Genomic DNA, 911,836 nt, shown 5'->3' with positions numbered 1-911,836 from the left:
CGTGTAGAACTCGTCGTTCTTCGCCGCCTTCGCTGCGTTGAGACTGGACGTGCGGTTCGCAACGGTCGACATGCTCTCCCCTGTTGACCCGGGTGCACCGCCGGGTTGGGGGCACTTCATCCGTAGGGTCATGGTAAACGCGGGGACCGACATCCCTTGGGAGACGGGGCCGAGGGACCTGGTTTGTCCGAGCGACTGACCCAACGAACGCCCGGCCCCCAAGTTGGCTGCTGCCCGGTCAGGGGCGCAGCGACCACATCACTGCGTGATTCCCTAGGCACCACCCGGATGCTGGAACCCAGTTTGGACCACGGCATGGGTCACGCTGCTGAGCGCATGAGGCTGGCTGGACCCACACCACCAAACGCCGGCGGTGTGGGCCGAATCGCCTCGTAATCAGCTACTACCAGCCGCGCTCGGCGAGCCGGTGCGGCTGCGGGATGTCGTCGACGTTGATGCCGACCATGGCCTCGCCCAGGCCGCGCGAGACCTCCGCGATGGTGTCCGGGTCGTCGTGGAAGGTCGTGGCCTTGACGATCGCGGCGGCGCGCTGCTCGGGGTTGCCCGACTTGAAGATGCCGGAGCCGACGAAGACGCCCTCGGCACCGAGCTGCATCATCATCGCCGCGTCGGCCGGGGTGGCGATGCCGCCAGCGGTGAAGAGCACGACCGGGAGCTTGCCGGAGCCGGCGACCTCCTTGACGAGCTCGTAGGGGGCCTGCAGCTCCTTGGCCGCGACGTAGAGCTCGTCCTGCGCCAGCGAGGTGAGCCGGTTGATCTCGCCGCGGATCGCGCGCATGTGGGTGGTGGCGTTGGAGACGTCGCCGGTGCCGGCCTCGCCCTTGGAACGGATCATCGCCGCGCCCTCGGTGATCCGGCGCAGCGCCTCACCGAGGTTGGTCGCGCCGCAGACGAAGGGCACGGTGAAGGCCCACTTGTCGATGTGGTTGGCGTAGTCGGCCGGGGTCAGCACCTCGGACTCGTCGATGTAGTCGACGCCGAGGCTCTGCAGCACCTGCGCCTCGACGAAGTGGCCGATGCGGGCCTTGGCCATGACGGGGATCGAGACGGCCTCGATGATGCTGTCGATCATGTCCGGGTCGCTCATCCGCGAGACGCCGCCCTGGGCCCGGATGTCCGCGGGGACCCGCTCGAGCGCCATGACGGCGACGGCGCCCGCGTCCTCGGCGATCTTGGCCTGCTCGGCGGTGACGACGTCCATGATGACGCCGCCCTTGAGCATGTCGGCCATGCCGCGCTTGACGCGGGTGGTGCCGGTGGTGGGCTGGGTGGGCTCGGACATGCCAGGGGGGCCTCTCGTGCGGTGCGGATGTGCCGTGGGGCGAGGCTGCGCGTGCCTCACCGGCGAGGGCTCCCAGTCTACGGCCGTACGGGGGTGCTCCCGGACCGCGCGGGGGCGTGCACGGGCCTACCTCTCAGCGGGGCCAGTGCTCGGCGAGCTGGGCCCGGACGTCCGCCAGCAGCTGCGGCAGGGCCTTGGTCTGCCCGACGATCGGCAGGAAGTTGGCGTCGCCCATCCAGCGGGGCACGACGTGCTGGTGCAGGTGCGCCGCGACCCCCGCCCCCGCGACCTCGCCCTGGTTCATCCCGAGGTTGAAGCCGGCCGGGTTGCTCGCCGCCTGGATCGCCCGGACCGCGGCCTTGGTCAGCGCGCTGAACTCGCTCGTCTCCTCCTCGGTGAGGTCGACGTAGAGCGGGACGTGGCGGTAGGGGCAGACGAGGAGGTGGCCCGGGTTGTAGGGGAAGAGGTTGAGGATGACGTAGCAGTGCACGCCCCGGTGCACGATGAGGCTCTCCTCGTCGTCCCGCTCGGGGGCGACGCAGAACGGGCAGCCGTCACCGGCGTCGGCGCTGGGCCGCTCACCCCGGACGTAGGCCATCCGGTGTGGGGTCCACAGCCGCTCGAAGCCGTCGCGCGAGCCGGCGAAGGTGTCGGCGGCCTCGGGGCTCGGGTGCTCCGTCATGGTCGGCAGTCTAGGGGCGCTCTCATCGGCGCCTCACCTGCGTCGGTGATGCTGGGTCGACCGTCGTCGAGGAGGACGCATGGCCCGCATCCCCGGGGCGCCCGAGCGCCCGCTCGCGCTCTTCGTGCTCGGCAAGGCGCCGTCCTCTTCGAGCATCTTCCCCGAGGTGTTCGGCCTGCTGGGGCGTCACGGCGTGGACGTGGAGGTATGCCGGCCGCACGACGGTGACGAGCCGCCCGACGCCTCGCGGGTCGCCTTGGTGGTGCACCGCGGCCTCCGCTATGAGGCCCTGCCGGTCGTCGACACCCTCGTCCACGCCGGGGCCGACTGCCTCAACCCGCTGCCGGGGGTGCGGCTGCTGCGGCGCCACCAACGACTCGAGCAGCGCCTGGCCGCCGCAGGGCTCCCGGTGCCGCCCTCGACCCCGGTCGTCGACTGGTCCGGGTGCTGGCTCAGGCCGCCGGTGCGATGCGGGTGGTCAAGCGACGTCACCGCGGTCGGGGCCGGGGTGCCGAGGTCCTCGCCGGTCGTGCCGACGACCTCCCGGCGGCTCCTCCCTTCCCCGGGCCCTACGTCACCCAGCCCTTCGTGCCCAACGACGGGCTGGACCGCAAGCTCTACGTCATCGGGTCGACGGTCGTCGGGCTGCTCAAGCCGTCGCCGCTCCTGGGCGCCCATGCCACGACCGGTGAGCCGTTCGAGGTGTCCGCGGAGCTGCACCGTCTCGCGCTGACGGCGGCCCGCGCCTGTCGACTCGACCTCGCCGGTGTCGACGTCGTCCTCGGGCCGGACGGGCCGGTGCTCGTCGACGTCAATGCCTTCCCCGGCTACCGCGGTGTCCCCGGGGCCGCGGCCGCGATCGCCGGTCTCGTGGCCGCCCGGGCCCACCGGGAACAGTCGAGGGTCGATCCGAGTTGCCCCAGCATGGACGACAACCAGCCCCAGCACGACCTGCGCGACGCCGCGATCGGTGACCCCACGGCATACCTGCCGGAGAAGAGCGAGTGGGTGGAGAAGCAGCTGCGCGACATCGACGCCGCCGGCACCACGGACGCCGCCACGATCCAGGACCGCCCCGTCATGGTCGTGACGATGCGCGGGGCGCGCAGCGGGATGCTGCGCCGGGTCCCGCTCATGCGGGTCGAGCACGACGGGGCCTACCTCGCGGTGGCCAGCAAGGGCGGCGCACCCGAGCACCCGGCGTGGTACCACAACATCGTCAAGAACCGCGACGTGCTCGTGCAGGACGGCACCAGCCAGCAGGCCCTGCGTGCGCGGGAGCTCGCCGACGGCCCGGAGCGCGACGCGTGGTGGCAGCGCGCCGTGGCGGCCTTCCCCAGCTACGCCGACTACCAGGAGAAGACCGACCGGCTCATCCCGGTCTTCGTGCTCGAGCCGCTGGGTCGCTAGGGGCGGGTCGGCACCGTGACCGCGCGGGCCTGCTGCACGCCCGCGCGCACGGCGTCGAGGACGACCGGCGGCAGGTCCACTCGCTCGCCGAGCGTGACCGAGGTGTGCCCTGCCTCCCGCGCCCACGCGACGACCGCGCGGGCCAGGGCGAGGCATACCCCCTCGTCACCGGCTCCCTCGCCCACCGGAGTGAGGACGAGCAGCTGGGGCACCCGGTCGAGGTCCGGCAGCACCGGTCGGCGCACGAGCGCCACCCCGACGTGCTGGCCGCCGCGCTCGGCGACGAAGGCGGGGTAGTCGGCATACCGGCGGTGCCAGGCCTGGGCGAAGAGCCGCACATGGGTGCGGTCGTCCGCACCCTCCCCGACGAGCAGCCGCGCCTGCTGGTGCAGGGCGCCGAGCAGCAGCGCCTCGTCGTCGTTGATCTCGCGCACGCGGACGGCTCGGGCGGACTCCCCCGGTGTCGTCATGGCGCGCTCCTGATCCCTCGGCTGGCCCGATCCTAGGACACGGGTATGCCGCCGCGCCGGTCTCCCGGGCGACCTCGCGCGCGCTGGGTCAGATCTGCACCCGGTCGCGGACCGCGGTGACGATCCGCTCGACGGCCTCGTCCACCGGCACGGAGTTCTCCTGGCTCCCGTCGCGGAAGCGGAAGGACACCGCGGCGGCGTCGCGGTCCTCGCCGCCGGCGATGAGGATGAACGGCGCCTTGGACCTGCTCGCGTTGCGGATCTTCTTGGGGAAGCGGTCATCACCCTTGTCGACCTCGACGCGGATGCCGTGGGCCAGGAGCCGCGCCGCGACCTCGTCGAGGTAGTCGTAGAAGTCCTCGGCGACGGGCACCCCGACGACCTGGACCGGCGCCAGCCACGGAGGGAACTGCCCGGCGTAGTGCTCGACCAGGACACCGATGAAGCGCTCGATCGAGCCGAACTTGGCCGAGTGGATCATCACCGGGCGCTGACGGGAGCCGTCGGCCGCCTGGTACTCCAGCTCGAAGCGCTCGGGCTGGTTGAAGTCGTACTGGATGGTCGACATCTGCCAGGTGCGGCCGATCGCGTCGCGGGCCTGGACCGAGATCTTCGGGCCGTAGAACGCCGCGCCACCGGGGTCGGCGACGAGCTCCAGCCCGGACTCGTCGGCGACCTCCTGCAGGATCGCGGTCGCCTCCGCCCAGTCCTCGTCGGACCCGATGAACTTGTCCTCGTTGCCGTCGTCGCGGGTCGAGAGCTCGAGGTAGTAGTCGGTCAGCCCGAAGTCGTCCAGCAGCGAGAGGACGAACCTCAGCAGGTGGCGGATCTCGGCCGGCGCGTCCTCCTTGGTGACGTAGGAGTGGCTGTCGTCCTGGGTGATCATCCGCACCCGGGTGAGACCCGAGAGCACTCCCGACTTCTCGTCGCGGTAGACGGTGCCGAACTCGAAGAAGCGCAGCGGCAGGTCGCGGTACGACCGGCCGCGCGAGCGGTAGATGAGGTTGTGGATCGGGCAGTTCATCGCCTTGAGGCGATAGTTCTGCCCGTCGACGTCCATCGGGGGAAACATGCCCTGGCTGTAGTACGGCAGGTGGCCGGAGGTGTAGAAGAGCTCCTCACGGGAGATGTGCGGGCTGCCGACGTAGGAGAAGCCCTCCTCGATGTGCCGGGCCCGGACGTAGTCCTCCATCTCGCGCTTGATGACGCCGCCGCGGGGGTGGAAGACGGGCAGGCCCGCGCCCAGCACCTCGGGGAAGGAGTAGAGGTCCATCTCGGCGCCGAGCTTGCGGTGGTCGCGCTTCTCGGCCTCGGCCAGCCGGTCGAGGTAGGCCTTGAGGTCCTCCTTGGAGGGCCACGCGGTGCCGTAGATGCGCTGGAGCTGCGGGTTCTTCTCGCTGCCGCGCCAGTAGGCCGCGGCGCTGCGCATCAGCTTGAAGGCGTTGCCGATGATCTTGGTGCTCGGCAGGTGAGGGCCGCGGCACAGGTCGCCCCAGACGACCTGACCGGTACGATCGACATTGTCGTAGATGGTCAGCTGAGCGCCGCCCACCTCGACGTTCGCCCCTTCGGCTACCTCGCCGGCCGCGCCGCCTTTCAAGCCGATGAGCTCCAGCTTGTAGGGCTCCCCCGCCAGCTCGGCGCGAGCGGCGTCGTCGTCGATCTCGCGGCGGGCGAAGGTCTGGCCGGTGTTGATGATCTTCTGCATCGCCTTCTCGAGGCGCTTGAGGTCATCGGGGGTGAACGGTTCCTCGACGTCGAAGTCGTAGTAGAAACCGTCGCGCACGGGCGGGCCGATGCCGAGCCTGGCGTCCGGGAAGGTCTCCTGCACGGCCTGGGCGAGGACGTGCGCGCAGGAGTGGCGCAGGACGTCGAGGCCGTCGGGCTCGTCGACCAGCACGGGCTCGATGACGTCGCCGTCGAGCAGGACGTGGTGGAGGTCGCGCAGCTCGCCGCCGATGCGCGCGACGACCACCTGCTTGTCGTCGGCGAAGAGGTCAGCCGCGGTCGTGCCCTGATCGACCGCTCGCTCGCTGCCTGCGACGTTCACGGTGATCTGGCTGGACACGGTGGTGCTCCTCGGGGTCTGGGGTATGCCGCGCGCGTCACGCGGGCGGCGGTCGTCCAACCCTACCGGTCACCGGGGCCGCTCCGGCACCAGAATTGCGCTGCAGGCCCGCCGGTCGGGGGGCTCGCGCTCAGCACCTAGGGTGCTGGCCATGGGCGCAGTCGAGGACCGGGAGCCGCCGGACGGGATCAGCAAGCACTTCACCGTCGCGGTCTTCGTGGTGCACGAGGGGCACGTGCTGCTGCACCCTCACCCCAAGGTGGGCCTCTGGCTGCCGCCGGGTGGGCACATCGAGCCGCACGAGCTGCCCGACGATGCGGCGCGCCGCGAGACCCAGGAGGAGACGGGCCTGGCCGTGGACCTCGTCGGCTCCCCCGGCATACCTCACGACGCACCTGGCTCGCCCCGGCAGCTCGTGCGGCCGGAGGGCATCCAGGTCGAGGACATCACCCCGGGGCACCAGCACATCGACCTCATCTACTTCGCCGTGCCGGCCGGTGGGTGGCGGGCGGGGGCCGACGGCCTGCCCGAGGTGGACCGGCGGGAGGGGATGGTGTGGCTCGACCGTGCCGGAGTGTGTGCCGCACCGGTCACCGCCGAGGTGCTGGCGTGGGTGGACCTCGCCCTCGCCGAGGTGCCGAGACGCTCGGGCGGGGCATACCGGAGCTGAGCGGACCTGGCGTTGCCGCTGCTGGGCGTGCCAGCACGCAGCCGCGCGGCACCGCCCGCGACGCCCCGCTGACCACACTGGTCACCAGGTGCCAGGACACCGGTGTGTGCGCGGGTTCCTGCCCCGCGCACAGGCGCATCTCCTGGCAGGTTGGGACGCACGTGACCCGAGTGACCAGCCAGGGCACGACGTACACGCCTGGACGATCACGGTGACCCCGCGACACCGTCAAGCGGAACGGAACTCGGGCTGCGGGGCCGTCGGTGTCATGCCTCACCTGCTGACGGGACGGTGAACGGGCAAGATGAGAATCATGGGACGTGCTCGGGGCAACGATGAGCGGCTGCGGATACTGACGTACTGGTGGATGTTGGAGTTGTTCAGCCCGCAGCAGGTGCCGGCGCTGACACGTCGGGCGACTCGCCCATCGGACCGTCAGGTGATCGCGTGGCGGAGGGGAGATCCTCTCCCCTGGGAGACATTGGCTTCGCCCGAGCCGTTCAATGGGGCCCGGAGGGTCTGGCGGCACACCGTGTATCTGGGTGTCTACAAGCTGGAGGCCACCTACGAGGCGTTGGGGCGGGTGTTCGGCGAGGATCCTGATGCCTATGACAAGCGGCCCGAAGGCGAGAGTGCGTGTGCCGGGCTCCTGGTCGATCACGACGGTCGCCTGGTCACCGCCTCGGCGGTTCTGTCATCAGCGCTGTGGGCTGCAGGTCGGACACGAGACCCAGGACCGAGCAACCCGGGCTGGATGGTCGGGTTCGACGAGGCCGCGGAAGAGTTCGTCGACTCGATCGACGCCTGTGAAGGCGCCCGCCGTGATGTCGATGGCCGCGAGCAGCCTCCGCCTCAGGACTCGGACTCCTTGACCGAGTTGCTGAAGCTGTCCCATCTCGCTGCCGGAGTCGTTGGCTTCGACGACCTCGCGAACGATCGCGTCGTCATCGACAGCATGGCGGTATCGGCACGACGAGCCGGGGACGGCACGGACACCGACTTCTTGAACAGCTTTTACCTCGACGACCTCGCGGCCGTGCGCGACCATGTGGCACGCGGAGATCTCGGCGCTGGTCTCACCACATACCTCACCGGCGACCAGTCACTCCCCGTGTCCGACCGGATCGATGTCGTCACACACCCGGGCACGGTCGACGCGGGCACCACGATCGAGCGCCTGCCTCAGGGTCGGTGGCCGGCTGACCCAGCCCACTCCCTGGCTCTGAGCCAGCAGTTCGCCGTCAACCGAGCGCTGAACGACCTCGGGCGCAGCACTGGTCTGATGGGCGTGAACGGCCCGCCGGGCACGGGCAAGACGACCATGCTGCGCGACATCCTCGCCGGCAACGTCGTCGAGCGAGCCCGACGACTCGCGGCGCTGTCTCGGCCATCGCATGCGTTCACCACGCTCACCCACACCTGGTCCGACGGCGAAGGCCACGATCGCATCGTTCGCCAGCTCAAGCCCGAACTAACGGGATTCGAGATGGTCGTCGCGTCGGCTAACAACGCGGCCGTCGAGAACGTCACCATCGAGATTCCCGACGAGAACGCCATCGATGCGCCGTGGCGCGGCCAGATCGACTACTTCGGTGACATCGCGACCGAGATCCTGCGTGACGTGGCCGCCAGCAACGCGAAGCCACCCACAGCCTGGGGGCTCGTCGCCGCCCGACTCGGCAAAAAGAAGAATCGTTCGGCCTTCCACTCAGCGTTCTGGTTCGACGAGACTGACCCGAAGACCACCAAGCCTGTCGAGAACGGCGTCCCAAGGATGCAGACCCGGCTGAGGCAGTGGCGCGACGGCACGGTTCCCTACACGCCCTGGGCACAAGCACGCGAAGCCTTCCACTCTGCCGAACAGCGCGTCGACGCACTCATGCGACACCGTGCGCAGGCCGAGGACCGGCTCCGGGAACTCCCCAGACTGGCTGAGCGCGAACGTCGTCTGGAAGAGGCGATGGAACAGGAACGTCAACGCCTCCACCAGAGCCAACACGACCTGTCCCAGCATCAGCCCGTTCAGCAGCAGGCCGACTCAGCCCGCGCACAAGCTGCTGACAGCCACGATCGACACCTTGCTGCGCAGCCCGGCGTACTGGAGACGCTCCTCTCCTTCGGACGAGCCGTACGAGAGTGGACAGCACGCCTGAACGACCTGGCGCGGACGTTGGACGACGTCCAGCAACACCACCAAGAAGTGCACGATCGTGGGCAGCGGCTCCGCGACGCCGTGCAGCAAGCCCAGGCACGGCTGTCCTCGTGCCACCATGACGTGAATCGCCTTCGAAATCAACGGGCCCGACTCCAGGCCCAGTGCGCACAGGACGAGGAACGCTTCGGTCTGGCCTATCCCGGCTCGGCATGGCAGGGCGACCAGCGAGAACTACACGCCCCGTGGCTCGACGAGGAGCTTGACACCGCCCGCTCTGAGCTGTTCGTCGCGGCACTGCAACTACACCAAGCCTTCCTCGCCAACGCCGCACGCGACATGCTGAATGGGCTGCGCGCCGCCGGTGAGGTCGTCGCCGGGAACTACCCACGCGACCTGGAACCCGAGAAGATCCGGGCCGCCTGGCAACTGTTCTTCCTCGTCGTCCCGTTGATCTCCACGACCTTCGCCTCGGCCAGCCGAATGTTCAGCGGCGTCGGCTCCGAGACGATCGGCTGGCTCCTCATCGACGAAGCCGGACAAGCCTCACCCCAGTACGCCGCCGGCGCGATCTGGCGCGCGCAACGCATCGTCGCCGTGGGCGACCCGCTCCAGCTCGAGCCCGTTGTCACACTCCCCGAGAAGGCACGACGCAACATCGCCAGCAACTACGGCCTCAGCTCGACATGGATCCCGCCCCGCGCCTCCGTCCAGACCCTGGCCGACCGCGTCACCCAGTTCGGCACCCTGCTCGATCAGGGCGAGGACAAAGTATGGGTCAGCGCGCCGCTGCGGGTACACCGACGTTGCGACGACCCGATGTTCACCCTGTGCAACCAGATCGCCTACAACAACCTCATGGTCAACGGTGTCCAGCGCGATCTGGACGACCCCGAAGAGCGCTTCGGCAGCCCGACCGCCCCACTCATCGCCCCCAGCTACTGGGCCGATGAGCCAGCCAGAAGCCCGGGCAGCCATCTTCAACCGAGCCAGATCGAGCGGCTGGAGAAGGCCCTCGCCTACTTGGCGAACCAGGGCGTTCCTCCGTCGAAGGTCATCGCGATCTCCCCGTTCCGGACCGTCGCCGATCGACTCCGCAGCCTGGTCCCGAAATACGAGGGCCTCCAAGCGGGCACCATACACACAGCGCAAGGACGCGAAGCCGACGTCGTGATCCTCGTCCTGGGTGGTGACCCCAGCAAGCCGGGAGCACCCGCCAACTGGGCACGCACCCCGAACCTCGTCAATGTCGCCGCCAGCCGCGCGAAACGCCGTCTCTATGTCATCGGCGATCGCTCATTCTGGGCAGGGCACAACTACTTCACAGACCTCTCCAACGCACTCCGCCACTCGGCGTCGTTCGCCAGTTCCGACCCGGATCGCGCAGTTGGATCGCCCCGGGTCTGAGATCCGGTTGTCGTGCCCGTGTCCAGACGGGTCACCTGGCACGTCGGGGCTGCTGTGACGAGGGTGAGCTCACCACTCGCGCTACCCCGGTCCTGGCTCGTCCCGGGAGAAGCCGGTGCGGCGTGCCCAGTCCGCCGGTGGCTCGTAGTCCTCGTCCCAGGGCATCGGCGCATAGGCGCGGCAGGTGGGTTGGCGCGGCCCCGGCCACGCCTTCCGGCCCGAACGAGCGGCGGCACGGGCATACCTGTGGGGTGTTCGGGTTGGCGAGGACGCGGAAGCGTGGCGGCTTGCTCTGTGGGGTGTAGTCGAGACGGGCCCCCCGGAGGAGGTCGAGGGCGTCGTCGTCCACGTGCAGCCAGGCCCCTGCACAGCCGAACCGGGTCACCCCCGGGGCGCGCTCATCCGCGACCTGCGTGAACACGTAGGTGGTCCCGCAACACCTACCGGCGGCCAGCGAGAGCCGGACCGCCCCCAGGGCGGTGATCTGGTCGACCGCCGCCGTCGTGACCTCGAACGGCGGCCTGGTCGTCGAGGTTCCGAAGGTGTCCATGGACTCTTACTAGCGCACCCCGCCGACACCCCTCCTGGAGTCGCCGGTGGGGGGACAGGTGGAGACCACCACGCACGGGGCCGTGCGCGACGTCTGCGAGAGGCGGGAGAAGCAGATCACGACCTGCCCCAGGTGTCTGCACTGGTCAGGTCGTGATCGGTGGTGTGGACGTGAAGGGACTCGAACCCCTGACCTCTCGCGTGTGAAGCGAACGCTCTAACCAACTGAGCTACACGTCCGGACGTGCCCTCGGGCACGAGGAGGAAGTCTAGCCTCCTCGTGCCCGAGCGACGAAATCACCTCAGCTGTTGGCGGCGGTGGTGTAGACCTGCCGCTCGACGTCACCGAAGTAGGGGCCGTACATGACGTCCTTCTCACCGCGGTAGCCGAAGGAGTTCACTGAGTTGAGGGTGCCACCGGTGATCCAGCCGCCACCGCTGGAGCCGCCCGTCATCGAGCAGGGCAGACGGTGGTCGTTGGTGCCACGGGTGTCGCGACCGGCGACCCCCGAGCAACGCCACAGCTCCTGACCGTCGTAGGGCGTCGCGGCCGGGTAGCCGTAGGCGTTGAAGGTCAGCCCGTAGCCCAGGTTGAAGCCGATCGGGTAGTCACCGGTGACGTCGGTGAGGCTCTGACCGTTCTGCTCGGCCATCACGGCGAAGCCCACGTCGTGGTTGAAGTCACCGCTGTTGACCCAGGAGGTCGGGGCGTAGAGCGACTCGGCGACCCACGTGCCGTAGGGGCGCGCACCGTTGTCGTAGGCCGGCACGAAGGCGAAGTTGGTGGCGTAGGCGCCGGGACCCTCGTTGAGGCAGTGGCCGGCGGTCGTCACGACATCGCCGTTGACGCTGTCCGTCGCGGTGCCCGAGCAGACGTAGTTGGCGCCCCCGAGTGTGAAGAACACCTTGCCGAACTCCGCCTGCGGCGGCACCTGAACCGCCTTGGCGGAGGCGCCGCCGGCGCCGGGCTTGCCCTTGACGCCGTCGGGGCGGGCCTTCTCGCGCGGGATCGCCGAGGCCATCCGCTCGGGGTCAGTAGGCGCGGACCGAGGCCTGGTCCGCCTTCGTCGTCGCCGCGGCGTGCTTGGCCACCGCCTGGTCCTGACCCTTGCCCTCCCCGTTGCCGGGGGCCGCGCCGGCGCCGCTCGCGCCGACCATGGACAGCGCCATGACTCCAGATCCGACCAGGGCCAGGGCTCGCATTCCAGCAGGAGGCATACGTCACTCTCCTTCGAAGCGGGACAGGCGCCGACGGTGGCGCCCCGCTCGAAGATACCCACCGGTAGCACCAGAGGTAAGGGCGTACAGGTATGGGTTTGGCAAAGGATGGTCCGGTATGCGGACGGTTCCGGTCGTGCTGCTCGGTCGCGACCTCAGGGGTCCTGGCGCCCGCGGGAGCGCGCGGCGAACACCTCGCGGGCCCGACGGGCGACCGGCCCCGGCCCCTCCCCCAGGTCCCGGTCGGAGATCCCCTGCACCTCCACCTGCCGGCCGTTGGTGAGTCCGACCGGGCCCATGACGTCCAGCCTGTGCAGCGCCGTGATATCCCTGATGCTGCTCGTGAGCCAGATCTCGTCGGCCTCGGCGAGCACCGTGAGCGGCAGCGGCTCCTCGACGACCTCGAGGCCGTCCTCGCGCAACCACTCGATGACGAGCCCGCGCGTCACCCCGGCCAGCGGCCCGGACGCGAGGCCGGGGGTGCGGACCACCCCGTCGGTGACGACGAAGACGTTGGTGCCCGTGCCCTCGCACAGCTGACCGGCGGTGTTGGCCAGGATGGCCTCCGAGTGCCCGGCGGACTTCGCGGCGGCCAGCGCCACGACGTTCTCGGCGTAGGACGTGGACTTCACCCCGGTGAGCGCGCCCCGCTCGTTGCGGGTCCAGGGCACGACCAGCGCCGAGGTCGTGGGACCCAGCGGCTCCTGGTCGACGGCCGTGACGACATACGTCGCCGCCCCCTCGACCCGGTCGCTGCCCAGCGGACCCAGCCCGGCGGTGACGGTGTAGCGCAGCCGGCCAAACGGCATACTTCCCTCGGCGAGCACGGCCCGGATGCCCTCCCCGATCCGGTCGCGGTCCAGCGGCTCGAGGCCCAGCGCCGCGAGCGAGCGGTCCATGCGGTCATGGTGACGGGTGAGCGCGAAGACCTCGCCGTCGACGACCTTGCAGGTCTCGAAGACCCCGTCGCCGACGGTGATGCCGTGGTCCAGCGCCCGCACCGTGCCACCGGGCCCGACGAGCGCGCCGTCCACCCACACCCGCACCGCGGAGAGTCCACCTGCTGCCGTCAGAGAGCTCGACGTGTCCATGGACGCAGCGTAAGGCGTGGATAGAGTGGAGCGTGACCACCTCGCTGTATGTCGCGTCCGCCGAGCCACGCTCGGGCAAGTCGGCCGTCTCGGTCGGGCTCCTGGCCCAGCTGTGCGCCCTCGGCGGCCGGGTCGGTGTCTTCCGCCCCGTCGTCCAGGACCGCGATCACGACGCCCTGCTCGCCCTGCTGCACCCGCTGTCGACGTCCGCCTCGGACGCCCAGGACGCGGTCGGGGTGACCTACGACGACCTCCACCACCGACCGGACGCCGCGATCGGGGAGATCGTCGAGCGCTTCCACCGGTATGCCGCGCAGCACGAGCGGGTGCTCGTGGTGGGCTCGGACTACACGGGGGTGACGGCGCCCACCGAGTTCTCCACGAACGCCAGCATCGCCGCCCACCTCGGCGCGCCCATGCTGCTCATCATCCCGGGCGCCGGGCGCAGCGCGCAGGACACGGCGACCTCCGCCGCGGTCGCCGTCCAAGAGGCCCGCAGCCGGCACGCCCGGGTGGCGGGAGTGCTCGCCAACCGGGTCGACGGGGACGTCGAGGAGGTGCGCGCCGCGGTGGCGGCGGAGGTCGGGGACGACGAGGCAGCGCCGGCGGTCTTCGGCATGGCGGGCGACCCGCTGCTCGCCGCCCCGACGGTGAGCGACCTCATGGTCGCGACCGAGGGCACGCTGCGCGCCGGCGACGAGGCGCTGCTGGAGCGGGAGGTCAGCGGGCTCCTCGTGGCCGGCATGACCATGCCCAACGTGCTCGACCGCCTGCGCGAGGGCAACGTGCTCATCTGCCCCGGTGACCGCGAGGACGTCCTGCTCGGCGCGATCCTCGCCCACCGTTCCTCGACCTTCCCCCAGCTCGCCGCGATCGTGCTCAACGGCGGCCTGCGCCCCAGCGAGCAGGTGTCACGGCTGGTCCAGGGTCTGGCGGTGGAGCTGCCGATCATCGGGTGCGAGGGCGGCACCATGCGGACCGCCATGACGATGCACGACGTCGTCGGCCGGATCACGCCACGCTCCCTGCGCAAGATCGAGCAGGCCCGCGCCCTCGTGCAGGAGCACCTGGACCTCGGGCTCCTGCTGCCGGTGGGTGAGCAGGACGCCGGTGGGTCGAGCGTGGTGACCCCGCTGATGTTCGAGCACCAGATCATGGCCCGGGCGCGGGAGTCCGGCGCGCACGTCGTGCTCCCCGAGGGCGGCGAGGACCGCATCCTGCGCGCCGCCGACACCGTCCTCTCCCGCGGCGTCGCCCGGCTCACCCTGCTCGGCGACGAGACGCAGGTCCGCGAGCGGGCGGCCGCGCTCGGGCTGCGGCTGGACGCCGCCGACGTGGTCGACCCCCTGACCAGCGCGTGGCGCGAGGACTTCGCCGCGACGTATGCCGAGCTGCGCGCGCACAAGGGCGTCACCCTGGAGCAGGCGCACGACATCGTCACGGACCCGGCATACTTCGGCACCCTCATGGTCAAGACGGGGCGCGCCGACGGGATGGTGTCCGGGTCGATCACGACGACCGCCCACACCATCCGCCCGGCGCTGGAGGTCATCCGCACCTCCCCCGGGGTCTCGGTCGTCAGCTCGGTCTTCTTCATGTGCCTGGCCGACAAGGTGCTCGTCTACGGCGACTGCGCGATCAACCCCGACCCCGATGCCGCGCAGCTCGCCGACATCGCGATCTCCTCGGCCGCGACGGCCGCGCAGTTCGGGGTCGAGCCGCGGGTGGCGATGCTGTCCTACAGCACCGGTGGCTCAGGGACCGGCGCCGACGTCGACAAGGTGCGGACGGCCACCGGGATCGTGCGCGAGCGGGAGCCGTCACTGCTTGTCGAGGGGCCGATCCAGTACGACGCTGCCGTCGACCCGGCCGTCGCGGCCACCAAGCTCGAGGGCTCCCCCGTCGCCGGGCGGGCCACCGTCCTCGTCTTCCCCGACCTCAACACCGGCAACAACACCTACAAGGCGGTGCAGCGCAGCGCCTCGGCGGTCGCCGTCGGGCCGGTGCTGCAGGGGCTCAACGCCCCGGTCAACGACCTGTCGCGGGGCGCGACCGTCCGCGACATCATCAACACCGTCGCCATCACGGCGATCCAGGCCGGGGGGAAGCGATGAGCAGCGGGGTCGGGGAGCCGGGCGGCGGGGTCGTGCTCGTCGTCAACGCCGGGTCCTCGTCGGTGAAGTACGAGCTGCTCGACCCCGTCCCCGGCGTGTCGCACGCCAAGGGCCTCATCGAGCGGATCGGGCTGGCCGACGGCGCCGTCCACCACACCGTCGACGGGGTGACCCACGACGAGGTGCTGGACGTGCCCGACCACGAGACGGCGCTGCGGCTCGCGACCCGGGCCTTCGAGCAGCACGGGCCGTCGCTGGACACCGTGAACCTGCTGGCCGTCGGTCACCGGGTGGTCCACGGCGGTGCCGACTTCGCCGACCCGACGCTCATCACCCCCGAGGTCGTCGCGGCGGTCGAGCGGTTGGTGCCGCTGGCCCCGCTGCACAACCCCGGCAACCTCGCCGGCATCGCCGCGACGCAGGCCGCCTTCCCGGACGTCCCGCAGGTCGCCGTCTTCGACACCGCCTTCCACCAGGGCATGCCCGAGGCGGCGGCGACCTACGCCGTGCCCCGCTCGTGGCGACAGGAGCACCTCGTGCGGCGCTACGGCTTCCACGGCACCTCTCACGCCTACGTCTCCCGCCGGGCCGCCGACCTGCTGGGTCGGCCGCTGGAGGAGGTGCGCAGCATCGTGCTGCACCTCGGCAACGGCGCCAGCGCGACCGCGGTCGACGGTGGGCGCAGCATCGACACCTCCATGGGGATGACCCCGCTCGAAGGCCTCGTCATGGGCACCCGGCCCGGCGACCTTGACCCGGGCGTCGCCGGGCACCTGGCCCGCGTGGCCGGGCTGTCGATGACGGACCTGGAGCTGGCGCTGTCCAAGGAGTCCGGGCTCCTGGGGCTGACCGGCTCGGCCGACTTCCGGCAGGTCATGCAGCGGCGGGCGGAGGGCGATGAGGCGGCGAGGCTGGCCTTCGACGTCGTCGTGCACCGGCTGCTGCACTACGTCGGGGCGTATGCCGCCGTGCTCGGTCGCCTCGACGCGCTCGTCTTCACCGCAGGGGTCGGGGAGAACAACGCCGACCTCCGCGCGAGCGTGCTGGACCGACTGGCCGGGTTCGGCGTCCGCCTCGACGCATCAGCCAACGACGCCGCGAACGGCGAGACCCTCATCACCACCGCGGAGAGCGCCGTCGCGGGTTACGTCATACCCACGGCGGAGGAGCTCGAGATCGCGCGCCAGGCGGCCGCCCTCGTCACCCGCCCCTGACCCACCGAGCGTCGCAGATGGTTCACGGACGTGGGCCGATGCGACCATCTACGACGCTCGGTCAGGTTAGAGGGAACCATCTCCGACGCTCGGTGAGGCCAGGAACAACCATCTGCGACGCCCGGTGGGTCTGAAGCCCGGCGGGTATGACGTCAGGAGACGCGGTGGGCGGGGGCGCTGGGGGTGGCGTGCAGGAAGTGGGGTGCCTCCAGGCCCGCATCGACGAAGGCCGCGTGCACGGCCTGAGCGACCTCGTCGACCGCGTCCCGCGCCACCAGAGCGATCGCCGAGCCTCCGAAGCCACCGCCGGTCATCCGGGCACCCGTGGCGCCCGCGGCGAGCGCCGCGTCCACCGCCAGATCGAGCTCGCGGCAGGAGACCTCGTAGTCGTCGCGCAGGGAGACGTGCGAGGCGACCATGAGTCGGCCGACCTCGTCGGCCTCCCGCTCGGCCAGCGCGCCGACGAGGTCCAGGACCCGGGTGTTCTCGGTGAGCACGTGACGCACGCGGCGCACCGCCTCGCCGTCACCCGAGAGGGCTGCCAGGACGTCCTCCACCTCGCGCCCGTGCACCTCGCGCAGGCTCCCGACCCCGAGCGTCCGGCAGGCCCGCTCGCACGCGCTGCGGCGAGCGGCATACTGCCCGTCGGCGAGGCTGTGGTGGGCCCTCGTGTCGATGACGAGCACCTCGTGCTCGGGCAGGGTCCAGGCCACGGGGGTGAGGGAGAAGTCGCGGCAGTCGATGAGCAGGGCGTGCTCGTCGACGGCGCGCAGCGAGACGCTCTGGTCCATGCCACCCGTGGCGGCTCCGGCATAGTCGTTCTCCGCCCGCACGCACGCCTCGGCGAGTGCGGCCCGGTCCACCCCGGCGAGCTCCGGCACGAGGTCGTGCAGCGCCAGCGCGCTGGAGCAGGACAGCGCGGCCGAGGAGGAGAGCCCGGCACCGAGCGGGACGTGCCCGTCGACGAGGATGTCGGCACCGAGGGCCTCGGGTCCGACCCGTTCGCCCAGCACCGCAGCGACCCCGGCGACGTAGGCTACCCAGCCCCCCGGCGCCCCGGCCGTGATCTCCCCCACCTCCCCCTCCCAGGTATGCCCGGGCGCCTGGCGCGAGGCGACGCGCAGGCGCCCGTCCTCCCGGGGTCGGGCGGCGCAGTAGGTGCGGTGGGCGAGCGCGAAGGGCAGGCACCACCCGCCGTTGTAGTCCGTGTGCTCGCCGATGAGGTTGACCCGGCCGGGCGCGGCCCATACCCCGTCGGGCTCCCCGCCGAACTCCTGGGCGAAGGCCGTCGTGAGCGCCGACCCGACCTCGGCGTCGGTCGCCGCGGGCGACCACGTGAGCTCGCCCGTCACAGCCCGACCCGGTCGAGGAAGTCGTTGCGCAGCGCGCCACGGGGGTCCAGCCGGGAGCTCAGGTCGCGCATCCGGTCGCGGAGCGGGTAGAGCGTGTCGACCCGCTCCGCGAGCGCGGCCTCGTCGAAGACCTTGCCCCAGTGCGGTCGGGCGCCGAGCGGGTTCAGGCCCTCCTCGATCCGAGGGACGAGCGCCTCGACCGCCTCCGGCTGCTGGTGCCAGGTGAAGTGGAAGGCGACGCAGTCCTCCTGCGCGAGGTTGAGCCACTGCTGGCCTCCGGAGACGGTGCGCATCTCGCTGGCCTGGGTCAGCGGCGCCAGCTCGTCGGCCATCCCCCTCAGCCAGTCGAGGGCTGCCGGGGCATCCTGCCGCGGCAGCAGCCACTCGGACTGCAGCTCGGCGCCGTTGGACGGGGTGAACTCCATCCGGAAGTGCGGCAACCGGTGCAGCCACGGGCCCGGCACCCCACCCTGCTCGGTGCAGTGCTCGGCGGGCCCACCCCGCATCATGTGCCGTGGGCCGTCCGCCGGACGCAACCCGAGGGCGGCCGGGTCGCCGGGGTCGGTGTTGTCGACCCGGTCCTTGACCCAGACCTGCGTCGGACGGTCCGGGTCGCGCCAGTCCGTGAAGACCGAGACGCTCGTGCCCAGCCCCGTGACGGCGTCGAGGTCGGCCGCGACCTGGTCCCACCGCAGCCCCTCGTAGACCGTCTGGGCGACGTCGTAGCCCACCTCGACGTCCATCTCGAGGGTGAGGACCGCCCCGAGCATCCCCAGCGACACGACGGCGCCACCGAAGTCGCGCTCGCCCCGCTCCAGCCGCACGTGCTCGCCCTCGGTCGTCACGAGCTCCACGGCGCTCACCCCGTCGGCCAGGGAGCCGATGCCGTCGCCGGAGCCGTGGGTGTCGGTGGAGATCGCCCCGCCGACGGTGATGTGCGGCAGCGAGGCCATGGTGTGCAGCGCCCAGCCCTGGTCCTGGACCCGCGCGCCGAGCTCGCCGTAGGTCAGCCCGGCGCTGGCTCGGACGGTATGGCGGTCGCTGTCGACCTCCACCTCGGCCGGGAGCCTGCCCAGGTTGACCAGGGTGCCGGTGGTGTCGGCGATGCGGTTGAAGGAGTGCCGCGACCCGAGCAGGCGCACCAGCTCGGACCGAGCCATGACCTCCGACACCTCCTCGATGCTGCGCGGCTCGACGAGCTCTGCTGCCGAATACGTGAAGGTCCCCGCCCAGGTGCGTCCCGGTGTTCGTGCCATCGGCCCAGCCTACGCCTGCACGACCCGCCAGATCTGGCTGTGCTCGGGATTCATCGGCTGCATCGGCAGCCCCGCCTCGGCCAGCGCCCGGCCGGTCAACGTGATGCCGTCCACCGCCCACGGCACGACCCCCCGACCGTGGGTCAGCGGCTGCGCGCCGGGCTGCTCGAGGGTGACGCGGTAGCGACGGTCGGGGTCTAACCCCGGCAGCCGGACCCGGTGCGGACCGGTGGTCGCCGACCGGGTCAGCGCCGCGATCTGGAAGAGCGCCTCGGAGGAGTCCTGCGCCACCGTGCCGTGGACCCAGGTGGCGTCGTCGTGGTGGTCGGCGTTGACCCTCCGACCGGTATGCAGCAGCTCCCGGTGCGCGGTATGGAAGGCCACCCAGGCCGCGAGCTCGGTGAGCTCCTCCTCGGTGCAGGTGGCGAGGTCCCACTCGATGCCGAGGTGCCCCCAGAGCGCGGTGCCTGCACGGAAGCCCAGGCCGTGCCGTCGCCCGGTGGTGTGCGACTCCCCCGAGGCGATGTGCGTGCCGACCAGCTCCGGCGGCACGAGCAGCAGGGTGCCCCGCTGGATCTGCTGGCGCTCCAGCGGGTCGATGCAGTCCGAGGCCCAGACCCGCACGGTGCGCTCGAGCACGCCGAGGTCGACCCGGCCTCCCCCGGCCGAGCACGACTCGATCTCCAACCCCGGATGGGCGGCGAGCAGCTCGTCCATGAGCCGGTAGACCGCCAGCGTGTGCGCCCGCACCCCCGGCTCGCCGCCCGGGGTGTGCCCGGCGTCGTTGAGGTAACGGTTGTGGTCCCACTTGAGGTAGGCGATGTCGTAGCGGTCCAGGAGCGCCATCAGCTGGTCACGGACGTGCGCGTAGGCGCCGTCGTGACCGAGGTCGAGCACGTGCTGCTGGCGCGACTCGAGCCCGCGGCGTCCCCCGGCGGAGAAGATCCACTCCGGATGGGCGCGCGCGAGATCGGAGTCCAGGCTGACCATCTCCGGCTCGACCCACAGCCCGAACTCCATCCCGGCGGCGTGGACGTGCTCGATGAGCGGCTCCAGACCGTCCGGCCACACCTCGTCAGAGACGACCCAGTCGCCCAGGCTCGTGGTGTCGTCGCGCCGCCCGCCGAACCACCCGTCGTCCAGCACGAACCGCTCGGCCCCGACGCGGGCGCCCCGGTCGACGAGGTCGGTCAGCCGCCCGAGGTCGTGGTCGAAGTAGGTCGCCTCCCAGTTGTTGATCGTCACCGGGCGCGGTCGCTTCGGATGGTGCGGCCGGCTGCGCAGCCAGGCGTGGAAGCGTGCGGCCACCTCGTCGAGCCCGGTGCCGTGCGCGGCATACAGCCACGGGGTGGTGACCTCCTCCCCCGCACCGAGGCGGACCTCCCCGGCCTCGAGACGCTCACCCGCGCCGAGCACCCGCGAGCCGTTGAAGAGCCGCTCGGCATAGGTGCTCTGGTTGCCGCTCCAGCCCAGGTGCACCGCCCACACCTGCCCGTGGCCGAAGCCGAAGCCTGGCTCGCCGGCGCACAGCAGGTGCACCGCGTCCAGCCCGGTGCGGCCCGTGCGCACCTCGCGGCTGTGCACGCCGATGTCGAACGGCTGGCGCTGCGGCACCCGCTCCATCGTGTGCCGCCCGGCGAAGTCGAGCAGCTCGGTGGCCCGCTCTGGCACCGGCAGGGTGGTCCGGAGCGCGGCGAGCTCGTAGGTCTCCTCGCCGGTGTTGGTGAGGGTGGTCCGGGTCCGCAGCAGCCCGCCCGGGTGCAGCTCCAGCTCCAGGACGACCGCGAGGTATGCCGTCGCGTCCGTCGCGCGGACGAGCACCCGTCGGGTTCCGTCGGGGTCGGTGGTCGCCTCGGCGGGGGTCTCGGTCCGGAAGGCCGGGGACCAGTCCCTGCCCTGGCGCGAGCCCTCGACGCCGGGACGACCCAGCCAGGCGCCCGCGTGCTCGGGAAGGATGCTCACCTGGTCGGCGATGTCGAAGGGGCTGTCTCCGCGCGCGACGCGACCGGCGCACACGAGGGCCTCCAGGTCGGCGTCGTCCAGCTCGCCCAGGTCGGCGCCCCAGTGGCGGACCACCGGCAGCAGATCGTCGGAGAGGTCGAGCAGGAGGGAGGTGCCCGCGGCGCGCAGGTGCAGGAGTGAGCTCACGGGGTCCACCCCACTGCACCGGCGGCGCCCGTGTCCAGTCAGCCGGTCGGTCCAGAGTTCACGTGACGTCCACCCGCCCGCCACGTGACCTCGTTAGCGTCGCTCCGGTGGCCAAGGAGCTGGACTTCATCAAGGGCGTCGACAAGCTGCACGCGTTCTACACCGAGCACGTGCGGATGCTCGCCCACGCCTACGACCTGAGCGACGAGGACGCCGCACGCATCCTCGACCGCTTCGATTTCAAGAATGTCTCCCGCTCGATCCTCGCCCCCTCCCGGGTCGACCTGTTCGAGGCGCCTCCGGAGCTCTAGCCGAGCAGCAGCTCGATCCTGGCCGCGCCCGGCACGGCGACGACGACGCGGGCCGACGCGCCTTCTCCGTGGGCGGCGACGACATACTCCCCTTCCTGCGGCACGTCGAGCCAGAAGGTGCCGTCATCGCCCGTGAGCAGCGCGACGTCGGGCAGCGGGACGGGCCCCGCCTCCAGCGCCACGCGGGCGCCGGGGACGGGGCCACCTGCGGCATCGAGCACGATGCCGCTGATGCGTCCGGTCATGGGTGCTGATCAGCCCTTCCAGAGCTTGAGGTTGCCGAACACCGGGGTGTTGATCCGGGTGCCGCTGTTGCTGCCGGACCCACCGTAGGCGTGGATCGCGACGGCATACCTGCTGCCGTCCTGGATGACGTAGACCCCGCTGCCGCTCTGGCCACCTGCGGTGTCCAGCGTGTAGTAGACCTTGCGGGGGCTGAGGGCCGCCGCTGCGCTCCAGTGGTACCACTGGGTGCCGCTCGGCTTGTCGCCCGGGTAGCCGGACAGGTTGAGGGTCCTGCCCTGCAACGTCGCGTCGGGCCAGGCGGCGAAACCGAGCCAACCGGTCTGGTCGCCCTTGGGCTCGGTGAGCAGCATCGCGCCGTAGTCGAACTCGTGGTTCGGGCTGCTCGTCCATCCGTGCACGCTGCGCAGCTGGGCGCGGGGCACGACGAAGGAGCCGAAGGGCAGGCTCGCACCGTTGCGCCCGGGCATGACCTGGATGCTGCGGACCCAGCCGTGGCGCGGGGTGTCCGGCGCGTGGATGAAGACGCAGTGCCCGGCGGTGATGATGCTCCTCGGCCCGTTGAACCAGCCGGTGCCGATCCACCTCGTGCCGTCGTTGGCGGTGATGATCAGCGAGCAGTGGACCCGCCAGGGGTAGCTGCCCGTCGTGGTGATCTGGACCCGGTTGTCCGGGCCCTGGACCGTCTCGGTCTCGACGGGCGGGCCGTAGGTCGCCTCCCCGATCGGGCGGAGCCCGGTGGTGTCGGGAGCCTGCTCGCCGGCGCCGAAGGCCTCGGCCATGGCCGTCGCGACGGGCTCCATGTCGAGTCCGTCGGCGACGCGCTCCTCGGTGCCCTCGCCCGACGCGGGCCCCTCCGACAGCTCGTCGGTGCCCACCTCGTCGGCGGGCTCGGTCTCCGGGGCGACCGGCTCGTGCGGGTTGATGGTGTCGTGAGACATGGGTTCTTCTCCTCGTGATGCGCACCGGCCCCTGCGCCGGTGCGTCGGTGGAGAAGAGGGGCAGGGCGGTCCTCAGATACGTCGGCTGCGCTCCTCGCGGACCAGCTCCCAGGTGCGCACGATCCGGGGCGCGGTCATGATGACCAGGCCGCCGACCATGTTGAGCAGCGTGACCCACCAGAACCACCCCAGCCACTGGCCGACCGAGATCTCGGCACCGGCCTGCATGGCGCCGAAGATGAGCACCGACGCCAGCGCCCCGTGGTGCATCTGCAGACCGACCACGAGCAGCCCGCCGATGAGGGAGATGATCGCGGTCATCACGTCCGAGCTGGCGCCCTGGTTCATCCGGGTCATGAGGGTGATGGTGCTGCCCGCCAGGAGCGCCAGGGCGACCGTCTCCAGGGTGAACCCGGCGCTGACGTAGCCGACGGCGGCGGTGGTCAGGTCATCGTGGAACTGCGGGAAGGCATACACCACCAGCAACATGAACAACCAGCCGCCGGCCAGGTTCATCACCAGGGTGACCGACCACAGCCGGAACAGCTGGGCCACCGTGCCATGGCCCGCCAGGACCGCATTCACCGGGATCATGAAATCCTCGGTGAATAGCTCGGAGTGCGCCAGCCGGAGGGCGAGCAGCCCGATGCCGAAGGCGAGACCGGAGAGCAGCGTGCTGCCGGTGGCGTGCATCACCGCGAGCATCGCCATGATGCCGAGCCCGACGTCGATCCCGCCGAAGAGGCCGGTGACGACGAGACCGCGGCGGGTCCGTTTCAGCCGTTCCTCCCCCTCGGAGACGGTCGCGTTGAACTCCTCGTGCAGCTCTTCCTCCAGACGCCGCTCGACCCCGTCGACCTCGACGGTCTCGGCCTGGTCGTCCTGACCGCCCGCCTCGGGCTCGGTGGCCTGCTCGGGGTCACCGTCCTGGACGCTCATCGGGTGCGGAGGGGGGTTGGAGAGACGGTCACCCCACCATCATCCACGTTCGGCGCTCACTCGGACCCACCCCGCAGACGTGGCAGGCCGGGGCGACAACCTCGGGGTCGTGCGATTCCATGGAGGTATGACGCACGAGAGCACCCGCAGCCCCGCCGTCCAGCAGAAGGCCGAGTCCCTGGTCAACGACCAGGGCGGTTTCCCGGCCCAGGAGCAGCAGCCTCCCGGCCTCACCGCGACGATGGACCCGCTGCCCGACCACGGCGAGGAGAGCTACGTCGGCCACGACCGGCTGGAGGGCATGCGCGCCCTCATCACCGGAGGTGACTCCGGCATCGGGCGTGCCGTCGCCATCGCCTACGCGCGGGAGGGGGCGGACATCGCCCTCAGCTTCCTCCCCGAGGAGGCCGACGACGCCGAGGAGACCGCCGAGTGGGTCCGCAAGGCTGGCCGCACGGTCGTCCTGCTGCCCGGTGACCTGCGCGAGCAGAGCACCTGCCAGCAGGTCGCCGAGGACGCCGTCGCCGGTCTCGGTGGCCTGGACATCCTGGTCAACAACGCCGGTTTCCAGATGGCTCGCACCGAGAAGCTGGAGGACATGCGGGCCGAGGACATGGACCGGGTCTTCAAGACCAACCTGTATGCCCTCTTCTGGCTGACCCAGGCCGTCGTGCCGCACCTGGGCAAGGGGTCGAGCGTCATCAACGTCAGCTCGATCCAGGCCTACGAGCCGTCGCAGACGCTCCTGGACTACGCCTCCACCAAGGCGGCCATCAACAACGTCACCGTCAACCTCGCCGCCCAGCTCGGCGAGCGCGGCATCCGCGTCAACGCCGTCGCGCCGGGCCCGATCTGGACGCCGTTGCAGCCCGCGACGCAGGACGGGGAACGCCTGGAGACCTTCGGCGGGGACACCCCGCTGGGCCGGGCCGGACAGCCCGCCGAGTGTGCCGGCGCGTTCGTCTTCCTGGCCTCCCCGAGCGACGCGAGCTACGTCTCCGCGACCGTCCTCGGCGTCACTGGCGGGAAGCCGGTCTTCTGAGCGAGAGCCATACCCCCGCGTCCGGAGACGTAGGGTGCGCGAGCATGGACACTGCCCGGCGGATCGTGGAGCGGGCCCGCGCCGTCCTCGTCGACTTCGACGGGCCGCTGGCCCGGCTGTTCCCCGGGGGTGGGTGGCTCGAGGTCACCGACCGGGTGAAGGCCGAGGCCGTCGCGGCCGGGGGACCTGCCCTGGGCGAGCTGCTCGCCGCCGAGCGTGACCATGTGCAGTGCCTTCGCATCGTCGGTGAGCACGCCCCGGAGCTGCTGGACCGGCTCGAGGCCTTCACCAGCCACCTGGAGCGGGACTCGGCCACAGAGGTGTCGCCCCGACCCGGGGCGCTGGACCTGGTGGACCGCACCCTGGAGCGGGGCGCCGTCCTCGCGGTGGTGACGAACAACACCCCGGAGATCGTGGCCACCGTGCTGGACCGTGCCCGGCCCGGCGCAAGCGATCGCCTGCAGGTGGTCGGGCGCTCCCGCGGGCGCGTGGACGACCTCAAACCACAGCCCGACCTGCTCGGTCGAGCGCTGGGCCTCCTGGGGGCCCGCGCGGAGGAGGCCGTCTTCCTCGGCGACTCGGTGACCGACGTCCAGGCCGGTGCCGCAGCGGGTATGCCGGTCGTGGGGGTGGCCGAGGATTCCGCCCGCCGACGTGAGCTGCGGTCCGCCGGGGCAGCCGCCGTCGTCGAGGGTGTCGCGGACCTTCTCCCCCCTCCCCAGGAGAAAACCGCTGGCGACAGCCATACTGTGGAGGATGGCTGAGCAGGCGAGGACTACACCGCACCGGGTCGAGCGCGTGGCCGACACGCGTCTGCCGACCGATCACGGCACCTTCCGGATGACGGCATACCGTGACGACACCGGGATGGACCATGTGGTCCTCAGCCTGGGGGTGAACGACGACGACCGCGACGACCTCGACCCGCCGCTCGTGCGGGTGCACTCGGAGTGCCTCACCGGGGACGCCCTGGGCTCGCACCGGTGCGACTGCGGCGAGCAGCTCCAGCACGCGCTGGCCCTGGTGGCCCGCACCGGGCGAGGTGCGGTGGTCTACGCGCGGGGGCACGAGGGGCGCGCGATCGGCCTGGGCGAGAAGCTGCGGGCCTACGCCCCTGCAGGACCAGGGGGCGGACACGGTCGACGCCAACCTCGCCCTGGGCCATCCTGCGGACGCCCGGACCTACGACCACTGCGCGGCGATGCTGCTCGACCTCGGCGTCGACCAGCTGCGGCTGCTCTCCTCCAACCCGGCGAAGGAGGCGGGCCCTGCGCGATCTCGGGATCAGCATCGTGGAGCGGGTGCCGCTCGTCATGCCCGACCGCGAGGAGAACGCCTTCTACCTCGCGACCAAGCGCCGGCGTATGGGTCACGACCAGTCGGCCCCGGACGACTGGTCACAGCTGCTCGCCGGACGGGTGCCGACCTCGGGCGTGCTGGCCCAGCGCTACGGGGACCTGGCCCGCGACACCGGCCCGCTCGTCGTCGCCCAGCTCGGTCAGAGCCTGGACGGCTTCATCGCCACGCGGACCGGGGACGCCAACTTCGTCACCGGCGAGCTGGACCGTGAGCACCTGCACCGACTCCGCGCGCTCGTCGACGCCGTCGTCGTCGGCGCGGCCACCGTCGCCTGCGACGACTCGCGCCTCACCGTGCGGGCCGTGCCCGGGCCCCATCCCACGCGCGTCGTGCTGGACCCTCGTGGGGTGCTCCCTGCACAGGCCAGCGTGCTCACCGATGGCGCGGCACGGACCCTCTGGGTCGTGGGTCCCGAGGTCGACACCCCGGCGGTCCGTGACCACGTCGAGGTGGTCCGCTGGCCGTCGGCCGGCGCCATGGAGCCCCGCGAGGTGCTCGACCTGCTCGCCTCCCGTGGCCTCCACCGCGTGCTCGTCGAGGGAGGTGGCCGGTTGGTCTCGGCCTTCGTCCGCGCGGGTGCCGTGGACCGGCTCTTCCTCACCACGGCGCCGGTGCTCATCGGGGACGGGGTGCCCGGCCTGCGGGTCGAGGGTCAGGACCGCCTGACCGATGCCTTGCGTCCGCCGGTGCGACGCTACGTCCTCGGGGAGGATGTCGTGACCGAGCTGGAGCTGAGTCGCAGGGACACCGCCTCCGGGGGGTTGCCCGCCGATGTCCCGGACGCGAGCTGATGTCGGCGCAGGTGCCCACGGCCCGGCTCCGCGGTGCCGGAGTCCTCGAGTGGGCCGTGGTCCTGCTCCCCCTGGCCCTCTGCGTGGGGCTGGTCACCCGGGTCTCCCCGGGCGTCGGCGTCGGCGTGCTCGCCGTGGCCGCCGGGCTGGTGGTGCCGGTCGTGGCCACCGCGGCCCTGCTGCGACGTCGTCCCGCGGCCGTGAGCCCACCGGACGTGGTCACCCTCGCCCGGGTCGCGCTGACGGGTGTCGTCGCCACCGCGGCGGTCCTCGTCCTCGCCGGGCAGCTGCCCGCTCGCACCTGGCCCGTGGCCGTGGTGGTCGGCGCCGCGTTGCTGCTGGACGCGGTCGACGGGTGGCTGGCCCGCGCGACCGGGACCGCCAGCCCCGCCGGGGCGAGGTTGGACATGGAGTCCGACGCCGCCCTCCTCCTCGTGCTGTCGGTCCTGGTGAGCGTCACGCTGGGCTGGTGGGTCGTCGCGATCGGTGCCATGCGGTACGTCTTCGTGGCTGCCTCCTGGGTGCGCCCGGCCCTGCGTGGCGAGTTGACGCCGAGCCTGGCACGCCGGACGGTCGCGGCGCTCCAGGGGATCGCGCTGCTGCTCGCCCTGGTGCCGGCCATACCTCCCCCGTGGGCTGCGGTCGGCGTCGTCCTCGCCCTCCTGGCGCTCCTCGCCTCGTTCGTGCGCGACGTGGTCGACCTGGAGGTGCGCGGGTGAGCGCCGCAGACGGAACGGCCCAGGCCTACTGGGCCACCGCGCCGGGCCAGGGTGAGCTGCGCCGGGAGCCGCTGCCGGAGCCCGGACCGGGCGAGGCCCTCGTGAGCGCGTCGTTCAGCGGCATCAGCCGGGGCACCGAGATGCTGGTGCGCCGGGGCGGAGTGCCGGACTCGCAGGTCGATCGGATGCGCGCTCCCTTCCAGAAGGGCGGCTTCCCCTTCCCGGTGAAGTACGGCTACCTGTCCGTCGGGGTGGTCCAGCGCGGCCCGCAAGAGTGGGTCGGGTCGCGGGTGTTCTGCCTGCACCCGCACCAGGACCGGTATGTCGTACCCGTGGGCTCCCTCTCCCGCGTCCCCGGCGAGGTGCCCTCCCCCCGTGCTGTGCTGGCCGGTCCGACCGAGACGGCGCTCAACGCGCTCTGGGACGCCCCGCCGTGCGCGGGCGACCGGGTCGCGGTGGTGGGCGGCGGACTCATCGGCGGGGCGCTCGCCCTGCTCCTGCGCCGTTTCCCGCTGGAGCGTCTGCAGGTGCTGGAGACCGATCCCGTCCGGCGTCGACGGCTGCGCGACGTGGGCCTGGGCGCGGTGCCGCCCGACGAGGCGCTGCCTGACTGCGACCTCGTCTTCCACGCCTCGACCAGCGAGCCGGGGCTCGCGCTGGCGCTCTCACTGGCCGGGGACGACGCCGACGTCGTCGAGCTCTCATGGTTCGGCTCGCCGGCCCCGCAGGTACCGCTCGGCGAGGACTTCCACTCTCGCCGGCTGCGGCTGGTGGCCAGCCAGGTCTCCCGGGTCGGGGCGGCCCGCCGCCACCGACGGGACCCGGCAGCCCGTCTCGGGTCGGCCCTCGAGCTGCTGTCCGACCCCGCGTTCGACGTCCTCCTGGGTGGGGTCCGCGCCTTCGGGGACATCACCACCGCGTTCGATGAGCTCGAGCACCACGGGGACGCCGGCGGGTGCGTCGTGCTGTCCTACCCCGACGCGGACGACGCCGAGCCCGACGCCACCGCCCGACACCCCTGACCCACGAGGAGCACGATGTTCGGACTCACTGTCACCGACCACGTCATGATCGCCCACAGCCTGCCCGACCCGTTCTTCGGGCCGGCCCAGGGCCTCCACGGCGCCACCCTGGTCGTCGAGGCCACCTGGCGCCGCCGCGAGCTGGACGAGCACGGGGGTGGTGGTGGACATCGGCGAGGCGGGAGGCCACCTCGCCGCGGTGCTCGACCCGTTGCGATACCAGAACCTCGACGAGCACCCCGACTTCGCCGGCCGGCTCAGCACGACCGAGTCCGTGGCCGCCCACGTCGCGCACGCGCTGGCCGACCACGCCGACCCCGCCGTCGACGGCATCGGCGTCGTCGTGCGCGAGCATCCGCAGGCCTGGGTGACGTATGACCTCGACCTCCGCGCGTGAGGGCGGCCCGTCGCGCGCAATGATCGTGCCCGGCGACCTCGCGGGACCCAGCGGAGGCAACCACTACAACGCCCGGCTCGCCTCCGAGCTCGTCGCGGGCGGCGTCGCGGTGACCGTCGAGCCCGTCCCCGGGCCGTGGCCACGGCCGACCCGGCACGACCGGTCGGCGCTGCGCTCGGCCCTGCGACGTCATACCGACGTGGTTGTCGACGGCATCGTCGGGTCGGCGGCACCCGACGAGCTCGCGTGGGCTCGAGAGCAGGGCGTGCGGATCGGGGTGCTGGTACATCTCCCCCTGCCTGCGGAGCGTGGCATGACAGCGCGAGAGCGAGAGCGGCTGGAGGGCTCGGAGAGGGCCGCGCTGCAGGCCGCGGACACGGTGGTCGCGACCAGCGCCTGGGCCCGGGAGGACCTGTTCCGCCGCTACGGCCTCGCCGAGGTGCGACCCGTGCCCCCCGGCGCAGACGTGGCGCTGCCGGCGGTCGGGAGCAGTCCCCCGCACCTGCTCTTCCTCGGCTCGATCAGTCCGCGGAAGAACCCGCTCGTCCTCCTCGATGCACTTCGGACCGTTCTCGACCGCCCCTGGACCGCGTCCCTCGTCGGGCCCACCGGCCCGGATGAGGACTACGCCGAGGCGGTGCGCGTCCGCGCGGACGCCCTCGACGGACGCGTCCAGATGCTCGGGTCGTGCCGCGGCGAGGTCCTCGAGGCGGTCTGGCACGCCACCGACCTCCTCGTCCTGCCATCCTCCGCCGAGACCTACGGGATGGTGGTGACCGAGGCTCTGGCCCACGGCATACCGGCCCTGGTCCCGGCGCGGACGGGGGCCGTGGAGGCACTGCAGGGATCCGGCGAGCGGGACGGTATGCCCTGCGCAGGCGCCGTCGTCGACGTCGCCGACCCGCATGCCTGGTCCGAGGCTCTGGCCCGGTGGCTGGACGATGGCGACCTCAGGCGCGCGTGGCGGGCGGCCGCCCTGGCACACCGGGATAGACTCCGCGGGTGGGCCACGACCGCGACGGACTTCACCCAGGCTCTTCGGTGGTAGCCCGTCCCGTTCCAGCCGACTGGCTGGCGCTGCGACGACGCGCCGACCACCGTGCCCGCGAGGACGCCCGCGACCTGCTGCGGCTGCTGACCGACCACCTGAGGGCCCCGGCCCGCCGGCGACCTCGTGGTGGTCGACGTGGGGGCCGACGTGGGGGCCGGCACCGGCTCCAACCAGGCCTGGCTCGCGCCGCGTTTGCCCGGACGCCAGCGCTGGGTCCTCGTCGACCATGACGCCGACCTCCTCGGCTCGGAGGGGGCCGCGGGTGCCGACGACCGGGTCACGACGCACCGCGAGGTCGCGACCGTGGACGACTTGCCCTCCCTCGTCCCGCAGCATGGTGAGGTTGTGCTCACGTGCGCGGCCCTGCTGGACCTGCTGTCGACGGAGGAGCTCGAGACGCTCGCCGACGTGGTCGCGCCAACCGATCGGCCCGGCATCGCGGCCTTGTTCAGCCTCAGCGTCACGGGGATGGTCACGCTCACACCCGCCCATCCCGCCGACGCGGCCGTCACGGCCGCTTTCGACGCGCATCAGCGGCGCGAGGGACGGCCCGGTCCGGACGGAGCCGCGGCCATGACCCGTGCCCTGCGCCGTCGTGGCGCCCAGGTGGAGACCCGGGCGACGGACTGGGATCTGGGCGCCGAGGACGGCCCGCTCCTGGGCCGCTACCTCGACGACCGTGCCTCGGTGGCCGTCGAGCACGATCCCGACCTGGCGGATCTGGTGCGGGAGTGGCGGGACGAGCGCGAGCACCAGCTCCGAGCCGGCACGTTGAGCGCGCGCGTCGGCCACCTCGACCTGCTCAGCCTGCCGTCCACGAGCCTCGACGAGGGTGTCGGCGCGGCGCCAGGGCACCGGTGAGCGACAGCCTGATCGCCAGCCGGCCACGGTCCCACCACGGGCGCCTCGTGGTCGTCGCGACGCTGCAGGTATGCCTGACTCTGGGCCTGCTCGGCCTCGTCGTCGCGCGGTGGGGGCTGAGCCCTTTCACCAGCGCAGCCGGTGCCCTGCCCTGGTGGGCGGTCGCTGTCGGCCTCGGCCTCGGAGCAGCAGGAGTGGTGCTCCAGGCGCTGCGCTGGCGCCTGGTCGCGCGGCACCACCACATCTTTCTCCCCGTGGGCCCGGCCATCGCCCGCTGCTGGCAGGCCGCCTTCCTCAACAGCATCCTGCCCGGAGGGATCGCCGGCGACGCACTGCGCGCGGCGGACGACAGCAGCGATGCCCAGGCGCCGGACGGTCGGCGCGCGCTCGCGAGCGGCTTCGCGGCCGTGGCCGCAGAGCGTCTGGCCGGGACCACGGTGGTGCTCATCGCCACGGCGGTGGTTCTGCTGGCCCCGGCCCCGCTGGCCGGGGTCGCGTGCCTGGCCGGAGCAGTGGTCACCGCAACCATTGCCTGGCGCTGGCTCCGCGTCCTCCCGGTCCGGGACCTGGTCACGGTCGTGCTCCTGTCGGTCGCCGGCTGGGCGGCCTTCGTCACCATGTTCGTCCTGGCCGTGGTCGTCGTGGCACCCGAGGTGGACGTGTCTCTCGCACCGGGGCTCGCCACGGTCTCCGTCGGCGCGATGTCCCTGCCCGTCACGGTGGGCGGGTGGGGGACGCGCGAGGCCGCCGCCGGATGGATCTTCATGCTGCGTGGGCTCGACGCGGGTACCGGGGTCACCGTCTCGATCGGCTACGGCATCCTCGCGCTGCTGTCCACGCTCCCCGGCGCCGCGGTCCTGGCAGTGCGCACCGCACCGCGGTTGCGAGAGGTCGGTCGGGCCCGCACCAGCCGCCGGTCACGGTGAGGTCCTCCGCGTCGACGTCCCGCTCGCTCGAGAATCGAAGCCGATGACTCACCCTCATGAGCAACCTCAGGGCGAATCCACGACAATGTCCCCATTGTTCTTTGCGGGCACCGTTTTTCGGGCGCCCAGCGATCATGAAACTGCGCAACGCAGGTATCGATCGCAAAACGACTTCCTCCCGTCCCGCATTGCGGATGCGCCAGAGCAGTTCCCGTGATGTGATGACTGCGCCATGGAAGCGATGGTGCATGTCGGGGTTCCTCCGGCGTGCACAGGTCCGCCACACGCGTCACAGATCACCACAGCACGTACGGCGGCGTCGACATGGATGAGTCTCACTGTCCCCGTGAGACCGAAACCGTCCCACGGTTCGCCTTCTTGTACGACGGCTCCCCCCGGCCCGGCGAGCCCGGCCCGGCCGTCGTCCTCGGCCACGTCAGCGGCGCCGCCGGTCCCTCCGTCTTCTTCGACCTCGCCCTCCTGCAGGTCGGTGACACCGTCGAGGTCGACCGTGCCGACGGCACCACCGCGACCTTCGAGATCTACGACCTCCAGCAGTTCCCCAAGGACACCTTCCCCACCCTGGCCGTCTACGGCAACACCCCCGGCCCCGAGCTGCGCCTCATCACCTGCGCCGGCACCTTCGACGACGACACCGGCCACAACGACGACAACATCATCGTCTACGCCCGCGAGGCCTGAGCCCGGCGGAGCTCACCGGACCGCTTCGACCAGCGGCTGCTCGACGTGCTGCACGGCACCGTTGGTCGTTCAATGGACGCCGTGCGTAGCACCGCGATCCTCCTGTCGGCCGTCGGGTTGTCCCTCTGCGGCTGCGGCCTGTCGATCCCCTCGGACCCGGACGGCACCCTCCAACGGGTCACGGGCGGCGAGCTGAGGGTCGGGGTCTCCCCCAACCCGCCGTGGACCGTCCTTCCCCCGAGCGAGGGGGAGCCGCCGACGGGCCGCGAGGTCGACCTGGTGCACCAGGTGGCGGAAGAGCTCGACGCGCAGGTGCGGTGGACCGTGGGCGGAGAAGAGGCCCTCATGGGCAGCCTCGAGCAGGACGAGCTGGATCTGGTGATCGGCGGTCTGACGGAGAAGTCGCCCTGGACCACTCACGCCGCCCTGACCGTGCCGCACTCGACGAGCATGGGACCCGAGGGCGACCCCGTCGGCCGGGTCCTTGCCGTCCCCATGGGGGAGAACGCCTTCATGGTGACCGTCGAGAAGGTGCTGGTGGAACGCGGTGGGCGTGGTGGGTGAGGCACCCAGCTTCGGGCATACCGAGCTTCCCGCCGAGCAGCAGGACGCCTTGCGCCGCGCGGTGCGGGTGGCGTGGCTGACCATCGCGTTCCTGACGACCGCGGTCGTCCTCATGTATGTCGTCATGGGCAGTTCCCAGGCGATGAAGGCCGCGTGGGCAGAGGACCTGCTCTCCTTCATCCCGCCCGTCTCCTTCCTCATCGCCGCCCGCGTGGCACGGCGCGCACCCACGGCCCGGCACCCCTACGGCTACCACCGCTCGGTCGGCATCGGTCACCTGGTGGCGGCGACCACGCTCCTGACGATGGGGGTCTTCCTCGTGGTCGACTCCGGGAGCGGCCTGGTCAGTCGGGAGCACCCACCCGTGGGCGTCATGGTCGTGGCCGGGCACCCGGTGTGGTCCGGCTGGTTGATGTGCGCGGCGCTGGCCTACACCGCGGTCCCGCCGGTGCTCCTCGGCACGGCCAAGATGCCCCTGGCGCGGACACTGCACGACCGGGTGCTGCATGCCGACGCCAAGATGAACAAGGCCGACTGGATGACGGCGGTGGCCGGGATCGTCGGGGTGGTTGGCATCGGCGTCGGGGTGTGGTGGGCCGACGCCGTGGCCGCCCTCGTCATCGCCGTGAGCATCCTGCGAGACGGGTGGTCCAACCTGTTGGTCGCGGTCGACGCGCTCGCCGATGCCCGGGCGGCGACGGTGGACGGGCACGACCCGGATCCTCTGGTCGCTCGCGTCGACGGCGTCCTGGCCGACCTGCCCTGGGCCGCCACCGCCGGCAGCCGGATCCGGGACCAGGGCCACGTCTTCCACGTCGAGGGCTTCGTGGTCCCCCACGACGCCACGGTCGTCGGCCTCGACGACCTCGAGCGGGCCCGCGTCGCGATCGGGCAGCTGGACTGGCGTCTGCAGGACGTCGTCATCACCCTGGTGCGCGAGCTGCCCGACGAGTTCCACCCCCAGCACCAAGGGAGCGACGACGCGGGGCAGGTCGGAGAGTCCGGCAAGCGGTCCTGAGGCCAGCGCAGCGCCGTTCCCGCTCGCGCGGCCGCGCCCCGGTGCCTACCGTCGAGGCATGGACACCCCCCACCGCCCCGTCGCGCTCGTCGCCGGCGCCTCCCGCGGGCTCGGCCTGCTCATCGCCACCGAGCTCGCCGCCCGCGGACATGACGTCGCGATCTGCGCGCGCGACCTCGAGGAGACCCAGCAGGGCGCCGAGCTGGCCCGAGAGCGGGCCCACGCCAGCTCCGGGGACCGGGCCGGCACCGTGCTGGCGTTCCGTTGCGATGTCGCCGACCGGGACGCTGTCGCGGACATGGTCGCGACGGTCGAGCGGGACCTGGGCCCGATCGAGGTGATGCTGCACGTCGCCGGCATCATCCAGGTCGGACCCGCCGAGGCCATGACGTTCGACCACTTCGACGAGGCCGTCGGCACCATGCTCACCGGCGCGGTCAACACGGTCTGGTCGGTGCTGCCGGGCATGCGCGCGCGTGACCGTGGCCGGATCGGCGTCGTCACCAGCATCGGTGGGGTCGTCGCGCCGCCGCACCTGCTCCCCTACGCCACGGCGAAGTTCGGCGCCGTCGGCTTCACCCAAGGTCTGGCCGCCGAGCTCGCCGGCACCGGGGTGAGCGCCACCTGCATCGTTCCCGGCCTCATGCGCACCGGCTCCCACGAGAACGCCCTCTTCACCGGCGACCGCGCTGCGGAGTATGCGTGGTTCGCGTCGGCCGCGTCCCTGCCGCTGCTGTCCATGGACGCCCGGCGCGCGGCCAGGCGGATGGTCGACGGCGTCCTGGCGGGCCGGCCGATGGTCACCCTCACCCCCTTGGCCGCCGTCGGCTCACGGGTGCACGGACTCATGCCGGCGACCACGATCCGGGTGATGGGCCTCACCTCGCGGCTGCTGCCCAGCGCGCCTGCCACCGGAGACACCACCACCCCCGTGCGGGGCAGTGCCGCAGCCGCCCGGCTCGGCTCCACGGCCTCCGCCGTCGTCGACCGGCTCACCGTGCTGGGAAGCCGGGCCGCCGCCCGGCTCAACCAGCGCGACCCCGGCGCGACGCTCTTCTGAGCACCGGCCGAGGCCACGAGAGGGACGTGCTCGTCCTCAGGGAGTCAAGACCACCTTGAGGCAGCCGTCGGCCTTATCGTTGAAGGTCTGGTACATCTCCGGTGCCTCCTCAAGCGACACCCGGTGGGTGGCCAGGCCCTCGAGGTCCAGCACGTCGGCCTCCTGGGAGACGAGGGCGTTGAGCTCGTCGGTCCAGCGGCGCACGTGACACTGGCCCATCCGCAGCTGGATGCCCTTGTCGAAGAGCTCCATCATCGGCATCGGATCGGCCATCCCGCCGTAGACACCGCTGATCGAGACGGTGCCACCACGGCGCACCGCGTCGATCGAGCCGTGCAGGGCCGCGAGCCGGTCGACGCCGGCGGTCTCGATGGCCTTGCGGGCGATCGGGCCGGGCAGCCGCTTCGCGACGGAGACCGCGGCCCCCAGCACCGGGCTGCCGTGGGCCTCCATACCGACCGCGTCCAGCACGCCGTCCGCGCCACGGCCCTCGGTGAGGTCTCGCACGGCCTGCCCGACCTCCTCGACCTCGGTGAGGTCGACGATCTCGGCACCGTGGTTGCGGGCTGCCTCGAGCCGCTCCGGCACCAGGTCGACCCCGATGACGCGTAGACCCTTGAGCTTCGCCGCCCGCACCGCGAGCTGACCGACCGGGCCCAGACCCATCACGGCGAGCGTCCCGCCCTCGGGCACGTCGGCATACTCCACGCCCTGCCAGGCGGTGGGCAGGATGTCGGAGAGGTAGAGCACCCGCTCGTCGGCGAGGCCGTGGTCCACCTTGACCGGGCCGAAGTCGGCGTGCGGGACGCGCACCATCTCGGCCTGGCCGCCGGGGACGGCGCCGTAGAGGCTGCTGAACCCGAACAGGCTCGCCCCCGTGCCCTGGTCCACGTTCTGGGTGGTCTCGCACTGGGCGAAGAGGCCGCGGCTGCACATCCAGCAGTGCCCGCAGCTGATGTTGAAGGGGACGACGACCCGGTCGCCGACGGCGAGGTTCTGCACGCCGCTGCCGACCTGCTCGACGATGCCCATGAACTCGTGGCCGAGGACGTCGCCCTGGGTCATGTACGCCCCGAGGACGTTGTAGAGGTGGAGGTCGGAGCCGCAGATGGCGGTCGAGGTGACCCGCACGATCGCGTCGGTGGGGTCCTGCAGGACGGGGTCGGGGACCTCTGTCACACGGACGTCGGTCAGGCCTTGCCAGGTGAGTGCACGCATCCCTCCATTCTAAGGAGCACGCATGCAGTCTGCAGGGTGAGTCGTCGCCCGGTCCCCGCATCGGCCTCAGCCGCCGGGGCGCTCCCCGCCGAGAAGATCGCTCTGCTGGAGGACCATGAGGCACTCGCGGATCGTCACGGCCAGGGCGCCGAAGAGGACGTGGTCGAGACCCGCGTCCCCGGGCGTGGAGCGCACTTGCTCCAGCAAGTGATCGATCTCCCTGACCGAGCGGTCCATGCTGTCGTGGTGCTGGCCGGGTCGGAGCGCGCCCTCGAACGTCTCGGCCGCCTGCTCGAGCACCGCTGCCGCCTGCCGCCGCAGGCGCGCGCCTGACTGTCCACGCGCAGCAGCTGACTCGGCCACGACGACCGAGACCGCTTCGAGCGCCGCAGCGCACCGGCTCACCGCCCCTGCGCGGGCCAGCGAACGCGCACCCGGGTGAGGAGGAAGCCGCGTCCGCAGATTGCCGCGCCGTGCCCGCCGCGCCTGCTCCACCGCGAGGCGCAGCCGGCCCCGGGACTCCGCGAGGGCCGGTGAGGGCCCGGTGCTGGAGGGCAGCAGCGCCTCCCCCTCCGAGGCTGCGACCAGTCGCCCGGCCTCGCGCCGCATCTCCTCGGGCAGGATCGTCAGGACGTGGTTGGTCGCGCGGTCCAGCTCATGGAGGCCCAACGGGGCCAGGAGCAGGATGTTGACCAGGATCCCGACGCCGGCTCCCAGTGGCACCTGCACGACATAGGCCAGCGCCATCGGTTCGGGCTGGGGTCCTCCGGCGGCGAGGACGAACAGCGCCGCCACGGGAGCCCACGTCCGTTGTCGGCCCAGGAGGGGCAGAGCGCTCAGGAGGATGCAGACGAGGACCGTCAGGCCGACGCTCCACGCACTGGACCAGGATGCGGCCTGCACCGCTACCGCGACGCTGACGCCGATCGCCACCGACCCGAGCACCTGGAGCGACTCTGTCGCAGACTGGACGACGAAGAGCCCGACGACGGTGAACGCGCCGAGGGCGGCGTAGTAGCTGTAGTCGCCCAGCGGGAGCGGGAGGAGCGAGCCGAGGAAGTAGGCCAACCCCGTGGCTACCCCAGCTTTGATCGCCGGGACCACGATGTCCTGCAGCCGCGTCAACAGACGACCGTGGCCCACCACGTCACTCCGTCCGCCCCTGAGTCAACCGCGCGACCTCATCCGTCTCGAGCTTCCGCGTCCACCGTAGCGGACCCGACCTGTCCGCCCTGGCGCCAGAAGGAAGCGCTGCTGCCCCCGGACCTCCCGCCCGAGGGCACGGCAGCCAGACACGAGGCGACCTCATCATCGCGGCCGGCGTGTCGAGGTTGGGGTGCCCGCTGCGGAAGCATCGGCAGTCACCGAGCCGACCGGCTCACCATAGACTCGAACCGCCTTTGCAGCTCCACGCTGCACGTCCGGCCCTCGGTGGGTGGGTTCGCCTCAGCGGTGGTGACAGACCGGATCCGCCGATGAGCGCGCACCTAGCCCGGAACAGTTGTCGCGACACGCACGCGGTTGCCATCGGGGTCACTAATTTCGCAGTCCCGCGCCCATGGCATGTCCTCGACGGCTGCGCCGAACTCGGCTGCAACTGCGTCGACATCGCTGACCCACAGATAGATCAGGCCTGGCCCCGACGCATCACCTTGGTGCTCCGAGAGGTAGATCTGGCACCCGTCCCGCTCGATCCCGACGAATCGGGGGAAGTCAGTCTCAAACTGGTGCCGGAAGCTCTCGACGAACCCCAGGCGCCGCCACCACGACAAAGCGTTGTCCGCGTCAGCTACAGGCAATATCGGTACGACGGTGGTCATGAGAGCAACGCTATCGAGCGACCCGTCTCCTGGCACTCATTTCGCCGCCCTGACGGCAAGGCGCGCAAGACCGCTCATGCCGCAAGGCGGGTGACCGCGCGGGAGCCGGAAGTGTTCCGCGCGCTCACTCCGGCGCACATCGTTACGTCGCCGCCTGGTCGTTGCCTGCGGGAGCGGCCCTCAGGCACGAGTGGCGAGCAGTTGCGCGCCTTCCCCCGTGAGCTCGTCAGAACCGGTCGGTCGACCGGACACGGCCAGTAGCAACACGATCGCGTGGCCACACACCTCGGGGCCTTCACCGATGGCTCGGCCGTGGGGTAGCGGGGTGAGTCGGATGCCGCGGACACGCTCCTTGCCTCCGCCGAACCCAGCACCGGTACGCACCATGTACTCCAGTGCCGTCATCACGTGTTCGCTCGGATAGTCGCTGTGGATGCCCAGCGGACGACGAATGTCCTCACCGTGCACATACGCCTCCACCAGACGGGTCGCCAACGGTCCAGGCGGGGTGTCCGTACGGTCTGTCACCGCACGGAACGCGTTCAACGTCTCGTAGGGGTCGATGGCCTTGTGCTTCTCCACACCATGGTCGTTCGCGCGGTCGAAGTCGAAGCGAGCGGTGACCATCTGGCGCACGAATCCGAGTCGGGTCGTGACCGCTGAGTCGATGAGATGGGCTACGACGTCGTGCACCGACCATCCGGGGCACAACGACGGTGTCTGCCACTGCTCCAGAGTCAGGCCCTCCAGATCTGAGACCAGTCGGCGTCGCTCCTCATGCACGGCCTGCCAGATAGCGGATCGATCACTCACGCAACTCTCCTTCACCAATATGCGACGGCTGTCCGTCACGACTTCCAGAATGAAGACTGCACGAGCGGTCGCGTCTCATCGCGGCCAGACCACGCACCGATGGAGGAGCAGACTCGCAGAACGCGCGCTCCTGCCGCCGTGGCGATGGTCATTGTGCAGGCGCCCGACTGATGTCACGCTGCCGATCATAAATCGAAAGAAACTCGGATGCTGGGTGCGACTCGGACACTCCTGGAGAGTTCTGGACCACGCCGACGCTGACCGACTTCTCGAGTGCCGCCGATGCGTGGATCTGAAGACGCCGACTCTCCCTGGCCCGCCGTCGGCTCGGACAGACGAGCGCGCCTAAAGGAGCCCCGCACCAGTAGATTGTCCTGTACGCCTGCTACACAGTTGCTGCCGCGGTGGGGGATCGAGCAATGATCAGAACCTGTGGATGGCTCTCGGCGGGGTGACGTGAAAGTGGCGTACCTCCCGAGCAAGATCTGAAGCCCATACAAGTTCTGATCAGGGTCGGCGTTGGAGCGCCGGCTCGGGAAGGTACGCCCATGCTCAAGGTAGTCCAGGAGAACACCGAGTCCAACGTCGACGCGACCGTGCACGGTGGGTCGTTGCTCGATGAGATCGTGCGTGACGGCGCCCGGCAGATGCTCGCGGCCGCGCTGCAGGCCGAGGTCGCGGCTTACGTCGAGCGGTTCGCCGGGGAGGTCGACGAGCACGGTCACCGGCTGGTGGTCCGCAACGGGTACCACGCACCCCGAGAGGTGACCACGGCCGCCGGCGCGGTCCCGGTGCGCCAACCGCGGGTCGACGACCGCCGGATCGATGAGGCCACCGGTGAGCGGAAGCGGTTCGGCTCGGCGATCCTGCCGGCGTGGGCCGTAAGTCACGCAGATGGCCGAGGTGCTGCCGCTGCTCTACCTGCACGGTCTGTCCTCCAGCGACTTCGGACCGGCGCTGACCCAGTTCCTCGGCACCTCGGCCGGACTGTCGGCCAAGACGATCACCCGGCTCACCGAGCAGTGGCAGGCCGAGGCCCTCGCCTTCAACCAGCGCTCCCTGGCCGGGACCGACTACGTCTACGTGTGGGTCGACGGGATCCACCTCAAGGTCCGCCTCACCCAGGACAAGGTCTGCCTGCTCGTCATGGTCGGGGTCCGCGCCGACGGCACCAAGGAACTGATCGCCCTGGACGACGGGCACCGGGAGTCCACCGAGTCCTGGGCCGACCTGCTGCGCTCGTGCAAGCGCCGGGGCATGGCCGCTCCGGTCCTGGCCGTCGGCGACGGCGCCCTAGGGTTCTGGGCCGCGCTGCGCGAAGTCTTCCCCACCACCCGCGAGCAACGGTGCTGGTTCCACCGGATCGCAAACGTGCTCAACGCCCTGCCCAAGTCCGCCCAGCCCGGCGCCAAGGCCGCGCTGGCCGAGATCTGGAACGCCGAGGACCGCGAGCACGCCGAGGCCGCCGCCAGGGCGTTCGCCGCCGACTACGGCACGAAGTGGCCCAAGGCGGCCGCGAAGATCACCGACGACCTGGACGTGCTGCTGGAGTTCTACGACTACCCGGCCGAGCACTGGGTGCATCTGCGTACGACCAACCCGATCGAGTCGACCTTCGCCACTGTCCGCCTCCGTCAGCGCGTCACCAAGGGTCCTGGCTCGCGCGCCGCGGGCATCGCGATGGCGTTCAAGCTCATCGAGTCCGCGCAACGACGCTGGCGCGCGGTCAACGCCCCGCACCTCGTGGCCCTCGTCCGCGCCGGCGCCACCTTCGAGCGCGGCAAGCTCGTCGAACGACCCGAGGAATCAGGACGCCAGCAAAACGTCGCATGACACGCCGATCCACAGGTCTTGACAATTACTCTGGGGGATCTGGCAAGGCCGACTAGCTAGTAGGGCTCTTCACGATCCAGGGTTCATTCGGATCTGGGATCCCCAGGTCTTGATGAGTGCTCGGGTGAGGTTGGGGACGCCGCGGGTCGCGCTGCGGGTGCTCGAACCGTCTTCTTTGGCTCCGATGGGCCCCACCTGCCGAGGTGTGGGCTCGACCCTAGGAGCATCGAGGCGCTCAATGAGATCCACACGAACGCACGCATCTGCTTGTTATGCACGTGATCTTCCGGGAGATTTCGACCAGCCGGTGTGGCTGATGGTCGAGGGACCGGGAGGTCGTGACATGTCGGGTCTGGATCCGTGTCTGGTCAGGTCGCGAGGGCCCTCGGGTGAGGTGCTGCTGCGGGTCGGGGTCGCCTGCGCGGACGACTACCTGGACTTCCTGTCCGGGCGGTGCCGGCCGAACACGGTCCTGGCCGCGGCGTACGACCTGAGGATCTTCCTGGGCGTGCTCGGCAAGGACCCGACCGAGGCGGTCCCGGCCGACGTGCTCGCCTTCATCACCGCCCAGCGCACCGGCCGGCCCGCCGGCGTCGTCCAGGGCCTGCCCCGGCACGGTGGTGGCGGGGTCGGGCCGGCCACGATCGCCCGGCGGGTCTCCACGATCTCCGGGTTCTACGCCTTCTTGCAGGTCCGCGGGGACGTGGTCACCAACCCGGTTCCCCGGGGGCTGCCGACCCGCCGGGAGAGATCCCGGCCCTCCCAGGGCGTGCCGTTGACCAGGCGGGTCCGGTCCCTGCCGCAGATCCTGGCCCCAGCCGAGGTCGACGCCCTCACCGGCGCCCTGCGCACCCACCGGGACCGGGCCATGGTCGCGGCGATGGTGCTCGGCGGGCTGCGCCGCTGCGAGGTCCTGGGCCTGCGCCTGGAAGACCTGCGCCTCGCCGAACGGCGGGTGTTCATCGCCGAGGGCAAGGGCGGACGGCAACGCATCGTGCCCGTCTCGGCCAGGTTCTTCACCGCGGTCGCCGACTACCTGACCACCGAACGTCCCGCCGACGCCGCGACCGACCGGTTGTTCGTCGTGCTCAAGGGTCCCACCCGCGGGCAACCGCTGACCGTGCGCGGCATCGACCAGGTCCTGACCGGTGCCCGGGCCCGCGCGGGCCTGTCCCACGGCACCTGCCACGAGCTGCGGCACACCTGCCTGACCCGGCTGCGGGAGGCCGGGATGGCCCTGGAGGCCGTCCAGGCACAGGCCGGGCACGCCTCGATCGAGTCCACCCGGATCTACCTGCACCTGGCCGACGACTGGTTGGCCTCCCAGTACCGCAGGGCCGCCGAGGTCATCGACGCCCAGGTCTTCGCCGGCACCCCCGGCGCCCTCCCGACCCTCACACCGCCCGCCGGTGAGCGACCGGCGCTGCCGGGGTTCCGGAGGCTGCGATGAGCACCACCGCTCTGCCGGTCCGGTTCGACCCCGGGCAGGACCAGCGCGGCGGCGCCGCACCGGTCGCGACCTGGGACCAGATCGCCGCCGAGCTGCCCATGGTCGCGGCCACCATGCAGGCCTACCTGACCCAGATCGCCTGCGTGCTGCGCCCGGGCAGCGTCAACGGCGCCGACCAGTCGCTGCGCTGCTTCGCCACCTACCTGCTCACCCACACCCCGGCCCTGGCCTGCGTGGCCGACATCGACCGGTCCACCATCGAGGCCTACAAGCCGTGGCTGGCCGCACGCCCCGGCCGCGGCGGCGCCCCGCTGGGCCTGGCCACCATCGCCGGCCGGCTCGGCACGCTGCGGATGTTCTTCATCCGGATCGCCGAGTGGGACTGGGACGACGCCCCGGCCCGGGTGCCGATGTTCTCCGGGGACCTGCCCCGCCAGGACCGGCCCCTGCCCAAAGCACTGGACGACCCGAGCGCCGCCCGGCTGCTGCGCGCCGCCCAGGCCCAGCCCCGGATGCTGCTGCGCGTGACCGTGGAGGTGCTGCTGCGCACCGGTCTGCGGGTCAGCGAGTACACCGCGCTGCCCGCCGACGCGCTCGTGCACATCGGCGCCGGACCCTGGCTGCACGTCCCGGTCGGCAAGCTGCACCAGGACCGCTACCTGCCCCTGCACCCGCACGTGGTGACTCTGATCCAGGACTACCGGGCCACCCACGTCGACCCCACCCACCCGCTGCTGCTGCCCAGGGAGAACGGCCGGGCGCTGGACCGGCACACCGTCACCCGGATGATCAACAAGGCCGGCGCCGCCGCCGGGCTGGGCCACATCCACCCCCACCAGCTGCGCCACACCCTGGCCACCCAGGCCATCAACCGCGGCATGTCCCTGGAAGCCATCGCCGCGATGCTAGGCCACTCCTCGATGGACATGACCCTGCGCTACGCCCGCATCGCCAACCGCACCGTCGCGGAGGAGTACTTCGCCGTCACCGACAAGGTCGACGCCCTCTACAACGACCCCGCCCAGCTGCCCGCCGACGCCCTCGGACCCAACATGGCCCGCCTCCGTCGCGAGCACTCCCGAATGCTCGGCAACGGCTACTGCACCAGGCCCCCCGAGCTCGACTGCGCCTTCGAGTCGATCTGCGAGACCTGCACCTTCTTCCAGACCACCATCGCCTTTCGCCCCACTCTCCAGGCCCAGCAGGACGACGCCCACGCCAAGGGCCAGACCCACCGAGCCCAGCTCTTCACCCAGCTCCTGAACAACCTCGAGAACGGCGAAGCATCATGAACCACCCCCACCCCCATCACGTGCATAATGCCGCTCTTCGTGTGGTCAGTCTCGGCCGAAGCGCTGGTAAGCGGCCTGGCGGTGGTGTCGAGCGCGGCGCCGATCATGGTCCAGGAGTCACCCGCCTCGCGTGCGTCCTTGACCGCGTCTCGCAACTCCTGCTCCGCATCCGCCATGGACTTGCGGGCAGCAAGGATCCGGCGGAAGTGCACCGCGTCGCGAGCCGGGTGCGTGTCAACCTCAACCTGGCCCAGCCCGGTCGAGTCATCGTGCTTCGTGACAGTCATCGCTTCTCCTCACCTCAGGTAGTCATAGAACTTCGGTCTCAGCCGATCTGCGTGGATGATCCGGGTCGGCTCACCTGCGGGCACTGCCACGAGCTCAAGCAGGTGGCCATGCTGGTCTGCTCCGATCACCAGCAGCCGGTCCTCACCGGCGTACTCGTATTCGACCACTCTCATCGCGTTCAGCCACGCGTGCTCGATCTCCTCGTCCACGATCCCGCGCTTACGCGCCGAATCTCGGATCTCCACGCGTCCGAGTTCAGCTGATGGGCGTCTCGCGTGTGGCGTTGACCCACTCGATGACTCTTGCGGCGGACTCCGCCGGCGATACGCCAACCGTGTCCAGAACTAAGTGTGGGTGCTGAGCGAGGAGCTCGCTGGCCACGCCGTGACCATCGACAGAGGTCATCTGCCAGTCGGTCTCCATCTGCCTCACGTTGTCGTCCGACCATTCGACATCTCTTTTCGATGCCTTGTGCAGGAGTCGCTCGTCCGTACAGTTACGCCGCAACCGCGTGTTCAGATCTGCCCGCAGCTCTACGAAGGCAACGTTCTCGAAGATGCTGATGTACGAGGCGATCTCCGCTAGATCGTCCTGGGAGTCGGGCGCCCAGACGATGGAGAAGATCAGATCGATGTCATGCTGGGCGGCTTCCTCTAACACGCGGCGTCGGAACTCGGTATTGAGAATGTTGAAGGGCGGGGTCCCGTAGCCGAAGGTCTCGAGGAGCGGTTCGATCGTCATGTGGTTGTGGAACAAGCGGAACTAACTGTTCGCAGCGACTGAACGGCCTACCGTCATCTTTCCGACAGCGGGAGGCCCGAACAGCAGCACAAGCATCGCCCCAGTATGACACCCGCCCAGCAGACCGCCTGGGGGGTGGGCCTCGCTCGCATAGTCCGGCTCTCGGCAGCCCCATGCCACCTCCACCGAGGATAAACGCGCCATCTGCCGCTGCGAGTGTGGCCCATCAGTCCGGCGAGGGGTCGAAGGTTTCATCCCGGACCCGTCGAGACTCCTCCCTGCTCAGCCATACGACGTGGTACTCGACGCCTACGTACTGGAAACATCCGCTGAGCCAGTCATCGGCGAACAACATGTAGCCTTGAACTCAGCGATGTCCTGCTCTAGTTCAGGCCGAAGAACGTCTCCGCCTCCAGGTAGACACGTGCGTACTCCACTCCGCCATCTTCGAGCACGAGCCCTGCGCGATCACGGAACGGGTCAAGACGCGCATCACATGCCTCTGCGGGCGGTGGCTTCCAAGGCATGCTCGATTCTTTCAGACCGCCCCCCGGAAATCGAGTGACGGCTGAACTTGTTCCGCGTACGTTGCGCCCATGAGGACCATCACCACCGCCCGGCTGATCCTGCGACCGTGGGAGCCCGATGATGTCGACTTCCTGCTCAACCTCGAAGGGCGTTGGGACGTCGTGCGTTACCTGGGGGCTGACCCGTCCACGCTCGACTCACGAGACGACGCGCTGGCATCTATCGGTCGCCGACGACGCATCAGCGATCACCCGATCCACGGCATCTGGATCATCACTGACACACTTGCCCGGGGGCAGCGCCGCATCATCGCCGTCACTCACCCCGACAATGCCGCCTCACGGGCCGTTTGCCGCCGGGTCGGCATGCGCCACCTCGGCCAGACCACGAGATACATGGACACCGACTGCGAGCTCTTCGAGATCAAACCGGCAACAATCTGACATGCCGCGCAGCGTGTCGAGGGCGCCCCAGATCGAGACCTGGAGGGCCATAGCGGTGTCGACTATAGTCGACACATGGTCGACGTCTTCACTACCCGACGACTTCGACCGGTGGTTGCGCAAGCTGAAGGACAGACAGGGACGCCTGCGGATCCTGACCAGGATCGACCGCCTCGCCCACGGCAGCGGCGGCGACGTCAAGACGGTCGGTCAGGGCGTCCTGGAACTTCGGCTGACCTAGGGACCCGGTTCCAGGGTCTACTACGCACAACGCGGCAACCGTGTGCTGCTCCTGCTCTGCGGAGGCGACAAGTCGACGCAGCAGAGCGACATCACCAAGGCGCACCAGCTCGCTGCCGAGTGGCACGCGACGGAGGACGATCATGACCACTGAGAAATACACCCGCTTCGAGCCCGCCGACTACCTCGCCGACATCGACGACGTCGCGGCCTACCTGCAGATCGCTCTGGAAGATTCGGCTGAGGACCCCAGTGCAGTGCCCCGCGCCCTCGGAGTCATCGCCCGCTCGGGCAACATGAGCGAACTGGCCCGCCGAGTCGGGATGAGCCGCGACGGGCTCTACAAGGCCCTGTCTGACCAGGGCAATCCCACCTGGTCCACCGTGCTGAGGGTCTCAGAGGCACTAGGCCTCAAGCTCACCTTCCACGCCGTCGCATAAGCCTCGGGCCACTCACCGCAGGCCGCTCCTTTGACGAACACTTACCCGGCCGCGGACATCCGCAGATGGCTCACTTCGATCGACTGGCTCGCAACGCCCTCACCATGGGCGGTACGCGCGGATTCGGACGAAAGTTCCGCCGAGGAGCTCGCTTCTGCCGCTGTGCCAGAATGCGGCATGGCGCGGGTGGTGCGGTTCATGTTCGACTACGGGCACGCGTGGCCGCTGTGGGAGAACGGAACCGACAAGTACGCCATGGAACCCAGCGACTACGAGTTGTCGCCAGACCTCACGGAGCGACTGCAGTCCTGTTACGAGTACTGGGAGGCTCACTGCGACCTCGAGGGTCAATGGGACGCGCCGGACAGTCGTGACCGCTGGCTCGCGAATACCGACCAGGCCATCGCCATCCTGCGGTGGGAGGTCTCGAGCTTCGCAGACGTCAGAGACGAACGGGACTGAGGCGTTCGCCCACGACAAAGCCCCTGACCGGCATATGTGCTGGTCAGGGGCTTGTTGTACTGGTGGACGATACTGGGATCGAACCAGTGACCTCTTCCGTGTCAAGGAAGCGCGCTACCGCTGCGCCAATCGTCCCTACGCGGTGGGGACCGCGTGTGCGAGGTGGAGACGGGATTCGAACCCGTGTATACGGCTTTGCAGGCCGCTGCCTCGCCACTCGGCCACTCCACCGTGAGGCATATGGTGGTGCTGCCTCAGAGCGGATGACCGGGCTCGAACCGGCGACCTCAACCTTGGCAAGGTTGCGCTCTACCAACTGAGCTACATCCGCCTGCTCCGCTGTCACCAGCGGCGCGAGAAGAAACATTAGCCGACGTCTCGCGCGGTTCCAAATCTCCCCCGCCGTCCGTGTCATCGCGGGCCCGGGATGCCGTCCATGGCCGCGATCCGACGCTCCTCCTCCTCATCCGTCGGGGCGTCAGCCGCGAGCTCCGCCCGCCGCGAGGCCCGTCGGGCGTCCCGCGTCGCCCGCCGCTCCTCCCACCACTCGTTGACCCGCGCCTTGGGCCCGCGGTACTCCGGCGGCGGCCAGAGGCGGCGGATCGCCGCGTTGAGCGAGGCGCCGACGAGCACCGCGAAGGAGAGGAAGTAGAGGTAGACCATGAGGATGATCGGGGCGGTGAGCGGCCCGAAGACGGAGAAGCCGCCGGCCGCCATCTCGGCCCACCGCCGGATGAGGATCGAGCTGATGACCCAGAAGACGATCGTCAGCAGCGCTCCGGGCAGGTCACGCCAGAACGGCGAGCGCACCGGGGTCGAGACGTGGAAGAGCCCCGTGAGGCTGACGATGCCGAGCACGCCCACGAGGGGCCAGTAGAGCTCGACGAGCAGGTCGAGCTCGGTCGGCAGCCAGCGCAGCAGGTAGCCCGGTCCGATGAGCAGCAGCGGCAGCGTGAGGCCCATGACCACGATCGAGGCGAGGTATGCCGTGAGCGAGAGCACGCGGGCCCCCACCGGTCCGCGGGCGCCCCCTTGTCCATACATGATCGAGATCGCGTCGAGGAAGATGTGCAGCGCCCGGGACCCCGACCACAGGGCGATGAGGAAGCCGACGGAGAGGTAGTCACCGCGGCGCGCAGTGAGAGTCTGCTCGAAGGTCGGCATGATGACCTGCTCGACCGCCTCGGGAGTGAGGAAGGTCAGCGACCACTGCTCCAGGGCGCTGCTCATCCGCAGCAGCGTCTGCGGGCCGAGCCACTCCGAGGCGAAGCCGGCGCCCGCCACGAGAGCCACGAGCAGCGGTGGGAGCGACAGGAGGGTGAAGAAGGCCGCCTCGGCGGCGAGCCCGGTGGCGCGGTAACGGAAGGCGACGACCGCGGTCTCCGCCGAGAGCCGCACGAAGGGCACCGCGCCGGGGACGGGGGCGATCACCCGGCGCAGACGCCGCCGGAACGTCGCGTCCACCACAGTCACAGCGATCACGCTAGCCCCAGGCTGCGCAGAACTCCGGGAGGCGTGCCGGGCCGGCCTCCCCGCCGGGACGGGGCCGAGCCCTACACTGGAGTGCTGGTGACAACGCGGTCAGCCCTCCCCCGTGACACCTGCAACAGAAAGGCCCGACCACCCGATGGAACTCTGGCCCGGCTCGGCATACCCGCTGGGCGCGACCTTCGACGGCCGCGGCACCAACTTCGCCCTCTTCTCCGAGCACGCGACCGGCGTCGACCTCTGCCTCGTCAACGACCGCGCGATCGAGACCACGATCCCCCTGACCGAGGTCGACGCGCACGTCTGGCACGGCTACGTCCCCAACTGCCAGCCCGGGCAGCGCTACGGCTACCGCGTGCACGGCCCCTACGAGCCCTCTGCGGGTCACCGGTTCAACCCGCACAAGCTGCTGCTCGACCCCTACGCCAAGGCGATCGCGGGGCAGATCCGCGGCCACCAGGGCCTGTTCGCCTACGACTTCGGCGACCCCTCCTCCTACAACACCGACGACTCGGCGCTGCACACGATGACCTCGGTCGTCATCAACCCGTTCTTCGACTGGGGTCATGACCGACCGCCCAAGCACGCCTACCACGACAGCGTCATCTACGAGGCGCACGTCAAGGGCCTGACGATGAACCACCCCGAGGTGCCGGAGGAGATCCGCGGCACCTACGCCGGCGTGGCACACCCGGCCGTCATCGAGCACCTCACCAGCCTCGGCGTGACCGCGCTGGAGCTGCTGCCCGTGCACCAGTTCGTCAACGACCCGCACCTGCAGGACAAGGGCCTGAGCAACTACTGGGGCTACAACACCATCGGCTTCCTCGCCCCGCACAACGCCTACTCCGCCTACGGCCACCGCGGCCAGCAGGTCACCGAGTTCAAGTCGATGGTCAAGACGCTGCACGAGGCGGGCATCGAGGTCATCCTCGACGTCGTCTACAACCACACCGCCGAGGGCAACCACCTCGGCCCCACGCTGTCCTTCCGCGGCATCGACAACGCCAGCTACTACCGGCTCGTCGACTTCGACAAGGCGCACTACTACGACACCACGGGCACCGGCAACAGCCTGCTCATGCGCTCGCCGCACGTGCTGCAGCTCATCATGGACAGCCTGCGCTACTGGGTGACCGAGATGCACGTCGACGGCTTCCGCTTCGACCTGGCCGCCACCCTGGCCCGGCAGTTCCACGAGGTCGACAAGCTGTCCGCGTTCTTCGACATCGTGCAGCAGGACCCGGTGATCTCCCAGGTCAAGCTCATCGCCGAGCCGTGGGACCTCGGCGACGGCGGCTACCAGGTCGGCAACTTCCCCCCGCTGTGGACCGAGTGGAACGGCCAGTACCGCGACACGGTCCGCGACTACTGGCGCGGCGCGCCGGCCACGATGGGCGAGTTCGCCTCCCGGATCACCGGCTCCAGCGACCTCTACGAGCACAGCGGACGACGCCCGTATGCCTCGATCAACTTCGTCGTCGCGCACGACGGGTTCACCCTCGCCGATCTCGTGTCCTACAACGACAAGCACAACGACGCCAACGGCGAGGGTGGCGCCGACGGCGAGAGCCACAACCGGTCGTGGAACTGCGGCGTCGAGGGCCCGACCGACGACCCGCAGGTGCGCGCGCTGCGGCTGCGGCAGCAGAAGAACTTCCTGGCCACCCTCATGCTCAGCCAGGGCGTCCCCATGCTGGCCCACGGCGATGAGATGGGCCGCACCCAGCACGGCAACAACAACGTCTACGCCCAGGACAACGAGCTGGCCTGGATGGACTGGGAGCTCGACCCCGACCAGACCGAGCTGCTCGACTTCACCTCCCGGCTCATCGAGCTGCGCCGCGAGCACCCGGCCTTCCGGCGGCGCCGCTTCTACCTCGGCGACGCCGAGCACGGCGGGCAGAGCGACCTCGGCGACATCCAGTGGTACTCCCCCGCCGGCGCGGTGATGACCGAGGAGCGCTGGCACAGCCACGAGCAGGCCGTCATGGTCTTCCTCAACGGCGAGGCCATCAGCGAGCGCGACGACCGTGGCCGCCCGGTCACCGACGACCACTTCCTGCTGCTCTTCAACGGCCACCACGAGGCCGTCGACTTCACCGTGCCCGACGGGATGAACACCCCGACCTGGCAGGTGGTCGTCGACACCAGTGGTGACGACCTCGACGACGACATCCCCTGGGAGACCGGCGGCACCCACGAGGTCCCGGCCCGCGCGGTCGTCGTGCTCCAGGCGACGCCGCAGCCCGAGCTCAACGCCGACTGAGGCTCACACCTCGGAGGCGGCGAGCCTCTCGGTCTGCTCGGCGACGTCGAAGTCGGCCTCCGGCCACGCGAGGTCCAGCCCGCGCAGGTGCTCCAGGAGCAGCTGCTGGACGGCGAGCCGGGCATACCACTTGCGGTCGGCGGGCACGACGAACCACGGGGCGTGCTCGGTGCTGCACCGTTCGAGCAGCGCCTGGTATGCCTCCTGGTAGTCGGGCCAGAACTCGCGCTCGTCGAGGTCACCGGGGTTGAACTTCCAGTGCTTGTCGGGCCGCTCCAGCCGCTCGGCGAGGCGCGCCTTCTGCTCCTGCGGGCTGATGTGCAGCATGACCTTGATGATCGTCACGCCGTCGGCCGCGAGCTTCTCCTCGAAGGCGTTGATCGTGGCGTAGCGACGCCGCCACTGGCCGGGCGGCACGAGGTCGTGGACCCGCACGATGAGGACGTCCTCGTAGTGGGAGCGGTCGAAGACCCCGATCATCCCCGGGCCCGGCAGCGCCTGCCGGATCCGCCAGAGGAAGGGATGCTTCTTCTCCTGCGCGGTCGGTGCCTTGAAGGCCGTGAGCTCCACCCCCTGCGGGTCGACGGCACCGACGACGTGGCGCATGATGCCGCCCTTGCCGGAGGTGTCCATCCCCTGGACGACGAGCAGCACCCGCTTGCGGCCACCGGCCCTGGACTCGGCGTAGAGCTGCTCCTGGAGGGTGTCGAGCTCGGCGTCGGCGGCGGCCAACGCCTCCTTGCCCGCCTGCTTGTCGCCGTCGAAGGCGGGAGTGGAGCGCGGGTCGAGGTCCGCCAGGACGACCCCATCCCCCACCCGCAGCGCCTCGGTGTATGACGTCCCGCCTGCCGGCGCGGCCTTCGCTGCCACCTCGTTCTTCGGCGTCGCGTTCTTCGGCGTCGCGTTCTTCGACTCCGTGCTCTTCGACGCCTTCCCCTGGGCCTTGCCACTGCCCTTGCCCTTCGGCGCCTTGCCCGTGACGGGGGCGGGCGCCTCGACGGTGCCCTTGACGCCCTTCGACGTGGTCTTCGCCTTCGACTTCTTCGACTTCTTGGCCATCAGCGCAGTCTGGCAGAAGCCAGGGCGCCCGTCAGCGCAGACGCGTCCTCAGCAGCAGGTCGCCATCCCACTCGAGCAGGTGCGTCAGCTCACCGGCTGGAGCCTCCAACGAGGTGCTGGGCGGGGTCAGCAGCGGCCCGTCACCACCTGCCAGGACGGGGCGCACCGTCACGCACAGCTCGTCGACCGCGCCGTCGGTCACCCACGCACCGAAGAGCTCAGGACCGCCCTCCAGCACGACCCGGCTCCAGCCGTGCTCGAGGCAGACCTCCCGCACCCGGTCGGGGGTGACATGCTGGCCCTCGCCCGAGAGGACGAGGACCTCCGGGTGATCGGAGAGCGACTCGGGCACGTCACCACCGCGGGTCACCACGAGAAGGGTGGGGCCCTCGAGGGGGCCGTAGCCCTCCGTGCGCGCGGTCCCGGCCCCGACCACCACGACCTGCGCCCAGCGCCGCAGCGTCCCGAAGGCCGCATGGTCGCCCTCCGACCCCTCGTTGAGGCTGCCGCTGCTGCCGTCGGGACCGGTCGCCCGGCCGTCGAGGGTCGTGATGAAGCCGCCGCGCACCCACACGTCGCCCTCGCGCATGGGTGGCACGGCATACCACTCGTCGAGCTGCTCCTCGCTCAGCGGCCCGCGGCCCGAGCGCACCTGCGCGCCGCTCATCCGCAGCCTCCCCGCCCGGCCGTCATCGCACGAAGGAGGCCACGAGGTCCTCCCACAACGAGGGGTTGGTGTTCCACTCCTGGCAGTGCCGCGCCTGCGGCCAGACGAAGGTCTGCACGAGGCCGGGACGACGACGAGCGAGGTCCTGCGACGGGCCGAAGGGCACCGTCTCATCGGTCGCCGAGTGGATGATGAACATCCGGTGCGTGACCTCCTCGGCCCGGTCGACCCAGTTGGTGGCCGCCACGTCCACCGGCTCAGCCACGCGCAGCAGGTGCCGGGAGGCCTTGCTGCGCAGCAGACCTCGGGCCAGCTGCTCGACCGGCCGCGGGATGAAGTGCAGGTCGGCCTGGTGCGCCAGCACCGATCCCCAGTCGATGACCGGGCCGTTGAGCAGCACCCGCTGCACGCGGTGGGCCACGTCGGAGCGGTTGAGCGCCTGGAGCACGATCGCGCCGCCCATCGACCAGCCGATGAGGACGATCCGTCGGGCGCCGTGGGCGAGGGCATACCTCATCGCCGCGTCGATGTCGCGCCACTCCGAGAGGCCGAGGCTGTAGCGACCGTCAGAGGACGGCGGGGCCCCGATGTCGTTGCGGTACATCGGGATCAGACAGGTGTAGCCCAGCCGGTGCAGCACCGGCACGGCCCGCAGGGTCTCCCCGCGCTGGGCGCTGCGCCCGTGGACGAGGATCGCCCAGTCGTCCTGGTGCACCCCGGCCGTCCGGGCCCCCGGCACCCTCCACGTCGGCAGGTCCCCGACGTCGGAGGTGACGACGACGTCCTCGTGCTCCAGCCCGAGGGCCGAGCCGGGGTCGCCGCAGTAGAAGTACTTGTTCCACCGGGCCGGGCCGGGGGCAGGCTCCCCGAGGTCGACCCCCAGCAGCTCGCGGGTGACCACGGTGTGGCGACGGCCCGACCTGCCGCCCTCCTCCTCGTGGGCGGGCTCGAGGACCTCCCCGATCCGGGCGTGCCCGACCCCGCCGTCCAGCCAGAGACCGTAGCGGCCCTGCGAGGTGGTCTGGGGGTCGGCACGCAGGGTGATGGTCCCGGCCTGCCGGTCGGTCGAGACGACGGTGACGTCGTCCTTCTTCTCGTGCTCGGGGGTGATGACGCGGTGGGCGAAGTAGGTCGCCGTGCCCATCGAGACCGCACCTCCGAGCGCGGCCCCGCCGGCCACCGCGGTGCCGACCGCGGCGGCCCGACCGGCGGTCGTCGTCATCCGCCCCGTCACCGCGGCCCCTCGCCCAGGTCGGCAGCTGCGGTCACCGGCGCACCGAGCACGTCGGTCAGCGGGAAGTCGACCGGCTGGTCGAGCTGGTCGTAGGTGCAGCTCTCGGGCTCGCGGTCCTCGCGCCAGCGCAGGAAGTGCGCGGTGTGCCGGAACCGGTCACCCTCGAGGTAGTCGTACTTCACCTCCACCACCCGCTCCGGGCGCAGCGGGGTGAAGGAGAGGTCCTTGCCCGCGGCCCAGCGCGACCCCTCGCTCTTGCGGGGGGTGTCGGCCTGCGCGTGCGCGGCCCAGTCCCACGGGTGGCCCTCGAACCCGGTGACCAGGGGCTGCAGCTCGGTGAAGAGCTCGCGGCGGCGCGCCATCGTGAACGAGGACGACACCCCGACGTGGGCCAGCCGCCCCTGCGGGGTGAAGATGCCGAGCAGCAGCGAGCCGATCGCCTCCTCACTGGACTTGTGGGTGCGGTAGCCGGCGACCACGCAGTCGGCCGTCCGGGTGTGCTTGAGCTTGGTGAGGACGCGCTTGTTGGGCTGGTAGGTCTCCTCGGGGTCCTTGCCGATGATGCCGTCGAGCCCGGCCCCCTCGAAGTCGACGAACCACCGCATCGCGAGGTCGAGGTCGTCGGTGAGCGGCGACAGGTGCACCGAGCCCGCGCTGACCGCGGGCAGGATCGACTCGAGCCGGGCGCGGCGCTCGCGGAACGGCATACCGGTGAGGTCCTCCTCGCCCAGGGCGAGCAGGTCGAAGGCCACGAAGGCCGCCGGCGTCGCCTCGCTGAGCATCCGCACGCGCGAGTCGGCCGGGTGGATGCGCTGACCGAGGGCCTCGAAGTCGAGGCGGTCCCCGCCGGGTGAGGACACGACGATCTCCCCGTCGAGGACGCACCGCTGCGGCACTTCGGCCCGGATCGCCTCGACGAGCTCGGGGAAGTAGCGGGTCATGGGCTTCTCGTTGCGCGACCCCAGCTCGACCTCCTCACCGTCGCGGAAGACGATCGAGCGGAAGCCGTCCCACTTCGGGTCGTAGAGCCAGCCCTGCGGCAGCGCCGCCGCGGGCTTGGCGAGCATCGGCTTGACCGGGGGCATGACGGGCAGGTCCACGGGGCCAGTGTGCCCGATGGTGCCGACAGACGTCGGGTATGCCGTCGTCCCCGCGCACGGTGTCGGTGCGCCTCAGTAGGGTGGAGCGATGAGCAGCACGGTCCGGATCGACGGCGCCGTCATGGACTACGCCTGGGGGCGGACGGGCGGGATCACCACGGCCCGCGGGCAGGTCCCCGGCACCGGCCCCGAGGCGGAGCTGTGGTTGGGCGCACACCCCTCCTCCCCCAGCGCGGTGACCTCGGCGGACATGCCGTGGGCGGACCTGTCTGCCTGGGAGACCGCCACCGGCACCTCGCTGCCCTTCCTCATGAAGCTCCTCGCCGCCGGGGCCCCGCTGTCGCTGCAGGCGCACCCCGACCCCGAGCAGGCCAGGGCCGGGTTCGCCCGCGAGGAGGCGGACGGCGTGGCCCGGGACGCGCCCGAGCGGAACTATCGCGACCCGCACGCCAAGCCGGAGGTCCTGCTGGCGGTCGAGGACGGCTTCAACGCGCTGTGCGGCTTCCGCCCCCTCCAGGAGACCGTCGACCTCCTTGATCGGCTCGACGCAGGGCGGCCCTCCGCCGGGCTGGCCCACTGGCGCTCGCTCCTGGTCGGCGCCCCGGACCCCGCGGCCGCGTGCCGGGACGCCCTCGCGTGGCTGCTCTCGGGCGAGGAGCTCGTCGATGAGCTGGTGGCGGAGGTCACGGCCGCCGCGCCGACGGGCATGGGGACGGCCGAGGGCGAGCTGGTGCAGCTGCTCGCGACCCACCACCCGGGAGACCCCGGGATCCTCGTGGCGCTCATGCTCAACCGCGTCACGTTGGCGGGTGGTGAGGCCGTGTGGCTGGCCGCAGGCACGATCCACGCCTACCTCTCCGGCCTCGGGGTCGAGGTCATGGGCCCCAGCGACAACGTGCTCCGGGGCGGGCTCACCGGCAAGCACGTCGACACCGTCGAGCTGCTGGGCATCCTCGACACCACCCCGGGCCCTACCCCGCGCCTGGCCCCTACGCCGGTCGGACCGGGCGTCACGGCATACCGTCCGCCGCACCGACCCGGCGGCGACGACGTCGCCTTCCAGGTGCTGCGGGCCGCGGCCCCCGCCACCGTGAGCACCGCCGGCCCCTCCGTCGGGCTCGCCCTAGACGCTGAGGTACGGCTGCGGAGCGAGGGCCTCGACCTGACCCTGCTCCGCGGCGAGGCCTGCTTCACCGACGGCGCGCGCACGCTCACCGTGGAGGGCGACGGCGTGCTCTACCTCGCGACGACCTCCGCCTAGCGGCCGTCCCCGCGGCTGGGTGTGACCGTGGGTCAGCCCTCGATGCGGTTGCCGTGCTCGTCCCAGTGCCCGGCCACCTTCTTGGATGGCTGCACCCGCGGCGGCTCGCCGGGCATCTTGGGGTGGTCGGGTGGGAAGTTCAGCTCCCCGAGCCCCCGCTCGAGGTCGGCCTCCCACAGGGCGTAGGCCCCGTCGATCGTCCCGGGCTCCTCGTGCATCCCCGCCCAGGCGTCTCCGTGCTCGGCGAGGAAGTCGGGGACCGTGTGCAGCGTGAGGGCGGTCGGGTCCACCTCCCCCAGCTGCTCCCAGGTGACCGGCACGGAGACCGGTGCGCCGGGCAGGATCCGGGTGCTCCACGCGGCGGCGAGGGTGCGGTCACGGGTCGCCTGGTTGAAGTCGACGAAGATCCGGCTGCCCCGCTCCTCCTTCCACCACGCCGTCGTGACCAGGTCGGGGCTGCGCCGCTCGAGCTCACGGGCCAGCCCGATGACCGCGTGCCTTACCTCGAGGAACTCCAGCCGCGGCTCGATCGCCGCGAAGACGTGCACCCCCCGGTTGCCCGTCGTCTTGACGAACGGCGTGAGGCCCGCCTGGGTCATCACCTCACGCAGACCGCGGGCCGCCTCGACGACGTCGCCGAACGCCCGGCCGGGTTGGGGGTCGAGGTCGATGCGCAGCTCGTCCGGGTGGTCGTTGTCACCGGAGCGCACCGGCCACGGGTGCCAGGTCACGGTGCCCATCTGGGCCGTCCAGAGCAGGGTCGCGAGGTCGCCGTCGTCGATGACCAGCTGCGGGTGGCTGCGCCCGGAGGGGTAGGTGCAGATCGTCGTCCGCGACCACTCGGGGACCCCCTTGGGCGGGTTCTTGGAGTAGAACTCCTCCCCCTCGATCCCGCCACGCACCCGCTGCAGCGTCACCGGACGATCGCCCAGCGCGCGCAGCATCGGCTCGGCGACGGCCTCCAGGTATGCCGCGAGGTCGGCCTTGGTGATCGCCGCACCGTGGTCGGTGGCCGGCCAGACCACCTTGTCGGGGCTGGAGAGCCGGACCTCCCGCTCCTTCCCGTCCGGGCCGGGGGCGGTCACCATCGTCGCTGCGGCAGGCATACCGTGCAATCTAGCGCCCGCCCCGCCCCGACCTGGCGTTCTGGACAGACGTTCGTGGGCGAGGGTCGAGAAACCTCCGTCTCGGACGGAAGCAATCCGGCGACTCGTTCGTTGACGCAGACATGGCCCATCACCACAGCACCCCCGCGACCGACGCGACCCAGAACGACGCCAAGTCCTACCAGGCGGCGAAGTCCGAGCAGGAGTGGCGCGAGCAGCTCAGCCCGGCGGAGTATGCCGTGCTTCGCGAGGCGGGCACCGAGCGCCCGTTCGTCGGGGAGTACACCAACACCACCACCGAGGGCGTCTACGCCTGTCGCGCCTGCGGGGTCGAGCTCTTCCGCAGCGAGACGAAGTTCGAGAGCCACTGCGGCTGGCCCAGCTTCTACGCCCCGCTGGCCGAGGACCGTGTGGAGTACCTCCAGGACGACTCGCTCGGCCGGACCCGGACCGAGGTCCGCTGCGCCTCCTGCGGCTCCCACCTCGGTCACGTCTTCGAGGGCGAGGGCTACGACACCCCGACCGACCAGCGTTTCTGCATGAACAGCATCGCGATGACGCTGGAGCCCAAGCAGGGCTGAGCCTGCCCGCCGCTCACGGCGAGCCGTTGCCGCCCGCCTCGGCCCACCGGCCGGAGGTCTGGCGCCGGAAGACCTCGTCGAGGGCGGCGCGGGTCTGCCCCGGCACCGCTGACTGGCGCAGGAGGGTGGCGAGCTGGTCGTTGCCGCCTCCCACCGGCGCGTGCTCGCGCACCAGCTCGGCGAAGTCGGGCGCCGACGCCTCGCCCAGCGGCCCCAGGGCCGCCGAGATGTTCTGCGCGACAAGGGTTCTGGCACCGTCCGACGGCAGGCCGTGGTCGACGAGGAAGGCCTCGATCGTCGCGAGGTAGTCGAAGAGCGGCGCGATGGTGCCCAGCCCGGTGTAGATGGCGTCGAACTGCTTGTCGGTCTCGACCGGAAGTACTCCTCCCGTGCGCTCGAAGACGGCCGCCGCACCGGGCAGCGCGGGCCGCAGCGGCGTCGCCCACGTCCGCGTCGCGACCGCCATGATCGGGACCGCACGGGCCACCTGCGCCGCGGGCGCGACCACCCGGGCCAGCTCCTCGTGCCCCAGCCCCGCGACGGCGCTGACCACCGTCTGCTCCGCGCGCCAGGTCAGCCCGTCCAGCACCCCCAGGTCACCCTGGCGCAGGCACAGCAGCACCGTCCCGCTCTCGTCCACGACCTCCTGGTTGTCGGCGGCCACCCGCACCTGGGCGAACTCCGCCGCGAGCCGGGCGCTCGTGCTCGCCCCGCGGGGCGAGAGGACGATCTCCGGCGGGTCGGTGACGTCGCGGGAGAGTCCGGTGACGATCGCCGCCGCCAGTGAACCGGTGCCGAGGATGCCGATACGCGCAGACGTCATACCCTCACCCTCGCACGCCGCGCAGCGGGCACCCCGGGGACAGGTCAGGGCAGGGAGGCCACGAGGTCGGCCACCTCGACGCGGGGGCCGGTGAAGAAGGGGATCTCCTCACGCACGTGCAGCCGCGCCTCGGTGTTGCGCAGCTCGCGCATGAGGTCGACGATCCGGTGCAGCTCGTCGGCCTCGAAGGCGAGCAGGAACTCGTAGTCGCCGAGGGCGAAGCTCGCGAGGGTGTTGGCCAGGACGTCCTTGTAGTCCCGGGCGGCCTCCCCGTGCTCGCGCAGCATGCGGGAGCGGTCCGCGGCATCCATGACGTACCAGTCGTAGGACCGGACGAAGGGGTAGACGCAGAGGTAGCCCTTGGGGCCGGACCCGGAGAGGAAGGCCGGGACGTGGCCGCGGTTGAACTCGGCGGGCCGGTGGATGGCGACATTGCTCCAGACCGGGTCGAGGTGCTGGCCGAGGCGGGTCTGCCGCAGCCGCTGGTAGGCGCGCTGCACGGTCTCCACCCGCTCCGCGTGCCACCAGATCAGCAGGTCGGCGTCGGCGCGCAGGGCGGAGACGTCGTAGACGCCGCGCACGATGAGCCCTTCCGTCTCCAGCGCGGCGAAGAGGTCCTCGACCTCGGTCGCCAGCGCGGCCCGCTCCTCGCCGCGGGGCAGCGGCGTGGTGGCGCGGAAGACGGAGTAGGCGGCGTAGCGGATCGAGGCGTTGATCTCCTCGGCCTGCTCGGAACTCGGGTGGGAGTAGTCGGCCATGCCCTCATTGTCCCTGGCGGACCTGGGCGACGGCACGGCGGGCCGAGGCGATGCACGCCGGGATGCCCACCCCGTCGTAGGCCGCCCCGCAGACGGCGAGACCAGGCACGCCCTCGACCTGGGCGCGCACGGCGTCGACGAGGTCGAGGTGGCCGACGGCATACTGCGGCAACGCCCCTCCCCAGCGCTGGACGTGGGCGTCCACGGGCTCTGGCAGCGGCCGACCGAGAGCCTCGCCGAGGTCGGCGGCGGCCGCGGCGAGTAGCTCCTGATCCGGCCGCTGCAGCGTCGATTCCTCGCGGTGCCGCCCGATCGAGGCACGCAGCAGGGTGAGGTCCCGTCCGTCCGGCCCCGCACCCCGGCCCAGCTCGCGCACCCACTCCCACTTGGTGGCGCTGAAGGTCGCGGCCTTGATGGTGCGCCCGTCGGCGGGCGGCACGAGGATCCCGGACCCGCTCAGCTCGCCCAGCGCGGCCGTGTCGAACGCCCAGGTGAGCACGGCCATCGACGCCGTCTCGACCTGCGCGAGCAGGCGTGCCGCGCCGGGCGCGAGGGTGCCGAACAGGCGCGCGGTCGGCGCCGGCGGCAGCGCGAGCACGACCCGGTCGGCGAGGTATGCCGTGGGGCTCGGCCGCGGCCCTGTCACCACCTCGAAGCCTCCCCCGGGGAGCGCACGCAGCTCACGCGCGACCACCCCTGTCTCGATGCGGACCCCGGCCAACAGGAGGGTCTGCGCCAGCGCCTCGGGCAGTCGGTGCAGACCGCCGCTGACCCCGGCGAAGACGGGGGACGCACCAGCCGACTGCGTGCCGTCGGTGGGGGCAGGGAGCAGGCGCCCCGCGGCGTCCTGCAGACGCTCGCCGTCCGCCGCCGCCCGCAGCAGCGCGGGGAGCGCAGCGCGCGCCGACAGCAAGCCGGCGTGCCCGGCATAGACCCCACCGAGAAGCGGCTCCACGAGTCGCTCGACCACGGCCGGTCCGAGCCGGTCACCCACCAGGTCACCGACGGAGACGTCCTCGCCGTCCAGCGGCACCGGGACCTCCGCGAGGGCGCGCGCGACCTCACCGTCGGTGAGGAGCCCACCCAGCGCCGAGGGGTCCGCGGGCACGCCCATGAGGGTGCGGGGCGGGAGCAGGTGTACCGCGCCACGGCTCCACACCTGGGCCCGGGCCGCCGTGGGGTGGGCGAGGTCGTCCGCGAGCCCGGCGCGTCCGACGAGATCGATGCCCTCGGGCCGGCGGGCGAGCATGGCCTCGGCCCCGACGTCGACCCGGAGGCCGGCGATCTCTTCCCCGCGCAGCTTGCCCCCGACGCGGTCGCTCCCTTCCAGGAGCACGACCTCCTCGCCCGCCGCCCGTCCCCCGCCCGCGTCGAACAGCGCGAGCGCCGCTGCGAGACCGCTGATCCCGCCGCCGATGACCAGGGTGGACGTCATACGTCCAGCGTCTCACCCCCGTCGGACGAGGACCCAGGGGGATCGTGACCCGATCGTGACCGCGACAGCGGGAACGACCTCGGTCGGCAGCTCCGTCACACCCGTATCGACCGGCAGGCGCTCGGCCTGCGGCGACACGAGAGGGAGAGGTCTCATGACGCGGATCATCGCGGTGGCCCTGGCGGTTCTGCTCCTGCTGGCCGGGTGCTCGTCGGCCGACACCAGCACCAGCGGCGAGGATGCCGGGAGCGAGGCTGCTGCGGACTACGCCCAGGACGACTCCGCCGGTGGCGGCGAGGACGCGGCCCCCGAGGAGGCCGGAGGCAGCGAGGCGGCCGATGCGGCCGCGGCGATCGACGAGGGGTCGGTCTCGGCGGACGGCGAGGCGCCGCTCATGGTGCACCGGGTGGAGCTGGACGTGCTCGTGGAGGACGTCCCCGCCGCGGTGACCCGGGCCCGGGCGGTCGCCACCGGCGCCGGGGGCTACCTCTCCTCCGAGGACGTCCGACCCGGTACGCCGGAGCAGGCGGGCTACGGCTCCCTGGTCATCCGGGTCCCGGCCGCCGAGCTGGACCCGGTCATGACCAGCCTCGGCGAGCTCGGCCAGGTGCAGGGCAGCCGGAGCAGCGCCGATGACGTGACCACGGAGTACCGCGACGTCGAGGCGCGCATCGCCACCCTCGAGGCCGGCGCAGACCGTCTCCGGGACCTCATCGAGGAGGCGCCGGACGTCGCCTCGATCGCCAGCCTGGAGCGCGAGCTGTCCACCCGCGAGTCCGAGCTGGACGCGCTGAAGGCCCGGATGCAGGTGCTCTCCGACGACGTGGCCCGCTCGACCATCACGCTGCACCTCGCCGAGGAGTCCGACGCGCTGGCCGACACCGGCCCACAGACCGGCTTCGTCGCGGGGCTCCAGCAGGGCTGGGACGCCTTCACCTCCTCGGTGACGGTGGTGCTCACGCTCGCCGGCGCACTGCTGCCCTTCCTCCTCCTCGCGGCCGCGCTCGCCGTCCCCGCCCTGTGGTGGGCCCGTCGCCGCCGGCGCCGGGTGAGCGCGCCGCAGCGTGACACACTTGAGGAGTGACCTCCCCCGCCTCCCCGACGCTCGACCACGCCGCCGACCTCGCCGCGAGCCCCCTCCTGCGCGCCGCGCGCCAGCAGGAGGTGCCGCATACCCCGGTGTGGTTCATGCGGCAGGCCGGTCGCTCGCTGCCGGAGTACCGCGAGGTGCGCAAGGACGTGCCGATGCTCCAGTCGTGCCGGACCCCTGAGCTCGTCACCGAGATCACCCTGCAGCCGGTCCGCCGCCACGGCGTGGACGCCGCGATCTTCTTCAGCGACATCGTCGTGCCGCTCCAGGCGGTCGGCGTCGACGTGGACATCGTGGCGGGCACCGGGCCGGTCATCGCCGAGCCCATCCGTACCCGCGCCGACCTCGACCGCCTGCCCGCCCTCACCCCCGAGCACGTGCCCGACATCACCGAGTCCGTCCGGCTGCTCGTCGCCGAGCTCGGGGCCACCCCGCTCATCGGCTTCGCGGGCGCGCCGTTCACCCTCGCGTCATACCTCGTCGAGGGCGGGCCGAGCAAGAACCACGAGCGCACCAAGGCGCTCATGCACGGCGACCCGCAGCTGTGGAGCGACCTGTGCGCGCGTCTGGCGCAGATCTCCGGCGCCTTCCTGCGGGTCCAGGCCGAGGCCGGCGCCAGCGCGGTGCAGCTCTTCGACTCCTGGGCGGGGCACCTGTCGCGGGCGGACTACCTGCGCCACGTCGAGCCGCACAGCCGCCGGGTCCTCGAGGGTGTCGCCGACCTCGGGGTGCCGCGCATCCACTTCGGCGTCGGCACCGGGGAGCTGCTGCCCGCCATGGCGGAGGCCGGCGCCGACGTCATCGGCGTCGACTACCGCGTCAGCCTCACCGACGCGATCGAGCGCACCGGCGGACGGTATGCCGTGCAGGGCAACCTCGACCCCGCCCTCCTCTTCGCCCAGTGGGAGGCGTTGGAGGCCAGGGTGCGCGAGATCGTCGAGGAGGGGCGGCAGGCGCCGGGCCACGTCTTCAACCTCGGTCACGGGGTCCTTCCGGACACCGACCCCACCGTGCTCACCCGCGTCGTCGAGCTGGTGCACGAGATCTCGGCCCGCTGAGAGCGACCATCTGCGGCGCCCGGTCAGGGTGAGAGCAACCATCTGCGACGCTCGGTGAGGGCCAGAGCGACCATCTGCGACGCCCGGTGAGCGTGAGCGCGACCATCTGCGACGCCCGGTGAAGGTGAGAGCGACCATCTGCGGCGCTCGGTGGGGTGTCAGGAGGGTTGGGTCGTCAGGGCGTGCACGAGGATCGGCACGACCAGCTCGCGCTGCCAGGGGCGGGCACCGAGCTCGGCGACCCGCTCGTCGACCGCCTGAGCGGTCCGCTCCTCCGGCGGCGTCCACAGCACCCGGCGGACGACGTCGGGGGTCATGAGGTTCTCCACCGGGATCTCGAGCCGCTCGGACAGCTCGGCCAGGGCCGCGCGCACGAGGGTCAGGCGCTCCGCCGCCTCGGGGTCGCGCTCGGCCCACGCCCGCGGCGGGGGTGGGGTGTCGCCGCGTCGGGAGGGCTCGGGCAGCTCCTCCTCGTCCAGCTCCGCCGCCGTCCGGATGGCGGTGAGCCAGGCCCGCTGGTGGCGCAGGAGACCCTGCTCGGCCCGTCGCTGACGGGTCCGGGAGCTCTCCTTGCGCTCCGAGCCCAGCGCGGCCGCCTGCCGGGGCATGCGCTGGGCGAGGTCCAGCAGGGTGCCGTCGGGCAGCACCCGGCCGGGCGGGACGTCCCGCTCCTGGGCGATCGTGTCGCGGGTCTGCCACAGCTCGCGCAGCGCTGCGAGCGAGCGACGCTTGCGGAGCCGGTGCACGCCGGTGGTCCGGCGCCACGCCTCGGGCTCCTCGCTCCCGGCCGGGCCGGTGAACTCGCACAGCGCCGCGAACTCCTGCTCGGCCCAGTCGAGCTTGCCCTGCTCGCGCAGGTCGCGCTCCATGCGGTCGCGCAGCTCCACGAGCAGCTCCACGTCGAGGGCGGCGTAGCGCAGCCACGGCTCGGGCAGCGGCCGGGTCGACCAGTCCACGGCCGAGTGCTCCTTGGCCAGCGTCACGCCCAGGTAGTACTCCAGCACCGCGGAGAGTCCGACCCGGGGCAGACCGGCGAGCCGGGCCCCGAGCTCGGTGTCGAAGAGCGCGCGGGGCCGCAGGCCGAGCTCGGCCAGGCAGGGGATGTCCTGCGTGGCCGCGTGCAGCACCCACGAGGTGCTCGCCAGGGCCTCGTCGAGGGCACGGAGGTCCTCGAAGGGCACGGGGTCGATGAGCCAGGTGCCCGCGCCCTCGCGCCGCAGCTGCACGAGGTAGGCCTTCTGGCCGTAGCGGTAGCCGGAGGCCCGCTCGGCATCCACGGCGACCGGCCCCACGCCACCGGCCAGGGCGGCGAGCGCCTCCTCCAGCCCGGAGGGGGTGTCGACGACGGCGGGAACCCCCTCGGGCGGCGCCTCCAGCCGCTCGAAGTCGGCCCCGGGATCCTCGTCGGTGTGCTCGGTGCTCATCTCAGCGACGGACCCCGGACAGAGCGACCACACCCTCGGGCAGCGGTGGCAGGCCCGCCAGCGTGCAGAGCAGGTCGGCCCAGGCCCCGAGGTGGGCGGCCATCTCGCTGGCCTCCTCGCCCTCGCTGAGGACCGGGGTCCACGAGGCGCGGATCTCCAGCTCGACGGAGGGCTCGCGGTCGGAGAGGGCCCCGAAGCTCTCCGAGGTCACGCAGGTGACGGTGCCGGCGGCCGCGGTCCAGCCGAGCTCGGCCTGGTCGAGCGCATCCGTGAGCCAGGACCAGCCGGCCTGTCCGGCCAGGGGGTCGTGGCCCACCTCGGGCTCCATCTGGGCCTTGGCGTAGGTCACGGCCCGCCACGTGCCCTCCCAGGGCTCCGGGCCCTCGGGGTCGTGCAGGACGACGAACCGGCCCGTCGCGATGGGGTCGTCCTCGTCCTCCAACCGGGAGGGGATGACCTCGCCGGAGAGGGCGACGGCGTGCGGGGCCAGGCGCGTGGGGGCGGGGACCTCCTCGAGCACCATCTCCGGTCGCAGCTGGGCACCCCTGATACCGTCGAGCGCCCGCTGGAAGACCCCGGCGTCCGGCGCAGCGGAGTCAGCCGCGGCGCGACGCCGCGGCCGCTGGTCGGAGATCCGGCTCACCACCCCTCCAGCCTAGGGTGCGGGTCCGCTCCGCCGCCGGAGCGCAACGCCGGGGATGCCCGCCACCCCGACGCCGCGGGTGTCGTCCTCCCAGGCATATCTCATATATGTGATCTACACTCGTGGGATGACCGAGAGCTACCTGTCCCGCATCGGCGGACTCATCCGCGATGCCCGCCGCCACAAGGACCTCACCCAGGCCGAGCTGGCCGAGCTGCTCAGCACCAGCCAGAGCGCCGTGGCCCGCATCGAGCAGGGCAAGCAGAACCTCTCCCTGGAGATGATCGCCCGCATCGGCGAGAAGCTCGACTCCGAGATCGTCCAGGTCTCCTCCGGGATCCCGCAGAACCTGCGCATCGAGGGCGGCGTCAAGCTGTCCGGCGACATCGACGTGCGCACCTCCAAGAACGCCGCCGTCGCGCTGCTGTGCGCCTCGCTGCTCAACAAGGGCCGCACGACGCTGCGCAACCTCGCCCGCATCGAGGAGGTCAACCGGATCACCGAGGTGCTCACGAGCATCGGCTTCAAGATCCGCTGGCTCCCCGACTCCTCCGACCTGGAGATCGTCCCCCCGGAGACGATCGACCTGGGCTCCATGGACGAGGCGGCCGCCCGCCGCACCCGGACCATCATCATGTTCCTCGGCCCGCTCATGCACGAGTTCGACACCTTCGAGCTGCCGTATGCCGGCGGCTGCGACCTCGGCACGCGCACCGTGGAGCCGCACCTCATCGCGCTGCGCCACTTCGGCCTCGACGTCACCGCCACCACCGGCAGCTACCACGCGACGGTGGACCGCGCGACCTCCCCGAGCAAGCCGATCGTGCTCACCGAGCGCGGAGACACCGTCACCGAGAACGTCCTGCTCGCCGCCGCCCGCCACACCGGCACGACGGTCATCCGCAACGCCAGCTCCAACTACATGGTGCAGGACCTCTGCGTCTTCCTGCAGCAGCTGGGCGTCCAGATCGAGGGCTTGGGCACCACCACGCTCACCGTGACCGGCGTCGGCCAGATCGACACCGACATCGAGTACGCCCCCTCCGAGGACCCCATCGAGGCGATGAGCCTGCTCGCCGCCGCGGTCGTCACCGGCAGCGAGATCACCATCCGGCGCGTGCCGATCGAGTTCATGGAGATCGAGCTCGCCGTCCTGGGGACCATGGGCTTCGAGTGCAGCCTGTCGGAGGAGTACCCCAGCGCCAACGGGCATACCCGGCTCGTCGACCTCACCACCGTGCCGGGCCCGCTCAAGGCGCCGCTGGACAAGATCCACCCGCTGCCCTTCCCCGGGCTCAACATCGACAACCTGCCGTTCTTCGCGATCATCGCGGCCTGCGCGGAGGGCTCGACGCTCATCCACGACTGGGTCTACGAGAACCGCGCGATCTACCTCACCGAGCTCACGACGCTCGGCGCCAAGGTGCACCTCATGGACCCGCACCGGGTGATGATCGAGGGCCCGACCAAGTGGCGGGCCGGGGAGATCATGTGCCCGCCGGCCCTGCGCCCGGGCGTGGTGATCCTGCTGGCCATGCTCGCCGCGCCTGGCACCTCGGTGCTGCGCAACGTCTACGTCATCAACCGCGGCTACGAGGACCTCGCCACCCGGCTCAACGCCCTCGGCGCGCGGATCCAGACCTTCCGCGACATCTGAGGTGGAGGTCGTCAGGGACGAGCGCGGCGGCGCGACCGTCGTCCTCGACGGCCACCCCCAGTCCTACGTCGACACCGACGACCCGCTGCTCCTCGTCTTCGAGTACGTCCAGCACCTGGCCCTGGTGCTCGAGGCGCTGCGCCCCGACCCCGCTCCCCTGCGCGTGACGCACGTGGGCGGGGCGGGGATGACGCTGGCTCGCTGGATCCATCGGGTGCACCCGGGTTCACCTCAGATCGTCCTCGAGCCGGACACCGCCCTCACCGAGCTCGTCCGCCGCGAGCTGCCGCTCCCCCGGGGCCACCGCATCCGGGTGCGGCCGCAGACGGGTGAGGACGGCATCGCCGCCCTGCGGGACGCGTCTGCGGACGTCGTCGTCGTCGACGCCTTCGACCGCGGTCGGGTCCCCGGCACCCTCGCCGGGCAGCGGTGGGCGCGGGAGGTCGCCCGGGTGCTGGCACCGGGCGGGCTGCTGCTCGTCAACACGGCCGACCGGCCGGGCCTGCACTGGGTCGCACGGCTCGGCGCGACCCTGCAGACGCACCTGCCGTACGTCGGTCAGCTGGTCCTGCGCGAGGTCGACAAGGGCAAGCGCTTCGGCAACGTCGTGCTGGTCTGCTCCTCGGCGCCCCTGGACGACGTCACCCTCACCCGGTCCGCGGCCCGCGCGGCCTTCCCGACCCGCTGGCGCCCCGCCGCCGAGGTCGCCGCCGCCACCCGGCGGGCCGGCGTGCAGCCCTTCGGCGAGGTGGGCGAGCCCTCCCCCGCTCCCCCGGAGGTCGGCCGGCTCGGGCTCCGCTGACGGCTGCTCCGGTATGCCGGACACCGGCCGGTCATCTCGGCGCAACGTGGGGCAACAGAGCAGCACTACGCTGGGTGTGTGCGTACCCGCGAGGACATCGAGTGCTGGCTGACCGACATGGACGGCGTGCTCGTCCATGAGAACCACCCGCTCCCGGGGGCACGGGAGCTCATCGACCACTGGAACGAGACGCATACCCCCTATCTCGTGCTGACGAACAACTCGATGTTCACGGCGCGCGACCTCGCCGCCCGACTGCAGGCCTCCGGGCTGCCGGTGCCCGAGCACCGGATCTGGACCAGTGCCCTGGCGACCGCCGACTTCCTGGCCGACCAGAAGCCGGGCGGCTCGGCCTACGTCGTCGGTCAGGCCGGGATCATCACCGCCCTGCACGAGGCGGGCTTCACGATGACCGAGCACGACCCGGACTTCGTCGTCCTCGGCGAGACCCGGCAGTACTCCTTCGAGGCCATCACCACGGCGGTCCGGCTGGTCCGTGACGGGGCCCGCTTCATCGCCACCAACCCGGACGCGACCGGGCCCAGCGCCGACGGTGTCCTGCCGGCCACCGGGGCCATCAGCGCCCTGGTCACCAAGGCCACCGGCCGCGAGCCCTACGTCGTCGGCAAACCGAACCCGATGATGTTCCGCTCCGCGCTCAACAAGATCGGCGCGCACAGCGAGACCACCGGGATGATCGGTGACCGGATGGACACCGACATCGTCGCCGGGATGGAGGCCGGCCTGCACACGGTGCTGGTCATGACCGGCATCAGCGACCCGGCCAGCCTGGCGACCTACCCGTTCCGCCCGGACGAGATCCTCGAGGGGGTCCACGCCCTCGTGCCCCAGGACCCCGCCACGTCGGTCGGCGAGCCGCCGACGACCGAGGTCTAGCGGTCCCGAGCCAGTACGCTCGGATCGTGCGCACGCCATACCTGGACCACCCTGGTCCGATCGCCATGGCTCACCGGGGGTTCGACCCGACCGGGGCGGGGCTGGAGAACTCCATGCCCGCCTTCGCTGCCGCCGTCGAGCTGGGCTACCGCTACGTCGAGACCGATGTGCACGCCACGCGGGACGGGGTGGTCGTCGCCTTCCACGACGAGACCCTCGACCGCGTCACCGACCGCCGCGGAGCCATCCCCGAGCTGTCCTGGAGGGAGGTCTCGCGGGCCCTCATCGCCGGGCAGGAGCCGGTGCCGCAGCTGGAGGAGCTCCTCGGGGCTTTCCCGGACGTGCGCGTCAACATCGACATCAAGACGCCGGGGGCGATCGTGCCGCTCGTGCAGGTCATCGAGCGCACCAAGGCCCACGGCCGGGTCTGCGTCACCAGCTTCTCCGACCAGCGCCGCGACGCCGCCGTCATGAGGCTGACCCGCCCCGTCGCGACCTCGGCCGGGCAGCGCAGCACCGCGTCCTTCCGCGCCGCGGCCGAGCTCCCGCACCTCATCCGGGCCTCCGTCGCCGCGCGGGCGCTGCGCTCGGTCGATGCGCTGCAGGTGCCACCCCAGCACCACGGCCTCGAGGTGGTCACGCCGACGACGCTCGCCGCGGCACACGAGATCGGCAAGCTCGTCCACGTCTGGACCATCAACGACCCGGTGGAGATGCACCGCCTGCTCGACCTCGGGGTCGACGGGATCATGACCGACCGCGCCGACCTGCTCAAGGACGTCCTGACCGAGCGCGGCCAGTGGGTGGGCTGACCTAGTAGACGTCCTTCTGGTAGCGGCGGGCGTCGCGGAGCCCGGCGAGGTAGTCCTCGGCGCCCTCCTGGTCCACCCGGCGGTGCTCGGCGACGATGTCGACGAGGGCGGCGTGCACGTCCTTGGCCATCCGGTTGGCGTCACCGCAGACGTAGACGTGCGCGCCGCGCTCGAGCCAGTCGTAGACCTCGGCACCGCCCTGGCGCAGCCGGTCCTGGACGTAGATCTTCTCGGCCTGGTCGCGGCTGAAGGCGACGTCCATCCGGGTCAGGAGACCCGACTTGAGGTAGCCCTGCATCTCGACCTGGTAGAGGAAGTCCTGGGTGAAGTGGGGGTTGCCGAAGATCAGCCAGTTGTCGCCGTCCGCGCCGTGGGCCTCCCGCTCCTGCAGGAAGGCGCGGAAGGGGGCGATCCCGGTGCCCGGGCCGACCATGATGACCGGCACCGAGGGGTCCTGCGGCAGCCGGAAGTGCTCGCCCTCCTCGACGTAGACCTTGACCTGGTCACCCTCGAGCGAACGCCGCACGTGCCCCGAGCAGCCGCCGAGGTGCTCCCGGCCGAAGCCCTCCCACTCGACGACGCCGACCGTGAGGTGCACCTCGTCCTCCACCTCCTGCTGGCTGGAGGCGATGGAGTAGAGCCGCGGCTGCATCTTGCGCAGGGCGTCGACGAGCTGCTGGGCCTCGATCGGCGCCGGGTGCTCGTGCACGATGTCGTAGATCTGGCGATCCTCCAGGAAGGTGCGCAGCGCCGCCTTGTCCTGCGCCAGCTCGGCCAGCGTCGCGAGGCCGGCCGCCTCGGCATACTTCTGCACGAAGCCGGGGTAGGACTGGGTGAGCTCGAGGTCCTCTAGGAGGGCCTCGCGCAGCGGCCTGGTGGTCTCGCCGAGGGTGATCTCCTGCGCACCGTCCAGCTCCAGGACCGCGAGCATCGCCTCGACAGCCTCGGGGTCGTTGCGGAAGAAGACGCCGAGGGAGTCGCCGGGCTGGTAGGTCAGCCCCGAGCCCTCGAGCGAGATCTCGACGTGCCGGACGTCCTTGGTGCTGGTCCGGCCAGTGATCTTCTGGACCTCGGTGATCTCGGCGAGGAAGGGGCTGCGCCGCGAGTATGCCGCCGGCGACGCGGCCGCGAGACCCGGCATCTGCACGACGGTGCCCCCGGCGGGGGCGACGGCGTTGAGCTCGGGCTCGAAGACGTCGAGGGTGCTCTCCACCCAGCCGGCGATCTGGTCCTCGTAGTCGACGTCGAGCAGGAGACGCTCGGCGACGACACCGGCCCCAAGGGCGCGCAGGCGGTCCTCGAAGTCGACGGCGGCCTGGCAGTAGAACTCATAGCTGGAGTCGCCCAGCCCGAGCACGGTGACCTGGGCGCCGCTGAGGTCCGGCGCCTTCTTGGAGGCGAGGAAGGCGTGCAGCTTCTCCGCGCTCTCCGGCGGGTCGCCCTCGCCGTGGGTGGACACGACGACGGTGAGGAACTTCTCGTGCTTGAGCTGGGTCGGCTTGTAGTCGGCCATGTCGGTGAGCGACACGGTGAGGCCGCGGGCCCGGGCGGCTTCGGCGAGGTCACCGGCGACGTGCTTGGCGTTGCCGGTCTGCGAGCCGTAGAGCACCGTGAGGGTGGCCTGCTCGGCCGAGGCCGCGGCGGCAGGACCGGTCACCTGGGCGCCCTCGGTGCTCCCGGCGAGGTAGCCGCTGAGCCAGACCTTCTGCAGGGGCGTCAGCGTGGAGGCCAGCTCGACGAAGCGCTGGTGCTGCTCGGGCGAGAGCGGGCTGGCGGTCTCGAGCAGCTGGGAGGTGGTCGTCATCCTCAGGCCCCCTCCTGCTCCACGTGCAGACCGCACTCGCGGACGAGGCCGAAGAAGCGCGAGCCCTCGGCGTCCAGGTCCTCGCCCGCACGCTGGGTCGTGTGGGTGTCGCCGATGCTGAGGTAGCCGTCGTGGAAGAGCGGGTGGTAGGGCAGGTCGTGCTCGGTGAGGTAGCGGTGCACGTCGCGGTTGCTCCAGTCGACGATGGGGTGCACCTTGACGCGGCCGTTCTGCTTCTCGACCGGCTGCCGGTCCGCACGACCGGAGGACTGCTCGCGACGCAGCCCGCTGAACCACGTGCTGATGCCGAGCTCGTTCATCGCGCGCTGCATCGGCTCGACCTTGTTGATCCGGTTGTACTCCGTGATGCCCTCGGCGCCCTGCTCCCAGAGCCGGCCGAAGCGCGCCTCCTGCCAGGCCGGGGAGAGCTCGGAGCGGTAGACGTGCAGGTTGAGGTCGAGCCGCTCGGTGAGCTCGTCGATGAAACGGTAGGTCTCCGGGAAGAGGTAGCCGGTGTCGAAGAGCAGGACCGGCAGGTCCGGCACGGAGCGCGTCATGAGGTGGAGCATGACGGCCGACTGGACGCCGAAGCTCGACGTCACGGCATACCCTCCGGGCAGGTGCTGCAGGGCCCAGTCGATGCGGTCCTGGGCACTGCTGTCCTCCAGCCTGGTCGCGGCCTGCTCGAGGTCGTGCGGCAGGAGCGGGAGGGTGGTGCAGACGCCGTCGGTGCGAGCGAGAGCGCTCATGGTGTGTCCTCTCGGCTGGTCATGCGTAGAAGTCGGTGCGGGAGACGGTGACCTCGGCCACGACCCCGGTGCGGATGAGGAAGTCCCCGAAGCCTTCGGCCTCCTCGCGCCCGGCGACCCAGGCGCCGATGAGGTGGTCCAGCTCCTCGAGGATCACCTCGGGACTGACGTTCTCCCGGTAGAGCTTCGGCACGCGGGTGCCGATGCGGTCACCACCGAGGTGGAGGTTGTACTTGCCCGGGCCCTTGCCCACGAGACCCACCTCGGCGAGCATCGCGCGGGAGCAGCCGTTGGGGCAGCCGGAGACCCGGAGCACGACGTGGTCGTCCGGGATGCCGTGCTTGACGAGCAGCTGCTCGACCTGGGTGACGAAGCCGGGCAGGAAGCGCTCGGACTCGGCCATCGCCAGCGGGCAGGTGGGGAAGGACACGCAGGCCATGGAGTTGCGCAGCTGCGGGGTCGTGGTGTCGTCGATGAGGCCGTGCTCGCGGGCGATCTTCTCGATCGTGCGCTTCTTTGCGGCCGGGACGTCGGCGACGATGAGGTTCTGGTTGGCGGTGAGCCGGAAGTGGCCCTGGTGGACCTCGGCGATCTTGCGCAGGCCGGTCTTGATCGGGCTGCCCTCCTCGTCGCGGACGCGGCCGTTGAGGATGAAGAGCGTGAGGTGCCAGGCGCCGTCGTGGCCCTTGACCCAGCCGAACCGGTCGCCGCGGGAGGTGAAGGTATTGGGCCGCGAGGGCTCGAAGGTCACGCCCGCCCGGCGCTCGACCTCGGCCTTGAAGACGTCGGGGCCGACCCGGTCGAGGGGTGTACTTCGTCTTGGCGTTCTTGCGGTTGACCCGGTTGCCCCAGTCGCGCTGCACGGTGACGACGTGCTCGGCGACGGCCAGCGTGTGCTCCAGCGGGATGAAGCCGAAGTCGTCCGCGGTGCGGGGGTAGGTGGACGTGTCGCCGTGGGTCATCGCCAGGCCGCCGCCGACGAGGACGTTCCAGCCGACCAGCTCGCCGTCCTCGACGATCCCCACGAAGTTGAGGTCGTTGGCGTTGACGTCGACCTCGTTGTCCGGCGGCAGGGACACGGTGGTCTTGAACTTGCGGGGCAGGTAGGTCTCCCCCAGCACCGGCTCCTCGGTGGTCCGGGCCAGCTCGTGGTCGAGGAAGATCTCGACGTAGGCCTTGGTGCGGGGCAGCAGGTGCTCGGAGATCCGCGTGGACCCAGTCGTAGACCTCGGCGTGCAGCTGAGACTCCATCGGGTTGGTGGAGCAGAGCACGTTGCGGTTGACGTCGCCGGCCGTGGCGATCGAGTCGATCCCGACGGCGTTGATCGCCTGGTGGGTGTCCTTGATCTCCGGCTTGAAGACCCCGTGGAACTGGAAGGTCTGGCGGGTGGTCAGGCGGACCGAGCCGTACATCGTGTGCTTCTCGGCCCAGTCCTCGACGGCCAGCCACTGCTCGGGCGTGATGACGCCGCCGGGGACGCGCGCCCGGACCATGACGTTGATGAGCGGCTCGAGCTTCTGCTGGGCGCGCTCGGCCCGGATGTCGCGGTCGTCCTGCTGGTACATCCCGTGGAAGCGGATCAGCTGGAAGTTGTCCGGGCTGAAGCCACCGGTGATCTGGTCCTGCAGGTCCTCGGCGATCGTCCCGCGCAGGAAGTTGCTCTCCCGCTTGAGGCGCTCGTTGTCGGACAGCGGGCCCTCGACGATCAACGGGAGGTCCGTCTGCTCGTGTGTCGTCATCTGGTGAAGCGTTCCGTCCAGTCACAGTGCGAGCAGGCACCCATGTCGGTGTGCCTGCTCATCGGTAAGCAAGAATTATGCCTAACCTTATTCCACGGCATGGACGATGCGTCAAACGAGAGCCCCCGACCGGCGCGGCTGCGGGCATCCTGCCCGCCGACCGCACGGTATGCGGACAGGACCGATGGCGGTGAGGGATCCTCGGGCGCGGCACTCAGGCGCGGGGGACGTGCTCCTCCAGCTCGGCGAGCCACACCCGGGCGTTGGCGTCCGAGGGCGCGCGCCAGTCGCCGCGCGGCGACAGCGCCCCGGCCGAGGACACCTTGGGCCCGTTGGGCAGCGCCGAGCGCTTGAACTGGCTGAAGGCGAAGAAGCGCTCGACGAAGAGCATGAGCCAGCGCCGGATCGTCGCCAGGTCGTAGGCGTTGCGGCCCTCCTCGGGGAACCCCGGAGGCCACGGCCCCTCCCCGGCGTCCCGCCACGCGTGCCAGGCGAGGAAGGCCACCCGGCTGGGCGGCATACCGAAGCGGATGACGTGGTGGAGGGTGAAGTCCTGGAGCTCGTAGGGGCCGATCGTGTCCTGGGTGGACTGGACCTTGCCGTCCTCGCCCGCCGGCACGAGCTCGGGGGTGATCTCGGTGTCGAGGATGGAGGTGAGCACCTCGCCGGTGCGCGCGTCGAACATCCCCTCGCCGACCACCCAGCGGATGACGTGCTGGATGAGGGTCTTGGCCAGACCGGAGTTGACGGTGTAGTGCGACATCTGGTCACCCACGCCGTAGGTGCACCAGCCGAGCGCGAGCTCGGAGAGGTCGCCGGTGCCCAGGACGATGCCGCCGCGCTGGTTGGCGGCGCGGAAGAGGAAGTCCGTGCGCAGCCCGGCCTGGACGTTCTCGAAGGTGACGTCGTAGACCGGCTCACCACCGGCGAAGGGGTGGCCGAGGTCCTCGAGCATCTGCCGGGCCATCGGCCGGATGTCGATCTCCTCGAAGGTCACGCCGAGGGAGGTCGCGAGCTCGGTCGCGTTGTCCTTGGTGTGCTCGCTCGTGGCGAAGCCGGGCATGGTGAAGGCGAGGATGTCGCTGCGCGGGCGGCCGGCGCGGTCCATCGCCCGGGCGGCGACGATGAGCGCCTGGGTCGAGTCGAGGCCGCCCGAGACACCGATGACGACCTTGGGGTCGCCGATCGCGGCGAGCCGCTGCGCGAGGCCGCTGACCTGGATGCTGAACGTCTCGTAGCAGTCCTGGGCGAGCAGCGCTGGGTCGTCGGGCACGAACGGGAAGCGGTCGACGACCCGGCGGAGCCCGATGTCGCTCCGGGGCGGGTCGAGCACGAGGTCGATGGTGCGGAAGCGGGAGAGGCGCTCGCCGAGGGCGAGGGCGTTGTCGTCGAAGCTGCCCTGGCGGGCCCGGTCGGCGCGGATGCGGACGAGGTCGACATCGGCGACGCTGCGGTGGGCACCGGCGGCGAAGCGCTCGGACTCGGCCAGCAGCTCGCCGAGCTCGTGGATCATCGTCTGGCCGTCCCAGGACAGGTCGGTGGTGGACTCACCCTCCCCCGCGGCGGCGTAGGCGTAGGCGCAGAGCATCCGCGAGCTCGCCTCGGCGGTGAGGTTGTGCCGCTGGGCGGACTTGCCGACGGTGATCGGGCTGCCGGAGAGGTTGGCGACGACGGTCGCTCCCGCGAGGGTCGCCTCGGCCGAGGGCGGCACGGGCACCCAGACGTCCTCGCAGACCTCGACGTGCAGCACCAGCCCCGGCACGTCGACGGCGCGGAAGAGCAGGTCGGGCCCGAACGGCACCTCCACCTCCCCCACCGAGCGTCGCAGATGGTCGCCCTCAGCCCCACCGGGCGTCGCAGATGGTTGCCCCTGGACCGACCGGGCGTCGCGGATGGTCGTCTCCGGCCGCGCGAGCCGGATGGTCTGTCCGTCGGTGCCGGCGCCGGCGGCGAAGTGGCGCTTCTCGTAGAACTCGCGGTAGTTCGGCAGGTAGGACTTCGGGGCCACGCCGAGGATCTCGCCGCGGTGCAGGACGACGGCGCAGTTGTAGAGCCGGTTGCGGTGCCGCAGCGGTGCGCCGACGACGACCACCGGCAGCAGGTCGCGCGTCTGCTCGGCGAGCGACCACAGCGCGCCGACGCACGCCTCGAGCACCGGCTCCTGCAGCAGCAGGTCCTCGAGGGCATACCCGGACAGCCCGAGCTCGGGGAAGATCGCGACCGCGACCCCCTCGTCGTGGCACTCGCGGACCACCTCGGCGGTGCGCGTCGCGTTGGTCGCGGGGTCGGCGATCGAGACCGGCAGCGTGCAGGCAGCGATGCGGGCGAAGCCCTGGTCGTAGGCGCTGTAGAAGTCCACGGGGCCAGTCTGTCAGGACGCAACCATCCGCGACGCCCGGTCGGGGTGAGAGCGACCATCTGCGGCGCTCGGTCGGGGTGAGAGCAACCATCTGCGGCGCTCGGTCGGGGTGAGAGCAACCATCTGCGGCGCTCGGTCGGGGTGAGAACGACCATCTGCGACGCCCGGTCGGGGTGAGAGCAACCATCTGCGGCGCTGGGTCGGGGTCAGGGTCGGGATACAAGATGTGGGGTTACATCGGTGTGATTCTTCTGTATATAGTGGCGCACGCAGCTGGTTCGGCTGCGGTCCTCGGAGCTCCCGGTGACCGTGGTCGTCGCAAGAGGGAACCCGGTGGAAACCCGGGACTGCCCCGCAGCGGTGAACGGGAACGACCGTCGCAACGACAGCACTGCGCCCCTTGCCGGGTGTGGGAAGCCGCGACCAGTAGGCCCGGGTGTCTCCTCGAGACAGCCGGTCGCCCGTGAGTCCGAAGACCTGCCAGTGCACGGGCGCCCCGACGGTGCCCGTGGCTCGTGACCGCGAGGGACGGTCTGGGGCTGGCTCCGACGACCGCGCAGGCGGTGGCCGCGGCATACCCCTCCCCCTCCCGCCGGTCCGGGCGCGTCCCGCAGCAGGACCGAGTTCACGAGGGGTAACCCATGGCCACCATCACCGTCATCAAGCGCGACGGCAGCGCAGTGCCCTACGACGGGCACGAGATCGCGCGATCCATCGAGGCAGCGGCCGCGGGGCTGGAGGATGCGGTGCTCCGCAGCACCCAGCTCCAGGCCGAGCTGGCGATCACGCTCTTCGACGGGATCACCAGCGAGCAGCTCGACCAGGCCGTCATCGGCGTCGCGCTGCAGAACGTCAAGGACGACCCGGCCTACGACACCATCGCCTCCCGGCTGCTGGTCAAGACGATGTACAAGGCCGTCTTCGGCGACACCCGCGACCTGCTCGGCGAGGACGACCCGGACGTCATCCGGGCCAAGCACCGGCAGTACTTCCCCGGCGCCGTCGCCCAGGGCGTGCGGCGCGGGCTCCTCGACCCGCGGCTCACCGAGCTCTTCGACCTCGAGCGCCTCGCCGGGGCCCTCGACCCGGGCCGGGACGACCTGCTGCGCTACGTCGGCGCCCAGACCCTGCGCACGAGGTATGCCCTCACCGACGCCGACCCCGCGAGGACCGTCCTGGAGACCCCGCAGTTCTTCTGGATGCGGGTCGCGATGGGCCTGGCGCTCACCGAGGACGACCCGACCCACGCCGCGCTCGAGTTCTACGACGCGATGTCCCGGCTGGAGTACCTCGCCGCCGGCTCGACCCTGGTCAACGCCGGCACGGCATACAGCCAGCTGTCGAACTGCTTCGTCATGCAGATGGAGGATGACATCGAGCACATCGCCAAGAGCGTGCGCGACGTCATGTGGCTGACCAAGGGTACCGGCGGCATCGGGATGTCGGTGTCCAAGCTGCGCTGCGAGGGAAGCCCCATCCGGTCCAACAACACCTCCTCCACCGGGCCCATCCCCTTCATGCACACCATCGACTCGACGCTGCGCGCCGTGAGCCGGGGCGGCAAGAAGTTCGGGGCGCTGTGCTTCTACCTCGAGAACTGGCACCTCGACTTCCCAGGCTTCCTCGACCTGCGGCAGAACTCCGGCGACCCCTACCGCCGCACCCGGACCGCCAACACCGCGGTCTGGCTCAGCGACGAGTTCATGAAGCGGGTGGCCGCCGACGACGAGTGGTTCCTCTTCGACCCGCTCGACACCCCCGACCTCGTCGAGGCGACCGGCGCCGACTTCTCCCGCCGGTATGCCGCCCACGTCGCCCGGGCGCGGGCCGGGGGGCTGCGCCACAAGAAGCTGCGCGCCCGCGAGCAGTGGAAGGCCATCCTCGTCTCGCTCCAGACGACGAGCCACCCCTGGCTGACGTGGAAGGACTCGATCAACACCCGTGCCCTCAACGACAACACCGGGACGATCCACTCCTCCAACCTCTGCACCGAGATCACGCTGCCTCAGGACCGCGACAACGTCTCGGTCTGCAACCTCGCCTCGGTCAACCTCTCCCGGCACGTCCACGGCCGGCACAGCCAGGGTGAGGTGAGCATCGACTGGGACCGGCTCGCGCGCTCCACCCGCCTCGCGGTGCGCCAGCTCGACAACCTCATCGACATCACCATCAGCTCGGTGCCCGAGTCGGAGCACTCCAACGAGCAGAACCGCGCCCTGGGCCTGGGCGTCATGGGGTTCACCGACGTCGTCGAGCGGATGGGCCTGTCCTACGAGTCGACCGAGGCCTGCGACCTCATCGACAGGCTCGTGGAGTTCGTCTCCTGGCACGCGATCGACGCCAGCGCCGACCTGGCCCGTGAGCGGGGCGCATACCCGACCTTCGAGGGGTCGCGCTGGAGCCAGGGGCTGGTGCCGATCGACACGATCGCGCTGCTGGAGGCAGACCGGGGGCTGACCGTCGAGGTCGACCGCGGCTCCCGCATGGACTGGGACGCCCTGCGGGAGAAGGTGCGTGAAGGCCTGCGCAACTCCACGCTCATGGCGATCGCACCGACGGCCTCCATCGGGCTGGTCGCGGGCACCACGCCGGGGCTGGACCCGCAGTTCAGCCAGATCTTCAGCCGGGCCACCAGCGCCGGGAAGTTCCTCGAGGTCAACCGCAACCTCGTCGCGGACCTCCGAGAGCTCGGCCTGTGGGAGCAGGTCAGGGAGGACCTCCTGCGTCACCAGGGCGACCTGTCGAAGGTCGAGGGGGTGCCGGCCGCGCTGCAGGAGATCTATCGCACGAGCTTCCAGCTCTCCCCCTACGCCTTCTTGCACGTCGCGGCCCGGGCGCAGAAGTGGATCGACCAGGCCATCAGCCGCAACATCTACCTCGCGAGCCGCGATGTCGGCTCGATGGCCGAGCTCTACTCCGCGGCGTGGCGGATGGGGGTCAAGACGACCTACTACCTGCACATGATGCCGCGGCACACCGCCGAGCAGTCGACGGTCAAGGTCAACAAGGCGACCCAGTCGACCCCGACCGGGGGCGGCGCCCCGCGACGCGGATTCGGAGCCACGTCCGCGAGGACGACCTCGGCAGCCCCGACGACCGCGATGGCTGCGTCGACCCCCATGCCGCTGTCGGTCGTCGAGGAGGTCGACGGCGAGCAGTGCCCGATCGACCCCATGGAGCGCCTGCAGTGCGACTCCTGCCAGTGACCTCCCGGCCAGTGACCATCCTGTCGGCGACCCCCGACTCAGCGACCCGCATACCCGACCTCCCGAAGGAGACGACCCCATGACCGACACCCTCGACACCCGCACCAGCATCCTCGGCACCGGCATCCAGGAAGGCCTGCTGCTCAAGCCGGTGACCTACCCCTGGGCGATGGAGCTCTACGACCAGGCCGTGGCCAACACGTGGTTCCCCCACGAGGTGCAGCTCGGCGAGGACCTCGGCGACTTCGAGCGGATGAGCGAGGACGAGCGGCACGCGCTGACCTTCCTCATGTCCTACTTCAACCCCAACGAGCTGCTCGTCAACAAGGCGCTCGCGTTCGGCGTCTACCCCTATGTCAACGCCGCCGAGTGCCACCTCTACCTCGCCAAACAGATGTGGGAAGAGGCCAACCACTGCATGGCCTTTGAGTATGTCCTGGAGACCTTCCCCATCGACCGCGAGTCCGCCTACAACTCGCACGTCGAGGTGCCCTCGATGGCCGCGAAGGAGGAGTTCGAGGTCCGCTTCATCCGGCGGATGACCGAGCAGACGCTCGACATCGGCACGACGGAGGGCAAGCAGGACTTCGTGCGCAACCTCGTGGCCTACAACGTCATCCTCGAAGGCATCTGGTTCTACTCCGGCTTCATGGTCGCGCTGAGCTTCCGGCAGCGCAACCTGCTGCGCAACTTCGGCTCGCTCATCGACTGGATCGTGCGCGACGAGAGCCTGCACCTGAAGTTCGGGATCAACCTCATCCTCACGGTGCTGGACGAGAATCCCGACGTCGCGACCCCGGAGTTCGCGGAGGAGATCCGCGGCATGGTGCTCCACGCCGTCGAGCTGGAGGAGGCATACAACCGCGAGATGCTGCCGACCGGCATCCTCGGGCTCAACGCCGACTACATCAACACCTACGTGAAGTACCTCGCCGACCGGCGGCTCGAGGAGCTCGGGTTCGAGCCGGAGTATGGCGTCGCGAACCCGGCCAAGTGGATGGCGACCGCCAACGACACCCTCCAGCTCGTCAACTTCTTCGAGTCGATCAACACCTCCTACGAGGTGAACGCCCGCGCCGACTCCTGAGGGCGACCATCTGCGGCGCTCGGTGGGCGTGAGGGCGACCATTTGCGGCGCTCGGTGGGGGTGTGTACGACCATCTACGGCGCTCGGTGGGCGTGAGAGCGACCATCTGCGGCGCTCGGTCGGGGTGGTCCGCTCGGTGGGTCAGGCGCAGCCGGTGAACTCCCACAGGGAGGCGTGGCCGCCCTCGTCGAGGAGCGTCCACGCAGCTTCCGACGCCTCGGACGCCTCGATCTCCTCGGCCTCCTCGGTGGCCTCGGTGCCGGCACGGCCCAAGAGGTCGGCGCCGCTGCCGTGGCCACCGTCGGGGTCGAGGTTGCGCAGGCCGGGGGAGGTCTCCTCCCACTTGGCGTTGGCGGGGTCCTCGAAGGTGAGGGAGTCGGCATACACGTGCGTGACCCCGAGCTCGCGCACCGCCTCGCACACCTCCGGGTCGCTCGCCCACCCATCGAAGCGGTCGAGCACGACATCGCGTGCCGGGCTGCCCGGGATCGGGCTGAGCTGGGGGAAGACGACGTCGATACCGGCTCGGTGGAGCAGGTAGGGCGAGCCCGCGACCGGCTCGCCCAGCACCACGGCGTCCTCGGGCAACGTCTGCGCCGCCCGGTCGATCATGGCGATCTCCTCGGGCTCCAGGATCGTCCCCCAGGCGATGGGAGAGGTGGTGTAGGTCGAGGCCATGACCTGCACCTGGCTCGTCCACCGCAGCCCCGAGGTCAGGACGACGAGGGCGACGACGAGCCCGGCGGCGACCCACTCCACCCGCAGCCGCAGGGAGCGCGAGAGCCGCCCGACGAGCCACCCCCCGGCACCGGCGGCGAGCAGGATGGCCGGGATGAGCAGGAGCTGGTTGATCCGGGAGGCCTGGGTGTACCAGAACCCGGCGAGCACCCGCAGCGGCTGGTCCGGCGGGCCGGCCGCGAGCAGCGTGAGAACCACGGCGGCCAGCAGCGACACCACGAGCCAGCGCGCGTGCCGCCACCGGATCGCGAGGACGACCCCGAGCCAGACGAGCAGGGTGGTGACGAGGTTGACCGAGGTGATCTTGTAGACGTAGATGAGCGGGTGGTCGATGGCCAGCGAGCCCATCCCCGGGAGGTAGGAGTCCTGCCCGCCGCGCCGGTAGTCCATGATCGCCAGCACCGGGGGGAAGGTGAGCAGGAAGGCGGTGGCGCCGGCGACGAGGACCACCCAGAGCACCCCGGCGCCCACGGCGCTCGCCCGACGACCGAGGCGGAACTGCCGACGCAGCTGGCGGGCGAGCAGCACGGTGAGCAGCGGGAGCGCGAGCAGGGCGAGGCTGAACAGGCCCGAGGCGTGCGCGAGGACCACCCCGGCGACGGCCCAGGCCAGGCCGATCCCGAGCGCGAGGTGCATCCGCCAGGACAGCACGCCGCGGACGGCCGCGATGAGCAGCGCGATGGTGCCCGGCACACAGGCGGTGGAGAGGGCGAAGGGCCAGACCGCCAGCATCGACACCGCGATCGCCGGGAAGGTGACGTAGGTCGCCGCGAGGACCGGCACGAGGATCGTCGGCAGGGCCCGGGCCGGCCACACGACGCGCGCGAGCGCGACCAGCCCGGCGATCCAGATGACCGAGCCGAGGACGAGCGAGGAGGCGTTGGCCGCCTCGGTGACGCCGGAGAAACCCGGGGCGATCGCCACGAGCGAGTGCCAGACCGCGGGGTAGAACGGCTCGGCGTTACCGGCGTACATCGGGGCCAGGCCGCCCAACGAGCTGGCGTCGCCCGTCTCCCGCACGAACCACAGCGCGTTGAGGTGGAAGACGGCGTCCCACGCCTGCGGCGGCTGGTCGGCCCGCCCCATCCCCGTCATCATCGCGGCCGCGAGGACACCACCGCCGAGCAGCCAGGTGAGGGACAACCACCCGCGTTCGGTATGCCGCAGCGCCCGCTCCCCCGCGACGGTCACCCCGGACGGGTGCCGGGTGGTGCCGAGCACGGCCCCGATCAGCGCGCCCACCACCACGGCGAGGAGCGCCCCCAGACCGAAGGTCAGCAGGCTCCACGGCACCCCCACGAGGGCGTAGGCGATGGCCAGCACCCCGGCCAGCCCGGTGGTGACCGCCGGACCCGCGCCGAGCGCGAGGAGACCCCGCGCACCCAGGCCGCGGAGCACGGCATACCCCGGCAGCACCCAGAGGATCGCCAGCCCGAGGATCCCGGGCACGACCGAGCCCCAGCCCACGCCGTCGGTCATGAGGCCGGCTGCTCGCCCCCGCCGATGGTGAGGCGGGGCACCCCCGTGAAGCGGGTGGCGTCGGTGACGCGCCGCCCGTCGAGCAGGACGCGCAGGCCGGGCAGGTCGCTCGCGGCGAGCTGGGCGTACTCGGGGTGGTCGGCCTGGACGATCGCGACATCGACGGGGTCGCCCGGCTCCCCGGCGGCCCAGGCGTAGGGCTCCCAGCCGAAGGCGGCGAGCTCGGTGGCGGAGTACATCGGGTCGTGGACGAGCACGTGCGCGCCGCGGGCGCGCAGCGCCTCGACGGTCGCGAAGATCCCGGAGAAGGCGGTCTCCTTGACCTTGCCGCGATAGGACGCGCCGAGCACCACGACCCGCAGCCCCTCCAGCGAGCCGAGCAGCGCCTCCGCGCGGGCGACGGCATACTCCGGCATCGCGGCGTTGGCCTCCCGGGCGGTGCGCACGACCGTCGCGTCGGCGTCGGTCGAGAGGTAGAGGCGGGGGTAGACCGGGATGCAGTGGCCACCGACGGCGATGCCGGGCTGGTGGATGTGGCTGTAGGGCTGGGAGTTGCAGGCCTCGATGACCTTGTGGACGTCGATGCCGACGGTGTCGGCGAAGCGCGCGAACTGGTTGGCCAGGCCGATGTTGACATCGCGGTAGGTCGTCTCGGCGAGCTTGGCCATCTCGGCGGCCTCGGCGCTGCCGAGGTCCCAGACGCCGTTGGGGCGCGGCAGGTCCTCGCGCTCGTCGAAGGTGAGGACCGACTCGTAGAACGCCACGGCGCGGGCGGTGCCCGCCTCGCTCAACCCCCCGACGAGCTTGGGGTAGCGGCGCAGGTCGGCGAAGACCCGCCCGGTGAGCACCCGCTCCGGGGAGAAGACCAGATGGAAACCGCCCTCGGCCGACTCGCGCAGGCCGGAGAGCTCCTCGATCATCGGCTTCCACCGCTCTCGGGTGGTCCCGACCGGCAGCGTCGTCTCGTAGGACACGAGGGTGCCCGGGGTGAGGTGTGGCGCCAGGCTGGCCGTCGCGGCGTCCATCCAGCCGAAGTCGGGGGCACCGGTGGCCTCGTCGACGAAGAGCGGCACGACGACGACGACCGCGTCCGCGCCGGGGATCGCGTCGGCGTAGTCGGTGGTGGCGCGCAGCCGCCCCGCCGGGACGAGCGCGGCGAGCTTGTCGGCCAGGTGCGCCTCCCCGGAGAAGGGCTCACGGCCGGCGTTGATGGCCTCGACCGTCGCGGCGTCGACGTCGACCCCCACGACCTCGTGAGCGGGGTCGGCATCCGCGAACTGCACCGCCAGCGGCAGCCCGATCTTGCCCATCGCGACGACCGCGATCTTCATCCGTGCCTCTTCCGTCCGGGGTGGGAGACGTGCGGGATCAGGATACGTGGGGCGCCGTCGTGGGACCGGCGGCCGACTCCCCCGTGCGCCGCCCAGGGTCATGGGTGATCATCGGTGCATGGCCGACTCGACCTTCACCCTGACCACTCCGGACGGCACCGCGGTCCACGTCAGCCGATGGATGCCGACGGGCGAGCCCCGCGCGGTCGTCCTCGTCGCGCACGGCATGGTCGAGCACGCCGCGCGCTACGACCACCTCGCCCGCCTCCTCACCAGCCACGGGTATGCCGTGTACGCACCCGACCACCGGGGGCACGGGCATACCGTGACGAGCGGGAGCGGGATGCTCGGCCACCTCGGCGACGAGGGCGGATTCGCAGCGGTCGTCGACGACCTGCTGGCCCTGAGCGAGCAGATCCGGGCCGAGCTGCCCGGCGTCCCGCTGGTGCTCCTCGGCCACAGCATGGGGTCGTTCCTGGCGCGGGCCTATGCCGCCCGCTACGGCGACCGCCTCGCCGCCCTGGTGCTCTCCGGCACCGCGGGCCGCCCTGGCCCGCTCGCGTGGCTGGGGCTGCAGGTGGCCTCGCTGGAGGCGCGGGTGCGGGGGCCGCAGGCGCCGAGCCGGCTCATGACGGCCCTGACGATGGGGCCCTACAACGCGAAGTTCCGGCCCAACCGCACCCGCTCCGACTGGCTGTCGCGGGACCCGGAGCAGGTCGACGCCTACGAGGCGGACGAGCTCTCCGGGGCGGTCGCCTCGGCCGGCTTCTACCGCGATCTGTTCACCGGGCTGCGGTGGGTCAGCGAGCCGGCTGTCGCCGCGCAGATGCCCAAGGACCTGCCGGTGCACCTCGTCGCGGGTGAGGTGGACCCGGTCGGCGGGGCGGTCGGCACTGACGACGTCGCGGCGATGTTCCGCGACGTCGGGATGCAGGACGTCAGCGTGCGGATCTGGCCCGGTGCGCGGCACGAGGTCTTCAACGAGACCAACCGCGAGGAGGTCGAGACCGAGTTCGTCGCCTGGCTCGACGCCCGGTTCCCGCGCTGAGCAGCGCCACCGTGGTGGGCAGGTGTCGCCCCAGCAGCAGGGGGCCACCACGGTGGGGAGGCGTCAGCGCCGCAAGGAGGCCCAGAGCGAGGCGGGCATGAACCGCAGCGGGGCCTCGGGGTCCAGCGCGTGCCGCCAGGAGCCGGGGAGCAGCGTGCGGGGCGCGCCGTGGCGCCGACGGGCCCGGGCCAGGCGCAGCAGCTCCTGCGCCGGCGAGGTCGGGTCCAGCGCCGCGCGCAGCAGGTCGTGGTCGGCGAGGCTCAGAGGCGCCTCGCACCCGGGCGCCTCTGCCAGCACCCGGCGGGTCACTCGCGCCAGCTCCGCCCGCTCAGCGGTCGTCCACCAGGCGGGCTCGGGGCGGGTGAGGACCGCACCAAAGACCTGGATCCGCAACACCTTGGTGGCGACGGCCCGCCACTGCGCGTCGGTGAGCCGCGACATCCACGGGAGGTCCCAGAGCACGTCGGCGGTGAGGAGCTGCTCGCGGATCGGCCGCGGGTCGGCGGTGATGCGGTCGGGGGCGTCGTCGTGGACGAGGTATGCCGGGGCTCCCGTGGCGAGGAGCACCTCGGCCCCGGCGTAGAGCGCGGTCATCATCGGCAGGTCCTCCCCCACCCGCGCGCCGGGGTGCAGCCGGGCGCCGGGCAGACCCAGCGCGCCGCGGGAGATGAGCCCCAGCGGCGCCGACCGGTAGCTCAGCCGGTCGCGCATGAGATCGGTGGCGCCGCGCCGACGCGCCGGTCTGGACGGCGGGGTGGGCACGGGGCGCCCGGCCAGGCGCACCGGCGGCAGCACGACGACGGGGTCGCGGGGGTCGCGGTCCTGCGCGGCGGCCAGCCACCCGGCGAGCGCACCGGGGGCGAGGGTGTCGTCGGAGCCCATGATCGCCACCCACGGCGCGCTGCTCGCCTCGAGGCCGGCGTTGAAGGGGCCGCTCGGGCTCGGTATGCCGTCGCTCACCTCGAGCACCCGCACCCGCCGGTCCTCGCGCAGGTCGGCCGGCAGCAGGTCGCGCACCGCGTCGTGGGGCAGGTTGTGCGCGACCACGCTGACCCGCACGGGCACCTCACCCGACCCGTCGAGCACCGAGCGCACCGCGCGCGCGACCTGGCGACGCGTCGAGTGCACGGCGATGACGACATCGACGAGCGGCCGGGTCCCACTCCTCTGCGGCTGGCCTCCGGGCGACGCCCCCTCCCCCTCGGACACCTCGCTCGATGATCGCCCGACACCTGTGGCTCTGGTCGATGCGCCCGCCCGGGCCTCGGCGTAGACCGCCTCGATGCGGTCGGCATACGCGCGCTCCCCGAACCCCTCGACCATCGGCGCCGCGATCTGCTGCGCGCCCAGCCCCGCGCTGTCGGCCCAGACCGTCTCCACGGCGTCGGCCCAGGCGGCGGCGGGGGCGCCGGGATGCACCAGGGCACCGCTGGGGGCACGGACGAACTCGCGGGGTCCGGCGACGTCGCTTACGACGACCGGCCGCCCGGCGGCGAGCGCTTCGGCGGCCGCGAGGCAGAAGGTCTCGGCCCGCGTCGGCAGGAGGAACACGTCGGCCGTGCCCACGACCTCCTGCACCTGCTCGGGCGGCAGCGAGCCGAGCAGCTCCAGGGGCACGCCGTGCGCGAGGGCCTCACGCTCGACCTCCTCACGCAGCACCCCCTCGCCCACCCAGGTCAGCCGCGCGTCGATGCCACGGGAACGCAGCTCGGCGGCCGCCCGCACGGCGCTGACCGGATCCTTGCGCGGGATGAGTCCGCCGACCCCGACCAGCCGCAGCGGACCGCGGTCCCGCAGACCGACCCCCGGCTCGTGACGTGGCCTCACCGGGTGGGGAGCGGTGACGATGTTGGGCACGACCCGCACCGGGCCACGGCGCAGCCCGCGCACCTCCCGCGCCAGGTCGGGGCCGACGACAGCCACCACGTCGGGGCGCGAGAGCAGCGGTCGCACCGCCTGCCTGGCCAGACGCAGCGGTGCGGTCAGGGTCTCGGGCGCCCCCAGGCCCGACCAGTGCTCGGTGTGCACCCAGGGCCGGACGGGTCGCCGGGACGCGAGCGGCAGGAGCGCCGAGATCGCCATGGTGTGGACGAGGTCGGCGCCGCGCTCCAGCTGCACCACGCGACGCGCAGCACGGGCCAGGTGGTCGGGACGACGCACGTCCATGACCAGCTGCTGGACGGGTATGCCGTGCAGCACTCCCGGAGCCTGCCGCACGTCTGCGTCGGCGTCGGCGTCGGCGTCAGCCGGGTCGGCGTCGGCCAGGTGCGGGGCCACGAGGTGGAGGACGACGACCTCGTGGCGGGCGGCGATCGCGGCGATGTCCCGCGCCACGAAGGCACCCGTGGAGGCAGACACCGCGGTCGGGAGCCAGGTGGTCACGACCAGGACGCGCATACCCGCACGCTACCCCGCCCCGAGCGACCCACCGCGCCGCCGGGCATACCCCGCGTCTGTCCGGGACGGGCGAGCGGCTGGCTAGAGTCGGCCGGGTGAAGATCCTCTCCGTCGTCGGGGCCCGCCCGCAGTTCGTCAAGCTCGCCCCGATCGCGCACGAGTGCGCCGCCCGCGGGGTCGAGCACGTCATCGTGCACACGGGCCAGCACTACGACCCGATGCTCTCCGACGTCTTCTTCACCGACCTCGGGATCCCCGACCCGGACGTGCACCTCGGCGTCGGCTCGGGCACCCACGGCGTGCAGACCGGGTCGATCCTCGGGGCGATGGACGACGTGCTCGCCGAGCACCGGCCGGACTGGGTTCTGGTCTACGGCGACACCAACTCGACGCTGGCTGGTGCCCTGTCCGCGGTGAAGCTGCACGTGCCCGTCGCGCACCTGGAGGCCGGCCTGCGCTCCTTCAACCGGCGGATGCCCGAGGAGCACAACCGGGTCCTCACCGACCACGCGGCCGACCTGCTCCTCGCCCCCACCGAGGTGGCGCGCGACCACCTGGCCTCCGAGGGGCTGGGGGCGCGGACGGTCGTCGTCGGAGACGTGATGATCGACGTGCTCTACCGTGTCCGCGACGAGATGGTCGATGCCGACGCGGTCCTGGAGGAGCTGGGTATGCCGCCGGGCGGCTACTCCGTCGCCACGATCCACCGTGCGGAGAACACCGACGACCCGGCCCGGCTGGGCGCCATCATCACCGCGCTGCAGGAGGTCGACCACCCGGTGGTCCTGCTCGCCCACCCGCGTCTGCGGGCCAAGGCCGCCGAGCACGGGCTGGACCTGCAGGGCGGTTCGCTCACCACCCGCGACCCGCTGGCCTACCCGCGCCTCGTCGGGGCGGTGAGTCGGGCCCGCGGCGTGATCACCGACTCCGGCGGCCTCCAGAAGGAGGCCTTCGCGCTGCGCACCCCGTGCACCACCGTGCGCACCGAGACCGAGTGGGTCGAGACCGTGGAGCTGGGCTGGAACGTCCTGGTCGAGCCGGGCCCCGCGGTCCGTGAGGCTGCCTCCCGCCCGGCCCCCGAGCCGACCGACGCCGCGCCCTACGGCGACGGCCACGCCGCATCGGCCGTGCTGGACGCCCTGCTCGCCCCGCGCTGAGCACCAGACATACGGGGCATCCTCAGCCGCCCACCCGCGCGGCGAGGGTGTCGACCGCCCGCTCCCAGCCCCGCACCTGCTGCTCGGCGGACAGCTCGACCGCAGCCGCGTCGGAGGCCGCCTTGAAGCCCGCCACCTGCTCGGCGGTGAAGGCGTCGAGGGTGTCCGCGAGCCCCTGCGCGGTGAAGTCAGGGCTCACCAGCCCCAGGCCGTGCCGCCGCACCAGGGCGGCCATCTCCGGGCTCGGCCCGACGACCAGCGCGAGCCGCCCCTGCACGAAGTCGAAGATCTTGTTGGGCAGCGCCCAGAGGTGGTTGAACGACACCGGCGGCAGCACGTAGACGCCCACGTCGTGGGCGTTGAGCGTCGCGGGCAGCTCGTGCGGGGCGACCGGTGGGTGGATCCGCACCTGCTCGGAGCCGGCATACCGCTCCGTGAGCTGCGCGAGGTAGGCCTCGTCGTTGGGCATGAGGTAGAGGTCGAGGGTCATCGGCCCGGTGGTGAGGTCCATCGCCTCGAGGATGACGTCGAGCCGGTGCCGCTGCGCGTTGCCCGAGTGCACGAGCCGCAGCGGGGCACCCGGCTCGACAGGGCGAGGCGCGAGGTCGACATGCTGCGGGGCGTTGACGACGACTCCGGCGCGCAGCCCGAAGCGCAGACGGTACTCTCGCGCGATGCCCTCGCCGACGGTGGTCACCGAGTCCGCCAGCGGGCCGTAGCGGCGGACGAGGAAGCGGTAGTACGGCGCGACGAAGGTTCGCCACCGCCACGACTCCTCGCTCTGGCGTGGGTGGTACTCGTGCAGGTCGGCGTGCACCCCTCCGGTCGGCGCGAGGTCCAGCGCCAGCGGCAGGGTGTCGATGTCGTTGGCGATGACGACGACAAAGCGAGGCTGCCCGGCGAGCAGCTCGGTCGCCGCGTGGGTCACCGGAGCGTCACGGTATGCCGCCTCGAACCGCCGCTGGATGAGCAGCCGGCGGTCCTTGTGCCAGTGCACGACGCCGTCGGGCAGGCGCAGGTGCTCCACGACGCCGTCCGGGGCCTCGCCGTAACCCAGCGTCGTCACGGCGTAGCGCCCGGAGAAGAGCCGGATCTGGCGCAGCACGCGGGCGTCCGAGCGCAACGTGCTCCAGGCCATGATGAGCAGCCGGGGGCGCGGGTCGGTCCCCGCGGATCGCGCGTCAACCACGGCGCTCACCCTCCTGATGCTGGGCGACGACCGCCCGGACCGCCTCGACCCAGCGCGTCGACTGCCGCGCGTCGGACAGCTCCCGCGCCGCACGGTCCGACGCGTCCTTGAAGCCCTCCACCGCCCGGGCGTCCAGTCCGGCCACCGCCGCCGCGACCGACCCGGCGTCGAAGCCGTCCGCCACCACCCCGAGGCCGTGCTCACGCACCAGCCGCGCCATCTCCGGGCTCGGCCCCACGAGCAGCCCGAGCCGAGCCTGGACGTAGTCGAAGACCTTGTTGGGCAGGGCGTTGGTGTTGTTGAAGGACGTCGGTGGCAGCACGTGCATCCCCACGTCGTGCCCGGCCAGCACCTCTCCCAGCTCGGCGTAGGGCACCGCGTCGTGGACCCGCACCGCTCCACCGCCGGCGAGCGCCCGCTCTCGCAGCGCGGCGAGGTAGCCGGGGTCGTTGGAGGTGAGGTAGAGGTCGAGGGTCACCGGGGGGCCGCCCGCTGCCGCCGCCTCGACGGCCTCGGTCATGACGTGCAGCTGCCGGTTGCGCAGGCACGCCCCCGAGTGGACGAGCCGCAGCGGCGAGCCGACGGGCCGCGGCGAGCGGGCGGCATACGGGCTGGCGTTGGTGACGACGCCGACCTCCACCCCGTAGCGCGCGGCATACTCCTGCGCGATCCGTTCGCTCACCGTCGTCACCGAGGCGCAGCGCGGCAGGAAGGTGCGCGCCAACCAGTCCTGGTAGGGCGAGATCCGTCGCATCCACGCCGCGTCCTCCTCGTGCAGCAGCGGGAAGAACTCGTGCAGGTCCGCGTGCACCCCGGCGCGCGGCGCCAGCCGGAGCGCGAGCGGCACCGCGTCGAGGTCGTTGGCGACGACGACGTCCGCGCTCCCCCGGGCGACGTGGCCCAGCACCCACCGGACCCCCGCCTGGGCGAGGTATGCCGCACGGTAGGCGCGCAGCGTGATCGGCCGCCCGTCGAGCGCGTTCTGCGCCGCGTCGGGCACCTGCACGTGCGCGCTCACGCCCTCCGGCGCGGGGCCGTAGCCGCAGGTGACGATGTCGAACTCGGCGGCCAGGTGACGCACCTGCTTGAGCACCCGGGCATCGCGGGCGATCGGGCTGAAGGAGAGCACGAGCACGCGGGGGCGCCCGCCGTGCAGTCCCGGCCCCGCAGCCTGCCGACCGGGCGCACCAGCACGCTCCCGCAGCCTGGTCTGCACGCGCTCCAGCGTGGCGCCGGCCGCGGCCCCGGCGTGGGTGCGCAGCGTGGCCTCCGGGTCGAGGTTGGCCGCGAGCCCGGGCGCGAGCAGGATGTCCCAGCGGGACGCAGCGGCCCGCCGGGCCGAGGCGGCGGCGAGGGCGTCGGTGTCGGCGGCGGTGAGCACAGCCTCGAGCAGGTCGGTGTCGGCGCGGTGCAGCCCGCGCGCCGCGTCCGGGGCCATCGCCAGCAGGTCACGGGTGAGCTGACGGACGAAGGCCGCCTCGCCCGGCGCCCAGTCCCACGGCTCGGGCCGTCGCCGGACCGCCGCGAGCACGTGGATGCGCAACGTCTTGACGACGATCGCCTGCCGCGCGGGCTCCGGCAACGCCCGCACCCACCGCAGGTCGAGGAGCCGGGCGTGCGCCGCGAGCTCGTCGGCGACCGGACGGCGCACGGCGGTCGTGCGGTCCTCGCCGCGGGTGCCGATGAGGTATGCCGGGGCCTCCCTGGCGTGGTCGATGCGTTCGCCGGAGGTCACCAGCCGCAGCGAGAGCTCGACGTCCTCCCCCGTCGCCAGCCCGGGCGTGAGCGGGCCGTCACCCTCGAGCAGGCCCAGGTCGGCCAGGGTCTGCCGCCGCAGCAGGCCGAGGGGCGCGGTGCGGTAGGCGAGCCGGTCGGCGACGAGGTCAAGGTCGCGGCTGCGCCCGGGCCGGGTGCGTGGCGTCGGGATGTGCTGACCGTCCTCGGTCTCCAGCCGGGCCATGAGCCACGCCGACCCGAGCTCGTCGGCGAGCCGCACCCACGCGTCGAGCGCGCCGGGGGCATACCGGTCGTCGGAGCCGATGATCGAGACGTAGCGGCCGTCCGCGGCGAGGAGGCCGGCGTTGAACGGGCCCGCCGGGCTGGCCACCCCGTCGTCGTGCTCGAGGTAGCGCACGTGCGCCGCGAGCTCCTCGGTCTCGTCGCCGCCGTCGGCCAGTGCCGCCTCGACGCGTCGGCGCACGGCCGCCGCGGGGAGGCCGTGGCACACCACGCTGACCCGCACCCGATGACCGCCCGGCAGCACCCCGCGCAGGTCGACCCCCTCCAGCGCCGAGCGGACCACCCGGTGCACCGGGCGCGCCAGGTCGTGCACGGCGACGACGACGTCGACGTCCACGCCCGGCAGCCCGCCGGTGACGGCGCTCACGCCAGCCCCGAGAGCCGGGCCTGGGTCGCGAACTCCGGGTGCGCGGCCACGACCTGCTCGAAGCTGCCCCGGGCCACGATGGTGCCGTCCTTCATGAAGCACACCTGGTCGCTGTGGCGGACGGTCGAGAGCCGGTGCGCCACCGCCACCACGGTCACCTGCCCGTGCAGGTCGCGGATGGCCCGGGCGACGGCGTCCTCGGTGGCGGTGTCGAGCGCCGAGGTCGCCTCGTCGAGCACGAGGACGAGCGGGTCGGCATACAACGCACGGGCGATGCCCAGGCGCTGCCGCTGCCCGCCGGAGAGCGCGAGCCCCCGCTCGGCCACCCGGGTGTCGAGCCCCCCGCGCTCGAGGACGACCTCGAGGAGCTGGGCCCGCTCCAGCGCCCGCTCCACGGCCGCGTGGTCGATGTCGTCACCCCAGGTCAGGGCGACGTTCTGGGCGATCGTGCCGTCGAAGAGGTTGACCTCCTGCGGCACGTAGCCGACCCGGGCCCGCCAGGCGCCCAGGACGTCCGGCAGCGGCTGGTCATCGATCCGGATCTCCCCCGCCGACGGCGTGAGCAGCCCGAGGAGCACGTCGACCAGGGTCGACTTGCCCGCCCCGGAGGCGCCGACGAGCGCCACCGAGGAGCCCAACGGGAGGTCGAGGTCGACGTCGCGGAGCGCGGGCGTCGCGGAGCCGGGGTAGGAGAAGGACACCTCACGCAGCGCGAGCAGGCGCGGGTCGTCCGGCAACGGGTCGTGCCCGAGGTTCTCCGCCGCGTCGACGTAGCCCTGCGCGTCCTGGATGTCGGTGATGACCGCCTCCGCGTGCGGCAACGTCGAGGCGGTCTGGGTGATGATCGACTGGAAGCGGTTGACGCTCGGGATCATCCGCATCCCCGCCACCGCGAAGAGGGCGATCGCCTCGAAGGCCTGCTGGGCCCCGCCGAGGAGGTAGGCCACCCCGCCGACGATGGCGAAGCCGAGGACCAGCCCGGTGTCGGTGACGAACTTCGGCACCGTGTTGAGGAACATCAGGTGCGAGCGGGCCCGGGTGGCGTGCACCCGGTGCGCGTGGACCTCGTCGGCGACCTCCTGGGCCTTGCCCCGGAGCGTCACCTCCTTGAGCGCGCCCATCATCTCGGTCATGAGCCCGGCGACCTTGAAGGAGTAGTCGCGTCCCACCCGACCGGCCACGACCGCGCGGGGCGAGATGACGACATACATGAGGACGGCGAGGCCGCCGAGGTAGGCGAAGGTCACCAGCGCGGTGACCGGCTGCGCCACGAGCAGCACGACGAGGACCGCGGCGAAGGTCGCCACCTCGGCCGGCAGGGAGGCAGCCGGCAGCAGCAGCCCCGTCGTCGTGTTGGCGATGCCGACGTCGGCGAGCCGCACGAGCTGGGAGGTGTTGCGCTTGAGCCGCTCGGTCCACGGCGCCCGGATGTAGGCGCCGAAGAGCCGGTCGCCGATGACGAGGTCGTAGGCCGCGAGCCGGGTGGCGACCGCCCACTGCAGGGCGACCGTCGCGAGCCCTTTGGCGACGACGAGGGCGCAGATGGACCCCAGGAGCCAGGCATACCGCTCCGGCTCGACCGCGCCGAGGACCGGCAGCTGCACGGGGTTGCCCTGGATCATCGGGGCGAGCGTGAAGGCCAGCAGCGACAGCGCGAGGATGTCGATGACGGCGAGGATGCTGGTGGCCACGGCATACCCGATGAGGAACCACCGGGTGCTCGGCGGCAGCAGGGGAAGGAGGCGACGCAGCGCCCGCATCAGGCGGATCACGCGGGCGACCTCGACATGCGCCCATCGTAGGCTGCGGGCGTGGGCTCACCCGTCAACCACCTGCGACGCCTCGCCTGGCGCGGGCTCGCCGCGCTGCCCGCGCCGGTGCGCGAGCTGGCGAACCTCCCCGTGCGCCGCCGCGCGGACGCCGAGCTGCGCTCGCTCTCCTCGATGCCTCCCGCCGGGCGTCGCGTCTACCTCGGACCGTGGAACACCGCCGGCCAGGCGTATGCCTGGGCGCGCGCGGCCGAGCGCCACCTGCCGGACGTCGCGGCGCAGAACCTCCACGCGCACCGGTCGGGCACCCCCTCGCCCTTCCGTTACCCCGCCGACCACCAGCTGTCCGTGCTCGCCCAGCGCGGCCACGTCCGCGAGATCCACGGCGAGCGCGTCCTGCGCGAGGCCACCCACGTGCTCTTCGAGTCCGGCCGACCGGTCCTCGCCGACCTGCACGCGGGGTCGATGCTCGACGACGTGCCGGCGCTGGAGGAGGCCCGCATCGGGCACGCGGTGCTCTACCACGGCAGCGAGATCCGCGACCTGCGCGCGCACGCCGAGGCCTACCCGCACAGCCCCTTCCGCGCACGGTGGGACGACTACCTCACCACCCTGCAGCGGGTGGTCGAGCGCAACGCGGCCGAGCTCCGGCGCTACGCCGGCCCGGTGCTCGTCTCGACCCCGGACCTGCTCGACGTCCTGCCGGAGGCGACGTGGCTGCCGCTCGTCGTCGACGTGGACGCCTTCGCCGGAGCAGCCGCGGGGCCCGCGCTCGACCGGCCGCGGCCGGTCGTGCTGCACGCGCCGTCCAACCCGCGGCTCAAGGGCACCGAGGCGGTCGAGCGGGTGCTGGAGGGTATGCAGTCCGCCGGGCTGGTGGAGTACCGCCGGCTGAGCGGGGTTCCGCACGAGCAGATGGCGGCCTTCGTCGCCGACGCGGACGTCGTCGTCGACCAGGTCGTGCTCGGCAACCCCGGTGTGCTGCTGGCCGAGACCCTGGCCGCGGGGCGGCTCGCGGTGGCCCACCTGGCTCCCGGGGTGCGCGACCGGATGGCGGCCGCCGACGTCGGGCTCGGTGGGGACGGCGTCGTGCCGGTGGTCGAGGCGGACCCGGACACCCTGGAGGAGGCCCTCCTCGCCGTGGTCACCGACCGGGCCGGGCACGCCGAGCTCGCCGCCCGTGGCCCTTCCTGGGCCCGACGCCACCACGACGGCGTCCGCGCGGCGCAGGTGCTGGAGCGGGTGCTGCTCTCAGGAGGCTGACCGCGCGTGGGGCAGGGTCGTCACCCGGCCGGCCACCACTGCCAGAAGTGGTGCACCGGGCCGGGACCGTGCCCGATGCCGAGGTCACGCCCCTGCTCCAGGGCCCCGCCCAGCCAGCGCTTGGCGTCCGCGACCGCGGGCAGCCACCCGTCGCGCTGCGGCCGGAGCGCGGCGATCGCCGACGACAGCGAGCACCCGGTGCCGTGCGTGTGGACGGTGTCGACCCGGGGAGCGCAGAGCGTGGTGATGCCGTCCTCGTCGGCCCAGAAGTCCACGGCGTCACCGGCGCTGGCCCGCTCCGGCTCATCGGCCGGCTCGAGCGGGTCGAGGTGGCCGCCCTTGAGCAGCACCCGCCGCGCCCCCAGATCCTGCAGCCGCAGGGCGTGCTCTCGCATGGTGGCGGTGTCGCGTGCCTGCTCATCGACCTCCAGCCCGAGCAGGACGGCGGCCTCCGGCAGGTTGGGGGTGACGACAGCCACGTGCGGCAGCATCGACCGGACCTCGTCCACGGCCCGGGCGTCGAGCAGACGGGAGCCGGCGGTGGACACCATGACCGGGTCCAGCACCACCTGCGGCAGCGCGCCTTCTCGGCACAGTGCCGACACCTCGCGGGCGACCTCCGCCGTGCCGAGCATCCCGACCTTGGTCGCGTGGACGTCGACGTCCTCCACGAGCGTCTCCACCTGCTCCCGCACGAAGGCCGCGGGCACCGGGTGCACGCCGCTCACGCCGCGGGTGCTCTGGGCGGTGAGGGCCGTGAGGACGGCGCAGCCGTAGGCACCCAGCGCGCTGAACGTCTTGAGGTCCGCCTGGATGCCGGCGCCCCCGGAGGGGTCGGACCCGGCGATCGACGCGACGACGACGGTCACGCCGACACCGCCGCCCGCAGCTCGGCGGCAGCGGCCCGGGGGTCCTCGGCGCCGCAGATGGCACTGACGACCGCGACACCGTGGGGGCCGGGGGTGCCGAACTCAACCACGCGGTCGGCGGTGATCCCGCCGATGGCGACGGTCGGCATACCTGCCGCCACCTCGACCAGCTCGCGCACCCCGTCGACCCCGACCGGGGGCGCGTGGTCGGGCTTGCTGGCCGTGGCCCAGACCGGGCCCAGACCGAGGTAGTCGAGGGTGCCGCCGGGAAGCGCGGCGGCGGCGCGGACGTGCTCGGCGGTGTGGCAGGACAGACCGAGGTATGCCTCGTGCCCCAGGACCGACCTCGCCTCGACCGGAGGCAGGTCGCCCTGACCCACGTGCGCCCCGTCGGCCCCGATGCGCTCGACGAGGTGCACCCGGTCGTTGACCAGCAGCGGCACGCCGGTGTCGCGCAGGGCGTGGCGCAGCAGGAGGCCCAGGGCGACGAACTCCTCGTCGGAGGCGTCCGGGTCCCGCAGCTGGACGGCCGTGACACCTCCGTCGACGGCGGAGCGGACGGTCGCGCCGAGCCCGTGCCGCGCCGTCCGCGCGGTGTCCGTCACGAGGTAGAGGCGCAGGTCGATCGGCGCCCGGGTCATCGCAGCTCCACCCGTGCCGCGAGGGCTTCCGGGGTGAGCGAAGCCAGCGCGTCGAGCAGGTGCGTCGCGAAGCTGCCGGGCCCAGCAGCCTCCTCGGCGGCGTCCTCGCCGCAGAGGGTGAGGGCCACGGTCGCCGTCGTCGCGGCCACCATCGCGTCCTCGCTCGCGGCGAGGCAGGCCGCCATGAGCGCGCCGAGGGAGCAGCCGACCCCCGTGACCTGGGTCATCCAGGGGTGGCCGTGCGGCACCCGCACCACGCGCGCTGCGTCGACGAGGTGATCCACGGGTCCGCTCACGGCGACGACGCAGCCGTGCTGTCGCGCGAGGGCTGACGCCGCGCTCAGGGCCGCCTCCGGCCCCGCCGTGCTGTCCACGCCACGGCCACCGGCCCCGCCGGCCAGGCCCAGGATCTCCGAGGGGTTGCCGCGGATCGCTGCGGGGGGAGACATCGCGAGCAGGTCGTGGGCGACCCTCGTCCGCCAGCCCAGGGCACCGGCGGCGACGGGGTCCAGCACCCAGGGCGTCCCCCCGCCGGCCGCACCCCGGACGGCGGCCTGCATACCGGCGAGGGTGGAGTCGGTCAGGGTGCCGAGGTTGACCAGGGTGGCCCCGGCCACCGCCGCGAAGTCCCCGGCCTCGTGCGGGTTGTCGACCATGGCGGGCGAGGCGCCGGCCGCCAGCAGCACGTTGGCCGTCAGCGGTGCGGCGACCACGTTGGTGAGGCACTGGACCAGGGGTGCGTCGGTGCGCACCCGCTCCCAGCAGGTGGCGAGATGGGTGGGTTCGAGCGACGTCGACGACAAAGGACGTTCCCTTCGCTAGTACGAGCTAGATCAGGTTCGACGGGTGTGATCTCAGCCGCACAGCGGCACCCCGCGTCGTCGATCAGGCTAGCGCAGCAGCTCGGGGGCTCGAGGCATACCCCTCCTGCGAGCACTCTCGTGCGCCTGCGTGTGACAGATCGGTGCCCAGAGGCACGCGTCCGTCGCGAGGTCGCGCACGAGCAGAGGCACGAGTGCGGGCTGGTCAGGCCCCGCCGCGCGAGGCGCGCCAGGCGGCCACCATCTCCTCGACGTCGAGCCGTCCGACGACCGGGGGCGACGTCGGGCCGACGTGCGGGCGGCGGCGGTCGGCGAGGATGCGCTCGTTGAGGTCCTCCACCTGGGCGCGGACGGCCGCCTCGTCGGGCAGCGCGAAGAGCGCCTGCGGATAGGTCGCCTTCTCCCGGCGCAGCTGCATGACGCCCGGCATGGCACCGGAGAGGTCGAGCTGCTCGCGCTGGATGAGGTTCTTGACCCACCAGTCGGGGTCGGCCCGCGTGTCGACGTCGCGCAGTGGCTTGCCAGCACCGGGCAAGTTGTCGAAGGCGCCCTGGCGCTGCGCCTGGTCGATGGCCTGGTCCACCCAGCTCTGGACGGCCCGGGCCGTCGTCGAGGCCGAGGGCCGGCGCCGCGGACGTTCCGCTCCGGCACCCCGTGCACCGGCCAGACCCCGCGCTCCGCCCGGACCCTCCGCGCGGCGGCGACCGGCCTCCTCGATCTGGTCCTGGAGCTCGTCCTCGGCACGTGGTGCCCCCGGGCGCTCCCCGGGCCTTCCCCAGCGATTCATGGCGATGCCTCCTCGGACGTCCTCGGACCTCTAGCCTGGCACACGCAGGACGACCGCCGCGGCGCCGTCCCCGGTCGCGGCCAGGCTGCGGTGCTCCCGCACCCAGGCCACCCGGCGAGCCTGCTCGTCGTCGTCGCGCTCGGCGCGCAGCACCTCCACCATGGCCGCGGCCACGGCCTCTGGGTCGTGGTCGACGGCAGCGCCCAGGCGGTGCTCGCCCACGTCGGCGGCGGCCGGGCCGGGCCCGGCGAAGACCACCGGGGTCCCGCAGGCCAGCGCCGCGACGACCTTGGTGGGATAGGCGAAGTCGTAGCCGACGCCCGGTCGCACGCTCACCAGGGCACCCGCCGCACCGCGCAGCCAGGCAGCCGCCTCCTCCGCAGGGACGAGCGGTCGCAGCTGGACCGCTCCGTCCGGGAGGTCGGCCGCGATCTGCTCCAGCCGCGGCCAGGACGAGCCCTGCCCGAGGAAGACCAGGCGCGCGCCCGGCACCTGCGCGAGGACCTGGGCCATCGCCTCGGCGAAGACCTCGGCGCCCTGCCACTCCGAGGCGGTCCCGGCATACACGAGGTAGGGCGTGATCGGCGCCTGCGGGTGTCGCTCCCCGACGGGGGTGAAGACGTCGGTGTCGATGCCGTTGGGCACAACGGTCACGGGCACGTCGGCGGCGAGCGCGCGGACCCGCTGCGCCACGCCGTCGCTCACGGCGATCACGTCGCGGGAGCCCCGCAGCGCGAACCGCTCCACAGAACGCATGAGGGAGACCACCGCCCGTGGGGCTCCCATCGAGGCGGTGGCGTCGGACCAGATGTCCGCGGCGTAGTAGACGTAGGGGATCGGCGCCCGCCCCAGCGAGCGCACCGCCAGGGCGACCCGGGTCACGGCGCCGGTGGTCGGCGGTGGCTCGACGACGACGACGTCGGGGCGCGGGCCGGTCAGCAGCCGCAGCGCGAGCGGCAGGTCGAACGACAGGTAGGGCAGGTAGCCGCGGACATACCCCGTGGCGTCCCGCAGCACCGGCCAGCGACTCACCCCGACCCGATGGTCCGGCGATCCCGACTCGACCGAGACCCCCTCCCCGACCGAGCGACCTTCCCGATCGCGCTCCCCCTCCCCGACCGAGCGCCGCAGATGGTCGCCCTCAGACCCACCGAGCGTCGCAGATGGTTGTCGGAGTGCGGGCGGAGGCGTCGTCGTGAGCACGCGCACGGACGCCCGGCGGCTCAGGGAACGCACGAGGGCACCCAGACGGAAGGTCGCGGCCGCCGCCTCGGGGGCGTAGATCCGGGTCGCGAGAACCACGAGCGACGCCCGGTCAGTCATACCGCGGCCATCTGCGGCGCTCGGTGCGTCGTGGCGCGACCATCTGCGACGCCCGGTGGGTCGTGGCGCAACCATCTGCGACGCTCGGTGGGTCGTGGGGCAGGGAGCGTCGGGTCACAGCGTCTGGGACTGGCCCGTCGCGGCGGACTCGAGGATGGCCTCGACGACCTCGAGGGTATGCACGCCCTCGGCCATGGAGACGACGTCGGCCTCGCGGCCCCAGAGGGCGTCGCGGAAGTTCTCCTGCTCGACCCGCAGCGGCTCGCGGCGGGCGATGGCATACCGGATCGAGTCGCCCTCGGAGACCCCGCGGAAGGTCGCCGCGCGGTCCCACTCGCTGCGCACGTCGCCGTTGGCCACGAAGGTGAGGTCACCGTGGAGGGTGTCGGCGACGAGGGCGCCCTTCTCCCCCGTCGCGACCGTCTCCCGCACCTTCAACGGGCTCAGCCAGTTGACCGTGTGCGACACGATGATGCCGTTGGCGAGGCGACCGGTCGCGACGACCATGTCCTCGTGCTCGCGGCCCGAGCGGTGGGTGACCTGACCGGCGACGCTGGCATACGGCGAGCGGGCGATCCAGGCCGTGAGGTCGATGTCGTGCGTGGCGAGGTCCTTCACCACGCCGACGTCCGCGATCCGCGCCGGGAACGGCCCCTGGCGCGAGGTGGTGATCTGGAAGACCTCCCCCAGCTCCCCGGCCGCGATCCGCCGCCGCATCTCCAGCAGCGCCGGGTTGCACCGCTCGACGTATCCCACCGCGCCGACCAGCCCGGCCGCGTCGAAGGCCTGGGCGACCCGGCGCCCCGACTCGACCGTCGCGGCGATGGGCTTCTCGACCATCGTGTGGACCCCGGCCTCGGCCAGGGCCAGCGCGACCTCCTCGTGCAGATAGGTCGGCACCGCCACCATCGCCGCGTCGATCCCCTCCGCGACCAGGCCCGCCACGTCCGCCAGGACGGGCAACGAGCCCGCCACCCCGTGCTTGTCACCCGAGGGGTCGGCCACCGCGACCAGCTCCATCCCCTCCACCTCCCGGATCACCCGCGCGTGGTGGCGGCCCATCGAGCCCAGCCCGATGAGACCCATCCTGATCGGGCCCTCGGGCAGCACCGAGCGCGCCGCCGTCCGCTCCGCGCCCCCGGTCACGCCCCTGCCCCCACGACCGACTCCACCGCGGTGGCGATCCGCTCCAGGTCACCGTGCGTCAACGACGGGTGCACCGGCAGGCTGATGACCTCGGCCGCGGCCCGCGCCGTCTCCGGCAGCTCCCAGGCCGGGGCGAAGCGCGACAGCGAGACCAGCTCGTGGTTGGGGGTGGGGTAGTAGACCCCGCACCCGACCCGGTGCTCCTCGCGCAGCGCCGTCACCACCTCGTCCCGCTGCTCGCTGCTGGCCCCGGCGATCCGGACGGTGTACTGGTGGTAGACGTGCGTGCAGCCCTCCCGCACCGTCGGGACCACCACCCCGGCCACCCCCGACAGGTGCTCGTCCAGCCACGCCGCGTTGGCCTGCCGCGCCTGCGTCCACGCCCCGACCTTGGTCAGCTGCACGCGCCCGATCGCGGCGTGGATGTCCGTCATCCGGTTGTTCAGCCCGATGACCTCGTTGGCGTACTGCTTCTCCATCCCCTGGTTGCGCAGCAGCCGTATGCCCCGCGCGATCTCCTCGTCGGCGCAGGACACCATGCCGCCCTCGCCGGAGGTCATGTTCTTCGTCGGGTACAGGCTGAACATCGCGAACGACCCGAAGCTGCCCACGGGCGACCCGCGGTAGGTCGCCCCGTGAGCCTGCGCGGCGTCCTCGAACAGCTGCACCCCCGCCTCCGCGGTCACCGCCCGCAACCCCTCGACATCCGCAGGGTGACCGTAGAGATGGACCGGCATCACCGCCGCCGTCCGGTCGCTCAACGCCCCCCGCACCGACTCCGGGTCGAGGTTGAAGGTGTCCGGGCTGATGTCGGCGAACACCGGCGTCGCCCCCGTCAGGGCGACCGCGTTGGCCGTCGCGGCGAAGGTGAAGCTCGGCACGATCACCTCATCGCCCGCACCGATCCCGCACGCGAGCAGCCCCAGGTGCAGACCCGAGGTCCCCGAGTTGACCGCCACGCACGTGCGCCCAGCCACTAGCTGCCCCGCGAACTCCCCCTCGAAGGCCGCCACCTCCGGGCCCTGCGCCACCATCCCCGAGCGCAGCACCCGGTCCACGGCCGCCCGCTCGTCCTCCCCGATCAGCGGCTTGGCCGCGGGGATCATCGGCTGCTCGGTCATGACTGTCCTCCGGCGGGGTCGGTGCGACGCAGTCCGCCGTCGCTCTCGCGGTAGATCTCCTGGGTCTGGGGGCAGCGCCACTCCCCCGGTGTGCCGGTCGGCTCCAGGGGCCGGCCGGCGTGCCCGACCCAGCCCACCTGCCGGGCGGGCACCCCCACCACGAGGGCGTGGTCGGGCACGTCCTTGGCGACGACGGCCCCGGCCGCCACGGTGGCCCAGGCGCCGACGCGCACCGGCGCGATGCAGACCGCGCGCGCACCGATGGACGCTCCGTCGCCGACGGTGACGCCCACGGCGTCCCAGTCGTCGGCGGCCTTGAGCGAGCCGTCCGGGTTGACCGCCCGGGGGAAGGTGTCGTTGGTGAGGACGGCGGCGGGGCCGACGAAGACGCCGTGGCCGAGCCGGGCCGGCTCGTAGACGAGGGCGTAGTTCTGGACCTTGCAGTGGTCGCCCATGCGGACACCGGTGCCGACATAGGCTCCGCGCCCGATGACGCAGCCAGCGCCGAGCACGGCGTCCTCGCGCACCTGGGCCAGGTGCCACACGGAGCTGCCCTCGCCGATGCTGGCGCTCTCGGCGACGTCGGCACTGTCGACGATGCGTGTCGTCACGGGACTCCCATCAGGGGTGGTGAGGGACAATGCACCCATGACTCTAACGCGCGCGCAGGAGGACGCCTGGCTGGTGATCCCCCTCTTCGACGAGGCGCGGGTCATCGAGACGGTGCTGCACGAGGCGCGGGAGCACTTCCCGCACGTCGTGTGCGTCGACGACGCCAGCAGCGACGACTCGGCGGAGCGCGCCAGGGCGGCCGGTGCGGTCGTCGTGCAGCACCCCTTCAACCTCGGCCAGGGGGCCGCGCTGCAGACGGGTATGCGCTACGTGCTCGAGGCGACGGACGCGGCATACCTCGTCACCTTCGACGCCGACGGGCAGCACCGGCCCCAGGACGCCGCGGAGATGGTGCGCCGGGCCCGGGAGGAGCAGCTGGCCATCGTTTTCGGCTCCCGCTTTCTCGATGACCGCACCCGTCCGGGCCGGCTCAAGAAGCTCGTGCTCAAGGCCGCCGTGTGGCTGACCAACCAGCAGACCGGGATGAAGCTCACCGACGCCCACAACGGGCTGCGCGTCATCCGGCGCGACGCGGCGACCCGTCTGGACCTGCGTCAGAACCGTATGGCGCACGCGACCGAGATCGTGCTGCAGCTCGGCCGCACCCGGTTGCCCTGGGCCGAGCACCCCGTGCACGTGCTCTACACCGACTACAGCCGGGCCAAGGGCCAGTCGCTCATGAACTCGGTCAACATCCTCATCGACACGATCCTCAAGTGAGTGCCATGCCCGCGACCCTGCTTCTGACGACCCCACCCCGACGGAGGCGCTGACGTGCTCGACCAACCCGTCATCAAGCTCGTCCTGCTCGTGAGTGTCGTCGTCGTCACCGCCATGCTCACCCGCTCGACGGCGGGTGTCCGACACCAGGCGGTCCGCCGCCTGCTGCTCGTCGGCTTCGTCGTGCTCGCGGCGATCGCCATCCTCTTCCCCCGGGTCATGACGCAGGTCGCCCAGCTCCTCGGCGTCGGTCGGGGCGCCGACCTGCTGCTCTACGGCCTCACCGTCGTCTTCCTCGGCTACGTCGCGGCGTCCTACCGCCGTATGCGCCAGCTCGAGCAGCAGGTCACGACCCTCGCCCGGGAGCTCGCGCTGCGCGCGGCCGTGCACGACACGACCGAGCACGACAGCAGCGGGCACGTCGGCAGCGGGCACGAGACCGGGTATGACGAGTCCGCCCACGAGGACCCGGCCCCCGACGGCGGTCAGACCTCGCGGCGCAGCCAGTCGTAGACGTCGGCTCCGCCGGTCGCGAGGATGCCCCGCGGATCGTCGCGCGGGGCGTAGACCTGCCCGTCGACCGACCCCACGACTCCCTCGACCTCGCTCACGAGAAGGCTGCCGGGCACGTGGTCCCAGGGCCGGGTGCCGTGGTAGACCAGCGCGTCGCAGGCGCCCTCGGCGAGCTTCGGGTAGTCGATGCCGCAGCTCACCCAGCTGAGCTCCAGCGGCGGGAGGGGGCCCAGCCGCTCCCCGATGCGTCGTCGGGCCGACGTGCGCACCCGCCAGTGCGCCGGGTCCGAGTCAGGAGTGAGGTCGGGCAGGCGCAAACCGTTGCGGGTGGCGCCGGAGCCCAGCTCGGCGACGTAGGCCAGCTCGTGCTGCGGCTGCCAGATCCAGGACCGCACCGTGCGTCCTGCGCGGGTCTCCGCGACCATGACGGCGTGGTCGGGCGAGCCGTGCACGAAGTTGCGGGTGCCGTCGACCGGGTCGACGGTGAAGGCGTGCTCGGCCTCGCGGAAGGCGACGAGGCTGGTGGGGTCGTCGGCGAACGCCTCCTCACCCAGCACCACAGCCCCGGGGTATGCCGCGCGCAGCTGCCGGGTGATGAGCACCTCGGCCTCGCGGTCGGCGACGGTGACGAGGTCACCCGGGTGCGTCTTGGAGGAGATCTCGTGCTCGGCCAGCGCCCGAAAGCGTGGGGTGATGACCTCCTCGGCCACCTCCTGCAGCAGCCGCAGGACGTCGTCGGTGCCGAGATGCTCGGAAACAGCCACGACCCCACCCTGTCACGACGGGCGCGCCCCCTGACAGGCGGACCCCGCTGCCCTACGCTGGGGCGATCCAGGCGCTGCCCGAGGAGGACCCGCAATGACCGAGTCGACGCCGATCCTGACGATCCTTCCGCCACTCGTGGCGATCGTGCTGGTGATCTGGACCAAGAAGGTGCTGCTCAGCCTCGGCGCGGGTGTGCTCGCGAGCGCGCTGCTCGTGGCCGACCTCGCCCCGCTGGAGACGCTGCGCCTCATCGGCACCTCCGTCGCCGGCATCTTCTGGGCGGACGGCGCGGTCAACACGACCTACGTCTACATCCTCGTCTTCACCCTCACCCTCGGCGTCATCGCGGCGCTCATCATGATGTCCGGCGGCAGCCAGGCCTTCTCGGACTGGGCGATCCAACGCATACGGACGCGCCGTGGGGCCCAGGTGCTCGCCGCCGCGCTGGGCATCATCATCTTCATCGACGACTACTTCAACGCCCTCGCCGTCGGCCAGGTCGCGCGACCGGTCACCGACCGGCACCACGTGGCCCGGGCCAAGCTCGCCTACCTCATCGACTCCACCTCGGCCCCGGTCGCCGTGCTCGCGCCCTTCTCCAGCTGGGGCGCCAGCATCATCGGGATCATGGCTCCGATCCTCGCCACCTCCACCCTGGCGGTGAGCGACGTCGAGGCCTTCCTCGGCGCCGCGGGCATGAACTATTACGCCATCTCGGCGATCCTGCTGGTCTGGGTCGTCGTCCTCCTCCAGCTGGACATCGGCCCGATGCGCAAGGAGGAGCGCCGGGCCATCGCCGAGGGCCAGACCTTCGACGCCTCCGAGGAGATCCCCGGCGAGCTCGCCCAGGACCTGCCGACGCACGAGCCGGGCGCCAAGCGGGCCCTCATCGTGCCCTTCCTCCTGCTGGTCGTGGGCGTCCTGGGCGGGATCGTGTGGACGGGGTATGCCGCCGGCGGCAGCTGGGACGTCATCGACCTGCTCGCCAACACCTCGGTGACCGATGCCCTGCTCTACGGCGGGGTGCTCGGACTGGCCGCAGCGCTCTACTACTACTTCCGCTACACCGCGCAGAACCCGAAGTTCTCGGGCGCGACCCTCGGCCAGGGGGTGTGGGAGGGGATCAAGTCGATGCTGCCCGCGGTCTACATCCTGCTCCTGGCCTGGGTGCTCGGCGCCCTCATCGGCGAGCTCGGGACGGGCGAGTACCTCGGCGGCCTCGTCGAGAGCGCCAACATGGCGCCCCAGTGGCTCGTGCCGGTCATGTTCGTCCTCGCCGGCGCGATGGCCTTCTCCACCGGGACCTCGTGGGGCTCCTTCGGGATCCTGCTGCCCATCGCGGGCGACATCATGGTCAACGTCTCCGGGGGCTCGGAGCTGCTGCTCGCGGCCTTCGGCGCGGTGCTCGCCGGCGCCGTCTGGGGCGACCACTGCTCACCGATCAGCGACACGACGATCCTGTCCAGCACCGGTGCCGCGTGCAACGTCATTACGCACGTGACCACGCAGCTGCCCTACGCGATCGTCGGAGCGGTCGTCTCCCTCATCGGGTATGCCGTCTTCGCCGCCACGGGCAGCGGCTGGGTGGGCTTCGCGGCGGTCCTCGCCGGCATCGCCGCCTTCGCCGTCATCGGCAAGATGGTCCTGCAGCGGCTCGAGGACGAGATCCCCGAGGATGAGCAGGCGCAGCGCTCGCTCACCTGATCAGAGATTCCAGATCACTCGTCGATCTGCAGCTCCCCCATCGCGTCCCAGCCCTCGCCTTCGATCTGGCGGGAGATGATCTTCGGGGTGCCGGTGAGGTGCGGGCGCATCGCCTCGATCCCCTCGCTGAAGTGCGGGCTCTCGACGTGGGCGGCGGCACCGTCGTCGGTGAAACCCTCGACGAGCACGAACTCGTGGGGGTCCTCGATGCTGCGGGACCACTCGAAGAAGAGGTTGCCCTCCTCCCCGCGCACGCTGGCCGTGTAGTCGGAGACGATCTGCGGCCACTGGGCGGCCGACTCGGGCTTGACGGGGAACCTGACGACGATGAAGTACATCCCCCCAGGCTCACTGCCCGGACTGCGCCGGTCAACTCGGCATGCACCCGGCGCTGCCGGGGGTGCGGGAAAACCCGTTGCCCGGCGATCCGCGGATGCGGGACGCTGACGGTGCACCAGCGAGCGCGCACCCGGCGTGCTCCGCGCGAGGAAGGGGTCGAGCGATGAACCACACCGCCCCTGAGGCGTCCCCCGACGCCCTCCCCTTCATCTTCGCGCAGGAGCATCCGTGCCATCTCAGCACCCGACGGGCGACATCGACCCGTTCTTCGTCATCGACTACACCCCGCTGGAGGCGGTCGAGGACCTCCCCTCCGGCCAACGGCTGACGACCTACTGGCAGGTCGTCGCCGGTCACCGCGGGCCCGGACCCGTGCCCACCTGGGTCGTCCAGGACGCCGGGGCGGTGGACACCGAGCTGGGTGTCCTCAAGACCGGCAAGGAGGCCGACGTCTTCCTCCTCGAGCGCGCCGCCACCACCCCCGGTGCGGACGCGGCGTGCCTGCTCGCCGCCAAGCGCTACCGTGACGCCGACCACCGGTCCTTCCACCGCAGCACGGTGTATGCCGAGGGCCGCGGTGTCCGCCGCTCCCGCGACCAGCGCGCCCTCGCCAAGGGCACCACCTACGGCCAGCAGGTCGCCGCGGGACGGTGGGCGTACGCCGAGTGGGAGGCGCTGTGCCGGGCCTGGTCGTCCGGGATCCCGGTGCCCTACCCGGTGTCCCTGGACGGCACGGAGCTCGTCATGGAGTTCATCGGGGACCCCGGGGGTAGGGCCGCCCCTCGCCTCGCCCAGGCGCGCCCGGACACAGGGGAGGCGGCACACCTGTGGCAGCAGACGCAGACCGTCGTGCTGCAGCTCGCCGAGCTCGGGTGGGCCCACGGGGACCTCTCTGCCTACAACCTCCTCGTGCACGACGGGACGCTCGTCGTCATCGACCTTCCGCAGGTGGTCGATGTGGTGGCGAACCCCCGCGGCGCGGACCTGCTGCACCGCGACTGCGTCAACGTCGCCACGTGGTTCCGTGCCCGCGGCGTGGACGCGGACGGCGACGCGCTCTTCGCCGAGGCCATCGGGCTGGCTCTCTGAGCGCGGGCAGGTGACCTGTGCCACATATACGGGCATATGGAGCATTCGTAACAGAACTAAGGAGTCCTGGTCTTCCTCCTCGCCGACCGCCTCACCGTCGCCGGGCTGGGGAAGGACGTCGCCACCAACGTCGGCCTCGACTACGGCCGGATCATCCTGCTCGGCGTGGCCCTGGTCGCGGTGGCCACCGGGGTGGTCACCGTCGTCATCGGGGCGTTGCCCTTCCTGGGTCTCATCGTGCCCAACCTCGTCTCCCTCGTGCGGGGCGGCGACCTGCGCAGCAGCCTGCCCTGGGTCTGCCTGCTCGGCGTGTGGGCGGTGACCCTCTGCGACATCCTCGGACGGACTGTCATCAGCCCGTTCGAGATCCCCGTCTCGCTCATCCTCGGGGTCGCGGGGGCCGCCTTCTTCATCGCCCTGCTCCTCATCCGGCAGCGCCGTGCCTGAGGCCATGACGGGGCAGGCGCTGCGCACCCCCGCGCGCACCCGGGCCGACCGCCACACGGGTCCGTTCCTGCCGGGGGGCGCCGGCGGTACACCCTCCTCACCGTCCTGCTCGTCGTGCTGGCCGTCGGCTTCTCCGCGGGCATCCTCGCCTACGACAACCCCATGCCGCTCGGCACCGATGGGTTCTGGCGGATCGCGGCGATGCGAGCCGCGAGCATCGCCGTCATCCTCGTCGTCGCGTTCTGCCACGCCATCGCGACGGTGAGCTTCCAGACGGCGACGGGGAACCGGATCCTCACGCCGTCGATCATGGGCTTCGAGGCGCTCTACCTCCTCATCCAGACGAGCTCGGTCTTCCTCTTCGGCGTGGCCGGGCTCTCCCTGACGACCGGCACGACGGCCTTCCTGCTGCAGACCGCACTCATGGTGCTCCTCGCGACCCTGCTCTACGGATCGCTGCTCGCCGGCCGGCTCGGCGACCTGCACACCATGCTGCTCGTGGGTGTCATCCTCGGGGGCTGGCTGGCGTCCCTGTCGACCTTCATGCAGCGCCTCCTCACCCCCAGCGAGTTCGACATCCTCACCGCCCGGCTCTTCGGCAACATCGGCAACGCCGACGCCTCGATCCTGCCCCACGTCATCCCCCTCGCCGCGATGGCGGGCGGGGCGCTGTGGTGGCGTTCCGGACGGCTGGACGTGCTCGCCCTCGGCCGCGACACGTCGACCAACCTCGGGCTGCACCACACGCGCGAGGTCGTCATCGTGCTCTTCCTCGTCTCGGTCCTCATGGCGATGACCACCTCGCTCGTCGGCCCGATGACCTTCCTCGGCTTCCTCGTGGCGATGCTCGCCTATCAGCTCGCCGACACCTCCAGCCACCGTCTGCTGCTGCCGATGGCGTTCCTGCTCGGGTATGTCGTGCTGTCCGGCGCATACTTCGTGCTCCGGCACGTCTTCTACGCCCAGGGCATGGTCACGATCATCATCGAGCTCGTCGGCGGCCTCACCTTCCTCATCTACCTCCTGCGAAAGGGCCGCCTGTGATCGAGCTGACCGAGGTCACCAAGACCTACGCCACCGAGGCCCGCATCGGCCCGGTGAGCCTGCAGATCCCGGCGGGCGGAATCACGGCGCTCATCGGCCCCAACGGTGCCGGCAAGTCGACCGTCCTCACCATGATCGGCCGGCTCCTCGGGCTGGACCAGGGAACGATCACGGTCGCCGGCCACGATGTCGTGCACACGCCGTCGGCCGTCGTGGCCACGATCCTGTCGGTGCTGCGGCAGGAGAACCACTTCATCACCCGCCTCACCGTGCGCCAGCTCGTCAGGTTCGGCCGCTTCCCGCACTCCCGTGGTCGGCTGACCCCCGAGTGCGAGCGGCACATCTCCGAGGCCATCGACTTCCTCGACCTCACCGGGCTCGAGCACCGCTACCTCGACGAGCTCTCCGGCGGCCAGCGCCAGCGGGCCTACGTCGCCATGGTCCTGGCCCAGGACACGGAGTACGTCCTGCTCGACGAGCCGCTCAACAACCTGGACATGCAGCACTCGGTCCAGATGATGCGCCAGCTGCGGCGGGCGGCCGACGAGCTGGGCCGCACGGTCGTCATCGTCCTGCACGACATCAACTTCGCGGCGCGCTACGCCGACCACATCGTGGCGATGAACGACGGCCGGGTCAGCGAGGTCGGGAGTCCCGCGCAGGTGCTCGACGACGAGACGCTCACCCGGGTCTTCCGCACCCCGGTCCGCGTCATACAGGGGCCGGACGGCCCCCTGGCGGTGTACTACTGAGTGAGTTCCTCCGCGCGCCGTCGTCACGTGGTCGTGACGGCCCGCCGTCCGGGGAGGCACGGCGTGTGCACCCACCCTGCGTTGGTCACCGATACCGACCGCTGCGCACCCATGGCTGACCAGGTCTGCCCGGCACACCGACGATGCGCCCCCCACTCCTCACCGCTCACCCCTCACCGCTCGTGGCGCCGGGAGAACGTCGTATCCGGATGGGGCCGCGCACCGTCGACGGGTCCACCACCCGGCCGCCCTGGAGGATCTCGACCGCACCGCGGGCCACCAGCCGCCGCGCGGCACGCCTCGCGGGCTCCATGAGGTCGCGCCACTCCTGACCGGTGGACGCACCGACCTCACGTGCCGCCTCGGAGGGGCAGATCGTCGACGTGCGGGCGCGGCGTGAGAGCAGTTCGAGGATGGCCGCCTCCAGCTCGCGGTCCACCTCACCCACACCTCGGCGCCGGCACGCCGACGAGCAGTAGCGCACCTGGTCCCAGTCGCGTTCCCACTTCTTGCGCCACGTGAACGTTCGACCGCACGCCAGGCAGGTCTTCTCCGCTCGCGCACGGTCCGGGCTCATCGCAGGCCGCTGCGGGAGAAGCCCTGGACGAACCAGCGTTGCGCCAGCAGGAAGACGAGCACCATCGGCGCGACGGTGATGAGGGCGAAGGCCATGGTCGCGCCGTAGTCCGGACCGAACTGGCCCTGGAGGAAGAGCAGCCCCACCGGCAGGGTGTAGAGCGCGTTGTCCCGCAGCGCGATGAGCGGCCAGGCGAAGTCGTTCCACGTCTGCAGCATGCTCATGAAGAAGAGCACCGCGATGAGAGGGCGCGACAATGGCAGCACGATGCGCAAGAAGATCTGCAGGTGCGTCGCGCCGTCGATGCGGGCCGCCTCCATGAGCTCGCGCGGGATGGTGAGGATGAACTGGCGGGCCAGGAAGACTCCGAAGGCGGAGGCTGCCGTCGGCAGGATCACCGCCCAGTAGCTGCCGTAGAGCCCGAGCTCGGTGACGAGCCGGAACAGGCCGACCATGATGACCTGCACCGGCAGCATGAGCGTCGACAGCGCCACGAGCAGCAGCGCACCCGAGCCCGGGAAGCGCAGGTGCGCGAAGGCATACCCGGCGAGCAGGTTGACCAGCACGATGATGACCGAGGTCACCAGGGCGATCGCCAGGGAGTTGCCGAACCACGTCAGGACGGGGAAGGCCTCGAAGACCCGGCGGAAGTTGTCCAGGGTGGCCTGCTCCGGCCACAGCCGCAGCCCGCCGCCGGAGAGCGAGGACCGGGTGGAGAAGGCGACGACGACCATCCAGTAGAGCGGGAAGAGGATGACCACGGCGGCGAGCAGCGCGCCGAGCAGGCGTGCCCACGCCGCGGACCGTCGACGGGCGAGGTGGCTGCTCACTCGCTCTCCTCACGTCGGCGCTCGGCACGCCACCGCAGACCGGTGACCACCAGCGTGACGGCGAGCAGCACGACGCCGATCGCGGCGGCATACCCCTGGTCCCGGGTGACGAACCCGGTGTCGTAGGCGTAGGTGACCAGCACGGTGGTGGCCCGCTCCGGGCCTCCACCGGTCATGACGAAGACGATGTCGAAGACCTGGAAGGAGTAGATGATGTTGAGGATGACCAGGAAGAACGACTGCGGGCTCAGCTGCGGGACGGTGACGTGGCGCAGCCGTTGCCAGGCGTTGGCGCCGTCCAGCCGCGCCGCCTCGTAGAGCTCGGGCGCCACCCCCTGCAGCCCGGCGAGGTAGATCAGCATGTTGAAGCCCACCCGCCACCACAGGGTCATGATGACGACGGAGGCGAAGGCGGCGGGGCCGTGGGTCTGCCAGTCGACCTGGGGCAGCCCCATGGCCAGCGACACCTGCGCGAGGAAGCCGCTGTTCTCGTCGAAGATGAGCACACCCATGAGTGCGGTCGCGACCCCGGAGATCGCCATGGGGAGGATGAGCACCGACCGGAGCACGCCACGGGCCGGCAGCGCGGAGTCGAGCAGCAGCGCCAGGCCCAGACCGATCGCCATCGCGGCTGGCGTCACCAGCACAGTGTAGAGCGCGGTGTTGAGGCTGGCCCGCCAGAAGACCGGGTCCTGGACGAGCTGTCGGTAGTTGTCAAGGCCGACGAAGGTCCCCGCACCGAAGCCGTTGGTCTCCTGCAGGCTGATGACGGCCGCCCCACCCAGCGGCAGCAGCACGAAGACCCCGAGCAGCACCAGCGTGGGCGCGGCGAAGGCGTAGCCCGCCCAGGCCTCACGGGCGCGCGCCGTCACTGCGTCGCAGCCTCGATGCCGTCGGAGAGGGTCGCGAGGGTGGTCTCCACGTCGGCGTCACCGAGGAAGCTGGCCTCCAGTCCGTCCTGGAGCACCGTGATGATCGAGGACATGTCCGGCGAGGCGACCTGACCCGAGTCCTGCGCACGCACCGCGCTGGACTGCTGCAGGAAGACCTGCGAGAGCTCGGGGCGCACGTCGAACTCGATCCCCTGCTCCACCAGGTCGGCACGGGTGGGCAGCAGCGAGGACCCGGCGCAGAACTCCTGCATCTGCTCGGCCTCGGTCACGAACTCCAGGAACTGCGCGACCAGGTCGGGCTGCTCGGTCTGGGCCGTCGCCACCAGGGCGTTGCCGCCGAAGTCGCCGGCCGAGCGCTCGCGGCGCGGCGGGAAGGTGGCCGCCCACTCCCGCTCGTAGGTCGCCTCGGCGTCCGGGATGAGGAACGCCCCGGCGAAGACCATCGGGACGGTGCCGGCGAACCAGCTGTCGGCGGCATACGTCGAGGAGCTGATCGAGTTGTTGCGCGGCACCAGGTTGTCCCGGAAGAAGCTGGTGGTGAACTCCACCGCGGCGGCACCGGCGTCGGAGTTGATCGCCGGCGTCACGAGGTCCTCCTCGAGGAAGCGTCCGTCGGCCTCGAAGAGCCAGCTGAGCCACCGGGTGACCCCGTTGCCCTGCCAGTTGTAGGCGAAGGGAGAACGGTCCGACGACAGCGACTCCTGCAGCTGGCGGGCGACCTCGGCGAACTCCTCCCAGGTCCACGCCTCCTCCAGCGTCTGCGGGACCCGGTCGATGCCGGCGTCGGCGAGCGCCTGCACGTCGTAGAGGATCGCCGAGGTGTCGGTGTGGTGCGGCACGCCGTAGGGAGCGCCCTCGCTCTGGACGGCCGCCCAGGCCTGCGGGGTGAAACGGTGCTGGACGTCGCCGCTCAGGTGGGGCGTCAGGTCCAGCAGCTGGCCGCGCCCAGCATAGCTGCCGAAGGTGTAGTAGGGCACCCGGAAGATGTCCGGCGGGTTGCCCGCCTGCAGCTGAGCGTCGATGTTGGTGAACATCTGCTCGTAGGGCACGGCGTTGAGCTCCACCCGTGCGCCGTCGTTGGCCTCCTGGAAGGCCGCGATCGCCGAGCGGAAGCCGGCGAGCTCGGCGTCGGTCCCCCAGGTGGTGAAGGTCAGCGACCCCTCGCCGCTGCTGCTGCCGCCACCGGTCGAGAACCCTCCGCACCCACCGAGGACCGTCGGGGTCGCCACGGCGCCGAGGGCAGCGAGGAACGAACGTCTACTGACATGCATGGCATCTCCGTCGGTGAAAGGCCAGGGACTGCCGCGAGCAGCGGCTTGTCAATCGTAGCCTCGCGCTTCTGGGCCGTCCTGTTTGACCGTCCTCCGGCCCGGGGTGTGGTCGGGGTGTGCGTCACGGTCGGGAATTCTCGGCGAGGGCACGTCGCTGGACGGAGTATGACTGTTCCGACACTGACGCTCCACGACGGCACGACCATCCCGCAGCTCGGCTTCGGGGTCTTCCAGATCCCGCCCGCGCAGACCAAGGCGGCGGTGCTGCAGGCGTTCGAGTTCGGCTACCGCCACATCGACACCGCGCAGATGTACCAGAACGAGGCTGGTGTCGGAGAGGCGATCGCCGAGTCCGGCCTCTCCCGGGACGAGATCTACGTCACCACCAAGCTCGACAACGGGTTCCACCGTCCCGAGGACGCCCGTCGCTCCCTGGACGAGTCCCTGGACCGCCTCGGCCTGGACCAGGTCGACCTGTTCCTCATCCACTGGCCGCTGCCCACCCGCTACGACGGTGACTACGTCTCCACCTGGGAGACCCTGCTCGAGCTGCAGCGGGCCGGGAAGACCCGGTCGGCCGGTGTCTCCAACTTCGAGCCCGATCACCTCGAGCGCATCGTCGAGGCCACCGGCAGCGCCCCAGTGGTGAACCAGATCGAGGTCCACCCCTACTTCGCCAACGAGGCCGCGCGGAAGGCGACGCAGCAGCACGGCGGTCTGGTCGAGGCCTGGTCGCCGATCGCCCAGGGCGCCATCCTGGACGACCCCGTCCTCCTCGGGATCGCCGAGACCCACGGCCGCACCCCGGCCCAGGTCGCGCTCCGCTGGCACGTCCAGCGCGGCGACATCGTCTTCCCCAAGTCGGTGACCCCGGGCCGGATGCAGCAGAACTTCGCGCTCTTCGACTTCGAGCTGACCGAGGAGCAGATGGCCGCCGTCGACGGGCTCGACCGTGGCGAGAACGGCCGCCGGGGCCCGCACCCCGACGCGATGGACGTCATCCCGGAGTGACTCCCGCGGGGACCGGGCACCGCTCCCGTGCGCTCCCCGCCTGACCGACGCCCCGTCAGCCCGCCGACGGGGCGTCGGTCGCGTCCAGCGTCGCCAGGTCCGCCTCGAGCAGGGACGCCATCCGCGCCGCACGCTCCCCCTCCAGACCCACGGCCTCGAGCTCGACGCGCACCGCGTCGGCGACGGCATATCCCTGCTCCGGGCGCAGCAGCCCGAGCCGGACGCCGTGCGCCGCCGCCCCGACGTAGGTGTCGAACACGTGGACTCCCTGCTCGGCCCAGGTGGCGCGCTCCTGTGGGCTCAGACCCGTGACGTCGTGCAGGAAGGTCCCGATCACGTGGTCGTGCGGTCGCGCCCACATCTGTGCGCCGACCTGGCCGTCCGCCTGCCCGCTGTCGCCGATGAAGATCATCCGGGACTCGGGGAAGAGCAGGTGGTCGCGCTCCATGTTCTGCAGCTTGCGCTCGGCGATGGCGTTCTTGGTGTGGAGGTTGAGCAGCGACCCGCCCAGGACCGAGTGCGGGGGCAGACCCAGCTCGGCGAGGTTGTCGCGGGTGTACTGCTCCACCAGTCCCCACGGCCCACCGGGCCGTGCGGTGACGAAGGTGAGGTCGCCGACCCGTCCGTCGTCGCCGGAGGCTCCCCGGTCCAGCTCGGTCAGCAGCGCGACGACCCCGGGGTAGACCGTGCCGCGGGGGTAGCGGTCGTCGTGGATGGCGCACTTGACGGTGTCGTCGATGTCGCACAGGACCCGGAGGTCAGTGGTGAACTCCCCCTGCGCCTGGGCGGCGATGTGCTCGATCAGGACCTCCTGGAGGTCCTCGTCGAGGTCGTCGAAGACCAGGTGCTCCAGGTCGTGGTGGTCGCCCGAGGCGTTGAGGCGGTACTTCAGGTCGTGGAAGTCGCGCCCCTCCAGCGCGGTCATCGTGCTCACGATGGCCTGCTGGTCGGCGCGCGAGACCCGGCCCCGGTGCAGCCGCGCGATCATCCTGGCCAGCAGGTCCGTCGACACCTGCACCGTCAGCGCCGCCCGGAGCTCCCCCTCGCCCCCGCCACCCGCACGGCCGCCGGCCGGAGTTCGATCCATAGCCGCAGGATATCCGGCACCACGTCGCCGTCGACCTGGACGGGTCCGGGCCCGGGCAGCTCGACGCGCAGGTGACGGCCGACCCTGCGCACCAGCGCCGGGTGCGGCCGCCGGGCGCCGAAGCCGCCGGCGGCGATGGCTCCCCAGTCGGACACGCGGCGGGGCTGGACCAGCACGACGTGCAACCGGCCGTCGTCGAGTCTCGCCCCCGGCGCGACCTGGGCCCCGAGAGGGAGGCGGGCGGCGTTGACCGCGAGCACGCTCCAGGCGCGGAGTTCCTCGGGGTCGCCGTCGTCGAGCGTGATCTGCAGGTCGGACCCGGCGTGCCCGAGACGACGCAGACCCGGCGTGACGTAGGCCGGCCACCCCCACCGGGCCTTGGCCGTCGGGCTGAGGCCGGCGAGGATCTGCGCGTCGTGCCCGGCGCCGACCACGACGAGGAAGGGCAGCGTCGAGGTCGGTCCGTCGAGGGGCTCCAGGGTGAGCGATCCGACATCGATCGGGTGACCCTCGGCCCGGACCGCCAGCCGGGCAGCGGCGTCGGCTCGGCCCGTCGGCAGACCCAGCGTGCGGGCAGCGAGGTTGGCGGTGCCGCACGGGACCACCCCGACGACGACCTCCTGGCCGGCCACCGCAGCCACCTCCCCCACGACCTGGCGCACCGTGCCGTCACCCCCGGCGACGACCACCCGCCGGCACCCCCGGGCGAGCGCCTCCCGCGCCTGGGCGCCGCCCGGCTCGGCGATCGTCGTCGGCAGGACCGACGGCATACCGAGACCCGCCTGCGTGCACGCGGCCTCCACCGCACGTCGCGCCGCCGCGGCTCCCCTCGCCACCGGGTTGAGGACCAGCGCCACCGACGGCACGGGAGCGCCCTCGCTCAGGCGAGCCTGGCGGACAGCGAGGTCGCCACGGCGTCCGGCGTCAGCCCGATCCGCTCCAGCACCTGGGCGCGCGAGCCGTGGTCCAGGAACTCCTGGGGTATGCCGTAGCCGTGCACCGGTGTGTCGACCCCCGCGTCGTCGAACGCCCGGGACACCGCGCTGGCGATGCCGCCGCCGACGATGTTGTCCTCGATGACGGCCACCCGGCCCGCGCCGCGGGCGAGGTCGACGAGGTCCGCGCTCACCGGCAGCAGCCAGCGCGGGTCGACGACCATGACCCGCCGACCCTCGGCGTGCAGCTTGTCGGCGACCTGGAGCGCGGTGTCGGCCATCGAGCCCACGCCCACGAGGAGCACCTCGACCGGCTCCGTGCCGTCGGCGCCGGGCTCGACGTCACGCAGCACGTCGAGGGTGCCGACCTGGCGCACCGCCTCGATCGGCGCACCGACGCTGCCCTTGGGGAAGCGCACCACGGACGGCCCGTCGTCGATGTCGACCGACTCGCGCAGCGCGCGGGCCACCTGCTGGCCGTCCCGGGGCGCCGCGATCCGGATCCCGGGGACGATCCCGGCGAGGGTGAGGTCCCACATACCGTTGTGGCTCGCGCCGTCGGAGCCGGTGATCCCGGCCCGGTCGAGCACGAAGGTGACGCCCTGGCCGTGCAGCGCGCAGTCCATGAGGAGCTGGTCGAAGGCCCGGTTGAGGAAGGTCGCGTAGATCGAGACCACCGGGTGCAGACCGGCGAAGGACAGCCCGGAGGCCATCGCCACGGCGTGCTGCTCGGCGATGCCGACGTCGAAGACCCGCTCGGGGAAGCGCTCGGCGAAGGGCTGGAGCCCGACGGGGATGAGCATCGCGGCGGTGAGCGCGACGATGTCGTCGCGCTCCTTGCCGAGCCGCACGAGCTCGTCGCTGAACTCATCGGTCCACGACCGGCCCGAGACCTCCAGCGGCAGACCCGTCTCGGGGTTGATCTGGCCGACGGCATGGAAGCGGTCGGCCTCGTCGGCGGTGGCCGGGTCGTAGCCGTGGCCCTTCTCGGTGATCGCGTGCACCAGCACCACGCCACCGAAGTCGTGCGCCCGGCGCAGGGCGGTCTCCATCGCCTCCACGTCGTGGCCGTCCACCGGGCCGAGGTACTTCAGCCCCAGGTCCTCGAACATCCCCTGCGGGCTGACGATGTCCTTGAGGCCCTTCTTCATCCCGTGCAGGGTGCCGTAGACCTGACGGCCCACCACCGGCGTGCGGGACAGCTGCCGCTTGCCCCAGGAGAGCATGTGCTCGTACTCCTTGGTGGCGCGCAGGGACGCGAGGTAGTCGGCCATCCCGCCGCGGGTGGGCGCGTAGGACCGCTCGTTGTCGTTGATGACGATGATGAGCGGCAGGTCGGGCTGGTCGGCGATGTTGTTGAGCGCCTCCCACACCATGCCGCCGGTGAGGGCACCGTCGCCGATGACCGCGACGGTGTGCCGGTCGCCCTCCCCCCGCAGCTTGCGTCCGCTGGCGATGCCGATCGCCCAGGACAGCGAGGAGCTGGCGTGGGAGTTCTCCACGACGTCGTGGTCGGACTCGGCCCGGCTGGGGTAGCCGGACAGCCCGCCCTGCTTGCGCAGGGTCGAGAGGTCGTGGCGGCCGGTGAGCAGCTTGTGGACGTAGGAGATGTGCCCGGTGTCGAAGAGCAGGGTGTCGCGCGGGGAGTCGAAGACGCGGTGCAGGGCCAGGGTGAGTTCCACGACACCGAGGTTGGGGCCGAGGTGGCCGCCGGTCTGGGAGACCGAGGAGATGAGGTATGCCCGGATCTCCTCCGCGAGCGTCCGCACCTGCGAGGGTGTGAGGGCCTTGAGGTCGGCCGGTCCGGAGATGGTGCGCATCAGGGCCACGGGGCTAGTCCTCCGGATTCGGCGGCGTCGTCGTCTGGGTCCGGACAAGTCTAGGCCTCTCTCCCTGGGAGAACGCCGGTGGCCGGGTTCGCCCCACGGTCGGAGCCTCAGAGCTCGACGGTGCCGGTGATGGCCGGCACGACCCGGCCGCCGATCCAGAGCGTGTCGCCCTCGCGCTCGACCTCGATCCGGCCGTGACGACCGATGACGGTGCCCTGGGTCGCGGCATACCGTGTCCAGCCCGGGTCGCGCTCGGCGAGGATCATCGCGACCGCCGCGTTGAGGCTGCCCGTCACCGGGTCCTCCCGGCGCCCGGTGGCGTCGGGGAAGAAGGCGCGCACCTCATATCCCTCCGCGTCGGCGCCGAAGACCCCGAGGTCGAGCTGGTCACCGGGCGGGAACTGCGGCACGAGCGACCGCACCGCGTCACCGGAGGGCAGCTCGGCCACGACCCAGCCGGGCCCGTTGTCGCCCCAGGCCAGCGACACCGGCTCCTGGCCGAGGACGCCGGCGACGTGCGCGGCCAGCGCGGGGTCGACCGGCCCCGAGCGCAGCAGCGGCGGGGCGGCGAAGGCCAGGATGTCGCCGGTGCGGCGCAGCTCGACCAGACCGAGGCCGCACTCCTGCACGATGCGGTCGGCGCCCCGGGGTGTGCCGCCGGCCTCGAGCCAGGCCGTGCAGCTGCCCAGCGTGGGATGCCCGGCGAAGGGCAGCTCGGTCGCCGGGGTGAAGATCCGGACCCGGTAGTCGGCGCCGGGGTCGGTCGGCTCGAGGAGGAAGGTCGTCTCCGACAGGTCGGTCCAGGCCGCGAAGCGCTGCATCGCCTCCGGGTCGAGGTCATCGGCACCCAGCACCACCGCGAGGGGGTTGCCGTCGCCCAACCGGGAGGAGAAGACGTCGAGCTGGCTGAACCGGTGCGTCATCCGGTGATGCTCACGACTCGGCTCACGCGATGGGGGCCCGCAGCCGCAGCGCCTCGAGCAGCAGCCCCGCGGCCCGGTGGTTGGCCCGCAGCCGCAGCCCCTCCCGGGCCAGCGACTCCAGCACGTCGCCGAGGCTGCCGGGTGGCAGCGACGGACCGAGCTCGGGTCGCACGTCGCGCCACGCGCCGCGCATCGCCTGCAGCTGGGCCTCCAGGTGGCGGGTGGCGACCCAGGCGAGCGCCGCGGGGTGCCGGCGCCACGCGGCATACGCCCGGTAGTCGGCCGGGCACTGGTCGAGCAGCCAGGACACCGCCGCCTGCTCCCACCCCGGCACCCCGGCCGGGGGCACCCGGTCGGGCCAGCCTGGGGGTCCGCTCTGCATACGAACAAGTGTACGACTCGGGGACCTCTGGCGGGACCGCGCCGTCCGACCCTTCCCCTACCGAGCGTCGTACTGGCACGATGACCCCATGGCCACATCCACGGGTGGGAAGAAGAGCACGACCTCGGCGTCCTCCGGCGGCCGGGTGCCGCGCCTGGACAAGAAGATCTACGAGGCCGAGCTGCTGAGACTGCAGGAGCAGCTGGTCGAGCTGCAGACCTGGATCAAGGAGACCGGGCACCGCCTCGTCGTGGTCTTCGAGGGCCGGGACGCCGCCGGCAAGGGCGGCGCGATCAAGCGGGTCACCGAGTACCTCTCCCCCCGGCAGGCGCAGATCGTCGCGCTGCCGACGCCGACCGAGCGGCAGAAGACGCAGTGGTACTTCCAGCGGTATGTCGAGCACCTCCCGGCGGCCGGCGAGATCCGCCTCTTCGACCGGTCCTGGTACAACCGCGGCGGGGTCGAGCGGGTCATGGGCTACTGCACCCCCGAGGAGCACCGACGGTGGCTGCAGCAGACCCCGATCTTCGAGCGGATGCTCATGGACGACGGGATCCTGCTGCGCAAGTACTGGTTCTCGGTCTCCGACGACGAGCAGGAGCGCCGCTTCCGGTCCCGGATGGAGGACCCCATGCGCCGCTGGAAGCTCTCCCCCACCGACCTCGAGTCACTCACCCGCTGGGAGGACTACAGCCGGGCCAAGGACGAGATGTTCGTCCACACTGACACCCCCGAGGCGAGGTGGAATGTCGTGGCCTCCGACGACAAGCGCTCCGCGCGGATCAACATGATCGCCCACCTGCTGTCCTCGATCCCCTATGCCGCCGTCGAGCAGACCGAGCTGACGATGCCCCGCCGCCCGTCCTCGACGGGCTACCAGCGCACCGACCGGCGCCTCCAGCTGCCGGTGCCCGACCACGCCGCAGCCGTCGCCGCGGCCGCGGGCAAGCCGGTCGAGCGTCCTCGTCCGAAGGGTGTCAGCTAGCCGCACCCTCGGCGACGACCCGGATGGTGTTGGCCCACGGGTCCTCGAAGGTGACGCTGCGCCCGTCGTCGGCGCCGCGCACCCCGAAGTGACGCATCCGCTCCCCCAGCTCACCCACGTCGTCGCTGCTCGGCAGCACGATGTCGACCTGCCCGAGGCCGAGGGTCGGGAACCGTCGGCCGGCGCCGCGACTGCGCCAGACGTTCATCGCCATGTGGTGGTGGTAGCCACCGGCGGAGACGAAGAGCGCCTGGCCGTTCCACTCGCTCGTGGTGTCGAAGCCGAGCCGCTCGACGTAGAACTCCTTGGCGCTGGCCACGTCCCCCACCGACAGGTGCACGTGCCCCACGGCGGCCTCGCCGTCCTGCGGTCGCTCCTGCGCCTGCGGGTCGAGGTGCTCGCGCAGGAACGCCCCGGCGTCGAGGAACCGGTTGTCCATCTCCACCCGGCCGTGCACCCAGCTCCACTGCGTGCGGTCGCGGTCCCAGTAGAGCTCGATCCCGTTGCCCTCGGGGTCCTCGAAGTAGAACGCCTGGCTGACCAGGTGGTCGGCGCTGCCGACGTAGGGGGCGCGCGCCGCGCCCATGGCGGCCACCGCCACCGCCAGCTCGGTCTGGGTCGGGAAGAGGATGGCGGTGTGGAACAGCCCGGCCGAGCCCGGCGACGCATGCCGCAGCTCGGGCCGGTGACGCAGGATCACGATCGGGGTGGTCCCGCGCCCGAGCGTCACGACCGGCCCGTCCTCGCTCAGCACCGCCAACGTCACCGCGTCACGGTAGAAGTCGCGCAGCCCATCCAGGTCCGCGACCTCGAGCGTCACCGGACCCATCGCGGTGTCGGCGGCGAGGCGGTCGGGCTGGGTGGTGGTCATGCGGGCTCCTCAACTGTATGACGCGTCACCTAGCATACTCCTCCCTCCACCCGTGTGCACGCACGACGACGGCGCCCGCCGGACCGAGGTGGTCCGGCGGGCGCCGTGCGGGTGCTGCCGTGCTGGCTGCGTGGCTCAGGCGTCCACGAGCGAGCGCAGGACGTACTGGAGGATCCCGTCGTTGCGGTAGTAGTCCGCCTCGCCGGGGGTGTCGATCCGCACGACCGCCTCGAAGGTCACAGGGTCGCCGCCTCCGTCGCCCTTGGTCGCGGTGACCGTGACCGTCTTGGGGGTGGTGCCCTCGTTGAGCGCGGTCACCCCGCTGATGTCGAAGGTCTCGGTGCCGTCCAGCCCCAGGCTCTGGGCGTTCTGACCCTCGGGGTACTGCAGCGGCAGGACGCCCATACCGATGAGGTTGGAGCGGTGGATGCGCTCGTAGGACTCGGCGATGACCGCCTTGACCCCGAGGAGCCGGGTGCCCTTGGCGGCCCAGTCGCGCGAGGAGCCCGACCCGTACTCCTTGCCCGCCAGGACCACGAGCGGGGTGCCGGCCTCGGCATACGACTGCGCGGCGTCGTAGATCGAGGTCTGCTCGCCGCCCTGGGTGAAGTCGCGGGTGAAGCCGCCCTCGACACCGTCCAGCAGCTGGTTCTTGAGCCGGATGTTGGCGAAGGTGCCGCGGATCATCACCTCGTGGTTGCCGCGGCGCGAGCCGTAGGAGTTGAAGTCCTTGCGCTCGATGCCGTGCTCGGAGAGGTACTTCCCGGCGGGGCTGTCGGCCTTGATCGACCCGGCCGGGCTGATGTGGTCGGTCGTGACCGAGTCACCCAGCAGGGCCAGGACCCGGGCACCGGAGATGTCCTTCACCGGGGCGGGCTGCGCCTGCATGCCCTCGAAGTACGGAGGCTTGCGGACGTAGGTGGACTCGCCGGCCCAGTCGAAGGTGTCGCCGTCCGGGGTGGACAGGCTCTGCCACCGCTCGTCGCCGGCGAAGACGTCGGCGTAGTCCTCGGTGAACATGTCCCGGCTGATCGAGGTGGCGATGGTCCGCTCGACGTCCTCCGGGGCGGGCCAGATGTCCTTGAGGAAGACGTCGGCGCCGGTGCTGTCGACACCGAGCGGCTCGCTGTCGAAGTCGAAGTCCATCGTGCCGGCCAGCGCGTAGGCGATGACCAGCGGCGGGGAGGCCAGGTAGTTCATCTTGACGTCCGGGTTGATCCGACCCTCGAAGTTGCGGTTGCCCGAGAGCACCGAGGTCACGGCGAGGTCGTTGTCGTTGATCGCCTGGCTGATCTCCTCGACCAACGGGCCGGAGTTGCCGATGCACGTCGTGCAGCCGTAGCCGACGAGGTGGAAGCCGAGCGCCTCGAGGTAGGGCCACATGCCGGCCTTCTCGAAGTAGCCGGTGACGACCTTGGACCCCGGCGCCATCGACGTCTTGACCCACGGGGCCACGGTGAGGCCCTTGTCCACGGCGTTCTTGGCGAGCATCGCGGCCGCCATCATCACCGAGGGGTTGGAGGTGTTGGTGCACGAGGTGATCGAGGCGATCGCCACGATGCCGTGGTCGATCTCGAAGGTCTCGCCGTCCATCGACACCTCGACCGGCTTGGAGGCCCGCCGGGTGGAGCCGTCCTTGGCGCGACCTGAGTGCATCGGCCGGTCCGCCTGCTGCGCCTCGTCACTGGCGTCGTGCGAGGGGGCGTCCGAGGCCGGGAAGGTGTCCTCCAGCTCGTGGTCGACCGCGCTCATCGAGGCGTCGTTGTCGGCGTACTTGTCGAGGTCGGCGCAGAACTGCTCCTTGGCGCGGGAGACCTCGATGCGGTCCTGCGGGCGCTTCGGGCCGGCGATGGAGGGCACGACGGTCGACAGGTCGAGCTCGAGGTACTCGCTGTAGCGGGCCTCCTTGGTGGGGTCGGCCCACAGGCCCTGCTCCTTGGCGTAGGCCTCCACCAGGGCGACCTGGTCGTCCGGGCGGCCGGTGAGGCGCAGGTAGTCCAGGGTCACGTCGTCGATCGGGAAGATCGCGCAGGTCGAGCCGAACTCAGGGCTCATGTTGCCGATCGTCGCGCGGTTGGCCAGCGGCACCTGGGTGACGCCGTCGCCGTAGAACTCGACGAACTTGCCGACCACCCCGTGCTCGCGCAGCTGCTCGGTGATGGTGAGGACGACGTCGGTGGCGGTCGCGCCGGCCGGGACGGCGCCGGTGAGCTTGAAGCCCACGACCCGCGGGATGAGCATGGAGACCGGCTGGCCGAGCATGGCCGCCTCGGCCTCGATGCCGCCCACGCCCCAGCCCAGGACGCCCAGGCCGTTGACCATCGTGGTGTGGCTGTCGGTGCCGACGCAGGTGTCGGGGTAGGCCTGCAGCGCGCCGTCCGCACCGCTGTCGCGGGTCATGACCGTGCGGGCCAGGTGCTCGATGTTGACCTGGTGGACGATGCCCGTGCCGGGGGGGACGACCTTGAAGTCCTCGAAGGCCGTCTGCCCCCAGCGCAGGAACTGGTAGCGCTCCTCGTTGCGCTCGTACTCGATCGCCACGTTGCGCTCGAAGGCGTCCGGGCGACCGAAGACGTCGATGATGACCGAGTGGTCGATGACCAGCTCGGCCGGGGCCAGGGGGTTGATCTTGGTGGGGTCGCCGCCGAGGTCGCCCATGGCCTCACGCATGGTGGCCAGGTCGACGATGCAGGGCACCCCGGTGAAGTCCTGCATGATGACGCGCGCCGGGGTGAACTGGATCTCGGTGTCCGGCTGGGCGTTCGCGTCCCACCCGGCGAGGGCGGTGATGTGGTCGGCGGTGATGTTGGCGCCGTCCTCGGTGCGCAGGAGGTTCTCCAGCAGCACCTTGAGGGAGTAGGGCAGGGAGTCGGCGCCCTCCAGCCCACCGATCCGGAAGATCTCGTAGCTGGCCTCGCCCACCTCCAGCGTGCCCTGGGCCTCGAAGCTGTTCGGATTGGTGCTCAACGTGGTCGCTCCTTCGCTGGCTGGCTATTTATCTTGACATCAAGATATCTCACCGTCGGTGCCGGACGCAACGGGACGCGCCGCACCCGGGGTCCCCATCCTGCCGCACCGCCCGCCGCCACGTCAGGTGGGGGCGGCGGCCGAGCGTGCCGCGGTGGCCGCTCTCAGGAGAGCCCGTGGCGGCTCAACGGCCCGATGAGCTCCCGCTCCTCGTAGGCCAGATGGGACAGGAGGGTGTCGGTGAGCAGGTCGAGGGACTCCTGCACGCCGTCGAGCACCGCCTCTCCCCTGCGCCCGGTGCCGTCCTCGGTCACCAGCCGCACCAGGGCCCGGTCGAACTCCTCGAGCACGTCGTGGATCACCTGGTGCTCCTCCTCCAGCCGGTCCAGCACCGGCTCCAGCCCCGGCTCGGAGTGACGCAGGTGGGGGAAGACGCTGCGGTCCTCGAGGGTGTGGTGCCCGGTCACGATGCGGCAGTAGGACTCGCAGTAGGCGCCGAGGGTCCAGTTGTTCTGCCGCATCGTCATGGTGTTGATGACCGACCGGGCCGCGCCGACGCTCACGTGGCCGCGGCGCACCTGCTCCAGCACGTCGCGCACCTGCTGCAGCTCGTCGCGCAGCCCGTCGTGGATGTCCTTGAGGTGCTGGGCCTGCTCCGGGTGCGGCCCGGCCTCGCCGTCGGGGCCGACCGGCCGGCTTGGCTCGTCCCAGGGCATGGTCGGCGAGAGGCGGGTGCCGTCGTCCGGCGTCGGCTCGACGGTATGCCGTGCCCCCGCCGACCCGCGGACGCTCACCGATCCCCCGGCGTCGGGCTCGGGGGCGGTCGGGGCGGCGTCGGCCGTCCCCTCGTGCGGCGCCGTCGCACGCCGGGCCCGCTCGGCCTGGACCAGCTCCCGCGTCGCGGGGGCGACCTCGGCGGCATACCGCCGCACGACGCCCGGGTCGTCGGTGCCGAGGATGTAGGTGGTCATCCCGACGCTAAGGCTGAGCTCGGCGAGCTGCTCGGCCCACTGGGCGGGACTGCCCTGGAGGAAGCCGCTGCCGCCGCCGAAGCGGCCGTTGATGTTGTAGATGCGCCGCACCGCCGCGGGCGGGCGCCCCGCCGCGAGCGCCGCCTCGTCCACGACGGCCGCGAGCGCGGCGAGATCGGGCGGGTCGGCATACCCCATGCTCGGGACCCAGGCGTCGGCGAGGCGGCCGGTGAGCCGCAGCATCCGTGGCTTGTACGCCCCCAGCCAGATCGGGATGTTGTGCGCCGGCACCGGGCCGGCGTGCAGGCCGTGCGCCTGGTAGTGCTCGCCGCGGAAGCGCAGCGTCCCCCCGGCCCAGAAGGCCTTGATGAGCTCCACCGCCTCGGTCAGCGCGTCGACCGCCTCACCGGGGGTCCGCCGCGGGCCACCGGCCGCGACGATGGCGTCCCAGAAGGCCCCCGCCCCCAGGCCGAGCTCCACCCGGCCGTCGGTGAGCAGGTCGAGCGAGGCGGCCGCCTTGGCCAGCACCACCGGCGGGCGCAGCGGGAGGCTGGCGACGTTGGGCGCGAGTCGGATGGTCGTGGTGCGCGCCCCGAGCACCGACAGCAGGGTCCAGGTGTCGAGGAAGCCGTCCTGGTAGGGGTGGTCCTGCACCGACACCAGGTCCAGGCCCTCGACCTCGGCGACCTGCACCACCCCGAGCAGCTCGGGGATGCGGGCGGCGGACGGGCTCGGGAAGATCCCGAACTCCAGCTGCTGGTCCAGGTCGGGCACGGTGGACTCCCTCAGGTCGTGGCGATGGGCAAGGACGTCGGGGCGTCGGTCGGGCGCAGGAGCGCCAGGCACTCGACGTGGTGGGTCATGGGGAAGGCGTCGAGCACGCGCAAGGAGTCGAGGCGCACGCCTTCCTGCCTCGCGGTCGCGAGGTCGCGGGCCAGGGCTGCCGGGTCGCATGCGACGTAGACCACGGCCCGGGGGCCGAGCGCGGCCAGCGACCGGATGACCTCAGCCCCGGCACCGCTGCGCGGCGGGTCGAGGACGACGAGGTCGGCGGCCCTCCCGACCTCGACGAGCCCGGCGAGCGCGTCCTCCGTACGCTGGGCCGTGGCCTGCGCCCACGGGTACGGAGCCAGGTGACGGGTCGCCGCCTCGGCCGCCACGGGGTCCGCCTCGACGGCGAGCACCCTCCCAGCCTCTCCCACGGCCTCGGCGAGCGGCACCGCGAAGAGCCCGACACCGGCATACAGGTCCAGGACGGTGTCGCCGGGCTGCGGGTCGAGCCACTGCTGCACCTGCGCGGTGAACTCCTGCGCGGCGCCGGGGTGGACCTGCCAGAAGCCACGGGCCGAGACGGCGAAGTCGTGGCCGTCGACCCGCTCGACGACCTGCGGCACGGGGCCGAGCGGCCGGGGTGTGCTCCGCGTGCCACGGCGCGGGGCCCGTCGGCGCCCGCGACCCGTGCCGGGGTGGTCGGCGCCGGCCGTCTCGAGCGGCACGACGACGGGCTCCCCCACTCCGGGGGCGACCACGTCGAGGGCGCTCACCCGCGGCGCGCGTCGGCCCTCTCGGGTCCGGGACTGCGCCTCGTCGACCCACCGCTGCGGGTCGGCGAAGACCCCGGTGCCGACCACACCGGGTGCGGCGATGAGGCAGTCGTTAACGGGGACGACGCGGTGCGAGCGGTGGGCGCGCAGCCCGGCGGCCTGACCCTGCCCGTGCGGGTCGGGGGCGAGCGCCACCTCCACCCGGGTACGCCAGCGCAGCCCGTCCTCGTCGCCCGGCAGGGCCTCGCACACCACGCCGTCCGGCCCGGTGGCCCGCTCGATCTCCTCCGGTGAGCACCCACCGACCCGCAGCAGCTGCTCCAGGACGACGTCGGCCTTGAGCCGGCGCTGGGTCGAGAGGTCGGCATGCTGCCAGTCGCAGCCGCCGCACCGTCCCGGCCCCGCGAACGGGCACGGGGCCTCCACGCGCCCGGCGGCGGCCCGGTGGACCTCGACCGCGTCGGCCCGCAGGAAGCGTCCACCTCCCCCGGTGCCGGTGACGACCACGCTCACGCGCTCGCCGGGCAGCGCGTGCCGGACGAAGACGACCTGACCCGCAGGCTCGTCGCCGACGCGCGCCACGCAGTGACCCCCGTGCGCGACCGGACCGACGTCGAGGTCGAGCCGGTCACCGGGCCGGGGCGGGGTCGGGGACGTGGTCACCGGTCGACGGCGGCGTTCTCGCTGGGGGTCCGGCCGGTGGCCAGCATCGCCCCCATGATGAGCACCGCCACCAGGTAGGCCGGCCAGCTCAGCGCGATCTTCGTCACGCCGAGCCAGGCCACCTCCCCCGCGAGGTAGAGCGGGAGCATGACGGCGACCCGCAGCGCGAAGAGCCCGACGAGGACCCAGGTCAGCCGTGAGCACACGGCCACCAGGCCAGCGTCACGTCGCCACGCGGTGGGCCGCTCGGCGAAGTCCGGGTCGCCGACGGCGACGATGAAGCCGACCAGCGGCCACCGGGCGAGGATGCTCACGAGGGCTGCCACGCCATACGCCCCGCTCACGACGATCCCCGGGAGGAAGGCGTCCTGCGCCTCGCCCGAGCGCAGCGCGAAGAAGGCGGCGATCGCCGTGGCGAAGACCGCGGAGCCGATGAACCGCCACGACCCGCCGACGAAGCCGCGCACCACGGTCAGGACCACGAGCAGGCCCGCCGCCGCGATGACCGCCGGGCGCACCGCATCGGTGATGAGCCACGTCGCGACGAAGGCCACGGTCGGCAGCGCCGTCTCCAGGGAGCCGTACCACCCGCCCAGCGCGTCGCTGATCCGTCGACGGATGACCTGCTCGACCGTCTCCTGCGCGGAGGCGACGAGGTGGCCCTCGGGCGCTGCGGAGCCCTCAGACCCCGTGGGGGTGCCGGGCGCGGTCATCAGGTGAAGTCGGGATTGCGGGGCGCCTTGGGGGCGTCCGTCGGCGAGGGCTCGGGGGCGCGGTGCCGCACCGAGCCGTCGCTGCCCTGGGGCGCGCCGATGTCGACCCCCGCGACCGAGGTCGCGTCGGTCGAACCGGCCGCCGAGGGAGCCCGGCGCACGGCGTCGGCGGCCGCGGCGCGGCGCTTCTGCTCCTGCTGCTCGCGACGGGCCTCGGCCTCTTTGGCGACCGCCTCGGCGAACCCCTTGGGCGGCGTCAGGGTGAGCACCTCGCGTGGGGGCCTGGGCTCGTCGCCCCGGTCGACGACGACCCGCCGGACATAGGCCAGGATGCCCCGCGCCTGGTTGTCGTCGGTCGCGGCCGGACCGCCGATGACGACGCGCAGGAACCACCGGGGGCCGTCGATCCCGAGGAAGCGGGCCGGCTGGTAGGCGACCCGCCCGTCCGGGGCGCGACCGGGCATCCGGGCCCGCAGCTCCTTGCCCATGCGGCCCTCGACCGTCTCGGCGGCGCCGCCGGAGTCGACCAGACCCCGAGCGATCTCGGCGCGCAGCTCATCCCAGATGCCCTCGGTCCGCGGCGCCGCGAAGACCTGGATCTGGGCCTGGGAGGCACCGAAGCCGAGGGTGGTGCCGATGACGCGGCCCGAGTTCTGCTCGATGTCGAGCCGCATCTGCATACCCTTGACCGACGGGATGCGCATCGCCCCCAGGTCGATCCGGCCGTCCAGCTCGCGCCACTCGGTGATGTCGTAGGGGCCGTCCTCGTCGCGGACCCAGTCGCGGTCCACGCCCGGCTCGCCCTCGGCAGGCTCCGGCCGCACGACGACCTCGTCCCGGTCCTCGAGATCGAGCAGCTCCTCGTCGCTGAGGCGGTTGGTCTTGCGTCGGCCAAAGAGTGCCACTGGTGGCTCAGTCCTTCAGGGTCGGCCCGGCTGCGGCCGGGAGGGTGGTGGAGGTGCCGGTATGCCCGTGGCCGCCGGCCCCGCGCTCGGACTCCCCGAGGTCGTCGACCACGGTGAAGACGGGGCGGGCGACCTGCTGGAGCACGAGCTGGGCGATGCGGTCGCCCCGGCGCAGCTGCACCGGCTCGCGCGGGTCGGTGTTGAGCAGATTGACCAGGATCTCCCCGCGGTAACCCGAATCCACGGTGCCGGGGGCGTTGACGATGGTCAGGCCGTGCCGTGCCGCGAGCCCGGAACGGGGGTGCACGAACGCGGCATACCCCTCGGGGACGGCGAGCGCGATGCCCGTGCCGACCATGGTGCGCTCGCCCGGCCCGATCCGGACGTCCTCGCGCAGGTGCAGGTCGACCCCGGCGTCACCCGGCCGCGCCTGGACCGGGACCGGGAGGTCGGGGTCCAGTCGTCGCAGGGGGACGTCCAGGGTCTGGGGCTCGGGCGGCATCGTCACCGAGGGTAGCCCCCGGTGACGATGCGCACCGACCTCACGGGTCTCATGCTGCTCAGGCGGCGCACTCGGTGCAGACCGGCATGCCGCTGACCTCCTTGGCCAGCTGGCTGCGGTGGTGCACGAGGAAGCAGCGGGAGCAGGTGAACTCGTCCTGCTGCCGGGGCAGCACGTGCACCGACAGCTCCTCGTTGGACAGGTCGGCCCCCGGCAGCTCGAAGCCCTCGGCCTGCTCGGTCTCATCGACATCGACGCTGCCCGAGGACTTGTCGTTGCGTCGTGCCTTCAGCTCCTCGATCGAGTCCTCGTTGAGCTCGTCGTCGTTCTTTCGTGGTGCGTCGTAGTCGGTCGCCATCTCGCCTCTTTCACCTCTGCGTGGTCTCTCGTCGTGCGTGAACGCTGCGGCCTGCGAATTTGTGCCCGCTGCCCCGGGGGTCGTCACGCTCGCCGCGCGGGATTCTGCCCTATCGACCCGGGTGGATGCGAGCGGGTATGCCCAGGGCGTCAGTCGGCGCTGGTCAGACGCGCGATCTCGGCCCGCAGGACCGGCTGGAGCGCGGGACCGGCCGCGACGAGGAGATCGTGGGACACGGGCTCTCCCGCGGCCGCGCCGGAGGCGACCCCGCCGGCCTCACCGAGGATGAGCAGGCCGGCCGCGATGTCCCAGGGGTTCAGGGCCTTCTCCCAGTAGCCGTCCACCCGGCCGACGGCCACGTGGCACAGGTCGAGCGCGGCAGCACCCATCCGGCGGATGTCGCGCACCCTGGGCAGGAGGTCCGCCACGACGGCCGCCTGCCCCCGCCGGACGCCCCGGTCGTAGGAGAAACCGGTGGCCAGCAGCGCACCGTCGAGCGTCTCCTGGCTCCCGACCCGCACCGGGCGCGTGACGCCCCGGGACGTGAGGCGGGCCCCGCCACCGAGGTGGGCGTGGAAGACCTCGTCCGTCCGGGGGTTGACCACCGCACCGGCGAGGGGAGCCCAGGCGCCCGGGGTGGTGGGGTCACCGACGACGATGGCGACGGACACGGCATACGCCGGCAGGTCGTAGAGGTAGTTGACGGTGCCGTCGATGGGGTCGACCACCCAGCTCAGCCCCGACGTGCCCTCGGTGAGGCCGTCCTCCTCGCCCAGGATGCCGTCCTCGGGGCGGGCGTCGCGGAGGCGGGCGCGGATGAGGGTCTCGGCCCGGGTGTCCATCTCGGTGACGACGTCGAGGTCGGTGCTCTTGGTGCGCGCGACCCCGAGGCCGTCGGGGCGCTCGTCGCGGATCATGGCCCCGGCCTCCGTGGCGACGGACACCGCGAGCTCCTCGAGCGAAGCCCGCTGGGCCGCCCCGCCAGTGCCGGCGTCAGGCCCGGCCGCTCCCGCGGCCGCCGCCATCAGTCGCTCCCGCAGGCGGCGGGCTTGGCGACCCGCAGGTTGGGGCAGCAGCCCGGGCGGCAGATCGCCGGTCGCACCTCGCCGCCGGGCCAGGTCGGCGTGGCCACCTCCTCGCCACGGGCCTGCGCGGCGCGCTCCAGGGCGAGGTCGACCAGCCCCATGACGAACTCGGTGTCGGTGCCCACAGTGGGTACCCGCAGCAGGTCCAGGCCCAGCTCCTGCGCCGTCTCGGCAGCCTCGGTGTCGAGGTCGAAGACGACCTCCATGTGGTCGGAGACGAAGCCGATCGGGGCCAGGACGACGCTCCGGACGCCGCGCTCGGCCAGGGCGCGCAGGTGGTCGTTGACGTCCGGCTCCAGCCACGGCTGGGTCGGCGGGCCGGACCGGGAGCAGTAGGTGAGGTCGTGCTCGACCTCGGTACCGAGCGTCGCCGCGGTCTCGGCGGCGATCGCCGCAGCGAGCTCCAGGTGCTGCCGGGAGTAGAGGTTGCCCTCGTCGTCGCCCGGTCCGGAGGTGTCGTCCATGGCGATCGGCAGCGAGTGGGTGACGAAGACGAGGTGCGGCACCACCCCCGAGCTCTCGTAGCGCTGCCGGGCGGCCTCCCCCACGATCCGGGCGTTGGCACCGGAGAAGCCGGGGTGGTTCCAGTACTGCCGCACCTTGTCGACGTGGATCTCCTTGCCCTCCTCGCGCAGCTCGAGCTGGCCGGCCGCGATGTCCTCGCGGTACTGCCGGCAGGAGGAGTAGCAGGAGTAGGCGCTCGTCGTCACCGAGAGCAACCGCGTCATGCCCTCGGCGTGGGCCTCCCGGAAGGCGTCGGCGAGGAAGGGCGCTGAGTTGCGGTTGCCGAAGAGCACCGGGATCGGGATCTCGCGGCGGTCCAGCTCGGCGCGGATGGCCTCGATGAGGGCGCGGTTCTGGTCGTTGATGGGGCTCTTGCCGCCGAAGTGGAGGTAGTGCTCGGCGACCTCCTCGAGGCGCTCGTCGGGGATCCCGCGGCCGCCGGTGACCCGGCGGAGGAAAGGCATGACCTCCTCCGGGCCCTCGGGTCCGCCGAAGGAGGTCAGCACGATGGCCTGATAGGGGAACAGGTCATGCTCCTCCGTCTCCTCCAGTGACTCCTCCAGCTCGGCGACCACCTCGTCCTGGGCGTCCGCGTCGACCTCCGCGGCGGCGTCGGTCGCGTTGTCGACGGCAGGGTCGCGCGGGTCGGCAGGCTCGGCCAAAGGATGGCTCATGGGGTCTCTCCTCGGGAGGGGATCGGGGTGGGGGCGTGCAGGTCGAAGACGATCGCGGCGACCCGGATGCCCAGCACCATCAGCAGCGTGCCCCAGATGACGAGGTAGGACAAGCCGCCGAGCTCGGCCGCCACGACGACGATCGTCGCACCCAGCAGGGCGGGCACCGCATACAGCTCACGGCGCAGGACCTCGGGCACCTGGCCGACGAGGACGTCGCGGATCATGCCACCACCGACGGCGGTGATGCCGCCGACGAAGACCGCGGCGAGCGGGGGTGCGCCGAGCATGACGGCCTTGAGGGCACCGGCGACGGCGAAGGTGGCCAGGCCGACCGCGTCGAGGTACTTCACCGCCTGGGCGATGCGCTGGAGGCGCAGCTTGGGGCGGTGCCGGGACAGGTCGACGAAGACGCCGTGGAGGGCGAAGACGACGAGACCGGCCAGGAGGACGGTGACGACGTACCAGGGGTTGCTGATGCCGTCGGGGGGCACGTCGCCGAGGAAGACGTCACGGATGATGCCCCCGCCCAGGCCGCTCACCCAGGCCAGCACGGCGACCCCGAAGAGGTCGAGCCGGGCCCGCACCGCCACGAGGCCACCGGAGAGCGCGAAGACGAAGATGCCGACGAGGTCGAGGGCGAGACGCACATCGGCGGAGGCAACGATCATGGCCCCGTCAGCGTATCTCGCGCGGCGTGCCCTCCCGCGTGGCGTCCGGGCGGGGTGGCAGAGTGGTGGACCATGCAGCAGCTCCAGTTCGTCGAGCTCGACGAGGGTGGTCGCCTGGTCCTGACCGGTGACGACGGCACTCAGTATGCCGTGGTCGTCGACGACCGTCTGCGAGCCGCTCTGCGCCCGCGGCCGCGCCAGTCCGACGGTGAGCGCCCCGCGGGACGCTCGGCCAGCCCGCGCGACGTGCAGGCCATGATCCGGGCCGGGCAGCCGGCCGAGGACGTCGCCGCCTCCACGGGGTGGGAGCTGGACCGCGTGCGCCGGTTCGAGGGCCCGGTGCTCGCCGAGCGCGAGCACGTGGTCGGGCTGGCCCAGCGGGCGCCGGTGCGCGCCAGCGGTCGCACCGACGGCTCGCACACCCTCGACCGACGGGTGCGGGAGCGGCTGCAGAGCCGCGGGGTCGACCTGACAGCCGTCACCTGGGACGCCGCCCGTGGCGAGGCCCACGAGCCGTGGACGGTCATCGTCGCCTTCGGCGCCGGCGGACGCGAGCGACGTGCGGCATGGCACTACGACGTGCGCTCGCGCTCGGTCGAGGCGCTGGACGACGAGGCCCGCTGGCTCAGCGAGGACGAGCAGTCCCTGCCCGGTGGCCTGGCGGGCCACCCCTTGCTCGGGGGGCACCACGGCGAGGACGAGGCCGCCGCCGACCTCATGGCGACGATGCGGGAGCGCCGTCAGCGGCGAGGCCGCGGACGCCGCACCCCCACCAAGCAGACCCAGGAAGACCCGAGCCACGTGCCCGGGAGCCAGGAGATGCCCGACGAGGTGCTGCCCCTGGAGGACCTCCACTACGACCCCGACACGATGGGCGACCCGCCGGCCGCCCACCCGCGGGGCTCGGCGCCCGAGGCTGCGGTGCCCGTCGGGCCGGAGGAGGACGACGAGCAGGCGCCGGACGATCGCGACTCCGCCGATCGCCCCGCGGGGGACGCCACCGGCGAGGCGGACGTGCGCACTGCTGCTGCACCGGCGTCACCTCGCCCCGAGCCCGAGCCCGAGCCGATGTCGCCGGAGCCGATGTCGCCGGAGGAGGCGCAGCGCGCCGTCGGCCGCTCCCCCGGCCGCAAGCGACGCCGGCTGCGGCTGCCCTCGCTGGGAGGCGAGCACCCCGCGGACCCGCAGGAGCCCGAGGGCACCTTCGCCCGGACCCGTCACGACCCCCAGGAGGTCACCTTCGAGGAGTTCTTCGGCGTCGGCGACGACGAGGATTCCTTCGAGGAGACGCTCGAGCACGAGGAGGCCCTGGACTCCGGCGCCGGGCCGAGCGACGACCACGGCGCCCCCGGACCCGACGTGCGGGACGAGGCGGCGGACGAGGATCTCCTGTCGCAGGACGACCTGTCGGACGACGCCGCGAGCGCACCGGTGGACGAGGAACGCGACACGGACGACGACGAGCTCGACGCAGAGGATGAGGACGAGGCTCCGGACGCCGGGCGGCCGCGGCTCACCGCCGTCGCGGAGCCCGCAGAGGTCATCGACCGGGACGAGCGTGTCGGCGACGACGAGGGTGACGACGAGGACGACGACGCGGACGAGGATGAGGATCCCGAGGACGCCGACGACGACCTCGAGGCCGCCTCATCAGAGCCGGCCGGCGACGACGAGGACGAAGCCACCGAGAAGCCCGCGACCAAGCCGGCCGGGCGCAAGGGCCGCACGAGCGTGCCCAGCTGGGACGACATCATGTTCGGCTCGCGCCCACCGCGCAGCTGACAGCTGACAGCTGAGGCGACACCGGGTCGCCGAGGGCTCAGCCCCGGGTGGTCGATGCCGCTGCGTCGTCCTCCGGGAGGGCCGTCAGGTCCGGCGCGGGCAGCGGGCACAGGTCGAGGTCGAAGGGCAGCAGCTCGGGCGAGAGCGAGGCTGAGCGCGCCGCGGCGGAGTTCATCCGGCGCATGTAGTGCCGTCGGCACAGCACCTCGTACTCGACAACGCTGGCCGCCAGGGCGTCCTCCTCACCACCGCCGACATCCCCGACGACGACCTGCTCGCCCTCGACCACCATGTGGCCGTCGACGACGCGCGCGTTGACGGTCGCGGGCTTGCCGCACCAGCACAGCGCACGGACCTGGAGCTGCTCGGTGCGGTCGGCGAGCTCGATGAGCCGACGCGAGCCGGGGAAGAGCTCGGTGCGGAAGTCGGCGGTGATGCCGAAGGCATATACGTCGATGCCCATCTCGTCGACGAGCCGGGCGAGCTGCTCGATCTGCTCGGGGCGGTAGAACTGGGCCTCGTCGCAAATGAGGTAGTCGATGCGGCGTCCGTTGGTGCGCTGCTCGACGACGAGCTCCCAGAAGTCCAGGTCGTCGTTGACCTCGAGGGCGCCCTTGGTCAGCCCGAGGCGCGAGGAGAGCACGGCCGACCCGGAACGGTCGTGCTGGGTGAAGAGCAGACCGCCGCGCCCGCGCTGGTGGTGGGTGTGGTCCATCTGGAGGGCCAGGGTCGACTTGCCGCAGTCCATGGTTCCGGTGAAGAAGACGAGCTCGGGCACCCGCGAAGTCTACGGAACCTCCAGGAGGCGCCCGTGGTCGCCTCACGGCCTCCTCGCCCGGTCGCGCGGGCCGTGGCGCTCAGGTGGTCGTGACCAGCAGCGGTATGGCGGTCTCGGCGTCGGTGATCGACCCGTGGTGGCCCTTCAACCGCAGCACCTCGGGCCGCAGCAGCCGCGAGTCCAGCAGCGTGGCCTGCCCGAGCATCGCGACCACGACCTCGCCGATGCGGGTGTCGTAGCCGGACCGGACCGGACCGAACCACCCCGCCTCGATCGCCTCCTCACGGGTGAGCACGAGGCCCTGCTCGCCCAGCTGCTCGCGCCACGCGGCGACGACGTCGTCCACGGCACCCGGCAGGCACCACGCCTGCGGCGCCCGCGGCTCGCCCGCGAGCAGCGCGACGCCCTGCTCGAGCTCGGGCTCCAGGGCGAGGTCGCGGCGCTGGGCGTGCGGCGCCTCGATCATGCCGTGGTCCGCGGTGACGAGCACAGTGGTGCCTCCCGGTAGACGCTCGAGCAGCCCCGCGACCCAGGTGTCGAAGGTCTCCACCGCCTCGCCCCACTCGAGCGAGTCCGGGCCGTGGACGTGGCCGGCCTTGTCGATCTCGTCCCAGTAGGCATACACCAGCGCGCGTCCGCGTCGTCCGGCCTGCATCAGCGCGCGCAGCACCCCGGAGGTGCGCTCGTCGTGCGTGCCGGCCCCGGTGTAGGCGCCGCCGCGCAGCACCGCCCGGGTCAGCCCGGAGCCGGAGTAGGCCGGCAGGGACACGGTGCTCATCAGCACGTCGCGACGCCCGGCGTGCTGGAGCAGGGTGGGCAGCGGCTGGTGGGTGTACGGGTCAGGGCCGTCCTTCCACGACAGGTGGTTGAAGAGGCGTCCCCGGTAGCTGGTCTGCCACCCGACGATGCCGTGGCCCCCGGCCGGGCGGCCGGTGCCCAGCGAGCTGAGGCTGGTGGCGGTCGTCGAGGGGAAGCCGCAGGCGGAGGCTCCCGCGCCGAGGTCCTCGGCGGCGGAGAGGTCACGCAGGGTGCGGGCGTGCCCGCTGCGGCGCTGCAGCTGACGCGCCCCGAGCCCGTCGGCGAGCACGACCACGACGCGGCGGGTCTCCGGCAGCTCCCAGCTGGCCGGGACCACCCCCTCCGGCAGGTCGTCCACCCCGAGGGCGCGCAGGGCCGCCGGGAGGACGGAGGCCAGTCCGCTGCCCGGCGCGGGCGGCTGGTAGGCCTCGGTGGCGCGGGCCACGACAGGATTCGCTGAGGTCGGGACTGCCGCAGGGTCGGTCGCGGTCTGGTCGACCACGGCACCCACCGTGGCGTCGGGCTCCTCGCCGGGCCTCATCGACCCAGGCGGGACGACAGCTCGCTGGCGAAGGCCAGGGCCTGCTCAAGCCGCTCGACGCCGTGCGTCTCGGCGGCGATCCGCAGCGAGATGTCGTCGCTGGAGACGGTGCCCTCGTAGCCGTGGTCACCCTCGCACTGCGGGTCCTCGCACACCGCGGGGAGCAGGTCGACCCGGGCCACCGCACCCCAGCCGAGCGTCAGGGTGATCCCCCGCCCCGAGAGGCTGCCGTCGTAGCGCTCGGGGTCGGGCACGGTGTGGGTGAGCATCACGCCGCGCACCGAGCGCAGGGGCACCGTCTCGCTGGTGGCGGTCGCCATCCGCTGGCCCTCGGGCCCCTCGTGGTCGTCGGCGTGGGCGATGACGAGCCGCCGGTCGGTGAGCACGAGGACGGAGAGGTGGTTGCGGACCGCCATCTCGTCGAAGGTTGTCTCGTCGTGCACGAGGTGGGCGACGACGTGGTCCTTGCCGACGGCGGTCACCACCACGTCGTGGACGACCGCGGGGAGGTATCCCGCGGCATCGATGTCGGCGACGAGCGACTCGGGCAACGGTGACCTCACACGACGGACCATGCGCCCATCGTCTCAGACGTCGGCGAGCAGGGTCCGCCGCTCCGCGTCGGCGCGGGTGGGCGCGGGGGCCACCCGGATGCTGGCCCCGAGCACCTCGATGCCCTCGGGGTGGGCCATGACCGGGTTGAGCCGCACGTGGGCGAGCTCGGGGTGGTCGTCGGCGAGCACGCTGACCCGCGCGATGAGGTCGTGCAGCGCGGCGTGGTCGACCGGCATCGCGCCGCGGTAGCCGTCGAGCATGGGTGCCGCCTTGATCGAGGACACCATCTCGGCGATGTCGACGTCGGTCAGCGGCGGGAAGCGCAGCGCCTCGTCACCGAGCAGGTCGATGGGCAGGCCGGCGATGCCGAACCCGACGACCGGGCCGAAGAGCGGGTCCTCCGCCGAGTTGACCTCGACGGTGACCCCGGAGGGACCCATCTGCTGCAGGGCGATCCCCTCGGCCCCCACCGGGTCGAGCAGGGCGGCGAGGTCGCGGTAGGCGGCGCCGACGGCCTTGGGATGACGCAGCCCGGTCCGGATCCATCCCTGGCCGGGCTGGTGGCTGAGCATCGGCGAGGTGGCCTTCAGCACGACCGTGCCCCCGAGCTTGCGGTAGGCCGCGACCGCCTCCGTGTCCGACCCGACGGGCACCACGGGCCATACGGAGATGCCGTAGGCCGCGAGGACGGAGCCGGTCTCCTCGGTGGTGAGCTCGACGCCTCGCGGCTGCCGGGAGAGTGCCTCCTCGATGATCCGTGCAGCGACCGGCCGGTCGACACCCTCGGGGCGCACCCGCTCGCCGTGGTCGCGGCGCCGCCACTGGGCATACCGCACGGCGGCGGTGAGCGCGCGCACGGCGTCCTCGGGCATGGGGTAGGTGGGCACGCCCGCGCCGGGGGTGACACCGCGCATCCCGAGAAAGGTTGCGACGCAAGGCTTGTCGTGACCGGCGACGGCCGTGGCGACCGCGTCGACCACATCGGGGTCGATGTCGGCGATGGGCGGGATGAAGCAGGCGATGAGGGCGTCGACCTCCTCGTCGGCGAGGGCCTGCTCGACGACGTCACGGAACTGCTCGGTGAGCGCCTCGGCCGACACCGTCACCGGTCCGTGGGTGACGCGCAACCGGCGTGAGGAGGCGGCATCGGCGGCCAGCGACCCCAGCGCGTCGTTGTTGGAGACGACCGCGACCCGGTCACCGCACGGCAGCGGCTGGGAGAGCAGGAGCTGGGCGACGTCGAAGAGCTGGTGGGCGTTGTCGACCCGGACGACGCCGGACTGGCGCAGCATCTGCCCGAAGGTCTCCGGGCGCTCCTGGGTGGCGCGTACCCGGTGGCCCTGGGGGATGGCGTGCTGGCCCGCCCCGGACTTCACGACGATGACCGGTTTGGTCATCGCCAGTTTGCGCGCGATCCGGGTGAACTTGCGCGGGTTGCCCATCGACTCGAGGTAGAGCCCGACCACCGTGGTGTTCTCGTCATCGGTCCAGTACTGCATGAGGTCGTTGCCGGAGATGTCGATCCGGTTGCCCGCCGAGGCGAAGGTCGACAACCCCAGCCCGCGCCGCCGGGCCGAGGCGAGCAGTGCGATGCCCAGCCCGCCGGACTGGCTGAAGAGTCCCAGCCGGCCGAAGTCGGGCAGGTGCTCGGCCGCGGCGATGGAGGCGTTGAGCCGGGTCTGAGGGTCGTTGTTGATGAGCCCGAAGCTCGTGGGCCCGAGCACCCGCATGCCGTAATGGCGGGCCCGGATCAGCAGCTGGCGCTGCAGCGCGCGGCCCTCCGGGCCGGTCTCGGCGAAGCCCTCGGACGCCACGACCAGCGCCTTGACCCCGGCGTCGGCGCACTCCTCGACGATGCCGAGGACCTCCTCGGCCACGACCGCCACGACCGCGAGGTCGACCCCACCCTCGATGTCGCGGACGGAGGCGACGCTGGGGTGGCCGTTGATGAGGGTCCCGGGCTCGGCCGCGTTGTTGACCGGGTAGACCCGGCCGGTGAACCCCCCGGCGACGATGTCGTCGAAGAAGGCGCGGCCGATCGTCGCCGGTCTCCGGCTCACCCCGACGACGGCGACCGTCTCCGGGTGGAGCACCGCGCGCATCGACCGCACCTCGGAGCGGTGCTCGCGCGACATGCGCACCGCTCGTGAGGCCTCGGTCGGTTCGATGTCGAAGGAGACGGCGATGACGCCGTCGTCGAACTCATGGGAGACCTCGAAGCCGGCGTCGCGGAAGACCCCGATCATCCGACGGTTCTGCGGCAGGACGTCGGCGACGAAGCGGGTCACCCCGCCCTCGCGACCGATGTCGGCGAGGTGCTCCAGGAGCACCGAGCCGATCCCCCGGCCCTGATGGTGGTCGGAGACGTTGAAGGCGACCTCCGCGACCGACCCGCCGGGGGTGATCCGGTCGAAGCGGCCGATGCCCACGAGGTCGTCGCGGACATACATCACCAGCGCCACCCGGTCGGAGTAGTCGACGTGGGTGAAGCGGTGGACGTCCTTGTCGGACAACCGCTTGATGGGGGCGAAGAAGCGCAGGTAGATCGACTGCTCGGACTGCGCCTCGTGGAAGGCGTGGATGGCGTCGGTGTCGTCGGGGCGGATCGGCCTGACGTGGGCGACCCGCCCGTCGGACAGGACGACGTCGGCCTCCCACTCGCGGGGGTATCCGGGGGGCAGCTCCTCGGCCTCGCTCATGCCCCCACTATCCCACCGTGGGCCTCCTTGGTCAGGGGCGTGTCGGAGCCGCGTGCCACGATCCGGGTATGGAGTTCGGCGAGGTGGTGCGACGGCGGCGGATGGTGCGGGCGTACGACCCCGACCGCCCGGTCCCGGAGGAGGTCGTGACCCGGGCGCTTGAGCACGCGACACGGTCCCCGAGCGCGGGCTTCTCCCAGGGATGGGACTTCGTCGTGCTCACCACCGAGCAGGAGCGTGAGCGCTTCTGGTCGGCGGCGACGAGCGCGGAGGCGCGTGAGCGCATGGACCCGTGGCTGAGGGGGGTGCGGTCCGCCCCGTGCCTGGTCGTGTGCCTCTCCGACAAGGAGGCCTACCTCGAGCGCTACGCCGAGCCCGACAAGGGGCGCGCTGATCGCGACGAGGCGCACTGGCCGGTGCCCTACTGGGACGTCGACACGGGGATGGCCGCCCTGCTCATGCTGCTGACCGCTGTCGACGAGGGGCTCGGTGGGCTGTTCTTCGGGGTGCCGGTCGAGCACGGGGCCCAGACCGTCGCGGCGCTCGGGGCACCGGCGGGCCGCCGGATCGTCGGGGTCGTGGCGATGGGGTATGCCGCCTCAGACCGCGACCGCCGCTCCCCCTCGTTGCGTCGGGGCCGCCGTCCGGTCTCGGAGGTGGCGCACCGCGGCGCCTACGGCCGGCCGTGGGTCGGCGGTGAGGTGAGAAGGGAGGTGGAGCAGGGCTGAGCGGTCGGCGCGCAGCAGGCTGAGCGGTCAGCGGGTGCGCAGGAGGCTGATCGCGGCCAGGACGGCGAGCAGGATGCCGACGGCGAGGAGCACGACGGAGGCTCCGGCCACGGCAACGCTCGTCGGGGCGAAGGCTCGGGCGACGGGCCCGGCCAGCACGACGAGCAGCGCGGCGAGCGCCAGCTGGATCTCTGGAGCGTGCCGGGTGGGGTCGAGCGCTCGGGCGACGGTGTCGCCGCGCTGGGCGCGACGTGCAGTGGGGATGAGCGTGCGGTGCTGGTGCGATGCGGTCATGTCCGAACCCCTGTCTGTGGTGGTCAGAGGACTCTGTGGGTGGCAGAGGGCGGCGCCCCCTGCGCGCCGGCCTCACCCCCTAGATGCCCAGCCTGCCCCCTCCCGTTGCGCTGTGGGGTGGATCGTGACCTGATCGTGATCTGCGTCGCGTGCTGTCCTGCTCAGGAGCAACCCTGGCACCGACCGTCCCACCGTGCTCGTCGCGGACCGGGTGTCGCCGCGGGACACGCCGACCACGGCCGGGCGTCGGCCGCGCGACAGCCCACTGACCTCAGGCGCGGCCCGTCAGGAAGGCGTCGACCTCGCTCGCCGTCGGTGCGGTCGCCGGGCCGCGGCGCGTCACCTTGATCGCCCCTGCCGCGTTGGCCCGGCGTGCTGCCTCGGGCCAGTCACGGCCGCCCGCGACCTCAGCGCACAGGACTCCGGTATGCGTGTCGCCGGCCCCGTTGGTGTCCACCGCGGTCTGCGGGAAGCCCGGGACCTGCGTGGCCCGTCCGTCGGCCCGGACGACGCAGCCGCGCGGGCCGTCCCGGACCACGACCACCGCGTCCGGAGCCAGCCGGCCCGCGACCTGCTCGCACAGGGCACCCAGGTCGACCTCTCCGTCCTGCGTGTCCGGTGACCCGGTGAGCTCGCGGGCCTCGGCGGCGTTGGAGGTCCACACCGTCGTCCGGGCCAGCACCCGCTCGACGACGTCCGGCTCGAAGGTCGCGAAGGGGGCGCCAGGGTCGAGGACGACGGCGACCCCCTCGGGCAGGTCGTGCAGCCAGCCGAGCAGCGGGTCACGGGTCGGCGGGAGCAGGGTGTAGCCGGACACGCAGACGAGGTCACCCGGCCGCGGGTCGCTCGTCGCCAGGGAGTCCGCCGTGATCCGGCGTTCAGCGGCACGCGTGGTGACGAAGGTGCGTTCCGCGCTGGGCTCGACGAGCACGACGCAGACCCCGGTGTCGAGATCCTCGACCGCCGGCGCGCTCACCTCGACGCCCTCCGTCGCCAGCACCTCGCGCACGAGGTCGCCGTTCGGTCCCGTCCCGACCGCTCCCGCGAGCACCGCCGGAGCCCCGGTCCGCGCGGCCGCCACGACGATGGTCACGGCACCACCGGCATACCTGGTGGCGGAGTCGGCCATGACGTTGCCGCCGCGCGCGGGCAGCCGGCCCACCTCGAGCACGAGGTCGACCATGGCCTGACCGGTGTGGATGACCCTGCGGGAGGACGCCGTCATGGGACGTACCCTGCCACGCCGGCCGAGCGCATACCCTCACCGCATGAGCACTGCCACCGCCGCCGTCCTGGAGCCGCTGCCGACGATCCGCCCGTGGGTGGAGGAGGTCTACCGGCACCTGCACGCCCACCCCGAGCTGTCGATGGCCGAGCACGAGACCGCGGCCCGGGTGGTGCAGGAGGTCTCGGGTATGCCGGGTGCCGTCGACCTCGAGGTCCACACCGGGATCGGTGGCACCGGGGTGGCGGTGGTCCTCCGCAACGGTGAGGGCCCGACCGTGCTGCTGCGCGCCGACATGGACGCGCTGCCGGTCGCGGAGGACACCGGGCTCGACTACGCCTCCACGGTGCGGGTCACCAACGACGCGGGCGAGCAGGTGCCGGTCATGCACGCCTGCGGGCACGACACCCACGTCGCGACCCTGCTCGGCTCGCTGCGCCTGATGCTCGAGGGACGTGAGCACTGGGCCGGGACCGTCGTGGCGGTCTTCCAGCCGGCCGAGGAGCAGTTCAACGGGGCCGAGGCGATGGTGGCCGACGGTCTCGTCGACCTCCTCCCCCGCCCCGATGTGGCTCTCGGGCAGCACGTGCTGCCCGGCCCGGCCGGGTCGGTGCAGGTCGCGCCGGGACCGATCATGGCCAGCTGCGACGACTTCCGGATCACGCTGCACGGCAAGGGCGGTCACGGGTCGGCGCCGCACACCGCGATCGACCCCGTCGTCATGGCCGCGTCGCTGGTCATGCGCCTCCAGACCGTGGTCTCGCGGCAGGTGTCGCCGCAGGCGACCGCGGTCGTGAGCATCGGGCGGATCGCGGCGGGCACGAAGACCAACATCATCCCCGCGCACGCCGTGCTCGAGGGCACGGTGCGGACCTACGACGGCGCGGTGGCGGCGCACTGCCTGGAGGTCATCGAGCGGACCGCCCGGGCCGAGGCGCTCGCCTGGGGTGCGCCCGAGCCCGGCTTCGAGACCTTCGACCACCTGCCGGTGACCGACAACGACCCGGACGCCACGCAGCGGGTCCGCGCCGCGCTGGCCGCCGAGCTCGGCGAGGAGCAGGTCCGCGACTTCACCCCGGAGATGGGGTCGGAGGACTTCGGCGAGCTGCCCGCTGCCTGGGGTGCACCAGGCTGCTACTGGGGGTTCGGCGCCTTCGACGCGGCCTCCTGGCAGGAGGCGGAGACGCGCGGCACCGAGCGCTCCGACTTCCCCGACAACCACTCCCCGCACTTCGCCCCGGTGCTGCAGCCCATGCTCGACACGGGGGTGCGGGCCATGGTCGCCGCGGCGATGGCGTGGCTCGCCCGCTGAGTTATCCACAGGGAGGGTCGGACGCCCGGTAGGAGAGGGGCGAAACGGCATACCGTCGAGGGCATGAGGGGAACTCACGCCATCGCCGGGCGCACCGCCGCCCTGGTCTGCCTGTCGCTCGTCCTGACCTCCTGCACCGATCCCGGGAAGGGCGACCCCGGCGATGTCCTCGCACAGGACACGACCGGAGCCACGTCGACACCGTCGACCACGGCCGCCCCCGACGCGGACGCCGCGTCCGAGGTCGACGGCGAGGCCAAGACCGCGACCGAGGTCGACGAGCGCCCGGCCGCCGAGCCACCCCCGCCCCCCGGACCCGAGCCGGCGTGGACCCTCGAGGGGACGATCCTGTCGACGCCGGTCGAGCACGAGGGCGACCTGCTCCTGCACGTCGACCCACCGGGGGCGCAGACCATGACGCTCGTCTCGCTGGACGCCGCGACGGGCGAGGAGAACTGGCGACGAGACGCCGGCATCACGGGGCTGTTCAGCGCCGGTCCGCCGACCCTGCGCGACGGACTCGTCTACACCTTCGAGGACACCGGGCAGGACGACCAGGCCGAGGCCGTCGCCCTCGAGGCCGGCTCGGGCGAGGAGGTGGCGCGCTCGACCCAGGTGTTGCGGGCCTATGCGCAGCCACGTCCGTGCGGCCAGAACGAGGTCTGCCTGAGTTACCGGCTACCCGGGGCTGAGTCGGTGAGCCTGGGGCACCTGCGCCGCGACGGCGCGGTGCTGGAGGTGCTCGACGGGAGCCCCTACGACCCCGACGCGGGCGCCGAGGAGTCGGATGATGCGCAGGGACCGGCCGAGGAGGACTCCGTGGGGATCCAGGTCAGCGAGGACTGGGACTTCGAGACCGGAGAGATCCGGATCGAGGCCCGTGAGGCGGAAGAGGTCGTGTGGAGCTCGTCGGTGGACGATCACGAGCTGCGGACCGACCCCTCGCACACCGCAGTGCTCGGGGCCACGATGACCATGAGCGAGGTCTACCTCCACGACGTGTTCTACGGCGAGGACACCTATGGCGCGCGCCCGAACGTCTTCGCGCTGGAGGAGCACGTGCTGCTCGCACTGGACCTCGGGGACGGATCGCCGCTGTGGCGTGCCACCGGGGTCAGCCTCTGCACGCCGGGTGGGGTCGAGGTCAGCACGGTGATCACCTGCTCCGGTGACGGAGAGGTGATCAACGACGGCTATGCCGGCCCCACCACCGTCGACGCCGATGACGTGTTGCTCAGCGGCAGGGACGTCGCCACCGGCGAGGTGACGTGGACCCAGGCGATCAGCGACGAGGACTGGACGGCCCTCCTCGGCGAGCTGCCCCTCTCGCCTGACCCCGCGCAGACCCTCGTCGTGGTCGACGGGGAACGGGTGATGGTCGACGTCCTCAGCGGCGACCTGACGCCGGCAGCCCAGGCCAGGCTGTCCGACGGGTTCGTGTGCGAGTGGTCCGTCCCGTGGGAGGCCCCGGACAATCCCGAGGACGGGTCGCGACGTATGACGGACCGCTTCCAGTTCCCGTGCGACTCCACCGGTCAGCAGGTCGCGGTGCCCACCGAGAAGGCGCTCAGCTTCGTGGCGCAGGAGGCAGGGGGCATGCGACTCGTGACCGGGCCCGATGCCCTGGTGGCGTTCGCGGACTGAGCGACGGTGCAGCGCCTCGGTCACCAGAAATTCATGGGGGTCTGTCGGTGCCCCGTCGTAGCATCACGGCGTGGCCATCATCGAGGCGCATGACCTGCGCAAGACCTATCACTCACGCTCCGGCGACGTGCACGCGCTGGCGGGGCTGTCGCTGAGCGTCCCGGAGGGCACCATCAAGGGGCTGCTGGGACCCAACGGAGCCGGCAAGACGACGACCGTCAAGGTCCTCAACACCCTGCTGCAGCCCGACACGGGAAGCGCGACCGTCGCCGGGATCGACGTGCTCAGCGACCCCGAGGGGGTGCGCCGGGTCATCGGTGCGAGCGGCCAGTACGCCGCCGTCGACGAGCACCTCACCGGCCGGGAGAACCTCGAGATGGTGGGGCGGCTCTACCACCTGGGCGGCTCCCGGGCGAAGGCCCGGGCCGCGGAGCTGCTCGAGCAGTTCGACCTGACCGAGGCGGGCGACCGGCCGGTCAAGGGCTTCTCCGGCGGTATGCGGCGCCGCATCGACCTCGCCTGCGCCCTGGTCAACAGCCCGCAGATCCTCTTCCTCGACGAGCCGACCACCGGTCTCGACCCGCGCAGCCGACTCGGGATGTGGGAGGTCATCAAGGACCTCGTCGGGCACGGCACGACCGTGCTGCTGACGACGCAGTACCTCGAGGAGGCCGACTACCTCGCCGACGACATCAGCGTCATCGACCACGGCCAGGTCATCGCCGAGGGGACGGCCGACGAGCTCAAGGCCCAGGTCGGTGGCCACCGGGTCGTGGTGACCCTCGTCGAGGCCTCCGAGGCCGCGGCGGCACGGGAGGTTCTCGCCCGCCACGGCGCCGGTGAGGTCCAGCAGGCCACCGGCGGCCGGACCCTCTCCGTCCCCGTCGCCGGTGGGCCGGGCGCCCTCCAGCAGGTCCTGGCCGACCTCGACGCCGCCGGAGTCCGCCTGCACGACGCCGGTATGCGGCGACCCACCCTGGACGACGTCTTCCTCGCCCTCACCGGGCGGGAGCAGGCCGACGACACGGCACACGACCTCGAGGAGAGCGCATGAGCACGCAGTCCGCACCGGCGCGCGGCGCCACGACCGTCGACCGGCCCGGTGGGTCGGGTGCGACCCTCGCCACCTGGGCCAGCGACGTCCGCACCGTGACCTGGCGCAACCTCATCAAGTTCCGGCGCAACCCCGAGATCATGCTCTTCGCGGTGCTGCAGCCCATCATGTTCGTGCTGCTCTTCTCCCAGGTCTACGGCGGGTCGATCGAGATCGAGGGCGGTGACTACACCGACTACCTCATGGCCGGCATCTTCGGCCAGACGGTGCTCTTCGGGTCCACCTTCTCCGGCTACCAGATGGCGCAGGACCTCAAGGAAGGGATGATCGACCGCTTCCGGACGCTGCCCATGCACGACTCCGCCGTGCTCTTCGGACGCACCAACGCCGACCTCGTGCTCAACGGCGTGTCCATGGTCATCATGATGCTCAGCGGCGCGGCCGTGGGCTGGCGCTTCCACGAGGGGTGGCTCAACTTCCTCGGCGGAGTCGCGATCCTGCTGCTCTTCAGCTATGCCTTCAGCTGGGTGATGGCGTTGCTGGGCATCGTGGTCCGCACCCCGGAGGTCATCAACAACGCCTCGTTCATGGTGCTCTTCCCGCTGACCTTCATCTCCAACGCCTTCGTGCAGACGGCCACCATGCCGCGTGTCCTGGAGGTCTTCGCCAACTGGAACCCCATCTCGGCGCTGGTCCAGGCCGCACGGGAGCTCTTCGGCAACACCGGCGGCGCACCGACCCCGGACACCTTCCCGATGCAGAACCCGATCCTCACCACCGTCGTCGGGTCGGTCCTCATGCTCGCGATCTTCGTGCCGCTCGCGGTCAACAGGTTCCGCCAGGCATCCTCGCGCTGAGGTCGGAGTGCTGGGCCGGCCACCTCGACCCGGTCGGCTCAGGCGGTGGTGCGGAGGTCGGGCCTCAGCTGGTGCGGTCGAGGATGAGCCGCGCGGCCTCGTCCGGCGCATCCCACTGCGGGAAGTGCCCGCACCCCTCGAACCAGTGGAGCTCCGCGTCCGGGAACGCCGAGACGGCGCGGTGCGCCTGCCGGGGCAGGGTCACCAGGTCGCGGCGACCCCAGCCGATGGTGGCCCGACCGGGCAGCGTGCCTGCGGGTGCACCCGCTTGCTTGGGCCCCTTCGTCAGCGCGTCCATGGCGGCGCCGGTCGAGGGCGCGGTCGCGAGACCGCGCAGGTCCGGCAGCACGGTCTCGGCCGAGAGCGCCCAGGGCCGGGCCGAGAACTGCGCCAGCAGAGCCGAGCGGGAGACAGGGTTGCCCAGCAACGTGGGGAGCGCTGCGCGGAGCGTCTTGACGAGCCGGATGGACGGGCGCAGCGTGCCGCTGAAGACCGCGACCTCGCGGTCGGTCCAGAAGCCGCCTGGGTCGAGGGCGACCGTGTCACCGCCGACCCCGCGCCGGGCGAGCTCGAGCACGATCCGTGCACCCATGGACTGCCCCGCCGTGGATACCGTGCCGAGGCCCTGCTCCTGGATGAACCCGGCGACCGCGTCGGCCAGGGTCGCGATCGAGACCTCGCCGGCCAGCGGTGGGGACTGACCGAAGCCGGGGAGGTCGATGGCGATGACCTCGCGCTCGGCGGCCAGGGTGTCGAGGATCGGGCCCCAGGACTGCGAGCCTGCGCCGAGACCGTGGACCAGCAGCAGGGGGGCGCCGCTGCCGCGTCGGACGTGATGGAGAGTCATCACTCGATGGTAGGGCGAGGGATCCCACCGGGCGTGGGGCCGGGGTCCCTCCCGGCTCCGACCGCGTCGCTCGCGGTCTCAGGTCGATGGGCGGGAACGCAGGACCAGGGCTGCCGCAGCGAGGTCCTCGGCGGCCGTGCCGACCGACACGAAGGCGGTGATCTGCTCTGACGCCGTGCGCCCTGCTGCCCGCCCGGCGACGACGTCGGCCAGGGAGGTCGTGACGTCGCTCTCGGTCAACGTCCCTCGGGCCAGTGGACCGGCCAGCTCCCCGGCGGTATGCCGCGCCTCGGGTGCATCGACCACAATGCGGGCGGCGGTCATGAGCTCCTCGTCGGCCTCCACCATGTCGGGCAGGAAGGAGCCGACGAGGTCGACGTGCGTGCCGGGCCGGACGTCTCGTCCGAGGACGAGCGGGCTCGTCGCGGAGGTCGCGGTGGTGATGACGTCCGCGGCCCGGACGGCCGCGCGCAGGTCGGGGGCGACGTCGGCGGCATACCCCTCGGTGCGGAGCCGTTCCACGAGCGCGGCGGCGCGACCGGCGTCCCGGGCCCAGACGCGGGTGCGCCGGATGTCGCGGACCGCGGCGTAGCAGGCCGGGATCGACGCGGCCACGTTGCCAGCGCCGACGAGCAGGTGCTCCCCGACGTCCTCCCGCGCCAGGTGGTCGGCGGCCAGCGCGCTCGCCGCGGCGGTGCGCCAGCGCGTCAGCTCGGTGCCGTCGAGCACGGCCACAGGGGCGCCGGTCGCCTCGTCGAGCAGGAGGTAGGTGGCGTGGATGCTGGGCAGGCCGAGGCTGCCGTTGGCGGGGTGGTGCGTCGCGACCTTGACGCCGAGGAGGCCGTGCAGGCCCCAGGCGGGCTTGAGCAGGAGCGTGGCCGAGGAGTCCGACCCGATCGACTGGAGGGTGCGCTCCGGCACGGTGACCTCGTCACCGGCGAAGACCTCCCGCAGCGCCGCGACCAGCTCGACGGGGTCGAGCCCGGCGCGGACGGCGGCGGCGTCGAGGACCTCCATCAGACCGGTGCCCGCTCCCCCGCCAACCAGACCGACGACACCCGCTCACCCAGCCCCGAGAGGTCGTCATACGCTCCGTCGAAGACCACGACGTCCCCGACCTTGCCCGGCTCGAGGGTTCCGTAGTCGGCCTCGACGCCCAACAGCTCGGAGGCGACCTGGGTGGTCGCGTGCCACGCCTGGAGCTCGCTCATCCCGAGATCGCGCATGATGGCCAGCTCGTCCAGGTTGGTGCCGTGCACCCCGACCCCGGAGTCGGTGCCCATCGCGACCTTGACGCCCGCGGCGATGGCGCGGCGCACGGAGTCGTCGTGGGCCTCGGAGACCATGCGCGCCTTGGCCACGACCGCGTCGGGCAACGGCATACCGGCGTCCGCCTGGGCCAGCACTGCGCGCGGGGCGAGCAGGGTCGGCACCAGCCAGGTCCCGTGCTCGAGCATCATCTCGATCGCCTCGTCGTCGAGGTAGATGCCGTGCTCGATGGAGCGGATGCCGCCGCGGATCGCGGTCTTGATGCCGTCGGTGGCCTGGGCGTGCGCCATGACGTGGAGCCCGGCGGCGCCGGCCTCGGTCACCAGGGCCGCGATCTCGTCGTCGCGCAGGTGACCGTGCAGCGGGTTGCTCCGCGGGGAGAGGACACCACCGCTCGTGGCCACCTTGATGACGTCGGCGCCGCCGCGGACCAGCTCACGGACCTTGCGCCGCATCTCGATCGGTCCGTCGACGACACCGGAGGGGCACCCGGGGTGCTCGGGCATGAGGTCGACGTGCGCGCCGCACAGCTGCCAGCCGTCGCCGTGCCCGCCGGTCTGGCTGATCATCGTCAAGGCGATCTGCATCCGCGGGCCCGGCGTCAGCCCGCGGCGCACCGCCTCGGCGACCCCGAGGTCGGACCCGCCGGCGTCCCGGACCCAGGTGATGCCGGTGCCGAGGGTGGTGCGCATGCGCTCGGCCGCCTGGAAGAACGGCAGGCTGAACGGCGTCTGGAGCTGGCGCACGATGCTGGGCTGCTCGAACATGAAGTGCACGTGGCAGTCGAACAGGCCGGGCGTGACCGTCTGCCCGGTGCAGTCCACAACGGTGTCGGCCTCGACCCCGAGGTCGGGCCCGAGGGCGGCGACCCGCCCGTCCACGACGTGGACGTCGGCGAGGCGGGGTGCGGACAGCGTGCCGTCGACGACGGTGCCGCCGCTGAAGAGTGTGCTGGTCATGGCCACGAGGCTAGCCCGGGTCGGTCTGCGATGATCGGCCGCATGCTCGCCATCCTGGGTGCCATCGAGACCGAGGTCGCCGACACCAGGGCGTTGCTGGTGGATCCGGTCGAGCTGCGGGCCGGGCACCTGGTCGTCCAGCGCGGGCGGCTGCACGGGCAGGAGGTGCTGCTCGCGCGGTGCGGCGTGGGCAAGGTCAACGCCGCGCTGGCCACTGCGGCCCTGCACACCCTTGGGGCCAGCTCCCTACTCTTCACGGGGGTCGCGGGCGGGATCGCCCCGGGCCAACGGATCGGCGACCTCGTCGTCGCCACCGACCTGGTCCAGCACGACGTCGACGTCACCGCTCTCGGTCGACCCCCGGGTCAGCTGCTCGGCGAGCCTGGCTCCTGGGCGGCCGACCCTGATCTCACGGCCCGCCTGCAGGTCGCCGTCGACGCCTGCGCGTCGCAGGACGGGCGTGGGGTGCACCTCGGCCGCATCGCCTCCGGCGACCAGTTCGTCGCCTCGGCGGAGCGGGCGGCGGCGATCCACCGCGGCTTCGGCGCCCTCTGCGTCGAGATGGAGGGAGCGGCGGTGGCCCAGGCCGCCACGTCGTTGGGTATGCCCTTCGCCGTGGTCCGCGCGCTGTCCGACACCGCGGACCACGGGGCGGCGAGCGACTTCCCCACCTTCCTGCGAGGCTCCGCCCGGCTCATGGCCGACGTGGTCGAGCACTACCTGCGGGCGCCGACCCCGCGCCGCTGATCCGCGGGGTCGCCCTCGCGCCTCCGACCCGCCCGCGGTGCGACGGCATACATTGGACCGACCCTGCTGCCCCGTGCCCACGGCGGGGCGCCCTGACCACCCGAGCGACACACCCGACACATCCAGGAGCAGCACCAGCACATGGCCCGTCGCAAGCGACCGCAGAGCGAGGACCTCTTCGACGTCGAGGAGAAGATCCTCGAGGTCGACGTTCAGGAGGAGATGGAAGGCGCCTTCCTGGAGTACGCCTACTCGGTGATCTACTCCCGGGCCCTCCCGGACGCGCGGGACGGGCTCAAGCCCGTGCAGCGGCGCATCCTCTTCGCGATGAACGAGCTCGGGCTGCGGCCGGACAAGGCGCACGTCAAGTGCTCCCGCGTCGTCGGTGAGGTCATGGGTAAGTACCACCCGCACGGTGACACCGCCATCTACGACGCGATGGTGCGGATGGCGCAGCCGTTCACCATGCGCCTCCCCCTCGTCGACGGGCACGGCAACTTCGGCTCCCTCGACGACGGACCGGCGGCCAGCCGCTACACCGAGGCGCGGATGGCCCCGGCGGCGCTGCTCATGACCCGCAGCCTGGACGAGGACACCGTCGACGAGGTGCCCAACTACGACGACCAGCTCATGCAGCCGGAGGTGCTGCCCGCGGCCTTCCCCAACCTCCTGGTCAACGGCGCCTCCGGCATCGCGGTCGGCATGGCGACCAACATGCCGCCGCACAACCTCGGCGAGGTCATCGGTGCCGCGCGACACCTCATCGCCCACCCCGAGGCCGACCTCGAAGCGCTCATGCGCTTCGTGCCCGGCCCGGACCTGCCGCTCGGTGGCCGGATCGTCGGGCTGGACGGCATCCGGGAGGCCTACGAGACCGGACGCGGATCGTTCAAGACGCGGGCGACCGCGCGGATCGAGAATGTCACGCCGCGCAAGAAGGGCATCGTCGTCACCGACCTGCCCTACCTCGTGGGCCCCGAGAAGGTCATCGAGAAGGTCAAGCAGCTCGTGCAGTCCAAGAAGCTGCAGGGCATCTCCGACATCATCGACCTCACCGACCGCACCAAGGGCCTGCACCTGGTCATCGAGATCAAGACCGGCTTCAACCCGGACGCCGTGCTGGAGCAGCTCTACAAGCTCACGCCGATGGAGGAGTCCTTCGGGATCAACAACGTCGCGCTCGTCGAGGGGCAGCCGCGCACCCTAGGGCTGCGTGAGCTGCTCTCGGTGTATGTCGACTTCCGCACCGACGTGGTGCGACGCCGGACCGAGCACCGGCTGGGAAAAAAGAAGGCCAGGCTGCACCTGGTCGAGGGTCTGCTCATCGCGATCCTCGACATCGACGAGGTCATCCAGCTCATCCGCGCCGCCGAGGACGTCGGCACCGCGCGCGAGCGGCTCATGCAGGTCTTCGACCTGACCGAGATCCAGGCCAACCACATCCTCGACCTGCAGCTGCGCCAACTGACGAAGTTCTCCCGCATCGAGCTGGAGACCGAGCGGGACGAGCTGCTGCGCGCCATCGAGGCGCTCGAGGCGATCCTGGCCGACCGTCAGCTGCTCCTCAAGGTGGTCAGCGACGAGCTCGCCGCGGTCGCGGCCGAGCACGGCACTCCCCGACGGACCGTCCTGCTGGAGAGCGACGGCACCGGTGCGACGTCCGCGGCCGGCGGGCCGGCCACCGGCGGCAAGGCATCCGGCCTTGACCTCGAGGTCGCCGACGACCCGTGCTGGGTCCTGCTCTCCTCGACCGGGCTGCTCGCCCGCACGGCCAGCTCCGAGGACGAGCCGCTCGGCGGCGGTGGCCGCCGAGCCAAGCACGACGTCATCCGCTCCCAGGTGCGCGCGACTGCGCGCGGGACGGTGGGCCTGCTCACCAGCGCGGGTCGGGTGGTCTCGCTGTCGGTCGTCGAGCTGCCCTCCCTCCCACCCGCGGCGGAGGCACCCAACCTCTCCGGCGGGGCGCCGCTGTCGGCCTTCATCGACCTGCCGCCCGGGGAGCAGGTGCTGGGTCTGTGCTCGCTCACCGGCGACGGGCCCGGCCTGGCACTCGGCACCGCGCAGGGCGTGGTCAAGCGGGTCAACCCCGACTACCCCGGACACCGCGACTCCTTCGAGGTGATCTCGCTCAAGGACGGTGACCGCGTCGTGGGCGCGGTGGAGCTCGCGAGCGGCGAGGAGGAGCTGGTCTTCATCACCTCCGACGCCCAGCTGCTCCGCTTCGGCTCCTCGCTGGTGCGTCCGCAGGGCCGCTCGGGCGGCGGGATCGCCGGCATCAAGCTCAGCGCCGACGCCACCGTCGTCGGCTTCACCGCCGTCGACACCGCCGCGGAGAACGTCGTGGTCACCGTCGCCGGGCCCGCCGGGGCCCTCCCCGGCACCCAGACCGGCTCGGTCAAGGTCACGGACCTGTGGGCCTACCCCACCAAGGGCCGCGCCACCGGGGGTGTCCGCTGCCACCGACTCCTGCGCGGCGAGGACGCGCTCGTCATCGGCTGGGCCGGGGCCGCGCCACCACGAGCCGCGTCGGCCAATGGCGTGGCCGTCGACCTGCCGGAGACGAACGACAAGCGTGACGGGTCCGGCGTGCCTGCCACGGCACCGATCGCGGCCGTCGGCTGAGTCGGGTGACGTGCGTGACAGACAGTCAGTGTTCCCCCATCCGGCGACACGTGGGGCAGGTCTTCATCCCTGTGCGCGACATCGCGAGGTCCGCACGGTGGTATGCCGAGGTGCTGGGTTTCGAGCCCGGCACCCCTCGCACGGCGACACGATCCTCGACATCCCGACCGACGACGGGCCCGGCATCGCCCTGGACGCCCATCGCGACATCGGCAGCGTCTTCTTCGTCCAGTTCGAGGACCCGGACGGCAACGCCTTGATGGTCTGCCAGCGCGCCCTTCACTAACTCCTGGGAGACTCGAGCGGTGTTGTCGCCGTCGGACCAGACCGGGCAGACGGTCCTTGCCGCGGTGCTCGCCGACCCCGTCTGCGCTGAGATCCTGGACCGCTTCCCTTCGCTAGGACTCCCGGAGTGGTGGCTCACGGCCGGTGCCGTCTTCCAGAACGTCTGGAACCGTATCGAGGGGCGACCACCCGGGTATGGCATCCAGGACTACGACGTCTTCTACTACGACCGCACGGACCTGTCATGGGAGGCCGAGGACGACGTCATTCGTGCTGCGACAGATCTCTTCCCCGAGGCCCCCAGACCGGTTCAGGTCCGCAATCAGGCCCGTGTGCACCTGTGGTACGAAGCGAAGTTCGGCGTGACCTGCCCTCCCTTCGTCAGCGCGACGGATGCCATCGATGCTTTCGCTTCGACGACCTGCTGCGTCGGCATCACCCAGGACCATGGTGGCTTGCGGTTCCACGCCCCCTTCGGGCTCGGCGATGTCCTCGCCATGCATCTGCGCCCGCATCGCCGACTGGCGCCTCGGAAGGTCTACGAGGAGAAGGTCAGCCAGTACACCGCGCGTTGGCCGAGTCTCACGAGTGACCCATGGTGAGCGGCGCCGCATACGCAGCCCTCCCACGGTGATGCCTGCCCTGGCGTCACTGCGCAGAGCTGCTTCCGCGGACTGATCGAACGCAGTTGACCCAAAGATGGGCAAACGCTTACTCCGCGTTGACCCAAGCTGCTGCGGCCGGATGCGCCGCATCCTGCTGCTCCCGCGAGCGGTGGGGTTCCGAGCCGTGTCGCACGCTCTGGCGCACCATCGCACTCGTGCGCCCCATCAACCACACCATGACCGGGACGAAGAACGCAGCCCACAGCAGGGCGGACAGGACAGACTTCCACCACGGGTCGCCCATGGCCATCTGCAGCGCGGCATACACCAGGGCGCAGAAGACGAAGAATCCGCTGATGACGGGCCAGTTGAACCTCTTCCGGCGCCTTTGCCTTCTCACGTGGCCTGGTCGGGGTGACATCGGCCGGTCACGCGTGTGAAGCCTCGTGGCCGAGCCGGGGTCACGAGGTCCAGGAGAACACGATCCCGGGTCTCGCCGTCAGGGGGTATGCCGTCCACTACTGTTCCGACCCATGAGGGCGATCTCGGCTGGCCGACCTGCGGCGTCCGGCGGCAGCGTGACCCGGCGGGGCTGGCTCTGGGTCGTCGCCGCGGCCACGGGGCTGGCCCTGGTGTCGCTCATCAGCAACCTCACCAGTGAGGCTCAGCTCTCAGGGCAGGCCGACATCCTCCAGGCCACCCGTCTCACGGTCAGCAAGGTGGTCAACAGCGGCACGGCGTGGGCGGGGCTGGGCATCGTGGCCGGATGGCTGGTGCGGCGCGTGCCCCAGGCCGTCCTCGCGGGTCTCATGGCCGGGACTCTCGCGCTGCTGGTCCACTATGGGCTCGGCCGTCTCCTCGGGGTCTTCCCGCCCGAGGTGTGGGCCAGCAACTCCTCGTGGTTCCTCGCGGCGGCCATCACCGGAGGGCCGCTCGGCCTCATCGGCGCTGCCGCCCGGCGCCCAGGCCTCCTCGGTGTGCTGGCTCGGCTGGTCGTCCCGGTGGCAGCCCTCGCGGAGCCCGTCGTCGTGGGGATGTTCACCCAGCCGCAGATCCTCCCCTGGCCCGATCGTGCGTCCAGTGCGGTCGCTGGTGGGATCCTGCTCGCGGGGGGCCTCATCGGACTGCTCCGGGTCCTTCTCCCCACCAGGGCGTCGACTTTCTCGGCCGAGCCGCCTCGCCCGTGCCCCCAGGGTGCGGAAGGTCGGACCTGATCCCAGCCCTCAGCGGACCGCCGGGGGCCACCGGTGCTCTCGCCAGGCGTCCCAGGTGGGGAAGTCCTCCGGCGGAGGGTCGACCGGCTCGCTCCCGTCGCGCTCCCCCGGTGTCGGGACCTCGATCGTCGCGGCCCAGAGGGCGAGTTCGTCGTCAGACATCGGCCAGCTGCTGTGGGGCTCGTCGGCCTGTCGCCGGTCGATCCGTCGGCGCTGCTCCACCGGATCGAGCTCGAGATAGACCATGACCACGTCGGCGCCCCGATCGGCCGCGGCCTGGCGCAAGGCGCTGCGCTCGTCGCGGCCCCACAGTCCGAAGTCGATGACCACGTCGATGCCGAGCTCCAGGGCGCGTAGACCGATCTCAACCAGTCGGCCCTCGATGACGTCCGACGCCGCCGACGGGTTCCCCGCGCCATAGAGCGCCCTCATCCAGGCATCCTTCGTCAGCCGCAGCGCCTCGTGCTCCCGCTCGATCACCCGGGCCGCCGTCGTCTTGCCGGTCCCGGGGAGCCCGACCATGAGGAAGAGCGTCGGTCTCACCACTGCCACCCTGCCCCTTCGTCGGTGAACCACGGTGCGTCAGTCCTCGATGACGGCATCCCCCCGCCGCCGCAGCTCAGCCAGCCCGTCGCGCATCGCCTGCACCTGCTCCGGTGGGTGCCCGGCCCAGTCTGCCACCTCGCCGACGACCCGTAGCGGCGAGCGGGATCGGTAGGACCTGGTCGGGTTGCCGGGGAAGCGCTTGTCGGTGACGTTCGGATCATCGTCGAACTCACCGGTCGGCTCGACGAGGTAGATCCGGCCCCGCCCCTCCCTCACAGCCAGCTCGGCACCCCACGTCGCCGCGTCGAGGGTCTCGGTGAAGTAGACGTAGTTCATCACTCGCCCCAACTCGACGTTCGACTCGCGGCCGGCATCGAGCAGATCCCCGGGGTGCAGGTCTGCCTTCGTGCCGTGCAGGTATGCCCCGGGCTGGTAGACCTCGAAGGGCACCGGTGCGGAGTGCTCGCTCATGCCCTCTCCCCCGACCTGGACACGTGCACGTCCTGGGTCGCGCCGTCGTGGTCCAGCAGCGTGCCGACGAGGTGGCGGGACGTCCGTTCCGCCGCCACCGCGCCATCCACCTGCGCCGCCACCAGCGTCCCGTCGTAGATCAGGGCCAACGCGGCGGCGAGGAGGTCGGCGTCCGGCCGGTCGCTCACCTGCTCGTGCAGGAGCGCCACGAAGGCGCGCCGGTGCGCGGCCACCTCCCGCCGCACCGGGTGGTCGGGGTCGGCATACTCGGCGGTCGCGTTGATGAAGGGGCAGCCGCGGAAGGTGTCCTCGTGCAGCCAGGCCCAGAGGTCCTCCATGATGACGAGCACGCGATCCCGCGCCGCACCGGCCGGCAGCCCCCCGAGGGTCTCGCGCAGCCGCTCTCCGGAACGCTGCGAGCGTCGACGCAGGTAGGCCGCCACGAGGTCGCTCTTGGTCGAGAAGTGCCCGTAGAGGCTGGCCTTGGCGACACCGGCCTCGGCGATGATCCGGTCGATTCCGACGGCGTGGACCCCCTCGGCGTAGAACAACCGGTCCGCCGTCTCCAGGATCCGCTCGTGCACCTCATCGGGCGTGGACCGGACGCGTCCCGCGGTCGTCGACGTGCTCACCCGGACAGCATACGGAGCGGGCCGTGGAATGGAAAGACAGACCTGTCTGTTCTTTCCCACGTCGCGGCAATCGCAGGCGACGCCGCACCGACGAGAGGACCATCCCATGACCCATCACGCAGCCATCGTCATCCTCACCGACATCGCCCAGGACATGGCAGCGGTCTACCGCGGGCTCGACACCGCGCGCGAGTTCGTGGAGGCCGGCGACGACGTGACCATCGTCTTCGACGGCTCGGGCACCGAGAGCCTGGCCGCCCTGACGGCCGGGGACCACCAGCTGCACGGCCTGCTGGAGAAGCTGCGCCCGGTCGTGCGCGGCGCCTGCGGCTACTGCGCCAAGGCACACAAGGTCGCCGACGAGGTCACCGGCGCGGGCTTCGAGCTGCTCACCGAGAACCGCGGTCACGCCAGCCTGCGCAACCTCGTCGTCGAGGGCCGCACCGTCCTGACCTTCTGAGACTCCCTCGGGCCTGACCCCCGCACACACCCGGGCGACCTCCCGGACCACGACCCTGGCGAGCGTTAACCTTCGGGCCAGAACCCCCGCCGCCGTCCAGGATCCGAGGTCCGTCCCCATGAGCACGTCCCCCAGCCGCACCGGTGTCCAGCGAGCCATGGGCCCGCTGAACTCCGTCGTCGAGCGCTTCATCCCCTCGGCCCTGGTCTTCGCGATCGTCCTGACCGTCGTGGTCATGGTGGCGGCCCTCGGCCTCACCGACGCCGGCCCCGTGGACGTCGTCCGCGCCTGGGGCGACGGCCTGTCCGGGCTGCTGGCCTTCATGACGCAGATGGCGCTGATCCTCCTGCTGGGCTACATCCTGGCCAACACCGGGCCGGTGCGCGCCGGACTCCGGCGACTCGCCGCCGTGCCGAGCGGACGGGTGATGCCCTACGTCTTCGTCGCCCTCGTGACCTGCGTGGCCGGACTGTTCACCTGGGGCCTCGGCCTGGTCGTCGGGGCGCTGCTCGCCAAGGAGGTGGCTGCCGAGGGACGACGCCGCGGCGAACCGCGCCACTTCCCGCTGCTGGTCGCCGCCGGATACACCGGCATGGTCGTCTGGCACATGGGCTACTCCGGCTCGGCCCCGCTCGTCGCCGCCACCCCGGACAGTTTCGTGAGCGAGCAGCTCGGCCAGACGTTGCCCATCACCGAGACGACCTTCTCGACGTGGAACATGGTGACCGCCGTCCTGGCCGTCATCGTCGTCGCGGGCACGATCGCGCTCATGGCGCCGCGCGGCACGAGCGAGATCCTCGAGATGCCTGAGCACCGGATGAGCGACGACGAGATCCGGTATGACGTGACCACCCCCGCGGACCGGCTCGACGCGTCCCGGGTGCTGACGCTCATCCCGGGGCTCCTGCTGCTCGCCTACCTCGTCATCCACTTCAGCGGCGGCGGCACGGTCACCCTCGACATCGTCAACTGGACCTTCCTCACCCTGTGCCTGCTGCTCGTGCGCAACCCCTTCGAGATCATCGAGCTCACGCAGCGGGCGGCGGCCAACGTCGGCGAGATCCTCCTGCAGTTCCCGTTGTATGCCGGGATCATGGGCATCATGGCCGGCACCGGTCTCATCACGGTGCTGTCCGAGGCGATGGTCTCGATCTCGACGCCGGCGACCTTCGGCACCCTCGCCTTCCTCTCCGCCGGCATCGTCAACTTCTTCGTGCCCTCCGGCGGCGGGCAGATCGCGGTGCAGGGGCCGGTGCTGCTCGAGGCAGCCCAGAGCCTGGGCGTCGACCCCGAGGTGGCGGTGATGGCCATCGCCTACGGCGACCAGTGGACCAACATGATCCAGCCCTTCTGGGCGCTGCCCCTGCTGGCCATCGCCGGCCTGAAGATCCGCGACATCCTCGGCTACACCACGGTCATCCTCATCACCACCGGGGTGCTCTTCGCCGCCGCGCTGCTCGTCCTCGGGGCCGGCTGAAGGGTCACAGCCCCTGCCAGTCCGGCTTGTTGGCCCAGGCCTCGCGGTAGTAGCCCGCGAGCTCCAGCCGACTGGCCGCGGCCTCGTCGATGAGCACGCTGACGTGCGGGTGCCACTGCAGCACCGTCGCCGGCCACCGCGCCGACACCGCGCCCTCGACGAGCTCCGCCACCGCCCGCGCCTTGCCCTCGCCCATGGCGAGCAGCACGACGTGCCGGGCCTGCAGGATCGTCGCCAGGCCCTGCGTCAGGCAGTGGGTCGGCACGGCGTCGGCATCGCCGTCGAAGAAGCGCGCGTTGTCCTCGCGGGTGCGCCGGGTGAGCGTCTTGATGCGGGTGCGGCTCGCGAGCGAGCTCCCCGGCTCGTTGAAGGCGATGTGCCCATCGCTGCCCAGCCCCAGCAGCTGCACGTCGACGCCGCCGGACTGCGCGATGAGCGACTCGTAGGCGGCCGCCGCGGCCGGCAGGTCCTCGGCGTCTCCGTGCGGGGAGTGCACCTGAGCGGGCGGGATGCCCGCCAGGTCGGTGAGTTCCCGCCTGATCTCGGCTCGGTAGCTGCTCGGGTGACCCTCGGGCAGCCCGACGTACTCGTCCAGGGAGAAGGTGCTCACGCCCGACAGGTCCAGGCTGCCGGCCCGCACCCGGGCGACGAGGTCGGCATACACGGGGCGGGGGCTGGAACCCGTCGCGACCCCGAGCACGGCGCGGGGCCGCTCACCCACCAGCCGGGCGACCACCTCGCCCGCGAGCCGACCCAGGTCGGCGTGGTCGGGACGGATCACCACCTCCATCAGCGCACCACCTCCAGGCGGGTCGGGCGGGACGCAGCGGGCTCGGGCAGTCGCAGCGGGTCGAGGCCGGGGGTGAGGCGACCGGCGAGACAAGCGTGCCGCGCCCCGGTGACCCCGGCGACCGTGCCCGGCACCCCGTGCCAGGTGAGGAAGCCGAGGAGGGCGAAAAGGCACGCCTCCTTGGCGTCGACGGGTATGCCGTGCGCGTCGCTGGTCACGACGTCCACGCCGGGGAGCGCGCGCCGCAGGCCCTGCATCATCGTGCGGTTGCGGGCTCCTCCCCCGCTCACGACGACCTCCGCGGCGCCGACCGGACGCAGGGCGTCGGCCACGGTACGGACGGTGAGCGCGGTGAGGGTGGCGAGCAGATCATCGCCCTCGACCGTGCGCCCCAGGCGCATGAGCGCGTCGTCGACGTGGCCGAGGTGGAAGTGCTCCTTGCCGGTCGTCTTGGGCGGGGTGAGCGCGTAGTATCCGTCGGCCATGAGGACCTGCAGCAGGTCGGCGTCGACGCGGCCCGCCGCGGCGCCCGCACCGTCCGCGTCGAAGGTCGAGCGGCCGCCGGTCTGGCGGGCCACCACGGCATCGACCAGCGCGTTGGCCGGCCCGGTGTCGAAGGCCCGCACCCCATCGCCGACCGAGGACTCCGGCGGCACGATGGTGACGTTGGCGATGCCGCCGAGGTTGAGCGCGGCGCAGGTGTGCCCCCGGCCACCGAGCCACAGCGCGTCCCAGGTGCTCGCCAACGGGGCTCCGTGACCCCCGGCCGCGACGTCGGCGACGCGCAGGTCGGAGACGACGGGCGCGCCGGTGCGCTCGGCGATCCAGGCCGGCTGCCCCAGCTGGAGCGTCCCGGCGACCTCGCCGTCGACGACGTCGTGGAAGAACGTCTGCCCGTGGGAGGAGACCAGGTCGGGCGCTCCCCCGGCGAGCTCGACCCCGAGGGTCGCCACCGCCTCCGCCAGCGCTTGACCCAGGCGCGTGTCGAGGCGGCACACCTCCTGCATCCCGGCCTGCCCCGGCGGGAAGGCTGCGAGGACCTCCTCGCGCAGAGTCGTGTCGAAGGGCATCGTGTCGCAGCCCAGCAGGCGGGCTCGCACCACCTCGTGGTCGAGCTCGAGGTCGAGCGCGGCGACGTCGATCCCGTCGACGCTCGTGCCGGAGCCGACACCGACGACGATCATCGCGTGCCACCGTCCTGGGCTAGCGCGTCCTGGACCGGCGCGTCCCGCACGGAGCCGTCACCTCGAGCGAGGGCATCCCGCACGGAGCCGTCACCTCGAGCGAGCGCCTCTCGGGCCTGGTCGGTCGGCATACCCCCGAGCAGCTGCACGACCGCGACCTTGGTGCTCCAGCCCGCCGACTCCAGAGCGGCGGTGGCCTCCGCCGCCCCGCAGCCGGAGACCCGCTGCACCATGCGCACGGCACGGTCGCGCAGCTTGACGTTGGAGGCCTGCATGTCGACCATGAACGGCCCGTGGGTCTTGCCCAGGCGCACCATCACGGCCGTCGACAGCGCTACGAGCAGCATCTTCTGCGCCGTGCCCGCCTTGAGCCGGGTCGAGCCGCTGATGACCTCCGGCCCCGTCGGGACCTCGATGGCGTGGTCCACCCCGGTGGAGGCGCGGGCCCCCTCGTTGTTGGACACCGCCACCGTGAGCGCGCCCACCTCGGCCGCGGCCCGGAGCCCGTGGAGGACGTAGGGCGTCCGCCCCGAGGCACTGATGCCGACGACGACGTCCTGCGGGCCGACACCGGCCTCACGGACCATGCCAGCCCCTGCCGGGCCGTCGTCCTCCGCACCCTCGCGGGCGCGCACCATCGCCTCGACCCCACCGGCCGGCAGCGCCCGCACCAGCTCTGCGGGGGTGCCGTAGGTCGGCGGCAGCTCGGAGGCATCGACGAAAGCAAGGCGGCCGGGGGTGCCCGCGCCGAGGTAGAACATGCGCCCACCGCCGCGCAGTCGCTGCGCGATGTCGTCCACCGCGGCCGCGACAGTCGGGACCACGCCGAGCAGGGCCGGGGCCACGGTCGCCTCCGCCTCCCAGAGCGCCCGCAGGACGTCCTCGGTATGCCGCTCGTCGAGATCGAGCAGGTCCTCCCGCACGCCCTCGGTGGCCAGGGCGCCGATCACCTCCGGCGACCCGCTCTCCCTCGCCGCAGCGTCAGGAATCGCGGGCGGGGCATCATCGGGCGAGGCGGACTCGGGTGGCGTCCAGTCGGTCGGCGCGGACCCGGCCGGAGCGTCCTGCCCCGCGTCAGCGTGGGCAGTCGCGCGCTCCCGTCGCGCGAGGGTGACCAGCCCGGCCAGGGCCGGGTCGACCCGACCCGCCCAGGCCTCGTGGGCCAGCTGCTCGGCGCCGTCGAGCGCGGTGCCGGACGGCGCCACGACGGTCTCCCCGACGACCTCGGCGAAGGGCTCGCTGAGGAGCGCCTCGGCAGCGGTGAGCCCCCCGGCCAGACAGATCGGCAGGTCGGACCCCAGCTGGTTGCGGCAGGCCACGGCCGTGTGCGCCAGCGCCTCGCCCGCGGCGCGCCAGATCCGCACGGCGACCTCATGGCCCTCCCGCGCCGCGGCGGCGACGTCGGGCGCGAAGGAGGCGACGAGGCGCGCCGGGTGCTCCGCGGACTGGATCGTCGAGGGCAGTCCCGCCAGGTCACCGAACCGGGCCCGGGCAGCCCGCTCCAGCGCGCACGACCCGCCGCGCCCGTCGCGGTACTCCAGGGCGGCGCGGAGACCGGCGCGACCGATGGCATACCCGCTGCCGTCGTCGCCGAGCAGGTAGCCCCACCCGTCGTGGACGACGCTGCGCCCGGTGCCGTCCAGCCCCAGGGCGACCGCGCCGGTCCCGGCGGCGACGACCACCCCGGGCCGGGTGCCGAGCGCGCCGACGTAGGTCGTGGTGAGGTCGCCGGTGAGCAGCACGACGTCGGCGACCTCCTCGACCAGGGCCCCGGCGAGCGGGCCGACGAGCGGCGCGGCGGCGCGGTAGCCGACGAGCCCGACGGCGAGGACGTCCGGCCGGTCCGTCCCCTGGCCGAGCGCACGACGCGCGGTCCGCAGGGCCTCGACCACCTGCGCCACCCCGTCGCGGCCGGAGAGACCGACCGCCCCCGCGACCTCGACCTCCTCCGCCTGCTCCCCGCGGCGCCAGCGGACCCGCGCTCCCGTCTTGCCCAGGTCCATCGCCAGCATCGTCGGCGCCACGCCGCGTCCTCCGGTCATCGTTGACATCACGTGAGGCAGTATGCCAATCTCTGGACCATTGGTCTAGCACCGTTGGTCTAGATGTCTCTGACAAGGACGTGAGAGCAGATGCCCGCACCGCACCGCCTACCCCGCACCGCCCTGGCGAGCGCCGTCATCCCCCTCGGCGCCGCCCTCGCCCTCGGGAGCGCCGCCACCTCGCAGGCCGCCCCGACGACGACCGCAGCTCCCTGGACCTCCTGCAGCCCGGCGCCCGAGGCGCCCCTGCACGAGATGCGCGGCGTCTGGATCGCCAGCGTCGCCAACATCGACTGGCCCTCGCGACCCGGCCTCTCCCCCGAGCAGGCGCAGGCCGAGCTCGTCGCGTGGTACGACGAGGCCAAGGCCAACGGCCTCAACAGCGTGGTCGTCCAGATCCGCCCGACCGCCGACACCTTCTGGCCCTCCGAGCTCGAGCCGAGCAGCGCCTGGCTCACCGGCGAGCAGGGTGCCGACTTCGGCGGCTGGGACCCGACCGCCTTCGCGGTCGAGCAGGCCCACGCCCGCGGGCTGGACTTCCACGCCTGGTTCAACCCCTACCGCGTGACCCTCACCGGCACCGACCCCACGGTGCTCGCCGAGGACCACCCCGCGCGGGTCAACCCCGACTGGACGGTGGAGTACGGCGGCAAGCTCTACTACGACCCGGGCGTGCCCGCGGTCCGCGAGCACACCACCGCCGTCATCATGGAGGCCGTCGAGCGCTACGACATCGACGGCGTCCACTTCGACGACTACTTCTACCCCTACCCGGTGGCCGGCCAGGAGTTCCCCGACGACGCCAGCTACGCGGAATTCGGCGGCGACTTCGAGGACCGCGACGACTGGCGGCGCGACAACATCAACCAGCTCATCGAGGGCCTCTCCGAGCAGATCTCTGCGGCCAAGCCGCACGTCGCCTTCGGGGTCAGCCCGTTCGCCGTCTGGCGCAACGCCGGCACCGACCCGGCGGGCTCGGACACCACTGCCGGGGCCCAGACCTACGACGACCTGTATGCCGACACCCGCCTCTGGGTGCAGGAGGAGTGGCTGGACTACGTCCTGCCCCAGGTCTACTGGTCCATCGGCTTCGCCCCGGCGGCCTACGACGTGCTCGTGCCCTGGTGGAGCGAGCAGGTCGAGGGCACCGACGTGGCGCTGTGGATCGGGCAGGCGACCTACAAGGTCGGCACCTCCACCCAGTCGCCCGAGTGGTCGAACCCCGAGGAGATGGTGCGCCACCTCGACTTCAACGAGCAGTACCCCCAGGTCACCGGGGACGTCTACTTCTCGGCCAAGGACGTCCGCGCCAACCGGCTCGACCACTGGGACCTGCTGCAGGAGCAGCACTACGCCAACCCGGCCCTGCCCCCGGCCCTCAACCCCGGCACCACGGACGAGGTCGCCGCACCCACCGCGGTGCGCACCGACCGCACCGCCGAGGGCACCCAGGTGTCGTGGAGCCACGAGGGCGAGGACGCCGGCTTCGCGGTCTACCGCATCGACGACCGGCGCGCGCCGGGCCTCGTCGACTGCGCGGACCTCGACGCCGACAGCCTCGTCGCCGTGCTCGGCACGGGCGACACCGACTGGGTCGACCCCGAGGGCGAGCGCCACGACGTCTACGTCGTCACCGCGCTCGCCGTCGACAACACCCAGTCCACGGCGTCGCGGCCGGTGCGCGGACGATGAGCGCCGAGCCCACCGGAGCCCCCGCCACCCCGGCTCCGGCGGGGTCGGCGGGTGGCTCCCGGGTGGGCAAGGCCGAGCTGGTCCGCCGCGAGCTGGAGGACCTCATCGCGCCGATGCGCCCCGGCGAGCCGTTGCCCGCCGAGCGTGACCTCGCCGCCCACCTCGGGGTCGCCCGGATGACGCTGCGGCGCGCGGTGGAGTCGCTCGTGGCCGACCACCGCCTGCTGCGCCGCCCCGGCGCCGGGACCTTCGTGGCCCCGGCCCGGGTCGACCAGCAGCTGTCGGCCACGTCCTTCTCCACCGACATGCGCTCGCGCGGCATGACCCCCGGCGCCCACACGGTGTGGGCCCGGCAGCAGCCGGCCGGGATAATGCTCGCCTCGGTGCTCGGCATCGAGGCGCACTCGCCGGTCGTGCACGTGCGCCGGGTGCGGACCGCCGACGGTGAGCCGATGGCGCTGGAGGATCTGCACGTGCCGACCGAGCTCGTGCCCGGTCTCACCGGCACCGACCTGGAGGACGCCTCCTACTACCAGCTGCTCGAGTCGCGCTACGGGCTGACGATCAGCGCCGGCACCCAGACCATCGAGCCGCACCTCGTCACCGCCGAGGAGGCCGAGCAGCTGGGCACCGACGAGGGCTCGCCCGCCTTCCTCTTCGAGCGCACCTCCCGGGTCGCGGATGGGCGGGCGGCCGAGTTCGTCCGCTCCGTCTACCGCGGCGACCGCTACCGCATCCTCGTCGACATCTTCCCGACCGCCGCCCCGGCGCGGCAGCCGGGGCACGGCATACCTCACGACCACTCGAACACCCCTGAAAGGACACCATCATGACGCGCACCTCACGCGCCACCCGCCTGCTGACGCTCGCGGCGATCACCTCCCTCACCCTCTCCGCCTGCGGCGGGGGCGAGGACACCGGCTCCGGCGGCGACGCCGGATCCGATGAATCCATGGACGCCTCCGGCGAGACCCTCAGCGTCTGGATCATGGAGGGCACCAACCCGGACGCCACGCCCTTCTTCGAGGAGGTGAGCACGGCCTTCGAGGAGGAGACCGGCGCCACCCTGGACATCCAGTTCATCCCGTGGGCCTCGGCGCACGACCAGTTCGTCAACTCGATCGCCGGCGGCACCGGCCCGGACGTCGCGGAGGTCGGCACCACCTGGACCCCCGAGTTCGGGGACGCCGGCGCGCTCATGGACCTCGGCCCGCAGATCGAGGAGTCCGGCCTGGGCGACGCCTACGTCGACAGCGTGCTGGAGTCCGGCACCTACGACGGCGCCGTCTACGGCGCCCCGTGGTACGCCGGCGTCCGCTCGATCATCTACCGCGCCGACCTCTTCGAGGAGAACGGCATCGAGCCGCCCACCACCTGGGATGAGCTGGCGGAGGCCGGTGAAGCCCTCAAGGAGGCCGACCCGGACCTCATCCCCTTCCCGATCCCCAACTCGACGCACACCACCACCCCGTTCATCTGGGGTGCCGGCGGTGAGATCGCCGTGCAGGAGGGCGACACCTGGGCCTCCGGCCTGGACTCCCCCGAGGCGGTCGAGGGCCTGGCCTACCTGGAGTCCCTGGTCGAGGAGCACGAGCTGTCCACCCCGGCCGCGAGCACGTGGAACGAGGCCGACACCCGCGACGCCTTCGCGCGTGGCGAGGCCGGCATGATCATCAGCGGCTCCTGGACCCCGAAGTCCATCGTCGAGGCCAACGCCGACATGGAGGGCAAGCTGGGCGTCGTGCCGATCCCCGGCCCGGACGGCGGCATGTCGCCCTCCTTCGCGGGCGGCTCGCACCTGTCCGTCTTCGAGACGGCCGAGAACCAGGAGCTCGCCTGGACCTTCGTCGAGATGATGACGACCGGCGAGTATGCCGAGATGTGGGGCGAGCAGACCGGCTTCTTCCCCGCGACGGACGACCTGCTGACCCAGCTCGAGGAGGCCGAGGACCCGCTGGTGGCGCCGTTCGCCCTGCAGATGAAGGACGGCAGCGCCACGCTCCCGGTCACCCCGCTGTGGGGCCAGGTCGAGGGCGCGCAGACCATCCCCGCGATGATGGAGTCCATCCTCGGGGGCGGGGCCGACGCGGAGGAGGCCGCCACCACCGCCGCAGACGAGATGAACGAGATCTTCGGCTCGTGAGCTCGCCCGCCCTGGGGTCGGCGCGGCGGCCGTGGCTGCTGCTCGCGCCGACCCTGGCCGTCATCGGCATCCTGCTGCTGTGGCCGATGGTGCGGGTCGTCATCCTGTCCTTCCAGGACTTCGGCCTGCGCGAGCTGGTCCGAGGCGGGGCCGAGATCGTCGGCCTGCAGAACTACCGCGACATCCTCACCGACGAGCGGCTGTGGCGGGTCGCCCTGCCCAACACGGTCGTCTTCGCCGTGGTCTGCGTGGTGCTGACCGTCGCGGTCGGCACCCTCGTGGCCCTGCTCCTGCACCGGCTGTCCCCCGGCTGGCGGACCCTGGTGACCATGTCGGTCATGGCCGCCTGGGCGGTGCCGGCGGTGACGGGGACCTACGTCTGGGTCTATCTCTTCGACGCCCGGGCGGGCTTCCTCACCGGGATCCTCGGCCAGCTCGGCCTCATCGACGTCGCCACGACGAACCTCTTCACCGAGCGGGGCTGGTTCTACGCCATCGCCACCCTCAACGTCGTGCACCACGGCTTCCCCTTCGTCGCCGTGACGGTGCTCGCCGGGCTCGTGACCATCCCCTCCGAGCTGCCCGAGGCGGCGATGATCGACGGCGCCAACGCCTGGCAGCGGTTCCGCCACGTCACGCTGCCGATGCTCAAGCCGGTCTTCGCGATCGTCACCATCCTGTCGACGATCTGGGACTTCAAGGTGTTCACCCAGATCTACCTCATGCCGGGCGGGGACGGGTCCAACCGTGAGGTCCTCAACCTGGGCACCTGGTCCTACATCACCGCCATGTCCCAGAACCAGTTCGGGCTCGGTGCCGCGATCGCGGTGCTGCTGACCCTGCTGCTGCTGGGCATCACCGCGCTGTACCTGCGCACCCTCTTCAAGGAGGAGGAGCTGTGAGCCGTCTGATGAGCAGGTCCGGGCTCGTGGTCGCCTCGCTGGCCGTCGTCGTCTTCAGTCTGTTCCCGGTGTTCGTCATGCTCTCCACCGCCGTGGACGAGGACGCGAACGCTGGCGGTCGTGGCATCATCCCCGGCGGGCTGACGTTCGAGCACTTCAGCCGGGTGCTCACCGAGACCCGCTTCCCCGACTACCTGCTCAACTCGCTCGTCGTCGCCGTCGTCACGGTCCTCGCCAGCGGGCTCCTGGCCCTCTTCGCCGCGGTCGCCGTCGCCCGCTTCCGGTTCTCGGGGCGCACGAAGATCCTCATGATGATCCTCATCGTGCAGATGGTGCCGATGGAGGCTCTGGTCATCCCGCTCTTCCTCCAGGCCAAGACGCTCGGGCTCCTCAACAGCCTGCTCGGGCTGTCGGTCATCTACATCGCCTTCAGCCTCTCCTTCGCCATCTGGACGTTGCGCGGCTTCGTCGCGGCGGTCCCGATGGAGCTGGAGGAGGCGGCCTACCTCGACGGGTGCTCGTGGTGGCAGATGTTCTGGAAGGTGCTCTTCCCGCTCGTGGCCCCCGGCCTGGTCGCGGTGAGCGTCTTCAGCTTCATCCTGGCGTGGAACGAGTTCATTTTCGCCCTCACCTTCATGGCCGACGACGACATGTACACCGCCGCCGTCGGCCTGCGGGCCTTCTTCACCCGCAGCGGCACCGACTGGGGTGCCGTCATGGCAGCCAGCTCGATCATCACCCTCCCGGTCATGATCTTCTTCGTCGCCGTCCAGTCGCGGCTCTCCAGCGGACTCATGTCAGGAGCGACCAAGGGATGACCTCGACCGACGCACCGCACGGGCAGGACCGGGTGCGCCAGGCGGCGCTGGGGGTGCTCGTCCCCGGCTTCACCGGCACGACGATGCCGCCCTGGCTCGGGGACCTGCTCGACGAGGGCCTGGCCGGAGTCTGGCTGTTCGGCCACAACGTCGAGGACGACGAGCAGGTCAGCGCACTGGCGGAGGAGGTCCACGCCCGCCGCGAGGCGGCGCTGGTCTGCGCCGACGAGGAAGGTGGCACGGTCACCCGGCTGCACCACCGGGAGGGATCCCCCTGGCCTGGCGCGCTCGCGCTCGGGGTCGTCGACGACGTCGACCTCACCCGGCGGGTCATGCGCGGGCTGGGCGGTCAGCTGCGGGCCGTCGGCATCGACCTGACCGCCGCCCCGGACGCCGACGTCAACACCGAGCCGGACAACCCGGTGATCGGCGTGCGCTCCTTCGGCTCCGACCCGTCCTTGGTCGCGCGCCACGTCGTGGCGGCCGTGGAGGGCCTGGCCGAGGCCGGTGTGGTGGCCTGCGCCAAGCACTACCCCGGGCACGGGTCCACCCGCGTCGACTCCCACCTGGACCTGCCGGTGCTCGAGGTCGACGGGCCGACCCTGCGGGAGCGGGAGCTGGTGCCCTTCGCCGCGGCCGTGCGCGCGGGGGTGCCGATGATCATGACCGGCCACCTCGTCGTGCCGGAGCACGGCGATCTCCCCGCCACGCTCAACCCTGCCGTGCTCGGGCTGCTGCGCGAGGAGCTGGGCTTCGAGGGCGTCATCTGCACCGACGCGCTCGACATGGCCGCGGTGGCGCAGGGCTACGGCAGGGAGCGGGCCGCGGTCATGGCGCTCGCGGCCGGAGCCGACCTGCTCTGCATCGGCAACCCCGTCTACCCCGGCGACTACGACGCCCAGGCCGACACCCTGGGCCTCGCGGACGCCATCGTCGGGGCGGTGCGGGCTGGGGAGCTCGCCGAGGAGCGGCTCCTCGACGCCGCGCGCCGCGTCGAGAGCCTCGCCACCCGGCACGCCGCCGATCGGGCAGGACTCGGCGGCGCCGGTGAGCACCCGTCCCCGGACCCGGTGGCGGCAGCCCAGGAGGGGTGGGCTGTCGCCACCCGGGCAGTCCGCGTCACCGGCGCCATCCCTGCCTTGGAGGGACCCGTCGTGGTGGCGCTGAGCGGGCGCGCCAACATCGCCAGCGGAGCGCGCCAGGAGGTGCTCATCCGGGTCCTGGCCGAGGGGCTCGGCGGCACGACGGCCGAGCCGGATGCCGCCCTGGAGGACACCGGCCGTGGTCCACTGGTCCTCGTGAGCGATGACCAGACACCTCTGGACCACGACCTGACGCGGGCCCTGCTGGCGCAGGCGACCGTGCTCGTGCACGCCGGCCTGCGGGACCTCCCCGAGGGCAGCACCCCCGCCTGCGTGGTACGCACCTACGGCGGCGGTGCCGCCAGCGCTGCCGCAGCGGCAGCCACCCTGCGGGGCACGCGGGGACGCCGCGCATGATCCTCTCCGCGGACGAGATCCTCTGGGCGGACGGCACCCTCTCCGACGGCTGGGTCGGGGTCGAGGAGGGACGCATCGCCCAGCTCGGTCGCGGTGCCCCCGGGAACCCCTCCGACCGGCACACGAGATTCCTCACCCCGGGCTTCGTCGACATCCACTGCCACGGTGGGGGCGGGCATACCTTCGCCACGACCGACCCCGACGAGGTCCGCGCGGCTGCCGCCGCGCACCATGCGGCCGGGACGAGCACCGTCGTCGCCTCCCTGGTCTCCGCCGACGCCGAGACGCTCCTGGCGCAGGTGCGGGCTCTGGCCCCGCTCGTCCGTGGTCGGATGATCGCCGGGATCCACCTGGAGGGACCGTGGCTCAGCCCCACGCACCGCGGGGCCCACGACCCGTCCGTGCTGCGACACCCCGACCCCGCCGAGATCGACGCGTTGCTGACGGCCGGGGCCGGGACCATCTGCATGGTCACCCTCGCCCCGGAGCTGCCCGGTGGCCTGGAGGCGATCCAGCAGCTGGTCGCGGCCGGCGTCGTCGTCGCAGTCGGGCACACCGACGCCGACGGCGACCAGCTGCGCGCCGCCGTCGACGCCGGGGCGACCGTCGTCACCCACCTCTACAACGCGATGCGACCGATCCGGCACCGCGACCCCGGACCCGTCGTCGCCGCCCTGGGGGACGAACGGCTGACGGTCGAGCTCATCGTCGACGGAGTGCACGTCCACCCCGACATCGTCGAGCTCACCGCCCGCAGCACGATGTCGCGGATGATCCTGGTCAGTGATGCCATGGCCGCGGCCGGTGGTGCCGACGGCAGCTACCGGCTCGGCTCGATGGACGTCGAGGTGGTGGACGGGGTCGCCCGCACGGTCGCCACCGGCAGCATCGCCGGCAGCACCCTCACTCTCGACCGGGCGGTGCGCACCGCGGTCGGTGCCGGGGTCGCCCGGTGCGCGGCGCTGCAGGCGGTCACCCGCTTCCCGGCGCGCACGCTCGGCCTGGACGCCGGCGAGCTCCAGATCGGCAGCCGGGCCGACCTCGTCGGGCTGGACGACGATCTCGAGGTACGCGTGGTGCTGCGCGGGGGTGAGTTCCTCAGGGACGACTGAGCCGACCGGCAGTCGAGCTGACCGGTCGGCTCAGCCGTCGGATCCGTGGGCTCACTCGTCCGGGTAGTACCACTCCTGCGTCGGCAGGGTGTCCCAGAACGACGTGTCCGCCGCCTCGATGGATCCGTCGGCGATCGCCCGGGCCGTGGCCTCGAGGGTGATCACCGTCTGGCGCACCAGATAACCGCTGCTCCGGGCGCCGAGTGCGTAGGGCTCGTAGTCGTGGTCGGCCATGCCGCGCATCTCGAAGAGGAGCGTGGCGATGCCGTACTCCACGGCGAGTCCGTTGCGGCTGATGGTCTCGGCCGACCCACCGCTGTACCTGCCCAGCAGACCCCAGCCGGTCGAGTCGACGGCGTCGTAGACGACGGCGCCGAGCTGCTGAGAACGCTGCACCACCTCGGGGTCGGCGTTGGGGGTCGTGGGGTAGAGGATCGAGCCGGACACCCACTCCTCGCCGATCGCGCTGTAGGCACCCTGGTGGTGCAGGTCGATCATGTAGTCGATGTCGTAGGCGCTGAGCACGTTGTCGTGCAGGGCCTGGGTCTCGGGCTCGAGCCGGTCGACGTGGTCGCGGTTGAGGTCGACCTCATGGGCGTTGTAGCGGGTCAGGTGCCGGTCGCCGTGGGCGACGTAGTCCTCGAGCGAGAAGTCCACGTCACCCATCGCCCCGTCGGGGTTGAGCATCGGGACGACGAGGATGTTGACGCCGTCGAGCACGCCGCTTCCCCGGCCGGTGCCGAGGTGCTTGATGAACTCCATCGCGCCCTCGGTCGTCAGCTGCTCGTTGCCGTGCTGCTGGGTGAGGAAGAGGATGGTCGGGTTGTCCGGGTCGGAGACCCAGGAGGCGAGGTAGAGGTCGCGCCCCTTGACCGACTGCCCGATGACGTCGAGGTCCATGGCCTGCTGACGGGCGTCCTGCTTCTGCAGGAACTGCGCAAGGTCCTCGTAGGTCGACAGGTGCGCGGTGGTGATGTTGCCCTTGCCGTCGTACTCCGGCCCGTTGCCGACGCTCACGGCGGCGACGGGGCTGAGCGTCAGGGGCGCGGCGAGCAGGGCGGCGATGAGCGGTCGGCGGCGTCGGCGATGACTCATGCCCCGGACGCTATGCCCACCGCGCCACGCCTGGAAGGGATTCCCGCGAACCTTTGCCGAAGCCATACCTTGCGTCTCGGGCAGCCGCGTCCTCAGCACTCGATGACGTTGACCGCGAGGCCTCCGCGGGAGGTCTCCTTGTACTTCCGCTTCATGTCGCGGCCCGTCTGCCGCATGGTCCTGACCGCCTGGTCGAGGGAGACGGTATGCGTGCCGTCGCCGTTGCGGGCCAGCCGCGCGGCGTGCACGGCCTTGACGGCGCCGACCGCGTTGCGCTCGATGCACGGGATCTGCACCAGCCCGCCGACGGGGTCGCAGGTCAGACCGAGGTGGTGCTCGACCCCGATCTCTGCGGCGCTCTCGACCTGCTCCGGGCTGCCGCCCAGCACCTGGGTCAGACCGGCCGCGGCCATCGCCGAGGCCGAGCCCACCTCGCCCTGGCAGCCGACCTCGGCACCGGAGATCGAGGCGTTCTCCTTGATGATGATGCCGATCGCCGCGGCGGCGAGCAGGAAGTCGACCACCCCGTCGTCGTCAGCCCCTGGGACGAGGTGACGGTAGTAGTGCAGGACGGCCGGGATGATCCCCGCCGCCCCGTTGGTCGGGGCGGTGACGACCCGGCCGCCGGAGGCGTTCTCCTCGTTGACCGCCATGGCCCACAGGTCGATCGAGTCCATCGCGTGCCACGGCTCGTCCCGGGAGCCCTCCTGCTGGAGCCTGGTGTGCAGGGCGGGTGCCCGCCGACGCACCCGCAGACCGCCCGGGAGGACGCCCTCGTGAGCGATCCCTGCGGCGACGCACCCCTGCATCACCGACCAGATGTGGAGCAGCTGTGCCCGGGTCTGGGCCCAGGGGCGGAAGGCCTCCTCGTTGCGGCGCATGAGCTCGGCGACCCCCACTCCCTGGTCGCGGCAGTGGGCGAGAAGATCACGGCCGCTCGTGAAGGGATGGGGTAGGACGGTGTCGTCCACCACCACCCGGTCGACGCCGAGCGCCTCCTCGTCCACGACGAAGCCGCCACCCACGCTGTAGTAGGTGCGGGTGAGCAGTCGGGCGCCGCTCGCGTCGAAGGCCTCGAAGGTCATGCCGTTCGGGTGCCCGGGCAGGGCCTTGCGCCGGTGCATGACCAGGTCGCCCTCGGCGAGCCCGACGTCGTGCCGGCCCAGGAGGTGCAGCCGCTCGCTGCCGCGCACCCGCTCGACCCGCTCCAGGACGCTGGCGGTGTCGACGGTCTCCGGGTCCTCACCCTCCAGGCCGAGGATGACGGCGCGGTCCGAGCCGTGGCCGTGGCCCGTCGCTCCCAGGGATCCGTAGAGCTCGACGCGCACGCGCGTCACGACGGTGAGCAGACCGTCCGCGGCCAGTCCCTCCGCGAAGATCCGGGCGGCGCGCATCGGCCCCACCGTGTGGGACGAGGACGGACCGATGCCGACGGTGAAGAGGTCGAGGACGCTCAGCGCCATCGGGAACCGGCAGGAGGCGGAAGGCTGGCGCGGGATCGCACCACTTCAGCGTAACGCGGGAGTCAGCCTCCCGGACCGGTCAGCGTGGAGCAGCGTCGCCGTAGGTGGGCCCGCTCGGCCTCGTTGCCGCACGCGGCGAGGGCCACATCGAACTGCTCGAGCGCGGCGGCCACGTCGCCCTCACGTGCGAGCAGCTCGGCACGGACCGCGGCCAACCGGTGGTTCCCTGGCATCTCCACCCCCTCGAGCGCCTCGAGCCCCGCCTGCGGGCCGGACGTCTCCGCGACAGCCACCGCCCGCGCCAGCCGGGCCGCCGGCGAGGGGGCGAGGACCAGCAGCTGGTCGTAGAGGTCGACGACGCGGTCCCATCTCGTCTGCGCGCTGTCCGGGGCGACGTGCTCGGCGGCCACCAGCGCCTGAAGCACGTAGGTCGCCGCCAGTTCCGGCAGCGGGGTCCCCACGAGCCCGGGGGCGGCCAGCAGTCGCCGGGCCTCCTCGATCTCGCCGTAATGCCACCGACCGCGGTCCTGGTCGGCCAGCACGACCAGCCGGCCCTGGTCGTCCACGCGGGCGTCGCGGCGCGAGTGCTGCAGCAGCATCAGCGCCAGCAGGGCCGTCAGCGTCGGGTCGTCCGGACGCAGCACGTGGACCGTGCGGACCAACCGCACGGCCTCCCCCGCAAGGTCGGGACGCACCAGGCGCGTGCCGCTGGCCGGGGCGTACCCGGCGGTGAAGGCGAGGTATGCCGTCTGCGCCACCGTCTCCAGGCGCCCCGGTAGTGCGGCGAGACCGGGGACGGCGAAGGGGATGCCGGCCGTGACGATCTTCTTCTTCGCCCGGGTGATGCGGGCGGCCATGGTGGGCTCGGGCACGAGGAAGAGGGCGGCGATGTCGTGGGTGCTGACGCCGAGGACGAGCCGCAGCGCGAGCGCGCTCGCCGACTCCGGTGCCAGGGCCGGGTGGGTGCACATGAGCACGAGGCGCAGCAGATCGTCCTCGACGAGGTCTCCGGGGTCGGCCATCACCCTCGGGGGTCGGCGGTCGAGGTCGGCCGCGAGCAGCGCGTGACGCCGGCCGGCCATCGCCTCGGAGCGGAGCCGGTCGACGACGCGGCGCCGGGCCACGGTCTGCAGCCAGCCGGCCGGGTTGGCCGGGGCGCCGTCGCGCGCCCACTGCCGGGCAGCGGCCTCCACCGCGTCACCGAGGGCGTCCTCGACCAGGTCCAGACGCCGGAAGCGTCCGAGGAGCACGGCGACCATGCGGCCCCACTCCTCGCGCACGACCTCGTCGAGCTCGGTGGGCATCACGGTCAGGGAGTGTCGACCACCGGGCTGACCTGGATGTCGTAGGGCGGCAGGACGGTGAGCAGCTCCAGGACCACGTCGAGATCGGGGGCCTCCACCAGGTAGAAGCCGCCGAGCTGCTCGACCGCCTCCGCGAAGGGTCCGTCGGTGACGGTGCGCTCGCCACCACGGGTGCGGACGACCGTCGCCGTCTCGGCATCACCCAGCGCCTCGCCGGCGAGGATCTCCACCCCCTCCCTGTCCCGGCAGGCGGTGTCGAAGGCCCCGAACTGCCCCATGATCGTCTGCTGGTCCGCCTCGCTCATCGTGGACCAGGCGGGCACCTCCCCGTCAGCCATGAGCAGGATGAGGTACTTCATCGCTGCCACCTCCCCCGACCCGAGCACCCCGGGGTACTGGTGCTATTGACGGTGCGTCGCCTCATACGTCTCTCCTCATCGTCTCCGCGGGCCGCCGGGCGCGACCTCACCAGCATGTCGGACGGGGAGCAGGCAGATCGACAACTCAGGCGAAACTTTTTCGGGGGCGGGCCCGGCATGCTCTACATTGCGGGGCGTGAGTGCTCAGGCCCCCTCCTCCGTGATCCTCATCCGCGCCGAGAACTTCGTGCCCAACCCGGCGACCGCGACCGACAACGCCTTCCAGCACGACGTGCCGGAAGGCCAGTCCGTCGCCGACACCTCCGCGCGCGCCCTGGCCGAGATGGACGCCGTCGCCCAGGCGCTGCGCGACGCCGGGGTGCGGGTGCACGTCTTCGGCGACCCCGACCACACCAGGCCGGACAGCGTCTTCCCCAACAACTGGCTCTCGACCCACCCCGGCGGGTATGTCGCGGTCTACCCGATGTATGCCTCCAACCGTCGCCACGAGCGTCGCGGCGACATCCTCGAGATGCTCAAGGCGGACTACCGGCTGCAGACCATCGTCGACTACTCCGGGCTCGAGCCGGACGGCATCTTCCTCGAGGGGACCGGGGCGATGGTGCTCGACCACGTCTCGCGCGTCGCCTACACCGCGGTCAGCCACCGCGCCGACACCCATGTGCTGGAGCGCTTCTGCAGCGACTTCAACTACGAGCCGATGCCGTTCGAGGCGGTCGACGCCGACGGGGTGCCGGTCTACCACACCAACGTCATCGCCTGCATCGGCACCGACGTCGCCCTCATCGCGCTCGACATGATCCGCGACGAGCAGCGCCGCCGCGAGGTCCGCGAGCGGTTGGAGGTCACCGGCCGGGAGATCGTCGAGCTGAGCGAGGAGCAGGTGAGGGAGTTCGCCGGCAACGCGGTCGAGCTGAGCGGCCGCACCCCCGAGGGCCGCAAGCGGCACATCATGGCCATGTCCGGGCGCGCCCGCCGCAGCCTGACCGGCCCGCAGATCACCATGATCGAGCGCTCCTGCGAGATCATCTCGGTCGACATCCCCACCATCGAGCTGGCCGGCGGGTCGGTGCGCTGCATGATCGCCGGCGTGCACCTCGACCCGCGCCCCACGGGTGCGCCGGAGCCCACCGCCACCGCGGAGGCCATCGACGAGGCGCCGGTCAGCGCGGACGGCCAGGTGGACGAGCGGCACCAGGCCTGACGGGCGAGCGCCCCCCGGCCGGACAGACGAGCGCCCCCGGCACCCAGCCTGACGCAGGCGCGCCGGGCGGCCTGAGGAAGTCGCGTGGCGCCGCACGATCGCGGACCTCTGCGCTCGCCGAGGCGCGGCCGGTACACGACGATGGGTGCATGACGCCCGCCCCGCGACCTCGCCCTCGTCCGCTCGTGCTGTACGACGCGGACTGCGGTTTCTGCACCCGCGCAGCCGGGTGGATCCCCCGTCTCGGGGCAGAGGTGGACGTCTCGTCTCTGCAGTCGCAGGACCTCGACGCGCTCGGGGTGGACCGGCACCGCAGTGAGCTGGAGATGCCCGTGGTGCTGCCGGACGGCCGGATCGCCTGGGGTCACCAGGCGTGGGCGCAGGTCCTGAGGTCGTGTCCCCAGCCGTGGCGCACCCTCGGCGCGGCGTTGGGTTCCCCGGTGATGGAACGTCCGGGCGCCGCGGTGTACCGATGGGTGGCCTCGCACCGGCACCGTCTCCCCGGTGGCACGGCACAGTGCGCGATGCCCGGGCCCAGCTCACCGACTCGCCCCGAGGTGATGACGCAGCAGCGCGACCCGAGCACCGGGCTCGGCTGAGGCAGATGGAGGTCTCGACCTCGGCGACCGGACCGCTCCCGGTGGATGAGGCCTGGGAGAGGTATGCCGATCCCACACGATGGCCGACCTGGGCACCCCACCTGCGCCGGGTGGACCTCGACCCCGGCCCTTCACGTCTGCGCGCGGGTCTGCATGGGACGGTGCGTGGGGCCCTCGGACTTGCGGCCGACTTCCAGGTGACCGCTGTCGATGAGTCGGATCGCTCCTGGTCGTGGACCGTGCGACCGGTGCTCGCCGTGGCGCTGCCGTTCCGGATCGACTTGCACCACACGCTGGAGGCGACCGATGCGGGGACCGTCGCGGGGCTTCGCCTGCGCGGACCGGCGCCCGTCGTGCTGACGTACCGCCCCCTGGCTCAGTGGGCCCTCCAGCGGCTCGTGCGCTCACGCGGACGCCTCGCCGCTGCCTGATCGGGACAAAGGGGTCGGTGCATCTCACGAGTTGGTCCGGGTTCCTCTGCGCCACAAGCCAACTCGGTGTTCTGGCCGCCAGGGCAGGTCACGACTCCCGGCCGTCCGGGCCGGGAGCGGGGCAAGGTCATCGCAGCCGCCAGCGCACACCGGTCGCGTCGACCTGGGCGGTCGAGTCGTGCTGGTGGACCCACGTGTGGTGCCTGGGGCACAGCAAGGCGTAGTTGGCGATGTCCGACCTCCCGCCCCGCGCCCAGTGGACGACATGATGTGCATCGCACCAGGTCGCGGGCACACTGCACCCCGGGAAGGTGCACCCGTCGTCGCGGTGGGCCAGCACCCGTCGCTGACCAGGTGTCACGAGGCGTCTGGCTCGCCCGAGGTCGAGGATCTCGCCCCTCTCGCCGAGCACCGCAGGGATGATGTCGGCGTCGCAGGCGATCCTGCGGACCTGCTCGGTGGACAACGCCCCGCCGTGCACCGTGCGACCCGCGTCAGCGCCACTCCCGCCGCTCATCACGCCAGCCCCGCCGAGGTCGACCCCGCCAACTCCACGAGTGTCTGCCGCGCTTCGTCGAGGCTGTCCCCAGCCACCTCCACGCGAGATCGCCTCCTGCAGCTCCGCCAGGGCGACCGTGACCATGACCTGCGCCTTCGGCGTCGTCGGCTGCCCCTCGGTGCCAGCGACCCCACGACGCAGCACCGTCATGAAGGCGTCGTAGCGGCGTTGCCCGACGGTCCGGACATCCAGCTCACCGGTCGCCTCGCGCTCCTCGCTGGACGCCGGCGCCGCGAGCGGGGACCGGAGGATCGCCTGCACCGTCTCGTGGTCCGCGGCGTCGCCGACCGTGAGCACGAAACGCCGCGCCGAGCCGTCCCCCAGCGACGACTCGTGCAGATCGCGCAGCTCGTGCTGCGCCCGCTCCCGCGCCGCCTGGTCACGCTGCGAGGTGCACGCGGCCACCAGCCACCGGCATACCCGCTCGATGTCCTTGTCGGTGAACCCCTCCCCGGCGGCCGTCTGTGCGAGCAGGTCCACCGCAGCGGCGTAGTCGTCCGGCGGGACCCCGCTCCGCACCCGGTCGAGGGCCCGGACGATCCGTGCGGCCCTGCCGACCGGGACCTCCCCGGACTCGACCGCCTTGAGGAGGGGACGGTGAACCGCCTCCTGCCCCGCACGCGCGAGCGCCGCGTTCTCCGCGGCGTCGCGGATCGAGAGCCCCGGGCAGAGCAGGCGCACCCAGTCAGGGACCGAGAACCCGGCCTCGACGTGGAGCCCCCTCGCCACGCCCTCCCGCACGAGGCGCACCAGGGCTGCTCGGGCGCCGACGATCTGAGCCCCTGCCGCCTCGACGGCCCCGATCGGCTCCTCCTGCTGCAGCCGCGCCGGATCGCGTCCGGGCGCTCCCCCGGACGGATCGCTCGAGCCCCCGAAGGCCCCCATCCTCCCCTTCATGCGAACAACTGTACGACCACCCTCTGGCAGACCCTGCGCGAACCGCTGACCTGCACGGATGCCGGAGGTTCAGCTGACCGAGGACTCAGCCGCCTGGCGCCACCCTGCTGGACCCGCCACTCGACCCACCCCTCGAACACGGAGAAGCGCCGCCTCGACGGACCTCAGCCGAGCAGCTCCGCCAGGTGGTCGATCCCCCGCGCCGAGAGGTCAGGCCTGGCCATGTGCGCCGGATAGGTCCCACCATCACGGTCGATCCACGCCGTCCTCATCCCGGCGGACGCGGCGCCGTGCAGGTCCCACGGATGGACCGCGACGAGCATCGCCTCCTTCGCGGAGACCTCGCAGATCTCCAGGGCGTAGGCGTAGGCCTCCGGCGCCGGCTTCCAGCGCGGCGCGTCCTCGACCGAGAGCAGCCGCTCGAAGCAGTCCAGCAGCCCGGCGCGCTCGAACAACCCCCGAGCCACCGCCGTGGACCCGTTGCTCAGCGTCACCAACCGGACGCCCTGCGCCTGCAGCACGCGCACCCCCGCGACGACGTCCGGGTGCAGCTCCAGGCCGCCGAAGCCCGCCATCACCTGCTCGACCGCCTCGTCGAGCCGGGACTCCTCGACGTGCTCCGCCAGCTGCGGCCGGAGCACACCGCGTCCGACATCGGCGAACGCGGGGTTCTCCCCCGCCACGGTCAGGGCGAAGCCGTCACGCAGCAGCGCCGCGAACCACGCCGCGGCCACCGACGACGGCGCCCCGACCTCGGTGAAGCGCGCCTGCATACCTGCCATGTCGGACAGGGTCTCGTTGACGTCGAAGACGATGAGGCTCGGTGCGATCATGGCCCCATCATCGCCGGTGCGTCGACCTCGGGGAAGAGCCTGGCCCGCTCGGCCGCGACGACCCGGCGGGCGAGATCGGCCTCGCTGACGTCATAGGCCTCGGGAGCGCTCTGCGCGGTCTCGCTCACCCGCGCGTAGGTCTCGAAGGCGACCGTCTTGTCGCCGAGCAGCTCGACCAGCCGCTCGTCCACGCTGTCCTCACCCAGCAACCGGTGCACCTGCACGCTCTGGAGCTGCCCCATACGCCGGGCCCGGGCGATCGCCTGCCACTCCGTGGTCGGCTTGAGCTGCGGCTCGCACAGGACGACGACCGACGCCGCCTGGATGTTGAGCCCGACCCCGACGGCCTGGATCTGCGCCACGAGCGCCGCGCCGCCCTCCGCGCGGGAGAACTCATCGACCACCCGCTGCCGCTCCGCCGGCGGCACCGACCCGGTGAGCGGGCCGAAGACCCGGCCGGGCAGGTGCGCCGCGACCTGGTCGAGGACGTCGCGGAAGGAGGAGAAGACCAGCACCCGCCGGCCGTTCTCCTCCGCCTCCTCGACGATCTCGACGAGGTGCGCGAGCTTGGCCGACCGCGCACCGGAGACGAAGGCGGCGCGGCGCATCGCCATGAAGTTGCCCGAGACGACCGCGTCGCGGTAGGCGCCCTGGTCGGCCGGTGAGAGCTCCAGCCACTCCTGCACCTCCACCAGCTCGGGGAGCTCGACGAGGACGTCCTCGGTGTTGCGGCGAAGGTAGACCGGTGCGACGCGACGGCGGAAGTCCAGCGGCGACCCGCCGAGACCCTCGAGCAGCTCGGGTCGCAGGTACCCGACGAGCGCGGCGAACTCGCCCACCCTGTTCTCCAGCGGGGTGCCGGTGAGCAGCATGACGTGCTGGGTGCGCGCGATCAGCCGGGCGACCCGGCGGGACCGCTGGGCGGCGGGGTTCTTGACGTAGTGCGCCTCGTCGACGACGAGCGCGTCCACCTCGAAGCCGTCGAGGTCCTCCCAGAGCGATCCCAGCGTGGTGTAGGTCGTGACCGCCACTCCCCCGTCGGAACGCCACCGCGCGAGCTCGTCCTGACGACCCGCCCCGTGCAGCCGCCGCGGCTCCAGACCGGTCTTGGCATCGACCTCGCGCACCCAGTTGCTCATGACCGCCGCCGGGCAGACGACGAGGAACCAGCGCGCCCCCTCGCTCGCGCGATGCGCCAGCACGGCCAGGGCCTCGATCGTCTTGCCGAGGCCCATCTCGTCGCCGATGACGACCTTCTCCTGGACGAGCGCGAAGCGGGCGGCGAAGCTCTGATATCCGCGCAGCGACACCTCGAGGTAGGTCGGGTCCAGCTCCTGGGCCCGGACGGCCTCGACGACCTCCTCCGGCAGGTCGCCGTGCGTCCCGGTCTCCTCCAGGAGGCCGAGCTCGGAGAGCAGCGCGAAGTAGAGCGCCGGTCGAGCGGTGAAGTCCTCCCACGGGTCGGCGCGACCGACCCGGTCGAGCGCGTCGCGGAGCGCGGCGGCCTGCTCACGGACCGGGGTGAGTACGTCGAGCAGGTCGGAGGCGGGGCTGGCGCCGAGGACCGCGAGGTGGGTGGTCCGCGCGTCGACCCTCTCGGCGAGGGGGAGCAGCTGCTGCGCGAGGGCGACGACGTCGGTCGCCTTCGCCGCCTGCCGCAGCACCTCCCAGGTATGCAGGGACACCAGCAGGCGCGCCGCCTCCGGTGTGCGGTCCTGCGGGTCGAGGCGCACGGGCGCGTCGTCGTGGGCGAGCGTCCGGAGGGTCTGGGCGGCACCGCGCATTCGCTGCGCAGTGACCGGGCCGACACCGGGGACGTCGTCCAGCCGGCTGCCGCGCTCGATCACCTGCTCGACCGTGGTGATCCCGGCGTCGGTGAGCGCCGTGACGCGCAGCCGCTCTGCCGTCGCCTCCCGCAGCCGGTCCACCGGCATACCCGCGAGCAGCCGCCGGACGGCGAGGTCGCGGACGCCCTCACCCGCCGCGAGCGCACCGTGTCGGGCCTCCTCGGCGCGGCTGATGGCACCGGCCAGGACCGGCAGGTCGACGCCGAGACCATGCAGTCCGTCGGCCGCCACCACCTCCTCGTGAGGTGCGGCACCACCGAGCAGCCCGATCAGCCCCACCTCGGGGTGGAGCGCCGCCGGCGGGGCCAGAGGCAGGGCCGGCTCCCGTCCCTCGGCGTCGAGCGCCGCCAACCACCTCTCGGGTTCGGCACCCCAGCTGTGCCGGCTCTCCAGGAGCCACCGCGCCGACTGCCGGGCCTGCTCACGGCGGGCACCGAAGGTCACGAGCCGCCGCATACCCAGCAGCGACCGCGCGGACGCAGCCGCCCCGGCGACCTCGTGGGCCAGGTCGTCGAGGGTCTGCTCCTGCGCGTCCGTCAGGGTGGTGAGAGAGCCTCCCGCCGAGAGACGACCGAGCAGCACCTCGTCACCGGCACCCAGGGCGAGCACCCTCCACCCGGAGGTGCCCGTGGGCCGCAGGTGCGTCAGCCGACCGGCCAGGGCAGCGCCGGCCGCGTCTGCCGCGGCCCCCACCCCATCCCGGTGCCCCGCGACGCGAGCGGCGACCTGAGCCAGGCGCTCCCCCTGTTCGACCGCCTCCTCCAGGCGCGCCCGCTCGTCCTTGTCCATCGAGGTGAGCGTAGGCGATCTTCCGCGGGGCACCGCTGAGGGCTGTTCGCCCGGTGCCCGGCCCGCGCCGCCGATAGGGTGGCTCTTCCGGCGGAAGGTGGCATCCATGGCACGACACGACGTGGTCGTCGTCGGTGCGGGCAACGCCGGCATCTCGCTGGCCGCGCGGCTCCGGCGGATCGGCGCGAAGGATGTCGCCGTGGTGGCGCCCGACCGCCCGCACCTGTTCCGACCGCTGCTCAACTACGTGGCCGGCGGGCAGGCCACGATGCGCGAGCTGACCCGCAGCGCCGCCGCGGTGCTCCCCGAGGGCTGCACGTGGATCCGCGGGCGGGCCGTCGCGGTGCATACCGACGCACGCGAGGTCGAGCTGGACGGCGGGGGTCGCCTGGGCTACCGCGACCTGGTGCTGGCGCCCGGCCTGGAGGAGGACCTCGACGCCGTGCCCGGGCTGGAGGCCGCCATGTCGGCCGGGTGGGCGGCGACGGCGCACCTGCACACCCAGGCCGAGGGTATGTGGGCATCGATCAGCGGTATGACGCGAGGGCGGGTGGTCTTCACGATCCCGACCGAGCCCTCTCCCTGCGGAGGAACGGCCCTCAAGCCGCTGTTCCTCGCGTGCGACCTGTGGCACCGGCGGGGCGTGCTGGGCGACATCGACGTCCACCTGGTCACGCCCTACTCGGGCGTCCTGGACGTGCCCTTCGTCGACCACCGGCTCCTGACCCACCTGCACGCGCGGGGCGTCACGATCCACCACGCCACGCAGGTCGCCGCGGTGGACCACGAGGCCTCGAGCGTGACCCTCAGCGGCGCCGTGGAGGGCCCAGGGGTCCCCTTGCAAGTGTTCGAGGAGGTCGAGCGGGCGTTCGTCGTCCCGCCCTACCGAGGCCCTGCGTGGCTGAGACCCCTCGCCGGGGAGCACCCGCAGGGTCTGGTCGACGTGGACCCGGAGACGCTGGCCCACCGCGCCGCCGAGGGTGTGTGGAGCCTGGGAGACGTGGCGGCGCTGGGCACCCGGCCGTCGGGCGGTGCCCTGCGCCGTCAGGTGGAGGTGCTCGCCGACAACATCGCCCGTAGCCGTCTCGGCCAGCCGCTCCGACGTTACGACGGCTACACGATCATCCCCGTCACCGTGGACCGGCGCCGGCTCCTGCTCGCCGAGTTCGACCGGTCGGGTCGCCAGGCACCGACCACGAGCCTGGTGGACCTCACGGTTCCTCGTCGGGCATTGTGGTGGTTCGACCGCTACGTCGAGCCGGTGATCTACTTCCGCGCGCTCCTCAAGGGGCGCCTCGTCCCCTGACCCAGGCGATCCGCGACGCAGCCGTCAGGACTGTCGATCCGGGCTCCCGCCGAGCACCTGGGCCTTGGCCGCGGCGAACTCCGCGTCACTGAGCGCGCCGCGCTGGTGCAGGTCGGCGAGCCCCCGCAGCTGCGCCACGAGAGGGTGGTCCTGGTCCAGGGGATCGTCCCGCACCTCGGGCCCGACGCGATCGGCGCCCGGGACCGGGATGAGCGGCAGACCGTGCCCGACGTCGCGTGCGAGGACCTCGTCGAAGAAGTGGAAGGTGTCAGGCGAGTAGTCGAGCGTGCCGAGGCTCACCGGGCCGTCGTGGGTCCGGGCGGTCACGGCGCCTGTGCCGAAGACCTTCTCCCGCTCCACGTGGACCTCGACCACGTCGTCGCGGCGCACGTCATCGACGATCGGCAGGCCCACGTGGGCCTCTCCCAGGGTGATGAGGCGCTGGTTGGTGATGATCAACGTCGTGACGCTGCGCCGCAGGCGAAAGACCGCGAACATGCCCTGGACGCGCTCTGCCGAGACGTGGCGGGGCCAGAGGGAGCGCCGGATCCCGGTGAGGGCGCGGCGGCGCACCTTGAGGTCGCGGTATGCCGTGTCCTCCCCCGGCAGCGCCCGGGTCGCTCAGCCTGCCCCTGCGCTCGTCCATGGGCTCATGCTGCCACGGGGCGATGCGCGTGCGTCGTCCACGACGGGTCGGCCAAGCCGCGGTCACGGCTTCCGGTCGACCCTGCGCCGCCCCGCAGAGCACCGCCCGGTATGCCGCGCGTCGCTCGATCGGGAGTGCGGCGGTGCCGGGTGCGGGAGGCGGCATACCTGAAGGAGCCGCGACCACCCGCCCGGATACGTCAGACCCGGGTGTCGAGCAGCTCGGTGAGGTGACCGTCCAGCTCGGCGAGGTAGGACTCCTCGAAGCCGAAGAGCCCGAAGTGCCCGGCGATGGAGTGCAGGACCCGCAGCTCGCTGCCGGGCACGAGCTCCTGCTCGCGGGCGCAGTCGCGCGGCGGGAAGAACATGTCCTCGTCGATGGGCAGGACGAAGGTCTTGGCGGTGATGCGCCCGAGGGCGGCGGCGAGGTCGCCTCCGGTGTGGCGGGCGACGTCGCCGCGCTGCCACTTCCACGCCATGCTCAGCAGCGCGTTGGGGTCCATGGCGCCGAACGTCGGGCGCAGGAACCGGTCGCGGAACTCCTCGAAGGTGTCCCACGTGAGGTCCGGCACCTCGATCTGGCGCCAGAACTCGGAGCGCCAGAACTCGGTGGACAGCCCCATGATGGCCCAGATGTCGGCGTGCCGATGCAGTCCGGCCGACACCTCCGCCGCGGAGGAGTAGTCGCCGCCGTTCCATCCGGGGTCGGAGGTGATGGCGTCGATGAGCGTCTGGGTGAAGAGGTAGTCGTGCGGGGTGTTCTGCGCCGTGCCGGCGATCATCGCCGCCCGCTGCACCCTGTCGGGGAAGCGGACCGCCCACTCCCAGGTCTGCTGGGCACCCATCGACCCGCCGACGACCAGGGCGAGCCGCTCGATGCCGAAGACCTCACGGAGCAGCTGCTCCTGGGCGCGGACGTCGTCGCCGATGCGCACGTGCGGGAAGCCCGCCATGGCGATCTCGCCGTCGGTGTTGTGCGGCGAGGTGGAGAGGCCGTTGCCGATCTGGTTGACGACGACGATGAAGTAGCGCGAGGGGTCGAGCGCCCGGCCCTCACCGATGTAGGTCAGCTCCCACGTCTGGTGGGTGCCGGAGAACCAGGTCGGGATGAGGATCGCGTTGTCCTGGGCCTCGTTGAGCTCGCCATAGGTCGCGACCGCGAGCTGGAGGTCGGGAATGACCCCGCCCTCCTCGAGCTCGAACCGGCCCAGGCTGTGGAGCTCGTAGGCCCCCTGCACCTCGGGTGTGTAGAAGGGGTTGTCGATCGGCATGGCGAACTCCTCGTCGAGTGCGGTTACGGTGGTCACGAGCCTAGCCGGGGCGGGAGGTCAGGAGCGCAGCACCTTGGCCATCGGTCGGCCCTTGGCCAGCTCGTCGACGAGCTTGTCGAGGTAGCGGATCTGCTGCATGAGCGGGTCCTCGACCTCCTGGACCTTGACGCCGCACACCGACCCGGTGATCTGGTCGACGTTGGGGTTGAGCTCGGCGGCGGCGAAGAAGTCCTCGAAGGTCGTCTCCTGCGCCAGGTGCTGCTCGAGGGCGGCGTCGTCGAAACCGGTCAGCCAGGTGATGACCTCGCGGACCTCGGCCTCGGTGCGGCCCTTGCGCTCGACCTTGGTGACGTAGTGCGGGTAGACCGACGCGACGCTGGTGGTGAAGATCCTGCTCATGGCGTGCCGGTGCTCAGCGGTCGGCCGACGTGTCGGCGCGGGCGGCATCGCCGTCAGGGTCCTCCCGGTCGCGAGCGACGGTGTCGCGCTCCTCGGCCGACGCGTCGTCACCGCCGGTGTCGTTGGTGTCAGGGGTCTCGGGGACCGCGTCTGCGCCGCCCTGGGCGGTCTCCTGGTTGAGGGCGCCGGAGCCGCCCTCGGAGACGGTCCCGCCCTGCTCGGTGTCGCGCTGCTCGGTCTCGTGCTGCTCGGTGTCGTGGCTCATGACGCTCAATGTATGCCCCGCCACCGACACCCCCTCCGCCAGCCAGCGCACGGCATACCCCTCGAGCACGACGTCGTCGTGCCACAGCTCACCGGTGAGCAGGTCGCGGGTCGCACCCCCGAACGGGACGGTGAGGGTCTCGTCGGTCACGTTGGTCAGGCTCACGACGGCCGAGCCGTCGGCCGACACCCGTCGCACGGCGAAGACCCGTGGGTCCAGGTCCAGCACCTCCTGAGGGGACCAGGGCGAGAAGGCGCCGACCGCACGCCGTCGCGAGAGCAGCCCGGTGATCCCCTCGAGCACCTGTCGACGCCGTCCGTCGGAGGCGAGCTCCATGTCGAGCCGGTCCGCGTCGAGCACGGCCCGGTTGATGCGCCGAGGGATACCGCTGCCCTCGGCGGCGGCCACATCGGAGCGGCTGCCGACCAGCGAGTGGAGGTAGATCGCCGGCACCCCGACGACCGAGAGCAGGATGTTGTGCGCCGCGACCGCCTTGCGGGCGAAGGTCCGGTCGTCCTGCGCCTCCTCCGGGGTGCACAGGGCGTCGAGGTAGCTGATGTTGAGCTCGTAGATCGTGCTCGTCCCGTCCGGCTGGTGCGCCAGGGAGACACCTCCCCCGTGGTCCCGGACGCGCTCGGCTGAACACCGGATCGGGGCGAGGTCGATCAGCGGCTGCGCCGCGGCGAAGCCCGGTCCGGAGCCTCCACGCTCCGGCGCAGGCCGGGACGCCGAGGTGTCCAGGCGTCAGGCGTCGATGACGCCGTCCTCGGCCAGTGCGGACGCCAGCAGCGCGACGTCGTGGCCGAACGCGGTGGGCAGGAGCGCATCACCCTCCCTGCGCCATACCCTCAGGTCCTCCATCTCGTGCAGCGCACGGTGCAGCGAACTGTCGCTCCGCCTGCGCGTCGACTCGTCCCGATGACCCAGGAGGGCAAGCACGTTTCGGGGGCTCTGCCACCACCAGTCCTCGAGCTCCGCCAGCGGCATGGACTCCCGTGCCGGGTCGAGCAGGTGCAGCAGCGCACCCATCAGCGGCGAGACGTGGATGTCGTCGGCGTGGATCAGCACAGCCGTGGCGAGGACGACACCGAGGTGGCGCCACTCCTCGTCCGAGGAGGGCTCGTCCCAGTCGGCGTAGGCCCGGGTACGGCTCAGCTCCACCAGTTCCGCTTCCAGGCAGGCCGTCCACAGCCGATCCAACGGTCGGCAGTCCGCCGCGCTGCGGAAGGAGTTCCGCGCCGCGGCCACCAAGAGCTCCTGCGACTCCAGCGGCAGCTCGGGCACCAGATCGCCGTAGGCCAGCCGGTCCGCCTCGTGCTCCCACTCGCCCAGACCGAGCACGTCGTATGCCTCGCGGGCGGGGGCAAGCCGCAACACCTCCGTGTAGGTGATCTCCCTGCCCCGGTCCCCCACCCACTCGACCAGGCGCCGGCACAGCTGCACGAACGGCGCGGCCCGCACGTCGGCGGCGACCTCCGCTATGTCGGCGAAGGGGATGTTGCCCTCCTCGTCCCCGAGCCCGAAGACGTCCTCGAGATCGTCGTCGTCCTCCAGCAGGGAGGCCATCAGGTCGGTCGCCGCCATCCCGCGCACGCTGCCCTGGTGCGCCGACGAGGGCGACATGGCTATCCGCTGGTCGCCGGGCAGCCCGTTCCACGCCTCGACGATCTGCTGCATCCGCTCGTTGAGCTCCTCCATCGACCCGGCCCCGTCCAGCGACATCCCCATGCTCTCGCCGAACTCCGTCAGCGACTTGGCCGCCCCGTGCCGCGTCGGGTCGGCGCAGGCGTCGGGCATGCGCGGCGCCGCACGCCGCGCCTCCTTCGCCAGCTCCCGCGGGTCGGCCGAGGAGGTCGCCATCCGGCCGGTGCCCCGCAGGAACCGCCAGAAGCTGTCCAGCGTCTCGACCAGCCGGCCGACGTCGGGCACACCGGAGGGACCGTGCGAGGGCCAGCGGACGAGCATCAGGTGCTCGGCGCTGCCCGTCGGCCACTCCTGCGGCGCGGTCGCGTCGTGGACGTCGCGCAGCTGCAGGACCGTCCCGAGCAGGTCCGGGTCCAGCGGCTGCTTGCGCTTGTCGGCCCAGGCGACAGCATGGCGGATGAGGAGTTCGTGTGGATCCACCGGGCCATCATCACCCACGGGGCCGATGAGGCACGAGGCTGCACGAGCGGACGACGAACAGCGTCATCCCCCTCGGTCGCGGTTCAGCACCGACCCGATCCGCTTCGTCATGCTACGGTCATGACATGAGCATGCTTCAGGTCAAGAACCTCCCCGACGAGCTCCATCGCGCGCTCTCCGAGCGCGCGCGGGCCCAGAGCGTGAGCATGTCGGAGTATGTCGTCCGGCTGCTGCGCCGCGATCTCTCCCGCCCGACCGTCGAGGAGTGGGTGGCCGCGCAGCGGGCTGACCCCACCCCGCGTCGCCACCTCGACGTCGTCAGCACCCTCGACGAGGTGCGGGTGGACTACGACCCGGATGAGCGAAGCCACATGGACGCGCCCGGCACCGCCTCGACGCGTCCGTGAGGCTGGTCCTCGACGCCAGCGCCGCGGTCAACGCCGTCGTCCCGGGTCACCTGCGCGCGGCGACGCTTCGTGAGCTGGAAGGTCGCGAGCTCTTCGCACCGGATCTGGTCGACACCGAGGTGCTCTCCGCCCTGGCCAGGCTCGAGCGCGCAGACCTCATCACTCCCGAGGAGGGCGACGACGCCCTCGTCGCCTGGCAGCGACTGCCCTGCGCTCGAGCCTCCGTCGAGCAACTGCTCCCCGACATCTGGGCGCTGCGGCGGTCGCTGCGCGTCAGCGACGCGCGCTACGTGGTGCTGTGCCGGGCCCTGAGGGCCACGCTGCTGACCGCCGACCAGCGACTGGTCCGGGCTGCGCCCTCCGGAGTGTCGATCCTGACGGTGTCGTGACCAACCCTGTCGACGACACCGCGCCGAGGAAGGCCGCCTACTTCGCCCAGAGCGCCGCTCGGGCGAGCGCGACCGCCCGGTGGTCGCCTGGGTGGTGCTCCACGTCCCGGTCTCGGAAGGTGCGCCCGGTGACGCCCTCCAGGGTCACCCACACCGGCTGCACCCAGTAGGCCACGGCACGCTCCTCGACACCGGCGGGACCTGCCCGCAGCCCGCAGGCCGTCATCAGGTCAGCGATGGTCACCATGTGGTCATGGCTGGCGCGCCCGGAGCTGCGGTGAGCAGCGCGAACAACGCCTTGGCGGCCCGCTCGTACTCGTTCTTGTCCCGCAGCAGGCGGGAGGCGAGCGCCTCGACATACCCCTCGTCGGTCGTCAGCGAGCGGGCCAGCCTGGTCTGCAGCAACCTCCCCTTGTGCTTGCGCAGCAGGCCGGCCTGCTGGCACATCTCGCGCAGCTGGAGGACGGGCAGGGTCTGGTCCTCCCGGTTGCCCCGGCCGATCCAGTCCTCGTCCAGACCCAGGTCCCCATAGACGCGCTGCACGTAGGCGGGTTTCATCCAGCCCGCGGCCGTCAGCGGTATGCCGTCCTCCCCCGCCAGCTCGACCAGGTAGCGGTAGGGACGCGCGATCTCGGCGAGGTCCTCGGCGCTCAGCTCGGCCTGCTGCGCGGTGGTGGCACGGACGCACAGCTGCGCGAACTCGAGTTCGACGGCGCGCGGAGCAAGGTCGAGCAGCGGCTGCAGCGCCTCCGGGAAGCCGGGTCCAGAGCCTCCACGCTCCGGTGCCAGCGCCGCCAGCAGGTCCTCGGCGTCCTTGCCGACCAGGGAGAGCCGTCCCGTGACCTCGTCGAGGTCGAGGTGGGTGGGGTCCCATCCGGCCGGAAGCCAGTCACGGTGGTCGTCGTCCAGGCCGGGCATCGTGACGGGGTCCGCCAGGAAGGCGGCGACCAGCTCGTTGTGCCCCCACGCGCCGCCGCAGTCCTCCAGCGGCCCGGCCATCCGCCCGCCGGTGCACACCGCGCGCGGTGCGTCGGGAGCCATCGGGGCGACCGACTCCAGCCGCACCGTGTGGTGCCAGTCGTCGCCGAAGTCGTAGGTGTAGGTCAGGCGGTCCCCCGCCGACCGCAGCACCTGGTCGAGCCGCACATCGGACTCCAGGATGCCCTCCTCACCCTCGTCCAGGTCGAACGGCGTCAGGAAGGACGGGCCGCGCCATCCCCGGCGCTGGGGCCGGGCGAGAAACGGTGGAGGTGGTAGTCCTCCCAGTCGAAGGCGGCCTGCAGGACGGAGTGGACCTCGTCCAGCCGCAGCTCGCCGCGCAGCTCCAGCCGCCGCCACACCGGTGGTTTCGCCTGGTCGACGTCGACGCGCACCGTGAGCAGGACCGGCGCCTCGGGGGGCTCGTGCACCGTGGGCAGCTCAGGGGTATGCGGTTCCGGCTCGGGCGCGAACCTGGCCAGGCCGCCACCCAGGAAGCCGTCCAGCACCCCCTGTAGCTGCTCCGGCGACAGGTCCGCCACCTTCCTGCGCATCTCGGACATCGGGTCGTCGGTCACGGGACCCACGGTAGCCATCTCCGCAGGCGCCCGCCAAGGCTCCGGATAGGGTGCTGACGTGCGCCGGATCCTCGAGCTTCTGTCCGCGCTGAACGACGCAGGTGTCGACTACGCGAGCACCTGCTCACGATGAAGCGGCTGTCCGGGCGCGCCCAGGACTTGGCGGACATCGACGCGTTGTCCCAGTTGGTAGAGGGCCCTAGGGTTAGCGGCGATGAGCAGTCCGATGGATGAGGACCTCTGGCGCGGCACCTCCGACACGCGCTCCGTTCTGCGTGCTCGCGCCGCGACGACGCCGGCCCAACGGCTGGAATGGCTCGAGGAGACCCTGCTGCTCGCGGAGGCGTCGGGACCCTGGCGCGGGACCGGGCCCGGCGCCAGCAATTGGCGGACCGGTGGGCGGCGCAGGCTCTGTATGTCGTCCCTACCCGGAGGTGAGCAGCGTCCACCCGAGGGTCCGGGAGGCGCGCCGGTCGAAGGTCACGGTCTCGGGCACCCCGAAGAGTTCCATGGCACCCTGGATGAGGGCATCGGGGAAGTCCGCTCCCTCCTCTGCCAAGGTGAGCGCCCGGACGACTCCCTCGCCGTCGTCGAACTCCAGCGACGGCGTGGCCACGAGGCGGCTGATCGCCATGAGGCATGTCTCCCGGGGGTAGCCGTAGGCTCGAGCGAGCACCCAGTAGAGCTCGACCAGGGTCACCTGCGTGATGAATCCTGACGCCTGCGTGGTCAGTCCCTCCAGGACCCGGGCAGCAAGGGCATGCTCGGCATCGTCGTCGTGTACGAGATAGCGGACCAGGACACTCGTATCCAGCCCGGTCACTCCGGCGATCCCGCGTCGAGTCGGGATGCAGCAGCTCCCCCCGCGATGGCCTCCTCCATCTCGTCGAGCTCCACCTTCTGCTGCCCCGGGCGCCGCAACAGCCCGTCCAGGTCGGCCATCGACCCCGTGCGGGCGAGCAACCGGTACTGCCCCTCCGCGACCTTGACGAACATCACCGTGGACCCAGCTGTCAGGCCGAGGTCCTCCCGGACCTCCTTGGGCACCGTGATCTGGCCCTTCGTGGTCATTCTCGCGTTCGCCACTCGTACCTCCCCAACCTGCGCAACCTTACTGAAGCACCTAACGTAAGGAACCCCACCGAAGAGTCTAGGCCTTCTGCAACGCACCGGGATGAGGCACGGACCTCTTCAACCTCGTGACGTGCTTCCCTGCGCCTGCCGTGGCAGCCACGAGCACCCACCCGGCTATCGACCTCGAGCTGTCCCTGCCCGTCGCCAGCCGCGCCCTGACGGCCCCCTCGCTGATGAACAACTCGGCCATGACCTCCCGCTGGTCAGCCGCCGGGACCGCCTCGGCGACCTCGTGCTCACCGGCGCTGAGTTCAGGCCGCGATGAAGAAGCTTGCAATACACACCGGCGACACCCCGGCGACCGCGACGCCGAACGTGCTGAGTACGGGCGACCGGCCGACCTCGAAGGCGCTACCGCAAGAACACCTCGTCCATATGCCAGGTCACAGCCTCGACGCTCGGCCGTTCGTCGCGGCGTGCAGGGACGGAGATGGACTCTCCCAGCTTCGCGTAGAACTCCATGCCATTGCCGAAGTCCGCGCGCAACCGCCGACTGACGTGCAAACGGTGCTTCTCATCCAAGCCCAGGTAGCCGTCGTCGAAGAGCGTATGCACATCCGACCGCAGCAACAGCCCGTTATCGGCGCTGTGCCTGCCGTCTTTGGCGATCGGCCGGATGTGAGCCGCCTGCAGTGTCGGCGCAATGTGGCTGCCGGTGATCGCGCAGCGGCGCTCGTACGCTGTCAGCACCTTGCTGGCGAACCACCGCTGACCCCGACGTACCCAGTGCGCCCCGTCGACACGTTCACGGGTGGCGCCCGGAAGATAGGCAGCGGCGTCGGAGTCTGGTCGCAGGGCGGCCACCCCGGCTCGCCAGAGCACGTCGGCGAAGGTCTGCTCAACCACCGACCACTCCGAATGTTCCGGCCCGTAGCCCCGCCCACGCGGCGACGACATCGGGAACCCGGGCGGCACGGGCAGTTCCCCTCCCGACGGCGTGAACGATACGTCGGTCAACAAGATACAACCGATCTGCGGGTCGGGATCGAACGTGGAACCGTTCTTCTTCCTATATCCCTCGATGCTCGTATGAAGTGCCTCGAACGACTCCGCACCGTTGAACTCTCCGTAGAGACGCCACGCCTCGCTTACCCGCAACCGCAAGTAGTCGGCATACAGCGCGCCGCCAAAGATCTGACCACCGGCGCCCTTCTTGTGGCGGAAGAGGAAACGATCACCGGGCGAGAGTGCTTTGAATCCCACCGGGCTTGGCAGCCAGAAGTTCGCCTCGGTCTGAGTTGGGTCGCGCTGTTGCAGATCGATGAGGTAGCGCGCCCACGCCGTGTCCGTGGGGAAGATGTACGCCCTCATGGACGGAACGTACCAACCGCGCGGCCTCGCGCCTACCGCGACGCACGATCTGGTAGGCGAGCGAGCGGAGAAGGCACCGATGATCTTGCTGTCTTCCGGTGCGGGCCACCATTCAGAAGAGCGACGGGCTCGGCCATGTCCGCAAAGGTGGCTGGCAGGACCAGGACCGAGGTGGGTGTGCGGGCCGACCCCATACTCTTCACCTCGACCGGCACGACCTCCCCGCTGGTAAAGCTCACCCTGAGGTCGTCGTCCGACCCCTCCTGACTCACGACGACGCTCACGCCCGGGTAGACCTCGAGGCTCACGCTGGTCGCTCTGACCTCCCCAACCCTGGCCAGCAGAACAGTCTCCACGTCCACCGCCGCCAGTGCATGCTCCGCCTCGCGGACCCCCTCCAGGTGGAGGACGTTGGTGTCCGGGTCGAGCAGGCCCTCGACCTGCATCTTGTGCCGGAACATGTGGTCGACTCCCACGCCAGGGACCAACCGGTCCGGGTAGGTGACGGCCGGCCAGACCCCGCCGACGTCGACCAGCGCCCGACCCGCGACCGTCCCGCGGACAGCACCTGTGACCCGTCGACGTGCGCGTTGCGTCGTCGACCGCTGCCCCAGCCCAGCAGCGTGCGCCGCGGTCATCGCATCCTCGATGAGGAGGTTGAGGACCCTTTCGTCGGCGTCGGGCGAGAAGGCGAAGCGCAGCGGTGACCGGTACTGGTCCTGCACCCAGGCGTTGTCGACGGCGTACACGCGAGACGCGCCGCCGTAGACTTCACGGCCCGCGGGGAGGAGCGTCGGAGAATGTGTAGGTCAGCTTCCGGTCTTGATCACATAGACCTCGCAGTCGTCTCCGACCGCCTTGGTCAGCTCAGCGACGTCGATGAACGGTTCGTCTGCGGTGACGCTCACACTGACCACGACGGCGGGCTTCGTCCGGTCCCGCCGCAGCAAGGACTGCGCTAGGGAGGCAGCCTCCGTGGGAGACTCGATGTGCGTGATCACGGGCCAGAGCATCCGAAGATCGTCATGGGTGAAACCGTAGCGGCGCGATGTGAGATCCTCCCGCCGCCTCCTTCCACGACAGCCACACCGCCGGTCAGCCGTCACGGCACGGGGCTGGCGAGGCGTCAGGAGGAGCAGTCGGCGGCGACGCCGAGCGCGGCGCACACCCGCCGCATCGCTGCGTCGCTCAGGCGCCCGAGCCGGCGGGTCAGCACCGAGATCGGCAGATCCGTCAGGGCGTCGAGCTGTGCTGCGCAGGGACGATGGACCGGTTCCTCACCCGGCTCCAGCCGCACCTCGCTCGGCAGCCCCCGGACGACCGTGCTGCAGGGCGCCACGAGGGCGCGCCGACGGCCGGCGATCGCGGCGTCCCGGCCGACGACCACCACGGGCCTGGCGCCGGCGTCGTCGAGGTCCGCCCACCACAGCTCACCCCTGGTCGGGAGCTCCATGGTCAGCGCCTCGCGGCCGCGTCGAGGAAGGTCGTCAGGTCCCCCCACTCGTCGGGCGCCTCCACCGGGCTCTCGCGGTAGGCCCGGGCGTAGGCCTCGTCGACCTCGGCCGCCCGGTGGTTCCGCAGCAGCGCCTCCAGCGCCTCCTCCACCAGGGACGCATCCGTCCTGCCCGCATGCGCCTTCCGCGCGCACGCCAGCAACTCTGCATCCACCGTCGTACTCACTCTCACCCTGGCCATGCCACTAATATGCCATGAAAGTGGCACGCGGGCGAGAAGGCAGTCTCGCGGTGAGGCCGCCCCAGGTCCGCCCTCGGGTATGCCGCGTATCCTCGTGCCCGGCTCCCCGCCCACACGCCATCGAGGAGACAGACATGGCTGGTCCGCCGCGCGCCTTCGTGGCACCGGACTGGATCCATGACCTGCACCGGGACGACCTCAGCAGGGTCTTCGGCACCACCACGGTGAAACGGGCGGTCACCTACCAGCGACAGGGCGCCGTCCAGCACCTGCGTCAGGACCTCGACGGGGTGCTCACGGCCACGGTCTACGGCAACCGCCCCTACTCCACGAGCGTCTGGACACCGGACGCACCACGCCACCAGACCCAGCGCGGCCCCGTCGGTCTGGAAACAGACTGCTCCTGCCCCGTCGGGACGCTGTGCAAGCACGCGGCGGCGCTGATCCTGCACGCCCAGCGCACGAGCGATGCCACCCGCCCGGCCTCCCCCACGCGCCCCGCCCCGACGCCCGCTCCACATCCCACGTGGGAGAGCCTGCTCGCGCCGGTGCTGGCCGAGCTCGACCCCGCCGTCGAGGACCGGGGTGGCACACCGCTCGCCCTGCAGGTCGAGCTGGCGCAGGCCACGACGGCGCACCCCACCCGGCTCCGGCTCAAGCCGCTGACCAGGGGTGCGTCCGGCGCCTGGATCCAGACCGGCATCTCCTGGTCCGACCTGCACCGCGGCTACGGTGGCCAGCGCGGCCACGCCGAGCACAGGGCCGCGCTGGGCGCGATCGTCCAAGCGCACGCGGCCCGTGCGCCGCACTGGTACCACCCCGGCGAGTGGGTCGAGTCCGCCGCCCTGGGACCGGCGATCTGGCCGCTGCTGCGCGAGGCTGCCCGCTGCGGCGTCGCCCTGGTGACCGGCCGCGGCCGCCGGCCCGTCCAACTGGCCGACCCGGTGGACCTCTCGCTCGATCTGACGCGGGGGCCCGACGGGATCATCACCCTGGACACCGTCGTGGACCTCCCCGGCGCGACCGCCGCACCGCAGCTGCTCGGCTACCCCGGTCACGGGCTCGCGGCCGGGGACGAGCACGGCATGGTTCTCGCGCCCCTGAGCCGCCCGCTCAGCAAGGCGGTCACGACACTGCTGGGCAGAGCCGGGCAGCTGCGGGTACCGCCGGCGGACACCGAGCGGTTCCTCACGACGTACTCCCCCGCGCTGCGTCGCCACACCACCCTGATCTCCAGCGACAGCAGCGTCCTCGTCCCCGAGGTCCGACCTCCGCGGCTGGGGTTGACAGTCACCTTCGAGCCCGAGCACGTCACCCGGCTCCGGTGGACGTTCCGGTATGCCGTCGGCCAGGTCGCGCACGAGGTTCCCCTGCGCCCGGCGCCAGGGATCGGGCACGGACCGGCGCGCGCCGGCCAGGCCCGATCCGCCGGGGACGGCCCGGGAGCTGCTGCGACTCCCGTGGTCCGCGACCTCGACCGTGAGGAGGCGCTCCTGGCCAGCCTCGACGTGCTCGACGCCGCTCCGGGGCTGCGCATACCCCTGCCCGGGAAGACCCGTCTCGGCGTGGTGCTGGAGCCTGAGCTCACCGGCTGGGCCACCGTGCAGTTCGTCCGCGACGTGCTCCCGGCGCTGCATGGCCGGGGCGACATCGACGTCACCGTCGTCGGTGAGCCGCTGGCCTATGCCGAGGTCGAGGACGGCCCGGTCGTGCAGGTGTCCACCCGAGACCTCGGCCACCCGGAGAGCGATGGGAACCACGACGCGGAGGGGGTCGAGATCGTCGCCGACCGCGACTGGTTCGGTCTCGGCGTCACCATCCGGGCGGGCGACCAGGAGGTGCCGCTGCGCGACCTGGTGACCGCCCTGACCCACGACGAGGAGCACCTGCTGCTGCCGGACGGGTCGTGGTTCCGACTGGACACCGACGAACTCCGCTCCCTGCACCGCGTGATCCAGGAGGCGCGCACCCTGGACGACGGTGGCGACGGCGACGACCTGCGGATCAACCGCTACCAGGCCGGGCTGTGGGAGGAGCTCGTCTCCCTCGGGGTGGTCACCGAGCAGAGCGAGCGGTGGCAGCGCACCGTGGGTGCCCTGCTGGCTCTGGAGGAGCTGCCGCACCCCGACCCGCCGGCCACCGTCGAGGCGACGCTGCGCGACTACCAGCTCGACGGCTACCGATGGCTGTCCTTCCTCCTGGACCACGAGCTCGGCGGGATCCTCGCCGACGACATGGGACTGGGCAAGACCCTCCAGGTCCTCACCGCGGCTGAACGCTCCCGGGTCGAGGGGCGGTTGACCCCCCAGGAACCGTTGCTCGTCGTCGCGCCGACGAGCGTCGTCGCCACGTGGGAGCGCGAGGCCGCGAGGTTCACCCCGGGCCTGCGGGTGGCTGCGCTCACCCAGACCCTGCGCCGCGCCGGGCAGACCCTGAACGACCTGGTCGCCGGTCACCACGTGGTCGTGACGTCATACACCCTGCTGCGGATCGACGAGGCGGACCTGCTGCAGCGCACCTGGGGGGCGGTCGTCCTCGACGAGGCGCAGGCGGTGAAGAACCACCGCTCGCGCACCTACCAGGTCGCCCGCAGGCTGCGGGCTCCGGTGAAGATCGCCGTGACCGGCACGCCGCTCGAGAACTCGCTCATGGACCTGTGGGCGCTGCTGTCGATCGTCGCGCCGGGACTCTTCAGCTCTCCGGAACGCTTCGGGACGGTCTTCCGCAAACCGATCGAGTCCGGGGCAGCCCCGGAGCAGCTGGAGACGCTGCGTCGGCGCATCCGACCGCTCGTGCTGCGCCGCACGAAGGAAGCGGTGGCCGCAGACCTGCCCGCGAAGGTCGAGCAGGTGATCTCGGTGCCCTTGAACCCCGCGCACCGACGCATCTACGACACGCACCTGCAGCGCGAGCGGCAGCGCATCCTCGGTCTGCTCGACGACGTCGACCGGCACCGGATCGCCATCCTCGCCGCGCTCACCAAGCTGCGCCAGCTCAGTCTCGACGTCCACCTCGTGGTGCCCGACGCCCCGGCCACCGCCCGTCCCAGCAAGGTCGACGCCCTGCTCGAGCACGTGGTCGAGGTCGCCGCCGAGGGACACCGGTGCCTGGTCTTCAGCCAGTTCACGCGATTTCTCCGCGTCGTGCGCGAACGTCTGGAGGCCGAGGGCATCGAGCACGTGTACCTCGACGGGCGGACACGGGATCGGCCACGGCGGATCGCTCAGTTCACCGACGGGGACGCACCGGTCTTCCTCATCAGCCTCAAGGCCGGCGGATCCGGCCTCACGCTCACCGAGGCGGACTATGTCTTCGTGCTCGACCCGTGGTGGAACCCCGCTGTGGAGGCCCAGGCCGTCGACCGCACCCACCGCATCGGTCAGGACAAGACCGTGATGGTCTACCGGCTGGTCGCCGAGGGCACCATCGAGGAGAAGGTCGTCGAGCTGCAGGAGCACAAGCGAGAGCTCTTCGACAAGGTCGTCGACGCCGGCGGCGCCCTGGGTGCGCCGCTGAGCGCCGAGGACATCCGCGGACTGCTGGGCCCGACGACCGACGCCCCGCGCTCGTGACCGTCGGAGCTGAGCCGGACACCTTCCCCAGCGCCCACGACCTCGAGGCCGCTACGCCACCCGGTCCCAGCTCCAGCGGGCGTCGGGCACGCCGGTGCCCAGAGCCTGCAGGGCCCCCACGAGCAGATCGGCGCTCGCGCCCGGGTCCTCGACGCGTCCCCAGTGGACGTGGTTCTCCGAGGAGACCCCACGCGGGGGCCTGGCCGGGTCGGACCAGCCCTGCGCCAGCAGCGCGGCGGTCTGCTCCGGCGTGAGGTCGGCATACGCGGCGGAGACGCACTCGCAGAGCAGGTCCGGGCCCAGGCGCGAGACCTGCACGTAGCGCCCGGCCTCCGCAGCGGGCCTCTGCCCCACGCCGAACCAGCGGCGGCGAGCAGGCTCCCGCACCGGGGCGGGCTCGGACAGCACGAACGACTCACCCTCGTCGAGCCTGGCCAGCTCGTCGACCAGGCGGCGGCGGGCTTCGTCCCAGCGGGCGGAGGCACTCATGTCGCCAGCGTGCCATGGGTTGGGATCGGTCGCCGAAGCCACTATCCTCGCCGACGTTCATCGTGGGAGGGAAGAGGTGAGAGACCATGGGCGGCTTCGTCGGTGGTGAGGCGCCCGACGACTGGCAGGTGGAGGGCACCGGGCGCGACGAGGTGCTCGTCGTCGAGCCCGCGCCGACCGAGGGCGGTGTCCGGGCCAACTCGTGCTCACCGCGCTCGACACCGGCGGTCGCTCCTTCCGGGACTGGCAGTACGTCACCGAGGCACAGCTGCCGAGCGAGCTCGCGGACTACCTGGTACTGGACCTGCACGCCTTCGAGGTCGACGGCCGGCCCGCGGGCAGCCGACTGGCCCACCACGTGGACGCGCAGGGGCGCGCCCTGGTGATGGAGCAGGTCTTCACCGAGGTCGACGGCCTCGGGCTGACCCTGACGGCGACCGTCGACACGCTGCGCTACCCGGTGGTGGCCGAGGAGATGACGGCCTGCTGCGCCAGCCTGCGCGGGCCCTCGGGGGTCGCGCGATGACGCTGCGGCGGGAGGCGATGCGCTCGTGGTCGACACAGGCACCTGGGCCGGACTGGCGGGGGCCGAGCACGTCGATCCGCAGCTGGCGCAGGTCGCTGCTGCGGTGCCCGGTGGCGAGCAGGCGCTGGAGGCCGCTCGGGACCCCCGGGTCGTCGTGCAGGTCCAGACAGCGACCCCCGGCGGGGTCTTCGCCCACGAGGCGTGGGTGAGCGAGGAGGCGGTGGCCGTGCTGCTCGACCTCGGGCGCGGCGACGACCGTCGGTTGCTGGTGCTACCTCCGGACCACCTGGCCGCGTCGCTGGCCCGCATCGTCGGCCTGGCGCCGCGGGCGCACGCACCCGCCGACCGGGAGGCGCGGCCGGTGCAGGAGGCGGAGCTGGACGCCTGGTTCGACACCGGGTCTGCTGCCGCCACCGCGACGACCGGGCGGGCCGGCGCCGCGCTCGGTGCGGACCGGGCCTGGCGCCTGGTCGCCGCCGCAGTCGGCTCGGACGCCGCCCCCTTGATGCTGGCAGCCGTAGACGGCCGCGACAGCGGCCTGTGGGTGGTGGACGTGGAGGAGGCCGGGGACGGTGACGCTGCGCCGGGCTCCGCCGACAGCGCTACCGGCGGTCTGCGGCTGGTGCCCACCACCCCCACCCAGGTATGGCGTGAGCTCGCCGGGGTGCTGCCCGCCCTGGTCCCGCCGGACTGAAGACGGCGCCCGCCCCCACAGCGGGGACGGGCGCCGATGTGCCGGTGCGCGGCACCGGTGCGAGAGCTCAGTCGCGGGGGACGTCGCCCTCCCAGCCGCCGGTCGGCATACCGCGCGACTCGATGAACTCCTTGAAGCGACGGGCGTCGCCCTTGACCCGGCGGTCGTCCACGCCGAGCAGCGCGCCGGCCTTCTCGGCGAGGCCCTCCGGCGCCCAGTCCATCTGGATCGTGACGCGGGTCGTGGTGTCGCTGAGCTTGTGGAAGGTGACCACGCCGGCCTGCTTGAGGTCGCCGCCGACGGTCGTCCACGCCACCCGCTCCTCAGGGTGCTGCTCGCTGATCTCGGTGTCGAACTCACGCGTGACGCCGCCGACCTCGACCTTCCAGTGGCTGCGGGTGTCGCTGACCTGGGTCACCGACTCCACGCCCTCCATGAACTCGGGGAAGGACTCGAACTGCGTCCACTGGTCGTAGGCCACCTTGATCGGGACGTCGACGTCGACGGACTCGGTCACCTGGCTCATGCCAAACCTCCTGCGGTTGTTGGGGTCAGCGTCCACGCAACACCAGATCCGGGGCGTCTGCACGGTCAAGCGACGCGCCTCTGGAGCCCAGCACCTCCCGCGCCCGGAGCGACGGCGAGCCCGCCGACCTGGCCAGGCGCGTCCTGCACGAACGACACCCGACCCGGGCGGGCACGGCATACCCTCAGAAGCGCAGCCAGGTGCCGGCCAGGCCCTGCTGCTCCACGCCGGGAACCGTGTAGTCGCAGACGTCCTCGGCGAAGACCTCGCCCAGGCGCGTCCACTGCGCGTCGCTCATCTGCGGGTAGTCCTCGCGCCGCGGCGCGGTGGTCTGGCAGTCGATCACGTCGGCGCGCACCGACTCCCCTGCGACCTCCCGCGGGAAGCTGGCCGAGGGGTAGAGCTGCTCACAGGTGCCGTCGGGGTTCCTGTCGAGCGTCTCGGCGACGAAGGTCGGGTCCTCCTCCCGCGTCTGGCAGCCCTCGACGAGCGCCTCCGGCCGGGCGGCGCCGATCTCCTCCAGCGTGGGCCGCTCGCCCTCGAGGTCGAGCCCGCTGAGCCAGGCGTCCATCTGGGTGAAGCCGTGCTGCAGGAGCGGGCTGCCGGTGCTGAACAGGCCATAGCGCCTGTCCTCGAGCAGGCTGACGTGGTTGACCACCGAGCCGTTGGCCTCGCGCAGCCGCTCCCGCATCGAGTTCGTGTGGTAGCGGACGTAGATGTCACCGTTCGGCGCGTCGTCGAAGTAGGCGCGGTAGTCCACGATCGGGGTGCTCGCGAGGCCACCGCCGCCGTTGGTCAACCGCCCCGTCCGGTATGCCGCCGCGACCGCCGGCAGGTCCGCCTCGGTCCGTGCCTCCTGGAAGCCGCCGTCCTGGTCGAAGCCCCCGACGCCGTCGTTGAGGTCGAGGAACTGGTCGACGGTGATGGTGCCGTCCTGCAGGGCCTTCAGGCCGTACTGGATGCCGCCGTTGTCCAGCGGCCGCAACGCGAAACCCGTCTCCGGGTCGGTGCCGTAGACATTGACCGTGTGGTCGTAGACGTCGCACCGGGCACCGCCTGGGTTGGTCTCCGGGTCGTAGCGCAGCTCCTCCGGCAGCACGGACGGGCAGAACACCCGCGGGTCGATCCGCTGCGCGCCACCAGCGACGTTGCTCATCGTGGCCAGCGTCTGGAAGCCGGTGACCTTGCGCTGCTGCTCCTCGGTCCACCCCGTCGCGCCGGAGAAGTAGTGGTCGAGCAGCCGGGCGTCGGTGATGAAGTTCACCGTGCCGAAGCCGACCTCCGGGAAGGAGCAGCCGACGACGATGCCGTCGAAGATCCCTGGGTAGTTGTCCGCGGCCTGGTGCGCCTGGTAGCTCCCGCCGGAGCAGCCGAACCCGATGGTGAACTCGTCGCGGCCATAACGCTGGAGGAACTCCTCCTTGGTCATCTGCGCGGTCTCCGAGGTCAGCAGGTCCGAGCAGTTCTGCCCGAACACGTTGAGGCTGGAGGAGGCGAGCGCATACCCCTGGCCGAGCATCCACGCGTCGGTGACGCCGCCGGTGCTGCTGCCCTGGCGGAACCACCCGCCGGCGCACCCGCCGCCCAGGGTGTAGACGAGCTTGCCGTTCCACCCCGCGCCGCGCTCGACCGGCGACGGCTCGGGCTCGGTCAGCGGGTCGTGCAGCGTGGTGTGCTGGAAGATGCCGCGGTTGGCGGTGCCGGTCTCCATCCGCACGATGAACGGCACCTCGACCCCCTCGGTGGTGGTGGTCGTCGCGAGGTCCTCCGGGTATGCCGTCGCGCCCGTCGGCCATGTCTCGTAGGTGTCGGCGGTGGTCCGGTAGAAGTAGTCGACCCGGTCCTGGACCGAGCAGTCCTCATCCAGCGGGTCGCCCAGGGTGCCGCCCACGACCGGCAGCGTGAAGCGATCCGTCTCGCAGATGAAGGGCTCCTCGTGCGGCCCGGAGAACAGCGGTCCCTCGTCCGGGTGGTTGACGACGGTGAGCGAGTCACCTGCCCGCCCGGCGCCCGGGGGCCGGGCGGTGATGACGTTGTCCCCCATCTCCATCCCCTCGACCACCCCGACGAGGACGCGCCGCTGCGCGTCCCACTGGAAGACGTCGGTCACGTCCCTGCCGTCGAGGTCGACCCGCACCCGCTGGTGAGGAACGGTGCGGGGCACCGACACCTCCACGAGCGCGTCGCCCGCCGTGACGAGGTCTGGGGCACTGGACACCGTGCTCACCTCCAGTCCGGAGGGCTTCGGGGCGGAGGGCGCGGCTGCTGCCTGGGCCCCTGTGACGAGAAGTGCAGCCAAGGCGGCCGCTCCGATTGCCAGCTTCATTGCTGTGTCCTTTCGAAAGCGCTTACAGCCTGCACACTAACAGCGGCTCCCCGACCGCGCAGGTGGTCCGAGCGCCTCAGGACTCGCTGAGGAGCTTCTGCTTGGCGGCGGCGAACTCTTCGTCGCTGAGTGCGCCCCGCTCGTGCAGGTCCGCCAGGACGCTGAGCTGGGCGACCAGGGGGTGCTGCGGCGGCCCCCCTGCCGGAGGGGCGGACGGCAGGTGGTCATGGGGCCCGTCCTGCACCGGCTCCACGCTCGGTCCCTGCGCCGACGGGGTGGGGATGAGCGGCATACCGGACGCCCCGCCCTGACCGAGGACCTCCTCGAGCCTGTTGAAGGTCTCCTTGCCGTAGTCCAGCGTCCCGAGACCGACCTCCCCCTGGGTGGTGACGGCGACGACCGCACCGGTGGAGAAGACCTTGTGCCGCTCGATGGTGACCTCGGTGACCTGGCGGCGATCGAGGTCGTCGACCACGGGCATACCGACCGAGGCGTCGCCCAGGGTGAGCAGCCGCCGGTCGGTGACGACCAGGGCCGAGACGCTGCGGCGGATCCGGTAGACGACGAACAGCCCCTGGACCCTCTCCCCCGGCAGCAGCGCACGGGGCAGCGCCAGCCGGATGTCCTTGAGCATGCCCTTGCGGACCTTCGGGTCCCGGTAGGCCGTCCCCTCCCCCGGCAGGCCGACGATCTCCTTCATGCGTTCCTCCCTGGATGTCCAACCGGGTTCACGGTACCCGGCCCACTAGGGTCGAGGGCATGAGCCCATTGTCCGCCAGCGCGCACTCACGCCTGGCTGCGGTGGCTGTCCACGTCTACACCGCCCTGGGCGCCGTGCTCGCGCTGCTCATGGTCCACTTCTCCTACGCCGGCGAGGTCGAGCTGGTCCTCTGGCTCTTCCTCGCCGCGATGGTCGTGGACGGCACCGACGGCTTCCTGGCCCGGCACTTCCGCGTCAAGGAGCTGGTGCCCGGCTTCGACGGGGCGCTGCTGGACAACATCATCGACTACATCACGTATGCCTTCGCCCCGATGGTGCTGCTGTGGAGCTCGGGCTTCCTGCCCGAGGGCTGGCTCGGTGGGGTCGTCGCGTCGATCCCGCTGCTGGCCTCGTGCTTCCAGTTCTGCCGCAGCGACGCCAAGACCGAGGACCACTTCTTCCTCGGCTTCCCCAGCTACTGGAACATCGCGGCCTTCTACCTCGTGGTGCTCGGCGCGGGCGTCGCGGTCACCACCACCGTGCTGCTGGCCCTCACGGTGCTCGTCTTCGTCCCCATCAAGTACGTCTACCCCTCCCGGACCGAGACCGCGTGGTGGCCGACGATGACGCTGACGACGCTGTGGCTCGTCCAGTATGCCGTGATCCTGGCGCAGTACCCGTCGCCGAGCGTGTGGCTGATCGTCCTCTCCGGCGGGTATGTCGCCTACTACGCCGCCCTGAGCCTGCACCTGACGCTCGCACGCCGGGGTGGCGCGGGGTCGCTCACCTGAGATGGGACCGTCCGGGCATGCCGCTGACTGTCGCCGATGCCCTCATGCAGAACCGTCACCGATGGCCCGCGCGATGACGGTCGGGAGCGGAGGGTCTGTCAGGGGGTGATCGTACACTTGTTCGCATGAGGGGGCGTGGGGAGAGCGGGGCGACCGGCGGTCGGGCCGGCGGCGCGGTCGCCGTCGTGGCCGAGCTCGCAGATGCCCTGGGGCGCTCTGTGACGGCGCTCGCCTCACCCGCCCTCCTGCAGGAGCAGGAGCTGGATGAGGTGCTGGGGGCGCTCGACCAGGTGGCCGCCCGGACGCAGGCGTTGCTCGTGGCGGTGGTGCGGGAGGGTCTGGGGCGCGGGCTGCACCAGGAGAGCGGCTTCTCCGACGTCGACTGGGTCCGACGGGTATGCCCCGGGCTCGCCTCGCGGACCGCGATCGAGATCGCGATGATCGCCCGCGCCGCCCAGCAGCGTGTGCACGCTCCGTTGGCCGACGCCGTCCAGGACGGGACCGTGCCGGTGCACCGGGCGGCGCAGGTGCTGCGGGCACTCATGAGGATCCGGCCGGCGCTGGGCGAGAGCGAGTATGCCGAGGCCACCGAGCTGCTGACCGTCGCCGCGGCACGGGAGGAGTTCGACGAGCGGGACCTGTCCAGGATCACCGCCAAGCTGGTGGCGACCTGCCTGTCCGAGAAGGAGCAGGTGGCGCGCGCGGCGGCCAGGCACGAGCTGCGCGACGTGCACGAGTCGTCGCTCGCCGACGGGTCGCTGCGCCGGTTCGTGCTGACGGTGGGCAGCGACGCCGACTACGAGGCGATCAAGGCCGTGCTCATGTCGCCGCTGGCCGCGCCGGCGCCGCGAGATGACGGCCCCGAGGGTGGGCCCGGACAGAGCGGGGCACAGGGCGGTGCCGGAGAGCAGAGCCCGGGGCGGCGCCGGACAGGGCGAGGGCTCTGATGGCGGCGCCTGGAGGGAGGGCACCCGGGACGGCGGTCCGTCTGTCGCCGAGCTGGACCTGCGCACGGCAGGCCAGCGGCGCTACGACGCGTTCATGACGGTCTTCCGGCGCGGTGTGGCAGGCACGGAGGGGCAGCCCACGACCCCGAAGGCGCAGGTCATGGTGACCATCGGGCTCGAAGAGCTGCGCGGCGCCCTGGGCGGTGCCGGGCACACGGTCCACGAGGGCACGCTTCCGGCTCATGAGGTGCGCAAACTGGCCTGCGAGGCCGACATCATCCCCGCCGTGCTGGGTGAGAAGGGCGAGATCCTTGATCTCGGCCGCGCCAGGCGGCTCGTCACCCCGGGCCAGCGACGAGCGCTGGCCCATCGTGACGGTGGATGCACCTTCCCGGGCTGTCACGTGCCCGCGACCTGGTGCGACGCGCACCACGTCGTGCACTGGGCCCGCGGCGGCCGCTCGGACCTCGGCAACTATGCGCTGGTCTGCCCACGCCACCACACGTGGGTCCACCAGCACGACGTCGATGCCCAGGTCGACGCGACCGGAGTGCGATGGAGACTCCGATGACCCCGTCCCAGACCCGGCCCGCGACGGCCGGGCTGTCGGCCTGCGCACCGGCCGAGACGTCAGACGCCGACGAGGCCGTACCTGAGCCGTGCCACGAGCCGCACCATGACGGGTGGCCGGCCGAGCCCGACCTCGTGGCCGCTGTCGAGGCGGTGACGGTGCCTCGTCCGCGAGGTCGCGCACCACCGCTCCCGCGCCTATCCGCCGGTGACCCGCGCGATCTCGGCTGGCGCCAGGGCGCTGTGCGGGAGGACGAGGCCCACTCCCCACCGCACCGGCGGCAGGGCTGAGACGAAGCGCAGCTCCGTGGGCTCGCTGCCGAACAGCGCCCGCTTGACGCCGTTGACCGTGGGCCCGAGGTGCGCCGTCCGGCACCCGAGGTCGCGGGCGAGGGTCATCGACTCCAGGAGGACGTTCTCGTAGGCGTGGACGGTGCCACCCGCGGGCCGGGTGAACGCCCCGGACAACAACGAGAGGGTATGCCCGCTGTGCCACCACGAGTGGTAGCCGACGGGCACGCCGTCCATCTCGGCGACGACGTGCCAGGCGTCCGGGGAGTCGAGGGTGCTGTGGGCGCGGACCATCTGCGGGTAGAGCTCGACGAACGGAGGGTTGAGGGGCCGCGGCACGGCATACGCCGTCAGCAGCACCTCGCGGAGATCCTCGGGCAGCGACCCCTGGATGTGGCGCAGGGTCCCACCACGGTGGTGGAACCTGCGCACCTTGCGCGAGAGGTTGCGGTGCTGCTCCAGCAGCGTCACCTCACCAGCCCCGTCGAGGGACACCGTGCTGACCCCGAGCCCGCGCGTGCTACGGGAGGAGCTCGGTCGCCGTTCGGCCCGCGGCTCGACCACGACGCCCAGCAGCCGGTGGCGGCGCGCCCACCGCAGGGCCTGGTCGCGGAACTCGCCCCGATCCACGCCCTGGACCACCAGCCCGGGGCTGGCGTGACCGTCGGTGCCGATCGACGTGCGCTCCCCGTACCAGATCCAGGGCAGCCGACGGACGGCCGAACGAGCCGGGCCGGGCAGACCGAAGCTCGGCCCGGCGTCGCGGCAGAGGAAGACGACCGCAGCCCCACGAAGGTCACCGTCGGGGCCGAACCCACGCAGGACCATAGGTCGGGTCCATCGGCTGCTCACCCCCACCGTCGCCGACAGTACGTCGAGCAGCGACGGGCCGGACCCGCACCGCACGAGGTCCTCGGCCAACAGACCCCGCTCCAGCTCGCTGAAGGGCGTCGGGGTCACCGTGAACTGCCACGTCCCTGTCGTTCTCGTCACGGTGCCGACGCCCCCGGTCCCGCCGTCGGCTCCGCCACGTCGAAGCGCAACCGCCGCGCCGGGGGCGCGGTCAGCGGGCGGCGTCGCCGCTCCACCCAGAGCACCGGGTCGCCCCGCGTGGTCCGGGCCAGCTGCCAGCGCCGCACGAGCTCCAGCCCCGTCGGCGGGACCGCCGCGGGCACGATGCGGTGCACCTCCCCGGTCGGCCCGGTGAGCACCGCCGCCTGCGCCAGCGGCAACAGCGTCGGCGGTGACGTCGAGTAGTCCGCGAGCCGCCGCTGCACGAAGGACACCCCGCCGGGTTCGTCCTCGATCGTGTAGGGGATCCAGTGCGGCTGCGCACCCTCCCCCGGCACGTAGACGTAGGCCTGCGGCCGGGTCGAGTCCCCCAGGGGCGCCGGGATCAACGACTCCCCCGGCTCAGCGTCCCCGGCCCCGTCCCCGTCTCCACCACCGTCTCCACCCGCGCCACCACCGGCGCCACCCGCTGCGTCGAGGGCACCGACGTCCCGCCCCCGGAGCCGCCGCTCCACCGCCCACACGACGTTGCTGGCGTCGTCCACCCCGACCTGGACGTGCTCGAGGAGCTCACCGGCCAGCGGCCGGGTCGCCACCTGCCACAGCAGCAGGTCCGCCACGTCCATCCCGCTCACCCGGAACAGCGTCCACTCCGGCTCGGCCGGCGGACGCAGCCCCGGCCACCCATCGGCCTCACCCTGCTCACTCCCGTCGCTGCTGTAGCGCAGCCCGAACGAGTCGGTCACCACGACCCGCTCGATCCGCACCACCGCCCCAGCGGTCGCCGGCACCGGCACGTCGAACCACTCGTCCCGCTGGGAGAAGAACAGCGCCGTCATCAGCGAGGTCGCCGTGTGCGCGGCGTCAGGCGGCACCGCCCCGATGTCGGCCCCGGCATCCTCGATCTCCCACAGCCCCCAGCGGGGCATACCTGGCATCTCCAGGCGGGTCGGCAGCCGCAGGTGCTCCCACCGCGTCGCCGGCGTCGGCTCCGGGACCAGCGCCGACCCCGCCTCCACCGTCCACCAGTCCACCGGCCCGCCACGGTGACGTGACACGTCCAGCGAGACCTCGCCCGCCCGGAAGGCGTCCCGCCGGTCGTAGACGAGAGCGCGGTCGTCCCAGCTCGGCTCGACGTCCTCGGGCACCTCGCCGAACGCACCGAGCGGTATGCCCAGCTCGCTCCGGCGCGACCACAGCGCCAGCCCGTCCCACGCCCCGTCGAGCGCCTCGTAGGGCGGCGGCAGATGGCTCAGGCGGAGCCCGGCCTCGTCGGGGAGGTCGACCGCTGCCGCCACCCTCGCGCCGATCCGGACCCGCCGCCCCGTGGTCCATCCGTCATCGGCCTCCGACTCGACCAACGCCTCCGCCGGGTGGTCCCCCGGGTCGTGCCCGGTGCCGACATGCCGCAGCGCTGTGCTCGTGCCCTCCAGGTGCACCTGGACCGGGGTGGAGGCGTCCTCCCCCTTGAACTCGCCCATCTGCCACTGCCGCGCGACGAACCACAGCGGGTCGTGGACCCGGCCGCGGACGGCGTCACCGAGGTCGCGCACCGGGCGGGGCTCGAGGCGGACGCTGCGTCGTGGGGGAAGGGGCATGGGTCTCTCCGTCCGTCAGCCGTACGCGCCGCGGGCCAGGACGGAGACATTGTTGCCCTCGTCGTCCGGCAGCCAGGTGGTGCGCAGCACCCGGTCCAGGATCCCCAGGTCCGGCACCTGGGCGGTGCGGGCGACCATGAGCGCACGGGTCTCCCGCAGGATCTCGCCGAGCAGCTCCTCGTCCAGCGGCATCCCGGTCCGCGGGGGCACCGCGAGCAGGACGAGGTGCGGCGCCCGGGCGCCGGGCACGGCGAAGCCGAAGGCCGCGTGCGTGTCCCGCGCCCGGTCCGGGACGACCTCGCCGAAGGCGTCGACGAGACCCACGGCGACCAGATCCTCGCCATCCCCGTCCACCGCCCCGGCGTGGCTGAGGGCCACCGTCAGCCGCGGCACCTCCCGCTCGTGCCCGGCACGCCGTTCCTCGCCGGGGTCGACGGCACCGGCACGCACCCGGGAGTTCCTCGCGACCGCCTCCCGCTGCCACGGGTCCCCCGGGCTGCTGGACCACGCGACGAACGGCGCACCGCCTCCGGCGTCCGGTCGCAGACCCGCCAGCTGCAGCGCCTCCACCCGGGCCAGGGGACGCCGCACGGGCGCCACCTGGGTCAGCCACTCCTCCTCCAGCGTGGCGTCCGCCCCGACGATCCGGGCCCGGTCCACCAGGTCGCCCCGTCGCCACCGTGCCAGCACCGGCAGGCCGCCCTGCGGGCTGACCAGCCGGGAGATCGCCTGCGCGAGGGTATGCCCCCCGCCGGGCAGGTCGGAGCGGTGGCGTTCGGCGAGGGCCTCCTCGGTGAGGGGGGCGTCGATCCGGCGCAGCCGGGCAGGTCGTGGGGCGGCGTCCTGCCGCGTCCGCAGCTCCTGGGCGACAGCGCGCGTCAGGGTCCGCAGCGGGGTGGCGCCGGCGGGAGGGTCGACACCGAGCAGTGCGGCGCGCAGGGCCGCGGCGTCCTGGGGCGTCCGGTCCGGCAGCACGCCCCAGCTCGCGGCGCGGCGCACCGCCGCCCGCCGGGAGGCGGTGTCGCCCTGGGCCCCTGCGGCCGCGACCGCCTGCTTCCTGGCCTCCACCAGGTCCTGGTGCACGATGCCGTAGCGCACCCGCAGCTCCTCCGCCGCGGCAGACCCCTCCAGCGCGTCGCGTCCCTCGGCCAGGTCGCGCTCCAGGGCCGGGGCGCCCAGCACCTGGCAGAGGTCCTCCAGCCGGGCCAGCTCCGGCGGGTCCTCGACCCGGCACCCCGGAGCACCCACCGCGACCCGCACGGCGCTGTCCTGGTCACGCCGCTGCGCCGCGGCCCCCTCGGGGACATCGCCCTCCGTCACCCCCAGCACGGTGCCCAGCTCGTCCCGGACGACCCACAGCGTCGGCACCGGAGCGGGGACGGGTGTGACGGCATACCGGCCAGGGGCGCCCCCGGTGCGCCGCCAGGCGGCCCGGATGAGCGCCGCGACCTGGTCGGGGTCACGGCCCTCGAGGTCGGTGGCGGTCAGCCCCAGCGAGGCCGAGGTCGGTGTCGCGACCACCGCGCCGTCACGGTCCGAGAGCTCCCAGGCGAGGTTGGTCTCGGTCTGCACGTCCGCGGCGACGGTCCCGCCGCCGACGTCCGGCTGCGCACGCCCGGTCGCTCCCATCGCGACGGCGGCCAGGGCGCGCAGCTGGTCCGGGGACCAGGCGAGCGCCTCGACCGGCTCCAGACCGAGCCCGGCCAGGGTCACCGTCGCGGTGCGGCCGTCCTCGAAGGTGCCGGTCCACGTCCACCCGGTGCCCAGCACCGCAGACAGGTAGGCAGCGACCGCGGGCTCGGCGAGCGCCGCCGCGCCCGGCGCGACCCCGTCCACCGCCGGCGCGACCGGCAGCACCGAGAGCACGACCGTGGCGACCTCCAGGCCCGAGGCCGGAGTGACCGGGAACCGCAGCTCCGGGAAGGGCCCCGCTCCGGCGGCGGCGTCCATCGCCGCGGCGGTGCGCCCCGTGCTGCGGGTCGTCGTGGCGTGCACCCCCTCGAGCTGCACGAGGTCGGCCAGCGTCTCCAGCGCCGCCCGCAGCTCCTCCAGCCGCTCCCGCTGCTCCGGGCCCAGGACGATCGCGGGCGGCGCAGCCGGACCGAGCAGCCCGGCGAGCGCCTGCTCCCCCTGGCAGACCACCTGCGGGTCCGGGTCGTCGGGGTGCGAGGGCCAGGTGGTGCGCAGGGTGGTGAGCAGGTCGTACCACGAGGGCGCGGCGCCGTGCGCCACACCGTCCAGCACGACCTGCTCCACCCGTAGCCCCAGGGCCTGCTCCAGGAACAACCCGTCCCGTAGGTCGTCGGCCAGCTCGAGGGCCAGCCGGACGCGACGGCTGGTGACCGCTATGTCCCAGGGCACGGTGCCGCGCTCGTTGACGTGGCCGCGCGCGGCGGCCACCCGGAACCCGTCGCGGGCGACGGTCGCGGTCAGCGACTGGTCCAGCGACGGGGTGTGCAGCAGCCCGGCGGTCGTCGGCCCGTGCGTCCCGAGGAAGGGCCCGCACACCCAGCCGTAGGCACCCAGCCGGCGCCGCGCCGCGCCGCCGTCGACGACCGTGCGCAGCCGGCGCCAGGCGAACGCCGTCACCCACGGGTCCACCCGGGTCGAGGTCGTGTCCAGGGTCGCGGCGAGCGCCCGCTCCACCCGCTCGGCGACGCCGGGGTCGGGTTCGAACGGCGCCGGGTATGCGCTGGTGCCGGGTGGCACGCCCGCACCCGGGTCGGGGGGCTCGAGGGGCGTCGAGCGGCCACGGTCGAGCAGCCGGGCCAGCTGCACGGCCGCTGCCACCTGCGGGTCGTCCTGGCCGGGGTCGCCCTCCACGACGGGCCGCACCAGCGGGTCCAGCTCGCCGTCGCGGCGCCACCGGTTCGCGGTGAGGCAGGACTGCAGCAGCAGGCGGGCCAGCAGCGAGTCGGGCGCGCGCAGGAGCCGCGGGTACTCCGAGGGGTTGCCGCCGTCCTCGTCCCACAGCTCGACCCGGCCGTGGGTGGGGAGCTCGAAGAGCTCACGCAGGCTCGTGGGCCGGCGCCCGCCACCGAGCTCCAGCCGGCCCAGCTCCACCCGGCCCAGGGCCAGGTCGACCAGCCACGGCAGGGGCACGCCGCGTGCCTGCTGGTCGCGGTTCCACGCGTAGGCCGCGTGCGGGTGGCGGACCAGGGGAAGGCCGAGGCTCGTGTCCCAGAAGCGCACCGAGACGTCGGGACGGCCGGTGCCGTCGTGCGGGGCCGCCAGCCCCAGCCGACCCAGGGCCTGAACGGTGTCCTCGGCCAGCTCCTGGGTGCCGGCCACGTAGGTGTACTGCGGGTAGCGGCCCATCCCGACCTGCCGGTAGGAGGTGGAGACGCCGCCGCGGGCGAGCAGCTCGGCATACCGGGCCGGGTCCGCGCCCCGCACCGTGCCGTCCGGTCGCAGGTGGGCGTGCAGGTCCGCCACCGCCCAGGTGAGCACCGAGCGGAGCCGCTCCAGCCCCTCGACGAGCTCCGCCGGGTCCTCCGGCTCGGGCGCCCACCCGCCCAGCCAGGTCACCGGGAGGAGGCCGTAGGGATCCTCACCGATCCGCAGGGAGGGCAGCGGGCCCTCGGGTGCGACGTGCTCCAGCGCCCACCCGGCGAGCGCCCCCGCGACGCGGGCGTCGACCTGCCACTCGTCGACCAGGGTGCCGCCCCACAGCGCCGGCCACAGGGCCGCGGTGAGCAGGCGGGACAGCCCGGTCCCGGGGAGCGGGTCGCCCGGCAGCGCCTCGGCCGCCTCACGGTCCCCCAGCCCGACCGGCCCGTCCGGCGTGGCGGCCACCGGCCCGGACACGGAGGGCAGCTCGGCACCGGCGACGTACCGATTCAGGGTGTGGTCCAGACCGGGCACCGTGCCGGGCGTGCCGAGCACACGGGAGCGGACCGTCGCCCACCAGGCCTGGACGTCGGGGGCGCCCGCACCCGGCGTCGTCGCGGTGGGTTCGCCACCCACGCTGTTCGTGGCTGCCCCCAGCGGCAGCGGCCCGAGCCCACCGGTGAGGGCGTGCGCGGCGAAGAGCTCGCCCGGGTCCAGCTCCCCGAGGCCCCAGACGACGATCCCGCCGAGGGTGTCCGGGGTCAACCCGTCGGGCAGCTCGTAGATCCCGAGCAGACCCAGAGACCGCGCCGTGCCGGCATCGGTGAGCCAGCTGGCGGCGAGGTCCTCCGGCCGGGACGGGACGGGCAGCTCGAGCGGGTCGGGGATCGTCCCGTCAGGCTGCGCGTCGTCCGGCAGCGACCCGATCCGCTGCACGACCTCGCCACCATCGCCGCCGTACGTCCAGACCGCCACCGCCAGGCGGGGCGGCATACCCCGCACCACCGACACCTCGGGCACATCCCCCTCCGGGGGGTCGAGAGGCAGGGCGTGCCACCCACCGTCACGGCGCACCCCACGCGTGGCCGTGACCAACCAGGCGGCGCGGGCCGGTCCGGTCGCCCGGACCAGGGTGCCGAAGGCGTCCTGCACCCTGGGGTCGTCGAGGTCGCCGGCCCGCAGGCGCCCGGCATGCCGGACGACCCGCCAGAAGATGCCCGCCGCCTCCAGCTCACCGGGCCGCACCTGCGGGTCGTGCTCGTCGACCGCGACCGGCTGGGGGATGACCCGCACGCGCACCCGCCACCGTCCCCCGTCGTGCGCCGGAGGGTCGAAGAGCGTCTCCAGCTGCAGCGGGAGCAGGACGCCGACGTCGTCGCTCACGGTGTCCCCCCGCCCCTGAAGCGCAGATGGGTGCCGCTGATCGCGACCCGGGTATGCCGGTCGAGGGCGGCGCCGGCCACCTGCGCACCGGTGTCCAGCGCCAGCAGCGTGGTCAGCGTCACCGGCGGCATCTCGCCGGGCTTCTGGCCGAACTGGGTCTCGCTGGGTGGCTCGTCGAGGACCACGAGGTAGTCGTCCAGCGTGGTGGGTGCCACGTCGAAGACGAAGAAGACGATCTCCGGCCCGAGGCTGCCGGTGAACGCCGGTGGGATCGAGGCGCGCTCCGCATGCCACAGGGCCAGCAGCTCACGGTCGTCGATGTCGGGGGCGTCGAACTCGGGCGACTCGGCCAGCCGGTCCTCGGCGAACACCGCCTGCAGGTAGACCGAGGTCCTCGGGTAGCGGCGGAACAGCGCAGTGCGGAAGAGCACGACCAGCTGCTCCGTCGGGGGCTCCACGGGGAGGTCCGGCGGGAAGAGGTGGGTGCGGGTGCCGAGCGGCTCGTGCGGGTCCCAGGTCTGGATCGGCAGCACGTCGGGGGTGCGCGTGCCGCTCACCGCATCGACCGGCGCGAAGAACATGCGCAGCGGGGTCCCGCGCCGACCGACCGGCAGACCCCGCCACCGGGCCTCGGCGAGGAACTGGGTGTTGAGACCCACGAGGTACGCGCAGAAGAACGCTGGGTTGGTCCGCAGCGCCAGGACGCTGTCCGGTTCCAGGGTCTGGGCTCCGGGCAGGAACCAGTCGGGCTCATGCTGACGCAGCAGGCTCCACGTGGGCAGGTCCAGCCCGAGCGGGAAGCGGGGCGGACCCAGGTCGTCCACGGGAAGCCCGCTGACCCGTCTCCCCAGGGATACCCGGGCCGGCGCACCCTCCCTCCGGGGGTCCAGGGCCTCCTGCAGCACACGGGACAGACCTCCGGGGTCGACCCTCTGGGGGATCTGCGGTGCCGTCAGCCGGACGGGGACCCGCGTCTCCCGCACGAGACACGCGACGAGCAGCTCCTGCAGGATGCCGAAGACCAGCTCCTCCTCGCCCCCTCCCGCGACCCCGCGGGCGAAGAACTGCACCCCGGCCGGGTCCGGGAACCGTCCGGTGACGTGCTGCTCCAGCTCCGGGTCCAGCGGCGCGAGGGCGTCCGCCCTGGTCGCGGCCTCGCGCAGCACCCTGTCCCACCCGCACCGTTCCTGGACCATCGGCAGGTGGGTGGACACGAGATCCTGGGCACGCTCGGCCAGCGCCATGGCCGACTCGACGAGCCACCACAGGTCGTCCGGGCGGGCGCCGCGCCCCCGCCGGTAGTCGCGGCCCACCCGGAGCGCCTCCTCGAGCAGCTCGACGAGGAAGGCCGTGAGCCGGTCGTGCAGCTCGGGGTCGCCGCTGGCCTGCTCCCACGCGCGGAACGGGTCGAGGTGGGCCCGCACCGCGTCCTCCTCGGACCCCGCTCGGGGCGCCCCGACCTGCGCCGGTGCCGCCGCCGCCCGCCAGAGCGCCGCAGGATCCTCGGCCCGCTCGAGCAACCGTTGCGCGGCGCCGGTGAAGAGCTCCGGGACCAGCGGGCTGCCGTCTCCGCTGACGGTCTCGGCGAGCACCTGCCCAGCGCCGTCGCGCAGCCGTGCCGCCTGCGGGGCGAGCACGGCGAGCCGGGCGACGGGGTCGGCCGGCAGCGACCGGTGCCACAGGTCACCGGAGAGGGTGAGGCCGGTCGCGGTCCGGGCGATGAGCGCGGTCGCCTCGTGCAGGGCACCGGCCTGCTCCACCGCGGCCCGCATGAGGTCCTCCTGCGCCTCCACCCCGACCGAGGCACCGGTGCCCGCATGGATCCGGTCGCGGGGATCCTCGTGCAGCTGTCGCACCCACCCGGCGGGGGCCTCCTCAGCGGGGTCCACCCACGGGGGTCCGTACTCCGGCAGCCCCAGCAGCCTCGGCTCCCCCGGCGGCACGGGCAGGTCGTGCAGGCTGCGCAGGTGCTCGGTCACCGACCGGACCTCGTCGTCCGGTGGTGGGGTGACGTCACCCAGGGCGGACAGCGCACCCCGCACCTCGAGGACGACCCGGGTCGGCGGTCCGTCGGCGTCGATCCCCGGATGCACAGCGGTCAGCGCCGCACGGCCGATGCCCTTCGGGTCGCGCAGCCGCAGGGCGCGGCACAGGCTCTCGAAGTCACCGGCCTCACCGGTGGCGAACCCCCAGGTGTCCAGCACCGGGACGGGACCGCCGACGACCACGCCGTCGCCGTCCCACCGGTCGACACCGCCGGGACCGACGGTCGGCACGAGCACCGCGACGTATGCCGTCTGCGCGTCCAGCCGACGCAGCGACAGCACCCTCGAGAAGCGGTGCGGCGCCGGCCGGCCGAGCTCGGAGGTGTCGAAGCTCTCCGCGTCCGGGACCTGGACGTGGGCCCACAGGCGCGACGTCGCGAGCGGGTAGTCCTTCAGCACAGAGGCGGACAGGGTGACGGACCGGCCCGAGACCTGGATCTCCTCGGGCGTGCCGACGAGCAACGCCAACCACGGCCGGAGCTGACCGTCGACCGTCGGGCCCACCGAGTAGCGCCACGGCAGGTCGGGCGCGTGCAGGTCGACGTGGGGGAACTTCGTGTCCTCCGCGTCGGTCACCCCCGGCGCCGGCGCCCGGTGCCGCACGGCGGTCGGTGCCAGCCCGATGACGTCCGCGCCGGAGCGCAGGGTGAAGCCGACCCCGCCGGTGGCCTGCTCGCCGGGGCCGGTGCGGGTGGAGTCGGTGAGGGTGAGGTCCAGCCGTCCCGCGCGCCGTCCACCGGCGGTCCCGGTGGCCGCGGCCACGATGCCCGGCTGGCGCCAGCTGGTGAAGACGAGCTCGTCAGCCATCGAAGACCCCTGTGAGCGAGACGACGGGGCTGGACACCGGGGCGGCCACCAGGCCCGCGTGCCGGGCGGTGCTCGACGCCGAGGCGGCGGTGAACGGCATACCGAAGTCGTCGGTGACCCGCTCCCCCACCGTCCACGGCTCCGCGGCGACCTCCACCCGGGGCTCCTGCGCGACGAGCAGGGCACCCTGCTCACGCTCGACAAGGGTGGCCAGCCGGTCCACCGACAGGTATGCCGCCCGCCCGGTGAAGGAGAGGCGCTCGGGAAGGCGGATCACGTCGGTGGCGAGGGAGGCGGTGACCTTGTCCGCGGCGGTGGCGAAGTCCTCGCCCGCGCTCAGCCGGAACCCGGACACCGCCTCGACGAAGGTGGGGGTGGCGAGCTGGTGCGCGTCCGAGAGCTCGGCGAAGGTGCCGTGCGAGAAGAGATCTCGCTCGGGGGACGTCGTCCAGGCCGCCACCGCGACGTGCAGCGTCCGGGCCGGGGCGAGCGGTTGGCCCTCGGCGCGCTCGAGGAGCTGCTGCAGCGGCACCCGCTTCTGCTCCCAGACGAGCGCCCCCACCGGCACGGCGAGGGTGGGGTCGTCGGCACCCGGGGCGAGCTGGATCTCGGGGTCGGTGCCCTCGGCCCGGAGGTTCTCCTGGCGGGACAGCTCCCCGGCGAGGTGGTGGGCCAGGTTGGTGATGGTCTCGAGGTGCTCCGGCGGCGAGCTGTCCAGGGTGATGGTGACGCTCTTGCTGATCTTGACGAGCACGCGGACGCTGCCACGTGCGTGCAGCACCAGTGGTCCGGGACCGGACAGCTCCCCCAGCACACGGATGCTGGCGAACTCCGTGCCGGCGAACTCCGCGGCCATGCCGGCGTCGATCCGGGCGGTGAAGAAGAACGGCTTGAGCTGGATGAGGGCGTCGAACTGCACCCAGCCGTGCACCTTGATCGGGCCGATCTTGATGCCTGCCTCGGTCCGGGTGCCGAACTGGTAGGAGGTCGAGGTCACCGCGAGGTACATCTCCTGACGGAGCCAGACGATGCCCAGGGAGAGGGACGCGCCGGCCCGCGGCAGCGCCGGGACACCGAGCCCTCGGGCGTCGAACCGCGGGTGGAACCCGCCGACCGAGTAGACGAAGAAGGGGCTGGCCCCGACCCCGAGCCGGAAGGCGATGCCGCCGGTGATCCGGATGATGCCGAGCACCGTCGAGTCCACCAGGTAGCCGTCGAGGAAGAGCAGCCCCTGGGTCGGGTCGACGCCGCCGATGACGTCGAGACGCAGCCGGACCAGCGCGAAGTCCTCGGTGCCGACGACGTAGCGCCCAACGCCGGCCACGAAGACCTTCCCGGAGGGGATCTCGAGGAACAGCCCGACGTCCAGACGCAGGAGGTACAGCCAGTTGAGCTGGAGGGTCGGTCCGACGACGTGGCTGCCCCGGGCCGGGGGGAACAGCGCGCGCAGCTCCCCCAGCAGCCGGGGCGCGTGCCGGACGGGGTCGTCGGTGAAGAGCACGTCGCCGGAGGTGCCGTTGCCGAGCCTCTCCCTGAGCCGGTCCAGGTCGGCGCGGCGGTGTGCGCCCACGAGCCCGCCGAAGCCGGAGACGGCGAAGCCGAAGCCGACCTGGATGCCCGGCACCGGCAGACGGATGCCGATGAGCAGCACCACCGAGGTGGTCCCGTCGGGCAGCTCCTCGAGGACGCCCCAGGCGAACGCACCGATCCCCAGGATCCGCAGGGACAGGGCCCCACCGAAGACCCGAGGACCCAGCCGGGCGAGGAAGCCGCCCCCGGAGACCGGGCCGGCCTCGAGGGCGATCCCCATCCCGGTGGGTGGGAGCAGACCCGTGGTGCCCGTGCTCCACCTCCCGACCCAGGCCCCGGCGTCCGTCACGGTCACCGAGACCGGCCCCAGCTCAGCCCGTGCCGACAGGCGCAGCACGGCGCGCAGGTGGAGGGTGTCGCTCCCGACGTCCAGCTCGAGGCGGACGAGGACCGTGGGGACGCGCAGGCCGGCGCCCGGGCCGCCGACCACGAGATCGAGCGCGTGCGTGATCTCCACCCCCAGACCGGCCCCGCCGCCCTGGGAGGACAGCCCGCTCCCCTGGGCGAAGGCGGTGCGGACGTCGGCGGAGAAGACGATCGCCGGTGGCAGGGGCAGACCTCCGGCGACCGGGCCGAGGACGTCGACCCCGACGCCGAGGCGGACCGGCGCGAGGGTGAGCAGGAGAGTGAACAGCGGGGTCTGCGGCTCGCTGCGAAGGGTGACCCCGAGCCGGACCTGCCCGACCGCGACGTGCGTGCCGGCCGGGTCGCCGACCAGGAGGGCGTCCTGGCCCAGCGGGCTCTGCGGCGTGACGTGGACACCGACCGGTCCGGACGAGCGCACGCTCGGGTCGAGCCGGTCACCTGTGGCCGCGAGGACGATGCTGGTCGGCCCGCCGCCCGGGGCCTCGACGACGAGCTGCCATCCCGGGGCCAGGGACACCGGGCCGGTGGGCAGCAGGCCGGCGGGGAGCACCGCAGCGACGGCGAGATCACCCAGGTCCCCGGGCCCGAGCGGCAGGTCGGTGCTGGTCGCGACCAGGTGCACGCCGGTGGCCGGTGGCGTCCTGCTGAGGCCTCCGGCAGGGAGCGGGAGGTAGACCGGTGAGTTGACGAGGGCCACGAGGTCCCCCAGGCCGGCCCCGTCCCCGGTCGGCAGCGCGGCGAACCCCTTCCGGGCATACTCCAGCCGGAGCAGGGCGAGGGGGTCTCCGACCAGGAGCAGGAGCAGCACCTGCAGCGACTGCACGTCCCCCAGCCCGTCGACCCGGCCCACGAGGGTGCTCATGGCCACCTCCCCGGGGTCCTGGGTGAGCTGACGCAGGCGGTCCCAGCGGATCCGCAGGTGGCGTACCTGGACGACCCCGCCGGACTCCTCCCAGGTCACCTGGACCACCCCGAGGAGGGTGAGCGCCTCAGCAACACGCGGCAGCTCCACCTGCAGCGCCCGGACCGCCAACGTCTCCCGGACGGCCACGTCGGTGACCCGGGAGCGCAGCAGCGCCAGCCAGCGGTCGATGCCCGGACCGCGGGGATCGGTGCCGACGGCCAGGTCGTCCAGGGCCATCGGCGCCAGCGCCGCGAGGCCGGTCGGGAGCGGGGGCAGGCCCGAGGCCGGTGGCTGCCGCAGGCAGTCCCGGAGGGCAGTGCCGAGGGTGGCGAGCAGATCGGCCATACGTTCACACCAGGAGAGGGACCGAGAGGTGCGCCGATCCACGGGATCGAGCGCCAGCCCCGACGGTCAGGGTCCGTCGGGAGACGATGCGTGAGGGGGACGCTAGTCCTGTCCGCTCGGCGGTGTAAAGGGGTCTTCGGCGAGCCGCCGGGTCCAGTCGGCTCGCTCCAGGTCGTCCGGCGTCAGGTATGCCGCGAGCGCCACCGTCTCGGTCGGCGTGAGGTGCAGCGGGTTCGCTGCCCGGCCGAGCCGGATCAGCTCGCACCCGGACAGGTCCGGGTCGTCCTTCAGCACCTGCCGGGCGACCGGCTGCCGCAGGGGTACCGCGGCGTAGTGCACCACCGGCTTGTCGGCACCGGCCGGTGGCGCGACCGGGTGGGTGACCCGACCCAGCTCGACGACGGCCGGCGTCTTCTGGCCACCCAGGTAGCGGACGATCAGGTCACCGGGCTCGATCAGACCGGTGCGGTAGGTACGCGCCAGGCACCACTCCTGCGGGTGCGCCTCGGAGAACACGGACGACGACGCCGGTGACCCGGCGGTGCCCCGGACGACCCAGCACCCGACGTCCTGGCGTGCGATCGGCATACACCCTCCTGCGTTCCTGGACCGGCTGTCCGGGCAGGGTATCCGGACCGGCCGAGGTCGCCCTTCCGTTCCGTACACCCGTGTGGCGGTCTTTCCGACGTGCCGTCGACGTCGGACCGGTCCACCATGGGGCGATGAGCCCCATGCACCGCCCACCCGCCCCCGTCCGCTGGACCCTGCGTCTGGAGGACACCACCAGCCTCGACGGCCCGGTCGCCGCGATCGAGCCCAAGGTCACCGCGCTCTTCGGCACCGGGTTGCGCGGCTCCGTGCTCCGCGGCGAGTGGCTCGGCCACGCGCTGCACCCGCTGCTCACCGATCTCACCATGGGGTCCTGGACCTCCGCCACGGTGCTCGACCTCGTCGGCGGCCCGGAGTCGGCGAAGGCCGCGCAGCGCCTCGTCGCCACCGGCCTGCTCACCGCAGGTCCGACCGCGTGGAGCGGCTGGGCCGAGTGGTCCTCCACCGCTCCTCGGGAGAAGCGGGTCGGGCTGGTGCACGCCGCCAGCAACGGGCTCGCGGTCGGCGCCTACGCCGCGTCCTGGATCGCGCGGCGCCAGGGTCACCATCGCCTCGGAGCGGTGCTCGCTCTCGGCGGCGCCGGTGCCTCCGGTGCTGCGGCATACCTCGGCGGTCACCTGGCCACCGCCCGCGATGTAGGCAGCCACCACCCGGCCTTCGACGACGCCGCGTGAGCGAGCGGGCGCGAACCGACCAGGGCGGCGACCTGACCGAGATCCTCGGTGTCTACAACGCCGACGGTGGACTGCGCGGCGAGGCGACCTATGTCGTCGGGAAGGTGCTCGGCCGGGTCCACTGCGGCCTCTGCGACGTCACCCCGCACCTGCCCTCAGGGGGCGGGCGCCTCGTTCCTGACGGTCCTCAGCTGCTCCACCGACGTCACCCGCACCGGGTCGGGCCCGTCCGCGCCGATGACGATCTCCAGGCGCGGGTCGGCGTGGGGCCGGTCGTTCCAGGTGTCCAGCCACACCTGCAGCCCGGCAGCGTCCACCTCCGCCACGGCGCGCCGCACCTCCGCCCGGCGCCCCCCGTCCTCGATCGCGCAGGCCAGCACCTCCCCCGTCACGTCGCACCGCACATCGCCGCCCTCGACGACCTCGTCCACCTCGGCAGCCACGGCATACCACCAGTCCACGAGGCCGGGGTGGAGCCCGCCGTGGCCCTGGAGCTGCACGCCGTCATCACTCTCGACCGTCACCGTGACCTGTCCAGGCGTCGGCGCCTCGCCGAGCCGCTCGGCGAGCGCGGAACGCTCGTCCGCGGCCAGCCCGTCGGCGACACGCACCGACACCCGGTGGTCGAAGCTCTTCCCCAGGTCGCTGACCACCACCGACGCGCTCTCCACCCCCGGGACCTCGCGCAGGGCCGCCTCCGACCTCGCCCGGGTGGTCTCCGCCTCCTCGCGTGCCTCCCCGAGGCTGGTGAAGAGGGTGACGAAGGTCCCCACGACACCGGCCACGACCACGATGACGACGATCGCCAGGCCGACGAGGAGGACCCGCAGGACGGTGGCTCCTCGCGGCTGCGCGCGGGGAGGTGGCCGTGTCCCCGCCCTTGGCCGCCGACCCTTCCCCATGACCCGAGCCTAGGCGAACGACCCGAGCTCTCGCGGGGGCCAGGACCCCCGCCAGGCTGACGGCATACCGATCGCCGAGCGTCCCTTCGTCGCATCAGCCCTATCGGTAGCCACGCGGGCCCGCTCACTGATAGGCATAGTTCGTGAGTCACCTCTTCATCGACGGCACCTGGCGCGACGCCTCCGACGGCGGCACCCGGACGATCCTCTGCCCCGCCGACCAGAGCGAGGTGGGAACCGTCTCCGAGGCCACCGCGCAGGACGCCGAGGCGGCCGTCCTCGCCGCCCGCCGCGCCTTCGACGAGGGCGGGTGGCCGCAGACCCCCGCCCCCGAGCGCGCCGCTCTCCTGCGCCGGGTCGCCGACCGGCTCGCCGCCGAGCGCGACGAGGTCGCCCGGCTGGAGAGCCTGGACACCGGCAAGCGCTTCGTGGAGTCCCAGATCGACGTCGACGACATCGAGGCCGTCTTCCGCCACTTCGCCGACCTGGCGGCCAGCGAGGGCGGACGCGTCGTCGACACCGGCCAGCCGCAGGTCGCCAGCAAGGTCGTCCACGAGCCGGTCGGCGTCTGCAGCCTCATCACGCCGTGGAACTACCCCTTGCTCCAGACGAGCTGGAAGGTCGCGCCCGCCCTGGCCGCAGGCAACACCTTCGTCCTCAAGCCCAGCGAGCTCACGCCGCACACCTCGATCTGGCTCATGCACGCGCTCACCGACGCCGGGCTCCCGGCGGGCGTCGCCAACCTCGTCCTGGGCGCGGGGGCCACGGTCGGTCCGCCGCTCACCTCGCACGAGGCCGTCGACCTCGTCTCCTTCACCGGTGGGGTGGAGACGGGCCGCACGATCATGGCGGCGGCGGCGCCGACGGTGAAGCGGGTCGCCCTCGAGCTGGGCGGCAAGAACCCCAACGTCATCTTCGCCGACGCCGACCTGCCGGCCGCGATCGACAACGCGCTCACCGCGGTCTTCCTCGACTCCGGGCAGGTATGCAGTGCCGGCGCCCGGCTCGTCGTGGAGGAGTCGGTGCACGACGAGGTGGTGGACACCCTGGTCGAGCGAGCACGGCAGCTCCGGCTCGGCGGACCCTTCGAGGAGGCGGCAGAGGCCGGGCCGCTCATCAGCGAGGGGCACCGCGCCAAGGTCGCCGCCTACGTCGAGGCCGCCCTCGAGGACGGCGCCGTGCTGCGCTGCGGCGGTGGCGCACCGGAGGACCTCGACCTCGCCGACGGCTGGTTCTACTCCCCCACCATCCTGGACGGGTGCACGCGGGACATGCGCTGCGTGCACGACGAGTCCTTCGGCCCCGTCCTCACCGTCGAGACCTTCTCCGGCGCCGACGCGGACGCCGCGGAGGACGCCGCGGTGGCGATCGCCAACGACACGATCTACGGCCTCGCCGGTGCCGTGTGGACCCAGAACGCCGGTCGCGCCGAGCGCGTCGCCGGACGGCTGCGCCACGGCACGATCTGGATCAACGACTACCACCCCTACGTCCCCGGTGCGGAATGGGGCGGCTTCAAGCAGTCCGGGATCGGCCGCGAGCTCGGTCGCGCAGGGCTGGAGGAGTACCGCGAGACCAAGCACATCTGGCACAACACCCGTCCCGCCCCCGCCGGGTGGTTCGCCGACCGGCGCGAGAGTGCAGCAGACACCACCACCCCGCAGGAGACCCGGTGAGCGACCACTACGACTACGTCATCGTCGGTGGCGGCTCGGCCGGATCCGCCCTCGGCAACCGGCTGAGCAGCGACCCCTCCACGAAGGTGCTCGTCCTCGAGGCCGGCCGCAGCGACTTCCGCATCGACCCCTTCATCCACATGCCGGCGGCGCTGCCCTACCCGATCGGCAGCCGCTTCTACGACTGGAAGTACGAGAGCGACCCCGAGCCCGCGATGGGCGGGCGCCGCGTCTACCACGCCCGGGGCAAGGTCCTCGGCGGCTCCTCCTCCATCAACGGCATGATCTTCCAGCGCGGCAACCCGCTGGACTACCAGCGCTGGGCGGCCGAGCCGGGGATGGACCACTGGGACTACGCCCACTGCCTGCCCTACTTCAAGCGGATGGAGACCGTCCTCCTGGAGGACGGCCGCACCGGCGCCGACGACTGGCGCGGAGGGTCGGGTCCGCTGGTCCTCGAGCGCGGCCCCGCCAGCTCGCCCCTCTTCGGCGCCTTCTTCGAGGCTGCCCAGCAGGCCGGCTACCCCCTCACCGACGACGTCAACGGCTACCGCCAGGAGGGCTTCGCCAAGTTCGACCGCAACGTCCACCGCGGCCGTCGCCTCTCGGCCGCGAGGGCATACCTCCACCCCGTCGAGCACCGGCGCAACCTGCGCATCGAGACCCTCGCCACCGTCACCGGGCTGACGATGGAGGGCACCCGCTGCACCGGTGTCGACTACGTGCGCGGCGGTCGGCTCAAGCGCAGCGTCCGGGCCGGCGAGGTCATCCTCTGCGGCGGCGCCTTCGCCTCCCCCCAGCTGCTCCAGCTGGCCGGCATCGGCGACCCCGAGGTGCTGCGCGCGGCCGGCGTCCAGACCCGGGTGGCGCTGCCCGGCGTGGGTGCCAACCTGCAGGACCACCTCGAGGTCTACCTCCAGCACTCCTCGACCCAGCCGGTGTCCATCGCGCCGTGGCTCGCCCACCACCACAAGCCGCGCATCGGTGCCGAGTGGCTCTTCGGCCGTCGCGGGGTCGGCGCGAGCAACCACTTTGAGGCCGGCGGCTTCATCCGGTCCAACGACCAGGTCGAGTGGCCCAACCTCATGTTCCACTTCCTGCCGATCGCCATCCGCTACGACGGCAGCAAGCCCGCCGAGACCGAGCACGGCCTCCACGGCTACCAGGTGCACATCGGCCCGATGTATGCCGACACCCGCGGCCACGTGCACATCCGCTCGGCCGACCCGAGCCAGCGGCCCTCGATCCTGTTCAACTACCTGTCGACCGACACCGACCGCCGCGAGTGGGTCGAGGTGGTGCGCGCCGCCCGCGACATCCTCGGCCAGCCGGCCTTCGCGCCGTTCAGCGGCGGCGAGATCTCCCCCGGGCCGCAGGTCGAGACCGACGAGCAGATCCTCGACTGGGTGCGCGCCGACGCCGAGACCGCGCTGCACCCCTCGTGCACGACGAAGATGGGCAGCGCCGACGACGAGTATGCCGTCGTGGACCCCTCCTCGATGCGCGTCCACGGCACGCAGGGCCTGTCGGTGGTCGACGCCTCGGTCTTCCCCTTCGTCACCAACGGCAACATCTACGCGCCGGTGATGATGGTGGCCGAGAAGGCCGCCGACCTCATCGCGGGTCATACCCCGCTGCCTGCCGCCGACGTGCCGTGGTACCGCCACGGCGCCGGGCAGCCCCTCTACCCGCCGGGCGATCCGCGCAACGCCGCGTGGAACGCGATCACGGACCCGCCATCGGCCGAGCGGCTCCGACGGGCGGCCGGGTCCACCAGCGAGAGGAACCCGTGATGAGCGCCACCACCGAGAAGGCCACCCCCACCCCGACCCCACCCGCCAAACCGACCGGCTCCCCACCGGTGCGGATGCCCGTCTTCGTCGCCTCCCTAGTCGGCGTCGTGCTCTTCGCGATCTGGGCCATCGCCATGCCGGAGCAGGCCTACAACACGATCTACTCCTGGACCGAGTGGGTCGGCGGCGCCTTCGGCTGGTTCTACATCGCGCTGGGCACGGTGATCCTCGTCTTCGTGCTCTACCTCGGCATCTCCCGCTACGGCACCCTCCGGCTCGGCCCGGCGCACTCCCGGCCGGAGTTCTCCACCTTCGCCTGGGCCTCGATGCTCTTCGCCGCCGGCATCGGCACCGACGTGATGTTCTTCTCCGTCGTCGAGCCGGTGACGCAGTACATCGCGCCCCCGGTCATCGAGGGCGAGACGGTGCAGGCCGCCCGGGAGGCGACCGTCTGGACGCTCTTCCACTACGGCATCACCGGATGGGGCATGTATGCCCTCATGGGCATGGCGCTCGGATTCTTCGCCTACCGCCTCAACTACCCGCTGGCGGTCCGCTCCGCGCTCGCCCCGATCTTCGGGCGGCGCATCGACGGCGCGCTCGGGCATACCGTCGACACTGCCGCGATCCTCGGGACGATCTTCGGCGTCGCCACCAGCCTGGGCATCGGTGTGGTGTTCCTCAACTTCGGTCTCGGCGAGCTCTTCGGCGTCCAGCAGGGGCTGGCCGCCCAGATCGGCCTGGTCGTCCTCGCCGTCACCATCGCCGCGATCTCGGCGACCACCGGCGTCGACAAGGGCATCCGCTTCCTGTCCCAGCTCAACGTCATACTCGCCCTGGGCCTGGCGGCCTGGGTGCTCATCACCGGCAGGACCCAGCTGCTCCTCGAGGGCGTCGTGATGAACGTCGGCGACTTCGTCGGGCGCTTCCCCACGATGACGATGGACACCATGGCCTACGACGGGGCCAACGAGTGGATGAACCTCTGGACCCTCTTCTTCTGGGCCTGGTGGGTCGCCTGGGCCTCCTTCGTCGGTCTCTTCCTCGCCCGCATCTCCCGGGGGCGGACGATCCGGCAGTTCGTCGCCGGCACGATGGTCATCCCCTTCGCCTACATCGTCATGTGGGTCTCGATCTTCGGCAACGCCGCGCTGGACCGGGTGCGCGGAGGTGATGCCGACTTCGCCGCCGCCGCGCAGGAGTACGACGGGCGCGGCTTCTTCATGCTGCTCCAGGACTACCCCGCCGCGGGGCTGCTCGTGCTGGTCGCCACCACGGTCGGGCTGCTCTTCTACGTCACCTCCGCGGACTCCGGCGCTCTGGTCATGGGCAACCTGTGCTCCGAGCTGCGCTCGGTCCAGGAGGACTGCGCGCCGTGGCTGCGGATCGTCTGGGCGGCGGCTACCGGCCTGCTGACGATCGCCGTCCTCGCCGTCGGCGGGATCTACGCCCTGCAGTACGCCACGGTCATCATGGGGCTGCCCTTCGCGATCGTCCTCGTCCTCGTCATGTGGGGCCTGCTCAAGGCGTTGCGCACCGAGATGCGCCGCGTCGAGTCGGGCAGCGGCACGCACGCGGTCCCGTATGCCGTGGGCGAGGGCCGCGGCGACAAGGAGACGTGGAAGGCGCGCGTCGCCCGGGCCACCAACTTCGTCGACACCGACGACGCCGAGGCCTACCTCGCCTCCGTGGTCGAGCCGGCGCTCACCGATGTGGCCGCCGAGCTGCGGACGCGCGGGGTCGACGCCGAGACGACGCGCGGCATCGCGCCGCCGGACGACGAGGACCCCGAGGGCGGGGAGTTCGTCGAGCTGCGGACCGTCGAGGCCGAGCACCCCTTCGTCTACCGCGTCCGTGTCGGCCTGCACCCCGTCCCGACCTACGGCGGTCGGATGATCGGCAACCGCGACCGCTACGCCCGGCTCGAGGTGCACCTGGCCGAGGGCGGGCAGGACTACGACGTCATGGGCTACACCCGGGCCCAGGTCATCCACGACTGCCTGGACGCCTACGAGCGTCACCTGGAGTTCCTGCGCACCGTCTGAGCCCAGCCCTCCACCACCCACCGAGCGCCGCGAATGGTCGCCCTCACCACCACCGAGCGCCGCGAATGGTTGCCGGGGTCGGGCCGGCGCAACCCTGTGCGACGCCCGGTGGGTCGCGAGACAACCATGTGCGACGCCCGGTGGGTCGCGAGTGCCGGGAGGCCACGGCATACCTCGTCACCCTCGAACGCGCGGGCGTCCCGCAGCAGCTCGGTCGCCCCCGGACCGATCGCCACGCCGCTCACGGAGACCGTCAGCTACGACTTCAGCCAGCAGGTGCTGCCCCGGATGGGACGTCCCGAGGAGATCGGTGCGGCGGTCGCCTACCTGGCCTCCCCCGGTGCCGGCTACGTAACCGGCCAGGTGCTGCGGGTCTGCGGCGGCGCCGCGCTAGGCTGACCAGCGTGCCGCGGACGACCCTGGAGATCCCCTGGAGCCGACTCGAGAGCTCCCTTGCCTCGGAGCTGGGGGCGGGCACCGTCAGCCGGCGCCCGCTGGACCTGCACGCGCTGTCGCACGACGCCTCGCACTACCTGCTGACACCGGAGCTGCTGGTCCGCCCCACCTCGACCGCCCAGGTGGCCGCGGTGATGGCCGCCTGTGACCGGGTCGGTGCGCCGATCACCTTCCGCTCCGGGGGCACCAGCCTGTCCGGGCAGGCGATCACGGACGCGGTGCTGGTCGACACCCGCCGCCACTTCACCGACGTCCAGGTCCTGGACGGCGGGGCGCGGGTCCTGGTCCAGCCGGGGGTGACGGTCCGTGCGGTGAACGCCCGGCTCGCGCCCTACCACCGCAAGCTCGGGCCGGACCCGGCGAGCGAGGGCGCCTGCACGCTCGGCGGCGTCATCGCCAACAACTCCAGCGGTATGCACTGCGGCACCGAGCTCAACACCTACGCCACCCTGGAGTCGATGACCTTCGTGCTGCCCTCGGGCACCGTCATCGACTCGGGCGCCCCGGACGCCGAGGCCGAGCTGGCGGCCCGGGAGCCGGAGCTGGTGGCCGGGCTGCTGGCGCTGCGCCGCCGGGTGCTCGCCGACCCGACGTCGGTGGCCACCATCGAGCGGTTGTTCTCGATGAAGAACACCATGGGCTACGGGATCAACGCGCTCCTCGACTTCGAGAGCCCGCTCGACATGCTGGTACACCTCATGATCGGCAGCGAGGGCACCCTCGGGTTCGTCGCGTCCGCCGTGCTGGCGACCGTCCCGGTGCACCCGGAGGTCGCCACCGGGCTGCTCGTCTTCGACACCATCGGCGAGGCCACCGGCTCCGTGCCCGCGCTGGCCGGCACCGACGTGGCGACCGCCGAACTGCTCGACGCGGCCTCGCTGCGGGTGGCCCAGCAGGACCCCCGGTGCCCACCGCAGATCGCCGCGCTGGGCGTGGACGAGCACGCCGCGCTGCTGGTCGAGTGGCAGGGCGGCACCGGCGACGAGCTGGACGCCGCGCTGGCCGCGGCCGCCCCCACCCTGGACCTGCTGCCGCTGACCGCCCCGGCCCGGCTCACCCGAGACACCGGTCAGCGGGCCGGACTGTGGAAGGTCCGCAAGGGACTCTTCTCGGCGGTGGCCGGTGCCCGCCCGGCGGGGACCAACGCCCTGCTGGAGGACGTGGTCGTGGGCGTCGACGTGCTCGGCGAGACGTGCGTGGCGCTCACCGAGCTGTTCGCCGCGCACGACTATCAGGAGTCGGTGATCTTCGGGCACGCCCGCGACGGCAACGTGCACTTCATGCTCAACGAGCGCTTCGACGACCCGGCCTCGATGCGCCGCTACGAGGCCTTCACCGAGGACATGGTCGACCTGGTTCTCGGCCGGGGCGGCTCGCTCAAGGCCGAGCACGGCACCGGCCGGATCATGGCCCCCTTCGTGCGCCGCCAGTACGGGGACGAGCTCTACGCCGTCATGTGGGAGCTCAAGCGGCTCATCGACCCACGCGGCCTGCTCAACCCGGCGGCCGTGCTCTCGGACGAGCCGACGTCATACCTGCAGGACCTCAAACCCTCCCCCCGGGTCGAGGAGGAGGTCGACCGCTGCGTGGAGTGCGGCTACTGCGAGCCGGTCTGCCCGTCGAAGGACCTGACCCTCACCCCGCGGCAGCGGATCGTGGTGCGCCGCGACATCCAGACCGCGCGGGAGGCCGGCGACCACGCCCTCGCCGACTCCCTGGAACGCGACTACGACTACGACGGCAACCAGACCTGCGCCGTGGACGGGATGTGCCAGAGCGCGTGCCCGGTCCTCATCGACACCGGTGACCTGACCCGCCGGCTGCGCCGCGAGTCCGCGGGGCGGGTCGTGGACGCCGCCTGGGCCGGGGCGGCCCGGGCCTGGGGCACCGTCGGCCCGCTCGGCGGGCTGGCGCTGAGCACCGCGAAACTGCTGCCCTCGGGGCTCCCGGTGGCCGCCACCCGGGTGGTGCGGGCGGTGGCCGGCACCGACACCGTGCCGCTCTACGACGGCCGGCTGCCCGGGGGCGGCACCCGGCGCCAGGAGCTGGACCCGGACTCTCCCGCGGCGGTGCTCTTCAGCACCTGCATCGGCGAGATGTTCGGCACCGAGCCCGGCGGGCACACCGGTGACCTCGGCTCCGGGGCGGCCGGAGCACTGGTCGACCTGTGTGTGCGCGCCGACATCCCGCTGCGAACCCCCGAAGGGCTCGGGGGCCTCTGCTGCGGGACCCCATGGAAGTCGAAGGGCATGACTTCCGGGTATGCCGTAATGACCGATCGGGTGGTCACCGCGCTGCGGCGGGCGACCGAGCAAGGGCGCCTGCCGATCGTCGTTGAGGCGTCTTCGTGCGTTGAGGGCCTCATGGTGATGCTGGCCGAGCACGCACCGGATCTCCGCGTGGTGGACGCCCTCGACTTCGTGCACCAGACGGTCCTGCCCCGACTGCGGGTGCGGCGTGGTGATCGGACGGTGGTGGTCCACCCGACCTGCTCCTCCGAGCGGGCCGGCAGTACCCCGGCGCTCATCGCGCTGGCACGTGCGGTCGCCACGGACGTCGTGGTGCCGACGGACTGGGGTTGTTGCGCCTTCGCTGGCGACCGAGGGCTGCTCCACCCCGAGCTCACGGCTTCGGCCACCGCTGCAGAGGCGGCTGAGGTTGCGGCGATCACCGCGGGAGCACTGGCAGGCCGAGGCTCCGAGAACCACCCGCATCGCAACGCCGCCGCGACACCGCTGAGCCAGCCAGCCTTCGTCTCCTCCAACCGGACCTGCGAGATCGGGATGAGCCGAGCCACAGGACACCCCTACCGGCACGTGCTCGAGCTGCTCGCGGAGGCCAGCCAGGCCTGACCTCTTCGGGCATTCCAGATCTCGTATGCCAACGGCCCGTGACCTCTTGGCCCCGAGCGTGGTGAATGGTTGCGGGGCCGTTTCAGGGACGACCATCCGCGACGCCCGGTCGGCCCACACACGACCATCTGCGACGCCCGGTGGGAGAGAGAGCCCAGGGATCTGATCGCGCGGCCCCAGGAGAGGGCAAAGTTTGCCCCAAGATTTGGTCAAGTCGGCCGTCTGACGCGGGGTCACCTGCCTAGGGTCGAGGGCATCCCCTCACGACTGGAGGTGGCTGTCATGGCAGACACCACGAACCGGGCAGGCCGTCTGCTGCGCACCGCAGCGACGGCCGCCCTCGCGACCACCCTGAGCGTCGCGTACCTGCCGGGAGCCGTCCAGGCCGACCCGGACGACATCGACATCAGCGACAACATGACGCTGCTGAGCAACACCCCCAAGCAGGCGCCGCTGGAGGCCTTCAACTCCGACATCTCCTTCTGGGGTGACTACGCCTTCCAAGGCAACTACGACGGGTTCCGCATCTGGGACATCTCCAAGCCCAAGGACCCCGAGCTCGTCAGCCAGGTGCTGTGCCCCGGTGGTCAGGGTGACGTGTCGGTCTCCGAGGACGGCTCGCTGCTCTTCATGTCGGTCGACTACGCCCGCACCGACGACACCTGCTCCAGCTCGCCGACGAGCACAGCGAACCCCGACGGCTGGGAGGGGATGCGGATCTTCGACATCTCCGACCTGGAGAGCCCGGACTACGCGGGCGCCGTGCGCACCGACTGCGGCTCGCACACCCACACGCTCGTCCCGGGTGAGGACTCCGGCACCAACTACCTCTACGTCTCCTCCTACGGGCCGAACGCGCTCTTCCCCCACTGCCAGCCGCCGCACGACGGGATCTCGGTCATCGAGGTGCCCACGGACGACCCGGCGTCGGCCGCGGTCGTCTCCGAGCCGGTCCTCTTCCCCGAGGGCGGCGGGCCGCGCACGAGCGGGTGCCACGACATCACGGCATACCCCGAGCGTGACCTGGCCGCCGGCGCCTGCATGGGTGACGGCATCCTCATGGACATCTCCGACCCGGTGAACCCGGTCGTCACCGAGCAGGTCCAGGACTCCAACTTCGCCTTCTGGCACTCGGCGACCTTCAACAACGACGGGTCGAAGGTGATCTTCACCGACGAGCTCGGCGGCGGCGGCGCGGCCACGTGCAACGAGGCGGTCGGCCCCAACCGTGGCGCCAACGCGATCTTCGACGTGGACTACACCGGCGCCCCGGCGCTGGACTTCCGCAGCTACTACAAGATCCCGCGACACCAGCAGGACACCGAGAACTGCGTGGCCCACAACGGCTCGATCGTGCCGGTCGTCGACGGTGACGTCATGGTCCAGGCGTGGTACCAGGGCGGGGTGTCGGTCTTCGACTTCACCGACTCCGACGCCGCCGAGGATCGCCTACTTCGACCGTGGCCCGATCGACGACGACAGCCTCGTCGTCGGCGGCTCCTGGTCGGCGTACTACTACAACGGCCACATCTACTCCAGCGACATCACCCAGGGGCTGGACGTCCTCAAGGTGCGCGGCACCAAGGGTGACAACCGGGCGAAGATGGACTTCCTCAACGCCCAGACGCAGTACGCGTTCACCCCGGGCCGCTCCGGCAGCCGCGCCGGCGACGCCCCCGGGCTCGACGGCAAGGACACGACGTCGGCGATCGTGCCGGCCGCTCCGGGTGAGCGCGCCGAGGTCGTCTCCGCAGCGCAGGCCGAGCGGATGACGGCTCAGAGCCGCCAGGAGGCCACGGCGCTGTCCGCCGAGGCCGACGCGATGTTCATGTCGATGATGATCCCGCACCACTACCAGGCGATCCTCATGTCCCAGCTCGCCGAGGACCGGATGGCCGACCCGCAGCTCGCGGCGCTCGCCGACCGGATGCTCCTGGAGCAGCAGCTCGAGATCGGCGTCATGCAGGGCTGGCAGGGCGCCAACGGCCACCCGGTGACCGACGAGGTCACGGCATACCAGGAGATGCTCGGTCACCCGCAGCACCTCGAGGAGATGGGTATGGCGTCGGCCGAGGAGATGGCGCAGCTCGAGGCGGCGCAGGGCGCGGAGTTCGACGCCCTCTTCGTCGAGCTCATGGTGCCGCACCACGAGGGCGCGATCGACATGGCCGTGGACGAGATCGTCAACGGCTCGGACGTCACCGTCCAGCAGCTGGCGACCGACATGCTCGTCACCCAGGGCGTGCAGATCGACCAGATGGAGCGGCTCGTCTCCGCACAGTGAGCCCACCGTGAAGGGCCCGGCGCCACCCGGCACCGGGCCCTTCACGCTGCCCGACCCCAGCGGGGAGGCCTATGCTTCCTCTTCGACCCCGAGGTGGGGGACCTCGAGCATCGGGCGACTCGTCGCTGCGGTGTGCCGACAGGTCAGCCCCCCGACCGCAGCCGACCAGGAGTGACATGCCCCTCAACGACCTGCCCGATGAGGCCCGCGCCGTCGCGTCACTGCACGTGACCGCCGAGGAGCCGGCCGACGAGCCGGGTCACCGCCCACCCACCGTCCCGGGAGCCCGGCACCGCCCCGGTGGGGCACCCGCCCCCACGACCAACGTGGGCACCGACCGGATGAAGGTCGTCGGCGAGGGCTTCATGTGGCTCACCGCGTGGTCGCTGCGCCTCATCGTCGTGGCCGCCGCGCTGTGGCTGCTGTGGTGGGTCCTCCAGATGGTGTGGTTCGGGGTGTTGCCGATCCTGCTGGCGCTCATCGTCGCGACGATGCTGGCGCCGGTCGTCGCCCTGGGTCGCCGCCTCGGGCTCCCCGCGGCGTTGTCGACGATCCTGACCCTTCTCCTGTCCTTCGGCCTCGTCGTCGGTGTCTTCGCCGGCCTGGTGCCCTCCATCTCCAGCCAGTCGCGGGAGATCTTCGACCAGGCCACGGAGGGTGTCGGTCAGGTCCGCCAGTGGATCAGCGGGCCACCGCTCAACCTCGACAACGCCCAGGTCGACGAATACCTCAACACCGCTATCAGCTGGCTCCAGGGACGCAGCGGTGAGGCCGCCGGTGCCCTTGCCTCCGGTCTCGGTGCGGTCGGCTCGGCGCTGGTCACGCTCGGCCTCATGGTCGTGCTGCTCTTCTTCTTCCTCAAGGACGGGCCGAAGTTCCTCCCCTGGCTGCGGCGCACCACGGGTCGCACCGTCGGCCGGCACCTCACCGAGGCGCTGACCCGTATGTGGACCACGCTCGGCGGCTTCATCCGCACCCAGGCCATCGTCAGCGCCGTCGACGCCGTCCTCATCGGCATCGGCCTGCTCGTCCTCCAGGTGCCGCTGGCGCTCACCCTCGCCGTCCTCACCTTCATCGGCGGCTTCATCCCCATCGTCGGCGCGGTCATCGCCGGTGGCATCGCCGTGCTCGTCGCCCTCGTCACCCAGGGCCTCACGGCCGCCCTGTGGGTCCTGGGCATCGTGCTGGCCGTCCAGCAGATCGAGGGCAACGTCCTGCAGCCGATGCTCCAGGGCCGCAGCATGCAGATGCACCCGGGCATCGTCCTGCTCGCGGTGGCGGGTGGCAGCACGCTCTTCGGCATCATCGGCGCCTTCCTCGCGGTGCCCTTCGCCGCGACCTTCGTCGTCGCGCTGCGCTACCTCAGCGAGCAGGTGGACCTGCGCAGCGGGGACGTCGGCGTCGACGACATCCCCTTCACCACACCGGAGGGATACGTCGCCGGCGCCCAGGCGCAGTATGCCGCCGCCCTCGCCCGCGAGGAGGCTCAGGCTCCGGCGTCGGTCCAGGACGCCGTGCCCCAGCAGCAGCGACCCTCGCTGCTCGCCTGGCTCGTCGGGCGGCACTGACCGGCGCAGAGGCGGCCTCCCCCTCGGAGGCCTACTCGGCCCTCAGCTCCTTCGCCATCCCTCAGCCCCTTCGCCATCCCTCAGCCCCCTCGTCATCCCTCAGCCTCGATGTCATGTGTCAGCCTCCTCGAGGGGGCTGACACATGACATGGCGGACGAGAGTGGGCCCGCGGCACGGCACCGGGGACGAGAGTGGGCCCGCGGCACGGCACCTCGTCGAGACGCTGCGCCCGGACGGTCCGTCAATGCGGCGGGTCGCCGGCCTCGTCCAGCGCGTCGAGGTCTCGCAGGGCCGCCTCCCAGCGATGACGGCGCTGCGTCTCGTCCTGCTCCCACCACGGCTCGCCCCGCTCTCCGAGCCCGTGCTTGGCCAGGTCGACCCGGCGGCGGGCGGGTGCCGGGTCCTCGCCGCGACGCGTCAGGGCGCCCACCGTGGAGCGGCCACGGCCGAGGTGGGACAGCAGCCGTGCGGCGACCTCCTCGGGCAGGGACGGATCCTGCCTGCGCCACCGGCGGCCCTTGACGACCAGCCAGCGCTCGTCGTCCACCGCCTCCGAGCCCTCACCCGCCTCACCGCTTACGTCGTCACCGGCCTGGTCGGGTGCCCCCTCTGTCCCGGTCACCCCCGACCGGCCCCGGTCGCAGCGCCCGGGGCAGCGTCGGCGGCGTCCCTGCGCTCCACCGCGAGGGTGAAGCCCTGGGCGCGCAGCGCCTCGACGAGGTCGTCACCGAGGGCCATGGCGGGCGTGAGCACGCCTCCCTCCCGGCCCGGCCTCCCCCGGGTGGCGAGCAGGACGAGCGCCGCCTGGCCCAGCTCGACGGAGGTCGCGGCATAGCCGGGGTCACCTCGACCGGCGATGGTCGCGGCATATCTGCTGCCGTCCTCGGTCGTGGTGAGGGTCTCGGTGCGGAACGACCCGGCCTCGCGGCGTGCGCGGTCCGGTCCCTCCCCCGGTGACGGCAGTGCCCGGTCCACCAGGGAGCGCAGCCCCGGCGTCGCCATGGCCCCGAGGAGGGCGCCCATTCCCGCGACCAGGGCGCGGGCCCGCAGCCCTCCACGCAGGCCGCGGCCGGTGCTCACGAGCTCGCGGTAGCGGAAGCGCGGACCGGAGGCGCCGTCGAGCAGGGCGTCCGAGCGGCGCACCAGGCGGGTGTTGTAGGGCGCCATGAAGAACGGCACAGCCCAGCGGCCGCTCCCCTCCTCGACGAAGGGTCGCCAGTGCTCACGCTGGCCCGAGGCACCCTGGCGGCCACCGGTGAGGGCGAAGGGGTCACCCACCACCCGCCGCAGGGCAGGCTCGTCACGCATCCGTTCCAGCTGGACCCGCATCGAGTCGATCGTGCCCCCGCTGATCCCTCCTCGCGCCTCCCGCACCCACATCGTGGTGTCGGTCAGACCGCCGGCTCCGTCCGCCTCCGCCGCCCGGCGCAGCAGGTGGACCCCGAGGTCGGAGGGCACCGAGTCGAAGCCGCAGGAGACGACGATCCGGGCCCCGCTGGCCCGGGCCTGCTCGTGGCAGCGCTCGATCGCCTCGCGCACGAAGAGCACCTCACCGGTGAGGTCGCAGTAGTCCGTCCCCTCCTGCGCGCACGCCTCGACGAGGGGTATGCCGTGCCGCTGGTAGGGCCCGACCGTGCTGATGACGACGCGCGAGCGGGCCGCGAGGGAGCGCAGCGAGGCGGCGTCGGTGGAGTCGGCCACCATGAGCGGCCAGCCCGACGCCGCCGGGCCGAGCTCGTCCCGGACCGTGGCGAGGCGCTCCCGCGACCGGCCGGCGAGGGCGACCACCACCCCCTCCGGGGCGGCCTGCACCAGGTGCTCGGCCACCAGCCGTCCGACGAATCCGGTCGCTCCGAAGAGGGTGATGTCGAGGTCGCGTGTCACGCCCCCATCGTCACCCGGGACGCCACCGACGTCATGTCGACCAGGCGGCCACTCCCCCGGCGAAGGACGCCGCGCCGGGGATGTCGGCGACCAGGGCGGCCTGGTAGGCGTGGTAGGCGTCCGGCCGCCCCGGCCAGGTGCGGGCGCTGGGGGCGTTGTCCTGATCCAGCTCGTGCCGCCAGGAGAGGCCGTCGGGGTCGATGAGGTGGCGGTCGGCATACGCCCACCAGCGCTCCACGTCGTCGGCGTGCCTAGCCCCACCGGTGACCTGGTGCAGCACGGTCGAGGTGGCGATCGCCTCGGTGAGGACCCAGTGCATGCGCTCGCGCACGACCGGCCGGCCCTCCCAGTCGGTGGTGTAGACGAAGCCGTCCTGGCCGTCCGCCGTCCAGCCGTCTCTGATCGCCCGCTCCGCGAGCCGGGTGCCGGCCTCCACCAGGCGGGCCGGCGTCGCGAGCCCCGCCGGAGGTGCGGAGCCGTCGCCGGTGGTCGCCAGGGTCAGCAGCAGTCGGGCCCACTCCAGCCCGTGCCCCACCGTCGCGCCGTAGGGCCGGAAGGGGTCGGCCGGCCGGTCGGCGTTGTGCTCCGGCAGCGGTCGCCAGTCGGCGTCGAAGTGCTCGGGGATGCGCCAGGAGTTCTCCCCCGCCCAGCCGATGACCCGCGTGGCGATCCGCAGCGCGCGCTCCCGCCACTGCGCACCCGCCCCGGCGTCCCAGGCGGCGAGATAGTCCTCGACCGTGTGCATCGCCGAGTTGAGGCCGCGGTAGGGGTCGAGGTCGGTGAAGCTCGCGTCCCACTCCTCGACGACCATGCCCGCCTCCTCGTCCCAGAAGTGCGCCTCCTGGACAGCGAGCGCCTCCTCCAGCAGTTCCTCGGCACGCGGGATCCCGGCGGTGCGGGCGGTGCTGGCGGCGAGCACGACGAAGGCATGGGCATACGCCTGCTTGGTCGCGACGTCGACGGCACCCTCCCGCACGGAGGCGAACCACCCGCCGTGCTCGGTGTCGCTCAGCGGACCGTCGAGCAGCGCCGTCACCCCGTGGGTGGCCAACTCGGTCAGCTCCCGCCCCCCCCCCGGCCCGCCGGGCGCCGGCGGGTCGCCGACCAGCAGCCCGAGGCCGAAGACGTGGGTCATCCGACAGGTGACGTAGAGCTCGACCGGATGGCTGGGGTCCACCGTCCCGCCGTCGTCGAGGTAGCCGAAGCCGTCGGCGACCCGCGAGGCCTGCGCGAAACGCAGCAGCTCGACCCGGCGCGCCCGGCGGTACGCCTGACCGCCGGGGTATGCCGTCCGCTCACCGCTCATCGCCCGCTCCCCCCGGCGCTGTCGTCGCCGCGGGTGGTCAGGCGGAGCCGCAGGTCGGCCCGGTGGGCGTCGGCCAGCACCAGCCCGGCGTTGACCTGGTTGACGTCGTGGACCCACGCCCGAGCCTGCTCGAGCGCCTCGCCGTCCTGCGTGCGCCGCCCGAGCAGTCGCCGGACCCGCTCCTGCTCAGGCACCTCGAGGAACCACACCTGGTCGAGCAGCGGGCGGACCTGCTCCCAGCCGCCGGCGTCGTGGAGCAGGTAGTTGCCCTCGGTGAGCACGAGGGAGGCCTCCGCGGGCACCGGGATCGCCGCGGCGACGGCCGTCTCGAGGGACCGGTCTAAGGCCGGGGCGTAGACCACGGCGTCCGCGGCGGGCAGGTCGCGCACCCGCTGCAGGAGCGCGACATACCCCTCGACGTCGAAGGTGTCCCAGGCGCCCTTGCGTCCGCGCCGCCCCAGACCTTCCAGCACCCCGTTGTCGAGGTGGAAGCCGTCCATGGGGACCCACGCCGCGCGCGGGCCGAGCTCGGCGAGGATCGCCTCGACGACCGTCGACTTGCCCGCCCCCGGCGCCCCGCTGATGCCGAGCAGGGTGCGGGTTCCGGACACGGCCAGCGCGCTCGCTTGGGCCACGACCTCCGAGAGGGTGACCCGGTGTGCAGGCCCGGGAGCACCGGTGAGCGCCACCGCGAGTTGTCGAGCCACCCGCGCAAGCCTAGTCAGTCACCCCGCTCGTAGGCGGCCTCGGCACCGAAGATCGCGCGGATCCGGGCCGGGTCGAACTTCTCGCTCCGGTCGGAGCCGTAGATCCCGTTCTTCTCCTGGAAGACATCGGTGAGCTGGGTGTAGCAGTAGCCGAACATCAGCGGGTCCTGGTCGAGCACCCGGGTGAGGCCCTCGGCCCGGGCGTAGAACTCCTCCTCGTCGCGCACCCGGTCGCCGTAGCCCCAGGACTCACCGGAGTCGTTGACCGAGTCGGCCCCGGAGCGGGCCGACTCCGGCACCCACCAGATCCCGCCGTACTCGCTGCAGAAGTACGGCTGTCCGGCAGGGGTCGGGCCGGTGCCGACGGTCGCGACATACAGCTCACGACCCTGCTCACTCAGCGCCTCCGCCGTGCCGACCTGCGACAGGGTGCGGACGGTCACGGGGTAGCGGCTGCCGCTCGCCAGGCGCTCCAGCTGGGTGATCATGTCGCCGTAGGAGCGGATCGCCGCCAGCGGCGTCTCCTTGCCGGGGTTGGGGAACTGCGCGTCGGCCTGCGCGGCGCCGGCGCCGGTCACGGACGCGCCGATGGCGGCCAGGCTCCCCCAACCGAGCAGGGAACGGCGGGACAACTGGGTATGCGGCATGATGCCTCCTCGTCGAGAGCATGGGACCTGCTCACGCTACGTGCCGTTTGCTCTAGGGAAGGTGAAGACTTCCGGGTAACCCGACCTAGAGTGCCCGCATGGCCTCCCCACCGACCGACGGCACCGTGCGCGTCGTCGAGGGCGAGCGGGGCACCACCGTGGTGCTGGACCGCCCGGCCCGCCGCAACGCCCTCACCCTGCCGATGTGGCGCCAGCTCGCCGAGGTCGTGGCCGATCAGGGCGGGCCGCAGGACCCCGTCGGTGGGGAGCGTCCGGACGCGCTGGTCATCACCGGTGCCGGCGGCTACTTCTGTTCCGGCGCCGACCTCGACACCTTGGCCTGGGCCCGCGAGGACCCCGCGCACGCGGCGGAGTTCGTCGACGCGGTCGTCACGGCCCTGCTGACGATCCACGTCTCGTCCCGGCCTGTCGTGGCTCTGGTCGAGGGCGGCGCTGCCGGCGGTGGGGTCGAGATCATGGCAGCCTGCGACTCCAGGGTGGCGCTCGGCGCGCCCACCCTCGTCTTCCCCTTCGGCCGCCACGGGATGACGCTCGACGACTTCACCCGGTGGCGGCTCGACCTGCTCGTCGGCTCCTCGACGGCGCAGCGGCTGGTCGACGGCCACCACGTGGTCGGCGCCGAGGAGGCCCGCGAGCTGGGGCTGTTCGATGGCTCCCCGCCCGACGCGGCCCTGCCCACCTCCTCCGGGCCCGCCGTCGGCCTCGCCCTCGACCGATCGCACCCCGGCGACGGGAGGGGCGACGCGACGGGCCGTGGAACGGACGACGCGACGGGCCGTGGAACGGACGACGCGACGGGAGCACCGGCATACCTCCGGCCCGGCGAGACCCTGGCCGGTGCGGCGCGACGCGCGGGCGCCCCTATGCTCGCCGCGCTTCAGACCGGCCCGCCCTGACCCGCGCCGCTGACGCTCTACGTGGTGGCTCCAGGTCGCCCTGACGACCCACACCCACCACGGTGGAGGGCGTGAACGGGCCCGCGCCTCGTCCGCGTGGTGGCTACGGGTCGCCCTGACGACCCACACCCACCACGGTGAAGGCGTGGACGGGTGGACGTGGCCCATGGGCGCATCGGCCCGGCCCTCGCTCCCAGCCCACACCGGGCGCGACGATCGGCGGCGTGGCAGGCTGACCTCTGCGTCGATCTGACCCTGATCTGACTCCGACCCGCACCCAGGAGGCCCCCGTGGAGGCACCGAACTACGCAGGCCTGCGAGCCCTGCTCGTCAACTGCTCACTCACGCCCGACGCCGAGACGTCGCACACCGGCCGGCTGCTGGACGTCGTCGACCACCTCATGAGCGGCGCCGGGGTCGAGGTCGACCGGCTGCACCTCGTCGAGCACCAGATCGCCCCGGGTGTCCAGCCCGACATGCGCGAGCACGGCTGGGACCATGACGACTGGCCGGACCTGTGGCCCCGCGTCGAGGCGGCTGACATCCTCGTCATCGGCACGCCGCTGTGGCTCGGCGAGGAGTCCTCGGTCTGCCGGGTCCTCATCGAACGCCTCTACGCCATGTCGGCGATGCTCAACGAGCGCGGCCAGTCGATCTACTACGGCAAGGTCGGCGGTGCCGTCATCACCGGCAACGAGGACGGCGTCAAGCACACCTCGATGTCCCTGCTCTTCGCGATGCAGCACCTCGGCCTGGTCATCCCGCCGCAGGCCGACTGCGGATGGCTCGGCGAGATCGGTCCGGGGCCCTCCTACGGCGACCCGCGCGAGGGCAAGCCCCCGGTGGGCTTCGACAACGACTTCACCCGCCGCAACGCCACGATCATGAGCTGGAACCTCATGCACACCGCGCACCTGCTCAAGGAGGCCGGCGGCCTGCCGACCTACGGCAACGACCGCAACGCGCTCGCCGATGGAGAGCTCTTCGGGTATGCCGAGCCCCGGGCGGTCCCAGGCACCTGAGGCAGCGGCGGTCGCGGGTGCCTTCGAGGTTCAGCCCTGTCGGTCGGCCGAGCCCTCGTGGACCCGCAGCGTCCACCCCTGGTCCAGGAGCCGCCACGAGCGGCGCATCACCCGCTCGTCCTCGACCTCGCCGTCGGTGTTGACCCGGAAGGCGTCCTGCTCGCGGTCGGCGCGCACCACGACCTCCCGGCCCGAGGTGAGGGTGACGTCCTCGCGCTCCACGTGCCGCCCCTTGCGCAGGTCCAGCGCGAAACGGACCCGGGCAGCGGACCCACGCCGTGCGCGACGACCACCTCGACCTGGCCGTCGTCCGCCCGCGCGTGCGGGGCGACCGGGGTTCCACCGCCGACCGAGCTGCCCAGCGCGAGGGTGACCATGAGCGCGGGCCGGTCGTCGTCGGCGATCCCCTCGCCGTCCACGCTGACCCGCAGGTGCCAGCCCTTGGAGGTCAGCCCCGCCCGCAGGGCACCCCAGGCGTAGGCCGCCTTGCCGAGCACACCCTTGACCTCGCCCGCGTGCGCCGTCGCCTCGGCCGCGACCCCGGCGTGCACGACGTTGACGACGACCGAGCCGGTGTCGTCCACCATGAGGCCGCGCTCGGTCGTGGCGCCGGCGACCGCGACCCGCGCGGCCTCCTGGGGGTCGAGCGGGATCCCGGCCCCGCGCACCAGGTCGTTGCCGGTGCCCAGCGGCACGACGCCGACCGTCCCGATGCGCCCCAGCAGTCCCTGGTCCTGCACGACCTGCAGGAAACGGTGGATGGACCCGTCGCCGCCCATGACTACGACGTCGCGGCCACCGCGGAGGCGACGGCCGCGGCATACTCCTCGTCGTCCTCGGGGGTGAGGATCTCCAGACCTGCGGTGGAGCAGGAGTCGAGCTCACGGCATACCTGCTCGACCACGTCGTCCTCGGAGGACCCGGCGTCGGAGTTGGACAGCATGAGGACGCGCCGGTCGACGCCGCCCGACGCCTCGTCGCCCTCGGCGGGGACGGGATGGCCTGCGTCGTCACGGCCCCTGGCGTCCCCGGCACCACTCGCACGCTCGGTATGCCCCGGGCTCTCGGCGCGCTCAGGACTCTCGGTCGGCTCCTCGGTGGGCACAACGTCTCCTCGCATCGGTCAGAACACGCCCAAGCTACGCCCCCGGTCAGCCGACCCCGCCGGGGCGCAGGCGGGAGGTGAGGACGGCGTAGGCGGCGGAGACCCCGATGCCCAGCGTGGGCTCGAGCTGCGGGCCGAAGTGCGGCGAGTGGTTGGTCACCGTCGGCTCCTCCCCCTCGACCTCCTCGCGGGTGAGGCCGCCGAAGAACCAGTAGACGCCCGGCACCCCGATCGCGTCCGGCAGCGCGCCGAAGTCCTCGCTGCCCATGACCGCCGGGATCTCGTTGACCTGCTCCTCGCCGATCGCGCCGCGCAACACCTCGATGACCCGCGCGGTCTCCTCCTCGTCATTGACGAGCAGGGGGAAGGTGTAGATCTCCTCGATGACCGGCTCGGGGGCGTCGGAGGCCATGGCCTCGGCGAGGATGACCCGGCGCAGCGCACCCAGCAGGTGCTCGCGCACGTCGGCGTCCAGGTTGCGCATGTTGACGGTGAACTCGGCCGTCGCCGGGATGATGTTCTCCTTGAGGCCGGCATGGATCGTCGCGATCGTGATGACGGCGGCCTTCTGCGCCGGCACCTCGCGGCTCTTGAGGCTCTGGATGCGCACGATCATGTGCGCGGCCAGCACGACCGGGTCGATGGTCGACTCCGGCTGCGACCCGTGGCCACCACGCCCCCGGACGGTCACCCGCCAGGCGTCGGAGAAGGTCATCGCCGGCCCGGGCGTGACGTCGATGGTTCCCGTGATGCCCGGCCAGACGTGCTGCCCGTAGATCACCTCGGGGCGCTCGGCGCGCTCCCACAGCCCGTCGTCGAGCATCGAGACCGCCCCCTGCGCGGTCTCCTCCCCCGGCTGGAAGAGGAAGACGACCGTGCCCGACCACGCCTCCCGGTCCCCCGCGAGCAGCGTGGCAGCCCCGATCGCCGCCGTGACGTGCATGTCGTGGCCGCACGCGTGCATGACGGGCACGTCCGTGCCGTCGGGCATGGTGCCGCGGGCGGTCGAGGCATACTCCAGGCCGGTGTCCTCCTCCACGGGCAGCGCGTCGGTGTCCGCGCGGAACCCCACGACCGGGCCCTCGCCGTTGCGCAGCGTGGCCACGACGCCGGTGCCGCCGCAGCGGAAGACGTCGTAGCCCAGCCCGCCCATCCGCTCCTCGATGAGGGCGGCGGTGGCCTCCTCCTGCATCGACAGCTCGGGGTGGGCATGGAGGTGGCGGTAGAGCTCGTGCAGCGACTCGCGCAGGTCGGCGTGCTCTGCTGACTCCAGGATGCTCGTGGTCTGCGACATACGGTGAGGGTATGCCGACCACTCACGCGAGCGCCGTCCGGACCGTCGTCGAGGAGCACCTGGAGGAGGTGCTCGGCGACCTGGAGCTGCTCGTCGGCCTGGAGACGCCGAGCCGACGCCGCGACCTGCTGGAGGTCGCGCTGCCCCGGATCGAGGCATACCTCGTGCAGCGACTGGGTGAGCCGAGCCGTCGCGTCCAGCACGACGGCGGCGAGTTCGGCGACGTGCTCGACCTGACGTGGCCGGGGGTGGGCGCTCGGGGCGAGGTGCTGTTCCTCGCGCACTACGACACCGTTTGGCCGGAAGGGACCCTGGACGGGTGGCCGCTGACGCGCGACGGGGACGTGCTCACCGGCCCGGGCGTGCTCGACATGAAGGTCGGCATCGTCCAGACGGTCTGGATGCTCCTGGCCCTACGCAGGCTCGGCGTGCCGCACCCGGACGTGCGGCTCCTGCTCACCCCTGACGAGGAGATCGGCTCCCGCGCCGGGCGGGCGCACCTGGAGGCCGCGGCGTCGGACGCGCTCGCCACCCTCATCACCGAGCCGAGCGCGGCCGGGGCGGTGAAGACCCGGCGCAAGGGCATGGTGTTCGCGGACGTCACCGTGCACGGGGTCGAGTCGCACGCGGGGCTCGACCCGGAGGCTGGCGCGAGCGCGGTGCACGAGCTGGCCGGGCTGGTGCCGCAGCTCGTGGCGCTCGCGGACCGAGAGCGGGAGACGACCGTCAACGTCGGCACGATCACCGGTGGGTCCGGGCGCAACGTCGTGGCCGGACGGGCGACCTGCGAGGTCGACGTGCGGATCCAGGAACCCGCCGAGGAGGACCGCGTCGTCGGGGCGCTGGAAGCCCTGCACGTGTCGGACGAACGGTGTCGCCTCGAGGTCGACATCGACCGCAACCGGCCTCCGATGAACCCCACGCCGCACACCGCCCGGCTCCTGGAGCTCGTGCGCACGGTCGGCGACGACCTCGGGGTGGACGTCGGCGACGAGGCGGTGGGCGGCGCGAGCGACGGCAACTTCATCGCCGCTCTCGGCCTGCCGGTGCTCGACGGCCTCGGCGGCATCGGCGCCGGCCCGCACGCCCGGCACGAGCACATCCTCGTCAGCGGGATCCCTCGGCAGACCGCCCTCATGGCGGGGCTCGTGGAACTCCTGGGCCGCGGCTGACCGACAGGCCGGCACCCGATCTCCCGGTCATCGGCGCCTCGGCAACGGACCCACCTGGCCACCGGCCCCACCGGCAGGCTGGCACACGACCGACCGGTCCCACCGGCCCACGACCCCGCAACGGCCGACCGTCACCCATGTCCTGACACGTCATGCGTCACCGTCAGTCCTGACGGAGATCACCGCCATCGGTGTCCTGACGCATCACCGACGTTCGCGACCCAACCCTTGCCTCTTTCGAACGTATGTGCTACTATCGTCGTAGAAGGGGGGATGGACATGCTGGACAGACCGCACGTCGGCTCAGTGCTCGAGTATCGGCTGGCCGAGCTCTGCGCACACCGCGCGCTGGAGCTCGCACACGGGGTTCACTGCGTCGACCTGCGCCCCTTCGGTCTCACCCTGACCGTGCCCGGACTCCAACCGGACGTGAGCGCGCCACCCTTTCCCGTCGACGACGCACGTCCTCCCGACGACGAGGCACGTCCTCCCGACGACGAGGCGCGGCCCTCGACGAGCGCCGATCCGACGCCGAGGCAGCCTCCCTGCGACGCCGTGCAGCGGGTGCGCTCCATCGCCCATCAGCGCTCCGCGATGGAGGCACGGCTCCTGGGAGCAGCTCAGGACCTCACGGCGGAGATCGGTGCAGCCTTACTGGCGGACAAGGGGTATGCCGACGTCGACGAGCTGACGCCCGCACGCCGCCGGAAGTGGGCCGAGACCAAGAGACTGGCGTGTGCAGAGCTGCAGGTCGCGCTCGGGCTCGGGGTCCGTGAGGCACGACAGCTCGTCGGCGTGGCCTGCGCTCCCGCACCCGTGCGCACCGTGGTGGCTGAGGCGCTGGAGACCGGGCTCGCGTCGTGGGGGCACGTCCGTGCCTTCTGGGAGCGGTGCGGGACGCTTCCGGCCGACGAGGCGCCCCTGGTCTCTGAGTCACTCTTCGGTGCGGATCCTGACCTCGCCGTGCCGGAGCGCCTGGCGCCCGACGGGACGCTCCTCGACCGGCCCTGGCACCAGGCGGAGTTCTGGGCAGCCCTGGAGCGCGAGGCGGTCCGGGTCGAGGGACAGGACGTGCTCGCAGAGCGGGAGCGCCGCCATCGGGCACGTGCCGAGCGTCGTGTCTGGATGCGGGTGGACGACGACTCGACGGCCACCCTGGCGGTCACCGGTCCACTGACGAGCGTGTGCGCCATCTCGCAGCGGATCGATGCCTGCGCCAAGGCCCTGCGCAAGAGCGGTGACGAGCGCACCCTCGCCCAGCTGCGCTCGGACGTGGCCCAGACGCTGCTCCTGCACGGCCGCCTCGACCTGCCCGGTCGCGCAGAGGGCACCCTGACGACCCCGCCGACCGGGCGCACCCTGCCCACCGGGCCCACCGGGGACCCGCTGCTCACCCCGGCGGAGAGCGAGGCGGTCGCGCAGATCGTCACGGCCCAGCCCTCCATCACCCTGGAGGTCGTGGTCCCCTTCGACGCGCTCACCGGGCAGCCCGCCTGCACCTGATGCGCCTCCCGCCCCGAGGAGCCGCAGGAGCAGCCCGATGACCGCGCCGCCGACGACCCGCCACGCAGCGCGCCCCCGCCGGCGCCCGTCGCCGGCGGCACAGGGCAACCGGCTCTCCTGGGACCAAACGCCGTGCCACCGACGGGCGCCGAGCCGCCTCTCCCGCCGCCCACTCCACGTCCAAAGAATCACTTACAACCCGTGGCGCTACCCACCACACACCCGGAGACTTCGTCAGCGGCCGCGCCCCCACGCACCACCCACGGACAGGACCCAGCACCTCCCCGCCGGGACGGGGTGCAGTCGGGGAAGTCCTCGGACGACACCCTGCCTTCCTCACCCCAGGACACCTGCGTGAGCTGGCGCTCGCCCCCGGCACGACCCTGTCCCGGCTGCTGGTCGATCCTGCCGACGGCCGGTTGATCGAGCGCAGCATCGCGGCTTACCGCCCCGACGCCGCCATGCGCCGGCAGATCGTGGCAGCCGACGTCTACTCCCGGGCTCCTGGCAGCAGAGCACCCGCTGTCGCGTGCGAGATCGACCACGAGCAGCCCTTCGGGTCCGGCGGTCCCACCCGTGAGAGCAACCTCGCCCTCAAGGACGTCCGCAGCCACCAGTTCAAGACCGAGGGATGGTGGAGCAGCGCCCTGGCTCCGCGACGCGACCTCACCTGGGAGACGATCCTCGGTCAGATCGAGCAGACCCGCGGCCACGACTACCGCCAGTACCTCCCGTCGGCGCGCACCACGGGCGTCACCACGACCGTCACCACGTCGGACCCGCGCGACGGGACGCATCCCGACGCCGCGGTCACCGACCCGGCCGCGCCTTCCGCTCTTGACGCCGTTGACGAGCCCGGGCGTCCGACCCCGGAGGACGACCTGGACCTCGCCTGCCGCGCCCTCTACTCCGCGCTCGCCCACCGCGGCGTGGGTGCTCTCCTCGCCGATCCCGACGACGCCGACGGAGCGACTGACCACGACCCGAGACTGACCGGCTGGATCACGCTGACGCACCGCGGACAGGACGGGCAGCGACGGGGAGGCGCGCCGGAGGATCTGGCGACGGTGGCCAGCCTGTTGGGCTTCAGCTCGCCGACGGTCGCCGACGCCTCCGACGCCTCCGACGCGTCAGCCGACAGGCGCGACATGAAGCGGGGCCACGACACCGCGGAGTCGACCCCGCCCTGGCGTGAGCCACGGGACGAACCACCGCCGTTCTGAGGCTCAGCTCCGACCGGTCCCGCCGATCCTGAGCGGTGGGGCCCGTCGACACCTCCGGCCCCGCCCGCGTCGCCTGCATGATCGTCGCCGTCGATAGCATCGCCTTCGACGCCGCCGCTGGGGCCTACCCCTCACCAGCCAGACAGGTTGACCCCGCACTTCGCCACCCGCGCCACCTCCGATGGCACAGTGGTGACATGCCACGCACCATCGCGACCACGACCGATGTCGAGCTCGAGCAGCTCCTGGACTTCGCCAGGACCCGGCACAACCTCGTCCTCATCACGCAACGGCAGGACGGGAACCCGCAGGCCTCTCCCGTCACCGGCGGTGTGGACGACGAGGGGCGGCTCGTCATCTCGACCTACCCCGAGCGCGCCAAGACCGCCAATGCGCGACGTCACCCCGAGGTCAGCGTGCTCGTCCTGTCCGACGACTTCGGCGACGCGTGGGTGCAGGTCGACGGCTCCTGCGAGGTGCTCGACGGGGAGGACGCGGTCGAGCCGCTCGTCGACTACTTCCGGTGCATCTCCGGTGAGCACCCCGACTGGGACGAGTACCGCCAGGCCATGCGCGACCAGGGCAAGTCCCTCATCCGCGTCACCCCGACGCGGTGGTCGCCCATCGCGACCGGCGGCTTCCCCGCGCGCCTCTCCGAGGCGGGCCAGCACCCCGACTCGTGACGCCTTCGCCAGAGGCCTACGCACCGACTCGTGACGCACCCCTGAGGCGAAGGCATCGACACGCCAGGAAGTAGCACGACGCCAGCAACCCGGCTCGTGACCGTGCACACCCCAACGACGAGCTGAATCGCGGGGCCGAGGCAGGGTTACCTGCCCAACCAGGGTGCTGCCGCGTCGCGGTGGGCCCGCTGCTTGTCCGACGCCATCCCGTCCCAGCTGCGCACCGCGAAGCCCGAGCGGCTGTTGGCCTCGAAGACCTCCCGATGGTCCTCGACGAAGGTCCAGTAGAGCCCGTCCCAGGCCTGCCGCCACTCCCCTGGCGGCAGGTCGGACATCTTCCGCAGGTAGTTGCTGCCGGACACGTAGGGCTTGGTCGTGATCGCCTCCCCGGCGGCGAACTGGCTCATGGCATACACATTCGGCACCATCACCCAGTCGTAGGCGTCGACAAACATCGCCATGAACCACCGGTACACCTCATCCGGGTGCACCCGGAGCAGGCACAGCGCGTTGCCGAGCACCATGAGCCGCTCGATGTGGTGCGCATACCCCCGCTCGAGCACCCTGCGGATGACCAGGTCGACCGGCTCGAGGCCCGTGTCGCCGGTCCACCACGACGCGGGCATCGACCGGCCGTGCTCGAGCACGTTGCTCGTGCGCATGCGGCGCCCCCAGAGCCGATAGGTCGCCCGCATGTACTCGCGCCAGCCGATGAGCTGCCGCACGAAGCCCTCGAGACTGGGCAGGTCGACGTCATGGTCGTCGGCGGCCACCAGCGCCCGCTCCAGCACCTGCTCGGGCTCGATGAGGCCGCAGTTGAGCGCCGGGGTCAGCGCGGCGTGGAAGAGCACGGGGTGCTCGGTGCTGATGGCGTCCTCGTAGGGTCCGAACTGGCTGAACCGCTCATCGAGGAACCGTCTCAGGGCGGCGTCCGCCTCCCCCGGCGACGTCGCCCAGCAGAACGTCTCGGGGTCTCCCGGGGCGTCGGGGAACTGCTCGGCCACCCACGCGATCGCCTCGGTGACGTGGGTATGCCGTCGCACCGGCCCGAGCGCGGGTTCCGGGACCGGGTGGCCGGCAGGCAGCTTCTTGCGGTTCTCGGTGTCGAACGACCACCGGCCGCCGACCGGCTGGTCACCCTCCATGAGCACGTCCAGCCGGCGGCGCTGCCAGGCGTAGAAGTGCTGCATCCGCGCCCCACCGGCGGAGAAGTGATCCTTGATCTGCCGCCGGGTCGTGAGGAAGGCCGGGGTGTCCAGCACGTCCTCGGGCCGCAGCTCGTAGCCACCCTCTCGCAGCTGGTCGCGGCAGTCCCTGCCCAGCCAGTCGTCCGCGACGTCCAGGACGCTGACCCGGCTCGGTCGCAGCCGGTGCACGAGCTCGACGAGGCCCGAGCCACTCGTCCGCTCGGGCGACGACTCGACGACCTCCACGTCGAAGGACCTCTCCTGCGCCCGGTCGACGAATCGCCGCACGGCGGCGCGGTGGAGCACGAGCTTGTGGGCGTGGAAGGGAAGCTGCCGGTAGAGCAGGTCGTCCTCGACGACGACGAGGACGGTGCCGTCCGGGACCTCGAGCTGCGCGCTGTGCAGCTGGTGCGGGTAGACCAGCCGGACCTCGGTCGTCCGACTCACGCCGCAGCCCCGACCACCGCGGAGACGGACTGCACCTGCGGGTCCCACCACCGCAGGCCCCGCACGGTGAGCGTGCGGCCTCCCTCGACGGCCGGGCTGGCCCACCGGTCGTCGGCGAGCGCCGACAGCGCCGCTCCGGCGTCGTCCACCGTCAGCCGCGCCGCCAGGCTGACGTGCGGCACCCAGGGTCGCTGGTCGGCGCCCTCCCACTGCTGCGCGAGCACGGCCTGGGCACGCCGGGCCGACAAAGGCGCCGCCACGAGCTCGGCGATGGTCAGCCGGCGCCCTCCGAGCAGGACGAGCCCGGACACCTCAAGGGGCAGGGGGAGCAACGGCGCCCACAGCTCGAGCGCGGCGGCGAGCACCTGCTCGCCCGGAGCGTGCGGCGAGGAGGCGACGGTGAGGTGCGGGCGGTGCGTCGACCCACGGTGCCGGGCGAGCGAGGCCACCCCCGCGGCCTCGAGCGCGCCCCAGCGTGAGCGCACCTGCGCGTCGTCCGCCGGGGTGAGGACGAGCTCGAGGGCGTGGGAGGGGCTCACGCGGCCTCGGTCTCGGCCCGCTCGACACCGGCCATGGCCCAGCGCACCGTCGAGGTGCTGACCCGCCCGAGCGGTGAGAGCACCACGCGGGAGAGCACCGGTGAGGCCGGCAGCCCCAGCTCGGAACGCGACCACGGCGGGAGCAGGGCGACCCCACCCGCCGCGATCGCCCAGTAGCCGGGCCGGGAGACCACCGGCAGCGGAGGGTCCGCGAGGAGGAAGCGGGCGGCCTCCCGGGCCGCGTCGGTCGCCTCCAGCTCCGGCCGGTATGCCTCGAGCACGTCCCGCAGCTCACGCACCGAGGAGGGCGGGTCGGGCACGCCGAGGTGGCCGGCCGAGACCCCGGCCTGGGCGACGTAGCGGTCGGCCTCCTCCTCGGTCAGGGGCGAACCGGAGAAGGCCTGGTAGGCGTCGAGGAAGGACACCGCCTCCGCGACGTGCACCCAGGTGAGCAGGTGGGGGTCGGAGGCGCGGTAGGGGCGCCCGAAGGCGTCCTTGCCACGGACCCGTTCGTGGATCGAGCGGACGTGGCCGATGGTGTCCAGGGCGTGCTCGATCGTGCCGAAGGTCGTCGCGGCGAGGTAGGTGCTCGTGCGCTGCAGCCGCCCCCACGGGTCCCCCTTGTAGCCCGAGTGACCCGCCACGCCGGCCATGGCCATCGGGTGCAGCATCTGCAGCAGCAGGGCCGCGACGCCGCCCGGGAACATCGAGGCGTCGGCGTGCACCCGCCATACCGGGTCCTCCGGGGTGAACCAGCGTGCCCCCGGGGTGTCCCAGATGAGCGCGGCGCGCTCCCGGGCGTCGTCCCCGGCGACTCGGGAGCGCAGCGCCGAGCCCAGGGCGGTCTGCACCCGACCGATCACCGGCTCACCTCACATACCTACGACAGACAGTGAACAAAGACTTGACATCAGCACTATCCCACGAGCGTCGACAGCGCGCCACGTCGACGACCTGCGCCCTCGCCATGACCCCTCCCCGACCGCCGCGGAGCCCGCCCGACTTGTAGGGTCGGAGACCATGCAGACCCCCACCTTCCCCGGCACCGACCGCCCCTTCGCGCCGATCAACCTCGGCGGCAACCCCTTCGGCTGGACCTCCTCTCGGGAGTCCAGCGAGGCCGTCCTCGATGCCTTCCTCGCCGCAGGTGGGTCCTTCGTCGACACCGCCGACGCCTACTCCGCCTGGGCGGAGGGCCACGAGGGCGGGGAGTCCGAGCCAATCCTCGGGCAGTGGATGGCCGACCGCGGCAACCGCGACCAGGTCCTGGTTGCCACCAAGGTCGGGAAGAAGCCGGGCCGGGAGGGCCTGGCGCACGACTCCGTCCTCGCGGCGCTGGAGGAGTCGCTCGAGCGGCTGCAGACCGACTACCTCGACCTCTACTACGCGCACGCCGACGACGAGCAGGTGGCCATCGAGGACCAGGTCGCGACCTTCGACGAGGTGGCCCGCAGCGGCCGGGTGCGCGCCATCGGCCTGTCGAACTACTCCCCCGATCGCCTGCGAGCCTTCATGGAGACCGCCGCGGCGCAGGGCGCGGTCCTCCCGACCGCGATCCAGCCGCGCTACAGCCTGGTCTCCCGGTCCGCCTACGAGACCGACCTCGCCCCGCTCGTCGCCGAGTTCGGCCTGGCGGTCTTCTCCTACCCCGCCCTGGCCTCCGGCTTCCTCACCGGGAAGTACCGCACGGAGGCGGACTTCGCCGGCAACGCGCGCGGCGGCGCGGCCCGGAGGTATGCCGAGGCCGGCGGGTTCGCGGTCGTCGACGCCCTCGTGACGGTCGCCGGGCGGCACGGCGTGGATCCCGCCTCGGTGGCGCTGGCCTGGCTCCTCGATCGCGGTGTCACCGCCCCCATCGCCTCGGCCTCACGCCCCGAGCAGCTGGAGCCGCTCATGGCGGCCACCCGGCTCGAGCTGGACGACCAGGACCGCGCCGAGCTGGACGCCGCGTCCTCGACCTTCTGAGGCGTGCGGGCGGTCCAGCCCTGGCGACCGCGCGTCGTGCTGACTATGCTGGCGACGGACCGAGAGGCGAGCAGAGCGAAGGGGGCTCCTGATGGTCGGCGGACGTCCAGACGACCTGATCCGATACGGACATGACCTGGTCGGCATCTCCCGAGCGGTCGACGAGGGGCGGCGCCGCCTCGTGGCCGGGGCACAACTGAGCCCGAGAGACCTCGGCACGATGACGGCGGACACCCGCATCGTGGGGGTCCTCGACCGGGTGCTCGCCGCCGTCGACGCGGCGGCCGGGAATGTCGCGCAGACCGCGAGGCACGACGGTCGCCACCTGCAGCAAGCGGCCTCCGACCTGCAGGCCGCGCCCCAGCCGGGCACCATCGAGCCGGTCGAGCGCGGTCGAGTCGTCGGGCCGGTGCTCGGCCGGGCCGAGCCTCACCGTCGCGGGCCGTCCATCGACCTGCAGCCCAGCGCCCCGGTCATGGGGCACGCCGATCCCTACCACCGCGGCCCTACCATCACCGACGAACCCTCCACCCCCGTCATGGGGCACGCCGACCCCTACCACCGCGGCCCTACCATCACCGACGAACCCTCCACCCCCGTCATGGGGCACGCCGACCCCTACCACCGCGGCCCCACCATCACCGACGAACCCTCCACCCCCGTCATGGGGCACGCCGACCCCTACCACCGCGGCCCCACCATCACCGACGAGACGCCCGGGACGGAGGACTCATGAGCACCCTGAGCCTGGACGACGTGTGGCACCTCGAGGCCGAGAGCGGCTGCGTCCAGGACGCCATCCGTGCCTGGGGCGGGATCCGGGACGCCACGGGCAACGCCGGCGCCGACGCATCCGACCTGGTCACCCAGGTGTCCCAGGCGTGGGAGGGTGCCCGCGCCGACTCCTACCTCGCCTACGCCCCGACCCTGGTGCGCGCCCTGGAGATGGTGCACGGCATGTCGCAGGCCGTCATCACCCAGCTCCACGCGCTGCACGACCTCACCGCCTCGACCCAGCGCGACCTCGACGCGTCCTTCGCGCGGGTCGGCGCGCTCGCGCTGAGCGTCCGTCGGCGCGAGGGCCAGGTCCACCTCGAGCTTCCGGACGACGACGTGGCCGAGGAGGTGCGCCGCGAGCACGCGCGCGCGAGAGAGGTGCAGGAGGACGCGCGGCTCGAGGTCGGCAGCCGGACCCACGCCCTCGAGGCGGTGGCGGCCGACGCCGAGGCACTGGCCGCCGAGTGGGCCGGTCCGGCATCGGGCGAGGCGCGCTGGGACGTCCCCCGCGTCCCCGGTCTGGAGCCCGTGCTCCCGGACGGCAGCCTGGTCACCCGCGCGGACGACACCGGGGTGACCGGCCCGGACGGCGGGCCGACGCACCTCCGCGACGGCCGCTGACCGCCACCCTGCGCACCGCCCGGCGAAGATGCTTGTCCCACAAGGCCATCGGGCCTGTCGCGAGATCGCTGCGCCGCGAGGGCCGCTGACCGCCACCCTGCGCACCGCCCGTCGAAAGTGCCTGTCCCACAAGGCCATCAGGCCTGGAGCGAGAGCGCCGCGCCGCGAGGGCCACTGACCCGGCCGCTCGCCGCGACCCCCATCGGCCAGCCGGGCCGAGGTCAGACCTCGACGTCGTCCACCGCGTTCAGGTCGGGCAGGTCGTCGAAGATCGCAGGCGGCTCGCGCCACGGGTCCTGCTCCCCGCCCACCCCCTCCTGGATCGCCCGGAACACCCGCTCCGGGGTGCACGGTAGGTCGACGTGACGCACCCCCAGGTGAGCGACCGCATCGACGACGGCGTTCTGCACCGCCGGCGTCGACCCCACGGTCGCGGCCTCGCCGATGCCCTTGGCCCCGAGCGGGTTGCGGTCGGTCGGGGTGGTGGTCAGGCTCGTCTCGAGCTGCACCACGTCGACCGCCGTGGGCAGGGTGTAGTCGGCGAAGGTCCCGGTGATCGGGTTGCCCCACTCGTCGTAGCGGAACTCCTCGAAGAGCGCCTGCGCAATGCCCTGCACGCAGCCACCGTGCTGCTGGCCGCGGACCAGCAGCGGGTTGACCACAGTGCCGCAGTCGTCGACCGCGATGTGCCGCAGCAACCGGACCGCACCGGTCTCGACGTCGACCTCCACGACGCTCACGTGGGTGCCGAAGGGGAACGTCGAGCCGTCCTGCGTGAAGTCGTGGTCGACGACGAGGCCCTCACCCTGGTCGTGGGCGTGCGCCGCGACCTCCTCCCAGGTAAGCGACGCACCGGGGACCCCGCGCACACCGAAGCTGCCCTCCACCAGCTCCACGTCGGCGTCGGCGACCTCGAGGAGCTCGGCGGCCAGACGGGTCGCCTGCTCGCGCAGCTCGACCGCCGCGCCCAGCACCGCGCTACCGCCCAGCTGCAGCGAGCGCGCACCCCCCGTGCCGCCGCCGGAGCGCACCAGGGCGGTGTCCGACTGGACGTACCTCACCCGCTCCAGCGGCACCCCGAGCTGGTCGGCGACGAGCATGGAGAAGGCCGTGGCGTGCCCCTGCCCGTGGGCCGACGTGCCGGCCATGACGGTCAGGGAGCCGTCCCGGTCCACCCGGATCCCGGCATACTCCGAGCCGCCGAAGCCGGTGATCTCGACATAGCTGGCGATGCCGATGCCGAGCTGCCAGGCACTCCCCTCCTGCCGACGCCGAGCCTGCTCCGCGCGCAGCTCCTCGACGCCGGCCGCCTCGAGCGCCGCGTCGAGGGCCTTGGCGTAGTCCCCCGTGTCGTAGCGCGCGCCGAACTTCGTGGTGCGGGGGAAGGCGTCCGCGGCGACGAAGTTGCGCCGGCGGAACTCCTCCGGGGTCAGTCCGCTCACCCGCGCGGCGTGGTCCATCGCGCGCTCCACCATGGCCGCCGCCTCCGGTCGCCCGGCCCCGCGGAAGGCGCCGGTGGGCGCGGTGTTGGTCATGACCGACACCGCCTCGTAGCGCAGCGCCGGGATGACGTAGGACCCCTCCGACATCGTCCGGGTCGACCCGCTGGCGAAGGATCCACCGAAGCCGGCGTAGGCGCCGCAGTCCCCCACCAGGCGGGCCCGCATCCCGGTGATCGTGCCGTCCTCGTCCAGCCCGACCTCGACGTACTGCACCTGGCCGCGGCTGGTCATCGACAGCATCGTCTCGCTGCGGGTCTCCACCCAGCGGACCGGACGCCCCAGCTGACAGCTGGCGCGCACCACGGCCGCGTGCTCGGGGATGATCCCGGCCTTGCCGCCGAAGGCGCCCCCGACGTGCGGGGCGCGCACCCGCACCGCCTCGCGGGAGAGCCCGGTCCACCGGACGAGCAGCCGGTGCGCCAGGTGCGGGTGCTGCGTCGCGAGGGCGACGTCGAGACCGGTCACCTCTGCGTCGGCGTCGTCCGCCGCGCCGCCGCTGGCGGTCGGCCGGCCGAGGATGCCGTGGCCCTCGATCGGGCTCGTCGCCATCCGGTTGTTCTCCATCCGCAGCCGCGCCACCCGGTGCGCCCCGGCGAGCACGTCCGGCTCGCCGTCGGGGTCCTTGACCGCGAGCACGACATTGGTCCCGAGCTCGGGGAACTGCTGCACGGCGTCCTGGTCGAGCGCGTCCTCGAGATCGACCACGACCTCGAGCTCGTCGTAGTCCACGTCCACCAGGTCGGCCGCGTCCACGGCCGCCGCCCGGGACCGCGCCACGACGAGAGCGACCGGGTCGCCGACGAAGCGCACCCGGTCCACCGCGAGCGCGGTGCGCGCCACCCGGTCATGAATCTGGGCGAAGGGCGGCACCGGGTCCGAGCCCAGGTCGTCGGCGGTGAAGACGCCGACGACACCGTCGGCCGCGACGGCCTCCGCGGCGTCGATCCCGGCGATCCGGGCGTGCGCCACGGGGCTGCGGACGAACACGGCGTGCAGCACGTCGGGGTCGTCCAGGTCGAGGTCCCCGACGAAGGTGCCGCGGCCGCGGAGCAGGTCCGGGTCCTCCACCCGGCGCACCTCGGTGCCGAGGATGGAGGTCCCGCGCAGGAGTTCGCTCATGCCCCCATCCTGCCTCCCGCGCGAGCTGTCGGCGACCGGCATGATGGGGGTATGCCTGCTGCCCCCTCCCTGGACCTGCTCGACCTGGACTCGCTGCTCGACGACGACGAGCGCGCCGTGCGCGACTCGGTCCGCGCCGCCTGCGCGGAGCTCGTCCTCCCGCACGTCGCCGGGTGGTACGAGGCCGGTGACCTGGCCCCGGAGCAGGTTCGCGAGCTGGCCCTGGAGTTCGGCCGCCTCGGGGTGCTCGGGATGCACCTCGAGGGCTACGGCTGCGCCGGGATGAGCGCGGTCGACTACGGCGTCGCGTGCACCGAGCTGGAGGCCGCCGACTCCGGTATCCGCTCCCTCGTCTCGGTGCAGGGCTCCCTGGCGATGCACGCGATCCACGCCTACGGCAGCGAGGACCAGAAGCAGTCATGGCTGCCCCCGATGGCTCGCGGCGAGGCGATCGGCTGCTTCGGCCTGACCGAGCCAGACCATGGGTCGGACCCGGGCTCGATGACCACCCGCGCCCGTCGCGACGGCACCGACTGGGTCCTCGACGGCGCCAAGACCTGGATCACCAACGCCCCACTCGCCGAGGTCGCCGTGGTCTGGGCACGCACGGACGACGGCATCCGCGGCTTCGTCGTCCCGACCTCGACCCCGGGGGTGAGCACGCCGACCATCCACCGCAAGATGTCGCTGCGGGCCTCGGTCACCGGGGAGATCGTGCTGGAGCGGGTCCGGCTGCCGCAGGACGCCGTCCTGCCGGGCGTGCGGGGGCTCAAGGGTCCGCTGTCCTGCCTGTCCGAGGCGCGCTACGGCATCGTCTGGGGCGCGATGGGCGCCGCCCGCTCGGCCCTGCTCACCGCGCTGGAGTATGCCGGCACCCGCGAGCAGTTCGACCGCCCGATCAGCGCCTTCCAGCTCACCCAGGCCAAGCTGGCGCAGATGCACCAGTCGTGGGCCACCGGGATGCTGCTCGCGCTGCACCTCGGGCGGCTCAAGGACCGCGCCGGGCTGCGGCCGGAGCAGGTCAGCGTCGGCAAGCTCAACAATGTCGGGGCGGCGCTGGAGATCTGCCGGACGGCGCGCACGATCCTCGGGGCCAACGGCATCTCCGGCGACTACCCGATCATGCGGCACGCGGCCAACCTGGAGTCGGTCCTCACCTACGAGGGCACGGCCGAGATGCACACCCTCGTCGTGGGGCAGGCGCTCACCGGCGAGCAGACCTACCGCTAGAACGCCGGGCCGCCCACGACGACGCGAGACCCCTCAGGCGGCCTCGACCCCCAGCTCGGCGAAGGCCGCCTCGAGCCGGTCCGCGAGCACGTCGGTCAGGGAGCGGGCATAGGTGTCCGTGATGTGGCTCCCCTGGCGGTAGACCAGCACACCACCGACGACCGGTGGGCACCGGTCCTGACCCGGGCACACCCAGTCGTTCATCGTGACGAAGCTCGATGTGGGGACCGCCTCGACGGCCCGCAGGAGGGGGCCGGTGCCGCTGCCCCGGTTGTAGTCGATGGCGCACCGGCCGAGGTCGTCGCGGTGGTCGGCCACGCAGGCGTAGACCTGCATCCTCGGCTGGGGGGTGTCCGCCAGGGCGACGACGGGTATGCCGGCGCTCCCGATCTCCTGCCAGCGCTGCGCCATACCGTCGGCCAGCGCCCGCCCCGACAGCTCGCCGTCGGCGCCGACGCCGCGGGACTTGACGGAGGAGGTCAGAACGACGTCGGGCGGTTCCTCCAGCAGCCGTTGCCCCACCTCGGCGCCCCACCGTCGGCACGCCTGCGCGGCCTCCTCGTCCGCGACCTGCACGAGGGTGGCCGACCACGGGCAGGCCGAGCGGTAGTAGACGTCAACCCGCCAGCCGCGCTCCTGGCCCGCGAGGTCCAGCGCGCTGGCCCACTGGGCGATCTTGGAGTCACCGACGACGGCGACGTGCAGGTCGCCGTCGCGGTCGCCGTAGTCGCAGCGCACCACTTCCTCGTCCGTGGCGTCGCAGCCCTCGTCGTAGAGGGAGGGCAGGTCGCGGGTAGCCTCCAGCGGGTCCGGGGTGATCGCCTCCGGTGAGAGGTCCAGCCCACCGAGGTCCGGTGAGGGGGCACCGGCCGTGCCGCCGGGCACTTGGCGCTCCTCGGGCTCCTCCTGCGTCCCGTCCCCAGCCTCGTCGCCGCCACCGTCGGTCTGCTCGTCCAGTCCTCCGACCTGCTCGCCCGCGCGGCTGCCGCTGCGCGCGCCGGCCGGGGTGCTCGGCGAGGGCGCGCGCTCACCGGTCAGCGCCCCGGCCCCGTCCGCCTCGCCCGCGACGGCCTCGTTGGCGCGGACCTGCCGGTCGATCTCGCGCACGAGAAGGCCGCCGGAGCCGGCCGCGAGCAGCGTGCACACGAGGCCGATCGCGAGACCGGTGCGGGGCAGGGCCCACCGACCCCAGGCGTGGCGCACGGGTTGCTCCACCAGCAGGTAGCCCAGCGTGGCCGGGACCGCGCTGAGGACCACCACCCCGAGGCCGGCCCAGACCGACAGCTCTCCCCAGCGCGCCTCCGCCAGGACGATCAGCGGCCAGTGCCAGAGGTAGAGCGAGTAGGACAGGGCGCCGATCCACTGCAGCACGGGCCAGGCGTAGAGCCGGGCCGGGCCCAGGGCGGCGGAGGCCCGGACACCACCGACGAGCATCGCCGCGACGCCGAGGGTCGGGACGAGGGTCGCCCACCCGGGCCACGGGGTCTGCGCGTCGACCAGCACGCCGGCGGCGAACACCGCGACCGGTCCGGCCCAGGCGAGCCCGGTGGCCAGCGGCACCGGGACCCTGGCCCACCACGCACCCCCGAGGGCGACCAGCGCCCCCGCACCGAGCTGCCACAGCCGGGTGGGGGTGACGAAGTAGGCCTCGTCCGGGCTCACGGCGGTGAGGTGCAGCGCCCAGCCGAAGGAGGGGAGCACGACCGCCACGGCGAGCACGAGGGCGGTCACCGCCACGACGTCGCGCCCGAGCCTGCGCGCCAGCCACGCGGCCGCCAGGAGCAGCACCGGCCAGAGGAGGTAGAACTGCTCCTCGACCGCCAGCGACCAGTAGTGCTGGACCGGTGAGGCCACCGAGTCCTCGGCCAGGTAGTCCACGGACCGGTCGGCCAGGCGCCAGTTGATGACGTAGAGGCCGGAGGCCACGACGTCCCAGCCGATCTCGCGCCACCTGACCTGGGGCACCCACGCCAGCGTCAGCAGCACCGTCGTCGCCAGCACGAGGGCGGAGGCGGGGAGCAGGCGCCGGGCCCGGCGGGCCCAGAAGCGGGGGAGGTCGACCGATCCGGTCCGGCGCACCTCGCCCACGAGCAAAGCGGTGATGACATAGCCGGAGACGACGAAGAAGACGTCGACCCCGGAGAAGCCACCGGGCAGCCAGGGCACCCCGGCGTGGTACAGCAGGACGAGCAGGACCGCGATGGCGCGCATCGCCTCGATGTCAGGTCGGAAACCGGGCCGAGGACGGCGACCGACGACCCTGCTCACCCCGCGGAGTCTAGTGACCTGCTGCCCTCCCTGGCCACGCTGGACCGGGAGACGAGCCGTGGCGGCACGAGGAGGTCCTCCGACTCCGCCCCTCCCTCCAGCAGGGCCACGAGCCGCTCCACGGCCGCCGCTCCGACTGCGTCGAACTGCTGCTCGACGGTGCTGAGCGCCGGGAAGAACCAGCCGCTCTCCGGGGTGTTGTCATAGCCCATGACGCTGACCCGCTGCGGCACCTCCACCCTCCTCTGGTGCAGCGCGGCCATGAGCCCGAGCGCCATCGAGTCGTTCGCCGCGAAGACCGCGGTCACCTCCGGCCAGCGCGGGTGCGCCAGCAGCTCCTGCCCGGCCCGGTAGCCCGAGCCGGGGCCCCAGTCCCCGGCCCACCGGGGGCCGGGCTCGGCCCCGGCCTCGTCCAACCGCCGGGCCCACCCGGCGCTGCGCTGGCGCGCCTCGCCCCAGTCCTCCGGGCCGCTCACGTGGGCGATGACCCGGTGCCCGTGCTCGAGCAGGTGGTCGGCGACCATCCGGCCGCCCGCCTCGTTGTCGCTGGACACGAAGGGGACCTCGTCGGCCAGGCGCCCCTCGACCGCCACCACCGGGAGCTGCCCGACCAGCCCGGCGACCATCTCGGCCTGCCCGTCGGTGGGCGCGATGACCGCCAGCCCTTCCACGTCGCGGCGCTGCAGAACGCGGGCATGGGCCCGACCGTCGAGGAGGGGCTGCCCATCGTGTCCGGCCAGGACGCCGAGATCGCCTCGGTCAAGCTCATCAACGACGACGTGCAGTACGCCACGATCTTCAAGGACACCCGCAAGCTGGCCGAGCAGGCGATCGTCAGCGTCGAGGCCTACCTCGACGGCAGCGAGCCGGAGGCCAGCGACACCGAGAGCTACGACAACGGCGTCAAGGTCGTCCCGTCGTTCCTCCTCGAGTCCGACGTCGTCTACCAGGACGGCATCACCGAGATGCTCATCGACTCCGGCTACTGGACCCAGGAGGAGGTCGACGCCGGCGTCGCCGAGTGAGCCCCGCCCCGCCGCAGCCGCCCGCGCCCGACCGGCGCGGGCGGCCGCGGCGGGCAGGCACGGCATACCCGGTCCGACCCGACGTGGAGGCAACGATGAGCGACACCATCCTGGAGATGCAGGGGATCACCAAGACCTTCCCGGGCGTCAAGGCCCTGGAGGACGTCACCCTGGAAGTTCGGCGCGGCGAGATCCACGCCATCTGCGGCGAGAACGGCGCCGGCAAGTCGACCCTGATGAAGGTGCTGTCCGGGGTCTACCCGCACGGCTCCTACGACGGGCAGATCCGCTTCGACGGCGAGGAGGTGCGCTTCTCCTCGATCAACGACAGCGAGGCCCAGGGCATCGTCATCATCCACCAGGAGCTGGCGCTGGTGCCGCGCCTGTCGATCGCCGAGAACATGTTCCTCGGCAACGAGCGGCTCGGCCCGGGGCGGCTCATCGACTGGCACCGGACCAACCGGGACGCCGCCGAGCTCATGGAGCGGGTGGGCCTCAAGGAGCTGCCCGTCACCCAGGTCAACCACATCGGGGTGGGCCAGCAGCAGCTCGTCGAGATCGCCAAGGCGCTGTCGAAGGACGTGCGGCTGCTCATCCTCGACGAGCCGACGGCCGCGCTCAACGACAACGACTCCGGGCACCTGCTCAGCCTGCTGCGACAGCTCCAGGAGCAGGGCGTCACCTGCATCATGATCTCGCACAAGCTCGGCGAGATCGCCGACCGCACGACGATCATCCGGGACGGCAGGACGATCGAGACCATCGACATGAGCGAGCCGGAGTCGACCCAGGACCGGATCATCCGCGGCATGGTCGGACGCGACCTGGAGCACCGCTTCCCCGAGCGCGAGTCGACCATCGGCGAGGAGATGCTGCGGGTGGAGGACTGGACGGTCTACCACCCCACCCAGGCCGAGCGGCTCATCATCGACAAGGCCGATTTCACGGTGCACGCCGGTGAGGTCAACGGGATCGCCGGACTCATGGGCGCCGGGCGCACCGAGCTGGCGATGAGCCTCTTCGGACGCAGCTACGGGTGCAACATCAGCGGCCGGGTCTTCAAGCAGGGCAAGCAGATCACGATGCGCAGCGTCGACGAGGCCATCGCCCACGACGTCGCCTACGCCACCGAGGACCGCAAGGCCTACGGGCTCAACCTCATCGACGACGTGCGGCACAACACCTCGGCGGCCGGACTCTTCAAGCTCTCCCGGCTGGGGTGGGTCAACGGGCTCGAGGAGCTCAAGATCGCCCAGGACTACCGCACGAGCCTCAACACCAAGACCCCCAGCGTGCTGTCCACGGTCGGCAAGCTCTCCGGCGGCAACCAGCAGAAGGTCGTCCTGGCCAAGTGGCTCTATACCGACCCTGACGTCCTCATCCTCGACGAGCCCACCCGGGGCATCGACGTCGGGGCGAAGTACGAGATCTACACGATCATCAACCGGATGGTCGCGGCCGGGAAGGCCGTCATCGTCATCTCCTCCGAGCTGCCCGAGCTGCTCGGCATCAGCGACCGCATCTACACCCTCGCGTTCGGGCGCATCACCGGCGAGGTGCCGGTCGCCGACGCCACCCAGGAGCGCCTCATGGCACTCATGACCACCGTCAAGGAAGGGGCCTCCCGATGACCGGGACCATGAACCTCAAGGAGCTGCTCACCAGCAACCTGCGCCAGAGCGGCATCTTCGTCGCCTTCGTGGCCATCGTGGCGCTCTTCTCGGTGCTGCACCCGAACTTCCTCTCCCGGGCAACCTCACCAACATCGTCCTGCAGTACTCCTACATCCTCATCCTGGCCATCGGCATGATCATCGTCATCATCGGTGGGCACATCGACCTCTCGGTCGGCTCCCTCGTGGCGCTGACCGGCGCCACCGCCGCGGTCGTCTCGATCCGGTCGGGTCAGCCGTGGTGGGTCGGTGCGCTCGCCGCGCTGGCCGTCGGGCTGCTCGCGGGGTGCTGGCAGGGCTTCTGGGTCGCCTACGTCGGGATCCCGGCCTTCATCGTGACGCTGGCCGGCATGCTCATCCTCCGCGGGCTGACCTTCCAGGTGCTGGACAACATCTCGCTCTCCCCCTTCGGCGGGACCTACTACGAGATCGCCAACGGCTTCCAGAACGGCCTGCTCGGCGGCTATGGCGTGGACGTCTTCACCCTGGTGATCTTCGGCATCGCCGTCGTGGGGTATGCCGTGAACGCCTGGCGGCAGCGTCAGGCCGCCGTCGCCGACAAGCAAGAGGTCGAGGCGATGCCGCTCTTCGCCCTCAAGGTGCTGGCGGTCGCCGGTGTCGTGATGTGGTTCGGCTACCAGCTGGCCCAGAGCCGCGGGCTGCCCAACGTCCTGGTGCTGCTGGCGGTGCTCATCCTCATCTACGCCCTCATCACCCAGAAGACGGTCTTCGGCCGCAACGTCTACGCCATCGGTGGCAACCTCACCGCGGCCCGGCTCTCGGGCGTCAAGGTGCGCAAGGTCAACTTCCTCATCTTCGTCAACATGGGCCTGCTGTCCGCGATCGCCGGCATCGTCTTCTCCTCACGGATGAACGACGCCCAGCCGGGCGCGGGAAACATGTTCGAGCTGGACGCCATCGCGGCCTGCTTCATCGGCGGCGCCGCCGTGACCGGCAGCGTGGGCCGGGTGACGGGAGCGATGATCGGCGGCCTCATCATGGCCGTCATGAGCAACGGCATGCAGCTCATGGGTGTCGACCAGTCCATCCAGCAGGTCGTCAAGGGCCTGGTGCTCCTGCTCGCCGTCGCCTTCGACGTCTACAACAAGCGGCGCGCCGGCAACTGAGCGAGCCGGCTCACGGCATACCCGAGCCAGAAGAGCGCGACCGTGGCCAGCACCGAGACCAGGAGGTACCACGGCTGCTCGAGCCACGGCAGCAGCGGTCGCTCGCGCTGGTAGAAGTAGTTGCCGCCGAAGGCGCGGTTGGCCATGACCGCCACGCCGAGGTAGACGCCGAACCAGCCGAGCGCCCGCCACAGGGCTCGGATGCTGGGTCGCCAGTCGGTGGTGATCCAGGCGAGGGCGGGCAGGAGCAGCGTGATCGCGTGGTTGACGAAGAAGCTCACGCCCAGCAGGGTCGTCGGCGGCTGGATCTGCTGGGGGTAGGCGAAGCTCGCCCACGCCCAGAGACCGAAGTAGAACAGCACGTCCATGACCCGCCTGCTGCCGGTGAGGAGGTAGCCGAGGCCGAGCAGTGCCGAGACCCGAGAGATGTGCAGGGGCAGCGTCTCGGCCGGGTCCCAGCCGGTCGCGAGGTAGAGACCGTAGAGAGCGACCTGCTGGGCGACCACGACCACCGCGAGGGCCGCCCGGACCCCGACCGCGTGCTCCCGGACGACCCGACGGCCGCAGACGAGGGCGAGCGCCAGCACGACGAGCCCGAGGACGTAGACGAGGTGCTCGCGTCCCCCGATGGTGATCCAGCCCGGTTCGGGGTCGAGGAAGTCACCCACGCGAGGCGCCCGTGGTCAGAGGACGATGACGCGGTGGCCCTTGGCGAGCAGGCCCTGCGACCAGAACATCTCCATCGCGGGCACCGAGATGCGCGCGCACCCGTGCGACGCGGGGACCGGCGGGATGGACTCCGAGCCGTGGATGGCGTAGTTGCCGGAGTAGTACATCGGGCGGTACATCTCCCCCAGCTCGCCGTCCTGCCAGCCCTTGCTGTGGGTCAGCCAGACGGTGTAGTCGCCCGTCGGGGTCTTGGCGTCGTAGTCCTTGTCCTTGAAGGTGTAGGACTCACCGTTGCCGGTGGAGGTGTTGAGCGTCATGAGCGTGGCCCCGCCGCGCACGACGAGCAGCAGCTGGGAGGCCAGGTGGACCTCGACGTGGTCGCCGCCGTAGGCCGGCGCCGGCCGGTAGCCGGTGGCCAGGGCCGCCCGGGTGCCGGGACCGACGACGCCGTCGCGCCACAGGCCGTGCGCCTTCTGCACGGCCCACACGGCCTGCTGGGTGAGGTGGCCGAACCCTCCGTCGGGGGGCCCGCACCAGTAGCCCGCGGCGTTGAGCTCCTCCTGGAGCAGCCAGACGGCCTCTCCCCCGCTGCCCCGCTCCAGCACCGGCGGCGGGGGCGGCTCGACGGGCTCGGGCTCCGGCTCCGGCTCGGGCTCGACAGGTTCCGGCTCCGGCTCCGGCTCGACGGGCTCCGGCTCTGGCTCGGGCTCCGGCGGCACCAGGAAGAGACCCCCGTCGTCCTGCAGTCCACCGACGACAGCCCCGGCCATCAGCCCCGCACCGCCCTTGACCAGGGCGCGCCGAGGCAATGGTGCTCCCCGGAGCCGCCCGGTCATGACGGCATACCTCTGCCTGCTCATCGTGCTCCCCTTCGTCGGATTCCTCACCAGTAGACGCGACCGGCCTGCGCCGACGTTGCCCGCCCCTCCCGATGTTGCCGAATCGTGACCTCACCCGTCACGGTGATCCCGGCGGCCGCGTCGCGGAATATGCTGACACTCACGTCAGGTTGCCACCGCACCCGCACCAGGAGGACCACGATGGCCCGCCCCCACCGCCCGATGCCACCCCTGTCCCGTCGCCGCCTGCTCACGCTCGGCGGCGTGGGCGCGCTCGGCGCCACCCTCGCGGCGTGCGGCGACAACACCGGCCGCGGCGGCACCCCGACCCCGGACGGTGGCAGCGCGAGCGGCGCAGGCCGCCCGAGCATCGCCCAGTGGTACCACCAGTACGGCGAGGCCGGCACCCAGGAGGCCGTCGAGCGGTATGCCGCGGAGTACGACGCCGCCGACGTCACCGTCTCGTGGAAGCCCGGCGACTACGACCAGTCCACCGCGGCCTCGCTGCTCACCGACTCCGGACCGGATGTCTTCGAGTACGGCAACGGCCCGACGATCGACATGATCCGCGGCGAGCAGGTCGCCGACCTCACCGACCTCTTCGGGGACACCCTGGACGACTTCACCCCCTCGCTCATCGAACGGATGAGCTACGACGGCCGGATCTGGGCCGTCCCCCAGGTCCTCGACATGCAGGTGCTGGTCTACCGCAAGAGCCTGCTCGAGGAGGCCGGCGTGCAGCCCCCGCAGCAGATCCCCGAGCTACTGGCGGCGGCGCAGGAGCTGACCCGCGGCGACGTCAAGGGGCTCTTCCTCGGCAACGACGGCGGGGCCGGCCTGCTCGGTGGCCCGATGCTCTGGGCGGCCGGGCTGGACTACCTCGACGGCGACCGGGTGGGCTTCCAGGACGCCGGCGCCGCGGAGGCCCTGTCGACGCTGCGGACCCTGTGGACCGACGAGACGCTGCTGCTCGGCGAGGCCAAGGACTGGTTCGACGCGGAGGCCTTCATCTCCGGCCGGGCGGCGATGCAGTGGACCGGGCTGTGGACCTTCCCGGCCATCAGCGAGGCGCTCGGCGACGACTTCGGCGCGATCCCCTGGCCCGTCCTGGAGGGCGGCGCACCCTCGGTCCCGGTCGGGGCCTACGGCGCCTGCGTGTCGACCCGCGCGGCGGACGTGGAGGCGGCCAAGGCGTTCGTGCGGTGGCTGTGGATCGAGCAGACCGACAAGCAGCTCGACTTCGCCACCGCCTACGGCTTCCACGTGCCCTCCCGGGTGAGCCTCATCCCCGAGGCCGACGTGCTGTCCTCCGGGCCCGCTGCGGACGCGGCGTCCTACGTCAAGGAGTTCGGCCACGCCCAGACCCCGCTGCTGTGGACCCCCCGGAGCGCGACCGCGTGGAGCGACATGATGAGCCGCATCGTGCGTGACGGTGCCGACCCGCAGTCCGAGCTGGACGCGCTGGTGCCGATCGTCGAGGACGAGCTGGAGCGGGTCACCGGCTGATGCTCGCGCGGCTCCGTGGTCGCCAGGACGTCAACCTGTGGTTCTGGGTCTTCGTCGGCCCGTTCTTCGCCGGCCTGGTGCTCTTCATCTATGTGCCCATCGGCTGGAGCATCTACCTCTCCTTCTTCGAGGCCTACAACACGGTGACGCCGACCGAGTTCGTCGGGATGGCGAACTACCGCGACATGCTCACCGACCGGGCCTTCCGCGACTCGCTGCTCACCTTCGTCGTCTTCGCGGCCTTCATCGTCCCCACGACCTTCGCCCTGTCGTTGCTCACCGCCGTGCTCGTCGCGCGGACCCGGGTGATGCAGGCGTTCTTCCGGTCCGTGTTCTTCCTGCCCGTGGCGTGCTCCTACGTCGTCGCGGCACTGATCTGGAAGATGTCGATCTTCTCGGGGATGCGCTCCGGCGTCGCGAACGCCCTCCTCGGCCTCGTCGGCGCGAGCCCGATCCCGTGGCTGTCCCTCACCGACCCGCCGTGGTACTGGCTCGTCATCGTCTCGGCCCGGCTCTGGCTGCAGGTGGGCTTCTACATGATCCTCTTCCTCGCCGCCCTCCAGCGGGTCCCGACGAACCTCTACGAGGCGGCCGCGATCGACGGCGCCGAGGGCTGGCAGGTCTTCCGCCACATCACCTGGCCGCAGCTCGTCCCGGCGTCGACGGCCGTGCTGCTCCTGCTGCTCATCAATGCCTTCCAGGCCTTCGACGAGTTCTACAACATCCTGTCCGGCTTCGGCGGCTACCCGCCCTACGCCCGTCCCCCGCTCGTCTACCTCTACTACACGGCGCTCGGGACGGGGCAGAACTTCGGTGACGGCAGCGCGGGCGCGGTGATCCTCACCGTGCTCATCGCGGCGCTGGCGCTGGCCCAGACCCGGTTGCTGCGACTCGGCGGGAGGGACTGAGGATGCTGCACGAACGTCGTCGGTATGCCGTGCTCCGCCGGGTCCTGCTTGGGCTCGGGACGCTGCTCTTCCTCGTGCCCTTCTACCTGCTCGTGCGCGGGGCGTTCAGCACCGAGGCCGACCTCACGTCGGCCACGTGGCACTGGCTGCCGCCCACGTGGGAGTGGGGCAACCTGCGGGCGGTCTTCGACAACCCGACCGTCCCGATGGGCCGGGCCTTGCTCAACAGCACGCTCATCGCCGTGAGCCAGACCGTCGGGGTGCTCGTGCTGTCGGGCATGGCCGGCTACGGGCTGGCGCGGATCCCCTACCGCTGGTCCAACGCGGTGTTCTGGCTCATCACGGTGACCCTGCTCATCCCGGCGGCCGTGACCTTCGTGCCCAGCTTCGTCCTGGTGTCGACCCTGGGCTGGATCTCGACCCTGCGGGGCCTCATCGTGCCCGGGCTCTTCCAGGCGCTGGCCACCTTCCTCTTCCGGCAGTTCTTCCTCTCCTTCCCCAAGGAGATCGAGGAGGCGGCCGCGCTCGACGGGCTCTCGTGGTGGGGCACCTTCTGGCGGGTGGTCGTCCCCAACTCCGGCGGCTTCGCCGCGGCGATCGGCACCATCACCTTCATCGGGTCGTGGAACGCCTTCCTGTGGCCCCTGGTCATCGGGCGCACCCCCGACTCGTGGACCGTCCAGATCGCCCTGTCGACCTACCTCACCGCGCAGACCTCCCAGGTCAGCCTGCTCTTCGCCGCCGCCCTCGTCGCCATCCTGCCCCTGCTGCTGATGTTCCTGCTGCTCCAGCGCTGGATCGTGCAGGGCGTCGAGCGCACCGGCATCAGCGAGTAGCCCCCGTCCCCCCTCCGACCGAGCGTCGCCGATGGTCGCCCTGAACCCCACCGAGCGTCGCAGATGGTTGCCCTGGACCCCACCGGGCGTCGCCAATGGTTGCCATCAACGCTACGGTGCGTCGAACGCCCGCGACCCGGGGGGATCCGTACCCGCTGCGGATGGGGGCGGACGAGACGGCCATGATCGTGACAGACCGGATCCGCCGAGAGTCGGATGGTCCACCGAACGCGCGGTGTGCTCGCCGAGACAGTCCTCGCGTCGAGGGTCGTGACATCACCCTCACGCCGATGAGCGCGCACCTAGCCCGGAACAGTTGTCGCGACACGCACGCGGTTGCCATCGGGGTCACTAATTTCGCAGTCCCGCGCCCATGGCATGTCCTCGACGGCTGCGCCGAACTCGGCTGCAACTGCGTCGACATCGCTGACCCACAGATAGATCAGGCCTGGCCCCGACGCATCACCTTGGTGCTCCGAGAGGTAGATCTGGCACCCGTCCCGCTCGATCCCGACGAATCGGGGGAAGTCAGTCTCAAACTGGTGCCGGAAGCTCTCGACGAACCCCAGGCGCCGCCACCACGACAAAGCGTTGTCCGCGTCAGCTACAGGCAATATCGGTACGACGGTGGTCATGAGAGCAACGCTATCGAGCGACCCGTCTCCTGGCACTCATTTCGCCGCCCTGACGGCAAGGCGCGCAAGACCGCTCATGCCGCGCTGAGGACGGCTACGCTCGTCCGATCATGCCGCGTGGAGGACGGCTACGCTCGTCCGACATACATGATGGCAAGTGCTCCGGTGGTCGTGACTCGTCGTCTGACTGGCGCCCTGCTGGGTTGCCCTTGCAAAGATCGGTCCGGCCGCCGGAGCGCCTCACCTGGGCACCGCCCGGGCGGGTCATGACCTAATACGAGCCTGGCCGATGCAGGGCCTGGTGTATGTCCTGTCTGTCCCGGTCCGGACGGTGCCTACCCATCGGATCGAAGGGCAGCACCCATCATGACAAACCCCACCCCGCACGCAGGACTGGTCGGTGGCATCGACTCGCACACCGACACCATCCACGTCGCGCTCATCGACGGCCTGGGCCGCGACGTCGCCGACCACGAGTTCGCCACCACCGGCACCGGGTACCGGGCCGCGGTGGCCTGGCTGACCGGCCACGGACCGGTGGCCGTGGTCGGGGTGGAGGGCACCAGCAGCTACGGCCGCGGCGTGACCACCGCCCTGGCCGGTGCCGGCATCCTGGTCGTGGAGGTCAACCGCACCCGCCCGGCCGAGCGCCGACGGGCCGGCAAGAGCGACCGCCTCGACGCCTACCGGGCCGCCCGCTCGGTCCTCTCCGGCGAGGCGACCACCCCTACGAAGGACGGCTCGATCGAGTCGCTGCGCGCGTTGATGGTGGCCCGCCGCTCCGCGCTGAAGGCGCAGCAGGCCGCGTGGCGGCAGATCGGCGCCCTGCTCATCAACGCCCCCGCCAGGATCCGCGACACCCACCGGGACCTGCCACCGGCCCGGCTGCTGGCCACCCTCGCCGGCTGCCGGCCGGCGCAGGTGGCCGACGCCGACCACGCCGACGTCCTCTACTCCCTGCGCACCCTGGCCCGCCGCCACCGTCACCTGACCACCGAGATCGCCGACCTCACCGCACGGATCGGCGCCCGCGCGGCCGCGGCGAACCCGGCACTGCTCGCGATCAAAGGCGTCGGCCCCGTGATCGGCGCCCAGCTGCTGCTGTCCGCCGGAAACAACCCCGAGCGGCTGCGCTCCGGGCCCTCCTTCGCCGCCCTCTGCGGGACCGCGCCCGTCCCGGTCAGCTCCGGACGCACCGACCGCCACCGCCTCTCCCGCGGCGGGGACCGCGCCGCCAACAGCGCCCTGCACCTGATCGTGAACAACCGCATGTCCAACGACGCCCGCACCCGGGCCTACCGCGACACCCACCTGGCCCGGAACTGGACGAAGAAGGACGTCTACCGCTCCCTCAAGCGCGCCGTCGCCCGCGAGATCTACCAGGCCCTGATCGGCCGGAGCACCGTCCCCGACTACAGCGACCTACGCCCCGCCCGGCACGCCAAGAACCTCACCCTGGCCGCCGCCGCCACCGACCTGCACGTCTGGCCCACCGCCATCTCCCAGATCGAACGCGGCAAACGACGCGACGACCAGCTCGCCCAGGCCTACCGCGAATGGCTCAACGCCGCTTGACACCAATAGGAGCATCTTTGCCGCGCTCAGGACGTCTGCGTCGTCCGTTCGGCAATACTCATGTCCATGTCTGGCCTCGAAGAAGCCCTGGTCGATCTCGCGCGAAGCAACTACAGCGGGGCGGTCTTCCTCCTCGCGTACGGCACGACCTGGCTGGCTTGCGCCGCACTGTGGCGCGCCACCGAGCCCAAGCGGGCGGTAACGGCCACCTTGTTTCAGGGGATGGTCGCCCTACCCGTCGCACTCGGCATCTCGGCCTGGCTAGGGATGTTCGAGACAAGACCGGGTGGCGAGCTCATCACCCAGCTAGGGATCCTGATTTCTGTTTCTCAACTACTCGTCCTGCCGCTGCTGATCGTGCTGACGGTGCGAGGCCGCTACACCTTGGTTCCGCTCCTCTTCTCCCTCGCCGGAGCAGTGCACTTCGTACCGTACGCGTGGCTTTACCAGAGCCTTCTCTACATACTGCTCCCCATCGTTCTCGCGCTCGGCCTCGCCGTCATCTACGGCACCGACCGCCCCACGGCAGACGGGGACGACATGAGCACTACTGGCGCGGGCAGGGTATGCGCACTCACCGGGGTGGCGTTGCTCCTAACCGGGGGGCTCGCGATCGCTGCCCCGATCTAGCGTCCATCGATGACGCACGCCTCTGCCGCTGGGCAGTCGATGCATCACCTGTCCGAACGGAATCGACCGGCCCCACGCGGATCACTGCTCCCACACCGCCGAAGCACTTCAACCGATCCGTCACTGCAGCATCATCGAGAAGCCGTCCTCGACACCGGCAGGTCCCGGGCCCGCTGGCTGTGATGTCTTCGCGCTGGCGGCGTCGGCGGGGAGAGGATTTCGCAGTGAGCAGCACCGTTCTTTCCGGGATCGAGGCGACCACCGAATCCGGCCCGCGGTGCTGCACGAAACCTTGGGGGCTCCATCGAGCCAGTGGCAATCCGACCCGTGGTTGCCTCACCATGGAGGGGTGACTGCTGAGCGTTGCCGATCCACCGCCGATCCTGCCGAACCCCTTTCCGATGCCGAGCTGCTCATCGGCCTGGTGGTCTCACCATCCCTGACTGCGATGCTCGGCCCCGATGTCACCACCTCGGTGCGCAAGATTTTGGTGCAGCGGTATCCGGGAGTGCGCTGGCAACTGAAGATGGCCGAAGACCGGCTGGTCGATCCACCCACCGAGACCTTGGACCTGCTGGAGGCGGCCCGAAACCGCGTGCTGGAGGAGAACTGGGATTTGGCCGTGGTGCTCACCGAGATCCCCCTGAAGACCGGCCGACGTCCGGTGCTCACCCAGCTCAGCCCCGTGCACGGGGTAGGACTGGTCTCCGTCCCAACCCTGGGACCCGTGCACGTGCGGCAGAAGGTGCAAGAGACCACCGTGCACGTGGTCGGGCAGCTCCTGGGCTACGACGCCGAAGACCGCAACGCCCAGCGGGATCTTGCTCGAAGAGCCCACCAGCTGTCCACCGATCTCGACGAACGCCCGGACGACAACGTCGTGCAGTTCACGGCCCGAGTGCTGAGCGGCAACGTGCGGTTGCTGCTGGGCATGATCCGCGCCAACCAGCCTTGGGCCTTCGTGGCCCGGCTCTCCCGGGCGCTGGTCGTGGCAGCGGCCACCGGCATGCTGACATTGGTGGCCTCGGACCTATGGGTACTGGCCATGGCCTACGGGCCGGTGCGCTTGGTCCTGCTGGCGGTGATGGCGATCGGGGCGGTGAGTGCCACCCTGATCCTGGGAGCCGACTTGTGGGAGCGCCCACGGCGGCGAGCCCAACGTGAGCAGGTGATCCTGTTCAATTTGGCCACCACCGCGACCGTGGCCATCGGGGTTGTGGTGTTCTACCTCGGCTTATTCATCCTGTCCTGGGGCGGCGCGCTGCTGCTCATCGACGAGCAGGTACTGGCCGGTGTCGCCGGTCACCCAGTGAACGCTTTGGACTACGCGAAGATCAGCTGGCTCACCGCCAGCCTGGCCACCGTGGGCGGAGCTCTAGGAGCTGGACTGGAGGACGACGATGTGGTGCGCGCCGCTGCCTACACCCGGTCCAGCACCTGACACAGCTCCAGCACAGAAGAAACTGAAACATCTACGCGTTGATGCCACGTCTATGCAGGTGTCATTGCCGGTCGCGATGACTTGGTGGGCTCAGCGCAGTGCGCTGCCTCGTACTCGGCGGGTGGGGCGTTGCCGAGGCGGGTGTGCGGGCGGGGAGCTTGTCACGATGTTTGTGTAAGTGATGTGGGTCACATTGGGTTTACAGGTAGGCGTTTACGCGGTCGGGGTAGACGAGGGCGAGCTCGCCAAGGGCGGCTTTCCAACCGGTGACGGCGGCGCCTTCGATCAGGCGGGGCACCGACTTTCGGTCTTTGCCCTTGCTGGCCTGCTTGGCTCGTTCTCGGGCTCGTTTGTCCTCGATGTTCATGATTGCCAGCCAGAGCAGCTTGATCACGGCCTCGTCGCTGGGGAAGTGGCCGCGGTTCTTGATGATCTTGCGCAGCTGGTAGTTCAGGCTCTCGATGCTGTTGGTCGTGTAGATGACCTTGCGCAGCGCGGGCCCGAACGCCAGGAAGGGGATGAACCGGTCCCAGGCGTTCTCCCAGGTGGCGACCGCAGCGGGGTACTTCTTGCCCAGGTTGGAGTCGGCGAAGGCGGCCAGCGCCATGAGCGCTGCGTCCTCGTCAGCGGCGGTGTAGATCGGGCGCAGCATCGCGGCGACGGCCTTGCGGTCGGCGTAGGAGACGAACCGCATCGAGGCCCGGATCAGGTGCACCACGCAGGTCTGCACCATCGCGTGCGGCCAGGTCGCCTCGATCGCCTCGGCCAGGCCGGTCAGCCCGTCGCAGCAGACGATGAGCACGTCCTTGACGCCGCGGTTGGCCAGCTGGGCGCACACGCCGGCCCAGAACTTGGCGCCCTCGGTGGCCTGGACCCAAATGCCCAGGACGTGCTTGACGCCGTCCATGTCGACGCCGACGGCCACGTGCGCCGAGCGGTTGGTCACGTGCGACCCGTCGCGGACCTTGACCACCAGGGCGTCGAGGTAGATCACCGGGTAGAACGCCTCCAGCGGGCGGGACTGCCAGGCCTTGACCTCCTCGAGCACGGCGTCGGTGACGTTGCTGATCGTCTCGTGGCTCAGCTCGGTGCCCAGCGTCGCGCCCAGATGATGCTGGATGTCGCGAACGGTCATCCCGCCGGCGTACAGGGAGATGATCATGTCCTCCAGCCCGCCGAGGCGGCGGGCGCCCTTGGGCACCAGCGCCGAGGAGAACGTGGAGTTGCGGTCCCTCGGCTGGTCCAGGGCGATGTCACCGACCTCGGTGCCCACCGTCTTGGGGGTCGTGCCGTTGCGGGAGTTCCCCGAACCTCGGCCGGCCGCGTCGCCCTTGGCGTACCCGAGGTGGTCGGTCAGCTCGGCTCCCATGCCGCGCTCCAGGACGGTCTTGATCATCTCGGGCAGGAAGCCACCGGCCCCGGTCAAGGACACCCCGCGCTCACCGGTCGCCGCGAGCAACTTGTCGACCAGCTCGTCGTCGAAGAACTCCTCACGCAGCCGCGCAGCCGCGGCCCGATGCTCCACCTCGACCTGGTCCAGATCCTCGGCCCTCATCTCGTCGTGCGTCATGCTCACAGTCAATCTCCTTCTCGGTCGGAGACCCGGCACTTACACAGACCATCTGACACCCCCCGGGCGGGCGCTGTTGTACCTGTCGAACGGGATCCGCACCGCCCTGCCGGACGCGCGGATCGCAGTCGACAAGTGGCATCTCGTCGCCCTCGCCAACCTCATGGTCACCCAGGTCCGTCAACGAATCACCCGGCAACTGCACGGCCGCCGCGGCACCGCCACCGACAAAGTCTGGGCCAGCCGGCAACTGCTGCTCACCGGCTACGAGCACCTCACCGTCAAGCAAAAGGCCCGGTTCAACCCCGCCCTCGCCCCCGAGGATCCGACCAACGAGATCGCCGCCGCGCATGCCGTCAAGGAACGCCTGCGCCTGCTGCTGGCCGAACACCAGCCGCACCAGATCCGGCGCAGGCTGTACGACTTCTACGACGCCGCCGCCCGCGCCGACATGGAGGAAACCAGCCGCCTGGCGACCACGATCGACACCTGGTGGCCAGCGGTGCTCGTCGCGCTCACCGAGGACGTGACCAACGCCCGCACCGAGGGCTTCAACCGGATCATCAAGCAAACCAAGCGTGTCGGATGCGGCTTCACCAACATGGACAACTACCGAAGGCGCATCATGGTCCACATCGCCCTCACCCGAGGGCAGAGACCAGCAGCATGAAATCAGCACACGCCCCGCTCAAATGCGGAGAGCCCGTTAACGGCGACAAGGGTGTGCAGGCGCTGGTCAGGCATGCCCGAGTCTGGCACGGCGGGCCTTCATCCAGTGCGCGCTACTGCCGCATGCCGCGGGGTGCTCCTCGACGGACTTAAGCGCCTGTCGACCTGAGGCGGTCAGCAGACCCAGTTGTAGGTGCGCTTCTCCCGGGTTAGCCAAGTCGTCAGGTCCCCGCTGTCGGACTCGAAGCGAGCGAGGCCGTCGCCGAAGACAGTCACGTCACCAATGTCGTCACCTCTCCCGGGCGCAACGACAGCCGGAACATGGATGCCGAGGGACGGCGTCCGCTGCGGTCCTGGCAACGGAGGCGCGGAGCTACGGACGATCATGAACGCCTCCGGCAAAGCGGGACCCATCGAGTCCGCATCGTCAGGGTCCTCGCGCAATGCCCGCTGCTCTTCTGGAAGGAGCTGGTACCACTTGGTCCCATTCAAGTTGAGCACCTCGTTGCCGCAAGCCGGGTAGAACGCCACGTCCTTGTGAACCTGAACGACCGTGCCAGGTGGGGCCGACACACCTGGGGTTCCCTCCCGCGAGACGTCACCGCAGCCCCCAACCAACAGCACCGTGACCGACATCGTTGCGGCTACGCGAACACGGGTCCTGATCATGGTAATCGGACGCATGACGAACTCACCCTGTTCCCCGGGGCAGGCGAGAAACGTCCGGATCTGCTTGTTATGCACGTGATCTTCCGGGAGATTTCGACCAGCCGGTGTGGCTGATGGTCGAGGGACCGGGAGGTCGTGACATGTCGGGTCTGGATCCGTGTCTGGTCAGGTCGCGAGGGCCCTCGGGTGAGGTGCTGCTGCGGGTCGGGGTCGCCTGCGCGGACGACTACCTGGACTTCCTGTCCGGGCGGTGCCGGCCGAACACGGTCCTGGCCGCGGCGTACGACCTGAGGATCTTCCTGGGCGTGCTCGGCAAGGACCCGACCGAGGCGGTCCCGGCCGACGTGCTCGCCTTCATCACCGCCCAGCGCACCGGCCGGCCCGCCGGCGTCGTCCAGGGCCTGCCCCGGCACGGTGGTGGCGGGGTCGGGCCGGCCACGATCGCCCGGCGGGTCTCCACGATCTCCGGGTTCTACGCCTTCTTGCAGGTCCGCGGGGACGTGGTCACCAACCCGGTTCCCCGGGGGCTGCCGACCCGCCGGGAGAGATCCCGGCCCTCCCAGGGCGTGCCGTTGACCAGGCGGGTCCGGTCCCTGCCGCAGATCCTGGCCCCAGCCGAGGTCGACGCCCTCACCGGCGCCCTGCGCACCCACCGGGACCGGGCCATGGTCGCGGCGATGGTGCTCGGCGGGCTGCGCCGCTGCGAGGTCCTGGGCCTGCGCCTGGAAGACCTGCGCCTCGCCGAACGGCGGGTGTTCATCGCCGAGGGCAAGGGCGGACGGCAACGCATCGTGCCCGTCTCGGCCAGGTTCTTCACCGCGGTCGCCGACTACCTGACCACCGAACGTCCCGCCGACGCCGCGACCGACCGGTTGTTCGTCGTGCTCAAGGGTCCCACCCGCGGGCAACCGCTGACCGTGCGCGGCATCGACCAGGTCCTGACCGGTGCCCGGGCCCGCGCGGGCCTGTCCCACGGCACCTGCCACGAGCTGCGGCACACCTGCCTGACCCGGCTGCGGGAGGCCGGGATGGCCCTGGAGGCCGTCCAGGCACAGGCCGGGCACGCCTCGATCGAGTCCACCCGGATCTACCTGCACCTGGCCGACGACTGGTTGGCCTCCCAGTACCGCAGGGCCGCCGAGGTCATCGACGCCCAGGTCTTCGCCGGCACCCCCGGCGCCCTCCCGACCCTCACACCGCCCGCCGGTGAGCGACCGGCGCTGCCGGGGTTCCGGAGGCTGCGATGAGCACCACCGCTCTGCCGGTCCGGTTCGACCCCGGGCAGGACCAGCGCGGCGGCGCCGCACCGGTCGCGACCTGGGACCAGATCGCCGCCGAGCTGCCCATGGTCGCGGCCACCATGCAGGCCTACCTGACCCAGATCGCCTGCGTGCTGCGCCCGGGCAGCGTCAACGGCGCCGACCAGTCGCTGCGCTGCTTCGCCACCTACCTGCTCACCCACACCCCGGCCCTGGCCTGCGTGGCCGACATCGACCGGTCCACCATCGAGGCCTACAAGCCGTGGCTGGCCGCACGCCCCGGCCGCGGCGGCGCCCCGCTGGGCCTGGCCACCATCGCCGGCCGGCTCGGCACGCTGCGGATGTTCTTCATCCGGATCGCCGAGTGGGACTGGGACGACGCCCCGGCCCGGGTGCCGATGTTCTCCGGGGACCTGCCCCGCCAGGACCGGCCCCTGCCCAAAGCACTGGACGACCCGAGCGCCGCCCGGCTGCTGCGCGCCGCCCAGGCCCAGCCCCGGATGCTGCTGCGCGTGACCGTGGAGGTGCTGCTGCGCACCGGTCTGCGGGTCAGCGAGTACACCGCGCTGCCCGCCGACGCGCTCGTGCACATCGGCGCCGGACCCTGGCTGCACGTCCCGGTCGGCAAGCTGCACCAGGACCGCTACCTGCCCCTGCACCCGCACGTGGTGACTCTGATCCAGGACTACCGGGCCACCCACGTCGACCCCACCCACCCGCTGCTGCTGCCCAGGGAGAACGGCCGGGCGCTGGACCGGCACACCGTCACCCGGATGATCAACAAGGCCGGCGCCGCCGCCGGGCTGGGCCACATCCACCCCCACCAGCTGCGCCACACCCTGGCCACCCAGGCCATCAACCGCGGCATGTCCCTGGAAGCCATCGCCGCGATGCTAGGCCACTCCTCGATGGACATGACCCTGCGCTACGCCCGCATCGCCAACCGCACCGTCGCGGAGGAGTACTTCGCCGTCACCGACAAGGTCGACGCCCTCTACAACGACCCCGCCCAGCTGCCCGCCGACGCCCTCGGACCCAACATGGCCCGCCTCCGTCGCGAGCACTCCCGAATGCTCGGCAACGGCTACTGCACCAGGCCCCCCGAGCTCGACTGCGCCTTCGAGTCGATCTGCGAGACCTGCACCTTCTTCCAGACCACCATCGCCTTTCGCCCCACTCTCCAGGCCCAGCAGGACGACGCCCACGCCAAGGGCCAGACCCACCGAGCCCAGCTCTTCACCCAGCTCCTGAACAACCTCGAGAACGGCGAAGCATCATGAACCACCCCCACCCCCATCACGTGCATAATGCCGCTCTTCGTGTGGTCAGTCTCGGCCGAAGCGCTGGTAAGCGGCCTGGCGGGTGGTGTCGAGCGCGGCGCCGATCATGGTCCAGGAGTCACCCGCCTCGCGTGCGCCTTGACCGCGTCTCGCAACTCCTGCTCCGCATCCGCCATGGACTTGCGGGCAGCAAGGATCCGGCGGAAGTGCACCGCGTCGCGAGCCGGGTGCGTGTCAACCTCAACCTGGCCCAGCCCGGTCGAGTCATCGTGCTTCGTGACAGTCATCGCTTCTCCTCACCTCAGGTAGTCATAGAACTTCGGTCTCAGCCGATCTGCGTGGATGATCCGGGTCGGCTCACCTGCGGGCACTGCCACGAGCTCAAGCAGGTGGCCATGCTGGTCTGCTCCGATCACCAGCAGCCGGTCCTCACCGGCGTACTCGTATTCGACCACTCTCATCGCGTTCAGCCACGCGTGCTCGATCTCCTCGTCCACGATCCCGCGCTTGCGCGCCGAATCTCGGATCTCCACGCGTCAAGGTTACCTTGACGCACGCTCAGGCCGCACGGTCGTGACTGCTGGCCTCTCCCCGTCGTCAAGTTTTCGTTATACGATATTGCCATGGCACGCGACGATCAGGTGACCGACGAGCAGATCCAGAAGTGGGCTGACGAGGCCGAGGCTGGCTATGACGTCGAGACGCTGAAGCGCCGCGGACGGGGTCGTCCCGGGCGCGGGGCCGAACCGACCCAGGTGATCGCCGTGCGGCTCACGGCCGAAGAGATCGCAGCGCTAAACGCGTATGCCGCCCGGGAGCACCTGTCTCGCTCCAAGGCAATCCGGTGGGCGCTTGCCGGCTACGCCGTGTGAAGGTCCACTGCAGCGCGCTCAAGCACGGAGTGCTTCAGGCGAGGTTGCTGGAGACGGTCGTGCTCATCTCCCTCAGCGGCGAAGAGATGGTCATGCACGCGATGCCGGCCCGTCGGCAGTTCTGGGACCTTCTGCCCTGAGTCGCGCACTGCCGCGGGGCGCTCGGGGCCGCTGGCCACCGCGACGAACCATTTCGGCTAGGGCCAGAACCTCGACAACGCGGGTGGAGATGGCGGAGGGACGGCCCGGTGGCTCACCCTCCCTGCGCCCGATGCGGGGAATATCACGCAGAGCATCCACCTTGGCCCCGGGGTGAGATCAGTCCCCCTCGCAGCACCTCCCGCATCCTCCCGGCCCCGCACCGAACCCTCCCCGCTGGGTCGGCTGCTGCTGTTCGGGGCGCTCGTCGCGATCGGTCCGCTGACGATCGACATGTACCTCGCCGCCTTCCCGGCCGTCGTGGAGGACCTGTCCACGACCGAGGCCACGGTGCAGCTGACGCTGACTGCGACCCTCGTCGGTCTCGCCACCGGCCAGCTCCTCATCGGGGCGTTGTCGGACTCCTTCGGCCGACGCCGACCATTGATCGCGTCGCTGACCCTGTATGTCGTGGTGTCGGCGGCGATCGCCGTGTCGTCCTCGATCGAGGTGCTACTGCTGCTGCGCTTCGTGCAGGGCCTGACCGGCGCGGCCGGGATGGTGCTGTCCCAGGCCATGGTCCGCGACCTCTACAGCGGCTCCCGGATGGCGAGCTTCATCTCCCGCCTCTTCCTGGTGGTCGGTGTGGCCCCGATCCTGGCGCCGACGCTGGGCGCCCAGTTCCTCATCTTCGGCAGCTGGCGGACCATCTTCTGGGCGCTGGGAGCCTTCGGTGTGCTGCTGGCGGTGTTGGCGCTGGTCCTGGTCAAGGAGACTCTGCCCCCGGAGCGACGGCGCCACTTCGGCCCGCGCACCCTGTGGGCCAGCTACCGGGTGCTGCTCGCGGACCGACGCTACGTCGGCGTGGGCCATCGTCGGCGGCATCGTCCTGCTGATGGGCTCGGTGGGCTTCGTCATGCCGAACAGCCCGAGCATCGCGCTGGCCGACCACGGGGAACGCGCCGGAGCGGCTGCTGCCCTGCTCGGGGCGACGAACTTCGTCTTCGGCGCGCTCATCTCCCCGGTGAGCGGACTGTTCGAGGTCGACTCGGCGGTGCCCATGGCGGCCATCATGGTCGTCTGCGCCTCGGCATCGTGGTTCTTCTACACCGTGCTGGCCAGCCCGCAGGACATCCTGCGGGACATGCCCTGGGAGTGACCCAGCGTTGCGCCGACGACGAGGGGCCCGGAGATCACCCGTCCGCAGGCCCCTGCCCGGGCTCGCGGAGGAGCCGCAGGTGGTGCTTCAGCACAGGACGGGCCTCATCGAGCACCGCGTCCAGCCCGCGCACCGCAGGGTCGGGGTAGAACCCGGAGGCGTCGGTGGTGCGGTAGTAGAGGCCGGCTGGTCGGGAAACACCGTCGACGACGTGTGGCCACGGGAGGTAGATGACGGTGACCGGCTCACCCTCGAGGTCGACCTCGCTGCTGCGGGGGGCCTCGTGCCCTGTCGGGAAGCTCAGGATGGTGGCACCCTCGTCCCCAGCCCCCGGGCCCTGCGTCGTCATGTGCATCACCGTACCGCTCCGGTCCAGATCTTGCCGGTTGCTGCCGGCCCCCCCGCCACCGACGCGCAGGTCGCCACTTCCTCGATGGAGCAATCGCTGTCCACGAGCGGTGTTGCGGAAGACCGGGGCACGGAGGTCAGCGACGACTAGGTGCACGAGGTCCTGCTCGCGATGGACGACGCGCTGCAGGCGGGGGCTGTCGAGGCATACCTCGCGCACGTGGCCCCGGAGCTGCAGGACCGGCAACGCGCGTGGTTCGACGGCGTGAGCGCCGCGCCCCTGGAGATGCGCCAGCTCCGCCTGGACGGCGTGGTCTCCCGCACCCCGACCGAGGGCACCGTGGCGCACGTGGGCCTACGCCACCAGTTCTCCGGCGCGGACCCGGTGCCGGTGCTGCAGCAGTACCGATGGGTGTTCGCCGCGACCGAGCAAGGGCCGCCCCTGCTCGTGGACAGCCGCGGGCGCAACGGGGAGTTCTTCGGCCATCCGCAGCTGTGGGACCTGGGTGAAGAGCTGGCCGTCCTGACCGGTCACCGCGTCGACGTGCTCGTCCAGCGGTCCCGCATGGCGGACGCCGAGACCATCCTCGACACTCTCGACCGGGCCGCGGAAACCAGTCTGACCGAGCTGTCGTGGCTGGCCCAGGGACGTGACCGGCTGGTCGTCCAGCTCGTCCCCGCCGAGGTGCTGGAGGAGCACGGATGGCCGGAGAGCAGCGGGTCCTCCCTTCCGCTCAAGGTGTAGCCCGAGGAGATCCCCCGTGACGCCGGTCGGCTCACCGGCATGCGCTCCCCCGTCCAGGCACATCTCTTCCTCGACCTCGACCTCGCGCTGCTCGACCTGGAGGAGTACGGCCCGAGCCCGGGCGGGCAGACCGAGCTGCGCTACATGGCCGCCTCCTCCGCGACTGCGGGTGAGGACGTCGAGGCCTGGCCGGAGGACTGGATCCTGGAGGGGCCGCCCTCCTGGTGGAGCTCGGTGGAAGACCCTGCGTATGCCGAGCACCTGCTGCTCAGCGCCGGAGACCACTTCGCGAGGCAAGGCCCCCCGACGGCACTCCCCACCGTGCCGATGGACCCCGAGGACCTGATCGCCGCCGACGCCTACACGCTGGAGTCGATCGCGCTGACGTACTACCTCGAGGAGACCTACGGCCCGGACCGGCTCATCGACCTCGTGGGGCGGTTGATCGTCCTGGACCAACGCCACGACGCGGACCAGATCGAGCAGGCCTACCGCGAGGCCTTGGGCAGTGACCGCGACGAGCTGCTGGACGGCTTCGCCCGGTGGACGCAGACTCTCTCCTCCGCCGACGAGGCGTCCGAGACGTCGCTGCCCGGTCGATGACGTCGACCGTCGGCCGGGATCCTCAGGCGGGGAACACGCCGCTGGAGAGATAGCGGTCGCCGCGGTCGCAGACCACGAAGACGATCGTCGCCCCCTCGACCTCTTCGGCCACCTGCAGCGCGCTCCAGCAGGCGCCGCCTGCGGAGATCCCGCCCAAGATGCCCTCCGCGCGAGCCAGCCGGCGGGCCGTCTCCTCGGCGTCGCCCTGGGCGACCTCGACGGTCCGGTCCACCGCTGACGGATCGAAGATCCTCGGGACGTACTCCGGCGGCCACGCGCGGATCCCGGGGATCCTCGAGCCCTCCGCCGGCTGTGCCCCGACGATCTGGACGCGAGGTTCGCGCGACTTGAGGAACCGCGAGACCCCGGTGATCGTGCCGGTGGTGCCCATGGCGGACACGAAGTGGGTGATCCGTCCGTCGGTCTGAGCCCACAGCTCCGGGCCCGTGCCATTCTCGTGGGCACGGGGGTTGTCAGGGTTGCCGAACTGGTCCAGGACCCGGCCCCTGCCCTCCCGCTCCATCCGCGTCACGACGTCGCGCGCCTCTTCCATCCCGCCCGCCGCCGGGGTGAGCACCAGGTCGGCCCCGTAGGCCTTCATCGTCTGGATCCGCTCGGTGGAGGCGTCCTCGGGCATGACGATGACCAGTGGGTAGCCGCTGATCGCCGCCGCCATCGCCAGGCCGATCCCGGTGTTGCCGGACGTGGCTTCGAGCAGGGTGTCGCCCGGGGAGATCTCCCCACGCTCCTCGGCGCCCCGGATCATGCTGATCGCTGGCCGATCCTTGACGGACCCGGCCGGGTTGTTGCCCTCGAGCTTGGCGAGCAGCACGTTGCCGCGGCGCTCGTTCTCCGGCCCCGGGAGGCGCTGCAGACGCACCAGTGGGGTGCCGCCGATGACGTCCTCCATCGTGGGGTAGGGACCAGGGCTGCTCACCCGCCGGAGTCTACGGCCCGTCGGTCGACGCCTTCTTGGCCCCGTCGGGCCGTCCTCCCCCTGCCCTGGCCGTCGCCGCTCACCCTTCCAGCAGCCCGCGGATGTCCTCGGCGCTCACGGACCCGGACTGGAACTCCCCCGAGTCGACCACGCTGGTGAAGAGTCGCCGCTTGCGCTCCTGCAGCGCGACGACCTTCTCCTCGATCGTGCCGGTGGACACCATGCGGTAGACGTTGACGGTCCGGTGCTGCCCGATCCGGTGGGTCCGGTCCACCGCCTGCGCCTCGGCGGCCGGGTTCCACCACGGGTCGAGGACGAAGACGTAGTCCGCCTCCGTGAGGGTCAGCCCCACCCCGCCGGCCTTGAGACTGATGAGGAAGGCCGGGTCGTCGCCGTCGCGGAAGGCCTGGATGCGGGCCGCCCGGTCGCGGGTCCGGCCATCGAGATAGGTATGCCCGATCCCGGCTGCATCGAGGGCCTCCCGGACCAGGGCGAGATAGCTGGTGAAGCTGGAGAAGACCAGGGCCCGGTGCCCCTCGGCAGCGATGGCGCTCAGCCGCTCCACGAGCGCCGTGACCTTGGCCGAGGTCCCGAGCCCGGCGTGGCCCTCGTCGACCAGGGCTGGGTCGAGCGAGAGCTGGCGCAGCGTCGTCAGCGCGCTGAAGATCTTGAAACGGTTCTTGTCGAGGTCGGCCAGCAGCCCCAGCACCCGCTGGCGCTCCCGCTGCAGGTGCTGGTCGTAGATCCGCCGGTGGGCGGGGTGCAGGTCGATGGACAACGTCTGCTCGATCTTGTCGGGCAGCTCCCCGGCCACCTGCGCCTTGGTGCGGCGCAGCATGAACGGGCGGATCCTGCGGCGCAGCCGCTCCAGCTGCTCGAGGGAGCCACCCTCCCCCGCCTCGATCGGCCGACGGTAGCGCTGGGTGAAGGTCTCCGGCCGCGGGAAGAGCCCCGGCGCGGCGAGCGAGGTCATCGACCAGAGGTCCATGAGGGTGTTCTCCAGCGGCGTGCCCGTCATGGCGATGGTCCGGGCGGCCCCGAGGCTGCGCACCGCGTGGTAGGTCGCCGACCGGCGGTTCTTGACGACCTGCGCCTCGTCGAGGATCGCGGCGCTCCACGGCAGCGCGTGGTAGTCGTCGGCCTCGAGCCGCAGCAGGGTGTATGACGTGATGACCAGGTCGGCGGACCCGATGGCGGTCGCGAGGTCCGTGCCTCGGCGCTTCCTCGTCGCGGTGACCGCGGCGGTGCGCAGGTGCGGGGCGAACCGCTCCGCCTGCTCGGCCCAGGCGGTGACCACGCTCGTCGGGGCGACCACCAGCACCGGCCCCTCCGCCAGGTCGCCCCGATGCTCGGCCCGCACCACCATGGCCAGCGCCTGAAGCGTCTTGCCCAGGCCCATGTCGTCGGCGAGGATGCCCCCGAGCCCGGCGTCCCAGAGCCCGACCAGCCAGCGGTACCCTTCCAGCTGGTAGGGGCGCAAGGTCGCCTCCAGACCCGGCGGCGCCAGCACCAACCCGCGATCTCCCTCGCCCAGGGCGAGCAGCGCCTCGACCCGTTCCTGCCAGCGGCCCTGCTGGTCGTGGACCACCCCGAGCTCGACCAGCTCCTCCCACAACCCCGCCTGGTAGGGCGACAGGCGCAGCTGCCCGGCCTCGGCGTCGTCATCGTCGTCGTCGTCGACCAGCTCGCGCGCCTCCTCGATGAGCCGGCGCAGGGTGAGCAGCTCGGGCTGGTCGAGACGCAGCCAGAGCCCGGAGTCGAGCAGCAGGACGTCCTGGCCCGTCGCGAGCGCCGCGAAGAGCTGCTCGAAGGGGATCACCTGGCCCTCGACCGTCACGCTCACGTGCAGGTCGAACCAGTCGCCCTCCCCCGCCTCGCTGGTCGTGAGATGGACGACCGGCTCCTCCCCCGCCTCCTCGTAGGACGCGAGGTCGCCGTGGACGAGCACGTCGAGGTCCGGGCTCGCCTCCAGCGCCGGCAGCACCTCCGCGGCGAAGCGGGCGGTGGCGAGACCGGTCAGGGTGGAGTGGGCACGCAGGGGGCAGCTCGACCGACCCGCCGCGAGCAGCCCCGGCCAGCCCTCGAGCAGCGGCAGCACCGCCGTCATCGACGCGAGCTCGGCCTCCTCGTCGCGGGCGACCTCCTCCGGGCCGGCGTCGAGCCCGACGACGACGGTGTCCGGCTCGGCGCCGACCGTCGGCACGGCATACGCGACACTCCAGCGCAGGTGCAGCACGTGGCCGGGCTGGGGCGTCACCTCCAGCCGGAGCCGGGGCGGGTGGTCCGCGGGGGTGACGACGCTGCCGTCGCTGGAGGTGAGCTCCACCTGGCGGGCCAGCGCGGGGTAGTAGGTGGTGAGGAAGCGCGCGACCTGGTCCGGCGGGATCTCCAGCTCCCGGCCCGACTCGAGCAGACCGATGATGGCGTCGGGCACCTGAGCGCGCAGCGGCCACAGCGTGAGGCGGTCGCGCTCGGTCTCCAGCCAGCCCAGCCCGTGGGCCGGTCGGCCGAGGAGGAAGGGTGTGCCGGGCAGCGGGAGGTCGCCGGAGACGTCGACCGTGCCCGACACCGTCAGCCCGCCGTCGTCGCGGCGGACGATGTCGAGGGCGGCCGAGGCGCTGCCCTCCCCCAGGCCGACGTCCTCGAGCCCCGGCCCGGCGACGAGGGGGACACCTGCCTGCACGACCTGCGCGAGCACGGGCCAGGCGACCGCGCCGATCTCCCCGAGCGGCAGCTCCTTGGCCGAGGAGTAGAAGTAGCCGAAGCCCGAGCTCTTGCCCAGCGCCGCGAGCTGGCCCAGCAAGGCGCGGTGCGCCGGGTCGACATCGGTCGTCGACCAGCGGTTGGTGAGGTCGTCCCACCCGACGCCCTGACCGACCCAGGGCTTGGACTTGCCGGGTCGCACCGGGGTCAGGGACACCCGGACGCGCTCGTCGCGGCCGCCGGGCCCGCGGGTCAGGGACACCTGGAGGCCGAGCCGGTGCCGGGTGGCCGAGGCGGTCACGGTGCGCACGAGCGGCGCCAGCGCGGTCTCCCAACCCGGGGCCTCGGGTGCCGCGGAGCGCAGCCGCGAGCGGGCGGCGATGAGCACCGCGACGGCGTGCTTGCAGTCCTGACCCACCGGGCAGCTGCACTGGCCGCTCCAGACGACGAGGTCACGGTCGTGGACGCGCACGACGGTCTGGTAGACGCGGCCACCGCTGCCGACTACCGTGCCGACGAGCGCCGCCCCGTCAGGGCCGGTGACCAGGGTGCGGACGTGGCCGCCCTCGGCATACCCCTGCCCCCGCGCCAGGGTCAGCTCGCCGACCTCGGCCCGCAGGTGGGCGTCGGCGACGCGCAGCACCCACGAGGCGGCGGACAGGCTGGGCGACATGGACCGAGGGTACGCGTCGGCGCCGACAGTCCTCGGGCGTCATCCACAGGCGGCGCCACGGGTCGCGGGCGCCGACGTCGAACGCCGAGGTCAGGCGGGTGGAGACGGGTCTGCGCCGACCTGCCGCAGGATCTCCCCGGCGAGGTCGTCGGGGCGGCGCTCGGGCAGCCAGTGGTCGGCGTCCAGCTCGACGAAGCGGTAGGGGCCGCGCACCTGCTGCTCGGTCCGCTCCGCGGCGGCACGCCCCAGGAACGGGTCGCGCGCGCCCCAGACGAAGGTCGTCGGCACCTCCACCTTTCCCACACCCCGGCCACCGGGCCGCAACGCTGCGCGGTACCAGTTCACCGGCCCGCGCATCGCCGACCGCGTCCCGAGGCGGCCGGCATACCGGCGGGCGTCCTCGGCGGGGAGCCCGGTGCGCACGAGGCCACCCCGGCGCAGCGCCCGGGCCATGACGAGCTCGGGCAGGACCGGCGCCTGGAACCCGGCGATGTACCAGCTGCGCCGGCCCTGGTCGGCATGTCGCACGGCCCAGGCGAGCGCCCGCGGGTGCGGCGTCGAGGCCACCGTCAGGCTCGCCACCCGATCCGGGGCCCAGGCGGCGAGCGCCCACGCGACCGCACCTCCCCAGTCGTGGCCGACGACGTGGGCCCGCCGCACGCCGACCTCGTCCAGCAGTCCCAGTGCGTCTTCGACCAGGCGCTCCATCCGGTATGCCGCGACGCGCCCGGGGCGCGCACCGACGGCATACCCCCGCTGGTGCGGAGCGAGGGTCCGCAGGCCGGCCTCGTGCAGCCGCGGGACCACGCGGTCCCAGGCGGTGGCGTCCTGCGGGAATCCGTGCAGCAGCAGGGCGACCGGGCTCCCGGGATCGGCGCCCCCACCGGTCAGCGTCTCGTGCGTCAGACCGTCGCGGACGTGGCGCAGAAGATCGCTCATGGGTCCATGATGCCGCTGAGCAGGCAGGACTGCGATAGACTGGTTGTAGCAGCCCGGCCCGTCTCGCCTCGGGCTGCCTGATCTCGTGGCCCATCGGCCGCCGTGTTCGCGCCGCCTCCGGGCCTGGCGCCGGGTGGGACATCACATATCGTCCCGAAAGCTCTCCGTGACCTCTTCCTTCGCCGACCTCGGCGTGCCCTCCTCCCTCGCTGCCCTCCTCGCGGAGCGCGGCATCACCACCCCGACCCCGATCCAGGCCGCCACCCTGCCGGACTCGCTGGCCGGACGCGACGTGCTCGGCCGTGGCCGCACCGGCTCGGGCAAGACCTACGCCTTCCTGCTCCCCCTCGTCACCCGGCTCATGAGTGACGCCGGTGCCTCCCGTCGCCGCGGCCGCGCACCCCGAGCCCTCGTGCTCGCCCCGACGCGCGAGCTGGCCGGGCAGATCGCCGCCTCCCTCGAGCCGCTGGCGGCCGCCGCGGGGCTGACCCATCTCACCGTCTTCGGCGGGGTCGGCCAGAACCCGCAGGTGCGCGCCCTGCAGGCAGGCATCGACGTGCTCGTCGCCTGCCCGGGACGCCTCGAGGACCTCCTCGGCCAGGGCCACGCGGACCTGTCCCAGGTCGAGGTGACCGTGCTCGACGAGGCGGACCACATGGCCGACCTGGGCTTCCTGCCCGTCGTCAAGCGCCTGCTGGACCGCACGCCGCGCCAGGGGCAGAAGATGCTCTTCTCCGCCACCCTCGACGCCGGCGTCGACGTCATCGCCAAGCGCTACCTCAGCAGCCCGGTCACCCATCACGCCGACTCGGCGCAGTCGCCGGTGGAGGCGATGGATCACCACGTCCTGCACATCGACGCGGCTCAGCGTCTGGCCGTGCTCACCGACCTCGGCTCCGCCCCGGGCCGCAAGGTCGTCTTCACCCGCACCAAGCACGGGGCCAAGAAGCTGGCCAAGCAGCTCAACGGCGCCGGCGTGCCGGCCGTCGAGCTCCACGGCAACCTCGCCCAGAACGCCCGGACCCGCAACATGGAGGCCTTCCACTCCGGGCGCGCCAGCACCCTCGTGGCGACCGACATCGCGGCCCGCGGCATCCACGTCGACGACGTCTCCCTCGTCGTTCACGCCGACCCGCCGGTCGAGCACAAGGCCTACCTCCACCGCTCGGGCCGGACCGCCCGGGCCGGCGCGGCCGGCACCGTCGTGACGCTCATGACCGACGACCAGGTGCGCGACGTGCGCTCCCTGACCCGTGCGGCCGGCATCAAGCCGACGACGACCAAGGCGCACTCGAACCACCCGATCCTGCGCGAGCTCGCGCCGGGTGAGCGGGTGCTGACCCCCGGCGGGCTTGTCCTGGAGACGCCCGGCCAGAACGGTCAGGGCGGCGGCCAGAACGGCCAGGGCGGTCGACGCCAGGGCGGCGGCCAGGGTGGTCGTGGCACCAGCACTCGCCAGGGCGGCGGCCGCGGGCGCTCCGGCAGGGCGGACAGGGTCGTTCCGGCGACCAGGGCGGTCAGGGTCGCTCCGGCGGCCAGGGTGGGCGTGGAGAGGGCGGTCAGGGCGGACGTCGCAACGGCGCCGGCGGTCAGGGTCGCTCCGGCGGCCAGGGCGGCCGAGGTGCGGGCGGTCAGGGCGGCGGCTCGGGTCGTCGCTCCGGTGGTGGCCGCTCCGGCGGCTCGGTCGTGGCCTTCTCGACGTCGAGCGGCAGCCGCCGCGGCTGACCTCTCGGCCCGACCGGGCCGGACGAAGACCTCGCCTCAGACGTTGCGGCGGTACTGCCCGCCCACCTCGAAGAACGCCTCGGTGATCTGACCGAGCGTGCAGACGCGGGCGGCGTCCATGAGCACGGCGAAGACGTTGTCACCGGCCATCGCGGCCTCCTTGAGCCTGCTCAGGGCGGCCTCGGCCTCCTGCGCGTGGGTCTCCTGGTAGGTCTGCACCCGCTCCAGCTGGGACTGCTTCTCCTGTTCGGTGGCGCGAGCCAGCTCGACCTGAACCTCCTCGCGCTCCGAGGGGGGGCGCCGGAAGGTGTTGACGCCGATGATCGGCAGCGACCCGTCGTGCTTGCGGTGCTCGTAGAGCAGTGACTCGTCCTGGATCTTGCCGCGCTGGTAGCCGGTCTCCATGGCGCCGAGCACGCCGCCGCGCTCGCTGATCCGGTCGAACTCGGTGAGCACGGCCTCCTCGACGAGGTCGGTGAGCTGGTCGATGATGAACGACCCCTGGTTGGGGTTCTCGTTCATCGCCAGGCCCCACTCCTTGTTGATGATGAGCTGGATCGCCAGGGCACGACGCACCGACTCACCGCTGGGCGTGGTGACGGCCTCGTCATACGCATTGGTATGCAGTGAGTTGGCGTTGTCGTAGATCGCGATGAGCGCCTGCAGCGTGGTGCGGATGTCGTTGAAGTCCATCTCCTGCGCGTGCAGCGAGCGCCCCGAGGTCTGGACGTGGTACTTCAGCTTCTGGCTGCGCTCGTTGGCGCCGTACTTCTCCCGCATCGCCACCGCCCAGATGCGCCGCGCGACGCGGCCGATGACGGAGTACTCGATGTCCATCCCGTTGGAGAAGAAGAAGGACAGGTTGGGCGCGAAGGCGTTGATGTCCATCCCGCGGGCGAGGTAGGACTCGACGTAGGTGAAGCCGTTGGCCAGCGTGAAGGCCAGCTGGCTGATGGGGTTCGCTCCCGCCTCGGCGATGTGGTAGCCGGAGATCGAGACCGAGTAGAAGTTGCGCACGCCCTGGTCGATGAACCACTGCTGGATGTCGCCCATCATCCGCAGCGAGAACTCGGTCGTGAACAGGCAGGTGTTCTGCCCCTGGTCCTCCTTGAGGATGTCCGCCTGCACGGTGCCGCGGACGTTGGCCAGGGCATACCCGCGCAGTTCCTCAGCCTCGGCGCCCGAGGGCTCACGGCCCTCGCGCTCGCGGAAGGCCTCGACCTGCTGGTCGATCGCGGTGTTGAGGAAGAACGCCAGCACCGTCGGCGCCGGCCCGTTGATCGTCATCGACACCGACGTCGTCGGGTCGATGAGGTCGAAGCCGTCGTAGAGCGCCTTCATGTCGTCCAGGGTCGCGATGGACACGCCCGAGGTGCCGACCTTGCCGTAGATGTCGGGCCGCTCCGCCGGGTCGTGGCCGTAGAGCGTGACCGAGTCGAAGGCGGTGGAGAGCCGGGTGGCCGGCTGGCCCTCGGAGAGCAGCTTGAAGCGGCGGTTGGTCCGGAACGGGTCGCCCTCGCCGGCGAACATGCGGGCCGGGTCCTCGTTGTCCCGCTTGAACGCGAAGACACCGGCCGTGTAGGGGAAGAAACCGGGGAGGTTCTCGCGGCGCCAGTAGCGCACGAGCGCGCCCGCCTCGTCGTAGGGCGGCAGCGCGACCCGGGGTATGCGGTTGCCGCTCAGCGACTCCTTGGTGAGTCGGGTATGCAGCTCGCGGTCGCGGACCGTGACGACCTGCTCGTCGCCGGAGTAGGCCTCGACCCGGGCCGGCCAGCCCTCGAGCATCTCCTGGATCTCGGTGGGCACGTCGCGACGGGCGGCGGCGAGGAGGTCGTCCACCCCGTGGTCGGTCGTGCCCTGGGCGGCCAGCTCGTCGTCCACCGCGGAGAGGCGCTCGACGCGGCGGGCGGCGAGGGCATACCGCTCGGTGTCCTCGTGGTAGCCGCGCAGCGTGTCCGCGATCTCGGCGAGGTAGCGCACCCGCTTGGGCGGCACCACCTGGCGGATCATCGAGGAGTGCCGCACCTCCACCGGGGGCAGCAGACCGTCCACGACCGGGAGGCCGTCCTCGGCGAGGAGGTCGCGCAGGACCTGGTAGAGCGCCGTGACGCCGTCGTCGTTGAAGGTCGCCGCGGAGGTGCCGAAGACCGGCATGTCCTCCGGCCGCTTGCCGAAGGCCTCGCGGTTGCGGACCAGCTGGCGGCCGACGTCGCGCAGCGCGTCCATGGCACCGCGACGCTCGAACTTGTTGATCGCCACGACGTCGGCGAAGTCGAGCATGTCGATCTTCTCCAGCTGGCTGGCGGCTCCGAACTCAGGGGTCATGACGTAGAGCGAGGTGTCGACGAAGGGCACGATGCCCGCGTCGCCCTGGCCGATGCCCGGGGTCTCGACGACGACGAGGTCGAAGCCGGCGGCCTTGAGGATGTCGATCGCCACCGGCAGCGCCTCGGGCACCTCGGACTCCCCCCGGGTGGCCATGGAGCGGAACATCGCCTTCGCGCGGGTCTCGGCGTCCGAGGCCTCCCCCGCCACCGCGCCGGTCTCCGAGCCCAGGGCGTTCATCCGGATCCGGTCGCCCAGCAGCGCCCCGCCGCCCTTGCGCCGGGTCGGGTCGATCGCGATGATCCCGATGCGGAGCCGGTCGCCCTGGTCGATGCGGAAGCGCCGCACCAGCTCGTCGGTGAGCGAGCTCTTGCCCGACCCGCCCGTGCCGGTGATCCCGAGGACCGGGGCGGTGCTCTCGCGGGCCGCGGCGGCATACCTCTCGCGGTCCTGCGCCGGCAGCGAGCCCAGCTCGGCCCCGGTGATGGCCCGCGCCACGGCGGTGCGCTCCCCGGCGAGCACGGCGTCCACGTCGGCGGGACCGACCTGCCACATGTCGTGGTCGGAGTCGGTGATGACCTGGTTGATCATCCCCGGCAGCCCGAGCCTCTGCCCGTCCTCCGGGGAGAAGATCGTCACCCCGGCCTCCCGCAGCCGCTCGATCTCCTCGGCGACGATGACGCCGCCACCACCGCCGACGACCTTGACGTGGTCGGCGCCCGCGGCGCGCAGCTGCTCGACGAGGTACTCGAAGTACTCGACGTGGCCACCCTGGTAGGAGGAGACCGCGACGGCGTTGGCGTCCTCGTCGAGCACGGCCTGGACGACCTCGGCCACCGAGCGGTTGTGCCCGAGGTGGACGACCTCGGCACCCTGGCTCTGCATGATGCGCCGCATGATGTTGATCGAGGCGTCGTGGCCGTCGAAGAGGCTGGCGGCGGTGACGATGCGGACCGGGTGCTCCGGGGTCCGCAGGGCCGGCCTGCCGCTGGTCGCGTCCGCGGCGCTCTGCGCGCCCTGGTCGTTCTTCACCGTGCGTCTCCTCATCGAGTGTGGCCCGTTCCCTTCGATGGTAGTGGACGCAGGGCGCCTGGTTGACGCGCCCGTCAAGAACCCCCTCCGAGGGCGGAGCGCCCGTGGGGCGCCGTGCGCCCGACCGTAGGCTGGGGCGGTGAAGAGTCTCCTGACCGCCGCCCTGGCGACCGCCGCCGGCCTCCTGCTCGCGCTCGCCGCCTCCGACGGTGGTCAGGCGCTCACGCCGGGTCTGCCGCTCATGATCGCCCTGGCCCTGCTGGCCTACGTCCTCAACTGGGTCGTCTACGTGCCCTCCTTCCGGGCCCAGACGGAGCGCTTCTTCGACCTCACCGGGTCCGTGACCTTCCAGCTGGTGACGATCCTGGCCCTCGTGCTCGTGCAGGACCGCGACGCCCGCACCTGGATCCTCGGCGCCATGGTGCTCCTCTGGGCCCTCCGGCTCGGGTTCTTCCTCTTCCGCCGGGTGAGCAAGGCCGGCAAGGACGGCCGCTTCGACGAGCTCAAGAAGAGCTGGTCGAGGTTCCTGCTCGTCTGGACGATGCAGGGCCTGTGGGTGGTCTTCACGGCGGGAGCGGCGCTGGCCGCCATCACCTCCGGCGATCGCGCCCCGCTGGGTCTGCTCGGGTATGCCGGCATCCTCGTCTGGGTGGTCGGCTTCGCGATCGAGGCGGTCGCGGATGCGCAGAAGTCGGCCTTCAAGGCCGACCCCTCCCACGAGGGCGAGTTCATCCGCTCCGGCCTGTGGTCGATCTCGCGGCACCCCAACTACGTCGGGGAGATCCTGCTGTGGACCGGGGTGGCGATGGTCGCGGCCGGTGCCCTGAACGGGTGGCAGCACGTCACCCTTATCTCCCCCGTGCTCATCTACCTCCTGCTGCGCTTCGCCAGCGGGGTGCCCGCGCTGGAGCGTCGCGCCGACGAGAAGTGGGGTGGGCAAGCCGACTACGAGGACTACAAGCGCGCCACCCCGGTCCTCTTCCCGGTCGGGGGCGGCTCGGCCAGGTGAGCACGGTGGGCCGTGGAAGCCCCCTGTCGGTGTCTCTCGGTAGGTTGGCCCCATGAGCGCATCGGGACGTCAGCAGGCCCTTGACCGTATGCAGCAGGCCGGCGTGAGTCGGCCCGCTCGCGACACCTTCGCGCGGCACTACGACCACCTCGCGGCGGGGGCGACCGGCCTCATCGCGGAGGCCGACGTGGAGCCGGCCCTGCCCACCGCCCACCTCGAGGACGTCGACGTCACCGAGGAGGAGGCGCGCGAGGCGCTGGCGGCGACGGCGGTCATCACCCTCAACGGCGGCCTCGGCACCTCGATGGGCCTCGCCGCGCCCAAGTCCCTGCTCCCCGTCCGCGAGGGCCTGACCTTCCTCGACATCACCGTGCGCCAGGTGCTGGCGCTGCGCGAGCGCTTCGGGGTGAGGCTCCCCCTGGTGTTCATGGACAGCTTCTCCACCCGCGAGGCGACCCTGGAGGTCCTGGACCGTTACCCCGAGCTCGCGACCGACGGCATACCGCTGGACTTCGTGCAGTCCCAGGAGCCCAAGCTGCGCGCCGACGACCTCACCCCGGTGACCTGGGAGGCCGACCCGCGCCTGGAGTGGTGCCCACCGGGCCACGGCGACCTCTACCCCTCGCTGCTCGCCAGCGGGCTGCTCGACCAGCTCCTCGAGGGCGGCTTCCGGTATGCCTTCGTCTCCAACGTCGACAACCTCGGCGCGGTCGCCGACGGTCGTGTGGCGGCGTGGTTCGCGGCCAGCGGCGCCGGCTTCGCCGCCGAGGTCTGCCGTCGGACCGAGATGGACAAGAAGGGCGGTCACCTCGTGCGGCGCCGCGCCGACGGACGGCTCGTGCTGCGCGACACGGCGCAGACCGCCGAGGAAGAGATGGTCCACTTCATGGACGGCGAGAAGCATCCCTTCGTCAACACCAACAACCTGTGGTTCGACCTGGCGCGCCTGCGCGACATGCTCACCGAGCGCGGCGGCGTCATGGAGCTGCCCCTCATCCGCAACGCCAAGACCGTCGACCCCACCGACAAGGCGTCCACCCCGGTCATCCAGATCGAGTCGGCGATGGGCAGCGCCGTCGAGCTCTTCGCCGACGCCGCCTCGATCGCGGTGAGCCGGGAGCGCTTCGTGCCGGTCAAGACCACCAACGAGCTCGCGCTGCTGCGCTCGGACGTGTATGCCGTGGACGACACGTCCTACCGCCTCCACCGGACGGTCGACCCGGCGCCGGTCGTGGACCTGACGAAGGCGCACTACGGCATGATCGACGACTTCGACGAGCGCTTCCCGGCCGGGGTGCCCTCCCTGGTCGAGGCCACCCGGCTCGAGGTCGAGGGGGACTGGCGCTTCGGCTCCGGGGTGCGGGTGCGCGGCGTCGCCCACCTCGGGCCGGAGGGCGGCTCGGTCGACGACGGGGCCACCCTGGGCGGGGCATGAGGCACCTGCGCGACGACCTGGGCGGCGCGGTCGCGCTGCCCGACGGGCCGGTGACCCGGGTGGTCTCCCTCGTGCCCTCGCTCACCGAGGCGCTGGCGGACACCCGGCGCGAGGCGCTGGTCGCCGCCACGCAGTGGTGCACCCACCCCGCCGACCTCGACGTGGCCCGGGTCCGCGGCACGAAGAACCCGGACCGCGCCGCCATCCAGGAGCTCTCCCCCGAGCTCGTCGTCTGCGTGCAGGAGGAGAACCGCGAGCTCGACGTGCGCCGGTTGCGCGAGGCGGGCGTGCCCGTCTGGGTCGGCGTCATCGAGTCCGTCGACGACGCCCTCCGGGTGCTGCGCACGCTGCTCGTGGACGTGCTGGGCTGGGGTGAGCCGCCCTGGCTGCTGGACGTGGAGGCCCGGTGGTCGGTGGTCGCCGACGCCTCGGCACCCGGCAGCGAGGCGTCCTCCCCCGGCGCGACCGCACCCGCCGGACCGTCCGTGGTCGTGCCGATCTGGCGGGATCCCTGGATGGTCGTGGGTTCGCGCACCTACACCACCGACCTGCTCCACCGGGGCGGGGTGCGCAACCTCTTCGCCGACCACGACGAGCGCTACCCCGGCGTCGAGCTGGCCGATCTCGACACCGCCGGTGCCGACGTGGCCCTGCTGCCCGACGAGCCCTACACCTTCGGCCCGACGGACGGGCCCGAGGCCTTCCGCCAGACCCCGACCCGGCTCGTGAGCGGTCGGCTGCTCACGTGGTACGGCCCCGCGATGCTGGACGCCTGGGACCTGCTGGCCGATGTCCGGTCGGCGCCCGGCGCAGGGTCGTCGGCCCCTTCGACGCCGTCGCCGGCCCCGGAGGACGGCCCGGCCCGTTAGGTCAGTCGCACGTTGATCTGCTGGATCTGGGTGAAGCCCTCGAGCATGCCCTCGAGCGAGAACTCCCGGCCGTGGCCGCTGGCCTTCATGCCGCCGTAGGACTGCCCGACCTGCTGCCCACCGCCCTGGTTGACCTGCACCCACCCCGACTCGATCCGCTGGGCCGTGCGCAACGCCATACCGATGTCGCGGGCGAAGACGAAGGCGGCCAGTCCGTAGTGGCTGTCGTTGGCCATCGCCACGACCTCGTCCTCCTGGCGCCACCGGATGACCGAGAGCACCGGCCCGAAGATCTCCTCCCGGGCGATCCGCCAGTCGTTGTCGACCTGGCTGAGGATCATCGGGGCGTGGTAGAACCCCGGCTCCCCCACCGTGAGGCTCTCCCGCCCGTCGTAGGCGACCTCGATGCCCTCGGTCGCCAACGCCTCGTCGAGGTAGCCCTGCACACGGTCCCACTGGCGCTGGTTGATGATGCAGCCGATGTCGCTGGTCTCCTCGCGCGGATCGCCGACCCGGAGCCGGGACACCCTCGCCACCAGCCGCTCGAGGAAGCTGTCGTGCACGGACTCGTGGAGGAACAACCGGGAGCCGGACGTGCAGCTCTGCCCCTGCCGGGCGAAGCGAGTCGCCAGCAGGACCTGCTCGACCACGTCGTCGGTGTCGGAGTCGGGGAAGACGATGCACGGGCTCTTGCCGCCGAGCTCGAGGCTGACGTGGGCCAGCCGCTCGCCGGCCCGGGCGGCCACGCCGGACCCGGTGGCGGTGGACCCGGTGAAGGAGACCTTGTCGACGCCGGGGTGCTCCACCAACGCCTGCCCCACCTCGGCGCCGTAGCCGGTGAGGACGCCGAGCACGCCGGGCGGCAGGTGGCGCTCGCACACCCGCGCCAGCTCGAGGATGGTCGTCGGCGCGTCCTCGGCCGCCTTGAGGATCATCGCGTTGCCGCTGGCGAGGGCGGCGGGCAGCTTGAAGGCGGCGATCATCAGCGGGCTGTTCCACGGCAGGATTCCGGCCACCACCCCGATCGGCACGCGCCGGGTCAGCGAGAGCGCGTCGGTGCCGGTCGGCAGGGTGACGCCCTTGAGCTCGCCGGCGAGACCGGCGAAGTAGCGGAAGGCGGAGGCCAGCAGCAGGGCCTCCGGGCGTGCCTGGGTGCGCAGGGCGTTGCCGGTGTCGAGCGCCGTGAGCGTCGCGAGATCCTCCGCGGCGTCGGTGAGGTCGTCGGCGATCCGCAGCAGCGCCTGCTGCCGCTCGGTGAAACTCAGCGCCGCCCAGCGCGGCTGGGCGGTCCTGGCCGCGCGGACCGCCCGGTCGACGTCCTCGGCCCCGGCCCGCGGCGTCGTGGCGATGACCCGGTCGCGGTCGATGGGGGTGATGACCTCCAGGCGCGCGCCGTCCGCGGCCTCGACCCATTCCCCGCCGATGAGCATGCGGTATGCCGTCGGCGTGCTCGCCTCGAAGGTCGGGTAGGTCTCGGTGCTCATCGTCTCTCCTCGGGGTGGTCCTGGGGTGGTGGCTCGGGTGGTGGGTGCACGGCTCGGGTGGGTCAGACGTGGATCGCCGCAGGGAGGCCGTCGCTGAAGACCTCGGGGGCGTCGGGGAAGGTCAGCGCCTCACCGCCGGAGACGCGGTATGCACTCCAGGCGGCGGCGCAGGCGTCGAGGAGGTCGTCGGTCGCGGCGCCCCTGGGCGCCTCCCGCGGCGCCTCGATGCCGACCGCGGCGAGCACGGCCCGCCGGTGCTCGGCGCCCTCGGCGGTGCGCTTGCGGGTGGTGAGGGCAGCTCCGCTCATCGCCGCGAAGCTCGCCTCCGGGTGCACCTCCAGCACCGGGCACGGGACTCCGCGGCGGACCCACGCGTCGACCTCGAGAATGCTGCGCCGCAGACCGTGGGCCTGCTTCGACAGTCCGATGCCGACCAGTGCGCGGTTGCGCAGGTTCGCGGTGGCGTAGTCCGCCTCCTCCACCGCAGCGCGGGTCGGCGTGGTGAAGACCGAGGAGGCCTTGGCCCGGCCGAGGAAGCTTCTGGTCAGCACGTCCGCCGCGCGCCGGCTCGCGTCGGGGAGCCCGATGGGGATGTCGACCCCTACTACCCCCACCTCCCCGGCGGCGTCGAGCACCTGGGCGACGGTGGCGGCGACCACGACCCGCACCCGTCCGCGGCCCGACGCGTCGAGGACCGCACCGACCCACCCACCGCGGCAGGCGTCGACCCCCAGCACCGGCGACGCGGCACGCGCGCGCACCGGACCTCCCGTCGGGGGAACCGGGCGCCGCGGCTCGGACACGCTCATCCCCGCCACCCTAGTCATCGTGCGCCCCGGCACCTGCGCGGTGTGAGAGCGTAGGCCCCATGGCACGGCGCGTCGTCGTCCTCAACGGACCCAACCTCAACCTCCTCGGCACCCGCGAGCCGCACATCTACGGCACGGCCACGCTGGCCGACGTCGAGACCTGGTGCGCCGAGCGGGCCGCCGCCCACGGGCTGGAGGTCAGCTGCGTGCAGAGCAACCACGAGGGCGCCCTCGTCGACGCGCTGCAGGAGGCCGGGGCCGACGCGGACGTCGTCGGGGTGGTGCTCAATGCCGCCGCCTACACGCATACCTCGGTCGCCCTGCACGACGCCGTCAAGGCCATCTCGGTGCCGGTCATCGAGGTGCACCTGTCGAACCCGCACGCGCGCGAGGCCTTCCGCCACACCTCATACCTGTCCCCCGTCGTCGACGCCGTCATCGCCGGCGCCGGGATCCACGGCTACGGCTATGCGGTCGACCACCTCGCGGCGCTGGTGGGCACGACGGCGGGCGCGACCACCACCACACCGGAGGGATAGGGCATGGCTGAGACCACCACCGAGCGCGAGACCTGGAGCAGCTCGACGGGCTTCATCCTCGCCGCCGTCGGCTCCGCCGTCGGCCTGGGCAACATCTGGCGCTTCCCCGGGGTTGCCTACGAGAGCGGTGGGGGCGCCTTCCTCATCCCCTACCTCATCGCGCTGCTGACGGCCGGTATCCCGATCCTCTTCCTGGACTACGCCATCGGCCACCGCTACCGCGCGGCGGCGCCGCTGGCCTACCGGCGGATGGCCAAGCCGGCCGAGGCGCTGGGCTGGTTCCAGATCGCGCTGAGCTTCGTCATCGCGGTCTACTACGCGGCCGTCATCGCCTGGTCGCTCAGCTACTTCGTCTTCGCCTTCGACCTGCGCTGGGGTGATGACCCGGCCGGCTTCTTCGTCGGGGAGTACCTCCGGACCGGCGACCCCGAGGTCTCCACGACCATCGTGTCGGCCGTCGCGATCCCGCTGGTCCTGGTCTGGGTCGCGGTGCTGGCGATCATCGCCCTGGGGGTCACCAAGGGCGTTCAGCGGGTCAACGTCATCTTCATCCCGCTGCTCGTGGTCGCCTTCGCCGGTCTGGTGATCCGGGCGGTGACGCTGCCCGGCGCGATGGACGGGCTCAATGCGCTGTTCACGCCCGACTGGGGTGCGCTCACCGATCCCGGGGTCTGGATCGCGGCCTACAGCCAGATCTTCTTCAGCCTCTCCATCGCCTTCGGCATCATGGTGACCTACGCCTCCTACCAACGGCGCAAGGCCAACATGACGAGTTCGGGCCTCGTGGTGGCGTTCGCCAACTCCAGCTTCGAGATCCTGGCCGGCATCGGCGTCTTCGCGACCCTCGGGTTCTTCGCCCACCAGCAGGCCACGACCGTCGACGAGCTCGAGGGCCTCACCGGGCCGATCCTGTCCTTCGTCACCTTCCCGGCGGTCATCAGCGAGATGCCGGGCGGCACCATCTTCGGCGCCGTCTTCTTCGCGGCCCTGGTGCTCGCGGGCTTCACCTCGATCATCTCGATCCTGCTCGGGGTGGCGGCGTCGGTGCAGGAGAAGTTCGGGCTGGGGCAGAAGGCCTCCGCGATCGCCGTGTGCGTGGTCTGCGCGATCATCTCGATCGCGCTCTTCTCCACCACCTCGGGACTCATCGCCCTCGACACCGTCGACCAGTGGGCCAACAACGTCGGCATCGTGCTCTCGGCCATCGTCATGACGGTGCTCGTGGTGTGGGTCTTCCGCAAGGTGCCCGTGCTGCGCGCCCACCTCAACCGGGTCTCCACCTTCAAGGTCGGCCGCTCCTGGTGGGTCCTCATCGGTGTCCTCGCCCCGCTGCTGCTCACCTACATGCTCTTCGAGCGGGTCCAGACGTTGGTGACCGAGGGCTACGAGGGGTACCCGGGCTGGTACCTCAACCTCTTCGGCTGGGGCACCATCGCTTTCGTCGTGGTCGCAGCCGCAATCCTCACCGCGATCCCGTGGCGAGGTCGTGACAGCGAGGACTTCCACCCCTGGCCCGAGCTCGAGGAGGAGCAGCGATGACCACCCAGGCCGTGCTCATGATGATCGTGGCGATCCTCGTCGTCTGGGGAGGCCTGGTCGCGAGCATCCTCTTCCTGCGGGCCCACCCCGAGGTGGAGGACTCCGAGCTGGAGGACCCCGGACCGGGTAACACCCTGCCCTAGCGGTGGTCCCGCTGAGACCCTGTCAGCCCCGGGGCTCCCAGTCCGGGTCGCGGCCGAGGCGGGCCAGCAACCGGTCCGTCGTGCTCGCGTCGGAAGGGACGTCGACGGCCGGGGCGCAGATGCCCTCCATGTGCAGCGCCGCACCCCACCCGTCGGCGGTGGCGTGCAACGCAGCCGCCTCCTCGTCGGTGACGGTCCACGACTGTCCCGTCGCCCGGGAGACGTCCGACCCGTGGATGACCAGGTCCCAGCCGTAGAAGTCGGCGAGGGTCTGACCGATCGTGGTGCGTCCGAAGAAGCCGTCGTACTCGCGCGCGGCCACCCCCTCGGCCGCTACGGCGTCGGACACCGCTGCGACGTGCGCACGCCAGCCCGCGGCGAGGTCATCGCCCAGGTCCGGGGCCGCAGGGAGGTCCAGCTCCTGGCCCGCCAGGAAGTCGCGCTGGGTGGCGACGACGTGGGCCACGACGTCCTGCACGGTCCACCCCTCGCACGGGGTCGGGGCGTCGGCGCGGGCGGCGGCCCGCTCGAGGATGTCGCCGAAGTCGGCGGCGCGCTGGTCGAAGCGGGTGATGGGGTCAGCCTGAGAGATCGTCATGGTGTCCACGCTCGCACCCCGTGAGCGCGAGATCTTGTGATAATCCGACACATGCCCGATCGACGCGACCCAGGCCGGAGCGACCCCGTCGACCGGGCCCACCTGACCGGCGCCAGCCGCCCCTCTCCGCCGATCTACCGCTACCCGCCGTCCACGGACCTGTCAGACCTCGTGGAGCGCTACTGGGTCCCGGTGTGGTCCCTCACCGCGCCCTCCCAGCAGACCACGCTGCAGCATCCCGTGTGCCTGGTCGTCGTGAGCCACACCTACGCCCGCTTCTACGGTGTCGCGCGTGGCCGCTCCACCGTCACCCTCGAGGGACATGGCTGGGCGGTCGGGGCGATGCTGCGTCCGGCCGCCGGCGCCCTGATCCTGGGCCGGTCGGTGGCCGAGCTGACCGACACCTACCTCGACCTCGAGCAGGTGACGGTGATGGGTGCCACGGAGCTCATCGGCACGATCCGCGAGGCGATGGCTCCAGACGCCCACGCTCCCCCGGCGCACCGCGCCGCCATCGCCGCGATGGAGCGCTGGCTGCGCCGCTTCGGACCCCTCGACCGGGCCGGCGGGCAGATCAACGACCTCGTCGACTGGCTGGCGGACCACCCCGACGTCACCCGGGTCGGCGAGCTCGCGTCATACGCCGGCTTAGGTGAGCGCACCCTGCAACGACTGGTGCTCGAGCGCACCGGACTGTCGCCCAAGTGGTTGATCCAGCGACGGCGGCTGCACGACGCGGTCCTGGCGCTCAAGGACCGCAGGGAGTCCCTGTCCGCGATGGCGGCCCGCCTGGGCTATGCCGACCAGGCGCACTTCACCCACGACTTCCGCACCGTCACCGGCATGACGCCCGGCGAATTCCTCCGTGACCAGGATCCACCGGCGGACGCCGACGCGCTCAGCTCTCGAGCAGGGCCCGGGCGGCGTGGTAGCCGCCCAGCCCGCTGACCCCGCCGCCGCGCTGCGAGCCCGCGCCAGCGAGCAGGACGCCGGGGTATGCCGTGTCCACCCCCCACCGTCGGGCCGGCGTGTCCAGGGGCGCGTCGTCGTCGGCCCACGGCCAGGTCAGCGGCGCGTGGAAGATGTTGCCGCCGGGCATCGCCAGGCTCTGCTGCAGGTCCCGGGTGGTCCGCGTCTCGACGCAGGGCTGCCCGTCAGGGCCGGTGAGCACGACGCCCTCGATGGGCTCGGCGAGCACCGAGGACAACGAGTTGAGCACCCGACGCTCCAGGTCGGCGCGGGCGTCCTCGCCCCTACCGTCGAGCAGCCGGTCCGGCGTCTGGAGGGTGAAGACCGTCATCGTCTGCGCCTGGGGGTGCTCGGCCCGCAGGGCCGGGGTGAGGATGCTGGGGTCGGTCAGCGTGTGGCAGTAGATCTCGGCCGGCATCGGGTCGGGGATCCTGCCGTCCTCGGCGTCCGCATGGGCCTGCCGCAGCTGGGTGTAGCTCTCGTTGATGTGGAAGGTGCCGCCGAAGGCCGCCTCGGGTGCCACCGCGGTCTCGCGCAGCCGGGGCAGGCGCGACAGCAGGAGGTTGACCTTGACCTGGGCCCCCTCGACCCGCTCCCCCACGACGCCTCCGGCGACCTCGTCGAGCACGGCGGGGGCCGCCGCCCAGAGCACGTGCCGCGCGGTCGCGCGGTGCGGCATACCCTCGGCGTCCTCCCAGCTCACCGCGCCCTCCTCGACACCGGTGACCTGCGCCCCCGTCACCAGGTCGGCGCCCGCCTCCCGGGCCACGCGCTCGAGCTGGCCGGACACCTCCCCCATCCCGCCGATCGGCACGTCCCAGTCACCGGTGCCGCCACCGATGACGTGGTAGAGGAAGCACACGTTGTGCCGCAGGTGGGCCGAGTGCGGGTCCGCGAAGGTGCTGATGAGGCCGTCGGTGAGGACGACCCCACGGACGAGGTCGTCGGCGAGGCTCTTCTCGACCACCTCGCCGAGGGGGCGCTCCAGGAAGTCCCGCACCAGACCCGGGTCGCCGATGCGGTGCGCCATCTCGCGCCGCCGGAGCAGCGGCTCGGTGACGGTGGGCCACACCACCTCCGCGAGGTGCCCGACACGGTCGTAGAAGCGCTCCCACCGGGGCGCATCCGCCGCCGCACCGACGGCGGCGAAGGAGGCCGCGGTCGCGGCGGCGTCACCGTGGTCGATGAGCAGTCCCGCCTCCGACCCGGGCAGCGGGGTGTAGGAGGAGTAGCGCCGCCGGGCCAGCCGCAGCGACAGCGACAGGTCGTCGGCGATCTGCCGCGGCAGCAGGCTGACGAGATAGGAGTAGCGCGAGAGCCGCGCCCCCATACCGGGGAAGGCCTCGGCGGAGACCGTCGCCCCGCCCAGGGCGGTCGAGCGCTCCAGCAGCAGGACCGAGCGGCCCGCGCGGGCCAGGTAGGCGGCTGCGGTGAGGCCGTTGTGCCCTCCACCGACCACCACGACGTCGTGGGTCGAGGTCATGGCCCGATGGTAGGCGCTCGGCCTCAGCCGCGCGGGCTCCAGTCCCGACGACGCTCACCACGGGGTCCGCCGTCGCGACCGGGGCCACCCTCGCGGCCGGAGCCTCGACGGTCTCCGCCGCGGCTGTAGCCGCCGTCGCGGCCGGGGCGCTGCCCACGCCGGTCGCCGCCACCACGACGGTCCCCACCTGGGCCACCACGAGGGCCGCCGCGACGCGGTCCGGCGGAGCGCTTGGGTCGCATGACCTCATCCAACCGGCTCTGCGGGATCGGCTCGGACTCGGGAGTGGAGCCACCCGCGGTCTCGATGACCGCGTGGTCCTCGGGGGCCACCGTCTGCGGGTCGGTCTCGACCCCGGCGGCGTCGAGCATCCGCGAGACCTGGCGCTTCTGGTGCGGCAGCGCCAGGGTCACGACCACCCCGTCCTCACCGGCCCGGGCGGTCCGCCCGGAGCGGTGGAGGTAGTCCTTGTGGTCGGCCGGCGGGTCGACCTGCAGGACGAGCGAGACGTCGTCGACGTGGATACCGCGGGCGGCGACGTCGGTGGCGACGAGGACCGGCAGCGTCCCGGACTTGAAGGCGTCGAGCACGCGGGTCCGCTGAGCCTGGTTGAGCCCGCCGTGCAGCGCGGCGGCGAAGACACCGGACTCACGCAGCTGCATCGCGACCCGGTCGGCCCCGAGCTTGGTGCGGCAGAAGACGACGGTGCGGCCGGGCCGGTTGGCGATGGCGGCCGTGATCGGCTTCTTGTGGTGCGGGTGCACGAGGAAGACGTGGTGCGCCATGGTCGTCACGCTGGCCCGGGCGTCATCGGTGGAGTGCGTCACCGGGTCCTTGAGGTAGGCCTTGGCGACCTGGTCCACGCCGTGGTCGAGGGTGGCCGAGAAGAGCAGCCGCTGGCCGTCCGTCGGCGTGAGGTCGAGCACCTGTCGGATGGCCTCGACGAAGCCCATCTCGGCCATGTGGTCAGCCTCGTCCAGGACCATGACCTCGACCTCGGACAGGTCGGCCGCGCTGCGGTCGATGAGGTCGATGAGCCGACCCGGCGTGGCGACGAGCACGTCGACGCCCTTCTCCAGCGCCTTGAGCTGCGGGGTGTAGGACATGCCGCCGGCGACGAGCACGAACCTGCGGTCGACGGCGCGCATCAGGGGCGCCAGGGCGTCGACGATCTGCATCGCCAGCTCGCGGGTGGGGGTGAGGATGATCGCGCGCGGACGGTGCGGCACGGCGCGGGGGCGACGCGCCAGGCGGTCGAGCAGCGGCAGGCCGAAGGCCATGGTCTTGCCCGAGCCGGTCTGGCCCCGACCCAGCAGGTCGCGGCCGGCCATGGCGTCCGGGATGGTGGCGGCCTGGATCGGGAAGGGCGTGGTGATGCCGATGCGCGCGAGCGTGGCGACGAGCGCCTCGTGCAGCCCGAGGGGGGCGAAGCCGTTGTCCTCCTGGACGGCCGCCGAGGTGTCCTCGGTCATGGTCGCCGACAGACGCTCCTGGTATGCCGCGTCCGCGGCGTCCCGCTCGGCCTCCGCCTCGACGAAGGCGTCGTCGGCACCGCGCGGGCGCTCCCACGAGCGGCCACCGCGCGAGGAGTCCTGGCGGTCCTCCCAGCGATCACGCCGCGGGCCACGGTCGTCGCGAGCGCCGCGGTCGTCCCGGCGACGGCTCTCGTCCCAGCTGCGGCCCTCGTGGTGCCCACGGGCCGGCCGGCCCTCGCGCTCCTCGCGGTGCGAGCGCCAGGTGCGCTCCTGGTAGCCGCGCGTCTCGCGGGGGCCGTCGTCCCGACGGTCGAAGGAGCGGCCGCCTCGGCGGTCGGCGCCACGGTCCTCCCAGTCACGACGCGGACGGTCAGCACCCCCACGGGCACCCTGGTCGCGACGCTCGTAGCCACCGCCACCACGGCGGTCCTCCCAGTCACGACGCGGACGGTCACCACCGGGACGACGGTCGCCGCGGTCCTCCCAGTCACGACGCGGACGCTCGGCGCCACCACGGGCACCCTGGTCGCGACGCTCGTAGCCACTGCCGCCGCGACGGTCCTCCCAGTCACGGCGCGGACGCTCACCACCGGGGCGACGGTCGGCACCACCACGCGCACCCTGGTCGCGCCGCTCGTAGCCACCGCCACCGCGACGGTCCTCCCAGTCACGACGCGGACGCTCACCACCGGGGCGACGGTCGGTGCCACGGTCCTCGCCGTCGCGACGCCGGTCGGCCCGGTCGCCACGACCACGCGGGTCCCGGTCGTCGCGGTCGCGCCAGCGCTGCTTGTCGGCACCGTCGTCGGAGAAGGGGCGCCCGGCGCCTCGGCGGTCGCCGCGCCCGCCCTTGAGCTGGGCTCGGGCCTGCTTCTCTCGCGCCTGGCGCGCGGCCTTCTTCTGAGCTGGGCTGTGGCGGGGCTTCTTGCCGGACGAACCGGCACCGGTGGTCTTGGCCATGGATGGCTCACCTCTTCGCAGGGGGTCGAGGTGGGTTCTCGCCTCGACGCCCTTCGGCGTGACCGGACCTACCTCCAGGCGCTCGACACGGCGCCCGACGTCCCCCAGGAACGGATCGTCCTGAGGGGTCACCCGGGCACAGGGAGAGCCACGGGGAAACAACTAGTCTACCGCCTCCGGACGGTTCCCCTCGCCACCCTCACGAGCCGTGCGGCCGGGCGCCGCCCTGCTCAGGCGTCGATGCGCTCGCGGTCGAGGTCGTGGGCGGACTCGACGATGAAGTCCTTGCGCGGGGCGACCGAGGACCCCATGAGCAGGTCGAAGACCCCGTCGGCGACGGCCGCGTCGGCCAGGGTGATGCGCCGCAGAGTGCGGTGGCGGGGGTCCATCGTCGTCTCCGCCAGCTGGTCGGCGTCCATCTCCCCCAGGCCTTTGTAGCGCTGCATGGGCTGCTTGACGACGCGCCCCTTCTTCTCCAGGCCGGTGACCGTGCGGCGCATCTCGGCCTCGGTGTAGGTGTAGAGGTACTCCCGCTCGCGCCCCTTGCCTCGCCCCCCGCTCACCTCGATCCGGTGCAGCGGAGGCATCGCGGCATACACCCGCCCGGCCTCGACGAGCGGCCGCATGTAGCGGAAGAAGAGGGTGAGCAGGAGGGTACGGATGTGGGCGCCGTCGACATCCGCGTCGGTCATGATGATGACCTTGCCGTAGCGCACCATGTCGAGGTCGAAGGAGCGGCCGGAGCCGGCCCCGATGACCTGGATGATGGCCGCGCACTCGGCGTTGGACAGCATGTCCTGCACCGAGGCCTTCTGGACGTTGAGGATCTTGCCGCGGATCGGCAGGAGCGCCTGGTAGTCGCTGCTGCGCGCCAGCTTGGCGGTGCCGAGGGCGCTGTCGCCCTCGACGATGAACAGCTCGGAGCGCTCGGTGTCGTTGCTGCGGCAGTCGGCGAGCTTGGACGGCAGGGAGCTGGACTCCAGGGCGTTCTTGCGACGCTGGGTCTCCTTGTGCAGGCGGGCGGAGATGCGCGACTTCATCTCCGAGACGACCTTGTCCAGGAGCAGCGCCGCCTGGGCCTTGTCGCCCCGGTGCTTGCTCGTGAGCCGCTCGGTGAGGGCGGCCTCGACGGTGCGGGAGACGATGGAGCGCACCGCGCTCGTGCCCAGCACCTCCTTGGTCTGCCCCTCGAACTGCGGCTCGGGGAGGCGCACCGTGACGACGGCGGTGAGGCCGGCCAGGATGTCGTCCTTCTCGACCTTGTCGCCGCCGACCTTGAGCTTGCGGGCGTTGAGCTCCAGCTGCTTGCGGAAGACCTTCATGAGCGCCTGCTCGAAACCCGCGACGTGGGTGCCGCCCTTGGGGGTGGTGATGATGTTGACGAAGCTGCGGACCGTGGTGTCGTAGCCGGTCCCCCAGCGCAGCGCGACGTCGACCTCGCACTCGCGCTCGGTCTCCTTGGAGACCATGTGGCCCAGCTCGTCCAGCATCGGGACCGTCTCGGTGAAGGTGCCCGACCCCTGGAGGCGCCACACGTCGGTGACCGCGGGGTCGGTGGCGAGGTACTCGGCATACTCGGCGATCCCGCCGGAGTAGGCGAAGGTGTCCTCGGTGGGGCCCTCCGCCCCGGGCGTGCCGGGCAGCCGCCGCTCGTCGCGGATGACCAGGGTGAGCCCCGGGACGAGGAACGCGGTCTGCCGGGCGCGCGCGACGAGCTCGTCGTAGGCGAACTCGGCCTTCTTGAGGAAGATCTGCGGGTCGGCCCAGTAGCGCACCCGGGTGCCGGTCACACCACGCCTGGCCTTGCCGACCACCGCGAGCTCGCTCTGCCGCTCGAAGGGGCTGAAGCTCGCCTCCGGGTCGGGCTCGGCGCGGCCGTCGTCGAAGGACCCCGGCTCCCCGCGGCGGAAGCTCATGCCGTAGGTCTTGCCCGCCCGGTCGACCTCGACGTCCAGTCGCGCGGACAGGGCGTTGACCACGGAGGCCCCGACGCCGTGCAGGCCGCCGGAGGCGGCGTAGGACCCGCCACCGAACTTGCCCCCCGCGTGCAGCTTGGTGAAGACCACCTCGACCCCGGTCAGGCCGGTGCGCGGCTCGATGTCGACGGGGATGCCCCGGGCGCGGTCCCGCACCTCCACCGAACCGTCCCGGTGAAGGATGACCTCGATCCGGTCCCCGTGACCACCCAGCGCCTCGTCGACGGCGTTGTCGATGATCTCCCACAGGCAGTGCATGAGGCCGCGGGAGTCGGTGGAGCCGACATACATCCCCGGGCGCTTGCGGACCGCCTCCAGGCCTTCGAGAACCTGCAGGTGCCGGGCGGAGTAGTCCTGAGTGGTCACGTCCGCAGGCTAGCGCGCAGGACCGACGGTCCCCGGGAGGCAGGGCGCGTCACGGCCCCGGTGCGGGGCTCGCGGACGGCGGACTTACGCGCAGAGCGAAACGCCGCACCTCACGGGCACAAAGACGCGGTCCGGCGACGTTGACGTGCTTGACTGGGTCGACCAACCGCTGGTTGGCCCCTGGAGAGGAGACCCGCCGTGAACGCCACTCTGACCCCCGAACTCACCGCTGCCGACCGCTGCGACCGCTGTGGGGCGCAGGCCTACATCCGAGCCAGCCTCGGTGACGGGCTGCACCTGCACTTCTGCGCCCACCACGGGCGTGAGCACCTCGACAAGCTGCGTGCCCAGAACGACGTGGACATCCTCGACGAGACCCACCGGCTCGAGCAGCAGGAGACGCCCGCGGTCTGACCCCGGACCGAGCCGCCCACGCGGCAGCACGACGCCCGCCCCGGCACCGTCCGGGGCGGGCGTCGTGCTGCATCGGGCACAATCTGCCTCATGTCGCCCGTAGAGATCCTCATCCTGGTGCTCATGCTCATCGGGGTGGTCGGGATCGTCATCCCCGTGCTGCCCGGGCTGGTCATCGTGCTCGCGGGCTCGTTGGCGTGGGCCCTCAAGGAGCAGACGACCCTGGCCTGGGTCGTCTTCGGGCTCTCCGCTCTCGTCTACCTGCTCGGGGTGGCCCTGCAGTGGGCGATCCCCGGCCAGCGGATGAAACGGGCCGGCGTGCGGACCTCGACCCTGGTCATCGGGGTTCTCTGCGCCCTCGTGCTCGGGGTGCTCATCCCCGTCGTCGGGCTGTTCATCGGCTTCCCCCTGGGGATCTTCCTCATCTCCCTCGTCCGCACGCGGGACCGGCGGGAGGCCGTGCGGGCCACGAAGCACGCCCTGCGCGCCGTCGGCCTCAACATCCTCATCGAGCTGGCGACCGCGTTCGCGCTCATCGCGATGTTCGTCGTCAGCGCGCTGGTGCTCACCCCCGCCTGACGTCGCGGTCCTCCGGTGCCGGTCTCCCTGCGGATGGCACCGGAGAACCGGCCGTGGTCGGTGGGCTCAGCCCTCGACCATGCGGGCATACACCACGGTGTTGTCCTCGTGGCTCTGCTCCTGCTCGTCGAACTCTCCGCCGCAGGTGATCAGCCGCAGCTCCGGTCCGTCCGTCGGTCCGTAGACGTCCACCGTCGGGAACTCGTCCTTGGCGAACTGGTCGACCCGGTAGATCTCGTAGGTCACCGTCTTCCCGTCCTCCCGCTCGACCTCGGCGGTGTCCCCGGGGGTCAGAGCCCCGAGCTCGAAGAAGATCGAGGGGACTCCACCAGCTGCCGTGACATGGCCCTCGATGACCGTCGGGCCGATCTCGCCGGGGGTCGGTGAGCCGTCGTACCACGCGGCCTCGTCATACCGGTCCCCGCTCGGCACCATGAGGGTTCCGTCATCGGCCAGGCCCAACGGGTGGAGCGGGCTGGTGACCTCGATCGAGGGTATGCGCACCTCGACGGGTTCGGAGGGGTCCAGCGCCGCGACCGGCTCGGGCTCCTCCTCCGCCGGAGCAGCGTCTCCCTCGGCGGAGGGGACGGCGTCCTGCGTCTGGGCCGCGGAGTCCGATCCTGCCGGACCGGGCGGTCCGGGCTCGGTCGCCGCGTCCTCATCAGGTGTCGCGTCCTCGGAGCCCGCGGACTCCTCGGACGACTGCGCCGAGGACGGTGCCGGTGAGGGCGGGTCCGGGGGCTGCCGGAGGCCGAGGACCAGCAGGACGACGCCGACCACCACCGCCAGTGCGGCCAGGACGGTCGAGATCTTCATGGGCCTCTCCTTCGCAGGGTGACGTCGCAGCGGTCGTGCTGCACCGATCGGGGGATCACGAAGAGTTCGTGGCCGAGCACCCGTCAGTTTGCCGATGTGATGGACATCACGCCGGCGGAGCCGTCAGGCGAGCGGGACGACGACGAAGGGTTCCGTCGTAGGCTGGGTCGAGCCACCTGCGGGCTCGACCGTGAGACCGACCGCCACCGCACCGTCCGGTGAGCCCTCGAGGAGACTCCGGCCCTCGGCCACCGTCTCCGCGGTGAGCAGACCGGCCGATCGCGCCGCGCCGTCGGGACCGACGAACCACGCCTGGTAGACCCTGCCCCGACTGCGGGGCGGCGAAGTTGCCGGGCAGCTGGACGACGGCCTGACCGGCGGCGTCGGAGACGACCACCGCGACCGGCCCGTCCTCGGTGTCTGCGGTGTGCTCGGCGGCGTCGGCGGCCTGCAGCACCTGGCTGGTGGGGTCGGGGTCGAGCGTCCGGGACACTCCCCAGACTCCTCCGGCGAGGACGACCGCGGCCGCCGCGGCGGCGAGCCACCGCACCGGGCGGTGCTCCCGACGCCGGGTCTCGCTGCTCGCCCGGCCGTCGCGGCGCGGCGCGAGAGGGGTCACGGTCGACGCCTCGGCGGCCACGCGGTCCAGGACCACGGAGCGCAGGTGCGGTGGGGGCTCCACGGCGAGATCCTCGCTGAGGCCGGCCACGGCGTCCTGCGTCTGCACGACGTCACGCTGGCACGCGGGACACTCGGCGAGGTGCGCCTCGAACGTCTGACGGTCGTCGTCGTCGAGGGCATGGATCGCGTAGGCGAACGCCATCTCGTGCATCTCCTCCTCGTTCATCGCTGCGCACCTCCATCCATCTGTCCGCGCAACTTCTTCAGTCCGTCCCTGATCCTCGTCTTGGCCGTGCCCAGCGGGATGTCCAGCCGCTGGGCGACCTCGCTCTGGGTCAGCCCGGAGAAGTAGGCCAGGGCCACCGTCGTCCGGTGCGGCTCACCGATCCGGTCCAACGCTGCGTGGACCCGTTCTGCTTCCGAGCGTTCGGCCACCTCTTCTGCCGTGACGTCGTAGGGCGTCGTCGTCTGCTGGGATTCGTAGCGGTGCAGCCGATCGGATTGCGCCTGTTCTGAACGCACCCGGTCGACGGCCCGGCGGTGGGTGAGGGTCATGGCCCAGCCGATGGCCGAGCCGCGCGCGGGGTCGACCTCGCCGGCCTGTCTCCAGATCTGCATGAAGACGTCCTGCGTGACCTCCTCGGCCAGGCCGCGGTCGCGCACGATGCGCAGGGCGAGCCCGAAGACGCGTGGCGAGAGCAGGTCGTAGACCTCGGCGAAAGCCTGCTGGTCACCGTCAGCGACCGCACGGAGCAGCGGGAGCAGCTCCGGACGGCCGGGAGGGGAAATGTCAGCGACCCGGGCCCGGCCCGGGTCGCGATCAGCGGCGTCTGAACTCAGGGACCCTGCTCCCGTCGGCGATCCCACTGCTGTTCCATGCGCTGCATGAAGCCACCGGACCGGGAGCCCTTGCGGGCGCCGGAGCTCGGCTTGCGCACCGTGCCGTCCTTGCCGACGACGCCCAACGTGCCCTGTCGGGCCGAGCCGGATCGTCCGGAGCCCGAGCGGGCCGGCGAGGCGGCCCACGCCCCGCCCATGACCATGGCCAGGAAGCCGAGGGCTCCGACCCAGATCATGGAGGACATGACGCCGACGACGACGAGCGCCAGCCCCGCCAGGGCCACCAGGACGCCCAGGGCGAGCCGTCGACGGTCCAGGCCTGCCGCCGCACCGGTGCTGGCGGACCGCTGGAGCTGGCTGGCCAGACGGGGGTCCTCGGCATAGAGGGCCTGCTCCATCTGCTCAAGCACACGCTGCTCGTGGTCTGAGAGCGGCACGTTCACCTCCGGTGGTGCGTCTGGTGGGTCGGCGACAGAACACGAGCCGACACCACGTTGCTGACATCCAGGATAAGACGTCAACGGGCGGAGCACTACCTGGAGTTCCCGGCCGACGTGCGCGCTCGCTCAAGGGGTGCTGCGTCACCGGTCGCGGGTCAGCAGACTGGCTGGTCGCACCGCCTGGAGACCGAACCTCGCGACGGCGAGGTCGGCCGCGCGTTCTGCCTCGCGCCAGCCGTTCTCCGGCTCGTCGAGCCGACCTTGCACGAGGGTCTGGTCCGCCTCGGTGATGCCCTCCACCCGCACACCCAGCATCCGGATGCGGGCACGCTGCAACCCGAGTGCGGCATACAGCGAGCAGGCGACCGCGTGCACCTCCCGGGTGACGTCGGTCGGGCTCGCCACGGTGCGCGAGCGGGTGATCGTGGTGAAGTCGGAGAAGCGCACGGTGAGGACCACGGTGCGCCCGAGCACCCCGGCGTGCCGCATCCGGCTCGCCGTGCGGTCGGCGAGGTGCAGCAGCTGGCGACGGATGGCCTGGGGGTCATCGACGTCGTGGGTGAACGTCTCGGAGGACCCGACGCTGCGCTCCCGGCGCTGGGCCACGACCGGGTCGTCGTCGATCCCCCAGGCCAGGGCGTGCAGCCTGGCCGCGGACTGCTCACCCAGGGCACGGCGCAACGTGACCAGCGGCACGTGCGCCAGCTCGGCGACCGTGTGCAGTCCCAGGCGGTGCAGCTCGGCCTCGGTGGACTCCCCCACCCCCCACAGGGCACCCACCGGCATCGGGTGCAGGAAGGGGACGACCTCGTCGCGGGTGACCAGCCGCATGCCGTCGGGCTTGGCCGCCCGGGAGGCCATCTTGGCGACAGCCTTGGAGGGAGCCCCGCCGACCGAGCAGGTGATCCCCTGCTCGTCGGCCACGGTGTCCCGGATCCAGCTCCCGATCCGCTCCGGGCCACCCCAGCGGCGGCCGGTGGTGGCGATGTCGAGGAAGGCCTCCTCCATGGAGACCGGCTCGACCTGCGGCGTGACCTCGGCGAAGATCGCCATCACCGCCTCGGAGACCCTGGCGTAACGCTCCGGCTCGGGCCGGACCACCACGAGCGGGGGGCACAGCCTGCGCGCCGTGGCCATCGGCATACCGGAGCGCACGCCGTAGGCCCGGGCCTCATAGCTCGCCGACAGGACGACGCTGCGCCAGCCGCCGCCCACCGCCACCGGCTGCCCGCACAGGTCAGGCTGGTCCAGCAGGGAGACCGCGACGTAGAAGGCGTCCATGTCGACGTGGAGCACCCACCCCTGGCCGGCGCCGGAGGCCGGAGCGGCGTGCCGCCCGGAAGCCGGAGCGTGCTCTCCGGGCAGGGCCGCAGCGTGCCGTCCAGGGGGTGAGGGAGCGCGCCCCTGGCGGTGAGCGGGCTCGTGCTCCCTCACGGGGGCGGGGGCGGGGGCGGGGGCGGGGGCGGCCGTGACGGTCACCATCCGGAGCTGCCCGGACTGGAGTGCCACAGCTTGCCGCCCGGCTGCCTGGTCGTCTCCCCGGCCGGGGCGATGTCGGCGTAGGGCGACTGGGCGAAGCCCGAGGCGTGCACGAGCACCCGGCGCCCGGCCGGTGCGCCGGTCGCCGAGGCCGCCGCACGGGAGGCGGCCTCGGCCTCCAGGGCGAGCACCCTCGCCTGCTGCACGGACTGCTCCATGGCCGCCTGCGCGGCGGCCGGACCTCCGTGCTCCCAGGCCTGCGCGACCGCCCCCAGCTCCCAGGCGGCGGTGGCCCGGATCGAGACCCCTCTGGGTCCGGTGCGACGGACGACACCGCGCACCAGCAGCAGCCAGGAGTGGAAGACGGTGGAGGCGAACGGGCCCTGGACGTCCTCGAAGAAGGTCGCGTCGGCCGGTCCGCTGCTGTCGTCCAGCGTGAGGAAGACGACCCGTCGCCCGGACCGCACCGGCGGGGTCTGGGTGGCGACCTTCGCCCCGGCCACGAGCACCTCGGCACCGCTGCGGTAGGAGAGCAGATCGCGGGCCCGGGTCACCCCCAGCTCGCTCAACATCGGAGCAAAGCCCTCCACCACATGGCTGCTGACATCCATGCCGAGCACCTCCAGCTCGGCCCGTAGCTGCTCGGACCGGCTCATCTCGGGCAACCCGCTCCCGACGAGGGGCGCCGGGTCGTCCCCCAGCTCCAGGGTCAGCTGGGTCGGTGCGGTGACACCGCTGGTCCGCCACGAACGGCGTCCCACCGCCTGGTCCTCCGCCCGGGCCGCGACCTCTCCCGCCTCGATGACCGGCGCCGGGCGACGGCGTCCGGCGCGGGAGAGCCCCTGCGCCCCGCCCGCGTGCCGTGACCAGCGCTCCAGGTCACGCACGTGCAGCATGAGGTCACGACGGGTCAGGTCCGTCCGCCCGCCCCCGCCGGCACCTCCACCGACGCGGCGTCCGCCCGGGGTGTCGCGGGCGCGGGGGCTGCACCGGCCGACCCGGTGCAGCTCGTCCAGACCCCCGGCCAGCACGAGCCGCTCCGCCGTGGGTCGGCTGGGTCGGGCGCGGTGCCACAGGTCGGACAAGGAGTCGTAGGGCTGTCCGGCGACGATCCGGCCGATCTCGTCCTCGGTGATGCCCTTGACGTCGGCCAGGGACAACCGGATGCCGTAGCCCGCGGCCCGTCGCTCGATGGAGGCCATGGTGGCGTCCACCCGGTCCGGCTGGCGCCGCAGCGTGCCCCGGGCCCCACCGGCCGGGGCGCCGTGCGACGGCGCGGCGTCCCACGCGGACTCCCCCTCCAGGGTCATCGCGTCGACGCGCTCGACCAGGTAGGTCGCGCCGGAGGTGTTGACGTCGAGACCGAGCACGTGGACCCCCATGGTCCTGGCCTCGTCCAGGATCAGCCGCTTGGGATACATCCCGGGATCGTGGGTCAGGACACCGGCGAGGAAGGCTGCGGTGTGATGGGTCTTCAGCCAGGCCGACTGGTAGGTCGGGAGCGCGAAGGCGGCCGCGTGGGCCTTGCAGAAACCGAACGAGGCGAAGGCGGCCAGCACCTCCCAGATCCGGCCCACCTCCTCCGGGCGGTAACCGCGTGCGGCAGCTGCGGCACGCCACCACACCTCGACCTTCTCCTGCCCGGCCGGGCTGCCCATCGCCCGGCGCACCTCATCGGCCTGGGCCAGGGACACCCCTGTGGTCTCGGCGACGATCTGCAGCACCTGCTCGTGGAAGACCACCACCCCGCAGGTCTGCTCGAGGTAGGGGATGAGGCGGGGATGGAGGTACTCCGGCTCACCCCAGCCCTGGCGGGCGTGCAGGAACGGCCTGATCATGTCGGACTTCACCGGCCCGGGCCGGAACAGGGAGATGTCGATGATGATGTCGGTGAAGGTCTCCGGCGCGAACTTCCCCACCAGCTCGCGCTGACCCGGGGACTCGATCTGGAAGCACCCGAGGGTGCGGGTGGACTGCACCAGGGCGAAGGTGTCGGGGTCGTCCAGGGGCACCTGCGCCCGGTCGTCCAGGTCGATCCGGGTGCCGTCGACGCGTTCGACCTCCTCGACGGCGTGCGCCATCGCCGACTGCATCCGGATCCCCAGGACGTCGAGCTTGAGCAACCCCAGCTCCTCGACGTCGTCCTTGTCGAACTGGCTCATCGGGAAGCCCAACCAGCTCGCCTCGACCGGGGTCCGGTCGAGGAGGCCGGTGTCGGACAGGACCACTCCGCACGGGTGCATCGCGATGTGGCGGGGCAGCCCGTCGAGGGCCTCCACCAGCTCCATGAGGAGACGCATCCGCGGGGCGTCCAGCCCCTGGCGTCGTAGCTCGGGCAGGTCGCGGATCGCGGCCCGGGCATCGCGCGCCCGGATGTGGGGGAAGGCCTTGGCGATCACGTCGATCTCGCCGGGCGGAAGCCCCAGCGTCGCCGCGACGTCACGCACGGCGTGCCGCACGCGGTAGGTCTCGGTCATCGACACACAGGTCACCCGCTCAGAGCCGAAACGTTCGAGGATGTGCTCGTAGATCTCGGTGCGCCGGGCCGACTCGACGTCGATGTCGATATCCGGCAGCTGGGCCCGCAGCGGGGAGCAGAACCGCTCCATGAGCAGCCCGTGCTCCATCGGGTCGACGCCGCTGATGCCGAGGAGGTAGGTCACCAGACTCCCCGCCCCCGACCCGCGGGCAGCCACCCGGACGCCGTGGTCCCGGATCAGGTCGCAGACCTGGGCGACGGTGAGGAAGTAGGTGGGGTAGCCCAGTCCGGCGATCACCCCGAGCTCCTGCTCGAGCCGGTCGCGGACCTCGCGCTCGACCGCCCTCGCGACCCCGGGGTAGCGACTGCCGACGGCCTGGGTGCACCGCTCGGTCAGGACCTGGTGGGCCTGCCCCACCCCGCGCACCCCGAGCACCTCCGGCTCGGGCAGGTGGACCGCGCCGATCCCGAGGTCGGAGCGGGCGTCCTGATGACAGTCGGCGGCCAGCTGCAGGGTGTCGCGCACGAGCTCCTCGGCCCGGGCGCCAGGCCCCCCGGCGCGCTCCAGCTGCCGGGCCAGCCCGTGCATGACAGCGGTCTGCGCGAGGTGGCCGGCGCTGCTCACCCGGTCGAGGTGCCGCTCGTCGAGCGCGACCCGGCGGCGGGCGGCGTCGAGCACGTCCACGACCCGCGCCTGCTCGGGGTGCGCGTGCCGCACCGCCGCCGTGAGCACGGCGGGGACGCCGACCTCGCGGGCCAGCGCCCACGACGCCGTGGCATGGGCCAGGCTCCCCGGCGTGCCCTCGGGCCCACCGTGGCAGACCACCTCGATCCGCACCGCCCCCGCGGGGAGCAGCCTCGCCCACCCCAGGAGGAGGTGGCGGGCCAGGTCGCGACGGCGGGCCAGCAGCGCCCGGCCGACGTCGGAGTCCGGCCCCAGCAGCAGGACGACCGGGGAGGCCCCGGCAGCGCCGGCGGCAGCCCGGGCGATGAGCTCGGGGGTGACCCGTGGCACCGAGCGTTCGCCCGCCAGGTGGGTGTGCGTGACCAGTCGGCACAACCTCGCCCACCCGGAGCCCGCCTCGGCCCCACCGCGCTGGCCCCGGGCCAGCAGCACCACCCGCGGCTGCTGGTCGTCGACGAGGGCGCCCCCCTTGACCGGGGTGCGCGGACCGCGCCGGTCCGGCCGGACGTCCAGCCCCTCTCCCCACCCGCGGCCGGGAGACATCCGGGACCGCTCGGGAGGTGTCTCCCGCAGCCCCGTCACGAACGGCGTGGAGGCCGACGCCCCGGACCGCCCGCCCGACCCTCCTGCGGGCGGCGAGCCCGCCAGCGCGAGATCCACCCCCAGCACCGGGGCGATCCCGGCCTCCGTGCAGGCACGGACGAAACGCACCGCGCCGTAGAGCCCGTCACGGTCGGTCAGCGCCAGCGCGGACTGGCCCAGCTCGGCCGCCCGCCGGACGAGGTCGACCGGGTGGGAGGCGCCATACCGCATGGACGCGCTGGAGGCGACGTGCAGGTGCACGAAGTCGTCGCCTCCAGCCGCCACCGGACTCACCCGTGCCCCAGGGGGGTCAGCTCGGAGTGCAGCGAGGTCTCGCACGGCAGGTGGAGCGCCGCGCGCACCAGGTCGAGGAAGTGCTCCGCCGCCCGCACCAGGTCATCGGCCTCGCGCGTCGTCACGGCCGCGCTGGCTCCTCCTCGCTCGAGCGCCACCCGCCGGCGGCCGGACGCGGCGAAGAACGCGGCCCACTCGGTCAGCTCGGGAGCGACCGTCGGAAGCATCTCCCAGACGCTGCGCGGCCGGCTGCGGCGGGTGGCGGTGGGCGTGGCGCGCGCCGCCAGCAAGGCCGCCCCGGCACGCAGGGCGGACAGGTGGGCCTGGGTGTAGCGCTCCGCCGCGGTCCCGCTGTGGCAGGCCTGCAGCAGCACGCCTCGCGAGCGCTCCAGCAGATCCAGCACCGCTCCTGCGGTGACTCCGGTCTCGGTGATCGTCATCCCGTCGTTCCCTTCCGTGATCCTCATCGCTGCTCCTGCGCGCGTCGGCAGCTGCCGCGCACGATGCTCCCGACCTCAGTCGGCGACCCGCTCCAACCACCACTGCTCGCCCTGGACGAGGTCGTAGACGCCGGTACCTGCGGCGCGCCCAGCACCCGCCTCGACCCGCCAGACGGTCCGCTCCAGATCTCCTCCCGCCCGGTCGGCGACATCGGGCGCGATGTCCTCGGCCGCGGCCGACCCGGGGTCGGCCTGCTCCTCGGAGCGCCACCACGGCACCCGCAGACTCCACTGCCCCAGCACCGCACGCACGAGGTGCACCCGGCCCCGCCAGAGGAAGACGGCCGGGACCTGCGGGTCGTCGTGGTCGGCGACCGTTCGACCACCAGCCCTCCCGTCACCTCCGCCGATCCCGGCCGGCAGCGCCGCCTCGACCCGGACACCGTGCTCCTGCGCCCGGCCCAGCCTGACCTCGACCGGCTCGTGGTAGCTCCTGCTCATGGATCCGCCTCCTTGGCACTGCGACCGTGCGGGCGACGGTCTTCACCTCGTGATCGAACTTGTGTTCGACATCAGCGATGGCACAAATGTACGACCGGACACCGACAGACTCAACCCCCTCCCTCCCTCTGTGGACAACTTCTGCGCGGCTCGAGCCCCTCCGGCGACCATGGTGAGCACGGCCCGGGTCGCAGGAGGGGGTGACCCGGGCCGCACGCCGCAACGGCTAGGCTCGGGTCCGGGCGACACCACCGGGACACACCGCCCTTCCGGCCACCCACCGGGGGCCGCCGAGGCACAGGAGGATCCGTGATGCAGGCCCTGGACGGCGTGGACCTGCGCCCCCGCGTACAACACGTCCTCGACGAGCACCTCGCCCAGCAGCGCGTCGTGCTCGACGAGCTCGGGCCGCCGATGGCCCCGTTGGTCGACGCGGTCGCCGACCTGCTCGCCGGCGGGAAGCGCCTGCGGGCCACCTTCCTCTACTGGGGCTGGCGCGCCCTCGGCGGCGCGGACGACCCGGCCGCCGTCCGCGCCGCGAGCGCCATGGAGATCTTCCAGGCGGCCGCCCTGCTGCACGACGACGTCATGGACCACAGCGACCTGCGGCGCGGGCAGCCCACCGCCCACCGGACCTTCGCGAGGCACCACCGGGAGCAGGGCTGGTCCGGCGACGCGGACTCCTTCGGCCACGCCGCGGCGATCCTGGCCGGCGACCTCTGCCTCAACTGGACCGACGAGGTCTTCACCAGCAGCGGGCTGACCCCCGACGCCCTCCAGCGGGCGCGCCCCGAGTTCGACCGGATGCGCACCCAGCTCATGGGAGGCCAGTTCCTCGACATGCTCGAGGGCGCACGCGGGTGGGGCGACCTCGACCTCGACCAGCGCCTGGAGCGGTGCCTCACCGTCATCCGCTACAAGAGCGCGCGCTACTCGGTCCAGCAGCCGCTGCTCATCGGCGCGGACGCGGCCGGGGTGCAGGAGCAGACCCGGGAGGGACTCCACAGCTACGGCGCCACCCTGGGCGAGGCCTTCCAGCTGCGCGACGACGTGCTCGGCGTCTTCGGCGACCCGGCGCAGACCGGCAAGCCGGCCGGCGACGACCTGCGCGAGGGCAAGCACACCGTGCTCATCGCCCAGACCCTGGCCCATGCCGACGCCGACGGCCGCGCCCTGGTCGAGCGCACACTCGGGGACCCGGATCTGTCCGAGGGGTCCGTCGACCGGGTGCGGGAGGTCATGGTCGACTCGGGCGCCCTGGGGCGCACCGAGCAGATGATCGGGACCGGCGCCGAGCAGGCCGCCCGGACGATCGAGGGCACGCCCGGGCTCACCGACGAGGGTCGGCAGGCCCTGACCGAGCTCGTCGCGGTCTGTACCGACCGCTCCACCTGAGGGAACGGCCGGCCGGACGGTCCTAGAAGGCCTGCTCCTGGGCCCGGCGCCGCACCTCGGTCTTGGCTCCGGCGTGGAGGGAGGCGATCGCGCTGCCCCCGGTCATCGAGTCGTCCGGCGCGTGCAGCCAGTCGATGATCTCCTCATCGCTCTGGCCACCGTCGGCGAGCACCGTGATGGTGCCGCGCAGCGCCGGGAGCGGACCCTCGTCGTCGATGAACCCTGCGGGCACCATCATCACCCGGTCGGGACCCCGGCGCCGTCCGACGACATCGCGCTCCTGCAGCCAGCGCCGGACCTCCTGCACGCTCGCTCCGGTGCGCTCCATGACGTCCGGCACCGTCAACCATTCCTGAACTACATCGTTGTCACTTACCACATCTACTAGTCAATCACATGTCACGACACGCCCAAAAGGTGGCGGTCGTTCCGTCCGCACGGTACTGTCCCTCATGCCTCACGGGTCACCTTGTCCCCCTATGCCCCGTGGGTGTCATCCCTACCTCGCACCACAGACGTCACTGGAGGAAAGACGTGAGCCCCCTCTTCGCCGCCCTGCCCCCGGGCGACCTCCCATCCCAGGCCTACGTCGCACCGACCGGTGTGCACGCGACCGCACCGCTGGACACCATGGTCCGGACCCAGAAGGAGACGACGCACAGGGTCGTCTCCGGAGACACGGTCTACGACCTCGCTGCCCGGTATGACGTGAGCGCCGGCGCCATCGTCCGCGCGAACGACCTGCGCGACGGCGGCCGGTGGATCATGCCCGGCGCCACGCTGCGCATCCCCGGCGGGAGCGCCGGGAAGAGCACGTCCACCGGCGCCTCGGCGCCTGCGCCGACGCGCGACGCGACGACCTCGGGCGGCCGCGGCACCATCACCGTCCGGGCCGGCGACACGCTCTCCCACCTCGCGGTGCGGCACGGCGTGAGCATCAAGGACCTCGTCTCGGTCAACTCGATCAGCAACAGCCGCCTCATCTACCCGGGTCAGGTGCTGCGCCTGCCCGGAGCGGCCGGCGAGGCACGACCCGCCAGCAGCCCGAGCACCTCCGCGTCCCCGCGCGCGACCTCGGCGAGCGCGGCGAGCACCGTCACGGTCCGCGCGGGCGACACCCTCACGGACATCGCGGCACGGCACGGCGTGAGCGTCGCCGACATCGCGAGGGCCAACGGCCTCGCGGACACCCGACTCATCTACCCCGGCCAGAAGCTGCGCCTCACCGGGTCCGCCCCGGCGTCCCGGGCCGCGGCACCGAAGGCGCTCGACCGCCCCTACGACGAGAGCACCATCGGCGACCACCGGGCCGGGGAGAAGGTGCCGGACACCTTCCTGCACTACCGCTACAGCGACGGGATCGCCCGGTCCGCGGCCGCGAACCGCGACTACCTGGCCGAGACCGACGTGCCCAGCAGGTCGGCCATGCGGGACCTCATCGTCCGGACCAGCGAGCGCCACGGCGTCGACCCGACCCTCATGCTCGCCCTGTCCTACCAGGAGTCGGGCTGGAACCACCGCGCCGTCTCCCCCGCGAACGCCATCGGCGCCATGCAGGTCATCCCCAGCTCGGGCCAGTGGGCCTCCGGCCTCGTGGGCCGCGAGCTCAACCTGCTCGACCCGCAGGACAACGTCACGGCCGGCGTGGTCATCATGCGCACCCTGCTGCGCTCGGCCGGCAGCACGGACGAGGCGATCGGCGGCTACTACCAGGGCCTGGCCAGCGTCCGCCAACACGGGCTCTTCCCCGACACCCGGCAGTACGTCCGCAACATCAAGCACTTCCAGAAGACGCTCTGAGGCCGGCCGCGCGGCATACCATGGCCGCCCACGTCCCACCCTCCGGCGCCCGCGCTTCGTAGACTCGGGGCGTGACCGCCCCGACCTCCACCCTCTTCGACCGTGTCATCGACGGTCGTTACCAGGTGGTGGGCGAGCTCGCCCGGGGCGGGATGGCCACGGTCTACCGCGCGCGGGACCTCCGGCTGGACCGCCCGGTCGCGCTCAAGGTCATGCGGCCGGACCTGGCCGACGACGACGCCTTCGTGCGGCGCTTCGTCGCCGAGGCCCGCGCTGCGGCGCGGTTGTCCCACCCGCACGTCGTCGGTGTCTACGACCAGGGTGAGGACGAGGAGATCGTCTTCCTGGCGATGGAGCTCATCGAGGGCCCGACGCTGCGCGACGTCATCGCCGAGCACGCCCCGATGTCCACCCGTCGGGCCATGGCCCTGCTGCTGCCCGTCACCGAGGCCCTCGCCGAGGCGCACCGGCGCGGGCTGGTGCACCGCGACATCAAGCCGGAGAACGTCCTGCTCGCCGACGGGCGCGAGAGCGGGGTCAAGGTCGCCGACTTCGGGCTGGCCCGGGCCGTCTCCGTGTCGGGTCGCCACGCCAGCTCTGAGCTGCTGTGGGGCACTGCCGCCTATCTCGCCCCCGAGCAGGTCGAGCACGACGCGATCGACGCACGCACCGACGTGTACGCCCTCGGCCTGCTCCTCTTCGAGCTGCTCACCGGCAGCAAGGCCTTTCCCGGCGGCGACCCGCTGCGGGTGGCCTACGAGCACGTCCACGGCAGCGTGCCCTCCCCGAGCGAGCTCACCCCGAGCGTCCCGGGGCCGGTGGACGAGCTCGTGCGACGGGCCTCCGCGACCGACCGCGCCGACCGACCGGTCGACGCCGCAGAGCTGCTGACCCAGCTGCGCGCGTGCCTGCGCGAGCTGACCGACGAGGAGCTGGACGCCGCCCCCCGCGCCGCGCGCGAGCGCGCCCGACACGAGCTCGGGCAGCGACCTCACCCAGGTGGTGGGCGGGGCGAGCGACTCCACTCGGCACCTGCCGGTGGGGCGGCCGGCCCGGGCCGAGGGGCACTACGCCCGCACCACCGGCAACCGCCCGGCCCGCGCCCAGACCTCCAGCCGGCCCGCCGCACGCTCCCCCCGCCCGGCCCGGCGCCGTGGTGGGCTCGTCCTGGGCCTGCTGCTCGTGCTCCTGCTCGCCGGCGGCGGGTATGCCGCGTGGTGGCTGCTCGAGGGACCAGGGGTCCATTCCCCCATGCCGCAGGTCGTGGACCTGCCCGAGGACCAGGCCCGCGCCGCCCTCGACGCCGAGCAGCTCGACCCCGTCATCACCTACGCCTACTCCGAGGACATCGAGACCGGGATCGTCATCTCCGCCGAGCGTCAGGCGGGGGTGCAGCTGCGACACGGCACCGATGTGCCGGTCGTCGTGTCCCAGGGTCCGGAGCGCTATGCCGTCCCGCCGCTGACCGGCCTGTCCGTCGACTCCGCGCGCGAGGCCCTCGGCGAGGTCAACCTCGCCCTCGGCCAGCAGACCCGGGAGTACCACGAGAGCGAGCCGGGGGGGGCAGATCCTGCGCACCTCGCCCGGTGCCGGTGAGCAGCTGCCGCCAGGCGGCGCGGTCGCGGTGGTCATCAGCAACGGACCGGCACCGGTCGCGGTCCCGCGCACCAACGGGCTCACCGAGCAGGAGGCGAGCGCGCGGCTCGTGGACGCGGGGCTCACCGTGACGGTGGACCCCGAGCGCGTCTTCGACGACAACGTCGCCGAGGGGTCCGTGGTGAGCCAGTCACCCACCTCGGGCCTCGTCGAGCGCGGCAGCACGGTGACGCTGGTCATCTCGCAGGGACCGGAGCTGGTCACGGTCCCGCAGGTCGTCGGGCGGCAGTTCGGCGCCGCGGAGGAGGAGCTCACCGGCCTCGGTCTCGTCGTGGAGCGCGAGGACGTCCGGGGCGGGTTCTTCGGCACCGTGCGTGAGCAGTCGGTGGAGCCCGGGGAGCAGGTGCCGGTGGGCACGCAGATCGTCCTCGCCGTCGTCTGAGCCGACCTCAGCCCTGGTGGGCCCACCGCTCCTCGTGGGCCACCCGGGCCCGGGGGTGGTAGCCGTGCGACTCCCACCACCCCTGCTGCGGGTGCCGGTGGTAGGTGAGCTCGACGATCCACTTCGGACCCTTGAAGCCGTAGAGGTGCGGCCGCACGGCACGGGCCGGCCAGCCGTGCTCGGCCGTCAGCGGATCACCCTCGACGCTGTGGGCCAGCAGGGCCTGGGGGTGCCGCAGGTCCTCGACGAGCACCGCGGCCGCATACCCCCGTGCCGCCGCCAGCAGCGCGTGCCGGGCGTCCGGGTGCGGCGGCGCGAGCGCGAGCACCTCCCGCAGGAGAACCCCGCCCCACCGCAGGTCGGGGACGCTGTGCCGGTCGACGCAGTGCAGGCTCGCGACGAGCTCCGTCTGGGGGAGGCGCGTCAGGTCGTCCCAGGTGAGCACGGTCACCCCGCCGTCGAGGGTGTCGCCGGCGATCCGCAGCGTCCAGTCCTCGGCATCCAGGCGCGGCACCCGGCCGTAGTGCGAGGCTCGCCAGGTGTGGGTCAGGCGCTGCCCCGGAGGCAGCGTCCCTGGCTCACCCGCGTCGTTCACGACGAGGCGCCGCCACGGCCCGGCGCGAGGAGGTCCAGCAGCACGTCCAGGGCGTGCTCGGTCATGGCGTCGTCGATGTCGAGGTGCCAGGCGAAGCGGGCGTGCCGCGCGTCGGTGGGGTAGCCCAGCACACCGCGTTCGCCGGCCGCGCCGATGAAGTCCCCCGCGCCCCACCCCGCCGCCGCGACGTCGAGCACGAGGATGTTGGTCTGGACGTCGTCCGGGTCGAGCACGTCCGGGGCCGCCTCCCCGACGGCCCGGGCGACCCTCGCCGTGCGCCGGTGGTCCTCGGCGAGCCGCTCCAGCTGGTGCTCCAGGGCATACCGTCCGGCCGCAGCCAGCAACCCGACCTGCCGCATGCCGCCGCCCATCCGCTTGCGCAGGATCCGCGCCTGGCCGATCTGCTCCGCGGAGGCGGCGAGCACCGACCCGACCGGTGCGCCCAGCCCCTTGGACAGACAGACCGAGACCGTGTCGGCGCAGGCACCGTAGTCCGCGAGAGGGGTGCCGGTCGCCACATGGGCGTTCCACAGCCGGGCGCCGTCGAGGTGGACGCCCACCCCGACCTGCGCGGTGCCCTCCCGCAGGAGCCGCATCTGCTCGACCGGCTGGATCGTGCCGCCGCCGAAGTTGTGGGTGTTCTCGACGACCACGCACGCCGTGCTGACCTGGTATGCCCCGCCGTCGGGCACCATGACGGCCAGCGCGGTGTCGACGTCGAGCCGGCCACGGTCGGCCACCCAGCTGCGGGTGGTGATGCCGGAGTAGGCCGCAGCCGCACCGAGCTCGGCGCGCAGGACGTGGGCGAGGTGGTCGCTGATGATCTCCTGACCGGGGCCGGCGTGCAGACGCAGCCCGATCTGGTTGGCCATCGACCCGGTGGGCATGAAGAGCGCGGCCTCGTGGCCGAGCAGGTCCGCGACCCGCTCCTCCAGCGCCGCGACGGTGGGGTCCTCGGCGTAGACGTCGTCACCGACCTCCGCGTCGAGCATCGCCTCGCGCATGGCCGGGGTCGGCCGGGTCAGCGTGTCCGACCGCAGGTCGGAGACACGCCCGTGCTCGGCCTCGCGCACAGGACCCACCTCAGCGTCCGCCCCGCTCCAGCATCTCGGCGACGAGGAAGGCCAGCTCCAGGCTCTGCTGGTGGTTGAGCCGGGGATCGCACACCGTCTCGTAGCGCAGGCCCAGGTCGTCGAGGTCGACGGGGGTGGCGCCGCCGACGCACTCGGTCACGTCGTTGCCGGTGAGCTCGACGTGGATGCCGCCCGGGTGGGTCCCCGCCTCGGCGTGCGCCTCGAAGAAGCCGCGCACCTCATCGACGACGTCCTCGAAGCGGCGGGTCTTGAAGCCGCTGGGCGAGGTGAAGGTGTTGCCGTGCATCGGGTCGCACACCCACGCGACGCGCCGGGCGTCCTCCCCGAGGGAGGTCAGCAGCGAGGGCAGGACGTCGCGGATGGTGCCGGCGCCCATCCGGGTGATGAAGGTGAGGCGCCCCGGGACGCGGTCGGGGTCGATCCGGTCCATGAGGGCGAGCACCGTGTCGCGGTCAGCGCCGGGGCCGAGCTTGACCGCCACCGGGTTCTGGATCCGGGAGACGAAGTCGATGTGCGCGCCGTCGAGGTCCCGGGTGCGCTCGCCCACCCACACGAGGTGGCTGGAGGTGTCGTAGAGCAGACCGGTGCGGTGGTCGCGGCGGACCATCGGACGCTCGTAGTCCAGGACCAGCGCCTCGTGGGCGGAGTAGAACTCCACCCGGCGCATCTCCTCGGCGTCGGCGACGCCGGAGGCCTCGAGGAAGCGGACCGCCCGGTCGATCTGGCTGGCCATCACCTCGTAGCGCGCCTGCGCCGGGCCCCGAAGGAAGCCCTTGTTCCAGGCGTGGACGCTGCGCAGGTCGGCGAAGCCGCCGCTGGTGAAGCCCCGCACGAGGTTGAGGGTCGCCGAGCTCGCGTGGTAGCAGCGCAGCAGTCGGTCGGGGTCCGGCTGCCGGGACTCCGGCGTGAACTCGAAGCCGTTGACCATGTCGCCGCGGTAGGCCGGCAGGGTGGTGCCGTCGCGGGTCTCGGTGTCCGAGCTGCGCGGCTTGGCGAACTGCCCGGCCATGCGCCCGACCTTGACGATGGGCAGGCCCGCGCCGTAGGTCAGGACGACGGCCATCTGCAGGATCGTCTTGATCCGGTCGCGGATGTTGGGGCCGGTCACGTCGGCCAGCGTCTCCGCGCAGTCGCCGCCCTGCAGCGTGAAGGCGCGTCCGGCGGCCACGTCGGCCATCCGCGAGCGCAGCTGGTCGCACTCGCCGGCGAAGACGAGCGGCGGATAGGTCCCGAGCACCGAGAGGGTCTGCGCGAGCGCGGCGGGGTCGGCCCACGTGGGCTGCTGCTGCGCGGGAAGGTCGGGCCAGTCGATGTCGTGGCCCCCGGAGGTGGCCAGGCCGGTCAGGTCGGTGCTCACCGAACCATCGTAGGAGACGGCGAGGGGTGGATCTGACGCGGCGTCACGCCTCGGGGGCGTCCTCGTGCTCGGTATGCCGTCGCGCCCGCCGCTCGGCGAGGCTCTCCTTGGCCTTCTCGGTGGCCTCGGCGAGGTCGTCACGGGCGTGGCCCAGCCCTTCCCGGGCCTTCTCCCCCGCCTGCTCCAGCCCCTCCTTGGCCTTCTCGGTCGCCTGCTCGAGACCGACCCGTGCCTGCGCCACCCCGGCCCGGGCCCGGGCGGCCAGCCGCTCCTTGACCGTCGCGGCGTACTCATCGACGTAGGGCTGTCCCGAGAGGCGCTGCAGCTCGGCCATGACCTCGTCGGTGATCTGGCGCAGCACCACGTGGTCCTCGGTGCGCCCGGCATACTCCGGGTGGTGGATGGGGCGGCCGATGCGCACCCCGACCTGGACGACGTTGGGGATCCGCTGACCGGTCGGCTGGGCCTTGTCGGTGTCGATCATCGCGCAGGGGATGATCGGCACGTCGGCCTCCAGGGCGAGGCGCGCCATCCCCGTCTTGCCGCGGTAGAGCCGCCCGTCAGGACTGCGGGTGCCCTCGGGGTAGATCCCGAAGAGCTCGCCGCGGCGCAGCACCTGCAGCCCCTGCTCCAGCGCCGCCATGGACGCGGACCCGCCCGAGCGGTCGATGGGGATCTGCCCGGTCGAGGTGAAGAACATCTTGGTCAGCCAGCCCTTGACCCCGGTACCGGTGAAGTACTCCATCTTGGCGGGGAAGGTGATCCGCCGGTCCACCATGAGCGGCAGGAAGATCGAGTCGGAGAAGGACAGGTGGTTGCTCGCCAGGATGGCCGCGCCCTCCGCGGGGATGTGCTGCCGACCCTCGATCCAGGGCCGGAACACGGCACGCACGGGCGGACCGACCACGAGGTGCTTGAGGATCCAGTAGATCACCGAGGTTCCTCCTTGGGCCATGTCGTCCCGCCGCGCTGCGGGCGCCGGTGTGCGCGCCGACTCTACCCCCGAGACTGCCTCGCCGGGTGAGGATCGACACCGCGTCGTGCGAGACTGGACAGGTGAGCCCCCGCAGCCCCGAGGACGGCCCCGCCGATCCTGACGTGGACCGGGCCTTCCGCGAGATCGTGGCCGGCCTGCGCGGTGAGGACTCCCCTCCCTCGGGCCGCGTGGTCAACCCGCCGTGGCCACCCGCGGAGCAGCAGCGCCCGCAGCACCTCGGCACCGGCACCCCTGAGGGGATGGCGACCGACCACCGCTCCTACGAGCCGCCCGAGGACCAGGACGAGGACCACTTCGTCCCCCCACCCCCGGAGCCCCTGCCCGCCGGTGACCTGCACTTCTGGGGGATCGTCATCGGCCTCGTCGTCGGGCCGCTGCTCGTGGTCTGCTCGGCGATCGTGCCCCTGCTGCCCCCGGGCTTCGCCGCTCTGGGTCTGGTGCTCGCGGTCGCCGGCTTCGTGCTGCTCATCCTGCGCCAGCCCCGCCGGCGCCGCCCCTTCGACAACGACGACGGCGCCCGGGTCTGAGGGCGCGGCCGGGGGTCGGGCACCGCGCCCGGTGCGGCGCTCAGATCTCCAGGTCGACCCAGACCGGCAGGTGGTCGCTCGCCTCGCGCACCGGCATACCCTCCAGCAGCGCCGGGTCTCCCGGCGTCACCGCACGGTGCCCCCGGGCGAAGATCGCATCGATGTGACGGTGCGGCTGGTGCGCGGGGAAGGTCGGGTGCTCGGCACTCACCTCGACCAGGGCCTCGGTGAACCTCCCCCAGGCCGCCCCGTCGGGCCCCTCGTTGAGGTCACCGCCGACGACCAGCGGCACGTCGTCCGGGAAGGCCGGGTCGGCGGCGAGCTCGGACAGGACCGTCCCGGCGTGCTCCACCCGCTGCTGCGCGCGCAGCGACAGGTGGACCGAGACGACATGGGCCCGCTGCCCCCCCGGCAGCCGCACCTGGGTGAGGGTGTAGCTGCGCGGGTTCTCCCGCAGCCCGACGCGCAACCGCCGGTCCTGCGAGTCGGTGGCGGTGACCCGGAGCGCGGTCATGAGGCCGGTGCCGCTGACCAGGCGGGTGCGACCTGACCACAGCAGGTCGCAGTCCCGGGCGAAGGCGCTGACGGCATACTCCGACCCGGGGTATCGGGGCAGCTCCTGCAGCAGGAGGACGTCGGGGCGCATCGCGCGGACCACCGCCGCGGCGGCCTCCGCGCTGTCCTTGAGTCCACGCAGGTTGTAGCTGGCGACGCGCAGGGAGGGCATGGGCTCATCCTCCCCCACGTCGCCCGAGGACGAGGTATGCGGGGTCACTCGGTGCGTGCGCGCGTCAGGCCGAGGGCCCGGCCGCCGCGTGCCGCGCGAGGTCGGCGGCGCCGACCATCCCGGCCACCTCCCCCAGCTGCGCCGCGCGCACCGGCGGGACCGGGCGGTGGCCGCGCCCGACCAGGGTCCGGGCCAGGGTCTCCCGCGCCGGGTCCAGCAGGAGGTCGCCGGCCAGGCTCACCCCGCCCCCGATGACGACGGTGCCGGGGTCGAGGGAGGCCGCGACGCCGGCGAGGCCGACCCCGAGGTGTCGACCGACCTCGGCCAGGATCTCCCGGCTCGCCCGGTCACCCTCGCGCGCGGCTCGCGTCACGTGCTCCCCGGTGAGTGCCCCGGGCTCTCCCCCGTCGAGCGTGCGGACGAGCGCCGAGGCGTGGTCACCACCGGCGGCCACCACTTCCCGGGCCAACCGGGCGATCGCCCGACCGGAGGCGTACTGCTCCCAGCAGCCACGGTTGCCGCACTCGCAGCGCAGCCCGTCGGGGACGAGCTGCTGGTGCCCGAACTCACCGGCCAGTCCGTGCCGGCCGCGCTGCAGCCGGCCCTCGGTGAGGATCGCGCCCCCGATGCCGGTGCCGAGCGTGAGCATGACGAGATGACTCTCCCCGACCCCGGCGCCGTAGCGGTGCTCGGCCCACGCCGCGGCGTGCGCGTCGTTGTCGACGAGGACCGGGCGCCCGAGCCGCCTCGCGAGGTTCTCCCGCAACGGCTCGTCGCGCCAGGACAGGTGCGGGGCGAAGACCACCCGCCCCTGGGCCGCGTCGACGAAGCCGGCGGCACCCACCCCGACAGGGATGGCGCCGCGCTCGGCCACCGCGACCTGCCCCAGCAGGTCCAGCACGACCTCGGCGATGAGCTCTTCCACCTCGGCCGCCGCGACGGTCCGCCCCGGGGTGAGCCGGTGGACCCTCGCGACCACCTCACCGGTGGCCTCGACCAACCCTGCCTTGACCCGCGTCCCGCCGACGTCGACCCCGACCGCCGGTGGCGCCGAGGTCGCGGGACGCAGGCTCACACCCGTCGCGAGGCGAGGTCCGCCGCGCCGATCATCCCCGCCTCGTTGCCCAGCTCCGCGAGCACGACCGGGATGATCTCCCGGTGCCCACGCCCCGTGAGATTGCGTGCGAAGGTCCGTTTCGCGGGCTGCAGGACGAGGTCCCCCGCCGCCGAGACACCGCCGCCGATGACGAGCAGGCCGGGGTCGAGGATCGCCGCGAGCGAGGCCAGTCCCTCACCGGCCCAGCGGCCGACGTCCTCGAGCAGCTCCTGCGCGGCAGGGTCCCCCGCCTGCGCCACCTCGGTCACCATCACGCCGCTCAGCGCGGAGGGGTCACCCCCGCAGGCGTCGGCGAGCGCGCCCGCGTGCGGGCTGCCGCCGGCCACCAGGTCGCGCGCCTCGCGCACGAGGGCGCTGCCGGAGGCATACACCTCCCAGCAGCCCTTGTTGCCGCACCCGCAGCGGTGGCCGTCCGGCACCATCCGCATGTGCCCCACCTCGGCCGCCATGCCGTGCGTGCCCCGCACGAGCTCCCCGTCGACGACGATGCCCCCGCCCACCCCGGTGCCGAGGGTGATGAGGACCATCTCCTCGACGTCGCGGGCGGCGCCGAAGCGGAACTCTCCCCAGGCCGCCGCGTTGGCGTCATTCTCCAGCACCACCGGCAGGCCGGTCGCCTCCTCGAGGCGCTCCCGCAGCGGCTCGTCGCGCCAGGCGAGGTTGGGCGCGAAGACCACCATGTCGCCGCTACGGTCGATGAAGCCGGCGCACGCGACGCCGACCGCGTCCACCGGGCGCTCCGGCCCGAGTCGCTCGGTGAGCTCGCGCAGGACGTCGGCCACGGCGGTGACGATGTCGTCGGGTGCCTGCGCGGGTGTCTCCCGCAACGCCTGTTCCAGGATGCTGCCGTCCTGCACCGCGCTCGCCGCGATCTTGGTGCCCCCGATGTCCACGCCGACGCAGATGCTCACCCGATCACCCTATCCCCCGAGGGTAGGGTGAGCACCCCTTGAACGAACCCGAACCACCCACGGGAGGTGCTGTCGTGCGCGAGGTGTCCGTACCCCTTCTGGTGTCCGAGGACGCCCCGGGAGGGATCGCCGACTACCTGCGCCGGTGGACGCTGCGGGAGCCGGGACGGGTCCTGGTCTCGGTGCCGCACGACGGGGGCTGGGAGGACGTCACCGCAGCCGAGCTCTCCAGGCGGGTCGACCGGCTCGCCAAGGGCTTCATGGCCGCGGGCGTCCAGCCCGGGGACAGGGTGGCCATCATGAGCCGGACCCGGCTGGAGTGGACCCTCGCCGACCTCGCGCTGTGGACCGCAGGCGCCGTCCCGGTGCCGATCTATGAGACCAGTGCCCCGGAGCAGGTGCGCTGGATCTGTGCGGACTCCGGTGCGGTGGCCGTCATCGTGGAGGACGCGGCGATGATGGCGACCCTGGCCGGCTGCCGTGACGGCCTGGACCAGCTGCGCGACGTGTGGCAGATCGAGTCCGGGTCGCTGGACGAGCTCGCCTGCGCCGGCGTCGAGATCAGCGACGAGGAGCTGGAGGAGCGTCGCAGCACGGTCTCCCGGGCGGATCTCGCGACGATCATCTACACCTCCGGCACGACGGGGCGCCCCAAGGGCTGCGAGCTGACGCACGACAACTTCATGTCGTTGGCGGACAACGCCTGCGAACGGTTGTCCGTCATCGTCGACGCCCCGGGCGCCGCCAACCTCATCTTCCTGCCGCTGGCCCACGTCTTCGCGCGCTTCATCCAGGTCGTCTGTCTGCGGGCCGGAGTGCGGATGGGGCACTGCCCGGACCCGCGCAGGATCCTCGACGACCTCGCGGGCTTCGGGCCGACCTTCCTGCTGTCGGTCCCACGGGTGTTCGAGAAGATCTACAACGCGGCCGAGCAGAAGGCCGAGGCGGCGGGACGCGGGCGGCTCTTCCGTTGGGCCGCCCGCGTCGCCGAGGCCTACAGCCGCGCCCTCGACACCGGGTCGGTGCGGGTGAGCCTGCGCGCCCAGCACGCGCTGGCCGACCGGCTGGTCTACTCGCGACTGCGCGCCTCGCTCGGCGGTCGGGTGACGCACGCGATCTCGGGGGGTGCAGCCCTCGGCGAGCGCCTCGGGCACTTCTTCCGCGGCGCCGGACTGGTCGTGCTCGAGGGGTACGGGCTGACCGAGACCACGGCACCGGCCACCGTGAACACCCCTGACCTCCTGCGCATCGGCACGGTGGGGCGTCCGTTGCCGGGGGTCGCGATCCGGGTGGAGCCGGACGGGGAGATCCTCGTCAAGGGCGTCGGGGTGCTGCGGGGCTACCGCGGCGACCCGTCGGCCACCGAGGCGGTGCTCTCGGACGGGTGGCTACGCACCGGAGACCTGGGCGAGCTGGACGCCGATGGATTCCTGCGGGTGACCGGGCGCAGGAAAGAGATCATCGTCACGGCCGGGGGCAAGAACGTCTCCCCTGGGCCGCTCGAGGACCGCCTGCGGGCGCACCCGCTGATCTCGCAGTGCATCGTCGTCGGCGAGGGTCGGCCCTTCGTCGCGGCCCTCGTGACGCTGGACGCGGACGTCCTGCCCGGGTGGCTGGGCCAGCACGATCTCGCAGACGTCTCCGCAGAGCAGGCCGCGTCCCACCCGCTCGTGCGCCAGGAGATCCAGGCCGCCGTGGACCAGGCCAACTCCTCGGTGAGCCGGGCGGAGTCGATCCGGGCGTTCACCGTGCTGACCGAGGACTTCACGATCGAGTCGGGGATGCTCACCCCCTCGCTCAAGCTGCGGCGCACCGCGGTGACCGAGGCCTACGCGGCGCAGATCGAGACGGTCTACCAACGCCGTTGAGCGCGGGAGGCACGTCGTCAGTGCGTGCGGCTCACGGCTCGCGTTCACCCCACGCCCGTCACACGGACCACAGACTGCCGGGACATCGGGATCTGCCGAGGTCGTCATCCCGCGCAGATACCGTCATCCCCCCCACCCTGGGACCCCAGGGGGCGGTGTGACCTCAGGCGTAGGCCGCCCCCGGGCTGAGCTTCAGCCCGCGGCGACCCTGCGGGTGGGCTCGACGTGGGCGCGGGCGGCGCGCGCTTCCTGGGGCGCGACCAGGCCGGCCCGGACGAAGGCGCTCACCGCGGCCAGCTCGTCGCTGTCCAGACCTGCGGACGACGCGTCGTCCGGATCGACCGGGACGCCGGGTCCAGGTTCGCCCGGCGCGGCCTGCCCGGCTCGCTCCGCTCGGTCCGCTCCGGGCCGGGGTGAGGGTTCGGCCGCCCGGGTGGGCGTCTCCAGCCAGATGCGGCCCAGGACGGGCACGAAGCAGTCACCGCAGTGCCGCCCCCGGACGGGGCAGGTCTCGCAGTCGATCACCGCGACGGACTGGCCTCGCGGGGTGGGTGGTGTGGGGTGTGGGTACATGGGTCCACCTCCTTCATGACGACGACGCTAGGGCTGCCCACCGACAGACCCCGCTCCCCGCGCGCCGTCAGGGGTCTGTCGGTGGGCCGCCCTAGCCTCACCGGTATGCAGATGCGGCACACGAGCCTCGCGGGCCCCACCCGGCACCGCACCGCGGGGGGCACCCGGTGACCGGGACCACGGAGCGGGTGGTGACCTACACCCAGGAGACCTTCGGCGATCTCGGCACCCCACTGTCCGAGACGACTTTCGTCGTCGTCGACCTCGAGACCACCGGCGGGTCCCCCGCCGGGTCGCAGATCACCGAGTTCGGTGCGGTCAAGGTGCGCGGGGGCCAGGTCCTGGGTGAGTTCCAGACTCTCGTCCGGCCCGCCACCCCCATCCCGGCCTTCATCACGGTCCTGACCGGCATCACCAACGCCATGGTGGTGCAGGCCCCGGCCATCTCCACCGTGCTGCCGCAGTTCCTCGAGTTCGCCCGGGGCAGCGTGCTCGTCGCCCACAACGCCGGCTTCGACGTGTCCTTCCTCAAGGCGGCGGCCCGCGAGACGGGGCACCCCTGGCCGGGTTTCCCGGTCCTCGACACCGTCCGGCTGGCCCGTCAGCTGGTGCGCAAGGACGAGGCCCCCAACCACAAGCTGGCCAGCCTCGCGCGGCTGTTCGGGGCGACCACCACCCCCGACCACCGTGCCCTGCACGACGCGCGGGCGACGGTCGACGTCCTGTACGGCCTCATGGAGCGGGTCGGCAACCTCGGGGTGCACACGCTGGAGGAGCTGCAGTCCTACAGCTCGAGGGTCAGCCCGTCACAGCGCCGCAAACGGGTCCTGGCCGAGGCGATGCCGTCGGCCCCCGGGGTCTACGTCTTCCGCGACGGCACAGGAACCCCGCTCTACGTCGGCACCGCGACGGATCTGCGGCGGCGGACCCTCACCTACTTCACCGCCTCCGAGACCCGGCGGCGGATGACGGAGATGGTCGGCCTCGCCGAGTCCTTGACCCCCATCGTCTGCGCCACCCCCCTGGAGGCCTCGGTCCGCGAGCTGCGCCTCATCGCCGAGCACAAGCCGCGCTACAACCGCCGCTCACGTCACCCGGAGAAGGCCGTGTGGGTGCGCTTGACCGACGAGGCCTTCCCCCGGTTGTCCGTCGTGCGCTCGGTCAAGGACGACAAGGCGCAGTATGCCGGCCCGTTCGGCTCCCGGCGCTCCGCGGAGGCCGCCGTCACGGCCCTGCACGAGGTCGTCCCGCTACGCCAGTGCACCCGGCGCCTGTCGGCGCGCTCCCCCGGCACCAGTGCCTGCGTCCTGCTCGAGATCGGCCGCTGCGGGGGTCCGTGCGTGGGAGCCCAGAGCCGGGAGGACTACGCCGAGGTGGTCGCTCGGGCGGGTCAGGCCCTCGCCGGGAGCACCACCGAGGTCGTGACGGCGCTGCGGTCCCGCCTCGACGACCTCGCCGAGCAGGAACGCTTCGAGGAGGCGCGCACGATGCGTGACCGGATGATGGCGCTCGTGCGGGCCGCCGCCCGGAGCCAGCGGCTGCGGCCGGTCGCCCGCGCACCCGAGATCATCGCCGCCCGGCGCGGCGAGCAGGGCGGGTGGGAGCTCATCTGCGTCCGCCACGGCCGGCTGAGCGGCACGAGCGTGAGCCCCCGAGGGGCTGACCCGATGCCCTACGTCGCGGCGCTCCGCGAGACCGCCGAGGTCGTCAGCGCTCCAGACGCATCGGCCGCACCTGCGGCGCTGCCGGAGGAGACCGAGCTCATCCTGCGCTGGCTGGAGTCCCCCGGGGTCCGACTGGTCGACCTGTCGGGCGAGTGGACGTGCCCCGTCGACGGAGCCGGCGCGAGCCGCGCTCTCCTGGAGCCGGTGGCGGCGACATGGTCGGGCGCCGAGCCCGGAGTCGCCGGGCAACCCCGGCCCCTGGACCGGCCGGTGGGTGCACTCCCGGCCTGATCAGCTCAGTGGTCGAGGCCGAGGGAGAAACCCGCCTCGAGGTCTGAGGAGGAGTAGGCCCGGAAGGAGATGTGCGTCGTCGTCTCCAGGACGCCGCCCACCTTGTTGAGCCGGTCGGCGATGACGTCGGCGAAGTCCTCGTGCCGCTGGACCCGCGCGATGGCGATGAGGTCGACGTCTCCGGTGACGGAGTAGACCTCCCGGATGCCGTCGATCTCGGCGATCTCCTGGGCGGCCTCGGGGATGCGGCCGACCTCGGCCTTGATCATGACGATGGCAGAAATCACCCGCTCACTGTAGCGGCCGGTGACTCAGCCCCATCCCAGCTCGTGCAGCCGGTCGTCGTCGATCCCGAAGTGGTGGGCGATCTCGTGCACTACCGTCACGGCGATCTCGTCGAGCAGCTCGTCCCGGTCCTCGCACATGCGCAGCAGCGGACCCCGGTAGATGAAGATGCGGTCCGGCAGCTGCATGCCCCAGTCCCGTTCGGTGAGCGGCACCCCGTCGTAGAGACCGAGCAGGTCCGGCTCCTCCGGCGGCGGCTCGTCCTCGACGAGGAAGACGACATTGTCCAACCGGGCCATGAGACCGTCCGGCACCAGGTCGAGGGAGTCGCCGACGGCGTCCTCGAACTCCTCCCGGGACATCGACATCGCTTCCGCCGGACCGGTGTCGGCAGGAGTCGACGACGCCCCACCACCGGTCTCGGTGGCGGGGCGCTCGTCGTCGGGCTGGTGCTCAGTGATGGCGCGGAGGTGCCTGCACCGACGAGCCGTGGTGGTCGGTGAAGTCGTCGTCACCGATGCTGTCGTTCACCGGCACCCCGAGCTGCGGCGCGGAGGCCTGCTCCAGCGCGTCGTGCTCGCCGTGGTGGTGCGCCGCGGCGAGCTCGGAGGGAGTCACGGGGGTGACCGAGTCCTTGTAGAAGAAGGACGACGCCGCCGCCTGCAGCCCGGCCAGCGGTCCCCGACGGCGCGCGACGCCGCGGCTGTCGACATCCGGGCCCTGGGTGAGGCCCAGCGGGGTCGGCGGGTCGTAGTCGACGAGGGCCCACCGCTCGTACTCGTCCAGCGGCTCGTGGGCCTCGAAGAAGCGACCCTCCGGCGTCCGGACGATCCGGCCGGTCTCGTTGCCGTGCAGGACCCGCTCGCGGTCGTGGCGCTGCAGCGACAGGCAGAGCCGCTTGGTCACGACGAACACGAGGACCGGGAGGACGAAGAACAACGTCCGGAAGAGGATCGTGAGGTCGTTGATGGACAGCCCGAGCTTGATCGCGAGGATGTCGTTGATGCAGGCGAGCGCCAGCACGAGATACATCGAGATCGCCGCCATACCGATCGCGGTCCGGGTCGGGGCGTTGCGCGGGCGCTGGAGGATGTGGTGCTCGCTCTTGTCACCGGTGATCCATGCCTCGATGAAGGGATAGGCGCCCATGATCGCCCAGACCAGGGGCAGCAGCACCAGCGAGCCGAGGAAGATGTTGAAGCTCCACACGGTGCCGAACAGCGTGAACTCCAACCAACCCGGGAGCAGACGCAGTGCGCCGTCGGAGAACCACATGTAGAAGTCGGGCTGGCTGCCCGCGGTCACCTGGGTCGGGTCGTACGGTCCGTAGACCCACACGCCGTTGATCTGCACCAGGGCCGAGACCAGGGCGGTGATGCCGAAGACCACGAAGAAGAAGCCACCGGCCTTCGCGGCATACACCGGCATGATCGGGAACCCGACGACATTGTCGTTGGTGCGACCCGGGCCGGGGTACTGCGTGTGCTTGTGGACGACGACGAGGGCCAGGTGCAGCACGAAGAGGCCGACGATGATCGCCGGGAGCAGCAGCACGTGGGCGATGTAGAGCCGGGGAATGATCGCCTCGCCCGGGAACTCCCCGCCGAAGACGAAGAACGTCATCCAGGTGCCGATCACCGGCGCCGACATCATGAAGCCGTTCATGGCCCGGATGCCAGTACCCGACAGCAGGTCGTCCGGGAGGGAGTAGCCGGCGAAGCCCTCGATGGCGGCGAGGAGGGAGAGGACGACCCCGATGACCCAGTTGATCTCCCGCGGCTTGCGGAACGCGCCGGTGAAGAAGACCCGGGCTGCGTGCAGGGCGATGCCGACGATGAAGAAGAGGGCCGACCAGTGGTGCAGCTGCCGGATGAGCAGACCGCCCTTGACCTCGAAGCTGATGTCGAGGGTGGAGGCGTAGGCCTCGGACATCCCGACACCCTTGAGCGGGACGTAGTCGCCGTCGTAGGTCACGTGGCCCATGCTCGGGACGAACCACAGGGTGAGGAAGGTGCCGGTGATGAGCGCGATGATCATGGAGTACATCGCGATCTCGCCGAGCAGGAAGCTCCAGTGGTCGGGGAAGACCTTCTTGAGGGCGAAGCGCAACCCCTTGGCGGCGCCGACGCGTTCGTCGGCCCAGACCAGGGCGCCCGGGAACTTCGCGTCCGGGGAGGACTGGTCGGTCTGGCTCTGCGGCCGCTGCGGCTCGGTGGTGTCGGTGCGGAGGTGGTCGGCACCCTGGGGCACGTGCGTCGTCATGACTCGTCATCTCCCAACAGACCTGGGCGCTCGCGCTCCCAGAAGCTTGGTCCGATCGGCTCGCGGAAGGAGTCCGCGGCCACGATGTAGCCCTCGGCGTCCACCGTGATCGGCAGCTGGGGCAGCGGCCTCTTGGCCGGCCCGAAGATCACCGTGCAGTCGTCGGTCATGTCGAAGGTCGACTGGTGGCAGGGACACAGCAGATGGTGGGTCTGCTGCTCGTAGAGCGCCACGGGGCACCCGACGTGGGTGCACACCTTGGAGTAGGCGACGATGCCGTCGTAGCCCCACTCCCGTTGCTTCTCGCTGGTGATGAGCGAGGGGTCGAGCTTGACCAGGATGACCTGGTCCGTGGCCTTGGCGGCCATGACCTCCTCGGCACCGTGCTCCTCGAAGGCCTGGGGCCCGGCCCAGCCCTCGGGCATGATGTGGAAGACCGACCCCTGGGTGACGTCGGCGGCCCTGACCGGCGCCCCGGAGTGATCGACCACCAGCGGAACACCCTCTTCCCAGTGCGTCTCGAACAGGGCTTCGCGGCTCGGTCGGGGACCCAGACCGGCGACGACCGGGAGGACCAGCGGCAGGGCGAAGAGGCCCAGCGCCCCACCGGCCGAGCCGAGGATGGCCGAGCGCCGGTTGAGCTGGGAGCTGCGCCAGCCGTGGGACAGGGTCTGACCGACGACGAGCCGGTCCTCCTCGCCGGACGCCTGCGGGTGGCGCTCCTCGATGACCTCCTCGTCGGGCATGAGGGTCTTCGCCCAGTGGATCGCACCGAGTCCGATCCCGAGCAGGGAGAGCCCCATGGTCACGCCGAGCGCGAGGTGGTAGAGGTTCATCTCCCCGATGCCGAGGAGATAGCCCTTGAGGTCCGGGTCGATCGCGAAGTAGGCGACGACGAAGGCGATCGAGGCGAGGGCCGACATCGTGAACATCGCCACGACCTGGACCTCGGCGCGCTTGGCGGCCTTGGGGTCGACGTCGGCGCGCCGCGGCACGTGCGGCGGCAGACCGGGGTTCTCGAACCGGTCGGTCCGGGCCGGCGACGCGTGCGAGTCACGCACGGCGGGGGTGGTGTCGTCGTGGTGGGGGGTCGTCATGTCTCAGGCCGCCTTTCGTCCGAGCCACACGGCAGCGCCGATGAACGCGAGGATCCCGATGGTCCAGGCGAAGAGCGCGTCCCCGGCCGGGCCGAGGCTCCCGAGCGTGTGACCGCCCTGGTCGTTGGCGCCGTCCTCCACGCTCTTGAGGAAGGCGATGACGTCGCGCTTCTCCTCGGGCGTGATGTTCTGGTCGTTGAAGACCGGCATCGACTGCGGGCCGGTGAGCATGGCTTCGTAGATGTGCTGCTCGTCCACGCCCATGAGGGTGGGGGCGTACTTGCCACGGGTGAGGGCACCTCCGGTGCCCGAGGAGTTGTGGCACATCGCGCAGTTGGTGCGGTAGACGGCACCGCCGTTGGCGGGGTCGCCCTGCGAGGGGTCCAGCCACCGCGCCTCCGGCACGTCCGGGCCCGGTGCCAGGGAGTCGATGTAGACCGCGAGGGCCTCGATCTGCTCGGCGCTGAACTGGACCTGAGAGATGTTGCGCTCGGCCTGGACCCCCGGCGCCGGGAGCGGCATACGACCCGTGGCGACCTGGAAGTCGACCGCGGCAGCGCCCACGCCGTGCAGCGAGGGACCGTCGCTGCCGTTGCCCCCGGCGTTGGTGCCGTGGCACGAGGCACAGTTGGCAAGGAAGAGCTGGCGTCCTTCCTCGAGCTGCTCGGGCGAGGCCTCCTCCGCGGACGTGCCCGGGGCGGCGCCCGTCTGCAGCGCGGCATACGCGGTGCCGGTGAAGGCGAGGCCGAGGAACAGCAGCACCAGCAGCGCGAGTGGGCTACGGCGACGGGCGGCGAGGAAACTCACTCGACGGTCCTTCCGGGGTGCAGGAGTGGCTGGGCGGGGTCCGTGCGGCATACGGCTCACCGCACGAGGTAGATCACCGCGAAGAGGGCGATCCAGACGACATCGACGAAGTGCCAGTAGTAGGACGTGACCACGGCACCGGTCGCCTGCGCGTGGGTGTAGCGCTTGGCGGTGAAACTGCGGCCGATGATGAGCAGGAAGGCGATGAGCCCGCCGGTCACGTGCAGCCCGTGGAAGCCTGTGGTGATGAAGAACACCGAGCCGTAGGGGTCGGCGGTCGGAGTCAGGCCCTCCATGGTCAGGGTGGCGTACTCCCACACCTGACCGGCGATGAAGGTGGCTCCGAAGAGGTAGGTGAGGGTGTACCACTCGCGCATGCCCCAGCCGGTCTCCCCCAGCGGGTTGCCGATGTGGAAGATGCTGCCGGTGCGGTGCGGGATGCCCCGCTCTGCCTTCCACACCCCGAACTGGCACCACACCGAGGAGACGACCAGGATCATGGTGTTGATGGAGGCGAAGGTCACGTCGAGGTACTCGGTGCGCTCGGCCCACAGGTCGGCCGCGACCGAACGGATCGTGAAGTACATCGCGAACAGCCCCGCGAAGAACATGATCTCGCTGCCCAGCCACACCATGGTGCCGACCGCCACCATGTTGGGGCGCGTCGCCGGTCCGTGCGCGGTCGCGTGGAACCGGTCCGCGTCGCTCAGGGTTGCTGCAGGAGTTGTCGCCACATGCTCATCTTACGCATCGAGTGACTGCCCGCGCGACCACCCCACCGCGGCCGCTCCCATGCTTTCTCCGGCCGCAGAGGCTCGGTAGGATCGCCTGCATGAGCACTCCTGCGGTTCCCTCCGCCTCCACCGGCGCCACCACCACCTCCGTCTCGGTCCTGCTCTACAGCAACGACCGCAGCGTGCGGGACGCCGTCCGGGTGGGGGTCGGCGATCGGCCGGCCGACGACGTGGTCATCACCCGGTGGATGGAGTGCGCCACCCCCGAGGTCACGCTCCTGGAGGCCCAGAGCGGTGCCTACGACCTGTTGATCCTGGACGGCGAGTCCCAGCCCTACGGCGGGATGGGCGTCTGCCGGCAGCTCAAGAACGAGCTCTTCGACTGCCCGCCCGTCCTCGTGCTCACCGGGCGCCCCGGCGACGGCTGGCTCGCGACCTGGTCGCAGGCCGACGCCGTGCTCTCCCGGCCGCTGGACGAGGCACGCCTCACCGCGGCCGTCGCGGACCTGGCTCGCCGGTGACCCCGGGCGCCGGCCCGACGGATCCGGAGGTCGCTGGGCAGTCCGACCACAGCTGGCCGGATGTCCTCACGGCGCTGACCCGGGGCGAGGACCTCTCCAGCCGCACGACGTCATGGGTCATGGACCAGGTGATGACCGGTTCGGCCAGCGATGCGCAGCTGGGCGGCTTCCTCGTCGCGCTGCGCACCAAGGGTGAGACCGCTCAGGAGATGTCCGGCCTCTCGGCGACCATGCTGGAGCACGCCCTGCGGTTCTCCGTGGACGGACCGACCGTCGACATCGTCGGCACCGGTGGCGACCGGGCCATGACGGTCAACATCTCGACCATGTCGGCCGTGGTCATGGCCGCGGCTGGCGCGCGGGTGGTCAAGCACGGCAACCGCGCGGCGTCCAGCCGGTCGGGGTCCGCCGACATGCTCGAGGCGCTCGGCGTGCGCCTCGACCTCTCCCCCGAGCGGGTGAAGGAGGTCGCGCTGCAGGCCGGGATCACCTTCTGCTTCGCCCTGACCTTCCACCCCTCGATGCGGTATGCCGGAGCGGTCCGTCGCGAGCTGGGGATCGGCACCGCCTTCAACTTCCTCGGCCCGTTGACCAACCCCGCGCAGCCCCGCTACGCCGCGGTGGGCTGCGCGGACGCCCGGATGGCTCCCCTGATGGCCGAGGTCTTCGCGGCCCGGGGCACCGAGGCGGTCGTCTTCCGCGGTGATGACGGGCTCGATGAGATCACGACGGCGACGACCAGCCGGCTGTGGTGGGCCGACGCCGAAGGGCACGTCCAGGAGCACGTGCTGGACCCCCGCCGGCTGGACCTCCCCCTGCACCCGCTGGAGTCCCTGCGGGGGCAGGACGCCGAGCACAACGCCGAGGTCGCGCGACGACTCTTCGCCGGTGAGCGCGGCGCCGTGCGGGACGCCGTGCTGCTCAACGCCGGGACGGCGCTCGCGCTCGTGGAGGCGGGCGAGACCTCCGCGCACCCGCGCACCGGGGATCAGCTGCACGACACGATCCGCAGCGGTATGCAGCGGGCTGCCTCAGCCCTGGACGACGGCGCCGCCACGCGCGTCCTCGAGCGGTGGGTCGCCGCGACCGGTGGAGCCGCCCCGCGATAACGTCGCCCGCATGCGTGCGATCATCGTCGACCAGCCCGGAGGGCCGCAGGCCCTCACCCTCGTGAACCGTCCCACCCCCGAGCCCGGGCCGGGCGAGGTGCTCGTGGACGTGGCGACAGGCGGGGTGAACTTCATCGACGTCTACCACCGCACCGGGGCCTACCCCATGCCCACCCCCTTCGTGGTCGGCAGCGAGGGTGCGGGGACGGTGCGCGCTCTCGGCGAGGACGTCTCCGAGGTCTCTGTCGGCGACCGGGTCGCCTGGGCGATGTGTCCCGGCACGGGGTATACCGACGAGACCGTGGTCCCGGCCGACCGCCTGGTCCTCGTCCCGGCCGAGGTCGACCTCGAGACGGCGGCCGCGGTCATGCTGCAGGGGCTGACCGCCCACTACCTCGCCCGGACGACCTTCCCGGCCGCACCAGGGCACACCGCCCTCGTGACCGCGGCCGCCGGCGGCGTGGGGCTTCTGCTCACCCAGCTCCTGGCGCAGGCGGGCGTGCACGTCATCGGCACGGTCGGCTCGTCGGAGAAGGCCGCGCTCGCCCGGGAGGCCGGGGCCGCCGACGTGGTGCTGTACCGCGAGGAGGACCTGGTCGACCGGGTCCGGGAGATCACCGACGGCGGCGGGGTCGAGGTCGTCTACGACGGCGTCGGCAAGGACACCTTCGAGGCCGGGATCGAGGTGCTGGCCCGTCGGGGGATGATGGTGCTCTTCGGGGCGGCCAGCGGCCCGGTGCCGCCGGTCGACCCACAGCTGCTCAACCGCTCGGGCTCACTCTTCCTGACCCGACCCACGTTGGCCGACTACGTCGCCGACCGGGCCGAGCTGACGGCCCGTGCCGACGACCTGCTGCACCTCGTCGCGCGCGGTGATCTCGACGTCCGGATCTCCCGGCGCTACCCGCTGGCGCAGGCCGAGCAGGCGCACCGTGACCTCGAGGCGGGCGGCACGACGGGCAAGCTGCTCCTGGTGACCTGAGGCGGCAGACGCACGCGTGGCGTCGGGCCGCTGACGAACGCGACGAGTCCCGTCCCCGCCGTGGTCGACCGGTGCCTCAGATCGCCTTGGACCCTCGGAAGAACTCGAAGGTCCAGCCCAGGATCGCCACGAGCAGGAAGGGCACGGCGCAGATCAGCAGCCACCAGCCCACGGCCAGCCCGAGGGCCACCGCGGAGATGGACAGCCCCAGCCACAGCGGCCACCAGGAGTAGGGCGCGAAGTGGCCGTAGTCACCGGAGAGATCGGCGATCTCGCCCTGCAGGTCGTCCTCCGGGCGGGCGTCGGTCTTGCGGCCGGTCACCCAGAGGTAGAAGGCGATGAACGCCGTGAAGAGCATCGTCAGGAGCAGGCCGATGATGCCGACCCATTCCTTGGGGTCGGTGAAGTAGGCGTACAGCGCCGTCGCCAGTGCGAAGAAGGGCACCAGATAGGCGAAGACCTTGACCTCTGCCTTCATCAGTCACGCTCCTGTCCGGTGTAGCCGCCGGTGTCGGTACCGGTGCGGCCGTCGGGGTCGGTGTCCGGGCCACCGAGCAGCTGCTCGGCGACCCCCTTGTCGGGCTCCGCGGACTCCAGCGTGCCGATCTCCGGGTGGTGGAGGTCGAAGGCGGCCCGCTCGGACCGGATCCGCGGCAGGGAGTCGAAGTTGTGCCGCGGCGGCGGGCAGGAGGTGGCCCACTCCAGCGACATGCCCCAGCCCCACGGGTCGTCGACCTCGACCTTCGGCGTCTTGAAGCTCTTCCACACGTTGTAGAAGAACGGCAGCATCGAGGCCGCGAGAAGGAAGGAGGACACGGTGGACAGCTGGTTCATCCAGGTGAAGCCGTCCTCGGGCATGTAGTCGGCATAGCGCCGGGGCATCCCCTCCACACCCAGCAAGTGCTGGATGAGGAAGGTGCCGTGGAAGCCGAGGAAGAGCATCCAGAACTGGATCTTGCCCAGCCGCTCGTCGAGCATGTGCCCGGTCAGCTTGGGCCACCAGAAGAAGTAGCCGGCGAACATCGCGAAGACGACCGTGCCGAAGACGACGTAGTGGAAGTGGGCCACGACGAAGTAGGTGTCCGTGACGGCGAAGTCCAGCGCCGGGCTCGCGAGGATGACGCCGGTCAGGCCACCGAAGAGGAAGGTCACGAGGAAGCCCACCGCCCAGAGCATCGGGGTGTCCATCTTGATGGACCCCTTCCACATGGTGCCGATCCAGTTGAAGAACTTCACCCCGGTCGGCACGGCGATGAGCATCGTCATGATGGTGAAGAACTCCAGCAGGACGGCGCCCGTGGCATACATGTGGTGCGCCCACACCGACACCGAGAGCGCGGCGATCGCCATCGTCGCCAGCACCAGCGTCTTGTAGCCGAAGAGCGGCTTGCGGGAGAAGACCGGGATGACCTCGGAGATAATGCCGAAGAACGGCAGCGCGATGATGTAGACCTCGGGGTGGCCGAAGAACCAGAACAGGTGCTGCCAGAGCAAGGCCCCGCCGTACTCGGGGTCGAAGATGTGCCAGCCGAACATCCGGTCGGCCGCCATCCCGAAGAGGGCCGCGGCGAGCACGGGGAAGACGACGAGCACGAGGATCGAGGTGACGAGCACCGTCCAGGTGAAGATCGGCATCCGGAACATCGTCATGCCGGGCGCCCGCATGCAGACGATGGTCGTGATGAAGTTGACCGCACCGAAGATCGAGGCGAAACCGGTCACCGCCAGGCCGATGACCCACAGGTCGCCGCCCAGCCCGGGGCTGTGCGTGGGGCCGGCCAGCGGCTGGTAGGCGAACCAGCCGAAGCTCGCGGCGCCGCTGGGGGTCAGGAAGCCGCCGACGGCGATGAGGCTGCCGAAGAAGAACATCCAGAAGGCCAGCATGTTGAGCCGCGGGAAGGCGACGTCGGGCGAGCCGACCTGGAGCGGCACCAGCGCGTTGGCGAAGCCGGCGAACAGGGGGGTGGCGAACATCAGCAGCATCACCGTGCCGTGCATGGTGAAGAGCTGGTTGAAGACCTCGGGGTTGTCCACGACCTGGAGCCCGGGGACGAAGAGCTCAGCCCGGATGAACAGCGCCATGATGCCGCCGATGACGAACCAGCCCATGGTCGCGACAAAGTAGAGGTTGCCGATGACCTTGTGGTCGGTCGTCGTGAGCACCCGGACGGCGTTGCGCACGAAGGAGCTGCGCTCGGGCATGGGCGGCACCGCGGTGCGGGTGCCGACATCGGGGCGATCGGTGGTGATGGCCATCAGTTGTCCACTCCCTCGGGCAGCTTGCCCTGCTGGTCGGGCTGCAGCTCGTAGTAGTCGAGGTCCGGACCCAGCTGGCCGGTGTTGCCCGACTCCTCGAGGTCGGCGATGAAGGCGGAGTACTCCTCCTGCGAGACGACCTCGACGTTGAAGAGCATCTGTGAGTGGTAGGCACCGCACAGCTCGGCGCACTTGCCGGCGAAGGTGCCCTCCTCGGTGGTGGTCACCTGGAAGATGTTGACCCGCCCCGGGACCATGTCCATCTTCTGGAGGAAGTTGACGACCCAGAAGGAGTGGATGACATCGCGCGAGGTCAGGACGAACTCGACGCGGCTGTCCACCGGCAGGACCAGGGTCGGGAGCGTCTCGGGGAGGCCCTCCTCACCCTCGGTGAGCGCCTCGGCCTGCTCCCCCGTGACGAAGACCTGCTCGTTGACGTAGTTGAAGTCCCAGCTCCACTTCTTGCCGGCGACGTTGACGACGACGTCGGGCTCGGGCTCGGTGTCGAGCATGGCGTTCTGCAGGGGGACGGTCTGCCCGAACATCGCGGCGACCATGAGGATCGGCACCACGGTGTAGAGGATCTCGAAGGGCACGTGGTAGCGGAACTGCACGGGCACGTCGTCCTCGCGCCGACGCCGGTAGGCGAAGACGGACCACAGGATGAGGATCCAGACCAGGACCCCGACGGCCAGCGCCGCGATCCAGGTGGCGTTCCAGAAACTGATGATGTCCGGACCGACCTCGGTCGCGGGCTCCGGGAGGAATCCGCGCGACACGGCCTCACCGCATCCGGAGAGCAGGGCAGCGGTCGCACCGATGGCGACGACTCCCCCGATCTTGCGGCTCCGGGACCGGCTCAGGACCGGTGCTTCCTCACGCCGTGGCACGGATCCACTTCTTGATGCTGGGACGGTCGGCTTCACGCCGCTCACTCTACCCTCACACCAGGGCGCACGTGCGTGGCCCCAGGGGGTATGCCGCGCCATCGGCCGGGCAGGTCCTCGTGGACCCGCGCCGCCACCAGAGCGAGGTAGGTGGCCCGGTCCACAGCGCGCACCCCCAACGAGCGCAGGTGCGGGGTCTGCCACTGCACGTCCAGCAGCCACGGCTCGCCGTCCTCGGACAGCACGTCGACGAGTCCGGCCAGCGCCTTCTTGGAGGCGTCGGGGGCCCGGTGGAACATCGACTCCCCCGCGAACAACCGGCCGATCGCCAGGCCGTAGACCCCGCCCACCAGCTCGGCACCACGCCATACCTCGACCGAGTGGGCCCAGCCGAGCGCGTGCAGCTCGCGGTAGGCGGAGAAGATCTGCGGGGTGATCCATCCGCCGTCCCGGGCGGGGTCGGCGCACCCCTGCACGACCTCCTCGAAGGCCTCGTCGACGCTGACCCTCAGGTCACGGGTCGCCCGCCGGGCCGTGCGGCTGAGGTGCAGGTCACCGGGCAGCAGGACTCCGCGGGGGTCGGGCGACCACCAGCCGATGGGCGGGGTACCGCCCTCCCCCAGGCCCATGGGGAAGAGGCCGGAGCGGTAGGCGGCGAGGATCGTGCCCGGCTCCAGGTCCGCGCCGATGCCGACGAGATCCTCCCCAGCAGCGGCGCCGGCCGTCGTGAGCTCCCACGCGGTGGGCTCAGGCTCCGCCGGACCACCGGCTACGTCTCCGGCGACTGGGCCGCCCCCGGCCACGCCGCCCCCGGCTGCGCCGGGGACGACTCCAGCGGCTACGCCGCCCCCGGCTACGCCGGGGACGACTCCGAGCTCGCTCCGCTCGCCCATTCTTCTCTGTTCCGCGGAACAGGCTCGCTGGCGCTCGCGTTCCGCGGGGTCAGCTGAAGCTGTCCCCGCAGGCGCAGGAGCTGCCGGCGTTGGGGTTGTCGATGGTGAAGCCCTGCTTCTCGATCGTGTCGGCGAGGTCGATGGAGGCCCCGTCGAGGTAGGGGGCGCTCATCCGGTCCACCACGACCTCGACGCCGTCGAAGTCGGCGACGAGGTCGCCGTCGAGGGTGCGCTCGTCGAAGTAGAGCTGGTAGATCAGGCCCGAGCAGCCGCCCGGCTGGACGCCGATGCGCAGCCGGAGGTCGTCGCGGCCCTCCTGCTCGAGCAGGCTCTTGACCTTGCCCGCCGCGACATCGCTGAGGGTGACGCCGTGGGTCTTGGTGGTCTGGGTCTCGGTCATGCGCGGAGGGTCCTCTCCTGAGGGGAAGTCGTGAACGGTCAACGTCGCCGTGAGGCTTCGGTGTTCCCGTCCGTCCCAGCGTACGTCACCCGCGTGGGGCCGGGGTCCAGGTGCGGGCGACCCGGCCGGCGAGCCCGTCGAGGTCCTCCCCGGGGCGTAGTCCGTAGGAGCCGCTGACGCCGAGCGACATGCCCTCGCGGCGCCCCACCGCGACCTCGCGGGCCAGGACGACGGTGGGAGCGGCGAGCTCGGACGCCGCCCTCGCGGTGTCGGCCACCACGCCCTCGTGCACCGTCGTGGAGTCGTAGGCGTCGGTGACGAGGACGACCAGGGCCCCGGCCAGCCGCTCCCCCACCCCGAACTCCTCCAGCAGCAGGCGCGCGCCGGTGTCGGTGCGCGCCCCGAGGAGCTGGAGGGCATAACCGATCCCCCCGGCGACGCCGGCACCCGACGCGCGCTCAGGGCGGCGGGGCAGCCCGGTGAGCAGGTCACGGGGCGGCGGCAGCACGGCGTTGACCCGGTCGCTCAGCCGACCCATCTCGGTCTCGAGCCGCTGGGTGATCTCCGGCGCCACCCCGAGCTCGCCCAGGGACGCGCTGGCCCCGTGGAAGCCGAGCAGGGAGGCCTCCGTCGTCGTCGCGAGCACGAGGGAGACCTCGGCCCACTCCTCGCGGACCCGCGCCAGCCCCTCCAGGTCGGGACCTGCGCCGAGCACCTCGAGCAGGCCGCTCCCGCCGTCGTGCGAGGCGGCCGGACCGGCCCCCACGACGAGGCGCCGCACCCCCAGGCCCCGCGCCTGGCGTAGCAGCTCCCCGGCCCCGGCACTGCTCAGCCCGTCGGGGTCGGCCAGACGGGCGGGGTCGAGGAGGTGGCGGCCGACGACCTGCGCGAGGTCGAGGTATGCCGTCTCCCCCGCCGGCCCGGAGACGAGCGTGATCGCGGCCGGCACCTCGCGGCCGGTCGGGTCGGGGACGAGCACCGGGTGGGTCGCGACGTGCCAGCCGGTGGACGTGGCGCGCTCGGCGACGACCCCGGCGAAGCCGGCGCCGCCGTCGTGCAGGGCGTGCGCCTCGACCCGGGCGTGCGGGGCGGCCTGCGCCCACCCCTGCGCCACCGCCTCCGCGGTGCCGGCGGGCAGCCGGTCGCCGGAGCGGTCGGCGACGACGACGACGCGTGGTCCCTGCACCTCGGTCTCCACGTCCCCGCGGATCAGGCGTAGACCATCTGCATGGCCTCGCGGACCTCGTCGAGGGTGGCCTCGGCCACCTCGTTGGCGTGCGCGTTGCCCTCGGCGAGCACCCGCCGCAGCTCGGCCGGGTCGGCCTCGAGCTCGGCGCGGCGGGCCCGGACCGGGGCCAGGTGCTCGTTGACCGCCTCGGTGACGACCCGCTTGAGGGTGCCGGAGCCGCCGTCCCCGATCTCCTCGGCGATCGCCTCGGGATCGCGGCCGGTGGTCAGGGAGGCCAGCAGCACGAGGTTGGACACCTCGGGGCGGCCGGTGGGGTCGTAGGTGATGTGCCGGTCGGCGTCGGTCACGGCCTTCTTGATCGCCCGCGCCGTCTCGTCCGCGCTCATCCGTAGCTCGATGACGTTGCCGCGCGACTTGCTCATCTTCTGACCGTCGGTGCCCAGGAGGTTCGGGACCTCCGACAGGAGGGCGTCCGGGGCGGGGAAGACCGGGGTGGTGCCCTCACCGGCCCGGCCGTAGCGCTCGTCGAAACGGCGCGCGACGACGCGGGTCTGCTCGAGGTGCGGCAGCTGGTCCTTGCCGACCGGGACGACGTTGGCCTTGCAGAAGAGGATGTCCGCCGCCTGGTGGACCGGGTAGGTCAGCATGAGCCCGGTCATCGGCCGCCCGCCCGTCGCCTCCTGCTCGGCCTTGACCGTGGGGTTGCGGCGCAGCTCGGAGTCGGTGACGAGGGAGAGGAAGGGCAGCACCAGCTGGTTGAGGGACGGCACCTGGGAGTGGGCGAAGATCGTGGTGCGGGCCGGGTCGATACCGACGGCGAGGTAGTCGGTGAGCAGGGAGAAGACCCGCTCCTGGATGGAGTCGACGGTGTCCCGGTCGGTGATGACCTGGTAGTCGGCGATGAGCACCCAGGTGTCCACCCCCTGGTCCTGCAGCGCGACCCTGTTGCGCAGGCTGCCGAAGTAGTGCCCGAGGTGCAGGTGGCCGGTCGGTCGGTCGCCGGTGAGCATGCGGTAGCGGTCCGGGTGCTCCGCGAGGTCGTCCCAGATCTGCTCGCTGCGCTCCACGCTGCGGCGCAGCGAGGCCTCGGAGGTGGAGTCGGAGAGCGCGTCGATGGCGTCGCGCTCGCGGGTGTCGGTCTGCAGGGGCTCAGAGGTCACGAGATCTGATGGTAGCCAGAGCCGGGCGCGGCAGCCGCGCCCGGCCAGGCCAGGTCCTCAGGCCAGCGACTCGCGGCCGTGCGGGGTGCTCCACCCACTGACGTCGGGCCCCTGGGGCACGACCCCGGTCGGGTTGATGTCGCGGTGCGTGGCGTAGTAGTGCGCCTTGACCTGCTCGAGGTCGGTGGTCGACCCGAAGTCCCAGGTCTGCCACAGGTCGCGGGCGTAGGCCCACAGCACCGGCATCTCGGTGAGCTTCTGGCGGTTGCACTTGAAGTGCCCGTGGTAGGCGGCGTCGAAGCGGACCAGGGTCGGCCAGAGCCGGACGTCGGCGAGGGTGAGCTGGTCGCCGACGAGGTAGCGCTGGCCCGCGAGCCGCTCGGACAGCCAGTCCAGCCGGGAGAAGAGCTGGTCGAAGGCCTCGTCGTAGGCCTGCTGGCTGCCGGCGAAACCGCACCGGTAGACCCCGTTGTTGACATCGGCGTAGACGAGGTCGGAGATCTCCTCGATCTCGTCCCGGAGGTGCTCGGGCCACAGGTCGGGCGCGTCGGGCCGCTGGTGGTCGGTCCACTCCGTCACGAGGTCCTTGACCATCTGGTGGAAGTCGTTGGTGACGACCTGACCGGTCGTGGTGTCCACGAAGGCGGGGACCGTGATCCCGGACTCCGGGTAGCCGCCGGGACGGGCGTCATACGCGTCCTTGAGCCGGGGTATGCCCAGCACCGGGTCCACGCCGCCGGGGTCGAGGTCGAAGGTCCACGAGTCGGCGTCGTGCACCGGGCCCGCGACCGCCATCCCGATCGCGTCCTCCAGGCCCAGGAGGTGCCGGGTGAGGATCATCCGGTGCGCCCACGGGCACGCCCGGGAGACCGCGAGGCGGTAGCGACCCGCCTCCACCGGGAACCCGTCGCGACCGTCGCGGGTGATGCGGTCGGGGATGTAGCGCGCCTTGCGCTCGAAGCTGCCCTCGGCGCTCACGTAGCCCGAGGCGCCCTCCCCCTGGGTAGTTGAATCTTCACTCATCATGGGTGCCATGATGCCCGGTGCGGGCCAGCCGGTCCAGCAGAAGCGCCTCGGCGACGCAGACCCGCTCGAACTCGCCGAGGTGGAGGCTCTCGTTGGCGGCGTGCGCCCGGGTGTCCGGATCCTCCACACCGGTGACGAGGATGGCCGCCTGCGGAAAGCGCTCGGCGAAGGCCGCAACGAAGGGGATCGAGCCGCCCACCCCGATGTCCACGGCCTCTACGCCGTCCCAGGCGTCGCGGAAGGCCGAACGCGCCGCGTCGTAGACGGGTCCCTGCGCGTCGGCCGCGAAGCCCCGCCCGTCGTCGACGATCGTGACGTCCACCTGGCAACCCCACGGCGCGTGCTCCTGAAGGTGCCGGGTGAGGGCCCGGGCGGCGACCGCGGGGTCCTCCTCGGGGTGGATCCGCATCGAGAGCTTGGCGCGGCCGAGGGGGGTGAGCAGGTTGGCGGCGGTGTCGACCGAGGGTGCGTCGATCCCGATGACGGTCATCGAGGGACGCGTCCACATCCGCGACAGCAGCGAGCCGGTGCCGATGGGCGTGACACCCTCCGGAAGGCCGGCGTCGGCACGCAGGTCCTCCTCGGTGAAGTCGAGGTCGGAGGCCTCGGACGTGCGCAGGCCGGGCACCGCGACGTCGCCCGCCTCGTCGTGGAGCGTGGCGAGCAGTCGACAGAGCGCCGTCAACCCGTCGGGGACGACCCCGCCGTAGAGCCCGCTGTGCAGGCCGTGCTCGAGCGCCCGCACCTCGACGACCACGCGGACCATGCCGCGCAGCGTGGTGGTGAGCGCCGGTATGCCGATCTTCCAGTTGTGCGAATCGGCCAGGACGATGGCGTCGCACTCGAGCGCGTCGCCGTGCGCGTCGAGGATCCTCGGCAGCGAGTCCGAGCCGACCTCCTCCTCGCCCTCGACGAAGACGGTGACGCCCACCGGTGGACGTCCCCCGTGGGCCCGCAGGGCGGCCACGTGGGCCATGACGCCCGCCTTGTCGTCCGCGACGCCACGGGCATACAGCCGCTCTCCCACCTGGGTGGGCGAGAAGACCGGGGTGTCCCAGTCGGCGTCGTCGCCCGGGGGCTGCACGTCGTGGTGGGCGTAGAGCAGCACGGTCGGCGCCCCCGGAGGCGCCGGGAGGTGCCCGATGACGGCGGGTCGTCCACCCTCGCGCACGATGCGCACGTCGAGCCCCTCGGCCCGCAGCAGATCGGCCGTGGCGGCCGCGCTGTCGTCGACGTGGCGCTGGTCGAAGGAGTCGAGGGAGACCGAGGGGATCCGGGTCAGGGCCTCGAGGTCCGACCTCACCCCCGGCATGAGGTCCCGGACCCGCGCGGCGAGCTGGGCGGCCCGCTCCTGCGTCCCGGTCGTCGTCGAACGGTCGTCGGCTGAGGAAGTCACGCGGCCCAGGGTACCGAGCGGGCGGTGGCCCTCCCCCGGACCAGTAGACTGCGGCCGTGCTGTTCGGGAAGAGGTCGACCGAGGTGACGCCGGAGCCGGTGACCACCACCACGCCGATGGACCCTGCGCGCCCCTCGGGCAAGGGCCGGCCCACCCCCAAGCGGCGGGACGCCGAGCGGGCCAACCGCCGGCCCCTCGTGGTGGACCGCAAGTCGATGACGGCCGACCAGAAGGCCAAGGCGCGGGCGGAGCGGACGCGGGTCCGGGAGGCCATGCTCAGCGGCGAGGAGAAGTACCTCCCCGCCCGCGACAGGGGGCCCGAGCGGCGCTACCTGCGCGACGCGGTCGACACCCGCTGGAACATCGGCGAGATCCTGCTGCCAGCCATGATCCTCGTGCTGGCGGTCTCGTTGCTGCCCTTCGAGTGGGCCCGCGGCGGCACCTTCCTCATCGCCTACGCCCTCATGCTCGCCGGCATCCTCGACTGCTGGCTGCTGTGGCGCCGCACCAAGAAGCGGTTCACCGCCGCCTTCGGCGAGGAGCCCGGTCGCGGGTCGGCCTGGTATGTCGTCCTGCGCGCCTTCCAGATGCGCGGCAGCCGCATCCCCCGACCCCAGGTCGGGCGCGGCGACACCCTGAGCCGTCGCTGACCCTGCCACGCGTCGTGCCCTAGGGTCGAGGGACGCACCGGCTCCACCGGGGAGCCGGGCCACAGGAGGGCTGCAGCGATGCTCGACCAACTCATGAGGGCCATCCCCACGGACCAGATCGCCGAGACGATCCAGGAGGACCCGCAGGCGACCCGGCAGGCCGTCAAGGCCTCACTCCCGGCGCTGCTCGGCGGGCTCAGCGCCAACGCCGAACGTCCGGAGGGCGCGCAGTCGCTCCTGTCGGCCCTCGGCCAGCACCAGGATGGCCTCGCCGACGGAGCCTCGGTCGACCAGATCGACGTCCAGGACGGCGAGAAGATCCTCGGACACGTCTTCGGGGGCAACACCGATGGTGTCGTCAACCAGCTCGGAGGGATGAGCGGCCCCCAGACCTCCTCGATCGTCCGCAAGCTGCTGCCGATCCTCGCGCCCATCGTGCTGTCGTGGCTGGCCAAGCAGGTCGGCGGGGCGGCGGGCGGCGGCGCGGTCGCGCCCCGCGGCGGAGCCGACGGCCAGCCCGACGGCCCGCTGGGGCAGGGACGCCCGGAGGCCGCGCCGTCCGACGGCGGCGACCTCACCTCGGTCCTGCAGGACGTCCTCGGCTCGGCCCTCGGGAGCGCTACCGGGGCGAGCCCGTCGGGGTCCTCCGGGGGCATCCTCTCCGACGTGCTCGGGAGCATCCTCGGCGGCCGCCGCTAGCCCGTTCCTGGCGCGTGGGCCGAGCCTCCGGGGGACGGCCCACGCGCTTGTATGCTGACGCCCACGTGTCCCTGGCCTGCACGACCGCGAGGAGTCCCTGTCGACATGACGACCACCCTTGTCCTGGGCAACGCCAGCAGCGGGAGCACCGCGCACGCCGAGTCCCTGCTCCGCCACCACGAGCGGGTGACCTGCCTAACCACGGCGCAGCGTCCGTCGACGACGCAGACGGCCGAGGCCCGGGCGCGCCTGGGCCGCAGCGCCGCTCCCCGACCGGCCGCGTGGACGACCCTGCCGACGACCAGCCTGAGCATGGCGCTCCTGGCGGCCCGGCACGCCGTCCTCGTGGCGAGCGTGCCGGACTGGGTGTGGTCGGTGGTGGACGCGGAGCAGGCCTGGGATGACCCGCGTCGCGCGGCCGACCTGCTCCGCGCGGCCCTCGACGAGGCCGCGGTCGCGCTGCGCGCCCTCCCGCAGGACGTGGTCCTGGTCAGCGAGGAGCCCCCCTGCCACCTGCCGGGAGCCTCAGAGGACCTGCTCCTCGCCGAGCTGCTGACGGTGGCCAACCAGCGCCTCGCCGCCGCCTGCACGCACGTGCACGTCGTCCTGGCCGGTCGGGTGCTCGACCTGTCGTCGGCCCCCACCGTCACGACCCGGTAGACCTACCCGCGGCCGGGCGGCGTCCTCGCCGGGGCGAGCAGTCGGCCCACGCTACGCGGCAGCGCCGCGGCCGGGCGTCGCTCAGTCCGCGGCGCCCCCGGTGACGAAGGGCGGCTTGGAGATCTCGACCGGCACCTCGCGGCCGCGCACGTCCACGACGAGCGGGGCCGAGGCATCCAGGCCCCGGTCGAGCAGCGCCAGCGCGACGCCCTGCTTGCGGGTCGGGCTGAAGGTGCCCGAGGTCACCACGCCGACCTCCTGACCGTGGGCGTCCAGGACCCGGCACCCGGCACGCGGGATGCCCCGGCCGGTGACGACCAGACCTCCCGACAGACGCGACTCCTTGGCCTCCTTCTGGGCGGCCAGTGCCTCCCTGCCCCAGAACTCCGGCTTGGACCAGCCGACCGCCCAGCCGGTCCGTCCCATGACCGGGGTGATCTCGAGGGAGAGCTCGTTGCCGTGCAGGGCATACCCCATCTCCGTGCGCAGCGTGTCGCGGGCGCCGAGCCCGCAGGGCAGCCCACCCAGCGGCTCCATCGCGGTGACGATCGCGTCCCACAGCGCCGGGGCGTCGCCGCTCGCACAGACGAGCTCGTAGCCGCGCTCGCCGGTGTAGCCGGTGCGGCAGACGGTCAGCGCCACCTCACCCCACCGGGCCTCGACGAAGCTCATGTAGTCGTGCCCGGTCGGCAGCCCCAGCGCCCCCATGACCTCATCGACCCTGGGGCCCTGGAGGGCGAGGATGGCGTAGTCCTCGTGCTGGTTCTCCACCGTGACCTCCGCCGGTCGACCGGGCGCGTCCTGCAGCAGCTGGACGACGGTGGCGGTGTTGGCGGCGTTGGGGATGAGGAAGACCTCGTCGTCGGAGCGCAGGTAGGCGATCATGTCGTCGACGACCCCGCCGTCCTCGGCGCAGCACATGGTGTACTGCGCCTTGCCGGGCTCGATGCGGCCCAGGTCGTTGGTGAGGCAGCGGTCGAGGAAGTCCTTCGCCCCCGGCCCGGACACCAGCGCGTTGCCGAGGTGGGAGACGTCGAAGAGACCGACCCGCTCGCGCACCGCCGTGTGCTCCGCGACGACGCCGCCGCCGGGATACTCGATGGGCATCGACCACCCCCCGAAGTCGGCCATCTTCGCGCCCAGCGCGACGTGCTTCTCGTGCAGGGGTGACGTCTTCGTCGGGGAGTCGCTCATGACCGACCACCCTAGTCGCTGCCGGGGTGTCCTAGTCTCGGGTCCGGACGATCTTCACCCCACCGACGACCACAAGGATCCTTCATGGCTGTCCGCACGCCTGTGACCTTCACCGACGACGACCCGACCACGGCCCGGGTGGACGCCCTCGTGGTGGGGGCGGCCAAGCAGAGCGGCACGGTGGCCCTGCTGCCCGGCTCGGGGCTGAGCGAGGAGGCCGCCGCCGCCGTCACGGACGCCCTGGGCGCCCTCGGCGCCGAGGGCGGCACCGAGGAGATCACCCGCCTCACCGGTGTCGCCGGGATCAGTGCCCCGGTCGTCGTGGTCGTGGGGGTCACCGGTCGCGGTCCCGCACCGCGCACCGAGCAGCTGCGCCGCGCCGCCGGTGCGGCCGCCCGCGCGCTGGCCGGTCGGGACACCGCGGTCTTCGCCCTCGGTCAGCAGGGGCGGGACCAGGCGGTCGCGGTCGCCGAGGGCGTCGCCCTCGGCGCCTACACCTACGCCGACCAGCACGGCATCGGCAAGACCGGCAGCAGCAAGGCGGGCCTCGCGAAGGCCGTGGTCGCCGGGCTGGGCGGCGAGGAGGCCGCGAGCGCCCAGGCCGAGGTGGAGGCCCTCGTCGAGGGTGTCTGCTACGCCCGGGACCTCGTCAACACACCCCCCAACCAGCTCTACCCCGAGAGCTTCGCCGACGACGTCGTGCGCCGCGCCGAGGAGGCCGGCGTCGAGGTCGAGGTGTGGGACCCGCAGCGGCTCGCCGAGGAGGGCTGCGGCGGCATCATCGGTGTCGGCCAGGGGTCGGGCCGCGGCCCGCGCCTCGTCACCCTCCGGTATGCCCCCGAGGGCGCGGCCAAGCACCTCGCGCTCGTGGGCAAGGGCATCACCTTCGACTCCGGCGGGCTCTGCCTCAAGCCCGGGGCCTCCATGGTCACCATGAAGATGGACATGGGCGGCGCGGCGGCCTGCGCGGCGGCCACCCTCGCCATCGCCGAGCTGGGCCTGCCGGTCCAGGTCACGGCATACCTCTGCCTCGCGGAGAACATGACCGGCGACCTGGCGCAGCGGCCCGGCGACGTCGTGACGATGCGCGGCGGACGGACCGTGGAGATCATCAACACCGACGCCGAGGGGCGCCTGGTCATGGCCGACGGCCTCGCGCTGGCCACCGAGCAGGGGCCGGACGCCATCGTCGACGTCGCCACCCTCACGGGGGCCTGCATCGTGGCGCTCGGAGAGCGGACGATGGGCATCATGGGCAACGACGACGAGCTGCGCGACACCCTGGTGCGGCTGGGCACCGAGTCGGGCGACACCGCCTGGGCGCTCCCGATGCCGGAGGAGCTGCGGCCCAGCCTGGACAGCCCGGTCGCCGACCTCAAGCACACCGGCGAGCGGTCGGCGGGCGCGATGGTGGCCGCGACCTTCCTCCAGGAGTTCGTCGGCACCCGCGGGGAGGGCGAGGACGCCGCCCCGATCCCGTGGGCCCACCTGGACATCGCCGGTCCTGCGTTCAACGAGAAGGCGGCCTGGGGCTACCACCCCAAGGGTGGCACCGGCGCCGGGGTGCGGCCGCTGGTGGCGCTGGCCCGGTCCCTGGCCGACTGAGCCAGCCCCTCCCCCGCAGCATGCACGAGGGGCACCACCGCAGGATGCGGTGGTGCCCCTCGCGTCCGTCTGACGGGTCGGACGTCAGCCGCTCTTGCGGCGGAACATCTGCTGGGCACCCGAGGTCTTGGCGTCGCGCTCGTGCGCGACCTTGCCGTGCTCCGAGTGGTCCGAGACGTCGGTCCCGCTGTGCGCCTGCTTCTTGGCCAGGGCCTCGCGGAACTTGGCCTTGACGTCCTCCGTGACCGGATCGTTGCTCATCGGGCCACCTCCTCACTCTCGCCGGACATGACCACCTCACCCTGACACGCCCAGCGGTCCCCCGCCACCGCTTTTCCCGCAGGTGGCAGGATGGTTCACGGACGGGTCCGCGCCGAGTGGCACCACGCCTGACCCGGCGGCAGCATCACCCGTAGACTGCAGTCCCCGCACGAGGAGAGAGTCAACAGACATGTCGGAACGTGTAACGATGCCCGCCCTCGGTGAGTCCGTCACCGAGGGGACCGTCACCCGCTGGCTGAAGAGCGTCGGCGACTCCGTCGAGGTCGACGAGCCGCTGCTCGAGGTCTCGACCGACAAGGTCGACACCGAGATCCCCTCGCCGGTGGCCGGCGTGCTGCAGGAGATCCTCGCCGAGGAGGACGAGACCGTCGAGGTCGGGGCCGACCTCGCCGTCGTGGGTGACGGCGAGGGTGGTGGCGACTCCGGCTCAGGCTCCGACGAGGCCGATTCCGACGCCGCCTCCGCCGACGAGTCCGAGAGCGAGGAGGCTGCTGCCGACGAGGGCGAGCAGGCCGAGCCGCAGGAGAGCACCGACGAGGGCTCGCAGAGCTCGCAGGGGTCCGACCAGTCGTCCAGCTCGGGCGGTGGAGCCTCGGGTGGGGACTCCGGGGGCGAGACCGTGACGATGCCCGCGCTCGGCGAGTCGGTGACCGAGGGCACAGTCACCCGCTGGCTGAAGTCCGAGGGTGACACCGTCGAGGTCGACGAGCCGCTGCTCGAGGTCTCCACCGACAAGGTCGACACCGAGATCCCCTCTCCCGTCGCCGGTGTCCTGACGTCGATCCTCGCCGCTGAGGACGAGACCGTCGAGGTCGGCGGCAAGCTCGCCGTCATCGGCGGTGAGTCCTCCGGCGGATCGGGCGACGCGGGAGGGTCCGGCGAAGCGCAGGAGCAGTCCGACGAGGCCGAGAAGAGCGAGGACTCCGGACAGACCTCGTCCGACTCGGACTCCGACGGCGCGGACGACGCCGCGCAGGAGTCCGGCGAAGAGGCGGAGGGCGGCTCCTCCGGGGGCGGCGACCTTGCCGAGGAGCAGGACATCCAGGAGAAGGCGGCGCAGGAGTCGGCCGAGAAGTCCGGCACCTCGGAGTCCGACGACTCCGGGGTCGCGGTGGGCGTCGGCACCGGGTCCACCGACAACGGCACCACGTCCCACAAGGACGCCGACGGCGACGGCACCCCTGACGCCCAGCAGCAGGAGTCCTCCTCCGCCCCGGCGCAGCAAGATGTCAGCGCCTACGTCACCCCCCTGGTGCGCAAGCTGGCCGCGCAGCACGGCGTCGACCTCGCGTCGTTGACCGGGACCGGCGTCGGTGGCCGCGTCCGCAAGCAGGACGTCCTGGACGCCGCGCAGGCCAAGCAGCAGCCGGAGGAGGCTGCGGCACCCGCCGAGCAGGCTCCGGCCGCGAGCGGGTCGGGAGCGCCGTCCTCGGGCGGCGCCGCACCCAGCCCGGAGAGCGAGGCCAAGCGGGGCACCACCGAGAAGATGTCGCGCCTGCGCAAGGTGATCGCCACGCGCATGGTCGAGTCGCTGCAGACCAGCGCCCAGCTCACCACGGTCATCGAGGTGGACGTCACCAAGGTCTCCCGGCTGCGCAAGCGGGCCAAGGACGAGTTCCTCAAGCGGGAGGGCACCAAGCTGTCCTTCATGCCGTTCTTCGCGATGGCGGCGATCGAGGCACTCAAGGAGCACCCGATCGTCAACGCCAGCGTCGAGGACGACTCGATCGTCTACCACGCCTCCGAGCACCTCGGGGTCGCGGTCGACACCCCGCGCGGTCTGCTCGTGCCGGTCATCAAGGACGCCGGCGACCTCAACATCGCCGGCCTGGCCCGCAAGATCGCCGACCTCGCCGAGCGCACCCGCGACAACAAGGTGACGCCCGACGAGCTGTCCGGGGGCACCTTCACCCTCACCAACACCGGGTCGCGCGGCGCGCTCTTCGACACGCCGATCATCAACCAGCCCAACGTCGGCATCCTCGGCACGGGCGCGGTCGTCAAGCGGCCCGTCGTCATCGTCGACGAGGACGGGATGGAGACCATCGCCATCCGCGACATGGTCTACCTCGCGATCAGCTACGACCACCGGGTCGTGGACGGCGCCGACGCGGCTCGCTTCCTCACGACGATGAAGGACCGTCTCGAGGACGGAAAGTTCGAGGTCTGAGCCGACCATGAACTCCTCGGCCGGACCGACCGGAGCTCGCCTGGTGGCGATCACCGGCGCGAGCGGGCTCATCGGGTCCCGGTTGAGCCAGGTGCTGCGCGATCGCGGCGACCGGGTGCTGCACCTGGTCCGCCGCGACGCGGCACCGGCGGACCGGCTGCCGGTCGGCGTCCGGGAGCTGACCTGGTCACCGGGAGACCGCCTAGACCCCGCGGGTCTGGAGGACGTCGACGGCGTCGTCCACCTCGCGGGGGCCGGGATCGGGGACCAGCGCTGGACGGCCGAGCGCAAGCGCGTCCTGGTGTCCTCCCGGATCGAGGGCACGACGACCCTCGCGCGGGCCCTCGCCGAGGTCGTCGCAGCGGGTGGGCAGGCACCACGTCTCGTCTCCGGCTCTGCGGTTGGCTACTACGGCGACCGCGGCGAGGAGGTGCTCAGCGAGGCCAGCAGCCCGGGCACCGGCTTCCTCGCCCAGCTGTGCCAGGACTGGGAGGCCGCGACGCGGCCCGCCGAGCACGCGGGCGTCTCCGTGGCGCACGTGCGCACCGGAATCGTGCTCTCCCCCGACGGCGGCGCGCTCGGCCGGATGCTGCCGCTGGTGCGCCTCGGGCTGGGCGGACCGCTGGCCGGGGGCGATGCGTGGTGGCCGTGGATCACCCTCGAGGACCATGTCCGGGCCCTGGTCTTCCTCCTGGACCGGCCCGATCTCGACGGCGCGGTCAACCTCGTCGGTCCCGCGCCGGCCACCCAGCAGCAGGTGACCCGCGCCCTGGCCCGGCAGCTCCACCGCCCGGCCGTCGTACCGGCCCCCGGGTGGGCCCTGCGCATCGTGCTGGGCGAGATGTCGCAGGAGATCCTGGCCTCGACGCGGGCCCTGCCCGGTGTCCTGGACGAGGCCGGCTTCTCCTTCACGCACCCGGACCTGGAGCAGGCGGCCCGCTGGGTCGTGAGCCAGCGGCCGGGCTGAGCGGCACCCACTGCTCGACCCGCCACCCCTGGCCGTGGGCGACGAGGACGACCCGCACCTGGTCCGTGGTCTCGGGGCTGGAGTGCACGACCTCCTCGCCGCGCCGGACCTCCAGGGCCAGACGTCGCACCGCGACGTCGACCACCATCCGCTCCTCATCCTGCTCCTTCACCCCGGCTCCGGTCACCTCGAACGTCACGGACGGATAGCGCAGCTCCTGCGCCGATGCCTCGCCGATGAGGGAGCGCTCCTGCGCGTCGGCCTCCGAGCCGGGCGCCGTCACCGCTGCGAGGCCCGCGACGTCCGCCTGCTCCCAGGCCGTGGCCCGCCGGTCCAGCAGCTCCTGCACGACCCGCCCCGCTGCGGCGTCGCGGGCCTGCGCAGGGTCCGTGCCGCCCTGCGGCGAGGGCTCCCGGTGGCCGGTGACGCGGGCTCCCGGGTGGCCGTCGGCGCGACCGGCTGACCCAGGTCGTCGCCGGCGTCCGGCGTGGGCGCGGGTCCCGCGTCGCTGACGGGGCCTGACGACGTGCCCGCGGGCGCCCACGTGTCCCGCCATCCGGGCCAGAGCAGCGCCACGCACAGGCCGAGGAGCACCACGACCAGGACGGCACCGACCCAGGGCCGGGGTGCGCCCGCCCGACCAGCCTCCGGTGCCGCACCGGCACGGTGCGCGCCGCGCCCACGGCGATCCCGCTCCGGCCCGGCCGGGCCGACCCCTCGGGCTGCGGCGGCATCGCGGGCGTCGCGCCGCCGCGGCCGGGGCCACCAACGCCGGCCGCGGTCGGACGGCTCGTCGTGGGCGTCGGCCAGCGCCACCTGGCGCAGACGCTGGGTCAGGCCGAAGGCGGCGTCGGCCTCGGGCGCGACCTCCACCGGCTCCGGCTCGGCCAGGTCGAGCAGGACGGGACCCAGGTCGTCCGCGGCCGGCCGGTCCTCGGGCTGCGGCGACATGCAGGCCGCGACGAGACCGACCAGGGCCACCGGCAGCTCCGGCGCCACCTCGGCCAACGGGGGTCGGTCGAAGCCCGGCCCCGGCGGCTCACCCACGAGGCACCACCACGCCACCGCGCCGAGCTGGTAGACGTCGGACTCCGCGGTGGCGGCGAACCCCTCGAGCACCTCGGGGGAGACCATGCCGTCCTGGCCACCCGTCCCCCACCCCCGCAGCCCCTGCTCCCCCGCCACCCGGGCGGTGCCGAGGTCGCCGAGCAACGGCATACCGTCGCTGCGGAAGAGGATGTTGCCGGGCGAGAGGTCACCGTGCACCACCCCCGAGCGGTGCAGGTCGCCGAGCGCTGAGGAGATCGGGTGCAGCACGGTGACCAGCTCACCGGGTGAGAGGAGACGGCGCCGGTGCAGGACCTGGGCGAGCGATCCGCCCGCTGCCAGCTGGGTGACGATCGCCACCGTCGGATCCTGCGGGTCACCGAGCGGGAGCACGTCGTAGAGGTGCAGGACGTGCTCGTGGCGCAGGCCGGCGAGCAGCCCGGCCTCCGCCAGGACCGCGGTGAGGGCCGCGGAGTCACCCGCGCCCGGGCGCACCAGCTTGACCGCGACCGGCAGCCCGTCGGTGCGCCGACGTGCCCGCCAGACCTGCCCGCTCCCCCCGGCACCCAGAGGGTTGAGGAGGTCGTATCCCGGAATGGTCGGGGTGCTCATACCGCCCAGCCTGCCCGTTGGGCGGTGACGCCCGCAGGAGTTGTCCACAGGCCCGCTCCGGCCACGGACTACAGTGCCGGTATGCGTTTCGAGCACCTCGGCCTGGCCCCTGACCTCGTGGACTACGAGCAGGCGTGGGCGCACCAGCGGGAGGTCCACGCCCGGGTCGTCGGCGGCGAGCTCCCCGACACGGTGCTGCTCCTGGAGCACGCCGCGGTCTACACGGCGGGCAAACGCACCGAGGCGCACGAGCGGCCGCTGGACGGCACCCCCGTCGTCGACGTCGACCGCGGCGGCAAGATCACCTGGCACGGTCCGGGACAGCTGGTCGGCTACCCCATCGTGCGCCTGCCCTCCCCCGTCGACGTCGTGGCCCACGTGCGTCGGCTCGAGGACATGATGATCGGGGTCTGCGCCGATCTCGGCGTCGAGGCGACCCGGGTCGAGGGCCGGTCCGGGGTGTGGCTCCCGGCGGGCGAGGTGGCTCCCGAGCGCAAGATCGGGGCAATCGGCATCCGGGTGAGCCAGGACGTGACGATGCACGGCTTCGCCCTCAACTGCGACTGCGACCTGGGCTGGGCGGACACGATCATCCCCTGCGGGATCGCCGACGCCGGGGTCACCTCGCTGAGCGCCGAGCTGGGCCGGCGGGTGGGCGTGGCGGAGGTCCTCCCGCTCGCCGAGCGCCACCTGGACCGCGTCCTGGCCCCGCTCGCCGGGACCGGCGCCACCGCCGCGGGCACCTCCTCCTCCTGATCGACCTCCCGCGACTTCGGGACACGCTGCAACACTCGCGGCTTTCGCGACACAGCCACGGTTAACTGGCCCCTGAGGGCACGGCCGGGGCGCTGCTGCCCATCCGACGGAGGAGAGCACGTGAGCGTGGCGCACCTGGCCGACGAGGGGCCGGCCCTGACCATCCGGGGACTCCGGAAGACCTACCGCACCATGCGCGGGAGGCGGGTCGCCGTGCACGGTCTGGACATGGACGTCCCGACCGGCGGGGTCCACGGGTTCCTCGGCCCCAACGGCTCGGGCAAGACGACGACGATCCGGATGCTGCTCGGCCTGGTCCGCCCGGACTCCGGCGACATGCGCATCTTCGGCACCTCGGTGCCCCAGCACCTGCCACAGGTCGTGGACCGGGTCGGGGCCATCGTGGAGTCCCCGAAGTTCTTCCCAGGCTTCTCCGGCACCCGCAACCTCACCCTGCTGGCCCAGGCCATCGGCACGCCGGTCACGCGGGTGGGCGAGGTGCTGGAGGAGGTCGGACTCGGGCTGCGCGGGGACGACACCTTCAAGTCCTACTCGCTCGGGATGAAGCAGCGGCTGGCGATCGCCGCCACGCTGCTGAAGTCGCCGGACCTGCTCATCTTCGACGAGCCCACCAACGGGCTGGACCCGGCCGGCATCCACGAGATCCGCACGACGATGCGCCGGCTGGCCGACGAGGGCCGGACCGTGCTCGTGAGCAGCCACATCCTCTCCGAGGTCGAGCAGATCGCCGACACGGTCTCCATCATCGGCCGCGGTCGGGTCCTGGCCCAGGGGTCGGTCGCCGGGCTCATCGGGGCCGGGGGTGAGACGGTCGAGGTCGGGGTCAGGCACCCCGGGGCCGCCGTGCGGGTGCTGCGGGAGGCCGGCTTCTCCGCCGACTGGCTCGCCCGGCCCCGCGGCCAGGACGCCGCCGACGGGCTCCGCTCCCCCGACGACGAGGAGGTCGCCGGCCTGCTGACGGTCACCGGGGCCCACCCCGCCGAGATCACCCGCCTCCTGGCGGGCCAGGGGCTGTGGGTCGAACGGCTCGTGCCGAGCCGCCGGGGGCTGGAGCAGATCTTCCTCGAGCTCACCGGTGAGGACCGACACACCCCCTCCGCGCCGGCGGAGGACGTCGCATGATCCGGCTCGTCGCCGTCGAGCTCCAGCGGCTGCGCTCGCGTCGCATCCTGGTGCTGGCGATGCTGGCCAGCACGCTCATCGCCGGGATCGCGCTCTTCACCGTCGACCAGCAGGCGGCGCGGATCCAGCGCGCGATGAGCGGCGCCGACGAGATGCTCCAGCAGCAGATCGACTACTGGGAGGAGAACGGTGAGCGGGACCGCGCGGACTGCGAGCAGCAGCAGGAGGCCGAGCGGCGCGCCAGCGGGGACGGCTCCATCGACTTCGCGTGTGACCAGATGGGCCCCCCGACGGCGGAACAGATGTACGGCTCCATGCCGTCGCTGGCCGGACAGTACGACGAGCTCCTGCTCGTCATGGCCTTCCCGCTGCTCCTGCTCGCGCTCGCGGTCGGCTCCACCCTGGTCGCCGCCGAGTTCACCCACCGGACCATGGGCTCGTGGCTGACCTTCGTGCCGCGGCGAGGGATGGTCTTCACCTCCAAGGTCCTCGCGGCCGCCCTCGCGGCGCTGCCGATCGTCGCCATCGGGCTCGCGCTCGTGCTGCTCGGCGTCCCCGCGATCTTCCGCTGGCGCGGGGTGGACGGCGGTGGGACCCAGGCCGAGTGGGTGGCCCTGGCCTGGACCTGCGTGCGCATCCTCGGGCTCGCCACGGCGGCGGGCGTCTTCGGCGCGGCGGCCGGCTTCCTCGTCCGTCACAGCGCGGTGGTCGTGGGCGTCATGCTGGGCTACCTCGTCGCCGTCGAGGGCATCGTCGGCGGCCTTCTCCCGTGGCTGTCGCGCTACCTCATCGGGCGCAACGTCTCCGCCGTCGTGGAGTACGGCACGTCGTGGACGACCTACACGAACTGCGAACAGATGAACGGGTGCCGCGAGCTGATCCAGACCCTGAGCTTCACCCAGGCCAGCATCACCCTGACCGTCATCGTGCTCCTGGTGACGGCGCTCGGGCTGGTGCGCTTCCTGCGCTCGGACATCGACTGAGCCGGCCGTAGACGTGGCGGAGACGCTCGGCCGCCGCTGCGCTGTCGAAGCGACCGGCGATCCGAGCTGATCGCTCCTGCCAGGCCGTGAGGGCCGACGGGTCATCCCGCAGCAGGACGAGGGCGCCGCCGAAGCTGTCGTCCTCGCAGCGCAGCACGTCATCGCCGAAGGTGTCGTCAAACTCCGGCAGATCCCGGGTCAGCACCGGCAACCCGACCCCGGCGGCTTCGAGCACGCACATGGGGTGGTTCTCCTGGTCCGCCGGCAGGCAGAACACATCGGCGGCCTGGAGGTAGCGCCGGACGTGGGGGTGCGGCACCACACCCGGCAGGAGCAGGTTGTCCGGGGCGCTCTCCAGGAGGCGGCGCATGGCCCCGTGCTCGGCCGCCAGGTGGGTGAACGGCATACCTCCCACCCAGATGAACATCATGTCCGGGTGCGCACGCGCCAGCCGCACGAAGACGTCGATCCTCTTGCGTGGTTGCACCTGGCCCACCCCCACCACCACGAAGGCGTCGTCGTCGAGGCACAGGGCCCGCCGCGCCGACGTGCGCGCCTGCTGGTCCGTGGCGTAGGCCGCCATGTCGATGGTGTTGTGCAGGACCTCGATCCGGTCCCGGGGCACCCCGAGCTCGTCGTGCACCACCTGGGCCACCGTCGCCGAGACCGCCAGGACCGCATCGGCACGGGTGTAGAACCACCGCAGGTAGCTCCTCGCGAGGGGCCGCCAGAGCCTCGCGAGTCGGATCGAGCCGATGAGCGAGTCGGGGATCACGTGGGCGGAGACGACCGTCCGTGCCCGGCGGTCCAGCAGCTTGGGCCACACCCCGGGGCCCACGGTATGCAGGTGGTAGACATCGCAGTCCACCCTGCGGTGGTAGCACCCGCGCACCACCTGCACGTCGGGACGCCGCTCCAGCGCGGTGGCCAGCTCGACGTAGGCGGTGTGCACGCCGTGCCCTTGGACCGAGATGTCGCTCTCGCTGGCCATGTTGACGACCAGCGGCCGCGTCATCGGCTCCCCGCTCATGACGCCAGCCAGGGGATGAGGCGCTCCAGCACGCTGAGCACGCCGAAGCTGTAGACGATCAGCGCCCAGGGTTTCAGCAGCAGGATGATGAGGATGAAGGTCCGCAGCCGCATGCGGGACAGCCCGGCGAGGGAGCAGAGCAGGTCGTCCGGGGCGACCGGCAACGCGATGGCGATGGCGAACCACCGGGTGGCGTGCCGGTGATCGAGCCACCGCAGGGAGCGCTCGACCGGCTCCGGGCGGAAGCGTGCGGCGAGCAGACCGGGGCCGAGGTGTCGGGACAGCACGAACACCGCGGTCGAGCCGAGACAGGTCGCGGCGTAGGCCGCCAGGGTCCCGACCACCGGCCCGAAGAGCAGCGGCCCAGCCAGGATGGTGGCCGACCCCGGGACCACCGGGAAGAGCGGCTCGGCGGCCCCGAGGGCGAGATAAGCCAGCAGGGCCCACGGTCCCAGGCCGGCCAGGACGTCCTGCAGGTGCCCCACCGAGATCAGGACGCCCGACTGCACGCCCCACAGGGCGAGCGCGGCCACCGCGACCCAGCTCGCGAGGACGATGCGGCGCACCCGGTCCAGCACAGGACCTCCCGTCGGTTCCGGCGTGGGGTCGGTCCGGGTCGGGGCGTGCCCGGTGAGGGTCGGCGACAGGCTCATGCCGCGCATCTCCCGCTCGCGCGGCTGCCGCTGGCCCGGTCGTAGCTGGCGCAGACAGCCTCCACGAAGGCAGCCCGTCCGTAGCCGGCAGCGGTGCGGGTAGCCCCCTGGGACCACTGCCGCCGCAGCGACGGGTCGCTCAACAACGACGACAACGTACGGGTGAACTCCTCGGGCTCGCGGTAGCGGCGCCCGTTGTGGCCGTCCTGCACCACGCCGTCGAGCGACGCGTCGTCCCGGCCCAGCACCGGGACGCCGCTCGCCAGCGCCTCCAGGAAGGTCAGCCCCTGGGTCTCGCTGCGCGAGGCCGAGACGAAGACATCGGCCAGCCGGTAGTAGTCAGGCACCTGAGCCGGGTCGACGGCGCCGGCGAAGCGGACCCGATCCGTCAGCCCGAGGACTGCGGCCCGCCGCCGCAGGGCGCCCGCCTCCGGGCCGTCCCCGGCCACCACCAGCTGCCAGGACTGTCCTCGCATGAGGGCGAGCAGGTCGAGGGTCTCCGTGATGTTCTTCTCCGCAGCCAGCCGCCCGAGGCTGAGGACCACCGGGACACCGGGGGTCAGGCGCAGCCGTGCCCGCAGCGCCTCCGACGGTGGGCCCGGGGTGAAGCGGGTCAGGTCGACGCCGGTCGGGACGACCTCGATGGGGGTGCGGACGCCATACCCCTGGAGCAGCCGTTCGATCTTGGTGCTGGGTGCGATCACCGTGCTCGTCCGGTTGAGCGTCTTGCGGGTGAAGCCGTGGCACAGCGATCGGGCGATGCCCTCGTGCGGGAAGAAGTAGTGGCTGTAGTCGGCGTAGAGCGTGTGGTAGGTGTGCACGTGCGGCACCCGGAGCTGATGGGCCAGCCGCCGGGCCCACCAGAAGGCCACGAACTCGGTGTGCGAGTGGAGCACGTCCGGCCTCCAGGCGAGGAGTCCGGCGAAGGTCGGTCCGTCCACGGGCCGGCCGAGCCTCGCATGCGGGTAGATGTGGCCGGCGTCCAACGACGGGAGACGGTAGACGGTCCCGTCGAAGGTGGTTCGCCGGTCCGGGCCGACGGTGAGGACGCGGACGTCGTGGCCGGCCTCGACCAGGCCATGACGCAGCTCGTCGATCGAGGTGACGACGCCGTTGACGGTCGGCCGGTAGCAGTCGCTGAGCAGCAGCACCCGTCGGGGCCTGCCGGGCGGAGCACACGCGCCCGTGACACCTCTGTCGACGTCCATGTCCGCAGCATGGCCGCGAGCGAGCGCTACTGTCGTCATCCGGGGGGCTACGGCGGCTACGACCGAGGACGGAGAGACCTCGTCGGCGCCTCCGTCGGCGGTAGGGGTCGGGGCTGCGGCGAGCGGCATGTGTCCAGTGTCGAGCCGTGGCCGCGGCACCGACAGGGTGCGAACAGCCCGGAGCGCGGGGGGATAGCCCCCGGACACCGCCGACCGAAGGGTCCGGGCATACCCTGAAGGGGTGCACGCGTTGTCATCCCTGACAGCGAACCGATCAAGAGGGAGCACCCGTGACCGTCGCACCGGAGGGCCGCCGACTGCTGCGTGTCGAGGCACGCAACGCCGAGACGCCGATCGAGCGCAAGCCCTCCTGGATCCGGACCACCGCCAAGATGGGGCCGGAGTACCAGGAGCTGCACTCGATGGTCAAGAGCGGTGGCCTGCACACCGTCTGTCAGGAGGCGGGCTGTCCCAACATCTTCGAGTGCTGGGAGGACCGCGAGGCGACCTTCCTCATCGGCGGTGACATCTGCACCCGCCGCTGCGACTTCTGCGACATCGCCACCGGGCGACCCAACCCGCTGGACCTCGAGGAGCCACGCAAGGTCGCCGAGTCGATCCGCACCATGGAGCTGCGGTACGCCACCATCACCGGTGTCGCACGCGATGACCAGAAGGACGGCGCGGCCTGGTTGTATGCCGAGGTCATCCGCAAGGTGCACGAGCTCAACCCCCACACCGGCGTCGAGATCCTGCCCCCCGACTTCGGCGCCGTCCCCGAGCTCGTCCAGCAGGTCTTCGACGCGCGCCCGGAGGTCTTCGCGCACAACCTCGAGACCGTGCCGCGGATCTTCAAGAAGATCCGGCCGGCGTTCACCTACGACAAGTCGCTGCGCGTGCTGTCGATGGCGCGCGACAACGAGCTGGTGACCAAGTCCAACCTCATCCTCGGCATGGGCGAGACCGAGGAGGAGATCGACCAGGCGATGCAGGACCTGCACGACGCCGGCTGCGACATCCTCACCATCACGCAGTACCTCCGCCCCTCCAAGCTGCACCACCCGATCGAGCGGTGGGTCAAGCCGCAGGAGTTCGTGCACTGGTCGGACCGGGCCGAGGAGATCGGCTTCAAGGGGGTCATGGCCGGGCCGCTCGTCCGCAGCTCCTACCGCGCCGGCAAGCTCTACGCCCAGGCCATGCGCCGCTGGGGCCGGGACGTGCCCGAGCACCTGTCGCACCTGGCCCAGCAGGCCGAGGCGGACGTCCCCGCCCGCCAGGAAGCCGCCTCGCTCGTGGCCGCAGAGGAGCGTCGGGAACTCTCCCGCGCCCACGTATCCTGATCCCTATGTCCACCACGACCGAGCCCGAGCCGAAGAAGCGACGTTTCGGGCGGAAGCGCAAGCCCAAGGACCCCAACAACCCGGGCCGGATCGCCCAGGTGCGCCAGGTGTTCGCGATGACCCGCAAGGCGGACCCGTCGGCGATCTGGTGGATGCTGCTGGCCGGGCTGGCCGTCCTGGTCGTGTCGCTGCTGGTGGGCCTGTGGCTCGACCAGGTGGTCTACCTCATGATCCTCGGCGTGCCGCTGGCGATCCTGGCCGCGGTGATCGTGCTCGGCCGCAAGGCGGAGCGGGCGGCGTTCACCCAGATCGAGGGGCAGCCGGGGGCGTCCGCCGCGATCCTGCAGCAGCTGCGTCGCGGCTGGTTCTACGACCAGGAGCCGGTCGCCGCCGAGGCGGGTGGGCAGGTGCGAGGTATGCGCGACCTGCACAACGCGGCGATGGTCTTCCGCGCGGTCGGTCGCCCAGGGGTGGTGCTCATCTCCGAGGGTCCGCGTGGGTCCGCCCAGCGCCTGGCCAAGGCCGAGGAGCGCAAGGTCTCCCGCGTCGTGGGCGGCGAGGTGCCGGTGCACACGATCAACGTGGGCACAGGTGAGGGGCAGACGCCGCTGCGTGAGGTCGTCAAGACCATCAAGAAGCTGCCCAAGCAGCTGAGCAACGACGAGGCTCTCGTGGTGCAGCAGCGGATGAAGGCGCTCGGGAGCCGCAACAAGCCGGCGATCCCTGCGGGCATGGACCCGACACGGCCGCCGCGGGCCAGCCGCCGCGCCCTGCGCGGCCGCTGACGCACGAGCGCACGGGCCCCACCGGCACGCAGTGCCGCCCGCACCGGGCGCGAGCAGGAAGCGGCCAGGAAAGAACGGCCGCTGACGTCACCGGCATACCGCGGGTGCGTAACACGGGCGTAACACCCGAGTGACCCAGCGGAAACCACCTGCACGTAGGTTAGGCATACCGGACCCGAAACCCCGAGTCAGCGCCTGGTCCGCGACAGGAGGAACTCCATGTTCAACAATGCCGATGAGGTTCTCGCCTATATCAAGGACGAGGACGTCAAGTTCATCGACATCAGGTTCTGCGACCTGCCTGGTGTCATGCAGCACTTCAACGTGCCTGCCCAGACCTTCGACGAGGACGCGTTCAACACCGGCCAGATGTTCGACGGCTCCTCGATCCGTGGCTTCAAGTCGATCCACGAGTCGGACATGAAGCTCATCCCGGACCCGCAGACGGCCTACCTCGACCCCTTCCGGGTCGAGAAGACGCTCATCATGAACTTCTCGATCGTCGACCCGTTCACCGACGAGCCGTACGAGCGTGACCCGCGCCAGATCGCGCGCAAGGCCGAGGAGTACCTCCGCTCGACCGGGATCGCGGACACCGCATACTTCGGGGCCGAGGCCGAGTTCTACGTCTTCGACGACGTGCGCTTCTCGACCGGGCCCAGCGGCGGTTACTACCACATCGACTCCGTCGAGGCCGCGTGGAACTCCGGTCGCGCCGAGGAGGGTGGCAACCGCGGCTACAAGACGCGCTTCAAGGGTGGCTACTTCCCGGTGCCGCCGGTCGACCACTTCGCCGACATCCGCGACCGGATGGTCCTGGACCTCGCGACCGTGGGCCTCGACGTCGAGCGTGCGCACCACGAGGTCGGCACCGCTGGCCAGCAGGAGATCAACTACAAGTTCAACACCCTGCTGCACTCCGGCGACGACATGATGAAGTTCAAGTACGTCATCAAGAACGCCGCCTGGGCCGCCGGCAAGACCGCGACCTTCATGCCGAAGCCGCTCTTCGGTGACAATGGCTCGGGGATGCACACGCACCAGAGCCTGTGGAAGAACGGCGAGCCGCTGTTCTACGACGAGAACGGCTACGGCGGCCTGTCCGACATCGCCCGCTGGTACATCGGTGGTCTGCTGTCGCACGGCCCGGCCCTGCTGGCCTTCACCAACCCCTCGCTGAACTCTTACCACCGTCTGGTGCCGGGCTTCGAGGCCCCGATCAACCTGGTCTACTCGGCGCGCAACCGCTCCGCGTGCGTCCGCATCCCGATCACCGGCAGCTCGGCGAAGGCGAAGCGCGTGGAGTACCGCGTACCCGACCCCTCGGCCAACCCCTACCTCGCCTTCTCGGCCCAGCTCATGGCCGGCCTGGACGGGATCAAGAACCGCATCGAGCCGCCGGAGCCGGTGGACAAGGACCTCTACGAGCTGCCGCCGGAGGAGCTGGCCGACATCGCCCAGCTGCCGACCTCGCTCCCGGAGGTGCTCGACGCGCTCGAGGACGACCACGCCTTCCTCACCGAGGGCGACGTCTTCACCGAGGACCTGCTCGGCGCCTGGGTCGACTACAAGCGGGCCAACGAGATCACGCCGATGCGGCTGCGCCCGCACCCGCACGAGTTCGAGCTCTACTTCGACATCTGAGTCGACGCGCATCGACGGAGGGCAGGCAGCGATCAGGCTGCCTGCCCTCCGTCGTGCGTCCGCAGGCAGGGAGGGGCGGTCGCGCTCGTCGGCCCGCCCGTCACACGAGCACCGTGGTGCCAGCTTGTCGGGATGTGCCTCATCTATGACACCGCGCACAGCCTGATGTCCTGGCAGTCAGGGGCGCTTGGGACGTCTGTGATCGCGAGGCAGACGCGGGGCCTGGAGTCGGGGGATGCTCGCGGCCGTAGCGGGGCGCAGCGGGATCATCGGCCCGGCCGCCAGCCTGCAGAGGGCCGCTCGGTGCTCAGACGAAGAGCAGCCAGGCTGCTGCCTGCAGGAGCAGGACGGCGATCATCGCCACCACGGACGGGCCCGGCGGCCCGTGGCCGAGCCGTCTGACGCCGAGCGCCGACAGGGGCGCGGCGAGCAGGCCCGCCAGCGCGACCGGCCACGGGTGGACGACGAGGCTCAGGGCGTATGCCGTGACCACGGTCAGCAGCCCGAGCCGCCGGATCGCCGTGGGCGACAGTCGTGAGGCCAAGGTGTGCTTGCCCACGGCGCGGTCTGCCTCACGGTCCGCCCACTGGGTCTCGAGCAGGTTGACGAACGTCAGCAGGGTGAAGGGCAGGAAGGCCAGCGCAGCAGGCACGAACCCCGCCCCGGCGGCCACGGCACCGGTGGCCGGCAGGAGCAGGCCTCCGAGCAGCGCGTTGGCCACCTCTCCCCAGCCGTGCCGCGACCAGGGCCAGGGACCCACCGAGTAGGTCCAGCCACCGATCAGACCCACCGCAACCATCAGCGTCACCACGCCGCTGACGGCGCCGCTCACCAGGCCGAGGATCATGAGGGCAGCGGCCACCAGGCCCGCCGCGACGGCGACGCGCAGCGCGAAGGACGCGGGCAGCCCGTGCGCCAGCAGCGCGCCGCTCCCGCCGGAGAAGCGCGTGCGCTGCGTGCGGGCATCGGTCTCGACGTCGGCATACTCGTTGACGGCGTGCACGCTGGCCGCGACCGCAGCGATGGCCAGCACGGTGAGGACCACGCCGGTCGGTGGCAGCGGACCGCCGCTGTTGACGGTGTCCACCCTCCCCATGACCCAGCCGACGGCGAGGACGACGAGGATGAGCAGCACGTGGTCGGGTCGGGTCAGCCGGGCGGCTGCCCCCGCGCGCGACGGTCCGACAGAGGGGACCGGGCGGCCTATCGCCACGTGCCGACGCAGACCCGGACGTGACCGCCGCGCCTGCTCCAGGAGCGGACCCCGCCCAGCTCTGGCTCGACGACAGTCCAGGGGTGGGCGTCGATGTCGGAACCGCCGAGCCAGCAGGCCAGCCTCGCCAGCGGCGAGGCCCAGGCCGCGCGCCCTGACGGCCGCGCCATATCGACCACGGCGACGCGGGCGCCCGGGCGGAGCACGGTCGTGATCGAGCGCCACGCCTGATGCGGATCAGGAGTGAGCGACAGCGTGTAGGTGAGGATCACCGCGTCGAACAGGTGCCCGTCGGCGGCGTCCTGCACGGCCGCACGATCGGCCATGTCGCCCTGACGAGGCGCAGCTGCCCGGACCGCGGCGAGGGGGTTCGCCTGCGGGCGGCCTGCTCCAGCATGGCGGGGCTGAGGTCCAGGCCCACGACCTGGCCCGTGCCCCGACGCCTCGCAGGAGGGTGGGAAGATTGAGCCCCGTCCCGCAGCCGGCGTCGAGCACCCGCTGCCCGTGCCGTAGCTGCAGGGCCGGGATGGCCAGGCGTCGACCCACGGCGTAGACAGGCTCACCGGAGAGCAGGTCGTAGGTGCGGGCGGTGAGGCTGCCGTAGCGGTCCACCCTCACGTCCGCCGGCCGACAGGGCGGGAACCACCGACGGGAGCACGCTCGCGGTCGGCGACGGGCCCTTCGCCACCGCGGCCGTCCTGGCCGCCGCGGTCGCCGTGGCCGTCATGGGCGCCGTGGTCACCGCGGCCGTCATGGGCGCCGTGGCCGCCGTGGTCGCCACGGACCGCGTCCGCGTCGCGAGGGTCGCCGCGGTCGTCGTGGTCGTCGCGGGGGTCACCGGCCTCGCAGAGGCTGATGAACGCACCAAGCTGCAGGACACCCTCCGGGCTCGACGGCAGATGGGCGGTAAGGGCCGCGGAACGGATGAGGATCGCCTTCCACTGGGCACGCGAGAGCGCGACGTTGAGGCGGTTGCGGCTGAGCAGGAAGCGCATGCCGCGGGGGACGTCCGCCGCCGACGACGCGGTCATCGACAGGATCGCGACCACCGCCTCCTGACCCTGGAAGGCATCGACGGTCCCGACCCGCACACCGGGCAGACCCGCAGCGGCGAGGTGGGCTCGGATCATCGCGACCTGGGCGTTGTAGGGCGCCACCACGAGCACGTCGGTCTGTCCCAGCGGCCGCGGCCCGGCCGAGTCGTCGGGGTCGGTCCAGGTCGCGCCGAGGTGCGCCCGCACCTGCCGCACCACCTCCTGGGCCTCCTCCTCCGACTCCGTTCGGTGGCCGTGGTGCTCCAGCTGCACGACCTTCAGCCCGGGCTCGACCCCGTCGAGCACCCGCCGCCCGGGAGGGTCTGCGGACCCGAGCTGACCGGCATACGCCAGCGCCGACACCGGTGCAGTCACCGCAGGGTGCATGCGATAGCTGTGCTCCAGGAAGTAGCCCCGCTCCGGCGGCAGGGTCGGCTCCTGCCCCATGAGCCAGCCGAGCGCGGACTCGTCCACGGGCTCGGCGTGCGTGCCCTGGCTCACCTGCGGGAGCTGCTGCGGGTCGCCCAGCAGCAGCAGCCGGCGCGCCGACCTGGACGCGCCGATGGTCGGCGCCAGCGCGAACTGACCGGCCTCGTCGATGACGAGCAGGTCGAGACCGCCGGACTCGGCCAGGTCGCGGTGGGAGAAGGTCCAGGCCGTCCCGCCCAGCACGCACCCGCTCCCCCGGTGCTCCTCGAGGTATGCCGTGCGATGGCCGGGGTCCTTGCCGAGCGGGGTCCAGGAGGGATCGGCCGTGCGGGTCGAGGACTTGCCGACCAGGGAGGGGTCGAGACCGGCGCCCACGACAGCGCCGAGCATGTTCTCGACCACCGCGTGCGACTGTGCCACCACGCCGACCCGCCAGCCGTGGTCCTCGACCAACCTGCGGATGACGCGGGACCCGGTGTAGGTCTTGCCCGTCCCCGGTGGCCCCTGGATCGCGACGTAGGAGTCGTCCATCTCCAGCAGGGCGGCGACAACATCCTCCATCGGGCCCGCGCCGCTCCCGTGCGGGAGCAGACCGCCATCGCGCAGCCGTGGCAGCCGCCGCGCCAGCAGGTCGGTGGCCGCGCCGTGCGACAGCTCCCGGTGCTGCAGGGCCTGCGACGCGACGGCCGCGATCGCCTCCGGGATGGGCTCCGCACGAGGGGGTTCCTTGGGAGCGAGAGCCACCGGCAAGTCGGCGAACACCAGGTCGGGGTGGCAGCTCTCGGTGAGCAGCACGACACGGGGGTCGTCACGGTCCTTCTCGACCCGCTCCACCGGGCCGGCGGCGTAGGGGGCTCCCTCCGGGCCCGCGCTCCTGCCTGGCCCAGGAGCGGGGTAGACGACCTGTGCGTCCTTCGCGGTGCTGCCGGGAGCCCAGTCGCCCACCAGCCGCAGGATGCGCCGATGGTTGCGCCCCTTGCCCACCGGTGGGGACCAGTCCGCCACCACCTCGGCGGACTCGACCGCGAAGACGTCGCGCGTGCGCGCCCAGCTCTCCAGCGGGTGCTGGAGGCGGTCGAAGTGGCCCCACCAGAACTGCTTGGCCTCGCGTCGGTGGTAGCCGATCGCCGTGGCGAGCATCGCCCACGCCTGCTCCTGCTCCGACCGCTGCGCAGGCGGCCCGTCACCAGCACGCGCCAGGAGGGCAGCCTCGAGCTCGCTCTCGTCGGCGGCACTCTCGCGTGACTGCAGGACCAGCGCCCGCGCCACGATGCGGTCACGGACCCCTGCCTCCTCCGCCCGCTCCACCAGCCAGTCGCGCAGCCGCAGCGTCGACAGGCAGTCGTAGCGGTTGTAGTCGGCGAGCTCGTCGAGCCGCCGCGTCGCGAGCCCCGGGTCGACCTCCTCCAGCAGGCGGAACTCGTGGTAGGCCAGGATCGAGGCGTCGCCGCTGCTCACGCCGTCCTCGGAGCGCAGCTCGGAGCCCATGTAGAGCGGCTCGAGCTTCTTGATGCTGTAGGACGACGCCGACACCTGGACCGACCCGCGCACCACGGCGTAGAGGTCGACGAAGACCTCGGCCCGCAGCAGGTCGTCGAGCTCCTCCTCCCGCACCTGGTAGCGCATCGCCATCGCCTTGAGCGCGCTCGTCTCGTATGCGGCGTAGTGGTAGACGTGGAGGTCGGGCCAGCGCTCGCGCCGCGCCGTCAGGTCGTCCACGAAACGCGCGAAGGCCGCCCGCTCGGCAGCGAAGGAGTGGGCCCAGGTCGGCACGTAGGCCCCGGCGGCGTCCATGACGCCCCAGAGGTACTGCAGGCCGGACCGGGCGCGGTCCCCCTCGTCGTAGTGGGGGTCGCCCTCGAAGTCGAAGAACAGATCGCCCTCGCTCGGCGCCGGGAGCAGGGCCAGGGTCTGCCCAGCGGTCTGCGTCAGCCGGTGCGCCAGCCTGCCTCCCGATGCCTGCACCTGGAGCCTGGCCTGCTCGCGCACCCGCTCGAAGGTCGCGACCACCATGCCCTCTGGTGCCTCGTCGGCCCTCGCCAGGTCGGTGACGGTGCTGATCCCCGCGGCCCGGAGCTGGGTACGACGACGGGTGTCCACCCCGGCCACCAGCAGGACGTCCTGCGTCACCTCTGCGGCGGTGAGGCACTCCTCGCAGCGGCCGCAGCGGGCACGGGCGTCATCGGCCCAGCGCGCCTCGCGCCCGTCCTGGAGATGGGACTGAAGGCCCTGCTCGAAGCGGCCGCGGACCTCCCGGAAGACGGAGACGAGGTCGCTCGTCGGCAGGTCGCGGCGCTCCCCGGACCCGAGCAACAGGCTCGCGGTCGACGACACCTGCACGCCCGCCCCGAGGAGCTGGTCGGCGTAGGCGCCGAGCTGGACGAGGGCGAGGGCGGTCTCGGAGCGGGCCAGCTTGGCGTCGCACACCCGCCAACCGTCGTCCGCGCGCTCGAGGATGTCGGCATACCCGAGCATCCGACCGTCGAAGAGGCACGCCTGCGAGATCGCCGTGGGCCCCTCCGCCATCGCCGCGAGGGTGCGCTCCGCGGCGTTCTGCAACGACTCGACCGAGGCCGGCCCCGGCGGCCGGGTCAGCTCCACCAGGCCGCCGCGGTCGCGACAGGCCGTCAGCAGCTCGGCCTCGTGCCGGTCCCCCAACCGGCCGAGCAGGTCACGCATCGGGTCCGGCGTGGGCTCGGGCAGATCCACGCGCCCGAGCAGCCCGTCGACCCTCCGGAGGAAGGCATACTCGCACTCCAGCGACGCGCGCACGTCGGACGGGCTCCAGACCACCCGCTGCGGCCCCATGACGATCATCCGCTCCACCTCTCCGTCGCGCGCCCAGCGTCGCACACGGCACCGACAACCCCGCCGCCCCGGCGCCGGCGGTGGGCCGCCTGCCATCATGTCGGCCATGAACCGCCTGGAACGTTGGGAGTCGCGCACCCAGACCCCGCTGATGGTCGCCGCCCTGGTCTTCCTCATCGCCTTCGCGATCCCGATCGTCGACCCCGGCCTCCCCGTCGGCCTGCGGCGCGCCGCCCTGACCGTCCAGGACGTCGTCTGGGGCGTCTTCGTCGTCGACTACGTCTACCGTCTCGTCGTCGCGCCGAGGAGGTGGGAGTTCATCCGCAGGCATCCCCTCGACCTCGCCGCCGTCGCCCTCCCCGCGCTGCGGCCTCTCCGCCTCGTCGCCGCCCTCACGCTCGTCCACCAGGTCGCCGGGGAGAAGCTGCGCGGGCACGTCGCGATGTATGTCGCGTTCGCGACCCTCCTCGTCGTCACGATCTCCTCCCTCGCCGTGCTCAACGCCGAGCGCGGTCACCCCGAGGCGACGATCGAGACGTGGCAGGAGGCGCTCTGGTGGTCCTTCGTGACGATCACCACGGTCGGCTACGGCGACTACTTCCCGGTGACCGCCGAGGGGCGGCTCTTCGCGGTGGGCCTCATGCTTTGCGGCATCGCGCTGCTCGGCATCGTGACGGCCAGCCTGGCGTCCTGGCTCATCGAGCGGATCGCCGACCCCGACCCCACCCGCCAACCTGCGACCGCGGCCGACGTCGCCGAGCTCACCACCCAGGTGCGCGAGCTGCGGGCCGAGATCGCCGACCTGCGAGCAAGCGGGTCGCGACGGCGTTAGGCTGGGACGGCTGACGGGTCGACTCAGGTGACGGGGAGCTTCGATGGGACTGCTCGACGCTGTCGTGCTCACGCTGCTGCTCCTCGGCCCGCTCGCCTGGCTTCGCGGTCGCACCCCCCTCCCCTCGGGGTGGCACCCGCTGCTGGTGCTCTGCTGCGCGTCGCTGATCGTCCTCGTGAGCGGTCTTCTCGGCGCGTTGTGGCCGGGTGTCCTGGCGGTGTGCGTGCTCAGCCTCGGTATGGCGGTGCTCACCGGGGTCCGCGAGCGCACCGCCCTGCTGGCTCCTCTGCGGGACCCGGTCGTGCTCACGTGGCTCCTCGGCGTCACGGTGCTCGCTGTCCTGCTGCACGGGCAGACTCTGACCCACTACGACAACTTCTCGCACTGGGGCCTGGTCATCGCGGTGATGCTGCAGGACGGCAGGCTCCCGAACGGCGCGGACGCGGTCATCGGCTTCCCCACGTACCCCCTCGGAGCGGCGAGTCTGGGCTACCTCTCCCATCGCGTCCTCGGCGTGGCGGAGAGCTCGTCCATGCTGGCGCAGGCGGTCTTCATCACCAGTTCGGCGCTCCCGGTGGCCTCGGCAGCGGGTCGTCGCCGCGCCGCAGGAGTCGCGCTCCATCTCGTCGCCGCCAGCGCTCTGCTGACGACCATCTCGGGTCCGACCAATCTCCTCGTGGACAGTCTCGTCGCCGCCCTGGCCGGTGCTCTGCTCGCTCTGATCCTGCTCGTCCCCGACGCCGTGCCCCGACACCCGTGGGCCTTCGCCCTGGTCTCCGGTGCCCTGATCATGACCAAGAGCAGCGGCACCTTCTTCGTCGGCGCCGCGACCTTGGTGGCCATCGTCCTGCTCCTGCGGCGTCGTGAGCAGGTCCGTCCTTCGCTGTGGGTCGGCTGGCTCGGCGCCCTGGCTCTGCCATGGCTGCTCTGGTGGTGGTGGGGTCGTCACGTCGAGGACGCCTTCGTCGGGGCCGACGCCAGCAAGCACAGCGGCTCCGCCCAGCAACTGTCGACCACCTACGCCGAGAAGACGCCCCAGGACAGGCAGGAGATCCTCGGCGACCTGCTCACTGCTGCCCTGAGCGACGCCCGGCTCTGGACCATGGTCCTCGTGCTGCTCCTCACCGGCGCAGTCGCCGTCCGCTCAGGGGTTCTCGGGCCGAGGGCCTACCGGCTGCTGCTCACCACCTGCCTGCTCCTCGTGGTGCTCTGGGAGGTGGCCCTGGGTCTGATGTACCTCTGGTCGATGCCCCTGGCGGAGGCCGACAACCTGGCCGGCTTCCAGCGATACCAGGCCACCCTGCATCTGGTCCTGCTCCTGCTGCTGCTCACCCTGGTCGCTACGGTCGTGGCAGGGTTGTCCCGACCGTTCTTCCCCACGGTGCTCGTGGCAGTTCCGGCCGTCGTTGTGGCCCTCACGTTGGCGCAGGTCTCCTCCTTCAGCCCTGCCGCCGGACCCAGCGCCGCAGCCCGCGTCGAGCTCGAGGACACCCTGGCCGGCACGTCGGTGTCCGAGGGCGACGAGGTCTGCCTCCTGCTGTCCGCCCCGGACAACGGCTTCCGGACGTGGATCACCCGCTACCTCCTCCTGCACGACAACGTGCGCAGCGACGTGCTGGAGGACGCCGCAACCGGACTGCCCGGTCGACTCGACGGGTGCGACCTGCTCGTGCTGCTCGACCAGAGGCCCAGCACGGCAGAAGCCATTCGCTCCGACGGCCTGTCCTTCCCGGATGGGGCGCAGGCTCCTGCCATGATCGAACCATGAGCCCGGTGCCCGTGACGGTGGTCATCCCCGCCTACGAGCCGGCACCCGTGCTCGTCGACCTCGTCCGCCGGCTGCTGGAGGCGGGGCTGGCCTCCGTCGTCGTCGTCGATGACGGCTCACCTGCGGAGCACGACCCCACCTTCCGCGCCGTGGCTGGGCTCGGGGGCGTGACGCTCGTGCGTCACCAGCACAACCAGGGCAAGGGACAGGCGCTGCGCACCGGCCTCGCGGAGGTGCTGCGCCGCAGTCCCGACGGTGCCGGCGCGGTCACGGCGGACGCCGACGGACAGCACACCGTGGACGACGTCCTCTCGGTGGCTCGAGCCCTCACCGAGGCGGCGGCCGGTGACCCCAGGGTGCTGGTGCTGGGCGAGCGCGACTTCGACCTGCCGCACATCCCGTGGCGAAGCCGTCTGGGCAACAAGGTGACGACGACCGTGGTGCGCGGGCTCTCCGGGCAGCGCCTCGCCGACACCCAGACCGGTCTGCGTGGTCTCTCCCAGGCGCTGCTGTCCGAGATGCTCGAGGTGCCCGGTGACCGCTTCGACTACGAGATGCGTTCCCTCATGCACCTCGTCACGAGCGACGCACACCTCGTGCACGTGCCGATCACCACCGTCTACGAGGACGGTGAGAACGCCACGACGCACTTCCGGCCGGTGCGCGACTCGATCATCATCTACGCTGCCATCCTCCGTCAGCTGGGCCGCTTCCTCCTCACCTCGGGTAGTGGTTTCCTCGTCGACATCGCTGTGTTCGCCGCCATCATGCACCTTGCCTTCGGAGGAGAGGCGACGACGGGGACGGTGGGGGTCGCTGCGGTCACGGCCCGTGTCTGCTCAGCCCTGGTCAACTACGGTCTCAACCGCATGCTCGTCTTCGCCGACGACTCGCAGGTCCGTCGCTCTCTGGGGCGCTACGCGGCCCTCGCCGCGGGCATCGTCTCCGCCTCCTGGCTGCTCACGGTGACTCTCACACCTGTGCTCGGTCGGCACGTCGTGGCGGTCAAGATCGCGGTGGATCTGGGGCTCTTCGTCCTCAGCTACCTCGCGCAGCGGCGCTGGGTGTTCGCGGGTCCAGCACAGCACGAAGACGGGTCGCGCACTCCTCCGCCTCCCCCTCGGCATACCGGACCCGGGGCCAGAAGAAGCCCCGCAGACCGTCCCCCTTCGTCCGCGGCACCACGTGCACGTGCAGGTGCGGGACCGACTGGCTGACGACGTTGTTCATCGCGACGAAGCTGCCCTGCGCCCCCAGCGCCGTCCGCACCGCGCCCGCCACCTCGCGGGCGGCACCGAACACCGGCACGACGAGGTCGTCGGGCAGGTCGGTGAGCGTGTCGACGTGACGACGGGAGACCAGGAGCACGTGCCCCGGGAAGACCGGGCGGACGTCGAGGAAACCGACGACGTCCTCCCGCTCGAGCACGACGTGGGCGGGCTCCTCACCGGCGACAATGCGGCAGAAGAGGCACGACATGCCGCTCACGCTAGCCGCCCGTGGACCCCAGCACCTCTCGTATGCCCGTCGCCACGCGGACGGCGATGGTGTCCACCTGCTCGTCGGTGACGAGGAGCGGCGGACCCAGCAGCAGCAGGTCCCCGCGGGTGCCGTCGGCGCAGCCGGTGCTGGGGTAGACGAGCACCCCGTGGTCGCGGCACGCCTCGGTGACCCGTTCGGTGACCCGCTCACCGCGCCCGAAGGGCTCGCCGGTGGCCGGGTCGGCCACCAGCTCGACCGCCTGGAGCAGCCCGCGACCCCGAACGTCGCCGATGCCGGCGACGTCGGCCAGCTCACCGCGGAGGGCGTCGTGCAGCCGCTGCCCCTGCCGGGCCGAGGCGTCGACCAGCCCGTCGCGCTGGAGGACGCGGAGCACCGCCAGCCCGGTCGCCGCGCCGACGACGTGGTGGGAGTAGGTGAAACCGTGGACGAAACCCGCACCGGTGAGCACCTCGTGCACCGGGCCGCTGGCGACGGCGAGGCCGAGCGGCCAGTATCCCGAGGCCGTCCCCTTACCCGCGACGAGCAGGTCCGGGCGCAGCCCGAAGTGCTCGCTGCCGAACCACGTGCCGGTGCGACCGAAGCCGGTCATCACCTCGTCCGCGACGACGAGGATGCCGTGGCGACGGCATACCTGCATGATGGCGGGCCAGTAGTCCTCCGGCGGGACGCACGCGCCCAGCCCGGCGCCGGAGATCGGCTCGGCGACGAAGGCCGCGACGCGCGCCGGACCGACCCGCTGGATCGTCTCCTCCAGCACCTGCGCGTGGCGGGCCCCGCAGCCCTCGGGGTGGGTGTCGGGGAAGGCGCAGCGGTACTCGTAGGGCGTGCTCGTGTGCTCGGCACCGGTCAGCCACGGCAGGTAGGGGGCGCGGAGCCCGGTGCGTCCGGACACGCTCAGGGCACCGCGGGAGTTGCCGTGGTAGGACCCCTGCCGGCCGATGACGACGTCACGGTCCTCGCCGCGGGCCAGGTGGTAGGCCCGCACCATCTTCAGCGCGGACTCGACGGCCTCGCTGCCCCCCGAGACGGGGTAGATCCTGGGGTCCAGGACCGGCAGCAGCGGGGCCAGCGCGTCGGCATACTCCTCCAGCACCTCGCTGGAGAAGGCCGACCCGTGGACGTAGGCGACCCGGGAGGCCTGCTCGGCCGCCGCCTGCACGACCTCGGTGACGCCGTGGCCGACCCCGACGACGATCGCGCCACCAGCGGCGTCGAGATAGCGCCGGCCCTCGGCGTCGACGAGCTCGGCTCCCGCACCGTGGTCGATCCGGACCCGGTCGGCCCCGCCGCGGGAGAAGACGTGGCGCGAGCCCATCGACTCAGGCGCCGTGGGACGCCGCGGCCGCCGCGACGGCCTCGCCGAAGATCCGCACGCCGATCCGGGCCTCCTCCTGGGTGACCACCAGCGGCGGGGACATACGCACGACGGTCTCCCCCGCCTCGAGGACGAGCAGGCCGCGCTCGAAGGCCGCCTGCTGGACCGCGCCGGAGAGGGCGGAGTCGGCGAACTCGACACCGATCATCAGCCCGACCCCGCGCACGTCGCGGATCGCCTCGGGGTGCTGCGCCTGGATCTCGCGCAGCCCGGCGATGATCTCCTCGCCGACCGCCTTGGCGTGCTCGAGCAGGCCCTCGTCCTCGATGACCCGCAGGGTGGCGAGCCCGGCCGCGCACGGCACCGGGCTGCCGCCGTAGGTGGAGCCGTGCGTCCCGACGCCCCACTGCTCCATGATCGAGGCCTTGGCGATGAAGGCGCCGAGGGGCAGGCCGGAGGCGATGCCCTTGGCCGAGAGCAGCATGTCGGGCTCGACGCCAGTCTGCTCGATCGCCCACATGGTGCCGGTGCGCCCCATGCCGCACTGCACCTCGTCGGCGATGAGCAGGATGCCGTGCTCGTCGCAGAGCTCGCGCAGCCGCCGCATCCAGCCCTCGCCGGGCACGATGTAGCCGCCCTCGCCCTGGATCGGCTCGACGAAGATCGCGGCGACCTCGCTGGGGGCCACGTCGTGCCGGAAGATCGTCTCCAGCGCGTCGAAGGTCGCGGTGTCCTGTGCGTCCTGCCCGGCGGCGACCTTGGTCGGGTCGGCGTAGGGCACGTGCAGCACACCGGGCAGCAGCGGGCCGAAACCCTTGTGGTACTTCGGCTTGGAGCTGGTCAGCGAGACAGCGCCCATGGTGCGGCCGTGGAAGGCGCCGAAGAAGCTGATGACGTAGGGCCGCCCGGTGGCGTAGCGGGCGAGCTTGAGCGCCCCCTCGACCGCCTCGGCACCGGAGTTGGTGAGGAAGACCCGCACCGGCTCGGACATCGGTGCGGTCTGCGCCAACGCCTGGCACATCTGGGAGTAGACCGGCAGGAAGAAGTCGCTGGCCGAGTAGTGCAGCAGGTCGGCCGCCTGCTCCTGCACGGCGCGGACGACCTCGGGGTGCGCGTGGCCGGTGGAGTTCACCGCGATGCCGGCGTTGAAGTCGAGGAAGAGGTTGCCGTCGACGTCCTCGATCCGGCACCCACGGGCACGGCGCGGGGCGAAGGGGTAGGCGCGGGGCAGGGATGGGCTGGTGATCGCCTGGTCGCCGGCCACGATCTCCTGCGTGCGCGGGCCGGGGAGCTCGGTGCGCAGGTCGGGTAGCGGGCGGGAGGCGTCGGCCCAGTCCGTGGTCGGCTCGGCCAGGGTGGTGTCGGTCATGGGTGCTCTCTTCGGGTCGTCGGTGATGAGGTATGCCGTCCCGCCGGCCCCGTCGCCGAGTGCCGGGACGGGCGCTCGACCGGAGCCGGCGGACGGTGGGGGTCGGAGGGTGTCGGCCGTCGGGACCGGCTCAGCCGGTGACGATGGTCTGGGACTGCTCGCGCAGGAAGAGCTGGACGTAGTGCAGGCCGCCACCGGCCTTGCCCGAGCTGCCCGAGCCCTTCCAGCCGCCGAACGGCTGGACACCCGGCCAGGCGCCGGTCGTGGCCCCGGCGGGACGGTTGACGTAGACGACACCCGCCTCGATCCGGGACAGGAAGGTGTCGATCTCCTCCTGCTCGCCGGCGAACAGGCCGGCGGTCAGCCCGAAGACGGTGTCGTTGGCGCGCTCCAGCGCCTCGTCGAGCCCCTCCACCGGGGCGACGACGGCCAGCGGCACGAAGAGCTCGGTGCTGAAGAGCTCGTCATCGGCGGGCAGACCGGAGATGAGGGTGGGCTGGACGAAGTAGCCGGGGTGGCCGTCTGTGCCCTGGAGCACCTCACCTCCGGCCACGACCGTGCCACCGGCCTCGCGGGCGTGGTCGACCGCGGCGCGGAAGCGCTCGACGGCGTCGGCGTCGATGACCGGGCCGCAGAAGGTCTCCCGCTCGAGCGGGTCGCCGACGACGACCTCGCCGACGGCCTTGCCCAGGGTCTGGACGAGCTCGTCGTGGACCGCGGCGTCGACATACACCCGGGAGCAGGCGGAGCACTTCTGCCCCGACGCGCCGGCGATCGAGCGGGTGATGCCCTTGGCGGCCGCGTCGAGGTCGGCGCTGGCGGTGACGATCGTGGGGTTCTTGCCGCCCATCTCGGTGATGATCGGGCGTGGGTAGTCGCCGCGGAAGGCCTCAATGACGGCCATCCCGCCGGCGTAGGACCCGGTGAAGGTCAGGCCGTCGATCCCGCGGTGGGCGACGACCGCCTTGCCGACGTCGTCACCGCCCGGGAGGATCTGCATGAGGCCCTCGGGCAGCCCCGCCTCGAGCATCGTCTCGTAGAGCTTCCACGCGACGTGGGTGCCCTGGACCGACGGCTTGAGGACGACCGCGTTGCCGGCGACGAGCGCGGCGGCGGCCGGGCCGGCGGCCAGCGCCATGGGGAAGTTGAACGGGCTGATGACGCCCCAGACACCGTGCGGGCGCAGCACCGAGCGTGTCGTCTCGGTGTCCGAGAGCTGCTCCATCGAGGCCTCGAAGCCGCCGTTCTTCTCCACCTGGTCGCAGTAGTAGCGGAAGAAGACGGCCGACTCCTCGACGTCGCCGAGCGCTTCGAGGCGGTTCTTGCCGACCTCCATGGTCATGAGCGCCGCGAGCTCGTTGGCGCGCTCGCTGATGAGGTCGGCCACGTCGCGCAGGACGGGAAGCCGCTCCTGCCACGGCGTCGCCGCCCAGGGACGACCGGCCTCGCGGGCGGCGGCGATGGCGGTGTCGACGGCCCCCGGGGAGGCGGCGCGCACCCGGGCGATGAGCACCGAGGGGTCGGCCGGGCTCATGACGTCCACGGGCTTGCCGGGATCGGGGTCTCCGGGTGCGGAGATCTCCGCACCGAGCCACCCGCGGGCGACCTCCACACCGGCCTCGTAGGCCGTGTGCAGGTCCTCGTTGTCAGCGGTCAGGGTCGCGTAGGTCACCTTGTAGGGCTCGGACACCGTCGTCTCCTCACATCTCGCAGATTGCCGAGTTCATCCGCCATAATGCCAGATCGGCAGGACGATTGACGGCCATACCCGCGATTCGCCGGAAAATCTCCGCTAGGCGGTCGACGACTCCGGCTCGCTCAGCGCTCCCGCGTCGAGCTGGTCGACCATGAAGGCGATCTCGAAGGCGGTCTCCCGCCAGGCGTCGTAGCGCCCGGTCTTGCCGCCGTGACCGGCGACCATCTCGGTCTTGAGCAGGATCGGGCGCTCCTGCGGGTCGCTGGTCACCGTCTCGCGCAGCCGGGCCACCCACTTGGCCGGCTCGACGTAGTAGACCCGCGTGTCGTTGAGCCCGGTCGTGGCCAGGATGGCGGGGTAGTCCACCGGGCGGATGTTCTCGTAGGGGGTGTAGGACCGCATGAGCTGGTAGATCTCGGCGGAGTCGACCGGGTTGCCCCACTCCTCCCACTCGCTGACGGTGAGCGGCAGCGCCGGGTTGAGGATCGTCGTCAGCGCGTCGACGAAGGCCACGCCGGCGTGGACCACCCGGAAGCGCTCGGGGGCGAGGTTGAGGATCGCCCCCATGAGCAGTCCGCCGGCGGAGCGGCCCTCGGCGGCCAGCCGGTCCGGAGCCACCCAGCCGGCCTCCACCAGGTGGTCGGCGCACGCGACGAAGTCGGTGAAGGTGTTGGTCTTGTGCTCCATGCGGCCGTCCTCGTACCACCCGCGCCCCATCTCACCGCCGCCGCGGACGTGGGCGACGGCATACACGACGCCGCGGTCGAGGTAGGACAGCCGGGAGACGGAGAAGTGCGGGTCCGCGGAGATCTCGTAGGAGCCGTAGCCGTAGAGCAGACCGGGGTGGGTGCCGTCCGGGCCCACACCCCGCCGGGCGACGAGGGAGATGGGGATCTGCGTGCCGTCCTGAGCCGTCGCCCAGAGACGGTGCTGCTGGTAGTCCTGCGGGTCGTAGCCGCCGAGGACCGGCTGGCGCTTGACGAGGGTGAGCCCACCGGTGCCGAGGTCGAGGTCGTAGACGCTGCGCGGGGTCACCATCGACTCGATGAGGACCTGCAGGGTGTCGGTCTCGTAGGTCGGGTTGGCGCCCGACTCGATGGTGTAGACCGCCTCCTCGACCGGGACCTGGTAGCCCTTGCCCACGGGCCGCCCCTCGCCGGACAGCGGCAGCACCTGCAGCTGGGTCAGACCCTCTCGGCGCAGGGACAGCACGAGGTGCCCTGCGAAGGCCTCCACGCCGGCCAGCCGCACGCCGTTCTCCCCCGGGACGACCGTGGACCACTGGTCGGCGGAGGTGGCGTCGGCCGGGGCGACGGCCAGCTCGAAGTCGCGGTGGCCGCGGTTGTGCACGATCCACAGGCGCTCCCCGGCCGGCTCCACGTCATACTCAACGCCCTCCTCGCGGGGCGCCACGACGCGCACCGGCCCGGTAGGCTCCTCGGCGTCGATGAGCCGGACCTCCGAGGTGTTCTTGCTGCCGAGCCAGATGATGACGTGACGGTCGTCGCGGGAGGTGCCGACCCCCATCCAGAAGCGCTCGTCGTCCTCCTCGTGGACCAGCACGTCCGCCTCGGCGTCGGCACCGACCTCGTGGCGCCAGATCTGATGGGGTCGCCAGGCGTCGTCGACCCGGGTGTAGAAGAGGTGCTGGCCGTCCGCGCTCCACGCCGTGCCGTAGCCGATGCCCCGCACCGCGTCATCGACGACCTCGCCGGTCGCGAGGTCCTTGACGCGCAGGTCGAAGCGCTCGTCACCCGTCGTGTCGACGGCGTAGGCGAGCCGATCACCGGCCGGGGTGACGTCGAAGGCGCCGAGGCTGAAGAACTCCTCGCCCCGCGCCTCCGCGTTGCCGTCCAGCAGGACCTCCTCACCCTCCGGCGCCGCGCCGGGGTCCAGCTCGGGACGCTCCGGCGACTCCCCCACCGCGACCCGGCCGTGCACGGCATACTGCTCGCCCTCGATGGTGCGCGTGTAGTACCACCAGTCGCGGTGGCGGACCGGCACCGACAGGTCGGTCTGCTGCACCCGGTCCTTGATCTCGGTGAAGATCCGCTCGCGCAGCTCGTCCAGGTGGCCGGTGCGGGCCTCGGTGTAGGCGTTCTCGGCCTCGAGGTGGGCGATGACCTGCGGATCGGTCTTGTCGCGCAGCCACTCGTAGGGGTCGGTGACGTCCTCGCCGTGGTGGGAGCGGACGACGTCGACGTGGGCGGCGCGGGGCGGGGTGGGCTGATCGGTCACCCGCCCCACGCTACCCCGGTGGCGACGCGGCCGACGGTGGGTGTGACGCCCCGTCGACACCCCGGCGCCTACGATCGTCACACCATGATCCCCCGTCCCGTCCGTCACCGCCGGGCCAGCTGGGTGGTCCGCGGCGCCGGCCGCAGGAGCCACCCCGCGCTGCGCGCGTCACGGTATGCCGAGCTGCGCCTGCGGGAGGCCGAGGGGCTCCTGCTCGGACCGGGTGAGGTGAGCGAGGTCTACGGGCGGGCTCCGCACGACCACCCCCTCACCGGGCTGCTCGACACCACCGGCGAGTGGGTGGGGCTGCTGGCGGACGACCCCGAACGCACCTGGGTCGCGATGAGCGACTTCCACGGCTTCGGGCACCTCTTCTGGTCGGTGCAGCCCGCGCCGGACGGGCAGGACGTCTACCTCGGGACCACCCTGGACGCCGTGGTCGACCGGCTTCGCGCCGACGGGGTCCCGCTGCAGGTGGACTGGGGTGTGGCCCACACCACCCTGGCGTCCAACCACGTGCTGCTGCGCAACCAGTGGTCGCGGCGCACGCTCGTCGCGGGCGTGCAGTGCCTGCGCCCCGACGAGCTGCTCGTCATCGGCGACCAGGGCGTCGGCACCGTGCCACGACCGATGACCACCGACCCGTCCGGGCGCGGCTACGAGGAGCTCTTGGAGGCGGGCATCGAGCGCGCGAGCGGGCTCCTCAACCGGGTCGCCGACGCCGTGCCCGACGTGCGGGTCTTCGCCTCGGGCGGCAAGGACAGCCGGGTGGTCCTGGCCCTCATGGACCACGCGGGGGTGCTCGATCGCAGCAGCTTCGTCGCCGCCGACCCGAGCCGATGGGCGGACGCGGCCGGCCGCAAGGAGCTCTGGCGAGACCTCGTCGTCTCCGACGAGCTGCGCCGCGCCGCCGGGCGGCCGTGGTACGTCGAGCCCGACTACGAGGACCGCATGCTCTCCTTCGCCGAGAGCATCGCCCACCACCAGAGCTTCTCCGCCGGCAGCCAGTGGGCGGCCTCCGCGGAGCGCCAGCTGCGGTGGCCCACCGTGCCCTACGTCGCGGTGCGCGGGGGCGCCGGTGAGCTGATGCGGACGGCCTTCCGGGCGATCCGCACCGGCACGCCGTTCGGGGTGATGGAGCAGACCGTCCCCGCCCTGGCCGCCGACCTGCGACGGCTTCACCCGCTCGTGCTCCACCGCGGCGTCGAGCTGCCACCGGGGGCGCGCGAGGCGGGCGAGGCGGCCGTCGCCGAGGCCTTCGCGATCCTGCCGGACGCCCCGATCGGCGAGCAGGTCGACGCGCACTACCGCCTGCACCGCAACCGCTCGCACTTCGGTCACGTCCTGCACTCGTTGCACCGGCGCAGCCTGGCGCTGCACCCGCTGGCGACGCCGGAGTTCCTGCGCGCCGCGCACCTCCTGCCCTTCGCCGAGCGCGACCTCGGCCTCGCGGCCTTCGACGTCGTCGAGCGGCTGCGCCCCGACCTCAACCGGCACCGGCTGGCCTCCGGGTCGTGGCCCGCTGCGGTGTGGCAGCAGCGGGGCGGGGCGCCCACCCCGCTCCCGGCCGCGCCGACCGGACCCTTCGGGCGGGAGCGGGTGCCCGGCTACTTCGACGCCGAGGACCACAACCACTTCCGTCGCGGCTGGACCAGCGGGCCGCTGCGCTTCGACATCCGGACCGCCGCACAGACCCGCGCCGTCACCGACCTGTGGCGGCTCCACGAGCTAGCACCGCAGGAGGCGCCGAGCAGCTTCGTCGCCTCGGTCGCCGACCTGGTGACCACCTCGGCGCTCAACCCGGCCACCACCGTGGTCCGGCTGGCCTCGATCCTGCGTGCACTCGACGCGCCGGGCACCGACCCACCTGCCTCGCTCGAGGTGCGGGTCCGGACCGGACGACGGCTGCCCTGGAGACGCAGGGAGCGGGTCGAGGTGGCGCCGGTCCGCTCCGGCCCGACCGGCTCGGTCCGGAGCCTGCAGGGGTATGCCGCGAACGCCCCGTCCGCGGGGCTGGAGACCTTCGAGGTGGACCCTCGGACCGAGCCCGGCGTCTTCTGCCACCTCGCCATCGAGGACGGCACCTTCGTGGCGCGCCGCATCGGTGCCGAGCGCGCAGGGTGGCCGCTGCGGCATACCTTCACGCTGGTGCGCGGTGGCGAGGAGGCCGCCGAGGTCACGACCGAGGCGGCCCGCGCCGTCCTCGCGACGCCGGTGACGCCGGGGCGCTGGCGGGTGCACCTGGCCGCCCGACGCCTGGACCGACCGGAGATCGTGCTGCGGGCGAGCTCGCCGCCGGTGGTCGTCCCGGAGACAAACTGAGCCGACGAGAAGCGGCCCCGTGGCAGCACCGGACGTGACGCGCGTCACACCATGCGAATGGTCAAGTTTTCCCCATGAAAGAGTAGAGAAGGAGTAAAGCTCCTCATCGGTAACCACGAGATGAGGTGCAGATCATGACCGTCCAGAGCACGTCGACCACCGGGACGATCACCGGGACCTACCGCGTGACCCGGCAGAGCCAGGGCGCCGGCATCGACTACTACTTCCGCGTGAGCGGCCCCGACGGCCGCGCGAGCGAGCACAAGGTCTACTGGTACCCCTCCATGACACCGTTGCAGGTGGCCGAGGCCGTAGTCGCCGCTCGCCTGGAGGTAGACGTCGCCACGCAGGTCACCACCACGACGGCCCGGCAGGACCTCAACGAGGGCGGGTTCGTCGTCACGCTCACCTGAGGTCGGCGGAAGGCCTCTCAGCCTCCGACGCTGGCCGGGCCCAGCAGGGCCTTGAGGTCGCCGAAGAGCTCGGGCGTGGCCGTGACCCGCAGGCTCTCGTCCAGCTTGAGCAGGACGGTGCGGCCGGGCTGGGTGAGCTTGACGTGGACGTCGGTCGCGCCGGGGTGGTCGGCGAGGACCCCCTTGAGCTTGTGCGCGAGGCCGTCGGTGACACGGGTCAGCGGCAGGTTGAGCACCACCGGGCCGCGGGGGCCGGACTTGATGTCCGGCAGCGTCATCTCGTTGGCCATGAGCTCGGTGGAGTCGTCCTTCTTGAGCCGGCCCTTGACCACGACCACGGTGTCCTCGGCGAGCATCGTCGAGATCGTCATGTAGGTCTTGGGCCAGAAGACGACGTCGAGCGAGCCGGCCATGTCCTCGACGGTGGCCCGGGCATACGGGTCGCCGTTCTTGGTCCGCTTGAGCTGCAGGTTGGTGATGAGCCCGGCGACCGTGACGAAGTCGCCGTCCTTGGCGCCGTCCTCACCGACCAGTTGCAGGATCGAGGCGCTGGCGTGCTGGGACAGGATGTGCTCGATGCCGTTGAGCGGGTGGTCGGAGACGTAGAGCCCGAGCATCTCGCGCTCGAAGGCCAGGCGCGCGGTCTTGTCCCACTCGATCGCGGGGATGGCCGGGAGGGTGACGATCTGCACCGGCTCGCCCTCCTCGTCATCGCCGCCGCCGCCGCCGAAGGACAGCCCGGAGAAGAGGCTGTCCTGGCCGATCGCCTCCTGCTTCTTCTCGTCCGCCAGCGCCTCGACATACCTCTCGTGCACGGTGACCAGCCCTTGGCGGGTGTGGCCGAGACCGTCGAAGGCTCCGGCCTTGCACAGCGACTCGATGGTGCGCTTGTTGCAGACCACAGCCGGGCACTTGCGCAGGAAGTCCTCGAAGGAGGTGAAGGCGCCCTTCTCCTCCCGGGTGGCCGCGATCGCCTGGACGACGTTGGAGCCGACGTTGCGGATCGCCTGCATCCCGAAGCGGATGTCGTCGCCGACGGCGGCGAAGGTGCCGATCGACTCGTTGACGTCGGGCGGCAGCACGGGGATGCGCAGCCGCCGGCACTCGGCGAGGTAGAGCGCGGTCTTGTCCTTGTCGTCGCCGACGCTGGTGAGCAGGGCGGCCATGTACTCGGCCGGGTAGTTGGCCTTGAGGAAGCCGGTCCAGTAGGAGATGACGCCGTAGGCCGCGGTGTGCGCCTTGTTGAAGGCGTAGTCCGAGAACGGCACCAGGACGCCCCACAGGGCGGCGACCGAGGCCTCGTTGTAGCCGTTCTTCTTCATCCCGTCCGAGAACGGGATGTACTCGGCGTCGAGGACCTCCTTCTTCTTCTTGCCCATCGCGCGGCGCAGGAGGTCGGCGTTGCCCAGCGTGTAGCCCGCCAGCTTCTGGGCGATCTCCATCACCTGCTCCTGGTAGATGCAGTTCGACAGCACCAGGCCACGGGAGATGAAGTTGTGAACGTCGTCGACGGTGATGTCGTAGACCGGCTCCGGTGGACCGACTGAGATGTCCTCGATGCCGGTCCAGTCCAGCTGCTCGTAGGGTCCTTCTAAGGTCTGCACCCGGCGAACAGGTGGAGGAGCAGCAGGCGCGCCGACCGCTCCGACGAGGACCGGCTCGCCCCGACCAGCCACGACACGCTCGTCGTGGGAGAAACCGATGCAGTCCTGTCCGACGACGAGTTCGCCCGCCTCGACCCATCCACGAGGGGTCAGGACCGGGTGGTCCGCCGAGAGCCGGACCGAACCACCGGCACCTGTACTGATGGTCAGGATCGGCTTGTCCGGCATCTGCCACCAGTGCGTGACCTGACGCCGCACCACCGCGCCCCGCTCGTCGACGCCGAAAGTGAAGAACCCCTGCTTGACTCGGCTCTCGAGCTCATCGATGCGGATCTGCTCGCCGGTGTCAGCATCGACGATAGGTGTCTCACCGGCGACGCACAGACCGTAGGTGTTCTCCAGGATGGGCTGCAGGGCTGCCTCCATCTCCGGCTGCAGCTTGCCCTTGAGCTCGGGGTCCAGCGGGGTGTTCTCCTGCTTGCCGTTCTTGCGGAGCGCGAAGTTGGTGTGCGCGTTGACGCCCATGGGGCCGGGGCGGTAGAGCGCGAGCGCCGCGGAGATGTCCTCGAAGGTGTCGGGCTGCATGAGGCGCAGCAGCTGGCGCATGCCGTTGCCGTCGAGCTGGAAGACCCCGAGCGTGTCGCCCCGGCTCAGCAGGTCGTAGGTCGCCCGGTCGGTCATGTCCTTGGACAGCGCGTCGAGGTCGATCTCCTCGCCACGGTTCTCGCGGATGTTGTTGATGGCGTCGTCCAGGACGGTGAGGTTGCGCAACCCCAGGAAGTCCATCTTGACCAGCCCGAGCGACTCGCACGTCGGGTAGTCGAACTGGGTGATGATCTGGCCGTCCTGGTCGCGGCGCATGATCGGGATGACGTCGAGCAGCGGCTCGCTGGACATGATGACGCCGGCGGCGTGGACGCCCCACTGGCGCTTCAGCCCCTCCAGCCCGGTGGCGGTGTCGAAGACCTCCACCGCGTGCTCGTCGTCGGCGAGCAGCTCACGGAACTCGCCGGCCTCGGCATACCTCTTGTCCTGGGGATCCTGGATCCCGGCCAGCGAGATGTCCTTGCCCATGACGCTGGGCGGCATCGCTTTGGTGAGTTTCTCCCCCATCGCGAAGGGGAAACCCATGACCCGGGAGGCGTCCTTGAGCGCCTGCTTGGCCTTGATCGTGCCGTAGGTGACGATCATCGCGACCCGCTCGTCGCCGTACTTCTGGGTGACGTAGCGGATGACCTCGGAGCGTCGCCGGTCATCGAAGTCGACGTCGAAGTCGGGCATCGACTTGCGCTCGGGGTTGAGGAAGCGCTCGAAGATCAGGCCGTGCTGGATCGGGTCGAGGTCGGTGATCCCCATCGCGTAGGCGCACATGGAGCCGGCACCCGAGCCACGGCCGGGCCCGACCTTGATGCCGTTGTCCTTGGCCCAGTTGATGAAGTCGGCGACGACGAGGAAGTAGCCCGGGTAACCCTTGTCCATGATGACGCCCGACTCGTACTCCGCCTGCTTGCGGGCGTAGTCCGGCACCCCCTCGGGATAGCGCCGGTGCAGACCGGTCTCGACCTCCTTGATGAACCAGCTCCGCTCGTCCTCGCCCTCGGGCACCGGGAAGCGGGGCATGTAGCGGCCCTCGCCCTCGGTGAAGGAGATGTCGCAGCGGTCGGCCACCAGCAGGGTGTTGTCGCACGCCTCGGGCAGCTCGCGCCAGATGTCGCGCATCTCGGCGGCGGTCTTGAGGTAGTAGCCGTCGCCGTTGAACTGGAAGCGGTTGGGGTCCTGCATCGTGGACCCGGACTGCACGCACAGCAGCGCCGAGTGCGCCTTGGCGTCCTCCTGGTGGGTGTAGTGCAGGTCGTTGGTCGCCAGCAGCGGCAGCGAGAGCTCCTTGGCCAGCCGGAGGAGGTCCTGCCGGACGACGCGCTCGATCTGGATGCCGTGGTCCATGAGCTCGAGGAAGTAGTTGTCCGCGCCGAAGATGTCCTTCATGTCCGAGGCGTACTCGACGGCCTTGTCCCACTGCCCGAGCCGCAGCCGGGTCTGGATCTCCCCCGACGGGCACCCCGTGGTGGCGATGAGGCCCTGGCCGTAGGTCTCCAGCAGCTCGCGGTCCATGCGCGGCTTGAAGTAGTAGCCCTCCATCGAGGCCAGCGAGGCCATCCGGAAGAGGTTGTTCATGCCGTTGTTGTTGCGGGCCAGCAGCGTCATGTGGGTGTAGGCGCCGCCACCGGAGACGTCGTCGCGCCCGCCGTCGCCGTACTTCACCCGCGTCTTGTCGGTGCGGTGGGTGCCGGGTGTGACGTAGGCCTCGAGCCCGATGATGGGCTTGACGTCGTAGCGCTGCGCGGTCTTCCAGAACTCGTAGGCACCGAAGATGAAGCCGTGGTCGGTCGTCGCGATGGCCGGCATCCCGAGCTCGGCGGCCCTCTCGAACATGTCGGTGATCCGCGCCGCACCGTCGAGCATGGAGTACTCGGTGTGGTTGTGCAGGTGGACGAAGTTCTGCTCGCGCGGGACGCTGCTGCTGGTTGGTGCTGACATCAGGACGAGATCCTAGTTCGCCGCGCTGACACTCCTGCCGCCCTGCCCCGGATCACCCGCGGATGCGCTCCAGCGCCTGCTCGAGGTCCTGCGGGTATGCCGAGACGAAGGTCACCCGCTCACCGCTCCCGGGGTGGTCGAAGGCGAGCTCGGTGGCGTGCAACCACTGGCGGTCCAGCCCCAGGTCACGCGCCAGGGTCGGGTCCGCGCCGTACGTCAGGTCGCCGCAGCAGGGGTGTCGCAGGGCGGAGAAGTGGACGCGGATCTGGTGGGTGCGGCCGGTCTCGAGGTGGATCTGCAGCAGGCTCGCCCGACGGTGCGCCTCGAGGAGCTCGTAGTGGGTGATGCTCGGCCGTCCGCCGGTCATCACCGCGAACCGGTAGTCGTGCCCGGGATGGCGGCCGATCGGGGCGTCGATGGTGCCCTCGTGCGGGTCCGGGAGGCCCTGGACGAGGGCGTGGTAGGTCTTGTCGACGACGCGGTCGCGGAAGGCCTGCTTGAGCACGGTGTAGGCGCGCTCGGACTTCGCGACGACCATGAGCCCGCTGGTGCCCACGTCGAGACGCTGCACGATGCCCTGCCGCTCCGGCGCCCCCGAGGTCGAGATGCGGTAGCCGGCCGCCGCGAGACCGCCGACGACCGTGGGGCCGTTCCAGCCGACGCTGGGGTGGGCCGCCACGAAGGACGGCTTGTCGACGACGACGATCTCCGGGTCGTCGTGGACGATCCGCATCCCCTCGACCGGCTCAGCCACGACGGCGAGCTCCGGCGGGGGCCCGGCCGGCGGCATACGCACCTCGAGGGAGGCGCCGGCGATCAGCCGGTCGGACTTGCCGACCGCCCGCCCGTCGACGAGCACGTGCCCGTCGGCGGCGAGCGTCGCCGCCTTGGACCGGGAGAGCCCGAGCAGTCGGGGCAGCGCCACGTCGACCCGCTCCCCCTCCAGCCCGTCGGGGACGGTGAACATCCGGAAGTCGCTCACCGGGCCTCCTCGAGGTCCTCGTGGCTCTCCTGGCCCTCGCGTGTGCCGTCCGGGTGGTAGCCGCGCAGCGAGAGCAGGATGATGAGCCCGGCGGCCGTCGTCACGCCGATGTCGGCGATGTTGAAGACGGGGAAGTTGGGCAGCGCCAGGAAGTCCACGACGTGCCCCAGCCCGACCGAGGGTGGGCGGAAGTAGCGGTCGATGAGATTGCCGACCGCACCCCCCAGGAGCAGACCGAGCGTGAGGCCCCAGGCCAGGCTGCGGGTGCGGAAGGACTGCCAGACGATGGCGAGTGAGACCAGGGTGGCGATCGTCGTGACGACGCCCGTCCAGCTCGTGCCCAGCGAGAAGGCCGCCCCGGAGTTGTAGACGAGGTGCAGCTGCAGCAGCTCACCGACCAGGGGGACGGACTCACCCCGCGTGAGGGCGGCCTCGGCCCAGGCCTTGGTCGCCTGGTCCAGCCCTGCCCAGAGCAGCGCGACGAGCAGCACCACGGTGGTGCGCCTGGGAGGGCGAGTGGTCAGCGGCGTTCCTGCTTCTGCTTGCATGTCAGGCATAGCGTCGCACGCGGGAAGGCCTGCAGCCGCATCTTGCCGATCGGCGTCCCGCACGACTCGCAGTCGCCGTAGGTGCCCGCGTCGATGCGATCGAGGGCATGGGTGTTCTGCTCGATGAGGTCCCGCGCGTTGTTGGTCACCGAGAGCTCGTGCTCACGCTCCCAGGTCGCGGCTCCGGCGTCGGCCTGGTCGTCACCGGCGCCGTCGCCGAAGGAGCGACCGCGGTCGTGCAGCTCACGTTCGGCCTCCTCGACCTCCTCACGCAGGCGGTCGATCTCGCCCTCCAGCTCGCTGCGCACCTCCTCGAGCTCGGCAGCGGTCCAGGGGCTCTCGCCCTCGCGCACGCTCAGCGCCTGGTGCTGCCCCTGCCCCTTGCTCCCCCGGCCTGCGCGCGTCGTGCTGCGCGAGGCCTCCTTCTTGGCGGTCGTGGCCACGGTCGTCCTTCGTTCGTGGGCTGCGCTCCCCCTGCCAGGCGAGCGATCGTGCTGGGAGGATAGATCACGTCCCTGCCGATGACAACGGCAGGCGGCACCACCCGGAGACCGGAACGCAGGCGGCGCCCCGTCCGCAGGTGCGGACGGGGCGCCGAGGTGGGGCGGGAGGAGGCGATCAGCCGGACGGACGGGTGCCGTCCAGCCGCTCCATCTGGTCGGTGAGGAAGGCCCGCAGGCGCTCGCGCAGGTCTCGCTCCTGCCTCTGCAGGCCACTGATGGTGGACGACAGGGCGCTCTCCCGTGTGTTCAGGTCCTCGAGCACGGTGGCACGCTGCTGCTCGGCGTCGCTGATCATCTGGTCGTGGTCGGCCTGACCCTCGCCGACCAGGCGGTCGCGGGTCTGCTCACCGGCGCTCACGAGCTCGTCGTGCCGGCTCTGCCCGGTCTGGACGAGCTCGTCGTGGGTGGCCTGGCCCTCGCTCACGAGTCGGTCGTGCGTCTCCTGGCCGGTGCTCACGAGCTCGTCGTGCCGGCTCTGCCCGGTCTGGACGAGCTCGTCGTGGGTGGCCTGGCCCTCGCCCACGAGGCGGTCGTGCGTCTCCTGGCCCGTGCGGAGCAGCTCGGCGCTGCGCTCGTCGGCCTCGGCCACGGTCGCGGCCTTGTAGCCGTCGCCCTCCTCGATGAGCCGGGCCCTGGTGCTCTCGCCCTCGGCGACGTGCTGGTCGTGGAGGCGCTGCGCCAGCGAGATGATCGAGCTCGGGTCCTCGCCGTCGCCCTGCACCGCCTGACCGCCAGCGGGGGCGGCCACGGCAGCCATCGACGCGCGGGCGTCCTCGCGGTCGCTCTCGGCGGCGGCCGCACGCTCCTCGGCCTCCTGGGCACGCTGCTCGGCAGCCGCACGGGCCTCCTGGCACTCGCCCAGCTGGCGACGCAGGTCCTCCAGCTCGGCACCGGAGTCGCTGCCCTGGGCAGCATCAGTGGAGACGGTCGCCGCGTCGCTCGGCTCGGTGGTCCGGGCGGTGTCGCCGGCACCGATGCCACGGCTGGCGCGGCAGTCCTCGAGGTCGGTGCGGAGGCCGTCGTTCTCGGCCACCAGCCGACGCAGCTCCACCACGACCTCGTCCAGGAAGTCATCGACCTGGGTCTCGTCGTAGCCGCGGCGCAGGTGCGTCGCGTTGAAGCTCTTCTTGATGACGTCCTCGGGGGACAGAGCCATGTTTCACCTCATGATCCAAGGGGGTCACCACCACGTCGGGAACCCGCGACGTGCGGGTGTGGCGATGACGTGCGGGTATGCACGGTGTCCAGCGAGCACTCTAACGCACCGGCGGCGCTCGGTCACCGAGTCGGCCGGGCCGCGTCGAGCACCCTCACGAGAGGCTCGGCGGCCTCAGAACGGCAGCGACAGGGCCAGCGAGCGGCCGATCCCCACGGCGATGATGAGCACGAGGAAGCCGAGGTCGAGCGCCACCCCGCCCAGGCGCAACGGGGGGATCACCCGGCGCAACGCGCGCAGCGGCGGGTCGGTCGCGGCATACACCCCGTTGGCGAGCACGAGCACCGGGCCCTTGGGGCGCCACTCCCTCGCGAAGACCTGCACCCAGTCGAAGACGAGGCGGGCGATGAGCACGAAGAAGTACAGGTTGAGCAGGAGCGCGAGGATCTGGCCGATCATGCGGGCAGCCTACGCGGGCACCCTGAGCACCGACTGCGACCGGGCCGGTGCACAGGGCCGTCGTCAGCTCTGGTTGAACGGGCCCTGCGCCCCACGCGTCTGCTCCGCGGTGGTGGTGCCACCGTCGACCTCGACGAAGGAGGGGCTGAGCAGGAAGACCTTGCTCGTGACCCGCTCGATGGAGCCGTGCAGGCCGAAGGCCAGGCCGGCGGCGAAGTCGACGAGCCGCTTGGCGTCGGAGTCGTCCATGTCGGAGAGGTTCATGATGACCGGCACGCCGCCGCGGAAGGCCTCACCGATGGTCTTGGCCTCGTTGTAGGTGCGGGGGTGGATCGTGGTGATGCGGTTCAACTCGCCGACCTCCGGCTCGCGGACGACCTGGGAGACGGGGGTGCGCGAGGGCATGGTCGCGACGGCGGTGGCGGCGCGCTGGTCGCCGGTCCCGTCGTCCTCACGCAGCTGGCGCACGGTGGCTCCCGAAAAACGCTGGTCGGGCGTCTCGTCGGCGTAGGTGTCGTAGTCGTCGAAGCGCTCGTCGGACTCGGCGAGTCCGAGGTACTCCATGGTCTTGCGCAGTGCCCCGGCCATGTGTGCGAGCTCCTAGGTGCGAGACGGGCGTGAGCCCTGGTGGATCGGTCGTCCCCGACGCTACCGCTGCGGCGGTCGCGAACCGAGGATTGCGCTCCCGACACGCAGGTGTGTCGCCCCGGCGGCCACGGCGGCCTCGAGATCACCGCTCATCCCGGCCGACACCCAGGTCGCGTCGGGGTGGGTATGCCGCAGCCGCTCCCCCAGGGTGGCGAGGCGGTCGAAGGCGCGGCGGGTGTCGTCATCGGTGAGGTCGCGCGGGGCGATCGCCATGACACCGCGCAGCCGCAGGTGGCCGGCGTCCGCGACGGCCTCGGCGAGCGCGGCCAGGTCCGCGGGCGCGGAGCCACCGCGCCCCGCCTGCTCGCCCTCCCCCAGGTCCACCTGGAGCAGGACGTCCAGCGGGTCAGTCACCTCCCCCTCCTCGAGGGCCGCCTCGCGGCCGGTGTCCAGGCCGCGGACGAGGCGTGCCCGGTCGACCGACTGGACGACGTCGGCATACCTCGCGACCCTCCGGGCCTTGTTGGTCTGGAGCTGACCGACGAAGTGGACCCGCAACCCCTCGCGGATCGCGCCCGCCAGCTCCGACACCTTGTCCCCGGCCTCCTGGTCGCGGCTCTCGCCGATGTCGCGCACCCCCATCCCGGCCAGCAGCTCGACATCGGTGGCGGGGAAGAACTTCGTCACCGCGACCAGGATGAGGTCCTCGGGCCGGCGCCCCTCCACCGCGCAGGCCGCGTCGATGCGCTCCCGGACGGCCGACAGCCGCGCGGTCAGCTCCTCCCGCCGGTCCACGCTCACGCCACCTGCTCCGGAGGGAGCAACCGGACGACCCCGGCGAAGCGGCCCGTGGTGCCGTCGCGGCGGTAGGAGTAGAGGTCCTCCCGCTCGCGGGTGCAGCCCGGCAACCACCGCACCGCGATGTCGAGGTCGCTGTCGGCGAGCTGCTGGACCACCCCGGCCGCGACGTCGATCGCGGGGGTGCCGGTCCAGGACACGCTCGCCGCGGCGGGGACGAGGGCGGCGGCCTCGTCGCGCAGGTCGGCGGGAACCTCGTAGCAGCGCGGGCACACCGACGGGCCGACCACCGCCTCGAGGCGGCGGGCGCCGAGCCCGGCGAGGGCCTCCAGGGCGGCCGGCACGACACCCGCGAGCAGGCCGGGGCGCCCGGCGTGGACGGCCGCCGCGAGACCCTCCGTGCGGTCGAGAAGCAGCAGCGGCACGCAGTCGGCGACGAGCACGACGAGCGCCTCGTCGGTCTGGTCGGTGACGAGCGCGTCGACCGGCGGAGGGGGCGAGAGCGACGGCTGACCAGCTGTGGCAAGGCCCGCGGTGGCCGCAGGGGCGCTCGCCGTCGTGGTCGCGGCGGCCGTGGCGGCCGTGAGGGCCACCGAGCACCCGTGCCGCTGGTCCATGAGGCGCAGGTCGGCGCCGCGCAGGCCGAGCTCGTGGGCGAGCCGGTGCCGGTTGGTGTCGACGGCCTCGGGGAGGTCACCGACGTGACCGCCGAGGTTGAACGCCGCATAGGGCTCCTGGCTGGCGCCGCCGTGGCGGTCGGTGACGGCCCACTCCACCCCGTAGCTGTCGCCGGTGGCCTCGAGCCGCTCTCGCCAGGTGAACACGGGCACGACAGTAGCGGCCCGGGTCGGTCGCCTCATGACACTGCCCCCGCCGTAGGACGGCGAGGCAGTGGTGGAGGCCGGGAGATGGGGCGGTCAGGTCACTTGAGGAAGTCGGGAACGTCCAGGTCGTCGGAGTCGTCGAAGGTCACCTGGCGAGGCGGCTGCGGCGACGCTCGGTGGGCTTGGGCCGGCTGAGCCTGCGCATCCTGCTCCTCGTCCGGCTGACGCCCCTGCCCAGCGCCCTCCGGCTGGCCCTGACCGCTCTGCCGCAGGCCATCGGGCGCGGGCGTGGCGCCAGCGGGCATCGAGCCAGACCCGTGACCGGTACCTCGCTGGTCCGGGACGGGCCGCTGCTGCGGCGGCTGCTGCTGGCCACCGGCGGGCCGCTGCTGGCCCTGAGCAGGCTGCTGACGGTTGGTGCCACCCGCCTGCACCTGCCCAAGCGCACGGTCGTTGCCCTCGCCGCGGGCCTGCGGCGCGCCGCCGTCGAAGCCGGCCGCGATGACCGTGACGCGCACCTCGTCGCCGAGGGAGTCGTCGATGACCGCACCGAAGATGATATTGGCCTCCGGGTGCGCGGCCTCCTGGACCAGGCGGGCCGCCTCGTTGATCTCGAAGAGCCCGAGGTCGGAGCCACCCTGCACGGAGAGCAGCACGCCGTGGGCGCCCTCGATGCTGGCCTCGAGCAGCGGCGAGGAGATCGCCAGCTCGGCGGCCTGCACCGCGCGATCCTCTCCCCTGGCCGAGCCGATGCCCATGAGCGCCGAGCCGGCCCCTTGCATGACCGACTTCACGTCGGCGAAGTCGAGGTTGATCAGGCCCGGCGTGGTGATGAGGTCGGTGATGCCCTGGACACCGGAGAGCAGCACCTGGTCGGCGCTGCGGAAGGCGTCGAGCATCGACACGGTGCGGTCGGAGATCGACAGCAGCCGGTCGTTGGGGATGACGATGAGGGTGTCGACCTCCTCGCGCAGCGTCGCGATGCCCGACTCGGCCTGGTTGGCCCGGCGCCGACCCTCGAAGGTGAACGGCCGGGTCACGACACCGATGGTGAGCGCACCCAGGCTCTTGGCGATCTTGGCGACCACCGGCGCACCACCGGTGCCCGTGCCGCCACCCTCACCGGCGGTGACGAAGACCATGTCGGCGCCGCGCAGCGCCTCCTCGATCTCCTCGGTGTGGTCCTCCGCCGCACGGCGGCCGACCTCCGGGTCGGCGCCCGCACCGAGACCCCGGGTCAGCTCGCGGCCGACGTCGAGCTTGACGTCAGCGTCACTCATGAGCAGGGCCTGGGCGTCGGTGTTGATGGCGATGAACTCGACACCCTTGAGGCCGACCTCGATCATCCGGTTGATGGCGTTGACGCCACCTCCGCCGATGCCGACGACCTTGATGACGGCCAGGTAGTTCTGCGCTGCGGACACGATGGACCTTTCGGAACGGGTGCGGGTGCGATGCATCGAATGCGGTGCGTGCCGCGAGCATACGCGTCACGTGCGAGGGCGGCCCTCAGCATGAACCTCGACCTCAGGTCGAAGGTCGAGGTGGTTCAGCCGGTGGCCTCGGGAAGCCCCGTGACCACGGGCGTGCCGGGGATGCGCACGTCGATCGTCATCGCGAGGGCACCCTGCGGGTCGATGGTCTCCTGCCCCACGAGGGCGGTGACCACACCCCACTTCTTCTCGTTGTCGGTGGGCTCGCCCCACAGCAGGGTGAGCTGCCCGAGGTCCATCTCGATGGCCCCGTCGCGGGTCACCGACGGGGGGCTGAGCTCGCCCTCGAGGGTGTCGGGATCAGGGCGGGTGCGCCACAACTCGGCCAGCCCGGTGACGGTCTCACGGTCCAGCTCGGTCGGGTCGGTGCGCAGCGCGATGAGCGGCAGCTTCTTGCTCGGGCGGTCGACCTGCTCGTAGATCACCCCGGAGGCGTCGGCCAGCCAGGTGGACCCGGCCCCACGCAGCGCCAGCGCAGGGTCACGCTCGGTGACGACGAGGGTCACCGACGAGGGCCAGTCGCGCTCCACCTCGACCGAGGCGATGCGCGGGTCGGCCAGCACCCGCTCGCTGACCCGGCCCTCGGAGACGCGGGCCAGCGGCCGACCCTGGGGGATCTGCGCCTTCTCCAAGGCGCTCTGGGCCACCTCGTCGCGACCACCCGTCGCCTGGACGTCCTTGACGACGAAGGCCGCCGAGAAGAAGAAGAGGAAGACCATGCCCAGCGCGGCCGCCAGCATCCCGCCCGACCACAGCAGGAGGGTGCGCCGACCCACGCCCGTCAGTCGACGCCGCGCGACCTTGCCTCGACCACCTCGGCGTGTCGCCCCACGCTTCCACGGCCACCGGGGACTCATGATGCTCCTTCGTCATCGACCGAGGGCTGCGGGTCGGCACCGGGAGGCTCCGGGTCGCGCAGGAGTGCCAGGAGCTCGCCGCCGACCCTCGTGACGTCCCCGGCACCCACGGTGACGACCAACGACTCGACCCCGTCGGAGAGCACCTCGCCCAGCGCCGGTGCCGCCGCCGCGACCGAGTCGACCTCGATCACCGTCGGGCCCACGGCGGGCCCGCCGAGCCCCTCCGCCAGCAGGCCCGAGGTGATGGTGGGGTAGTCCTCCTGACGCTCCCGCGCCGGGTAGACGGGGAGCAGGACCACGACGTCGGCGGCCGCGAGACCGGCGCAGAAGCCGTCGGCGAAGTCGCGGGTGCGGGAGAAGAGGTGGGGCTGGAAGGCGACCACGAGGCGCCGCCCGGCGGCGGCGCTGCGCGCGGCCCGCACCACGGCGGTGACCTTGGCGGCGTTGTGGGCGTAGTCGTCGACGATCTCGACCTCGTCCACGCCACCGACCCGCTCGAAGCGCCGGTGCACCCCGGCGAAGCGCTCCAGCCCGTCGACCGCCGCACCGAGCGGCAGACCGAACCCGGAGGTCGCCACGAGCAGCGCGGCCAGCGCGTTGTGCACGGTGTGCTCCCCCGGCGCGGGCAACCGCAGGGTCACGGTCGTGCCCTCCCGCAGGTGGGGCACGTCCGGGCCGACGACGAGGGTGCCGGAGGCGGTCATCCCCTCCGAGCGCACGTCACGCAGGATGACGTCAGCCCCCTCGCTCCCCCAGGTCAGCACGCGCGCACCGGCCCGCCGGGCGTGGTCGGCGAGCCGGGCGGCTCCCGGGTCGTCGGTCGAGGTGATGAGCAGCCCGCCCTCGGTGAGGGTGGCGACGAAGTCGCGGTAGGCCTGCTCGACCGCGGCGACGTCGCCGTAGTGGTCGAGATGGTCGGCCTGCACATTGGTGACCACCGCGACCTGCGGTCGGTAGGTGAGGAAGCTGCCGTCGCTCTCGTCCGCCTCGACGACCATCGGGGCGTCCTCGACCCCTGGTGCCGCGCTCACCCCGCTGCTCGCCAGGGGTGCACCCACGACATACCCCGGGGTGGCGCCGGCCGCCTCCAGCGCCCCGGCGGTCATCGCGCTGGTCGTCGTCTTGCCGTTGGCCCCCGCGACAGCGACCGCAGGGCGCCCGTGCAGGAGGGCGGCGATCCCCTGTGCCCGGTGCAGCACGGTGAGCCCGGCCCCCCGCGCAGCGCGCAGCTCGGGGTTGTCCTCGCGGATGGCGCTGGAGACGACGACCGTGCGCGCCTCCCCGAGGTGGGCGGCGTCGTGCCCGATGTGGACCCGCGCACCCGCCTGCTCCAGGGAGCGCACGGTCGGACTGTCGGCCTGGTCCGAGCCGGACACCTCGATGCCCCGGGCGAGGAACATCCGGGCCACCCCGGACACACCGGAGCCGCCGATGGCGATGAAGTGCACCGGCCCGAGCTCCTCGGCGGGCGGGACATCGGCGGTGAAGTCGAAGCGGGCGCCGCTCATCGGGCCCCTCCCGCCGCCTCCAGGATGAGGTCGACCATACGGTCTGCGGCGTCCCGGTCGCCGTGCTCGGCCGCCGCGACGGCCATCGCCTCGAGCCGGGACGGGTCGTGCAGCAGGGGGAGCACGACGCCGCGCACCCACGCCGGGCCGACCTGGGCGTCCTCGACGAGGAGGCCACCCCCCGCCTCGACCACCTCGCGCGCGTTGAGCCGCTGCTCACCGTTGCCGATCGGCAGCGGGACGTAGACCGCGGGTAGCCCGACCGCCGCCAGCTCGCAGACGGTGCCGGCACCGGCGCGGCACACGGCCAGGTCGGCGACGGAGTACGCCAGGTCCATCCGGTCGGTGTAGTCGCGCGCGACGTAGCGCGCGCCGGTGCGCGGGTCGGCGTCGGGCACCTCGACGTCCTTGCCGGCGCCGGTGAGGTGCAGCACCTGGATCCCGGCCGCCAGGAGGTCCGCGCCCGCCGCGGCGAAGGCGTCGTTGAGGCGCTGCGCCCCGAGCGACCCGCCGAAGACGAGCAGCGTGGGGCGGCCCTCGTCGAGCCCGAACTCGGCCCGGGCCTCGGCGCTGCGGGCATCGCGGTCGAGGGTCCGGATCTCCTCGCGCAGCGGCAGCCCCACCTGCGTGGCGTGCGGCAGCTCGGTGGAGGCGAAGGTCGTCGCCACCCGCTCGGTGAAGCGGGCACCCAGCCGGTTGGCCAGGCCCGGTCGGGCGTTCTGCTCGTGGATGACGATGGGCACCCCTGCCCTGCGGGCCGCGAGGTATGCCGGTGTGGCGACGTAGCCGCCGAAGCCCACGACGACCTGGGCGTCCGACTCGCGGATCGCCCCGGCCGCGGTCGCGACGGCCCGGCGCAGCGCGCCGGGGAAGCGCAGGGCGCGGGTGTCCGGGCGACGGGGGAAGGGCACCTTGGGCACCACGGTGAGCGGGTAGCCCCGCTCGGGGACGAGCCGCGCCTCGAGGCCCTCGGCCGTGCCGAGCACGCGGATGTCGGCGTCCGGGACCCGGCGGCGCACGGCGTTGGCGGTCGCGAGCAGCGGGTTGACGTGGCCGGCGGACCCGCCGCCGGCCAGCACGACGCGCAGGCCGCCGCGGCTCCCGGGGCTCACCGCCGCCCGCCCGGCGCGCGGCCGCGCGCGGTGGGGCGGGCCGAGCTCTGGCGGGACACACTCGGGCGGGACGTGCTCTGCCGGGTGGACGTCCGGGCCGGGGTCGACCGCCCGGTCGAGGGCCGACGCACCGTGGTGCCGCGCGCGGCACCCGCCGACCGGCGGGAACCCGCGCCGCTGGGGACAGCGGCCAGGGTGCGGCGCAGGGTGCCCGGCCGACCTCGCATGGCCTCCTCGCAGCCCGGCAGCGAGCGAGCCAGGGCCAGCAGCAGGCCGATGCCGATGAGGGCCGCGATGAGTGCCGACCCGCCGCTGGAGACCAGCGGCAACGGCACCCCGATGATCGGGAGCATCCCGATGACCGACCCGATGTTGAGCAGGGCCTGACCGAGGAACCACACCATGATCCCGGCCGCGGCGAGGCGGGTGAACCCGTCGTCGGCCTGGGAGACGACCCGGAAGCAGGAGTAGGCCAGCACGGCGAAGAGCACCAGCACGGCCAGGCTCCCCGGCAGCCCCAGTTCCTCCCCGATGATGGCCAGGATGAAGTCGTTGTGCGGCTCGGGCAGGATGCCCCACTTCTCGCGGGACTCCCCCAGGCCCAGACCCCACCACCCGCCGTCGGCGAGGGCATACTCCGCGTGGACCTTCTGGTAGCAGCCCTCGACGTGCGGGCTGTCGCAGATGCCGCCGATCCAGGTCTGGATGCGCTGCATGCGGTTGGCGCTGCCGGCCGCGAGGACGGCGACCCCGATCGAGGCGACCGCGCCGAGCCCGACGAACCACCGGGCCGGCAGCCCGGCCGCCCACAGCAGACCGGCGATGATCGCCAGCATGATCATGCCGGTGCCGAGGTCGCGCCCCTGCAGGACGAGGCCCACGATGAGCATGCCGAAGGGGAAGATCAGCGGGATCGCCGCGTGGAAGGGCTTGTGCATGACCCGGCGCTTGGTGGCGAGCACCGCGGCGCCGAAGACGACGAGGGCGATCTTGCCGAACTCCGAGGGCTGCAGGGAGAAGCCCGCGATCGACAGCCAGTTGCGGTTGCCCTGGAAGTCGGTGCCCAACGGCGTGAAGACCGCCACCTGGAGCGCCAACGCGAGGAAGATCCCGGGCCAGGCGAGCTTCTTCCACATCCGCACCGGGAGCCGGGACCCCAGGACGGCCAGGGCGATGCCGGCCGAGCCGAAGATCAGCTGGTCGAGGAAGACGGTGTAGGAGTTGCCGTTGTCGCGGTAGGACCCGACGCTGGAGGCCGAGAGCACCATGACGAGGCCCAGCCCGGTGAGGATCGAGGCCGACACGAGGGCGAGGTAGTAGGGCGCCACCGGCGAGCGGAGCCACTCCCCCACCGACTGCACGCTCCATCCGGCCTGGCTGCCGTCGGTGCCGCCGGAGGACGCGACCCCGCGGGGGCGGTCGAGGATCGTCGTCACGCGGGAGCCTCCCCGAGGTGTCGGCGCACGGCGGCGGCGAAGACGTCACCGCGGCTGCCGTAGCTGGGGAACATGTCGAGCGACGCGGCCGCAGGGGAGAGCAGGACCACGTCGCCGGGCTGGGCGAGCGAGGCGCACCGCGCCACGACGTCGTCCATCACCCGGTCCAGCGCAGCCATGTCCCCATGGTCGGTGACGCCGGCGTCGTGGACCGGGACATCAGGCGCGTGTCGGCGCACGGCCTGCGCGATCCGCTCCCGGTCGGCCCCCAGCAGCACGACGGCGCGCAACCGCGGGGCGACCTCGGCGGCGAGGTCGTCCACCTCGGCGCCCTTGAGCTGGCCGCCGGCGACCCAGACGATGTCGGGATAGGCCCGCAGCGCGGCGAGCGCGGCGTGCGGGTTGGTCGCCTTGGAGTCATCGACCCAGGTGAGCCCGTCCCGCTCGGCGACCACGCTCATCCGGTGGGCGTCGGAGCGGAAGGCGCGCATCCCCTCCCGGACGGCGGCCGGGGTGATGCCCGCGGCGCGCGCCAGGGCGGCAGCCGCGAGCGCGTTGGCGACGAGGTGCGGGGCGGGGGCGGCCGTGCCGTCGCCACCGGAGGCCCGCGCCAGGTCCTCGAGGGTGCCCAGCTCGGCGGCCGAGGTGCGGCGTTCCTCGACGAAGGCGCGGTCGGCGAGGACGTCGTCGACGAGGCCCACCATGGACAGGCCCGGGGTGCCGAGGGTGAACCCGATGGCGCGGCAGCCCTCGACCACCTCGGCCTCCTCGACCATCGCCTCGGTCTGCGGGTCCTGCACGTTGTAGACGCACGCCACCTGGGTGCGGGCGTAGATCCGGGCCTTGTCCGCGGCATACGCCTCGAGCGATCCGTGCCAGTCGACGTGGTCGGGCGCGAGGTTGAGCACGCACGAGGCCAGCGGGCTCATGGTGTGGGTGAAGTGCAGCTGGAAGCTGGACAGCTCGACCGCCACGACGTCGTAGGGGTCGGGGTGCTGCACGGCGTCGAGCACCGGGGTGCCGACGTTGCCCGTGGCGATGGCCCGGAGACCGGCCGCCTGCAGCATCGAGGTGAGCAGCTGCACGGTCGAGGTCTTGCCGTTGGTGCCGGTCACGACGAGCCAGGGCGCGGCGCCGACCCGGGGCCGCAGCCGCCAGGCCAGCTCGATCTCGCTCCACACGGGTATGCCCCGCTCCAGCGCGCTCGCGAGCACCGGGTGGTCGGGGCGCCAGCCGGGGGAGGTCACGACGACGTCGACCTCCAGCGGGGCGCCGTCGTGCTGCGGCCACGCGTCGACGTGCTCGGGGCCACGGCGGACGTCCGCCCCGAGGATGCCGAGGATCCCGGCCTGCGTCTCCTGCGTCTCGCTGGCGTTGCCGACGTCGAGCACGGTGACCTGCGCCTCGTGCTGCATGAGGGCGTCGGCCGCGGCGAAGCCGGTGACGCCGAGGCCGGTGACCAGGGCGCGCAGACCGGCCCAGTCGGCGTCCCGGTGGGTGAGCTCGGACAGGGGGGCGCTCACAGGTTGGCCACCCACTCGCCGTAGAAGAGGCCGAGCCCGACGGCCACGCAGATCCCGGCGATGATCCAGAACCGGATGACGATGGTGACCTCGGCCCAGCCGAGCAGCTCGAAGTGGTGCTGCAGGGGCGCCATCCGGAAGACCCGCTTGCGGGTGAGCTTGAAGCTGGCGACCTGGATGATCACCGACAGCGTGATCATGACGAAGAGCCCGCCGAGCACCGCCAGGAGCAGCTCGGTCCGGGTGGTGATGGCCAGGCCGGCGAGCCCGCCGCCGAGCGCGAGCGAGCCGGTGTCGCCCATGAAGATCTTGGCCGGCGAGGCGTTCCACCACAGGAAGCCGAAGCAGGCACCGGCGACCGAGCACGCGACGACGGCGAGGTCCAGGGCGTCGCGGACGTCGTAGCAGTTGGCGCCCGGGGCCAGCTGGCAGTTCTGGTTGTACTGCCAGATGCCGATGACGGAGTAGGCGGCGAAGACCATGACCGAGGCGCCGGTGGCGAGCCCGTCGAGGCCGTCGGTGAGGTTGACGCCGTTGGAGGCGCCCGCGATGAGGATGTTGGCCCAGATGATGAAGAGGATGACGCCCAGCACCGGCCCCGCGAAGGCCAGGTCGAAAGAGGTGTCGCGGACGAAGGAGATCGCGGTCGAGGCCGGGGCCCGGGTGCTGTCGCCCTGCAGGAGCAGCGCGGCGAGGGCGAAGAGGATGGCGATGATCGTCTGGCCGGTGAGCTTCTCCGCCGACGTGAGGCCGAGGCTGCGCTGCTTGGAGATCTTGGTGTAGTCGTCGAGGAAGCCGATGAAGCCCAGCCCGGTGATGAGGAAGAGCACGAGGATCGCGCTGAGGCTGAAGCGGGAGTGGGTGACCTCGAGGATGCCGGTGACGTCCAGCAGGATGAGCAGCACGTGGGACAGGACGTAGCCGGCCACGGTCGCGCCGATGATGACCGCCCCGCCCATCGTCGGCGTGCCGCGCTTGGTGTGGTGCGAGGTGGGACCGTCGTCGCGGATGAACTGACCGTAGCCGCGGCGCACGAGGAAGCGGATGAACAGCGGGGTGCCGAAGAGGGAGAAGACCATGGCGACCGCGCCGGCGAGCAGGACGTTGACCATCAGGTGTCCACCCCGACGAGCTCGTCGCCGAGCAGGCGCAGCCCGGAGTCGCGGCTGCTCTTGAGCAGGACGACGTCACCGGGGCGCAGCGTCTCCTCCAGGTGGGTGCGGGCCTCGTGCCGGTCGGTGACCGTGGTGGCCCGCGCACCTCCCGCCGCGAGGTATGCCGTCGCGGCCGGCCGCGCGACCAGCCCCACGACGACGAGCTCGTCGACGCCCAGCTCGGCCGCGGTGGCGCCCACGCCCTCGTGCTCGGCGTCGCTGTCGGCACCCAGCTCGAGCATCCCGCCGAGGGCGGCCACGGTGCGGCCACCCTCACGCCGCATGGCGGCCAGCGCCCGCAGCGCGGCCCGCATCGACTCCGGGTTGGCGTTGTAGGCGTCGTTGACGACGACCACCCCGTCGGCGCGCTCGGAGACCTCCATCCGCCACCGGGAGCGGGGCGTCGCAGCGGTGAGGGCGGCCGCGACCTCGGCCCACGGCATACCCCACTCCGCGGCGACCGCGGCGACGGCGAGGGCGTTGCCGACCTGGTGCTCCCCCGCGAGCTGGAGCGAGACCGGCTCGGCGACCCCACCGGGCGCCGTGAGCAGGAACGATGCTCGACCTCGGTCGTCCAGGCGCACGTCCTGCGCCCGGATCTCGGCGTCCGGGGCGAGACCGACGAGGACCGTGCGGGCACCGACCCGCTCGGCGACCGGGGCCATGGCGCTGACCAGGGCGTCGTCGGCGTTGAGGACGGCCAGGCCACCCTCGCCCAGCGCTGCCACGATCTCCGCCTTGGCCTGCGCGATGGCCTCCCGCGAGCCGAACTCGCCGAGGTGGGCGCTGCCGACGTTGAGCACGACCGAGACGTCGGGAGGCGCCGCCTGGGTGAGGTGGGCGATGTGCCCGATCCCGGAGGCCCCCATCTCCGCCACGAGGTATGCCGTGTCCTCGGTGAGGCGGCACACGGTCAGCGGCAGCCCGACCTCGGAGTTGTAGGACGCCTCGGGCGCGAGCGTCGGCCCGAGGCCGGCCAGCACCTGCGCCATGAGGTCCTTGGTGGAGGTCTTGCCGGAGGAGCCGGTGATGGCGACCGTGCGCAGCCCGTCGTGGGCGACGCAGCGGTCGTGCACCTCGCGCGCCAGCGCGGCGAAGGCGCGGGTGACGGCGTCGTAGGGCGGCCGGTCCGGCCGGGGGGACAGGCGTGCCGGGTCCTCCTCGACGACGACGCAGGGCAGGTCGTCGACGGGTCGGTTGGTCAATGCAGCGGCGGCGCCGAGACCGGCGGCACCGGCGACGAAGTCGTGCCCGTCGGCGCTCTCACCGCGCCGCGCGACGTAGAGCCCTCCGGGCCCGGCCTCGCGGGAGTCGGTGACGACAGGGCCGGTGATGAGCGTCGCTGCGGTGTCAGGGGAACCCGGGTGCACACGACCGCCGGTCACGCGGGCGATCTCACCGAGGGTCAGGGGGATCACCCATCGGTCCTTTCGTCCTTGATGGCAAGGTCCCCCAGTGTGACACCCTCCTGGCCCGGGACGGGCTCCTCCGGGTCGTACTCGATGTCGATCTGCGTCGGCGGGGTGGTGGCCGGCGCGATGCCCTCCTGCTGGAGGGCGTAACGCATGAGGTCGGAGAAGACCGGACCGGCGATGACGCCACCGAACTCGCTGATCCGGGTCGGCCGCTGGATGACGACGGCCACGACGTACTTCGGGTCGTCCGCCGGGGCGAAGCCCATGAACGAGGAGGTCACCTCGCCCTGGTACCGACCCGTCTCGGGGTCGACCCGGCTGGCGGTGCTCGTCTTGCCGGCCACGTGGTAGCCGGGGACCGCGGCCAGGGGCGCGGTGCCGCCGGTCGACGGCACCGACTGCATCATGTCGGTGAGGCTCTGGGCGGTCTCCTCGGAGATGACCCGGCGACCGCCCTTCTGCTCCTCCTCGGTGTAGCGCCCGTCCTCGTCGACCATGCCGGCGATGATGCTGGGCGACACGAGCACCCCGTCGTTGGCGACCGTCTGGAAGACGCCCATCTGCTGCAGCATCGTGCCCGAGAGGCCCTGGCCGAACATGAAGGTGAACCGGGTGGTGGCGCTCCACGTGGAGGGCTCGGGCACCAGACCGGCCGATTCTCCGGGAAGCCCGAGACCGGTCCGGTCACCGATGCCGAACTTGCGGATCCAGTCGTAGATCTGCTGATCGCTGAGCTTCTCGCCGTAGAGGATCGTGCCCATGTTGGAGGACTTCGCGAGCACGCCGCCGAAGGTGAGGTACTCGATGGGGTGGGGCTCGGCGTCCTTGAAACGTGACCCGGCGCGGGTCATGGTGACCGGCACCTCGATGGGGGTGTCCGGCTCGACGATGCCCTCCTCCAGGGCGGCCGCGGCCGTGATGAGCTTGGAGGTGGAGCCGGGCTCGTAGACGTCCTCGATCGCCGCGTTGCGCATGTCCTCGGCGTTCTGCGTGGAGTCCGAGGGGTCGAAGCCCGGGTAGCTCGCCAGGGCCCGCAGCTCACCGGTCTCCACGTCCATGACCGCGGCGTAGCCGGAGAGCGCACCCGCCTCCTTGACCCGGGTGCGGACGGCGTCGTAGGCACGCCACTGGAGGTCCGCGTCGAGGGTGAGCCGGAGGTCCTGGCCGGGCTCGGCCGGGTCCTCCTCGTAGACGCCGGTGCTGATCCGCTGGCCGTCCCGGCCGATCTCGTAGAGCGCCTCCCCGGGCTCGCCCGTGAGCTCCTCGTGCTTGACCAGCTCGAGCCCGCCGGCGGGCATCTCGCCCGATCCGATCCACCCGATCAGCGGCGCCGCCGCCTCCCCGAGCGGGTACTCCCGCTGCATGAACTCGTCGCTGGTCACGCCCCGGATGTTCTGGGCCTTGATCTCCTGCCACTCCTGCGGCGAGGCGTTGGGGACGAGGATGGCGTACTGCTCCCCCAGCGGCTCGACGAGCCGCTGCAGGACGTCGGACTCGTCGGCGCCGGTGATCCCGGCGACCACCTCCGCGGCGGCGGCATACCCCGTGCCGACGACCTGCGAGGTGCCGTCGGGACCCTTCTCGCGGCGCTCGTAGTCGACGACCAGGGTGGGGTCGGCGATGATCTGGCGCCGCTCGACGCTGACCGCGAGGTTCTCGCCGTCCACGTCGGTGATGCTCCCCCGGGCCGCGGGGATGGTCCTGGACTGCAGCCGCTCGCCCAGCGCCGCGGCGGACACGCTGGCGGCGTCGAGGCCCTGCAACCGCACGAGCTGTGCGGCGAAGAGGCTGAGGACGATGAGGACGCCGAGCATGAGGGCGCGGGCGCGGCGGGCCGGGTGGGCGACGCCGGCCGCGACGGCGCGAGAGGACGGGGAGCGACGACCGGTGCGTGGTGCCACGGTTCTCACCCCTGTCAGTCGTCCTTCGCCGGTGCCGTGCCCGTCGAGGGCAGATCAACGGTAAGCGTGCGCGAACCGTCGACCTTGGACGCCACGCCGGTGATCGAGCCGTCGGAGAGACGGAGGGTCGCGGTGGACGTCGAAGGGACCATCTTGAGCTTCTTCGCCGCCTTGGCCAGGCTCTCCGAGGAGCCCTTGCTCTCGAGCTGGTCGGCCAGGGTGACCTTCTCGTCGTGGAGCGCCGTCGCCTCGACCTCCAGGCTGCTCAGCACGTAGGACCCCTCGGCGCGGACCGTGTTGAGCACGAGCACGGCGGTGAAGGTCAGGGCGACGACGAAGGCGCACAGGAGCCGGAACCCGCCATGACCGGAGGTCGGGGCGGCGTCGACGGCGCGGGCACCGACGCGGGTGGCGGGTGCGGCGATGCGGCCGATCCTGCTGGAGATGGTCATCTGGCTCATCGGGGCTGGGTCTCCTCACGAGTGGGGCGGGTCGGTTGGTCGGGGGTCGCGCGCAGGCGTTCGGCCGCGCGCAGCCGGACCGAGGCCGAGCGGGGGTTGCTCTCCTGCTCCTGCGGCCCGGCGCGCTCCGCGCCCCGCGTCAGCAGGCGCAGCCACGGCTGGTGCTCGGGCAGCTCGACCGGGAGGTCCGGCGGGGCCGAGCTCGTGGAGCCGGCGACCAGCCCCTGCTTGGTGATGCGGTCCTCGAGCGAGTGGTAGGACAGGACGGCGATGCGGCCCCCGGTCGCGAGGGACCGCAGGGCCTCCCCCAGCCCCGTGCGCCAGGTCGACAGCTCGGCGTTGACCTCGATGCGCAGCGCCTGGAAGGTGCGCTTGGCGGGGTGGCCACCGCTGCGCTGCGAGGCCGCCGGGACGACGTCGTGCAGGAGCTCCACGAGCGGCCCGGAGGTGGTGAACGGCTCCTGCTCGCGACGTCGCACGATGGCGCGGGCGATGGGGCGGGCGAACCGCTCCTCGCCGTAGTCGCGCAGGATCCGCACGAGGTCGCGGGCGTCGTAGGTGTTGAGCACGTCGGCGGCGGTGCCGGGGACCGACTGGTCCATGCGCATGTCCAACGGGGCGTCGGCGCGGTAGGCGAAGCCTCGGTCCAGCTCGTCCAGCTGGAGGGAGGAGACGCCGAGGTCGAAGAGCACGGCATCGGCCAGCGGGCCGCCCGGTCCCACCTCCGCCAGCGTGGCCGGGAGGTCGTCACTCACGTCGTGGACCGGGATGAAGCGATCGCCGAAGGGGGCCAACCGCTCGCTCGCCAGGGCCAGGGCCTGCGGGTCACGGTCGATGCCGACGGCCCGCGCCTGCGGGCAGGCCCGCAGCACCGCCTCGGTATGACCGCCCATCCCCAGCGTGCCGTCGACGAAGACCGCCCCCTCGTGCTGGAGGGCGGGGGCGAGCAGCTCCACGCAGCGCTCGAGCAGGACCGGCACGTGCCGGTCCTGCGTCGCTCGCTGCGTCTGCGCTGCCATCGGTGCGGTCGGTCCCTGGTCGCTCGTGACTCCGTCGGTGGCCGGGCCCTGGTCCCCCACCGTCCGCCGGCCCCGGCCCGGGGGAAGTCGGGTCGGGATCCAGGTGGCGTCCCGGCTCCGGGGAAGAGGAGTCGGGGCGTCCGCGGACGGGGGGAGGCCGGGGTGCGGCCGCCCGTGGTCACATGAGTCCGGGGACCACCTCCTCGGACAGGTCGGCGAAGGAGTCCTCGTGGGCCTCGGTGTAGGCGGCCCAGGCCTCGGTGTCCCAGACCTCCAGCCGGTTGCCGGCCCCGATGACGGTGCAGTCACCGGTGAGGCCGGCATACGAGCGCAGCAGCGGGGGCACGGTGACGCGGCCCTGCTTGTCGGGGATCTCGTCGGAGGCACCGGAGAGGAAGAAGCGCTGGTAGTCGCGGACCGTCTTGGAGGAGGTCGGGCTGTCCTGCCACTGCTGGACGAGGCGCTCGAAGTCGGCCTGCGGGAAGACGTAGAGGCAGTGCTCCTGGCCGCGGGTCACGACGAGCCCACCGGCGAGCCGCTCCCGGAACTTCGCCGGCAGGATCATCCGGCCCTTGTCGTCCAGGCGGGGCGTGTAGGTGCCGAGGAAGAGCACGTCACCACCCCTTCGCTTGATCGGTCGGCGTCTCCAAGTGGCCCCACTCTACTCCACTTCGCCCCACTCTGACCAGCAAATCTGCGTCATCGTGCCACAGATGTCGCTATCGCCGCAGGTCACAGGCGGTGGTATGCAGTGGAGGGGATTCCGCAGGCGCACGCCGGTCAGCCGGAGCGTGGGCACCTCCCCCACCTGGCCCCTCATCGCATCACCCCAGGTCACAGCCTTGCGGCCCGCACCCCGGACGACAGGGGTGCAACCGTCAGGCACGTGTGGGGACCCGGGTGGGGGAAAGTGGGGGCCGCGCCGGAGGGGGTCCTCGACCACGTGATCGGGAGGGCGGGGCGCGAGGCGTCGGGGAGTTTGGCAGTATCGGGGTATGTCAGCCATCTCCCCCGCGCCCGACACCGTCGACCTGGACGCCGTGAGGTCCGTCGCCGGGGCGGTGCACCGGGCCGTCGCGACCGTCATCGAGGGCAAGGACGAGGCGGTCTCGACCGCGGTGACCGCGTTGCTGGCCGAGGGCCACCTCCTGGTCGAGGACGTGCCCGGCGTGGGCAAGACGATGCTGGCCAAGGCGTTGGCCAAGGCCATCGACTGCCGGGTGAGCCGGGTGCAGTTCACCCCCGACCTGCTGCCCAGCGACATCACCGGGGTCAGCGTCTTCAACCAGGACTCGCGCGAGTTCGAGTTCCGACGTGGGGCGATCTTCGCCAACGTCGTGGTCGGCGACGAGATCAACCGCGCCTCCCCCAAGACGCAGTCCGCCCTCCTGGAGTCCATGGAGGAGCGCCAGGTCACGGTCGACGGCACGACCTACGAGCTGCCGCGTCCCTTCCTCGTCATGGCGACCCAGAACCCCATCGAGATGGAGGGGACCTATCCGCTGCCCGAGGCGCAGCGCGACCGCTTCATGGCGCGGATCTCGATGGGCTACCCCTCGGCGAGCTCGGAGATGACGATGCTCGAGACGCACGGCTCGGTCAGCCCGCTGGACGCGCTCACCGCCGTCACCACGGCCGCCGACGTCGAGCAGCAGATCGACAATGTCCGCGGCCTGCACATCGCGCCCGCCCTGCGCCAGTACGTCGTCGAGATCATGTCGGCCTCGCGCTCCCACCGCATGCTGCGGCTGGGCGCCTCTCCCCGGGCCGGCCTGCAGCTGCTGCGCGCCGCGCGTGCCCACGCCGCGCTGGCCGGACGGGACCACGTCCTGCCCGAGGACGTGCAGGCGATGGCGGTCCCGGTGCTCGCGCACCGCGTGCTCCCCACCGGCGAGGCCTCGCTCGCCCACCGGGGCACGGCCGACATCGTGCGCGACCTCATCGAGCGCACCACCGTCCCCTCGGGTCACTGAGACGGACACGACACCGATGACGGAGGCGAACCGCCCGTGGCGCGTGCTGACGACGCGGGGCAAGGTCTTCCTCGCCGTCGGCGCGCTCCTGGTGGTCGCCGGGACCTTCCTCGGCTACGAGGACGTCACCCGGGTGGGGCTGGCGCTCGTCGCCCTGCCCGTGCTGGTCCTGCTCCTCATGCCCAGGCGCCCACCCCGGATGACCGTCTCCCGGGAGGTCGACCCGGCCCGGCTCGTCCCGGACGAGCGGGGCGAGGTCGAGGTACGCTTCCGCAACGTCGGGCCCCGCTCGGCGGTCTACCTGGCCGAGGAGCACCTCGACTACCAGCTCGGCGACCGGCCCCGCTACGTCCTGCCGCGGATGGGCACCGGGGAGGAGCGCCGGCTGCGCTACACCGTCCGTTCCCGGCACCGCGGTGCCTACGCGCTCGGGCCCATCGTGCTCCGGCAGCGGGACCCTTTCGGGCTGACCTTCCGCACCCTCCAGCTCTCCTCGCGCACCGAGCTGCTCGTGCTGCCCCGGGTCCTGGGCCTGGGCGACGACCGCCTCCGCGGCAGCTCGCGCGGCAGCGAGGGGGAGATGCCGCAGATGGTGGCCCTGCACGGTGAGGACGACGTCAGCATCCGGTCCTACCGCGACGGCGACGAGCTGCGCCGGGTCCACTGGCCGGCCACCGCCCACCGGGGCGAGCTCATGGTGCGCCAGGAGGACCGCCCGGCGCGGCGTCGCGCCGTGCTGCTGCTCGACTCGCGCGCGGAGGCGCACCCCGGCTCGGGGCTGCGACCGTCCTACGAGTGGGCGGTCAGCGCCATCGCCTCGGTGGCGCGCCACCTCGTGGCTGACGGCTTCGTGGTCCACCTGCTCACCGATGCCGCCCTGCGCGACGGCAGTGCCGAGCACCCGATCGAGCTCGGCACGGCGATGGATGCGCTGGCGCGCGTCGAGACCGAGACCGAGACGCGGCTCGACCAGCTCTCGGCGGCCGCCTCGGCCTTCAGCTCCGGCGGAGTCCTGCTCATCGCCGCCGTCGTCGCCCACGACGAGGGCGAGCTGCGGACGCTGGGCGCCATCCGCCAGCCGGGCTCCCGAGCCCTGGCCTTCGTCATCGACCCCACCCGCTTCGATCCGCGCCCCCGTGGTGAGCCCCCGACCGGGGTGCTCGCCGAGGCCGGGTGGCGCACCGTGACCGTGGGGCCGCAGACCGAGATCCCGGAGGCCTGGACCTCCTTGCGCGCCACCGCGGTCGGGCGGTCGGCATGAGGACCAGCGACCGGGACTGGATCGCCCGCGGGATGTGGGCCGAGGGTCTCGTCGCGGCCCTGGCGACGCTGTCCGTCGCCTGGCCGCTCACCGACCTCCTGCGCGAGGAGACCTGGCTCGCGCCGGCCGTGACGATGGTGCTCCTCATCGCGCTGGGCGGGGCCGTCCTGCGCTCCCTCGACACCCCGCCGACCCTGGTGGCCCTCGGCCAGCTCGCGCTCGGGCTGTCCGGACTCATCGTCCTCTACCTGCGCGACACCCTGTGGCGGGGGGTGCTGCCGACCCGGGAGACGCTCGAGCTCGTCGGGGCGCTCCTGGCCCAGGCGGGCACGGTGCTGCAGACGTATGCCGCACCCGCACCCACCACGCAGGGCGTCTCCTTCCTCGTCGTCGCCGTCCTCACCCTCACCGCGGTCTCGGTCGACTCGATGGGGGTGACCGGCCGCGCTCCGGCGAGCGCCGGCATACCTCTCGTCGCGGGGTTCCTCGTCTCGGTCTCCAACACCGGGCAGGCCATGGAGCCGTGGTACTTCGCCGCCGTGCTCGTCGCCTGGCTGCTCATGCTCGCCCAGCAGGGACAGCGCCTCACGCTCTCCTGGCCCTCCGCCGACCGGCGGGAGTCCCGAGGTGGCGGCGATGTGTCGGAAGGTCCGCGGGGCTATCGCGGCCTGGCCCAGGCCGTCGGTGCTCTCGCCCTTATCACCGCCGTGCTCGGCGCTGCCTTCCTCCCGCACCTGCCGCCGACCTTCTTCGGCGACGGACTGGCGCGCAACCCCGACGCCCGCGACGTCGACGCGGAGGCCGGAGAGGTCTCCTTCACCGAGACGATGGATCCCGGGCAGGACCTGCGCAACCAATCGCAGGCCCCGGTCCTCACCTACCGCGCCAGCGGCGTCACCACCCACCCGCTGCGGGTCACGGCGACCGAGCGCTACGAGGGCGGCGAGTGGGTCGCCCCCGAGCGACTGAGCTCGGCGCTGCTGCCGCAGGGCGCCTCCCTGCCCGCTCCGCCCGGGCTGGGTGAGGGGGTCCCGGTCGGTGAGTCGCAGTTCGAGGTGCTCACCAACGAGCTCGAGCCACCGCACCTGGCGGCCCCCAGCCTGCTCACCTCGCTGCAGGTGCAGGGCGCCAGCTACCGCTACGACCCGGAGGACGCGACGGTCGTGCTCCAGGGGCAGGCCTCGCGCTACGTGGCGTCCTTCCTCAGCCTGGACGCCGGCGGTGAGCTGCCCGCCGGGGTGGGCGAGCAGCCGGCGACGGCCGCGGACTTCGACGAGGACCTCCTGGCCGTCGACGAGGTCTCGCAGGAGCAGGTGGCCGCGCTCGCCGACGAGGTCGTCGGCGGGGAGGACAACGCCCTGCGGACCGCGATCCTCATCCAGGAGCACCTGCGCAGCGACGGCGACTACGAGTACTCCCTCGAGCTCGCCCCGGCCGCCGAGGCGGGCACCGACGATCCGATCGGCGGGTTCCTGGAGACGCGGCAGGGTTACTGCGTCCAGTTCGCGACCGCGATGGTCATGATGGCGCGGCACGAGGGCATCCCGGCGCGGATGGCCGTGGGCTTCCTGCCGGGCAGCCCCCAGCAGGACGGCACCCGCCAGGTCATCGCCTCCGACGCCCACACCTGGCCCGAGCTGTGGATCGAGGGGCTGGGGTGGACCCGCTTCGAGCCGACGCCGGGGGTCCGCGCCGGCACCCCGCCGGCCTACGCGCGCTCGACCGAGGAGGGCGACGCCGGCCCGAGCACGCAGACCATCCCGCAGGAGCTCACGCCGACCGCCGAGCCGACGGCCGCCCCCGCGCCGGCCGACCCCACGCTGCTGGACCGGCTCGGCGACCTGCTGCCGACGGTGCTCCGCGCACTGGTGGCGCTGCTGGTCCTCGCGCTCCTCGCGACGATCCTGCCGCTGGCCGGTCGACGGCACCGGCAGTCCGGGGTCCGCTCGGCCACGACCGCCGCCGAGCGCATCGAGGGCGAGTGGCAGCTGCTCACCCGGTCGCTGGGCGATCTCGGCATCGACACGCCGCCGGAGCGCAGCCCCCGCGTCATGCACCGCCACTACCTGCGCGGCACGACCATGGAGCACAGCGGCGACGAGGCGCTCGGTCGGGCGACCGCGACCCTGGAGCGCTCGAGGTATGCCGCACCCGGCACGCTGACCGAGGAGCAGGCGACCCGGATGGGCGAGGACGTCCGCACCGTGGTGGACGAGGTGCGGCATACCTCTCCCTGGAACCAACGCGTCAACGCCGTCCTCATCCCCCGCAGCGGGGTGGAGGGGGTGCGCGAGCGCGTGGGGCGGCTGCTGCGCCGCTGAGCGAGGCCCGTCGCCTCTCCCGTCTCACGGCAGGTGGCGCTCGGGCGCCCGAGCAGCCAGAGTGGTGCCCTATGACAGCACCCATGACCGTCGTCCTCTTCGGTGCGACCGGCGACCTGGCCCGCCGCAAGCTCATCCCGGGCCTGCTCCACCTCTTCCTCTCCGGGCTCGTCGACGACCTGCGCGTCGTCGGCACGTCGCTGGACGACCTGTCGGTCGAGGAGTTCCGCGACCTGGCCATCGACGCGGTGGCGGAGTTCAGCACCCGGGACTGCGAGGACTCCTCGCTGCGGGACTTCGCCCAGCACCTCGACTACGTGCCGGGCTCGGCAGGACCAGAAGCTCTCCGGGCTGCCGTGGACCGCTCGGAGGAGGAACTCGGTGGGGGCGAGCCGCTGCGCCTGCACTACCTCTCGGTGCCGCCCCGGGCCGCGCTCAAGGCGGTGGGCACCATCGCCGAGGCGGGCTTGGTGGAGCGCAGCCGGATCATCATGGAGAAGCCGTTCGGCACCGACTACGCCTCGGCGGTCGAGCTCAACCGGCAGCTGCACGAGGTCTTCGACGAGGAGCAGCTCTTCCGGATCGACCACTTCCTGGGCAAGGAGCCGGCGCAGAACATCCTCGCCTTCCGCTTCGCCAACGGGCTGTTCGAGCCGATCTGGCACCGCAACCACATCGACCACATCCAGATCGACGTGCCGGAGACGCTGGGGCTTTCTCAGCGGGGCGACTTCTACGAGCAGACCGGTGCCTACCGGGACATGGTCGTCACCCACCTCTTCCAGATCCTGGCGTTCACGGCGATGGAGCCGCCCACCTCCCTCGAGCCGTTGGCGATCAGCCGGGAGAAGAACAAGGTGTTCCGCTCGATGCTGCCGCTGGAGCCCGGCGACGTCGTCCGCGGGCAGTACGTCGGCTACCGCGAGGAGCCGGGCGTCAAGGAGGACAGCCAGACCGAGACCTTCGTCGCGCTCAAGTGCTTCGTGGACAACTGGCGCTGGGCGGGGGTGCCGTTCTACCTGCGCACCGGCAAGCAGCTGGCCGAGGGGGCCCGGATCATCTCCATCGCCTTCCGCGAGCCGCCCCAGTCGATGTTCCCGCCCGGCTCGGGCGTCGGCGACCACGGCCCCGACCACCTGACCTTCGACCTCGCGGACCGGGCCCGGATGTCGCTGAGCTTCTACGGCAAGCGCCCCGGCCCGGGCATGAAGCTGGACAAGCTGTCGATGCAGTTCTCGATGCAGGACACCGACTGGGCGGGCAACGTGCTGGAGGCCTACGAGCGGCTCATCTACGACGCCGCCCGCGGCGACCGCACGCTCTTCGTCTCCGCCTCGGGCATCGAGCGGCTGTGGGAGATCAGCCAGCCGCTGCTCGACAACCCGCCGGTGGTGCGGCCCTACCAGAAGGGCTCGTGGGGCCCCAACCAGATCCACCAGCTCATCACGCCCTTCACCTGGCGGCTGCCCTTCGAGCGGCAGTGGCGGGAGTCGGGGAGCTCGCGCTGACCTCTCGATAGTGGGGGCTGTGCATCAGCCCGAGCAGGTTGCCGAACGGGTCGACGACGGACGCGGTGCTGAACCCGCTCCCGCGGTCGACCACGGGGTCGTACTCCGTGGCCTTCGCCTCCACGAGGGCGCGGAGAACCGCGGCGACGTCCTCGACGTGCCAGTAGACGAGCACTCCGGCTCCCCGGTCGCCAGATCGGAGCGGTCCGGCGTACCTCCGGTCCATGATGGCCAGCTCGTCCTGCGCGTCGCCGACACGGAACTCCACGTACCCGGGCGGGCCGGTCTCGGGGCGGACGAAGTACGGCTCCACCCCGAGCACGCGCGCATACCACTGGGCCGCCGCGGCCACGTCGTCCGCGATGTAGTTGACGTTGGTCAGTCCTGTGAACATGCACGCTATGCTCCAGGACAAAGTGCTCATCTACTGACTACTTCCCCGGACGGATCCTCGGATGCGCGCAGACAGACTGGTGGCCACAGTCCTGCTGCTCCAGACCCGAGGACGCATGACGGCGGCCGACCTCGCCCACGAGCTGGAGGTCTCGGTGGCCACGTCCCGCCGGGACCTGGTGGCGTTGTCGTCGGCAGGTGTCCCGGTCTACCCCCAGCGAGGCCGTGGAGGTGGCTGGTCGCTGGTCGGCGGAGGACGAACCGACCTCAGCGGGCTCACCTCGACGGAGGCCAACGCCCTCTTCCTGGCCCTCGGACCGGTGGCCGACGCTGCGGTGGTCTCCGCGGCGCGCAAGCTGCTCCGCGCGCTGCCGACCACTTTCCGCGAGGATGCCGAGCGCGCCGGAGAAGCCGTGCTGGTCGACCCGGTGCCGTGGAGCGGGACGGCAGCGGCGATCCCGGACCTCCACCGCCCGCTGCAGGAGGCGGTCGTCGCCCGCCTCCGCATCCAGCTGAGCTACGTCGACCGGACCGGGCAGGGAACGCGTCGCAGCGTGGACCCTTATGGCCTGGTCGACAAGGACGGGCTGTGGTACCTCCTCGCCGGCACGCGAACCGGCATCCGGACCTTCCGCCTCGACCGCATCACCGATGTCGTGATCACCGACACCCACTTCGAGCTACCGGAGGACGTCACCGTGGCCGAAGCCTGGGCACGGGTGGTGGCGGACGTGGAGCGGCAGCGGTCCTCCACCACCGCCCTCATCGAGCTGCCGACGCGCCATCTCTGGGTGCTGCGACGTCAGTTCGGTCGCCACTGCCTGGTGGAGGCCACCGACGGGGATCACGTCCGCCTGCGCGTCGCCGCGTCGACCGCGCAGGAGATCGCTCAGCAGCTGGCCGGGTGGGGCGACACGGTCACGGTCATCGAACCTGAGGACGTGCGGGCACGGCTGGCCCGCATCGGCGCTGAGCTCGTCCGCGCCTATCACCGGCCCGCAGCCGACCGAGGTATGCCGAGAGTCGCGGGTCAGTCCAGGTAGTCGCGCAGCACCTGGGAGCGCGACGGGTGGCGCAGCTTGCTCATCGTCTTGGACTCGATCTGGCGGATCCTCTCGCGGGTGACGCCGTAGACCTTGCCGATCTCGTCCAACGTCTTGGGCTGGCCGTCGGAGAGACCGAAGCGCATCGACACCACGCCGGCCTCGCGCTCGGAGAGCGTGTCGAGGACAGAGTGCAGCTGCTCCTGGAGCAGCGTGAAGGAGACGGCGTCCGCGGGCACCACGGCTTCGGAGTCCTCGATGAGGTCACCGAACTCGCTGTCGCCGTCCTCGCCGAGCGGGGTGTGCAGGGAGATCGGCTCGCGGCCGTACTTCTGGACCTCGACGACCTTCTCCGGGGTCATGTCCAGCTCGGCGGCCAGCTCCTCCGGGGTGGGCTCGCGCCCGAGGTCCTGGAGCATCTGACGCTGCACACGGGCCAGCTTGTTGATGACCTCGACCATGTGCACCGGGATGCGGATGGTGCGGGCCTGGTCGGCCATGGCGCGAGTGATGGCCTGCCGGATCCACCACGTGGCGTAGGTCGAGAACTTGTAGCCCTTGGTGTAGTCGAACTTCTCGACCGCGCGGATCAAACCGAGGTTGCCCTCCTGGATGAGGTCCAGGAAGAGCATGCCGCGGCCGGTGTAGCGCTTGGCCAGGGACACGACGAGGCGCAGGTTGGCCTCGAGCAGGTGGTTCTTGGCGTTCTTGCCGTCGTTGGAGATCCACCAGAGCTCACGCTTGAGCTTGGCCTCGATCTTCTCCCCCGAGTTGAGCTTCTCCTCGGCGAAGAGGCCGGCCTCGATGCGCTTGGCGAGCTCGACCTCCTGCTCGGCGTTGAGGAGGGCGACCTTGCCGATCTGCTTGAGGTAGTCCTTGACCGGGTCGGCCGTGGCGCCGGCGGTGACGACCTGCTGCGCCGGGGCGTCGTCGTCATCCGCGGTCGAGAGGGTGAAGCTGTCCTCATCACCCTTGGTGGCGGGCGTCTTGGTCTTGGCGGCCTCGGGGGTCTCCTCGACCTCCTCCGCCTCCTCGACCTCGGCCTCCTCCGGGGTGTCGGCCCCGACGATCTCCTCGACGACGTCCTTCTTCTTGCGGCCGCGGCCCTTGGCGGGCGCGGCGGGCGTCGTCGTGGACGACGAGCCGGCAGCCGCGGTGGACGCGGCGCGGGTGGTCCCCGAGGTCTTGGCTGCGGTGGTCTTGGCGGCCGTGGTCTTGGTCGCCGCGGTCTTGGGGGCCGCCTTGGGCGTCGCGCTCTTGGCGGCTGCGGACGTCTTGGCCGTCGAGGTGGTGGACGCGCTCTTGGTCGTCGAGCTCGCGCTGCTCTTGGTCGACGTGGTGGCTCCGGACTTGGCCGCGGTCTTGGGAGCGGCCTTGCGCGTGGTGCGCTTGCGGGCGGGGGCAGGCTCGGTGGCACGCACCTCGATCGCCTGGTCGCTGAAGACGCGCAGCACCTTCTTCTGCGTCGCGGCAGCCGTGACGTCAGCCGCCTCGAGGGCAGTCTTCACCTGCTCGGCCTCGACATACCCCTGCTCGGTCCCGGTGACCAGGAGGGCGCGCAGGGCCTCGTGCTCGAAGGCGGGGGGCAGTTCGGGAGTGCTCGTGCGGGTGGTCCTGGCTGTCACGGGGTGAACCAACTCTTTCTGACGCTGCAGGTGTGTCGCAGCCGGGGCATGAGGGAGCCCGACGCGGGTGAAGAAGTGGTGAGTGGTGCCGGATGCGGCACTCGGCTCCCACCATTATAAAACCTGAACGCCCTCACGCACATTCCCCGGGTCCCCCCGGGCCCGTCAAGGACGGGCCCGGCACCCGAGCGACGGTCCACGGACGGACCGTGGATCAGTCGCTCTCGCCGGCCTTGACGGCAAGCACCGGGCACTGCGCCTCCAGCAGGATCCGCTGGGCGTTGGACCCCAGGATGAGCTTGCCGATGGGCGTGCGTCGGCGCAGGCCGATGATGATGAGGTCGGCCTCGCTCTCCGTGGCGACCTCGATGAGGTCCTCGGCGGGCTCGTTGCCGCGGGCGAGGGCGCGCACCTCGTGCTCGATGCCGGCGCTGTCGAGATCGGCCCCCACGCTGGCCAGCTCCTCCTCGAAACGTCGCGCCTCCCCCGCGTCGAAGTCACGCCCGCCCCGGTGGGAGTTGACGACGATGAGTTTCACCTTGCGCAGCAACGCCTCCGTGCGGGCCGCGACCAGGGCCGCACGGCCCTCGCGGGTCGGGATGTAGCCAACGATGATCGACACGAGAGCGCGACCTCCTCCGGGTGATGGACGTTTCCGCGAGGTTACACCTCACGCCGCAGGTCGCCCTCCCGAGCGGCGCGCGGCGCGTCCCGCGGTCCTGCCGCGAGGGGGCCGCAGCCCGACGTCGAGCGCCTGCCGCAGGAGACCGGCGAGCCGCGAGTCGGGGTCGATCTCCAGCGCGAGGTCGCAGGCCTCGTTGGCGAGCGTCCCGTCGCCGCGCGTCCACGCCACCATCGCGGCGATGGTGAGCAGCGGACCGCCGAGCGGGTACGGCACCCGGGAGACCAGCACCAGCAGGCGGTCCAGACCCTCCCGGTATGCCGTCGCCGGCCACGCCCGCAGGTCTGCCACCACCGCCACGAGGTCCTCCGGCGTCCGGGCCACGTCGACCCAGTCGAGCTCGGGCAGCCAGCGGGCGAGCACGGCGTCGCGCACCTCACGGTCGTGCAGCATGAGCGCGATCGCCGCGCGGTCCCGCGCGCTCGGCTCCTCGCCGCAGGCCACCCACTCGCCGAGAGCGGACAGGGTGTGGCCGAGGTCGATCCGCTCGGGAGCGAGGTCCAGCACCGCCAGGGCCACGGCGCTCGCCCGGGCTGCCGCCTCGTCGCGACGGCGCACGGAGGCCGCCAGCGCGGACCTCGAGGGCAGGGCCGAACGTCCGCGCAGGACGAGGTCTGCCGCGACGGGGACGTCCTGCGGTTGCGGGGCCGCCTCCCAGCGGCGCAGCGGCGCTTCCACATGATCACCGGAGTCGATCACCCGGCAGAGCTCGCGCGAGCCGTCGCGGACGAGCATGAGCTCGTGCACGTGGGTGCCGGTCTCCTCGGCGAGGCGCTGCGCGGCGGACAGCAGCCCCTCGGTCGCCTGCGCCTGCACCTCCCCGCTCTCGTCCTGGGGCAGGTCGATGCCGTAGACCGCGAGGAGGGTGACCCCCGGCCACGCGTCCGCCGCCTGCTGCACCGCGAAGCGCAAGCGTTGGAGGGCCTCGTCGAGATGCTCGGTCTCCGGCAGGTCGACCCGGCCGGTGAAGGTCATCTCGGCCATCGACGTGACCGGGTCCAGGCCCGTCACGACGACGACGATGCTCCGCTCGAGGCGGTAGCCGAGCAGCTGCGGCAGCACGGCCAGGAGCTGGGCGGCACCGCTGAGACGGAGCGGCGCGGGTGAGGTGGTGGTGTGGTGTGCGGGGATGGCGGGGTCCGACGAGCGCCCCCCGGGCTCGTGTGTGGTCATACCCCCAGCGTGCCGCGAGCGGGCCCGCCGTGGCGGACCCGCTCGCAATCTGTGGATAACTCTCAGCCGGGCTGGGTGCCCGCCGCCGTGCGCGGCGTGAACTCCTGGCGCGCGTGGTCGGCGATGCGCTTCATGAGGTAGCCGTCCAGGCCGGCCCCGATGACGCCGCCCGCGACGGGCACGAAGCGGATGACCCGGCCGAGCGCCTTGCCGCCGACCGTGGTGAGCAGCCGGAAGCCGACCGCCTTGTTGACCATCATCGCGGCCGCCTTGGGCAGCCGCGACGTCGCCAGCCGGGCGAGCCGTCCGGAGCCGGTGAGACCGGCAGCCGTGGAGACGCCCGCCTTGCGCATGAGCTCGTCGGCGTCCGCGCCGACCAGGGAGAGCAGCACGGCGGCCCGCGCGGCCTTGTCGGTCACGTCATACCCCCGCTCCTCGGCGATCGCCGCGACCATGCGGGTGGCGAGGGTGTAGAACTCCAGCACGTTGACCGGGATCGCCACCGGCATCGTGAAGATGCCACCGACACCGGTGAGGAAGCCACCGACCGCGGCCTTCTTGATGTGCTCGGAGACGATCTCGTCGATGACCTTGTCGCTGTTGCCGCCGTGCTCCTTGCGGACCCGGGCAAGCGCCTCGCTGGAGGACTGCAGCGGCCCGATGCCGTCCACCCCGAAGTCGAGCAGCTTGCCGACGAAGGCGTTCGCCACCGAGTCCAGCGGGCCGTCCTTCTCGGCCTCCGCGTTGTTCGTGGTCACTACCTCGGACTCGCGTCCAGCCACGTCATCTCCTCACGTCTTGGGGTCATTGCGTTGCGCCTCATCCTGACACGCGGTGCGTTAGGTTGCGCGGTATGACGTCACGACAGCGGGTGCCGGGCGTCCGCCTGCTCTGGCCGATGGCCGCGCTCCTCAGCCTCGCCGGGGTGGTGCTGCTCGCCCTCGGAGCGGTCGGCACGTCGGGGCGCGCGTCCAGCGACCTCGTCGGGGTGGTGCGGGGCCAGGAGGTCGCGGTGCCGGAGGAGGGGATGTCGGTCTGGTCGCGCTCGCCGCAGACCCGCGCCGAGGCGGTCTGCACGGTCGACGACACGGTCCTGCTGCGCCCGGTGGAGGACTTCACGGTGCGGGTCTCCGGCGAGGACTTCCACGAGGTCGCCCGCACGGGACCCGAGCTCGGCGGCTCCACGGGGCCGCTCGTCTGCGACACCGAGGACGCGGTCTTCGCCGGTCCCTACGCCCCCGCGACCGCCCCCACCGGGCTGCGCGGCGGCACCGGGCTCACCCTGGGTCTGGTGCTCCTGCCCCTGGGTCTGGTCTGCGCGGCCCTGGCGCTGCTGGTGCGGCGCGGCCCGGCCACCGCCGAGGCGGGACCGGATCCTTCGACCTACACGCTGGACCCGCGCTCGGCCCCACCGCGGACGCCCGCGAAGGACGCGCCGAGCGGACCGCGCTACGACCTGCCTCCGCCGTCCTGATCCTCGGTCGGGGCAGCCGGGCCGTCCTCGTCCTCCACAGACTCCGGGTCGCGCAGGAAGGCCTCGAGCTGGGCACCGATCTCCTCGGCGCTGGGCAGGTTGGCCACCTCGGCCGCGAGCAGGCTCTTGCGTCGCTGGCCCTCGATGAAGTGGTCGTACCTCTTCTCCAGCCCCTCGACGACCTCGCGGGCCTCGTCATTGCTGGCCAGCTCCTCCTCGATGCGGCCGCGGGTCACCCCGGCCATGGCGACGAGGTCGGCCGTCGGCAGCACGAGCCCGCTGAGGTCCATCACGGCGTCCGCCGCGGCGACCACCGCGTCGCCGAACTGCGTCTCGGCGAGGTAGTGCGGCACGTGCACGGCCACGCCCATGGTGAGCAGGCCGGACTCGGCCAGCCGCAGGTGCAGCAGCGAGTCGACGCTGGAGGGGATGCGCACCTGCCCGAAGATCGGCGTGTAGTCGCCGAGCACGGACCGGTCGCTGGCGAAGCGGGTCGTGCCGACCGGGCGCGTGTGCGGCACCGCCATGGGGATGCCGTGGGCGCTGACCATGCGACGCACCCCGAAGGCGAGCCCGAGCTGGCGCACGGCCTCGATGAAGGCCTCCCAGCGGTAGTCCGGCTCCACACCGTGCAGCAGCAGGAACGGCTCGCCCGCGGCGTCGACCATCCGGTAGAGCACGAGCGAGGGGTCGTCGTAGTCGGTGTAGTGGTCGGAGTCGAAGGTCATGAGCGGTCGGCGCGAGCGGTAGTCGACAAGCTCGTCGACCTCGAAGGTCGCGACCACCTCGTGCTCGAGGGTGTCGAGCAGGTGGTCGGCCAGGCTGGACCGCACCTGGCCGGCGTCGAGGAAGCCCTCCAGCGACATCAGCAGCAGGGGGGCGGGCTGGGGCTGGCGTGCGGCGTCGGCCTCCAGCCGGAACAGTGGCGAGTGCGTCGTCACGGTGTCTCCTCTCGGGTCTGGTGTCGTCAACGCGCGGGGGCGGTGCAGGATTCCACGACTGGTCAGGGGTGTGCGAGGACGCGCGCCGCAGATGATAGGAACGGGGTATGACGTCACCGGAGACCTCGTTCCACGACCTGTCCCATTATGTCGCGCTCCCCCGGGTCTCGGGTCTGGCCCTGAGCGCCGACGGCTCCCGGCTGGTGACCTCGGTCGCCACCCTCAACCGGGCCGGCACCGGCTACGTATCGGCCCTGTGGGAGGTCGACCCCGCGGGCGAGCGGGCGGCATACCGGATCACGCGCAGCGCCAAGGGTGAGGCGGGCGCGGCGTTCAGCGCCACCGGGGACCTCTACTTCACCTCCGCCCGGCCCGACCCGGACGCCGAGGAGGACAAGCCGCGGTCCGCGCTGTGGCAGATCCCCGCCCACGGCGGTGAGGCGCGCATCGTGCTCAGCCGCCCCGGTGGCGTGTCGGGTGTCGTGTGCGCGCGCGAGGCGGACCGCACCCTCGTGGTCGCGGGCCTGCTCCCCGGAGCCACGACCGAGGCGCAGCACGCGAGCCTGCACGAGGGCCGGACGACCGCCAAGGTCGACGCCATCCTGCACTCGACCTACCCGATCCGGTTCTGGGACCACGACCTCGGCCCGGACGTCCCGCAGGTCTTCGCCCTCGAGGACGGCCCCACCCCCGGGCCGGACGCGCAGAGCTCCGCCGACGAGGGCGGCGCCGAGGAGGCCGAGGCGCTGGCCCCGCTGCCCGGGACGAGCGACCGGGCGGGCGAGGTGCACCTGCGGCTGCTCACTGGTGGCCAGCACGCTCCCCTGCACGAGCCGCACCCGGTGCTCTCCCCCGACGGCGGCTTCGCGCTCGTCGGTGTGACGGTGCCGATGGGCCGGGCGGACCTGCGCGAGGCCATCGGGCGGATCGACATCGAGACCGGCGAGCTCCGCACCCTGCTCGACCTCGACGACGGCGAGGGTCACGCCGGCCCGGTGAGCCCGGACGGCACCCGCGCCGTGGTCGTCCTCGGCGAGATCACCGCCCCCGACCGCCCGCCGCACCCGCGCCTGCACCTCATGGACACCCGGACCGGTGAGACCACCCCGCTCGCCCACGACTGGGACCGCTGGGCCACGCCGGTCGCGTGGACCCCCGACGGCGCTGCGGTGCTCGCCCTGGCCGACAGCGACGGACGCCGCCCGGTCTTCCGGATCGACGTGGAGAGCGGCGCGGTCGAGCAGCTCACCCACGACGACGCCGCCTGGAGCGACCTCGTGCTCTCCCCCGACGGCGCGACCGCCTACGGCGTGCGTTCCTCCTACCTCTTCCCGCCCGAGGTGGTGCGCCTCGATCTCGCCTCCGGTGAGGTGACGCCGCTGCCCGGCCCGGTGGAGCGGCCGACGATCCCCGGGCGTCTGGAGGAGGTCGAGACGACCGCCGAGGACGGCTCCCGGGTGCGCGCCTGGCTCGCGCTGCCCGAGGGAGAGCCCGAGCAGGAGTCGGGCCACCCGCTGCTGTTGTGGATCCACGGCGGCCCGCTCGGGTCGTGGAACGCCTGGACGTGGCGGTGGAACCCGTGGCTCATGACCGCCCAGGGGTATGCCGTGCTCCTCCCGGACCCGGCGCTGTCGACCGGCTACGGGCAGGAGTTCGTGCGACGCGGGTGGGGCGCGTGGGGCCAGGCGCCGTATACCGACCTCATGGCGATCACCGACGCCACCGTGGAGCGGGCCGACATCGACGCCGACCGGACGGCGGCGATGGGCGGGTCGTTCGGCGGCTACATGGCCAACTGGGTGGCCGGGCATACCGACCGCTTCCGCGCGATCGTCACGCACGCCTCGCTGTGGGCGCTGGACGGCTTCGGGCCGACGACGGACGCCGCGTTCTACTGGCAGCGCGAGATGACGGCGCGGATGAGCGAGGAGAACAGCCCGCACCGCTTCGTCGAGCAGATCGTCACGCCGATGCTCGTCATCCACGGCGACAAGGACTACCGCGTGCCGATCGGGGAGGGTCTGCGGCTGTGGTACGAGCTGCTCTCGCGCTCCGGGCTCCCGCAGGCGGAGGACGGGACCACGCCGCACCGGTTCCTCTACTTCCCGCAGGAGAACCACTGGATCGCGAGCCCCCAGCACGCCCGGGTGTGGTACTCCGTCGTGAGTGCCTTCCTCGCCGAGCACGTGCTCGGGCAGGAGGCTCCCCCGGCCGCCGAGCACCTGGGCCTCACCGCGCCGACCGAGGACTGACCGGCTCGCCCGACCTCCGGGTCGGGCGCTGGCCCTGGCCTAGCCGTTCTCCCGGCCGTGCAGGCGCAGCCGCACCGGCAGGGCGGGGTCGGCGGACGCGATCACGCGCCCGGTGGGGCCGGCGGCGTGCGTGTCGCGCCCGACGTCGGTGACGTTTTCGTCGGCCTGCACGAGCAGCCCTCGCCGAGCCAGCCGCTGCCGGACGCGGGGGTCGTCGAGCAGGTGGAGGTCGCTCATGATCCCGGCGAGGTCGAGGGGGTCGCTCGTCGGGGCGGTGGAGTTCGGTGCGACGGGCTCCCCCACCCCGGCCTCGACGCGGGCGAGCAGCCTCGCCAGCACCGGGTCGGACACCTGGGTGGTGGGACTCACCGGGCCCGGGTGGCTGGGCCGCCCTGCCTGGAGGTTGTCGCGGAAGGGCAGCAGCCGGTGCGACCACAGCTCACCCACCCTCCCGTGCAGGTCCTGCGGCGAGGTCGAGTTGTCGAGCAGCACGTCGGCCGCCTCCGCCCGCTCGGCGTCACCGGCCTGGGCCCGGATCCGGGCGCGCGCCGCAGCCTCGTCCATGCCGCGCAGCTCCACGAGACGGCGCAGCCGCTCGGTCTCGGGGACGTCGACGATCACGGTCAGCGCGTAGTCGGCTGCGAGGCCGAGCTCGACGAGCAGGGGTATGTCGTGGACCACCACCGCGTCCTGCGGCGCGGCGGCGATGAGCTCGGCCGACCGACGCCGGATGCGCGGGTGCGTGATGCCCTCGAGGTCGCGGCGCGCGCCCTCGTCACCGAAAACTTCCTGCGCGAGGGCGGGGCGGTCGAGCGAGCCGTCCTCGGCGATGACGCCCGGCCCGAACCTCTCCCTGATCTGCGCCAGCGCAGGGGTGCCCGGCGCGACCACCTCACGCGCCACGGCGTCGGCGTCGACGACGACGGCACCGAGCGAGGCGAGCTGCGCCGACACCGTCGACTTGCCCGAGCCGATGCCGCCGGAGAGTCCGACGAGCAACGTCATACCCCGGGCTCGCCGCTGTCGTCCCGCCCCTGCCAGGTGCAGACGCAGACCTCGTTGCCCTCGACGTCGGCCAGGACCCACCAGGAGGGCGCGAACTCGTCGGTGACCAGACGCCCACCGGCCGCGAGGGCGGCGTCGACCCGCTGACGGGCGATGTCGTGCGGGACGTTGATGTCGAGGTGGAAGCGGCCGCGCCCGGGGCGGGGCTCGCCCATCTGCTGGAACCACATCGTCGCGTGCCGGGCGGCGCCGTCGGCGAGCTGGTGCTCACCGTCCTGCTCATAGCCCAGGACCGCCGCCCAGAAGGGTTCCACCGCGGGCGCGTCGAGGACGTCCAGGGCGATCTCGAGGGCGCTCACCTCGTGCGGTGCGGCCTCGACCCCTTCCTCGCGGGCGATCCGGCTGATCGCCAGCGCGAGGTCGCGGTCACGGCTCGTGAGTCGACCGACGTCATGGCTGACCGTGCTGATCGTGAGGTGCGGGTAGCGCAGGTCGAGGTCGGGGTGGTGGCCGAGCTCGTCGGCGACCTGCGCGATGCGGCCGGCGATCCGGGCGCCCGATGCGAAGTCCCCGGTGAGCAGCCGGGTCTGCAGCGTGCCGAGGACGACCCGCCAGTCGCCGAGCTCGGGGTCGGTCGACAGGTCGTGATGGGTCGGGTCGGTGGAAGACATACTCCGACTGTGCCAGACCAGCCAGCGGAGGTGCACGGCAACCATCTGCGACGCTCGGTCGGGTCAGGGGCAACCATCTGCGGCGCCCGGTCGGGCCAGGGGCAACCATCTGCGACGCTCGGTCGGGTCAGGGGCGACCATCTGCGACGCTCGGTGGGGGTGGAAGGTGTGAGGGGGTGGAGGGGTGGGAGTGGTGTGGGTGAGAGCTCAGGGGGCGGACTCGGCGCGGTCCATGGCGGCGTAGATCCGTTTCGCCGAGACCGGCGCCGGGGTGCCGAGGCGCTGGGCGAAGAGCGAGACGCGCAGCTCCTGCACCGACCAGACGATCTCGCGGACGTCCGGGTCGTGGCGCCGGTGCGGCGGGAGGGCGTCGAGGAAGTCGGCGAGCTCGCGCTCCACGACGGCCACCTCCTCCATCCGTGCGCGATCGCGCGGCAGGTCCTGGACGCCCTTGTCGAGGCGCTCGGTCATGGCGCGCAGCCACACCACCATGCGCGGCAGCCGGGCATACCCCACCTCGGTGACGAAGCCCGGGCGCACGAGCGCGTCGAGCTGGCGCCGGAGGTCGGTGGCCAGGTCGGCCGCCGCCGGGGCGTCGAGGCGTTGCAGGCGCAGCGACACCTCCCGCGCGGTGTCGAGGATCGGCACGAGCGACTCCACGATCTCCAGCACCCGGGGCACGCTCTGCTGCCGCACCCCGGTCAGCGCCACCTCGAACTGCGCCGGGGTCCGCACCCCGGCACCGGGCTGCTCGGCGACGACCGAGTCGACCGCCGCGGCGAGCGCGTCCTCGAGGAGAGCGGGCACCGAGCCGTGGGGGTTGTGGCCGAGGGAGAGCTTCTGGGCGTTGGTGAGCAGCGCGAGCAGCCGTTTCCACGGCGGGGTGGTGCCGAGCAGCAGGAGCCGGCGCACCCCGCGCAGCGTCTCGCGGTCCGCCTCCGACCGGGTCGCCAGGACGCGCACGTCCACGGCCTCACCGGTGTCCACCAGCGCGGGGTAGCCCTGCACCTCCCGCGGACCCACCTGCCGGCTGAAGGTCTCGGGCAGCGGGTCCAGATCGGCGGGCCAGGACGTGAGCCCGGTGCGCTCGACCCCCGAGGCGGCCGCGGCCATGGTGGTCCGGACCGCCCCGGCCAGCTGCTCCTGCAGCACCGCGAGGTCCTTGCCCTCGCCCAGCACCTCGACCCGACCGCGGCCCCGACGGCCCTTCCCGGACCGGGGGCCCCGGGAGCCCGGTCCCGAGCCCTCCCCCTGGCCCGAGCCCTGGCCGTCGGCACGACCCTGACGTCCTGCCCGGTCCTCCCCCGCGTGCACGGCCCGCTCGACCCGGAAGGTCATCCGCAGGTGGTCGGGCACCCGCGCCCAGTCCATGTCCTTGGGCGACACCCGGACCAGCCCACGCCGGGTGAGCTCCTCGGCGAGCGCCTCGCGCACGGGGACGACACCGACCGACCCGGCCTCCCGCATACCCCGCAGCGCCGCGCGCGCGTGGTCCGGCGCGGGCACGAAGTTGCGCCGGATGTCCTTGGGCAGCGCCTTGACGAGTGCCGTGACCAGCTCCTCGTGCATCCCGGGGACGAGCCAGTCGAAGCCCTCGGCGGTCACCTGGTTGAGCACCTCGACCGGCAGGTGCACCGTCACGCCGTCGGCGTCGGCGCCGGGCTCGAACTGGTAGGTGAGGCCGAACGTCAGCTCGTCCTGGCGCCACCCGGTCGGGAAGTCCTGGGCGCTGACGGTCTCCCCGGCGTCCCCGACGAGCAGGTCCTCGGTGAAGGTGAGCAGACCGGGGTCGCTCGCGCGGGCGGTCTTCCACCAGGTGTCGAAGTGGGTGCCGGAGATCACCTCGGCAGGGATGCGCTCGTCGTAGAACTCCACCAGCGTCTCGTCGTCGACGAGGATGTCGCGCCGCCGGGCCCGCGCCTCGAGCTGCCCGAGCTCCTTGACGAGGCGACGGTTGGCGTGGAAGAACTCGTGCCGGGTGTCCCAGTCCTCCTCCACCAGCCCCTGGCGGATGAAGAGGTCGCGCGCGGTCTCCGGGTCGATCCGGCCGAGGGGCACGGTGCGCCCGGCAACGAGGGGTATGCCGTAGAGCGTCACCCGCTCGTCGGCGACGGCCGAGCCCGCCGAGCGTGACCAGCGCGGCTCGCTGTAGGACCGCTTGACGAGGTGCGTGGCGGCGCGCTCGACCCAGGCCGGGTCGATGACGGCGTTGGTGCGCGCCCAGAGCCGGGTCGTCTCCACCAGCTCGGCGCTCATGACCCAGTCCGGGTTGGTGCGGTGCAGCACCGAGCCGGGCTGCAGCACGAAGCGGGCGTTGCGGGCGCCGAGGTAGGCCCGGGCCTCCCGCTCCCACATCCCGACGTTGGACAGCAGCCCGGTGAGCAGGGAGGAGTGCACCTGGTCGGGGTTGGCCGGGTGCTGGTTGACCTCGAGGCCGAGCTGCTTGGCCGCGCGCTTGAGCTGGGTGTGGAGGTCCTGCCACTCACGGACCCGCAGGTAGTGCAGGAACTCGGCCTTGCACATCCGGCGGAAGGCGCTGCCGGAGAGGTCCTTCTGCTGCCGCTGGAGGTAGCGCCAGAGGTTGAGAATGACGAGGAAGTCGCTGTCGACGACGTCCTTGGCGGACCCGCCGCCCTCCTGCTGGCGCCCAGGCGGGCCGGTCGCGCCGCCCACCCGACGGAAGCGCGCGTGCGCCTGGTCGGCCTGCTGCTGGTGGTCGGCCGGTCGCTCGCGGACGTCCTGCATGGACAGCGCCGCGACGACGACGAGGACCTCCTTGAGCGCGCCCTGGCGCTCGGCCTCGAGGAGCATCCGGGCCAGCCGCGGGTCGACCGGGAGGCGGACGATCGCCCGCCCGTAGGCGGTGAGCCGTTTGCGGGGCAGGTGCGCCGGGGCCGTGGGGTCGATGGCCTGCAGCTCGGTGAGCAGGCGGACGCCATCGGCGACCTGGCGGGAGTCGGGGGGCTCGAGGAAGCCGAACTTCTCGATGTCACCCAGCCCGAGGCTGGTCATCTGCAGGATGACGCTGGCGAGGTTGGTGCGCAGGATCTCGGGGTCGGTGAACTCCGGCCGGGCCGCGAAGTCCTCCTCGGCGTAGAGCCGGATCGCGATGCCGTCGGCGAGGCGGCCGCACCGCCCGGCGCGCTGGTTGGCCGAGGCCTGGCTGATCGGCTCGATGGGGAGCCGTTGCACCTTGAGCCGCTGGCTGTAGCGGCTGATGCGCGCGGTGCCGGTGTCCACGACATACCGGATCCCGGGCACGGTGAGCGAGGTCTCGGCGACATTGGTGGAGACGACGATGCGGCGTCCGGCGTGCCGCGAGAAGACACGGTGCTGCTCGGCGGCCGAGAGGCGACCGTAGAGCGGCAGCACCTCGGTGCCGGGCAGGTCCAGGCCGGTGAGCGCATCGCAGACGTCGCGGATCTCGCGCTCGCCGGAGCAGAAGACGAGGACGTCCTCGCCCGCGCCGTCGCGGCCCGACGCCTCGGTCCACAGCTCCTCCACCGCGTCGACGACCCCGGTGACCTGGTCGACCTCGACCTGCGTGGCGGAGCCGTCCTTGGCCGGCGCACCCTCGCGGACGAGCGGGCGGTAGCGCACCTCGACGGGGAAGGTCCGACCGGAGACCTCGATGACCGGGGCCGGCTCCCCCTGCGCGTCGGCGAAGAAGGCGGCGAACCGCTCGACATCGATGGTGGCCGAGGTGATGACGACCTTGAGGTCGGGTCGGCGGGGCAGCAGCTGGCGGAGGTAGCCGAGGATGAAGTCGATGTTGAGGCTGCGCTCGTGGGCCTCGTCGATGATGATCGTGTCGTAGCGGCGCAGGTCGCGGTCGCGCTGCAGCTCCGAGAGCAGGATGCCGTCGGTCATGACCTTGACGAGGGTGTCGTCGCTGGAGACGTCGGTGAAGCGCACCTGGTAGCCGACGACCGTGCCGAGGTCGACGCCCAGCTCCTCGCTCACCCGCTCGGCGACCGACCGCGCGGCGATCCGGCGTGGCTGGGTGTGGCCGATCATCCCCTCGACGCCGCGGCCGAGCTCGAGGCAGATCTTGGGCAGCTGGGTCGTCTTGCCGGAGCCGGTCTCGCCGGCGACGATGACGACCTGGTGGTCACGGACGGCCGCGAGGAGGTCGGCGCGGCGCTCGCTGACGGGCAGCTCGGGCGGGTAGTGCAGGGCCTCCGGCGCCGGTCGGGCGGCTCGACGGGCCTCGACCGCCCGGGTGTGGGCCTCGGTCGATCGGGTATGCCGGGCGTCGCCACCGCGGCCGGGGCGCCGTCCGCGCTGGTCACCTCCGCGCTGGCCGCCCCCGCGACGGCCGCCCCGGCGACCCTCCCCGTCCGTGCGCGGGCGGTTGCCGCGCTCGCCCTCCGCGTGGCGGCGGGCCGGTCTGCGCTCACGGTCACCGCGGCCCGGGTCGGGACGTCGGTCGGGCTCGGGCACGCCTCCCACTGTAACCAGCGGGCGCCACGGGTTTTCGTCGTCGTGCGCCGCTCAGGCCGCGCCGGTGCGCGGCACGAGGCCAGCGGCCACCGGTAGCAGGCTCACCCCGGCGTGCGTCGCGAGGTAGGTGCCCCAGAGGGTCAGGCCCGCACCCTCGCAGGCCTCGAGCGCGCGTTGGTGCACCCGGCGGTCGGCGTCGTCGACGAGCCCGCGGCGGCGGGCGATCGCCAGCACGAAGCCGGGGGTGTCGGGCAGGTCGGCGATGATCTCGACCATCCGGGTCACGACGTCGACCGGGTCCTCGCGGTCCAGGTCGCCCACCATGACCGGCTGGGCGAGCGTGCCGCCCGGGCGGCACAGGAGGAAGCCGAGCGCGCCGGCGCTGCGGTCGGCGTCACTGACGACGAGGTCGACGACGTCGGCGGTGAGCACCGGGTCGTCCAGCACGCGGGCTGGCCAGTCCGAGGGAAGGTCTTCGAAGCTCATGCTCCTGAGCCTGCCCCGGTCCGGCTCGCGCGCGCAGAAGTTGTCCACAACCCCCTGGTGCGGGACTGCTGGCCCCCGTGGACCCGGTCAGTGTCGAGACGCCTCCGGGCACGGGCCACGGTGCTCGGTGGCGCCTCGTGGTCGGATTAGGCTGGTGGCGCGGTGCGGGTGAGGCTCGACCCTCGCCGACCCACCGTGAGCCGTGCCGACGGCATACCTGCCAGGAGGACCCGTGGAGACCACCGTGAACCGCATGGACGACGCCTCCCGGCGCGCCGGGCTGCGTCAGATGCGGATGGTCGCGACCGGGCTGCTGCTGCTCATGGCGGTCATCTACATCCTCACCCACGGGCGCGACGGGGTCTGGGGCTACGTCAACGCCGGTGCCGAGGCCGGGATGGTGGGGGCGATCGCCGACTGGTTCGCGGTCACCGCGCTCTTCCGGCACCCGCTCGGGCTGCCCATCCCGCACACCGCCCTCGTGCCGCGCCGCAAGGACGACCTGGGTGCGAGCCTGGAGCAGTTCGTCACCGACAACTTCCTCACCCCGCAGGTGCTGAGGGAGAAGATCCTCGACGCGCAGGTCGTGCGGCGCCTCGGTGACTGGCTGCGCGAGCCCGAGCACGCCGAGCGCGTGGTGTCCGAGGCGGTGCCCTTCCTCGTGCGCGCCGTCGAGCGGGTCGACGAGGAGGAGATCCGGGTCTTCGTCGACGACGTCATCCTGCCGCGGGTGCGCCGGGAGCCGCTGTCGCCGGTCGCCGGGCACCTGCTCGAGCGGGTCGTCGAGGACGGCTCCCACCACGGGCTGGTCGATCTCGGCGCCCGGGAGCTGCATGCCTGGCTGGCCCTGCACCAGGACCAGGTCGAGGCGATCGTGCGCTCGCGCGCACCCTCCTGGGCACCGACCTGGGTCAACGACCAGGTCACCCGGAGGGTCTACACCGAGGTGGTGCGCTGGGCCAAGGACGTCAAGGACGACCCACAGCACAACGTGCGGCACGCCCTCGACGCCTACCTCACCGAGCTCGGCCGGGACCTCCAGCACGACCCCCGCACCCAGCAGCGCTTCGAGTCGCTCAAGGAGCGCGTCCTCGAGCACCCCCAGGTCAGCGCCACCGGCGTGGCCCTCGGCGAGACGCTACGGACCTCCGTGCTCGACGCGCTCGAGGACCCGCACGGGGCGTTGCGGGGGCGGATGTGCAGCGCCCTGGTGGCGCTCGGTCGCCAGCTCGGGGAGGACGAGCGGCTGCAGGCGCGGCTGGACGCCTGGACCGCCGACACGGTCGTCAGCCTCGTCCAGCGCTACGGCCCCGAGATCACCTCGGTCATCTCCGGCACCATCAAGCGGTGGGACGCGCGCGAGGCCGCCGACAAGATCGAGCTCCACGTTGGCCGCGACCTGCAGTTCATCCGGCTCAACGGCACCATCGTCGGCGCGCTCGTCGGCCTGACCATCCACGCCCTCTCCCAGCTGCTCTGAGGCGCCCGCCCCTGTGCGGGGAGGATCCGTGCACGCGCAGGCATCCTCACCGGTATGCCGCCGCTGAGCGGGGAGGATCCGTGCACGCGCAGGCATCCTCACCGGTATACCGGCCCTGCGCGGGGAGGATCCGTGCACGCGCAGGCATCCTCACCGGCACGGGGCTCGGGCGGGCCCCTGCTGACCTGCGCGGATCATGCTGCGTGATGAGCCGATCGCCCCGACCCTCGTTGTGCCGGTCGGGGCGATCGGCCACGCTGGGGCGCCATGACCACGACCCAGGCGCCCACGGCGGCGAGCCAGGCCCCCCACCCCGGTGACCACCCGCTCCTGCGGCGCATCCGGGAGTCGGTCATCGGCGAGGACCACGTCATGACCACCCCCTACGGCCGGCGGCGGGTAACCTACGCCGACTACACCGCCTCCGGGCGCGCCCTGAGCTTCATCGAGGACGCCATCCGTGACGTCGTGCTGCCCAGCTATGCCAACACGCATACCGAGTCCAGCGGCACCGGCCTGCAGACCACCCGGCTGCGCGAGGACGCGCGGGCCGCGATCCACGAGGCGGTCGGCGGCGACGAGGACAGCGTGGTCATCTTCGCCGGGTCGGGGTGCACCGGCGCCATCGCGAAGATCGTCGGGGTCCTCGGGCTGCGCATCCCCTCGTCGCTCGAGGACACCCACCACCTGTCCGCCCACATCCCGCCCGAGCAGCGCCCGGTCGTGCTCATCGGACCGTTCGAGCACCACAGCAACGAGATCCCGTGGCGCGAGAGCATCGCCGACGTGGTCCAGGTCGCCATGGACGCCGACGGGCACGTCTGCCTCGACGACCTGCGTGCGCAGCTGGAGGAGTATGCCGACCGTCCCCTGGTCATCGGCTCCTTCTCCGCGGCCTCCAACGTCACCGGGATCATCACCGACACCCACACCGTGACCGAGATCCTGCACGAGCACGGCGCCCTCGCGTTCTGGGACTTCGCGGCCGCCGCCCCTTACGTCGACATCGAGATGAGCGCACCCGCCGGTCGGCCCGGGGCCGCCAAGGACGCGATCTTCCTCTCGCCGCACAAGTTCATCGGGGGCCCCTCGACCCCGGGGGTGCTCGTCGCGCGCCGCGAGCTCTTCGCCAACCGGGTCCCCGACGTGCCCGGCGGTGGGACCGTCGCCTACGTCAACCCGGCCGAGCACTCCTACCTCTCCGACCCCGCGCACCGCGAGGAGGGCGGCACCCCCGCCATCGTCGAGGCGATCCGGGCCGGGCTGGTCTTCCGGCTCAAGGACGCCGTGGGCGTCGAGGTCATCCGGGCCCGCGAGGACGAGTTCCTCGCCCGGGCCGTCCGCGCGTGGCAGCAGGAGCCCGCGCTGCAGCTGCTGGGCAACCTCGACGCGCAACGGCTCTCGATCCTCTCCTTCGTCGTCCGCGGCCAGGGGCGCCCCTACCTGTACCACAACTACGTGGTCGCCCTGCTCAACGACCTCTTCGGCATCCAGGCCCGCGGCGGCTGCTCCTGCGCCGGGCCCTACGGGCATACCCTGCTCGGGATCGACCTGGAGCGCTCGCACGCCTTCGAGGCGCGGATCACCAGCGGCTGCGAGGGCATCAAGCCGGGCTGGGTGCGGGTCAACTTCAACTACTTCATCTCCGACACCGCCGCGGACTACGTCATCGAGGCGGTGCGGCTGGTCGCTCGCGACGGGTGGCGGCTGCTCGCCGACTACCGCTTCGACGTGGCGACCGGGCTGTGGCGGCACCGAGAAGGTGTCGTGGAGCCCCCGGTGCGCCTGCGGGACGTCGTCTTCGGGGCCGACGGCGAGGTGCGCCTCCCCCAGCCCGGTCCGACCGGTGGTGAGGAACTGCTCGCCGAGCAGCTCGACCAGGCACGGGAGATCCTCGCCGCCGCACCCTCGAGCCCCCTGCCCGAGGCCACCGACGAGCAGGCGGGCGGGGCCGCGGAGCTGCGGTGGTTCGACCTGCCGGAGGTATGCCTGCGCTGACTCGCCCGCCCCCGTCTCGCGGACGAGCGCTGTCCTCGGCGGGGGCTAGCGTGGCGCCCATGAGCGAGGCTTGGGACCTGAAGTTCACCGGCGAGGTGGTCGAGTGGCGCGGGCCGGCCCCCTTCCACTTCCTCATCACCCCACCGGAGGAGAGCGAGTGGCTCACCGAGGTCATGCGTGAGGTGACCTACGGGTGGGGCATGGTCCCGGTCACCGGTCGGCTCGGCGGCACGAGGTTCACCACGTCCCTGTGGCCTCGCCAGGGGGCGTTCTACGTGCCGCTCAAGGACGCGGTGCGGCGGGCCGAAGGGGTCGAGCTCGGCGACACGGTCACCGTGGGGCTGACCATCCGCACCTGAGGGTGGCACCCCCCGTGTGAAAAGGTGGAACTCGGGACACAATGGGCACGTCGCAGCGACGGCGCCGCGTCCTCGGACGGGGGCGGGCGCCCCCGCACCAGGCACCCTGAGGAGAGACATGACCGACCAGCCGCAGCCGCTCGCCGCGCCGGAGCCCGCCGAGCCCCTCGTGCTGACCGCCCCCTCCCCGACCGAACCGGTCGCCCAGACCGCGGCCCCGCGCATGGCGCCGCAGGTCGACCCCGAGGCGATGCCGGCCCTCGACGCCAAGGTCGAGGCCTACCTCACCGGCCTCACCCAGACCGAGACCCGCTCGCCGGAGTTCTCCCAGCGCGCCGCCGACGTGCGCACGATGGGCGATGCCGACATCCGGGCCGCCGCCGAGACCTCCAACCGGCTGCTCAAGTCGCCCGTGCGCGCGATCCAGCAGGGTGGGGTCTCCAAGGAGTCGAAGGTCGCGCAGACGCTCACCGAGCTGCGGCATACCGTGGAGGACCTCGACCCCGCCCAGGCCAAGGGGGTCAAGAAGTGGTTCGAGCGGCTGCCCTTCTCGGACCGTCTGACCGCCTACTTCCAGAAGTACGAGTCGGCCGAGAAGCACCTCGACGCGATCCTGCACGCGCTGCGCAGCGGCCAGGACGAGCTCGCCAAGGACAACGCGGCGCTCAACCTGGAGAAGCAGCAGTTGTGGGAGTCGATGGGGCGGCTCAACCAGTACGTCTACATCGCCGAGCAGCTCGACGCCAAGGTCGCCGCGGCGATCGCCGAGCTGGACACCAGCGACCCGGACCGCGCCAAGGCGCTGCGCGAGGACGTCCTGTTCTACGTGCGGCAGAAGCACCAGGACCTCCTGACCCAGCTCGCGGTGTCGATCCAGAACTACCTGGCCATCGACATCGTCATGAAGAACAACATCGAGCTCATCAAGGGCGTCGACCGGGCCTCGACCACGACGGTCTCCGCGCTGCGCACGGCGGTGCTGGTCGCCCAGGCGCTCAACAACCAGAAGCTCGTCCTGGACCAGATCACCGCGCTCAACCAGACCACCTCGCAGATGATCCAGAGCACGAGCGAGCTGCTGCGGGACAACTCGGTCGCGATCCAGGAGCAGGCGGCCTCGGCCACCCTCGGTCTGGACCAGCTGCAGGCGGCCTTCTCCAACATCTACGCGACGATGGATGCGATCGACGAGTTCCGCGTTCAGGCGCTGGACGGTATGTCGCAGACGATCGGGGTGCTCGAGGGCGAGGTCGAGAAGTCCCGCACCTACCTCGACCGGGCCCGCCGGACGGACACCCGCCTGGCCGGCGGCCAGCTGGACCTCGACGGGGGCACGCCCGGCGGGTCGGTGTCCTCGGGGTCGCGCTGAGGTGGGCTTCTCCGACCTGCTGGACCGCATGCTCGGCCGGTCCGCCCCCGCGGACGACCGGCTGACGCTGCCCGCGCCGCCGACCGCCCAGGACGTGCAGGACGCGCTGGCCTCGACCGAGGAGCTGCTGGCCTCGACCGCACTCCCCTCGGTCGTCGTCGCCCGGGGCACCCGGGTCATCGACACCGCCCGCGACACCCTCCCCCGGCTGGAGAAGCTCAGCGGCAGCGACCTCGGCTACACCCTCGTCGCGACGGCCACCGACTACCTCCCCGAGGCGATCGGCGCCTACCAGCGCCTCCCCCGGAGGTATGCCGACACCCGCCCGGTCGACGGCGCCAAGACCTCGCTCATGGTGCTCGTGGACCAGCTCGACCTCCTCGGGCTGACGATGGACCGGGTCTTCGACGCGGTCTACCGCCAGGACGCCCGCGAGCTCGTCGCGCAGGGCCGCTTCATCGCCGAGAAGTTCGGCTCCTCCGGGAGCGGCGGCTCGCTGCGGGTCACCGACGCCGAGCACGCGCCGGTGCCGTCCGCGCCGTCGCAGACCCCCACGGCGGCCGACGGCGACGACGCCCCGCAGTCCGGTGCCGTCACCCCGCTGGCACCCCCGACCGGAGGGGCACGATGAGCCAGGTGACCGAGGCCGTCGACCTGCTCGCCCGGGTCGGCCGCGAGGCCGGCCTCGACGAGCGCGCCGCACGGACCGAGGGCCAGGTCATCGCAGCCTCCGTCCTCGAGCAGCCGGGACCGAGCAGCGCGCACACCGTGTGGGCCGACGCCTTCGACCTGCCGGCCAGCGACTTCTTCGGCGCGGTGCCCAAGGGTCGGCGCTACGCCTCGATCCCCACGCCGCTGCTCTCGGTGCTCGTCGCCGAGCGCAGCCCCCGTGCGGCGGGCTACGCCCAGGCCCTCGCCGACGTCGCCACCGCGACCTGCTCCCTGCCCCAGGCCGGGCAGCTCAGCGTCGGCAAGGCCACGTCGGTGGCTCGGCGCAGCTGGCCGCCGCCGGCGTCGCGGCCTCGCACGGACCCGGCACCGCCACGGCCGGACTCACCCCGCCCGCCGCCGGACCCGGCTCTGCGGGCAGCGGCGCGGGGGCGCCGGACCCGGGCGCACTGCATACCTGGTCCAGCGAGCTGTTGCGCCGCGCGCAGGAGCAGTCCACGCGCCTCGGCGAGCTCCTGGGGCAACCATCTGCGACGCCCGGTGGGGTCCCAGGGCAACCATCTGCGACGCCCGGTGGGGTCCCAGAGCAACCATCTGCGACGCCCGGTGGGGAGTCGGCCGGGCAGGACCCGAAGATCGCCGTGCAACCCCCGCCCGCGAGCGAGGAGACCACCGAGGAGCCGGAGGAGAGCGAGCCGGAGCGGTCGGTCGAGGAGCTGCTCGCCGAGCTCGACCAGCTCATCGGCCTGGAGCGGGTCAAGGCCGAGATCCACCGCCAGGTCGCGGTGCTCAAGATGGACGCCCGTCGGCAGGAGGCCGGGCTCAAGGTCGCCACCCTCACCCGGCACCTCGTCTTCGTCGGCAACCCGGGCACCGGCAAGACGACCGTGGCCCGACTGGTCGGCGGGATCTACCGCGCGCTCGGGCTGCTGAGCAAGGGCCAGCTCGTCGAGGTGGACCGCAGCGAGCTCGTCGCGGGCTACCTCGGCCAGACCGCCGCCAAGACCGCTGAGGTCGTGGGCAGCGCGCACGGCGGGGTGATCTTCATCGACGAGGCCTACAGCCTGGGCGGCGATCAGTACGGCAAGGAGGCCATCGACACCCTCGTCAAGGAGATGGAGGACCACCGGGAGGACCTCGTCGTCATCGTCGCCGGCTACCCGGACCCCATGGACGACTTCATCGCGACCAACCCGGGCCTCGAGAGCCGGTTCCGCACCATCATCGACTTCGCCGACTACACCGACGACGAGCTCACCGCGATCCTGCGCCACCTGGCCGCGCAGATGGACTACGACCTCAGCGAGCCGGCGCTCGAACGCTTCGCCGAGATCCTCGCCGCCACCCCGCGCGGCAGCAGCTTCGGCAACGGCCGCTTCGCCCGCAACCTGCTGGAGGCGGCGATCGGTCGGCACGCCTGGCGGCTGCGGGACGTCGACGGCGCCACCGTCGAGGACCTTCGCACCCTGCAGCGCGAGGACTTCGAGGACCGTGACGCCGTCGACCTGTCCACCGCCGACGAGACCGCCGACGGCCCTGCGGCGTCCGATGAAACCCAGGACCCAGGCGCCTCCGGCGCCCCGAGCGAGCACGACCTCGCCGACCCGGGGCACGACCAGGGCTGCGACGCCGACCCGCGTCCGCGGCCGGAGGACGAGGCGTGAGCACCCCGGCCGGCGACGGCACCGCAGCCCGAGCGACCGCGTCGACACCGTCGACCCAGGCCGCCGCCTCGCCGTCGACCACGCCCGACGGGCAGACACCAGGGCAGCCGACCACCCAGAGCACGCCTCCCGCCCCGGCACCGCAGCAGCGCGCCTCGGTGCGCCGCCCGGCGCCCTCGAGCACTCCGCGGCTGCTGCGGCTCGCCCGTGCCGGGGCGGCCGCCGCGGCGCTGCTCACCGGGATCGTCGCGACCGGCACCTTCTCCACCGACGGCCTCAACGCGACCCCCAACGTCATCGCCGGGGAGTGGGCCGCCGCCGAGCAGGCGCGGGTCGACATCCCCCGCGCCGACCTCCTCGCCGCCGAACGCCTCACCGGAGGTCCCGACGGCACGGACCTGGAGGCCTACGACGAGGTCGTCAGGGCCGTGACCGTCGGTCTGAGCCGCATGGGCGACGGCGCTGGGGTGGCAGCCGGCGATTGGAGCACGTTCGTCACCGGTGTCGAGCGCTCTGCGGCCGAGTCGTCGACCTCGGGGTATGCCGAGGCCTCCGCCGCGGCGGTGTCGGCGACCGAGCAGGTGGCCGCCGTGGCCGACGAGCACGCCGCCGACCTCCTCACCGGGTCCAGGTCGACCCTCACCACGGTCGTGGGCACGCTCGGCGTCCTCGTCCTCGTCGGCATCATGGTCTGGCTCGCGCTGCGGACGCGCCGCATCGTCAACATCCCGCTGGTTGTCGCGACGCTCATCACCGGTGGCCTGACCTGGATCTCGGTGAACCCGGGTGCCCTGCCGCTGGACTACGACCAGTACGTCCAGGACACCCGTGCCTCGACGCGGGCGCTGCAGGAGGTCTACCAGGCCCGCACCGCCCAGGTGTCGGCGCAGGCCGGCCTGAGCGTCGACGATCAGGGTGAGGTCGAGGAGGCCACCGACGCGATCGCCCGCCTCGACCTGGCCGAGGTGGACCAGGCGTGGGGAGAGGCGACCGACGGTGAGGGAGCAGACGACCAGCGTGACGCGGCCTACGACCGTGTGGAGACCGCGCTGGCTGCCGAGGTCCGCGAGGACCTGGGCCAGGTGCGCCCGGGCGTGAGCTCGCCGGCCGTCCTCACCGCGGCCGGGGCCCTGCTCCTGGGCCTCGTCGCCGCCGGGCTGGCCTGGGCCGGCGTCACTCAACGGCTGCGGGACTACCGATGAGCCGCCGCGAGCGTCGGGAGCCCGACCTGCCCCCGATGCCGGTCATCGGCGAGGACCGACCGGACGTCGAGGACACCACGGTCGAGGAGCTGCGTCGCCAGCAGGAGGAGTCCCGCGCCCAGCTCGCCCGGAGGCAGGCAGATCTGGACCGGATCGAGCGCCGACTCGTGCAGCGCCACGGACGCTCCACGGTGGAACGCGAGCTGGACCTGCAGCAGGAGCAGCGGGCCCGACGCTCGCGAGGCGGGCTGCGGGGCTCGGTGGCAGGCTTCTGGGCTGCGCTGGCGGCGATCGGCCTGCTCGTGGCCGGCACGATCACCGCTGGGACCGACCAGGATGCGCCGGGGTGGGCCGAGATCGGGCGCACCGACGCGGCGCGGGTCGCCTGGCTCGGGTGGCCGTGGCCGCCGACCAGGCGTGGGCGCTCACGGAGGCAGGTGACACGGCGACGCCCCGCGACGGCGGGCCGGCCGACCCGGTCGCGCAGGCCCAGGAGGCCGGTGCCCTCGCCGGGGACTACGCCGATCAGCAGCAGGTCTTCTCCGCGACGGCCGACGGCCTGGGCGCAGCGCCCGGCTCCGCGCGGGCTGCGAGCGCCTGGAGCACCGTCCACGCCACCGCTCTCGGCGTGGTCGACCCGGGGCAGGTCAGCGACGAGTTCCACGAGCACGTGCGACAGGGCAGCGTCCCCATGGTGCTCGTGACGCTCGGGGCCCTCGCCGTGCTCGCCGTGCTCGTCCTGGCGCTGCGTCTGCGGGCCTGGTGGCAGGCCGGTGCCCTCGCCCTCGCCCTGGCCCTGGCCGGGCTCACCGTCATCCGTGTCGACGGTGAGGCACCGGGCGCCTACTGGGAGGACGCGCGCGAGCACCGGGCGGCCCAGCAGGAGATCACCGCGATCGTCGACGAGCTGCACACCGATCTCTCCCAGCACCTCGACAGCGACCCCGGGGCCGATGGCGCCGCTGCGCAGGACCGTGCCGAGGAGGGGGTCCGGCTGGCGGAGGAGGGGCGCTCGCGCTTCGATGCCACCGCCGCGCACGTGCAGGAGGAGCGCGAGCTCATGCTCGAGCGTCTCGAGACCTCGGTGGGCCCTTCGGCCGGCACCGCCGCCACCGGGCTCCTGGGCGCAGCGCTCGTCGGTGCCGCGCTGGCCCTCCCCGCGAGAGGAAAGACGTCATGAGCGATTCTCGTCGGCGCTCCGACCCGGACGACCCCCCACCCATGCTCGTGCTCGGTGAGGACCGCCCGGACCTCGAGGACACCACCGCCGAGCAGCTGCGGGAGCAGCAGGCCGAGCTGGAGCGGCAGCGCGCCGAGCTGGCCGAGCAGGCGGCCCGCGAGAGGGACCGCGCCCAGGAGCAGCTCGCCTCCGAGCGCCGACGCGCCCAACGGGAGCTGGCCACGCGCCAGCGGGAGATCGACGACGCGGAGAGACGACTGGTCCGCACCGAGCGGCGCCTGCGCAGGGAGGCCGCGCGCACCGGCCACGGCGACGTGCCCGAGGTCTCGAGCCGGCTGAGCCGGTCGCGGCGCACCGACAACGCCCTGCTCAAGGGGGCCCGCCACGAGGGCGCCGGACGCGGTCGTGGCCGCGTGGCCACCACCCTCGCCGTGCTGGCCGCCCTCACCCTGGGGCTGGGCACCCTGCTCTCGAGCGACCGGGCCGACACGGAGCAGGTGCAGGAGCTCGCCGTCCTCGACACCGCCCGGGCCGACCTGCGTGAGGCGATCACGGTGCTCGACACCGAGCTGGTCCGGCACGCCACCGGCGACCCGGTGCCCCTGGACGCCGACGGCGACCTGCCGAGCGTGAGCCTCGCCGAGGACGCGATGGACCGGGCGGGGGTGCGCACCACCAGCTCCGACACCGAGGCCTTCAGCTCCCTCAACGCCGCGCTCTCCAGCGACGAGGGCAGCCCGGTGCGCGCGGCGACGACCTGGCAGGAGGACCGCCGCGAGTTCGCCTACGTCGTCGCCAGCTGGGACGTCGAGGACCAGATCGAGGCGCTGTCGCCCGGCTCGGGGTGGGGCACGACCTTGCTGTGGGTGGGCGCGGCACTGCTGGTGCTCACCGCCGTCGTCCTCCTGCGCGGCGGATCACGACTGGCGGCGGGCTTCGTGGCCCTCGCCGCCCTGTCCTCCGCCCTCCTCATCACGCAGGACCCGCGCCTGCACGGGTGGGCGGACAGCGTGGTGGCCCACGACGAGGCCACCGAGCGACCCGAGGACCTGCAGGACGTCGTCGAGCAGGACCTGTCGGTGCTGGTCGGCCTGCGCTCCCTGGACGCCTACGAGCTCGAGGACGACGAGTACGGCTACTGGAACCGTGACTACTATCTCGACGAGGTCTCCGACCCCGACGGCACCGTGGCCGACGCCCGCCTCACCCTGGGCCGGACGCTCGCCGACGACGGCGCCGGAGAGGAGGAGGTGCGTGCCGCCGCCCTGGAGCTCGTCTCGGCCGCCGACGCGGCCCGGCTCCCCCTGGAGGACGCCGCGGTCGCGGCGCGCGACGACGTGGTGGCGCGGGCGACGGCCGACCCACCCCGCGGTCAGATCGCCCTGGGCCTGGGGCTCGTCCTGCTCCTGCCCGTCGCGGGCCTGGCCCTCGACGCCAGGACCCGGGCGCGGGAGGAGAAGGAGTGAGCAGCACGTCCACGATGGCGCCCACGGCTCCGGGCAGCCTGGGCTCCGACGTCCCCGACACCGAGCTGCTGGCCTACCTCGACGCCATGCTCCGGTGGAAGGACCGGCGCCGCACCGAGCTGGCGTCCTTGGACGAGGCTGCCCTGGCCGTCGACGACGCCGACGACCGGGCCGCGATCACCCCGGACGTCACGCTGTCGATGACCCTGTGGCAGGCGGTGTCCGACCGGTTGGCGCTCATCCAGGCGACGTGGGACAGCGGCCGGGTCGGGGAGCAGGAGCGGCGCCGGATCACCACCCTGGTCTGGGGCAGCCTGGAGCAGCCCGGGACCCGCGGCGGCCAGTCGCTGGCCGTGTCGCTGCCGGAGGCGTGCCGGCTGTCGGACTCCCTCGCCTCCTCCTTGCGCTCCCGCCTGCGCCTCGACGGCGCCGACCCCGACCTGGCGGGACGTCTGCGCTCCCTGCGCCAGCAGGTCGAGCGGATCGCCGACCAGGTGGCGCTCATCCCCGGCTCCCGGTCCGGGTCCGCCGCCACGGCCCACCGCGCCCTCGACGAACGGCTCAGCGACGTCACCGAGCGGGCAGCGCGGGGGGCCGACGTCGGCGGGCTCCTCGGTCCGCTGGAGTCGCAGGCCGCGACCATCGAGCGGGACCTCATCGTCGCGGCCTCGGCGCGGGCTCACGCCAAGGCCGACCACGCCCAGGCCAGCCGCGAGGTCGCCGAGCTCGCCGCCCGCGGCGAGGCGGTCCGCGCCCTCGCCCTCCGGGCCCGCGCCAGCGTCTCCCCCGCACCACGCCTCGGGATCCCCGACGTCGCCGCCCTCGGCCCGGTGCCCGGCGACCCGGCGGGACTCACGGCATACCGTGAACGGCTGGAGCGGGTCGAGCGGGCCCTGACGATCGCCCAGGGCGAGTATGCCGCCGCCCTCACCCGCCTCGAGGACCTCACCGAGCGTGCCGCGCGCGTCCGGCGCTCGCTCACCGAGGGCGGGGCGGGCGACCCGGAGCCAGCCATCCTCGCGCTGGCCGACCAGACCGACGGCCTGCTGGCCGCCCGACCGACCGATCTCACCCGGCTGGAGGCCCTCGTGCAGGCCCAGGAGAGTTTTGCCACGGCGATGGGAGGACGCTCATGACCGCCTGTCAGGAGCCGGGGTGCACCGGCAGCTACGAGGACGGCTGGTGCAACGTCTGCGGCGCGCCCGAGCCGCGGCAGGCGCCGATCGAGGCGACGCCGGTGCGTCCGCAGCCCGCGGCCGACCCCGGGCGTGGCACGGGTGACGCGGCGGCGTCAGGGCGAGGCGCCACCACGGGGGCCGATGGCGCCGACCCGGCGCAGGGATCCGTCCAGGTCGTGGCCACCCCGGCCCCCGGGCAGACCCAGCAGGCGGTCAGCGCGGCCCGCGTGCGTCGTCGACGGGCCGGGGCGGCCGGTCGACGTTCCCGCCTGGGCCTCGGGCTGACCGACGTGCCCGACGTGCCGGTCACCGACCCGACCGAGAAGCTCATGGTCGACCCGCGGGTCCCCGAGGACCGGCGCACGTGCCCGGTCTGCGGTGCCGACGTCGGTCGCGGCGCCGGGCAGGAGGAGGGCCGCCAGCAGGGTTTCTGCCCGCAGTGCCGCGCGCCCTACTCCTTCACCCCCAAGCTGCAGCCGGGCGAGCTCGTCGCGGGGCAGTACGAGAACGTCGGGGCGCTCGCGCACGGCGGGATGGGCTGGATCTACCTCGGGCGCGACAAGAACGTCTCGGACCGTTTCGTCGTGCTCAAGGGCCTGCTCAACACCGGCGACGAGGACGCCCTGGACGCCGCGGTCGCCGAGCAGCAGTTCCTCGCCCAGGTCAAGCACCCGCTCATCGTCGAGATCTACAACACCGTCCAGCACGACGAGGACGCCTACACCGTCATGGAGCACGTCGGCGGCCGCTCGCTCAAGCAGCTGCTGCAGGACCGGATGGCGCAGGCCGGGCGCTACACCCCCTTCCCCGTCGACCAGGCCCTCGCCTACGTCATCGAGGCGCTGCCGGCCTTCACCCACCTGCACGACCTCGGTCTGCTCTACTGCGACTTCAAGCCGGACAACCTCATCCACGAGGGCGACGGCATCAAGCTCATCGACCTCGGCGGGGTGCGCCGCCAGGACGACCTGGACTCCCCCATCTACGGCACCGTCGGCTACCAGGCTCCCGAGGTCGCCGAGGTCGGACCGTCGGTCGCCTCCGACATCTACACGATCGGGCGCACCCTGTGCGTCCTGACCTTCGAGTTCCGCGGCTACCAGAGCGAGTACGTCCACTCCCTGCCGCCGATGTCGAGGGTCCCCGCCTTCACCGAGCACGACGCGTTCTACCGCGTCGTCGCACGCTGCTGCGCCCCGGACCCCAACGACCGCTTCCTCTCCGTGGAGGAGCTGCGCAGCCAGCTCATCGGGGTGCTGCGCCAGGTCGTCGCCGCCAGCGGCGCCGACCGACCCGCCACCCTCTCGGCGCACAGCCCCGCCTTCGAGCCACCAGTCACGACCGGGGAGACGTTGTCGTGGTGGGAGCTGCCCGAGCTCAAGCGGGACGACACCGACCCGATGCTCGACTGGATCGCGGGGCAGTCGAGCAACGACCCGCAGGCGACCTTCGGGGCGCTGCGCAAGGCCCCCGAGGAGACGCCCGAGGTCTTCCTCGCCCGGGCCCGCGCGGGGATCCGCATCGGCCAGGCCACGTGGGTCGAGGACGCCGTCCGCGGGCTGCTCGCGCTGGACCCGTGGGACTGGCGCGGGTCGTGGATGCGCGGCCTGTGGGCGCTGTCCCAGGCCGAGGGCGATGACGTGCGGGAGCGGGCCCAGGAGGCGGGCGGCTACTTCGCAGCGGTGCGTGATGCCCTCCCCGGCGAGATCGCCCCGCGGATGGCGCTCGCGCTCGCGACCGAGCTGGCCGGCTACGACCAGGCCGCCGAGCTCGACTACGAGCGGGCGTGGCGGACCGACGCCGCGTATGTCGCACCCGCCGCGTTCGGTCTGCACCGGGTGCGCCTCCAACGCGGCGACGTCGACGGGGCGATCACCGCCCTGGACTCGGTGCCCGCGAGCAGCCGGGCCCATCCCCGGGCGCGGTGGTTGCGGGCCGAGCTGCTGCGTCGTCGCGGCGGTCTGGCCGACCTGCGGGAGTCGATGAACTCGGTCCACCGGCTCACCCTCGACCCCCGCCAGCGGGCGCAGTTCAACGCCGTGGTCTTCGAGCAGGCCCTCGCCACGGTCACCGAGCACGGCCCGAAGCCGGACTGGCAGGTGGGCGAGGTCACCCTCACCCGCGACGCCCTGCAACGCGCCCTGGAGCAGGAGTACCGCGTCCTCGCCGACTACACCCCCGACCCGCAGGAGCGGGCCGGGCTCATCGACCGCGCCAACGCGGTCCGTCCCTGGAGCTGGACATGAGCGACCCGACCCCCGACACGATGCCGGACGAGCCGACGGCACGCATCCCTGCGCCGTCCCGCTCCGCGACGGAGCAGCCGCTCCAGCCGCCCGACGAGCCGCAGCCCCTCCAGCCGCCCGACGAGCCGCAGCCCCTCCAGCCACCGGACGAGCCGCAGCCGCTCCAGCCACCGGAGGAGCCGCAGCCCGAGTCGGCCCCCGTGGAGCCCGAGGAGGAGCCCGCGCCGTTCAGTGGTGGCCCACCGCCGCTGCCCGAGCCGATGCTCGTGCTGGACGGTGACCTTCCCCCCGCCGACGTGGCACCGCAGCAGGAGCAGGTCGACCACGGCACCTGCACCTCCTGCGGCGGCGCCTACGACGAGGAGGGCTGGTGCACGCAGTGCGGCGAGCGACGCGCGGACCCCCGTCATCACGTCACCGCGGCCCCCTCGTCGGCCGTGGCAGGGGTCTGCGACCGGGGGCGCCGGCACCGCGACAACGAGGACGCCATGGCGTTGTGGGCCGACGACGCCGAGCCCGACCGGGCCGTCCTCGTGGTCTGCGACGGCGTGTCCAGCGCGCCCCGGTCGGCGGAGGCGAGCCTGGCGGCCGCGCAGGCTGCACTGGAGGTGCTCGTCGGGGACGGCGACCCGCAGGAGCGGCACGAGCGCGCCGCGGAGGCTGCCGCCGACGCAGTGATCGAGGTCGCGGCCGCCCATCCCGGCGAGTCACCGTCGTGCACCTACGTCAGCGCGGTCGTCCACCAGGGTCGGGCGAGCGTGGCCTCGATCGGCGACAGCCGGGCCTACTGGCTGCCCGACGACAGCGAGCCGCTGCGGCTGACCAGTGACGACTCCATGGCCGAGGAGCAGGTCCAGGCGGGGATCTCCCGCGCCGAGGCCGAGGCCGGCCCGCTGGGCCACACCATCACCCGGTGGCTGGGCCCCGACGCCCCCGACCACCGGCCCGCGACCGTGGAGCACGACGTCTCCTCCCCCGGGTGGTTGATGCTGTGCAGCGACGGGCTGTGGAACTACGCCTCCGAGCCGACCGATCTCGCTGCGGTCGTGCGCGCCGTCGCTGGACGGACCGGCGACTCCCCCGGTGAGCTCGCCCAGGGCCTCGTGGACTGGGCCAACGAGCAGGGCGGGGCCGACAACATCACGGTCGCCCTCGCCCGCTGCGGCGCGGCGAGGCAGGATGGTCGGCATGGCTGAGTTCACCTCGACCGTCCACCAGAACGAGTTCCTCCCCGATGGCGGCACCGACGTGCACGCCATCGTCTCGCTCACCTGCTCGGGCGCCGGCGAGGTCGCGCCGTGGAGCGCGTCCGGCGGGGAGGCCGGCGAGGTCATCATCGTCGACGTCTCCGGCTCGATGGACGTGCAAGGGGTGCAGGCGGCGGCGTATGCCGCGTCCGCGGCCCTCGACCAGATCGTCGACGGCGTGTGGTTCGCGATCGTGGCGGGCAACCACGAGGCGGCCCTGTGCTACCCCACCGGCACGACGGCGACGATGGCCCGGATGTCGCCGCAGACCCGGCTGGAGGCCAAGCGGTCGCTGCAGCGGCTCGTGCCCGGCGGTGGCACGGCCATGGGGCGGTGGCTCCTCGCCGCCGGCCAGCTCTTCGCGACGGTCCCCTCGCTGACCAAGCGGCACGCCATCCTGCTCACCGACGGGGCCAACCAGCACGAGACACCGCAGGAGCTCAGCTGGGCGCTCGACCAGGTGCGCGGCCGTTTCCAGGCCGACTGCCGAGGGCTCGGTGCTGCCTGGCAGGTCGCGGAGGTGCGCCGGATCGCCGAGGCGCTGCTCGGCAGCGTCGACCTCATCCGCACCTGGGACGGCCTGAGCGAGGACTTCGCCGCGCTCATGGCCTCCTCCATGGGCAAGGGCGTCAGCGACGCCCAGCTGCGCGTGTGGGCGCCGCAGGGAGCCGAGGTGCTCTTCGTCAAGCAGGTCAGCCCGACGCTGGAGGACCTCTCCGGGCGACGCGTCGAGGTCAACGCCCTCACCGGCGGCTACGACACCGGTGCCTGGGGCGATGAGACCCGCGACTACCACGTGGCGGTGCGGCTCGCGCCCAAGGCGGTCGGCCAAGAGCAGCTCGCCTCGCGGGTGCAGCTCGTCGTGGGCGAGGAGGTGCGCGCCCAGGGTCTCGTCAAGGCCGCGTGGTCCTCCGACGACGTGCTCACCGCGCAGATCAGCCCCGAGGTGGCGCACTACACCGGGCAGACCGAGCTGGCCTCGGCGATCCAGGAGGGCCTGCGCGCCAAGGCGATGGGCGACGACATGACCGCGACGTCCCGCCTCGGCCGGGCGGTGCAGCTGGCCCGGGAGACCGGGGACGACGCGGCCACCTCGCGGCTGTCCCGCGTGGTCGACATCGACGACGCCGCGACCGGCCGGGTGCGGCTGCGCAGCAACGTCGACAAGCTGGACGAGATGGAGCTCGACACCGCCTCGACCAAGACGACCCGGGTCCGGCCCTCCTGATGGCGCGGTGCCCCGAGGGCCACGAGAGCGAGGCCACCGACTACTGCGACATTTGCGGCTCGCCGATCGGCGCTTCGTCGGCGGGTTCGGCCGGCCCGCACCCTGCGGCCGCCGCCTCCGGTGCCCCGGGCCCGGGCAGCGGATCGGTGCTCGAGCTCGATGAGCCGGTGAGGCCGACCCAGACGTGCCCGCACTGCAGCGGCGTCAACGTCGCGGACGCGCTCTTCTGCGAGGCGTGCGGATACGACTTCACCACCGGGGCCGCCCCGCTGGGCGACGAGCCGGCCTCCCCGCCCGTGCCTGAGCCGGCTGACGATGCTGCCGAGGTCGAGGAGGCTCCCCCACCCGAGGAGGCGCCGGCGGACGAGGGCTCGGAGGAGATTCCCGAGCCGACGCCCGAGCCCGAGGCCACGCCGCGTCCGGAGCCGGCCTCGGAGCCTGAGCCCACGCCGGCGCCTGCGCCTGCGCCGGAGTCGCCGCCTGAGCGGGAGCCGACGGCACCGGAGCCCGAGCCCGAGGTCGCGGCGGCCCCGGACACGCCCCAGCCGGAGGCGGTCGCGCACGCCCGGCCACGGCATACCCCTCCCTCCCGCGACCTCGCCGACACCTGGGTCGTGGAGATCTGGGTCGACCCCGACTGGTATGCCGTCCAGCAGACCGCGGAGGCGTGCCCCAGCGCCGGAGTGCCCGACATCGTGGTCGTGCGGCGCAGCGTCGTCACGGTCGGTCGCCCCTCCGGCAGCCTCGGCGTGCGGCCCGAGATCGACGCAGGTGCCGACAGCGCGGTGTCCCGTCGGCACGCCCAGCTCACCAGCGACGGCAGCCGCTGGTGGATCGAGGATCTCGACAGCAGCAACGGCACCTACGTCGGCGTCGTCGGGGAGCCGTTGCCGACGCAGGCCCTGACGCCGGGGCAACGGGTGGAGATCGATCGCGACGACCGCATCTACGTCGGTGCCTGGACGAGGCTGGTGCTGCGGCAGGCGACGGCGGCCGAGCAGGCGGGGCAGGGCTGAGGTGGGAGCGACGGCGCGCCGTACCCGGCGTCAGGTCCGTCGCTGCACCTAGAGTCGTCCCCATGCCCACCGACGACCCGGCCCCGACGACCCGCAGCAGCCGTGCCCGGCTGCGCCGCTCCGGCCGTCACCTGGTGCGCCTGGGTGGGCTCCTGGCCATCGTCTCGCTCGTCGTCACCCTCGTCGGCGGATGGGCGACGCGCTCCTTGCTCGACCACCTCCAGACCAACTCCGCCGAGCTGCTCGACGGCACCGCCACGGTGTCGCTGACCGAGGGGACGGAGCGCACGCTCTACGTCACGGGTGGGCTCATCGCCCCCGGCGAGATCGTGCCCACGCCGGTCGAGCAGATCAGCTGCACCATCACCGGGCCGGGGGGCGAGCTGCCCTTCAGCACGCTCGCGGACGAGGGCCGCCGGGTCGGGATCGACACCGCGCTGGCCCGCTTCCAGGTCGTCGGTCACTTCCAGGCCACGGACACCGGCGAGCACCAGATCGACTGCGACGGCCTCGGTGTCGTCGTGGCACCAGAGGTCGCTCCCGCGGGCGCCCTGCTGCGCCTCGGCGCGCTGGCGCTGGGCACCCTCGGCTCCTTCGTCGGGCTGTCGATGCTGCTCATCGGCGCGGTCCTGCTCCTGCTCATCCGTGCGCCCGAGGACGGCGAGGACCCCGACGAGATCGTCGACGACGCTCCCCCGCTCGAGGGCGCGGACGAGTGGTGGGAGGACGAGGCCGGCGAGCACGGCCACGCCGGTGAGCCCGGCAGACCCGGCACCGGGGCGAGCCCCGCCGGCGGCGCGGTGGCGACCGGGGTGGTCGCCGGCGAGCCCGGCGAGGACGACTTCGTCGAGCTCACCGACGAGGAGCTCGCAGCGCTCTCCGAGGAGGAGATCGCCGAGCTCGTGGCCTCGGGTCAGCTGGTCTTCGTGGACGACGACGAGGACGACTCGCCCAGGCCGTAGTCGCGCAGCACCCGCGCCAGCGCGGGGTGCTCCGGCTCCAGCAGGTCGGCCGCCGCAGCGATCTCCTGCTGCGCAGCCGCCTCGCCCAGGATCCTGCGCACCGCCTGCGCGTCGTCGGCCGAGGGCAGGTCGTGCCGTGTCCTCGTCCAGGACCCGGTCGACTCCCGCACCCGCTCCAACTGCTCAGGTATGCCCTCGGCCGGCACCTCACCCGCGCGCACCTGGTCGAGCAGCTCCAGGACCTCGGCGAGGCGGCGCTGCACGACGGGGTTGCCGATCTTGGCCCGCTTGCCCGAGCCGAGCTGGCTGAGCATCGGCGGTGACATCCCGAGGGTGCGCGCCAGCTGGGCCTGCGACAGGCCCAGCCCCGCAGTCAGCCGCGCGACGACGTCGGCCAGCGGCTCGCCATACAGCTCGACCTGCGCCGCGACCGTGCGCTCGACCTCCGACATGTGGCCATCCTCTCCTGCTCCGAGACCTCCCCACCTTAGGCTCGGGACGTGCCGATCGGGCTGCGGCCACGCCGGTTGACTTTGCAATCGTGAACGTTTACTTTTGCTAACGCACTCGTCCGCACCGACCAGGGGCGACATCGTGACCAGGATCCGCCGCACCTTCATCGCCGCCGCGACGGCGGTGCTGCTCACGCCCGGCGTGGCCACCGCGTCGACGACCGACACGGGCGAGGACGCCCAGCTCCTGCTGCTGCTCGACTCCTCGGGCTCGATGGAGGACCCGGACGCCGAGGGTGCCCCCAAGATCGACGCCGCGACGGCCGCCGTGTCGAGCCTCGTCGACGGCCTCAACCCCGATCAGCGGGTGGGCGTGCGCCTCTTCGGCGGCGCGGTCCCGCTGGACCAGCCGCGGGAGGACAAGTGCACCGACAGCGAGCTGGTGGTGCCGATCGGCTCGGACAACACCGACGCCCTGCGGGCCGCGGTGGAGGGCTACGAGCCGCTGGGTGAGACCCCCATCGCGTATGCCCTCCAGCAGGCTGCGGACGATCTGGGACCGGACGGCAACCGGACGATCCTGCTGGTCAGTGACGGGCTGGCGACCTGCGACCCGGACCCGTGCGAGGTCGCCGAGGAGCTCAGCGCCGACGGCTTCGACCTGGTCGTGCACACGGTCGGCCTGGGCGTGGACGAGGAGACGCGCAGCCAGCTGCGGTGCATGGCGGAGGCCGCCGGCGGCACCTACTACGACGCCGACGACACCGAGAGCCTGACCACCGCCCTCACCCGGATCTCCACGCGGGCCTTCCGTCCCTTCCAGCTGTCGGGCGAGCCGGTGCAGGGCACCGAGACCGCCATCGACGCCCCCGTCATCGCGCCTGGGCAGTACCTCGACGAGCTCTCCCGCGAGCAGGACACCTATCTCGTGGAGCGATCCAGCCCCGGGACGAGCCTGCACATCGGGGCGACGATGCGGCCGACGGAGGGTGCTGGGCTCTCCGCCTTCGACGTGACGTTGGAGACGCTGGACGGCGAGGCATGCGACTTCAGCACCGCCCGCGCGTGGGGTAACGCTGGTCGCAACAGCTTCGGCACCACCGACGTCACCGGCTTCGCGGATCACGACGACCCCGCCGACCCGTGCGGGACCGACCCGCAGCTCGTGCTGTCCATCCGCCAGCAGCAGCAGTCCACCCTCGAGGGCTTCCCGGTCGAGCTCTGGGTGAGCGAGGAGCCCGCGGCCTCCGGCACCGACGCACTACCGGACGACCAGCGATATGCGCAGTGGCAGGACACGAGGATCGGCCGGCCCACGGCCGAGGTGGTCGGCGGCACCTCACTCAACGACGCTCCCACGATCGAGCCCGGGACGACCTACACCGGTGAGATCGTGCCCGGCGAGGTGCTCACCTTCGCGGTGCCCGTCGACTGGGGCCAGCACATCGAGGCCGTGGTCGACTTCCCGGCACCCGAGGACGGGGTGCCCGAGCAGCTCGGCAGCCTGCCCGTCGCCGAGGTGGGGGTGGTCGGACCCGACCGGGGCGATGCCTCCAACATCCTCAGTCAACCTGACGGATACCCCACCAGCGTCAGAATGGCGCCCAACGACCCCACCACCGTCGCGACGATCTCCTACGAGGTCGAGTGGAACAACCGGGACTGGGGCAATCCGGCAGCGGCCGACCGGGCCGGCGACTACGTCGTCACGCTGAGCCTCACCTCCGACGAGGCCACTGCCGAGTCCCTGCCCTTCCCGTTCAGCCTCGTCGTCGAGACCCCGGGCGAGGTGACGGGGGCTCCCACCTACCTCGAGCCGGGCGAGGCGGCGCCCGTTGCCGACGGGGAGGCGGGTCAGGCGCCACCCACCGCGGCGGACGGGGAGGTGGCCACCCAGACCCCCGCCGATGCACCGTCCGCCTCGCCGGAAGCCGCCGCCGGGGAAGGGGAGGACACGTCCGGCGACGGCGGGCTGCTCACCCTCATCTGGGTGCTGGCCGGAGCCGGGCTCGTGGTCGCCCTGGTCGGAGCCTTCCTCATGGTGCGGGCGCGCCGCGCGAGCGTCTGACCGCAGAGCGCGCCCCGCGCTCACCGCGCGTGGCCGACCGCGCCGACCCTCAGCCGAGCAGGGCGAGGAGGGCCGCGACCAGCACGAGCAGCAGGCCGATCGCGAGGAGCACGGCACCCAGGCGGGAGCCGTGCGCCGGTCGAGCCACACCCAGACGAGAGCCAGACGTGGGCCGGGGCTCACCGGCGCCTGGGACGGGTGTCGGCGCGGATTCACCCGAGTGCCCGCTCGGCGTCGCCGGGAGCACGCTGAAGGGTCGGCTCGGCTCCGCCGGTCGAGCGTCCCGCGGGCCGTCGGGGCCCCATCCCTCAGGGAGCTCCTCGACCTGGTCGAAGACCTCCACCTCCCCTGCGTCCCACCCGGCCCCCTGCCCGACCAGCCCGGTGCGGGCGAGCGCCGCCCGCGCGGCGGTGGCGTCGGCATACCTCGCTTCGGGGTCGTGGGCGCACAGGTCACGGATCAGGGCCACGAGGTCACTGGGGGCGCCGGCCCGGGACAGCCGGGCGAGAAGCGTGGTGCCGGTGCCGTCGGTCGGCCGCTCGCCCAGCAGCATCTCGGCCGCGCTGAGCCCGGCGGCGTAGAGGTCCGCCCGGGGGTCCGGATCCCAGCCGGCGCGCAAGGACTCCGGCGCGGCATACCCCCGCGTACCCACGACGTGGTGGACGTGGGTGAGCCGCGGGTCGTCCACGCCTGTCACGATGCCGAAGTCGGCAAGCCGGAGCCTCGGAGGCGCGACGCCGGTCGCGTCGAGAAGGAGGTTGGCAGGCTTCACGTCACGGTGCACCAGGCCCTCGGCGTGGAGGCGTTCCAGCGCGGCGAGGGTCTGGTCGAGCAGGGTGGCGACCCACGCGGCCGGCAGCGGACCGTGGTCACCGACGAGCGTGGCCACCGACCCGCCGCGCACCAGCGGCATGGCGATGAGCACCCGGTCGTCGTCACCCGTCCAGCCCAAGGGGGTGAGCACGTGCGGGTGCTCGACGCGCACCGCCTGCTCCCGGACGAAGCGGAGCAGGGTCGCAGCGTCGCTCTGCCGCAGCACCTTGGCGGCGACATACCGGCGCTCCCGGTGGTCCCAGGCACGCCACACGACACCGGCGCCCCCCTCTCCCAGGGGGTCGACGAGCTCGTAGCGTCCACCCAGCACCTCTCCCACGCGCATACCTTAGGTGCGCGAGGTCGGGCGCGGGGCGGTTAGGGTCGGACCATGACCTATGCGAACCCGCCGGCGCGCCGGCGTAGCGGCCTGACCACGGCCGGCAAGTGGATGTTCATCATCGGGCTGATCCTGTCGGTCCTCGTGGGGGCGGTCATCGCCTGGGGGGCCGTCCAGGGCTCGCGGATGATCAGCGGCTTCGAGGACGGCGAGACGCAGATGGACGGGGGCCAGGCCACGGTCGCGATGGAGGAGGGCGATATGCGCTTCGTCTCCTCCACGACGACCGGTGAGACGCCGACGTGCACGGTGACCCTGCCCGACGGCAGCGAGACGCCGCTGCCCGGCGACACCATGATGGACACCGGCGACCCCCAGGTCGACGCCCAGATCGTGGGGTCCTACTCCGCGACGACCGCGGGCCAGCACACCTTCACCTGCGAGGGTGGGAGCACGACCCTCTCGCCCAGCATCAGCATGAGCGCGATCATCGGCTTCGGCATCGCCGGGGTCGGCATCCTGCTCCTCATCCCGCTCCTCATCCTCACCGTCGTCGGCCTCATCATGTGGCTCGTGGGTCGCGGCAAGGACAAGCGGGCCGAGCAGGAGCCGCCCGGAGGGTATGGCTACGGCACCGGGCACGCCTACCCGCAGCACGGCTACGGTCAGCCTCAGCAGGGCGCGGCCTACGGCCAGCCGCAGGACCAGGGCTACCCGCAGGCGCCGCAGCAGGGCTACGGCCAGCAGGGTGGTCAGCCCGGCTACGGCCAGGGCACGCCCCCTCCCCCGCCGAGCGGTGACGGCGGCACGCCCACCGACCCCTACCGGCGGGACTGACCAGCGGGTCTGCGCTGAGCTACTCGCAGCGCACGCGGTCACCGTCGCGGTCGAGATGTGCGGCATACCCCGGGTCGCCGATCCGGACCGGAGCTGCTCTGGCAGCGCGGGAGCCGGGGAGAACACGAGGCGCGGCAGAGGTCAGGGGCTGTCGGCGCCGCCGTTGACGTTGAGGGTCTCCCCGACGACGTAGCTGCTCTCTGGGGAGGCCAGGAAGACGTACGCCGGGGCGAGCTCGACGGGCTGGCCCGCGCGGCCGAGGGGCTGCCCGAGACCGAAGTCCGGGATCGCGTCCTTCGGCTGGCCCTCGACGACCTGCAGCGGCGTCCAGATCGGCCCGGGCGCCACGATGTTGACCCGGATGCCCTTGGGGGCGAGCTGCTTGGACAGGCCCTTGCCGAAGGTGTTCATCGCGCCCTTCGTCATGGCGTAGTCCAGCAGGTGCTCGCTGGGGCTGTAGGCCTGCACCGAGCTCGACAGGATGATCGCCGAGCCCGGCGCGAGGTGCTTGACGGCGGCACGGCACATCCAGAACATCGCGTAGACGTTGGTCTTGACCGTCAGGTCGAACTGCTCGTCGGTGATCTCCTCGATCAACGGCGTGCTCACCTGCTTGCCGGCGTTGACGACGAGCACGTCGAGGCCGCCGAGCCGCTCGGCGGCCTGGTCGACCAGCCGCTCGCACGTCTCCCGGTTGGTGACATCACCGGGCAGCTGGACGCAGGTCCGTCCTTCAGCCTCGACGAGCTCGCTGATGCGGTCGGCGTCCTCCTGCTCATCCGGCAGGTAGTTGATGGCGACGTCGGCGCCCTCACGGGCATAGGCGATGGCGACGGCCCCACCGATGCCGGAGTCGCCGCCGGTGATGAAGGCACGACGACCCTCCAGCCGACCCGTGCCGCGGTAGGACGTCTCACCCCGGTCCGCGGGCGGGTCCAGCTCGGCGTCGAGGCCAGGCATGGGCTGGTCCTGCTGCGGCGGGGAGATCCGCGGGTGGCGGGTGGTCGGGTCGTCGAAGGTCAGCTGGTCGGTCTTTTTCGCCATGCCCCGATCCTCCCGCCACGTCGGTCCCATGGCATCTCGGAGCGACAGCCGGTGCGAGCCAGGGCGGAGGCAGGAGGGCCGGCACCGACCTGTGGCTCAGGCCTTGAGGTCCTCCTCCCCCTCGCCGGGCTGCACCGTCCACTCCGGGGGGACGTCCGTGCCGGCGTCCTCGTCGGCCTCGGCCTGCTCGGCCGTGTCCTGGACGATGCCCTGGGCGTGGTGGGTCGGGGCATACACGGCATAGAGCCGCATCGGCTCCTCGCCGGTGTTGATGACGTCGTGCCAGGTGCCGGCGGGCACCTGGATCGCCCACCCGTCGCTGACGTCCTGGGTGAAGCTGAGGTCGTCCTCCGCGGGACCCATGACGCAGCGTCCCTGCCCGGAGTCGAGGCGCAGGAACTGGTCGGTCTCCGGGTGCGCCTCCAGCCCGATGGACTCCCCCGGCGGGATCGACATCAGGGTGACCTGGAGGTACTTCCCGGTCCAGGCGACCGTGCGATAGGTGCCGTTGGCGCGCGTCTCGGTCTCGATGTCGAAGGCGTTGGGCCGGGGGCCGTTGTCGGTGACCATGCGGGTTCCTGTCGTCGGGTGTATGCCGGTCACCAACCTACGACCCGCCACCGACACCGCGCAGGTCACCCCGACCGCGTGGCGGTCGCCTCGTAGCGCAGCGTGCTCGCGCGGCGCGACGGAACCCTGACGCCCCTGGCTGAGTCAGTAGGGTGTGACGAGCCGTCGGCGTCCGGCCGGTGGCGGGGAGGTTCAGGCATGTCGAACGGTCGCCGGGCGCTGGTGAGCGGCGCCGCGCTGGTGGGGGTGGTCGGCGTGGGCCTGGGTGGCTTCCTGCTCCAGGCCCCCGAGCACGAGGCGAGCAGTCTGGTCGTCGACGACCAGGCCGGCATCGTGCACGTCCCCACCCTGGAGGAGGCGCTGGAGGGCGTGCGCTTCCACGAGCCGACCGACGTCGCGGTCTTCACCCACGAGGGCGGGGAGGAGGCGCGCTACGACGACTACGCGCTCAACGACGCCGTCCTCGCGCACGCCCGGGCGGAGCGGCCGGAGTGGCTCTCCGACGACGAGCAGAAGTGGGCCGACGACCTCTACATCTACGCGGTCGACCCGGAGGGCCGCTTGGTCGGCACCTACTTCGGTGAGAACCGCGAGGTCTCCGAGGACCGCCAGCTCGACATCCAGGACGCCACCAAGGACGCGCTGCGCGCCGGCCAGTGGACCGAGGGCGCCGTGATCGGGGTGCAGGAGGCCGCTGACCGCATGAACGCGCCCTTCCTGCGCACGGTGCCCGGCGCGATCCTGGCGATCGTGGCGGGCCTGGTCGCCGCCGTCGGCGGCGGGGCCTGGGTCGGCACCGGCGTGTCACGGGCGAGGGCCAGCCGCGCGCTGCGGGCCGAGGGCGACCGTCGCATGGCCAGCGTCGTCGGCGACGCCGACGTCACCGAGCTGCACGCCCGGCTCATCCCCGAGGACTCCCGTTACGGCGGTCTGGTCCTGCGCCGCTTCGACGAGTACACCGCGGGCCTGCGGGCCCTCACCGAGCTCGGCAACGAGGTCCGCTCGATCCCGGAGTCGGACTACAACCGCCGGGCCTCCAAGGAGCGGTTGACGGCATACCGCGACCAGGCCCTGAAGCTGGACACCCTCGACGACGTCATCGCCGACACGGCAGCCTTCCTCGGGGGGGAGCGGCTCTGGCGCGAGGCGTGGGACCGGCAGGAGGCCCCGGTCCGGGCGGACCTGGAGGGCGTCGACGCGATGCTGCGCGACGACGTGCCGGCCGCGGGCCGGGGGCTGGTGGAGGCGCAGAGCGTGCGGGAGTACGCCACCGCCGGGCTGGCCCTGCTCGACCAACTGCGCACCCAGCTCGAGCAAAAGCAGATCTCACCGGACGACGCCCTGGACGAGTTGAAGCGCACCCGGGACGGGCTCAGCGGGCGGTTGGACGCGCTCGCCTCGGCGGTCGTGGACGAGATCGGCAAGAACGAGGCCGAGCGGGTGGCGATGAAGAAGGCCATGCGGGAGGAGCGCTCGCGGCGGCTGCCCGAGGTCACCATCCTCACGACGACCGACCCGGGGTGGAGCTGGTACCCCGTCGACTCCTTCCGCAGCGGCCTGACCGCGGGCGCGAGCGCGCTCCAGCAGAGCCGAGCAGGCTCCAGCGGCGGGTCCACGTCGGGCTACAGCAGCAGCAGTGGCGGCAGCTTCAGCGGCGCGGGCAGCTCCTCGCGGTTCTGAGCAGGTCGGACACCCCGCGGTCCACCGCCTGCCGGTCGCGGGAGGCAGCGCATACCCGGGTATGACGCAGGTCGAGCCCGCGGTGCGACGACGGACGCGGCCGTGGTCGCACAGGGTGGAGCCATGAACACCACGAAGACGACCACGAGCACCTCGACCGACACCCGCGGCTCGCAGCTGCTCGTCCTCGGGCTGGCCTGCGGCGTGGCTCTCGCACTGGCGCTGGACAACTGGCTCTATGCCGCCACCGGCATCGCCCTCGCCTTCGGCTGGCGCCCCGGCAGTTCCGCGGACTCCGGCCGCTGAACTCCTCCTCCTCGACCCCTCCTCCTCGACCCCTCCCTGAGACCAACGTCGGGACAGCAGGACCTCCATCGGGAAGTTCGCCGATGGAGGTCCAGCTATCCCGTGGTCGGTTGTCGGCAGCAGGGCTCATCTCGGGGAGATCGCCCCTGCGGCGGAGGGGTGTCCGCCGGATGGCCGATGTGTAGCGCACGCCGACGGGGCAAAGTGAGGCCATGACGATCACGAACCCCACCGAGCCCGCCCGGCACCGCGGACTGCCGAACGCCGGTCGGGCCGGTCTGGCCACGGTCGGTGTGCTCGCAGTCGCCGGGACCAGCCTGGGGCTGTTCCTCGCCCAGGCACCAGATGACGCAGCCACCGGCCTGACCGTGGACGACACGGCACAGATCATGGAGGTCGACCGGCTGGACGCGGCGGTCGAGGAGCTGGAGTTCCACGACCCCACCGAGCTTGCCGTCTTCACCTATCGCGGTGGCAGCGACGCCGATGACCAGTCGCTCAACCGCGCGGTGCTCGACCACGCACGCGGGAGCCGCCCGGAGTGGCTGAGCGAGGACGGGCAGCGTTGGGCCGACGGGCTGTTCGTGCTGGCGGTCGACCCCGAGGCCCGCCTGGTGGGCACCTACTTCGGCGACGACCGCGCCGTCGGCGACGAGGAGCAGCTGGACATCCAGGAGGCCACGAAGGACGACTTCCGCGCCGGTCGCTGGACCGACGGCGCCGTGGCCGGACTCACCGACGGAGCAGACCGCATCAACGCACCGTTCATGCGCAGCGCTGGCGGCCTCGTCGTCGGCATCTTCGGCTCGGCCGTCGCCCTCATCGCCGGCGCGACCTGGGTCGGCGTCGGCGTCGCGCGGTCCGCCGGGAGCCGACGGATGAAGGAGGACGCCGACCGGCGCGTCGCGGACGTCAAGCGCGACGCCGCCGACACCGAGCGTCACGCCAAGAGGATCCCCGATGACTCGCGCTACGGCTTCGAGGTGCTGCGTCGCTTCGACGACTACCGGCGTGGCGTCCGCGAGCTGACCGAGTTGGAGCAACGGGCCGCCCAGCTGGCGCCGTCGACCTTCAACCGCAAGCCGGTCGCGTCCGAGCTGACGGCATACCAGGAGAAGGCGGTCGAGCTCGACCACCTCGACGACGCCATCGCGGACACCGCGATCTTCCTCACCCAGGACGCCGACTGGCGAGAGGCCTGGGCGCGGCAGGTCGACCCCGTCCGGGAAGACTTGAAGCGGGTCACGCCGCTGCTGGAGGACGAGCTGCCGGAGGAGGCGCGCGACCTCCCCGAGGGAGAGACGCTGAGGGGTTTCGCGACAGCTGCACTGACCCGGTTGGACAAGGTCCAGCACGGTCTCGAGCGCGGTGAGGTGTCGCCGGACGACGCGCTGGACGCCCTGCGGGACACCCGCGACGGACTCAGCGAGCATCTCGACGAGCTCTCCGAGAGCGTGGTGCAGGCGGTGGGCAAGGACGAGACCCAGCGCGAGACGCTGCGCACCACGCTGGCCCGGCAACGCGACGAGGCCCGCCCCGGTCCTTCGATCATCGGGACCGCCTACCCGGCGTGGGCCTTCTTCCCGGTCGCGGCGATGAGCAGCGGGGTGTCCGAGGGCACGCAGCAGATCTCGGCGAGCAGCGGGAGCGCGGGGTCGTCCGGCTACTCCGGCGGGAGCTTCAGCGGGGCCGGGAGCTCCTCGAGCTTCTGAGGCGGCTGCTCACTCGATCCCTCGCCACCTGCGCGGGACCGACGTCGGGATAGCACAAGCCTCATCGGGAAGTACGCCGATGGGGGTCTGGCTACCCCGACGTCGGTCAGTGCCAGGGATGGTCAGGAAGACTCCGCCGGGCTCAGCCCGCGAGCGTCTCGGTGTCGATGACGGCGCGGTAGCGCACCTGGCCGTCGACGACCTTGTCGTAGTAGTCGTCGACCTGACCGGCGTCGATGACCTCGACCGTGGCGGTGATGCCGTGCTCGCCGCAGAAGTCGAGCATCTCCTGGGTCTGCGGCAGGCCGCCGATCATGCTGCCGCGGATGGCCCGCCGGTTGCCGATGAGCGAGAAGGCGCTGACCTGGAGGGAGTCCTCGGGCGCACCGACGTTGGCGAGCACGCCGCCGCGGTCGAGCAGCCCGAGATAGGAGTCGAGCGGGATGCCGGAGCCGACGGTGTTGAGGATGAGGTCGAATGAGGAGGCCAACTCCTCGAAGACGCTGCCGTCCTCGGTCGCGCGGTAGTCCTTCGCGCCGAAGGCGAGGCCGTCCTCCTTCTTGGCGTCGGTGCGGCTGAAGACGGTGACGTCGGCGCCCATGGCGCTGGCGATCTTGACGCCCACGTGCCCGAGGCCGCCGAGCCCGATGACGCCGACGCGGGTGCCCGGCCCGACACCGGCCTCCTTGAGCGGGTGGTATGTCGTGATGCCGGCGCACAGCAGCGGCGTCACACCCGCGTGGTCGGACTCGGCATACGTCTCGGGGATCCTGACGACGAAGTCGTCGCGGACGACGACCTCACCGCTGTAGCCACCCTTGGTGATCTCGCCGTGGTAGTCCTCCGCGCCGTAGGTCTGGACGGCGCCCTTGGCGCAGTACTGCTCCTCGCCGTCCTGGCAGGCGGCGCACTCGCCACACGAGTCGACCAGGCAGCCGACACCGACGACATCGCCGACCTGGTGGTCGCTGACGTCGGAGCCGACCTCGAGGACGGCGCCGAGGATCTCGTGGCCGGGGGTCAACGGGTAGAGCGCCTCGCCCCACTCACCACGCTTCATGTGGATGTCGCTGTGGCAGATGCCGGCCCAGCGGATGTCGATGCGCACGTCGTCGGGGCGCAGGTCGCGCCGGTCGATCTGGACGCGCTCGAAGCCGGCGTCGGCCGATGCTGCGGCGAGGGCGGGCGTGGTCGTGCTCACAGGGTGCCTCCTGGATTGGCTTGCGCTGACGTCGTGCCAACAGGGTGGTCGGGCCATGGCATTCCCTGCGTCACCGGTGACTGCGGGTGCGGCGCTAGCGTGGCCGCGTGACGATGATCCACCTGCGGGTGAGGCACCTGCCTCGAATCGGTTTCCTCGGTCGGCTCCGCCCGGTGCAGATCGAGGTCGACCCGTGGCCCCCGGACTGGGCCCGTTCCCCTGTCACGACCGAGCGCGCCTACACCCTGATCAAACCGCTCATCGGGTGGGACGAGGCCATGCTCGTGCTGCAGCGCGCGCGGCGGGAGTGGACGGGCGGGACCGGGCCATGGGTGAGCGCCTTCACGGGCGTCGTCAGCGAGGAGTGACTTCGCGCAACCCGACCACCTGGGCTCTGGCCGGAGGACGAGCGACGGACCACCATCATCATCAACCTAGCCAGACTTAGCCAAGCAGATATATCCTTGACTGCATGATCCAGGTCAACGTGCATGAGGCGAAGTCGCAGCTGTCCCGCCTCATCGAGGCCACGCTCGCCGGTGAAAAGGTGACCATCGCGCGTTCCGGTCGGCCCGTCGTTGACCTCGTCGTCCACTCCTCTCCGCCGGTCGTCATCGGCGTCCCAGGCTGGGCCGACGCTGAGGTAGACACGGATGCGCTGGACGCGCCTGATCAGCAGATTGACGCCTTGTTCGCCGGTGCGGACGAGTGAGCGGCCTCCTTCTCGACACCAACGCCTTGCTCTGGACCTTGACAGGTGACGCACGCCTGGGACGGAAAGCACGGAAGAGCATTACCGGGGCAGGCGTCGTGAAGTACTCGGCGGTCTCGGTCCTCGAGATCACCGTCAAGACGATGCTCGGCAAGCTCTCGCTCCCCGGTGACTTGCCGACGGCGCTCACCGCCAGCGGTCTCGGCGAGATCCCCTTGACATCCCGGCATGCCGGTGCCCTGACCGAGTTTGCCGAGCTGGCCCCCCACGACCCGTTCGATCGGATGCTCCTGGCCCAGGCACACGTGGAGCACCTGAGCCTGCTCACGTCGGATGGCACGCTCCTCGGACTGGGTCTGCCCTGGGTGACCGACGCTCACCAATAAGCCGGACCTCGTCATCGTCGACGACGGCGTCGACATCACCGCCCTCGGTGATCGGGGCGCCTACCTGCCCGACGTGGACGACCTCGTTCTCGTCAAGGTCCGCCACCGGCAACGGTGCGGTGAACATCTCGGGGTCGTGGCTGCAGCGGGGGAACAGGGCGCCGCCGGCAACCTTGGCACGAGCGGGTCAGCAGTGGCGAGGGCGTGTTGTGCCGATGCGGCAACGAGGGCTGTCTTGAACGCGATCGCCGCCGGGCCGGCACTGGCGGCGGTCGTTAGTCCTCGGTGGTGGCGGTGGGACTCGGCCGAGGTTTCGATCCTTCAGCCGGTAGAAATCGCCTCAGAGGTTGATGAACTCGGCGCGGTCGACGAGTCGGTCGACCTCAGGCCGGCTCGGCCGGTCCCGACGGGATGTCCGGCTCAGGGTGCTCGCCGAAGCGGTCCCAGTCGCCCCAGACGGGGCGCTCGCGCCAGTGACCCGACATGTCGAGATCACTGTACCGCGTGATTTTCACCTCTGACAGCCCCTTTATCGCTTCCCGGCAATCCGCAGTACCGTCCTGCCGGAAAACCCATCCTTTGTTGCCCACACTTTCGGAAAATCCTTGGGGCCCAACCCGACCCTCCGGATAAACCCAGGTCCCGTAGCCCGTGAGAAACAGTTGGGTCTCACCTTCAACTTCGGCCCAATCGAACTGCTCTGTCGTCGATCCATCAGCGTTGTAGAGGTATACCCGAACATGCCTTCCCGCGGGAGCCGTGACAACGGTATAGTCAGGCACGCTGGTCTCATCCTGTAGACGCGTCACGGAAACGTGCTCGTGATCGAACCGCTCCCTTGCTGTCTGCTCAGTGATCTCCTCCACTGGCTGCATCATTCGAACGTTCCATCGACGCCCAAAACGAAAGTACATGAACGACCCATTCCCTCCACCGTGGTGCACTAGGCAGTGTAAGCAAAGCCGTTGATGTCGACTATGCGAATTTCTCGGACCTTGGCATACTCGATCAGGTCCGCCGGGATACTTCCTCCTCGCTGTGGCGGCACCTGGAGAACAAAATCACCACGTAGCGGTTGGCCCGCCAGGCCGCTAGCGACATTGCCGGGTGAGTTCCGGATCATGGCCTCCTCAGGGTACTTCTGTGCCAGTTCGCGAATGTACGACCGCGCCGTTGACAGGTCCACATCGTTTAGTTGGGTCAACTTGCGCGAGACGATCTGCTCGCCCGGCATATAGCTGTCCAGGACGGCGTAGCCGCCTCGCCCACCAGAGTAATCGACCCTCACCTGGTTATGCGGATAGTTCGGCGCCATGTAGGAGTCGAACTTGCGACCCGAGATCCAGTTGCGTATCCAGGGACGGTTGGCGAAGAGCTTCTGCTGCCAGGGCGAGAGGAAGGCGTCCTGCGTGAAGTTCGCGGGGTCACGCATGTCGTCGAGATTGCGCAGGACCTGACCGCCGGGCAGCATCCGCTGCACGTCGAGGCCGTTGTCCACAGCCCGCTGGAGGGAGGCCATCTCCTCGGCGGTGAGGCACGCCGCACCCACTTGCCACCCACGGAGAACCAGCCGGCGAAGGGCAGCATGCCGGCGCCGGAGATCGCCGCGTCAGTCGTGTTGCCCTCCGCCAGGTACCAGGTGGCGTTGAGCCCGTTGGCAGGCTCCCCCAGCCCGGGCACCATGCCGATCAGGTCGAACAGGAAGTGGCCTGCAGCCGAGTACCAGGGCGGCTTGTTCTCCTCGCCGATCCGTACCTCACGCTCGATCGCGCCCACGATGGCGTCGAGGTCGGCAGCGACCTCCGGCTGCCATGCCGGCTCACCCTCGACCGGCGCAGAGGCCACTCCCGTCTGCAGGCCCAACACAAGCTGCTGGATGCCGACCTCGTCGGTGCCCCGATGCCGCAGCACGTGCCAGAGGTAGGCGTTGACCTCGACCTCGCCGTCATCGGTCGCGACCGTGGTGGTCTCACCCTCGGCGAAGAGTCGCCGCAGAGCCTCGGGGTTGCCACCCATCGCCTGGAACAGCGGCCCCATCGGGTCCTGGACCAGCTGGGTCTCGGGGCTCTTCGAGAGGTCGGGGTCATGCACCGCGAGACCGAAACCGACGCCCCACGCGCCCGCTCCCTCGTCACCCTCGTGCTCCTTGAGGACGTCGTGAGCGCCGATGAGCATCTCCGTGCTGAAGGTGCCGCGGCTCATGACGAGGGTCAGGCGCTGGACTGCCCCGTTGGGATACTCCGCGGCCTGGTCGAGATAGGTCGTCCACCGCTCGGTCAGACCGTCCACCCGCAGGTCGCCGGTCCCCTGCGAGGCCAGGCCGACAGCCATACCCAGCCCGTTCAGCACACTGTCGTAGCGCGTGTCGAACTCCTGGACCGCCTCCTCGTCGCTGAGGTTGGCAGGGTTGCGGAACTGGTTGACCGCGAGGAGGTAGTAGTCGAGCTGCTTGTGCGAGACCCGCTCGGCCAGCAGTTTGGCGAAGTAGGGGTCGTGCGCGTGCTCCTGCAGGATCTCGACCAGTCGCGGGTCGATGTCGGTGGAGTACTCCCCGTCACCGAGCGCCATCGCTTCCTGTACCTCACCCACGAGCGCAGAGAGCTCGGCGTCCGACAGGTCGCTGACGTAGTCCTCGTCGATCTCGACGACCCCGACAGCCGGCACACCCGGGCTGCTGCCCGCCACCAACCGCGCGAGTGCCAGCCGACGGTGCAGGTCTCGAAGGCGGTCCTCGACCACGTCCATACCGCTGCGGCAGGTCGGACCTGCTCCACGCTCTGCGTCGTGACGAAGACGTTGTCGAGCTGGGCCGAGATAGTCGACGCCGCCGAAGGCAACGTGTCCTTCGCCGCCGTCAGGTCCGCGATGAGCGACTCCATCGCCTCCAGATCGATGCTGACCAGTGCCACGTAGTACCCCCTAGCGCGGCGACAGCCGGTGCCAGTGCACCTGCCACGCGTCCTCAGGGACTCTGTCAGGCTGAGCTGCGATGGCGGTGTCCAGATCCGCAAGCGCCTCCGGCCCTGCGTCGTTGAGCGTCCGCCGACGGTCGCGCAGCTCCCCTGCGAAGTCCTCGCCCATCGGCCCCTCCCACGCACCGGCCTCGACCGCGCGGATGGCGGCTGCGAGAGCGTCCTCGAGGTCCCCGGCGGGGCCGACGACAGCAGACCGTGCGCGCTCCAGCGCAGACTTGTAACTGTTGTTCACCATGACGACCTCGTCGTCCCCACCGCTCATGCGACCCCTCCTTCGCTGCGCCGTCGCTCCAGCATGCCTGTGCGCTCACCGCGCCTGCAAGCCCAGGGGACTTGGCACGGCCAGGCATCCCCGTAGCTTCAGGACCACTACCCGACGTGAGAAGGCCATGCCTCAGGACCTGCCCGACGACGATCTGCTGCTCACCGCGCGCGTCGACATCGAGCGTGTCAAACCGCCGAGTCGCGCCCGGCCTGCCGCGCGCGGGCGACGGTCGCGGCTCAGCCCTGGTCGAAGGCGGCGTCGAAGGAGGCGGTCGAGGGCGGGAAGTCCAGCGCCTTGAGATAGTCCAGCGCCTCCTTCGCTCCGTGCAGCCGGTCCATGCCGGCGTCTTCCCACTCCACCGAGATGGGACCGTCGTAGCCGGCCCCCGCGAGCGCGCGGAAGCAGTCCTCCCACGGCACGTCGCCGCGGCCGGCGGAGACGAAGTCCCACCCGCGCCGCTGGTCGCCCCACGGCAGGTGACTGCTCATCCGCCCGTTGCGGCCGCCGCCGACGCGCATCCGGGTGTCCTTGCAGTCCACGTGGTAGATCCGATCGGCGAAGTCGGTGATGAAGGCGACCGGGTCGATGTCCTGCCACATCATGTGGCTCGGGTCCCAGTTGAGCCCGAAGGCCTCACGGTGGCCGATCACCTCCAGCGTGCGCACCGTGGTCCAGTAGTCGTAGGCGATCTCGCTGGGGTGCACCTCGTGCGCGAAGCGGACCCCGCACTCGTCGAAGACGTCGAGGATCGGGCCCCACCGGTCGGCGAAGTCCTGGTATCCCGCCTCGATCCGCTCGGCCGGCACCGGCGGGAACATCGCGAAGTACTGCCAAATCGAGGACCCGGTGAAGCCGACCACGGTGTCGACGCCCATCTTCCGGGCCAGACGTGCGGTGAGTTTCAGCTCCTCCGCGGCCCGCTGCCGCACCCCCTCGGGGTGACCGTCGCCCCAGACCTTCGCGCCGACGATGGATCGGTGCCGCTCGTCGATCGGGTCGTCGCAGACCGCCTGCCCCTTGAGGTGGTTGGAGATCGCCCACACGCCGAGCCCGTGGCGACGCAGGATCTCCAGCCGCCCCTCGACATACTCCTCGTCGTCCCACCGCCGGGCGTCGAGGTGCTCGCCGGAGACGGCGATCTCGAGCCCGTCGTAGCCCCACCCGGCGGCCAGCTCGGCCACCTCCTCCAGGGTGAGGTCGGCCCACTGGCCGGTGAAGAGGGTAAACCTGCGTGCCATGTGCGTCTCCTTCGTCGTCAGGTCAGCGTGTCAGGCGGGGATCTCGACGGGTATGCCGCCGCGCCCGCTGCTCGTCTCGATCGCCTCCAGCACCCGCTGGACCGCGAGGCCGTCGGCGAAGTCGGGGTGGATCGGGGCACCGGTGTCGATCGCGCGCAGGAAGTCGGCGGCCTGCGTGGTGAAGGTGCTGTCCCAGCCGAGCACGTGCCCGGGCGGCCACCAGCCGGCGAGGTAAGGATGGTCGGGCTCGGTGACGAGGATCGTCTCCGCTCCCCCGGTGGCGCCGGTCACGACCAGCTCGTTGAGCCGCTCGAGGTCGAAGCGGATCGAGCCGGTCGAGCCGTAGACCTCGATCTGCAGCGCGTTCTTGCGGCCGGTGGCCATGCGGCTCACCTCCAGGCTGGCCACCGCTCCCGACGAGGTATGCAGCGTGGCCCAGGCCGCGTCGTCGACCGTCACCTGCTCGCGTCGGTCACCGTCCCCGGTGGGTCGCTCGGGCACGAACGTCCGGAGCTGGCCGCTGGCCCTCGTCACCTGCTCACCCAGCAGGAAGTGCAGCTGGTCGACGGCGTGCGAACCGAGGTCGCCGAGGACCCCGGAGCCGGCGGTCTCCTGGCGCAGCCGCCAGCTCATCGGGGCCTCGGCGTCGGCGAGCCAGTCCTGCAGGTAGGCCAGCCGGACCTGCCGCACCTGCCCGATCCGACCCTGCTCGATGAGGTCGCGGGCGAGCGCGAGGGCGGGGACCCGGCGGTAGTTGTGCCCCAGCATCGAGCGCCCCGCCCCGGGCGCCCGCGCGGCCTCGACGAGCCGCTCGCAGTCGGCGACCGTGTTGGCCAGCGGCTTCTCGACGAGCACGTGCTTGCCGGCGGCCAGGGCGGCGAGCGCCACCTCGGCGTGCAGGTGGCCAGGGGTGCAGACGTCGACGATGTCGATGTCGTCGCGCTCGAGCACGTCCCGCCAGTCGGTCGCGGCGTCGGCCCACCCAAGGCGCGCGGCCGCACCGGAGACCTTGGCCGGGTCACGCCCGACGAGGGTCTGCATCCGCACGGTCGGCAGGCCGTCGTAGACGGCGTTGACGTTGCGCCAGGCGTTGGAGTGGGCCTGCCCCATGAAGGAGTAGCCGATGACCGCGACCCCCAGCGTGTGGGCCACCGAGGCGCTCACCGACTGCCGGTCGAGGCCCGGGGCAGGCGCCTCGGCGCTGGTGAGGTCAGACATCGTGCTCCCCCTGGGTGAGGCTGCGGAGGAAGGCCAGGCCGTCGGCGGCCAGGTCGTCCTGGGTCGGTGCCAGCGGCCGCCAGATCGAGGCGGCGGTGGCGATGGTGTCGTTGTCGGCGGTGAAGGACTCGATGACGAGCGGGCCGGCGTAGCCGACCTCGTCGAGAGCCCGCGTCACCCCGACCCAGTCGGTCTGGTCGCCGCCAGGAGCGCCTCGGTCGTTGCCGCAGACCTGCACGTGGACGAGGTGGTCGCCCACACGGCGGATCGCGTCGGCCGACGAGCGCTCCTCGATGCCCAGGTGGTAGGTGTCCAGCGCCAGCCCGAGGTGGGCCCCGAGCGGCCCGAGGAGCAGCTCACCGAGCCCGGTGAGCGCCTGGTCGACAGTGTTGACCAGTGACGTCTCGTAGCGGTTGAGCGGCTCGATGCCGATCTTCACGCCTGCCGAGGCGGCGTGCTCGAGCACCGGCACGAGGCCCTCCCGCCACTGCGCGTAGGCGTCGGACCGCTCGGTCGGCGACATGCGCCATACCCGACCGGTGGCGGCGTAGAACGGCCCGCAGACGGCCGCAGCGCCGATCCCGGCGGCGAGGTCGACGCAGGCGCGGAGGTAGTCCTGGGTGGACCGGACGGTGGCGGCGTCGGCCGCCACGAGGTCACGCCCGGGGGCCATCGCCCCCACGACGCACGGCGTCAACCCGCTGTCCCGCAACGCATCCCGGGTCGCGGCGACGCTCAGGTCGCCAGGCTGTTCGAGGGGCAGCTCGACCGCGTCGAACCCCATCCGTGCGACGCGGTCGAGCACCACCCGGGTCTGGGCGTCGCGCAGCGGCGACGCCCAGACCCAGGTGTTGACGCCGATCATCCTCACGGGATGATCCGCTCCTGCCAGACCTCGGGGTAGCCGGGCAGGTCCTCGCCACCGAACTTGGCGTAGTGCCCGTCGGGCATGCCGTCGTTGGCCGCGAGGAAGTCGGCGCGCTCGTCCTCGGTGATCGGGGTCTGCGGCAGCACCCACTCCGCGGGCACCTCCTCGCCGGCGAAGATCTTCTCCACCGCCAGCAGCGGGGTGCGCCACTGGAAGTTGGAGTAGACCGGGGCCAGTCCGGTGAGCCCGGTGTCCTCCCACTTGCGCAGGAAGCTCATCTCGTCCTCACCGGTCATCACCGGGTAGTCCTGGCCGGCGTCCTCGAAGGCCTCGATGGCCGCGACCGCGCCGTCACCGGCGTCCATCCAGACGCCCTGCACCTCACCGGTGGCCAGCTCGTCGGAGATGATCTTCTTGATCTCGGTCGGGTCGGCGCCGGTGAAGTAGTCGACCGCCTCGATGCCGTTCTCCTCGAAGATCTGCTCGGCCGCGGCCCACCGGTGCTCCAGCACGTCGACGCCGGGCAGGATCCGCAGCGCGACGACCTTGTCACCCTCCTCGAGGTTCTCGGAGAGGAACTCGGCGGTGTCGATGCCCCAGGCATACCCGCCGATGGGGTGGATGAAGGTGGTGGCGCAGTCGGTCTCGACGCCGCGGTCGAAGACGACGACCGGCATCCCGGTGTCGCAGGCGCGCTCGACCGCGGGGGTCAGCGCCGCGGTGGAGTTGGGCGAGATGACGAAGGCGTCGCAGTTGCCCTCGGCGATGAAGTAGTCGATGTCGGAGATCTGCGTGTTGTCGTCCGCCTGGGCGTCACGGGTCTCCATCTCGGAGATCACGCCGCTGTCCTGGAGCACCTCGAGCTGCTGGTTCATGGTGATCCAGCCGGTCTGGCGCCACGGGTTGTCGATGCTGGCGTTGGAGAAGCAGACCTTCTTGGCGCCCTCGGAGGCGAACTCCGCGGTGTCGGTCATCTCGCCGTCGATGTACTGCAGCCACGGCGTGCTCTCGTCGCCCTCGAAGGTGGCCGAGCGCTGCTCGAACTGCTCGTCGTAGTCGGCCTGGTCGAACCACTCCTCGGAGCCGGCCTCCTCGCCGCCCTCCTCGCCGTCCTCGCTCTCACCACCCTCCTCGGCGGACTCGGTCACGGCCGGGTCGTCGAGGGACTCGTCGGTGGAGCAGGCCGCCAGCATGGCGAGCGCGCTCAGGGCCACGACGCTGCGGCCGAGTGTTGTCCTGCGCATGGATCTCTCCCTTAGGTGGTGCCCGGGTCGGGCGTGGTGGTGGGTCGGTCTGAGGACTCGGTATGCGCCCGCTCGGGGGCCTGCGTGTGGTCGAGGGTGCGACCGGTCGGGGTGGTGCGTCGTCGGCCTCCCTGCCAGGCACGGGCCCCGATGGCGACGGCGACGATGATGATGACGCCCTGGACGGAGTCCCTCCAGGTGGAGGCGACGCCGACGAAGTTGAGCAGGGTGAAGAGCAGCTCGAGGGCGAAGGCACCTGCTGCGGCGGACAGCACCCAGCCGCGTCCGCCGCCGAGCACGACGCCGCCCACGACGACCGCCGTGATCGCGGTGAACTCGTAGCCGCGCCCGACGGAGGGGTGGACCCCGGCATACCCGACGAGGATGATGCCGGCGACGGTCGCGGCGAGCGAGGACAGGATGAACGCGCGGGTGGTGAGCCACCAGGTCGAGGAGCCGGACAGCTGCACCGCCTGCCGGTTGTCGCCGACCGCGACAAGGGTGCGGCCGAAGGGGCGGCGCATCAGCCAGAATGCTGCGGCAGCCAGCACGAGGAGGATGATCGCGGGGTAGGGGATGACCTCCAGGAGCGGGACGCCCTGGATGCCGCCGCGGCCGATCTGGCGGAAGGAGTCGACCGGGTTGCCGGTCGCGGCGCCGCCGGTGAGGTAGAGCACGAGGCCGGAGAGCGCGAGCATCGTGCCGAGGGTGACGATGAAGCTGGGGACCTTGAGGATCGTCGTGGCCAGGCCGTTGACGAGGCCGACGAGGGCGCCGAGGACGAACATCAGCAGCAGCACAGGCAGCACGCGGCTCTCGTCCTGCCCGATGAGGTTGCCGGCCAGCACCACCTGCATCGCGACGACCGAGCCCATCGAGAGGTCGAACTCGCCGGAGACGATGACGAAGTACTGCCCCATGGCGGCGATGGCGATGGGAGCGGTGCGACCGATGAAGCGGACGAGGGAGCCGGGCTCGCCGAAGCTGGGGTTGGCGGCGATGACGGCCAGGAGCAGCACGGCGACGAGCACGAAGACCGCGCCGCCCGGCGTGCGCAGTGCCCGCAGCAGGCGCCCCATCGTCCCGCCCTCGTGCACCGGCAGGGTGGTGCCGGAGCGGGTCGCCGCGGCGTCAGCGGTCATGAGGCACCTCCGGCGGTGGCCGCCTGGTCGGTATGCCGTGGGCCCGGTCTCGGCGTGGGTGTCGGGCGGGGCGTGGAGGAGCCGCCGGTGAAGCGCGCGGGCCGCAGGTCGGCGTTGCGGCGGGCGTAGACGGCGACCGCGACGACGATGACCAGGCCGCGGACGACGTCCTTGAGGAAGGCGTTGACCTCCAGCACCCCCATGACGTTGTCGAGGACGGCGAAGATGGCGACGCCCCCGAGGGTGCCGAGGATGTTGCCCTTGCCGCCGGCCAGGACGGTGCCGCCGAGGACCACGGCGGCGATGGACATGAGGTCGTAGCCGCCCTGGGTGCCGATGGTTCGGGCTGCCGACGGACAGGCGCGCCAGGAGCAGCAGCCCGGCCATGCCGGCGAGCACCGAGCACAGGACGTGGGCGAGGACGATCGGCGGCTGGGTGCGGACCCCGGAGAGGCGCGCGACGTCCTTGCTGCCGCCGACGGCATACAGGTGGTGGCCGATGCGGGTGCGGCCCAGCAGCAGGATCACCAGGCCCGCGCAGCCGAGCATGATGATCGTGGAGAGCGGGACGGGGCCGATGTTGAGGGCGCCGATGAGGCGGAAGTCGCGCGGAGCGGAGCCGGCCGAGCCCTGGTAGGTGGTGCCGAGGTAGCCGGCGAGGATGAGGCCCATCCCGAGGGTCGCGATGAACCCGTGGACGCCGGCGTAGGCGACGACCAGCCCGTTGACCAGGCCGATGAGGGCGGCGACGCCGAGGGCGACCGCGACGGCGAGCGGGATGTTGCCGGTCTGACCGGCCATCGTCACGCCGCCGAGGAGGCTGGCGAGGCTGGCGACGTAGGGCACCGAGAGGTCCAGGCTGCCGGCGAGGATGACGAGCGTCTGGCCGATGGCGATGAAGCCGAGGATGCTCGTGCCGGTGAGGATCGCCGAGATGTTGCCGGCGCTGAAGAAGTTGCGGCCGGCGGTGGCGGTGAGGACGGCGCCGACCACGAGGACCAGCACGAGGACGAGGTAGACGATGCCCGGTGCTGGTGAGGCTGCGGGGGCGCAGACGCGAGAGGCTGCTCATGCGACGTCCTCGGTATGCCGGGCCTCGCCCGCGCCGGTGGCCAGGGCCAGGACGTCCTCCTCGGTGGAGCCGCGCGAGAGCTCACCGGCGAGGCGACCGTCGCGCATGACGAGGATGCGGTCGGACATGCCGATGACCTCGGGCAGCTCGCTGGAGACCATGAGGATGCCGACGCCGTCGGCGGCGAGGCCGCGCATCAGCTCGTAGATCGCGTGCTTGGCGCCGACGTCGATGCCGCGGGTGGGCTCGTCCATGAGCATGACGCGCGGGTTGGTCGACAGCCAGCGGGCCAGGACGACCTTCTGCTGGTTGCCGCCGGAGAGGAACTGCACTTCCTGGTCCATCGCCCGGGCCGAGACGGCCATGGAGGACAGGACCCCCGGCATACCCGCGCGGGCCTCAGAGGTGCGGCCGGGGAAGACCGAGCGGACGACGCCGAGGGCGTTGTCGAGGATGGACTGCTGGAGAGCCAGGCCCTTGGCCTTCCGGTCCTCGGTGATGAGCGCGAGGCCCCGACGGATGGCCTGGCGGGGCGAGCCGATCGTCGTGCTCTCCCCGTGCAGCGTGAGGCTGCCGCGGGTCAGCGGGGTGACCCCGAAGATCGACTCGACCAGCTCGGTGCGGCCCGAGCCCTGCAGCCCGGCGAGGCCGACGATCTCCCCGGCGCGCAGGCGCAGGTCGATCGCGTCGACATACCCGTTGCCGGCGCCGGTCAGGGTGAGGAGCTCCTCCCCCACCTCGGTGCCGGGGGCGGGCTCGGGGAAGAAGGCCGACATCTCGCGGCCGACCATGAGACGCACGAGGGCGCCCTCGTCGAGCTCGGCAGCCGGGCGGGTGGTGACCTGCCGCCCGTCCTTGAGGACGGTGATGACGTGGCAGAGGTCGAAGATCTCCTTGAGCCGGTGGGAGACGTAGAGGATCGCGACGTCACGCTCGAGGAGGCGGGCGATGATGGCGTAGAGCAGCTCGACCTCGTGGTCGGCGAGGGCGGCCGTGGGCTCGTCCATCGAGATGATGCGCGAGTCGTAGCTCACCGCCTTGGCGATCTCGACGATCTGCTGCTCGGCCACCGAGAGGGAGCGGACGGTGCGGTCGGGGTCGAGGCTGGTCACGCCGAGGCCGTCGAGGAGGGCCGCGGTGTCGCGGCGCATGGCTGCGGTGTCGACGAGGGGGCCCTTGCGGGGCTCGCGGCCGAGGTAGATGTTCTCCGCCACGGTGCGGTCCGGGAGGAGGTTGAACTCCTGGAAGACCGTCGACAGGCCGACCTGCTGCGCCTGGACCGGGTGGGTGAACCGGCGCTGCTCCCCCGCGATCTCGACGGTGCCCTCGTCGGGCTGGTGGACTCCGGCGAGGACCTTCATGAGGGTGGACTTGCCGGCGCCGTTCTCACCCACGAGGCCGTGGACCTGGCCGGGGTGGAGCTCGAGGCTCACGTCCTCGAGCACGGCATGGGAGAAGAAGCGTTTGGTCAGCCCGGTGGCACGCAGGACCGGCTGCGTCGGGGTGCTGGCCGTCGGTGCGACGGCGTCGTTGGACGTCACAGTCGTGACTATGGCACGCCGTCGGCACTTTTGTCGAGAGTTCGGCAAAAGTTGCTGGTTGAGCGTGTCGAAGTGGCCGTGGTTCACTTCCGTGGTGCGCACCAGTGACGTCTTCGAGCTGCTGCGGGACGGCATACCCCGGACCCGGGCGCAGCTCGCCGAGGAGACGGGGATGGCCCGGTCGACCATCGCGGCGCGCGTCGACGTGCTCCTGCGGATGGGGCTGGTGGCGCCGGTCGGCGGCGCCCGGTCGACGGGAGGGCGGCCACCGTCGCTCATCGCGATGAACCCGGCGGCGCGGGTCGTGGCGGGGGTGGACGTCGGCGCGACGCACGCCGTGGCGGCGCTGACCGACCTCAGCGGCGCGGTGCTGGGCGAGCGGCGGGCCGCGCTGGACGTGGCGGACGGCCCGGATGTCGTGCTGGGGTGGGTGACCTCGGCCATCGCCGAGCTGCTCGAGGAGACCAAGCGGCCGGTCCGGGACCTGGCGGCGGTGGGGATCGGGCTGCCGGGGCCGGTGGAGCACTCGAGCGGGCGACCGATCAACCCGCCGATCATGCCGGGATGGGACCGGTATGACGTGCCCGGTCACCTGCAGCGGACGTATGCCGTGCCGGTGCTGGTCGACAACGACGTCAACATCATGGCGCTGGGTGAGCGCGGCGCCTACCTGCCCGAGGTCGAGGACCTCATCTTCGTCAAGGTCGCCACCGGCATCGGCGCGGGGATCATCTCCGGGTCACGCCTGCAGCGGGGCGCCCAGGGCACCGCGGGCGACCTCGGGCACGTGCGGGTGAGCGCCGGCGACGGCGTGCTGTGCCGGTGCGGCAACGAGGGATGCCTGGAGGCGATCGCGGCGGGGCCGGCCCTTGCTGCTGCCCTCGCGGCGGGTGGCCTTGAGGTGGACTCGACAGCGGGGGTGGTCGAGCTCGTGCGGGCCGGGAACGGCGCCGCGGTGCAGGAGGTGCGCCGGGCCGGCCGTGACATCGGTGAGGTCCTCGCGACCATGGTCAATCTCATGAACCCCTCCGCCGTCGTCATCGGCGGGCGCCTGGCCGACGCCGGCGAGCACCTCCTGGCGGGGATCCGGGAAGTGGTCTACCAGCGGTCCTTGCCCCTGGCGACGGAGCATCTGCGGATCGTGGCCTCCGCTGCAGGGGCGCAGGCAGGCGTGCTCGGGGCGGCCACCATGGCGGCCGAGCATGTCCTCTCGCCTGAGGCGATCGAGGCAGCTAGCGCGGGGGTCGCCTGAGTTGCGACGGGATGCTCCGCCACTATCGACACACTCTGCCGGCAGCTGAGGGATGGGGCGGATTCTTTACTTGCCGAACACGGCCCTATGTGAGATATGCGGCTCATCCCAATCGGGGGTGTAGAAGTTGGGGTCTGAAGCCGCCGGTCTCGAGCAGGCTTCGGGCGATGTAGTTGGTCAGATTGCGGAACCCGAGTGCGGAGCCGCGCAGGTGTTCGAGCCGTCCGTTGAGCGCCTCGGTCGGCCCGTTGCTGGTGCCGGGTCGTTCGAAGTAGGCGAGCACGTCAGCGGCTCGCTTCTTCAGGGTCCGGCCCAGGGTGGTGAGCTCGGTGAGCACCTTGGGGACGCCGGCGCTGAGGTCGGTGATCAGCTTCTCCATGAGCTCGCGGCCACGTTGCCGGTCCTCGTGGCGATAGGCGGCGATCATGCGCTGGTAGACACCCCAGGTCGCCTCGACCTCGACGTGAGCGTCTCCAACGAACAGCGCGCGTAGCCTGTCGCTCTGCTTGTCGGTGAGCAGGTCCGCGCCGGTGTGCAGCGTGCGCCGCGACTTGTAGAGCGGGTCGTCCCTGAACCCACGGTGCCCGTGGATCGCGAGTTGGACCCGGCGCCGGCACCTGTCGAGGGCGTCACCGGCCAAGCGCACGACGTGGAAGGGATCCATCACCGTGACCGCGTCCGGGATCTCCTCTGCAGCGGCGGTCTTGAACCCGGTGAAGCCGTCCATCGCGACCACCTCGACCGCGTCACGGAAGGCGTCGTCGCGGTCGGCGAGCCAGGTCTTGAACGCCGCCTTCGACCGGCCCTCGACCATGTCCAGCAGCCTTGCTGGGCCGGCGCCATCGCGGGACCGGGGTGAGGTCGATGATCACGGTGACGTACTTGTCGCCACGCCTGGTGTGGCGCCAGACGTGCTCATCGACGCCAATGACCTCACGCCCTCGAACCGCGTGGGGTCGTTGATCAGCAGCCGCTGGCCTTCGGCCAGGACCGCGTTGTTGGCGGTGTCCCACGCGACTCCGAGTCCCTCGGCGACACGGGCGACGGTGAGGTGTGCGACCACGATCCCTTCCAGCGCCCACCGCAGCCCGGTGCGCGAGAGCTTCGCGCGTGGCTCCGCCGCGGCGCTGGGGTCTTGGCGCCACACGTGTCCGCAGTCGGCACAGCGGTAGCAGCGCACTACAACTTCCAGCACGGTCGGTCGCCAGCCCAGCGGCTCGTGGGCCAACCGCCGGATCACGGTGTCACGAGCAGCGCCTTCGCTGCCGCACCGTCGGCACCACTGATCTGGTTCCACCATGCGGCACGCGAGGGCACGATCCGGTTCAAGTCGTTGTCCGGTCACGCTCAGACCGAGGCCGTCGAGTCGAGCGAAGGCGGTCAGGTCAGGGCGGCCGAGGCCGGCCGGCGGGGTAGCGTCGGTCACGTCGAGGTCTTTCGGATGGATGGCGTAGGAACCTCCGTCGTCGGGAGACCTCGACGTCTATCTGCGGACCGACGCGCCCGGCCAACCTACACCGTCATCTGGGAAGACCCCTGAAACGTCTTCGACGACGACGGGACCGGCTAGGAGGAGGGCGCGGTGAGCTAAAAGAATGGAGCTTGCTCGGCGTCGCCGCCGCAAGCTCCGGTGAAACGGTCGGTACTGGTCGGTCGTCGTCGGTCACCACCGGATGGCGGCGCCCCCACTCTCGGCGTTTGCGCAGGTCAGCGGCTCGTTCGCCCAGTGGGCGCATCAAGCGATAGACGCAAAGCCGACGTGATTAGGTCGTCGGTTCGATTCCGACAGGCGGCTCTGGCGAACAGCCCCTGACCTGCGGAAACGCAGGGCAGGGGCGGTTCGGTTTTGGTGGTCGCGCGATGCGCTGGCCTCACGGCTCTGCCCGACACCGACGTCGCTCTCCTCTACGACGGACCCCTCGCCGGCTGAGCGCTCGCGGCCGGCATCCTGTCCGTGTGCCGATAGGCCTCGCTCCGCTCGGCAACGCGGCGTGGCGTTGTGTCGCGACCTGTACGTGCGAGGTGTCAACGGTGCGTCGGCGCAACGATCGTTGTGTGCGCAGCGAAATGTTCCATGCCGCACGGGCGACGCGCACGAACGCAACGCCCCGGAACGCCAACGACCCGTCATCGCTGCGACGCGCAACGCGTCTCCCGTCACGGCAACGGATCGCAACCGAGACCCGCCCACGGCGCCTAGCGGGACGGAGGGCAAGTTGACACAGTTGCGCTGCCATAGAACCGCGCTGGCTCTCTCGATGACCACCGGTGAACCAGTGCCGCTCCAGGCTTGCGCCTGGTGTTGCCTGGCCCCCCTCGTGATCGGCCCATCGGGGATCGTCAACGTGGTGCGGGTGTCGAGGCGGTCGGGTCCGACGGCTCGGCGGGGCGCGATCGTCTCGTGCGTTGGCGGACTACGGGAGCTTGGACGCGAGGACGTCGGCCGCCAGGATCTCGGGTGCTGCGCCGAGGAGGTGCTGGTTGGCCATCAGGGCTGCGACGATGGCGCCGTTGGCGTGGGCGTCGCGAGCGGCCTCGTCGGGGAATGCATCGAAGATCCAGAAGGTGTCGGCGTGGGTCCTGACCGCGAACCAGACAATCGTTCCTACTTCTTCGTTGGCGAGCGCGACAGCGCCGGCGAGCAGATCGGCGAGCGCGTCGTGCTGTCCATCGGCCGCGACGATCTTGGCGACGAAGGCATACGGAAGTGATGCGGGTGTGGACATGAGGGGTTCTCCTAGGTGTCGAGGTTTCTTGGTGAAGCGAGTTCAGCGTATGACGAGCAAGGGCATGTGAGAAGTGGCGTATACGACAGTATTGCTATTGTTCGCGCCATGCGTATCGGACTGATCGCGATCGACGGCTGCTTCGGTTCGGCTGTCGCGTCGGTCATCGACATCGTGCGGGTGGCCGACGGAGCCCGCGGCGATGTCGACCCGCGGATCGACCCGATCGAACTCGCCATCCTCGGACCGAGACGGAGAGTGACCACGACGGCATCGATGACCCTGTCGGTTGACCACCCGCTGTCGGAGTCCGCAGAGTTCGACGTGGTCGTCGTCCCTGCGCTTGGAACCCTCACGGCCGCCGCTACCAACGACGCCCTCCAGAGCCGAGATGCTCGTTCGGTCATCGCCTCGCTCGGGCGCCTCGACGACGCGACCACCCGGATCGCCGCGGCGTGCACCGGCGTGTTCGCCGTCGCCGAGACCGGACGGATGCATCATCGGCGGGCGACGACCAGCTGGTTCCTGGGGCCGGAGTTCCTGAAGCGCTATCCGACCGTCGCCCTCGATCTCGACACCATGGTCGTGGTCGACGGGAACCTCGTCACCGCCGGCGCCGCGTTCGCCCACATCGACCTCGCGCTCTCACTCGTGCGATCGATCAGCCCCGACCTGGCCCAACATGTCGCCAAGCTCCTCATCATCGACGAGCGTCCGTCGCAGGCGGCCTTCGTCGCCTACGAACATCTCCGGCACGAGGACCCGATCGTCGTCGAGTTCGAACGCTTCGTGCGCGCCCGCCTGGACGAACCGTTCAACGTCGCCTTCGTCGCGCAGTCGCTCGGCACCAGCCGGCGCACCCTCGAACGACGAGTCCGTGCGGCGCTCAACCTCACTCCGCTCGGCTTCGTCCAACGGCTTCGCATCGAACGAGCTCGGCACCTCTCAGCAACCACGGACCTCACCTCCGCCGAGATCGCGCTACGGGTCGGCTACGCGAACGCCGAGACTCTGCGCTCCCTCCTGCGCAGGGAGCGACGCCGTTCCTGACCTATCGTCATGCCTGTAGCCGGTGTCCTAGCGCCCGGTTGGAACCACCTCTCAGCACGTCGCGTCGACGCTCCTGCGTCGCCCCTGGACGACCCACTCGACACGCCCGCAGCACAGGCCATGTGACGTGCCCCGGCTTCCCGGCCGGTCGGGGTTGGGTGGCTGTGATGTCGCTGCGTTCTCGTCGAGGGGGTCAGCAGACCCGATCAGGGTCGATGGGGATGAGACGCGAAGGCGGTCAGGTCAGGGCGGCCGAGGCCGGCCGGCGGGGTAGCGTCGGTCACGTCGAGGTCTTTCGGATGGATGGCGTAGGAACCTCCATCGTCGGGAGACCTCGACGTCTATCTGCGGACCGACGCGCCCGGCCGACCTACACCCTCATCTGGGAAGAGCCATCAAAGGCAAGACGCTCAAGGTCTCACACCTCGACGCGGACAGCCTGCTCGCCATGCGTCCGGTGCTCATCAGCGTCGCTCAAGATCGCACCACGATCACGTATGGCGACCTCAAGGCCAAGGCCGCCTTGCCTCACATGCCAACCGGAATGGAGCGCCTGCTCGACCTCACCAAGGTGGAGTGTGAGCGGCGAGGAGAACCCGACCTGGCTGCGCTCGTCGTCAATGCGCAGACGCGCGAAGTAGGCGACATGTACGGCACCGGGGTCGTGGGCGAGCGTGCCGAGGTCTATCGGCATTGGTCGCGGGCGTGACCTGACGGGCGCTCGGAAGGCTGCTACCCCGCAGCGACGGTCGCGGCTGCGAAGAGGTCAGCCGGCATCGGCCGGGCCAGCTTCCACGTCACCGCAATGGGTTTCTCACCTCGATGAGAGACGTAGGTCGCGGGGCCGAGGTAGAGGTACGGACTCGTCCCGAAGTCGTCTCTCTGCTCCTCTCGGACGAAGAGCAGGACTGTGCTCGTGCCGTCGATGTAGCGCTGGCCGGTCTTGGACCGTTCGGTCGTCGTCGACTGGCTCTCCCAGTGGAAGAGTTCCTGGCTGATGGGGTAGTCGCGATACATCGTGGTCGGTGAGAACCGCTCCTCCGTTTTGCGCAGGGTGATGAAGAACGCGTCGACGTTGAGCTCGGGGACGTAGAGGACACCTTCGCGGAACGAGTTGGGCTTGCGGTTCAGCGAGGCGTAGCCCAGCGCCGCGAGCACTTCCTCCCGCTGGTAGCGAGCGTGGACCTGGAGCGGCAGCTCCCCCAACGAGCCTGGGGTGGGCATCACGGGTCGCTCCGCCTCGTCGAAGGCCACTTCGATGACGTCACGCATCTCCTCGGCCAGATCGGGAGTCCGCGCTAGCTCCCTGAGTCCCGCGCGCACGGAATGATGCCCTCCCCCGTCCGGCCACAACGTGAAGAAGAGCATCTGCGCGAGGCGCTCCTCCATCGGCGTCAGAACTGTCCGATCAGGGTCAACGAGCAGGGCTTCATACCCTTGCCGCCGCACGGGGTCGTCCACGTGCGCCAGGGCTCGCACTCGCTTCGCCAGCGAAACCTCTGTTTCACTGGGCGCGCCCTCGAGGTGCCCAGCGGCGCGGCGCAGCTCGGTCCACGACTTCTGCCCCCGGCGCAGGATGTCGGACAGTGAGTAACCAGACTCGTCGATGAAGGTGCGCAGCGGGGTGCCCGGGCCACTGGCGCGAAGCTGGTTGACCAGGTGGGCCCACCGGGCACTGAGTTGAGCCTTCAGGCTGGTCAGAACGGTCTCCTGGGCACGCCGGTCCAAGACGATCTGGCACCCACTCGGGAGGTAGGGGAAACCGTCTTCGAGATCACGGGCCAGGCGCCGACGTGGGCGACCAGTGAGCGCGGCCAGCTTGGCGTCTAAACGGAACTCTTTGCGCTGGTTGCCGACAAAGTCCAGGACCGTGAGCACAGGCTTGTCCGGTCGCTGCCGGAGGCCACGCCCCAGCTGCTGGAGAAAGACCGTGTCGCTCTCGGTCGGGCGCAGGAAGAGGAGGGTGTCCACGTCGGGGAGGTCAAGGCCCTCATTGAAGAGGTCTGCAGCGAAGAGAATGTTGAGACGACCGGTCCGAAGATCGCTGAGTGCCGTATCCCGTTCGCCTCGCGACGTGGCTCCACTCACGGACTGTGCCGGGATACCTGCCTCGGTGAAGACCTTGGCCATGTATGCGGCGTGCTGCACCCCGACGCAAAAGCCGAGCGCCCGCATACCGTGCACATCGAGAACTTTGTCGCTGAGCTCGCGCAGGATGATGCGGGCCCGCGCCTCGTTACCGGTGTAGAGCTGACTCAGCTGCTCCTCGTCGTAGCGACCGCGAGCCCAACTGACGTCACTGAGGTCCGTGCCATCGGATGCCATGAAGTAGTGGAAGGGGCAGAGAATGCCGGCCTGCAGAGCCTCCCACAGGCGCAACTCTACGGCGGTGCGCCCGTCGAAGTAGGCACGCACGTCGAAGCCGTCGGTGCGCTCGGGTGTCGCGGTGAGCGCCAAGAGTTCCCGTGGCTGGATGTGCCTCAGGATGTCTTGGTAGCTCTTGGCTGCGGCGTGATGGAACTCATCGATGACGACGACATCGAAGTGACTGGGGTCGAGATGGGCGACTCCGTAGGAGTTCAGCGACTGAATGCTGGCGAAGACGTGCTGCCAGCGCTCGGGGCGTGCGCCGTCAACGTAGAGTTCCCCGAAGGACGCGTCCGCCAATACCTCCTGGTAAGCGCGTCGGGACTGCTCCAAGATCTCCCTGCGATGCGCGACGAACAGCAACGTGGGGTAGCGCTTGGTCACCGGGTCGGAGAGCCGGCGGTAGTCCAACGCAGCAATGATCGTCTTACCTGTGCCCGTCGCCGCGACGACGAGGTTTCGGTGCCGTCCGTGGAGCTCCCGCTCTGCCTCCAGGGCGTCGAGAATGTGCTGCTGGTAGGCGTAGGGCCGGACATCGAGACCAGACAGGGTCCACTCAGTGTCAGGGCGCACCTTGCCACCAGCGGCAGCGAGCGCATCGTCGAGTCGGTCGCGGTCAGCAACATTGGTCGGGTCATACGGGACGAAACTGGGGTCGTTCCAGTAGGTCTCGAACGTGCCCGAGAACTTCTCGATGAGGTGAGGCGTCGCCACACGCGAGAGCCGCACGTTCCACTCCAGTCCGTCGAGGAGGGCACTGCGCGAGAGGTTGGAGGAGCCCACGTATGCCGTGTCGTAGCCGGTCTTGCGGTGAAACATCCAGGCCTTCGCGTGCAGCCTCGTCTTGGCCTCGTCGAAGTGGATCCTGACGTCTGCCCCAAAGTCCTCGACGAGCCGATCAACGGCGCGGCGCTCGGTGGCTCCCATGTATGTGGTCGTGATGACGCGCAACTGGGCGCCACGGTCTCGAAGGTCCCGCAGGTCGTCCTCGATCACCCGCAGGCCATGCCACTTGACGAAGGCACAGAGCAGGTCGACCTGGTCGGCGGACCCCAGCTCTGCCCTGATCTCGGCGCCGAGGCTTGGCTCGCCCTTGACGTTGGTGAGCAGGGCCGCATTGCTCAAGGGTGTCGCTGGGCGAGGACGTTCGTGAATCTCACCGGACGGCCGCACACTCACGAGGTGGCGAACAGGCAGTTCGACGGCCTGCTCGCTCGCCAGTTGGTTCACTACTCGGTTGACCAGATCAACACGTGCGTCCTCGCGAACGCCACGAAGAGCATCACGAATGACATCAGCAAGGTGGCGGGCGAGAACGTCAGGCTGCTCTGCCTCCTCGATGGGGTGCAGGCGGACCGCAGCCGAAGCCTGGTCGAGTTGCTCTGCGAGGAGGCGGGTCACGAGACGCTCGTAGATTCCCTCCTGCATCTACTCAGCTTGCCAGACACTGCGGAGATCGGTCGCGAAGGTAGCCGCGTCACTCCGCCTCCCTTCTGTTGTCAAGGGGTCGGGATCGGCTCTCTCGAGTCTGCGTCGACGCTTGTCGCCGTCAAGGTCGTTCGTCCGGTGGGGCGCTGCACCTTGACGGTTCCGGCACGTCGGCGCGGGTGCTGGGGAGCCGGTCCTGGGTGGGGCTTTTCGGTGAGCCTGGTCAGCGGTAGCGTCGTGGGTGCGGGTCCGGGAAGTGGCTGATCCGAAGTGCCGGTGTGCGGGTGCGAGCCGGTCGCGCTGGATAGCAGAGACGCCCCGCAGTGCCCTCCCGGACCCGCCTCGAGGTGTTCGTCGAGCACGCGTTGGGCGTCGGTGACCAGCTGGCGATAGATGGCATCAGAGATCCGGCGCTTGAGGCAGCGCAGTGCTTCCATCGGCTTCTTGCCCTCGGATCTCTTGCGCCGGTAGTAGGCCCGGCCGTCGGTGTCCAGGCGCAGCTGGGTGACCGCGGCGATGTGGATCATGTGGTTCATCCGCCGGTTCCCGGCCCGGGAGAGCCGGTGCCGGTCCTGCTGCCCGGAGGAGGCGTCCAGGGGTGCGGTGCCGGTCCAGGACGCAAACCGGTTCCGGTCGGCGAACCGGGCGATGTCGCCGACGTCGGCCAGGATGCGCGCGGCGACCACGGGCCCGACACCGCGCAGCTCCATCAGGTGGGAGTCCCTGGCCAGGACCAGGGTCTTGAGCTCGGCGGTGGCCTTGCGGATCTTGGCGTCCACGACGACCAGCTCGGCCAGCTCCTCGGCCGCGATCCGCCGACGGGTCCTGCCAGCGACGTCACGTGGACGCACGCTGGCCAGCAGCTGCTTGGCCTGGCCTGTGGTGATGTCCTTCTTGGCCTGTCCGGGAAGCAGCTCGGCCAGCAGCGCCTGCAGCCGGTTCACCACGGCGACCCGTCGCCGGGTCAGCGCCTCGCGCCGGTCGGCCAGCATCCGCAACGCCTCGAGCTCACCGTCGACCTTCAGGACCCGCAGCCCTTGCGTGCGGACCGCGACGATCGCGATCGAGTGCGCGTCCAGGGCATCGGTCTTGCGGTTGTGCCCGGTGTCGAAGAGGCGGACCCGGGCAGCGAGCTTGGCCGGCACGTCCACGACGTGCTCACCGGCCTCAAGCAACCGCTGCGCCAGGGGACGGCCAGCACCGTTGGCGCCCTCCACCGCCCAGAGGCGCTCGGGCCACGACCTCGTGTACGTGCGCATCGCCGCGCAGCCGGCGCGGTCGGTGCTGAACCGCCCTGCGCCGAGCAGCTTCTCGTCCTGGTCGACGACCTCGATGGTGGCCGACAGTTTGTGGGGATCGACCCCGATGATGACCTGTCCCATGTTCTTCCCTACCTGACGCTCGTACCAACTGTGGTCGGCGAGGTGGGCAGTGCTACTACGAGCAGGGCAGTCCCTTCTTGAGCCACGCCTCGTCAGCGGTGCCCGACGGGCTGCAGACCGAAAGTGAGCCACACCCCCACCGGAACGGGGGGTGGGCAGCCCAAAAGAGAGCGTCCCGTCGAGCACCTGGATCGAGTCTGGCCAGACACCGACCCTCCGTCCAGTCTCTAGTAGCCCACTATGGGCTACCCGCGGACTTGGGCCGCTCCAGCTCGATCGACGCTTGATACATCACGACTCCGCCGAGAGTCTGACGTTGGAGCGGAGCCGTCCCCCGACGGGCGTGACCCCCCCAGATCTGCCCCAATCATGCGTGAACATCACGACATCTAGGGTGAGGAGGTCGTGCCGACGAGCGGTGAGCTGTCTGAGGGCTGTCAGTTCGTCGCCTGGGCGAAGAGTGGCCTGGCCGGGCAGGCAGGGAGCACCTGGGTGGCAATCAAGGCCGCGACGCGCAGTCCATGAAAGACTTGGTGAATGGAGTTTCAAGTAGCCTTGGCTGCCGTCATCGTAGCGGCGCTTAGTGGCTTGGGTGGAATTCTGGTGGCCGTGTGGACCACCCGACGGAACGAGCTGATGACTCGAGAGACACTCGCTAGCAACGAAAGAGTGACTCACGACAACAGAGTCGAAGACAAGCGCGCTGACGCCTATGTAGAACTCTTGCGCTTGATCGAGCGTGAGGCGATGGCCCTGGCTTCAACGATGGAGCAACTGGAGCACCGCACTGAGCCAGATTACGGACAACCCAGCCCTCGGCGGATAGACCGGCCCCCGCCATACGATCGCGCATCCTTGAGCGCTCTTGTCGCAGCCTTCGCCTCCCCCGCAGTGCGACAGCTCATCGGACAGTGGAGCGAGGTTGTGGCCAGTTTTGACAGAGAGCACGGGCGCTTACAGTTCGAGTGGGAACAGAGTGGAGACCCCCAAGAGCCGCTTGATTGGACGAGTCTCGAGGGCCTGCGAGATGTGATCCGGTCAGAGGCGGTCGCTCGTCAAGCGATCAGAGAACGAGTCGTTAGCGAGTTGGACTCACGACCATCGAAGCACTGAACGGAGGATCTGGGGCCGCACTGGCATCTAAATCCTGCGGACGTTGCCCAACATAAGCCGCTCGCTCTAGACCCCGGCGGCGTTAAGCATGCGATGATCTTCGCAGCATATTCGCAAGCAGGATGACCGCGTCAGCCGCAATTCCTGCATTCCTTCGGTCAGGAGTCCGGTGATTCACGGCCTGAGCCATTTCGATGGTCGCGCGGATTGACTTGCGCAACTCTACATTGGAAGGGCCAGTCAAGTCGACTTCCACCACGCGCTCCAGCCGCGCCTTAGTTTGCGCTATTGGTGGCTCGACCTCGCCGTCACGCAAGTGGCGATCCTTCGAGTACGCGGCTTCACTCAGGCGTTCCATGACAGCCACGCAATCATTTCCCACGTTGCGGTAATCTTGAGGCGACTGGGCTGCATGAAAATGTCGCCGAAGTTCGGCAACCTCTTCGTCCACGCGCGTCCAGCCAGTCCGCAAGTGTGTCGTTACCGGCTGCGCGAGTGTGGTGCTTGCAGAGCCGGCCTCGATGTCAGCTAAGACATCGTGAATAGGATTGAAGAGTTCGGCCAGGTAAGCACGCCGCTGACCCCAAGACCCTGCCCCGGTCATGCCTTCTCTGCGCCAGTACTTGTAGAACGTGGCAAAGTCACTGAATGGAGGTAAGAACGGGACGCCGAGCCTCCCCAACACGGACCGCAGTGCCGCTAGAGCTGCGCGGGAGTCGGGGACGCTAAGCCGAGGTGAGTCGCTGGTCGCCCGCTCCTGAAACTCGTCGTGCACGAGCCGAGCCAAGGCGACAGCGACTTCGACATCAGACCGATTCGTCATCGTCCCCGCGTGCGTCTGCCGGATGAGGTCTTCGTCGAAGATCCGCTGCTCCGTAGACCAGGGGTCCCCAGAGACGATGTCCTTGAAGAAGTCATCTGCACGCACACCGTGAAGCCTACAGACGGACGCCGTCACGTCCCGGTGGTCTAGCCCTCCTTCGGTCACCCCTCGGCGACGATGGGGCTCCGGAGCCGTTCTGGCCTGCTAGAAATCTTGGGGTCAATGAGCGCACTTACATCGGCCAAGGCCCAATAGGAAATCCGCTAGGTCGCCCCGAGGACGACCTGCCAAGCACTGCTGGCCCATTCTGGAATACATCAGCGACGGAGCTTATGTGTCACCATCGCCATCCACACTCGGAATCCGGAGGTTGAGCGAACTTGCAAACTCGTCTAGTTGCATTTTGTGAGGTGGCGATGGCGCGAGAAAACCCGGCTCAAGTTGACGAAACAACAGATCGTCATTGAGCAGCATTACCTTTCGGCGACCTCGGGCGAATTCGTCGGGTTCAAATAGACCCATAACGACTTCAATGGTCGGGTCTAACACTACAATTCGGACCGTCGCCCCGGGCAGGCTGCGTGCAAACTCATCGCTTAGGTCTTTTCGCACCTGAGCCGGCATGCCGTCGCCGTCAGTGACTACCACGAAACTACACGGTTGAGTAAGTGCGGGGTACAGGGATTGGGCAAGCTTGCCGAAGTTCGCTCTCCCCCCTGCGGGTATGACGGCAACGCGGTCGGGTTCAGTCCCAAATCGATCGATGAGAAGCCGCACGATTCGCTCGTCGAGCCGGCCCTCAACTAGAACTACCCTAGTTTTTTCGAGCTTACGTTGTGTTTGGGTGAACTCGGTGAGTGGTACGAAAGGAGTGCCAGACTCGGCTGCCGCACGGAGTTTCGTCTCTATGGCTAACTCGATGCCAATTCGACCATCCACAATGGCTCGGACGTCTTCACCGTCCATCAGCACTATGTTGATTTCTTTGCCGACGACAAGGGCGTTCACGGCATCTGCAGAGTACCCGCTCATGCTCACGAAAAGACCGACGGTTCCCGTAAGTTTGCCGCCAACTTTACCCGTGAATTGGTACAGCGTGGATGCGGGCTGGGGGGCCTTTTGCCATTTTAGTTCTAGCAGCATCGTCCTGCCATGCATGACGAATGATCCGCCAAGCTCTTCACCGCTAGGTTTATAGGAGAGTCGTGGCTGGAGACCCGCCTCGTCGAGCATGTCGTGAAAGATCTCTTCGAGCCTACGCCCGCGGGCCGCCTTTTCGGTCTTCGAAGCATCCTCAGCCAGCGCCTCCTGGGAGCGGAAGGCCTCTCGCCAGTCAGCCGTACCTGGATTCATACCTGAGGGTACCGAGGCACAAGGGCAGGGGGCCATAGGGGCCCTCGTTGCTCGGTCGCAGGGGGGGTCTTCCCGTGCCGTCTGCATGTCGCCGCGAGGATGACCCCGGCCGGGAAGGTTGGAGTCCCCGCTTTGTGTGCATCCATCCGACTATGCCGCGGGCCGGTCGCTTGGACTGGCTCGAAGTGTTCCACGGAACACTCCGCTGCCGTTCGCTCGCGCTGTCGCTGACACACTGAGGACATGCGGTCCCTGCGGGCAGAAGAGGTGGCTGTGGGGCAGAGTGTCCTCTACGCCGGCCCCGCTGACTTCCTCGGGATTGCTGATGCGGAACTGCTACGGCGTGGACACATCCTGATACCTCACCACCCCGGCGTCGTCCAGAAGTCCTACGGGCCCGGTGTCAATCACTGCATCGTTCAGTTCGTCGGACTCGAGGAGGAGCCGATCAGCTTCGCGGTGGGCTTCGACCACCTTGAGGACGGTACCTATCCAGGTCTCCTTGTGCCTACTGAGGGTGAATGGCAGCAAGCACTCTCCTCCGGGTGGTGGACATCGACGCCCGGACTCTGACGCCAGCGACGACCGCCTCAGTGCGCCGCGGCATGGCGCTGGCCGCACGCTACTGTCGCTGTGAACGCGTAGCGTCCGACCTGAGTTGTGACGTTCGCTTCGATTCGGCGGGTGTGACCTGCGCTGACCTGCGAGTTCGCGTCGCAGGGTGTGACTAATCGGCGGCCGCGGGGTGGGTAGCCTTGCTCGGTGGGCTCGTTCGTGCGCAAGGTGGAGACCGCCTCGGGCGCGACAGCGGTGCAGATCATGCACAAGCGGGGTCGACGGGTCCTGGCGATCGATCACATCGGCTCGGCACGGACAGATGCGGAGCTCGCGCTGCTGGAAGCGATCGCACACGAGCGGTTGCACGCCGGCCAGCAGCAGCTGCCCCTGGACTCGGCTGGGACCAGCGCTCCGGCTGCGGCCGCGGGGGTGGGCGCCACGGTCGCCGGTACGGCGTCGCTGGTGCTGTGGGAGGCCCTCGAGCGGGTGTACACCGACCTGGGCTTCGACGCCCTGGGCGATGAGGCGTTCAAGCAGTTGGTGCTCGCCCGGATTATCGAGCCGACGTCCAAGGCCGACACGGTGCGGGTGCTGGAAGAGCTCGGTGTCCCCACCCGTACGAGGGAGACGTTCATGCGGTGCCTGTCCCGGGTCGTGCAGCGCGGTTACCGGGAGCAGATCGCTGCCGCGTGCTACGCCCACGCTGCCCCGACCGGGCGCCTGTCTGCGGTGCTGTACGACCTGACGACGCTGCACTTCGAGACGCCGAAGGAGGACGGGCTGCGCAAGGTCGGGATGAGCAAGGAACGACGGGTCGACCCGCAAGTGACCGTCGGGCTGCTGTGCGACCCCGGAGGGTTCCCGCTGGCCGTGCACCTGTTCGAGGGCAACAAGGCCGAGACCAAAACGCTCATCCCGGTGCTGCAGGAGTTCCAGGACGCCCACGCCGTGAGGGACATGATCGTCGTGGCCGACGCCGGGATGTTGTCCGCGGCCAACCTGCTGGCCCTCGAGGACGCCAGCTTCTCCTTCATCGTCGGCTCCCGCGCGGCCAAGACCCCGTACGACCTGGCCGACCACTTCAGGACCAAGGGCAACGCCTTCGCCGACGGCCAGACCGTCGAGACGAGTCGGGAGATGGGCACCGGCAAGGACCGGCGCACCCGACGGGTGGTGTACCAGTACCGCTTCAAGCGCGGCAAGAACGATGACCGGGCGATCAACGCGATGGTCAAGAAGGCCGAAGACGTCGCCGCCGGCAAGCGACCGCTCAAGCGCGACCGGTTCGTGCGGATCGACGGCGCGAGCAAGGGCGTGGACTGGGACCTGGTCGAGCGGGCCCGGTCGATGACCGGGCTGAAGGGCTACGTGACCAACATCGGCCTCGAGCAGATGGACGGGCCCGCGGTCGTCGCCGCCTACCAGGACCTGTACCAGGTCGAGCGCTCCTTCAGGATGGTCAAGTCCGACCTGCGCGCCCGCCCGATCTTCCACCAGCTGCGCGACTCGATCGAGGCGCACCTGACCATCGTCTTCGCCGCCCTGGCAATCTCCCGCGAGGCCCAGCAGCGCACCGGCTCCTCGATCAAGAAGATCCTCAACACGCTCCGGCCGCTGCGCACCGCCACGATCGCCATCGGTGGCCACCAGATCACCGCCACCCCGCAGATCCCCGACGAGGCCCGCGAACTCCTGAACTACCTCAACCCCGGGGTGTAACTAAGCCTCGATCCACCGATGGGCAGGTGGATGGGCCGCTGTAGGACGGGGTCAGGTCTGTGACGGGGCGAGGGTCGTGAGGGCGCGCGTGGACTGCCGGTCTGCCCGGCTTTTCCACTGGGTTCCTGCTGGTAGGGACGGGGGCTGGGGTCAGGCGGGTGCTGCGGCCCGGCCGGGGCGGAGCGCGTCGTAGAGGACGGTCCAGGCGTGCTCCCAGGGCCAGTCGCGGGGTAGGTGCAGATGCAGGCGGCGGGCGGAGGAGGCGACCCGGGCTGGCAGGTTGACCAGCTTGCGGCGGAGCGTGGGCGTCGTCGCCCGCGCCAGCTGGGTGCTGCCGGTCAGGGTGGCCGCGGCGCGGGTGAGGTTGAACGCCATGACCGCGGCGATGAGCCAGGCGGCGTTGGCAGCGAACTTGCCCGAGGGCAGGTGCGCCAGGGCCGAGGCTTTCAGGTCGGCGTGGACGTTCTCGATGACCGCGTGGCCCCGGTGGACCTGGTCGGCGGCCACGGTGTCCCGCTCGGTGGCGGGCGTGGTGGTGAAGAACGCGTGGAAGCGCCAGGTGTCGAACATCGACTCCTGCCCGTCCTTGGCCCTGGGGTTCAGGTCCGGGACGCGGCGCACCACCAGCCGGCCAGTGACCTGCTCGGACTTCTTGGCCGAGGTGAACGCGGTGTAGTCGATCTCGGCGACCTCGGCCCGCGAGACCCACCTGCCGGTGGCCTGGTCGTAGATCGCGTCGGTGTACCTGATCGTGGTCCACGCGTCCTCGGCGATCGCGGCGATGGCGCGCTTGACCGCCGGGTCCAGCCGCACGGTGATCGAGACCTGTGCACCGGCCCTGTCGGCGGCGCCCACCAGGGCGGCGGAGTAGAACGCGGAATCGGCGCGCAGGAGCACCGGTCGCCCGGCCAGGTGGCTGCGCCGGACCAGCGCCAGGGCATCGGTGGCCAACCGGGCCGCGCCACGGGAGGAACCCACGGAACCCTTGCGCAGGCGTTGGGCGGCGATGACCGGGGCGGTCTGCTCGGTGGACACGGTCGCCAGCAGCGCGTTCAACCCTCGGACCCCGCTGTAGCCGAACCCGGCGCCCTGCTTGACGTAGCCGTGGACCTCCACGATGGTGTCGTCCAGGTCGAGCAGCACCGTCCCGGTGTCGCCGGCCCGGCCCAGCAGCCCGGTGCGCCCGGCCAGGGCGAGGGTGAAGCGGGAGGCGACCGCGTCGCCCTGGCGGACGTGGCCGAAGGTGAACGTGCGCAGGAACGAACCGAGCGTGGAGGGGGCATAGGGCCGTTCGAACAGCTTGCCCATCGCGCCATGGCGCAAGAGCCCCATGTCCTCGATGCTGTCCGCGCCGGCGGCCATACCCGCCACCAGGGCGGCCAGCTTGGCGCCGGCGTTGGCGCCCTTGTCGGTCGGCAGGCTCAGGTGCTCATCGCCCAGGGCGTGCAGGCCGGCGTCCTGAGCCAGCGACATCAGCGGCACGAGACCCGCGGTCGACACCAAGTTGGGGTCATCGAACGTCGCGGAGACCACGGGGAGGGTGTGAGAGAGTTGCATCTACGAGATGCCCTTCCGGTTTGGGTGATACGTGCTCTAGACAAGTCGTATCTTCCCAGGTCAGAAGGGCATTTCTCGCTTTCCCACGCCGCTACACCGGCTCACCCGATCGGTGGATCCAGGCTAAGGCGTCACAACTCAGGTCCGACCATGCCGCCAGGAGCACGCTAGCCTTCGGCGCGTCCGACATTGCCGCAGGTCGCTGGCAGGAGGTTGGCCTCAATTCACGAGGCACACCGAGCAGGGCCACACGTCCCCACCGACCGTTCCCAGAGCCCATCGTTCCAACTCGTCTCGGGAGCCGCAGAACTTCACGTAGGTCGCGGTCCAGTGCTTGCCGTTCGGGGGTATGCCTGCAAAGAGCCGACAGTCGGCGCGATGTAGACGGAGGTTGTCGGCTCTAGGCGATCGATGGGTGTTGAGGACGAACAAGCCCTGGTGCTGCGTGATCCATCGAAGGAACCCGTCGTCGTCGTCCACGAACTTCTCCATGGCCCGATCATGTCCCCATACGACGGGATGCACCAGCCTTGTGCGGGGCTTCAGCCTCTGCCACGAGGCGAACGTCGCGATCCCACCCGGGTGCGTCCTTCCGCCGCGTAAGCACGGATCAGGGTGTACCACCGGCCCATGGCGTCTGCACATGGGGTACATTGAGTCGATCCGTGTGGCGATACATCATGGTCATCACCACCCGTCGAGGTGGTCCATACGTTCTTGCGCCTCTGTCTCGTCGAGCTCCTTCTCCAGGCGTGCGCAGGCGGCCTCAGCGACCTCTCGTAGCTCCGGTCGCCTTTCTGCGAGGTCAGCAAAGAATCCGAGATCTGCTCTGATCGACTCGGCCACCGATCCAATGCCTTCGCGACCCCACAAGGTTCGGCCTGCGATGACCTCAGGATCTACTCCTGCGCCCACGAGAACGGGTGCCAGGTTCTCAATGGTGTGGTCCCGGTGCCCACTCAAGGACCGCAGCAGGAGGTCGACGTTGATCACTCCTTCGCTGAGGAGCTCGAAAGCGAGGACTTCGTCGCTCCCAAGTAGGTCGCTCGCGAGGCCACTTTGAACGAGCGTGTCTGCTGACAGTGAGGAACAGACACGGCGCTTCTGCGCCCGAGGCAACGCCCTTACGACCTCTGAGAGGAGCTCCAATTTGCGGTGGACGCGGTAGGACCAGTTGGACGTGTCGGCGTTGGCGATGAGCCAGTCTGCGCAGAGTTCGGGATCCACCTTGGTGGCGTGCTTGAGCATCTGTTCGAGGCGCCACGTCGCGTGCTGAGGCAGCTCTTGGGAGTTTGCTCCCAGCAATGCTGAACGCCATGGCGCTCGTAGATCCTCCGGAAGGATTGGGCCGTGTTTGAGCCCCTCGCCGAAGGAGACTGCCGCCACTGCCCTCACCTCCCTGAGAGGGTGAAGGAGCAGCGCACGGAGCATGGGGGTGACGGCGCCTAGTGTCCAGAGATCGTCCATATATGCGACATCTCCGGCGTGCAGGACGGCAAGGACTTGCTCGGCGAGCGGATCAAGGTCCGCGGTTTCACTGAGGACTGCACGGAGTACGACGCCACGCAACTCCTTCTGTTCGAGCGTCTCGCGCACCAGTTCGTCGACCGCGACGCTACTTGCTCGTGCCGTTGCGAGCATTGGTCCTATCATGCTCCGGGCGCCGTGGCCCACTGCTTCACGGAGCCAGTCTTGAGGATTCATGACGTGCTCTGCGACCCGCGTTGCCACGGACTCGCCACCATGGGGCTCGCCGAGCATCTGTGCGTCGGTCACGAGTCGCTGAAACTCGGTCACGCCGGCTTCTGCCCCGAGGGCGACAAGTTCAATCGCCAGCGAGTCCTCCTCGCGGGAACGCTGCGCCCTCCACTCGTGCCCGTCGTCACCTGGGTCCCGCGTACCGACGAATCGCGCGAGGCGGACGTCTTGGACCGGTAGCTCCGCAAGTCCGGTCGGACCCTTGTTCCAGAGCGTGACCAACGCCAGTTGGCGATTGACCCGGATCGGGATCGCAGGGAACCGCCCCGACAAGTACCCAAGCGTGTCGAGCATTCGCCGGGCTCCCTCGAGCGCGGCTGCACGGTGGTCGTCGGACGGCTTGTCTTCGCTGCTCGTTCCGCGTGCCACGAGTGCAGACCAGACGTCGAAGACATCACAAAGGTAGGCGACGGCGGCCCCCGATAGGTCAACTCCGCTGCTGCTTCTGACCCGCGAGTCCATCTCCTCCCAAAGGTCGATGAGCGTCGACATGGTGCGCGCCGTCGCAAGACCATGACTAATGGTTATGGTCCGGCGCTGTCCAGGGTCTGGCCAACTGCCCTCGACGTGTGGATCAAACACAAAGGAAGCCACTTCTGCAGCGACAAGCCACCTGGCTCTTCCGGCATTCTGATCCAACCACTCCAAAGACGATTCGAGTATTCGTTCGCGCAGCTCGGAGATCGGGCCCACATCAGGATCCAGGTACTGGCTTAGTTCTTGGATGACTCGAATTGGGTGATCCGGGTGGCTATTGCGGGGACGGTCGTCGTTGACAGCGAGGTCGAGCAGACCCTGCAGCGCCTCGCGAGAGCAGCTGTGGCGGAATGCCGACCCTAGAACCTTGATCGCTCCCTCGGTGATCGGATCATAGGTCGAACCGAAGATAGTCGTCTCGGGCTCACGGGGCGTGGCGAGTAGTTCGCGTGCCAGGGCTGCTGCTCGATCTGCTGTGTCTGGTGTCAGTAGGCCGTACGACTCAACGAGATCAAGCACCTCCGGATCGACCGGTTCCCCTTCCTGAACTCGGGCGAACCATTCATCTGCGAGGTCCAACGCTTCTCGGCCCGGGACGAGACCCGCAACTTGCAATAGGGTCTGATCGAGCCTCGTGTCGGCGTCGAAGAGGTTCGTGAGACTGCTCCAACGTCGGGTCTTGCGCGCGCCGAAGAACCAGGCCGCAGGCATCAACGGTTGTAGCGCCGCGAACACGGTCCAAGAGTCCCCCGTACGGGCAACCACCCCGCCCTGCGCTGTAGCCTCTAGCCAATTCACGAGGTCCCCGTAGCTGACATGCGTCAGACCTGCAACGATCTCGAGATCCTCCAACGATGCCTTGCCGAGTGCAGCTATGCACGCCAGGACATCGTTGAGTGCCGCGGTTCCCGCGATTGACAAGGCGAGACTATTCACTTGGTCCAGCAGGTATTGCCCGGAGGTCAGGCGCTCACCGCTGCCGTCTACGACGAGCTTGCTTAGAACGGAAGCCCACCCCGGGCGACCATCGGACTGGTCCAAGATCATCTGGCGGGCGCGAAATCCGTGAACTCCCAACTGTTGAATGAACTGGTCTATTTCCGGGCGCGGCAGCCGTTCTAACCAGACTTTTGTGGGCGTCGAAAGCAATGACTCGACCCGTGCTTCTTCTCCTGGCCACATGACCGCGATGATCCTGAACGTCAGCTGCTCTCTGCTTCGCACACGAACCAGATCCTCAAGAACATCGAGATGGAGGTGTGAGTCATCAAGCACGACGAGATCGGGGTCGAGCGAGTGGAGATCATCCGTCAGGTATTCTTTGGCGCGACACTCGATGAGATGGATCTCACCGCGAATTTCTGATATCAATCGACTCTTCCCCACGCCAGGCAGACCTACCAGCATCGTGTCCCCGGGGGCCTGTACAGCGGCCTGGAGCTCACGAATCTCCTTGGTCCTCCCGACCAACTTCGGCTCGTCCGGGGCTAACGGCAATGCCGCGCAGTTAGCCGTCGTGGTTGGTGTCAAGGACGGTGAGCAGGTGTGTCGTGATCGTGGTCTGGTAGTTGTTCCGGTCGACGGTCCCTTTGGCGCGGTGCTTTGAGATGGCGCGTTTGGTGACTCTGGGGCTTGAGCGTGATCGGCGGGCGGGCATGAGGCCGTCCAGGACCGCTGCCCCGATGCGCCCGGTCAGGTCGGTGCCGCTCTGGGTGAGGATGCTCGCCGCGTTGTGGATGCTGTCGCGGGCGGCGGTCAGGGCGATGGTGAGGCTGAGCCGGTCGGGCGCGACGCCGCCGGCGGTGCTCAGGGCGGTGTCGGCGATCGCGGTTCGTAGTGCCTGGTGGACGATCAGGACGGCGTAGACCTCCTGGGCGATGCCGGCGGGGGTGCGTGCGCGCAGGACCCGCCCATCCAGGATCCTCGCCTTGGCCTCTCGGTAGCTGGTCTCGATCTCCCACCGTTGGTGGTAGAGCTCCACGATCTCCATTGCCGGGTGCAGGAGGGGGTCGGTCAGGGTCGTGACCAGGCGGTACCGGCCGGTGCGCTGCTCACCGCCCGAACCCAGGTCCACGGTGATCCGGGCGTCGATGACACGCACCCGCAGCTGGCCGAGGGCCACGATCCGGGTGCCGTCGCCCAGGTGGGACAGGACCTGGAAGCGGCGGTCGTTCTTGCACCGGATGAGCAGGTCGGCGCCGGTGGCGGCGAACTGCTCCAGCAGTGCCGTGGCGGCGAAGTTGCGGTCACCGAGCAGGATCATGCCGGGTCGCAGGCAGCCGGCCAGGGGGGGGCGTAGGTGGTCTCACCGACCAGGTAGGACCCGAAGACAGCGTCCAGGACGGTGCGTGAGCCGCACGCGATGATGCTGACCAGCCTCAGCATCGGATACCCGGCCGGGGAGCCCGGACGGGCGGTCTGCCGGCCGAAGCCCGCCGCGTTGGCGGCGCTGTCCGGGACCGCCATCGTGGTCCCGTCGATCGCGCACACCAACAGGCCGTGCCAGCGCGGGGACCCGGCCGCCGGCCCACGAACCAGGTCGAACAGCTCGCGCAACGGGGCGACCCCGATGCGCCGAAAGGCCTGGGACAGCGCCGAGCTTCCCGGCGGCTTCACGCTCAGGCCCGCACCGCAGACCAAGCGTCGCAGCACCTGCTGGTAGCCGACGTCGGCGAACAGCACCGCGGCCAGCAGGAGGTAGACGACCACCCTCGTGGGCAGGCGCCGCACCCGTTTCTGGGCCGCCCCCGCGGTCTCGATCGCCGCGTCGACCAGATCGACGGAGACGATCCGGGTCAGCTCGCCCAGATGACCTGCGGCGAAGGGGTCCACCGGCGCGAGCACCCGCGCAGAGATGACAGACTGGGACGACAACGGAGCTCCATCGGTAGCGGGACGTCTTGCAGGACATCCCTTCACTACCGGGGGAGCTCCGTTGCTCTGCGCCCGACACGCCGACCAGCAGTCACACTTGCAACACCAGCCACACCACTAACTGCGCGGCATTGGGGCTAACGGCGTCCGCCGCGACACCGCGTCCAGGCGTCCCTCCACTCCGGTCAGCGCGATGCGCCACTCGGGGTCTTTACGCAACGCTTCGACGAGCCAGTCCCGGGTCCAGAACTGCGGGACGGGCAGGTCGTGCGTCTCGGCGTACCTTAAGACGTTCCGCCGTTTCGCGTCGGACAGCGGCGCGTGGGTCACCAGGACTAGTTGGTCGACACGGAAGATCTCGCCCGCGCCACGGATCTTCTCCCAGGTCGCGCGGCTTCTCTTCAGGTTGTCGAGAACGTCCCCGGTCGTGACAAGGATGCGGCCCCTCGAGTCTGGGTCGTTGGCGACCGGCCCGTATATGTCCGCGTCACGACCCCCATCGCTGCCGCCTTCCACCGGTTCAACGTTGTTGTACACGTTCGTCAGCAGCGCCACGGCGCATCGCTCGAAGACGTCGGGGTCCACCCCACGATCAAGGGCCGCTGTCACGCGTGCAAGCAGGTTCACGAGCCAAGCCTGTCATGAGCAGCCGACACATAAGGGACGGCGGCGCGTGAAGGAAAGGTCGGGGCACCGACGACCGCACTGATGTCACCGCCGTCCACTCCAGTGGAGCGATTCGAAATGTGTGCAGGGACTCGCCGCGAACGGACGACACTTCTAGGCTGCGCCTAGCCTACTCATACTGACAAAGCACACCTCAAACTCCGTTCCGCCAGTGCGTCATATCGCCGCGTTCCGCGCCGAGGAGGCTTCCCTTGCGACCACCTGGCTCGAGACGACCTGCATGCACGGCAGCCTCACACCTGAGTCGGTCATCCGCGAAAGCCACGGGGCGCCGGTAGAACTGTCGCTGACGTCCACCCGTGGGTCAGTCCTCGTCGTCGCCCTGGGCGAGCGCCTCATCGAGAGCGACCTCTGACAGCCCTTCACTCGAGGGCGTTGGCTCCGGTCCATGGGTCCTGAGCTTGTCTTGGATGCGGGTAACGAGGTTGGCACGACGCTGCTCGTAGAAGGCCATGAAGTCGTCAATGGAGTGTGGCAACGTCGATGGCAGCGCGTTGCGGGCAAGGAACGCGCTCCGATCGTCCGGCGACGGGTATTCCGCCGCCAGCCATTCGTCAGGCGCCTTGTGGGACTTCCCGATGTTCTCAAGTCCCGGTAGCAGTTGCAGGTTCGGCAAGGTGTCCCGAAGGGAGACCAGCTCGGCGATGTGTTCGGCCGAAAACTTTGGGGTGCCGTCGTCAGCTTTTTGTTTGGCCAGTGCTTTTTTGTCGAAGCGCGCTGCCGGGAACACGTGGTCGATGTGAAAGAGGTTTCGTGTGTCGACGTGCGGGAATAGCGTGGCGAGAACTGCGAAGGTGCGGGCCTTGCCGTATTCGAGGGTAAGGACATCTTCGATCAGAGCATCAGTGACCGCGAGGGACTTGCCGCGCAGGGCCATGGCCCTCTCAACGGCCGCAAGCGGGAACGACGACGAGCCCTGGCTCTTGATAACATCGCGTAAATCGCGGAGCAAGGTGTCCAGGCCTGAGCCCCAGATGCCTCGCACGATGAGCGATCTAAGCACCCAGGATCGGAGAGTTTCTCGATCTTCGCGCGTGTTGGGAGACTCGCGGTAGGAATGTCCGAGCTTCCCATGATGGACGTAGTACGCGACCGGAATGAGGACGCTGTCGGCAGTCAGTGCTCCGCCGGAGAGTCCAAAATCGCTGAGGAGGCCGACCGCAACGTGTAGAGAGGTGCTCATGGCGTCCCAGTCGAATTCCAGTCTGGCCATGTTCGCGGTTGTGAAGTTTTTGACCTTGAAGCCGATGTCACCCACGTCAGCGAGGACGAGGCCCGATTTCAGGATGGTGTCGCGGGAGAAGTTGAACCCCATGCCGGTCTGGTTTAGCGAGTCCACCAGGCCGTGCACTGCCGCCCTGGCATCGCCTTCCCACTGGGCGGTTGCGATGGACAGGAGTAGGTCACTGTAGGAGAGCACCGTGCCACCGGAGTTGACTCGGACGAAGATGTCGAGGACGCGTTCGATGTCCTGCACGTCCTCCTCGTAGAAGTGGAGGCTCGCGTTGTGGTGGATCTCTTGCCAAAGTTTCGCAATCAGGGCCACGGCGGTCTCGCTGTTGCCAACGCCGTACTTCGCCGGAATCTGCATCATGGCCGCAGGCTCGGCCGACTCGAAGATCTCGCAAACAGGGAACCACATTTTGGTGTCGTCCTCAGCGGTTGCTTCGAGGTCGAGTTTGGTCAGGAATTGAAAGTGATACTTGAGCCCGAGCTCGTTCTCGGGGGCCTCGCCGATGAGGTTGAGGTAAAGCCGTCGCTCTGGGTAGGACCATGCCTTGTTAGACCAGCCACCGTGGTTCTTATACGCGTACGTACCGCGGAGCCCAATGTTGAGCGAGGTCAGTCGTTGCTGCCCGTCGAGCACTGCGACGACCTCCCGGTCAGTGGGTATGTCGACGACCGGGTTGTGGCGGTTATTGAAGGCGCTGTAGTCCTTCATGAAGCCGTAAAACTTAAACTTGCTGATCGTCTCGGGCGCCACCCTCCACGAGAGAAAGCTCCCGACCGGATAGCCGCGCATGACCGAGTCGAAGACCCGCACTACCTGCGACGGCTTCCACACGTACTCACGCTGGATGGCAGGCAGGATCAGCTTGTGCTCTTGGATCTGTCGTAGGGCGGCGGCGATCGTCATCGGTTCCCTGTGTCCCACATGTGCACCCTAACCGAGGGCTCGGGCTCGGGTGGCTCATGACGTGCGAGGGCGTGGTGCCCCGCCATCGTCTGGAGGAATTACGGGCCGCAGGACGTGCGTCAATCCGCCGCTAATGACCGTATCTTCCGTTCACCAAGACCGCCCGCGGCCGGGAGACAACGGCTTGTCGCGGGCGGCCCCTCAGCCCCGACCTCTAGCGACGGCACAAGGGCTGCCCGGAAAACTCCGGACAGCCCTTGTGATCAATGCCTCGTGTCAGCTGCAGCCGCTGGTGCTGCCGCAGCCCTCGCAGACGTAGCAGGACCCAGCCGGGCGCATCTTCGTCCCGCAGGTCATGCAGATCGGGGCGTCGGCGACCTTGCCCTGGAACTGCTCGAGCAGCTCGGCCGACGAGTGGACGCCAGCCTCAGCCTTGCGGGCGTCAGCGGCACCCGCGCCGGACTGATCGGCCACCTTCTCGGCCTTCTCTGCCTTCTTGGCCGGCGTGGTCGCCGCGGACTGGCTGAGGTTCTCGAGCTCGTCCTCGTAGTCCTCGTCGTCGTTGGAGGACGTCACCGGGGCGTAGGAGCCGGTCTCGAGCTGGCGGGCGCGCTCCTCCGCGGTGTGGATCCCCATGAATGACCGGCTCTCGAAGTCCAGGTAGTCCAGCGCCAGGCGGCGGAAGACGTAGTCCATGATCGACTGCGCCATGCGCACGTCCGGGTCGTCCGTCATACCGGCCGGCTCGAAGCGCAGGTTGGTGAACTTCTCGACGAAGGTCTCCAGCGGCACGCCATACTGCAGGCCGATCGATACCGCGATCGAGAAGGCGTCCATGACACCGGCCAGGGTCGAGCCCTGCTTGCCGAACTTGAGGAACAGCTCGCCCAGGTCGCCACTCTCGTAGGTGCCGGCGGTGAGGTAGCCCTCGGCGCCACCCACCGCGAAGCTCGTGGTCTGGCTGCTCCGGCGCTTGGGGAGCCGCTTGCGGACCGGGCGGTACTCGACGACCTTCTCGACGGGAGCCTCGACCTCATCGGGCTTCTTGGTCTTGTCCTTTTTGCCGTCGGACAGCGGCTGGCCCACCTTGCAGTTGTCGCGGTAGACCGCGAGCGCCTTGAGGCCGAGCTTCCAGCCCTGGAGGTAGACCTCCTCGATCTCCTCGATCGTCGCCGACTCCGGCAGGTTGACCGTCTTGGAGATCGCGCCGGAGAGGAACGGCTGGGTGGCCGCCATCATCCGGACGTGACCCATCGGGGAGATCGCGCGAGCGCCCATGGCGCAGTCGAAGACCTCGTAGTGCTCGGTCTTGAGGCCCGGGGCGTCGATGACGTGACCGTTCTCGGCGATGTACTCGACGATCGCCTCGATCGTCTCGTCGGCATACCCCAGGCGGTTGAGCGCGCGCGGGATGGTCTGGTTGACGATCTGCATCGAGCCGCCACCGACGAGCTTCTTGAACTTCACGAGCGAGAAGTCAGGCTCGATGCCGGTGGTGTCGCAGTCCATCATGAAGCCGATGGTGCCGGTCGGCGCGAGCACGGAGGCCTGCGCGTTGCGGTAGCCGTGCTTCTCCCCCGTCTTGACGACGGCATCCCAGGCCTTGGTCGCAGCCTTGTGCACCGCGGCGTCCATCGAGTGCAGCGTGCGGATCTCGTCGTTGGCCGCCTGGTGCTTGCGCATGACGCGCTTGTGGGCGTCGGCGTTGCGGGCATACCCGTTGTAGGCGCCGACGACACCGGCGAGCTCGGCGGAGCGCTTGTAGGCCGCGCCGGTGAGCAGCGAGGTCAGCGAGGCGGCGAGCGCGCGGCCACCCTCGGAGTCGTAGCCGTGGCCGGTCGCCATGAGCAGCGCGCCGAGGTTGGCGTAGCCGATGCCGAGCTGGCGGTAGTTGCGGGTGGTCTCACCGATCGGGTCGGTCGGGAAGTCCGCGAAGCAGATCGAGATGTCCATCGCGGTCATGACCAGCTCGGCGACCTTCTGATAGGTCTCCACGTCGAAGGTGTCGTCGTCGCGCAGGAACTTCAGGAGGTTCAGCGAGGCGAGGTTGCAGCTGGAGTTGTCCAGCGACATGTATTCGGAGCAGGGGTTGGACGCGGTGATGCGCCCGGTCTCCGGGTTGGTGTGCCAGTCGTTGATGGTGCCGTCGTACTGGATGCCCGGGTCGGCGCACTCCCAGGCGGCCTGTGCCATCTTGGTGAACAGGGTGCGGGCGTCGACCGTGGAGATGACCGAGCCGTCCTTGCGGGAGGTCAGACCGAAGTCGGTGCCGTCCTCGACCGCGCGCATGAACTCGTCGGAGACGCGCACCGAGTTGTTGGCGTTCTGGTACTGCACCGACACGATGTCGGAACCGCCGAGGTCCATGTCGAAGCCGGCGTCACGCAGGGCGCGGATCTTGTCCTCCTCGCGCGCCTTGGTGTCGATGAACTCCTCGATGTCCGGGTGGTCGACGTCGAGGACGACCATCTTGGCCGCGCGACGGGTCGCGCCGCCAGACTTGATGGTGCCCGCGGAGGCGTCGGCACCACGCATGAAGGAGACCGGGCCGGAGGCGGTGCCGCCGGAGGAGAGTAGCTCCTTGGAGGAGCGGATGCGGGAGAGGTTGAGGCCGGCGCCGGAGCCGCCCTTGAAGATGAAGCCCTCTTCCTTGTACCAGTTGAGGATCGAGTCCATCGAGTCGTCGACGGACAGGATGAAGCAGGCGCTGACCTGCTGCGGGCTGGCCGTGCCGACGTTGAACCACACCGGGGAGTTGAACGAGAAGATCTGGTGCACGAGGGCATACGTCAGCTCGTGCTCGAAGATCTCGGCGTCCTCGTCGGTCGAGAAGTAGCCGTGCTCCTTGCCCGCCTTGACGTAGGTGAGGACCACGCGGTCGACGAGCTGCTTGAGGCCGGTCTCGCGGGCCTCGGTGCCGACGGCGCCGCGGAAGTACTTCGTGGTGACGATGGTGGAGGCGTTGGCCGACCAGAAGTCCGGGAACTCCACGCCGCGCTGCTCGAAGATCGTGTCCCCGGTCTTCCAGTTGGTCTGGACGACGTCCCGCTTCTCCCAGGTGACCTGGTCGTAGGGGTGGACACCAGGCGTGGTGAAGATGCGCTCGATCGTCAGGCCCTTGCCGTTGCGGCGCGTGCGCGTCTTCGACCCGGTCGTCTCGGTCATGACTAGCTCTCCTTGGTGTGGGACTTGCGTTCTGGTCCTGTATGCAGTGCAGCACCGTGCACTGACATACCTGCGTGGTTAGGTCGTCGGTGCAGGTGAGGCGGCCTTCACGTCGCGCTCGGAGCGCAGCAGCGTGATGGCCGACTCGAAGTCGTCGAGGTTGTCGAACGCCTGGTAGACGGACGCGAAGCGGAGGTAGGCGACCTCGTCAAGCGCCTTGAGCGGCTCGAGGATCGCCAGCCCCACCTCGTGGGCGTCCACCTCGGCCTGTCCGAGCGTGCGGATGGACTCCTCCACCTGCTGGGCGAGCAGCTGCAGCTGGTCGTCGGTGACCGGGCGGCCCTGGCAGGCCTTCCGGGCGCCCGAGATGACCTTGTCGCGACTGAACGGCTCGGTCGCGCCGGAGCGCTTGATGACCGAGAGGGTGGCGGTCTCCACGGTGCCGAAGCGGCGCCCGCACTCGGGGCACTGCCGGCGCCGGCGGATGACGGTGCCCTCCTCCTGGACGCGACTGTCGACGACCTTGGAGTCCGTGTGACGGCAGAATGGGCAGTGCATCACTCGCTCCTCTCGGTGTCGCGACAGCGCGCGGCGAACGCCCCTGGAAGAGGCGCCCTGTGGGTGGATCTGGGGACGGTCTGTGGATGACGTGTGGGAACACGCCCTCCGACTGTGCACAAGATGTGGACGAACCACAGGCTTGTAACTACTAGATATGGTGATCGTAGGTCAGTCGGCTACTAGATGCAAGGGGTGCGTGTCGCGGGCTGCGGCGTGGGCTCAGGAGGCCCGCAACGGCGCGGATCTCAGGGCCGTCAGCGGTGTGTCGCCGGGGTGGAGGGGTAGTCAGATCGGCGTGGATTCTCTACTGTGGACAACCGTTCCGGGGGACCGATCTGCGGCACACTGGGACGTGACCGAGGTCGCGGGGGCACTGCGGCCGTCAGATCCAGGAGGGGTATGTCGTGAGACGCACCGCCATCATCGCTGCCGCCGCCAGCCTTGCACTGCTCCCCGCCTGCACGGAGGAAACCGAGCCATCCCCCATGCCCACCTCGGAGGACTCCCTCACGACCGCCACCGAGGAGCCGGAGGACGAAGCCGCCACCTCCGAGCCCGAGGAGACCACCGAGGGGCCCACGACGGAAGAGCCTGACGCCGAGGGCCCCCCCGAGATGCCGGCCGAGGCGGAGGAGCAGACGGAAGGGGGAGCTGAAGCCTTTGCTGAGCACTACATCGCCGTTCTGAACTGGGCCTACATGACCGGCGAGACAGAGCTGGCAGAGAGCCTTAGCGACCCCGAGTGCACCTCCTGCGCTGGGCTGATTGAGGAAGCGGGCCAGTATCAGACATCAAGCGACTACCTCGTCACCGAGGAAACCCAAGCCTTGCTGTCAAGCGATGGCGCACGCGTCGAGGCTTCGATCGAACAATTGACGGGGCCAGGGGCAGGAAGCGCCGACATCGTCATTCGCCTGACGCCCAGCGAGTCGTCCTGGATCGTCGACGAGATCACCCTCGTGGAATAGCCATGAAGAGTGCGAGCAAGCGGGTCGCGGTCGTTGCCCTGACAATTTTTTACGGATCTCTTTCCTGCGTAGCTTTGGCTGCCGAGGCGCCGCCAGGGACCGAACCTCCGCCTGGAGGCTTCAAGAAGAAGATCCGAGAAGGCGGTGGCTCCGAGGTCAGCCTCACTGTTAATGAGACCCGCGCTAAAGCGAACTACTGGCCACCGGGGAGTAGCCCAGATTCGCCTACCTCATGGTACGAGTATGTTGCTGTCATCAATTGCATGCCTCCGAACTCCGTGGACGCTCCTCGGCTGGATATTTGCCAAGCAGCCATTGATGCATGCATTGGACAGCCGGAACCTTCCCTCGCCTTGTCGATCATATACCGTCGCGTTGTGACCGACGGCGGAACCAATGGTGCGTGGGAACGAGATGGACAAACCTGCTTTACGGACTCCGTTCCCCCGCGATCCGGGTCACAGGCTGATGAAGAACTCACCGAAGCGATGCTCATCGAGCAGTTCCACCGCACTCAGTTCGCCCTGCCGCAGGCCGTCATGGAACCCCCTGGCAACCGCACGCTGGTCAATCTCCCGGTCTACTTCGAACTGGCCTGGCCAGAGGGAGGGTTCGAGCCACAGGAGATCGACGTCACCACGCTCATCGGGCACGAGGTGCGCATCAGACCCACGCTGGTCGGGGCCACCTACTTCACCGGCGACGGTGAGCAGATAGGCCCGACCACGAGCCTGGGCGGCCCCTACCCAAACGGCGACATCACCCACCAGTACACCTCGGAAGCAGCCGTCAGTCCCTACATCTCCGTCGAGTACGGCGGGGAAGTCAGCGTCGACGGCGACGAGTGGACCACCATCCCGAGCACGGTGACCATCGAAGGTCCGGAGACGCCCTTGGAGATCGTCGAGTCACGCAACCGGCTCTACAGCAACAACCGCTGACGTCGCGGCCGCGTCACAACCAGCCACGCTCCTCGGCATACCTCGCCGCCTCCACCCGGGTGGCGGTGGCGGTCTTGCCGATCGCCGACGACAGATAGTTGCGCACCGTGCCCGGTGAGAGGAAGAGCCGTGTCGCGATCGACTGCACGGGTGAGCCGTCCAGGGCGGCGCGCAGGACCTGCCGCTCGCGCTCGGTCAGTGGGTTCGGGCCGCCGACCAGTGACTCCGTGGCGAGCGCCGGGTCGACGACGCGCACCCCGGCGTGCACCCGGCGCACCGCCTCCGCGAGCTCTTGTGCCGGTGTGTCCTTGACGACGAAGCCGCAGGCGCCGGCGTCCATGGCCCGGCGCAGGTAGCCCGGCCGACCGAAGGTCGTCACCATCAGGCACCTCGACGGCATACCGACGCCGCGGAGCTGCTCGAGCACCCCGATGCCGTCCAGTCCTGGCATCTCGATGTCGAGCAGACAGACGTCCGGGCTCGCGCGGCGCACCGCGTCCAGCACCTCATCCCCTCGGCCCACCTGCGCGACGACCTCGATGTCGCGCTCGAGGTCGAGCAGCGCAGCCACCGCGCCCCGCACGAGGGCTTGGTCGTCCGCGAGCAGCACCCGGATCACCACCGCACCTCCAGCTCCGTGCCGCGGCCACCCTCGCCGGGGCGCTCCATACCCGGCCGCAGCGTGAGCGTGCCGCCCGCCTGCTGGACCCGCTCTCGCACCCCCTTGAGACCGGTGCCCTCCGCCCGGCCATCGAGTCCCACGCCGTCATCGCTGACCCTGACCCAGCTCTCCCCGAGCTCGACCCGGCAGCGGGACGCGCGGCTGTGCCTGACGACGTTGGTGACGGCCTCGCGCACGACCCAGGCCAGGGTGATGCGGTGCCGTGGGTCGACCACCGAGAGGTCCGGTGGGAGCTCGGCCTCGATGCCGGCGCTGTCCAGCGCGACCCGCGCGGAGTCCACCTCCTCGGCGAGCCGGGCGACGCGCAGACCACCCACCGTGGCGCGGATCTCGGCGAGAGCCTGCCGCGCCAGGTCCTGCACCTGGGCCATCTCCTGCTTGGCGCGCTCGGGGTCGACGTCGATCAGGCGGGCCGCGAGCTCGGTCTTGACGGTGACCACGGTGAGCGAGTGCCCGAGGACGTCGTGGACGTCCCGGGCGACGCGTTCGCGCTCCTCGGTGAGCGACAGCTGGTTGGCCACCTCCTGCGCCGCCTCCTGGCTCTCCTCGAGATACCGGCTCATGACGCTCATCCCGAGCACCAGGACCGAGATGCCCCAGAGCATCGAGGCGGGCCAGAACCCCCAGGCGAGCAGGCTGCCGAGGATCCCGAGCCCGAAGATGGTCAGCGAGGTCGCCCACATCGCCCGCCAGGGCAGGAAGAAGACGGGCAGGCTGACGAGGAAGGGCAGCGTGGTCATGCTGTTGGAGCCGATCATCGCCGCCAGGGCGACGGCGAGGGCGATGAGCACGGTGAGGCCGAGGATGCCGCGGCGCTGGGCCCGGGCGAAGCTGCCCTGCACGACCTCGGCGACGGCGCCGCGCAGCGTCACGACGTAGACGAGGCAGAAGGCGCCGATGAGGCCGGTGGCGGCCAGCTGCGCAGGCAGGGTCCGGTCGGAGGTCCAGACCTCCACGAGCGGGAAGAGGAAGAAGAACAGCCAGATCCCGCCGTAGAGCCACCCCCAGCGGCCCCAGGGGTCGGTGCTGGAGGTCGTCGGGCTCATGGCACCACTCTGCCACTGCGGGGCGGTCGGGGGTATGACGTCTGTCACCGGCATCGGTGCAGGTCAGAGGTGTGTCGGTGGCCGGTGCTTGAGTGAGGTATGGAGTTCTCACCGGTGCAGGAGCGAGGCGGGGCGGGTGCCTGGGCGCCCGGTGCCCCGGTGCCGGTCGAGAGCGTCGACGAGTGGGCCGGTCCGCTGGATGAGGTGGACGCCCTGTCGCCCGCCGACTACCGGGCGTTGATGGACGAGGTCGCTGCCGCGCTGGGCGAGATGCACGGCTCGCGGGATCCTGGTCTGCCGACCGAGGAGCTGGCTGCCGGCCTCGAGGACGCCACGCGAGCGCTCGGGCGGGCCTGTCTGGAGCCGGAGGATCTGGTCTCGGTGCACGACGAGGGTCTCACCGAGGCGCTGGAGTCGGTCGGGAGGCTGCAGTCCCGGCTCGGGGCCGTCGGCTTCCGGTTGGCCCGTCAGGCGGCGGCCCGTGGGCTGCACCAGGAGAGCGGACTGTCGCTCATCGACTGGCTGCGCGTCCGCTGCCCGTGGCTGAGCACCGCAGACGCCGCGCAGGTCAAGGTCGTGGTGGAGGCGTCGGCGACACCCGCGGGCTCACCGATCGGTGACGCCGTCGCGAGCGGCGACGTGCCGTTGCACCGCGCCGCGATGGTGGCCCGGACCATGACGCGCCTGGAGGGGTCGCTGGAGGAGGACCAGCAGGAGTCCTACACGAAGATCGCGACGACGGCGGCCGCGCGCCCCGACCTGTCCGACAAGGACCTGTCGGCCGTCTGCCACCGACTCATCGAGGACCTCCTGCACGAGAGACAGCCGGGCGAGCGCGAGCAGGCGGCGATCCAGCTGCGCAGCGTGACGTCGCGCAGGATCGCGCCCGGCCTGACCCGTTTCACCATCGACGCCCCCGACGGTGCGGCTGCCACCCTCAGCGGCGTGCTCACCTCCCAGCTGTCGGCGCCGACGCCCGACGAGCAGGCCCAGGAGCCCGACCCCCGCTCCCCCGGGCAACGACGCTTCGACGCACTCATGGCCGTCGTCAACCGCGGCATCGGCCATCCGGGCGCTCTGCCGTCCACCGCGCGGGCCACCGTCATCCTCACGATCCCCTTCGACCCGGAGCGTGGTCTCCCGTCTGGGCCGGCGATGAGCTCCGGAGGTGGGTATGTCGCACCGCGACAGGCCTCCGAGCTGGCCTGCTCCGCCGAGATCGCCCCGGTGTGGATGGCCGCCGACGGCGAGCCGCTCGCCCTCGGGCGCACCGCACGGCTCGCCTCTCCCGCGCAGTGGAGGGCTCTCGTGGCCCGCGACGGAGGCTGCACCTATCCAGGGTGCAGCGCGCTCCCCCAGTGGTGCGACAGCCACCACCTGGACTGGTGGAGCCGCGGTGGGCACACCGACGTCGCCCGGATGGCGCTCCTCTGCGGCCGGCACCACACCGTGGTCCACCAGCACGAGCTCAGTGCCAGCGTCAACGGCGGCACGGTCACCTGGCACGTCTGAGGCCCCCGCCCCGCAGCCGACCCGACCACGGGTCGGCGTCGAGGCATGCCCGGCGACGGGCGCGCTCGGCCCGAGGCACGCGGACGTGGGGTGGATGCGGGCGGACGCCGGACCATACCGGGCGGATGCCAGGCGGATGCTCGACGTGGGGGCGGCGGCGATGCGTGAGTGACGGCATGCGTGAGTGACGGCATGCGTGAGTGACGGCATAGGTGAGTGACGGCATAGGTCGATGTCGGCATACCCGGGCGGCACGAGGCGTTGCCGAAGTATGCCCACCCCACGCATCCCCCTGTCCGTCCTCGACCTCGTGCCCCGCTCGCAGGGCATGACCCCCGCCACGGCCATCGAGGAGTCCGTCGCGCTGGCCCGGGAGGCCGACCGGCTGGGCTATCGCCGTCTGTGGATGGCTGAGCACCACGGGTCGGAGGCGTTCATGTCCTCAGCCACCTCCCTGCTCCTGGGGCATGTCGCCCACGCCACCGAGCGCATCCGCCTCGGCTCGGGAGGCGTCATGCTGCCCAATCACTCGCCGCTCATGGTGGCGGAGTACTACGGGACGCTCGCGACCATCCACGGCGACCGGTTCGACCTCGGCCTCGGCCGGGCGCCGGGGACGGACCCGATGACCGCGGCAGCCCTCTCGCGGTCCACGGGCCACCTGCCGGATTTCGCCTCTGAGGTGGCCGACCTGCAGGGCTACCTCGGTGAGCCGCGGGCCGGTGCGCGGGTCCGCGCCCTCCCGGGGGAAGGCACGAAGGTCCCGCTGTGGATGCTCGGCTCGTCCACCGGTGGTGCGCAGGTCGCCGCAGCACTGGGCCTGCCCTTCTCCTTCGCCTCGCACTTCGCGCCCGACCAGCTGCGCGAGGCGCTCTCCCTCTACCGTGACCGCTTCCGGTCCAACGTGGCCACCGCACAGGTGGACCGGCCCACGACGATGGCCGGCGTCAATGTCCTGGTCGCTCCGACGCAGGAGGAGGCCGACTACCTCTTCACGACCGCCCAGCTCATGGCGATCCGCATCCGCTCCGGCCAGCCCGCGCCGCTCGACCCGCCGGTGGAGAGCTTGGCCTCGGTCGTGCCGACCGAGCTGCTCCCCCTCGCGAACGCCCACCAGTCGGTGCGGATGGTCGGCACCGCGGAGACCGTGGTCGCGCAGCTCGAGAAATTCGCCGCGACCCACGAGCTGGACGAGCTGATCGTCACGACGTACACGTTCGACCCTGAACTCCGGCGCCGGAGCTACCGGATGCTCGCGGAGGCCTGGGGGCTCTCGGGCACGGGGTCTTCCGTGGACGTCCTCGCGGACACCGCCTGACCTAGGTCTGCCCCGGTGTGCCCCACGGGCCGTCGTTCGCTGACACCATCCGGAGGATGAGCAACGACGAGTACCTGACCGCCGCGCAGCTTGAGGCGCACCCTGGCCTCGACGACTGGCGCTGCCTGTCCCGAGGTGCGGCGGCGTGGTTCGCCACCGCCTCGCACACCGACGGGGCGCGGCTGGTCGGGCGTGTCCTCCAGGTCGCTGCAGGGCACGGGCACCCCATTCCTGACCTGGACCTACGTCAGCGCGGGGTGCAGGTCCGTCTGCCTCGCGGCCAGGACGGTTTCAGTCCCCGCGCCGTTGCCCTCGCGCGCGAGATCTCCTCGGAGGCGCGAGGGCTCGGACTCAACTCCGACACCGCCGTGGTCCAGGACGTCCAGCTGACGATGGACACCGCGGACCCCGGTCCGCTCATGGCGTTCTGGGAGGTCGCTCTCGGCTACCAGCAGGACGGCGAGGAGGACGTGGTCGACCCCGGGCGTCGACACCCGCCGATCTGGCTCCAGGGACTCGATGCGCCTCGCCCCCATCGCCACCGCATCCATCTTGACTCCGTGGCGACGCAGGAGGTCTCCGTCGCGACCCACGACGCCCTGGTGTCACAGGGTGCAGTCTCGGTCCACCACGGCTACTACGCGACGGTGGCCGACCCGGAGGGCAACGAGGTGGACGTCCTTCCCCTGCCGGAGAAAAGTGACCGATGGCAGCAGTCCGGGACCGAGGACTGGCGCCTCGTCTTCGCCGCCATGGCGTGCTACCCGGTGGGCTCGACCGCCCGGGCCGCCGACCTGGTCGCGGGGGTGGCGTCCCTCGCCGATGACGCCGATCTCCCGCTGAGCATCGACCTCCGCGCCGATCAGGCGTCCGGGTGCATCGTCGTCACCCTCGACACCGGCAAGGACCTCTGGGAGGTGGACGAGGGATACCTGGGGCTCGCCCGGGCCACCCAGCAGCAGGCGCGCGCGCTCGGTCTCAGCGCTGACACCGCTCGCCCGAGGTTCGTCCAGATCGGCCTCGACGCGGCAGACATCCCTCGCTGCAGGAAGTTCTGGTGCGCCGCCCTGGGCTATGTCGAGGACCCCCGTCCGGACGTCACGGACATCGTCGACCCCCGGCGGCTGGGCCCGGTGCTCTTCTTCCAGCCCCTCGACACCGCCGACGAGCAGCGGGTCGCCCAACGCAACCGCACCCACTTCGACGTCTTCCTGCCGCACGACCGCGCAGAGGAGCGGCTGAACGCCGTGCTCGCTGCGGGCGGGCGCGTCGTGCGCGACAGCGCGCCCTTCTGGTGGACGGTCGCGGATCCGGAGGGCAACGAGGTGGACATCTCGGTGACGGTCGGCCGCGAGGAGCGTTGGGGCTGAGTCCGAGCGCCACCCCACGGGCCGTCACAATGGACGCGTGCCCGACACTCCCGCGCCGACGCACCTGCGTTCCCTGCCCCCTGCCGCCGGAGTCTCCGTCTCGGCACTGCTGCTCTTCGGTCTCCACCTACCGATCGCCGGCTATCTGCTGCTCCTCGCCAGTCTCGCCGCTGCCTTCGTGCTCAACCGCGAGCTCTTCCGCGACCTGCTGCTCATCGCCGTGGGGATCGGGATCGTGTCGACGACCTCCGTCGAGGCCGACATCAGCTGGGACATGTTCTTCCTGCTGGGCGCCGTGCTCACCGCCGCGGTCGCCGCACCGGTCCTCGTCGACCGCTTCGTCTACCGCCGGCACGCCATCACCTTCCCGTGGATCACCAGGCGACGGTGGACGAGGTTGCAGTGGGCGTATGTCGTCGCCGTCCCCGTACTCGGCTACCTCATCCTTCCGGCCTACTTCATCCACTCGGGCAGCTACGAGAACTGGCCGCCCATCCAGACCGCCAGCGAGTTCGGCCGTTTCTTCGTCGGCGTCAACGCGGTCGGGCTGTGGGACGAGCTGTTCTTCATCTGCATCTGCTTCGCGCTGCTGCGCCGGCACTTCCCCCTCTGGACCGCCAACATCCTCCAGGCCACGATCTTCGTGTCCTTCCTGTGGGAGCTCGGCTACCGCTCCTGGGGACCGCTGCTGACGATCCCCTTCGCGCTCCTGCAGGGTTACATCTTCACTCGCACCAAGTCCTTGACGTATGTCGTGCTCATCCACCTCCTCTTCGACGCGGTGGTGTTCCTCGCGATCGTGCACGCCCACGACCGCAGCATCTTCCCCTTCTTCATCTACTGACCGGGCTCGGTCACCCGTCGATGGTGAGCGCCAGGGGCAGGACTGCCTCGGCGCCAGCCCGCCGCAACGCGCGCGCAGCGACGGTCATCGTCCACCGTGAGTCGACGACGTCGTCCACGAGCAGCACCGGTCCCCGAGCCTGCTCCAGAGCCTCCGCCAGCTCCGGGCCGACCACGATGCGGTCCCACACGTTGGCGAGCCGGAAGGCGCTGTTGCCCCCGGCCTCGCCGACCGGCCCACCGTAGGCCAGGTCGAGCGAACCCAGCAGCGGGAGGCGTCCGATCTGACTGATCTGCTGCGCGAGCGAGCCCACGACCGCGGGGCGCCGCCGGGAGGGCATGGCCACGACACCCACCGGCCTCGTGGCCCAACCCCACCCAGAGAGCACCTCCACCACCGCGCGGGTGACCTCCTCGGGGACGGGCTGTCCCGGCGTCGTCTCCTGCTCCGGGTCGTCGGGGTCGGCAGGCTGGGAGGTACCGGCCTCCAGCACGCTGCGCAGCCGCTGACCCCAACCGAGATCGGACAGCCTGGCCAGGGCACGCCCCTCCTGCGCCTGCTCCTCCGGCGCGATCTTGCCCTTGATGTCGACGCCGAGGCGGGGCATACCCGTGGGCCACTGTCCGCGCGGCTCGACCGGCACCCCGACCGCCCCCAGCCGCTCCCGTGCCGCGCCCATGGCCTCGTCCGGCACCTCGGTCGGGAACCACACGCCGGCACAGCGGTCGCAGCGGCCGCAGGGCTCCGCGCTCGGGTCGTCGAGGCACTCCTGGAGGAACTCCATCCGGCAGCGGTCACCCTGCTGGTAGGCGACCATGAGCTCGGCCTCCCGAACCCGCGCCTCGGCCACCCGGGTGTAGCGCTCCCGGTCGTAGACCCACGGCTGCCCCGTGGCCGTCCAGCCGCCCTGCACCTTCGCCACGGCGCCGTCGACGTCGAGCACCTTGAGCAGCAGCTCCAGGCGGGTCCGCCGCACGTCCACGATCGTCTCCAGGGCGGGTGTCGACAGGGGCCGTCCACTCTCTCCCAGCGCGGCCAGCACGGCGTCGGCCTGGTCCTGACGCGGCATCGAGACGGTGGCGAAGTAGTTCCAGATGTCGCGGTCCTCCGACCCGGGGAGGAGCAGCACGTCGGCCCGGTCGGTCGCACGACCTGCACGACCTACCTGCTGGTAGTAGGCGACCGGCGAGCTGGGGGCCCCCAGGTGCACCACGAAACCGAGGTCCGGCTTGTCGAACCCCATGCCGAGAGCACTCGTCGCGACCAGGGCCTTGACGCGGTTGTCCCGCAGGGCGCCCTCGAGCCGTTCGCGGTCCTCGGTGTCGGTGCGCCCGGTATACGCCGCCACCTCGTGACCTGCGGCCGACAGCGCCCCCGCGACGTCCTCGGCCGCAGACACGGTGAGGCAATAGATGATCCCGCTCCCCGGCAGCGCGTCGAGGTGGGCCATCAGCCACCCGAGCCGCTGCTCGGGCGTCAGCCGGGGCAGCACCCCGAGCCGCAGCGAGGCCCTCGCCAGCGGACCCCGGATCGTGCGCACCTCCCGACCACCGACCCCGAGCTGCTCGACGACATCACCGACCACCCGCTCGTTGGCGGTGGCCGTCGTCGCGAGAACGGGGGTGTCGGCGGCGAGGGCGTCCAGCAACGTCCGGATGCGACGGTAGTCGGGCCGGAAGTCGTGGCCCCAGTCGCTGATGCAGTGCGCCTCGTCGACCACGAGCAGCCCGCAGCGGTCGGCCAGGTCCGGCAGCTGCTCCTCCCGGAACCGCGGGTTGTTGAGGCGTTCGGGGCTCACCAGCAGCACATCGACCTCGTCGGCCGCGAGCGCGGCCCGCACGTCGTCCCACTCCGTCGCGTTGGCCGAGTTCATCGTCACCGCGCGCACGCCCGCCCGCGCGGCCGCAGCGATCTGGTCACGCATGAGCGCCAAGAGGGGCGACACGATGACGGTGGGCCCGGCGCCCTCCGCGCGGCGCAGCGCGGTGGCCACGAAGTAGACCGCCGACTTGCCCCAGCCGGTCCGCTGCACCACGAGGACCCGCGACCGCTCCCGCACCAACGCTTCGATGGCCTCCAGCTGACCATCCCGGAAGTCAGCGTCCTCGCGGCCCACCAGACGGCGCAAGGCCTTCTGCGCCGCCGTCGTCAGATCCTCATCGCTCACCTGCTGCATGGCGACGACCGTAGCCGTCCCCGCCGACACTCCCCTCCCTCGCCCGCCGTCCGCCCCCTGCACCTCCACTAGGGTGTGCTGCGTGAACTGGGACCCCGTGACCGCAGTCCTCTTCGACCTCGACGGGGTCCTGACCCCCACGGCCGACGTGCACATGCGGGCCTGGGAGGTGATGTTCACCCGGGTCCTGGACCAGCAGCCGACGCAGCAGCCCCCCTACACCGACCAGGACTACTTCGCCTACATCGACGGCAAACCGCGCTACGACGGGGTGCAGTCCTTCCTCGACGCCCGCGGCATCGACCTCCCGCAGGGCCAGCCGTCCGACCCCCCGGAGCTGGCGAGCGTGCACGGCCTGGGCAACCGCAAGAACGAGATCTTCAACGAGGTGCTCGCCGAGGAGGGCATCGCCGCCTACCCCGGCTCGCTCCGCCTCCTGGACGCTCTCGAGGAGCGCGGGATCGCGATGGCCGTCGTCTCCTCCTCCAAGAACGCCCCGTCGGTGCTCGCCCAGGCGGGCCTGGCCGATCGCTTCCCGGTCGTCGTGGACGGATCGGTCGCCGGGCGGGAGCAGCTGCCGGGCAAGCCGCGCCCCGACACCTTCCTCTACGCCGCCGCGGAGCTGGGCCACGAACCGGCCACCTGCGTGGTCGTCGAGGATGCCGTCTCAGGGGTGCGGGCGGGTGCTGCGGGCGGGTTCGCCCGAGTCATCGGCGTCGACCGGGGCGCGGGTCGTGCCGCATTGCTCGACGCCGGGGCCGACGAGGTCGTCACCGACCTCGCCGACCTGCTCTGACCCCACCCTCCCACCCCCAGAGAGGAGAGCCCGTGGCCGCCATGTCTCACCACCGTCCCCCGGCCCCCGTCGACCCCCTGGACCGCACCCGTTTCCCCGCTGATCCCTGGCGCCTGACCGAGACGGCCTACGAGGGCTCAGACCTCGGGGTCACCGAGACGCTGTTCGCGGTCTCCAACGGCTATCTCGGGCTGCGGGGCAACGTCGAGGAGGGGCGCGACACCCACGCGCACGGCACCTTCGTCAACGGCTTCCACGAGACCTGGCCCATCCGCCACGCCGAGGAGGCCTTCGGTCTGGCGCGGGTGGGGCAGACCATCGTCAACGTCCCGGACCCGAAGACCATCAAGTTGTACATCGACGACGAGCCCCTGCTCCTGTCGACGGCCGACCTGGACCACTACGAACGCACCCTGGACTTCCGTTCCGGGGTGCTGGGGCGGTCGGTGGTATGGCGCACCAGCGCCGGCAAGCGGGTCAAGATCACCACGTCCCGCATGACCAGCGTCGTCGAGCGCCACCTCGCCGTCATGACCTTCGAGGTGGAGATGCTCGACGGCCACGCCGCGCTCGACATCTCCAGCCAGATCCTCAACCGCCAGGACGGCTCGGACGAGTATCACGTGACGAGCGCAGCGATGGGTGAGGGAGTGGACCCCCGCAAGGCCGAGTCCTTCGAGCACCGTGTGCTGGACCCCGTGCTCGCCGAGGTCTGCGACCGCCGGCTGCTGCTGGGCTACCGCTGCCACAACTCGGGTATGACGCTCGCCACGATGGCGCAGCACTCCGTCGCCACCGACAACGCGTGGACCGAGCAGCTGAGCGTCACCGACGACCTCGCCAAGCACGTCATCCGGGTCGATGCCCGAGAGGGTGCGCCGGTGCGGATCGAGAAGCTGGTCGCCGTACACACCTCCCGTGGGGTGCCGCCCCGCGAGCTGGCCGACCGGTGCTCCCGCACCCTCGACCGGGCGCTCGACCACGGCGTCGCCGCCCTCCACGAGGAGCAGGCCCGGGTCTGGGAACGCTTCTGGGAGGAGTCCGACGTCGAGCTCCCCGAGCAGCCGGCGCTGCAGCAGGCCGTGCGCTGGAACCTCTTCCAGTTGGGGCAGGCCTCGATCCGGGCCGGATCGCACGGCATACCGGCCAAGGGACTGACCGGCTCGGGCTACGGCGGCCACTACTTCTGGGACACCGAGTGCTACGTCCTGCCCTTCCTCGTCTACACCCACCCGCAAGCCGCCCGCAACGCCCTGCGCTTCCGCCACGGGATGCTCGACGCGGCACGGCGTCGGGCGGCAGAGATGGCGCAGTACGGCGCGCTCTTCCCGTGGCGCACGATCAACGGTGAGGAGGCCTCCGCCTACTTCGCTGCGGGGACCGCGCAGTACCACATCAATGCCGACGTGGCCTATGCGCTCATGAAGTACGCCCGCGCCACCGGCGACCAGCAGTTCCTCCTCGACCAAGGCGTCGACATCCTCGTGGAGACCGCGCGGTTGTGGGCTGACCTGGGCTTCTGGCAGACCAACGGGAGCCGGCAGTTCCACATCCATGCAGTGACCGGGCCGGACGAGTACACCACCATCGTCAACGACAACCTCTTCACCAACGTCATGGCGCAGCTCAACCTCCGGGCCGCCGCCGAGGCGGTGCGTGAGCTCCAGGCGTCGGACCCCACGCAGTTCGCCCGGGCCGTGGCCCGGTTGGACCTCGGTGACCACGAGGTGGACTCCTGGCAGGAGGTCGCCGACGGCATGCACATCCCGTTCGACGAGGTGGCAGGGGTGCACCCGCAGGACAGCCACTTCCTCGAGCGCGAGGTCTGGGACCTCGATGCCACGCCCGCGGACAAGCGCCCCCTGCTGCTCAACTACCACCCGCTGGTCATCTACCGCTACCAGGTGCTCAAGCAGGCGGACGTCGTCCTGGCGCTCTACCTGGCCGGCGATGCGTTCACCGCCGAGCAGAAGCTGGCCGACTTCACCTACTACGACCCGATCACCACCGGCGACTCCACGCTGTCGGCCGTGGTGCAGTCGATCGTGGCGGCCGAGGTCGGCTACCACCAGCTCGCGCTGCGCTACTTCTACGCCGGCCTGTTCGTGGACCTCGACGACCGGCACGGCAACGCCGGCGACGGTGTCCACGTGGCCTCGACCGGCGGGGTGTGGAGCGCGCTCGTCGCCGGCTTCGGGGGCCTGCGCGACCACGGGGGTCAGCTGACCCTCGATCCTCGCCTCCCCGCCTCGTGGCCAGCCCTGACCTGGCGTATGCGTTGGCACGGATCGCGCCTGCGGGTGACGGTCGAGCAGCAGCAGGTGCGGCTGGTCGTCGAGGTCGGCGACCCGGTGTCCCTCGGCCTCCGCGGAGCGCAGGTCACGGTGGGTGAGGAGGAGGTGGTCGTGGGGCTGCACGACCACGGTCCGCGCCGCGCCGGCGCACCGACCTCCGAGGCGGCTGCGACCGGGAGCACCCCGACGGACCGCCGCTCGGGTATGCCGGGACGCCCCGGAGGGGTGGTCCCGCACAGCTGGCCCCAGGAGGAGTGGGAGTCCACCGGCCCCGTACCGGAGTCACCGGCGGTCCCGACAGCGTGAGCGGGATTGGCCCTCGTGCGCCCCATGTGGTCGACTGGAGGGTATGAGCGAGCCCACCGACATCCCCTTCCAGGACGACGACCGCCCGGCCGAGTCCATCTACGAAGGTGAGCGTCCGGCGGCCGAGGGCTCCACCTCGCCGGCCCCGGGCACCGGGTCGGACGGCGATCCTGCGTCTCCCGCAACCCAGGACGCCTCCGGCGACCACACCAGTGGGACGACGCGCCTCGGGCAGCTCGCTCAGCCGGAGCCGACGGAGACCGACACCCTCGCGGCGGGCGTGACCGGCGCAGAGGACCACGAGGGCATGACCCAGCTCTGGCGCGCCACCATGGACCTGCCGCACTGGTGGTTCATCGCGGTCGGCGAGCCCGGTGCGGAGTCCCCGGCTGCCGCGCAGATCGACGGCCAGATGATGCTGCTGACCTTCACCAGCTCGGAGCGGGCCCGCCACTTCGCGGTCCAGAACGAGATGGTGGCCCACGACGAGGACCTGCGCGCCATCGCCCTCACGCCGCAGGAGCTCGTGGACTCCGCACAGACCTACGCCGACGCCGGCATCGCCGGGCTGATGTTCGACCCCCACCTGTCCGGCTACTTCATCCCCACCGACCAGTTGCCCGTCGTCTGGGAGGCCGTGAGCGGCCTGCCCTCCCCTGGCACCGCTGCCGACGGCGCCCCTCGGACCGACAACCCCGCAGGCTGAACGCCGGGGCTTCACGGCCCCGTCGAACCTGCCTCAGCGACCCGGGATCACGAGCTCCTGACCGGCAGCGACCGAGGTGGTGCTGAGGCTGTTGGCCCGCTGAATCGCGGTGATCGCCTGACTCAGCGGGAGCTCCGGGAGCTGCTCACTCGCGATCTCGCTCAGGGTCGTCCCGCGCTCGACGGTGACCGAGCTCGTGGCGTCGGCGGGGCCGAGCAGGCCGACCATGGACCAGATCACCAGCGCCAGGACGAGGGTGGTGGTCGTCGTGATGGCCAGCCGACCCCGACGCGTCAGCCGCAGTTGGCAGGCGGCGGAGCGCCTCCGCGTGGCGCGGCTCGGGCGTCGCTCCTGATCTCCGACGAGCCGCAGGTGCGGCCGACGACCGCCGCGGCGGCTCGGGTCGGTCAGGGGGACCACGGGGGCCAGGATGTCGTGCGCGATGGCGGTGCTCATGGTGTTCACCTTCCTCGGGGCGGTGCGGTGCGGACACGTGTCCGATCGCACGTCTGTCTCATTGATAGCACACCCGTCGGATGATGTCGACACGCTGACCGAACACATGTTTGCCTTCGGCTCCCGGCGGGCGTACGCTGATCTCATGTCAGGAACTCAAGCACCCACCACTGACAGACCCTCTGACCAGCAATGATGCAGTCGGATGGCCACCGTGGCCATCCATGGTCGGACTGGGTGGGGCCCGCACGAGGGGATGGAGAGCATGGCCACGATTCACGAGATGCCGGACCGCGACGGCGGCGCCGACCTGACCAACCGCCAACGGCGGGTCCTCGACGTCATCCGCGACTCGGTGGACCACCGCGGCTACCCACCGAGCCTGCGCGAGATCGGGGACGCCGTCGGGCTCACCTCACCGAGCTCGGTCGCCCACCAGCTCAAGACGCTGGAGCGCAAGGGCTTCCTGCGCCGCGACCCCCACCGTCCGCGCGCCATCGAGGTCGTCCTCCCGGGCAGCGACGGCGCCGGCTACCGCCGGGGCGAGGGTGAGGGTTCCGCCACTCCCGTGTCCAGCGAGAGCCTCGACGAGACCGGGATCGGCGACGCCCGACCCCAGCCGTCCTACGTCCCGCTGGTCGGGCGCATCGCGGCGGGTGGCCCGATCCTCGCCGAGCAGGCGGTTGAGGACGTCTTCCCCCTCCCCCGGCAGATCGTCGGCGACGGCGAGCTCTTCCTGCTCAAGGTGGTCGGCGACTCGATGATCGACGCCGCCATCTGTGATGGCGACTGGGTCGTCGTGCGCCGCCAGCCCACCGCCGTCAACGGCGAGATCGTCGCCGCCATGCTCGACAACGAGGCCACCGTCAAGACCTACCGTCACCGCGACGGCAAGACGTGGCTGATCCCGCACAACCCGGCCTACGAGCCGATCGACGGCGACCACGCCGTGATCCTCGGCAAGGTGACGGCGGTCCTGCGCCGGGTCTGACCCAGACCCACCCTGACCGCGGCGCCGCCCCCGGCACCTCCATCCTCGTCGGGGGTGGCGCCGCACCCCTTTCATGCCGAGGGCGCAGGGCCCTCGTCGATGGAGTAGTAGTCGTAGAGCTGCTCCTCCTCGTCCTCGGTCAGGTGGCCGTCGCACGGGATGTCAGGAGCGTCCTTGATCATGTCGACCGGGTAGGGCACCTCGATCTGTCCGTCGCGGATGACGGCGTTCGACACGGGGCAGAAGATCTTGCGACCGCCGAACCATCCGGTGCGCACCGAGACCCACGCCGGTTCGCCGGTGCCGTTGTCCAGGTAGACCTGGTCGAGTCCACCGACCTTGTGGCCGTCCTGGTCGACGACCTCCGCGTCATACATCTCACCCAGCTGCTCGTAAGTGACCACTGGCGACCTCCTCGTCGCGGCCTCGTGCGGCCGACGCCCCCAGCCTAGCCACCCAGGTCCCGGACCAGGCGGGGGAGCACGTCACCGACGAGTCCGTCGAGACGCAGCGTCGCCTCGGCGTCACCGCGGGTGCTCCCCCGGGTGAGGATGGCGACCGGTATGCCGTCCCGCGCCGCGCGCCGGACGAACCGGTAGCCGCTCATCACCTGCAGGGAGGAGCCGAGCACGAGCAGGCAGCGCGCCTGCTCGACGAGGACGAAGGCCCGCTCGACGACCTCCTTGGCGACCGACCCACCGAAGAAGACGACGTCGGGCTTGAGGCGGTCCTGCCCGCAGACGAGGCAGCGCGGGGTCCGGAACGAGGTGACCAGAGCCTCCGGGAGCGCCACATCGCCGTCCGGTCGCACCTGGGAGGGCGCGTCGATCCGGTCGAGGAATCCGGGGTTGGCGTCGGTGAGCCACTCCTGCACCCGCTCCCGCGAGGTCTCCTCGCCGCAGTCCAGGCAGGTGACCGCGGTGAGGGTCCCGTGCAGCTCCAGCACCCGGCGACTCCCGGCGCGCTGGTGGAGGCCGTCGACGTTCTGGGTGATGACGTGGCGCACCAGACCGAGCCGCTCCAGGTCGGCGACGGCACGGTGGGCGGCGTTGGGCTCCGCTGCCGCGAACCGGCCCCAGCCCACGTAGGCCCGGGCCCAGTAGCGCTGGCGCCCCTCGGCAGAGCGGACGAACTCGCCGTGCTGCATCGGCTGGACCCGGCGGGTGCCGTCGGGCCCGCGGTAGTCGGGGATCCCGCTGCCGGTGGACATGCCCGCACCCGTGAGCGCGACGACACCGGCACCGGACAGGAGGTCGCGCAGCCGTTCTGCGGCCCGCGGGTCGACCGGGACCGCCGGAGGCATGGTCAGGGCCAGGTCAAGAGGCCCGACGGCGCTCACCGCGGCCCGGCCTGCGGCAGGGTGAGCAGGAACGTCGTGCCGCTCGGCGTCGGCTCCAGGGTGATCCTCCCGTCGTGCGCCTTGGCGACGGCCGCCACGATCGACAGGCCGAGGCCGGTGCTCCCCGCAGCGCGAGAGCGTGAGTCGTCCCCGCGGGCGAAGCGCTCGAAGACCGTGGGCGCCAGCTGGGGTGGCACGCCCGGGCCGTCGTCGCTCACCGTGAGCCGGACCTCCCGGCCGGTGGCGACCAGACCGGTCGTGACGCGCGTGCCGGGCGGGGTGTGGGCGCGGGCATTCGCGAGCAGGTTGGCCAGGGCCTGCCGGAGGCGCGCCTCGTCGCCCACCACCTCGACGGGCTCCTCGGGCAGGTCGAGCTGCCAGTGGTGGTCCGGTCCGGCCGCCCGCGCGTCACTGACCGCGTCCAGGCACACCAGGGTGAGGTCGACCGGGAGCCGCTCCAGGGGTCGCCCGGCGTCCAGCCTCGCCAGCAGCAGGAGGTCCTCGACGAGGCCCTGCATCCGCAGCGACTCCGACTCGACCCGGTCCAGGGCATACCTCACCCCCTCGGGCACCGGCTCGCTCTCCCTGCGCGACAGCTCGGCATAGCCCCGGATCGAGGACAACGGGGTCCGCAGCTCGTGCGAGGCGTCCGCCACGAACTGCCGCACCCGCTGCTCGCTCTCGTGCCGCACCGAGAGCGCCGCCTCCATGGTGTCGAGCAGGTCGTTGAGGGCGATCCCCACCTGCCCCACCTCGGTGTCCGGGTCGGCATCGGCCTCGGGCACCCGGTCCCCCACGGCGACCTCCCCACGTTCCAGACGCTGCTGGGAGACCCGCCGCGCCGTGGCGGCGACCCGGTCGAGGGGGGCGAGGTCGCGCCGGACGAGGTAGGCCGATCCGCCTCCGGCGGCGAGGAGCGAGAGCAGACCCACCGGGAGCAGGATCGCCATGGCCTGGCGGGTGGTGTCGGTGACCCCCGCCATCGGCAGCCCGATCGTCAGGGTCGTCCCGTCCGGCTGCTCATCCACCACCACCCGATAGTCCCCCACGTCCTCGCCGAGGTCGACCGAGAACGGCAGCGGGGTGCCCGACCCGACCCCACCCGCCTCCTGCGCCTCGGTGGCGATGGCCTCCTCGATCCGCCGGAGCTGGCCCGCGTCGAGCTCGGTGAGGTCGTTGGTGGTGGACACCACCGAGTTGACGAGCACGGCGCCCTGAGCATCCGTCACCAGCGTGAGGGATCGATCACCGCCACCGGGCGGGCGACCGATGTCCCTGCGGCCGGGGGCCTGAGGCCCGTCGTCCGCGCCCACCTGGTCGGGCGGCGCCGCGCCCGGGTCACGCACCTGCTCACCCACTCTCTCGGTCGAGAGCAGCAGGTCCTGGTCCAGCGCCCCGATGAGGGTATGCCGCAGCGCCAGCGTCGTGGCCAGCCCGGACAGCAGCAGCACGCACGCGAAGATCGCCACCACCGAGGTGACGATCGTGGCCCGCAGCGACCTGCGACGACGCGTCGGTCTCATCCGCCGGCGGCCGGCTTGAGCACGTAGCCGGCGCCCCGCATGGTGTGGATCATCGGCTCCCGTCCCTGGTCGATCTTCTTGCGCAGGTAGGAGATGTAGAGCTCGACGATGTTGGCCTGGCCGCCGAAGTCGTAGTGCCAGACGCGGTCGAGGATCTGCGCCTTGGAGAGCACCCGGCGGGGGTTGCGCATGAGGAAGCGCAGCAGCTCGAACTCGGTCGCGGTGAGTGAGACCTCCTCCCCGGCGCGGACCACCTCGTGGCTGTCCTCGTCCAGCGTGAGGTCACCGACCACGAGCACCGAGCCCGCCTCCTGGGCCACGACGGCGGTGCGCCGCATGAGGGCGCGCACCCGGGCCACGACCTCCTCCAGGCTGAACGGTTTGGTGACGTAGTCGTCGCCGCCGGCCGTGAGACCGGCGACCCGGTCCTCCACCGCGTCCTTGGCGGTGAGGAAGAGGACGGGCACGTCGGGCTGGTCGGCGCGCATCCGGCGCAGCACCTCCAGGCCGTCGATGTCCGGCAGCATCATGTCGAGGACGACGGCGTCCGGGGCGAACTCGCGGGCGGTGCGGACCGCGTCGTTCCCGGTCAGGGCGGTGCGCACCTGCCATCCCTCGTAGCGCAGTGCCATCGACAACAGCTCGGCCAGCTGGCTCTCGTCGTCCACGACGAGCACCCGCACGGGCGTGCCGTCGAGGCGGGTGAGGGAGGGTGCGGTGCCGGCTGCCATGGTCTGAGTCAATCCTGCCACCCCATGCGCCTCCTCTGCGCCTCCTGTGAGGCTGCTGTGCGAGACCGCAGATCGACAGGAGCGGATCAGGTATGCCGTCACCCACCCCGGCCGGCCGTGACCGGTGGATCGTCGCTAGCGACGACCGAGGGCGGTGACGCGGCTCGAGCCCCGCAACGCGCTGACCAGCTCGGAGGGGCCGGCCACCTGGGGGTGGGGCGGGCGCAGCGGAGCGTCCAGCCGCACCGCCTGCGGACTGTGCCTGCGCACCGAGGCGTCCGCGACGAGGTAGCCGTGTCGCTCCAGGACCATCTGCTCCCCCGGGCTGAAGGCGTCCAGGTCGGTGCGCACCTCGTGGATGGCCCCGAGCACCTCGGGGGCGTAGTGCTCGAGGACCGAGGCGTCGAGCTCCGGCCCGGGCAGCCGGGCGAGGTCACCGGGCGACTCCAACGACCAGGTGGCGCCTGCGAGGGTGCCGCGCGCGAAGCCGGCCCGGAGCCAGCGTAGGCGTGCGGTCTGCCCACCGCTGGAGGTGATGGACAACAACCTCCACAGCCGGGACAGCAGCGAGCCCGGTGGTCGGCCACGGAAGACGGCTCCCCCGTCGCTGACCAGGACGACCGCGTGGTCGGCCCAGACCGGTTCGAGCGCGAGGTTGTCGTAGACACCACCGTCGACGAGCTGGATCCGACGGCGGATCGCGGCCCTGACCTGCTCGGGCTCATCGAGGTCGGGTGCCCCGCCGACGAGGCCCAGTTGGTTGCCGTCGAGCTCCAACGGCGCGAAGAACGGTGGGTAGGCGCAGGAGGCCGCGACGGCGTCGACGATCCGCAACCCCGGCGGCGGGGCGCAGTGACCCAGGCGGTGGTCACCCATCCGACCGCGGGGACCGGCCGAGTGGGGGTCGGCGAAGACCCACGAGACGCCATACCCGATCTCGGTGGCGCCGGTGAGGACGACCGGTCCGCGCGTCCTGACGTGCTCGCGCAGGTCGCTCCCCCACCACGGGACCGCCCGCTCCAGGCCGTCGGCGAGCACCCCGACGCTGGCGTCGGGTCGACCCCATCCGCTCGGCAACATGCGGGAGAGCAGGGCGGGGGTACGCAGGTTGCGGCCGGTCAGCTCGCGCAGCGGGACGGCGACCAGCTCCTCGAATCCCCCGACGCGCCCCGCTCCGTCGTGGGGGTCCGGCCACTCCAGCGCGGGGTGCAGCAGCAGGTTGGCGAGCACGGCACCGCCCGACACCGCGCTGATGGTCCGCAGCGAGCCGAGGATGCCGAGCTCGTCGAGGCGTCGGACGGCGCCGAGGTGGAACAGCGCTGCCCGGAATCCCCCGCCGGAGAGGCACAGGGCTGTCCCGGCGCGCGGCCGGAGCGCCGAGGGCCCGTGGTGGGCGGTGGCCCGGGCGGCCTCGAGCTGGGCCAGCGTCGGGTCGCCGGGCGGGGGTGACACGGACACCTGGTGGTGTGGCGCAGGCACGTGCCCAGCACAACGCCTACGGGTGACCGGGGTGTGAACGCGGCCCATGGTGTCGGCGGCGCTCGGATGACGAGCGCCCGGCAGACTACGATGCGGGACATGTTCGACGCCGCAGGGCTGCGCGTGATGCGCGCCATCGCTGAGGAGGGTTCCTTCACGGCGGCCGCGACCTCCCTGGGCTACACCCAGCCCGCGGTCTCGCAGATGGTGCGCCGTCTGGAGCAGCGGGCCGGGACGGCACTGGTGGAGCGCATCGGCCGCACTGTGCGCCTCACGGAGGCCGGCCGTCTCCTCGCCCGCCGGGCCGTCGAGATCCTCGACCGGATCGACGAGGCGGAGGCGGAGGTCGTCGCGATCGCGGGGCTGCAGGCCGGTCGGGTCCGCCTCATGGCCTTCCCGTCCTCCTCGGCCACCTTGGTGCCGAGGGCGCTCGCGGCGCTGCGCCGCAGCCATCCCGCCGTCACTGTGCAGTTCAGCGAGGCCGAGCCGCCGGAATCGCTCGCCGCCGTACGCGCGGGAGCGGTGGACCTGGCCGTCGCCTTCGCCTACGAGGGCACCGACGCCGGTCGCGGCGAGGACGACCTGGCGGGGCTGGTCGTGATGGATGTGCTCGACGACCCGGTGATGCTCGTGCTGCCCCAGGACCACGAGCTGGCCGGGCAGGACGAGGTGGACCTGGCGGACCTGTCCGCGGACCGCTGGATCGCGGGCTGCCCGCGCTGCCGCGGCCACCTGCTCACGCTCGCCGACGGCGCTGGCTTCAGTCCGGACGTGACCTTCGAGACCGAGGATTACGTCGCCGTGCTCGGGCTGGTGGCGGCCGGGCTCGGGGTCGCGCTCGTGCCCCAGCTCATCCTCACCACCGTCTCCCACCCGGACGTCGTCATCCGGCCCGTCTCCCCGCCGTCGCGCCGGACCGTGCAGGTCGTCACCACCCCCGACCTGCAGCGGGTGCCCGCGGTGGCGGCCACCCTGGACGCCCTCTGCCAGAGTGCCCGGGAGCTCGGCGGCTCCCCGTGCGCTCACGTGGACGCCTCCGTCTGACGCATAGGGCCCCGCCTCATCCGTCGTGCCTCGCATGGGGCACGAGTCGTCCGCGCTCGTCCCGGACGACGGCGATGTCACCGTGCAGGTCGGTCCGGAGCACGATCGCACCCACCTCGGCGAGCAGACCCAGGGCGCTCGGCGCAGGGTGGCCGAAGTCGTTGTCGGCACCGACGCCGATGAGCGCGAACTCGGGGCGGGCCTCGCGCACCAGCCGCTCGTCCTGCGCGGCGGAGCCGTGGTGCGCCACCTTGAGCACGTCGTAGTCGCGACCCGCCGTGACCTCTCGGACGAGGCGCGCGCTCTCCGGCTCGAGGTCACCGGTGGACAACATCCGCACCCCCGCCGCCTCGACGTGCAGGACGATGCTGGCGTTGTTGGCTGCCGACGCGCCCACGGGTGGTCGCTGCGAGGGCCACAGCACCGACGCTGCGGTCGAGCCCCACTCCCAGCGGTCGCCCACCTGCGCCGCACGGACCGGTATGCCGCTCTCCCTCACCTGGTCCAGGACGGCCGTCGCCGTCTCGACCGGCTCCTGCACCGGCGTGACGAGCACCTCCTCGACCTGCGCGGACGACAGCACCCCGGAGAGTCCCCCGACGTGATCGGCATGGAAGTGCGTCAGCACCAGCAAATCGACGCGGCGGACGCCGAGGCCCCGCAGGCACTCGCTCATCGCCGCAGGGTCCGGGCCGGTGTCGATGACCAGCGCCCGCTCGGGGCCCGTGGCGACGACGAAGGCGTCGCCCTGACCTACGTCACAGCCCGCGACCACCCAGCCTCGGGGCGGCCACGGGGCCAGGCCGGGCACGGGCAGCAGCCAGACGAGGAGGGCGCAGCCCACTGCGGCGGTCCCCCACCGGTGGCGGCGCACCTGCAGGCCCCACCACCGCCAGGTGAGCAGGAGCCCGAGCGTCGCCGCGACCAGTGCCCAGGCCCCGGCCGCGCCGTCCCACCACTCGAGGGTGCCGTAAGGCAACCGCGAGCACACCCGGGCGATCCGGCCGATGACCCACGCGGGGACCGCCGACAGCCAGGCCACGGCCATCGCCAGGTGGAGCGAGACCGGCGCCAGGACCGCTGCCACCACGCCCAGGATGGTGGTGGGAGGGACCAGAGGTGCCGCGAGCAGGTTGGCCAGCACCGCCACCGTGGTGACGCTGCCCTGCAGCAGGACGATGACCGGCGCGCAGATGACCTGCGCCGCGAGCGGGACGGCTGCCGCGCGCGCCGGCAGGGAGGCCCAGCGCGGCACCACCCGCGCCATCGCCAACCCCCACGGGCGGGCCCAGAGCACCAGGCCGAGCGTGGCGAGGGTGGACAGGGCGAAGCCGTAGGAGCGGGCCAACCACGGGTCGAGGCACAGCAGCCCGATGACCGCCGCCCCGAGGGTCGGCAGGCTCGCCCGCCGACGTCCGCCCGTCAGGGCGATCAGCCCCACGGCCCCCATGACGCCGGCGCGGAGCACCGACGGCTCCGGTCGGCACAGCAGGATGAAGCTCAGGAGCGCGGCGAGCACGACCGGCAGCCGCCAGCGGCGCGGCAGCCCCGTGCGAGCCGCCAACAGCGCCACGCCACCGGCGACGATGGCGACATTGCTGCCACTCACGGCGCTCAAGTGGGTCATCCCGGTGTCACGCATGGCCTGCGTGAGGTCCTCCGGCGTGAGGGAGGTGTCACCGATGACGAGCCCCGGCACCAGTCCGCGGGCGTCGCGGGGCAGCGGGTCGACCGCCTCACGGAAGCGTCCTCGCACGTGGTCGATGCCCCGCAGCAGCGTAGGCGGGGCGTCACGGGTCCTCGGCGGACCGCGAGGCACGAGCACTGCGACCGCCCGCTCCCCCGGCTCGGCCGGAGCCCAGCGGCCCTGCACCTCGATCCGGCTCCGCCAGGCGACGTCTCCCCAGCCCTGCCCGCCGGGCGCGATGACGAGCACCGGGGTGCGTGGTCGGCTCGTCATCCCGCGAGCCGACGCCTCGAGCACCCGCGCCTCGAGGATGACGAGCGGCTCCCGCTCGTCGCCCCGGGCCAGCACCCTCGGCTCCGTGGTCACCAGCAGCTCGGCACGACCGACCGCCCGCTCCTGCGCCCAGCCCGGCACGGGTCCCGCCCGCGCGACGGCAAAGTGCAGCGCCGCGGCTCCGGCCACCAGGCCGACGGCCGCTGCGGAGAGGGCGAGCACATTGAGCATCCGCGACCGCGGCCGCGTCTCGTCTCGACGGCCGGTCGTCCGCAGGAGCCAGGCGGCCGAGGTCAGCGCGGCCGTCGCCACGGCACCGGGCAGCCAGCCTGGGCCCGGTAGGACCGCCACGAGCACGCCCCAGGCGACCAGCGCCGGCACCAGGAGCCGCGCGTCGTGCAGCCCGTCCCCAGGGTCGGGGGGCTCTCCCGGCCCCTCCTGGTGCAGTCGCTCCGCCGTGCCCCCGGGACCCACCTGAGCACGGTGAGTGGGACCAAGGTCGCCATCGTCGTCGGTGGGGTGGCGCTCCGCCGGGCCGCCCGCGTCACACGCTCCGAGAGCCTCCCGTCCGCTCACCTCCCCACCACGACCAGCGGCTCCAGCTGTTCCAGCGTCCGCTCACCGATCCCACTCACCTCGAGCAGCTCGGCCACGGCGGTGAATCCTCCGTGCTCCTCCCGCCAGGCGAGGATGCGACCTGCCGTGACCGGGCCGATCCCGGGCAGCTCCTCGAGGTCGGCCTGCGTGGCCCGGTTGAGGTCGACGGGCGCGAGGACGCCTGTGCCCGCCGAGCCACCAGCCTCGCTGCCGGAGCCGCTGCCGGTGTCGGTCCGGGCTCCGGAGACCCACCCCACCGGCGGATCCTCTCCAGGTGCACCCACCCAGACCTGCTCGCCGTCGACGACGGCCCGCGCCATGTTGACCGAGCCGGCGTCGGCCGCCTCGGTGAGCCCACCAGCGGCATCGATGGCATCCACGACCCTCGCGCCGGCCGGCAGCTCGACGACGCCCGGAGCCGCGACCTCGCCCACCACGTGGACGAGCACCGGCCCGGCGGCCAGCCCGGAGGCGTCACCGACCGCGGCGGAGGGTGCAGCGGGAGGGGTGCTCGATCCACCGTCCCCCGTCGTCCCCGGCGACCCGCCCTCCCCCGCCGCCCCTGGGGCGGGGCTCTCGCCTCCGCCGGCCTGACCACCCACGTCGCCCTCAGCGCCGCCACCGGCGGGGACGGAACCACCCTCCTGGTCGAGGCCAGCGGCGACCGGCAGCGCGGTGGCCTGCTGGTCGACCCACCACCAGCGTGCCCCGAGCACCACCAGGACCATGACGGCGACCAGCAGCAGGCCCCCGACCGTGCGGGCACCCACGCCGATCTCCGCGCCCCGTCCCGCCCCCGGCACGGCGACGAGGCGCAACGAGCTCACGACGTCGGCGCCGTCAGCGACCTCCGCGTCAGCCGCGACGTCCCCCTCGTCCTCGGACGCCACGTCCCTCTCCCGCACCTGCGCGCGAGGACGCGGCTCGACGAGACGCGGGTCGATGCCCTTGCTCCGTTCGGCGTCGTCGTCCGGCGCGAGCATCCGTCGTCTGCGGTGCCGGCCCTCGTGCAGCGCCTCCATGTCCCCCGAGTCCATGGTCGGCACGCTAGGAGCATCGCGAGAGTCCGGCGAGAGGCTGACGCAGATCTGTGGACGGAGAGCGGTGGCGGTCCGGTGATGTGGACGGACGGCGACGTCCGCGTCGACCGGTGGACTCAGCCCGCGTCGGCGATGACGACCCCGAGCGTCCCCGGGCCTGTGTGCACGCCCAGGCTCGGGTCGAGCGGGAGCACGACGGTCTCCACGTCCAGCCGTTCCCCCAGCCGCCCCGCCAGCGCCGCGGCCGCCTCCTCGGCGTCCAGCTCGTGCACACCGAGGCGCGGGCGGCCGCCGCCCGCGCGCACCTGTGCCACGGCGTCGGCCACGATCACCTCGAGGCGGGAGAGCGCCTTGCCCCGCGTGCGCACGCGCTCAGCCAGCACCACCTCTCCCCCGCTCAGCGTGAGCAGGGGCTTGATCGCGAGGGCCGACCCGAGCACGGCCTGTGAACGGGCCAGCCGCCCGCCGCGCCGCAGGTGCTCCAGGGTGTCGACGTAGAACCACGCCTGGCTGCCCTCCAACCGGCGGTGCACGAGCTCCTCGACCTCATCGGCGCTGCCGCCCGACGCCGCGAGAGTGGCCGCGTCCTGCGTCGCCCAGCCCAACGCCATACCGACCATCCGGGAGTCGACCACCCGCACCTGCACCTCGTCGGCCACCGCCTGCGCAGCCAGGCGCGCGGCCTCGACCGTCCCGCTGACCCCACCGGAGAGGTGGACCGAGACGATGTCACGACACCCGGTGCGGGCCACCAGCTCCCGGTAGCCCTCGGCGAACTCGCCGGGCGACACCCGGCTGGTCGACACGCGGACCCCGTGCGAGGACGAGCGCAGCACCTCGACCAGCTCGGCATGGCCCACCTCGCGGGAGTCCCCACGCCGCCCGGCCACGACGACGTGCAGCGGCAGGACGCTCAGGGCCGGAGCGCTGCCCGGCGGCAGGCAGCTGGCGCTGTCGGTGAGGAGGGCGACGTCCACGGCTCGCGCCTCAGGCTCAGACCACGATGTTGACGAGGCTGGGAGCCCGCACGATGACCTTGCGCACGCTGGCCCCGTCGAGGAAGCGCTGGACCTTCTCGCTGCCCATCGCGAGCGCCTCCAGATCGGCCTCGGAGATGTCCGCCGCCACCTCGAGCCGGTCGCGGACCTTGCCCTTGACCTGCACCACGGCCGTCACCGTGTCCTCCACGAGCTGGGTCGGGTCGGCCTGCGGGAAGGGGGCATAGGTCAGGTCGCCGTGCCCCAGGCGTTCCCAGAGCTCGGCGGCGACGTGCGGGGCGACCGGTGCCACCATCTGCACCAACGGCTCGACGACGGCCCGCGGCACGGCATCCAGCTTGGTGAGCAGGTTGTTGAGCTCGATCATCCGCGCGATGGCCGTGTTGGTCCGCAGGGCGGCGTAGTCCGCAGCCACCGCGTCGATGGTCCGGTGCAGGGCCTTGGTCAGCTCCGGCGACGGCGCGTCGTCGATGACCGTGACCTCACCGGTCTCCTCGTCGATGACGTTGCGCCACAGCCGCTGCAGGAAGCGCTGACTGCCGACGACCGCGCGGGTCTCCCACGGACGGTACTGCTCCAGCGGGCCCATGCTCATCTCGTAGACCCGGAAGGTGTCGGCGCCGAACTGGTCGACCATCTCGTCGGGGGTGACGACGTTCTTGAGGGACTTGCCCATCTTGCCGTACTCCTGGGTGACCGGCTGGCCCTCCCAGGTGAAGGTCGAGGGCCCGCCCCCGGAGGACGTGTGCTCCTCCACCTCGGCCGCCGGCACGGCGAAACCGCGCGCGTCGCGGTAGACGTAGGCCTCGATCATGCCCTGGTTGATGAGTCGCCGGAAGGGCTCCTCACTGCTGACGTAGCCCAGGTCGAAGAGCACCTTGTGCCAGAAGCGGGCGTAGAGCAGGTGCAGCACCGCGTGCTCGACGCCGCCGACGTAGAGGTCGACGCCACCGGGGTCGACGGAGCCCTCCGGCGCCCCGGCCACGGTCTGCTCGCGCGGACCGATCCAGTACTCCTCCACCGCCGGGTCGACCGGAGCGGCGTCGTTGGCGGGGTCCAGGTAGCGCAGGTAGTACCAGCACGACCCGGCCCAGTTGGGCATGGTGTTGGTCTCGCGGCGCACCGGGATCGGCCCACGTCCGTCGCCGAGGTCCATCGTGGTGTCGACCCAGTCCGTGGCCCGCGCCAGGGGTGCCTCCGGCTCGCTCTGAGCATCGTCGGGGGCGAAGGTGCGGGGCGAGTAGTCGGGCACGTCGGGCAGCGTGACCGGCAGCTGCTCGTCGGGCACGGGGTGGGCGACACCGTCCTCGTCCCACACGACGGGGAACGGCTCTCCCCAGTAGCGTTGGCGGCTGAACAGCCAGTCGCGCAGCCGGTAGGTCACCGTGGCCTCGCCCCTGCCCGTCTCCTCCAGCCAGACGAGCATCCGCTCCTTGGCCTCGGCGACCCCCAGGCCGTCCAGGCTGAGCTCGTCGTTGGCGGAGTTGATCGCCAGGCCCTCACCGGTGAACGCCTCGTCCTCCGGGTGGTCGGCGCCCGGCTGGACGGTGCGGATGATCGGCAGGTCGAAGACGGTGGCGAAGTCCCAGTCGCGCTGGTCCTGCCCGGGCACGGCCATGATCGCGCCGGTGCCGTAGCCCATGAGCACGTAGTCGGCGACGAAGACGGGGATGCGGGTCCCGGTCACCGGGTTGGTCGCGAAGGCACCGCTGAAGACGCCGCTCTTGGCCCTGCCCTCGGTCTGGCGCTCGAGGTCGCTCCGGGTCGAGGCCTGCCGCTGGTATGCCGTGACCGCCTCGAGCGGGGTCGCGGCACCGCCGGTCCAGGCGTCCTTGGTGCCGCTCGGCCAGGCCTCGGGCACGATCGCCTCGACGAGGGGGTGCTCGGGCGCCACGACCATGAAGGTCGCGCCGAAGAGGGTGTCGGGCCGGGTGGTGAAGACCTCGAGCTGCGCCGCCTCGCCCGCCGCGGTGGCCACCGGGAAGGCGACCTGCGCGCCCGCCGACCGGCCGATCCAGTGGCGTTGCATGAGGCGCACCCGCTCGGGCCAGTCCAGCCGCTCCAGGTCGTCGGTGAGACGGTCGGCATACGCCGTGATCCTCATCATCCACTGCGACAGGTTGCGCTTGAAGACCGGGAAGTCGCCGCGCTCGGACTTGCCGTCGGCGGTGACCTCCTCGTTGGCCAGGACGGTGCCCAGCCCGGGGCACCAGTTGACCGGCGCCTCGGAGACGTAGGCCAGCCGGTAGTCGTCCAGGACCCGTGCGCGCTCGGGCGGCGACAGCTGCTCCCAGGCCCGGCCGTCGGGCAGCTCCCGCTCGCCGGAGACGAACTGCGCGACCAGCTCGCTGATGGGCCGCGCGCGCCCCGGCGCCAGCTGGCCTGATCCCTCACGCGGGGCCGCCTGCGGGTCGTACCACGAGTCGTAGATCCGTTGGAAGATCCACTGCGTCCAGCGCACGTAGTCCGGGTCGATCGTCGCGAAGGTGCGCCGCGGCTCGTGCGAGAGGCCGATCATCCGCATCTGGCGCCGGTAGGTCGCCATGGCCTCCTCCGTGGTGGCCCGTGGATGCTGACCGGTCTGGACCGCGTAGTGCTCGGCGGGCAGGCCGAAGGCGTCGAAGCCCATGGCATACATGACGTTGGCGCCGGTGGTCCGCAGGAAGCGTGCGTGGACGTCGGTCGCGACGTACCCGAGGGGGTGACCGACGTGCATCCCGGCCCCCGAGGGGTAGGGGAACATGTCCATGACCACCCGGTGCTCACGCCCGTCGGCCAGCCGTGCGTCGTCCGGAGCGGCCCACGGACCGGCCGGGTTGGCGGAGGCGAAGGTGTCCTCGTCCGCCCACCGCTGCTGCCACCGGCGCTCGATCTCGCCGGCCACCTCGGCGGTGTAGCGGTGCTGGGGGATGCGCTCGCTCATCGTCTGCTCTCGTCTCGTTCTCGCTGCTGGTGGGTGCTCGCCTCGTGCATACGAAAGCCCCTCACGCAGGAGGGGCTGGCCGCGCTCGCAGGTCGGTGCTCTGCTCAGCGCGGCCCGGTAAGAAGAAGCTCGCAGCGGGTCGCCATGATCGGGCCATGGTAGCGCAGCAGGCGCCCACCCCGGGAGGGGTGGACGCCCGCTGGCTGCTCGGGGTGAGGGGTGCTCAGCCGCCGAGGGTGTTGAAGCGCTTGGCCATGGCCGACTTCTTGTTGGCGGCCTGGTTCTTGTGGATGACGCCCTTGGTGACCGCCTTGTCCAGCTTGCGCGACGCGGCGTGCAGGGCCTCGGCGGCCTTGCCGCTGTCACCACCGTCCGCGGCCTCGCGGAACTTGCGCAGGAAGGTGCGCAGCTCGGACTTGTGGGCGCGGTTGCGCTCGGTGCGCGCAGCGTTGGTCTTGACGCGCTTGATCTGGCTCTTGATGTTTGCCACTGAGAACTTCCTGGTCAGTCGTCTGGTCAGATGTCGTGAGGGCGACACCCGCGTGCGGACGAACTGGCGTGGGGATGCCTGGCGATGTCCGGTACGCGGGGTGGTGCGGTGGTCCTGCGAGCGCGCACGACCCAGCGCGCACGCAACGGTCAAGGCTAGCAGCGCAGCGGGCTCAGACCCAAGTCGCCGGTCAACCGTTGCGCTGACGGCACACGGCGAGGACCGCCTGCTCGACGGCATACTCCGGGCTGCGCACCGCCGCCTCGGTCCGGATCCCGCCCTTGACGTCCACGTCGGCCTGGGCGACGGCCTGGATCGCCGAGCCGAGCCGGGGGCCGTCCCAGCCCTGGCTGGTGCGGCGCGCGGCGTCCACCTGCCAGGGCGCCATCCCGAGGTCGCGGGCGAGCTGGGCGGACCCCCCGCGACCGGCAGAGGCGACCTTGCCGACCTGGCGCAGCTGCATCGCCAGCACCGCCACGATCGGCACCGGGTCGAGCCCGCCGAGCATGGCGTGCCGGAGCAACGCCATCGCCCTGGCCTCGTCACCGGCGAGCGCCGCCTCGGCGACCCGGAAACCGGTCGTCTCGACCTTCTCGCCGTAGTAGGTGGTGACGTCCTCGACCTCGACCAGGCCGTCCACGTCGCGCGTGAGCTGCTCGCAGGCGGAGGCCAGCTCGCGCAGGTCCTTCCCTACGGCCAGCACGAGGGCGCCGACCGCCTCGGGCGCGATCTTGCGCCGCGCGGCGCGGAACTCCCCGGTGACGAAGTCGTGCTTGTCGCGGTCGGTCTTGACCGCCTTGGCCTCGATGACCCGGGCGCCGCCCTTCTTGAGCGCGTCGAGGACGCGCTTGCCGCGGTTGCCGCTCTTGTGCCGGACGATGAGGGTGACGGCATCTGCGGGCTGGGCGAGATAGCTGCCGAGATCCTCGACGAGCGCGTCGTCGGCCTCGTCGAGGTCATGCACGACGATGACGTTCCACCCGCCGAAGAGGCTCGGGCTGGCGTGCACGAGCAGCTCCCCCGGCTGGTAGCTCATCGGATGGACCCGCACCACCTCGGTCTCCGGCTCGACGGCGCGCACGGCGGCCACGACGGAGTCGACACCGCGCTCGGCGAGGAGGTCCTCCGGGCCGGTGATGAGCGCGAGGGTCGGGGGCGCGCTCATCGCTGCCGCTCCATGGCCGTGTCCTCCCAGGGGCCGAGCTCGAGCCACCCCTTGTCGACCTTGGCTGCGCGGGTGCGTCGGACGGCGGACGTGGGCAGCGGGCCGTAGAGGTGCGGGAAGCGCTCGGAGCCGGGGTCGGCCGGGTCGGAGGGCTCCACCCGGACCTCCACCCCCTGCTCGGCGAGAACGGCCGGGTCGATCTCGAGGACGACGAGCTCCTCCTCGTGGTGCGAGTAGATCGCCCGTGCGACACCGGGGAGCTGCTCTGGGCGACTGGCGTGGACGAAGCCCACGTCACGCAGTGAGCCCCCTCGGGTCGACCGGTCGTCGCTCCCCACCCGGAGCGCGGCGTCCCAGTGGGCGCGCTCAGCCAGGTGCCACAGCGCCGCCCCGGGCTCCGGCTGGGTCTCGTCCGTGCTCATGGGGTCAGCCTGCCACGCGCCACGGACAGACCCGAGCCGTCACCGGGCTCAGGTCTGGACCGCGGGCAGCTGCGCGCGGGCCCAGGTCTGTCCGTCCGGCGTGAGGAGAAGGACCTCGGCGACGTCCTCGCGCAGGATCGCGGCATTCATCTCGCAGTCCAGTGCCTCGACGGTGCCGAGGAAGCTGCCCGAGCCCGTCCGTCCGCCAGCCCGGTCCACGAGGACCACGTCGTAGCTGACGCCGGGCTCGGTGCCGGCCACCTCGAGGACCGTCTCGGTGCCCCAGGTATGCGCGATGAGACCCATCCTCACCTCGGTCCCCGACGCCTGTTCCAGGCCCTGCACGCGCTCCAGGGCGCCGAGCGTGCCCGGGGCGCCCTCGCGTTCCTCGGGGCGCAGCCGGCGCACGAGGTCGCTGCCCACGGCCCCCGTGGCCACGAGCCCGGCGGCGGCGATCCCCAGGAGGGCCCGTCGCCGCGGCGCGGTCCCACCGTGCCCGTGGGCGTGACCGGCCGCCGCTCGACGGTCCCCCGACTCCGCGGCGATCTGCTCCTCCGCCCGGCGCAGCACCGTCACCGACGGCGCCTGCTCCCGCGCCTGCTCGTCCCACCCGTCGAGCTCCTGCAGCGACTGCAGCACCGCTCGGAGCTCGGCGACCTCCTCCTCCACCGTCGGGTCGCTCGCCCGGAGGCGGTCCAGCCGCTGCCGCTGGGCGTCGTCCAGCCTGCCCTCGGCGGCCGCCAGCACCAGGTCCTCCCGCTCGTGGTCAGGCATCGTCATGATCGGCCTCCTCGGAGACGGTGGCGCGCAGCGCGCGCAAGGCGTAGTACATCCGGCGGCGCAGGGTCCCCACGCCCACCCCGGTGCGTTGGGCGAGCTCGTCGTAGGAGAGCCCGCGCACCTGCACCTCCACGACCACCTGCCGATGCTCCGGGCTCAGCTGCGCGAGCCCGGCGACCAGGGTGAGCCGGTCGGCCACCCGCTCGTCAACGCCTGGCTCCGGCGGCGGTTCGGGCAGCGCGGCCCGCACGTCGACGGGCCGACGGGCCCGGGCCCGCACGGTGTCGATGATGACGTGGCGCGTGATCGCCACCAGCCACGTCCGCTCCGAGCCCCGGGAGGGGTTGAAGGACTCCCGCGCGCGCCAGGCGCGCACCAGCGTCTCCTGCACGCAGTCCTCGGCCGCGTGCCGGTCGCCGAGCGCGTTGGCCGCGATCCCGAGCAGGAGCGAGCCGTGCTCGGTGAAGGCGCGTGCGACGTCGAAGTCCCGTCCGCTCAGCAGTCTCGCCTTCCGTGGGGCAGTGAGGTCCAGCACAGCGTGGCCGACCGTGGTCATGGTCCGCTCCCTCCTGCTGGTGGTCGCAGGGGTATACGTCACTGGTCGGCCCAGCGTTCGACCAGTCTCGCAGACGGCCCCGAAGTCGGGATGAACGCGGGCGGCCGCGTGGACGTATCCCCCTGCACACCGGTCCTGACCGACGGGGCCGACCACGATGGGAGTCAGCATGCGCACGACGAACACCGCCCGTCCCACCCGCCGGGGCCTCACCGCCGCAGCCGGTGGCCTCGGGGCGCTCGCCCTGGTCGCCGCCGGCACTCTGCCCGCCAGCGCCGAGACCGAGGTGGAGATGCCCGACACCTTCACCTCCGCCTACTCGGTCACGGCCACGCCCGACGCCGTCGTCGACGCGGAGGGCAACCCCGCCCCCGGCGAGGAGGGCGCGACGGGGATGTTCACCTTCATGATCAACTCCGACGAGGAGATCATCTGCTACGACATCGAGCTCACCGGCGTCACCGGCGAGTACGAGAGCCCCGCCAAGACGGCCACCCACATCCACCAGGCCAACGCCGGTGAGGGCGGCCCGCCGCGTCTGTCCTTCCCCAACCCCACCGGTGACGGCGACGTCCGTACCAGCGCGGGGTGCCTGCAGGGACCGTTCACGACGGGCCTGGAGGGCGATGACGGCAACGACACCGGCGAGGGCTTCTCGCTGACAGAGATCGAGGCGAACCCGGCCGGCTTCTCCGCCGACACCCACACCGCCGAGTTCCTTCCCGGCACCGTGCGCGGCCAGCTGCAGGAGATCCCCGTCGGAGGCGCGGAGACCGGCGGCGAGGCCGCCGGCTCGAGCGACCCGCTGCTCATCGGCCTCGGTGCCGGTGTCATGGCACTGGGTCTCGGTGGGGTCCTGCTGGCGGGTCGCGGGCGCCAGCAGAACTGACCGCCGGCTAGCTCGACCCGGTCACCGACCCGGCCTGCTCCAGCTCGAGTCCGAGCTGGCTGAGCCGGGCGGTGACCAGGTCGGGCGCCAGGCCGAGATGCTCGGCCAGCTCGGTCAGCCCGACCGAGGACTCGACGCCGTCGCGTAGCTCCTCGTCCTGCTCCGCGGTCCATGCGTGCCCGCCGGTCACGGCAGTGCGGGGAGAGCGCGCCACCGGCACCGTTCCGCCGGCCTGCACCAGCGGGGCCCCTCCCAGCCCTCGGGCTCCGGGCTCGGCCACCGGCAGCGGCTCGGCCGCCGTCTCGTCGAGCCGGCGCAAGGCGCCCAGCACGAGGGCGGTGTCGGTGGTCGGCCAGAACGGCGGCAGGGACCGCTGGAGGAACCCGGCATACCTCGCGCTGATCATCCGTGAGTCGAGGAAGGCCACCACACCACGGTCGTCCGCCCGCCGGATGAGCCGGCCGGCACCCTGAGCGAGGCGCAGCGCCGCATGCGTGGCCGAGACGGCCATGAAGCCGTTGCCGCCCATCCGGCCGATCGCCTCGGTGCGGGCCGAGGTCAGCGGGTCGTCCGGGCGGGGGAAGGGGATCCGGTCGACGAGCACCAGCTGGCAGGCCGAGCCCGGCACGTCCACGCCCTGCCACAGCGACAACGTGCCGAAGAGGCAGGCGCTCGGTTCGGAGGCGAACTCGCGCACCAGGGTCGGGAGCTGGTCATCGCCCTGGCACCGGATGGAGATGTCGGTGTCGGACAACCTGCCCCGCATCTCCTCGGCCGCTGCCTCGGCTGCCCGCCGGGAGCTGAAGAGCCCGAGGGTCCGGCCACCCGCGGCACGGATCAGCTGCTCCATCTCGTCGAAGACGGCCGGCCCTGCGCCCTCGCGCCCCGGCGGCGGGAGGTGCGAGGCGACATACGCGATCGCCTGCGCGGGGTAGTCGAAGGGCGAACCGACATCGAGCCCCTCCCACGCCGGTGCCCCCGCGCCCCGCAGACCGATGGTCCCGGCGACGGCATCGAAGGTGCCGCCGAGCTCCAGCGTCGCGGAGGTGAGGACGACCGTGCGGTCCTCGAAGATCTTGTCCCGCACCATCATCGCCACACTCATGGGCGCCACCCGGAGCACCGGGCCGCGACGCTGGTCCTGGCTGATCCATACGACGTCGAGGTCGGCCTCGCCGAGCACACGCTCGCTGGTGTCGAAGACGTCCTGCACGGCGGCCTGTGCCATCTGCGTGGCCCCGTCGGCCTCGGCGCCCTTGTCCGGCTTGATCTCGCTGAGAGTCGCCCGGGCGGCGTCGCGGACCAGCTGCAGCGCGGTGACGAGCCGGTCGGGCAGGGCGGCGAGCTTGCCCTCGGGCAGGTCCGCCAGCGTCGACTCGAGCAGCTCGGTGGTCTCCGCCAACCGCTGCGCCGCCTCACCCTTCCCCGCCCGACGCGCCGCCACCGACACCGACGAGGAGGTCACCTCGTCGGTGATGGTCGAGGTGACCCGGTCGGTGAGCTCGTGCGCCTCGTCGATGACGAGCAGGTCGTGCTCGGGCAGCATGAAGCGGCCCTCGAAGGCGTCGATCGCCATGAAGCTGTGGTTGGTGACGATGACGTCGACCTCCGCGGCGGCCGCGCGGGAGAGCTCGACGAAGCAGTCGGCGGCGACCGGGCACTTGCTGCCCAGGCACTCGTGGGCGGTCACCGACACCTGCCGCCAGGCCCGGTTGCTCACACCCGGCACGAGCTCGTCCCGGTCCCCGGACTCGGTGAGCTCGGACCACTCCCGCAGGCGGGTGACCTCCTCGCCGAGCCGCGAACGCTCCCGGTCCACCTGGCCCATCCCCAGCAGGGTGTCCTCGTCGTCGTCGGGGAAGCCACCCACCAGCTTGTGCTGGCAGAGGTAGTTGGACCGTCCCTTGACCAGCGCGAACGTCGGGCGTCGGCCGAGCAGCGGGGCGAGGGCCTCGGCGATCCGGGGCAGGTCGCGGTCGACGATCTGGGCCTGCAGCGCCAAGGTCGCCGTGGCGACCACAGCGGGCTTGCCGGTGCGGACGGCGTGCGCGATCGCCGGGACGAGGTAGGCCAGCGACTTGCCGGTGCCGGTGCCGGCCTGGACGAGGAGGTGCTCCTCGCGCTCGACGGCCCGCTCGACCGCCTGGGCCATCTGCAGCTGGCCGGGCCGGTCACTGCCGCCGACCCCACCGACGGCGGCGGCGATGAGGTCCTCGAGGTCGGCGGTGGGTGGCATGACCTCAGGGTATGCCGTGCCACCGACCCCCTGCGCGCACCGTCCACAGGGCGGGGCTCACCCCTCGAGGCGCTCCCCGCGGGTGTAGACGTTGAGGCTCGCACCGCGGTTGAAGCCGATGAGCGTCAGGCCGACGTCCTCGGCGAGCTCGACGGCCAGCGAGGACGGCGCGGACACGGCGGAGAGCACGGGGATGCCGGCGAGGGCCGCCTTCTGCACCAGCTCGAAGGACGCCCTCCCGGACACCTGGAGGACCGCCCCGGCCAGCGGCATACCGTGCTCGCGCAAGGCCCAGCCCACGACCTTGTCGACCGCGTTGTGCCGACCGACGTCCTCGCTCAGCCGGGCGAGCCCGAGCCCGTCCGCGCCGGGCAGGAACAGCCCCGCGGCGTGCACGCCCCCGGTCCGGTCGAAGACCGCCTGGGCCTCGCGCATCCGGTCGGGCAGGGCGAGCAGATCGGCGAGCGCGAAGCGGGCCGGGTCGGCCCCCACGTCGTGGGCGCCGGTGCGACGGACCGACTCGATCGAGGCGGTGCCGCAGACCCCGCACGAGGAGGAGGTGTAGACGTGCCGCTCCAGCGACGGGTCCGGCGGCGGCACCCCGTCGGCGAGGCGGACGTCGACGATGTTGTAGTCGCGCAGGCCATCGGCCCCGATGCCGGAGCGGTAGTCGATCTGGGCGACGTCGGCCCAGCTGTGCACGATGCCCTCGCCGTGCAGGAAGCCGACGGCCAGGTCGAAGTCGTCGCCGGGTGTGCGCATCGTCACCGAGAAGGACCGCCCGTCCACGCGGACCTCGAGCGGTTCCTCGCCGGCGAGCACGTCGGCGCGCTCGCGGACGCCCCCGTCGGCGGTGAGTCGGCGCACTCGCCTGCGCTGGGTGGCCCTCGTCATACCCTCACGGTATCCCGTAGGTTCGCGAGGGTGGACGAGGCCAAAGACACCCTGCACCGCTACCTCCGGTCGGCGCGCGACGCGGTCATCTGGAAGGTCGAGGGATTGAGCGAGTATGACGCCCGCCGGCCCCTCACCCCGACCGGCACCAGCATGCTCGGGGTGGTGACGCACCTGGCCTGGGTCGACTGCGGCTACCTCGGTGCGTCGTTCGGGCGGCCGTTCCCCGAGCCCGAGCCGTGGGACTTCGACGATCCCGCCACCGACCCCAACGCCGACCTCGTGCCCGACCCGGGGCTGAGCCTGGAGCAGACGCTCGCGTTCTACCGACGCGCGACGGCATGGTCGGACGAGACGATCGCCGCGACCCCGCTCGAGGCGACGGGGACGGTGCCGTGGTGGCGCGAGGAGCGCCGCCACCCCACCCTGCACACGATGCTCGTCCACCTCGTCGCCCAGACGCACCGGCACGCCGGGCATCTCGACATCCTGCGCGAGAGGATCGACGACCGGATCGGGATGATCCCGGACGCCACCAACGTCGTGGACGGCTACGACTGGCCCGCGCACGTCGCGAGGGTGCAGGAGGCGGCCGACCGGTTCCGCTGACCCGGCACCCGGCACCTGGCACCCGGGAGGCTGTGGACAACTTCTGCGCCGCCGCGACCGCCTGTGGTCTGCTCAGGGGTATGGGGATTCGCACCGCACAGATCACCTCTCTCGCCCTGCTGCTCGCGATAGCGGGCTGCGATGCCGGCGAGGTGGGGCAGGAGACCGCTCCCTCGACCGCATCGACCGCATCGGCCGGGGACGATGCCGTGCAGACGTCGGCGTCGCCGCCGGACACTGCTGCCCGGACCACGGAGGCGCCGACCGCACCCTCGGCTCAGGTGGCGTGGCACGAGGACCTGACCCCGGTGTCCGGGCCGAGGCTGGTCGACGGCGTTCTCGTGCTGTATGCCGTGGAGAACGAGCAGCTCCTGCTCGTCGCGCTCGACCCGGAGTCCGGGACGGAGCTGTGGCGCAAGATGTCCTCGGCGTCCGACATCACACCGGCACGCCCGCTGCAGGTCGAGGTCGCTGACGGCCGAGTGGTCCACCTGCAGCCGGGTCTCGGCGCCGACGGTGAGTCCGAGGCGGCAGCCCTCGCTCTCGCCAGGGATCCTCGCAGTGGTGAGTCGGAGGGGCCCAAGGACTTCACCAACCGGGTCCACGCCCAGGCGCCCAGCCGGTGCCCGGGGAGCTCGTCGGACGTCTGCACCTCACCGCTGTCCCCCGACGGCCAGCTCGACTTCCCCCAGGTCCTCGAGAACGGGACGGGCGCGCACGACTGGGCACCCGGTGGCGACCCCCGTGCCATGACGTTCGTCGAGCGCATCGGTCCGATGGATCTGGCCCGCGGCGAGCATCCGCGCCTCGGGCGGTTGCGTGCGGGTGGGCTCCTCTGGAGCGCCTCCACCAACGACCTCGTCGGCCCCTCGGCATCGACGAACAGCGGCTGGGAGTTCGTCGGGTGGAAGAAGGAGCTGCTCATCGGGTCCGTCGGCCTGACGCACGACTTCGCGCAGGACGACATGGACCTCACCGGCTCGGCCGTCTTCGCGCTGGACGCGGAGACCGGGGAGCGACGGTGGATCTCCCGGAAGAGTGATCTGGCCTGCAACACGAGCCTCTACAGCGCCGGCGGCGCCTTGACGGCGTGCCGCTACGACGCCGGCACGACCAGCTTCACCGACGACGGCCGGGTGCTGCGAGACACCGAGGTGAGTGTCGTACGCCTCGACCCCGAGACGGGCAAGACCCGATGGAGCGTGCCCGTGATGGAGGGTGACCTCGACGGCCTCCTCGTCCCCGGGGTCGTCGACGAGCAGCACGTCGCGGTCGCCGGACAGGTCATCGACACCGCGGACGGCTCCTCCCGGGAGCAGACCGGGGACGACGTGGTGTGGTACCCCAGCCGGTCCCGTATCCCGCTGGACCGACCTGGGACCGACTACTCCTTCGTCACCGGGGCCGACACCTGGCGCGTGAGTGGAGACCGGGACGCGAGTGCAGAGGACCTCGCCTGGCCACTGCCTCCTGGCGTGGGCGTCGAGCTCGACGACGGGACTCGCGTCGTCGCTCACGACCACGGTCTCACCGCCTACAGCGCGCCGTGACCCTCACCGGTTCGGTATGCCGTCCGGCGCGCAGATGAAGTGCGCCACGAGGGCGGTCCAGCCCGTCTGGTGCGACGCACCGAGCCCGGCCCCGCTGTCGCCGTGGAAGTACTCGCTGAACGTCGGGTGGACGTCCCACAACGGACCGCCCGGGTGGTGGCGCGGCGTGCTGGGGCGGCGGCCGTCGCTCCCGGGGCGGAAGAGCGAGATCAGCCGCTCCTCGACCTCGTGGGCGACCTGCTCCATACCCATCTGCTGCCCGGACCCGGTGGGGTACTCCACCTCGACGCCGGCCCCGGCCCCGCGGCCGTAGATCCGCAACGCGTCGAGCAGCAACGCGTTGACCGGCAGCCAGACCGGCCCGCGCCAGTTGGAGTTGCCGCCGAACATCCCCGAGTCCGACTCGCCGGGCACGTAGCGCAGCGAGAGGTCGGCCCCGGCGACGTGGACGCTCACGCCGTCGCGGTGCGCCGCGGACAGCGACCGGATCCCGTGCGGGGAGAGGAACTCCCCCTCGTCGAGCAGCGGCCGCAGCAGCGCCGACCACTGCTCCTTCGACACCAGCGACAGGGTGCGCAGCGCATACCCGCGGTGGTTGGTGTGGATGAGTGCGTCGGCGAGCTCGGGGCGCCGCTCGGTCCATCCCTGGAAGAAGTCGGTGACGTCGGGCAGCTCGGTCGCGACCCAGTTGGGCACGATCGAGATGCCGGTGAGCGGCAGCAGGCCCACCATCGAGCGCACCGGCATCCGGTGCGCCGTGCCGTCGTCGTCGACGAGCACGTCGTGAAAGAACTCGTCCTCGGTGTCCCAGAGGGAGGTGTGGTGCGTGCCGAAGTCGTCCAGCGCCTCCGCGATCGACAGGAAGTGCACGAGGAACTTCGTCGACACCTCGTCCCACGCCTTGTCGTGCCGCGCCAGCTCGGCCGACATCCGCAGCATCTTGAGGCAGAACATCCCCATCCACGCGGTGGCGTCCGCCTGCTCCAGCCGTTGCCCGCCGGTCAGCGCCTCGCTCCGGTCGAAGAGTCCGACGTTGTCCATCCCGAGGAAGCCGCCCTCGAAGACGTTGGACCCCTCGGAGTCCTTGCGGTTCACCCACCACGGGAAGTTGAGCAGCATCTTGAGCACGACCCGCTCGAGGAAGTCGCGGTCGCGGCCGCCGTCGATGCTGAAGACCTGCCAGGCCGCCCACGGGTGCACCGGCGGGTTGACGTCGGAGAAGTTCCACTCGTAGGCCGCGAGCTGGCCGTTGGGGTTCATCACCCACTCCCGGCACATGAGCAGCAGCTGCCACTTGGCGAAGAAGGGGTCGACGTGGGCCAGCGCGACGCAGTGGAAGGCCAGGTCCCACGTCGCGAACCAGGGGTACTCCCACTCGTCCGGCATCGAGATGACCTCGGCCAGGTTGACGTGCCGCCACCGGGTGTTGCGCCCGGTCTGCCGGGTATGCCGCTCCGGCGGGGGCGGCGGCTGCCCCGGGTCACCCTCGATCCACCGCCGGATATCGTAGAGGTAGAGCTGCTTGCCCCACTGGAGCCCGGCGAAGGCGCGCCGCGCGATGAGCGCGTCCTGCTCGCTCGTTCCCGCAGGGATGACCTGGGCGTAGAACGCCTCGCACTCCTGCTCCCGCAACGCGAGGACCTCCTCGACCCCGGTGGCGGCGGCCGGTGCGCCCTCCAGCTCGGTGAGCCGCAGCCGGACGGTGACGCTCTCCCCCGGCGGGACGGCCTCGAAGCGCCACCAGAGCGCCGCTTTGGTCCCCGTCTGCGCCGGGTTGGCGGCATCCGCCTGGCCGTGCACCACCGCGCGGTTCACCGCGTCCTTGGGGTATGCCGTGTCGCCATCGCGCGCAGCGTCCTCACCCCAGAGGGCGGCGACGTTGGTCTCGTTGTCGCAGAAGAGAAGTGAGGGCTCGACCTGCTCGGCGCCGGGACCGGAGGACGCCTCGAGGCGCACCCGGCCGAGCTCGTGGTGCTCGCCGATGACGGCGGCGGCATACCCCTGTCGCGGTTCCCCCGCCCACAGCCGGGGCCGCCGCTCGTCCAGACCCCAGCTCCAGGTGTTGCGGAACCACAGCTGCGGCACGAGGTGCAGGGGGGCCGCGTCGGGTCCGTGGTTGGTCGCCGTGATCTCCACGCAGAGGTCGCTCGGGCTCGCCTTGGCGTGGCGGACCTGCACGTCGAAGAAGCGGTCGCCCTCGAACACCCCGGTGTCGGCGAGCTCGTACTCCTCCTCCTCGATCCCCCGCTCACCGTTGACCCGCACGAGCTCCTCGTAGGGGAAGGCCGCCTGCGGGTAGCGGTAGAGCCAGGAGGCGTAGCTGTGCGTGGGCGTGCCCTCCAGCGCCCACCAGTACTCCTTGACGTCCTCACCGTGGTTGCCCTGCGGGTTGGTCAGGCCGAAGAGCCGCTCCTTGAGCCGGTCGTCGCGACCGTTCCAGAGCGCCAGGCCGAGGTTGAGGTAGCCGTCGAGGTCGCTGATCCCGGCCAGGCCGTCCTCGCCCCAGCGGTAGGCCCGCAGGTGGCTGTGGTCGAAGGGGAGGTAGTTCCACGCGTCACCGTCCGCGGAGTAGTCCTCACGGACGGTCCCCCACTGGCGGGCCGAGACGTAGGGACCCCAACGGCGCCAGGCTGCGCGCGAGTCGTCGGAGTCGGCGAGGCGGTCGTGCTCTGCGGTGCTCACGGCCGCCAGGGTGCCACACGGTCGGGCCGACGCACTCGTCAGGACGCCAGGGCCTGCGTGGCCCTACCGTGGAGCCATGCCTGTCAGAGACCTCGCCGGACGTCGGATCGCCATCGTCGGGGCCAGCGGCGCCCTCGGCTCGCTGCTCGCGCGCCGGCTCGTCGACGAGGGTGCGCGCCTGCTCCTGGTGGGCCGCGACGAGCAGCGGCTCCGGGCGCTGGGGATCGACGCCCCGACCGTGGTCGCCGACCTCGGCGACGCCACCGCGGGTGACCGGGTGGCGGCCGCCGCGACCGAGCACCTCGGTGGCCTCGACGGTGTCGTCAACGCCGCCGGCATCGCCGCCTTCGGCTCGCTGGTCGACACCCCGGACGAGGTCATCGAGGAGGTCTTCACCACCAACGTCATCGGCCCGGCCTTCCTGCTGCGCCGGCTCCTGCCCCTCCTGCAGGAGTCGAAGGGGTTCGTCGTCAACCTCAGCGCGATCCTGGCCGAGCGCCCGATGGCCGGGATGGGGGTGTATGCCGCGAGCAAGGCGGCGATGACCTGTCTCGACCGGGCGCTCGCCAGCGAGCTGCGCCGGGCCTCGGTCTCGGTGCTGGACGTGCGTCCGCCGCATACCGAGACCGGTCTCGCCGACCGCCCGATCCACGGCACCGCACCGCGTCTGCCCCAGGGCCTGGAGCCTCAGGTCGTGGCCGACCGGATCGTGCAAGCCATCGCCGCGGGAGACACCGAGCTCGCCTCCGACGCCTTCACGTCCGGCGACTGAGGCCTCGCCGTGGGTCAGGAGCGAGCATGAGCGACCTGCAGTGCCCGGCCCGCATCGTCCTGCTGGACGCCGACGTGGCGCACACCTCGACCGAGGCCCTTCAGGCCGAGCGGGTGGCTCACGTCTACGCGGACAGGGGATGTGGGGCCCTGGACCCGGCCACCGCGCTCGCGGCGGCGTGGGAGGTCGTGGTCACCGGGCTGGATGCCAGCCCAGGCGGCTTGCGCACCGCCTTGGAGGACCTCGCCGACCTGCACCGCGGCGAGACCGTGGTGGTCGTGACTCACGGCGAGGTCATGACCGCCCTCCTGCCCACGCTGGGGTGGGCCGTCGAGGACCGTGCCCCGTGCGCCGGTCTGGTCCTGGAGCGTGACGGGGACGGCTGGCGCAACCGTGGTCGGGTGACCGCACGCCCGGATGGAGGCGCCGCTCAGACGGCGTAGTCGCTGAGGTGGCCGTGCAGGTCGGGGTCGACCTTGGCCTCCATCCGGGTGCCCTCGGCGGTGTGCTCCTCGGTGAGGACCTCGCCCTCGTCGTGCAGCCGGGCGACGAGGTCACCGCGGTCGTAGGGCAGGAGCACGTCGACGAGGATCTCCGGGCGCGGCAGCGCGGCCTCGACGGCGGCGATCAGCTCGGGCACACCGTCACCCGTCCGCGCCGACACGACCACCACGCGGGGGTAGGCCCTGCGCAGTCGGTCCAGCACCTCGGGGTCGGCCAGGTCGGCCTTGTTGACGGCCACGATCTCCGGGATCTTCAGGGCAGCGCCCTCCTCGATCTCCGCCAGCACCGCGTGCACGGCGTCCACCTGACCCTCCGGGTCGGGGTGCGAGCCGTCCACGACGTGCAGGAGCACATCGGCGTCGGCCGCCTCCTCCAGCGTGGACCGGAAGGCCTCGACGAGCTGGTGCGGCAGCCGCTTCACGAAGCCGACGGTGTCGGAGAGCGTGTAGCCGCGCCCCTCCTCGCTCTCGGTGCGCCGGACGGTGGGGTCCAGCGTGGCGAAGAGCTGGTTCTGGACGAGCACGCCCGCGCCGGTGAGCCGGTTGAGCAGCGAGGACTTGCCGGCGTTGGTGTAGCCGACGATCGCGACGCTGGGCACCCGGCCGGCCCTGCGGGAGGACCGCTTGGTGTCCCGCATCGTCTTCATCCCGCTGATCTCGCGGCGCAGCTTGGCGATCCGAGTGTTGATCCGGCGCCGGTCCAGCTCGATCTTGGTCTCACCGGGGCCACGGGAGCCGATGCCCTCACCGCCGGCGACGCGACCACCCGCCTGACGGGACATCGACTCGCCCCAGCCGCGCAGCCGCGGCAGGAGGTACTGCAGCTGGGCCAGCTCCACCTGGGCGCGACCCTCGCGGCTCTTGGCGTGCTGGGCGAAGATGTCGAGGATCAGCGCGGTCCGGTCGATGACCTTGACCTTGACGACGTCCTCCAGGGCGCGGCGCTGGGAGGGGCCGAGCTCGCCGTCGCAGACGACGGTGTCGGCGCCCTCGGCGGCCACGATCTCCTGCAGCTCCTTGGCCTTGCCGGAGCCGAGGTAGGTGGCGGGGTCCGGCTTCTGCCTGCGCTGGATGACGCCGTCGAGCACCGTCGAGCCGGCCGTCTCCGCGAGCGCGGCGAGCTCGCGCAGCGAGTTCTCGGCGTCCTCGAGCGTGGTCTGTCCGTTGTCCTCCCAGACGGAGGCGAGGACGACCCGCTCCAGCCGCAGCTGGCGGTACTCGACCTCGGTGACGTCCTCGAGCTCGGTGGACAGCCCACCGACACGACGCAGCGCGGCCCGCTCCTCGCGGTCCAGCTGGTCACCGTCGATGCTGCCACCCTCGCGAGCGCCGGCGCCCTCGGACTCCTCGCCCCACGAGCCCCAGTTGCCCTCCCGCAGATCGATCGAGTCGTCGTCGCTCAGCGCCTCGGCGCGGCGGTCCAGCACGCGGCCGCCGTCGGTGCCGGTCGGGTCGGTTCGTGGTGCGGTCATGGTCTCCTTCGGGTCCTGCAGACGGTATGCCTGCGGCTGGCTCCCCGCCAGCCTCTCACCGGTCAACGCCGCGGGCCACCGATTTGTTGCCTCAGGTCACGCACGAGGGAGGCACGGCCGGGCGGGGCATGGGAAAATGACGGCGATGAGCGAGCACTCCCCCGACCAGGCGACGGGCACCGACCACTACTTCTCCGCGCGGCCGGCCTCGGCCGACGCGTTGCGCCCGCTCACCGTCCAGCTGGCCGAGCGCGAGGTCGAGGTGCTCACCGCCGCGGGCATCTTCTCCCCCGACGGCATCGACAAGGGCACGAGGGTGCTGCTCGACCAGGTGCCGGAGCCCCCTGATCAAGGACGCCTCCTCGACCTCGGCTGCGGCTGGGGACCCCTGGCGCTGACCCTGGCGCTGCGCTCCCCCGAGGCGTGGGTGCACGCCGTCGACGTCAACGAGCGCGCCCTGGACCTCACCCGCCGCAACGCCGAGCTGCTCGGCTGCGACCGGGTGCAGGTCACCCGCCCCGAGGACGTCGACCTCTCGCTCGCCCCCGACGCGCCCTTCGACCTCATCTGGTCCAACCCGCCCATCCGGGTCGGCAAGCAGGCGCTGCACGACCTGCTCCTCACCTGGCTGCCGCGGCTCGCCGAGACCCAGGAGGCTGCGGCCTACCTCGTCGTGCAGAAGAACCTCGGCGCCGACTCGCTCCAGGCCTGGCTCGCGACCACGCTGCCCGGGGTCATGGGGCCGGTACGCGTGACCCGTGAGGGGAGCAGCAAGGGGTTCCGCGTCCTACGCGTCGGCCGCGGCTGAGGGCCGCGCCGCCCGCGGCCGGGCGAGGAAGGGGAAGATCCGCACCGTCAGGGCGCCGCAGGCCCGGTGCCCCGGCGATCGCGCCGACGTCGACATTCATGCCCGAGGTGACGAAGAAGACGGGGATGAAGAAGCCGTAGGCCGCGCCCTCGAGCCGCTCCTCCAGCGCATGCATGCCCTCGGGCCGTAGCGCGCGGAGGATGAATCCGGCCGCGAACGCCCCGAGGACGACATCGAGCTCGAAGACGGCGGCGGCGGCCATGAGGGTGAGCAGCAGCCAGAAGATGACCCGCATCGCGGTCTGCGACGTGGTGTCGACCCCTCACGCAGCGCTGCACCGATGCCGGGCACCCGCAGGACCAGCCGGTGCGGGAGCACCGCCACCAGGGCCGCGACGGCGAAGAAGGCGAGCAGCACGCCCGCCGAGGCCAGGGTGCTGCGGGTCGAGAGCAGCAGGGCCATGGCGACGATCGGCAGCAGCTCCCCGACGGCGCCGTGGGTGAGCACGGCCGTGCCGAGCGGCCCTCCGAGCTGGTCGCGGTCCTTGAGGATCGGCAGCAGGGTGCCCAGCGCGGTGGAGGTCACGGCCAGGGCGAGCACGACCGCCGCGGAGAAGGTCGCGTCCGGGATGAAGGCCCAGGACACGCCCAGGGCCAGCGCCAGGCACAGCAGCCAGGTCCAGATCGCCCCACGCCCCTGGCGCCCGCGCAGCGACGCGGGGTCGATCTCGGTCCCGGCGAGCAGGAAGAGCAGGCCGAGCCCGAGCTCGCGCACCAGCTCGACCCCGGACTCCACCTGGGCGAGGGCGAGGACGCTCGGCCCCAGGACGCAGCTCAGCACGAGCAGCACGACGACGTCCGGCACCAGCCCCCGCGTCGCGCGCACCACGACTGGGGAGACGACCAGGGCGCTCGCGATCCACAAGAGCGAGACGAGGGCGTCGTCGAGCGCGGCGGAGGAGGTCGCCAGGATCACCGAATGAAGGTCCACGTCACCCATTTCGTGCCGCGAGCCACCACCGCGCTGCGGCCGAGCGCTCAGGGCGTCCCGGCCACCCGGGCCAGCGCCTGCTCGAGAAGGTCCGGCGCGTCGTGATCCAGCCACACCACGCGTGGCTCAGGTCGCCACCACGACTCCTGGCGACGGGCCAACCGCCGCGTCGCCTGCGCCGTCTCGGCGATCGCCTCGTCCTCGCCGAGCTCGCCGTCCAGCTGGCGCAGCGCCTGGGCGTACCCGACGGCCCTGGAGGCCGTGCGCCCCTCCCGCAGCCCCTGCGGGAGCAGCCCACGCACCTCCTCCAGCAGACCCTCGCGCCACATCCGTGCGGCGCGTTCCTCGATCCGGGCCACGAGGACGTCCCGGTCGGCGCGCAGCCCGAGCAGCACAGTCGGTCGGACGAACTCCCGACGCGGCAGGCTGGCGCTGAACGGCGCCCCGGTCAGCTCGATCACCTCCAGGGCCCGGACGACGCGGCGACCGTTGCGGCGCTCGATGCCCCCGGCGGCCTGCGGGTCGCGCTCGGCCAGCAGGGCGTGCAGTGCCTCGGGCCCGCGCTCGCTCAGCTCGGCCTCCCACCGCGCGCGCACCTGCGCGTCGGTCGGCGGGATCTCGAAGTGGTCCAGCAGCGCCCGGACGTAGAGCCCGGAGCCACCCACCACGACTGGCACCCGGCCGCGCCCGACGATGGCCTCCAGGTTGGCGCGGGCGCTCTGCTGGTATGCCGCCACCGTCGCCTCCTCGCGCACGTCCAGGACGTCGAGCTGGTGGTGCGGGATCCCTTGGCGCGCAGCGAGATCGAGCTTGGCGGTGCCGATGTCCATGCCGCGGTAGAACTGGGAGGCGTCGGCCCCGACGACCTCCCCGCCCAGCTCCAGCGCCAGCCGCACCCCCAGGTCCGACTTGCCGGTCGCGGTGGGCCCGACCACCGCGACGACGGGTGGTCCGGGTGGCAGCTGCTCAGGCACTCGGGCAGTCTGGCACGCATGAGCGAGCAGACGAGCACCCCCAGCGGCGACGACCAGGAGGGGACCTTCGTGGGTGGCACCTTCGACACCCCTGAGGACCCTGCCAGCACGGCGCAGGAGATCGAGAGCGAGCAGGACGCCGACGCTCCCCTGGCCCACGCGGGCGAGGTGCCCGCCGCGGTCCAGGAGCAGGTGACCGAGCCGTCGGGCGCCTCCGAGGCCCTCGCCGCCGATGTCGAGGGGATCGCCACCGAGGAGGCGCCCGGGGACCGCAACGAGCCGGTCTGAGCCGGCGGAGGGCATACCCTCGCAACTATGTCGCGCCCACCGATCGAGCTGCACATCATCGCCGACTCCACCGGTGACACCGCCGCGCGGGTCGCCCGGGCGGCGGCCGCGCAGTACGCCGACTACGACGTCCGCATCCTGCGCCACCCGCGGCAGTCCTCCTTGGACGGCCTGCACGACTCCTTCGCCCGGATGCGGCCCGAGCAGGTGCGCACCGTCGTCTTCTCCACCGTCGTCGACGAGGCGCTGCGCCTGCGGGTCACCCAGCTCTGCGAGGAGCGCGGGCTGCCGCACGCGGACCTGCTCGACCCGGCCGTGACCGCCCTCTCGACGGTCACCGGCCAGGACCCCGAGCGCGTGGTCCGCCCGGTCGGGGTCGGTGAGGACTACTTCAAGCGGGTGGCCGCGATGGAGTTCGCGATCGCCAACGACGACGGCAACCTGTCCAACCACCTCCGCGAGGCCGACATCGTCCTCATCGGGGTCAGCCGGACCGGCAAGACGCCGTTGTCGATGTACCTCGGCTACCTCGGCTACCGCACCGCCAACATCCCGCTCGTGCCCGGGATCGCCCCTCCGGCGCAGCTGCACGAGGTCCAGCGGTGGAAGATCGTCGGCCTCACGATCGACCCCGAGCGGCTGCAGCAGATCCGAGGGCGCCGGGTCAAGGCCATGGGCAGCACCCAGAACCACCGGGACGGCTACACCGACCTCGTCCAGATCTTCGACGAGCTCGACGAGGTCGCCCAGCTGCAGCGCAGCCTCGGCTGCCCGGTGATCGAGACCACCGACCTGGCGCTGGAGGAGGCCGCCGGGCGGGTCATCGAGGTGGTGCAGCGGCGTCGCGAGGCTGCGTCCGGCGGCACCGACCGCGCCCGGTAGGCTCCGGGGCACCGAAGGTTCGGGGCAGCGGAGCCCCGTCGACACCGCGAGGAGCGCAGAGATGGCCGGGCGAGAAGAGACCTACCTCTACGACATGTCCGAGGGCAGCGCGCAGATGCGCAGCCTGCTCGGCGGCAAGGGTGCCAACCTCGCCGAGATGAAGCGCCTCGGCATACCCGTCCCGGACGGCTTCACCGTGAGCACCGCCGCCTGCATCGCGACGACGAAGGCCGGTGGCGAGTGGCCCGCCGGGCTGTGGGACGACGTGCTGGCCTCCCTGGCCCGCCTGGAGGACCGGACCGGCCGCACCCTCGGCGGCGCCCAGCCGCTCCTGCTCTCGGTCCGCTCCGGCGCCGTGGTCTCGATGCCCGGGATGATGGACACCATCCTCAACCTCGGCATCGGCGACGAGACGGTCGAGGCCCTGGGGGCCGAGTCGGACAATCCCCGCTTCGCCTGGGACTCCTACCGCCGGTTCGTCCAGATGTATGGCGAGGTCGTCGAGGGCGTCGCCCCGCACGCCTACGAGGACGAGCTCACGGCACTCAAGGCCCGCCGCGGGGTGGAGCAGGACACGGACCTGTCCACCGAGGACCTCCAGGAGCTGGTGAGCACCTTCAAGGACGTCTCCCGCCGCGAGCTCGGCCGCGACCTGCCGACCGACCCCCGCGAGCAGCTCCGGGGGGCGATCTCGGCCGTCTTCGACTCCTGGGACACCCCACGGGCGCGGGTCTACCGCCGCGCCAACGGCATACCGGACGACCTCGGCACGGCGGTCAACGTCATGCAGATGGTCTTCGGCAACCGCGGCGAGACCTCCGCCACCGGTGTCTGCTTCACCCGCAACCCCTCGACCGGGGCGAAGGAGCTCTACGGCGAGTTCCTGCTCAACGCGCAGGGCGAGGACGTCGTCGCCGGCATCCGCACCCCCAAGCCGCTGGGTGAGATGGAGCAGGTCCTGCCCGAGGCCTACTCCCAGCTCGTGCAGACGATGCACGACCTCGAGGCGCACTACAAGGACATGCAGGACATCGAGTTCACCGTCGAGGACGGCACGCTCTACCTCCTGCAGACCCGCAGCGGCAAGCGCACCGCGGCCGCCGCGCTGCGCGTCGCGCGCGACATGGTCGCCGAGGGTGTCCTCACCCAGGAGGAGGCGCTCGAGCGGGTCGAGCCCGGGCAGCTCGACCAGCTGCTCCACCCGGCGATCGACCCTGACCACGGGCGCACGCCGGTGACCAAGGGCCTTCCGGCCTCCCCCGGTGCGGCGGTCGGCGAGGTCGTCTTCGATGCCGACACCGCGGCGTCCCGCGGCGGCGCCGGCGACCCTGTCGTCCTCGTCCGCTACGAGACGACCCCCGACGACATCCACGGCGTCATCGTCGCCCAGGGGGTGCTCACCGCGCATGGAGGGATGACCTCGCACGCCGCCGTCGTCGCGCGCGGCATGGGCAAGCCGTGCGTGGCCGGCGCCAACGGCATCCGCATCAACACCTCCGACCGGACCCTCACCATCGGTGACCGCACCTTCGCCGAGGGTGACCTCATCACCCTGGACGGGTCGACCGGTGAGGTCTACGGCGAGGCGCTCGAGCTCGTCCCGCCGCAGATCAACGAGGACTTCGAGGCGATCGTCACCTGGGCCGACGAGGTGCGCCGGCTGGGGGTACGGGCCAACGCCGACACCGGCGAGGACGCCGCCAAGGCGCGTGAGCTCGGCGCCGAGGGCATCGGCCTGTGCCGCACCGAGCACATGTTCATGGCCGCAGACCGGCTCCCCGCGGTGCGCCGGATGATCCTCGCCGAGACCGAGGAGGACCGCGCCGCAGCGCTCGAGACCATCCTGCCGATGCAGCAGGAGGACTTCGAGGCGATCTTCACCGCCATGAAGGGGCTGCCGGTCACCGTCCGCCTCCTGGACCCGCCGCTGCACGAGTTCCTGCCCGACCTCGTCGAGCAGTCGCTGCTGGTCCAGCGCCTGGAGCTCACCGACGGCGACGCCGACGAGCTGTCGACTGCCAAGACCCTGCTCGGGCAGGTCAAGCGCCTGCACGAGCAGAACCCCATGCTGGGGACCCGCGGGTGCCGGTTGGCCATGCTCTACCCCGAGATCCCCGAGATGCAGACCCGGGCGATCATCCGCGCCGCGCTGGCCGTGCGCGAGCGGGAGGGCGAGACCGCAGGCGTGGAGATCATGATCCCGTTGGTGGCCTACGCCTCCGAGCTCAAGGCGCAGCGGGCGGTCGTGGAGCAGGCGGTCGCCGAGGAGCTGGAGAGCGCTGGCGCCGAGCTCGACGTCACCGTCGGCACGATGATCGAGCTGCCGCGCGCAGCGGTGGTGGCCGACCAGATCGCCGAGCACGCCGACTTCTTCTCCTTCGGCACCAACGACCTGACCCAGACCGGCATCGGCATCTCGCGCGACGACGCGGAGGGCGGCTTCCTGTCGGCCTACATCGCCGACGAGGTGATCCCGCACAACCCGTTCGAGTCGATCGACCGGGACGGCGTCGGCGGCCTCGTGCGTCTCGGCGCGGAGGGCGGTCGCCGCACCAAGGCCGACCTCAAGCTCGGGGTATGCGGTGAGCACGGCGGTGACCCCGCCTCGATCGCGCTCTTCGAGGAGCTCGGTCTCAGCTACGTCTCGTGCTCGCCCTACCGCGTGCCCATCGCCCGGTTCGCCGCGGCGCGCGCGGTCCTGAGCCAGCGCGAGGGCGCCGAGATCCGCACCGACGGATGAGCGGTGCGGTCGCGGCCGGGCCGCCGCCGGACCTGTGGGTGTCACTGCGTGAGCTGGGCGGTTTCTTCGAGCTGACCGAGCCGCGCGGCACCGACGCGGTGCCGTGGGCTGACACACTGGAGCCGCAGGCCCTCCGACCCCGCATCGAGGTGGTGCGCGGCGCCCTGGCGCAGGCCACGGGGCAGCAGGTGGACGAGGTGAACGCCAAGGTGGCGGTCTCGGCCTTGCAGGTGGGCCTCGCTTCCCGGGTGTGGTCGGTGGCGCTGGCCGGTGTCGTCCTGCACGGGTGGCTGCCCGACCTCTCCTCCCGCTCCTTGCGCGCGAGCCCGGTGCACCGCGGGAAGGTCCCCCTCGGCGTGGTCGACCCCACCGCAGGGCAGTCCGTCGACCCGACCGACCCGCACGGGGCTGCTCACGTCCTCAGCGGGGTGGTCGTGCAGGACGCTCTGGCCCAGCTCGACGACGCCTGCGTGGCGGTCGGCCGCGTCTCGGCGCAGGTGTTGCGGTCCAACACGGCCTCCAGTCTGGTCGGCGCGGCGCGGGTCCTCACCTCCAAGGTGCCCTCGGCCGGACCGACGGCCTGGGCGCTCGCCCGGGCCCTGCTCGCCGAGCCCGACCTCGCCACGGGGGGCACGGTGCGCGTGAGGGCGGATCTTCCCGCCGGCACCGGCGGTGCGATGGAGACCCAGGACGAGGCCTTCATGCGACGCGGGTGCTGCCTCTACGACCGGTTGCCCGAGCACGGCCTGTGTCCCGACTGCGTGCGGGCCGAACGCCGGCCGGATCTCGTCACGCCCGGCCACTGACGCAGAGGCCCCACGGTCCGTTCGGCGCTCCACGGGTTGGGAGTGCCGCCTCGCGCCGACAGCTCGCCCGTCAGCGGAGGAATCGTGGCAGGAGTGGTGGGGTGGTCGGAAGGTGTGGGGTGGGGGGTTCAGGTGGCGTGGTCGTTCGCGGTCGAGGTTGCAGCGGGTGCAGAGTCCTTGGCCGTTGTCGGGTGTGGTTGGGCCGCCGTCGGCGTGGCGGCGTCGGTGGTCGATGGTTCTGATGGGGGCTCCGCACCAGGGGGTGCGGCAGGTGCGGTCTCTGGCGATGAGTGCTGCTCTGAGTTGACCGGTGAAGAGGCGTCTGCGGGGGTCGCGTGCGGTGAGGACGCCGGCGGGGTCGGTGTAGAGGCGGCGCACCCACACCCTGGCCGCTGTCGCCAAGCCGCCGCCGGCGTCGGTGGGTGGCGTACCCGGCGGGGCGACCCGGGCGGTCCGCGACGCAGGGTCGGCGGTGCATGGTGCGTCAGAGGTCTGCGTTGTCGTGGAGCCGCCGGTGTCGGTGGGTGCGTTGGTGGTGGGCGTGGTGTGGGTGGGGCTGGCTGAGCGAGTGCGTGGCGCGATGCCGTGGGTCAGGGTGCACTCGAAGGTGGTGCACCGGATGCCGTCGGGGCAGGGCTCGGTCTGGCCCGTATCGTCGCTGGTTGGCTCGACTGGGCTCTGGTCGCGCCCCACCGGGAGGGACATCCCACCCTCGGGTGCCTCGTGGGGTGGGCGGAGGAGGTCGCGGGCGTTTTCGCTGGGGATGGGTCCGTAGCCGAGGAGGTCGGCGGGGTCGGAGGTTCCGGCGAGCAGGGCGGTGTCGGTCATCACGAGGCCGATCTCGATGTCGATGCCGTCGACGACGCTGCGGCCGGTGAGGCGGTCGTAGAGCTCGTCGGCCATGAGTTGTTGCAGGGTGCGGGGGTCGCCGCTGGTGCGGCGGGTGAGGGCGTCCTCGTGCAGGGCTTGGTGGCAGGCGACGGCCTGGGCTGCGGGGAGGCGGGCGGTGAGCAGGGCCATGACATCGGGTGCGGGTCGTAGGGACAAGCCCCGGTCGGCGGCGGCTGCGCGTGATCGTCGGACGAACCCGGCGGGGTCGATCTCGTAGACCAGCCCGCGTGCGGCGGCGCTGATCTCGGGGGTGGTTGAGCGGGCCAGGTGGGGTGCGAGGCGCTCATCGACCTCGGCCCGGTCTTGCGGTGTCAGGCAGGTCGTGGTCTCGGTGATCACGCGTGCTTGGAGGGGGTGTCAGATGGTCTGTGTAAGTGCCGGGTCTCCGACCGAGAAGGAGATTGACTGTGAGCATGACGCACGACGAGATGAGGGCCGAGGATCTGGACCAGGTCGAGGTGGAGCATCGGGCCGCGGCTGCGCGGCTGCGTGAGGAGTTCTTCGACGACGAGCTGGTCGACAAGTTGCTCGCGGCGACCGGTGAGCGCGGGGTGTCCTTGACCGGGGCCGGTGGCTTCCTGCCCGAGATGATCAAGACCGTCCTGGAGCGCGGCATGGGAGCCGAGCTGACCGACCACCTCGGGTACGCCAAGGGCGACGCGGCCGGCCGAGGTTCGGGGAACTCCCGCAACGGCACGACCCCCAAGACGGTGGGCACCGAGGTCGGTGACATCGCCCTGGACCAGCCGAGGGACCGCAACTCCACGTTCTCCTCGGCGCTGGTGCCCAAGGGCGCCCGCCGCCTCGGCGGGCTGGAGGACATGATCATCTCCCTGTACGCCGGCGGGATGACCGTTCGCGACATCCAGCATCATCTGGGCGCGACGCTGGGCACCGAGCTGAGCCACGAGACGATCAGCAACGTCACCGACGCCGTGCTCGAGGAGGTCAAGGCCTGGCAGTCCCGCCCGCTGGAGGCGTTCTACCCGGTGATCTACCTCGACGCCCTGGTGGTCAAGGTCCGCGACGGGTCGCACGTGACCAACCGCTCGGCGCACGTGGCCGTCGGCGTCGACATGGACGGCGTCAAGCACGTCCTGGGCATTTGGGTCCAGGCCACCGAGGGCGCCAAGTTCTGGGCCGGCGTGTGCGCCCAGCTGGCCAACCGCGGCGTCAAGGACGTGCTCATCGTCTGCTGCGACGGGCTGACCGGCCTGGCCGAGGCGATCGAGGCGACCTGGCCGCACGCGATGGTGCAGACCTGCGTGGTGCACCTGATCCGGGCCTCGATGCGGTTCGTCTCCTACGCCGACCGCAAGGCCGTCGCCGCGATGCTGCGCCCGATCTACACCGCCGCTGACGAGGACGCAGCGCTCATGGCGCTGGCCGCCTTCGCCGACTCCAACCTGGGCAAGAAGTACCCCGCTGCGGTCGCCACCTGGGAGAACGCCTGGGACCGGTTCATCCCCTTCCTGGCGTTCGGGCCCGCGCTGCGCAAGGTCATCTACACGACCAACAGCATCGAGAGCCTGAACTACCAGCTGCGCAAGATCATCAAGAACCGCGGCCACTTCCCCAGCGACGAGGCCGTGATCAAGCTGCTCTGGCTGGCAATCATGAACATCGAGGACAAACGAGCCCGAGAACGAGCCAAGCAGGCCAGCAAGGGCAAAGACCGAAAGTCGGTGCCCCGCCTGATCGAAGGCGCCGCCGTCACCGGTTGGAAAGCCGCCCTTGGCGAGCTCGCCCTCGTCTACCCCGACCGCGTAAACGCCTACCTGTAAACCCAATGTGACCCACATCACTTACACAAACATCGTGACAAGCTCTGCTTGGAACCCGCTGATCACCCCGTCCTGCAACGCGGCCAGCGTGTGCGGCATCTCACCGGTGAGGGCGCGGGCACTGGTCAACTCCCGTGAGGACATCGTGGGCGTGCTCATCCGCGCCAGCGCCAGGTCACCGGCCACTGCTGCCCCGGCCCGTGACGGTGCTACCCCGTCCTGGACCTGTCGGGCGATCTGACTGGTCCGGAAGTCGACCTGCACCCGGACCGAGAGCGCCGCCGCCCGCGTCAGCAACTCCAGATCATGCAGCACCTCGAGCCGGCCCTGGTCATCCAGCCCGCCCAGGACACCGGAGGCGATCGCCGACCGCAACAGCGCCAACGCCGCAGCCACCGGCCCAGGATCCGCAGCAGTTGAACTCGTCGCGCCCGCCGTGCCCGCCGTGCCCGTCGCACCCGCTGCTCCGTGCACGCCCGAAATGTCCGTCGCACCCGCAGTGTCGCTGTCCGCCGCGGGCTCGGACCCGCTCCCGGAAGGCCCGGCATACCCCTGGCTGTCGCGTCGCACCTGCCCTCACCCCCGTGGTGACCTCGATGGCCGATCCCCCGATCGACCTGGTCCCTCCAGGATACCGCGAATCCACCCGCAAATCAAACATATGTTCGAACGATCTGGAGTGTTGTCGCAAGGTCTGGTGAGGTGTCAGGACATCGGTGACAGTCCTCATGCAGAGCTGCCACCGATGTCCTGACACAGCACCCTGCGCGAGGTGGTGCGGGGTTCGCCTGCAGTGTCCTCAGCGGGGCAGGACCTGGCCCGAGCCGGCCTCCTCGTCGTAGGCGTAGACCTCCACGCCGTCGATCCAGGTCCGCAGCACCCGGGACTGCAGGTCCAACGGGTCACCGGACCACAGCGCGAGGTCGGCATCCTTGCCCGCGACGAGCGATCCGACGCGGTCCTCGACACCCAGGACCCGGGCCGGGTTGATGGTCACGGCGCGCAGCGCGGCGTCCCGCTCCATCCCCTCGCGCACCGCGAGCGCCACCTGGGTGATGAGGTAGTCGATCGGCACGACGGGGTGGTCGGTGATGATCGACACCTCCACGCCCGCCCGGTCGAGGATGCCCGGAGCCTTCGGGGTGCGGTGACGGACCTCCACCTTGGAGCGGCTGACGATCATCGGCCCGTAGAGCACCGGCACGTCGTGCTGCGCCACGAGGTCGGCGACGAGGTAGGCCTCCGTGCCGTGGTCGAGGACGAGCCGGTAGCCGAACTCCTCGGCCAGCCGGATCGCGGTGGCGATGTCGTCGGCGCGGTGGCAGTGCTGGCGCCACGGGATCTCGCGCTCGAGCACCAGCAGCAGCGCCTCGCTCACGAGATCGGTGTCCACCGGCGAGTCCGAGGCGGCCTTCCGCGCCTGGTAGGACCGGGCCGCGGAGAAGGCCTTGCGCAGGACCAGGGCGACGCCGAGGCGGGTCGACGGCGTCTTCTTCTGCTCGCCGTAGACGCGCTTGGGGTTCTCCCCCAGCGCGGCCTTGACGCCGGAGGGGTTGCGCAGCACCATCTCATCGACGTAGCGACCGTAGGTTTTGAGCGCGACGGCCTGGCCGCCGATGGGGTTGGCCGATCCGGGGTTGACGTTGACGGTGGTGACCCCGGCGGTGATGGCGTCGTCGAAGCCCTGCTCGCGGGGGTTGATGGCGTCGATGGCCCGAGCGGCGGCCATGACCGGGTCGGTGCTCTCGTTGCCGTCGATGCCGGCCCACCCCTCACCCTCCTCCCACACACCGAGGTGCACGTGGGCGTCGATGAGACCGGGCAGCACCCAGCGCCCGGCGGCGTCGACGACCTCGACGTCCTCCGGGACCTCGACCTCCGCACGCGGCCCGACGGCGCTGATCACGCCCTCGCGCACGAGCACGGTGCCCTCCTCGATCACCTCGCCCTCGACAGGGACGACTCGGGCGCCGACAATGGCCAGGGACGGACGGGGGGTGCTCACGAAATCTCCTCGCGACGGTGGGAAGCAGACCATCCACCCTATGCACGGTGGGCCCGGCGGCGGGCGCTCACCCCGGCATCCGGTCCGGACGCCGCCGCGCGAGTGTGACTGATCACTCACCCGTCAGGGGAGCATCGGAGGCGTGTGACTCTTGTGCTACGGCGTGTCGCGATGCGAGGATTGGGAACACTGTCCTTGGGCCTGGCGTTGGCACAAGCAGTGACGGCGGCGCCCGACCCTGACCTGGCACCGCCCGCAAAGACGGAACAACGAGGTGTCGTCGCCCGCCGTACATCTCTGGATTCCGGTCGTGGGCGAGGACAAGATGACGCCCCAGGAGGGGCGCAGACCAAGGAGCAGACACTGATGGACTGGCGCAACCGCGCGGCGTGCCTCGAGGAAGACCCCGAGCTCTTCTTCCCGATCGGCAACACCGGCCCGGCGCTGCAGCAGATCGAGGAGGCCAAGGCCGTCTGCCGCACCTGCCCGGTGATCGACACCTGCCTCAAGTGGGCCCTCGAGACCGGCCAGGACGCCGGCGTCTGGGGGGGCCTGTCCGAGGACGAGCGACGCGCCCTCAAGCGGCGCAAGGCTCGCGCTCGCCGGGCGAGCTGAGGCCGACCGCACCCGATTCCCTCCGTCACCGGAGGAGGCCGTGACCCTCAGCCGGTGGCGGAGCCACGAAGCCGCACGGTGAACCGCACGACGGTCCCGTGCGGCTTCGCCGTCTCCCAGCGGATCTGACCGCGCAGGTCGGTGATCAGCGCCTCGACGATCTGCGTGCCCAGACCCTGGCGGGTGGAGGTATCCGGGGCATACCCGCTGCCGTTGTCCGCGACCGAGACCTCCAGGACGTCCGTCCCGGCCTCGTCGTGCGCGCGCTGCGCGGTCACGACCACCCGCGACGCACCTCCGTGGCGCTCCCCCTCCTCGAAGCCGTGCTCGACGGCGTTGTGCACGAGCTCGGCCAGGACCATGGCCAGGTGGGTCGCGTCGTCCGGGGGGAGCAGACCGAAGGACCCTTCCAGCTCGGCGCCCACCACCGTCTGGGTGGAGGCGACCTCGACGGTGGCGCGCAGGATGCGGGTGGCGACGTCGTCGAAGTCGACGCGTTCGGTGAAGGCCTGGCTGAGCGTGTCGTGCACGAGCGCGACCGTCGCCAGGCGGCGACCTGCCTCGGCGAGGGCCTCCTGCGCCTTCGGGTCATCGAGCCTGCGGGACTGCAGCCGCAGGAGCGCGGCCACGGTCTGGAGGTTGTTCTTGACCCGGTGATGGATCTCCCGGATCGTCGCCTCCTTGCTGAGCAGCTCGCGCTCGCGCCGGCGGATCTCGCTGACGTCACGCATGAGCAGCAGCGCACCCACCCGGCGACCGCTGTGCGTGAGAGGGACCGAGCGCAGGGTGAGGTTAATCGTCGCGGTCTCGATCTCGGTCCCCCAGGGCGCCCGACCCGTGAGCACCAGCGGGACGGTCTCATCGACGGTGGCGCCGGGGGTCAGGCGGGTCGAGACGATCTGGGCGAGGTCGGCCCCGTTGACGTGGTCGGTATGCCCCAACCGGCGCAGCGCGGACACGGCGTTGGGGCTCGCGTAGTCGATGAGGCCTTCCGCGGTCAGCCGCAGGACGCCGTCGCCGACCCGGGGGGTGCCGCGACCGACGCCGGTCGCGACGTGGTCCATGGGGAAGGCTCCCTCGGCGATCATCGAGAAGAGCTGCTGGCTGATCTGGAGGTAGTTGACCTCCAGCCCTCCCTGCTGGCGCATGTTCTGCAGGTCGGTATGCCGCACCAGCACCGCGATCGGTCGGCCGGTGCGCACCACCGGGACGTACTGCTCGCGCACGTAGCCGACCTCGTCGGGCGTGAGCGGCCGACCGGTGTCCATGACCTGCGCGAGGAAGCGCTCACGGTCGGGTCCGGGGGTCTCCCCGATGACGTCGTCGTGGTAGAAGTTCGGTCCGGTCGAGGGGCGCGCGTGGGCCGCGAGGAACCACGGCGACACGTGCGGGTCGGCGTCGTCGTCGCGTTGGACCGGCAGCCACAGCGTGAGGTCGGCGAAGGCCAGGTCGGCCAGCATCTGCCAGTCGCCCACCAGACGGTGGAGCCAGTCGACGTCGGCTCCCGACATCGACGAGCGCGACAGGGTCTCCCGCAGAATGGCCACGAGGCGATTGTCGCAAAGCTCAGTCGGCCGAGCCCTGGCGGACCAGCCCGCGCAGGGTCCGCAGGGCGACCGACAGCGGGGCGAGATCAGGCTGGCTCATGCCGCTGACCGTGCGGAGCACCTGGCTGGTGCGCACCAGCGCCTCACGGTTCTCCGACATCCAGTCCCGCACCCGCTCCAGCGAGTCCTCCGAGCCCTCGGTGTCGGTCCGCTCCACCACGGTGCGCGTGAGCCCGCGCATGACGCCGTAGAGGTCGTCGCGCAGGGCGCCCCGGGCCAGCGAGGACCAGCGGTCCTCGCGGGGCAGGTGGGAGACGTGGGTGAGCAGGTCGTCGATCCGGAAGGCCTCCGAGACGCCGAAGTAGATCTCGGCGACCTCCTCGACGTCACGGTCGATCTCGCCGGCCAGCTCGGCGACGTCCAGCAGCGAGTAGCTGTCGAGCAGCGAGGCGTAGGCCTGCGCCAGCTCCTCGGGGATGCCGTTGTCCCGCGCCCACTGGGCCCGCGCCGACCACCGCTCCCGCTCCTGCCCCTGGAGCAGCACCTCGAGCTGGGGAAGGAGCGCCTGCACCGGCTCGGCGAAGCGGCGGATCTCCTCGTCCATGCCCGTGGACAGCGAGCGGTTGTTGAGGAACCACCGGGTGGCCCGGTCGAGCAGGCGGCGCACCTCGAGGTAGAGCTCGGTCTGCACATCGGTCGGCACCTCGTTGTCCAGCGCCTCGACCGCGGCGGTGAAGTCGCCGAGCGCGAAGACCGAGCGCACGACGTGGAAGGCGCGGGCGATCTGGGCGACCGTCGCACCGGTCTCCTCCTGGGCACGGAAGGAGAAGGACACGCCGCCACGGTTGACCATGGCGTTGGCGATCTCGTTGACGACGATCTGGCGGCGCAGCGGGTGGTCGAGGATCTGTGCCTCAGCCCTGGCCCGCAGCGGCTCCGGGAAGTAGTGCATGAGTGTGTCGACCAGGGCCGGGTCGTCCGCGAGCTCGGTCTCGATGAGCTCGGTCTTGAGCCCCAGCTTGGCGTAGGCCACCAGCACCGAGAACTCGGGGCTGGTCAGGCCGGTGCCGGCCCGCTCGCGTCGGGCCCACTCGGCCTCGTCGGGCAGGAACTCCAGCTCGGGGTCCAGCCCGGCGTGCTCGCCGAGGTGGCGGATGAGGCGCTGGTGCACGGTGGCCATGACCTCGCGCTGGTGACGCCCGTTGCCGATGAGGACGTTCTGGTCGTAGTTGTGCCGCAGGACCTTGCGGCCGACCTCCTCGGTCATCGAGGCGAGCAGCTCGTCGCGCTCCTCCAGGGACAGCTCCTCCCCCTGCACCAGGGGGGTCAGCGCGATCTTGATGTTGACCTCGTGGTCGGAGGTGTCGACCCCGGCGGAGTTGTCGATCGCATCGGTGTTGACGTGCACCCCGTGGGTGGCCGCCTCGATCCGGCCCCGCTGCGAGAGCCCCAGGTTGCCGCCCTCGCCGACGACCCGCGCGCGCAGGTCCAAGCCGTCGACCCGGATGGGGTCGTTGGCGCGGTCCCCGATCTGCGCGTCGGTCTCCGTGGAGGCCTTGACGTAGGTGCCGATGCCGCCGTTCCACAGCAGGTCCGCCGGGGCCTGCAGGATGCCGCGCAGCAGCTCGTGCGGCGTCAGCGAGGTCACCCCCTCCTGCAGCCCCAGCCGCTCGCGCACCTGGGCGCTGACCGGGATGGCCTTCTGCGTGCGGGGGTAGACGCCACCGCCCTCGCTGATGAGCGAGGTGTCGTAGTCCGCCCAGCTGGAGCGGGGAAGCTCGAAGAGGCGCGCACGCTCGGCGTAGGAGGCCGCGGCGTCCGGGTCGGGGTCGAGGAAGATGTGCCGGTGGTCGAAGGCCGCGACGAGGCGGATGTGCTCGGACAGGAGCATGCCGTTGCCGAAGACGTCACCGCTCATGTCACCGACGCCGACGACGGTGAACTCCTCGCTCTGGGTGTCCAGCCCGAGCTCGCGGAAGTGGCGCTTGACCGACTCCCACGCACCCCGGGCGGTGATCCCCATACCCTTGTGGTCGTAGCCGGCCGAGCCACCGGAGGCGAATGCGTCGTCGAGCCAGAAGCCGTAGTCGCGGGCCACCCCGTTGGCGATGTCGGAGAAGGTCGCCGTGCCCTTGTCCGCCGCCACGACGAGGTAGGGGTCGTCGCCGTCGTGCCGCACGACCCTGGTGGGGGGCTGGATGTCGGTGCCGACCCGGTTGTCGGTGACGTCGAGCATCCCGCTGATGAAGGTGCGGTATGCCGCCTTGCCCTCCTCGAGCCACGCCTCGCGGTCTGCGGCGGCGTCGGGCAGGTTCTTGGGGAAGAAGGCACCCTTGGACCCGGTCGGCACGATGACGGCGTTCTTGACCATCTGCGCCTTGACCAGGCCGAGCACCTCGGTGCGGAAGTCCTCGCGCCGGTCGCTCCAGCGCAACCCGCCCCGGGCCACCGGGCCGAACCGCAGGTGGCTGCCCTCGACCCGGGGTGCGTAGACCCAGATCTCGAAGGCGGGACGCGGCTCCGGAAGCAGGTCGAGCTCACGGGGCAGCAGCTTGAGGCTCACCCAGGCCTTGGGCTCGCCGTCCTCGCCGTGCTGGTAGAAGTTGGTCCGCAACGCGGCCTGGACGACCGCGGCGAGCCCGCGCAGGATGCGGTCCTGGTCGAGGCTCGCGACCTCGTCGAGCGCGCGGGCGATCTCCTCGCCGACCTCGCGGGTGCGGGTCTCGCGGTCCGCCCCCTCGGCGTCGGGGTCGAAGCGCGCCTCGAACAGCTCGATGAGCAGCCGCGCGATGGCGGGGTTGCCGACCAGCGCCTCCTCGAGGTAGTCGAGGCTGAAGGTGCCGACCTGGCGCAGGTAGCGCACGAGCGTGCGCAGGATGACGACCCGGCGCCAGTCCAACCCGGCCGTGAGCACGAGGGAGTTCAGGGTGTCGGACTCCGCGGCACCGCCCCAGACGGCCGTGAAGGCGTCCTCGAAGGCGGCGGCGACCTCCTCCTCCGTGCGGTGCTCCCCACCGGTCCACACCGACTCCGAGCCCGCCCGCAGACCGAAGTCGTAGATGTAGTCCGAGGAGCCGTCGTCGTCGCTGCCGTCCAGCTCGTAGGGCCGCTGGACGGTGACCTCCAGGCCCAGGTCGGCGAAGACCGGGAGGACGTGGGTGAGCGACATCTCCTCGGAGCGGTAGACCTTGAGCCGCCGCTCGGTCGCAGCCTCCCCCTCGGCGCGGTAGACGTGCGGCCGGGCCGAGGCGTCGCTGCCGTGGAGCTCTCCGAGACGTTGCAGGTCGAGGTAGGCCGCCTCGCCGTCGAAGTCCTCCTTGTAGGCCTCGGGGAAGGCGTCGGCATACCGCGCCACGAGGTCCCCGGTGACCCCTTCGTCCTCGACGTGGGCCGCGACGGCGTCGGACAGACCCTCCACCCACGTCCGGGTGACCGAGGCCAGGCGCTGCTGGAACTCCTGCTCGTCGACCTGGGGCAGGTCGACACCCCGGGGCACCGTGATGACGAAGTGCAGCTGCGCCAGCGGACCGTCGCCCACGCGGGTGGCGTAGTCGGCCAGCTCACCGCCGTAGGTCTCCTCCAGGAGCTTCTGGACCCGGAGCCGGTTGGCCGTGTTGTAGCGGTCGCGCGGGAGGTAGACGAGCGCGCTGACGAAGCGGCCGAACTCATCGGGGCGGACGTAGGCCTTGGCCGCCGGCCGCTCCAGGAGCCGGACGACGTCGCCGGCCGTGGCCGCCAGGTGCTCGACCGGCGCCTGGAACAGCTCGTCGCGCGGGTAGGCCTCCAGGACGCTGATGAGGTCCTTGCCGGAGTGGCTGTCCGGGGCGAACCCGGACTCGGCGAGCACCTGCTTGACCTTGGCCCCGACGATCGGCAGCCGCTGCGTCGACTCGGCGTAGGCGCTCTGCGTGAACAGCCCGAGGAAGCGGTGCTCCCCGATGACGGTGCCCCGGTCGTCGAAACGACGGATCCCGATGTAGTCCAGCGGTACCGCCCGGTGCACGGTGGCGCGGGTGTTGGCCTTGGTCACGGTGAGCAGCTGCGGGTCACGGGCGGTGCGGGCGGCCTCGGGGCGCAGGACGGTCGGTGCCGCAGCCTCCGGGCCCTCCCGCAGGATGCCGAGCCCGCTCCCCGGGACGGCCTGCAGCGCCAGCTCGTCGCCGGTGTCCACGAGGTCGTAGCTGCGGTAGCCGAGGTAGGTGAAGTGGTGGTCGTCGATCCAGGACAGGAAGTCGACCGTCGAGCTCACCTCGGCAGGGTCGACCGACCGCGGCGGGCCGATCTCGAGCTGGGCGACGATCGCCCGGGCCCGCTGACGCATGGTCCCCCAGTCCTGCCAGGCCCGTCGGACGTCCGCGAGCACCCGCTCCAGGCCGCGACGGAGCTCCTCGCGATCCTCCTCGTCGGGGACCCGGTCGACCTCGACGTAGATCCAGGACTCGACCCGCTGGCCCTCGACGGCGTCCTGCGGGTCGACGTCCACGACGTCACCGGTGGCCTCCTCGACGACGAGCTGGGGGTGCAGGAGCTGGTGGACGCCCAGGCGGTGCCGGGCGACCTCGCCCAGCACCGAGTCGACGAGGAAGGGCATGTCGTCGGTGACCACCTGGACCACGGTCTGGCGGATCGTCCACCCCCCGGCCTCGAGGGTGGGGTTGAGGATCCGGATCGCGGCGCGTCCCCCCTCGCGTCCGGCCGACAGCTCGGACATGGAGGCCGCCATCGCCGCCCGCTGCTCCTCCTCGCGGCCCGCCAGCTCGGCGGGAGCCAGGCGGTGGAAGAACCGGTCGTTGAGGGTGTCAGTCGACGTCATCGGGCGCGTGCACTCCTTGGATCGCATGGCGTATGGCGCACCACGGCGTGCACCCGCGGTCAGCCTACTCGCCTGGGGACAACGCCTGCACGCGACCTCGGGCGGGCCTAGGCTGGGCAGCATGACCGGGAGCATCCGGCCCTCCGGGCCCACCGAAGCCGGGCTGCGGACCGGCGAGGACACCGGCGCCGTGGCCCTGGTGCGCGCGGCTCAGGAGGTGGCCGGTCTGGCACCCGACCTGGGGTGGTCGGAGGCCAGCGGCCTGGTGGAGGCGCTGCTCGACGGCATCGCCCACGTGCTGGCCGATGCTGCTGACGGCCGCGCCGAGCCGCGCCCCCAGCCGGTCGTCGTCGGCGCGATCGGCGCACCTGACCGGCTGCCCGACCACGCCGGGTGCCGCGCGGCCGCGGGACGGCTGCGGTCCCTCGCCCGGTCGCTCGAGACCCACCCTGCGCGCTGGGCCGGCGACACCGCGAGCATCATGACCGACCTCGGCGACCTGTTGGACCGGGTCGCCGACCGGACCAGGAGCGGCGCCCTGAGCCGGGCCGACAAGGGCGTCGTGCTGCGCCGCCTGCACTCCCTGGGACGGCGGCTGCGCGAGGCGCTGCCGGCGCATCCCGGGCAGGACGTACGGTGAGCCCATGAGGATCACCGAGACGGTCCAGCACCCGGCGGACCCCCAGCGCACCTTCGAGATGCTGACCGACCACGCCTACCAGGTCCGGCGCTGCGAGCGCTCGGGCGCCCTGGACCAGACCGTCCAGGTCGAGTCCGACCCGGACGGCACGACGACGGTGACCACGCAGCGGCACCTGCCGAGCGACGGCATACCCGACATCGCCAAGAGCGTCGTCGGCCCGCAGCTGCTCGTGGTCGAGACGGTGCGGTGGGGCTCACCCGACGCCGACGGCGAGCGGGAGGGCGCGATGAGCCTGGAGCTCCCCGGGCTGCCGATCTCCTTCACCGGCGGGGTCCACCTGCGCCGCGGCGCCGAGGCCGGGGTCACCGACCACGTCGTGGACGGAGACCTCGAGGCGCGCGTGCCGCTGCTGGGTCGTCGCATCGAGGCCATGGTCGCCGAGCAGGTGCACGAGATCGTCCAGCTCGAAGAGGTCGTCGCCCGGGAGTGGCTCGCCGAGCACTGATCCCGCGCGTGGGCGACCTCAGCCCATGTGCGGGTAGCGGTAGTCCTTGGGGGGGACGAACGTCTCCTTGATCACCCTCGTGTTGACCCACCGCTGCAGGTTGGCCGCGGAGCCCGCCTTGTCGTTGGTCCCCGAGGCCCGGGCGCCACCGAAGGGCTGCTGCCCGACGACCGCCCCGGTCGGCTTGTCGTTGATGTAGAAGTTGCCCGCCGCGAAGCGCAGCCGCTCGGCGGCCTGGCCGACGGCGGCGCGGTCCTGGGAGATGACGGCGCCGGTGAGGGCGTAGGGCGCCACCGACTCCATCTGGTCGAGCATGGAGGACCACTGCCGGTCCGGGTAGACGTGCACGGTGAGGATGGGCCCGAAGTACTCCGTGGTGACCATCTCGTGCGTGGGGTCCTCGACCACCGCGACCGTCGGGCGGACGAACCAGCCGACCGAGTCGTCATACGTGCCGCCGGCGACGATCTCGACCCCGGAGTCGGCCCGGGCCCGGTCGATGACGCCCTTGTGCTTGGCGAAGGCCTTGGCGTCGATGACCGCGCCCATGAAGTTGCCGAAGTCACGCACGTCACCGACCGAGAGACCCTCGGTGGTCTGCGCCAGGTCATCGCGCAGGGTCTTCCACAGCGAGGCGGGGACGTGGGCGCGGGAGGCGGCCGAGCACTTCTGCCCCTGGAACTCGAAGGCACCACGCACGAGCGCGGTGCGGAGCACGTCGAGATCGGCGCTCGGGTGGGCCACGACGAAGTCCTTGCCGCCGGTCTCCCCCACGATCCGCGGGTAGGAGCGGTAGGTGGAGAGGTTGGAGCCCACCCCGTGCCAGAGCATGTTAAAGATGGCCGTCGAGCCGGTGAAGTGCACCCCGGCGAGGTCCCGGCTCTCCAGGACGACCTCGGAGATCGCCGGGCCCGTGCCGGTCACCATGTTGATGACGCCGTCGGGCAGGCCCGCCTCCATGAGCAGCTCCATGGTGAGGCTGGCGGCCCGCTGCTGGGTGGGGGCCGGCTTCCACACCACGACATTGCCCATGAGCGCCGGGGCCGTGGGCAGGTTGCCACCGATGGCGGTGAAGTTGAAGGGGGTGACGGCGTAGACGAAGCCCTCCAGCGGGCGCTGGTCGATACGGTTCCAGGTGCCCGGGGTGTTGCGGATCGGCTGCTCGGTGAGCAGCTGTCGGGCGTAGTGGACGTTGAAGCGCCAGAAGTCGGCCAGCTCGCAGGCCGAGTCGATCTCGGCCTGCACGGCCGTCTTGCTTTGGCCGAGCATGGTCGCGGCGTTCATCCGGGCGCGCCACGGGCCGGCCAGCAGGTCGGCGGCCTTGAGGAAGATCGAGGCGCGCTCCTCGAAGGACATCGCCCGCCAGGCCGAGGCGGCCTCGAGGGCGGCGTCGACCGCGGCGCGCGCGTCCTTCTTGGTGCCGTCCCGCATCGTGCCCAGGACCTCGGCGTGGGCGTGCGGCTGGACGACGTCGATCGCGGCACCCCCACCGGTCACCCGCTGACCGCCGATGAGGTGCGGCAGGTCGGTGGGGCTCGCCGCCATCTCGGCGAGCGCCACCTCGAGAGCTCCGCGCTCCACGCTGCCTGAGGCGTAGTCGAGCACGGGCTCGTTCAGCGGGCTGGGGACGTCGACGATGCCATCCATGGCGTGATCTCCTCTGGTGGGACCGGCGGGTCAGCCGGTGGTCTCGGTGCGCTCCAGGCGCTCGGTCAGCTCCAGCACGTGCTCGAGCTCGGTGGTGTCGAACCACGACAGCTCGACGCCCTGGTCCAGCGCGTCCGTGACCTGCGCGCGGTCGCCGGTGACGACGTCGTCACCGAGGTGCAGGGCGGCGACCCTGGGCAGGCCCACCGACGACACCTCGATCCAGGCTCCCGCGTCGGGAGCCGTCGTGATGCGCTCGGCATCGACGTCGACCGCGGCCAGCAGCACCGGCGCCCCGGACGCGGCGAGCCGGACGGCCGCCACCTGCGCGGCGGCATACTCCAGCTCGTCGGTGTCGGCTCCCGGCTCCTCGGCACGCAGCGCCTCGGTCACCGTGGTCGCGGGCAGCGGCCCGGTGATCGTGCGGTCGTCGCGCAGCGACACGAGCTGGGCAGCGTCCACCGGCACGTAGCAGCGCACGGTCGTCATCGCCGACCTCCTGGTCATCGGTCCGCCTGGTCGGCCGCGTGCTGCGGCCGCACGGCCATGGTGTCAGATCCGGCCTCCTTGGCGGTGGTCGGGGCACGGCGGGAGCCGGGTGTCAGGAGGCCCCCCGGCGCAGCCACCACCGGCGACGACGGGCCGGGTCGGCCGGTCCACGCTGACCGGTGACGAGGTGGGCGAGCGTCCGGATCGACTCGCGGGCCGGGCTGGAGGGCCGGGTCTCGGAGAGGGTATGCCCGTGCAGCAGCGCGGCGTCGAGCGCGTCGCGGTCCTCCGGCACGAGGTGGACCTGGTCGGTGCCCGCGAAACGCCGCAGGGTCTCGCTGATGCGACGCCCCGGCTCAGGGCCCACCGGGCCGGGGCGCACGCGGGTGACCACGACGTCCGCCCGTGCCGCGGTGAGGCCGGGGAGGGCGTCCAAGGACCGGACGAGCCGCTGGAGGCCGACGGGGTCGCCCGAGCCCACGACGAGGACGCGGTCGGCCTCCTCGAGCGCGCACAGGGTGGCACCGTTGCGCCGGGGCGCGCTGGTGTCGAAGGAGAGCTCCTCGTCCTGCTCCACGGTGGGGGCGACGTCGATGACCACCCAGCGCGCCACGGCCCGCGCGTGCTGGATGACGTCGGCCAGGGCGGTCTCGCGCAGCTCGGTCCACCGGTCGGCGCGGGGCAGGCCGGTGAGGACGAGCAACCCGGGACGTACCTGGGGGGCCAGGTGCAGCAGCGCCTCGGGATCGAGGGTGCCCTGGTCGGCGGCGCGGGCCGCGGCCGCCACCCCGGGAGACTCGTCGAGCACGGCCAGCGCCTGGGCGACGGTCGCCCCGTAGGTGTCGGCGTCGATGAGGATGACGCGCTGGGTCGGTGAGGCCAGCTCGCTGGCGAGGTTGACGGCGATCGTGGTGCGCCCGGTGCTGCCGTGCGGGCCCCACACGACGACGACCTGGCCCTCCTCGGACGGCTCGTCGCCCCCCGCCTCGTCGTCGGTCTCGTCCGGTGCCGCGTCACCGTCGGGCGCTGCCTGGCCCTGGGGGGCGTCGTCGAGGAGCAGCGGAGTCCGCCCGGCCGAGCGCTGTCGGGAGACGTCGCCCTCGACCCCGTGCGGATCCGTGGACCCGCTCACCCCGCGGTCGCCACCGTCGTCCAGATCGCCGTGCTCACCCCCCGGTCGCTCCCGCAGGGCGAGGAGGACGGCGTCGAGCTGGTCGGTCGTGCTGTCCAGCTCCAGCAGCGCCTCGATGCCCCAGCGCCGCAGCGTCCGGGCGGCGTCGTCGTCCTCGCGCGGGTGCAGCCCGACGACCTGGGCACCCGCGGCACCCAACGCCTGCACCGACTCGCGGTCCATGCCGCGCAGGTCGTGGGAGACGAGGGCCACCTCGGCGAGGCCGGCCCGGGTGACGCCGAGCAGCTCTGGCAGGTCGGCGCACCGGCGCACGAGACGCGCCTGCACCGACCCGCCCAGCAGGGCCGCGACCTGGCTCTCCCAGCGAGGGGCCACGGCGGTGACGAGCGGCCGGCTCACCCGCCCGGCTCCGCCTGGGTGCGTGGTGCGGGCACCAGGGTCAGCCGGGCGTCCTGGTCGACGGCGCCGATGACGTCACCCACCCGGTCGGCCGGCACGACGAGGGCGACGGAGGAGCGACCCAGGGAGGCCCCCAGCCCGCCGGGCTGATCGGCGACGTGGTCGATGAGAGCACCGGGCAGGAGCAGCTCAGGGTCGAGGTAGGCCTCACCGGTCGCCTCGGCGTCGCGGCGGCTCACCCAGACGTCGACCGCCGTCCCGGCCTGCAGGCCGGACACCGCGGAGCCGTCGACGGGGACGTTGACCGTCTTGTCGAGGGCCTCGCGCTGCGTGCCGACGGCTGCGGCGGGCACCAGCTCGCCGGCCGAGACTCCCCGCAGGAGGTAGGTGCCGGAGGAGACAGGGTCCGCGGCGTCGAGGTAGCCGGAGGTCGCCTCCCCCAGCTGCACCTGCACGGCGACGAGGTCGCCCTCCTCCACCGGCTGGCCGGGCAGGAGGTCCCGCGAGGCGGCATACACCGGGTGGGTGTCGTCGAGGCTCGAGACGAGGCGGGCGCCGCCGGCCACCGAGAGCACGACGAGCAGCAGCCCCACCACGAGGCGCAGGTCACGCCACCCCGGCGCCTGGAGCCGACGCACCGTCCGTCCCTGCTCGTCGCCTGCCGACCCTGTCGATCCCATGTCGAGGCCCCCTTCGGTCCTGTCAAACCCCTCCGCACGATAACGTCCCGGAGGCAGCCTGCCTGCATCTTGTCCACAGGCGGGTCACGGTAGACCAAAGAATCCGTAAAATCTTGGTCAGGACGACGAGAGGAGACCCGCGTGGCCGGGCCCAGATTCCTGACGCTCACCGACGTGGCGGACACCCTCAACGTCTCGCTCTCCCAGGTCAAGGCGCTCGTCCGGTCCGGCGACCTGCCCGGGGTCAAGCTCGGGGGGCGCGGGGTGTGGCGGGTCGAGGCCGATGAGCTCGAGGCCTACATCCAGCGGATGTATGCCCAGACCCGCGAGTCCCTGCACCTCGGCGACGGCCCGTGAGCGTCTAGGTCCGCGGCGTCTCAGAGCCGCTGGATCATGGCGATGCCGTCGTAGGGCAGCGCCACCACGCCACGCACGGCCCCGGCCCGTCTCGGCTCGTCGTCGGCGTGCCTGGCCAGGTCGAGATGGTCGGCCAGGACCCGGTCGATCGTCCCGCTCAGGTGCTCGCCCTCCTGGTCGTGGACCCGCACGCGAGAGCGGTCCCGGCTGATCGCCCGCAGCGCCTGACGCAGGCTCCGCCGGCGGGGGCGGTCGTCCACGCGTCCGGTCAGTCCCTCGACGGCGAGCAGCGCGTCCAGGACGACGAGACGCTCCTGGTGGTCCGGCTGATGCAGGTCGTGCAGCAGCAGCCAGTCGGGGCCCACGTCGACGAGCCGGCCCTGGAGCCGGCCGACACCCCGCAGACGCACCCGCACCCCACGCCCCACATCGGCCGCGAGCCGGTCCCCCAGGGTCACCCGGGCGCGCTCGGCCCTGGTGTGCTCGGCGGCCTCGGTCTCCCGCTCGCGGCGCTCCCACTCGGCCTGCTGGGCCTCGAGGTCCTCGAAGAGCTGGTCCCACCGCATACCTCTCATCCTGCCAGCCGCACGTCCCCGCACGCGGCTGCCGTCCACAGGCACCTTGACGGGCCCACCGGCTCGTCGTAGATTGCCGTCATCGAACGCAAACGAACTCAAACAGACACATCAGATGCCTCTGAGGCATCGGCAGGGGGACTCATGAGGACCAGCACAGCGCACAGGGCGGATGCGGGGCAGTCCGGCTGGCGCCCGAGCGCCTGGGGTGCGCTCGGCAGCCTGGGCGCGCTCGGCGGGGCGGCAGCAGTCGGACGCGAGGCGGCGCACGCGTGGGTCGGCGCCGGCGCCGAGGGTTTCGCCGCCGACCTCCTCGGAGCGCTGCTCGCGCTCGCGACCGCACTGCTCGTGTGGGTCGCCGCCGTCCTGATCGCGGCCGCGTGGCACGTGCGCCCCGACGCCCGCCCCGCGGCGGCGGCGCGCTCCCGCTCGGCGGCCGTCCGCGTCGCCGCCGCCGTGCTCGTGTCCCTGGGCGCGGGGGTGGCGGGGGGAGCTGGGGCGCACGCCGCGCCGGTGTCGGCCTCCACCCTGTCCGCGAGCGAGGGCACCCTGCCCGAGCACCCGGCCCCCGGCCCCGTGCAGGCGAGCGGTGACGGACCGTCATCAGCGCGTGGTGATGGATCGGAGTCGCTGGACGTGCCGCTCCCGGGGTGGACGCCCCGCACGCCGTCGTCGGAGAGTCGACCTCCGGGGCAGATCGGCCTGGTCAGCGGCGCGCCGGCCGACGACCTGCCCGAGAGTGTCGTCGTCCGCCGGGGGGACACCCTCTGGGACCTCGCGGCGCGGTCGCTGGGCCCGGGGGCCACCTCGGCCGACATCGCCGAGGAGTGGCCGCGGTGGTATGCCGCCAACCTCGCCACCATCGGTCCCGACCCCGACCTCCTCCTGCCCGGCCAGGAGCTCGTCGTGCCCGGGGCCTCGGAGGGACGACGATGACCGGCGCGGAGCGTGCCCCCGGGGTCCTGCACCTGCGGCTCGTGGGCACCGCGGAGCCTGCCGCCGAGGGCGTGGACTGGCAGGCAGCACCGCCGGAGATGCCGGCTCGCGACGACTACGTGCAGGGATCGCTGGCGGTCGACTTCCGGCAGGAGGCCTACGACACCTTCTTCGGCCCGCAGGCCACGGCTACCGACGACCTCCCCGAGGCCCGGGCCTGGGCCGACCGGATGATCCGCGCCCTGCTGGAGATCTATGCCGGGACGCGACCGGTCGACCAGCTCTCCCGGTGGATGGCACCCGAGGTCCGGGAGCGGGTGGCCCGGCGCGCCCAGCTGGCGCGTCGACGCGGCCCGCAGCGAGCCCAGCCACCGCGGGTGCGTGCCCTGCGGGAGTGCCACCCGGCCGACGGGGTGTGCGAGATCGCGGCCGTCGTCCACCTGGACGGGCGGGTCCGCGCCCTGGCGCTGCGGATGAGCGGCGTCGACGGGCGCTGGCTCATCACCGCCCTCGAGCTCGGCTGAGCGCAGCGACGGCGCTGTTCTTCGGTGCAGCGACTGTCAGCCGCGATGTCATCCATCAGCCTGCTCGAGGCGGCTGTCAGATGACGTGGAGGCCGTCAGTCGGCGCAGCGGCCGGTGAGAGTGGTTCAGCTGCCGCCGCGCTGGGCCGCCGCGCGACGCTGGGCGCGGTTGCCCTGCCCGCCGTCGGACGACCCGCCCTCCGGCGGATCGCTGTGGCTGCCGTCGGCCCGGACCGCGCTGGTCTGCGCCTGGCCGCCCTCGCCGGGAGCGAGGAAGGTCAGCCCCTGCTTCGGCTGACCCTGCTGGGTCGGCTGCGACGCCGGTGAGACCTCGGCCCGGAAGAGGAAGCGGACCGACTCCTCCTTGATGGCCTCCATCACGGCCTGGAAGAGCTGGTAACCCTCCCGCTGGTACTCCACGAGCGGCTCGCGCTGGGCCATCGCCCGCAGGCCGATGCCCTCCTTGAGGTAGTCCATCTCGTAGAGGTGCTCGCGCCACTTGCGGTCCAGCACCTGGAGGACGACCCGACGCTCCACGTCGCGCATGACCTCCTCGCCGAGCTCGGCCTCACGCTCGTCGTAGGCGTGCTGGGCATCGCTCGTGAACTCCTCGACCAGCAGGTCGGTGGTCACGCCCGCCCGGCTGCCGGCCCGCTGCACGACGTGCTCGATCGTCAGCCCGACCGGATAGACGTCGCGCAGGTCCGACCACAGGGTCTCGAGGTCGATGCCGTCGGCCAGACCGGCACCGCCGGCGCTGGTGACGTAGTCGGCGACGACGTCGTTGACGAAGTGGCGCACCTGCTCGTGGAGGTCCTCGCCCTCGAGCACCCGGCGGCGCTCGGCATAGATGACCTCGCGCTGGCGGTTGAGGACGTCGTCGTACTTGAGGACGTTCTTGCGGGTCTCGAAGTGCTGGGCCTCGACCTGGCTCTGGGCGCTGGCGATGGACCGGGAGACGATCTTGGACTCGATCGGCACGTCGTCCTGGATGCCCGAGGTGGACATGACCCGGTCGACCAGGGCGGCGTTGAACATCCGCATGAGGTCGTCCTGGAGGGAGAGGTAGAACCGCGACTCCCCCGGGTCACCCTGACGGCCCGCACGACCACGCAGCTGGTTGTCGATCCGGCGGGACTCGTGCCGCTCGGTCCCGAGGACGTAGAGCCCACCGAGCTCGGTGACCTCCTCGTGCTCGGCCTGCACCGAGGCCTCGGCCTGCGCCAGCGCGTCGTCCCAGGCCGCCTCATACTCCTCCGGGGTCTCGTGCGGGTCCAGACCCCGCGCCTGCAGCGCGGCGACGGCCCGGAACTCGGAGTTGCCGCCGAGCATGATGTCGGTGCCGCGGCCAGCCATGTTGGTCGACACCGTCACGGCGCCCTTGCGGCCCGCCTCGGCGACGATGGAGGCCTCCCGCTCGTGGTGCTTGGCGTTGAGGACCTCGTGCTTGACCCCGCGGCGGCGGAGCTGGTCGGAGAGGTACTCCGACTTGGCGACCGAGGTGGTGCCGACGAGGACGGGCTGCCCGGCGCGGTGGCGCTCGACGATGTCGTCGACGACCGCGGTGAACTTCGCCTCCTCGGTGCGGTAGACGAGGTCGGAGCGGTCCTGGCGGACCATCGGCTTGTTGGTGGGGATGGACAGCACGCCCACCTTGTAGATCTGGTGGAGCTCGGCAGCCTCGGTCTGGGCCGTGCCCGTCATCCCGGCGAGCTTGTCGTACATCCGGAAGTAGTTCTGCAGCGTCACCGTGGCCAGGGTCTGGTTCTCGTTCTTGATCTCCACCCCCTCCTTGGCCTCGATCGCCTGGTGCATGCCCTCGTTGTAGCGGCGCCCCGGCAGGATGCGCCCGGTGTGCTCGTCGACGATCATCACCTGGCCGTCCATGACGACGTAGTCCTTGTCGCGGGAGAACAGCTCGCGGGCCTTGATCGCGTTGTTGAGGTAGCCGATGAGTGGGGTGTTGGCCGACTCGTAGAGGTTGTCGATGCCGAGGTAGTCCTCGACCTTCTCGATGCCCCGCTCGAGCACCCCGACCGTCTTCTTCTTCTCGTCGACCTCGTAGTCGCCGGTGGACTCGATGCCGCGCAGCGGGTCGGCCGCCTCCCCCCGCTCCAGGCGGCGGACGACCTTGGAGAACTCCATGTACCACTTGGTCGCCTGGTCGGCGGGCCCGGAGATGATGAGCGGCGTGCGGGCCTCGTCGATGAGGATCGAGTCGACCTCGTCGACGATGGCGAACTGGTGCTCGCGCTGCACGAGGTCCTTGAGCGAGGTCGCCATGTTGTCGCGCAGGTAGTCGAACCCGAACTCGTTGTTGGTCCCGTAGGTGATGTCCATGGCGTACTGCTCGCGACGCTGCGCCGGCGTCATCGAGGACAGGATGCACCCGGTCTCCAGGCCCAGCGCGCGGTGCACGCGGCCCATGAGCTCGGACTGGTACTGCGCGAGGTAGTCGTTGGTCGTGATGACGTGCACGCCACGGCCGGTGAGGGCGTTGAGGTAGGACGGCAGCGTCGCGACGAGCGTCTTGCCCTCACCGGTGCGCATCTCGGCGACGTTGCCCTGGTGCATCGCCGCGCCACCCATGATCTGCACGTCGAAGTGACGCTTGCCGATGGTGCGCTTGCTGGCCTCGCGGACGGCGGCGAAGGCCTCCGGCAGCAGCTGGTCCAGGGACTGTCCGTCGGCCAGCCTAGCCTTGAACCGGTCGGTCTCCTCACGCAGCTCGGCGTCGGACAGGCCCTCGAAGTCCTCCTCGAGGGCGTTGACCTGCTTGGCGACGGTCTCCAGGCGGCGCAGCGCGGACTTCTCTCCGGCGCGCAGCATCTTCTCGAACAGGTTCGGCACCCGTCTAGGCTAACGGGCATGGCTGAGGATGCCGCATCGAGCGCGGGGCCGGTGCGCCGCAGCACGGGGCTGCGGATCGTCCCGCCGGGGCCGGAGCACGTGCCGATGCTGGTGCAGCTGGGCCGGGACGAGCAGACCCGGCGGTGGGGCGACGCGGTGCCCGTCCGCGACGAGAGCACGGCGCGTTCGGCGATCGCGGTGGCCCAGGAGGGCTGGGAGCGGACGCAGCCCTGGACCCCCCGCCGGTGGGTGGTCGAGGTCACCGAGCAGCACGGCGAGGACGGCGACGACGGCGAGGGCACGGTATGGCTCCCGGCCGGGACCGTGGAGTACCGCCCGGACGGCCACGGCGCGGCCGAGGTCGGGTATGCCGTCCACCCGGACCACCGTGGTCGAGGGGTCGCCACCCGGGCGCTCGGCCTGGCCCTCGACCACGCCTTCGACGAGGACGGCATCGTCCTGGCGCGCTGGCGGGCCGAGGTCGGCAACTGGGCCTCCCGCCGGGTCGCATGGCGGCTGGGCTTCTCGGTGCCGGTGCAGGTCAGAGGACTGCTGCCCGGGTGGGGCGAGGACACCGCGCCGCACGACGGGTGGCTCGCGACGCTGCACCGCGACGAGCCGCGCGAACCGGCATACCTGTGGCGGGAGATCCCGGTGCTCGGCGAGGAGGACGGCGACATCCGCCTGCGGCCCTGGCGCGCGGATGTCGACGACACCGCCGCCCTGGTGTCGGTGGACGACGTGGCCCGTGCGTTCGTCGGCCCGATCCTGCCAGGCGTCGGCGAGGAGGCCGTGAGCGCCTGGACGAGGTCACGGCACGAGTCGGCGCTGCTCGGGCATGGCCTCACCTGGTGCATCGCCGACGGCCGCTCGGACGCGGCGCTCGGCTCGATCTCGCTCTTCGACCTGCAGGACCCCTTCGCCCGCGGCTGCTGCGAGGTGGGCTACTGGTTGCTCCCGGCCGGGCGCGGTCGAGGCGCGATGACCCAGGCGTTGCGGCTCGTCACCCGGTATGCCGCGGCCGAGCTCGGCGTGCACCGGATCGCCGCGCAGACCGACGAGCGCAACACCGCCTCCCACCGCGCGCTCGTGCGGGCCGGCTTCCGGTGGACAGTCACCGAACCCGCGTCGTGCGTCTACGAGGCCGGGGGCCAGAGGTATGCCACCTCCCGCTTCGCCCTGCTCCTGGACGAGCAGGGGCAGCCGGAGGACCCGCCCCCCGCCCCATCGGCGCAGGAGCCGCTCGCCACCGCCGGTGAGGTGCTGCCCACGCTCCGGTCGGCCGGGCTGGTGCTGCGCCCCTGGCGCTCGGGTGACGCCGACCGGATCGTCGAGGCGGTCAACGATCCGCTCACCCAGCAGTACCTTCCCGAACTGCCTGCCCCTTACGGCCAGCCGGAGGCTGAGGCGTTCATGGAGACCTGCGCCACCGCCGTCGAGCGCGGCGTTCGCCGCACCTGGGCCGTGGCGGACGCCGCCGATGATCGGGTGCTGGGGGCGGTCAGCCTGAGCGCATCGACGGCCTCTGAGGCGCCCGGGGAGCTCGGCTACTGGGCTCACCCGGACGCGCGTGGCCGTGGGGTGAGCACGGCGGCGGTGCGCGCGGTCATCAGGTATGCCGTCGCCCCGGTCTCGGAGCAGGGCCTGGGCCTGCCGCGGGTCTGGCTGCGGGCAGCGGGCAGCAACCTCGCGAGCCAGCGCGTCGCACTCGCGGCCGGACTCCGCGAGGTGGGCCGGGACCGTCAGGCCGAGACCCTGCGCGACGGCAGCGTGGACGACCTGGTGCGCTTCGACCTGCTCACGCAGGAGATGCCCACCCGCGAGTGAGGGCGGCCCGGCAGGCGGGGCTGAGAGCGGCCCGTCGGCCCGCGAGTCGCTGCTGCGCCACCCGCAGACCTGCGGCCCGGCGCCCAGCGAGCCGTGGCAACGCCACCCGGCGGTTCGCGAGTCGTCGCCGCGCCACCCGGCGACCGGCGAGCTCCCGGTCGCCGACGCTCACCCCGCCGGGAGGTCCACCCTCCCCAGGCCGAGCCAGCCGGCCATCGTCTCCAGCTCGGTGACCAGCCGCGGAGCGGCGTGGGCCACGTCGGTGCCCGGCTCCCAGTGGACGGCCCGGGCCCGGAGCACGCCGACCTCGCGGTCCGCCTTGAGGTCGACCCGGCCCACGAGCCGCTCGTCGAGCAGGAAGGGCAGGACGTAGTAGCCGTGCACCCGTTGCGGGGCTGGGACGTAGATCTCCAGGCGGTAGCGGAAGCCCCAGAGCTGCTCGACGCGCTCGCGCTGCCAGATGAGGGAGTCGAAGGGGCTGAGCAGGGCGGCGCCCTCCACCCGTCGCGGCCGGCGCGCCTGCGGGTCCAGCCAGACCGGGCGGTCCCAGCCGCGCACCTGCACCCGCTCGGCCCTCCCCTGCGCCTCGAGGGTCTCCAGCCCCGCGAGCACCCTCGGCCCGCGCACCCGGAAGTAGTCGCCGAGGCAGCGGGCGCTGCCCAGGCCGTGCGCCCGCAAGGAGATCGCGAGCAGCTCGACCACGGACTCGTGCTGACCGGGCGCGTCCGGCTCACCGGGTGCGCGACGCAGGACCTCCGGCGGCAGCACCCGGTCGGTCGGGGCATACAGCCGCTCGAACTGGCTGGTGCGTCCGGCGCTGGTGACCTCACCGGTCTCGAAGAGGCACTCCAGGGAGGTCTTGACGGCCGACCAGTTCCACCCCCAGGGGTCGCTGCGGCGACCGGCGCCGTGCGGCAGGTGCACCTCCACCTCACGGGCGGTGAGCGGGCCGTGCTCGTCGACCACCTCGGCGACGGCGTCGAGGAGACCGGGGTGCTGCCCGCGCAGCTCCTCGCGCCAGGCCAGGGTGCGTGGGCGACGCATCCGGAAGCCGAGCAGCGGCCACGTCGCCAGCGGGACGAGAGAGGCCTCGTGCGCCCAGCACTCGACCATGCGGCGGCCCGCCCGCGCCCTGCCCCGGACGCCCGAGCCGTCGCGGAGCCGGTCGAGCAGGGTGCTGTCGTAGCGGCCCAGCCGGGAGAAGAACGGGAGGTAGTGGCTGCGGGTGAGCACGTTGACGCTGTCGATCTGGACGACCCCGAGCCGGTCGAGGACACCCACGAGCTGGCGGGTGCCCGGGTCGGCGGGCCGGGCGCGACCGAAGCCCTGGGCGGCGAGGGCGATGCGGGCGGCCTGGGCCTGGGTGAGGGTCAGCACGTGGCTCAGCCTGCCAGGTGCCCCCGACAGACCGGCCCCGGAGCCACCCTCAGCGGGTGTCTCCGGGGCCGGCCCGGTGAGGCGGAGAGGTCGCTTCAGGAGGCGACGGCCGCGGCAGGCGCTCCGGCCCGGTCGACCGGCTCCTCACCCTCGGTCTCGGCGCGATCGAGCCGCAGGACACCGTAGGACCAGCCTCGGCGGCGGTAGACCACGCTCGGCCGGTCGGCGTCGGCGTCGTGGAAGAGGAAGAACTCGTGACCCACCAGCTCCATCTGCGACAGGGCCTCACCCACGGTCATCGGCGGGGAGGCGTGGACCTTCTCGCGGATCTCGATCGGGCTGTTGCCACGCGTCTGCAGAGCCTCGTCGACCGCCTCCTCGGGGCTGCGCTCGGGCCGGTCGGCGCCGTCGTCGTCGGGGGCCAGCGGCTCGGTCGGCAGCCCGAAGGTCGCCTCGGCGACGGAGGGGAGCCGGTGCTTGCCGGTGTGGGAGACGCGTCGCTTGTCACCCAGCCGCCGCAGCCGCTCGGTGAGCTTGCCCATGGCGAGGTCGAGCGCGGCGTAGTCCTCGTCCGCGGCCGCCTCCGCCCGGACGACGGTGCGGTGCACGTAGCAGGTGATCTCGCACCGCTCGGCCTCCTTGGCCTGCCGGGGGTTGGCCTCGTGGGTCAGCACCACCTCGGTGCGGCGGACCCGTGGGGCCAGCTGTGGGATCTTGTCGAGCTTGTCCTCGATGTGGCGGCGGAAGCGCTCGGGCACGTCTCTCTTGCGACCGGTCACGGTGAGTTCCATCAAAGTCCTCCATGCACGACGGGGTTGTGTGGGGTATGGCGTCGATAGCGGCGCCTGCTCTCGTCCGGCCTCACCCCCTCACGTCTGCTCGCGAGGTGCTCCATGGACCCACACTAGTCCGCCTCACCCTCCGGCGATAGGGGACACCCTCGGGTCGGTCCGGTCGCGCCGTGCGGTCGCCGCGACGGTCGCCGCGACCACGCCCCCGGACCCTGCGGCACGCAGGGCCCGGGCGCACTCGACGAGGGTCGCCCCGGTCGTGACGACGTCGTCGACGACGACGCACGGGACCCCCTCGAGGGCGTCCCCGAGGCCGGGGCGGACCCGCACCGCGCCGCCGAGGTTGGCCGCCCTGGCCCCGGCGGACAGTCCCGCCTGGTCCTGGACGGCGCGGGCCAGGACCAGGGCACCGACCACCGCACGGGGCGATCCTGAGGCCCTGAGGGCGAGCTCGCGCACCGGCGAGCGCCCCCGCGAGCGGGTGCTCGCCCGCGCCGAGGGCGCCGGCACCACGGCCACCGGCCGACCGGAGCGGACCGCCTCCCGATGCTCCGGCGAGGCCTCGATCGCGGCCACGAGCGCTGCGCGCAGGACGACGGCCAGAGCCGGGCCGAGGTCCACCCGGTCCTGCTCCTTCCACGCCACCACGATCCCCCGCACCGCGCCGTCGTAGGCCGGGCCCGACCACGTCGGCGGGAACCCGGCCGGGCACGGCGTGGGACGCCAGAGGCGGGGGCTCCCGCCTCCCAGCTCCGCGGCGCACCACCGGCACAGGCGTGACCCCTCGCGTCCGCACCCGGGGCACTGCGCCGGGGCCACGAGCTCCACCAGCGCGCGCAGGTCCTCCCCCGGTCGCCACGGCATACCCCAGCCTCGCACCGTGCGGGCGTCACCGGCGGCTGTCCACAGGAGGGCTCAGTCCCCGGGGACGACCACCTGGTCACCGTTGCGGACCGGCTGCCACCCGCTCTGCCCCTCCGGCACGTAGACCCCGCCGTCCTCGGTGCGGGCGATGACCTGCACCCCGGTGGCGCGTGGGACCGGCACCGCGTCGACGAGCCCGGGGAGCGACCCCAGGTGCTGCAGCCACCCACCGAGCTCCAGCCGGAAGGGCTGGGGCTCGGTGTCGTCCTGCCGCTGTCCCACGATGACGAGCTCCCCCGCGGCGCTCCAGTGGGCCGCGACGACGTCACGCAGGTGCGGCACCAGGGGCAGGGGGGCCGTCAGCTCGCGCGGACGACCCGAGGCATCCCGCACGATCCCGCTGAGCAGCAGGCGGTGCGGCGGCGGTTCCTGGGCGTCCTGCCCGACGGTCTGCCGGACGACCATGACCACCCGGCTGCCGTCCGGGGAGATCGCCACCCGCTCGATCCGGTCCTCCGCCTCCAGCCAGTCGGCCTCCACCGGCCGCGCCACGGCGTCCAGCCGGGTCTCGTCGACCACCCAGACCCGAGGCGTCCGGCTGCTGCGATGGATGCCCCCGAGCCAGAAGGCACCCTGCGGGTCGACGCCCGGCGGGGTGAGATCGTCACCGATGCCCTCGTTGGTGTGGACCTGCTCGCCGCGCCACCGGCGGAAGGCGGCGCCGTCCACCGACACCGCCGCGAGGTCCTCGAGGTCCTCCGTCACGGCCAACCCGGTCCAGCGCAGCTCGACACCCGGCAGCTCGACGTCCTCCGCCGGCTCCAGGTCGCGCAGGGCGTACTGCGAGGGGTCGGCCACGGTGAGCTGCTCGCCGACCCGCAGCAGGACCTGCGCCACCTCGCGCTCCACCTCGGTGTAGGGCAGCTCCGTGGCGCCGGTGATCGGACCCTCGACGCCCTCCAGCGGCAGCGACCGACCCGCCACCTGCACGTCCACCCCCGCGACCGAGGACAGCCCCAGGAGGCTGTGGGCCAGCTGGCTGCTGAGGTCGTCGGCCCGGCTGTCGTCCTGGGCCAGGGTGGCCCCCTGGAGGTTGACGGTCGCGACGAGGGTCGAGGGGTCGACCGGCACGGCCGGGGTCGCGAGCCGCACCTCCTCGGTCGCCGCGGTGGTCAGGGCCCCCTCCAGGTGGGGCGGCAGGGGCGCGAGCTGGGCGCGCGTGATGGCGGTCGGCAACCCCTCGCTGTCGGCCAGCCACCGCAGCTCGGGGACGAAGACGTCGCGCTGGGCGTTGAGGTAGGACAGGACCGTCGGTCGGAAGGCGCGCTCGAAGGCGGTGTCGGAGAGCCACAGCCCGGCGTCGTCGGGGAAGGTGCTGATCCGGGTCGCGCCGTCCACCTCGGTGAGCCCGAAGGTCTGCGTGGACGTCTGCGGCACCTGCTCGGTGAGCCGCCCGTCGGCGTCGAGCCGGCCGATGACCTCGAGCTGGACGCTCACCTCGTCGTCGTCGGTGAGGCTGACCGTGGCGTCGCCGCCGTAGACCATGACCGCCGCGGTGGGCACCCAGCTGTTGGCGAGCTCGGAGGTGAGGTAGGTGCGGGAGACGTCGTCGTCGCTGGCGAAGCCTTCGTTGGCGCGCAGGAAGCCCTCGACGATCTCCACCGGCCCGGCGTCCTGCGGGGCGGGCGGCAGCAGCCGCTCGACCTCCCGCTCGGACTGCTGGGAGACCGGGAGGCCGGCCCGCGGCTCCGGGGTGGTCGGCAGCTGACCGGAGCAGGCGGTCACGACCAGGGTCACGGCGGCGAGCGCCGCGAGCAGGTGACGTCGCATCAGTCGTCCTCCCTCGTGGCCAGCGCCAGCACGACCGGGGGCACGACGCCGTCGGTGGCTCTGCCGTCGAGGTCGCGGTCGGCCGGCACCGGTGGTGGTTCCTCGGCGATGACATAGGTATGCGTGCGGGGCAGCACGAGGCGGAGGCACGCCCCACGACCCGGCTCGCTGCCGACCTGGAGCCAGCCGCCGTGGACGCGCGCGTCCTCCACGGCGATCGCGAGCCCCAGCCCCGTGCCCCCGGTGGTCCGGGTGCGGGCCGGGTCGGCGCGCCAGAACCGGTCGAAGACCTGGTGCCGCTGCTCCTCGGTCAGCCCGATCCCGTGGTCGCGGACGCTGACGGCGACCACCTGGGGGGTGCAGGCCACCGTGACGTCGACCGGTCGGCCCTCGCCGTGCTCGACGGCATTGGTGAGCAGGTTGCGCAGGATGCGGGAGATCCGGCGCCCGTCCATGCAGACCTCGACCCGCTCGTCCGGGAGGTGCAGCCGCAGGAGGGTGCCGACCTTGGCGGCGAGGGTCTCCACCCCCTGCACCGCGGCCCGGACCGTCGGCAGGATGTCCTCCTCGTGCCGCTCGACCGTCACCGCGCCGGAGTCGAACCGGCTGATCTCCAGGAGCTCGGCGAGGAGGTCCTCGAAACGGTCCATCTCCTGGTCGAGCAGCTCGGCGGAGCGTGCGACCGGGGCGGTGAAGTCCTCGCGCGAGGCGTGGAGCACGTCGCCGGCCATCCGCATCGTCGTGAGCGGGGTCCGCAGCTCGTGGGAGACGTCGGAGACGAAGCGCTGCTGCAGCTGGGACAGCGAGCGCAGCTCGCGGATCTGGTGCTGGATGGAGTCGGCCATGGTGTTGAAGGAGGTCGCGAGCTGGGCGATCTCGTCGTTGCCGACGACGGGCAGCCGCTCGTCCAGGTGCCCCTGCGCGACCTCCTGGGAGGCCTTCGCCACCTCCTCGACCGGACGGGTGACCATCCGGGTCGCCAGCAGCGCGAGGCCGACGACGAGCGCGACCAGGCCGAGGCCACCGAGCAGGAACAGCTGGCGGACGAGGTCGAGGGTCTCCTGCTCGCGCAGCAGCGGATAGACGAGCACCAGGTCGTAAGGACCGGCCCGCAGCAACGACACCCGCGAGCCCACGACCACCGCGGTCGCCCGGTCCTGCCCCTCGCCGAGCGACACCGGCGTCACGAGGACCTGCTGGTTGGCCGGGTCGGCGGCGATCGCCTCCTGCAGGGAGACGGGGATGTCCTCGGCGGCGACGCCGGTGGCCATCCGCTCCACCACCCCGCTGTCGTTGCCGAGCGCGGGGAGCAGGTGCACGCGCCGGCCGTCCTCGGCCGAGGGGCCGCTCATCGACTGGATCTGCTCCTCGGCCAGCCCGCGCAGCCCGCTGTCGTCACGACGGTCCGTGGAGTCGAAGGCCTGCTGGGCGTTGGCGACCTGCTGGGAGGCGTCCCGTTCGGCGCTGTCGATCGCCTGCTCCACCAGGCCGCGGGACACCTGCTGGTAGAGCAGGCTGCCGAGCAGGATGGCCAGCAACGAGCCGAGCAGCACCGTCGAGGTGATCACCCGCGCCCGCAGCGACCCTCGCCACCAGGTCAGCAGGTGCCGACCGGTGGCGACCGGGTCAGGGGTGCCCGGCCTTGTATCCGACGCCACGCACCGTCACCACGATCTGGGGGTTCTCGGGGTCCTTCTCGATCTTGCTGCGGAGCCGCTGGACGTGCACGTTGACCAGCCGCGTGTCGCCGGCGTGACGGTAGCCCCAGACCTGCTCCAGCAGGGACTCGCGGTCGAAGACCTGGGTGGGCTTGCTCGCCAGGGCCACGAGCAGGTCGAACTCCAGCGGGGTCAGGGGGATCTGCTCCCCGGCCCGGGTGACCTCGTGCCCGGCGACGTCGATCTGGACGTCACCCACCTGGAGCCGCGTGTCGTCGCCGGTGTCGGTGCGCCGCAACCGGGCCCGGATGCGCGCGAGGAGCTCCTGGGGCTTGAACGGCTTGACGACGTAGTCGTCGGCCCCGGCCTCCAGGCCGAGCACGACGTCCTTGGTGTCGGTGCGCGCGGTGAGCATCACCACGGGGACGCCGGACTCGCCGCGCAGCTCACGGCATACCTCGATGCCGTCCTTGGAGGGCAGCATGACGTCGAGCAGGACCAGGTCGGGACGGAACTCTCGGAACATCGGCATGGCGCGACCTCCGTCGGCGCAGGTGGCGACCTCGTAGCCCTCCTTGCGCAGCACGATGCCGAGCATCTCGGCCAAGGCCTGGTCGTCGTCGACCACGAGTACTCGAGCGCTCACGGGTTCCTCCTGCGTCTGTGCCCCTGCACCGGGATCAGTAGCGGTAGTGCTCGGGCTTGTAGGGGCCGGCCACGTCGACCCCGAGGTAGCTGGCCTGCTCCTTGGTCAGCTCGGTCAGGTGGGCCGCGACCGAGGCCAGGTGCAGCCGCGCGACCTCCTCGTCGAGCTCCTTGCGCAGGGTGTGCACCCCGAGCGGGTAGGCGTCCAGGCGGGTGTGCAGCTCGATCTGGGCGAGCACCTGGTTGGCGAAGCTCGCGGACATGACGAAGCTGGGGTGTCCGGTGGCGTTGCCGAGGTTGAGCAGACGTCCTTCGGACAGCACGATGATCGAGCGGCCCTCGGCGAAGCTCCACTCGTGGACCTGGGGCTTGATCTCGACCCGCTGCACGTCCGGCACCCGGGCGAGCCCGGCCATGTCGATCTCGTTGTCGAAGTGGCCGATGTTGCCCAGGACCGCCTTGTCCTTCATCGCCCTCATGTGCTCGACCGTGACGACGTCCTTGCACCCCGTCGCGGTGATGACGAAGTCGGCGGAGGACACGACGTCCTCGAGGCGGGCGACCTGGTAGCCGTCCATCGCGGCCTGGAGCGCACAGATGGGGTCGATCTCGGTGACGATGACGCGGGCGCCCTGGCCGCGCAGCGCCTCGGCGCAGCCCTTGCCGACGTCGCCGTAGCCGCAGACGACGGCGACCTTGCCGCCGATGAGCACGTCGGTCGCGCGGTTGATGCCGTCGATGAGGCTGTGCCGGCAGCCGTAGGTGTTGTCGAACTTGCTCTTGGTCACCGCGTCGTTGACGTTGATCGCGGGGAACAGCAGCTCACCGGCCTCGTGCAGCTGGTAGAGCCGGTGCACGCCCGTCGTGGTCTCCTCCGAGACCCCGCGGACGCCCTCGGCGACCCGGGTCCACCGCTGCGGGTCCTGCGTCAGGGATGCGCGGACCGTCTCGAGGATGACCCGCCACTCCTCCGGGTCCTCCTCCTGCGGGCTCGGCACCGCACCCTGCCGCTCCCACTCCCGGCCCTTGAGCACGAGCAGCGTCGCGTCACCGCCGTCGTCGAGGATGAGGTTGGGGCCCTCCCCGTCGGGCCACAGCATGATCTGGGTCGTGCACGCCCAGTAGTCCTCCAGCGTCTCGCCCTTCCAGGCGAAGACCGGGACGCCCTGCGGGTCCTCGGGGGTGCCCTGCGGGCCGACGACGACGGCGGCGGCCGCCTCGTCCTGCGTGGAGAAGATGTTGCAGGAGGCCCACCGCACCTGCGCCCCGAGGGCGACGAGGGTCTCGATGAGCACCGCGGTCTGCACGGTCATGTGCAGCGACCCGGCGATGCGGGCCCCCGCGAGCGGCTGCTCGGCGCCGAAGCGCTCGCGCAGCGCCATGAGGCCGGGCATCTCGTGCTCCGCCAGGCGGATCTGGTGCCGGCCCTGCTCGGCGAGTCCCAGGTCACGGACCCGGTGCTCGAGCGCGGCCGTGGTCATCGTCGTCGTGTCGGGCATGGGGTCATGCTACGTGGCGTCCCCGACGTCCTCGGGCACCCGCAGGCCCAGCAGGGCGTTCTCCAGCACCTCCGAGAGGGCCGGGTGGATCCAGTACTGCCCCCGCGCGAGCTCGTGCGCGGTGATCGCCGGGCCCAGGCTGAGCGCCTGGATGGCCGGCTGGATGAGGGTGCTGGCGTGCGGGCCCATCGCGTGGACACCGAGGAGCCGGCCGGTCGCCGCGTCACCGACCGCCTTGAGCAGGCCGGTGGTGTCCTCCATGGCCCAGCCGTAGGCCGTGTCGCCGAACCGCTGCACCTTGGTCGTCACGGCATACCCCTGCTCCTGCGCCTGCGCCTCGGTGAGTCCCACGGTCGCGATCTGGGGGTGGGTGAAGACGGCCGAGGGCACGAAGCGGTGGTCGACGGCCCGCAGGTCCTCGGGGTGCGCCAGGTTGTGCGCCACGACCCGGGCCTCGTGGTTGGCGACGTGCTTGAGCTGGTGCTCGGAGGACGCGTCGCCCAGCGACCACACCCCGTCCACGTCGGTGCGCCCGAAGCGGTCGACGGCCACCCGGCCGTCCTCGTGGGTGCGCACCCCGGTGTGCTCCAGCCCCAGGTCGTGGGTGTGAGGGACCCGCCCCGTCGCCACGAGCAGGACCTCCCCGCCGACCACCGCGCCGTCGGTCAGGCTGAGCTCGACCTCCTCCTGGCCCTGCGCGACCGACGCCACCTCGACGCCCGTGTGCACGTCCCACTGGTCGCGGGCGAGGGCGGTGTAGGCGCGGGAGACCTCCTCGTCCAGCGCCCGCAGCAGGCCGTCGCCGCGGGTGACGATCCGCACGGACACGCCGAGCGCGGAGAAGACGTGGGCGAACTCCGCCGCGATGTAGCCGCCGCCGAGGATGACCAGGCTGGTCGGCAGCTCGGGCAGCCGCATGATGGTGTCGGACGTGTGGAAGGGCACGTCGGAGTCGACGACGACCTCGGGCACGTGCGGCCGGGCCCCGGTCGCGATGACGATCTGGTCGGCGGTGAGACGGTGGACCGAGCCGAGCTCGTGGTGGCCGCCGGGCCGGGTGATCTCGACCTCAAGGTCGTGGTCGCCGGTGAAGCGGGCGTGACCGAGGAAGGCCTCGGTGTGCTCCCCCTCGACGCGGTAGTCGCGGCCGCCGTCGCTGATCGGGTCGATCCGGCCGAAGATGCGGTCCCGGATGTCGGCCCAGCGCACCTGGTCCAGCGTCGCGTCGATCCCGAACCTCGCGGCGTCCCGGATCGTCGAGGCGACCTCCGCGGCATACACGAACATCTTGGTGGGGATGCACCCGACATTGAGGCAGGTGCCGCCGAAGACACCGTCCTCCACGACGGCGATCCGCCGCCCCTCCAGCTCGGGGGTGACCAGCGAGTTGCCCGAGCCGGTGCCGATGATGACGAGGTCGTAGTGGGAGGTGTCGCTCACCCTGCCAGGGTAGATCGGGACCGGCCCGGGGGCGGGGGCGCCCCGCACCACGCCTCAGCCGGCGAGCTCCTCCCGGATCGCCTCGAGCCCCTGCCACACCTCCGTGAAGGTCGTCGACAGCGGCGACAGCCCGAGCCGCAGACCGTCCGGTGAGCGGAAGTCGGGGATGACCCCGCGCCGCCACAGCCGGGGGTAAGCGTCCTGGAACCCCGGGTGGCGCAGGGTGAGGTGACCGCCGCGCCGCTCGTGCTCGTGCGGGCTGGCCACGACCACCCCGAGGTCGCGCGGCCAGGAGTCCACGATCGACCAGGCGAGATCGGTGAGCAGCAGCGACTTGCGCCGGACCGCCTCGATGCCCGCCTCGGCGAGCAGCTGCGCGCCGAGACGGACGGGGATCATCCCGACGATGGGCGGGGTGCCGCTGACGAAGGATCGGATCCCCGCGGCGGGCTGGTAGCCCTGCTCCATGAGGAAGGGGTCCCGCCGGCCCATCCACCCCTGGACCGGCTGACGGAGGGTCGCCAGGTCGTGGTGGCGCCGCGCGAGGTAGACGTGCGCGGGCGCCCCCGGACCGCCGTTGAGGTACTTGTAGTCGCAGCCCACGGCGGCGTCCCAGCCCCACGCGTCGGCCAGCACCGGTACCGACCCGGCACTGTGGCAGGTGTCCCACAGGACCAGCGCACCCGCGTCGTGGACGACCCGGGTGATCCCGGGCGCGTCCGCCACGAAGCCGGAGCGGTAGGCGACGTGCGAGATGAGGACCACCCCGGTCCGCTCCCCGACGACGGCCTCCACCTGCTCCGGGGTGACGCCGGAGGCCGGGTCGGCGTCGATCCAGCGCAGCGTGAGCCCCCGCTCGGCCGCGATGCCCTCGGCGACGTAGCGATCGGTCGGGAAGTTGTCGGTGTCGAGCACGAGCTCGACCCGGGCGGGGTCGAGCGCCAGCTGATGGTCCACGAGGGCGCGCAGCGTCTTGTAGAGCAGCACCGTGGTCGAGTCCGCCACGACCGTCTGTCCGGGCGCCGCGCCGAGAGCGGCCTGCCCCACGAGGTCCCCGACCTGCTCGGGCCAGCTCATCCAGCCCTCGTCCCAGGCGCGGATGAGCCGCGTGCCCCACTCCTCGCGGACGAAGCGCTCCATCGCCCGGGCCGCCCCGGCCACCGGTCGGCCCAGCGAGTTGCCGTCGAAGTACGCCACGACCCCCTCGGCCCGCTCGAAGCGCGTGGCGAACGCGGCCAGGGGGTCCTGGGCGTCCAGCTGTCGGGCGTGCTGCAGCTCGGCCGGTTCAGCCACGGCCCTCACCTCCGTGGTAGCCCTGCGGGGCGAGGTCCTGGATCGCCGAGCGCACGTCGTAGAGCTCGGGGAAGAAGGTCAGCTCCAGCGCGCGGCGCAGGAACGGCACGCCGCTGGAGCCGCCGGTGCCCCGCTTGCTGCCGATGATGCGCTCGACCGTCTTGAGGTGCCGGAAGCGCCAGACCTGGAAGTTGTCCTCGAGGTCGACCAGCTCCTCGGCGGTCTCGTACTCCGCCCAGTGCTGCTCGGGGTCGGCGTAGATGCGGGAGAAGACGTCGACGACGCCGGGGTGCGCGGTGTAGGGCTGGGAGAGGTCGCGCCCCAGCACCTCCTCGGGGACCGCGTGGCCGCGCCGCGCCAGCCAGGCCAGCACCTCGTCATACAGGCTGGGCTCGTGCAGCAACCGGGACAGCTCGTCGTGCACCTGCGGATCGTGCGCGAAGACCGGCAGCATGGCGGCGTTCTTGTTGCCGAGCATGAACTCCACCGCGCGGTACTGCGAGCTCTGGAAGCCCGAGCCGGTCGCCAGGTAGGCGCGGAACCGGGCGTACTCGCTCGGGGTGAGGGTCGCCAGGACCGACCACTGCTCGGTCATCGAGGCCTGGATGTGCTTGACCCGGGCGATCCGCTTGAGCGCCTGCCGGTGGTCGTCGGCGGCGAGCAGGGCCCGGGCGCTGGTCAGCTCGTGGATGACGAGCTTGAGCCACAGCTCGGTGGTCTGGTGCTGGATGATGAACAGCAGCTCATCGTGCTGAGCGGGGGTCGAGCGCGGGTGCTGCGCCGAGAGCAGGGTGGGCAGGTCGAGGTAGGCGCCGTAGGAGAGGTTCTCGCCGAAGTCGCGCTCGATGTCGTCCTCGAGGTGGCGTCGGGAGCGGGTATGCCGCGCGACCGGGTCGGCCTCGGGAGCGGGGGCGTCGCTGTCACTGCTCACAGGAGCGAGTCAACCACCCAGGCGTGTGGACGTGCCCTGCGCCCCCGTCCGGAGGCTCAGCGCGTGCGGTCCCGCAGGTCGGCCACGTGCGGGGACACCGAGGGGTCCAGCCCGAGGCCGATCGCGAGGTAGGTCGCGGCGAAGTCGACGGCGACGAGGTGGTCGGCGAGCCGGACGATCGGCGGGCCGCTCTCGGCCTGGACCTCCATGACCCGCACGCCCGCCTCCCGTGCCGTGGTGAGCACGGCGTCGGTCAGCGCCTCGGCCTGGACCGAGGTCGGCGACGGCGGCTCCACGGGAGCGTCCCTGAGCATGAGCAGCCCCAACCGGGGCGGCGCCGGGCCGTCGAGGTAGGGGTCGGCGAAGATGTCGTCCTGGCGGGCTCCCCCGCCCGGCCCGGTGGGCCGCTCCATGAGCTCGCCCTCCGGCTCGGCGAAGTGGTGCGGCTCCCAGCGCGAGGTGTCGATGTCGCCGAGCCGGATCCGGGCGTCGTCGTAGGTCCCCGGCCGCCGCCCACCGATCGGGGTGTAGGGGCCGTCGAAGCAGGCCACGATGCCGCTCGCCGCGTCGGGCAGCTCGCCGAAGGTGGCGGGGATCCGTGCCGTCCGGGCCAGCATCGAGGCCGCCCTGCCCGCAGCGACCCCGCCGAGCGGACCGTCGCCGAGGACGACCGGGACCGTCTCCGCGAGCTGCACCGCCAGCACCTTGGCGGGGTTGACGAAGGCGTCGGAGGAGGGGCGGAACTGCCCGGCGCGGGTGTCCAACCGGTCGGCCACGCCGGCGATCATGTCGGTGGAGGCTTCGAGCAGACCGAGGCGGTCGGCCCCGATGAGGACCGGGGTCAGCAGGGTCCACAGCGCGGTGCGCGAGCTCGTCCGCCCGCCGGTCCCGACGCCGACGTGCACCCCTCGGGCGCGACGGCATACCTCGGCCAACGGCGAGTCGTCAGCCCCGACGGTGAGCAGCATGGCGCCGCGGCGCGCCGCCTCGGCGGCCACGGCGAGGGGGCCAGGCGCGCGGCCCGACAGGGACACGGCGACGACGAGGTCCAGAGGCCCCACCCACCCCGGGAGCGGAAGGTTGCGCCGGGCCTGGACCGGGACCGGTGAGCCGGGCTCGGCGAGCAGCTCGAGCACGTCGGCGACGATCGAGGTGCCGCCGATGGCGGCCACCAGGACCGACCGGGGGCGGTCGGTGCTGGCGAGCCGGTCGATCCCCGCCTCCTCGGCGAGGGTCATCGCCTCCCGGACCTGCGCGCCGGCGCTGGCCAGGGCGCGCAGGGTCTCGCGGGAGTCCTTGCGGGCGAGCTCGTCGGGATCGTCCAGCAGTGCTTCGTCGATGTAGGGCACGTGACCTCCGCGGTGTCAGTCGGCGACGGTGACGACATCGGCGTCGTCGACCAGGAGCACGGGTATGCCGTCGCGCCAGGGATATCGCCGACGCCGGCCCTCGCCCCCGCAGTCCTCGGCGCACTGCAGCGCCGGGCTGCCGGCCCCATCGATCACGTCGAGCAGCTCATGACCGCTGGCCGGGCAGCGCAGGATGCTGCGCACCCAGGGGTCGTACTCCGGTCGTGCCATCTCAGGCCTCCTGTCTCACGAGGTCCAGGACGGCGTCCCGGACCTGCGCCATCGTCTCACCGTCGCGGGCCTCGACATTGAGCCGCAGCAGCGGCTCGGTGTGGCTCGACCGCAGGGACACGCACCAGTAGGGGTCCTCGGCCAGGAGGACCAGGCCGTCGCCCTCGACCTCGCGCGCCTGCCGCTCCTGTCCCCAGCGGCGCACCCGCTCGACGGCGGCACCGGTGTCCCCCACCGAGCTGTTGATCTCCCCTGAGGCGGCGTAGCGGGCGAACGGCGCGAGCAGGTGCGACAGGGGGGCGTCCTGCCGACCGAGCTCGGCGAGGACGTGCATCGCCGCGAGCAGGCCGCTGTCGGCATACCAGAAGTCGCGGAAGTAGTAGTGCGCCGAGTGCTCGGCCCCGAAGACGGCACCGTGCTCGGCCATGGCCGCCTTGACGAAGGAGTGGCCGACCGGCGAGCGCACCAACCGGCCCCCCATCTCCTCCACCACCTCGAGCACGCTGCGCGAGACGATCGAGCCGTGGACGACCGTGGGTCGCGCGGACGACCTGCCCAGGGAGCGCTCGCGGGCGAGCTCCCGGGTGGCGATGAGCGCCGCCAGGGCGCTGGCCGGCACGACGGCGCCGCGCTCGTCGACGACGACGACCCGGTCGGCGTCACCGTCGAAGGCCAGGCCCAGGTCGGCACCCGCGGAGACGACGGCGCCCTGGAGGTCGCGGAGGTTGGCCGGGTCCGAGGGGTTGGCGTCGTGGTGCGGGAAGGTGCCGTCGAGCTCGGCGTAGAGCTGGTCGAGGCGCAGCGGCAGGTCGCCGGTCAGGACGGCGGGCACGGTGTGCCCGGCCATGCCGTTGCCGGAGTCCACGACGACGTGCAGGGGGCGGATCCCGCCGAGGTCGACGAGGGAGTGCAGGTGGGCGGCGTAGTCGTCGAGGAGGTCCACCTCGCGGACCTCCCCGGGCGTCGTGGCCGGGGAGGTATGCAGGGCGCCGCGGTCGAGGATCCACTGCGCCAGGTCGCGGATCTCGCCCAGGCCGGAGTCCCGACCGACCGGCCGCGCCCCGCTGCGGCACAGCTTGATGCCGTTGTCCCCGGCCGGGTTGTGGCTGGCGGTGACCATGGCGCCCGGCTCCGCCCGCGCGCCGCTGGCGTAGTAGAGCGCGTCGGTCGAGCACAGGCCGAGCAGGGTGACCCCGACCCCGTGGGACCTCACGCCCTCGACGAAGGCGTCCGCGAGTGCCGGGGACGTCGCGCGCATGTCCCGGCCGACGACCACGCCGCTGCCGCCCTCGGGGAGGACGACGACCTGGGCGAAGGCCGAGCCGAGCGCCCGGGCGACGTCCGGGCTCAGCGCGCCGGGTGATCGACCGCGGATGTCGTAGGCGGTGACGACATCGGCGACCCGCATGCTCACTGCTCGCTCCCCCGATCTGCGGTCAGCGGTCGCGCAGCACCCGGAGGTGACCTCGACGGGCGATCTCGGTGACCGTGGCGCCCTCACGCTCGGTGTCGGCGGCGTGATCGACGCGCACGATGGTGCCGCGGTGCTCGCGCACGGCGTCGGCCAGCGCGGCCAGGTCGTCGACCGGCGGGCGCGGCTCGCCCTCGGGCAGCTCCAGACGCACGACGTCCCAGCCCCGCGGTGCCGTCAGCCGGGTGGCGTGCACCTCGCACAGGTCGTAGCTGTGGGGCTCGGCATAGGTCGCCAACGGCCCCAGCACGGCGGTCTGCTCCGCGTAGACGTAGGTGAGCGTCGACGTGGCGGGGCGGACGCACGCCGTCTTCGAGCACTGGCGAGTGAGGGTCACGCCTGACACTCTAGGCGCCCCCACCCACGATCCTGCGGTGCCACCCCGGGCCGGCGTCCCGGGTGCTCTAGGGTCGCTGGGCATGAGCACACGCCGCGACCGTCGCGGGCACGGGCTGCGCGGGCCCCTGGCCCGCCCCCGCATCCCGGCGATGAGCACCCGTCGGGACCGCTTCGACGAGCTCGTCCTCGACGCCGCGGAGTCGCTGGAGCGGCGGCTGGACGCCGAGCTGGGGCTGGAGCTCGCGGTCGAGGACGTGCCGCCCTCGGACCCTGCTCCGTGGGAGCACGGGGTCGCGCTCGGCCGGTTGTTCCCCGCCGAGCGAGGGATGCCCGCCCGGCTGGTGGTCTACCGCCGCCCCGTGGAGCATCGGGCCCGCGACGAGGCCGAGCTCGCGGCGCTGGTCACCGAGGTCGTCGTCGAGCAGGTCGCCCGCATGCTCGGCCGCGACCCGGAGGACCTCCTCTGAGCCGGACGGGTCAGGGGATGACGCTGCTGACGTCGGCGACCGCCCTGGTCCACGGCACCGGCCGCAGCGTCGTCGCGGCGCGGTAGGGACCCAGCTCGTCCTGCCCGGTCACGTGCAGGGCTGCCGACACGGGGGGCAGGTCGACCTCCGCCGGTCGCACCCAGACCGCGGCCGTGCCCTGCGGCAGGTCGAGCACCGTGCTGGAGTCGTGGGCGAGCTCGACAGTCCGGGTGCTGACCCCGGCGTCCTCCGACAGCAGGAGCACCTGCGCGGTCGTCGCGTCGAGGACCGTCAGGGAGAGCTCCCAGCGCGCGTCGGGCACCTCGGCGGCGGGCACGGCGGCGCCGACGGGCTGCGCGCTCAGGGCGGTGGAGGGCAGCCAGGTGAGGTCACCGGCCGGTCGCACCACGGTGGTGCCGTCCTCCGACGGCGGCGCGGACGACGACGCCGCGTCGTCCGTGCTCGCGGCGGCGTCCGTGCTCGCGGCGGCGTCCGCCTCGATAGGATCGTCGCCGGAGGGCGCCACCCGCACCTGGAGGGAGGCGGTGACCGGGGCGTCCGAGCGCAGGCGCAGCCCCACGGGCCCTTCGGGCAGCCCCTCGAGCGGGACGTCGGTGGTGGACCCGGCCTCCACCCGCACCGCGGCGGCCTCAGGGGTCGCCGCGCCGGCCTCGGTCAGCGCGACCAGCTCGACCACGGCGGGCCCGTCGGGGGCGAGCACGCGCAGCACGAGGTCCTGCCGCTCCACGTCGCCCGGAACCGCCGGGACGACGAGGTCACGGGCCGGCGCGGCGGACGGTGAGGAGATGCTCAGCCCCAGGTCGGTCGTGCCGTCCCTGACGGTCTCGACGAGCTGTGCCGCCACCGGACCGCCCTCGGCGCTCACGCCCAGAGCGGGCGCCTCGACCCCCGCGGCGAGGGCGTCGACCGGCACCGCCAGCTGGTCGTCAGGAGGCACCACCAGCCCGGCGCCACCGGTGACCTCGGCCGGCCCGTCCTGCCCGCGGAGCTCGAGGTCGACCCGGACCGGGTCGGCCCTGGGGTTGGTGAGCACCAGGGTCTCCGTGCGTCCCGGGGCGGCTCCCCCGGCCAGCAGCCAGTGCTCCTCCCCCGGCTCGACACAGCCGGACAGCGCGAGGCCCCGGGCCGCGGGGGTCGGTGCCGCCTCCTGCTCGTCCCCCGTCGGGGACGCAGGGTCTGCGCCCCCTCCCGTGCCGACGAGGAGCTGCCCGGCGACCAGACCCGGCACCGCGCTGCCGGTCGCCGTGATCAGCGCCGACCCTCCTGCGTCGAGGGCCGCCGTGGCGGCCCCGGCGGACGGGAGGGACACCTGGTCGGCCACGGATCCCCCGGAGAGCACCCGCAGCCGGCCCTCGCCGTCGCCGGTCGCGGACACCAGCTCCTGCGGCGCCACGGCGGCGGACGCCTGCCCGGTCAGGCCCTCGACCCCGGCGCACGCGAGTGCTGCGTCCTCGACGAAGGCCGGGGCCTGCCCCTCTCCTGCGGAGGTCCCGGCCGGCCCGGACGCGTCCTCCTGGCCGCCGCTGCTCCCGGGGCCCCAGGCGCCGGGCAGGGTGGACGTCCAGACGAGGGCGGCCACGGCCGCGCCTCCCAGGGCCGTCGGGAGCCAGCGGCGGGTGGAACGACCGGGCTCTGACACGCTCATCGCTGCTCCTCCTGCGGCTCGTCCTCGGAGCGTCCGACCGGGAGGGCGAGGAAGCCGACGATCCCGGCGAGCGCCAGGGCGAGGACCTGCCACGGCAGCCCGGGGGTCGCCTGCGCCACCTCGACCGTATGCCGGCCCTCCGGCAGCGCGATGCGGCCGGGGTCCTCCACGGGGACCGGCGCACCGTCCACCTCGACCCGGGCGACCTCCGCCCACTCTGCTCCCTCCGCCACGGCGAGGGCTCCACCCTCGGGGACGTCGACGACCCCTGAGGCGGCTCCGTGCGGCCCGTCGGCCGGCAGCGTCATCACGCTCCTGCCCTCCGCGTCCACGACGCGGCTGCGCGCCGGGTCGCCGTCGACCATGCGCCACAGCACCGACCCCGGCGGGCTGGAGACCCGGGTGAGCCCCGAGACCCGGTCGAGGTCGCTCACAGCGGGATGACTCTCGTCGGCGTCGAGCAGGACGTAACCGACGCCGAGGTCGAGCAGCTCGCGCTGCGCCTGGTCCGCCGGGGCGCCCCCGACGAGCGACAGGACGGTGCGCTCCACGCGGGTCTGCTGGGGGGTCGGCCGGGCCGCCGCGAGCTCGATCGTGCGGTCACGCAGGATCCTCCTCGGCTCGGCCTCCGCCCCCCGGAGGTCGACGAGCAGCCCCTCCCCGCGCGGGCGGAGGACGAGGGTGCGCAGGGCTGCCGGTCCGTGAGCCTGCTCGACCGCTACCGCCGGGAGCGGCTCGGCCGCGACCTCCAGCGCCGTCCGGTCGGTGGTCCACGGCGCCGATCCGGCCAGGGCGAGGGGGGCGGCGAGGACCCCGAGGACGGCCACCCGCGAGAGCACCCGGCCGCGACCCGGGCGCGAGCGCCGCACGAGACCGTCCAGGCTCACGGCCGCGCCCAGCAGGAGCGCGGCGCCTGCGAGGGAGAGGAGTGGACCCGGCCACATCGTCACCAGCAGTCCCTCCTCCGGGTGCCCCTCCGGCAGGACGCCGAGGGAGGTGCGGGCGGCCACCTGTGCGGCGAGGAGGCAGACCAGCGCCACGAGGAGCAGGGTCGCGGCACGCCGGCCGGGTGCTCCACGTCGGAACACCCCCACGAGCGCCGCCACCCACCACGGGAGGACGAGCCACAACGGCACCGCCGCCAGACCAAGACCGTCCACCCCGGTCGGGTGCAGGAGCAGCAGCTGCCACAGCGGCGCGGCCGCGGGCAGCTCGACCACGGCGGAGGTGGCCCCGGCCCCCCCGAGCAGCCGGAGCGGCTGCGTGGCGATCGCACCCCACCACGGCACCATGAGCAGCCAGGGCAGCACGGCCACCGTGGCGCCCCGCCACCGCGCTGCGCCGCGGCCCAGCAGCACGACCAGCAGGCCGGCCACCGTGCCGAGCACGAGCAGGGAGGGCACCCACGGGGCGGCCACGGCGAGGCCGAGGACGCAGGCGAAGGCCGCAGCGGCCCGGCGCACCCCGCGGTCCCGGTGGGCGAGGACGACCAGCCCCGCGACGAGCAGGGGCGCGAGCACGTGCACCACGACCGGGCCGACCCGGCCCTGCCCGAGGGCCACCGTCAGGGGTGAGGCCACGCCCCATCCGAGGGCGAGTGCGGCACGCACCCACCGGCGTTCCGTGGCCCGCCGCAGCCCGAGATAGGCCGTGACGACGCTGAGGGTGGGGCCCAGCGCCAGCATCCAGGCCAGGGCGACACCGGCGGTGTCGCGCCCGGCACCCGGGAGGAGTCCGAGCGCACCGGCCCCGACGGCGAGCTGGACGAGCCAGGTCTGCGGGGCGTCGGCGTGCCCGAGTCCCCCTCCACGCCACCCCTCGACGGCAGAGGACCACAGGCCCGCGGCATCGCTCACCCCGACCCCGAGCTCGCCCCCGGACCATCCCGCTCCGGCCGGGTCCAGCCCCGCCCAGAGGCCGAGCGTCCACCATCCGGTGAGGCCGAGGGCCACGACGCAGGCGGCGACCAGGGGCCAGCTCCACCAGCGCCCGGCTCGTCGCTCTCCCCCGAGGTCGTCGAACTCCTCGGACACCGGTCCGCTCTCGGTGGCCCCGACCGCCGCGCCACGCCGTACCTGGGCACGGGACCGGCGGGCGCGGGGGTCCAGCGCGTCGCCGACCGTGTCGAGTGTGGCGCGCCACCCCGCCGCGCGGGGTTCGTGCAGCCCGGACAGGTCACGCGGCGCGACCGTCCGCGCCCGACGGAACCTCCGCCGGGCCGCCCAGCCCCGCGCGGGGCGCAGGACGGCGCGGACGTCGGCCCACTCCCCCGCGGCCTCCGCGGGACGCTTCACGAGCAGGAGCAGGGCCGCGGCGACCAGACTGGTGAGCAGCACGCCGAGCGCTCTCCCGGGAGCGGCCCACCACGGCCCGCGGGCCAGGGCGAGCTGACGGGTCCGCGCACGGGTGCGCAGGGTCTCCTCGACCCCGAGCCCGGCGTCGCCGAGGCGCACCACGGCGTCGGGGGCGACGACCACCCGGTGGCCGGCCAGGTGGCTGCGCCAGCCCAGGTCCAGCCCGTCCACCCCATCGGCCGCGAAGGCGGGGTCCAGCCCACCGATCCGGGTCAGCAGGGTGACGTCGACGAGCGATCCGCTGAGCGGCACGCCGAGCACGTCCTGCCGCAGGTCCAGCTGGCCCTGGTCGACGAGGGCCATGGTCGTCGGGTCCACGACGCGACCGGCGGGGGTGAGGTGGTGTCCCATCGAGCGCAGCAGACGGGGCTGGTCCAGGCGGACGAGCTTGGGCCCGACGACCCCGACCCTGCTGCTGCGGCGGGCAGCACCCACGAGCGCGGACAGCGCCCCCGGCTCCGGGACGGCGTCGGGGGTGAGGAACCAGACCCAGTGGCCCGGCGAGCCGGAGAGCGCGGCGAGCGCGGACGCCACCTGCGCTGCGCGGTCGGTGCCGTCGAGCGCGAGCAGGGTGAGGTCCAGACCGAGCTCGAGGGCGAGGCCGCTCAGCTCCCGCCCGTGCTCACCCCCCGGATCGGGGTGCAGGAGCAGCACCCGTCGTGCCGGCCGCCGTTGGCCCGCGACCGCCCGCAGGCACTGGACGTGCTCGTCCTCGCCGGCCCCGTCCTCGTCGAGGTCGGGGAGAGGGCCGGGGGACCACAGGAGGACGACCGTGACGTCGTCGACCGCGGCGCGTCCGGAACGGGGTGGATCGGCAGGGGGTGCAGGGCTCGTCGACATGGCAGGGGCCGGTGGACGCTGGTGGGACCCAGCGGTGGGCGAGCGCCGCGCGCTCAGACCGCGCGCTTCTTGAGCTTGCGCCGCTCGCGCTCGGACAGGCCGCCCCAGATCCCGAAGCGCTCGTCGTTGGACAGGGCATACTCCAGGCACTCCGAGCGGACCTCGCACCCGACGCAGACCTTCTTGGCCTCGCGGGTGGATCCGCCCTTCTCCGGGAAGAACGCCTCAGGATCGGTCTGCGCGCACAGCGCCCGCTCCTGCCAGGACATCTCCTCCGTCTCGTCGATCGCGTGCATCATCGACATTAGTTCCAGCTCGTGCATGGCTCCTCCTCGACCTCTCGCCTACACCTCGCGCCGGCCACGTCCTCGCCGCCGAAGGTGCTCCGGTGCAAGATCGCAACACCTGAATTACACGCGTGTCATCCGCTCTAGTCAACCCCGGATCTGCTAGGAGCTGTCGGGCCGCCCACAATGTCGGCATGCAGATCACCGTTCTGGCCGGCGGCGTCGGGGGTGCGCGGTTCACCCGCGGCCTCCTCGACGCGCTCACCGCCGACGGCTCCGCGGGGCCCCCTGCGGTCACCGTCGTGGGCAACACGGGCGACGACATCACCCTCGTCGGCCTGCGGGTATGCCCGGACCTCGACACCCTGCTCTACACCCTCGGCGGGTCGGTCGACGAGGCCCAGGGGTGGGGTCGCGCCGGGGAGTCCACCCGCGTCTCCGAGGAGCTGCGGACCCTCGGCGTCGGGCCGGACTGGTTCACGCTGGGCGACCAGGACCTGGCCACCCACCTGGCCCGGACGAGGTGGTTGGCGCAGGGTCGCACGCTGAGCGAGGTGACCGCGTCCCTCGCGCAGCGCTGGGGCCTGCCGGAGCGCGGGGTGCGCCTGCTCCCCGCGACCGACGCCCCCATCGAGACCCACGTCGTCGTCGACGACGGGGAGAGCGAGCGTGCCATCCACTTCCAGGAGTGGTGGGTGCGGCACCGGGCGGCGGTCCCGGCCCGTCGCTTCACCGTCGCCGGGCTCGCGCAGGCCAGCGCCGCCCCCGGGGTCCTCGACGCGATCCGCTCGGCCGACCTCGTGCTGCTGCCCCCGAGCAACCCGGTGGTCTCCATCGGGATCATCCTGGGGGTCCCCGGTGTCCGGGAGGCGCTGCGCGGAACCCGGGCCCCCGTGGTGGGGGTCAGCCCCCTGCTCGGCGGGCGACCCGTCCGCGGTCACGCCGACGCGTGCCTGCAGCCCCTCGGGGTGGAGGTGAGCGCGGCCGGGGTGGCGGGCCTCTATGCCGACTTCCTCGACGGATGGCTCGTCGACGACGCGGACGCCGACGCGGCCTACCCGACGAGCCTCGAGGTCCGCTCCCTCGACCTGCTCATGCGCGACCAGGCGGGTGCCGCGCGCCTGGCCGGCGCAGCGCTGGAGTTCGGCCGCGACCTCGCCGCCGCGCCGGCCGGGCAGCGGTGATGGCGCCCGGCGAGATCGACGAGGTCGGGGAGGTCGGGGAGGTCAAGCTGCTCCCGCTCACCGGCATGCCCGAGGTCACCGCAGGGCTGGACCTGGCGGACGCGCTCGTCACCGCCGCCTCCCGCTGGGGCGGGGTGCGGACGGGGGACGTCGTCGTGGTGTCGAGCAAGCTGGTGTCCAAGGCGCTCGGGCTGCGTCACGAACCCCCCGTCGACCGCGAGCAGGTGGTGCGTGAGCACACGGTGCGGGTCGTGGCCGAGCGCCTCACGCCCGCCGGTCTGACCCAGGTGGTCGAGTCGGCCGCCGGCCCGGTCCTGGCCGCTGCGGGGGTCGATGCCAGCAACACCGGCGCCACCGACGCGCTCCTCGTGCTGCCGCGCGACCCGGACGCCGCCGCGAAGACCCTGCACGAGGAACTGATGGCGCACCACGCCTCGCTCGACCCGGCCGCCCGTCCACGCTTCGGGCTGCTCCTCAGCGACACCGCCGGGCGGCCGTGGCGCGAGGGGCAGACCGACATCGCGCTCGGGGCCCACGGCCTCGACGTGCTGGAGGATCTGCGGGGCACGACCGATGTCGACGGGCGGCCGCTGGCCGTCACGAGCCGCGCGGTCGCCGACGAGCTCGCCGGCCGCCGACCTCGTCAAGGGCAAGGCGAGCGGGATCGGCGCGGCCCTGGTGCGGGGGCTCGCGCACGTCGTCACGCACGAGGACGGCGGCGGCGCCCGCTCGTTGGTGCGTACCGGCCCGGGCGACTGGTTCGCCCTCGGTCACCGCGAGGCGGTCCGCGCTGCTCTCGGCGCCCCACCGGGCAGCGAGGCGGCCCGGTCCGTGGGCCTGCCCTCCGTCGTCCCCGAGCCCGAGGAACGCCGCGTGCGGCGAGCCACGGACCTCGCGCTCCTGGGCCACCCCGGGGCACGGGTCGGTGGCTCCGTCGAGGAGGGCCTCACGGTGCACGCGGCCGACCCGGTGCTCGCCGGCCGCGTCGCGGCGCGGCTCGAGGTGGCGCTGAGCGCGGAGGACCTCCCGGCCCGCGTCCGCGTCGTCACCGACCGCGCGGGCGGCTGATCGGCAGGTGCGTCCGCGGGGCCATCCGCGGACCACGCCGCGGACGCATGGCCCCGGACAGCTCGAGCAGCCGCTGCACGCGGTAGCGCTGGCCTACGTAGGGCTCCAGCACCCCCACCAGGGCACGGTCGTCGACGGGACGCCCCGTGAGCGCCCACCCGATGTTGGCGGCGACGTGGTAGTCGCCGAAGGACACGGCGTCCGGGTCTCCGAGGGCCCGCTGCGCGGTCTCGGCGGCGGTCCACACCCCCACGCCGGGTATGGCGGTGAGCCGGGCGCGGGCGGCGGCGTGGGTCAGGCTCGTGCACTCCTCCATCCGGGCGGCGACCCGGACCACGCGGAGCACGGTGTCGGCCCGCTGCGGGCTGACCCCGGCGCGCAGCCACTCCCACGAGGGGACACCCACCAGCGTCTCGGCCGACGGGGGGACACGCAGCCCCAGCCCCGAGCCGGGGCCCGGGGCGGGCTCGCCGAAGCGCAGCACCATCCGACGCCACCCGGAGAACGCCTCCTGGCCGGTGACCTTCTGCTCGATGACGGCCGGCACCAGCGCCTCCAGGACCAGACCCGTCCGGGGCACCCGCCAGCCAGGGTGCAGGCGCAGGGCCCGCGCCACCGGTTCGTGCACCGGGGTGAAGCCCCGGGTGTCGTCCTCCTCCCCCAGCATCCGGGGCAGGCGCTCCAGCAGCCAGTCCGCACCGGCCCCCCAGGCCTGCGCCGCGACCGGTGCGTCCGGGGTGCGGCGGGGCAGCCGGAGGGTGGCCGGGCCCGCCGGGGTGCGCACGCCACGCCAGAGCGCTCCCCCGGCCACGGTCCACGCGGGGTCGCCCGCCCCACGACGCAGCGTGCCCCAGGTCGCCCCGATGTCGAGGGGGGTGACCGGGCGCCATACGCGGTGTCGGGCGGTGTCCACAACCCGCAACCCTGCCGTTCTGGTTGCCGCGGACGCAAGGGCACCCGTTAGCGTGGGTGCGTGCATGCGCCTCACGAGATCCTGGCGCGGGCCGTGGCCGCCGACGCCACCCGCCCGGCTCTCACCTACTACGACGACCGACCCGACGGCACCGGGGAGCGCATCGAGATCTCCCGCAAGGTCCTGCGCACCTGGGTCGCCAAGGCCTCCAACGCGCTCCAGGAGGGGCTGGACGTCCAGCCCGGCTCCGTGGTCCTCGTCGACCTCCCCGCGCCGCACTGGAGGCTCGCCTACTGGGCGCTGGCGGTGTGGTCCGTGGGTGCCACGCTCACCGTGGACGCCCACGAGGGGGCGGACGTCCTGGTCACCGCCGACCCGGACAGCCCGGTCGCGGAGGACTCCGACGAGGTCGTGGCGGTCACCCTGCCCGCACTGGCCCGTCGCTACTCCGGCGAGCTGCGCTCGGGCGTCATGGACGAGGCCGCCGAGCTGGCCAGCTACGCCGACGACTTCACCCCGTGGGACGAGGCCGAGGAGCAGGACACCGCCCTCGTCAGCGGCGGCGAGCGGGTGGCCTACGCCGAGCTGGTCGACGGGCTCCCGGACCTCCCGTCCGGGTCCCGGGCCCTGCTCGCCACCACCGACCCGGGCCGCTTCGTCCGCCAGGTCCTCCAGGTGCTGTTCCACGACGCCTCGGCGGTGCTGGTCCACGGCACCGTCCCCGACGCGCAGGATCCCCGGTGGGGCTCCGAGGGCGTGGACCACCTCCCGCAGGATCGGACCGCCTTCGGGGGCTGACCGGGCGCCGGGTAGCCTCGCCGCCATGGACAAGGTCGTCGCTTCCGCCGTGGAGGCGCTCGAGGGGCTCACCGACGGCATGACCGTCGCCGTGGGTGGTTTCGGGCTCTCCGGCATCCCCACCGTGCTCATCCACCAGGCGCTCGAGCAGGGCACGAAGGATCTCGAGGTCGCCTCCAACAACTGCGGCGTCGACGGCGCCGGGCTGGGGCTTCTCCTCGCGGAGGGTCGCATCCGCCGGGTCATCGCCTCCTACGTCGGGGAGAACAAGGAGTTCGCCCGGCAGTACCTCTCCGGCGAGCTGGAGGTCGAGCTCACCCCGCAGGGCACCCTCGCGGAGAAGCTGCGCGCGGGTGGCGCCGGGATCCCCGCCTTCTTCACCCCGACCGGGGTCGGCTCGCAGGTGTCCGAAGGGGGTATGCCGTGGCTGTACGACAGCGAGGGCAACGTCGTCAAGGAGTCGCCCGCCAAGGAGACCCGTGAGTTCGAGGTGCGCGGACACGCCCGCGACTACGTCCTCGAGCACGCCATCTTCGCCGACTTCGCCCTGGTCCGGGCCGCCAAGGGCGATCGGCACGGCAATCTCGTCTTCAACCAGTCCGCGCGCAACTTCAACCCGCTGTGCGCCATGTCGGCCCAGATCGCCGTCGCCGAGGTGGAGGAGCTCGTCGAGCCCGGCGAGATCGACCCGGACGACGTGCACCTCCCCGGCATCTACGTCCAGCGTGTCCTGGCGCTCACCCCCGAGCAGGCCACCGACAAGAAGATCGAGAAGCGCACCACCCGCCCGCGCCCCGGGCAGACCCCGACCCCCACCGACCAGACCCAGGAGGCCTGACCGATGGCGCTCACCCGCGAGGAGATGGCCGCACGCGCCGCCGCCGAGCTGCACGACGGCGACTACGTCAACCTCGGCATCGGTATGCCGACCCTGGTCCCCAACTACGTGCCCGACGACGTCGAGCTCGTCCTGCAGTCCGAGAACGGCATCCTCGGCGTCGGCCCCTACCCCTACGAGGGTGAGGAGGTGCCCGACCTCATCAACGCCGGCAAGGAGACCGTCACGGTCCGTCCCGGCGCGAGCTTCTTCGACTCGGCGACGAGCTTCGGGATGATCCGGGGCGGCAAGGTCGACGCCGCCATCCTCGGCGCCATGCAGGTCTCGGCCGCCGGCGACATCGCCAACTGGATGATCCCCGGCAAGATGGTCAAGGGCATGGGTGGGGCGATGGACCTCGTCCTCGGCGCCAAGAAGGTCGTCGTGCTCATGGACCACGTCGCCAAGGACGGCTCGGCCAAGATCGTCTCCGAGTGCGACCTGCCCCTCACCGGCCTCAAGGTCGTGCAGCGCATCATCACCGACCTCGCGGTCATCGACGTCACGCCCGAGGGGCTCGTGCTGCGCGAGCTCGCGCCGGGTGTCACCGTCGAGGAGGTCGTCGAGAAGACCGAGCCCGAGCTGCGGATCGCCCTGGACGAGCCCACCCCGGAGCCCACCCCCGCGGCCTGAGCTCAGCCCCGGCGACGGGGGCCGCGCAGGAAGCCGGCCCCCCACGTGAGGTGCATCGTCGCCAGGACCGCCGGCATGCGCGCCATGACGGCCCTCCCGTGGTGGCGGGAGATCCAGGCCCCGCCGAGGGTCACGGCGGCGGCATACCCCGCGGGCAGCAGCCACAGCGGACGCCACGCCAGCCCACCGACCGCGCCCGCGGCGACCAGGACGAGGGTCACCGGCGGCGCCAGGTAGCGCGCGTTGACCGAGTCGGGATGGTGCCGGACGACCTGTCGGCGCCACTGCCCGCTGCCGTAGAACTGACGCGCCAGGTCACCGAAGCTGGACCGGGGGCGGTAGGTGACGGTGAGCTCCGGGGTGAACCACACCGTGCCCCCCGCCTGGCGGATCCGGTGGTTCATCTCCCAGTCCTGCGCGCGGGTGAAGGTCGGGTCGTAGCCGCCCACGCGGTGCAGCCACTCGCGGCGGAAGACCCCGAGGAAGACGGTGTCGGCCGGCCCGGCCTCCCCACCGACATGGAAGCGCTCACTGCCCATCCCGAGCGGCGAGCGCATCGCCAGGGCGACCGTCTCCTGCAGGGTGCCGACCCCCTCGGCGAGCATGATGCCCCCGACGTTGGCCGCGCCGGTCTCCTCCAGGATCTCGACCGCGCGACGGATGTAGCCCTCGCTCAGCTCCCCGTGGCCGTCCATCCGCACGACGACCTCGTGGCTGGTCGCGGCAAGGGCGGCGTTGAGGCCGTCGGGGGTGCGGCCCGAGGGGTTGTCCACGACCCGGATCCGCGGATCCGCCGCCGCGAGCCCGTCGGCGACCTCCCGGGTCCGGTCGCGGCTCGGCCCGACGGCGACGACGACCTCCAGCACCCCCGGGTAGTCCTGGGCCAGCACCGAGCGCACGGCGTGCGGGAGGTGTTGCTCCTCCTCCAGGACGGTCATGATCACCGACACGGGGGGCAGGGACACGGGCCGCGACGCTGAACTCACCTCGCGAGGCTACCCCGCACCGGACGCGCGCGGCGGCGCGGCACTCCCAGCCCGGCGCAAGGTCGAGCACGTAGTCTTGCGTCCCGTGCCCGACCATCCGCAGGACGACTGGACCCGCCCGATGCCGCGAACCCCGCGCGAGGGCCACCGCCACGACCCCGACGCCACCGAGCGGATCCCGCTGCCGCCCCGCGGCCGACGCGACGAGGATTCCCAGCACCGGGCCTACGAGGACCACCGGCAGTACGACGAGGACCACCGGCAGTACGACGAGGACCACCGGCGGTACGACGAGGACCAGGACCGGTATGACGACCGCGGGGAACGGTATGCCGCACCCCCGCGTGACCGGGGTCGCGGGCGTCGACGCCCCCGCTACGGGGTCCGCCGGGTGATGGCGCTGCTGGCCCTCGCGCTCGTCGCCTACCTCGTGACGATGATCGTCGTGGTCTCCCTCGTGTGGGGCAGCGTCAACCGGCTCGACGCGACCCCCGACGTGGCGGACCGGCCCGCAGCGGCCCAGGGCGAGAACTACCTGCTCGTCGGCACCGACAGCCGGGAGCAGCTCTCGGAGGAGCAGCGCGGGGAGTTCGGCACCGGCTTCACCGAGGGGCACCGCGCCGACACCGTCATGCTCCTGCACGTGCCGACCTTCGGCGAGCCGACCCTGGTCAGCCTGCCGCGCGACAGCTACGTCGAGATCCGGGACGCCGGCTGGAACAAGCTGAACTCCGCCCATGCCAACGGCGGCCCCGAGCAGCTCGTCGACACCGTCGAGCGCGCCACCGGGCTGCCCGTGGACGGCTACATGGAGATCGGCTTCGGCGGCTTCGTCGATGTCGTCAACGGGGTCGGTGGCGTGGAGATGTGCCTGGAGGCGCCGATCGTGGACGACAAGGCCCACATCGACCTGCCCGCGGGCTGCCAGGAGCTCGCCGGGGAGCAGGCGCTGGGCTACGTCCGGATGCGTTACAGCGACCCGCGCGGCGACATCGGCCGGGTGGAGCGGCAGCGGGAGTTCCTCTCCGCGCTCGTGGACAAGACCCTCACCCCGTCGACCGCCCTGGTCCCGTGGCGGCTGCACGAGGTGGGCACGGCCACGGGTTCGGCCATCAGCCTCGGGGACGACACCTCGATGCTCGAGGCCGGCCGGATGGCCTGGGCGATGCGCCAGGTCGCCGGCGGTAACGGCAACTCGGTGACCGTCCCCGTCGCAAACCCCAACTACCCCACCGAGGTCGGGAGTGCCGTGCTCTGGGACGAGGAGCGCGCCGGCCAGCTCTTCACCGCGCTGCGGCAGGACCAGGCCATCACCGTCGAACCGTGAGCCCGTTCGGGCTACCCTTGCGCTGATCGGAGGTGACCATGGCGGACCCGCACGACGCAGAGCACGACGCCGAGACCACGGCCCCGGCGCCGGCCGACCAGGACCCCACCCTGGTCGCCGACCGCTACCGCATCGTCCGCACCCTCGGCCGGGGTGGCGGCGGACACGTCTGGCTGGCGACCGATGAGAACCTCGGCAGACAGGTCGCACTCAAGCGCGTCGGTGGCGAGACCGACACCGAGATCCTCCTGAGCCGCGGCTTCCGGGAGGCCCGCACCAGCGCCACCCTGGCCCACCAGCACGTCGTGCGCGTCTACGACGCCTTCGAGCACGAGGGCTCGCCCTGGATCGTCATGGAGTTCATCGAGGGCCCCTCGCTCGCCGAGCTCATCGCCGACGGTCGCCGACTCCCACCGACCCAGGTCGCCGCCATCGGTGCCCAGATGGCCACCGCGCTCGCCGCCGCCCACCGGGCCGGCATCCTGCACCGTGACGTCAAGCCGGCCAACGTGCTGCTCACCGGTGGCGAGGGGCACGACGCCAAGCTCACCGACTTCGGCATCGCCCGGGCCGACGAGGACCCCCAGCTCACCCGGACCGGCTTCGTCTCGGGCACGGCCGCCTACTTCTCCCCCGAGCTCGCCCGCGGAGAGGACCCGAGCACCGCCTCGGACGTCTGGGCGCTGGGCGCGACGCTCTACGCCGCGGTCGAGGGGCGTCGACCCTTCGACGAGCGGCCCAACGCCGTCGCCCAACTGCACACGATCGCGCGGGAGGACCCCCGTCCACCGCAGCACGCCGGCGAGCTGACCTCCGCCCTGCAGGGCATGCTCGATCCGGACCCCTCATCCCGCTGGAGCGCCGCGCGAGCCGCCGAGGAGCTCGGCGCTGTCGCCGCAGGCACGAGCCCGGCCGGGCGCAGCGCCACGGCAGCGGGTGCGGCAGGAGCAGCTGCCGGGGGGTGGGCCGCCGCCGGCGCTGCAGGCGACCACACCCAGGCCGTGCCCCAGGCCGACCCGACGAGGTCCTTCCCGCGCCAGGCCGAGCCCGGGCCACGGACCTCCGGGCTCGCCGCCGGCCCCCAGCGGGACGGGCGCGGCCAGGGCCAGCACGCCCCCGCCGCCCCGCACCGCACCGGCCCCCAGCAGGCGGCCCCGCGCCGCAGCATGTGGCTGGGCTGGCTGCTCGCCGTCCCGCTGGCGCTGCTGCTCGGCTGGCTGGTGTGGAGCATCGCCACCGGCCTGGACGGCGGCGGTTCCGGTGACGGACCCGCGAGCGACCCCGGTCCGACCTCAGAGGCGCCGGGAACCCCGGTGAGCGCCCAGGAGGCGCAGGACCTCGCCCAGGCCTTCTACACGACGCTGGACACCGAGGGCCTGGCCGCTGCGCAGGAGCTGACCACACCCACGGCCTTCATCGCCTCCGACATCGCGGACGGTCTCGACAGCATCTCCGTCGCGGACGTGGACGCGCAGGAGATGGAGGACGGCACCGCGCGGGTGAGCTCGGTGGTGACCTACACCTACGGCTCCATCGTCATCGTGCAGGACGAGACCCTGGGCATCGGCCGAGAGGACGGCACGGCGCGGATCTCGCTGCGCGACGCGGTGGAGCGGAGCAGGTCGGGCGGATCGACCGACAGCGGCGCCGATGACGCTCCCCAGGACAGCGCTCCGGAGGAGAGCAGCACCGACGACGACACCACCGACGAGGGAACCACCGACGACGACGGTGGTCAGGGCAACGGGAACGGCACCGAGGGCAACGGCACCGAGGGCAACAACGGCAACCGCAACAACGGCAACGGGAACGACGACGACGGTCGCTGACGTGAACGGCCCGGTGCTCAGCCCTTGAGCAGCTGCCGCGCCATGACGACGCGCTGGATCTGGTTGGTACCCTCGTAGATCTGGGTGATCTTGGCGTCGCGCATCATCCGCTCCACCGGGAAGTCCTTCGTGTAGCCGTATCCACCGAGCAGCTGCACGGCGTCGGTCGTCACCTCCATGGCCACGTCCGAGGCGAAGCACTTGGCCGCCGCCCCGAAGAACGGCAGGTCGGCGTCACCCCGCTCGGACTTGGCGGCGGCGACATACACCATCTGCCGGGCGGCCTCGAGCTTCATCCCCATGTCGGCGATCATGAACTGCACCCCCTGGAAGTCGGCGACGGCCTGGCCGAACTGACGCCGCTCCTTGACGTAGCCGAGCGCGAAGTCCAGGGCTCCCTGGGCGATGCCGACGGCCTGCGCGCCGATGGTGACCCGCGTGTGGTCGAGGGTGCGCAGCGCGATCTTGAGGCCCTCGCCCGGGCCACCGATCATCCGGTCGGCCGGGATCCGGCAGTTGTCGAAGTGCAGCTCGCGGGTGGGGCTGCCCTTGATGCCGAGCTTCTTCTCCGGGGCGCCGAAGGTGAACCCCTCGTCGTCCTTCTCGACGACGAAGGCGCTGACGTTGCGCCCGCGCGGGCCGTCGGGGTCGGTGACCGCCATGACGGTGTAGTACTCGCTGACGCCGGCGTTGGTGATCCACGACTTCTGGCCGTTGAGCACGAACTCGTCGCCGTGCGCGACCGCCTTGCAGGTCATGCCGGCGGTGTCCGACCCCGCCCCGGCCTCGGAGAGGCCGTAGGAGAACATCGCCGCCCCCGAGGCGACCGCGGGGAGGTAGCGGGACTTGAGGTCCTCGCTCGCGGCGAGGATGAGCGGCATCGTGCCGAGCTTGTTGACGGCCGGAATGAGCGAGCTGCTCGCGCAGGCGCGCGCGACCTCCTCGATGACGATGCAGGTGGCCAGCGCGTCGGCGCCCACGCCGTCGTAGTCCTCCGCGATGTGGGGGGCGTGGAAGTCGGTCGCGACGAGGGCCTTGAGGGCCTCGTCGGGGAACCTGCCCTCCTCATCGACGGATGCGGCGTGCGGCGCGATCTGCTCGTCCGCGACCTCGCGTACGGCCTCGCGCAGCGCCTCGTGATCCTCGTTGATCCGGAACAGGTCGAAGTCGCTCATGGGGGCAGCGTACCCGCCGACGTCGGGTGCCTGACGTGCACGTCAGCCCTGCAGCGCGGGGATGACCTCGCTCTCGAAGAGCTCGATGCCGCTGGTGTCGTAGGCCGCCTCGGCGAAGTAGGTGATGGCGTAGGTCATGCCCAGCGCCTCCATGCCCTGCAGCGTCTCGACGATCTGCTCGGGTGTCCCGACCGCAGGCTGGGTCCGCAGGCTGTCGGCCTGCTCCTGCGCCCGCTCCGGGGAAAGCCCCGCCTGGAGGTAGCGCTCCCGCACCGCGGCCAGCCGCTCCTCCACCTCGGCCTCGTCGCGGCCGATGACGACGTTGTAGTTGGCGCTGCGGACGATCTCGTCCAGGTCGCGCCCCACGTCGGCGCAGTGCTCGGCCAGGACGGCCGACTTGTGCGCGAAGCCCTCCGGCGTGCCGTCGAAGTTGGTGGCGTCGGCATACTCCGCCGCGATCCGCAGCGTCTTGCGCTCCCCGCCACCGGCGACCCACATGGGTATGCCGTTGCGCGGGCTGCCCCCGAACCCCTCGGTGCTTCCCTGCAACGGTCGGGGGTGGCACAGCGCGCCGTCCACCTGGTAGTGCTCGCCGACCAGCGTGGCCGACCCCGTCGTCCACATCTGCCGGAAGATCTCCACCCCCTCACGCAGCCGCGCCAGCCGCTCCCCCGCCCCGGGGAAGCCGTAGCCGTAGGCGCGCCACTCGTGCTCGTACCACCCGGCGCCGATCCCCATGTCGACCCGGCCGCCGGAGATGACGTCGACGGTCGCGGCGACCTTGGCGAGGTAGGTCGGCTCGCGGTAGCTCATGCAGGTGCACATCTGGCCGAGCCGGATGCGCCCGGTCGTCGCCGCCAGCGCGGCCATGAGCGTCCACGCCTCGTGGCACGCCTCGGTGCTGGGGTCAGGCACGGTGTGCATGTGGTCGTAGACCCACAGCGAGGACCAGCCCTCCTCGTCGTCCGCCCGTCGGGCGAGGTCGAGCATGATGCCCCACTGATGCTCGGGGGCGATGCCGACGAGGTCCATCCGCCAGCCCTGGGGCACGAAGAGTCCGAACTGCATGGCCACAACCTAACCCGGTGCGGCGACATCTGCGGAGCCCTTCGGCGACGAATAGCCGGCATGAGACAGATCACCCCCGCGCTCCTCGTGTGCGCCCTCCTGCTCGCCGGCTGCGCCGGCGGCGGGGAGAGGTGACCGTGGTCAACACCGACGCGGTCGCCCACACGGTGACCTCGGACGAGGAGGCGGTCTTCGACGTCTCGATCGAGGCCAACTCCGAGGCCACCTTCACCGTGCCCGACGAGCCGGGCGAGTACTCCTTCTTCTGCGAGCCGCACCCCAACATGGTCGACACCCTCGTCGTCGGCTGAGCCCCGTCAGTCCTGGGTGCGGCGCTGCCGCAGCGCCGCACCCTTGGCGTGCGCCTGGTCGCGCAGGTCGTCGGCGAAGGTGGCGAGCTGGTCGCGCCATCCCCGGGCCCGCTCCCCCTCGCCGGCCGCGAGCACCCGCACCGCGAGCAGGCCGGCGTTGCGGGCTCCCGCCACCGACACGGTGGCGACGGGGATGCCGGCGGGCATCTGCACGATGGAGAGCAGGGAGTCCATGCCGTCGAGGTGCTTCAGTGGCACCGGCACGCCGATGACGGGCAGCACGGTCACCGAGGCGAGCATGCCGGGCAGGTGCGCGGCGCCACCGGCCCCGGCGATGAGGACGCGCAGCCCGCGGTCCGCGGCGCCGCGGCCGTAGTCGATCATCTCGGTCGGCATCCGGTGCGCCGAGACCACATCGGCCTCGTAGGGCACGCCGAACTCCTCGAGCACCTGGGCCGCGGCCTCCATCACCGGCCAGTCGCTGTCGCTGCCCATGACGAGGCCTACGAGAGGCTGCGCGTGCTGCTCGTCGCGGCTCATTCGGTTACCACTCCTTGGAGGTAGTCGGCGGCGTGGCGGCTGCGCTCGCGCAGGTCCTCCAGCGACGCCAGGTCGCCGGAGGAGCCGCCGTAGACGGTGACGTGGCCGAGCTTGCGCCCCGGGCGCACACCCTTGCCGTAGAGGTGGACCTTGAGGCCGGGGTCGCGGGCCAGGAGGTGACGGTACGTCGCATACAGCTCGGGGTAGTCCCCGCCGAGGACGTTGGCCGAGGCCGTCCAGGGGGCCCGGGCCGCGGGCTCGCCCAGCGGCAGGTCGAGGACGGCGCGCAGGTGCTGCTCGAACTGGCTGGTGACCGATCCGTCGATGCTCCAGTGCCCGCTGTTGTGCGGGCGCATCGCGAGCTCGTTGACGAGGTATGCCGCCGCCCCGGTCCGCGGGTCGCTCACCTCGAACGCCTCGACCGCCATGACGCCGGTCACGCCGAGCTCGCCGGCGATGCGCAGCGCCCCTTCGGTGAGGGCGGCCGCCAGGTCCGGGTCGAGCGAGGGGGCGGGGGCGAGGACCTCGGTGTTGATGCCGCCCTCCTGGACGGTCTCGACGACCGGCCACGCCGCGGCCTGGCCCGACGGGCTGCGCCCGACCATGATCGAGAGCTCGCGGCGGAAGTCGACGGCCTCCTCGAGCAGGATGCCGTCGGCGAGTCCGCCCTCGCCCACGGCAGCGAGCCACGGGTCGAGGTCGCGGGGCCCACGGCAGACCAGGACCCCCTTGCCGTCGTAGCCGCCACGGGGCGCCTTGGCGACTAGCGGCCAGCCCACCCGTGCGCCGAACTCCTCGACGTCGGCGGCGGTGCGCGCGTGCGCCCAGCGCGGGCAGGGCAGCCCGAGCTCGGTCAGCCGGCGGCGCATGGCGAGCTTGTCCTGGGCGAAGACGAGGGCCTGCGGGCTGGGGTGCAGCTCGACCCCGTCGTCCTGCAGGGCGAGCAGCACCTCCTGAGGCACGTGCTCGTGGTCGAAGGTCACCACGTCGCAGCTGCGGGCGAAGGCGCGGACGGCCTCGAGGTCGGTGTGCTCACCGACCGGGCTGTGCGGCACGACGAGGGCGGCGCTCGCGGTCGGCCCCTCCGCGAGGACCGACAGGGTGATGGACAGGTTCGTCGCCGGGGGCTGGCACATGCGGGCGAGCTGGCCCCCGCCGACGATGCCCACCACCGGGAAGCCGCCCTCGGCACGGACGGGGTTGGGAGAGGTCACCGGACCAGCCTACCCAGCGGCGCCACCTAGACTGCCGCCCCGTGACCCCCTCACCGACCCCCGGGCTGCTGGCCCGCGCGCGCGCGACCTACCAGGTCCTCGTCGCCGAGCTGGCGAAGTTCGGCACGGTGGGTGCCCTGGCCTTCGTCCTGGACACCGCGCTCTACAACGTCCTCGTCTTCGGCGTGCCCGGGGTCACCGACGCACCGATGTCCGGCTCACCGCTGTGGGCCAAAGTCGTGGCCACGAGCGTGGCCACCGTCTTCTCCTGGGTCGGCAACCGGTGGTGGACCTTCCGGCACCGCCGCAGCGAGCCGGTCGCCCACGAGTTCGCCCTCTTCGTCGTCTTCAACGCCGTCGGGCTGCTCATCGCCGTCGCCTGCCTGGGCTTCTCCCGCTACGTCCTGGGCCTGGACAGCCAGCTCGCCGACAACATCTCCGGCAACGGCGTGGGCCTGGTCCTGGGCACGTTGTTCCGCTTCTGGGCCTACCGCACCTTCGTCTTCCGCGGAGAGCTGCAGACGCGGGAGCAGGATCAGGGCGTCGTCGCCAGGGGCAGGTAGCAGGCGAAGACGGGAGGGAAGGCGCGGACCAGCTCCACGCGCCCACCGATGGACTCCGCCGTCTCCCGCGCCACCGCGAGCCCCAGCCCGGTGCCCTGCCCGGTGGTGATGCCGCGGTCGAAGATCGTCCGGGCCAGCTCCCGCGGGATGCCCGGCCCTTGGTCGGACACGCTGAAGATCGCCGAGGGGCCGGAGCGCGCGACGTGCAGCCGGACATCGCCCCGACCGTGGATGAGGGCGTTCTCCACGAGCGTGTTGAGCACCTGGGAGAGGACCGACGCGCTGGCCTCGACGATGACCCCGCGCTCGCAGGTGAGCTCGATCGTGCGCCCCCGCTCCTCGAACGCCGGGGTCCACTCCTCGTCGAGCCCGGCGACCACGGCGTCGGCGGCGCTCACCGCACCGCCGCTGGCGTGCCCCGCCCGGGTCCGCTGCAGCAGCTCGTCGACGACACCGGTGAGCCGCTCGACCTGGCTGATCGCGATCTCGGCCTCCGCACGGGCCACCGACGCGTCGTCGGACTGCGCGATCTCCTCCAGCCGCAGCAGGAGGGCGGCCAACGGGGTGCGGAGCTGGTGGGAGGCGTCCGCGGCGAAGGAACGCTCGAAGACCAGGGCGCGGGCGAAGGTGTGGTGGTGGCGGTCCACCTCCCGGGCCAGGGCGTCGATCTCGGCAATGCCCGACCGGAAGGGCTCCTGCTCGACGAGCCGGCCGGGGCGGGCCTCCGGGTCGAGCGCGAAGCCGCCCGAGGCGAGCTCGTCGGTGCGGTGGGCCAGCTGGCGCAAGGGGCCGGCGGTGGACTCCGCACCCCGGTCGGCCAACGAGCGGGCCACCGGTATGCCGACCGCCAGCATGACGCCGCCGCTGACGACGAGTGCGGCCAGCAGCAGCCAGTCCGGCAGGGCACCGTCCCCGCTGAGCCACCGGGTGGTCTGCGCCTCGCGCAGCAGCCAGGCGTTGAGGGCACCGAAGAGCAGCGAGACACCGACCAGCGTCAGCACGATCCGCACCGCCAGCTCGCGCAGGACCTTGCGCACGGTGCTCAGTCCGCGACGTCGGCGTCGGCGCCGTCGGGGTCGTTCTGGAAGCGGAACCCCACCCCTCGCACCGTGACGATGTGCCGCGGGTCGTGGGCGTCGTCGCCGATCTTGCGACGCAGGACCGACACGTGCATGTCGAGCGTCTTCGTCGACCCGAACCACGTGTCCCAGACCTCGCGCATGAGCACCTCGCGGGAGACCACGCGGCCCTCCTCGCGCATGAGGACCCGCAGGAGGTCGAACTCCTTGGTGGTGAGGCGGACCTCGCGGTCGTGCAGGAAGACCCGGCGCGCCTCGATGTCCATCCGCAGCGCGGAGCCGCTCGGGGTCTGGGTCGAGCTCGGCCCGCGCCGCAGCAGTGCCCGCACCCGGGCGAGCAGCTCACCGAGCCGGAAGGGCTTGGTGACGTAGTCGTCCGCACCGGCGTCCAGGCCGACGACGGTGTCCACCTCCTCGCTGCGGGCGGTGAGCATGAGCACGGGCATCCGCACGCCCGAGTCGCGCAGCGACCGGCAGACCTCGACGCCGTCGAGCTGGGGCAGCCCGAGGTCGAGGACGAGCAGGTCGTGCCCGAGGTCACCGGTCGCCTCGGCCAGGGCGGCTCGCCCGTTGGCGGCGACCGTCACCTCATAGCCCTCGCGCCGCAGGGCGCGGGCGAGCGGCTCCGAGATCGTCGGGTCGTCCTCGGCCAGCAGCACTCTGGTCACGTCGTCTCCCTCCGCATAGATGGCTGACAGTATGCGCTTTCGGTCATCGTCCCGGCCACCGCGGCGTGCGCTTCTCGGCGAAGGCCGCGACCCCCTCGGCCCGGTCACCGCTGAACGCGGTGGCCCGCCAGGCGCCATCCTCGATGTCCAGGCCGGCGGCCAGGTCGGTGCCCATCCCCACGCGCATCGCCCGTTTGGCGTTGCGGACGGCGACCGGGGAGTTGGCCGCGATCGTGGCGGCCAGCGCCAGGGCCCGCTCCCGGGCGGAGCCCGCCCCCACGAGCTCGTCGACCACCCCGAGGTCTCGTCCCTCCTGCGCGGTGAGTCGGCGAGCGGTGAAGATCATCGACGCCGCACGCGACCACCCCACGCGGCGGGTGAGCAGCTGGGTGCCGCCCCCGCCCGGGATGACCCCGACGCCGACCTCGGGCAGGGCCAGCGTCGCGCCCTCCCCGGCGACGATGAGGTCGCAGGAGAGCGCGAGCTCCAGCCCGCCCCCCAGGGCATACCCCTCGACGGCGGCGATCGCGGGCACCGGTAGGTCGAGCACGCCGCGGTAGGCCTGCTTGGAGACCAGCCGGTGGTCCATCATCTGCGCGTCGGTGAAGCCGTTGCGCTCCTTGAGGTCCGCGCCGACGCAGAAGGCCCGGTCGTGGGCGCTGGTGAGGACGACGGCGCGCACGGAGGGGTCCGCCGCGAGCACTGCGGTCGTGGCGGTGATCTCCTGCGCGAAGGCCGTGGAGATGGCGTTCATGGCCTCCGGGCGGTCCAGGGTGAGCTCGACCACGAGGCCGTCGCCGGTCTCGGGGTGCGTGTGTCTGCTCACCTGCAGCATCGTCGGTGCGTCCATGCCTGTGAGGTTACTGGTCGCGCAGGTGCTCGACGTCCCCGGCGTGGTGCACACCGAGCTCGCCGCCCTCCCGGCGGACGATCAGCGCGCCGTCCTCGCCGATCCCGACGGCCTCACCCCGGCGGGCCGATCCGTCGGGGCCGTGCACCACGACGGAGCGTCCGAGGGTCGCGCTCCGGTCGAGGTATGCCGTGCGCACCGGCTCCGCCTCGCCCGCGGCGAGCGGGGCGTGCAGCTCGCGCAGCCGGTGGAGGTAGTCCTCGAGGAAGCCGTCGCGGGCTCCCGGCGGCAGCGGTGCCCCGCCGCGGGCGAGGCGCCAGGACGTGGCGGTGGGCACCGGGAGCTGGTCCTCCCGGTGGTCGATGTTGACCCCCACCCCCACGACCACCGCACCGCTGTCGGCGACCTGCACGAGCACGCCGCAGATCTTCCCCGGCGCCGGCCCACCGTCGACGAGCACGTCGTTGGGCCACTTGAGCCGGGCCCGCACCGGCCACCGGCCGGCGGCCAGCGCGTCGACCACCGCGACCCCCGCCGCCAGCGGCACCCACCCGGCCAGGGATCCGGGCACCGGCGGCAGGACGACGCTGACCGCCAGCCCGGTGCCGGGAGGGGAGGACCAGGCGCGGCCGCGCCGCCCCGCCCCCGCGCTCTGGTGCTCGGCGATGACCACGCGACCCGGGCGCGGGTCGGCGAGCGCCTCGACGTTGGTGGAGCCGATCGTCTCGTGCCGTTCCGGCGTGGCCCAGCGCAGTCGTTCCATGGGGGCAAGGCTAAGTTGGGACCATGACCGACACGCTCAGCGCCGACAGCCAGGGAGACGACGGGCCGGACCTGCGCACCACCGCGGGACGTCTCGCGGACTACCGCGCGCGCGTCGAGGACGCCGCCCACGCCGGGTCGGGCAAGGCCGTCGAGAAGCAGCACGCCAAGGGCAAGCTCACCGCCCGCGAGCGCATCGACGCCCTCCTCGACGAGGGCAGCTTCACCGAGCTCGACGCCCTGGCCCGCCACCGCTCGACCGCCTTCGGCCAGGAGAAGAACCGCCCCTACGGTGACGGCGTCGTCACCGGCTACGGCACCGTCGACGGCCGCCCCATCGCCGTCTTCGCCCAGGACTTCACCGTCTTCGGCGGCTCGCTGGGCGAGGTCTTCGGCGAGAAGATCGTCAAGGTCATGGATCTGGCCATGAAGATCGGGTGCCCGGTCGTCGGCATCAACGACTCCGGCGGCGCCCGCATCCAGGAGGGCGTCGTCGCCCTGGGCCTCTACGCCGAGATCTTCAAGCGCAACGTGCACGCCTCGGGCGTCATCCCCCAGATCTCCCTGGTCATGGGCCCGTGCGCGGGTGGCGCCGTCTACTCCCCCGCGATCACCGACTTCGTCGTCATGGTCGACCAGACCTCGCACATGTTCATCACCGGCCCGGACGTCATCAAGACCGTCACCGGCGAGGACGTCACCATGGAGGAGCTCGGCGGGGCCCGCACGCACAACTCCACGAGCGGGGTGGCGCACTACCTCGCCAGCGACGAGGACGACGCCTTCGAGTACGCCAAGGAGCTGCTCGGCTACCTGCCGCAGAACAACCTCGAGGACCCCCCGGCCTACGACGAGGAGCCGGACGAGGAGGTGGGCGAGGCCGACACGGCGCTGGACGTCCTCATCCCCGACTCCCCCGGCGTCCCCTACGACATCACCGAGGCCGTCCGGGCGGTCCTGGACGACGGCGACTTCCTGCAGGTGCAGGAGCTCTTCGCGCCCAACATCGTCGTCGGCTTCGGCCGGGTCGAGGGACGCTCGGTCGGGGTCGTCGCCAACCAGCCGATGCAGCTGGCCGGCACCCTCGACATCGACGCCTCGGAGAAGGCCGCGCGCTTCGTGCGGACCTGTGACGCCTTCAACATCCCGATCCTCACCTTCGTCGACGTGCCGGGCTTCCTGCCGGGCACCGACCAGGAGTTCGGCGGGATCATCCGCCGCGGCGCCAAGCTGCTGTACGCCTACGCCGAGGCGACCGTGCCGCTGGTCACCGTCATCACCCGCAAGGCCTACGGCGGTGCCTACGACGTCATGGGGTCCAAGCACCTCGGCGCCGACATCAACCTCGCGTGGCCGACCGCGCAGATCGCGGTGATGGGCGCCCAGGGCGCCGCCAACATCCTCTACCGCCGCGAGCTGGCGCAGGTGAGGTCCGAGGGCGGTGACGTCGAGGCCGAGCGGGAGCGCCGCATCCGGGAGTACGAAGACACCCTGGCCAACCCCTACGTCGCCGCCGAGCGCGGGTACGTCGACGCGGTCATCGAGCCCTCCCACACCCGGATCGAGGTGGCGCGGGCCCTGCGGCACCTGCGCTCCAAGCGGTCCAACCGGGCGCCGCGCAAGCACGGGAACATCCCGCTGTGAGCGAGGTCGTCGACGGGACGCCGGAGCAGCCGGCCCCACCCGTCATCCGCGTCCTGCGGGGCAACCCGACGCCGGTGCAGATCGCCGCGCTCACCGCGGTGCTCGCCGGAGCCGGCGGCGTCGAGCAGGCCCCGGACGGCCCGGGTCAGCGACGCACCCTGTGGACCGCGCGGTCCCGCTTCGCCCGGCCCCGTCCCTCGGTCGGCCCGGGCGGCTGGCGCGCCTCGGCGCTGCCCCGCTGAGCCGACCTCAGGTCGAGACGGCCTCCGCGCCCCCCTGACCCTGCTCCTGCAACTCCCGACGCTCGGCGTCCGCGCGCGGCCGGAAGACGAACCACCCGACCGCCAGCGCGGTGAGGAACAGCAGGAGCATCACCGAGAACAACGGCCAGATGCCGGTGAGGGCGATGACGGGCACCGCGAGCGCGGTCACCAGACCGCCCCCGAAGAACGGCTCGAAGACCAGCTGCTTGTAGCCGAAGGCCTCGAAGGCCGGGCTCTCGGCGTCCGGGTCGGTGATCCGCATGAGGATGAGCCCGGTGGCCGTGACCCCCATCGACTGGCCGAAGTCGCCGATCCCCCGCTCGAACCAGTAGCGACCGATGATCCGCGGGGCGAACCAGAGGAACAGCCCGACGTTAATCGCGATCCCGGCGAGCGCCAGCAGGATGAAGGACCAGATGTTGGCGCCGATCGCCTCCAGCGACAGCGTGCCGATCGCGGCGACGATGAGGAAGTCCAGCGCCCAGCCCTGGATGCGCAGCATGATCTGGTGGTCGATGAGGTGGTCGACGCCCAGGGCCGTGGCCAGGGCCTGGACCGCCACACCACCGAGGAGCGCGAGCGGGAAGAGCGGGACGAAGGCGAAGACCTCGAGCGGGGTGTCGCCGTTGATGAGGATGCTGGAGTAGGTCTGGCTCTCGACCCAGCGCAGCGCCTCGAGCACGCCCCAGCCGAGGAGGATGGCGACCGACACCAGGGCCATGTGCAGCGACAGCGGCTCCACCGAGGCGGGTCGGCTGGTCATCGTGCCGGCCGGGTAGTGCTCGTCCTTGCGGAACAGCCCCTTCTGCTCCTCGACCGAGGCCTGGACGTCACCCTTGAGGATCTCGGTGCGGCCGGTGCGGACCCCCCAGTTGATGAGCGCGATGCCGATGACGACGCCGGCCACGATGCCCACGGTGGCGATGCCGACGGCGAGGTCGGCGCCCTCGGCATACCCGAGGTCCTCGAGCACCGGTCGCATCCCGGCCGCTGTGCCGTGCCCGCCCTCGAAGCCCATCTCGATGAGCGCGCCGATCATTGGCTCGGCGGCGAAGAGCGGCACGAGCACCAGCGCCGCGAGCAGCAGCCCGACGACGTACTGGCCCGACCCCATGGCCACGCCCAGCGCCAGCTGGGGGCCGACGAGCCGCCCGGCCCGCTTCGGCGTCGGGAGGTCCTGGCCGAGGAACATCGTGGCGAAGACGACGCTGATGAGCAGCCCGGGCAGGGCGCTCCACACGTCGAGCATCGGTTGGGTGAACAGCCCGTTGTCGCCCACCGGTCCGCCGACCCGGCCGAGCACCTGCGGCCCCAGGAGGAGGATGAGGAAACCCCCGATGATCGAGCTGGGCAGGAAGAGCTTCTGCACCCAGCCGACCTTGACGCGGATGACCTTGCCCAGGAGCAGGAACAGCCCCAGGACGATGAGTGCGAAGCCGATCTGGTCAGCGGACATCGCTGCCCCTCCCTCAGTGTCGTGGTCGGGTCACCCTGACATACCGGCAGGCGCACCCGCCAGTCTCGCGCGGCCCGCTCACCCCGCGTCGTCGCGCCGGGTGGCCACCGCGAAGACGCGCCGGAAGGGCAGCACCACACCGGCGTCGGTGCGGGGGTAGGCCCGGCGCAGGGCGGCCCGGAACTCCTCGGTGAAGTCGGCGCGCAGGTCCTCCGGCAGGGCCTGCAGCGTCGGGCGGGCGCCGGTGGCGCTCACCCAGGTGAAGACCGGGTCCGGGTCCTGCCCCTCGGGGTCGAGGACGTGCAGGTAGGTCGTCTCCCAGGCATCGACGGCGGCTCCGGCCTCCGCCAGCACCCGGAGGTAGTCGGCCGGGTCGTGCGAGGCGGGCGAGGCGATGCCCGCGAGGTGAGCGGCATACGTCGGCTGCTCCGCGATCTGCCGACGCAGGGTATGGCTCGGCTCGCCGAAGTTGCCCGGCACCGTCATCGCGAGGACACCGCCGGGGCGCAGGCGCCCCACCAGGTCGGGCAGCAGGTCGAGGTGGCCCGGGACCCACTGCAGGGTCGCGGTCGTGACGAGCAGGTCGACCTCCCCCGCGTGTGCGCCGCCGCGCGCCCAGTCGACGAGATCGCCCACCTGCGCCCGGACCGTGCCGCCGCCGGCCACCTCCTGCGCGGCGGCCACCATCTCGGCGGAGGAGTCGAGGCCCAGCACGTCGGCGTCGGGCCACCGGTCGGCGAGCCAGCGCAGCCCGTGCCCGGGCCCGCACCCCAGGTCGACGATGCGCCGCGGCTCCAGCGGCGGCACCCGCGCCATGAGCTCGACGAAGGGCCGGTCGCGCTCGGCGGCATACCGGGTGTAGTGGCTCGGGTCCCAGCTATCGCTCATGGTGCTCCTGCTCGGGGTCGGTGCTCTCGCGCGCGCGCAGGGCGCGGTAGACCGCCCGCACCCCGACCGCGCGTTCCAGCTCCTGGGTGACGACGGAGAAGAACTGGTGGCGGTAGGTGTCGTCGGTGACCGCGCTGACGATGAAGTAGAGGCCGGAGAAGGAGGCGAGGAACAGCGAGACCTTGACCAGCTCGGCGGAGACGCTGCCGAGGTAGGGGACGTGGTGGGTGCGCTCCAGGCCCGTCCAGGCGAGCTGGGTGTCCTGCTGCATGATGATCGAGCCGAAGACGAGCAGGAAGACGAAGACGGCGACGATGAGCGCCACGACCTGCACGAGCTGGATGACGAGCAGCACGAGGATGAGGTTCCACCGCTCGAAGCCGGTGACCCGGGCGTAGGACGCGGCGTCGACGGCGGGATCGGCCGCCAGCCGGGCCTGCGTGGCCTCCATCGGCGTGCCCCGGCAGGTGCGCTCCAGGAAGGCCGCGTCCACGGCGTCGTCGGCCTTGTCGACCTCCTCCGGGAGCCGGATGAGCTGGAAGACGACCCCCACCCCGAGCAGGAGCAGGACGACCAGCCAGTGCGTGGCGAAGGGAAGGCTCGCGCTCATCTCCCACGCCTCGGCGTTGATGAAGAGGAAGGCGACGAAGAGCAGCAGCAGCGGCAGCGCCCGCATCGCGGTCCCCACGAGCAGCGGCACGCTGCGCACCGTGCGGCGCAGGGCGAAGGTGAGGATGGGGCGGGCGTGCAGGGCGGTCGAGGCATACCAGAGCACCGCCACGACGACGAGCGTCAGCCACACCGCCGGGGCAGCGCTGACCTGCTGCGACACCCATCCGAGTGCCCCACCGAGGGCGGCGGTCGCGACGAGCACGAGAGCCGCCAGCGGGACCAGGACACGGGGGCGCAGCGCGGCCCGGGCGGCGGCCCGCTCGGCGGGCACGAAGTAGGACAGGCCGTTGGCCAGGAACCAGCGCTCGGTCTCCCGGCGCGGGTCGGCGGTGCGAGTTCGGCGGGCCACGGGGACAGGGTATGCGGAGGTGGGGGTGTCGGCTGCGCGCGATAGGTTCGGGGGGTGACCATGCAGAGCCGCACCTTCACCGACATCGACCGCATCGCCGAGGAGCACCTGGACGCCATGGTGGCGCTCAGCCCCCTGGAGGCGACCTACCTGGGGGTCCCCGGGCGGGACGCCGAGATCGACGACCTGTCCGTCGAGGGGCTGCGGGCGCACCGCGAGCAGTCCGCCGCGACGCTGGCCGCGCTCGAGGGGGTGGCACCGGTCGACGACACCGACCGCGTCACCGCCGCCGCCCTGCGCGAGCGGCTGGGCCTGGAGGTCGAGCAGCTCGACCTCGTGCTCGGTGGCCAGGCACCGGTCGACCTCAACGTCATCGCCTCGGCGCCGCAGGCCGTGCGCGACATCTTCGACCTCATGGCCAAGGACACCGAGGCTCACTGGGAGCTGGTCGTCGCCCGCCTGCGGGCCGTCCCGCAGGCGCTGGAGGAGTATGCCTCCGCGCTGCGGTGGTCGGCCGAGCAGGGCCAGGTGGCCCCGCTGCGCCAGGTCCGGGCGGTCGCGGGGCAGTGCCGCGACCAGGCCGGCGAGGAGGCCAGCAGCTTCGATGCCCTCACGGCCGAGGCCGCGGGCCAGCCCGAGGCGATCCGCACCGACCTCGCCGCAGCGGTCGCCGAGGCGAAGGGCGCCTTCGGCGCGCTCGCGGCATACCTCGAGGAGGAGCTGGCGCCGCAGGCCCCGGAGTCCGACGCGTGCGGTCCGGAGCGCTACCGCCTGCACTCGCGCAGCTTCCTCGGTGCCGACATCGACCTGGAGGAGACCTACCGCTGGGGTCAGGAGGAGCTGGCCCGGATCACCGCGATGATGCAGGAGACCGCCGAGCAGATCCGGCCCGGCGCGAGCATCGAGGAGGCCGTGGCGATCCTCGACGAGGACCCGGAGTATGCCCTGGAGGGCACCGAGGCCCTGCGCGAGTGGATGCAGGTCAAGGCCGACGACGCGGTCTCCCAGCTCACCGACACGCAGTTCGACGTGCCCGAGCCGGTGCGGCGCATCGAGTGCATGATCGCGCCCAGCCAGACCGGCGGCATCTACTACACCGGGCCGAGCGAGGACTTCTCCCGTCCGGGCCGCATGTGGTGGTCGGTGCCCAAGGGCGTCACCCGCTTCTCCACGTGGCGCGAGCTGACCACGGTCTACCACGAGGGCGTGCCGGGCCACCACCTGCAGATCGGTCAGACGGTCTACCGCTCCGAGCTGCTCAACCGCTGGCGGCGGCTGGCGTCGTGGACCTCCGGCCACGGCGAGGGCTGGGCCCTCTACTCCGAGTGGCTCATGGCCGATCTCGGCCTCATGGACGACCCGGGCAACCGGATGGGACTGCTCGGGGGGCAGTCGCTGCGCGCGGCCCGGGTGGTCATCGACATCGGGGTGCACTGCGGCTTCGAGGCTCCCGACGAGGTCGGTGGCGGGGCGTGGACCTACGACAAGGCCTGGCAGTTCCTCACCACCTACGCCCACGAGAACGAGGAGTCGCTGCGCTTCGAGCTGGACCGCTACCTGGGCTGGCCCGGGCAGGCGCCGTCCTACAAGATCGGCGAGCGCCTCTGGCTGGAGCTGCGGGAGGAGTGCCGCCGCCGGGAGGGCGCGGACTTCGACCTCAAGGCCTTCCACCGCCGGGCGCTGGACATCGGCGGGGTCGGCCTGGACACGCTGCGCGCGGCGGTCCTCGACGAGCTGTCAGCCGCACCGGTGGGGCTCCCGTGCGGCTCACCGAGCGGCTGGTGCTCCGCGGGTTCGAGGACGCCGACCGGGAGCCGTTCGCCGCGCTCAACGCCGACCCCGAGGTGGTGCGCCACCTGCAGGGGCCGCTGAGCCGGCAGCGCTCGGACGCCTTCGTCGACCGCATCACCTCCTGCTGGTCCGAGCGCGGCTGGGGGCTCTGGGCGCTCGAGCGCCGCGACACCGGCGAGTTCGTCGGCTACACCGGACTGTGGCCGGCCGACTTCCTGCCCTCGGGACCAGGCGTCGAGGTGGGGTGGCGCCTGGCGCGCCCCGCGTGGGGCCACGGCTTCGCGACCGAGGCGGCGACGCAGGCACTGGAGCTCGGCTTCACCGAGGTCGGGCTGGAGGAGATCGTCTCCTTCACCCCGGCCGTCAACACCGCCTCGCTGCGGGTCATGGCCAGGATCGGGCTCGAGCGAGACCCCACCCGCGACTTCGACCACCCCAGGGTGGACGCGACGGCATACCCCTGGCTGGTCCGGCACCTCTTCCACGCCCGGACCGCGTCGTCGTGGCGGGCGGCCGGAGCCGCGAGGGTACGCTCTGACCCGTGATCCCCCTCGTCCTCGCCTCCGCCTCCCCGGCCCGCCTGACGACCCTGACCCGCGCCGGCGTCAGCCCGGAGGTCATCGTCTCCGGGGTCGACGAGGACGCCGCGATCGCCGCCGCCCGCGAGCGCCACGGGGAGCTCGACCCGGCCGACGTCGCCCTCACCCTGGCCCGGGCCAAGGCGGAGGAGGTCAGCCGGGAGCACGGCGTCGACGCCCTCGTCCTCGGCTGCGACTCGGTCCTGGAGCTCGACGGCGAGGTCTTCGGCAAGCCGCACTCCTCCCAGGTGGCGATCGAGCGCTGGCAGACCATGCGCGGCCGCTCGGGCACGCTGCACACGGGTCACTGGCTCATCGACGACCGCGACACCGACGGCTCCGAGGGCACGGGCGCGACCCTGGGAGCCACCGCCTCGACGGTCGTCCACTTCGCCGAGCTCAGCGACGCCGAGATCGTCCACTACGTCGCCACCGGGGAGCCGCTGCACGTCGCCGGGGGCTTCACCGTCGACGGCCTCGGCGGGCCCTACGTCACTGGGATCGAGGGCGACTACCACGCCGTCGTCGGCGTGAGCCTCCCGCTGCTGCGCGACCTGCTCGACCAGCTGGGCCTCGCCTGGCACGACCTGCTCGACCACTGAGCAGCCCGTGCCCACGTCGCCGACCGCACTGATCCTCGGCGGCACGGGCAGCCTGTGGGTGAGCGCCCTGCACCTGGCCCGCGCCGGGTGGTCGGTCATCGTCACCGGCCGCGAGCCGTCGCGCATGCCGGGCGCAGCCGCGGAGTTCGGCATCCGCTTCGTCGCCGCCGAGCGTGACGAGGAGCAGGCCACCGAGGCGCTCGTCGGCGACGGTGTGGACCTCCTCGTCGACGGCCAGGGGTATGCCCCGGGCCAGGCGCGCGCGCTCGCCGCGCTCTCCCGGCGGTGCGGTGGCACGGCATACCTCTCGGCGAAGGCGGTGTATGTCGACGCGTGCGGCCGCCACCTCAACTCCCCCGGCGGCGCCCACTTCGACGCACCCGTCACCGAGGCGGGCCCGACCATGGCGTGGCAGGCCCAGGAGGTGCGCAGCGCCGAGGGGTATGGCGCGGGCAAGGCGGAGTCGGAGCGCCTCCTCGCCGAGCACGGCGAACGGGTCAGCGTCCTGCGCCCGAGCAAGATCCACGGCCCGTGGGTGCGTCAGGTGCGCAGCGCGCCGGTGCTGGACCTCGTGGCACCGAGGGGCGGCGCCACGGGCGGGTCGCGCGGGCGTGACCCGGTGAGCGTGGCGGGCCCCGACGTCGTCGAGTCGACGACGTCCGCCGAGGTGCTCGCGCGCGCGGTGCTGGCGTGTGCCCGCGCACCACGGGCCCGCGTGCTCAACGTCGCCGACGCCGACCCGCGCCCGGCCGGCGAGCTCGCCCGCGAGGTCTGGCGGGCAGCCGGCTGCTCCCCGGTGCCCGAGGTCGTCCCCGCCGACCCGCGCGAGGCCCCGGACGCCGCCCGCCTCCCCTGGCGGGTGGCGATGGTGCTCGACACCTCCGCGCTGTCCGCGCTGGGGGTGAGCCTGCCGACCTTCGCCGAGACCGCCTGGATGGAGGTCGAGTGGGTCCTGCGGCAGCGGCGCTCTCAGGCGTCGTAGTCGATGGTGACCTGGTCGGTCACCGGGTGCGACTGGCACATGAGGCGGTAGCCGCGCTCGACCTCGTCGGGCTCCAGTGCGTAGTTGCGCTCCATCCGGACCTCGCCGTCCACGACCTTGGCCCGGCAGGTGCCGCAGACGCCACCGGTGCAGGAGAAGGGCGCGTCCGGGCGCTCGCGCAGCGTGGCCGCGAGGATGGTCTCGGCCGCGCTCGGCATGGGCACGGTCGTCGTCCGGCCGTCGAGGGTCACGGTGGCCACGGCCTCCGGGGGCGCACCCGGGTCGCGGGGCGCCGCCGCCTCGTCGGGGTCGGTGACGGGAGCCCCGTCGCCGTCGACGTGGAAGATCTCGTGGTGCACGTGCTCGGCGTCCGCCCCGCGCTCGGCGAGCACCTGCTGCACGGTCTCAACCATGCCGAAGGGCCCGCAGAGGTACCACTCGTCGACGTCGTCGACGGGGATGAAGGAGGCCATGAGCGCCTCGACCTTGGCGCGGTCGAGGCGCCCGGTGAGCAGCTCGGCCTCCTGCGGCTCGCGGGAGAGGACGTTGAGCAGGGTGAACCGGTGGGGGAAACGGTTCTTGAGGTCCATGAGCTCCTCGAGGAACATCACCGTGTCGGTCCGGCGGTTGCCGAAGACGAGGGTCACCCGCGACTGCGGCTCCTCCTCCAGCACGGTGGTGAGCAGCGAGAGCACCGGGGTGATCCCGGAGCCGGCCGCGATGCCGACGTGGTGCTTGGCGGCGGTGGGCTCGGTCGGGCAGGTGAAGGACCCCATCGGCGTCATCACCTGCAGGGTGTCGCCGGGCTGCACGTGCTCGCCCAGCCAGGTCGACATGAGGCCGCCGGGCACGGTCGCCGAGGCGACCCGCACCTCGCCGGTCTTCCGCGCACGTCCCCGGGAGATGCAGCAGGAGTAGGAGCGACGGGCGTCCTCACCCCCGATCGTGGCGCGCACGGTGAGGTGCTGGCCGGGCTCGAAGGCGAACTCCTCGCGCAGCTCCTCCGGCACGGCGAAGCTGATGGCCACCGCCTGGTCGGTGAGCCGGTCCACCCGGCTCACGGTGAGGTCGTGGAAGGTCGCGCGGCGGCGCGTCGGCTGCTGGATGAGGGTCATCGCTCTCTCCTACAAGGTCTTGAACTCATCGAAGGGCTCCCGGCAGGAGAGGCACCGGCGCAGGGCCTTGCACGCGGTGGACCCGAAGCGGGCCACCTCCTCGGTGTCGTTCGAGCCGCACTGCGGGCAGGTCACGACCCGCAGCTGCAACCCGACCGGCACCGGCCCGGGGCGGGCGGCGTGGGCCCGCTCCCCCGTCGGCGGCGCGATCCCGAAGCGGCGCAGCTTGGTGCGCCCCTCCTCGCTCATCCAGTCGGTCGTCCACGCGGGGGACAGCTGGGTGACGACCTCGACCGGTATGCCGTGCGCCCGGCCGGTGGCGGCGACCGCGTCGGCCATCGCGTGCATCGCCGGGCAACCGGAGTAGGTCGGCGTGATGGTGACCCGCAGGCCGGGCTGTCCGCCGACCTCGGTCGCCTCGACCTGCCGGAGGACCCCGAGGTCGTCGATGGTGATGACCGGGATCTCCGGGTCGGGCACGGAGCGCATCTCACGCTCCACCTGCGCGACGAGGTCGGCGTCGAGCACGGCGGCCCTCACCAGGTGGCGCCGGGGTGGCTGCGGTGGAGGTGCTGCATCTCGGCCAGGAGGAAGCCCATGACCTCGGAGTGCACGCCCTCGCGTCCCCCGCGCGCGTGCCAGCGCGGCGGGTCGGGCATGGTCAGGGTGGCCCGCTCGAGCACCTCGCCGACGTAGCCGTTGACGGCCTCGGTGAGGCTCGAGGGCAGCACCCCGATCCCCTGCTCGGCGGCCCACCGCGCGGCGTCGTGGTCCTCCCCCAGCTCAGCGACGAAGGGGTGCACCGCCGCGAGCGCGGCCTGCATCCGCTCATGGCTCTCCGGGGTCCCGTCGCCGAGGCGCACCACCCACTGGGTCGCGTGGTCGCGGTGGTAGTCGACCTCCTTGACCGCCTTGGCGGCGATCGCGGCCAGGGTCCCGTCGGCGGAGGTGAGCAGTGCGGCATACAGCTCGCACTGGTAGGCCGAGAACCACAGCATCCGCGCCATCTCGTGCGCGAAGTCGCCGCGCGGCTGCTCGACCAGCTGGACGTTGCGGAACTCCCGCTCGTCGCGCAGCATCGCGAGGTCGTCCTCGTCGCGGACGGGGTCGGCCCCCTCGACCTCCCCGGCCCGGGTCAGGAGCGACCGCGCCTGTCCGATGAGGTCCAGGCCGACATTGCCGAGGGCCATGTCCTCCTCGATCTGCGGGGCGTGGGTCAGCCACTCGCCGAGGCGCTGGGCGTAGACGAGGGCGTCGTCACCGAGCCCGAGCAGGTAATGGACGTGATGCTCGCTCACAGGTACTCCACGTCCTCCGGCACGTCGTAGAACGTCGGGTGCCGGTAGACCTTGTCGGCGGCCGGGTCGAAGAAGCTGTCGCGCTCGTCCGGGCTGGAGGCGGTGATGTCCTCGGAGGCGACGACCCAGATCGAGACGCCCTCCTGCCGACGGGTGTAGAGGTCGCGCGCGTTGCGCAGCGCCATCTCCCGGTCCGGCGCATGCAGCGATCCGGCGTGCACGTGCGACAGCCCGCGCCTGGCGCGGACGAAGACCTCCCAGAGGGGCCAGGTGGGCGAGGTCATGCGACCTCCACCTGACGCGCGGCCTGCTTGTCGGCATACGCCGCCGCGGCCTCGCGCACCCAGGCGCCGTCCTCGTGGGCGGCGACGCGGGTGCGGATCCGCTGCTCGTTGCACGGCCCGTCGCCCTTGAGCACCCGCCAGAACTCCTCCCAGTCGATCTCGCCGAAGTCCCAGTGGCCGCGCTCGGGGTTCCAGCGCAGGTCCGGGTCGGGCAGGGTGATCCCCAGCTTCTGGGCCTGCGGGACGGTCATGTCGATGAACTTCTGCCGCAGGTCGTCGTTGGAGAACCGCTTGATCCCCCACGCCATGCTCTGCGCGGTATGCCCCTGGCTGGCGTTCTCGCCGGAGTCCGGCGGGCCGAACATCTGCAGGGCGGGCCACCACCAGCGGTTGGCGGCGTCCTGGGCCATTGCCTTCTGCTCCTCGGTGCCGCGGGCGAGGACCCACAGGATCTCGAAGCCCTGCCGCTGGTGGAAGGACTCCTCCTTGCAGACCCGGATCATCGCCCGGGCGTAGGGGCCGTAGGAGCAGCGGCACAGGGGCACCTGGTTCATGATCGCGGCACCGTCGACCAGCCAGCCGATCGCGCCCACGTCGGCCCAGGTGAGCGTGGGGTAGTTGAAGATCGAGGAGTACTTCTGCCGGCCCGAGTGCAGCTTGTCCAGCAGCTCGGAGCGATCGACGCCGAGGGTCTCGGCCGCGCAGTACAGGTAGAGGCCGTGCCCCGCCTCGTCCTGGACCTTGGCCATGAGGATGGCCTTGCGGCGCAGCGAGGGCGCGCGGGAGATCCAGTTGCCCTCCGGCTGCATACCGATGATCTCCGAGTGCGCGTGCTGCGCCATCTGCCGGATGAGGGTCGTGCGGTAGGCCTCGGGCATGGCGTCGCGCGGCTCGACCCGCTGGTCGTCCTCGATCAGCCCCTCGAAGTAAACCTCGAGCGCGTCGGTGTAGTCCTGGGTCTCGGCGGCGTTGAGCGGTGACGGCGGTGCCGAGGCGTCATCGCTCGTGGGCTGGCCGAAGTCGTTGCCGTACATGCCCCCAGTGTGCCAGAGATCCACCCCCTTGTATAACGCGACGCACGTCAGATGACGGTGATGCTGTAACAACCGGCGATGGGAGACTGGGAGCGTGAGCCACCAGCACCAGCAGCCCCCTGCCGCCGAGGCCAGCGTGCGCACCGCACGCCCCAACGACGCGCCGGCCGTGGGCCTGGTGCAGGCCTTCGTCTGGCAGGAGGAGCTCGCCGACATCGTCGACCCGGAGGTCCTCGACGCCCTGACCGGCCCACGCTTCGCCTCCGCCTGGCGGGACTCGCTGGAGCACCCGCCCTCCCCGCGCCACCGGCTGCTCGTCGCATGCGCAGGCCCACAGGTCACCGGCTACGTCGCGGTCGGCCCGGCGCAGGACGAGCCGGGACTACCGGAGGGGACCTCCGCCCTGCTCCTCGACGGGGGCGTGCACCCGCAGGCGCGGGCGGCCGGGCACGGCTCGCGCCTGCTGAACGCCGCGATCGACACGTTGCGCGCGGCCCACGACGGGCTCGAGGCCGTGGCCACCTGGGTGCTCGCCGACGCCGAGCACACCCGCTCCTTCCTGCAGGACGCCGGCTTCGAACCGGACGGCGCCTGGCGGGACCGCGTCGTCGGCGACGACGGGCGGACCGTCCGCGAGGTGCGCCTCGTCGCCTGGACCTGAGGCGGCCATGACCGGACGCCTGGTGGGGGTCGACCTCGCGCGCACCCTGGCCCTGCTGGGGATGTTCGCCGCCCACCTGGTGACGCAGGAGGGAGACGGTCCCGGCGGGGTGAGCTCGCTCTTCCAGCTCGTCGCGGGGCGCTCCTCGGCCCTCTTCGCCGTCCTGGCGGGCGTGAGCATCGCGCTCGTCGCTCCGCTGCCCGCGGTCCGGGCGGATCCCGGCGGGCACCGTCGGCGACTCCTCCTGCGCGCGACCCTCATCGCCGGGCTCGGGCTGGTCCTCGGGCTGCTGGATTCGGGGCTGGCCGTCATCCTCACCCACTACGGCGTCCTCTTCTGCTGCGCCCTGCCGGTGCTGGCCTGGCGGGCACGGTCGCTGGCGTGGCTGGCCCTCGCCTGGGGTCTGCTCAGCCCGCTCGCCAGCCTGGCGCTGCGGACGGTCCTCCCGGAGCCCACGCTGGCCGTCCCGTCGGTGGCGGGACTCCTGCTCGCTCCGGTCGACCTCGTGACCGAGCTGCTCGTGACCGGCTACTACCCGGTGCTCACCTGGGCGACCTACCTCTTCACCGGACTCGCCATCGGCCGCCTCCTGCAGCGCACGGGGCCCCGCCCCCGGGTCACCCGCGCCCTCGTCCTGGGTGGTGGGTGGCTGGCCATCCTGGCCCTGGCGATCTCCAGGCTCATCACCCGCTCAGAGCAGCGGCGCGCGACCCTGCTCGAGAGCGCGGGCCTCGGCGGCACCGAGTGGTCGGCCCTGGACCAGGAGCTGCGGGGCGGCTTCTACGGCACCCACCCCGAGGGCAGCGCCTGGTGGCTGGGCGTCTGGGCACCCCACAGCGGCAGCATCGTGGACCTGGCGCACACGACCGGCAGCGCGCTGCTCATCCTGGGAGCCTGCCTCGTGCTCACCCGCTCGACCTCCTCTCTCCCCTGGGCGATCATGTCCGGCGCGGGGCGGGCGACCCTGACGCTGTATACCGCGCACGTCGTCCTGCTGGCCACCCCGCTGGGCGACGTCGGCCCCTGGGCGAGGGACACCCGGAGCGGCCTGCTCCTGCACGGCGCGGTGGCGCTGCTCGCCGGCGCCGCGCTCGTGGCCCTGCACCGCCGCGGACCACTCGAGGCCGCGGTGCGTGCCGCGGTGACCACGATCCCGGTCACGCCGCCCCCCGGCCGCGCCCCCGCCCCCTGAGAGGCGACACTCGCGTTCACCTTGTGTTCACTTTGGCGTCATCGTGCTGTACGCTAGGTGAACAGAAGATGAACGACGACCTCGGAGGAGGTGGACCCCATGGCGACAGTTCGCCCGCTGCGGACCACGCGGCCGACCAGGGCCCTCACGTGGGTCCCGGTGACCGATGTGACCGGCCGCACCCACATGGAGATGCGCTGGCACGTCGGTGCCCCGGCGCCGCAGATCCGGCGTCGCACGCCGGCTGCCTGAGTCGCAGCACCCACGACGCCGAAAGGGCGGGCCCATCAGGGCCCGCCCTTTCGTCATGTGACGTGCATCGTCACCACGGCATCAGTCCTCCGCGGACTCGCCGCCGTCACCGTTGTCGCCGTTGTCGGACCCGCCGTTGCCACCACGGCCGCGGCCACCCCGGCGACGCCGCTGGCGTCGGGGACGGTCACCCTCGGCAGAGTCACCCTCGGCGTCGGACTCGTCCTGCTGCCCCGAGACCTCGGGGGCCTCGGCGTCGTCGGCCCGGCTCGGCTGGCCGGCATCGCCCGCCGGAGCCTCGTCGGTTGGCTCGGACTGCGCGGCGGGCTGCGCCTGCTGCGACTCCGGCGCCGCCTCCGGGGCAGCGTCGCCACCAGCCACCACGGCGGCCAGCGAGAGCTTGCCGCGCGGGTCGATCTCCTTGAGCTCGACCTGGACCTTCTGGCCCACGCCGAGGACGTCCTCGACGGCGTCGATGCGCTTGCCGCCGACGAGCTTGCGGATCTCGGAGATGTGCAGCAGGCCGTCCTTGCCCGGGAGCAGGGAGATGAACGCGCCGAAGGTCGTGGTCTTCACCACCGTGCCCAGGAAGCGCTCACCGATCTCCGGCATCTGCGGGTTGGCGATGGCGTTGACCGCCGCGCGGGCGGCCTCGGCCGAGGGGCCGTCGGTCGCGCCGATGTAGACGGTCCCGTCGTCCTCGATCGAGATGTCGGCGCCGGTGTCCTCCTGGATCTGGTTGATCATCTTGCCCTTCGGGCCGATGACCTCACCGATCTTGTCCACGGGCACGCGCACCGAGATGACGCGCGGCGCGTAGGGGCTCATCTCGTCCGGGGCGTCGATCGCCTCGTTCATGACGTCCAGGATGTGCATCCGGGCGTCACGGGCCTGGGTGAGCGCCCCGCCCAGCACGTCGGCGGGGATGCCGTCCAGCTTGGTGTCGAGCTGGATCGCGGTGACGAACTCCCGGGTGCCGGCGACCTTGAAGTCCATGTCGCCGAAGGCGTCCTCCGCGCCGAGGATGTCGGTCAGCGCGGCATACCGCATCTGACCGTCGACCTCTGCGGAGACCAGGCCCATCGCGATGCCCGCGACCGGCGCGCGTAGCGGCACACCGGCGTTGAGCAGCGACATGGTGGACGCGCAGACCGAGCCCATCGAGGTCGAGCCGTTGGAGCTCAGCGCCTCGGAGACCTGGCGGATGGCGTAGGGGAACTCCTCGCGGGTCGGCAGCACGGGCATGAGCGCCCGCTCGGCGAGCGCGCCGTGCCCGATCTCGCGACGCTTCGGCGAGCCGACGCGGCCGGTCTCACCGGTGGAGTACGGCGGGAAGTTGTAGTTGTGCATGTAGCGCTTGCGGGAGACCGGCGAGAGGGTGTCCAGCTGCTGCTCCATCCGGAGCATGTTGAGCGTGGTGACACCCATGATCTGGGTCTCGCCGCGCTCGAAGATCGCCGAGCCGTGGGCGCGCGGGATGACCTCGACCTCGGCCGACAGGGCCCGGATGTCCTTGAGGCCACGGCCGTCGATGCGCACCTCGTCGCGCAGGATGCGCTCGCGGATGAGCTTCTTCTGGACCGCACGGTAGGCCGCGTCCAGCTCCTTGTCGCGGCCGTGGAACGGCGCGTCCTCGCGGTCGTCGGAGTCCCCGGCAGCGTCCCAGTGGAGGCCGAGGAGCTTCTCCTTCATCGCGATCTTGATCTCGTCGATGCGGCTCTCACGCTCGGCCTTGCCGGCGATCTGCAGCGCCTGGGCCAGGTCGGCGGAGGTGGCCTCCTCGACGGCGGTGTAGGCGTCGTCCTCGTGGTCGAGGAAGCGCGGGAACTCCTGCACGTCCTTGGCGGAGTTGGCGGCGAGCTCGGCCTGGGCCTCGCACAGCGCCTTGATGAACTTCTTGGACTCCTCCAGACCCTGGGCGACGATCTCCTCGGTCGGAGCCTGCTTGCCCTCGTTCTTCACGAGCTCCCAGGTCGCCTCGGTGGACTCGGCCTCGACCATCATGATCGCGACATCACCACCGTCCACGACCCGGCCGGCGACGACCATGTCGAAGGTCGAGCGCTCGGCGTCGGAGAAGTTGGGGAAGGCGACCCACTGGCCGTCGATGAGGGAGACGCGGACGCCACCGATCGGGCCGCTGAAGGGCAGGCCGGAGATTTGGGTGGACGCGGAGGCCGCGTTGATCGCGAGCACGTCGTACTGGTGCTCGGGGTTGAGGGACAGCACGCTGATGACGACCTGCACCTCGTTACGCAGCCCCTTGGCGAAGGTCGGGCGCAGCGGGCGGTCGATCAGCCGGCAGGTGAGGATGGCGTCCGTGGACGGGCGACCCTCACGGCGGAAGAAGCTGCCCGGGATCTTGCCCAGGGCATACATCCGCTCCTCGACATCCACCGTCAGCGGGAAGAAGTCGAAGTGGTCCTTGGGGTGCTTGCTGGCCGTCGTGGTCGACAGCAGCATCGTCTCGTCGTCGAGGTAGGCGGTGACGGAGCCGCCGGCCTGCTTGGCCAGGCGCCCGGTCTCGAACCGGACGGTGCGGGTGCCGAAGCTGCCGTTGTCGATCGTGGCTTCGGCGAAGGTGATCTCTGGACCCTCCATGGGTCCTCCTTTTCTCTTCTGCTCATCGCCCGGGGCATCGTCGTTGTGCCCGGCCGGTCCTGCACGCGCACCCGGGAAGGGCGCACGTCATACGCAGAAGAAGCGGCCCCCGAGGTCGGGAGCCGCTCCCCTGCGAAGTATCAGCGGCGCAGGCCGAGGCGCTTGATCAGCGAACGGTAGCGCTCGATGTCGATGTCCTCGAGGTAGCGCAGCAGCCGCTTGCGCTTGCCGACCAGCAGCAGCAGGCCGCGGCGGCTGTGGTGGTCGTGCTTGTGCTCACGGGCGTGCTCGGTGAGCTCGCGGATGCGGGCGGTCAGCAGCGCGACCTGCACCTCGGGCGAACCGGTGTCGCCCTCGGTCGTGGCGTATTCCTTGATGATGTCCTGCTTGGCGGCAGTGTCGATCGCCATCGGCGACTCCTTCGGTTGTTGCGCGGCGCCTCCCGGGCCTGTTCACCGGGGCACTCTCGATCCGCGGCCGTCATGACGGCACCATTCAGACTATCAGCGAGCGCGGGAGCGCCCTAATCTGTGCCCATGGCCCGACTGCGCACCGTGTCCACCTCGAGCCCCGGGTGGACGCGGCGGCGCTCCGGCCGTGGCTTCACCTATCTCGACGCCTCCGGAGCCCGGCTCGGGGAGCATGACGTCGACCGGGTCAAGGGCCTCGCGATCCCGCCGGCTTGGCGGGATGTCTGGATCTGCCCGCACCCCCGCGGCCACCTCCAGGCCGTCGGCACCGACGACGCCGGTCGTCGGCAGTACCTCTACCACCCCGACTGGCGGGTGCAGCGGGACAAGCAGAAGTTCGACCGCGTCCTCGCGGCCGCCGCGCAGCTGCCCACGGCGCGGCGGCGGATCACCCGGGACCTCGCGCTGGAGGGTATGCCGGTCGAGCGCGCCAAGGCGGTCGCGGTCCGGCTGCTCGACCTCGGCTACTTCCGGATCGGCAGCGACGTCTACACCGACGCCCACGGCAGCTTCGGGCTCACCACCCTGCAGCGGCGGCACGTGCGCTCGCGGGGCGAGGTCCTGGTCTTCTCCTTCGTCGGGAAGTCCGGCATCGAGCACACGATCGAGATCGACGACGCCGACGTCGTCGCCGCGCTGGACCGGATGCGGCGACGGCGGTCCGGCGAGCGGCTGCTGGCCTACCAGGACGGGCGACGCTGGATCGACCTCGACGCCGCGGCGGTCAACCTCTACCTCGACGAGCTGCTCGGCGGTGAGCTCACCGCCAAGGACTTCCGCACCTGGCACGCCACCGTCCTCGCGGCGACCTCCCTGGCGCTGACCGAGGAGGAGGGAGACACCAAGACCTCCCGGAAGCGAGCGGTGAGGGCCGCCGTCGAGGAGGTGTCGGCATACCTCGGCAACACCCCGACGATCGCCCGCAACTCCTACATCGACCCCCGGGTCATCGACCTCTACGAGTCGGGGACGACGATCGGGGAGGTGGCGAGGAAGCGGCACCGCTCCCCCGCGGCGAGGACGCGCGACCTGGAGCGTGCCGTGCTAGAGATGCTGTCATGAGCCTGCAGACCTTCCCGACCGACTGGCAGCGTGCCCTGTGCATCGTCGCCCACCCCGACGACCTCGAGTACGGCACGGCCGCGGCGGTCGCCCGCTGGACCGACGAGGGCAAGGACGTGACCTACCTCCTCGTGACCCGCGGCGAGGCCGGCATCGCGACGATGCCGCCGCAGGAGGCGGGGCCGGTGCGTGAGCGGGAGGAGCGGGACGGCGCCCGCGCGGTGGGCGTGGAGACCGTCCTCTTCCTCGACGGCTTCTCCGACGGCGTCGTCGAGGCCGACCTGCGGCTGCGGCGCGAGCTGGCCCGGGTCATCCGCGAGGTCCGGCCCGAGGTCGTCACGACCATCTCGCACGCCGAGACCTTCCCGAACGGCGGTCTCAACCAGGCCGACCACCGCGCCGTCGGGCTGAGCGTCATCGACGCCGTCGCGGCCGCGGGCAACCGGTGGATCTTCCCCGAGCTCATCAGCGAGGGGGCCGAGCCGTGGGACGGCGTGCGCTGGATCGCCTCGTCCTCCGGGCACTCGCCGACGCACGAGGTCGATGTGACGGACTCCTTCGAGCGGGGCGTCGCCTCACTGGAGGCCCACCGCGAGTACCTCGCCGCCCTCGACGACGACTACCCCTCCCCGCGTGACCTGCTCGGCATGATCCTCGGCGACCCCGAGGGCGCCGACGGCGACGGCGCCCCGAGGCGCTACCGGTGGGCAGCCCAGGTCTGGGAGCGCTGAGGCCCGCCCACGCCCGCCCCACCTGAGCAAGCGGGCGTTGCGGTTTTTCTACCTGGGCAAGCTGAGTCCGCACGCTGCACCATGGCACTGGTGCATCATGCGGACTCGGCTTGCTCATGTGGCCAGCGAGCCCAGATCGGCATCCCCCAGCGCGCTTCAGGTGGCCAGCGGGCCCGGATCGGGCCTCAGCTCGCCCGGCGTCGCAGGTCGCGGGCCAACGCCGCGCGGATCTTGGCCAGCACCCGCTGCGGGTGTGCCAGGTCCTCCCAGGTGAGCCGGACGACCTCGTAGCCGAGTTCGCGCAGCCGGTCCTCGCGTCGCTTCTCGGCGATGAGGTCGGCGCGATCCTCATACTTCAACCGGCCATCGAACTCCACGAGGACTCTCGTCCCCTCCAGGCCGAAGTCGGCGCGGGCCACGAACACGCCCGCGCGGTCCCGGATCACGACCTGGGGGATGGCGCGCGGCACGTCGAGGGTATGCAGCACCCACCCGGTGCGTGACTCCCCCGCGCTCTCCCGGCGCCCGTCGGCGAGCTCGGTGACCACGCGGGCTGCGGGCCGGCCGTTCTTGAGACAGGTCAGATCGATGCACGCCGACAGCTCCTCGCGCGTGCAGTGGCCGTCGCGCAGGGCCGAGTCGGCCGCCACGAGCCCTGGCTCCACGCCATACAGGGCCGCGACCTGCAGGGACGCGAGCGCCGGCGACGCGACGGGCACCCCGTCGACCCGCGAGACCTGGGCCCTCGGGACGGGCGCGTGCACCCACACGCCCTCGCTGCGACGGCCCCGTCCGTGCTCGACCCTCGACGCATGCACCAGGTCATCGGTGCCGTAGATGTCGATGCGGTAGAGCGCCAGGGCGCTGTGACAGCTCAGCACGATGTCACCCGGGTGCCAGCCCAGGTCCGGCAGGGCGATGGCGAAGGCCCGGGCCCGCAGGTCGTGCCGCGCCCAGGTCGGGGCCGCCTCCCACCGCCTGCGGTCGACCAGGACGTGGCGCCGCAACCGCAGCACGATCTCGGCCTTGCCCAGGGCGTGGATGTCGTTGTAGGTCAACCCCGCGCCCAGCAGCGCCTCCGAGGAGACCACCCCGCCGTGGGCATCGAGGAGCTGGGTGGCGATGAGGAGACGAGCAGGCGAGTCCATGCCGTCAGTGTGGGCCGATCGGCGACGCCGCCGACGACGTTATCCACAGGTCGCCCGATCCGAGGTATCAGCGATGGCACGCCCGGCCCTCGCCGCACCGGCTCGATCCCGGGCGGCCGCGCCCTCCCGTCGGCAACATGAGCAAGCTGAGTCCGCACGCTGCACCATGCCCATGGTGCATCGTGCGAACTCAGCTTGCTCAGGTCCGGAACGGGCAACGCAGGCTTGCTCAGGCGGGGCGGGCGGTCAGTCGGGGGCGGAGGCGGGGCGGTCAGGGCGCTCAGGTGCGGCGCTGGCAGCCGCCGCACCAGAAGAGGTTGCGGCCGGCGACGACCTTGTGCCGGATCGCCGCGCCGCAGCGCAGGCACGGCTGGCCGGTGCGCTTGTAGACGGCGAACTCGCGCGGCACGTCCGGGGTCTCCCCACGCTCCAGGCTGGCCCGGGTGTCCTCGGCCACGTCGTCGAGGGTGATGATCGTCCCGGTGCGGACCCCCAGCGGCATGAGGCTCACGAGGTCGTCCCAGATGAGCTGCCAGGAGGCCCGCTTGAGCGAGCGGCCCGGCTTGAGCGGGTGCAGCCGGTGGCGCCACAGCACCTCGCAGCGGTAGATGTTGCCGACGCCGGCCAGCACGGTCTGGTCCATGAGCAGCTCGGCGACGCTCTTGCCCGAGCGAGAGATCATCCGGTATGCCGCGTCCGGGTCGTTGAGCTCGCTCACCGGCTGCAGGGGGTCGGGGCCCTGCCGCGCGACGAGGCGGTCGACCTCGGCCTCGTCGACGAGGCGGCAGGCCATCGGCCCGCGCAGGTCCGCGACCCGGGTGTCGGAGAGCAGCCGCAGCCGCACCTGGCCGGTGGCTGGCGGCTCACCACCGGGGGGATCCACCGGCAGGACGAACCACTTGCCGATGAGGCCGAGGTGCACGTAGAGCGACTGGTCGCCGGCGAAGTCCACGAAGAGCAGCTTGCCGTGCGCCCACGCCCGCTCCACCTGCTGCCCGTCCAGCCGGGCCGCCTCGGACGCGAACCGCCCCTGCGGGCTGCTCACCTGCGGGACCGTCCCGGCGAAGGCGGCGTCCAAGGACCGGGCGAGGCGGTGCAGCGTGTGTCCCTCGGGCATGCAGAGATGCTCTCACCCCGGGGCGCGGCTCACCGCCCGGACCACCCTCCCGCGCCCCGACGGCGCACCTGGCCCCGGCAGCAGCCCGGTCAGCCGGTGTTGCGCAGACCGGCCGCCACCCCGTTGACCGTCACGAGCAGGGCGCGCTGCAGCTCGTCCACCTCGTCATCGGCGACGGCGTCGGCGCCGTCGTTCGCCCCTCGCTCCCTGAGCCGACGCAGCAGCTCGACCTGGAGGTAGGAGATCGGGTCGAGGTAGTTGTCGCGCACGGCCAGGGTGCGCTTGAGCACCGGCTGGTCGTCGAGGAGGTGCTCCTCCCCGGTGAGCGCCTTGAGCTCGGTCACGGTCAGCTCGAACTCGGCCCTGATGGTCTCGAAGATGTGCCGCAGCTCGGCGGGGACGAGCGTGTCGACGTAGTGCGCGGCGATCGACAGGTCGGTCTTGGCGACCGTCATCTCGACGTTGGAGATCACCGAGCGGAAGAAGTGCCAGTGGTCGAGCATCTCGGCGAGCTCCGCCTCGTGCCCCGCCTCCCGCGCCGCGCGCAACCCCGAGCCCACGCCGAACCAGCCGGGGATGATCTGTCGGGTCTGGGTCCAGCCGAAGACCCATGGGATCGCCCGCAGCCCGTCGAGCCCCTTGCCGGTGTCCGGGCGCTTGCTCGGCCGGGACCCGATGTTGAGCGCCCCCAGCTGGTCGACGGGGGTCGCCGCGACGAAGTAGGCCGGCAGGTCCTCGTCGTCGATGAGGGCACGGTATGCCGTGAACGCGGCGTCGCTGGCGAGGTCCATCACCGCGCCGTAACGGGTCCGCTCCTCGGCCGTCGTGCGCGGGTCGCGGTGCAGGGCGGAGGCCCGCAGCACGGCCGCCAGCGACAGCTCGAGGTTCTCCTGCGCCAGGGCGGGCAGCGAGTACTTGTCGGAGATGACCTCACCCTGCTCGGTGAACTTGATCTCCCCCTCGAGCACCCCGTTGGGCTGCGCCAGGATGGCGTCGTAGGTCGGACCGCCACCGCGCCCCACCGAGCCGCCCCGGCCGTGGAAGAGCCGCAGCCGCACCCCGTGCCGCGCCGCGACGTCGCGCAGCGCGCGCTGGGCCTGGTGGATGCCCCACTGGCTGGTGAGCACGCCGGCCTGCTTGTTGGAGTCGGAGTAGCCGAGCATGACCTCCTGCACGTCACCGCGCAGGCGCACCAGGTCGCGGTAGGCAGGGGTGGACAGCATCGCGTCCACGAGCTCGGCGGCGCCCCGCAGCTCGTCGATGGTCTCCAGCAGGGGGGCGAAGCCGATGCGCGCGAAGGCTCCCTCGCCACCGGGGTCGCCGTGCAGGTCGACCAAGCCCGCCTCGCGCGCCAGCACGGCCGCGGCGAGCACGTCGTCGGGGCCCTGAGTCATCGAGATGATGTAGGTCTCGACGACCTCCTCGCCGTAGGTCGCGACGGCCTCCCGGATCTCGTCGAAGACGGCCAGCGTCTGCTCCCGCGGCGCGGCCCGGGTGAGCAGTGGCCGCCGCGACGCCAGCTCCTCGCCGAGCAGGCGCAGGCGCGCGGGCCGGTCGAGCGAGGCATACCCCTGCTCACCCGCGACGCCGGCCGCGTCGAGCATCGGCGCCAGTGCCTCGTGGTGCTTCTCGGAGTGCTCGCGCACGTCCAGGGTCGCCAGGTGCAGCCCGGTGGAGGCGATCGTCTGGGTCGCGTGGGCCAGCCGGCCGTCGGCGACGAGGCCGCCGCCGTTGCGGCGCAGCGAGTCACCCACGACCTGCAGGTCGGCGAGGATCTCCCCCACCGAGGCGTAGTCGCGGCCCGGCTCGTGCGCCGTTCCGGCGTCGAAGCGCCGGCGGGTGTTGAGCAGCTTGGCCCGCACGCAGGTGAGCTTGAGCCGGTAGGGCTCCTGCGCGTTGAGCTCCAGCACCCGCTTGTCGAGGCCGGGCAGGTGCGCGAGGTCCTCGCGCAGCGACTCCATGAGCTCCTCCTCCACGTCGACGACGACGGTCGAGGAGGAGAGCTGGGAGATGAGGACGTCGACGAGGGTCAGCGCGACGCCGATGGCGTGGGTGCCCTGCAGCCGCAGCACCTCCCGCGTCACGGCGGGGGTGACGTAGGGGTTGCCGTCGCGGTCGCCGCCGATCCAGCTGCCGAAACGCACCGGGGTCCGCGTGGCGTCCACGCTCACCTCGTGCTCGGCCAGCAGGTCGGCCAGGTGCCCGAGCAGGGCGGGCATCGTCGTGGTGAGCACCTCGTCGAGGTAGTACATCGCGTTGCGCGCCTCGTCCAGCGGCGTCGGACGGTTCTGCCGCAGCTCATCGGTCTGCCAGATGAGGTCCACCAGCTCGCCGAGGTCGCGGTCCTGGCGCCGACGGGCGAGCGTGTCCGGCTCGGTCGGCCTAGCCAGCAGGTCCGACAGGTGACGGATCTTGGTGAGGACGCTGCGCCGGGACGCCTCGGTGGGGTGCGCGGTGAAGACCGGGCGCACGTCGAGCTCGGCGACGCTCCCGGCCAGCAGCTCGACCCCGCCGGCCTCGACGATGTCGCGCACGGCCGAGGTGAGCCAGCCCTCCTGCTCCGGGCGCGCCGCGTGGGTGCGCACCCGGTGGACCTGCTCGGCGGCATTGGCCAGGTGGAAGTATGCCGAGAAGGCACGCACGAGGTCCGTCGCCTGGTCCAGCGGTAGCTCGGCGAGGACCTGGCGCACCTGCGCGGCCCCGTCCTCGTCGCCCTCCTTGCTCGCCTTCGTGGCCAGCCGCACCTGCTCGACGGCCTCGAGCAGACCCGGCCCGTGGTGGCGGACGAGGGACTGCCCGAGAAGGGTGGAGACGCGGCGCACGTCGGCGCGCAGCTCGGGGCTGATCGGGTCGGTGGAGATCGGCTCGCTCACGTGCTCGACCCTACGGCAACCTGGGTGCCGCCTCCCAACCCACGCTAGGGCTCGCGGACGTCCTCGCGCAGGGCCATCTCCCACCAGTCGCACCCGTGCCAGCGCCCGAACTTGCGGCCCACCCGGGTGAAGGCGCCGACCTGGGTGAAGCCCACCGAGCGGTGCAGCGCCGCGCTGCCCGGGTTCGGCGGGGTCATCCCCGCCACGGCGGTGCCGTAGCCGAGGTCGCGCAGCCGATCGAGCAGGGCCGTGTAGAGCGCCCGCCCGACGCCCTGACCGGTGGCCAGCGGAGCGAGGTAGACGCTCGTCTCGGCGGTGCGGGAGTAGGCCCGGCGCCCGCGGAAGGACCCGGCGTAGGCATACCCCAGGAGCGCGCCGTCGCGCTCGGCGACGAGCCAGGCGTGCTCGCGCTGTGCAGCGGCGATGCGGGCCGCCAGCTCGGCGGCGTCCGGCGGCTCGGTCTCGAAGGTCACGGCGGTCTCGCGGACGTAGGGCGCGTAGATCGCCGCGCATGCCGCGGCGTCCTCGGGGGTGGCGTCCCTGATCACGGCTGCACCTCGCGCAGCGTCTCCCAGATCTGTCGCACGGCCGGTGCGGCGGTCTCCGACCCGATCCCGCCCTCCTCGACGACGACGAGGACGACGTAGGCCGGCTCCTCGACGGGGCCGTAGGAGGCGAACCACGACGTGGCCTGCCGACCGAAGGACTCCGCCGAGCCGGTCTTGCCGGCGATCGGGTAGTCCTGCGGCCACCCGGCGAAGGCCGCCGCGCCGGTGCCGTCGGTGATGACCCCCTCGAGCCCCTCCCGCACGATCTGCCAGGTCTCGTCCTCGAGGGAGATCCGCCCCTGGTCCGGCTCGGTCAGGTCCTCGACGACGGTGCCGTCGGACCGGACCAGCGCGTCCGCGATCTGGGGGGTGACCAGGCGACCACCGTTGGCGACGGCGGCATACACCACGGCCATCTGCAGCGGCGTCGTCGCGACGTCGCCCTGCCCGATGGAGAAGTTCACGGCGTCACCGGGACGCCAGCGCGCACCGTCGACGCAGTTCTCCTGGGCCAGCTGCTCGAGGAAGTCCCGCCGCTCCCGGTCCTCGACCTCCGGGTAGCCCTCCTCGGCGCGGCGGCAGACGTCCTCGCGGGTGCTCTCCCAGTAGTCCTGCTTCCACTCCCGCGAGGGCAGCGTGCCCGCCTCCTCGCCGGGGATGTCCACCCCGGTGCGCTGCCCGAGCCCGAAGCCCCGGGCGACCGCCAGGAAGCGGTCGCGCGCGTCGGCGTCCTCACCGGTCGACTCCAGGTCCCGCCAGTGGTCGTAGGCCCAGCGGTAGAAGGTCGTGTCGCAGGACACCTCGAGGATCCGGCGCAGGTCGATCTCGCCGTAGGCCTCGGACTCGTAGTTGGTGAACCGCTGGCCGGCGATGGAGACCGCGCCGGGGCAGGCGTACTCGCCCTCGGGGTCGATCCCCGTCTGGAGCGCGGCCGGCAGGGTGACCACCTTGAACGTCGAGGCGGGCGGGTAGGTCTCGCCCACCACCCGGTTGACCAGCGGCGCCCCGCGGTCCGGGTCCAGCAGCCGGGCATACTCCCCCGCGCTCACCCCTCGGGTCCAGAGGTCGGGGTCGTAGGTCGGGAAGCTCGCCGCCGCCAGCACCGCCCCGGTGTCCGGGCGAAGGACGACCGCCGCGCCGCTGGTCGCCGGCGACCCCGCCCGACGCGCGGCCCGGATCGCCTCCACGAGCGCCCGCTCGCTGGCGGCCTGCACGCGGACGTCCAGGTGGGTGCGCAGGTCGGCCCCCTGCACGGGGTCGGTGGTCTCGAGGGTGCCGGTGACCACGCCACGGGGGTCGACGCCGACCGTCGTGCGGCCCGGTATGCCGCGCAGCCCCGTGTCGTAGACCGCCTCCAGCCCCGCTCGCCCCAGCCAGGCCTGCGCGTCGAGCTCTCCGTCGGAGGCCTCGACCTCCTCCTGCGTCGGTCGTCCGAGGTAGCCCACCAGGTGGGCGGCGTTGACCCCCTCCGGCGCCGGGTAGGCCCGGACCGGCAGGCTCTGCACCTCGATCCCGGGGAAGTCCTCCGGACGTTCGACGAGGGCGAGCGCGTCCACCGGGTCGACGTCGTAGACCAGGGGGAGCGGGAGGTAGGGGGATCCGGAGAAGCAGAACGGCACCGGGGGCGCGTCCGGCGTCCCGCACAGCTGGGTCCGCCCCCAGAGGCGCTCCTGCGGCAGCCGGAGCGCGTCGGCGACCGAGGCGACGAGCGCGCGCCCCCCGTCGTCGGACTCCAGCAGCACCTGGGGGTCCACGGTCACCACCGAGCTCGAGGTGTTGGCGACGACGGGCGTGCCGTCGGCCGCGAGCACGCGACCCCGCAGCGCGGGCGTGACGATCTCGCGGGTGCTCGTGCCGGCCGCCTCGACGGCGAGCTCCTCGTGCTGCCCGAGCTGCATCTGCCCCAGCCGTCCGACGAGCAGCCCGCCGAGCACGAGGACGGCGACGACCACGGCCCAGAGCGCACCCGTCGCGCGCCGCCGGCGCACCCGGCGAGGGGTGAGCGAGGGCCGCGGGACGCGGGTCGCCGACCGCAGGCGGCCGGGGGCCGATCCGGACGTCATGCCCACCCCCGCCGGCTCATCCATCGCTCCAGGCCGGTGACGAGGGGCAGCACGAGCACGGCGACGAGCATCGTCACGACGAGCGTCCAGGCCAGCTCGCCCGGGAGCGCCCGGCCGGCGCCGGCGGCGGCGCTGATGCCGCGCACGCCGAGGACGAGGGCCGCCCCGACCGCCGTCGCGACCCACGGGAGCACCGGGAGAGCACGAGCGCCTGCCGGACGGCCCCCAGCCCCAGGCCCACCGCCGCGTAGGCCAGGGCGCCGCCCCCCAGCGGCGCGGCCCCGGGGGGCACGAGGTCGACGAACCAGCCACCGGCCAGACCGACGAGCAGGCCGACCTGCGGGGGGTGCAGGAGGGCCACGCCCGCCACGACGAGCAGCACGAGATCGGGTCGGGCGAGGCCGGCGGGCCAGGCGCTCGGCAGGAGGGCGGCGGCCAGGAGGAGCAGGATCCGCACGAGCGGACCGAGCAGGCGGATCACCGGTCGTCCCTCAGCACGACGGCGACGAGGTCGAGGGTGTCGGTGTCGACGAAGGGCTCGACGACAGCGGTCCGGCCCAGCTGACCGCGGTCGGGGTCGACCGCGACGACCTCACCGAGGGGTAGGCCGGCGGCGTAGGGGATGTCGTCCGGGCTGCCCAGGGTGCGCACCTGCGCACCCACCTCGATCTCGCTGTCGCCCAGCGCCGTGAGGGTGAGCTGGCCGTGACCGCGGGCGGGCACCCCGGGAGCGGGGTCGGCCTGCACGTCCCCGAGCGCGCCGTCCTCGCCGAAGCGGACGCCGACCACCACCTGCGGATCGCCGAGGAGGAGGACGTCGGCGCTGCTCGGCGCCACCCGCAGCACCCGACCGACCAGCCCGTCGACGGCCACGACGGTCTGGTCGGGCAGCACACCGTCCTCGCTGCCCACGTCGATCGTCACGGTGCGCCCACCGACCGGTGAGCTGCCCGGGGCGAAGGCCACGACCCGGGCCGGCAGCAGGGTCCGGTCCACCGCGGCCGTGGTGCTCGACCGGGCCAGGGCACCCAGCTCGGCGGCATCGGTCTCCCGTGCCCGCAGCCGGTCGACCTCGGCGGCCAGCGCGTTGCGCTCGGCACTGAGCTCGGCGACCTCGCCGTCGTCCCAGCCCGCGAGGACCTCCTGCACCGGCGCCAGGGTCGCGGCGACAGCCGCCCGGACCGGGTCGGCGGCCCCGGGTCGCGCGAGGTCGAGGACGAGCGCCGCGGCGGTCAGGCCCACGAGGGCCAGGGCGGTCAGGGTCGTGCGTCGAGGCATACCGCTCACCCCTGGAGCGAGCGCTGACGGGTGAGGACCTGCCGCAGCGCACCCATGTCCTCCACGCAGCTGCCCGCTCCCCGGATGACGGCGTGCTGCGGGTCCTCGGCCAGCCGCACGGGGACACCGAGCTCGTGGCGCAGACGTTCGCTCCAGCCGCGCAGCAGGGCACCGCCGCCGGTGAGGGTGACGCCGGTGTCGAGCAGGTCGCCGGACAGCTCGGGCGGGCAGATGTCGAGCACGGCGCGGACCACCTCCACGACCTGGGCCGTCACCGGCTCGATCATCCGCCGCACCTCCTCGCTGCCCAGCTCGATGGTGCGGGGCAGCCCGGACCCCAGGTCACGGCCCCGCACCCGGGTGGTGAGCTCCTGCGCGAGCGGCCACACCGCGCCCACCTGGTGCTTGATCTGCTCGGCCGAGCGCTCCCCCAGCAGCAGGTCGTGGGCCTGACGCACCCCCTCGGCGACGGCCTCGTCGACCTCGTCGCCACCGACCCGCAGGCTGCGCGCGTTGACCACCCCACCGAGGCTGATGACGGCGACATCCGTGGTGCCACCGCCCAGGTCGACCACCATGCTCGCGGCGGCGCTCTCGACCGGCAGGCCCGCGCCGACGGCGGCGGCCATGGCCTCCTCGATGACGTAGACCCGGCGCGCCCCGCACCGCATCGTGGCGTCCTCGAGGGCACGGCGTTCGACCGCCGTGATCCCGCTGGGCACGCAGACCACCGTGCGCGGGCGCACGAGGCGCGTCGGTCGCACGCGCTCGATGAAGTGCCGCAGCAGCTGCTCGGTCACCTCCGCGTCGGTGATGACCCCGTCGGAGAGGGGCCGCATCGTCAGCACCCGCTCCGGGGTCCGCCCGAGCATCTCGTGCGCGCTCGCCCCGGCCGCCACCAGCCGCCCGGTCACCGTGTCGACGGCGACGAGGGTCGGCTCGTCCAGCACGACCCCGCGTCCCTGCACGTGGACCTGCGTGGTGGCCGTGCCCAGGTCGATGGCGAGGTCGCGTCCGAGCAGGGTTGACCCTCGGGGGACGCGCGCGGTGCTCACCCCGGCATCGTACGCAGCGTCACCGGCGGGTCGGGGTGGCGCACCACGGTGCCCCCCACGCCACGAAGGCGCCTGCGAGCGGGTGCGCCTGCGCCGCGGCCTCGCTGAGCGCCTCGTCGACGGGCACCCCCCGCGCCAGCAGCGCGTGGTAGCGCGGCATGTGGTCTGCGGCCACCTCGTCGGGTATGCGGCACGGTGCGGCGACGACGCTCGTCACCCCGAGCCAGAGGAGCCCGGCCGCCAGGCCCAGCGCGGCCGACCCACCCCGGTGCCGGGAGCGCCCGGAGTCGCAGGCGGACAGGACAACATGGCTCGCGCGGGTGCTCTGCCGCTCCAGGTCGGCCAGGAAGTAGGGCCCGTCGTCGAGCCACAGCGAGGAGAAGAGCGGGCTGTCGTCGCGGTGGCGCCCGTGGGCGGCGACGTGCACGACGTCGCTGTCGGCCAAGGCCTCGGCCAGGTCGGTGGCGGTGGTGGCGTGGCGAGCTCGACCCTGCCGCCATACCTCGGCCACGCGCTCGACCTCCTGGTGCGCCTGGCCGAGCCCGGGGCCGGCCAGGGCCGTGACCGCAGGCGAGGCGACGGCGGTGTCCGTCCCGGCCCAGGCGCTCACGCTGGGGGCCACCGGCGTCGGCTGCCCACGGCGGCTCGGCAGCAGTCCCCAGGGCACCGAGGCCAGGCTGGGGGTAGGCACGACGAGCACCCGACCCTCGAGCTGCACCGGGCGCAGGACCAGGTCGTCGAAGGCCCGCGCGGAGCGCTGCAGCGAGCGCTGGAGGGTCTGCTCCATCGGTCCCCCGCACGCGCGTGCCCCGGTCTCCAGGTCGGCGGCGAGGACCCGGGACTGCTCCACCACCGGAGCGACCGGACCCAGGTCGACGGTCCGGAGGCGGCGTGCCGGACCGACCACCGCGAGCAGTCGGTCACCCGCCTCGACGAGGTACAGCAGCGAGGTGTCTCGGGCCGCCAGCTCGCCCATCGATCGGATGAGGTCGGCACGGGTCACCATGCCCCGCCGACCACCATGCCCGGGCGCGGACCACGACAGCGCCGCCACGGACCGCTCGAGCTCTCGCACCCGACCCCGGAGCCGGTGGGCGCGGTCGAGATCCTCGCGGACCTGCTGCCGCAGGTGGCGCAGCACGGTGGTGCGCCGTGCCAGCTCGGGATCCTGCGGAGGGCGGACGGCCGGTGACCGGCTGGCGGCCTCGCGCCAGCGCTCGACGGCCAGCAGCGTCTCCCGTGGCGTCTCCGGGGCGACCGCGAGGTCGAGCTGGGCGAGGTCCTGGGCGTAGACGTGGGTGGCCGCCCGCAGCTCCAGGCTCGAGCTGCCCCCGAGGGTCTCGGTGAGGTCGACCAGAGCCGCCCGCAGGTGGCGCCGGGCCGTCGGGGCGTCGTCGGCGGCACGGGCCGCGGACGCCAGCACGCCCCGGGCCCGCAACCGGGTGCTGAGCGAGCCCACATGGGTGAGGTCGGCGGTGGCCCGCAGCAGTCGCACGGCCTCGACCGTCCGACCGCGGTCGACCTCGGTCTCGGCGACGACGAGCCGGGCGAGGTCCGCGGCGACGCGGTCGCCGTCGGCGTCGAAGGCCTCGACGAGAGCTCGTCCGCGATCCACCACCTCCGCGCGCCGACCTCCCTGCCGGCGACGGGCGTCGAGCAGCACCAGCTCCGCGCGGCGGCGCAACCCGGGGGCCCGACGTTGCAGGGAGCGGCGGGCCTTCATCGCCGTGCGCGCCGCGGCGGCATGGTGCCCCTCGACGAGCTCGGCCATGGCGAGGTCACCCTGGACCTCGCCGGCGATCAACCGCTGACCGGTGCGCTCGGCCTCCTCTGCCGCCCGCAGGAGCATCTCGCGGGCCTCGTCGACGAGGCCGGCGTCGAGCAGGACCTTGGACCGGCCGTGGAGCGCCACGGCCACCGAGGCGCCACCGCCCAGCCGCTCGATGTCCCGGAACAACCGTAGGGCGCGGGGGAGGTCGCCGGACACCGCGACGGTCTGCGCCAGGTTGTGCCGGGCCATGAACTCCTGGACGGCGAGGTGGTGGTCGTGCGCGATCCGCGCCGCCTCGGCGAAGTCGACCTCGGCCTGCGCGGGGTCCGGGCCGTCGGTCCGGACCGCTCCCCGGGACAGCAGCAGGTTGAAGCGGTCCACCGGGTCGAGCTGGTCGAAGGAGACCATCGCCTCGTCCAGGTGCGCGAGCGCGGTGTCGGCGTGACCGGTGCGTCCGTGGATCATCGCCAGCTGGAGCCGGCACTTGGCCAGCAGGTCGGCGCGCACCTCGGGCCGCAACCCGTCGCTGGCCGCCAGCCCGAGGGCCTGGTCGGCCGTCTCGAGCGCCCGGGCCACGCCGTGCCGCTGCACCAGCGAGGTGCTCAGCGAGAGCAGGAGGCGCACCTCCGCCTCGGTGGCCGACGCCTCCCCGTCGGCCACGGAGTCGAACCCGGGGACCCGGTCAGGGCGCTCCGCCCGGACGGTGCGCAGGGCACGCCGCAGCAGCCGCTCAGCCTCTGCCGGACGACCTTCGACGTTGGCCGAGCGTCCGGCTGCGAACAGGCTCCCGACCGTGGTGGAGGCGTCCGTTCCCTGGGGCATGGGCCACTCAGATGCTGAAGGTCGGGGTGATGACGGTCCGCTCGCCCCTCGGGTGCACGACGAGGTAGGCCGGACCGCAGGCGATCGACCCGAAGACGAAGCGACCGTCCTGGACCTCCACCCGCTCGGAGCCGCCATCCGGCCTGCCGAGCTCGACCTCGTCCGCCTCGCAGGTGATCCACCCGTCCACCCGCGCGGTGCCGTCGCGACCGGCCGTCACCGTCACCATGATGCTCACGCTGTCGGTGCTGAAGGTCACCGTCGTCGCCTGGTCGGGCTCGTCATCGCCGTCGCCGCGCGTGAGCGCCCCCGGATGACGGGTCAGCTCGGCCACCTCGGCCTGAAGCGCCCGGACCGTCAGGGCGAAGCCGATGCGCTCGGTCAGACCGGCCGGGCAGGGGTCCAGCCGGGTCACGGTCTCCCTCAGCTCGGCGAGGACCGACAGGTCACCCTCGTCCAGCGGGGCCAGCCCCAGACCCGTCCCCTGGGGCCCGTCGGGCCCGTTCACCGTAGTCATCTGCCCACCCACCTCTCGTCGGCGACCAGCGAGCGTCGCAGCTTGTCCAGGCATCGCCCCCGGGTCGGGCCGATGCTCCCCCGGGGCATGTTGAGTGCCGCCGAGACCTCGTCGTAGTCGGGTCGGTCGCAGAAGGCGACGATGCGCAGCAACTGCCGGCAGCGCTCCGAGAGCTCCTGCACGGTTGCCCACAGCAGCTGCTGGCGTTCGGTGAGCACCGCCAACGCCTCCGGCCCCGGGTCGGTCCCACCAGGATCCACGGTGCCGGTGGGGTCGTGGCTGGTGCGCCGGGCCATCCTCGCGGCCCGCCAGCTCTCCCGCTTGACGGAGACGACGAGCCAGCCCAGGACCGCCTCGCTCTCGCGGATGTCGTGCGCCCGGTCCACGAGGCGCATCCAGACGTCCTGCACCACGTCCTCGGCGCTCTCCCGGTCGCAGCCGTGGGCGCGCGCCACGTGCCAGAGCAACGGGGTGGCCAGGTCGACCAGCTCCCCCAGCGCCTGGTCCTGCCCCTCGCGGTAGCGGTGGAAGCAGGCGCCGGCCTGCTGCCCCAGCGAGGGTGGGTCCGCGTGGGCCTCCACCTCGGTCTCGTCGTCGGTCAGCATTCGTCCTCCTCCAGCAGCCGGGCCAGTCCCTGCCCGGCCCGTCGCCACATCTCCTTGGCCGCGTCGCCCTCGTAGCCGTCGGCCATCGCTGCTGCCACCTCGTGCGCGAGCTGGCCGGCCAGCCTGGGCACCGCGAAGCTGCTGCCGCTCCAGACCCCGAACCCGCCGGCGAAGTTGTCCGGGTCCGGTGTGGCCCTGACCTGGTCCGGCGTCGACGGCGACGCCGTGGCGCGGAGCGCCTGCGCCGAGGCGTCGAAGGTCACCGGGAGGGTGCTGACGACGTTGACCCCGGGGCGGTGGGTGGTCACCCAGGGGCCCGCGTTGCTGAACATCGCGACCGTGCACCCGTCGGGGTTGAGGGCCCCGACGCAGACCATGGGCACCGGACCGGTGGGGTCCGGGTCGGTGCCGGCCTGCGCGGCCCACCCACCGGGATACATCGGCGTGGTGGTCGCCTGGTTGCCGGCCGCCGCGGCCACGCCGACCCCGGCGCGCCCGAAGAGGTCCACCAGAGACCTCACCGGGTGGTGGGTCACCTCGCCGTCCTGGTGGTAGAACCCCATCGAGAGGTTGAGGACGTCGACCACCCCACCCGACTCCTCGAAGGTCTCGCGGCCCTGGGACTGGCTGATGAGGTGCAGCACGAGCACCACCGTCAGGGTGCGCATGACGTCCTGCTCCGCGGCCAGGCCGGCCGAGTCCAGGACGGGCAGCGCAACGATGCGGGCACCGGGAGCCGCCTGACGGACCACGCCGGCGACGAAGGTGCCGTGCCCGGAGAGCGGGTCCAGGGCACCGGTGAGCTCGTCGACGACCCCCGTGCCCTCCGGCCACGGGGTCGGTCGCCCCCCGGGGAGGATCGGCCACCCGAGCAGCGAGCGCAGCTGCACGGCGAGGTCGGAGCCGGTGAACCACGGGTGCTCGCCGAGGCCGGTGTCCGGGATGACGACGACCGGGTGCCTGCGCAGCCGAGCAGGTCGTGTGGGGTCGGGCAGCGCGAGCTGCACGGGGGTCCGGTCCGGCGCGACGCCGGGTATGCCGCCCTGGCCGCCCCAGTACAGCCCGCCACCCTGGCCGCCCCAGTACAGCCCGCCACCCTGGCCGCCCCAGTACAGCCCGCCACCCTGACCGCCCCAGTACAGCCCGCCACCCTGACCGCCCCAGTAGAGCCCGCCACCCCCCGGGAGCACCAGGTGCTCGAGGTCGACGCCCTTCACCCCTGCGGCGCGGGCGGCCAGCAGCAGCGACCACGGGTCAGGCTCCTGCACCCCGGCGTCGGGCACGACGTAGACGCGGGAGGCATACCCCTCGTCGATCTCCTCGATGCCGACCTCCCCGACCCGCAGCCCCGGGTCGATCCGGGTGACCGGGTCCTCGGGGTCCATCGGTGCGCTGCGCACCTGCTCGAACTCCTTGCCGACGCCCGCGTCAGCACCAGACTCGACGGCGACGAGCAGCCACCGGCCGAAGGCGTCGTCGGCGGCGTCCGGCCGCAGCGAGACGGCATACCCCGCCTCCCGCAGCACGCGTTGCAGCTCCTCGATCCGGTCGACCGCGGAGAGCCCCAGCAGACCCGCCACGAGCAGGCGAGTGGTGAGGTAGACGGTTGAGGACGGCGCGGGCAGGCTGTCACCGGTGCGCGGGTCCAGCTCGCGGGGGGCGGTCGCGGGGTCGAGCACGCGTGCGTCGTGGCGACGCAGCAGCGAGGAGGGCAGGGCGAGATCGACGGCATCACGGTGGGGCATCGGGGCCTCCTTGGAGCGGCTCGATCCCTAGCGGGACCCAGCCTAGGGGTCGGACGTCATCGAGAGAACCCTTCCGGCCCACAGATACATCAGATCGTGACGTATCTGTAGGCGACCCGGCCCCTCTGAGACCCCGTGGTGCCGACCGGCACCCGAGTGACCAGGAGGTAGGCCATGGAGCACGACGCGGTAGCCGCGGCGAGGATCCGCCCCACCAAGGAACAGGTCGAGGACGAGCTGCTCGCCCTCGACGGCGTGGTGGGAGTCGACATCGGCGAGAAGATCAGCGACGGCAAGCCCACCGGCGAGATGAGCATCGTCGTCTACGTCGAGAAGAAGGTGGCGCCCTCGAAGGTGGCGCGCAGCCAGAAGGTGCCGGCCGAGCTGGACGGCATCCCCACGGACGTCCAGGAGCTCGTTATCGAGCTGCAGGGCGGGCCGGGGCTGTACGCCGGCGACCCGTTGAGCGACACGAGCAAGCACACGACCATCCGGGGCGGCATCAGCATCGGCCCCTCCCGCCACCAGAACGCCGGCACCGCCGGGGCCCTCGTGCGGGACACGACGACCGGAGCGGTGAGCCTGCTCACCAACTTCCACGTCGCCTGCGTGGACACCTCGTGGACCGCGGGCGAGACCGTCCTGCAGCCGGGCCGCTTCGACAGCGGCAACCCGGCGGTCGACCAGGTCGGCACGCTGACCCGTGGAGTGATCTCCGAGCAGGTCGACGGCGCGGTCGTGCGGTTGGACGGTGACGAGGTCTGGGCCGACGAGGTCGTCGACATCGGCGGCGTCGTCGGCAGCACTCCTGCGGTGGCCGGGATGGCGGTCCAGAAGCGCGGCCGCACCACCGAGCACACGCACGGCGAGGTGGTCTCGGTCGACGCGACCGTCACGCTGGACTACGGCGACGGCGTCGGGATGCGCACGCTGCGCCGCCAGGTGTCGATCCGCCCGGCCGCCGGCACCGCCCGGTTCTCCGACCGCGGCGACTCCGGCTCGGTGGTCATGAACGCCGGCCGTCAGGTCGTCGGTCTGCTCTTCGCCGGTGCGCGGGACGGCAGTCTGACCTTCGCCAACCCCATCGCCTCGGTGCTCTCCGAGCTGCAGGTCACCCTCAACCCGCCCCGACTCGTCGTCCCACCGACGTTGCGGTCGCGGATCACGGTGCTCTGCCCCACGCGGACCGAGCCGTGGTGCCCCGGGACCAGGCTTACGAGACCGTTCGTGAGCTGCCCACCGGTGCTGCGGTCCCGCCCCTACATCGACTGCCCGCCGCTGCGGCTGACCCGCATCCCGCAGTGTCTGCCGCCGGACAGCCGCATCTGCCCGACGCTCAGCCGGGTGTGCGGCGGCTGGCAGAGGCCCTACGAGCAGGGATGGGAGGAGCCGGTCGACGAGCAGTCGGACGACGCGTCCTGGTGGGCGGGCTACCACGCCGCCCTCGACCAGGTCGCCCAGGAGCTCGACGAGGCGGAGCAGGACGGGTCGGTGTGATGCGGAGCGCTCCGGGCCTGTTGGCGCAGGCGATCACGCAGGGGGTGGTCGCCTGCGCCGACGTGCTCGGCGGCGCTGTCACGCTGGTGCCCTGCTCGCGCAGCAACCTCGTCCACCGGCTCGAGGTGGACGGCGTCGTGGTGGCCTACGTCAAGCAGCAGGGGCAAGCGACGGCCACGGACGGACTGGAGACCGCCGCTCGGGAGGCGGCGGTCCTGCGGGGGCTGCTCGGCGCACCCGTCCCGCGGCTGCTGCACGCCGACGACGACGCGGTCTGGACCGCGCCGATCCCGGGCATACCGCTGCACGACGCCCTTCCCCACGACCCGGTGCCGGTGGCCCGTGCGCTCGGCACCACCCTCGCCGCGCTGCACCGGCATCCCCGACCGGTGGGCGCCGTCCCTGAGGCGACCCGCCCGTGGCCGATCACGGGAGAAGCGCCGGCGAGCGTCCTCAGCGCTCCCGACGGGACGCTCGCGGCGGACCTGGCCGCGCGGGTCCTGGAGGGCAGCACCGAGGAGGCGTGCACGGTGCGGCGGGCCGGCCGGCAGTGGCGGCGCAGCCACTGGATCCACGGCGACCTGTCGGCGGCCAACGTGCTGGTGACCGGGCGCGGCCAGACCGCCACGACCCGGTTGATCGACCTCGAGGACGGCGGCCTGGGAGACCCGTCCTGGGATGTCGTCTGCGCGCTGCGGGTCATGGACGACTGCCTGAGCCTCGCCGACGACGAGGCGGCCCGGCACGGCTTCCTCGACGCCTACGCGGCCGGATCCGGCCCCGGCATGGACCACCCCGGTCTCCGGCTCGCGCACGACCTCATGTCCGACACCCGCAGCGCCCTGAGCGACCTCGTGTCCTGGGGCCGGGTCCAGCAGGTGCTGGCCTCATGAGCACCGTGGCCCGCGCCCTCGCCGAGGCGGCCGAGGTCGCCCGGAGCGGACCGGCGAGCGTCCGCAGCGCCCCGGCCGAGCTCGCCGCCCGGCTCTACTCCCTCTGGTATGCCGCGCCCGTCACCGAGCGGCCCACTCCCGTCGGCCCCCCGCTGGCCGGACTGCTCGACGCCCGGGCGCTGACCGTCGGCGGCTGGTCGGCGGCCACGGTCCGGCGGGTGGACCCGGCGGGCGGGCTTGTCGTCCGGGACGCGGACGGCCGGCACCACGCCGTCCTCCCGGGCCGGTGGACCCGTCGCCCCGGCGACCCGCGGACCTCCCTGCCGCCCCGGGCGGGGGACGAGATCCTCATACCCCCCGTCGGTGGTCCGGTGCGCGCGGAGAGGTGGTGGCGCACGTGGTCGCTCACCTGGGTGCACCCGGTCCCCCCGGAGCCACTCACCCGCATCTACCTCTGCGCGCGGCTGGACAGCCTCGGGCGCGCCGTCGGCCGCGCCGTCGAGGCCCTCGCCGCGCGGCCCGGACCCTGGCTGCTCAAGTGCGCGCTGGACCCCGACACGCTGACCCGTCCGGACCGGATTGTCGTCTACCTGCCCGACGAGGAGGCCGGCGCGGCCCTGGAGGCCCTGGCCTCCGCCACCGACGGACTCCTCGATCCGCAGCGGCCGCCGCTCACCGCCGCGGTGAGCCCCGGCCTCTCTTGGGCGCAGGACGACGGTGACGGCGCGAGCTTCGGGGAGAACCGGTGTGCCGCGCTCGCCGACGGGTATGCCGCGTGGCTGCGGGACGGGCAGGCGCAGGACGCGGTGCTGGCGGGTCGTCGCGGCCTCATCGCGGCCGGGATCGACGACCTCCGGCCGCACCTGCGTCGGGGGTCGGTATGAGCACCGCACCGGACCGCACCGTGGTCGGCCTCGAGGAGCTCGCCCGGGCGGCGACCCGCGCCGTGGCCGACGCGGCGCTGCGCGACGCGGACCGGGTCGGGTGGGCGACGTGGTCGCGCAGCGGTGCGGAGACCACGCCGGTCCTGCACGTCGGTGGGGCGGAGGTCTACGACGGCGCCGCCGGCATCGCCTGGGCGCTGCACCTGCTGGCGCCGCTGCACGACCGTCCTGGAGAGGTCGAGCAGCTCGCGAGGGCGGCGATGCCCTCGGACCTGACCCGCCCGGAGGACCCGTCCGGGCTGCTGGACGGGCAGGCCGGGATCACGGTGGCGCGCGCCGCCGTGACCGGTGCAGGGGGGCCGTTGCCCTCCCCCGCCCGGCTCGCCGGGTCGAGCGACCATCTGGACGGACTGTCCGGTCTACTGCTCGCGGCGCTCACCCTCGCGTCGCCTGCGGAGATGACCACGCCGATCGTCCGCGCCCTGCTCGACTGCGGACGTCCGGAGGGCGAGGGGTGGGCCTACCCCGGCCCGCCGGACCCCGGCGGCGAGCCCGCCCGCCCGCTCACCGGTCTGGCGCACGGCAGCAGCGGGGTCCTGCTCGCGCTGGGTCACTGGCTGGCGACCGACCCGCGCGGACCCCTCGTGGACGCCGTCCGCGAGCGGCTCCGGCGGGCGTGGTGGTGGGAGAGCGGCTGGTCCGACCGGGTGCTCGGCTGGCCCGACCTGCGCGAGGAGTCACCGACCCACCCGGTGATGTGGTGCCACGGCACGGCCGGGGTCGCCGCCGCGCGCCTGGAGCTGGCCCGGCTCGCCGACGCGGGCGTGGACCTGGGGGTGCCGGCGACGGCGCTGCGCAGCGAGGCCGAGGCAGGTGTGCTGCTCTGCCGGGAGCAGGTGGAGCAGGCGGCCGCGGCAGCCCGGCGGCAGCTGGAGACCTCCGGCCCGGCGTCGGCTCGGGTCGACCCCGGTGATGCCGGGCTGACGCTCTGCCACGGCCTCGGCGGACCGTTGGACGTCCTCGCCTCCGCCACCGACGCCTGGGGGGCCACCGAGCAGCTCGAGGTCGCCGGGGCCGCGGCCCTGGCAGTCGCCGAGGTCCTCGGGGACGACGTGCACCTCTGGCCGACCGGCCAGCGGACCCGCGGCGGCTACGGCCTCTTCCAGGGGCTCGCGGGGACGGCGCTGGTCCTCGCCCGGCTCGCCCGCCCGGATCTCGGTCTCCCCGCTCCGACACTCTTCGGGGTGCCCGGCATCGGCGCGCCCCTCCCGGCAGATCGCGGTCGGTGACGCAGGGCGCGAGCGGATACCCCGGGCCCGCCTCAGCCGTGCTCGGGGAACCAGATGGCGATCTCGCGGGCCGCGGACTCCGGGCTGTCCGACCCGTGGACGATGTTCTGCTGCACCTTGAGGCCCCAGTCGCGCCCGTGGTCGCCGCGGATGGTGCCCGGCGCCGCGGCCGTGGGGTCGGTGGCCCCGGCGAGGGACCGGAAGCCGGGGATGCAGCCCTGGCCCTCGATGATGACGGCGGTGACCGGGCCGGAGGACATGAACTCCAGCAGCGGCTCGTAGAAGGGCTTGCCCTCGTGCTCGGCGTAGTGCGCCTCGAGCTGGTCGCGGCCCGGGGTCACGACGGCGAGCGCGACGAGGGTGTAGCCCTTGGCCTCGATCCGGCGGAGCACCTCGCCGGAGAGGCCGCGACGGTAGCCGTCGGGCTTGACGAGGACAAGGGAGCGTTCGGTCTGGGCGGCAGTCGTGTCGGTCACGGACCCAGGGTATGCCGTGACGCGCCGGCCCGGCGTCAGGGCTGGAGGACGCCCGCGCCGAGCAGCCCGAAGAGCACGAGCGCCAGCACGATCCGGTAGATCATGAACGGCGTGAAGGTGTGGGTGGTGATGTAGCGCATGAACCAGGCGATGACGGCATACCCCACCCCGAACGCGAGCACCGTGGCCACCGAGATGGCCGTCCACCCGGTGCCCGAGCCGATGGCGTCACCGGTGACCACCTTGAGCAGCTGCAGCCCACCCGAGGCGAGCACCGCCGGGATGGCGAGGAGGAAGGAGTAGCGGGCGGCGGCCTCTCGCGTGTAGCCCATGAACAGACCACCGGCGATGGTGCCGCCGCTGCGCGAGACGCCGGGCACGAGCGCGAGCGCCTGCCAGAGGCCGAAGAAGAGACCGTCGCGCCAGGTGAGGTCGCGCAGCTCCTTGCGCTGGGTGGCCACCCGCTCGGCGGCGAGGATGACCAGGGCGAAGACGAGCAGCATCGTCGCGGTGATCCACAGGCTGCGCAGGTCGGTCTCGATCCAGTCCTGCAGCAGCAGCCCGAGGATGCCGATGGGGAAGGTGCCGAGGATCACCCACCAGCCGAGCACGGCGTCGGGGTCGTTGCGCGGGATGCGTCCCGCGAGCGAGGCGAACCACGCCCGGACGATCCGGACGATGTCGCGCCAGAAGTAGAGGAGGACGGCAGCCTCGGTGCCCAGCTGGGTGATCGCGGTGAAGGCGGCCCCCGGGTCGTCCTGGCCCAGGAGACGCCCGACGATCGACACGTGGGCGCTGGAGGAGATCGGGAGGAACTCGGTCAGTCCCTGCACGATGCCCAGCACGACGGCGCTCATGAGATCCATGGCTCAGCCCTCCTCTGCCTGGCGCTCCTGCGCCTCCCGCTGCGCGGTGAGCGCGTCCATCCGGATGCCCTGGGTGAGGCACAGCCACCACAGGAAGCCGAAGAGCCCGGCCACGACCAGCATCGCGGGCAGCACGACACCCGCTGCCAGCGTGAGGAGCTGCACGAGCCAGCCGAGCCGGACGCCCCACCGGCCGCGCAGGGCACCGGCGGCCAGGACGCACAGGGCGGTGAGCGCGAGCCCGCCCCAGAGGTATGCGCCCGCCCGGGGGTCGCCGGTCGTCTGGGCCAGGCGCCAGGCGACGAGCGCCCCGAAGAAGACCGACATGGCCTGGGCCAGCAGCGTCGTGGCGCACAGACGTCGGGTGAGGGTGCCTGGAGTCACGCCGCCCATCCTCCCAGACCGACCCTGGGAGGCCTTTCAGCAACCCGCCAGCGAGACCGCATACGCTGAGGGTGTCAACCACGGCCCGTCGTAGACCAGGAGCGCCTCGATGCCCCGACCCGACCGCACCCCAGCGGCTTCCGACCGCGCCGCCAAGGCGGCCAAGATCCAGAAGGCCGGCGCCGCCGCCGAGCGACGCCGTGGGGTGCTGATCTGGGGATCCGCGGCCGCCGTCGTCGTCCTCATCGTCGGGGCCGTCGTCTTCGCGGTGCTGCGCGACTCGCCCGCCCTCGCCGACCTCTCGGCCGTGGAGGACTTCGAGAACACCGGCGCCGACCACCGCAACGAGCAGATCGACTACGACTCGACGGTGCCCCCCGGCGGCCCGCACCACCCCGCCTGGTGGAACTGCGGCGTCTACCCGGAGGAGGTGCCGACCGAGCACGCCGTGCACTCCCTGGAGCACGGAGCGGTGTGGCTGACCTACCAGCCGGACCTGCCGGCCGAGCAGATCGAGGTCCTCACCGAGCTCGGTGACGAGGACTACATGATCGTCAGCCCGGTCGCCGACCAGGAGTCGCCGGTCATGGCGACGTCGTGGAACCACCAGCTGTCCCTGGACACCGCGGACGAGAAGCTGCTGGCGGCGTTCGTGCGCGAGTACAAGCAGGCGCCCGACGTCCCAGAGCCCGGCGCGGCGTGCACCGGCGGGACGGTGACCGACCTCGTGGCGCGCTCGTGAGCGAGGCTCACCACGACGAGGAGGTGGGCGGGGACTCGGCTCCCGCCTCGCCACCGCGGGACCGCTGGCGGACTTTCGGGGCGCCGGCGCTCGCGGCGGTGACGATCCTCGCGCTGTGCCTGGGGGCCCTCGTGGGCTGGTTGTCCTTCGGTGAGCGCACCCCGCCGGACGACGGCGCCGACGCCGGCTTCGCGCGCGACATGAGCGAGCACCACGCCCAGGCGGTCCAGATGTCCCAGCTGGTCATGCAGAGCACCGACGACGAGGACGTCGTCCGGCTGGCCGTCGACATCGCCACCAACCAGGGCTTCGAGCGGGGCATGATGGCCACCTGGCTGGCCGACTGGGGCCTGCCCCGGGCGCGGGGCGAGGAGCGGATGGCGTGGATGTCCATGGAGGGCATGGACGCGCAGGAGCACGCCGCGATGATGGACCTGCCCGAGGGCGTGCCGATGCCGGGCATGGCCTCGCCCACCGAGATCCAGGAGCTCACCGAGGCCACCGGCGAGGAGGCCGAGGTGCTCTTCCTCCAGCTCATGACGACCCACCACCTCTCCGGGGTGGAGATGGCCGAGGCCGCCGTCAACCAGGCCACCCAGCCGGAGGTCCTCTCCGCCGCGCAGAAGATGGTCAACGCCCAGGAGGGCGAGGTCCGGCTCATGCGCGACATGCTCGCCGAGCGCGACGCCGAGCCCCGCGAGGACATCGACGCCTGGCTGGCGGAGAACTCCGCCGGCGACGGCGCGCAGGAGCGCTCGGACGGCTCGGACGGCTCGAGCGGCGAGACTGCCCCGGCACCGACCCCGGACGACGGCGACCACTCCGACCACTGACGGCAGCTGACGGGCAGCTGACGGCAGCTGACGGGCACCTCGAAGACTGACGAGGCCTCCCGGCATACCCACCGAGCGCCGCACATGGCTGTCATGGGCCCCACCGAGCGCCGCAGATGGTCGCTGTCAGCGCCACCGAGCGCCGCACATGGCTGTCATGGGCCCCACCGAGCGCCGCAGATGGTGGGACCAGGTATGCCGCGCAACCATCTGCGACGCTCGGTCACCTTGGGGACAACCATCTGCGACGCCCGGTCAGGACGAGAACGACCATCTGCGACGCCCGGTCGGTCAGGTGGTGGTGCGGCCCACGAGGGCGCGTACCTCTGCCGCCGTGGTGACCGAGCCGGTCGCCAGGACGGCTCCCGCGACGCCGCCGTCGTCGGCGAGGCCTGCGGCCACGTCGAGCGCGTCGGGCAGGTCGGCGACGACGGTGACACGGTCGGCACCGAAGTACTCCGCGACAAGCTCACCGAGTCGCTGCGGCCGGATCGCGCGCGGCGAGGTCGTCCGGGACACGACCACGTGGTCGAGCACCGGCTCCAGCGCCTGGATCATCGGCTCGACGTCCTTGTCCTCTAGGACCGCGAGCAGGCCGACCAAGCGGGTGAACGTGAACGACTCGCGCACGGCCTCGACCAGGGCCTCGACCCCCGCCGGGTTGTGCGCGGCGTCGACCAGCACGGTCGGCGAGCGCCGCACGATCTCCAACCGCCCGGGGGAGGACACGTCGGCGAGGCCGGCCCGCAGCACCTCATCGCTCAGCGGCTGCTCTCCGCCGCCCACGAAGGCCTCGACGGCAGCCACGGCGATCGCGGCGTTGTGCGTCTGGTGGGCTCCGAACAGCGGCAGGAACAGCCCGTCGTAGTCCCCGGCGAGGCCGCGCAGCGACACCTGCTGGCCGCCGACGGCGACCTCCCGCGTCAGGACGCCGAAGTTCACGCCCTCGGCCTTCAGCTCGGCTCCCACCTCCTGCGCCCGGTCGGTGAGGATCGTCATGACCTCGGGCTCCTGAACCCCGGCCACCGCGATGCCGCCGGGCTTGATGATCCCGGACTTCTCGGTGGCGATCTCCTCCACGGTGCTGCCGAGCAGCCGCGTGTGGTCCAGCGCGACCGGGGTGACGACGGCGACGTCACCATCGGCGACCGAGGTCGCGTCCCAGACCCCACCGAGCCCGACCTCGACGACGGCGACCTCGACCGGCGCGTCCGCGAAGGCGGCGTACGCCAGGCAGACGAGGACCTCGAAGTAGGTCATCCGCACCCGCCGCGACTCCTCGGCGTCCGCGAGCGACTCGGCGTCGACCATCTCCACGAAGGGCAGGACGTCGTCGTAGGCCGCGAGGAAGCCCTCGATGTCGATCGGCTCACCGTCGATGCTGACCCGCTCGCGCATGTCGTGCAGGTGCGGGCTGGTGAACCGCCCCGTCCGTAGGCCCATCTCGCGCAGCAGCCGCTCGGTGATCCGGGCCGTCGAGGTCTTGCCGTTGGTCCCGGTCAGGTGGATCATCCGGAAGGTGCGCTGCGGGTCGCCCATGAGCTCCATGACGCGGGCGACCCGGTGCAGGGTGGGCTCGGGCATGTGCTCGGGCGTCCGCGCCAGGATCGCCTCGGAGACCTCGGCATAGCGCGCGAGCAGCGCCGGGTCGGTCGGCTCGGGGCGCGCGGGCGGTGACGGCACCGCGCTCCCGGCCTCCAGGGGCAGCTCGTTGTCCTCGAAGAACTGGTCGCTCATCGTGCCTCCACCTTCGAGATCATCAGCTCGACGGTGCGGTCACCGTCGAGGGTCGCTCCTGCACGGTATGCCGTCGCCGCGCCGCCCGCAGGCAGGCTGTGGCCGGCGCCGGCCGCGCCGAACTGCACGGCCAGGGTCTCGCTCATCACCAGCTGCTGGTGCGCCATCGCGGCGTCCCAGACCTCGTCGTCACCGACGACGGTCAGGCTGATCCGGTCGGTGATGTCCAGCCCGGCGTCCTTGCGCGCACCCTGGACGGCGCGCACGAGGTCGCGGGCCAGGCCCTCCTTGGCGAGGTCGTCGGTCACCTCGGTGTCGAGCACGACGAAGCCACCGCCGTGGCCGCGCAGCATCGCGGTCGCCCGTGAGGCGGCTCCGTCACCGGTCGCACCGTCGGCGACGACCGTCTCGAGGGCGAACTCGCCCTCCTCCAGCACGATGCCCCCGCTCGTGACCGTGCCGTCCTCGGCCACCGACCAGTCGCCGGACTTGGAGCCCTTGATGGCGCTCTGCACCTGCTTGCCCAGCCGCGGGCCAGCCGCCCGCGCGTTGACGCTCAGGCGCTGCTGCACCCCGAAGGCCGTCGCGTCCGCACCGTCATCGCCCAGATCATGCACCACCACCTCCCGCACGTTGACCTCGTCGGCCACGATGTCAGCGAGGTCCGACAGACCCTGCGGGTGCGTCGTCGCCACGGTGAGCGAGGCGAGCGGCAGCCGCACCCGCAGCCCCTCACCCTTGCGGAGCCCGAGCGTGGTCGAGCAGACCTCGCGCACGGTGTCCATCGCCGCCACGAGCTCCTCGTCGGCAGGCAGGTCGCCCAGCTCCGGCCAGTCGGTGAGGTGCACCGACTCACCACCGGTGAGCCCACGCCATACCTCCTCGGTCAGGAGCGGCAGCAGCGGGGCGGCGACCCGACAGGTGATCTCGAGCACGGTGTAAAGCGTGTCGAAGGCTTCGTGGTCCTCGGCCCAGAAGCGGTCGCGGGAGCGGCGGATGTACCAGTTGGTCAGCACGTCGACGAAGTCGCGGATCACCTCGGCGGCGACCGCGATCTCGTTGCCGTCGTAGGCCTCCTGCGCCGCCTGGACGAAGTCGCGCGTCTTGGCCAGCAGGTAGCGATCCAGCTGGTGCTCGGACGCGGTCGACCAGCTCGCCTCATACCCCGCGGCGTTGGCGTAGAGACCGAAGAAGTACCACGCGTTCCACAGCGGGATCATCGTCTGCCGCACGCCGTCGCGGATGCCCTGCTCGGTCACGATGAGGTTGCCACCGCGCAGGATCGGCGAGGACATGAGGAACCACCGCATGGCGTCGGCGCCGTCCCGGTCGAAGACCTCCCGCACGTCGGGGTAGTTCTTCAGCGACTTGCTCATCTTCTGGCCGTCGCTGCCGAGGACGATGCCGTGCGACAGGCAGGTCGAGAAGGCCGGGCGGTCGAACAGCGCGGTCGCCAAGATGTGCAGGGTGTAGAACCAGCCGCGGGTCTGCCCGATGTACTCCACGATGAAGTCGGCCGGGAAGTGCTCCTCGAACCACTGCTCGTTCTCGAACGGGTAGTGCACCTGCGCATAGCTCATCGACCCGGAGTCGAACCACACGTCGAGCACGTCCTCGACGCGGCGCATCGTGCTCGCCCCGGTGGGGTCGTCGGGGTTGGGGCGGGTCAGCTCGTCGACGAAGGGCCGGTGCAGGTCGACGTTGCCGTCGCGGTCCCGTGGGAGGGTCCCGAAGTCGGCCTCGATCTCCGCGAGCGAGCCATAGACGTCGATGCGGGGGTATGCCGGGTCGTCGCTGCGCCATACCGGGATCGGGCTGCCCCAGAAGCGGTTGCGGGAGATCGACCAGTCGCGCGCGTTCTCCAGCCACCGGCCGAACTGCCCGTGCTTGATGTGCTCCGGCACCCAGGTGATCTGCTCGTTGGTGCGGAGCATGTCGTCCTTGATCTTCGTCACCTCGACGAACCAGGAGGACACCGCCTTGTAGATCAGCGGCTGCTTGCACCGCCAGCAGTGCGGGTAGGAGTGGGCGTAGGACTCGCGCCGGAGCAGTACCGTCCCCTCGGTGACACTGCCCGTCTCGTGCTGCTCGCCTCCCGCCTGGTTCCGGGTGGCCGCCTTGAGGTGGTCCATGATCGGTGCGTTGGCGTCGAAGACGAGCATCCCGGCGTACTCGTCCACCGGCGGCAGGAACGTCCCGTCGGCGCCCACCGGCATCACCGGCTCGATGCCCTCCCGGTCGGTGACCACCTTGTCGTCCTCACCGAAGGCGCCGGCGGTGTGCACCAGCCCGGTGCCGTCCGTCGTGGTGACGAACTCGGCGATGACGAGCCGGTGCGCGCGCTCCCACCCCTGGTAGTAGCTGAACGGCGGCAGGTAGGCGCGCCCGGCCAGCTCGGCGCCGGTGTAGGTGCCCAGCACCTCCGGGGCCTCCCCCAGCTCGTGAGCGTATGCCGCGAGCCGCGCCGCGGCGATGAGGTAGCGCTCCCCCTGATCCGAGCCCTCCACCGCGGCCTCGGTGCCGGGCAGCGGCGCCCGCACCACGACATACTCGATGTCCTCGCCGACCATGATCGCGAGGTTGGCGGGCAGGGTCCACGGCGTGGTCGTCCAGATGAGCGCGAGCGCCCCGTCGAGCACCTCATCCGGCGCGTCCCCCGGCAGCAGACGCGCGCCGACGGTGACCGCCGGGTCGTTGCGCACCTGGTAGACCTCGTCGTCCATCCGCAGCTCGTGGTTGGACAGCGGCGTCTGGTCGTTCCAGCAGTAGGGCAGCACTCGGAAGCCCTCGTAGACGAGCCCCTTGTCGAACAAGCTCTTGAACGCCCACAGCACCGACTCCATGTAGTCGACGTTGAGCGTCTTGTAGTCGTGCTCGAAGTCGACCCAGCGGGCCTGGCGGGTGACGTAGTCCTGCCAGTCGTCGGTGTACTTCAGCACCGACTCGCGGCACTTGGCGTTGAACGCCTCGATGCCGATCCCGAGGATCTCCTCCTTGGTCTTGATGCCCAGCTGGTCCATCGCCTCGAGCTCGGCGGGCAGCCCGTGGGTGTCCCAGCCGAAGCGCCGCTCGACCCGCTTGCCGCGCATCGTCTGGTAGCGGGGCACGACATCCTTGACGTAGCCGGTCAGGAGGTGGCCGTAGTGCGGGAGCCCGTTGGCGAACGGCGGTCCGTCGTAGAAGACGTACTCGTTGTCGCCGTGCTCGCCGGCGTCACGCTGCTCGACGCTCCTGGCGAAGGTGTCGTGCTCGCGCCAGTAGGCCAGCACGGCCTGCTCGATCTCCGGGAAGCGCGGGGAGGAGGTCAGCGCGTCGGCGGAGGTGCTGGTCCGGGGGTAGGCCATGTCGGTGGCTCCTGGGAGGTGTCGCGTGCGGTCGAGTCGTGGTCGTGCTGCCACGAGGACGACGCTGCCGGGGTATGACGCCCGGTCGGCACCGCGGTACCACCTCGCTTGCGCGACGCCCGGCTGGATGGCTGCCGTGTGCGTCGCACCGCTTCGTGTCGGCTGTGACGGGCCTACCCGTGCGGGTCTACTGGGCTCACCGTCGGGTCACGGTGGCGGTTCTGCCGCAGGCTCGCCGCTGATGACGGCTCTGACGCCTGTGGGCACCATGCTAGCGCCTCGGGCATCGTCCGCCTGAACGTCCTGGCCGGGTCGGCCGGAGCGTTCACGTGAACGCTCCGGCCGACGACACGCCCAGTGCGACCGGCTCGAGCGTTCAGGTGAACGCTGCAGCCGCCGATGCCGGTCAGGACGTAGCACTCACCCGACCCTGTGGACAAGTTCTGCGGTCGACTGGCCTTCTCCGGCAACCTGACGGCATGCCGCTCGACCCCAGCCGACCGTTCCTCCGCCAGGACGGCTTGCGTGCCGGTCTGACCAAGCACGCGCTGACGGGCCCGCATTCCATGCTGTCTTCGGCAGCGTCCGGCTCGCCGCCGACGTCTCTCTCACACCGGAGGTGCTCGGCCGGTGCGCGTCGCTCGTGGTGCCGCGGTGCGCCGTCAGCCAGCACACCGCCGCTGAGGTGTGGGGAGGGGCGGTGCCCTCGACGGCGTGCACCCACGTCAGTGTCGCCCGCGCCGAGGACCGACGGGCCCGGGTCGGCCTCAGGTGCCACGTCAACCCCTCTGCGGTCGTCCGCACCCGGGCGGGCCTGCGGCTGACCACGCCGGCCCAGACCGTGCTGGACCTGTCCCGCGAGCTTGCGCTGGTCGACCTCACGGTGCTGGCGGACTCCCTGCTGCACCGGCGCGTCCTCACCCCGGCCGAGCTCGAACAGCGGCTCGACGCCTGCCAGGGTGGGCTCCCGCGCGTCGCGTCCGTCGCACGGACGCTCGTCCGACCGGGGGCGGAGTCGCCCATGGAGACCCGGGCCCGGCTCCTGCTCGTCCTGGCCGGCCTTCCCGAGCCCGTGCTGCAGCACGAGGTCGGGGACACCCGGCATCGCTTCCGCCTCGATCTCGCCTACCCCGAGCTCAGGGTGGCCGTCGAGTACGACGGCCGTCATCATGCGCAGGACGCCCGGCAGTGGGGCCACGACCTCGCACGGCGGGAGTGGTGGGACGGTCGAGGGTGGCGGTTGGTCGTGCTGCGCGCCGGTGACGTCTACGGCACCCCATGGGCGACCGCGCTCCGGGTGGCCGGGGTGCTCGCCGAGCGCGGTGTGGTCCGGAACCTGCCCGCGCATCCACCGGCGAGCTTCGCCAGCTACTTCCCGGAGCAGCCGTGGCGCGCGGCCCGATCCTGAGGCCGGTGGCCTGTTGCGCGGCTCAGGCGATCACGTGAATGCCTGAGCCGATCGCCTTCGGCGTGTCACCGGCTGCAGCGTTCACATGAACGCTGCAGCCGGGGCCGCGGACGCACCGAGGGCCGGGAGCGTGTGCTCCCGGCCCTCGGTGACCGTGCTGTGGCGGTATGCCGTCAGCGGCGGTCGCGGGGAACGGTCGTCCCACCGCGGCCGAAGCCGTCGTCGTCCGGGTCGGCGGCGATGCGGTTCTGGCCCGTCTCGTCGCGGACCTGGTTGGCCTCAGCGACCTCGCGCACAGGGACGTCCTTGTCGGCGTCCAGCTTGCCGAGCTCGAGCAGCTTGCCGCTCTTGCGGTCGGCGAGGTACTCGTTCATCTCGCGCTTGATGACCGGAAGCAGGAAGTAGACCCCGAGCAGGTTGACGAACGCGCAGACGAAGAGGAAGTTGTCCGCGAACGCCAGCACCTCACCGAAGTTGAGGATGCAGCCCGCCACCGTGAAGAGGAGGAACACGAACCGGTAGATCAACGTCGAGGACCGCGTGTCACCGAAGAGGTAGTTCCAGGCCCGCTGACCGTAGTAGGACCAGGTGATGAGCGTGGAGATCGCGAACAGCGCCACGGCGACGGCGAGCACCGTCGGGAACCACGAGATGTTCTCGGCGAAGGCGTCGGACGTCACGACGACACCGCCGCCGTAGTCGTGACTGTCGTCGGCGAAGACCGCCTCGCGGGTGTCGTTGTAGAACTGCGTGTCGGCAATGACGATGGTCAGGGCCGTCATGGTGCAGATCACGACCGTGTCGATGAACGGCTCGAACATCGCCACGAAGCCCTCGGACACCGGACGGCGGGTCTTGACCACCGAGTGGGCGATGGGGGCCGAGCCCAGACCGGCCTCGTTGGAGAAGGCCGAGCGGGTCAGACCGACGACCAGCGCGCCGACGAACCCTCCGGCCACACCCTCCGCGGTGAAGGCGCCGGACAGGATGTCACCGATCGCGGCCGGGACGTGCGGGATGTTGGTGGCGATGACGATGATGCAGGCCAGCACGTAGATGCCACCCATGAGCGGCACGAGGGTCGAGGTCACCCGACCGATCGACTTCATGCCGCCGATGATGACCGCACCGATGATGGCCGCGAGGACGAGGCCGAAGATCAGCCCGGCGCTGGTGGAGGCGAGGAAGCTCTCGTCGCCACCGGTCACGGTGACCGCCTGGGAGTAGGTCTGGTTGGCCTGGAACATGTTTCCGCCACCGACCCCGAAGAAGAGGATGGCGACGGCGAACAGACCGGTGAGGCCGACGGACAGGAACTTCGGGAACTTGCTGAACGCGACGGGGAGGTACTTGAACGGCCCCCCGGAGACGGTGCCGTCCTCGCGGATCTCGCGGTACTTCACACCCAGGGTGCACTCCGCGAACTTGGTGGCCATCCCGAAGAGCCCGGCCAGGACCATCCAGAAGGTGGCACCCGGGCCACCCAGCGTCACGGCCGCACCGACACCCGCGATGTTGCCCAGGCCCACGGTGCCCGAGACCGCGGAGGTCAGCGCCTGGTAGTGCGGGATCTCACCAGGGTCGTCCGCGGAGGAGTACTTCCCGGTGACGGTCTCCCAGGCGACCTTGATGCCCCGGAACTGGATGAAGCCGAAGTAGATCGAGATGAAGATGGCACCGAAGAGCAGCCACATCACGACGAAGGGCATCGGGATGCCCGGGATCTCGAAGAAGATGATCTCGCCGGACCACTTGGTGACGGACGCGAAGGTGTCGTCGACGCGTGACTCGAGGTTCTGGATCCACTGAGGGTCCTCGACCGCCTCGGCCATAGGGAGGGGGATTGTTCGCAACATGCGTCACACGGTGTTCCACATCGCGTGCGCGGTCAACGACATACCCCGAACGTGACCAAACTGTGACACACATCGGGAACACGTGATCCGACGTCATCGTTACGGGCTAATCCCCCATACCGGCTCGGCCAGCCGCGGTGTGTCTGTGACAATACCGACCATGACCTCCCCGCACCAGATCACCCCCTCCCGCCCGGCGCAGCTGCCCGAGCGCCCGTCCGTCGACGGGCTGGAGGAGAAGTGGGTCGGGGTATGGAAGGACACCGACGTCTACGCCTTCGACCGCGAGGCCGCCCTGGCAAGCCCGCGTGAGCAGATCTTCGCCGTCGACACCCCTCCCCCGACCGCGTCGGGCACGCTGCACCTCGGCCACGTCTTCGGCTACACCCAGGCCGACTGCCTGGCGCGCTACCACCGGATGACCGGCAAGCAGGTGTTCTACCCCATCGGGTGGGACGACAACGGCCTGCCGACCGAGAAGCGGGTGCAGAACTACTACGGCGTCCGCGGTGACGCGAGCCTGCCTTTCGACCCCGACTTCACCCCGCCGCAGCGCGGTGGCGAGGGCAAGACCCTCAAGGCCGCCGACCAGGTGCCCGTGGGCCGCTCGACCTTCATCGAGCTGTGCGAAGAGCTCACCGTCATCGATGAGCAGGCCTTCGAGGACGTCTTCCGCCGCCTCGGCCTGGCGATCGACTGGAACGTGCAGTACCGCACCATCGGCGACCGCTCCCGCACCGTGGCTCAGCAGGCCTTCCTGCGCAACCTCGCCCGTGGCGAGGCCTACCAGGCCGAGGCGCCCGGCCTGTGGGACATCACCTTCCAGACCGCGGTCGCGCAGGCCGAGCTCGAGGCGCGCGACTACCCCGGCGCCTACCACCGCGTCGCCTACCACCGGACCGACGGCGCGCCCGTGCACATCGAGACGACGCGCCCCGAGCTCATCCCCGCGGTGGTCGCGCTCATCGCGCACCCGGACGACGAGCGGTATACCGACCTCTTCGGCACCACGGTCACCTCACCGCTGTTCGGCGTCGAGGTGCCGGTCCTGGCCCACCCGCTGGCCGAGATGGACAAGGGCGCGGGCATCGCGATGTGCTGCACCTTCGGTGACATGACCGACGTGCAGTGGTGGCGGGAGCTCGACCTGCCGACCCGCTCGGTCATCACCCGCGCCGGTCGGCTCCAGGCCGAGACGCCCGCGTGGATCACCGGTGGACCGGGCGAGTCGTTGTATGCCGAGCAGCTGGCCGGCAAGACCGTCCACTCCGCGCGTGAGGCCGTGGTCGAGGCACTCCGCGCGTCCGGCGACCTCGACGGCGAGCCGACCAAGACCCAGCGCAAGGCCAACTTCTACGAGCGCGGCGAGAAGCCGCTGGAGATCGTCACCAGCCGGCAGTGGTTCATCCGCAACGGCGGCCGCGAGGACGGAGCCCCCGGGCTGCGGGACGCGCTCATCGCCCGCGGCGAGGAGGTCGACTTCCACCCGGGCTTCATGCGCAGCCGCTACCGCAACTGGGTCGAGGGGCTCAACGGCGACTGGCTGATCAGCCGGCAGCGCTTCTTCGGCGTCCCCTTCCCCGTCTGGTATGCCGTGGACGAGCAGGGCGAGATCGCCCACGACACCGTCCTGGTCGCCGACGAGGCGAGCCTGCCGGTGGACCCGGTGGGCGACGTGCCGCCGGGCTACACCGAGGACCAGCGGGATCAGCCCGGGGGCTTCACGGCCGACACGGACGTCATGGACACCTGGGCGACGTCCTCGCTCAGCCCGCAGATCGCGGCCGGCTGGCCGACCCGCGGCGGCGAGGGCGAGGGCTCGGACCCCGAGCTGTTCGCCAAGATCTTCCCGTTCGACATGCGCCCGCAGGGCCACGACATCATCCGCACCTGGCTGTTCGCGACGATGGTCCGGGCCCACCACGAGCACGGCACCGTCCCGTGGACCGACGCCTATCTCAACGGCTGGATCCTCGACCCGGACCGCAAGAAGATGAGCAAGTCCAAGGGCAACGCGGTCACCCCGCTCGACATGCTCCAGGCCAACGGCACCGACGCCGTCCGCTACTGGGCCGCCGCCGCCCGGCCCGGTGTCGACACCGTCGATGACCCGAATCAGATCAAGGTGGGTCGCCGGCTGGCGATCAAGCTGCTCAACGCGAGCAAGTTCGCGCTGTCCTTCGGTGAGCTGCCGGCCGGCGCCGCGGAGAGCGATCTCGTCACCGAGCCGCTGGACCGTGCGATGCTCGCCGGGTTGTCCGAGGTCGTGCGGCGCGCCACCCAGGCCTACGAGAGCTGGGACTACTCGACCGCCCTCGATGTCACGGAGTCCTTCTTCTGGACCTTCTGCGACGACTACCTCGAGCTGGTCAAGGAGCGCGCCTACGGCGGCGAGTTCTCCGCCGACGGCCCGGTCGCCGACCCCACCCCGCAGACCCTGTCGGCGCGGGCGGCGCTGCGCCTCGCGCTCTCGGTGCAGCTGCGGCTGCTCGCCCCGGTCCTGTCCTTCGCGACCGAGGAGGTCTGGTCGTGGTGGCACGAGGAGGGCACGTCAGTGCACACCCAGCCGTGGCCGGTCGTCGAGGAGCTCGCCGCCGCTGCGGAGGCCGATCCCGCGATCCTCACCACGGTCGGGCAGGCCCTCGCCGGGCTCCGCCGCGCCAAGTCGGAGGCCAAGGTCAAGATGCGCACCCCCATCAGCGCCGCCACGATCGGAGGCACCGACGCAGAGCTGGAGCGCGTCCGGGCCGCCGAGGGCGACCTGCGGGCGGCGGGCAAGGTGACCGGCGAGGTGTCCTTCGCCCCGGCCGACACACTGACCGTGCAGGACGTCGCTCTGGTGGAGGAATCCGCCTAGGGTGGCGACATGCGCAGGGGCATGAGGTCGACCACGGGTGTCGCCGTCGCGGTGCTCGCGTCCGTGGCCGCCCTCACCCTGCTGGCGTGGGGATCGAGCAGCGGCGAGCCGCTGCTCGGCCCGCCGCAAGGTATGTGGGAGCCCACGATCGGGCTCCCGCCGCCCCCGCCAGCGCCCGAGGTGGCCGAGGCCACGCAGGTCCCCGGCGAGGAGCCCACCGAGCGGGAGGGACCGCCCGTCGACTGGCTCCTCCTCGGCTTCCTCGCGCTCGTCGTCGCCGTCGCCCTGGTGTTCATCCGGGCGCTCCTCAACCGGGACCGCGAGGACGATGAGCCCCTCACGACCGAGGAGGACGAGCAGCTCGTCGCCCTGCTGGAGGCCAGCGGTGACGACGTCCGCTACCGCGCGCTCGCCGAGAGCGACCCCCGCAACGCCGTCGTCGCCTGCTGGGTGACCCTCGAGGAAGCCGCGAGACGGTCGGGCCTGCACGACAACCCCGCCGAGACGGCCAGCGAGCTCACCCGCCGGGTGCTCGGTCGGTGGCAGGTCGACGAGGCCTCGATCCGCGAGCTGTCCGAGGCCTACCGCGAGGCCCGCTTCTCCCGGCACCCGGTCACCGAGCAGCAGCGCGACCACGCCGTCGCAGCCCTGGACCGCATCCACCAGGACCTGCGCCGCCGCGTGCTCGCCGAGCAGGAAGCAGCCGCGGCCCGCGAGGACGCCGCAGAACACCAGGCGGGCCCATCGTGACTACCTCCAGGACGGGCGCACTCGCCCCCGCATCGCTGGGACGCCACCTCCTTCCCGGTCTGGTCGTCGCCGTGGTGCTCGGTGGCGTCCTGTTCTACATCGGCTCGATGCCCTACCCCCTGCTCCTGGCCGTGGTCGTCATCGCCCTGGCCGGCGTCGTCGGAGCGCTCATGGCCTGGAGCATGACCACGACCGCCCGGGACGTGGAGCAGGCCTACTGGGTGTCCACCCCGCGCCAGGAGGCCGAGCCACCCGACGCGATGGACTACCGCCTGCTCCGCCTGCGCCGCGACCTGCGCGACGCTCTGGAGCGCGACGACCGGGGCGATGAGATCTACCCCGTCATCCGTGAGCTGGCCGCCGAGCGGCTGCTCGCCCACCACGACATCGACCTGGAGACCGAGCCCGAGCGCGCCCGGGCCGTGCTCGACCCGCACCTGTGGACCTACCTCACCCGCCCGCCGACGGACACCCGCAGACGCAGCAAGAGCGCACTGCATACCGCCATCGAAGGAATCGAGACGCTGTGAACGACACCCCCACCCACCCGCTGGACGTCCCCGAGGTCTCCCGCCGGGCCGCCCAGGTGCTGGACCGCGTCGAGCAGGCGGTCGTGGGCAAGCGCGAGGCCCTGACGATGGTGCTCACCGCGATCCTGTCTCGGGGCCACGTGCTGCTGGAGGACTACCCCGGCCTCGGCAAGACCCTGGCCGCACGGTCGTTCGCCCAGACGCTGGGGCTGGACTTCACCCGCGCGCAGTTCACCCCCGACCTGCTGCCCTCCGACCTCACCGGGTCCTTCGTCTTCGACCAGAAGAGCACGGAGTTCGCCTTCCGGCCCGGGCCGCTGTTCACCGGGCTGCTCCTCGCCGACGAGATCAACCGCACGCCGCCCAAGACCCAGTCCGCGCTGCTCGAGGCGATGCAGGAGCACCAGGTGACCGTCGAGGGCCAGACCTTCGCGCTCCCCCAGCCCTTCCACGTGCTCGCCACCGCCAACCCGGTGGAGTACGAGGGCACCTACCCCCTACCGGAGGCGCAGCTGGACCGGTTCCTCGCGCGGGTCACCTTCGGCTACCCCTCCCCCGAGGAGGAGTGGGACGTGCTGCGGCGACGGGTCGCCCGGCAGACCGAGGACCAGCGGCTCGATCCGGTCACCGACGCCGTCGGCCTGGCGGCCATGCAGGATGCTGTCGAGCGGGTGCCGGTCGAGGACGACATCTCCCGCTACTGCGTCGAGCTCGCCGCCGCCACCCGCCGTCACCGGGCCGTCCTCGTCGGGGCCTCCCCGCGCGGCTCGCTCGCCCTCATGCTCACCGCGCGGGCGTATGCCGTCATCCACGGCCGCGACTACGTCAACCCCGAGGACGTCAAGGCGGTGGCGCACGCCGTGCTCGACCACCGCATCTCGATCAAGCCCGAGCTGTGGATGTCGGACACCGGCGGGGCCGCGGTGGTCACGGCCGCCCTGGGTCAGGTGCCGGTGCCCGGCTCGCGCACGGGGGCCTCCACGGCCACGGGGCCGGGCGTGGAGCACGAGCGGTCCTCGGCGTCGGCCTGATGGCCGTCCTCGAGCGCTCCGACGCCTGGCGGCCCACGCACGCCTTCCAGCGGTGCCTGGTCGCCGTGCTGGCCATCGCGCCGGTGGCCCTGCTGTGGCGGCGCCCCGACCTGCTCGTGCTCGTCTCCCCGCTCGCCATGGTGCTGGCGTGGAGCCTGGCCACCCGGCCGCAGGAGCGGCCCGACCACCGCTTCGCGCTCTCCCACGCCCAGGTGCGCGAGGGCGACCAGGCGTTGGCGGTCGCCGACATCGAGCCGGTCGAGGGAGCCGAGGTGCTCTCGGCCGCGCTCACCCCCGCTCCCTTCGTCACCGCGGTGCTACAGGAGAAGATGCGTCAGGCGCGCGACAGCGACGGGCTGCTCGTGCAGCGGACCTGCGCCGTGGCCGAGGCGGAGGGGCCGCAGGTCCAGGGCTACCGCCGGTTGCCGGTCGGGGTCCGGGTCACCCGGTGGGGGGTGCGCCGGATCGGCCCCATGCAGGTGGCGGCGAGCGGCGCCTGGGGGTCCTACCGCTGGGGGCCGCTGTCGATGGAGGCACAGGGTCTGCGCGTGCTGCCGCAACCCGCGGCCTTCGACACCTCCGCGCCGGCCCCCCACCCCCGGGGCCTGGTCGGAATGCACCGCTCGACGCGGCCCGGGGAGGGCAGCGAGTTCGCGACGATCCGCCCCTTCCAGGTGGGCGACCGCCTGCGCCGCATCCACTGGCCGCGCTCCAGCCGGACCGGCGAGCTGCACGTCACCTCGAGCTACGCCGACCAGGACACCCACGTCGCCGTGCTCGTCGACGCGCACTACGACCTCGGGCGCTCGGGGGGCCTCTCCGGGGAGTCCAGCTCGCTGGACCGCTCGGTGCGGGCGGCCGCGGCCGTGGCCGAGCACTTCCTGCAGCAGGGCGACCGGGCCAGCCTGCGGGTCCTCTCGGCCCGCACGCCGCTCACCGTCCCGGTGGGCACGGGCAGGCGGCACGGCGTCCGTATCCTCGACACGCTCAGCCGGGTGCGCGCATCGGTGGACGAGGAGACCGATCCTCGGCGCGTCCACCTCGGCATCGGCTCCGGCACCCTCGTCGTCATGATCTCCGCCCTCGTCTCCCCCGATGCGCTCACCCAGGCGGCCACGCTGGCGGCACGCGGGACCTCGGTCGTCGTCGTCGACGCGCTGGGCGAGGCCACCGACCGACTGGCCCCGAGCGCCGAGCGTGACCCGCTGGCCCGCACCGCCTGGCGGATCCGGATGCTGGAGCGTGACCGGGAGATCCGGGCGATCCGCGCCCAGGGCGTGGCCGTGGTCCCCTGGCTGGGACCAGGGAGTCTGGACGTCGTGCTGCTCGAGCTCGCCCACCGTCGCCGCCGCGTGGGGGTCTGACGTGGGAGAGCTGCGCGAGCACTGGGTCAACCTGCGGACCGCCTCCCCGAGCCACCTGCGGGTGCGGCTCGTCGCCCTCCTCGGTGCGGTCGGCTACGCCCTGTGCCTCGTCGCGGCCGGCGGCGGCGGCCCCGTGGCCTGGATCGGCACCGTCGTGCTGGGCGCCCTCGTCGTGGTGCAGCCGAACGGCATCATGCCCGCCTTCTTCCTCCTCTGGGCGATCGCGGCGTGGTGGGCCGGGGTGCCGGGGCCGTGGCACTGGGCGCTGCTCCCGGCCGCGTGGAGCCTGCTGCTCGTGCACACGAGCGCCGCCCTCGCGGCCTCCGTGCCGCCCCAGGCGACGGTGCCGCGCGCCGTGCTCCGCCGGTATGCCGTCCGCGTGGGTGTCGTCGCGGGCGTGGTGACGGTGTTCTGGGCGCTGGCGGCGCTCGCGTCCGGGGCGCAGGAGGGCGGTGGCCCGGTGCCCTCGGTCCTGGGGCTGGCGCTGCTCGCCGCCGGCCTGGCCGGCTATGCCCGGCTCCGCCACCTGCACCGTCAGGACGACCTCTGATCGGGCTCCCTATGCTGGCCGCCATGGCTGACCAGTGCGCAGAGAGGACCCCGCGATGAGCGAGCGCGACTCCCGCCCCCGCTTCCCCCGGTCCGTCTACGCCCTGGGCACCGACCCCGACCCGCGCTTCAGCCTGGCCAACGAGCGCACCTTCCTCGCGTGGATCCGCACCGCGCTGGCCTTCCTCGCGGCAGGCGTCGCGCTCGAGGCGCTGGCGGTGCCGATCGCGCCGGGCTACCGGCTCGCGGCCTCCGCCGTCTTCGTCGTCCTCGGGATGCTCGCCTCGCTGCAGGCGTGGGTGGGGTGGTTCCGCGTCGAGCGTGCCATCCGGGAGGGCCGCACCCTGCCCCCACTGACCATCGGCTCGGTCATCGCGGTCGGGGTGCTGCTGGCCACCCTGCTCGTCGCCATCGGCCTGCTCGTATGACCGAGCAGCTGCGCCGCCCCTACGACCCCGGCCTTCAGCCCGAGCGCACGCTCCTGGCCTGGCGCCGCACCGCACTGGCGCTGGCGGTCGTCTCGGCGGCCATCGCACGGTATGCCGGCGACCAGCTCGGGCTCGTCCCGGCGGCAGCGGTCGGCGCGGCGGGGGTGGCCGGCGCGGCCTGGGCCTACCACCGGGCGACAGCGCGCTACCGCCGCGTGCACGTCTGGCTCCACCGCAAGGACACCCTGGCCGAGGACGGCCTGGCCTTCGCGGCCGCCAGCCTCACGCTGGGCCTCGTCGGGGTCGCCGCCGCGGTCTACGTGCTGCGCACGGGGCTCGAGCGCCTGGGCTGAGGATGCGTACGCAGCGGCACCGCCGCACGCGCGCTGCACCTGGGACCACCCGACACGTCGTCGGCGGGCACGGCATACCCGGGACGACCCGGCAGCCCGCCGGACCGACTGTGCACCCGACGTGCGTCAGGCGCTCTCCTTGCGCTGCTGGCGCTTGCGGGGCGCGACCTCGCGCCGCACGATCGTGGGGTTGACGTTTTCCTGCACGACCTCGCGGGTGATGACGACCTTGGCGATCTCGTCGTCGGACGGGACGTCGAACATCACGGGCAGCAGCACCTCCTCGAGGATGGCGCGGAGCCCGCGGGCGCCGGTGCCGCGCAGCAGCGCCTGGTCGGCGATCGCGTCGAGCGCGTCGTCGGCGAACTCCAGCTCGACGCCGTCGATCTCGAACATCTTCTGGTACTGCTTGACCAGCGCGTTGCGGGGCTCGGTGAGGATGTTGACCAGGGCGTCGCGGTCCAGCGGGGAGACCGTGGTGATGACGGGCAGCCGGCCGATGAACTCCGGGATGAGACCGAACTTCATCAGGTCCTCGGGCAGGACGTCGCCGAAGTGCTCCCCGACGTCCTTGGCCGACTTGAGCTCGGCACCGAAGCCCAGCCCCTGCTTGCCGGTGCGCGACTCGATGATCTTCTCCATGCCGGCGAAGGCGCCACCGACGATGAAGAGGACGTTGCCGGTGTCGATCTGGATGAACTCCTGGTGCGGATGCTTGCGCCCACCCTGCGGCGGGACGCTCGCGACGGTGCCCTCGAGGATCTTCAGCAGCGCCTGCTGCACGCCCTCACCGGAGACGTCGCGGGTGATCGAGGGGTTCTCGCTCTTGCGGGCGATCTTGTCGATCTCGTCGATGTAGATGATCCCGGTCTCGGCCTTCTTGACGTCGAAGTCGGCGGCCTGGATGAGCTTGAGCAGGATGTTCTCGACGTCCTCGCCGACGTAGCCGGCCTCGGTCAGCGCCGTGGCGTCGGCGATCGCGAAGGGGACGTTGAGCATCCGGGCCAGGGTCTGGGCGAGGTAGGTCTTGCCGCACCCGGTCGGGCCGATGAGCAGGATGTTGGACTTGGAGATGTCGACGGCGTCGTCGCCGGCGCTCTTGCCCTCACCGGCCTGGATGCGCTTGTAGTGGTTGTAGACCGCGACGGCCAAGGCCCGCTTGGCCGGGTCCTGCCCCACGACGTAGTTCTGCAGGAAGTCGAAGATCTCGCGCGGCTTGGGCAGCTGGCCCAGCCCCAGGTCGCTGGACTCCGCCAGCTCCTCCTCGATGATCTCGTTGCACAGGTCGATGCACTCGTCGCAGATGTAGACCCCCGGCCCAGCGATCAGCTTCTTGACCTGCTTCTGGCTCTTGCCGCAGAAAGAGCACTTCAGCAGTTCGCTGCTCTCGCCCATGCGTGCCACGTGGTCGTCCTTCCTGGCGTCGGCCGGTGGTCCAGGGGACGAGCACGGGCTCGCCCCTGTGTTCCCCCGACGCTACCTTGCCGGGGCGGGTTTCGGCACGGTTTTCCCGGCGCCGTCCGCGTGTTGGGCCCTCCGTCCGCTGTCAGCGGAACCCCGTGACGGCGTAGAGCCCGCGGTCAGCCCCGCGAGGACGAGCAGGACAGGGAGCAGAGCCACGAGGTAGCGCGGCCGGGCCTCGAACAGGGCGAGATAGCCCGTCAGCGCCAGCAGGCTCACCCAGCAGGCGACGACCCAGGGCCGGGCCCGGGCTCGCCAGAGCCCGAGGGCGGTGAGGAGAAGGGTCGCCGTCCAGAGGCTGTGGAGCACGGGAGCCACCACCTGGCGGTATGGCTCTCCGGAGCCGATGAACCAGGCCTGGACCGGGCTCCACCGCTCCGGGAGGAGGCCGGGCTTCTCCCGGTCGACACCCTCACCGTGGGCCCAGAAAGTGCCATCGCCCCACGTCCAGGCGATCTTGCGGGTGGTGAAGGAGAGATTTCCGACCACGCCCCGTTCCAGGACCTGGGTGCGGATCTTCTGGCGGGAGATCTCCCGGCGCAGCTCCGGGTCGCGCTCGTGCTTCATCGCCGACGCATGCTCCCAGTTCCAGCCCCCGTAGACGCGCGTCGGCGACGGGTCCTGAGAGTCGTAGGTCCCCATGGCCAGGAAGTGCTCCACCGGGTAGGGATCCTGGATCTGCTCGAGCCGCTCGGCCGGCAGCTGCGTCAACCTGGCAGCCGCCGTCGTGGTGGCTGCGACACCAGCACCCAGCGCCACCGCGCCGCCCACGACGGCAGCCACGGCCACCGTGGCTCCCCGTCGGCGCGCCAGAGCGGGCACCAAGGCGAGCGCTCCGCAGGCCAGGGCGATGGCATACACCTTGATCGAGACCGCCGCGACGAGCGCGGCGAGCGCCACGACCCACCAGCGTCGGCGCCGGGTCACGTCCGCTCGGACCGCGGCCCAGAGGCACACCGCCACGAACGTCGCAGCCGGCACGTCGGAGTAGGGGATGGCGGTCTGGGCGTTGAGGCCCAGCAGAGCCGTCGCCAGGGCCTGTACGGGAAGCACGGACCCCGGTCGGTCGAGCAGCACCATCGTGGCGCCCAGGCACCAGATGATGACCCCGACCCCCAGCCCCTGGAGGAGCAGCATCGACACCACGGGCGAGAGTCCGAGCTCGGCCCCGAGCATCGCACCAGGGGTGAACAGGGCCAGGATCGGGACGTTGTTGGGGTACTTCGAGAAGTAGTTGTGGCGCCCCTGCGTGAGCGGCTCACCGGCCACCAGCTCCTCGACGCCCCACACGACCTGGCGGGCGTCCCAGCCGAAGTCGATCTGAGCGAGCGGCAGATGAGCCAGCACGAGCAGGCCGCCGACCGCGGCACCCACAGCAACCACCCGCCGCGGACGACGCTGCACCAGGCGGGCGACGGGGGCGGAGCGGCGGCGTCCCAGCCACCAGAGCACCAGGACGAGCGCGGTCAGGATCCACACCGTCCTCGCCGACAGGACGAACCAACTCGTGACAGGGGCGACCACGGCGGACACCGCGAGCACGAGCAACAGCAGGCCCATGCCGCGTTGCGCCCAGCTCAGCAACCGCATCACGCCCAGTCGCCCTCGGTGCTCACGGTGAGCCGCCGCGGCCCTCAGTCCTCCAGCGACCCCTTGCGCGAGTTGAGCACCTCATCGACCAGGCCGTAGTCCTTGGCCTCGGCGGCGGTGAGGATCTTGTCGCGCTCGATGTCCTTCTGGACCTGCTCGACGGTGCGCCCGGAGTGCTTGGCCCAGGTCTCCTCGAGCCAGGTGCGCATGCGGAGCACCTCGTTGGCCTGGATCTCGATGTCGGACGCCTGACCGTAGTCGCCGCCGGCCAGCGCGGGCTGGTGGATGAGCACCCGCGCGTTGGGCAGCGCGAACCGCTTGCCCTTGGCGCCGGCGGCCAGCAGGACGGCCGCGGCCGAGGCAGCCTGGCCGACGACGAACGTCTGGACGTCCGGCTTGATGTACTGCATCGTGTCGTAGATCGCCGTCAGCGCGGTGAAGCTGCCGCCGGGGCTGTTGATGTACATGAGGATGTCGCGGTCCGGGTCCTGGCTCTCCAGCACGATGAGCTGGGCGATGATGTCGTCGGCCGACGCGTCGTCGACCTGGACACCGAGGAAGATGATCCGGTCCTCGAAGAGCTTGGTGTAGGGGTCCTGGCGCTTGGTGCCGTAGGACGTGCGCTCCTCGAACTGCGGGAGGATGTAGCGGCTGCTCGGGGCCAGCGGCGCGGGGACGCCACCACGAGGCTGCTGGGCCGGGGCGCCCATCCAGGCACCACCGGCATACGGGCTCTGCTGCTGGGGGTAGGTCATGGTGAGATCAGCTCTCTTCTCGCGTCGGGTGGCCGGTCAGGAGGTGGGCGACGACGGCGCGTCGTCGGAGCGCTCGTAGACGTGGTCGACGAAGCCGTACTCCTTGGCCTCGGCCGCGGTGAACCAGCGGTCGCGGTCGGAGTCGCGGGTGATCTGCTCCACGCTCTGGCCGGTGTGCTCGGCGATGAGCTCGGCCATCTGCTTCTTGATGTGCAGCATCTGCTCGGCCTGGATCTTGATGTCGGAGGCGGTGCCACCGATGCCGCCCGAGGGCTGGTGCATCATCACCCGGGCGTGCGGCGTGGCGTAGCGCTTGCCGGGCTCGCCCGCGGAGAGCAGGAACTGCCCCATCGAGGCGGCCAGGCCCATCGCCACGGTGGCGACGTCGTTGGGGATCCACTGCATGGTGTCGAAGATCGCCATACCGGCGGTCACCGAGCCACCCGGGGAGTTGATGTAGAGCCAGATGTCCTTCTCCGGGTCCTCCGCGGCGAGGAGGAGCAGCTGGGCGCAGATCGCGTTGGCGTTGTCGTCGCGCACGTCCGAGCCGAGGAAGATGATGCGTTCCTTAAGCAGCCGGTTGTAGATCTGGTCGTCCAGACCCGCCGGTGCCGGGCGCTCTGCCATCGTGGTGTCGTCAGTCATGTGCTGCTTTCCCTCGCTTCGTCCGGGGTATGCCGTGCGGCACGTGTGCTTGTCAGTGACCCTAACGCCCGGCCCCGTCGTGAAACTCCCCTACCGGGGCCGTGTTCGCCGTGAGCGCACAACGACGCCGACCGGCCGGCGCGGCGACGCTCCGCCACGGTGGACGTGGCCGAGCCCGTCGATGCTCCCCCGGGCGATGGCCTCCCACGGCACCGGGGAGCGCCCGGCCGTGCGAGGCTTGGCTGGTGACCCAGACGCTGCGCACCGACCGGACCTGGCTGGTGGCCCTGGCCGCCTCGTTCTGGGGGCTGTCGGCCCTCTGGCGAGGACCGCTCGCCCGCGAGCTGCCCTCCCTGGCCATCGTCTTCTGGGAGCACGTGCTCCTCACCCTGATCCTGCTGCCCTGGCTCCTCCCGGCGCTGCGCCGCTGGCGGGCCAGCAGCCTGCGGACGCAGGTGAGCGTCCTGGTCATCGGGGCCGGCAGCTCGGCGCTGGCGACGACACTGTTCACCGCTGCCTTCCGCCTCGGCGACCCGATCACGCCCCAGGTCCTGCAGAAGCTGCAGCCCTTCATCGCCCTGGCCCTGGCGGCCGTGCTGCTGGGTGAGCGCCTGCGCCGGTCCTACCTGCTCTTCCTCGCACCGGCCGTGATCGGGGCCTGGCTCATGACCTTCGCCGACCCCTTCGCGGTATCGGTGAGCTCGGCGCAGGCGGCGTTGCTGGCGCTCGGGGCTGCGGCCCTGTGGGCCGCCGGCACCGTCCTGGGACGAGCCGCCAGCGCCGAGCTGCGCTTCGTCGACCTCACCGCGCTGCGCTTCGCCGTCGGTCTGGTGACCCTCGCCGTCATCGCCGCCCTCACCGGGACGCCCCTGGCGGTCCCGCTGTCCGCGGCCCCGTCCATCCTCGCCCTCGCCCTCCTCCCCGGGCTCGCGGCGATGACGCTCTACTACCTGGCGCTACGGCATACCCCGGCGTCGCGGGCGACCCTCGCCGAGCTGGCCTTCCCACTCACCGCCGCCGCCGTCGGGGTCATCGCCTTCGGCAGCCGGCCCGGGCCGACCCAGTGGCTCGGCATGGCCCTGGTCGTCGGCAGCGTCGTCGCGCTCGCGCTGCACGAGCGACGGGCGGCCGAGCCGTCCGTGCGCGCCCCCGAGCGCGCCGGGGCGCTCCTGCCCTGACCGCTCCCCTCACCACGCAGAAGCGCGACTGCACCGGGTATGCCGTGAGACCGCCCTCATGGGCGACATATCCGCTGCAGTCGCGCACCCACCACCGGGCCGGGCTCGCCCGACCGCCCGCAGGAGCTCAGCCCCGCCCCGGGAAGTGGCGGCGCCACTCATCACTCGGGGGTCCGAGCGGGATGCCCCGCGCGGCGAAGATCCGCCGCAGACGCTCCACCGTGCGCCCTGGCGTGCGGTAGATGTCTGCGCCGACGAGCATGACGATGCGCCACCGAGCGTCCTCGAAGTCCTCCCTGCAGCTGCTCGGGCGTGATCCGGCGCCTGGTCACGAGGCTGTCGCCCAGCACCACCAGGTCGACGAGGTCGAGCAGGCGGGCGCAGTCGAGGAAGGTGTCCATCGGTGTGGTGACCCGCTGGCCCCGGAAGACCACCGGCTCCCGCGACGAGGCGTGCACGACGAGATCCTCCCGGGCAGACCGAGGCCGCCCCGTCGGCACGCTGACGTGCGGGCGCACCGCGTGCGGGACGACGCCGCCCCAGAGCTCGGCCGCGGTGTGGTGGGACACGAAGGCGTCGGCCGGCGCGACCAGCAGCACGGCCCGGGCGAGCACGTAGCCGTCCACCCGCACCTGCTCCCTCCCCGTGGGCGCAGAAGTGATGCACACCCCACCCTGAACACGCAGAAGCGCGACTGCACCAGGTATGCCGTGAACTCGCCCTGCTGGGCGGCATACCCGGTGCAGTCGCGCACCGTGCGTAGGGGGTCAGGCCTTGGTGTCCTCGACGACCTCGGCCTCAGCGCCCTCGTCGTCCCCGGCCTCCATGACCTGGTCGCCCGGCTCGACGTCGGCGTCCTCGTCGTCGCCCTCGATGGCGTCCAGGTCCACGACGTTGCCCTCGGTGTCGGTGACCTTGGCCTGCTCGAGCACGTTGGCGAGCGCCTTGCGGCGACCGACCTCGGCGACCATGGCGGGCACCTGGTTCTGCTGGTCGATCTGCTGCGCGAACTGCTGGGCGTTCATGCCGTACTGCTGCGCGGTCATCATGATGTACTCGATGAGCTCGCCCTGGTCGACCTCGACCTCGTCGCGCTTGACCAGCGCGTCGAGCAGGAACTGCGTCTGCATCGCCTTGGTCGTCGACTCGGTCACCTCGGCGCGGTGCTCGTCGTCCTCCAAGCGGTTCTCGCCCTCGAGGTGACGGTGCACCTCGGCCTCGACGAGGCTGTCCGGCACGGGGATCTCCACCATCGCGAGCATGGCCTCGAGGACCTTGTCGCGGGCAGCGACGCCCTGCTCGAAGCGCGCACCCTGCTCGGCCTGCTGGGCCAGGTCGGCGCGCAGCTCGTCCATGGTGTCGAACTGGCTCGCCAGCTGGGCGAACTCGTCGTCCAGAGCGGGCAGCTCGCGCTCCTTGGCGGCCTGCACGGTCACCGTGACGTCAGCCTTCTCACCCTTGCGGTCGCCACCGGCGAGCGGGGACTGGAACTCCACCGTCTCCCCGGCCTTGGTGCCGCGCAGCGCGGTGTCGAGGCCGTCGAGCATGGTGCCCGAGCCGATCTCGTAGGAGACGCCGGTCACCGAGTCGATCTCCTCGTCGCCGATCTTTGCGGACAGATCGATCGTCAGGTGGTCGCCGGTCTTGGCCTTGCGCTTGATCGGCTTGAGGGTGCCGAACCGCTCGCGCAGGTTGTCGATGCGGACCTGGAGGTCCTCCTCGGAGGCCTCGGTCGGCTCGACCTCGACCTCGATCCCGGAGAAGTCGGGCAGCTCGAACTGCGGCACGATGTCGACCTCGGCCTCGAACGCGAGGTCCTGGCCGTCCTCCATCGGCAGCGAGGTGAGGTTGACCTCGGGCTGGCCGAGGGGGGTGAGGTCGTTCTCGGTCATCGCCTGCGTGTAGTACTCCGGCAGCGCCTCGTTGACGGCCTCCTGCACCACGGCTCCGCGCCCGAATCGCTGGTCGATGATCCGGTTCGGGACCTTGCCCTTGCGGAAGCCCGGGATCTGCACGTTGGCGCCGATGCTCTTGTAGGCGGCGTCCAGCCGGGGCTGGAGGTCCGCGGCGGGGACCTCCACGGTCAGCTTGACCCGGGTCGGGGTCAGGGTCTCGACAGCGCTCTTCACTGCTGGTTGCTCCGTTGTCATGTCGGGGGTATGTCGTGGCTCGCCGGGCACAGCTGCGGCCGCGGGCGAGCACGCGGATCAGCACCATGCTAGGTGGTCGGGGTAGCCGGATTCGAACCGGCGGCCTTCCGCTCCCAAAGCGGACGCGCTACCAAGCTGCGCCATACCCCGTCGGGGGGCGGCGTCACGGTCGCCCCGGGTGAAGGGTTTAGACTAACTGCTCGGCCGGCCGCGAGACGACTTCGTGCTGGTCACGCGGGTGTAGCTCAATGGTAGAGCCCCAGTCTTCCAAACTGGCTACGCGGGTTCGATTCCCGTCACCCGCTCCATCCCCGTCCGGCCTCGGCGCACGGCGGTCGGCTCAGGCCTGCTGGCGCCGGGTCGCCTCCTCGAGCTGGTCCAGGGCAGTGGCGAGTTCCTCGGCCCGGCGCTCGAGCGGCTTCACCTGCGCATCGTCGAACTCCTCGAAGGTCGACATCGACACCTGCTGGCGGACGACGACCATGCTGAAGTTGGCCAGGATCTGCCGCCAGTGCTCGACCGCCCGCACCCCGGACTCCGCGCCGTAGGACACCAGGGCGGCGGCCTTGCCGGCCCACTCGGGGTACAGCCAGTCGACGGCGTTCTTCAGCGCGCCGGGCACGGAGTGGTTGTACTCCGGGGTGACCAGGACGAAGCCGTCGCAGGCGTCGATCGCGGCGCTCCAGGCGAGCACCGAGTCGTGGGGGTACTTCTTCTTGGCCCCTCCGGGCACCTTCTCCCACTCCAGCAGCGGCACGTCGAAACTCTTGAGGTCGACGAGCTCGTAGGTCACCTCACCCTCGCGCTGCGACGCGAGCTCGTGCACCCACCTCGTCACGCTCTCGCCCTTGCGTCCGTCGCGGACCGATCCGGTGATGATGCCGATCTTCATCGGCCCATCACAGCACGTCCGGGGCATCGGGGACGGGTCGACAGCCGCCGCGACGTGTGGTTTGGTGAAGAACGCCAGCGGTGCCCGACCCGGGTGCCGGAACCGATGGGAAGGATGGCCCCGATGGGTTTCATGGACAAGGCCAAGGACATGGCCAGTCAGCACGACGACAAGATCGACCAGGGCGTCGAGCAGTCCGGTGACTTCGTCGACGACAGGACCGGCGGCGAGCACTCCGAGCACGTCGACAAGGCGCAGGACTTCGCCAACGAGCGGGCCGACCAGTTCGGTGGGGTCGAGGGCGAGGGCGGCGGGGAGAACCCCGCCTGAGCGCTCCCAGCCCGACGCCGAGAACCCCCGCCCTGACACCGGGCGGGGGTTCTCGTGTCGCAGCTCAGGCCAGCGGGGGCAGGGTCCCGTCGGCCTCGTAGGCGCTCATCATGTCGATCCGCCGCTGGTGGCGCTCGTCGCCCGAGAAGGGGGTCGCGAGGAAGGCCTCGACGATGGCCCGTGCCTCCTCCTGGGTATGCATCCGCGCACCGATCGCGACGACGCGGGCGTCGTTGTGCTCCCGGGTGAGCCGTGCGAGCTCGGGGTTGTAGGCGAGGCCGGCACGGATGCCGGGAACCTTGTTGGCCGCCATCTGCTCGCCGTTGCCCGAGCCGCCGAGGACGATCCCGAGGGAGTCCTGATCCTCGGCGACGGCCTGTGCGGCACGCAGCACGAAGACGGGGTAGTCGTCCTGCGCGTCATACCCGGCCGGTCCGTGGTCGACCACGTCGTGGCCCTGCTCACCGAGCCACGTGACGAGGTCGCGTTGCAGCTCGTAGGCCGCGTGGTCGCCGCCGATGTGCACCCTCATGTCGACCTCTTCCTCAGCTGAAGTCCGGGCCCACGCTGCGGGTCCGCTTGATCTCGTAGAAGCCGGGCGTGCCCGCCACGAGGAGGCAGCCGTCCCACAGTCGGCCGGCGGCCTCGCCCTTGGGGGCGGGGGTGACGACCGGCCCGAAGAAGGCGACGTCCTCGACCCGGACGACCGGGGTGCCCACGTCGTCGCCCACGAGGTCGATGGCCCGCTGGTGGCTGGCGCGCAGCGCCTCGTCGTGGGCGTCGGTCTCCCCGGCGCGCGCGAGGTCGGCGTCCAGGCCCAGCTCCTCCAGGACCTCCACGGTGATGGCGTCGAGGTCCTCGCTGCCGCGCCCGTCGAGGTGGATGCGCTGGCCGTAGGCGTCGTACATCTTCTTGCGCAGGTCGTTGGCCTCGTCGTCGGTGAGGTCGGCCGTGGCAGCGATGATGGTCCGGACCGGGCCCCAGGCGCGGTCGAGCATCGCCTGGTAGTCCTCGTCGAGGTCGCGGCCCTCGTTGAGCACCGACAGGCTCATCACCGACCAGGTGATCTCGAGGTCGCGGACCTGCGCCGCCTCGAGGAGCCAGCGGGAGGTCATCCAGGCCCAGGGGCAGAGCGGGTCGAAGAACATCTCGGCGTGTGTCGTCATGACGCCATCGTCCCACCAGGCCGACGCACCGCGTCGATCGGCCCGGGCCGTCACTCGTGACGGATGTGCTGGGTCGCCGAGGTGGCCCCGAGCAGCCAGGAGGCCGCCCCGCCGGCCGCCCCGGTCAGGCCCAGCCCCAGCCAGACCGGCCACAGTCCTCGTAGGGCCGCCCAGGCGGGGGACGTGCCGGGAATGATCATCGTGGCGCTCAGCACTCCGAGCAGCGAGGCGAGCACGGACAGCACGACGAGCGGGGCCAGGATCGCCAGGAGGGCGGCGCGGCGCAGCGTGCCGCGCGGCGTCCCGAGCGCCCACAGCACCGATGTCACGCGGGCCCGTTCGATGTGGTCCGAGACCGCACCCGTGAAGACACCTGCCGCCGCGGTGAGCATCGTCAGCACAGCTCCCCAGGTCATCAGCCAGTAATAGCGACGCAGACCACCGTCGAAGCCCTCCTGGGAGCTGGCGCGCGTCGTCACCTGCGCGGTGGGATCCACGGCGAGAGCGAGCTCGCGGACGTCCTCCACAGCCTCCGCATCGCTCAGCCCGACGGTCACGAGGGTCGGCCGGAAGGCCGACGCATCCAGCTCGGCGGTGCCCACGTCCACGATGATCTGGGGCCGGTCGACGGCAGCGGGGGACGTGCTCAGGCTGACCGCCCGGTCCACGGGGAGGGCCAGCGACGAGGGCGCGTCGAAGTCCGGGACGGCGACCAGAGAGGTCACCTCGGCAGGGGGCAGGCCGGTGATCTCCACCTCCCCTGCGCCGGCCAGCTCGGACTCCGCGAGGGGGGTCTGGCTGACGGCACGGCCCGAGCATGACGACGGATCCATGGCGGCGGCCTCGACGATGGCCTGACAGTCCCCGATCCAGACGGCCAGGGCGGACCGTCCGGTCTGGACCTGGCCCGTCACCACCGCAGCCACCGCCTCGACCTGAGCAAGACCGGCGATCCGCTCGACCAGCTGCTGGACCTGCGGGGGCGGGGACGCCAGCAGCTCGACCGAGACCGTGTCCGCGGACTGCTCGATCACCGGTTGGTCGCGGTAGGAGGCGTCGACGGCCGTCGGGAAGGCGATGACGAAGGTCGAGGCGACGAAGACGGCCAGGACAGCGGTCGAGACCATCCTGGCGGCCGCACGAGGGGCCGCCGCGAGGGACCCGCCCGCGAGCAGGGCCGTACCCCGCGAGGAGCGGAGCAGGGCGGCCCCGATCCCACGGCATAGGGCCGGGGCGACGCACAGCAGGAAGACCGCGCCGGATGCCATGGCCGCCAGGACGGCCTGTGACCTGGGCAGCACCCCGGACGCCCCACCCACGACACCCGCGAGCAGGACGAGCACCCCTGCGGCTGCCCACCGCCAGGTGCCACCGGGCTCACGGGCGGTGACCCGTGCCGCCAGCGGCTCCTGGACGGTGCGCCTGGCCGTGCGGACCGAGATGGCTGCCACGCCCAGGGGGAGGAGGAGAACAGTGAGGACGGTCACCGGCCACGGCGGCACGAGGTCGGCGGCGAAGGGCGCTGGCGCTTCGACGACGAGCGGCGCCACCAGCCCGCGCACCAGCAGGAAGGCACCCAGGCCGACGGCCGTGCCGAGCACGGCACCCGTCGCCGCCTCAACGGCGACCAGCCGGGTCAGCAGACGCCGTGGTGCCCCGGCGATGACCAAAGCCGCCGTCTGGCGCTGGCGGCTCCGGCTCGCGGCCCTCGTGGAGACATAGGCCAGGAGCAGGGGCGGGGTCAGCATCGCGACACCGGCGAGCGTCAGGGTCAGCGCCAGCGTCGCCGGCAGGGTGGTGCCACGTGACACCGCCAGGCTGAGCACCGGAACCGCGACGGGCGAGAGCTGGTCGGGCTCTGTGCCTCGCACAGCCATCAGGGCGGTGGGGCCGGCCAACGCCTCGGGTGCGAGCATTCCGGCGCTGCGACCGTAGCGATCAAGGTCGTCCCTGGCCGTCAACAGGTCGTGGAGGGCAGGTGACAGCATGACGTCACCGGGGTCCGGGAAGCGACCCACCCCCGACGGCGGAGGTATGCCCGCACCGTGGACAGCCGTGTTGACCACGAGAACATCCAGGCCCCCCACCTCGTCTCGGACGGTGTTCACCATGACGTAGTCCGGGTCCTGTTGCGGGTCTGCCTGTTGCGTCCAGTCCGCGGGCTGCGTCCAGGCGAGACGGTTCTCCTGCCGGTCGAGGGCCACCGGGATGCTGGCGAGGAAGAGGACCACCAGGGTCGCGAGCGCCACCGTCGACAGGAGCACGCCGCCGAGCAGCCACTGCCACGGCCCCGCCCCCCGCCACAGCCGGCTGAGCAGCCACCGGGTCATCGTGTCCGGCCGCCGGTGACGAGTCGACCGTCGGACAGGTGGAGGCGCCGGTCAGCGGAGTCTGCGATGCGGTCGTCGTGGGTGGCGATGACGACGGTCGCGTCACGAGCGCGGGCCGCCTCCAGAAGCAGGCCCAGCACGGCGCGGGAGGCTGCGGTGTCCAAAGCACCGGTGGGCTCATCCGCGAGGACCACCACCGGGTCGAGCGCCAACGCCCTGGCGATGGCCGTCCGCTGTTCCTGCCCTCCCGACAGCTGGTGCGGATAGTGTCCTGCCACCTCCTCGATGCCGAGTTCCTCGAGCAGGCCGTGGGCGGTGGCCGTGGCCGACCCCCGATCCCGGCCGCTGAGCAGGAGGGGGAGACGGACGTTGTCGAGTGTCGTCAGCTCCCCGACGAGCTGCCCGAACTGGAAGACCAGCCCGATGTGAGCGAGACGGAAGGACGTGCGCTCGTCCTCACCGAGGCCCCAGATGTCGGTACCGTCGATGGTGATTTCACCGCTCTCCGGCGCCAGGAGCCCGGCCAGGATGAGCAAGAGGGTTGACTTCCCGGAACCGCTGGCACCGGTCACCGCCACCACCTCCCCGGGCTCGGCCGAGAGGGCCATGTCGCTCAGCACGGGTCGGTGCCGGTAGGCCTTGGAGAGCCCCCGGCACCGCACCCCGACCGATCGCGGTCGGTCGTCCCGCACCTCAGACGTCGAACTCACGCAGGAAAATGTACGCGTTCGTCCCGGCCCGCCATGGGAACGTGAAGTAGACGCGGGTCCCCTTCGGACAGGCACGCGGGCTGTAGTCCGTGGCAGGAGAGACGTTGTAGGTCGCGTAGACCTGGGCGCACTGACCGTCACTGGCGGTGTCCAGGACGTTACCGTTCACACGGATGTTCCCGCTGGTGTCTCGGCACTCTCGCACCTGCGCCTCTGCTCCCGAGGTCGTGATGATGTATGGCGCACCGCAGGCGCCGGGCGGAGGTGGCGGGGGAACGGCGGCCATCTCGGCAGCCGGAGCCTGCGGAGCGGTCGGCTGCACACCGGCCGCGGGCATCGGCGAAAGGACCGCGGTGGTGAGGAGGGCCGCGACGGAGAGAGTGATGAACTGGGTCAACTGGGTACGTCTCATGACAGAGATCCGATCACTAACGTGAAGAGGGTGGTGATGCGGTCCAGCGGTTGCCTGCAAGACCAGACGATGAACGCGCCGCGGACATCCGCCCATGTCGACACATCGGACATCCCACAATGAGTATCCCCCCCCCCGGGGCCGCGGGAAGCAACAAGATTGTCGGACTTGGAAGGTGAATTTCCGGTCAAGATTGGGTCAAGAGCATCTTGCCCCGTAGACGAGGTCGGCTGCGACCGTCGTGGGGTACGCCACCTCGGAGCCGGGCGCCGCATACCCTGAACCCGTCCGCAGACCCGACATCCCCCTGGAGGCCATCGATGCCCGGCACGAACCTGACCCGCGACGAGGCGTCCGCCCGCAGCGAGCTGATCGGGACCCGGTCCTACGCCGTGGTCCTGGACCTCACCTGCGGCGCCGAGACGTTCGCGACGAGCAGCACGGTCCGGTTCACCTGCCGCCGCCCCGGGGAGTCGACCTGGATCGACTTCGTCGGGCGCTCGGTGGAGCGGGTCGTGCTCAACGGCACCGAGCTGGACCCGGCCCAGGTGTGGGCCGAGGGGCGGATCACCCTGCCCGACCTCGCCGCGGACAACGAGGTCGTCGTCGAGGCGACCGGGACCTACATGAACACCGGCGAGGGGCTGCACCGCTTCGTCGACCCGGCCGACGGCGAGGTCTACCTCTACACGCAGTTCGAGGTCCCCGACAGCCGACGGATGTATCCCGTCTTCGAGCAGCCCGACCTCAAGGCCACCTTCACGTTCACCGTCACCGCGCCCGCCCACTGGCAGGTCATCTCCAACGAGCCGACCCCCGAGCCGACGTCCGCCCCGGCGGCGAGCGACGGCGCCGAGGCCGCGACCTGGGCCTTCCCCGCGACGGCGCGCATCTCCTCCTACATCACCGCGCTCGTCGCCGGACCGTATGACGTCGTGCGCGACTCGGTGAGCACCCGCGCCGGCGAGGTGCCGCTCGCGGTCTTCTGCCGCAAGAGCCTCACCCCCCACCTGGACGCCGACAACATCCTCGACGTCACCAAGGCCGGCTTCGCCTTCTTCGAGGAGGAGTTCGACTGCGCCTACCCCTTCACGAAGTACGACCAGATCTTCACGCCGGAGTACAACATGGGCGCGATGGAGAACGCCGGGTGCGTCACCATCGTCGAGAACTACATCTTCCGGTCCAAGGTCACCGACGCGATCGTGGAGCGCCGGGCGTTGACGATCCTGCATGAGCTGGCGCACATGTGGTTCGGCGACCTCGTGACGATGACCTGGTGGGACGACCTGTGGCTCAACGAGTCCTTCGCGGAGTGGGCCTCGACAACGGCCCAGGCCGAGGCCACGCAGTGGCAGGACGCCTGGACGACCTTCGGCACCGCCGAGAAGGCGTGGGCCTACAAGCAGGACCAGCTCTCCTCGACCCACCCCGTCGCCGCCGACATGGTCGACCTCGCGGCCGTCGAGGTGAACTTCGACGGCATCACCTACGCCAAGGGCGCCTCGGTGCTCAAGCAGCTGGTGGCGTATGTCGGTCGCGAACCCTTCCGCGACGGGCTGCGGGCCTACTTCGCCAAGCACGCCTGGGGCAACACGACCCTGCGCGACCTGCTGGTCGAGCTCGAGGCCACCAGCGGGCGCGAGCTCGCGTCGTGGAGCAAGGTGTGGCTGGAGACGGCCGGCGTCAACACCCTGACGCCCGAGGTCGAGGTCGCGGGCGACGGCACCATCGCCGCGCTCGCCCTCGTGCAGACCGCACCGTCGGAGCACCCGACGCTGCGACCGCACCGGCTGGCCGTCGGCTGCTACGACCTGATCGACGGCACGCTGCGCCGCACCCGCCGGGTGGAGCTCGACGTCGACGGCGAGCGCACCTCGGTGGAGGAGCTGGTGGGGCAGCCGATGCCCGACCTGCTGCTCGTCAACGACGACGACCTGGCCTACGCCAAGATCCGGCTCGACGAGCGCTCGCTGGCGACCGCGCTGAGCCACCTACGGGCCTTCGAGGCCTCCCTCCCCCGCGCCCTCGTGCTCGGCGCCGCCTGGGACATGACCCGCGACGGCGAGATGGCCGCCAGCGACTACGTCCGGCTCGTGCTCACGGCGCTCCCGGGCGAGACCGACTCGACGTTGTTGCGCGTGCTCATCCAGCAGGTCAGCGCCGCGGCGCTGACCTACACCGCGCCCCAGCACCGCGAGCGCGTCGTCGCGGACCTGACGGCCGGGCTGCGCGAGAGCGCGCTGGCCGCGGAGGCGGGCAGCGACGCCCAGCTGCAGCTCATCACGGCCTGGGTGTCCTTCGCGCGGTCCGAGGACGACCTGGCCCTCGTGCGCGCCATGCTCGCGGGTGAGCGGGAGATCGCCGGGCTGACCGTGGACCAGGACATGCGCTGGACCCTGGTCACCGCCCTCGCGACGGCCGGCGCCGCCGGTGAGGACGAGATCGTCGCCGAGCGGGAGCGGGACAACACCGCGACCGGCAACGAGAAGGCCGCGCGGGCGCGCGCCGCCCAGCCCACGCCGGAGGCCAAGGAGGTCGCCTGGGTCGACGCCGTGGAGACCGCCGGGCTGTCCAACTCGGTCCTGGCGGCCATGGCGCTCGGCTTCGGCCGGGTGCACGACGCGACCCTGCTCGAGCCCTTCGTCGCGCGCTACCACGACGTCGTCGCCCGGGTCTGGGACGAGCGCACCCACCACATCGCGGAGTCGCTCGCGGTCGGCTTCTACCCCCTGGCCGTCGCCTCGCCCGCGCTGCTCGAGGCCAGCGAGGCCTGGCTGGAGGCCCACCCGGAGGCCTCCAACAGCCTGCGCCGCACGATCGCCGAGAACCGCGACGGCGTCGCCCGCGCCCTGCGGGCCCAGGAGGTCGACGCCGCGAGCGCCTGACCGGGCGGCGCGGCATACCGGGGCCACGCCCGGATCCGCGCCCCTCGAGTCGCGTCCGTCACACGCGCCACAGGCTGCTCGGAAATCGGGATCTGCGCGGGTCGTCATCCCGCGCAGATCCCACTATCCCCGGCAACCCGGTGCTCCTGGGACCGGTGTGACCTCAGGGGATGCCGCCCCATGGGCCGAGGCGCGGGCACGGCGGGGCAGCGCTGAGTGGGCGGCTGCGGGCGGAGCGGGTCCCCAGGCTCAGCACGCGGCAGGGTCGGTCAGCGCGGGGCGCCGCTCCCGGCCCTGGCCCACCGCACCCGCGCAACTCACGCTCGTCACACCCGCCACAGACTGCCGGGATATCAGGATCTGCGAGGGGCGTTCCCTCGCGCAGATCCCACTTTCCCCGGCAACCCGTTGCCGCTGGGACAGGCGTGACCTCAGCTGTATGCCGCCTCGCCAGCCGAGCGCGCCTCGCCCCGTCCGCGCCCGCTCAACTCCCGTCCGTCACACGCGCCACAGACTGCCTGGAAGTCGGGATCTGCGGGGGTCGTGATCCCGCGCACATCCCGATATCCCGGCACCATGGTGCGCACGGGACCGGTGTGACCGTAGGGGTATGCCGTCTCACGGACCCGGGCCGGGGCGCGGACCCGGCGGGGCGGGTCCTCGGGGTCGGTGGAGCGGGTCCCCGGGGTCAGCACGCGGCAGGGCGGTCAGCGCCCGGCAGCCTCGCCCCCGGCAGCCTCGCTCCTCGCCGCACCACCGGCCGGACCCGTGCGGCCCGTGCCTTCCTCGACCGTCCGGGCGAGGCGGCGGGCGGTGCGCCAGGTGATGAGCTCCTCGAGCAGCACCGGGCGACCCTCGGGGCCTGCGAGGGGCACGCGCCAGTTGGGGTACTCCTCATCGGTGCCGGGCTGGTTGATGACCCGCTTGTCGCCGGCGAGGTCGCTGATGCTCACGCCCAGCAGCTTGGCCGGGGTCCGGGTGAGGAAGGCGTGCAGCGCCTCGACCTGCTCCTCCACCCCGGCTCCCTCACGCAGCAGCCCCCGGCGACGCAGGTCGGTGAGCACCTCCTCGCGGGAGCGCTCTTCCTCCTCCTGCTCCTCCTCCAGGGGCCGGTCCAGCAGGCCCAGCCGCGAGCGCAGGTCGATGTGGACGCCCTCGAGGTAGCCCGCGGTCGGCGGCAGGTCGTGGGTGGTGACCGTCGCCAGGCACAGCTCGCGGTAATCCTCGGGGTCCAGCAGCCCCCCGTCGCCGTCCCAGTCGCGCTCGAACCACAGGATCGAGGTGCCCATCACCCCGCGGTCGCGCAGGTAGTCGCGCACCCACGGCTCGACCGTGCCGAGGTCCTCACCGACGACGACGGCACCGGCCCGGTATGCCTCGAGCAGCAGGATGCCGATCATCGCCTCGTGGTCGTAGCGCACGTAGGTCCCCTGAAAGGGCTCGTCGCCCTGGGGGATCCACCAGAGGCGGAAGAGCCCGATGACGTGGTCCACCCGCAGCCCGCCGCTGTGGCGCAGCGCGGCGCGCACCATCTCGCGGTAGGGGGCATACCCCAGCTCGGCGAGCTTGTCCGGGCGCCACGGCGGCTGCGACCAGTCCTGCCCGAGCTGGTTGTACTGGTCCGCGGGCGCCCCGACGGTCACCCCGCGGGCCAGCGCGTCGCCGAGCCCCCAGGCGTCGGCGCCGTCCGGGTGGACCCCGACGGCGAGGTCGGAGATGACGCCCAGCGCCATCCCGGTGTCGAGGAGGTCGCGCTGCACCCGGCCGAGCTGCTCGTCCAGCACCCACTGCAGCCAGCAGTGGAACTCCACCTCGTCGGTGTGCTGCTGCCGGTATGCCTCGACGGCCGCACCCCGGGCGTCCTGGAGCTCGGTCGGCCACTGCCGCCAGAAGGTGCCGTGCTCCTGGCTGATCGCGCACCAGGTGGCGAAGTCGACCAGGCCCTGACCCTCCCGCCCGACGTAGGCCTGGAAGGCGCGGGTCCGGCGCAGGGCGCGCGGCTGGCGGTAGATCAGTCGCAGCGCCGCCTCCTTGGCCGCCCACACGGAGGCGCGCTCGAGCACGTCGAGCGCGAGGTAGCGCTGGGCGTCGTCGGCGTGCCACTCGATGAGCTGGCGCTGGGCGGAGGAGAGGTAGGCCACCTCGGGCACGTCCTCGACCCGGATGTAGAGCGGGTTGACGAAACGGCGGCTCGTCGGGAGGTAGGGCGAGGGCTCCATCTCCCCCACCGGCTCGGCCGCGTGCAGCGGGTTGACCAGCACGAAGTCGGCGCCGAGCCCCGCGGCCCAGGCGCCCGCCTCGGCGAGGTCGGCCAGGTCGCCGATCCCCCACGAGTCGCCCGAACGCATGGCGTAGAGCTGGGTCATGAGACCCCACGCCTGGGCGCCCTCACGGCCCAGACCGGCGGGCAGCTCGAGCCGGGGCGGCGTCACGACGAGCGTCATGCGCGCCTGCTCGCCGCTGGCCCGGACGACGACCTCGTGCCACCCCAGCGGCAGGTCCGCGGGCACGTCGAGCAGGACCTGACGCACCACGCGGCCGCCGACCTCGCGCCGCTCCTGCTCCTCGCCCAGCGCCAGGTCGTGCTCGGCACCGTCCTCGGTATGCAGCGTCGCGATCGGCTGCGCGTCCTCGGCGACGTGGACGGGGACGACGGGCCGCTCCCCGCGGGCGAGCACCACGGCCGGCGGGAGGAGCCGGTGCCACTCACGCTCCTGGACCCGGGCGAGCTCGCGCCCGACGAAGTCGCCGCTCACGTCGACCCCCAGGGCCTCCAGGACGGCGACGACCGTCTCGTCGGGCACGTGGGCGTGCCGACCCTGCCAGTCCCAGAACTCGGTCGCGATGCCGTAGGCAGCCGCCAGACGGTCGAGGGAGGGGGTGCGCTGCGTCACGAGGGTCGAGCCTTTCGGGTGGGGTCGGTCGGCCCCAGTCTCTCAGGAGATCGGCCCCGCCAGACAGCCTGCCGCGCGGCGTGACGCCGGATCCTCCCGGGCGGTTCTCGGCATACCTCCTCGTGGGCGTGACAATGGGAGGTATGCCTCGCCTGGACCTGCCCTTCGACTCCTGGGACGCGACCGTGGACTGGCTCCTCGGTGCCCCGCTGCGGATCGTGCTCATCCTGCTCTTCGCCGTGGTGGCGAGGTGGGCCGCGCACCGCGCGATCCGTGGCGTCGTCGATCGCGCTGCGACCCGCGCCGACGACCACGAGCGGTCCTCGCTGGAGCGGGTCTTCGACAGCGCGGCCGGGGTGCGCCGCGAGCGTCGGCGCCAGCGGGCGCTGACGATGGGCTCGCTGCTGCGCAGCATCGCGACCTTCGTCATCGCGACGGTGGGGCTGCTCACGGTCATGGCCGAGCTCGGTATGCCGCTCGCCCCGTTGCTGACCTCGGCCGGCATCGGTGGCATCGCGCTCGGTTTCGGCGCGCAGGCGCTGGTCAAGGACTTCCTGTCCGGGATCTTCATGATCATCGAGGACCAGTACGGCGTCGGGGACCTCATCGACACCGGTGAGGCGGTCGGCACCGTGGAGGAGGTCAGCCTGCGCGTCACCCGGCTGCGCGACGCGAGCGGAGTCGTGTGGTTCATCCGCAACGGCGAGATCATCAGGATCGGCAACAAGAGCCAGGGGTGGGCGGTCGCCACGATCGACATCCCGGTGGCGTACGACGAGGACCCCGCCAAGGTCATCCCCATGCTCCGGGAGGTCTCGGCCGCGGTGTATGCCGACCCCGAGTGGTCGGACAAGCTCCTGGAGGAGCCGAGCGTCGCCGGCGTCGAGTCGGTGTCGGGGGGCACGATGACGCTGCGGATCTTCGCCAAGACCAGGCCGGGCGAGCAGTGGGGGGTGCCCCGGGTCATCCGGGAGCGGGCCAAGGAGCGCTTCGACACCGAGGGGGTGCGGGGCCCGCGGATCTCGCCGTTCGGCGACGCGCAGCCCTGAGGTCGCCCTGCGGTCAGCCGATCCGGATGACAGGATGGCTCGATGGCAGGGACGCCGCAGGGGATGTCCGACCGCTCCGCGCTGGTCGCCGAGCACGGCGCGTCCCTGCACCGGCTGGCGGCGATGCTCACCGGCAACACGGACTCGGCCACCCGGCTGACGGCACTCGCACTGGCCCAGGCCCCGGCGAGCGCCGGTGCCCGTGAGCTGCGTCAGGCGACGGTGCGGGCCTACCTGCGTACCGCGCCGCGGCGCACCGAGCGCGCCGTCCCCACCGACGTGCGCGACGCCGGGGACGCCCTGGAGCGGTTGCTCCCCCGAGAGCGGGCCGTGGCCACCCTGAGGCTGGTCGAGGGCGCGAGCACCGCGGACGTCGCCAGGATGCTGGCCCTCTCTCCCGAGAAGGTGACGCGGCTGGAGCCGACGACGCCCGGCCTCGATGCGGCCCTGATCGCGATCGGCGACCGCTACGCCCTGGCCGGCCCCGAGCTTGACGCAGAGCTGGAGCCCGCGGTCGCGCACGCGCCCCCGGCCCCACCCGCTGCGCGCTCCCGGTGGTGGTGGGCGGCCGCTGCGGCCCTCCCGCTCGGGCTCCTGGCGGGGTATGCCCTCAGCCTCAACGACGGCGCCGAGGAGGACCTCGAGGCCGACGCGTCGACGACCGCGCCGCCGTGGGGCGCGCCGGTGGATCTCACCGAGGCCGGCTTCGAGCTCGACGACGGAGAGCCGCCGGGCGGCGCCGCTGGCCTGCGGCTGACGGACACCATCGAGGTCGCCGCGGGGCGCACCGCACAGGTCGAGCTGGACGCCGGAGAGGCGTGGTACGGCGGCCCGTCGGCGACGTTCGCGGTCCTGTGGTGCGACATGCCCCCGGCCGACGACCCCAACCTCGACACCCCGACCGGCGAGATCGCCGTGGCAGGCACGACGATCAGCGTGCCGTGCGCCGGCACCCAGGGCACGCCCGCGGTGAGCCTCGACCACGTGGTGGCGCTGCCTCCTACGGGCCAGGCGGAGGTCCGGGTGGAGGGCGACCTACCACCGGAGGGCCGCGCGCTGCTCGCGATCTTCGCCGAGAACTCGGACTTCGCCAACGCTCCCCTCCCACGCGGCGACCTGACGGTGGGACCGCCGGTCCCGGAGGGCGCCGTCACCGTCGACGATGAGGGCCCGTCGATGCCCTACTACTCCAACCTCGCGCGCCGCGTGGCGCTGCTCGAGATCGGACCGGGCAGCACCGTCCGGGTCTGGGCCGGGCGCACCGGCGCACTCACGGTGATGGTCGACGGCGTCCCGGTCACCGATGACGGCGACCTGGCGCGCCACTCCGGCGCGGCCATTGACTGGAGGGAGCAACGGCCCGACGTGCGCGACGGCCGGTGGATGATCCACGCGCCCGGCATGGCCCGGGAGTTCACGGTCCCGGCCGAGCTGCTCCCCGAGCGCGGGCGGCGGTCGGCCACCGTGGAGGTCCTCGCGGAGGGCAACGACGAGCACGTGCAGGTCGTCGTGACCGATGCCGCCGAGGAACAGTCCGACCGCGCCGCGCTGCCGCGTGCCGCAGGATCGGCGCGGGCACCCGAGCTCATCTCCGGCCACCGCCTCGTCGGTGCGTGGGAGACACCGATGGACGGGCTGGAGCGCGAGCTGCTCGACGCCCCCGGGCAGAGCGAGGCATTCTGGTTGATGCTGGGCGCCGACGCCACCGAACGGAGCGTGCCCTGGTTGCCGTTCGGCGAGGGCGCGGTCCGCGGCGCCGAGGGCTTGACCTCGCTGTGGATCGTCAGTGAGGCCGGGGAGCTCTCCCGTGCCCTGCAGGAGTCGTGGATGATGGGTGGCCAGTGGGCGGAGGTCGACGCCTTGCCCGAGGTCGACGGCCTGCGCGTGACGGCCCCGGCGACGCCCGACCACCCATTGGGCACCCTCCTGGCCTACGAGCCGGTCCCCTACGAGGACTTCGACTTCGCCGCCGCCGCGGTCCCCACCAGCAGCTGGCTGACCGGTGAGGAGCCCTCGAACTCCCGCTTCCCGCCGACCTCGCCCCTGGCCACGATCTCCGGCGACGACCTCGACGAGGACGGCACGGCCACCGTCACCCTCCGCAACGGTCAGCTGGGGGCGCGGATCGTCACCGAGGGGCGGGGCCGGATCCACTTCGAGCTCGACGGTCGACCGGTGGAGCTGCTGCAGCGCACCGACGGGTGGTGGTCGAGCTGGACCGATCGGGCGGTCACCTCCGAGACCGACCTCAGCTGGGGAGGGACGGGCCTTCCCGGAGACGTCGAGCTCACCGTGACCGTCGAGGACTACGACGACATCCTCATCGACGTGTTCGGCCCGTGAGCCGGTTTGGCACCATGGAGGGGTGAGCACCCCCTCCCCCGACCGCCCGAGCACCGTCTACGACCGGATCGGCGGCCATGAGACCTTCGTCGCGCTGGTCCGCGAGTTCTACCGCGGCGTCGCCAACGACCCGCCGCTGCGCGACCTCTACCCCGAGGAGGACCTCGGCCCCGCGGAGGTGCGGCTGCGGATGTTCCTCGAGCAGTACTGGGGCGGCCCCACGGCCTACTCCGAGCAACGCGGCCACCCCCGGCTGCGGATGCGCCACCACCCGTTCCGGGTCACCCCGGCCCAGCGCGACCGCTGGTTGCTTCACATGAACACCGCCATCGACAGCGTCAGCGACCGCATGTCCGCGATCGACGAGCAGCAGGTCCGTGCCTACATGGCGCACGCCGCGCAGGCCATGGTCAACACCCTCGCCGAGGACTGACCAGGGGTCCGACCGCCGACCACCGCCCCGGACCCGCGCGCTCCCCGGCCGCGCGACCTCCGGACGCCGCCGGCCACCGGCATACCTCGATTTGCACCGACCCCCGCGCGGCGACATAGCGTTGTCCCCCGTGACCCACTCCCCCTCCACGCACGATGCGCCCTGGTGGCGCCACGCCGTCATCTACCAGGTCTACCCCCGCAGCTTCGCCGACGCGAACGGCGACGGGGTCGGTGACCTGCCGGGCATCACCTCCCGGCTGCCCTACCTCGCCGAGCTCGGGGTGGACGCGATCTGGATCAGCCCGTTCTACCGCTCCCCCATGGCCGACGCCGGGTATGACGTCGCGGACTACCGCGACATCGACCCGGTCTTCGGCGACCTCGGCGACGCCGACGCGCTCATCGAGCGCGCGCACGAGCTCGGCATCCGCGTCCTCATCGACCTCGTGCCCAACCACACGAGCGACGAGCACGCGTGGTTCGAGCAGGCGCTGGCCTCCGCGCCCGGGAGCCCCGAGCGGGAGCGCTTCGTCTTCCGCGACGGCCGGGGCGACGGCAGCGAGCCGCCCAACAACTGGAAGAGCATCTTCGGCGGCATCGCCTGGACCCGTGTCACCGAGCCGGACGGCACCCCCGGCCAGTGGTACCTCCACCTCTTCGACACCAAGCAGCCCGACCTCAACTGGCGCAACCCCGAGGTGATCGAGGAGTTCCACGACATCCTGCGCTTCTGGCTGGACCGCGGCGTCGACGGCTTCCGGGTCGACGTCGCCCACTCGCTGGTCAAGGACGCCGAGCTGCCCGACTGGGAGGCGCGGGCCGTCATGGCCGGCGCCGACGAGGAGCCGGTCGTGCACGGCGACATGGGCCCGATGTGGGACCAGGCGGAGGTCCACGAGATCTACCGCGGATGGCGGCAGGTGCTGGACTCCTACAACCCCGAGGGCGACCCGCAGCGCGACCGCATCCTCTGCGCCGAGGCGTGGCTGCCCACCCAGGAGCGGACGATGGCCTACGTCCGTGAGGACGAGATGCACCAGGCCTTCAACTTCCACTACCTCCAGGCGCCGTGGCGCGCCGCGGACCAGCAGCGCATCATCGAGACCTCGCTGGTCGCGGCCGAGGGCGTGGGCGCCCCGACGACGTGGGTGCTGTCCAACCACGACGTGGTCCGGCACGCCTCCCGGCTCGGGCTCCCGGTCGGCAAGCCGCGCCCCAACGGCATCGCCGCCGATGACCCGCAGCCCAACGCCGTCCTCGGTCTGCGGCGGGCCCGCGCGGCGACCGCCATGATGCTGGCGCTGCCCGGCTCTGCCTACCTCTACAACGGTGAGGAGCTGGGGCTGCCCGACCACACGGCGCTGCCGGCGGGAGTCCGGCAGGACCCCGCCTTCCACCGCACCCAGGGCGAGGAGACCGGGCGCGACGGCTGCCGCATACCCCTGCCGTGGGTGGCCGGTGAGCCGTCCTTCGGGTTCGGCGCCGACGACGACGTGGACCCCTGGCTGCCCCAGCCGCTGCTCTACGGCTCGCTGTCGGCCGACCGCCAGGAGGGGGTGCCGGGCTCGACGCTGGAGCTCTACCGCACCCTGCTCCACCTGCGCCGCGAGCACGACCTCGGCGTCGGCGGGCTGGAGTGGGTCTCCGACCTGGAGGGTATGCCGCTGCCCGAGGGCGTCGTCGCGTTCACCAACGCGCGCGAGGACGGCCCCGCCGTCACCGTCCTGACCAACTTCGGCGAGGAGCCGGTCGCGCTGCCCGAGGGCCGCGAGGTGCTCGTGGCGAGCGGCCGCCTGCACCGCGACGACCAGGGTCGGCGCACCCTGCACCAGGACAGCGCCGTCTGGCTGGCCTGAGCCCCCTGGGCGCCTCGGCCACCGAGCACGGGCCCCAGCCCATCCTCGTGCAGGAACGGTGTGGCACATCCGTCGCCAGGACGACGGGTGCGCCACACCATTTCTGCACGAGCATCAGTTCCGAGGGTTCTCCGGTGGCGGCGCCTCGGAGCGATCCGATCCCGCGGTCCCAGCCGCCCTGTCGGCCCGCTCTGCCTCGGCGCTCCCATCGGCCTCGACGGCCTCACCTGCGTCTCCGTCCTCCTCCTGCGGCTCCCGGGCGACCTCGACCTCGGTGATCCGCAGGCCTTCCAGCCCCACCACCGTGAGCCGGATGTCGTCGATGACGACCGCGTCGCCCTCCTGCGCGACGCGACCCAGTTGCTCAAGGATGAGCCCGGCCACCGTCTCGTAGGACCCGTGCGGCAGCGCCAGGCCGAGGGCGTCCTCGAGCTCCTCCACGATCAAGCTGCCCGAGACGACCGCGCGCCCACCGGCCCGGACCAGCGAGTCCTCGGGGTCGGGGTCGGTGTCGTACTCGTCGTAGATCTCGCCCACGACCTCCTCGACCAGGTCCTCGATCGTCACGATCCCCTCCGTGCCGCCGTGCTCGTCGACGACCAGCGCCAGGTGCTGCTGCTGCGAGCGGAGCAGCGCCAGCGTGGCGAGCACCGGCTTGGTCACCGGCAGCGCGGTGATGTCGCGGGTGACGTCGCGGACCCGCCGCTGCTCGCGCTCGGCCTCCGGCAGGGTGAAGAGGTCGCGGATGTGCACGAACCCGAGGATGTCGTCGACGCCCTCGTCGGTCACCGGGTAGCGGCTGTGGCCGCTGTCGCGGATCGGCCCGATGACCGAGGCGATCGTGTCGTCGGCGCGCAGGAACTCCACGTCCGGTCGGGGCCGCAGCACGTCGCCGAGGGTCCGCTCGCTGGCCCGGAAGACGTCGGAGAGGATCTCGCGGTCGTAGCCGCGCAGGTCGCGGTTGTCCTCCACGACCCGCCGCAGCTCCTCGATCGACATGTCCTCGTTGGTGGCGTCGGGGTTGCCGCCGAGCAGGCGCACGACGACGTTGGTCGACACCGACAGCAGCCAGATCACCGGCCGCAGCGCGGTGGCGAAGACCCCCAGCGGCGGCGCGAGCACGCGGGTGAACCCGGCCGAGCGCTGCATCGCCAGCCGCTTGGGCACCAGCTCACCCAGCACGAGCGACAGGTAGGCGATGACCAGGGTCATGAGCACCAGCGCGAGCGGATCGGCGACGGCGGACGTCATACGGAGCCCTTGCAGCCAGGTCGAGACCGTCGGCGACAGGGTCGCGCCACCGAACGCCGAGGAGAAGAAGCCCGCCACCGTGACCCCGACCTGCACCGCGGAGAGGAACCGGTTGGGGTCGCGCACCAGCTCGGCGACCTTGCGCCCGCGCGGCCCGGACCGCTCTATGTCGTCGACCTGCGAGGGCCGCAGCGACACGATCGCCATCTCGGTCGCCGCGAACACACCACCGACCAGCACGAAGAGCAGCACGAGGGCGACATTGGTCAGCAGACTGGCGTCCATGGGGTCAGGGTATGCGGCCCGGCGTCAGCCCTCCCCTGCGCGACCGACCACGGGCTAGCACGACCTCCATCGGGAAGTTTGCCGATGGAGGTCGGGCTAGGCCGTGGTCACTCCTGGCTGGGTGGACCGAAAACCCGTTGCGGCACTGCTGGGGCAGCGCCCATGCTGGTGCCTCGGACGCACCCGGCGCCCGCGCCCAGGACGAGAGGAGACCGCTGTGACCACACTGCTCAACCACATCGCCGTCGATCCCTCGCCCCTCGGTGTCGGGCCGCGGCCTGCGGGACTCAACGGCTCCCGGTATGGCGCGCACCTCGTCGGTGCAGCGGCTCTGGTGCACGGAGCCGGCCTGTCGGAGTAGGCGGCGCCGCAGACACCGGCTCCGCGTTCGGCAGCACTGACGCCTTCAGCAGCGTCGCGCTCGACAGCACTGCTCACACTCAACGGTTTCGCACCCATAGCACTGCCGTGTTGAGCGGCTTCGCTCCTCGAGCGGACGTTCCGCGCGCAACCATCTGCGGCGCTCGGTCAGATAGCTGCGCCGCTCCTCGCGGCTAACTGCCAGCGAGCTGACACCACCCGAACTTCCCCGAGGGACCGCCCCGCCCTGCGCGGGCGGATCTCGCGGCATACCCGCGCCCCTCGTTCCACCCCACACTCCTGGCGGCACCACGCTGCCGGGCCCGAACCACCCCGAGAGAGACATCATGAACACCCTTCACCTCATGCTCGCCCGCGCCCAGGCGACCGAGCGAGAGCACGACCTCCGACGCCGGCTGAGCCAACGCCGGCGCGAACCCACCACGGGCGCGCCGACGGTGGCGGCCCACCGCGCTGGCTCGTCCCGTCCGTGGGCGGTGCTGCGAGGCCGGCTGGCCCGTGCGCCGCACTGAGCGCCGACGACAGCGGCACCGCGCCAGCGGGACTGACCACGGGATAGCCCGAGCTTCATCGGCGAGTTTGCCGATGAAGCTCGTGCTATCCCGTGGTCAGTCCTGCTTTGGGGCGGGCTGGTTGGTGGGGCCGGTGCCCGCGAGGGCGTCCAGCTCGCGAGGCAGGTCACGCATGCCCAGCAGCGGGGACAGGAGGACCGGCAGCGCGGAGGCCAGCGCGAGGAGGCAGAAGATCCACAGCGTCGGCACCAGCCCGAGGCTCTGGCCGAGCACGCCGCCGAGAAAGGCGCCGATCGGCATCGGGCCCCACACGAGGAAGCGGATGGAGGCGTTCATCCGGCCGAGCAGCGGCTTGGGGCACAGCCGCTGACGGAAGCTCACCTGGGTGACGTTGTAGACGACGACCGCCCAGGACATGAGCAGGTGGCCGACGATGAGGGTGGGCACCGTGGGCAGGATCGAGGCCAGCGGCACGCTGAGCATCGCCAGCCCGGAGATGGTCGCCGAGACCGGGATCGAGCGCCCCTCGCCGACGAGCCGACCGAACCACGCGGAGGTCACCGCGCCGAGCAGCCCGCCGATGGCGCCGACGGAGAAGATCAGCCCGAGGGTGGTCTCGGCGAGCTCGAGGGTGCTCAGGGCATACAGCACGAAGAGCGCGAAGACGGCTGAAGAGGCCAGGTTGCTCGTGCCGGTGCAGGCGACGATCCGCCGCAGCAGCGGCTGGCTGAGGACGAAGGACAGCCCTTCCTTGATCTCGGTGACCAGCGGCCGCCTCGCCGCCGGGTCGGGGGCCTTCTCCTCGTGCCGGATCCGGCTGACGAAGAGCGAGCTGAGCCCCATGCAGACCGAGGTGACGGCGATCGTCAGCGGCGAGCCGAACCACCTGACCATCGCCGCGGCGGCCGCCGGCCCGACGACCATCGCGGTCTGCTGGCTCGCTTGGAGCTTGCCGTTGCCGTCGCTGATCTGGTCGCTGTCGACGATCTCGGGCAGGTAGGACTGGTTGGCGACGTCGAAGAAGACGGTGATGACGCCGACGCCGACGGCCACGAGGTAGAGCTGGCCCATCGTCAGCGCGTCGAGCAGCCAGGCGACCGGCAGCGAGAGCAGCAGCAGCGCGCGACCCACGTCGCCGAGGATGAGCACCCTCTTCTTGCGCCAGCGGTCCACCCACGCGCCGGCCGGCAGCCCGATGAGCAGGAAGGCGAGCGACTCCAGGGTGGCCAGGAGCCCCATCTGGAAGGCGTTGGCGCCCAGGAGCTGCACGGCCATGAGCGGCATCGCGAGGCCGACGAACTGTGCCCCGAAGACCGACACCGTGTCGCCCATCCAGAGCTGACGGAAGTCGTGGTGGCGCCAGAGGCTGGCGGCGCGGGGTGCGGTCATGGGCTGATCCTGAGGCAAGTGATTGGGTTCTGTCAATCAGTATGCCGTTCCGGCGCGCCTCACCGGTAAGGTCACCGTCATGGACGAGCCAGCCGCGAGGCCGCGCCACGAGCGCCGGGCCGCCACCGACGCGGAGGCCCGGGCCCTCGCCTCCGGTCTGCGGCTGCGCATCCTGCGCCTCTGCCTGGACGAGGAGCTCACCAACCGCGAGATCGCCGAGACCTTCGACCTGCATCCGGCCACCGTCCTGCACCACGTCCGGACCCTCGTCGACACCGGCTACCTCGAGGCGCTGCCCGCCCGCCGTGGCCGTCGCGGCGCCCGCGAGATCCCCTACCGCACGACCGGCAAGTCGTGGTTCACCTACACCGCCTTCGGCGCCAACTCCATGCTCGACGCCTTCCTCGACGAGATCGCCTCGATCCCCGAGCCGGAGCGTCAGATGACCCGGATGGGGCTACGGCTGCCGCCCGAGGAGCTGGCGGAGTTCCAGCAGCGGCTGCACGCTCTGCTCACCGAGTTCCAGGCTCGTCCGCGCGACAGCGAGGCCCGGCCGTGGTCGCTCTTCCTCGCCCTCCACCCCGACACGAGCAGCCGGCCTCACCACCCCGAGAGCACCTGATAGGGCGGCACGAAGGCTGACGTCGGGTCCCGTGGCAGCAGCCAGAGCAGGTTGTCGACGGCCACCGCCTGCGCCAGGGCAGCCGCTCGGACCCGGTCCAGGCCGGCGCCATCGCACAGCAGCGCCAGCCGCCTGCGGAGGGCTGCATCGGGTTCGCCGGTCGCGAGCACGTCGTCCCACCGGTTGCGCAACGGGGCGACCACCTCGATCTCACGCCACCCGGCCTGAGGCAACGGGTCGATGACGACCCACCGGTCGTCGCCGAGGGTGCGCAGCACGTTGAGATAGTGCAGGTCCAGGTGGACCAGCTCCAGCACCGCACCCGGGGCCTCGAGCTCGCTCGCCGCCTCGGTCAACGTTGCCACCGCCCGGTCGACGACGCGGCCCGGCAGCAGCTGTGGGGTATGCCGTCGGTGCTCGAGGATGCTCGCCCGGACGCGGCTCAGCTCCCGGCCGAGACGGGGCACCTCCGCGGGTGGCGCTACTCCGCCGAGCCCGGCCATCGCGTCGGCCAGGAGAGAGTCGGCGCGGTCGGCGTCAGGCACGCCGGCGAGGTCACGGGTGGCATCGAGCCGCTCCAGCAGCAGGCCGTGGCCGTCGTCCTCGATGACGTCGACGACGGCGGCCCCGCTCGCCCGCCAGGCACGGAGGGCAGCGGCCTCCGCCGTCGGCGGGTGGTGCGCATCGGTGACCTTGAGCACCCACCGCTCGCCGGCCGGCCCCCGCACCGGCCACACGCTGGCCATGTGACCACGGAGCCGTGCGCCGTCCAGCGTGAGGCCCCAGCGCCGCATCCATTCATCCGGCGCCCCCGGGTCGTGGTCCGGCGGAGCCTCGTCCGGGCGTCCGTCATCGGGCGGGACCCGAGGGGGCTGGGTCACGGGCGCACGAGCACGTGACCCGCGGCCGTGGACACCCGCAGCCACGGGCCGCTGCGGTGCACCGTCGCCACGGCACCCTCTGCTCCCCCAGGCCGGTCCGGACCGGCGAAACCGAGGGTATGCACCGCGAGTCCGGCCGCCGCGGGCACCTGCGACTGCCCGACGGTCCTGCCCCAGACCCGGCTGCGGAGCGCACCGACGGCGGCCGACCCGGAGCCCTCGGGGGCCCCGACGGCCACCTCCTCGATCCCGGCCCGCGCGGCCTGGACCAGGTCGGTCACGAGCACGGTGCCCGCCGGCTCCCATTCGCCTCGCGGAGCGGTGAAGCCGGCCCACGGCGCGGTGACCTCCTGGGGCGGCACCGGCAGCTGCGCGGTGGCGTCACCGGTGGCGGCGCGTCGCGCGAAGCGGTCACCGAGCGCCGCGAGCGCCACCGTCGCATCAACCGGCGAGTGGCCCTCGACCAGGCGCATCGTCCGCAGCCCGAGCGTGAGCCCGGAGCGCATGAGCCCCGATCCAGGGAGCACGCACACCCACGCGGCGAGGACCGCCCCGACCGCCTGGAGCCTGATCGCCCCGTCGGCGTCCAACCGGGTGGCGCGTCGCACGTAGGTCGCGAGGTCGGCCAGCGTCTCACCGTCGGTGAAGCGCAGCTCGGCCGGTCCTGTGGTCGGGATGCTCACGCGGACGTCCCGCGAGGCTCACCGGCCGCGCGGTCGCCGCGCAGCACCGGGCGCGGGCCGGTGACCGCGGCGAGTGCCTCCCGCTCGTCGGCGCCGAGCCGACGCGGCCGCTGCTGACGCAGGTCGTAGGCGACGAGGCTCACCCGGCCCCGCGCATAGACGGTGTCGTCCCCCTCCGGCCCGGCGACGGCATACCCCAGCTCGAAGGAGGCGCCGCCCACGCCGGCGCACCAGACGGCGACCCGGGCGGGGGCGTAGGCGAACTCCATGGGCAGGAGGTAGTCGATGGCCTGCGACACCACGAGCATGCCCTCGTCGATGAGGTCGCGCCCCTGGCCGAACCACGCCTTGAAGGCGTAGACGCGGGCCTCCTCGAAGAGGCGGAGGTACTGCACATTGTTGACGTGGGCGTAGGCGTCCAGGTCGGACCAGCGCACGGTGATGGGGAAGGTGGTGGCCACCTCGGGCACGTCGGGCAGGGTGCTCATGGCACCCATTGTCGCCGCCGAGGTCAGTCGGCGTGCACGCCGGTGGAGGCCGCCCTCGGTCGCCGGGAGCGGCCGGCACCCGCACGCCTCCCTCGCCGAGACCGGTCAGATCGGCTAGCGTGACGGGTGAGCACAATGGTCTGACCACTCGGAGAGGACTGGTCCATGTCTGCCACCACCGCGGGGACCGAGGCGTCGCCGACGTCAGGGACTGCTGCGCGCCGAGCCCCTCGTGTCGCCCTCTTCGCCACCTGCTTCAACGACACGATGTGGCCCGAGGCCCCGCGCGCCACCGTGACCCTGCTGGAGCGCCTCGGGTGCGAGGTGGTCTTCCCGCGCGAGCAGACCTGCTGCGGGCAGATGTTCACCAACACTGGGTATGCCGACCAGGCCACCCCGCTCGTGCGCCGGTTCGTCGACGTCTTCGGCGGCGCCGACCACGTGGTGGCTCCGAGCGGCTCCTGCGTCGGCTCGGTGCGCGAGCAGCACGCCATGCTCGCCCGCCGCGCCGGCGACACCGGGCTCGAGCGGGAGGTCGAGGAGCTCACGCCGCGGGTGCACGAGCTCTCGGAGTTCCTCGTCGACGTCCTGGGCGTCACCGACGTCGGCGCCTACTACCCCCACCGGGTCACCTACCACCCGACCTGCCACAGCCTGCGGATGCTCGGCGTCGGCGACAAGCCGCTGCGCCTCCTGCGGGAGGTCCGCGGCATCGACCTGGTCGACCTGCCGGCGGCGACCGAGTGCTGCGGCTTCGGTGGGACCTTCGCCATGAAGAACGCCGACACCTCCATCGCCATGGGCGCCGACAAGGCGCGGCACGTGCGCGACACCGGGGCCGAGGTCCTCGTCGCGGGCGACAACTCCTGCCTCGCCCACATCGGGGGGATGCTCGACCGGCAGCGCTCCGGGGTCCGCACCGTGCACCTGGCCCAGGTGCTCGCCGCGACCGAGGAGGACCCGGCATGAGCGAGCTGCCCGTCCAGGCCACGTCGGCGACCTTCCTCGGTATGCCGTCCTTCCAGCGCGCCGCCAAGGACGCCCTGGCCAACACCCAGCAGCGGCGCAACCTGGCGCACGCGACGGCCACGATCCGCACGAAGCGGGCGGCGGTCGTCGGTGAGGTCGAGGGCTGGGAGGACCTGCGGGTGGCCGGGGCGGCCGCCAAGGACGAGGCCCTGCACCACCTGCCCGACTACCTCGAGGAGCTGGAGGCCAACCTCACCGCGCGTGGTGCGACCGTGCACTGGGCGCGGGACGCCGCGGAGGCCAACCAGATCGTCATCGACATCACCCGGGCCAAGGGCGCCGACGAGGTCGTCAAGGTCAAGTCGATGGCCACCCAGGAGATCGAGCTCAACGAGGCCCTCGAGGCGGCGGGCATCGCGGCCTGGGAGACCGACCTGGCAGAGCTCATCGTGCAGCTGGGCCACGACCGGCCCAGCCACATCCTCGTCCCGGCGATCCACCGCAACCGCGCCGAGATCCGCGAGATCTTCGTCCGTGAGATGGGCGGCGTCGGTCGCGCGGCGCCCGAGGACCTCACCGACGAGCCGGCCCGGCTGGCCGAGGCCGCCCGGCTGCACCTGCGGGAGAAGTTCCTGCGCGCCAAGGTCGCCGTCTCCGGGGCCAACTTCGCCATCGCCGACACCGGGACGCTCGTCGTGGTGGAGTCCGAGGGCAACGGGCGGATGTGCCTGACCCTGCCCGAGACCCTCATCAGCGTGGTCGGGGTCGAGAAGGTGCTGCCGAGCTTAGAGGACCTCTCCACGATGCTCCAGCTGCTCCCCCGCTCCAGCACCGGCGAGCGGATGAACCCCTACACCTCGATGTGGACCGGCGTCACCCCCGGCGACGGCCCGCAGGAGGTGCATGTCGTGCTGCTCGACAACGGGCGCAGCCGGGTCCTCGCCGACGAGGTCGGCCGGGAGGCGCTGCGCTGCATCCGGTGCTCGGCCTGCCTCAACGTCTGCCCGGTCTACGAACGCGCGGGCGGTCACGCCTACGGCTCGGTCTATCCCGGTCCCATCGGCGCGGTCCTCAACCCGCAGCTGCGCGGCACGTCCTCGGAGGTCGACAAGAGCCTGCCCTATGCCAGCAGCCTGTGCGGCGCCTGCTTCGAGGCCTGCCCGGTGCGCATCGACATCCCCGCGCTGCTCGTCAAGCTGCGGACCCAGGTCGTCGACGAGGCCTCCGGGCGGTCGGCGGAGGCCGCCTCGATGAAGGCGGCGGCGTGGATGTTCGGCGACCACCGGCGGATGGAGGCGGCCCAGCGGGCGTCCACCCTCGGCGGGCGGCTGCTCGGTGGCCGGACCCTGCGCTCCGTGCCTGGCCTCGGCGCCTGGACCCAGGCACGGGACGTCCCGACGCCGCCGACCCAGACCTTCCGCCAGTGGTGGGCCAGCACGCACGGCGACGACCCTGATGCGGGCGCGGACGAGGCGGCGAGCCCCGTCGCAGGCCCGACCGGGGACGGCGTGGACGAGGCGACCCCGGACGAGCAGGGGGCGACCGATCACCGGACGGGCGGCGGCACCGCGGCGGACGCCGAGAGCCGCGACCCACGGCATACCTCCGGGGAGTCGTCGTGAGTGCGCGCGAGGAGATCCTGGCGCGGCTGCGGTCGGCGACCTCCGACGCGACCGACGAGCGGGGCGCGAGGGGGCCGGTCCCGAGGATCGCCGCTGCCGGCGAGTCCGCCGAGGCGACGCTGGAGCTGTTCGTCGACAACGTCGCCGACTACCGCGCGACCGTGGTCCGGTGCACCCCGGAGCAGGTCGGCGTCGAGGTGGCCGCGGCGCTGGCGAGAGGCCGGGCGCACACCGTGGTCCTGCCCGCCGACCTGGACGCCGCGTGGGTCATGCCCGCTCGCGAGGCCGGTCTGCGGCTGCGACCCGACGAGGGTCCAGGTGGCGACCCGCTCACCGCGGATGAGCTCGACGGGATCGACGCCGTGGTCACTGCCGCCCGCGTGGGCATCGCGACGACCGGCACGATCGTCCTCGACCACGCGGGCGACCAGGGGCGCAGGGCCCTGACGCTGGTGCCCGACCAGCACGTCTGCGTGATTCGGGTCGACCAGGTGGTCCACGACGTCCCGGACGCCGTCACCGTGGTGGATCCCGGTCGGCCGCTCACCTGGATCAGCGGGCCGAGCGCCACCAGCGACATCGAGCTCGACCGGGTCGAGGGCGTCCACGGCCCGCGCACCCTGGACGTCATCGTCGTCGGGTAGGTCTGCCGGTGAGGATCCGTGCACGCGCACCCATCCTCCCCGCCCAGGCCCCGCACACCGGTGAGGATCCGTGCACGCGCACCCATCCTCCCCGCCCAGGGCCCGCATACCGGTGAGGATCCGTGCACGCGCACCCATCCTCCCCGCCCAGGGCCCGCATACCGGAGAGGATCCGTACACACGCACCCATCTCCGCACCCCGACGGGTGCGCCGCGCTCCCGGACCTCACTGTCAGCCGCCACGTCATCCATCAGCCTGCTCGAGGGGGCTGTCAGTGGACTTCCCGGCTGAGGGTGGACCTTCCGGCTGAGGGTGGACCTTCCGGCTGTCAGTGGCTCCACGGGGCCGGCGCCCGTGCCCTCCCACGCACGGGCGGGCTACCCGCCCCGGACGACGTCGACGTGCACGTGGTCGAGGTGGCGCAGGACCGGGTCCTGGGTGCCGGGGGCGCCGGGCACGTCGTAGGCCTGCCACCCACCGGCCGACTGACGCACACCCCACCAGTGGTCGTCGAAGATGACGTACTGCACCGTCAGCTCCTCGGCGTGCGCCACCAGCCACTGGGCCAGGACCCACCCCTGGTCACGGCTCTCCTCGGTCACCGGCCGGTAGAACACGTCCACCGCCCGCCCGTCGTAGTGGGTCGACTCCACGCCATGACCGGAGTCCACGCCTCCCGGGGCGAAGCCACCCACCAGCACGTCACCGAAGTCCTCGCGCACCTCCTCGAGCACCGCCTCCGCCCGCGGGGTCAGACCGGACCCGCCGACCTCCTCCGCGGCGACGTCGGGCTCGCCGACCCGGCAGGTGAGCGCGGTGTCCGCGCGCGCGGACAGCACGGCCTCGACCACCCCGTCGGGCACCTCGACCGCTGCACCACCGCCCGGAGCACCGCCTCTCTGACCACCCCGCACCACCTGCGCGGCAGCCTGCGTCGCGGCGCGCGCCTGGGCCTGGTCCAGCGACACCCGCTCGCCGTCCACGACGATGCCGCACGGTGCGGTGAGGTCCGCCGACCAGTCGCGCACCGTCGGCCAGGCCACGACGCCGCCGGCGAGCACGAGCCCCGCCAGTGCGGCGACCACGCGCCCGGGTCCGCGCCGTCGCACGGCCGGCACCGGAGCCGACGCAGGCGCAGAGGCGGACGCGGGCGGCATACCGCCTAGTGTCCGCGACCAACCTGGGGCGCCGCCGAGAGCTTCTATCCGTGACCAACGCCACCCAGGCCCGGCGCTGCCGTCAGCATCGGCCATCACGCACCCCGCCACCCGCGCCCAGACCGGTCGGCGGGCGTAGCCTGCCACCCATGAGTGAGGCCTACTACGCCGCAGACGTCCCCGAGACGCACCGCCCCTACGTCGCCGCGCCCGACCGGCACCAGAAGCTGGACTACCGCCGCGTCGGCGACAGCGGCCTGCTGCTGCCGCCGCTCTCGCTCGGCCTCTGGTACAACTTCGGCGACAACCGGCCGTTCGACACCCAGCGCGAGATCCTGCGCCGCGCCTTCGACGAGGGCATCAGCCACTTCGACCTGGCCAACAACTACGGCCCGCCCTACGGCTCCGCGGAGGAGAACTTCGGGCGGATGATGCGCACCGACTTCCGCCCCTACCGCCACGAGATGGTGCTCTCCACCAAGGCCGGGTGGGACATGTGGCCCGGGCCCTACGGCATGCTCGGCTCGCGCAAGTACCTCCTCGCCAGCCTGGAGGAGTCCCTCTCGCGGATGAGCGTCGACTTCGTCGACATCTTCTACTCCCACCGCGCCGACGAGGACACCCCGGTGGCCGAGACGATCGGCGCGCTCGACACCGCGATCCGTCAGGGCAAGGCGCTGTATGCCGGCATCTCCAGCTACTCCCCCGAGCGCACCGCCGAGGCGGTCGCCGTGGCCCGCGAGCTGGGCACGCCGCTGATCATCCACCAGCCGGCTTACAACATGCTCAACCGGTGGGTCGAGGACGGCCTGCTCGACGCGCTGGGCGGCCACGGTATGGGGTCGATCGGCTTCACCGCCCTCGCGCAGGGCCTGCTCACCGACAAGTACCTCGACCGCGACGACGCAGAGCGGGCGACCGCGCGGCCCTCCTTCGACAGCAGCGTGCTCACCGAGGCCAACCGGGAGCGTCTGCGCGGGCTCGCGAAGGTCGCCGAGGGACGCGGGCAGACGCTGGCGCAGATGGCGTTGTCCTGGGCCATCCGCCCCGGCGGGGTCACCTCCACCCTCATCGGGGTCTCCAGCGTCCAGCAGCTCGAGGACAACCTGGCCGCAGCCCACCGGACCGACTTCACCCAGGAGGAGCTGGCCGAGATCGACCGCCTGTCCGGCAGCACCGAGGGTGTGGACCTGTGGGCGACGTCGGCAGAGATCGAGTGAGTCACTAGGATGCGGCGTTGTGACGGACGCACCGCTGGACTACCCGATTGACGATCTCCTCGACGTGCTCGACCTGCGCCGCGAGGGATCCACGACCATCCGCGTCGCCTCCCCCGAGGGGGTCCTGGGCACCGACGCGGACCTCGTCAGCTCCGAGGGCGACGTCTTCGCGGGCCGCAGCCAGCCGATGCCGCACGGCCGCGTCTTCGGGGGGCAGGTGCTCGCGCAGTGCCTCATCGCCGCGGGACGGACCGTGGAGCCGGTCCTGGAAGAGACCGAGGGCACTGAGGGCGAGCCGCTCGCCCGCCCGATCCACTCCATGCACGGCTACTTCCTGCGGCCGGGCGACGCGAACCGGCCGCTGCGCTTCCTCGTGGAGCGGATGCGCGACGGGCGCAGCTTCAGCGCCCGTCGGGTGCACGCCGTGCAGGACGGGCGAATCCTCATGTCGATCATCATGTCCTTCCAGGAGGCCTCCGAGGGGCTGGAGCACCAGATCCCGATGCCGTCCGCGCCGGCCCCGGACACCCTGCGCTCGGACCGGCAGCTCCTGGAGCAGGTCCCCCACCCGGTGGCCCAGGAGACCGCCCGCCGGCGCCCGGTGGAGCTGCGTCACGTGGAGCCGTTGCTGCTCGGCCCGGGAGAGCCGGGGCCGAGCGAGCAGTCGGTGTGGCTGCGGATCGCCCGCGAGCTGCCGCAGGACCCGCTGCTGCACGCGGCCATCCTGGCCTACGCCTCGGACTACGTGCTGCTCGAGCCGGTGCTGCGGCGTCACGGCCTGGGCTGGGGCGACCCGCGGCTGCGCCCGGCCAGCCTGGACCACTCCATGTGGTTCCACCGGCCCGCCCGGGTGGACGACTGGGTGCTCTACACGCAGAGCTCCCCCTCCGCGCAGTCAGGGCGGGGGCTCGGCACGGGGCACATGTTCGCCGCCGACGGGACGCTGCTCGCGACCGTCGGACAGGAGGGCATGGTGCGCCTGAAGCAGGCGCCCGACGCCTCCTGATTGACGTCGCGTCAAAGTCACGATTCGGTCACGACGGGCGCTCGACGGTGCCCTACCTGTAGACACCCTGAGAGCGCCGGACAATACTGCCAGGGTCACCCCTGGGTCCCTCAGCACCTCGACGACGAGGCGCTGTCCAGCGGCGACGTCCACCGTTCCAAGCAAAGGACACACTGTGCACCAGCCATCTGCTCGCCGGAGGACGCGCCTGCTGGCGCTCGCCGGCGCAGGGGCCGTCGTCGCACCGCTGGCCCTGGTCGCCCCCGCAGCATGGGCGAACCCGGAGCTCACGGTCAACGAGGACGGCACCTACATCGTCATGCTCGCGGACAGCTCGCTGGCCGCCTACGACGGCGGAGTCGACGGAATCCCCGCCACCAAGCCCGAGGAGGGGGAGAAGCTCAACACCACGAGCGCCGCCGCCGAGAGCTACACCGCATACCTCGACCGGCAGCAGAACGCCGTGCTCGACTCCGTCGGCCTGGACCGTGCCGACGCGGTCTACACCTACTCGACGTCCTTCAACGGCTTCACCGCCGAGCTGACCGGCTCCCAGGTGTCCGCCCTGCGCAAGGACCCCAACGTCGCGGCGGTGTGGGAGGACGAGATCCGGACCTCCGACACCGTCACCACACCTGACTACCTCGGCCTGACCGGCGAGGACGGCGTCTGGAACACCCAGTTCGGCGGGGACGCCGACGCGGGTGCGGGCATGGTCGTCGGCATCATCGACTCCGGCTTCTGGCCGGAGAACCCCAGCTTCGCCGCGCTCCCGGGTGACCCGGCCGCGCCGGCCACCTGGCAGGGTGAGTGCGTCGAGGGCAACGAGGCCGACGACGCCGACAACGTGACCTGCAACAGCAAGGTCATCGGTGCCCGCTACTACCCCGAGGGCAACAACACCGCCTTCGACTTCGACTCCCCCCGCGACACCAACGGCCACGGCAGCCACGTCGGTGGCACGTCGGCGGGCAACATCGACGTCCCGATGGACTTCAACGGGGACGACCTGGGCACCGGTAGCGGGATGGCCCCGGCCGCCCACCTCGCGTTCTACAAGGCGCTGTGGCAGACCGAGGACGGTGGCGGCTCCGGCACGACCTCCGGACTGGTCGCCGCCATCGACGACGCCGTCGCCGACGGCGTCGACGTCATCAACTACTCGGTCTCCGGCTCCTCGCAGTTCGTGGTGACCGCCGACGAACTGGCCTTCCTGGACGCCGCCAACGCCGGCGTGTTCGTCTCGGCCTCGGCGGGCAACAGCGGTGACACGATCGGCGAGAGCTCGGTCGCGCACAACTCGCCGTGGACCATGACGGTCGCCGCGTCCACGCACGACCGCACCAACTCGGCCGAGGTGGAGCTGGGCGACGGGGCCCCGGTGGCCCGGATCTCCGGCACCAACCGTTACGACACGGCGGCCCAGATCGCGGCGGCCTACCCCGAGGGTGTGGACACGGTCTACATCGCGACGGGCAACCAGTTCGCCGACGCCCTCTCCGGCGCCGCGGCCGCCTCGCAGGGCCTCGTCCCCGCGACCGGCCTCGACCAGCCGGCCGTGGCCCCCGACGGCTCCCCGGCCCCGGTCCTGCTGACCAAGGTCGGCGAGCTCCCCGGCGCCACGATCGAGGCCCTCGAGGCGATCGACCCCGACAACATCGTCGTGCTCGGCGGCGAGAACGCCGTCTCCACCACGGTGAGCGACGCCCTTGAGGCGTACGGCACGGTGACCCGCGTCGCCGGTGACGACCGCTACGAGACCGCCGCCCTGGTCGCGCAGCAGTACGGCGACGCGGACCACGTCTACGTCGCCACCGGACAGGACGAGGCCTTCCCGGATGCGCTGTCCGGCTCCGCGCTCGCCGGGAGCGAGGGCGTGCCCGTGCTGCTCACCAAGACCGACCGGGTGCCCAACTCGGTCCGTGAGGCACTTGCCGCGATGGGCGACCCCGAGGTGCACGTCATCGGTGGGCCCAAGGCCGTGACCGGCGACGTCTTCGAGGAGCTCGGCGCCTCAGAGCGCCTCGCCGGCAAGGACCGGTACGGCACGTCCGTCGCCGTCGCCGAGCAGTTCGGCTTCGGCGAGGACAACCCGGCCCCCGTGGTGCACACCGCCACCGGTCGCGACTACCCGGACGCCCTCGCGGGGTCGGCCCTGGCCGGCTACCAGGGGGTGCCCGTCATGCTGAGCCGCCCCGACGGGGTGCCCGGCGTCGTCCTCGACGGCATGGTGGCCCTGGCCCCCGAGTCCGCCGTCATCCTCGGTGGTGAGGGCGCGCTCAACGAGGACGTCCAGGCCCAGATCGAGGCGCTCTTCGGCGAGAACGCGACGTATGCCGGTATCAGCTCCGGTGACGGCGTGGGCCCGGCCCCGCTGGTCAACTCCGTCGACATCCCGGCCGACGGCGCCACCGCCGACGACGCACTGCTGTGCCTGCCGGGCTCGCTGGACGCGGCTGCCGCTGCCGACCACATCGTCATCTGCACCCGCGGCACCAACGCCCGGACGGAGAAGAGCGAGACGGTCGACGCTGCTGGCGGTGTCGGCATGATCCTGGCCAACAACACCGACGACGAGTCGCTCAACGGCGACTTCCACGCGGTGCCCTCGATCCACGTCAACGGCACCGCCGGCGACGCGATCAAGGAGTACGAGGCCTCCGACGCCGACCCGATGGCCACCATCTCGGCCTCCGGCGAGGGTCCTGAGCTCACCTACCCGGAGATGGCCGGCTTCAGCTCCTACGGGCCGGCGATCGCCGGTGGCGGGGACCTGCTCAAGCCGGACATCACCGCCCCGGGTGTCGACGTCATCGCGGCGGTCTCTCCGGCCGGCTCCACCGGTGGCACCAACTTCGACAGCTACTCCGGTACCTCCATGTCCGCCCCGCACATCGCCGGCCTGGCCGCGATGATGATGCAGGACAACCCGGACTGGAGCCCGATGGCGGTCAAGTCGGCCATGATGACCACCGCCGACCCGACCAACTCCGAGGGTGAGCTCATCACCTACGCCGGTGAGCCGGCGAGCCCGCTCCACTACGGGTCCGGTGAGGTCGAGCCGGGTGTTGCCTACGACACGCCGCTGGTCTACGACTCGGGTGCCGAGGACTGGCTGGCCTACGCCTGCGCCATCGGCCAGCTGCAGCTGGTCGGCGGGGCCGCCATCTGCGAGGACATCGGCACGACCGATGCGAGCGACCTCAACTACCCGAGCATCGCGATCGGTGACCTGGGCGGCGCGCAGACCGTGACCCGCACCGTGACCGACGCGACGGGCGACGGTGGCACGTTCACCGCCGAGGTCGAGGCGCCCCCGGGCGTCGACGTGGTCGTCGAGCCCTCGACGATCACCGTCGAGCCCGGTGGCACGGCGACCTTCGAGGTCACCTTCACCACGACCGACGCCGAGCTGGGTGAGTGGACCTTCGGGTCGCTCACCTGGACCGGTCCCGGCGCCGACGTGACCAGCCCGCTGGCGATCCAGCCGGTGGCGATGGGCGCGCCGGAGGAGATCCGCGGCGAGGACACCGAGGGCTCGGCGACCTTCGAGGTCACCCCGGGCTTCACCGGTGAGCTCACCTCGGTCGTGCACGGCCTCATGGCCTCGCAGGTCACCGAGGTGGAGGTCACCTCCGACGGCCCGGCCGGTGGCGCCGACTACGACGACTACACTCAGACGGTCACGGTGCCGGAGGGCACCACGGCCATCCGGGTCGAGGTCGTGGAGTCGGAATGGACGCCGGCCGAGCTCGACCTGGACCTCTTCCTGGAGGACAGCGACGGCAACCTCGTCGCACAGTCGGCCGCCGGTGGCTCGGACGAGTCGATCACGATGATGGCGCCTGCCCCGGGCGAGTACACCGTGGCCGTCGACTACTGGAACGGCGCCGCCGGCGCCACCGCCAGCGGTCCGCTGCACGTCTTCATGCCGTCCGCGGACGAGGGCAACATGACGGTCACGCCGTCCCCGGTCGCGGTGACCGCGGGCACGCCGCTGGACCTGACCGCCGCCTGGACCGGACTGGACGCCGCGACCCGCTACCTGGGCGCGATCGGCTACAGCGACGGCACCGAGGAGCTGGCCTACACCCTGGTCACGGTCAACACACCGTGACCCACGGCCGGTCGGTCTGAGCCCGGCCGACCAGCCTCAGGGCCCGTCCTCCCCATCGGGAGGGCGGGCCCTGCTCATGTCTCCCCCCGCACCTGGGCGATCGCGTCGGCGGCCCGCACCAGACCCAGGTGGCTGAAGGCCTGCGGGTAGTTGCCGAGCATGCGACGCGACGCGGGGTCGTACTCCTCGGCCAGCAGGTCCAGCGGTGCCCCGGCCTCCACGCAGGCCTGCATGAGACGTTCGGCGTCCTCGAGCCGGCCGCTGCGGACATACTGCTCGACCAGCCAGAACGTGCAGATGAGGAAGGGCGCCTCCCCGCCGTCCAGACCGTCGATGTTGCCCGAGTCGCCCATGCGGTAGCGGTGCAGGAAACCCGCGTCGTCGACGAGCTCCTCCTCCAGCCGCCGGACCGTGGCGAGCATCCGCGGGTCGTCGTAGGCGCAGAAGCCGGTATGCGGGATCTGGAGCAGCGACGCGTCCACCTCGGTGCTGTCGTAGGTCTGGCGGAAGGCCCCGTCGGGTCCGACGCCGCGCTCCTCGATCTCGGCGCGCACCTGGTCGCGCAGGGTGCGCCAGTGCTCGACGTCGCAGCCCGTGCTGCTCCACGGCCCGGACCCCCTGGTCGAAGGCCGCCCAGATCATCACCCGGCCATGGGTGAAGAAGTGCCTGTCCCCCCCGCATCTCCCAGATCCCGTGGTCGGGCTCCTCCAGCCGTTGCGTCTGCGTCGTCAGCATCATCCGCTGCACGGCCCAGCTGTAGGTGTCCTCGGCCACCCCGCCGTCGCGCAGCTGGGCCAGCGCGAGCATGACCTCCCCGATGACGTCCGCCTGGTACTGGTCGGCGGCGCCGTTGCCGATGCGCACGGGGCGGGACCCGGCATACCCCCGCAGGTGCGGCAGCTCGCGCTCGGTGAGGTCGCGCTCGCCACCGAGGCCGTACATGATCCGCAGCTCGTTGGAGTGCCCGGCGATGGCCCGCAGCAGCCACTCCCGCCAGGCCTCGGCACCGCCGTCGAACCCGTGGGCCATCATCGCCTGCAACGTCAGCGCCGAGTCGCGCAACCAGGTGAAGCGGTAGTCCCAGTTGCGCTCGCCACCGGGGTCCTCCGGCAGCGAGGTCGTCGCGGCCGCGACGATCCCACCGGTGTCCGCGTGGGTGAGGGCCCGCAGCACCGTAAGGGAACGGGTGACCTGCCGCGCCCACGGGCCGGAGGCGCGGATCCGGCCGGTCCAGGCCCGCCAGTCCGCGATCGTCTCCTCCAGGACGGCGCGCGGGTCGATGCTGCTGGGCAGCGGCTTCCACGAAGCCTGCCCGGTGAGGACCCAGCACAGCTCCTCCCCCTCGGCCAACCGGTGGCGACCCCGGTGGGCGTCCTCCTCGGTGACCGCCTCGGGCATCGGCCCGTGCAGGATGAGCCGCGACGGACCCCCCACCGCGGTGAGGACCTCCTCGCCCGGCCCGTCCCCGTCCTCGACCCGCGTGCGGTGCACCCAGGGCCGCAACGTGGCGTAGTCGAACCGCATGATGAGCTCGTGCTCGACCTCCACCGTGCCCGAGGTGCACCGGACCAAGCGCACGATGTCGGAGCGGCCGTCGCCGGGAGGCATGAAGGTCAGCACCTCGGCCGATCCCTCGGGCGCGCGCCAGAGGGTGCGGAAGACGAGGGTGCCCTCGACGTAGTCGCGGGACTCCACCTCCCCCTCGACCACGCGGACCAGCCAGCGCCCGTCCTGCTCGGTGCCGAGCAGCGAGGCGAAGACCGAGGGTGAGTCGAAGCGCGGCAGGCAGAGCCAGTCGACGCTGCCCTCCGGTGAGATGAGGGCCGCCGTGCGCATGTCCCCCACCACGGCGTAGTGGCCGATGGGGACGTCGCGGGCAGGACTCGCGTCAGCAGCAGGCATACCTGGAGTCTGTCAGCCGGCACCCGCGACCCTGCAGCCCACCACCGCCCGCCGCGAGCTGCCCCTGAGCACACACATGCCCACCACAGGTCGACGGTGCACGATGGGGCCTCGGACGGTGCCGCCGTCCGCCCGTGAGCGAGGAGAGGAGCCGGCGATGTGGTGGCAGGATCTGTTGTGGGGTGGCTGGAACGGCCTGACGGCGTGGGTGGTGCTCATCGCCCACATCTTCGGGGCGTGGGACCAGTTCCCGGTGTATGACGTGACGCGCGAGGGCAACTGGTACGACCTGGGCTTCCTGCTCGGGGCGGGTTCACCGCTGCTGGGCCTGCTCGGTCGCGGACGCTCCTAGCGCGTGCCGGGGACGGGCAACGCCCGGGGCGAGGTGACGCGGCGGGCGAGCCCGGTCACCGGGTCGGTGAAAGTCACCTCCCGGGCCAGCAGCTGCAGCGGGGCGGAGAAGTCGTCCGCGGCCACGTGCCGTGGCTCGGGGTAGAGCGGGTCACCCTCGATCGGGAGGCCCAGCCCTGCCAGGTGGAGTCGCAGCTGGTGGGTGCGGCCGGTCGTCGGGGTGAGGCGGTAGTGACCCAGGCCGTCCCGCTCACCGACGAGCTCGACGTGGGTCCGGGCGTTGGGTTCGCCGTCGACGACCCGCGCCTGCAGCTCACCGCGCTCCTTGACGATCCGGTCGGTGACGGTCGTCGGGAGCACGAGGTCCTCCCGCACGGGCGCCAGCGCCTCGTAGGTCTTGGCCAGGCGACCCGCCTGCACCATGCGCTGGTAGGGGGACCGCGCCTGCGCCCGGGTGGTGAGCAGCAGCACGCCGCTCGTCAGGCGGTCGAGGCGGTGCACGGGCGCCAGCTCGGGCAGGTCGAGGTCCCGGCGCAGCCGGGTGACGACGGTCTGGGCCACATGCCCACCGCGGGGCATGGTCGCGAGGAAGGGCGGTTTGTCCACGACGAGGAGGCCGGTCTCGTCGTCGTGGAGCAGGACGTCGATCTCGAACGGCACCGGCACCTCCTCCGGCAGGTCGCGGTAGAGGTAGACGACCTCACCCGGCAGGTATGCCGTCGTGCCCGTCACCGGTGTGCCGTCGGCGAGGCGCACCTCACCGTCGGTGACCCGCCGGGCGATGCCGGCGGGGTCACCCGTGAGGTGTGCGAGGGCGTCCGGCAGCGAGCACCAGGGCTCGCCGTCGGGCGGCCCGGCTGCCGCTGGCAGCCGCACCCGCGCCGCGCCCAGCCCGTCACGCGGTGGCAACGGGGGCGGACGGCGCGGGCGCCTGGCCAGCTCAGTCCCTCGTGAGGCGGCGGTAGGTCACCCGGTGCGGGCGGGCGGCCTCGGCGCCGAGGCGCTCGACCTTGTTCTCCTCGTAGGCACCGAAGTTGCCCTCGAACCAGTACCAGTTGGCCGGCTCGGCCTCGGTGCCCTCGTAGGCGAGGATGTGCGTCGCGACGCGGTCGAGGAACCACCGGTCGTGGCTGATGACCACGGCGCAGCCGGGGAAGTTGAGCAGGGCGTTCTCGAGGCTGCCCAGGGTCTCCACGTCGAGGTCGTTGGTCGGCTCGTCGAGGAGCAGGAGGTTGCCGCCCTCCTTGAGGGTGAGCGCGAGGTTGAGCCGGTTGCGTTCCCCACCGGAGAGGACGCCGGCCTTCTTCTGCTGGTCCGGGCCCTTGAAGCCGAACTGGCTGACGTAGGCGCGGCTGGGGATCTCGACCTGCCCGACCTGGATGAAGTCGAGCCCGTCGGAGACGACCTCCCAGAGCGACTTCTCGCCGTCGATGCCCCCGCGGGACTGGTCGACGTAGGAGATCTCGACCGTCTCGCCGACCTTGACATCACCAGCGTCCGGCTCCTCGAGCCCGACGATGGTCTTGAACAGCGTGGTCTTGCCGACGCCGTTGGGCCCGATGACGCCGACGATGCCGTTGCGGGGCAGGGTGAAGGACAGGCCGTCGATGAGGGTCCGGTCGCCGAAGCCCTTGGTGAGGTTCGTGACCTCGATGACCTGGCTGCCCAGGCGGGGGCCCGGCGGGATCTGGATCTCCTCGAAGTCCAGCTTGCGGGTCTTCTCCGCCTCGGCGGCCATCTCCTCATAGCGCGCGAGGCGAGCCTTGTTCTTGGTCTGCTTGGCCTTGGGGTTGGAGCGCACCCACTCGAGCTCGCTCTCCAGCCGCTTGGCCAGCTTGGCGTCCTTCTTGCCGGCGATGGCCAGCCGCTCGCGCTTCTTCTCCAGGTAGGTGGAGTAGTTGCCCTCGTAGGGGTAGAGGCGCCCGCGGTCGACCTCGGCGATCCACTGGGCCACGTTGTCGAGGAAGTACCGGTCGTGGGTCACGGCCAGGACCGCGCCCTGGTAGGACGCGAGGTGCTGCTCCAGCCACTGCACCGACTCGGCGTCGAGGTGGTTGGTGGGCTCGTCGAGGAGCAGCAGGTCGGGCTTGGAGAGCAGCAGCTTGCACAGCGCGACCCGGCGGCGCTCACCTCCGGAGAGGACGGTGACGTCGCTGTCCGGGGGCGGGCAGCGCAGGGCGTCCATCGCCTGCTCGAGCTGGGCGTTGAGGTCCCACGCGTCGGCGTGGTCGATCTCCTCCTGGAGCTTGCCCATCTCCTCCATCAACGCCTCGTAGTCGGCGTCGGGCTGCGCCATGAGCTCGCCGATCTCCTCGAACCGGTCGACCTTGGTCTTGATCTCGCCCAGACCTTCCTCGACATTGCCGAGCACGGTCTTGTCCTCGTTGAGCGGCGGCTCCTGCAGCAGGATCCCCACGGTGTAGCCGGGCGTCAGGCGGGCCTCACCGTTGGAGGGCTGGTCCATCCCGGCCATGATCTTGAGGATCGTCGACTTGCCGGCACCGTTGGGCCCGACGACGCCGATCTTGGCGCCCGGGTAGAAGGACATCGTCACGTCGTCGAGGATCACCTTGTCGCCGTGCGCCTTGCGGGCACGGCTCATGGTGTAGATGAATTCGGCCATGCCGCCAGGGTATCGGGGCGGGCGGGCCGACTCCGAATCTCGGCCCGCCTGCCCGGCCCCGCCTGCCCCCCCCCCCCCCCCTCAGGCGCTGCGGGCCAGGACTGCGTCGGCCTGCTCGTCGTCGGTCACCACCCCCTCGGCGTCGGCCGCGATCTCGAGGTCCGGCTCGCCGGTGGGCAGAGCGGGTCCACCCGCCGGCCCCCCGACGCCCCCTCCGTCGGGCTCGCCGCCGGCCCCCACGGCGCCGGCCCGCTGCTCCGCAGCCTCGACGAGACCTCCCGTGAGCGCGCTCGCCGGCGTGGGGTCGTGCTCGTCGAGACGGTCGCCGTCGTAACCGACGCGACCCCTGGTGAAGCGGCTCACCCCGCGCGAGACGTCGTGCCCGATGCTGTCGACGTCGATGACGGCGGTGGTGCCGGCCGAGGTCTCGGTCTTCCAGTCGCGCAACGACAGGCGACCGTGCGCGATGACCGGGTCACCCTTGCGGAAGCTGGCCAGCGCCGTGGCCCCGATGTGCCGGAAGCACAGCAGGTCGATGAACATCGTGTCCGAGGTGACCCAGGCCCCCTGGGCCGGGTCGAAGCGGCGCCGGTTGACCGCGATCGGGACGACCGCGAAGTCCTTGCCGTTGGCGATGCTCGTCTTGCGCTCCGGGTCGCGGGTCAGGTTGCCGGACACGGTCATCGTGGGTTCGTTCATCATGGTGCGTTCCCCTCCTGGTCATGAGCGCCCACGGGTCGTGGACGTGGGACCAGGATCGGTGCGCCAGGGAGCCCGCGGCCAGGGGTCGCCCGGGATCTGTGGACGACCGCGCCCGCACGCCGCAGGGTGTGGACAGCCTCAGGCGGCGGCCTGCTGCAGCAGGACGCGGGTCTTCTCGTGCCGGTCGAGCACGGTCATGACCGGCTTGCGCACGTGCCGGAAGGACACCTCGTCGATGGCGTCGTCGAGCACCTGCTGCACGTGCCGTCTCCGGCGAGCAGCTCCGACACCGGCCGCAGCCCGCGCCACGACGGCGAGCAGCAGCCCGGCCACGGCTCCGCCGGCGAAAAGCAGCAGCGGGATCGGCACCGGACCCCAGAAGGGCGCGTCGACCGGCAGCTGCAGCCAGCCCAGCACCACGAGCGTGACCAGCCACAGCAGGCCGACGACGGTGGTCACCGCGAGGACGAGCTGGAGGGCGCCCAGCACGGACCACCAGAAGGGGGTCCGGGTGCGCAGCGGCACGCCGACGATCGCCTGGTCGAGCGCGTCGGAGAGGGTGTCCTCCTCCGGGCTCGCCGCCTCCAGCACCGCCTCGGCCCAGCGCGGGGGAAGGCTGCCCCCGACCCCCTCACCCAGGTCGCGGGTCGCGAGCTGCACATTGGCCCGGGCCGCCGGGGTGGGGCTGGGCAGGGAGGAGCGGCCGAGCACGGCCCGCACGTCGGAGGGCGCGATGCCGGTGTCACCCGCGGTGTCGTCGCCGAGCCGCAGGCGCCGCATCGGGTCGGGGCGCAGCCCGGCCAGCCAGCGGGTGAAGGGCCACCCGGTGCGTGCGTGGGCCCGGCGGCGGTAGTCGCGGTCGACGGCGTCGAGCACCACGGGCACCCCGGAGGCCACCGTGAGGGCCTGGTGCAGGCGCTGGTCGGCCTGCTCCCCGAACTCCGGGGTCTGCTCCCCCACGCCCTGCTCGCGCACCCGGGAGGCCGAGGCGCGCAGGTCGGCCGCCAACCGGGCCTCCGCCGCGTTGCGCGCACCCACCACCTCACCGATGCGGGCGGTCAGCTCCCCGATGCCCTGCTGCGTGCGGGCCGAGGTGGCGATGACCTCGTGCTCACCGGCGCCGTCGGCCTGCACCAGCCGCCGCAGGTCGGCGGCGACCTGCTCGACGCCGCCCTCCTCGCGGATCCGGTCGACCTGGTTGAGCACGACGAGCATCACGGCGTCGTGGTGGCGCAGGGGGCGCAGGTAGTCGTCGTGGAGCCGGGCATCGGCATACTTCTGCGGGTCGGCGACCCACACGAAGACGTCGGCGCGCTCGAGGATGCGGTCGGCCACGACGCGGTGCCGCAGCTCGCGGGAGTCGAAGTCGGGCAGGTCCACCAGGACGAGACCGTCGAGTCCCGCGGTGGCCTCGGTGAGGGCGACGTGGTGGCGGTTGGAGATGCCGAGCCAGTCGAGCAGCTCGCCGGCGTCCTCCTCGCCCCACACCGCGGCCCCCGACTCCGCGGTCGTGGGCCGCCGCGGGCTGATGGTCGAGACGTCGTCACCCACGAGGGTGTTGAACAGGCTCGACTTGCCGGAGCCGGTCGCCCCCGCGAGGGCGACGACGGTGCGGCCACCGGCGATGGCCCAGCGTTCGCCGACGCGGTCGAGCACGTCACGGGCCGCACCGGTGCTGGCGGGCTCGAGCTCCTCCCCACCCACCTCGAGCGCCGTGGCGAGCCGCTCGGAGCGGTCGGCGATGCCCAGCGCGGGCTCGCTCCTGCGCCTGCCGATCATCGGGCTGCCTCCACCGCCGCCGCAGCGGCCTCGAGCTCGGCCAGGGCGTCCTCGGACACCGCGACCTCCTGCAACGTCGCGTCGAACCGGGACCGCTGGTCGGCATACAGCTCCTCGACCCGACCCAGGAGCGACTCGCGCGCCTTGAGGGCCATGGCGCGCACCGCCTGGTCGCCGAAGACCGCCTCGAGCAGCCGCTGCGCCAGCACCGCGGAGCCCGCCCCGACGGCCACCTCGGCGCCGGTGGGGATGAACGCGGTGGCGCTGAAGACGACGAGCATGAGCAGCACGCCCAGCCCGTTGACACCGAAGGCGAGGTAGCGCGCGGTCGTGCGCCGCGAGCCGGCCTCCTCCTTGACCATCTCGAGGATGTCGCGCTGCCAGTCGCGGATGAGCCGCTCGACCTGCTCGGAGAAGTCGGGGGTGGCCCTGGCGAGCTCGGGGTGCTGCTCCACGAGGGGTCGCCCGCCCGGGCGCTGCTTCCACGAGCGCGCGGCGGTGCTGGCCGCCACCTGGCCGTGCGAGGTGATGAGGGCGGCGGCGCCGGTCTGCAGCGCCTCGCCGAGCGGCTCGGAGGAGATCTCCTTGCCGGTGAAGAAGGAGGTCACCCGGTCGCGCACCCGGCCGATGCCCACCTCGATCGAGCGGAGGAACTCCCCGGTCCCGACGAGCTCGTGCCAGCGGGCGAGCACCTCGCCCCGCAGCAGGGAGCCGTCCTGCACCCCCTGGGAGATCGACTCCAGGGCGTCCCGGTATGCCTCGCGCGGCCCCTGCTCGAGGTCCCGCCAGGCGCCGACCTGGTCGCGTCCTGCGCCCGCGAGCGCGTCCGCCCGGGCGCTCAGCGAGCCCAGGGTGCCGGTGAGCGTGCGGCGGATGACGACCGAGCGAGCGCGGGCGTCGACCGCGAGGGAGTGCAGCCAGCCGCGCAGCCGCTCGCTGTGCCGGCCCGGGATCCGGCCGCCGTCCAGCTCGTCCTCGGGGATGGCGAAGATCGGTGACTGGCCCAGGCCCTGCTCGCGCAGCATCGTGGCGAGGTGGACCCGCACCTGCTGCATGGCCTCGGGCGGGACCCGGTTGAGCACGATCGCCACCGACGTGCCGCGCTCGCTGGCCTCCCGGAGCAACCCCCACGGCACGGCGTCGGCATACCTTGCCGCCGTGGTGACGAAGAGCCAGAGGTCGGCCGCCGACAGCAGCTGCTTGGAGAGCTGACGGTTGGCCTGGACCACTGAGTCGATGTCGGGGGCGTCGAGGAGCGCGAGACCGGAGGGCAGCGCCTCGGAGGCCACCAACCGCACCGCGCCGGGGTCCTCGACCTCGGCGGCGTCGCCGCCGATGCGGGCGAGCCCGGGGAGCACCCGGGTGTCGGTGAACCACGCCGCATCCTGCGGGTGGTGGACGAGCACCGAGGCCCGCGTGGTCGGCCGCAGGATGCCCGCCCTGCTGACCTCCTCGCCGACGACCGAGTTGACCAGGGTGGACTTGCCGGCACCGGTCGAGCCGCCGACGACCGCCAGCAAGGGGGCGTCGAGCGAGCGCAGACGGGGCAGGACATAGTCGTCGAGCTGCTGCTCGAGCTCACGTCGGGCCGTGCGGGCCTCCTCGGCGTGGCCGAGGTCGAGCGGGAGCGAGACCTCTCCGGCCGAGGACCGCAGCCTCTCGACGGCAGCGAGCAGCGCGGCGGGGTCGGTGGTCACGGCCCCTAGTCTGACCCCCCGCGCCCCGTCCACCAAGACGAACCGCCGCGCAGGTCAGGGGCGGGTGGAGTCCGCGTGGGCGAGCAACGACTTCGACTCCACGAGGAAACGCTCCGCGTGCTCGCCGAACCACCCCTCGACCTCCCCGAACTGCCGGACGAAGGCCTCGCGGTCGCCGGTCCGCAGTAGCTCGATGGCCTGGGTGTAGCGCTCGTGGTAGCGCTCGATGAGCTCGAGGGCGTCGGAGGAGCCGGTGATGATGTCGAAGTAGAGCTCGGCGTCCTGGGCGAAGAGTCGGCCGACCATGATGAGCTCGAGGCGGTAGATCGGGGAGGACAGCGCCAGCAGGGTGTCGAGGTTGCGGTCCTCGTGGGCCAGGTGCCAGCCGTAGGCGAAGGTCGAGAAGTGGCGCAACGCCTGGATGAGGCCCATCGCGTGGTCGTGCTCGTCGGCATCGACCTCGTGCACGCGCGCGCCCCACAGCCGGATCTGCTCGAGCAGCCACGTGCTGGCCTGCGCGTCCCGGCCGGGCACGGCGGCGACGACCTGCTTGGCGAAGCTGTCGACGTCTGGGCCGAACATCGGGTGCAGCCCGAGGACCGGCCCGGTATGCGTGGCCAGCATGGCCTCCATGACCGCACGCTTCGTCGAGGTGAGGTCGACCAGCAGGCAGTCCTCCGGCAGCGGCGGCAGGTCGCGCACGACCTGCACGGTGTCGTGGATCGGGACCGAGACGAGGACCAGGCCGGCACCCGCGACCGCCTCCGCCACCTGCTCGGGGGTGTCGTCGCGCTCGACGACGCGCACATCATACCCCGACAGGGTGAACATCCGCCCGAAGAGCGCGCCCATCCGACCGCGCCCACCGACGACGACGATCGGGCCGAGGTCCGGCGCCTGGCGGGTGAAGCCCATGTTCTTCTCGTGGGTGTAGGCCTCGCGCATGCACCGGCGCAGGACGTCCTCGACGAGGTCGGGCGAGAGCCCCCGCTCGGCCGCGTGCTCGCGCTTGCGGGCGATCATGGCGCGCTCGCGCTCGGGGTCGTAGATCGGCAGGCCGTGCCGCCCCTTGACCTCCCCCACCTGGGCGACCAGCTCGAGGCGCTGCGCCAGCAGCTCCATCACCTGGGCGTCGACGTCGTCGATCTGGGCGCGCAGCGCGGCCAGTGGTTCCTGCGCCCCCGGGGGTGTGGTCATGGCGCCCGATCCTAGAGGAGCGCCCCTCTAGACTGGGAGGTCCGGCCCCCGTAGCTCAATGGATAGAGCAACGGCCTTCTAATCCGTAGGTTGCAGGTTCGAGTCCTGCCGGGGGCGCCGATCGACCGGTATGCCGAGGCTCACCCCTGCGGCACGAAGACGCGCCGGTGCGCGGTCACCGCCTCGAGGATCCGCTGCTCACGGCCCAGCCACACGGCGTCCGGACCGCCGTGGACGAGGTGCTTGCGCACCATGGCCAGCTCACCGCTCTCGTCCTGGAAGGCCTGCATCGCCTGCTCGGCCGGGCGTCCCCCGACGCCGCGCGCCCAGTGCCGGGCCCGGCGGCGCTCGCCGGGGCTGGCGAGCATCGCGACCTCGGCGGGGGTGTACCACCCGGCCATGCCGTAGCCGGTGAGCGTGTCGCGCAGCAGGCGCGACTCGCGGTTGCGGGCCCAGCGCAGCAGGAGGAGGAAGCCGATGAACAACGGCACCTGGACGAGGGCGAAGAGCACCAGGTAGTACTGCGAGGCCGCGACCGCGCTGTAGTTGAAGAGGGCGTGCAGGAAGACGGCGCAGGCGAAGCCGACGAGCACCACCCAGACCGAGCTGAACCGGCGGCGGTGGGCGACGAGCCCCAGGGCCAGCCCGATGCAGACGGTGAACATCGGGTGGGCGAACGGGCTGACCAGGCAGCGCATGATGAAGATGCCGACCAGGCCGACCGGTCCGGCATCGAGGTACATCTGCCCCAGGTAGATGATGTTCTCGACGAAGGCGAAGCCGGCGGCGACGATGCCGGCATACACGATCCCGTCGGTGACGCCGTTGAACTCCCGCTTGGCGAAGAGGAAGATCAGCAGCACCCCCAACCCCTTGAAGAACTCCTCGGTGAGCGGGGCGACGACGACGGCGCCCACGACCAGTGGGTCTGCGTGACGGCCGGCGAAGAAGGCGACACCGAGCTCGTTGAGCACGAGCGCCCCCAGGGTCGAGATGAGCGCCCCCCAGAGAAAGGCGAACCACAGCAGCCGCGCGGGCTCGGCCTCCAGACGGTCGACCCAGATGAAGAGGGGTATGACGATCCCCAGGGCGAGCGACGCGCTCACCATCCCCAGGATCGCCGCCTGCAGCCCGACGGCCGTCGTGACGATGAGGGTCATGGCGAGCGCGGCGAGGCCGAAGACGGTGACGACGGCGCTCCACAGGAGCACCCGCCGGATGACCGGGCGTCGGGTCGCGTTGGGCCGGGCGCTCTCGGGCGACTGGGGTTGGAAGGACATCACCTGGTGCCAGTCCCCACCCTTGCCCGGATCCTGCGGAGCCCGCTGACCTGGGGCGTTGGGCAGCGAGCTCGACGGCGGCTGCGACTGGTTGACCATGGGGCCGAGAGTACCGGGGGCCGGGGGCATACTCTTGTCTGCCGTGAGTGGTGAACGCATCGTCTGGATCGACTGCGAGATGACGGGCCTGGACACCGTCGAGGACGCGCTGGTGGAGGTCGCCTGCCTGGTGACCGACTCCGAGCTGAACGTCCTCGGTGACGGGGTGGACGTCGTCATCCGGCCTCCGGACGCCGCGGTGGAGCAGATGGGGGACTTCGTCCGGGCGATGCACACCGAGTCCGGGCTGCTGCCCGAGCTGGACTCTGGCGTGACGCTGGAGGAGGCCCAGCAGCGGGTCATGGAGTATGTCCGCGCGCATGTCCCCGAGGGGCGCAAGGCCCCGCTCGGGGGCAACACCGTGAGCACCGACCGGGCCTTCCTCGCGCGGGACATGCCCGAGCTGGACGCCTACCTGCACTACCGCATCATCGACGTCTCCTCGATCAAGGAGCTGGCCAAGCGCTGGTTCCCCCGCGCCTACTACATGGCGCCCGCCAAGACCGGTGGTCACCGGGCGCTGGGCGACATCGTGGACAGCATCGCCGAGCTGCGCTACTACCGCGAGGCGGTCTTCCGCGAGCTCCCCGGGCTCGACAGCGACACGCTCAGGGAGATCGCCACCCGGCATACCGCTCCCGAGGCCACACCCGACGCCTGAGCCTCACGGAGGCCGACCTGGGCCGCGGCTGCGCGGGCCGCTTCCGACCGCCAGACCCCTCTTGTCGCATCCGCCACGACCTGCCAGGAAATCGGGATCTGCGCGGTGCATTTTCCCGCGCACAGCCTGTTTTCCTGCGCGGTGTGGTGCGGGTGTGACGCGGAGACCTGAGGTCCATCGAGCAGAGCCCGGTATGCCGACCCGGCCCTCGTCAGCGGAGGTCGGCACGACGAAGGGCCCCGGCACGGATGCCGAGGCCCTTCGTCATACCTCGGGGTGAGCGACGGGGTTTAACTCCTCACCCAGCACCCCGCCCGCCAGCACCAACCCAGGAAAGCGCTGGTCAGCGACCCGCTCCAAGATTCGCTAGATCCAGGGCACTATCGACCCACATACTCTCGCGGTCGACCTGCCCGGCCTGGCTGACGAGGTCGACGCGGCCATCGGTGAGGCCGAGGCGATCGCGCGCTGGAACTGGCCACTCATGGCTTCGGGCACCAACCTGGACGACATCGTCGAGCCTGGTTTCTACCCCGGCTTCGCCGCCGACCCCATCAACAAGCCCGGCGGCGCCAGCTCGGGCTTCCTGACTGTCGCGGAACTGTCGACAGGGGTGGCGACGTCCGTTCGGCAGGAGTGGCAGGATTACGGGATGTACGGCACGTGGCGTCGCAACCGCGGCACGGGCGGATGGGGACCGTGGCTGCGCACTGACGACATCCCCCGCGTCGCCGAGCCGCTCGCGACCGGCAACGCCACCACGGTCGGCCCCGGCCGCCACGACGTCCCGAACGCTCACACCGTCACCGGCCTCCCCAGCGCCGAAGGTGGGCTCCTCACCCGGACCGGCGTCATCGACACCTACGTCACCCGCGGCGAGGTCTCGTCCACCTTCGAGCGTCGCCTGCGGCCTGACGGGCTGTGGACGACGTGGGCGCGGATCGCCGGGGAGAAGGTGGCGCCGCTGGCGATCACCCGGCCCCAGGCCATGCTCACCGAGACCAATACGTCACGGTCGGTCCGCACCCCGTTCACCGTGCCCACCAGGGTCCGCAAGTGGCGCGTCGTCATCCGCAACGCGAACTACCGCACCAACACGGCCTACGCCGGTGGCGTGACCATCCGCACCCTCTGCGTCGGCACCGCCGACCACGACGCCGCCGGGGCGATCACGTCGAGCTTCACGCCCTCGGGCACCTTCCCGTCCGGGCTCCGCATCATCCTGCGCGACGCGTCCGTGGCCGACATGGGCGCGGGCTACACCTCCCCCTGGGTGACCAGCGAACTCGTCCCCGGCGTGGACTACATGATGTCCCTCGGCTACCAGACCAACGGGCAGGAGGTCCACCTCGGCATGGGCGGCGGCTGGTGGACCAACGGCAACCCCATGAACGCCGAGCTGACGAGCGGCCCGACCGGCGCCGCCGTGAAGCGGCTCCCGTTCGACATCCGCATCGAGACGGTCCTCGACACCGACGACCCGGTCGACGTCATCATCGGCGACTCCATCGCCGCGGCGTCATCGGCGACCCTGCCTGTCCGTGAGGCACCCCTGGCCATCGCCAACCGGTCCGCGGGCCGGGCCGTCCGCACCCACGCCTTCGGTGGTGCCGCGATGAGCGAGTGGATCGGCGTCAACTGGGGCGATCCCGCTTCGATGAAGTGGACCGACGTCACCAACTACGGCCCTGCCGACCGGGTGCTCATCGCGCTCGGCAACAACGACATCCACGCCGGCACCAACCTCAAGACGCTCCAGGCGAACCTCGCCACGCTCGTCGGGCTCGTCCGTGAGCGTCTGACCTCGACCGTGCTCGTCGCCACGGTGACCCCGCGCACGGCATGGACCGGGACGGCCAACGAGACGCTGCGGGCCGCGTTCAACAACTGGCTCCGGTCCTTCCCCGCAGGCATCGACGGCATCGTGGACCAGGCCGCCGCCGTCGAGAACGAGGCTGGCAACGCACCCCGCGCTGACCTCGTCGCAACGGACGGCATCCACTTCACGAGCTCGGGCACCGCCGCGCTGGCATCCGCCATCCGCTGACCCCCAGCGCATCCGCACCTGGCGCCTCAGCTGTGGATGGGGCATGGTCGGCCTGTACCCTGAGCCGGATGGACTCGGCTCGACGCAGGCGCTATGCCTGACGCGCCTACCGCCGCACCATCGCAGTCCTCTGTCGGTCCCCGTAGGGTGCCTCTGGCTCTCACCGTGGGGGGTTCGGACGCCGCCGGCGCGACCTCCGGCATCATGCGGATGCCAGTGAGGTTCGGCATTCGCATCAACCGCTGGCGCATCCACTTCCGCAACAACAACCCGCGCTTCGGCGTCATCGGATCAGGCGTCTCCCTTCCGCAGGTCTACTTCGGGCCCGCCACCTCGGGCGCGTTCACGGCGACCCCGGCCCTGATCGCTTCGGACCGGACGACGGGGACCGTCACCCGGTGGCAACGGACCCCGATCGAGGCCGGTGTCGAGTACGCGATCTCCTACTCGTTCAGCACCACGGGCATCACCAGGCGGGTCGTCGGCGGTGGCTGGTCGGCGTCATCGGTGTCGTCGCAGTCCGCGACCCTCACCCGGGTCGTGTCGCTGCCCCTGGACGCGTGGATCGAGGCCGAGATCGAGCCCGACGTGCCCGTCCTCGCGGTCTTCGGCGACTCCCTGGCCTCCGGGGTCGGGGCATCCCTGCCGGTCTTCGAGTCGTGGCTGTCGATCTACTGCCGCCGCATCGGTGCACTCCCGGTGCACTACACGGCGTCGGGCGACACGATGGCTGGCTGGTCCAACCCCTTCGCCCACAAATGGGCGAGGTGGCAGCACCTTTCCCGCCCCGACGCCGCGTTTCACGCGATGGGCTCCAACGACGTCTTCGCAGGCGCGTCCTTGGATCAGATGCAGGAGCGGCGCGCGACCACCATGCAGATCCTCACCGAATACGTGTCCCCGGTGATCGCGTCGACGACTCTCCTGCCGAGGTCTCGGCTCAGCGGCGCCACGGAGGACACCCGCCGCGCCTACAACGCCTGGCTCAAGACCACCCCGGACGAAGCGCGCGACCTGTGCGACATGGTCCCGCCGGTGAGTAGGAACGACGAGGACATCTCGCCCGGATTCGACTGCGGCGACGGCGTGCACCTCAACGCCTCCGGGTACAGGTCGATGCAGACGGCCATCACCCGAGCCCTGGTGCCGACCCCCGCCTGACCTACCGCCCCACCCAGCCCCCACCCACGAGCCCGACCCCGAGCTCGCGCGGATGGACACGGCCCGTGCACTACCTCCCTAAGGACGTCAAGACGTTCCTTGTGCGCGAGTACCTGGCCGGCCGATCCCTGCGTGAGCTCACCGAGATCACCGGCCGCAGCCACGGCGCCGTCCGCAACATCTTGGAGCGCGCGGGCGCACCCAGGCGGGGCCGCGGGGCCTCACGGGTCAAGCGCTGACTGGTCAGACGGTGGGTAAATGAAGGTGGCCCCGGCACGAATGCCGAGGCCACCCTGGGGTGAGCGACGGGGTTTGAACCCGCGACCCTCGCGACCACAACGCGATGCTCTACCTGCTGAGCTACGCCCACCATGCTGTCCGGGCGGTCAGGACCGCCGCAGGCAACGCGGACCATCCTAGCCCCTTCGAGCCGGTGCGCCGAAACCGACGAGCGTCAGTCCCTGCCGCGACCTTCGAGGCCCACGGTCTCCCCCGCGGCGCGCCGACGCCCCGCCGCCTGCATCCGCAGGGCGCGGGCCTCGCGCACCATCTCCGTCTCCTTCTCCAGCTTCTTCGCCGTGCCCTTGGCATCGCGCGGTGGCAGCAGGATCGTCTCCTCCGCGGCCATGCCCGCAGCCAGCTCCCGGGCCCGCTCCAGCTCGGCGTCCAGCTCGGCTCCCAGCACGAGGATGTTGTTGATGATGAAGATCATCAGGAGCAGGACGACGACAGCACCCAGCGCGCCGTACGTCGCGTTGTAGTTGCCGAAGTTGGCGACGTAGATGCCGAAGCCGGCCGCCGCGAGGCAGGACACCACCACAGCGATCGCCGCACCGGGCGAGAGCCAACGGAAGGAAGGCTGGCGGACGTTGGGCGTGCCCCAGTAGAGCACCGCGATGATGCCGATGAGGATGATCAGGATCACCGGCCACTTGGCGATGTTCCAGATCATCGTCGCCTGGTCCGACAGACCCACGACGCCGAAGACCGCCTCGGAGAGCGACCCGGACAGGCTCACCGCGAGCACGATCGTCATGAGCATGAGCAGGCAGAGCACCGTCAGCCCCAGGAGCCACGGGCGCAGCTTCCAGACAGGGCGCCCCTCCTCGACCTCGTAGACGGTGTTCATCATCCGGCTGAAGGCGTTGACGTAGTTGGAGGCCGACCACAGCGCACCGAGCAGACCGACGACGAGCAGGATGCCCGAGCCGTCCGCACTGCCCATGCTCGCGATGTAGTCGTTGACCGTGGTCAAGGTGTCGTCGTCGACGCCCAGCTGCCCGCCCAGGTCGTTGATCGTCGTCTCCGTCGCGCCGTCCTGACCCACCAGGCCGAGGATCGTGGACAGCGCCAGCAGCATCGGGGCGATCGACATCAGCGCGTAGTAGGTCATCGCGGCCGCGAGGTCCGATCCCCCGTCGGTGCCGAACTCCGCCATCGTCCGCTTGAGGACGGCCTTCCAGTCGGTCTTGCCCAGGTCGGTCGGCCCGTCCGGAGCCCGGCCCTCGGCCTGCTCGAAGTCGTCGGCGGTCTTGGCGCGCGCCCTGGTCTCGCGGGTCTCCGTACTCACTCGGTCAGTCTGGCACGCAGGCAGGCCCGCGTCCGGACGGAGCGGACGGCATACCTCGGGAGATGCGAAGAGCGCCTCGGCGCGATGCCGAGACGCTCTTCGTGATGGTGCGCCCACAGGGACTCGAACCCCGAACCCGCTGATTAAGAGTCAGCTGCTCTGCCAATTGAGCTATAGGCGCGCAACAGCAGAGAACTTTACCACCGGGTCCGGCTGCCGATGAAATCGTCAGCGCGACACCTGGGCGGGCGTGGTGTCGATGACAAGGTCGGCGCGCTCGCGGGTGTGGTCGGCGCCGAAGACCTGCTCCTCCTGCGCCGCCCAGCGCTCCCAGTGCGGCCGGTATGCCTCGCCGTCCCGCGCGACCCCGCGCCGCATGCGCAGCCCCGGCTCGGCATCCACCCACACGCGCACGGCGGCGTGCTCGCCCGCCGGCCCGATGCTGCTGCCGCACCCCTCGACGACGAGCACCCCGCCGGGCTCCACGGCCACCTCGACCGGCTCGGTCGCCCAGTCGTCGGCGTGCCAGTCCCAGCGGCGGTATGCCGCCCGCTCACCCCTCGCGAGGGGCTCCAGCACCTGCTGGGCCAGGAGGGCGGGGCTCGCCGCGAGGCCGTCCCAGCCGGGGTAGAGGTCGTCCATCTGCACCAGCGGCGCCCCGAGGTCGGCGGCCAGGGCGCGGGCGATGACCGTCTTGCCGGACCCGCTCGGCCCGTCCACGGCCACCACCCGCACGTCGCCGCAGCGGGGCGCGGCGCCGTCCGTGGCCTCCACCAGGCGCCCGAGGGCCTGCTCGTCCACCGGCCCGAACGACAGCGAGGACGACGGCAGCCCCGGCCCACCGGCCGCCCGCCAGGCCCTGTCGACGATGGTGACGCACCGCAGGTCGGGCAGGTCCTCCAGCGGCACCCAGCGCACGTCGTCGCTGCTCCCGTCGACCTCGACCGTCAGCTCGCCGCCCACCACCTCGCCAGTGAAGACGATCTGCACCGCCTGCCAGGCCTCGTGCCCGGTGAGGTCACGGTCGTCCAGCCCGCTCCAGGCGTCGGTGACGAGGACGTCACCCAGGCGCACGGCATACCCGCTCTCCTCGGCCACCTCTCGCACCGCGGCCTGCTCCGGGGTCTCCCCCGGCTCGATGCCCCCGCCGACCAGCGTCCACGCCGGCCGCGCCACCCGCCCGTCGGGCGTGGTCAGCCCCCGCCACCGACTGAGCAGCACCGCCCCGTCCCGCTCGATCCAGGCATAGCACCCCACCCGCGTCCGCACGTCCACCGCGCCACCCTATGCGCTGCCCACCCGCGGGCGTGCCTGACGGATACGTCAGGATGGACCCATGCGCGCCCTGATCAAGCCCAGCGCCGGGCCTGGCCTCGAGCTCACCGATGTCCCCGAGCCGACCCCCGGCTGGGGCGAGGTCAAGATCCGCGTGCTGCGCGCCGGGCTGTGCGGCACCGACCTGCACATCGCGGCCTGGGACGACTGGGCCGCCTCGATGCTCGAGCCGCCGCTCGTGGTGGGGCACGAGTTCTACGGCGAGATCGTCGAGCTCGGCCAGGGGGTGCCGACCGACGACGACTACGGCCTGGCCGTCGGGCAGCGCTGCTCCGTCGAGGGGCACGTCGTCTGCGGCACCTGCCGCAACTGCCGCGCCGGACGCCGCCACATGTGCGTGCGGACCTCCAACCTCGGCGTCAACCGCGACGGCTGCTTCGCCGATTACGTCGTCGTGCCGCACACCAACGTCTGGGTGCAGCCGGAGATCATCGACCCCGACCTCGGCGCCGTCTTCGACCCGCTCGGCAACGCCGTGCACACCGCGCTCTCCTTCCCGCTCGAGGGTGAGGACGTCCTCATCACCGGCTCCGGCCCCATCGGTGTGATGGCGACCGCGATCGCCCGGCACGCCGGCGCACGGTACGTCGTCGCCACCGACGTTGTCGACGCCCGGCTCGAGCTCGCGCTGGCCGCCGGGGCCGACCTGGGCATCAACGTCGCCCGGGAGCGGATCGCGAGCGCGCAGGAGCGGCTCGGGATGAGCGAGGGATTCGACCTCGTGCTGGAGATGTCCGGCAACCCGCAGGCCATGGCCGAGCTCATCGACAACTGCACCCACGGCGCGCGGGTGGCGATGCTGGGGCTGCCGGCCGAGCCCTTCGCGATCGACTGGGGCAAGGTGATCACGCACATGATCACGCTCAAGGGGATCTACGGCCGTGAGATGTACGAGACGTGGTACAAGATGACCGCCATGCTGCAGACCTCCGAGGTCCTGCGCGACCGCATCCGGTCGGTCATCACCCATCGCTTCCCCGCCGAGCAGTGGCAGGACGCCTTCGCGGCCGCCCGCTCGGGCGAGGGTGGCAAGGTCGTCATGGACTGGAGCTGAGGAGCAGACATGTATGCAGACGTGAGGGACCAGCTGACGGACGAGCTGGCGCAGATCGAGGCCGACGGGCTCACCAAGACCGAGCGGCAGATCACGACGCCGCAGAGCGCGCACATCGCGACCACGGCGGGTGAGGCGCTGAACTTCTGCGCCAACAACTACCTCGGCCTCGCCGACCACCCCGACGTCGTCGCGGCGGCCCACGAGGCACTGGACGAGTGGGGCTTCGGGATGGCCTCGGTCCGCTTCATCTGCGGCACCCAGACCCAGCACCGTGACCTCGAGCGCGCGATCGCCGACTTCGTCGGGATGGAGGACTCGATCCTGTTCCCCTCCTGCTTCGACGCCAACGGCGGGATCTTCGAGGTGATCTGCGGGCCGGAGGACGCGATCATCTCCGACCAGCTCAACCACGCCTCGATCATCGACGGGGTGCGGCTGAGCAAGGCCAAGCGCTTCCGCTACGCCAACCGCGACATGGACGACCTGCGGGTGCAGCTCGAGGCGGCCCGCGACGCCGGGGCGCGGCGGGTGCTCGTCGTCACCGACGGGGCGTTCTCGATGGACGGCTACCTCGCGCCGCTGGAGCAGATCTGCGGCCTGGCCGAGGAGTTCGGCGCGATGGTCATGGTCGACGACAGCCACGCGACCGGCTTCGTCGGCGAGGGCGGCCGCGGCTCGCACGAGGCGTGCGGCGTGCTCGACCGGGTCGATGTCATGACCGGCACGCTCGGCAAGGCGCTCGGTGGGGGCAGTGGAGGGTATGTCGCGGCGCACCGCGAGATCGTCGACTTGCTCAAGCAGCGCGCCCGCCCCTACCTCTTCTCCAACGCCGTCGCCCCGTCCGTGGTCGCCGGGTCGCTCAAGGCCCTGGAGATCGCCCGCGACTCCGACGAGCCGCGCGCCCAGCTGCGGCGCAACGCCGAGCTCTTCCGGTCGCTCATGACCGAGGCCGGCTTCGAGCTGCTCCCCGGCGAGCACGCCATCGTGCCGGTGATGTTCCCCGGCGACGACGGCGCGCGGCGGGCGAGCCAGATGGCCGACGCCATGCTCGAGCGGGGCGTCTACGTCATCGCCTTCTCCTACCCCGTCGTGCCCAAGGGCCAGGCCCGGATCCGGGTCCAGCTGTCGGCCTCGCACTCCGAGGACGACGTCCGGGCGTGCGTCGAGGCCTTCGTCGCCGCCCGCGACGCGGTCGGCTGAGCTGACGCACCTTCCACCCCGGCGACTCACGGTCGACCGGTCGAGACGGCATACCCTGACGCCTGCGGTGAGGATCGGTGCACGCGCAGCGATCCCCCTCGCCCACGACCCGAATCCCGGGGAGTATCCGTGCACGTGCACCGATCCTCCCCGCCCGGAGGGCCTCCCCCGGTGAGGATGGGCGCGCGTGCACCGATCCTCCCCGGCCGGCGCGGTGAGTCGATAGCCTCGCGAGAGCGGACAGCAGGCGGTCGTGCTGCGCAGTGGCGAGGTCACCGTCCGGGCTGTGCTTCCCCGGGGCACGTCCGGCTTCCGCGCGGGAGACACCGCCTACGTCTCACCCCGCCTGGAGTACGCCAGGGGCTTCGGTCTCGTGGTCCCCGGGCACGTCACCAGCCCGCGCCGCGTCGTCACCGTGAGCGGCAGCGCCGCCTGATCACCCTGTTGTCGTCCTTCCCCCGACCGGGTCGCGCGCATACCCCATAGGGGTATATAGTGGGGCCATGGACCACGCTCGACACCCGCACGACCAGCATCCCGCCCCGACGCACGACCGGGCCCCCGCGCACGGCGAGGAGCACGCCGAGCACGCCGGCCACGGCGGGCACGGCGACCACGTGGCGCAGTTCCGCCGCCTCTTCTGGATCATGCTCGTCCTGGCCGTGCCGACCGTGCTGACCAGCGGGATGTTCGCCGACCTGCTCGGCTACTCCCTGCCCGACCTCCCGGGTCTGACCTGGGTGGCGCCCGTCCTCGGCACAGTGATGTACGTCTGGGGAGGGCGACCGTTCCTCACTGGCGCGATGTCGGAGATCCGCAGCCGCCAGCCGGGCATGATGCTGCTCATCGGTATGGCGATCACCGTCGCCTTCCTCGCCTCGTGGGGAGCGACGACGGGCCTGCTCGACCACCGGCTCGACTTCTGGTGGGAGCTGGCGCTGCTCATCGTCATCATGCTGCTGGGCCACTGGATCGAGATGCGCTCACTGGCCGCTACGAGCTCTGCACTGGACAGCCTGGCCGCCCTGCTCCCGGATGAGGCGGAGCGGGTCGAGGGCGACACGACGGTCACCGTCTCCCCCGCGGACCTGCGGGTGGGCGACGTGGTCGTGGTCCGGCCCGGCGCCTCGGTGCCCGCCGACGGCCGGATCGTCGACGGGTCGGCCAGCATGGACGAGTCCATGGTCACCGGGGAGTCCACGCCCGTCCGCCGCGAGCACGGTGACGCCGTCGTGGCGGGGACCGTCGCGACCGACTCCGGCCTGCGCGTCGAGGTCACCGCGACCGGCGACGAGACCACGCTCGCCGGCATCCAACGGCTGGTCGCCGACGCCCAGGCGTCCTCGACGCGGACGCAGCGGCTCGCCGACCGCGCGGCGGGATGGTTGTTCTGGTTCGCCCTCGGCACGGCCGTCATCACCGCGATCGCCTGGTCGGTCCTCGGGATGCCCGAGTCGGCCGTCGTGCGCGCCATCACCGTGCTCGTCATCGCCTGCCCCCACGCCCTGGGTCTGGCGATCCCGCTCGTCGTCTCGATCGCGACCGAACGCGCCGCCAAGGGCGGGGTGCTGGTCACCGACCGCCTGGCCCTGGAGGCGATGCGCGACATCGACACCGTGCTCTTCGACAAGACGGGCACGCTCACCGAGGGCGAGCCGGTCGTCACCGCCGTCGCGCCGGTCGGCGGTCGGGGCGAGCAGGACGTGCTCCGGCTGGCGGCGGCGGCCGAGGCCGACAGCGAGCACCCGCTGGCCCGCGCCATCCTCCGCGCGGCCGAGGGACGCGACCTCGACGTGCCCCGGGCCGCCGACTTCACCTCCTCCCCCGCCGTGGGGGTCAGCGCCACCGTCGAGGGGGCGAGGGTCCAGGTCGGCGGCCCGGCGTTGCTCCAGGAGCAGGGGCTGGCCGAGCTCGACGTGGTGGGCGACTGGCGCGCGGACGGCGCGATCATCCTGCACACCGTCGTCGACGGGCAGGTGATCGGGGCGCTGCGGCTGGCCGACGGCATACGCCCCGAGTCACGGGAGGCGGTCGAGGCCCTTCACGCCGCCGACGTCGAGGTCGTCATGATCACCGGCGACGCGCAGGCGGTCGCGGACTCCGTCGCGCGGGAGCTGGGGGTCGACCGCGTCTTCGCCGGCGTGCGCCCGGAGGACAAGGCGGCCAAGGTCGCCGAGCTGCAGCGGGAGGGCCGCTCGGTCGCGATGGTCGGCGACGGCGTCAACGACGCCCCGGCCCTGGCGCAGGCCGACGTCGGCCTCGCGATCGGCGCCGGCACCGATGTCGCCATCGGCTCCGCCGGGGTCGTGCTCGCCAGCTCCGACCCGCGCTCGGTGCTCTCGGTCATCGACCTGTCGCGCGCGAGCTACCGCACCATGCAGCAGAACCTCTGGTGGGCGGCGGGCTACAACCTGCTCGCCGTCCCGCTCGCGGCGGGCGTGCTGGCGCCGGTGGGCTTCGTGCTCCCGATGAGCGTCGGCGCGATCCTCATGTCGGCCTCGACCGTGGTGGTCGCGCTCAACGCCCAGCTCTTGCGCCGTCTCGACCTCAGCCCGGAGGCCAGCGCCCGGCGCGTGCGCGGATCCTGACCTCCCCGGCGACTTCGTCTCAGCTGCGGTTGAAGACGCGGCGCAGGCCGCCGAGGGTGAGCGCCACCGCGGCGACGCCACCGAGCGCGGTCGCGAGGCGGTCGTAGCGCGGGTTGCCGTCGGCGTCGAGGGCCGTGTCGTTCACCTTGGCCTTCATCGAGGCGATGGCGTTGGCCTTGATCGTGTCGGGGCTGACCCGGTAGGTGAGCTCGTCGACCGTGCGCGCGAGGCGGCTCCGGGTCGCCGCGATGTCGGCCTCGATCTCCTTGACGGAGCGGGCAGGCTGCTTGTTGGCCATGGGCTGGTGATCCTTGGGGTCCGGGGACGAAAGTACTGTCTGAGACGATAACGCAGAGCCCGCCTCCTCCTCACGTCGAAAGGCCTCCGATGTCGCGCCTCGAGCCCGGTCAGCCGGCCCCCACCTGGTCCCTGCCCACCGCCGACGGCTCCCGGCTGAGCCTCGCCGACCTCGCCGGGCGCAAGGTGATCCTCTACGTCTACCCCGCCGCCATGACGCCGGGCTGCACCACCCAGGCGTGCGACTTCCGCGACAACGAGGCGATCTTCACCCGCGAGGGGTATGCCGTCGTCGGCGTCTCCCCGGACCCGGTCGAGAAGCTCGCGAGGTTCGTGGAGAAGGAGGGGCTGACCTTCCCGCTCGTCTCCGACGAGGATAAGAGCATGCTCACCGCCTACGGCGCGTACGGCGAGAAGAAGAACTACGGCAAGACCGTCGTCGGCGTCATCCGCTCCACCTTCGTCATCGACGAGGCGGGCGTCATCGAGGTGGCGAAGTACAACGTGCGGGCCAAGGGCCACGTCGCCTCGCTGGCCAAGCAGCTCGGGGTGGAGCTGCCCGCCTGAGGCCTCTGGTGCGCTCGGCGGGACTCGAACCCGCACACCGCGAGGCACAGGAACCTAAATCCTGCGTGTCTACCAGTTCCACCACGAGCGCGCGCCTGCCAGCCTAGCGACCCCCACCACCGGCCACGTCACCGCTGCCTGGTCGGCTCAGGGGGTGTCGTCGCCCGCGGGCGGGACGACGTGCAGTCCACGCTCCGGTATGCCGGGGGTGAGGACCCGCCAGCCGCGTCCCCAGGAGCGGGCCTCGGCGAGCACGGTGTCGGCGAGGTCGGCCGTCGTGAGGCAGAGCACGGTCGGGCCGGCTCCGGAGACGACCGCAGCGTGCCCGAGGCCGCGCAGGGTGTCGACCGCGCCCATGGTCACGGGATAGGCCCCGCGGCGCTGCTCCTGGTGCAACCAGTCGCTGGTGGCGTCGAGGAGCAGGGCCGGCTCGCTGGTGAGCGCGTGCACGAGCAGGGCCGCGCGTCCGGCCTGCCGCGCGGCGTCCGGGCGCGGCACCGAGGGGCCGAGCACGGCCCGGGCGGTCGCGGTGTCCAGCCGCTGGCCCGTGGGCACGAGGACGACCGGCACGACGTCGCCGTGCAGCGCGGGGCGGGCGGTGCGGACGACCTGGGCGCTCGGCATCCAGGAGACGGTGAGCCCGCCGTAGACCGACGCCGAGGAGTTGTCGGGATGGCCCTCGGCGACCCCGGCATGGGTGTTGACCAGCCCGCGGTCGGCCTCGGTGAGGGCCCCCTCGCGGACGAGGGCGAAGCCGAGACCGAGCCCGCCCACGATGGCCGCCGCCGAGCTGCCCAGCCCCGCCGACATGGGGATGGTGTTGGCGCAGGTCAGCCGCAGGCCGTAGCCGTCCAGCCAGCCCAGGCCGCACGCCTCCAGCGCCTCGCGCAGGCGGGCCGCCACGAGGTGGCGACCGTCGGTCGGCACCTCGCCCACCCCCTCGCCGGCGAGCACCACCTCCAGTGCACCGGCCTCGGGGAGCACCTCGACGGCATACTCGTCCCACAGCCCGAGCGCGAGCGCGATGCTGTCGAAGCCGGGGCCGAGGTTGGCGCTGCTCGCGGGCACCCGCACCCGGACGACCGCGCCCGGGGTCAGCGCGCCCATCACTCCAGCCCGAGAGCGTCGGCGACGCTCACCACGTCGACCGAGACCCGCACCGGGTCGACATCGCTGCCGTCGGCGCCCTTGAGCGCCCACTGCGGGTCCTTGAGCCCGTGGCCGGTGACCGTGCAGACGATCGTGGCTCCGGCCGGCACGTGGCCCGCGGCGTGCCGCTTGAGCAGGCCGGCGACCGAGGCGGCCGACGCGGGCTCGACGAAGATCCCCTCGCGCGAGGACAGCAGCCGGTGCGCGGCGAGGATCTCCTCGTCGGTCACCGCCTCGATGACGCCGCCGGACTCCTCGCGCGCGGCCTCCGCCTGCGCCCAGGAGGCCGGGTTGCCGATCCGGATCGCGGTGGCGATGGTCTCCGGGTCGTCCACCGGGTGGCCCTTGACGATCGGCGCGGCGCCCGCGGCCTGGAAGCCCCACATCTGCGGTCGGTGGGTGGCCGGGGCGAGCCCGCCCGCACCGGGGGCGGCGAGGCTCGCGTCGGCATACTCCCCGTAGCCCTTCCAGTAGGCGGTGATGTTGCCCGCGTTGCCGACGGGCAGGCAGTGGATGTCGGGGGCGTCGCCCAGGGCGTCGACGACCTCGAAGGCCGCGGTCTTCTGGCCCTCGATGCGGGCCGGGTTGACCGAGTTGACGAGTTCGACGGGGTAGGACTCGGCGAGCTTGCGCGCGAGGGTGAGGCAGTCGTCGAAGTTGCCCTGCACCTGGATGAGCGTCGCGCCGCCGGCGATGGCCTGGCTGAGCTTGCCCATGGCGATCTTGCCGTCCGGGACGAGCACCCCGCACTCCATCCCGGCCTTGGTCGCATAGGCCGCGGCGCTCGCGCTCGTGTTGCCGGTCGAGGCGCAGATGACGGCCTTGGCGCCCTGCCGGGCGGCGTCGCTGATGGCGGCCGTCATGCCCCGGTCCTTGAACGAGCCGGTCGGGTTGAGCCCCTCGTACTTCACGTGCACCTGGGCCCCGACGAGCTCGCTGAGGTGCTCGGCGGGGATGAGCGGCGTCCCGCCCTCGCGCAGCGTGACCACCTGCTCGGTGATCGTCGCGGGGAGACGGTCGGCATACTCGGCGATCACGCCGCGCCACTGGTGGGCCATGGGGTTTCGGTTCCTTCGTGCTTGACCACGGGTCAGGGGACCAGGGTATGGGGTGGGCGCGCCCCTGCTCGCATCGCGTGGTCGGCTCTGCGGGCCAGGGACCGGGCGTGCGTCAGCCGAGGAGGTTCTCGACGTCGACGGCCAGGACCCGGAAGGCCTCGCCGCGGTGGGAGATCGCGTGCTTCTCCTCGCTGGTGTGCTCGGCGAGGGTGCGCCCGTCGGGGCGGACGAGAAGCGGGTCGTAGCCGAAGCCGTTGGTGCCCCGCGGCTCCCGAGCCAGGACTCCCCGGCAGCGACCCTCGCGCACCCACTCGCTGCCCGCGAGCTGCGGGGCCGTCCCTCCGGCCGCGACGACCGCGTCGGGGGTGCGGGCGTCCGGCAGCACGAGCGCTGCGGCACAGACGAACTCGGCTCCCCGGTGCTCGTCGGGCACGTCGGCGAGCTGGGCCAGCAGCAGGTCGTTGTTGGCCTCGTCCTTGGTCCGGCCGGTGGCCTCACCGAGCGGACCCGACCAGCGGGCCGAGAAGATCCCCGGGGCCCCGTGCAGGACGTCGACGGCAAGCCCCGAGTCGTCGGCGAGCGCCGGCAGCCCGGTGGCGGCTGCGGCATACCGGGCCTTGAGCAGGGCGTTCTGGGCGAAGGTCACGCCCGACTCGACGACGTCGTCGAGCTCGGGGAAGGCGTCGAGACCGACGAGCTCGAGGCCGCTGCGGTCGAGGACGTCGGCGAGGATGTCGCGCAGCTCACCCACCTTGCCCGGGTTGCGGGTCGCCAGGACGATCCGCCGCGCGCTCACCACGTGGGCGGCCCCTGGTCGACGTCGGCGCCGGCCTCGTGACTGTCGGTGCCGCCCATGTCGTCGGCCCCGAAGGCGGCGGCCTGGCGTGCGGTGAGCTCGGCGCAGCCCTCGGCGGCGAGGTCGAGGAGCGCGTCCAGCAGCTCGCGGTCGAAGGGCGTGCCCTCGGCGGTGCCCTGCACCTCGACGAAGCGGCCGTCGCCGGTCATGACGACATTCATGTCGGTCTCCGCGGTGGAGTCCTCGGGGTAGTCGAGGTCGAGCACGGGCTCGCCGTCGACGACCCCGACGCTCACCGCGGCGACCGAGCCGGTGATCGGCTCGGCCTTCTTGGCGATGAGGCCCTTGGCGCGGGCGGTCTCGACGGCGTCGACGAGCGCGACGTAGGCCCCGGTGATGGCAGCGGTGCGGGTGCCGCCGTCGGCCTGCAGCACGTCGCAGTCGAGGTGGATGGTGTTCTCCCCCAACGCATCCAGGTCGACGACCGCGCGCAGGGAACGGCCGATGAGCCGGCTGATCTCGTGGGTGCGGCCCCCCAGCCGACCCTTGACCGACTCCCGGTCCGAGCGGGTGTGCGTGGAGCGCGGCAGCATGGCGTACTCGGCGGTCGTCCAGCCCTTGCCGCTGCCCTTGCGCCAGCGGGGCACCCCGCCGGTGAAGGACGCGGCGCACAGCACCCGGGTCCTGCCGAACTCCACGAGCACGCTGCCCTCGGCGTGGTCGAGCCAGTTGCGGGTGATGCGGATCTCACGGAGCTGGTCGGCGCTGCGGCCGTCGTGGCGTGACGTCATGCGCCCAGGGTATGCCGTCGGTCCATCCGCCCGTCCGCCCCACCGAGCGCCGCAGATGGTCGCTCTCACCCCCACCGAGCGCCGCGGATGGTCGCTCTCACCCCCACCGAGCGCCGCAGATGGCTCAGCCGTTGCGCTCGTCCCGCCAGGCGAGCCAGGCGTCGAGCCCGTCCATCGGGTAGTCCGGACCGCTCGTGTGCACCGTGAAGAGGCGCGCCCCCTCGGCATACTTCGCCTCCGCGTCCTCGCCCGGGCCCTGGTCCAGGGCTCCCGCGGCCGCGACGGACACCTCGATCTCGGCGCTGTCCCGCCCGACGTCCTCGCAGTGCCGGCCGAGCACCCCGAGCTTGTGCCTCAGGGTGTCCGCGTCGCCGAAGGAGTGCCAGATGGTCGCGTGCTCGGCCACGATGCGCAGCGTCTTCTTCTCCCCGCCGCCACCGATCATCACCGGGATCTCCCGCGTGGGCTCCGGGTTCAGCCGCGCCCACCGCTCGCGGATGCGCGGCATCGCGACCGCCAGGTCGTCCAGCCGGGAGCCGGCCGTGCCGAAGTCGTAGCCGTACTCGGTGTAGTCGCGCTCGAACCATCCCGACCCGATCCCGAGGAACAGCCGCCCGTCGCTGATGTGGTCGACGGTCCGCGCCATGTCGGCGAGCAGGTCGGGGTTGCGGTAGGAGTTGCAGGTGACCAGCGCACCGATCTCCACCCGGGAGGTCTGCTCGGCCCAGGCACCGAGCGTGGTCCAGCACTCGAAGTGAAGCCCGTCCGGCTCACCGGTGAGGGGGAGAAGTGGTCCCACGTCATCACCAGGTCCACGCCTGCGCCCTCCAGCCGGTCGACGGCCTCGCGGATCTGCTGGTATGTCGCGTGCTGGGGCTGGATCTGCACGCCGAGTCGGACGGGGCGGTCGCCGGTGTTCGCCATGCGTCCCACCTTGGCACGGCATACCCTCGGCCGCATGGCCGGTGAGAAGAAGAAGGACGACCCGGGCCCCAGCGTCAAGGACGCCGAGGTCTACGAGGCGCTGCGCGAGGACGGTGCGAGCAAGGAGAAGGCCGCTCGCATCGCCAACGCCGCGGCCGCGAGCTCCCGCTCGGAGGTCGGCGAGCGCGGCGGCGAGGCGGAGAACTACGAGGACCGCACCGTCGAGGAGCTGCGCGAACGTGCCGCCGAGCTCGACATCGAGGGTCGCTCCTCGATGACCAAGGACGAGCTCGTCGAGGCGTTGCGCGGGCACTGACACCGCGCCGCTGACGTCAGGCCCTGACTAGCGCGCCTCGGACGCCGAACGGTCTGCTCCGGGCAGCGTCACGGTGAACCACGGCAGCAGCGCCTGCGTCAGTGGGCCGATGGCCACGGCATACACGACCGTGCCCACGCCGACGATCCCGCCGAGCAGCCAGCCCAGGGCGATCACCGCGACCTCGATACCGGTCCGCACGATCCGCAGCGACCACCCGGTCCGTCGCGCGATCCCGGTCATCAGCCCGTCGCGGGGGCCCGGACCGAGCTGCGCGCCGATGTACATCGCGCTCGCGACGCCGTTGAGCAGCACCCCGAGGGCCATGAGCCCGGCGCGCGCGGCATAGCCCTCCCCCGGTTCGATGAGCCACAGCGTGACGTCGGCGGCCACCCCGACGAGCAGCGCGTTGGCGATCGTGCCGAGGCCGGGCGGCTGGCGCAGCGGGATCCACAGCAGCAGCACGAGCACCGAGACGCCGATGATGATGGTGCCGAGACTGAGCGGCAGGTGGCGTGCGATGCCCTGGTGCAGCACGTCCCACGGCATGTTGCCCAGCACCCCGCGCACCATGAGCGCGATCGAGACGCCGTAGAGCCACAGCCCCACGAGCAGCTGGCCGAGCCGTCGGCCCAGCCGCCCGGCCCGCAGCTGCTCCACCGGCCCGAGCGCCGCCAGCTGACGACGCGGGTCCTGCGCCCGGCTCCGCGCACCCTCCAGCGCTCGGCGCCGGGTCTGTCCCACCATGCCCACCATGCTCATACCTGTCATGGTGCGCCACAACTGGCCCTCTGATCCATAGCCACTTCCGGTCCGGTGGACACGAAGTGGCTCTGGACGAGGAGGCCACCGTCGGTCACAGTGAGGGTATGCCGCGCCTCGCCACCGCCCCCCGCGTCGCCGACCTCGTCCTGCCCGGGCTGGCGGGTGGCGGGGACGCCCCGGCCTACTCCCGGCTCGCCGAGGCCCTGCGCCGGACGATCGTCGACGGCAGGCTGCCCGAGGGGACCCGTCTGCCCAGCGAGCGCGACCTCACCGGCCCGGTCGGGCTGAGCCGGACCACGGTGACCAGGGCATATGCCGAGCTCCGCGCCCAGGGTTACCTCACCACCCGGCGGGGCTCGGGCAGCGTGGTGCAGGTGCCGTCCGTGCCCGGCGGACGGGTCGACCATCTGCTCGCGCCGGCCGCGCTGGACGCGGGCGCCCTGGACCTCACGGTCACCGCACCGGCGGCCCCGCCCGGGATCGCGGAGGCCTACGCCCGGGCCACCGAGGACCTCGGCGCCTACCTCTGCGGCACGGGCTACTACCCCAGCGGTCTGCCCGTCCTGCGGGAGCGGATCGCCGACCGGTTCACCGGCCGCGGCCTGGCGACGACCCCCGACCAGGTGCTCATCACCCCCGGCGCCCTGGCCGCCGTGGCCGTCTCGCTGCGCGCCCTCATCCACCGCCGCGACCGCGTGCTCATCGAGACCCCCACCTATCCCAACGCCATCGCGACCCTCGAGGGCGCCGGCGCCCGCACCGTGCCGCACCCCATCGACCACCTCCACCACGACTGGGACGTCGAGGCCCTGGACCGCAGCGCCCAGCACTCGGGGGCACGCTCGGCCTACCTCATCCCCGACTTCCACAACCCCAGCGGCGCCCTCATGACCAGCACCCAACGGGCCCAGGTCGGGCGCGCCCTGCGCCGCCACGGCGTCGTCCCCGTCATCGACGAGTCGCTGGTCGAGCTGGCCCTGGAGGGCCAGTCGATGCCCGAGCCGCTCGGGGCGCACGTGCCGGTGGCGGTGACCGTCGGCAGCGCGAGCAAGTCGTTCTGGGGCGGGCTGCGGGTGGGGTGGCTGCGCGCCCCGCGTGCCCGGATGGAGGAGATGGCCGCCAGCCGCCTCCGGCTGGACCTCGGGGTCCCCGTGCTGGAGCAGCTCGTGCTGGTGCACCTGCTCGATCGCGCCGAGGAGATCCTCGTCGAGCACCGCGCCCGGCTCCGCGAGCGCAGGGACGTCCTCGTCGACACGCTGCACGCGCAGCTGCCGGACTGGGAGGTGCGGGTGCCGGCCGGCGGGATGGCGCTGTGGTTCCGGCTGCCCGAGGGGTCGTCCACGGCGCTGGCCCGGGGCGCCCGCAGGTATGACGTCGCGCTCGCCGCCGGCCCGAACTTCGCCGCCGGCGGTGGTCTGGACGGGTGGATCCGACTGCCCTTCGTGCTGCCGCCCGAGCAGCTGCGGGAGGTGGTGCCGCGCCTCTCGGCCGCGTGGGAGGACGTGCTGGCGGGTCGGGTGGGCACGGCGCGCGCCGGGGGCGAGCGCGAGCCAGGACGCCGCATCATCGCCTGAGCCGGGCACGGTAGGATGGGGACTGCATGACAAGGGTTCTGCGCGCCGGGTGGCTGGGACGGCGCGCGCGTCCGTACTCACGGACCCCTGCGAGAGGCATACCCCCTTGTCACCCGTCCAGTCCTATCGACAGCTCCTCGCCCTGACCGGGCCCCTCTACGTCCTCATCGCCTTCCTCGGGCGCCTGCCGCTGGCCATGTCGCAGATCGCGGCGCTGCTCGCGGTCTCCGGCGCGACCGGCTCGTATGCCGCGGGCGGCGTCACCGCCGGCGCCCTCGCGGTCTCCAACGCGGTCGGCGCGCCGATCGCCGGGTCGCTCACCGACCGGGTCGGCCAACGACCGGTCCTCGTGGTCCAGAGCGTGGTCGGCACGCTAGGCCTCTTCGCCCTGGCCGCCCTGACCTGGGCCCACGAGCCAGGGCAGCCGTGGTGGCCACTGCCGGCCACCGCAGCCGTCGCCGGGGCCTTCGTCCCCCAGATCGGCACCATGGCCCGGGTGCGGTGGCGGCCCATCAGCGCTGCGGCGACCGACGCCGACCCCCGGGTGATGGACGCGGCATTCTCCTACGAGGGTGCCGCCGACGAAGCCTCCTTCGTGCTCGGCCCGGCCCTGGTCGGGGTCATCGTGGCGATCACCGCGCCGGTGACCTCGCTGGTCGTGGCGGCCCTGCTCCTGGGCGCCTTCGGCACGTGGTTCGCCCTGCACCCGACGGTCACCCTCGTGGGGGCGGCACCCGCAGGGCCGGCGCACGCGGCCCGGCTGCTCACGCCCGCGCTGCTGGTCCTCGCCGGGACGCAGCTGGGCATCGGCATGGTCTTCGGGTCGATCCAGACCGGCACGTCCGTCCTCGCGACGCAGGCCGGTCAGCCCGGTCTCACCGGCCTGCTGCACGCGCTGCTCGGCATCGGGAGCGTCCTGGCCGGGCTGGCGGTCGTCGCCCTGCCCGAGAGCGTCGGCCAGGTGCGACGGCTGCGGATCTTCACCCTCGCCCTCGTCGTGCTGGCGCTGCCGCTGCTGCTCGTCTTCTCGATCGGGACCCTCAGCGTCGCGCTGCTCTGCCTGGGTGTGGCGGTCGCCCCCTCGATGATCACGACCTTCACCCTCGCCGAGCGCAGCACTCCCCCGCGTCGCCTCGGGGCCGCGATGACGACCCTGGCGGCGATGACCGGCACCGGGTATGCCCTGGGCGCCGCGCTCGCCGGGCAGCTGGCCGACCTCGGCGGCTACCGGCCGGCCTTCGCGGTCACGGTCATCGCCACGATAGTGGCTGCCTGCCTGGCCTGGTCGGGCAGCCTCACGGTGCGGCGCGCCGTCGCCGCTGCGCGGACCCAGCAGCCCGGGGCGGACAGGGCGGACGCGCCCGCGGACTCTCCCGACCTCACGCGACGCTGAAGTCGACGGTGTGCCAGCCGCTGGCGCCGTCGGGAGCAGGCGGGGCGGTGGCCTCCGTCTGCGTCTCACCGGTCGCGTCGGTCGCCCGCACCCGCACCTGGTGCTCGCCGGAGGAGGCGTCGGGCCAGGCATACGTCCACAGCCGCCAGGAGTCGATGGTCGGCTCCTCGAGCAGGGTCGCCTCCTGCCAGTCGCCGTCGTCGATCTGGACCTCGACCCGCTCGATGCCGCGGTGCTGGGCCCAGGCGACGCCGGCGAGCGTCACCGCGCCCTCGGCGTCGGGCTCCAGCTCGCCGCCCGAGCGCGGCACGTCGATCCGCGACGCGGTCTTGATCGGCCCGCGCTCGGACCAGCCGCGCGGGGTCCAGTAGCCCTCGTCCGCGTCAAAGCGGGTCACCTTGAGCTCGGTCACCCACTTGGTGGCCGAGACGTAGCCGTAGAGGCCGGGCACGACGAGGCGCACCGGGTAGCCGTGCTCCGCCGGCAGCGGCTCACCGTTCATGGCGACGGCCAGCAGGGAGTCGCGGTCGTCGGTGAGCGCCTCGATGGGGGTGCCGGCCGTCCAGCCGTCGGTGCTGCGGGAGAGCACCATGTCGGCCTCCGGCTGCACCCCGGCCCGGGCCAGGAGCTCGCGCACGGGCCACCCCTGCCAGCGCGCGTTGCCGACGAGGTCGCCCCCCACCTGGTTGGACACGCAGGTCAGGGTGACGAGGGCCTCGACGTGCTCCTCGGCGAGCAGGTCGGCATAGGTGATCTCGATCTCCTCATCGACCATGCCGGTGACCCGCAGCGTCCAGCCGGCCGCGTCGACGCGCGGGACCCGCAGCGCGGTGTCGATGCGGTAGAAGTCGTCGTTGGGGACGAGGTAGGGCGTGTGGCCGGTGATGTCGCTCCCGGCACCGGCCGGGACGCTCACCGTGCGAGTCGGGACGGGCAGCCCGAGCGCCTCCGCGGTGCGCGTCGCGGCGCGACCGGCGGTGCTCAGCAGCTGTCCGCCGACGACCCCCAGGACACCCAGACCGGTGATGCCACCGGCGGTGAGGAGCACGCGTCGGCGGGAGGCCCCGGTGGAGGGTCGACCGGCCGGGTGCGGCGAGCGCTGCGGCAGCGCTGACACCAGGCCGCCCACCTGGGCCGTCAGGGAGCCGAGCACGCGCCCGCCGACGACGACTCCCACCGCGGTGGGCACGAGGTCGAGGACACCGCTCGCGGGCCGGCTGAGGACCGCGAGGAGGCCCACGAGGCCGACGATCGCGAAGAGCACCATGCCGAGGGTGCGCCGCCGCCAGGTCAGCACGCCGATGACGGCGCAGACGACGGTGAGGGTGAGCGCCATACCGACCCCGAGGGCGAGCTTGTCGGCGGTGCCGAAGGTCTCGATCGCCCAGTCCTTGAGCCAGGGCGGTGTGCGGTCGACGAAGGCGCCGCCCACCGCGAGCAGCGGCGAGGACACCCCGGCCGAGCCGAGCCAGCGCGCCCAGACCGCCGCCAGCAGCTCGGCGACGCCCAGGGTCGCGGCGCCGGCGGCGACCCCGGCGAGGGCGGCGAGCGGACCTCGCCGCACCGCGCCTGGGTGCTCCTCGGCGGCGGTGTCGTGCTCGCGTGTCATGACCATGCCTCCATCATGCGCTCCGCCACCGACCCCCACCCCCCGACGGAGCGGATCGTCACCAACTCGTAAGCACCTGACGTGCGCCGGTCAGCCGACCGGAGCGCCCCGAGGAGGATGAGGCCTCAGCTCGCCTGGTGCTCGCGCGGCAGGACCCGCTGCATGATGTCGGCGACGGTCACCAGCCCGACCAGGCGTGCGTCACCGCGCAGCACGACGAGCTGCTCGCCGGACTGGCGCATCGTGGTGAGCGCCTCGTAGACCGGGGTCTGCGCCGGGAGCACGAGGGCGGGACGCGCCAGCGCCTCCGCTGAGTCCTCCAGCGGGTGGAGCAGGGTGTCCCGGACGTGCACGACGCGAGGGTCGGTGGTGTCGTCGTCGAGCATGAGGATCCGCTTGTGCCCGGTGCGGGCCGCCACGGCCTGCAGCTCGCCGATGGAGGCGGCCGAGCCGACCGCGGCGAGGTCGAGGTGCTCGAGGGCGAGCTCGGCCAGGGTGAGGCCCTCCAGCTCGAGGGCGTCGGTGATCTGCTCCTGGTAGGTGCTCTCCAGCGCACCCTCGGCCGCCGACTGCTCCACCAGCACACGGATCGTCTGGGCGTCCTGGCCGCCGACCGCGGCCCGGTCCACCGGGGTGACCCCGCTGGCGGAGACGAGCTTGTTGGCGATGGAGTTGACCCACAGCAGCAGCGGTCGCACGACGACGATGAACCCGCGCATCGGCATCGCGACGAGCTTGGCGGCCCGCTCCGGGTGGGCGATCGCCCACGACTTGGGCGCCATCTCCCCGACCACGAGGTGCAGGAAGGTGACGAAGAGCAGGGACAGCGCGAACGACATACCTCCGGCGACCCAGCCCGGCAGACCGACGTCGGCGAGGATCGGGCCGAGCCAGTAGTCGAGGGCGGGCTTGGTGACCGCGCCGAGCGCGAACGTGCAGGCGGTGATCCCGAGCTGGGCTCCGGCGAGCATGATCGTCAGCTCGTTCATGCTGCGCAGGGCGGCGCGCGCCGACGGCGAGTGCTCCGCCTCGGCCTCGAGCCGGCTGCGGCGGGCACCGAGCAGCGCGAACTCGACGATGACGAACAACGCGCTCAGCACGATGAGTGCGGCGGTGATGAGGGTGACGGTGAGGCCGCTCATCGCTGCTCCTCCTCGGTCGTGGCGTCCGGGTGGTCGGCATCAGGCCGAGGTACGGATGGCTCACCGTCGTCCATCGACTCCGGGTCCTGGGCGAGGGCTCGCTCGACCAGACGGACCCCGAGCAGGCTGGGCACGTGCCGGTCGATCGCGCGCACCTCGATCTCGACGGAGCGGGTGACCCGCTCGTCGAGCACCATCTCGCCCGGCGCCTCGGCCAGGTCGACGATGACGGTCTGCCCGATGTCGGGCAGGGCACCGAGCTCGGCGATGACGAGCCCGGAGACGGTCTCGTAGTCGCCCTCGGGCAGGTCGTGGCCGAGGGTCCGCTCCAGCTCATCGACGTGCACGTCGCCGTCGAGCCGCCAGAGGTGCTGGTCCTCGACGACGATGCCCTCGGGCACCTCGCCGTCGTGCTCGTCGGTGATCTCGCCGAGCAACTCCTCGGCGAGGTCCTCCATGGTGAGGACGCCGGCGAAGCCGCCGTACTCGTCCACCACGCATGCCAGCTGCTGACCAGAGCTGGTCAGCTCGGCCACAGCGTCCGGCAGCGGCATGAGCGTCGGCACGATGACCGGCTCACGCATGATGTGGCTCGCCAGCTCGGCGTCAGGGTTGCGCAGGAGGTCGACCAGGCTGACCACGCCGACCGGTTGCCCGTCGGCGTCGACGACGGGATAACGGGTGTGCCCGTCGGCCATGAGCTGCCTGACCTGGTCGATCGGGGTGTCGGGAGCGATGACGTCGACCCGGGAGCGCGGGACCTGGGCGTGCTCGACGTCCTGGTCGGGGAAGTCGAGGATGCGGTCGAGCAGCACGGAGAGCTCGGGCGGCAGGTCACCGCTGTCGCGGGAGTCGGCGACGATCCGCTCGAGGTCCTCGGCGGTGGCCGTGGTGTCGAGGTCGTGGATCGGCTCGATGCGAAAGAGGCGCAGCAGCACGTTGGCCGACCAGTCGAAGACCTTGATCAGCCAGCCGAAGACGGCGAGGTAGATCAGGGTCGAGCGGGCCAGACCCCGGGCGAGCGGCCCGGCGTTGGCGATGGCGAGGTTCTTGGGGTAGAGCTCACCGAAGATCATCTGCACGACGGTGGCGATGGCCAGCGCCGCGACGGTGCCGACGGTGATGCTCAGGGCCTCGGGCACACCGGTGTCGCCGAGGATGATCGACAGGCCGCGCCCGACGAGAGGTTCTGCGACATACCCCACCAACAGGCCGGTGACGGTGATCCCGAGCTGGGCGCCGGACAGCATGAAGGAGGTGCGGCGGGTGACCCGGAGCGCGCGGGCGGCGGACTCATCCCCCGCGTCGGCCTCGGCCGCGAGCCGCAGCCGGTCCACGGACATGTAGGCGAACTCCTGGGCCACGAAGTAGCCGTTCGCCGCGATGATGAGGCCGATGGCCAGCATGCCGACGAGGATCAGGACGATGGCGGTGGTCACGGCTCATCCCTGCGCTCGGTGCGGCGGGCGGGTGAGCCGTAGGTACAGCCAGGTGGCATGGGTCCGTTTCTCTGGGTATGACTGTGGACAGGGGATCGAGAAGACTACGCGGGTCGGCTGATGGGATCCTGACAGCGCCCCGGGCCGATGCGGCCAGGCTCGCTCGGTCGCGGCGCTGCTGAGGCGCTACGGGGTGCGGTCCAGACCCGCGGCGTCGAGGGCGGCCGCGATCTCCTCGCCCTCTGCCGGCTCGATCCGCAGGTCGGCGTCGACGAAACGACCGTCGTCGGTCTCGATCATCACGACGATCGGGTAGTAGACCAGGCTCTGCGTGGAGTGCTCGTTGCTGAGGAAGAAGTAGGACTCCGCACCCTCCACGAACCGGGCGAAGCAGCGTTCGGTGCCCGGGATGAGCTCAGGGGCGACGACCTCGACGGTCTCGCCCACCTGCACCTCCTCGCTCCACGAACCCGTCACCTGCACCTCCCAGCCGGGCACCCCCGCCGACCCCGGGACACTGCTCTCCTCCTCGACGATGGTGGCCACGCCACGCACGATCAACGTGGACTCGGCCATGGCTGCCTCGACGGACTCGAAGGTCGGACCGTCCGCACCGCAGGTGCCCCTCTTCCCCACTTGGCTCATCACGGGGTCCTCGCGCCGCTCCACACCTGCCGGGCCATCGGCATACTCGCTGGTGGCACATCCCGCCAGCAGCAGGGCGCCAGCCACCCCGCTGATCGCGACCCGACTCATCCGGTTCACCGTGGTCATGGCTCATCGCTCCTCGATCGCCGCGGGACGTATGCCGCCAGTCCAGGACCTGGACGGGTCGAGTGCCCGTGGTGGGACTCCGGGGTCGCGACTCTGGTTCCGAGCGTCCGGTCAGCGGCTCACCGGCCAGCCGGTGGCCCGCCTCAGCCCCACTCCTCCGGCCGGCCGACGAAGGCGCGGTGCACCTGCTCGACCTCGGGGCCGAGGAAGCGTCGGGCGAGGTAGTGGAAGCCGTCCGGGTCCCCGGTCGTGAGCCACTGGTGCACCGGCACGTTGCCCTGCGCGGCGAGCAGTTCGGAGTCGGTCAGCACCCGGAAGAGGTCCGCGGCGGTGGCCGCCGCGGAGGAGACGAGCTGCACCTGCTCGCCGAGGACGTACTGCAGGGCCTGCGTCAGCAGCGGGTAGTGCGTGCACCCGAGGATGAGGGTGTCGATCGCCCGCTCCTGCAGCGGCGCGAGGTAGTCGCGGGCGACCTCGATCACCTCGGGCCCGCTGGTGATGCCCGCCTCGACGAGCTCGACGAAGCGCGGGCACGGCTGGCTGGCGACGCGCACCGAGGGCGGCGCGGCGACGAAGGAGTCGACGTAGGCCCGTGACTGGTGGGTCGCCGCCGTCGAGATCACACCGATCTGCCCGTTGCGGGTCACCGCCATCGCGCGGCGGACGGCCGGACGGATGACCTCGACGACGGGCACGTCATACCGCTCCCGCGCGTCGGCGAGCACTGCCGCCGACGCGCTGTTGCACGCGATGACGAGCGCCTTGACCCCGTGCTCGACGAGACGGTCGAGGCACTCGAGGGAGAACTCGCGCACCTGCGCGATCGGTCGCGGGCCGTAGGGGGTCCGAGCGGTGTCACCGAGGTAGAGCACCGACTCGTGCGGCAGCTGGTCCAGAACCTCACGGGCGACGGTGAGACCGCCGAAGCCGGAGTCGAAGACCCCGATGGGAGCCTCGGTCATCTCAGTCGTCGTCAGCCGCCACGAAGGGGTTGGCCAGCGCACCGATCCCCTCGACCTCGACCTCGCACCGCTGGCCGGCCGTGATGGGCCCGACGCCCGCCGGGGTGCCGGTGAGGATGATGTCGCCGGGCAACAGGGTGAAGGCCGCCGAGGCGTGCGCGATGAGCTCGGGGATCCCGAAGTGCATGTCGGCGGTCGTGCCGTCCTGGCGGACCTCACCGTCCACGATCGAGCGCACCGACAGGTCGGCCGTGTCCAGGTCGGTCTCGATCCACGGCCCGAGCGGGGTGAAGGTGTCCATCCCCTTGGCCCGCGCCCACTGCCCGTCGCCGCGCTGCAGGTCGCGGGCGGTGACGTCGTTAGCGCAGGTGTAGCCGAAGATCACCGACGCGGCGTCCGCCACGGAGACGTCCTTGCAGAGCCGCCCGATGACGACCGCCAGCTCGGCCTCGTAGGAGATCTCGGTCGCGAACGACGGGATGACCACCGGGTCGCCCGGGCCGCACACCGAGGTGTTGGGGATGAAGAACATCATCGGCTCGGCGGGCAGCTCGTTGCCCATCTCGCGGGCGTGGTCGGCATAGTTGCGCCCGATCGCGACCACCTTGCTCCGCGGGATCACCGGGGCCAGCAGCCGCACGTCGGCGACCTCGAAGGTCTCGCCGGTCAGCTCGATCTTGGTGTAGAGCGGGTCCCCGGTGATCCCGGCGATCTTCTCACCAGCCCCGTCGACCAGGCCGAATCGCGGGTCGTCACCATCAGTGAAGCGGCAGATACGCATGCGCTCAGGGTATGTCAGTGGCCCGAGGTGAGCTTGAGCCCGACGATGCCGCCGATGATCGCGACCAGGCACACCATCCGCGCGACCGTGGCCGGCTCCCCCAGCGCGACGATCCCGTAGACCGCCGTGCCGACGACGCCGATCCCCACCCACACGGCATACCCCGTGCCGAGCGGGATCGAGCGCAGCGACCACCCCAGCCCCGCCATGCTGAACGCGAGCGCCACCCCGAAGACGACGCTGGGCCAGAGCCGGGTGAACCCCTCCGAGCGGGTGAGGGCCGCGGCCCACACGCTCTCCAGGACACCGGACAGAATGAGCACGATCCACGACAGAGCCATCATGATGTCGCCCCTCCAGGGCGTTCACGTCGTCGACGGTGCCGGGTACGACGTGCCTCGTCCGGGGTGATCGCCAGGTCTCGGCGTCCCTCCTCCAGGATCTCACATCCGGCGCGGGCAGCGCAGTCGGTCACCGCGCCTACAGTGGGATGAACCCGACTCAAGGAGAACCACGAGCGTGATCGAGATCCTCACCACCGCCGAGCTGCAGCAGGCCCGCATCAGTGGAGCGCTGGTCGCCGACGTCCTGCGCAGTCTGCGTGCGCGCTGCACGGTCGGCACCAACCTGCTCGAGCTCGACGCGTGGGCCCAGGAGATCATCGAGGAGGCTGGGGCGGAGTCCTGCTACGTCGACTACGAGCCCTCCTTCGGACGTGGCCCGTTCGGCCACTACATCTGCACCTCGGTCAACGACGCGGTGCTGCACGGGCTGCCCCATGACTACGCCCTCGCCGACGGCGACCTGCTGACGCTGGATCTCGCCGTCTCGACGGGCGGGATCGCCGCGGACTCGGCCATCAGCTTCGTCGTCGGCGAGGCGACCGAGGAGAGCACTGCCCTCATCTCCACCACGGAGCGGGCCCTCACCGCCGGCATCGCGGCCGCCCGGCCGGGCGCCACGATCGGCGACCTCGCCCACGCCATGGGCAGCGTCCTGAGCGGTGCGGGCTACCCGATCAACACCGACTTCGGGGGCCACGGGATCGGGTCCACCATGCATCAGGATCCGCACGTCCCCAACACCGGCAAGCAGGGGCGTGGCTTTCGGTTGCAACCCGGGCTGATGATCGCTCTGGAGCCGTGGATCATGGTCGACACCGACAGGCTCGTCACCGACGCCGACGGATGGACGCTGCGCAGCGCCACGGGGTGCCGCACCGCACACAGCGAGCACACCATCGCGATCACGCAGGACGGGGCCGAGATCATGACGCTGCCGAGCACGCGGTGACGGTGGCGTCCGTGGGGATGCAGGTCCTCCCGGAGGAGGTATGGCGCCCACGCGCCGAAGCGCACGCGCGAGCCGTGGAGCAGCTCACCGCAGACCGGCTGGCGCGCCGCGTCGAGGGGCGCACCCACCCCGTGGACGACTTCCTGTGGGAGTACTACAACTTCCGCCCGGCCCAGCTCGCTCGCTGGCACCCCGGCGCCGGCACCGGCCTCGCCGAGGGGCACGAGCGGGAGGGGTGGAGCGGCTACCTGCTCGACGAGAGGGGCACGGCATACCTCGACGTGGCGGGGTTCGTGCAACGCCGCGGCCGCACCATCGGCTTCGTGCGCGACCTGCTGACCGCGACCCTCTCGCGACCGGGCCGGTTCGGCTGCTTCGGCCTGCACGAGTGGGCCATGGTCTACCGCGCCGACGCCGAGGAGGTCCGGCACGACTGGCCGCTGCGGCTCGGACCCGAGGGCACCGACGCGGTCGTCGAGACCCACCAGGTCGCCTGCTCCCACTTCGACGCCCACCGCTTCTTCACCCCCGACGCCACGCCACGCAACACCCTCACCCCCAGCCGCGAGACCCAGCTCGACCTCGAGCAGCCGGGCTGCCTGCACGCGGGCATGGATGTCTACAAATGGTGCTTCAAGCTCGCGCCGGCGGTGCCGAGCGACCTCACGCTCGACGCCTTCCTGCTCGCGCGCGACATCCGCGAGCTCGACATGCGCGCGGCGCCCTACGACCTGCGGTCCCTCGGCTACGAGCCGGTGCGGATCGAGACCGCGGACGGCAAGCGTGAGTATGCCGAGGCCCAGCGCGCCTTCACCCGACGCTCCAACGCGCTGCGGCAGCGGCTCCTCGCGGTGCTGCACGGGCTGGTCGCCCACTGAGCGCGCACACGCTCGGTGCTGGACACTGGGGGAAGGCGTGGGAGCAGACGGAGGGGACGGATGAGGACGCGGCAGAGATGGGCATCGGCGGCTGTCGTGACGGCGCTGGTCGTCGCAACCGTGGGGTGTACTGACAGGCAGGACCGGCCCGACTAAGTCAACAGGGTCGGCGAGACCATGGCGGCGCCGGACGGCGAGCATGTGGCCACCTTGATCGATGCAGGCGTCTGGAACGGCGTGCAGATGAGTCGGCCGCCGATCACCACCGCTTCGGGTGAGGTGCTCTTCCAGGACGACAGAATGCACAGCCATCGGCACGGCGTCGGCCTGGTCTGGGAGTCGTCAGAGACCCTGTGGGTGCTGTTGAGCGATCTCGGCAACCAGCGCGTCGACCTCATCGAGGGGCGCTGGGTCAACTCCTCCGGCGTCCCTCCCGAGCCGATCATGCCGTCGTCGGGATAGGGGTCGCCCGTCGTCACACGGCGGTCACTCCCCGCGCAGGTCCCTCAGACCAGCTGGTAGAGCCAGCCGTGCCGGTCCTCGGCGCGGCCGTACTGCACGTCGAGCAGCTCGGCCCGGAGGTCCTCGGTGACCTTGTGCTCGGCCGGCATGTCCAGCTCGCCACCGCTCCAGGCGAGCCGACCGACCGGCGTGATGACCGCCGCGGTGCCGCAGGCGAAGACCTCGGCGATCTCGCCGCTGGCCACGCCGTCGCGCCACTCGTCGATGGTGAACCGCCGCTCCTCCACCTGGTGCCCGCGCTCGCGCAGCAGGTCGATGAGGGAGGAGCGGGTCACCCCGGGCAGGATCGTGCCGGTGAGCTCGGGGGTCACGACGCGACCGTCGGCATACACGAAGAAGAGGTTCATCCCGCCGAGCTCCTCGACATACCGGTGCTCCACCGCGTCGAGGAAGACGACCTGGTCGCAGCCGTGCTCGATGCCCTCGGCCTGGCTGGCCAGCGACGCGGCGTAGTTGCCGCCGCACTTCGCGGCGCCGGTGCCTCCTGCGGCCGCGCGGACGTACTGGTCGCTCACCCACAGGCTCACGGGCTTGAGACCGCCGGAGAAGTAGGCCCCTGCCGGCGAGGCGATGACGCTGAAGAGGTAACGGTTGCTCGGCCGCACCCCCAGCGCCTCCTCGGTGGCGATCATGAACGGGCGGAGGTAGAGCGACATCTCGGCGGCGTCCGCCCCCGGCACCCAGGCCTGGTCGAGCGTGACGAGCTCCTTGATGGCGTCGAGGAAGAGCGTCGGCGGCAGCTCGGGCATCGCGAGGCGGCGGGCCGAGTTGTTGAAGCGCTCGGCGTTGCGCTCAGGACGGAACGTCCAGACCGTGCCGTCCGCGTGACGGTAGGCCTTCATCCCCTCGAAGATCTCCTGCGCGTAGTGGAACACCGCGGCCGACGGGTCCAGCGGGATGGGGCCGTAGGGCACGAGGCGGGCGTCGTGCCAGCCCTGCTCCTTGTCCCACTCCACGAGCACCATGTGCTCGGTGAAGAGGTTGCCGAAACCAGGGTTGTCGAGCAGCTCGGAGATCTGCTCCGGGCTGCGTCGGTCGCTCGCCTCGGTGACGGCGAAGGAGGTGGACGTCGCTGTCTGGCTCATGGCCGCAGCGTAGTCCGTTGACCAGGCGTCATCGCCAGGGGCAGAGATGCCGTGACGTCAAGGAGAGAGGGTCGGGACGCTCTGGTATGCCGTGCCGAGACCGGGGCGGGCAGGCGCCGCGAGGCCAGGCCGCTGACGCCGGCGGACACGGCTGTGGACAATGACAGCGTGTTCGAACATGTGTGCTATGATCGACACCAGGACGAGATGACCGGGGGGTGATGAAGGTGAGCGCACCAGCAGGCGCTGTGGGGCCGGAGGAGCCGGAGATTCCTCTCGATGAAGGGTCGTCTGGCCTGCGTGTCCGAGGGAGAGCTGTTGGAGAGGGTACGGCTCGCGCTGGCAGGGGCTGAGGGCATGTCGCCGGAGACCTGCCTGGATGCTCTGGAGGCGGCGCACGTGATGATCCGCCGGCTCGAGGGCGCACGGATGCACGCCGCTCGCGAGCTCGCGGCCCGCACCGGCGAGGAGTTGCTGGGCCGTCAGGGCGTCGTGGACCCGCACGAGCTCTCCCGCACGGCCCGTGAGCGGTGGCGCGCCCGCGCCAAGTCGGTGACGGCCGCCGAGATCAGCGCCCTCACCGGCCTCGGCCGGGGCGCCGCCCGCCAGCTCGTCGCCGTGGCCGTCTCCCCCGCCTCGACCAGGGTCCCCGTCCGGGACGCGCTCCGGGCCGGGGTGGCGACCTGGACGCAGGTGGAGCACTTCTGGCGGCTCGCGGGGCAACTGCCGCACGAGGATGCCGGCGACGTGGCGCGGTCCCTGTTCGCCACGACGGACACCCTCACCCGCGAGGGCCACGCTGACGACGGGTCGGGCACCCCTGGCGTCGCGGTCGAGCGGCTCGATCCCGACGGCGCGCTGAACGACGGCCCCTGGGGCGCCAAACAGTTCGTCCAGGCTCTGCACCGCGAGGTGACCCGCGCCCGATCCGCAGACCCCGAGGCCGAGGCCCGCGCCCGGGCTGCGCGGCACCGTGCCCGCACCGCCTACGCCATCGTCGACGACGACGGCACCGGCCAGGTGGTCATCACCGGCGACGCCGTGGGCACCACGGCCTGCGCCGACCGCCTCTACCTCCTCGCCAAGAAGGCCCATGCTGCCGGGGACGAACGCACCGAGGCCCAGCTCCGGTCGGACATCGCTCGTGCCCTCCTGCTGCACGGAACGCTCCCCCTGCCCGGGCTGGCGGCAGCCTCCACCCGCACGAGCTCGGTGCCGGACGACCCTGACCGGGGCAACCGCAGCCGACCTGCAGGCACTCGTCACACCGGACGACATCGCCACGCTGGCGCAGATCATCTCCGGGACGCCCAGCTACGAGCTGCAGGTCTTGGTCCCGTGGCCGTCCGTGACCTGCACCCCCGAAGGCCACCACGATGCTGGCCCCACCGGCACCGCAGGGGCTGGGGGAGCCGCGGTGGCCCCGACCCCCCGCCGGCACCGCGGGGGCCTCGGGGGATGCGACGGATGACGACCACCCGCCGACCCCCGATCACGGTGGCGGTCCAGCACGCCATCCGGGTGACGACCCGGGCCTGACCCAGGGGGTCGGTCGGGTGGTCGGGCGAGCCTCGCACTTCGTGACGCCGGGGTCGATCCGAGACATGGTCCTCTCCCCTGGCACGACCCTGCACCGCCTCCTGACCGACCCCGCTGACGGTCGGTGCCGCGAGCGCTCGCTCGCCCGCTACCAGCCGGACGCGGCGATGCGCCGACAGGTGCTCGCGGCCGATCTGCTGTCCCGCGCTCCCGATGGCGTCCTCCCGGTGCGCGACGGCCAGCTCGACCACGTCACGGAGTACCTCCTCGGCGGTTCGACCACCGAGGGCAACCTCCAGGGTCTCGACACCGTGGTCCACGCCCTCAAGACGGAGAAGTTCTGGGACGCCGAGATCGACGCCTCCCGCACGGTCACCTGGACCTCGCTCTTCGGTCGGCACTACCGGACCCGACCGCACGACTACCGGCAGTACCTCGGCCTGGGTGACACCACGGCGGGTCACCATGCACGCACGGTGCAAGACCCAAGCGACACCACGGCAGGTGACCATGCACGCACGGGGCAAGGGCCAAGCGACACCACGGCCGGTGTCCATGCACGCACGGGGCAGGGGCCGGGCCACACCATCGACATCCGTGACCAGGGGGACCATCGCGACGCACCACCCCTCGACGAAGCTGCGGAGCGACGGCACCTCGCCTCGCTGATGGTCTATGCAGCGCTCGCCCACCGATCCCGGACCGACCGGCTGGATGCCGCGGACGACGACCCCGACAGCGATGCTCACCTCGTCGACGACGGCCACCGCGTCGTGTGGGTGCGCCAGACGAGGCAGCGCGACGGGCGCCGGGTGACCGGTCCACGGCCGGGCACACCCACGCCCGATCGCCTGCTGGACTCCTCTCCGGCCGCCGTGCTCCGCGCGGATCACTGGACCGACCCGTTCACCCGTCGAGCCCACGGCGCCAGCGCCGACGCCGGTGCCGCGTCCGAGTCGAGCGGACAACCGTCCTCCCAGAGCATCACGGGCGGACAACCTCCCGGTGAGAGCACCACGAACCGGCGCCCTCACGCCGAGGATGACAGCAGCGAGGATCCGCCGTTCTGACCTCCCCGACGTCCGAGTTCTGCCCCTCCTGCTCCCGCGGGATTCGCTGGTCTGACCTCCCGACGTCCGAGTTCTGCCCCTCCTACTCCCGCGGGATCCGCTGGTCTGACCTCCCGACGTCCGAGTTCTGCCCCTCCTACTCCCGCGGGATCCGCCCTTCCGACCTCCCAAGAACCGGCGACCTGGCCCTCCGAGATCGGACACGCGGTCTCGGGGCCACGAGACCCTCGGGCCCGCGCGGGGAAGGCAGGACGGGTCGGTACCCTGGCGACGTGAGCACCCTGGACCCGAGCAGCGCCGATCTGACCCTGCTGCAGGACCGCCAGGTGGCGGTGCTGGGCTTCGATGCGATGGGCGCAGCCCACGCGCTCAACCTGCGGGACAGCGGCGTCGACGTCTGGGTCGGCATCGATCCGGACAGCCGGCTCGCGGCCCGCGCCGAGGTCGAAGGTCTGCCGGTCGCGCTTCCCGAGGAGGCGGTCGCGCGGTGCGACATCCTCCTCGTCCCGAGCCTCGGCCACGGCGACGACGGCCCACGCACGGTGACGCGCCTCGTGCAGGAGCACTCCGAGCCGGGCGACCTCGTCATCGTCACCACTGCGACGGCGGTCCATGACGGCCTGCTCACCGTGCCGGAGGGAGTCGACCTCGCGATGCTGCGCAGCATCGGCAGCGGCGACCGGGTCCGCGAGGAGTATCTCGACGGCCGCGGCTGCCCTGCCCTCGTGGCCGTCGCCCGTGACGACAGCGGTGCCGCGTGGGCGACGCTCACGGCCTACGCCGCCGCGATGGGCGCGCTGCGATCGGGCGCGGTCGTGACCACGATCGACCGCGAGAGCATCGCGATGGCCTCGGCCCAGGACCGCATCCAGCGGCCGCTCCAGGAGGCCCTGGAGTCGGCGTTCGAGGATCTGACCGGGCGCGGCGTCGAGCCCGAGGTCGCCTATGTCGCCCTCGTCCACGAGCTCAAGACGCAGGTGGACCAGATCTATGCCGCAGGGTTCGCCACCCAGCACGGCCCCTCGGGCCAGTCCGGCGACCACCAGACCGTCAGCAGCCGCCGGGAGGCCGCCGCCGGCGCCCACCCGCTGGAGCACGCCGGCCGACGCGTCCGCAGCATGACCAGCTGGTTGCGCTAGGCCCGACCTCAGCGCAGGAACAGCGCCCGGAGCCGCACGGTCGTCAGCGCCAGCCCGAGGAGCGTCATGCCGACGAAGTAGAGGCTGTGCACCCACGTCAGCGCGTCGAAGTGGCCGACCGAGAGCTGGCGCATGAGCTCGACGCCGTGCCAGAGCGGCATCGCCATGATGCACCACTGGATCCACTCCGGGTAGACGCCGATCGGGTAGAGCGTCGCCGAGAAGAGGAACATCGGCAGCAGCGCGAAGTTGATGAGGTCCATCTGCTGGAAGCTCGTCAGATAGCTCGTGATCCCCATCCCGAGCGCCGCGAACCCGAAGGCGATGAGCACCGCGGCCGGCACCATGAGCAGCGACCACCACGAGGTCACCAGGCCCATGGCGGCGATGACGCCGAGGAAGCCCAGGGCATAGAGGAAACCGCGGAAGAGCGCCATGAGGATCTCACCGAGCGCGACGTCCAGCGGCCCGAGCGAGGTCTGCAGCATCGCCTGGTAGAGCTTGGCGAAGCGCAGCTTGAAGAAGACGTTCCACGTCGAGTCGTAGATCGCGCCGTTCATCGCCGACGTCGCGAGCAGGGCCGGGGCGATGTAGGCGGCATACCCGATCGGCTGCCCGTCGGGCCCGGTCACCTCCCCGACGAGGCTGCCCATCCCGATGCCCATCGCCAGCAGGTAGAACACCGGCTCGAAGAAGCCGGAGACGAGGATCATCCAGTTCTGGTTGCGGACGACGGTGAAGCCGCGCTCCAGGACGGCGGCGACGTTGCCCGAGGCCATGGACGCGAGCAGAGGTATGCGTCCGCTCCCCGTGGCGGCGACCGCCGCCGACCCCGGCCCGATCGGTGCGCCCGGTCCGACCGCGCTCACGAGTGCAGCCTGCGGGTGTAGGAGCGGGTCGCCCAGATGATGCCGCCGACCGTGCAGGCGAGGAGGAAGGCCAGGTGGACCACGATGAGGAGGGGCGGGACGTCGGCGCCGTAGGACGCCACCCGCGCCAGCTGCGTCCCGTGCCACACCGGCGAGATCCAGCCGATCCAGTGCAGCCAGATCGGCATCGCCGAGAGCGGGAAGAAGGTCCCGGCGAAGAGGAACATCGGCATGACCACGAAGCGCTGGATGAACGCGAACTCGAAGCCCTCGTCCTCCAGGGTCGAGGCGTAGGCCTGCAACGGCGTCCCGAAGGCGGTCGCGGTGAGCACCCCCACGGGCACGACCAGCCACGACCACCCCGAGGGCGCCGCCCCGAAGAGGACCATGATGATCCAGAAGGCCGCCCCCTGGAGCACGAAGCGCAGGACGACCGCCAGCAGATGGCCGATCGCGATCTGGGCGGGTTGCAGCGGGGAGGCTGCGGGCCCGTAGTAGAGCCGGTTCCACTTGAAGCCGCTCATCACCGGGTAGGTCATCTCGGCGGTGACCGACATGACGACGGTCGAGACGAGCAGGGCCGGCGCGACGAAGGTGAGGTAGTCGACCCCGTCGACCGGCCCGGTGCCCCGATCGACGAGCGTGCCGAGCCCGACCCCAAGGGCGACCATGTAGAGCAGCGGCTGGAGGACGGCATACAGCGCGATGGGCAGCGCGAAGGCGCGCATGCCGCGCAGCGTGGTCTCGGCGTAGAACCAGGCGCCCGAACGTCGGGCGCGCGCCGCCATCTCGTGGTGCGGCGGCACCCTCCCGGAGGCGACGAGCCCGGCCGCGTCGAACTCCGCGACGCCACGCAGGTCCCCGGCGGGCTCAGTCAACGAGCGACCTCCCCGTGAGGCGGAGGAAGACGTCCTCCAGCGAGGAACGGCGCACCAGCGACGTCACCGGGTGCAGCCCGCGAGCGGTGACCTGCTCGAGCGCGGCCTCGCCGTCGCGGGCGTAGACGAGGATGCGGTCGGGCAGCACCTCGTTGCGCTCGCCCACCCCCTCGAGCTGGGCGACGACGGCGGCGTTGCGGGCCGAGCCGAAGCGCAGCTCGAGCACCTCGCGGGTCGAGTGCTCGCGGATGAGGGAGGCGGGGCTGCCCTGCGCCATGATCCGGCCGTGGTCGATGACGATGAGCCGGTCGCACAGCTGCTCGGCCTCGTCCATGAAGTGCGTGGTGACCACGAGCGTGGTCCCGGCCTCCTTGAGCCGGAAGAGACGGTCCCACAGGACGTGCCGGGCCTGCGGGTCGAGCCCGGTCGTCGGCTCGTCGAGCAGCAGCACCTTGGGCTCGTTGACGAGGCCGCGGGCGATGGTGAGCCGGCGCTTCATCCCCCCGGAGAGGCTGCCGACCTTCTCCTTGGCCTTGGTCTCCAGCTGGGCGAAGGCCAGCAGCTCATCGGCCTTGACCTGCAGGAAGGCCCGCGACAGACCGAAGTATCGGCCGTACATGACGATGTTCTCCCGGACCCGCAGCTCCTCGTCGAGGTTGTCCTGCTGGGGCACCACCCCGAGGTGCGCCCGGACCTCCGGGCCCTGCCGTCCCGGGTCCATCCCGAGGACGCTCAGCTCGCCGCCGTCCCGGTCCAGCGTCCCGCCGATCATCCGCATCGTCGTCGACTTGCCGGCGCCGTTGGGCCCGAGCAGCCCGAAGCTCTCCCCCGCCTCGACCTCGAAATCGATCCCGTCGACGGCGGTGAAGTCCCCATAGGTCTTGCGCAGCTCCCGGGCTGCGATCACGGCAGGCACGAGCGAAGACTCTACGTGCTCACGAGTGCGCGGCCAACGACTTTTCCGGTATGCCGTCGGCCCGGACCGGGTTCAGTCGCGCGCACGTCGGACCGCGACGAGCCGGCCCGCGCCCACGCCGATGTCCGACCACGAGCCGTCCAGCTCGACGACCGCCGCGGAGGCCGTCGGCAGGCCCCCGTGCAGCGCCTCACGACGGGCGTCCGGCACCCCGACGTCGGTGAGGTCCCACGCGGTGCTCGACATCACCGGCTCGTGGCCGACGACCCAGAGCACGTCCACCGCCGCAGGCACCTCGCGGATCGCCTCGAGCACGCCGTCGATCCCGCCGTCGTAGATCCGGCGCGTCGGCCACGTCTCCACCGTCTCCTCCCCCAGCAGCGCCTCGAGGGTCTGCCAGGCCCGCGCCGCCGTCGACACGAGGGCCAGATCAGGCTCCCAGCCGTCCTCGGTGAGCAGGCGCCCGAGCACCCCGGCGTCCTGCCTGCCCCGGTCCACGAGCACCCGGGCGTGGTCACCGCCGGGTCGCGAGGGGGCACCCTCGGCCTTCGCGTGCCGGATGAGCACCAGTGTGGGCATACCTCGACCTCCGAGTCGTGTCGTCGTCCAGTCTCCCCGCCGTGGCCAGGGTATGCCGCAGGGCCGGGGCGGCTCGTCGCCACCCCGGCCCTGCGGTCATCTCATCCGGGAGATCCCGGCGTCAGGTCAGGTCAGCCGACCCAACCCGGGTACTCCTCGTTGAGCCGGTCCTCGACCTGCTGCGACACCGCGTTGGTGCCACCGAGGATGACGACCCGCTCGGGGCTGAGCCGGTCCAGCTCGGCCAGCGTCGCCGAGGGCAGCTGGTTGGGCTTGGTGAGCAGCACCGGCACGTCCTCGTGACCGGCCAGGGCCGAGCCCGCCAGCGCGTCCGGGAAGTCCCGGCCGGAGGCGATGTAGACCACCGGGATGTCGGCGTCGTGCTCCTGCGAGATCGCGACAGCGGTCTCGTAGCGGTTGGCGCCGGAGATGCGCTCGTCGGCCTGCACCTGGGTGTAGACGACGTCGCTCACCGCACCCTCGCCACCGAGCACGACGATCGTGTCGGGGTTGAGGGTGGCCAGGGCCTCGGCCGTGGCCGCGGGCACCATGTCCGGACGGGTCAGCAGGACCGGGGCGGTCTCGCTGCCTGCGCGGGCGGCGCCCGCCAGGGCGTCGGCGTAGGCCACGTCGTCGCCCGAGGCGAGGTAGACCGTGTCGACGTCCTCGCCGAACATCATCGCGAGGTTGGCGGACGTCTCGTAACGGTCCGTCCCCTCGACGCGGGTCACGTCGCCCCAGGCCGCGAGGTCGCCCTCGACGTCCTCGGACACCGCACCGTCGCCACCGAGGATGACGATGTTGCTCGGGTCCAGCGTGTCCAGCGCCGCGATGGTGGCGTTGGGCAGGTGGTCGTTCTTGGTGAGCAGGACCGGGGCCGGGTCACCGTCGGGCGTGGTCGCCATCCGGGGGATCAGACCCTGGGTGGCGGCCGGCGAACCCGACATGGCGTCGGCGAAGCCGGTGCCGGAGGCGATGTAGACCGTGTCGATGGCCGGGTAGAGCTCGGAGATCTCCGAGGCGGTGGCGTAGCGGTCCTTGCCGAACACGCGCTCGACCATCGGGTCGGGCTCGGGGCCGGGGTCCTCGCCGGCGACCTGGCCGCGGGCCAGGACCGGGATCTCGACGACGGTGTCGCCGGAGGTCCAGCTGAGGTCACCCTCCTGCCAGGCGTCGGTGGCCGCGCCGGTGTTGGCGACGGAGATCGTCACCTCGGCGGTGCCGCCGGCCGGCACGGTGACCGTGGACGGCTCGACGGTCACGGACAGCGTGTCCGGACCGGCGAAGGAGGCCTCGAAGGTCGCGTCGGCGTCACCGGGGTTGGTGACGGTCCGGGTCAGGACCGTCGGCTCGGCACCCAGCGCGGGGATCGAGACGTAGGCGGCGTTGAGGTCGTAACCGGTCGACGGGTCGGCCAGGAAGGCGTCCCAGTCGGCCTCGCCCGAGTCGAAGACCAGGCCGGGCTCGAGGAAGGCGCGCGGCTCGACGAAGCCGGTGCCACCCACGACCGCCTGGTTGCTCTCGGCGTTGGCGTAGTCGATGGTCGAGGTCTGCAGCGCCGACTTGACCGCCATCGGCGACCACTCCGGGTACTCGGCGGCGATGAGCGCGCCGAGACCGGCGACGTGCGGCGACGACATCGAGGTGCCGGTGAGGTAGTTCCAGCCGGGCGTGCCGCCCTCGCTCGCGACAGCGGCCAGGACGTTGATGCCGGGGGCTCCGAGGTCCGGCTTGAGGATGGTCTGCTCGTCCGGCGCGACGTCCACCGGGCCGCGCCCGGAGAAGCTGCCGATCGAGGGGACCGGGCCGTCCTCGGCGCGGTGGGTCGATGCGCCGACCGTGGTCTGCCAGGGACCGATGTGGGCGACCGCGACACCGTCCTCGGCCGAGTTTCCGGCCGAGGCGGTGTTGAAGACCCCGGCGGCCGTGGCGTTCTTGAAGGCCAGGTCGACCGGGTCCTCGTAGGTCGTCGGGTCACCGCTGATCGAGAAGTTGATGACGTCCACGCCGTCGGCCACGGCGGCGTCGATCGCCGCGATGGAGTCGTCCGGGAAGCACCCGCTCACGTCCTCGAAGTCGTAGCAGACCTTGTAGGCCGCGACGTGGGCACCCGGCACCATGCCGGCCAGGTCGTAGGTCTCGCCGCCCGCGTCCTCGAGGGACACCTCGCGACCGACCGCCGTGCCCGCGACGTGCGAGCCGTGCCCGTCGGTGTCGAGCGGGCTGACGCTCTCCGCCGTGATCGGGTTGTAGCCGGCCGCGCGGGCTCCCTCGACGAAATAGCGCGCGCCGACGATCTTGTTGGTGCAGGCCGAGGCCGGGAAGTCGCCCGCGTCGTCACCCTCACCGGTCTCGCACTCGCCGGCCCACCCGGCGGGGGCGGCCGGCATACCGTCGGCGGCGAAGGAGTCGTTGTCGTAGGCGATGCCGGAGTCGATGACGCCGACGACCGTGCCCTTGCCGGCCTCCATCGGGCCCCCGAGCTGGGACCACACGCCACCCTCGCCGCGCAGACCGAGCAGGTCGGGCGAGAGGTCGGTGTCGGGGTTGGCCGGCGCGCCGTCGGGCGCGCCCAGGATGTCCGAGTCCAGCTGGCGCATCGTGGAACGGGTCACCGACACGACGTCGCTGCGCTGGGAGAGCGCGGCGGCCTCGGCGGCGGTGAGCTTCACGGCGAAGCCGTTGAGGGCGACCGTGTAGCGGTAGGTCGGCTCGGCGGAGACGCCCTGGAGGACACCGTCCTGCTGCGCGAGCAGCTGGTCGGTGTAGGAGATGGCCTTCGCCGAGGTGGTGTCCACCTTGGCCATGGCCGACCCGGCGGTGCCCGGGTTGGTGGCCAGCGGCAGCTTGTCGAGCACCACGATGTAGGTGCCGTCCTGGAAGTTCCCGGTCATGCTGACCGGGCCGGCGGCAGCCGGTCCATCGAGCGCGGAAGCGGCCACCGGCGCCATCCCAGCCATGAGGCTGAAACCAGCCACCACGGCCAGGGCGCGGCGTGCCCCCGACGTTGAGCGATACGTCACTGTGAAACCCCTGATATGTCGAGCCGGTTCCCCAGAACGGGTGCCGGCAGATGAGACCTCGCCTCCCACGGGCTCGGTCAGTGGCACCCTATAACGAAACCGGTAGGTTTGCGCAAGGGTTGAGCGACATCGTTGCCGTAAGTTCACCAGAACGACGTCATCGCAGATCAGAGGGGGGACGACGCCGTTCCGGCCACCTGGTGCAGCAGCACACCATTGTCGCGGTATGCCGTGAGTTGAGAATTCAAGTAACTTCCCATCCGCGGCAGCGAGGCCGGCGAGGCTCCCCCGACGTGCGGCACGACGAGGACCCCCGGGGTGGAGAAGGCGGGGTGTCCGTCGGGGAGCGGCTCGGGGTCGGTGACGTCGAGGGCGGCCCGCAGCCGACCGCTCGCGCACTCGGCGAGCAGGGCGTCGGTGTCGACGACCGGACCGCGGGCGACATTGACGACGAGGGCGTCGTCGGGCAGGGCAGCGAGCTCGGCGGCGCCCAGCAGGCCACGGGTGCGGTCGGTGAGGGGCAGCATGAGCACGACCGCGTCGGCGCGCGGCAGCAGCTCGGGCAGACGGTCGATGCCGTGCACGCGGTCGACCAGGTCGTCCCCCGCACGGTCGGCGCTGGCGACCGCGAGCACGTCGCACTCGCAGGCGAGGAGCCGACGGGTCAGGGCCGTCCCGATGCCGCCGTAGCCGACGACGAGCACGGTGGAGTCGGCCAGCGAGCGCCACGGGCCGGGGACCGAGCGGTCCCAGACCCCGTCCGCCTGGCGCAGCACGTGGTGCGGCAGCTGCCGCTGGGCCGCGAGGAGCAGGGCGAGGGCCAGCTCGCTGGTCGCGGTGTCGTGCACGCCGACCGCGTTGGCCAGCTCGACCCCGTCGGGCAGGTAGGGCAGAGCGTGCTCGTAACCCGCGGAGGCCAGGACGACCGCGCGCAGCCCGGGCACCTCACCCATCCGCTTCAGCCACGGCCCGGCGATCATCGACAGCGCGAGGACGTCGACGTCACGCCCGCCCCCGGGCAGGGCCTCGGCGTCGTGGTGGTCGTAGGGCAGCACCTCGACACCGTCGACGTCCCCGAGGTGCGCGAGCAGCTCCTCGGGGACGGCGGCGACCGGAGTCTCTCGCTCGGGGGACGGCATACGCTCGATCAACCCTCGACGCCGAGGGTGTCGAGGATGAGCTGGCGCGCCTTGCCGGCGTCGGCCTGGCCACGCATCTTCTTCATCACCTGACCGATGAGCGCACCGACCGCCTGCACCTTGCCGCCGCGGATCTTCTCGGCGACGTCGGCGTTCTCCGCGATGACCTCGTCGACGGCGGTCTGCAGCGCACCGTCGTCCTGCACCAGCTCGAGGCCGCGGGCGTCGGCGACCTCGGTGGGCGAGCCCTCGCCGGCCAGCACGCCCTCCAGCGTCTGGCGGGCCATCGAGTCGTTGAGCCGGCCGCTGGTGACCAGCTGGTCCAGCTCGGCGACGTGCGCCGGGGTGACGCCGAGGTCCGTCAGGGCCGCCGGCTCCCCCTCCTCGCCCGCGGTCTTGGCCCGGCGGGCGAGCTCACCCATCCACCACTTGCGGGCGGCGGCGGGCGACGCCCCGGCAGCGACGGTCTCCTCGATGACCTCGGCGGCGCCGGCGTTGACGACGTCGCGCATCTCGAGGTCGGAGTAGCCCCACTCGGTCTGGAGCCGGCGACGCCGCTCCGCCGGGTTCTCCGGCAGGGTGGCGCGCAGCCGCTCGACGTCCTCACGGGAGGGCGCGACCGGGACGAGGTCGGGCTCGGGGAAGTAGCGGTAGTCGTCCGCGTCCGACTTGGGGCGGCCGGACGTCGTGACCCCGGTGTCCTCGTGCCAGTGCCGGGTCTCCTGGGTGATCGCCGCACCGCTGTCGAGCACCGCGGCGTGCCGGGTCATCTCGTAGCGCACCGCCCGCTCCACCGACCGCAGGCTGTTGACGTTCTTGGTCTCGGTGCGGGTGCCGAAGGCGTCCGCACCGATCGGCATGAGCGAGACGTTGGCGTCGCAGCGCAGCGACCCCTGCTCCATCTTGACGTCCGAGACGTCCAGCGCACGCAGCAGGTCGCGCAGCGCACCGACATACGCGCGAGCCACGTCGGGCGCCCGCTCACCGGCGCCGGTGAGCGGCTTGGTGACGATCTCGATGAGGGGTATGCCGGCGCGGTTGTAGTCGACGAGGCTGTGGCTGGCCCCGTGGATCCGCCCGGTGGCGCCGCCGACGTGGGTCGACTTGCCGGTGTCCTCCTCCATGTGGGCCCGCTCGATCTCCACGCGGAAGGTGAAGGGCTGCTCCTCCACCCCGTCTCGCGGCGGGACCTCGACGTCGAGGTAGCCCTCGAAGGCGATCGGCTCGTCGTACTGGCTGGTCTGGAAGTTCTTCGGCATGTCCGGGTAGAAGTAGTTCTTCCGGGCGAACCTGCACCACTGCGCGATCTCGCAGTTCAGCGCCAGGCCGATCCGGACCGCCGACTCGACCGCGGTGGCGTTGACCACCGGCAGCGCGCCGGGCAGGCCCAGGCACACCGGGCAGGTCTGGGTGTTGGGCTCGGCGCCGAAGCCGGTCGCGCAGCCGCAGAACATCTTGGTGGCGGTGCCGAGCTCGACGTGCACCTCCAGGCCGATGACCGGCTCGTAACGGGTCAACAGCTCCGCGTAGGGCACGGTGCGCTCGGGGGCGGTGGTCGTCTGGGCGCTCATGCCCTCACCTCGATCTCGGGAGCCTGCTCGATGACGTAGCCGCCCTGCGCCTGCCGCAGCCGCTGCTCCAGGGCCGCGCCGACGGCATACAGGCGCTGGTCCTGCATCGCGGGGGCGAGGATCTGCAGACCCACGGGGAGGCCGTCCTCGTCGGCGAGCCCGGACGGGATCGACATGCCCGGCACGCCCGCGAGGTTGGCGGGGATGGTCGCGATGTCGTTGAGGTACATCGCCATGGGGTCCTCGGTCTTGTCGCCGATCCTGAAGGCGGTCGTCGGCGCGGTCGGGCTGACGAGCACGTCGACCTGCTCGAAGGCGGCCTCGAAGTCGCGCGCGATGAGGGTGCGGACCTTCTGCGCCTGGCCGTAGTAGGCGTCGTAGTAGCCGCTGGACAGGGCATAGGTGCCCAGGATGATGCGGCGCTTGACCTCCTCGCCGAAGCCCTCGTCGCGGCTGGCGCCCATGACCTGCTCGGCGCTGGGGCTGCCCTCGGGGGTGGAGCGTCGGCCGTAGCGCATCGCGTCGTAGCGGGCCAGGTTGCTGCTCGCCTCGGAGGGGAGGATGAGGTAGTAGGCGGCCATGGCGTAGGCGAAGTGCGGGCAGGAGATCTCGGTGATCTCCGCCCCGAGACCGCGCAGCGCGTCCAGCGACTCCTCGAAGCGGGCGAGCACCCCGGGCTGGAAGCCCTCGCCGTCGGTGCCCGCGATCTCGCGGACGACGCCGATGCGCAGGCCGGAGAGATCCGTGGTGCCGCTCGCGGTGACGACGTCCGGGACGGGTGTGTCGATGGACGTGGAGTCCATCGGGTCGTGCCCCGCGAGCACCTCGTGGAGCAGGGCCGCGTCGGCGACAGTGCGTGCGCACGGGCCGATCTGGTCCAGGCTCGAGGCCAGCGCGATGATGCCGTAGCGGCTCACCGCGCCGTAGGTCGGCTTGGTGCCGACGGTGCCGGTGACCGCGGCGGGCTGACGGATCGACCCGCCGGTGTCGGAGCCGATCGCGAGCGGCGCGAGGTATGCCGCGACCGCGGCGCTGCTGCCGCCGCCGGACCCGCCGGGGATCCGGTCGAGGTCCCACGGGTTGCGGGTCGGCCCGAAGGCGGAGTGCTCGGTGGAGGAGCCCATGGCGAACTCGTCCATGTTGGTCTTGCCGAGGATCGGCATCCGGGCCTCGCGCAGCCTGGTGACGATCGTCGCGTCGTAGGGCGGGACGAAGTCCTCGAGCATCCGGCTGCCGGCGGTCGTGGTCATGCCCTGCGTGCAGGCGATGTCCTTGACCGCGACGGGCACCCCCGCCAGCCGGGGCAGCTGCTCCCCCGCCGTGCGCGCGGCGTCGACCTCACGGGCCGTGGCGAGGGCGCCCTCGCCGTCGACGAGCAGATAGGCGTGGAGGGTCGGGTTGAGCCGCTCGATCCGGTCGAGGTGGGCCTGGGTGAGCTCCACCGAGGTGAGCGTGCCGGCGGCGAGCCGGTCGGCCATCTCGACGGCGGTGAGGCGGGTGAGGTCGAGATCGCTCATCTCACTCCTCGTCCAGGATGCGCGGCACGGCGAACCGGTCGTCCTGTGCCTGCGGAGCGTTGGCGAGCGCCTGCTCGACGCTCAGGCTCTCCCGCACCTCGTCGGGGCGGGTGACGTTGGCCAGGGGCAGCGGGTGCGACATCGGGGGCACGTCGGCCGAGGCGACCTCACCGACCTGGCTGACCCAGTCGACGATCTGGTCGAGCTGGGTGGCGAGCCGGTCGAGCTCGGCGTCCTCGAGCTGGATCCGCGCCAGCATGGCGACGTGCGCGACGTCTTCGCGCGAGAGAGTGGACATGGGCCCAGTCTAGGTCGCGCGTGTTGCCACTCTGTTGCCTCTCCCTCAGTCCTCGGTCAGGCGGCGACCCGAGCGCCGACGAGGCGGCCCATGAGCTCGGCGAGCTGTCCCTGGGCCTGCTCGTCGACCAGCCGCTGCCCCTCGAAGGCCGACAGCGAGGAGGCCACGCCGAGGGTCACCTCGATCGGCTCGGCCCCGGCGACCTTCAGCACCCGGACGGCGTCCTCCCGGGCCCACTGCGCGCCACGCGGCGACGCGGAGGCACCGAGCACCGCGGCGGGCTTGCCCGCGAGCGCGGCCTCGCCGCGGGGGCGGGACGCCCAGTCGACGGCGTTCTTGAGCACGCTGGGCAGGCTGCCGTTGAACTCCGGCGTCACCACGATGACGGCGTCCGCCCCCGCCACCTCGTCGCGGAAGGCGCTCACGACCTCCAGCGGCGTGCTGGTGTCGAGGTCCTGGTCGTAGTGCGGCAACTGGGGCGGCAGCTCGCTGACGCGGGCCTGGACCTCCTCGGGCAGCAGCGCCGTCGCGGCCTCGGCGAGGCGGCGGTTCGAGGAGTCGGCGCGCAGGCTGCCGACGAGCACGAGCACGGTGGGGCGGTCGGTTCCAGTAGTCACGTGATGCGTCAAGCATCTGCGCTGCCCGCCTATTCCCCGACGAGACACCGGACGTGCCACTTCCTCCGGACCGTGGTTGCGTCCCGTGGAAGTCGCGCCCGGCACCACCTCTCACGGGACGCTATCCGCGGGCCAGGCGCTCCTTGACCACGGACGGGTTCGGGTTGGTCACGGGTATGCCGTCCATCACCACGGTGGGCACGGTCTCGTTGCCGTCGTTGACGCTGCGCACGAAGGCCGCAGCCTCCTCGTCGTCCCAGATGTTCACCCAGGTCGCCCGGTCACGGAGCCGGCCCAGCCGGGCCTTGAGCATGGCGCAGAAGCCGCATCCCGGTCGCCAGTAGATCACCACGTCGCCGCGCGGGTCGTCCTGCTCCATCGCCTCGACCTCCTGCTGCGTCGCTCCGCGCCGGCGGCCACGCCAGGGTGAGGTCCACCAGGCGATACCGAGCGCCAGCCCACCGTAGCCGACGGCCGACTTCCCCGCCCGCGGGGAGGCCCTACGCTGTGGACGTGATCGACCAGCCGCACGGGGGATATCTCGACCGGCGCTCCCCACGCGGGCGGGTGATGCTGGTTGCGGTGACCCTGGGATCGGGGGTGGCGATCCTCGACGGCTCGGTCGTCAACGTCGCCCTCCGCGCGATCGGTGAGGACCTGCAGGCGAGCCTGCCGCAGCTGCAGTGGGTGATCGGCGGCTACCTGCTCTCGCTCGCCTCGCTCGTGCTCGTGGCGGGCGCGCTGGGTGACCGGATCGGCCGGCGGCGGGTCTACCTCGTCGGCATGGCGTGGTTCCTGGTCGCCTCCGGTCTCTGCGCGCTGGCTCAGGACCCGGGTCAGCTCATCGCCGCGCGCCTCGTGCAGGGCGTCGGCGCGGCACTGCTCACACCGGGTGCATTGGCGCTCATCCAGGCGAGCTACGCCCCGGGCGACCGGGCGCCCGCGATCGGCACGTGGGCCGGGGTGTCCGGGATCGCCGCCGCCATCGGCCCGCTCCTGGGCGGGGCGATCGTCGACACCACGAGCTGGCGGTGGATCTTCGCCATCAACGTGCCGCTGTGCCTGGTCGTCATCGCGCTGACCCTCTGGTCGGCGCCGGAGAGCCGGGACACCGAGACGACCGGCCGCTTCGACCTCGCCGGCTCGGCACTGATCGTCGTGACGCTGGGTGCCTCGACGTGGGCGCTGACCACCGCGGCCGACGCGCAGACCTGGGCCGTCGTGCTCGCCTGGGTGGTCGCGGGTGTCGCGGCCGTGGCCTTCGTCGCGTGGAGCCGGCGCGCGGCATACCCCCTGGTGCCGTTGCACCTCTTCGGCTCTCGCGTCTTCTCCGCGGCCAACGCCATGACCCTGCTGGTGTATGGCGCGCTCGGCGTCGTCATGCTCTTCGTCGTCATCCAGCTCCAGGTCACCTCCGGGTGGTCGGCGACCGCCTCGGGGCTGGCGGGGCTGCCGGTCACCATCGCGCTCCTGCTGCTCTCGACGCGCGCCGCCGCACTGGCCGACCGCATCGGCCCGCGGGTCCCGATGACCCTCGGACCGATCGTGTGCGGCCTGGGGACGGTGCTCATGGTCGGGATCGGGCGGGGCACCGGTTGGGTCGGGGTGCTGCCGGGCATGGTGATCTTCTCCCTGGGCCTGGCGCTGCTCGTCTCCCCGCTCACCGCCGCGGTGCTCGCCGCGGTCGCCGACCGGTATGCCGGTCTGGCCAGCGGGATCAACAACGCCGTCGCCCGCACGGGCTCGCTGCTGGCGGTGGCCGCGCTGCCGGCCGTGGTCGGACTGTCCGGGGACGACTACGCCGACCCGGTCGCCTTCACGGACGGCTACCGCGCGGCCATGCTCATCTGCACCGCGCTGCTGGTGGCCGGTGGCGTGATCAGCTGGTTCGGACTGGGGCGCGGCCGCGTCAGCGCGGACTCACGATGAGGTAGCGCTCGTCCTCGATCTCCTTGCCCCAGTAGGCCGTCTCCGGTAGGTGACGGACGCTGACCTCCGCGCGCCGGGTGCGCACGAGGCGTTCGCACTCGGCAGCGCTCAGCCCGGCACCCGTGGACCAGTGGCCCTCGACGAGGACGACGCTCCCTGCCGGACGCAGCAGCTCCAGCCACCGGGCGAAGGTCTGGGCGGGGTCGGGCATCGCCCACAGGACGTGCCGACTGAGGACGACGTCGTAGGCGTGGGGCTCGAGCGCCGGCTCGGCCGCGTCGCCGACGACGAACTCGGCCTCGGGGACCTTGCTCCGGGCGCGCCGGATCATCTCGGGCGAGAAGTCGAGCCCGTCGACCCGGTAGCCCTCGTCGGTGAGGAGTCGGGTCAGGGTGCCGGTGCCGCACCCGAGGTCGGCGATGCGAGCCGGGGCCGAGGGGAGAACTCCGAGCAGGAGCACGCGCCAGGCCTCCCGCACCGCCGGGTCGGCGAGCCCGTGGTCCGGCTCGTCGTCGAAGCGGTCGGCCTCGTCGTCCCACAGCTCGCGCGTCATGCCGACAACCTATGCGCGGGCTCGAGTCCACGGGGACTACCCCCCGCATCGCGTTCGTTGGCTCGCGGAGTCCGCGCCCTGACCCGGTGACGCGCGTCATCAGGTCCAGGTCGGGGCCCGGTCACGCCTCCCCCGTCGCCAACAGCCGGACGAAGCCTTCCTCGTCCAGCACCGGCACGCCGAGCTCCTCGGCCTTGGCGGCCTTCGACCCGGCGTTGGCGCCGACGACGACGTAGTCGGTCTTCTTGCTCACCGACCCCGACGCCTTGCCCCCGCGGGAGATGATCGCCTCCTTCGACTCGTCCCGGGAGAAGCCCTCCAACGAGCCGGTCACGACCACCGTCATCCCCTCGAGGGTCCGCTCGACCGACGCGTCGCGCTCGTCGGCCATCCGCACCCCGTCGGCAGCCCAGCGCTCCACGATCTCGCGGTGCCAGTCGACCTCGAACCACGCGAGCACCGACTCCGCGATAATCTGCCCGACGCCCTCGGTCGCCGCCAGCTCCTCCACGCTCGCCGCGCGGATGGCCTCCATGGACCCGAACTCGGTCGCCAGGGCACGGGCCGCGGTGGGCCCGACGTGCCGGATCGACAACGCCACGATGACGCGCCACAAGGGCTGACCCTTGGCCTGCTGCAGGTTGTCGACGAGCTTGGCGCCGTTGGCCGACAGCACCCGCCCCGCCACCACCGACTCCTCGGGGTCGGTCTTCTTCGCCGCTCGCGTGTAGAGCGGGACCCGGGCGATGTCGTCGGCGGTGAGGGAGAAGAGGGTCGACTCGTTGGTCAGCACGCCGGCGTCCAGCAGGGCGCCCACCCCTTCCCCGCCGAGCGCCTCGATGTCGAAGGCACCGCGGTTGGCCAGGCTGAAGAGCCGCTCGCGCAGCTGCGCCGGGCACGCCTTGCTGTTGGGGCAGCGGATATCCTTGTCGCCCTCCTTCTGCTCGGCCAGCTGGGTGCCGCACGAGGGGCAGTGCGTCGGCATGACGAAGGCCCGCTCGGTGCCGTCGCGCAGGTCGGCGACCGGGCCGAGGATCTCGGGGATGACGTCGCCCGCCTTGCGCAGCACGATCGTGTCGCCGATGAGCACCCCCTTGCGCGTCACCTCGTACTGGTTGTGCAGGGTGGCGCGCTCGACCGTCGACCCCGCGACGAGCACCGGCTCCATGACACCGTATGGCGTGACGCGGCCCGTGCGACCGACGTCCACCCGGATGTCAAGGAGTCTGGTGGTCACCTCCTCGGGCGGGTACTTGTAGGCGATCGCCCAGCGCGGCGCGCGCGACGTGGACCCCAGCTGACGCTGCACCGACACCTCGTCCACCTTGACCACGACGCCGTCCAGCTCGTGCTCGACGTCGTGCCGGTGCTCGCCGTAGTAGGTGACGAAATCCTGCACCTCCTGGCGCGTCGCCAGCACCTTCGCCCGCTCGCTGACCGGCATCCCCCAGGCTGCGAGCACTGCATAGGCCTGGCTCTGCTCAGTAATGTCGAAGCCGGTGCGCGCGCCGATGCCGTGCACGAGCATCCGCAGGGGGCGACTGGCCGAGACCCGCGGGTCCTTCTGCCGCAGCGACCCCGCGGCGGAGTTGCGGGGGTTGGCGAACGGCGCCTTGCCCGCCTCGACGAGGGAGGCGTTGAGCTCGGTGAAGCCCTCGATCGGGAAGAACACCTCGCCGCGGATCTCCACCAGCTCGGGGATCGGGACGGCCTCGCCCTCCGGCTGCTCGGCGGGCGGCGTCAGCCGGTGCGGCACGCCCTCGATGGTGCGGACGTTGAGCGTGACGTCCTCCCCCGTCCGCCCGTCACCACGGGTGAGGGCCTGGGTGAGGCGCCCGCCCTCGTAGAGCAGGTTGACCGCCAGCCCGTCGATCTTGAGCTCGCAGAGGTAATGGACCTCGGCGCCCCCGGACTCGCGCTCGACCCGGTCGAACCACTCGTCCAGCTCCTGCGCAGAGAAGGCGTTGTCGAGGCTGAGCATCCGCTCGCGGTGGTCGACCGCGGTGAACTCGGTGGAGAAGGTGCCGCCGACCTGCTGCGTCGGGCTCTCCGGGGTGCGTAGCGCAGGGTGCTCGTCCTCCAGCGCCTCCAGCTCGCGCAGCAGCGCGTCGAACTCCCCGTCGCTGACGGTCGGCGCATCGCGGACGTAGTAGGCGAACTGGTGGCCGTGGATCTGCTCGACCAGCTCGACCCAGGCGCGCTTGGCCTCCTCGGGCGGCTCGGCCTGCGCGGCGGGCGCCGAGGAGCTGTCGGGGGACGACGAAGGGCTGGTGTCGGTCACGTGCTCATTGTGCTGCACGCCACCGACACCAGCCCCTCGCGCTGGGTCAGTCCCCGCTCAGCGGGTGGCCTTGAAGTAGGCGGTCGACTCCTTCTTCCACAGGAGGAAGACGATCGCGGCGGCGAGCAGCGCGCCCACGACCGAGAGGATGAGATTCAGGGCACCGCCCGTGGCGGCCCCCGGAAGCATGCTGGTACCGACCAGAGCGAGCACCGTCGTGAGGACGTTGATGACGCCCAGGATGGTGGCGATGATGCGCGCCCAGCCCTTGCCCTTGCCGTTGAAGTAGCCGAGCAAGAACCAGATGCCGGCAATGATGACGCTGCTGACCAGCCCGGTGATGAGGCCGGCCTGCATCGCGGCGTCGACCTCGGCCGAGCTGGCGCTCATGCCTGCAGCCTCGAGCTGCTCCTCGATCTGGGTGCGGACCGCGTCGGTCCCGCCCACGGCGAAGGCCAGGATGGCCGAGAGGATCGACAGCGCACCACCGGCATACATCAGCTTCTCGGCGAGGCTGACCGGCTGCGGCTTCGCGACGGTGCCCGCCGGGGCGTGACCCGCGGCGTCATAGCTGGGCGCCGACTGGTAGCCGCCGTCCTGCTGCGGAGCGTTAGGGTCCTGGTTGTACGGGTCCTGGTGGCCCGGGTTCTGCGACATGACTCCCCTTCCGTGAGCGTGCCGTGCGCACGCGTGACGCGACTAACCTACCGGGACGGGTGGGGTTCATGCGACAGCCTGCTCGGCGAGCCTGAGAGCACCCTGAGCGGCTGCGCGGGTCACCCGGAGCGCCTCTGCGGGGGTCGACGACGCCAGACCGCACGGTGGGGTGAGGCCCACGTCCGCGAGCGCGGCGGCAGGCAGCCCGACCTCCCGCCACCTGCGCAGCAGCGGCTCGAGGGGGTCGCCGGCGCTGAGGTCGAGCCCCGCCCACAGCGCCACCCCGGCCTCGACGGCTGCCGCGACCTCCTCGAACCGCCCCCGGTCCAGCCAGGTCATGTCGAGGGCGAGGAAGCCCGCGCCCGCCTCGCGCAGCAGGGCGACCGGCGGCTCCCCCGCACAGGTGTGGACACCGCATACCCGGGCGGTGGTCTGTGCGAGCACCTGCCGCAGCGTCGCGACGACCTCACCGCTCGCGGGTGTCCGCAGCACGCGGTAGCCCGACTCGGACCGGATCCTGCCCAGGAGCACGGCGGTGACCGACGGCTCGTCGACCTGGAGCAGCAGCTCGGCCCCGGGCACGAGGGACTGCACCTTCGCGAGGTATGCCGTCACCCCCTCCGCGAGCGAGTCCGCCACGTCCCGTGTCGCGCCGGGGTCGTCGAGCACCCGGTCGCCCAGGGGACGCCAGAGCGAGGCCGCCACGGTCCAGGGGCCGGCGACCTGCACCTTGAGCGGACCGGCATACCCGTCGAAGGCCTCGGCCAGCTCGTCGAGGTCCTGGCTGAGCAGCGAGGCCGCCCGCTCGGCGTCCCGGCCGGGCCGGTCGACGAGCCGCCACCCCTGCGGCTGGAGGTCGACCGGGAGGTCGACGAGGAGGCGCGCCGCGCGGCCCACGATGTCGGCGCCGGGGCCGCGGGCCGGCAGCTCGGGGAGGTAGGGAATGGCGCGCACGCCCTCGGGCGCGTCGGTCAGCTCGTCGCGGACCGCTCGCAGCGCCTCCCGCACGTCGGTGCCGGGCCAGGAGCCGATGCCGGTGACGTCTACCACGGCGCCACCCTAGGCGACTCAGGCGATGACGCTGACCACGACGGCGAGGACGACGGTGTTGAAGACGAAGGCGACCAGGCCGTGCACGATCGCGGTGCGCCGGACCTGCGAGGTGTGCAGGTCGACGTCGGTGGTGCCGAAGGTCGAGGAGACCGCGACGGCGAGGTAGAGGTAGTCGGACAGCGGGCGGGTGACGTCGCGGACCTCGTCGGGGAAGCCCAGCGCCTCCCCACCGCTCTGCAGGTCCTCGGCGAGGTAGGCGGTGGTGAAGGAGATGAGCACCGTCAGCCAGGCGACCACGACGAGGAGCACGGCCAGCGCCGCCCGCGTCGAGCCGGAGAAGGCCGACACCCCGGGCAACGACCCGGGCAGCCACAGGACGGTCACGGCCAGCGCCGTCAGCCCCACGAAGATCGACAGCCCCGGCCCGGGGGCCGTCCCCGAGACGTAGCGCTGCACCCAGGTCCCGCGGTCCTGGGCCCGGGCCCAGCGCACGACCTCCTGCTGGCTCGCGAGGAGGAAGACGGCCACCGTGAGGGCGGTGTAGAGGGCGAAGTAGCAGATGAGGACGACGACGACCACGTCGAAGGTCGCGGCCTCGGTGCCCGGTCCGGCCGTCCCGAGCGCGCGGGCCAGCACGACGGCGAGGACGACCGCGACGACGGCGACCGCCAGGCTGCGGCGGACCTCAGGGAGCCACCAGGTGGCCTTCGTCAGCTGGCGCATCAGGCCCTCCCGGTGCTGGCGATGGTAGCCGACCCGACGACCCGCGTGCCGTCGTAGAGCACGACGGACTGCCCGGACGCCACCCCCCTGATCCGCTCGGCGAGCCGCACCGTGACGCGCTCCGGTATGCCGTCGCCCCCGTCGGCCTCGACACTCACCTGCGCCGGGTACTCCGCCCCGTGCGCGCGGATCTGGGCGCCGAGGTGCAGCTCACCCGTCGGCGCCGGGCCGCACCACCGCAGGTGGTCACCGGTGATGACGTCCACGCCCAGCAGCTCCTCGGGCCCGACGACGACGATGTTGGAGCGCGTGTCGGTGGAGACGACATACCTCGGTCTGCCGTCGGCCGCAGGGACCTTGAGCCCGAGCCCGCGACGCTGGCCGACGGTGTAGCCGTGCGCGCCGTCGTGCTGCCCGACGACCTCCCCGTCGGCGTCGACGATCGGGCCCGCCTCGGAGCCGAGCTGCCGGGCGAGGTAACCGCGGGTGTCGCCGTCGGCGATGAAGCAGATGTCGTGGGAGTCCGGCTTCTTGGCCACCGAGAACCCTCGCTGCCGCGCCTCCTCCCGGATCTGCGGCTTGGTCGTGTCACCGAGCGGGAAGAAGCTGCGGGCGAGCTGGTCGGCGTCGAGCACGCCGAGGACGTAGGACTGGTCCTTGGCCATGTCGACCGCTCGGTGCAGCTCGCGTCGAACCCCTTGCGGCGCAGCAGGATCAGGGACCTCCTCGATCTGCGCGTAGTGGCCGGTGGCGACCGCGTCGAAGCCGAGGGCGAGCGCCTTGTCGAGCAGCGCGGCGAACTTGATCTTCTCGTTGCAGCGCAGGCACGGGTTGGGGGTGCGGCCGGCGGCATACTCCGCGGCGAAGTCCTCGACGACGTCCTCGCGGAAGCGCTCGGCCATGTCCCAGACGTAGAACGGGATGCCGAGCCGGTCGGCGACCCGCCGCGCATCTCCGGCGTCCTCGATCGTGCAGCAGCCGCGGGCCGACTCGCGCAGGGTGGCGGCGGACTGTGCCAGAGCGAGGTGGACGCCGACGACCTCGTGGCCGGCCTCGAGCATGCGGGAGGCGGCGACGGCGGAGTCGACCCCGCCGCTCATCGCGGCGACGACGCGCATCAGGCGCTCCTGGTGTGATCGGCGGTGGCGCGCGGGGCGGTCGCGCGCGGTCTCGCGGCGGCGGCGTGCGCGCGGCGGGCGCGCTCCAGGGCGGGCGGCAGGGCGGTGAGGAAGGCGTCGACGTCGGCACGCGAGGAGCCGTGGCCGAGGGTGAGCCGCAGGGCGCCCCTCGCCTGCTCCTCGGGCACCCCCATGGCGAGCAGGACGTGACTCGGCCGCGGCACGCCGGCCTGGCACGCGGAGCCGGTGGAGCAGGCGACCCCGGCCGCGTCGAGGAGGTAGAGCAGCGAGTCGCCCTCGCAGTCGGCCACCCTCAGGTGGGCGTTTCCCGCGAGCCGGCTCGTGGTGTCGCCGGGGGTCCACGGGCCCGAGACGGTGATCCCCGCGTCGAGGGCGAGCGCGCCGGTGATGAGCGCGTCCCGCAGCTCGCCGAGGTATGCCGCGTGGCTGGCCTGGTGCTGCGCCGCGTGGGAGATCGCGACCGCCAGCCCGGCGATGGCGGGGGTGTCGAGCGTGCCTGAGCGCAGGCCCCGCTCCTGCCCGCCGCCGTGGGTGAGCGGCACGGGGGTCTGGTCGCGGCCGGCCGTCAGCACGCCGACGCCGATCGGGCCACCGATCTTGTGCCCGGTGACGACGCCGAGGTCGACCGTGGAGAGGTCCAGCGGCGCCTGGCCGAGCGCCTGGACCGCGTCGGAGTGGAAGGGCACGCCGTGCTCGCGGGCGAGGGCGGCCAGCGCGGGGATCGGGGCGATGGTGCCGACCTCGTTGTTGGCCCACATCACGCTGACCACGGCGGCGGTCTGCGGGCCGCCGTTTGCGGCCAGGGCCTCCGCGAGCGCGTCCTCGCCGATCAGGCCGTCGGCGTCCGGCTCGACCCAGGTGACGCGTGCCCCCTCGTGGGCGACGAGGTGCTCGACGGGGTCGAGGACGGCATGGTGCTCGGTGCCGGCGACGACGAGGCGGTCGCGCGCGGGGTCGCCCGCCCGGCGCGCGGCATACGTCCCCTTGATCGCGAGGTTGTCGCCCTCGGTGCCGCCGGAGGTGAAGATGACCTCCGAGGGCCGCACCCCCAGCGCCTGAGCGACCTGCTCGCGCGACTCCTCGACGACGCGTCGTGCGCGTCGGCCGGGGTCGTGCAGGGAGCTGGCGTTGCCGGTGTGCCGCATCTCGCGCGTCACGGCCCCGATCACCTCGTCCCGCACCGGCGTGGTCGCGGCGTGGTCGAGGTAGACGCGTGGTGAGGGAGAAGTCATGACGGTTCCCCAGTCTACGAGCGCGGCAGCGCGGACCAGACCCAGGCGCGGGTCGGCCTACCCTGGCCGTCCGAGCTACACGTCCGGCGGGCGAGCACCGTGGCGGTGTGGGGAGAACCTGAGGAGTCGGGACGCTCCGACGAAACGGTCCGCCGCTCGGGAGACAGGTAGGGACATGAACGGAAGCGACGACGACTTCGAGCGGTTGTTTCGCAGCAGCTATGCCGAGCTGGTGCGGTTCGCCGCGCGGCGCGGCGATCTGGGACGCGCCGAGGACGTCGCGGCCGAGGCCTTCACCGTGGCCTGGCGCAGGCGCGAGGACCTCCCGACGCGGCCGGGCGACGCCCGGGCCTGGATCTTCGGGATCGCTCGGCGGCTCCTGCTCGCCCAGCGCCGGACCACTGCCGACACCGCGGCCCTGCGGATCCGCTTGGCGTCCGAACCTGCTGAGCACGCACCCGGTCCCGAGGACGGGGTCCTCGCCCGGTCCGAGCTCGCCCGGGCGTGGGAGCGGCTCACCGCGATCCACCAGGAGACGCTCGCCCTGACCGTGCTCGACGGCATGACGAGCACCCAGGCTGCCCGGGTGCTCGACATCTCCCCCGTCGCTTACCGCCTCCGGCTCATGCGGGCGCGGCGCTGCCTGGCCGCCCATCTGTCCAGCCAGCCAGCCGGTGCTCCGGCGCCCGCCGGCGAGATCTGCACGAGCGAAGGAGCCTGACATGCGCATCGACCACGAGCTGAGACTGCTCGACCCCGGCCACAGGATCCCCGACGACATCGTCGACGGGGACCGGGCGCGCGCCGCCTGGCAGCAGTTGCACGCCGCAGACACGGACGCGACGCCCTCTCCCTCGGACTCGACGTCGCGCCCGCGCGCCACGCGCTGGCTCGTGCCGGCCGCCGTCGCGGCGGGAGCGCTCGTGGCGCTGAACCTCGTCATGCCGGGGAACGACGCATATGCCGGATGGACGGCCTACCCCACCGGCGTGTCAGCTGCCCAGGACGGTCCAGGGGCTGCGGACTGCTCCCGCATGATGAACGCCACCACCCCTGGAGGCCCAGGCGCCAGCGGCGACCCGTTCCAGACGGTCCTCGTGGAGGAGCGCGGGGTCTACACGTTGGCGATCGGTCGCAGCGAGGGTGGCCGCCTCGCCGAGTGTCTCGTCCAGACGTCGGGCCGCGGACAGGGCGCAGGCAGCTCATCGCACACGGCGACGGAGGGCGACCCCGACGCCGACGCCCTGACAGTCGAGATCTACTCAACGTCCTCCTACGTGCCCGGGGATCCGCGACCCGGCGAGTCTGAGGACGCACACTCGATCGTCGCGGGGCTCGTCGGGGCCGACGTCGAAGCCGTCGTCGTCAACACTCCTCAGCACGGCCCGGTGCAGGCCAGCGTGGTGGACGGACACGTCGCCGCCTGGTGGCCGTGGGAACTGACGCCACCAGAGCCTGCCTACCCGGACCTGACCTTCGACATCGAACTGGACGACGGCACGGTGCGCACCGGCATACCCCTGGCCGAGGTGGACGCACGTCCGGAGGAGAGCCGCGACTAGCCCCCTGACAACGCCGGGTGGCCCTGGTCGGTCCGCGATCTCAGGGATCGGCGGACCATCCAGGGCCACCCGGTGCGTCCGGCTCAGCCCTGGTGCTCCTGCACCTTCTCGGTCGCCTGCGGGAGGACGGTGAACAGGTCACCGACGACGCCGTAGTCGACGAGCTCGAAGATCGGCGCCTCGGCGTCCTTGTTGACCGCGACGATCGTCTTGGACGTCTGCATGCCGGCGCGATGCTGGATGGCGCCGGAGATGCCGGCCGCGACATACAGCTGCGGGCTCACCGAGACCCCGGTCTGGCCGACCTGGTGGGAATGGGGGTACCACCCGGCGTCCACCGCGGCACGCGAGGCGCCGACGGCCGCGCCGAGGGCGTCGGCGAAGGCCTCGACCGGGCCGAAGTCACCGCCGGTGCCCCGCCCGCCGGAGACAACGATCGCGGCCTCGGCCAGGGAGGGTCGACCCGACTTCTCCTTCGCCGTGCGGGCGGTCACCCGGGCGGCCCGGGCGGCCTCGGAGATCTCCACCGAGACGGCCTCCTCGACCGGGGTCGCGGCCGACTCCTCGACGCCGATGCTGTTGGGCTTGACGGTGACGATGGGGGTCCCGGTGCCGACCTGGGAGGTGACGGTGTAGTTGCCGGCGAACACGGACTGCGTGGTGGTGACACCACCCTCACCCGCCTGCACGTCGACGGCGTCGGTGACCAGCCCGGAGGAGGTCTTGATGGCCAGTCGCCCGGCGATCTCCTTGCCGTCGTTGGTGGAGGCGATGAGCACGGCCGCGGGCGAGACCCGACCGACGAGGTCGGCGAGCAGCTCGGCGACCGGCGCGACGAGGTGGTCGGTGTAGACGGCGTCCTCGGCGAGGTAGACCTTCGCCGCGCCGTGACGCCCGAGCTCCTCCTTGGCGGCCGCATACCCCTGCCCGACGAAGACGGCCGAGGGCTCACCGAGCCGACGGGCGGCGGTCAGCATCTCGGCGGTGGTCTTGCGGACGTCGCCGTCGACGTGGTCGACCAGGACGAGGACTTCACTCATGTGCGATGACTCCTTGGTATGTCGTGTCTGGTCGGGTCAGGCGAGCCGACGGTCGGCGAGGAACTGCGCAAGCGCGGCACCGCCCTCACCCTCGTCGGTGACGACCTCGCCGGCCTCGCGCGGCGGGCGGGCCTGGGTGTCGGTGACCGTGGTCCACGCGGCACCGAGGCCGACCTGGGAGGCATCGACGCCGAGGTCGGCCAGGCTCCAGGTCTCGACCGGCTTCTTCTTGGCCGCCATGATCCCCTTGAATGAGGGGTAGCGCGGCTCGTTGATCTGGTCGGTCACCGAGACGACGGCCGGCAGGCTGGCCTCGACGGTCTCGGAGAAGGACTCGTTGTCGCGGCGGATGGTCACCGTGCCGCCCTCGACGGTGAGCTCGGAGGCGAAGGTCACCTGCGGCAGCCCGAGGCGCTCGGCCAGCATGGCCGGCACGACGGACATGACGCCGTCGGTGGAGGCCAGACCGGTGATCACCAGGTCGACCTCGCCGCACTTCTTGATGGCCTCGGCCAGCACGAGCGAGGTCGCGGCCGAGTCGGAGCCGGCGATCGCGTCGTCGAGGACGTGGACACCCTTGTGGGCCCCCATCTGCAGGCTCTTCTTGATCGCGGTGGCGGCGTCGTCCGGGCCCATGGTGAGGACCGTGACCTCACCCTCGCCCGCCTCGACGATCTTCAGCGCCTCCTCGACGGCATACTCGTCCAGCTCGGAGAGCAGGCCGTCCACGCCCTCACGGTCGGTGGTGTGGTCGGACTCGAAGCCGCGGTCGCCCTGGGCGTCCGGCACGTACTTCACACAGACGACGATGTTCACTGCTCACGTCCTCGTGGTTGTGGGTGGTCGTTGGTGCCATCTTGACACTTGACGAGTGCGTCAAGCCAACCGGGAGGTCAGCCGAAGAGCGTCGGCACCCAGGCGAGGAGCACGAGGCCCACGGTGAGCAGCGGGTAGAGCCAGACGGTGACCCGCCGTGTGACCGAGCTGCGGCGGGGCGCCTCCCCCGGGCCGGTGATCTCGTCGGGCTCCTCGTCCCGGAGGGCGAGCAGGCTGGAGGTCGCGAGGGCCACGACACCCAGCGCGGCGACGGGGAGCACCGGCAGCGGCGCCAGCTCGGCAGCCAGCGCGAGCTGGGCGACCACGAGGGCGACGAGGATGAGCACCGACCCCGCCCACGCCACGAGCGGGCGCTCGACGACGACCCGCAGCACGGCCGCCGGTCGCACGAGGAGGACCACGACGCCGAGGCCGAGGAGTCCGAGGCTGACCAGATCACCCGCGGTCACCCAGGTCACGGTGTCCTCGGCCAGCCACGCCATAGCGGCGCGGTGCACCAGGAGCATCCCGGCGAGGCCCAGCACGAGGTAGAGCACCGTGCGGGTGCCCACTCGTCCTGCGGCGCCGGCGGGCAGCGCCCGGGCGTAGTCGACCGGGTCGCCGAAGGCTTCGGCCGCTCCCTCGCCGGACTCGCGCACGTGGCTCTCGACGGTCGCGAGGTGGTCGCCGATCCGGTCCGGGGCCACGCCCCGGAGGTTCTGCTCGGTGACGAAGGACCGCACCCACGCGCGGTCGACGTGCGGGGCGAGCCGCTCCGGCCCGCCGAGATGGTCGTTCTTCGCGCCCATGGTCATCGCTCGCTTCCTCGTACGGCGAGCGCGTCGTCGACGAGCCCCCGCGTGGTGATGGTGAAGTCGACCCAGCGAGCAGCCTGCTCCTGGGCCTGGATCCGCCCCTGTCCGGTCAGGGCGAAGAACTTGCGCCCCGGCCCGCCCTCGCCCGGACGCCACTCGACCACGACGTAGCCGGCCTCCTCGAGACGGGTGAGCAGCGGGTAGAGGGTGCCCCCCTTGACCGTGCCCAGCCCGGCCTCCTCGAGGCGCCGGGTGATCGCGTAGCCGTAGCTGGGGCCGTCGAGCAGGATGCGCAGCACGCATACCCCGAGCACGCCGCGCAGCCACTCGCTGGGCCACTGTTCTGAATCCACCACTAGATTGTGCATCTGACTAGTCAGGCGTGTCAACTAGTCAGGGAAACGCACGTCGGGCGAATGCTCGGCCTGCGGGGAGGATCCGTGCACGCGCATCCATCCTCCCCACGAAACCGGCCTCCTCCGGGGAGGATCCGTGCACCCGCCCCCATCCTCCCCGCGGGCGCTGCCCGCCTCCCGACCGAGCGCCGCAGATGGTCGCCCCACGCACGACCGAGCGCCGCAGATGGTTGCAGGACAACCATCTGCGGCGCTCGGTGGTATGCCGTCGGCTCAGCGGCCGGTGAAGTCCGCCTTCCCGGGACCCTGCTCCACGAAGGAGCGCATGCCGATCTCGCGGTCCGTCGTGGCGAAGACGCCGGCGAACTGCATGGCCTCGATGGCCAGGCCGGTCTCGAGGTCGCCGTCCAGCCCGCGGTCGATGGCCTCCTTGGCCGCGCGCAGCGCGAACGCCGGGCCGCCGACGTAGCGCCGCACCATCTCCAGCGCGGTCGCGTGCGCCTCACCGGGCTCGCAGACCTGGTCGACCAGGCCCATCTCCAACGCCTCTGCGGCTTCGACCATCCGACCGGTGAAGACGAGGTCCTTGGCCTTGGACACCCCGACCAGCCGGGCCAGCCGCTGGCTCCCACCGGCACCGGGGATGACCCCGAGCAGGATCTCCGGCTGCCCGAGCTTGGCGTCGGACGCGGCGACCCGGAAGTCGGCGCAGAGCGCGAGCTCGTTGCCGGCGCCGAGGGCATACCCCTCGATCGCGGCGACGACCGGCTTGGGGATGCGCGCGACGGCGCTGAAGCACTCCTGGATGACCGGTGCGCGGCGGACCATGTCGGTGTAGGACATGTCCTGCATCTCCTTGATGTCCGCGCCGGCGGCGAAGACCTTCTCCCCGCCGTAGAGCACGACCGCAGCGACCTCGTCGTCCGCGCCGACGATCCCGGCGGCCTCGCCGAGGGCGTCCTGCACCTCGATGGAGAGCGGGTTCATCTTGGGTCGGTCGATGCGGATGGTCGCGATGCCGTCCTCGACCTCGATGCGGACGAGGTCGCTCGCGGTGGCGACCGTGCGGCTCACGCCTGTCCCTCCGGCGCACCGCCCCCGTCGGCGCCCCGCTGCTGCGCCTGGGTGCCGATGCTCAGCCACGGGCCGACCTCGGTCCCCTCGGGCGCACCCTCGGGCAGGTCGGGCTGCTCGCCGCGCTCGACCTGCGCCTTGGCGATGACGTTGCGGTGCCACAGCTGCAGCGCCTGCAGCAGGAGTCCGGTCGCGATCTGGACCTTCGCCTTCGGCGGCTCGCTGCGGGCGATGATCTGCTCGACGGCCAGCACGAGGTTGCCGCTGGCGATCCCGGCCTTGACGAGGTTGACCCCGAGCGTCACGTCGTTGCAGCCGTTGAGCCGGGTCGCCAGCTCCTCCGGCACGCTGCTCGCGATCTGCCACTGGCCGAAGACGCGCATGATGTCGAACTGCTCGCCCTCGATCACCTTGACGAAGAGCTTCTGGCCCTGCACCTCGAAGGCGACGTCGCCGGCCTTGTCCAGGTTGGGCTGCATCTGCAGGTCCTGCAGCGCGTCCAGGACGCGACCAGTGAGCGGGTGCTCCTGCGGGGGCGGGGGGAAGTTGGGCAGCGAGGTCGGATCACTCATACCCCCAACGTAACGGCTCGGCTCCCGGTGCGCGCCGTCGGCTCTCGCCCCACCGGCCGGCCCACGGGTCAGCCCTCGCGTCAGGCCTCGGGCCGGCCCACGCTCAGCCCACGGGCCGGTCCACGCTGAGGTTGCCCTTGACCGTGCTGTAGACGCGCAGCCCGTGGCGGGGCGGGGGAAGGACCGACACGAGTGGCGCGGCCAGGCGCACCTTCTCCGTCGTGCCCTCGGCGGTGCGGACGGAGAGGTCGAGGGTCGACCCGGCGGTGAGGTCGAGGAGGCGACGCGGCACGACCGCCTCCACGACGGACACACCGGGGCGCCCCTCGGGCTGCTCGACCTGGCGCGCCCGGCCGAGCTCGACCGTCGTCGTCGTGGACCCGCCGCCCCGCACGGCGAGCTCCACGACGACCGCGCGCGCGGTCCCGTCGGCCAGGGCACCGTGGATCTCGACCACGAGCCGCAGACCTCCCCGTGGCCGCCAGGCCGCCTGCACCACCCGGGCGGCGAGGAGGGGGTGGTCCACCCCGGCGCGGGCCACCCGCGACAGGGCGGCGGCGTCGCCGGCGCGCACGAGCCGGGAGCGCGTCCGGAACGGCTCGGCGAGCTGAGCCTCGAGCTCGGGCCGGATGTGCTCCTCGATGAACCTGCCGTGGGCCGCCAGGAACCTCGCGCGCCGCGCCCGGGGCATCACGCTCCACCGGGCAGGTTGGTAGAACTTCAGACACTTGCGCCGGTAGAGGTCCAGCACGATCCGGTCGGCACGATCGGGATCGGGGTCGTGGGCGCGCACCAGCCGGCTGACCTCCCCCACCGACCACGTGTAGCCGTCCGGGTCGAGGGTCTGCGAGCTGATGTTCTGGCCGTCCTCGCGGGAGATGAGGCGGTAGAAGTCGTAGCCGCCGAGGTAGGACACCCGACCGGCCAGGAGATAGGCCCGCGCGAGGAACATGCCGTCCTCCAGGCGCACCTTCTCCTCCGGGAAGGTCAGCCCCTCACGCTCCAGGAAGGAGCGTCGGAAGAGCTTCTGCGGCGTGAGGGTGCGGAAGACCGCCTCGAGGTCGGCATCGACCCGCGTGTCTCTGAAGGGCGTGGCGGCGAACCGCCCGACCCCCACCGACCGCGGCACGACGACGTCGCTGCCGTGCTCGTCGGCGAAGTCGGCGAGGCGCCGCAGCGCCTCGGGACCCATCTCGTCGTCCGCGTCGGCGAAGAAGACGTAACGACCCCGAGCCATCTCCAGACCACGGTTGCGCGGGATCCCCGGCCAGCCGCTGTTGCCCTGGTGGACCACCCGCAGCGGCGGGTGCACCGCAGCGAGCTCGTCGAGCACGCGCGGACCGTCGTCGGTCGAGCCGTCGTCGACCACGATGACCTCGTGTCTCCCGGCACCGATGTCCTGGCTGAGCAGGGAGACGAGCTGGGTCTGCAGGTAGGGCATCGCGTTGTAGACCGGGACGACCACGCTGACGCGCAGCTCCTCCCCCTGCGCCCGGACCTCGGACGTCGGCGAGGCGTCGTCGACCTCGCCCACAGCTCCACTCGTGACTCCACCCATGGGCGCCGGACCCCCTCCTGCCGTGCGCGCAGGCGACGTCTCGCGCCCGCGTCCCTCCGCAGAGTATGCCCGTTGCCCTCCTGCCGCGGGTCGCCGACGGCCACCGGGTCGTCCTGGGCCTACGCTGTGCGCTCATGCCAGCCCACCTCCGCCCTCGCCGCAGCACCGAGCGTCCGCCGCGCCTGGGCGTGACCAGCACCGACGCCGGCCCCGAGATCGCGGTGCTCGCCCGGCACGCCACAGCGGTGGAGGTCTGCCTCACGACCCCCCTCGGCGAGCGCCGCATACCCCTGACCCGCACCGCGCACGGCATCTGGTGGGATCTCGTGCCCGAGCTGGTGCCCGGCACGCGCTACGGGCTGCGGGTGCACGGGCCGTGGGACCCGGGCCAGGGCCACCGGCACAACCCCGACAAGCTGCTGCTCGACCCGTATGCCGCCGCCGTCGAGGGCGAGGTCACCTGGCGCCCGGAGGTCTACGGCCACGAGGTCGGCGAGGACGGCTGGACCGACCCGGAGACCCGTGACGGTCGCGACTCAGCGCCGCACGTTTCGCGCTCCGTCGTGGTCGACCACGGGGTCTTCGACTGGGGAGAGGACACCCTGCCCGACGTGCCGTGGAGCGACACGGTGATCTACGAGGCGCACGTCCGCGGCCTGACCATGCGCCACCCGGAGGTCCCGCCCGAGCTGCGCGGCACCTATGCCGCACTCGGGCATCCCGCGGTGCTCGACCACCTCACCGGGCTCGGCGTCACCTCCCTGGAGCTGCTGCCGCTGCACGCCTTCACCTCCGAGCCCGCGCTCGTGCGCCGCGGCCTGGGCAACTACTGGGGCTACAACTCCCTCGGCTTCTTCGCGCCGCACGCCGGGTATGCCGCAGCGAGCGACCCGCAGGCCGTCGTGGACGAGCTCAAGGGCGCGATCCGGGCGCTGCACGGCGCAGGCATCGAGGTGATCCTCGACGTGGTCTACAACCACACCGCCGAGCAGTCGTCCTGGGACGGCCCGACGCTGTCCTTCCGCGGGCTGGACAACCAGACCTACTACCGGCTCGACGACCGCGGGCGCGACATCGACGTCACCGGCTGCGGCAACACCCTGGACCTGCGCGACCCGCAGGTGGCACGGATGGTCCTGGACTCCCTGCGCTACTGGGTGGAGGAGTTCCACGTCGACGGCTTCCGCTTCGACCTCGCCCCCGCCCTGGCCCGGGGCCGCGACGACGCCTACGACCGGGAGCACGCCTTCCACGTGGCCCTGGAGAGCGACCCGGTCCTGTCCCGGGTCAAGCTCCTCGCCGAGCCCTGGGACGTCGGCGTCCACGGGTGGCGCACCGGCCAGTTCCCGGCCGTCTTCTCGGAGTGGAACGACCGTTTTCGCGACACCGCCCGCACCTTCTGGCTCGCCGACGTCGGCCGCCGTCTGCACGGGCACGCCGGCCACGGGGTCCGCGAGCTCGCCACCCGGATCGCCGGCTCCGCCGACCTCTTCGCCCACGACGGGCGTGGCCCCAACGCCTCGGTCACCCTCGTCACCGCCCACGACGGCTTCACCCTGGCCGACCTCACGGCCTACGAGGAGCGGCACAACCACGCCAACGGCGAGGACAACCGGGACGGCCACGCTGACAACCGCTCGTGGAACCACGGCCACGAGGGCCCGACCGATGACCCCGACGTCCTGCGCCACCGCCGCCGCTCGATGCGCAACCTGCTCGGCACGCTGCTGCTGCTCCCGGGCGTCCCGATGCTCGTCGCCGGCGACGAGCTGGGCCGCACCCAGCAGGGCAACAACAACGCCTACTGCCAGGACTCCGAGCTGACCTGGGTGGACTGGGAGCTGGCGCCGTGGCAGTCCGCGCTGCTCGAGGACACCCGGGCGCTGCTGGCCCTGCGCCGTGAGCTGGCGCTGCTGCGCGGGCCGGAGTTCCCCTCCTTCGACGCCGTCCCCGGACGCACCCGCCTGCGGTGGTATGCCGAGGACGGGCACCTCCTCGCCGAGCACCAGTGGGACGACCCGCACCGCAGCACCCTCGTCGCGGTCCTCGACACCCTCCACCACGAGGACCGCCGCGCCGTGGCGCTGCTCCTGCACGCCGGCACCGACCGGTCCACGCTGCGCCTTCCCCCGACGGAGGGGGTCGAGGGCTGGCGGGTGCGCTTCAGCAGCGAGGCCGGCCGCGAGGTCGGCCAGCACGTGGCGGACGGCGGGTCGCTCGATGCCGGTGCGACGAGCCTGACGGTGCTCACCGCGGTCCTCTCCGGGACGGCGGACGAGCGCCCGTCGACGCACGTGGTTTCCGACGCGGAAGCCCGGTAGGTTTGTGCGGGTGACCGAGCACTCGACCACGCCCGACTCGTCCGCCTCGACGTCCAGCCGCGCCATGCCGTCCTCCATCGACCGCTCGGCCCTGGCCGCGTTCGGCCAGGAGCCGCTCGGGCGCATCCCCGTCCTCGACGTCGAGCCGGTCGTCGACGGAGGCCGGCGTCCCACCAAGTCCGTCGTCGGTGAGGTCTTCACCGTGAGCGCCACGGTCTTCCGGGAGGGGCACGACGCGGTCAACGCCACGGTCGTGCTCGTCGACCCCGACGGGGCGGAGCGCCACGTCCCGATGACGTGCACCAACCCCGGTCTGTCGCACTGGGAGGCCCAGGTCCACGCCGACCGCGAGGGCGTCTGGAGCTTCCGCGTCGAGGGCTGGTCGGACCCCTACGCCACCTGGGAGCACGACGGCACGATCAAGGTCGAGGCCGGGGTGGACGTCGAGCTCATGCTCGAGGAGGGCGCCCGCGTTCTGGAGCGGGCGGTGGACACCGGTGACCACGACGGCGCCGACCGCGAGATCCTCGAGGAGGCCGCGGCCACCCTGCGGCGCAGCGCGCTGCCGGTCCCGGAGCGGCTGCACGCCGGCACCTCGCCGCGGGTCGAGGACGTCCTGACCCGCACCCCGCTGCGCGAGCTGGTCAGCTCCTCCCCGGCCTGCACCTGGCTGGTCGAGCGACGCCTGGCCCTCACCGGCGCGTGGTACGAGATCTTCCCCCGGTCCGAGGGCGCGACCCAGGACCCCGACACCGGGCTCTGGACGAGCGGCACCTTCGCGTCGGCGCAGGAGCGGCTGCCCGCGATCGCGCAGATGGGCTTCGACGTCGTCTACCTCACCCCCGTCCACCCCATCGGTCGCACCAACCGCAAGGGTCGCAACAACAGCCTCGACGCCGGCGAGCACGACCCGGGCTCCCCCTACGCCATCGGCGCCGCCGAGGGTGGCCACGACGCCCTGCACCCCGACCTGGGCGACTTCGACGACTTCGACGCCTTCGTCTCCCGCGCGGGCGACCTCGGCATGGAGGTCGCGATGGACATCGCCCTCCAGGCCTCGCCCGACCACCCCTGGGCCCGCGAGCACCCGGAGTTCTTCCAGATCCGCGCCGACGGCTCGATCGCCTACGCCGAGAACCCCCCGAAGAAGTACCAGGACATCTACCCCGTCTTCTTCGACAACACCCCCGACGCGGTGTATGCCGAGATCCGCCGGGTGGTGCAGGTGTGGATCGACCACGGCGTCCGGATCTTCCGGGTCGACAACCCGCATACCAAGCCGGTGAACTTCTGGCAGTGGCTCATCGCCGACGTCGCGCAGGACCACCCGGACGTCATCTGGCTCGCCGAGGCCTTCACCAAGCCGATGATGATGCGCACGCTGGCCAAGGTCGGCTTCCAGCAGTCCTACACCTACTACGCCTGGCGCAGTACCGCCGCCGAGCTGCGCGACTACGTCACCGAGCTCGCGACCGAGACCGCCGCCTACATGCGCCCCTCGTTCTGGCCCACGACGCACGACATCCTCACGCCCTACATGAGCAACGGCGGGGTGACCGCCCACCTCGTGCGATCGGCCCTCGCCGCCACCCTGGTGCCGACCTACGGCATCTACGCCGGCTACGAGCACGTCGAGGACGTCCCCCGCCCGGGCGCCGAGGAGCACGTCGACAACGAGAAGTACGAGTTCAAGAACCGTCGCTGGCAGGAGCCCGCGGACGGCCGCCCCGACCTCACCGGCTGGCTGACGATGCTCAACCGGGTCCGGGCCGAGCACCCGAGCCTGCACTGGCTGCGCAACGTCACCTTCCACCAGGCCGAGGACGAGAACGTCCTCGTCTTCTCCAAGCACGGCGGCGGCGCGGGTGACGGCTCGGAGCAGGACACCGTGCTCGTCGTCGCCAACCTCGACCCCTACTCCGTCCGCGGCAGCCGCCTGCACCTCGACCTGCCCGCGCTCGGGCTGTCCTGGGGCGACCGCTTCACCGCGCACGACCTCGTCACCGGCGCCACCTGGCACTGGGACGACGCCCCTTACGTCGAGCTCGGGCCCGGCTACGGCCACGAGCCGGTCCACATCATCCACGTCACCACGGCCTGAGAAGGAGCACGATGCGCGGGCTCAACCTGCACCAGCCAGGGCTCAAGAACGACCCCGACTGGTTCCGCAAGGCCGTCTTCTACGAGGTCCTGGTGCGTGCCTTCGACGACTCCACGGGGTCGGGGTCGGGCGACTTCACCGGGCTGATGAACCGGCTGGACTACCTCCAGTGGCTCGGGGTGGACTGCCTGTGGCTGCCGCCGTTCTACGCCTCCCCGCTGCGCGACGGAGGGTATGACGTCGCTGACTACACGGCGGTCCTGCCGGAGTTCGGGACGCTCCCGGACTTCCGCGAGCTCATCAGCCAGGCGCACGCGCGCGGGATCCGGATCATCACCGACCTGGTGATGAACCACACGAGCGACCAGCACCCGTGGTTCCAGGCCAGCCGCTCGGACCCCGAGGGCCCGTACGGCGACTTCTACGTCTGGTCCGACACCGATGAGAAGTACGCCGACGCGCGCATCATCTTCGTCGACACCGAGACCTCCAACTGGACCTTCGACCCGGTCCGCCGGCAGTTCTTCTGGCACCGCTTCTTCTCCCACCAGCCCGACCTCAACTTCGAGAACGAGGCGGTCGCGGAGGCGATGTTCGACGCCGTGCGGTTCTGGATGGACCTCGGGATCGACGGCTTCCGGCTCGACGCCGTGCCCTATCTCTTCGAGGAGGAGGGCACCAACTGCGAGAACCTCCCCCGCACCCACGAGTTCCTCGCCCGGTTGCGCGCCATGGTCGATGAGGAGTACCCCGGCCGGGTCCTGCTGGCCGAGGCCAACCAGATGCCGGCCGAGGTCGTCGACTACTACGGCACGGCCGAGGCACCCGAGTGCCACATGTGCTTCCACTTCCCGGTCATGCCGCGGCTCTACTACTCGCTGCGCGAGGAGAAGGCCGAGCCGATCATCCGGGTCATGGAGGAGACGCCGAGCATCCCCGAGGGCACCCAGTGGGGCACCTTCTTGCGCAACCACGACGAGCTCACGCTGGAGATGGTCTCCGGCGAGGAGCGCTCGGCGATGTACGGCTGGTACGCCCCCGACCCGCGGATGCGCGCCAACGTCGGCATCCGCCGTCGGCTCGCGCCCCTGCTCGACAACTCGCGCGAGGAGATCGAGCTCATCAACGCGCTGCTGCTCTCCCTGCCCGGCTCGCCCTGCCTCTACTACGGCGACGAGATCGGCATGGGCGACAACATCTGGCTCACCGACCGCGACGCGGTCCGCACCCCGATGCAGTGGACCCCCGACCGCAACGCCGGCTTCTCCACGGCCGACCCGGGCAAGCTCTACCTCCCCGTCGTCAGCTCGCTGGTCTACCACTACAACGGCGTCAATGTCGAGGCGGAGATGGCCAGCGGGTCCTCGCTGCTGCACTGGACCCGCGGCATGCTGCAGGTGCGGGCCCAGCACGAGGTCTTCGGGATGGGCGAGTACCTCCCCTGCGAGGCGGACAACGACGCCGTGCTGGCCTTCGCCCGTGCCCTCCCGGCCTCCGAGGAGCAGCAGGAGCGCGACGGCCACCCCGCGGTCCTGTGCATCAACAACCTGTCCTCCCGCCCGCAGGCCGCCACAGTGACCCTGCCTCCCGCGCTGCACGGCGCCCAGGTGCGTGACCTCTTCGGCGGTCACAACTTCCCGGACGTCGCGGCCGACGGCACCGTGACCCTCACCCTGGGGTCCCGGGGGTTCTACTGGCTCGGCCTGACGCCGACCGAGCAGCCCGCCGTGGCACCGGCCGCGGCAACCCCTGCGCCGGCGAAGAAGACGTCACGCTCCCGCAAGGCCGACGCGAAGGAGAGCACCTGATGGGCACGCTCACGCCGATTTTCGAGGACTTCCTGCCCGCGTGGGTGGCCCGGCAGCGGTGGTTCCGCGGCAAGCAGTCCGGGGCCGACGCCCTTCCGCAGCTGCGGAGGGTCTCCGGCATCCGGTGGCAGGACCCCTTCGGCGAGGTCGGGATCGAGGACCACATCGTCGTCGACGAGACCGAGGGCGCGGAGCCCACGATCTATCAGATCCCGCTCACCTACCGGGCCGAGGCGGTGCCCTTCCTCGAGCACGCGCTGGTCGCCACGGTGGAGCACAGCGAGCTCGGCACGCGCTACATCTACGACGCGACGCACGACCCGGTCTTCGCCCACGTCCTGCTCACCGAGATGGCCGCCGAGCACGACGTCCCGGCCGCGCAGGCCCGCAGGCTGGCCCCGCAGGGCCTGGCACCAGCCCTGGCCAGCGCACGGGTCCTCTCCGGAGAGCAGTCCAACACCTCGATCATCGTGGAGACGCACCGCGAGGGCACCCCGCTCATCATCAAGGTCTTCCGGGTGCTGCACGAGGGGGAGAACCCCGACGTCTCCGTGCAGGCGGCGGTCCACCGCAGCGGCTCGCGACAGGTGCCCGACCCCTTCGGCTACGTCGAGGGCCGGTGGGCCTCACCCACGGGAGCCGAGGTCCACGGGCACCTGGCCTTCGCCCAGGAGTTCCTCCCCGGCACCGAGGACGCCTGGCGGCAGGCCCTGGTGGCGGCCGTTCAGGACGAGGACTTCACCGAGCGTGCCCGCACCCTCGGCGCGGCCACGGCGGCCGTCCACGCCGCGCTGCGCGACGCCTTCGACGGACGCCCCGGTGTGGAGCGTCGCGGAGACCTCGTCGGTCAGATGGTCCAGCGGGCCGAGCAGGCCTTCCAGGACGCCCCCGAGCTGGCCGCGCACCGCGAGGCGGTGCTGCAGGCCTTCGCCGCCGTCGAGGCCTCCGACCTGCCCGACCTGCAGCGCGTGCACGGGGACTACCACCTGGGCCAGGTGCTGGACGCCCCCGGTCGAGGCTGGGTCCTGCTCGACTTCGAGGGCGAGCCGCTGCGGCCCCTCACCGAGCGCACCGAGCCCGACCTCGCCCTGCGCGACGTCGCCGGGATGCTGCGCTCCTTCGACTACGCCGCCGCCTCGGCGGCCCGGGCCGGCTCCGGCGACCGCGACGCCTGGGCCGGGGCGGCCCGCGAGGCCTTCCTCGAGGGGTATGCCGACGAGTCCGGGTCGGACCCGCGTCAGGTGGGTGGCGCGGCACAGCTGCTGGCCGCCCTGGAGCTCGACAAGGCGCTCTACGAGGTGAGCTACGAGGCGCGCAACCGCCCCGAGTGGCTGCCGATCCCGGTCTCCGCCGTCGAGCGGCTGGTGGGGGCGCGCCCCGCCGCGGGCGAGCAGTGGGGCCAGGAGCCCGACTCCTCCGCGGGTCGGCACCGGACGCCGGAGCAGCCCGGGACGCAGGGCCCCGAGCCCGCCGACGGCGCCGAGACGGCGACGACGGCCGACCCGGCCACGTCCCCGGTCGGTGCAGCAGAGACTATCGGCGGGGCGAGCGACACACCGTCGACCACCGGGGGGTCGGATGGGCGGCAGCCCTCCGCCGGCACCGCACGGACCGAGGGCGAGAGCCCGACGAAGGAGGCCCTTATGATCGAGGATCCCGCGCAGGACGAGCAGGGCCGGCCGACCGAGGACGACTACGGTTCCTCCCTCATCGAGGTGGACCGGCACGACGGCCCCCTGTCCCATCCGCCGACCGGTGACCGGCGGGCCGCGAGCGGCAGCGCCGCGAGCGCCTCCGGGTCCCCCGGCAGCGCTAGTGGCGGCTACCCGCACGCGCCCGTCCCCCCGCCCGAGGACATGCAGATCGACACCGTCCCGCCGCTGCCGCGCCGCCGCAGCGGCGAGGAGCTCGACCTGGGCCCGCGGGCCTCGCAGCCGGCCAGCGGCTGGTCCGGTGAGCCGCAGGGCGACCCCGAGGTCCTGCGCGCGGGGGCGTGGGAGGAGGCGACCGACTCCGACGACGTCGTCACCGCCCGCCCGACGGGTGTCCGCCGTCCCCTCGACGAGCCGGCCGAGCCGGCCGCACCGCATACCCGCCCCCTGGACCTCGACGAGGCGACCGACGTCGTCGACGGGCTGCACCGCAACCCGCACGCCCTGCTCGGGGCGCACGTCTTCGACGGCCACGTGACCGTCCGGACGCTCCAGCCCGAGGCGCAGGCGGTCGAGGTGGTGCTCGCCGACGGCCAGAGCCTGCCCATGACCCACGAGACCGGGGGGATCTGGGTCGCGGTGCTGCCCACCGAGACGATCCCGGCCTACCGGCTCAAGGTCGACACCGGGCGCGGGACGCACCTCGTGGACGAGGCCTACCGCCACGGGCCGAGCCTGGGCCAGACGGACCTGCACCTCATCGGCGAGGGGCGCCACGAAGAGCTCTGGCGCGCGCTCGGCTCGCACGTCATGACGGTCCGCGACGAGCTCGGTGAGGTCACCGGCACCCGCTTCGCCGTGTGGGCGCCGCACGCGGTCGCGGTGCACGTCGTCGGCGACTTCAACGGGTGGAACGGCGCGACGCACGCCCTGCGCGCCCACGACGACGTCGGCGTGTGGGAGCTCTTCGTCCCCGGCGTCCGCGAGGGCGCCCACTACAAGTACGACATCACCGGCCCGGACGGCGTCCGCCGGGCCAAGGCCGACCCGATGGCCCGGGCCAGCGAGGTCCCGCCCTTCACCAACTCCGTCGTCACCGCGAGCACGCACCGCTGGGGGGACGCCGAGTGGATGGCCGCCCGCGCCGCCGGTGACATCCACCACGGTCCGATGAGCATCTACGAGGTCCACCTCGCCAGCTGGCGCAAGGGCCTGGGCTACACCGAGATCGCCGACCAGCTCGTGCCCTACGTCGCGCAGATGGGCTTCACCCACGTCGAGCTCATGCCCGTGATGCACCACCCCTACGGCGGGTCGTGGGGCTACCACGTCACCGGCTACTACGCCGCGGACAGCCGCTTCGGGCACGAGGACGGCCTGCGCTACCTCATCGACCGGCTCCACCAGGCCGGGGTGGGCGTCATCCTCGACTGGGTGCCGGGCCACTTCGCGACCGACCCGTGGGCGCTGGCCCGCTTCGACGGCACCCCGATCTACGAGCACCCGGACCCGCGCAAGGGCTGGCACCCGGAGTGGGGCTCCTACATCTTCGACTTCGGGCGGGCCGAGGTCCGCAACTTCCTCGTGGCCAACGCGACCTACTGGCTGGAGGAGTTCCACGCCGACGGGCTGCGCGTCGACGGCGTCGCCTCGATGCTCTACCTCGACTACTCCCGCGACGAGGGCCAGTGGATCCCCAACCAGCACGGGGGCCGGGAGAACCTCGAGGCCGTCGCGCTGCTGCAGGAGACCAACGCCACGGCATACCGTCGCTCCCCGGGCGTCGTCATGATCGCCGAGGAGAGCACCTCCTGGCCGGGCGTGACCGCGCCGACCGACGAGGGCGGCCTGGGCTTCGGCTTCAAGTGGAACATGGGCTGGATGCACGACACGCTCGGCTACCTCGGGGCCTCGCCGTTCACCCGGGCGCACACCCACCACGCCCTGACCTTCTCCCTCGTCTACGCCTTCAGCGAGAAGTACATCCTGCCGATCAGCCACGACGAGGTCGTGCACGGCAAGGGCTCGCTCGTGCGCAAGATGTCCGGTGACGCGTGGCAGAAGTTCGCGACCACGCGGGCCTTCCTCGCCTACCAGTGGAGCCACCCCGGCAAGCAGCTGCTCTTCATGGGCTCGGAGTTCGCCCAGGCCCGGGAGTGGGCCGACGGCGGGTCGCTGGACTGGGAGCTCACCGAGCGCCCCGAGCACGCCGGGGTGCAGGCGCTCGTCGCCGATCTCAACCGGCTCTACGCCGACCTGCCCGCGCTGTGGGAGATCGACCACCACGAGCACGGCTTCAGCTGGCTGGACGCCAACGACGCCGGCCGCAACCAGTACTCCTACCTGCGGTGGGGCAACGAGGGCGCCGACGGGCTGCGCCCGGTCGTCGCGTGCATCGTCAACTTCAGCGGGATCCCGCACCACCAGGTCCACGTCGGGCTGCCGTATGCCGGCCGCTGGCGCGAGGTGCTCAACACCGACGCCGAGGTCTACGGCGGCTCGGGTCAGGGCAACCTCGGCGCGGTCGAGGCGGTCGAGCACCCGCACCAGGGCCAGCCGTTCTCGGCGCTGGTCACGGTGCCCCCGATGGGTGCCGTCTGGCTCGTCCCCGACCCGGTCGAGGGTGGGACCGACAGCGACACCGAGGTGGCGGCGCTCACCGAGGGCGACGGCGGGACCGACACGGCCACCGGGTCCGACGCCGAGGGCGCCGCGGCCACGCAGGAGACCTCCGGCGGGCGCCACCCGCGCGCGGGGCAGCCGGCGCAGGCCGAGGACCTCATCGACGTGGACGCGCTGCTGGCGGCCTACACGCAGATCGTCCCGGACCCCGACGACCTCGACCAGCAGGTCGCCTTCGGGACCTCGGGGCACCGTGGCAGCTCGCTGGACGGCGCCTTCAACGAGCACCACATCCTGGCGACCACGCAGGCCATCTGCGACTACCGCGCGCAGCAGGGCACCGACGGTCCGCTCTTCCTCGGCCGGGACACGCATGCGCTGTCCGAGCCGGCCTGGCGCAGCGCGCTGGAGGTGCTCGTCGCCAACGGCGTGGCGGTCCGGGTCGACGACGGCGACGGCTACACCCCGACCCCGGCGGTGTCGCGGGCGATCCTCGCGCACAACCGGGAGACCCCGGGCGCCCAGGGCGAGGCCGACGGCATCGTCGTCACCCCTTCGCACAACCCCCCGCGCGACGGTGGGTTCAAGTACAACCCGCCGCACGGCGGACCGGCCGACACCGACGCCACCGGGTGGATCGCCGACCGGGCCAACGAGCTCCTGCGGGCCGGGCTGGAGGGTGTGCAGCGGGTGCCCGTCGAGCACGCGATCGCGTCGGCCGGGCGCTACGACTTCATGGGCGAGTACGTCCGGGCGCTGCCGCGCGTCATCGACGTCGATGCCATCCGCGAGGCGGGGGTGCGCATCGGCGCGGACCCGCTCGGCGGCGCCGCCGTCGACTACTGGCAGGCCATCGCCGACGCGCACGGCCTCGACCTCACGGTGGTCAACCCCCGGGTGGACCCGGCGTGGTCGTTCATGACGCTGGACTGGGACGGCAAGATCCGCATGGACTGCTCCTCGGCCGACGCCATGGCCTCGCTCATCGAGGTGATGCGCGGCGGTGCCGACTACGACGTGGCCACCGGCAACGACGCGGACGCCGACCGGCACGGCGTCGTCACCCCGGACGGCGGCCTGCTCAACCCCAACCACTACCTCGCCGTCGCCATCGACTACCTCTACGGCGGGGCGCGACCCGACTGGCCGCAGGGCACCGCGATCGGCAAGACCCTCGTCAGCTCCTCGATGATCGACAAGGTCGCCCAGGGGCTGGGCCGGGAGCTCACCGAGGTGCCGGTCGGGTTCAAGTGGTTCGTGCCCGGGCTCATGGACGGCTCGATCGCCTTCGGCGGCGAGGAGTCGGCCGGCGCGTCCTTCCTCTGCCGCGACGGCTCCGTCTGGTCCACCGACAAGGACGGCATCATCCTCGCGCTGCTCGCGGCCGAGATCATCGCCCGCACCGGACGCTCACCCTCGCAGCGTTATGCCGAGCTCGTGGAGCAGGTCGGCGGCGGTCACGCCCCCGCCTACGCCCGGATCGACGCCCCGGCCGGTCGGGAGCAGAAGGCGCGGCTCAAGAAGCTGTCCGCGCAGGACATCAGCGCCACCGAGATCGCCGGTGAGCCGATCACCGCGATCCTCACCGAGGCCCCCGGCAACGGCGCGGCCGTCGGCGGGGTCAAGGTCTGCACCGACAGCGCGTGGTTCGCGGCCCGTCCCTCGGGCACCGAGGACGTCTACAAGATCTATGCCGAGAGCTTCCGCGGGCCCGAGCACCTGGCACAGGTCCAGGCGGAGGCGCAGCAGGTCGTGGACGCCGCCCTCGGCGGCTCCTGAGACGACGACACCCGGTCACGCCGTGCGGCGTGACCGGGTGCGCTGCGTCTCGGCGCGGCGTCAGTAGAGGGCGATCATGAGCGCCTGGCGCGCCTTGGTGACCCGCGGGTCCTGGGCTCCGACGACCTCGAAGAGGCCGAGCAGGTGGTTGCGCACCTGGTCGCGCTCCTCGCCCCCGGTGCGCCGGACCGTCTCGACGAGCCGCCCGAAGCCGTCCTCGACGTGCCCCCCCACGAGGTCCACGTCGGCGGCGTCGATCTGGGCCTGCACGTCGGTCGGCCGCTCGGCAGCCGCCTGCCGGACGGCCGCGAGGTCCATCCCCGAGGTCCGCTCGAGCAGGCGCACCTGGCCCAGCCCGAGGCGGGCCAGCTCGTCGGCGGGGTCCTGCGTCAGCGCCTGCTCGTAGGCGGCGATCGCCGCGGCCCAGTCCCCGCGGTCGATCGCGTCGTAGGCCTCCTGGTGCAGAGGCGGGAGCTCGGGCGTCTCCTCGCCCTCGCCCGCGGCGTCACCGGTCTCCCCCGGCATACCGGAGCCGTCGTCGTCACCGATCTCCACCCGGCCCGTCACGGCGTTCGTCACGGCGGCCTCGAGGAACTTCTCGAGGAGCTGGTCGACCTGCTCCATCGGCTGCACGCCGAGGTAGAAGGGCATCGGCTGGCCGCCGAGCAGACCCATGACGACGGGCAACGAGGACACCTGCTCGAAGACCTGCTGCAGGATCGGCGTGAGCGCCTGCAGGATGCCCGGGCTGTCGGCGATGTCGACCCCCGCGACCTGGAAGCGGCCCTGCATGGTGCGCGCGCGCTCGGCGAGGTCACTCAGGTGGGTCAGCGACTCGGGCAGCTGGGGGGTCCACAGGACGAGCACGACCGGGGTGGTCAGGCTCGCGTTGATGACGGACTCGAAGGTCTCGTCGCTCACCTGGACCAGCGCGCCGCTCCGGCCCGGCACCCCGCCGGTGGGGGCACCGGAGGGCGCACCGGGGCGGGCGCCCGCACCAGCGGCACCGGCGGGCGCACCGGGGCGCTGGGAGAGTGCGGAGAGATCGACAGCGCCGCGCAGGGCGGCGGAGGAGAAGGGCTGCTGGCTCATGTCTCCAGGGTATGCCGTGCCCTCCCCTGCGCCGAACGCGCCGGGGAGGGCCGGGTGTTCACTCGCCGGAGGCGTCGACCAGCTGCTCGGTGGCCGCCAGCATCTCCGGCTTGAACTCGACGTCCTCGGTGGGGACCCGCATCCCGACGAAGACCGAGGTGCGCAGCGTGGCCTGGTTGAAGAGCACCTCGCTGTCCTGGAACACCCGGAAGGCGTCGGGGGTGGTCAGCTCGCTGCCCTCGTTGACGACGAACTGCGTGTCGCGCAGCAGGGAGCCCATGACGAAGCCGCTGCCGTCCTCGAAGAGCAGGGTGACGACGTCGTCGGAGACCAGCCAGTTCTTCTCGCGCAGGGTGGCCTGGCCCGAGAGGGCCTCGGACTGCTCCTCGGCGGCCTGGCGCACGGACGGGGCGTAGCCGTGGGTCCGGTAGTCCGGGACCTCCTCCGGCTGCGGCCACTCGGTGTAGGACCCGACCGACTTGAGCATCTCGCGCGGCTGCATCGTCAGCTCGCCCTGCTCGGAGCGCAGCACCGGGCTGCCCTCGGAGCGCGCATCGAAGGTGGGGACCACGGTGTCGGGGAGCATGCGGGCCTCCCAGGTGATCCGGAAGTCCTCGGCGTCACCGCTCTTGCTGGAGAGGAGGTGGAGGTACGGCACGCCGTCCTCGGGGACGGTCTGCACGAGGAGGTAGGCAGGCGTCTTCTCGTCGTCGCGGCTGATGGCCAGGACGAGGGGCTCGACCGGGTTGTCCTCGAGGTCGACCTTCGGCGGCTCGCCGGCGACCCCCTCGAGCTTGTCGGCGGCCCGGTGGGCGCGCAGGACGGTGCCGGCCATCGAGGCCTCCTGGGCCTCCTTGACGTCCTTGCCATCGCCCTGGTCGGCCTTGATGCGCTCGGTGAGCACCGCGGCGGCGGCCTCCTCGGCGTCCTCGAGCGGGAGCGCCCCCGACTCGGTGTCGGTGGTCATCTCCACCGTGTCGGCGGCGGCGTCAGCGGTGCCGTCGTCGGCGGTGGTCGCGACGCTCTCGTCGTCGGTCGTCTCGACCTCGTCGGCGGCGGTGGCAGCGGGGCTGCTGCTCTCGCCGGCCTCGGTCGCGGCGTCGCCACCGGTGTCGCCACCGGAGCAGGCCGCGAGAACAAGGGCCGAGCTCAGGGTGGCGGCGGCGGTGATCCTGGAGAACTTCATAACGATATGGTAAACATCGGGGCCACGCCGGGGGAAATCAGGGATTTCCCAGGCTGGTCTTTGCGTCCGCGGCACGCCGGTCCCGCACGCGGACGCCGTCGTCGTCCGCCGGGCCGCTCACCACGCGTTCCAGCGCGAGATAGAGCGCGTAGATGAGCAGCAGCGCCGCCGTGACGTGCAGCAGCAGGGCGAGCGCCACACCGACGACGACCCCTGCGAGCCAGTAGCGTCCCCACGTCAGCGCGAGCAGGCTCGGCACGACGACGGCGAAGAGCGCGCCGAGCGCCAGCTCGGTGGGCCAGGGCCGGTCCCCCATCCAGGGCAGGGCCGAGACCACGTCGAAGAAGTCGAGGGTGGCCACCGTGCCGAGCACGGCGACCAGCCCGAGCAGACCGACGAGCCGCGTCCGCGCGCCGAGCCTCCGGCTCGCCCAGAGGGTGCCGATGGTGACGGCCGCCCACATCAGCCAGGCCCGCACCCGGCCGGTCCCCAGGCCGATCATCGCGGTGCGGAAGACGCGGTCAGCCTCGTGCCGGTCGATGTCGGGCCCGGTGAAGCTGCCCGGCGCGACGAGGGCGTCGTGCAGCACCGCGGCCGGGAGGAAGTCCCCGCTCTTGGGCACGAGCCAGGTGAACAGGTGCGGGACCGAGGCGAAGTCGGTGACGAAGCCGGTCGGGACGACGAAGGGCTCGGCATACCCCTCGGCGGCGTAGCCGACCGGGCGCAACAGGACGAAGTCGCGGCCGTCCACGCTGCGGACCTCCAGCCGCAGCGGGCCCCCGCTCTCCACGTCGAAGAACTCGCCCATCGGCCGGCTAGCTCCCGCTGGTCGCGAAGCGGTCGGTGGCGCGGATGAGGGCGTCGAGGTTGCCGGGCTCGAAGAAGGCGTGCCCCGCGTCGGGGACCACCGTGAGCTCGGCCTCCGGGAGCCGCGCGGCCAGGTCGAAGGCGGTGCGCGCCGGCGTGCACATGTCCAGCCGCCCCTGCACGATGACGGTCGGGATGTGGGCGAGGGTCGGCGCCTGGTCGAGCAGAGCGCCCTCGCGCAGGAAGCCGCCGTGGACGAAGTAGTGGTTCTCGATCCGGGCGAAGGCCACGGCCTGGGCCGGCTCGGTCGCCTTGCGGTAGCCCTCCTCGTCCGGCTGCACGGAGATCACCCGGGACTCCCAGCCGCTCCACGCCTGACCGGCAGGCACGTGCACCGCAGGGTCGGGGTCGAAGAGCAGCTCGTGGTAGGCCAGCTGCATCTCGTGCCGCCGCTCCGGGCGCACCGGCGCGACGAAGTACGCCCAGTGGTCGGGGTAGACGTGCTCGAGGTGACCCCGCTCATACATCCAGGACAGCTCGGCCGGTCGGAGCGTGAAGATCCCGCGCAGCACCAGCTCGCGCACCCGGTCGGGGTGCGCCTGGGCGTAGGCGAGCGCCAGGCAGGACCCCCACGACCCGCCGAAGACCTGCCAGGTCTCGATGCCCAGGTGCTCCCGGATCCGCTCCATGTCGGCGACGAGGTGGCCGGTCGTGTTGGTCGCCCAGACCGCGGGGTCGACCGTCGTCGCCGCGTGCGGGGTCGACCGGCCCGCCATCCGCTGGTCGAGGAGGACGATGCGGTAGCGCTCGGGGTCGAAGACCCGCCGCTGCTTGGGGGCTGGTGCCGCTGCCCGGGCCACCGTGGACGAAGACCACCGGTCTGCCGTCCGGGTTGCCGGACTGCTCGACGTAGATCTGGTGGCCGTCACCGACGTCCAGCATCTCGGTGCGGTAGGGCTCGATCTCGGGGTAGAAGGTCCGCAGCTCGCTCACCCCTCGACCGTAGCGGCCCGGCCCGGTGCGACTGGGGCAGGGTCAGCCGGGCGGTGCCGGGCGCACCATGCGCAGCTCGACGACCCCGTCGTGGCCGTCGAGGTTCTCCGTGCCGTCCAGGGCAAAGCCCTGCCGCTCGTAGAAGCGGATGGCGCGGGTGTTGCCCTGCGCCACCCAGAGGTATGCCGCCCGCTCGCCGAGGCCGCGCGCGAGCAGCTCCTGCGCCACCCCGCTGCCCTGGTGCTCGGAGGCGACGTTGAGCGACCACACCTGGTGCGGGGCCGGCGGGTCCTCGTCGCGGGCCGGGCCGTGCCTGCAGAAGCCCACGGGCTCCTCGCCGATCACGGCCACGAGGAAGCCGCGGCCGTCGTCGGCGACCCGGCCCTGGGCATACGCCGCCACGACCTGCTCCCACATCGGCAGGAACTGCTCGGGGGCCAGGGCGTCGACGACCTCGTCGGTCATGATGCCGCGGTAGGTCTCGCGCCAGACCCGCGCGTGCAGCTGCGCGAAGGGTGCGGCGTCACCGGGCGCGGGCTCCCGCACCTGCCACGGCGTCAACGCCGGGTCGCTCACCGGGCCGGGACGGTGACGATGAGCGCGTCGCCCTGCCCGCCGCCACCGCAGAGGGCGGCCACACCGGTGCCGCCGCCACGGCGCCCCAGCTCCAGGGCGAGGTGCAGCAGGATCCGCGCGCCGGACATCCCGATCGGGTGGCCCATCGCGATCGCCCCGCCGTTGACGTTGACCCTGTCCTCGTCGAGGCCGAGCTCCTGGGTCGAGGCCAGGCCGACGGCGGCGAAGGCCTCGTTGATCTCCACGAGGTCGAGGTCCGCGGGCTCGATGCCCTGCTTGGCGCAGGCCGCAGCGATGGCGCGCGCGGGCTGGCTCTGGAGCGTGGAGTCCGGGCCCGCGACCATGCCGTGGGCGCCGATCTCGGCGATCCAGTCCAGGCCCAGCTCGGTGGCCTTGGCCTTGCTCATGACCACGACGGCGCAGGCCCCGTCGGAGATCTGGGAGGCGGAACCGGCCGTGATCGTGCCGTCCTTGCCGAAGGCCGGTCGCAGCAGGCTCAGCGACTCGACCGTGGTGTCGGCCCGGATGCCCTCGTCGGTGCTCACGGTGACCGGGTCGCCCTTGCGCTGCGGGATCTGGACGGGCACGACCTCCTCGGCGAACAGTCCCTTCTCCCAGGCGGCGGCGGCCCGCTGGTGGCTGCGCGCGGAGAAGGTGTCCTGCTGCTCACGGGTGAACTGCTCGGCCGCGTCGGCGCAGTTGGCCGCCTCGGTGAGGTGGCCCATCGCCTGGTCGGTGAAGGCGTCCCAGAGGCCGTCGTAGGCCATGTGGTCGCGCATGGTGACGTCGCCGTACTTGAAGCCCGAACGCGACTTCTCCAGCAGGTGCGGCGCCTGGCTCATGGACTCCTGGCCACCGGCGACGACGATGTCGACCTCACCGGCGCGGATGAGCTGGTCGGCCAGCGCGATGGCGTCGATGCCGGAGAGGCAGACCTTGTTGATCGTCAGGGCGGGGACGTCCATCGGGATCCCGCCGGCGACCGCGGCCTGGCGGGCCGGGATCTGCCCGGCGCCGGCCGTGAGGACCTGGCCCATGATGACGTAGTCGACCTGGTCGCCGCTCACGCCGGCCTTGCCGAGCGCCCCGGCGATGGCGACGCCGCCGAGCTGGGCACCGGACATCGAGGACAGCGACCCGAGCAGGCGCCCCATGGGGGTGCGGGCGCCGGCGACGAGGACGGAGGTGGTGGGCTCAGACATCTGTGGAAACTCCTCCAGCGACGGTGATGGGTAGGCCAACTCCCGCCACTGTAGCGGCGTGATGCGCCTTCCCCCGGGTCAGCCGCCGTGCACCACCTGGCCGTCCAGGACGGTGCCGCTGACGACGGTGTAGCGGAACCGGCGGGCCCGCTCGGCGCTGGTCCCCGCCTCGGCCAGCGGGGCCTGCTCGAGCAGCGCGAGGTCGGCGCGGTCACCGACGCGGACGCGCTGACCGTCCACCGAGGCGGCGAGCGCCTCGCGCGGCGTGATCTCCTGCTCGGGGTGCCAGCTCTCGCCGTCCTCGGGGCCCCGGTGCACCGCGGCCGCCATCGCCAACCACGGGTCCAGCGGCGAGACCGGGGCGTCCGAGCCCAGGCTCAGCTCGATGCCCGCGTCGAGGAAGCTGCGCAGGGTGAAAGTGCGGTCGGTGCGGTCGGGCCAGCAACGCTCGGTCACCGGGCGGTCGTCCAGCAGGTGGGCGGGCTGCACGCTGGCCACGACGCGCTGCGGCAGAGCGGCCCAGCGTCGGACGTCCTCGGGGGCGATGAGCTGCGCGTGCTCGATGGAGCCCCGGGCGCCGGTCGTGGCGAAGGCCTCGAGCACGGCCCCGACGGCGGCGTCCCCGATGGCGTGGAGGGCGGCGTCGAGGCCGGCGCCCTTCGCGCGGCGCAGCAGCGAGATGAGCTCGTCCACCGGGTAGTTCGCCGCGCCCGCCGGCTGCTCGAGCAGGTGACCGTCGGCATACGGGTCGCAGCACCAGGCGGTGCGGGTGTTGAGCGAGCCGTCGGTGATGACCTTGAGCGGGCCCATCGTCACCAGCCCGTCGGTCGCCCGGATCGGGTCGCCGGTGCGCATCCCGGCCGCGATCGCGTCCTCCAGCCCCTCCGGGTAGACGCCGGTGCGGGCCCGCAGCGGCGGCGTGCCCTCCGCGGTGCGCTCGCGCCACTGCTCCCACGGGCGACCGAACTCCAGGTCCACGATGCCCACCACCCCGAGCGCGTGCGCGCCCTGGATCGCGCGGGTCACGGCATACTCCGACTCCTCCTGGGCGCCGTGCAGACGCTGCAGCCGGTCGTAGAGCGGGAACCAGTCGGCCTCGGCGACGACGCCCTCGACCGGGGGTCCGCCGAGCAGCCGCAGGGCGCTGGTGTTGAGCCAGCCGTGGTGCCCGTCACCGCTGATGAGCGCGACGGGGACCTCGCCGGTGACCGCGTCGAGCGCCGCGACCGTCGGCTGCTCCAGCCACCTCCCGGTGCGGTGCCCCCACCCGACGAGCACCCCGGTCGGGCTGTCGAAGCCCCAGGTGAGCCGGTCGGTGACGCGCGCGAGGACCTCGACCGGGCTCGCGGTCCCGGAGGTGTCGAGCCGGGTCTGGCCCAGCCCCCACTGCACCATGTGGACGTGGGTGTCCCAGAGCCCGGGGATGACGTGGCGTCCCCCGCCGTCCAGCTCGGGGACGGCTGGCCCGTCGGGGCGCAGGCGTGGCCCGACCTGCGTGATGACGCCGTCCCTCATGAGGACGTCCACGGGGTCGATCGGGGCGTCGGGGTCGGTCGGGGCGTCGGGGTCGATCGCGACGACGCGCACGTCGCGCAGCAGCAGATCGCTCATGCCGGGGATGCTAGGCGACATACCGCCCGGGCTGCGCACGGTGGGTCGGCGCCAGCCCTACGGTGGTGCCATGACCGACCCCAGCCACGGTGCGACGGGCGAGAGCGCGCTCGCGCCCTTCCTGCTCTCCGTCGACCACGTCGGGCTGGCGGTCCCGGACCTCGACGCCGCCATCGCCTTCCACCGCGACGTCCTCGGACACCGGCTCGTCCACGAGGAGACCAACGCCGAGCAGGGGGTCCGCGAGGCGATGATGGCGGTCGGCCCGGCCGACCCGCACGGTGGCGACCAGCCGACGCTGCTGCAGCTGCTGGCCCCGACCGGCCCGGAGTCGACGATCGCGAGGTTCCTCGACCGCAACGGCCCCGGCCTGCAGCAGCTGGCCTACCGCGTCAGCGATGTCGAGGCCGCGAGCGCCGCACTGCGGGCCCGCGGGCTGCGGCTGCTCTACGACACCCCACGGCGGGGCACCGCGGGCTCGCGCATCAACTTCATCCACCCCAAGGACGCCGGCGGGGTGCTCATCGAGCTCGTGGAACCCGCCGGGTGAGCACGCGCCACGCGCCCAACCGGGTGTCGCCGGGTCACGTGACACCCGCTCCGACGACGTCGCAGGAGACGACGGCGGACGAGACGACGGCGGGCCGGGCGGCAGCGGGACGCACGGCAGCGGGACGCACGGCACGCCTGCGCCGGGCGGCGCGGGTGGTCGACCCCACCGCGGTCCCGCGGGCGGGCGTGCGTGCGGTCCAGCGCTGGCAGGACTTCCGGGTGCGCCAGCGCGAGCTGCTCGACGAGAGCAACCGGCTGCAGTCCGAGCTCTGGGCCCAGATCCACGCGGGCGCTCCTGCGGCCGACCGGGCGGTCGACCCGCACGATGCTGGCCAGGAGTCGGGCGGTCGACCCCTACCTGTCGCCCAGAGTGGCGCGGGCGCCGGGAGCCCCCGCCGCCAGCCGCTGCTGTCGGCCTCCCCCTTCACGATCGGCTTCACCGGCGCGCTGGGGGTCTTCCTGGCCTGGCTGCTGGTGCAGAACCTCACCCGCCTCTCCTCGGTCCTCACCTACCTCCTCGTCGCGGTCTTCCTCACCCTGGCCCTCAACCCCCTCGTCGAGTGGCTGACCCGACGCGGGGTGAGCCGGCCGAGCAGCGTCTTCGTCGTCTTCATGGGCTTCGTCTCGGTCGTGACGATCAGCGCCGTGACGCTGCTGCCCGGGGTCGTCGGGCAGGCGGTCGCGCTGGTCGAGCGGGCCCCGGTGGTGCTGGAAGAGCTGTCCGCCGCGCCCTGGATGGTCGAGCTCGACCAGAGGTATGCCGTGAGCGAGCGGGCCATGACCGAGGTCGACCGGCTGCTCACCGAGCGGGGCACCTGGAGCGCGCTCTTCGGCGGCGTCCTCGGTGCCGCCGGGTGGGTCGCCGGCAGCCTCGTCGGGGTCGTGACCTCCGCCATCCTCACGCTCTACCTCCTGGCGACGCTGCCCGCGGTCAAGGACGCGGCATACCGTCTCGTGCCAAGCACCCGGCGCGCGGGCGTGGTGCGGCTGGCCGAGGAGATCATGCGCCGCGTCGGTGGCTACGCCCTCGGGCAGGCGACCGTCGCGACGATCAACGCGGTGTGCTCGTGGCTGATGATGCAGGTGCTCGGCATCCCCTACGCCGCCATCCTGGCCGTCTCGGTCGGGCTGCTCGGGCTCATCCCGCTCATCGGCGCCACGCTGGGCGCGGTCATCGTGGCCGTCTCGGCGCTCACCGTGTCACCGACGCTCGCCCTCGTCGTGCTCGTCTACTACGTCATCTACCAGCAGCTCGAGAACTACTGGATCGTCCCGCGGATCATGAAACGCACCGTCTCCGTGCCGGGCGCGGTCACGGTCATCGCCGTGCTCGCCGGGGGCACTCTGCTCGGCGTGCTCGGCGCCCTCATCGCCATCCCTGTCGCGGCCGGCCTGCTCCTCATCTACGAAGAGGTGCTCGTGCCGCGGCAGGAGCGCCTCTGACCGAGCGCCGCAGATGGTCGCTCTCACCCCCACCGAGCGCCGCAGATGGTCGCCCCCACACCCACCGAGCGCCGCACATGGTCGCTCAGCGACCCACCGAGCGCCGCAGATGGTCGCTCTCACCCCCACCGAGCGCCGCAGATGGTCGCTCTCACCCCCACCGAGCGCCGCAGATGCTTGCTTCAGCCGACCGTTCGCGGCCATCCGGTGAGGGAGGGTCCGGTCGGCGAGCAGCCCTGCGGACGGTGCAAGGCGTCCGGAGTGGTCAGGCGAAGGGCAGCTCTAGGCCGTACCCGGCGGCTGGGGCCACGAGCGGTAGCCGAGCAGCTCGGCGTCACGGACGTAGCCGAACCCCTCGTAGAGGGCCACCGCGGGCGCATTGACCTCGTCGACGACGAGGTTGACGGTGCCCTGCGAGGAGCGGGCGAGCAGCGCACGTGAGATCGCGGCCAGCAGCCCCGGCGCGAGCCCCTGACCCCGGTGGCCAGGCGCGATCGCCAGGAAGTCCAGATAGCCGGCACCATCGGCCTGGATCTCGCCGGAGGCGTATCCGGCCACCTCCCCGTCGTGCTCCAGCACCAGGGTGGCGCGCGCCTCGTCGGCGAGCAGCTGACGGGCGGTGGCGTAGGTGCCGGGGAAGGCGCCGTCGTGCAGCCCGGTGATCGCCGGTAGGTCGGCGGACGTCGCGACGCGGGCGTCCGGCGCATCGGCCGGCCAGCGCTGTGCCGTCGCGGTGGTGGCCTGGTAGGCGATGCTCAGGCCGGTGGCGTGCCAGCCCAGGTCGGAGGCCAGCTGCGCCATACCGGTATGCGCCGGGGCCGCGCTGAGCTCATGCTGCTCCACCTCCGGCGGCAGTTGCTCGAGGGCCGCGCGGACGAGCGCCACGGCATACTCCGACCAGATCTGCTCGTCGAGAGTCCACGGGCCGTGGATCCAGCTGCGCATCGTCTCCTCGGGGTCGACGTCGTGCAGCACGGCGCCGACGACTCGGCCGGAGGGGTCGACTGCGACTCGCAGGGTCTCCTGCCAGGGCGTGTCGAGGTCGTCGAGCTCTGCCCGCACCCCGTCGGCCTCGGTGCCGAGGTAGGCGCACGCCGACTCCGGCGAGCGCTGCGCGGCGACGATGAGCGCCAGGGCGGCGTCCTGCTGGTCCGCGTCGGCCGTGACGATGGTCATGTGGTCAGGCTAGCGACGCCCGAGGGAGGTGGGCCAACCATTTCCGACGCTCGGTCGAGGCAGGAGCAACCATCTGCGACGCTCGGTCGAGGCAGGAGCAACCATCTACGACGCTCGGTCAAAGGCAGGAGCAACCATCTGCGACGCTCGGTGGAGGCAGGAGCAACCATCTGCGACGCTCGGTGGGGAGATGTGGGGTCAGGCGAAGGAGCCGCCGGGGCGGCGGCGCTCCCGCGCGGACCAGCAGACGGTATGCCAGTGGCGGCGGTTCTCGGCCTGCTGCATGCCCTCGGTCGGCCAGGCGACGGTGTGGGCCACGTCCGCACCGACCTCCTGCTGGCACCCGGGGCAGCGGTAGGAACGTCCGCTGTCGTTGGGCCGCACCTGCCGGACCGCCCAGACCTGCCCGGCGTAGCGGACCTCGCCGACGCCCCGTCGCAGCGGATCCCCGACACCCGCGGACCCCGAGGACCCTCGCGAGGACGCCCGTGGCCGGCCGCCCCGACGCTGCCGGTTGGACCTGGGCACCGCCCTCAGCCGGTGAAGGGCCGGTCGAGCAGCACGTGCTCGATGAGCAGCGGCGAGGGCTCGACGGACTCACGGGGCAGGCCACCGGCCTCGGTGAGCTCCTCGCACACGGTGAGGACCTCCTCGGCGCCGATCTGGTCGATCATGGCGAACGGCCCCACCGGGTAGCCCAGGCCGTGCTGCAGGGCGGTGTCGATGTCGGACACGCTCGCGTAACCCTCGTCGAGCATCCGCACGGCATCCATGAGGTGCGGCATGAGCAGGGCGTCGACGACGAGGCCGGGGCGGTCGCGGCAGACGACCGGCTCGGCCCCGATCGCGCGGACCAGCCCGCGCAGGATCTGCACCGTCTCCTCCTCGGTCGCGCTCGATCGGCCGATCTCCACCACCTGGCCGTTGCCGGTGGGCGCGTGCAGGCGCAGCACCGCCGCGCGGCCCGGCCGGCCGGACAGCGCGCCGATCGCCACGGCGACCTCCTCGTTGACCGTCGTGAGCACGGTCTGCGGCCCGACGGTGTCGGCGAGCACCTCCCACAGCTCGTCCTCGGAGGCCGGGGGCGCCGACAGCGCGTCCTCCCCCTCGGCCAGCTCGCTCTCCGGGGTGGCGGTGCCGGCCTCGACGACCACGTCGACCCCCGCCAGCCCCGCGAGCTCCTCACGGTCCGCGGCGTCGGGGACGTGGGTGACGGCATACCCACCGTCGCGCAGGCGGGAGATGAGCTCGTCGGCGATCTCCCCGGCGCCGACCACGCCCACGCCGGTGACGGCGGGCGCCTCCGCGGAGGACCCCTGCTCCTCGACGACCTGGCCGCTGCCGGGCTTGGCGTAGGTGTAGAACCCCTCACCGCTCTTGCGGCCCAGGAGCCCCGCGGTCACCATGCGCTCCAGGAGCGGGCTCGGGGCATGCATCGGGCTGCGGCTGTGGGCGTAGATGACGTCGCCGATGTGGTGGCAGACATCGAGCCCGACGAGGTCCATGAGGGTGCACGGGCCCATCGGCAGCCCGGCGCCCACCCGCATCGCGGTGTCGAGGTCGGCGCGGGACACGTGGCCGTGCTCGAGCATCCGCAGCGCGGAGACGAAGTAGCCGAAGAGCAGGTAGTTGGCCACGAAGCCGGCGCGGTCACCCACGACGACCGGCCGCTTGCCGATCCGTTCGGAGAGCTCGACGACGGCGTCGCGCACGGCGTCGTCGGTGCGCAGCGTCGTGATGACCTCGACGAGCTTGAGGATCGGCGCGGGGTTGAAGAAGTGCAGACCCACCACCCGCTGCGGGTATGCCGTGCCCGCGGCGATCGCGGTGATCGACAGGCTGGAGGTGTTGGAGGCGAGCACGGCGTCGGGGGCGACGATGTCGTCCAGGGCGCTGAAGACCTGGTGCTTGAGGTCCATGACCTCGGGGACCGCCTCGACGACGAGGTCGGCCGGCGCGAGGTCGGCGAGGTCGGTGGTGATGGTGACCCGGCCGAGGATCTCCTGCTGGCCCGCCTCGTCGAGCTTGCCCTTGGCCACCGCCCGGTCGGTGGAGGCCTGCAGGATGCCCCGGCCGCGGTCGGCGAGCTCCCCGGTCGTCTCCACGCCGATGACGGCGATCCCTCCCCTCGCGAAGACCTCGACGATGCCGGCACCCATGGTGCCGAGCCCGATGACCCCGACGGTGGTGATCTGACGCATACCGCGCATCCTCTCATCACCCCCTGACCCACCCGCGCACGCGCGCCCCGCATCCGGCGGCGGTTAGGGTGAGGCCCGTGCGTGTCGTGATCGCCCGGTGCTCGGTGGACTACCACGGAGCCCTCGAAGCCCACCTGCCCCTCGCCACCCGGCTGCTCATGGTCAAGGCCGACGGGTCGGTGCTCGTCCACTCCGACGGCGGGTCCTACAAGCCGCTGAACTGGATGGCCCCGCCGTGCTCGATGGCGCAGACCGAGCCCGATGAGGTGGAGGCCGAGCAGGGCGTCACCCAGGTCTGGCAGGTCTCGCACGGCAAGCGCGAGGACACCCTGCGGGTCAAGATCCACGAGGTGCTCTCCGACACGAGCCACGACCTCGGCATCGACCCGGGCCTGGTCAAGGACGGCGTCGAGGCCCAGCTCCAGGCGCTGCTCGCCGAGCACATCACCACCCTCGGGGAGCAGTGGACGCTGCTGCGCCGGGAGTACCCCACGGCCATCGGCCCGGTCGACATCCTGTGCCGCGACGCCGACGGCGCCACGGTCGCCGTGGAGATCAAGCGGCGCGGCGACATCGACGGGGTCGAGCAGCTCACCCGTTACCTCGAGCTGCTCAACCGCGACCCCCACCTGGCCCCGGTGCAGGGCATCTTCGCCGCCCAGCTCATCAAGCCGCAGGCCCGGGTGCTCGCGACCGACCGCGGCATCCGCTGCGTGACCCTCGACTACGAGGCGCTGCGCGGGATCGACGACGCGGAGGCACGGCTCTTCTGAGCTAGCGTGAGCGCCATGCCAGCCCTGTCCGTCGTGGTCCCGTGCTTCAACGAGCAGGGCACCCTCGTCGAGCTGCACGCGCGGCTGGGCGAGGTCGCGGCCGACCTCGGGATCGGCGACGACCTCGAGGTGGTCCTCGTCGACGACGGCTCCACCGACGACACCCTGCAGGTGGCCCGCGAGCTGGCCGCCACCGACCCGCGCGTCGTGGTGCTCCGCCTCTCGCGCAACTTCGGCAAGGAGGCGGCGATGCTCGCCGGGCTGCGGCAGGCGCGGGGCGCGGCGGTCGCGCTCATCGACGGCGACCTGCAGCACCCGCCCGAGCTGCTCGCCTCGATGTACACCCTGCTGCGCACCACCGACGTCGAGCAGGTCGTCGCCCGGCGCGACCGCGCCGACGACCCGTTCGTGCGCGCCCAGCTCTCCCGGCTCTACTACCGCCTCGTCAACGGGCTCATCGAGACGGTCCGCATCCAGGACGGCGTCGGCGACTTCCGGATCATGAGCCGGCAGGTGCTCGACGCGCTGCTCGCCCTGCCCGAGCGCAACCGCTTCTCCAAGGGTCTCTTCTCCTGGGTCGGCTTCCCGACCGGCACGGTGAGCTACCGCAACATCCAGCGGGGCAGCGGACGCTCGGGCTGGACCCTGCGCTCGCTGCTCAACTACGGCATCGACGGGGCGCTGGCCTTCAACACCCGCCCGCTGCGCCTGCTCATGCACCTGGGCGGCTGGGCCGCGGTCGCGGCGCTCGCCTACCTCGTCTGGCTCCTCGTGGGCTACCTCCTGCACGGCGTCACCCAGCCCGGCTACATCACGACGATCGCCGTCATCACCGGGCTGTCGGGGGTGCAGCTGCTCGCCGTCGGCGTCATGGGCGAGTACGTCGGGCGGATCTACCAGGAGGTCAAGGCCCGGCCGAGCTACCTCGTCCACGAGGTGATCCGGGCCGAGCGCGGGAGCGGGGCCCCGGGGCGCCTCGACGACGACACCGCCACCGGCGCCCGATGAGCGCACTGCTGCGCTTCGTCGTCGTCGGCGTCGCCAACACGGCCGTCTACTACCTCTTCTACCGCCTGCTGCTGCTCGGTATGCCGTACGTCCCGGCCCACCTGCTCGCCTGGTCGGGTGCGGTGGTCTTCTCCTTCTTCGCCAACAGCCTGTTCACCTTCGGCGTGCGCCCCACCTGGCGGCGCTTCCTCGCCTACCCGCTGACCACCCTGGTCAACCTCACCTTCACCACGATCGGGTCGGTGCTGCTCGTGGAGTGGGTCGGGGTGGACGAGCGCTACGCCACGCTCATCATGGGCATCGCCGCCGTGCCGGTGACCTTCCTGCTCACCCGCTACGTGCTCACCGCCGGCCGGGAGCCCGCCCCTCCTCCTCCGCCCGCGTGAGGGTCCGCTGCCAGGTGGTCTCGCACCCGGTGGTCCGGTCGGTGGTCTCGGACTCCCGACGCTCGACGTCGGTGAGGACCACCCCGTCGGGCAGGTCGTAGAAGTATCTGAGGTCGCAGCCGTAGCGGCCCAGGAAGTAGGCGCGGCGGTAGGCATACCCCTCCTCGGGCAGGTCGGGCGCGACCACCACCCCCTCCCCCGTGGCTCGGGCCTCCTCGACCGAGGTGACGAAGGTGTCGTAGGCGGCGGCGTTGCGGGCGGCCCGCTCCGAGGTGAGGGTGACGTAGGCGGCAGCGGAGACGAGGGTCGCCACCACCGCGAGGACGGTGAGGGTGCGGGCGAGCCGCTGCCCGCGGTCACCGGTGCGTCCGAGCGCGTCGAGCACCAGCCTCAGGGCGCACGCCACGGCGAGGACGAGCGCCGTCACCGGGAGGAAGAACGCGCGCTGCCCACAGACCGAGGCGACGATCGGCACCCCGGCCGACAGGACGTCGGCGAGGCTCAGCGCCAGCACGGGGTATGCCGCGAGCGCGCCCCAGGCGTGGACGACGAGGACGAGGACGCTCACCACGAGCACCGCGGCGGCCGCGATGACCGCGAGCGCGAGCAGGGTCGCCGGGACGGCGGTGTCGGCCTCCGCGCACAGGTCGGCGATCCGCGGCCACCGACGGCGGGCGAGGAGCAGGAGCAGCCAGGCCGCCGCACCGAGCGACGCGGTCCCCCACCGCGGCGCGCGACCGGCCAGCCGGGCACCGAGCAGCGCCAGCCCGCCGAGCGCCAACCACCACCCGAGGCTGAGCGAGGCGAAGAGCAGGGTGGTGCGGGAGAGCGCCTGGAGCAGCGGGAGCGCGAGGTCCTCCTCCGCGGTGCGCCGCCACAGGCCGGGTGCGGTGGCGAGCACCGCGAAGCCCACGACCGAGGTGAGGATCGCCGCCCACTGCGCGGCACGGGGGCGACCGTCGCCGGGTCGGCGCAGCCCGAGCGCCAGCGCGGTGACCACGAGGGTCGCCACCGCGGACATCTCGTGGCCGATGTGGGCATACAGCACGACCGGCAGGACCGCCCAGGTCAGGCGCGGCGGCAACGCACCGCTCACCGCCGCACCGGCGACGAGGAAGGCGAGGGTGGCCAGCGGGTAGTTGGCCAGGCCGGAGACCCACAGCAGGCCCTCCCCCGTGAGCCACGAGTGCGCCTGCACCGCGAGGAAGGGCACGCCGAGCCCGAGTGCACCCCACAGCGCGCGCCGCCCCCGCCCGGGTCCGGCCATCCGCAGCCAGGGCCAGGTCGCGATCCCGGCGAGGACCATGACGAGGACGCCGACCACGAGGGCGCCCGGTCGGCCGCCGAGGAGGATGAGCCGGGCGACCGCATCCGCGGCCCGCCCGTTGCGGTAGGCGTAGTCGAAGCGCCACGTCTCCAGCCACCCGCGCAGCGTGCGGGCATCACCCGGCTCCTCACCCGCCATGGCGTGCAGCAGGTCGTCGCCGTGCGGGAATCCGTGCCGCAGCACGAGGGCCCAGCCAAGCGCGGCCAACCCCACCGCGAGCGCCAGCGCCACCACGGTGGGCCGGGAGGTCACGGCCGCGCGGGCCCGCGGGTCGGCATTCATCACCAGGACACGATGCCAGAGGGCGGCGCGGGTCGGGCCCGCGGCCGGGCCGCTGCGGCAGAATCGACCCCGTGACCCGCTCTGCTGCCATCGCCGCGCCCAACACCTACGCCACGCAGGCCGCTGCCCACGCCCTCGACGCGGGCGGCACCGCCCTCGACGCGGCCGTCGCGGCGATGCTCACGGCGACGGTGACCGAGCCGGGGGTCATCTCCACGCTCGGCGGGTGCTTCATCAACGTCTGGGTGCCGGGTGAGGACCCGATCGTCATCGACGGCAACGTCGAGATGCCCGGCCGCGGCATGAGCGCCGACCGGCGGGGCGGCGGGCTCATCGAGGCCGCCTCGGACTACGGCGGCGGCATGGTGACGTATGTCGGGCCGGGCTCGGTCGCGACCCCCGGCATGCTGGCCGCGATGGGGTGGGCGCACCAGCGCTACGGTCGCGCGCCCTGGGCCGAGCTGCTCCAGCCGGCCGCCGACGTCGCCCGGGCGGGCTACCCCCTCAGCCGGACCGCGCAGTCATACCTCGTGCTCGTCACCGACACGATCCTCGCCTGGGACCCCGCCACCCAGGCGCTGCTGACCCGCGACGGCGCCCCACCCGAGGTCGGCCACCACGTCGTCGACCCGGTGCTCGCCGACACCCTGGAGCACATCGGGCGCGAGGGCGCCGGCACGGCCTACCACGGTGACGTCGCGCGGGCGATCGACGCCGACATGCGCGACCGGGGCGGCCTGCTGTCCCTGGTCGACCTCGAGGCCTACCAGCCGGTCGTACGCGCCGGGCTGCGCAGCCGGCTGGGGGCCTGGGACCTCGCCTGCAACCCCCCGCCCTCGATCGGCGGGCCGGTCCTCACCGCACTGCTGCGGCTGCTGGGCGCCACGACCGGGCAGGTCGACCCGGCCCAGGCCGCGCTGGTGATGAAGGAGGTGCTCGACATCCGCCTGGACCGCATCGACACCGCCCACGACCTCGAGGCCGCAGGCGCCGAGCTGCTGCAGACGTTGCACCACATCGGGGCGACCGGGCTGCCGACCTCCCCCTCGACCGCGCACGTGTCGGTGGTCGACGAGGACGGTATGGCGTGCGCGCTCACCGCGTCGGCGGGCTACGGCTCGGGGATGACGATCGCAGGCACCGGGCTCGTCGCCAACAACTCCCTCGGCGAGCTGGAGCTCAACCGGCACGGCCTGCACGCGCTGGCCCCCGGCACCCGGCTCGCCTCCAACATGGCGCCGACGACGGCGCGACGCGAGGACGGCGCGGTGCTGGCGATCGGCACGCCGGGGGCGGACCGCATCACCACGGCGCTGGCGCAGGTCCTCACCCACCTCGCCCGCCACGGCGAGGACCTGCAGACCGCCGTCGACCAGCCGCGGATGCACCCGCGCCGGCTCGAGGACGGGTCGACCCGGATCGACCACGAGGAGGATGCCGGGATCGCGGCGAGCCTGGACGCCGCGGGCCTGACGCGCTTCGAGCACCCGCCGTCCTCGATGTACTTCGGCGGCGTCGGCGCGGCGCTGCGCGGGCCGGACGGCGGCCTGGAGGCGGCGGGCGACGCGCGGCGGGTGGCGGCGACCCTGGTCACCTGAGCGCCGGGCGGCCACGCATGGCAGCATGCGGGGCATGGTCAACCTGACGCGGATCTACACCCGGACCGGCGACGACGGCACCACCGCCCTCGGCGACAACGGACGCACCCCCAAGACCGACGCCCGCCTGGCCGCCTACGCGGACACCGACGAGACCAACTCCGTCATCGGGGTGGCCGTGGCCTGCGGCGCCCTGCCGATCGAGGTGCAGGACACGCTGGCCCGCATCCAGAACGACCTCTTCGACGTCGGTGCGGACCTCTGCATGCCGCTGCGCGCGAGCTATGAGTGGGAACCGTTGCGGGTCAAGGCCGCCTGGGTGGAGGAACTGGAGGCCGACTGCGACCGCTTCAACGCCGACCTGCCCGCGCTGCGCTCCTTCATCCTGCCCGGTGGCACCCCGGGCACCGCGCTCCTGCACCAGGCGCGGACGGTGGCCCGGCGGGCGGAGCGGTCCACCTGGGCCGCGCTGGCGGAGTATGGCGACCAGCCGGCCGAGGAGGGTGCGGCCAAGGGGCAGGGCGGGGTCAACCCGCTCAGACCTACCTCAACCGGCTCTCCGACCTGCTCTTCATCCTCGCCCGGGTCGCCGGGCGCAGCGGTGAGGGCGACGTGCTCTGGAAGCCCGGCGGCGGCCGCGAGGACCCGTCGGCCTGAGGACGAGGGCCCGGGGCCTGCCCGGAGTGACCACGGGATAGCCCGACCTTCATCGGCATACTTCCCGATGACGCTCGTGCTATGCCGTGGTCGGTCCAGGGGGTATGCCGCGGTGTCAGGCGACCTGGGAGTTCCAGCCCGGCGGGACGGCCTCGACCCAGGAGCGCAGCGCCGTGTAGTGCTGCTCGCCGAGCGCGATCTCGAAGCGCGAGGTGCCGTAGGTGACGGGGACGCGGATGAGGGCGGCGCCGCCGAGGGCGTCGGCGTCCTGGGTGGCCAGGGGGCCGGCCACCCCGAGGTCGAGGTTGCCCCGCATCCACGGACCGACGGAAAGACCGCCCGATCCCTTGAGGGACAGGCGGTCCTCGGTGAAGCGCAGGGTGCCCCGGCGCCAGGCACCGTCCTCGTCACGGTATGCCGCGGGCATCGGCGGGCACGTGCTGCTCCGGTCGCCGGCGATGCGGAACGCGAGCAGCCCCAGGGCGAGGATGATCAGGCCGCCGACCGCGGCCATGATCACCAGGAGGAGCGACCCGTAGCCCACCATCAGCGCTGGCGCACCGGTCAGCGCGTGGCGGAGGCGGTCAGCGAGCCGGCGTCGACACGGTCGGCCACGATGACCACCTTGTCGGCGTCGACGGAGAGGAAGCCGCCGTCGATGGTGACCTCCTGGGGCGTCCCGCCCACGTGGATGCGGACGGCCCCCTCGACGAGCACCGCCAGCACCGGCGTGTGACCCGGCATGATGCCCAGGTCGCCGTCGACGCTGCGCGCGCTCACCATGGACGCCTCACCCTCCCAGACCTTGCGGTCCGCGGCGACGAGCTCGACCTGCAGTGCACTCACGAGATTTCCCTTCGATGACGGTTCAAGGACCGAGTCTAGCGGCCCGCCCGGGGCCGCCGGGACCCGACCGTCGGGTCGGCGGGGCCGGGCCCCGGGCGCTCCTGAGAGCCGAGGTCGACCGCCCCGGTGAACCGGTTGACGGCATGCAGGCCGTGATAGACGAGCAGCGCGGCGGCGGTGCCGAGCGCGATGCCCTCGAAGCTCAGCGCCCCGGCGCTCCACGTGTAGTTGGCGATGCCGACGACGAGGGCCACGGCCGCGGTCGCGAGGTTGATGGGGTTGCCGAAGTCCACGCGGTTCTCGACCCAGATCCGGATGCCGAGCACGCCGATCATGCCGTAGAGCACCGTCGCCGCGCCCCCGAGCACCCCCGCGGGGACGGTCTGGATGATGGCCCCGAACTTCGGCAGGAAGGCCAACGCCACGGCGGTCAGCGCCGCGACCCAGTAGGCCGCGGTGGAGTAGACGCGGGTCGCGGCCATCACGCCGATGTTCTCGGCGTAGGTCGTGGTGCCGGAGCCGCCCCCCGCGCCGGCGAGGGTGGTCGCCAGGCCGTCCGACATGAGGGTGCGCCCCAGCATGTGGTCCAGGGAGTCCGCGGACTCCCCCGTCATCTGCGCCACGGACTTCACGTGCCCGATGTTCTCCGCCACCAGGACGAGGACGACGGGCAGGAAGAGGCCGACCACGCCGAGGTGGAACTCCGGCGCCATGAGCGGCGGCGCACCCAGCCACCCGGCGTCGGCGACCACCGCCAGGTCGACCTCGCCGCGCAGCAGCGCGACGGCATACCCCACGAGCACGCCGAGCAGGATCGAGAGGCGCCCGAGCAACCCGCGGAAGAGGACCGAGCACAGCAGGATCGCGCCCAGCGTCACCAGGGCCGTGACCGGTGCCTGCTCGACGTTGGACCAGGCGGCGGGCGCGAGGTTGAGCCCGATGAGGGCCACGATCGCCCCGGTCACCGTCGGCGGCATGAGGCGGCCGATCCAGCCGTGCCCGACGACCTGGACGATCGCACCGACCAGCGCGAGCCCGACCCCGGCGAGGACCACGCCACCGAGGGCACCCGCCGGGCCGTGCTGGGCCTGGGCGGCGGCGATGGGGGCGAGGAAAGCGAAGCTGGAGCCGAGGTAGGACGGGACCTGACCGCGCGTGATGAGCAGGAAGAGCACCGTCCCCAGCCCGCTGAAGAGCAGGGTCGTGCTCGGCGGGAAGCCGGTGATGAGCGGGACGAGGAAGGTCGCCCCGAACATCGCGACGACGTGCTGCATCCCGATCCCGATCGTGGGGATCCAGGCGAGGCGCTCGCGGGGCCCGACCACCTCCCCCGGCGCGATCCGGGTGCCGTCACCGTGCACGCTCCACATACCCACGCGGGTCTCCCTCTGTCATCGGATCGGCCCCCACAGCTGCTGGTGGCCGGGTGCTCGACGTGCCCGGCGGGCCGCCGAGGAGCCTACCCCCACCGAGCGCCGCACATGGTCGTTCCTGGACCCACCGAGCGCCGCACATGGTCGCCCCTGGACCCACCGAGCGCCGCAGATGGCTGTCCGCGCAACCATCTACGACGCTCGGTGGGAGGAAACGCAACCATCTGCGACGCTCGGTGGGACGGCCCAGGTATGCCGACGGGCCGGCACCCCGTGAGGTGTCGGCCCGTCGTGGTCCCGTCCGGGACGGGTCAGCTGATCCCGTCCGGGACGGGACAGCTGGTCGTCTCCAGCTCAGGTCAGCTGTTCTTCTCCAGCTCGGCGGCCTGGCGCTCGACGTCATCGAGCCCACCGCACATGAAGAAGGCCTGCTCGGGCACGTGGTCGTAGTCACCGTCGGCGACCTTGGTGAAGGCCTCGATGGTGTCGGCCAGCGGCACGGTCGAACCCTCGATACCGGTGAACTGCTTGGCGACGTAGGTGTTCTGCGACAGGAACCGCTGGAGGCGACGGGCGCGGCCGACGAGGATCTTGTCCTCCTCGGACAGCTCGTCGATACCGAGGATCGCGATGATGTCCTGCAGCTCCTTGTAACGCTGGAGGATCGACTTGATCCGCACGGCCGTGTCGTAGTGCTCGCGCGAGATGTAGCGCGGGTCCAGGATGCGGCTCGTCGAGGTCAACGGGTCCACGGCCGGGTAGATACCCATCGAGGCGATCGGGCGGGAGAGCTCGGTCGTCGCGTCCAGGTGGGCGAAGGTCGTCGCCGGGGCCGGGTCGGTGTAGTCGTCGGCCGGGACGTAGATCGCCTGCATCGAGGTGATCGAGTGACCACGGGTCGAGGTGATCCGCTCCTGCAGGGTGCCCATCTCGTCGGCGAGGTTGGGCTGGTAGCCCACCGCCGACGGCATGCGGCCGAGCAGGGTCGAGACCTCCGAGCCGGCCTGGGTGAACCGGAAGATGTTGTCGATGAAGAGCAGCACGTCCTGGTTCTGGACGTCGCGGAAGTACTCCGCCATCGTCAGCGCGGACAGCGCGACCCGCAGACGGGTGCCCGGCGGCTCGTCCATCTGGCCGAAGACCAGAGCGGTCTGGCCGAGAACCCCGGCCTCCTCCATCTCGACGATGAGGTCGTTGCCCTCACGGGTCCGCTCGCCGACTCCGGCGAAGACCGACACACCACCGTGGTCGCGGGCGACACGGGCGATCATCTCCTGGATCAGCACCGTCTTGCCGACGCCGGCACCACCGAACAGGCCGATCTTGCCACCCTGCACGTAGGGGGTCAGCAGGTCGATGACCTTGATGCCCGTCTCGAACATCTGGGTCTTGGACTCCAGCTGGTCGAAGGGCGGCGCCTGGCGGTGGATGCCCCAGCGCTCGTTGACCTCGAGGGTCTCGCCCTCGGGCAGGTCGAGGACCTCACCGGTGGCGTTGAAGACGTGACCGAGGGTCACGTCACCGACGGGCACGGTGATGGGGCCGCCGGTGTCCTGCACCTGCGCACCGCGGACGAGGCCGTCGGTGGGCTGCAGGGAGATGGCGCGCACCATGTTGTCGCCGATGTCCTGGGCGACCTCGAGGTTGACGGTCTTGGTCTCCCCGCTCACCTCGACCTGGGTCTTGAGCAGGTTGTAGAGCGCCGGCATCTGTCCTGGGGGGAACTCGACGTCGACGACGGGGCCGATGATCCGGGCCAGCCGACCCACGGCACCCTGGGTCTGCTCCGTCGTGGGAGCCTCGGTGGTAGCAGTCATGGCTGCGTGCTTCCTCTCACTTCTTGGCGTCGGCGAGGGCGCTCGCGCCGCCCACGATTTCGCTGATCTCTTGGGTGATCTCGGCCTGGCGGGCCTGGTTGGCAAGACGCGTGTAGGTCTTGATGAGCTCCTCGGCGTTGTCCGTCGCCGACTTCATCGCCCGCTGGCGGGCGGCGAGCTCGGAGGCGGCGGACTGGAGCAGGGCGTTCCAGATCCGGGAGGTGATGTAGCGCGGGAGCAGGGCGTCCAGCACCTCGGCGGCGTCCGGCTCGAACTCGTACAGCGGGAAACCGTTCTCCGGGGTCTTCGGGGCGGCGTCCTCGACGACCTCCAGCGGCAGCAGCCGGGTGACCTGCACCTCCTGGCTCACCATGTTGATGAACCGGGTGTAGACGATGTGGATCTCGTCCACACCACCCTCGTCGGTGCCCTTGCTGAACTCACCGATGAGCCGCTGGGAGATCTCCTGCGCGATGTCGAACGTCGGAGAGTCGGAGAAGCCGCTCCAGGAGTCCTCGAAGGGCCGGCTCCGGAAGGAGTAGTAGGACTCCGCCTTGCGCCCGGTGAGGTAGGGCACGAACTCCATGCCCGACTCCTCGATGAGCTCACGCAGCTGCTCGCTGCGCTTGAGCACGTTGGCGGCATACGCCCCGGCCAGACCGCGGTCGGAGGTGATGACGAGCACCCCGGCCCGACGCGGCTTCTCCCGCTTGGTCGTCAGCGGGTGCTCGACGTCGGCGTGGGTGGCGACCGCCGACGCCGCCCGGGTGATGGCCCGGGCGTACGGCGTCGTCTCCACGACCCGCTGACGGGCCTTGACCACCCGGGACGCGGCGATGAGCTCCATCGCCCGGGTGATCTTCTTGGTCGACTGGACGGACCGGCTGCGCTGGCGGTACTCCCGCTGCTGCGCTCCCATATCTCGCCTCTCTCGTTGTGCTGGTGGTCGGTCGGATCGCTGGTATGCCCGGCGCTCAGTTGCGCTGGACGGTCAGCTGCTCCTGGTCGACCTCGTCATCGCCCATCGCCTCGACCGGGTCGTCCTCGGCGGAGCCGACGCCGACCTCGGCGCTGTCGTCGGGGGTGAACTCGGACTGGAAGGTGCTCATGGCGTCACCGAGGGCGGCCTCGGTGTCGTCGCCGAGCTTGCCGCTCTCGCGGATCCCGGCGAGCAGACCGTCGTGGTCGCGACGCAGGAACTCCACCCACTCGGACTCGAAGCGGCGCACGTCGGTGACGGGGACCTGGTCGATGTGACCGTTGGTGCCGGCCCAGATGATCGCCACCTGCTCCTCGACCGCGACCGGGGAGGACTGCGGCTGCTTGAGGATCTCGACCATGCGCGCACCGCGGGCCAGCTGGGCCTTGGACGCGTCGTCGAGGTCGGAGGCGAACATCGCGAAGGCCTCCATCTCGCGGAACTGCGCGAGGTCGACCTTGAGGCGGCCGGAGACCGACTTCATCGCCTTGATCTGCGCGGCACCACCGACGCGGGAGACCGAGACACCCACGTCGATCGCCGGGCGGACGTTGGAGTTGAAGAGGTCGGCCTGGAGGTAGATCTGGCCGTCGGTGATGGAGATGACGTTGGTCGGGATGTAGGCCGAGACGTCACCCGCCTTGGTCTCGATGATCGGCAGCCCGGTCATCGACCCGGCGCCCATCTCGTCGGAGAGCTTGGCGCAACGCTCCAGCAGCCGCGAGTGCAGGTAGAAGACGTCACCGGGGTAGGCCTCACGGCCCGGCGGGCGGCGCAGCAGCAGCGACACGGCGCGGTAGGCCTCGGCCTGCTTGGACAGGTCGTCGAAGACGATGAGGACGTGCTTGCCCTGGTACATCCAGTGCTGGCCGATGGCCGAGCCGGTGTAGGGCGCGAGGTACTTGAACCCGGCGGCGTCGGAGGCGGGAGCGGCGACGATCGTGGTGTAGTCGAGCGCGCCGTTCTCCTCCAGGGTGCCCCGGACGGAGGCGATGGTGGAGCCCTTCTGGCCGATCGCGACGTAGATGCAGCGCACCTGCTTGTCCGGGTCACCGGACTCCCAGTTGGCCTTCTGGTTGAGGATCGTGTCGATGGCCACCGTCGTCTTGCCGGTCTGGCGGTCGCCGATGATGAGCTGACGCTGGCCGCGGCCGATCGGGATCATCGAGTCGATGGCCTTGATGCCGGTCTGCAGCGGCTCGTGCACCGACTTGCGGGCCATGACGCCGGGAGCCTGGAGCTCCAGCGCGCGGCGGCCGTCGGTCTCGATGTCGCCGAGGCCGTCGATGGGCCGGCCGAGCGGGTTGACGACGCGACCGAGGTAGCCGTCGCCGACGGGGACGGACAGGACCTCGCCGGTGCGGCGGACCTCCTGGCCCTCCTCCAGACCGGAGAAGTCACCCAGGACGATGACGCCGACCTCGTGGACGTCGAGGTTCAGGGCCAGGCCCAGCGTGCCGTCGGCGAACTCGAGCAGCTCGTTGGTCATCACCGAGGGTAGGCCCTCGACGTGGGCGATGCCGTCACCGGCGTCGACCACGCGGCCGACCTCTTCGCGAGAGGCCGTGCCCGGCTCGTAGGACTGGACGAACTGGTCCAGCGCGTCCCGGATCTCCTCCGGACGGATCGAAAGCTCCGTCATGTGTCTTCTCCTCGTCGTGGCCCGGGCTTGTGGGTGGGCCGGTGCTGTGGGGTAGGTGGTGGTTCTCGTTCAGCTGGCCATGAGGCGGGCAGCCTGGTCCAGTCGGTGGCTGACGGTGCCGTCGATGACCTCGTCGCCGATCTCCACCTTGATGCCACCGACGACCTGCGGGTCGACGACGACATTGGTGTGCACGGTGCGGCCGTACTGCCTGCTCAGGGTGGCGCGCAGGGCGTCCTCCTGCTGGGCGGAGAGGGCGACCGCGGTGGTGACGACCGCGGTCACCTGGTCCTGGACGTCGGCAGCCTGCTCGAGGTATGCCGCGAGCGTGCGCTCGACGCGGGTGCCGCGGATCCCGACCGCCGCCTGGCTGGCCAGGCTGACCGTCTCGGGGGCGGACTTCACCGAGAGCAGCCGCTCGACGAGGGCGCGCTTGGCCGTGGCCGGCGCCCGCCGGTCCGCCAGGGCGGCCTGCAGGTCAGGCGTGCTCTCGACGATCCGGGCGAAGCGGAACAGCTCGTCCTCGACCTGCGCCAGCCGGTCGTGCCGGTGGGCGTGGACGAGGTGGGCCTCGACGGAGAGCCGCTCCAGGGCGGTGGTGACACCGCCGGTCCCGGCCCACCGCTGGGCCACCACGGCCTTGACGGCGTGGAGCGCCCCGTCGCCGACCTTGCCGGCCAGCAGCCGCTGCGCCAGCGCCGCCCGGTCGGCACCCTCACGCGAGGGGTCGGCCAGGGTGCGGGCGAGCACCTTGTTGCCATCGATGAGCCGGGCCACGGCCCACAGCTCCTCGCCGACACGACCCGGGTCGACCGACCCGCCCTCGTGCTGGAGCACCTGCTCCAGTCCTTGACGGGCCTCGTGGTAGGACCGGCGGTAGGCGCTGTCCATCAGCGACCCTCGCCGCGGGAGCCGAGGCGCTCGGGGGTGATGGCGCCGGACTCCAGGTCTGTCAGGAAGCGGTCGACGATGCCCCGCTGACGCGCCTCGTCCTCCAGCGACTCGCCGACGATCTTGCTGGCGAGCGCGGTGGAGATGGCGCCGACCTCGCCGCGCAGCTGGACGTAGGCCTGCTGACGCTCGGCCTCGACCTGCTTGTGCGCGGTCTCGGTGATGCGGTTGGCCTCGACCTGCGCCTGCTCGCGCATCTCGGCGATGATCTGGGCGCCCTGCTCCTTGGCCCGCTCACGGACCTGGGCAGCTTCGGCCCGGGCCTCGCCGAGCTGGTCCTCGTACTTCTTCTTGGCCGCGGCGGCCTCGGCCTCGGCCTTCTCGGCCCGCTCGATCCCGCCTTCGATGGCGTCCTGACGCGCAGCGACGACGCCCTCGAGTCGGGGCCAGGCGACCTTCCACACGACGAGGAAGATCACGGCGAACATGAGCAGGCCCCAGACCAGCTCCGGCGTGTGCGGCAGGATCGGGGATCGCTCCTCGGTCTCCTCCGCGGCCATCACGACCAGCGTCTGTAGCGACACGGTGTCTCCTTCAACAACAATGAGCGGGCTCAGGACCCGACGGGGCGGCTCGGATCCCTCAGACGAGGAAGAAGAGCACGAAGCCCAGGATGGCCAGGGCCTCGGCGACGGCGAAGCCGAGGATGGTGAACGGCGTCAGGGCGCCGCGGGCCTCGGGCTGACGGGCCACACCGTTGAGGTAGGCCGCGAAGATCAGGCCGACGCCGATGGCGGGGCCGATGGTGGACAGGCCGTAGCCAACGAGCGCGATGGCGGGAGCAAGGGCTTCCATGGTGTCTCTTTCTTGTGTGGTGTCCCGGCCGGAGCCGGTGGTTCGTACGGTCGGTCGGTCAGATCGGTCAGTGGCCGTCGGCGAGTCCGTCGCCGATGTAGGAGGCCGCGAGCAGCGTGAAGACGTAGGCCTGGACGACCTGGATCAGCAGCTCGAAGAACGTCATGAGGAAGGCCATGAGGAAGGATCCCGCGCCGGCCAGGGCCAGCAGCGGCCCCTGCTGGACGAGGAACCAGCCTCCCAGGACGAAGAGGGTGAGGATCATGTGTCCGGCGAACATGTTGCCGAAGAGTCGCAGGGCCAGCGTCAGCGGCCGGGTGACGAAGTAGCTGAAGATCTCCAGCAGCAGCACCACCGGCATGATGACCTTCGGCACGCCGTCGGGGACCATGTGGCGGAAGTAGCCGATGAAGCCCTGCTGGCGGAAACCGGCGACGTGGTAGACGACGTAGACCACCGCGGTGAGGGCGATCGGCACACCGATGACGGCGGTGGGCGCGAGCATGACGCCCGGCGTGATGCCCATGATGTTGTTGCCGAGGACGAAGAGGAAGATCGCCAGCAGGAACGGGACGTACTTGGCGTAGTGCTTGGAGCCGATGAGGTCACGCGCGATGTCGTTGCGCACGAAGCCGTAGACCGACTCGAGCAGGAACTGACCGTTGCCGGGGACCAGCTTGAGGTTGCGGGTGCCGAGCGTCAGCAGCGCGATGAGACCCATGGCGACCAGGGTCATCACGAACATCGGGCGGGTGATCTCCCACCCCTCCGGGCCGAAGTACGGCTGCCAGAAGTCGGCCGGGGAGGGGGCGTGGAACTCCGACTCACCCTCGAGGACGAGTGGTCGTCCCAGGGTCACACTGGTCACGCGAACTCCTTCGCAACGTGATCGGGGGCTGGCACGGCGGTCACTGCGTACCGTACCTGACCCAGATGATGTAGATGGACAGTGCCATGCCGCCCAGGATGCCGATGGCGGCGAGCCATTCCTGGCCGACCGCGCGCCCGATGAGCAGGGCGATCCCACCGAAGAGGATGGGTCCGGCGAGGAGGTAGGAGATGACGCTGGTGCCCATCGAGGTCTCCGGCGGCTGACCGCCCTCCGCGACGTCGTCGCGCGGGGGCAACCCGTCGTCGCGCCGGGGGGTGCTGCCGAACAGGCTGTACCTCATCGGGACTCACCTCCCGGCAGCGTGGACTCCACGACAAGGTGTCGACCGGTGAGGTAGGCCTGCACGAGGACCACCTGGTAGAGCACCGCCGTCGCCAGCGCCGAGAGGGCGAAGGCGGGGCGGTCCAGCCAGGGCTGGTCGCGCAGCACGAGCGCCACCGCCGCGAGCAGCACGACGACGGTCAGCAGGATCATGAAGGCCCCGGGCATCACGGCGGCGAGGTGCTGGCCGAGCAGCCAGCGGACGGCGCCGAGGCCGGCCGAGAGCGCGCCCACGACGACTCCCCCGGCGAGCGCGACGGAGCCGGCCCGGGTCCAGGAGGAGAGGAGAGCGACCGTCACGGCGGCGGCCAGGAGGGCGACGAGGGTGACCACGGGGGCCCGGCGCAGCATGCGGGTCACGACGTCCTCGGTCGTGGCTCTCTCAGGCATACTCGCTCGTTCTCGTCCCGGGGTGTGGTGGTCGGCAGCTCAGGGCGTCGCGCTTGTGAAAACTATCACAAGCGCTGTGTGGGCGGCGAATCTGCAGGTCATCGCGCTAGCCGCCGCGCCCGGCCGGTGCGGGCTCGGCGCGCAGCGTGAGGACGACGGCGAGCGCCAGCAGCCCGGCGATGCCCGCCACGGACGCCCAGACCGGCAGGTAGGCGAAGGACACGCTCCCCGCCGCGATGAGCAGGGACCAGAGGTAGAGCAGGATCACCGCGCGACGGTGGCTGTGCCCGATGTCCAGCAACCGGTGGTGCAGGTGGCCGCGGTCGGGCTTCCACGGCAGCTGCCCGGCCCGGGTCCGGCGCAGGACGGCCAGCACCATGTCCAGGAACGGCAGGGCGAGGATCGCCAGCGGGATGACGACCGGGAGGAGCAGCGCGGTGGCGGCCGAGACGCTCGCGACCGAGGAGCTCGGATCCACCGACCCGGTCATCGAGATCGTGGCGGCCGCGAGCAGGAGACCGAGCAGGAGCGCACCGGCATCACCCATGAACAACCGCGCGGGATGGAAGTTGTGCGGCAGGAAGCCCAGACAGATCCCGATGATGGCGGCGCTGAGGAAGGTGGCCTCGGAGAAGACGTTGGGTGGGTCGAAGTCGCGGCTGACGAGGTAGGTCCAACTGAAGAAGGCCCCGGCCGCGATGAGGACGACACCAGCGGCCAGGCCGTCGAGCCCGTCGATGAAGTTGACGGCATTGGTGGAGATGACGACGACGAGCACCGTGAGCGTGACCATCACCGCCTCGGGCAGATAGGTCCGGCCGGCGATCGGCAGCGAGAGCAGCCGCACGCCGTAGAACGCCATGATGCCGCCGGCCAGGATCTGCCCGGCGAGCTTGGTCATCCAGTCGAGGTCGCGCACGTCGTCGACCGCACCGAGCGCGGTGATGAGCACGGCGGCGGCCAGCACCCCGAACAGCCGGGGCGCGGCCTCGAAGAGCTGGCCGTGGTAGGGCAGCTGGGAGCCCACGAGGACCGCCGCGGCGAAGCCCGCGAGCATCGCGACCCCGCCCAGGCGCGGGATCGGCACGGAGTGCACGTCACGGTCCCGCACCGCGGTGATCGCGCCCACCCGCAGCGCGAACCGACGCACCAGCGGCGTGGCGAGATAGGTCACGATCGCTGCCGTCAGCAGCACCATGAGGAACTCACGCACTGGTTCTCACCCCTCCCGGCGGTCGGTGCCGGTGAGGTATGCCGCCGGCCAGGCTGTGCCGTCCGTCAGCCGGCCGAGGGCTCGGGGTAGGCGGGGTAGGAGGTCAGCAGCTCGCCGACCTCGGCCCGGATCTCGCGGGCCACCGGGTGCTCGGGGCTGCCGTCGGTCTGGGTGACGGCACGGTGGATGAGGTCGGCGACGACCGCCATCTGCTCGGTGCCCATGCCCTGGGTCGTCACCGACGGGCTGCCGACCCGGATGCCGGAGGCGACATTGGGCTTCTCGGGGTCGAAGGGGATGGCGTTCTTGTTGAGGACGATCCCGGCGGCGTCGCAGCGCGCCTCGGCGTCGACACCGGTCACGCCGACGCCCCGCAGGTCGTGCAGCGACAGGTGGGTGTCGGTGCCGCCGGTGATGGGCCGGATCTCGCGTTCGCCCAGCGCGCCCGCGAGCGCCGCTGCGTTGTCGAGGACCTGCTGGGCGTAGGCCTGGTAGGCCGGGGTCGCGCACTCGGCGAAGTTGACCGCCTTGCCCGCCACACCGTGCATGAGCGGGCCGCCCTGCATCATCGGGAAGACCGCGCGGTCGATCTTCTTGGCGTGCTCCTCCCGGCAGACGATCGCGCCGCCGCGGGGGCCGCGCAACACCTTGTGGGTGGTGAAGGAGACGACGTCGGCGTGCGGCACGGGCGAGGGGATGACCTTGCCGGCCACGAGCCCGATGAAGTGCGCGGCGTCCACCCAGAAGATCGCGCCCACCTCGTCGGCGATCGCCCGGAAGCGCTCGAAGTCGATGAGGCGCGGGATGGCCGAGCCACCGGCCAGGATGATCTTGGGGCGATGCTCCTTGGCGAGCGCCTCGACCTGGTCGTAGTCGATGTCCTCGGTCTCCGCCGAGACGCCGTAGTGGACGGCGTTGAACCACTTGCCGGAGAAGCTCACCTTGAAGCCGTGGGTGAGGTGGCCTCCGTGGTCCAGGGACATCGCCAGGATGGTGTCACCCGGGGAGGCGAAGGCGCCGTAGACCGCCTGGTTGGCGCTGGCACCCGAGTGCGGCTGGACGTTGGCGTGGTCGGCCCCGAAGAGCGCCGTGGCCCGCTCGATCGCGAGCTTCTCGACCTTGTCGACCTCGGAGCATCCGCCGTAGTAGCGCGCGTCGGGGTAACCCTCGGCGTACTTGTTGGACAGCGTCGACCCCAGGGCCGCGAGCACGGCCGGGCTCGTCTGGTTCTCGCTGGCGATGAGCTGGATGCCGGCCCGCTGGCGGTCCAGCTCGGAGACCAGGAGCTCGGCCACCTGGGGATCCTGCTCGAGCAGGGACCCGAAGGAGGGCCCGTAGTAGGAGTCCGGGGTCACGCGCGTCGTCATACGCTCACTCTAGGGGGTGGTGGTGGCACCGGAGGAGCGAGGCGCGGCCACCGTCCGGAGCGAGTCGGCGGGGGCCAGGACACCGCTCGGCGCCACCGACCCGACGAGGTCGGCCAGGTCGCCGCGCCCGGTGTCCTCGGTCGGTTCCTCCACCGCGTCGGGCGCGTCCTCGGCACCCTCCTGCGCGGCCGGCGGGGAGTCGTGCAGGACCGTGGTCCCCAGCACGGCCCGGATCTCCTCGGCGCTCAACGCGCCCAGGCGCAGCACCACCGGCTCCTCGCCGGTGCAGTCGAGGATGGTCGAGGGCGCTCCCCCGGTCCGCGGACCGCCGTCGAGGTATGCCGCGACCGCTCCCCCGAGCTGGTCCAGCGCCTCCTGGGCCGTCGTCGCCGCCGGGTGACCGGTGACGTTGGCGCTGGTCACCGCCATGGGGCCGACCTCGGCGAGCAGCTCCAGGGCGATCTCGTCGTCCGGCATCCGCAGGGCCACCGTGCCGTTGGTCTCACCCAGGTCCCACTGCAGCGAGGGCTGGACCCGCACGACGAGGGTGAGCGGGCCGGGCCAGAACTGACGCATGAGGATGCGGGCATACATCGGCACGTCGGTCGCCAACCCGTCGACCGTGCGGGGGTTGGGCACGAGGACCGGCGGCGGCATCTCGCGTCCGCGGTGCTTGGCGGCGAGCACCATGGCCACCGCGACCACGTCGAAGGCGTCGGCCCCGACGCCGTAGACGGTGTCGGTCGGCAGGACGACGACCTTGCCCTCCCGGACGACCTCGGCCGCCCTGGCGAGGGAGGCCTCGCGTGCCGCGTCGTCGACGCAGTCCACCAGTCGATCCTGCAGCGGCGTGGTGCCGGACATCGTGCCTCCGTCGTCGTGGTCCGGGTCGATGACGCTCATCCTCCCACGAGCAGCAGGGGACGCTTCGAGTTGCATCTGGGACCGAAACACAGTTTCCTGAGGCGTTCCCCATGGCGGGCGCATCTCTCGCGCCTGCCTCGATTCAAGGAGAGTGACCCGAATGCGCGGTAGCGGCCTGATCTGGACCATCGTCGGCGTTCTGCTCATCATCGCCCTGCTGATCTACATCTTTTGATCTCAGACCTCACCTGACGTCGAGGGGTGCCCCCAAGGGCATCCCTCACGACGCCACGCACGAGCCCCGGCACACCTGTGCCGGGGCTCGTGGCTGTTCTGGGCCCCGCTCTTCAGGGCGTGAGTGAGCGCCGTCGGCAGGCGTGACGCGTGAGCGCCTCAGGAGGCCTGCTGGGCGGCGAGCGCCTCAGGAGCCGCGGTGGTGCGTCCCGGGGCGCCGGGCGGCGACGACCCGGGGGCGACCGGTGAGGTCCTCGTGGTCGGCGACGTCGACCCAGCCGGCACCCTCGAGCAGGGTGCACACGGCCTGGGACTGCACGTCCGCGTGCTCCATGAGCAGCCGGCCGCCGGGGCGGAGGAGGGCCCAGGCGCGGGCCGCGAGCAGCCCCGGCAGCTCCAGCCCGTCGGCTCCCCCGCCGTAGAGCGCGACCGCGGGGTCGTGGTCACGCACCTCGGCGTCGACGGGAACGGCGTCGGGCGGGATGTACGGCGGGTTGCTCACCACGACGTCGACCTCCCCGAGCCAGTCCGCGAAGGCCTCCTGCGCCGGGCCGAGCCGCAGGTCGACGGTCAGCCCGGTCGCCGCGACATTGGTCACGGCATACGCGTGGGCCTCGGGGGACAGCTCGACCGCACCGATCCGGGCCTCGCGACGGGACGTGGCGAGGGCGAGCGCGATGGCCCCGCTGCCGGTGCAGAGGTCCACCACCGTCGGCGCCCCGAGAGGCGCCAGCGCCTCCAGGGCCAGCTGCACGAGGGTCTCGGTCTCCGGTCGGGGCACGAAGACCCCGGGCCCGACCTGCAGGTTGACCCCCGCGAAGTGCGCCGTCCCGGTGAGGTGCTGCAGCGGCACCCGCTCGGCCCGCCGGACCACGAGCTGCAGGAAGCGGGCGTGCGGGCCCGGCGCCACGTCCTCGCGCATGACCCGCGCCCGCCGCACCTCGCCCACCTCGCGGCCCAGCGCGTGGGCGAGCAGCAGCTCGGCGTCCACCTCCGGGCTGGCGACCCCCGCCTGGCGCAGCCGGCCCGCCGCGGCCCGGACGAGCTCGTCGACGCTCACCGCGCTGCTCCGCTCGCGCGGCGTGGTGGGCGCGGGTCGTCAGGGCGACCCGGAGCCACCACGGTGCCCCGTGATGGCGTCACTGCTCGCCCGCGGCGGCGAGCCGGGCCGCCTCGTCCGCCTCGACGGCGGACTGCACGACCGGGTCCAGGTCGCCGTCGAGCACCTGGTCGAGGTTGTAGGCCTTGAAGCCGGTGCGGTGGTCGGCGATGCGGTTCTCGCCGAAGTTGTAGGTGCGGATCCGCTCGCTGCGGTCGACCGTGCGGATCTGGCTGCGGCGCTGGGCGCTGGCCGCCTCCTCCGCCTCCTCGACCGCGATCTGGTGCAGCCGGGCGCGCAGGACGCGCAGGGCCGACTCCTTGTTCTGGAGCTGGCTCTTCTCGTTCTGGCAGGAGACGACCAGGCCGGTCGGCAGGTGGGTGATGCGCACCGCCGAGTCGGTCGTGTTGACCGACTGCCCGCCGGGCCCGGAGGAGCGGAAGACGTCGATCTTCAGGTCGTTGGCATCCAGCTGCACCTCGGCCGGGTCCTCGATGTCGGGCATGACGAGCACGCCGGCCGCCGAGGTATGCACGCGCCCCTGGCTCTCGGTGACGGGCACCCGCTGCACCCGGTGGACGCCCCCCTCGTACTTCAGCCGGGCCCACGGCGCCTCACCCGGCCCGGGCGTCCCGCTCGCGCTGACGGAGACCCGGGCCTCCTTGTAGCCTCCGAGGTCGGAGGGCGTCGCGTCGAGCATCGCCGTCCGCCACCCGCGGCGCTCGGCGTAGCGGAGGTACATCCGCATGAGGTCACCGGCGAACAGCGCCGACTCCTCCCCGCCCTCTCCGGCCTTGACCTCGAGGATGACGTCGCGGTCGTCGTCGGGGTCGCGCGGGACGAGCTGGCGGCGCAGGGCCTCGGCCGCGGCCGTCACCGCCTGCTCCAGCGCGGGCACCTCGTCGGCGAAGGAGGGGTCCTCGGCCGCGAGCTCACGGGCCGCCTCCAGGTCCCCCGAGGCCGACTCCCAGGCCCGGTATGCCGCCACGGTCGGGGCGAGTGCGGCATACCTCTTGTTGAGCCGCCGGAGGGCGGTCGGGTCGCCGTGGACGGCGGGGTCGGCGAGCTCCCGCTCGATGTCGGCGTGCTCACCGAGCAGCGGTAGGGCGGACTCGAACACCGTGACCTCCTGACGAGGACCACCAGCGGGGCTGGGGGGTCCGGAAACGGCGAACGCCGGCCCCGCGAGTGATCGCGGGACCGGCGGTGCGCGGGTCTTAGTTGGCGGCCTTCTTGCCGTAGCGCTCCTGGAAGCGGGCGACGCGCCCACCGGTGTCCAGGATCTTCTGCTTGCCGGTGTAGAAGGGGTGGCACTGCGAGCAGACGTCGGCGCTGATCTTGCCCGACGGAGCGGTGCTCCGAGTGGTGAACGTCGCGCCACAGGTGCAGGTGACCTGGGTCTCGACGTAGTTCGGGTGGATGTCCTTCTGCATGATTCTCCTTGGGTGGCGTGGTGTCCCCGGGTCGCCCGTGCGGGAGCGCGGGCGTGAACCGGTGGGCCGGCGGATCAGTCTACGCGACGGGATCCGGTGTGATGCACCGCTCAGTCCTCGTCGTCCAGACGGACCGAGCTGGTCTGCTGAACCTGGGTGAGGAACTCGTAGTTGTGCTTCGTCTTCTTCAACCGGTCGATGAGCAGTTCGATTCCCTGCTGCTGGTCGAGGGCGGCGAGGACGCGGCGCAGCTTCCACATGATCTTGAGCTCCTCGGAGGACATGAGGATCTCCTCACGCCGGGTGCTCGAGGCGTTGACGTCGACGGCCGGGAAGATGCGCCGGTCGGCGAGCTGGCGGGAGAGCTTGAGCTCCATGTTGCCGGTGCCCTTGAACTCCTCGAAGATGACCTCGTCCATCTTGGACCCGGTCTCCACGAGCGCCGTGGCGAGGATCGTCAGGGATCCGCCGTCCTCGATGTTGCGCGCGGCACCGAAGAACTTCTTCGGCGGGTAGAGCGCGGCCGAGTCGACACCACCGGAGAGGATGCGGCCCGAGGCGGGCGCCGCGAGGTTGTAGGCGCGGCCCAGGCGGGTGATGCCGTCCAGCAGGACGACGACGTCCTGACCGAGCTCGACGAGGCGCTTGGCCCGCTCGATGGCCAGCTCGGCGACGATCGTGTGGTCGCTCGCCGGGCGGTCGAAGGTCGAGGAGATGACCTCGCCCTTGACGCTGCGCTGGAAGTCGGTGACCTCCTCCGGACGCTCGTCCACGAGGACGATCATCAGGTGCACCTCGGGGTTGTTGGTGGTGATCGCGTTGGCGATGGACTGCATGACCATCGTCTTGCCCGCCTTGGGCGGGGAGACGATGAGGCCACGCTGGCCCTTGCCGATCGGCGTCACCATATCGATGACCCGGGTGGTGAGGTTCTTCTGGTCCGTCTCCAGCCGCAGCCGCTGCTGGGGGTAGAGCGGGGTCAGGTTGGAGAAGTTCGGACGCTGACGGCCCTGGTCCGGGTCCTGGCCGTTGATGCTGTCCAGCCGCACGAGGGCGCTGAACTTGCCTTTGTCGCGCTTGTTTCCGGTCGAGGAGACGGTGTGCTGGCCGACGTCGCTGCCGTCCTGCGGCGCCTTGATGGCACCCGTGACCGCGTCACCCTTGCGCAGGCCGTGCTTCTTGACCATGCCCATGGGGACGTAGACGTCGGTCGGCCCCGGCAGGTAGCCGGTGGTGCGGATGAAGGCGTAGCTGTCGAGCAGGTCGACGACGCCGCCGACGGGGACGAGGACGTCCTCCTCGGAGTAGCTCTCGACCTCCTGCTGCTGCGGCTGGCCACCGCCCACGGCACCCGGCTGGGTGCCACGACCGCGCTTGCGGTCCCGGTTGCGGTTGCGGTTGCGGCGACGACCGCGGCGGCCGCCCTCGTCGTCGTCGTAGCCGTCGCCGTCACGGCGCTGCTGATCGCCCTGCTGCCCGTCGCGCTCGCTCTGGCGGCGGTCGTCCTGACGACGGTCGTCCTGGCGGCGGTCGTCCTGACCCTGGCGGCGGTTGTCCTGACCCTGACGGCCGGAGTCCTGACGCTCGTCGCCGCTGTCGTCCTGACGGCGGGTGTCCTGGCGCTCGTCGCGACGGTCGTCGCGACGCTCCGTCTGGCGCTGCTCGCCACCCGTCGCGGGGCGGGAGTCCGGCGAGTCCGCACCCTCGGTGGAGGCGGCGTCGGCCTGGCGCTCCTGCTCGCCCCGCGGTGCGCCGGCGGCGGACCCGCCGCGCCGGCTGCGGCGCGTGCGGGACGGGCCGCTGGGCGCGGTGTCCTCGCGCTCGGCCTGGGCGCGGTCGAGGGCGGCCTCGATGGCGTCCTGACGGTCGACGGAGCCGTTGGTGCTGGCAGCGCCCCCGCGACGCTCCCGGATGGCGGAGACCAGGTCGGCCTTGCGCATCTTGTTGTTCACGGCGATACCCATGCCCGACGCGAGCTCCTGGAGCTCGGCCAGTCGGAGGGTGCTCAGCGAGCCCGTACGGGTCGCGCTGGCGTCGGTGATCTCAGTCACGTGGGATTCCTTCCCCCTCGGTCGAAACCGGTTCGGGGCCTAGGGTGTCGCGGTGCACCACAAGTGGCACCGCGGTCGGACTCAAGCACGGGGACGACCGGTGCAGCGGCCTACGGTTGAGGACACGTCGCGAAGCCGACGGCCCGTGCGTGGAGGCGCTTCGGAGCCGATCAGCGATGTGCTCGGCCTTGTCACGAAGCGCCTTCACGATAACACGCAGCCGGGCGCGGACCATACCGCGCCGCCACCTCAGCGGGCCCGTGCCGCCCGCACCACGTCGCCGAGCACCGCCGACGCGGTCTGGTCACCGCCGGCTCCCGCACCCGTGAGACGCACCGGACCAGCGAGGACGGCGTCGATCTCGACGACGTTGGTGCCCCCGCGGACCTGTGCGAGGGGGTCCGCGGCGGGCAGGCTGAGCGGGAGTACGGCGGCGCGCACCACGCCCTGGTCGTCGCGTTCGGCGCTCGCCACGAGCTTGACGACCTCGCCCCGCCCCTCGGCGGCCGCGAAGTCCTCGTCGGTGAGCCCGGAGATGCCGGTGACCTCCACGTCGCCCAGCGGGGCGGGCACTCCCCAGGCCGTCCGCGCCAGGATGGCGATCTTGGCTGCGGCGTCCAGACCCTCCAGGTCCTCGGTCGGGTCTGCCTCGAGGTAGCCGAGCTCCCCCGCCTGGCGCACCGCGTCGGAGAAGGCCACCCCCTCGCGGGCGACGAGGTCGAGGACGTAGTTGGTGGACCCGTTGACGATGCCGCGGACCGCGGTGATCTCATCACCGGCGAGCGACTCCCGCACGACGCTCAGCACGGGCACGGCCGCCATGACCGCCGCCTCGTAGTGCAGGCCGCCCCCGTGCTCCCGGGCCACGGCGTGCAGCTCCTCCCCGCGCCGCGCGATGAGCTGCTTGTTGGCCGTGACCACCTGCGCACCCCGGCGCAGGGCGGCCTCGATGAGCGTCCCGGCCGGCTCGAGACCGCCCATGACCTCGACGACCACGTCGGCCTCGGCGGCCAGCGCGGCGGCGTCGGTGGTCAGCAGCTCGGCCGGTATGCCGTCGCGCACCCGGGAGGCGTCGCGGACCGCGACCCCGGTGAGCACGAGCGGGCGACCCAGCAGGGCGGCATACGTCTCCCCGTGCTGGAGGAGGCGGCGGGCGACGGCCGCACCGACCGTTCCTCCACCCAGCAGGGCGAGGCGAAACGGACGCGGGGCAGGGGTGTCGGTCACGGTGGGCTCCGGTCTGACGGGGACGGGCGAGGTGGGGGCAGGCTGGCCGGGACCTCCGCGTGGGCGGACCCGGCCGTCGGGTCGGCGTGGTGGACGCGAGGGGTCACATGCGCTCGGGGGCGCTCACACCGAGCAGGGCGAGGCCGTTGGCGAGCACCTGACGGGTGGCGTCGTTGAGCCACAGCCGGGAGCGGTGCAGGTCGGTGATCTCCTCGTCCGCGCTGGTCGGCCGGACGCGGCACTCGTCGTACCACTTGTGGAAGTGCCCCGCGAGGTCCTCCAGGTAGCGCGCCACCCGGTGCGGCTCGCGCAGCTGAGCGGCCTGCGCGACGACCCGCGGGAAGTCGCCCAGGGCAGCCAGCAGCAGCGACTCGGTCGGGTGCTCGAGCAGCGAGGGGTCGAAGCCGTCCTCGCGCCGCACGCCGTCCTCCCCCGCGAGGCGGGCGACGTTGCAGGTGCGCGCGTGGGCGTACTGCACGTAGAAGACCGGGTTGTCGTTGGAGCGCTTGCGCAGCTCCTCGCCGTCGAGGTCGAGGGGGCTGTCGGCGGGGTAGCGACCCAGGCTGTAGCGGATGGGGTCGGCGCCGATCCACTCCAGCAGGTCGGACAGGTAGACCGCGTTGCCGCGGCGCCGGCCCATGCGCTCGCCGCTGATGTTGATGAGCTGGCCGATGAGCACCTCGATGCTGCGCTCCGGGTCGTCCCCGGCGCAGGCCGCGATCGCCTTGAGCCGGCCGACGTAGCCGTGGTGGTCGGCCCCGAGCATGTAGACCTTTTCGGGGAACCCGCGGTCCTTCTTGGACAGGTAGTAGGCGCAGTCGGCGGCGAAGTAGGTCGGCTCGCCGTTGGCGCGGATGAGCACGCGGTCCTTGTCGTCGCCGAAATCCGTCGTACGCAGCCACACCGCGCCGTCGGCGTCGAAGACGTGCCCCTGCTCGCGGAGTCGCTCCACCGCCTTCTCCACCGCGCCGGCGTCGTGCAGGCTCTTCTCGCTGAACCACACGTCGAAGGTCACGTGGAAGTCGGCGAGCGTCTGCTCGTTCGCGGCGACCTGCAACGCCATACCGGTGTCGCGGCAGACCTCCAGCGCCTCGACCTCGGGGAGGTTTAGGAGGTCCGGCCGGGTCTGCAGCACCTGGGCCGCGAGCGCGTCGACGTAGTCGCCGGCGTACCCACCCTCCGGCACCTCCTGGCCGCGGGCGCGGGCCAGGATGGAGGTGGCCAGCCGCTGCGTCTGGGCCCCGGCGTCGTTGGTGTAGTGCTCGGCGGTGACGTCGGCACCGCTGGCCGACAGCAGCCGGTGCAGGGCGTCACCCAGGGCCGCCCACCGGGTATGCCCGATGTGCAGCGGGCCGGTCGGGTTCGCCGAGACGAACTCCAGGTTGATGGTGCGCCCGGCCATCGTCTGGTTGTGGCCGTAGGTGCCCCCCGCCTCGACGATGCTGCGGGCCAGCTCGGCCGCACTCGCCACGTCGAGGGTGATGTTGAGGAAGCCCGGACCGGCGACGTCGACCGCGGCGACGCCCTCGACCGACCCGAGACGCCCGGCGACGACCTCGGCGACCTGGCGCGGCGGCATACCGGCTCGCTTGGCCAGCTGCATCGCCACGTTGCTCGACCAGTCCCCGTGCTCGCGGCTCCGCGGTCGCTCCACGCGCAGCGCCTCGAGCGCCGGCAGATCACCCTCGGCCAGGGGCAGGTCACCGGAAGCGGCCTCGGTGAGCACGGCATGGATCGCTGCAGCGAGCTGTTCAGGGGTCACCCGCACCAGTCTAGGGCGGGCACGGACCGCCCCCGCACGGGGATTTCGGCCACCCCGGCGGCGCTGCTAGAGTTGGCTGCTGTTGCCCCCGTAGCTCAGGGGATAGAGCACCGCCCTCCGGAGGCGGGTGCGCAGGTTCGAATCCTGCCGGGGGCGCTCCCCTCCTTCGGGAGGGCGCGCAGGCAACAGTCTGCAGGGAGGTGTCAGGGTTCCTGGTGGGCCCCCCGGGTTTCAAACCCGTGGAACGGCGACTCGTCGTCGTTGGCAGGTTCGATTCCTGTCCGCCTCCGCCATCGCGATGCTAGCCTCACGCTCACCAGCGACACCCGCCAGGGGGGTGAGCCGTGCAGCCGCACCGGACCAGCGCCACCGCCTCCCTCATCGCGCTCAGCACCGTCTTCCTCTCTCGCCAGCCCCGGGACCGTGACCTGGTGCCGGCCGGCGCGGCCGCGCAGACCGAGGGGCTGCTCACCCGGACCTCCCCGCGCACGCTCCGCCTGATCCAGCTCCTCTCGCGACCGGGAGCGCGCGGGGCGGTCCACGCTCTCGAACGTCTCGTGCTCCCGGGCATCCAGCGCCACTACGCCGCCCGCAAGCGCTACATCGAGGACGCGGCACGCGCCTTCCTCAGCGACGGCGGGAGGCAGCTGCTCGTCCTCGGGGCCGGCCTGGACACGCTCACGCTGCGGATCGCCCGCGAGCTACCCGAGGTGCGGTGCGTGGAGGTGGACCACCCGGCGACGTCCGCCGTCAAGCGGGACGCCATCGGGGCAGCCCTCCCCGACAACCTGACCCTGGTCCCGCTGGAGCTGGGCCGCGAGGCGTGGGAGGACGGGCACGGGCTCGACGCGTCGCTGCCGACCTTCGTCGTCCTCGAGGGCGTGACGATGTATCTCACCGAGCCGGCTGTCCTGGACATCCTCCAGGGCTGCGCCCGGCTGGCTCCGGGCTCGCAGCTGGTGTGGACCTTCATGCACCCCGACGGCCGGGGCCGGCTGCGCTTCCACCAGGCCGGGTCGGCCGTCACCGCCTGGCTCGCCCGTCAGCGCGAGCCGTTCACCTGGGGGCTGCCCCTCGACGCCGTCCCGGCGTTCCTGCGACCGACGGGCCTGGAGCTCGAGGAGATCGTCACGACGAGCCAGCTGCGCACCCGGTACCTCGACCCCCGGGGGATCGACGGCGCGCTGGCGGAAGGAGAGGCACTGTGTCTGGTCCGGACGACGGGGTGATCCTCAACGACCTGCACTCCCGGCTCAACGCCACCCGGGTGCGGGCCGTCCTCAGCCCGACCACCACCGCAGAGGTCGTCGACGCCGTCCGGGCCGCCGCCGCGCAGGGCCGCGCGGTGTCGGTGTGCGGCGGACGGCACGCCATGGGTGGCCAGCAGTTCGGCGCCGATGCCGTCCAGCTCGACCTGTCCGCACTCGCCGCAGTCCGCGCCGTCGACCCCGAGCGAGCGCTGCTGTCGGTGGGCGCCGGCATCCAGTGGCCGGAGCTCGTCACGGAGCTGGATCGCGCCTCGTCCGGGTCCTCCCGGCCGCTGACCTTCCGGCAGAAGCAGACCGGAGCCGACCGGCTGAGCCTGGGCGGGGCGCTGGCGGCCAACGTGCACGGTCGTGGCCTGAGGTTCAAGCCGTTCATCGACGACGTGGAGTCCTTCGTCCTCGTCGACGCCGAGGGCGAGATCCGCCACTGCTCCCGGACCGAGGACGCCGAGCTCTTCGCCCTGGCCATCGGCGGCTACGGCCTCTTCGGGGTCATCACCGAGGTCACCCTGCGGCTCGTCCCCCGTCACCACCTGCGCCGCAGCGTCGAGGTCCTGGACCTGGGCGAGGTGGAGCACTCGTTCGAGGGGCGCCTGCGCGCGGGCGCCACTTACGGCGACTTCCAGTTCGTCACCGATCCGCAGGCCCCCGGTTTCCTCGACCGTGGCGTGCTGGCGTCCTACGTGCCGGTGCCGGACGAGGTCGCCCCGACCGCGGACCCCGTGGAGCTCACCTCCGAGCGGTGGCAGGAGCTGCTCGCCCTGGCGCACACGGACAAGCGCCGTGCCTTCGACCTCTACTCCGCGCACTACCTCAGCACGGACGGGCAGGTCTACCGCTCCGACCTGCACCAGATGGGTGTCTACGTCGACGGCTACCACGACGACCTCGGCGGCCCCGCTGCCAGCGAGATGATCACCGAGGTCTACCTCCCCCGGGGAGAGCTCCTGTCCTTCATGCGCGCCTGCCAGGAGGACTTCCGCGCCCACGACGTCGAGTGCATCTACGGCACCGTCAGGGTGATCGAGCCGGACGACGAGAGCTTCCTCCCGTGGGCGCAGGGCCCGCGGGCCTGCGTGATCTTCAACCTGCACGTTGAGCACGGCGCCGCCGGCATCGACAAGGCCGCCGCGGACTTCCGTCGGATCATCGACCGGGCCCTGGAGCGCGGGGGCTCGTTCTACCTCACCTACCACCGGTGGGCGAGCCGGTCCCAGCTGCTCGCCGGGCATCCCCGCCTCCCGGCCTTCCTCGCCGAGAAGCACCGCCACGACCCCGACGACCGCTTCCAGAGCGAGTGGTACCGCCACCTCCGGCGGACCCTCGAGACCTGACGCGGGGCGACGGGCCACAATCGACCGGGTGAGCACGACTCGAGGCGCTGAGGCAGGACCTCCCGACCCGCGCCGCGGCATACCCTCCGTGGACGCGGTCCTGACCGACCCCTCGGTCGGCCACCAGGTCGATCGCCTCGGCCGGGCGAGGGCGCTGCAGATCGTCCGGGAGGTGCAACGGCAGGCCCGCCAGAGGACACTCCCGCCCGGAGAGGTCGTGAGCGTCGTCGCGACCCGGCTCGCCGCCCTCGCCGACTCCCCCGGCCCCCGGCCGGTCCTCAACGCGACCGGGGTGGTCGTCCACACCAACCTGGGGCGCGCCCCGCTCGGCGAGGCGGCGCGGGCCGCGCTGGTCGACGCATCGGGGTATGCCGACGTCGAGCTCGACCTCGCCACCGGCCACCGCGGTCGGCGGGGTGGCGCGGTGCGCGGCGCGCTCCTGCGGGCCGTCCCGGAGGCCGGAGACGCCCTCGTCGTCAACAACGGGGCCGCAGCGCTGCTGCTCGCCACGACCGCGCTCGCAGCCGGGCGCGAGGTGCTCGTCAGCCGCGGCGAGCTCATCGAGATCGGCGACGGCTTCCGGCTGCCCGACCTCATCGAGTCCGGCGGCACCCGCCTGAGAGAGGTCGGCACGACCAACCGGACCCACCTGGCCGACTACGAGGACGCTCTGGCGCACGGGGCCGGAGACGGCGCGAGCGGGACGGCACGGACCTCGGTCGCGGCCCTGCTCAAGGTCCACCCCAGCAACTTCCGGGTGGCCGGCTTCACCGCGAGCGTGCCCGTCGCCGAGCTGGCCGAGGTCGCCCGCCGCGCAGGGCTCCCCCTCGTTGTCGACACCGGGAGCGGGCTGCTCGAGCCGGACCCGATGCTCACCGACGAGCCGGACGTCCGCACCACGCTGCGCGACGGCGCCGGGCTGGTGGTCGCGAGCGCCGACAAGCTCCTCGGGGGCCCGCAGGCCGGCCTCGTCCTCGGGGACGCCGAGCTCGTCGGCCGGCTGCGACGTCACCCGATGGCCCGCGCGCTACGGGTCGACAAGCTCACCCTGGCGGCGCTCGAGGCCACGCTGCGTGACCCCGCGGCGGCGCGGTGACGGTGGCGCGGCGCGCCTCCGCCACGGAGCTGCGAGACCGCGCGGTCGCACTCCACCGCACGCTGGTCGACCACGGCGTCACCTGCGAGGTCGTCGAGCACGAGGGCCGGGTCGGGGGCGGCGGCGCACCCGAGGTGCCGCTGCCCGGGTGGGCGGTCGCCCTGCCCGGACGCTGGGCCGGCCCCTTGCGGCTCGGCACCCCCGCCGTCCTCGGTCGGGTGCACGAGGGCCGGTGCCTGCTGGACCTGCGCTGCCTGCCCCCCGAGCTGGACGAGGTGATGCTCGATGCGGTGCTCGCGGTCCGGACCGCGGCGGCCGAGCCGGGATGACGGTCATCGCCACGGCCGGTCACGTCGACCACGGCAAGTCGGCGCTCGTCCGCGCGCTCACCGGGATCGAGCCGGACCGCTGGGAGGCCGAGCGCCGACGCGGCCTGACCATCGACCTCGGGTATGCCTGGACCACCCTGCCCGGGGGCGGCACGGTCGCCTTCGTCGACGTCCCGGGCCACCGGCGCTTCATCGGCAACATGCTCTCCGGCATCGGGCCGGCCGCCGGCGTGCTCCTCGTCGTCGCGGCCGACGGCGGGTGGAGCCCCCAGTCGACCGAGCACCTGCGCGCCGCCCACGCCCTGCGTCTGGAGCACGGCGTCCTCGCCGTCACCCGCAGCGACCTCGCCGACCCTGACCCGACCCTCGCCGAGGCACGGTCGCGACTGCGGGGCACCAGCCTGGTGGGCATACCGGCCGTCGCGGTCTCGGCCCGGACCGGGACCGGCCTGGAGGAGCTGCGGGAGGAGCTCGCGACCCTCGCCCGGCGGATGCCGCGACCCCCTGCGGACTCACCGGTGCGCCTGTGGGTCGACCGCAGCTTCACGGTGCGCGGCGCCGGCACCGTGGTCACCGGGACCCTGGCCGCGGGCACCGTGCGCCCGGGCGACCACCTCGCCCTCACCACCCAGGCCGGGCTGGAGCGCGACGTGGTCGTGCGAGGCGTGCACAGCATGGATCGCGCGGTCGAGGCGGCGACCGGCCCCGCGCGGGTCGCGCTCAACCTGCGTGGCGTGGACGTCGAGGACGTGGGGCGCGGCAGGACCTTGCTCTCCCCCGACCACTCCTGGTGGCCGACCGTCACGGTTGACGTGCTCCTGGACGACGACCTGCTGCCGGCGGACGTCACCGCCCACGTCGGGACGGCTGCGGTCCCCGCCCGGCTCCGCCTGCTGGCGGGGCGGCACGCGCGGGTCTCCTGGCAGACGCCTCTGCCGCTCGCCCCCGGTGACCGCCTCATCCTGCGCGACCCCGGCCGCGAGGGCTCCCTCGTCGGAGCCCTCGTCCTCGACGCGATCACCCCTCCGCTGCGGCGCACCGGGGCGGCTCGTGCACGGGCGTCCGCCCTCGCGACGGCGTCCGGCGCCACGACGACGATCGCGGGCCGCGTGGTCTCCGAGGCGACCGCGGGTGCGTGGCGACAGGGGCTGACCGACCTCCTCGCGCGGCGCGTGGCCGCCGACCCGCTGACGCCGTGGGTCGACGAGGGGTCGGCGCTGACCGTCCTGCACCGCCGGGTCGGTATGCCGGATCTCGCCACGCTGCGTGCGCTCGCGACCGGGTGCGGCCTGAGGGTCGAGGGGGGTCGCCTCGTGCGGGAGGGCGCCGAGGCACTCACGGTGCACCCCGGGCTCGACTCCGTGCTGCGGCGGCTGGCCGCCGACCCCTTCGACGCGCCCTCCCGACCCGAGCTGGCCGACCTGGGCCTGGGTGCACGCGAGATCGCGGCCGCCGCTCGCACCGCCGACGTCCTGCGGCTGCCGGGCGACGTGCTCCTCGGGTCGGCCGCCCCGGAGCTGGCCCTCGGGCGGTTGCGGACGCTGCCGCAGCCCTTCACGGCGGCGCAGGCCCGGGCGGCGCTGGGGACGAGTCGCCGGGTGCTCATCCCGCTGCTGGAGTACCTCGACGCCCGCGGCTGGACGCACCGCGCCGTCGACGGGCGGCATACGATCACCGCGCCCACGTGATCCTGTCCTGCACCCGCCGGGCACCGGCACCTACGCTCGCTCCTATGACGGGCAGCCCTCTCGCACGACCGCGTCTGACCGCCCTGGCAGCGGGGGGCGGTTGCGCCTGCAAGATCCCGGCCGAGCGCCTGGAACGGATGGTCTCCGGCCTCGACGGGGCCGGCCGGGTCGACCACGGCGAGGACCGGTGCGGGACCCCTCCGGGGCGCGGAACCCTGCTCGTCGGGCTCGAGCACGGGGACGACGCGGCAGCTGTCCGTCTCACCGAGGGCTCGGACGTCGCTCTGCTCTCCACCGCCGACTTCTTCACCCCGGTGGTCGACGACGCCTACGACTGGGGGCGCATCGCGGCCGCCAACGCCCTCTCCGACATCTATGCCATGGGCGGGCGGCCGGTCCTGGCGATCAACCTGCTCGGCTGGCCGGCCGACCTCGACGACGACCTCGCCCGTGGCGTGCTGCGGGGTGGGGCGGCCGTCGCGGCCGAGGCCGGATGCCCCGTGGCGGGTGGGCACTCGATCACCGCGCCCGAGCCCACCTACGGCCTGGCCGTCACCGGCACCGCCGACATCGGCTCGCTCATCACCAACGCCAGCGCCGAGGCCGGCCTGCCACTCACGCTCACCAAGCCGCTGGGCATCGGCATCCTCAACAACCGGCACGGCCGCACCGGGGAGATCTTCGACGAGGCGGTGGCGACGATGACCCGCCTCAACCGCGAGGCCTCGGAGGCTGCCGTGGCGGCCGGCATCCGGGCCGGGACGGACGTCACCGGCTTCGGTCTGCTCGGGCACCTGTGGAAGCTCTGCCGCGCCTCCGGCGTCGGCGCCGAGCTCGAGGTCGGCGCCGTCCCCACCCTCGAGGGAGCCCGCGAGAGTCTCGCCGAGGGGTTCCTGCCCGGGGGCAGCCGCCGCAACCTCGACTGGGTGCGCCCACACCTGGAAGCGGGGGGCGACGTCGCCGAGGACGACCTGCTGCTGCTCGCCGATGCGCAGACCAGCGGCGGCCTGCTCCTCGTGGGTGAGCTCCCGCCCGGCCTCGGCACCGTCATCGGCCGCACGCTCCCCTCACCCAGCACCGCGATCAGCCTGCGCTGACGCCCATCCCGGACGCGGAGCCCGCCCCGCTTCTCTACGGTGAGGGGTATGCCCGAGCTCACCCTCCCCTTCATCGCCGGCGCCGACCTCGCCGTCACCGACACCTACGACAACATCGACCCGGCCGACGGCGCGGTCCTGGGCCAGGTCGCCCGGTCCGGAGCGGGCGAGGTGGACCAGGCCGTCCAGGCCGCGGCGCAGGCCCAGCCCGGGTGGGCCGCGACGTCCACCGAGCAGCGCGCCGACGCCCTCACCCGGCTCGCGGCCCTCGTCGACCGGGACCGTGAGCAGCTGGCGCGCACCGAGTCGCAGGACACCGGCAAGCCCCTGTCGCAGGCCCGCGCCGACGCCACCGTGGCCGCGCGCTACTTCCGCTACTACGGACGGGTCATCGAGGCCTCCTACGGCGACACCATCCCGCTCGGCCCGGACACCCACGTCTACACCCGCCACGAGCCCTACGGCGTCGTCGGCAGCGTCGTGGCCTGGAACTACCCGCTCCAGCTCGCCTCGCGCTCCATCGCCGCCGCCACCGCCACGGGCAACGCCGTCGTGCTCAAGCCGGCCGACGAGACCCCTCGCACCGCGGTGGCGCTGGCCTCCCTGGCCGTGGACGCCGGGCTGCCGCCCGGCGTCGTCAACGTCGTCCCCGGCCGGGGTGCGGAGGCCGGGGCCGCGCTCGCCGCCCACCCGCAGGTGGCCCACCTCGGGTTCGTCGGGTCCACGGAGACGGGGCGCGCGATCGCCCACGCCGCGGCGGAACGCGTGGTGCCCGCGGTGCTCGAGCTGGGCGGCAAGTCGGCCCACGTCGTCTTCCCCGACGCCGACCTCGACGCGGCCGCCGAGGCCATCACCCGCAGCATCCTGCAGAATGCCGGTCAGACCTGCTCGGCCGGCTCACGCCTCGTCGTCCACGCCTCGATCCGTGCGGACCTGGTCGCGGCCGTCGCCGACCGCTTCCGCGCGACGACGCTGGGTCGGGGCCTGGACGACCCGGACCTCGGGCCCCTGGTGTCCCTCCGCCAACAGGAGCGCGTGCGCGGGTACGTCCAGGGCGCGTCCAGCGGGGAGGTCGTGGTGGGCGGCACCGCGCCGACCGACCGCCCGGAGGGTGGCGCCTTCTGGCTGCCGACGCTCATCGACGGGGTCGACCCGCGGGAGCCGATCGCGCAGGAGGAGGTCTTCGGCCCGGTGCTGGTCACGATGCCCTTCGAGGAGGAGTCGGAGGCGGTCGCCATCGCCAACGGCACGCCCTACGGGCTCATCGCCGCGCTGTGGACGCGCGACCTGTCCCGCGCCCACCGGCTGGCGGGGGCGGTGGAGGCGGGTCAGGTCTTCGTCAACACCTTCGGTGCCGGTGGAGGCGTGGAGCTGCCCTTCGGCGGCGTCAAGGCCTCGGGATACGGCCGGGAGAAAGGCATCGAGGCGCTCTCCGGCTTCACCCGGACCAAGACCGTCGTCGTGCGGCTGGGCTGAGCCTCTCCCCCCACAGACGGAGCCGGGAGCAGACCCAGATCCCTCCACGGGTGGATGATCGGGCCCGGGGCCTGCTGGTTGACTTCTGCCCATGACGACACCAGCTCCGCCCTCCCCGTCGGGGACCGGGATCAGCGTCCGGGGGCTCACCAAGACCTTCGGCTCGTTCACCGCGGTCGACGACCTCAGCTTCGAGGTGGCGCCGGGACGCGTCACCGGCTTCCTCGGCCCCAACGGCGCCGGCAAGACCACCACCCTGCGCATGCTGCTCGGACTGGTCCGCCCGACCTCGGGCGAGGCGCTCATCGGGGGCCGGCGCTACGTCGACCTCCAGCGGCCCATGTCCACCGTCGGCGCGGCGCTGGAGGCCACCGGCTTCCACCCCGGACGCAGCGGCCGCAACCACCTGCGTGTCCTGGCCGCCACCCACGGCGTCCCCGACGCCCGGGTCGATGAGCTGCTGGACCTCGTCGGCATCCCGGCGGCCGCCCGCAAGAAGGCGGGTGGCTACTCGATGGGTATGCGCCAGCGTCTCGGTCTCGCGGCCGCGCTGCTCGGCGACCCCGACGTGCTGCTGCTCGACGAGCCGGCCAACGGGCTCGACCCTGAGGGCATCCGCTGGATGCGCGGCTTCATGCGCCACCTCGCTCAGGAGCAGGGCAAGACGGTGCTGGTGAGCTCCCACCTCCTCGGTGAGGTGGAGCAGACGGTCGAGGACGTCGTCATCATCGCCAACGGCCGGATGGCCCGGCAGGGCACGATGGAGGAGCTGCGCGGCGACCCCGCCGTGCTGGTCCGGGTCGCCGACGCGGCAGGGCTGGCCAGGGTGCTGCAGGAGGCCGGCCTCGACGTCCAGCCCGAGGACGGCGGGCTGCGCGTGGGCGGCGCGGACCCCTCCCGGGTCGGGGAGATGGCGCACGCTGCCGGTCACCCGGTCCATGAGCTGCGCAGCCTGCGCACCGACCTCGAGAGACTCTTCCTCGAGCTCACCCAATCCCCCGAGCACCGCAACCGCAACCTCTCCACCGGGACGGAGGCCGCCTGATGATCTCGCTCGTGCGCGCCGAGCTGCGCAAGTACTTCACCACCCGCCTGTCCTGGTCGATGCCGCTGGCGATGGCCGTCCTCGGGGCGCTCTTCGCCGCTCTCCAGGGGCTCTTCCTCGCCGTCATCGGTGAGTTCCCCGGCCCGGACGGCACCATGATCGTCCCCGCCGAGATGTTCGGCGAGGACGTCGTCGCTCGGCTGGTCTACACCGGCGCCGTCCAGATGGGCTACCTCCTGGCGCTCGTCCTCGGGATCCTGTCGATGAGCGGGGAGTTCCGGCACAAGACCATCACCGCGACCCTGCTCACGGCGCCGCGCCGCGGTCAGCTCATCGCCGCCAAGCTCGCCTCGGTCGTCGTCATCGTCGCCGTCAACGCCCTCGCCTTCACCGCGGGCAGCGTGCTCGGCGGCGGGATCACCCTCGCCATCGGTGACGTCGCGCTCTTCCCGGACCCCGCCGGGCTCATGGCGACCTTCGCCCGGATGATCCTCGTGCTCGTCCTGTGGGGACTCATGGGCTTCGGTCTCGGGGTCCTCATCCCCAACCAGGTGGTGGCGCTCTTCGTCGGCGTCGGCGTCACGCTGCTCATCGAACCCCTGCTGGGCTTCGGCCTCACCTTCGTCGACCAGCTCGCGGACGCCTCGAAGTACTTCCCCAGCCAGGCGAGCATGAGCGCGCTGAACCTCTTCGCCGGCCTCGACCCGGGCATGGCCCAGACGATGGGCGGGGCGCAGGATGCCCTCTCCTCGTGGGTCGCGACCCTGGTCCTGCTCGGGTATGCCGTGTTCATGGCCGGCCTGGGCTGGATCCTCACCGCGCGCCGCGACGTCGCCTGACCTCGCCCCCTCCGGCATCGGCAGGGGGCGGGGAGATAGGCTGGTGGCACACATGCAGCGGACGCATGCTGGTCGTCCCCGGACGTGAGATGAGGCGCTAACCCCGTGGCCAACCCGCCGAGCAGCGACACCACCACCGACTTCGGAGCCAACGAATGGCTCGTGGAGGAGATGCGTGAGCAGTTCGACCAGGATCCGGGGTCGGTCGACCCGGCCTGGCGTCGATACTTCGAGAAGGGCGGGGGCGCCTCGGCCACGGCGAGCAGCAACGGTTCAGGTCCGGCCCGGCCCGCGCCGGGCAGCACGCCGCCCCGGCGCGAGACCGGCGGGCAGGCGTCCGGCAGCGGCGGGTCCTCCACCTCACGCACGGCTCCGGCCTCCGGGCCCAGGGTCGCGCCGGCTCCCCCGCGCGAGGCCCGCGAGACCTCGGCCCGCACGAGCGAGGCCACGCCGAAGGCGCAGGACGTGAAGGCGCCCTCGACGGGCACCACCTCCAAGGCTCAGGCCGACTCCTCCGCCACGGTCGCGGCGGGGCGCTCGGGCGAGGACAGCACGACACAGAAGCCGGCGAAGGGTTCGACCACCAAGGCGGACGGGGCGGGGACCGAGGAGCCCGCCTCCTCCGGAGGCACCACGAAGAAGGCACCGATGTCCCGCGAGGCCCCCGCACCCAAGAAGACCGGCCCCCAGGAGGACGTCAACCTCGTCACCCTGCGAGGGGCCGCCGCACGCGTCGTGTCCAACATGGACTCCTCGCTGGAGGTCCCGACCGCGACGAGCGCGCGCAACCTGCCCGCCAAGCTGCTCATCGACAACCGCACGGTGATCAACAACCACCTGGCCCGCAGCCGGGGCGGCAAGGTGAGCTTCACCCACGTCATCGGCTACGCCATGGTGCGCGCCCTCCAGGCCATGCCGGCCATGAACAACGGCTTCGTCGTGGAGAACGGCAAGCCCACCCTCGTGGAGCCGGCGCACATCAACATCGGCCTGGCCATCGACGTGCCCAAGCCGGACGGCAGCCGTCAGCTCCTCGTGCCCAGCATCAAGAGCGCCGAGGAGATGAGCTTCTACGACTTCTGGAGCGCCTACGAGAAGGTCGTCCGCAAGGCCCGCGACGGCAAGCTCACCGTCGAGGACTTCCAGGGCACGACGATCAGCCTGACCAACCCCGGCGGGATCGGCACCCTGCACTCGGTGCCGCGGCTCATGAAGGGGCAGGGCGCCATCATCGGCGTCGGGTCGCTGGACTACCCCGCGGAGTGGCAGGGCGCGGCGAGCGAGCGGATCGTCGCCAACGCCGTGAGCAAGATCCTCACCCTCACCTCGACCTACGACCACCGCATCATCCAGGGTGCGCAGTCCGGTGAGTTCCTCAAGATCATGCACCAGCTCCTGCTGGGGCAGGACGGCTTCTACGACGACATCTTCACCTCGTTGCGGATCCCCTACGAGCCGATCCGCTGGAACCGCGACATCGCGGCCACGCACGACGACGACATCTCCAAGCCGAGCCGCATCCAGGAGCTCATCCACGCCTACCGGGTCCGCGGCCACCTCATGGCCGACACCGACCCGCTGGAGTACCGCCAGCGCCGTCACCCGGACCTGGCCATCGAGAACCACGGGCTCACGCTCTGGGACCTGGACCGCGAGGTGCCGACCGGCGGCTTCGGCGGCAAGCCACGGCTCAGCCTGCGGCGCATCCTGGGCATCCTGCGCGACACCTACTGCCGCACCGTCGGCGTGGAGTACATGCACATCCAGGACCCCGACCAGCGCCGGTGGTTCCAGAAGAAGCTCGAGGTCCCGTTCGAGAAGCCGGCTCCGGCCGAGCAGCTGCGGATCCTGCGCCGACTCAACGCGGCGGAGGCCTTCGAGACCTTCCTGCAGACCAAGTTCGTCGGCCAGAAGCGGTTCAGCCTCGAGGGTGGCGAGTCGGTGATCGCGCTGCTCGACAAGGTGCTCAACCGCGCCGCGGACGACGGGCTGACCGAGGTGACGATCGGTATGCCCCACCGCGGCCGCCTCAATGTGCTCGCCAACCTCGCCGGCAAGTCCTACGGCCAGATCTTCCGCGAGTTCGAGGGCAAGCAGTCCCCCGGCTCGGTGCAGGGATCCGGTGACGTGAAGTACCACCTCGGCACCGAGGGTGAGTTCACCACCGAGGACGGCAAGACCACCCGGGTCTACCTCGCGGCCAACCCCTCCCACCTGGAGGCGGTCAACCCCGTCCTGGAGGGCATCACCCGCGCCAAGCAGGACCGCCTCAGCCGGGAGACCGGCGCGGACCCCAGCACGGTGATGCCGGTGCTCATGCACGGGGACGCCGCCTTCGCCGGCCAGGGCGTGGTGCTGGAGACGATGCAGATGTCCCAGCTCCCGGCATACCGCACCGGCGGCACGCTGCACGTCGTCATCAACAACCAGGTCGGCTTCACCACGGCACCACAGCACTCCCGGTCCTCGGTCTACTGCACCGACCTGGCCCGCACCGTGCAGGCCCCGATCTTCCACGTCAACGGGGACGACCCCGAGGCCGTGGTGCGGGTCGCGGAGCTGGCCTACGAGTTCCGCCAGGAGTTCGGCACCGACGTCGTCATCGACCTCGTCTGCTACCGCCGCCGGGGCCACAACGAGGGCGACGACCCCTCGATGACCCAGCCGCTGATGTACGACCTCATCGAGGCCAAGCGCTCGGTCCGCAAGCTCTACACCGAGTCGCTCATCGGTCGTGGCGACATCACGGTCGACGAGGCCGAGGCGGCGCTGCGCGACTACCAGAGGCAGCTCGAGAACGTCTTCACCGAGACCAAGAAGGCGCTCAAGGAGGACGAGGGCGGCGGGGGCCTGGAGCGCCCGCACGCGCAGGACGAGGGCGACCAGGCGGCACCGCAGCGCCCGACCGCGATCGAGAAGAGCACGGTCGAGGCCATCGGCGACGCCTTCGGCAGCCCACCGGAGGGCTTCACGGTCCACCCCAAGCTGGCCAAGCTGCTGACCTCGCGCCAGGAGATGACCCGCGAGGGAGGGATCGACTGGGGCATGGCCGAGCTGCTGGCCTTCGGCTCCCTGGTCCTGGAGGGGACGCCGGTCCGGCTCGCCGGGCAGGACAGCCGCCGCGGCACCTTCGTGCAGCGGCACGCCGTCCTCACCGACAACGACACCGCCTCGACCTGGACACCGCTGCACTCCCTCGCGGAGGACCAGGCCACCTTCGAGGTCTACGACTCGCTGCTCTCGGAGTTCGCGGCCACGGGCTTCGAGTACGGCTACTCGGTGGAGAAGACCGACGCGCTGGTGCTGTGGGAGGCGCAGTTCGGCGACTTCGTCAACGGCGCCCAGGTCGTCGTCGACGAGTTCATCAGCGCCTCGGAGCAGAAGTGGGACCAGCGCAGCTCGGTGGTCCTGCTGCTCCCGCACGGTTACGAGGGTCAGGGGCCGGACCACTCCTCGGCCCGGATCGAGCGGTTCCTGCAGCAGTGCGCCGAGGACAACATGAAGGTGGCCTACCCCTCCACCCCGGCGTCCTACTTCCACCTGCTGCGCGCCCACTCGATGGCACGGCCGCGGCGCCCGCTCATCGTCTTCACCCCGAAGGCGATGCTGCGGCTCAAGGCCGCCGCCAGCTCGGTGCAGGACTTCACCGAGGGCACCTTCGAGCCGGTGCTGCCCGACCGCGTGGAGCTGGACAAGAGCAAGGTCGAGCGGGTGCTACTCGCCTCGAGCAAGCTCGTCTACGACCTCGAGGACGAGCGCACCAAGCGCGAGGACGACACGACCGCGATCCTGCGGGTCGAGCAGCTCTACCCCGTGCCGGGCAAGCAGCTGGCCGCCCTCACCGCGCAGTACCCCAACGCCGAGCTGGTCTGGGTCCAGAACGAGCCGAAGAACCAGGGGGCCTGGCCCTTCATGGCGCTCAACCTGCCCGAGGACCTGCAGCGGCACGGTGAGGACCGTCCGCTCCGGGTGGTCAGCCGTCCGGCCTCGGCCTCCCCCGCCACGGGGTCGGCCAAGGTCCACGCCGTCGAGCAGGCCACCCTGCACGACGAGGCCTTCTCCCGACGCGCATGAGCTCGACGACGACCGGTCCGGCGACCCTCCCCGAGGGCATGTCCGCCTCCGTCCCCCAGGACTCGGACATCGACGACCTGGTGCGCCTGCTGCGTCGGCACGAGCGCGAGGCTCGCGGGTGGCCGGGTGCGCAGAGCGACGCGGTGCGCGCCGAGGTGAGCGGCCGCGGCGCGAGCACCCACCGGCACGAGATGGTGCGCGACGCGCAGGGCACCGCCCGCGCCTGGTTGAGCCTGCACGACCGCGCCGCCGGCCGCGTGCTGGTGGGTGTCACCATCGACCCCGAGCTGGACGACGCGCAGGCCGAACCGCTGGCCGCCTGGGCCTTCGACCGGGTGCAGGAGCTCGGCCGCGAGCTGCTCGCCGAGCGGGGCATGCAGCGCACCCAGCTGGACTCCGGGGCCTTCGCCGACGACGAGCGCCAGCAACGGTGGCTGCGGGCCGCCGGCTACTCGCACGTGCGTGACTGGTGGCAGATGGCCCGACCGGTCGACCCGGCGACGGACGCGCAGCCGCCTGCGCTCCGCGACGGCGTGCGCATCTCCCGGGTGCGCCAGGACGACGGCGTCGGTATGCCGGACGAGGACGACCTGCGCGCGGTGCACCTCGTGCTCGAGGAGTCCTTCGCCGACCACTTCAACTCCTACCGCGAGACCTTCGAGGAGTTCGTCTCCCGGCTGCGTGAGGACCCCGGCCACCGCTGGGACCACTGGTGGCTGGCGACCGTGGACGACGAGCCAGCCGGCGCGGTCGTCGCCTCGATCAGCCGGGGCAGCATCGGTGCGGACGGCACGGCCTCCCCGGACAGCTCCTACATCGACTACATCGGCGTGCACCGCCGCGCCCGCGGGCGCGGCGTCGCCAAGGGCCTCCTGCGCACGGTCATCGCCGACGCCGCGGTCCGAGGCCGCTCGTCGGTCGGCCTCGAGGTGGACGCCGACTCCCCGACGGGCGCCGACGGGTTGTACCGCTCCCTCGGCTGGGAGACGCGGTACGTCACCCAGTCCTGGCACCGCATCCTGACCGACGACCCGAGAGGCGAGCAGTGAGCACCGGCGAGCAGCAGGACCGGGTGGAGCTCGAATACACCCCCAGCGCGGACTTCCAGGTCACGGACGGACCCCGCGACATCGGGCTGTGCTTCATCGGCGACGGCTTCGTCGCGGGCTACGGCGACCCCAAGGCGCTGGGCTGGGTCAACCGGGTCGTGGGGCGGACCGACCGCGGCGGCACGGACACCGACATCACGAGCTACAACCTCGGCGTCCGCGGGGCCAGCTCGGCGGACGTCATGAACCGGTGGCGCGCCGAGTGCCCGGCCCGGTGGACGGGGCGCACCGAGCGCCGTCTGGTCATCGGCGTGGGGGCCGAGGACGTCGCCCAGGGCATCACGACCGCGCGGTCCCGGCTCAACCTCGCCAACGTCCTCGACGAGGCCAGCTCGACCGGCATCTCGACCTTCGTGGTCGGGCCGACTCCGACGCTGGACGCCGAGGTCAACGCCCGGCTGCAGGCCCTGGCCGACGCGCTCGCCGACGTCTGCTCCCGCCGCGGTGTGCCCTTCGTCGACTGTTTCTCACCGTTGCTCTCCCACGACCAGTGGCAGTCCGATCTGGCGGCCGGCGACACGGTCCACCCCGGGCAGGCGGGCTACGGGCTGATGGCCTGGCTCGTGCTCAACGGTGGCTGGGCCACCTGGCTCCAGCTCCAGAGCTGACCCCGACCGACCACACCTCCGGCGCCCCGGCGTCCTGACCGAGCGCCTCAGAGCGCGTCGAGCCAGGCCCGCGCCTGCGCATACGCCTGCTCGTCGGCGTGCACCGGCACCGGGCCGGCCCGTCCGTCGGCCCGCGGGTAGGACCCGAGGAAACGCAGGTCGCGGCAGGTCCGCCGCAGCCCGAGGAGCGCCTCGCTCATCCGCGGCTCGGACGCGTGCGCGTCGGCGTCGATCCAGAAGCAGTACTCCCCTAGCCCCTCGCCCGTGGGCCTGGACTCCAGCCGGGTGAGGTCGATGCCGCGCACCGCGAACTGCTCGAGGAGCTCCAGCAAGGCGCCTGGACGGTTCTGCCAGATCAGTGCCACGAGGGTCGTGCGGTCGGCACCCGTGGGTGCGCGGAGCGCCGCGTCGTGCTGCAGCACGACGAACCTCGTGAGGGCCCCTACCCGGTCGGCGATCCGCTCGGCCAGGCGGTGCAGGCCGTAGGCGCGGGCCGCCTCGGGTGAGGCCACCGCAGCGTCATACCCACCCTCGGCCACGGCCCGCGCGGCTTGGGCCGTCGAGGACTCCGGCACCAGCTGGGCACCGGGCAGGTGCCGCGCCAGCCAGTCACGCGTCTGAGCAGCGGCGTGCGGGTGGGTGGCCACGACCTGGACGTCCTCCAGAGAGGTCCCGGCCCGGGTGAGCAGGTCGAACTGCACCTCGACGAGGACCTCCTCGACGATCCGCACGCGGTCGTCGTCGAGCAGCGCCTGGAGGGTGGCGGGGACCGAGCCCTCCACGGAGTTCTCGAACGGCACGACGGCGGCGTGCGCCTGTCCGTCCGCGAGCGCCTGCACGGCCTGCGCCACGGTGGGCACCGGCCAGGGGTCGTGGTCACCCGCGTCGTCCCACTGACGGACGGCCTGCTCGGTGAAGGTGCCGGCCGGGCCGAGATAGGCGATGCGTGAGCTCACTCACGCACCCTAGCCGAGCAGCGGCTCAGTAGGCTCCGCTCTCCGAGCCCAGCACGACGCGGACGGTGCGCCACATGATCATGAGATCGAGGATGGGGTTCCAGTTCTCGACGTAGTAGAGGTCGAGGCGGACCGCCTCCTCCCACGAGAGGTCGCTGCGGCCGCTGATCTGCCACAGCCCGGTCATCCCGGGGCGGACGAGGAGTCGACGACGCGTGTCCTCGGCATACTCGGCCACCTCACGGGGCAGCGGCGGTCGCGGCCCGACGAGGCTCATCTCGCCCCGCAGGACGTTGAGCAGCTGCGGGAGCTCGTCGAGGGAGTAGCGGCGGGTGAATGCGCCCACGCGGGTCACCCGGGGGTCGCGGTGCATCTTGAACATCGGGCCGGCACCCTCGTTGGCGTCGGCGAGGTCGGCGAGCCGGTCCTCGGCGTCGAGCACCATGCTGCGGAACTTGAACATCGAGAAGGTCTGCCCGTCCTGGCCGACGCGCTCCTGACGGAACAGCACCGGGCCGCGGTCCTCGAGCTTGACAGCGAGCGCGACCGCCAGCATGACCGGGAGCAGGACGAGGGTCACGCCCAGCGCGGAGAGCCGGTCCATGACGTTCTTGAGGACCCGCGCGGGGCCGACGAAGCGCGGCGCCTCCACGTGAATGAGCGGGAGCCCCTGGACGGGGCGGGTGAGGACCCGGGGTCCGGCGACGTCCATGATGCCGGGGGCGACGACGAGGTCGATGTCCGTCGACTCCAGGGCCCATCCGAGCTGGCGCAGGCCGACCGTGCCGAGCCCGGCGGAGGAGGAGACCGCGACGACGTCGACGTGCTGGTCGAGGGCCTTGAGGAGCACGTCGGACTCCGGGCCGAGCACCGGAACCCCCTCGACGTCGCCCGTCGCGTCGTCGACGCAGGCGCCGAGCACGTTGTAGCCGGCATCGGGGGTGCGGCGCAGCGCCGCGACGAGGCTGGCGACGTGGCTCCTGTCACCGACGAGGATGACCCGGTCGGACAGCTCGCCGTTCTTGCGACGCCCGACGAGCCAGCGGCGGGCGCTCCAGCGGCCGGTCAGCAGCAGCAGCGTGCCCAGCGGGTAGGCCAGCAGCACGAACCCGCGGGCGAACTCGATCTGGAAGGCGAAGCCGACGATGGCCAGGGTCGCGAAGACCCACGTGGATCCCTGGAAGACCTGGCGGTACTCCTGGACGCCGTGACCCACGGTCCGGCCGTCATAGGCCCGCTGGATGTGCAGCGAGAGGATCCACGCCACGACCAGGCCCAGTGCCACGTAGCCGTAGCCGATGCCGAGGCCCGCGCCGTCCAGCGTGGTCTCGTCCAGGCCGAAGCGGGTGACGTAGGCCACCAGGACCGCTGCCGCCACGAGCAGCAGGTCGAGCATCTTCAACGTGGTGAGATAGCCGCTGAGGTAGCGGCGGGCTCGGTGCGGCCTCTTGCGCCCACCCCTTGGAAGACTGTCGACCATCCGGAGAGCGTCCGGAATGACGAAAGGGCGCGAGTCGGTGACGACCTCGCTCGACTGCCGTAAAACGGTACCTGTGATCACGGTCACGGTTTTCCCATCCTGTCCCTGCGCCGGAGCGGGTTCTCCCCAGAATCCGCTCCTTGCCAAATCTTTACCTAGTTCTCAGTTAACCACCTCGAGCCCCGCCCGTCTAGTTGAATGGACAACTGTCCATGCCCAGTTCAAGACTGCTTCCCCTGCGTCTACCCGGGCGCAGCCCCTGCGTTTCCCTGGCACCACTATTCTAACCGCTGTGCGTGCGTCGAGGGAGCAGCCTCTCCGGCTTGGGCTGGCGCGGGTGTCCGGCGCCTCGATGGTCCCGACCCTCCGGGCGGGCGACACCCTGCTCGTGCTGCACGGGGGCCGGGCCCGCGTCGGGTCGGTCGTCGTCGTCGCCCTGCCCGCCGACGACCTGGGCGTCCCGCGTCCGGTGGCCGTCAAGCGACTGGGCGCCGTCCGACCGGACGGTGCGCTCTGGGTGCTCTCGGAGGGAGTCGGCACCGACTCGCGCCAGCTCGGTCACCTCGCGCCCGACGCCCTCCTGGCCGTGGCGCTCCTGCGGCTACCGCGGCTGCGCCCCCTCCGCCGGCCGCGGCTCCTGACGCGGGCGGCGTCCTACGCCCGGCCGAACACCCTGGCCAGCCCGGGCCATACCTCTCGCACCTGCTGACCCAGCTCCGCGTAGACCTCGTCCCGCTGCCGGTAGGGGTCGACGAGTCCGGCCGTTGCGGGCCGACCAGCCTTGCCTCGCTGCGCCCCTGCGGTAGCCCCGAGTTCCACGACGGCGTCTGCGGGGGAGCCCCACCGGGGGAGCTCGGTCGTCGGTATGGCGTTCACCAGCGCCGTGAACTCGTGGACCGTGAACGTGCGTCGAAGGGCGCGGGGGTCCAGCTGGACGACACGAGATCGGTGTTCGGGAGTCGCGGTGAGGATGAGATCAGCCTGCTCCACCAGACTCTCGGTCAGCAGACGGGCGGTGAAGCCCGACGGATCACCGCCGAACTCGAGCAGCAACTTGGCGGATCGCTCATCCATGGCCTGACCGACCAGCGCGCGAGTCCCTGCAGAACGCACCGCGAGCGCACCGACACCGTGAGCGGCATCGACCTCGCGCTGCAGGAGACGCTCGAGCAGCGGCGACCGGCAGACGTTGCCGGTGCAGACGGTGAGGATGGTCGGTGCCGCGGTCACGGGACGTCCTGACCGGGCACCACGTCGGCCCAGCGCGGCCCGCGGCCCTGCAGGACCGCCCGTCGTTGCTGGTCGTCGGCGGCATCGCTGCCGGAGCGCTCCAGCACCACCTCGAGCCGGTCGGCGGTCAGGATCTCGGCCAACCCCTCCCCCCACTCGACCACCGTGACGGACTCCTCCAGGGAGGCGTCGAGGTCGAGGTCGTCGAGCTCGGCGCCGCCGGAGAGGCGATAGGCGTCGACGTGCACGAGATCGGGACCGCCGATGGTGGAAGGGTGCACCCGGGCGATGACGAAGGTCGGTGAGGTGATCGGGCCGCGCACCCCGAGGCCTTCGGCGAGCCCCTGGGTGAAGGTCGTCTTGCCCGCACCGAGATCGCCCGTGAGGACCACCAGGTCACCGCGGCGCAGCTGGGTGCCCAGGCGGTGCCCCAGCGCGCGGGTGTCCTCGGCGGTGGGCAGTTCGTAGCGGACGGCATCACCGGTCATGCCCCGACCTCCCCGACGTGACGGCGGGGCAGGCGCGGACCGAACCTGCTGACGATCTCGTAGCTGATCGTCCCGGCCGCCTCCGCCCACTCCTGCGCGGTCGGCTCCCCGTCGTCGCCCGCACCGAAGAGCACGACCTCGTCACCGGCCTCGACCGGGGTGTCGCCCACGTCGACGACGAACTGGTCCATGCACACCCGGCCGGAGACGGCGAACCGTTGACCGCCCAGCTGGACCGGCCCGGCGTTCGAGGCGTGGCGGGGCACTCCGTCGGCATACCCGATCGGCACGTCGACGACGGTCGTGGCGCGCTCCGGGGCGTAGGTGTGGCCGTAGGACACCCCCTGCCCCGCAGGTATGCGCTTGGTCACCGAGACCTGGGCGGTCACCCTCATCGCGGGGCGGAGCCCGAGGTCGGCGGCGGAGGCGATCTCCGGCACGGGGGACAGCCCGTAGACCGCGAGCCCGGGTCGGACCATGTCCCACGCGGCCGCGGGGGTGGTGAGCGTCGCCGCGGAGTTGCTGAGGTGACGGACCTGGAGTCGCAGCCCGGCCCGCTCGGCGAGACGCACCGCGTCGGCGAAGGCCTCCTGCTGGGCCCGCACCGTCGGGTGCTCGGGGGCATCGGCATAGGCGAAGTGGGAGAACACGCCCACGACCCGGAGCGCCCCCTCGGCCTCCAGGGCCGCCGCATGCCGCACGAGGACCTCGAAGTCGGTGCGCGGGTCGGGCGCGGTGGCCACCGGGAGGGTAAAGGCGCCGCCCCGCGCGAGCCCGGTGTCGGCCTTGAGCTGCACCTCGGCGGTGCGCCCGGCCCGTCGGGCTGCCTGCGCGATGGCGTCGAGGGACCAGGGTGCCGATGACGCCAGCTGGACATCGGCGGCCAGGAGCGCGTCGGCGTCCATGGCCGGCGTCAGGAGCCAGCACAGCACCGGCGCGCCCACCCGGGCCGCCCGGAGAGCCAACGCCTCAGCGGGCTGGGCCACCCCGAGCGCCACGGCCCCTCCGGCGAGCGCCGCGCGCGCGCTCGGCACGAGGCCATGACCATAGCCATCGGCCTTGACCACCGCCATGAGGTCGGTCCCCGCGCGCTCGCGCAGCACGCGCACGTTGTGCGCGATGGCGTCCAGGTCGACGGTGACCTGCGCGGGCGAGCACGCCGTGTCGTTCACGCAGACATCACCTGCGCGAGCTGGCTCATGAGGCTGCCCTCCACCGCCGGCGCCGAGCCCTCACCGACCGCCGTGGCGATGCGCGAGCCCAACTCGGCCGTGCTCGCCCCCATGCCCTCCCCGGCCAGGGCCGGCAGGTCCGCGAGCACGTGCGCCGTCGCGCTCTCGACCGCCGCGGCGGCCTCTCCCTCACCGAGGTCACCCAGCATCATCGCCAACGACAGGCAGGCACCGGCCGGGTTGGCCCACCCGCGTCCGGCGATGTCCGGGGCCGAGCCGTGGATGGGCTCGAACATGCTCGGGGCCTGCGAGCCGAGGTTCAGGTTGCCGCTGGCGGCGACCCCCAGGCCGCCCTGCAGGACCGCGCCCAGGTCGGTGACGATGTCACCGAAGAGGTTGTCCGTGACGACGACGTCGAAGCGCTCCGGGCTCACCGGAAGGTGCATGCACATCGCATCGACGTGGACGTAGTCGGTCTCGACGTCCGGGTAGCGCGTGCCCACCTCCTCGACGACCGCCGACCACAGGGCACCGGCCTCGACGAGCACGTTGGTCTTGTGGCACAGGGTGAGCCGCCCCCGGCGGACCGACGCGAGCCGGTAGGCGAAGTCGACCGCCCGCTCCACGGCATACCAGGTGTTGACCGACTCCTGGACCGCCGTCCACGCGGGGGTGTCCCGGTGCACGGCGCTGCCCTGTGCGACGTAGGCGCCCTCGGTGTTCTCCCGGACGATGACCAGGTCGCAGCGCTGCGGGGTCAGCCCGGCGATGGGCGTCGGCACGCCGGGGTAGAGGCGGACCGGGCGCAGGTTGATCGCCTGCTGCATGGCGCCGCGCAGCGCGAGGATGACGCCGCGCTCCAGGACGCCCGGGGGCACGCGCGGGCTCCCGATCGCGCCGAAGAGGATGGCGTCGTGCTCGCGCAGCCGGGTGACCATCTCGGCGGTGAGCAGCTCGCCGGTCTGGAGGTAGTGGTCGGCACCGAGCGGGACGTCGGTGCGCTCGGTGGTGAAACCGAAGGCCTCCTGCGCCGCGTCGAGGACCTCCAGGGCCGCGCCAGTCACCTCGGGACCGACACCGTCACCGGGCAGGACTGCGATGGAGTGGGAGCGCATGAGTCGAACGACCTCCGTGACGTCGCGTCAAGGGTGGGGCTTACAGTGGCTGCATTGTCTCCCACCCCTACACCCCCGCAACGGAAGGGTCGACCATGTCCGAACGAGCCGGGCTGACGATGGCCGAGAAGCTCTGGAGCCAGCACGTCGTGCGCTCCGTGCAGGGAGAGCCCGATCTGCTCTACATCGACCTGCACCTCGTGCACGAGGTCACCAGCCCCCAGGCCTTCGACGGGCTCCGGGAGAAGGGCCGCCCCGTGCGGCGCCCGGACCTCACGCTGGCCACCGAGGACCACAACGTGCCGACCACCCTCGGCCCGATCACCGACCTGACCTCCCGCACCCAGCTCGAGGCGCTCAAGGCCAACTGCGAGGAGTTCGGGATCGTCCACCACGAGCGCGGCCAGCTCGGGCAGGGCATCGTGCACGTCATCGGCCCCGAGCTCGGGCTGACCCAGCCCGGGATGACGATCGTGTGCGGCGACAGCCACACCTCCACGCACGGCGCCTTCGGTGCGCTGGCCTTCGGGATCGGCACCTCCGAGGTCGAGCACGTGCTGGCCACGCAGACCCTGCCGCTGCGCCCGTTCCGCACCATGGCGATCACCGTCGACGGGGCACTGCCCCAGGGCGTCGGCGCCAAGGACATCATCCTGGCGGTCATCAACCGCATCGGGACCGGTGGCGGCCAGGGGTATGTGCTGGAGTACCGCGGGTCGGCCATCGAGGCGCTCTCCATGGAGGGCCGGATGACGATCTGCAACATGTCGATCGAGGCGGGGGCACGAGCTGGGATGGTCGCCCCCGACGAGACGACCTTCGCCTACCTGCAGGGCCGCCCGCACGCGCCCACCGGTGCCGACTGGGACGCCGCGGTGGAGGCCTGGCGCGACCTGCGGACCGACGACGACGCGGTCTTCGACGCCGAGGTCGTCATCGACGCCACCGCACTGACCCCCTACGTCACCTGGGGCACCAACCCCGGCCAGTCGGTCCAGCTGGGCGACACCGTGCCCGACCCGGCACAGGCCGGCGATGACGACGCGCAGGACACCGCCCGCCGAGCGCTGGACTACATGGGCCTCAGCGCCGGCACGCCGATGCGCGAGATCGGGGTCGACGCCGTCTTCCTCGGCTCCTGCACCAACGGCCGGATCGAGGACCTGCGCCTGGCCGCCGACATCCTGCGCGGTCGGCACGTCGCCGACGGGGTGCGGATGCTCGTCGTCCCCGGCTCGCACGCCGTCCGGCTGCAGGCCGAGGAGGAGGGCCTGGACCGCGTCTTCCTCGACGCCGGCGCCGAGTGGCGGCTCGCCGGGTGCTCGATGTGCCTGGGCATGAACCCCGACCAGCTCTCGCCGCAGGAACGCTGCGCCTCCACGTCCAACCGCAACTTCGAGGGGCGCCAGGGCGCCCGGGGGCGCACCCACCTCGTGTCGCCCGCCGTCGCCGCAGCCACCGCGGTCCGTGGCACCCTCTCCGCCCCGACCGACCTCCACCCCGCCGACGCCCCCCAGGAGGCCCTGGTCTGATGGAACCCTTCACCACGCATACCGGGATCGGCGTGCCGCTGCGCCGCTCCAACGTCGACACCGACCAGATCATCCCGGCGCACTGGCTCAAGCAGGTCTCCCGGACCGGCTTCGACCAGGGGTTGTTCTCGCGGTGGCGGGAGGACCCGTCGTTCGTGCTCAACACCGAGCCGTATGCCCGTGGCTCGGTGCTCGTGGCGGGGCCCGACTTCGGCACCGGCTCCAGCCGGGAGCACGCGGTGTGGGCGCTGCAGCAGTACGGCTTCCGGGCCGTGCTGTCGAGCAAGTTCGCCGACATCTTCCGCGGCAACTCCGGCAAGCAGGGCCTGCTCACCGCCCAGCTGGACCAGGGCGACATCGAGCTCATCTGGAAGATGCTCGAGGCCGAGCCCGGCACCGAGGTCACCGTCGACCTGCCCGGTCGCAGCATCACCTGCGGTGATCTCACGACGACCTTCCAGGTGGACGACTACGTCGCCTGGCGGCTGGAGAACGGCCTCGACGACATCTCCCTCACCCTGGAGCACGAGGCCGACATCACCGCCTTCGAGCAGGCACGACCGGCGTGGAAGCCGGTCGTCACCGCCGCCGTCGACTAGGCCGCCGGGAGCCGTCTGACTTCTGAGTCTGGCATCGGCCGTGCTGCGGCCCCGTGAGTGCAGGACACGAACGCCAGACAATGGCTCAGGCGGACCTCGGACGCCAGCCCCGCTGCCACAAGGCCCTCTTCACCTGCTCCATGAATGCGGCCTCGTCCAGGAGCAGGCCCAGGGCCGGAATCTCGAGGGAGATGTCGCCCTCGAGCGCGCGGTCGTTGCGCCGCCTCGCGTCCGCGACCGGGGCCAGCTTGAGGTAGTGGTGCGCCCCGTTGAGCTCGGCGTGGACGCCGTAGTCCTCGAAGTAGACGTCGAGGTAGATCCTGCCCTGGGCCGTGTGCCGCACCTCCTGACGAGACGGCGCGGGCAGCCCGTGGCGACGGCAGGCGCGGGCGAAGTCGAGCTCGCTGAGCGCCTGGGCGCCGTCGCAGACCAACGGCACCGCCTCCTGCAGAAGGGCACGACGGCGGTGCCGCTGCGTGGTCTCCCACTCCTCGAGCAGCCGCTGCGGCGAGACCAGCCCCTGCTGCACCGGCATCGCGAGCACGGTCAGCGCCTGCCGGTCCGACACCGCCCAGGCCGCCGCCCGCAGGGTGGCGACCTCGGGGGCGGTCCGTGGCGGCTCGGTGCCCAGGGTCCGGCCCATGCGGCGCTGGTGGTGGATGCGCACGCCAGGACGCGGGCGGACGCGGGTCCCCTTGGCGACGCTCACGTGGATCACGCTCTCCTGCCACGAGGTGAGACCGGCCTCAACCAGCGAGGTCACGCCGTCGAGCACGGCACCGGCGCCCACCTCCCAGGTGGCCACGCGCCGCTGCGCCTTCGCGTCGAGGACGGGCCCCACCAGGGAGACCGACCGCCGGCCCACCAGATGCCATCGGCCTGCGTCGATCTCGGCCTGGACCTGGTCATAGGTCAGCCCGAGGTCGTAAAGGTCCTGCCGCCGCACGACACCGTCGTGGCGCCCGCCCAGCTCCCGCGCGACCATCGCCCGCCGTTCTGCCGGCCTCATCGTGACCCCCTCCCCACTCCCAGCATCTCCCAGACCGGCCCGCCCCGTGAGCGGCCTGTGGACAAGAGCCGTCCTCCATCGGTGTCCGGCAGATCCGGTGCTCGGACCCCGGCGATGCAGGACACCCACCGCGGACCCGCGATTGACCTCACGTCAGGATCGTGGGCTAGAGTGACCGCGATGACTCATCTGCTTCTTCTTGGCCGCCGCAGCGAGACCCTCTAGGTCCGGCCCTCGCTGCGGAGTCGCTGGTGTCCCGGACCGCCAGCCCCCAGCGCAGAAGCGAGCCAGACAGATGAGCATCACCACCCCCGCCGACACCCATGTCGTGCGCGCCAACCCCCAGCAGCCGAGCGGTATGCCGGTGAGCCGCTACACGGCATACCCCGCCGTGGACCTGCCAGACCGCACGTGGCCCAGCCGCACCATCACCCAGGCCCCGCGCTGGTGCGCGGTCGACCTGCGCGACGGCAACCAGGCCCTCATCGACCCGATGACCCCGGACCGCAAGCGGCGGATGTTCGAGCTGCTCGTCGACATGGGCTACAAGGAGATCGAGGTCGGCTTCCCGGCCGCCAGCCAGACCGACTTCGACTTCGTCCGGATGCTCATCGACGAGGACCTCATCCCCGAGGACGTCGTCATCCAGGTGCTGACCCAGGCCCGCGACCACCTCATCGAGCGGACCTACGAGGCCATCGCCGGGTGCCGGCAGGCCATCGTGCACCTCTACAACTCCACCTCGACCCTGCAGCGGCGCGTCGTCTTCGACGCCTCCGAGGACGAGATCGTCGACATCGCCGTCCGCGGCGCGCAGGCGTGCAAGAAGTATGAGGAGCAGCTCCCCGCGGGCACCGAGGTGAGCTATGAGTACTCCCCCGAGTCCTACACCGGCACCGAGCTGGAGTTCGCCGCCCGCGTCTGCAACGCGGTGATGGAGGTCTTCGTACCGACCGCGGACAAGCCGGTCATCATCAATCTCCCGGCCACGGTCGAGATGGCCACCCCCAACGTCTACGCCGACTCCATCGAGTGGATGAGCCGCAACCTCGATCACCGCGAGCACGTCATCCTCTCGCTGCACCCGCACAACGACCGGGGCACCGGCGTCGCCGCCGCCGAGCTGGGCTACCTCGCCGGGGCCGACCGGATCGAGGGGTGCCTCTTCGGCAACGGCGAGCGCACCGGCAACGTCTGCCTGGTCACCCTGGGCATGAACCTCTTCACCCAGGGCGTCGACCCGATGATCGACTTCTCCGACATCGACGAGATCCGCCGCACCGTCGAGCACTGCAACCAGCTGCCCGTCCCCGAGCGCCACCCCTACGGCGGCGACCTCGTCTTCACCGCCTTCTCCGGCAGCCACCAGGACGCCATCAAGAAGGGCTTCGACGCGCTGGAGCGGGACGCCGCGGCCGCCGGGGTGCCGGTCGACCAGCACCGCTGGGAGGTCCCCTACCTGCCCGTCGACCCCAAGGACATCGGCCGCTCCTACGAGGCCGTCATCCGGGTCAACAGCCAGTCCGGCAAGGGCGGCGTCGCCTACGTCATGAAGACCGAGCGCAAGCTGGACCTGCCCCGTCGCCTGCAGATCGAGTTCAGCGGAGCCGTGCAACGGCATACCGACAGCGCCGGGGGTGAGATGACCCCCACGCAGATCTGGGACGCCTTCACCCACGAGTACCTCGAGCAGACCGGCCCCGTGGTCCTGCACAACTTCACCACCAGCTACGTCGAGGGCACCAGCGGCCACCAGCACCTGGAGGCCACGGTCAGCGTCGACGGCGTCGACCACGAGATCAGCGCGCAGGGCAACGGCCCCATCTCCGCCTTCGTCACCGGCCTCAACGGTCTCGGCGTTGACGTGCGGGTGCTCGACTACACCGAGCACGCGCTGTCGGCCGGCGAGGACGCGCTCGCGGCGGCCTACGTCGAGTGCGCGGTGGACGGCGAGGTCCGTTGGGGCGTCGGCATCGACCCCAACACGGTCCGCGCCTCGCTGCGGGCGGTCTGCAGTGCGCTCAACCGGCCGCGCCCCTGACGTGGGAGGGGTGCCGGACCACGACCCCGTGACCGCCTCCCCCACCGCCGACCTGCACCCCGCGCCGCGGCGCACCGGGCGCGTGCACCGCGCCTGGTGGGTGGCCCTCGCCGGGTTCGTCGCGATCGTGGGGGCGGCGGGGTTCCGGTCGGTCCCCGGCGTGCTCATCGACCCGCTGCACACCGAGTTCGGCTGGTCGCACGGCACGATCGGGCTGGCCGTCTCGATCAACCTCGTGCTGTTCGGGTTGTTCTCGCCGTTCGCCGCCGCGCTGATGGACCGCTTCGGCATCCGGCCGGTGCTCATCACCGCGCTGCTCCTGCTCGCGACCGGCAGCGCCCTCACCGTCTTCATGACCGAGCCCTGGCAGCTGTGGCTGCTGTGGGGGGTCGTGGTCGGGCTGGGCGCCGGGTCGATCTCGATGGCCTTCGTCGCCACCCTGGTCTCGCGCTGGTTCGTCGCCCGTCGCGGCCTGGTCAGCGGCATCCTCACCGCTGCCGCGGCGACCGGCCAGCTCGTCTTCCTGCCGGGCGTGGCCTGGCTCGCGACCGCCTACGGCTGGCGGGTGCCGAGCCTGGTCGTCGCGGGTGCGGCGCTGCTCGTCCTGCCGCTGGTCGTCTTCGCCGTCCGCGACCACCCGCGCGACCTGGGGCTGGAGGCCTACGGCGCGACGCCCGAGCACCCCACCCCGGCGCGTCCCTCGCGGAAGGGCAACGCGGCCCTGCTCGCCCTCGCCTCGCTGCGGGAGGCGGCCCGGACCCGCGCCTTCTGGCTGCTCGCGGCCGGGTTCGCGATCTGCGGCGCCTCGACCAACGGCCTGGTCGGGACGCACTTCGTCCCCGCCGCGCACGACCACGGTATGCCGCTCACCGCCGCCGCGAGCCTGCTCGCCGTGATCGGGATCGTCGACATCGTCGGCACGGTGGCCAGCGGCTGGTTGACCGACCGGGTGGACCCCCGCGTGCTGCTCGCGATCTACTACGCGCTGCGCGGGCTCTCGCTCATGGCGCTGCCCACGCTGCTCGGCCCGGACGTCCAGCCCAGCATGTGGGCCTTCATCCTCTTCTACGGCCTCGACTGGGTCGCCACGGTGCCGCCGACGGTGGCCCTGTGCCAGCAGCACTTCGGCGAGCGGGCGCCCATGGTCTTCGGCTGGGTCTTCGCCTCCCACCAGCTCGGGGCCGCGGTGGCCGCGACCGGCGCCGGGCTGGTCCGCGACGTGCAGGGCAGCTACACCCTCGCCTGGCTCATCGCCGGGGCGCTGTGCCTCGGTGCCGCGGTCCTGTCATTCATGGTGCCGCGGGTCAGGGAGACTCAGCCCCTGCCGTCACCCAGCAGCGTCTGACCTTCGTCCGTGACCGTCCAGAACGGGTTGTGGGCGATCTCCCACACGTGTCCGTCCGGGTCGGTGAAGACGCCGGAGTAGCCACCCCAGAAGCGGGTGCACGCCGGGCGCAGCACCGTCGCCCCGGCCGCCTCGGCGTCCTTCATCTGCTCGTCGACGTCCGCGGCGCTGGGCAGGTTGACGCCCACCACCTTGCCGCCCCAGGCGTCGCCACTGCCGGGCGTGTCCTCGGTGTCGGAGTCGATGTCGATGCCGGAGTCGACCGCCAGGGCGGCGCGCTCCCAGAGGGCGACGACCATGCCGCCGGCCTGGAAGAAGGCGATGTGGTCCGGGGAGGGTCCGGCCTCCCAGCCGAGCGCCTGGTAGAAGGCGCGAGCGCGCTCGAGGTCGCTCACCCCCAGGGTGAGAAGTGACACGCGCTGATCCATGGCCTCAACCTAGCAATGCGGCCCCGACCCCTGTGCAGCGACCATCGGGCACACTGGGCGGTATGCCGACGCCCGAGCCCGTGGAGCAGGCTCTCGTGCTGCTGCGCGAGCGCGGGGACCGCGTGACCGAGCCGCGACGCCGGGTGCTGGAGGCGCTCGCCTCCCTACCGGGGCACCCTGACGTCACCGAGGTGCATGCCGCCGTGCAGCAGCTCGGGCCGACCCACCTGGCCACGACCTACCGCGCCCTGGAGCACCTGTGTGCGGCGGGGATCCTCACCCACGTGCACCTCGACCACGCTCCCGCCCGCTACCACTTCGCGGCGCAGGTCACCGGCGTCGCGCACGCGCACGCCGCCTGCCGCGGGTGCGGGTCGGTCCTCGACCTGCCCACCGAGGTGCTGCAGCCGGCGCGCGAGCACCTCGAGGCGAGGGGCTACCGCCCCCACCTGGGGCATACCGCGCTGTCGGTCACCTGCCCGGACTGCGCCGCGGCCGACCGGCGAGCAGGTCGCTGACCGTCGCGGCGACCGCCCGGACGACCGAGCTGGCCCGGACCGGTCCGCCGGGGTTGGCGCGATGCCCGGCGAGCCCGTGCACGAGCGCCCCGATCGAGCCGACGTCGCGGGGCGCGACACCCGAGGCGAGCAGCGCGCCGCAGACTCCGGCCAGGACGTCGCCGGAGCCCGCCGTCGCGAGCCAGGGTGGCGCGTCGGCCTGGGTGCGCACCGGCACCTGCGCATCCGGGTCGGCGATCACCGTCGTCGCGCCCTTGAGCAGCACCACGGCGCCGGTGAGGCGCGCCGCGCGGCGGGCGTGGGTCACCGGGTCGGCCTCGACCTCGGCCCGCTCGACACTCGTTTCGCCCAGCTCGGTGAGGAGCGAGGCCAGCTCCCCGGCGTGCGGGGTGAGCAGGGTCGGGGCCTCGCAGCGCAGGTGCCCGGTGCGCTGCCAGTGGCCCAGCAGCTGGAGCGCGCCCGCGTCCACGACGAGCGGCACGTCACTGGCCAGCGCCTGCCGGAACCACTGGATCTGGCGTCGGTCCGCGGTCTCCCCGTCGCGCACGGGCACCCCCGGGCCCATGACCATCGCCTGGATCCGCCCCTGCCCGGGCACCACCTCCGGGCACGCCGCCAGGACGTGGTCCTGCACGCGCTCCGGCCCGAGGTAGCGCACCATCCCGACGCCGGCCTCCAGGGCCGCGCTCGTGCACAGCACTGCGGCCCCCGGGTAGTCCGCGCTCCCTGCAATCACCCCCAGCACCCCCCGGCGGTACTTGTCGTCGCCCGCTGGCGGCACCGGCCACAGCTCGGCCACGTCGGAGGGCTCCAGCCGCTCCACGACCGCGACCGTATCGACCCGCACCCCGATGTCGACGAGCGTCAGCAGGCCGACGACCGGCGCTGTGGCGGGCATGAGGTGCACCGGTTTGAGGACCCCGAAGGTCACCGTCTCGTCGGCGACGGCGCAGTGCTCGGGCGCGGCGAGTCCCTCCGGGTCGGCGCCGCTGGGCAGGTCGACCGCGAGGAGGTATGCCGAGCCGGGCACCGCATCGACGGCGGCGCGCATCGCCCCACGCAGCCCCGGGCGACCGCCGATGCCGAGGAGCCCGTCGACGACGAGGTCGGCCGCGGCGAGGGTCTCGAGCACCGTCGGCGGGAGGTCCTCGGCGTCGGGGGCGACGTCGTGGACGTCCAGCCCCGCCTCGTGCACGTCGGTCAGGCCACCCTCGTGCAGCCGGGACGCGACCCCGACGACCTGCACGTCGCGATCCGGGTGACCGGCCAGCAGGGCCGCCGCGTGCAGGGCGTCGCCGCCGTTGTCCCCCGGGCCGGCAAGGACCACGACACGACCGGCCTGCCGCTGCTCGCAGCGCGTGGCCACCACGTCGGCGAGCCCGCGCGCCGCGCGCCGCATCAGCTCCCCCTCGGGCAGCCCGTCGCGCGCCCGCTCCTCGGCCTCGCGGACGTCCGCGACGGCATACGCCTGGAGCATGTCAGTCCCCCTCCGGAAGGGTGGTCGGATCGGCTTCGGCGATCACCACGGCCGAGGCGACCCCTGCGTCGTGGGACAACGAGACGTGCAGGTGACTGATGCCGAGCTGGTCGGCCCGCGCGCGCACCGTGCCCTGGGTGCGCAGGTGCGGGCGGCCGCTGTCGTCGCGCTCGACCCAGGCATCGGTCCACCGCAGGCCCACCGGGGCGCCCAGCGCCTTGGCCAGCGCCTCCTTGGCAGCGAAGCGGGCGGCCATGGACTCCGGCCGCAGCCCGAGCTCGTCGGCGGTGAACAACCGCTCCCCCAGCCGCGGGTTGGCCTCGATCCGCGCACTGAAGCGCGCGATGTCGACGACGTCGATCCCGACGCCGATGATCACCGGCGACCTCGGGCGCCGCGGACCGCGGGCAGGGGCATCAACACCGGCCTACTCGACCGTGACCGACTTGGCGAGGTTGCGCGGCTGGTCGACGTCCAGACCCTTGGCCGTCGACAGCTGCAGCGCAAAGACCTGCAGCGGCACGACGGTGAGCAGCGGGGCCAGCAGGGGCGACGTGCGCGGCACCCGGATGACCTCGTCGGCGAAGGGCACGACGTCCTCGTCGCCCTCCTCGGCGATGACCAGGGTGCGGGCGCCGCGGGCGCGGATCTCCTGGATGTTGGAGACCACCTTGCCGTGCAGCCCGTGCTCGCTGTCCGGCGAGGGGACGACGATGAAGACGGGCTGCCCGGGCTCGATGAGGGCGATCGGGCCGTGCTTGAGCTCCCCCGCGGCGAAGCCCTCCGCGTGGATGTAGGCGAGCTCCTTGAGCTTGAGCGCGCCCTCCATGGCGATGGGGTAGCCGACGTGGCGGCCCAGGAAGAGCACCGAGCGGGAGTCGGCCATGAAGGAGGCGATCTCCTTGACCCGGTCCATCGTGCCCAGCAGCGCCTCGATGTGCGCGGGGATGCCCTGCAGCTCGGCCATGATCTCGGCGGCGCTGCGGCCGTAGGACTCGCCGCGCAGCGAGGTGAGGTAGAGCCCGAGGATGTAGGACGCGGTGATCTGGGCGAGGAACGCCTTGGTCGAGGCGACCGCGATCTCCGGACCGGCGTGGGTGTAGAGCACGGCGTCGGACTCGCGCGGGATCGTCGAGCCATGGGTGTTGCAGATGGAGACCGTCTTGGCGCCGAGCTCCTTGGCGTGCCGGACGGCCATGAGGGTGTCCATCGTCTCCCCGGACTGGGAGATCGAGACCACCAGGGTCCGCTCGTCCACCACCGGGTCGCGGTAACGGAACTCGTGCGCGAGCTCCACCTCCACCGGGATGCGCGTCCACCGCTCGATGGCGTACTTCGCGACCATGCCGGCATACGACGCGGTGCCGCAGGCGACGATGACGATCTTGGTGACCGCCTTGAGGTCCTCGACGGGGATGTGCAGCTCGTCGAGCACGAGGTTGCCCTCGGCGTCGGTGCGGCCGAGCAGGGTGTCGGCGACGGCGTGCGGCTGCTCGTGGATCTCCTTCTCCATGAAGGTGTCGTAGCCGCCCTTCTCGGCGGCCGCGGCGTCCCAGGTGACCTCGTAGGTCTTGCCGTCGCTGGGCGAGCCGTCGAAGTTGATGACCGAGTAGCCGTCGGGGGTGATCGTGACGATCTGGTCCTGCCCCAGCTCCAGCGCCTGTCGGGTATGCCCGATGAAGGCCGCCACGTCCGAGCCGAGGTAGTTCTCCCCCTCGCCCAGGCCGACGACGAGCGGGCTGTTGCGGCGTGCCCCCACGACGACGTCCGGCTGGTCGGCGTGCACCGCGAGCAGGGTGAAGGCACCCTCCAGGATGTCGACGACGGCCCGCATGGCCTCGGTGAGGTCCGCGGTGTCCACGAAGGCCCGGTCGAGCAGGTGGGCGACGACCTCGGTGTCGGTCTCGGAGGTGAACTCGACGCCCTCGGCGAGCAGCGACTGCTTGAGGGCGTGGAAGTTCTCGATGATGCCGTTGTGGACGAGGGCGAGCTTGCCGCCCTGCCCGCCGCGGTGCGGGTGGGCGTTGGCATCGGTGGGACCACCGTGGGTCGCCCACCGGGTGTGCCCGATCGCGGTGGACGTCTCCGGCAGCGGGGCGTCGACCAGGGCCTGCTGGAGGTTGGTCAGCTTGCCGGACCTCTTGCGGGTCGCGACACCACCCTGCTCCACGACCGCCACGCCCGCCGAGTCGTAGCCGCGGTACTCGAGGCGACCGAGCCCCTCCATCACGACGTCGAGGGCCTTCTCGCTGGTCCGAGGACCGACATATCCGACGATTCCGCACATGGGGTCAAGCCTACGTGCCGCGGCGCCGGAGCACGGCATCCGCAGGGCCCGGCACGTCCCGGTGCCGCACTTGGCACAATGCCACCCATGGGTTCGCAGGGCAACGCCGCCATCCCGTCCCCCTACGTGGAGCTCGACCGCCACGACTGGGCACGGCTGCGCGAGGAGCATCCGATGCAGCTGGACGCCGCCGACGTCGAGCGGCTGCGCGGTCTCGGCGAGCGCCTGGACCTCGCGGAGATCGAGCAGGTCTACCTCCCGATCAGTCGGCTGCTGTCCTTCTACGAGCGCGCCATCGGCCGCCTGCACCACGTCACGAGCGACTTCCTCGACGAGGGTCACGAGCGCACCCCCTTCGTCATCGGTGTGGCGGGCTCGGTGGCCGTCGGCAAGTCGACGACCGCGCGCATCCTCAAGGAGCTCATCTCGCGGTGGGACTCCGCCCCGAAGGTCGACCTGGTCACCACCGACGGCTTCCTCTTCCCCAACGAGGTGCTGGCACGGCGCAACCTCATGCCGCGCAAGGGCTTCCCAGAGTCCTACGACCGGCGGGCCCTGCTGCGCTTCGTCAGCGAGGTCAAGGCCGGCAAGGCCGAGGTCCGGGCCCCGGTCTACAGCCACCTGGTCTACGACATCGTGCCGGAGGAGCAGATCGTCGTCCGACGCCCGGACGTCCTCATCGTCGAGGGCCTCAACGTCCTGCAGCCGCCGCGCGCCCACGACAACGGCCGCGCCGGTCTGGCGGTGAGCGACTTCTTCGACTTCTCGGTGTATGTCGATGCGCACGTCGGCGACATCAAGCGCTGGTACGTCGACCGCTTCCTCGAGCTGCGGCAGACCGCCTTCGCCGACCCGGACTCCCACTTCCACCGCTACGCCACCCTCACCGACGACGCGGCGGTGGACATCGCGGAGAACATCTGGGACACCATCAACGCCCCCAACCTCGTCGACAACATCCTGCCCACCCGCAGCCGCGCCACCCTCGTGCTGCTCAAGGGCTCCGACCACAGCGTGGACCGCGTCCGGCTGCGCCGACTGTGAGGTCGGCCACCGGGCCGCGCACCCCGGACGGCACCGGGTTCAGGCCCTTCTGGGTCGCGAGCACCCTGGGCTTCATCGCGCTGTCGATGACGACCCTGGGCATCGACGTCCTGGTGATCCGCTCCCTCGGCGCGAGCGAGGCCGAGGTCGGCATCGTCCGCGCGGCGCAGTTCGCCCCCTATCTCGTCGTCGGTCTGCTGGCGGGCGCCCTCGTGGACCGGTGGCGCCGCCGCCCGACCCTCGTCCTGACCCATCTCGCCCGGGGCGTGGTGCTCCTGCTCATGGCGGGCCTCTGGTGGCTGGACGTCCTGACGGTATGGCGCGTGGTCGCGCTGGTCCTCGTGGCCGGGACGTTCGCGGTCTTCGGTGCCGCCGCGGAGCAGTCGGTCCTCCCCGACCTCGTCCCCCGGGGCAGGCTCGTCGACGCCAACGCCCGCCTCGGCCAGTCCATGACCGTCGCCCAGTCGGCGGTCCCGCCGCTCGCGGGCGCCCTCGTCGCGGCCCTCGGGGCGGCCTCCGCGCTGGTCCTCGGCGGGGTGGCACGGCTCGTGGCGGCCCTCCTGGTGAGCCGGCTCCCGATCGAGGGGACGCCCCCGGACCCGCGACCCCACCGCGCGATCGGCGGCGAGATCGCGACCGGGCTGCGGTTCATCTACGGACACCCCACCCTGGCCCCGCTGGCGATCTCGACCCACCTGTGGTTCCTCGCCAACAGCCTCGCCCTCACCGTGCTCGGCCTCTTCGCGTTGCGGGGTCTCGGGCTGGACGCGCTCGCCTACGGGCTCGTCCTGGCCGCGGTCGGCGTCGGCGGCGTCATCGGGGCCGTGGCCGCACCGGCGGTGGGCACCCGCCTCGGTGAGGGCGACGCGATGATCCTGGGCCGCCTGCTCTGCACGCTCGCCTGGCTTCTCGCCGTCCTCACGCCGGAGCACGGCGAGCTGACGGCACTGCTCGTCCTCGGAACCTCGCAGGCGCTCTACGGCTTCGCGATGGGAGTGGAGGACCCCAACGAGATGGGCTACTGGCAGGCCGAGACCCCGCGCCCGCTCCTGGGCCGGGTGAACGGCTCCCGGCGCACGGTGAACCGCTCGGTGGCGGTCGTCGGGGCGCTCCTGGGTGGCCTGCTGGCCTCGGCGCTGGACTACCGCGGTGCGCTCGCGCTCGCCGTCGGGGTCTTCCTCGTCGCGACGCTCGTCGCGGTCCGCTCGCCCGTGCGGGGCGCCCGCCTTGGGGCAGACCCCTCCTCCTGAACGATCCCGCGACGGCCCCCTCGGTCGTCACCTCTGTCCCTCCTGCCACGAGGAGCCAGGACATCCGTCTGTGCGCGCTCCATTCCCTGCATTCGCCCTGCGCACAGACGGTTTTCCTGGCAGGCAGAGGCTGATGTGGCACATGGGGCGACGGAGGTATGCCGCGTCGGACCCCAGTCCGACACTCGCGCGACGGCGCAGGGAGGTATCAGTCCATCCGGGCGTAGCGGGCACGGGCGAAACTGTAGACCCCGTAGGCCACGAGCCCGACCGCGACGACGACGAGCAGCGCCGTGCCGAAGGGCTGGCCCGCCAGCATCTTGAGCGCGCCGTCCATCCCCTGTGCCTCCTCCGGGTCGGCCTGCCAGGCGGCGATGGCGAACAACCCGCCGACGACCAGCAAGGCGACCCCCTTGGCGATGTAGCCCACCATGCCGGTGACGGTGACGCCGGTGCCCAGCGACGCGCCCCCGGTGGACTTCAGGTCCTCGAGGAACTTCTTGGTGGCGCCCTTGTAGAGGTGATAGCCCCCGACGCCGATGACCGCGAGTCCGACGATCCCGACGAGGACCCGGCCCAGCGGTGCCTGCATGAGGGTGGCCGTGAGGTCCTGGCTGCTCTGCGAGCTGTCCGAGCTGCCGCCCCGCGCGAACGTCAACGTCGTCAGCCCCAGCGCGGCATACAGCACGCCCTTGCCGACAGCCTTGACCCGGTCACCGATCTCGCCGCCGCCCAGCAGCCCGTCGAGGAGCTGGAAGAGCGCCAGCGCGAGGAACCCGAGGACGCAGACCCAGAGGATCAGCGCACCGGCCGGGGCCTCCCGCACGGCCTGCAGCGCACCGCCCTGGTCGGCCTCGCCGCCGCTGCCGAGGGCCACGCGCAGGGCGATCCCGCCGATGAGGACGTGGATGAGGCCGCTCGCAGCGAACCCGATGCGGGCGAGCTTCTCCAGCCACGGGTGGTCGGCCACCTGCCGGGCCTTGCGGGATCCCTCGTGGACGATGTCTCTGCTCACGCAGGCGAGCATGACACCACCCCCGGCCGCAGCGCGACCGGGGGTGGTGGGAGGTATGCCGGGTGCTCGGCTCAGTACCAGTTCACGGCCTGGGAGTGGGCCCAGGCGGCGCACGGCGAGCCGTAGCGACCGGAGATGTAGCCCAGCCCCCACGAGATCTGCGTGGCGGGGTTGGTCTGCCAGTCGGCGCCGGCGGTGGCCATCTTGTTGCCCGGCAGCGACTGCGGGATGCCGTAGGCGCCGGAGCTGGGGTTCATCGCGGTGTGGTTCCAGCCGGACTCCTTCTGCCAGAGCGAGTCCAGGCAGCTCCACTGGTCCATGCCCCAGCCGTAGCTGCCGAGCATCGACTGGGCGATCCCGCGGGCGTCACCGCTGTAGACCGGGGTGGGCTCGGGCTCCGGCTCCGGCTCCGGCTCCGGCTCGGGCTGCGGCTCCGGCTGGGGCTCGGGCTGCGGCTGGGCTGCCGCGCGCTCCTCGCTGCGCGACGCGGCCTGCTCCTGCTCCGCACGCTCAGCCGCGGCGGCCTCGGCCGCCGCCTGCTGCTCGGCGGCAGCCTGCTCCGCAGCCGCGAGCTCGGCCGCGCGCTGCTCGGCGGCAGCCTTCTCGGCGGCGGCACGGCGCTTCTCGGCCCGCTCGGCCGAGATGCGCTCGGCCTGCTCCTGCACGGTCTTGAGGCTCTCGTCGCGGACCCCGGTGGAGACACCGAGGGCGTTGGCCTGGTCCGCGCGCATCTGCTTCATCTCGGCGAACATGCCGGTGGACTCGCTGGCGGCGGTGTCGCTCAGGGCGGCGACGGCGTCCGCGGCCACGGTGGGCGAGAACTGCCCGACCGAGGCGCGCAGGGCGTCGGTGGAGGCGTCCGGCTCGGCCGTGCCGGCTCCGGCGGTCGCGGCATACGTCGCGAGGCCGAGGGATCCGGCGGCGATGGAGGCGGTGACCGCGATGGCGGCGGGGCTCATCCGGCGGCCACGCGCGTGGCGGGCCTGCTGGTCATCGGTCAGGGGGGCATGGGGCATGGGCACAACTTCCTCGGTCGGGATGCCGCAGTCGCTATCGCGGTGGTGCAGGGAGGCCCACAGGGACGATCGCGAGGGATCCGGGGCCGGGCGGCGTTACCAAAACGTGATGTACCCCTCTACGGTGCCCGGTAGGCGGGTACGGCGTCAAACCCTGACGGCCAGACGTGGTGAAGGTCACACTGGCTTGGGACCCGTGTGACGCACGTGGCGATTACGCTATGCCACTCCTGTCACAGCAGCGCGTCCGCCCCCTCCAGCATCTCCGTCACCAGTGCGGCGATCGGGCTGCGCTCACTCCGGTGGAGGGTCACGTGGGCGAAGAGGGGGTGACCCTTGAGCGCCTCGATCACCGCGGCCACGCCGTCGTGACGCCCCACGCGCAGGTTGTCGCGCTGCGCGACGTCGTGGGTCAGCACTACCCGCGAGCTCTGACCGATCCGCGAGAGGACCGTGAGCAGCACGTTGCGCTCCAGGCTCTGCGCCTCGTCGACGATGACGAAGGCGTCGTGCAGGGAACGACCGCGGATGTGGGTCAGCGGGAGCACCTCGAGCATGTCCCGGTCCAGGATCTCCTCGACCACCTCCTTGGAGACGACGGCGCCGAGGGTGTCGAAGACCGCCTGCGCCCACGGGCCCATCTTGTCGCCCTCGCTGCCCGGGAGGTAGCCCAGCTCCTGGCCACCGACGGCATACAACGGGCGGAAGACGATGACCTTGCGGTGCTGGCGGCGCTCCATCACCGCCTCGAGACCGGCGCACAACGCGAGGGCGCTCTTGCCGGTGCCCGCGCGCCCACCGAGGCTGATGATGCCGACGTCCGGGTCGAGCAGGAGGTCGAGGGCGATCCGCTGCTCGGCCGAGCGGCCGTGCAGCCCGAAGGCGTCGCGGTCGCCCCGCACGAGCTTGATGGCGTGGTCGGGAGTCACCCGCCCCAGCGCACTGCCGGAGGCGCCGAGGATCGTGAGGCCGGTATGCGTCCGCAGGCCGGCGGCTCCGGGGTGCTCCAACCGGCCGCTGTCGTAGAGCTGGCGCATCTGCTCGTCGTCGACCTCGATCTCAGCCATGCCGGTCCAGCCGCTGTCCACGGCCAGCTCGGCGCGGTACTCCTGCGCGTCGAGCCCGACCGCCGACGCCTTGACCCGCATCGGGAGGTCCTTGCTCACCACGGTGACGTCGTGCCCCTCGGCCGAGAGGTTGGCCGCTACCGCCAGGATCCGGGTGTCGTTGTCGCCCAGCCGGAAGCCCGCCGGCAGCGCGGTCGGGTCGGTGTGGTTGAGCTCGACCCGCAGCGTGCCGCCGGCCTCACCCACCGGAACCGGCTCGCTCAGCGTGCCGTTGGCCACCCTCAGGTCGTCGAGCATCCGCAACGCCTGCCGGGCGAAGTAGCCCAGCTCGGGGTGGTGGCGCTTGCCCTCCAGCTCGGTGATGACCACCACCGGCAGCACGACCTCGTGCTCGGCGAAGCGCAGCAGGGCGCGTGGGTCGGAGAGCAGCACCGAGGTGTCGAGGACGTAGGTCTTGCGACCGGTCTCGGGCAGCGCGTCGAAGGGGACGACCTCGCGGTCGAGGACGTCGGCGGTGGTCGTGCTGGGGCGAAGGCTCATGCGGGCTCCCTCGGGGACACGCGCCGGCCGGCTACGCGTCGAAGGCGATGGGCGGTCCGGGACCGGGCCACACCACGGCGTGAGCCGGAACCGGCCCTCCGCCTGAGCCTGAGCTCCATGTGGTAGGCCTCCCGAGAGGCGAGACGGGGCGTCCCGCGTCTGCTCCGACGGTATGCCGCGGGCCCGCCGCTCCACGCACGCGCGCGCGGCGTGTCGCTCAGCTGCCGAAGCGGCGCTCCCGCTCGGCGTAGGCGCGCAGCGCGCGCAGGAAGTCGACCTTGCGGAAGTCGGGCCAGAAGGCCTCGCAGAAGTAGAACTCGCTGTGCGCGCTCTGCCACAGGAGGAAGCCACCCAGCCGCTGCTCCCCCGAGGTGCGGATGACCAGGTCGGGGTCGGGCAGGCCCCGGGTATAGAGATGGGCGGCGATGTCCTCAACCGTGACCGTGGCCGCGAGCTCCTCCAGCGTGGCCCCGGACGCGGCGGCGTCCCGCAGCAGCGACCGCACGGCGTCCGCGATCTCGCGCCGACCGCCATACCCGATCGCGACGTTGACCACCATCCCCTCGACCTGCTCGGTCCGGTCGGCCGCCCCGGTGAGCCGGTCGGCGGTCGGGCCGGGTAGGAGGTCCAGCGCACCGACGACCCGCACCCTCCACTGCCCCGTCTGCGCGAGCTGCTCCACGACCCCCTCGATGATCGCCAGCAGCGGCTCCAGCTCCTGAGCGGGGCGGTTGAGGTTGTCGGTCGAGAGGAGCCAGAGGGTGACGACCTCGACTCCCGCCTCCTCGCACCAGCCGAGGAAGGGCACGATGTTCTCCGCGCCCGCGCGGTGGCCGTCAGCGGTCTCCGCACCACGCAGCCGCGCCCACCGGCGGTTGCCGTCGAGCATGACGCCGATGTGCCGGGGCAGCGCGTCGCTGGGCAGGTGTCGGCGCAGCGAGGAGTTGTAGGCCCGGTAGACCAGGTCCCTCGGCGTCGGCATGGCCCCAACCTACCGGCAGGGGCTGGGCGTCCGCTGCACCGCGAGGGCGCCTGCGTGGGCAGCCACCACCAACCTACGGTTTCGTAACCTACGGTTGCGTAAGTTAGCCTGGAGACATGCCCTCCAGCCCTGCCCCGAGCGCCGTCCCCGGACCGCTCGGCTCCGTCGTCGACCAGATGAAGCCGCACCTGCGCGGCTGGTTGCACCTCGGTATGGTGCCGGTCGCCCTGGTCGCGGGCGCCGTTCTCGTCGCCCTCGCACCGACGACGGGCGCCGCGGTGGCCTCCCTGGTCTTCGCCATCACCGGGGTGCTGCTCTTCGGCACCTCCGCGCTCTACCACCGCGGTCGCTGGAGCCCCCGGACGGCCCGGCTGCTCAAGCGGTGGGACCATGCCAACATCTTCCTCATCATCGCCGGCACCTACACGCCCTTCGCCGTCCTGCTCCTGCCTCCGGGGCAGCAGCGCCTGCTGCTCTGGGTCGTGTGGTCGGGCGCCATCGCCGGGGTGTTCTTCCGCGTCTTCTGGGTCGGTGCACCGCGTTGGCTCTACACCGGGGTCTACATCGCCCTCGGCTGGGTGGCGATCTTCTTCCTCGTCCCCATGTGGCGCACCGGAGGCCCGCTCGTCGTCGGCCTCATCGCCCTGGGCGGGCTGTTCTACACCCTCGGCGCGGTGGTCTACGGCCTGCGCCGCCCGGACCCCTCGCCGCGCTGGTTCGGTTTCCACGAGGTCTTCCACGCCTTCACCGTCGCCGCCTTCGCCTCCCACTGGGCCGCCGCATACCTCAGCCTGAGCACAACCTCGACCCCCCTGTCCTGACCATGAGCTACGCGAGGTGACGTAGGCCCCGCCCCTCTCGGGACCGACCACGGCCTAGCACGAGCTCCATCGGAAAGATTGCCGATGGAGGTCGTGCTATCCCCACGTTGGTCCCGCTGCTGACCCGCGAACGGTCATCAGCCGATCGGGTCGCCGTCCTCGGGCTCGTCGCGGCGGGAGTTCCGCTCGGGCGCCGCGTCGCGCTGCTCGCGGGCCTGCTGCTCCTGCTCCAGACGGGCGTCCTCGGCGCGCCGCATCCGGCGCAGCCGCCGGGTGAGGTCACGACCGAGGAACCACACCGCGAGGGCCAGGCCGAAGAGGACGAGGAATCCGCCCAGTCCCGCCGTGATCTCGACGCCGGTGTCGTTCACTCCTCGTGCCCCTCGCCGCGGCGCACGTCATCGACACCGTCCCCGTCGGCGTCACCGTCCTCGCCGCCCGTCGAGGTGGCGTCGGCGTCCAGCGGGGGCAGCGGGGGCTCACCCTGGTGCGCCAGGACCAGCGCACCCTGCGCGTCGCGGTCGTGCGCCTGCGCGCCGAGCGCGTCCAGCTCCGGCAGGTCCATGCTGCGCAGCCCGGCGAAGAGGTCGTCCTCGGGCAGGTCGACGGTGACGAGGGAGCGCGCGAGCTCGTAGTCCTCGGTGGGCCAGACCCGCTGCTGGATCTCCAGCGGCACGCGGAACCACGGGCCGTCCGGGTCGACCTGGGTGGCGTGGGCGCGGAGGGCGTCGTCGCGCACCGAGAACTGCTCGCCGCACGGCACCCGCGTGGTGAGGACCCGCCGGGGGCGACTCCCGAGGTGCTTGCGCCAGTCCGCGAAGGGCGGCTCGTGCCCGGCCTCGACCATCGCCTCGTCGAGGCGGATCATGCGCTGGGGGTCCCAGCCGCTGTAGTAGACCTTGAGCGGCTGCCAGGGTGCCCCGGCGTGCGGGTAGGCCTCGGGGTCCCCGGCGGCCTCGAAGGCCGCCATCGTCACGACGTGGGTCATGATGTGGTCGGGGTGGGGGTAGCCACCGTTCTCGTCGTAGGTCGTGAGCACGTGCGGGCGGAACTCCCGGATGACGCGGACCAGCGCCTCGGTCGTCACCTCGAGGGGCTCGAGCGCGAAGCAGCCCTCCGGCAGCGGCGGGAGCGGGTCGCCCTCGGGGAGGCCGCTGTCGACGAAGCCCAGCCAGGTATGGCTGATGCCCAGGATCTGGGCCGCCAGCGCCATCTCGTCGCGGCGCACCTGCGTGATGTCGCGGACGATGTGCGGGTCGTCCTTGAGCTTCTCGTTGAGCACGTCCCCGCGCTCTCCCCCGGTGCACGAGACCACGCGGACGTCGACCCCCTCGGCGACGTAGTGCGCCGTGGTGGCGGCACCCTTGCTGGACTCGTCATCAGGGTGGGCGTGCACCGCCATGAGGCGCAGGCCGCGTCCCGTGGTGGTCATGGGCGATCCTTTCCGCGTGGCACCGACCCGGGGCGACGTCAGGGTCGGCCCGTGGGTGCCGGACAATGGTGGTGGTGCCGCTACCGGCACCCGCTCATCTTCTCACTCCCCCGGAAGGCAGCCGCACGTGACCGCCCCCAGCGCCCAGCCCGGCGACCCCCGCCCCCCGGCCGACGACGCACCGGACTGGGACTCCATCGAGGAGCAGGCCGAGGAGGCCGACCGCGCGGCGCCGCGGCAGCGTCGATGGTGGACGATCGGCCTCGTCGCCGTGCTCGTCATGAGCACCCTGGCGGTGATCTGGGGGTTGGCGGCCACGCGGGGCAGGGTCCACTGGGTCAACACCGGCTTCGACGTCATCTCCGAGGCCCAGGTGGACGTGCGCTTCGACCTGCGCCGCGACCCCGACCGGGAGGTCGTCTGCACCCTCGAGGCGCAGGCCGACTCGCACGTGGTGGTCGGTCGGACCCAGGTGAGCGTGCCTCCCGCGGACAGCTCACCGAGCCGCCACGTCGAGAGCGTGGCCACCGCCTCCCCGGCGATCACCGGCTACCTCGACCAGTGCTGGTATGCCGACGAGGCGCCCCGTCAGGAGTGACGGAGCGCCTCGGCACGGTGGGGCAGGTCAGGCCTGGTAGGGCACGGCCTCCACGATCTTGACCTCCACGGTGCTGCCGTTGGGCGCCTCATAGGTGACGGTCTCGCCCGTCTTGCCCCCGAGCAGGGCCGACCCCAGCGGCGACTGCTCGCTGTAGACGTCGAGGTCGCTGTCGTCGTCGATGATCTCCCGGGAGCCCAGGAGGAACGTCTCGGTGTCCCCGAACATCTCGACGGTGACGACCGTGCCCGGCTGGACGACGCCCTTCTCGGTCGGCGCGGCACCGACGACGGCGTTCTGCAGCAGGTGCTCGAGCTGGCGGATGCGGGCCTCCATCTTGCCCTGCTCCTCCTTGGCCGCGTGGTACCCGCCGTTCTCCTTGAGGTCACCCTCCTCGCGGGCCGCCTCGATGCGCTTGCTGATCTCCGAGCGCCCGTCGTTCTTGAGCTGGTTCAACTCGGCCTCGAGGCGGTCGTAGGCTTCCTGCGTCAGGTAGCTGGCTGCTGCGGTGTCGGTCACTGCTTCTCCTCATATGGTCTCGCGTGGACGCGCGGCATCGGCCTGGTCCTCGTGGCGATCGTGTGGGAGGAGCGTCACGCGTCTGCGACTCGCCCCAAACACAAGGTCCGGGCCACCGAAGGGCCCGGACCGTGGATCAAACGTCCATTCTAGCCCGCAGGGGCCCGGGAGTCGACCCCGACGGACCCTGCCGGCCCTGGCGGCACCACTGCTCGCACGGCCCGGGGCCGGGTGGGACACTCGGATGATGCAGCGCACCAACACCCTCCCCGGACGCCCCACCCCCCTGCCCGACATCCCCGAGCGCCACGTCGTGCTCGGATCCTCGATGCACGGCCCCTGGCCCGAGGGCACCGAGGTCATGACGGTGGCGATGGGATGCTTCTGGGGCGCGGAGCGGATCTTCTGGCAGCTGCCTGGCGTCGTGACGACGGCGGCCGGCTACCAGGGCGGCACCACCCCCAACCCGACCTACCGCGAGGTCTGCACCGGGCATACCGGTCACACCGAGGCCGTCCTCGTGGTCTACGACCGGGCGGTCACCGACCCCGAGCAGCTCCTCAAGGCCTTCTGGGAGAACCACGACCCGACGACCGCCAACCGGCAGGGCAACGACATCGGCACGCAGTACCGCTCGGCGATCTACTGGACGACGCCGGAGCAGGAGCGTGCCGCGCGGGCGACGGCGAAGGCCTTCGGCGAGGTCCTCTCCCGGGCCGGTCACGGTCGGATCGTCACCGAGGTGAGGCCGGCGCAGGACGCCGGTCCGTTCTACTACGCGGAGGAGCTGCACCAGCAGTACCTCCACAAGAACCCGGGCGGCTACTGCAACCACGGCCCCAACGGCTACACCTGCCCCGTGGGCCTCGTCCCGCAGGACCAGCTGCCGTCGCAGACCTCGATCGCCCCGCCCGACTGATCCCACCGCGCCCCCGGGCGGCATTCACCGGACGTCCAGCGTGGTCGGTCTAGACTCCTGCGACAGCAGATCCCGGGTCGTTCGAGGAGAGGTGGTCCATGGCTGACGCGTCGTCCGCCCACGACCACCGGCCCTCACGGCCCTCCCTGGCGCAGGTGCGTGCCGTCGCTCAGCCCCCCGAGGTGCTGGCCAGGGGCAACGCCGAGCACTGGACCGGTGACCTCTACCTCCGTCGCCTGTCCCCGCACCTGACCCGGGTGCTCATCCCCACCCCGCTCTCGGCCAACGGCGTCACCACCTTGATGATGGTGGCCGGGTGGGCCGCGGCCGGGGCACTCCTCGTGCCCGGCCTCTGGGGCGCGCTGCTCGGCGCCCTGCTGGCCCAGCTGCAGATGCTCCTGGACTGCTCCGACGGCGAGATCGCCCGCTGGAAGGGGCTCTCCGGTCCGGTCGGGATCTTCCTCGACAAGGTCGGTCACTACACGGTCGAGGCGGCCATCGCGCTGGCGCTGGGGTGGCGGGCCGCGGGGCTCGTGGGCGGCCAGGAGCAGGACCCCGCCCAGTGGTTCGGGTATGCCTTCGCCGGCGCGTTCCTCGCGACCTTCCTCGTCATCAACAAGGCGCTCAACGAGATGGTGCACGCCTCGCGTGCCGCGGTCGGCCTGGGCCCGCTGCCCGACACGGCAGCCGCCAGGGCCGTCCCGGCGAGCACCGTGCTGGGCTCGCTGCGGCGCCTGGCCCGGCTCCTGCCCTTCCACCGGATGTTCCACTCCATCGAGATGACCCTGGTGACGCTGGCCGTCGCCCTCCTCGGTCTGCTGCTCGGCGAGGAGCTGGCGGCCGCCCGGCTCCAGGTCGTCGTCATGGCGGTCGTCATCGTGCCGGTGACCATCGGCCACGCCTTCGCCATCCTGGCCTCGGGTCGGCTCCGCCGAGGTGTCGCGGCATGAGCGACCCCCGGTTCGCGGTGGTCGTCCTCACCCAGGGACGCCGACCCGAGGAGCTGCGCCGTGGCCTCGACTCCCTCCTGTCGCAGCGGGGTGTGGAGCTCGACGTGGTCGTCGTCGGCAACGCGTGGAACCCGGTGGGGCTGCACGAGCAGGTCAAGACGCTGGCCCTCCCGACCAACGTCGGCATCCCGGCGGGTCGCAACGCCGGCGTCCCGCACGTGGAGGGAGAGTTCCTCTTCTTCCTGGACGACGACGCCTGGCTCATCGATGACGACGTGCTGCTCCGGACCGCGCACTACCTCCGGTCCCACCCCGACGTCGGCCTGGTCCAGCCGCTCATCGAGGATCCCGACGCCGCGGAGCTGCCCGGCCGGTGGATCCCCCGTCTGGGGGCGCGCCAACGGCATACCGAGGCCGACGTCTTCAGCGTCGTGGAGATGACCGTCGCCATGCGTCGCGAGGCCTTCGAGGCCACCGGCGGGTGGCCCGGCATCTTCTTCTACGCGCACGAGGGCATCGAGCTGGCCTGGCGCGTCTGGGCCGCCGGCTACCGCGTGCGCTACGTCCCCTCGTTGCGCACCGGCCACCCGGTCATCGACCCACGCCGGCACGCCGACTACTTCTACAAGAACGCCCGCAACCGGGTCTGGCTGGCCAGGCGCAACCTGCCGGCCCCGCTCGCCCTGGTCTACGTCACCAGCTGGACGGGCATCCAGCTCGTCCGCTGGACGACCCGGCGCGAGGGCCTGGAGTCGTGGTGGACGGGCTGGCTGGACGGCTGGCGCACCGACCCCTTCGAGCCCGGCGAGGACAGGTCACGCCTGCGGTGGCGTGACGTGGCGCGCATGGCCCGCCACGGCCGCTTCCTCATCATCTGACCGAGGCCGGCATGTCCTCGCGGAGGGTGCGGAAGAGGTGGAACCACCGGGCCGCGAAGGCCTGCTGACCGAAGCGCTCGTCGACCCCGGCACACCCTGCGCTGAGCGAGGCACCGAGCTCCGGGTCCTGCAGGATCTGGACGGTGCGCCGGGCCAGCCCCTCGATGTCCCCATCGGGCACGAGGAAGCCGTTGACGCCGTCGTCGATGATGTCGGCCGGGCCGTACCGGATGTCGTAGCTGACGATCGGGCAGGCCTGCCGCAACGCCTCGACGAAGACCATGGGCGCCCCCTCGAACCTGCTGGACTGCAGGCACAGGCTGGCGCGTCGGTACTCCCGGCCCGGGTCCTGGGTGAACCCCATGAGGGTCACCGACCCCTGCAGCCCGAGGTCGTCGATGAGCTGCTGGAGCTCGACCCGGCGCCACCCCTCGCCGTAGATCTCCAGGCGGGCGTCGGGGACCTGCTCCAGCACGGAGGCGAAGGCGCGGATGCCGTGGTCGGTGCGCTTCTGGTCGGCCAGCCGACCCATCATGATGACCAGCCGTGGGTCTCGCTCGACCTCGGCGTGCGAGACGGCGCCGGGCGCCGCGTGCGGCATGACCCAGAAGGTGTCGCGTCGCCCCAGCAGCGCCTCGGCGTCCGCGCGCTGGCTGTTGGTGAGGAAGACCATGGCGTCGACGGCGTCCAGGTGCCGGAAGAGGCGCCGGAAGCTGCCCCGCAGGTCGTCGAGCTCGCTGGAGGCGGTCTTGAGGTGGGAGTTGTGCGCCACGAAGCAGGTGCGCACGTGGTCGCGGCGGTAGCCCAGGACATCGGTTTCGACGCTGCGCGCCTCGACGGCCAGGATCGTGGGCCGCCCGGCCGTCAGGGCATCCAGGGCTCGGTGCAGCACCGGCTCCAGCGAGCCCTCCTGCACGGACTCGACCTCACCGGCCTCGTCGAAGAAGGTCACCGAGACCTCGCGGGCGCGCTCGCCCTCCTCGCGGGGTGGCGCGAAGGCCTGGGCATACATCGGCGCACCGTTGCGCCGGTGGTAGAGGTGCTCGCGCGCCGTCGGGACCCCCGGGTCCCACGTGATGGTGCGGCGCAACCGACCGTCGCGGTCGTACTCCTGCCGCCGCACCCGACGGCCGTCTGCGTCGTAGTGGTCCTCGAACTCCAGGGCGCGCTTGCGGAAGCGGCGCAACGTCCGGGGTATGCCGTCGACCCGGTGGATGTGGTCGCGCCCCCGCTTCACCCACCCCCGAGCGGTCAGCTCGGCGCGGCTCTCGCGGGTGACGGCTGCCGGGGCGACGGCCTCGGTCGCGTCCGGGTAGGCATCCATGAGCCAGCGGACCTCGACGCCGTCGCCGAGCTGACCGCGCCGGCGCATCCCCGCCACCGCCCGCGGAAGGGTCTGCGCGTGGTTGCGCACGAGCACGATCGAGCGGACGCCGCCCTGCTCGTGGAGCGTGCGGCACTTCGCGAGGATCGAGGCGGTGCGGCCGCCGAACTCCATGGGTATGCCCTCGACGAGCACGACGTGCAGGATCTCCGGCGGTGGCCGCAGCTCGGGGACGGGGTCCGTGCGGGCCTCCGGGCGTGAGAGCGCGCCCGGGACCTCCGCCGCGGGCGTGGGCGCACCGGGCCGGGTCGTGCGCCGGAGCCGGCTGATGAGCCGGCGCGGCGTGGATCTCAGTCTGCCTACCATCAGCAGGCATACTCGCATGAGCCCATCACGAGGAGGCAACCGAGAGTGCGTGTCATCACCTACGGCACCTACGACCTGTTCCACGACGGTCACCGTCGCCTCCTGGAGCGCGCCAAGGCGCTCGGCGACTACCTCATCGTCGGGGTGACGACGGAGAACTACGACGACGCCCGCGGCAAGCTCAACGTGCAGCAGAGCCTCATGACCCGGATCAAGAACGTCGAGGACAGCGGCCTCGCCGACAAGATCATCATCGAGGAGTACGAAGGGCAGAAGGTCCAGGACATCCAGAAGCACAAGGTCGACGTCTTCGCGATCGGCTCCGACTGGCTGGGGCGCTTCGACTACCTCAAGGACTACTGCGACGTCGTCTACCTCGAGCGGACCAAGGGGGTGTCCAGCACCCAGCTGCGCAACGAGGCCGGGGTCATCAAGCTCGGGGTCGTCGGCGCCGGGCGCATCGCGCACCGTTTCGTCCAGGAGGCGCGCTTCGTCAGCGGCGTCAGCGTGGAGGGCGTCCACAACCGGACCCACCGCACCGCCGAGGAGTTCGCGGCCGAGCACGAGCTCAACCGGGCCTTCGAGGACTACGACGACCTGCTGGGGGCGGTGGACGCCGTCTACGTCGCCACACCTCACGACACCCACGCCGACGTCACCCGGCGCGCCCTGGAGGCTGGTGTCCACGTGCTGTGCGAGAAGCCGATGACCCTCTCGCGGGCCGAGACCGAGGGGCTGCTCGCCCTCGCGGAGGAGCGGGGGGTCGTGCTCGTGGAGGCGATCAAGACCGCCTTCGCCCCCGGCTTCCAGCGCATGGTGGCCCTGGCCCGCAGCGGGGCCATCGGTCAGGTGCGCTCGGTGGATGCGACCTTCACCAAGCTCGTCGACGACGGGCGCGAGCTCGAGCCGCCGGCCGGTGGCAGCATCTCCGAGCTGGCGAGCTACCCGCTCGTGGCGGTGGTCAAGCTGCTCGGCACCGAGATCGCCGACGTGCGCACCACGTCGCTGCGCCCCGAGGGGTCGGACGTCGAGGTCTACTCCAAGATCGATGTGACCTTCCAGCACGGGGAGGCCACCGCCCGGACCGGCCTCGGCGTCAAGGCCGAGGGCGACCTCGTCGTGGCGGGGAGCGCCGGCTATCTCTACGTCCCGGCGCCGTGGTGGAAGACCGAGTACTTCGAGGCTCGCTTCGAGGACAGCCGCGACAACAAGAAGTACTACTACAAGTTCGACGGCGACGGCCTGCGGTATGAGCTCGCGGAGTTCGCCTGGCTGATCCGCAACGAGACGGCGGAGTCCTACAAGCTGCGCGCCGCGGAGTCGATCGCCATCGCCGAGATCATCGAGCGGGCCCGGACGGACGCCACGGTGATCCGCTGATGGCGGGCGCCGCGCAGACGCCGGCGCCGCGGCGATCCTCGGCCGTCGACCGGGTCCGGACCGGAGTGCACGAGAAGGCCGCGCACCTCAGCCGCCGGGCGCGACGTCTGCTGAGCCGGCAGCTGCGCAAGGCCCGGGCCTCCGACAGCGCCCTGCTGCAGCACGCCTACGTCGCCGGGCGGCAAGGGGTGCGCCGCGCCCTCAACCTCGTGACGGACCGACAGGTCGGCTGGGTCGCCACCCTGTGGTCGGCGCGCTGGCTCGAGGGCACGACGTATGAGATCACCGGCTGGGCCTACGAACGCGGCTACGGCCACCCCGCCCCGCCGCGGGTCGAGGTGCAGCTGCGTCGCCGGGGGACGGCGGTGGCCCTCCGGGCGGACGTCGAGCCGGTCACGGAGATGGAGGTCAACGGGCTCGTCCGCAGGGCCGAGTTCGACTACGCCAACACCGGCTTCGTGGCCCGGCTCGACCTGGCCCCGCTCCTGCGCCACGGCCCTGGCCCGGGTGACGACGAGAACGACGTCTGGGAGGTGCACGTCAGCGTCACCGGCGCGGACGGTCGGGCCCGCTCCGGCACCCTGAAGAACCGCCGGGGCGCAGGCTCGGCGGCCTTCCTCGACGCGCGCACCTTCGCCGACGGTCGCCAGCTGCGGCCGTACTGGGTCCAGGGCCGCGGCCTGTGCCTCCGTCGCGTCGTCCCGACGGCGACGGCGACGGCGGTCCGGGTCGAGGGCATGACGGTCGGCGCCCGGGTGGCCCTGCGCGGGGTGGACGCGACCCGCGTCGAGCTCGTGTCCCTCGATGCCCGCCGCCCCATGGACGTCCAGCCGGTCGCCGGTGACCCGGGCACCATCGAGGTGTCCGCCAAGGTGCCCCTCACCTGGACCTCCACCGCGTCGGAGAGCGAGCTGCTCGCGCCGGACGCCGACGAGGCGACGTCAGATCCGCAGGAGTCCACCGTCACCGGTGGCGCGGAGGAGATCTCCGGCGAGCAGTCCGCCCTCACCCGGCCGGCCCCGGTCGGTGACCCCCACGAGGGCCAGCGCGTCGCGGCGCAGGTCTACCGCGTCGTCGTCATCGACGACGAGGGCGGCGAGCACGTGGTCGCGACCACGCTGGACCAGACCCCCCCGGTGCAGGAGCCGCGCTCCGGGCTGCTCGCCTACGCAGGCGACTCCGGCGCCCTCCTCGTGAGCGAGTCCGGGGTGGCGCTCGTGGTCACCGACGCCACCGTGGAGCCCGGTCCGACCCCGGCGTTGCGCCTCACCGGCACCTGGGGCGGCACCGCGGGCACCCTGGCCCTGAGCCTGGTCGGCCGCCGTCAGACGCTCGAGGCCGAGCTGGACCTCGCTCCCGACGGCACGTGGTCGGCCACGGCTGACCTGCTCCAGGGGCAGTGGGGCGGCCCGGCGCGGCTGCCCCGGCTGGGCAGCTACGTCCTGCGCGGCGTCGACGACGCGGGAGCCACGGTGCGGGTCATGACCGCTCCCGGCCTGCTGGCGCGCACCCCCGAGAAGCTGCCGGTGCCCGAGGCGCGGCTGCGCCTGGAGGTCGGCCAGGGACGCTCGCTCCGCCTGCGGGTGGGGATCACCCGGGCGGCCGATGAGCTCGGTTCCTTCCACCAGCGCCGGATGGACGCGGCATACCTCTCCGGGCCGCACGAGCCGCAGCAGTCGGTCTACCTCGAGTCGTTCTACGGCCGTCTCGCGACGTGCAACCCGTTCGCGCTCGATGCGGTCATCGCCCGGCAGCACCCCGACTGGGTGCGCTACTGGGGCGTGACGGATCTGTCGGTGCCGGTGCCCGACGGCGCGGTCCCCGTCGTGGAGGGCACGCAGGCGTGGTTCGACGCCCGGGCCCGCTCCCGCTACGTCATCGCCAACGACTGGCTGCGCCGCAGGTTCGTGCCGCAGCCCTTCCAGACGGTGCTGCAGACCTGGCACGGCTCGATGTTCAAGCGCATCGGGCTGGACCGTCCGAGCGCCGGGGCCTCGACCAGGGCCGCGCTCATGCTCGAGCGCGACAAGTGGGACGTCCTGCTCAGCCAGAACCACCACAGCACCGAGATCTTCCGCAGCGCCTACGCCTGGGAGGGGACGTTCTTCGAGGAGGGCTACCCCCGCAACGACGCGCTGGTCGGCGGGTCCGGCGCGGCCCTCCGCGAACGCCTCGGCATCCGGCCGGACCAGCGGGCGATCCTCTACGCCCCCACCTGGCGGGACAACGCGGAGGGCATGGTGCTCTTCCTCGACCTCGAGCGGCTCACCGCCGAGCTGGGCGAGGACCACGTCATCCTGCTGCGCGGTCACTCCCGCACGGTCGGCCAGGGCAGCAGCGTCGAGCTGCCCGGGGTGATCGACGTGACGACCTACCCGAGCATCACCGAGCTGTTCCTCGCCTCGGACGCGATGATCACCGACTACTCCTCGGTGATGTTCGACTTCTCCGTCACCCGACGGCCGATGATCTTCTACGTCCCCGACCTCGACGAGTACCGCGACGACGTCCGGGGCGTCTACTTCGACCTCGAGCAGGAGGCCCCCGGGCCGGTGGTGAGCACCCAGGAGGAGGTGGTCACCGCGATCCGCGGCCTCGACGACACCTCGGGGTATGCCGACCGTTACGCGCGGTGGGTCGAGCGCTTCAACCACCTCGACGACGGCCACAGCGCCGAGCGCGTCGTGCGGCGCCTCTTCGACACCGGCTGAGACGCGAGCCGGTCAGAACATCGCGGCGACGACGCCGACGAGCGAGCGCGGCCCCCGGGCCTGCCTGCGGCGGACCCGTCGCGCGGCGGACGGCTCGTGCTCCGGGTCGGCGGTCAGCGGGGGACGCCACGCGAGCTCGTCGACAGCGGCGGCGATCGCCTCCTGGCCCGTGGACTCGGGCAGCACCGTCTCCGTCGGACCCTCCTGCGGGACCGGTGCGCCCTCGGCGACCAGCAGCAGGCAGGGGATGGCGCGCTCGGCGGACCACTGCCGGTCCTGCTCCTGCGCGGGCCAGCGGACAACGCGTACGGGAACCCACCCTGAAGCCATCTCGGACTCCTCACCTCGACTCGCGGACACCGCCAGTCTGCCCCGCGTGCCGGGGTGCTGAGGGCCGGATCGGCCCGGATCGGCAAGGGTTCACGGCGCGTTCACGCAGGCGTCCCCGATGCGTCGCACGAGCGTCGTCCCGGACGCACGGACGGGCCGCGACCGGTCCTGGTCGCGGCCCGTCCGTGGGCGGGTGAGGAAGGGGCTCAGCCGTCGCTCGGCGCGCCACCCATGTCGCCCATCTCCATGACCTGGTCGGCGGGCGGCGCCTCGATCTCCTGCGGCTCGCCCCAGTTGTCCATCATCATCTCGGCCGTCATGCCCTCTTGCTCGAAGGTGAGCTGGCGCATGAGGTTGTCCTCGTCCAGCCAGACGTCGTAGACGACCGACTCGTCCCCCACCGCCGCCGTCATCGCGGCCGCGTCGGCGCCACCGGCCTCGGCGATCGCCTGCGGGTCGACGGTGACCTGGTAACGGCCCATCTCGGTGCCGTCGACGTCCTCGTCACCGAGGAAGAGGACCTGCTCGGCCCCCTGCTCCCAGGCCTCCCACTGGGTGGAGACGTCGATGTCCTGCATCGCGCCCGCCTGGCCGAGGACGTCCTCGCCGGCCCGCATGTACATCCCCTCAGGGGTGACGCCGGGCATCGCGAGGTAGAGCTCGCCGTCGATGGTGATCATCTCGAGCTCACCCATCTCGGGCACGGTCATCATCATCTGCATGGCGGCCTCGTCGCCGGAGAGGTCCACGGCGCCGTCCGCCTCGATGGCCTGGCCGTCGGCCTCCATGTCCATCGTCAGGGTGTAGGTCGACAGGGTCTCCTCGCCCGGCTCCTGCAGCATGGCCAGGAAGTCCTCGATGGGGATCTCCTCGCCCTCGGCCGCCTCGCCGCCGGTGTCCTCGGAGTCGCTCGCGGCGGTGTCCTCGGCCGTGTCGTCCGCGGCCGTCTCCGTGGAGTCCTCGGTCGACTCCTCGGAGCTGTCCTCGGAGGTGTCCTGGCTCGCGGCCTCGGGAGAGCTCGCACCCTCACCGTCGGCGTCACCCCCGCACGCGCTGAGCCCGAGGCCCAGGATCCCTGCGGTGATGACAGCGCCGAAGCGCATCCTCGTGGTGCTCATCTGCGTCTGCCCTTCGCTGCGGCGGCCCGGCGGGCCTCGTGGTGGGACCACCATCGTGGCACAGCGGGGCTGCTCGGTTCTTCCCAGCCTCCGGTGCTGTGGTCGAATGGAGGTCTCACCTTTCCCTTCCCCAGAACGCAGGAACCCACCACGTGACCGGCAACGCCACCTTCCGGCACCGCGACACCGCCGTGCTGTCCGTCACCGCTGTCGACGCCCCGGTCGTCAAGACCTCGGCCGAGTTCGACGAGGTCATCGGAGACTCCTACACCCGCAACGGACTCCGCCCGGGCATGCTCGCCAAGCTCGCCGGCATCTCCGAGCGCCGTTGGTGGCGCAAGGACCAGACGTTCGTCGACGGGGCGGTCCAGGCGGCGCAGGACGCCCTCACCGAGGCCGGTGTCGATGCCGGGCGGGTGGGCCTGCTCATCAACACCTCGGTGAGCCGCGAGCACCTCGAGCCCTCGATCGCCGTGTCGATCCACCAGGCGCTCGGGCTGCCGACCGCGTGCCTCAACTTCGACCTCACCAACGCCTGCCTCGGCTTCGTCAACGGTATGCAGCTCGCCGCCACGATGATCGACGCCGGTCAGATCGACTACGCCCTCGTCGTCTGCGGCGAGGGGTCGCGCACCCCGCAGGAGCGCACCCTGGAGCGTCTTTCCGGCCCGGACTCCACCGCGCAGGACATCGTCAGCCAGTTCGCCACCCTCACCCTGGGTTCCGGCGCGGCGGCGATGCTGCTCGGTCGGGCCAGCGAGCACCCGGAAGGTCACCGCGTCGTCGGTGGCGTGACCCGTGCCGCGACCGAGCACCACGAGCTATGCGTCGGTGATTTCACCGAGATGCGGACCGACGCCCAGGGTCTGCTCGTCGCCGGGATGGGGCTGGCCTCCGCGCTGTGGAAGGACGCGGCCGCCGAGTTCGACTGGAGCGACATGGACCGCTACATCGTCCACCAGGTCTCGCAGGTGCATACCAGCAAGACGGCCGAGGCCCTAGGGATCGACGCCGAGCGGATCCCGCTCACCTTCCCGACCTACGGCAACGTCGGTCCGGCCGCGGTGGCGATCACCCTGGCGAAGGAGACCGACTCCCTCGAGCGCGGTGACCGCGTGCTCATGATGGGCATCGGCTCCGGGCTCAACATGACGTGTCTCGAGATCGACTGGTGAGCTGAGCAGACACCGCTGTGGCCACCACTGACCCCTCCCCCCGCCACCGCATCCACGACCCCGCGCGCGACGCCGGCCAGCACCCGGTCGGCCTGCCGGCCCGGGCGCTCCCGGGGCTGGACCCCCAGTGGTCGCGGGTCGTCCTCGCCGACGACGCCGACGGCCGGACCCGCCGGTGGCACGTGCTCGACAACGGCCCTCAGCTCGAGGCCGCCGGGGTGCCGGTGCACACCACCGTGCTCGCCGTGCACGGCAACCCCACGTGGTCCTACCTCTGGCGCCGGGTCCTGGACGAGGCGCCGACGGGGTGGCGGGTGGTCGCGGTCGACCAGCTCGGCATGGGCTGGTCGGAGCGACCGGGCCGACCGCGGACCCTCGCGCAGCGGGTCGACGACCTCGGCGGGCTCACCGACGCCCTCGGCCTGACCGGCCCCGTCGTCACGCTCGCCCACGACTGGGGCGGGCCGATCAGCCTCGGGTGGGCACTGGCCCACCGCGCTCAGCTGGCCGGGGTCGTCCTCACCAACACCGCCGTCCACCAACCGAGCGACGAGGCCTCGCCCGCGGTCATCCGGCTGGCGCGCGCCCCGATGCTGCTGGCCCAGGTCTGCCGCACCACGCCCGCCTTCGTCCGGGCCACCACCGCCCTGTCGCGGCCGTCGCTGCCCCGCGAGGTCCGCGACGCCTTTGCCGCCCCCTACTCCGGCGCCGCCCGACGCGACGGGGTCGCGGACTTCGTGCGCGACATACCCTTCGAGCCCGATCACCCGAGCCGGGCCACGCTCGACGCGATCGCAGCGGGCACGGCGACCCTCGACGTGCCGGCCCTGCTGGTGTGGGGACCGCGCGACCCGGTGTTCTCCCAGCGCTACCTCGAGGACCTGATGCGGCGCCTGCCGCACGCACAGGTGCAGCGGTATGCCCACGCCTCGCACCTCGTGCTCGAGGACGCCCCGGAGGGGGTCGGGGTGATCTGGGCCTGGCTGCAGCAGCACGTGCCGGTCGCGGCGAGGGCCGTCGCGAACCCGGCCACCGACGATGCCTCCGCGGCTGCCGACGCAGAGCCGCCGACGCTGCCCGTGCGCGTCGACGCCGGACGCCCGCAGGAGACGGCCGTCGTCGAGCTGGGCGGCGCGGGGCGCCGCATCACCTTCGGCGAGCTCGCGACGCGGGTCGACGACGTGGCCCGTGCCCTGGCGGCCCGCGGGATCTCACGCGGCGATCGTGTCGCCGTCCTCGTGCCGCCGGGCATCGACCTGACCACGATCGTGTATGCCCTCTGGCGGCTCGGGGCGGTCGTCGTCGTGGCGGACGCCGGGCTCGGCCTGGGTCGCCTGGGGGCGGCGCTGCGG

Annotated in this window: 796 protein-coding genes, 12 tRNA genes, 27 pseudogenes and 3 riboswitches (2 of these 838 cut by a window edge); of the genes and pseudogenes, 345 read left to right on the top strand and 490 right to left on the bottom strand. The window is 72.1% G+C overall.

The window, feature by feature from the left end; all coding sequences use genetic code 11:
* From FA582_RS07270 to FA582_RS07260, 3 genes are all read right to left on the bottom strand, one after another.
* A protein-coding gene (locus tag FA582_RS07270) for an adenine-specific methyltransferase EcoRI family protein (RefSeq protein ID WP_238705469.1) crosses the window boundary here: on the bottom strand, positions 1-120 show its start. The gene continues 1,152 nt to the left of window position 1, outside the view; 120 of the gene's 1,272 nt are visible here — the first part of the coding sequence; its start codon is at positions 118-120; its stop codon lies beyond the left edge, outside the window.
* Between the two features lie 283 nt (positions 121-403).
* The gene (pdxS, locus tag FA582_RS07265) at positions 404-1,303 is read right to left on the bottom strand and encodes a pyridoxal 5'-phosphate synthase lyase subunit PdxS (protein WP_010149404.1); all 900 of its coding nucleotides are present in this window, start codon (positions 1,301-1,303) and stop codon (positions 404-406) included.
* A gap of 133 nt (positions 1,304-1,436) precedes the next feature.
* Positions 1,437-1,985 carry an HIT family protein gene (locus FA582_RS07260; RefSeq protein WP_010149403.1) on the bottom strand — a complete coding sequence of 183 codons (549 nt, stop codon included), beginning with the start codon at positions 1,983-1,985 and terminating at the stop codon, positions 1,437-1,439.
* Positions 1,986-2,429: 444 nt separating this feature from the next.
* Between FA582_RS07260 and FA582_RS07255 the strand changes: the two genes are divergently transcribed.
* Positions 2,430-3,395, top strand: coding sequence for a nitroreductase/quinone reductase family protein (locus FA582_RS07255; RefSeq protein ID WP_010149402.1), 966 nt, complete (start codon positions 2,430-2,432; stop codon positions 3,393-3,395).
* Here the strand turns inward: FA582_RS07255 and FA582_RS07250 are convergent.
* Positions 3,392-3,865 carry a hypothetical protein gene (locus FA582_RS07250; protein ID WP_010149401.1) on the bottom strand — a complete coding sequence of 158 codons (474 nt, stop codon included), beginning with the start codon at positions 3,863-3,865 and terminating at the stop codon, positions 3,392-3,394. The two genes, FA582_RS07255 and FA582_RS07250, sit on opposite strands and share 4 nt — an antisense overlap.
* 88 nt (positions 3,866-3,953) lie before the next feature.
* A complete protein-coding gene (gene thrS, locus FA582_RS07245) occupies positions 3,954-5,933 on the bottom strand; it encodes a threonine--tRNA ligase (RefSeq protein ID WP_010149400.1) in 1,980 nt (659 codons plus the stop codon).
* 151 nt (positions 5,934-6,084) lie between these two features.
* Between thrS and FA582_RS07240 the strand changes: the two genes are divergently transcribed.
* Positions 6,085-6,603, top strand: a complete 519-nt coding sequence (locus tag FA582_RS07240) for an NUDIX hydrolase (RefSeq protein ID WP_010149399.1) — start codon at positions 6,085-6,087, stop codon at positions 6,601-6,603.
* A gap of 313 nt (positions 6,604-6,916) precedes the next feature.
* Positions 6,917-10,162: a DEAD/DEAH box helicase gene (locus tag FA582_RS07235; protein WP_010149397.1), complete on the top strand. Its 3,246-nt coding sequence runs from the start codon at positions 6,917-6,919 to the stop codon at positions 10,160-10,162.
* Positions 10,163-10,877: 715 nt separating this feature from the next.
* Here FA582_RS07235 and FA582_RS07225 read toward each other — a convergent pair.
* The 4 genes from FA582_RS07225 to FA582_RS07215 all read right to left on the bottom strand — a co-directional run bounded on the left by FA582_RS07225 (position 10,878) and on the right by FA582_RS07215 (position 13,020).
* A tRNA-Val gene (locus tag FA582_RS07225) sits at positions 10,878-10,951 on the bottom strand.
* Between the two features lie 62 nt (positions 10,952-11,013).
* On the bottom strand, positions 11,014-11,733 hold the full coding sequence (locus FA582_RS07220) for a trypsin-like serine peptidase (RefSeq protein WP_010149394.1): 720 nt from the start codon (positions 11,731-11,733) through the stop codon (positions 11,014-11,016).
* A gap of 10 nt (positions 11,734-11,743) precedes the next feature.
* The gene (locus FA582_RS16740) at positions 11,744-11,929 is read right to left on the bottom strand and encodes a hypothetical protein (protein WP_202798121.1); all 186 of its coding nucleotides are present in this window, start codon (positions 11,927-11,929) and stop codon (positions 11,744-11,746) included.
* A gap of 155 nt (positions 11,930-12,084) precedes the next feature.
* Positions 12,085-13,020 carry an aminotransferase class IV gene (locus FA582_RS07215; RefSeq protein ID WP_141567782.1) on the bottom strand — a complete coding sequence of 312 codons (936 nt, stop codon included), beginning with the start codon at positions 13,018-13,020 and terminating at the stop codon, positions 12,085-12,087.
* A 32-nt stretch (positions 13,021-13,052) separates the two neighbouring features.
* On the opposite strand from FA582_RS07215, the gene pta reads away from it, so the two are divergent.
* Positions 13,053-15,134 carry a phosphate acetyltransferase gene (gene pta / locus FA582_RS07210; protein ID WP_010149391.1) on the top strand — a complete coding sequence of 694 codons (2,082 nt, stop codon included), beginning with the start codon at positions 13,053-13,055 and terminating at the stop codon, positions 15,132-15,134.
* Positions 15,131-16,348 carry an acetate/propionate family kinase gene (locus FA582_RS07205; protein WP_010149390.1) on the top strand — a complete coding sequence of 406 codons (1,218 nt, stop codon included), beginning with the start codon at positions 15,131-15,133 and terminating at the stop codon, positions 16,346-16,348. The genes pta and FA582_RS07205 overlap by 4 nt, the downstream gene beginning before the upstream one ends.
* Before the next feature lie 152 nt (positions 16,349-16,500).
* Here the strand turns inward: FA582_RS07205 and galK are convergent, their stop codons facing one another.
* The 3 genes from galK to FA582_RS07190 are packed head-to-tail and all read right to left on the bottom strand — an operon-like array spanning position 16,501 to position 21,104.
* Positions 16,501-17,700 (bottom strand): galactokinase, encoded by a 1,200-nt coding sequence (galK, locus tag FA582_RS07200; protein WP_010149389.1) that lies wholly within the window; start codon positions 17,698-17,700, stop codon positions 16,501-16,503.
* On the bottom strand, positions 17,697-18,956 hold the full coding sequence (locus FA582_RS07195) for an FAD-binding protein (protein ID WP_010149388.1): 1,260 nt from the start codon (positions 18,954-18,956) through the stop codon (positions 17,697-17,699). The genes galK and FA582_RS07195 overlap by 4 nt, the downstream gene beginning before the upstream one ends.
* A 9-nt stretch (positions 18,957-18,965) precedes the next feature.
* A complete protein-coding gene (locus tag FA582_RS07190; protein WP_147899779.1) occupies positions 18,966-21,104 on the bottom strand; it encodes an alpha-galactosidase in 2,139 nt (712 codons plus the stop codon).
* A 107-nt stretch (positions 21,105-21,211) separates the two neighbouring features.
* On the opposite strand from FA582_RS07190, the gene FA582_RS07185 reads away from it, so the two are divergent.
* The gene (locus FA582_RS07185; RefSeq protein WP_010149386.1) at positions 21,212-21,415 is read left to right on the top strand and encodes a hypothetical protein; all 204 of its coding nucleotides are present in this window, start codon (positions 21,212-21,214) and stop codon (positions 21,413-21,415) included.
* Here the strand turns inward: FA582_RS07185 and FA582_RS07180 are convergent.
* The 3 genes from FA582_RS07180 to FA582_RS07170 all read right to left on the bottom strand — a co-directional run bounded on the left by FA582_RS07180 (position 21,412) and on the right by FA582_RS07170 (position 23,538).
* Complete coding sequence (locus FA582_RS07180) at positions 21,412-21,660, bottom strand: carboxypeptidase-like regulatory domain-containing protein (RefSeq protein WP_010149385.1); 249 nt, start codon at positions 21,658-21,660, stop codon at positions 21,412-21,414. The genes FA582_RS07185 and FA582_RS07180 overlap by 4 nt on opposite strands.
* A 9-nt stretch (positions 21,661-21,669) precedes the next feature.
* A complete protein-coding gene (locus tag FA582_RS07175) occupies positions 21,670-22,599 on the bottom strand; it encodes a trypsin-like serine peptidase (protein WP_010149384.1) in 930 nt (309 codons plus the stop codon).
* A 72-nt stretch (positions 22,600-22,671) separates the two neighbouring features.
* Positions 22,672-23,538 (bottom strand): formate/nitrite transporter family protein, encoded by an 867-nt coding sequence (locus FA582_RS07170; protein ID WP_010149383.1) that lies wholly within the window; start codon positions 23,536-23,538, stop codon positions 22,672-22,674.
* A gap of 127 nt (positions 23,539-23,665) precedes the next feature.
* Here FA582_RS07170 and FA582_RS07165 point away from each other — a divergent pair, with 127 nt between their 5' ends.
* From FA582_RS07165 to FA582_RS07110, 15 genes and pseudogenes are all read left to right on the top strand, one after another.
* Positions 23,666-24,580 carry an SDR family oxidoreductase gene (locus FA582_RS07165; protein ID WP_010149381.1) on the top strand — a complete coding sequence of 305 codons (915 nt, stop codon included), beginning with the start codon at positions 23,666-23,668 and terminating at the stop codon, positions 24,578-24,580.
* 44 nt (positions 24,581-24,624) lie between these two features.
* On the top strand, positions 24,625-25,344 hold the full coding sequence (locus FA582_RS07160) for an HAD family hydrolase (protein ID WP_010149380.1): 720 nt from the start codon (positions 24,625-24,627) through the stop codon (positions 25,342-25,344).
* Positions 25,337-25,633: pseudogene (locus FA582_RS17525) on the top strand (GTP cyclohydrolase II); the annotation flags it as partial. The gene FA582_RS07160 and the pseudogene FA582_RS17525, both read left to right, overlap by 8 nt.
* Positions 25,623-25,781 (top strand): annotated as a pseudogene (locus tag FA582_RS17520) (hypothetical protein); the annotation flags it as partial. The pseudogenes FA582_RS17525 and FA582_RS17520, both read left to right, overlap by 11 nt.
* 91 nt (positions 25,782-25,872) lie before the next feature.
* The gene (locus tag FA582_RS17105; protein ID WP_238705476.1) at positions 25,873-26,730 is read left to right on the top strand and encodes a RibD family protein; all 858 of its coding nucleotides are present in this window, start codon (positions 25,873-25,875) and stop codon (positions 26,728-26,730) included.
* A complete protein-coding gene (locus FA582_RS07150; RefSeq protein ID WP_010149378.1) occupies positions 26,730-27,449 on the top strand; it encodes a CDP-alcohol phosphatidyltransferase family protein in 720 nt (239 codons plus the stop codon). The genes FA582_RS17105 and FA582_RS07150 overlap by 1 nt, the downstream gene beginning before the upstream one ends.
* Positions 27,446-28,471, top strand: a complete 1,026-nt coding sequence (locus FA582_RS07145; RefSeq protein ID WP_010149377.1) for a zinc-dependent alcohol dehydrogenase — start codon at positions 27,446-27,448, stop codon at positions 28,469-28,471. Before FA582_RS07150 ends, FA582_RS07145 begins: the two co-directional genes overlap by 4 nt.
* Positions 28,472-28,486: 15 nt before the next feature.
* Positions 28,487-28,868 (top strand): annotated as a pseudogene (locus FA582_RS07140) (6-pyruvoyl trahydropterin synthase family protein).
* Positions 28,846-29,916, top strand: coding sequence for a glycosyltransferase family 4 protein (locus FA582_RS07135; RefSeq protein ID WP_010149375.1), 1,071 nt, complete (start codon positions 28,846-28,848; stop codon positions 29,914-29,916). The pseudogene FA582_RS07140 and the gene FA582_RS07135 overlap by 23 nt, the downstream one beginning before the upstream one ends.
* A gap of 138 nt (positions 29,917-30,054) precedes the next feature.
* Positions 30,055-30,780 carry an SAM-dependent methyltransferase gene (locus tag FA582_RS16375; RefSeq protein ID WP_158640862.1) on the top strand — a complete coding sequence of 242 codons (726 nt, stop codon included), beginning with the start codon at positions 30,055-30,057 and terminating at the stop codon, positions 30,778-30,780.
* A complete protein-coding gene (locus FA582_RS16370) occupies positions 30,777-31,706 on the top strand; it encodes a lysylphosphatidylglycerol synthase domain-containing protein (protein WP_010149372.1) in 930 nt (309 codons plus the stop codon). Before FA582_RS16375 ends, FA582_RS16370 begins: the two co-directional genes overlap by 4 nt.
* A gap of 324 nt (positions 31,707-32,030) precedes the next feature.
* Positions 32,031-32,408 (top strand): sortase domain-containing protein, encoded by a 378-nt coding sequence (locus tag FA582_RS07125; protein ID WP_147899778.1) that lies wholly within the window; start codon positions 32,031-32,033, stop codon positions 32,406-32,408.
* Positions 32,409-32,480: 72 nt separating this feature from the next.
* Positions 32,481-32,972 carry a transporter substrate-binding domain-containing protein gene (locus FA582_RS07120; protein WP_010149240.1) on the top strand — a complete coding sequence of 164 codons (492 nt, stop codon included), beginning with the start codon at positions 32,481-32,483 and terminating at the stop codon, positions 32,970-32,972.
* Entirely contained in the window at positions 32,956-33,990 is a 1,035-nt protein-coding gene (locus FA582_RS07115) for a cation transporter (RefSeq protein ID WP_010149238.1), read from the top strand. Before FA582_RS07120 ends, FA582_RS07115 begins: the two co-directional genes overlap by 17 nt.
* Positions 33,991-34,048: 58 nt before the next feature.
* Positions 34,049-35,050, top strand: coding sequence for an SDR family NAD(P)-dependent oxidoreductase (locus tag FA582_RS07110; RefSeq protein ID WP_147899777.1), 1,002 nt, complete (start codon positions 34,049-34,051; stop codon positions 35,048-35,050).
* A 36-nt stretch (positions 35,051-35,086) separates the two neighbouring features.
* On the opposite strand, the gene FA582_RS07105 is transcribed toward FA582_RS07110, so the two are convergent.
* From FA582_RS07105 to FA582_RS07090, 4 genes are all read right to left on the bottom strand, one after another.
* A complete protein-coding gene (locus FA582_RS07105; protein WP_010149236.1) occupies positions 35,087-36,268 on the bottom strand; it encodes a zinc-dependent alcohol dehydrogenase in 1,182 nt (393 codons plus the stop codon).
* 66 nt (positions 36,269-36,334) lie between these two features.
* Positions 36,335-37,393, bottom strand: coding sequence for an aromatic acid exporter family protein (locus tag FA582_RS07100; protein WP_141567763.1), 1,059 nt, complete (start codon positions 37,391-37,393; stop codon positions 36,335-36,337).
* Positions 37,394-37,755: 362 nt separating this feature from the next.
* The gene (locus tag FA582_RS07095) at positions 37,756-38,088 is read right to left on the bottom strand and encodes a glyoxalase superfamily protein (protein WP_084452504.1); all 333 of its coding nucleotides are present in this window, start codon (positions 38,086-38,088) and stop codon (positions 37,756-37,758) included.
* Between the two features lie 180 nt (positions 38,089-38,268).
* Positions 38,269-38,901 carry a maleylpyruvate isomerase family mycothiol-dependent enzyme gene (locus tag FA582_RS07090; RefSeq protein WP_010149368.1) on the bottom strand — a complete coding sequence of 211 codons (633 nt, stop codon included), beginning with the start codon at positions 38,899-38,901 and terminating at the stop codon, positions 38,269-38,271.
* Between the two features lie 548 nt (positions 38,902-39,449).
* Here FA582_RS07090 and FA582_RS07085 point away from each other — a divergent pair.
* The 3 genes and pseudogenes from FA582_RS07085 to FA582_RS07075 all read left to right on the top strand — a co-directional run bounded on the left by FA582_RS07085 (position 39,450) and on the right by FA582_RS07075 (position 43,476).
* A pseudogene (locus FA582_RS07085) lies at positions 39,450-40,734 on the top strand (IS256 family transposase).
* 343 nt (positions 40,735-41,077) lie between these two features.
* Complete coding sequence (locus FA582_RS07080) at positions 41,078-42,184, top strand: tyrosine-type recombinase/integrase (protein ID WP_147899770.1); 1,107 nt, start codon at positions 41,078-41,080, stop codon at positions 42,182-42,184.
* Entirely contained in the window at positions 42,181-43,476 is a 1,296-nt protein-coding gene (locus FA582_RS07075; protein ID WP_147899702.1) for a tyrosine-type recombinase/integrase, read from the top strand. The genes FA582_RS07080 and FA582_RS07075 overlap by 4 nt, the downstream gene beginning before the upstream one ends.
* Before the next feature lie 296 nt (positions 43,477-43,772).
* Here the strand turns inward: FA582_RS07075 and FA582_RS07065 are convergent, their stop codons facing one another.
* Positions 43,773-43,973 (bottom strand): hypothetical protein, encoded by a 201-nt coding sequence (locus tag FA582_RS07065; RefSeq protein ID WP_238705467.1) that lies wholly within the window; start codon positions 43,971-43,973, stop codon positions 43,773-43,775.
* A 46-nt stretch (positions 43,974-44,019) separates the two neighbouring features.
* Complete coding sequence (locus FA582_RS07060; RefSeq protein ID WP_010146849.1) at positions 44,020-44,505, bottom strand: hypothetical protein; 486 nt, start codon at positions 44,503-44,505, stop codon at positions 44,020-44,022.
* A 596-nt stretch (positions 44,506-45,101) separates the two neighbouring features.
* Here FA582_RS07060 and FA582_RS07055 point away from each other — a divergent pair.
* The 4 genes from FA582_RS07055 (at position 45,102) to FA582_RS07040 (ending at position 46,618) form a co-directional block, all read left to right on the top strand.
* Positions 45,102-45,476 (top strand): GNAT family N-acetyltransferase, encoded by a 375-nt coding sequence (locus tag FA582_RS07055; protein WP_010146850.1) that lies wholly within the window; start codon positions 45,102-45,104, stop codon positions 45,474-45,476.
* A gap of 1 nt (position 45,477) precedes the next feature.
* Positions 45,478-45,717, top strand: a complete 240-nt coding sequence (locus FA582_RS17515; protein ID WP_338093017.1) for a hypothetical protein — start codon at positions 45,478-45,480, stop codon at positions 45,715-45,717.
* Between the two features lie 142 nt (positions 45,718-45,859).
* Positions 45,860-46,156, top strand: a complete 297-nt coding sequence (locus FA582_RS07045; RefSeq protein ID WP_010146851.1) for an addiction module antidote protein — start codon at positions 45,860-45,862, stop codon at positions 46,154-46,156.
* 198 nt (positions 46,157-46,354) lie between these two features.
* Complete coding sequence (locus FA582_RS07040; protein WP_141567526.1) at positions 46,355-46,618, top strand: hypothetical protein; 264 nt, start codon at positions 46,355-46,357, stop codon at positions 46,616-46,618.
* A 60-nt stretch (positions 46,619-46,678) separates the two neighbouring features.
* Here FA582_RS07040 and FA582_RS07035 read toward each other — a convergent pair.
* From FA582_RS07035 to FA582_RS07020, 4 genes are all read right to left on the bottom strand, one after another.
* Positions 46,679-46,753, bottom strand: a tRNA-Val gene (locus tag FA582_RS07035).
* Positions 46,754-46,778: 25 nt separating this feature from the next.
* Positions 46,779-46,849: transfer RNA gene (locus tag FA582_RS07030), tRNA-Cys, on the bottom strand.
* A 27-nt stretch (positions 46,850-46,876) separates the two neighbouring features.
* Positions 46,877-46,949, bottom strand: a tRNA-Gly gene (locus FA582_RS07025).
* 80 nt (positions 46,950-47,029) lie between these two features.
* Positions 47,030-48,091: a YihY/virulence factor BrkB family protein gene (locus FA582_RS07020; protein ID WP_158640861.1), complete on the bottom strand. Its 1,062-nt coding sequence runs from the start codon at positions 48,089-48,091 to the stop codon at positions 47,030-47,032.
* Positions 48,092-48,245: 154 nt separating this feature from the next.
* On the opposite strand from FA582_RS07020, the gene glgX (FA582_RS07015) reads away from it, so the two are divergent.
* Positions 48,246-50,375: a glycogen debranching protein GlgX gene (gene glgX, locus FA582_RS07015; protein WP_010146854.1), complete on the top strand. Its 2,130-nt coding sequence runs from the start codon at positions 48,246-48,248 to the stop codon at positions 50,373-50,375.
* Between the two features lie 3 nt (positions 50,376-50,378).
* Here the strand turns inward: glgX (FA582_RS07015) and FA582_RS07010 are convergent, their stop codons facing one another.
* From FA582_RS07010 to FA582_RS06995, 4 genes are read right to left on the bottom strand one after another with little or no spacing between them, the layout of a single operon-like run.
* A complete protein-coding gene (locus tag FA582_RS07010) occupies positions 50,379-51,434 on the bottom strand; it encodes a polyphosphate kinase 2 family protein (protein WP_010146855.1) in 1,056 nt (351 codons plus the stop codon).
* Positions 51,435-51,465: 31 nt separating this feature from the next.
* On the bottom strand, positions 51,466-52,101 hold the full coding sequence (locus FA582_RS07005) for a dihydrofolate reductase family protein (RefSeq protein ID WP_010146856.1): 636 nt from the start codon (positions 52,099-52,101) through the stop codon (positions 51,466-51,468).
* Positions 52,102-52,123: 22 nt separating this feature from the next.
* Complete coding sequence (locus FA582_RS07000) at positions 52,124-53,323, bottom strand: alpha/beta hydrolase (RefSeq protein ID WP_010146857.1); 1,200 nt, start codon at positions 53,321-53,323, stop codon at positions 52,124-52,126.
* Between the two features lie 8 nt (positions 53,324-53,331).
* Entirely contained in the window at positions 53,332-54,435 is a 1,104-nt protein-coding gene (locus FA582_RS06995) for an ATP-dependent DNA ligase (protein WP_010146858.1), read from the bottom strand.
* An 88-nt stretch (positions 54,436-54,523) separates the two neighbouring features.
* Here FA582_RS06995 and manA point away from each other — a divergent pair, with 88 nt between their 5' ends.
* Positions 54,524-55,696, top strand: coding sequence for a mannose-6-phosphate isomerase, class I (gene manA / locus FA582_RS06990; protein ID WP_010146859.1), 1,173 nt, complete (start codon positions 54,524-54,526; stop codon positions 55,694-55,696).
* Between the two features lie 32 nt (positions 55,697-55,728).
* On the opposite strand, the gene ligD is transcribed toward manA, so the two are convergent.
* Positions 55,729-56,802: a non-homologous end-joining DNA ligase gene (gene ligD, locus FA582_RS06985; RefSeq protein WP_010146860.1), complete on the bottom strand. Its 1,074-nt coding sequence runs from the start codon at positions 56,800-56,802 to the stop codon at positions 55,729-55,731.
* A gap of 122 nt (positions 56,803-56,924) precedes the next feature.
* Here ligD and msrB point away from each other — a divergent pair, with 122 nt between their 5' ends.
* Complete coding sequence (gene msrB / locus FA582_RS06980) at positions 56,925-57,383, top strand: peptide-methionine (R)-S-oxide reductase MsrB (RefSeq protein WP_010146861.1); 459 nt, start codon at positions 56,925-56,927, stop codon at positions 57,381-57,383.
* A gap of 13 nt (positions 57,384-57,396) precedes the next feature.
* Here the strand turns inward: msrB and FA582_RS06975 are convergent, their stop codons facing one another.
* From FA582_RS06975 to hemG, 3 genes are read right to left on the bottom strand one after another with little or no spacing between them, the layout of a single operon-like run.
* Positions 57,397-58,206 carry an NAD(P)-binding domain-containing protein gene (locus FA582_RS06975; protein ID WP_010146862.1) on the bottom strand — a complete coding sequence of 270 codons (810 nt, stop codon included), beginning with the start codon at positions 58,204-58,206 and terminating at the stop codon, positions 57,397-57,399.
* A gap of 44 nt (positions 58,207-58,250) precedes the next feature.
* On the bottom strand, positions 58,251-58,964 hold the full coding sequence (hemQ, locus tag FA582_RS06970) for a hydrogen peroxide-dependent heme synthase (protein WP_010146863.1): 714 nt from the start codon (positions 58,962-58,964) through the stop codon (positions 58,251-58,253).
* A gap of 4 nt (positions 58,965-58,968) precedes the next feature.
* Positions 58,969-60,399 (bottom strand): protoporphyrinogen oxidase, encoded by a 1,431-nt coding sequence (gene hemG / locus FA582_RS06965; protein WP_010146864.1) that lies wholly within the window; start codon positions 60,397-60,399, stop codon positions 58,969-58,971.
* A gap of 154 nt (positions 60,400-60,553) precedes the next feature.
* On the opposite strand from hemG, the gene FA582_RS06960 reads away from it, so the two are divergent.
* Positions 60,554-61,483 carry a DUF4349 domain-containing protein gene (locus tag FA582_RS06960; RefSeq protein WP_010146865.1) on the top strand — a complete coding sequence of 310 codons (930 nt, stop codon included), beginning with the start codon at positions 60,554-60,556 and terminating at the stop codon, positions 61,481-61,483.
* Positions 61,480-62,547 (top strand): uroporphyrinogen decarboxylase, encoded by a 1,068-nt coding sequence (gene hemE / locus FA582_RS06955; RefSeq protein WP_010146866.1) that lies wholly within the window; start codon positions 61,480-61,482, stop codon positions 62,545-62,547. Before FA582_RS06960 ends, hemE begins: the two co-directional genes overlap by 4 nt.
* Positions 62,548-62,705: 158 nt before the next feature.
* On the opposite strand, the gene FA582_RS06950 is transcribed toward hemE, so the two are convergent.
* Entirely contained in the window at positions 62,706-63,971 is a 1,266-nt protein-coding gene (locus tag FA582_RS06950) for a ribonuclease D (protein ID WP_010146868.1), read from the bottom strand.
* A 1-nt stretch (position 63,972) separates the two neighbouring features.
* Positions 63,973-64,617 carry a DUF3000 domain-containing protein gene (locus tag FA582_RS06945; RefSeq protein WP_010146869.1) on the bottom strand — a complete coding sequence of 215 codons (645 nt, stop codon included), beginning with the start codon at positions 64,615-64,617 and terminating at the stop codon, positions 63,973-63,975.
* Between the two features lie 124 nt (positions 64,618-64,741).
* Between FA582_RS06945 and FA582_RS06940 the strand changes: the two genes are divergently transcribed.
* The 4 genes from FA582_RS06940 (at position 64,742) to FA582_RS06925 (ending at position 68,782) form a co-directional block, all read left to right on the top strand.
* Entirely contained in the window at positions 64,742-66,271 is a 1,530-nt protein-coding gene (locus tag FA582_RS06940) for a helix-turn-helix domain-containing protein (RefSeq protein ID WP_010146870.1), read from the top strand.
* 1 nt (position 66,272) lies between these two features.
* Positions 66,273-67,073, top strand: a complete 801-nt coding sequence (locus tag FA582_RS06935; protein ID WP_010146871.1) for a spermidine synthase — start codon at positions 66,273-66,275, stop codon at positions 67,071-67,073.
* 78 nt (positions 67,074-67,151) lie between these two features.
* Positions 67,152-67,970, top strand: coding sequence for an HAD-IIA family hydrolase (locus tag FA582_RS06930; RefSeq protein WP_010146872.1), 819 nt, complete (start codon positions 67,152-67,154; stop codon positions 67,968-67,970).
* 26 nt (positions 67,971-67,996) lie between these two features.
* Complete coding sequence (locus tag FA582_RS06925) at positions 67,997-68,782, top strand: glycerophosphodiester phosphodiesterase family protein (protein WP_010146873.1); 786 nt, start codon at positions 67,997-67,999, stop codon at positions 68,780-68,782.
* 1 nt (position 68,783) lies between these two features.
* Here the strand turns inward: FA582_RS06925 and FA582_RS06920 are convergent, their stop codons facing one another.
* The 6 genes and pseudogenes from FA582_RS06920 to FA582_RS06905 form a co-directional block, all read right to left on the bottom strand.
* Positions 68,784-70,586 carry an assimilatory sulfite reductase (NADPH) flavoprotein subunit gene (locus FA582_RS06920; protein WP_010146874.1) on the bottom strand — a complete coding sequence of 601 codons (1,803 nt, stop codon included), beginning with the start codon at positions 70,584-70,586 and terminating at the stop codon, positions 68,784-68,786.
* A 2-nt stretch (positions 70,587-70,588) separates the two neighbouring features.
* Positions 70,589-71,335 carry a phosphoadenylyl-sulfate reductase gene (locus FA582_RS06915; protein WP_010146875.1) on the bottom strand — a complete coding sequence of 249 codons (747 nt, stop codon included), beginning with the start codon at positions 71,333-71,335 and terminating at the stop codon, positions 70,589-70,591.
* Between the two features lie 19 nt (positions 71,336-71,354).
* Positions 71,355-72,086 (bottom strand): assimilatory sulfite reductase (NADPH) hemoprotein subunit, encoded by a 732-nt coding sequence (locus tag FA582_RS17800; RefSeq protein ID WP_238705466.1) that lies wholly within the window; start codon positions 72,084-72,086, stop codon positions 71,355-71,357.
* A 115-nt stretch (positions 72,087-72,201) separates the two neighbouring features.
* Positions 72,202-72,498: pseudogene (locus FA582_RS17795) on the bottom strand (sulfite reductase subunit beta); the annotation flags it as partial.
* A gap of 214 nt (positions 72,499-72,712) precedes the next feature.
* Positions 72,713-72,829: pseudogene (locus tag FA582_RS17790) on the bottom strand (hypothetical protein); the annotation flags it as partial.
* A 460-nt stretch (positions 72,830-73,289) separates the two neighbouring features.
* The gene (locus tag FA582_RS06905; protein WP_010146877.1) at positions 73,290-75,434 is read right to left on the bottom strand and encodes an NAD(+) synthase; all 2,145 of its coding nucleotides are present in this window, start codon (positions 75,432-75,434) and stop codon (positions 73,290-73,292) included.
* A 302-nt stretch (positions 75,435-75,736) separates the two neighbouring features.
* Positions 75,737-75,916, top strand: a riboswitch (cobalamin riboswitch).
* 33 nt (positions 75,917-75,949) lie between these two features.
* On the opposite strand from FA582_RS06905, the gene FA582_RS17405 reads away from it, so the two are divergent.
* From FA582_RS17405 to FA582_RS06895, 3 genes are all read left to right on the top strand, one after another.
* Positions 75,950-76,072, top strand: a complete 123-nt coding sequence (locus tag FA582_RS17405) for a hypothetical protein (RefSeq protein ID WP_272941901.1) — start codon at positions 75,950-75,952, stop codon at positions 76,070-76,072.
* 3 nt (positions 76,073-76,075) lie between these two features.
* Positions 76,076-78,640, top strand: coding sequence for a ribonucleoside-diphosphate reductase subunit alpha (locus tag FA582_RS06900; protein WP_010146878.1), 2,565 nt, complete (start codon positions 76,076-76,078; stop codon positions 78,638-78,640).
* Positions 78,641-78,719: 79 nt separating this feature from the next.
* Positions 78,720-79,727, top strand: coding sequence for a ribonucleotide-diphosphate reductase subunit beta (locus FA582_RS06895; RefSeq protein WP_010146879.1), 1,008 nt, complete (start codon positions 78,720-78,722; stop codon positions 79,725-79,727).
* Between the two features lie 141 nt (positions 79,728-79,868).
* Here FA582_RS06895 and FA582_RS06890 read toward each other — a convergent pair whose 3' ends face one another.
* Positions 79,869-81,944 (bottom strand): DUF6541 family protein, encoded by a 2,076-nt coding sequence (locus tag FA582_RS06890; protein WP_010146880.1) that lies wholly within the window; start codon positions 81,942-81,944, stop codon positions 79,869-79,871.
* Positions 81,941-83,275, bottom strand: a complete 1,335-nt coding sequence (locus FA582_RS06885; protein WP_010146881.1) for a nucleotide sugar dehydrogenase — start codon at positions 83,273-83,275, stop codon at positions 81,941-81,943. Before FA582_RS06885 ends, FA582_RS06890 begins: the two co-directional genes overlap by 4 nt.
* Positions 83,276-83,393: 118 nt before the next feature.
* On the opposite strand from FA582_RS06885, the gene FA582_RS06880 reads away from it, so the two are divergent.
* Positions 83,394-84,323, top strand: coding sequence for an alpha/beta hydrolase (locus tag FA582_RS06880; protein ID WP_010146882.1), 930 nt, complete (start codon positions 83,394-83,396; stop codon positions 84,321-84,323).
* Between the two features lie 63 nt (positions 84,324-84,386).
* On the opposite strand, the gene FA582_RS06875 is transcribed toward FA582_RS06880, so the two are convergent.
* Entirely contained in the window at positions 84,387-86,720 is a 2,334-nt protein-coding gene (locus FA582_RS06875; RefSeq protein WP_010146883.1) for a glycosyltransferase, read from the bottom strand.
* Positions 86,721-86,815: 95 nt separating this feature from the next.
* On the opposite strand from FA582_RS06875, the gene wecB reads away from it, so the two are divergent.
* Positions 86,816-87,877, top strand: coding sequence for a non-hydrolyzing UDP-N-acetylglucosamine 2-epimerase (wecB, locus tag FA582_RS06870; RefSeq protein ID WP_010146884.1), 1,062 nt, complete (start codon positions 86,816-86,818; stop codon positions 87,875-87,877).
* Between the two features lie 22 nt (positions 87,878-87,899).
* Here the strand turns inward: wecB and FA582_RS06865 are convergent, their stop codons facing one another.
* From FA582_RS06865 to FA582_RS06855, 3 genes are read right to left on the bottom strand one after another with little or no spacing between them, the layout of a single operon-like run.
* Positions 87,900-89,066, bottom strand: a complete 1,167-nt coding sequence (locus FA582_RS06865) for a glycosyltransferase family protein (RefSeq protein WP_238705465.1) — start codon at positions 89,064-89,066, stop codon at positions 87,900-87,902.
* Positions 89,059-91,452 carry a glycosyltransferase gene (locus tag FA582_RS06860; protein WP_010146886.1) on the bottom strand — a complete coding sequence of 798 codons (2,394 nt, stop codon included), beginning with the start codon at positions 91,450-91,452 and terminating at the stop codon, positions 89,059-89,061. Before FA582_RS06860 ends, FA582_RS06865 begins: the two co-directional genes overlap by 8 nt.
* Positions 91,449-93,224, bottom strand: a complete 1,776-nt coding sequence (locus FA582_RS06855) for an ABC transporter ATP-binding protein (protein WP_010146887.1) — start codon at positions 93,222-93,224, stop codon at positions 91,449-91,451. Before FA582_RS06855 ends, FA582_RS06860 begins: the two co-directional genes overlap by 4 nt.
* A gap of 39 nt (positions 93,225-93,263) precedes the next feature.
* Here FA582_RS06855 and FA582_RS06850 point away from each other — a divergent pair, with 39 nt between their 5' ends.
* Positions 93,264-94,484 carry a hypothetical protein gene (locus FA582_RS06850; protein ID WP_010146888.1) on the top strand — a complete coding sequence of 407 codons (1,221 nt, stop codon included), beginning with the start codon at positions 93,264-93,266 and terminating at the stop codon, positions 94,482-94,484.
* 20 nt (positions 94,485-94,504) lie between these two features.
* On the opposite strand, the gene thiD is transcribed toward FA582_RS06850, so the two are convergent.
* The 8 genes from thiD to FA582_RS06810 form a co-directional block, all read right to left on the bottom strand.
* Positions 94,505-95,353 carry a bifunctional hydroxymethylpyrimidine kinase/phosphomethylpyrimidine kinase gene (thiD, locus tag FA582_RS06845; protein ID WP_010146889.1) on the bottom strand — a complete coding sequence of 283 codons (849 nt, stop codon included), beginning with the start codon at positions 95,351-95,353 and terminating at the stop codon, positions 94,505-94,507.
* On the bottom strand, positions 95,350-95,994 hold the full coding sequence (gene thiE, locus FA582_RS06840) for a thiamine phosphate synthase (RefSeq protein WP_010146890.1): 645 nt from the start codon (positions 95,992-95,994) through the stop codon (positions 95,350-95,352). Before thiE ends, thiD begins: the two co-directional genes overlap by 4 nt.
* Positions 95,991-96,797, bottom strand: coding sequence for a hydroxyethylthiazole kinase (gene thiM, locus FA582_RS06835; protein WP_010146892.1), 807 nt, complete (start codon positions 96,795-96,797; stop codon positions 95,991-95,993). Before thiM ends, thiE begins: the two co-directional genes overlap by 4 nt.
* Positions 96,787-96,880, bottom strand: a riboswitch (TPP riboswitch). (Overlaps the previous gene by 11 nt.)
* Before the next feature lie 140 nt (positions 96,881-97,020).
* Entirely contained in the window at positions 97,021-97,602 is a 582-nt protein-coding gene (locus FA582_RS06830; protein WP_010146893.1) for a DnaJ family domain-containing protein, read from the bottom strand.
* 30 nt (positions 97,603-97,632) lie between these two features.
* Positions 97,633-98,925, bottom strand: a complete 1,293-nt coding sequence (locus FA582_RS06825) for a glycosyltransferase (RefSeq protein WP_010146894.1) — start codon at positions 98,923-98,925, stop codon at positions 97,633-97,635.
* Between the two features lie 114 nt (positions 98,926-99,039).
* Positions 99,040-100,011 (bottom strand): Gfo/Idh/MocA family protein, encoded by a 972-nt coding sequence (locus tag FA582_RS06820; RefSeq protein ID WP_081480506.1) that lies wholly within the window; start codon positions 100,009-100,011, stop codon positions 99,040-99,042.
* Positions 100,012-100,067: 56 nt separating this feature from the next.
* Positions 100,068-101,192, bottom strand: a complete 1,125-nt coding sequence (locus FA582_RS06815; RefSeq protein ID WP_010146896.1) for a DegT/DnrJ/EryC1/StrS family aminotransferase — start codon at positions 101,190-101,192, stop codon at positions 100,068-100,070.
* Positions 101,189-101,803, bottom strand: coding sequence for an N-acetyltransferase (locus tag FA582_RS06810; protein WP_010146897.1), 615 nt, complete (start codon positions 101,801-101,803; stop codon positions 101,189-101,191). The genes FA582_RS06815 and FA582_RS06810 overlap by 4 nt, the downstream gene beginning before the upstream one ends.
* 37 nt (positions 101,804-101,840) lie before the next feature.
* Between FA582_RS06810 and FA582_RS06805 the strand changes: the two genes are divergently transcribed.
* Both FA582_RS06805 and FA582_RS06800 read left to right on the top strand, forming a co-directional pair.
* Positions 101,841-102,524 carry a glycosyltransferase family 2 protein gene (locus tag FA582_RS06805; RefSeq protein WP_029540526.1) on the top strand — a complete coding sequence of 228 codons (684 nt, stop codon included), beginning with the start codon at positions 101,841-101,843 and terminating at the stop codon, positions 102,522-102,524.
* Positions 102,525-102,578: 54 nt separating this feature from the next.
* Positions 102,579-103,037 carry a DUF2304 domain-containing protein gene (locus tag FA582_RS06800; RefSeq protein WP_010146899.1) on the top strand — a complete coding sequence of 153 codons (459 nt, stop codon included), beginning with the start codon at positions 102,579-102,581 and terminating at the stop codon, positions 103,035-103,037.
* On the opposite strand, the gene FA582_RS06795 is transcribed toward FA582_RS06800, so the two are convergent.
* Positions 103,010-103,801, bottom strand: a complete 792-nt coding sequence (locus FA582_RS06795; protein ID WP_010146900.1) for an inositol monophosphatase family protein — start codon at positions 103,799-103,801, stop codon at positions 103,010-103,012. The genes FA582_RS06800 and FA582_RS06795 overlap by 28 nt on opposite strands.
* A 94-nt stretch (positions 103,802-103,895) precedes the next feature.
* On the opposite strand from FA582_RS06795, the gene FA582_RS06790 reads away from it, so the two are divergent.
* Positions 103,896-105,506 (top strand): Na+/H+ antiporter NhaC family protein, encoded by a 1,611-nt coding sequence (locus FA582_RS06790; protein ID WP_010146902.1) that lies wholly within the window; start codon positions 103,896-103,898, stop codon positions 105,504-105,506.
* Between the two features lie 14 nt (positions 105,507-105,520).
* On the opposite strand, the gene FA582_RS06785 is transcribed toward FA582_RS06790, so the two are convergent.
* The gene (locus FA582_RS06785) at positions 105,521-105,844 is read right to left on the bottom strand and encodes a putative quinol monooxygenase (protein WP_010146903.1); all 324 of its coding nucleotides are present in this window, start codon (positions 105,842-105,844) and stop codon (positions 105,521-105,523) included.
* Positions 105,845-106,073: 229 nt separating this feature from the next.
* Between FA582_RS06785 and FA582_RS06780 the strand changes: the two genes are divergently transcribed.
* The 4 genes and pseudogenes from FA582_RS06780 (at position 106,074) to FA582_RS06765 (ending at position 109,177) form a co-directional block, all read left to right on the top strand.
* Positions 106,074-106,934 (top strand): serine protein kinase RIO, encoded by an 861-nt coding sequence (locus FA582_RS06780; protein ID WP_010146904.1) that lies wholly within the window; start codon positions 106,074-106,076, stop codon positions 106,932-106,934.
* Positions 106,935-106,994: 60 nt separating this feature from the next.
* Positions 106,995-107,381, top strand: a pseudogene (locus tag FA582_RS06775) (iron chelate uptake ABC transporter family permease subunit); the annotation flags it as partial.
* Between the two features lie 114 nt (positions 107,382-107,495).
* Positions 107,496-108,425, top strand: coding sequence for an iron chelate uptake ABC transporter family permease subunit (locus FA582_RS06770; RefSeq protein ID WP_010146906.1), 930 nt, complete (start codon positions 107,496-107,498; stop codon positions 108,423-108,425).
* Entirely contained in the window at positions 108,422-109,177 is a 756-nt protein-coding gene (locus FA582_RS06765; RefSeq protein ID WP_010146907.1) for an iron ABC transporter ATP-binding protein, read from the top strand. The genes FA582_RS06770 and FA582_RS06765 overlap by 4 nt, the downstream gene beginning before the upstream one ends.
* 166 nt (positions 109,178-109,343) lie before the next feature.
* Here FA582_RS06765 and FA582_RS06760 read toward each other — a convergent pair whose 3' ends face one another.
* The 5 genes and pseudogenes from FA582_RS06760 to FA582_RS06745 form a co-directional block, all read right to left on the bottom strand.
* On the bottom strand, positions 109,344-109,616 hold the full coding sequence (locus tag FA582_RS06760; RefSeq protein ID WP_010146908.1) for a DUF3253 domain-containing protein: 273 nt from the start codon (positions 109,614-109,616) through the stop codon (positions 109,344-109,346).
* Between the two features lie 24 nt (positions 109,617-109,640).
* Positions 109,641-109,754: pseudogene (locus FA582_RS17085) on the bottom strand (DUF2256 domain-containing protein); the annotation flags it as partial.
* The gene (locus FA582_RS06755) at positions 109,751-110,584 is read right to left on the bottom strand and encodes a carbohydrate ABC transporter permease (RefSeq protein WP_010146909.1); all 834 of its coding nucleotides are present in this window, start codon (positions 110,582-110,584) and stop codon (positions 109,751-109,753) included. The gene FA582_RS06755 and the pseudogene FA582_RS17085, both read right to left, overlap by 4 nt.
* The gene (locus FA582_RS06750; protein WP_010146910.1) at positions 110,581-111,456 is read right to left on the bottom strand and encodes a carbohydrate ABC transporter permease; all 876 of its coding nucleotides are present in this window, start codon (positions 111,454-111,456) and stop codon (positions 110,581-110,583) included. Before FA582_RS06750 ends, FA582_RS06755 begins: the two co-directional genes overlap by 4 nt.
* Complete coding sequence (locus FA582_RS06745) at positions 111,453-112,748, bottom strand: ABC transporter substrate-binding protein (RefSeq protein WP_051125115.1); 1,296 nt, start codon at positions 112,746-112,748, stop codon at positions 111,453-111,455. Before FA582_RS06745 ends, FA582_RS06750 begins: the two co-directional genes overlap by 4 nt.
* Before the next feature lie 165 nt (positions 112,749-112,913).
* On the opposite strand from FA582_RS06745, the gene FA582_RS06740 reads away from it, so the two are divergent.
* Positions 112,914-113,759, top strand: coding sequence for an aldo/keto reductase (locus FA582_RS06740; protein ID WP_010146913.1), 846 nt, complete (start codon positions 112,914-112,916; stop codon positions 113,757-113,759).
* 55 nt (positions 113,760-113,814) lie between these two features.
* Here the strand turns inward: FA582_RS06740 and FA582_RS06735 are convergent, their stop codons facing one another.
* From FA582_RS06735 to FA582_RS06715, 5 genes are all read right to left on the bottom strand, one after another.
* Positions 113,815-114,846, bottom strand: coding sequence for a phosphatase domain-containing protein (locus tag FA582_RS06735; RefSeq protein WP_010146914.1), 1,032 nt, complete (start codon positions 114,844-114,846; stop codon positions 113,815-113,817).
* Positions 114,780-115,712 (bottom strand): diacylglycerol/lipid kinase family protein, encoded by a 933-nt coding sequence (locus tag FA582_RS06730; RefSeq protein ID WP_010146915.1) that lies wholly within the window; start codon positions 115,710-115,712, stop codon positions 114,780-114,782. Before FA582_RS06730 ends, FA582_RS06735 begins: the two co-directional genes overlap by 67 nt.
* Before the next feature lie 14 nt (positions 115,713-115,726).
* Positions 115,727-117,610: a 1-deoxy-D-xylulose-5-phosphate synthase gene (dxs, locus tag FA582_RS06725; RefSeq protein ID WP_010146916.1), complete on the bottom strand. Its 1,884-nt coding sequence runs from the start codon at positions 117,608-117,610 to the stop codon at positions 115,727-115,729.
* A gap of 107 nt (positions 117,611-117,717) precedes the next feature.
* Entirely contained in the window at positions 117,718-118,533 is an 816-nt protein-coding gene (locus tag FA582_RS06720; protein WP_010146917.1) for a PhzF family phenazine biosynthesis protein, read from the bottom strand.
* A 22-nt stretch (positions 118,534-118,555) separates the two neighbouring features.
* Positions 118,556-118,915, bottom strand: a complete 360-nt coding sequence (locus FA582_RS06715) for a hypothetical protein (RefSeq protein WP_010146918.1) — start codon at positions 118,913-118,915, stop codon at positions 118,556-118,558.
* 88 nt (positions 118,916-119,003) lie between these two features.
* Here FA582_RS06715 and ppk2 point away from each other — a divergent pair, with 88 nt between their 5' ends.
* Positions 119,004-119,900, top strand: coding sequence for a polyphosphate kinase 2 (gene ppk2 / locus FA582_RS06710; RefSeq protein ID WP_010146919.1), 897 nt, complete (start codon positions 119,004-119,006; stop codon positions 119,898-119,900).
* On the opposite strand, the gene FA582_RS06705 is transcribed toward ppk2, so the two are convergent.
* The 11 genes from FA582_RS06705 to FA582_RS06655 all read right to left on the bottom strand — a co-directional run bounded on the left by FA582_RS06705 (position 119,893) and on the right by FA582_RS06655 (position 132,328).
* Positions 119,893-120,771: a VOC family protein gene (locus FA582_RS06705; protein WP_010146920.1), complete on the bottom strand. Its 879-nt coding sequence runs from the start codon at positions 120,769-120,771 to the stop codon at positions 119,893-119,895. The genes ppk2 and FA582_RS06705 overlap by 8 nt on opposite strands.
* Before the next feature lie 135 nt (positions 120,772-120,906).
* Positions 120,907-123,738 carry an aconitate hydratase AcnA gene (gene acnA, locus FA582_RS06700; RefSeq protein WP_010146922.1) on the bottom strand — a complete coding sequence of 944 codons (2,832 nt, stop codon included), beginning with the start codon at positions 123,736-123,738 and terminating at the stop codon, positions 120,907-120,909.
* A 164-nt stretch (positions 123,739-123,902) separates the two neighbouring features.
* Positions 123,903-125,483, bottom strand: a complete 1,581-nt coding sequence (locus tag FA582_RS06695; RefSeq protein WP_010146923.1) for an LLM class flavin-dependent oxidoreductase — start codon at positions 125,481-125,483, stop codon at positions 123,903-123,905.
* 11 nt (positions 125,484-125,494) lie between these two features.
* Positions 125,495-126,916, bottom strand: coding sequence for a class I SAM-dependent RNA methyltransferase (locus tag FA582_RS06690; RefSeq protein ID WP_010146924.1), 1,422 nt, complete (start codon positions 126,914-126,916; stop codon positions 125,495-125,497).
* Positions 126,913-127,629 carry a DUF3159 domain-containing protein gene (locus FA582_RS06685; RefSeq protein WP_010146925.1) on the bottom strand — a complete coding sequence of 239 codons (717 nt, stop codon included), beginning with the start codon at positions 127,627-127,629 and terminating at the stop codon, positions 126,913-126,915. Before FA582_RS06685 ends, FA582_RS06690 begins: the two co-directional genes overlap by 4 nt.
* Positions 127,629-128,534, bottom strand: a complete 906-nt coding sequence (locus FA582_RS06680) for a DUF3710 domain-containing protein (protein WP_010146926.1) — start codon at positions 128,532-128,534, stop codon at positions 127,629-127,631. Before FA582_RS06680 ends, FA582_RS06685 begins: the two co-directional genes overlap by 1 nt.
* A 7-nt stretch (positions 128,535-128,541) precedes the next feature.
* Positions 128,542-129,036, bottom strand: coding sequence for a dUTP diphosphatase (gene dut, locus FA582_RS06675; protein WP_033228695.1), 495 nt, complete (start codon positions 129,034-129,036; stop codon positions 128,542-128,544).
* Positions 129,037-129,094: 58 nt separating this feature from the next.
* Positions 129,095-129,394 carry a DUF4193 domain-containing protein gene (locus FA582_RS06670; protein WP_010146928.1) on the bottom strand — a complete coding sequence of 100 codons (300 nt, stop codon included), beginning with the start codon at positions 129,392-129,394 and terminating at the stop codon, positions 129,095-129,097.
* Positions 129,395-129,543: 149 nt separating this feature from the next.
* A complete protein-coding gene (locus tag FA582_RS06665) occupies positions 129,544-130,419 on the bottom strand; it encodes an inositol monophosphatase family protein (RefSeq protein ID WP_010146929.1) in 876 nt (291 codons plus the stop codon).
* Positions 130,419-131,657: a ferrochelatase gene (locus FA582_RS06660; RefSeq protein WP_141567529.1), complete on the bottom strand. Its 1,239-nt coding sequence runs from the start codon at positions 131,655-131,657 to the stop codon at positions 130,419-130,421. The genes FA582_RS06665 and FA582_RS06660 overlap by 1 nt, the downstream gene beginning before the upstream one ends.
* Positions 131,654-132,328: a trimeric intracellular cation channel family protein gene (locus tag FA582_RS06655; RefSeq protein ID WP_010146931.1), complete on the bottom strand. Its 675-nt coding sequence runs from the start codon at positions 132,326-132,328 to the stop codon at positions 131,654-131,656. The genes FA582_RS06660 and FA582_RS06655 overlap by 4 nt, the downstream gene beginning before the upstream one ends.
* A 72-nt stretch (positions 132,329-132,400) precedes the next feature.
* Here FA582_RS06655 and sepH point away from each other — a divergent pair, with 72 nt between their 5' ends.
* Positions 132,401-134,110, top strand: a complete 1,710-nt coding sequence (sepH, locus tag FA582_RS06650) for a septation protein SepH (RefSeq protein WP_010146932.1) — start codon at positions 132,401-132,403, stop codon at positions 134,108-134,110.
* A 37-nt stretch (positions 134,111-134,147) separates the two neighbouring features.
* On the opposite strand, the gene FA582_RS06645 is transcribed toward sepH, so the two are convergent.
* The 4 genes from FA582_RS06645 to FA582_RS06630 all read right to left on the bottom strand — a co-directional run bounded on the left by FA582_RS06645 (position 134,148) and on the right by FA582_RS06630 (position 139,481).
* Positions 134,148-134,888, bottom strand: coding sequence for a thymidine kinase (locus FA582_RS06645; RefSeq protein WP_010146933.1), 741 nt, complete (start codon positions 134,886-134,888; stop codon positions 134,148-134,150).
* Positions 134,889-134,967: 79 nt separating this feature from the next.
* The gene (locus tag FA582_RS06640) at positions 134,968-136,227 is read right to left on the bottom strand and encodes an alkaline phosphatase family protein (protein WP_010146934.1); all 1,260 of its coding nucleotides are present in this window, start codon (positions 136,225-136,227) and stop codon (positions 134,968-134,970) included.
* Complete coding sequence (locus FA582_RS06635; protein WP_010146935.1) at positions 136,224-136,802, bottom strand: DUF5998 family protein; 579 nt, start codon at positions 136,800-136,802, stop codon at positions 136,224-136,226. The genes FA582_RS06640 and FA582_RS06635 overlap by 4 nt, the downstream gene beginning before the upstream one ends.
* 12 nt (positions 136,803-136,814) lie before the next feature.
* Complete coding sequence (locus FA582_RS06630) at positions 136,815-139,481, bottom strand: bifunctional acetate--CoA ligase family protein/GNAT family N-acetyltransferase (RefSeq protein ID WP_010146936.1); 2,667 nt, start codon at positions 139,479-139,481, stop codon at positions 136,815-136,817.
* Positions 139,482-139,549: 68 nt separating this feature from the next.
* Between FA582_RS06630 and FA582_RS06625 the strand changes: the two genes are divergently transcribed.
* Positions 139,550-140,209 carry a nitroreductase family protein gene (locus tag FA582_RS06625; protein ID WP_010146937.1) on the top strand — a complete coding sequence of 220 codons (660 nt, stop codon included), beginning with the start codon at positions 139,550-139,552 and terminating at the stop codon, positions 140,207-140,209.
* A 27-nt stretch (positions 140,210-140,236) separates the two neighbouring features.
* Here the strand turns inward: FA582_RS06625 and FA582_RS06620 are convergent, their stop codons facing one another.
* Positions 140,237-140,503 (bottom strand): hypothetical protein, encoded by a 267-nt coding sequence (locus tag FA582_RS06620; RefSeq protein WP_010146938.1) that lies wholly within the window; start codon positions 140,501-140,503, stop codon positions 140,237-140,239.
* A 271-nt stretch (positions 140,504-140,774) separates the two neighbouring features.
* Entirely contained in the window at positions 140,775-141,728 is a 954-nt protein-coding gene (locus tag FA582_RS06615) for a PfkB family carbohydrate kinase (protein ID WP_010146939.1), read from the bottom strand.
* A gap of 43 nt (positions 141,729-141,771) precedes the next feature.
* On the opposite strand from FA582_RS06615, the gene FA582_RS06610 reads away from it, so the two are divergent.
* From FA582_RS06610 to FA582_RS06595, 4 genes are all read left to right on the top strand, one after another.
* On the top strand, positions 141,772-143,040 hold the full coding sequence (locus FA582_RS06610) for an amidohydrolase (RefSeq protein WP_029540532.1): 1,269 nt from the start codon (positions 141,772-141,774) through the stop codon (positions 143,038-143,040).
* Positions 143,041-143,103: 63 nt separating this feature from the next.
* Positions 143,104-144,684 carry a PQQ-binding-like beta-propeller repeat protein gene (locus tag FA582_RS06605; protein WP_010146941.1) on the top strand — a complete coding sequence of 527 codons (1,581 nt, stop codon included), beginning with the start codon at positions 143,104-143,106 and terminating at the stop codon, positions 144,682-144,684.
* A gap of 70 nt (positions 144,685-144,754) precedes the next feature.
* Positions 144,755-145,738, top strand: coding sequence for a daunorubicin resistance protein DrrA family ABC transporter ATP-binding protein (locus FA582_RS06600; RefSeq protein ID WP_010146942.1), 984 nt, complete (start codon positions 144,755-144,757; stop codon positions 145,736-145,738).
* The gene (locus tag FA582_RS06595) at positions 145,735-146,595 is read left to right on the top strand and encodes an ABC transporter permease (RefSeq protein ID WP_010146943.1); all 861 of its coding nucleotides are present in this window, start codon (positions 145,735-145,737) and stop codon (positions 146,593-146,595) included. Before FA582_RS06600 ends, FA582_RS06595 begins: the two co-directional genes overlap by 4 nt.
* A 64-nt stretch (positions 146,596-146,659) precedes the next feature.
* Here the strand turns inward: FA582_RS06595 and FA582_RS06590 are convergent, their stop codons facing one another.
* The 3 genes from FA582_RS06590 to FA582_RS06580 all read right to left on the bottom strand — a co-directional run bounded on the left by FA582_RS06590 (position 146,660) and on the right by FA582_RS06580 (position 149,670).
* Positions 146,660-147,442, bottom strand: coding sequence for an alpha/beta fold hydrolase (locus FA582_RS06590; protein WP_010146944.1), 783 nt, complete (start codon positions 147,440-147,442; stop codon positions 146,660-146,662).
* A 78-nt stretch (positions 147,443-147,520) separates the two neighbouring features.
* Positions 147,521-148,459 carry a bifunctional Delta(1)-pyrroline-2-carboxylate/Delta(1)-piperideine-2-carboxylate reductase gene (lhpI, locus tag FA582_RS06585; RefSeq protein WP_010146945.1) on the bottom strand — a complete coding sequence of 313 codons (939 nt, stop codon included), beginning with the start codon at positions 148,457-148,459 and terminating at the stop codon, positions 147,521-147,523.
* Positions 148,459-149,670, bottom strand: a complete 1,212-nt coding sequence (locus tag FA582_RS06580) for a metal-dependent hydrolase family protein (RefSeq protein WP_010146946.1) — start codon at positions 149,668-149,670, stop codon at positions 148,459-148,461. The genes lhpI and FA582_RS06580 overlap by 1 nt, the downstream gene beginning before the upstream one ends.
* Positions 149,671-149,712: 42 nt before the next feature.
* On the opposite strand from FA582_RS06580, the gene FA582_RS06575 reads away from it, so the two are divergent.
* The 5 genes and pseudogenes from FA582_RS06575 to FA582_RS06560 all read left to right on the top strand — a co-directional run bounded on the left by FA582_RS06575 (position 149,713) and on the right by FA582_RS06560 (position 153,926).
* Entirely contained in the window at positions 149,713-150,417 is a 705-nt protein-coding gene (locus tag FA582_RS06575; RefSeq protein WP_051125124.1) for a 5'-methylthioadenosine/adenosylhomocysteine nucleosidase, read from the top strand.
* A gap of 141 nt (positions 150,418-150,558) precedes the next feature.
* On the top strand, positions 150,559-153,039 hold the full coding sequence (locus FA582_RS06570) for a DNA gyrase/topoisomerase IV subunit A (RefSeq protein WP_010146948.1): 2,481 nt from the start codon (positions 150,559-150,561) through the stop codon (positions 153,037-153,039).
* A gap of 5 nt (positions 153,040-153,044) precedes the next feature.
* Positions 153,045-153,131, top strand: a pseudogene (locus FA582_RS17685) (hypothetical protein); the annotation flags it as partial.
* A 5-nt stretch (positions 153,132-153,136) separates the two neighbouring features.
* Positions 153,137-153,325: a hypothetical protein gene (locus FA582_RS06565; protein ID WP_010146949.1), complete on the top strand. Its 189-nt coding sequence runs from the start codon at positions 153,137-153,139 to the stop codon at positions 153,323-153,325.
* A gap of 19 nt (positions 153,326-153,344) precedes the next feature.
* A complete protein-coding gene (locus FA582_RS06560; RefSeq protein WP_010146951.1) occupies positions 153,345-153,926 on the top strand; it encodes a nucleotidyltransferase family protein in 582 nt (193 codons plus the stop codon).
* Between the two features lie 109 nt (positions 153,927-154,035).
* Here FA582_RS06560 and FA582_RS06555 read toward each other — a convergent pair whose 3' ends face one another.
* On the bottom strand, positions 154,036-154,329 hold the full coding sequence (locus FA582_RS06555; protein WP_010146952.1) for a hypothetical protein: 294 nt from the start codon (positions 154,327-154,329) through the stop codon (positions 154,036-154,038).
* A 133-nt stretch (positions 154,330-154,462) separates the two neighbouring features.
* Here FA582_RS06555 and FA582_RS06550 point away from each other — a divergent pair, with 133 nt between their 5' ends.
* Positions 154,463-155,143 carry a hypothetical protein gene (locus tag FA582_RS06550; RefSeq protein WP_010146953.1) on the top strand — a complete coding sequence of 227 codons (681 nt, stop codon included), beginning with the start codon at positions 154,463-154,465 and terminating at the stop codon, positions 155,141-155,143.
* A 9-nt stretch (positions 155,144-155,152) separates the two neighbouring features.
* On the opposite strand, the gene FA582_RS06545 is transcribed toward FA582_RS06550, so the two are convergent.
* Genes FA582_RS06545 through FA582_RS06535 form a run of 3 tightly spaced genes read right to left on the bottom strand, consistent with a single transcriptional unit; the run spans position 155,153 to position 156,792 of the window.
* Positions 155,153-155,686, bottom strand: a complete 534-nt coding sequence (locus tag FA582_RS06545; protein WP_010146954.1) for a P-loop nucleotide/nucleoside kinase family protein — start codon at positions 155,684-155,686, stop codon at positions 155,153-155,155.
* A gap of 39 nt (positions 155,687-155,725) precedes the next feature.
* The gene (gene arr / locus FA582_RS06540; protein ID WP_010146955.1) at positions 155,726-156,160 is read right to left on the bottom strand and encodes an NAD(+)--rifampin ADP-ribosyltransferase; all 435 of its coding nucleotides are present in this window, start codon (positions 156,158-156,160) and stop codon (positions 155,726-155,728) included.
* Positions 156,157-156,792: a TetR/AcrR family transcriptional regulator gene (locus FA582_RS06535; RefSeq protein ID WP_010146956.1), complete on the bottom strand. Its 636-nt coding sequence runs from the start codon at positions 156,790-156,792 to the stop codon at positions 156,157-156,159. Before FA582_RS06535 ends, arr begins: the two co-directional genes overlap by 4 nt.
* Before the next feature lie 106 nt (positions 156,793-156,898).
* On the opposite strand from FA582_RS06535, the gene FA582_RS06530 reads away from it, so the two are divergent.
* Together FA582_RS06530 and FA582_RS06525 are read left to right on the top strand one after the other, a co-directional pair.
* Positions 156,899-157,252 (top strand): DsrE family protein, encoded by a 354-nt coding sequence (locus tag FA582_RS06530; RefSeq protein ID WP_010146957.1) that lies wholly within the window; start codon positions 156,899-156,901, stop codon positions 157,250-157,252.
* Between the two features lie 118 nt (positions 157,253-157,370).
* A complete protein-coding gene (locus tag FA582_RS06525) occupies positions 157,371-158,729 on the top strand; it encodes a short-chain fatty acid transporter (protein WP_010146958.1) in 1,359 nt (452 codons plus the stop codon).
* Between the two features lie 4 nt (positions 158,730-158,733).
* On the opposite strand, the gene nagB is transcribed toward FA582_RS06525, so the two are convergent.
* Genes nagB through FA582_RS06510 form a run of 3 tightly spaced genes read right to left on the bottom strand, consistent with a single transcriptional unit; the run spans position 158,734 to position 162,754 of the window.
* Entirely contained in the window at positions 158,734-159,519 is a 786-nt protein-coding gene (gene nagB / locus FA582_RS06520; RefSeq protein WP_010146960.1) for a glucosamine-6-phosphate deaminase, read from the bottom strand.
* On the bottom strand, positions 159,519-160,703 hold the full coding sequence (locus tag FA582_RS06515) for an anhydro-N-acetylmuramic acid kinase (RefSeq protein ID WP_010146961.1): 1,185 nt from the start codon (positions 160,701-160,703) through the stop codon (positions 159,519-159,521). The genes nagB and FA582_RS06515 overlap by 1 nt, the downstream gene beginning before the upstream one ends.
* Complete coding sequence (locus tag FA582_RS06510) at positions 160,700-162,754, bottom strand: N-acetylmuramic acid 6-phosphate etherase (protein WP_081480497.1); 2,055 nt, start codon at positions 162,752-162,754, stop codon at positions 160,700-160,702. The genes FA582_RS06515 and FA582_RS06510 overlap by 4 nt, the downstream gene beginning before the upstream one ends.
* An 81-nt stretch (positions 162,755-162,835) precedes the next feature.
* On the opposite strand from FA582_RS06510, the gene FA582_RS06505 reads away from it, so the two are divergent.
* Genes FA582_RS06505 through nagA form a run of 7 tightly spaced genes read left to right on the top strand, consistent with a single transcriptional unit; the run spans position 162,836 to position 170,911 of the window.
* Positions 162,836-164,437: a glycoside hydrolase family 10-like protein gene (locus tag FA582_RS06505; RefSeq protein WP_010146963.1), complete on the top strand. Its 1,602-nt coding sequence runs from the start codon at positions 162,836-162,838 to the stop codon at positions 164,435-164,437.
* The gene (locus FA582_RS06500; RefSeq protein ID WP_081480498.1) at positions 164,434-165,270 is read left to right on the top strand and encodes a GntR family transcriptional regulator; all 837 of its coding nucleotides are present in this window, start codon (positions 164,434-164,436) and stop codon (positions 165,268-165,270) included. Before FA582_RS06505 ends, FA582_RS06500 begins: the two co-directional genes overlap by 4 nt.
* Positions 165,267-166,580 (top strand): sugar ABC transporter substrate-binding protein, encoded by a 1,314-nt coding sequence (locus tag FA582_RS06495; protein WP_010146965.1) that lies wholly within the window; start codon positions 165,267-165,269, stop codon positions 166,578-166,580. Before FA582_RS06500 ends, FA582_RS06495 begins: the two co-directional genes overlap by 4 nt.
* Positions 166,577-167,482: a carbohydrate ABC transporter permease gene (locus FA582_RS06490; protein ID WP_010146966.1), complete on the top strand. Its 906-nt coding sequence runs from the start codon at positions 166,577-166,579 to the stop codon at positions 167,480-167,482. The genes FA582_RS06495 and FA582_RS06490 overlap by 4 nt, the downstream gene beginning before the upstream one ends.
* A gap of 8 nt (positions 167,483-167,490) precedes the next feature.
* Positions 167,491-168,300, top strand: a complete 810-nt coding sequence (locus FA582_RS06485) for a carbohydrate ABC transporter permease (RefSeq protein WP_033228672.1) — start codon at positions 167,491-167,493, stop codon at positions 168,298-168,300.
* Positions 168,297-169,799 carry a glycoside hydrolase family 3 protein gene (locus FA582_RS06480; protein WP_010146969.1) on the top strand — a complete coding sequence of 501 codons (1,503 nt, stop codon included), beginning with the start codon at positions 168,297-168,299 and terminating at the stop codon, positions 169,797-169,799. Before FA582_RS06485 ends, FA582_RS06480 begins: the two co-directional genes overlap by 4 nt.
* Positions 169,796-170,911 (top strand): N-acetylglucosamine-6-phosphate deacetylase, encoded by a 1,116-nt coding sequence (gene nagA / locus FA582_RS06475; protein ID WP_010146970.1) that lies wholly within the window; start codon positions 169,796-169,798, stop codon positions 170,909-170,911. The genes FA582_RS06480 and nagA overlap by 4 nt, the downstream gene beginning before the upstream one ends.
* Positions 170,912-170,962: 51 nt before the next feature.
* On the opposite strand, the gene FA582_RS06470 is transcribed toward nagA, so the two are convergent.
* The 4 genes from FA582_RS06470 to FA582_RS06455 all read right to left on the bottom strand — a co-directional run bounded on the left by FA582_RS06470 (position 170,963) and on the right by FA582_RS06455 (position 175,132).
* Positions 170,963-172,006, bottom strand: a complete 1,044-nt coding sequence (locus tag FA582_RS06470; protein WP_010146971.1) for a M14 family zinc carboxypeptidase — start codon at positions 172,004-172,006, stop codon at positions 170,963-170,965.
* A gap of 92 nt (positions 172,007-172,098) precedes the next feature.
* The gene (locus FA582_RS06465; RefSeq protein WP_010146972.1) at positions 172,099-173,469 is read right to left on the bottom strand and encodes an L-serine ammonia-lyase; all 1,371 of its coding nucleotides are present in this window, start codon (positions 173,467-173,469) and stop codon (positions 172,099-172,101) included.
* Between the two features lie 62 nt (positions 173,470-173,531).
* Positions 173,532-174,773 carry an RNA polymerase sigma factor gene (locus FA582_RS06460; RefSeq protein ID WP_010146973.1) on the bottom strand — a complete coding sequence of 414 codons (1,242 nt, stop codon included), beginning with the start codon at positions 174,771-174,773 and terminating at the stop codon, positions 173,532-173,534.
* A gap of 5 nt (positions 174,774-174,778) precedes the next feature.
* Positions 174,779-175,132: a YciI family protein gene (locus FA582_RS06455; protein WP_010146974.1), complete on the bottom strand. Its 354-nt coding sequence runs from the start codon at positions 175,130-175,132 to the stop codon at positions 174,779-174,781.
* Between the two features lie 196 nt (positions 175,133-175,328).
* Between FA582_RS06455 and ctlX the strand changes: the two genes are divergently transcribed.
* The 3 genes from ctlX to FA582_RS06440 all read left to right on the top strand — a co-directional run bounded on the left by ctlX (position 175,329) and on the right by FA582_RS06440 (position 177,387).
* Complete coding sequence (gene ctlX / locus FA582_RS06450; RefSeq protein ID WP_010146975.1) at positions 175,329-176,357, top strand: citrulline utilization hydrolase CtlX; 1,029 nt, start codon at positions 175,329-175,331, stop codon at positions 176,355-176,357.
* A 149-nt stretch (positions 176,358-176,506) separates the two neighbouring features.
* Positions 176,507-176,956 carry a thiol-disulfide oxidoreductase DCC family protein gene (locus tag FA582_RS06445; protein ID WP_081480499.1) on the top strand — a complete coding sequence of 150 codons (450 nt, stop codon included), beginning with the start codon at positions 176,507-176,509 and terminating at the stop codon, positions 176,954-176,956.
* A gap of 5 nt (positions 176,957-176,961) precedes the next feature.
* Positions 176,962-177,387, top strand: coding sequence for an SRPBCC family protein (locus FA582_RS06440; protein WP_010146977.1), 426 nt, complete (start codon positions 176,962-176,964; stop codon positions 177,385-177,387).
* Between the two features lie 127 nt (positions 177,388-177,514).
* Here the strand turns inward: FA582_RS06440 and FA582_RS06435 are convergent, their stop codons facing one another.
* The 3 genes from FA582_RS06435 to FA582_RS06425 form a co-directional block, all read right to left on the bottom strand.
* A complete protein-coding gene (locus FA582_RS06435) occupies positions 177,515-178,843 on the bottom strand; it encodes an HNH endonuclease signature motif containing protein (RefSeq protein ID WP_141567530.1) in 1,329 nt (442 codons plus the stop codon).
* 164 nt (positions 178,844-179,007) lie between these two features.
* Complete coding sequence (locus FA582_RS06430) at positions 179,008-179,676, bottom strand: haloacid dehalogenase type II (protein ID WP_010146980.1); 669 nt, start codon at positions 179,674-179,676, stop codon at positions 179,008-179,010.
* Positions 179,673-182,312, bottom strand: a complete 2,640-nt coding sequence (locus tag FA582_RS06425; RefSeq protein WP_010146981.1) for a DEAD/DEAH box helicase — start codon at positions 182,310-182,312, stop codon at positions 179,673-179,675. Before FA582_RS06425 ends, FA582_RS06430 begins: the two co-directional genes overlap by 4 nt.
* 106 nt (positions 182,313-182,418) lie before the next feature.
* Between FA582_RS06425 and FA582_RS06420 the strand changes: the two genes are divergently transcribed.
* Positions 182,419-183,618 (top strand): NAD(P)/FAD-dependent oxidoreductase, encoded by a 1,200-nt coding sequence (locus FA582_RS06420; RefSeq protein ID WP_010146982.1) that lies wholly within the window; start codon positions 182,419-182,421, stop codon positions 183,616-183,618.
* A gap of 24 nt (positions 183,619-183,642) precedes the next feature.
* Here the strand turns inward: FA582_RS06420 and FA582_RS06415 are convergent, their stop codons facing one another.
* The 5 genes from FA582_RS06415 to FA582_RS06395 all read right to left on the bottom strand — a co-directional run bounded on the left by FA582_RS06415 (position 183,643) and on the right by FA582_RS06395 (position 188,322).
* Entirely contained in the window at positions 183,643-184,191 is a 549-nt protein-coding gene (locus FA582_RS06415; RefSeq protein ID WP_010146983.1) for an SHOCT domain-containing protein, read from the bottom strand.
* A gap of 272 nt (positions 184,192-184,463) precedes the next feature.
* Complete coding sequence (locus FA582_RS06410; RefSeq protein ID WP_275100883.1) at positions 184,464-185,570, bottom strand: alpha/beta fold hydrolase; 1,107 nt, start codon at positions 185,568-185,570, stop codon at positions 184,464-184,466.
* A 21-nt stretch (positions 185,571-185,591) separates the two neighbouring features.
* Positions 185,592-185,933, bottom strand: coding sequence for a DUF2200 domain-containing protein (locus tag FA582_RS06405; protein ID WP_010146985.1), 342 nt, complete (start codon positions 185,931-185,933; stop codon positions 185,592-185,594).
* A gap of 13 nt (positions 185,934-185,946) precedes the next feature.
* Complete coding sequence (locus FA582_RS06400) at positions 185,947-186,651, bottom strand: Beta-galactosidase C-terminal domain (RefSeq protein WP_010146987.1); 705 nt, start codon at positions 186,649-186,651, stop codon at positions 185,947-185,949.
* A gap of 291 nt (positions 186,652-186,942) precedes the next feature.
* Entirely contained in the window at positions 186,943-188,322 is a 1,380-nt protein-coding gene (locus FA582_RS06395; RefSeq protein ID WP_010146989.1) for a hypothetical protein, read from the bottom strand.
* A gap of 125 nt (positions 188,323-188,447) precedes the next feature.
* Here FA582_RS06395 and FA582_RS06390 point away from each other — a divergent pair, with 125 nt between their 5' ends.
* Together FA582_RS06390 and FA582_RS06385 are read left to right on the top strand one after the other, a co-directional pair.
* The gene (locus FA582_RS06390; RefSeq protein WP_010146990.1) at positions 188,448-188,729 is read left to right on the top strand and encodes a FitA-like ribbon-helix-helix domain-containing protein; all 282 of its coding nucleotides are present in this window, start codon (positions 188,448-188,450) and stop codon (positions 188,727-188,729) included.
* Complete coding sequence (locus FA582_RS06385; protein WP_010146991.1) at positions 188,726-189,118, top strand: type II toxin-antitoxin system VapC family toxin; 393 nt, start codon at positions 188,726-188,728, stop codon at positions 189,116-189,118. Before FA582_RS06390 ends, FA582_RS06385 begins: the two co-directional genes overlap by 4 nt.
* A 37-nt stretch (positions 189,119-189,155) precedes the next feature.
* On the opposite strand, the gene FA582_RS06380 is transcribed toward FA582_RS06385, so the two are convergent.
* The 10 genes from FA582_RS06380 to FA582_RS17395 form a co-directional block, all read right to left on the bottom strand.
* Positions 189,156-189,365 carry a hypothetical protein gene (locus FA582_RS06380; RefSeq protein WP_010146992.1) on the bottom strand — a complete coding sequence of 70 codons (210 nt, stop codon included), beginning with the start codon at positions 189,363-189,365 and terminating at the stop codon, positions 189,156-189,158.
* On the bottom strand, positions 189,359-190,300 hold the full coding sequence (locus FA582_RS06375; RefSeq protein ID WP_275100887.1) for a plasmid pRiA4b ORF-3 family protein: 942 nt from the start codon (positions 190,298-190,300) through the stop codon (positions 189,359-189,361). The genes FA582_RS06380 and FA582_RS06375 overlap by 7 nt, the downstream gene beginning before the upstream one ends.
* Positions 190,301-190,311: 11 nt before the next feature.
* The gene (locus tag FA582_RS17400; RefSeq protein ID WP_158640860.1) at positions 190,312-190,674 is read right to left on the bottom strand and encodes an IS1096 element passenger TnpR family protein; all 363 of its coding nucleotides are present in this window, start codon (positions 190,672-190,674) and stop codon (positions 190,312-190,314) included.
* 424 nt (positions 190,675-191,098) lie between these two features.
* A complete protein-coding gene (locus FA582_RS06365; protein ID WP_010146993.1) occupies positions 191,099-191,497 on the bottom strand; it encodes a PIN domain-containing protein in 399 nt (132 codons plus the stop codon).
* Positions 191,494-191,745, bottom strand: coding sequence for an AbrB/MazE/SpoVT family DNA-binding domain-containing protein (locus FA582_RS06360; protein ID WP_010146994.1), 252 nt, complete (start codon positions 191,743-191,745; stop codon positions 191,494-191,496). Before FA582_RS06360 ends, FA582_RS06365 begins: the two co-directional genes overlap by 4 nt.
* A gap of 414 nt (positions 191,746-192,159) precedes the next feature.
* A complete protein-coding gene (locus FA582_RS16735; RefSeq protein WP_010146995.1) occupies positions 192,160-193,119 on the bottom strand; it encodes an HNH endonuclease in 960 nt (319 codons plus the stop codon).
* A 32-nt stretch (positions 193,120-193,151) separates the two neighbouring features.
* Positions 193,152-193,580 carry a hypothetical protein gene (locus tag FA582_RS06350; protein WP_141567531.1) on the bottom strand — a complete coding sequence of 143 codons (429 nt, stop codon included), beginning with the start codon at positions 193,578-193,580 and terminating at the stop codon, positions 193,152-193,154.
* Positions 193,581-193,928: 348 nt separating this feature from the next.
* Positions 193,929-194,120 carry a hypothetical protein gene (locus FA582_RS06345; protein WP_141567532.1) on the bottom strand — a complete coding sequence of 64 codons (192 nt, stop codon included), beginning with the start codon at positions 194,118-194,120 and terminating at the stop codon, positions 193,929-193,931.
* A 125-nt stretch (positions 194,121-194,245) separates the two neighbouring features.
* Entirely contained in the window at positions 194,246-194,572 is a 327-nt protein-coding gene (locus FA582_RS06340) for a type II toxin-antitoxin system PemK/MazF family toxin (protein WP_010146998.1), read from the bottom strand.
* A gap of 2 nt (positions 194,573-194,574) precedes the next feature.
* Positions 194,575-194,724 carry a hypothetical protein gene (locus FA582_RS17395; RefSeq protein WP_010146999.1) on the bottom strand — a complete coding sequence of 50 codons (150 nt, stop codon included), beginning with the start codon at positions 194,722-194,724 and terminating at the stop codon, positions 194,575-194,577.
* A gap of 224 nt (positions 194,725-194,948) precedes the next feature.
* On the opposite strand from FA582_RS17395, the gene FA582_RS06330 reads away from it, so the two are divergent.
* Positions 194,949-198,386 (top strand): DEAD/DEAH box helicase, encoded by a 3,438-nt coding sequence (locus tag FA582_RS06330; protein WP_010147000.1) that lies wholly within the window; start codon positions 194,949-194,951, stop codon positions 198,384-198,386.
* Positions 198,387-198,437: 51 nt separating this feature from the next.
* Here FA582_RS06330 and FA582_RS06325 read toward each other — a convergent pair whose 3' ends face one another.
* Positions 198,438-198,875 (bottom strand): TY-Chap domain-containing protein, encoded by a 438-nt coding sequence (locus FA582_RS06325; RefSeq protein WP_010147001.1) that lies wholly within the window; start codon positions 198,873-198,875, stop codon positions 198,438-198,440.
* 202 nt (positions 198,876-199,077) lie between these two features.
* On the opposite strand from FA582_RS06325, the gene FA582_RS06320 reads away from it, so the two are divergent.
* Entirely contained in the window at positions 199,078-199,401 is a 324-nt protein-coding gene (locus FA582_RS06320) for a hypothetical protein (RefSeq protein WP_010147002.1), read from the top strand.
* Between the two features lie 25 nt (positions 199,402-199,426).
* Entirely contained in the window at positions 199,427-200,095 is a 669-nt protein-coding gene (locus FA582_RS06315; RefSeq protein WP_010147003.1) for a hypothetical protein, read from the top strand.
* A 67-nt stretch (positions 200,096-200,162) separates the two neighbouring features.
* On the opposite strand, the gene FA582_RS06310 is transcribed toward FA582_RS06315, so the two are convergent.
* The 3 genes from FA582_RS06310 to FA582_RS17080 form a co-directional block, all read right to left on the bottom strand.
* Positions 200,163-200,621 carry an SRPBCC family protein gene (locus FA582_RS06310; protein ID WP_010147004.1) on the bottom strand — a complete coding sequence of 153 codons (459 nt, stop codon included), beginning with the start codon at positions 200,619-200,621 and terminating at the stop codon, positions 200,163-200,165.
* Between the two features lie 184 nt (positions 200,622-200,805).
* Positions 200,806-202,839 (bottom strand): DUF6351 family protein, encoded by a 2,034-nt coding sequence (locus FA582_RS06305; protein WP_010147005.1) that lies wholly within the window; start codon positions 202,837-202,839, stop codon positions 200,806-200,808.
* Positions 202,840-203,023: 184 nt separating this feature from the next.
* Entirely contained in the window at positions 203,024-203,647 is a 624-nt protein-coding gene (locus FA582_RS17080) for an SHOCT domain-containing protein (protein WP_010147006.1), read from the bottom strand.
* 59 nt (positions 203,648-203,706) lie between these two features.
* Here FA582_RS17080 and FA582_RS06295 point away from each other — a divergent pair, with 59 nt between their 5' ends.
* The 3 genes from FA582_RS06295 to FA582_RS06285 all read left to right on the top strand — a co-directional run bounded on the left by FA582_RS06295 (position 203,707) and on the right by FA582_RS06285 (position 205,956).
* Positions 203,707-204,438 carry a CDP-alcohol phosphatidyltransferase family protein gene (locus tag FA582_RS06295; protein ID WP_010147007.1) on the top strand — a complete coding sequence of 244 codons (732 nt, stop codon included), beginning with the start codon at positions 203,707-203,709 and terminating at the stop codon, positions 204,436-204,438.
* A 125-nt stretch (positions 204,439-204,563) separates the two neighbouring features.
* Positions 204,564-205,385: a hypothetical protein gene (locus FA582_RS06290; RefSeq protein ID WP_010147008.1), complete on the top strand. Its 822-nt coding sequence runs from the start codon at positions 204,564-204,566 to the stop codon at positions 205,383-205,385.
* Positions 205,336-205,956, top strand: a complete 621-nt coding sequence (locus tag FA582_RS06285; RefSeq protein ID WP_010147009.1) for an HNH endonuclease signature motif containing protein — start codon at positions 205,336-205,338, stop codon at positions 205,954-205,956. Before FA582_RS06290 ends, FA582_RS06285 begins: the two co-directional genes overlap by 50 nt.
* A gap of 197 nt (positions 205,957-206,153) precedes the next feature.
* On the opposite strand, the gene FA582_RS06280 is transcribed toward FA582_RS06285, so the two are convergent.
* The 6 genes from FA582_RS06280 to FA582_RS06250 form a co-directional block, all read right to left on the bottom strand.
* Positions 206,154-207,239: a GNAT family N-acetyltransferase gene (locus FA582_RS06280; protein WP_141567533.1), complete on the bottom strand. Its 1,086-nt coding sequence runs from the start codon at positions 207,237-207,239 to the stop codon at positions 206,154-206,156.
* The gene (locus FA582_RS16625) at positions 207,236-208,855 is read right to left on the bottom strand and encodes a hypothetical protein (RefSeq protein WP_141567534.1); all 1,620 of its coding nucleotides are present in this window, start codon (positions 208,853-208,855) and stop codon (positions 207,236-207,238) included. The genes FA582_RS06280 and FA582_RS16625 overlap by 4 nt, the downstream gene beginning before the upstream one ends.
* Positions 208,856-208,870: 15 nt before the next feature.
* Positions 208,871-213,568: a hypothetical protein gene (locus tag FA582_RS06270; RefSeq protein WP_010147012.1), complete on the bottom strand. Its 4,698-nt coding sequence runs from the start codon at positions 213,566-213,568 to the stop codon at positions 208,871-208,873.
* The gene (locus FA582_RS06260; protein WP_010147014.1) at positions 213,565-216,420 is read right to left on the bottom strand and encodes a hypothetical protein; all 2,856 of its coding nucleotides are present in this window, start codon (positions 216,418-216,420) and stop codon (positions 213,565-213,567) included. The genes FA582_RS06270 and FA582_RS06260 overlap by 4 nt, the downstream gene beginning before the upstream one ends.
* Positions 216,413-219,625 carry a DUF6603 domain-containing protein gene (locus FA582_RS06255; protein ID WP_010147016.1) on the bottom strand — a complete coding sequence of 1,071 codons (3,213 nt, stop codon included), beginning with the start codon at positions 219,623-219,625 and terminating at the stop codon, positions 216,413-216,415. Before FA582_RS06255 ends, FA582_RS06260 begins: the two co-directional genes overlap by 8 nt.
* 102 nt (positions 219,626-219,727) lie before the next feature.
* A complete protein-coding gene (locus FA582_RS06250) occupies positions 219,728-220,213 on the bottom strand; it encodes an EVE domain-containing protein (protein ID WP_010147017.1) in 486 nt (161 codons plus the stop codon).
* Positions 220,214-220,347: 134 nt separating this feature from the next.
* Here FA582_RS06250 and FA582_RS06245 point away from each other — a divergent pair, with 134 nt between their 5' ends.
* Positions 220,348-220,908 (top strand): DUF2231 domain-containing protein, encoded by a 561-nt coding sequence (locus FA582_RS06245; protein WP_141567536.1) that lies wholly within the window; start codon positions 220,348-220,350, stop codon positions 220,906-220,908.
* 155 nt (positions 220,909-221,063) lie between these two features.
* Here the strand turns inward: FA582_RS06245 and FA582_RS06240 are convergent, their stop codons facing one another.
* On the bottom strand, positions 221,064-221,810 hold the full coding sequence (locus FA582_RS06240) for a hypothetical protein (protein ID WP_033228673.1): 747 nt from the start codon (positions 221,808-221,810) through the stop codon (positions 221,064-221,066).
* A gap of 143 nt (positions 221,811-221,953) precedes the next feature.
* Between FA582_RS06240 and FA582_RS06235 the strand changes: the two genes are divergently transcribed.
* The 8 genes from FA582_RS06235 (at position 221,954) to FA582_RS06205 (ending at position 234,484) form a co-directional block, all read left to right on the top strand.
* Positions 221,954-223,486: an aldehyde dehydrogenase family protein gene (locus FA582_RS06235; protein ID WP_010147019.1), complete on the top strand. Its 1,533-nt coding sequence runs from the start codon at positions 221,954-221,956 to the stop codon at positions 223,484-223,486.
* Positions 223,483-225,279 carry a choline dehydrogenase gene (gene betA / locus FA582_RS06230; RefSeq protein WP_010147020.1) on the top strand — a complete coding sequence of 599 codons (1,797 nt, stop codon included), beginning with the start codon at positions 223,483-223,485 and terminating at the stop codon, positions 225,277-225,279. The genes FA582_RS06235 and betA overlap by 4 nt, the downstream gene beginning before the upstream one ends.
* On the top strand, positions 225,279-227,324 hold the full coding sequence (betT, locus tag FA582_RS06225; protein ID WP_147899776.1) for a choline BCCT transporter BetT: 2,046 nt from the start codon (positions 225,279-225,281) through the stop codon (positions 227,322-227,324). Before betA ends, betT begins: the two co-directional genes overlap by 1 nt.
* 126 nt (positions 227,325-227,450) lie before the next feature.
* A complete protein-coding gene (locus FA582_RS06220) occupies positions 227,451-227,723 on the top strand; it encodes an SDR family oxidoreductase (RefSeq protein WP_010147022.1) in 273 nt (90 codons plus the stop codon).
* Positions 227,724-227,728: 5 nt separating this feature from the next.
* Entirely contained in the window at positions 227,729-230,632 is a 2,904-nt protein-coding gene (locus FA582_RS06215) for an FAD-binding and (Fe-S)-binding domain-containing protein (RefSeq protein WP_010147023.1), read from the top strand.
* Positions 230,633-230,914: 282 nt separating this feature from the next.
* On the top strand, positions 230,915-232,222 hold the full coding sequence (locus FA582_RS06210) for an LVIVD repeat-containing protein (protein WP_010147025.1): 1,308 nt from the start codon (positions 230,915-230,917) through the stop codon (positions 232,220-232,222).
* Positions 232,203-232,916, top strand: a complete 714-nt coding sequence (locus FA582_RS16620; RefSeq protein WP_010147026.1) for a DUF305 domain-containing protein — start codon at positions 232,203-232,205, stop codon at positions 232,914-232,916. Before FA582_RS06210 ends, FA582_RS16620 begins: the two co-directional genes overlap by 20 nt.
* Positions 232,917-233,092: 176 nt before the next feature.
* Positions 233,093-234,484, top strand: a complete 1,392-nt coding sequence (locus FA582_RS06205; protein WP_010147027.1) for an AI-2E family transporter — start codon at positions 233,093-233,095, stop codon at positions 234,482-234,484.
* A gap of 242 nt (positions 234,485-234,726) precedes the next feature.
* Here the strand turns inward: FA582_RS06205 and FA582_RS06200 are convergent, their stop codons facing one another.
* Genes FA582_RS06200 through FA582_RS17510 form a run of 5 tightly spaced genes read right to left on the bottom strand, consistent with a single transcriptional unit; the run spans position 234,727 to position 239,029 of the window.
* Complete coding sequence (locus FA582_RS06200; protein ID WP_010147028.1) at positions 234,727-235,107, bottom strand: hypothetical protein; 381 nt, start codon at positions 235,105-235,107, stop codon at positions 234,727-234,729.
* Positions 235,104-236,369, bottom strand: coding sequence for a saccharopine dehydrogenase family protein (locus FA582_RS06195; RefSeq protein WP_010147029.1), 1,266 nt, complete (start codon positions 236,367-236,369; stop codon positions 235,104-235,106). The genes FA582_RS06200 and FA582_RS06195 overlap by 4 nt, the downstream gene beginning before the upstream one ends.
* A gap of 31 nt (positions 236,370-236,400) precedes the next feature.
* Positions 236,401-237,675, bottom strand: coding sequence for an AGE family epimerase/isomerase (locus tag FA582_RS06190; protein ID WP_010147030.1), 1,275 nt, complete (start codon positions 237,673-237,675; stop codon positions 236,401-236,403).
* Positions 237,672-238,382, bottom strand: a complete 711-nt coding sequence (locus FA582_RS06185; RefSeq protein ID WP_010147031.1) for a nucleoside/nucleotide kinase family protein — start codon at positions 238,380-238,382, stop codon at positions 237,672-237,674. The genes FA582_RS06190 and FA582_RS06185 overlap by 4 nt, the downstream gene beginning before the upstream one ends.
* A gap of 14 nt (positions 238,383-238,396) precedes the next feature.
* Positions 238,397-239,029: a glycoside hydrolase family 2 gene (locus FA582_RS17510; protein ID WP_010147032.1), complete on the bottom strand. Its 633-nt coding sequence runs from the start codon at positions 239,027-239,029 to the stop codon at positions 238,397-238,399.
* Between the two features lie 98 nt (positions 239,030-239,127).
* Here FA582_RS17510 and FA582_RS06175 point away from each other — a divergent pair, with 98 nt between their 5' ends.
* Entirely contained in the window at positions 239,128-239,946 is an 819-nt protein-coding gene (locus FA582_RS06175; RefSeq protein ID WP_147899775.1) for an enoyl-CoA hydratase/isomerase family protein, read from the top strand.
* 290 nt (positions 239,947-240,236) lie between these two features.
* Positions 240,237-240,968, top strand: a complete 732-nt coding sequence (locus FA582_RS06170) for a flavodoxin family protein (protein WP_010147035.1) — start codon at positions 240,237-240,239, stop codon at positions 240,966-240,968.
* A gap of 107 nt (positions 240,969-241,075) precedes the next feature.
* On the opposite strand, the gene FA582_RS16730 is transcribed toward FA582_RS06170, so the two are convergent.
* From FA582_RS16730 to FA582_RS06155, 3 genes are read right to left on the bottom strand one after another with little or no spacing between them, the layout of a single operon-like run.
* The gene (locus FA582_RS16730; RefSeq protein ID WP_010147036.1) at positions 241,076-241,747 is read right to left on the bottom strand and encodes a diacylglycerol/lipid kinase family protein; all 672 of its coding nucleotides are present in this window, start codon (positions 241,745-241,747) and stop codon (positions 241,076-241,078) included.
* Between the two features lie 2 nt (positions 241,748-241,749).
* The gene (locus FA582_RS06160) at positions 241,750-242,073 is read right to left on the bottom strand and encodes a hypothetical protein (protein WP_010147037.1); all 324 of its coding nucleotides are present in this window, start codon (positions 242,071-242,073) and stop codon (positions 241,750-241,752) included.
* Positions 242,074-242,119: 46 nt separating this feature from the next.
* Positions 242,120-243,367 (bottom strand): amidohydrolase, encoded by a 1,248-nt coding sequence (locus FA582_RS06155; RefSeq protein ID WP_010147038.1) that lies wholly within the window; start codon positions 243,365-243,367, stop codon positions 242,120-242,122.
* Between the two features lie 11 nt (positions 243,368-243,378).
* Here FA582_RS06155 and FA582_RS06150 point away from each other — a divergent pair, with 11 nt between their 5' ends.
* The 4 genes from FA582_RS06150 to FA582_RS06135 all read left to right on the top strand — a co-directional run bounded on the left by FA582_RS06150 (position 243,379) and on the right by FA582_RS06135 (position 247,948).
* A complete protein-coding gene (locus FA582_RS06150) occupies positions 243,379-244,539 on the top strand; it encodes a M20 family metallopeptidase (RefSeq protein ID WP_010147039.1) in 1,161 nt (386 codons plus the stop codon).
* Positions 244,540-244,845: 306 nt separating this feature from the next.
* Positions 244,846-246,042: a hypothetical protein gene (locus FA582_RS06145; RefSeq protein WP_147899774.1), complete on the top strand. Its 1,197-nt coding sequence runs from the start codon at positions 244,846-244,848 to the stop codon at positions 246,040-246,042.
* A gap of 419 nt (positions 246,043-246,461) precedes the next feature.
* Positions 246,462-247,265, top strand: a complete 804-nt coding sequence (locus FA582_RS06140; RefSeq protein ID WP_010147042.1) for an HNH endonuclease signature motif containing protein — start codon at positions 246,462-246,464, stop codon at positions 247,263-247,265.
* Positions 247,266-247,462: 197 nt separating this feature from the next.
* Positions 247,463-247,948 carry a PPOX class F420-dependent oxidoreductase gene (locus tag FA582_RS06135; protein ID WP_010147043.1) on the top strand — a complete coding sequence of 162 codons (486 nt, stop codon included), beginning with the start codon at positions 247,463-247,465 and terminating at the stop codon, positions 247,946-247,948.
* A gap of 146 nt (positions 247,949-248,094) precedes the next feature.
* Here FA582_RS06135 and FA582_RS06130 read toward each other — a convergent pair whose 3' ends face one another.
* From FA582_RS06130 to FA582_RS06120, 3 genes are read right to left on the bottom strand one after another with little or no spacing between them, the layout of a single operon-like run.
* Complete coding sequence (locus FA582_RS06130; protein WP_010147044.1) at positions 248,095-249,582, bottom strand: cryptochrome/photolyase family protein; 1,488 nt, start codon at positions 249,580-249,582, stop codon at positions 248,095-248,097.
* Complete coding sequence (locus tag FA582_RS06125; RefSeq protein ID WP_010147045.1) at positions 249,579-250,121, bottom strand: 2'-5' RNA ligase family protein; 543 nt, start codon at positions 250,119-250,121, stop codon at positions 249,579-249,581. The genes FA582_RS06130 and FA582_RS06125 overlap by 4 nt, the downstream gene beginning before the upstream one ends.
* The gene (locus FA582_RS06120) at positions 250,118-250,984 is read right to left on the bottom strand and encodes an oxygenase MpaB family protein (protein WP_010147046.1); all 867 of its coding nucleotides are present in this window, start codon (positions 250,982-250,984) and stop codon (positions 250,118-250,120) included. The genes FA582_RS06125 and FA582_RS06120 overlap by 4 nt, the downstream gene beginning before the upstream one ends.
* A 157-nt stretch (positions 250,985-251,141) precedes the next feature.
* Here FA582_RS06120 and FA582_RS06115 point away from each other — a divergent pair, with 157 nt between their 5' ends.
* From FA582_RS06115 to FA582_RS16360, 3 genes are all read left to right on the top strand, one after another.
* Positions 251,142-252,086 (top strand): aldo/keto reductase, encoded by a 945-nt coding sequence (locus FA582_RS06115; RefSeq protein WP_010147047.1) that lies wholly within the window; start codon positions 251,142-251,144, stop codon positions 252,084-252,086.
* Between the two features lie 220 nt (positions 252,087-252,306).
* Positions 252,307-252,822: a hypothetical protein gene (locus FA582_RS06110; protein ID WP_147899773.1), complete on the top strand. Its 516-nt coding sequence runs from the start codon at positions 252,307-252,309 to the stop codon at positions 252,820-252,822.
* Positions 252,819-253,484: a hypothetical protein gene (locus tag FA582_RS16360; protein ID WP_010147202.1), complete on the top strand. Its 666-nt coding sequence runs from the start codon at positions 252,819-252,821 to the stop codon at positions 253,482-253,484. Before FA582_RS06110 ends, FA582_RS16360 begins: the two co-directional genes overlap by 4 nt.
* Positions 253,485-253,705: 221 nt before the next feature.
* Here the strand turns inward: FA582_RS16360 and FA582_RS06105 are convergent, their stop codons facing one another.
* Positions 253,706-256,105, bottom strand: a complete 2,400-nt coding sequence (locus FA582_RS06105; protein WP_029540657.1) for a xanthine dehydrogenase family protein molybdopterin-binding subunit — start codon at positions 256,103-256,105, stop codon at positions 253,706-253,708.
* Between the two features lie 51 nt (positions 256,106-256,156).
* Between FA582_RS06105 and FA582_RS06100 the strand changes: the two genes are divergently transcribed.
* A complete protein-coding gene (locus FA582_RS06100) occupies positions 256,157-257,335 on the top strand; it encodes an acyl-CoA dehydrogenase family protein (protein WP_010147205.1) in 1,179 nt (392 codons plus the stop codon).
* A gap of 33 nt (positions 257,336-257,368) precedes the next feature.
* Here FA582_RS06100 and FA582_RS06095 read toward each other — a convergent pair whose 3' ends face one another.
* Complete coding sequence (locus FA582_RS06095; RefSeq protein WP_010147206.1) at positions 257,369-259,603, bottom strand: acyltransferase family protein; 2,235 nt, start codon at positions 259,601-259,603, stop codon at positions 257,369-257,371.
* Positions 259,600-260,274, bottom strand: coding sequence for a substrate-binding domain-containing protein (locus tag FA582_RS17070; protein WP_010147207.1), 675 nt, complete (start codon positions 260,272-260,274; stop codon positions 259,600-259,602). The genes FA582_RS06095 and FA582_RS17070 overlap by 4 nt, the downstream gene beginning before the upstream one ends.
* Here FA582_RS17070 and FA582_RS17065 point away from each other — a divergent pair.
* The 3 genes and pseudogenes from FA582_RS17065 to mmsB form a co-directional block, all read left to right on the top strand.
* A pseudogene (locus FA582_RS17065) lies at positions 260,275-260,628 on the top strand (sugar ABC transporter substrate-binding protein); the annotation flags it as partial. It abuts the gene before it with no gap.
* Positions 260,629-260,723: 95 nt separating this feature from the next.
* On the top strand, positions 260,724-262,259 hold the full coding sequence (mmsA, locus tag FA582_RS06085) for a multiple monosaccharide ABC transporter ATP-binding protein (RefSeq protein WP_010147209.1): 1,536 nt from the start codon (positions 260,724-260,726) through the stop codon (positions 262,257-262,259).
* Positions 262,256-263,427 (top strand): annotated as a pseudogene (gene mmsB / locus FA582_RS06080) (multiple monosaccharide ABC transporter permease). Before mmsA ends, mmsB begins: the two are co-directional and overlap by 4 nt.
* Here mmsB and FA582_RS06075 read toward each other — a convergent pair.
* Both FA582_RS06075 and FA582_RS06070 read right to left on the bottom strand, forming a co-directional pair.
* Positions 263,400-264,095 carry a TMEM164-related integral membrane acyltransferase gene (locus FA582_RS06075; RefSeq protein ID WP_010147211.1) on the bottom strand — a complete coding sequence of 232 codons (696 nt, stop codon included), beginning with the start codon at positions 264,093-264,095 and terminating at the stop codon, positions 263,400-263,402. The pseudogene mmsB and the gene FA582_RS06075 overlap by 28 nt on opposite strands.
* Positions 264,096-264,110: 15 nt before the next feature.
* The gene (locus FA582_RS06070; RefSeq protein WP_238705464.1) at positions 264,111-264,905 is read right to left on the bottom strand and encodes a L,D-transpeptidase family protein; all 795 of its coding nucleotides are present in this window, start codon (positions 264,903-264,905) and stop codon (positions 264,111-264,113) included.
* A 231-nt stretch (positions 264,906-265,136) separates the two neighbouring features.
* Here FA582_RS06070 and FA582_RS06065 point away from each other — a divergent pair, with 231 nt between their 5' ends.
* The 3 genes from FA582_RS06065 to FA582_RS06055 are packed head-to-tail and all read left to right on the top strand — an operon-like array spanning position 265,137 to position 268,185.
* On the top strand, positions 265,137-266,441 hold the full coding sequence (locus FA582_RS06065) for an ABC transporter substrate-binding protein (RefSeq protein WP_238705463.1): 1,305 nt from the start codon (positions 265,137-265,139) through the stop codon (positions 266,439-266,441).
* A complete protein-coding gene (locus FA582_RS06060) occupies positions 266,441-267,349 on the top strand; it encodes a carbohydrate ABC transporter permease (protein WP_147899772.1) in 909 nt (302 codons plus the stop codon). Before FA582_RS06065 ends, FA582_RS06060 begins: the two co-directional genes overlap by 1 nt.
* 2 nt (positions 267,350-267,351) lie before the next feature.
* Complete coding sequence (locus tag FA582_RS06055; RefSeq protein WP_010147217.1) at positions 267,352-268,185, top strand: carbohydrate ABC transporter permease; 834 nt, start codon at positions 267,352-267,354, stop codon at positions 268,183-268,185.
* A 302-nt stretch (positions 268,186-268,487) separates the two neighbouring features.
* On the opposite strand, the gene FA582_RS06050 is transcribed toward FA582_RS06055, so the two are convergent.
* Complete coding sequence (locus FA582_RS06050; protein WP_084452504.1) at positions 268,488-268,820, bottom strand: glyoxalase superfamily protein; 333 nt, start codon at positions 268,818-268,820, stop codon at positions 268,488-268,490.
* Between the two features lie 366 nt (positions 268,821-269,186).
* Here FA582_RS06050 and FA582_RS06045 point away from each other — a divergent pair, with 366 nt between their 5' ends.
* From FA582_RS06045 to FA582_RS06035, 3 genes are all read left to right on the top strand, one after another.
* Positions 269,187-270,395 (top strand): IS110 family RNA-guided transposase, encoded by a 1,209-nt coding sequence (locus tag FA582_RS06045; RefSeq protein ID WP_010149438.1) that lies wholly within the window; start codon positions 269,187-269,189, stop codon positions 270,393-270,395.
* A gap of 66 nt (positions 270,396-270,461) precedes the next feature.
* Positions 270,462-271,025, top strand: coding sequence for a DUF7010 family protein (locus FA582_RS06040; protein ID WP_010149437.1), 564 nt, complete (start codon positions 270,462-270,464; stop codon positions 271,023-271,025).
* A 349-nt stretch (positions 271,026-271,374) separates the two neighbouring features.
* Entirely contained in the window at positions 271,375-272,466 is a 1,092-nt protein-coding gene (locus FA582_RS06035; RefSeq protein ID WP_029542014.1) for a hypothetical protein, read from the top strand.
* Positions 272,467-272,665: 199 nt separating this feature from the next.
* Here FA582_RS06035 and FA582_RS06030 read toward each other — a convergent pair whose 3' ends face one another.
* Positions 272,666-274,036 (bottom strand): IS256 family transposase, encoded by a 1,371-nt coding sequence (locus FA582_RS06030; protein WP_420853147.1) that lies wholly within the window; start codon positions 274,034-274,036, stop codon positions 272,666-272,668.
* Between FA582_RS06030 and FA582_RS06025 the strand changes: the two genes are divergently transcribed.
* A complete protein-coding gene (locus FA582_RS06025) occupies positions 274,035-274,706 on the top strand; it encodes a transposase (protein ID WP_147899771.1) in 672 nt (223 codons plus the stop codon). The genes FA582_RS06030 and FA582_RS06025 overlap by 2 nt on opposite strands.
* Positions 274,707-274,879: 173 nt before the next feature.
* Here the strand turns inward: FA582_RS06025 and FA582_RS06020 are convergent, their stop codons facing one another.
* Complete coding sequence (locus FA582_RS06020) at positions 274,880-275,449, bottom strand: hypothetical protein (protein WP_141567781.1); 570 nt, start codon at positions 275,447-275,449, stop codon at positions 274,880-274,882.
* A 65-nt stretch (positions 275,450-275,514) separates the two neighbouring features.
* On the opposite strand from FA582_RS06020, the gene FA582_RS06015 reads away from it, so the two are divergent.
* Complete coding sequence (locus FA582_RS06015; protein ID WP_147899770.1) at positions 275,515-276,621, top strand: tyrosine-type recombinase/integrase; 1,107 nt, start codon at positions 275,515-275,517, stop codon at positions 276,619-276,621.
* Positions 276,618-277,913, top strand: coding sequence for a tyrosine-type recombinase/integrase (locus FA582_RS06010; protein ID WP_147899702.1), 1,296 nt, complete (start codon positions 276,618-276,620; stop codon positions 277,911-277,913). Before FA582_RS06015 ends, FA582_RS06010 begins: the two co-directional genes overlap by 4 nt.
* Before the next feature lie 296 nt (positions 277,914-278,209).
* Here FA582_RS06010 and FA582_RS06000 read toward each other — a convergent pair whose 3' ends face one another.
* Positions 278,210-278,446 (bottom strand): BrnT family toxin, encoded by a 237-nt coding sequence (locus FA582_RS06000; RefSeq protein ID WP_147899769.1) that lies wholly within the window; start codon positions 278,444-278,446, stop codon positions 278,210-278,212.
* Between the two features lie 90 nt (positions 278,447-278,536).
* Here FA582_RS06000 and FA582_RS05995 point away from each other — a divergent pair, with 90 nt between their 5' ends.
* The 4 genes and pseudogenes from FA582_RS05995 to FA582_RS17060 all read left to right on the top strand — a co-directional run bounded on the left by FA582_RS05995 (position 278,537) and on the right by FA582_RS17060 (position 280,082).
* Positions 278,537-278,785: a ribbon-helix-helix protein, CopG family gene (locus tag FA582_RS05995; RefSeq protein ID WP_010146534.1), complete on the top strand. Its 249-nt coding sequence runs from the start codon at positions 278,537-278,539 to the stop codon at positions 278,783-278,785.
* Positions 278,782-278,925 carry a hypothetical protein gene (locus FA582_RS16540; RefSeq protein ID WP_010146533.1) on the top strand — a complete coding sequence of 48 codons (144 nt, stop codon included), beginning with the start codon at positions 278,782-278,784 and terminating at the stop codon, positions 278,923-278,925. Before FA582_RS05995 ends, FA582_RS16540 begins: the two co-directional genes overlap by 4 nt.
* Positions 278,926-279,097: 172 nt before the next feature.
* Positions 279,098-279,763: pseudogene (locus tag FA582_RS17680) on the top strand (MFS transporter); the annotation flags it as partial.
* 55 nt (positions 279,764-279,818) lie between these two features.
* Complete coding sequence (locus FA582_RS17060; RefSeq protein WP_029540395.1) at positions 279,819-280,082, top strand: hypothetical protein; 264 nt, start codon at positions 279,819-279,821, stop codon at positions 280,080-280,082.
* 34 nt (positions 280,083-280,116) lie between these two features.
* On the opposite strand, the gene FA582_RS16535 is transcribed toward FA582_RS17060, so the two are convergent.
* Entirely contained in the window at positions 280,117-280,431 is a 315-nt protein-coding gene (locus FA582_RS16535; RefSeq protein ID WP_010146530.1) for a hypothetical protein, read from the bottom strand.
* 150 nt (positions 280,432-280,581) lie between these two features.
* Between FA582_RS16535 and FA582_RS05985 the strand changes: the two genes are divergently transcribed.
* Positions 280,582-281,175, top strand: coding sequence for a hypothetical protein (locus tag FA582_RS05985; RefSeq protein ID WP_010146529.1), 594 nt, complete (start codon positions 280,582-280,584; stop codon positions 281,173-281,175).
* 39 nt (positions 281,176-281,214) lie between these two features.
* Entirely contained in the window at positions 281,215-281,778 is a 564-nt protein-coding gene (locus tag FA582_RS05980) for a hypothetical protein (RefSeq protein WP_010146528.1), read from the top strand.
* Between the two features lie 22 nt (positions 281,779-281,800).
* Here the strand turns inward: FA582_RS05980 and cysM are convergent, their stop codons facing one another.
* The 3 genes from cysM to FA582_RS05965 all read right to left on the bottom strand — a co-directional run bounded on the left by cysM (position 281,801) and on the right by FA582_RS05965 (position 287,030).
* Positions 281,801-282,715 carry a cysteine synthase CysM gene (gene cysM / locus FA582_RS05975; RefSeq protein WP_010146527.1) on the bottom strand — a complete coding sequence of 305 codons (915 nt, stop codon included), beginning with the start codon at positions 282,713-282,715 and terminating at the stop codon, positions 281,801-281,803.
* Positions 282,716-282,794: 79 nt separating this feature from the next.
* Positions 282,795-286,091, bottom strand: coding sequence for a DEAD/DEAH box helicase (locus FA582_RS17390; RefSeq protein ID WP_010146526.1), 3,297 nt, complete (start codon positions 286,089-286,091; stop codon positions 282,795-282,797).
* A 90-nt stretch (positions 286,092-286,181) separates the two neighbouring features.
* Positions 286,182-287,030, bottom strand: a complete 849-nt coding sequence (locus FA582_RS05965) for an alpha/beta fold hydrolase (protein ID WP_010146525.1) — start codon at positions 287,028-287,030, stop codon at positions 286,182-286,184.
* Positions 287,031-287,196: 166 nt separating this feature from the next.
* Here FA582_RS05965 and FA582_RS05960 point away from each other — a divergent pair, with 166 nt between their 5' ends.
* Positions 287,197-288,846 carry a DEAD/DEAH box helicase gene (locus FA582_RS05960; protein WP_476748629.1) on the top strand — a complete coding sequence of 550 codons (1,650 nt, stop codon included), beginning with the start codon at positions 287,197-287,199 and terminating at the stop codon, positions 288,844-288,846.
* Here the strand turns inward: FA582_RS05960 and icmF are convergent.
* The gene (gene icmF / locus FA582_RS05955) at positions 288,792-292,112 is read right to left on the bottom strand and encodes a fused isobutyryl-CoA mutase/GTPase IcmF (protein ID WP_010146523.1); all 3,321 of its coding nucleotides are present in this window, start codon (positions 292,110-292,112) and stop codon (positions 288,792-288,794) included. The two genes, FA582_RS05960 and icmF, sit on opposite strands and share 55 nt — an antisense overlap.
* 139 nt (positions 292,113-292,251) lie before the next feature.
* Between icmF and FA582_RS05950 the strand changes: the two genes are divergently transcribed.
* From FA582_RS05950 to FA582_RS05940, 3 genes are read left to right on the top strand one after another with little or no spacing between them, the layout of a single operon-like run.
* A complete protein-coding gene (locus FA582_RS05950) occupies positions 292,252-293,121 on the top strand; it encodes a DUF1295 domain-containing protein (RefSeq protein ID WP_010146522.1) in 870 nt (289 codons plus the stop codon).
* A 52-nt stretch (positions 293,122-293,173) separates the two neighbouring features.
* On the top strand, positions 293,174-294,556 hold the full coding sequence (locus tag FA582_RS05945; protein ID WP_029540388.1) for a UTP--glucose-1-phosphate uridylyltransferase: 1,383 nt from the start codon (positions 293,174-293,176) through the stop codon (positions 294,554-294,556).
* Positions 294,553-295,425 (top strand): helical backbone metal receptor, encoded by an 873-nt coding sequence (locus tag FA582_RS05940; RefSeq protein WP_010146520.1) that lies wholly within the window; start codon positions 294,553-294,555, stop codon positions 295,423-295,425. Before FA582_RS05945 ends, FA582_RS05940 begins: the two co-directional genes overlap by 4 nt.
* On the opposite strand, the gene FA582_RS05935 is transcribed toward FA582_RS05940, so the two are convergent.
* Entirely contained in the window at positions 295,422-296,909 is a 1,488-nt protein-coding gene (locus FA582_RS05935) for an aldehyde dehydrogenase family protein (RefSeq protein WP_010146519.1), read from the bottom strand. The two genes, FA582_RS05940 and FA582_RS05935, sit on opposite strands and share 4 nt — an antisense overlap.
* A gap of 62 nt (positions 296,910-296,971) precedes the next feature.
* Positions 296,972-297,718 carry a DUF429 domain-containing protein gene (locus FA582_RS05930; RefSeq protein ID WP_010146518.1) on the bottom strand — a complete coding sequence of 249 codons (747 nt, stop codon included), beginning with the start codon at positions 297,716-297,718 and terminating at the stop codon, positions 296,972-296,974.
* 59 nt (positions 297,719-297,777) lie between these two features.
* On the opposite strand from FA582_RS05930, the gene aroQ reads away from it, so the two are divergent.
* The 3 genes from aroQ to FA582_RS05915 are packed head-to-tail and all read left to right on the top strand — an operon-like array spanning position 297,778 to position 299,939.
* Entirely contained in the window at positions 297,778-298,257 is a 480-nt protein-coding gene (aroQ, locus tag FA582_RS05925; protein WP_010146517.1) for a type II 3-dehydroquinate dehydratase, read from the top strand.
* A 3-nt stretch (positions 298,258-298,260) separates the two neighbouring features.
* A complete protein-coding gene (locus tag FA582_RS05920) occupies positions 298,261-299,796 on the top strand; it encodes a sodium-dependent transporter (RefSeq protein WP_010146516.1) in 1,536 nt (511 codons plus the stop codon).
* Positions 299,793-299,939, top strand: a complete 147-nt coding sequence (locus tag FA582_RS05915) for a methionine/alanine import family NSS transporter small subunit (protein WP_010146514.1) — start codon at positions 299,793-299,795, stop codon at positions 299,937-299,939. Before FA582_RS05920 ends, FA582_RS05915 begins: the two co-directional genes overlap by 4 nt.
* Positions 299,940-299,961: 22 nt before the next feature.
* Here the strand turns inward: FA582_RS05915 and FA582_RS05910 are convergent, their stop codons facing one another.
* Positions 299,962-300,537, bottom strand: a complete 576-nt coding sequence (locus tag FA582_RS05910; RefSeq protein WP_033228571.1) for a TIGR03086 family metal-binding protein — start codon at positions 300,535-300,537, stop codon at positions 299,962-299,964.
* 51 nt (positions 300,538-300,588) lie between these two features.
* Between FA582_RS05910 and FA582_RS05905 the strand changes: the two genes are divergently transcribed.
* Complete coding sequence (locus FA582_RS05905; protein ID WP_010146511.1) at positions 300,589-301,485, top strand: helix-turn-helix domain-containing protein; 897 nt, start codon at positions 300,589-300,591, stop codon at positions 301,483-301,485.
* Here the strand turns inward: FA582_RS05905 and FA582_RS05900 are convergent.
* The 3 genes from FA582_RS05900 to FA582_RS05890 form a co-directional block, all read right to left on the bottom strand.
* Positions 301,436-302,989: a phytoene desaturase family protein gene (locus tag FA582_RS05900; RefSeq protein WP_010146510.1), complete on the bottom strand. Its 1,554-nt coding sequence runs from the start codon at positions 302,987-302,989 to the stop codon at positions 301,436-301,438. The two genes, FA582_RS05905 and FA582_RS05900, sit on opposite strands and share 50 nt — an antisense overlap.
* 23 nt (positions 302,990-303,012) lie before the next feature.
* A complete protein-coding gene (locus FA582_RS16725) occupies positions 303,013-305,424 on the bottom strand; it encodes a DEAD/DEAH box helicase (RefSeq protein WP_010146509.1) in 2,412 nt (803 codons plus the stop codon).
* A 230-nt stretch (positions 305,425-305,654) separates the two neighbouring features.
* Positions 305,655-307,766, bottom strand: a complete 2,112-nt coding sequence (locus FA582_RS05890; RefSeq protein ID WP_010146508.1) for a DNA gyrase/topoisomerase IV subunit B — start codon at positions 307,764-307,766, stop codon at positions 305,655-305,657.
* 198 nt (positions 307,767-307,964) lie between these two features.
* Here FA582_RS05890 and FA582_RS05885 point away from each other — a divergent pair, with 198 nt between their 5' ends.
* Both FA582_RS05885 and FA582_RS05880 read left to right on the top strand, forming a co-directional pair.
* The gene (locus FA582_RS05885; protein ID WP_010146507.1) at positions 307,965-308,180 is read left to right on the top strand and encodes a DUF7455 domain-containing protein; all 216 of its coding nucleotides are present in this window, start codon (positions 307,965-307,967) and stop codon (positions 308,178-308,180) included.
* A 90-nt stretch (positions 308,181-308,270) separates the two neighbouring features.
* Entirely contained in the window at positions 308,271-308,759 is a 489-nt protein-coding gene (locus FA582_RS05880) for a DUF456 domain-containing protein (protein ID WP_010146506.1), read from the top strand.
* A gap of 66 nt (positions 308,760-308,825) precedes the next feature.
* On the opposite strand, the gene FA582_RS05875 is transcribed toward FA582_RS05880, so the two are convergent.
* The 9 genes and pseudogenes from FA582_RS05875 to FA582_RS16720 form a co-directional block, all read right to left on the bottom strand.
* Entirely contained in the window at positions 308,826-309,575 is a 750-nt protein-coding gene (locus tag FA582_RS05875) for a class F sortase (protein WP_010146505.1), read from the bottom strand.
* A 123-nt stretch (positions 309,576-309,698) separates the two neighbouring features.
* A pseudogene (locus FA582_RS17675) lies at positions 309,699-309,860 on the bottom strand (anti-sigma factor domain-containing protein); the annotation flags it as partial.
* A gap of 61 nt (positions 309,861-309,921) precedes the next feature.
* Positions 309,922-310,398, bottom strand: a pseudogene (locus FA582_RS17785) (anti-sigma factor); the annotation flags it as partial.
* A 20-nt stretch (positions 310,399-310,418) separates the two neighbouring features.
* Positions 310,419-311,063 (bottom strand): ECF RNA polymerase sigma factor SigK, encoded by a 645-nt coding sequence (gene sigK, locus FA582_RS05865; protein WP_010146503.1) that lies wholly within the window; start codon positions 311,061-311,063, stop codon positions 310,419-310,421.
* On the bottom strand, positions 311,033-311,473 hold the full coding sequence (locus FA582_RS05860; protein ID WP_029540379.1) for a DUF3040 domain-containing protein: 441 nt from the start codon (positions 311,471-311,473) through the stop codon (positions 311,033-311,035). The genes sigK and FA582_RS05860 overlap by 31 nt, the downstream gene beginning before the upstream one ends.
* 144 nt (positions 311,474-311,617) lie before the next feature.
* Positions 311,618-312,958 carry a DNA polymerase IV gene (gene dinB / locus FA582_RS05855; RefSeq protein WP_081480470.1) on the bottom strand — a complete coding sequence of 447 codons (1,341 nt, stop codon included), beginning with the start codon at positions 312,956-312,958 and terminating at the stop codon, positions 311,618-311,620.
* The gene (locus FA582_RS05850; RefSeq protein ID WP_147899767.1) at positions 312,952-316,986 is read right to left on the bottom strand and encodes a DNA polymerase III subunit alpha; all 4,035 of its coding nucleotides are present in this window, start codon (positions 316,984-316,986) and stop codon (positions 312,952-312,954) included. The genes dinB and FA582_RS05850 overlap by 7 nt, the downstream gene beginning before the upstream one ends.
* 5 nt (positions 316,987-316,991) lie before the next feature.
* Positions 316,992-317,462 carry an SAV_6107 family HEPN domain-containing protein gene (locus FA582_RS05845; protein WP_202798063.1) on the bottom strand — a complete coding sequence of 157 codons (471 nt, stop codon included), beginning with the start codon at positions 317,460-317,462 and terminating at the stop codon, positions 316,992-316,994.
* Positions 317,463-317,510: 48 nt separating this feature from the next.
* Complete coding sequence (locus FA582_RS16720) at positions 317,511-317,936, bottom strand: DUF6504 family protein (protein WP_010146498.1); 426 nt, start codon at positions 317,934-317,936, stop codon at positions 317,511-317,513.
* A gap of 312 nt (positions 317,937-318,248) precedes the next feature.
* On the opposite strand from FA582_RS16720, the gene FA582_RS05835 reads away from it, so the two are divergent.
* Positions 318,249-319,331: a polyprenyl synthetase family protein gene (locus FA582_RS05835; protein WP_010146497.1), complete on the top strand. Its 1,083-nt coding sequence runs from the start codon at positions 318,249-318,251 to the stop codon at positions 319,329-319,331.
* Positions 319,332-319,353: 22 nt separating this feature from the next.
* Here FA582_RS05835 and FA582_RS05830 read toward each other — a convergent pair whose 3' ends face one another.
* A complete protein-coding gene (locus FA582_RS05830; protein ID WP_081480466.1) occupies positions 319,354-319,659 on the bottom strand; it encodes an Rv2175c family DNA-binding protein in 306 nt (101 codons plus the stop codon).
* A 206-nt stretch (positions 319,660-319,865) separates the two neighbouring features.
* On the opposite strand from FA582_RS05830, the gene FA582_RS05825 reads away from it, so the two are divergent.
* From FA582_RS05825 to FA582_RS05810, 4 genes and pseudogenes are all read left to right on the top strand, one after another.
* Positions 319,866-321,131 carry a LysM peptidoglycan-binding domain-containing protein gene (locus tag FA582_RS05825; RefSeq protein WP_010146494.1) on the top strand — a complete coding sequence of 422 codons (1,266 nt, stop codon included), beginning with the start codon at positions 319,866-319,868 and terminating at the stop codon, positions 321,129-321,131.
* Positions 321,132-321,283: 152 nt separating this feature from the next.
* Positions 321,284-321,940: pseudogene (locus FA582_RS17665) on the top strand (protein kinase domain-containing protein); the annotation flags it as partial.
* Positions 321,941-322,169: 229 nt separating this feature from the next.
* Positions 322,170-322,727, top strand: a complete 558-nt coding sequence (locus FA582_RS05815) for a PASTA domain-containing protein (RefSeq protein WP_147899766.1) — start codon at positions 322,170-322,172, stop codon at positions 322,725-322,727.
* Between the two features lie 28 nt (positions 322,728-322,755).
* Positions 322,756-323,169, top strand: a complete 414-nt coding sequence (locus FA582_RS05810; RefSeq protein ID WP_147899765.1) for a PASTA domain-containing protein — start codon at positions 322,756-322,758, stop codon at positions 323,167-323,169.
* Between the two features lie 7 nt (positions 323,170-323,176).
* Here the strand turns inward: FA582_RS05810 and FA582_RS05805 are convergent, their stop codons facing one another.
* The 4 genes from FA582_RS05805 to FA582_RS05790 are packed head-to-tail and all read right to left on the bottom strand — an operon-like array spanning position 323,177 to position 327,149.
* Entirely contained in the window at positions 323,177-323,764 is a 588-nt protein-coding gene (locus tag FA582_RS05805; RefSeq protein WP_147899764.1) for a molybdopterin-dependent oxidoreductase, read from the bottom strand.
* Positions 323,761-324,837, bottom strand: coding sequence for a threonine aldolase family protein (locus FA582_RS05800; protein ID WP_010146491.1), 1,077 nt, complete (start codon positions 324,835-324,837; stop codon positions 323,761-323,763). Before FA582_RS05800 ends, FA582_RS05805 begins: the two co-directional genes overlap by 4 nt.
* 10 nt (positions 324,838-324,847) lie before the next feature.
* Positions 324,848-326,215: a class II 3-deoxy-7-phosphoheptulonate synthase gene (locus FA582_RS05795; RefSeq protein WP_010146490.1), complete on the bottom strand. Its 1,368-nt coding sequence runs from the start codon at positions 326,213-326,215 to the stop codon at positions 324,848-324,850.
* A gap of 43 nt (positions 326,216-326,258) precedes the next feature.
* Positions 326,259-327,149 (bottom strand): 1-acyl-sn-glycerol-3-phosphate acyltransferase, encoded by an 891-nt coding sequence (locus FA582_RS05790; protein WP_010146489.1) that lies wholly within the window; start codon positions 327,147-327,149, stop codon positions 326,259-326,261.
* 122 nt (positions 327,150-327,271) lie between these two features.
* Here FA582_RS05790 and FA582_RS05785 point away from each other — a divergent pair, with 122 nt between their 5' ends.
* A complete protein-coding gene (locus FA582_RS05785; RefSeq protein ID WP_141567484.1) occupies positions 327,272-327,739 on the top strand; it encodes a hypothetical protein in 468 nt (155 codons plus the stop codon).
* Positions 327,740-327,779: 40 nt separating this feature from the next.
* On the opposite strand, the gene FA582_RS05780 is transcribed toward FA582_RS05785, so the two are convergent.
* The 3 genes from FA582_RS05780 to FA582_RS05770 all read right to left on the bottom strand — a co-directional run bounded on the left by FA582_RS05780 (position 327,780) and on the right by FA582_RS05770 (position 330,494).
* Entirely contained in the window at positions 327,780-328,466 is a 687-nt protein-coding gene (locus tag FA582_RS05780; RefSeq protein WP_010146487.1) for an endonuclease/exonuclease/phosphatase family protein, read from the bottom strand.
* A gap of 64 nt (positions 328,467-328,530) precedes the next feature.
* On the bottom strand, positions 328,531-329,541 hold the full coding sequence (locus FA582_RS05775; RefSeq protein WP_010146484.1) for an ROK family glucokinase: 1,011 nt from the start codon (positions 329,539-329,541) through the stop codon (positions 328,531-328,533).
* Complete coding sequence (locus FA582_RS05770) at positions 329,538-330,494, bottom strand: ROK family glucokinase (RefSeq protein WP_010146483.1); 957 nt, start codon at positions 330,492-330,494, stop codon at positions 329,538-329,540. The genes FA582_RS05775 and FA582_RS05770 overlap by 4 nt, the downstream gene beginning before the upstream one ends.
* Positions 330,495-330,568: 74 nt before the next feature.
* On the opposite strand from FA582_RS05770, the gene FA582_RS05765 reads away from it, so the two are divergent.
* Entirely contained in the window at positions 330,569-332,362 is a 1,794-nt protein-coding gene (locus FA582_RS05765) for an AMP-dependent synthetase/ligase (RefSeq protein WP_051125090.1), read from the top strand.
* 192 nt (positions 332,363-332,554) lie between these two features.
* On the opposite strand, the gene FA582_RS05760 is transcribed toward FA582_RS05765, so the two are convergent.
* A complete protein-coding gene (locus tag FA582_RS05760; RefSeq protein WP_010146481.1) occupies positions 332,555-332,935 on the bottom strand; it encodes a hypothetical protein in 381 nt (126 codons plus the stop codon).
* A gap of 167 nt (positions 332,936-333,102) precedes the next feature.
* Between FA582_RS05760 and FA582_RS05755 the strand changes: the two genes are divergently transcribed.
* Positions 333,103-334,890 (top strand): DEDD exonuclease domain-containing protein, encoded by a 1,788-nt coding sequence (locus FA582_RS05755; protein WP_010146480.1) that lies wholly within the window; start codon positions 333,103-333,105, stop codon positions 334,888-334,890.
* A 5-nt stretch (positions 334,891-334,895) separates the two neighbouring features.
* On the opposite strand, the gene FA582_RS05750 is transcribed toward FA582_RS05755, so the two are convergent.
* The 6 genes from FA582_RS05750 to ctaE form a co-directional block, all read right to left on the bottom strand.
* Positions 334,896-335,177, bottom strand: coding sequence for an Lrp/AsnC family transcriptional regulator (locus tag FA582_RS05750; protein WP_010146478.1), 282 nt, complete (start codon positions 335,175-335,177; stop codon positions 334,896-334,898).
* A gap of 24 nt (positions 335,178-335,201) precedes the next feature.
* Complete coding sequence (locus FA582_RS05745; RefSeq protein WP_010146477.1) at positions 335,202-335,543, bottom strand: metallopeptidase family protein; 342 nt, start codon at positions 335,541-335,543, stop codon at positions 335,202-335,204.
* A gap of 85 nt (positions 335,544-335,628) precedes the next feature.
* Entirely contained in the window at positions 335,629-337,437 is a 1,809-nt protein-coding gene (gene qcrB, locus FA582_RS05740) for a cytochrome bc1 complex cytochrome b subunit (RefSeq protein WP_010146476.1), read from the bottom strand.
* On the bottom strand, positions 337,434-338,534 hold the full coding sequence (gene qcrA / locus FA582_RS05735; RefSeq protein ID WP_010146475.1) for a cytochrome bc1 complex Rieske iron-sulfur subunit: 1,101 nt from the start codon (positions 338,532-338,534) through the stop codon (positions 337,434-337,436). The genes qcrB and qcrA overlap by 4 nt, the downstream gene beginning before the upstream one ends.
* A gap of 3 nt (positions 338,535-338,537) precedes the next feature.
* A complete protein-coding gene (gene qcrC, locus FA582_RS05730) occupies positions 338,538-339,341 on the bottom strand; it encodes a cytochrome bc1 complex diheme cytochrome c subunit (RefSeq protein WP_010146474.1) in 804 nt (267 codons plus the stop codon).
* Between the two features lie 56 nt (positions 339,342-339,397).
* Positions 339,398-340,075, bottom strand: coding sequence for an aa3-type cytochrome oxidase subunit III (gene ctaE, locus FA582_RS05725; RefSeq protein ID WP_474734846.1), 678 nt, complete (start codon positions 340,073-340,075; stop codon positions 339,398-339,400).
* A gap of 98 nt (positions 340,076-340,173) precedes the next feature.
* Between ctaE and FA582_RS05720 the strand changes: the two genes are divergently transcribed.
* Genes FA582_RS05720 through FA582_RS05710 form a run of 3 tightly spaced genes read left to right on the top strand, consistent with a single transcriptional unit; the run spans position 340,174 to position 342,687 of the window.
* On the top strand, positions 340,174-340,596 hold the full coding sequence (locus FA582_RS05720) for a response regulator transcription factor (RefSeq protein ID WP_010146472.1): 423 nt from the start codon (positions 340,174-340,176) through the stop codon (positions 340,594-340,596).
* Complete coding sequence (trpD, locus tag FA582_RS05715) at positions 340,593-341,705, top strand: anthranilate phosphoribosyltransferase (RefSeq protein ID WP_010146471.1); 1,113 nt, start codon at positions 340,593-340,595, stop codon at positions 341,703-341,705. Before FA582_RS05720 ends, trpD begins: the two co-directional genes overlap by 4 nt.
* A 10-nt stretch (positions 341,706-341,715) precedes the next feature.
* Positions 341,716-342,687, top strand: coding sequence for a quinone oxidoreductase family protein (locus tag FA582_RS05710; protein ID WP_029540370.1), 972 nt, complete (start codon positions 341,716-341,718; stop codon positions 342,685-342,687).
* A gap of 76 nt (positions 342,688-342,763) precedes the next feature.
* On the opposite strand, the gene FA582_RS05705 is transcribed toward FA582_RS05710, so the two are convergent.
* The 9 genes from FA582_RS05705 to FA582_RS05665 form a co-directional block, all read right to left on the bottom strand.
* Positions 342,764-343,165: a cytochrome c oxidase subunit 4 gene (locus FA582_RS05705; protein ID WP_010146468.1), complete on the bottom strand. Its 402-nt coding sequence runs from the start codon at positions 343,163-343,165 to the stop codon at positions 342,764-342,766.
* A complete protein-coding gene (ctaD, locus tag FA582_RS05700) occupies positions 343,165-344,943 on the bottom strand; it encodes an aa3-type cytochrome oxidase subunit I (RefSeq protein WP_010146467.1) in 1,779 nt (592 codons plus the stop codon). Before ctaD ends, FA582_RS05705 begins: the two co-directional genes overlap by 1 nt.
* Complete coding sequence (gene ctaC, locus FA582_RS05695; protein WP_010146466.1) at positions 344,943-345,833, bottom strand: aa3-type cytochrome oxidase subunit II; 891 nt, start codon at positions 345,831-345,833, stop codon at positions 344,943-344,945. The genes ctaD and ctaC overlap by 1 nt, the downstream gene beginning before the upstream one ends.
* A gap of 41 nt (positions 345,834-345,874) precedes the next feature.
* A complete protein-coding gene (gene aat, locus FA582_RS05690; protein ID WP_141567482.1) occupies positions 345,875-346,723 on the bottom strand; it encodes a leucyl/phenylalanyl-tRNA--protein transferase in 849 nt (282 codons plus the stop codon).
* A gap of 49 nt (positions 346,724-346,772) precedes the next feature.
* A complete protein-coding gene (locus tag FA582_RS05685) occupies positions 346,773-347,123 on the bottom strand; it encodes a HesB/IscA family protein (protein ID WP_010146464.1) in 351 nt (116 codons plus the stop codon).
* Between the two features lie 85 nt (positions 347,124-347,208).
* A complete protein-coding gene (locus FA582_RS05680) occupies positions 347,209-348,309 on the bottom strand; it encodes a glycerate kinase (protein WP_158640858.1) in 1,101 nt (366 codons plus the stop codon).
* Positions 348,310-348,332: 23 nt separating this feature from the next.
* Positions 348,333-349,472: a tryptophan--tRNA ligase gene (gene trpS, locus FA582_RS05675; RefSeq protein ID WP_010146462.1), complete on the bottom strand. Its 1,140-nt coding sequence runs from the start codon at positions 349,470-349,472 to the stop codon at positions 348,333-348,335.
* A gap of 57 nt (positions 349,473-349,529) precedes the next feature.
* Positions 349,530-350,495 (bottom strand): glutathione S-transferase family protein, encoded by a 966-nt coding sequence (locus FA582_RS05670; RefSeq protein WP_141567488.1) that lies wholly within the window; start codon positions 350,493-350,495, stop codon positions 349,530-349,532.
* Complete coding sequence (locus FA582_RS05665) at positions 350,488-351,894, bottom strand: dipeptidase (RefSeq protein WP_010146460.1); 1,407 nt, start codon at positions 351,892-351,894, stop codon at positions 350,488-350,490. The genes FA582_RS05670 and FA582_RS05665 overlap by 8 nt, the downstream gene beginning before the upstream one ends.
* Before the next feature lie 56 nt (positions 351,895-351,950).
* On the opposite strand from FA582_RS05665, the gene FA582_RS05660 reads away from it, so the two are divergent.
* The 3 genes from FA582_RS05660 (at position 351,951) to FA582_RS05650 (ending at position 353,903) form a co-directional block, all read left to right on the top strand.
* On the top strand, positions 351,951-352,544 hold the full coding sequence (locus FA582_RS05660; protein WP_010146459.1) for a DUF3043 domain-containing protein: 594 nt from the start codon (positions 351,951-351,953) through the stop codon (positions 352,542-352,544).
* A 78-nt stretch (positions 352,545-352,622) separates the two neighbouring features.
* A complete protein-coding gene (locus FA582_RS05655; protein WP_010146458.1) occupies positions 352,623-353,243 on the top strand; it encodes a DUF937 domain-containing protein in 621 nt (206 codons plus the stop codon).
* A 105-nt stretch (positions 353,244-353,348) separates the two neighbouring features.
* Complete coding sequence (locus FA582_RS05650) at positions 353,349-353,903, top strand: bifunctional adenosylcobinamide kinase/adenosylcobinamide-phosphate guanylyltransferase (RefSeq protein ID WP_010146457.1); 555 nt, start codon at positions 353,349-353,351, stop codon at positions 353,901-353,903.
* 81 nt (positions 353,904-353,984) lie between these two features.
* Here FA582_RS05650 and gcvT read toward each other — a convergent pair whose 3' ends face one another.
* Complete coding sequence (gene gcvT, locus FA582_RS05645; RefSeq protein WP_010146456.1) at positions 353,985-355,097, bottom strand: glycine cleavage system aminomethyltransferase GcvT; 1,113 nt, start codon at positions 355,095-355,097, stop codon at positions 353,985-353,987.
* Between the two features lie 84 nt (positions 355,098-355,181).
* Here gcvT and FA582_RS05640 point away from each other — a divergent pair, with 84 nt between their 5' ends.
* Positions 355,182-356,702, top strand: coding sequence for a leucyl aminopeptidase (locus tag FA582_RS05640; RefSeq protein ID WP_010146455.1), 1,521 nt, complete (start codon positions 355,182-355,184; stop codon positions 356,700-356,702).
* An 84-nt stretch (positions 356,703-356,786) separates the two neighbouring features.
* Here the strand turns inward: FA582_RS05640 and FA582_RS16355 are convergent, their stop codons facing one another.
* On the bottom strand, positions 356,787-356,963 hold the full coding sequence (locus FA582_RS16355) for a DUF5302 domain-containing protein (protein ID WP_010146454.1): 177 nt from the start codon (positions 356,961-356,963) through the stop codon (positions 356,787-356,789).
* 190 nt (positions 356,964-357,153) lie between these two features.
* Here FA582_RS16355 and sucB point away from each other — a divergent pair, with 190 nt between their 5' ends.
* Positions 357,154-359,154, top strand: a complete 2,001-nt coding sequence (gene sucB, locus FA582_RS05635) for a 2-oxoglutarate dehydrogenase, E2 component, dihydrolipoamide succinyltransferase (protein ID WP_147899763.1) — start codon at positions 357,154-357,156, stop codon at positions 359,152-359,154.
* 7 nt (positions 359,155-359,161) lie between these two features.
* Positions 359,162-360,121: a TIGR01777 family oxidoreductase gene (locus tag FA582_RS05630; protein ID WP_010146452.1), complete on the top strand. Its 960-nt coding sequence runs from the start codon at positions 359,162-359,164 to the stop codon at positions 360,119-360,121.
* Here the strand turns inward: FA582_RS05630 and FA582_RS05625 are convergent.
* Both FA582_RS05625 and FA582_RS05620 read right to left on the bottom strand, forming a co-directional pair.
* Positions 360,063-360,470, bottom strand: coding sequence for a hypothetical protein (locus FA582_RS05625; protein WP_147899762.1), 408 nt, complete (start codon positions 360,468-360,470; stop codon positions 360,063-360,065). The two genes, FA582_RS05630 and FA582_RS05625, sit on opposite strands and share 59 nt — an antisense overlap.
* A complete protein-coding gene (locus tag FA582_RS05620; protein WP_147899761.1) occupies positions 360,401-361,780 on the bottom strand; it encodes a serine/threonine-protein kinase in 1,380 nt (459 codons plus the stop codon). Before FA582_RS05620 ends, FA582_RS05625 begins: the two co-directional genes overlap by 70 nt.
* Positions 361,781-361,861: 81 nt before the next feature.
* Between FA582_RS05620 and lipB the strand changes: the two genes are divergently transcribed.
* The 3 genes from lipB (at position 361,862) to FA582_RS05605 (ending at position 364,662) form a co-directional block, all read left to right on the top strand.
* A complete protein-coding gene (gene lipB / locus FA582_RS05615; RefSeq protein ID WP_010146450.1) occupies positions 361,862-362,536 on the top strand; it encodes a lipoyl(octanoyl) transferase LipB in 675 nt (224 codons plus the stop codon).
* A gap of 120 nt (positions 362,537-362,656) precedes the next feature.
* Positions 362,657-363,679, top strand: coding sequence for an ABC transporter ATP-binding protein (locus tag FA582_RS05610; protein ID WP_010146449.1), 1,023 nt, complete (start codon positions 362,657-362,659; stop codon positions 363,677-363,679).
* Positions 363,676-364,662: an ABC transporter permease subunit gene (locus tag FA582_RS05605; protein WP_010146448.1), complete on the top strand. Its 987-nt coding sequence runs from the start codon at positions 363,676-363,678 to the stop codon at positions 364,660-364,662. Before FA582_RS05610 ends, FA582_RS05605 begins: the two co-directional genes overlap by 4 nt.
* Here the strand turns inward: FA582_RS05605 and FA582_RS05600 are convergent.
* From FA582_RS05600 to FA582_RS05590, 3 genes are read right to left on the bottom strand one after another with little or no spacing between them, the layout of a single operon-like run.
* Positions 364,601-365,692, bottom strand: coding sequence for a glycosyltransferase family 4 protein (locus FA582_RS05600; protein WP_081480458.1), 1,092 nt, complete (start codon positions 365,690-365,692; stop codon positions 364,601-364,603). The genes FA582_RS05605 and FA582_RS05600 overlap by 62 nt on opposite strands.
* Positions 365,689-366,345 carry a TVP38/TMEM64 family protein gene (locus tag FA582_RS05595; RefSeq protein ID WP_141567479.1) on the bottom strand — a complete coding sequence of 219 codons (657 nt, stop codon included), beginning with the start codon at positions 366,343-366,345 and terminating at the stop codon, positions 365,689-365,691. Before FA582_RS05595 ends, FA582_RS05600 begins: the two co-directional genes overlap by 4 nt.
* Positions 366,342-367,496, bottom strand: coding sequence for a glycosyltransferase (locus tag FA582_RS05590; protein ID WP_147899760.1), 1,155 nt, complete (start codon positions 367,494-367,496; stop codon positions 366,342-366,344). The genes FA582_RS05595 and FA582_RS05590 overlap by 4 nt, the downstream gene beginning before the upstream one ends.
* Positions 367,497-367,843: 347 nt before the next feature.
* Between FA582_RS05590 and lipA the strand changes: the two genes are divergently transcribed.
* The 3 genes from lipA (at position 367,844) to glnA (ending at position 371,322) form a co-directional block, all read left to right on the top strand.
* On the top strand, positions 367,844-368,893 hold the full coding sequence (gene lipA / locus FA582_RS05585; protein WP_010146443.1) for a lipoyl synthase: 1,050 nt from the start codon (positions 367,844-367,846) through the stop codon (positions 368,891-368,893).
* 5 nt (positions 368,894-368,898) lie between these two features.
* Positions 368,899-369,678 carry a DUF4191 domain-containing protein gene (locus tag FA582_RS05580; RefSeq protein ID WP_010146442.1) on the top strand — a complete coding sequence of 260 codons (780 nt, stop codon included), beginning with the start codon at positions 368,899-368,901 and terminating at the stop codon, positions 369,676-369,678.
* Positions 369,679-369,897: 219 nt separating this feature from the next.
* The gene (gene glnA, locus FA582_RS05575; RefSeq protein WP_010146441.1) at positions 369,898-371,322 is read left to right on the top strand and encodes a type I glutamate--ammonia ligase; all 1,425 of its coding nucleotides are present in this window, start codon (positions 369,898-369,900) and stop codon (positions 371,320-371,322) included.
* Between the two features lie 307 nt (positions 371,323-371,629).
* Here glnA and FA582_RS05570 read toward each other — a convergent pair whose 3' ends face one another.
* The 3 genes from FA582_RS05570 to FA582_RS05560 are packed head-to-tail and all read right to left on the bottom strand — an operon-like array spanning position 371,630 to position 376,815.
* The gene (locus FA582_RS05570) at positions 371,630-372,535 is read right to left on the bottom strand and encodes a prenyltransferase (RefSeq protein WP_141567477.1); all 906 of its coding nucleotides are present in this window, start codon (positions 372,533-372,535) and stop codon (positions 371,630-371,632) included.
* Positions 372,526-373,098 (bottom strand): class I SAM-dependent methyltransferase, encoded by a 573-nt coding sequence (locus FA582_RS17505; protein ID WP_337459768.1) that lies wholly within the window; start codon positions 373,096-373,098, stop codon positions 372,526-372,528. Before FA582_RS17505 ends, FA582_RS05570 begins: the two co-directional genes overlap by 10 nt.
* Positions 373,099-373,149: 51 nt before the next feature.
* Positions 373,150-376,815, bottom strand: coding sequence for a TM0106 family RecB-like putative nuclease (locus FA582_RS05560; protein WP_010146438.1), 3,666 nt, complete (start codon positions 376,813-376,815; stop codon positions 373,150-373,152).
* Positions 376,816-376,912: 97 nt separating this feature from the next.
* On the opposite strand from FA582_RS05560, the gene FA582_RS05555 reads away from it, so the two are divergent.
* The 3 genes and pseudogenes from FA582_RS05555 to FA582_RS16345 all read left to right on the top strand — a co-directional run.
* The gene (locus FA582_RS05555) at positions 376,913-377,638 is read left to right on the top strand and encodes a potassium channel family protein (RefSeq protein WP_010146437.1); all 726 of its coding nucleotides are present in this window, start codon (positions 376,913-376,915) and stop codon (positions 377,636-377,638) included.
* 43 nt (positions 377,639-377,681) lie between these two features.
* Positions 377,682-379,406 (top strand): hypothetical protein, encoded by a 1,725-nt coding sequence (locus FA582_RS16350; protein ID WP_010146436.1) that lies wholly within the window; start codon positions 377,682-377,684, stop codon positions 379,404-379,406.
* Positions 379,403-380,416, top strand: a pseudogene (locus tag FA582_RS16345) (glycosyltransferase); the annotation flags it as partial. The gene FA582_RS16350 and the pseudogene FA582_RS16345, both read left to right, overlap by 4 nt.
* 28 nt (positions 380,417-380,444) lie before the next feature.
* On the opposite strand, the gene FA582_RS17040 reads toward FA582_RS16345, so the two are convergent.
* The 5 genes from FA582_RS17040 to FA582_RS05520 all read right to left on the bottom strand — a co-directional run bounded on the left by FA582_RS17040 (position 380,445) and on the right by FA582_RS05520 (position 387,527).
* Positions 380,445-380,885, bottom strand: a complete 441-nt coding sequence (locus FA582_RS17040; protein ID WP_081480459.1) for an HIT family protein — start codon at positions 380,883-380,885, stop codon at positions 380,445-380,447.
* A 10-nt stretch (positions 380,886-380,895) separates the two neighbouring features.
* Positions 380,896-382,224, bottom strand: coding sequence for an aminotransferase family protein (locus FA582_RS05535; RefSeq protein ID WP_010146432.1), 1,329 nt, complete (start codon positions 382,222-382,224; stop codon positions 380,896-380,898).
* Positions 382,225-382,228: 4 nt separating this feature from the next.
* Entirely contained in the window at positions 382,229-383,593 is a 1,365-nt protein-coding gene (locus FA582_RS05530) for an aminotransferase class III-fold pyridoxal phosphate-dependent enzyme (RefSeq protein ID WP_010146431.1), read from the bottom strand.
* Between the two features lie 130 nt (positions 383,594-383,723).
* On the bottom strand, positions 383,724-385,283 hold the full coding sequence (locus tag FA582_RS05525; protein WP_010146430.1) for an aldehyde dehydrogenase family protein: 1,560 nt from the start codon (positions 385,281-385,283) through the stop codon (positions 383,724-383,726).
* A gap of 102 nt (positions 385,284-385,385) precedes the next feature.
* A complete protein-coding gene (locus FA582_RS05520) occupies positions 385,386-387,527 on the bottom strand; it encodes a S9 family peptidase (RefSeq protein WP_010146429.1) in 2,142 nt (713 codons plus the stop codon).
* Positions 387,528-387,611: 84 nt separating this feature from the next.
* Here FA582_RS05520 and FA582_RS05515 point away from each other — a divergent pair, with 84 nt between their 5' ends.
* Both FA582_RS05515 and FA582_RS05510 read left to right on the top strand, forming a co-directional pair.
* Complete coding sequence (locus FA582_RS05515) at positions 387,612-389,849, top strand: asparagine synthetase B family protein (RefSeq protein ID WP_010146428.1); 2,238 nt, start codon at positions 387,612-387,614, stop codon at positions 389,847-389,849.
* Positions 389,850-389,983: 134 nt separating this feature from the next.
* Complete coding sequence (locus FA582_RS05510; protein ID WP_141567475.1) at positions 389,984-390,262, top strand: hypothetical protein; 279 nt, start codon at positions 389,984-389,986, stop codon at positions 390,260-390,262.
* A 17-nt stretch (positions 390,263-390,279) separates the two neighbouring features.
* Here FA582_RS05510 and dnaE read toward each other — a convergent pair whose 3' ends face one another.
* The 21 genes from dnaE to mraZ form a co-directional block, all read right to left on the bottom strand.
* On the bottom strand, positions 390,280-394,404 hold the full coding sequence (dnaE, locus tag FA582_RS05505) for a DNA polymerase III subunit alpha (RefSeq protein ID WP_147899759.1): 4,125 nt from the start codon (positions 394,402-394,404) through the stop codon (positions 390,280-390,282).
* A 52-nt stretch (positions 394,405-394,456) separates the two neighbouring features.
* Complete coding sequence (locus tag FA582_RS05500; RefSeq protein WP_010146425.1) at positions 394,457-395,386, bottom strand: RluA family pseudouridine synthase; 930 nt, start codon at positions 395,384-395,386, stop codon at positions 394,457-394,459.
* Positions 395,383-395,880: a signal peptidase II gene (lspA, locus tag FA582_RS05495; protein ID WP_010146424.1), complete on the bottom strand. Its 498-nt coding sequence runs from the start codon at positions 395,878-395,880 to the stop codon at positions 395,383-395,385. Before lspA ends, FA582_RS05500 begins: the two co-directional genes overlap by 4 nt.
* Positions 395,881-395,906: 26 nt before the next feature.
* Positions 395,907-396,377: a TraR/DksA family transcriptional regulator gene (locus tag FA582_RS16715; RefSeq protein WP_010146423.1), complete on the bottom strand. Its 471-nt coding sequence runs from the start codon at positions 396,375-396,377 to the stop codon at positions 395,907-395,909.
* A 175-nt stretch (positions 396,378-396,552) separates the two neighbouring features.
* On the bottom strand, positions 396,553-397,593 hold the full coding sequence (locus tag FA582_RS05485) for a DivIVA domain-containing protein (RefSeq protein WP_010146422.1): 1,041 nt from the start codon (positions 397,591-397,593) through the stop codon (positions 396,553-396,555).
* A gap of 174 nt (positions 397,594-397,767) precedes the next feature.
* A complete protein-coding gene (locus FA582_RS05480) occupies positions 397,768-398,052 on the bottom strand; it encodes a YggT family protein (protein WP_010146421.1) in 285 nt (94 codons plus the stop codon).
* A 63-nt stretch (positions 398,053-398,115) separates the two neighbouring features.
* Positions 398,116-398,640, bottom strand: coding sequence for a cell division protein SepF (locus FA582_RS05475; protein ID WP_010146419.1), 525 nt, complete (start codon positions 398,638-398,640; stop codon positions 398,116-398,118).
* Between the two features lie 60 nt (positions 398,641-398,700).
* Positions 398,701-399,441, bottom strand: a complete 741-nt coding sequence (locus tag FA582_RS05470) for a YggS family pyridoxal phosphate-dependent enzyme (protein WP_010146418.1) — start codon at positions 399,439-399,441, stop codon at positions 398,701-398,703.
* Positions 399,438-400,262, bottom strand: a complete 825-nt coding sequence (locus FA582_RS05465; RefSeq protein WP_010146417.1) for a purine nucleoside phosphorylase YfiH/LACC1 family protein — start codon at positions 400,260-400,262, stop codon at positions 399,438-399,440. Before FA582_RS05465 ends, FA582_RS05470 begins: the two co-directional genes overlap by 4 nt.
* A 98-nt stretch (positions 400,263-400,360) precedes the next feature.
* Positions 400,361-401,686: a cell division protein FtsZ gene (ftsZ, locus tag FA582_RS05460; RefSeq protein WP_010146416.1), complete on the bottom strand. Its 1,326-nt coding sequence runs from the start codon at positions 401,684-401,686 to the stop codon at positions 400,361-400,363.
* A gap of 125 nt (positions 401,687-401,811) precedes the next feature.
* On the bottom strand, positions 401,812-402,531 hold the full coding sequence (locus FA582_RS05455; protein WP_010146415.1) for a cell division protein FtsQ/DivIB: 720 nt from the start codon (positions 402,529-402,531) through the stop codon (positions 401,812-401,814).
* A gap of 77 nt (positions 402,532-402,608) precedes the next feature.
* Positions 402,609-404,123: a UDP-N-acetylmuramate--L-alanine ligase gene (gene murC, locus FA582_RS05450; RefSeq protein ID WP_010146414.1), complete on the bottom strand. Its 1,515-nt coding sequence runs from the start codon at positions 404,121-404,123 to the stop codon at positions 402,609-402,611.
* A complete protein-coding gene (gene murG / locus FA582_RS05445; protein WP_010146413.1) occupies positions 404,120-405,235 on the bottom strand; it encodes an undecaprenyldiphospho-muramoylpentapeptide beta-N-acetylglucosaminyltransferase in 1,116 nt (371 codons plus the stop codon). Before murG ends, murC begins: the two co-directional genes overlap by 4 nt.
* A complete protein-coding gene (ftsW, locus tag FA582_RS05440) occupies positions 405,232-406,671 on the bottom strand; it encodes a putative lipid II flippase FtsW (protein WP_010146412.1) in 1,440 nt (479 codons plus the stop codon). The genes murG and ftsW overlap by 4 nt, the downstream gene beginning before the upstream one ends.
* Positions 406,668-408,194, bottom strand: coding sequence for a UDP-N-acetylmuramoyl-L-alanine--D-glutamate ligase (gene murD / locus FA582_RS05435; protein ID WP_010146411.1), 1,527 nt, complete (start codon positions 408,192-408,194; stop codon positions 406,668-406,670). Before murD ends, ftsW begins: the two co-directional genes overlap by 4 nt.
* Complete coding sequence (gene mraY, locus FA582_RS05430) at positions 408,191-409,306, bottom strand: phospho-N-acetylmuramoyl-pentapeptide-transferase (RefSeq protein WP_010146410.1); 1,116 nt, start codon at positions 409,304-409,306, stop codon at positions 408,191-408,193. The genes murD and mraY overlap by 4 nt, the downstream gene beginning before the upstream one ends.
* Positions 409,306-410,766, bottom strand: coding sequence for a UDP-N-acetylmuramoyl-tripeptide--D-alanyl-D-alanine ligase (locus FA582_RS05425; RefSeq protein WP_010146409.1), 1,461 nt, complete (start codon positions 410,764-410,766; stop codon positions 409,306-409,308). The genes mraY and FA582_RS05425 overlap by 1 nt, the downstream gene beginning before the upstream one ends.
* Positions 410,763-412,664 (bottom strand): peptidoglycan D,D-transpeptidase FtsI family protein, encoded by a 1,902-nt coding sequence (locus FA582_RS05420; protein WP_010146408.1) that lies wholly within the window; start codon positions 412,662-412,664, stop codon positions 410,763-410,765. The genes FA582_RS05425 and FA582_RS05420 overlap by 4 nt, the downstream gene beginning before the upstream one ends.
* Before the next feature lie 14 nt (positions 412,665-412,678).
* Positions 412,679-413,125, bottom strand: a complete 447-nt coding sequence (ftsL, locus tag FA582_RS05415; RefSeq protein ID WP_010146406.1) for a cell division protein FtsL — start codon at positions 413,123-413,125, stop codon at positions 412,679-412,681.
* Entirely contained in the window at positions 413,122-414,144 is a 1,023-nt protein-coding gene (gene rsmH / locus FA582_RS05410) for a 16S rRNA (cytosine(1402)-N(4))-methyltransferase RsmH (RefSeq protein ID WP_033228527.1), read from the bottom strand. Before rsmH ends, ftsL begins: the two co-directional genes overlap by 4 nt.
* Before the next feature lie 178 nt (positions 414,145-414,322).
* On the bottom strand, positions 414,323-414,757 hold the full coding sequence (gene mraZ / locus FA582_RS05405; protein ID WP_010146404.1) for a division/cell wall cluster transcriptional repressor MraZ: 435 nt from the start codon (positions 414,755-414,757) through the stop codon (positions 414,323-414,325).
* Between the two features lie 382 nt (positions 414,758-415,139).
* Between mraZ and FA582_RS05400 the strand changes: the two genes are divergently transcribed.
* The 4 genes from FA582_RS05400 (at position 415,140) to zwf (ending at position 421,207) form a co-directional block, all read left to right on the top strand.
* Positions 415,140-416,117: an AAA family ATPase gene (locus FA582_RS05400; protein WP_010146403.1), complete on the top strand. Its 978-nt coding sequence runs from the start codon at positions 415,140-415,142 to the stop codon at positions 416,115-416,117.
* Positions 416,118-416,133: 16 nt separating this feature from the next.
* The gene (locus FA582_RS05395; protein WP_010146402.1) at positions 416,134-417,378 is read left to right on the top strand and encodes a DUF58 domain-containing protein; all 1,245 of its coding nucleotides are present in this window, start codon (positions 416,134-416,136) and stop codon (positions 417,376-417,378) included.
* Positions 417,375-419,699 carry a transglutaminase TgpA family protein gene (locus FA582_RS05390; protein ID WP_141567471.1) on the top strand — a complete coding sequence of 775 codons (2,325 nt, stop codon included), beginning with the start codon at positions 417,375-417,377 and terminating at the stop codon, positions 419,697-419,699. Before FA582_RS05395 ends, FA582_RS05390 begins: the two co-directional genes overlap by 4 nt.
* A gap of 71 nt (positions 419,700-419,770) precedes the next feature.
* Complete coding sequence (zwf, locus tag FA582_RS05385) at positions 419,771-421,207, top strand: glucose-6-phosphate dehydrogenase (protein WP_033228519.1); 1,437 nt, start codon at positions 419,771-419,773, stop codon at positions 421,205-421,207.
* On the opposite strand, the gene FA582_RS05380 is transcribed toward zwf, so the two are convergent.
* Positions 421,152-421,601, bottom strand: a complete 450-nt coding sequence (locus FA582_RS05380) for a VOC family protein (RefSeq protein WP_010146399.1) — start codon at positions 421,599-421,601, stop codon at positions 421,152-421,154. The two genes, zwf and FA582_RS05380, sit on opposite strands and share 56 nt — an antisense overlap.
* Positions 421,602-421,662: 61 nt before the next feature.
* Between FA582_RS05380 and FA582_RS05375 the strand changes: the two genes are divergently transcribed.
* Positions 421,663-422,643 carry a helix-turn-helix transcriptional regulator gene (locus FA582_RS05375; RefSeq protein ID WP_051125084.1) on the top strand — a complete coding sequence of 327 codons (981 nt, stop codon included), beginning with the start codon at positions 421,663-421,665 and terminating at the stop codon, positions 422,641-422,643.
* Here FA582_RS05375 and FA582_RS05370 read toward each other — a convergent pair.
* The 4 genes from FA582_RS05370 to FA582_RS05355 form a co-directional block, all read right to left on the bottom strand.
* On the bottom strand, positions 422,631-424,268 hold the full coding sequence (locus FA582_RS05370; RefSeq protein WP_010146397.1) for an RNA polymerase sigma factor: 1,638 nt from the start codon (positions 424,266-424,268) through the stop codon (positions 422,631-422,633). The genes FA582_RS05375 and FA582_RS05370 overlap by 13 nt on opposite strands.
* A 214-nt stretch (positions 424,269-424,482) precedes the next feature.
* Positions 424,483-424,890, bottom strand: a complete 408-nt coding sequence (locus tag FA582_RS05365; RefSeq protein ID WP_010146396.1) for a universal stress protein — start codon at positions 424,888-424,890, stop codon at positions 424,483-424,485.
* 48 nt (positions 424,891-424,938) lie between these two features.
* Positions 424,939-426,123: a DUF4192 domain-containing protein gene (locus FA582_RS05360; protein WP_010146395.1), complete on the bottom strand. Its 1,185-nt coding sequence runs from the start codon at positions 426,121-426,123 to the stop codon at positions 424,939-424,941.
* Positions 426,124-426,185: 62 nt separating this feature from the next.
* Positions 426,186-426,905: an EcsC family protein gene (locus FA582_RS05355; protein ID WP_029540347.1), complete on the bottom strand. Its 720-nt coding sequence runs from the start codon at positions 426,903-426,905 to the stop codon at positions 426,186-426,188.
* 71 nt (positions 426,906-426,976) lie between these two features.
* On the opposite strand from FA582_RS05355, the gene FA582_RS05350 reads away from it, so the two are divergent.
* Positions 426,977-427,597, top strand: coding sequence for a hypothetical protein (locus FA582_RS05350; protein WP_010146393.1), 621 nt, complete (start codon positions 426,977-426,979; stop codon positions 427,595-427,597).
* Here the strand turns inward: FA582_RS05350 and FA582_RS05345 are convergent.
* Entirely contained in the window at positions 427,573-428,538 is a 966-nt protein-coding gene (locus FA582_RS05345; protein WP_010146392.1) for a PAC2 family protein, read from the bottom strand. The two genes, FA582_RS05350 and FA582_RS05345, sit on opposite strands and share 25 nt — an antisense overlap.
* A 107-nt stretch (positions 428,539-428,645) precedes the next feature.
* Between FA582_RS05345 and FA582_RS05340 the strand changes: the two genes are divergently transcribed.
* Positions 428,646-430,790: a S9 family peptidase gene (locus FA582_RS05340; RefSeq protein WP_010146391.1), complete on the top strand. Its 2,145-nt coding sequence runs from the start codon at positions 428,646-428,648 to the stop codon at positions 430,788-430,790.
* A gap of 39 nt (positions 430,791-430,829) precedes the next feature.
* On the opposite strand, the gene coaE is transcribed toward FA582_RS05340, so the two are convergent.
* The 4 genes from coaE to FA582_RS05320 form a co-directional block, all read right to left on the bottom strand.
* Positions 430,830-431,795 carry a dephospho-CoA kinase gene (gene coaE / locus FA582_RS05335; RefSeq protein ID WP_010146390.1) on the bottom strand — a complete coding sequence of 322 codons (966 nt, stop codon included), beginning with the start codon at positions 431,793-431,795 and terminating at the stop codon, positions 430,830-430,832.
* On the bottom strand, positions 431,792-432,466 hold the full coding sequence (locus FA582_RS05330) for a VOC family protein (RefSeq protein ID WP_010146389.1): 675 nt from the start codon (positions 432,464-432,466) through the stop codon (positions 431,792-431,794). The genes coaE and FA582_RS05330 overlap by 4 nt, the downstream gene beginning before the upstream one ends.
* A 207-nt stretch (positions 432,467-432,673) precedes the next feature.
* Positions 432,674-436,909: an ATP-dependent RNA helicase HrpA gene (gene hrpA, locus FA582_RS05325; RefSeq protein WP_010146388.1), complete on the bottom strand. Its 4,236-nt coding sequence runs from the start codon at positions 436,907-436,909 to the stop codon at positions 432,674-432,676.
* A gap of 51 nt (positions 436,910-436,960) precedes the next feature.
* Complete coding sequence (locus FA582_RS05320) at positions 436,961-437,395, bottom strand: hypothetical protein (RefSeq protein WP_010146387.1); 435 nt, start codon at positions 437,393-437,395, stop codon at positions 436,961-436,963.
* A gap of 232 nt (positions 437,396-437,627) precedes the next feature.
* On the opposite strand from FA582_RS05320, the gene FA582_RS05315 reads away from it, so the two are divergent.
* The 7 genes from FA582_RS05315 to FA582_RS05285 all read left to right on the top strand — a co-directional run bounded on the left by FA582_RS05315 (position 437,628) and on the right by FA582_RS05285 (position 446,136).
* Positions 437,628-438,875, top strand: a complete 1,248-nt coding sequence (locus FA582_RS05315; protein WP_238705461.1) for a DUF445 domain-containing protein — start codon at positions 437,628-437,630, stop codon at positions 438,873-438,875.
* A gap of 267 nt (positions 438,876-439,142) precedes the next feature.
* On the top strand, positions 439,143-440,873 hold the full coding sequence (locus tag FA582_RS05310) for an aminotransferase class V-fold PLP-dependent enzyme (protein ID WP_010146383.1): 1,731 nt from the start codon (positions 439,143-439,145) through the stop codon (positions 440,871-440,873).
* 59 nt (positions 440,874-440,932) lie between these two features.
* On the top strand, positions 440,933-441,232 hold the full coding sequence (locus tag FA582_RS05305; protein WP_010146382.1) for a DUF1905 domain-containing protein: 300 nt from the start codon (positions 440,933-440,935) through the stop codon (positions 441,230-441,232).
* Between the two features lie 118 nt (positions 441,233-441,350).
* A complete protein-coding gene (locus FA582_RS05300; protein ID WP_010146381.1) occupies positions 441,351-442,601 on the top strand; it encodes a toxic anion resistance protein in 1,251 nt (416 codons plus the stop codon).
* Position 442,602: 1 nt separating this feature from the next.
* On the top strand, positions 442,603-443,232 hold the full coding sequence (locus FA582_RS05295) for a hypothetical protein (protein ID WP_010146380.1): 630 nt from the start codon (positions 442,603-442,605) through the stop codon (positions 443,230-443,232).
* A gap of 679 nt (positions 443,233-443,911) precedes the next feature.
* A complete protein-coding gene (locus FA582_RS17500; protein WP_338093016.1) occupies positions 443,912-444,934 on the top strand; it encodes an AAA family ATPase in 1,023 nt (340 codons plus the stop codon).
* The gene (locus FA582_RS05285) at positions 444,931-446,136 is read left to right on the top strand and encodes a hypothetical protein (RefSeq protein WP_147899757.1); all 1,206 of its coding nucleotides are present in this window, start codon (positions 444,931-444,933) and stop codon (positions 446,134-446,136) included. Before FA582_RS17500 ends, FA582_RS05285 begins: the two co-directional genes overlap by 4 nt.
* Here FA582_RS05285 and FA582_RS05280 read toward each other — a convergent pair.
* Positions 446,127-446,315: a hypothetical protein gene (locus FA582_RS05280; protein WP_147899756.1), complete on the bottom strand. Its 189-nt coding sequence runs from the start codon at positions 446,313-446,315 to the stop codon at positions 446,127-446,129. The genes FA582_RS05285 and FA582_RS05280 overlap by 10 nt on opposite strands.
* Before the next feature lie 215 nt (positions 446,316-446,530).
* Here FA582_RS05280 and FA582_RS05275 point away from each other — a divergent pair, with 215 nt between their 5' ends.
* The 8 genes from FA582_RS05275 (at position 446,531) to FA582_RS05240 (ending at position 456,659) form a co-directional block, all read left to right on the top strand.
* Positions 446,531-447,316, top strand: coding sequence for a hypothetical protein (locus tag FA582_RS05275; RefSeq protein WP_147899755.1), 786 nt, complete (start codon positions 446,531-446,533; stop codon positions 447,314-447,316).
* Positions 447,313-448,782, top strand: coding sequence for a hypothetical protein (locus FA582_RS05270; RefSeq protein ID WP_141567469.1), 1,470 nt, complete (start codon positions 447,313-447,315; stop codon positions 448,780-448,782). Before FA582_RS05275 ends, FA582_RS05270 begins: the two co-directional genes overlap by 4 nt.
* Entirely contained in the window at positions 448,779-449,918 is a 1,140-nt protein-coding gene (locus tag FA582_RS05265; RefSeq protein WP_010146373.1) for a hypothetical protein, read from the top strand. The genes FA582_RS05270 and FA582_RS05265 overlap by 4 nt, the downstream gene beginning before the upstream one ends.
* Positions 449,915-452,206, top strand: a complete 2,292-nt coding sequence (locus FA582_RS05260; protein ID WP_010146372.1) for a serine/threonine-protein kinase — start codon at positions 449,915-449,917, stop codon at positions 452,204-452,206. Before FA582_RS05265 ends, FA582_RS05260 begins: the two co-directional genes overlap by 4 nt.
* Complete coding sequence (locus FA582_RS05255; RefSeq protein WP_147899754.1) at positions 452,203-453,402, top strand: PP2C family protein-serine/threonine phosphatase; 1,200 nt, start codon at positions 452,203-452,205, stop codon at positions 453,400-453,402. The genes FA582_RS05260 and FA582_RS05255 overlap by 4 nt, the downstream gene beginning before the upstream one ends.
* Complete coding sequence (locus tag FA582_RS05250; RefSeq protein WP_010146370.1) at positions 453,395-454,681, top strand: VWA domain-containing protein; 1,287 nt, start codon at positions 453,395-453,397, stop codon at positions 454,679-454,681. Before FA582_RS05255 ends, FA582_RS05250 begins: the two co-directional genes overlap by 8 nt.
* Positions 454,681-455,697 carry an FHA domain-containing protein gene (locus tag FA582_RS05245; RefSeq protein ID WP_010146368.1) on the top strand — a complete coding sequence of 339 codons (1,017 nt, stop codon included), beginning with the start codon at positions 454,681-454,683 and terminating at the stop codon, positions 455,695-455,697. The genes FA582_RS05250 and FA582_RS05245 overlap by 1 nt, the downstream gene beginning before the upstream one ends.
* Positions 455,698-455,759: 62 nt before the next feature.
* Entirely contained in the window at positions 455,760-456,659 is a 900-nt protein-coding gene (locus tag FA582_RS05240; protein ID WP_010146367.1) for a hypothetical protein, read from the top strand.
* Here FA582_RS05240 and FA582_RS05235 read toward each other — a convergent pair.
* A complete protein-coding gene (locus FA582_RS05235) occupies positions 456,611-457,111 on the bottom strand; it encodes a helix-turn-helix domain-containing protein (RefSeq protein ID WP_010146366.1) in 501 nt (166 codons plus the stop codon). The two genes, FA582_RS05240 and FA582_RS05235, sit on opposite strands and share 49 nt — an antisense overlap.
* Positions 457,112-457,253: 142 nt before the next feature.
* Between FA582_RS05235 and FA582_RS05230 the strand changes: the two genes are divergently transcribed.
* Positions 457,254-459,179 (top strand): vWA domain-containing protein, encoded by a 1,926-nt coding sequence (locus FA582_RS05230; RefSeq protein WP_010146365.1) that lies wholly within the window; start codon positions 457,254-457,256, stop codon positions 459,177-459,179.
* 49 nt (positions 459,180-459,228) lie between these two features.
* Here FA582_RS05230 and FA582_RS05225 read toward each other — a convergent pair whose 3' ends face one another.
* Complete coding sequence (locus FA582_RS05225; protein ID WP_010146364.1) at positions 459,229-460,332, bottom strand: serine/threonine-protein kinase; 1,104 nt, start codon at positions 460,330-460,332, stop codon at positions 459,229-459,231.
* A gap of 51 nt (positions 460,333-460,383) precedes the next feature.
* On the opposite strand from FA582_RS05225, the gene FA582_RS05220 reads away from it, so the two are divergent.
* On the top strand, positions 460,384-461,169 hold the full coding sequence (locus FA582_RS05220; RefSeq protein ID WP_010146363.1) for a hypothetical protein: 786 nt from the start codon (positions 460,384-460,386) through the stop codon (positions 461,167-461,169).
* Between the two features lie 19 nt (positions 461,170-461,188).
* Here FA582_RS05220 and FA582_RS17660 read toward each other — a convergent pair whose 3' ends face one another.
* The 3 genes from FA582_RS17660 to FA582_RS05205 all read right to left on the bottom strand — a co-directional run bounded on the left by FA582_RS17660 (position 461,189) and on the right by FA582_RS05205 (position 462,783).
* Positions 461,189-461,314 (bottom strand): excalibur calcium-binding domain-containing protein, encoded by a 126-nt coding sequence (locus tag FA582_RS17660; RefSeq protein ID WP_081480455.1) that lies wholly within the window; start codon positions 461,312-461,314, stop codon positions 461,189-461,191.
* A complete protein-coding gene (locus tag FA582_RS05210) occupies positions 461,311-462,213 on the bottom strand; it encodes an SDR family oxidoreductase (RefSeq protein WP_010146361.1) in 903 nt (300 codons plus the stop codon). The genes FA582_RS17660 and FA582_RS05210 overlap by 4 nt, the downstream gene beginning before the upstream one ends.
* Positions 462,214-462,309: 96 nt before the next feature.
* Positions 462,310-462,783: a cupin domain-containing protein gene (locus FA582_RS05205; RefSeq protein ID WP_010146359.1), complete on the bottom strand. Its 474-nt coding sequence runs from the start codon at positions 462,781-462,783 to the stop codon at positions 462,310-462,312.
* 198 nt (positions 462,784-462,981) lie between these two features.
* On the opposite strand from FA582_RS05205, the gene FA582_RS05200 reads away from it, so the two are divergent.
* The 3 genes from FA582_RS05200 (at position 462,982) to FA582_RS05190 (ending at position 466,481) form a co-directional block, all read left to right on the top strand.
* Entirely contained in the window at positions 462,982-464,463 is a 1,482-nt protein-coding gene (locus FA582_RS05200) for a DUF5129 domain-containing protein (protein WP_010146358.1), read from the top strand.
* Between the two features lie 123 nt (positions 464,464-464,586).
* On the top strand, positions 464,587-464,769 hold the full coding sequence (locus tag FA582_RS05195) for a hypothetical protein (protein WP_010146357.1): 183 nt from the start codon (positions 464,587-464,589) through the stop codon (positions 464,767-464,769).
* Between the two features lie 212 nt (positions 464,770-464,981).
* Positions 464,982-466,481, top strand: coding sequence for a DUF5129 domain-containing protein (locus FA582_RS05190; protein WP_010146356.1), 1,500 nt, complete (start codon positions 464,982-464,984; stop codon positions 466,479-466,481).
* Positions 466,482-466,623: 142 nt separating this feature from the next.
* On the opposite strand, the gene FA582_RS05185 is transcribed toward FA582_RS05190, so the two are convergent.
* Positions 466,624-467,682 (bottom strand): NAD(P)-dependent alcohol dehydrogenase, encoded by a 1,059-nt coding sequence (locus FA582_RS05185; RefSeq protein ID WP_010146355.1) that lies wholly within the window; start codon positions 467,680-467,682, stop codon positions 466,624-466,626.
* Positions 467,683-467,789: 107 nt separating this feature from the next.
* Here FA582_RS05185 and FA582_RS05180 point away from each other — a divergent pair, with 107 nt between their 5' ends.
* The 3 genes from FA582_RS05180 to FA582_RS05170 all read left to right on the top strand — a co-directional run bounded on the left by FA582_RS05180 (position 467,790) and on the right by FA582_RS05170 (position 468,780).
* Entirely contained in the window at positions 467,790-468,050 is a 261-nt protein-coding gene (locus FA582_RS05180) for a hypothetical protein (RefSeq protein WP_141567467.1), read from the top strand.
* A 104-nt stretch (positions 468,051-468,154) separates the two neighbouring features.
* Entirely contained in the window at positions 468,155-468,394 is a 240-nt protein-coding gene (locus FA582_RS05175; RefSeq protein ID WP_010146353.1) for a type II toxin-antitoxin system Phd/YefM family antitoxin, read from the top strand.
* Positions 468,391-468,780, top strand: a complete 390-nt coding sequence (locus FA582_RS05170) for a type II toxin-antitoxin system VapC family toxin (protein WP_029540343.1) — start codon at positions 468,391-468,393, stop codon at positions 468,778-468,780. Before FA582_RS05175 ends, FA582_RS05170 begins: the two co-directional genes overlap by 4 nt.
* 383 nt (positions 468,781-469,163) lie before the next feature.
* On the opposite strand, the gene FA582_RS05165 is transcribed toward FA582_RS05170, so the two are convergent.
* From FA582_RS05165 to FA582_RS05155, 3 genes are all read right to left on the bottom strand, one after another.
* Entirely contained in the window at positions 469,164-469,646 is a 483-nt protein-coding gene (locus tag FA582_RS05165) for a hypothetical protein (protein WP_141567466.1), read from the bottom strand.
* Positions 469,647-469,723: 77 nt separating this feature from the next.
* A complete protein-coding gene (locus tag FA582_RS05160) occupies positions 469,724-470,095 on the bottom strand; it encodes a hypothetical protein (protein ID WP_141567465.1) in 372 nt (123 codons plus the stop codon).
* A complete protein-coding gene (locus tag FA582_RS05155) occupies positions 470,065-471,525 on the bottom strand; it encodes a hypothetical protein (protein WP_010146348.1) in 1,461 nt (486 codons plus the stop codon). The genes FA582_RS05160 and FA582_RS05155 overlap by 31 nt, the downstream gene beginning before the upstream one ends.
* 39 nt (positions 471,526-471,564) lie before the next feature.
* Between FA582_RS05155 and FA582_RS17385 the strand changes: the two genes are divergently transcribed.
* On the top strand, positions 471,565-471,693 hold the full coding sequence (locus tag FA582_RS17385) for a hypothetical protein (protein ID WP_272941895.1): 129 nt from the start codon (positions 471,565-471,567) through the stop codon (positions 471,691-471,693).
* A 6-nt stretch (positions 471,694-471,699) separates the two neighbouring features.
* Here the strand turns inward: FA582_RS17385 and FA582_RS05150 are convergent, their stop codons facing one another.
* The 9 genes and pseudogenes from FA582_RS05150 to FA582_RS05115 all read right to left on the bottom strand — a co-directional run bounded on the left by FA582_RS05150 (position 471,700) and on the right by FA582_RS05115 (position 480,343).
* Positions 471,700-472,017 carry a hypothetical protein gene (locus FA582_RS05150; protein WP_010146347.1) on the bottom strand — a complete coding sequence of 106 codons (318 nt, stop codon included), beginning with the start codon at positions 472,015-472,017 and terminating at the stop codon, positions 471,700-471,702.
* Positions 472,018-472,256: 239 nt separating this feature from the next.
* The gene (locus FA582_RS05145; protein WP_010146346.1) at positions 472,257-473,258 is read right to left on the bottom strand and encodes a sugar phosphate isomerase/epimerase family protein; all 1,002 of its coding nucleotides are present in this window, start codon (positions 473,256-473,258) and stop codon (positions 472,257-472,259) included.
* Positions 473,259-473,288: 30 nt separating this feature from the next.
* A complete protein-coding gene (locus tag FA582_RS05140) occupies positions 473,289-474,476 on the bottom strand; it encodes a Gfo/Idh/MocA family protein (protein WP_010146345.1) in 1,188 nt (395 codons plus the stop codon).
* Positions 474,469-475,341, bottom strand: coding sequence for a sugar phosphate isomerase/epimerase family protein (locus FA582_RS05135; RefSeq protein ID WP_010146344.1), 873 nt, complete (start codon positions 475,339-475,341; stop codon positions 474,469-474,471). Before FA582_RS05135 ends, FA582_RS05140 begins: the two co-directional genes overlap by 8 nt.
* Before the next feature lie 2 nt (positions 475,342-475,343).
* Positions 475,344-476,588, bottom strand: a complete 1,245-nt coding sequence (locus tag FA582_RS05130) for a substrate-binding domain-containing protein (protein WP_029540341.1) — start codon at positions 476,586-476,588, stop codon at positions 475,344-475,346.
* Between the two features lie 11 nt (positions 476,589-476,599).
* Positions 476,600-477,730 (bottom strand): ABC transporter permease, encoded by a 1,131-nt coding sequence (locus tag FA582_RS05125; protein ID WP_147899753.1) that lies wholly within the window; start codon positions 477,728-477,730, stop codon positions 476,600-476,602.
* Positions 477,727-478,041 (bottom strand): hypothetical protein, encoded by a 315-nt coding sequence (locus FA582_RS17030; protein WP_238705484.1) that lies wholly within the window; start codon positions 478,039-478,041, stop codon positions 477,727-477,729. Before FA582_RS17030 ends, FA582_RS05125 begins: the two co-directional genes overlap by 4 nt.
* Positions 478,042-478,129: 88 nt before the next feature.
* Positions 478,130-478,723 (bottom strand): annotated as a pseudogene (locus FA582_RS17025) (ABC transporter permease); the annotation flags it as partial.
* Positions 478,724-478,798: 75 nt separating this feature from the next.
* Complete coding sequence (locus FA582_RS05115) at positions 478,799-480,343, bottom strand: sugar ABC transporter ATP-binding protein (RefSeq protein WP_010146340.1); 1,545 nt, start codon at positions 480,341-480,343, stop codon at positions 478,799-478,801.
* 58 nt (positions 480,344-480,401) lie between these two features.
* Between FA582_RS05115 and FA582_RS05110 the strand changes: the two genes are divergently transcribed.
* The gene (locus tag FA582_RS05110; RefSeq protein WP_029540340.1) at positions 480,402-481,595 is read left to right on the top strand and encodes an ROK family protein; all 1,194 of its coding nucleotides are present in this window, start codon (positions 480,402-480,404) and stop codon (positions 481,593-481,595) included.
* A gap of 103 nt (positions 481,596-481,698) precedes the next feature.
* On the opposite strand, the pseudogene FA582_RS05105 reads toward FA582_RS05110, so the two are convergent.
* Both FA582_RS05105 and FA582_RS05100 read right to left on the bottom strand, forming a co-directional pair.
* Positions 481,699-483,021: pseudogene (locus FA582_RS05105) on the bottom strand (ISL3 family transposase).
* Positions 483,022-484,009: 988 nt separating this feature from the next.
* A complete protein-coding gene (locus tag FA582_RS05100) occupies positions 484,010-484,321 on the bottom strand; it encodes a putative quinol monooxygenase (RefSeq protein WP_003941073.1) in 312 nt (103 codons plus the stop codon).
* A gap of 108 nt (positions 484,322-484,429) precedes the next feature.
* Between FA582_RS05100 and FA582_RS05095 the strand changes: the two genes are divergently transcribed.
* Positions 484,430-485,371 (top strand): GlxA family transcriptional regulator, encoded by a 942-nt coding sequence (locus tag FA582_RS05095; protein WP_147899752.1) that lies wholly within the window; start codon positions 484,430-484,432, stop codon positions 485,369-485,371.
* 448 nt (positions 485,372-485,819) lie between these two features.
* Positions 485,820-486,080: a hypothetical protein gene (locus FA582_RS05090; RefSeq protein WP_147899751.1), complete on the top strand. Its 261-nt coding sequence runs from the start codon at positions 485,820-485,822 to the stop codon at positions 486,078-486,080.
* Positions 486,081-486,103: 23 nt separating this feature from the next.
* On the opposite strand, the gene FA582_RS05085 is transcribed toward FA582_RS05090, so the two are convergent.
* The 4 genes from FA582_RS05085 to FA582_RS05070 form a co-directional block, all read right to left on the bottom strand.
* Positions 486,104-489,166, bottom strand: a complete 3,063-nt coding sequence (locus FA582_RS05085) for a DEAD/DEAH box helicase (protein WP_010148393.1) — start codon at positions 489,164-489,166, stop codon at positions 486,104-486,106.
* A gap of 71 nt (positions 489,167-489,237) precedes the next feature.
* Positions 489,238-490,548: an IS110 family RNA-guided transposase gene (locus FA582_RS05080; protein ID WP_010148392.1), complete on the bottom strand. Its 1,311-nt coding sequence runs from the start codon at positions 490,546-490,548 to the stop codon at positions 489,238-489,240.
* Positions 490,549-491,743: 1,195 nt separating this feature from the next.
* Positions 491,744-492,589 (bottom strand): hypothetical protein, encoded by an 846-nt coding sequence (locus tag FA582_RS05075; RefSeq protein WP_147899750.1) that lies wholly within the window; start codon positions 492,587-492,589, stop codon positions 491,744-491,746.
* Positions 492,590-492,814: 225 nt separating this feature from the next.
* Positions 492,815-493,837, bottom strand: coding sequence for a TOPRIM nucleotidyl transferase/hydrolase domain-containing protein (locus FA582_RS05070; RefSeq protein WP_010148391.1), 1,023 nt, complete (start codon positions 493,835-493,837; stop codon positions 492,815-492,817).
* 243 nt (positions 493,838-494,080) lie between these two features.
* Here FA582_RS05070 and FA582_RS05065 point away from each other — a divergent pair, with 243 nt between their 5' ends.
* On the top strand, positions 494,081-494,410 hold the full coding sequence (locus tag FA582_RS05065) for a hypothetical protein (RefSeq protein WP_141567679.1): 330 nt from the start codon (positions 494,081-494,083) through the stop codon (positions 494,408-494,410).
* A gap of 189 nt (positions 494,411-494,599) precedes the next feature.
* Positions 494,600-496,114: an IS1634 family transposase gene (locus tag FA582_RS05060; RefSeq protein ID WP_010148389.1), complete on the top strand. Its 1,515-nt coding sequence runs from the start codon at positions 494,600-494,602 to the stop codon at positions 496,112-496,114.
* Positions 496,115-496,264: 150 nt separating this feature from the next.
* Here FA582_RS05060 and FA582_RS05055 read toward each other — a convergent pair whose 3' ends face one another.
* From FA582_RS05055 to nrdR, 9 genes are all read right to left on the bottom strand, one after another.
* A complete protein-coding gene (locus tag FA582_RS05055; RefSeq protein WP_029541401.1) occupies positions 496,265-497,671 on the bottom strand; it encodes an IS1380 family transposase in 1,407 nt (468 codons plus the stop codon).
* Between the two features lie 219 nt (positions 497,672-497,890).
* Positions 497,891-498,163 (bottom strand): hypothetical protein, encoded by a 273-nt coding sequence (locus FA582_RS05050; RefSeq protein WP_010148387.1) that lies wholly within the window; start codon positions 498,161-498,163, stop codon positions 497,891-497,893.
* Between the two features lie 195 nt (positions 498,164-498,358).
* Positions 498,359-501,376: a P-loop NTPase family protein gene (locus FA582_RS05045; RefSeq protein ID WP_141567678.1), complete on the bottom strand. Its 3,018-nt coding sequence runs from the start codon at positions 501,374-501,376 to the stop codon at positions 498,359-498,361.
* 37 nt (positions 501,377-501,413) lie between these two features.
* Positions 501,414-502,169: a transposase gene (locus FA582_RS16710; protein ID WP_202980112.1), complete on the bottom strand. Its 756-nt coding sequence runs from the start codon at positions 502,167-502,169 to the stop codon at positions 501,414-501,416.
* Positions 502,166-502,780 (bottom strand): transposase domain-containing protein, encoded by a 615-nt coding sequence (locus FA582_RS16705; RefSeq protein WP_202980111.1) that lies wholly within the window; start codon positions 502,778-502,780, stop codon positions 502,166-502,168. The genes FA582_RS16710 and FA582_RS16705 overlap by 4 nt, the downstream gene beginning before the upstream one ends.
* A gap of 117 nt (positions 502,781-502,897) precedes the next feature.
* Positions 502,898-503,407 carry a hypothetical protein gene (locus tag FA582_RS05035; RefSeq protein ID WP_010146174.1) on the bottom strand — a complete coding sequence of 170 codons (510 nt, stop codon included), beginning with the start codon at positions 503,405-503,407 and terminating at the stop codon, positions 502,898-502,900.
* A gap of 364 nt (positions 503,408-503,771) precedes the next feature.
* A complete protein-coding gene (locus FA582_RS05030) occupies positions 503,772-505,604 on the bottom strand; it encodes a DUF262 domain-containing protein (RefSeq protein WP_033228457.1) in 1,833 nt (610 codons plus the stop codon).
* Between the two features lie 276 nt (positions 505,605-505,880).
* A complete protein-coding gene (locus FA582_RS05025; protein ID WP_147899749.1) occupies positions 505,881-508,769 on the bottom strand; it encodes a vitamin B12-dependent ribonucleotide reductase in 2,889 nt (962 codons plus the stop codon).
* 78 nt (positions 508,770-508,847) lie between these two features.
* Positions 508,848-509,327: a transcriptional regulator NrdR gene (nrdR, locus tag FA582_RS05020; protein WP_010146170.1), complete on the bottom strand. Its 480-nt coding sequence runs from the start codon at positions 509,325-509,327 to the stop codon at positions 508,848-508,850.
* 407 nt (positions 509,328-509,734) lie between these two features.
* Between nrdR and FA582_RS05015 the strand changes: the two genes are divergently transcribed.
* Entirely contained in the window at positions 509,735-510,298 is a 564-nt protein-coding gene (locus tag FA582_RS05015) for a DUF6318 family protein (RefSeq protein WP_010146169.1), read from the top strand.
* A 377-nt stretch (positions 510,299-510,675) separates the two neighbouring features.
* Positions 510,676-511,239, top strand: coding sequence for a hypothetical protein (locus FA582_RS05010; protein ID WP_141567446.1), 564 nt, complete (start codon positions 510,676-510,678; stop codon positions 511,237-511,239).
* A 13-nt stretch (positions 511,240-511,252) separates the two neighbouring features.
* On the opposite strand, the gene FA582_RS05005 is transcribed toward FA582_RS05010, so the two are convergent.
* Both FA582_RS05005 and FA582_RS05000 read right to left on the bottom strand, forming a co-directional pair.
* Entirely contained in the window at positions 511,253-511,858 is a 606-nt protein-coding gene (locus FA582_RS05005; protein WP_010146166.1) for a response regulator transcription factor, read from the bottom strand.
* On the bottom strand, positions 511,855-512,967 hold the full coding sequence (locus FA582_RS05000) for a sensor histidine kinase (RefSeq protein WP_010146163.1): 1,113 nt from the start codon (positions 512,965-512,967) through the stop codon (positions 511,855-511,857). Before FA582_RS05000 ends, FA582_RS05005 begins: the two co-directional genes overlap by 4 nt.
* Positions 512,968-513,066: 99 nt before the next feature.
* Between FA582_RS05000 and FA582_RS04995 the strand changes: the two genes are divergently transcribed.
* From FA582_RS04995 to FA582_RS04980, 4 genes are all read left to right on the top strand, one after another.
* Complete coding sequence (locus tag FA582_RS04995; RefSeq protein WP_010146162.1) at positions 513,067-514,479, top strand: HNH endonuclease signature motif containing protein; 1,413 nt, start codon at positions 513,067-513,069, stop codon at positions 514,477-514,479.
* Positions 514,480-514,750: 271 nt separating this feature from the next.
* Positions 514,751-515,797 (top strand): LLM class flavin-dependent oxidoreductase, encoded by a 1,047-nt coding sequence (locus FA582_RS04990; RefSeq protein WP_010146161.1) that lies wholly within the window; start codon positions 514,751-514,753, stop codon positions 515,795-515,797.
* A gap of 56 nt (positions 515,798-515,853) precedes the next feature.
* The gene (locus FA582_RS04985) at positions 515,854-517,167 is read left to right on the top strand and encodes a VOC family protein (protein WP_010146160.1); all 1,314 of its coding nucleotides are present in this window, start codon (positions 515,854-515,856) and stop codon (positions 517,165-517,167) included.
* A gap of 37 nt (positions 517,168-517,204) precedes the next feature.
* On the top strand, positions 517,205-518,011 hold the full coding sequence (locus FA582_RS04980; protein WP_010146159.1) for a CPBP family intramembrane glutamic endopeptidase: 807 nt from the start codon (positions 517,205-517,207) through the stop codon (positions 518,009-518,011).
* A gap of 10 nt (positions 518,012-518,021) precedes the next feature.
* Here FA582_RS04980 and FA582_RS04975 read toward each other — a convergent pair whose 3' ends face one another.
* Positions 518,022-520,187, bottom strand: coding sequence for a RecQ family ATP-dependent DNA helicase (locus FA582_RS04975; protein WP_010146158.1), 2,166 nt, complete (start codon positions 520,185-520,187; stop codon positions 518,022-518,024).
* An 82-nt stretch (positions 520,188-520,269) separates the two neighbouring features.
* On the opposite strand from FA582_RS04975, the gene FA582_RS04970 reads away from it, so the two are divergent.
* The 3 genes from FA582_RS04970 to FA582_RS04960 are packed head-to-tail and all read left to right on the top strand — an operon-like array spanning position 520,270 to position 524,289.
* A complete protein-coding gene (locus FA582_RS04970) occupies positions 520,270-520,983 on the top strand; it encodes an HAD family hydrolase (protein ID WP_010146157.1) in 714 nt (237 codons plus the stop codon).
* Between the two features lie 41 nt (positions 520,984-521,024).
* Complete coding sequence (locus FA582_RS04965; RefSeq protein ID WP_033228454.1) at positions 521,025-523,583, top strand: glycoside hydrolase family 65 protein; 2,559 nt, start codon at positions 521,025-521,027, stop codon at positions 523,581-523,583.
* 43 nt (positions 523,584-523,626) lie between these two features.
* The gene (locus tag FA582_RS04960) at positions 523,627-524,289 is read left to right on the top strand and encodes a hypothetical protein (RefSeq protein ID WP_010146154.1); all 663 of its coding nucleotides are present in this window, start codon (positions 523,627-523,629) and stop codon (positions 524,287-524,289) included.
* 33 nt (positions 524,290-524,322) lie between these two features.
* On the opposite strand, the gene FA582_RS04955 is transcribed toward FA582_RS04960, so the two are convergent.
* Entirely contained in the window at positions 524,323-524,745 is a 423-nt protein-coding gene (locus FA582_RS04955; protein ID WP_010146153.1) for a LysM peptidoglycan-binding domain-containing protein, read from the bottom strand.
* A 265-nt stretch (positions 524,746-525,010) separates the two neighbouring features.
* Between FA582_RS04955 and lexA the strand changes: the two genes are divergently transcribed.
* Entirely contained in the window at positions 525,011-525,736 is a 726-nt protein-coding gene (gene lexA / locus FA582_RS04950; protein WP_029540324.1) for a transcriptional repressor LexA, read from the top strand.
* A gap of 71 nt (positions 525,737-525,807) precedes the next feature.
* Here lexA and FA582_RS04945 read toward each other — a convergent pair whose 3' ends face one another.
* The 5 genes from FA582_RS04945 to FA582_RS04925 form a co-directional block, all read right to left on the bottom strand.
* On the bottom strand, positions 525,808-526,140 hold the full coding sequence (locus FA582_RS04945; RefSeq protein ID WP_010146151.1) for a PRC-barrel domain-containing protein: 333 nt from the start codon (positions 526,138-526,140) through the stop codon (positions 525,808-525,810).
* 44 nt (positions 526,141-526,184) lie between these two features.
* Positions 526,185-527,075 (bottom strand): Sir2 family NAD-dependent protein deacetylase, encoded by an 891-nt coding sequence (locus FA582_RS04940; protein ID WP_010146150.1) that lies wholly within the window; start codon positions 527,073-527,075, stop codon positions 526,185-526,187.
* On the bottom strand, positions 527,072-528,598 hold the full coding sequence (locus tag FA582_RS04935; protein ID WP_010146149.1) for a sensor histidine kinase: 1,527 nt from the start codon (positions 528,596-528,598) through the stop codon (positions 527,072-527,074). Before FA582_RS04935 ends, FA582_RS04940 begins: the two co-directional genes overlap by 4 nt.
* Complete coding sequence (locus tag FA582_RS04930) at positions 528,595-529,329, bottom strand: response regulator transcription factor (RefSeq protein ID WP_010146147.1); 735 nt, start codon at positions 529,327-529,329, stop codon at positions 528,595-528,597. The genes FA582_RS04935 and FA582_RS04930 overlap by 4 nt, the downstream gene beginning before the upstream one ends.
* 135 nt (positions 529,330-529,464) lie before the next feature.
* Entirely contained in the window at positions 529,465-530,781 is a 1,317-nt protein-coding gene (locus tag FA582_RS04925; RefSeq protein WP_010146146.1) for a patatin-like phospholipase family protein, read from the bottom strand.
* A 126-nt stretch (positions 530,782-530,907) separates the two neighbouring features.
* Between FA582_RS04925 and FA582_RS04920 the strand changes: the two genes are divergently transcribed.
* The gene (locus tag FA582_RS04920; protein ID WP_010146145.1) at positions 530,908-531,852 is read left to right on the top strand and encodes a LysR family transcriptional regulator; all 945 of its coding nucleotides are present in this window, start codon (positions 530,908-530,910) and stop codon (positions 531,850-531,852) included.
* Between the two features lie 16 nt (positions 531,853-531,868).
* Here the strand turns inward: FA582_RS04920 and FA582_RS04915 are convergent, their stop codons facing one another.
* The 9 genes from FA582_RS04915 to FA582_RS04875 form a co-directional block, all read right to left on the bottom strand.
* Positions 531,869-534,286, bottom strand: a complete 2,418-nt coding sequence (locus FA582_RS04915; RefSeq protein WP_010146144.1) for a DNA internalization-related competence protein ComEC/Rec2 — start codon at positions 534,284-534,286, stop codon at positions 531,869-531,871.
* A 98-nt stretch (positions 534,287-534,384) separates the two neighbouring features.
* Positions 534,385-535,446 carry a ComEA family DNA-binding protein gene (locus FA582_RS04910; RefSeq protein ID WP_010146143.1) on the bottom strand — a complete coding sequence of 354 codons (1,062 nt, stop codon included), beginning with the start codon at positions 535,444-535,446 and terminating at the stop codon, positions 534,385-534,387.
* A gap of 119 nt (positions 535,447-535,565) precedes the next feature.
* Positions 535,566-536,426: a DegV family protein gene (locus FA582_RS04905; RefSeq protein ID WP_010146142.1), complete on the bottom strand. Its 861-nt coding sequence runs from the start codon at positions 536,424-536,426 to the stop codon at positions 535,566-535,568.
* 16 nt (positions 536,427-536,442) lie between these two features.
* Positions 536,443-539,370, bottom strand: coding sequence for a leucine--tRNA ligase (leuS, locus tag FA582_RS04900; RefSeq protein WP_147899748.1), 2,928 nt, complete (start codon positions 539,368-539,370; stop codon positions 536,443-536,445).
* A 223-nt stretch (positions 539,371-539,593) separates the two neighbouring features.
* Positions 539,594-539,860 (bottom strand): 30S ribosomal protein S20, encoded by a 267-nt coding sequence (gene rpsT, locus FA582_RS04895; RefSeq protein WP_010146140.1) that lies wholly within the window; start codon positions 539,858-539,860, stop codon positions 539,594-539,596.
* A 190-nt stretch (positions 539,861-540,050) separates the two neighbouring features.
* Positions 540,051-541,025, bottom strand: coding sequence for a DNA polymerase III subunit delta (holA, locus tag FA582_RS04890; protein WP_010146139.1), 975 nt, complete (start codon positions 541,023-541,025; stop codon positions 540,051-540,053).
* Positions 541,022-541,447 (bottom strand): DUF952 domain-containing protein, encoded by a 426-nt coding sequence (locus tag FA582_RS04885; protein WP_010146138.1) that lies wholly within the window; start codon positions 541,445-541,447, stop codon positions 541,022-541,024. Before FA582_RS04885 ends, holA begins: the two co-directional genes overlap by 4 nt.
* Before the next feature lie 48 nt (positions 541,448-541,495).
* Positions 541,496-542,227, bottom strand: coding sequence for a hypothetical protein (locus tag FA582_RS04880; RefSeq protein WP_010146136.1), 732 nt, complete (start codon positions 542,225-542,227; stop codon positions 541,496-541,498).
* Positions 542,214-542,783, bottom strand: a complete 570-nt coding sequence (locus FA582_RS04875; protein ID WP_010146135.1) for a sigma-70 family RNA polymerase sigma factor — start codon at positions 542,781-542,783, stop codon at positions 542,214-542,216. The genes FA582_RS04880 and FA582_RS04875 overlap by 14 nt, the downstream gene beginning before the upstream one ends.
* A 169-nt stretch (positions 542,784-542,952) precedes the next feature.
* On the opposite strand from FA582_RS04875, the gene FA582_RS04870 reads away from it, so the two are divergent.
* Entirely contained in the window at positions 542,953-543,672 is a 720-nt protein-coding gene (locus FA582_RS04870; protein ID WP_010146134.1) for a CHRD domain-containing protein, read from the top strand.
* Between the two features lie 7 nt (positions 543,673-543,679).
* Here FA582_RS04870 and FA582_RS04865 read toward each other — a convergent pair whose 3' ends face one another.
* Together FA582_RS04865 and fdhD are read right to left on the bottom strand one after the other, a co-directional pair.
* The gene (locus FA582_RS04865; protein WP_010146133.1) at positions 543,680-545,908 is read right to left on the bottom strand and encodes an ATP-dependent DNA helicase; all 2,229 of its coding nucleotides are present in this window, start codon (positions 545,906-545,908) and stop codon (positions 543,680-543,682) included.
* A gap of 57 nt (positions 545,909-545,965) precedes the next feature.
* Entirely contained in the window at positions 545,966-546,802 is an 837-nt protein-coding gene (fdhD, locus tag FA582_RS04860) for a formate dehydrogenase accessory sulfurtransferase FdhD (RefSeq protein ID WP_029540322.1), read from the bottom strand.
* Between the two features lie 30 nt (positions 546,803-546,832).
* Between fdhD and FA582_RS04855 the strand changes: the two genes are divergently transcribed.
* Positions 546,833-547,411, top strand: a complete 579-nt coding sequence (locus FA582_RS04855; protein WP_010146131.1) for a DinB family protein — start codon at positions 546,833-546,835, stop codon at positions 547,409-547,411.
* An 80-nt stretch (positions 547,412-547,491) separates the two neighbouring features.
* Positions 547,492-548,961, top strand: coding sequence for an outer membrane protein assembly factor BamB family protein (locus FA582_RS04850; RefSeq protein ID WP_010146130.1), 1,470 nt, complete (start codon positions 547,492-547,494; stop codon positions 548,959-548,961).
* A 3-nt stretch (positions 548,962-548,964) separates the two neighbouring features.
* Here FA582_RS04850 and FA582_RS04845 read toward each other — a convergent pair whose 3' ends face one another.
* Positions 548,965-551,643 carry an MGH1-like glycoside hydrolase domain-containing protein gene (locus FA582_RS04845; protein ID WP_010146129.1) on the bottom strand — a complete coding sequence of 893 codons (2,679 nt, stop codon included), beginning with the start codon at positions 551,641-551,643 and terminating at the stop codon, positions 548,965-548,967.
* A gap of 76 nt (positions 551,644-551,719) precedes the next feature.
* On the opposite strand from FA582_RS04845, the gene FA582_RS04840 reads away from it, so the two are divergent.
* Complete coding sequence (locus FA582_RS04840) at positions 551,720-552,415, top strand: SDR family NAD(P)-dependent oxidoreductase (protein WP_010146127.1); 696 nt, start codon at positions 551,720-551,722, stop codon at positions 552,413-552,415.
* A 26-nt stretch (positions 552,416-552,441) separates the two neighbouring features.
* Positions 552,442-552,858 (top strand): histidine phosphatase family protein, encoded by a 417-nt coding sequence (locus FA582_RS04835; RefSeq protein WP_010146125.1) that lies wholly within the window; start codon positions 552,442-552,444, stop codon positions 552,856-552,858.
* Here FA582_RS04835 and hflX read toward each other — a convergent pair.
* A complete protein-coding gene (hflX, locus tag FA582_RS04830; RefSeq protein ID WP_010146124.1) occupies positions 552,846-554,390 on the bottom strand; it encodes a GTPase HflX in 1,545 nt (514 codons plus the stop codon). The genes FA582_RS04835 and hflX overlap by 13 nt on opposite strands.
* Before the next feature lie 145 nt (positions 554,391-554,535).
* Here hflX and FA582_RS04825 point away from each other — a divergent pair, with 145 nt between their 5' ends.
* The gene (locus tag FA582_RS04825) at positions 554,536-555,198 is read left to right on the top strand and encodes a class I SAM-dependent methyltransferase (RefSeq protein ID WP_010146123.1); all 663 of its coding nucleotides are present in this window, start codon (positions 554,536-554,538) and stop codon (positions 555,196-555,198) included.
* Here FA582_RS04825 and FA582_RS17655 read toward each other — a convergent pair.
* From FA582_RS17655 to miaA, 3 genes and pseudogenes are all read right to left on the bottom strand, one after another.
* Positions 555,125-555,460: a cation:proton antiporter domain-containing protein gene (locus tag FA582_RS17655; protein ID WP_420181488.1), complete on the bottom strand. Its 336-nt coding sequence runs from the start codon at positions 555,458-555,460 to the stop codon at positions 555,125-555,127. The two genes, FA582_RS04825 and FA582_RS17655, sit on opposite strands and share 74 nt — an antisense overlap.
* A 122-nt stretch (positions 555,461-555,582) precedes the next feature.
* Positions 555,583-556,197 (bottom strand): annotated as a pseudogene (locus FA582_RS04815) (cation:proton antiporter domain-containing protein); the annotation flags it as partial.
* 38 nt (positions 556,198-556,235) lie between these two features.
* On the bottom strand, positions 556,236-557,162 hold the full coding sequence (miaA, locus tag FA582_RS04810; RefSeq protein ID WP_010146120.1) for a tRNA (adenosine(37)-N6)-dimethylallyltransferase MiaA: 927 nt from the start codon (positions 557,160-557,162) through the stop codon (positions 556,236-556,238).
* Between the two features lie 18 nt (positions 557,163-557,180).
* Between miaA and FA582_RS17020 the strand changes: the two genes are divergently transcribed.
* The 4 genes from FA582_RS17020 (at position 557,181) to FA582_RS04790 (ending at position 561,878) form a co-directional block, all read left to right on the top strand.
* Complete coding sequence (locus FA582_RS17020; protein ID WP_010146119.1) at positions 557,181-557,450, top strand: hypothetical protein; 270 nt, start codon at positions 557,181-557,183, stop codon at positions 557,448-557,450.
* Positions 557,451-557,477: 27 nt separating this feature from the next.
* The gene (locus FA582_RS04800) at positions 557,478-558,332 is read left to right on the top strand and encodes a pyruvate, water dikinase regulatory protein (RefSeq protein ID WP_010146118.1); all 855 of its coding nucleotides are present in this window, start codon (positions 557,478-557,480) and stop codon (positions 558,330-558,332) included.
* Positions 558,333-558,393: 61 nt separating this feature from the next.
* Positions 558,394-561,072 carry a pyruvate, phosphate dikinase gene (gene ppdK / locus FA582_RS04795; protein WP_010146116.1) on the top strand — a complete coding sequence of 893 codons (2,679 nt, stop codon included), beginning with the start codon at positions 558,394-558,396 and terminating at the stop codon, positions 561,070-561,072.
* Positions 561,069-561,878, top strand: coding sequence for a (2Fe-2S)-binding protein (locus tag FA582_RS04790; protein ID WP_051125069.1), 810 nt, complete (start codon positions 561,069-561,071; stop codon positions 561,876-561,878). Before ppdK ends, FA582_RS04790 begins: the two co-directional genes overlap by 4 nt.
* Positions 561,879-562,040: 162 nt before the next feature.
* Here the strand turns inward: FA582_RS04790 and FA582_RS17015 are convergent.
* Positions 562,041-562,583: pseudogene (locus tag FA582_RS17015) on the bottom strand (HNH endonuclease signature motif containing protein); the annotation flags it as partial.
* 18 nt (positions 562,584-562,601) lie between these two features.
* Here FA582_RS17015 and FA582_RS17010 point away from each other — a divergent pair.
* Entirely contained in the window at positions 562,602-562,919 is a 318-nt protein-coding gene (locus FA582_RS17010) for a hypothetical protein (RefSeq protein WP_010146114.1), read from the top strand.
* 263 nt (positions 562,920-563,182) lie between these two features.
* Positions 563,183-564,553 carry an IS256 family transposase gene (locus FA582_RS04780; protein WP_420853147.1) on the top strand — a complete coding sequence of 457 codons (1,371 nt, stop codon included), beginning with the start codon at positions 563,183-563,185 and terminating at the stop codon, positions 564,551-564,553.
* Positions 564,554-564,574: 21 nt separating this feature from the next.
* Here FA582_RS04780 and FA582_RS04775 read toward each other — a convergent pair whose 3' ends face one another.
* Both FA582_RS04775 and FA582_RS04770 read right to left on the bottom strand, forming a co-directional pair.
* On the bottom strand, positions 564,575-564,949 hold the full coding sequence (locus FA582_RS04775; protein ID WP_010148751.1) for a hypothetical protein: 375 nt from the start codon (positions 564,947-564,949) through the stop codon (positions 564,575-564,577).
* A 403-nt stretch (positions 564,950-565,352) separates the two neighbouring features.
* Positions 565,353-566,591 carry an amidohydrolase gene (locus tag FA582_RS04770; RefSeq protein ID WP_051125218.1) on the bottom strand — a complete coding sequence of 413 codons (1,239 nt, stop codon included), beginning with the start codon at positions 566,589-566,591 and terminating at the stop codon, positions 565,353-565,355.
* A gap of 333 nt (positions 566,592-566,924) precedes the next feature.
* Between FA582_RS04770 and FA582_RS04765 the strand changes: the two genes are divergently transcribed.
* A complete protein-coding gene (locus FA582_RS04765) occupies positions 566,925-567,173 on the top strand; it encodes a WhiB family transcriptional regulator (RefSeq protein WP_010148753.1) in 249 nt (82 codons plus the stop codon).
* Positions 567,174-567,220: 47 nt separating this feature from the next.
* Here FA582_RS04765 and FA582_RS04760 read toward each other — a convergent pair whose 3' ends face one another.
* A complete protein-coding gene (locus FA582_RS04760; protein WP_010148755.1) occupies positions 567,221-568,720 on the bottom strand; it encodes a sensor histidine kinase in 1,500 nt (499 codons plus the stop codon).
* A gap of 19 nt (positions 568,721-568,739) precedes the next feature.
* Positions 568,740-573,533, bottom strand: coding sequence for an NAD-glutamate dehydrogenase (locus FA582_RS04755; protein WP_010148756.1), 4,794 nt, complete (start codon positions 573,531-573,533; stop codon positions 568,740-568,742).
* A gap of 121 nt (positions 573,534-573,654) precedes the next feature.
* Here FA582_RS04755 and FA582_RS04750 point away from each other — a divergent pair, with 121 nt between their 5' ends.
* A complete protein-coding gene (locus FA582_RS04750) occupies positions 573,655-574,173 on the top strand; it encodes a hypothetical protein (protein ID WP_010148757.1) in 519 nt (172 codons plus the stop codon).
* A gap of 4 nt (positions 574,174-574,177) precedes the next feature.
* Positions 574,178-574,681 carry a DUF2505 domain-containing protein gene (locus FA582_RS04745; protein ID WP_010148758.1) on the top strand — a complete coding sequence of 168 codons (504 nt, stop codon included), beginning with the start codon at positions 574,178-574,180 and terminating at the stop codon, positions 574,679-574,681.
* An 18-nt stretch (positions 574,682-574,699) separates the two neighbouring features.
* Here the strand turns inward: FA582_RS04745 and pruA are convergent, their stop codons facing one another.
* The 4 genes from pruA to FA582_RS04725 all read right to left on the bottom strand — a co-directional run bounded on the left by pruA (position 574,700) and on the right by FA582_RS04725 (position 578,986).
* Complete coding sequence (gene pruA, locus FA582_RS04740) at positions 574,700-576,328, bottom strand: L-glutamate gamma-semialdehyde dehydrogenase (RefSeq protein WP_010148759.1); 1,629 nt, start codon at positions 576,326-576,328, stop codon at positions 574,700-574,702.
* Positions 576,329-576,358: 30 nt separating this feature from the next.
* Complete coding sequence (locus FA582_RS04735) at positions 576,359-576,817, bottom strand: DUF6912 family protein (RefSeq protein ID WP_010148760.1); 459 nt, start codon at positions 576,815-576,817, stop codon at positions 576,359-576,361.
* 112 nt (positions 576,818-576,929) lie between these two features.
* Entirely contained in the window at positions 576,930-578,348 is a 1,419-nt protein-coding gene (locus FA582_RS04730) for a CpaE/TadZ family protein (RefSeq protein WP_010148761.1), read from the bottom strand.
* Complete coding sequence (locus FA582_RS04725; RefSeq protein ID WP_141567714.1) at positions 578,345-578,986, bottom strand: RcpC/CpaB family pilus assembly protein; 642 nt, start codon at positions 578,984-578,986, stop codon at positions 578,345-578,347. Before FA582_RS04725 ends, FA582_RS04730 begins: the two co-directional genes overlap by 4 nt.
* Positions 578,987-579,169: 183 nt before the next feature.
* Between FA582_RS04725 and FA582_RS04720 the strand changes: the two genes are divergently transcribed.
* Positions 579,170-579,385, top strand: a complete 216-nt coding sequence (locus FA582_RS04720; RefSeq protein WP_010148763.1) for a helix-turn-helix domain-containing protein — start codon at positions 579,170-579,172, stop codon at positions 579,383-579,385.
* 20 nt (positions 579,386-579,405) lie between these two features.
* Here the strand turns inward: FA582_RS04720 and FA582_RS04715 are convergent, their stop codons facing one another.
* Positions 579,406-579,951, bottom strand: coding sequence for a hypothetical protein (locus FA582_RS04715; protein WP_010148764.1), 546 nt, complete (start codon positions 579,949-579,951; stop codon positions 579,406-579,408).
* A 153-nt stretch (positions 579,952-580,104) separates the two neighbouring features.
* Here FA582_RS04715 and FA582_RS16615 point away from each other — a divergent pair, with 153 nt between their 5' ends.
* Positions 580,105-580,896, top strand: coding sequence for a LysM peptidoglycan-binding domain-containing protein (locus FA582_RS16615; RefSeq protein WP_010148765.1), 792 nt, complete (start codon positions 580,105-580,107; stop codon positions 580,894-580,896).
* Positions 580,893-581,420 carry an Rv3235 family protein gene (locus tag FA582_RS16335; protein WP_010148766.1) on the top strand — a complete coding sequence of 176 codons (528 nt, stop codon included), beginning with the start codon at positions 580,893-580,895 and terminating at the stop codon, positions 581,418-581,420. The genes FA582_RS16615 and FA582_RS16335 overlap by 4 nt, the downstream gene beginning before the upstream one ends.
* Positions 581,421-581,545: 125 nt before the next feature.
* Here FA582_RS16335 and secA read toward each other — a convergent pair whose 3' ends face one another.
* Complete coding sequence (gene secA, locus FA582_RS04700) at positions 581,546-584,269, bottom strand: preprotein translocase subunit SecA (protein ID WP_010148767.1); 2,724 nt, start codon at positions 584,267-584,269, stop codon at positions 581,546-581,548.
* 18 nt (positions 584,270-584,287) lie between these two features.
* On the opposite strand from secA, the gene FA582_RS04695 reads away from it, so the two are divergent.
* The gene (locus FA582_RS04695; protein ID WP_010148769.1) at positions 584,288-586,096 is read left to right on the top strand and encodes a GNAT family N-acetyltransferase; all 1,809 of its coding nucleotides are present in this window, start codon (positions 584,288-584,290) and stop codon (positions 586,094-586,096) included.
* Positions 586,097-586,264: 168 nt separating this feature from the next.
* Here the strand turns inward: FA582_RS04695 and FA582_RS04690 are convergent, their stop codons facing one another.
* The 14 genes from FA582_RS04690 to FA582_RS04625 all read right to left on the bottom strand — a co-directional run bounded on the left by FA582_RS04690 (position 586,265) and on the right by FA582_RS04625 (position 601,812).
* The gene (locus FA582_RS04690) at positions 586,265-587,473 is read right to left on the bottom strand and encodes a winged helix-turn-helix domain-containing protein (RefSeq protein ID WP_010148770.1); all 1,209 of its coding nucleotides are present in this window, start codon (positions 587,471-587,473) and stop codon (positions 586,265-586,267) included.
* A 95-nt stretch (positions 587,474-587,568) separates the two neighbouring features.
* Positions 587,569-588,264, bottom strand: a complete 696-nt coding sequence (hpf, locus tag FA582_RS04685; RefSeq protein WP_010148771.1) for a ribosome hibernation-promoting factor, HPF/YfiA family — start codon at positions 588,262-588,264, stop codon at positions 587,569-587,571.
* Positions 588,265-588,387: 123 nt separating this feature from the next.
* A complete protein-coding gene (locus FA582_RS04680; protein WP_010148772.1) occupies positions 588,388-589,128 on the bottom strand; it encodes a ComF family protein in 741 nt (246 codons plus the stop codon).
* Positions 589,129-589,179: 51 nt separating this feature from the next.
* Entirely contained in the window at positions 589,180-590,958 is a 1,779-nt protein-coding gene (locus tag FA582_RS04675; RefSeq protein WP_010148773.1) for an LpqB family beta-propeller domain-containing protein, read from the bottom strand.
* Complete coding sequence (mtrB, locus tag FA582_RS04670) at positions 590,958-592,616, bottom strand: MtrAB system histidine kinase MtrB (protein WP_051125219.1); 1,659 nt, start codon at positions 592,614-592,616, stop codon at positions 590,958-590,960. The genes FA582_RS04675 and mtrB overlap by 1 nt, the downstream gene beginning before the upstream one ends.
* Positions 592,585-593,262, bottom strand: coding sequence for an MtrAB system response regulator MtrA (mtrA, locus tag FA582_RS04665; RefSeq protein WP_010148775.1), 678 nt, complete (start codon positions 593,260-593,262; stop codon positions 592,585-592,587). Before mtrA ends, mtrB begins: the two co-directional genes overlap by 32 nt.
* A gap of 34 nt (positions 593,263-593,296) precedes the next feature.
* The gene (ahcY, locus tag FA582_RS04660; RefSeq protein WP_237707551.1) at positions 593,297-594,760 is read right to left on the bottom strand and encodes an adenosylhomocysteinase; all 1,464 of its coding nucleotides are present in this window, start codon (positions 594,758-594,760) and stop codon (positions 593,297-593,299) included.
* Between the two features lie 9 nt (positions 594,761-594,769).
* Positions 594,770-596,200, bottom strand: a complete 1,431-nt coding sequence (locus FA582_RS04655) for a mycothione reductase (RefSeq protein WP_033229297.1) — start codon at positions 596,198-596,200, stop codon at positions 594,770-594,772.
* Positions 596,201-596,254: 54 nt separating this feature from the next.
* Positions 596,255-597,493, bottom strand: coding sequence for a kynureninase (locus tag FA582_RS04650; protein ID WP_010148779.1), 1,239 nt, complete (start codon positions 597,491-597,493; stop codon positions 596,255-596,257).
* On the bottom strand, positions 597,486-598,424 hold the full coding sequence (locus FA582_RS04645) for a tryptophan 2,3-dioxygenase (RefSeq protein ID WP_010148780.1): 939 nt from the start codon (positions 598,422-598,424) through the stop codon (positions 597,486-597,488). The genes FA582_RS04650 and FA582_RS04645 overlap by 8 nt, the downstream gene beginning before the upstream one ends.
* Before the next feature lie 56 nt (positions 598,425-598,480).
* On the bottom strand, positions 598,481-599,773 hold the full coding sequence (locus FA582_RS04640; RefSeq protein WP_010148781.1) for an SIS domain-containing protein: 1,293 nt from the start codon (positions 599,771-599,773) through the stop codon (positions 598,481-598,483).
* A 15-nt stretch (positions 599,774-599,788) separates the two neighbouring features.
* The gene (locus FA582_RS04635) at positions 599,789-600,004 is read right to left on the bottom strand and encodes a Trm112 family protein (RefSeq protein ID WP_010148782.1); all 216 of its coding nucleotides are present in this window, start codon (positions 600,002-600,004) and stop codon (positions 599,789-599,791) included.
* Between the two features lies 1 nt (position 600,005).
* Positions 600,006-601,412 carry a phosphohexomutase domain-containing protein gene (locus FA582_RS04630; protein ID WP_010148783.1) on the bottom strand — a complete coding sequence of 469 codons (1,407 nt, stop codon included), beginning with the start codon at positions 601,410-601,412 and terminating at the stop codon, positions 600,006-600,008.
* A gap of 28 nt (positions 601,413-601,440) precedes the next feature.
* Positions 601,441-601,812: a DUF3499 domain-containing protein gene (locus tag FA582_RS04625; protein ID WP_010148784.1), complete on the bottom strand. Its 372-nt coding sequence runs from the start codon at positions 601,810-601,812 to the stop codon at positions 601,441-601,443.
* Positions 601,813-601,894: 82 nt separating this feature from the next.
* Between FA582_RS04625 and FA582_RS04620 the strand changes: the two genes are divergently transcribed.
* Complete coding sequence (locus FA582_RS04620; RefSeq protein ID WP_010148785.1) at positions 601,895-602,281, top strand: metallopeptidase family protein; 387 nt, start codon at positions 601,895-601,897, stop codon at positions 602,279-602,281.
* A gap of 10 nt (positions 602,282-602,291) precedes the next feature.
* Here FA582_RS04620 and FA582_RS16330 read toward each other — a convergent pair whose 3' ends face one another.
* The 3 genes from FA582_RS16330 to FA582_RS04605 are packed head-to-tail and all read right to left on the bottom strand — an operon-like array spanning position 602,292 to position 607,464.
* Positions 602,292-603,947, bottom strand: a complete 1,656-nt coding sequence (locus tag FA582_RS16330; protein ID WP_010148786.1) for a DUF5719 family protein — start codon at positions 603,945-603,947, stop codon at positions 602,292-602,294.
* Positions 603,944-607,141 carry a glycosyltransferase gene (locus FA582_RS04610; RefSeq protein WP_010148788.1) on the bottom strand — a complete coding sequence of 1,066 codons (3,198 nt, stop codon included), beginning with the start codon at positions 607,139-607,141 and terminating at the stop codon, positions 603,944-603,946. The genes FA582_RS16330 and FA582_RS04610 overlap by 4 nt, the downstream gene beginning before the upstream one ends.
* 53 nt (positions 607,142-607,194) lie before the next feature.
* Entirely contained in the window at positions 607,195-607,464 is a 270-nt protein-coding gene (locus FA582_RS04605) for a WhiB family transcriptional regulator (protein WP_029541604.1), read from the bottom strand.
* A 158-nt stretch (positions 607,465-607,622) separates the two neighbouring features.
* Between FA582_RS04605 and cofD the strand changes: the two genes are divergently transcribed.
* The 3 genes and pseudogenes from cofD (at position 607,623) to FA582_RS17000 (ending at position 609,680) form a co-directional block, all read left to right on the top strand.
* Positions 607,623-608,612, top strand: a complete 990-nt coding sequence (gene cofD, locus FA582_RS04600) for a 2-phospho-L-lactate transferase (RefSeq protein ID WP_010148790.1) — start codon at positions 607,623-607,625, stop codon at positions 608,610-608,612.
* Positions 608,612-609,184 (top strand): annotated as a pseudogene (locus tag FA582_RS17005) (coenzyme F420-0:L-glutamate ligase); the annotation flags it as partial. The gene cofD and the pseudogene FA582_RS17005, both read left to right, overlap by 1 nt.
* A gap of 1 nt (position 609,185) precedes the next feature.
* The gene (locus FA582_RS17000; protein WP_238705483.1) at positions 609,186-609,680 is read left to right on the top strand and encodes a hypothetical protein; all 495 of its coding nucleotides are present in this window, start codon (positions 609,186-609,188) and stop codon (positions 609,678-609,680) included.
* Here the strand turns inward: FA582_RS17000 and FA582_RS04590 are convergent.
* Positions 609,658-610,593 (bottom strand): DNA-3-methyladenine glycosylase family protein, encoded by a 936-nt coding sequence (locus FA582_RS04590; protein WP_010148792.1) that lies wholly within the window; start codon positions 610,591-610,593, stop codon positions 609,658-609,660. The genes FA582_RS17000 and FA582_RS04590 overlap by 23 nt on opposite strands.
* A 60-nt stretch (positions 610,594-610,653) precedes the next feature.
* On the opposite strand from FA582_RS04590, the gene FA582_RS04585 reads away from it, so the two are divergent.
* Genes FA582_RS04585 through FA582_RS04575 form a run of 3 tightly spaced genes read left to right on the top strand, consistent with a single transcriptional unit; the run spans position 610,654 to position 612,901 of the window.
* Positions 610,654-611,391 carry a TIGR03089 family protein gene (locus FA582_RS04585; protein ID WP_010148793.1) on the top strand — a complete coding sequence of 246 codons (738 nt, stop codon included), beginning with the start codon at positions 610,654-610,656 and terminating at the stop codon, positions 611,389-611,391.
* 25 nt (positions 611,392-611,416) lie between these two features.
* Complete coding sequence (locus FA582_RS04580) at positions 611,417-612,229, top strand: CoA transferase subunit A (RefSeq protein WP_010148794.1); 813 nt, start codon at positions 611,417-611,419, stop codon at positions 612,227-612,229.
* 3 nt (positions 612,230-612,232) lie between these two features.
* Positions 612,233-612,901, top strand: coding sequence for a 3-oxoacid CoA-transferase subunit B (locus FA582_RS04575; protein WP_010148796.1), 669 nt, complete (start codon positions 612,233-612,235; stop codon positions 612,899-612,901).
* 2 nt (positions 612,902-612,903) lie between these two features.
* On the opposite strand, the gene FA582_RS04570 is transcribed toward FA582_RS04575, so the two are convergent.
* Positions 612,904-613,866 carry a glycosyltransferase gene (locus tag FA582_RS04570; RefSeq protein ID WP_010148797.1) on the bottom strand — a complete coding sequence of 321 codons (963 nt, stop codon included), beginning with the start codon at positions 613,864-613,866 and terminating at the stop codon, positions 612,904-612,906.
* A gap of 106 nt (positions 613,867-613,972) precedes the next feature.
* Here FA582_RS04570 and FA582_RS04565 point away from each other — a divergent pair, with 106 nt between their 5' ends.
* Both FA582_RS04565 and FA582_RS04560 read left to right on the top strand, forming a co-directional pair.
* Positions 613,973-615,214 (top strand): LCP family protein, encoded by a 1,242-nt coding sequence (locus FA582_RS04565; protein WP_010148798.1) that lies wholly within the window; start codon positions 613,973-613,975, stop codon positions 615,212-615,214.
* A 38-nt stretch (positions 615,215-615,252) separates the two neighbouring features.
* Complete coding sequence (locus FA582_RS04560; RefSeq protein ID WP_238705473.1) at positions 615,253-617,043, top strand: serine/threonine-protein kinase; 1,791 nt, start codon at positions 615,253-615,255, stop codon at positions 617,041-617,043.
* Between the two features lie 17 nt (positions 617,044-617,060).
* Here the strand turns inward: FA582_RS04560 and FA582_RS04555 are convergent, their stop codons facing one another.
* Together FA582_RS04555 and FA582_RS04550 are read right to left on the bottom strand one after the other, a co-directional pair.
* Positions 617,061-618,218, bottom strand: coding sequence for an acyl-CoA dehydrogenase family protein (locus FA582_RS04555; RefSeq protein ID WP_010148802.1), 1,158 nt, complete (start codon positions 618,216-618,218; stop codon positions 617,061-617,063).
* 42 nt (positions 618,219-618,260) lie between these two features.
* Positions 618,261-619,286: an LLM class F420-dependent oxidoreductase gene (locus FA582_RS04550; RefSeq protein WP_010148803.1), complete on the bottom strand. Its 1,026-nt coding sequence runs from the start codon at positions 619,284-619,286 to the stop codon at positions 618,261-618,263.
* Positions 619,287-619,303: 17 nt separating this feature from the next.
* Here FA582_RS04550 and FA582_RS17495 point away from each other — a divergent pair, with 17 nt between their 5' ends.
* Positions 619,304-619,597, top strand: coding sequence for a cupredoxin domain-containing protein (locus tag FA582_RS17495; protein WP_081480622.1), 294 nt, complete (start codon positions 619,304-619,306; stop codon positions 619,595-619,597).
* Positions 619,598-619,603: 6 nt separating this feature from the next.
* Here the strand turns inward: FA582_RS17495 and purE are convergent, their stop codons facing one another.
* On the bottom strand, positions 619,604-620,137 hold the full coding sequence (gene purE, locus FA582_RS04540; protein ID WP_010148806.1) for a 5-(carboxyamino)imidazole ribonucleotide mutase: 534 nt from the start codon (positions 620,135-620,137) through the stop codon (positions 619,604-619,606).
* Positions 620,134-621,351 carry a 5-(carboxyamino)imidazole ribonucleotide synthase gene (locus tag FA582_RS04535; RefSeq protein ID WP_010148807.1) on the bottom strand — a complete coding sequence of 406 codons (1,218 nt, stop codon included), beginning with the start codon at positions 621,349-621,351 and terminating at the stop codon, positions 620,134-620,136. The genes purE and FA582_RS04535 overlap by 4 nt, the downstream gene beginning before the upstream one ends.
* A gap of 41 nt (positions 621,352-621,392) precedes the next feature.
* Between FA582_RS04535 and FA582_RS04530 the strand changes: the two genes are divergently transcribed.
* Positions 621,393-621,914, top strand: coding sequence for a GtrA family protein (locus FA582_RS04530; protein ID WP_010148808.1), 522 nt, complete (start codon positions 621,393-621,395; stop codon positions 621,912-621,914).
* Here the strand turns inward: FA582_RS04530 and FA582_RS04525 are convergent.
* The 4 genes from FA582_RS04525 to FA582_RS04510 are packed head-to-tail and all read right to left on the bottom strand — an operon-like array spanning position 621,887 to position 625,274.
* Entirely contained in the window at positions 621,887-622,951 is a 1,065-nt protein-coding gene (locus FA582_RS04525; protein ID WP_010148809.1) for a sensor histidine kinase, read from the bottom strand. The two genes, FA582_RS04530 and FA582_RS04525, sit on opposite strands and share 28 nt — an antisense overlap.
* Before the next feature lie 5 nt (positions 622,952-622,956).
* The gene (locus tag FA582_RS04520; protein ID WP_033229308.1) at positions 622,957-623,661 is read right to left on the bottom strand and encodes a response regulator transcription factor; all 705 of its coding nucleotides are present in this window, start codon (positions 623,659-623,661) and stop codon (positions 622,957-622,959) included.
* A 43-nt stretch (positions 623,662-623,704) separates the two neighbouring features.
* On the bottom strand, positions 623,705-624,511 hold the full coding sequence (locus FA582_RS04515; RefSeq protein WP_010148811.1) for an enoyl-CoA hydratase/isomerase family protein: 807 nt from the start codon (positions 624,509-624,511) through the stop codon (positions 623,705-623,707).
* A 10-nt stretch (positions 624,512-624,521) separates the two neighbouring features.
* Positions 624,522-625,274, bottom strand: coding sequence for a biotin--[acetyl-CoA-carboxylase] ligase (locus FA582_RS04510; protein ID WP_010148812.1), 753 nt, complete (start codon positions 625,272-625,274; stop codon positions 624,522-624,524).
* A 23-nt stretch (positions 625,275-625,297) separates the two neighbouring features.
* Here FA582_RS04510 and FA582_RS04505 point away from each other — a divergent pair, with 23 nt between their 5' ends.
* Together FA582_RS04505 and FA582_RS04500 are read left to right on the top strand one after the other, a co-directional pair.
* Entirely contained in the window at positions 625,298-626,917 is a 1,620-nt protein-coding gene (locus FA582_RS04505; RefSeq protein ID WP_010148813.1) for an acyl-CoA carboxylase subunit beta, read from the top strand.
* Positions 626,914-627,159 carry an acyl-CoA carboxylase subunit epsilon gene (locus FA582_RS04500; RefSeq protein WP_010148814.1) on the top strand — a complete coding sequence of 82 codons (246 nt, stop codon included), beginning with the start codon at positions 626,914-626,916 and terminating at the stop codon, positions 627,157-627,159. Before FA582_RS04505 ends, FA582_RS04500 begins: the two co-directional genes overlap by 4 nt.
* Positions 627,160-627,166: 7 nt before the next feature.
* Here the strand turns inward: FA582_RS04500 and FA582_RS04495 are convergent, their stop codons facing one another.
* The 3 genes from FA582_RS04495 to FA582_RS04485 all read right to left on the bottom strand — a co-directional run bounded on the left by FA582_RS04495 (position 627,167) and on the right by FA582_RS04485 (position 630,545).
* Positions 627,167-628,636, bottom strand: coding sequence for a sodium/glutamate symporter (locus FA582_RS04495; protein ID WP_010148815.1), 1,470 nt, complete (start codon positions 628,634-628,636; stop codon positions 627,167-627,169).
* Between the two features lie 78 nt (positions 628,637-628,714).
* Positions 628,715-629,524: a methyltransferase domain-containing protein gene (locus tag FA582_RS04490; RefSeq protein ID WP_010148816.1), complete on the bottom strand. Its 810-nt coding sequence runs from the start codon at positions 629,522-629,524 to the stop codon at positions 628,715-628,717.
* Positions 629,514-630,545 carry a hypothetical protein gene (locus tag FA582_RS04485; protein ID WP_010148817.1) on the bottom strand — a complete coding sequence of 344 codons (1,032 nt, stop codon included), beginning with the start codon at positions 630,543-630,545 and terminating at the stop codon, positions 629,514-629,516. Before FA582_RS04485 ends, FA582_RS04490 begins: the two co-directional genes overlap by 11 nt.
* Positions 630,546-630,605: 60 nt before the next feature.
* Here FA582_RS04485 and FA582_RS04480 point away from each other — a divergent pair, with 60 nt between their 5' ends.
* Genes FA582_RS04480 through FA582_RS04465 form a run of 4 tightly spaced genes read left to right on the top strand, consistent with a single transcriptional unit; the run spans position 630,606 to position 634,498 of the window.
* Positions 630,606-632,417: a DUF885 domain-containing protein gene (locus FA582_RS04480; RefSeq protein ID WP_033229316.1), complete on the top strand. Its 1,812-nt coding sequence runs from the start codon at positions 630,606-630,608 to the stop codon at positions 632,415-632,417.
* Positions 632,327-632,881 (top strand): GNAT family N-acetyltransferase, encoded by a 555-nt coding sequence (locus FA582_RS04475; protein ID WP_202798109.1) that lies wholly within the window; start codon positions 632,327-632,329, stop codon positions 632,879-632,881. Before FA582_RS04480 ends, FA582_RS04475 begins: the two co-directional genes overlap by 91 nt.
* The gene (locus FA582_RS04470) at positions 632,878-633,516 is read left to right on the top strand and encodes a Maf family protein (protein WP_010148820.1); all 639 of its coding nucleotides are present in this window, start codon (positions 632,878-632,880) and stop codon (positions 633,514-633,516) included. The genes FA582_RS04475 and FA582_RS04470 overlap by 4 nt, the downstream gene beginning before the upstream one ends.
* Positions 633,517-633,523: 7 nt before the next feature.
* Complete coding sequence (locus FA582_RS04465; RefSeq protein WP_010148821.1) at positions 633,524-634,498, top strand: NAD-dependent epimerase/dehydratase family protein; 975 nt, start codon at positions 633,524-633,526, stop codon at positions 634,496-634,498.
* Here the strand turns inward: FA582_RS04465 and paaE are convergent.
* From paaE to paaA, 5 genes are read right to left on the bottom strand one after another with little or no spacing between them, the layout of a single operon-like run.
* Positions 634,486-635,613 (bottom strand): 1,2-phenylacetyl-CoA epoxidase subunit PaaE, encoded by a 1,128-nt coding sequence (gene paaE, locus FA582_RS04460; protein ID WP_010148822.1) that lies wholly within the window; start codon positions 635,611-635,613, stop codon positions 634,486-634,488. The two genes, FA582_RS04465 and paaE, sit on opposite strands and share 13 nt — an antisense overlap.
* Before the next feature lie 9 nt (positions 635,614-635,622).
* On the bottom strand, positions 635,623-636,141 hold the full coding sequence (gene paaD, locus FA582_RS04455) for a 1,2-phenylacetyl-CoA epoxidase subunit PaaD (protein WP_010148824.1): 519 nt from the start codon (positions 636,139-636,141) through the stop codon (positions 635,623-635,625).
* Between the two features lie 8 nt (positions 636,142-636,149).
* A complete protein-coding gene (paaC, locus tag FA582_RS04450; RefSeq protein WP_010148825.1) occupies positions 636,150-636,911 on the bottom strand; it encodes a 1,2-phenylacetyl-CoA epoxidase subunit PaaC in 762 nt (253 codons plus the stop codon).
* The gene (gene paaB / locus FA582_RS04445) at positions 636,908-637,195 is read right to left on the bottom strand and encodes a 1,2-phenylacetyl-CoA epoxidase subunit PaaB (protein WP_010148826.1); all 288 of its coding nucleotides are present in this window, start codon (positions 637,193-637,195) and stop codon (positions 636,908-636,910) included. The genes paaC and paaB overlap by 4 nt, the downstream gene beginning before the upstream one ends.
* On the bottom strand, positions 637,192-638,229 hold the full coding sequence (gene paaA / locus FA582_RS04440) for a 1,2-phenylacetyl-CoA epoxidase subunit PaaA (protein WP_010148827.1): 1,038 nt from the start codon (positions 638,227-638,229) through the stop codon (positions 637,192-637,194). The genes paaB and paaA overlap by 4 nt, the downstream gene beginning before the upstream one ends.
* A gap of 94 nt (positions 638,230-638,323) precedes the next feature.
* Here paaA and FA582_RS04435 point away from each other — a divergent pair, with 94 nt between their 5' ends.
* The 3 genes from FA582_RS04435 to FA582_RS16320 all read left to right on the top strand — a co-directional run bounded on the left by FA582_RS04435 (position 638,324) and on the right by FA582_RS16320 (position 640,334).
* Entirely contained in the window at positions 638,324-638,890 is a 567-nt protein-coding gene (locus tag FA582_RS04435) for a GNAT family N-acetyltransferase (RefSeq protein ID WP_010148828.1), read from the top strand.
* A 7-nt stretch (positions 638,891-638,897) separates the two neighbouring features.
* Positions 638,898-640,082, top strand: a complete 1,185-nt coding sequence (locus FA582_RS04430; protein WP_010148829.1) for a heparan-alpha-glucosaminide N-acetyltransferase domain-containing protein — start codon at positions 638,898-638,900, stop codon at positions 640,080-640,082.
* 99 nt (positions 640,083-640,181) lie between these two features.
* Positions 640,182-640,334: a hypothetical protein gene (locus tag FA582_RS16320; protein WP_158640855.1), complete on the top strand. Its 153-nt coding sequence runs from the start codon at positions 640,182-640,184 to the stop codon at positions 640,332-640,334.
* An 81-nt stretch (positions 640,335-640,415) separates the two neighbouring features.
* Here FA582_RS16320 and FA582_RS04425 read toward each other — a convergent pair whose 3' ends face one another.
* Entirely contained in the window at positions 640,416-642,935 is a 2,520-nt protein-coding gene (locus FA582_RS04425) for a polyribonucleotide nucleotidyltransferase (protein ID WP_010148831.1), read from the bottom strand.
* Positions 642,936-643,075: 140 nt separating this feature from the next.
* Positions 643,076-643,345 carry a 30S ribosomal protein S15 gene (rpsO, locus tag FA582_RS04420; protein ID WP_010148832.1) on the bottom strand — a complete coding sequence of 90 codons (270 nt, stop codon included), beginning with the start codon at positions 643,343-643,345 and terminating at the stop codon, positions 643,076-643,078.
* A gap of 126 nt (positions 643,346-643,471) precedes the next feature.
* Between rpsO and FA582_RS04415 the strand changes: the two genes are divergently transcribed.
* Both FA582_RS04415 and FA582_RS04410 read left to right on the top strand, forming a co-directional pair.
* Entirely contained in the window at positions 643,472-644,467 is a 996-nt protein-coding gene (locus tag FA582_RS04415) for a DNA topoisomerase IB (RefSeq protein WP_010148833.1), read from the top strand.
* Entirely contained in the window at positions 644,464-645,198 is a 735-nt protein-coding gene (locus FA582_RS04410; RefSeq protein ID WP_010148834.1) for a PIG-L deacetylase family protein, read from the top strand. The genes FA582_RS04415 and FA582_RS04410 overlap by 4 nt, the downstream gene beginning before the upstream one ends.
* Before the next feature lie 185 nt (positions 645,199-645,383).
* On the opposite strand, the gene FA582_RS04405 is transcribed toward FA582_RS04410, so the two are convergent.
* The 12 genes from FA582_RS04405 to FA582_RS16610 form a co-directional block, all read right to left on the bottom strand.
* Positions 645,384-646,346 (bottom strand): DUF559 domain-containing protein, encoded by a 963-nt coding sequence (locus FA582_RS04405; RefSeq protein ID WP_010148835.1) that lies wholly within the window; start codon positions 646,344-646,346, stop codon positions 645,384-645,386.
* A gap of 280 nt (positions 646,347-646,626) precedes the next feature.
* On the bottom strand, positions 646,627-647,463 hold the full coding sequence (locus FA582_RS04400) for an Fpg/Nei family DNA glycosylase (RefSeq protein ID WP_147899746.1): 837 nt from the start codon (positions 647,461-647,463) through the stop codon (positions 646,627-646,629).
* A gap of 89 nt (positions 647,464-647,552) precedes the next feature.
* Positions 647,553-650,336: a phosphoenolpyruvate carboxylase gene (gene ppc, locus FA582_RS04395; protein ID WP_010148837.1), complete on the bottom strand. Its 2,784-nt coding sequence runs from the start codon at positions 650,334-650,336 to the stop codon at positions 647,553-647,555.
* Positions 650,337-650,380: 44 nt separating this feature from the next.
* Complete coding sequence (locus tag FA582_RS04390) at positions 650,381-650,884, bottom strand: GNAT family N-acetyltransferase (RefSeq protein ID WP_010148838.1); 504 nt, start codon at positions 650,882-650,884, stop codon at positions 650,381-650,383.
* Positions 650,881-652,971: a penicillin-binding protein 2 gene (gene mrdA, locus FA582_RS04385; RefSeq protein WP_010148839.1), complete on the bottom strand. Its 2,091-nt coding sequence runs from the start codon at positions 652,969-652,971 to the stop codon at positions 650,881-650,883. Before mrdA ends, FA582_RS04390 begins: the two co-directional genes overlap by 4 nt.
* A gap of 49 nt (positions 652,972-653,020) precedes the next feature.
* Positions 653,021-653,428: a hypothetical protein gene (locus FA582_RS04380; RefSeq protein ID WP_147899745.1), complete on the bottom strand. Its 408-nt coding sequence runs from the start codon at positions 653,426-653,428 to the stop codon at positions 653,021-653,023.
* The gene (gene mreC, locus FA582_RS04375; RefSeq protein ID WP_010148841.1) at positions 653,425-654,225 is read right to left on the bottom strand and encodes a rod shape-determining protein MreC; all 801 of its coding nucleotides are present in this window, start codon (positions 654,223-654,225) and stop codon (positions 653,425-653,427) included. The genes FA582_RS04380 and mreC overlap by 4 nt, the downstream gene beginning before the upstream one ends.
* Before the next feature lie 5 nt (positions 654,226-654,230).
* Positions 654,231-655,280, bottom strand: coding sequence for a rod shape-determining protein (gene mreB / locus FA582_RS04370; protein WP_010148842.1), 1,050 nt, complete (start codon positions 655,278-655,280; stop codon positions 654,231-654,233).
* A 19-nt stretch (positions 655,281-655,299) separates the two neighbouring features.
* Positions 655,300-657,873, bottom strand: coding sequence for a CHAT domain-containing protein (locus tag FA582_RS04365; RefSeq protein WP_010148843.1), 2,574 nt, complete (start codon positions 657,871-657,873; stop codon positions 655,300-655,302).
* A gap of 7 nt (positions 657,874-657,880) precedes the next feature.
* Positions 657,881-658,390, bottom strand: coding sequence for a hypothetical protein (locus FA582_RS04360; RefSeq protein ID WP_141567722.1), 510 nt, complete (start codon positions 658,388-658,390; stop codon positions 657,881-657,883).
* Entirely contained in the window at positions 658,387-658,995 is a 609-nt protein-coding gene (locus FA582_RS04355) for an RNA polymerase sigma factor (protein WP_010148846.1), read from the bottom strand. The genes FA582_RS04360 and FA582_RS04355 overlap by 4 nt, the downstream gene beginning before the upstream one ends.
* Entirely contained in the window at positions 658,989-660,740 is a 1,752-nt protein-coding gene (locus FA582_RS16610) for a S8/S53 family peptidase (RefSeq protein WP_147899744.1), read from the bottom strand. Before FA582_RS16610 ends, FA582_RS04355 begins: the two co-directional genes overlap by 7 nt.
* Before the next feature lie 174 nt (positions 660,741-660,914).
* On the opposite strand from FA582_RS16610, the gene FA582_RS04345 reads away from it, so the two are divergent.
* Genes FA582_RS04345 through FA582_RS04330 form a run of 4 tightly spaced genes read left to right on the top strand, consistent with a single transcriptional unit; the run spans position 660,915 to position 665,303 of the window.
* A complete protein-coding gene (locus FA582_RS04345; protein WP_010148850.1) occupies positions 660,915-662,237 on the top strand; it encodes a chymotrypsin family serine protease in 1,323 nt (440 codons plus the stop codon).
* The gene (locus FA582_RS04340; RefSeq protein WP_029541655.1) at positions 662,237-663,130 is read left to right on the top strand and encodes a phosphotransferase family protein; all 894 of its coding nucleotides are present in this window, start codon (positions 662,237-662,239) and stop codon (positions 663,128-663,130) included. The genes FA582_RS04345 and FA582_RS04340 overlap by 1 nt, the downstream gene beginning before the upstream one ends.
* Positions 663,127-664,014, top strand: coding sequence for a T3SS effector HopA1 family protein (locus tag FA582_RS04335; RefSeq protein WP_010148852.1), 888 nt, complete (start codon positions 663,127-663,129; stop codon positions 664,012-664,014). Before FA582_RS04340 ends, FA582_RS04335 begins: the two co-directional genes overlap by 4 nt.
* Entirely contained in the window at positions 664,011-665,303 is a 1,293-nt protein-coding gene (locus tag FA582_RS04330) for a lanthionine synthetase LanC family protein (RefSeq protein ID WP_010148853.1), read from the top strand. Before FA582_RS04335 ends, FA582_RS04330 begins: the two co-directional genes overlap by 4 nt.
* A gap of 32 nt (positions 665,304-665,335) precedes the next feature.
* On the opposite strand, the gene ndk is transcribed toward FA582_RS04330, so the two are convergent.
* From ndk to FA582_RS04315, 3 genes are read right to left on the bottom strand one after another with little or no spacing between them, the layout of a single operon-like run.
* Entirely contained in the window at positions 665,336-665,779 is a 444-nt protein-coding gene (ndk, locus tag FA582_RS04325; RefSeq protein ID WP_010148854.1) for a nucleoside-diphosphate kinase, read from the bottom strand.
* Positions 665,780-665,814: 35 nt separating this feature from the next.
* Entirely contained in the window at positions 665,815-666,645 is an 831-nt protein-coding gene (locus tag FA582_RS04320; protein WP_010148855.1) for an undecaprenyl-diphosphate phosphatase, read from the bottom strand.
* Positions 666,646-666,648: 3 nt separating this feature from the next.
* The gene (locus tag FA582_RS04315; protein WP_010148856.1) at positions 666,649-667,029 is read right to left on the bottom strand and encodes a DUF4233 domain-containing protein; all 381 of its coding nucleotides are present in this window, start codon (positions 667,027-667,029) and stop codon (positions 666,649-666,651) included.
* Between the two features lie 109 nt (positions 667,030-667,138).
* Between FA582_RS04315 and FA582_RS04310 the strand changes: the two genes are divergently transcribed.
* Both FA582_RS04310 and FA582_RS04305 read left to right on the top strand, forming a co-directional pair.
* Complete coding sequence (locus FA582_RS04310; protein ID WP_010148857.1) at positions 667,139-667,771, top strand: DUF3105 domain-containing protein; 633 nt, start codon at positions 667,139-667,141, stop codon at positions 667,769-667,771.
* Positions 667,768-668,604, top strand: a complete 837-nt coding sequence (locus tag FA582_RS04305; protein ID WP_202798112.1) for a DUF305 domain-containing protein — start codon at positions 667,768-667,770, stop codon at positions 668,602-668,604. Before FA582_RS04310 ends, FA582_RS04305 begins: the two co-directional genes overlap by 4 nt.
* A gap of 291 nt (positions 668,605-668,895) precedes the next feature.
* Here FA582_RS04305 and FA582_RS04300 read toward each other — a convergent pair whose 3' ends face one another.
* Both FA582_RS04300 and ileS read right to left on the bottom strand, forming a co-directional pair.
* A complete protein-coding gene (locus tag FA582_RS04300; RefSeq protein WP_010148859.1) occupies positions 668,896-670,341 on the bottom strand; it encodes a bifunctional folylpolyglutamate synthase/dihydrofolate synthase in 1,446 nt (481 codons plus the stop codon).
* Positions 670,338-673,685 (bottom strand): isoleucine--tRNA ligase, encoded by a 3,348-nt coding sequence (gene ileS / locus FA582_RS04295; RefSeq protein ID WP_147899743.1) that lies wholly within the window; start codon positions 673,683-673,685, stop codon positions 670,338-670,340. The genes FA582_RS04300 and ileS overlap by 4 nt, the downstream gene beginning before the upstream one ends.
* Positions 673,686-674,385: 700 nt before the next feature.
* On the opposite strand from ileS, the gene FA582_RS04285 reads away from it, so the two are divergent.
* The gene (locus tag FA582_RS04285) at positions 674,386-675,093 is read left to right on the top strand and encodes a hypothetical protein (RefSeq protein ID WP_141567728.1); all 708 of its coding nucleotides are present in this window, start codon (positions 674,386-674,388) and stop codon (positions 675,091-675,093) included.
* Between the two features lie 173 nt (positions 675,094-675,266).
* Here FA582_RS04285 and FA582_RS04280 read toward each other — a convergent pair whose 3' ends face one another.
* Entirely contained in the window at positions 675,267-676,949 is a 1,683-nt protein-coding gene (locus tag FA582_RS04280; RefSeq protein ID WP_237707556.1) for an alanine/glycine:cation symporter family protein, read from the bottom strand.
* A gap of 160 nt (positions 676,950-677,109) precedes the next feature.
* Between FA582_RS04280 and valS the strand changes: the two genes are divergently transcribed.
* Genes valS through FA582_RS04240 form a run of 8 tightly spaced genes read left to right on the top strand, consistent with a single transcriptional unit; the run spans position 677,110 to position 684,811 of the window.
* Entirely contained in the window at positions 677,110-679,806 is a 2,697-nt protein-coding gene (gene valS / locus FA582_RS04275; protein WP_147899742.1) for a valine--tRNA ligase, read from the top strand.
* 21 nt (positions 679,807-679,827) lie between these two features.
* A complete protein-coding gene (locus FA582_RS04270; protein ID WP_010148864.1) occupies positions 679,828-680,556 on the top strand; it encodes a DUF4129 domain-containing protein in 729 nt (242 codons plus the stop codon).
* Positions 680,553-681,086, top strand: a complete 534-nt coding sequence (locus FA582_RS04265) for a hypothetical protein (protein ID WP_141567729.1) — start codon at positions 680,553-680,555, stop codon at positions 681,084-681,086. The genes FA582_RS04270 and FA582_RS04265 overlap by 4 nt, the downstream gene beginning before the upstream one ends.
* Positions 681,083-682,117 carry an AAA family ATPase gene (locus FA582_RS04260; protein WP_147899741.1) on the top strand — a complete coding sequence of 345 codons (1,035 nt, stop codon included), beginning with the start codon at positions 681,083-681,085 and terminating at the stop codon, positions 682,115-682,117. The genes FA582_RS04265 and FA582_RS04260 overlap by 4 nt, the downstream gene beginning before the upstream one ends.
* On the top strand, positions 682,117-683,481 hold the full coding sequence (locus tag FA582_RS04255; protein ID WP_010148868.1) for a DUF58 domain-containing protein: 1,365 nt from the start codon (positions 682,117-682,119) through the stop codon (positions 683,479-683,481). Before FA582_RS04260 ends, FA582_RS04255 begins: the two co-directional genes overlap by 1 nt.
* A 1-nt stretch (position 683,482) precedes the next feature.
* Complete coding sequence (locus FA582_RS04250) at positions 683,483-684,031, top strand: hypothetical protein (protein WP_010148869.1); 549 nt, start codon at positions 683,483-683,485, stop codon at positions 684,029-684,031.
* Between the two features lie 55 nt (positions 684,032-684,086).
* Positions 684,087-684,458, top strand: a complete 372-nt coding sequence (locus FA582_RS04245; protein ID WP_010148870.1) for a YidH family protein — start codon at positions 684,087-684,089, stop codon at positions 684,456-684,458.
* Positions 684,455-684,811 carry a DUF202 domain-containing protein gene (locus tag FA582_RS04240; RefSeq protein ID WP_010148871.1) on the top strand — a complete coding sequence of 119 codons (357 nt, stop codon included), beginning with the start codon at positions 684,455-684,457 and terminating at the stop codon, positions 684,809-684,811. The genes FA582_RS04245 and FA582_RS04240 overlap by 4 nt, the downstream gene beginning before the upstream one ends.
* Positions 684,812-684,937: 126 nt before the next feature.
* On the opposite strand, the gene clpX is transcribed toward FA582_RS04240, so the two are convergent.
* From clpX to FA582_RS04220, 4 genes are all read right to left on the bottom strand, one after another.
* Positions 684,938-686,215, bottom strand: coding sequence for an ATP-dependent Clp protease ATP-binding subunit ClpX (clpX, locus tag FA582_RS04235; RefSeq protein ID WP_010148872.1), 1,278 nt, complete (start codon positions 686,213-686,215; stop codon positions 684,938-684,940).
* Positions 686,216-686,287: 72 nt separating this feature from the next.
* On the bottom strand, positions 686,288-687,862 hold the full coding sequence (locus FA582_RS04230; protein WP_141567730.1) for a glycosyltransferase family protein: 1,575 nt from the start codon (positions 687,860-687,862) through the stop codon (positions 686,288-686,290).
* Positions 687,863-687,906: 44 nt separating this feature from the next.
* On the bottom strand, positions 687,907-688,572 hold the full coding sequence (locus FA582_RS04225; RefSeq protein WP_029541666.1) for an ATP-dependent Clp protease proteolytic subunit: 666 nt from the start codon (positions 688,570-688,572) through the stop codon (positions 687,907-687,909).
* A gap of 81 nt (positions 688,573-688,653) precedes the next feature.
* A complete protein-coding gene (locus FA582_RS04220; RefSeq protein ID WP_010148875.1) occupies positions 688,654-689,262 on the bottom strand; it encodes an ATP-dependent Clp protease proteolytic subunit in 609 nt (202 codons plus the stop codon).
* Positions 689,263-689,507: 245 nt separating this feature from the next.
* On the opposite strand from FA582_RS04220, the gene FA582_RS04215 reads away from it, so the two are divergent.
* On the top strand, positions 689,508-690,440 hold the full coding sequence (locus FA582_RS04215) for a DMT family transporter (protein WP_010148876.1): 933 nt from the start codon (positions 689,508-689,510) through the stop codon (positions 690,438-690,440).
* A 161-nt stretch (positions 690,441-690,601) separates the two neighbouring features.
* Here the strand turns inward: FA582_RS04215 and FA582_RS04210 are convergent, their stop codons facing one another.
* The 3 genes from FA582_RS04210 to FA582_RS04200 form a co-directional block, all read right to left on the bottom strand.
* Positions 690,602-691,108 (bottom strand): hypothetical protein, encoded by a 507-nt coding sequence (locus FA582_RS04210; RefSeq protein WP_147899740.1) that lies wholly within the window; start codon positions 691,106-691,108, stop codon positions 690,602-690,604.
* 99 nt (positions 691,109-691,207) lie between these two features.
* Positions 691,208-692,569 (bottom strand): trigger factor, encoded by a 1,362-nt coding sequence (gene tig, locus FA582_RS04205; protein ID WP_010148880.1) that lies wholly within the window; start codon positions 692,567-692,569, stop codon positions 691,208-691,210.
* Positions 692,570-692,663: 94 nt separating this feature from the next.
* A tRNA-Pro gene (locus FA582_RS04200) sits at positions 692,664-692,740 on the bottom strand.
* An 84-nt stretch (positions 692,741-692,824) separates the two neighbouring features.
* Here FA582_RS04200 and FA582_RS04195 point away from each other — a divergent pair.
* A tRNA-Gly gene (locus FA582_RS04195) sits at positions 692,825-692,898 on the top strand.
* Positions 692,899-692,930: 32 nt separating this feature from the next.
* Here the strand turns inward: FA582_RS04195 and FA582_RS04190 are convergent.
* On the bottom strand, positions 692,931-693,482 hold the full coding sequence (locus FA582_RS04190) for an NADPH-dependent FMN reductase (RefSeq protein WP_010148881.1): 552 nt from the start codon (positions 693,480-693,482) through the stop codon (positions 692,931-692,933).
* Between the two features lie 123 nt (positions 693,483-693,605).
* On the opposite strand from FA582_RS04190, the gene FA582_RS04185 reads away from it, so the two are divergent.
* Entirely contained in the window at positions 693,606-693,812 is a 207-nt protein-coding gene (locus FA582_RS04185) for an antitoxin (protein ID WP_010148882.1), read from the top strand.
* 64 nt (positions 693,813-693,876) lie between these two features.
* On the opposite strand, the gene FA582_RS04180 is transcribed toward FA582_RS04185, so the two are convergent.
* From FA582_RS04180 to FA582_RS04160, 5 genes are read right to left on the bottom strand one after another with little or no spacing between them, the layout of a single operon-like run.
* Positions 693,877-694,344: a ribose-5-phosphate isomerase gene (locus tag FA582_RS04180; RefSeq protein WP_010148883.1), complete on the bottom strand. Its 468-nt coding sequence runs from the start codon at positions 694,342-694,344 to the stop codon at positions 693,877-693,879.
* Between the two features lie 13 nt (positions 694,345-694,357).
* The gene (locus tag FA582_RS04175) at positions 694,358-694,978 is read right to left on the bottom strand and encodes a mycothiol-dependent nitroreductase Rv2466c family protein (RefSeq protein ID WP_010148884.1); all 621 of its coding nucleotides are present in this window, start codon (positions 694,976-694,978) and stop codon (positions 694,358-694,360) included.
* Positions 694,979-695,028: 50 nt separating this feature from the next.
* Positions 695,029-697,308: an FtsX-like permease family protein gene (locus FA582_RS04170; RefSeq protein WP_010148885.1), complete on the bottom strand. Its 2,280-nt coding sequence runs from the start codon at positions 697,306-697,308 to the stop codon at positions 695,029-695,031.
* Positions 697,305-698,018 carry an ABC transporter ATP-binding protein gene (locus tag FA582_RS04165; protein WP_051125224.1) on the bottom strand — a complete coding sequence of 238 codons (714 nt, stop codon included), beginning with the start codon at positions 698,016-698,018 and terminating at the stop codon, positions 697,305-697,307. The genes FA582_RS04170 and FA582_RS04165 overlap by 4 nt, the downstream gene beginning before the upstream one ends.
* A complete protein-coding gene (locus FA582_RS04160; RefSeq protein WP_010148887.1) occupies positions 698,002-698,430 on the bottom strand; it encodes a hypothetical protein in 429 nt (142 codons plus the stop codon). The genes FA582_RS04165 and FA582_RS04160 overlap by 17 nt, the downstream gene beginning before the upstream one ends.
* Positions 698,431-698,750: 320 nt before the next feature.
* Between FA582_RS04160 and pepN the strand changes: the two genes are divergently transcribed.
* A complete protein-coding gene (gene pepN / locus FA582_RS04155) occupies positions 698,751-701,318 on the top strand; it encodes an aminopeptidase N (RefSeq protein ID WP_010148888.1) in 2,568 nt (855 codons plus the stop codon).
* Between the two features lie 707 nt (positions 701,319-702,025).
* Here pepN and malQ read toward each other — a convergent pair.
* Complete coding sequence (gene malQ, locus FA582_RS04150) at positions 702,026-704,212, bottom strand: 4-alpha-glucanotransferase (RefSeq protein WP_010148889.1); 2,187 nt, start codon at positions 704,210-704,212, stop codon at positions 702,026-702,028.
* 143 nt (positions 704,213-704,355) lie between these two features.
* On the opposite strand from malQ, the gene FA582_RS04145 reads away from it, so the two are divergent.
* The 4 genes from FA582_RS04145 to FA582_RS04130 all read left to right on the top strand — a co-directional run bounded on the left by FA582_RS04145 (position 704,356) and on the right by FA582_RS04130 (position 709,895).
* Positions 704,356-705,261, top strand: a complete 906-nt coding sequence (locus FA582_RS04145; protein WP_010148890.1) for a mechanosensitive ion channel family protein — start codon at positions 704,356-704,358, stop codon at positions 705,259-705,261.
* Between the two features lie 42 nt (positions 705,262-705,303).
* On the top strand, positions 705,304-707,604 hold the full coding sequence (locus FA582_RS04140) for a hypothetical protein (RefSeq protein WP_010148891.1): 2,301 nt from the start codon (positions 705,304-705,306) through the stop codon (positions 707,602-707,604).
* Positions 707,605-707,626: 22 nt separating this feature from the next.
* Positions 707,627-708,037 (top strand): globin, encoded by a 411-nt coding sequence (locus FA582_RS04135; protein ID WP_010148892.1) that lies wholly within the window; start codon positions 707,627-707,629, stop codon positions 708,035-708,037.
* 130 nt (positions 708,038-708,167) lie between these two features.
* The gene (locus FA582_RS04130; protein WP_010148893.1) at positions 708,168-709,895 is read left to right on the top strand and encodes an alpha-amylase family glycosyl hydrolase; all 1,728 of its coding nucleotides are present in this window, start codon (positions 708,168-708,170) and stop codon (positions 709,893-709,895) included.
* A gap of 114 nt (positions 709,896-710,009) precedes the next feature.
* Here FA582_RS04130 and FA582_RS04125 read toward each other — a convergent pair whose 3' ends face one another.
* Positions 710,010-711,431 carry a hemolysin family protein gene (locus FA582_RS04125; RefSeq protein ID WP_010148894.1) on the bottom strand — a complete coding sequence of 474 codons (1,422 nt, stop codon included), beginning with the start codon at positions 711,429-711,431 and terminating at the stop codon, positions 710,010-710,012.
* Positions 711,432-711,648: 217 nt separating this feature from the next.
* On the opposite strand from FA582_RS04125, the gene FA582_RS16315 reads away from it, so the two are divergent.
* Complete coding sequence (locus FA582_RS16315) at positions 711,649-711,792, top strand: hypothetical protein (RefSeq protein ID WP_158640854.1); 144 nt, start codon at positions 711,649-711,651, stop codon at positions 711,790-711,792.
* Positions 711,793-712,138: 346 nt separating this feature from the next.
* Entirely contained in the window at positions 712,139-712,324 is a 186-nt protein-coding gene (locus tag FA582_RS04120; protein ID WP_141567731.1) for a hypothetical protein, read from the top strand.
* 96 nt (positions 712,325-712,420) lie between these two features.
* Here the strand turns inward: FA582_RS04120 and FA582_RS04115 are convergent, their stop codons facing one another.
* Positions 712,421-713,713 carry an MFS transporter gene (locus FA582_RS04115; protein ID WP_010148895.1) on the bottom strand — a complete coding sequence of 431 codons (1,293 nt, stop codon included), beginning with the start codon at positions 713,711-713,713 and terminating at the stop codon, positions 712,421-712,423.
* 79 nt (positions 713,714-713,792) lie between these two features.
* Between FA582_RS04115 and FA582_RS04110 the strand changes: the two genes are divergently transcribed.
* Positions 713,793-714,335, top strand: coding sequence for a winged helix-turn-helix domain-containing protein (locus FA582_RS04110; RefSeq protein ID WP_010148897.1), 543 nt, complete (start codon positions 713,793-713,795; stop codon positions 714,333-714,335).
* Here the strand turns inward: FA582_RS04110 and FA582_RS04105 are convergent.
* Genes FA582_RS04105 through FA582_RS04095 form a run of 3 tightly spaced genes read right to left on the bottom strand, consistent with a single transcriptional unit; the run spans position 714,314 to position 716,387 of the window.
* On the bottom strand, positions 714,314-715,216 hold the full coding sequence (locus FA582_RS04105) for an aminoglycoside phosphotransferase family protein (protein ID WP_141567732.1): 903 nt from the start codon (positions 715,214-715,216) through the stop codon (positions 714,314-714,316). The genes FA582_RS04110 and FA582_RS04105 overlap by 22 nt on opposite strands.
* On the bottom strand, positions 715,213-715,899 hold the full coding sequence (locus FA582_RS04100) for a DUF8185 domain-containing protein (RefSeq protein WP_010148900.1): 687 nt from the start codon (positions 715,897-715,899) through the stop codon (positions 715,213-715,215). The genes FA582_RS04105 and FA582_RS04100 overlap by 4 nt, the downstream gene beginning before the upstream one ends.
* Positions 715,896-716,387, bottom strand: coding sequence for an acyl-CoA thioesterase (locus FA582_RS04095; RefSeq protein ID WP_010148901.1), 492 nt, complete (start codon positions 716,385-716,387; stop codon positions 715,896-715,898). The genes FA582_RS04100 and FA582_RS04095 overlap by 4 nt, the downstream gene beginning before the upstream one ends.
* Before the next feature lie 165 nt (positions 716,388-716,552).
* On the opposite strand from FA582_RS04095, the gene FA582_RS04090 reads away from it, so the two are divergent.
* The 3 genes from FA582_RS04090 to FA582_RS04080 are packed head-to-tail and all read left to right on the top strand — an operon-like array spanning position 716,553 to position 719,622.
* Complete coding sequence (locus tag FA582_RS04090; RefSeq protein WP_010148902.1) at positions 716,553-717,356, top strand: (Fe-S)-binding protein; 804 nt, start codon at positions 716,553-716,555, stop codon at positions 717,354-717,356.
* Positions 717,353-718,978, top strand: a complete 1,626-nt coding sequence (locus FA582_RS04085) for a LutB/LldF family L-lactate oxidation iron-sulfur protein (RefSeq protein WP_010148903.1) — start codon at positions 717,353-717,355, stop codon at positions 718,976-718,978. Before FA582_RS04090 ends, FA582_RS04085 begins: the two co-directional genes overlap by 4 nt.
* Entirely contained in the window at positions 718,975-719,622 is a 648-nt protein-coding gene (locus tag FA582_RS04080; protein WP_010148904.1) for a LutC/YkgG family protein, read from the top strand. The genes FA582_RS04085 and FA582_RS04080 overlap by 4 nt, the downstream gene beginning before the upstream one ends.
* 378 nt (positions 719,623-720,000) lie before the next feature.
* On the opposite strand, the gene FA582_RS04075 is transcribed toward FA582_RS04080, so the two are convergent.
* On the bottom strand, positions 720,001-720,732 hold the full coding sequence (locus FA582_RS04075) for a VldE C-terminal domain-containing protein (RefSeq protein ID WP_237707559.1): 732 nt from the start codon (positions 720,730-720,732) through the stop codon (positions 720,001-720,003).
* 197 nt (positions 720,733-720,929) lie between these two features.
* Here FA582_RS04075 and FA582_RS04070 point away from each other — a divergent pair, with 197 nt between their 5' ends.
* The 3 genes from FA582_RS04070 to FA582_RS04060 all read left to right on the top strand — a co-directional run bounded on the left by FA582_RS04070 (position 720,930) and on the right by FA582_RS04060 (position 727,123).
* Complete coding sequence (locus FA582_RS04070; RefSeq protein WP_010148906.1) at positions 720,930-722,000, top strand: aldo/keto reductase; 1,071 nt, start codon at positions 720,930-720,932, stop codon at positions 721,998-722,000.
* A 19-nt stretch (positions 722,001-722,019) separates the two neighbouring features.
* The gene (locus FA582_RS04065) at positions 722,020-723,006 is read left to right on the top strand and encodes an acyl-CoA thioesterase (protein ID WP_010148908.1); all 987 of its coding nucleotides are present in this window, start codon (positions 722,020-722,022) and stop codon (positions 723,004-723,006) included.
* Positions 723,007-723,181: 175 nt separating this feature from the next.
* Complete coding sequence (locus FA582_RS04060) at positions 723,182-727,123, top strand: cell wall-binding repeat-containing protein (RefSeq protein ID WP_010148909.1); 3,942 nt, start codon at positions 723,182-723,184, stop codon at positions 727,121-727,123.
* Positions 727,124-727,197: 74 nt separating this feature from the next.
* Here the strand turns inward: FA582_RS04060 and FA582_RS17650 are convergent, their stop codons facing one another.
* Complete coding sequence (locus FA582_RS17650) at positions 727,198-727,677, bottom strand: glycoside hydrolase family 15 protein (RefSeq protein WP_420853165.1); 480 nt, start codon at positions 727,675-727,677, stop codon at positions 727,198-727,200.
* Positions 727,678-727,850: 173 nt separating this feature from the next.
* A pseudogene (locus tag FA582_RS17645) lies at positions 727,851-728,246 on the bottom strand (glycoside hydrolase family 15 protein); the annotation flags it as partial.
* A gap of 64 nt (positions 728,247-728,310) precedes the next feature.
* On the opposite strand from FA582_RS17645, the gene FA582_RS17640 reads away from it, so the two are divergent.
* A complete protein-coding gene (locus FA582_RS17640) occupies positions 728,311-728,637 on the top strand; it encodes a hypothetical protein (RefSeq protein WP_420853164.1) in 327 nt (108 codons plus the stop codon).
* 47 nt (positions 728,638-728,684) lie between these two features.
* Here FA582_RS17640 and FA582_RS17635 read toward each other — a convergent pair.
* A pseudogene (locus FA582_RS17635) lies at positions 728,685-728,960 on the bottom strand (trehalase-like domain-containing protein); the annotation flags it as partial.
* Between the two features lie 223 nt (positions 728,961-729,183).
* Here FA582_RS17635 and FA582_RS04050 point away from each other — a divergent pair.
* Complete coding sequence (locus FA582_RS04050; protein ID WP_010148911.1) at positions 729,184-729,378, top strand: hypothetical protein; 195 nt, start codon at positions 729,184-729,186, stop codon at positions 729,376-729,378.
* Here FA582_RS04050 and FA582_RS04045 read toward each other — a convergent pair.
* From FA582_RS04045 to tyrA, 6 genes are all read right to left on the bottom strand, one after another.
* Positions 729,375-730,286, bottom strand: a complete 912-nt coding sequence (locus FA582_RS04045) for a pseudouridine synthase (RefSeq protein ID WP_029541684.1) — start codon at positions 730,284-730,286, stop codon at positions 729,375-729,377. The two genes, FA582_RS04050 and FA582_RS04045, sit on opposite strands and share 4 nt — an antisense overlap.
* Before the next feature lie 31 nt (positions 730,287-730,317).
* Entirely contained in the window at positions 730,318-732,000 is a 1,683-nt protein-coding gene (ettA, locus tag FA582_RS04040; protein ID WP_147899739.1) for an energy-dependent translational throttle protein EttA, read from the bottom strand.
* An 81-nt stretch (positions 732,001-732,081) separates the two neighbouring features.
* Complete coding sequence (locus FA582_RS04035; RefSeq protein WP_010148914.1) at positions 732,082-732,702, bottom strand: single-stranded DNA-binding protein; 621 nt, start codon at positions 732,700-732,702, stop codon at positions 732,082-732,084.
* A 138-nt stretch (positions 732,703-732,840) separates the two neighbouring features.
* Positions 732,841-734,481 (bottom strand): GTPase, encoded by a 1,641-nt coding sequence (locus tag FA582_RS04030; protein WP_010148915.1) that lies wholly within the window; start codon positions 734,479-734,481, stop codon positions 732,841-732,843.
* A complete protein-coding gene (locus tag FA582_RS04025; RefSeq protein WP_010148916.1) occupies positions 734,478-736,178 on the bottom strand; it encodes a GTPase family protein in 1,701 nt (566 codons plus the stop codon). The genes FA582_RS04030 and FA582_RS04025 overlap by 4 nt, the downstream gene beginning before the upstream one ends.
* A 54-nt stretch (positions 736,179-736,232) precedes the next feature.
* Positions 736,233-737,375 (bottom strand): bifunctional chorismate mutase/prephenate dehydrogenase, encoded by a 1,143-nt coding sequence (gene tyrA, locus FA582_RS04020; protein WP_010148917.1) that lies wholly within the window; start codon positions 737,373-737,375, stop codon positions 736,233-736,235.
* Positions 737,376-737,419: 44 nt separating this feature from the next.
* Here tyrA and FA582_RS04015 point away from each other — a divergent pair.
* A tRNA-Arg gene (locus tag FA582_RS04015) sits at positions 737,420-737,492 on the top strand.
* A 23-nt stretch (positions 737,493-737,515) separates the two neighbouring features.
* Here FA582_RS04015 and FA582_RS04010 read toward each other — a convergent pair.
* Complete coding sequence (locus FA582_RS04010; RefSeq protein WP_010148918.1) at positions 737,516-738,754, bottom strand: PrsW family intramembrane metalloprotease; 1,239 nt, start codon at positions 738,752-738,754, stop codon at positions 737,516-737,518.
* Between the two features lie 43 nt (positions 738,755-738,797).
* On the opposite strand from FA582_RS04010, the gene orn reads away from it, so the two are divergent.
* The 4 genes from orn (at position 738,798) to FA582_RS03990 (ending at position 742,862) form a co-directional block, all read left to right on the top strand.
* Positions 738,798-739,415 carry an oligoribonuclease gene (gene orn, locus FA582_RS04005; RefSeq protein WP_010148919.1) on the top strand — a complete coding sequence of 206 codons (618 nt, stop codon included), beginning with the start codon at positions 738,798-738,800 and terminating at the stop codon, positions 739,413-739,415.
* Between the two features lie 484 nt (positions 739,416-739,899).
* Positions 739,900-741,462, top strand: a complete 1,563-nt coding sequence (locus FA582_RS04000) for an SGNH/GDSL hydrolase family protein (protein ID WP_010148920.1) — start codon at positions 739,900-739,902, stop codon at positions 741,460-741,462.
* 216 nt (positions 741,463-741,678) lie between these two features.
* Positions 741,679-742,623, top strand: a complete 945-nt coding sequence (locus FA582_RS03995) for an SGNH/GDSL hydrolase family protein (protein WP_158640853.1) — start codon at positions 741,679-741,681, stop codon at positions 742,621-742,623.
* Positions 742,624-742,688: 65 nt separating this feature from the next.
* Positions 742,689-742,862, top strand: coding sequence for a helix-turn-helix domain-containing protein (locus FA582_RS03990; protein ID WP_010148923.1), 174 nt, complete (start codon positions 742,689-742,691; stop codon positions 742,860-742,862).
* 55 nt (positions 742,863-742,917) lie between these two features.
* Here the strand turns inward: FA582_RS03990 and FA582_RS03985 are convergent.
* The 4 genes from FA582_RS03985 to FA582_RS03970 form a co-directional block, all read right to left on the bottom strand.
* Positions 742,918-742,993, bottom strand: a tRNA-His gene (locus FA582_RS03985).
* 84 nt (positions 742,994-743,077) lie between these two features.
* Positions 743,078-744,193, bottom strand: coding sequence for a YihY/virulence factor BrkB family protein (locus FA582_RS03980; protein WP_010148924.1), 1,116 nt, complete (start codon positions 744,191-744,193; stop codon positions 743,078-743,080).
* Between the two features lie 105 nt (positions 744,194-744,298).
* A tRNA-Lys gene (locus FA582_RS03975) sits at positions 744,299-744,374 on the bottom strand.
* A gap of 47 nt (positions 744,375-744,421) precedes the next feature.
* On the bottom strand, positions 744,422-745,468 hold the full coding sequence (locus tag FA582_RS03970) for an NUDIX domain-containing protein (protein ID WP_010148925.1): 1,047 nt from the start codon (positions 745,466-745,468) through the stop codon (positions 744,422-744,424).
* A gap of 61 nt (positions 745,469-745,529) precedes the next feature.
* Between FA582_RS03970 and tdh the strand changes: the two genes are divergently transcribed.
* From tdh to FA582_RS03950, 4 genes are all read left to right on the top strand, one after another.
* Entirely contained in the window at positions 745,530-746,582 is a 1,053-nt protein-coding gene (tdh, locus tag FA582_RS03965) for an L-threonine 3-dehydrogenase (protein ID WP_010148926.1), read from the top strand.
* A gap of 9 nt (positions 746,583-746,591) precedes the next feature.
* Positions 746,592-747,785, top strand: a complete 1,194-nt coding sequence (locus tag FA582_RS03960; RefSeq protein ID WP_010148927.1) for a glycine C-acetyltransferase — start codon at positions 746,592-746,594, stop codon at positions 747,783-747,785.
* 253 nt (positions 747,786-748,038) lie between these two features.
* Positions 748,039-748,221 carry a hypothetical protein gene (locus tag FA582_RS03955; protein WP_010148928.1) on the top strand — a complete coding sequence of 61 codons (183 nt, stop codon included), beginning with the start codon at positions 748,039-748,041 and terminating at the stop codon, positions 748,219-748,221.
* A 67-nt stretch (positions 748,222-748,288) separates the two neighbouring features.
* Positions 748,289-750,373: a heavy metal translocating P-type ATPase gene (locus tag FA582_RS03950; protein ID WP_010148929.1), complete on the top strand. Its 2,085-nt coding sequence runs from the start codon at positions 748,289-748,291 to the stop codon at positions 750,371-750,373.
* Between the two features lie 19 nt (positions 750,374-750,392).
* On the opposite strand, the gene FA582_RS03945 is transcribed toward FA582_RS03950, so the two are convergent.
* Positions 750,393-750,671 carry a DUF3618 domain-containing protein gene (locus FA582_RS03945; RefSeq protein WP_010148931.1) on the bottom strand — a complete coding sequence of 93 codons (279 nt, stop codon included), beginning with the start codon at positions 750,669-750,671 and terminating at the stop codon, positions 750,393-750,395.
* 89 nt (positions 750,672-750,760) lie between these two features.
* On the opposite strand from FA582_RS03945, the gene bcp reads away from it, so the two are divergent.
* Entirely contained in the window at positions 750,761-751,237 is a 477-nt protein-coding gene (bcp, locus tag FA582_RS03940; protein ID WP_010148932.1) for a thioredoxin-dependent thiol peroxidase, read from the top strand.
* 6 nt (positions 751,238-751,243) lie between these two features.
* On the opposite strand, the gene FA582_RS03935 is transcribed toward bcp, so the two are convergent.
* The 6 genes and pseudogenes from FA582_RS03935 to FA582_RS03910 all read right to left on the bottom strand — a co-directional run bounded on the left by FA582_RS03935 (position 751,244) and on the right by FA582_RS03910 (position 755,955).
* A tRNA-Leu gene (locus FA582_RS03935) sits at positions 751,244-751,328 on the bottom strand.
* Positions 751,329-751,384: 56 nt separating this feature from the next.
* Entirely contained in the window at positions 751,385-752,344 is a 960-nt protein-coding gene (locus FA582_RS03930) for a homoserine kinase (RefSeq protein ID WP_010148933.1), read from the bottom strand.
* Positions 752,344-753,444, bottom strand: coding sequence for a threonine synthase (thrC, locus tag FA582_RS03925; protein ID WP_010148934.1), 1,101 nt, complete (start codon positions 753,442-753,444; stop codon positions 752,344-752,346). Before thrC ends, FA582_RS03930 begins: the two co-directional genes overlap by 1 nt.
* 112 nt (positions 753,445-753,556) lie before the next feature.
* Positions 753,557-754,243 carry a non-canonical purine NTP pyrophosphatase gene (locus tag FA582_RS03920; RefSeq protein WP_010148935.1) on the bottom strand — a complete coding sequence of 229 codons (687 nt, stop codon included), beginning with the start codon at positions 754,241-754,243 and terminating at the stop codon, positions 753,557-753,559.
* Positions 754,237-755,031 (bottom strand): ribonuclease PH, encoded by a 795-nt coding sequence (rph, locus tag FA582_RS03915; RefSeq protein WP_147899738.1) that lies wholly within the window; start codon positions 755,029-755,031, stop codon positions 754,237-754,239. The genes FA582_RS03920 and rph overlap by 7 nt, the downstream gene beginning before the upstream one ends.
* A gap of 124 nt (positions 755,032-755,155) precedes the next feature.
* Positions 755,156-755,955, bottom strand: a pseudogene (locus tag FA582_RS03910) (LLM class F420-dependent oxidoreductase).
* Positions 755,956-755,989: 34 nt separating this feature from the next.
* On the opposite strand from FA582_RS03910, the gene FA582_RS03905 reads away from it, so the two are divergent.
* Entirely contained in the window at positions 755,990-756,271 is a 282-nt protein-coding gene (locus FA582_RS03905; RefSeq protein WP_010149059.1) for a DUF7218 family protein, read from the top strand.
* A 27-nt stretch (positions 756,272-756,298) separates the two neighbouring features.
* Here the strand turns inward: FA582_RS03905 and yczE are convergent, their stop codons facing one another.
* A complete protein-coding gene (gene yczE / locus FA582_RS03900; RefSeq protein WP_010149060.1) occupies positions 756,299-757,033 on the bottom strand; it encodes a membrane protein YczE in 735 nt (244 codons plus the stop codon).
* Positions 757,034-757,140: 107 nt separating this feature from the next.
* Between yczE and yczR the strand changes: the two genes are divergently transcribed.
* Together yczR and FA582_RS03890 are read left to right on the top strand one after the other, a co-directional pair.
* Positions 757,141-758,610: a MocR-like transcription factor YczR gene (gene yczR / locus FA582_RS03895; protein WP_033229426.1), complete on the top strand. Its 1,470-nt coding sequence runs from the start codon at positions 757,141-757,143 to the stop codon at positions 758,608-758,610.
* A 106-nt stretch (positions 758,611-758,716) separates the two neighbouring features.
* Positions 758,717-760,003, top strand: coding sequence for an MFS transporter (locus FA582_RS03890; protein WP_010149062.1), 1,287 nt, complete (start codon positions 758,717-758,719; stop codon positions 760,001-760,003).
* Here FA582_RS03890 and FA582_RS03885 read toward each other — a convergent pair.
* From FA582_RS03885 to FA582_RS03855, 7 genes are all read right to left on the bottom strand, one after another.
* Positions 759,990-761,618: a molybdopterin-dependent oxidoreductase gene (locus FA582_RS03885; RefSeq protein WP_010149063.1), complete on the bottom strand. Its 1,629-nt coding sequence runs from the start codon at positions 761,616-761,618 to the stop codon at positions 759,990-759,992. The two genes, FA582_RS03890 and FA582_RS03885, sit on opposite strands and share 14 nt — an antisense overlap.
* 119 nt (positions 761,619-761,737) lie before the next feature.
* Positions 761,738-762,754, bottom strand: a complete 1,017-nt coding sequence (locus tag FA582_RS03880; protein ID WP_010149064.1) for a CNNM domain-containing protein — start codon at positions 762,752-762,754, stop codon at positions 761,738-761,740.
* On the bottom strand, positions 762,751-764,193 hold the full coding sequence (locus FA582_RS03875; RefSeq protein WP_010149065.1) for a hemolysin family protein: 1,443 nt from the start codon (positions 764,191-764,193) through the stop codon (positions 762,751-762,753). Before FA582_RS03875 ends, FA582_RS03880 begins: the two co-directional genes overlap by 4 nt.
* Before the next feature lie 186 nt (positions 764,194-764,379).
* Positions 764,380-764,967, bottom strand: a complete 588-nt coding sequence (locus tag FA582_RS03870) for a hypothetical protein (RefSeq protein WP_010149066.1) — start codon at positions 764,965-764,967, stop codon at positions 764,380-764,382.
* A gap of 143 nt (positions 764,968-765,110) precedes the next feature.
* Entirely contained in the window at positions 765,111-765,929 is an 819-nt protein-coding gene (murI, locus tag FA582_RS03865) for a glutamate racemase (protein WP_010149067.1), read from the bottom strand.
* A 1-nt stretch (position 765,930) separates the two neighbouring features.
* Positions 765,931-766,710 carry a fumarylacetoacetate hydrolase family protein gene (locus FA582_RS03860; RefSeq protein WP_010149068.1) on the bottom strand — a complete coding sequence of 260 codons (780 nt, stop codon included), beginning with the start codon at positions 766,708-766,710 and terminating at the stop codon, positions 765,931-765,933.
* Between the two features lie 14 nt (positions 766,711-766,724).
* Positions 766,725-767,045: a DMT family transporter gene (locus tag FA582_RS03855; RefSeq protein WP_029541787.1), complete on the bottom strand. Its 321-nt coding sequence runs from the start codon at positions 767,043-767,045 to the stop codon at positions 766,725-766,727.
* A 29-nt stretch (positions 767,046-767,074) separates the two neighbouring features.
* Positions 767,075-767,142, bottom strand: a riboswitch (guanidine-III (ykkC-III) riboswitch).
* An 87-nt stretch (positions 767,143-767,229) separates the two neighbouring features.
* On the opposite strand from FA582_RS03855, the gene map reads away from it, so the two are divergent.
* From map to FA582_RS03840, 3 genes are all read left to right on the top strand, one after another.
* The gene (map, locus tag FA582_RS03850) at positions 767,230-768,003 is read left to right on the top strand and encodes a type I methionyl aminopeptidase (protein WP_010149070.1); all 774 of its coding nucleotides are present in this window, start codon (positions 767,230-767,232) and stop codon (positions 768,001-768,003) included.
* Between the two features lie 17 nt (positions 768,004-768,020).
* The gene (locus FA582_RS03845) at positions 768,021-768,881 is read left to right on the top strand and encodes a hypothetical protein (protein ID WP_033229428.1); all 861 of its coding nucleotides are present in this window, start codon (positions 768,021-768,023) and stop codon (positions 768,879-768,881) included.
* Positions 768,882-769,058: 177 nt separating this feature from the next.
* Positions 769,059-769,343 carry a hypothetical protein gene (locus FA582_RS03840; protein WP_010149072.1) on the top strand — a complete coding sequence of 95 codons (285 nt, stop codon included), beginning with the start codon at positions 769,059-769,061 and terminating at the stop codon, positions 769,341-769,343.
* A gap of 44 nt (positions 769,344-769,387) precedes the next feature.
* Here the strand turns inward: FA582_RS03840 and FA582_RS03835 are convergent, their stop codons facing one another.
* Positions 769,388-770,488: a branched-chain amino acid aminotransferase gene (locus FA582_RS03835; protein ID WP_010149073.1), complete on the bottom strand. Its 1,101-nt coding sequence runs from the start codon at positions 770,486-770,488 to the stop codon at positions 769,388-769,390.
* Between the two features lie 279 nt (positions 770,489-770,767).
* Here FA582_RS03835 and FA582_RS03830 point away from each other — a divergent pair, with 279 nt between their 5' ends.
* From FA582_RS03830 to FA582_RS03820, 3 genes are all read left to right on the top strand, one after another.
* Entirely contained in the window at positions 770,768-772,027 is a 1,260-nt protein-coding gene (locus FA582_RS03830; protein WP_147899737.1) for a hypothetical protein, read from the top strand.
* Positions 772,028-772,092: 65 nt separating this feature from the next.
* The gene (locus FA582_RS03825; protein ID WP_147899736.1) at positions 772,093-773,097 is read left to right on the top strand and encodes a hypothetical protein; all 1,005 of its coding nucleotides are present in this window, start codon (positions 772,093-772,095) and stop codon (positions 773,095-773,097) included.
* A 272-nt stretch (positions 773,098-773,369) separates the two neighbouring features.
* Positions 773,370-774,236: a ketol-acid reductoisomerase gene (locus tag FA582_RS03820; RefSeq protein WP_010149076.1), complete on the top strand. Its 867-nt coding sequence runs from the start codon at positions 773,370-773,372 to the stop codon at positions 774,234-774,236.
* Between the two features lie 8 nt (positions 774,237-774,244).
* On the opposite strand, the gene FA582_RS03815 is transcribed toward FA582_RS03820, so the two are convergent.
* The 11 genes from FA582_RS03815 to FA582_RS03765 form a co-directional block, all read right to left on the bottom strand.
* Positions 774,245-775,015, bottom strand: a complete 771-nt coding sequence (locus FA582_RS03815) for an ABC transporter permease (protein WP_238705472.1) — start codon at positions 775,013-775,015, stop codon at positions 774,245-774,247.
* Positions 775,016-775,101: 86 nt separating this feature from the next.
* Positions 775,102-775,983 (bottom strand): ABC transporter permease, encoded by an 882-nt coding sequence (locus FA582_RS03810; protein ID WP_010149078.1) that lies wholly within the window; start codon positions 775,981-775,983, stop codon positions 775,102-775,104.
* Positions 775,976-776,899, bottom strand: a complete 924-nt coding sequence (locus tag FA582_RS03805; protein WP_010149079.1) for an ABC transporter ATP-binding protein — start codon at positions 776,897-776,899, stop codon at positions 775,976-775,978. The genes FA582_RS03810 and FA582_RS03805 overlap by 8 nt, the downstream gene beginning before the upstream one ends.
* A 72-nt stretch (positions 776,900-776,971) precedes the next feature.
* Positions 776,972-777,478, bottom strand: coding sequence for a SixA phosphatase family protein (locus FA582_RS03800; RefSeq protein WP_010149080.1), 507 nt, complete (start codon positions 777,476-777,478; stop codon positions 776,972-776,974).
* Between the two features lie 131 nt (positions 777,479-777,609).
* A complete protein-coding gene (locus FA582_RS03795) occupies positions 777,610-780,420 on the bottom strand; it encodes a cell wall-binding repeat-containing protein (RefSeq protein WP_010149081.1) in 2,811 nt (936 codons plus the stop codon).
* A gap of 248 nt (positions 780,421-780,668) precedes the next feature.
* Positions 780,669-781,640, bottom strand: coding sequence for an NAD(P)-dependent oxidoreductase (locus tag FA582_RS03790; RefSeq protein WP_010149082.1), 972 nt, complete (start codon positions 781,638-781,640; stop codon positions 780,669-780,671).
* Between the two features lie 8 nt (positions 781,641-781,648).
* Positions 781,649-783,211 (bottom strand): Asp-tRNA(Asn)/Glu-tRNA(Gln) amidotransferase subunit GatB, encoded by a 1,563-nt coding sequence (gene gatB, locus FA582_RS03785; RefSeq protein WP_010149083.1) that lies wholly within the window; start codon positions 783,209-783,211, stop codon positions 781,649-781,651.
* On the bottom strand, positions 783,208-784,728 hold the full coding sequence (gatA, locus tag FA582_RS03780) for an Asp-tRNA(Asn)/Glu-tRNA(Gln) amidotransferase subunit GatA (RefSeq protein WP_010149084.1): 1,521 nt from the start codon (positions 784,726-784,728) through the stop codon (positions 783,208-783,210). The genes gatB and gatA overlap by 4 nt, the downstream gene beginning before the upstream one ends.
* A gap of 1 nt (position 784,729) precedes the next feature.
* Positions 784,730-785,026, bottom strand: coding sequence for an Asp-tRNA(Asn)/Glu-tRNA(Gln) amidotransferase subunit GatC (gatC, locus tag FA582_RS03775; protein ID WP_010149085.1), 297 nt, complete (start codon positions 785,024-785,026; stop codon positions 784,730-784,732).
* Positions 785,027-785,082: 56 nt separating this feature from the next.
* Complete coding sequence (locus FA582_RS03770) at positions 785,083-785,643, bottom strand: NADPH-dependent FMN reductase (protein ID WP_237707565.1); 561 nt, start codon at positions 785,641-785,643, stop codon at positions 785,083-785,085.
* Between the two features lie 121 nt (positions 785,644-785,764).
* On the bottom strand, positions 785,765-786,022 hold the full coding sequence (locus FA582_RS03765) for a glutaredoxin domain-containing protein (protein ID WP_010149087.1): 258 nt from the start codon (positions 786,020-786,022) through the stop codon (positions 785,765-785,767).
* Between the two features lie 134 nt (positions 786,023-786,156).
* Between FA582_RS03765 and FA582_RS03760 the strand changes: the two genes are divergently transcribed.
* Positions 786,157-787,572, top strand: coding sequence for an MFS transporter (locus tag FA582_RS03760; protein WP_237707568.1), 1,416 nt, complete (start codon positions 786,157-786,159; stop codon positions 787,570-787,572).
* On the opposite strand, the gene FA582_RS03755 is transcribed toward FA582_RS03760, so the two are convergent.
* The 7 genes from FA582_RS03755 to FA582_RS03725 form a co-directional block, all read right to left on the bottom strand.
* Entirely contained in the window at positions 787,553-788,125 is a 573-nt protein-coding gene (locus FA582_RS03755; protein WP_010149089.1) for a class I SAM-dependent methyltransferase, read from the bottom strand. The genes FA582_RS03760 and FA582_RS03755 overlap by 20 nt on opposite strands.
* 121 nt (positions 788,126-788,246) lie before the next feature.
* A complete protein-coding gene (ligA, locus tag FA582_RS03750; protein ID WP_033229422.1) occupies positions 788,247-790,406 on the bottom strand; it encodes an NAD-dependent DNA ligase LigA in 2,160 nt (719 codons plus the stop codon).
* Positions 790,407-790,463: 57 nt separating this feature from the next.
* Positions 790,464-791,063 carry a hypothetical protein gene (locus tag FA582_RS03745; protein ID WP_010149091.1) on the bottom strand — a complete coding sequence of 200 codons (600 nt, stop codon included), beginning with the start codon at positions 791,061-791,063 and terminating at the stop codon, positions 790,464-790,466.
* 66 nt (positions 791,064-791,129) lie between these two features.
* The gene (locus FA582_RS03740) at positions 791,130-792,113 is read right to left on the bottom strand and encodes a uroporphyrinogen decarboxylase/cobalamine-independent methonine synthase family protein (RefSeq protein ID WP_010149092.1); all 984 of its coding nucleotides are present in this window, start codon (positions 792,111-792,113) and stop codon (positions 791,130-791,132) included.
* 18 nt (positions 792,114-792,131) lie between these two features.
* Positions 792,132-792,839 carry a DUF1345 domain-containing protein gene (locus tag FA582_RS03735; protein ID WP_010149093.1) on the bottom strand — a complete coding sequence of 236 codons (708 nt, stop codon included), beginning with the start codon at positions 792,837-792,839 and terminating at the stop codon, positions 792,132-792,134.
* Positions 792,839-793,957: a tRNA 2-thiouridine(34) synthase MnmA gene (gene mnmA / locus FA582_RS03730; RefSeq protein WP_010149094.1), complete on the bottom strand. Its 1,119-nt coding sequence runs from the start codon at positions 793,955-793,957 to the stop codon at positions 792,839-792,841. The genes FA582_RS03735 and mnmA overlap by 1 nt, the downstream gene beginning before the upstream one ends.
* The gene (locus FA582_RS03725) at positions 793,957-795,210 is read right to left on the bottom strand and encodes a cysteine desulfurase family protein (RefSeq protein WP_010149095.1); all 1,254 of its coding nucleotides are present in this window, start codon (positions 795,208-795,210) and stop codon (positions 793,957-793,959) included. The genes mnmA and FA582_RS03725 overlap by 1 nt, the downstream gene beginning before the upstream one ends.
* Before the next feature lie 175 nt (positions 795,211-795,385).
* Between FA582_RS03725 and FA582_RS03720 the strand changes: the two genes are divergently transcribed.
* Positions 795,386-795,931, top strand: a complete 546-nt coding sequence (locus FA582_RS03720) for an RNA polymerase sigma factor (RefSeq protein WP_010149096.1) — start codon at positions 795,386-795,388, stop codon at positions 795,929-795,931.
* Between the two features lies 1 nt (position 795,932).
* Positions 795,933-796,772 carry a hypothetical protein gene (locus FA582_RS03715; RefSeq protein ID WP_010149097.1) on the top strand — a complete coding sequence of 280 codons (840 nt, stop codon included), beginning with the start codon at positions 795,933-795,935 and terminating at the stop codon, positions 796,770-796,772.
* Positions 796,773-796,855: 83 nt separating this feature from the next.
* Here the strand turns inward: FA582_RS03715 and FA582_RS03710 are convergent, their stop codons facing one another.
* The 7 genes from FA582_RS03710 to FA582_RS03680 form a co-directional block, all read right to left on the bottom strand.
* Entirely contained in the window at positions 796,856-797,812 is a 957-nt protein-coding gene (locus tag FA582_RS03710) for an electron transfer flavoprotein subunit alpha/FixB family protein (RefSeq protein WP_010149098.1), read from the bottom strand.
* A gap of 36 nt (positions 797,813-797,848) precedes the next feature.
* Positions 797,849-798,628: an electron transfer flavoprotein subunit beta/FixA family protein gene (locus FA582_RS03705; RefSeq protein WP_010149099.1), complete on the bottom strand. Its 780-nt coding sequence runs from the start codon at positions 798,626-798,628 to the stop codon at positions 797,849-797,851.
* Positions 798,629-798,705: 77 nt separating this feature from the next.
* Complete coding sequence (locus FA582_RS03700) at positions 798,706-799,443, bottom strand: hypothetical protein (protein ID WP_147899735.1); 738 nt, start codon at positions 799,441-799,443, stop codon at positions 798,706-798,708.
* Entirely contained in the window at positions 799,440-799,796 is a 357-nt protein-coding gene (locus FA582_RS03695) for a PadR family transcriptional regulator (RefSeq protein ID WP_029541810.1), read from the bottom strand. The genes FA582_RS03700 and FA582_RS03695 overlap by 4 nt, the downstream gene beginning before the upstream one ends.
* Positions 799,797-800,072: 276 nt before the next feature.
* Positions 800,073-800,873, bottom strand: a complete 801-nt coding sequence (locus FA582_RS03690; protein ID WP_010149104.1) for an enoyl-CoA hydratase/isomerase family protein — start codon at positions 800,871-800,873, stop codon at positions 800,073-800,075.
* Positions 800,870-801,445, bottom strand: a complete 576-nt coding sequence (locus FA582_RS03685; protein WP_010149105.1) for a hypothetical protein — start codon at positions 801,443-801,445, stop codon at positions 800,870-800,872. Before FA582_RS03685 ends, FA582_RS03690 begins: the two co-directional genes overlap by 4 nt.
* Positions 801,446-801,548: 103 nt before the next feature.
* On the bottom strand, positions 801,549-802,979 hold the full coding sequence (locus FA582_RS03680) for a glycosyltransferase family 2 protein (RefSeq protein ID WP_010149106.1): 1,431 nt from the start codon (positions 802,977-802,979) through the stop codon (positions 801,549-801,551).
* 158 nt (positions 802,980-803,137) lie between these two features.
* Between FA582_RS03680 and glgX (FA582_RS03675) the strand changes: the two genes are divergently transcribed.
* The 4 genes from glgX (FA582_RS03675) (at position 803,138) to glgB (ending at position 815,286) form a co-directional block, all read left to right on the top strand.
* The gene (glgX, locus tag FA582_RS03675) at positions 803,138-805,324 is read left to right on the top strand and encodes a glycogen debranching protein GlgX (protein WP_010149107.1); all 2,187 of its coding nucleotides are present in this window, start codon (positions 803,138-803,140) and stop codon (positions 805,322-805,324) included.
* 64 nt (positions 805,325-805,388) lie between these two features.
* Positions 805,389-807,425 carry a maltotransferase domain-containing protein gene (locus FA582_RS03670; protein WP_051125241.1) on the top strand — a complete coding sequence of 679 codons (2,037 nt, stop codon included), beginning with the start codon at positions 805,389-805,391 and terminating at the stop codon, positions 807,423-807,425.
* 11 nt (positions 807,426-807,436) lie between these two features.
* Entirely contained in the window at positions 807,437-809,233 is a 1,797-nt protein-coding gene (treS, locus tag FA582_RS03665) for a maltose alpha-D-glucosyltransferase (protein ID WP_010149109.1), read from the top strand.
* Positions 809,233-815,286: a 1,4-alpha-glucan branching protein GlgB gene (gene glgB, locus FA582_RS17490; RefSeq protein ID WP_010149110.1), complete on the top strand. Its 6,054-nt coding sequence runs from the start codon at positions 809,233-809,235 to the stop codon at positions 815,284-815,286. Before treS ends, glgB begins: the two co-directional genes overlap by 1 nt.
* Positions 815,287-815,346: 60 nt before the next feature.
* Here the strand turns inward: glgB and FA582_RS03655 are convergent, their stop codons facing one another.
* From FA582_RS03655 to FA582_RS03625, 7 genes and pseudogenes are all read right to left on the bottom strand, one after another.
* Complete coding sequence (locus FA582_RS03655) at positions 815,347-816,378, bottom strand: co-chaperone YbbN (protein WP_010149111.1); 1,032 nt, start codon at positions 816,376-816,378, stop codon at positions 815,347-815,349.
* A gap of 58 nt (positions 816,379-816,436) precedes the next feature.
* On the bottom strand, positions 816,437-817,564 hold the full coding sequence (locus FA582_RS03650; RefSeq protein ID WP_010149112.1) for a hypothetical protein: 1,128 nt from the start codon (positions 817,562-817,564) through the stop codon (positions 816,437-816,439).
* Positions 817,565-817,601: 37 nt separating this feature from the next.
* Complete coding sequence (locus FA582_RS16600; protein ID WP_010149113.1) at positions 817,602-818,372, bottom strand: DUF1353 domain-containing protein; 771 nt, start codon at positions 818,370-818,372, stop codon at positions 817,602-817,604.
* A 7-nt stretch (positions 818,373-818,379) separates the two neighbouring features.
* Positions 818,380-819,355: pseudogene (gene pip, locus FA582_RS03640) on the bottom strand (prolyl aminopeptidase).
* A gap of 51 nt (positions 819,356-819,406) precedes the next feature.
* Positions 819,407-819,940, bottom strand: coding sequence for a GNAT family N-acetyltransferase (locus FA582_RS03635; protein ID WP_029541814.1), 534 nt, complete (start codon positions 819,938-819,940; stop codon positions 819,407-819,409).
* Entirely contained in the window at positions 819,937-821,142 is a 1,206-nt protein-coding gene (locus FA582_RS03630) for an acetyl-CoA C-acetyltransferase (RefSeq protein WP_010149116.1), read from the bottom strand. The genes FA582_RS03635 and FA582_RS03630 overlap by 4 nt, the downstream gene beginning before the upstream one ends.
* A gap of 78 nt (positions 821,143-821,220) precedes the next feature.
* Positions 821,221-822,753, bottom strand: a complete 1,533-nt coding sequence (locus FA582_RS03625) for an amidohydrolase (RefSeq protein WP_010149118.1) — start codon at positions 822,751-822,753, stop codon at positions 821,221-821,223.
* Positions 822,754-822,823: 70 nt separating this feature from the next.
* Here FA582_RS03625 and mce point away from each other — a divergent pair, with 70 nt between their 5' ends.
* Together mce and FA582_RS03615 are read left to right on the top strand one after the other, a co-directional pair.
* A complete protein-coding gene (gene mce, locus FA582_RS03620; RefSeq protein WP_010149119.1) occupies positions 822,824-823,303 on the top strand; it encodes a methylmalonyl-CoA epimerase in 480 nt (159 codons plus the stop codon).
* Positions 823,300-824,748: an AI-2E family transporter gene (locus FA582_RS03615; RefSeq protein ID WP_010149120.1), complete on the top strand. Its 1,449-nt coding sequence runs from the start codon at positions 823,300-823,302 to the stop codon at positions 824,746-824,748. Before mce ends, FA582_RS03615 begins: the two co-directional genes overlap by 4 nt.
* Positions 824,749-825,030: 282 nt before the next feature.
* Here FA582_RS03615 and FA582_RS03610 read toward each other — a convergent pair whose 3' ends face one another.
* The 3 genes from FA582_RS03610 to FA582_RS03600 all read right to left on the bottom strand — a co-directional run bounded on the left by FA582_RS03610 (position 825,031) and on the right by FA582_RS03600 (position 828,125).
* Positions 825,031-825,924 (bottom strand): GNAT family N-acetyltransferase, encoded by an 894-nt coding sequence (locus FA582_RS03610; RefSeq protein WP_010149144.1) that lies wholly within the window; start codon positions 825,922-825,924, stop codon positions 825,031-825,033.
* Between the two features lie 198 nt (positions 825,925-826,122).
* Positions 826,123-826,452: a hypothetical protein gene (locus tag FA582_RS03605; RefSeq protein WP_010149145.1), complete on the bottom strand. Its 330-nt coding sequence runs from the start codon at positions 826,450-826,452 to the stop codon at positions 826,123-826,125.
* A 5-nt stretch (positions 826,453-826,457) separates the two neighbouring features.
* Entirely contained in the window at positions 826,458-828,125 is a 1,668-nt protein-coding gene (locus FA582_RS03600; RefSeq protein WP_010149146.1) for a 3-hydroxyacyl-CoA dehydrogenase family protein, read from the bottom strand.
* Positions 828,126-828,202: 77 nt separating this feature from the next.
* Between FA582_RS03600 and nucS the strand changes: the two genes are divergently transcribed.
* The 3 genes from nucS to FA582_RS03585 are packed head-to-tail and all read left to right on the top strand — an operon-like array spanning position 828,203 to position 830,292.
* Positions 828,203-828,898, top strand: coding sequence for an endonuclease NucS (nucS, locus tag FA582_RS03595; protein ID WP_010149147.1), 696 nt, complete (start codon positions 828,203-828,205; stop codon positions 828,896-828,898).
* 15 nt (positions 828,899-828,913) lie between these two features.
* On the top strand, positions 828,914-829,906 hold the full coding sequence (locus tag FA582_RS03590; protein ID WP_010149148.1) for a glycosyltransferase family 2 protein: 993 nt from the start codon (positions 828,914-828,916) through the stop codon (positions 829,904-829,906).
* Entirely contained in the window at positions 829,903-830,292 is a 390-nt protein-coding gene (locus FA582_RS03585) for a GtrA family protein (protein WP_010149149.1), read from the top strand. Before FA582_RS03590 ends, FA582_RS03585 begins: the two co-directional genes overlap by 4 nt.
* Here FA582_RS03585 and FA582_RS03580 read toward each other — a convergent pair.
* Positions 830,249-831,901 carry a DUF6056 family protein gene (locus FA582_RS03580; RefSeq protein ID WP_010149150.1) on the bottom strand — a complete coding sequence of 551 codons (1,653 nt, stop codon included), beginning with the start codon at positions 831,899-831,901 and terminating at the stop codon, positions 830,249-830,251. The two genes, FA582_RS03585 and FA582_RS03580, sit on opposite strands and share 44 nt — an antisense overlap.
* A gap of 71 nt (positions 831,902-831,972) precedes the next feature.
* On the opposite strand from FA582_RS03580, the gene FA582_RS03575 reads away from it, so the two are divergent.
* Together FA582_RS03575 and FA582_RS03570 are read left to right on the top strand one after the other, a co-directional pair.
* Positions 831,973-833,499, top strand: coding sequence for a gamma-glutamyltransferase (locus FA582_RS03575; protein WP_010149151.1), 1,527 nt, complete (start codon positions 831,973-831,975; stop codon positions 833,497-833,499).
* A 34-nt stretch (positions 833,500-833,533) separates the two neighbouring features.
* Positions 833,534-834,156 (top strand): annotated as a pseudogene (locus FA582_RS03570) (cob(I)yrinic acid a,c-diamide adenosyltransferase).
* 115 nt (positions 834,157-834,271) lie between these two features.
* Here the strand turns inward: FA582_RS03570 and FA582_RS03565 are convergent.
* From FA582_RS03565 to FA582_RS03465, 21 genes are all read right to left on the bottom strand, one after another.
* Positions 834,272-834,703 carry a DUF2550 family protein gene (locus FA582_RS03565; RefSeq protein WP_010149153.1) on the bottom strand — a complete coding sequence of 144 codons (432 nt, stop codon included), beginning with the start codon at positions 834,701-834,703 and terminating at the stop codon, positions 834,272-834,274.
* Positions 834,704-834,720: 17 nt separating this feature from the next.
* Positions 834,721-835,002, bottom strand: a complete 282-nt coding sequence (locus FA582_RS03560; RefSeq protein WP_010149154.1) for a F0F1 ATP synthase subunit epsilon — start codon at positions 835,000-835,002, stop codon at positions 834,721-834,723.
* A gap of 35 nt (positions 835,003-835,037) precedes the next feature.
* Positions 835,038-836,372 carry a uracil-xanthine permease family protein gene (locus tag FA582_RS03555; protein ID WP_010149156.1) on the bottom strand — a complete coding sequence of 445 codons (1,335 nt, stop codon included), beginning with the start codon at positions 836,370-836,372 and terminating at the stop codon, positions 835,038-835,040.
* A gap of 362 nt (positions 836,373-836,734) precedes the next feature.
* A complete protein-coding gene (gene atpD, locus FA582_RS03550; protein WP_010149157.1) occupies positions 836,735-838,192 on the bottom strand; it encodes a F0F1 ATP synthase subunit beta in 1,458 nt (485 codons plus the stop codon).
* A 16-nt stretch (positions 838,193-838,208) separates the two neighbouring features.
* Entirely contained in the window at positions 838,209-839,111 is a 903-nt protein-coding gene (locus tag FA582_RS03545; protein ID WP_147899734.1) for a F0F1 ATP synthase subunit gamma, read from the bottom strand.
* Between the two features lie 55 nt (positions 839,112-839,166).
* Entirely contained in the window at positions 839,167-840,813 is a 1,647-nt protein-coding gene (atpA, locus tag FA582_RS03540) for a F0F1 ATP synthase subunit alpha (RefSeq protein ID WP_010149159.1), read from the bottom strand.
* A 69-nt stretch (positions 840,814-840,882) separates the two neighbouring features.
* Positions 840,883-841,704 (bottom strand): F0F1 ATP synthase subunit delta, encoded by an 822-nt coding sequence (locus FA582_RS03535; RefSeq protein WP_010149160.1) that lies wholly within the window; start codon positions 841,702-841,704, stop codon positions 840,883-840,885.
* On the bottom strand, positions 841,704-842,288 hold the full coding sequence (locus FA582_RS03530; protein WP_010149161.1) for a F0F1 ATP synthase subunit B: 585 nt from the start codon (positions 842,286-842,288) through the stop codon (positions 841,704-841,706). The genes FA582_RS03535 and FA582_RS03530 overlap by 1 nt, the downstream gene beginning before the upstream one ends.
* A 58-nt stretch (positions 842,289-842,346) precedes the next feature.
* Positions 842,347-842,559 carry an ATP synthase F0 subunit C gene (locus FA582_RS03525; protein ID WP_010149162.1) on the bottom strand — a complete coding sequence of 71 codons (213 nt, stop codon included), beginning with the start codon at positions 842,557-842,559 and terminating at the stop codon, positions 842,347-842,349.
* Between the two features lie 67 nt (positions 842,560-842,626).
* A complete protein-coding gene (gene atpB, locus FA582_RS03520) occupies positions 842,627-843,427 on the bottom strand; it encodes a F0F1 ATP synthase subunit A (RefSeq protein WP_237707576.1) in 801 nt (266 codons plus the stop codon).
* 40 nt (positions 843,428-843,467) lie between these two features.
* The gene (locus FA582_RS03515) at positions 843,468-843,731 is read right to left on the bottom strand and encodes a hypothetical protein (protein ID WP_010149164.1); all 264 of its coding nucleotides are present in this window, start codon (positions 843,729-843,731) and stop codon (positions 843,468-843,470) included.
* On the bottom strand, positions 843,728-844,162 hold the full coding sequence (locus FA582_RS03510; protein WP_010149165.1) for a hypothetical protein: 435 nt from the start codon (positions 844,160-844,162) through the stop codon (positions 843,728-843,730). The genes FA582_RS03515 and FA582_RS03510 overlap by 4 nt, the downstream gene beginning before the upstream one ends.
* 106 nt (positions 844,163-844,268) lie before the next feature.
* Positions 844,269-845,375, bottom strand: coding sequence for a glycosyltransferase family 4 protein (locus tag FA582_RS03505; RefSeq protein ID WP_010149166.1), 1,107 nt, complete (start codon positions 845,373-845,375; stop codon positions 844,269-844,271).
* Positions 845,376-845,440: 65 nt separating this feature from the next.
* Positions 845,441-846,742, bottom strand: coding sequence for a serine hydroxymethyltransferase (locus tag FA582_RS03500; protein ID WP_010149167.1), 1,302 nt, complete (start codon positions 846,740-846,742; stop codon positions 845,441-845,443).
* A 9-nt stretch (positions 846,743-846,751) separates the two neighbouring features.
* Positions 846,752-847,645: an L-threonylcarbamoyladenylate synthase gene (locus FA582_RS03495; protein WP_010149168.1), complete on the bottom strand. Its 894-nt coding sequence runs from the start codon at positions 847,643-847,645 to the stop codon at positions 846,752-846,754.
* 382 nt (positions 847,646-848,027) lie between these two features.
* Entirely contained in the window at positions 848,028-848,900 is an 873-nt protein-coding gene (prmC, locus tag FA582_RS03490) for a peptide chain release factor N(5)-glutamine methyltransferase (RefSeq protein WP_010149169.1), read from the bottom strand.
* A gap of 79 nt (positions 848,901-848,979) precedes the next feature.
* On the bottom strand, positions 848,980-850,059 hold the full coding sequence (gene prfA, locus FA582_RS03485; RefSeq protein ID WP_010149170.1) for a peptide chain release factor 1: 1,080 nt from the start codon (positions 850,057-850,059) through the stop codon (positions 848,980-848,982).
* A gap of 97 nt (positions 850,060-850,156) precedes the next feature.
* Complete coding sequence (gene rpmE, locus FA582_RS03480; protein WP_010149171.1) at positions 850,157-850,372, bottom strand: 50S ribosomal protein L31; 216 nt, start codon at positions 850,370-850,372, stop codon at positions 850,157-850,159.
* Between the two features lie 110 nt (positions 850,373-850,482).
* On the bottom strand, positions 850,483-852,423 hold the full coding sequence (rho, locus tag FA582_RS03475; RefSeq protein WP_010149172.1) for a transcription termination factor Rho: 1,941 nt from the start codon (positions 852,421-852,423) through the stop codon (positions 850,483-850,485).
* A 249-nt stretch (positions 852,424-852,672) separates the two neighbouring features.
* Complete coding sequence (locus FA582_RS03470) at positions 852,673-853,650, bottom strand: homoserine dehydrogenase (RefSeq protein WP_147899733.1); 978 nt, start codon at positions 853,648-853,650, stop codon at positions 852,673-852,675.
* A gap of 103 nt (positions 853,651-853,753) precedes the next feature.
* Positions 853,754-855,412 carry an arginine--tRNA ligase gene (locus FA582_RS03465; RefSeq protein WP_010149174.1) on the bottom strand — a complete coding sequence of 553 codons (1,659 nt, stop codon included), beginning with the start codon at positions 855,410-855,412 and terminating at the stop codon, positions 853,754-853,756.
* Between the two features lie 84 nt (positions 855,413-855,496).
* Here FA582_RS03465 and FA582_RS03460 point away from each other — a divergent pair.
* From FA582_RS03460 to FA582_RS03400, 13 genes and pseudogenes are all read left to right on the top strand, one after another.
* Positions 855,497-855,568, top strand: a tRNA-Arg gene (locus FA582_RS03460).
* A 40-nt stretch (positions 855,569-855,608) separates the two neighbouring features.
* Positions 855,609-855,705 (top strand) — tRNA-Sec (locus tag FA582_RS03455).
* Positions 855,706-855,756: 51 nt separating this feature from the next.
* The gene (locus FA582_RS03450) at positions 855,757-856,641 is read left to right on the top strand and encodes a class I SAM-dependent methyltransferase (RefSeq protein WP_010149176.1); all 885 of its coding nucleotides are present in this window, start codon (positions 855,757-855,759) and stop codon (positions 856,639-856,641) included.
* On the top strand, positions 856,617-858,011 hold the full coding sequence (locus FA582_RS03445; protein ID WP_010149177.1) for an FAD-binding oxidoreductase: 1,395 nt from the start codon (positions 856,617-856,619) through the stop codon (positions 858,009-858,011). Before FA582_RS03450 ends, FA582_RS03445 begins: the two co-directional genes overlap by 25 nt.
* A gap of 88 nt (positions 858,012-858,099) precedes the next feature.
* A pseudogene (gene selA / locus FA582_RS03440) lies at positions 858,100-859,436 on the top strand (L-seryl-tRNA(Sec) selenium transferase).
* Complete coding sequence (gene selB / locus FA582_RS03435; protein ID WP_010149179.1) at positions 859,433-861,124, top strand: selenocysteine-specific translation elongation factor; 1,692 nt, start codon at positions 859,433-859,435, stop codon at positions 861,122-861,124. The pseudogene selA and the gene selB overlap by 4 nt, the downstream one beginning before the upstream one ends.
* 44 nt (positions 861,125-861,168) lie before the next feature.
* Positions 861,169-862,221 (top strand): selenide, water dikinase SelD, encoded by a 1,053-nt coding sequence (gene selD / locus FA582_RS03430; RefSeq protein ID WP_010149180.1) that lies wholly within the window; start codon positions 861,169-861,171, stop codon positions 862,219-862,221.
* Positions 862,222-862,269: 48 nt separating this feature from the next.
* Entirely contained in the window at positions 862,270-863,697 is a 1,428-nt protein-coding gene (locus tag FA582_RS03425; RefSeq protein ID WP_010149181.1) for an aldehyde dehydrogenase family protein, read from the top strand.
* A gap of 91 nt (positions 863,698-863,788) precedes the next feature.
* Positions 863,789-864,742: an ABC transporter ATP-binding protein gene (locus FA582_RS03420; RefSeq protein WP_010149182.1), complete on the top strand. Its 954-nt coding sequence runs from the start codon at positions 863,789-863,791 to the stop codon at positions 864,740-864,742.
* Positions 864,742-865,581 (top strand): ABC transporter permease, encoded by an 840-nt coding sequence (locus FA582_RS03415; protein WP_010149183.1) that lies wholly within the window; start codon positions 864,742-864,744, stop codon positions 865,579-865,581. Before FA582_RS03420 ends, FA582_RS03415 begins: the two co-directional genes overlap by 1 nt.
* A 105-nt stretch (positions 865,582-865,686) precedes the next feature.
* On the top strand, positions 865,687-869,655 hold the full coding sequence (locus FA582_RS03410) for a multifunctional oxoglutarate decarboxylase/oxoglutarate dehydrogenase thiamine pyrophosphate-binding subunit/dihydrolipoyllysine-residue succinyltransferase subunit (protein ID WP_010149184.1): 3,969 nt from the start codon (positions 865,687-865,689) through the stop codon (positions 869,653-869,655).
* Positions 869,652-870,704, top strand: a complete 1,053-nt coding sequence (locus tag FA582_RS03405) for a GNAT family N-acetyltransferase (RefSeq protein WP_010149185.1) — start codon at positions 869,652-869,654, stop codon at positions 870,702-870,704. Before FA582_RS03410 ends, FA582_RS03405 begins: the two co-directional genes overlap by 4 nt.
* Positions 870,701-871,372, top strand: a complete 672-nt coding sequence (locus tag FA582_RS03400) for a GDSL-type esterase/lipase family protein (protein ID WP_010149186.1) — start codon at positions 870,701-870,703, stop codon at positions 871,370-871,372. The genes FA582_RS03405 and FA582_RS03400 overlap by 4 nt, the downstream gene beginning before the upstream one ends.
* A gap of 47 nt (positions 871,373-871,419) precedes the next feature.
* On the opposite strand, the gene pheA is transcribed toward FA582_RS03400, so the two are convergent.
* Together pheA and FA582_RS03390 are read right to left on the bottom strand one after the other, a co-directional pair.
* Positions 871,420-872,328, bottom strand: a complete 909-nt coding sequence (gene pheA / locus FA582_RS03395; protein WP_010149187.1) for a prephenate dehydratase — start codon at positions 872,326-872,328, stop codon at positions 871,420-871,422.
* 25 nt (positions 872,329-872,353) lie between these two features.
* Complete coding sequence (locus FA582_RS03390) at positions 872,354-873,895, bottom strand: sugar transferase (RefSeq protein ID WP_202798114.1); 1,542 nt, start codon at positions 873,893-873,895, stop codon at positions 872,354-872,356.
* Between FA582_RS03390 and FA582_RS17380 the strand changes: the two genes are divergently transcribed.
* The gene (locus tag FA582_RS17380; RefSeq protein WP_081480642.1) at positions 873,825-874,517 is read left to right on the top strand and encodes a S24/S26 family peptidase; all 693 of its coding nucleotides are present in this window, start codon (positions 873,825-873,827) and stop codon (positions 874,515-874,517) included. The genes FA582_RS03390 and FA582_RS17380 overlap by 71 nt on opposite strands.
* Here FA582_RS17380 and FA582_RS03380 read toward each other — a convergent pair.
* From FA582_RS03380 to FA582_RS03365, 4 genes are read right to left on the bottom strand one after another with little or no spacing between them, the layout of a single operon-like run.
* Positions 874,463-875,038, bottom strand: coding sequence for an arsenate reductase/protein-tyrosine-phosphatase family protein (locus tag FA582_RS03380; protein WP_010149190.1), 576 nt, complete (start codon positions 875,036-875,038; stop codon positions 874,463-874,465). The two genes, FA582_RS17380 and FA582_RS03380, sit on opposite strands and share 55 nt — an antisense overlap.
* Positions 875,035-875,526, bottom strand: a complete 492-nt coding sequence (gene tsaE / locus FA582_RS03375) for a tRNA (adenosine(37)-N6)-threonylcarbamoyltransferase complex ATPase subunit type 1 TsaE (RefSeq protein WP_010149191.1) — start codon at positions 875,524-875,526, stop codon at positions 875,035-875,037. The genes FA582_RS03380 and tsaE overlap by 4 nt, the downstream gene beginning before the upstream one ends.
* Entirely contained in the window at positions 875,523-876,698 is a 1,176-nt protein-coding gene (alr, locus tag FA582_RS03370; protein ID WP_010149193.1) for an alanine racemase, read from the bottom strand. The genes tsaE and alr overlap by 4 nt, the downstream gene beginning before the upstream one ends.
* Positions 876,695-877,813, bottom strand: a complete 1,119-nt coding sequence (locus FA582_RS03365) for a 3-isopropylmalate dehydrogenase (protein ID WP_010149194.1) — start codon at positions 877,811-877,813, stop codon at positions 876,695-876,697. The genes alr and FA582_RS03365 overlap by 4 nt, the downstream gene beginning before the upstream one ends.
* 95 nt (positions 877,814-877,908) lie before the next feature.
* Here FA582_RS03365 and leuC point away from each other — a divergent pair, with 95 nt between their 5' ends.
* Both leuC and leuD read left to right on the top strand, forming a co-directional pair.
* Positions 877,909-879,345 (top strand): 3-isopropylmalate dehydratase large subunit, encoded by a 1,437-nt coding sequence (leuC, locus tag FA582_RS03360; protein ID WP_010149195.1) that lies wholly within the window; start codon positions 877,909-877,911, stop codon positions 879,343-879,345.
* A complete protein-coding gene (gene leuD / locus FA582_RS03355; protein ID WP_010149196.1) occupies positions 879,345-879,944 on the top strand; it encodes a 3-isopropylmalate dehydratase small subunit in 600 nt (199 codons plus the stop codon). Before leuC ends, leuD begins: the two co-directional genes overlap by 1 nt.
* Positions 879,945-880,029: 85 nt before the next feature.
* On the opposite strand, the gene FA582_RS03350 is transcribed toward leuD, so the two are convergent.
* Complete coding sequence (locus FA582_RS03350; RefSeq protein WP_029541858.1) at positions 880,030-880,953, bottom strand: hypothetical protein; 924 nt, start codon at positions 880,951-880,953, stop codon at positions 880,030-880,032.
* Between the two features lie 295 nt (positions 880,954-881,248).
* Here FA582_RS03350 and leuA point away from each other — a divergent pair, with 295 nt between their 5' ends.
* The gene (gene leuA, locus FA582_RS03345; RefSeq protein ID WP_010149198.1) at positions 881,249-882,994 is read left to right on the top strand and encodes a 2-isopropylmalate synthase; all 1,746 of its coding nucleotides are present in this window, start codon (positions 881,249-881,251) and stop codon (positions 882,992-882,994) included.
* 28 nt (positions 882,995-883,022) lie between these two features.
* Positions 883,023-884,339, top strand: a complete 1,317-nt coding sequence (locus tag FA582_RS03340) for an MFS transporter (RefSeq protein WP_202798115.1) — start codon at positions 883,023-883,025, stop codon at positions 884,337-884,339.
* Here FA582_RS03340 and FA582_RS03335 read toward each other — a convergent pair.
* Positions 884,309-884,767: a VOC family protein gene (locus tag FA582_RS03335; RefSeq protein WP_010149200.1), complete on the bottom strand. Its 459-nt coding sequence runs from the start codon at positions 884,765-884,767 to the stop codon at positions 884,309-884,311. The genes FA582_RS03340 and FA582_RS03335 overlap by 31 nt on opposite strands.
* Positions 884,768-884,829: 62 nt before the next feature.
* Between FA582_RS03335 and FA582_RS03330 the strand changes: the two genes are divergently transcribed.
* The gene (locus tag FA582_RS03330) at positions 884,830-885,285 is read left to right on the top strand and encodes a Fur family transcriptional regulator (RefSeq protein ID WP_010149201.1); all 456 of its coding nucleotides are present in this window, start codon (positions 884,830-884,832) and stop codon (positions 885,283-885,285) included.
* Here the strand turns inward: FA582_RS03330 and FA582_RS03325 are convergent.
* Genes FA582_RS03325 through glmS form a run of 3 tightly spaced genes read right to left on the bottom strand, consistent with a single transcriptional unit; the run spans position 885,239 to position 889,049 of the window.
* On the bottom strand, positions 885,239-886,762 hold the full coding sequence (locus tag FA582_RS03325; RefSeq protein WP_010149202.1) for an NAD(P)H-hydrate dehydratase: 1,524 nt from the start codon (positions 886,760-886,762) through the stop codon (positions 885,239-885,241). The two genes, FA582_RS03330 and FA582_RS03325, sit on opposite strands and share 47 nt — an antisense overlap.
* Before the next feature lies 1 nt (position 886,763).
* The gene (locus tag FA582_RS03320; RefSeq protein ID WP_010149203.1) at positions 886,764-887,141 is read right to left on the bottom strand and encodes a holo-ACP synthase; all 378 of its coding nucleotides are present in this window, start codon (positions 887,139-887,141) and stop codon (positions 886,764-886,766) included.
* Positions 887,142-887,189: 48 nt separating this feature from the next.
* Positions 887,190-889,049 carry a glutamine--fructose-6-phosphate transaminase (isomerizing) gene (glmS, locus tag FA582_RS03315; protein ID WP_010149204.1) on the bottom strand — a complete coding sequence of 620 codons (1,860 nt, stop codon included), beginning with the start codon at positions 889,047-889,049 and terminating at the stop codon, positions 887,190-887,192.
* An 87-nt stretch (positions 889,050-889,136) separates the two neighbouring features.
* Between glmS and coaA the strand changes: the two genes are divergently transcribed.
* A complete protein-coding gene (gene coaA / locus FA582_RS03310) occupies positions 889,137-890,093 on the top strand; it encodes a type I pantothenate kinase (protein WP_010149205.1) in 957 nt (318 codons plus the stop codon).
* Complete coding sequence (locus FA582_RS03305) at positions 890,090-891,343, top strand: MFS transporter (RefSeq protein ID WP_010149206.1); 1,254 nt, start codon at positions 890,090-890,092, stop codon at positions 891,341-891,343. The genes coaA and FA582_RS03305 overlap by 4 nt, the downstream gene beginning before the upstream one ends.
* A gap of 208 nt (positions 891,344-891,551) precedes the next feature.
* On the opposite strand, the gene FA582_RS03300 is transcribed toward FA582_RS03305, so the two are convergent.
* The 4 genes from FA582_RS03300 to FA582_RS03285 all read right to left on the bottom strand — a co-directional run bounded on the left by FA582_RS03300 (position 891,552) and on the right by FA582_RS03285 (position 895,963).
* Complete coding sequence (locus tag FA582_RS03300; RefSeq protein ID WP_010149207.1) at positions 891,552-892,370, bottom strand: DUF1206 domain-containing protein; 819 nt, start codon at positions 892,368-892,370, stop codon at positions 891,552-891,554.
* A gap of 59 nt (positions 892,371-892,429) precedes the next feature.
* Positions 892,430-893,374 (bottom strand): aggregation-promoting factor C-terminal-like domain-containing protein, encoded by a 945-nt coding sequence (locus FA582_RS16595; protein ID WP_010149208.1) that lies wholly within the window; start codon positions 893,372-893,374, stop codon positions 892,430-892,432.
* 233 nt (positions 893,375-893,607) lie between these two features.
* On the bottom strand, positions 893,608-894,981 hold the full coding sequence (locus FA582_RS03290; RefSeq protein WP_010149210.1) for a PhoH family protein: 1,374 nt from the start codon (positions 894,979-894,981) through the stop codon (positions 893,608-893,610).
* A gap of 217 nt (positions 894,982-895,198) precedes the next feature.
* Complete coding sequence (locus tag FA582_RS03285) at positions 895,199-895,963, bottom strand: isoprenyl transferase (protein ID WP_010149211.1); 765 nt, start codon at positions 895,961-895,963, stop codon at positions 895,199-895,201.
* Between the two features lie 116 nt (positions 895,964-896,079).
* Between FA582_RS03285 and trhA the strand changes: the two genes are divergently transcribed.
* Positions 896,080-896,784 (top strand): PAQR family membrane homeostasis protein TrhA, encoded by a 705-nt coding sequence (gene trhA, locus FA582_RS03280; protein ID WP_010149212.1) that lies wholly within the window; start codon positions 896,080-896,082, stop codon positions 896,782-896,784.
* A 137-nt stretch (positions 896,785-896,921) separates the two neighbouring features.
* On the opposite strand, the gene FA582_RS03275 is transcribed toward trhA, so the two are convergent.
* Together FA582_RS03275 and mca are read right to left on the bottom strand one after the other, a co-directional pair.
* Positions 896,922-897,155 (bottom strand): hypothetical protein, encoded by a 234-nt coding sequence (locus tag FA582_RS03275; protein WP_010149213.1) that lies wholly within the window; start codon positions 897,153-897,155, stop codon positions 896,922-896,924.
* Positions 897,152-898,216 carry a mycothiol conjugate amidase Mca gene (mca, locus tag FA582_RS03270; protein ID WP_010149214.1) on the bottom strand — a complete coding sequence of 355 codons (1,065 nt, stop codon included), beginning with the start codon at positions 898,214-898,216 and terminating at the stop codon, positions 897,152-897,154. Before mca ends, FA582_RS03275 begins: the two co-directional genes overlap by 4 nt.
* Positions 898,217-898,343: 127 nt before the next feature.
* Here mca and FA582_RS03265 point away from each other — a divergent pair, with 127 nt between their 5' ends.
* Complete coding sequence (locus FA582_RS03265; protein ID WP_010149215.1) at positions 898,344-898,814, top strand: DUF4307 domain-containing protein; 471 nt, start codon at positions 898,344-898,346, stop codon at positions 898,812-898,814.
* A 27-nt stretch (positions 898,815-898,841) separates the two neighbouring features.
* Here the strand turns inward: FA582_RS03265 and greA are convergent, their stop codons facing one another.
* Positions 898,842-899,333: a transcription elongation factor GreA gene (greA, locus tag FA582_RS03260; protein ID WP_010149216.1), complete on the bottom strand. Its 492-nt coding sequence runs from the start codon at positions 899,331-899,333 to the stop codon at positions 898,842-898,844.
* A 244-nt stretch (positions 899,334-899,577) separates the two neighbouring features.
* Here greA and msrA point away from each other — a divergent pair, with 244 nt between their 5' ends.
* The 3 genes from msrA (at position 899,578) to FA582_RS03245 (ending at position 902,080) form a co-directional block, all read left to right on the top strand.
* Entirely contained in the window at positions 899,578-900,252 is a 675-nt protein-coding gene (gene msrA, locus FA582_RS03255; protein ID WP_010149217.1) for a peptide-methionine (S)-S-oxide reductase MsrA, read from the top strand.
* A gap of 98 nt (positions 900,253-900,350) precedes the next feature.
* Positions 900,351-901,202, top strand: coding sequence for a CDP-alcohol phosphatidyltransferase family protein (locus FA582_RS03250; protein ID WP_010149219.1), 852 nt, complete (start codon positions 900,351-900,353; stop codon positions 901,200-901,202).
* Complete coding sequence (locus FA582_RS03245) at positions 901,199-902,080, top strand: glycosyltransferase family 2 protein (protein ID WP_010149220.1); 882 nt, start codon at positions 901,199-901,201, stop codon at positions 902,078-902,080. The genes FA582_RS03250 and FA582_RS03245 overlap by 4 nt, the downstream gene beginning before the upstream one ends.
* Here FA582_RS03245 and FA582_RS03240 read toward each other — a convergent pair.
* Positions 902,073-903,770, bottom strand: a complete 1,698-nt coding sequence (locus FA582_RS03240) for a glycosyltransferase (protein ID WP_158640852.1) — start codon at positions 903,768-903,770, stop codon at positions 902,073-902,075. The two genes, FA582_RS03245 and FA582_RS03240, sit on opposite strands and share 8 nt — an antisense overlap.
* Before the next feature lie 45 nt (positions 903,771-903,815).
* Between FA582_RS03240 and FA582_RS03235 the strand changes: the two genes are divergently transcribed.
* Both FA582_RS03235 and FA582_RS03230 read left to right on the top strand, forming a co-directional pair.
* Entirely contained in the window at positions 903,816-905,150 is a 1,335-nt protein-coding gene (locus FA582_RS03235) for a Gfo/Idh/MocA family oxidoreductase (protein ID WP_010149222.1), read from the top strand.
* Positions 905,150-907,861: a CDP-glycerol glycerophosphotransferase family protein gene (locus tag FA582_RS03230; RefSeq protein ID WP_010149223.1), complete on the top strand. Its 2,712-nt coding sequence runs from the start codon at positions 905,150-905,152 to the stop codon at positions 907,859-907,861. The genes FA582_RS03235 and FA582_RS03230 overlap by 1 nt, the downstream gene beginning before the upstream one ends.
* Positions 907,862-907,873: 12 nt before the next feature.
* Here FA582_RS03230 and FA582_RS03225 read toward each other — a convergent pair whose 3' ends face one another.
* Positions 907,874-908,191, bottom strand: a complete 318-nt coding sequence (locus tag FA582_RS03225; RefSeq protein WP_010149224.1) for a hypothetical protein — start codon at positions 908,189-908,191, stop codon at positions 907,874-907,876.
* 206 nt (positions 908,192-908,397) lie between these two features.
* A complete protein-coding gene (locus FA582_RS03220) occupies positions 908,398-909,309 on the bottom strand; it encodes an SCO4651 family lipoprotein (protein WP_010149225.1) in 912 nt (303 codons plus the stop codon).
* Positions 909,310-909,461: 152 nt separating this feature from the next.
* Between FA582_RS03220 and FA582_RS03215 the strand changes: the two genes are divergently transcribed.
* Together FA582_RS03215 and FA582_RS03210 are read left to right on the top strand one after the other, a co-directional pair.
* Positions 909,462-910,484 carry a 3-oxoacyl-ACP synthase III gene (locus tag FA582_RS03215; protein WP_010149226.1) on the top strand — a complete coding sequence of 341 codons (1,023 nt, stop codon included), beginning with the start codon at positions 909,462-909,464 and terminating at the stop codon, positions 910,482-910,484.
* Between the two features lie 17 nt (positions 910,485-910,501).
* Positions 910,502-911,836: the start of an alpha/beta fold hydrolase gene (locus FA582_RS03210; RefSeq protein ID WP_010149227.1), read on the top strand. The gene runs 1,398 nt beyond the window's last position; the window shows 1,335 of its 2,733 coding nt (coding positions 1-1,335); it begins with the start codon at positions 910,502-910,504; its stop codon lies off the right edge, out of view.

It is taken from the genome of Serinicoccus profundi, assembly GCF_008001015.1.
In the GTDB taxonomy this organism is placed as follows: domain Bacteria; phylum Actinomycetota; class Actinomycetes; order Actinomycetales; family Dermatophilaceae; genus Ornithinicoccus; species Ornithinicoccus profundi.
This window is presented reverse-complemented; position numbering and strand designations above follow the sequence as displayed.

What these genes read in the sequence shown, in the direction of transcription:
- pdxS (WP_010149404.1), bottom strand. Translation starts at nt 1,303, where the DNA reads ATGTCCGAGCCCACCCAGCCCACCACCGGCACCACCCGCGTCAAGCGC.
- FA582_RS07260 (WP_010149403.1), bottom strand. Translation starts at nt 1,985, where the DNA reads ATGACGGAGCACCCGAGCCCCGAGGCCGCCGACACCTTCGCCGGCTCG.
- FA582_RS07250 (WP_010149401.1), bottom strand. Translation starts at nt 3,865, where the DNA reads ATGACGACACCGGGGGAGTCCGCCCGAGCCGTCCGCGTGCGCGAGATC.
- FA582_RS07240 (WP_010149399.1), top strand. Translation starts at nt 6,085, where the DNA reads ATGGGCGCAGTCGAGGACCGGGAGCCGCCGGACGGGATCAGCAAGCAC.
- FA582_RS07235 (WP_010149397.1), top strand. Translation starts at nt 6,917, where the DNA reads ATGGGACGTGCTCGGGGCAACGATGAGCGGCTGCGGATACTGACGTAC.
- FA582_RS07220 (WP_010149394.1), bottom strand. Translation starts at nt 11,733, where the DNA reads ATGGCCTCGGCGATCCCGCGCGAGAAGGCCCGCCCCGACGGCGTCAAG.
- FA582_RS16740 (WP_202798121.1), bottom strand. Translation starts at nt 11,929, where the DNA reads ATGCCTCCTGCTGGAATGCGAGCCCTGGCCCTGGTCGGATCTGGAGTC.
- FA582_RS07215 (WP_141567782.1), bottom strand. Translation starts at nt 13,020, where the DNA reads ATGGACACGTCGAGCTCTCTGACGGCAGCAGGTGGACTCTCCGCGGTG.
- FA582_RS07205 (WP_010149390.1), top strand. Translation starts at nt 15,131, where the DNA reads ATGAGCAGCGGGGTCGGGGAGCCGGGCGGCGGGGTCGTGCTCGTCGTC.
- FA582_RS07195 (WP_010149388.1), bottom strand. Translation starts at nt 18,956, where the DNA reads ATGGCACGAACACCGGGACGCACCTGGGCGGGGACCTTCACGTATTCG.
- FA582_RS07180 (WP_010149385.1), bottom strand. Translation starts at nt 21,660, where the DNA reads ATGACCGGACGCATCAGCGGCATCGTGCTCGATGCCGCAGGTGGCCCC.
- FA582_RS07175 (WP_010149384.1), bottom strand. Translation starts at nt 22,599, where the DNA reads ATGTCTCACGACACCATCAACCCGCACGAGCCGGTCGCCCCGGAGACC.
- FA582_RS07170 (WP_010149383.1), bottom strand. Translation starts at nt 23,538, where the DNA reads ATGAGCGTCCAGGACGGTGACCCCGAGCAGGCCACCGAGCCCGAGGCG.
- FA582_RS07165 (WP_010149381.1), top strand. Translation starts at nt 23,666, where the DNA reads ATGACGCACGAGAGCACCCGCAGCCCCGCCGTCCAGCAGAAGGCCGAG.
- FA582_RS07160 (WP_010149380.1), top strand. Translation starts at nt 24,625, where the DNA reads ATGGACACTGCCCGGCGGATCGTGGAGCGGGCCCGCGCCGTCCTCGTC.
- FA582_RS07150 (WP_010149378.1), top strand. Translation starts at nt 26,730, where the DNA reads ATGTCGGCGCAGGTGCCCACGGCCCGGCTCCGCGGTGCCGGAGTCCTC.
- FA582_RS07135 (WP_010149375.1), top strand. Translation starts at nt 28,846, where the DNA reads ATGACCTCGACCTCCGCGCGTGAGGGCGGCCCGTCGCGCGCAATGATC.
- FA582_RS07125 (WP_147899778.1), top strand. Translation starts at nt 32,031, where the DNA reads ATGGATGAGTCTCACTGTCCCCGTGAGACCGAAACCGTCCCACGGTTC.
- FA582_RS07120 (WP_010149240.1), top strand. Translation starts at nt 32,481, where the DNA reads ATGGACGCCGTGCGTAGCACCGCGATCCTCCTGTCGGCCGTCGGGTTG.
- FA582_RS07110 (WP_147899777.1), top strand. Translation starts at nt 34,049, where the DNA reads ATGGACACCCCCCACCGCCCCGTCGCGCTCGTCGCCGGCGCCTCCCGC.
- FA582_RS07105 (WP_010149236.1), bottom strand. Translation starts at nt 36,268, where the DNA reads ATGCGTGCACTCACCTGGCAAGGCCTGACCGACGTCCGTGTGACAGAG.
- FA582_RS07095 (WP_084452504.1), bottom strand. Translation starts at nt 38,088, where the DNA reads ATGACCACCGTCGTACCGATATTGCCTGTAGCTGACGCGGACAACGCT.
- FA582_RS07080 (WP_147899770.1), top strand. Translation starts at nt 41,078, where the DNA reads ATGTCGGGTCTGGATCCGTGTCTGGTCAGGTCGCGAGGGCCCTCGGGT.
- FA582_RS07075 (WP_147899702.1), top strand. Translation starts at nt 42,181, where the DNA reads ATGAGCACCACCGCTCTGCCGGTCCGGTTCGACCCCGGGCAGGACCAG.
- FA582_RS07060 (WP_010146849.1), bottom strand. Translation starts at nt 44,505, where the DNA reads ATGACGATCGAACCGCTCCTCGAGACCTTCGGCTACGGGACCCCGCCC.
- FA582_RS07055 (WP_010146850.1), top strand. Translation starts at nt 45,102, where the DNA reads ATGAGGACCATCACCACCGCCCGGCTGATCCTGCGACCGTGGGAGCCC.
- FA582_RS17515 (WP_338093017.1), top strand. Translation starts at nt 45,478, where the DNA reads ATGCCGCGCAGCGTGTCGAGGGCGCCCCAGATCGAGACCTGGAGGGCC.
- FA582_RS07045 (WP_010146851.1), top strand. Translation starts at nt 45,860, where the DNA reads ATGACCACTGAGAAATACACCCGCTTCGAGCCCGCCGACTACCTCGCC.
- FA582_RS07040 (WP_141567526.1), top strand. Translation starts at nt 46,355, where the DNA reads ATGTTCGACTACGGGCACGCGTGGCCGCTGTGGGAGAACGGAACCGAC.
- glgX (WP_010146854.1), top strand. Translation starts at nt 48,246, where the DNA reads ATGGAACTCTGGCCCGGCTCGGCATACCCGCTGGGCGCGACCTTCGAC.
- FA582_RS07010 (WP_010146855.1), bottom strand. Translation starts at nt 51,434, where the DNA reads ATGGCCAAGAAGTCGAAGAAGTCGAAGGCGAAGACCACGTCGAAGGGC.
- FA582_RS07005 (WP_010146856.1), bottom strand. Translation starts at nt 52,101, where the DNA reads ATGAGCGGCGCGCAGGTGCGCTCGGGCCGCGGGCCGCTGAGCGAGGAG.
- FA582_RS07000 (WP_010146857.1), bottom strand. Translation starts at nt 53,323, where the DNA reads ATGACGACGACCGCCGGTCGGGCCGCCGCGGTCGGCACCGCGGTGGCC.
- manA (WP_010146859.1), top strand. Translation starts at nt 54,524, where the DNA reads ATGAGCAGCACGGTCCGGATCGACGGCGCCGTCATGGACTACGCCTGG.
- ligD (WP_010146860.1), bottom strand. Translation starts at nt 56,802, where the DNA reads ATGCCTGCCGCAGCGACGATGGTGACCGCCCCCGGCCCGGACGGGAAG.
- msrB (WP_010146861.1), top strand. Translation starts at nt 56,925, where the DNA reads ATGGCCCATCACCACAGCACCCCCGCGACCGACGCGACCCAGAACGAC.
- FA582_RS06975 (WP_010146862.1), bottom strand. Translation starts at nt 58,206, where the DNA reads ATGACGTCTGCGCGTATCGGCATCCTCGGCACCGGTTCACTGGCGGCG.
- hemQ (WP_010146863.1), bottom strand. Translation starts at nt 58,964, where the DNA reads ATGGCCGACTACTCCCACCCGAGTTCCGAGCAGGCCGAGGAGATCAAC.
- hemG (WP_010146864.1), bottom strand. Translation starts at nt 60,399, where the DNA reads ATGACGTCCACCCTGGTCATCGGCGGCGGGATCAGCGGTCTCGCAGCG.
- FA582_RS06960 (WP_010146865.1), top strand. Translation starts at nt 60,554, where the DNA reads ATGACGCGGATCATCGCGGTGGCCCTGGCGGTTCTGCTCCTGCTGGCC.
- FA582_RS06950 (WP_010146868.1), bottom strand. Translation starts at nt 63,971, where the DNA reads ATGAGCACCGAGCACACCGACGAGGATCCCGGGGCCGACTTCGAGCGG.
- FA582_RS06940 (WP_010146870.1), top strand. Translation starts at nt 64,742, where the DNA reads ATGACCGAGAGCTACCTGTCCCGCATCGGCGGACTCATCCGCGATGCC.
- FA582_RS06920 (WP_010146874.1), bottom strand. Translation starts at nt 70,586, where the DNA reads ATGACGACCACCTCCCAGCTGCTCGAGACCGCCAGCCCGCTCTCGCCC.
- FA582_RS06915 (WP_010146875.1), bottom strand. Translation starts at nt 71,335, where the DNA reads ATGAGCGCTCTCGCTCGCACCGACGGCGTCTGCACCACCCTCCCGCTC.
- FA582_RS06900 (WP_010146878.1), top strand. Translation starts at nt 76,076, where the DNA reads ATGGCCACCATCACCGTCATCAAGCGCGACGGCAGCGCAGTGCCCTAC.
- FA582_RS06895 (WP_010146879.1), top strand. Translation starts at nt 78,720, where the DNA reads ATGACCGACACCCTCGACACCCGCACCAGCATCCTCGGCACCGGCATC.
- FA582_RS06890 (WP_010146880.1), bottom strand. Translation starts at nt 81,944, where the DNA reads ATGACCGACGGCGTGGGCTGGGGCTCGGTCGTGCCCGGGATCCTCGGG.
- FA582_RS06885 (WP_010146881.1), bottom strand. Translation starts at nt 83,275, where the DNA reads ATGAAGATCGCGGTCGTCGCGATGGGCAAGATCGGGCTGCCGCTGGCG.
- FA582_RS06880 (WP_010146882.1), top strand. Translation starts at nt 83,394, where the DNA reads ATGGCCGACTCGACCTTCACCCTGACCACTCCGGACGGCACCGCGGTC.
- FA582_RS06875 (WP_010146883.1), bottom strand. Translation starts at nt 86,720, where the DNA reads ATGCGCGTCCTGGTCGTGACCACCTGGCTCCCGACCGCGGTGTCTGCC.
- thiE (WP_010146890.1), bottom strand. Translation starts at nt 95,994, where the DNA reads ATGACCCGGGCGCCGATCGACCTGCGCCTCTACCTCGTGACGGACACC.
- FA582_RS06830 (WP_010146893.1), bottom strand. Translation starts at nt 97,602, where the DNA reads ATGAATCGCTGGGGAAGGCCCGGGGAGCGCCCGGGGGCACCACGTGCC.
- FA582_RS06825 (WP_010146894.1), bottom strand. Translation starts at nt 98,925, where the DNA reads ATGACTGACCGGGCGTCGCTCGTGGTTCTCGCGACCCGGATCTACGCC.
- FA582_RS06820 (WP_081480506.1), bottom strand. Translation starts at nt 100,011, where the DNA reads ATGGGTCTCATCGGGCTGGGCTCGATGGGCCGCCACCACGCGCGGGTG.
- FA582_RS06815 (WP_010146896.1), bottom strand. Translation starts at nt 101,192, where the DNA reads ATGACCGAGCAGCCGATGATCCCCGCGGCCAAGCCGCTGATCGGGGAG.
- FA582_RS06805 (WP_029540526.1), top strand. Translation starts at nt 101,841, where the DNA reads ATGACTCTAACGCGCGCGCAGGAGGACGCCTGGCTGGTGATCCCCCTC.
- FA582_RS06790 (WP_010146902.1), top strand. Translation starts at nt 103,896, where the DNA reads ATGACCGAGTCGACGCCGATCCTGACGATCCTTCCGCCACTCGTGGCG.
- FA582_RS06785 (WP_010146903.1), bottom strand. Translation starts at nt 105,844, where the DNA reads ATGTACTTCATCGTCGTCAGGTTCCCCGTCAAGCCCGAGTCGGCCGCC.
- FA582_RS06745 (WP_051125115.1), bottom strand. Translation starts at nt 112,748, where the DNA reads ATGCATGTCAGTAGACGTTCGTTCCTCGCTGCCCTCGGCGCCGTGGCG.
- FA582_RS06740 (WP_010146913.1), top strand. Translation starts at nt 112,914, where the DNA reads ATGACTGTTCCGACACTGACGCTCCACGACGGCACGACCATCCCGCAG.
- FA582_RS06735 (WP_010146914.1), bottom strand. Translation starts at nt 114,846, where the DNA reads ATGGATCGAACTCCGGCCGGCGGCCGTGCGGGTGGCGGGGGCGAGGGG.
- FA582_RS06720 (WP_010146917.1), bottom strand. Translation starts at nt 118,533, where the DNA reads ATGACGCACCGGTTCAGCCAGCTCGACGTCTTCTCCTCCCGGTTGGGC.
- FA582_RS06715 (WP_010146918.1), bottom strand. Translation starts at nt 118,915, where the DNA reads ATGCAGAGCGGACCCCCAGGCTGGCCCGACCGGGTGCCCCCGGCCGGG.
- ppk2 (WP_010146919.1), top strand. Translation starts at nt 119,004, where the DNA reads ATGGCCACATCCACGGGTGGGAAGAAGAGCACGACCTCGGCGTCCTCC.
- FA582_RS06705 (WP_010146920.1), bottom strand. Translation starts at nt 120,771, where the DNA reads ATGACCACCACCCAGCCCGACCGCCTCGCCGCCGACACCGCGATGGGT.
- FA582_RS06685 (WP_010146925.1), bottom strand. Translation starts at nt 127,629, where the DNA reads ATGACCGCGCCCGGCACCCCCACGGGGTCTGAGGGCTCCGCAGCGCCC.
- dut (WP_033228695.1), bottom strand. Translation starts at nt 129,036, where the DNA reads ATGCCGCCCGAGCCCCAGACCCTGGACGTCCCCCTGCGACGACTGGAC.
- FA582_RS06670 (WP_010146928.1), bottom strand. Translation starts at nt 129,394, where the DNA reads ATGGCGACCGACTACGACGCACCACGAAAGAACGACGACGAGCTCAAC.
- FA582_RS06665 (WP_010146929.1), bottom strand. Translation starts at nt 130,419, where the DNA reads ATGGCGGCGGCCGCGGGAGCGGCCGGGCCTGACGCCGGCACTGGCGGG.
- FA582_RS06660 (WP_141567529.1), bottom strand. Translation starts at nt 131,657, where the DNA reads ATGAGCCATCCTTTGGCCGAGCCTGCCGACCCGCGCGACCCTGCCGTC.
- FA582_RS06655 (WP_010146931.1), bottom strand. Translation starts at nt 132,328, where the DNA reads ATGATCGTTGCCTCCGCCGATGTGCGTCTCGCCCTCGACCTCGTCGGC.
- sepH (WP_010146932.1), top strand. Translation starts at nt 132,401, where the DNA reads ATGCAGCAGCTCCAGTTCGTCGAGCTCGACGAGGGTGGTCGCCTGGTC.
- FA582_RS06640 (WP_010146934.1), bottom strand. Translation starts at nt 136,227, where the DNA reads ATGAGGCCCGGCGAGGAGCCCGACGCCACGGTGGGTGCCGTGGTCGAC.
- FA582_RS06635 (WP_010146935.1), bottom strand. Translation starts at nt 136,802, where the DNA reads ATGGTCCGTCGTGTGAGGTCACCGTTGCCCGAGTCGCTCGTCGCCGAC.
- FA582_RS06630 (WP_010146936.1), bottom strand. Translation starts at nt 139,481, where the DNA reads ATGAGCGAGGCCGAGGAGCTGCCCCCCGGATACCCCCGCGAGTGGGAG.
- FA582_RS06625 (WP_010146937.1), top strand. Translation starts at nt 139,550, where the DNA reads ATGGAGTTCGGCGAGGTGGTGCGACGGCGGCGGATGGTGCGGGCGTAC.
- FA582_RS06620 (WP_010146938.1), bottom strand. Translation starts at nt 140,503, where the DNA reads ATGACCGCATCGCACCAGCACCGCACGCTCATCCCCACTGCACGTCGC.
- FA582_RS06615 (WP_010146939.1), bottom strand. Translation starts at nt 141,728, where the DNA reads ATGACGGCGTCCTCCCGCAGGGTCATCCACACCGGTCAGGCCATGGTC.
- FA582_RS06610 (WP_029540532.1), top strand. Translation starts at nt 141,772, where the DNA reads ATGAGCACTGCCACCGCCGCCGTCCTGGAGCCGCTGCCGACGATCCGC.
- FA582_RS06605 (WP_010146941.1), top strand. Translation starts at nt 143,104, where the DNA reads ATGAGGGGAACTCACGCCATCGCCGGGCGCACCGCCGCCCTGGTCTGC.
- FA582_RS06595 (WP_010146943.1), top strand. Translation starts at nt 145,735, where the DNA reads ATGAGCACGCAGTCCGCACCGGCGCGCGGCGCCACGACCGTCGACCGG.
- FA582_RS06590 (WP_010146944.1), bottom strand. Translation starts at nt 147,442, where the DNA reads ATGACTCTCCATCACGTCCGACGCGGCAGCGGCGCCCCCCTGCTGCTG.
- lhpI (WP_010146945.1), bottom strand. Translation starts at nt 148,459, where the DNA reads ATGGAGGTCCTCGACGCCGCCGCCGTCCGCGCCGGGCTCGACCCCGTC.
- FA582_RS06580 (WP_010146946.1), bottom strand. Translation starts at nt 149,670, where the DNA reads ATGACCAGCACACTCTTCAGCGGCGGCACCGTCGTCGACGGCACGCTG.
- FA582_RS06575 (WP_051125124.1), top strand. Translation starts at nt 149,713, where the DNA reads ATGCTCGCCATCCTGGGTGCCATCGAGACCGAGGTCGCCGACACCAGG.
- FA582_RS06570 (WP_010146948.1), top strand. Translation starts at nt 150,559, where the DNA reads ATGGCCCGTCGCAAGCGACCGCAGAGCGAGGACCTCTTCGACGTCGAG.
- FA582_RS06550 (WP_010146953.1), top strand. Translation starts at nt 154,463, where the DNA reads ATGAGGGCGATCTCGGCTGGCCGACCTGCGGCGTCCGGCGGCAGCGTG.
- arr (WP_010146955.1), bottom strand. Translation starts at nt 156,160, where the DNA reads ATGAGCGAGCACTCCGCACCGGTGCCCTTCGAGGTCTACCAGCCCGGG.
- FA582_RS06530 (WP_010146957.1), top strand. Translation starts at nt 156,899, where the DNA reads ATGACCCATCACGCAGCCATCGTCATCCTCACCGACATCGCCCAGGAC.
- FA582_RS06525 (WP_010146958.1), top strand. Translation starts at nt 157,371, where the DNA reads ATGAGCACGTCCCCCAGCCGCACCGGTGTCCAGCGAGCCATGGGCCCG.
- nagB (WP_010146960.1), bottom strand. Translation starts at nt 159,519, where the DNA reads ATGGAGGTGGTGATCCGTCCCGACCACGCCGACCTGGGTCGGCTCGCG.
- FA582_RS06515 (WP_010146961.1), bottom strand. Translation starts at nt 160,703, where the DNA reads ATGATCGTCGTCGGTGTCGGCTCCGGCACGAGCGTCGACGGGATCGAC.
- FA582_RS06510 (WP_081480497.1), bottom strand. Translation starts at nt 162,754, where the DNA reads ATGTCAACGATGACCGGAGGACGCGGCGTGGCGCCGACGATGCTGGCG.
- FA582_RS06505 (WP_010146963.1), top strand. Translation starts at nt 162,836, where the DNA reads ATGCCCGCACCGCACCGCCTACCCCGCACCGCCCTGGCGAGCGCCGTC.
- FA582_RS06500 (WP_081480498.1), top strand. Translation starts at nt 164,434, where the DNA reads ATGAGCGCCGAGCCCACCGGAGCCCCCGCCACCCCGGCTCCGGCGGGG.
- FA582_RS06495 (WP_010146965.1), top strand. Translation starts at nt 165,267, where the DNA reads ATGACGCGCACCTCACGCGCCACCCGCCTGCTGACGCTCGCGGCGATC.
- FA582_RS06485 (WP_033228672.1), top strand. Translation starts at nt 167,491, where the DNA reads ATGAGCAGGTCCGGGCTCGTGGTCGCCTCGCTGGCCGTCGTCGTCTTC.
- FA582_RS06480 (WP_010146969.1), top strand. Translation starts at nt 168,297, where the DNA reads ATGACCTCGACCGACGCACCGCACGGGCAGGACCGGGTGCGCCAGGCG.
- nagA (WP_010146970.1), top strand. Translation starts at nt 169,796, where the DNA reads ATGATCCTCTCCGCGGACGAGATCCTCTGGGCGGACGGCACCCTCTCC.
- FA582_RS06470 (WP_010146971.1), bottom strand. Translation starts at nt 172,006, where the DNA reads ATGAGTCATCGCCGACGCCGCCGACCGCTCATCGCCGCCCTGCTCGCC.
- FA582_RS06465 (WP_010146972.1), bottom strand. Translation starts at nt 173,469, where the DNA reads ATGGCGCTGAGCGTCCTCGACCTCTTCACCGTCGGCATCGGTCCGTCC.
- FA582_RS06460 (WP_010146973.1), bottom strand. Translation starts at nt 174,773, where the DNA reads ATGCCCACCGAGCTCGACGAGGTCGTGCGCGAGGAGTGGGGCCGCATG.
- FA582_RS06455 (WP_010146974.1), bottom strand. Translation starts at nt 175,132, where the DNA reads ATGAAGTACCTCATCCTGCTCATGGCTGACGGGGAGGTGCCCGCCTGG.
- FA582_RS06445 (WP_081480499.1), top strand. Translation starts at nt 176,507, where the DNA reads ATGACGCCCGCCCCGCGACCTCGCCCTCGTCCGCTCGTGCTGTACGAC.
- FA582_RS06440 (WP_010146977.1), top strand. Translation starts at nt 176,962, where the DNA reads ATGGAGGTCTCGACCTCGGCGACCGGACCGCTCCCGGTGGATGAGGCC.
- FA582_RS06435 (WP_141567530.1), bottom strand. Translation starts at nt 178,843, where the DNA reads ATGAAGGGGAGGATGGGGGCCTTCGGGGGCTCGAGCGATCCGTCCGGG.
- FA582_RS06430 (WP_010146980.1), bottom strand. Translation starts at nt 179,676, where the DNA reads ATGATCGCACCGAGCCTCATCGTCTTCGACGTCAACGAGACCCTGTCC.
- FA582_RS06425 (WP_010146981.1), bottom strand. Translation starts at nt 182,312, where the DNA reads ATGGACAAGGACGAGCGGGCGCGCCTGGAGGAGGCGGTCGAACAGGGG.
- FA582_RS06420 (WP_010146982.1), top strand. Translation starts at nt 182,419, where the DNA reads ATGGCACGACACGACGTGGTCGTCGTCGGTGCGGGCAACGCCGGCATC.
- FA582_RS06405 (WP_010146985.1), bottom strand. Translation starts at nt 185,933, where the DNA reads ATGAGCAGGATCTTCACCACCAGCGTCGCGTCGGTCTACCCGCACTAC.
- FA582_RS06390 (WP_010146990.1), top strand. Translation starts at nt 188,448, where the DNA reads ATGAGCATGCTTCAGGTCAAGAACCTCCCCGACGAGCTCCATCGCGCG.
- FA582_RS06380 (WP_010146992.1), bottom strand. Translation starts at nt 189,365, where the DNA reads ATGGTGACCATCGCTGACCTGATGACGGCCTGCGGGCTGCGGGCAGGT.
- FA582_RS06360 (WP_010146994.1), bottom strand. Translation starts at nt 191,745, where the DNA reads ATGACCACGAAGGGCCAGATCACGGTGCCCAAGGAGGTCCGGGAGGAC.
- FA582_RS16735 (WP_010146995.1), bottom strand. Translation starts at nt 193,119, where the DNA reads ATGAGGGCGTACATCTTCCCCACGGACACGGCGTGGGCGCGCTACCTC.
- FA582_RS06350 (WP_141567531.1), bottom strand. Translation starts at nt 193,580, where the DNA reads ATGTTCCGGCACAAGATGCAGGTCGAGGGCCTGCTCGACCCGGACACC.
- FA582_RS06340 (WP_010146998.1), bottom strand. Translation starts at nt 194,572, where the DNA reads ATGGAGCTCCCGACCAGGGGTGAGCTGTGGTGGGCGGACCTCGACGAC.
- FA582_RS06330 (WP_010147000.1), top strand. Translation starts at nt 194,949, where the DNA reads ATGGCTGGTCCGCCGCGCGCCTTCGTGGCACCGGACTGGATCCATGAC.
- FA582_RS06325 (WP_010147001.1), bottom strand. Translation starts at nt 198,875, where the DNA reads ATGAGTGCCTCCGCCCGCTGGGACGAAGCCCGCCGCCGCCTGGTCGAC.
- FA582_RS06310 (WP_010147004.1), bottom strand. Translation starts at nt 200,621, where the DNA reads ATGAGCCAGGTGACCGAGTCCGTCGACGTCGACGTCCCGATCAAGGTG.
- FA582_RS17080 (WP_010147006.1), bottom strand. Translation starts at nt 203,647, where the DNA reads ATGAAGGAGATCGTCGGCCTGCCGGGGGAGGGGACGGCCTACCGGGAC.
- FA582_RS06295 (WP_010147007.1), top strand. Translation starts at nt 203,707, where the DNA reads ATGAGCCCATTGTCCGCCAGCGCGCACTCACGCCTGGCTGCGGTGGCT.
- FA582_RS06290 (WP_010147008.1), top strand. Translation starts at nt 204,564, where the DNA reads ATGAGGGGGCGTGGGGAGAGCGGGGCGACCGGCGGTCGGGCCGGCGGC.
- FA582_RS16625 (WP_141567534.1), bottom strand. Translation starts at nt 208,855, where the DNA reads ATGCCCCTTCCCCCACGACGCAGCGTCCGCCTCGAGCCCCGCCCGGTG.
- FA582_RS06260 (WP_010147014.1), bottom strand. Translation starts at nt 216,420, where the DNA reads ATGGCTGACGAGCTCGTCTTCACCAGCTGGCGCCAGCCGGGCATCGTG.
- FA582_RS06255 (WP_010147016.1), bottom strand. Translation starts at nt 219,625, where the DNA reads ATGGCCGATCTGCTCGCCACCCTCGGCACTGCCCTCCGGGACTGCCTG.
- FA582_RS06250 (WP_010147017.1), bottom strand. Translation starts at nt 220,213, where the DNA reads ATGCCGATCGCACGCCAGGACGTCGGGTGCTGGGTCGTCCGGGGCACC.
- FA582_RS06245 (WP_141567536.1), top strand. Translation starts at nt 220,348, where the DNA reads ATGAGCCCCATGCACCGCCCACCCGCCCCCGTCCGCTGGACCCTGCGT.
- FA582_RS06240 (WP_033228673.1), bottom strand. Translation starts at nt 221,810, where the DNA reads ATGGGGAAGGGTCGGCGGCCAAGGGCGGGGACACGGCCACCTCCCCGC.
- betT (WP_147899776.1), top strand. Translation starts at nt 225,279, where the DNA reads ATGAGCGCCACCACCGAGAAGGCCACCCCCACCCCGACCCCACCCGCC.
- FA582_RS06220 (WP_010147022.1), top strand. Translation starts at nt 227,451, where the DNA reads ATGTGCGACGCCCGGTGGGTCGCGAGTGCCGGGAGGCCACGGCATACC.
- FA582_RS06210 (WP_010147025.1), top strand. Translation starts at nt 230,915, where the DNA reads ATGGCAGACACCACGAACCGGGCAGGCCGTCTGCTGCGCACCGCAGCG.
- FA582_RS06205 (WP_010147027.1), top strand. Translation starts at nt 233,093, where the DNA reads ATGCCCCTCAACGACCTGCCCGATGAGGCCCGCGCCGTCGCGTCACTG.
- FA582_RS06190 (WP_010147030.1), bottom strand. Translation starts at nt 237,675, where the DNA reads ATGAGCGGTGAGCGGACGGCATACCCCGGCGGTCAGGCGTACCGCCGG.
- FA582_RS17510 (WP_010147032.1), bottom strand. Translation starts at nt 239,029, where the DNA reads ATGCCGCATACCCAGTTGTCCCGCCGTTCCCTGCTCGGTTGGGGGAGC.
- FA582_RS06175 (WP_147899775.1), top strand. Translation starts at nt 239,128, where the DNA reads ATGGCCTCCCCACCGACCGACGGCACCGTGCGCGTCGTCGAGGGCGAG.
- FA582_RS16730 (WP_010147036.1), bottom strand. Translation starts at nt 241,747, where the DNA reads ATGGGCGGCGACGGGTCCATCCACCGTTTCCTGCAGGTCGTGCAGGAC.
- FA582_RS06155 (WP_010147038.1), bottom strand. Translation starts at nt 243,367, where the DNA reads ATGTCGCAGACCACGAGCATCCTGGAGTCAGCAGAGCACGCCGACCTG.
- FA582_RS06150 (WP_010147039.1), top strand. Translation starts at nt 243,379, where the DNA reads ATGCCGACCACTCACGCGAGCGCCGTCCGGACCGTCGTCGAGGAGCAC.
- FA582_RS06135 (WP_010147043.1), top strand. Translation starts at nt 247,463, where the DNA reads ATGCCACGCACCATCGCGACCACGACCGATGTCGAGCTCGAGCAGCTC.
- FA582_RS06115 (WP_010147047.1), top strand. Translation starts at nt 251,142, where the DNA reads ATGCAGACCCCCACCTTCCCCGGCACCGACCGCCCCTTCGCGCCGATC.
- FA582_RS06110 (WP_147899773.1), top strand. Translation starts at nt 252,307, where the DNA reads ATGACGGCGGACACCCGCATCGTGGGGGTCCTCGACCGGGTGCTCGCC.
- FA582_RS16360 (WP_010147202.1), top strand. Translation starts at nt 252,819, where the DNA reads ATGAGCACCCTGAGCCTGGACGACGTGTGGCACCTCGAGGCCGAGAGC.
- FA582_RS06105 (WP_029540657.1), bottom strand. Translation starts at nt 256,105, where the DNA reads ATGAGCGAACTCCTGCGCGGGACCTCCATCCTCGGCACCGAGGTGCGC.
- FA582_RS06100 (WP_010147205.1), top strand. Translation starts at nt 256,157, where the DNA reads ATGCCTGCTGCCCCCTCCCTGGACCTGCTCGACCTGGACTCGCTGCTC.
- mmsA (WP_010147209.1), top strand. Translation starts at nt 260,724, where the DNA reads ATGAGCGACACCATCCTGGAGATGCAGGGGATCACCAAGACCTTCCCG.
- FA582_RS06065 (WP_238705463.1), top strand. Translation starts at nt 265,137, where the DNA reads ATGGCCCGCCCCCACCGCCCGATGCCACCCCTGTCCCGTCGCCGCCTG.
- FA582_RS06060 (WP_147899772.1), top strand. Translation starts at nt 266,441, where the DNA reads ATGCTCGCGCGGCTCCGTGGTCGCCAGGACGTCAACCTGTGGTTCTGG.
- FA582_RS06055 (WP_010147217.1), top strand. Translation starts at nt 267,352, where the DNA reads ATGCTGCACGAACGTCGTCGGTATGCCGTGCTCCGCCGGGTCCTGCTT.
- FA582_RS06050 (WP_084452504.1), bottom strand. Translation starts at nt 268,820, where the DNA reads ATGACCACCGTCGTACCGATATTGCCTGTAGCTGACGCGGACAACGCT.
- FA582_RS06045 (WP_010149438.1), top strand. Translation starts at nt 269,187, where the DNA reads ATGACAAACCCCACCCCGCACGCAGGACTGGTCGGTGGCATCGACTCG.
- FA582_RS06040 (WP_010149437.1), top strand. Translation starts at nt 270,462, where the DNA reads ATGTCTGGCCTCGAAGAAGCCCTGGTCGATCTCGCGCGAAGCAACTAC.
- FA582_RS06025 (WP_147899771.1), top strand. Translation starts at nt 274,035, where the DNA reads ATGCTCACAGTCAATCTCCTTCTCGGTCGGAGACCCGGCACTTACACA.
- FA582_RS06030 (WP_420853147.1), bottom strand. Translation starts at nt 274,036, where the DNA reads ATGACGCACGACGAGATGAGGGCCGAGGATCTGGACCAGGTCGAGGTG.
- FA582_RS06015 (WP_147899770.1), top strand. Translation starts at nt 275,515, where the DNA reads ATGTCGGGTCTGGATCCGTGTCTGGTCAGGTCGCGAGGGCCCTCGGGT.
- FA582_RS06010 (WP_147899702.1), top strand. Translation starts at nt 276,618, where the DNA reads ATGAGCACCACCGCTCTGCCGGTCCGGTTCGACCCCGGGCAGGACCAG.
- FA582_RS05995 (WP_010146534.1), top strand. Translation starts at nt 278,537, where the DNA reads ATGGCACGCGACGATCAGGTGACCGACGAGCAGATCCAGAAGTGGGCT.
- FA582_RS17060 (WP_029540395.1), top strand. Translation starts at nt 279,819, where the DNA reads ATGGGCTCGGTGGGCTTCGTCATGCCGAACAGCCCGAGCATCGCGCTG.
- FA582_RS16535 (WP_010146530.1), bottom strand. Translation starts at nt 280,431, where the DNA reads ATGACGACGCAGGGCCCGGGGGCTGGGGACGAGGGTGCCACCATCCTG.
- FA582_RS05980 (WP_010146528.1), top strand. Translation starts at nt 281,215, where the DNA reads ATGCGCTCCCCCGTCCAGGCACATCTCTTCCTCGACCTCGACCTCGCG.
- FA582_RS17390 (WP_010146526.1), bottom strand. Translation starts at nt 286,091, where the DNA reads ATGTCGCCCAGCCTGTCCGCCGCCTCGTGGGTGCTGCGCGTCGCCGAC.
- FA582_RS05965 (WP_010146525.1), bottom strand. Translation starts at nt 287,030, where the DNA reads ATGAGCGATCTTCTGCGCCACGTCCGCGACGGTCTGACGCACGAGACG.
- FA582_RS05945 (WP_029540388.1), top strand. Translation starts at nt 293,174, where the DNA reads ATGAGCGCATCGGGACGTCAGCAGGCCCTTGACCGTATGCAGCAGGCC.
- FA582_RS05940 (WP_010146520.1), top strand. Translation starts at nt 294,553, where the DNA reads ATGAGGCACCTGCGCGACGACCTGGGCGGCGCGGTCGCGCTGCCCGAC.
- FA582_RS05935 (WP_010146519.1), bottom strand. Translation starts at nt 296,909, where the DNA reads ATGAGCACCGAGACCTACCCGACCTTCGAGGCGAGCACGCCGACGGCA.
- FA582_RS05930 (WP_010146518.1), bottom strand. Translation starts at nt 297,718, where the DNA reads ATGAGCGTGTCCGAGCCGCGGCGCCCGGTTCCCCCGACGGGAGGTCCG.
- aroQ (WP_010146517.1), top strand. Translation starts at nt 297,778, where the DNA reads ATGGCACGGCGCGTCGTCGTCCTCAACGGACCCAACCTCAACCTCCTC.
- FA582_RS05920 (WP_010146516.1), top strand. Translation starts at nt 298,261, where the DNA reads ATGGCTGAGACCACCACCGAGCGCGAGACCTGGAGCAGCTCGACGGGC.
- FA582_RS05915 (WP_010146514.1), top strand. Translation starts at nt 299,793, where the DNA reads ATGACCACCCAGGCCGTGCTCATGATGATCGTGGCGATCCTCGTCGTC.
- FA582_RS05910 (WP_033228571.1), bottom strand. Translation starts at nt 300,537, where the DNA reads ATGACGATCTCTCAGGCTGACCCCATCACCCGCTTCGACCAGCGCGCC.
- FA582_RS05905 (WP_010146511.1), top strand. Translation starts at nt 300,589, where the DNA reads ATGCCCGATCGACGCGACCCAGGCCGGAGCGACCCCGTCGACCGGGCC.
- FA582_RS05900 (WP_010146510.1), bottom strand. Translation starts at nt 302,989, where the DNA reads ATGACCTCGACCCACGACGTCGTGGTGGTCGGTGGAGGGCACAACGGC.
- FA582_RS16725 (WP_010146509.1), bottom strand. Translation starts at nt 305,424, where the DNA reads ATGGCCAAGACCACCGGTGCCGGTTCGTCCGGCAAGAAGCCCCGCCAC.
- FA582_RS05880 (WP_010146506.1), top strand. Translation starts at nt 308,271, where the DNA reads ATGTCGCCCGTAGAGATCCTCATCCTGGTGCTCATGCTCATCGGGGTG.
- FA582_RS05875 (WP_010146505.1), bottom strand. Translation starts at nt 309,575, where the DNA reads ATGAAGATCTCGACCGTCCTGGCCGCACTGGCGGTGGTGGTCGGCGTC.
- dinB (WP_081480470.1), bottom strand. Translation starts at nt 312,958, where the DNA reads ATGGTGACCGTCACGGCCGCCCCCGCCCCCGCCCCCGCCCCCGCCCCC.
- FA582_RS05845 (WP_202798063.1), bottom strand. Translation starts at nt 317,462, where the DNA reads ATGAGGATCACGGAAGGGAACGACGGGATGACGATCACCGAGACCGGA.
- FA582_RS16720 (WP_010146498.1), bottom strand. Translation starts at nt 317,936, where the DNA reads ATGAGCAGGAGCTACCACGAGCCGGTCGAGGTCAGGCTGGGCCGGGCG.
- FA582_RS05835 (WP_010146497.1), top strand. Translation starts at nt 318,249, where the DNA reads ATGCAGGCCCTGGACGGCGTGGACCTGCGCCCCCGCGTACAACACGTC.
- FA582_RS05830 (WP_081480466.1), bottom strand. Translation starts at nt 319,659, where the DNA reads ATGGAGCGCACCGGAGCGAGCGTGCAGGAGGTCCGGCGCTGGCTGCAG.
- FA582_RS05780 (WP_010146487.1), bottom strand. Translation starts at nt 328,466, where the DNA reads ATGCCCTCCCTGCGCGTCGCCAGCTACAACCTGCGTGGACTCAAGGAC.
- FA582_RS05760 (WP_010146481.1), bottom strand. Translation starts at nt 332,935, where the DNA reads ATGTACCCACACCCCACACCACCCACCCCGCGAGGCCAGTCCGTCGCG.
- FA582_RS05745 (WP_010146477.1), bottom strand. Translation starts at nt 335,543, where the DNA reads ATGTCGATGTCCCGGGAGGAGTTCGAGGACGCCGTCGGCGACTCCCTC.
- qcrB (WP_010146476.1), bottom strand. Translation starts at nt 337,437, where the DNA reads ATGACGACGCACGTGCCCCAGGGTGCCGACCACCTCCGCACCGACACC.
- qcrA (WP_010146475.1), bottom strand. Translation starts at nt 338,534, where the DNA reads ATGACGACCCCCCACCACGACGACACCACCCCCGCCGTGCGTGACTCG.
- FA582_RS05720 (WP_010146472.1), top strand. Translation starts at nt 340,174, where the DNA reads ATGAGCACTCCTGCGGTTCCCTCCGCCTCCACCGGCGCCACCACCACC.
- FA582_RS05710 (WP_029540370.1), top strand. Translation starts at nt 341,716, where the DNA reads ATGCGTGCGATCATCGTCGACCAGCCCGGAGGGCCGCAGGCCCTCACC.
- FA582_RS05705 (WP_010146468.1), bottom strand. Translation starts at nt 343,165, where the DNA reads ATGAAGGCAGAGGTCAAGGTCTTCGCCTATCTGGTGCCCTTCTTCGCA.
- ctaD (WP_010146467.1), bottom strand. Translation starts at nt 344,943, where the DNA reads ATGGCCATCACCACCGATCGCCCCGATGTCGGCACCCGCACCGCGGTG.
- aat (WP_141567482.1), bottom strand. Translation starts at nt 346,723, where the DNA reads ATGGGCGAGCGGAGCGAGCTCGGAGTCGTCCCCGGCGTAGCCGGGGGC.
- FA582_RS05685 (WP_010146464.1), bottom strand. Translation starts at nt 347,123, where the DNA reads ATGACCGAGACCCAGACCACCAAGACCCACGGCGTCACCCTCAGCGAT.
- FA582_RS05670 (WP_141567488.1), bottom strand. Translation starts at nt 350,495, where the DNA reads ATGAGTGAAGATTCAACTACCCAGGGGGAGGGCGCCTCGGGCTACGTG.
- FA582_RS05655 (WP_010146458.1), top strand. Translation starts at nt 352,623, where the DNA reads ATGCTCGACCAACTCATGAGGGCCATCCCCACGGACCAGATCGCCGAG.
- FA582_RS05650 (WP_010146457.1), top strand. Translation starts at nt 353,349, where the DNA reads ATGACGACCACCCTTGTCCTGGGCAACGCCAGCAGCGGGAGCACCGCG.
- gcvT (WP_010146456.1), bottom strand. Translation starts at nt 355,097, where the DNA reads ATGAGCGACTCCCCGACGAAGACGTCACCCCTGCACGAGAAGCACGTC.
- FA582_RS05640 (WP_010146455.1), top strand. Translation starts at nt 355,182, where the DNA reads ATGGCTGTCCGCACGCCTGTGACCTTCACCGACGACGACCCGACCACG.
- FA582_RS16355 (WP_010146454.1), bottom strand. Translation starts at nt 356,963, where the DNA reads ATGAGCAACGATCCGGTCACGGAGGACGTCAAGGCCAAGTTCCGCGAG.
- sucB (WP_147899763.1), top strand. Translation starts at nt 357,154, where the DNA reads ATGTCGGAACGTGTAACGATGCCCGCCCTCGGTGAGTCCGTCACCGAG.
- FA582_RS05630 (WP_010146452.1), top strand. Translation starts at nt 359,162, where the DNA reads ATGAACTCCTCGGCCGGACCGACCGGAGCTCGCCTGGTGGCGATCACC.
- FA582_RS05620 (WP_147899761.1), bottom strand. Translation starts at nt 361,780, where the DNA reads ATGAGCACCCCGACCATTCCGGGATACGACCTCCTCAACCCTCTGGGT.
- lipB (WP_010146450.1), top strand. Translation starts at nt 361,862, where the DNA reads ATGCGTTTCGAGCACCTCGGCCTGGCCCCTGACCTCGTGGACTACGAG.
- FA582_RS05605 (WP_010146448.1), top strand. Translation starts at nt 363,676, where the DNA reads ATGATCCGGCTCGTCGCCGTCGAGCTCCAGCGGCTGCGCTCGCGTCGC.
- FA582_RS05600 (WP_081480458.1), bottom strand. Translation starts at nt 365,692, where the DNA reads ATGAGCGGGGAGCCGATGACGCGGCCGCTGGTCGTCAACATGGCCAGC.
- FA582_RS05595 (WP_141567479.1), bottom strand. Translation starts at nt 366,345, where the DNA reads ATGAGCCTGTCGCCGACCCTCACCGGGCACGCCCCGACCCGGACCGAC.
- FA582_RS05580 (WP_010146442.1), top strand. Translation starts at nt 368,899, where the DNA reads ATGTCCACCACGACCGAGCCCGAGCCGAAGAAGCGACGTTTCGGGCGG.
- glnA (WP_010146441.1), top strand. Translation starts at nt 369,898, where the DNA reads ATGTTCAACAATGCCGATGAGGTTCTCGCCTATATCAAGGACGAGGAC.
- FA582_RS05560 (WP_010146438.1), bottom strand. Translation starts at nt 376,815, where the DNA reads ATGATCGTCATGGGGCCGCAGCGGGTGGTCTGGAGCCCGTCCGACGTG.
- FA582_RS05555 (WP_010146437.1), top strand. Translation starts at nt 376,913, where the DNA reads ATGAACCGCCTGGAACGTTGGGAGTCGCGCACCCAGACCCCGCTGATG.
- FA582_RS16350 (WP_010146436.1), top strand. Translation starts at nt 377,682, where the DNA reads ATGGGACTGCTCGACGCTGTCGTGCTCACGCTGCTGCTCCTCGGCCCG.
- FA582_RS17040 (WP_081480459.1), bottom strand. Translation starts at nt 380,885, where the DNA reads ATGTCGTGCCTCTTCTGCCGCATTGTCGCCGGTGAGGAGCCCGCCCAC.
- FA582_RS05535 (WP_010146432.1), bottom strand. Translation starts at nt 382,224, where the DNA reads ATGGGCTCGCGCCACGTCTTCTCCCGCGGCGGGGCCGACCGGGTCCGG.
- FA582_RS05530 (WP_010146431.1), bottom strand. Translation starts at nt 383,593, where the DNA reads ATGACCGACACCACCCTGGCCGAGCCGACCACGGACTGGGCCGACGCC.
- FA582_RS05515 (WP_010146428.1), top strand. Translation starts at nt 387,612, where the DNA reads ATGATCCCCCGTCCCGTCCGTCACCGCCGGGCCAGCTGGGTGGTCCGC.
- FA582_RS05510 (WP_141567475.1), top strand. Translation starts at nt 389,984, where the DNA reads ATGACCGTCCAGAGCACGTCGACCACCGGGACGATCACCGGGACCTAC.
- dnaE (WP_147899759.1), bottom strand. Translation starts at nt 394,404, where the DNA reads ATGTCAGCACCAACCAGCAGCAGCGTCCCGCGCGAGCAGAACTTCGTC.
- FA582_RS05485 (WP_010146422.1), bottom strand. Translation starts at nt 397,593, where the DNA reads ATGGCTCTGTCCCCCGAGGACGTCATCAAGAAGAGCTTCAACGCGACG.
- FA582_RS05480 (WP_010146421.1), bottom strand. Translation starts at nt 398,052, where the DNA reads ATGATCGGCCAGATCCTCGCGCTCCTGCTCAACCTGTACTTCTTCGTG.
- FA582_RS05475 (WP_010146419.1), bottom strand. Translation starts at nt 398,640, where the DNA reads ATGGCCGGGGCACTGCGCAAGACCATGGAGTACCTCGGACTCGCCGAG.
- murC (WP_010146414.1), bottom strand. Translation starts at nt 404,123, where the DNA reads ATGAGCGGCGCCCGCTTCGACTTCACCGCCGATGTCCCGCCCGCCGAG.
- mraY (WP_010146410.1), bottom strand. Translation starts at nt 409,306, where the DNA reads ATGGTCAACGTCCTGCTCGCCGGCGCGGTCGCCATGGTCTTCTCCCTC.
- ftsL (WP_010146406.1), bottom strand. Translation starts at nt 413,125, where the DNA reads ATGAGCCAGATGACCATCTCCAGCAGGATCGGCCGCATCGCCGCACCC.
- rsmH (WP_033228527.1), bottom strand. Translation starts at nt 414,144, where the DNA reads ATGGCAGCGCAGACGCAGCGAGCGACGCAGGACCGGCACGTGCCGGTC.
- FA582_RS05400 (WP_010146403.1), top strand. Translation starts at nt 415,140, where the DNA reads ATGTCAGCCATCTCCCCCGCGCCCGACACCGTCGACCTGGACGCCGTG.
- FA582_RS05395 (WP_010146402.1), top strand. Translation starts at nt 416,134, where the DNA reads ATGACGGAGGCGAACCGCCCGTGGCGCGTGCTGACGACGCGGGGCAAG.
- FA582_RS05390 (WP_141567471.1), top strand. Translation starts at nt 417,375, where the DNA reads ATGAGGACCAGCGACCGGGACTGGATCGCCCGCGGGATGTGGGCCGAG.
- zwf (WP_033228519.1), top strand. Translation starts at nt 419,771, where the DNA reads ATGACAGCACCCATGACCGTCGTCCTCTTCGGTGCGACCGGCGACCTG.
- FA582_RS05380 (WP_010146399.1), bottom strand. Translation starts at nt 421,601, where the DNA reads ATGTTCACAGGACTGACCAACGTCAACTACATCGCGGACGACGTGGCC.
- FA582_RS05375 (WP_051125084.1), top strand. Translation starts at nt 421,663, where the DNA reads ATGCGCGCAGACAGACTGGTGGCCACAGTCCTGCTGCTCCAGACCCGA.
- FA582_RS05360 (WP_010146395.1), bottom strand. Translation starts at nt 426,123, where the DNA reads ATGACCACACACGAGCCCGGGGGGCGCTCGTCGGACCCCGCCATCCCC.
- FA582_RS05350 (WP_010146393.1), top strand. Translation starts at nt 426,977, where the DNA reads ATGACGTCACGACAGCGGGTGCCGGGCGTCCGCCTGCTCTGGCCGATG.
- FA582_RS05340 (WP_010146391.1), top strand. Translation starts at nt 428,646, where the DNA reads ATGACGTCACCGGAGACCTCGTTCCACGACCTGTCCCATTATGTCGCG.
- coaE (WP_010146390.1), bottom strand. Translation starts at nt 431,795, where the DNA reads ATGACGTTGCTCGTCGGACTCTCCGGCGGCATCGGCTCGGGCAAGTCG.
- FA582_RS05330 (WP_010146389.1), bottom strand. Translation starts at nt 432,466, where the DNA reads ATGTCTTCCACCGACCCGACCCATCACGACCTGTCGACCGACCCCGAG.
- FA582_RS05320 (WP_010146387.1), bottom strand. Translation starts at nt 437,395, where the DNA reads ATGAGCTTCGAAGACCTTCCCTCGGACTGGCCAGCCCGCGTGCTGGAC.
- FA582_RS05310 (WP_010146383.1), top strand. Translation starts at nt 439,143, where the DNA reads ATGACCACGACCCAGGCGCCCACGGCGGCGAGCCAGGCCCCCCACCCC.
- FA582_RS05305 (WP_010146382.1), top strand. Translation starts at nt 440,933, where the DNA reads ATGAGCGAGGCTTGGGACCTGAAGTTCACCGGCGAGGTGGTCGAGTGG.
- FA582_RS05300 (WP_010146381.1), top strand. Translation starts at nt 441,351, where the DNA reads ATGACCGACCAGCCGCAGCCGCTCGCCGCGCCGGAGCCCGCCGAGCCC.
- FA582_RS05270 (WP_141567469.1), top strand. Translation starts at nt 447,313, where the DNA reads ATGAGCGATTCTCGTCGGCGCTCCGACCCGGACGACCCCCCACCCATG.
- FA582_RS05260 (WP_010146372.1), top strand. Translation starts at nt 449,915, where the DNA reads ATGACCGCCTGTCAGGAGCCGGGGTGCACCGGCAGCTACGAGGACGGC.
- FA582_RS05255 (WP_147899754.1), top strand. Translation starts at nt 452,203, where the DNA reads ATGAGCGACCCGACCCCCGACACGATGCCGGACGAGCCGACGGCACGC.
- FA582_RS05250 (WP_010146370.1), top strand. Translation starts at nt 453,395, where the DNA reads ATGGCTGAGTTCACCTCGACCGTCCACCAGAACGAGTTCCTCCCCGAT.
- FA582_RS05245 (WP_010146368.1), top strand. Translation starts at nt 454,681, where the DNA reads ATGGCGCGGTGCCCCGAGGGCCACGAGAGCGAGGCCACCGACTACTGC.
- FA582_RS05240 (WP_010146367.1), top strand. Translation starts at nt 455,760, where the DNA reads ATGCCCACCGACGACCCGGCCCCGACGACCCGCAGCAGCCGTGCCCGG.
- FA582_RS05235 (WP_010146366.1), bottom strand. Translation starts at nt 457,111, where the DNA reads ATGTCGGAGGTCGAGCGCACGGTCGCGGCGCAGGTCGAGCTGTATGGC.
- FA582_RS05220 (WP_010146363.1), top strand. Translation starts at nt 460,384, where the DNA reads ATGACCTATGCGAACCCGCCGGCGCGCCGGCGTAGCGGCCTGACCACG.
- FA582_RS05210 (WP_010146361.1), bottom strand. Translation starts at nt 462,213, where the DNA reads ATGGCGAAAAAGACCGACCAGCTGACCTTCGACGACCCGACCACCCGC.
- FA582_RS05205 (WP_010146359.1), bottom strand. Translation starts at nt 462,783, where the DNA reads ATGGTCACCGACAACGGCCCCCGGCCCAACGCCTTCGACATCGAGACC.
- FA582_RS05200 (WP_010146358.1), top strand. Translation starts at nt 462,982, where the DNA reads ATGTCGAACGGTCGCCGGGCGCTGGTGAGCGGCGCCGCGCTGGTGGGG.
- FA582_RS05195 (WP_010146357.1), top strand. Translation starts at nt 464,587, where the DNA reads ATGAACACCACGAAGACGACCACGAGCACCTCGACCGACACCCGCGGC.
- FA582_RS05190 (WP_010146356.1), top strand. Translation starts at nt 464,982, where the DNA reads ATGACGATCACGAACCCCACCGAGCCCGCCCGGCACCGCGGACTGCCG.
- FA582_RS05175 (WP_010146353.1), top strand. Translation starts at nt 468,155, where the DNA reads ATGATCCAGGTCAACGTGCATGAGGCGAAGTCGCAGCTGTCCCGCCTC.
- FA582_RS05160 (WP_141567465.1), bottom strand. Translation starts at nt 470,095, where the DNA reads ATGGCGCCGAACTATCCGCATAACCAGGTGAGGGTCGATTACTCTGGT.
- FA582_RS05155 (WP_010146348.1), bottom strand. Translation starts at nt 471,525, where the DNA reads ATGGACGTGGTCGAGGACCGCCTTCGAGACCTGCACCGTCGGCTGGCA.
- FA582_RS05150 (WP_010146347.1), bottom strand. Translation starts at nt 472,017, where the DNA reads ATGAGCGGTGGGGACGACGAGGTCGTCATGGTGAACAACAGTTACAAG.
- FA582_RS05145 (WP_010146346.1), bottom strand. Translation starts at nt 473,258, where the DNA reads ATGGCACGCAGGTTTACCCTCTTCACCGGCCAGTGGGCCGACCTCACC.
- FA582_RS05140 (WP_010146345.1), bottom strand. Translation starts at nt 474,476, where the DNA reads ATGTCTGACCTCACCAGCGCCGAGGCGCCTGCCCCGGGCCTCGACCGG.
- FA582_RS05135 (WP_010146344.1), bottom strand. Translation starts at nt 475,341, where the DNA reads ATGATCGGCGTCAACACCTGGGTCTGGGCGTCGCCGCTGCGCGACGCC.
- FA582_RS05130 (WP_029540341.1), bottom strand. Translation starts at nt 476,588, where the DNA reads ATGCGCAGGACAACACTCGGCCGCAGCGTCGTGGCCCTGAGCGCGCTC.
- FA582_RS05125 (WP_147899753.1), bottom strand. Translation starts at nt 477,730, where the DNA reads ATGACCGCTGACGCCGCGGCGACCCGCTCCGGCACCACCCTGCCGGTG.
- FA582_RS17030 (WP_238705484.1), bottom strand. Translation starts at nt 478,041, where the DNA reads ATGTCCATCGCCGCCGTGGTCCTCGGCGGCACCGTCCTGGCCGGCGGC.
- FA582_RS05100 (WP_003941073.1), bottom strand. Translation starts at nt 484,321, where the DNA reads ATGTCCACACCCGCATCACTTCCGTATGCCTTCGTCGCCAAGATCGTC.
- FA582_RS05095 (WP_147899752.1), top strand. Translation starts at nt 484,430, where the DNA reads ATGCGTATCGGACTGATCGCGATCGACGGCTGCTTCGGTTCGGCTGTC.
- FA582_RS05090 (WP_147899751.1), top strand. Translation starts at nt 485,820, where the DNA reads ATGCGTCCGGTGCTCATCAGCGTCGCTCAAGATCGCACCACGATCACG.
- FA582_RS05085 (WP_010148393.1), bottom strand. Translation starts at nt 489,166, where the DNA reads ATGCAGGAGGGAATCTACGAGCGTCTCGTGACCCGCCTCCTCGCAGAG.
- FA582_RS05080 (WP_010148392.1), bottom strand. Translation starts at nt 490,548, where the DNA reads ATGGGACAGGTCATCATCGGGGTCGATCCCCACAAACTGTCGGCCACC.
- FA582_RS05070 (WP_010148391.1), bottom strand. Translation starts at nt 493,837, where the DNA reads ATGAATCCAGGTACGGCTGACTGGCGAGAGGCCTTCCGCTCCCAGGAG.
- FA582_RS05065 (WP_141567679.1), top strand. Translation starts at nt 494,081, where the DNA reads ATGCGGTCCCTGCGGGCAGAAGAGGTGGCTGTGGGGCAGAGTGTCCTC.
- FA582_RS05055 (WP_029541401.1), bottom strand. Translation starts at nt 497,671, where the DNA reads ATGCAACTCTCTCACACCCTCCCCGTGGTCTCCGCGACGTTCGATGAC.
- FA582_RS05050 (WP_010148387.1), bottom strand. Translation starts at nt 498,163, where the DNA reads ATGGAGAAGTTCGTGGACGACGACGACGGGTTCCTTCGATGGATCACG.
- FA582_RS16710 (WP_202980112.1), bottom strand. Translation starts at nt 502,169, where the DNA reads ATGATCCTGCTCGGTGACCGCAACTTCGCCGCCACGGCACTGCTGGAG.
- FA582_RS05030 (WP_033228457.1), bottom strand. Translation starts at nt 505,604, where the DNA reads ATGACGATCGCCGCCGCCCTACGACAGATCCAAGAGCACAAGCTGATC.
- FA582_RS05025 (WP_147899749.1), bottom strand. Translation starts at nt 508,769, where the DNA reads ATGACCGAGACGACCGGGTCGAAGACGCGCACGCGCCGCAACGGCAAG.
- nrdR (WP_010146170.1), bottom strand. Translation starts at nt 509,327, where the DNA reads ATGCACTGCCCATTCTGCCGTCACACGGACTCCAAGGTCGTCGACAGT.
- FA582_RS05000 (WP_010146163.1), bottom strand. Translation starts at nt 512,967, where the DNA reads ATGAGCCCGACGACCTCCAGCACCGACCCCTGGGGCCGCTGGGGGTGG.
- FA582_RS04995 (WP_010146162.1), top strand. Translation starts at nt 513,067, where the DNA reads ATGGAGTTCTCACCGGTGCAGGAGCGAGGCGGGGCGGGTGCCTGGGCG.
- FA582_RS04990 (WP_010146161.1), top strand. Translation starts at nt 514,751, where the DNA reads ATGCCCACCCCACGCATCCCCCTGTCCGTCCTCGACCTCGTGCCCCGC.
- FA582_RS04985 (WP_010146160.1), top strand. Translation starts at nt 515,854, where the DNA reads ATGAGCAACGACGAGTACCTGACCGCCGCGCAGCTTGAGGCGCACCCT.
- FA582_RS04975 (WP_010146158.1), bottom strand. Translation starts at nt 520,187, where the DNA reads ATGCAGCAGGTGAGCGATGAGGATCTGACGACGGCGGCGCAGAAGGCC.
- FA582_RS04965 (WP_033228454.1), top strand. Translation starts at nt 521,025, where the DNA reads ATGTCTCACCACCGTCCCCCGGCCCCCGTCGACCCCCTGGACCGCACC.
- FA582_RS04960 (WP_010146154.1), top strand. Translation starts at nt 523,627, where the DNA reads ATGAGCGAGCCCACCGACATCCCCTTCCAGGACGACGACCGCCCGGCC.
- FA582_RS04955 (WP_010146153.1), bottom strand. Translation starts at nt 524,745, where the DNA reads ATGAGCACCGCCATCGCGCACGACATCCTGGCCCCCGTGGTCCCCCTG.
- lexA (WP_029540324.1), top strand. Translation starts at nt 525,011, where the DNA reads ATGGCCACGATTCACGAGATGCCGGACCGCGACGGCGGCGCCGACCTG.
- FA582_RS04935 (WP_010146149.1), bottom strand. Translation starts at nt 528,598, where the DNA reads ATGAGACCGACGCGTCGTCGCAGGTCGCTGCGGGCCACGATCGTCACC.
- FA582_RS04930 (WP_010146147.1), bottom strand. Translation starts at nt 529,329, where the DNA reads ATGGCAGCCGGCACCGCACCCTCCCTCACCCGCCTCGACGGCACGCCC.
- FA582_RS04920 (WP_010146145.1), top strand. Translation starts at nt 530,908, where the DNA reads ATGTTCGACGCCGCAGGGCTGCGCGTGATGCGCGCCATCGCTGAGGAG.
- FA582_RS04910 (WP_010146143.1), bottom strand. Translation starts at nt 535,446, where the DNA reads ATGGACTCGGGGGACATGGAGGCGCTGCACGAGGGCCGGCACCGCAGA.
- leuS (WP_147899748.1), bottom strand. Translation starts at nt 539,370, where the DNA reads ATGAGCGAGCGCATCCCCCAGCACCGCTACACCGCCGAGGTGGCCGGC.
- holA (WP_010146139.1), bottom strand. Translation starts at nt 541,025, where the DNA reads ATGAGCGCGCCCCCGACCCTCGCGCTCATCACCGGCCCGGAGGACCTC.
- FA582_RS04885 (WP_010146138.1), bottom strand. Translation starts at nt 541,447, where the DNA reads ATGAGCACGGACGAGACCCAGCCGGAGCCCGGGGCGGCGCTGTGGCAC.
- FA582_RS04880 (WP_010146136.1), bottom strand. Translation starts at nt 542,227, where the DNA reads ATGACGATGCCTGACCACGAGCGGGAGGACCTGGTGCTGGCGGCCGCC.
- FA582_RS04875 (WP_010146135.1), bottom strand. Translation starts at nt 542,783, where the DNA reads ATGACCACGGTCGGCCACGCTGTGCTGGACCTCACTGCCCCACGGAAG.
- FA582_RS04870 (WP_010146134.1), top strand. Translation starts at nt 542,953, where the DNA reads ATGCGCACGACGAACACCGCCCGTCCCACCCGCCGGGGCCTCACCGCC.
- FA582_RS04865 (WP_010146133.1), bottom strand. Translation starts at nt 545,908, where the DNA reads ATGCCACCCACCGCCGACCTCGAGGACCTCATCGCCGCCGCCGTCGGT.
- fdhD (WP_029540322.1), bottom strand. Translation starts at nt 546,802, where the DNA reads ATGACGAGGGCCACCCAGCGCAGGCGAGTGCGCCGACTCACCGCCGAC.
- FA582_RS04850 (WP_010146130.1), top strand. Translation starts at nt 547,492, where the DNA reads ATGGGGATTCGCACCGCACAGATCACCTCTCTCGCCCTGCTGCTCGCG.
- FA582_RS04840 (WP_010146127.1), top strand. Translation starts at nt 551,720, where the DNA reads ATGCCTGTCAGAGACCTCGCCGGACGTCGGATCGCCATCGTCGGGGCC.
- FA582_RS04835 (WP_010146125.1), top strand. Translation starts at nt 552,442, where the DNA reads ATGAGCGACCTGCAGTGCCCGGCCCGCATCGTCCTGCTGGACGCCGAC.
- hflX (WP_010146124.1), bottom strand. Translation starts at nt 554,390, where the DNA reads ATGACCGCACCACGAACCGACCCGACCGGCACCGACGGCGGCCGCGTG.
- FA582_RS04825 (WP_010146123.1), top strand. Translation starts at nt 554,536, where the DNA reads ATGAGCGAGCACTCCCCCGACCAGGCGACGGGCACCGACCACTACTTC.
- FA582_RS17655 (WP_420181488.1), bottom strand. Translation starts at nt 555,460, where the DNA reads ATGGCCGCCGCCGCCGTCTTCGAGCTCGATGTCGTCCTCGGGGCGTTC.
- FA582_RS17020 (WP_010146119.1), top strand. Translation starts at nt 557,181, where the DNA reads ATGAGCGAGCAGACGAGCACCCCCAGCGGCGACGACCAGGAGGGGACC.
- FA582_RS04800 (WP_010146118.1), top strand. Translation starts at nt 557,478, where the DNA reads ATGTCGCGCCCACCGATCGAGCTGCACATCATCGCCGACTCCACCGGT.
- ppdK (WP_010146116.1), top strand. Translation starts at nt 558,394, where the DNA reads ATGGCCGGGCGAGAAGAGACCTACCTCTACGACATGTCCGAGGGCAGC.
- FA582_RS04790 (WP_051125069.1), top strand. Translation starts at nt 561,069, where the DNA reads ATGAGCGGTGCGGTCGCGGCCGGGCCGCCGCCGGACCTGTGGGTGTCA.
- FA582_RS04780 (WP_420853147.1), top strand. Translation starts at nt 563,183, where the DNA reads ATGACGCACGACGAGATGAGGGCCGAGGATCTGGACCAGGTCGAGGTG.
- FA582_RS04770 (WP_051125218.1), bottom strand. Translation starts at nt 566,591, where the DNA reads ATGGTCTGCTTCCCACCGTCGCGAGGAGATTTCGTGAGCACCCCCCGT.
- FA582_RS04765 (WP_010148753.1), top strand. Translation starts at nt 566,925, where the DNA reads ATGGACTGGCGCAACCGCGCGGCGTGCCTCGAGGAAGACCCCGAGCTC.
- FA582_RS04755 (WP_010148756.1), bottom strand. Translation starts at nt 573,533, where the DNA reads ATGACGTCGACTGACACCCTCAACGACCGGTTCTTCCACCGCCTGGCT.
- FA582_RS04750 (WP_010148757.1), top strand. Translation starts at nt 573,655, where the DNA reads ATGACCGGGAGCATCCGGCCCTCCGGGCCCACCGAAGCCGGGCTGCGG.
- FA582_RS04745 (WP_010148758.1), top strand. Translation starts at nt 574,178, where the DNA reads ATGAGGATCACCGAGACGGTCCAGCACCCGGCGGACCCCCAGCGCACC.
- pruA (WP_010148759.1), bottom strand. Translation starts at nt 576,328, where the DNA reads ATGGATGGCATCGTCGACGTCCCCAGCCCGCTGAACGAGCCCGTGCTC.
- FA582_RS04735 (WP_010148760.1), bottom strand. Translation starts at nt 576,817, where the DNA reads ATGACGACCGTGCGCTGCTACGTGCCGGTGGACGCTGCCCAGCTCGTG.
- FA582_RS04715 (WP_010148764.1), bottom strand. Translation starts at nt 579,951, where the DNA reads ATGCGGTGGGACCAGCTCTTCGAGGACCTCGAGGCCCAGCAGGCCGAG.
- FA582_RS16615 (WP_010148765.1), top strand. Translation starts at nt 580,105, where the DNA reads ATGAGGACCAGCACAGCGCACAGGGCGGATGCGGGGCAGTCCGGCTGG.
- FA582_RS16335 (WP_010148766.1), top strand. Translation starts at nt 580,893, where the DNA reads ATGACCGGCGCGGAGCGTGCCCCCGGGGTCCTGCACCTGCGGCTCGTG.
- FA582_RS04695 (WP_010148769.1), top strand. Translation starts at nt 584,288, where the DNA reads ATGGCTGAGGATGCCGCATCGAGCGCGGGGCCGGTGCGCCGCAGCACG.
- hpf (WP_010148771.1), bottom strand. Translation starts at nt 588,264, where the DNA reads ATGGAACTCACCGTGACCGGTCGCAAGAGAGACGTGCCCGAGCGCTTC.
- FA582_RS04680 (WP_010148772.1), bottom strand. Translation starts at nt 589,128, where the DNA reads ATGCCGTGGCGACCGGGGGAGGACCTGCGCGCGCTGGTGGAGCTCGTG.
- FA582_RS04675 (WP_010148773.1), bottom strand. Translation starts at nt 590,958, where the DNA reads ATGCGACGTCACCTGCTCGCGGCGCTCGCCGCCGTGACCCTGGTCGTG.
- ahcY (WP_237707551.1), bottom strand. Translation starts at nt 594,760, where the DNA reads ATGCCCGACACGACGACGATGACCACGGCCGCGCTCGAGCACCGGGTC.
- FA582_RS04635 (WP_010148782.1), bottom strand. Translation starts at nt 600,004, where the DNA reads ATGGCACGACCGGAGTACGACCCCTGGGTGCGCAGCATCCTGCGCTGC.
- FA582_RS04630 (WP_010148783.1), bottom strand. Translation starts at nt 601,412, where the DNA reads ATGCGGGTCGCCGATGTCGTCACCGCCTACGACATCCGCGGTCGATCA.
- FA582_RS04620 (WP_010148785.1), top strand. Translation starts at nt 601,895, where the DNA reads ATGAGCACACGCCGCGACCGTCGCGGGCACGGGCTGCGCGGGCCCCTG.
- FA582_RS16330 (WP_010148786.1), bottom strand. Translation starts at nt 603,947, where the DNA reads ATGAGCGTGTCAGAGCCCGGTCGTTCCACCCGCCGCTGGCTCCCGACG.
- FA582_RS04610 (WP_010148788.1), bottom strand. Translation starts at nt 607,141, where the DNA reads ATGTCGACGAGCCCTGCACCCCCTGCCGATCCACCCCGTTCCGGACGC.
- FA582_RS04605 (WP_029541604.1), bottom strand. Translation starts at nt 607,464, where the DNA reads ATGCACGAGCTGGAACTAATGTCGATGATGCACGCGATCGACGAGACG.
- cofD (WP_010148790.1), top strand. Translation starts at nt 607,623, where the DNA reads ATGCAGATCACCGTTCTGGCCGGCGGCGTCGGGGGTGCGCGGTTCACC.
- FA582_RS17000 (WP_238705483.1), top strand. Translation starts at nt 609,186, where the DNA reads ATGTCGACGGGCGGCCGCTGGCCGTCACGAGCCGCGCGGTCGCCGACG.
- FA582_RS04580 (WP_010148794.1), top strand. Translation starts at nt 611,417, where the DNA reads ATGGACAAGGTCGTCGCTTCCGCCGTGGAGGCGCTCGAGGGGCTCACC.
- FA582_RS04575 (WP_010148796.1), top strand. Translation starts at nt 612,233, where the DNA reads ATGGCGCTCACCCGCGAGGAGATGGCCGCACGCGCCGCCGCCGAGCTG.
- FA582_RS04560 (WP_238705473.1), top strand. Translation starts at nt 615,253, where the DNA reads ATGGCGGACCCGCACGACGCAGAGCACGACGCCGAGACCACGGCCCCG.
- FA582_RS04555 (WP_010148802.1), bottom strand. Translation starts at nt 618,218, where the DNA reads ATGAGCGACTTCGACCTGTTCCGGATCAACGAGGATCACGAGGCGCTG.
- FA582_RS04550 (WP_010148803.1), bottom strand. Translation starts at nt 619,286, where the DNA reads ATGCAGTTCGGACTCTTCGTGCCCCAGGGCTGGCGGATGGACCTCGTC.
- purE (WP_010148806.1), bottom strand. Translation starts at nt 620,137, where the DNA reads ATGAGCCGCGACGAGCAGCACGCGCAGCCTCTCGTAGGCCTCGTCATG.
- FA582_RS04515 (WP_010148811.1), bottom strand. Translation starts at nt 624,511, where the DNA reads ATGGACGCACCGACGATGCTGCAGGTGAGCAGACACACGCACCCCGAG.
- FA582_RS04510 (WP_010148812.1), bottom strand. Translation starts at nt 625,274, where the DNA reads ATGGAACGACTGCGCTGGGCCACGCCGGAACGGCACGAGACGATCGGC.
- FA582_RS04505 (WP_010148813.1), top strand. Translation starts at nt 625,298, where the DNA reads ATGACCGACACGCTCAGCGCCGACAGCCAGGGAGACGACGGGCCGGAC.
- FA582_RS04495 (WP_010148815.1), bottom strand. Translation starts at nt 628,636, where the DNA reads ATGTCCGCTGACCAGATCGGCTTCGCACTCATCGTCCTGGGGCTGTTC.
- FA582_RS04490 (WP_010148816.1), bottom strand. Translation starts at nt 629,524, where the DNA reads ATGAGCGATAGCTGGGACCCGAGCCACTACACCCGGTATGCCGCCGAG.
- FA582_RS04480 (WP_033229316.1), top strand. Translation starts at nt 630,606, where the DNA reads ATGCAGAGCCGCACCTTCACCGACATCGACCGCATCGCCGAGGAGCAC.
- paaE (WP_010148822.1), bottom strand. Translation starts at nt 635,613, where the DNA reads ATGACCCTCATCCAGCAGCCGACGCGCCGCCGCGCGACCTTCCACGAC.
- paaB (WP_010148826.1), bottom strand. Translation starts at nt 637,195, where the DNA reads ATGACCTCGCCCACCTGGCCCCTCTGGGAGGTCTTCGTCCGCGCCAGG.
- paaA (WP_010148827.1), bottom strand. Translation starts at nt 638,229, where the DNA reads ATGTACGGCAACGACTTCGGCCAGCCCACGAGCGATGACGCCTCGGCA.
- FA582_RS04430 (WP_010148829.1), top strand. Translation starts at nt 638,898, where the DNA reads ATGACCGGACGCCTGGTGGGGGTCGACCTCGCGCGCACCCTGGCCCTG.
- FA582_RS16320 (WP_158640855.1), top strand. Translation starts at nt 640,182, where the DNA reads ATGGCGACAGTTCGCCCGCTGCGGACCACGCGGCCGACCAGGGCCCTC.
- FA582_RS04425 (WP_010148831.1), bottom strand. Translation starts at nt 642,935, where the DNA reads ATGGAGGGTCCAGAGATCACCTTCGCCGAAGCCACGATCGACAACGGC.
- rpsO (WP_010148832.1), bottom strand. Translation starts at nt 643,345, where the DNA reads ATGGCGATCGACACTGCCGCCAAGCAGGACATCATCAAGGAATACGCC.
- FA582_RS04415 (WP_010148833.1), top strand. Translation starts at nt 643,472, where the DNA reads ATGGCCCGACTGCGCACCGTGTCCACCTCGAGCCCCGGGTGGACGCGG.
- FA582_RS04410 (WP_010148834.1), top strand. Translation starts at nt 644,464, where the DNA reads ATGAGCCTGCAGACCTTCCCGACCGACTGGCAGCGTGCCCTGTGCATC.
- FA582_RS04405 (WP_010148835.1), bottom strand. Translation starts at nt 646,346, where the DNA reads ATGGACTCGCCTGCTCGTCTCCTCATCGCCACCCAGCTCCTCGATGCC.
- FA582_RS04400 (WP_147899746.1), bottom strand. Translation starts at nt 647,463, where the DNA reads ATGCCCGAGGGACACACGCTGCACCGCCTCGCCCGGTCCTTGGACGCC.
- mrdA (WP_010148839.1), bottom strand. Translation starts at nt 652,971, where the DNA reads ATGGATGAGCCGGCGGGGGTGGGCATGACGTCCGGATCGGCCCCCGGC.
- mreC (WP_010148841.1), bottom strand. Translation starts at nt 654,225, where the DNA reads ATGCCTCGACGCACGACCCTGACCGCCCTGGCCCTCGTGGGCCTGACC.
- FA582_RS04365 (WP_010148843.1), bottom strand. Translation starts at nt 657,873, where the DNA reads ATGCCCCAGGGAACGGACGCCTCCACCACGGTCGGGAGCCTGTTCGCA.
- FA582_RS04360 (WP_141567722.1), bottom strand. Translation starts at nt 658,390, where the DNA reads ATGACTACGGTGAACGGGCCCGACGGGCCCCAGGGGACGGGTCTGGGG.
- FA582_RS04355 (WP_010148846.1), bottom strand. Translation starts at nt 658,995, where the DNA reads ATGCTGACCGACGACGAGACCGAGGTGGAGGCCCACGCGGACCCACCC.
- FA582_RS16610 (WP_147899744.1), bottom strand. Translation starts at nt 660,740, where the DNA reads ATGCCCCACCGTGATGCCGTCGATCTCGCCCTGCCCTCCTCGCTGCTG.
- FA582_RS04345 (WP_010148850.1), top strand. Translation starts at nt 660,915, where the DNA reads ATGGAGCACGACGCGGTAGCCGCGGCGAGGATCCGCCCCACCAAGGAA.
- FA582_RS04340 (WP_029541655.1), top strand. Translation starts at nt 662,237, where the DNA reads ATGCGGAGCGCTCCGGGCCTGTTGGCGCAGGCGATCACGCAGGGGGTG.
- FA582_RS04335 (WP_010148852.1), top strand. Translation starts at nt 663,127, where the DNA reads ATGAGCACCGTGGCCCGCGCCCTCGCCGAGGCGGCCGAGGTCGCCCGG.
- FA582_RS04330 (WP_010148853.1), top strand. Translation starts at nt 664,011, where the DNA reads ATGAGCACCGCACCGGACCGCACCGTGGTCGGCCTCGAGGAGCTCGCC.
- FA582_RS04320 (WP_010148855.1), bottom strand. Translation starts at nt 666,645, where the DNA reads ATGGATCTCATGAGCGCCGTCGTGCTGGGCATCGTGCAGGGACTGACC.
- FA582_RS04310 (WP_010148857.1), top strand. Translation starts at nt 667,139, where the DNA reads ATGCCCCGACCCGACCGCACCCCAGCGGCTTCCGACCGCGCCGCCAAG.
- FA582_RS04300 (WP_010148859.1), bottom strand. Translation starts at nt 670,341, where the DNA reads ATGAGCGACCAGTTCTTCGAGGACAACGAGCTGCCCCTGGAGGCCGGG.
- ileS (WP_147899743.1), bottom strand. Translation starts at nt 673,685, where the DNA reads ATGGCCTACCCCCGGACCAGCACCTCCGCCGACGCGCTGACCTCCTCC.
- FA582_RS04280 (WP_237707556.1), bottom strand. Translation starts at nt 676,949, where the DNA reads ATGTTGCGAACAATCCCCCTCCCTATGGCCGAGGCGGTCGAGGACCCT.
- valS (WP_147899742.1), top strand. Translation starts at nt 677,110, where the DNA reads ATGACCTCCCCGCACCAGATCACCCCCTCCCGCCCGGCGCAGCTGCCC.
- FA582_RS04270 (WP_010148864.1), top strand. Translation starts at nt 679,828, where the DNA reads ATGAGGTCGACCACGGGTGTCGCCGTCGCGGTGCTCGCGTCCGTGGCC.
- FA582_RS04255 (WP_010148868.1), top strand. Translation starts at nt 682,117, where the DNA reads ATGGCCGTCCTCGAGCGCTCCGACGCCTGGCGGCCCACGCACGCCTTC.
- FA582_RS04245 (WP_010148870.1), top strand. Translation starts at nt 684,087, where the DNA reads ATGAGCGAGCGCGACTCCCGCCCCCGCTTCCCCCGGTCCGTCTACGCC.
- FA582_RS04240 (WP_010148871.1), top strand. Translation starts at nt 684,455, where the DNA reads ATGACCGAGCAGCTGCGCCGCCCCTACGACCCCGGCCTTCAGCCCGAG.
- FA582_RS04230 (WP_141567730.1), bottom strand. Translation starts at nt 687,862, where the DNA reads ATGCGGTTGCTGAGCTGGGCGCAACGCGGCATGGGCCTGCTGTTGCTC.
- FA582_RS04225 (WP_029541666.1), bottom strand. Translation starts at nt 688,572, where the DNA reads ATGGGCGCCCCGGCCCAGCAGCCTCGTGGTGGCGTCCCCGCGCCGCTG.
- FA582_RS04220 (WP_010148875.1), bottom strand. Translation starts at nt 689,262, where the DNA reads ATGACTGACGACACCACGATGGCAGAGCGCCCGGCACCGGCGGGTCTG.
- FA582_RS04190 (WP_010148881.1), bottom strand. Translation starts at nt 693,482, where the DNA reads ATGAAGATCGGCATCATCACCGGATCGGTCCGCGACGGACGCAAGGGC.
- FA582_RS04185 (WP_010148882.1), top strand. Translation starts at nt 693,606, where the DNA reads ATGGGTTTCATGGACAAGGCCAAGGACATGGCCAGTCAGCACGACGAC.
- FA582_RS04180 (WP_010148883.1), bottom strand. Translation starts at nt 694,344, where the DNA reads ATGAGGGTGCACATCGGCGGCGACCACGCGGCCTACGAGCTGCAACGC.
- FA582_RS04175 (WP_010148884.1), bottom strand. Translation starts at nt 694,978, where the DNA reads ATGACGACACACGCCGAGATGTTCTTCGACCCGCTCTGCCCCTGGGCC.
- FA582_RS04170 (WP_010148885.1), bottom strand. Translation starts at nt 697,308, where the DNA reads ATGACCCGGTGGCTGCTCAGCCGGCTGTGGCGGGGGGCGGGGCCGTGG.
- FA582_RS04160 (WP_010148887.1), bottom strand. Translation starts at nt 698,430, where the DNA reads ATGAGACGTACCCAGTTGACCCAGTTCATCACTCTCTCCGTCGCGGCC.
- pepN (WP_010148888.1), top strand. Translation starts at nt 698,751, where the DNA reads ATGCCCGGCACGAACCTGACCCGCGACGAGGCGTCCGCCCGCAGCGAG.
- FA582_RS04145 (WP_010148890.1), top strand. Translation starts at nt 704,356, where the DNA reads ATGCCTCGCCTGGACCTGCCCTTCGACTCCTGGGACGCGACCGTGGAC.
- FA582_RS04140 (WP_010148891.1), top strand. Translation starts at nt 705,304, where the DNA reads ATGGCAGGGACGCCGCAGGGGATGTCCGACCGCTCCGCGCTGGTCGCC.
- FA582_RS04125 (WP_010148894.1), bottom strand. Translation starts at nt 711,431, where the DNA reads ATGGACGCCAGTCTGCTGACCAATGTCGCCCTCGTGCTGCTCTTCGTG.
- FA582_RS04120 (WP_141567731.1), top strand. Translation starts at nt 712,139, where the DNA reads ATGAACACCCTTCACCTCATGCTCGCCCGCGCCCAGGCGACCGAGCGA.
- FA582_RS04115 (WP_010148895.1), bottom strand. Translation starts at nt 713,713, where the DNA reads ATGACCGCACCCCGCGCCGCCAGCCTCTGGCGCCACCACGACTTCCGT.
- FA582_RS04110 (WP_010148897.1), top strand. Translation starts at nt 713,793, where the DNA reads ATGGACGAGCCAGCCGCGAGGCCGCGCCACGAGCGCCGGGCCGCCACC.
- FA582_RS04095 (WP_010148901.1), bottom strand. Translation starts at nt 716,387, where the DNA reads ATGAGCACCCTGCCCGACGTGCCCGAGGTGGCCACCACCTTCCCCATC.
- FA582_RS04090 (WP_010148902.1), top strand. Translation starts at nt 716,553, where the DNA reads ATGTCTGCCACCACCGCGGGGACCGAGGCGTCGCCGACGTCAGGGACT.
- FA582_RS04085 (WP_010148903.1), top strand. Translation starts at nt 717,353, where the DNA reads ATGAGCGAGCTGCCCGTCCAGGCCACGTCGGCGACCTTCCTCGGTATG.
- FA582_RS04070 (WP_010148906.1), top strand. Translation starts at nt 720,930, where the DNA reads ATGAGTGAGGCCTACTACGCCGCAGACGTCCCCGAGACGCACCGCCCC.
- FA582_RS04050 (WP_010148911.1), top strand. Translation starts at nt 729,184, where the DNA reads ATGTGGTGGCAGGATCTGTTGTGGGGTGGCTGGAACGGCCTGACGGCG.
- ettA (WP_147899739.1), bottom strand. Translation starts at nt 732,000, where the DNA reads ATGGCCGAATTCATCTACACCATGAGCCGTGCCCGCAAGGCGCACGGC.
- FA582_RS04035 (WP_010148914.1), bottom strand. Translation starts at nt 732,702, where the DNA reads ATGATGAACGAACCCACGATGACCGTGTCCGGCAACCTGACCCGCGAC.
- FA582_RS04030 (WP_010148915.1), bottom strand. Translation starts at nt 734,481, where the DNA reads ATGATCGGCAGGCGCAGGAGCGAGCCCGCGCTGGGCATCGCCGACCGC.
- tyrA (WP_010148917.1), bottom strand. Translation starts at nt 737,375, where the DNA reads ATGACCACACCCCCGGGGGCGCAGGAACCACTGGCCGCGCTGCGCGCC.
- FA582_RS04010 (WP_010148918.1), bottom strand. Translation starts at nt 738,754, where the DNA reads ATGGTCAACCAGTCGCAGCCGCCGTCGAGCTCGCTGCCCAACGCCCCA.
- FA582_RS04000 (WP_010148920.1), top strand. Translation starts at nt 739,900, where the DNA reads ATGGCTTCGGGCACCAACCTGGACGACATCGTCGAGCCTGGTTTCTAC.
- tdh (WP_010148926.1), top strand. Translation starts at nt 745,530, where the DNA reads ATGCGCGCCCTGATCAAGCCCAGCGCCGGGCCTGGCCTCGAGCTCACC.
- FA582_RS03960 (WP_010148927.1), top strand. Translation starts at nt 746,592, where the DNA reads ATGTATGCAGACGTGAGGGACCAGCTGACGGACGAGCTGGCGCAGATC.
- FA582_RS03950 (WP_010148929.1), top strand. Translation starts at nt 748,289, where the DNA reads ATGGACCACGCTCGACACCCGCACGACCAGCATCCCGCCCCGACGCAC.
- FA582_RS03945 (WP_010148931.1), bottom strand. Translation starts at nt 750,671, where the DNA reads ATGGCCAACAAGCAGCCTGCCCGCTCCGTCAAGGAGATCGAGGCCGAC.
- bcp (WP_010148932.1), top strand. Translation starts at nt 750,761, where the DNA reads ATGTCGCGCCTCGAGCCCGGTCAGCCGGCCCCCACCTGGTCCCTGCCC.
- FA582_RS03930 (WP_010148933.1), bottom strand. Translation starts at nt 752,344, where the DNA reads ATGGGCGCGCTGACCCCGGGCGCGGTCGTCCGGGTGCGGGTGCCCGCG.
- thrC (WP_010148934.1), bottom strand. Translation starts at nt 753,444, where the DNA reads ATGGCCCACCAGTGGCGCGGCGTGATCGCCGAGTATGCCGACCGTCTC.
- rph (WP_147899738.1), bottom strand. Translation starts at nt 755,031, where the DNA reads ATGACGTCACGCCACGACGGCCGCAGCGCCGACCAGCTCCGTGAGATC.
- FA582_RS03905 (WP_010149059.1), top strand. Translation starts at nt 755,990, where the DNA reads ATGGCCGGTGAGAAGAAGAAGGACGACCCGGGCCCCAGCGTCAAGGAC.
- yczE (WP_010149060.1), bottom strand. Translation starts at nt 757,033, where the DNA reads ATGAGCATGGTGGGCATGGTGGGACAGACCCGGCGCCGAGCGCTGGAG.
- yczR (WP_033229426.1), top strand. Translation starts at nt 757,141, where the DNA reads ATGCCGCGCCTCGCCACCGCCCCCCGCGTCGCCGACCTCGTCCTGCCC.
- FA582_RS03885 (WP_010149063.1), bottom strand. Translation starts at nt 761,618, where the DNA reads ATGGTCATGACACGCGAGCACGACACCGCCGCCGAGGAGCACCCAGGC.
- FA582_RS03880 (WP_010149064.1), bottom strand. Translation starts at nt 762,754, where the DNA reads ATGAGCGGCCTCACCGTCACCCTCATCACCGCCGCACTCATCGTGCTG.
- FA582_RS03870 (WP_010149066.1), bottom strand. Translation starts at nt 764,967, where the DNA reads ATGACCACGGTGAACCGGATGAGTCGGGTCGCGATCAGCGGGGTGGCT.
- murI (WP_010149067.1), bottom strand. Translation starts at nt 765,929, where the DNA reads ATGACCGAGGCTCCCATCGGGGTCTTCGACTCCGGCTTCGGCGGTCTC.
- FA582_RS03860 (WP_010149068.1), bottom strand. Translation starts at nt 766,710, where the DNA reads ATGCGTATCTGCCGCTTCACTGATGGTGACGACCCGCGATTCGGCCTG.
- FA582_RS03845 (WP_033229428.1), top strand. Translation starts at nt 768,021, where the DNA reads ATGCAGGTCCTCCCGGAGGAGGTATGGCGCCCACGCGCCGAAGCGCAC.
- FA582_RS03840 (WP_010149072.1), top strand. Translation starts at nt 769,059, where the DNA reads ATGGCGGCGCCGGACGGCGAGCATGTGGCCACCTTGATCGATGCAGGC.
- FA582_RS03835 (WP_010149073.1), bottom strand. Translation starts at nt 770,488, where the DNA reads ATGAGCCAGACAGCGACGTCCACCTCCTTCGCCGTCACCGAGGCGAGC.
- FA582_RS03830 (WP_147899737.1), top strand. Translation starts at nt 770,768, where the DNA reads ATGAAGGGTCGTCTGGCCTGCGTGTCCGAGGGAGAGCTGTTGGAGAGG.
- FA582_RS03825 (WP_147899736.1), top strand. Translation starts at nt 772,093, where the DNA reads ATGGTCCTCTCCCCTGGCACGACCCTGCACCGCCTCCTGACCGACCCC.
- FA582_RS03815 (WP_238705472.1), bottom strand. Translation starts at nt 775,015, where the DNA reads ATGGCCTCGGGCAACGTCGCCGCCGTCCTGGAGCGCGGCTTCACCGTC.
- FA582_RS03800 (WP_010149080.1), bottom strand. Translation starts at nt 777,478, where the DNA reads ATGCCCACACTGGTGCTCATCCGGCACGCGAAGGCCGAGGGTGCCCCC.
- FA582_RS03790 (WP_010149082.1), bottom strand. Translation starts at nt 781,640, where the DNA reads ATGCCGTCCCCCGAGCGAGAGACTCCGGTCGCCGCCGTCCCCGAGGAG.
- gatB (WP_010149083.1), bottom strand. Translation starts at nt 783,211, where the DNA reads ATGAGCGCCCAGACGACCACCGCCCCCGAGCGCACCGTGCCCTACGCG.
- gatA (WP_010149084.1), bottom strand. Translation starts at nt 784,728, where the DNA reads ATGAGCGATCTCGACCTCACCCGCCTCACCGCCGTCGAGATGGCCGAC.
- gatC (WP_010149085.1), bottom strand. Translation starts at nt 785,026, where the DNA reads ATGTCCACTCTCTCGCGCGAAGACGTCGCGCACGTCGCCATGCTGGCG.
- FA582_RS03765 (WP_010149087.1), bottom strand. Translation starts at nt 786,022, where the DNA reads ATGGAGCAGGACGACCCGCGCGGCGACGTGGTGATCTACTGGCGACCG.
- FA582_RS03755 (WP_010149089.1), bottom strand. Translation starts at nt 788,125, where the DNA reads ATGACGCGCGAGCTGTGGGACGACGAGGCCGACCGCTTCGACGACGAG.
- FA582_RS03745 (WP_010149091.1), bottom strand. Translation starts at nt 791,063, where the DNA reads ATGTCGCAGAACCCGGGCCACCAGGACCCGTACAACCAGGACCCTAAC.
- FA582_RS03735 (WP_010149093.1), bottom strand. Translation starts at nt 792,839, where the DNA reads ATGCGCCAGCTGACGAAGGCCACCTGGTGGCTCCCTGAGGTCCGCCGC.
- mnmA (WP_010149094.1), bottom strand. Translation starts at nt 793,957, where the DNA reads ATGCGCGTCGTCGCCGCGATGAGCGGCGGGGTCGACTCCGCCGTCGCC.
- FA582_RS03725 (WP_010149095.1), bottom strand. Translation starts at nt 795,210, where the DNA reads ATGACTTCTCCCTCACCACGCGTCTACCTCGACCACGCCGCGACCACG.
- FA582_RS03720 (WP_010149096.1), top strand. Translation starts at nt 795,386, where the DNA reads ATGAACGGAAGCGACGACGACTTCGAGCGGTTGTTTCGCAGCAGCTAT.
- FA582_RS03715 (WP_010149097.1), top strand. Translation starts at nt 795,933, where the DNA reads ATGCGCATCGACCACGAGCTGAGACTGCTCGACCCCGGCCACAGGATC.
- FA582_RS03710 (WP_010149098.1), bottom strand. Translation starts at nt 797,812, where the DNA reads ATGAGTGAAGTCCTCGTCCTGGTCGACCACGTCGACGGCGACGTCCGC.
- FA582_RS03700 (WP_147899735.1), bottom strand. Translation starts at nt 799,443, where the DNA reads ATGACCATGGGCGCGAAGAACGACCATCTCGGCGGGCCGGAGCGGCTC.
- FA582_RS03685 (WP_010149105.1), bottom strand. Translation starts at nt 801,445, where the DNA reads ATGAGTGATCCGACCTCGCTGCCCAACTTCCCCCCGCCCCCGCAGGAG.
- glgX (WP_010149107.1), top strand. Translation starts at nt 803,138, where the DNA reads ATGCCAGCCCACCTCCGCCCTCGCCGCAGCACCGAGCGTCCGCCGCGC.
- FA582_RS03670 (WP_051125241.1), top strand. Translation starts at nt 805,389, where the DNA reads ATGCCGTCCTCCATCGACCGCTCGGCCCTGGCCGCGTTCGGCCAGGAG.
- treS (WP_010149109.1), top strand. Translation starts at nt 807,437, where the DNA reads ATGCGCGGGCTCAACCTGCACCAGCCAGGGCTCAAGAACGACCCCGAC.
- glgB (WP_010149110.1), top strand. Translation starts at nt 809,233, where the DNA reads ATGGGCACGCTCACGCCGATTTTCGAGGACTTCCTGCCCGCGTGGGTG.
- FA582_RS03655 (WP_010149111.1), bottom strand. Translation starts at nt 816,378, where the DNA reads ATGAGCCAGCAGCCCTTCTCCTCCGCCGCCCTGCGCGGCGCTGTCGAT.
- FA582_RS03650 (WP_010149112.1), bottom strand. Translation starts at nt 817,564, where the DNA reads ATGAAGTTCTCCAGGATCACCGCCGCCGCCACCCTGAGCTCGGCCCTT.
- FA582_RS16600 (WP_010149113.1), bottom strand. Translation starts at nt 818,372, where the DNA reads ATGGGCGAGTTCTTCGACGTGGAGAGCGGGGGCCCGCTGCGGCTGGAG.
- FA582_RS03630 (WP_010149116.1), bottom strand. Translation starts at nt 821,142, where the DNA reads ATGTCTGAGCCCACCACCTCCGTCCTCGTCGCCGGCGCCCGCACCCCC.
- FA582_RS03625 (WP_010149118.1), bottom strand. Translation starts at nt 822,753, where the DNA reads ATGAGCGATCTGCTGCTGCGCGACGTGCGCGTCGTCGCGATCGACCCC.
- mce (WP_010149119.1), top strand. Translation starts at nt 822,824, where the DNA reads ATGACCGACCCCAGCCACGGTGCGACGGGCGAGAGCGCGCTCGCGCCC.
- FA582_RS03610 (WP_010149144.1), bottom strand. Translation starts at nt 825,924, where the DNA reads ATGACCATCGTCACGGCCGACGCGGACCAGCAGGACGCCGCCCTGGCG.
- FA582_RS03600 (WP_010149146.1), bottom strand. Translation starts at nt 828,125, where the DNA reads ATGCGTCAGATCACCACCGTCGGGGTCATCGGGCTCGGCACCATGGGT.
- FA582_RS03590 (WP_010149148.1), top strand. Translation starts at nt 828,914, where the DNA reads ATGCCAGCCCTGTCCGTCGTGGTCCCGTGCTTCAACGAGCAGGGCACC.
- FA582_RS03585 (WP_010149149.1), top strand. Translation starts at nt 829,903, where the DNA reads ATGAGCGCACTGCTGCGCTTCGTCGTCGTCGGCGTCGCCAACACGGCC.
- FA582_RS03580 (WP_010149150.1), bottom strand. Translation starts at nt 831,901, where the DNA reads ATGAATGCCGACCCGCGGGCCCGCGCGGCCGTGACCTCCCGGCCCACC.
- FA582_RS03565 (WP_010149153.1), bottom strand. Translation starts at nt 834,703, where the DNA reads ATGGTGGGCTACGGGTCGCTCCTCCTGGTGATCATGGCCGCGGTCGGC.
- FA582_RS03555 (WP_010149156.1), bottom strand. Translation starts at nt 836,372, where the DNA reads ATGTGGAGCGTGCACGGTGACGGCACCCGGATCGCGCCGGGGGAGGTG.
- atpD (WP_010149157.1), bottom strand. Translation starts at nt 838,192, where the DNA reads ATGACTGCTACCACCGAGGCTCCCACGACGGAGCAGACCCAGGGTGCC.
- FA582_RS03545 (WP_147899734.1), bottom strand. Translation starts at nt 839,111, where the DNA reads ATGGGAGCGCAGCAGCGGGAGTACCGCCAGCGCAGCCGGTCCGTCCAG.
- atpA (WP_010149159.1), bottom strand. Translation starts at nt 840,813, where the DNA reads ATGACGGAGCTTTCGATCCGTCCGGAGGAGATCCGGGACGCGCTGGAC.
- FA582_RS03535 (WP_010149160.1), bottom strand. Translation starts at nt 841,704, where the DNA reads ATGGACAGCGCCTACCGCCGGTCCTACCACGAGGCCCGTCAAGGACTG.
- FA582_RS03525 (WP_010149162.1), bottom strand. Translation starts at nt 842,559, where the DNA reads ATGGAAGCCCTTGCTCCCGCCATCGCGCTCGTTGGCTACGGCCTGTCC.
- FA582_RS03515 (WP_010149164.1), bottom strand. Translation starts at nt 843,731, where the DNA reads ATGAGGTACAGCCTGTTCGGCAGCACCCCCCGGCGCGACGACGGGTTG.
- FA582_RS03510 (WP_010149165.1), bottom strand. Translation starts at nt 844,162, where the DNA reads ATGCCTGAGAGAGCCACGACCGAGGACGTCGTGACCCGCATGCTGCGC.
- FA582_RS03500 (WP_010149167.1), bottom strand. Translation starts at nt 846,742, where the DNA reads ATGACGACGCGCGTGACCCCGGACTCCTACTACGGGCCCTCCTTCGGG.
- FA582_RS03495 (WP_010149168.1), bottom strand. Translation starts at nt 847,645, where the DNA reads ATGAGCGTCATCGACCCGGACCACGACGACGGAGGCACGATGTCCGGC.
- rpmE (WP_010149171.1), bottom strand. Translation starts at nt 850,372, where the DNA reads ATGCAGAAGGACATCCACCCGAACTACGTCGAGACCCAGGTCACCTGC.
- selB (WP_010149179.1), top strand. Translation starts at nt 859,433, where the DNA reads ATGACGGTCATCGCCACGGCCGGTCACGTCGACCACGGCAAGTCGGCG.
- selD (WP_010149180.1), top strand. Translation starts at nt 861,169, where the DNA reads ATGACGGGCAGCCCTCTCGCACGACCGCGTCTGACCGCCCTGGCAGCG.
- FA582_RS03425 (WP_010149181.1), top strand. Translation starts at nt 862,270, where the DNA reads ATGCCCGAGCTCACCCTCCCCTTCATCGCCGGCGCCGACCTCGCCGTC.
- FA582_RS03420 (WP_010149182.1), top strand. Translation starts at nt 863,789, where the DNA reads ATGACGACACCAGCTCCGCCCTCCCCGTCGGGGACCGGGATCAGCGTC.
- FA582_RS03415 (WP_010149183.1), top strand. Translation starts at nt 864,742, where the DNA reads ATGATCTCGCTCGTGCGCGCCGAGCTGCGCAAGTACTTCACCACCCGC.
- FA582_RS03405 (WP_010149185.1), top strand. Translation starts at nt 869,652, where the DNA reads ATGAGCTCGACGACGACCGGTCCGGCGACCCTCCCCGAGGGCATGTCC.
- FA582_RS17380 (WP_081480642.1), top strand. Translation starts at nt 873,825, where the DNA reads ATGACGAAAGGGCGCGAGTCGGTGACGACCTCGCTCGACTGCCGTAAA.
- tsaE (WP_010149191.1), bottom strand. Translation starts at nt 875,526, where the DNA reads ATGACCGGTGATGCCGTCCGCTACGAACTGCCCACCGCCGAGGACACC.
- FA582_RS03365 (WP_010149194.1), bottom strand. Translation starts at nt 877,813, where the DNA reads ATGCGCTCCCACTCCATCGCAGTCCTGCCCGGTGACGGTGTCGGTCCC.
- leuC (WP_010149195.1), top strand. Translation starts at nt 877,909, where the DNA reads ATGTCCGAACGAGCCGGGCTGACGATGGCCGAGAAGCTCTGGAGCCAG.
- leuD (WP_010149196.1), top strand. Translation starts at nt 879,345, where the DNA reads ATGGAACCCTTCACCACGCATACCGGGATCGGCGTGCCGCTGCGCCGC.
- FA582_RS03350 (WP_029541858.1), bottom strand. Translation starts at nt 880,953, where the DNA reads ATGAGGCCGGCAGAACGGCGGGCGATGGTCGCGCGGGAGCTGGGCGGG.
- leuA (WP_010149198.1), top strand. Translation starts at nt 881,249, where the DNA reads ATGAGCATCACCACCCCCGCCGACACCCATGTCGTGCGCGCCAACCCC.
- FA582_RS03335 (WP_010149200.1), bottom strand. Translation starts at nt 884,767, where the DNA reads ATGGATCAGCGCGTGTCACTTCTCACCCTGGGGGTGAGCGACCTCGAG.
- FA582_RS03330 (WP_010149201.1), top strand. Translation starts at nt 884,830, where the DNA reads ATGCCGACGCCCGAGCCCGTGGAGCAGGCTCTCGTGCTGCTGCGCGAG.
- FA582_RS03325 (WP_010149202.1), bottom strand. Translation starts at nt 886,762, where the DNA reads ATGCTCCAGGCGTATGCCGTCGCGGACGTCCGCGAGGCCGAGGAGCGG.
- glmS (WP_010149204.1), bottom strand. Translation starts at nt 889,049, where the DNA reads ATGTGCGGAATCGTCGGATATGTCGGTCCTCGGACCAGCGAGAAGGCC.
- coaA (WP_010149205.1), top strand. Translation starts at nt 889,137, where the DNA reads ATGGGTTCGCAGGGCAACGCCGCCATCCCGTCCCCCTACGTGGAGCTC.
- FA582_RS03300 (WP_010149207.1), bottom strand. Translation starts at nt 892,370, where the DNA reads ATGCTCGCCTGCGTGAGCAGAGACATCGTCCACGAGGGATCCCGCAAG.
- FA582_RS16595 (WP_010149208.1), bottom strand. Translation starts at nt 893,374, where the DNA reads ATGCCCCATGCCCCCCTGACCGATGACCAGCAGGCCCGCCACGCGCGT.
- FA582_RS03290 (WP_010149210.1), bottom strand. Translation starts at nt 894,981, where the DNA reads ATGAGCCTTCGCCCCAGCACGACCACCGCCGACGTCCTCGACCGCGAG.
- FA582_RS03285 (WP_010149211.1), bottom strand. Translation starts at nt 895,963, where the DNA reads ATGCCGACGCCGAGGGACCTGGTCTACCGGGCCTACAACTCCTCGCTG.
- trhA (WP_010149212.1), top strand. Translation starts at nt 896,080, where the DNA reads ATGCCCTCCAGCCCTGCCCCGAGCGCCGTCCCCGGACCGCTCGGCTCC.
- mca (WP_010149214.1), bottom strand. Translation starts at nt 898,216, where the DNA reads ATGACCACCACGGGACGCGGCCTGCGCCTCATGGCGGTGCACGCCCAC.
- msrA (WP_010149217.1), top strand. Translation starts at nt 899,578, where the DNA reads ATGATGCAGCGCACCAACACCCTCCCCGGACGCCCCACCCCCCTGCCC.
- FA582_RS03250 (WP_010149219.1), top strand. Translation starts at nt 900,351, where the DNA reads ATGGCTGACGCGTCGTCCGCCCACGACCACCGGCCCTCACGGCCCTCC.
- FA582_RS03245 (WP_010149220.1), top strand. Translation starts at nt 901,199, where the DNA reads ATGAGCGACCCCCGGTTCGCGGTGGTCGTCCTCACCCAGGGACGCCGA.
- FA582_RS03240 (WP_158640852.1), bottom strand. Translation starts at nt 903,770, where the DNA reads ATGGTAGGCAGACTGAGATCCACGCCGCGCCGGCTCATCAGCCGGCTC.
- FA582_RS03230 (WP_010149223.1), top strand. Translation starts at nt 905,150, where the DNA reads ATGGCGGGCGCCGCGCAGACGCCGGCGCCGCGGCGATCCTCGGCCGTC.
- FA582_RS03225 (WP_010149224.1), bottom strand. Translation starts at nt 908,191, where the DNA reads ATGGCTTCAGGGTGGGTTCCCGTACGCGTTGTCCGCTGGCCCGCGCAG.
- FA582_RS03220 (WP_010149225.1), bottom strand. Translation starts at nt 909,309, where the DNA reads ATGAGCACCACGAGGATGCGCTTCGGCGCTGTCATCACCGCAGGGATC.